This window comes from Actinoplanes sp. NPDC049548 (assembly GCF_040676695.1).
Taxonomy (GTDB): Bacteria; Actinomycetota; Actinomycetes; order Mycobacteriales; family Micromonosporaceae; genus Actinoplanes.
This window is the reverse complement of record NZ_JBFAPM010000001.1, coordinates 115344-868052: the sequence shown is the minus strand read 5'-3', so window position 1 is coordinate 868052 and position 752709 is coordinate 115344. Positions and strand designations below refer to the sequence as shown.

The 752709-nt window shown below is 71.1% G+C and carries 716 protein-coding genes, 4 tRNA genes, 7 pseudogenes and 2 riboswitches (1 of these 729 cut by a window edge); of the genes and pseudogenes, 330 read left to right on the top strand and 397 right to left on the bottom strand.

What is annotated here, in order from left to right; genetic code table 11:
• Nucleotides 1-257: 257 nt before the first annotated feature.
• Together AB0J80_RS04175 and AB0J80_RS04170 are read left to right on the top strand one after the other, a co-directional pair.
• A complete protein-coding gene (locus tag AB0J80_RS04175; RefSeq protein WP_364700101.1) occupies nucleotides 258-893 on the top strand; it encodes a hypothetical protein in 636 nt (211 codons plus the stop codon).
• A gap of 141 nt (nucleotides 894-1034) precedes the next feature.
• Complete coding sequence (locus AB0J80_RS04170) at nucleotides 1035-1187, top strand: nucleotidyl transferase AbiEii/AbiGii toxin family protein (protein WP_364700191.1); 153 nt, start codon at nucleotides 1035-1037, stop codon at nucleotides 1185-1187.
• A gap of 185 nt (nucleotides 1188-1372) precedes the next feature.
• Here AB0J80_RS04170 and AB0J80_RS04165 read toward each other — a convergent pair whose 3' ends face one another.
• From AB0J80_RS04165 to AB0J80_RS04155, 3 genes are all read right to left on the bottom strand, one after another.
• Nucleotides 1373-2950 (bottom strand): BTAD domain-containing putative transcriptional regulator, encoded by a 1578-nt coding sequence (locus AB0J80_RS04165; RefSeq protein ID WP_364700099.1) that lies wholly within the window; start codon nucleotides 2948-2950, stop codon nucleotides 1373-1375.
• Nucleotides 2951-3000: 50 nt separating this feature from the next.
• Nucleotides 3001-3456, bottom strand: a complete 456-nt coding sequence (locus AB0J80_RS04160) for a hypothetical protein (protein ID WP_364700097.1) — start codon at nucleotides 3454-3456, stop codon at nucleotides 3001-3003.
• 148 nt (nucleotides 3457-3604) lie between these two features.
• On the bottom strand, nucleotides 3605-4399 hold the full coding sequence (locus AB0J80_RS04155; RefSeq protein WP_364700095.1) for an SAM-dependent methyltransferase: 795 nt from the start codon (nucleotides 4397-4399) through the stop codon (nucleotides 3605-3607).
• Between the two features lie 457 nt (nucleotides 4400-4856).
• Here AB0J80_RS04155 and AB0J80_RS04150 point away from each other — a divergent pair, with 457 nt between their 5' ends.
• Entirely contained in the window at nucleotides 4857-5240 is a 384-nt protein-coding gene (locus AB0J80_RS04150) for a helix-turn-helix transcriptional regulator (RefSeq protein ID WP_364700093.1), read from the top strand.
• Between the two features lie 42 nt (nucleotides 5241-5282).
• The gene (locus tag AB0J80_RS04145; RefSeq protein ID WP_364700091.1) at nucleotides 5283-5813 is read left to right on the top strand and encodes a hypothetical protein; all 531 of its coding nucleotides are present in this window, start codon (nucleotides 5283-5285) and stop codon (nucleotides 5811-5813) included.
• On the opposite strand, the gene AB0J80_RS04140 is transcribed toward AB0J80_RS04145, so the two are convergent.
• The 6 genes from AB0J80_RS04140 to AB0J80_RS04115 form a co-directional block, all read right to left on the bottom strand.
• Nucleotides 5800-6720, bottom strand: coding sequence for a PfkB family carbohydrate kinase (locus tag AB0J80_RS04140; protein ID WP_364700089.1), 921 nt, complete (start codon nucleotides 6718-6720; stop codon nucleotides 5800-5802). The genes AB0J80_RS04145 and AB0J80_RS04140 overlap by 14 nt on opposite strands.
• A gap of 3 nt (nucleotides 6721-6723) precedes the next feature.
• Nucleotides 6724-7893 carry a methionine adenosyltransferase gene (gene metK, locus AB0J80_RS04135; RefSeq protein ID WP_364700087.1) on the bottom strand — a complete coding sequence of 390 codons (1170 nt, stop codon included), beginning with the start codon at nucleotides 7891-7893 and terminating at the stop codon, nucleotides 6724-6726.
• A 69-nt stretch (nucleotides 7894-7962) separates the two neighbouring features.
• Nucleotides 7963-8295 carry an antibiotic biosynthesis monooxygenase family protein gene (locus AB0J80_RS04130; RefSeq protein ID WP_364700085.1) on the bottom strand — a complete coding sequence of 111 codons (333 nt, stop codon included), beginning with the start codon at nucleotides 8293-8295 and terminating at the stop codon, nucleotides 7963-7965.
• Entirely contained in the window at nucleotides 8292-9524 is a 1233-nt protein-coding gene (locus AB0J80_RS04125; RefSeq protein ID WP_364700083.1) for a 3-deoxy-7-phosphoheptulonate synthase, read from the bottom strand. Before AB0J80_RS04125 ends, AB0J80_RS04130 begins: the two co-directional genes overlap by 4 nt.
• Complete coding sequence (locus tag AB0J80_RS04120; protein ID WP_364700189.1) at nucleotides 9521-10201, bottom strand: O-methyltransferase; 681 nt, start codon at nucleotides 10199-10201, stop codon at nucleotides 9521-9523. Before AB0J80_RS04120 ends, AB0J80_RS04125 begins: the two co-directional genes overlap by 4 nt.
• Before the next feature lie 44 nt (nucleotides 10202-10245).
• Nucleotides 10246-10953: a hypothetical protein gene (locus tag AB0J80_RS04115; protein WP_364700081.1), complete on the bottom strand. Its 708-nt coding sequence runs from the start codon at nucleotides 10951-10953 to the stop codon at nucleotides 10246-10248.
• 422 nt (nucleotides 10954-11375) lie between these two features.
• Between AB0J80_RS04115 and AB0J80_RS04110 the strand changes: the two genes are divergently transcribed.
• Nucleotides 11376-12977: an AMP-binding protein gene (locus tag AB0J80_RS04110; protein ID WP_364700079.1), complete on the top strand. Its 1602-nt coding sequence runs from the start codon at nucleotides 11376-11378 to the stop codon at nucleotides 12975-12977.
• An 11-nt stretch (nucleotides 12978-12988) separates the two neighbouring features.
• Here AB0J80_RS04110 and AB0J80_RS04105 read toward each other — a convergent pair whose 3' ends face one another.
• Nucleotides 12989-13918 (bottom strand): LysR family transcriptional regulator, encoded by a 930-nt coding sequence (locus AB0J80_RS04105; protein ID WP_364700077.1) that lies wholly within the window; start codon nucleotides 13916-13918, stop codon nucleotides 12989-12991.
• Between the two features lie 111 nt (nucleotides 13919-14029).
• Between AB0J80_RS04105 and AB0J80_RS04100 the strand changes: the two genes are divergently transcribed.
• The 4 genes from AB0J80_RS04100 to AB0J80_RS04085 are packed head-to-tail and all read left to right on the top strand — an operon-like array spanning nucleotide 14030 to nucleotide 17562.
• Entirely contained in the window at nucleotides 14030-15442 is a 1413-nt protein-coding gene (locus AB0J80_RS04100; RefSeq protein WP_364700075.1) for an MFS transporter, read from the top strand.
• A 34-nt stretch (nucleotides 15443-15476) separates the two neighbouring features.
• A complete protein-coding gene (locus tag AB0J80_RS04095; protein WP_364700073.1) occupies nucleotides 15477-16058 on the top strand; it encodes a VOC family protein in 582 nt (193 codons plus the stop codon).
• A complete protein-coding gene (locus AB0J80_RS04090) occupies nucleotides 16055-16339 on the top strand; it encodes a hypothetical protein (protein ID WP_364700071.1) in 285 nt (94 codons plus the stop codon). The genes AB0J80_RS04095 and AB0J80_RS04090 overlap by 4 nt, the downstream gene beginning before the upstream one ends.
• Nucleotides 16336-17562, top strand: coding sequence for an FAD-dependent oxidoreductase (locus AB0J80_RS04085; protein WP_364700069.1), 1227 nt, complete (start codon nucleotides 16336-16338; stop codon nucleotides 17560-17562). The genes AB0J80_RS04090 and AB0J80_RS04085 overlap by 4 nt, the downstream gene beginning before the upstream one ends.
• A gap of 307 nt (nucleotides 17563-17869) precedes the next feature.
• On the opposite strand, the gene AB0J80_RS04080 is transcribed toward AB0J80_RS04085, so the two are convergent.
• The gene (locus AB0J80_RS04080) at nucleotides 17870-18778 is read right to left on the bottom strand and encodes a LysR family transcriptional regulator (protein WP_364700067.1); all 909 of its coding nucleotides are present in this window, start codon (nucleotides 18776-18778) and stop codon (nucleotides 17870-17872) included.
• 739 nt (nucleotides 18779-19517) lie between these two features.
• Between AB0J80_RS04080 and AB0J80_RS04075 the strand changes: the two genes are divergently transcribed.
• On the top strand, nucleotides 19518-19790 hold the full coding sequence (locus AB0J80_RS04075; protein ID WP_364700065.1) for a hypothetical protein: 273 nt from the start codon (nucleotides 19518-19520) through the stop codon (nucleotides 19788-19790).
• A 16-nt stretch (nucleotides 19791-19806) separates the two neighbouring features.
• On the opposite strand, the gene AB0J80_RS04070 is transcribed toward AB0J80_RS04075, so the two are convergent.
• The 3 genes from AB0J80_RS04070 to AB0J80_RS04060 form a co-directional block, all read right to left on the bottom strand.
• Nucleotides 19807-19880 (bottom strand) — tRNA-Met (locus AB0J80_RS04070).
• A 561-nt stretch (nucleotides 19881-20441) separates the two neighbouring features.
• A complete protein-coding gene (locus AB0J80_RS04065; RefSeq protein WP_364700063.1) occupies nucleotides 20442-23402 on the bottom strand; it encodes a UPF0182 family protein in 2961 nt (986 codons plus the stop codon).
• 109 nt (nucleotides 23403-23511) lie between these two features.
• Nucleotides 23512-24540: a PDZ domain-containing protein gene (locus AB0J80_RS04060; protein WP_364700061.1), complete on the bottom strand. Its 1029-nt coding sequence runs from the start codon at nucleotides 24538-24540 to the stop codon at nucleotides 23512-23514.
• Between the two features lie 90 nt (nucleotides 24541-24630).
• Between AB0J80_RS04060 and AB0J80_RS04055 the strand changes: the two genes are divergently transcribed.
• On the top strand, nucleotides 24631-25881 hold the full coding sequence (locus tag AB0J80_RS04055) for a zinc-dependent metalloprotease (RefSeq protein WP_364700059.1): 1251 nt from the start codon (nucleotides 24631-24633) through the stop codon (nucleotides 25879-25881).
• 149 nt (nucleotides 25882-26030) lie between these two features.
• Here the strand turns inward: AB0J80_RS04055 and AB0J80_RS04050 are convergent, their stop codons facing one another.
• Both AB0J80_RS04050 and AB0J80_RS04045 read right to left on the bottom strand, forming a co-directional pair.
• On the bottom strand, nucleotides 26031-26627 hold the full coding sequence (locus AB0J80_RS04050; RefSeq protein WP_364700057.1) for a hypothetical protein: 597 nt from the start codon (nucleotides 26625-26627) through the stop codon (nucleotides 26031-26033).
• A 68-nt stretch (nucleotides 26628-26695) separates the two neighbouring features.
• Nucleotides 26696-27229, bottom strand: a complete 534-nt coding sequence (locus AB0J80_RS04045) for a M48 family metallopeptidase (RefSeq protein WP_364700055.1) — start codon at nucleotides 27227-27229, stop codon at nucleotides 26696-26698.
• Between the two features lie 1078 nt (nucleotides 27230-28307).
• Here AB0J80_RS04045 and AB0J80_RS04040 point away from each other — a divergent pair.
• The 4 genes from AB0J80_RS04040 (at nucleotide 28308) to AB0J80_RS04025 (ending at nucleotide 32655) form a co-directional block, all read left to right on the top strand.
• Nucleotides 28308-28469 carry a DUF5679 domain-containing protein gene (locus tag AB0J80_RS04040; protein WP_015625326.1) on the top strand — a complete coding sequence of 54 codons (162 nt, stop codon included), beginning with the start codon at nucleotides 28308-28310 and terminating at the stop codon, nucleotides 28467-28469.
• Nucleotides 28470-29034: 565 nt separating this feature from the next.
• Nucleotides 29035-30447: a hypothetical protein gene (locus AB0J80_RS04035; RefSeq protein ID WP_364700053.1), complete on the top strand. Its 1413-nt coding sequence runs from the start codon at nucleotides 29035-29037 to the stop codon at nucleotides 30445-30447.
• 232 nt (nucleotides 30448-30679) lie between these two features.
• A complete protein-coding gene (locus tag AB0J80_RS04030; protein WP_364700051.1) occupies nucleotides 30680-32026 on the top strand; it encodes an AarF/ABC1/UbiB kinase family protein in 1347 nt (448 codons plus the stop codon).
• On the top strand, nucleotides 32026-32655 hold the full coding sequence (locus AB0J80_RS04025) for an alpha/beta hydrolase (RefSeq protein WP_364700049.1): 630 nt from the start codon (nucleotides 32026-32028) through the stop codon (nucleotides 32653-32655). The genes AB0J80_RS04030 and AB0J80_RS04025 overlap by 1 nt, the downstream gene beginning before the upstream one ends.
• Before the next feature lie 355 nt (nucleotides 32656-33010).
• On the opposite strand, the gene AB0J80_RS04020 is transcribed toward AB0J80_RS04025, so the two are convergent.
• The 3 genes from AB0J80_RS04020 to AB0J80_RS04010 form a co-directional block, all read right to left on the bottom strand.
• Nucleotides 33011-33373, bottom strand: a complete 363-nt coding sequence (locus AB0J80_RS04020; protein WP_364700047.1) for a WhiB family transcriptional regulator — start codon at nucleotides 33371-33373, stop codon at nucleotides 33011-33013.
• A 143-nt stretch (nucleotides 33374-33516) separates the two neighbouring features.
• Entirely contained in the window at nucleotides 33517-33831 is a 315-nt protein-coding gene (locus AB0J80_RS04015) for a hypothetical protein (RefSeq protein WP_364700046.1), read from the bottom strand.
• Between the two features lie 119 nt (nucleotides 33832-33950).
• Nucleotides 33951-36092, bottom strand: coding sequence for an ATP-dependent DNA helicase UvrD2 (locus AB0J80_RS04010; protein WP_364700044.1), 2142 nt, complete (start codon nucleotides 36090-36092; stop codon nucleotides 33951-33953).
• Nucleotides 36093-36172: 80 nt separating this feature from the next.
• Between AB0J80_RS04010 and AB0J80_RS04005 the strand changes: the two genes are divergently transcribed.
• The gene (locus tag AB0J80_RS04005; RefSeq protein ID WP_364700042.1) at nucleotides 36173-36415 is read left to right on the top strand and encodes a mycoredoxin; all 243 of its coding nucleotides are present in this window, start codon (nucleotides 36173-36175) and stop codon (nucleotides 36413-36415) included.
• A 101-nt stretch (nucleotides 36416-36516) separates the two neighbouring features.
• Here AB0J80_RS04005 and AB0J80_RS04000 read toward each other — a convergent pair whose 3' ends face one another.
• The 4 genes from AB0J80_RS04000 to AB0J80_RS03985 all read right to left on the bottom strand — a co-directional run bounded on the left by AB0J80_RS04000 (nucleotide 36517) and on the right by AB0J80_RS03985 (nucleotide 41149).
• Complete coding sequence (locus AB0J80_RS04000) at nucleotides 36517-37398, bottom strand: phytanoyl-CoA dioxygenase family protein (RefSeq protein ID WP_364700040.1); 882 nt, start codon at nucleotides 37396-37398, stop codon at nucleotides 36517-36519.
• A 105-nt stretch (nucleotides 37399-37503) separates the two neighbouring features.
• Nucleotides 37504-38439, bottom strand: coding sequence for an NAD(+) diphosphatase (gene nudC / locus AB0J80_RS03995; protein ID WP_364700187.1), 936 nt, complete (start codon nucleotides 38437-38439; stop codon nucleotides 37504-37506).
• A gap of 98 nt (nucleotides 38440-38537) precedes the next feature.
• A complete protein-coding gene (locus AB0J80_RS03990) occupies nucleotides 38538-39857 on the bottom strand; it encodes a pitrilysin family protein (RefSeq protein WP_364700038.1) in 1320 nt (439 codons plus the stop codon).
• Nucleotides 39854-41149, bottom strand: a complete 1296-nt coding sequence (locus tag AB0J80_RS03985) for a pitrilysin family protein (protein WP_364700185.1) — start codon at nucleotides 41147-41149, stop codon at nucleotides 39854-39856. The genes AB0J80_RS03990 and AB0J80_RS03985 overlap by 4 nt, the downstream gene beginning before the upstream one ends.
• A gap of 141 nt (nucleotides 41150-41290) precedes the next feature.
• Between AB0J80_RS03985 and AB0J80_RS03980 the strand changes: the two genes are divergently transcribed.
• From AB0J80_RS03980 to AB0J80_RS03965, 4 genes are read left to right on the top strand one after another with little or no spacing between them, the layout of a single operon-like run.
• Nucleotides 41291-41644, top strand: a complete 354-nt coding sequence (locus AB0J80_RS03980; protein WP_364700036.1) for a hypothetical protein — start codon at nucleotides 41291-41293, stop codon at nucleotides 41642-41644.
• Nucleotides 41645-41647: 3 nt separating this feature from the next.
• Complete coding sequence (locus AB0J80_RS03975) at nucleotides 41648-42919, top strand: YqgE/AlgH family protein (RefSeq protein ID WP_364700034.1); 1272 nt, start codon at nucleotides 41648-41650, stop codon at nucleotides 42917-42919.
• A complete protein-coding gene (locus AB0J80_RS03970; RefSeq protein ID WP_364700033.1) occupies nucleotides 42916-44994 on the top strand; it encodes an SIR2 family protein in 2079 nt (692 codons plus the stop codon). Before AB0J80_RS03975 ends, AB0J80_RS03970 begins: the two co-directional genes overlap by 4 nt.
• A 60-nt stretch (nucleotides 44995-45054) precedes the next feature.
• The gene (locus tag AB0J80_RS03965) at nucleotides 45055-45435 is read left to right on the top strand and encodes a hypothetical protein (protein ID WP_364700031.1); all 381 of its coding nucleotides are present in this window, start codon (nucleotides 45055-45057) and stop codon (nucleotides 45433-45435) included.
• Here AB0J80_RS03965 and AB0J80_RS03960 read toward each other — a convergent pair.
• On the bottom strand, nucleotides 45416-46612 hold the full coding sequence (locus AB0J80_RS03960; RefSeq protein WP_364700029.1) for a radical SAM protein: 1197 nt from the start codon (nucleotides 46610-46612) through the stop codon (nucleotides 45416-45418). The two genes, AB0J80_RS03965 and AB0J80_RS03960, sit on opposite strands and share 20 nt — an antisense overlap.
• Here AB0J80_RS03960 and AB0J80_RS03955 point away from each other — a divergent pair.
• Entirely contained in the window at nucleotides 46517-47047 is a 531-nt protein-coding gene (locus tag AB0J80_RS03955) for a polysaccharide deacetylase family protein (protein WP_364700027.1), read from the top strand. The genes AB0J80_RS03960 and AB0J80_RS03955 overlap by 96 nt on opposite strands.
• Here AB0J80_RS03955 and AB0J80_RS03950 read toward each other — a convergent pair.
• Nucleotides 46960-47997 carry a Midasin gene (locus tag AB0J80_RS03950; RefSeq protein ID WP_364700025.1) on the bottom strand — a complete coding sequence of 346 codons (1038 nt, stop codon included), beginning with the start codon at nucleotides 47995-47997 and terminating at the stop codon, nucleotides 46960-46962. The genes AB0J80_RS03955 and AB0J80_RS03950 overlap by 88 nt on opposite strands.
• Nucleotides 47998-48260: 263 nt before the next feature.
• On the opposite strand from AB0J80_RS03950, the gene AB0J80_RS03945 reads away from it, so the two are divergent.
• From AB0J80_RS03945 to AB0J80_RS03930, 4 genes are all read left to right on the top strand, one after another.
• Nucleotides 48261-48662, top strand: a complete 402-nt coding sequence (locus AB0J80_RS03945) for an Rrf2 family transcriptional regulator (protein WP_364700023.1) — start codon at nucleotides 48261-48263, stop codon at nucleotides 48660-48662.
• A gap of 8 nt (nucleotides 48663-48670) precedes the next feature.
• Nucleotides 48671-49726: an ABC transporter substrate-binding protein gene (locus tag AB0J80_RS03940; protein ID WP_364700021.1), complete on the top strand. Its 1056-nt coding sequence runs from the start codon at nucleotides 48671-48673 to the stop codon at nucleotides 49724-49726.
• A 63-nt stretch (nucleotides 49727-49789) separates the two neighbouring features.
• The gene (locus AB0J80_RS03935) at nucleotides 49790-50563 is read left to right on the top strand and encodes an ABC transporter ATP-binding protein (protein WP_364700019.1); all 774 of its coding nucleotides are present in this window, start codon (nucleotides 49790-49792) and stop codon (nucleotides 50561-50563) included.
• Nucleotides 50553-51449 (top strand): ABC transporter permease, encoded by an 897-nt coding sequence (locus AB0J80_RS03930; protein WP_364700017.1) that lies wholly within the window; start codon nucleotides 50553-50555, stop codon nucleotides 51447-51449. Before AB0J80_RS03935 ends, AB0J80_RS03930 begins: the two co-directional genes overlap by 11 nt.
• On the opposite strand, the gene AB0J80_RS03925 is transcribed toward AB0J80_RS03930, so the two are convergent.
• A complete protein-coding gene (locus AB0J80_RS03925) occupies nucleotides 51446-52156 on the bottom strand; it encodes a hypothetical protein (protein ID WP_364700015.1) in 711 nt (236 codons plus the stop codon). The two genes, AB0J80_RS03930 and AB0J80_RS03925, sit on opposite strands and share 4 nt — an antisense overlap.
• A gap of 233 nt (nucleotides 52157-52389) precedes the next feature.
• Entirely contained in the window at nucleotides 52390-52575 is a 186-nt protein-coding gene (locus AB0J80_RS03920; RefSeq protein WP_364700013.1) for a hypothetical protein, read from the bottom strand.
• A gap of 150 nt (nucleotides 52576-52725) precedes the next feature.
• Between AB0J80_RS03920 and AB0J80_RS03915 the strand changes: the two genes are divergently transcribed.
• Nucleotides 52726-53457, top strand: a complete 732-nt coding sequence (locus tag AB0J80_RS03915; protein WP_364700011.1) for a lysophospholipid acyltransferase family protein — start codon at nucleotides 52726-52728, stop codon at nucleotides 53455-53457.
• Between the two features lie 94 nt (nucleotides 53458-53551).
• Here AB0J80_RS03915 and AB0J80_RS03910 read toward each other — a convergent pair whose 3' ends face one another.
• The gene (locus AB0J80_RS03910; RefSeq protein ID WP_015625344.1) at nucleotides 53552-53755 is read right to left on the bottom strand and encodes a cold-shock protein; all 204 of its coding nucleotides are present in this window, start codon (nucleotides 53753-53755) and stop codon (nucleotides 53552-53554) included.
• A 222-nt stretch (nucleotides 53756-53977) separates the two neighbouring features.
• On the opposite strand from AB0J80_RS03910, the gene AB0J80_RS03905 reads away from it, so the two are divergent.
• Nucleotides 53978-54385, top strand: a complete 408-nt coding sequence (locus AB0J80_RS03905; RefSeq protein WP_364700009.1) for a pilus assembly protein CpaE — start codon at nucleotides 53978-53980, stop codon at nucleotides 54383-54385.
• A 15-nt stretch (nucleotides 54386-54400) separates the two neighbouring features.
• Here AB0J80_RS03905 and AB0J80_RS03900 read toward each other — a convergent pair whose 3' ends face one another.
• From AB0J80_RS03900 to AB0J80_RS03880, 5 genes are all read right to left on the bottom strand, one after another.
• The gene (locus tag AB0J80_RS03900; RefSeq protein ID WP_364700007.1) at nucleotides 54401-57862 is read right to left on the bottom strand and encodes a UvrD-helicase domain-containing protein; all 3462 of its coding nucleotides are present in this window, start codon (nucleotides 57860-57862) and stop codon (nucleotides 54401-54403) included.
• A complete protein-coding gene (locus AB0J80_RS03895; protein ID WP_364700183.1) occupies nucleotides 57859-61614 on the bottom strand; it encodes a UvrD-helicase domain-containing protein in 3756 nt (1251 codons plus the stop codon). The genes AB0J80_RS03900 and AB0J80_RS03895 overlap by 4 nt, the downstream gene beginning before the upstream one ends.
• Before the next feature lie 83 nt (nucleotides 61615-61697).
• Nucleotides 61698-62711, bottom strand: coding sequence for a LacI family DNA-binding transcriptional regulator (locus AB0J80_RS03890; RefSeq protein WP_364700005.1), 1014 nt, complete (start codon nucleotides 62709-62711; stop codon nucleotides 61698-61700).
• A 405-nt stretch (nucleotides 62712-63116) separates the two neighbouring features.
• The gene (gene dapD, locus AB0J80_RS03885) at nucleotides 63117-64064 is read right to left on the bottom strand and encodes a 2,3,4,5-tetrahydropyridine-2,6-dicarboxylate N-succinyltransferase (RefSeq protein ID WP_364700003.1); all 948 of its coding nucleotides are present in this window, start codon (nucleotides 64062-64064) and stop codon (nucleotides 63117-63119) included.
• A gap of 19 nt (nucleotides 64065-64083) precedes the next feature.
• On the bottom strand, nucleotides 64084-64239 hold the full coding sequence (locus tag AB0J80_RS03880; protein WP_364700001.1) for a hypothetical protein: 156 nt from the start codon (nucleotides 64237-64239) through the stop codon (nucleotides 64084-64086).
• A 198-nt stretch (nucleotides 64240-64437) separates the two neighbouring features.
• Here AB0J80_RS03880 and AB0J80_RS03875 point away from each other — a divergent pair, with 198 nt between their 5' ends.
• Both AB0J80_RS03875 and AB0J80_RS03870 read left to right on the top strand, forming a co-directional pair.
• The gene (locus AB0J80_RS03875) at nucleotides 64438-65199 is read left to right on the top strand and encodes a TIGR00730 family Rossman fold protein (RefSeq protein ID WP_364699999.1); all 762 of its coding nucleotides are present in this window, start codon (nucleotides 64438-64440) and stop codon (nucleotides 65197-65199) included.
• Between the two features lies 1 nt (nucleotide 65200).
• On the top strand, nucleotides 65201-65740 hold the full coding sequence (locus tag AB0J80_RS03870) for a TIGR00730 family Rossman fold protein (protein WP_364699997.1): 540 nt from the start codon (nucleotides 65201-65203) through the stop codon (nucleotides 65738-65740).
• A gap of 4 nt (nucleotides 65741-65744) precedes the next feature.
• Here the strand turns inward: AB0J80_RS03870 and AB0J80_RS03865 are convergent, their stop codons facing one another.
• The gene (locus AB0J80_RS03865; protein WP_364700181.1) at nucleotides 65745-66602 is read right to left on the bottom strand and encodes a LysR family transcriptional regulator ArgP; all 858 of its coding nucleotides are present in this window, start codon (nucleotides 66600-66602) and stop codon (nucleotides 65745-65747) included.
• 66 nt (nucleotides 66603-66668) lie between these two features.
• On the opposite strand from AB0J80_RS03865, the gene AB0J80_RS03860 reads away from it, so the two are divergent.
• The 4 genes from AB0J80_RS03860 to AB0J80_RS03845 all read left to right on the top strand — a co-directional run bounded on the left by AB0J80_RS03860 (nucleotide 66669) and on the right by AB0J80_RS03845 (nucleotide 72631).
• Nucleotides 66669-67262 carry a LysE/ArgO family amino acid transporter gene (locus tag AB0J80_RS03860; protein ID WP_364699995.1) on the top strand — a complete coding sequence of 198 codons (594 nt, stop codon included), beginning with the start codon at nucleotides 66669-66671 and terminating at the stop codon, nucleotides 67260-67262.
• A gap of 149 nt (nucleotides 67263-67411) precedes the next feature.
• Nucleotides 67412-67861 (top strand): hypothetical protein, encoded by a 450-nt coding sequence (locus AB0J80_RS03855; protein ID WP_364699993.1) that lies wholly within the window; start codon nucleotides 67412-67414, stop codon nucleotides 67859-67861.
• Nucleotides 67858-69900 (top strand): M48 family metalloprotease, encoded by a 2043-nt coding sequence (locus tag AB0J80_RS03850; protein WP_364699991.1) that lies wholly within the window; start codon nucleotides 67858-67860, stop codon nucleotides 69898-69900. Before AB0J80_RS03855 ends, AB0J80_RS03850 begins: the two co-directional genes overlap by 4 nt.
• A gap of 55 nt (nucleotides 69901-69955) precedes the next feature.
• Complete coding sequence (locus AB0J80_RS03845) at nucleotides 69956-72631, top strand: hypothetical protein (RefSeq protein ID WP_364699989.1); 2676 nt, start codon at nucleotides 69956-69958, stop codon at nucleotides 72629-72631.
• Nucleotides 72632-72644: 13 nt separating this feature from the next.
• On the opposite strand, the gene AB0J80_RS03840 is transcribed toward AB0J80_RS03845, so the two are convergent.
• Together AB0J80_RS03840 and AB0J80_RS03835 are read right to left on the bottom strand one after the other, a co-directional pair.
• Entirely contained in the window at nucleotides 72645-73061 is a 417-nt protein-coding gene (locus tag AB0J80_RS03840) for a VOC family protein (protein WP_364699987.1), read from the bottom strand.
• 10 nt (nucleotides 73062-73071) lie between these two features.
• A complete protein-coding gene (locus AB0J80_RS03835) occupies nucleotides 73072-73629 on the bottom strand; it encodes an AAA family ATPase (protein ID WP_364699985.1) in 558 nt (185 codons plus the stop codon).
• Between the two features lie 82 nt (nucleotides 73630-73711).
• Here AB0J80_RS03835 and AB0J80_RS03830 point away from each other — a divergent pair, with 82 nt between their 5' ends.
• The 3 genes from AB0J80_RS03830 (at nucleotide 73712) to AB0J80_RS03820 (ending at nucleotide 79465) form a co-directional block, all read left to right on the top strand.
• Nucleotides 73712-74749, top strand: coding sequence for a MerR family transcriptional regulator (locus tag AB0J80_RS03830; protein WP_364700179.1), 1038 nt, complete (start codon nucleotides 73712-73714; stop codon nucleotides 74747-74749).
• A 261-nt stretch (nucleotides 74750-75010) separates the two neighbouring features.
• Entirely contained in the window at nucleotides 75011-78157 is a 3147-nt protein-coding gene (locus tag AB0J80_RS03825; protein WP_364699983.1) for an EAL domain-containing protein, read from the top strand.
• 66 nt (nucleotides 78158-78223) lie between these two features.
• Nucleotides 78224-79465 carry a pyridoxal phosphate-dependent aminotransferase family protein gene (locus AB0J80_RS03820; protein WP_364699981.1) on the top strand — a complete coding sequence of 414 codons (1242 nt, stop codon included), beginning with the start codon at nucleotides 78224-78226 and terminating at the stop codon, nucleotides 79463-79465.
• Nucleotides 79466-79469: 4 nt separating this feature from the next.
• Here the strand turns inward: AB0J80_RS03820 and AB0J80_RS03815 are convergent, their stop codons facing one another.
• Together AB0J80_RS03815 and AB0J80_RS03810 are read right to left on the bottom strand one after the other, a co-directional pair.
• Nucleotides 79470-80297 carry an ATP-binding protein gene (locus tag AB0J80_RS03815; protein ID WP_364699979.1) on the bottom strand — a complete coding sequence of 276 codons (828 nt, stop codon included), beginning with the start codon at nucleotides 80295-80297 and terminating at the stop codon, nucleotides 79470-79472.
• Nucleotides 80298-80433: 136 nt separating this feature from the next.
• The gene (locus AB0J80_RS03810; RefSeq protein WP_364699977.1) at nucleotides 80434-80931 is read right to left on the bottom strand and encodes a GNAT family N-acetyltransferase; all 498 of its coding nucleotides are present in this window, start codon (nucleotides 80929-80931) and stop codon (nucleotides 80434-80436) included.
• A 70-nt stretch (nucleotides 80932-81001) separates the two neighbouring features.
• Here AB0J80_RS03810 and AB0J80_RS03805 point away from each other — a divergent pair, with 70 nt between their 5' ends.
• From AB0J80_RS03805 to pip, 3 genes are read left to right on the top strand one after another with little or no spacing between them, the layout of a single operon-like run.
• The gene (locus tag AB0J80_RS03805; protein ID WP_364699975.1) at nucleotides 81002-82078 is read left to right on the top strand and encodes a beta-eliminating lyase-related protein; all 1077 of its coding nucleotides are present in this window, start codon (nucleotides 81002-81004) and stop codon (nucleotides 82076-82078) included.
• A gap of 40 nt (nucleotides 82079-82118) precedes the next feature.
• A complete protein-coding gene (locus AB0J80_RS03800) occupies nucleotides 82119-83384 on the top strand; it encodes a thaumatin family protein (protein WP_364699973.1) in 1266 nt (421 codons plus the stop codon).
• A gap of 22 nt (nucleotides 83385-83406) precedes the next feature.
• Entirely contained in the window at nucleotides 83407-84369 is a 963-nt protein-coding gene (gene pip / locus AB0J80_RS03795; protein ID WP_364699971.1) for a prolyl aminopeptidase, read from the top strand.
• Between the two features lie 33 nt (nucleotides 84370-84402).
• Here the strand turns inward: pip and AB0J80_RS03790 are convergent, their stop codons facing one another.
• Nucleotides 84403-85041, bottom strand: a complete 639-nt coding sequence (locus AB0J80_RS03790) for a flavin reductase family protein (RefSeq protein ID WP_364699969.1) — start codon at nucleotides 85039-85041, stop codon at nucleotides 84403-84405.
• Nucleotides 85042-85257: 216 nt separating this feature from the next.
• Between AB0J80_RS03790 and AB0J80_RS03785 the strand changes: the two genes are divergently transcribed.
• Nucleotides 85258-85716, top strand: a complete 459-nt coding sequence (locus tag AB0J80_RS03785; RefSeq protein ID WP_364699967.1) for a hypothetical protein — start codon at nucleotides 85258-85260, stop codon at nucleotides 85714-85716.
• 31 nt (nucleotides 85717-85747) lie between these two features.
• Nucleotides 85748-85873 (top strand): annotated as a pseudogene (locus AB0J80_RS03780) (ricin-type beta-trefoil lectin domain protein); the annotation flags it as partial.
• A gap of 212 nt (nucleotides 85874-86085) precedes the next feature.
• Here AB0J80_RS03780 and AB0J80_RS03775 read toward each other — a convergent pair.
• Nucleotides 86086-87174, bottom strand: coding sequence for a helix-turn-helix transcriptional regulator (locus tag AB0J80_RS03775; RefSeq protein WP_364699965.1), 1089 nt, complete (start codon nucleotides 87172-87174; stop codon nucleotides 86086-86088).
• Nucleotides 87175-87453: 279 nt separating this feature from the next.
• Here AB0J80_RS03775 and AB0J80_RS03770 point away from each other — a divergent pair, with 279 nt between their 5' ends.
• The 3 genes from AB0J80_RS03770 (at nucleotide 87454) to AB0J80_RS03760 (ending at nucleotide 89112) form a co-directional block, all read left to right on the top strand.
• Nucleotides 87454-87669 (top strand): hypothetical protein, encoded by a 216-nt coding sequence (locus AB0J80_RS03770; protein ID WP_364699963.1) that lies wholly within the window; start codon nucleotides 87454-87456, stop codon nucleotides 87667-87669.
• A gap of 99 nt (nucleotides 87670-87768) precedes the next feature.
• A complete protein-coding gene (locus AB0J80_RS03765) occupies nucleotides 87769-88512 on the top strand; it encodes a hypothetical protein (protein ID WP_364699961.1) in 744 nt (247 codons plus the stop codon).
• 336 nt (nucleotides 88513-88848) lie between these two features.
• Nucleotides 88849-89112, top strand: coding sequence for a hypothetical protein (locus tag AB0J80_RS03760; RefSeq protein WP_364699959.1), 264 nt, complete (start codon nucleotides 88849-88851; stop codon nucleotides 89110-89112).
• A gap of 68 nt (nucleotides 89113-89180) precedes the next feature.
• On the opposite strand, the gene AB0J80_RS03755 is transcribed toward AB0J80_RS03760, so the two are convergent.
• A complete protein-coding gene (locus tag AB0J80_RS03755) occupies nucleotides 89181-89366 on the bottom strand; it encodes a hypothetical protein (protein ID WP_364699957.1) in 186 nt (61 codons plus the stop codon).
• Between the two features lie 213 nt (nucleotides 89367-89579).
• Between AB0J80_RS03755 and AB0J80_RS03750 the strand changes: the two genes are divergently transcribed.
• Nucleotides 89580-90152, top strand: coding sequence for a hypothetical protein (locus AB0J80_RS03750; RefSeq protein ID WP_364699955.1), 573 nt, complete (start codon nucleotides 89580-89582; stop codon nucleotides 90150-90152).
• Between the two features lie 95 nt (nucleotides 90153-90247).
• On the opposite strand, the gene AB0J80_RS03745 is transcribed toward AB0J80_RS03750, so the two are convergent.
• Nucleotides 90248-90814, bottom strand: coding sequence for an isochorismatase family protein (locus AB0J80_RS03745; RefSeq protein ID WP_364699953.1), 567 nt, complete (start codon nucleotides 90812-90814; stop codon nucleotides 90248-90250).
• 58 nt (nucleotides 90815-90872) lie between these two features.
• Here AB0J80_RS03745 and AB0J80_RS03740 point away from each other — a divergent pair, with 58 nt between their 5' ends.
• Nucleotides 90873-91613: a methyltransferase gene (locus AB0J80_RS03740; RefSeq protein ID WP_364699951.1), complete on the top strand. Its 741-nt coding sequence runs from the start codon at nucleotides 90873-90875 to the stop codon at nucleotides 91611-91613.
• A gap of 9 nt (nucleotides 91614-91622) precedes the next feature.
• Here the strand turns inward: AB0J80_RS03740 and AB0J80_RS03735 are convergent, their stop codons facing one another.
• Nucleotides 91623-91760 carry a hypothetical protein gene (locus AB0J80_RS03735; RefSeq protein ID WP_364699949.1) on the bottom strand — a complete coding sequence of 46 codons (138 nt, stop codon included), beginning with the start codon at nucleotides 91758-91760 and terminating at the stop codon, nucleotides 91623-91625.
• Between the two features lie 6 nt (nucleotides 91761-91766).
• A complete protein-coding gene (locus AB0J80_RS03730) occupies nucleotides 91767-92198 on the bottom strand; it encodes a glycosyltransferase (RefSeq protein WP_364699947.1) in 432 nt (143 codons plus the stop codon).
• Nucleotides 92199-92361: 163 nt separating this feature from the next.
• On the opposite strand from AB0J80_RS03730, the gene AB0J80_RS03725 reads away from it, so the two are divergent.
• From AB0J80_RS03725 to AB0J80_RS03705, 5 genes are all read left to right on the top strand, one after another.
• Nucleotides 92362-93510 (top strand): FIST N-terminal domain-containing protein, encoded by a 1149-nt coding sequence (locus tag AB0J80_RS03725; protein WP_364699945.1) that lies wholly within the window; start codon nucleotides 92362-92364, stop codon nucleotides 93508-93510.
• Nucleotides 93510-95753 carry a diguanylate cyclase gene (locus AB0J80_RS03720; RefSeq protein ID WP_364699943.1) on the top strand — a complete coding sequence of 748 codons (2244 nt, stop codon included), beginning with the start codon at nucleotides 93510-93512 and terminating at the stop codon, nucleotides 95751-95753. The genes AB0J80_RS03725 and AB0J80_RS03720 overlap by 1 nt, the downstream gene beginning before the upstream one ends.
• A gap of 96 nt (nucleotides 95754-95849) precedes the next feature.
• Entirely contained in the window at nucleotides 95850-96071 is a 222-nt protein-coding gene (locus AB0J80_RS03715) for a hypothetical protein (protein WP_364699941.1), read from the top strand.
• Between the two features lie 77 nt (nucleotides 96072-96148).
• Nucleotides 96149-96565, top strand: coding sequence for a G5 domain-containing protein (locus AB0J80_RS03710; protein ID WP_364699939.1), 417 nt, complete (start codon nucleotides 96149-96151; stop codon nucleotides 96563-96565).
• Between the two features lie 108 nt (nucleotides 96566-96673).
• Nucleotides 96674-98281 (top strand): DUF6345 domain-containing protein, encoded by a 1608-nt coding sequence (locus AB0J80_RS03705; protein WP_364699937.1) that lies wholly within the window; start codon nucleotides 96674-96676, stop codon nucleotides 98279-98281.
• Here the strand turns inward: AB0J80_RS03705 and AB0J80_RS03700 are convergent.
• Complete coding sequence (locus AB0J80_RS03700) at nucleotides 98254-98727, bottom strand: hypothetical protein (RefSeq protein ID WP_364699935.1); 474 nt, start codon at nucleotides 98725-98727, stop codon at nucleotides 98254-98256. The two genes, AB0J80_RS03705 and AB0J80_RS03700, sit on opposite strands and share 28 nt — an antisense overlap.
• Before the next feature lie 143 nt (nucleotides 98728-98870).
• Between AB0J80_RS03700 and AB0J80_RS03695 the strand changes: the two genes are divergently transcribed.
• Nucleotides 98871-100127 carry an HDOD domain-containing protein gene (locus AB0J80_RS03695; RefSeq protein WP_364699933.1) on the top strand — a complete coding sequence of 419 codons (1257 nt, stop codon included), beginning with the start codon at nucleotides 98871-98873 and terminating at the stop codon, nucleotides 100125-100127.
• 77 nt (nucleotides 100128-100204) lie between these two features.
• Nucleotides 100205-100948, top strand: coding sequence for an EAL domain-containing protein (locus tag AB0J80_RS03690; protein WP_364699932.1), 744 nt, complete (start codon nucleotides 100205-100207; stop codon nucleotides 100946-100948).
• On the opposite strand, the gene AB0J80_RS03685 is transcribed toward AB0J80_RS03690, so the two are convergent.
• The 8 genes from AB0J80_RS03685 to AB0J80_RS03650 all read right to left on the bottom strand — a co-directional run bounded on the left by AB0J80_RS03685 (nucleotide 100945) and on the right by AB0J80_RS03650 (nucleotide 108494).
• Nucleotides 100945-101322, bottom strand: a complete 378-nt coding sequence (locus tag AB0J80_RS03685) for a hypothetical protein (RefSeq protein ID WP_364699930.1) — start codon at nucleotides 101320-101322, stop codon at nucleotides 100945-100947. The two genes, AB0J80_RS03690 and AB0J80_RS03685, sit on opposite strands and share 4 nt — an antisense overlap.
• 149 nt (nucleotides 101323-101471) lie before the next feature.
• The gene (locus AB0J80_RS03680) at nucleotides 101472-103970 is read right to left on the bottom strand and encodes an ATP-binding protein (protein WP_364699928.1); all 2499 of its coding nucleotides are present in this window, start codon (nucleotides 103968-103970) and stop codon (nucleotides 101472-101474) included.
• A gap of 135 nt (nucleotides 103971-104105) precedes the next feature.
• A complete protein-coding gene (locus AB0J80_RS03675) occupies nucleotides 104106-104615 on the bottom strand; it encodes an FBP domain-containing protein (protein ID WP_364699926.1) in 510 nt (169 codons plus the stop codon).
• A 53-nt stretch (nucleotides 104616-104668) separates the two neighbouring features.
• Nucleotides 104669-106708, bottom strand: coding sequence for a PAS domain-containing sensor histidine kinase (locus tag AB0J80_RS03670; RefSeq protein WP_364699924.1), 2040 nt, complete (start codon nucleotides 106706-106708; stop codon nucleotides 104669-104671).
• The gene (locus tag AB0J80_RS03665) at nucleotides 106705-107127 is read right to left on the bottom strand and encodes a response regulator (protein WP_364699922.1); all 423 of its coding nucleotides are present in this window, start codon (nucleotides 107125-107127) and stop codon (nucleotides 106705-106707) included. The genes AB0J80_RS03670 and AB0J80_RS03665 overlap by 4 nt, the downstream gene beginning before the upstream one ends.
• Nucleotides 107128-107272: 145 nt before the next feature.
• Entirely contained in the window at nucleotides 107273-107770 is a 498-nt protein-coding gene (locus tag AB0J80_RS03660) for a hypothetical protein (RefSeq protein ID WP_364699920.1), read from the bottom strand.
• Nucleotides 107767-108183: a MerR family transcriptional regulator gene (locus AB0J80_RS03655; RefSeq protein WP_364699918.1), complete on the bottom strand. Its 417-nt coding sequence runs from the start codon at nucleotides 108181-108183 to the stop codon at nucleotides 107767-107769. Before AB0J80_RS03655 ends, AB0J80_RS03660 begins: the two co-directional genes overlap by 4 nt.
• Nucleotides 108180-108494 carry a hypothetical protein gene (locus AB0J80_RS03650; RefSeq protein ID WP_364699916.1) on the bottom strand — a complete coding sequence of 105 codons (315 nt, stop codon included), beginning with the start codon at nucleotides 108492-108494 and terminating at the stop codon, nucleotides 108180-108182. Before AB0J80_RS03650 ends, AB0J80_RS03655 begins: the two co-directional genes overlap by 4 nt.
• A gap of 85 nt (nucleotides 108495-108579) precedes the next feature.
• On the opposite strand from AB0J80_RS03650, the gene AB0J80_RS03645 reads away from it, so the two are divergent.
• Both AB0J80_RS03645 and AB0J80_RS03640 read left to right on the top strand, forming a co-directional pair.
• Entirely contained in the window at nucleotides 108580-109086 is a 507-nt protein-coding gene (locus AB0J80_RS03645; protein WP_364699914.1) for a hypothetical protein, read from the top strand.
• A 42-nt stretch (nucleotides 109087-109128) separates the two neighbouring features.
• Nucleotides 109129-109476, top strand: coding sequence for a hypothetical protein (locus tag AB0J80_RS03640; RefSeq protein WP_364699912.1), 348 nt, complete (start codon nucleotides 109129-109131; stop codon nucleotides 109474-109476).
• Nucleotides 109477-109706: 230 nt separating this feature from the next.
• Here the strand turns inward: AB0J80_RS03640 and AB0J80_RS03635 are convergent, their stop codons facing one another.
• The 8 genes from AB0J80_RS03635 to AB0J80_RS03600 form a co-directional block, all read right to left on the bottom strand.
• Nucleotides 109707-110822 (bottom strand): glycosyltransferase, encoded by a 1116-nt coding sequence (locus AB0J80_RS03635; RefSeq protein WP_364699910.1) that lies wholly within the window; start codon nucleotides 110820-110822, stop codon nucleotides 109707-109709.
• The gene (locus AB0J80_RS03630; protein ID WP_364699908.1) at nucleotides 110819-111937 is read right to left on the bottom strand and encodes a glycosyltransferase family 4 protein; all 1119 of its coding nucleotides are present in this window, start codon (nucleotides 111935-111937) and stop codon (nucleotides 110819-110821) included. Before AB0J80_RS03630 ends, AB0J80_RS03635 begins: the two co-directional genes overlap by 4 nt.
• Nucleotides 111934-113121, bottom strand: coding sequence for a glycosyltransferase (locus AB0J80_RS03625; protein ID WP_364699906.1), 1188 nt, complete (start codon nucleotides 113119-113121; stop codon nucleotides 111934-111936). The genes AB0J80_RS03630 and AB0J80_RS03625 overlap by 4 nt, the downstream gene beginning before the upstream one ends.
• On the bottom strand, nucleotides 113118-114266 hold the full coding sequence (locus AB0J80_RS03620; protein WP_364699904.1) for a glycosyltransferase: 1149 nt from the start codon (nucleotides 114264-114266) through the stop codon (nucleotides 113118-113120). The genes AB0J80_RS03625 and AB0J80_RS03620 overlap by 4 nt, the downstream gene beginning before the upstream one ends.
• Complete coding sequence (locus AB0J80_RS03615) at nucleotides 114263-115405, bottom strand: glycosyltransferase family 4 protein (protein WP_364699903.1); 1143 nt, start codon at nucleotides 115403-115405, stop codon at nucleotides 114263-114265. Before AB0J80_RS03615 ends, AB0J80_RS03620 begins: the two co-directional genes overlap by 4 nt.
• The gene (locus AB0J80_RS03610) at nucleotides 115402-116037 is read right to left on the bottom strand and encodes a glycosyltransferase family 4 protein (protein ID WP_364699901.1); all 636 of its coding nucleotides are present in this window, start codon (nucleotides 116035-116037) and stop codon (nucleotides 115402-115404) included. Before AB0J80_RS03610 ends, AB0J80_RS03615 begins: the two co-directional genes overlap by 4 nt.
• A 574-nt stretch (nucleotides 116038-116611) precedes the next feature.
• Entirely contained in the window at nucleotides 116612-117670 is a 1059-nt protein-coding gene (locus AB0J80_RS03605; RefSeq protein ID WP_364699899.1) for a glycosyltransferase family 4 protein, read from the bottom strand.
• Nucleotides 117667-119139: an oligosaccharide flippase family protein gene (locus AB0J80_RS03600; RefSeq protein ID WP_364699897.1), complete on the bottom strand. Its 1473-nt coding sequence runs from the start codon at nucleotides 119137-119139 to the stop codon at nucleotides 117667-117669. The genes AB0J80_RS03605 and AB0J80_RS03600 overlap by 4 nt, the downstream gene beginning before the upstream one ends.
• A gap of 594 nt (nucleotides 119140-119733) precedes the next feature.
• On the opposite strand from AB0J80_RS03600, the gene AB0J80_RS03595 reads away from it, so the two are divergent.
• Nucleotides 119734-121155: a hypothetical protein gene (locus AB0J80_RS03595; RefSeq protein WP_364699895.1), complete on the top strand. Its 1422-nt coding sequence runs from the start codon at nucleotides 119734-119736 to the stop codon at nucleotides 121153-121155.
• Nucleotides 121156-121249: 94 nt separating this feature from the next.
• Here the strand turns inward: AB0J80_RS03595 and AB0J80_RS03590 are convergent, their stop codons facing one another.
• Together AB0J80_RS03590 and AB0J80_RS03585 are read right to left on the bottom strand one after the other, a co-directional pair.
• The gene (locus AB0J80_RS03590; protein WP_364700177.1) at nucleotides 121250-122560 is read right to left on the bottom strand and encodes a UDP-glucose/GDP-mannose dehydrogenase family protein; all 1311 of its coding nucleotides are present in this window, start codon (nucleotides 122558-122560) and stop codon (nucleotides 121250-121252) included.
• An 89-nt stretch (nucleotides 122561-122649) separates the two neighbouring features.
• Nucleotides 122650-123996: a sugar transferase gene (locus AB0J80_RS03585; RefSeq protein WP_364699893.1), complete on the bottom strand. Its 1347-nt coding sequence runs from the start codon at nucleotides 123994-123996 to the stop codon at nucleotides 122650-122652.
• Between the two features lie 1132 nt (nucleotides 123997-125128).
• Between AB0J80_RS03585 and AB0J80_RS03580 the strand changes: the two genes are divergently transcribed.
• Together AB0J80_RS03580 and AB0J80_RS03575 are read left to right on the top strand one after the other, a co-directional pair.
• On the top strand, nucleotides 125129-126568 hold the full coding sequence (locus AB0J80_RS03580) for an O-antigen ligase family protein (RefSeq protein WP_364699891.1): 1440 nt from the start codon (nucleotides 125129-125131) through the stop codon (nucleotides 126566-126568).
• A 527-nt stretch (nucleotides 126569-127095) separates the two neighbouring features.
• Nucleotides 127096-128724 carry a polysaccharide biosynthesis tyrosine autokinase gene (locus AB0J80_RS03575; protein ID WP_364699889.1) on the top strand — a complete coding sequence of 543 codons (1629 nt, stop codon included), beginning with the start codon at nucleotides 127096-127098 and terminating at the stop codon, nucleotides 128722-128724.
• On the opposite strand, the gene AB0J80_RS03570 is transcribed toward AB0J80_RS03575, so the two are convergent.
• Nucleotides 128702-129292: a low molecular weight phosphatase family protein gene (locus AB0J80_RS03570; protein ID WP_364699887.1), complete on the bottom strand. Its 591-nt coding sequence runs from the start codon at nucleotides 129290-129292 to the stop codon at nucleotides 128702-128704. The two genes, AB0J80_RS03575 and AB0J80_RS03570, sit on opposite strands and share 23 nt — an antisense overlap.
• A gap of 426 nt (nucleotides 129293-129718) precedes the next feature.
• Between AB0J80_RS03570 and AB0J80_RS03565 the strand changes: the two genes are divergently transcribed.
• Together AB0J80_RS03565 and AB0J80_RS03560 are read left to right on the top strand one after the other, a co-directional pair.
• Nucleotides 129719-131524, top strand: a complete 1806-nt coding sequence (locus tag AB0J80_RS03565) for a DUF4012 domain-containing protein (protein WP_364699885.1) — start codon at nucleotides 129719-129721, stop codon at nucleotides 131522-131524.
• A 76-nt stretch (nucleotides 131525-131600) separates the two neighbouring features.
• Nucleotides 131601-132209 carry a hypothetical protein gene (locus AB0J80_RS03560; RefSeq protein ID WP_364699883.1) on the top strand — a complete coding sequence of 203 codons (609 nt, stop codon included), beginning with the start codon at nucleotides 131601-131603 and terminating at the stop codon, nucleotides 132207-132209.
• Between the two features lie 263 nt (nucleotides 132210-132472).
• On the opposite strand, the gene AB0J80_RS03555 is transcribed toward AB0J80_RS03560, so the two are convergent.
• Together AB0J80_RS03555 and AB0J80_RS03550 are read right to left on the bottom strand one after the other, a co-directional pair.
• Nucleotides 132473-133003 (bottom strand): NUDIX hydrolase, encoded by a 531-nt coding sequence (locus AB0J80_RS03555; RefSeq protein ID WP_364699881.1) that lies wholly within the window; start codon nucleotides 133001-133003, stop codon nucleotides 132473-132475.
• Complete coding sequence (locus AB0J80_RS03550; RefSeq protein WP_364699879.1) at nucleotides 133000-134340, bottom strand: hypothetical protein; 1341 nt, start codon at nucleotides 134338-134340, stop codon at nucleotides 133000-133002. The genes AB0J80_RS03555 and AB0J80_RS03550 overlap by 4 nt, the downstream gene beginning before the upstream one ends.
• 631 nt (nucleotides 134341-134971) lie before the next feature.
• Here AB0J80_RS03550 and AB0J80_RS03545 point away from each other — a divergent pair.
• From AB0J80_RS03545 to AB0J80_RS03505, 9 genes are all read left to right on the top strand, one after another.
• Nucleotides 134972-135232, top strand: a complete 261-nt coding sequence (locus AB0J80_RS03545; RefSeq protein WP_364699877.1) for a hypothetical protein — start codon at nucleotides 134972-134974, stop codon at nucleotides 135230-135232.
• A 3-nt stretch (nucleotides 135233-135235) separates the two neighbouring features.
• Nucleotides 135236-135451 carry a hypothetical protein gene (locus AB0J80_RS03540; RefSeq protein WP_364699875.1) on the top strand — a complete coding sequence of 72 codons (216 nt, stop codon included), beginning with the start codon at nucleotides 135236-135238 and terminating at the stop codon, nucleotides 135449-135451.
• An 842-nt stretch (nucleotides 135452-136293) separates the two neighbouring features.
• Entirely contained in the window at nucleotides 136294-136782 is a 489-nt protein-coding gene (locus AB0J80_RS03535; protein WP_364699873.1) for a hypothetical protein, read from the top strand.
• A 71-nt stretch (nucleotides 136783-136853) separates the two neighbouring features.
• Nucleotides 136854-137348, top strand: a complete 495-nt coding sequence (locus AB0J80_RS03530) for a hypothetical protein (protein WP_364699871.1) — start codon at nucleotides 136854-136856, stop codon at nucleotides 137346-137348.
• A gap of 81 nt (nucleotides 137349-137429) precedes the next feature.
• Nucleotides 137430-137897, top strand: a complete 468-nt coding sequence (locus AB0J80_RS03525; RefSeq protein ID WP_364699869.1) for a hypothetical protein — start codon at nucleotides 137430-137432, stop codon at nucleotides 137895-137897.
• A gap of 65 nt (nucleotides 137898-137962) precedes the next feature.
• A complete protein-coding gene (locus tag AB0J80_RS03520; RefSeq protein WP_364699866.1) occupies nucleotides 137963-138709 on the top strand; it encodes a hypothetical protein in 747 nt (248 codons plus the stop codon).
• Nucleotides 138710-138856: 147 nt separating this feature from the next.
• Nucleotides 138857-139189: a hypothetical protein gene (locus AB0J80_RS03515; protein ID WP_364699863.1), complete on the top strand. Its 333-nt coding sequence runs from the start codon at nucleotides 138857-138859 to the stop codon at nucleotides 139187-139189.
• A gap of 29 nt (nucleotides 139190-139218) precedes the next feature.
• The gene (locus AB0J80_RS03510; RefSeq protein ID WP_364699860.1) at nucleotides 139219-139551 is read left to right on the top strand and encodes a hypothetical protein; all 333 of its coding nucleotides are present in this window, start codon (nucleotides 139219-139221) and stop codon (nucleotides 139549-139551) included.
• Between the two features lie 475 nt (nucleotides 139552-140026).
• Nucleotides 140027-140629, top strand: a complete 603-nt coding sequence (locus AB0J80_RS03505) for a hypothetical protein (protein WP_364699858.1) — start codon at nucleotides 140027-140029, stop codon at nucleotides 140627-140629.
• Here the strand turns inward: AB0J80_RS03505 and AB0J80_RS03500 are convergent.
• Nucleotides 140626-141480: a phosphatidylinositol-specific phospholipase C/glycerophosphodiester phosphodiesterase family protein gene (locus AB0J80_RS03500; RefSeq protein ID WP_364699855.1), complete on the bottom strand. Its 855-nt coding sequence runs from the start codon at nucleotides 141478-141480 to the stop codon at nucleotides 140626-140628. The genes AB0J80_RS03505 and AB0J80_RS03500 overlap by 4 nt on opposite strands.
• A 265-nt stretch (nucleotides 141481-141745) precedes the next feature.
• Between AB0J80_RS03500 and AB0J80_RS03495 the strand changes: the two genes are divergently transcribed.
• Nucleotides 141746-141946: a hypothetical protein gene (locus AB0J80_RS03495; RefSeq protein WP_364699853.1), complete on the top strand. Its 201-nt coding sequence runs from the start codon at nucleotides 141746-141748 to the stop codon at nucleotides 141944-141946.
• Between the two features lie 6 nt (nucleotides 141947-141952).
• On the opposite strand, the gene AB0J80_RS03490 is transcribed toward AB0J80_RS03495, so the two are convergent.
• From AB0J80_RS03490 to AB0J80_RS03420, 15 genes are all read right to left on the bottom strand, one after another.
• On the bottom strand, nucleotides 141953-142312 hold the full coding sequence (locus AB0J80_RS03490) for a hypothetical protein (protein WP_364699851.1): 360 nt from the start codon (nucleotides 142310-142312) through the stop codon (nucleotides 141953-141955).
• Nucleotides 142313-142379: 67 nt separating this feature from the next.
• The gene (locus AB0J80_RS03485; RefSeq protein ID WP_364699849.1) at nucleotides 142380-143594 is read right to left on the bottom strand and encodes an ABC transporter permease; all 1215 of its coding nucleotides are present in this window, start codon (nucleotides 143592-143594) and stop codon (nucleotides 142380-142382) included.
• Nucleotides 143591-144271 (bottom strand): ABC transporter ATP-binding protein, encoded by a 681-nt coding sequence (locus tag AB0J80_RS03480; RefSeq protein ID WP_364699846.1) that lies wholly within the window; start codon nucleotides 144269-144271, stop codon nucleotides 143591-143593. Before AB0J80_RS03480 ends, AB0J80_RS03485 begins: the two co-directional genes overlap by 4 nt.
• Nucleotides 144268-145569 (bottom strand): hypothetical protein, encoded by a 1302-nt coding sequence (locus AB0J80_RS03475; RefSeq protein ID WP_364699844.1) that lies wholly within the window; start codon nucleotides 145567-145569, stop codon nucleotides 144268-144270. Before AB0J80_RS03475 ends, AB0J80_RS03480 begins: the two co-directional genes overlap by 4 nt.
• A gap of 2 nt (nucleotides 145570-145571) precedes the next feature.
• The gene (locus AB0J80_RS03470) at nucleotides 145572-146411 is read right to left on the bottom strand and encodes a hypothetical protein (protein WP_364699842.1); all 840 of its coding nucleotides are present in this window, start codon (nucleotides 146409-146411) and stop codon (nucleotides 145572-145574) included.
• Nucleotides 146412-146460: 49 nt separating this feature from the next.
• Entirely contained in the window at nucleotides 146461-147537 is a 1077-nt protein-coding gene (locus AB0J80_RS03465; RefSeq protein WP_364699839.1) for an ATP-binding protein, read from the bottom strand.
• Complete coding sequence (locus tag AB0J80_RS03460; RefSeq protein ID WP_364699836.1) at nucleotides 147534-148193, bottom strand: response regulator transcription factor; 660 nt, start codon at nucleotides 148191-148193, stop codon at nucleotides 147534-147536. The genes AB0J80_RS03465 and AB0J80_RS03460 overlap by 4 nt, the downstream gene beginning before the upstream one ends.
• Nucleotides 148194-148270: 77 nt before the next feature.
• Nucleotides 148271-148873 (bottom strand): hypothetical protein, encoded by a 603-nt coding sequence (locus AB0J80_RS03455; protein WP_364699833.1) that lies wholly within the window; start codon nucleotides 148871-148873, stop codon nucleotides 148271-148273.
• A complete protein-coding gene (locus AB0J80_RS03450; protein ID WP_364699831.1) occupies nucleotides 148870-150189 on the bottom strand; it encodes a hypothetical protein in 1320 nt (439 codons plus the stop codon). The genes AB0J80_RS03455 and AB0J80_RS03450 overlap by 4 nt, the downstream gene beginning before the upstream one ends.
• Nucleotides 150186-150986 carry an ABC transporter ATP-binding protein gene (locus AB0J80_RS03445; RefSeq protein ID WP_364699828.1) on the bottom strand — a complete coding sequence of 267 codons (801 nt, stop codon included), beginning with the start codon at nucleotides 150984-150986 and terminating at the stop codon, nucleotides 150186-150188. Before AB0J80_RS03445 ends, AB0J80_RS03450 begins: the two co-directional genes overlap by 4 nt.
• Nucleotides 150987-151004: 18 nt before the next feature.
• Nucleotides 151005-151808 (bottom strand): hypothetical protein, encoded by an 804-nt coding sequence (locus tag AB0J80_RS03440; RefSeq protein ID WP_364699826.1) that lies wholly within the window; start codon nucleotides 151806-151808, stop codon nucleotides 151005-151007.
• Nucleotides 151805-152356, bottom strand: a complete 552-nt coding sequence (locus AB0J80_RS03435; RefSeq protein WP_364699823.1) for an RNA polymerase sigma factor — start codon at nucleotides 152354-152356, stop codon at nucleotides 151805-151807. The genes AB0J80_RS03440 and AB0J80_RS03435 overlap by 4 nt, the downstream gene beginning before the upstream one ends.
• A 54-nt stretch (nucleotides 152357-152410) precedes the next feature.
• Nucleotides 152411-152887 (bottom strand): 2'-5' RNA ligase family protein, encoded by a 477-nt coding sequence (locus AB0J80_RS03430; RefSeq protein WP_364699821.1) that lies wholly within the window; start codon nucleotides 152885-152887, stop codon nucleotides 152411-152413.
• A gap of 148 nt (nucleotides 152888-153035) precedes the next feature.
• Nucleotides 153036-154298, bottom strand: coding sequence for a DUF4407 domain-containing protein (locus AB0J80_RS03425; RefSeq protein WP_364699818.1), 1263 nt, complete (start codon nucleotides 154296-154298; stop codon nucleotides 153036-153038).
• Nucleotides 154299-154358: 60 nt separating this feature from the next.
• Nucleotides 154359-155003, bottom strand: coding sequence for an SIMPL domain-containing protein (locus tag AB0J80_RS03420; protein ID WP_364699816.1), 645 nt, complete (start codon nucleotides 155001-155003; stop codon nucleotides 154359-154361).
• An 87-nt stretch (nucleotides 155004-155090) separates the two neighbouring features.
• On the opposite strand from AB0J80_RS03420, the gene AB0J80_RS03415 reads away from it, so the two are divergent.
• Nucleotides 155091-155891 carry a lytic polysaccharide monooxygenase gene (locus tag AB0J80_RS03415; RefSeq protein WP_364699814.1) on the top strand — a complete coding sequence of 267 codons (801 nt, stop codon included), beginning with the start codon at nucleotides 155091-155093 and terminating at the stop codon, nucleotides 155889-155891.
• Here AB0J80_RS03415 and AB0J80_RS03410 read toward each other — a convergent pair whose 3' ends face one another.
• A complete protein-coding gene (locus AB0J80_RS03410) occupies nucleotides 155892-156491 on the bottom strand; it encodes a DUF4352 domain-containing protein (protein WP_364699812.1) in 600 nt (199 codons plus the stop codon). It abuts the gene before it with no gap.
• A 278-nt stretch (nucleotides 156492-156769) separates the two neighbouring features.
• On the opposite strand from AB0J80_RS03410, the gene AB0J80_RS03405 reads away from it, so the two are divergent.
• The 3 genes from AB0J80_RS03405 to AB0J80_RS03395 all read left to right on the top strand — a co-directional run bounded on the left by AB0J80_RS03405 (nucleotide 156770) and on the right by AB0J80_RS03395 (nucleotide 159139).
• The gene (locus tag AB0J80_RS03405) at nucleotides 156770-157459 is read left to right on the top strand and encodes a hypothetical protein (RefSeq protein ID WP_364699810.1); all 690 of its coding nucleotides are present in this window, start codon (nucleotides 156770-156772) and stop codon (nucleotides 157457-157459) included.
• A gap of 85 nt (nucleotides 157460-157544) precedes the next feature.
• Nucleotides 157545-158312 (top strand): LamG-like jellyroll fold domain-containing protein, encoded by a 768-nt coding sequence (locus tag AB0J80_RS03400; RefSeq protein WP_364699808.1) that lies wholly within the window; start codon nucleotides 157545-157547, stop codon nucleotides 158310-158312.
• Nucleotides 158309-159139 carry an LPXTG cell wall anchor domain-containing protein gene (locus AB0J80_RS03395; protein WP_364699806.1) on the top strand — a complete coding sequence of 277 codons (831 nt, stop codon included), beginning with the start codon at nucleotides 158309-158311 and terminating at the stop codon, nucleotides 159137-159139. The genes AB0J80_RS03400 and AB0J80_RS03395 overlap by 4 nt, the downstream gene beginning before the upstream one ends.
• Here AB0J80_RS03395 and AB0J80_RS03390 read toward each other — a convergent pair.
• On the bottom strand, nucleotides 159132-160208 hold the full coding sequence (locus AB0J80_RS03390) for a substrate-binding domain-containing protein (RefSeq protein WP_364699803.1): 1077 nt from the start codon (nucleotides 160206-160208) through the stop codon (nucleotides 159132-159134). The two genes, AB0J80_RS03395 and AB0J80_RS03390, sit on opposite strands and share 8 nt — an antisense overlap.
• Nucleotides 160209-160251: 43 nt before the next feature.
• Between AB0J80_RS03390 and AB0J80_RS03385 the strand changes: the two genes are divergently transcribed.
• Nucleotides 160252-161181 (top strand): diacylglycerol kinase family protein, encoded by a 930-nt coding sequence (locus AB0J80_RS03385; protein ID WP_364699801.1) that lies wholly within the window; start codon nucleotides 160252-160254, stop codon nucleotides 161179-161181.
• Nucleotides 161182-161236: 55 nt separating this feature from the next.
• Here the strand turns inward: AB0J80_RS03385 and AB0J80_RS03380 are convergent, their stop codons facing one another.
• A complete protein-coding gene (locus AB0J80_RS03380; protein WP_364699798.1) occupies nucleotides 161237-162043 on the bottom strand; it encodes an RNA polymerase sigma factor SigF in 807 nt (268 codons plus the stop codon).
• Nucleotides 162044-162237: 194 nt separating this feature from the next.
• A complete protein-coding gene (locus AB0J80_RS03375; protein WP_364699796.1) occupies nucleotides 162238-162360 on the bottom strand; it encodes a hypothetical protein in 123 nt (40 codons plus the stop codon).
• Nucleotides 162361-162468: 108 nt separating this feature from the next.
• Here AB0J80_RS03375 and AB0J80_RS03370 point away from each other — a divergent pair, with 108 nt between their 5' ends.
• On the top strand, nucleotides 162469-163416 hold the full coding sequence (locus AB0J80_RS03370) for a DMT family transporter (protein ID WP_364699794.1): 948 nt from the start codon (nucleotides 162469-162471) through the stop codon (nucleotides 163414-163416).
• On the top strand, nucleotides 163332-165833 hold the full coding sequence (locus tag AB0J80_RS03365; RefSeq protein ID WP_364699791.1) for a S8 family serine peptidase: 2502 nt from the start codon (nucleotides 163332-163334) through the stop codon (nucleotides 165831-165833). The genes AB0J80_RS03370 and AB0J80_RS03365 overlap by 85 nt, the downstream gene beginning before the upstream one ends.
• A 101-nt stretch (nucleotides 165834-165934) precedes the next feature.
• Here AB0J80_RS03365 and dapC read toward each other — a convergent pair whose 3' ends face one another.
• Together dapC and fdxA are read right to left on the bottom strand one after the other, a co-directional pair.
• Entirely contained in the window at nucleotides 165935-167029 is a 1095-nt protein-coding gene (gene dapC, locus AB0J80_RS03360; RefSeq protein WP_364700175.1) for a succinyldiaminopimelate transaminase, read from the bottom strand.
• The gene (fdxA, locus tag AB0J80_RS03355) at nucleotides 167026-167352 is read right to left on the bottom strand and encodes a ferredoxin (RefSeq protein WP_106127678.1); all 327 of its coding nucleotides are present in this window, start codon (nucleotides 167350-167352) and stop codon (nucleotides 167026-167028) included. The genes dapC and fdxA overlap by 4 nt, the downstream gene beginning before the upstream one ends.
• A 93-nt stretch (nucleotides 167353-167445) precedes the next feature.
• Here fdxA and AB0J80_RS03350 point away from each other — a divergent pair, with 93 nt between their 5' ends.
• Nucleotides 167446-168408: a GNAT family N-acetyltransferase gene (locus tag AB0J80_RS03350; RefSeq protein WP_364699788.1), complete on the top strand. Its 963-nt coding sequence runs from the start codon at nucleotides 167446-167448 to the stop codon at nucleotides 168406-168408.
• Nucleotides 168409-168439: 31 nt separating this feature from the next.
• A riboswitch (glycine riboswitch) is annotated at nucleotides 168440-168536 on the top strand.
• Nucleotides 168537-168660: 124 nt separating this feature from the next.
• Nucleotides 168661-170013, top strand: coding sequence for an L-serine ammonia-lyase (locus tag AB0J80_RS03345; RefSeq protein WP_364699786.1), 1353 nt, complete (start codon nucleotides 168661-168663; stop codon nucleotides 170011-170013).
• On the opposite strand, the gene AB0J80_RS03340 is transcribed toward AB0J80_RS03345, so the two are convergent.
• Nucleotides 169994-170974 (bottom strand): sigma-70 family RNA polymerase sigma factor, encoded by a 981-nt coding sequence (locus AB0J80_RS03340; RefSeq protein WP_364699783.1) that lies wholly within the window; start codon nucleotides 170972-170974, stop codon nucleotides 169994-169996. The genes AB0J80_RS03345 and AB0J80_RS03340 overlap by 20 nt on opposite strands.
• Nucleotides 170975-171044: 70 nt before the next feature.
• Between AB0J80_RS03340 and AB0J80_RS03335 the strand changes: the two genes are divergently transcribed.
• Entirely contained in the window at nucleotides 171045-171887 is an 843-nt protein-coding gene (locus AB0J80_RS03335) for an alpha/beta hydrolase (RefSeq protein WP_364699781.1), read from the top strand.
• On the opposite strand, the gene AB0J80_RS03330 is transcribed toward AB0J80_RS03335, so the two are convergent.
• The 4 genes from AB0J80_RS03330 to mshB are packed head-to-tail and all read right to left on the bottom strand — an operon-like array spanning nucleotide 171841 to nucleotide 175406.
• Complete coding sequence (locus AB0J80_RS03330) at nucleotides 171841-172305, bottom strand: hypothetical protein (RefSeq protein ID WP_364699779.1); 465 nt, start codon at nucleotides 172303-172305, stop codon at nucleotides 171841-171843. The genes AB0J80_RS03335 and AB0J80_RS03330 overlap by 47 nt on opposite strands.
• Nucleotides 172306-172325: 20 nt before the next feature.
• The gene (locus tag AB0J80_RS03325) at nucleotides 172326-174035 is read right to left on the bottom strand and encodes a VanW family protein (RefSeq protein WP_364699777.1); all 1710 of its coding nucleotides are present in this window, start codon (nucleotides 174033-174035) and stop codon (nucleotides 172326-172328) included.
• A gap of 52 nt (nucleotides 174036-174087) precedes the next feature.
• Nucleotides 174088-174531, bottom strand: coding sequence for a hypothetical protein (locus tag AB0J80_RS03320; protein ID WP_364699775.1), 444 nt, complete (start codon nucleotides 174529-174531; stop codon nucleotides 174088-174090).
• Nucleotides 174528-175406 (bottom strand): N-acetyl-1-D-myo-inositol-2-amino-2-deoxy-alpha-D-glucopyranoside deacetylase, encoded by an 879-nt coding sequence (gene mshB, locus AB0J80_RS03315; RefSeq protein WP_364699773.1) that lies wholly within the window; start codon nucleotides 175404-175406, stop codon nucleotides 174528-174530. The genes AB0J80_RS03320 and mshB overlap by 4 nt, the downstream gene beginning before the upstream one ends.
• Nucleotides 175407-175493: 87 nt before the next feature.
• Here mshB and AB0J80_RS03310 point away from each other — a divergent pair, with 87 nt between their 5' ends.
• From AB0J80_RS03310 to AB0J80_RS03270, 9 genes are all read left to right on the top strand, one after another.
• Nucleotides 175494-177224 carry a prolyl oligopeptidase family serine peptidase gene (locus tag AB0J80_RS03310; RefSeq protein WP_364699771.1) on the top strand — a complete coding sequence of 577 codons (1731 nt, stop codon included), beginning with the start codon at nucleotides 175494-175496 and terminating at the stop codon, nucleotides 177222-177224.
• A complete protein-coding gene (locus AB0J80_RS03305; RefSeq protein WP_364699768.1) occupies nucleotides 177221-177739 on the top strand; it encodes a Uma2 family endonuclease in 519 nt (172 codons plus the stop codon). The genes AB0J80_RS03310 and AB0J80_RS03305 overlap by 4 nt, the downstream gene beginning before the upstream one ends.
• Before the next feature lie 44 nt (nucleotides 177740-177783).
• The gene (locus AB0J80_RS03300; protein WP_364699766.1) at nucleotides 177784-178302 is read left to right on the top strand and encodes a Uma2 family endonuclease; all 519 of its coding nucleotides are present in this window, start codon (nucleotides 177784-177786) and stop codon (nucleotides 178300-178302) included.
• A 42-nt stretch (nucleotides 178303-178344) separates the two neighbouring features.
• The gene (locus tag AB0J80_RS03295; RefSeq protein ID WP_364700173.1) at nucleotides 178345-179781 is read left to right on the top strand and encodes a TldD/PmbA family protein; all 1437 of its coding nucleotides are present in this window, start codon (nucleotides 178345-178347) and stop codon (nucleotides 179779-179781) included.
• Nucleotides 179778-181175, top strand: a complete 1398-nt coding sequence (locus tag AB0J80_RS03290) for a metallopeptidase TldD-related protein (RefSeq protein ID WP_364699764.1) — start codon at nucleotides 179778-179780, stop codon at nucleotides 181173-181175. Before AB0J80_RS03295 ends, AB0J80_RS03290 begins: the two co-directional genes overlap by 4 nt.
• A 76-nt stretch (nucleotides 181176-181251) precedes the next feature.
• On the top strand, nucleotides 181252-182145 hold the full coding sequence (locus AB0J80_RS03285) for a hypothetical protein (RefSeq protein WP_364699762.1): 894 nt from the start codon (nucleotides 181252-181254) through the stop codon (nucleotides 182143-182145).
• Between the two features lie 139 nt (nucleotides 182146-182284).
• A complete protein-coding gene (locus AB0J80_RS03280; protein ID WP_364699759.1) occupies nucleotides 182285-183091 on the top strand; it encodes a hypothetical protein in 807 nt (268 codons plus the stop codon).
• 13 nt (nucleotides 183092-183104) lie between these two features.
• Complete coding sequence (locus tag AB0J80_RS03275; protein WP_364699757.1) at nucleotides 183105-185015, top strand: fumarate reductase/succinate dehydrogenase flavoprotein subunit; 1911 nt, start codon at nucleotides 183105-183107, stop codon at nucleotides 185013-185015.
• Complete coding sequence (locus AB0J80_RS03270; RefSeq protein ID WP_364699754.1) at nucleotides 185015-186040, top strand: succinate dehydrogenase/fumarate reductase iron-sulfur subunit; 1026 nt, start codon at nucleotides 185015-185017, stop codon at nucleotides 186038-186040. The genes AB0J80_RS03275 and AB0J80_RS03270 overlap by 1 nt, the downstream gene beginning before the upstream one ends.
• 83 nt (nucleotides 186041-186123) lie before the next feature.
• On the opposite strand, the gene AB0J80_RS03265 is transcribed toward AB0J80_RS03270, so the two are convergent.
• Entirely contained in the window at nucleotides 186124-186537 is a 414-nt protein-coding gene (locus AB0J80_RS03265) for a GNAT family N-acetyltransferase (RefSeq protein WP_364699752.1), read from the bottom strand.
• Between the two features lie 69 nt (nucleotides 186538-186606).
• Here AB0J80_RS03265 and AB0J80_RS03260 point away from each other — a divergent pair, with 69 nt between their 5' ends.
• The 3 genes from AB0J80_RS03260 to AB0J80_RS03250 all read left to right on the top strand — a co-directional run bounded on the left by AB0J80_RS03260 (nucleotide 186607) and on the right by AB0J80_RS03250 (nucleotide 188359).
• The gene (locus tag AB0J80_RS03260; RefSeq protein WP_364699749.1) at nucleotides 186607-187104 is read left to right on the top strand and encodes a DUF4396 domain-containing protein; all 498 of its coding nucleotides are present in this window, start codon (nucleotides 186607-186609) and stop codon (nucleotides 187102-187104) included.
• 60 nt (nucleotides 187105-187164) lie between these two features.
• The gene (locus AB0J80_RS03255; protein WP_364699748.1) at nucleotides 187165-187779 is read left to right on the top strand and encodes a fibronectin type III domain-containing protein; all 615 of its coding nucleotides are present in this window, start codon (nucleotides 187165-187167) and stop codon (nucleotides 187777-187779) included.
• 205 nt (nucleotides 187780-187984) lie between these two features.
• Nucleotides 187985-188359 (top strand): VOC family protein, encoded by a 375-nt coding sequence (locus AB0J80_RS03250; protein ID WP_364699746.1) that lies wholly within the window; start codon nucleotides 187985-187987, stop codon nucleotides 188357-188359.
• A 136-nt stretch (nucleotides 188360-188495) separates the two neighbouring features.
• On the opposite strand, the gene AB0J80_RS03245 is transcribed toward AB0J80_RS03250, so the two are convergent.
• Nucleotides 188496-188741, bottom strand: a complete 246-nt coding sequence (locus AB0J80_RS03245) for a hypothetical protein (RefSeq protein WP_364699744.1) — start codon at nucleotides 188739-188741, stop codon at nucleotides 188496-188498.
• 248 nt (nucleotides 188742-188989) lie between these two features.
• Between AB0J80_RS03245 and AB0J80_RS03240 the strand changes: the two genes are divergently transcribed.
• The gene (locus tag AB0J80_RS03240) at nucleotides 188990-189559 is read left to right on the top strand and encodes a hypothetical protein (protein ID WP_364699741.1); all 570 of its coding nucleotides are present in this window, start codon (nucleotides 188990-188992) and stop codon (nucleotides 189557-189559) included.
• Between the two features lie 46 nt (nucleotides 189560-189605).
• Here AB0J80_RS03240 and AB0J80_RS03235 read toward each other — a convergent pair whose 3' ends face one another.
• Nucleotides 189606-189899 (bottom strand): hypothetical protein, encoded by a 294-nt coding sequence (locus tag AB0J80_RS03235; RefSeq protein WP_364699738.1) that lies wholly within the window; start codon nucleotides 189897-189899, stop codon nucleotides 189606-189608.
• A 139-nt stretch (nucleotides 189900-190038) separates the two neighbouring features.
• On the opposite strand from AB0J80_RS03235, the gene AB0J80_RS03230 reads away from it, so the two are divergent.
• The 11 genes from AB0J80_RS03230 (at nucleotide 190039) to AB0J80_RS03180 (ending at nucleotide 199837) form a co-directional block, all read left to right on the top strand.
• Complete coding sequence (locus tag AB0J80_RS03230) at nucleotides 190039-190653, top strand: alpha-ketoglutarate-dependent dioxygenase AlkB (protein WP_364700171.1); 615 nt, start codon at nucleotides 190039-190041, stop codon at nucleotides 190651-190653.
• A 208-nt stretch (nucleotides 190654-190861) separates the two neighbouring features.
• Entirely contained in the window at nucleotides 190862-191566 is a 705-nt protein-coding gene (locus AB0J80_RS03225; RefSeq protein WP_364700169.1) for an ABC transporter ATP-binding protein, read from the top strand.
• Nucleotides 191563-192270, top strand: coding sequence for an ABC transporter ATP-binding protein (locus AB0J80_RS03220; protein WP_364699735.1), 708 nt, complete (start codon nucleotides 191563-191565; stop codon nucleotides 192268-192270). Before AB0J80_RS03225 ends, AB0J80_RS03220 begins: the two co-directional genes overlap by 4 nt.
• Nucleotides 192271-192282: 12 nt before the next feature.
• Nucleotides 192283-193161 (top strand): branched-chain amino acid ABC transporter permease, encoded by an 879-nt coding sequence (locus tag AB0J80_RS03215; RefSeq protein ID WP_364699733.1) that lies wholly within the window; start codon nucleotides 192283-192285, stop codon nucleotides 193159-193161.
• On the top strand, nucleotides 193158-194114 hold the full coding sequence (locus tag AB0J80_RS03210; protein WP_364699731.1) for a branched-chain amino acid ABC transporter permease: 957 nt from the start codon (nucleotides 193158-193160) through the stop codon (nucleotides 194112-194114). Before AB0J80_RS03215 ends, AB0J80_RS03210 begins: the two co-directional genes overlap by 4 nt.
• Nucleotides 194111-195370: an ABC transporter substrate-binding protein gene (locus AB0J80_RS03205; protein ID WP_364699728.1), complete on the top strand. Its 1260-nt coding sequence runs from the start codon at nucleotides 194111-194113 to the stop codon at nucleotides 195368-195370. Before AB0J80_RS03210 ends, AB0J80_RS03205 begins: the two co-directional genes overlap by 4 nt.
• A 74-nt stretch (nucleotides 195371-195444) precedes the next feature.
• The gene (locus AB0J80_RS03200) at nucleotides 195445-196200 is read left to right on the top strand and encodes an SDR family oxidoreductase (protein ID WP_364699726.1); all 756 of its coding nucleotides are present in this window, start codon (nucleotides 195445-195447) and stop codon (nucleotides 196198-196200) included.
• Complete coding sequence (locus AB0J80_RS03195; protein WP_364699724.1) at nucleotides 196197-196979, top strand: SDR family oxidoreductase; 783 nt, start codon at nucleotides 196197-196199, stop codon at nucleotides 196977-196979. Before AB0J80_RS03200 ends, AB0J80_RS03195 begins: the two co-directional genes overlap by 4 nt.
• Nucleotides 196976-197986, top strand: a complete 1011-nt coding sequence (locus AB0J80_RS03190; RefSeq protein WP_364699721.1) for a phosphotransferase family protein — start codon at nucleotides 196976-196978, stop codon at nucleotides 197984-197986. The genes AB0J80_RS03195 and AB0J80_RS03190 overlap by 4 nt, the downstream gene beginning before the upstream one ends.
• Nucleotides 197986-199191 carry an acyl-CoA dehydrogenase family protein gene (locus AB0J80_RS03185; RefSeq protein WP_364699719.1) on the top strand — a complete coding sequence of 402 codons (1206 nt, stop codon included), beginning with the start codon at nucleotides 197986-197988 and terminating at the stop codon, nucleotides 199189-199191. Before AB0J80_RS03190 ends, AB0J80_RS03185 begins: the two co-directional genes overlap by 1 nt.
• Nucleotides 199192-199237: 46 nt before the next feature.
• On the top strand, nucleotides 199238-199837 hold the full coding sequence (locus AB0J80_RS03180; protein WP_364699717.1) for a helix-turn-helix domain-containing protein: 600 nt from the start codon (nucleotides 199238-199240) through the stop codon (nucleotides 199835-199837).
• A 1-nt stretch (nucleotide 199838) separates the two neighbouring features.
• Here AB0J80_RS03180 and egtD read toward each other — a convergent pair whose 3' ends face one another.
• From egtD to egtA, 4 genes are read right to left on the bottom strand one after another with little or no spacing between them, the layout of a single operon-like run.
• A complete protein-coding gene (egtD, locus tag AB0J80_RS03175) occupies nucleotides 199839-200801 on the bottom strand; it encodes an L-histidine N(alpha)-methyltransferase (protein WP_364699715.1) in 963 nt (320 codons plus the stop codon).
• A gap of 2 nt (nucleotides 200802-200803) precedes the next feature.
• A complete protein-coding gene (egtC, locus tag AB0J80_RS03170; protein WP_364699713.1) occupies nucleotides 200804-201553 on the bottom strand; it encodes an ergothioneine biosynthesis protein EgtC in 750 nt (249 codons plus the stop codon).
• Nucleotides 201553-202857 (bottom strand): ergothioneine biosynthesis protein EgtB, encoded by a 1305-nt coding sequence (gene egtB / locus AB0J80_RS03165; protein ID WP_364699711.1) that lies wholly within the window; start codon nucleotides 202855-202857, stop codon nucleotides 201553-201555. Before egtB ends, egtC begins: the two co-directional genes overlap by 1 nt.
• A 38-nt stretch (nucleotides 202858-202895) precedes the next feature.
• Entirely contained in the window at nucleotides 202896-204125 is a 1230-nt protein-coding gene (egtA, locus tag AB0J80_RS03160) for an ergothioneine biosynthesis glutamate--cysteine ligase EgtA (RefSeq protein ID WP_364699709.1), read from the bottom strand.
• 40 nt (nucleotides 204126-204165) lie between these two features.
• Between egtA and AB0J80_RS03155 the strand changes: the two genes are divergently transcribed.
• Nucleotides 204166-205353 carry an aminotransferase class V-fold PLP-dependent enzyme gene (locus AB0J80_RS03155; RefSeq protein WP_364699706.1) on the top strand — a complete coding sequence of 396 codons (1188 nt, stop codon included), beginning with the start codon at nucleotides 204166-204168 and terminating at the stop codon, nucleotides 205351-205353.
• A 289-nt stretch (nucleotides 205354-205642) separates the two neighbouring features.
• Here AB0J80_RS03155 and AB0J80_RS03150 read toward each other — a convergent pair whose 3' ends face one another.
• The 3 genes from AB0J80_RS03150 to AB0J80_RS03140 all read right to left on the bottom strand — a co-directional run bounded on the left by AB0J80_RS03150 (nucleotide 205643) and on the right by AB0J80_RS03140 (nucleotide 207889).
• Nucleotides 205643-206008: a hypothetical protein gene (locus AB0J80_RS03150; RefSeq protein ID WP_364699705.1), complete on the bottom strand. Its 366-nt coding sequence runs from the start codon at nucleotides 206006-206008 to the stop codon at nucleotides 205643-205645.
• Between the two features lie 513 nt (nucleotides 206009-206521).
• Complete coding sequence (locus AB0J80_RS03145) at nucleotides 206522-206671, bottom strand: hypothetical protein (RefSeq protein ID WP_364699702.1); 150 nt, start codon at nucleotides 206669-206671, stop codon at nucleotides 206522-206524.
• 237 nt (nucleotides 206672-206908) lie between these two features.
• A complete protein-coding gene (locus AB0J80_RS03140) occupies nucleotides 206909-207889 on the bottom strand; it encodes a trypsin-like serine protease (protein ID WP_364699699.1) in 981 nt (326 codons plus the stop codon).
• Between the two features lie 315 nt (nucleotides 207890-208204).
• Here AB0J80_RS03140 and AB0J80_RS03135 point away from each other — a divergent pair, with 315 nt between their 5' ends.
• Nucleotides 208205-208723 (top strand): NlpC/P60 family protein, encoded by a 519-nt coding sequence (locus tag AB0J80_RS03135; protein WP_364699696.1) that lies wholly within the window; start codon nucleotides 208205-208207, stop codon nucleotides 208721-208723.
• Nucleotides 208724-208745: 22 nt separating this feature from the next.
• On the opposite strand, the gene AB0J80_RS03130 is transcribed toward AB0J80_RS03135, so the two are convergent.
• The 4 genes from AB0J80_RS03130 to AB0J80_RS03115 are packed head-to-tail and all read right to left on the bottom strand — an operon-like array spanning nucleotide 208746 to nucleotide 212048.
• Nucleotides 208746-208922, bottom strand: a complete 177-nt coding sequence (locus AB0J80_RS03130; protein WP_364699693.1) for a DUF1059 domain-containing protein — start codon at nucleotides 208920-208922, stop codon at nucleotides 208746-208748.
• Between the two features lie 5 nt (nucleotides 208923-208927).
• The gene (locus AB0J80_RS03125) at nucleotides 208928-210031 is read right to left on the bottom strand and encodes an alcohol dehydrogenase catalytic domain-containing protein (protein WP_364699690.1); all 1104 of its coding nucleotides are present in this window, start codon (nucleotides 210029-210031) and stop codon (nucleotides 208928-208930) included.
• Nucleotides 210028-211422 (bottom strand): aldehyde dehydrogenase family protein, encoded by a 1395-nt coding sequence (locus AB0J80_RS03120; protein WP_364699687.1) that lies wholly within the window; start codon nucleotides 211420-211422, stop codon nucleotides 210028-210030. The genes AB0J80_RS03125 and AB0J80_RS03120 overlap by 4 nt, the downstream gene beginning before the upstream one ends.
• Nucleotides 211419-212048, bottom strand: coding sequence for a TetR/AcrR family transcriptional regulator (locus AB0J80_RS03115; RefSeq protein WP_364699684.1), 630 nt, complete (start codon nucleotides 212046-212048; stop codon nucleotides 211419-211421). Before AB0J80_RS03115 ends, AB0J80_RS03120 begins: the two co-directional genes overlap by 4 nt.
• 55 nt (nucleotides 212049-212103) lie before the next feature.
• On the opposite strand from AB0J80_RS03115, the gene AB0J80_RS03110 reads away from it, so the two are divergent.
• Nucleotides 212104-213276 (top strand): acyl-CoA dehydrogenase family protein, encoded by a 1173-nt coding sequence (locus tag AB0J80_RS03110; RefSeq protein ID WP_364699681.1) that lies wholly within the window; start codon nucleotides 212104-212106, stop codon nucleotides 213274-213276.
• Here the strand turns inward: AB0J80_RS03110 and AB0J80_RS03105 are convergent.
• A complete protein-coding gene (locus AB0J80_RS03105; protein ID WP_364699678.1) occupies nucleotides 213221-214507 on the bottom strand; it encodes an RNA-guided endonuclease TnpB family protein in 1287 nt (428 codons plus the stop codon). The two genes, AB0J80_RS03110 and AB0J80_RS03105, sit on opposite strands and share 56 nt — an antisense overlap.
• A gap of 143 nt (nucleotides 214508-214650) precedes the next feature.
• Between AB0J80_RS03105 and AB0J80_RS03100 the strand changes: the two genes are divergently transcribed.
• Nucleotides 214651-216189 carry a long-chain fatty acid--CoA ligase gene (locus AB0J80_RS03100; RefSeq protein WP_364699675.1) on the top strand — a complete coding sequence of 513 codons (1539 nt, stop codon included), beginning with the start codon at nucleotides 214651-214653 and terminating at the stop codon, nucleotides 216187-216189.
• Here AB0J80_RS03100 and AB0J80_RS03095 read toward each other — a convergent pair.
• Nucleotides 216163-216600, bottom strand: a complete 438-nt coding sequence (locus AB0J80_RS03095; protein ID WP_364699673.1) for a (deoxy)nucleoside triphosphate pyrophosphohydrolase — start codon at nucleotides 216598-216600, stop codon at nucleotides 216163-216165. The genes AB0J80_RS03100 and AB0J80_RS03095 overlap by 27 nt on opposite strands.
• Nucleotides 216601-216782: 182 nt before the next feature.
• Between AB0J80_RS03095 and AB0J80_RS03090 the strand changes: the two genes are divergently transcribed.
• From AB0J80_RS03090 to AB0J80_RS03075, 4 genes are all read left to right on the top strand, one after another.
• Nucleotides 216783-217094: a pterin dehydratase gene (locus AB0J80_RS03090; protein ID WP_364699671.1), complete on the top strand. Its 312-nt coding sequence runs from the start codon at nucleotides 216783-216785 to the stop codon at nucleotides 217092-217094.
• 10 nt (nucleotides 217095-217104) lie between these two features.
• Nucleotides 217105-217467, top strand: a complete 363-nt coding sequence (locus AB0J80_RS03085; protein ID WP_364699668.1) for a PH domain-containing protein — start codon at nucleotides 217105-217107, stop codon at nucleotides 217465-217467.
• Nucleotides 217468-217646: 179 nt separating this feature from the next.
• On the top strand, nucleotides 217647-220439 hold the full coding sequence (locus tag AB0J80_RS03080) for a PQQ-dependent sugar dehydrogenase (RefSeq protein ID WP_364699665.1): 2793 nt from the start codon (nucleotides 217647-217649) through the stop codon (nucleotides 220437-220439).
• A complete protein-coding gene (locus AB0J80_RS03075; protein ID WP_364699662.1) occupies nucleotides 220436-222115 on the top strand; it encodes a ThuA domain-containing protein in 1680 nt (559 codons plus the stop codon). The genes AB0J80_RS03080 and AB0J80_RS03075 overlap by 4 nt, the downstream gene beginning before the upstream one ends.
• Here the strand turns inward: AB0J80_RS03075 and AB0J80_RS03070 are convergent.
• Genes AB0J80_RS03070 through AB0J80_RS03060 form a run of 3 tightly spaced genes read right to left on the bottom strand, consistent with a single transcriptional unit; the run spans nucleotide 222112 to nucleotide 224600 of the window.
• Nucleotides 222112-222855 carry a peptidase E gene (locus tag AB0J80_RS03070; RefSeq protein WP_364699659.1) on the bottom strand — a complete coding sequence of 248 codons (744 nt, stop codon included), beginning with the start codon at nucleotides 222853-222855 and terminating at the stop codon, nucleotides 222112-222114. The genes AB0J80_RS03075 and AB0J80_RS03070 overlap by 4 nt on opposite strands.
• Complete coding sequence (locus AB0J80_RS03065) at nucleotides 222852-223679, bottom strand: nucleotidyltransferase domain-containing protein (RefSeq protein ID WP_364699657.1); 828 nt, start codon at nucleotides 223677-223679, stop codon at nucleotides 222852-222854. The genes AB0J80_RS03070 and AB0J80_RS03065 overlap by 4 nt, the downstream gene beginning before the upstream one ends.
• 42 nt (nucleotides 223680-223721) lie before the next feature.
• Nucleotides 223722-224600 carry a G5 domain-containing protein gene (locus AB0J80_RS03060; protein ID WP_364699654.1) on the bottom strand — a complete coding sequence of 293 codons (879 nt, stop codon included), beginning with the start codon at nucleotides 224598-224600 and terminating at the stop codon, nucleotides 223722-223724.
• A gap of 195 nt (nucleotides 224601-224795) precedes the next feature.
• On the opposite strand from AB0J80_RS03060, the gene AB0J80_RS03055 reads away from it, so the two are divergent.
• Nucleotides 224796-225254: a lamin tail domain-containing protein gene (locus AB0J80_RS03055; protein WP_364699651.1), complete on the top strand. Its 459-nt coding sequence runs from the start codon at nucleotides 224796-224798 to the stop codon at nucleotides 225252-225254.
• 38 nt (nucleotides 225255-225292) lie between these two features.
• On the opposite strand, the gene AB0J80_RS03050 is transcribed toward AB0J80_RS03055, so the two are convergent.
• The gene (locus tag AB0J80_RS03050) at nucleotides 225293-225862 is read right to left on the bottom strand and encodes an NAD(P)H-dependent oxidoreductase (protein WP_364699649.1); all 570 of its coding nucleotides are present in this window, start codon (nucleotides 225860-225862) and stop codon (nucleotides 225293-225295) included.
• Nucleotides 225863-225951: 89 nt separating this feature from the next.
• Between AB0J80_RS03050 and AB0J80_RS03045 the strand changes: the two genes are divergently transcribed.
• The 3 genes from AB0J80_RS03045 to AB0J80_RS03035 are packed head-to-tail and all read left to right on the top strand — an operon-like array spanning nucleotide 225952 to nucleotide 227319.
• Nucleotides 225952-226443, top strand: coding sequence for a MarR family winged helix-turn-helix transcriptional regulator (locus tag AB0J80_RS03045; RefSeq protein WP_364699647.1), 492 nt, complete (start codon nucleotides 225952-225954; stop codon nucleotides 226441-226443).
• Nucleotides 226444-226487: 44 nt separating this feature from the next.
• Complete coding sequence (locus tag AB0J80_RS03040; RefSeq protein WP_364699645.1) at nucleotides 226488-226841, top strand: metalloregulator ArsR/SmtB family transcription factor; 354 nt, start codon at nucleotides 226488-226490, stop codon at nucleotides 226839-226841.
• Complete coding sequence (locus tag AB0J80_RS03035) at nucleotides 226825-227319, top strand: SRPBCC family protein (protein ID WP_364699642.1); 495 nt, start codon at nucleotides 226825-226827, stop codon at nucleotides 227317-227319. Before AB0J80_RS03040 ends, AB0J80_RS03035 begins: the two co-directional genes overlap by 17 nt.
• Here the strand turns inward: AB0J80_RS03035 and AB0J80_RS03030 are convergent.
• A complete protein-coding gene (locus AB0J80_RS03030; protein WP_364699640.1) occupies nucleotides 227308-227790 on the bottom strand; it encodes an Lrp/AsnC family transcriptional regulator in 483 nt (160 codons plus the stop codon). The two genes, AB0J80_RS03035 and AB0J80_RS03030, sit on opposite strands and share 12 nt — an antisense overlap.
• A 60-nt stretch (nucleotides 227791-227850) precedes the next feature.
• Here AB0J80_RS03030 and AB0J80_RS03025 point away from each other — a divergent pair, with 60 nt between their 5' ends.
• The 3 genes from AB0J80_RS03025 to AB0J80_RS03015 are packed head-to-tail and all read left to right on the top strand — an operon-like array spanning nucleotide 227851 to nucleotide 230350.
• A complete protein-coding gene (locus tag AB0J80_RS03025; protein WP_364699638.1) occupies nucleotides 227851-228966 on the top strand; it encodes an aminotransferase class I/II-fold pyridoxal phosphate-dependent enzyme in 1116 nt (371 codons plus the stop codon).
• Nucleotides 228963-229544, top strand: coding sequence for a phosphoesterase PA-phosphatase (locus tag AB0J80_RS03020; RefSeq protein ID WP_364699636.1), 582 nt, complete (start codon nucleotides 228963-228965; stop codon nucleotides 229542-229544). Before AB0J80_RS03025 ends, AB0J80_RS03020 begins: the two co-directional genes overlap by 4 nt.
• A 47-nt stretch (nucleotides 229545-229591) precedes the next feature.
• On the top strand, nucleotides 229592-230350 hold the full coding sequence (locus AB0J80_RS03015) for a DUF6082 family protein (RefSeq protein ID WP_364699634.1): 759 nt from the start codon (nucleotides 229592-229594) through the stop codon (nucleotides 230348-230350).
• Here the strand turns inward: AB0J80_RS03015 and AB0J80_RS03010 are convergent.
• Nucleotides 230307-230516 (bottom strand): DUF397 domain-containing protein, encoded by a 210-nt coding sequence (locus AB0J80_RS03010; protein WP_364699632.1) that lies wholly within the window; start codon nucleotides 230514-230516, stop codon nucleotides 230307-230309. The two genes, AB0J80_RS03015 and AB0J80_RS03010, sit on opposite strands and share 44 nt — an antisense overlap.
• A gap of 139 nt (nucleotides 230517-230655) precedes the next feature.
• Here AB0J80_RS03010 and AB0J80_RS03005 point away from each other — a divergent pair, with 139 nt between their 5' ends.
• The 3 genes from AB0J80_RS03005 to AB0J80_RS02995 are packed head-to-tail and all read left to right on the top strand — an operon-like array spanning nucleotide 230656 to nucleotide 234701.
• Nucleotides 230656-232773 (top strand): hypothetical protein, encoded by a 2118-nt coding sequence (locus tag AB0J80_RS03005; protein WP_364699630.1) that lies wholly within the window; start codon nucleotides 230656-230658, stop codon nucleotides 232771-232773.
• Nucleotides 232774-232796: 23 nt separating this feature from the next.
• Nucleotides 232797-233327, top strand: a complete 531-nt coding sequence (locus AB0J80_RS03000; protein ID WP_364699627.1) for a hypothetical protein — start codon at nucleotides 232797-232799, stop codon at nucleotides 233325-233327.
• A gap of 33 nt (nucleotides 233328-233360) precedes the next feature.
• Nucleotides 233361-234701 carry an MFS transporter gene (locus AB0J80_RS02995; protein ID WP_364699624.1) on the top strand — a complete coding sequence of 447 codons (1341 nt, stop codon included), beginning with the start codon at nucleotides 233361-233363 and terminating at the stop codon, nucleotides 234699-234701.
• On the opposite strand, the gene AB0J80_RS02990 is transcribed toward AB0J80_RS02995, so the two are convergent.
• Complete coding sequence (locus AB0J80_RS02990; RefSeq protein ID WP_364699621.1) at nucleotides 234698-235270, bottom strand: NYN domain-containing protein; 573 nt, start codon at nucleotides 235268-235270, stop codon at nucleotides 234698-234700. The two genes, AB0J80_RS02995 and AB0J80_RS02990, sit on opposite strands and share 4 nt — an antisense overlap.
• Nucleotides 235271-235346: 76 nt before the next feature.
• Nucleotides 235347-235793 carry a CPCC family cysteine-rich protein gene (locus tag AB0J80_RS02985; RefSeq protein ID WP_364700167.1) on the bottom strand — a complete coding sequence of 149 codons (447 nt, stop codon included), beginning with the start codon at nucleotides 235791-235793 and terminating at the stop codon, nucleotides 235347-235349.
• Between the two features lie 22 nt (nucleotides 235794-235815).
• Between AB0J80_RS02985 and AB0J80_RS02980 the strand changes: the two genes are divergently transcribed.
• Entirely contained in the window at nucleotides 235816-236397 is a 582-nt protein-coding gene (locus AB0J80_RS02980; protein WP_364699619.1) for a Uma2 family endonuclease, read from the top strand.
• 14 nt (nucleotides 236398-236411) lie between these two features.
• Here the strand turns inward: AB0J80_RS02980 and ychF are convergent, their stop codons facing one another.
• From ychF to AB0J80_RS02960, 4 genes are all read right to left on the bottom strand, one after another.
• The gene (ychF, locus tag AB0J80_RS02975) at nucleotides 236412-237497 is read right to left on the bottom strand and encodes a redox-regulated ATPase YchF (RefSeq protein WP_364699617.1); all 1086 of its coding nucleotides are present in this window, start codon (nucleotides 237495-237497) and stop codon (nucleotides 236412-236414) included.
• A gap of 58 nt (nucleotides 237498-237555) precedes the next feature.
• The gene (locus tag AB0J80_RS02970; RefSeq protein WP_364699615.1) at nucleotides 237556-238203 is read right to left on the bottom strand and encodes a hypothetical protein; all 648 of its coding nucleotides are present in this window, start codon (nucleotides 238201-238203) and stop codon (nucleotides 237556-237558) included.
• A gap of 135 nt (nucleotides 238204-238338) precedes the next feature.
• Nucleotides 238339-239490, bottom strand: coding sequence for a hypothetical protein (locus AB0J80_RS02965; protein ID WP_364699613.1), 1152 nt, complete (start codon nucleotides 239488-239490; stop codon nucleotides 238339-238341).
• Complete coding sequence (locus AB0J80_RS02960) at nucleotides 239472-240548, bottom strand: helix-turn-helix transcriptional regulator (protein WP_364699611.1); 1077 nt, start codon at nucleotides 240546-240548, stop codon at nucleotides 239472-239474. The genes AB0J80_RS02965 and AB0J80_RS02960 overlap by 19 nt, the downstream gene beginning before the upstream one ends.
• A 371-nt stretch (nucleotides 240549-240919) precedes the next feature.
• Here AB0J80_RS02960 and AB0J80_RS02955 point away from each other — a divergent pair, with 371 nt between their 5' ends.
• Both AB0J80_RS02955 and AB0J80_RS02950 read left to right on the top strand, forming a co-directional pair.
• Entirely contained in the window at nucleotides 240920-241180 is a 261-nt protein-coding gene (locus AB0J80_RS02955; RefSeq protein WP_364699606.1) for a hypothetical protein, read from the top strand.
• A 95-nt stretch (nucleotides 241181-241275) separates the two neighbouring features.
• Nucleotides 241276-241779, top strand: coding sequence for a GNAT family N-acetyltransferase (locus AB0J80_RS02950; RefSeq protein WP_364699604.1), 504 nt, complete (start codon nucleotides 241276-241278; stop codon nucleotides 241777-241779).
• On the opposite strand, the gene AB0J80_RS02945 is transcribed toward AB0J80_RS02950, so the two are convergent.
• Nucleotides 241776-242423: a hypothetical protein gene (locus AB0J80_RS02945; protein WP_364699602.1), complete on the bottom strand. Its 648-nt coding sequence runs from the start codon at nucleotides 242421-242423 to the stop codon at nucleotides 241776-241778. The two genes, AB0J80_RS02950 and AB0J80_RS02945, sit on opposite strands and share 4 nt — an antisense overlap.
• 78 nt (nucleotides 242424-242501) lie before the next feature.
• Here AB0J80_RS02945 and AB0J80_RS02940 point away from each other — a divergent pair, with 78 nt between their 5' ends.
• The 5 genes from AB0J80_RS02940 to AB0J80_RS02920 are packed head-to-tail and all read left to right on the top strand — an operon-like array spanning nucleotide 242502 to nucleotide 248479.
• Nucleotides 242502-243917, top strand: coding sequence for an AlkA N-terminal domain-containing protein (locus tag AB0J80_RS02940; protein WP_364699600.1), 1416 nt, complete (start codon nucleotides 242502-242504; stop codon nucleotides 243915-243917).
• A complete protein-coding gene (locus tag AB0J80_RS02935) occupies nucleotides 243914-244423 on the top strand; it encodes a methylated-DNA--[protein]-cysteine S-methyltransferase (RefSeq protein WP_364699597.1) in 510 nt (169 codons plus the stop codon). Before AB0J80_RS02940 ends, AB0J80_RS02935 begins: the two co-directional genes overlap by 4 nt.
• Nucleotides 244420-246951 carry a valine--tRNA ligase gene (gene valS / locus AB0J80_RS02930; RefSeq protein ID WP_364699595.1) on the top strand — a complete coding sequence of 844 codons (2532 nt, stop codon included), beginning with the start codon at nucleotides 244420-244422 and terminating at the stop codon, nucleotides 246949-246951. Before AB0J80_RS02935 ends, valS begins: the two co-directional genes overlap by 4 nt.
• Before the next feature lies 1 nt (nucleotide 246952).
• Complete coding sequence (locus AB0J80_RS02925) at nucleotides 246953-247879, top strand: zinc-binding alcohol dehydrogenase family protein (protein ID WP_364699593.1); 927 nt, start codon at nucleotides 246953-246955, stop codon at nucleotides 247877-247879.
• Nucleotides 247880-247939: 60 nt separating this feature from the next.
• Nucleotides 247940-248479, top strand: a complete 540-nt coding sequence (locus tag AB0J80_RS02920; RefSeq protein WP_364699591.1) for a hypothetical protein — start codon at nucleotides 247940-247942, stop codon at nucleotides 248477-248479.
• Here AB0J80_RS02920 and AB0J80_RS02915 read toward each other — a convergent pair.
• Nucleotides 248476-249630 carry a DNA recombination protein RmuC gene (locus AB0J80_RS02915; protein ID WP_364699589.1) on the bottom strand — a complete coding sequence of 385 codons (1155 nt, stop codon included), beginning with the start codon at nucleotides 249628-249630 and terminating at the stop codon, nucleotides 248476-248478. The genes AB0J80_RS02920 and AB0J80_RS02915 overlap by 4 nt on opposite strands.
• A gap of 54 nt (nucleotides 249631-249684) precedes the next feature.
• Here AB0J80_RS02915 and AB0J80_RS02910 point away from each other — a divergent pair, with 54 nt between their 5' ends.
• The gene (locus AB0J80_RS02910; protein WP_364699587.1) at nucleotides 249685-250470 is read left to right on the top strand and encodes a hypothetical protein; all 786 of its coding nucleotides are present in this window, start codon (nucleotides 249685-249687) and stop codon (nucleotides 250468-250470) included.
• Here the strand turns inward: AB0J80_RS02910 and AB0J80_RS02905 are convergent.
• Nucleotides 250467-251450, bottom strand: coding sequence for a 4-hydroxy-3-methylbut-2-enyl diphosphate reductase (locus tag AB0J80_RS02905; RefSeq protein ID WP_364699584.1), 984 nt, complete (start codon nucleotides 251448-251450; stop codon nucleotides 250467-250469). The genes AB0J80_RS02910 and AB0J80_RS02905 overlap by 4 nt on opposite strands.
• Nucleotides 251451-251551: 101 nt before the next feature.
• Here AB0J80_RS02905 and AB0J80_RS02900 point away from each other — a divergent pair, with 101 nt between their 5' ends.
• From AB0J80_RS02900 to AB0J80_RS02885, 4 genes are read left to right on the top strand one after another with little or no spacing between them, the layout of a single operon-like run.
• Nucleotides 251552-252052, top strand: a complete 501-nt coding sequence (locus tag AB0J80_RS02900; protein WP_364699582.1) for a hypothetical protein — start codon at nucleotides 251552-251554, stop codon at nucleotides 252050-252052.
• 28 nt (nucleotides 252053-252080) lie between these two features.
• Nucleotides 252081-252596 carry a hypothetical protein gene (locus AB0J80_RS02895; protein WP_364699580.1) on the top strand — a complete coding sequence of 172 codons (516 nt, stop codon included), beginning with the start codon at nucleotides 252081-252083 and terminating at the stop codon, nucleotides 252594-252596.
• A 10-nt stretch (nucleotides 252597-252606) separates the two neighbouring features.
• Entirely contained in the window at nucleotides 252607-253833 is a 1227-nt protein-coding gene (gene xseA, locus AB0J80_RS02890; RefSeq protein ID WP_364699578.1) for an exodeoxyribonuclease VII large subunit, read from the top strand.
• Nucleotides 253830-254033 carry an exodeoxyribonuclease VII small subunit gene (locus AB0J80_RS02885; RefSeq protein ID WP_364699576.1) on the top strand — a complete coding sequence of 68 codons (204 nt, stop codon included), beginning with the start codon at nucleotides 253830-253832 and terminating at the stop codon, nucleotides 254031-254033. The genes xseA and AB0J80_RS02885 overlap by 4 nt, the downstream gene beginning before the upstream one ends.
• On the opposite strand, the gene AB0J80_RS02880 is transcribed toward AB0J80_RS02885, so the two are convergent.
• Both AB0J80_RS02880 and AB0J80_RS02875 read right to left on the bottom strand, forming a co-directional pair.
• On the bottom strand, nucleotides 254030-254869 hold the full coding sequence (locus AB0J80_RS02880; RefSeq protein WP_364699574.1) for a hypothetical protein: 840 nt from the start codon (nucleotides 254867-254869) through the stop codon (nucleotides 254030-254032). The genes AB0J80_RS02885 and AB0J80_RS02880 overlap by 4 nt on opposite strands.
• Nucleotides 254870-254941: 72 nt before the next feature.
• Nucleotides 254942-255484, bottom strand: a complete 543-nt coding sequence (locus AB0J80_RS02875; RefSeq protein WP_364699571.1) for a DUF4245 domain-containing protein — start codon at nucleotides 255482-255484, stop codon at nucleotides 254942-254944.
• 102 nt (nucleotides 255485-255586) lie between these two features.
• Here AB0J80_RS02875 and glpX point away from each other — a divergent pair, with 102 nt between their 5' ends.
• Both glpX and AB0J80_RS02865 read left to right on the top strand, forming a co-directional pair.
• A complete protein-coding gene (gene glpX / locus AB0J80_RS02870; RefSeq protein ID WP_364700165.1) occupies nucleotides 255587-256612 on the top strand; it encodes a class II fructose-bisphosphatase in 1026 nt (341 codons plus the stop codon).
• Nucleotides 256609-257580, top strand: a complete 972-nt coding sequence (locus AB0J80_RS02865; protein WP_364699569.1) for a DMT family transporter — start codon at nucleotides 256609-256611, stop codon at nucleotides 257578-257580. Before glpX ends, AB0J80_RS02865 begins: the two co-directional genes overlap by 4 nt.
• On the opposite strand, the gene AB0J80_RS02860 is transcribed toward AB0J80_RS02865, so the two are convergent.
• The 4 genes from AB0J80_RS02860 to AB0J80_RS02845 form a co-directional block, all read right to left on the bottom strand.
• Nucleotides 257567-258229, bottom strand: coding sequence for a rhomboid family intramembrane serine protease (locus tag AB0J80_RS02860; protein ID WP_364699567.1), 663 nt, complete (start codon nucleotides 258227-258229; stop codon nucleotides 257567-257569). The genes AB0J80_RS02865 and AB0J80_RS02860 overlap by 14 nt on opposite strands.
• Nucleotides 258230-258289: 60 nt before the next feature.
• Nucleotides 258290-259084: a serine protease gene (locus tag AB0J80_RS02855; protein ID WP_364699565.1), complete on the bottom strand. Its 795-nt coding sequence runs from the start codon at nucleotides 259082-259084 to the stop codon at nucleotides 258290-258292.
• A 75-nt stretch (nucleotides 259085-259159) separates the two neighbouring features.
• A complete protein-coding gene (locus AB0J80_RS02850; RefSeq protein ID WP_364699563.1) occupies nucleotides 259160-259861 on the bottom strand; it encodes a lytic transglycosylase domain-containing protein in 702 nt (233 codons plus the stop codon).
• A gap of 384 nt (nucleotides 259862-260245) precedes the next feature.
• On the bottom strand, nucleotides 260246-261661 hold the full coding sequence (locus AB0J80_RS02845) for a PhoH family protein (protein ID WP_364699561.1): 1416 nt from the start codon (nucleotides 261659-261661) through the stop codon (nucleotides 260246-260248).
• 260 nt (nucleotides 261662-261921) lie between these two features.
• Between AB0J80_RS02845 and otsB the strand changes: the two genes are divergently transcribed.
• Nucleotides 261922-262746 (top strand): trehalose-phosphatase, encoded by an 825-nt coding sequence (gene otsB, locus AB0J80_RS02840; RefSeq protein ID WP_364699558.1) that lies wholly within the window; start codon nucleotides 261922-261924, stop codon nucleotides 262744-262746.
• Here the strand turns inward: otsB and AB0J80_RS02835 are convergent.
• Nucleotides 262690-263613, bottom strand: coding sequence for a LysR family transcriptional regulator (locus AB0J80_RS02835; RefSeq protein WP_364699556.1), 924 nt, complete (start codon nucleotides 263611-263613; stop codon nucleotides 262690-262692). The two genes, otsB and AB0J80_RS02835, sit on opposite strands and share 57 nt — an antisense overlap.
• Before the next feature lie 68 nt (nucleotides 263614-263681).
• Here AB0J80_RS02835 and AB0J80_RS02830 point away from each other — a divergent pair.
• Nucleotides 263682-264476: pseudogene (locus AB0J80_RS02830) on the top strand (EamA family transporter); the annotation flags it as partial.
• Nucleotides 264477-264492: 16 nt separating this feature from the next.
• On the opposite strand, the gene AB0J80_RS02825 reads toward AB0J80_RS02830, so the two are convergent.
• From AB0J80_RS02825 to AB0J80_RS02810, 4 genes are read right to left on the bottom strand one after another with little or no spacing between them, the layout of a single operon-like run.
• Nucleotides 264493-265263 carry an isoprenyl transferase gene (locus tag AB0J80_RS02825; RefSeq protein WP_364699553.1) on the bottom strand — a complete coding sequence of 257 codons (771 nt, stop codon included), beginning with the start codon at nucleotides 265261-265263 and terminating at the stop codon, nucleotides 264493-264495.
• Nucleotides 265264-265294: 31 nt separating this feature from the next.
• On the bottom strand, nucleotides 265295-266413 hold the full coding sequence (locus tag AB0J80_RS02820) for a geranylgeranyl reductase family protein (protein WP_364699551.1): 1119 nt from the start codon (nucleotides 266411-266413) through the stop codon (nucleotides 265295-265297).
• On the bottom strand, nucleotides 266410-267258 hold the full coding sequence (locus tag AB0J80_RS02815; RefSeq protein ID WP_364699549.1) for a hypothetical protein: 849 nt from the start codon (nucleotides 267256-267258) through the stop codon (nucleotides 266410-266412). Before AB0J80_RS02815 ends, AB0J80_RS02820 begins: the two co-directional genes overlap by 4 nt.
• Before the next feature lie 55 nt (nucleotides 267259-267313).
• Nucleotides 267314-269119: a phosphoenolpyruvate carboxykinase (GTP) gene (locus AB0J80_RS02810; RefSeq protein ID WP_364699547.1), complete on the bottom strand. Its 1806-nt coding sequence runs from the start codon at nucleotides 269117-269119 to the stop codon at nucleotides 267314-267316.
• Nucleotides 269120-269409: 290 nt separating this feature from the next.
• On the opposite strand from AB0J80_RS02810, the gene AB0J80_RS02805 reads away from it, so the two are divergent.
• The 3 genes from AB0J80_RS02805 (at nucleotide 269410) to AB0J80_RS02795 (ending at nucleotide 271410) form a co-directional block, all read left to right on the top strand.
• A complete protein-coding gene (locus AB0J80_RS02805) occupies nucleotides 269410-270174 on the top strand; it encodes a sigma-70 family RNA polymerase sigma factor (protein WP_364699545.1) in 765 nt (254 codons plus the stop codon).
• 52 nt (nucleotides 270175-270226) lie between these two features.
• Nucleotides 270227-270784 (top strand): GtrA family protein, encoded by a 558-nt coding sequence (locus AB0J80_RS02800; protein ID WP_364699543.1) that lies wholly within the window; start codon nucleotides 270227-270229, stop codon nucleotides 270782-270784.
• 62 nt (nucleotides 270785-270846) lie between these two features.
• Nucleotides 270847-271410, top strand: a complete 564-nt coding sequence (locus AB0J80_RS02795) for a GtrA family protein (RefSeq protein WP_364699540.1) — start codon at nucleotides 270847-270849, stop codon at nucleotides 271408-271410.
• On the opposite strand, the gene AB0J80_RS02790 is transcribed toward AB0J80_RS02795, so the two are convergent.
• The 4 genes from AB0J80_RS02790 to AB0J80_RS02775 form a co-directional block, all read right to left on the bottom strand.
• Entirely contained in the window at nucleotides 271337-271948 is a 612-nt protein-coding gene (locus tag AB0J80_RS02790; RefSeq protein ID WP_364699538.1) for a PH domain-containing protein, read from the bottom strand. The genes AB0J80_RS02795 and AB0J80_RS02790 overlap by 74 nt on opposite strands.
• Before the next feature lie 4 nt (nucleotides 271949-271952).
• Nucleotides 271953-272807 (bottom strand): biotin--[acetyl-CoA-carboxylase] ligase, encoded by an 855-nt coding sequence (locus tag AB0J80_RS02785; RefSeq protein WP_364699536.1) that lies wholly within the window; start codon nucleotides 272805-272807, stop codon nucleotides 271953-271955.
• 20 nt (nucleotides 272808-272827) lie between these two features.
• Nucleotides 272828-273859 carry a hypothetical protein gene (locus AB0J80_RS02780; protein WP_364699533.1) on the bottom strand — a complete coding sequence of 344 codons (1032 nt, stop codon included), beginning with the start codon at nucleotides 273857-273859 and terminating at the stop codon, nucleotides 272828-272830.
• A 716-nt stretch (nucleotides 273860-274575) separates the two neighbouring features.
• Nucleotides 274576-274983, bottom strand: coding sequence for a hypothetical protein (locus AB0J80_RS02775; RefSeq protein ID WP_364699531.1), 408 nt, complete (start codon nucleotides 274981-274983; stop codon nucleotides 274576-274578).
• Nucleotides 274984-275617: 634 nt separating this feature from the next.
• Here AB0J80_RS02775 and AB0J80_RS02770 point away from each other — a divergent pair.
• Nucleotides 275618-277201, top strand: coding sequence for an acyl-CoA carboxylase subunit beta (locus tag AB0J80_RS02770; protein ID WP_364699529.1), 1584 nt, complete (start codon nucleotides 275618-275620; stop codon nucleotides 277199-277201).
• Here AB0J80_RS02770 and AB0J80_RS02765 read toward each other — a convergent pair.
• The 4 genes and pseudogenes from AB0J80_RS02765 to AB0J80_RS02750 form a co-directional block, all read right to left on the bottom strand.
• Nucleotides 277198-277848 carry a M50 family metallopeptidase gene (locus AB0J80_RS02765; protein WP_364699527.1) on the bottom strand — a complete coding sequence of 217 codons (651 nt, stop codon included), beginning with the start codon at nucleotides 277846-277848 and terminating at the stop codon, nucleotides 277198-277200. The two genes, AB0J80_RS02770 and AB0J80_RS02765, sit on opposite strands and share 4 nt — an antisense overlap.
• A gap of 87 nt (nucleotides 277849-277935) precedes the next feature.
• On the bottom strand, nucleotides 277936-278676 hold the full coding sequence (locus AB0J80_RS02760; protein ID WP_364699525.1) for a M50 family metallopeptidase: 741 nt from the start codon (nucleotides 278674-278676) through the stop codon (nucleotides 277936-277938).
• A 104-nt stretch (nucleotides 278677-278780) separates the two neighbouring features.
• A complete protein-coding gene (locus AB0J80_RS02755; RefSeq protein WP_364699522.1) occupies nucleotides 278781-278993 on the bottom strand; it encodes a hypothetical protein in 213 nt (70 codons plus the stop codon).
• Between the two features lie 2969 nt (nucleotides 278994-281962).
• Nucleotides 281963-282829, bottom strand: a pseudogene (locus AB0J80_RS02750) (serine/threonine-protein kinase); the annotation flags it as partial.
• Between the two features lie 101 nt (nucleotides 282830-282930).
• Here AB0J80_RS02750 and AB0J80_RS02745 point away from each other — a divergent pair.
• From AB0J80_RS02745 to AB0J80_RS02730, 4 genes are all read left to right on the top strand, one after another.
• A complete protein-coding gene (locus tag AB0J80_RS02745) occupies nucleotides 282931-283128 on the top strand; it encodes an acyl-CoA carboxylase subunit epsilon (RefSeq protein WP_364699519.1) in 198 nt (65 codons plus the stop codon).
• Between the two features lie 203 nt (nucleotides 283129-283331).
• Nucleotides 283332-283670, top strand: coding sequence for a hypothetical protein (locus tag AB0J80_RS02740; RefSeq protein WP_364699516.1), 339 nt, complete (start codon nucleotides 283332-283334; stop codon nucleotides 283668-283670).
• 1495 nt (nucleotides 283671-285165) lie between these two features.
• Nucleotides 285166-286227: a type VII secretion-associated serine protease mycosin gene (gene mycP / locus AB0J80_RS02735; RefSeq protein WP_364699514.1), complete on the top strand. Its 1062-nt coding sequence runs from the start codon at nucleotides 285166-285168 to the stop codon at nucleotides 286225-286227.
• A 56-nt stretch (nucleotides 286228-286283) separates the two neighbouring features.
• Complete coding sequence (locus tag AB0J80_RS02730; RefSeq protein WP_364699512.1) at nucleotides 286284-286913, top strand: nucleoside triphosphate pyrophosphatase; 630 nt, start codon at nucleotides 286284-286286, stop codon at nucleotides 286911-286913.
• Here the strand turns inward: AB0J80_RS02730 and AB0J80_RS02725 are convergent.
• The 4 genes from AB0J80_RS02725 to AB0J80_RS02710 form a co-directional block, all read right to left on the bottom strand.
• Complete coding sequence (locus AB0J80_RS02725; protein ID WP_364699510.1) at nucleotides 286896-287636, bottom strand: polysaccharide deacetylase family protein; 741 nt, start codon at nucleotides 287634-287636, stop codon at nucleotides 286896-286898. The two genes, AB0J80_RS02730 and AB0J80_RS02725, sit on opposite strands and share 18 nt — an antisense overlap.
• Nucleotides 287637-287674: 38 nt before the next feature.
• A complete protein-coding gene (locus AB0J80_RS02720; RefSeq protein ID WP_364699507.1) occupies nucleotides 287675-288430 on the bottom strand; it encodes an ABC transporter permease in 756 nt (251 codons plus the stop codon).
• 3 nt (nucleotides 288431-288433) lie between these two features.
• Entirely contained in the window at nucleotides 288434-289384 is a 951-nt protein-coding gene (locus AB0J80_RS02715) for an ATP-binding cassette domain-containing protein (protein ID WP_364699504.1), read from the bottom strand.
• An 81-nt stretch (nucleotides 289385-289465) separates the two neighbouring features.
• On the bottom strand, nucleotides 289466-290023 hold the full coding sequence (locus tag AB0J80_RS02710; RefSeq protein ID WP_364699502.1) for a PadR family transcriptional regulator: 558 nt from the start codon (nucleotides 290021-290023) through the stop codon (nucleotides 289466-289468).
• Between the two features lie 64 nt (nucleotides 290024-290087).
• On the opposite strand from AB0J80_RS02710, the gene AB0J80_RS02705 reads away from it, so the two are divergent.
• Both AB0J80_RS02705 and AB0J80_RS02700 read left to right on the top strand, forming a co-directional pair.
• Nucleotides 290088-291839: a biotin carboxylase N-terminal domain-containing protein gene (locus tag AB0J80_RS02705; RefSeq protein ID WP_364699500.1), complete on the top strand. Its 1752-nt coding sequence runs from the start codon at nucleotides 290088-290090 to the stop codon at nucleotides 291837-291839.
• A gap of 412 nt (nucleotides 291840-292251) precedes the next feature.
• A complete protein-coding gene (locus AB0J80_RS02700; RefSeq protein WP_364699498.1) occupies nucleotides 292252-293031 on the top strand; it encodes a DedA family protein in 780 nt (259 codons plus the stop codon).
• Nucleotides 293032-293041: 10 nt separating this feature from the next.
• On the opposite strand, the gene AB0J80_RS02695 is transcribed toward AB0J80_RS02700, so the two are convergent.
• Entirely contained in the window at nucleotides 293042-294442 is a 1401-nt protein-coding gene (locus tag AB0J80_RS02695; protein ID WP_364699496.1) for an NAD(P)H-quinone dehydrogenase, read from the bottom strand.
• Nucleotides 294443-294547: 105 nt separating this feature from the next.
• Between AB0J80_RS02695 and AB0J80_RS02690 the strand changes: the two genes are divergently transcribed.
• On the top strand, nucleotides 294548-295009 hold the full coding sequence (locus AB0J80_RS02690; protein ID WP_364699494.1) for a gamma-glutamylcyclotransferase: 462 nt from the start codon (nucleotides 294548-294550) through the stop codon (nucleotides 295007-295009).
• Here the strand turns inward: AB0J80_RS02690 and AB0J80_RS02685 are convergent.
• From AB0J80_RS02685 to AB0J80_RS02670, 4 genes are read right to left on the bottom strand one after another with little or no spacing between them, the layout of a single operon-like run.
• Nucleotides 295006-295959 carry a GNAT family N-acetyltransferase gene (locus tag AB0J80_RS02685; protein ID WP_364699492.1) on the bottom strand — a complete coding sequence of 318 codons (954 nt, stop codon included), beginning with the start codon at nucleotides 295957-295959 and terminating at the stop codon, nucleotides 295006-295008. The two genes, AB0J80_RS02690 and AB0J80_RS02685, sit on opposite strands and share 4 nt — an antisense overlap.
• 14 nt (nucleotides 295960-295973) lie before the next feature.
• A complete protein-coding gene (locus AB0J80_RS02680) occupies nucleotides 295974-296711 on the bottom strand; it encodes a hypothetical protein (RefSeq protein WP_364699490.1) in 738 nt (245 codons plus the stop codon).
• Between the two features lie 41 nt (nucleotides 296712-296752).
• Nucleotides 296753-297685, bottom strand: coding sequence for a hypothetical protein (locus tag AB0J80_RS02675; RefSeq protein WP_364699488.1), 933 nt, complete (start codon nucleotides 297683-297685; stop codon nucleotides 296753-296755).
• A gap of 1 nt (nucleotide 297686) precedes the next feature.
• Entirely contained in the window at nucleotides 297687-298319 is a 633-nt protein-coding gene (locus AB0J80_RS02670) for an MBL fold metallo-hydrolase (protein WP_364699486.1), read from the bottom strand.
• Between the two features lie 112 nt (nucleotides 298320-298431).
• On the opposite strand from AB0J80_RS02670, the gene AB0J80_RS02665 reads away from it, so the two are divergent.
• Nucleotides 298432-299394: a DUF4349 domain-containing protein gene (locus AB0J80_RS02665; RefSeq protein WP_364699484.1), complete on the top strand. Its 963-nt coding sequence runs from the start codon at nucleotides 298432-298434 to the stop codon at nucleotides 299392-299394.
• 16 nt (nucleotides 299395-299410) lie between these two features.
• On the opposite strand, the gene AB0J80_RS02660 is transcribed toward AB0J80_RS02665, so the two are convergent.
• Together AB0J80_RS02660 and AB0J80_RS02655 are read right to left on the bottom strand one after the other, a co-directional pair.
• Entirely contained in the window at nucleotides 299411-300670 is a 1260-nt protein-coding gene (locus tag AB0J80_RS02660; RefSeq protein WP_364699482.1) for an amidohydrolase, read from the bottom strand.
• A gap of 219 nt (nucleotides 300671-300889) precedes the next feature.
• Nucleotides 300890-302461 carry a methylmalonyl-CoA mutase family protein gene (locus AB0J80_RS02655; protein WP_364699480.1) on the bottom strand — a complete coding sequence of 524 codons (1572 nt, stop codon included), beginning with the start codon at nucleotides 302459-302461 and terminating at the stop codon, nucleotides 300890-300892.
• Between the two features lie 208 nt (nucleotides 302462-302669).
• Here AB0J80_RS02655 and AB0J80_RS02650 point away from each other — a divergent pair, with 208 nt between their 5' ends.
• Together AB0J80_RS02650 and AB0J80_RS02645 are read left to right on the top strand one after the other, a co-directional pair.
• The gene (locus tag AB0J80_RS02650; protein WP_364699478.1) at nucleotides 302670-304589 is read left to right on the top strand and encodes a serine/threonine-protein kinase; all 1920 of its coding nucleotides are present in this window, start codon (nucleotides 302670-302672) and stop codon (nucleotides 304587-304589) included.
• A 29-nt stretch (nucleotides 304590-304618) separates the two neighbouring features.
• On the top strand, nucleotides 304619-306259 hold the full coding sequence (locus AB0J80_RS02645; protein WP_364699476.1) for a phospho-sugar mutase: 1641 nt from the start codon (nucleotides 304619-304621) through the stop codon (nucleotides 306257-306259).
• 7 nt (nucleotides 306260-306266) lie between these two features.
• Here AB0J80_RS02645 and AB0J80_RS02640 read toward each other — a convergent pair whose 3' ends face one another.
• The 3 genes from AB0J80_RS02640 to AB0J80_RS02630 all read right to left on the bottom strand — a co-directional run bounded on the left by AB0J80_RS02640 (nucleotide 306267) and on the right by AB0J80_RS02630 (nucleotide 312469).
• Nucleotides 306267-306950 (bottom strand): GPP34 family phosphoprotein, encoded by a 684-nt coding sequence (locus AB0J80_RS02640; protein WP_364699473.1) that lies wholly within the window; start codon nucleotides 306948-306950, stop codon nucleotides 306267-306269.
• Between the two features lie 57 nt (nucleotides 306951-307007).
• Nucleotides 307008-308894, bottom strand: a complete 1887-nt coding sequence (locus tag AB0J80_RS02635; RefSeq protein WP_364699471.1) for a capsular polysaccharide synthesis protein — start codon at nucleotides 308892-308894, stop codon at nucleotides 307008-307010.
• Between the two features lie 80 nt (nucleotides 308895-308974).
• The gene (locus tag AB0J80_RS02630; protein ID WP_364699469.1) at nucleotides 308975-312469 is read right to left on the bottom strand and encodes a bifunctional glycosyltransferase family 2 protein/CDP-glycerol:glycerophosphate glycerophosphotransferase; all 3495 of its coding nucleotides are present in this window, start codon (nucleotides 312467-312469) and stop codon (nucleotides 308975-308977) included.
• A gap of 73 nt (nucleotides 312470-312542) precedes the next feature.
• Here AB0J80_RS02630 and AB0J80_RS02625 point away from each other — a divergent pair, with 73 nt between their 5' ends.
• The gene (locus AB0J80_RS02625) at nucleotides 312543-313025 is read left to right on the top strand and encodes an 8-oxo-dGTP diphosphatase (RefSeq protein ID WP_364699467.1); all 483 of its coding nucleotides are present in this window, start codon (nucleotides 312543-312545) and stop codon (nucleotides 313023-313025) included.
• A gap of 57 nt (nucleotides 313026-313082) precedes the next feature.
• On the opposite strand, the gene upp is transcribed toward AB0J80_RS02625, so the two are convergent.
• Nucleotides 313083-313715 (bottom strand): uracil phosphoribosyltransferase, encoded by a 633-nt coding sequence (gene upp, locus AB0J80_RS02620; protein ID WP_364699465.1) that lies wholly within the window; start codon nucleotides 313713-313715, stop codon nucleotides 313083-313085.
• A 62-nt stretch (nucleotides 313716-313777) separates the two neighbouring features.
• On the opposite strand from upp, the gene deoC reads away from it, so the two are divergent.
• The 7 genes from deoC to AB0J80_RS02585 all read left to right on the top strand — a co-directional run bounded on the left by deoC (nucleotide 313778) and on the right by AB0J80_RS02585 (nucleotide 322495).
• Complete coding sequence (gene deoC, locus AB0J80_RS02615) at nucleotides 313778-314728, top strand: deoxyribose-phosphate aldolase (RefSeq protein WP_364699464.1); 951 nt, start codon at nucleotides 313778-313780, stop codon at nucleotides 314726-314728.
• Between the two features lie 5 nt (nucleotides 314729-314733).
• Nucleotides 314734-316161, top strand: coding sequence for an aldehyde dehydrogenase family protein (locus AB0J80_RS02610; RefSeq protein WP_364700163.1), 1428 nt, complete (start codon nucleotides 314734-314736; stop codon nucleotides 316159-316161).
• A gap of 100 nt (nucleotides 316162-316261) precedes the next feature.
• Entirely contained in the window at nucleotides 316262-317107 is an 846-nt protein-coding gene (locus AB0J80_RS02605; RefSeq protein ID WP_364700161.1) for an aldehyde dehydrogenase family protein, read from the top strand.
• 106 nt (nucleotides 317108-317213) lie between these two features.
• The gene (locus tag AB0J80_RS02600) at nucleotides 317214-318119 is read left to right on the top strand and encodes a DNA primase (protein ID WP_364699462.1); all 906 of its coding nucleotides are present in this window, start codon (nucleotides 317214-317216) and stop codon (nucleotides 318117-318119) included.
• A 36-nt stretch (nucleotides 318120-318155) separates the two neighbouring features.
• Entirely contained in the window at nucleotides 318156-320396 is a 2241-nt protein-coding gene (locus AB0J80_RS02595) for a transposase (RefSeq protein ID WP_364700159.1), read from the top strand.
• A gap of 300 nt (nucleotides 320397-320696) precedes the next feature.
• Nucleotides 320697-321536, top strand: a complete 840-nt coding sequence (locus tag AB0J80_RS02590) for an alpha/beta hydrolase (RefSeq protein WP_364699460.1) — start codon at nucleotides 320697-320699, stop codon at nucleotides 321534-321536.
• 170 nt (nucleotides 321537-321706) lie between these two features.
• Nucleotides 321707-322495, top strand: coding sequence for a GNAT family N-acetyltransferase (locus AB0J80_RS02585; RefSeq protein WP_364699458.1), 789 nt, complete (start codon nucleotides 321707-321709; stop codon nucleotides 322493-322495).
• 209 nt (nucleotides 322496-322704) lie between these two features.
• On the opposite strand, the gene AB0J80_RS02580 is transcribed toward AB0J80_RS02585, so the two are convergent.
• The 5 genes from AB0J80_RS02580 to AB0J80_RS02560 all read right to left on the bottom strand — a co-directional run bounded on the left by AB0J80_RS02580 (nucleotide 322705) and on the right by AB0J80_RS02560 (nucleotide 329334).
• Entirely contained in the window at nucleotides 322705-323292 is a 588-nt protein-coding gene (locus tag AB0J80_RS02580) for an ATP/GTP-binding protein (protein WP_071807363.1), read from the bottom strand.
• A 1-nt stretch (nucleotide 323293) separates the two neighbouring features.
• Nucleotides 323294-323668 carry a DUF742 domain-containing protein gene (locus tag AB0J80_RS02575; RefSeq protein ID WP_071807367.1) on the bottom strand — a complete coding sequence of 125 codons (375 nt, stop codon included), beginning with the start codon at nucleotides 323666-323668 and terminating at the stop codon, nucleotides 323294-323296.
• Between the two features lie 93 nt (nucleotides 323669-323761).
• Entirely contained in the window at nucleotides 323762-324166 is a 405-nt protein-coding gene (locus tag AB0J80_RS02570; RefSeq protein ID WP_014447580.1) for a roadblock/LC7 domain-containing protein, read from the bottom strand.
• A complete protein-coding gene (locus tag AB0J80_RS02565; protein WP_364699456.1) occupies nucleotides 324163-327819 on the bottom strand; it encodes a sensor histidine kinase in 3657 nt (1218 codons plus the stop codon). The genes AB0J80_RS02570 and AB0J80_RS02565 overlap by 4 nt, the downstream gene beginning before the upstream one ends.
• Nucleotides 327820-328266: 447 nt before the next feature.
• A complete protein-coding gene (locus AB0J80_RS02560; protein ID WP_364699454.1) occupies nucleotides 328267-329334 on the bottom strand; it encodes an adenosine deaminase in 1068 nt (355 codons plus the stop codon).
• 26 nt (nucleotides 329335-329360) lie between these two features.
• Between AB0J80_RS02560 and AB0J80_RS02555 the strand changes: the two genes are divergently transcribed.
• The gene (locus AB0J80_RS02555) at nucleotides 329361-330164 is read left to right on the top strand and encodes a putative RNA methyltransferase (RefSeq protein ID WP_364699452.1); all 804 of its coding nucleotides are present in this window, start codon (nucleotides 329361-329363) and stop codon (nucleotides 330162-330164) included.
• Here the strand turns inward: AB0J80_RS02555 and AB0J80_RS02550 are convergent.
• The 9 genes from AB0J80_RS02550 to AB0J80_RS02510 form a co-directional block, all read right to left on the bottom strand.
• Entirely contained in the window at nucleotides 330161-330838 is a 678-nt protein-coding gene (locus AB0J80_RS02550) for a DUF4272 domain-containing protein (protein WP_364699450.1), read from the bottom strand. The genes AB0J80_RS02555 and AB0J80_RS02550 overlap by 4 nt on opposite strands.
• Before the next feature lie 6 nt (nucleotides 330839-330844).
• On the bottom strand, nucleotides 330845-332122 hold the full coding sequence (locus AB0J80_RS02545; RefSeq protein WP_364699447.1) for a thymidine phosphorylase: 1278 nt from the start codon (nucleotides 332120-332122) through the stop codon (nucleotides 330845-330847).
• 73 nt (nucleotides 332123-332195) lie between these two features.
• Nucleotides 332196-332909, bottom strand: a complete 714-nt coding sequence (locus AB0J80_RS02540) for a cytidine deaminase (RefSeq protein ID WP_364699445.1) — start codon at nucleotides 332907-332909, stop codon at nucleotides 332196-332198.
• Between the two features lie 23 nt (nucleotides 332910-332932).
• Nucleotides 332933-334201, bottom strand: a complete 1269-nt coding sequence (locus AB0J80_RS02535; RefSeq protein ID WP_364699443.1) for an ABC transporter permease — start codon at nucleotides 334199-334201, stop codon at nucleotides 332933-332935.
• 5 nt (nucleotides 334202-334206) lie between these two features.
• A complete protein-coding gene (locus AB0J80_RS02530; protein WP_364700157.1) occupies nucleotides 334207-335397 on the bottom strand; it encodes an ABC transporter permease in 1191 nt (396 codons plus the stop codon).
• A 74-nt stretch (nucleotides 335398-335471) separates the two neighbouring features.
• Complete coding sequence (locus tag AB0J80_RS02525; protein ID WP_364699441.1) at nucleotides 335472-336947, bottom strand: ABC transporter ATP-binding protein; 1476 nt, start codon at nucleotides 336945-336947, stop codon at nucleotides 335472-335474.
• A 179-nt stretch (nucleotides 336948-337126) separates the two neighbouring features.
• Complete coding sequence (locus AB0J80_RS02520) at nucleotides 337127-338221, bottom strand: BMP family ABC transporter substrate-binding protein (protein ID WP_364700155.1); 1095 nt, start codon at nucleotides 338219-338221, stop codon at nucleotides 337127-337129.
• 183 nt (nucleotides 338222-338404) lie between these two features.
• Nucleotides 338405-338695: a hypothetical protein gene (locus AB0J80_RS02515; RefSeq protein WP_364699438.1), complete on the bottom strand. Its 291-nt coding sequence runs from the start codon at nucleotides 338693-338695 to the stop codon at nucleotides 338405-338407.
• A 26-nt stretch (nucleotides 338696-338721) separates the two neighbouring features.
• Nucleotides 338722-339705 carry a hypothetical protein gene (locus tag AB0J80_RS02510; protein ID WP_364699436.1) on the bottom strand — a complete coding sequence of 328 codons (984 nt, stop codon included), beginning with the start codon at nucleotides 339703-339705 and terminating at the stop codon, nucleotides 338722-338724.
• Nucleotides 339706-339804: 99 nt separating this feature from the next.
• Here AB0J80_RS02510 and AB0J80_RS02505 point away from each other — a divergent pair, with 99 nt between their 5' ends.
• A complete protein-coding gene (locus tag AB0J80_RS02505; RefSeq protein ID WP_364699433.1) occupies nucleotides 339805-340383 on the top strand; it encodes a TetR/AcrR family transcriptional regulator in 579 nt (192 codons plus the stop codon).
• Here AB0J80_RS02505 and AB0J80_RS02500 read toward each other — a convergent pair.
• The 4 genes from AB0J80_RS02500 to trpS are packed head-to-tail and all read right to left on the bottom strand — an operon-like array spanning nucleotide 340372 to nucleotide 343321.
• Entirely contained in the window at nucleotides 340372-340776 is a 405-nt protein-coding gene (locus AB0J80_RS02500) for a hypothetical protein (protein WP_364699431.1), read from the bottom strand. The genes AB0J80_RS02505 and AB0J80_RS02500 overlap by 12 nt on opposite strands.
• An 8-nt stretch (nucleotides 340777-340784) precedes the next feature.
• Nucleotides 340785-341705: a YhjD/YihY/BrkB family envelope integrity protein gene (locus AB0J80_RS02495; RefSeq protein WP_364699429.1), complete on the bottom strand. Its 921-nt coding sequence runs from the start codon at nucleotides 341703-341705 to the stop codon at nucleotides 340785-340787.
• Nucleotides 341706-341735: 30 nt separating this feature from the next.
• A complete protein-coding gene (locus tag AB0J80_RS02490) occupies nucleotides 341736-342284 on the bottom strand; it encodes a 2'-5' RNA ligase family protein (protein WP_364700154.1) in 549 nt (182 codons plus the stop codon).
• Between the two features lie 11 nt (nucleotides 342285-342295).
• The gene (gene trpS / locus AB0J80_RS02485) at nucleotides 342296-343321 is read right to left on the bottom strand and encodes a tryptophan--tRNA ligase (protein ID WP_364699427.1); all 1026 of its coding nucleotides are present in this window, start codon (nucleotides 343319-343321) and stop codon (nucleotides 342296-342298) included.
• A gap of 137 nt (nucleotides 343322-343458) precedes the next feature.
• On the opposite strand from trpS, the gene galE reads away from it, so the two are divergent.
• From galE to AB0J80_RS02470, 3 genes are read left to right on the top strand one after another with little or no spacing between them, the layout of a single operon-like run.
• Nucleotides 343459-344436, top strand: a complete 978-nt coding sequence (gene galE, locus AB0J80_RS02480; RefSeq protein ID WP_364699425.1) for a UDP-glucose 4-epimerase GalE — start codon at nucleotides 343459-343461, stop codon at nucleotides 344434-344436.
• 13 nt (nucleotides 344437-344449) lie between these two features.
• Complete coding sequence (gene galK, locus AB0J80_RS02475; protein ID WP_364699423.1) at nucleotides 344450-345592, top strand: galactokinase; 1143 nt, start codon at nucleotides 344450-344452, stop codon at nucleotides 345590-345592.
• Nucleotides 345593-345630: 38 nt separating this feature from the next.
• On the top strand, nucleotides 345631-345822 hold the full coding sequence (locus AB0J80_RS02470) for a hypothetical protein (RefSeq protein WP_364699421.1): 192 nt from the start codon (nucleotides 345631-345633) through the stop codon (nucleotides 345820-345822).
• Nucleotides 345823-345828: 6 nt separating this feature from the next.
• On the opposite strand, the gene AB0J80_RS02465 is transcribed toward AB0J80_RS02470, so the two are convergent.
• The 25 genes from AB0J80_RS02465 to AB0J80_RS02345 all read right to left on the bottom strand — a co-directional run bounded on the left by AB0J80_RS02465 (nucleotide 345829) and on the right by AB0J80_RS02345 (nucleotide 383926).
• Nucleotides 345829-346818 (bottom strand): glycoside hydrolase family 43 protein, encoded by a 990-nt coding sequence (locus AB0J80_RS02465; RefSeq protein ID WP_364699419.1) that lies wholly within the window; start codon nucleotides 346816-346818, stop codon nucleotides 345829-345831.
• Nucleotides 346819-346820: 2 nt separating this feature from the next.
• Nucleotides 346821-347648, bottom strand: a complete 828-nt coding sequence (locus AB0J80_RS02460; protein ID WP_364699417.1) for a carbohydrate ABC transporter permease — start codon at nucleotides 347646-347648, stop codon at nucleotides 346821-346823.
• 3 nt (nucleotides 347649-347651) lie between these two features.
• The gene (locus tag AB0J80_RS02455; RefSeq protein WP_364699415.1) at nucleotides 347652-348590 is read right to left on the bottom strand and encodes a sugar ABC transporter permease; all 939 of its coding nucleotides are present in this window, start codon (nucleotides 348588-348590) and stop codon (nucleotides 347652-347654) included.
• Nucleotides 348591-348595: 5 nt separating this feature from the next.
• Entirely contained in the window at nucleotides 348596-349927 is a 1332-nt protein-coding gene (locus tag AB0J80_RS02450) for an ABC transporter substrate-binding protein (protein WP_364699413.1), read from the bottom strand.
• Nucleotides 349924-351435, bottom strand: a complete 1512-nt coding sequence (locus AB0J80_RS02445) for an alpha-N-arabinofuranosidase (RefSeq protein WP_364699411.1) — start codon at nucleotides 351433-351435, stop codon at nucleotides 349924-349926. Before AB0J80_RS02445 ends, AB0J80_RS02450 begins: the two co-directional genes overlap by 4 nt.
• 309 nt (nucleotides 351436-351744) lie before the next feature.
• Complete coding sequence (locus AB0J80_RS02440) at nucleotides 351745-352773, bottom strand: LacI family DNA-binding transcriptional regulator (RefSeq protein ID WP_364699409.1); 1029 nt, start codon at nucleotides 352771-352773, stop codon at nucleotides 351745-351747.
• 306 nt (nucleotides 352774-353079) lie between these two features.
• Nucleotides 353080-354378 (bottom strand): sulfate adenylyltransferase subunit CysN, encoded by a 1299-nt coding sequence (gene cysN, locus AB0J80_RS02435; protein ID WP_364699407.1) that lies wholly within the window; start codon nucleotides 354376-354378, stop codon nucleotides 353080-353082.
• Nucleotides 354378-355289, bottom strand: a complete 912-nt coding sequence (gene cysD / locus AB0J80_RS02430; protein ID WP_364699405.1) for a sulfate adenylyltransferase subunit CysD — start codon at nucleotides 355287-355289, stop codon at nucleotides 354378-354380. Before cysD ends, cysN begins: the two co-directional genes overlap by 1 nt.
• Nucleotides 355290-355327: 38 nt before the next feature.
• Nucleotides 355328-356218, bottom strand: a complete 891-nt coding sequence (locus AB0J80_RS02425) for a 3'(2'),5'-bisphosphate nucleotidase CysQ (protein ID WP_364699403.1) — start codon at nucleotides 356216-356218, stop codon at nucleotides 355328-355330.
• A 17-nt stretch (nucleotides 356219-356235) separates the two neighbouring features.
• Entirely contained in the window at nucleotides 356236-358080 is a 1845-nt protein-coding gene (locus AB0J80_RS02420; RefSeq protein WP_364699402.1) for an exopolysaccharide biosynthesis polyprenyl glycosylphosphotransferase, read from the bottom strand.
• A gap of 139 nt (nucleotides 358081-358219) precedes the next feature.
• A complete protein-coding gene (gene pth / locus AB0J80_RS02415; protein WP_364699400.1) occupies nucleotides 358220-358807 on the bottom strand; it encodes an aminoacyl-tRNA hydrolase in 588 nt (195 codons plus the stop codon).
• A gap of 67 nt (nucleotides 358808-358874) precedes the next feature.
• Nucleotides 358875-359504, bottom strand: a complete 630-nt coding sequence (locus AB0J80_RS02410) for a 50S ribosomal protein L25/general stress protein Ctc (RefSeq protein WP_364699398.1) — start codon at nucleotides 359502-359504, stop codon at nucleotides 358875-358877.
• Between the two features lie 841 nt (nucleotides 359505-360345).
• Complete coding sequence (locus AB0J80_RS02405; RefSeq protein ID WP_364699397.1) at nucleotides 360346-361326, bottom strand: ribose-phosphate diphosphokinase; 981 nt, start codon at nucleotides 361324-361326, stop codon at nucleotides 360346-360348.
• Between the two features lie 130 nt (nucleotides 361327-361456).
• Nucleotides 361457-362902, bottom strand: a complete 1446-nt coding sequence (gene glmU, locus AB0J80_RS02400; protein ID WP_364699395.1) for a bifunctional UDP-N-acetylglucosamine diphosphorylase/glucosamine-1-phosphate N-acetyltransferase GlmU — start codon at nucleotides 362900-362902, stop codon at nucleotides 361457-361459.
• Between the two features lie 67 nt (nucleotides 362903-362969).
• Nucleotides 362970-363040: transfer RNA gene (locus tag AB0J80_RS02395), tRNA-Gln, on the bottom strand.
• A 38-nt stretch (nucleotides 363041-363078) separates the two neighbouring features.
• Nucleotides 363079-363954: a helix-turn-helix domain-containing protein gene (locus AB0J80_RS02390; protein WP_364699393.1), complete on the bottom strand. Its 876-nt coding sequence runs from the start codon at nucleotides 363952-363954 to the stop codon at nucleotides 363079-363081.
• Nucleotides 363955-363987: 33 nt separating this feature from the next.
• Nucleotides 363988-365013, bottom strand: a complete 1026-nt coding sequence (locus AB0J80_RS02385; protein ID WP_364699391.1) for a PHB depolymerase family esterase — start codon at nucleotides 365011-365013, stop codon at nucleotides 363988-363990.
• 89 nt (nucleotides 365014-365102) lie between these two features.
• Nucleotides 365103-366791 carry a hypothetical protein gene (locus tag AB0J80_RS02380; protein ID WP_364699389.1) on the bottom strand — a complete coding sequence of 563 codons (1689 nt, stop codon included), beginning with the start codon at nucleotides 366789-366791 and terminating at the stop codon, nucleotides 365103-365105.
• A 151-nt stretch (nucleotides 366792-366942) separates the two neighbouring features.
• The gene (locus AB0J80_RS02375; RefSeq protein WP_364699387.1) at nucleotides 366943-368592 is read right to left on the bottom strand and encodes a hypothetical protein; all 1650 of its coding nucleotides are present in this window, start codon (nucleotides 368590-368592) and stop codon (nucleotides 366943-366945) included.
• On the bottom strand, nucleotides 368589-370175 hold the full coding sequence (locus AB0J80_RS02370; RefSeq protein WP_364699385.1) for a hypothetical protein: 1587 nt from the start codon (nucleotides 370173-370175) through the stop codon (nucleotides 368589-368591). The genes AB0J80_RS02375 and AB0J80_RS02370 overlap by 4 nt, the downstream gene beginning before the upstream one ends.
• Complete coding sequence (locus AB0J80_RS02365; protein ID WP_364699383.1) at nucleotides 370172-371113, bottom strand: hypothetical protein; 942 nt, start codon at nucleotides 371111-371113, stop codon at nucleotides 370172-370174. The genes AB0J80_RS02370 and AB0J80_RS02365 overlap by 4 nt, the downstream gene beginning before the upstream one ends.
• Nucleotides 371114-371121: 8 nt before the next feature.
• Entirely contained in the window at nucleotides 371122-371892 is a 771-nt protein-coding gene (locus AB0J80_RS02360; RefSeq protein WP_364699381.1) for an alpha/beta hydrolase, read from the bottom strand.
• On the bottom strand, nucleotides 371889-372185 hold the full coding sequence (locus AB0J80_RS02355) for an acyl carrier protein (RefSeq protein WP_364699379.1): 297 nt from the start codon (nucleotides 372183-372185) through the stop codon (nucleotides 371889-371891). Before AB0J80_RS02355 ends, AB0J80_RS02360 begins: the two co-directional genes overlap by 4 nt.
• An 11-nt stretch (nucleotides 372186-372196) precedes the next feature.
• Nucleotides 372197-376837: a beta-ketoacyl synthase N-terminal-like domain-containing protein gene (locus AB0J80_RS02350; RefSeq protein WP_364699377.1), complete on the bottom strand. Its 4641-nt coding sequence runs from the start codon at nucleotides 376835-376837 to the stop codon at nucleotides 372197-372199.
• A gap of 6 nt (nucleotides 376838-376843) precedes the next feature.
• The gene (locus AB0J80_RS02345) at nucleotides 376844-383926 is read right to left on the bottom strand and encodes an SDR family NAD(P)-dependent oxidoreductase (protein ID WP_364699375.1); all 7083 of its coding nucleotides are present in this window, start codon (nucleotides 383924-383926) and stop codon (nucleotides 376844-376846) included.
• A gap of 523 nt (nucleotides 383927-384449) precedes the next feature.
• On the opposite strand from AB0J80_RS02345, the gene AB0J80_RS02340 reads away from it, so the two are divergent.
• Complete coding sequence (locus AB0J80_RS02340) at nucleotides 384450-385052, top strand: TetR/AcrR family transcriptional regulator (RefSeq protein ID WP_364700153.1); 603 nt, start codon at nucleotides 384450-384452, stop codon at nucleotides 385050-385052.
• 2 nt (nucleotides 385053-385054) lie between these two features.
• Here the strand turns inward: AB0J80_RS02340 and AB0J80_RS02335 are convergent, their stop codons facing one another.
• From AB0J80_RS02335 to rsmA, 6 genes are all read right to left on the bottom strand, one after another.
• Nucleotides 385055-385513 (bottom strand): DUF4383 domain-containing protein, encoded by a 459-nt coding sequence (locus AB0J80_RS02335; RefSeq protein WP_364699373.1) that lies wholly within the window; start codon nucleotides 385511-385513, stop codon nucleotides 385055-385057.
• Nucleotides 385513-385974, bottom strand: coding sequence for a DUF4383 domain-containing protein (locus tag AB0J80_RS02330; RefSeq protein WP_364699371.1), 462 nt, complete (start codon nucleotides 385972-385974; stop codon nucleotides 385513-385515). Before AB0J80_RS02330 ends, AB0J80_RS02335 begins: the two co-directional genes overlap by 1 nt.
• Before the next feature lie 78 nt (nucleotides 385975-386052).
• Nucleotides 386053-387864, bottom strand: coding sequence for an ABC-F family ATP-binding cassette domain-containing protein (locus AB0J80_RS02325; protein ID WP_364699369.1), 1812 nt, complete (start codon nucleotides 387862-387864; stop codon nucleotides 386053-386055).
• Nucleotides 387865-387936: 72 nt separating this feature from the next.
• Nucleotides 387937-388884 carry a 4-(cytidine 5'-diphospho)-2-C-methyl-D-erythritol kinase gene (locus AB0J80_RS02320; RefSeq protein ID WP_364699367.1) on the bottom strand — a complete coding sequence of 316 codons (948 nt, stop codon included), beginning with the start codon at nucleotides 388882-388884 and terminating at the stop codon, nucleotides 387937-387939.
• A complete protein-coding gene (locus AB0J80_RS02315; protein ID WP_364699365.1) occupies nucleotides 388881-389456 on the bottom strand; it encodes a Uma2 family endonuclease in 576 nt (191 codons plus the stop codon). Before AB0J80_RS02315 ends, AB0J80_RS02320 begins: the two co-directional genes overlap by 4 nt.
• Complete coding sequence (gene rsmA / locus AB0J80_RS02310; protein WP_364699363.1) at nucleotides 389453-390352, bottom strand: 16S rRNA (adenine(1518)-N(6)/adenine(1519)-N(6))-dimethyltransferase RsmA; 900 nt, start codon at nucleotides 390350-390352, stop codon at nucleotides 389453-389455. The genes AB0J80_RS02315 and rsmA overlap by 4 nt, the downstream gene beginning before the upstream one ends.
• 198 nt (nucleotides 390353-390550) lie before the next feature.
• On the opposite strand from rsmA, the gene AB0J80_RS02305 reads away from it, so the two are divergent.
• Nucleotides 390551-390973 carry a hypothetical protein gene (locus tag AB0J80_RS02305; protein WP_364699361.1) on the top strand — a complete coding sequence of 141 codons (423 nt, stop codon included), beginning with the start codon at nucleotides 390551-390553 and terminating at the stop codon, nucleotides 390971-390973.
• Nucleotides 390974-391012: 39 nt separating this feature from the next.
• Here the strand turns inward: AB0J80_RS02305 and AB0J80_RS02300 are convergent, their stop codons facing one another.
• On the bottom strand, nucleotides 391013-391912 hold the full coding sequence (locus tag AB0J80_RS02300; protein WP_364700152.1) for a TatD family hydrolase: 900 nt from the start codon (nucleotides 391910-391912) through the stop codon (nucleotides 391013-391015).
• Nucleotides 391913-391975: 63 nt separating this feature from the next.
• Here AB0J80_RS02300 and AB0J80_RS02295 point away from each other — a divergent pair, with 63 nt between their 5' ends.
• The gene (locus AB0J80_RS02295) at nucleotides 391976-393010 is read left to right on the top strand and encodes a hypothetical protein (RefSeq protein WP_364699359.1); all 1035 of its coding nucleotides are present in this window, start codon (nucleotides 391976-391978) and stop codon (nucleotides 393008-393010) included.
• Between the two features lie 55 nt (nucleotides 393011-393065).
• On the opposite strand, the gene AB0J80_RS02290 is transcribed toward AB0J80_RS02295, so the two are convergent.
• Together AB0J80_RS02290 and metG are read right to left on the bottom strand one after the other, a co-directional pair.
• Complete coding sequence (locus tag AB0J80_RS02290) at nucleotides 393066-394448, bottom strand: PKD domain-containing protein (protein ID WP_364699357.1); 1383 nt, start codon at nucleotides 394446-394448, stop codon at nucleotides 393066-393068.
• Nucleotides 394449-394671: 223 nt separating this feature from the next.
• Nucleotides 394672-396456 carry a methionine--tRNA ligase gene (gene metG / locus AB0J80_RS02285; protein ID WP_364699355.1) on the bottom strand — a complete coding sequence of 595 codons (1785 nt, stop codon included), beginning with the start codon at nucleotides 396454-396456 and terminating at the stop codon, nucleotides 394672-394674.
• Nucleotides 396457-396576: 120 nt separating this feature from the next.
• Here metG and AB0J80_RS02280 point away from each other — a divergent pair, with 120 nt between their 5' ends.
• Nucleotides 396577-397890 carry a hypothetical protein gene (locus AB0J80_RS02280; RefSeq protein ID WP_364699353.1) on the top strand — a complete coding sequence of 438 codons (1314 nt, stop codon included), beginning with the start codon at nucleotides 396577-396579 and terminating at the stop codon, nucleotides 397888-397890.
• Between the two features lie 29 nt (nucleotides 397891-397919).
• On the opposite strand, the gene rsmI is transcribed toward AB0J80_RS02280, so the two are convergent.
• On the bottom strand, nucleotides 397920-398771 hold the full coding sequence (rsmI, locus tag AB0J80_RS02275; protein WP_364699351.1) for a 16S rRNA (cytidine(1402)-2'-O)-methyltransferase: 852 nt from the start codon (nucleotides 398769-398771) through the stop codon (nucleotides 397920-397922).
• 131 nt (nucleotides 398772-398902) lie between these two features.
• Here rsmI and AB0J80_RS02270 point away from each other — a divergent pair, with 131 nt between their 5' ends.
• The 3 genes from AB0J80_RS02270 (at nucleotide 398903) to AB0J80_RS02260 (ending at nucleotide 404809) form a co-directional block, all read left to right on the top strand.
• Nucleotides 398903-400441 carry a glycosyltransferase family 39 protein gene (locus tag AB0J80_RS02270; protein WP_364700151.1) on the top strand — a complete coding sequence of 513 codons (1539 nt, stop codon included), beginning with the start codon at nucleotides 398903-398905 and terminating at the stop codon, nucleotides 400439-400441.
• Between the two features lie 991 nt (nucleotides 400442-401432).
• Nucleotides 401433-402371 (top strand): hypothetical protein, encoded by a 939-nt coding sequence (locus tag AB0J80_RS02265; protein WP_364699349.1) that lies wholly within the window; start codon nucleotides 401433-401435, stop codon nucleotides 402369-402371.
• A 62-nt stretch (nucleotides 402372-402433) separates the two neighbouring features.
• On the top strand, nucleotides 402434-404809 hold the full coding sequence (locus AB0J80_RS02260; protein WP_364700150.1) for a bifunctional polysaccharide deacetylase/glycosyltransferase family 2 protein: 2376 nt from the start codon (nucleotides 402434-402436) through the stop codon (nucleotides 404807-404809).
• A gap of 180 nt (nucleotides 404810-404989) precedes the next feature.
• Here AB0J80_RS02260 and AB0J80_RS02255 read toward each other — a convergent pair whose 3' ends face one another.
• From AB0J80_RS02255 to AB0J80_RS02240, 4 genes are all read right to left on the bottom strand, one after another.
• Nucleotides 404990-406219: a GAF domain-containing sensor histidine kinase gene (locus AB0J80_RS02255; RefSeq protein WP_364699347.1), complete on the bottom strand. Its 1230-nt coding sequence runs from the start codon at nucleotides 406217-406219 to the stop codon at nucleotides 404990-404992.
• A 95-nt stretch (nucleotides 406220-406314) separates the two neighbouring features.
• Complete coding sequence (locus AB0J80_RS02250) at nucleotides 406315-406680, bottom strand: VOC family protein (RefSeq protein ID WP_364699345.1); 366 nt, start codon at nucleotides 406678-406680, stop codon at nucleotides 406315-406317.
• A gap of 78 nt (nucleotides 406681-406758) precedes the next feature.
• The gene (locus AB0J80_RS02245; protein WP_364699343.1) at nucleotides 406759-407520 is read right to left on the bottom strand and encodes a phosphodiesterase; all 762 of its coding nucleotides are present in this window, start codon (nucleotides 407518-407520) and stop codon (nucleotides 406759-406761) included.
• A 66-nt stretch (nucleotides 407521-407586) separates the two neighbouring features.
• On the bottom strand, nucleotides 407587-407979 hold the full coding sequence (locus tag AB0J80_RS02240) for a VOC family protein (protein WP_364699342.1): 393 nt from the start codon (nucleotides 407977-407979) through the stop codon (nucleotides 407587-407589).
• Nucleotides 407980-408125: 146 nt separating this feature from the next.
• Here AB0J80_RS02240 and AB0J80_RS02235 point away from each other — a divergent pair, with 146 nt between their 5' ends.
• From AB0J80_RS02235 to AB0J80_RS02215, 5 genes are all read left to right on the top strand, one after another.
• Entirely contained in the window at nucleotides 408126-408509 is a 384-nt protein-coding gene (locus AB0J80_RS02235; RefSeq protein ID WP_364699340.1) for a response regulator, read from the top strand.
• A gap of 368 nt (nucleotides 408510-408877) precedes the next feature.
• A complete protein-coding gene (locus tag AB0J80_RS02230) occupies nucleotides 408878-409081 on the top strand; it encodes a hypothetical protein (protein WP_364699338.1) in 204 nt (67 codons plus the stop codon).
• A 25-nt stretch (nucleotides 409082-409106) separates the two neighbouring features.
• The gene (locus AB0J80_RS02225; RefSeq protein ID WP_364699336.1) at nucleotides 409107-409454 is read left to right on the top strand and encodes a hypothetical protein; all 348 of its coding nucleotides are present in this window, start codon (nucleotides 409107-409109) and stop codon (nucleotides 409452-409454) included.
• Nucleotides 409451-409831, top strand: a complete 381-nt coding sequence (locus AB0J80_RS02220; RefSeq protein ID WP_364699334.1) for a hypothetical protein — start codon at nucleotides 409451-409453, stop codon at nucleotides 409829-409831. Before AB0J80_RS02225 ends, AB0J80_RS02220 begins: the two co-directional genes overlap by 4 nt.
• A gap of 16 nt (nucleotides 409832-409847) precedes the next feature.
• Nucleotides 409848-410249, top strand: coding sequence for a hypothetical protein (locus tag AB0J80_RS02215; protein ID WP_364699332.1), 402 nt, complete (start codon nucleotides 409848-409850; stop codon nucleotides 410247-410249).
• A gap of 148 nt (nucleotides 410250-410397) precedes the next feature.
• Here AB0J80_RS02215 and AB0J80_RS02210 read toward each other — a convergent pair.
• The 6 genes from AB0J80_RS02210 to AB0J80_RS02185 all read right to left on the bottom strand — a co-directional run bounded on the left by AB0J80_RS02210 (nucleotide 410398) and on the right by AB0J80_RS02185 (nucleotide 416826).
• Nucleotides 410398-410471: transfer RNA gene (locus tag AB0J80_RS02210), tRNA-Ala, on the bottom strand.
• A 128-nt stretch (nucleotides 410472-410599) separates the two neighbouring features.
• Nucleotides 410600-411424: a hypothetical protein gene (locus tag AB0J80_RS02205; protein ID WP_364699330.1), complete on the bottom strand. Its 825-nt coding sequence runs from the start codon at nucleotides 411422-411424 to the stop codon at nucleotides 410600-410602.
• A gap of 136 nt (nucleotides 411425-411560) precedes the next feature.
• Nucleotides 411561-412202: a GNAT family protein gene (locus AB0J80_RS02200; protein WP_364699328.1), complete on the bottom strand. Its 642-nt coding sequence runs from the start codon at nucleotides 412200-412202 to the stop codon at nucleotides 411561-411563.
• A complete protein-coding gene (gene glp, locus AB0J80_RS02195) occupies nucleotides 412202-413512 on the bottom strand; it encodes a gephyrin-like molybdotransferase Glp (protein WP_364699326.1) in 1311 nt (436 codons plus the stop codon). Before glp ends, AB0J80_RS02200 begins: the two co-directional genes overlap by 1 nt.
• Nucleotides 413509-414435, bottom strand: a complete 927-nt coding sequence (locus AB0J80_RS02190; protein ID WP_364699324.1) for a UTP--glucose-1-phosphate uridylyltransferase — start codon at nucleotides 414433-414435, stop codon at nucleotides 413509-413511. The genes glp and AB0J80_RS02190 overlap by 4 nt, the downstream gene beginning before the upstream one ends.
• Before the next feature lie 51 nt (nucleotides 414436-414486).
• Entirely contained in the window at nucleotides 414487-416826 is a 2340-nt protein-coding gene (locus AB0J80_RS02185; protein ID WP_364699322.1) for a diguanylate cyclase, read from the bottom strand.
• Between the two features lie 81 nt (nucleotides 416827-416907).
• Between AB0J80_RS02185 and AB0J80_RS02180 the strand changes: the two genes are divergently transcribed.
• Nucleotides 416908-417534, top strand: coding sequence for a 5-formyltetrahydrofolate cyclo-ligase (locus AB0J80_RS02180; protein WP_364699320.1), 627 nt, complete (start codon nucleotides 416908-416910; stop codon nucleotides 417532-417534).
• Between the two features lie 37 nt (nucleotides 417535-417571).
• Nucleotides 417572-417745: pseudogene (locus AB0J80_RS02175) on the top strand (FmdB family zinc ribbon protein); the annotation flags it as partial.
• Nucleotides 417746-417759: 14 nt separating this feature from the next.
• On the opposite strand, the gene AB0J80_RS02170 reads toward AB0J80_RS02175, so the two are convergent.
• A complete protein-coding gene (locus AB0J80_RS02170; RefSeq protein ID WP_364700196.1) occupies nucleotides 417760-417933 on the bottom strand; it encodes a hypothetical protein in 174 nt (57 codons plus the stop codon).
• Nucleotides 417934-418637: 704 nt separating this feature from the next.
• Between AB0J80_RS02170 and AB0J80_RS02165 the strand changes: the two genes are divergently transcribed.
• On the top strand, nucleotides 418638-418823 hold the full coding sequence (locus AB0J80_RS02165) for a hypothetical protein (RefSeq protein ID WP_364699318.1): 186 nt from the start codon (nucleotides 418638-418640) through the stop codon (nucleotides 418821-418823).
• Nucleotides 418824-418867: 44 nt separating this feature from the next.
• On the opposite strand, the gene AB0J80_RS02160 is transcribed toward AB0J80_RS02165, so the two are convergent.
• Nucleotides 418868-419053 (bottom strand): hypothetical protein, encoded by a 186-nt coding sequence (locus AB0J80_RS02160; protein ID WP_364699317.1) that lies wholly within the window; start codon nucleotides 419051-419053, stop codon nucleotides 418868-418870.
• A gap of 56 nt (nucleotides 419054-419109) precedes the next feature.
• On the opposite strand from AB0J80_RS02160, the gene AB0J80_RS02155 reads away from it, so the two are divergent.
• Nucleotides 419110-419442 carry a translation initiation factor 2 gene (locus tag AB0J80_RS02155; RefSeq protein ID WP_364699315.1) on the top strand — a complete coding sequence of 111 codons (333 nt, stop codon included), beginning with the start codon at nucleotides 419110-419112 and terminating at the stop codon, nucleotides 419440-419442.
• A gap of 224 nt (nucleotides 419443-419666) precedes the next feature.
• On the opposite strand, the gene AB0J80_RS02150 is transcribed toward AB0J80_RS02155, so the two are convergent.
• The gene (locus AB0J80_RS02150) at nucleotides 419667-420146 is read right to left on the bottom strand and encodes a DUF2231 domain-containing protein (protein ID WP_364699313.1); all 480 of its coding nucleotides are present in this window, start codon (nucleotides 420144-420146) and stop codon (nucleotides 419667-419669) included.
• Nucleotides 420147-420359: 213 nt separating this feature from the next.
• Between AB0J80_RS02150 and AB0J80_RS02145 the strand changes: the two genes are divergently transcribed.
• On the top strand, nucleotides 420360-420794 hold the full coding sequence (locus tag AB0J80_RS02145) for a Fur family transcriptional regulator (RefSeq protein ID WP_364699311.1): 435 nt from the start codon (nucleotides 420360-420362) through the stop codon (nucleotides 420792-420794).
• A gap of 147 nt (nucleotides 420795-420941) precedes the next feature.
• Nucleotides 420942-421802, top strand: a complete 861-nt coding sequence (locus AB0J80_RS02140; RefSeq protein ID WP_364699309.1) for an oxygenase MpaB family protein — start codon at nucleotides 420942-420944, stop codon at nucleotides 421800-421802.
• Nucleotides 421803-421830: 28 nt separating this feature from the next.
• Here AB0J80_RS02140 and AB0J80_RS02135 read toward each other — a convergent pair whose 3' ends face one another.
• The 7 genes from AB0J80_RS02135 to AB0J80_RS02105 all read right to left on the bottom strand — a co-directional run bounded on the left by AB0J80_RS02135 (nucleotide 421831) and on the right by AB0J80_RS02105 (nucleotide 426889).
• Entirely contained in the window at nucleotides 421831-422646 is an 816-nt protein-coding gene (locus AB0J80_RS02135) for a PD-(D/E)XK nuclease family protein (RefSeq protein WP_364700149.1), read from the bottom strand.
• 91 nt (nucleotides 422647-422737) lie between these two features.
• Complete coding sequence (locus AB0J80_RS02130) at nucleotides 422738-423352, bottom strand: MarC family protein (RefSeq protein WP_364699307.1); 615 nt, start codon at nucleotides 423350-423352, stop codon at nucleotides 422738-422740.
• A gap of 52 nt (nucleotides 423353-423404) precedes the next feature.
• On the bottom strand, nucleotides 423405-424256 hold the full coding sequence (locus tag AB0J80_RS02125; RefSeq protein ID WP_364699305.1) for a PHP domain-containing protein: 852 nt from the start codon (nucleotides 424254-424256) through the stop codon (nucleotides 423405-423407).
• A gap of 43 nt (nucleotides 424257-424299) precedes the next feature.
• Nucleotides 424300-425196, bottom strand: coding sequence for a PH domain-containing protein (locus AB0J80_RS02120; protein ID WP_364699303.1), 897 nt, complete (start codon nucleotides 425194-425196; stop codon nucleotides 424300-424302).
• 9 nt (nucleotides 425197-425205) lie between these two features.
• Nucleotides 425206-425364, bottom strand: a complete 159-nt coding sequence (locus AB0J80_RS02115; RefSeq protein WP_023562582.1) for a hypothetical protein — start codon at nucleotides 425362-425364, stop codon at nucleotides 425206-425208.
• 129 nt (nucleotides 425365-425493) lie between these two features.
• Entirely contained in the window at nucleotides 425494-426150 is a 657-nt protein-coding gene (locus tag AB0J80_RS02110) for a DUF6758 family protein (protein WP_364699301.1), read from the bottom strand.
• Nucleotides 426151-426259: 109 nt separating this feature from the next.
• Complete coding sequence (locus AB0J80_RS02105) at nucleotides 426260-426889, bottom strand: RNA methyltransferase (protein WP_364700148.1); 630 nt, start codon at nucleotides 426887-426889, stop codon at nucleotides 426260-426262.
• A 451-nt stretch (nucleotides 426890-427340) separates the two neighbouring features.
• Here AB0J80_RS02105 and trxA point away from each other — a divergent pair, with 451 nt between their 5' ends.
• The 4 genes from trxA to AB0J80_RS02085 all read left to right on the top strand — a co-directional run bounded on the left by trxA (nucleotide 427341) and on the right by AB0J80_RS02085 (nucleotide 430797).
• Nucleotides 427341-427703 (top strand): thioredoxin, encoded by a 363-nt coding sequence (gene trxA / locus AB0J80_RS02100; protein ID WP_364699299.1) that lies wholly within the window; start codon nucleotides 427341-427343, stop codon nucleotides 427701-427703.
• Nucleotides 427704-427807: 104 nt separating this feature from the next.
• Nucleotides 427808-429727, top strand: coding sequence for an intein-containing Rv2578c family radical SAM protein (locus AB0J80_RS02095; protein WP_364699297.1), 1920 nt, complete (start codon nucleotides 427808-427810; stop codon nucleotides 429725-429727).
• A 42-nt stretch (nucleotides 429728-429769) separates the two neighbouring features.
• A complete protein-coding gene (locus tag AB0J80_RS02090; RefSeq protein WP_364699295.1) occupies nucleotides 429770-430177 on the top strand; it encodes a CoA-binding protein in 408 nt (135 codons plus the stop codon).
• Nucleotides 430178-430293: 116 nt separating this feature from the next.
• Entirely contained in the window at nucleotides 430294-430797 is a 504-nt protein-coding gene (locus AB0J80_RS02085) for a DUF4190 domain-containing protein (RefSeq protein ID WP_364699293.1), read from the top strand.
• A 177-nt stretch (nucleotides 430798-430974) separates the two neighbouring features.
• On the opposite strand, the gene AB0J80_RS02080 is transcribed toward AB0J80_RS02085, so the two are convergent.
• Complete coding sequence (locus AB0J80_RS02080; RefSeq protein ID WP_364699291.1) at nucleotides 430975-431910, bottom strand: SDR family NAD(P)-dependent oxidoreductase; 936 nt, start codon at nucleotides 431908-431910, stop codon at nucleotides 430975-430977.
• Nucleotides 431911-432068: 158 nt separating this feature from the next.
• On the opposite strand from AB0J80_RS02080, the gene AB0J80_RS02075 reads away from it, so the two are divergent.
• Nucleotides 432069-432587 (top strand): DUF4190 domain-containing protein, encoded by a 519-nt coding sequence (locus AB0J80_RS02075; RefSeq protein ID WP_364699289.1) that lies wholly within the window; start codon nucleotides 432069-432071, stop codon nucleotides 432585-432587.
• 52 nt (nucleotides 432588-432639) lie between these two features.
• Here AB0J80_RS02075 and AB0J80_RS02070 read toward each other — a convergent pair whose 3' ends face one another.
• A complete protein-coding gene (locus AB0J80_RS02070; RefSeq protein ID WP_364699287.1) occupies nucleotides 432640-433275 on the bottom strand; it encodes a hypothetical protein in 636 nt (211 codons plus the stop codon).
• A 188-nt stretch (nucleotides 433276-433463) separates the two neighbouring features.
• On the bottom strand, nucleotides 433464-434408 hold the full coding sequence (locus tag AB0J80_RS02065; RefSeq protein WP_364699285.1) for a DMT family transporter: 945 nt from the start codon (nucleotides 434406-434408) through the stop codon (nucleotides 433464-433466).
• A gap of 126 nt (nucleotides 434409-434534) precedes the next feature.
• On the opposite strand from AB0J80_RS02065, the gene AB0J80_RS02060 reads away from it, so the two are divergent.
• Both AB0J80_RS02060 and AB0J80_RS02055 read left to right on the top strand, forming a co-directional pair.
• Nucleotides 434535-435233 (top strand): HAD family hydrolase, encoded by a 699-nt coding sequence (locus AB0J80_RS02060; protein ID WP_364699283.1) that lies wholly within the window; start codon nucleotides 434535-434537, stop codon nucleotides 435231-435233.
• Nucleotides 435234-435248: 15 nt separating this feature from the next.
• Nucleotides 435249-435749, top strand: a complete 501-nt coding sequence (locus AB0J80_RS02055; protein ID WP_364699282.1) for a hypothetical protein — start codon at nucleotides 435249-435251, stop codon at nucleotides 435747-435749.
• Here AB0J80_RS02055 and AB0J80_RS02050 read toward each other — a convergent pair.
• Nucleotides 435746-436624 carry a PhzF family phenazine biosynthesis protein gene (locus tag AB0J80_RS02050; protein ID WP_364699280.1) on the bottom strand — a complete coding sequence of 293 codons (879 nt, stop codon included), beginning with the start codon at nucleotides 436622-436624 and terminating at the stop codon, nucleotides 435746-435748. The genes AB0J80_RS02055 and AB0J80_RS02050 overlap by 4 nt on opposite strands.
• A gap of 68 nt (nucleotides 436625-436692) precedes the next feature.
• On the opposite strand from AB0J80_RS02050, the gene AB0J80_RS02045 reads away from it, so the two are divergent.
• Genes AB0J80_RS02045 through AB0J80_RS02035 form a run of 3 tightly spaced genes read left to right on the top strand, consistent with a single transcriptional unit; the run spans nucleotide 436693 to nucleotide 439686 of the window.
• The gene (locus AB0J80_RS02045) at nucleotides 436693-437976 is read left to right on the top strand and encodes a CBS domain-containing protein (RefSeq protein WP_364699278.1); all 1284 of its coding nucleotides are present in this window, start codon (nucleotides 436693-436695) and stop codon (nucleotides 437974-437976) included.
• Nucleotides 437973-438506 (top strand): DUF1003 domain-containing protein, encoded by a 534-nt coding sequence (locus tag AB0J80_RS02040; RefSeq protein ID WP_364699276.1) that lies wholly within the window; start codon nucleotides 437973-437975, stop codon nucleotides 438504-438506. The genes AB0J80_RS02045 and AB0J80_RS02040 overlap by 4 nt, the downstream gene beginning before the upstream one ends.
• Nucleotides 438507-438537: 31 nt before the next feature.
• Entirely contained in the window at nucleotides 438538-439686 is a 1149-nt protein-coding gene (locus AB0J80_RS02035) for an Mrp/NBP35 family ATP-binding protein (RefSeq protein WP_364699274.1), read from the top strand.
• Here AB0J80_RS02035 and AB0J80_RS02030 read toward each other — a convergent pair.
• Nucleotides 439683-440105, bottom strand: coding sequence for a preprotein translocase subunit TatB (locus tag AB0J80_RS02030; RefSeq protein WP_364699272.1), 423 nt, complete (start codon nucleotides 440103-440105; stop codon nucleotides 439683-439685). The two genes, AB0J80_RS02035 and AB0J80_RS02030, sit on opposite strands and share 4 nt — an antisense overlap.
• 28 nt (nucleotides 440106-440133) lie before the next feature.
• Nucleotides 440134-441402, bottom strand: coding sequence for a trypsin-like peptidase domain-containing protein (locus AB0J80_RS02025; protein WP_364699270.1), 1269 nt, complete (start codon nucleotides 441400-441402; stop codon nucleotides 440134-440136).
• 244 nt (nucleotides 441403-441646) lie between these two features.
• On the opposite strand from AB0J80_RS02025, the gene AB0J80_RS02020 reads away from it, so the two are divergent.
• On the top strand, nucleotides 441647-442255 hold the full coding sequence (locus AB0J80_RS02020) for an O-methyltransferase (protein ID WP_364699268.1): 609 nt from the start codon (nucleotides 441647-441649) through the stop codon (nucleotides 442253-442255).
• Here AB0J80_RS02020 and AB0J80_RS02015 read toward each other — a convergent pair.
• Entirely contained in the window at nucleotides 442245-443654 is a 1410-nt protein-coding gene (locus AB0J80_RS02015; protein WP_364699266.1) for a leucyl aminopeptidase family protein, read from the bottom strand. The two genes, AB0J80_RS02020 and AB0J80_RS02015, sit on opposite strands and share 11 nt — an antisense overlap.
• A 77-nt stretch (nucleotides 443655-443731) precedes the next feature.
• On the bottom strand, nucleotides 443732-443899 hold the full coding sequence (locus AB0J80_RS02010) for a DUF3117 domain-containing protein (RefSeq protein WP_015625691.1): 168 nt from the start codon (nucleotides 443897-443899) through the stop codon (nucleotides 443732-443734).
• A 308-nt stretch (nucleotides 443900-444207) separates the two neighbouring features.
• Between AB0J80_RS02010 and AB0J80_RS02005 the strand changes: the two genes are divergently transcribed.
• The 3 genes from AB0J80_RS02005 to AB0J80_RS01995 all read left to right on the top strand — a co-directional run bounded on the left by AB0J80_RS02005 (nucleotide 444208) and on the right by AB0J80_RS01995 (nucleotide 446712).
• Nucleotides 444208-445020, top strand: coding sequence for a PaaX family transcriptional regulator C-terminal domain-containing protein (locus AB0J80_RS02005; RefSeq protein ID WP_364699264.1), 813 nt, complete (start codon nucleotides 444208-444210; stop codon nucleotides 445018-445020).
• Nucleotides 445017-445805: an enoyl-CoA hydratase-related protein gene (locus AB0J80_RS02000; RefSeq protein ID WP_364699262.1), complete on the top strand. Its 789-nt coding sequence runs from the start codon at nucleotides 445017-445019 to the stop codon at nucleotides 445803-445805. Before AB0J80_RS02005 ends, AB0J80_RS02000 begins: the two co-directional genes overlap by 4 nt.
• 109 nt (nucleotides 445806-445914) lie before the next feature.
• Nucleotides 445915-446712, top strand: coding sequence for a serine protease (locus AB0J80_RS01995; RefSeq protein WP_364699260.1), 798 nt, complete (start codon nucleotides 445915-445917; stop codon nucleotides 446710-446712).
• Nucleotides 446713-446755: 43 nt separating this feature from the next.
• On the opposite strand, the gene AB0J80_RS01990 is transcribed toward AB0J80_RS01995, so the two are convergent.
• From AB0J80_RS01990 to ndhC, 5 genes are all read right to left on the bottom strand, one after another.
• A complete protein-coding gene (locus tag AB0J80_RS01990) occupies nucleotides 446756-447313 on the bottom strand; it encodes a hypothetical protein (protein ID WP_364699258.1) in 558 nt (185 codons plus the stop codon).
• 227 nt (nucleotides 447314-447540) lie between these two features.
• A complete protein-coding gene (locus tag AB0J80_RS01985; protein ID WP_364700147.1) occupies nucleotides 447541-448104 on the bottom strand; it encodes a DNA-3-methyladenine glycosylase I in 564 nt (187 codons plus the stop codon).
• 211 nt (nucleotides 448105-448315) lie between these two features.
• Complete coding sequence (locus AB0J80_RS01980) at nucleotides 448316-448816, bottom strand: SRPBCC family protein (protein ID WP_364699256.1); 501 nt, start codon at nucleotides 448814-448816, stop codon at nucleotides 448316-448318.
• Nucleotides 448813-449550: a DivIVA domain-containing protein gene (locus AB0J80_RS01975; protein ID WP_364699254.1), complete on the bottom strand. Its 738-nt coding sequence runs from the start codon at nucleotides 449548-449550 to the stop codon at nucleotides 448813-448815. The genes AB0J80_RS01980 and AB0J80_RS01975 overlap by 4 nt, the downstream gene beginning before the upstream one ends.
• A 164-nt stretch (nucleotides 449551-449714) precedes the next feature.
• Complete coding sequence (gene ndhC, locus AB0J80_RS01970; RefSeq protein WP_364700146.1) at nucleotides 449715-450092, bottom strand: NADH-quinone oxidoreductase subunit A; 378 nt, start codon at nucleotides 450090-450092, stop codon at nucleotides 449715-449717.
• Between the two features lie 200 nt (nucleotides 450093-450292).
• Here ndhC and AB0J80_RS01965 point away from each other — a divergent pair, with 200 nt between their 5' ends.
• Both AB0J80_RS01965 and AB0J80_RS01960 read left to right on the top strand, forming a co-directional pair.
• Nucleotides 450293-452146 carry a 2-oxoacid:acceptor oxidoreductase subunit alpha gene (locus tag AB0J80_RS01965; protein ID WP_364699252.1) on the top strand — a complete coding sequence of 618 codons (1854 nt, stop codon included), beginning with the start codon at nucleotides 450293-450295 and terminating at the stop codon, nucleotides 452144-452146.
• Nucleotides 452139-453170, top strand: a complete 1032-nt coding sequence (locus AB0J80_RS01960; RefSeq protein ID WP_364699250.1) for a 2-oxoacid:ferredoxin oxidoreductase subunit beta — start codon at nucleotides 452139-452141, stop codon at nucleotides 453168-453170. Before AB0J80_RS01965 ends, AB0J80_RS01960 begins: the two co-directional genes overlap by 8 nt.
• Before the next feature lie 136 nt (nucleotides 453171-453306).
• On the opposite strand, the gene AB0J80_RS01955 is transcribed toward AB0J80_RS01960, so the two are convergent.
• Nucleotides 453307-454320, bottom strand: a complete 1014-nt coding sequence (locus AB0J80_RS01955; RefSeq protein ID WP_364699248.1) for a potassium channel family protein — start codon at nucleotides 454318-454320, stop codon at nucleotides 453307-453309.
• Nucleotides 454321-454526: 206 nt separating this feature from the next.
• Between AB0J80_RS01955 and AB0J80_RS01950 the strand changes: the two genes are divergently transcribed.
• Nucleotides 454527-455027, top strand: coding sequence for a phospholipase (locus AB0J80_RS01950; RefSeq protein WP_364699246.1), 501 nt, complete (start codon nucleotides 454527-454529; stop codon nucleotides 455025-455027).
• A 28-nt stretch (nucleotides 455028-455055) separates the two neighbouring features.
• Here the strand turns inward: AB0J80_RS01950 and AB0J80_RS01945 are convergent, their stop codons facing one another.
• Both AB0J80_RS01945 and AB0J80_RS01940 read right to left on the bottom strand, forming a co-directional pair.
• Complete coding sequence (locus AB0J80_RS01945; RefSeq protein ID WP_364699244.1) at nucleotides 455056-457962, bottom strand: adenylate/guanylate cyclase domain-containing protein; 2907 nt, start codon at nucleotides 457960-457962, stop codon at nucleotides 455056-455058.
• Nucleotides 457963-458690: 728 nt separating this feature from the next.
• Nucleotides 458691-458906 carry a zinc ribbon domain-containing protein gene (locus AB0J80_RS01940; RefSeq protein WP_364699242.1) on the bottom strand — a complete coding sequence of 72 codons (216 nt, stop codon included), beginning with the start codon at nucleotides 458904-458906 and terminating at the stop codon, nucleotides 458691-458693.
• A gap of 121 nt (nucleotides 458907-459027) precedes the next feature.
• Here AB0J80_RS01940 and AB0J80_RS01935 point away from each other — a divergent pair, with 121 nt between their 5' ends.
• The 4 genes and pseudogenes from AB0J80_RS01935 (at nucleotide 459028) to AB0J80_RS01920 (ending at nucleotide 464560) form a co-directional block, all read left to right on the top strand.
• The gene (locus AB0J80_RS01935; protein WP_364699240.1) at nucleotides 459028-460650 is read left to right on the top strand and encodes a murein transglycosylase; all 1623 of its coding nucleotides are present in this window, start codon (nucleotides 459028-459030) and stop codon (nucleotides 460648-460650) included.
• Nucleotides 460651-460731: 81 nt separating this feature from the next.
• Nucleotides 460732-461751, top strand: a complete 1020-nt coding sequence (locus tag AB0J80_RS01930) for a GNAT family N-acetyltransferase (protein ID WP_364699238.1) — start codon at nucleotides 460732-460734, stop codon at nucleotides 461749-461751.
• Nucleotides 461752-461894: 143 nt separating this feature from the next.
• Nucleotides 461895-464219, top strand: a pseudogene (locus AB0J80_RS01925) (endonuclease); the annotation flags it as partial.
• Between the two features lie 179 nt (nucleotides 464220-464398).
• The gene (locus tag AB0J80_RS01920; RefSeq protein ID WP_364699236.1) at nucleotides 464399-464560 is read left to right on the top strand and encodes a hypothetical protein; all 162 of its coding nucleotides are present in this window, start codon (nucleotides 464399-464401) and stop codon (nucleotides 464558-464560) included.
• A gap of 12 nt (nucleotides 464561-464572) precedes the next feature.
• Here the strand turns inward: AB0J80_RS01920 and hemB are convergent, their stop codons facing one another.
• From hemB to AB0J80_RS01880, 8 genes are all read right to left on the bottom strand, one after another.
• Nucleotides 464573-465562 (bottom strand): porphobilinogen synthase, encoded by a 990-nt coding sequence (gene hemB, locus AB0J80_RS01915; RefSeq protein ID WP_364699234.1) that lies wholly within the window; start codon nucleotides 465560-465562, stop codon nucleotides 464573-464575.
• A gap of 223 nt (nucleotides 465563-465785) precedes the next feature.
• The gene (locus tag AB0J80_RS01910; protein WP_364699232.1) at nucleotides 465786-467372 is read right to left on the bottom strand and encodes a uroporphyrinogen-III synthase; all 1587 of its coding nucleotides are present in this window, start codon (nucleotides 467370-467372) and stop codon (nucleotides 465786-465788) included.
• The gene (gene hemC / locus AB0J80_RS01905) at nucleotides 467369-468298 is read right to left on the bottom strand and encodes a hydroxymethylbilane synthase (RefSeq protein ID WP_364699230.1); all 930 of its coding nucleotides are present in this window, start codon (nucleotides 468296-468298) and stop codon (nucleotides 467369-467371) included. The genes AB0J80_RS01910 and hemC overlap by 4 nt, the downstream gene beginning before the upstream one ends.
• Nucleotides 468295-469590 (bottom strand): glutamyl-tRNA reductase, encoded by a 1296-nt coding sequence (locus AB0J80_RS01900; RefSeq protein WP_364699228.1) that lies wholly within the window; start codon nucleotides 469588-469590, stop codon nucleotides 468295-468297. The genes hemC and AB0J80_RS01900 overlap by 4 nt, the downstream gene beginning before the upstream one ends.
• Entirely contained in the window at nucleotides 469587-470324 is a 738-nt protein-coding gene (locus AB0J80_RS01895) for a redox-sensing transcriptional repressor Rex (RefSeq protein WP_364699226.1), read from the bottom strand. The genes AB0J80_RS01900 and AB0J80_RS01895 overlap by 4 nt, the downstream gene beginning before the upstream one ends.
• Nucleotides 470325-470569: 245 nt before the next feature.
• Nucleotides 470570-471211, bottom strand: a complete 642-nt coding sequence (locus tag AB0J80_RS01890) for an HAD hydrolase-like protein (RefSeq protein WP_364699222.1) — start codon at nucleotides 471209-471211, stop codon at nucleotides 470570-470572.
• A 10-nt stretch (nucleotides 471212-471221) separates the two neighbouring features.
• Nucleotides 471222-471470 (bottom strand): glutaredoxin family protein, encoded by a 249-nt coding sequence (locus tag AB0J80_RS01885; RefSeq protein ID WP_364699220.1) that lies wholly within the window; start codon nucleotides 471468-471470, stop codon nucleotides 471222-471224.
• Nucleotides 471467-472981: an AMP-binding protein gene (locus tag AB0J80_RS01880; RefSeq protein WP_364699218.1), complete on the bottom strand. Its 1515-nt coding sequence runs from the start codon at nucleotides 472979-472981 to the stop codon at nucleotides 471467-471469. Before AB0J80_RS01880 ends, AB0J80_RS01885 begins: the two co-directional genes overlap by 4 nt.
• Nucleotides 472982-473442: 461 nt before the next feature.
• Here AB0J80_RS01880 and AB0J80_RS01875 point away from each other — a divergent pair, with 461 nt between their 5' ends.
• Both AB0J80_RS01875 and AB0J80_RS01870 read left to right on the top strand, forming a co-directional pair.
• Nucleotides 473443-474228: an ECF subfamily RNA polymerase sigma factor, BldN family gene (locus AB0J80_RS01875; RefSeq protein WP_364700145.1), complete on the top strand. Its 786-nt coding sequence runs from the start codon at nucleotides 473443-473445 to the stop codon at nucleotides 474226-474228.
• Between the two features lie 181 nt (nucleotides 474229-474409).
• Nucleotides 474410-475249: pseudogene (locus AB0J80_RS01870) on the top strand (DUF5667 domain-containing protein); the annotation flags it as partial.
• A gap of 420 nt (nucleotides 475250-475669) precedes the next feature.
• Here AB0J80_RS01870 and AB0J80_RS01865 read toward each other — a convergent pair.
• The 5 genes from AB0J80_RS01865 to AB0J80_RS01845 form a co-directional block, all read right to left on the bottom strand.
• On the bottom strand, nucleotides 475670-476899 hold the full coding sequence (locus tag AB0J80_RS01865) for a lysophospholipid acyltransferase family protein (RefSeq protein ID WP_364699216.1): 1230 nt from the start codon (nucleotides 476897-476899) through the stop codon (nucleotides 475670-475672).
• Nucleotides 476896-478017 (bottom strand): NAD-dependent epimerase/dehydratase family protein, encoded by a 1122-nt coding sequence (locus AB0J80_RS01860; protein WP_364700144.1) that lies wholly within the window; start codon nucleotides 478015-478017, stop codon nucleotides 476896-476898. The genes AB0J80_RS01865 and AB0J80_RS01860 overlap by 4 nt, the downstream gene beginning before the upstream one ends.
• Before the next feature lie 69 nt (nucleotides 478018-478086).
• The gene (locus AB0J80_RS01855) at nucleotides 478087-478188 is read right to left on the bottom strand and encodes an AURKAIP1/COX24 domain-containing protein (protein ID WP_007465623.1); all 102 of its coding nucleotides are present in this window, start codon (nucleotides 478186-478188) and stop codon (nucleotides 478087-478089) included.
• Nucleotides 478189-478383: 195 nt separating this feature from the next.
• Nucleotides 478384-478596 (bottom strand): helix-turn-helix domain-containing protein, encoded by a 213-nt coding sequence (locus AB0J80_RS01850; RefSeq protein ID WP_364699214.1) that lies wholly within the window; start codon nucleotides 478594-478596, stop codon nucleotides 478384-478386.
• Between the two features lie 178 nt (nucleotides 478597-478774).
• Nucleotides 478775-479695: a proline dehydrogenase family protein gene (locus AB0J80_RS01845; RefSeq protein ID WP_364699212.1), complete on the bottom strand. Its 921-nt coding sequence runs from the start codon at nucleotides 479693-479695 to the stop codon at nucleotides 478775-478777.
• Between the two features lie 108 nt (nucleotides 479696-479803).
• Between AB0J80_RS01845 and AB0J80_RS01840 the strand changes: the two genes are divergently transcribed.
• Nucleotides 479804-480340, top strand: coding sequence for a CGNR zinc finger domain-containing protein (locus tag AB0J80_RS01840; protein ID WP_364699210.1), 537 nt, complete (start codon nucleotides 479804-479806; stop codon nucleotides 480338-480340).
• 39 nt (nucleotides 480341-480379) lie between these two features.
• On the opposite strand, the gene AB0J80_RS01835 is transcribed toward AB0J80_RS01840, so the two are convergent.
• The gene (locus AB0J80_RS01835; protein WP_364699208.1) at nucleotides 480380-481201 is read right to left on the bottom strand and encodes a sugar phosphate isomerase/epimerase; all 822 of its coding nucleotides are present in this window, start codon (nucleotides 481199-481201) and stop codon (nucleotides 480380-480382) included.
• A 112-nt stretch (nucleotides 481202-481313) separates the two neighbouring features.
• Here AB0J80_RS01835 and AB0J80_RS01830 point away from each other — a divergent pair, with 112 nt between their 5' ends.
• A complete protein-coding gene (locus tag AB0J80_RS01830) occupies nucleotides 481314-482186 on the top strand; it encodes a hypothetical protein (protein ID WP_364699206.1) in 873 nt (290 codons plus the stop codon).
• Between the two features lie 6 nt (nucleotides 482187-482192).
• Here the strand turns inward: AB0J80_RS01830 and AB0J80_RS01825 are convergent, their stop codons facing one another.
• Complete coding sequence (locus AB0J80_RS01825) at nucleotides 482193-482876, bottom strand: response regulator transcription factor (RefSeq protein WP_364699204.1); 684 nt, start codon at nucleotides 482874-482876, stop codon at nucleotides 482193-482195.
• Nucleotides 482877-482905: 29 nt separating this feature from the next.
• Nucleotides 482906-484207, bottom strand: coding sequence for an ATP-binding protein (locus tag AB0J80_RS01820; protein ID WP_364699202.1), 1302 nt, complete (start codon nucleotides 484205-484207; stop codon nucleotides 482906-482908).
• Nucleotides 484208-484415: 208 nt separating this feature from the next.
• On the opposite strand from AB0J80_RS01820, the gene phoU reads away from it, so the two are divergent.
• Entirely contained in the window at nucleotides 484416-485066 is a 651-nt protein-coding gene (gene phoU, locus AB0J80_RS01815; protein WP_364699200.1) for a phosphate signaling complex protein PhoU, read from the top strand.
• Between the two features lie 61 nt (nucleotides 485067-485127).
• Here phoU and AB0J80_RS01810 read toward each other — a convergent pair whose 3' ends face one another.
• A complete protein-coding gene (locus tag AB0J80_RS01810; RefSeq protein WP_364699198.1) occupies nucleotides 485128-485874 on the bottom strand; it encodes a phosphoglyceromutase in 747 nt (248 codons plus the stop codon).
• Nucleotides 485875-486020: 146 nt separating this feature from the next.
• Here AB0J80_RS01810 and AB0J80_RS01805 point away from each other — a divergent pair, with 146 nt between their 5' ends.
• A complete protein-coding gene (locus AB0J80_RS01805) occupies nucleotides 486021-487340 on the top strand; it encodes an MFS transporter (RefSeq protein WP_364699196.1) in 1320 nt (439 codons plus the stop codon).
• 217 nt (nucleotides 487341-487557) lie between these two features.
• Here the strand turns inward: AB0J80_RS01805 and AB0J80_RS01800 are convergent, their stop codons facing one another.
• The 3 genes from AB0J80_RS01800 to mshA are packed head-to-tail and all read right to left on the bottom strand — an operon-like array spanning nucleotide 487558 to nucleotide 490668.
• Nucleotides 487558-488808: an MFS transporter gene (locus AB0J80_RS01800; RefSeq protein WP_364699194.1), complete on the bottom strand. Its 1251-nt coding sequence runs from the start codon at nucleotides 488806-488808 to the stop codon at nucleotides 487558-487560.
• 55 nt (nucleotides 488809-488863) lie between these two features.
• Nucleotides 488864-489367 carry a YbjN domain-containing protein gene (locus AB0J80_RS01795; RefSeq protein WP_364700143.1) on the bottom strand — a complete coding sequence of 168 codons (504 nt, stop codon included), beginning with the start codon at nucleotides 489365-489367 and terminating at the stop codon, nucleotides 488864-488866.
• The gene (gene mshA, locus AB0J80_RS01790) at nucleotides 489364-490668 is read right to left on the bottom strand and encodes a D-inositol-3-phosphate glycosyltransferase (protein WP_364699192.1); all 1305 of its coding nucleotides are present in this window, start codon (nucleotides 490666-490668) and stop codon (nucleotides 489364-489366) included. The genes AB0J80_RS01795 and mshA overlap by 4 nt, the downstream gene beginning before the upstream one ends.
• A gap of 95 nt (nucleotides 490669-490763) precedes the next feature.
• On the opposite strand from mshA, the gene AB0J80_RS01785 reads away from it, so the two are divergent.
• Complete coding sequence (locus AB0J80_RS01785; protein WP_364699190.1) at nucleotides 490764-491546, top strand: SDR family oxidoreductase; 783 nt, start codon at nucleotides 490764-490766, stop codon at nucleotides 491544-491546.
• On the top strand, nucleotides 491546-492298 hold the full coding sequence (locus AB0J80_RS01780; protein WP_364699188.1) for a class I SAM-dependent methyltransferase: 753 nt from the start codon (nucleotides 491546-491548) through the stop codon (nucleotides 492296-492298). The genes AB0J80_RS01785 and AB0J80_RS01780 overlap by 1 nt, the downstream gene beginning before the upstream one ends.
• 57 nt (nucleotides 492299-492355) lie before the next feature.
• Here the strand turns inward: AB0J80_RS01780 and AB0J80_RS01775 are convergent, their stop codons facing one another.
• From AB0J80_RS01775 to AB0J80_RS01765, 3 genes are all read right to left on the bottom strand, one after another.
• Entirely contained in the window at nucleotides 492356-494116 is a 1761-nt protein-coding gene (locus AB0J80_RS01775; protein WP_364699186.1) for a DNRLRE domain-containing protein, read from the bottom strand.
• 235 nt (nucleotides 494117-494351) lie between these two features.
• Entirely contained in the window at nucleotides 494352-494753 is a 402-nt protein-coding gene (locus AB0J80_RS01770; RefSeq protein WP_364699184.1) for a response regulator, read from the bottom strand.
• 72 nt (nucleotides 494754-494825) lie between these two features.
• Complete coding sequence (locus tag AB0J80_RS01765; protein ID WP_364699182.1) at nucleotides 494826-496418, bottom strand: S8 family serine peptidase; 1593 nt, start codon at nucleotides 496416-496418, stop codon at nucleotides 494826-494828.
• Nucleotides 496419-496643: 225 nt separating this feature from the next.
• Here AB0J80_RS01765 and AB0J80_RS01760 point away from each other — a divergent pair, with 225 nt between their 5' ends.
• Together AB0J80_RS01760 and AB0J80_RS01755 are read left to right on the top strand one after the other, a co-directional pair.
• Nucleotides 496644-496868, top strand: coding sequence for a hypothetical protein (locus tag AB0J80_RS01760; RefSeq protein WP_364699180.1), 225 nt, complete (start codon nucleotides 496644-496646; stop codon nucleotides 496866-496868).
• A gap of 79 nt (nucleotides 496869-496947) precedes the next feature.
• The gene (locus AB0J80_RS01755; RefSeq protein ID WP_364699178.1) at nucleotides 496948-498753 is read left to right on the top strand and encodes a PAS domain-containing sensor histidine kinase; all 1806 of its coding nucleotides are present in this window, start codon (nucleotides 496948-496950) and stop codon (nucleotides 498751-498753) included.
• A 4-nt stretch (nucleotides 498754-498757) separates the two neighbouring features.
• Here the strand turns inward: AB0J80_RS01755 and AB0J80_RS01750 are convergent, their stop codons facing one another.
• Together AB0J80_RS01750 and AB0J80_RS01745 are read right to left on the bottom strand one after the other, a co-directional pair.
• On the bottom strand, nucleotides 498758-499624 hold the full coding sequence (locus AB0J80_RS01750) for an SRPBCC family protein (protein ID WP_364699176.1): 867 nt from the start codon (nucleotides 499622-499624) through the stop codon (nucleotides 498758-498760).
• Nucleotides 499625-499698: 74 nt separating this feature from the next.
• On the bottom strand, nucleotides 499699-500451 hold the full coding sequence (locus AB0J80_RS01745) for a hydrolase (protein ID WP_364699174.1): 753 nt from the start codon (nucleotides 500449-500451) through the stop codon (nucleotides 499699-499701).
• A 266-nt stretch (nucleotides 500452-500717) separates the two neighbouring features.
• Here AB0J80_RS01745 and AB0J80_RS01740 point away from each other — a divergent pair, with 266 nt between their 5' ends.
• Entirely contained in the window at nucleotides 500718-501542 is an 825-nt protein-coding gene (locus AB0J80_RS01740; protein ID WP_364699172.1) for a peptidoglycan DD-metalloendopeptidase family protein, read from the top strand.
• On the opposite strand, the gene AB0J80_RS01735 is transcribed toward AB0J80_RS01740, so the two are convergent.
• Genes AB0J80_RS01735 through flgN form a run of 6 tightly spaced genes read right to left on the bottom strand, consistent with a single transcriptional unit; the run spans nucleotide 501535 to nucleotide 505733 of the window.
• Entirely contained in the window at nucleotides 501535-502182 is a 648-nt protein-coding gene (locus AB0J80_RS01735) for a methyltransferase domain-containing protein (protein WP_364699170.1), read from the bottom strand. The genes AB0J80_RS01740 and AB0J80_RS01735 overlap by 8 nt on opposite strands.
• A gap of 17 nt (nucleotides 502183-502199) precedes the next feature.
• On the bottom strand, nucleotides 502200-502442 hold the full coding sequence (csrA, locus tag AB0J80_RS01730; RefSeq protein ID WP_364699169.1) for a carbon storage regulator CsrA: 243 nt from the start codon (nucleotides 502440-502442) through the stop codon (nucleotides 502200-502202).
• A gap of 52 nt (nucleotides 502443-502494) precedes the next feature.
• On the bottom strand, nucleotides 502495-502893 hold the full coding sequence (locus AB0J80_RS01725; protein ID WP_364699167.1) for a flagellar assembly protein FliW: 399 nt from the start codon (nucleotides 502891-502893) through the stop codon (nucleotides 502495-502497).
• A 41-nt stretch (nucleotides 502894-502934) separates the two neighbouring features.
• Nucleotides 502935-503855 (bottom strand): flagellar hook-associated protein FlgL, encoded by a 921-nt coding sequence (gene flgL / locus AB0J80_RS01720; RefSeq protein ID WP_364699165.1) that lies wholly within the window; start codon nucleotides 503853-503855, stop codon nucleotides 502935-502937.
• A 10-nt stretch (nucleotides 503856-503865) separates the two neighbouring features.
• On the bottom strand, nucleotides 503866-505248 hold the full coding sequence (gene flgK / locus AB0J80_RS01715) for a flagellar hook-associated protein FlgK (protein ID WP_364699163.1): 1383 nt from the start codon (nucleotides 505246-505248) through the stop codon (nucleotides 503866-503868).
• Nucleotides 505248-505733: a flagellar export chaperone FlgN gene (gene flgN, locus AB0J80_RS01710; protein ID WP_364699161.1), complete on the bottom strand. Its 486-nt coding sequence runs from the start codon at nucleotides 505731-505733 to the stop codon at nucleotides 505248-505250. Before flgN ends, flgK begins: the two co-directional genes overlap by 1 nt.
• Before the next feature lie 251 nt (nucleotides 505734-505984).
• Here flgN and AB0J80_RS01705 point away from each other — a divergent pair, with 251 nt between their 5' ends.
• The 30 genes from AB0J80_RS01705 to AB0J80_RS01560 all read left to right on the top strand — a co-directional run bounded on the left by AB0J80_RS01705 (nucleotide 505985) and on the right by AB0J80_RS01560 (nucleotide 533782).
• The gene (locus AB0J80_RS01705; protein WP_364699159.1) at nucleotides 505985-507151 is read left to right on the top strand and encodes a flagellin; all 1167 of its coding nucleotides are present in this window, start codon (nucleotides 505985-505987) and stop codon (nucleotides 507149-507151) included.
• 148 nt (nucleotides 507152-507299) lie between these two features.
• Nucleotides 507300-508745, top strand: coding sequence for a flagellar filament capping protein FliD (gene fliD / locus AB0J80_RS01700; RefSeq protein ID WP_364699157.1), 1446 nt, complete (start codon nucleotides 507300-507302; stop codon nucleotides 508743-508745).
• Between the two features lie 14 nt (nucleotides 508746-508759).
• Nucleotides 508760-509152: a flagellar export chaperone FliS gene (fliS, locus tag AB0J80_RS01695; protein ID WP_364699155.1), complete on the top strand. Its 393-nt coding sequence runs from the start codon at nucleotides 508760-508762 to the stop codon at nucleotides 509150-509152.
• A 6-nt stretch (nucleotides 509153-509158) separates the two neighbouring features.
• Nucleotides 509159-509482 carry a hypothetical protein gene (locus tag AB0J80_RS01690; RefSeq protein ID WP_364699153.1) on the top strand — a complete coding sequence of 108 codons (324 nt, stop codon included), beginning with the start codon at nucleotides 509159-509161 and terminating at the stop codon, nucleotides 509480-509482.
• A 177-nt stretch (nucleotides 509483-509659) separates the two neighbouring features.
• Nucleotides 509660-510007 (top strand): flagellar basal body protein, encoded by a 348-nt coding sequence (locus AB0J80_RS01685; RefSeq protein ID WP_364699152.1) that lies wholly within the window; start codon nucleotides 509660-509662, stop codon nucleotides 510005-510007.
• Between the two features lie 5 nt (nucleotides 510008-510012).
• Nucleotides 510013-510408: a flagellar basal body rod C-terminal domain-containing protein gene (locus tag AB0J80_RS01680; protein ID WP_364699151.1), complete on the top strand. Its 396-nt coding sequence runs from the start codon at nucleotides 510013-510015 to the stop codon at nucleotides 510406-510408.
• A 2-nt stretch (nucleotides 510409-510410) separates the two neighbouring features.
• Entirely contained in the window at nucleotides 510411-510737 is a 327-nt protein-coding gene (locus AB0J80_RS01675) for a flagellar hook-basal body complex protein FliE (protein ID WP_364699150.1), read from the top strand.
• 1 nt (nucleotide 510738) lies between these two features.
• Nucleotides 510739-512337 carry a flagellar basal-body MS-ring/collar protein FliF gene (fliF, locus tag AB0J80_RS01670; RefSeq protein ID WP_364699149.1) on the top strand — a complete coding sequence of 533 codons (1599 nt, stop codon included), beginning with the start codon at nucleotides 510739-510741 and terminating at the stop codon, nucleotides 512335-512337.
• Between the two features lie 36 nt (nucleotides 512338-512373).
• Complete coding sequence (gene fliG, locus AB0J80_RS01665; protein ID WP_364699148.1) at nucleotides 512374-513399, top strand: flagellar motor switch protein FliG; 1026 nt, start codon at nucleotides 512374-512376, stop codon at nucleotides 513397-513399.
• Nucleotides 513383-514057, top strand: a complete 675-nt coding sequence (locus AB0J80_RS01660; RefSeq protein ID WP_364699147.1) for a FliH/SctL family protein — start codon at nucleotides 513383-513385, stop codon at nucleotides 514055-514057. The genes fliG and AB0J80_RS01660 overlap by 17 nt, the downstream gene beginning before the upstream one ends.
• Nucleotides 514058-514071: 14 nt before the next feature.
• Nucleotides 514072-515379: a FliI/YscN family ATPase gene (locus tag AB0J80_RS01655; RefSeq protein ID WP_364699146.1), complete on the top strand. Its 1308-nt coding sequence runs from the start codon at nucleotides 514072-514074 to the stop codon at nucleotides 515377-515379.
• Between the two features lie 241 nt (nucleotides 515380-515620).
• The gene (locus AB0J80_RS01650) at nucleotides 515621-516322 is read left to right on the top strand and encodes a hypothetical protein (RefSeq protein WP_364699145.1); all 702 of its coding nucleotides are present in this window, start codon (nucleotides 515621-515623) and stop codon (nucleotides 516320-516322) included.
• On the top strand, nucleotides 516319-517284 hold the full coding sequence (locus AB0J80_RS01645) for a transglycosylase SLT domain-containing protein (protein ID WP_364699144.1): 966 nt from the start codon (nucleotides 516319-516321) through the stop codon (nucleotides 517282-517284). The genes AB0J80_RS01650 and AB0J80_RS01645 overlap by 4 nt, the downstream gene beginning before the upstream one ends.
• Before the next feature lie 26 nt (nucleotides 517285-517310).
• Nucleotides 517311-519221, top strand: coding sequence for a flagellar hook-length control protein FliK (locus tag AB0J80_RS01640; RefSeq protein WP_364699143.1), 1911 nt, complete (start codon nucleotides 517311-517313; stop codon nucleotides 519219-519221).
• A 95-nt stretch (nucleotides 519222-519316) separates the two neighbouring features.
• Nucleotides 519317-519838: a flagellar hook capping FlgD N-terminal domain-containing protein gene (locus AB0J80_RS01635; RefSeq protein ID WP_364699142.1), complete on the top strand. Its 522-nt coding sequence runs from the start codon at nucleotides 519317-519319 to the stop codon at nucleotides 519836-519838.
• A 3-nt stretch (nucleotides 519839-519841) separates the two neighbouring features.
• Nucleotides 519842-521062, top strand: coding sequence for a flagellar hook protein FlgE (locus tag AB0J80_RS01630; protein WP_364699141.1), 1221 nt, complete (start codon nucleotides 519842-519844; stop codon nucleotides 521060-521062).
• A 187-nt stretch (nucleotides 521063-521249) separates the two neighbouring features.
• Complete coding sequence (locus AB0J80_RS01625; RefSeq protein ID WP_364699140.1) at nucleotides 521250-521537, top strand: flagellar FlbD family protein; 288 nt, start codon at nucleotides 521250-521252, stop codon at nucleotides 521535-521537.
• Nucleotides 521537-522328: a flagellar motor protein gene (locus AB0J80_RS01620; RefSeq protein WP_364699139.1), complete on the top strand. Its 792-nt coding sequence runs from the start codon at nucleotides 521537-521539 to the stop codon at nucleotides 522326-522328. Before AB0J80_RS01625 ends, AB0J80_RS01620 begins: the two co-directional genes overlap by 1 nt.
• A 4-nt stretch (nucleotides 522329-522332) precedes the next feature.
• Nucleotides 522333-523361, top strand: coding sequence for a flagellar motor protein MotB (locus AB0J80_RS01615; RefSeq protein ID WP_364699137.1), 1029 nt, complete (start codon nucleotides 522333-522335; stop codon nucleotides 523359-523361).
• A 19-nt stretch (nucleotides 523362-523380) separates the two neighbouring features.
• A complete protein-coding gene (locus tag AB0J80_RS01610) occupies nucleotides 523381-523848 on the top strand; it encodes a flagellar basal body-associated FliL family protein (RefSeq protein WP_364699135.1) in 468 nt (155 codons plus the stop codon).
• A gap of 120 nt (nucleotides 523849-523968) precedes the next feature.
• The gene (locus AB0J80_RS01605) at nucleotides 523969-524889 is read left to right on the top strand and encodes a flagellar motor switch protein FliM (RefSeq protein ID WP_364700142.1); all 921 of its coding nucleotides are present in this window, start codon (nucleotides 523969-523971) and stop codon (nucleotides 524887-524889) included.
• Nucleotides 524886-525638: a flagellar motor switch protein FliN gene (gene fliN, locus AB0J80_RS01600; RefSeq protein ID WP_364699133.1), complete on the top strand. Its 753-nt coding sequence runs from the start codon at nucleotides 524886-524888 to the stop codon at nucleotides 525636-525638. Before AB0J80_RS01605 ends, fliN begins: the two co-directional genes overlap by 4 nt.
• Before the next feature lie 2 nt (nucleotides 525639-525640).
• Entirely contained in the window at nucleotides 525641-526075 is a 435-nt protein-coding gene (gene fliO, locus AB0J80_RS01595; RefSeq protein WP_364699132.1) for a flagellar biosynthetic protein FliO, read from the top strand.
• A gap of 1 nt (nucleotide 526076) precedes the next feature.
• Nucleotides 526077-526916, top strand: coding sequence for a flagellar type III secretion system pore protein FliP (gene fliP / locus AB0J80_RS01590; RefSeq protein ID WP_364699130.1), 840 nt, complete (start codon nucleotides 526077-526079; stop codon nucleotides 526914-526916).
• Entirely contained in the window at nucleotides 526913-527680 is a 768-nt protein-coding gene (gene fliR / locus AB0J80_RS01585) for a flagellar biosynthetic protein FliR (protein ID WP_364699128.1), read from the top strand. Before fliP ends, fliR begins: the two co-directional genes overlap by 4 nt.
• Before the next feature lie 3 nt (nucleotides 527681-527683).
• Nucleotides 527684-528775 carry an EscU/YscU/HrcU family type III secretion system export apparatus switch protein gene (locus AB0J80_RS01580; RefSeq protein WP_364699126.1) on the top strand — a complete coding sequence of 364 codons (1092 nt, stop codon included), beginning with the start codon at nucleotides 527684-527686 and terminating at the stop codon, nucleotides 528773-528775.
• A gap of 84 nt (nucleotides 528776-528859) precedes the next feature.
• Complete coding sequence (gene flhA, locus AB0J80_RS01575) at nucleotides 528860-530890, top strand: flagellar biosynthesis protein FlhA (protein ID WP_364699124.1); 2031 nt, start codon at nucleotides 528860-528862, stop codon at nucleotides 530888-530890.
• Nucleotides 530868-532424: a hypothetical protein gene (locus tag AB0J80_RS01570; protein WP_364699122.1), complete on the top strand. Its 1557-nt coding sequence runs from the start codon at nucleotides 530868-530870 to the stop codon at nucleotides 532422-532424. The genes flhA and AB0J80_RS01570 overlap by 23 nt, the downstream gene beginning before the upstream one ends.
• A gap of 3 nt (nucleotides 532425-532427) precedes the next feature.
• A complete protein-coding gene (locus tag AB0J80_RS01565) occupies nucleotides 532428-532670 on the top strand; it encodes a hypothetical protein (protein ID WP_364699120.1) in 243 nt (80 codons plus the stop codon).
• Nucleotides 532671-532741: 71 nt separating this feature from the next.
• Nucleotides 532742-533782: a sulfotransferase gene (locus AB0J80_RS01560; RefSeq protein ID WP_364699118.1), complete on the top strand. Its 1041-nt coding sequence runs from the start codon at nucleotides 532742-532744 to the stop codon at nucleotides 533780-533782.
• 56 nt (nucleotides 533783-533838) lie between these two features.
• Here the strand turns inward: AB0J80_RS01560 and AB0J80_RS01555 are convergent, their stop codons facing one another.
• From AB0J80_RS01555 to AB0J80_RS01510, 10 genes are all read right to left on the bottom strand, one after another.
• A complete protein-coding gene (locus AB0J80_RS01555; protein WP_364699116.1) occupies nucleotides 533839-534324 on the bottom strand; it encodes a hypothetical protein in 486 nt (161 codons plus the stop codon).
• 7 nt (nucleotides 534325-534331) lie between these two features.
• Nucleotides 534332-534694, bottom strand: coding sequence for a response regulator (locus AB0J80_RS01550; protein WP_364699114.1), 363 nt, complete (start codon nucleotides 534692-534694; stop codon nucleotides 534332-534334).
• Nucleotides 534691-535173 (bottom strand): chemotaxis protein CheX, encoded by a 483-nt coding sequence (locus AB0J80_RS01545; protein WP_364699112.1) that lies wholly within the window; start codon nucleotides 535171-535173, stop codon nucleotides 534691-534693. Before AB0J80_RS01545 ends, AB0J80_RS01550 begins: the two co-directional genes overlap by 4 nt.
• Nucleotides 535170-535547, bottom strand: coding sequence for a response regulator (locus tag AB0J80_RS01540; protein WP_221478700.1), 378 nt, complete (start codon nucleotides 535545-535547; stop codon nucleotides 535170-535172). Before AB0J80_RS01540 ends, AB0J80_RS01545 begins: the two co-directional genes overlap by 4 nt.
• A 15-nt stretch (nucleotides 535548-535562) precedes the next feature.
• On the bottom strand, nucleotides 535563-536408 hold the full coding sequence (locus AB0J80_RS01535; RefSeq protein ID WP_364699110.1) for a protein-glutamate O-methyltransferase CheR: 846 nt from the start codon (nucleotides 536406-536408) through the stop codon (nucleotides 535563-535565).
• Nucleotides 536405-537580 (bottom strand): chemotaxis-specific protein-glutamate methyltransferase CheB, encoded by a 1176-nt coding sequence (cheB, locus tag AB0J80_RS01530; RefSeq protein WP_364699108.1) that lies wholly within the window; start codon nucleotides 537578-537580, stop codon nucleotides 536405-536407. The genes AB0J80_RS01535 and cheB overlap by 4 nt, the downstream gene beginning before the upstream one ends.
• Before the next feature lie 16 nt (nucleotides 537581-537596).
• On the bottom strand, nucleotides 537597-538469 hold the full coding sequence (locus AB0J80_RS01525; protein ID WP_364699106.1) for a hypothetical protein: 873 nt from the start codon (nucleotides 538467-538469) through the stop codon (nucleotides 537597-537599).
• Nucleotides 538469-538906 carry a chemotaxis protein CheW gene (locus tag AB0J80_RS01520; RefSeq protein WP_364699104.1) on the bottom strand — a complete coding sequence of 146 codons (438 nt, stop codon included), beginning with the start codon at nucleotides 538904-538906 and terminating at the stop codon, nucleotides 538469-538471. The genes AB0J80_RS01525 and AB0J80_RS01520 overlap by 1 nt, the downstream gene beginning before the upstream one ends.
• Nucleotide 538907: 1 nt before the next feature.
• Complete coding sequence (locus AB0J80_RS01515) at nucleotides 538908-541316, bottom strand: chemotaxis protein CheA (RefSeq protein WP_364699102.1); 2409 nt, start codon at nucleotides 541314-541316, stop codon at nucleotides 538908-538910.
• 86 nt (nucleotides 541317-541402) lie between these two features.
• Nucleotides 541403-542101, bottom strand: a complete 699-nt coding sequence (locus AB0J80_RS01510; protein ID WP_364699100.1) for a response regulator transcription factor — start codon at nucleotides 542099-542101, stop codon at nucleotides 541403-541405.
• Between the two features lie 191 nt (nucleotides 542102-542292).
• On the opposite strand from AB0J80_RS01510, the gene AB0J80_RS01505 reads away from it, so the two are divergent.
• Nucleotides 542293-542985, top strand: a complete 693-nt coding sequence (locus AB0J80_RS01505; RefSeq protein ID WP_364699098.1) for a HAMP domain-containing sensor histidine kinase — start codon at nucleotides 542293-542295, stop codon at nucleotides 542983-542985.
• A gap of 119 nt (nucleotides 542986-543104) precedes the next feature.
• Nucleotides 543105-543614, top strand: coding sequence for a CAP domain-containing protein (locus AB0J80_RS01500; RefSeq protein ID WP_364699096.1), 510 nt, complete (start codon nucleotides 543105-543107; stop codon nucleotides 543612-543614).
• Between the two features lies 1 nt (nucleotide 543615).
• On the opposite strand, the gene AB0J80_RS01495 is transcribed toward AB0J80_RS01500, so the two are convergent.
• Nucleotides 543616-544677: a UDP-N-acetylmuramate dehydrogenase gene (locus AB0J80_RS01495; RefSeq protein ID WP_364699094.1), complete on the bottom strand. Its 1062-nt coding sequence runs from the start codon at nucleotides 544675-544677 to the stop codon at nucleotides 543616-543618.
• Nucleotides 544678-544771: 94 nt separating this feature from the next.
• Here AB0J80_RS01495 and AB0J80_RS01490 point away from each other — a divergent pair, with 94 nt between their 5' ends.
• The 3 genes from AB0J80_RS01490 to AB0J80_RS01480 all read left to right on the top strand — a co-directional run bounded on the left by AB0J80_RS01490 (nucleotide 544772) and on the right by AB0J80_RS01480 (nucleotide 548116).
• Nucleotides 544772-545533, top strand: coding sequence for a maleylpyruvate isomerase family mycothiol-dependent enzyme (locus AB0J80_RS01490; RefSeq protein WP_364700141.1), 762 nt, complete (start codon nucleotides 544772-544774; stop codon nucleotides 545531-545533).
• Between the two features lie 134 nt (nucleotides 545534-545667).
• Complete coding sequence (locus tag AB0J80_RS01485; RefSeq protein ID WP_364699092.1) at nucleotides 545668-547095, top strand: GH1 family beta-glucosidase; 1428 nt, start codon at nucleotides 545668-545670, stop codon at nucleotides 547093-547095.
• A gap of 4 nt (nucleotides 547096-547099) precedes the next feature.
• On the top strand, nucleotides 547100-548116 hold the full coding sequence (locus AB0J80_RS01480; protein WP_364699090.1) for a LacI family DNA-binding transcriptional regulator: 1017 nt from the start codon (nucleotides 547100-547102) through the stop codon (nucleotides 548114-548116).
• A gap of 9 nt (nucleotides 548117-548125) precedes the next feature.
• Here AB0J80_RS01480 and AB0J80_RS01475 read toward each other — a convergent pair whose 3' ends face one another.
• The gene (locus tag AB0J80_RS01475) at nucleotides 548126-548941 is read right to left on the bottom strand and encodes an EI24 domain-containing protein (RefSeq protein WP_364699088.1); all 816 of its coding nucleotides are present in this window, start codon (nucleotides 548939-548941) and stop codon (nucleotides 548126-548128) included.
• Nucleotides 548942-548952: 11 nt separating this feature from the next.
• Nucleotides 548953-549396, bottom strand: a complete 444-nt coding sequence (locus AB0J80_RS01470; protein WP_364699086.1) for a hypothetical protein — start codon at nucleotides 549394-549396, stop codon at nucleotides 548953-548955.
• 146 nt (nucleotides 549397-549542) lie between these two features.
• On the opposite strand from AB0J80_RS01470, the gene AB0J80_RS01465 reads away from it, so the two are divergent.
• Nucleotides 549543-550553: a PKD domain-containing protein gene (locus AB0J80_RS01465; protein ID WP_364699084.1), complete on the top strand. Its 1011-nt coding sequence runs from the start codon at nucleotides 549543-549545 to the stop codon at nucleotides 550551-550553.
• Between the two features lie 40 nt (nucleotides 550554-550593).
• Here the strand turns inward: AB0J80_RS01465 and AB0J80_RS01460 are convergent, their stop codons facing one another.
• The 8 genes from AB0J80_RS01460 to AB0J80_RS01425 form a co-directional block, all read right to left on the bottom strand.
• Nucleotides 550594-551484 carry an alpha/beta fold hydrolase gene (locus tag AB0J80_RS01460; RefSeq protein ID WP_364700140.1) on the bottom strand — a complete coding sequence of 297 codons (891 nt, stop codon included), beginning with the start codon at nucleotides 551482-551484 and terminating at the stop codon, nucleotides 550594-550596.
• Nucleotides 551478-551789 carry a DUF2516 family protein gene (locus tag AB0J80_RS01455; RefSeq protein ID WP_364699082.1) on the bottom strand — a complete coding sequence of 104 codons (312 nt, stop codon included), beginning with the start codon at nucleotides 551787-551789 and terminating at the stop codon, nucleotides 551478-551480. Before AB0J80_RS01455 ends, AB0J80_RS01460 begins: the two co-directional genes overlap by 7 nt.
• Nucleotides 551790-551863: 74 nt before the next feature.
• Complete coding sequence (locus AB0J80_RS01450; RefSeq protein ID WP_364699081.1) at nucleotides 551864-552316, bottom strand: hypothetical protein; 453 nt, start codon at nucleotides 552314-552316, stop codon at nucleotides 551864-551866.
• A gap of 13 nt (nucleotides 552317-552329) precedes the next feature.
• A complete protein-coding gene (locus AB0J80_RS01445; protein ID WP_364699079.1) occupies nucleotides 552330-552839 on the bottom strand; it encodes a helix-turn-helix transcriptional regulator in 510 nt (169 codons plus the stop codon).
• 69 nt (nucleotides 552840-552908) lie between these two features.
• Nucleotides 552909-553841, bottom strand: a complete 933-nt coding sequence (locus AB0J80_RS01440) for an asparaginase (RefSeq protein WP_364699077.1) — start codon at nucleotides 553839-553841, stop codon at nucleotides 552909-552911.
• Nucleotides 553838-554671, bottom strand: a complete 834-nt coding sequence (locus AB0J80_RS01435; protein WP_364699075.1) for a 3-keto-5-aminohexanoate cleavage protein — start codon at nucleotides 554669-554671, stop codon at nucleotides 553838-553840. The genes AB0J80_RS01440 and AB0J80_RS01435 overlap by 4 nt, the downstream gene beginning before the upstream one ends.
• Before the next feature lie 51 nt (nucleotides 554672-554722).
• A complete protein-coding gene (locus AB0J80_RS01430) occupies nucleotides 554723-555781 on the bottom strand; it encodes a folate-binding protein (RefSeq protein ID WP_364699073.1) in 1059 nt (352 codons plus the stop codon).
• Entirely contained in the window at nucleotides 555778-556176 is a 399-nt protein-coding gene (locus AB0J80_RS01425) for a Fur family transcriptional regulator (protein ID WP_364700139.1), read from the bottom strand. Before AB0J80_RS01425 ends, AB0J80_RS01430 begins: the two co-directional genes overlap by 4 nt.
• A 62-nt stretch (nucleotides 556177-556238) precedes the next feature.
• On the opposite strand from AB0J80_RS01425, the gene AB0J80_RS01420 reads away from it, so the two are divergent.
• Nucleotides 556239-557009 carry an aminotransferase class IV gene (locus AB0J80_RS01420; RefSeq protein ID WP_364699071.1) on the top strand — a complete coding sequence of 257 codons (771 nt, stop codon included), beginning with the start codon at nucleotides 556239-556241 and terminating at the stop codon, nucleotides 557007-557009.
• On the opposite strand, the gene AB0J80_RS01415 is transcribed toward AB0J80_RS01420, so the two are convergent.
• Both AB0J80_RS01415 and mtfM read right to left on the bottom strand, forming a co-directional pair.
• Nucleotides 556990-557592: an FABP family protein gene (locus AB0J80_RS01415; protein ID WP_364699069.1), complete on the bottom strand. Its 603-nt coding sequence runs from the start codon at nucleotides 557590-557592 to the stop codon at nucleotides 556990-556992. The genes AB0J80_RS01420 and AB0J80_RS01415 overlap by 20 nt on opposite strands.
• Entirely contained in the window at nucleotides 557589-557693 is a 105-nt protein-coding gene (mtfM, locus tag AB0J80_RS01410; protein WP_364699067.1) for a small membrane protein MtfM, read from the bottom strand. Before mtfM ends, AB0J80_RS01415 begins: the two co-directional genes overlap by 4 nt.
• 14 nt (nucleotides 557694-557707) lie before the next feature.
• Here mtfM and AB0J80_RS01405 point away from each other — a divergent pair, with 14 nt between their 5' ends.
• Nucleotides 557708-558082: a DsrE family protein gene (locus AB0J80_RS01405; RefSeq protein ID WP_364699065.1), complete on the top strand. Its 375-nt coding sequence runs from the start codon at nucleotides 557708-557710 to the stop codon at nucleotides 558080-558082.
• Here AB0J80_RS01405 and AB0J80_RS01400 read toward each other — a convergent pair.
• The 7 genes from AB0J80_RS01400 to AB0J80_RS01370 all read right to left on the bottom strand — a co-directional run bounded on the left by AB0J80_RS01400 (nucleotide 558079) and on the right by AB0J80_RS01370 (nucleotide 565205).
• Entirely contained in the window at nucleotides 558079-560883 is a 2805-nt protein-coding gene (locus AB0J80_RS01400) for an RICIN domain-containing protein (RefSeq protein WP_364699063.1), read from the bottom strand. The two genes, AB0J80_RS01405 and AB0J80_RS01400, sit on opposite strands and share 4 nt — an antisense overlap.
• Before the next feature lie 89 nt (nucleotides 560884-560972).
• Nucleotides 560973-561779, bottom strand: coding sequence for a hypothetical protein (locus tag AB0J80_RS01395; RefSeq protein ID WP_364699061.1), 807 nt, complete (start codon nucleotides 561777-561779; stop codon nucleotides 560973-560975).
• 84 nt (nucleotides 561780-561863) lie between these two features.
• Entirely contained in the window at nucleotides 561864-562202 is a 339-nt protein-coding gene (locus AB0J80_RS01390; RefSeq protein WP_364699059.1) for a DUF1416 domain-containing protein, read from the bottom strand.
• A complete protein-coding gene (locus AB0J80_RS01385; RefSeq protein WP_364699057.1) occupies nucleotides 562199-563047 on the bottom strand; it encodes a sulfurtransferase in 849 nt (282 codons plus the stop codon). Before AB0J80_RS01385 ends, AB0J80_RS01390 begins: the two co-directional genes overlap by 4 nt.
• A 142-nt stretch (nucleotides 563048-563189) precedes the next feature.
• The gene (locus AB0J80_RS01380; protein WP_364700138.1) at nucleotides 563190-563267 is read right to left on the bottom strand and encodes an Ms5788A family Cys-rich leader peptide; all 78 of its coding nucleotides are present in this window, start codon (nucleotides 563265-563267) and stop codon (nucleotides 563190-563192) included.
• A gap of 85 nt (nucleotides 563268-563352) precedes the next feature.
• Nucleotides 563353-564141 carry a DUF2993 domain-containing protein gene (locus AB0J80_RS01375; RefSeq protein WP_364699055.1) on the bottom strand — a complete coding sequence of 263 codons (789 nt, stop codon included), beginning with the start codon at nucleotides 564139-564141 and terminating at the stop codon, nucleotides 563353-563355.
• A 59-nt stretch (nucleotides 564142-564200) separates the two neighbouring features.
• Nucleotides 564201-565205, bottom strand: coding sequence for a hypothetical protein (locus AB0J80_RS01370; protein ID WP_364699053.1), 1005 nt, complete (start codon nucleotides 565203-565205; stop codon nucleotides 564201-564203).
• 239 nt (nucleotides 565206-565444) lie between these two features.
• Between AB0J80_RS01370 and AB0J80_RS01365 the strand changes: the two genes are divergently transcribed.
• Both AB0J80_RS01365 and mshD read left to right on the top strand, forming a co-directional pair.
• A complete protein-coding gene (locus AB0J80_RS01365) occupies nucleotides 565445-566167 on the top strand; it encodes a response regulator transcription factor (protein WP_364700136.1) in 723 nt (240 codons plus the stop codon).
• Nucleotides 566168-566178: 11 nt separating this feature from the next.
• Nucleotides 566179-567051, top strand: a complete 873-nt coding sequence (gene mshD / locus AB0J80_RS01360; RefSeq protein ID WP_364699051.1) for a mycothiol synthase — start codon at nucleotides 566179-566181, stop codon at nucleotides 567049-567051.
• An 8-nt stretch (nucleotides 567052-567059) separates the two neighbouring features.
• On the opposite strand, the gene AB0J80_RS01355 is transcribed toward mshD, so the two are convergent.
• Nucleotides 567060-568751 carry an MFS transporter gene (locus AB0J80_RS01355; RefSeq protein WP_364699049.1) on the bottom strand — a complete coding sequence of 564 codons (1692 nt, stop codon included), beginning with the start codon at nucleotides 568749-568751 and terminating at the stop codon, nucleotides 567060-567062.
• A 255-nt stretch (nucleotides 568752-569006) separates the two neighbouring features.
• On the opposite strand from AB0J80_RS01355, the gene pstS reads away from it, so the two are divergent.
• From pstS to pstB, 4 genes are all read left to right on the top strand, one after another.
• Nucleotides 569007-570101, top strand: a complete 1095-nt coding sequence (pstS, locus tag AB0J80_RS01350) for a phosphate ABC transporter substrate-binding protein PstS (protein ID WP_364699047.1) — start codon at nucleotides 569007-569009, stop codon at nucleotides 570099-570101.
• Nucleotides 570102-570155: 54 nt separating this feature from the next.
• A complete protein-coding gene (gene pstC / locus AB0J80_RS01345; RefSeq protein ID WP_364699045.1) occupies nucleotides 570156-571229 on the top strand; it encodes a phosphate ABC transporter permease subunit PstC in 1074 nt (357 codons plus the stop codon).
• Nucleotides 571230-571314: 85 nt separating this feature from the next.
• The gene (gene pstA / locus AB0J80_RS01340) at nucleotides 571315-572403 is read left to right on the top strand and encodes a phosphate ABC transporter permease PstA (RefSeq protein WP_364699043.1); all 1089 of its coding nucleotides are present in this window, start codon (nucleotides 571315-571317) and stop codon (nucleotides 572401-572403) included.
• Nucleotides 572404-572415: 12 nt separating this feature from the next.
• On the top strand, nucleotides 572416-573192 hold the full coding sequence (pstB, locus tag AB0J80_RS01335) for a phosphate ABC transporter ATP-binding protein PstB (RefSeq protein WP_364699041.1): 777 nt from the start codon (nucleotides 572416-572418) through the stop codon (nucleotides 573190-573192).
• Here the strand turns inward: pstB and AB0J80_RS01330 are convergent.
• A complete protein-coding gene (locus AB0J80_RS01330; RefSeq protein WP_364700134.1) occupies nucleotides 573189-573956 on the bottom strand; it encodes an NUDIX domain-containing protein in 768 nt (255 codons plus the stop codon). The two genes, pstB and AB0J80_RS01330, sit on opposite strands and share 4 nt — an antisense overlap.
• 62 nt (nucleotides 573957-574018) lie before the next feature.
• On the opposite strand from AB0J80_RS01330, the gene AB0J80_RS01325 reads away from it, so the two are divergent.
• Complete coding sequence (locus AB0J80_RS01325) at nucleotides 574019-574990, top strand: Gfo/Idh/MocA family oxidoreductase (RefSeq protein ID WP_364699039.1); 972 nt, start codon at nucleotides 574019-574021, stop codon at nucleotides 574988-574990.
• A gap of 75 nt (nucleotides 574991-575065) precedes the next feature.
• On the opposite strand, the gene AB0J80_RS01320 is transcribed toward AB0J80_RS01325, so the two are convergent.
• The 3 genes from AB0J80_RS01320 to AB0J80_RS01310 form a co-directional block, all read right to left on the bottom strand.
• Complete coding sequence (locus tag AB0J80_RS01320) at nucleotides 575066-576073, bottom strand: inorganic phosphate transporter (protein ID WP_364699037.1); 1008 nt, start codon at nucleotides 576071-576073, stop codon at nucleotides 575066-575068.
• A gap of 3 nt (nucleotides 576074-576076) precedes the next feature.
• Nucleotides 576077-576703, bottom strand: coding sequence for a DUF47 family protein (locus AB0J80_RS01315; RefSeq protein ID WP_364699035.1), 627 nt, complete (start codon nucleotides 576701-576703; stop codon nucleotides 576077-576079).
• A gap of 157 nt (nucleotides 576704-576860) precedes the next feature.
• On the bottom strand, nucleotides 576861-577790 hold the full coding sequence (locus AB0J80_RS01310) for a hypothetical protein (protein WP_364699033.1): 930 nt from the start codon (nucleotides 577788-577790) through the stop codon (nucleotides 576861-576863).
• A 123-nt stretch (nucleotides 577791-577913) separates the two neighbouring features.
• Here AB0J80_RS01310 and sigJ point away from each other — a divergent pair, with 123 nt between their 5' ends.
• The gene (sigJ, locus tag AB0J80_RS01305) at nucleotides 577914-578810 is read left to right on the top strand and encodes an RNA polymerase sigma factor SigJ (RefSeq protein ID WP_364699031.1); all 897 of its coding nucleotides are present in this window, start codon (nucleotides 577914-577916) and stop codon (nucleotides 578808-578810) included.
• Here sigJ and AB0J80_RS01300 read toward each other — a convergent pair.
• Complete coding sequence (locus tag AB0J80_RS01300; protein ID WP_364699029.1) at nucleotides 578793-579299, bottom strand: DUF402 domain-containing protein; 507 nt, start codon at nucleotides 579297-579299, stop codon at nucleotides 578793-578795. The genes sigJ and AB0J80_RS01300 overlap by 18 nt on opposite strands.
• 164 nt (nucleotides 579300-579463) lie before the next feature.
• Here AB0J80_RS01300 and AB0J80_RS01295 point away from each other — a divergent pair, with 164 nt between their 5' ends.
• Complete coding sequence (locus tag AB0J80_RS01295; RefSeq protein WP_364700132.1) at nucleotides 579464-581485, top strand: ATP-dependent DNA helicase; 2022 nt, start codon at nucleotides 579464-579466, stop codon at nucleotides 581483-581485.
• A 15-nt stretch (nucleotides 581486-581500) separates the two neighbouring features.
• On the opposite strand, the gene AB0J80_RS01290 is transcribed toward AB0J80_RS01295, so the two are convergent.
• Nucleotides 581501-581878: a MarR family transcriptional regulator gene (locus tag AB0J80_RS01290; RefSeq protein ID WP_364699027.1), complete on the bottom strand. Its 378-nt coding sequence runs from the start codon at nucleotides 581876-581878 to the stop codon at nucleotides 581501-581503.
• A gap of 139 nt (nucleotides 581879-582017) precedes the next feature.
• On the opposite strand from AB0J80_RS01290, the gene AB0J80_RS01285 reads away from it, so the two are divergent.
• The gene (locus tag AB0J80_RS01285) at nucleotides 582018-583133 is read left to right on the top strand and encodes an alpha/beta fold hydrolase (protein ID WP_364699025.1); all 1116 of its coding nucleotides are present in this window, start codon (nucleotides 582018-582020) and stop codon (nucleotides 583131-583133) included.
• 341 nt (nucleotides 583134-583474) lie between these two features.
• Here the strand turns inward: AB0J80_RS01285 and AB0J80_RS01280 are convergent, their stop codons facing one another.
• Nucleotides 583475-584737 carry an AI-2E family transporter gene (locus AB0J80_RS01280; RefSeq protein ID WP_364699023.1) on the bottom strand — a complete coding sequence of 421 codons (1263 nt, stop codon included), beginning with the start codon at nucleotides 584735-584737 and terminating at the stop codon, nucleotides 583475-583477.
• A gap of 131 nt (nucleotides 584738-584868) precedes the next feature.
• Here AB0J80_RS01280 and AB0J80_RS01275 point away from each other — a divergent pair, with 131 nt between their 5' ends.
• A complete protein-coding gene (locus AB0J80_RS01275) occupies nucleotides 584869-585165 on the top strand; it encodes a co-chaperone GroES (protein WP_189200617.1) in 297 nt (98 codons plus the stop codon).
• On the opposite strand, the gene AB0J80_RS01270 is transcribed toward AB0J80_RS01275, so the two are convergent.
• Together AB0J80_RS01270 and AB0J80_RS01265 are read right to left on the bottom strand one after the other, a co-directional pair.
• Entirely contained in the window at nucleotides 585162-586739 is a 1578-nt protein-coding gene (locus AB0J80_RS01270; RefSeq protein WP_364699021.1) for a PrsW family intramembrane metalloprotease, read from the bottom strand. The two genes, AB0J80_RS01275 and AB0J80_RS01270, sit on opposite strands and share 4 nt — an antisense overlap.
• A 454-nt stretch (nucleotides 586740-587193) precedes the next feature.
• Entirely contained in the window at nucleotides 587194-588366 is a 1173-nt protein-coding gene (locus AB0J80_RS01265) for an FUSC family protein (RefSeq protein ID WP_364699019.1), read from the bottom strand.
• A 24-nt stretch (nucleotides 588367-588390) separates the two neighbouring features.
• Here AB0J80_RS01265 and AB0J80_RS01260 point away from each other — a divergent pair, with 24 nt between their 5' ends.
• The gene (locus AB0J80_RS01260; protein ID WP_364699017.1) at nucleotides 588391-589041 is read left to right on the top strand and encodes a metal-dependent phosphohydrolase; all 651 of its coding nucleotides are present in this window, start codon (nucleotides 588391-588393) and stop codon (nucleotides 589039-589041) included.
• Here AB0J80_RS01260 and AB0J80_RS01255 read toward each other — a convergent pair.
• The 3 genes from AB0J80_RS01255 to AB0J80_RS01245 form a co-directional block, all read right to left on the bottom strand.
• A complete protein-coding gene (locus tag AB0J80_RS01255; RefSeq protein WP_364699015.1) occupies nucleotides 589022-589294 on the bottom strand; it encodes a DUF4031 domain-containing protein in 273 nt (90 codons plus the stop codon). The genes AB0J80_RS01260 and AB0J80_RS01255 overlap by 20 nt on opposite strands.
• Nucleotides 589291-591072: a glycerol-3-phosphate dehydrogenase/oxidase gene (locus tag AB0J80_RS01250; protein WP_364700130.1), complete on the bottom strand. Its 1782-nt coding sequence runs from the start codon at nucleotides 591070-591072 to the stop codon at nucleotides 589291-589293. Before AB0J80_RS01250 ends, AB0J80_RS01255 begins: the two co-directional genes overlap by 4 nt.
• A 63-nt stretch (nucleotides 591073-591135) precedes the next feature.
• The gene (locus tag AB0J80_RS01245; RefSeq protein ID WP_364699013.1) at nucleotides 591136-591972 is read right to left on the bottom strand and encodes a winged helix-turn-helix transcriptional regulator; all 837 of its coding nucleotides are present in this window, start codon (nucleotides 591970-591972) and stop codon (nucleotides 591136-591138) included.
• A gap of 55 nt (nucleotides 591973-592027) precedes the next feature.
• Here AB0J80_RS01245 and AB0J80_RS01240 point away from each other — a divergent pair, with 55 nt between their 5' ends.
• Nucleotides 592028-593248 (top strand): MFS transporter, encoded by a 1221-nt coding sequence (locus AB0J80_RS01240; protein WP_364699011.1) that lies wholly within the window; start codon nucleotides 592028-592030, stop codon nucleotides 593246-593248.
• Between the two features lie 55 nt (nucleotides 593249-593303).
• On the opposite strand, the gene groL is transcribed toward AB0J80_RS01240, so the two are convergent.
• Entirely contained in the window at nucleotides 593304-594926 is a 1623-nt protein-coding gene (groL, locus tag AB0J80_RS01235; RefSeq protein WP_364699009.1) for a chaperonin GroEL, read from the bottom strand.
• 426 nt (nucleotides 594927-595352) lie between these two features.
• Here groL and AB0J80_RS01230 point away from each other — a divergent pair, with 426 nt between their 5' ends.
• The 3 genes from AB0J80_RS01230 (at nucleotide 595353) to AB0J80_RS01220 (ending at nucleotide 600054) form a co-directional block, all read left to right on the top strand.
• On the top strand, nucleotides 595353-598967 hold the full coding sequence (locus AB0J80_RS01230) for a CDP-glycerol glycerophosphotransferase family protein (protein ID WP_364699007.1): 3615 nt from the start codon (nucleotides 595353-595355) through the stop codon (nucleotides 598965-598967).
• A 62-nt stretch (nucleotides 598968-599029) separates the two neighbouring features.
• Nucleotides 599030-599554, top strand: coding sequence for a GNAT family N-acetyltransferase (locus AB0J80_RS01225; RefSeq protein WP_364699005.1), 525 nt, complete (start codon nucleotides 599030-599032; stop codon nucleotides 599552-599554).
• Nucleotides 599551-600054 (top strand): hypothetical protein, encoded by a 504-nt coding sequence (locus tag AB0J80_RS01220; RefSeq protein WP_364699003.1) that lies wholly within the window; start codon nucleotides 599551-599553, stop codon nucleotides 600052-600054. Before AB0J80_RS01225 ends, AB0J80_RS01220 begins: the two co-directional genes overlap by 4 nt.
• A 243-nt stretch (nucleotides 600055-600297) precedes the next feature.
• On the opposite strand, the gene thrC is transcribed toward AB0J80_RS01220, so the two are convergent.
• Nucleotides 600298-601578, bottom strand: a complete 1281-nt coding sequence (gene thrC, locus AB0J80_RS01215; protein ID WP_364699001.1) for a threonine synthase — start codon at nucleotides 601576-601578, stop codon at nucleotides 600298-600300.
• Between the two features lie 10 nt (nucleotides 601579-601588).
• Nucleotides 601589-601720: riboswitch (SAM riboswitch) on the bottom strand.
• Between the two features lie 135 nt (nucleotides 601721-601855).
• Between thrC and AB0J80_RS01210 the strand changes: the two genes are divergently transcribed.
• The 3 genes and pseudogenes from AB0J80_RS01210 to AB0J80_RS01200 form a co-directional block, all read left to right on the top strand.
• On the top strand, nucleotides 601856-602851 hold the full coding sequence (locus tag AB0J80_RS01210) for an ATP-binding cassette domain-containing protein (RefSeq protein ID WP_364698999.1): 996 nt from the start codon (nucleotides 601856-601858) through the stop codon (nucleotides 602849-602851).
• Nucleotides 602848-603831, top strand: coding sequence for an ABC transporter permease subunit (locus AB0J80_RS01205; RefSeq protein WP_364698997.1), 984 nt, complete (start codon nucleotides 602848-602850; stop codon nucleotides 603829-603831). Before AB0J80_RS01210 ends, AB0J80_RS01205 begins: the two co-directional genes overlap by 4 nt.
• A gap of 191 nt (nucleotides 603832-604022) precedes the next feature.
• Nucleotides 604023-604247, top strand: a pseudogene (locus tag AB0J80_RS01200) (DUF3263 domain-containing protein); the annotation flags it as partial.
• Here the strand turns inward: AB0J80_RS01200 and AB0J80_RS01195 are convergent.
• A complete protein-coding gene (locus AB0J80_RS01195) occupies nucleotides 604244-606454 on the bottom strand; it encodes an AAA family ATPase (RefSeq protein WP_364698995.1) in 2211 nt (736 codons plus the stop codon). The pseudogene AB0J80_RS01200 and the gene AB0J80_RS01195 sit on opposite strands and share 4 nt — an antisense overlap.
• 78 nt (nucleotides 606455-606532) lie before the next feature.
• On the opposite strand from AB0J80_RS01195, the gene AB0J80_RS01190 reads away from it, so the two are divergent.
• The 7 genes from AB0J80_RS01190 to AB0J80_RS01160 all read left to right on the top strand — a co-directional run bounded on the left by AB0J80_RS01190 (nucleotide 606533) and on the right by AB0J80_RS01160 (nucleotide 612958).
• Nucleotides 606533-606802, top strand: a complete 270-nt coding sequence (locus tag AB0J80_RS01190) for a hypothetical protein (protein WP_364698993.1) — start codon at nucleotides 606533-606535, stop codon at nucleotides 606800-606802.
• 49 nt (nucleotides 606803-606851) lie between these two features.
• Nucleotides 606852-609593, top strand: a complete 2742-nt coding sequence (locus tag AB0J80_RS01185) for an alpha/beta fold hydrolase (protein ID WP_364698991.1) — start codon at nucleotides 606852-606854, stop codon at nucleotides 609591-609593.
• Nucleotides 609590-610444, top strand: coding sequence for an ABC transporter permease subunit (locus AB0J80_RS01180; protein WP_364698989.1), 855 nt, complete (start codon nucleotides 609590-609592; stop codon nucleotides 610442-610444). Before AB0J80_RS01185 ends, AB0J80_RS01180 begins: the two co-directional genes overlap by 4 nt.
• Nucleotides 610441-611313, top strand: coding sequence for an alpha/beta hydrolase (locus tag AB0J80_RS01175; RefSeq protein ID WP_364698987.1), 873 nt, complete (start codon nucleotides 610441-610443; stop codon nucleotides 611311-611313). Before AB0J80_RS01180 ends, AB0J80_RS01175 begins: the two co-directional genes overlap by 4 nt.
• 131 nt (nucleotides 611314-611444) lie before the next feature.
• Nucleotides 611445-612068 carry a hypothetical protein gene (locus AB0J80_RS01170; protein ID WP_364698985.1) on the top strand — a complete coding sequence of 208 codons (624 nt, stop codon included), beginning with the start codon at nucleotides 611445-611447 and terminating at the stop codon, nucleotides 612066-612068.
• Between the two features lie 89 nt (nucleotides 612069-612157).
• Nucleotides 612158-612751, top strand: coding sequence for a nucleotidyl transferase AbiEii/AbiGii toxin family protein (locus tag AB0J80_RS01165; protein WP_364698983.1), 594 nt, complete (start codon nucleotides 612158-612160; stop codon nucleotides 612749-612751).
• A 6-nt stretch (nucleotides 612752-612757) separates the two neighbouring features.
• On the top strand, nucleotides 612758-612958 hold the full coding sequence (locus AB0J80_RS01160) for a hypothetical protein (protein ID WP_364698981.1): 201 nt from the start codon (nucleotides 612758-612760) through the stop codon (nucleotides 612956-612958).
• 117 nt (nucleotides 612959-613075) lie between these two features.
• Here the strand turns inward: AB0J80_RS01160 and AB0J80_RS01155 are convergent, their stop codons facing one another.
• The 3 genes from AB0J80_RS01155 to AB0J80_RS01145 all read right to left on the bottom strand — a co-directional run bounded on the left by AB0J80_RS01155 (nucleotide 613076) and on the right by AB0J80_RS01145 (nucleotide 616132).
• On the bottom strand, nucleotides 613076-614560 hold the full coding sequence (locus AB0J80_RS01155) for a glycoside hydrolase family 5 protein (RefSeq protein ID WP_364698979.1): 1485 nt from the start codon (nucleotides 614558-614560) through the stop codon (nucleotides 613076-613078).
• A 111-nt stretch (nucleotides 614561-614671) separates the two neighbouring features.
• Nucleotides 614672-615241: a hypothetical protein gene (locus AB0J80_RS01150; protein WP_364698977.1), complete on the bottom strand. Its 570-nt coding sequence runs from the start codon at nucleotides 615239-615241 to the stop codon at nucleotides 614672-614674.
• 105 nt (nucleotides 615242-615346) lie between these two features.
• Nucleotides 615347-616132, bottom strand: a complete 786-nt coding sequence (locus tag AB0J80_RS01145; protein ID WP_364698975.1) for a DeoR/GlpR family DNA-binding transcription regulator — start codon at nucleotides 616130-616132, stop codon at nucleotides 615347-615349.
• Nucleotides 616133-616324: 192 nt separating this feature from the next.
• Here AB0J80_RS01145 and AB0J80_RS01140 point away from each other — a divergent pair, with 192 nt between their 5' ends.
• From AB0J80_RS01140 to nagA, 3 genes are read left to right on the top strand one after another with little or no spacing between them, the layout of a single operon-like run.
• The gene (locus tag AB0J80_RS01140; RefSeq protein WP_364698973.1) at nucleotides 616325-617251 is read left to right on the top strand and encodes a sugar isomerase; all 927 of its coding nucleotides are present in this window, start codon (nucleotides 616325-616327) and stop codon (nucleotides 617249-617251) included.
• 7 nt (nucleotides 617252-617258) lie between these two features.
• The gene (locus AB0J80_RS01135; RefSeq protein WP_364698971.1) at nucleotides 617259-618185 is read left to right on the top strand and encodes an ROK family protein; all 927 of its coding nucleotides are present in this window, start codon (nucleotides 617259-617261) and stop codon (nucleotides 618183-618185) included.
• Nucleotides 618182-619276, top strand: a complete 1095-nt coding sequence (gene nagA / locus AB0J80_RS01130) for an N-acetylglucosamine-6-phosphate deacetylase (protein WP_364698969.1) — start codon at nucleotides 618182-618184, stop codon at nucleotides 619274-619276. The genes AB0J80_RS01135 and nagA overlap by 4 nt, the downstream gene beginning before the upstream one ends.
• On the opposite strand, the gene AB0J80_RS01125 is transcribed toward nagA, so the two are convergent.
• Together AB0J80_RS01125 and AB0J80_RS01120 are read right to left on the bottom strand one after the other, a co-directional pair.
• The gene (locus tag AB0J80_RS01125; RefSeq protein ID WP_364698967.1) at nucleotides 619242-619943 is read right to left on the bottom strand and encodes a phosphatase PAP2 family protein; all 702 of its coding nucleotides are present in this window, start codon (nucleotides 619941-619943) and stop codon (nucleotides 619242-619244) included. The genes nagA and AB0J80_RS01125 overlap by 35 nt on opposite strands.
• Before the next feature lie 34 nt (nucleotides 619944-619977).
• Nucleotides 619978-621354, bottom strand: coding sequence for a serine protease (locus tag AB0J80_RS01120; protein ID WP_364698965.1), 1377 nt, complete (start codon nucleotides 621352-621354; stop codon nucleotides 619978-619980).
• Nucleotides 621355-621467: 113 nt separating this feature from the next.
• Here AB0J80_RS01120 and AB0J80_RS01115 point away from each other — a divergent pair, with 113 nt between their 5' ends.
• A complete protein-coding gene (locus AB0J80_RS01115; protein WP_364698963.1) occupies nucleotides 621468-622673 on the top strand; it encodes a DUF4032 domain-containing protein in 1206 nt (401 codons plus the stop codon).
• On the opposite strand, the gene AB0J80_RS01110 is transcribed toward AB0J80_RS01115, so the two are convergent.
• The gene (locus AB0J80_RS01110) at nucleotides 622670-624463 is read right to left on the bottom strand and encodes an NAD-binding protein (RefSeq protein ID WP_364698961.1); all 1794 of its coding nucleotides are present in this window, start codon (nucleotides 624461-624463) and stop codon (nucleotides 622670-622672) included. The two genes, AB0J80_RS01115 and AB0J80_RS01110, sit on opposite strands and share 4 nt — an antisense overlap.
• Before the next feature lie 89 nt (nucleotides 624464-624552).
• Between AB0J80_RS01110 and AB0J80_RS01105 the strand changes: the two genes are divergently transcribed.
• Both AB0J80_RS01105 and AB0J80_RS01100 read left to right on the top strand, forming a co-directional pair.
• Nucleotides 624553-625254 carry a hypothetical protein gene (locus AB0J80_RS01105; RefSeq protein WP_364698959.1) on the top strand — a complete coding sequence of 234 codons (702 nt, stop codon included), beginning with the start codon at nucleotides 624553-624555 and terminating at the stop codon, nucleotides 625252-625254.
• Nucleotides 625255-625266: 12 nt separating this feature from the next.
• Entirely contained in the window at nucleotides 625267-625731 is a 465-nt protein-coding gene (locus AB0J80_RS01100; protein ID WP_364698957.1) for an MSMEG_6728 family protein, read from the top strand.
• Here AB0J80_RS01100 and AB0J80_RS01095 read toward each other — a convergent pair.
• Entirely contained in the window at nucleotides 625701-626138 is a 438-nt protein-coding gene (locus AB0J80_RS01095) for a GNAT family N-acetyltransferase (protein ID WP_364698955.1), read from the bottom strand. The genes AB0J80_RS01100 and AB0J80_RS01095 overlap by 31 nt on opposite strands.
• A 9-nt stretch (nucleotides 626139-626147) precedes the next feature.
• Nucleotides 626148-626618 (bottom strand): ATP-binding protein, encoded by a 471-nt coding sequence (locus AB0J80_RS01090; protein WP_364698953.1) that lies wholly within the window; start codon nucleotides 626616-626618, stop codon nucleotides 626148-626150.
• A 125-nt stretch (nucleotides 626619-626743) separates the two neighbouring features.
• Here AB0J80_RS01090 and AB0J80_RS01085 point away from each other — a divergent pair, with 125 nt between their 5' ends.
• From AB0J80_RS01085 to AB0J80_RS01070, 4 genes are all read left to right on the top strand, one after another.
• Nucleotides 626744-627142 carry a response regulator gene (locus AB0J80_RS01085; RefSeq protein WP_364698951.1) on the top strand — a complete coding sequence of 133 codons (399 nt, stop codon included), beginning with the start codon at nucleotides 626744-626746 and terminating at the stop codon, nucleotides 627140-627142.
• 115 nt (nucleotides 627143-627257) lie between these two features.
• Nucleotides 627258-628754, top strand: a complete 1497-nt coding sequence (locus AB0J80_RS01080; RefSeq protein WP_364698949.1) for a methyl-accepting chemotaxis protein — start codon at nucleotides 627258-627260, stop codon at nucleotides 628752-628754.
• Between the two features lie 85 nt (nucleotides 628755-628839).
• The gene (locus tag AB0J80_RS01075) at nucleotides 628840-629985 is read left to right on the top strand and encodes a hypothetical protein (RefSeq protein ID WP_364698947.1); all 1146 of its coding nucleotides are present in this window, start codon (nucleotides 628840-628842) and stop codon (nucleotides 629983-629985) included.
• Between the two features lie 126 nt (nucleotides 629986-630111).
• Nucleotides 630112-630612 (top strand): hypothetical protein, encoded by a 501-nt coding sequence (locus tag AB0J80_RS01070; RefSeq protein ID WP_364698945.1) that lies wholly within the window; start codon nucleotides 630112-630114, stop codon nucleotides 630610-630612.
• Here the strand turns inward: AB0J80_RS01070 and AB0J80_RS01065 are convergent.
• The 3 genes from AB0J80_RS01065 to AB0J80_RS01055 all read right to left on the bottom strand — a co-directional run bounded on the left by AB0J80_RS01065 (nucleotide 630595) and on the right by AB0J80_RS01055 (nucleotide 633916).
• The gene (locus tag AB0J80_RS01065; protein ID WP_364698943.1) at nucleotides 630595-631581 is read right to left on the bottom strand and encodes an aldo/keto reductase; all 987 of its coding nucleotides are present in this window, start codon (nucleotides 631579-631581) and stop codon (nucleotides 630595-630597) included. The genes AB0J80_RS01070 and AB0J80_RS01065 overlap by 18 nt on opposite strands.
• Before the next feature lie 5 nt (nucleotides 631582-631586).
• Entirely contained in the window at nucleotides 631587-632741 is a 1155-nt protein-coding gene (locus AB0J80_RS01060) for an MFS transporter (RefSeq protein WP_364698941.1), read from the bottom strand.
• 65 nt (nucleotides 632742-632806) lie between these two features.
• Nucleotides 632807-633916, bottom strand: a complete 1110-nt coding sequence (locus AB0J80_RS01055; protein WP_364698939.1) for a GNAT family N-acetyltransferase — start codon at nucleotides 633914-633916, stop codon at nucleotides 632807-632809.
• Nucleotides 633917-634291: 375 nt separating this feature from the next.
• Between AB0J80_RS01055 and AB0J80_RS01050 the strand changes: the two genes are divergently transcribed.
• The 7 genes from AB0J80_RS01050 to AB0J80_RS01020 all read left to right on the top strand — a co-directional run bounded on the left by AB0J80_RS01050 (nucleotide 634292) and on the right by AB0J80_RS01020 (nucleotide 644320).
• Complete coding sequence (locus tag AB0J80_RS01050) at nucleotides 634292-635104, top strand: 2OG-Fe(II) oxygenase (protein ID WP_364698937.1); 813 nt, start codon at nucleotides 634292-634294, stop codon at nucleotides 635102-635104.
• A 74-nt stretch (nucleotides 635105-635178) separates the two neighbouring features.
• A complete protein-coding gene (locus AB0J80_RS01045) occupies nucleotides 635179-639438 on the top strand; it encodes an amino acid adenylation domain-containing protein (RefSeq protein WP_364698935.1) in 4260 nt (1419 codons plus the stop codon).
• Nucleotides 639431-640186, top strand: coding sequence for an SDR family oxidoreductase (locus AB0J80_RS01040; RefSeq protein WP_364698933.1), 756 nt, complete (start codon nucleotides 639431-639433; stop codon nucleotides 640184-640186). The genes AB0J80_RS01045 and AB0J80_RS01040 overlap by 8 nt, the downstream gene beginning before the upstream one ends.
• A 40-nt stretch (nucleotides 640187-640226) precedes the next feature.
• Entirely contained in the window at nucleotides 640227-641000 is a 774-nt protein-coding gene (locus AB0J80_RS01035) for an SDR family oxidoreductase (RefSeq protein ID WP_364698931.1), read from the top strand.
• Between the two features lie 44 nt (nucleotides 641001-641044).
• Nucleotides 641045-642316: an ATP-grasp domain-containing protein gene (locus tag AB0J80_RS01030; RefSeq protein WP_364698929.1), complete on the top strand. Its 1272-nt coding sequence runs from the start codon at nucleotides 641045-641047 to the stop codon at nucleotides 642314-642316.
• Entirely contained in the window at nucleotides 642313-643590 is a 1278-nt protein-coding gene (locus AB0J80_RS01025; protein ID WP_364698928.1) for an ATP-grasp domain-containing protein, read from the top strand. The genes AB0J80_RS01030 and AB0J80_RS01025 overlap by 4 nt, the downstream gene beginning before the upstream one ends.
• A 25-nt stretch (nucleotides 643591-643615) precedes the next feature.
• Entirely contained in the window at nucleotides 643616-644320 is a 705-nt protein-coding gene (locus tag AB0J80_RS01020) for an aspartyl/asparaginyl beta-hydroxylase domain-containing protein (RefSeq protein WP_364698926.1), read from the top strand.
• Nucleotides 644321-644768: 448 nt separating this feature from the next.
• Here the strand turns inward: AB0J80_RS01020 and AB0J80_RS01015 are convergent.
• Nucleotides 644769-644845, bottom strand: a tRNA-Thr gene (locus AB0J80_RS01015).
• 176 nt (nucleotides 644846-645021) lie between these two features.
• On the opposite strand from AB0J80_RS01015, the gene ugpC reads away from it, so the two are divergent.
• Nucleotides 645022-646107: a sn-glycerol-3-phosphate ABC transporter ATP-binding protein UgpC gene (gene ugpC / locus AB0J80_RS01010; protein ID WP_364698924.1), complete on the top strand. Its 1086-nt coding sequence runs from the start codon at nucleotides 645022-645024 to the stop codon at nucleotides 646105-646107.
• A gap of 127 nt (nucleotides 646108-646234) precedes the next feature.
• Here the strand turns inward: ugpC and AB0J80_RS01005 are convergent, their stop codons facing one another.
• From AB0J80_RS01005 to AB0J80_RS00970, 8 genes are all read right to left on the bottom strand, one after another.
• On the bottom strand, nucleotides 646235-649381 hold the full coding sequence (locus tag AB0J80_RS01005) for an Hsp70 family protein (protein WP_364698922.1): 3147 nt from the start codon (nucleotides 649379-649381) through the stop codon (nucleotides 646235-646237).
• A 188-nt stretch (nucleotides 649382-649569) separates the two neighbouring features.
• On the bottom strand, nucleotides 649570-650685 hold the full coding sequence (gene rlmB / locus AB0J80_RS01000) for a 23S rRNA (guanosine(2251)-2'-O)-methyltransferase RlmB (protein WP_364698920.1): 1116 nt from the start codon (nucleotides 650683-650685) through the stop codon (nucleotides 649570-649572).
• Entirely contained in the window at nucleotides 650685-652100 is a 1416-nt protein-coding gene (gene cysS / locus AB0J80_RS00995; RefSeq protein WP_364698918.1) for a cysteine--tRNA ligase, read from the bottom strand. The genes rlmB and cysS overlap by 1 nt, the downstream gene beginning before the upstream one ends.
• 79 nt (nucleotides 652101-652179) lie before the next feature.
• Nucleotides 652180-653829 (bottom strand): S8 family serine peptidase, encoded by a 1650-nt coding sequence (locus AB0J80_RS00990; RefSeq protein ID WP_364698916.1) that lies wholly within the window; start codon nucleotides 653827-653829, stop codon nucleotides 652180-652182.
• A 66-nt stretch (nucleotides 653830-653895) separates the two neighbouring features.
• Complete coding sequence (locus AB0J80_RS00985; RefSeq protein WP_364698914.1) at nucleotides 653896-655296, bottom strand: class II fumarate hydratase; 1401 nt, start codon at nucleotides 655294-655296, stop codon at nucleotides 653896-653898.
• 52 nt (nucleotides 655297-655348) lie between these two features.
• A complete protein-coding gene (locus AB0J80_RS00980) occupies nucleotides 655349-658330 on the bottom strand; it encodes a BTAD domain-containing putative transcriptional regulator (RefSeq protein ID WP_364698912.1) in 2982 nt (993 codons plus the stop codon).
• The gene (locus AB0J80_RS00975; protein ID WP_364698910.1) at nucleotides 658314-661352 is read right to left on the bottom strand and encodes a BTAD domain-containing putative transcriptional regulator; all 3039 of its coding nucleotides are present in this window, start codon (nucleotides 661350-661352) and stop codon (nucleotides 658314-658316) included. Before AB0J80_RS00975 ends, AB0J80_RS00980 begins: the two co-directional genes overlap by 17 nt.
• Nucleotides 661352-664303, bottom strand: coding sequence for a BTAD domain-containing putative transcriptional regulator (locus AB0J80_RS00970; protein ID WP_364698908.1), 2952 nt, complete (start codon nucleotides 664301-664303; stop codon nucleotides 661352-661354). Before AB0J80_RS00970 ends, AB0J80_RS00975 begins: the two co-directional genes overlap by 1 nt.
• Nucleotides 664304-664588: 285 nt before the next feature.
• Between AB0J80_RS00970 and AB0J80_RS00965 the strand changes: the two genes are divergently transcribed.
• Nucleotides 664589-665101: a hypothetical protein gene (locus tag AB0J80_RS00965; RefSeq protein ID WP_364698906.1), complete on the top strand. Its 513-nt coding sequence runs from the start codon at nucleotides 664589-664591 to the stop codon at nucleotides 665099-665101.
• A gap of 64 nt (nucleotides 665102-665165) precedes the next feature.
• On the opposite strand, the gene hisC is transcribed toward AB0J80_RS00965, so the two are convergent.
• The 4 genes from hisC to hppD all read right to left on the bottom strand — a co-directional run bounded on the left by hisC (nucleotide 665166) and on the right by hppD (nucleotide 669646).
• Nucleotides 665166-666242, bottom strand: coding sequence for a histidinol-phosphate transaminase (gene hisC / locus AB0J80_RS00960; RefSeq protein ID WP_364698904.1), 1077 nt, complete (start codon nucleotides 666240-666242; stop codon nucleotides 665166-665168).
• On the bottom strand, nucleotides 666242-667489 hold the full coding sequence (locus tag AB0J80_RS00955) for an RDD family protein (RefSeq protein ID WP_364698902.1): 1248 nt from the start codon (nucleotides 667487-667489) through the stop codon (nucleotides 666242-666244). The genes hisC and AB0J80_RS00955 overlap by 1 nt, the downstream gene beginning before the upstream one ends.
• Nucleotides 667486-668091, bottom strand: a complete 606-nt coding sequence (locus AB0J80_RS00950; protein WP_364698900.1) for an RDD family protein — start codon at nucleotides 668089-668091, stop codon at nucleotides 667486-667488. The genes AB0J80_RS00955 and AB0J80_RS00950 overlap by 4 nt, the downstream gene beginning before the upstream one ends.
• 400 nt (nucleotides 668092-668491) lie before the next feature.
• Nucleotides 668492-669646, bottom strand: a complete 1155-nt coding sequence (hppD, locus tag AB0J80_RS00945) for a 4-hydroxyphenylpyruvate dioxygenase (protein WP_364698898.1) — start codon at nucleotides 669644-669646, stop codon at nucleotides 668492-668494.
• An 88-nt stretch (nucleotides 669647-669734) separates the two neighbouring features.
• Here hppD and AB0J80_RS00940 point away from each other — a divergent pair, with 88 nt between their 5' ends.
• The 4 genes from AB0J80_RS00940 to AB0J80_RS00925 all read left to right on the top strand — a co-directional run bounded on the left by AB0J80_RS00940 (nucleotide 669735) and on the right by AB0J80_RS00925 (nucleotide 674558).
• Nucleotides 669735-670220: an Lrp/AsnC family transcriptional regulator gene (locus AB0J80_RS00940; protein ID WP_364698896.1), complete on the top strand. Its 486-nt coding sequence runs from the start codon at nucleotides 669735-669737 to the stop codon at nucleotides 670218-670220.
• Between the two features lie 63 nt (nucleotides 670221-670283).
• Nucleotides 670284-671603 carry a hypothetical protein gene (locus AB0J80_RS00935; RefSeq protein WP_364698894.1) on the top strand — a complete coding sequence of 440 codons (1320 nt, stop codon included), beginning with the start codon at nucleotides 670284-670286 and terminating at the stop codon, nucleotides 671601-671603.
• 70 nt (nucleotides 671604-671673) lie between these two features.
• Complete coding sequence (locus tag AB0J80_RS00930; RefSeq protein WP_364698892.1) at nucleotides 671674-673341, top strand: fumarate hydratase; 1668 nt, start codon at nucleotides 671674-671676, stop codon at nucleotides 673339-673341.
• A gap of 104 nt (nucleotides 673342-673445) precedes the next feature.
• The gene (locus AB0J80_RS00925) at nucleotides 673446-674558 is read left to right on the top strand and encodes an ROK family protein (RefSeq protein WP_364698890.1); all 1113 of its coding nucleotides are present in this window, start codon (nucleotides 673446-673448) and stop codon (nucleotides 674556-674558) included.
• Here the strand turns inward: AB0J80_RS00925 and AB0J80_RS00920 are convergent.
• The 4 genes from AB0J80_RS00920 to AB0J80_RS00905 all read right to left on the bottom strand — a co-directional run bounded on the left by AB0J80_RS00920 (nucleotide 674555) and on the right by AB0J80_RS00905 (nucleotide 678398).
• Nucleotides 674555-675682, bottom strand: coding sequence for a PQQ-binding-like beta-propeller repeat protein (locus AB0J80_RS00920; RefSeq protein ID WP_364698888.1), 1128 nt, complete (start codon nucleotides 675680-675682; stop codon nucleotides 674555-674557). The genes AB0J80_RS00925 and AB0J80_RS00920 overlap by 4 nt on opposite strands.
• Nucleotides 675683-675697: 15 nt before the next feature.
• Nucleotides 675698-676156 carry an SRPBCC family protein gene (locus AB0J80_RS00915; protein WP_364698886.1) on the bottom strand — a complete coding sequence of 153 codons (459 nt, stop codon included), beginning with the start codon at nucleotides 676154-676156 and terminating at the stop codon, nucleotides 675698-675700.
• 51 nt (nucleotides 676157-676207) lie between these two features.
• Nucleotides 676208-677053: a hypothetical protein gene (locus AB0J80_RS00910; RefSeq protein ID WP_364698884.1), complete on the bottom strand. Its 846-nt coding sequence runs from the start codon at nucleotides 677051-677053 to the stop codon at nucleotides 676208-676210.
• A gap of 124 nt (nucleotides 677054-677177) precedes the next feature.
• Nucleotides 677178-678398: a chitosanase gene (locus AB0J80_RS00905; protein ID WP_364698882.1), complete on the bottom strand. Its 1221-nt coding sequence runs from the start codon at nucleotides 678396-678398 to the stop codon at nucleotides 677178-677180.
• 258 nt (nucleotides 678399-678656) lie between these two features.
• Here AB0J80_RS00905 and AB0J80_RS00900 point away from each other — a divergent pair, with 258 nt between their 5' ends.
• From AB0J80_RS00900 to AB0J80_RS00875, 6 genes are read left to right on the top strand one after another with little or no spacing between them, the layout of a single operon-like run.
• The gene (locus tag AB0J80_RS00900) at nucleotides 678657-679844 is read left to right on the top strand and encodes an ROK family transcriptional regulator (RefSeq protein ID WP_364698880.1); all 1188 of its coding nucleotides are present in this window, start codon (nucleotides 678657-678659) and stop codon (nucleotides 679842-679844) included.
• A gap of 36 nt (nucleotides 679845-679880) precedes the next feature.
• Nucleotides 679881-681206 carry an ABC transporter substrate-binding protein gene (locus AB0J80_RS00895; RefSeq protein ID WP_364698878.1) on the top strand — a complete coding sequence of 442 codons (1326 nt, stop codon included), beginning with the start codon at nucleotides 679881-679883 and terminating at the stop codon, nucleotides 681204-681206.
• Between the two features lies 1 nt (nucleotide 681207).
• Nucleotides 681208-682125 (top strand): sugar ABC transporter permease, encoded by a 918-nt coding sequence (locus AB0J80_RS00890; RefSeq protein WP_364698876.1) that lies wholly within the window; start codon nucleotides 681208-681210, stop codon nucleotides 682123-682125.
• A complete protein-coding gene (locus AB0J80_RS00885; RefSeq protein WP_364698875.1) occupies nucleotides 682122-683003 on the top strand; it encodes a carbohydrate ABC transporter permease in 882 nt (293 codons plus the stop codon). Before AB0J80_RS00890 ends, AB0J80_RS00885 begins: the two co-directional genes overlap by 4 nt.
• A complete protein-coding gene (locus tag AB0J80_RS00880) occupies nucleotides 683000-684256 on the top strand; it encodes a 6-phospho-beta-glucosidase (RefSeq protein WP_364698873.1) in 1257 nt (418 codons plus the stop codon). The genes AB0J80_RS00885 and AB0J80_RS00880 overlap by 4 nt, the downstream gene beginning before the upstream one ends.
• A complete protein-coding gene (locus AB0J80_RS00875; protein ID WP_364698871.1) occupies nucleotides 684253-685275 on the top strand; it encodes a BadF/BadG/BcrA/BcrD ATPase family protein in 1023 nt (340 codons plus the stop codon). The genes AB0J80_RS00880 and AB0J80_RS00875 overlap by 4 nt, the downstream gene beginning before the upstream one ends.
• A 113-nt stretch (nucleotides 685276-685388) precedes the next feature.
• Here the strand turns inward: AB0J80_RS00875 and AB0J80_RS00870 are convergent, their stop codons facing one another.
• From AB0J80_RS00870 to AB0J80_RS00850, 5 genes are read right to left on the bottom strand one after another with little or no spacing between them, the layout of a single operon-like run.
• The gene (locus AB0J80_RS00870; RefSeq protein WP_364698869.1) at nucleotides 685389-686477 is read right to left on the bottom strand and encodes a hypothetical protein; all 1089 of its coding nucleotides are present in this window, start codon (nucleotides 686475-686477) and stop codon (nucleotides 685389-685391) included.
• Between the two features lie 18 nt (nucleotides 686478-686495).
• A complete protein-coding gene (locus AB0J80_RS00865) occupies nucleotides 686496-686885 on the bottom strand; it encodes a PPOX class F420-dependent oxidoreductase (protein ID WP_364698867.1) in 390 nt (129 codons plus the stop codon).
• Nucleotides 686882-687358, bottom strand: coding sequence for a 2-C-methyl-D-erythritol 2,4-cyclodiphosphate synthase (ispF, locus tag AB0J80_RS00860; RefSeq protein ID WP_364698865.1), 477 nt, complete (start codon nucleotides 687356-687358; stop codon nucleotides 686882-686884). Before ispF ends, AB0J80_RS00865 begins: the two co-directional genes overlap by 4 nt.
• Nucleotides 687359-687362: 4 nt before the next feature.
• Nucleotides 687363-688055: a 2-C-methyl-D-erythritol 4-phosphate cytidylyltransferase gene (ispD, locus tag AB0J80_RS00855; RefSeq protein WP_364698863.1), complete on the bottom strand. Its 693-nt coding sequence runs from the start codon at nucleotides 688053-688055 to the stop codon at nucleotides 687363-687365.
• A gap of 46 nt (nucleotides 688056-688101) precedes the next feature.
• Nucleotides 688102-688587 carry a CarD family transcriptional regulator gene (locus tag AB0J80_RS00850; RefSeq protein ID WP_041832964.1) on the bottom strand — a complete coding sequence of 162 codons (486 nt, stop codon included), beginning with the start codon at nucleotides 688585-688587 and terminating at the stop codon, nucleotides 688102-688104.
• Nucleotides 688588-688921: 334 nt separating this feature from the next.
• On the opposite strand from AB0J80_RS00850, the gene AB0J80_RS00845 reads away from it, so the two are divergent.
• Nucleotides 688922-689701: a hypothetical protein gene (locus tag AB0J80_RS00845; RefSeq protein WP_364698861.1), complete on the top strand. Its 780-nt coding sequence runs from the start codon at nucleotides 688922-688924 to the stop codon at nucleotides 689699-689701.
• Nucleotides 689702-689735: 34 nt separating this feature from the next.
• Here AB0J80_RS00845 and AB0J80_RS00840 read toward each other — a convergent pair whose 3' ends face one another.
• Genes AB0J80_RS00840 through AB0J80_RS00825 form a run of 4 tightly spaced genes read right to left on the bottom strand, consistent with a single transcriptional unit; the run spans nucleotide 689736 to nucleotide 693191 of the window.
• Nucleotides 689736-690194 carry a DUF6023 family protein gene (locus tag AB0J80_RS00840; RefSeq protein WP_364698859.1) on the bottom strand — a complete coding sequence of 153 codons (459 nt, stop codon included), beginning with the start codon at nucleotides 690192-690194 and terminating at the stop codon, nucleotides 689736-689738.
• A gap of 9 nt (nucleotides 690195-690203) precedes the next feature.
• Nucleotides 690204-691256: a 3-oxoacyl-[acyl-carrier-protein] synthase III C-terminal domain-containing protein gene (locus tag AB0J80_RS00835; RefSeq protein ID WP_364700128.1), complete on the bottom strand. Its 1053-nt coding sequence runs from the start codon at nucleotides 691254-691256 to the stop codon at nucleotides 690204-690206.
• A 53-nt stretch (nucleotides 691257-691309) separates the two neighbouring features.
• Nucleotides 691310-692467: an acyl-CoA dehydrogenase family protein gene (locus tag AB0J80_RS00830; protein WP_364698857.1), complete on the bottom strand. Its 1158-nt coding sequence runs from the start codon at nucleotides 692465-692467 to the stop codon at nucleotides 691310-691312.
• Nucleotides 692454-693191 carry a methyltransferase domain-containing protein gene (locus AB0J80_RS00825; protein WP_364698855.1) on the bottom strand — a complete coding sequence of 246 codons (738 nt, stop codon included), beginning with the start codon at nucleotides 693189-693191 and terminating at the stop codon, nucleotides 692454-692456. The genes AB0J80_RS00830 and AB0J80_RS00825 overlap by 14 nt, the downstream gene beginning before the upstream one ends.
• Nucleotides 693192-693237: 46 nt before the next feature.
• On the opposite strand from AB0J80_RS00825, the gene AB0J80_RS00820 reads away from it, so the two are divergent.
• The 4 genes from AB0J80_RS00820 to disA all read left to right on the top strand — a co-directional run bounded on the left by AB0J80_RS00820 (nucleotide 693238) and on the right by disA (nucleotide 697832).
• On the top strand, nucleotides 693238-694074 hold the full coding sequence (locus tag AB0J80_RS00820) for a UbiA family prenyltransferase (RefSeq protein WP_364698853.1): 837 nt from the start codon (nucleotides 693238-693240) through the stop codon (nucleotides 694072-694074).
• 245 nt (nucleotides 694075-694319) lie between these two features.
• Complete coding sequence (locus AB0J80_RS00815; RefSeq protein ID WP_364698851.1) at nucleotides 694320-695102, top strand: hypothetical protein; 783 nt, start codon at nucleotides 694320-694322, stop codon at nucleotides 695100-695102.
• Between the two features lie 8 nt (nucleotides 695103-695110).
• Nucleotides 695111-696541 (top strand): DNA repair protein RadA, encoded by a 1431-nt coding sequence (gene radA, locus AB0J80_RS00810; protein WP_364698849.1) that lies wholly within the window; start codon nucleotides 695111-695113, stop codon nucleotides 696539-696541.
• 187 nt (nucleotides 696542-696728) lie between these two features.
• Nucleotides 696729-697832 carry a DNA integrity scanning diadenylate cyclase DisA gene (gene disA / locus AB0J80_RS00805; RefSeq protein WP_364700126.1) on the top strand — a complete coding sequence of 368 codons (1104 nt, stop codon included), beginning with the start codon at nucleotides 696729-696731 and terminating at the stop codon, nucleotides 697830-697832.
• A 161-nt stretch (nucleotides 697833-697993) separates the two neighbouring features.
• Here the strand turns inward: disA and AB0J80_RS00800 are convergent, their stop codons facing one another.
• The 3 genes from AB0J80_RS00800 to AB0J80_RS00790 all read right to left on the bottom strand — a co-directional run bounded on the left by AB0J80_RS00800 (nucleotide 697994) and on the right by AB0J80_RS00790 (nucleotide 699883).
• A complete protein-coding gene (locus AB0J80_RS00800; protein ID WP_364698847.1) occupies nucleotides 697994-698749 on the bottom strand; it encodes an adhesin in 756 nt (251 codons plus the stop codon).
• 82 nt (nucleotides 698750-698831) lie between these two features.
• Nucleotides 698832-699383 (bottom strand): peptide deformylase, encoded by a 552-nt coding sequence (locus AB0J80_RS00795; RefSeq protein ID WP_364698845.1) that lies wholly within the window; start codon nucleotides 699381-699383, stop codon nucleotides 698832-698834.
• Nucleotides 699380-699883 carry an ACT domain-containing protein gene (locus AB0J80_RS00790; RefSeq protein WP_364698843.1) on the bottom strand — a complete coding sequence of 168 codons (504 nt, stop codon included), beginning with the start codon at nucleotides 699881-699883 and terminating at the stop codon, nucleotides 699380-699382. The genes AB0J80_RS00795 and AB0J80_RS00790 overlap by 4 nt, the downstream gene beginning before the upstream one ends.
• A gap of 25 nt (nucleotides 699884-699908) precedes the next feature.
• On the opposite strand from AB0J80_RS00790, the gene AB0J80_RS00785 reads away from it, so the two are divergent.
• Nucleotides 699909-700811: an A/G-specific adenine glycosylase gene (locus AB0J80_RS00785; RefSeq protein ID WP_364698841.1), complete on the top strand. Its 903-nt coding sequence runs from the start codon at nucleotides 699909-699911 to the stop codon at nucleotides 700809-700811.
• Between the two features lie 41 nt (nucleotides 700812-700852).
• Here AB0J80_RS00785 and AB0J80_RS00780 read toward each other — a convergent pair whose 3' ends face one another.
• The 13 genes from AB0J80_RS00780 to AB0J80_RS00720 form a co-directional block, all read right to left on the bottom strand.
• Nucleotides 700853-701152, bottom strand: a complete 300-nt coding sequence (locus AB0J80_RS00780; protein WP_364698839.1) for a helix-turn-helix domain-containing protein — start codon at nucleotides 701150-701152, stop codon at nucleotides 700853-700855.
• Complete coding sequence (locus tag AB0J80_RS00775; RefSeq protein ID WP_364698837.1) at nucleotides 701149-701553, bottom strand: VOC family protein; 405 nt, start codon at nucleotides 701551-701553, stop codon at nucleotides 701149-701151. The genes AB0J80_RS00780 and AB0J80_RS00775 overlap by 4 nt, the downstream gene beginning before the upstream one ends.
• Before the next feature lie 66 nt (nucleotides 701554-701619).
• The gene (locus AB0J80_RS00770) at nucleotides 701620-702174 is read right to left on the bottom strand and encodes a DUF4291 domain-containing protein (protein WP_364698835.1); all 555 of its coding nucleotides are present in this window, start codon (nucleotides 702172-702174) and stop codon (nucleotides 701620-701622) included.
• A 10-nt stretch (nucleotides 702175-702184) separates the two neighbouring features.
• On the bottom strand, nucleotides 702185-702712 hold the full coding sequence (locus AB0J80_RS00765) for a diadenosine tetraphosphate hydrolase (RefSeq protein ID WP_364698833.1): 528 nt from the start codon (nucleotides 702710-702712) through the stop codon (nucleotides 702185-702187).
• Nucleotides 702713-702722: 10 nt separating this feature from the next.
• Nucleotides 702723-705245 carry an ATP-dependent Clp protease ATP-binding subunit gene (locus AB0J80_RS00760; RefSeq protein WP_364698831.1) on the bottom strand — a complete coding sequence of 841 codons (2523 nt, stop codon included), beginning with the start codon at nucleotides 705243-705245 and terminating at the stop codon, nucleotides 702723-702725.
• Between the two features lie 465 nt (nucleotides 705246-705710).
• Nucleotides 705711-706064: an Lsr2 family protein gene (locus tag AB0J80_RS00755; RefSeq protein ID WP_199510239.1), complete on the bottom strand. Its 354-nt coding sequence runs from the start codon at nucleotides 706062-706064 to the stop codon at nucleotides 705711-705713.
• Between the two features lie 656 nt (nucleotides 706065-706720).
• Nucleotides 706721-707482, bottom strand: coding sequence for a type III pantothenate kinase (locus AB0J80_RS00750; protein ID WP_364700124.1), 762 nt, complete (start codon nucleotides 707480-707482; stop codon nucleotides 706721-706723).
• 254 nt (nucleotides 707483-707736) lie between these two features.
• A complete protein-coding gene (gene nadC, locus AB0J80_RS00745; RefSeq protein ID WP_364698829.1) occupies nucleotides 707737-708591 on the bottom strand; it encodes a carboxylating nicotinate-nucleotide diphosphorylase in 855 nt (284 codons plus the stop codon).
• Nucleotides 708592-708848: 257 nt separating this feature from the next.
• Nucleotides 708849-710495 (bottom strand): L-aspartate oxidase, encoded by a 1647-nt coding sequence (locus AB0J80_RS00740; protein WP_364698827.1) that lies wholly within the window; start codon nucleotides 710493-710495, stop codon nucleotides 708849-708851.
• 62 nt (nucleotides 710496-710557) lie between these two features.
• Nucleotides 710558-711439 (bottom strand): septum formation family protein, encoded by an 882-nt coding sequence (locus AB0J80_RS00735; protein WP_364698825.1) that lies wholly within the window; start codon nucleotides 711437-711439, stop codon nucleotides 710558-710560.
• A 324-nt stretch (nucleotides 711440-711763) separates the two neighbouring features.
• The gene (gene panD / locus AB0J80_RS00730) at nucleotides 711764-712192 is read right to left on the bottom strand and encodes an aspartate 1-decarboxylase (protein ID WP_364698823.1); all 429 of its coding nucleotides are present in this window, start codon (nucleotides 712190-712192) and stop codon (nucleotides 711764-711766) included.
• Entirely contained in the window at nucleotides 712192-713025 is an 834-nt protein-coding gene (panC, locus tag AB0J80_RS00725; protein WP_364698821.1) for a pantoate--beta-alanine ligase, read from the bottom strand. Before panC ends, panD begins: the two co-directional genes overlap by 1 nt.
• The gene (locus AB0J80_RS00720; protein WP_364698819.1) at nucleotides 713022-713903 is read right to left on the bottom strand and encodes a Rossmann-like and DUF2520 domain-containing protein; all 882 of its coding nucleotides are present in this window, start codon (nucleotides 713901-713903) and stop codon (nucleotides 713022-713024) included. The genes panC and AB0J80_RS00720 overlap by 4 nt, the downstream gene beginning before the upstream one ends.
• A 146-nt stretch (nucleotides 713904-714049) precedes the next feature.
• Between AB0J80_RS00720 and AB0J80_RS00715 the strand changes: the two genes are divergently transcribed.
• Nucleotides 714050-715015, top strand: coding sequence for an SAM-dependent methyltransferase (locus AB0J80_RS00715; RefSeq protein ID WP_364700122.1), 966 nt, complete (start codon nucleotides 714050-714052; stop codon nucleotides 715013-715015).
• Nucleotides 715016-715036: 21 nt separating this feature from the next.
• Nucleotides 715037-716161, top strand: coding sequence for an NADH-quinone oxidoreductase subunit D (locus AB0J80_RS00710; RefSeq protein ID WP_364700120.1), 1125 nt, complete (start codon nucleotides 715037-715039; stop codon nucleotides 716159-716161).
• Between the two features lie 4 nt (nucleotides 716162-716165).
• Here AB0J80_RS00710 and AB0J80_RS00705 read toward each other — a convergent pair whose 3' ends face one another.
• From AB0J80_RS00705 to AB0J80_RS00690, 4 genes are all read right to left on the bottom strand, one after another.
• Nucleotides 716166-717116, bottom strand: a complete 951-nt coding sequence (locus tag AB0J80_RS00705; RefSeq protein ID WP_364698817.1) for a hypothetical protein — start codon at nucleotides 717114-717116, stop codon at nucleotides 716166-716168.
• 204 nt (nucleotides 717117-717320) lie between these two features.
• Nucleotides 717321-718319, bottom strand: a complete 999-nt coding sequence (locus tag AB0J80_RS00700) for a glycine betaine ABC transporter substrate-binding protein (RefSeq protein WP_364698815.1) — start codon at nucleotides 718317-718319, stop codon at nucleotides 717321-717323.
• Between the two features lie 219 nt (nucleotides 718320-718538).
• Nucleotides 718539-719255 (bottom strand): ABC transporter permease subunit, encoded by a 717-nt coding sequence (locus tag AB0J80_RS00695; protein ID WP_364698813.1) that lies wholly within the window; start codon nucleotides 719253-719255, stop codon nucleotides 718539-718541.
• Nucleotides 719252-719971 (bottom strand): ABC transporter permease subunit, encoded by a 720-nt coding sequence (locus AB0J80_RS00690; RefSeq protein WP_364698811.1) that lies wholly within the window; start codon nucleotides 719969-719971, stop codon nucleotides 719252-719254. The genes AB0J80_RS00695 and AB0J80_RS00690 overlap by 4 nt, the downstream gene beginning before the upstream one ends.
• A gap of 2 nt (nucleotides 719972-719973) precedes the next feature.
• Between AB0J80_RS00690 and AB0J80_RS00685 the strand changes: the two genes are divergently transcribed.
• The gene (locus AB0J80_RS00685) at nucleotides 719974-720987 is read left to right on the top strand and encodes an ABC transporter ATP-binding protein (protein ID WP_364698809.1); all 1014 of its coding nucleotides are present in this window, start codon (nucleotides 719974-719976) and stop codon (nucleotides 720985-720987) included.
• A 9-nt stretch (nucleotides 720988-720996) separates the two neighbouring features.
• Here AB0J80_RS00685 and AB0J80_RS00680 read toward each other — a convergent pair whose 3' ends face one another.
• The 7 genes from AB0J80_RS00680 to folP all read right to left on the bottom strand — a co-directional run bounded on the left by AB0J80_RS00680 (nucleotide 720997) and on the right by folP (nucleotide 725385).
• Entirely contained in the window at nucleotides 720997-721488 is a 492-nt protein-coding gene (locus AB0J80_RS00680; protein WP_364698807.1) for a hypothetical protein, read from the bottom strand.
• A gap of 52 nt (nucleotides 721489-721540) precedes the next feature.
• Nucleotides 721541-721825 (bottom strand): hypothetical protein, encoded by a 285-nt coding sequence (locus AB0J80_RS00675; RefSeq protein ID WP_364698805.1) that lies wholly within the window; start codon nucleotides 721823-721825, stop codon nucleotides 721541-721543.
• A 30-nt stretch (nucleotides 721826-721855) separates the two neighbouring features.
• A complete protein-coding gene (locus AB0J80_RS00670) occupies nucleotides 721856-723097 on the bottom strand; it encodes an ABC transporter permease (protein WP_364698803.1) in 1242 nt (413 codons plus the stop codon).
• A gap of 77 nt (nucleotides 723098-723174) precedes the next feature.
• Nucleotides 723175-723654, bottom strand: a complete 480-nt coding sequence (locus AB0J80_RS00665; protein ID WP_364700118.1) for a DUF3180 domain-containing protein — start codon at nucleotides 723652-723654, stop codon at nucleotides 723175-723177.
• Between the two features lie 35 nt (nucleotides 723655-723689).
• Complete coding sequence (folK, locus tag AB0J80_RS00660; RefSeq protein ID WP_364698801.1) at nucleotides 723690-724217, bottom strand: 2-amino-4-hydroxy-6-hydroxymethyldihydropteridine diphosphokinase; 528 nt, start codon at nucleotides 724215-724217, stop codon at nucleotides 723690-723692.
• Entirely contained in the window at nucleotides 724214-724573 is a 360-nt protein-coding gene (folB, locus tag AB0J80_RS00655; RefSeq protein WP_364698799.1) for a dihydroneopterin aldolase, read from the bottom strand. The genes folK and folB overlap by 4 nt, the downstream gene beginning before the upstream one ends.
• Nucleotides 724570-725385, bottom strand: a complete 816-nt coding sequence (gene folP, locus AB0J80_RS00650; protein WP_364700116.1) for a dihydropteroate synthase — start codon at nucleotides 725383-725385, stop codon at nucleotides 724570-724572. Before folP ends, folB begins: the two co-directional genes overlap by 4 nt.
• Before the next feature lie 393 nt (nucleotides 725386-725778).
• Between folP and AB0J80_RS00645 the strand changes: the two genes are divergently transcribed.
• From AB0J80_RS00645 to AB0J80_RS00615, 7 genes are all read left to right on the top strand, one after another.
• The gene (locus AB0J80_RS00645; RefSeq protein ID WP_364698797.1) at nucleotides 725779-726075 is read left to right on the top strand and encodes a hypothetical protein; all 297 of its coding nucleotides are present in this window, start codon (nucleotides 725779-725781) and stop codon (nucleotides 726073-726075) included.
• 13 nt (nucleotides 726076-726088) lie between these two features.
• On the top strand, nucleotides 726089-726451 hold the full coding sequence (locus tag AB0J80_RS00640; RefSeq protein WP_071805424.1) for a hypothetical protein: 363 nt from the start codon (nucleotides 726089-726091) through the stop codon (nucleotides 726449-726451).
• 1258 nt (nucleotides 726452-727709) lie between these two features.
• Nucleotides 727710-730922: an ATP-binding protein gene (locus AB0J80_RS00635; RefSeq protein WP_364700114.1), complete on the top strand. Its 3213-nt coding sequence runs from the start codon at nucleotides 727710-727712 to the stop codon at nucleotides 730920-730922.
• 2 nt (nucleotides 730923-730924) lie between these two features.
• Nucleotides 730925-732907: an MFS transporter gene (locus AB0J80_RS00630; RefSeq protein WP_364698795.1), complete on the top strand. Its 1983-nt coding sequence runs from the start codon at nucleotides 730925-730927 to the stop codon at nucleotides 732905-732907.
• A 6-nt stretch (nucleotides 732908-732913) separates the two neighbouring features.
• Nucleotides 732914-733465, top strand: a complete 552-nt coding sequence (locus tag AB0J80_RS00625; protein ID WP_364698794.1) for a hypothetical protein — start codon at nucleotides 732914-732916, stop codon at nucleotides 733463-733465.
• Nucleotides 733429-734604, top strand: a complete 1176-nt coding sequence (locus AB0J80_RS00620; RefSeq protein WP_364698792.1) for a M23 family metallopeptidase — start codon at nucleotides 733429-733431, stop codon at nucleotides 734602-734604. The genes AB0J80_RS00625 and AB0J80_RS00620 overlap by 37 nt, the downstream gene beginning before the upstream one ends.
• Nucleotides 734604-735206, top strand: a complete 603-nt coding sequence (locus AB0J80_RS00615; RefSeq protein WP_364698790.1) for a hypothetical protein — start codon at nucleotides 734604-734606, stop codon at nucleotides 735204-735206. Before AB0J80_RS00620 ends, AB0J80_RS00615 begins: the two co-directional genes overlap by 1 nt.
• A 1-nt stretch (nucleotide 735207) precedes the next feature.
• Here the strand turns inward: AB0J80_RS00615 and AB0J80_RS00610 are convergent, their stop codons facing one another.
• A complete protein-coding gene (locus tag AB0J80_RS00610) occupies nucleotides 735208-735732 on the bottom strand; it encodes a hypothetical protein (RefSeq protein ID WP_364698788.1) in 525 nt (174 codons plus the stop codon).
• 164 nt (nucleotides 735733-735896) lie between these two features.
• Here AB0J80_RS00610 and AB0J80_RS00605 point away from each other — a divergent pair, with 164 nt between their 5' ends.
• The 3 genes from AB0J80_RS00605 to AB0J80_RS00595 all read left to right on the top strand — a co-directional run bounded on the left by AB0J80_RS00605 (nucleotide 735897) and on the right by AB0J80_RS00595 (nucleotide 739451).
• Complete coding sequence (locus AB0J80_RS00605; RefSeq protein WP_364698786.1) at nucleotides 735897-738476, top strand: FtsK/SpoIIIE domain-containing protein; 2580 nt, start codon at nucleotides 735897-735899, stop codon at nucleotides 738474-738476.
• The gene (locus AB0J80_RS00600; RefSeq protein WP_364698784.1) at nucleotides 738473-739111 is read left to right on the top strand and encodes a hypothetical protein; all 639 of its coding nucleotides are present in this window, start codon (nucleotides 738473-738475) and stop codon (nucleotides 739109-739111) included. The genes AB0J80_RS00605 and AB0J80_RS00600 overlap by 4 nt, the downstream gene beginning before the upstream one ends.
• A gap of 79 nt (nucleotides 739112-739190) precedes the next feature.
• Nucleotides 739191-739451, top strand: coding sequence for a hypothetical protein (locus tag AB0J80_RS00595; protein ID WP_364698782.1), 261 nt, complete (start codon nucleotides 739191-739193; stop codon nucleotides 739449-739451).
• A 64-nt stretch (nucleotides 739452-739515) separates the two neighbouring features.
• Here the strand turns inward: AB0J80_RS00595 and AB0J80_RS00590 are convergent, their stop codons facing one another.
• The 7 genes from AB0J80_RS00590 to dacB form a co-directional block, all read right to left on the bottom strand.
• Nucleotides 739516-739911 (bottom strand): RidA family protein, encoded by a 396-nt coding sequence (locus tag AB0J80_RS00590; RefSeq protein ID WP_364698780.1) that lies wholly within the window; start codon nucleotides 739909-739911, stop codon nucleotides 739516-739518.
• A 4-nt stretch (nucleotides 739912-739915) separates the two neighbouring features.
• Nucleotides 739916-740581 carry a GTP cyclohydrolase I FolE gene (folE, locus tag AB0J80_RS00585; protein WP_364700113.1) on the bottom strand — a complete coding sequence of 222 codons (666 nt, stop codon included), beginning with the start codon at nucleotides 740579-740581 and terminating at the stop codon, nucleotides 739916-739918.
• A gap of 5 nt (nucleotides 740582-740586) precedes the next feature.
• On the bottom strand, nucleotides 740587-742626 hold the full coding sequence (ftsH, locus tag AB0J80_RS00580; RefSeq protein WP_364698778.1) for an ATP-dependent zinc metalloprotease FtsH: 2040 nt from the start codon (nucleotides 742624-742626) through the stop codon (nucleotides 740587-740589).
• A gap of 382 nt (nucleotides 742627-743008) precedes the next feature.
• A complete protein-coding gene (gene hpt, locus AB0J80_RS00575) occupies nucleotides 743009-743584 on the bottom strand; it encodes a hypoxanthine phosphoribosyltransferase (protein ID WP_364698776.1) in 576 nt (191 codons plus the stop codon).
• A gap of 126 nt (nucleotides 743585-743710) precedes the next feature.
• The gene (gene tilS, locus AB0J80_RS00570) at nucleotides 743711-744673 is read right to left on the bottom strand and encodes a tRNA lysidine(34) synthetase TilS (RefSeq protein ID WP_364698774.1); all 963 of its coding nucleotides are present in this window, start codon (nucleotides 744671-744673) and stop codon (nucleotides 743711-743713) included.
• 9 nt (nucleotides 744674-744682) lie between these two features.
• Nucleotides 744683-745741 (bottom strand): zinc-dependent metalloprotease, encoded by a 1059-nt coding sequence (locus AB0J80_RS00565; RefSeq protein WP_364698772.1) that lies wholly within the window; start codon nucleotides 745739-745741, stop codon nucleotides 744683-744685.
• Nucleotides 745742-745790: 49 nt separating this feature from the next.
• Nucleotides 745791-747128 (bottom strand): D-alanyl-D-alanine carboxypeptidase/D-alanyl-D-alanine-endopeptidase, encoded by a 1338-nt coding sequence (dacB, locus tag AB0J80_RS00560; protein WP_364698770.1) that lies wholly within the window; start codon nucleotides 747126-747128, stop codon nucleotides 745791-745793.
• A 483-nt stretch (nucleotides 747129-747611) separates the two neighbouring features.
• Between dacB and AB0J80_RS00555 the strand changes: the two genes are divergently transcribed.
• Nucleotides 747612-748118, top strand: a complete 507-nt coding sequence (locus AB0J80_RS00555) for an inorganic diphosphatase (protein ID WP_364698768.1) — start codon at nucleotides 747612-747614, stop codon at nucleotides 748116-748118.
• A 46-nt stretch (nucleotides 748119-748164) separates the two neighbouring features.
• Here the strand turns inward: AB0J80_RS00555 and eccD are convergent, their stop codons facing one another.
• Complete coding sequence (eccD, locus tag AB0J80_RS00550) at nucleotides 748165-749604, bottom strand: type VII secretion integral membrane protein EccD (RefSeq protein WP_364698766.1); 1440 nt, start codon at nucleotides 749602-749604, stop codon at nucleotides 748165-748167.
• 162 nt (nucleotides 749605-749766) lie between these two features.
• On the opposite strand from eccD, the gene eccCa reads away from it, so the two are divergent.
• A protein-coding gene (gene eccCa / locus AB0J80_RS00545) for a type VII secretion protein EccCa (protein ID WP_364698764.1) crosses the window boundary here: on the top strand, nucleotides 749767-752709 show its 5' portion. 1032 nt of this gene lie beyond the right edge of the window; the window shows 2943 of its 3975 coding nt (coding positions 1-2943); it begins with the start codon at nucleotides 749767-749769; its stop codon lies beyond the right edge, outside the window.

The following is a 752709-nucleotide window of genomic DNA, read 5'->3' as shown; positions in this document are numbered from 1 at the left end:
CGACGATCACCGTCATCCAGGGTTTCCTATGTCTCGACACACCGGTTTCCGATGACCTGAGACATGGGTTTCCTATGTCCTGAGCCAGCACACTGTCCCCGCTACGAGAGAACGCGCAAGTCAGAGGCCCTTCACTGCCAAGTGGAGGGCCTCTCGCATTCCGGTGAGCACATGGCGGCCGAAGAGGAAAGCATCCGCTCACCATGGAGCAAGAGTGACAATAGTGTTACTCTTGCTCCATGTCGAGGCGGACAGCGATGGCCGCGCTCAGCCCTACGATGAGTGCGCAGTGGGGCATGATCACCCCAGGTCAGGCCCGCGAAGCCGGCGTCTCGCGCCAAGACTTCAAGCGGCTCGTCGACGACGGCACGCTTATGGCCGCGGACCAGGCAACGCAGGTGTATCGGCTGTCCGGAGCCCCCGAGGACCCCGAACGGGATCCACTGCGTGCGGCCTGGCTCCAACTCGGCGGCGCCAAATCGTGGCACGAGCGCACCACCGGCACCCCGGATGCCGTCGTCAGTCACCGCAGCGCGGCGCATCTGCGCGGACTCGGCGACCTGATACCGCACGACCATGAGTTCTACACCGCCAAGCGGCTACGGCCCCGTCGCACCGACGTCAAGATACGCGTCCGCTCGCACCTCGCACCCAGCGGTTGGGAGCTGTGGGACGGGCTGCCGACTAGGACCGTGCCGGCAATCGTCGAGGACCTGCTGGCCGACGGCGAGGACGAATCCGCCGTCGCGCAAGTCGTGCGCGATGCCCTCAGCCTCGGCCTGCTGCATCGAGACGCACTCACCTCCATCGCTGCGCCTCACGCAGCTGCCTACGGTCATACCGACCCCGAAGTCTTCGCTCGCCTACTCACGGGCGAGAGGCCGACACAGTGACCGAGCCGACGTTCCGGTACACGACACCGACAGCATTCCGGACCGCGCTCAAAGAACGCTTCGGGCAGATCGCGCGCACAGACCGCCGCTACCGGCTCGACGAACTCCAACGCCAGTTCGCGTACGACCGAGCACGCCCGACTGTTCAGCTCTCCCGAAGCCGACCATTGGGTCCTCAAAGGCGCAGGAGCCCTACTGGCCCGCCTGGCCAACGCTCGGCACAGCAAAGATCTGGACGTTTTCCTGAGCGTCAACGACGTCGATGCCGACGGAGCCGGGGCACGCGACGGATGACACGGGCCAGACATACAAGGAGTGCGGCAGGGTCAGCTCCACCGTACTGGATACGCTTGTTTCCACCCGCTACTTCCAACCTGCACCGAACCCGCAGGCGCGAAGGTTGTCGTTGTGGACGCCTCACGATGACGACGAGATGTGCAGCACCGTTCTCCCGCTCTGCTGATAAGTGGGCGGGAACGCTAGGGGTACCACTTGACCCAGTCGATGTGGGCCACGACCTGGTTCGGCGTGCGGGAGTTCGCGGCCGGCGCCGAGCCGGAAGGCCCGGCGCGCTGCTGGATGTAGAGGAACATCGGCGCGGAGGGCAGCCGGAGCGGGCTCTGGGCCTGCCGCGTGTCCAGGACGGTGCGGCCGTCCACGGAGATGGCGACGAAGTCGGGACGCACCTCGATGGCGTACGTGGCCCAGCTGGTGAACTCGCCGGTCACTGCGGACCCCACCAGCTGCGTGTGCTGGCGCCCGACGACGGTCGGTACGAAGCTCGCCCGGGACGGCTCGTCGAAGCGTGCCACCACTGACCCGTCGACGGTCTCGTCGCTGTCGTCGGGCCACAGTCCTATCTCCGGCGCGTACCCGGAGCCGGCGTCGAACTTGGCGCGTACCTCCCAGCGGCCGTACCGATGGATCTCGCCGTGTTCGCACCAGCAGGTTCCTCCCGACATGTTGCCGGCTCCGGTGGGGTCGGTGCCGACGCCGAGGATCTGCAGTTCGCCCCCGCCTACGCGCACCATGCTCGGGGACCAGACCGAGCCGTTGGGGAACGAGCGCTCGTACAGTCCCCAGGCGCCGCTGTTCAGCGCGCTGCCGGTGAAGTCGTCGGCTTGCGCGGCGGGTTCCGGGGAGGGTGCCGCCCCCGCCGACCGGCCGCCGCGCCCGGTCCAGGCTGCCGCCCCGACAGCGACCACCGCGACGGCCAGCACCGCAACGAGGATCGCCGTGGCGGGTCGGCGCCGGCGGGCCCGCGGCGGCGGGACTGTCGGCTCCAGGCTGTCTTCGCGCAGGATGCCCAGGTACAGCGATTGCAGCTCCGCGCCCGGGTCGACCCCGAACTCTTCCGCCAATCGTTCGCGGATCCCGGCGTACGTCTGCAGCGCCGCCGCCCGCTCACCGGCTCCGGTCAGTGCCCCCATGAGACTGGCGTGCACTCCTTCGTGCAGCGGTGCGGAGGCGGCGGCCCTTCTCAGGAGGTCGAGGGCAGCGGTCGCCTGTCCGGTGCGGTCGCACAAGTTTGCATATCGCGTGACGGCGTCCACCCACCGTTGCCGCGCGGCGGTGGCCGCCGGGAGGTCGCGGATCCGGGCGTTGAGGTCGGCCGCGATCTCGCCGCGCCAGCACGCAAAAGCTTCGCGATACCGGCTCAGCGCCGTGTCGACGTCATCGGCGGACTCGGCGCGGCGCGCATCGGCGCAGAGCTGGTCGAAGCGGCCGAGGTCGATGGAGTCCGGTGGCACCGACAACCGGTATCCGGTGCCGTCCCAGACGACGGCGTTGTCCAGTCCGGACCCGTTGCGGAGCTGGGCCCGCAGCCGCGAGACGTAGGTGTGGACCAGGGCACGGGCGGTGGACGGCGAGTCGTCTCCCCAGAGCGCGCCGACGATCTCTTTCCAGGGCAACGACCGGCCGGCGTTCAACGCGAGCACGGCCAGCAGGTTGCGTACCATGGCCGGTTCCACGGCGACCGTTGCGTCCCCGCACGACACCGTGACGGATCCCAGCACGTTCACCCGCACCTGACGAAGAGATTCGCCTGTGTCCATGCCCTGCACCATAGAGGGCGGTCCCCGGCGTCCCGGGGACCGCCGCGGGATCAGCCGATCCAGGGCAGCCGGGCGACCGGGGAGTCCAGGTACGGGCCGGTGGTCGTGTTGCGGTAGTGAACGTAGACGTACGGGTTGTAGGCCTTGTTGTAGCTGAAGCTCTTGCCGTCCGACACGTCGCCGTAGAAGACGCCGGCACCGAGCTGGCCCAGGCTCTTCTGCCAGCTGACCGGCACGGTGCCGTCCTCGGCGTAGCGGCGGATGACGACGGTGGCGTTGTACCGGGTGTACTGCGAGTACACGTCGATGCTGGTGATCAGCCACGTGCCGTTCGAGCAGTCCTGATAGTGCACCATGACCTGCAGCGTGGTGGGCAGGTTGTCGGCGGTGTACCCGCTCACGCACGACGCGGCCTGGGCGGGGCCCGCCGCCGGGAAGAGCGCGGTGACGCAGGCGAGCAGCATGGCGAGAACGCTCACGCCGAGGCGTTTCGTGGAGTGTGTCATCGGGGCTCCGAAGGGGATCGTCGAGGCCGCCGGTGGGGGCGGCCACCGCAGCCGCAGTCCGGCCGGCGGCGCCGCAGACGTTATCGATCCGACCCTGGAGAGCCGCTGTCATCGCTGGTCAGGTCGCTGTAATCGCAGGCCACGCACATCAGGGCTTGCGGGCGACCCCGCAGTACACCGCGATCTCGCTCGGCTCCGTGCCGGGCTCGGGCCGCCACAGCGGCGTCGACACCACCCCCGGCTCCACCAGGTCGAGGCCGTCGAAGAAAGCGGTGATCTGGTCGACCGTACGCAGGTGGTAGGTGGCGCCCTCGTTCTTGGCCGTCTCGACCGCGCTGGCGTTCTCCGGCGTCGTGATGCTGTCGTTGATCGCGAGGTAGCTGCCCGGCGGCAGGGCGTCGACGATCGTGCGGACGACCTGCGCCGGGTCGTCGGAGTCGGGGATGTGGCCCAGGATGCCGATCATCATCACGGCGACGGGCCGGGAGAAGTCGAGGGTTGCCGCGGCCGCTTGCAGGATCTTCTTCGGCTCGCGGACGTCGGCGTCGATGTAGTTGGTCGCTCCGAGGGGGTCGCTGGTCAGCAGGGCGCGGGCGTGGACCAGGACCAGCGGGTCGTTGTCGACGTAGACGATGCGGGAGTCGGGGGCGATGCGCTGGGCCAGCTCGTGGGTGTTGTCCGCCGTCGGAAGGCCGGTTCCCAGGTCGAGGAACTGACGGATGCCGGCCTCGGTGGCCAGGAACCGGATCGCGCGGGTGAGGAAGCCGCGCCCGGCCCGGGCGAAGTCCCGGATCTCGGGCAGCTGGGCGATGACGGCGTCCGCCGCGTTGCGGTCGGCGGCGAAGTTGTCCTTACCGCCGAGCAGATAGTTCCAGATCCGGGCGCTGTGCGGCTGTTCCGTGTTCAGCTTCGTGTGCAGGTCGGAGTCGGCACCGCTGGTCATCGATGCAGCATAGTGTCCACTGTGCTCCGGTGGTGCCCCGAGGCGAACCGGGATGAGCCGCTGTTCTTGACGGCGCGGCGCATCGGCGCGGAAGCGGGGGGCGTCACCCGTACGGGTGAAACTGCAGGCGGGGTGACCCGCGGACCCACACCTGCCGGGGCCGCCACCACCGGCAGGTGTGGGTCGGGTGCCGGCGGCATCGCGGGAACGACGCCGTCCGGGCCTTCGGGCCGGTACGGGGTCGTCAGCCGGGGGCGCCGGAGCACGACAAGGCTCACGGCCACGCCGGCCGCCGCCAACAGGATCGCCACGATCGTCCGCAGCACCACGGAGCCACGACCTTTCTGTGCCTGGCGGGTGGCGGCCCGAGCCATTGGTTTTCCAGCCAATGACGCTAGCAGTAGATGGCCCTTCAACCAATCGTCCGGCGTACCGTTCTCGCGCTTATGCTTCTCGGATGAGCTTCGGCGGGTACCTCAGGGAGGCGATCCACTCCGCGGGGTTCCCCACGCCGACGCACTTCGCCCGCGCCGTGGGCACCGATCCGTCGGTCGTGCTGCGGTGGCTCAGCGGGGAGCAGCGGCCCACCATCCGCTCCATCGAACGGATCGCGCCGGTGCTGGGCAGGAGCATCAACGAGCTGGTGCTGGCCGCGTACCCGGATCGGCTCGAGGGGTCCGCGTCGCCGGCGCCGGCAACGCATCCGTTGGCGGTGGAGCTGGCCCGGATGCTCGCGGACGACTCGCCGATTCCGGCGGCCGACCGCCGTGCGCTCGAGACGGTGCTCGATCGGATGATCGATCCCTACCGGAAGGTGCTGCGGCGCCGCCGTTCCGCGTGACAGTAATTCGCATCACGGGCCGGATGTCCGTAATCTCGGCACATGACTGCGCGGGCCGGAGCCGAACGGATACCAACCGTCAACGGGCTGCACCTTCAGTTGAGCAAGCTGCTGCTCTGCTGCCTCATCGTGGCGATCGCCGCCACGGGGGCGCTGGTCATCACGAGCCTCGTGGCGTTCCCGGAGCAGCCCGGTCCGCCGCCGGGCAATCCCGCCATCCCGCCCGGGCCGCCGCCGAACGTCCAGGCCGTCGCGGTGATCGTGCTGCTCACCGGCGTGTTCGTGCTGTCCTGGCTGGCCGTCCTGGTCGTCTTCGCGCGCGACCAGATCCTGCAGCGCATCAGCGAACGCCCCGGCGAGGAGCCGGACCGGATCCGGGAGCTCCTCACCGAGGTGCGCGCCGAGCTGGCCGCGGACCGTGAACGCGAATGGCAGGTCATCGCCGAGCGGCTCGCCGAGTACGGCGAACAGCGGGAGACGGACGGCTACCTCAACGGCATGCGGGTGGCGACCGCCGACCAGCCGGCGGAGGCGAAGGTCCGCAACCTGCGGCGGCCGCCTACCCAGCGCTGACCAGGTCGCTCGTCACCTCGTACGTCTGCGGGCCGATCGCCGCGAGCGCGAGCGAAGCGACGGCAGAACCCTGGCGCGCGCGATCCGGCACCGCCGCACCTGCCGCCCACGCCGCGAGATAGCCGGCCCGGTACGCATCGCCCACCCCGGTCGGATCCACCGGTTCGGTGACCACCACCGCGGGAACCTCCACCGCCGGTTCCCCCGCCCGCTCCACCCGGCTGCCCTTGTCGCCGAGCGTCACGACCCACGTGCCGACCTGCTCGAGGACCTGGTCGGCCGTCCACCCGAGCTTGTCCAGCAGCAGCGCCGCCTCGTACTCGTTGGTGAACAGGTGGTCGGCGCCCACGATCAACCGGCGGACCCGGTCGCCGTCGAGGCTGGCGAGCTGCTGGGACGGGTCCGCGGCGAACCGGACGCCGAGGGCGCGGCAGGCCTCCGTGTGGCGCAGCATGGCGGCGGGGTCGTCCGCGCCGATCAGCACCAGATCGGTGCCGCCGCGCCGGCGCAGGATCTCCGCCAGGTCGATGTCCGCGGCCTCCACCATCGCACCCGGGTAGAACGACGTGATCTGGCTGCCGTGCGGGTCGGTGGTCGTGAGGCAGCGGGCGGTGTGCCTGGTCTGCGACACGCGCACGCCGGACAGATCGACACCCCGATCCAGGAGCCTTTTCCCGTACGGGGTGAAGTCGGTGCCCACCGCCGCCACGAGCAGGGGGCGCAGACCCAGCCGGGCCAGCCCGTACGCGATGTTGGCGCCCACCCCGCCGTCGCGGATCTCGAGGGTGTCGACCAGGAAGGAGAGCGACACCCGGTCGAGCTTTCCGGCGATGAGCTGACCGGCGATGCTGGCCGGAAAGGTCATCAGGTGGTCGGTGGCCACCGAGCCGGTGATCGCGATCCGCACGGGTCAGCGCCCCGCCGTCTCGGCGAGGGCGGCCGCGCGGTCGGTGCGCTCCCAGGTGAAGTCGGGCAGCTCGCGGCCGAAGTGCCCGTACGCCGACGTCTGGCGGTAGATGGGCCGCAGCAGGTCGAGGTCGCGGATGATCGCGGCGGGGCGCAGGTCGAAGGTGTCGCCGACGGCCTTCTCGATGACCTCCGGCGGGACGGTCTCGGTGCCGAAGGTCTCGACGAACAGCCCGACCGGTTCCGCCTTGCCGATGGCGTACGCGACCTGCACCTCACACTTGCGCGCCAGGCCGGCGGCCACCACCGTCTTGGCCACCCAGCGCATCGCGTACGCCCCCGAACGGTCCACCTTGGACGGGTCCTTGCCCGAGAAGGCACCGCCGCCGTGGCGCGCGTACCCGCCGTACGTGTCAACAATGATCTTGCGGCCGGTCAGGCCGGCGTCGCCCATCGGGCCGCCCACCTCGAACCGGCCCGTCGGGTTGACCAGCAACCGGTAGCCGTCCGTGTCGATGCCGAGCGCCGCCAGCTCCGGCTCCACCACGAACTTGGCCACGTCCGGGATCAGCAGCCCTTCCAGGCTCACGTCCGCGGCGTGCTGGCTCGACACGACCACGGTGTCGAGCCGCACCGGCCGGTCGCCCTCGTACTCGATGGTGACCTGGGTCTTGCCGTCCGGGCGCAGGTACGGGACCACGTTGTCCTTGCGCACCTGCGTCAGCCGCCGGGCCAGCCGGTGCGCCAGGGTGATCGGCAGCGGCATGAGCTCCGGCGTCTCGTCACAGGCGAAGCCGAACATCAGGCCCTGGTCGCCGGCGCCCTGGGTGGCGAGCGCGTCCCCGTCGGCGTCGACGCCACGCGCGATGTCGGGTGACTGGGCGTCCAGGGAGACGGACACGCCGCAGGACGCGCCGTCGAAGCCCTTCGTGGAGGCGTTGTAGCCGATGTCGAGGACGGCCTCGCGGACCAGCGCGGCGATGTCGGCGTACGCGGTGGTGGTCACCTCCCCGGCGATGTGCACCTGGCCGGTGGTGATGAGGGTCTCGACGGCGACGCGGGCACGTGGGTCCTCGGCGAGCAGCGCGTCGAGGACGGTGTCGCTGATCCGGTCGGCGATCTTGTCAGGGTGGCCCTCGGTGACGGATTCCGAGGTGAACAGGCGAAGCGGCACGGCGTTCCTCCGGTGGGGCAAGGGCGGGGCGGGCGCAAACGGGGGATGCACCCGCCCCGCCGAGGGGTGTCAGCTCTGCGGGTGGTGGACCGAGAAGACGGTGTACGCGTGCGGGTCCGGCTTGGCCAGCTTGGCGGCCTTGTCCCGGCCGACCTGGACGTCGGGGTCGGACATGGTCGCCTTGATGTCGGCCTTGCTGCGCCACTGGGCGAAGTAGCCGACCCGCTTGCCGTCGAGGCTCTGGAAGATGTTCACCGAGATGCAGCCCGGGCGGTGCCGGATGAACTTGTCGGCGCTCTCGGTGAGGACCTCGGCCAGCTCCTTCTGGTTCTCCGGCTCCACCTGGAAGACGTTGATCATCGCGAAGGTGCCGTCGTCGGCGCGGATGACAGTCTCGCTCATGGTTTCGTACCTTTCGTCGGTTCGGACATTCGGGGTGCCCAGGCCCGCACGACCTCGATGGCCTGGGCCGGGTTGAGACGGGGGTCGCAGAAGGACGGCGCGACCCGCGGACCGTCGCCCAGCTCCGCGGGATCACCCCACACGCACTCGGCGACGTCGAACGGCGTCGTCTCGAGGTGCAGGCCGGCGGGCGTCCCGCCGGAGTCGAGCACGGCCCGCTGGAACGCCCGCACCTCGGCGACGAGCGTGCGGACCGAGCGGACCTTGACGCCGGACGGCGCCTTGACGGTGTTGCCGTGCATCGGGTCGCACAGCCAGACCACGTGGTGGCCGGCCCGGCGTACGGCGGTGACCAGCGGAGGCAGGACGGCGGCCGCCGCCTGCGCTCCCATGCGGGCGATCAGCGTCAGCCGGCCGGCTTCGCGCAGCGGATCCAGGCGGGCGCACAGGGCCAGCAGCTCCTCCGGCTGCGTGCTGGGACCGACCTTGCACGCGACCGGGTTGGCGGCCTGCGCCAGCATCAGCGCGTGCGGGCCGTCGGGCCGCCGGGTGCGCTCGCCGATCCAGGGCAGGTGGGTGGAGGTCAGCAGGATCGTGCCGGATGGCGTACGCCGCAGCTGCGGCAGCTCGTAGTCGAGCACCAGCGCCTCGTGACTGGTCCACACGGGAGCACCGGCCGGCGCCGCCCAGGCGTTGACCCGCTGCCGCAGGTGGGTGACCGCCGAGTGGGCCGCGTGGTAGCACTCCAGCATCCGGGTCGGGTCGGCCTGTCGGGCCACCGGATCGGGCTCGGGTCCGTTGACCATGTGACCCCGGTAGACCGGCAGCTCCACCCCGCCGACGACCTCCGTGCCGGCGCTGCGCGGCTTGGCGAACTGCCCGGCGATCCGGCCGATCCGCAGCACCGGTTTGCCGGTCGTCGCCGTCATGACGCCGGCCAGCGCGTCGAGCAGGGCGGCCTTGCGGCGTACCGTGCCGGGGTCGCACTCCGCCGGGTCCTCGGCACAGTCGCCGGCCTGGATCACGTGGTACTCGCCGGCCGCCGCCCCGGCGAGGAGGGACCGCAGCAGATGCACTTCGTCCCACGTGACCAGGCCCGGCATCCGGGCCAGCTCCGCCCGGACCGCCGCCGCCCGGACCGGATCGGACCAGTCCGGCTGCTGCGCGGCCGCGGTGACGTCCCAGGTGACCTCGACGTCGACGTCGGCGACGACGGTCGCGCCGGTCATGCCGGGATCTCGTCGAACGGCAGCCGGCGGGCCATGGTGAGGCCGTCGGCGATCGGCAGCATCACCAGCTCGACGCGCTCGTCGCGGCGGGCGTGCTCGTTGAACGCCCGGATCGCCGCCGGCTTCTCCGCCGGGAACTCGTCGATGACCTCGCCGTTGAAGAGCGTGTTGTCGACCAGCAGGAGGGCGCCGGGGCGCAGCCGCGGCACCAGCTCCTCCCAGTACCCGATGTAGCCCGGCTTGTCGGCGTCGATGAAGGCCAGGTCCAGATGCGGTACGCGAGGCAGCGCCCGCAGCGTGTCCAGGGCCGGCCCGAGCCGGAGCTCGATGCGGTCGGCGACGCCCCCGCGGCTCCAGAACTCCTGGGCCAGCGCGGTCCAGTCGGCCGACACGTCACAGGTGACCAGCGAGCCGCCGGTGGTGAGCCCGCGCGCCAGGCACAGCGAGGAGTAGCCGGTGAAGGTGCCCACCTCGACGATGCGGGTCGCGCCCAGGAGCCGGACGAGGAAGGTGAGCAGCGCGCCCTCCTCGGGCGCCACCGTCATGTGCGCCTGGTCCGGGATGGCTTGCCGGGTGCGCTCGATCAGCTCGGCCAGCAGCGGATCGGGGACCATCCGGCCCTGGGCCAGCAGGTAGTCGTACAGGGCGGAGCTGAGGGGCAGGTTCCGTTGGGTCAGAGGGTCGTTGCGCAGCACTGGATTTCTCCATCCGTTGAGGGGGCTCAGGCGGGTACGCCCGAGAAGGCCCGCCAGGTGCGGTAGGCGCGGTCGACCGCCTCCGCCTCGTACGGAAGCCGGTCGATGAAGGGCCGCAGGTCGCCGGCGCAGTGCAGCTCGAAGCGCCGGCGCTGGGCCGGCGCGGCGTGACCACGGACGAAGTAGAGGACGGTGGCGCCGGACGGGCCGCCTTCGTGCGGGTTGTGCCCGCCGCCCTCCCACAGCAGCCCGGCCTCTCCGCGCCAGGCGGCGATCAGCTCGCTCAGCGCCGCGGGGTCCGGACGGGACATGACGAACGCGGTGTGCGCCTCGAAGTCATGGGCGACCTCGGCGTCCTCGATGTCGTGGCGGAATGCGGGACTGTCGCGGGGGAACAGGAAGACCTCGACCGCCGGGTGGTGGCGGCCGTCGGCCAGGCGTACGGGCAGCCGGGTGATGTGGATGTCGCTCTCGGCGGGGTCGAACCCGTGCCGGGCGCTGAGCCGGCCCCGCACCACCGTGCTCGGGGTCAGTGGCAGCGGCGCGAACCCGCACCGGCGCAGCTCCGCCAGGCCCGCCGCCAGCGTGCGGGGGAAGAGCAGGACGGCGCAGTGGTCGAACACGGCCGAGCGCTCGGTCAGCGGGACCGCCCGGCCGCCCGGCCCGGCCGGCGCCAAAAGCGCGGACGTCGGTGCCGCCGAGGCTACCCGCGCGGAATGGATCGTGTCGTCCAACCGGCGCATATCCGTTTCGGAGAATGCGCTTTCCCCGCGCTGAAGCGGAGCGGACATCGATACCTCCTCCGTTGGTGTCAGACGGAATTCTGCGGGCACTATTTCGCGGCTGACAAGACCGTTCGCGAGCCGTTTCCGGAAAAGCCTCCGGCATCACCGTGCTGACCTGCACCGACAGCGGGTCATCGACGCTACCGATCTGTTGTATCGGCACGGCCGATCGCCATATCTCCCATTGTTTTTCCTTACCGTCGCCGATGACCCGGGGCTACCTTTCCGCAGGTCATCTCACCGCGGGCCGGCCAAGATCCGTCGCCATTATTTGTTTTCCTTATCGGCGGCGCTGGACGGCGTCCGCCCTCGGCTCGCAGAATCCGGAACGACAAGTCCCACCGAGCCCGTCCGTCCTATCGGAGGATCCCGTGGACGTTCCCGCCGCGCATTCGACGACGGCTTTCCCCACCTTCACCGAGGCGCTGGACCGGGCCGCGGCCCGGCGCACGGCACCCGCGGTGGCCACCGGCGCCCAGGAGTGGACGTGGGCCGACCTGAGGGACCAGGCCGGGCGCACCGCGGCCGTCCTGCACCGGCACGGCCTGCGCCGTGGCGACGTGCTGGCCACCCAGCTGCCGAACGGCTGGGAGCTGCTCGTGCTGCACGCGGCGACCGCGCGGCTCGGTGTCGTCATGCTGCCGCTGCACGGTGGTTACCGGGAACACGAGGTGCAGTCGCTGATCGGCCAGGCCGGAGCCGTCGCTCTGGTGGCGCAGGGCTCGTACCGGGGCCGGGACCGCGTCGCGGAGATCCTCGCCGTCCGCGACCGGTGTCCGTCGCTCGCCCAGGTGTGGCTGTCCGGCGACCCGCGTGGCGGCGACCTGACCAGCTCGGCCGAGCTCCTGTCGCAGGAGCCGGCCGGCGGCCTGCCCGCGGCGGGCCGGGATCCGGACGCGCCGCTGCTGCTGCTCGCGTCGTCCGGCACGACGTCGAAGCGTCCCAAGCTGTGTGTGCACGGCCACCGCGGGCTGCTCGGGAACGCCGCCGCCGTCGCGGCGGACGGCGGCCTCGGCGCCACGGACACCATCGTCTCCGCGAGCCCGCTCAGCCACGCCTTCGGCATGCTGTCGGTGCATCTGGCGCTGGTGACCGGCGGCGCCGTCGGGCTGTGCGACGGATGGTCACCGCGGCGCTTCCTCGAGCTGCTGACCGCCGTCTCCGCGACCGCGGCCTTCGCGGTCCCGGCCCAGCTACGGGATCTGCTGGCCGAGGTGGACGGCGGTACGGACGCCCGGCCGCCGGCCACCCTGCGCGAGGTACGCACCGGAGGCGCCCCGGTCTCCCGTGACCTGGCCGAGCACGTGCGGCGGGCGTTCGGAGCCCGGGTGATCGTCCAGTGGGGCATGACGGAGGTGGGCGCCGGAACGTACACCCGCCCCGGCGATCCGCCCGAGCTCACGGCCACGGTGGGCCGGCCCGTTTCCGGGGGCGCGGTCCGGGTGGTCGGGCCCGACGGCGTACCCGTGGCACCGGGCGAGACCGGTGACCTGCAGTACCGAAGCCCGTACCTGTTCCGCGAGTACTACAGGGCGCCGGAGGCGACCCGGGCAGCGTTCACCACCGACGGCTGGTTGCGGACCGGCGACCTGGCCGCACTCCGGCCCGACGGTGCGGTCAGCTACCGGGGACGCGCGGACGAGGTCATCAACCGGGGCGGGCTGAAGTTCAGTGGGCTCGAGGTGGAGGAGCTGCTCGCCGACCTGCCTCAGCTGGCGCAACACGCGGTCGTGGCGCAGCCCGACGAACGGCTGGGTCAGCGCTCGTGCCTCGTGGCCGCGCTGCGCGAGGGTGCCGAGCTCACCCTCGACGAGGTGACCGCGCACCTGTCCGGCAAAGGGCTGGCGACCTTCAAGCTCCCCGAGCGCCTCGTCGTCCTGGACCGGCTCCCCACCACGGTGACCGGCAAGATCGCACGGGCCCGGCTGCGGGACATGGTCCCCGCGGCGAAGACCGCGGAGGCCCGGCGATGAGCGACAGGAACTCAGCCGGCCAGCTCCTCACGCAACACCTTCTGGAACGCGATGAGGTTGGGGTTCGCGGAGTTGCGGTCCAGCCAGGTCATGGTCACCGTCGTCCGCAGGCTCGTGTCCTCGCTCTCCACCACGACGACCTCGTCGCGGGCCGCGTGCGGACGGACCGACACCAGCGGCAACAAGGCGCAGCCCATGCCGGCGGCCACGCATGCCACCAGGGTGCCGATGCTCGAGACCTCCGCCACGGGTTCCTTGGGTGCCGCACTGCCGAAGGCGTCGTCGAACATCTCCCGGAAACTGCAGCCCTGCGCCGTGGCGAGGAACGGCTCCCCCGCCACGTCCGCCAGGGCCACCCGGCCGCGCCCGGCCAGCGGGTGCTGCGGGGGCACGATCACCACCAGCGGTTCGTCGACCAGGGTCTCGGAGCGCAGCGACGGGTCGTGCGGCGGCTCGCCGAAGGTCAGGCACAGGTCGAGGTCGCCGCGGCGCACGGCGCGCTGCAGGTCGCCGCGGTTCTGGTGGTCCACCCGGACGCGGGTCTCCGGATACAGCGAGCGGTAATGGGAAAGCACCGCCGGCAACATGTGCACGCTGATCGTCTCCATTGCGCCCACGGCCAGCTCCGTGCCGGGCCGTGAGATCGCGTAACGGGCCTCCTCGATCAGCTTCAGGATCTGGTCGGTGTACTCGGCGAGCACGACGCCCTGCGGAGTCAGCCGCAACCGCCGTTGCGAGCGGTCGAGCAGCTCCACACCGAGCTCCCGCTCGAGAGCCTGAATCTGATCACTGATGCTCGATTGCGCGTAATGCAGTTCCCTGGCGGCCTGCGTGACGCTGAGTGTTCGTGCCACCGTCTCGAACGCCCGAAGGTTCCTCAACTCCACCGGCCCGGCCCCCCTGATGTCCCATCGCCTCCACCGATGATACCCAGCGGCCATTCCCATGATCCGCTTCCGCAATTCGGGCGCCCGCTGGAGTTGAATGATTTGCTGCGGCCCGACAACGCGCGGGACCGGCAGGAAAAGCAATAGACATTTATAGGAGTTCACATGGCAACGCAGGCGGGACCTCAGCCCGTGGCGGCACCGGAACGGCCCGGTACGCCCTCGCCCACCCTGCTCGTCGGCCTCTCGCTGGGCTATTTCATGGTGCTGCTCGACCTGACCATCGTGTCGGTCGCGCTGCCCGCGATCTCCCGGAGCCTGGACGTCGGCCTCAGCGGGCTCCAGTGGGTGACCAACGGGTACACCGTGACCTTCGCCGCCTTCCTGCTCACGGCGGGCTGGCTGTCGGACCGCCTCGGCGGCAAGCGGGTCTTCATCTGGGGCCTCATCGGCTTCGGGGCGCTCTCCGGGATCTCGGCGGCTGCGTCGAGTCTGCCGGTCCTCGTGGCGCTCCGGCTCGCCCTGGGCGTCGCCGGGGCGCTGCTGCTGCCGGCGTCACTCGCCGTCATCACCAACGCCTACCGCGACCCGGCGGCGCGGGCCCGCGCGGTGGGCACCTGGGCCGCCATCACGGGCGCGGCGCTCGCCGCCGGCCCGGTCGCCGGCGGTGTGCTCACCGAGGCGGTCGGCTGGCGGGCCATCTTCCTGGTCAATGTGCCGCTGGCGGTGATCAGCCTCGTCATCACCGCGCGGCTCGCCCCCGAGACCCCCCGCAAGCAGCGCTCCGGCCTCGACCTGACCGGGCAGATCAGCGCGATCGCCGCGCTCGGCGCCCTCGTGTACGCCCTCATCGAAGGCCCCGCCCGCGGCTGGTCCGACCCGGCGGTCCTGGTCGCCTTCGCGGTGACCGTGGTGGCCGCCCTGGTCTTCGTCGGCGCCGAGCTGCGCGCCGGCGACGCGGCGATGCTGCCACCCCGCATGTTCGGCAGCGGCGGCTTCTCGGCCGCGCTGGTGGCCGGCCTGCTGGCGAACTTCGGCCTGTCCGGGCTGCTGTTCGTGCTCTCCCTGTTCTTCCAGGAGGCGCGCGGCTACTCGTCCTTCGCCGCCGGCCTGGCGTTCCTGCCGCTGACCATCCCGACCGCCATCAACCCCATCTTCACCGGGCGCCTCGTCGGCCGCATCGGCCCCCGCCGCCCGGCCACCCTGGGGTTCGTGCTGATGGGACTGGGCGCCCTCGTCCAGGCGCCCTTCACGGGCGACTCGGGCGCGGCCCTGGCCGCCACCATCGTGGGCCTGCTGGTGTTCGGCTGCGGCGTCTCGTTCGCCCTGCCCGCCCTGGTCGCCGGAGTGGCCAGCACCGTCCCGGCCGAGTTCGCCGGCATCGGCGCGGGCGCGCTGAACTCGGCCCGCCAGGTCGGCGCCTCGCTCGGCGTGGCCGTCCTCGGCGTGATCCTCAGCCTCGCGTCGTCCACCGCCGCCGGCACCCGCTCCGCGCTGCTGGTCGGCGGGGTGGTCCTGCTGGTCGGCGCCCTGATCTCCGGCACCGGTCTGCGAGGGCGTACGCCTGCCGCCCGGTGACGGTCCCGAACCCCTGAACCATGAGGAGGAACGTGTGACAACCGCACCACCGTCCCTGAGCCTCGACGGAGTCGATCACCTGGCCTTCGTCACCTGGGACCCCCGCGCCACCTACGAGTTCTACACGCAGGTGCTGGGCATGCCCCTGGTGCACGCGATCACCGCCACCGGGTGGGTCACCGAGGACTACCCCGACTTCGTGCACTTCTTCTTCGACATGGGCCGGGGCAACCGGATCGCGTTCTTCTACTACTTCGGACTCGCCGAGGAGGAACCGCCGGGCGACCTCATGCACCGCTCCCGGCACCTCGCCTTCCACGTCGACACCGAAGAGGAGCTGGCGGCGTGGCGGGTCCGGCTCAAGGCCCACGGCGTACGGGTGACGACACCGCTGGCCCACGAGCTGATCGAGTCGATCTACTTCGACGACCCCAACGGCATCCAGCTGGAGATCACCCGCCCCATCCGCGAGATGTCGGGGATCGACGCCCGCGACGCGGAACTGACCCTGCGATCGCTCATCGACGTCGCGGAGTCACCGCGGCCCACAGCGCAGGCGCTGTGGCAGCGCAAGGCCGAACTGATTCGGAAGAACGCGGAGGTGCAGGGCTCGTGACGCTCGCGCTGTATGTCCTGGACGTGCCGGAGTTCCAGCCCGTGGCCCGCCTGGCACAGGACGCCGGAATGACCCGCCGCCCGGTCGGCGACTACCTGGAGCTCAGCTCCGACGAGCCGGAAGTGGTGCTGCACCGCGAGGACGGCATCCGCACCGCCCTCTGGCACGCCGCCCTCACCGGCGGCGTCGACGGCCGCATCGCGTCCTTCACCCCCGAGGTCCTCCACCTCGTCGGAGAACCGGACCCCACGGCCCTGCACCGTACGGCGGAAGAACAGTGAGCGCCGGCACCACCCGCCACCCGGTCCTGGTGGTGGGGGCCGGCCCGGCCGGCCTGAGCGCCGCCCTCGCCCTGCGCGCGGCCGGCCTGCCGGCGACAGTGCTGGACCGGCGAGACGCGGACACCGTCCGGCCGGGCAGCCGCGCCGCCTACCTGCACGGGGCGTCGCTCGTCGAGCTCGACCGGCTCGCCCCCGGCCTCGGCCACCGGATCGCGGGCCACGGTCTGATGTGGGCCACGAAAAGGTCGTACTGGGCCGGGCAGGAGATCTACTCCAAGACGTACCCGCCGCTCACCCGAGCGGGCCTGCCCCCGTTCACCAGCCTCCCCCAGGTCCGCACCGAGGATCTGATGGCCGCCGAGTGCCGCGAGCGCGGCGTGGACTTCCACTGGGGAGCGGAGGTCACGTCGGCGCAGACCGGCCCGGACGGCGTGCGGCTCACCGACGCCACCGGCCGCACCTGGGAGGCCGACTACGTGATCGCGGCGGACGGCTCCCGCTCACCGCTGCGGTCCGCCATCGGCGTACCCCTGCAAGGCCCGCGTTCCCGCAACACCTTCGTCGTCGTCGACCTCCAGGACGACCCCGCGAACCCGGTCCCGATCGAGCGCGTCTTCCACTACCGGCACCCGGGCGCGGGCGGCCGCAACGTCCTCATCGTGCCGTTCGCCGGCGGCTGGCGAGTGGACCTCAACCTGTTCGTCAACGACGACCCGGACCGCTTCATCTCCCCCGAAGGCCTGCGCCGCTGGATTCCCCGGGTCCTCCCCGAGACCTACGGCGACCGGGTGAGCTGGGTCTCCACCTACCGCTTCGCGCAGCAGGTGGCCGCCCGGTTCACCGATGTCCACCAGCGGGTCCTGCTGACCGGCGAAGCATCACACCTGTTCGCCCCGTTCGGCGCGCGCGGCATGAATTCCAGCATCCCGGACGCGGTCACAGCGGTGCGCGCGGTCCGTGCCGCGCTGGCGGCGGACAGCCGGGAAACGGCGCAGGCGGAGGTACGCCGATTCGCGGCCGAACGCAAGGAGGCCGCGGAGTACAACCGCGCCTGTGCGAGCGCCGCGCTCGAACACATGCTGGCGCACCGCCCATCTGTTCGACTGCGGCGGCGCACGGCGGCGGCGGTGGCGGCGGTCGGGCGCAGGGCCGGGGAGTGGCTGGACTCGGCGCCGTACGGCCCGAAGCTGGCCGCCCGCGGAGCTGCCCGGAGCTCCTACTGACACCGGGGGCGTACGGCCGTCCCGTCGGCCGTACGCCCCCGGCCCCCTCCCCGTCCCCGTTCCTGTCCCCGTCCGCATTCCAGGTCCTGTCCCGGTTCAGATCCCCCTCGTTCCGAGGTCCTTTTCGTTCCGGTTCCGGGTCACCCGCCCTCGTCTCCCGTCCCATGGTGGTGGCTCCTTCCCAGGCCGCCGGCTCCGTCCCGGCCCCCGGCCGCGGCCGGCACCGTCGCCCATCCGGGTCAGACAGGAACGCTCGCCGTCCTGCCCGGACGGCGGCGGGCCCACCTCCGGCCAGGGCGGTTGCAGGTCAGGGCGGATCGAGTGGCAAGGCTTGGAGCGTCGCGCGGGCGGCGTCCCGGGCGGCCTCGACGGCGGACTCCCGGATCGAGGGCGAGAAGGCGAGGTAGACCGGGAGCGGCTCGGGCTCGGGACCCAGAGCTCCGGCCGGCGGCACCGGAAGGGATGGATGACCCAGATGGGCGCACGCGGGCAGGGCGGTGTAGGCCAGGCCGGCCCGGACGGCGGCCCGCACCGTCAGCGGGTCGGTGGACCACGGGGCCGAGCGCCAACGCACGTTGTGCTCGGCCAGCGTCTCGACGATCCGCATGCTCAGGGCCGACCGCTCTCCGACCAGGGCCACCGGGTACGAGGCGTCGGGAGCGAGCGGGGCATTGCCGTACCACGCCAGCCGCAGCCGGCCGAGCATCTCGCAACGGCCGGTCCGGACACCGAGCAGAATGGCCGCCTCCAGCTCCTCACGCTCGAGCTTCTCGGCCAACGCAGCACTGAGCCCGGTCGTCACCTCGACACGAAGACGCGGCCGCCGCGACGCCGATTCCGCCAACATGGCCTGGAAACCATCGGCGAAATGGGGTGAACACCCCAAACTCAGGAATTGCTGTCCGCGAAGTGCGGACAAGGTGCCGAGCACCTCACTGTTCAGCAGCAGCACGCGGCGGGCATGCGCCACCAGTTCACGGCCCTCACTCGTGAGCTTCAACCGCCTATTCGTACGCTCGATCAACGGCGCCTGAACCACCGACTCCAGCCGCTGGATCTGCTGGGTCACCGTCGGCTGCGTCACATGTAACGCCTGCGCGGCCCGCGAGAATCCGCCCTCGTCGACGACGGCCACCAGAGCCCGCAATAGCTTTACCTCGATATCACGCTGCATACACTTCCACCCGCCCTCGTTGTAGCCCAGGCCGAGCGGCACAGGCGCGCTGCGAAAGCGTCAGCAGGCACGATGCACCGACTTGCCCGAACTCGGGTTGCCGGTTCGACCAACGGCAGCCCCCGTTGGCGCCGTTCTCACCGGCTCTGTCGAACTTCTTTTCCCTAGCGGCCGGGGTCAGTTCACCCGGTTCGCGGATAGGGATCAGTGAGGTCCTCCGAGGACGCACCCCGGACACCCGAATGCATCGCGATCCCCCCTTCTGGCCAACCCCAGTCGCGATACACCGCTAATCGTGCCCCATCGATAGCGCGTAAGGGAAGGTCTCGCCGTTGCGTGATAACGCAAAACACTCCTGTGGCCCACGCCACTATGGACCCCGCTTAACCGCCGCGACCTGCAGAAAACCGTTCTCCCGGCATTCGGGCCCCATATCCGCCCGACCGGAAACTGCCGCGCGCAACGCTCCCCCAAAGAACATGTCAATACCAATTCCATGATTTGTGGACGTGCTGCAAATAACAGAATTGAGGAGTCACGCTCGCATCTTCCGTCAGCGACTCGCGTCAGCCGCAGAATTCCCCCCGCACGACCAACATCCGCCGGCCGCCCCGGTTGCCGTTCCAGGCCCATACAGGCCGCGGGCGGCGAACCGGGTTCGCCTCCCAGGCAATGCCAGAGCCTCAGTCGCCGCCGGACCGATGGACATGCTGCACCAGCGGCTCTCCGTGCGCCATCCCCGGCAGAGACGGCCTGAGGGCCAGCCCCGAAGGATGCGCGGGTGCAGGGCAGCGAGCCGGGACTCAGCGGCGTGCCGGGACGTGCCGTCGATGCCGCCAAGGCCGCAACCGTCGACGAGATCCCGCGCAGCAAGCATCCGACCGAGCGGATCCTGGCGTACAGCGCGAACCTGTTCGGCGGCGTAAGCCAGGCGGCTCTCCGGAGCCCCGACGAGCCGCCTCATGGCCGGGAACCAGAAACGCGGCCCCTCCAACGGGACCGCGTCATGGCCGGGAACCAGAAACGCGGTCCCCTCAGCGGGAACCGCGTCTGACCTGCACTGAAACTAGTAGCGGGGACAGGATTTGAACCTGCGACCTCTGGGTTATGAGCCCAGCGAGCTACCGAGCTGCTCCACCCCGCGTCGGTTCCTCAACCTTATCGTGGTGCCTCGCCACCTGCAAAACGACCCCCCGTAACGTGGCCCACACCTGCCCGCGGCCCTCCCGCCACCCGAACGTGCTCTTCGGCGATGGAGAAGGCAGGCCACGAGGCGAACTGCCCCGGCAGGCCCGCGAACGCAGCCGCTCCGACCCGAGCCAGGGCCTGGTCCGGCCGGCTGGCTGGCCGAGCAAGGGAGAACCCCATCGGGCCAAGCCGGCCGAGCCGAAGCGAGCCGCGCCTGAACCGAAGCCAACCGGCCCGGACCCAGCCAGGCCCAACCAGCCACGCCGGACCCAGCCAGCCACGCCAGACCCAGCCAGGCCCAACCAGCCACGCCGGACCCAGCCAGCCACGCCAGACCCAGCCAGGCCGAACCAGCTAGGTCGAACCCTGCCGGGCTGAACAGACTTCACCCTGGGCGCGACCAGGCCGCGCAGGAGCAACCGTCCCGCCCGGCGTCACGAGATCCCGCCCCGGCCCGCGAGACCGGGCCCGGCCGGTGGGACCGAGCCCAGCCCGGCCCCACCGGCCGACGAACCTGTCAGCCCCCGCTAGGAGTCGGCACAGCCGAAGCCGGCGGCGCCGAAGCCGGTGTGGAAGCCGGAGCCGAAGGCGTACCCGACGGCGTACCCGGCGCCGCCGCCTTCTGCGCGTTCTGGAAGTTGGTCATCGCCGTGTCCAAAGCCTGCAGCGCCTGCCCGTACTTCGCGAAGTCTCCCGACTGCTGGGCCGCCTTCACGTCGGCGATAGCTTTGTCCAGCGCCGCGGCTGCCTGCGCCAACTGCCCGGTCAGCACTGGCGGGTTGCCGCTGGACGGCGGGTTGTTGGTGTTTCCGGGCGTCGTGGCGGGCGGTTGGTTCTTGCCCTGGTTCACGAGGGCTTTCAGGCCGTCCTCGAGGTTGTTCGCCAGCACGACGTACGTGCCGCCGTCGCCGTACGACATCAGGACCTTCTGCAGCAGCGGTACGGCGTCCTGCTGGCCGCTCTTCACGTACACCGGTTCCACGTAGAGCATGCCGTCGCCGACCGGTAGCGAGATCAGGTTGCCGTACAGCACCTGGGACTGGTTGCTGTTGGACAGCAGGGTGAGCTCGGATCTGACCGTGGCGTTGTTGGTCATGCGCTGGTGGACCTGGACGGGTCCTTGGATGGCCGTCTGGTCGGGTAGCTCGAGCACTTCCAGGCGTGGTTCGTTGTCGACGTACGACCCGGAGATGAGCGCCGCGAGGTTGTCACGGCCGTTCGGGGTGACCGCCGACGTCAGCTGGAAGCGGGTGTCGTCCTGCCCCGGCAGCTTCACGTTGAGGTAGTACGGCGGCTGCTTGACGGCCTGGTCCGGGTTGTCGGGCGCGTTCGGCACCTGCCAGAAGTCCTGGCCGGAGAAGTACTCGGCCGCGTTCGTGACGTGGAAGCGGGCGAGCAGATTGCGCTGCACCTTGAACAGGTCCGCCGGGTAGCGGAAGTGCTCCTGCAGCGCCGGGGGCGTCTCCGCCTTGGGGGTGATCAGCTTGCCCCCGAACGCCTGGTTCCACGCCTTGAGGACCGGGTCCTTGTCGTCGAACTCGTAGAGGGTGACCGTGCCGTCGTACGCGTCGACAGTCGCCTTCACCGAGTTGCGCATGTAGTTGATGTTGTCGCGGGCGAGCGCGAACGTGCCCCGGTTGGTGAGCTCGTCCTGCGTCTCCTCCTGCAGGTTGATCCGCTGCGCGTACGGGTACGTCGCCGCGGTCGTGTACCCGTCGAGGATCCACTGGATCCTCCCGTCGACCACGGCCGGGTACGGGTCGCCGTCGATGGTGAGGAACGGCGCGACCTTCTCCACCCGCGAGCGGGGGTCCCGGACGTACATCAGGCGGGACTTCTCGTTGACCGCGTCGGAGAGCAGGAAGTTGCTCTCGGTGTTCTTGATGGCGAAGACCAGCCGGCGGAAGAACGAGCCGATCGGCACGCCGCCCTGACCCTCGTACGTGTACCGCTCCTCGGCGTTGTTGTTCTGCGGCTGCGGCCGGTCGAACTCCACCTTGCGGCTCTGGTCGGTCTGCCCGACGATCGCGTACTCGGTCGACTGCTCGCCGAAGTAGATCCGCGGCTCCTTGACCGGGATCTGCTCGCCCTTCGAGGCGCACCCGGGCTGCTGGTCCTCGCCGAGGAAGCCGGAGACGAAGTACGGCAGACCGCCGCAGACGACCTGGTTGGCGGGCGCCGCGACCATCCCGTACCCGTGGGTGAAGACGGTGTGGCGGTTGAGCCAGTTCTGCTGCTGCTCGGTCAGCGCCTGGTCGTTGACCTCCCGGACGCCGACGACGTAGTCCTGGGTCTTGCCGGCCACCGTGTAGCGGTCGACGTCGAGCTTCGGGCCGAAGTCGTAGAAGCCACGCACCTGCTGCTGCTGCGTGTAGGCCTGGGACACCAACTGCGGGTCTATGAGCCGGACCGCCTGCGCGCTGGAATCCTGGGCAAGCGACGGCTGCGGGACGGTGCTGGACGCCGCGTACGGGCGTACCTCTGTGCTGGTCAGCCCGAACGCAGCACGAGTGGCCTCGATGGAGCGGGCGATGTACGGGGCTTCCTTGTCCGCGAGGCTCGGCTGGACCTGGAAGTTCTGCACCGCGAGCGGGTAGATCCCGCCGATCGCCACGGCGGAGATGGCGAGCAGGCCCAGCGAGACACCGGGCCAGACCAGGTTCCGCATGACGGCGTTGGAGAACACGATGATCGCGATGGCCACCACGATCGAGATGTACGCCAGGATCTCCTTGGCCGGCAGCAACGCGTTGACGTCGGTGTAGCCGGCGCCGTAGAGACCGGGCGAGACATGCTGCTCGAGCAGCAGAGCCCGCCTGTCCAGCACGTACGCGACCGCCTTGAGCAGCACGAAGATGGCCACCAGGGTGGTCAGGTGGGCCCGCGCTGCCGAGGTCATCCGGTCGCCGACGCCCTGCAGCCGCACGCCGCCGAAGATGTAGTGCACGGCGAGCGCGCCGATGACCGACAGCACCACCGCGGTGAAGCCCACGCCGAGCAGGTAGCGCAGCAGCGGGTAGTCGAAGATGTAGAAACCGACGTCCACGTTGAACTGGGGGTCCTTCACGCCGAACGGCTGGGCGTTCTGGAACAGCATCCAGTCCTTCCAGCGGCTCTGCGCGGAGAGACCGGTGAAGAAGCCGATGACGATCGCGACCACGGCGACCCAGGTGCCCAGCCGAGGCTGGATCACCATCCGGTAGCGCTCGAGGGTGGCCTGCTCGGCCGAGTGCGGGCGCAGCAGCGGGCGCAGCCGGTAGGCGAGGTAGAGGTTGGCCGCGATGATCAGCGCCATGGCGAGCCCGATGGAGAGGAAGAGCAGCAGGCGGGTCACCAGGACGCCGGAGAAGACCTCGGTCTTGTCGACCTCGTCGAACCAGAGGTAGTCGGTGTAGGCGTCGATGCCCCAGCCCAGCAAGGTGAAAAGAAGGAATACCCCCACGAGGACGCCGACGGTCACCCGACCGCGCCGGCTCATCCTCGGCAGAGGACTGTTACGCATGACCACCGTGAACCCCACAAAAGTCTCAAGACCGGTTCTTCACTTTAGGGTGTTGCGTCGTTCCGCTCTGGTGCCTGTGGACAAGTCATGAAGCCGTGCACGGCGCCGGGGTTCCGCCGCTGGTGAAGGTCTGCAGTGCGGTGAGAGCCTCGTCCACCGTCGCGACCTTCGCCATGGGCAGCCCCGGCACGGCGTTGCGCAGCGCCTCGGCACAGTTGTCGGCGGGCACCAGGAAGATCTGCGCACCCGCCTCCTTGGCGCCGACCAGCTTCTGCGGGATGCCCCCGATCGGCCCGACGTTGCCCTCGTCGTCGATGGTCCCCGTACCCGCGATGATCTTGCCGCCGGTGAGGTCCTCGGGCTTGAGCTTGTCGATGATGCCCAGCGTGAACATCAGCCCCGCGCTGGGCCCGCCGATCTCGTCGAGGTCGATGGTGACCGTGAACGGGTGCGGCTGGCGCTGGTCGATCCCGACCCCGATGCGCGGCTTGCCGTCCTTCTCCAGGTCCGCCGAGACGATCGTCGCCGTGCCGGACTTGTCGTGGCGGGTGTATCCGATGGTCAGGCTCGTGCCGGCGGGCTTGGACTGGATGAGCTCGGTGAGCTTCGTCGGCCCCTCCACGGCCACGCCGTCGACCGAGGTGATCACGTCGTCCTTCTCCAGCCGGCCGGTCGACGGTCCGTTCGGTGTCACGGAGGTCACGAAGGTCTGCACGGGATAGCCGAGCTTGCGCAGGGCGACCGTCTCGGCACTGGTCTGCGAGGTCTTGAACTCCTCGGCGTTCTGCTGCTCGACCTGCTGCTCGCTCTGGTCGGGCGGATAGATCAGGTCCCGCGGCACGACGGCCTGCTCGTCGCTGAACCAGCCGCGGATCGCCCACACCAGCTCGACGCTGGGCTGCACCCCTACGGTGGTCAGCCGGAGCTGCCCCTTACTGGTCGAAGTCTCGGCCTTCGTCACCTGGATGACCTCTTTGCCGTTGTCCGAACCGAGCGTGTTGACCGTCGGCCCGGGCTTGAGCACCACGTAAGGCAGGGGGATGGCCATGACTCCGACTGCCAGCAGTGCGGTGATCAGGGCGCCGAGGATGACCGTGACACCGCGACGTCTCATGCGCGTGACCGTACCAACCGACCCTGAGTTCTCTCTGAGCTGACACCGCCATTGGTCACGAAGGGGCTTGACGCGCGTACCGTTGGGGTCGTGCCTGATATCCCGTTCGGCTTCAGCCTGCCGGGCGCCCAGCCGCCCGATCCCTCCGACCCGCAGCAGATGCAGCAGTTCATGAACCAGCTGCAGCAGATGTTCGCCGCGCCGGGAAGCGGCCCGGTCAACTGGGATCTGGCCCGCCAGGTGGCGGCCAGCCAGCTGAGCGCGACCGGCGACCCCTCGGTGAACATGTACGAGCACAACGCCGTCTCCGAGGCCCTGCGCCTCGCCGACCTGTGGCTCGACCCGGCCTCCGCCATGCCCTCGGGCATCCGCGACGCCACCGCCTGGAACAGGAACGAGTGGGTCTACAACACCCTCGACGTGTGGAAGAAGCTCTGCGACCCGATCGCGGGCCGCATGGTGGGCGCCATGGGCGACCTCGTCCCGGAGGAGGCCCGCGCCCAGCTCGGCCCCATGCAGTCGATGGTCGCCACGCTGGGCGGCGCCCTCTTCGGCGGCCAGCTCGGCCAGGCGCTCGGCCAGCTCGCCGCGGAGGTGCTCTCCGCCGGAGACATCGGCCTGCCCCTCGGCCCGGCCGGCACGGCGGCGCTCGTCCCGGCCAACATCAAGACCTACGGCGACGGCCTCGAGATCCCCGAGGACCAGGTCAGGCTGTACGTGGCCCTCCGCGAGGCGGCCCACCAGCGCCTGTTCCAGCACGTTCCGTGGCTGCGCGCGCACGTGCTCACCGCCGTCGAGACGTACGCCAACGGCATCACCGTGAACCGCGAGGCGATCGAGGAAGCGATGAGCCGCGTCGACCCGACCGACCCCGAGTCGATGCAGGCCATGGCGCTCGAGGGCATCTTCACACCGGAGGACACCCCGCAGCAGAAGGCCAGCCTGGCCCGCCTCGAGACGGCCCTCGCCCTGGTCGAGGGCTGGGTCGGCCACGTCGTCGACAGCGCGGCGGGCGACCGCCTCCCGTCCGTGGCGGCGCTCGGCGAGGCCTTCCGCCGCCGTCGCGCGGCCGGCGGCCCGGCCGAACAGACCTTCGCGGCCCTCGTCGGCCTCGAGCTCCGCCCCCGCCGCCTGCGCGAGGCCGGCGCCCTCTGGGCCGCGGTCACCGAGGTCCGCGGCGTCCAGGGTCGCGACGCCCTCTGGGACCACCCGGACCTGCTGCCCACCGACGAGGACTTCGCCGACCCGCAGAAGTTCGCCCGCAGCCAGCTCGACTGGGACATCTCGGAACTGGAAGCCCTCGGCGACGGCGGAGACGAAGAGCAAGGATCAAAAGACTGATGTCGTAGCTCGGTGGGTGGTGCAGACCGCAACTCCCGTCGAGGGCCGGGCACGGGAATCCATTCGCTGGCGCTCATGACCGGATTCCCGCACCCGGCGACGTGCGTGAGTGGCTACCGCCCACCCTCCGGCGGTGGTCCCGCGCCTGTCTAGCCGCCCAACAGCGCCCTGGTGTTCTCCCACCCCTCAAGGGCGGGATCCAACGTCGCCAGGTCAGCGGGCCCCCGCAGCCGCCGCCACTCCGGCGTCGACTCGACCAGGCTCGGCTGCGGCGCGGTCCGGCGCAGCGACATCGGGCTCGCCGAGTCGAGATCGGTGTCCGCCAGCCACCCGGGCACCGGCAGATTCGCGGCAACCGCCACCACCCCGCCTCCCACTCCCGAGGGCGCCACGGCGACCGGCTTCCCGCTCAGCGGGCGCAACAGCTTCCCGAGAATCATCCCGGGCACGTCGGCAGCATCGGCCGCCAGGACCGCGGCCTGCTCGAAGCCGTCCTTCTCCGCAGCCGCGAACACGGGCAGCACTGTCGGCGAGGAAACCTCATAGATCGGCATCCCGGGCCATGCGATCTCCCGCGCGAGCGCCAGGTCGGCAGCGGTCGCCGCGATCGCAGGCTCGGCCTGCGCCAGCCGGGCGAGCAGATCAACCACATCCTCGGCCAAGGCACCCCGCCACGCGCCCAGATCGACGCCGGGAGGACTCCACGTCACCGGGGTCAGCAACGCCACCACGACACGTCTGGTCACGCTGCGAAGGTTATCCGCAGCCACCCGTCCACGCGGCGTCAAGCCACCGGCGCCGAGCCGGCGCCCGTTCAGTCGTCAGCGAGCACCAGCCCGGTAGCGGCGGAGATGCCCTCCAGGTAGCCCCGGGCGCGCTCGGCCTTCGGGTAGCGGCTCACGAGCTCCCAGAAGGCGGCGTTGTGGCTGGGCACGACCAGGTGGGTGAGCTCGTGCAACAGCACGTAGTCGATCACCCAGTCCGGCATCTCCTGAATGCGGTGCGAGATCCGGATGGTGCCGTCGTCCGGCGTACAGGATCCCCAGCGGCCGTTCTGGTTCGTCACCCACCGCACGCTGGCCGGAACCACCTGCTCAGCATGGTCGGCAAGGTACCGAGCGATCAGCTTGTGCGCGCGCCCGAGCAGCTCGTTGTCGGTACGTCTGACCCGTTCCTCACGAGCGGCCAACCGAGCCAGCATCCGCGCCACCCACTCGGTCTCCTCAGCACGCGAGAACCGGTCGGGAATGAGGACGACAACCCGCTCGCCCTCGCGATACGCGGACACCGTGCGACGACGGCGCTGGCTGCGCCGCACTTCGACGACAGGCTTGCGCGTCCTGCCCATCACAAGCTCGCGCGGCCCACACTAGGGTTCACATTGCGACGTTAATCCGTCAGGGCCAGGTCGCCGCAAGGGTACGGCAAACGACACGCACCCAAAATGTGAGCTTCGCCCCAGAAAATCCGAAATTATTTTCCACGCCTGCAACATCCGGGGCCCGCCTACGCCACGGTATACGACCCATAGATCTCCGTCGCGCCCCCCTTCAAACCTCTACCCCCACCAAAATTCAGCCCCTCCCTCTCCGGGCCAAGCACCACCAACCCCGCCGCCCGCCCAGCCCGGCCCCGCTCAGCCCGCCGCGCCCCAGCCCCACCCGGCCCCCTGCCCCGGCCCCGCACTCCCCAAGCCCGCCCAGGCCCAGCCCCACTCAGCCCGCCGCGCCCCCAAACCCACCCGACCCCCTGCCCAGCCCCGCACTCCTCCCCAAGCCCGCCCAGCCGGCCGCCTGCCCCTACCCCGTCCAGCCCTGCCTGCCTCGCCAGCCCAGCCCGGCCCGCCCAGCCCGGTCCAGCCCAACTTGGCTGGCCTCGCCCCGCCCCCGGCGCGGCGAGGGGCGGCCGCCGCCACCCCGGCCCCTGCCCCGGCACCTGCCCTGGGCCCTGCCCCGGGCGCGGCCCCGGCCCACCTTGCCGCACTGCCCTGCCCCGTACCGGCCGACCTTCTCCGCCCTGCTCAGCCCGGCCCTCGAACCTGGCCCCTCCACCCTCTCGGCCCTGCCCTTGCCCGCTCGTCAACCACCCTGCGGATACTGCGCACTTCGGCCGTAGTCGTCCCTTTTCGGGCGGTGTGAAGTAATTCGTCGGCGTGTCCGCCCGTATCTGCCCAAAAAGGGTCAACTCGACCGGCAGACTCACGACGTCGACGACACCGTCGACGCTGCGCTGACATGGAAATGGCCGGACCTGGGTAGTGACCGCCCGGAACGGGTGGCCACATCCACGTGGTCGCGGAGCGGTCCAGCGCCGAACACAGAACGCGGCCTGTCGCCGCGAGCAGGGCCTCGGGAGTTCAGGTCACCGACCTGACCCGCCCCGGGGCATCGGGCCGACCCGGGCCGACAACATGACGAGGAGGAACCGTGGCCGACAACACGTACAACGGCTACTGCGTGAAGTGCAAGGAAAAGCGCGACTTCCAGGGCACCGTCGAGGTCTCGAAGACCGGCATGAACATGGCCAAGGGCAAGTGCCCGGTCTGCGGCACGACGGTCAACCGCATCCTGGGCAAGGCGAAGGCCTGACCGGAAGCACCGGAGGGCGGGGGCGGCCGACCGGCCACCCCCGCCTCCCAGCATCCCGACTCGCCGCTCCATCCGAGCGACCGCCCAGCCGACCCCGCTCGACCGCCACGTAGGCCGTGAGGCGACGGGTCGACGCAGCGCTCCGGGCCGGCCTGGATAAGACGAGCGAGACGCCACAGCTGAGGTCAGGACCCGTCCGACCGGTCGGATGCCATCTTCAGGCGACGTCCGGGGCAACCCGACCCCCGAAGTCATCACTCAGCCCAGGCCCAAGCCACACCGCTGGCAATCAAGAACCAACGGCACATTTCCGCCTGCCGACGGTCCGCTGGCGGTCGACGACGGGACTGGAGCGCGGTCTCGCTGCAGCCGTCGGCGGCACACCTACCCCTGCGCCGCCATCTCCGCGATACCACCATTCCTATCGAAGGCGCTGTGCGCGTTCACCCTTGCGATGCCGTCACCGTGTTCACGCCACAACGTTGAGTAGTTATCCACCACATCCCGAACCTGTGGATAACTCTCGCAATCCTGTGGATAAGCGAGGACGGGCATCCCCGTGCCTGTGGACAACGAACTCCCTCCGCATGGGAGTCGTGACACGCTGTCACGCATGACGAGTCCACCCCTGAATCGGCCGACCCTCCTGCCGGGCCTCTTCCGCACCTGGCGCGATGCCCACACCCTGCAGCTGGGCCTGCGTCCCGGCACCGCCGTTCTGATCGACTTCCCGCATCCCGAGTCGGCCCGCCTGCTCGACCTCCTCGACGGCTCCCGTTCCGAACGAGATGTCCTCCGTCGCGCCGTCACCGCCGGGGTGCCGCCGGCCGACGCTCGAGCCCTCCTGGACTCCCTGCACCAGGTCGGCCTGGTCGTTCCAGCCCAGAGCCTCTACCCCTCGGCGTCGGACGCCACCCGCCTGTCCGGCGAAGCCTTGACGCTCGCCCTGGCTGCCGCACCGGGCGAATCCGGCTTGTCCCGACCCATCGACGGCCGCCTCGGCCGAGGCTCGGACATCTCGCTTCCTCCATCCGACGCGGCCGACTCGGGAAGACCCCATCGAGCCGAACCGCCGGACGGAGTCGAACCCGAAGCTGACCTAGCGAGCCCCCGATCCTCAAGGCGGCCCACTAAGACTTCGCCGGGCGTCCGGAGCGACTCGCCCGCCACTGCTCTGCGCCGGCGCCGCGGAGCCCGGATCACCGTCACGGGCCGCGGCAGGCTCAGCGCCGGCATCGCAGTCGCGCTCGCGGAGTCGGGGATCGGTCATGTCCATGCCGATCTTCCCGGCACGGTGAGCCGCCAGGACCGGCTGGCTTCACCCCTACGCGACACCGACATCGGCAGACCCCGCGCGCAGGCAGTGACCGAGGCCGTCCTGCGCGCCGCGCCAAGCACCGAGACCCGAGCCATCCGCCGTGGCGGCGCCTCGCTCGTCGTCCAACTCAGCCACGACCAACCCATCCCTCTGCTCGCCTTCGGGTACGCCCACCGCCGCCAGCCCCACCTGACAGTCACGGTCCGCGAGGCGACGGCGGTGATCGGCCCACTCGTGCCGGCAGCCGGCGGCCCCTGCCTGCACTGCCTCCACCTGCACCGCCAGGACCGCGACCCGCACACCGGTTCTCCCCAGCCACCCCCGGTCGATGACGAGCCCTGCGCGGTAGCGACGATCCTCGCCGCCACCGCGTATGCCGTGGCAGAGGTTCTCGCGTTCGTAGACGGGCGGCTCCCGGAAACCCTGGGAGCCGAGGTCGAGATCAGCTCACCGGCCCGAGTACGGCGACGCAGTTGGACACCCCACCCGAACTGCGCCTGCAACCGGACATTCCGGGCCGAGCCCCGCAGGAGAACCGGGCTGAGAGAACCGAAGAGGCCGGGCATCGAATACCGAACCGACGGAGACCCCGCCAGCCGCCCAAGGCCACGTCAGCCGATCGAAACCACGTCAGCCGATGAAGGCCGCGCAACCCGGTGAAGACCGCACCCCTACCGGCAGCAACACCCGACGGCACGGAGTCTCGGATCTGGATGAAGGTGATGAAACGCGACGAGTTCGCCGATGGGCTCAGACGGGACGATCGGCCCGTCCCGGCGCGGCGATGGGCGGCGTGGCTTTGGGCGTACATGAAAAGGGTCGGAGGGGATGGTCGGAGCAGACGGATTGGGCGAGGGCGGTCGAATCGCGCTGCAGCGGGCACAATGATCTGGTGACCGACATCCCGCGTCGTGCGGCGTCCCGGACCGCGAAGCTCGCCGCATTGCCTCTCGGCTTCGCCGGGCGGACCGTGCTCGGGCTCGGTAAGCGGGTCACCGGGATTGCGACCGACGTCATCTCCGCCGACATCCAGCAGCGCACCGCCGAGCAGCTGTTCAGCGTGCTCGGGCAGCTCAAGGGCGGCGCGATGAAGTTCGGGCAGGCGTTGTCGGTGTTCGAGGCGGCGATGCCCGAGGAGATGGCCGGGCCATATCGGCAGGCGCTCACGAAACTGCAGGAAGCGGCTCCTCCGATGCCTGTCGCCAGCGTGCACAAGGCGCTGGCGGAGCAGTTGGGCGCCGACTGGCGGGAGCGGTTCGCCGAGTTCGACGACAGTCCCGCCGCGGCGGCGAGCATCGGGCAGGTGCACAGGGCGGTGTGGAAGCTGCCGCCGAGCCGGAAGGGCGCCAAGCCGAAGACGCTGCCGGTGGCGGTCAAGGTGCAGTATCCGGGGGCCGGTGAGGCGCTGCTCGCGGACCTCAAGCAGCTGGGCCGGCTGGCCGGGATGTTCAAGATCATCCAGCCTGGCATGGACATGAAGCCGCTGCTCACGGAGTTGCGGGAGCGCATCACCGAGGAGCTCGACTACGCGATGGAGGCCGAGACCCAGAAGGCCTTCGCCGCTGCGTACGCGGGAGATCCGGAGATTTTCGTGCCCCGCGTCGTCGCCTCGGCGCCCCGGGTGCTGGTGACGGAGTGGGTGGACGGTACGCCGCTGTCCAAGGTCATCAGCGACGGCACGGAGCCCGAGCGCGACGAGGCCGGCCGGCTGATGGCGACGCTGCATTTCTCCGCGCCCGCACGCGCCGGGCTCCTGCATGCGGACCCGCACCCGGGCAACTTCCGCATCCTGCCGGACGGCCGCCTGGGCGTGATCGACTTCGGCGCGGTGGCCCGCCTTCCGGACGGCCACCCGGAACCCATCGGCCGCCTGGTACGCCTCGCGCTCGCCGGTGACGCCCGGGCGGTGGCCGACGGTCTGCGCGACGAGGGCTTCATCAAGCCCGACGACGAGCTGGACGCCCAGGCCGTCCTCGACTTCCTGCGGCCGATGATTGAGCCGGTGGCCGTGGACGAGTTCCGCTTCACCCGCAGCTGGATCCGCTCCGAGGCGACCCGCCTGTCGAGCCCACGCTCGCCGGCCTTCCAGCTCAGCCGCAAACTCAACCTGCCGCCGTCGTACCTGCTGATCCACCGGGTCACGCTCGGCTCGATCGGCGTCCTCTGCCAGCTCGAAGCCAAGGCGCCGTACCGCGCGATCCTCCAGAAGTGGCTTCCCGGGTTCGCGCCGGTCGCTTGATGGCACTCGCGTATCGGGTCACGGGTAGCGGGCGGCCGGTTCTCTGGCTGCATGGAGGCGGCGGGCAGAGCTGGGATGCTGTCACGGCCGCCCTCGCCGATCGGGTCCGCTCCTACGTTCCCGACCTTCGCGGGTACGGCGGCAGCCCACGAACCGGACCGTACGGGCCCGAAGCCGGCGTGCGTGACATCGTCGCCCTGCTGGACGCTCTCGGGCTCGACCGGGCCGCTGTCGTCGGCCACTCGTCCGGCGGCATCGTGGCATATCTGCTGGCCATGACATACCCGGAGCGCGTCGACGCCCTTGTCCTGGAGGAGGCGCCGCCGCCTACGCCCATCGATCTGCGGCCTGCTCGCCCGAGCGGCGACCCGGGCTACGACTGGAGCGCACGGATGGCGACGCTTGACTGGCTGCGGTCACCGGATCCGGGGCTGTGGCAGCGTTTCGCCGCGATCACCGCGCGTACGCTCGTCGTCCGCGGCGGTGCCGGCAGCCATCTCGATCAGGAGGAGCAGGCCCGGATGGCGGAGCGGATTCCCGGAGCGAAGCTGACGACGATCGAGGCCGGCCATAACGCGCACACTGCCGCGCTCGACGAGTTCCTGGCTGCGGTCCGAGATTTTCTCTGAGCGGCTGCGGGTCCTGATGGCCGGCGAGGTCCATGCGGCCGTGCCGCTCGGGAGCTGCCTACAGCAGACGCACTGTGGTCATGATCACAAGGAAAGAGGCCCCGCCCGCAGCGTCCTGCGGGCGGGGCCGTGCGTGTGGTTCGGTCAGAGGCGTCCACCAAGGTCACGGGCGGCCCGGTGCCGGGCCTCCATGGCGATCTGACGTGCCGGACGGTGCGCCTCAGGGTGATGGTCGGCCTGAGGCCGACGCATTCGTGCTCGGGAGAGCGCTTCTTGGATGAGTTTCATCTTCGGGGTTCCGTTCGAGGTCATGGCTACGTTTTCCGTCTTCCGGTAAGGGGTGGTGGTGGTCATGTCATGCGGCCAGTCGAACCGAGTTGCGGGTCTCGAGGCCGTTGGCCGCGAGCCGCTCCTCCACCTCGACCGCGAGCTCGGCGTCGCGGGCGACGTCGACCTTGCGGGGGCGGCCACGGGGCCGCTTGCGCGGAACCACGGCACCGCGCTCGAAGATCTCGCCGCCCCAGACACCCCAGGGCTCGCTCCGCTCGACCGCGCCGGCGAGGCACTCGACGCGCAGCGGGCAGTCCCCGCAGAGCGACTTGGCCAGCTCCAGCTGGGCCGGGGAGTCCGAGAACCACAGGTCCGGGTCGAACTTCCGACAGGGCAGGTTTGCCTCGATCTCGACGCTCACGTCGAGGGGGGCCAGCGCCAGACTCATAAAGCCCGGTCACCTCTCTCTTTCTCTCGATCTTCTGGATCGTTGGTGCTGGTGGAGCACCGGCCGGTAAGCCGGCAAAAAAGTAGGCCGCGGATCCCGGTTACGGGTTCCGCGGCCTCGAGGTGAGCCGGAGGTCTGGTAGATCAGACCGGCCTTCCTCGAGGCGGGACACCGCTGGCACCATCCGTCAGTCGACGCTTCATGCCGTTGCTGCCCACGAACCCAGTGGTCCCGTAGCTTCCGTCGACGTCCACCAGGGTCCGGACCAGCTCGGCCTGAATCTGGACCTGGTGCGCCTGCGCAAGCGGGGCCTGTTCGGCAGCCAAGATCGCCACGGGGGCGGACTCCGCCGGAACGACGGACTTCACCACGGGAGCGGACTTGAGCCACGCAGCGGACGGCGCGCAGGCGACAGCGAGGAGCGTCGACGGTCGCTCGATCGTGTAGTTGAGCTTCATCGGTGCCACCTCCTCCATCGCGTTGCACTTCGTCCTGGATCCTCGTTGAGCATGCCGCTCGCCAAGGTGTGACCTGAGGCTATGCCGTCCCCGCAAGGGAGGGCAAACGAATTAACGGACTAGTTTTCAAACTTTTCTGCCGCCGCGTCGGCGGGGCTCGCGCCGCCGACCAGAGCGAAGACCGCGGCACCGTACTGGGCGAGCTTGCGGGGGCCGATGCCGGCGATCGCCAGCAGCTCGGGCGGGCTGCTCGGGCGGCGCTCCGCGATGGCCACGATCGTGGCGTCCGTGAACACCACGTATGCAGGCACTTTCTGCTCCGCGGCGGTCTGGGCGCGCCACTGCTGGAGGCGCTCGTACAGCTCCTCGTCCAGGTCGGACGGGCAGGTGGGGCAGCGGCCGAGCTTGCGGTCCGCGCCGGCCAGCAGGGTGGCGCCGCAGACCCGGCAGGACACCACCTGGTTGCGGCGGTTGACGGGTTTCCGACTTGCCGTCCCGGCCTTCTCGTAGGTGCGGTGCTGGGTATTGGTCAGCTGCGGCAGGAAACGGCAGGGCCGCCGGGTGCGTCCGCCGGGCGAACGGGACTGGCCGTACGACAGCCAGAGCCACTGCCGGGCCCGGGTCACCCCGACGTAGAGCAGGCGGCGTTCCTCCTCCAGCTGCTCGGGTGTCTTCGCGTACGTGGTGGGCAGCGTGCCGTCGGCGAGCCCGACCAGGAAGACGGCGTCCCATTCGAGGCCCTTGGCGGAGTGCAGCGAGGCCAGGGTCACGCCCTCGACCGTCGGGGCGTGCTGTTGCTCCGCACGCCGGGCCAGCTCGTCGTTGAAGGCGGACAGGGAGACGTCCCGCTGCACCGCGCCGGCCTGGCCGACGGGCAGCAGGGCGGGGCTGCGCTCGTACTCCTCGGCGAGGGTGACCAGGGCCGCGAGCGCCTCCCACTGCTCACGCTGGGCCCCGCCGGGCGGGGGTTGCTCGCGGGACCAGCCCGTCGCCGCGAGGGCGTCCACGACGGCCTGGACCAGCGGGGTCTCCCCCGGCGTGGACCGCACGGCCGCGCGCAGGGCGATCATGGCCTGGCGCACCTCCGTGCGCTCGAAGAAGCGCTCGGCGCCGCGGACGACGTAGGGCACCTCCGCCTCGGCGAGCGCCTTCTCGTAGGTCTCCGACTGGGCGTTGGTGCGGAACAGCACGGCGATCTCGCTGGCCGGGGTGCCCGCGCCGATCAGCTCCCGGCAGCGCCGGGCGACGGCGACCGCCTCGGCCGGCTCGTCGGGGAAGATCTTGAGGTCGGGCTCGGCGCCGGGCGGGCGCTGACCCACGAGCTCGAGCCGGAGCTTGGCCTCGGTGCCGCGGGCCTGCTTGATCACCGCGTTGGCGAGGCCGACCACCTGCGGGGTGGAGCGGTAGTCGCGGACCAGGCGGACGACGACGGCCTCGCGGCGCTGGCGCGGGAAGTCGACCAGGTATGCCGAGGTGGCGCCGGTGAACGAGTAGATCGTCTGGCTGGCGTCGCCGACCACGGTGAGGTCGTCGCGCCCGCCGAGCCAGGCGTCCAGCAGGCGCTGCTGCAGCGGGTTGACGTCCTGGTACTCGTCGACGACGAAGTGCCTGTACTGGGAGCGGACCTGCTCGGCGACGTCCGGGTGCTCTTCGATGCCCCAGACCGCGGCACGCAGCATGTCCTCGAAGTCGATCACGCCCTGGCGGCGCTTGAGCGACTCGTACGCGGCGAAGATCTCGGCGACCTTGGCCGCTTCGTAGGGTGGCTCGCGCAGCGCCTTGGCGGCGGCCACGACGTATTCGCCCGGCTCGACCAGCGACGACTTGGCCCACTCGATCTCGCTGGCCAGGTCGCGGGCGGCGGTGCGGTCCGCGCGCACGCCGGCCCGGTTGGCGGCCAGTGCCACGAGCCGCGCCTTGCTCTCGACCAGCTCGGGCATCGCGCGGCCCTCGAGGAGCCGGGGCGCGAAGTAGCGGACCTGGCGCAGTGCGGCAGCGTGGAACGTGCGCGCCTGGACGCGGCCGGCGCCGAGCTCGGTGAGCCGGGCGCGCATCTCGGCGGCGGCGCGGGCGGTGAACGTGACGGCAAGGACGTGCCGCGGACTGATCTCGCCCGACAATGTTCGATAGGCGATGCGGTGGGTAATCGCTCGAGTCTTACCCGTGCCGGCCCCGGCCAGGATGCAGACCGGGCCCGCGGGGGCGGTCACCGCCCTGCGCTGGTCGGGGTCGAGCCCGGCGAGAACGCGTTCCGCTGTCACAACCGGGAATCATGGCACCCGGGTCCGACGTTTCCACGTACGGCGCACTGCCATGTGACCTCTGCGAAGGGACCAGACCGATGTTGACCATGTACTCGACCCCCTGGTGCGGCTACTGCCACCGGCTCAAGTCGCAGCTCGACCGGGAGGGCATCGGATACGACGTCGTCGACATCGAGCAGGACCCGAAGGCCGCCGAGTTCGTGATGAGCGTGAACGGCGGCAACCAGACGGTCCCGACGATGCGCTTCGACGACGGCACGACGATGACCAACCCGTCGATCGTCCAGGTGAAGGAGCATCTGGCCGCGCTCTCCGCGTGAGAAGAGCGTGACCAGCAGCTGAAGGAGGAAGCCGGGCCGCCCCCGAGGGTGGCCCGGCTTCTCCGCGTGCACACCATTCCGTGGCGGCGGAACGGTGTGGGTCAGGGGATGAGGGCGGGGATGCTCGAGTCGAGCAGGCCCTGCCGCTTCAGCTCCAGATAGAGCGGCGTGCTCTCGGGGTAGTGCCCCCACGCGTGGTCGCCGTCGCCGACCCCGACGCCGCCGAGCAGCTGCTGCTGCACGGGAGTGAACGTCTCCCACTCGGGCGTGCCGGGCAGGCCGGCGACGTCGTCGCGGCCGGCCACCCAGCGGTACGTGTACCCGAAGAAGGCACCCACGCGGGTGATCGGCGAGTAGTTGTCGGAGCGCGCGTGCCACAGGCGCCGGTCGAAGACCACGAGGTCGCCCGGGTTGGCGGTGATCTGAAGAGCACCCTCGGGCTGCGGCCACGGTACGCCGCGCGACGGCGGGCCCGGCAGCCAGTTGGTCAGGTGGCTGCCCGGCAGCACGGTGAAGTTGCCCCGGCCGGTCTCGGACACGTCGGAGAGCCAGTACGCCAGCTTCACCGACATCATCGGCCGCGGGTCGGTCTCCAGCTCACGGTTCTGCCGGCCGCCGTCCTGGTGCCAGTGCCACCAGTCCTTCTGCTTCTCGTGGATCTGCGGGTGCACATCGACGTGCGAGTGGTAGACGTGCACGTTCCAGCCGAGCAGCGACCAGATGTACTTGAAGGCCTTCGGGTGGTCGAGCAGGAAGGCGATCTCCGGGTTGTTGGTCACCGCCGAGAGCTGGTGCAGCGCGCCGGTCGGCCCGAGGCCGCCTTCGCGCGCGGCTTTCTCCTTGGACCTCAATATCGCCGTGCGGGCGACCGCGACCTCGTCCTCGGTCAGCACCGCGGGTATCACCAGGAAACCGTCGCGCTGGAACTGCGCGCGCTCCTCGGCGGTCATCGGGGTCCAGGTCTGCTCGGCAACCAGGCTCATGGGAAGGGAACCACCTCTCCTTGTCTGCTCTTCAGACGCTGGAGCTTGCTCCCACAGTTGCAAAGTTAGTGTGAAGAACCCTCTGCTTAGAAAAATGTGAAGCCCTTATCGGGCGAAATCCCCCAACCAACGTTCGATGAGATAAAAGGCGATCGACGCACGCATAGGCAGATTCATCCGTACGCCGGAAGCACCGTCGACGAGATCTCCATCGATCATTTGCGCGATCTGACCACGGGTGAACCAGCGCGCCTCGTCGATCTCCTCGGGATCCACGGTGATCGGCTGGTCCCGGTCCGCCTCGGCGGTGTACCCGAGCATCAGCGAGCCAGGGTACGGCCACGACTGGCTGCCCTCGTACCGCAGGGACCGGAGCCGCACGCCCACCTCCTCGCGCACCTCGCGGACGACGGAGGCCTCGGCCGACTCGCCGGGCTCGACGTACCCGGCGAGGCACGAGAAGCGCCGCACCCCGTCGACCGCGGGCCAGGCGGCGTTGTGGCCCAGCAGGCAGCGCCCCTCCGGACCGGAGACCCCGTCGTGGACGAGCACGATCATCGCCGGATCGGTACGCGGCCACATCTGCCGGCCGTCCGCGTCGACCCGCGACCACCCCGCCTCCACGACCGTGGTCGGCTGCCCCGACCGCGGCGAATACCGGTGGGTGGCGTGCCAGTTGGCCAGCGCGGCGGCCGTGGTGAAGATGCCGGCGTCGCGCGGGTCCAGCCGGTCGCCGATGTCGCGCAGCGTCCGGGCCTCGGCACCGGGCACCTCGGGCAGCGGCGCGTCGATCGCGAAGATCGGTACGCCGGCCGGGTCGACGCCGAGGAACAGCCGCTCACCGTCCGGGGCGGCGTCGGCGCCGACCAGCACGAGCCTCGGATCGTCGGCTGCCACGCCGGACACGAGCGCACGACCGCCCTTGGCGATGTCCACGACCACGACCAGGCCGGTCTTCCACGCCTCCGCCAGCCACGCGGCGTCCTGACGGCGATGCGCGGCCCGGTCCAGGCTCGTGCGCGCCAGCGGGGGCCCGTCCAGACCGGGCTGCTCCCCCACGTCCGGCTGCTCCCCGGCCTCGGGCCGCGAACCAACGCCCGGCGACGAACCGACGCCCGGCTGATCGTCCGACAAGGGGTTCACGCCGCGCCGCGCTCCACCGGCGTGAGGGCCGCGAGCTGGCCCTCGACCTTCTCGGCGTCGCCCAGCACGACCGACACCGCCCGCGACGGGGCCAGGTACTGCGCGGCGACCTCGGCCACCTGCTCCCGGGTCGCCGAGGACAGCGCCGCCGAGTGCTCGGTCAGGTAGTCCAGGCGCAGGCCGAAGCTCGCGTAGATGCTCGCCAGCCCGGCGAGCCCGGCCTGGGTGGACATTCCCAGGCGCAGGGTGCCCAGGGCGTACCGGCGGGCCTGCTCGAGCTCCTCCTCGCCGGGCGGGAGGCTGGCGATCCGGCCCAGCTCGTAGAGCGTCTCGAGCATCGCGGGGCCGGTCACCTCGGTGGCCACCTCCGCCGCCACCACCAGCGCGGAGCCGGCGAGGAAGTGCTCGATCGCGGTGTGCGGCCCGTACGTGTAGCCCTTGTCCTCCCGGATGTTCTCGACCCACCGTGAGGAGAAGTAGCCGCCGAAGACCATGTTGGCCAGTTGCAGGGCGGCGTAGTCGGGGTCGGTGCGCGGCACGGCCGGAAGCGCCATCCGCAGCGAGGACTGGACCGCGCCCGGCCGGTCGACCAGCAGCAGCGGGCCGGGCTCGAGCGGCGGCGTGGCGGGCAGGTTGCCGTCGCGGCCCGCGCCGATCCACCCGCCGAGCGCCTTCTCGGCCGTGTCGATCGCCTTCTCGACGTTGATGTCGCCGACGAGGACCAGCACCGAGCCGTCGGGGCGGACCCGGTCGGCGTGCAGGGCGCGCAGCTGCGCCGGGCGCACGCCGCGGACCTGCTCCGGCTCGGGGGTCTGGACCGCGTACGGGTGCCGGCCGTACATCCGCTTGAGCAGCGCCGTGCGGGCGACGTGGGCCGGCTGGCTCTGCGCGACCTGGATGTGGTCGACGAGCCGCTCGCGTTCGGTGGCGACCTCGTCCGCCGGGTACGCCGGATCGGTCAGCACGCCGGCGAGGATCTCCAGCATCCGGTCGAGGCCGCCGGCCAGGGAGTTGCCGGTGACGAGCAGCGTGTCGGGGTCGAGACCGGCCGACAGTCCACCGCCGACCGCCTGCAGCTCGGCGGCGATGTCGATGCTGGACATGGTGGCCGTGCCGGTGAACAGCGCCTGGGACAGCAGGGTGGCGCGGGCCAGCGGCGCCCGCCCGAACGGCACCCGCAGCCGCAGCTCGACCAGCGGCACGGCGGGCCGGCGGATGGCGATGACGGTCAGGCCGCTGCTGAGCGTGCGCTCGGCCTGCTTCGGCAGCCTGATCTTCGAGTCCGGCACGAGGTCCGGCAGGGAACGGTTGCTCACTGGTTGACTCCCGGGACGACCTCGACGGTGGCGCGGCGCTCGGGCCGCAGGGTGGCGGCGGCCGCGACGATCTGCGCCTCGGTGACCTCGCCGACCAGCTTCGGCAGCTCGTTGAGCAGCTCCGGCCGGCCGCGCTGCAGCTCGAGCACCGCCATGGGCAGCGCGCGGCCGAGCACCGCGTCGGTGTCGCGGAGCAGGTGGGTGGCCATGCGGGCCTGGGTGCGGGCGAGCTCGCCCGCCGTGAGCCCGCCGGTGGCGAGCCGGTCCAGCTCCTCGTCCACGACCCGCAGCACCTTGTCCGTGTCGCCGCCGGGTGGCAGGTGGGCCTGCAGCAGCAGCGCGGTCGGGTTGCGCACCTGGTACTCGTCGCCCATGAAGCCGATGTAGCCGCCGATGGTCGTGGCGATCCGGTCGCGCTGCACGAGCCGTTCGACCAGCCGGGAGGCGTCGCCGTCGGTGAGGACCTCGGCCAGCACCACGTACGGCAGGTAGTCGGTGAAGTCGGCGATCGGGTCCGGCACCCGCCAGGCCGACGCCACGGCCGGCAGCGGGGCGAGCCGGTCGACGTAGCTCTCCCGGCGCTCGGCGCTCGGGCCCGGCTCGGCGAAGTCCGGCAGCTGCGGCTTCGGCCGGGCCGGCACGTCGCCGAAGTGGTGCTCGATGAGCTTGGTGGCGGTGGCCACGTCGAAGTCCCCGGCGACCGCGAGCGTCGCGTTGCCCGAGGCGTAGTACTTGCGGAAGAACTCGGCGGCGTCGTCGACCGTCGCGCTCTCCAGGTCGGTGAAGGAGCCGTAGCCGTCGTGGGCGTTGGGGAAGGTCTCGAACATCACCGGTGGCAGCTTCAGCCAGGGGAAGCCACCGTACGGCCGGTTGAGGACGTTGACCCGGATCTCCTCCTTGACCACGTCGACCTGGTTGCGCAGGTTCTCCTCGGTCAGCCGGGGCCCGCGCATCCGGTCGGCCTCGAGGAACAGCGCGCGTTCGAGGGCGCCGGCCGGCAGCACCTCGAAGTAGTCGGTGTAGTCCAGATGGGTGGATCCGTTGAAGCTGCCGCCGGCGCCCTGCACGTGCCGGAAGTGGGCGAGCTTCTCGAGGTTCTCCGAGCCCTGGAACATGAGGTGCTCGAAGAGGTGGGCGAACCCGGTCCGGCCCTGCGGCTCGGAGCGGATGCCGACGTCGTACACCACGGCCACGCCCACGACAGGGGCGCTGCGATCGGGCGTGAGGACCACCCGCAATCCGTTGTCGAGGGTGAACCGTTCGACCGGGTACTTCGTCGCGGGGATCTTCATTGTGCGGGCCACCCTGAGAATCTATCCCGACGCACCGGCATCCGGCCGGTACGCCCGGTCACCGGTTGGGACCTCAGTGCTAGTTTCGCGGTGCGGAGTCCACGACGTCAGCAAATGCATCGATATCTGCGGGGGTTTCCTGTGCCGGTTGAGCTGCGACTGGAATGCGCGTCGACCGAGGACGCCGAGTCGCTGCACCGCTGGCTGCGCGGCGAACAGGCGGTACGCGTCGACGGGCGGCTCGCACGCGCCCGCAGCACCGATGAAGAGACGATGGGCACACTTCTGGACGTGCTCACCCTCGTCATCGGCAGCGGGTTGTCCGCGGGTCAGCTCGCCCTGGCAATCGCCTCCTGGCGGGATTCCCGCAAACCCTCCCCCCGGGTGACGATCGTGCACACCGCGGCGGACGGCTCGACCACCGTGATCGAAGCGGAGGACCATCGCAGCCTGACCACCGCCCTCCAGCACCTCGAAGACGGCGAGCAGCAGTGACCCATGAGTGACGTGGCGGACCCGGCCGGCTCCCAGGTCGTGCTCATCGGCGTCTCGGCGTACCGGAGGCTCTCGGAGCTGCCCGCCGCCCGGCGCAACGTGACCGACCTGCGCGACCTGCTGCGCAACCAGGATCTGTGGGGCGTGCCGGCGGAGAACTGTCACGTGCTCGTCGATCCCGAGGACCCGGCCGAGGTCAGTCGCGCCATCCGCAAGGCGGCCGCGGCGACCGAGCGGGACGGGCTGCTGCTGGTCTACTTCGCCGGGCACGGGCTGGTCGACGCGGACGACGACAACCTGATCCTCGGGCTGCCCGGGTGCGATCCCGAGGTGCCCTACGAGCGCGGGGTCCCGTACGAATGGATCCGCCGCGCGGTCGCCGACACCCGGGCCCGGCGCCGGGTCGTCATCCTGGACTGCTGCTACTCCGGGCGCGCGGGAGCCGAGATGGGCGGCGACAGCACGGGTACGGACGCCGTCGCCGACAAGGCCGAGGCGGAGGGCACCTGCCTGCTGGTGTCGGCACCCGCGAACCGCCCGGCCATGGCACCGCGCGGCGAGGCGCACACCGCGTTCACCGGCGAGCTGATCCGCCTGCTGCGCGACGGGCTACGGCCACCGCCGCCGGAGGCCACACCGCCCACGTTGACCGTCCACACTCTCTGGCGCGTCGCGCGCCGCGCCATGCTGCGCCGCGGGTACGAGCGTCCGGAGCTGCGCGCCCGCGACTCCGGCGCCGAGATCTCCCTGGTGCACAACGCGGCGGCGCCCCGGCGCAACCTCGCCGGCAGCGTGCTCTACGCGGCGCCCTGGTTCGTCGACGAGGACCTCGGCCAGCGGGCGATCCTGGTGCTGCGGCACAACCAGACCGGCGCGCTCGGCGTGTGCATCACCCAGCCGGAGGGTGAGCTGCCGGCCGACTTCCCCGCCGCGTGGCGCCCACTGCTGCGCAACCCGGTCATGCTCTTCCACGGCGGCCCGGTCGCCCAGGACGGCTACATCGTGGTCACGCTGCTGCGCGCGGGCGCCGCGAAGCCGCTGCGGTTCACGCCCGTTCGCGACCGGCTGGGGACGCTGCATCTCTCCGGCAATCCCGAGGACGTGGCCGGCAGCGTCGACGCGATGCGGGTGTTCGTCGGCTACCTCGGCTGGCGCGCCGGCGAGCTGGAGGAGTACCTGGACCGGGGAGCTCTGATCGCCAGCCGGCACTCGTCCCGGCAGGTCTTCACCGAACGCCCGGGTGAGCTGTGGCAGTCCCTGCAGGCGGGCCGATGACGACGCCGGAACCGGAGTCGGTGGGTGAGGGCCTGAGCCCGGGCGAGCTGCTGCTGCTCGACCGGCTGATGACGGCGCTGCACGACGCCGACCAGATCACGCTGCTGCTGGGCTCGGGCGTCACGGCCGCGGCCGTCCCGCGGGTCCAGGGCGTCCTGGACATCGCCGACAGCTACGCCGCGGGCCGCAACGACGACGGGGCGCTGGAGCGGGCGCTCGCCCAGGCGCGGGCCGAGCTCGTGGGGGCGCGGACGATCGACGTCTATCGCGCGTACCGGCGGGTGTTCACCGACTGGGTGTCCGGCGGGGCGTTCGACGTCATCGCGCAGCAGGCGGTGCTCAAGGCGTACGCCGCGCCGGACCCGATGGAGTCGCCGCTGGCGACGCACGGCCTCGGGCAGCGCCTGGAGCGCGGTATCGCCGAGGGGGTGGAGAACGACCGCTTCTCGTGGAACCTGCCGCGCGGCGTGCAAGCGCTGGGGCACCTGCTCGCCCGCATCCCCGAGGCGTTCGACCACCGGCTGCTGACCACGAACTTCGACCCGCTGCTGGAGATCGCGATCCGCGACGCAGGCGGCCGCGCGGTCAGCCTGCCGCTGGACATCGGCGGCAGCTTCGGGCACACCGGCAGCTCGGACGGCGCCGTACGCGTCTTCCACCTGCACGGCTTCTGGCGTCCCACCCTGCACGTCCGCGGCCCGCAACTGCTGCACGACCCGGTACGCCTCGCGGACAACGCCACCCTCGTCGCGGCGGCCGCCGACCTGATCCGCGGCGACACGGTCTGCGTGATCGGCGCCAGCGACTGGGCCGGGACCATCACCGCGGCGCTGGCCCGGACCCGGCCGATGCGGGTGCTGTGGGCCCTCAACGACGCCGACGCGGCGACCGCGCTGAGCACCGCGGAGCGGCTGCGCGAGCGCACCGGCGTCCCGGTCGAGTGCTTCCCCGGCGTCGACTCCGAGCGGCTCTTCCCCGCGCTGGCCGAAAGGGCCCAGGTGCCCGTGCCCCCGCGCGCCACCGGCCTCAAGAACCGGGTGCGGCACCACAGCTGGGAACGGCAGCTCGTCTCCCAGCCGGGCACCCTGCCCCCGCGCGACGTGCCGGGCCTGCTGCTGCAGCTGGAACGCCGGTTCGGCTGGGTCACCCAGCTGAGCGGCACGGTCCAGCCGATCCGCCTGCTGTGGCCGGTACGCCTGCGTCCGCGGGCCTCGGTGATCCACATGGTGCAGGCGTTCGCGGCCGGCGCCCTCGCCCGCCTCGGCGTGGAGGTCCGCGTCTGCATCGACGACGTGGGCACCCGCGATCACGAGGTGCAGGCCGACTTCCGCGCGGACCTCGACCGGTGGATCGACCACACCGGCCACGGCGCCGTCCGCGAGTTCGTCAGCCTGTCGGACTTCCTCGACCAGAGCGCCCGGCACCCGGCGGCCGGTACGCCCGAGGAGCTGCTGCGCCCCACAGATCCCTGGTCGGTGGCGCGCACCTTCTACGGCGAGCACAACCCGTCGCTCTACAGCCTGCTCGCCGCGGTGAAGGCCGTGCCCAACCTGACGTCGTGGGACGAGCTCGAGAAGAACGCGTGGCCGATCGTGCAGTCGGTGCTGCGGACGGATGCGAAGAACCTGTTGACGCCGCTGACGCTGTGGCCGTACCTGAACAGCATGCTCTTGGAGAGCGCCACCAACGACGTCATGACGCTGGGCGGGCGCGACGAGGCCATCCTGTGGGCACAGTGGCGGCAGACGTTCGGGTTCGGGCCGGGGCACCTCTACAACCCGTATATCAAGAACCTGAAGCACGATGCGCACATGCTGCGCTGGTCGTCGCAGGAGGAGCTGAGCCGGCATCTGTACCGCACGCGGGAGCTGCCGGGCTGGGACGCGGAGGGCAGCTACATCCCCTGGCTGTTCCAGAACGCGCTCCTGCTGCCCGGCTACCTCAACCAGGAGCCGGTCCCGGAGACCGAGGAGTTCCCGCTGGACTCGTGGGCCGCGTTCGTCGCGGCGATCGAGGACGGCAAGCCGGTCCTCGACGACCTCGCCGCCCGGGTGACGAACCTTTTTCTCCAATGACATGCACGGTGGGCCGTTCGGCGGTCGCGGTCTTGGCGGTACGGAGCTAGCGTCGTACCCATGACTGCCACCGTGCTGGAGCGCGTCGGACACCACACCGCGACCGTCGACGACCACGCGGATCTGTGCGTCACCGCGCTCGGGAGTGAGCTGACCGCGTACCTGGCGGGGGCGGCGACCGTGGCCGAGTTCGAGTCCTGGTTCGCCGCGCCCACCCGGCCGGGCTACCTGGTACGCCGGAGGCTGGCCGCCGCCGCGGAGATCATCAGCGTCTTCGAGACCGCCAACCGCACCGGCCTCGCGGCCGCGTGGCTGCGCGAGGTCGACGCGGACGGTTACGTGCCGGCCCGCGTGCTGCGCATGTCCGAGGGCGACGAGACCAGCGTGAAGGCCCTGCTCGAGGCGGCCGCGGCCTGGTCGCTCAGCCCCGCGGCAGGGTAGCGCCGGTCGGCTGTTCGAAGGCTGCCAGCGAGCCGTTGAGGTAGCGGCTCGCGTGTCCGGCCAGGTCCACGTGGTCGCGGAAGTGCCGGAGCACGGCGCCGCGAACGCCGATCCGCGGCAGGGTGAACGTCTTCTTGCCCCCGCCGGTCACGTCCTCCACCGCGAGCTCGCCCTTGGCGCTGATCAGCAGCGTCGAGTTCGGCGCCCGGTGGGTGCTGGTCAGCCGGATGTCGATCCCGATGCCCTCGGCCGCGGTCCGCCGCAGCAGGCCGTCGACCACCTCCGGCACGGTCGCCGGCGCCAGCAGGTCGGCGCGGCGCGGATCGGCGGCCTTGCCCACCGGCACGACGACGTGCAGCACCCAGGTGGTCACGCCGAGCCGGACCAGAAGGTCACGCAGCGCTGTCAGGTGGTCGGCGGTGTGGTTGCGCGCCGTGACCACCGTCTGCACGCTGCACGGGATTCCCGCCCGCACGGCACGCCTGATCGCGTCCTGCGCGTAGACCGCCGAGCTCGTCCGCGGCGGCACGAACCGGCGGTTGCCCGGGCGCAGCGCGTCGTTGACCGCCGGGTCGGCGCTGTCCAGCGACACGCGTACGTGCGCCCGATGCCGCTGAAGCAGCGGCACGATCCGGCTGAAGTCCCCGACCCCCGAGGTGTCGAGCACGATCGCCTTGCCGGTGGCGGCCAGCCGTTCCATCAGCCGCTCGGTGCGCTCGATCCGGGCCAGGGGCTCGCCGCCGGTGACCACGCCCACCATCGCCGGGGTGGCGCCGGCGACCCGGAGCACCCGCCTCAGCCACCGGCCGTCCTCCTGGTCGCGGTAGCCGGTCATCAGGTCGTCGGCGTGGCAGTACGCGCAGCGCAGCGGGCAGTACGCGGTCGCGAAGCAGTTCACGACCAGCGGCGCGTCGACCACCGGCAGGCTGTCGAGGCGCCCGACCACCGACCGCCCGAAGAACGCCCGGCGCGGGATGGCCGGCTCGGTGTCGCAGATGCCCAGCTCGGCAAGCGTACGGATCTCGTCGGCGCAGCCCCCGACAGCGGCCACCCGGCTGCCGACCCGGCGCAGCACGGCCTGGTGCGCGGGGTCGAGCGCGAAGAAGTGGTCGCGGGCCGGCACGTAGGCGATCGGCCCGCGCACCCGTACCCCGGGCGCGAGCCGGACGGCAAACACCGGGGAATCGTTCCACAGTCGGTAGTCATTTCCCGGTCACCACGCGCCACCTTCTGCCTGGTGGGTCATCGGGTACGCGACAACAAGGCGCTGGTCCGCCGCATCGCCGCCGAGGGGCACACCCTGTGCAACCACTCGTGGGACCTGGAGGCCACCAACGAGCAGCTGCACCGGGCCGCCCCCGACGCCGAGATCAAGTACTTCCGGGCGCCGTACGGCAACTTCTCGCCGCGGCTGGCGGACTTCGCCGCCCGGCTGGGCATGACGCCGCTGCGCTGGAACGTGGACGACCAGTGCTACCTCACCGCCGACTCTGGTCGCCCTGCCCACCGACGGCTGACGGCCGGTCACTCGCAGACGAGGCCGATCTTGTCGGCCACCGGGAACCCGTCCGAGCCCTCGGCGTCGTCGACCCGGATCTCGTCCACCGGCTGACCGGGGACCAGGTCCGCGATGCTCGCCGGGTCGCTGCAGCCGCGCTCGGGGTGCGACCACTCGAGCTCGGTGCCGTCGGTGACGGTCACGATGACGGTGAAGCCGCTCGCCAGGTTCAGCACGAGCAGGCCGGAGTCCTCGTCGAAGGTGTCGACCGCGCCGTCCTGCCCGTCACCGACCACGATGTCGTCGCCCTCGTCGCCGTCCTCGATCTCGTCGCCGTCCTCGTCCTCGCTCTCGTCGTGCCGCGGGTCCGAGCCGCGCTCGCACTCCTCCGCGTCGGAGACGCCGTCGTCGTCGCTGTCCTCCTCGCCGTCCGGCACGCCGTCGTCGTCGCTGTCCGCCTCGCGGGGGTCGGTCTCGAGGTCGAACTCGTCGCGGTTGCCGAGGCCGTCGTCGTCCAGGTCCTCGTCGCCGTCCAGGACGCCGTCGTCGTCGCTGTCGGCCTCCAGCGGGTCCTGATCGAGCAGGAACTCCTCGACGTTGGTCAGCTCGTCCTCGTCGGGGTCCTCGTCGCCGTCGGAGGTGCCGTCGCGGTCGGTGTCGGCCACCTTGGGCCGGGCGCCGACCTCGTATTCCTGCACGTTGGTCAGCTCGTCGCGGTCCGGGTCGGCGTCGGCGTCGTCGCGGGTGGGGCGCAGCTTGTTGCCGACCTCCCAGCCGTCGGGCATGCCGTCACGGTCGGTGTCCGCCTTGCGGGGGCGCGTCCCGGCCTTGTACTCGGCGAGGTTGCGCAGCTTGTCGCGGTCGGCGTCGCCGTTGGCGTCGTTGCGGCGCGGGTTGAGCCCGTTCGCCTTCTCCCACTTGTCCGGCATGCCGTCGCGGTCGCTGTCCCGCGCGGCACGTCCGCGGTCCCGTCCGTCGCCGGCGGCCAGGGCGGGCGTCGCCATGGGCAGGGCGCCGAGCGTGGCAGCGGTCACGGCGAGGGCGAGCTTCAGGGGACGCTTCACGGCGGTCCTTCCGGCTGGTGACGGGGGGTATATGACCGTACGACCCCGAGTAACAGCCGCAGAAGGTGCCGGACGTTACTGCCACCGTCCTGCCACCGAATCGCTCCCGTTCCCGGCCTGGCCTTTCGGGCTACCCGCAGCGGGTGACCGCCTTCCCACCATGCGGTTCGGGGTTGACGCAGTAATCCGACCTGATCCAGTATTCCCATCCATCAGATAGAGAAACCAGAGTTTGCGCTCCGCCGGACCGAGAGGACATTTCCGTGTACGTCTCGGCACGCACCGACTACGCCGTCCGGGCCATGCTGGCGATCGCCGCCGATCACCCCCACCTGGTCAAGGCGGCCGGCCTGGCCGCGGCCCAGGACATCCCGCTGAGCTTCCTCCAGGGCATCCTGCTCGACCTGCGTCGCGCGGGGCTGCTGCACAGCCACCGCGGCGTCGACGGCGGGTACGCCCTGGCCCGGCCGGCCGAGAACATCACGGTCGGGGACGTCGTCCGGGCCGTCGGCGGAGCGCTGACCACCGTTCGTGGCCTGCCCACGACGACCACGACGTACCACGGGGTCGCGACCGGCCTCAAGGACGTCTGGCTCGCCGTGGAGGAGGCCATCGAGGGCGTCGTGAACCACCGCACCCTTGCTCAACTCACCGTCTCCGCCTAGGAGTGATCATGAAATCCCGCACTCTCCGTGCGCTCGCCATTGCCGCTGCTGCCCTCGTGTCCGCGACGACGCTGACCGCCTGTGGTGGCGATGACGCCGCCGCGGGTGGCGAGGCGAAGACCCTCCGGCTCGGCTACTTCCCGAACATCACCCACGCGCCGGCGCTGGTCGGCGTCAAGAACGGCCTGTTCCAGCAGGCGCTGGGCGACACCAAGCTCGAGGCGAAGACCTTCAACGCCGGCCCGGCCGCGATCGAGGCGCTGTTCTCCGGCGCGATCGACGCCACGTACATCGGCCCGAACCCGGCCATCAACGGATGGGCGACCTCCAAGGGCACCGCGCTGAAGATCATCGCGGGCAGCACCTCCGGCGGTGCCGGCCTGGTGGTGAAGCAGGGCATCAACAGCCCCGCCGACCTCAAGGGCAAGAAGATCGCGACGCCGCAGCTGGGCAACACCCAGGACGTGGCGCTGCGCGCCTGGCTGAAGCAGAACAACCTCAACGCCGACCAGCAGGGCGGCGGCGACGTCTCGGTGCTGCCGCAGGACAACGCGACGGCCGTGCAGGCCTTCGCCCAGGGTGCGATCGACGGCGCGTGGGTGCCCGAGCCGAACCTGAGCAAGATGGTGCTCGAGTCCAAGGGCAAGATCCTGGTCAACGAGAAGGACCTCTGGCCCAACGGGCAGTTCGTCACCACCCACCTGATCGTCAAGCAGGAGTTCCTCAAGGAGCACCCGGACACGGTCAAGAAGCTGCTCCAGGGCCACATCGCCGCCGAGAAGTACATCGCGACCGACAACGCCGGCGCCCAGAAGGCCGCCAACGAGCAGATCGCCGCGCTGTCCGGCAAGCCGCTCAAGGACGAGATCCTCGCCGCCGCGTTCAAGAACCTGACCTTCACCAACGACCCGATCGCCTCGTCGCTGTACACCAGCGCCAAGCACGCCGAGGACGTCGGCCTGCTCAAGCCGGTCGACCTCAAGGGCATCTACGACCTCGGACCGCTCAACGAGCTGCTCAAGGCCGACGGACAGCCCGGGGTCAGCGACGCCGCCGCCTCCTGATCGCCCCGCCGGCCGGACCCGCACCCCGCGGGCCCGGCCGGCACTCACCTGCGGAGAACAACCATGAGCATCGCGGAAGCCACCGATCTCAGAACCGAGGTCGTACGCCTCGACCACGTCTCCAAGCAGTACGGCTCCGGCGGCAACGCCCTCCTCGCCCTCGACAAGGTCTCGCTGACCGTGCGCAAGGGCGAGTTCGTGTGTCTGCTGGGCGCCTCCGGCTGCGGCAAGAGCACCCTGCTCTCGCTGGTGGCCGGCCTCGACCGGATCAGCGGCGGCACCCTCGACATCGGCGGGCGGCACGTCTCCCTGATGTTCCAGGAGGCGGCGCTCTTCCCGTGGCTGTCCGTGGCCGGCAACGTCGAGCTGCCCATGCGGCTGCGCGGCGTCGGCAAGACCGAACGCAAGCGCCGCGCCGAGGAGCTGCTCGAGGTCGTCCGCCTCAAGGGCTTCGGTCACAAGCGCCCGCACGAGCTCTCCGGTGGCATGCGTCAGCGCGTCGCCCTGGCCCGCGCCCTCGCCCAGGACGCCGACGTCCTCCTGATGGACGAGCCGTTCGGCGCCCTCGACGCGATGACCCGCGACATCCTCCACGACGAGCTGGAGCGGATCTGGCGCGAGCAGGAGCTGACGGTTCTGTTCGTCACCCACAACGTGCGCGAGGCCGTCCGCCTCGGTGACCGCGTCATCCTGCTGAGCAGCCGCCCCGGCCGGGTCATCGAGGACTTCCGGGTGAGCCACGAGCGGCCCCGGCGCATCGACTCCCCCGAGGTGGCCGGGCAGGCCGCCGAGATCACCGACCGGCTCCGCGCGGAGGTCGCCCGTCATGCAGGCTGAAATCCCGACCCAGATCCCCGACCCGCGGACCGACTCCGACCGCGCGGCCGACCGGGTCACCGGCCTCGACGCGCTCGAGCTGGGCGGCAAGAGCGACCGGCCGTCGCTGGGCGTACGGATCTGGCGCAGCGCGTGGCCGAAGCTGCTCGCGATCGCGATCGTGCTCCTCGCCTGGCAGCTCGTGGTGTGGGCCGAGTGGAAGCCGGCCTACGTGCTCCCGGGCCCGGCCACGGTCTTCCAGGACCTCGGTGACGTGATCAGCACGCTCGACTTCTGGGACGGTGTGCGCCTGACCATGACCCGCGCACTGACCGGCTTCGCCCTGGCGGTCGCCATCGGCACGGTCGTCGGCGCGGCGGTCTCCCGCTTCGCCCCGCTGCGCGCCGCGATCGGCTCGCTCATCACCGGCCTGCAGACCATGCCGTCGATCATGTGGTTCCCGCTCGCCATCCTGCTCTTCCAGATCAGCGAGAGCGCGATCTTGTTCGTGGTCGTCATCGGGGCCGCACCCTCGGTCGCCAACGGCCTGATCAGCGGCATCGACTACGTCCCGCGCACCTGGCTGCGGGTCGGGCAGGTCCTCGGCATGACGGGCTTCGCCAAGTACCGCCACCTGATCCTGCCCGCCTCCCTGCCCTCCTTCATCTCCGGCCTGAAGCAGGGCTGGGCGTTCTCCTGGCGCAGCCTCATGGCGGGCGAGCTCCTGGTGATCGTCCCGGGGGCCTTGTCGATCGGCGTACGGATGCAGCAGGCCCGCGACCTCAACGAGTCCAGCCTGGTCATCTGCTTCATCATCGTGGTGCTGGCGATCGGTCTGCTCATCGACGTGCTCTTCAACGCGGCCGACAACGCCTTGCGCAAGCGCTGGGGCCTGACCGGCTCCTAGAGTGGACGCACCGACTTCAGGACGTCCTCGACCACGTAGTCGAACTGCTTGTGGGTGCCGGGGATCGACACGTACAGCACCGCGGCGGTCGGCTTGCCGACGTCGATGATCGCCACGGCCGAGAGCTCGTCCGTGGCGGTCAGCCCCGGCGCCTGGAAGTGCAGCCGGAACTCGCTGAGCCACGCCGGCCGCCCGCCCAGCGTCGTCATCTCGTCCCGCAGCGGCTCCAGCCGGTTCGGCTGCGGGTAATACTCGGCGCGCACGTCGGCGGCCACCTGCCGGCCGACGCACTCCAGGTTGAGCGTCACCGCATCGTTGTCCGCCGCCGGCACCGCGGCCGACAGGATCGAGGCATGGTACGAGCCGCCGCTGTACTCCTCGGTGACGAAGTGCTGCCCGACCTTGTAGGGCACCTCGAGCGTGCCCGCCCGCCACACCGTGTCCCACGGGACCCAGGGAGCACCGTACTTGCGGTAGGAGATGCCGGCCTCGGTGTCGGTGGTCCGCTCCCCCGTCGCGGGCGGCACCCGCTGCGGCTTCGCGGTCGGCCCCGCACTCGGCGGCACGGTCGGTGCCGGGCACATCTGGGCCAGCGGCGGCCGGACCTCACTCGGCCCGGAGGCCTTGCTCCCGAACGGGTCGCCGTCCGAGGTGAGCGCCACGATCAGGATGATCGTCAGACCGATCGCCAGGATCGCCCCGGCCACGCCGGCAAAGATCACCATCTGCCGCCGGCGCCGTCGTGGTCCCTCATCCCGAGGCGGCCCCGGCGGCTCGTCGGGCGGCGGCACCACCGGGGGTACGCCCGGAGCAGTCACAATCCCCGAAGCCCACGGACCACCCGGCCGCGACCAGGCGGCGATGGAAGTCTGCGTGCCCTCGGACATCACTCCAGTGAACACCACGGGGGCGCCTCGCGGGTGACCGCCCGACGTGGCGGTCACCGCACCAGGGCCACACCCGCCTCGGCGGCCGGCGGGATCGTCTCGACCACCGACGGGCCGGCGTCGCCGTAGCTGACCGCGGCATACCAGGGGGTGAACGCCACCGCGAGCACCAGAGCCAGACCGAGCACTGCCAGCGCGAACACGATCGCGAGCTCGCGACGTCCGGACACGGTGTTCATGCAAGGCCTCCCAGGCAGTGCCGTTCCCCCTCGGCCTTCTCAGCCTGGACCAGGGAGCGGCTCGGCGCAGTCACCCTTAAGACGCAGCGGAACCCGGACGGGTTGCATCCCAGCCAGGAAGATTTCAGGGAACGCCGGTACCGTAACCGAATGGAAATCGTGTATCCCCCGGTCATCGGTCTGGCCAAGACCATGTTCCGGGTCCTGGATCTGCAGATCCAGGTCGACGGCGCACACCACATCCCAGCGACCGGCGGGGCGGTTCTGGCGAGCAACCACGTCAGCTATCTCGATTTCATCTTCTGCGGCCTCGGCGCCCAGCCGGCGAAGCGCCTGGTCCGGTTCATGGCGAAGAAGTCGGTCTTCGACCACAAGGTGAGCGGCCCGCTGATGCGCGGCATGCGCCACATCCCCGTGGACCGCAAGGCCGGCAACGCGGCGTTCCACGAGGCGGAGACGGCTCTCAAGAAGGGCGAGGTCATCGGCGTCTTCCCGGAGGCCACGATCAGCGAGTCGTTCACGGTGAAGGCGCTGAAGTCGGGCGCGGCGCGGCTGGCGCGGGCTGCGGCCGTACCGTTGATCCCGATGGCGGTCTGGGGCCCGCACCGGCTCTGGACCAAGGGCCGCAAGAAAGACCTGACCAAGCGGCACGTGCCGGTGGTCATCACGATCGGCGAGCCGATCGCGGCCACCGAGGGCGAGACGACGGAGAGCCTGACGACGGAGCTGCACCGGCGGCTGACCAAGCTGCTGGACGCGGCGCAGGCGGCGTATCCCGTGCAGCCGTCCGGCCCGGACGACCGCTGGTGGCTGCCCGCTCACATGGGCGGCACGGCGCCGCGCCCCGAGGACATCGGCGACCCGGCCCGCCAGGAGACCTGACACCTTCCCCGGCCCGGCTCGACCGGCCCCGGGAATGCATTACGGCGCCGGACCCCGTGGGGCCCGGCGCCGGAATGTCAGCGCGAAGCTGCGATCAGAGCGGGCGGATGTTGGCCGCCTGCGGGCCCTTCTGGCCCTGGGTGACCTCGAACTCCACCCGCTGGTTCTCGTCCAGGCTGCGGTAGCCGGAGGTCTGGATAGCGGAGAAGTGGGCGAAGACGTCGGCGCCGCCGTCGTCCGGGGTGATGAACCCGAAGCCCTTGTCCGCGTTGAACCACTTCACAACGCCGGTAACCATGATCGTCTCCTCGACGGTCGATCGCTCCCGACCATTATGGACGGGAGCGAGGTGGTAAGACCCGTTTTTCCGGGACTCGTGTCGCCGTACTGATCGCCCGTACCGGAGAAACCCGGGTTACGACAAAGAGCGCCTGGGGCAGACTTCCCCACAGGCGCTCCTGAGTACTTGGGAACCAAACTGACAACGCTGGGAGCTTAACACGGAGCCGGAGGGGTGGCGATGATCGGCGTACAAGTGGCACAGCGGCTCAAGGACGCCGGCCTGGTCTGGAAGCCGGGGCCGGGCGACCGCTTCGCCATTCCCGGCCGGGACCTCGACGAGGACGTCTTCGTGCTGAGCACCATGACGATCGAGGTCTACCGGGTGCCGGACGGGCAGGTGATCGGCTTCAACGGCACCACGGAGTGGGCGCTCGACGACATCGAGTTCGAGGAGGCGTTGTGGCTTCCGCGGGAGGACCAGCTGCGGGAGCTGCTGGGCGGCACGTTCCGGGCGCTGCGCCGGACCGGCGCCGGCTATGACGTGGACGTCACCCTGCTGGGTGAGGACCGTACGTTCACCGCGGCCACCCCGGAGGAGGGGTATGCGGCCGCCCTGCTGCACCTGCTGGCCGCCGCCGGCCTGTGAGACACGCCGCAGGGCTCACGCTGCGGGGTCGGACTCGGGGAGGTCGGTGATGAGGGCGGCCAGCCCGTCGGCGTCGAGCAGGTCGGCCGGACGTACGGTGACCCCGTCGCGGACGTAGTGGAAGCCGGCCCGCACCCGGGACACCGGCACCTGGGCCAGCGTCGCCCACGCCAGGCGGTAGGCGGCGAGCTGGACCGTCGCCGCGGCCGCGTCGGCGGCGGTGGGACGGCGGCCGGTCTTCCAGTCGATCACGTCGTAGCGGTCGCCGGGCTCGGCGAAGACCGCGTCCATCCGTCCCCGGATCACCACGCCGGCCACGGTGGTGGCGAACGGGACCTCCACCTCGATCGGCGTGCGGTCGGCCCACTCGCCGGCCAGGAACGCCTCCTGCAGCGCCGCCAGCTCCTCGTCGGCTGCCGCGTCGTCGTCCGCCGCTCCGGGGAGCTCGTCGACGTCGAGGAGGCGCACCGAGCCGTAACGCTGCTCGAGCCAGGCGTGGAAGGCGGTTCCGCGGCGGGCGTAGGGGGCCGGGCGGTGCGGCAGCGGGCGGCGCAGGGACCGGGCGAGCAGCTGCGGGTCGCGGCGGAGGACGACGAGCTGGGACACCGAGAGGTGCGGGGGCAGGGCGACCTCGAGCGGGCCGTCGCGGCGGGCGCGCTCCTCGCGCTCGGCCAGCAACAGCGTCGCCTCCCGCCGCCAGCGAAGAATGTCCGGATCGTCCTCCGCAGAAGCCGCGGAGGCGGCGGCGTCTGCCGCTCGCGCCGAGTGCCGGCTCGGCTCGGGTACCGATCCCTCGTCGGGCAGGCCGGCGAGCTCGGCCGCCAGCCCGGCGCGCGCCCCGATCTCCTCGTCGGCCTCCGCCAGCTCGGCGAACGCCAGCGCGTCCTCCGGGGTCGGCGCCGCGATCATGCGCCGGATCAGGTCCGCCGCGGCGGCCATCGCCGGGCGGCGGGCGCCCAGCGGGTCCGACGGCCACTCCGCCGACGCCACCAGCTCCGCCGACGGGTTGGCCGCGTCGCCCGGTGGCTCCGGTGTCCAGTGCTCGACCACCCCGGCGCCGTCCTCGCAGGACGCCCGGATCTCGTCGAGGAAGACCGACGGGCCGCGCGGCCGCTTCACGCCGTCGCCCCACCAGTAGCCCGATGCCAGCAGGAGCCGCCGCGGCCGGGTCACCGCCACATAGGCCAGCCGGCGTTCCTCCCGCTCGTCGTGGTCGCGCCAGGCCCGGCCGAACGCCGTCAGGGCAGCGGCGACGTCCTTCTGGTCCACGGCCTCGGCGATGTCCAGCTCCGGCAGGCCGGCGGCGTCGCCGCGCAGCGGGAAGGGCAGCACGCCGATGCCGCCCAGGTAGTTGTCCGAGCCCCTGGTGACACCCGGCCAGACGTTCTTGGTGAGTCCTGCCACGGAGACCACGTCCCACTCCAGGCCCTTGGCCGCGTGGGCGGTCAGGATCTGGACCGCGCCCTCGATGACGTCGACCTGGCCGGGCGCGAGCCCGCGTTCCTCCTCCTCGGCCGCGGCGAGGAACGCCAGGAAGCCGGCGATGGTGCCGCCGTCGGTGTCGCCCGCGTACCGGGCTGCGACGTCGCCGAGCGCGTCGAGGTGGCCGCGGGCCAGGCCCGCGTCGCCCGCGCCCCAGCCGCGGACGGCCACCTCCACGTCGAGGCCGATGGTGCGTTCGATGTCCGCGACCAGGTCCGGCAGCGGTTGGTCCAGGCGGTGCCTCAGCTCCGCCAGCTCCCTGCTGTACGCCCGCAGCCGCGCATAGCCCTCCTGCGAGAACTGCTGCGGCGCCCCGAGATCCGCCATCGCCTCGACGAGCGTGGCGTCGTCCAGCTTGTCCCCGACGACCTGTTGCGGATCCTCGTCACCGGTGGTGCCGGCGACCCGGGCCGCGGCGATCGCGCGGGCACGGCGGTGCAGGGCCACGAGATCCCGGGGCCCGATCCGCCACCGGGCACCCGTGAGCAGCCGCAGCAGCGCCGCGCCGTCGGTCGGGTCGGCGAGGACCCGCAGCGTGCAGACGACGTCGCGTACCTCCGGGGTGTCGAGCAGACCGCCCAGGCCGACCACCTCGACCGGCAGGCCCCGGGAGCGCAGCGCCTCCTCGATCGCCGGGATCTGGCTGCGGACCCTCACCAGCACCGCGCTGGTCGGCCGCTTCTCCAACGGAATGTCGCCGGGGAGCGCCTCCGGCAGCCGGGCCGCCGACCGCCACGCCGCCAGCATCGAGTCGGCGATCCAGTCGGCTTCCTCCGCGTACGTGTTCAGCAGAGCGCAGGCCACCGTACGCCCGCCGACCCGATCAGCCACCCGCTGAGCCGGAATCAGCTCGGCGACGCGGGCGCCGGCGGCGCGCAGCGGCCGCGACAGGGCGTTGGCGACCTGGAGGATCTCCGGCCGGTTGCGCCAGCTGCGGGTGAGGTTGAGCACCCACGCCTCGCGCCCGCCCGGCCCGGTGAACTCGCTGGGGAACCGGTCCAGCGTGCCCGCCGAAGCGCCGCGCCAGCCGTAGATCGACTGGCACGGGTCACCGACCGCGGTCACCGGATGGCCCCCGCCGAACAGCGCATTGAGGAGCACGACCTGCGCGTGGCTGGTGTCCTGGTACTCGTCCAGCAGCACGATCTTGTAGCGCCCGCGTTCGATCTCGCCGACCTCGGGATGGTCGCGGGCGACGAGCGCCGCACGGGCCAGCTGGTCCCCGAAGTCCATCGCCTCCAGGTCGAGTTTGCGCTGGTCGTAGAGGCGGACCAGGGGCAGCAGGGTGAGCCGCTGACGCTGCCGCAGCAGCATGTCGGTGACGTCCTTGTAGACCCGGCCGGGCAGCGACTGCACGTCGGCGAAGAACCGGCCGGTCCAGGCGGCCAGGTCGTCGGGCGTCACCAGATGCTCGGCGAGCTCGCCGGAGAGCGCGAGCACGTCGTCGGTCACCGTGCCCGGCGCGCGGTTCAGGCCGGTCATCTCCCCCGTGTACGAGCGCACGAGCGAGTCCACGATCTGCCACCGCGCGGCCTCGGTGAGCAGGCGTGCGGAGGGCTCATAGCCGGCCCGCAGCCCGTGCTCGGTGACGATGCGGGCCGCGTACGAGTGGTAGGTGGCGACGGTGGGCTCACCGGCCAGGGCGTCCTGCTGCCCGAGCCGCCGGATCAGCTGGCCGAGGCGGGTGCGTACCCGATGGGCGAGCTCGCCGGCGGCCTTGCGGGTGAACGTGAGGCCCAGGATCTCGTCGGGGTGCGCGTACCCGTTGGCGACCAGCCAGACCACCCGGGAGGCCATCGTCTCGGTCTTCCCGGACCCGGCACCCGCCACGACCAGGACCGGCTCGACCGGCGCCGCGATGATCGCGGCCTGCTCCGGGGTGGGCGCGTGCAACCGCAGCAGCTTGGCGAGCTCGACCGGGGTGTAACGAGGCCCGGCGTCGGCCCGCCGGCGCGGCCGGGGCGCCGCGTCCGCGAAAAGGCTCGGCTGGGTCATGCCGGTCCCGGCTCGACGACCTGGCGGCCCTGGCCGCTGATCGGGCAGCTGGTCCGCACGGGACAGACCCGACACTTCGAGTTGGCGACCGCGGAGAAGGTGGCGGCGGCCATGGTGTCGGCGGTGCGGCGGACCATCGCGTACGCCCAGTTCGGGTCCTCGGCCTCGGCGAGCGGCACCTGCATCTGCTCCCGCGCCTCCTTGGTGGGCCCGAGCTGGACCAGGGCCGCCCCGCCGCTCTCCGCGCCCTCACTGAGCGCATCGAAGGCACCGGCGTCCACCGCGGCCTGGTACCCGGCGAGCTGCGCGTGCTCCTCCACCTCACCGGCCGTGACCGCGGTGGTCTTACCGGTCTTCAGGTCGATGACCACGAGGCGCCCCTGCTCGTCGACCTCGAGCCGGTCCACCCGCCCGGTGAGCTGGATCGGCCGGTTCGGGTCGTCGAGCCGGACGGTGAACTCGTGCTCGATCGCCAGCAGCCGCCGCGGATTCCGCGCCAGCCAGCGCAGCAGCTTGTCGACCATGCCCTGGGCACGCTCCTGCTCCGGCCCGGCCAGCCAGCGCGCCGCCAGCTCGATCGCATCGAAGCGCGCGGACACGTACTCGACGAGCCGCTCCCGGTCGGCATTCGCATCCTCGGCGAGCATGGCGGCGGCGTGCACGAGGTTCCCGACCCCCTGAGCGGGCCCGGCCGGCGCGGCGCCGCCGTGCCGTTCGAGCAGCCACCGCAGGCTGCACCGCAGGGCGCTCTCCATCGCCGACGGGGTGACCTTGACCGGTTCGCCCTCGTCGACCAGCGGCCGGTCGTCGGAGAGCGCCCGCAGCCCCCACCACTCGTCGGGGTGGGCGCCCGGGACACCGGCCTGGGCGAGTCGCGCCAGCTCGGCCGCGGCGGCATGCCGCCGGGCAGGCGTGGCATCCGGCGCGATGACAGCGGTACGCAGCTCAGCGACCAGCGCGGACAGGGTCAGCGCCCGGGGCGGGCGTCCTATCGGCACCTCGAGCTCGACTCCGGCCGGCGGGAGCCCCGGATCCGCGGGGGCACCGAGGGACTCGGCACGGTCGGGCTCAACGTCGGCGGGCCCGTCGGTGAGGCGCTCGGCGGGCTCGGCAGTGGGGCGCTCGGCGGGCTCGGCAGTGGGGCGCTCGGCGCGGGCCGACCCGGCACCATTGCGCTCGACGTCCGGAGTTCCGGCGTCGGCCGAACCCGGGTTCGTCGAACCGGAGTCGGTGAAGCCCGGCCCGGGGTCGGAATCGCTCGGGCCGGGTTCGGAGCCGGCCGGGCCGGGTTCGGAGCCGGCCGGGCCGGGTTCGGAGCCGGCCGGGCCGGGTTCGGAGCCGGCCGGGCCGGGACCGGAGCCGATGCTGGGATCGGTGGGGCCGGGGTTTGCCGGGCCGGAGCCAGGGCGAGGGTCGGTCGGGCCCGGGTCGTCCGGGTCCGGAGCTGGGGGCGGGTCATCGCCGCCGCGGCGGTCGGGCAGGGCGAGCTCGGCGAGGAAGCGGCTCGGCTGCTCCTCGCCGTCGGAGCCGCCCACGCTCGCCGACGCGACCGCCGTCACGATCAGGCGCCGGCGGGCGCGGGTCGTCGCCACGTAGAACAGCCGGCGTTCCTCGTCGAGCAGGGCCGAGGTCTGGCCCACCACCGCGGCCGGGCCTGATGCGGCTCGGCCGGCCAGGAAGTCGACCAGCCGTTCCGAGCCGAGGAGGCTGCCGCGCAGGCGCAGGTCCGGCCAGATGCCCTCCTGCACGCCGGCCAGCACCACCACGTCCCATTCCAGGCCCTTGGCGGCGTGGGCGGTGAGCAGGCGGACGGCCTCGCCGCGGTCGGCGGACGGGGCGATGGAGTCGGCGGGCAGGTCCTGGCCCAGGACGTGGTCGAGGAACACCTCGGTGCGGGCGCCGGGCAGGCGGTCCACGAACCGGGCCGCCGCGTCGAAGAGTACGACCATGGCGTCCAGGTCGCGGTCGGCTGCCTCGGCCCGCCACTGGCGCGCCCGGCCTCCTTCGCCGCCGGGCTCGACGGGGGCGCCGCGGGTGCTCAGGGCGTACCAGCGTTCGGCGAGGCCGCTGGCGTGCCAGACGGACCACAGCACCTGCTCGGCGCTGGCGCCCGGCGCGGCGGCGGACTCGCGGGCCACGGCGAGGAGCCGGGCGACGTTCTGGGCCGGCACCGCCCAGCGGCGTTCCACCATGTCGAGGCCGGCGGGGTCGCGGATCGCGTCGACGAGCAGCTCGCCGGAGGGCCGTCGGTCACCGGCCGCCAGCGCGAGCGCGCGCAGACCTTGCCGCAGCCGCCGTTCGGCCAGCGGGTCCGCACCGCCCAGCGGCGAGTGCAGCAGCGCGACCGTGGCCTCCTCGTCGAGCGCCGAGGGCTCGAGTGCGCACCGCAGGAGCAGCAGGAACGGCGCGACGGCGGGCTGCAGGTGCAGCGGGAGATCCTCGGCGTGGGTGACGGTCGGCACCCCCGCCGCAGACAGCCCCCGCTGCAGCGACGGCAGTTGGAGGCTCGTCGAGCGCAGCACCACGGCCATGCGCGACCACGGCACGCCATGCAGCAAATGGGCTTCGCGCAGCGCGTGGGCGACGAACGCCGTTTCACTGGTCGCCGACCGGAACGTGCGCACCACCGCACCCGCGGGCGCCGGGGAGGCGGGTGAAGGACCGCCGAGCGCCAAGGAGGCGGATGAAGAACCGCTCGAAGCGGGGCCGGGGTGCGGGGTGTGCAGAGCTCGGTGGCCGGCGCGGCCGCGCATCCGGCGGGCCACCCGGCTTGTCGACGTGAGCAGTGCCGGCTCCGCGCGGTAGCTCGTGTGCAGGGTGATCGTCTCGGCGAGCGCGCCGGACGCCGTGCGGAACCGGGTCGGGAAGGCGCTCACCGCCTCCGGGTCCGCGCCGCGGAAGCCGTAGATGGACGAGTCCGGGTCGCCGAACGCCACCAGCGGCTTACCGCCCCCGGCGACCAGCGACAGCAGCTCGATCTGGGCCGGGTCCGTGTCGGCCAGTTCGTCGACGTAGACGTACTGCAGCCGCCGGCGCTCCGCCTCGAGCAGCTCGGGGTCGTCGCGGAGGAGGCCGGACGCCGCGCGGACGAGTTCGGCCGGGTCGTAGGCGGTCGAGCCTCGGGTGGTCACGTCGCGGAGCGCGAGGACCGCGACGTACTCGCGGAGGAAGCGGGCGGCGGCCGGCCAGTCGTCGCGGCCGAGGCGTTCTCCCAGGCGGGCGAGCTCGACCGGGCCGACGCCGCGTTCGGCGGCTCGTTGCATGAGGTCGCGGAGCTGCTGCGCGAAGGCGCGGGTCGGCAGTGCCGGGCGCAGGGCCTCCGGCCAGCCGATGGTGTCGGGTGCGTCCTCGTCGCCGACGACCGCGAGCAGCTCGCGGATGATGAGGTCCTGTTCCGGGCCGGTCAGGAGCCGGGGGGACGGCTCGCCGCGTTCGGCGGCGGCTCGTCGCAGGAGGCCGAACGCGTACGCGTGGAAGGTCCGCACCAGCGGCTCGTGGAACGTCGGGCCGGAGATCCGCGCCTCGATGCGGTCGCGCAGCGCGGTGGAGCCCCGGCGGCCGAAGGTGAGCACCAGGATCTGCTCGGGGCCCACTCCGGAGGCGATCCGGGCGGCGACCGCCTCGACGAGGATCGTGGTCTTTCCGGTGCCGGGGCCGCCTACGACGAGTAACGGGCCATCGGTGTGCCTCACTACGTACTGCTGCAGCGCGTCCTCACGCAGCGCGGCCGCGGCGGGTGCGGGGCGGCGCACCAGCCGGTAGGCGGGCCGGCGTACCGCCGCGGGAGTCGAGGTCACGGCACCTATGAGACCACGCACCTACGACAAGATCGGCTTCAGGGCTTTCCCACCGAGGCACGCAGCCGGACCGGCATGGGGACGCGGTGCACCGCCGGGTCCTGCGGGGAGCCGAGCAGCAGTTCGACCGCCTTCCAGCCGAGCTGGTAGTGCGGGAGGGAGATGCTGGTGAGCTGCGGCCGGAGCCAGGCGGCCAGGTCGGAGTCGTCGAAGGACAGCACCGCCACGTCGTCCGGGATCTCGCGGCCCGCCTCGCGCAGCGCCTGGTACGCCCCCAGCGCCACCCGGTCGTTGAAGCAGATCAGCGCCTTCGGGGCGAGGCCGCCGGCTAGCGCCTGCCGGACCGCCTCGTACGCGGGCTCGGGCCACCAGTCGCACTCGATGGTGCCGGCGAGCTTGATGCCGTGGGCGGCGAAGCCCTCGCGGATGCCGGCGAGGCGTTCGCGGCCGGCGAAGACGTGGTGGGCGGAGTTGCCGACGAGGTGGATGCCGTCGCGGTGGCCGGCCCCGATGAGGGTCGTGGCGGCGCTCCAGCCGGCGGCGACCTCGTCCGGGATGACGCAGTGGTACGCCGGCTTGGCCGCCCGGGTGAGGCAGTTGAGCAGGACGACCGGCCTGCCCTTGAGCTGTTTGGGCACCCGGACGTAGCGGGTGAACATGCTCGCGTACACGAAGGCGTCGACCTGCCGGTCGAGGAAGTCGGAGATGAGCTTGTCCTCGACCACCGTGTCGCCCTCGGTCTCGCCGATGAAGAGGAGGTGGCCGTGAGCGACCGCCGCGGCGAGGCTGCCGTGGATCGCACGGCCGGCGTACGGGTCGGACGCGAGCGTGTCGGAGACCAGCGCGATGGTCTTGGTGACCTTCGTGCGCAGGCTGCGGGCCATGAGGTTGGGCCGGTAGTCCAGCTCCTGGGCTGCCCGGAGGACTCGTTGCCGGGCTTCCTCCGAGATCCGCATGTCCAGGTGGCGTCCGGCGAGGACGAACGACGCCGTACTGCGGGACACGCCGGCCCGCTGTGCGACCTGTAGCAGGGTCGCCCGTTGCAGGGGCATGAGCAGAGTCTTCCACGCCGCGTCGAGTGGCCCGCGGCCGATCCGCGCCTTTCGCAAAACGTGACAGTGCGGTGACACATCGATGGGTCTTGACGTCCCGCCGCCCAGGGGGAAGGGTCATGCTAAACCCATCTAGCGCCACCCCTCGAGACCCCCTGCCGGGCCGGCAGCCCGCAATCGCACCGGTTCGGCAGGGCCTCGAGGCCCAGATCTCGTCGCCGCGGGCCGCCGTGGCCCGCGACGACGGGCACCGCCGGACCTGCCTCGGCAGCGTCGAAGCCGCGAGGAGCACCAGCGGCGCGCGCGTCCGGTGAGAGCGCGCCGCCGCGTCGCCCGGCGGGCTGCCGAGGCGCCCGGTCACGCCGGGGACGGGCGGACACCTGCCCCCGGCGTGACACCAGGGGATCAGTCGTTGGCGTGCAGTGCGGCGTTCAACTCGATGCCGGTGCCCTTGCGAGGCCGGGCCTCCAGCGCACCGGTGACCGAGTTGCGCCAGAAAAGCAGGCCGTTCACGCCGGACAGCTCCCGCGCCTTGACCACCCGGCCGTCCGGCAGGGTCAGCTTCGACCCGGCGGTGATGTAGCAGCCCGCCTCCACCACACAGTCGTCGCCGAGGGAGATGCCGATGCCCGCGTTCGCCCCGAGCAGGCTGCGCTCGCCGATCGACACCTTGTCCTTGCCGCCGCCGGAGAGCGTACCCATGATCGAGGAGCCGGCGCCGACGTCGGAGCTGTCGCCGACGACGACGCCCTGCACGATGCGGCCCTCGACCATGGAGGTGCCGAGCGTGCCGGCGTTGAAGTTGCAGAAGCCCTCGTGCATCACCGTCGTGCCGCTGGCCAGGTGCGCGCCGAGCCGGACGCGGTCGGCGTCGGCGATGCGAACGCCGGAGGGCACCACGTAGTCGGTCATCCGGGGGAACTTGTCCACGCCGTACACGCTGAGGTGCCGGCCGGCGGCGCGCTCGATGAGGCGCAGCTCGTCCACGCGGTCCGGCGGGCAGGGGCCGGCCGAGGTCCACGCGACGTTGGCGAGCATGCCGAAGATGCCGTCGAGATTCTGCTCGTTGGGCTTCACCAGGCGGTGCGACAGCAGGTGCAACCGCAGGTACGCGTCCGAGGAGTCCTTGATCGGCTCGGCGAGCGAGGTCACCTCGGTGCGCACCTCGACGGTGGAGAGGCCGGCCAGGGCCTTGGGGCCGACGAGGCCGGCGGGCAGGGTCGGGGGCTCGGCGGGCAGCTCGCCCAGGCCCAGGAAGCCGGCGGGATACCAGGTGTCGAGCACCGTCCCGTCGGCGGTGACGGTGGCGAGGCCGATGCCCCAGGCGGCCGAGGTCGAGATCGCGCTACTCACGACGCGACCCTATCGGGTCTCAGGCCTGGGCCGGCCGCGGGATCTCGACGGTGGTCTCCGGCTCGAGGGCGGGATCGGGCGGCGGCAGGGCGAGGGCCATCCGGCGTTCCTCGACCACCAGGCGGATCCGCCGCTGCATGCGGCGCTGCATCTTCATTCGCTCGTAACGGGTCATCACGGTGGCTCCTTCGCCGAGATGCCCGGCCGGAGCCGGACGCCGTGCCTGCCGTGCGCGGGTCGGTAACTGTACAGACGTCGCGGAGCTACCGTCCGTTGCTTCAATCTGGCAAAAAGGCCGCGAGGCCGCAATCCTCTTGGCGAAACCCAACCGGTTATTCACCGGTTACGGACCGTCCGCACTACCGTGGATGCCATGACGGACAGCAGCAACGGCCGCAGCCGCGTACCCCGGGAGCGTCATCGCGGCGCCGTCACGCTGCGGCGTGAGTCGATCCCGCCGAGCACCGCGGACGAGAAGCTGCTCGATTCGCACCATCGCGGGGAGTGGAAGACCAAGGACGCCTGGCGGGCGCTGCGCATCCTCTCCGAGTTCGTCGAGGGCTTCGACACCCTGGCCGACCTGCCGCCCGCGGTGAGCGTCTTCGGCTCGGCCCGCAGCAGCCCGGAGAGCCCCGAGTGCGAGATGGCCGCGCAGCTCGGCGCGGCTCTGGCCGAGGCCGGCTACGCCGTGATCACCGGGGGCGGTCCCGGCGTGATGGAGGCGGCCAACCGGGGCGCGACCGAGGCCGGCGGCATGTCCGTGGGCCTGGGCATCGAGCTGCCCTTCGAGCAGGGGCTCAACGACTGGGTCGACATCGGCATCGACTTCCGCTACTTCTTCGTGCGCAAGACCATGTTCGTCAAGTACGCGCAGGCGTTCGTCGTCCTGCCCGGCGGCTTCGGCACGCTCGACGAGCTCTTCGAGGCGATCACGCTGGTGCAGACCCGCAAGGTGACCCGCTTCCCGGTGATCCTCATGGGCATCGAGTACTGGAGCGGCCTGCTCGACTGGATCAAGCAGCGGCTGCTCGCGGACGGCAAGGTGGGCCCGGACGACATGGACCTGATCATGCTCACCGACGACGTGGAAGAGGCCGTCCAGATCATCGTGAACGCCGAGAACGGGAAGCGGTGACGTGGCGGCCGTCTGCGTCTTCTGCGCCTCCTCCGTCCACCTCGACGCCAAGCACCTCGATCTGGCCACCGCCTTCGGCAAGGCACTCGGCCCGCGCGGGCACTCCCTCGTCTCGGGCGGCGGCCGCGTCGGCATGATGGGCGCGGTCGCGGAGGGAGCCCGCGCCTCGGGGGCGCACACCCTCGGCGTCATCCCGCAGTCCCTCGTGGATCTCGAAGTCGCCGACACCGCCTCGGACGAGCTGGTCGTCACCACCGACATGGGCGCCCGCAAGAACATCATGATCGAGCGCTCGGACGCCTTCGTGATCCTGCCCGGCGGCCTGGGCACCCTCGACGAGCTCTTCGAGGTCTGGACGACGGCGACGCTGGACCTGCACCGCAAGCCGATCGTGGTGCTGGACCCGGACGGCTTCTACAGCGGCCTGTGGACCTGGCTCGGTGAGATCACCGAGACGGCGTTCGTCCGCCGCCCGGCCCTGGCCCAGGTCACGCTGGTCACCTCCATCGACGCCGCCCTCGACCACATCGAACGGGCCTGACGGATCACCGGAGGGCCTCGGCGGCCGCGGCCTTGACCGCTGTGGTCAGGGCCGCGAGCACTGTGGACTCCATGCGCCAGAACTGCCAGTACAGCGGCACGTCGAGGTGCCGCCCCGGGGTCAGGTCGGCGAGCCGGCCGGCCGCGATGTCCGCCCGCGCGATCTGCTCCGGCACCAGCCCCCAGCCGAGCCCGAGCCGGATCGCCTCCACGAACGCGGCCGTTGCGGGAACGTAGTGGATGGGCGGGTCGAAGCGGCGCCGGGACAGCGAGGCCAGGAAGCGGTGCTGGAGCCGGTCCTTGCGGTTCAGCACGATCATCGGCGTGGTCGCGAAGTCCTCGAAGGTGCCGGGCGCCGCGGCCGCCAGGTACCGCATCGCGCCGAGCTGTTCGACGCGGCAGCCCTGGACGGCGGTGTGCTGGGCGGTGACAGCGGCCATGGCCGTACCGGCGCGCAGCAGCTCCGCGGTGTGGTCCTGGTCGTCCTGGTGCACGTCGAAGCTCAACGCCAGCTCCGGCGGGACCGCGGCCAGCGCCGCCAGGAACCAGGTGTGCAGGGAGTCGGCGTTGACGACCACCGCTATCCGGGTACGCCCACCGCCCCCCAGCGCACCGCGCGCCGCGTCCAGCGCCTCGCGTTCGAGCAGGGCGACCTGACCGGCGAGGCGTACCAGTGCCTGCCCCGCCTCGGTGGGCTCGGCCGGCTTGGCGCGGCGTACGAGCACCTGTCCGACCGTCTGCTCCAGGGCTTTGATGCGCTGGCTCACCGCGGAGGGCGTCACGTGCAGCACCCGGGCCGCCGCGTCGAAGCTGCCCTCCTCGATCACCGCCTGGAAGGTGGCCAGCTGCACGGCGTACATCAGATTTCCTTATGTTCCTGAAGAATCATTAGCTGGATTACACCATTCCCTGGCCCTACCGTCGAGGACGTGCTCACCTCCGCCCTCGCGGGCTTCGCGGCCTCCGTCGTGCTCATCGTCGCCATCGGCGCGCAGAACGCGTTCGTGCTGCGCCAGGGGCTGCGCCGTGAGCACGTCGTACCCGTCGTCCTCACCTGTGCGATCTCCGACCTGCTGCTGATCGCCGCCGGCATCGCCGGCCTCGGCGCCGTCGTGGCCGGCCACCCCGCCGTGCTCACGGCGATCCGCTGGTCCGGGGCCGTCTTCCTGCTCGGGTACGCCCTCCTGGCCGCCAAGCGCGCGATCCGGCCCACCGCCCTCTCCCCCGCCGACCGCGCCCCGGCGACCCTGCGGGCCACCCTGCTGACCTGCCTCGCCCTGACCTACCTCAACCCGCACGTCTACCTGGACACCGTGCTGCTGCTCGGCTCGCTGGCGCAGCAGTACGCCCACCAGTGGCTGTTCGGCGTGGGCGCGGCGGCGGCCAGCGGCGTGTGGTTCGCGGCCCTGGGGCTCGGCGCGCGCAAGCTTGCCCCCGTACTGAACAAGCCCGTCGCCTGGCGGATCCTCGACGGCCTGATCGCCGCCGTCATGGCGGGCCTCGCGGTCGCTCTGCTCGCCTGACGTCACGCGCGGGGGTGAATCCCGCCGGTCGTCGGATTTCGGACGCACCGGCGGCCGGCCCGCCGATGCGCAGGTCGAGGGCGGTCCGCGCGGCGGCGATGCATTTCGTCAGCCGTTCGTGGACCCCCGGCGTGGCTAGCGTGACCGGCATGGAGTCAGCCGCCCTTGCCGACCTGGGACGCACCGCGCTCGAACTGTCCTACCCGGAGGAAGCCGACGAGTTCGACGCCGCCTGGGACCGCCACCACGGCGGAGGACGCCACCGGCCCCGGCCACCGGTCGGCATCGGCGTCGACCTGCTCCCGCTGGCCGACCACCTCGTGACGGCGCTGACGTTCCTGTCCGGGGCCGCCGCCACGCGGGTCACCGAGCGCGCCACCGACGCGCTCACCGATCGGACGAAGTCCAGGCTCGCCGCCCTCATCTCGCGGGCCGACATCGCCCCGCCCCGGCCGGCCCCGCTCGACGCCGCCCAGGAGCGCGAGGTGTTCGACCTGCTGGTCGGCCGGCTGCGCGACGTGCTCTCGCCCGAGGAGGCCGAGCGGATCGCCGAGGGGGTGATCGGCGCCCTGCGGCTGCGCAGCGGCGGCGAACGTTGACGACGCCCGCAGCCACCGCAGTCACCCCCGCCCGCTCGCACCGCCCGCTCTCTCCCAGCCGCGGCCAATACGTCCTGCTCCTGGTCGTACTCGTGCTCACCGGCACGTTCGCCGGCATTCTCATCTTCAACGACGTCTTCGGCCCGGCGTGGGGACGTGCGGTGAGCGCATGTTTCCAGTCAGCCACACTGCGTTTCCCTGAGCCGCTCGACGATGCCGGGCAGCTGGCCCGCTCCGAGTGGGCCATCGACTGCGCCGCGGGGAGCCAGCACCAGCAGGCGCTGATGGCGGTCGCCGGCGGCGCCCTCGTGCTGGTGGCCGGTCTCGTCCTGTCCCGGCTGCTGCCCGCAGTGATGATGCAGCGCCTCGGCGCGGTGCGGCCACCGCTTCCCGCCTGGGAGGAGATGATGCGGCGGGTCGCCGGCCGACGCTCGGCGCAGGTGGTGCTGGGCCCGCCGGGTCTCACCGAGCCGTTCACCGTGCGGCACCAGCGGAAGACCCGGATCGTGCTGCCGGCCGGGATGCGCCGGCTGCCGGACGCGGAGCTCGAGGCCGTCCTGCGGCACGAGCACGCCCACGTCACCGCCGGGGACGTCGGGCTCGTCTGGCTCAGCCGCGGCATCCGCTGGGCGCTACCGGCGGTGGCCCTGCTCCCGCCGACGTGGCTGGCCGTGCGGTGTCTCGCCGAAGCGGACCGGACGCTGGTGCACACGTTCGGGCGCAGCTTCTGGCTCGAGTACGGCGTACGCGTCGCCGCGCTGCTCACCGTCGCCTACGTCCTCGCAGCGAAGATCGGCCGGCTCCGGGAGCACGAGGCGGATCTCCGCGCCGCCGCCGGCGGGAGCACGGCGGGCCTGACCCGGCTGCTGTCGCGGGGAACGGCGTCGTCGGGTCTCCGGCGCCGGTTGACCGCCTCACACCCGAGCCCGGAACGCCGCAAGGACGTCCTAGCCCGACCGGAGACCCTGACCCGGCTCGACATCGTCGACGACGTCGCGGCCGGACTGCTGGCGGGCGTCGTGCTCGCCGCCGTCCGCGATGTGGCGTCCCCGGGCCTGGTGGCCACACCGCTCGCCGGTTACGTTCATGCGATCGCCGCCCTCGCCGCCGGCCTGCTCGTCGCCACGACGTGGGGGCAGGCCGTCTGGCGCCGAGCGGCGGACGACGCCTCTTGGTGGCACGGCCTGTACGGCCCGCTGGCCGCCCTGACGGTGAGCCTGCCGGTCGGCTTGATGGCCGGCGTGGGGACCACGGGAGTCACCCTCGCGCCCTACGGGACCTGGTGGTCGCTGCTGCCGATCTCGGTGGCCGTCGCCGGAGCCTGCGCCTGCAGCGCCATGCTCGCCCGGGCGTGGCAACCCGCCCCGGTCATGTCCGTCGTGATCAACACGGTCCTGTTCGGGCTCGCCCTCTGGATGGGACCGCTCAGCGCGGTGCTGGGCAACTACACCGACCCCGGCGACTACCTGCTGCTCACCAGGGCGACGCCCTGGACCGGCACGCTGTCCCTGGCGCTGCTCTGCGGCAGCGCGGTGGCCTGGCACCGGCGGCGTGAGGCCCTCCCCGTACCGCTGGTGCTCGGCAGCGCGCTCGCCGCCGCCGCGGCCGCTTTCGTCGTCCGCCGGCTGATGACCGCATCGATCGAGGCGGACGTGCCACAGGCGGGGCCGCTGCTCGACATGTGGTCCGCCGCGGCAGCAGGGGTGGCAGTGGCGCTGGCGATCGGCCTCGTACGCGGCATCGGCGGGCTGATGGACGTCCTGCGCGGGGCCCCGGCCGCAGCGATCCTCGCCGGTGCGGCCCTGTGGCTGCGCTCGCTGCCGGCGTGGGACCACCCGGGTCCGGCGGCGTGGGAGTTCGCACAGACCACAGTGGCGCTGACGGCCACCGCCCTCGTCGTTCTGGCGGCGGTGTCGGTCCTCGTACCACCGCGCGGGCCGCGAACGACGCTGCTCGTACCGATGGCGGCCGCCGTCGCGTCGGCGGTTCTGACCGCGAGTCTGGTGACCGGCGCCGGTCACCTGACCTTCACCCTCTGACGCACAGATTCGAGATCCATCGAGCAATTTGCACGCGTCGACTAAACACGGGCGCATGCGCAGAATTCTCGTGTCGGCCGCGCTCGCCGCGGCCGTGGTAGTCGGAGCGGGCGGGCAGGCGTTCGCCGCACCGCCGCCCGCGTCCGCCGGCTTGCCCGGTGGCTGGTCCGTCGAGGGCGGACAGCTCACCTGGCGGGCGGGCGAGCGGGTGCCCATGGGCGACGCCGCCGTCGAGTTCTGGGCCGGCGGCAAGCTGCTCGGCAGGCCGCGGCCCCAGAAGGACCAGAAGACGTTCAAGCTCGACCTCGACGAGGTCCGCAGCCTCGACTCCCTGCAGGTGCGCGCCGGCGGCAAGCGCCTGGACCAGGCCGCGCCCCCGGCTCGCCGGCAGGCGGCGGCGCAGGCGCCCGCCTACAGCCCGCAGGCGGCACACACCGTCGACCCGGGCGTCAAGGGTCCCTACCGGACGGTCCGCGGCGAGTACGCCCTCGCCGGCGTGAAGCTCCCGGACTTCCCGCAGAAGGTCGAGATGCAGGCCGTGGTCGTGGCGCCGAAGAACGCGCCCGGCAAGCGCCCGCTCGCGCTCTTCCTGCACGGCCGCCACTCGATCTGCTACAACGGCGCCGACGACAACGCGCCGCAGGAGTGGCCGTGTCCTCCCGGCACCAAGCCGATCCCGAGCTACCGCGGCTACCTGCAGGCCCAGGAGCTGCTGGCCTCGCAGGGCTACGTCACCGTCTCCATCTCGGCCAACGGCATCAACGGCCAGGACTACGCGGCCGAGGACGGTGGCGCCCAGGCACGCTCCTCGCTGGTACGCCAGCACCTCGCCAAGTGGGCGGCATGGGCGGGCAGCGCCCGGTCGGGTGCCCCGGCGATCGTTCGCAGCGCGCCCCGGGCCGACCTGTCCAAGGTGTTCCTCATGGGCCACTCCCGCGGCGGCGAGGGCGTGAGCCGCGCCGCCATGGACACCCTCACGCCGCCGCCGGCCGCCCAGGACGGCTACCACGGCAGGAACCGCTGGACGATCCGCGGCCTGCTGCTGATCGGTCCGACCATCTTCGGGCACAACCCGGTGCCGGACGTGCCGTCGGCGACGATCCTGCCGGGCTGCGACGGTGACGTCTCCGACCTGCAGGGCCAGATCTTCATCGACGAGACGCGCGGGGTCAGCCGGGGCAAGGCCCTGCACAGCGCCCTGTACGTGGTCGGCGCCAACCACAACTTCTTCAACACCGAGTGGACCCCCGGGCAGGCGGCGGCGCCGGCGTGGGACGACTTCCAGAGCGAGGAGCCGGACGCGGTCTGCTCCCCCGGCAAGCCGACGCGGCTCACCGCCGCCCAGGAGCAGAAGGTGGGTGCCACGTACATCGCGGCGGCCGCGCGGCTGTTCGTGGGTCGTGACGACCGGGTACGCCCTCTGCTCGACGGCACCGGCGTCCGCGCTCCCTCCGCCGACCCGGCCCGCGTGCTCAGCCACGCGCTCGGCGGCCGGCGGACCCCGGCGCTGATCCCGGACACGTCCGTCTCCGTCGCGGGCGGTGGCCGGATCTGCGCGCAGGTCAGCAACGAGGCGAACGCCTGCCTGAACCCGGAGGACTGGTCCACCCGCTCGGCCCACTTCGTGTCCATGGGCGTCGTGCCCGAGCCCGGCCGGTACGCCGCCGAGCTGACCTGGTCGGCGGCGGGCCGGCCGGTCACCCTGAAGCAGTCGCGCGCGGTGTCGCTCGCCGGGTCGAAGGCCCTCGCGCTGCGGCTCATGGTGCCGCCGAACACCACCGGGACCCGCTTCGGCGTCGCGGTGATCGACACACACGGCCGGCGTACCGCGCTGGGCGACGTGCGGGTCGACGGCCTGCCGGGCAGCGCGAACACCACGTCGTACTGGGCCCGGGAGGTGCGGGTGCCGCTCGGCCGCTTCTCCGGCAAGGTGGCGAAGCTGGAGCTCACACCGCGCACCGCGAACGGCCACGCGTGGCTGATCGACGCCTGGGGCTGGACCGCCGGCACGCCGGATCCGCGGGAGACCTCGCTGCCGCGCATCGACATCGGCAGCCTCGCGGTCGACGAGGGCAACTCGGGCACGAAGACGTACACGATCCCGGTGAAGGTGACCGGGCGCGGCGGCGGCAAGGTGCGGCTGTTCCTGGTCGACTCGGCCACGTACAAGAGCACGTCGTGGGTGGCGACCGTCCGGCCGGGTGACCGCACGCTCCGGGTGCCGGTCCAGGTCAAGGGCGACACCCTGTACGGCGAGAACGAGGGCAAGATGCTGCTCGCCAAGGCCGAGCGCGGCCTGGTGATCGGTGACTACCAGGGCGGCGTGGAGATCCGCAACGACGACCCGGCGCCCACCGTCACCGTCGCCCCGGTCGCGGCCGAGGTGGCCGAGGGCGGCACGCTGCGCTGGCAGATCAAGCTGTCCGCCCCGGCCGAGACCGACCTCTTCTACTGGTCCACCGCGGCGGCGCCGGCCACCGGCACGGAGCTGTCGAGCACGGACGTGGACCCGCAGTGGTTCCGGGAGCACGCCTTCGAGGAGCCGGAGCCGTCGCGGCCGCTGTCGAAGACGTGGCTGTCCGTGGGCGCCGACATCCCCGCCGGAAAGACGAGCGCCGAACTGTCGGTGCCCACGGTCGCCGACAGCGTGAGCGAGGGCGCCGAGGTCGTCGAGCTGCACTTCGACGAGGGCAGCGGCGTCGCACCGATCACGGGCACCGTCACCGGCTGATCCTCTGCGCGCCTCACCCCTCCGGGAGCTGGGAGAACCGCACCATGTTCCCGGAGGGGTCGCGCAAGGCGCAGTCGCGGACACCGTACGGCTGGTCGATGGGTTCCTGAAGCACGTCGGCCCCGGCGGCGCGGACCTTCTCGAAGGTCTTGTCGCAGTCGTCGGTGCGGAAGATGACGCCCGGCAGCAGGCCCTTGGCGAGCAGGTCCGCGGTGGCCCGCCGGTCCTCGGCCGAGGTGTGCGGGAAGTAGCCGGGGATCTCGAGGCCGAGCTCGACCTCGGGCTGACCGGGCGCGCTGAGGGTCAGCCAGCGGTTCTCCTCGAACTGCACGTCGTTGCGGACCTCGAGCCCGAGCACGTCGCGATAGAACCCGAGCGCGGCGTCGTAGTCGTGGACGATGAGGAAGCAGTGTGACAGCGAAATCGTCATGCGGCTCACGCTAGGACGCGCCGCCGGGACCGGGCTTCTCGAGATCTGACCGATCCCAGAGCAGCTCTCTGACCCGGTGGCCGAGGGCTCGCAGATCCAGCGGCCCGGTGGTGTCGATCCGGACCACCGGGCCGAGCCCGAGCGGAGCCGCGCCGGCCGCCCAGGCGGCCCACTCCCGGGTGAGCCGCTCCCCGTCGGCATGCACCGAGGGGCGCCGGCGGGCGGCGAAACGGGCGCGGGCCACCTCCGCCGGGGCCTCGCACCAGATCTCCACCGTCGCGGTCGCACCGGCGCGCGCCAGCCCGGCGCGGGCCTGCTCGAGGTCCCGCGGCCGGAACCACCACGCGTCGACCACCACCATGCCGCTCAGCGCCGCGGCCAGGGTCCACACGGTCTCCCTCGCCACCGCGGGAAGGCCGGGCACCTCGGTGACCACGGCCCCGGTCAGCGCCTCCTCGATCCGGTCGGCGTCCAGGCAGGCGGCTCCCAGGGCGGCGGCGAGCCGGGGGGCGAGCGTGCTCTTGCCCGAGCCCGGCAGACCGTTCACCATCACGACGTCACGTGCCATGCCGAGCACCATGGCACACGGTGCGCCGGGCTTGACCCTCGACCTTGTCGAGGCGGCAGGGTCTCGAGGTGTGGAGAGCACGATGTACGGCATCGGCGAGGTCGCCCGGGCCAGCGGCCTGGGCGTGAGCGCCCTGCGGTTCTACGACGGGGCCGGCGTGCTGGTCCCGGCGGAGGTCGATCCGGCGACCGGCTACCGGCGCTACCGCCCGGCGCAGATCCGCGCGGCGCGCCTGGTCGCCGGGCTGCGCCGGGTGGGTATGCCGGTCGCGGACATCGGCCGCGCGGTCGCCGCCATGGATCGCCCGGCGGCGGTGCGCGAGCTGCTGGACGAGCACCTGCGCCGGCTGGAGGACGGCCTCACCGACGCCCGCCGCGAGCTCTTCCGCATCCATCGGTTGCTGGACCTCGAGGAGATCACCATGACCCGCATCAGCCTGCCCGCCGCCGCGCTCGCCGCCGCCCTCGACGCCGTCCGGTTCGCCGCCTCGACGGACCCGGAGCTCCCCATGCTCAACGGCGTCCTGCTCGAGGCGGAGCCGGACGCCCTGACGCTGGTGACCACCGACCGCTACCGGTTGGCCGTGGCCGCCGCCGACGCCACCGTCACCGGGCCGCCGGTCCGGGTGGTGGCACCCCTGCCGTTCGCCGACGCGCTGCGGCAGCTGCTCACCGGCACGGTGGTGCTGGACCTGGACCCGTCCGCGATCACCGCCGAGACGCCGGGGCACCGGCTGACAGCCGAGCCGCTCGACGTGGACTTCCCGGATCACCGTCGCCTGGTGGAGCCCGTCCGGCCGGGCGCCCGCTCGGTCACGGTGGACGTACCGAACCTGCGGGAGCGGCTGGGCGGCGCCTCCCCGGTGACCCGTGAGCACGACGGCGTCGCGTACGACGTGGCGATCCTGACCCTGGACCCGTCGGGCGCCGTACGCCTCGCCGAGGAGGACGCCTGGGCCGCCGACGAGCAGGCGCACGTGGCGGTCAACCGGGAGTTCCTGCTCCAGGCCCTCGATGCGGGCGGGGCCGGCCAGCTCGTGCTGGAGCTCGACGGGCCCATCAGGCCGCTGGCCGTACGCGGATCCGGAACCTTCTCGATCCTCATGCCGGTTCGTCACTGACCGGGCGATCCCGGCCGCGGAGGTGAACGTGTAACTTCGTCACAGGATTCGAGTACGATGCCTGCTCTGATCCTGATCATCCCTTGTTCCAGCCGAGACTCAGTCCTGAAGCCCTCACGCCGATCAAGAGGTAGTGACGCCCGCCGTTCCCGGCAGGCACCGACGCGGCCCGGGCAGGTTGCCTTGAGTACTGACGAGCGCTTCCCCTCCGGAAGCGGCGCGGGTGACGCATCCGCGACGCGCGTCGCCACTCGGCATGAGATGAACGGACATTCAGGTCCTTCCGGTGTCACCGGCGACGAAGGACACCCAAACGGCCGGACCGTCGACCCGGAGCCTCCGGGCGAGCGGAAGAGCGTCGCGGTCCGCACGGTCACCGCCTCCGCCGGTGGCGTGCGGTCGCCGCTCGGCCGCGCGATGTGGATCTACCTCGCCGTGACGATGAGCCTCACGGCCGTCTACGTCTTCGTCCCCGGGTCGAACGTGATCACGTGGACGCTGATCGTCCTGTCGTCGTTCGTCGCGTTCGCCGTCGGTATCACCCGGAACAAGCCGCGCCGGCGGCAGCCGTGGGCCCTGCTGGCCGCCGGCTACATCGCCTTCGCCGCCGGCACCGTCGTCGCCCTGGTGGCGGTGCCGCTGGGACAGTTCCCGTCCATCGCCGACCTCGTGTTCCTCGGCCTGTCCCTTCCGCTGCTGCTGACCGGCCTGCACGGGCTGACCAGGTCGGGGGCGCGGTTCCTGGACCGGGCCGGGGTCCTCGACGCGGCCATCCTCACGATCGCCGGCGGGTTCCTGGCCTGGACCTTCCTGATCAACCCGTTCCTGCAGGACCCGACGCTCGGGCCGCTGGAGAAGGCGGTGTCGATCGCGTACCCGCTGACCGACGTCCTGACCCTGGCCATCCTGGCCCGGCTCGGCCTGGCCGCGGCTCGCAACACCAGCCTGGTCGCCCTGCTCACCTCCGGCGCCGCCCTGCTCACCGCCGATGTCCTGTACGGCCTCAGCCGCCTCGAGCACATCTGGGAGCTCGGCGGCCCGATGGACCTGGGCTGGCTCGTCTTCTACATCGCCGGCGGCGCGGCGGCGCTGCACCCGTCCATGATCCGGGCCACCGAGCCGCAGGTGCTGACCAGCACGCAGGTCTCCCTGCGCCGCGGGGTGCTGACCGTGGCGTCGCTGCTGGCCCCGGCCGCCCTGCTGGTCCAGGCGCTGCGCGGACCGGTCCTCGACGGGCTCCTCATCGCCGTCGTCTCGGCGGCGCTCATCCTGCTGGCCCTGGCCCGGATGTCGGCCGTCGCCAACAACCTGCGCCAGGCGTTGGCCCGCGAGCGCGAGCTCCGCGAGGCGTGCGAGGCGCTGCTGGTCTCCACGAACATCGACGAGGCCGAGGCCGTGCTGCGGCGCGCGATCGGCCGGATGCTGCCGCCGGACGCCGAGCACCGGGTGGTCCTCAAGCTGGGCGGCGACCAGTTGACCGAGCCGGCCGACCTGGCTCAGGCCCTCGGCAACCTCACTGCCGGCCTCGAGCTGCGGTATGTGGTGACGCTACCGGCCGACGTGGCCCAGCCGCTCGCCTCCTTCGAGCTGGCCCTGCACTGCCGCCTGGCGGTGGGCACCTCGTGGATCGGCGACCTGTTCGTCGGCGCGGACGAGCCGGCGCTGATCGGGCTGCAGGAGGCCGTACCCGTGCTGGCGGGCCAGGCCGCGACCATGATCGACCGGATCCGCCTGGGCCGCGAGATCAGCCAACGCGACAGCCAGGCGTACTTCCGGACGCTGGTGCTCAACGCCACCGAGGTCATCGCGATCGTCGACGAGGACAACCGGATCACGTACGTGAGTCCCGCCGCCGAATCGGTCATCGGGACCGTGGACCTGGTGGGCCGCAACGTTCTCGAGCTCATCGAGGAGGGCCAGCGCGGCGAGGTCCGGGAGCTGCTGGACGCCGCGCGCACCGGCCGGGCCGGCGAGGGGCTGAACCTGTGGCGGGTCCGCCGCACGGACGGCAACCTCGTGTACGCCGAGGCGGTGATCGGCGACATGCGCCGGGAGCCGGGCGTGAACGGGCTGGTGGTGACGCTGCGGGACGTGACCGAGCGGCGGCGCCTGGAGCAGGAGCTGCTCGCCCGCGCGTACGTGGATCCCCTGACCGGCCTGGGCAACCGGCTGCGTTTCCAGGACGACGTGGCGGCCGCGATCGAGGCGCGGAGCGGCGTCTGCGGCGTCATGATCATCAACGTGGACGGCTTCCGGGTCATCAACGACACCATGGGCCACGAGGTGGGCGACGAGCTGCTCGTCGCCGTCGCCAACCGGCTCTCGTCGGCGCTCGCCGAGGTCGGCACGGTGGCCCGGCTGGGCGCCGACGAGTTCGGCCTGGTGGTGGCGGACGCCCCGGACGTGGCCCACGTCGAGCGGGTCGCCGACCAGGTCGTCGGCCTGTCCGCCGATGCCTTCCAGGTGGGCGGCAGCCTGGTCACCGCGCACCTGCGCGCCGGCGTGGCCACCACGGCCGACGCCGGCACGGCGAAGGAGCTGCTGGGCCAGGCGGACGTCGCCCTGGACAGCGTGCCGGCGAGCGGTGGCGCGCGCTGGCGCCGGTACGAGGCGTCGCTGCACGCCGAGGTCCTGGACCGCATGCAGCTGCGTACCGACCTCGATCGGGCGTTCGCCGACAAGTCCTTCCAGCTCAACTACCAGCCGATCGTGGAGCTGGCCGATGGGCGTACGGTCGGCTTCGAGGCCCTGCTGCGGTGGCCGCACCCGACCCGCGGCATGGTGTCGCCGGCGGAGTTCATCCCGCTGGCCGAGGAGTCCGGGCTGATCGTGGACCTGGGCGCCTGGGTGCTGCGGACGGCGGTCGCCACCGCGGCGCAGTGGCAGCGGGTCCAGCCGGTCGACACGCCGTACGTGAGCGTGAACGTCTCGGTCCGGCAGTTCCGGTCGCCCGAGTTCGTGGATCAGGTGTTCGCCGAGCTGAGCCGCTCCGGGCTGCCGGCGCAGCTGCTCACCCTGGAGATCACCGAGAGTCTGCTGCTGGGCGAGCACGAGCAGATCCACGCCGACATCGCCCGCCTGCGGCAGGCCGGGATCAAGATCTCGATCGACGACTTCGGTACGGGCTACTCCTCGCTGAGCTACCTGCACCGGGTACCGGTCGACACGCTCAAGCTGGACAAGTCCTTCGTCGACACGATCACCACGTCGCAGCAGCAGCTGGATCTCGTCCGGGGCATCATCCAGCTCGCCGGCACACTGACACTGGACGTGGTGGCCGAGGGCATCGAGACGGCGGACGAACACCGGCTGTTGCAGGAGGCCGGGTGCCGGCTCGGGCAGGGCTACCTGTTCGACCGGCCGATGACCGAGGCGGCGGCGTACCAGCTCGTCACCGAAGGTGAATGAGCCTCTCATCACAGTAAGCTCGCCTTAATGCGGCATGCATCTACTTTCCTGCCTAGCCTGGTAAGCATGCTGTCCACCGCGCCCGCCGTGGCGTCACCCGCTGCCGACGCCGCCTACCGCAGCATCTCCGCCCTCACCCGGGCGGGGCTGTGGGACCAGGTGATCGACGAGGTCGACGGGCGCCGCATCCGCATCGGCGAGCGCTGGTTCGTCGACTACGCCTCCTGCAACTACCTCGGCCTCGACCTCGACCCGGAGATCCTCGACTCCATCGACGTCCAGGTCCGGCGCTGGGGCACGCACCCCAGCTGGTCGCGCATGCTGGGCAGCCCCCGGCTCTACCCGATGATCGAGGAGCGGCTCACCGAGCTGCTGGGCGCACCGGACACGCTGCTGCTGCCGACGATCAGCCAGATCCACCTCTCCGTGATCCCCGCCCTGGCCGGTAAGGGGCACATCCTCATGGACTCGCGGGCGCACCGGACCATCTACGACGGGTGCGTGCACGCCCGCGGCCTCGGCGCGACCCTGCGCCGGTTCCGCACGGAGGACGCCGAGCACCTCGCCGAGCTGCTGCGTGAGGTCCCGCCCGGCACGCCGACGCTGGTCTGCATGGACGGCGTCAACAGCATGACCGGCAACGCCCCGGACCTGACCCGCTTCGCCTCTTTGTGCCGCGAGCACAACGCCACCCTGTACGTCGACGACGCGCACGGCTTCGGCGTCATCGGCGAGCGCGGCCCGGCCGAGACCTCGCCGTACGGCCTGCGCGGCAACGCCATCGTGCGCCACTACGGGCTCGACTACGACAACGTGGTGCTGGTCGGCGGCTTCTCGAAGGCGTACTCGTCGCTGCTGGCCTTCATCGCCTGCCCGGCGCCGGTCAAGGAGTATCTGAAGATCGCCGCGGCGCCGTATCTCTACTCCGGCCCGGTGCCGACCGCGGCCCTCGCCACCGTGCTCGCGGGCCTCGAGGTCAACGAGCGCCGGGGCGACGCGCTCCGCACCGAGCTGCACCGGAAGACCGCGCGGGTCCTCGACCACCTCGAGCGCCTCGACGTACGGACGCCCAACGCCTCCGGCTTCCCACTCGTCCAGATCCCGCTGGTCAACGGCGACGACCTGCCCGCGGTGGCGAACGCGCTGCTCGACCGGGGCATCTACGTCACGCTCGCGCCGTATCCGGGGGTGCCCAAGGACGAGGTGGGCTTCCGCATCCAGATGACCGCCGCCCACACCGACGAGCAGGTCGACAAGCTCCTGGAGACCCTCACCGCCCTGGGAACCGCGGTGCTGCGCCGCCGCTGACCGGTCACCTCCGGCGCAGCCAGGGGTAGAGGGTCGCCCAGACCATCTTTCCCCCGCTGGTCGGGAGCACCCCCCACGACGTGGCGGCTGCCTCCACCACCCGCAGCCCCTGGCCGATGTCACGAGCCGTGCTGATCGGCGGGCCGGCGCCGTCGTCCGCCGGGCAGCGGACCGCCAGCACCTGGGGCATCCGCGGATCCCGGTCACCCACGATGACGTGGATGCCCGACCCCCGGCGCGACACCGAGACGGTGATCGGCGGACTACCGTGCAGGACGGCATTGCCGGCCAGCTCGGAGACGACCAGCCGGGCCCGGTCCGCCAGCTCCTCCAGGCCCCAGGCGGCGCAGGCGTCGGTCACGAGGTTGCGGCTGAGGAACACGGCGTCGGCGCGGGGCGGCAGGCGCAGCAGCAGCTTGGGCATCCGGTCTGCCAGGCTGACGCGAACGCGCCGGGCGCGGTCCACCGTGTCGAACACGGGTACGTACCTCGCCGCACCGATGCGATGCAGACGCCTGGCCGGCACGGTGTCCGCCGGGGCGCAGATGAGGACCTGCACCGGCGGCTCCATGGCCTGCCCCACCCGCCAGGCGTGGATCCAGGCGTTGACGCTGGCAGCCGCCGGGTCCTGCAGGGCACCCAGATCGATGATCAACACGCCGGGGTGCTCGCTCATGCACTTCGCCACGCTCTTGTTGACGCGCATGTTCAGGGCGGGGTTCCAGGCTCCCCGCACCGTCATGACCACGGTCTGGCTGGGGATGTCCGCGCTGACGACGACCGATCCGTGCTCATGGACGTCGATCCGGTGATGTGATGACAGAGAACTCACCTCGGCAGATGAGGGGGGTAGCGCCCGCGGAGCGGACGGCGGATCGCCGCACTATCGGTCAGTTCGCCGTCCAGGTTTCCGCAGTCATGCCGGGGTTGTCGGACAGAAGGTCCGTCGCGTCTCGATGCAGTCTGTATTAGGGCTGCGGCGCGCTCAGGTCCCGCACCCAGTGCGCACACCGCAGCGGCCGGCCCTCATAGTCGAGGTCACAGTCGTCGATACGGGTGAAGAGCAGCTTGCGGAGGATCGCATTGGACGGTCCGTTGGTCACCGCCGGGAAGGAGTGCAACACGCGTACGCCCTGAGCGACCGCGAGCGGCAGCAGCTGCTCGAAGGCCCGCCCGGCCACGCCCCGCGCCTGGTAGTCCGGGATCAGCATGGCGCCCAGCTCGTGCACGAGCTCCCCGGCGACCTCGGAGCGCCAGATCGCGATGATGCCGACCGGCTCCTCGGTGCCGTCCGGCACGATCACGTAGTACAGATCGCCCTCGGCCACCCCGGCCATCCGGCGCTGGTGCACCTGGGCCACATGCTCCTCGTCCCCGGTGCCGCCGAGGTGACCCACCACCCCCGGATCGGATTCGAGCCGCCGGGTCAGACGCAGATCCTCTTCGGCGTACGGGCGCAGTCGCATGTCGTCCTGCTTACCAGGCCCGCTGGGCTACTGCGCTGACACGGGCCGCCGGACACGCGAGGATGAGGCGGTGGACGAGGAGATCAAAGCCCGGCGGGCCGCCTGCACCGACACGATCCTCGGCAACGGGCTGATCCGCCCCCGCGAGCTCCTCGCCACCATCGACCCCGGCACCGACCCCGACGTGTACGGCGACGGCGGCGTCGTCACCGAGCTCGAACAGCACGTCGCCGCCCTGCTCGGCAAGCCCGCCGCGGTGTACCTGCCCAGCGGCACCATGGCCCAGGCCGCGACCCTGCGGGTGCACGCCGACCGGCGGACGTCGCGGACCGTCGTGTGGCATCCGTACTGCCACCTCGAGCAGCACGAGGGCCAGGCACACCAGCGGCTGCACCAGCTGGTCGGGCGGCGGGCCGGCGAGCCGGAGCGGCCCCTGACCCTCGACGACCTGACCGAGGTCGCCGAGCCGGTCGCCGCGCTCCTGCTCGAGCTCCCGCAGCGCGACCTAGGCGGCACCCTGCCGGACTGGGACGACCTGGTGGCGCAGACCCGATGGGCCCGGGACCGAGGCGCGGCCGTCCACCTCGACGGAGCCCGGCTCTGGGAGGCCACCGCCGGCTACGAATCCACACCGGCGGAGATCGCCGCCCTCTTCGACACGGTCTACGTCTCCTTCTACAAGGGCGTGGGGGCGCTGCCGGGATGCTGCGTGGCCGGCCCCGAGGCGGACGTCCGGGAGGTCCGCGAGTGGCGCTCCCGGCTCGGCGGCACCCTGTTCGCCCTCTGGCCCGGGGCGGCGTCCGCGCTCGCCCTGCTGGACGAGGCACTCGCCGAGATGCCGGCCCGGATGCGGCACGCCCGCGCGATCGCCGAGGCGCTGGTCGGCGTACCCGAGATCCGGGTCGTGCCGGACCCACCGCAGTCGCCGATGCTGCACCTGCTGTTCTCGACCCGGCCGGAGACCTACCAGGCCAACGCGAAGCGGCTCGCCGACGAGACCGGGCTCTGGGTGTGGCCCAGCGGCATGGCCACCGGGGACCCGGACGTGATCCGCACCGAGCTCACCGTCGGCCGCGCAACCCTGCGCCACAAGCCCGAAGCCATCGCCGAGATCCTCGCCGGGTTGTGCATCGACGCCCCCGTTTAGGGACATGGATCGTCGCCACTGTGGTGGCGACGATGGTGGGGTGATCCCAGAGCCGTACGCTGCCGCCTCCGTCCGCCCGCGTCGCCCGCGCCGCGCGCTGATGTCCCTGCTGGCCGTGCTCACCGTGGTGGCCGCGGGGCTCACCGCGGCGTTCGGGCCCGGCTTCACCGGCGGGTCGTCCGCGTACGCCGCCGGCGAGCACACGATCACCTTCGTCAACCAGAGCGCCGAGAAGGTGTGGGTGGGCAGCACGGTCAACGCCGACGGGTCGGTGAACTTCGCGCAGCTGCCGATCCTCGAACCCGGTGCCTCGGCCACCATCGTCATCCCCGAGAACGCCGCCCCCGGCCACTGGCGCGGCAAGTTCTTCGCCCGGCAGCGCTGCAGCGGCGAACCCGGCAGCACCTTCCACTGCGAGGTCGGCGACTGCGGCAACGCCGCGGACCACTGCGCGATCAACGGCGAGCAGGACGCCAGCCTGGCCGAGTTCAACTTCGACCCCGCCGACCCGTGGGGCGCCCCCTGGTACGACGTCAGCTACGTCAACGCCGTCTCCCTCCCCATCACGATCACCCCGACCGGCGCCCCCGCGCCCCCACCGGGCACCCAGTACTGCGCCGAGGCAGGCTGCGTAAAACCGCTGCTCGACGCCTGCCCCGCAAGCAACCTGAAGCGCGACGGCCAGGGCCAGCCGCTGCTGTGTGTGAACCCCAACCGCGACGCCGTGACGGAGTACAGCGAGGCCGTGAAGAAGGCGTGCCCGCGGGCGTACAGCTGGTCCAAGGACGACGCCACCGCGGGCAACCAGGTCATGTACAACTGCAAGGAGTGCACCGGCTTCACGGTGACCTTCCACGGCAACGGCACGGCCCCGCAGCCGGCCGTCCCGGGCGACCAGCGGCTCGCCGCCCCGGCGGACGTCGCGGAGAACCAGCTCGTCAGCAACTGGCACGGCAAGTGCATCGACGTCCCGGGCGGCGACTACTCGGACCGCGTACGCCTGGCGGCATGGGATTGCTGGAACGGCCCGATGCAGCGCTTCCAGCTGGCGGCGGACGGCACGATCCGCATCGGCGGCAAATGCGTGGACGTCGCGGACGGCGCCACCGCCGACATGATCGCCATCCAGGTCTTCACGTGCAACGGCACACCGGCACAGCAGTGGGTGCTGACCGAGGCGGGCGACCTGGTCAACCCGCAGGCCGACAAGTGCGTGGACATCGCGGCCTGGAACGCCGCCAACGGCGCACCCCTGCAACTGTGGACCTGCAACGGCATGGCCAACCAGAAATGGCACCGGGCGTGACGGGCGGTCCTACGCTCGGCCGGTGACCCTCTACCCGGAGATCGAGCCCTACGCCACCCACCGGGTGGAGACGAGCGGGGGCCACCGCCTCTACGTCGAGGAGGCGGGCAACCCGGACGGCCTCCCGGCACTGTTCGTCCACGGCGGTCCGGGAAGCGGCCTGGCGCCGTTCATGCGCCGCTTCTTCGACCCGGCCCGCTACCGGGTGATCCTTCCCGAGCAGCGCGGAGCGGGCCGCAGCACGCCCGTCGGGGAGCTGCACGAGAACACCACCTGGCACCTCGTGGACGACATCGAGGTGGTCCGCCGCCGGCTCGGCGTCGAGAAGTGGCTGCTGTTCGGCGGCTCCTGGGGTTCGACGCTCTCCCTCGCGTACGCCCAGACCCACCCGGACCGGGTGACGGGCCTGATCCTGCGCGGCATCTATCTGGTACGCCGCAGCGAACGCGACTGGATCTACCAGCACGGCCTGCACCACCTGCAGCCGGAGGAGTGGGAGCGGTTCATCGCCCCGATCCCGCCTCCGGAACGCACGGACTTGCTGGCGGCGTACCACCGCCGGCTCACCGGCCCGGACGCGGCGGAGGCCGCCCGCTGCGCCGAGGCCTGGATGCGCTGGGAGGCGGTCAACTCGTCCCTCACCCCGGACCCGGATCTGATCGCGACGCTGACAGCCGGCAGCACGGCCGTGGCCGCAGCACGCATCCTCGCCCACTACGTGATCAACGGGGGTTTCTTCACCCCGGAGACCCAGCTCCTGGACGGCATCGACCGCATCCGCACCAAGCCGGCGGTGGTCATCCAGGGCCGCTACGACCTCTGCTGTCCCCCGGTCACGGCCTACGACCTGGCACGGCGGTGGCCGGAGGCGGAGTTCCGGGTGGTGCACGGCGCGGGGCATGCGTCGCTGGAGCCGGGCATCCTCGACCGGCTGATCCGGGCCACGGACCGATACGCGGCGACGGGTGACCCGCGCGGCGGATGATGGCGCCGACGAGGCAGCGACCAGGCCGACCGTTCAAGCCTGGGAGGCCGGCATGCGGTGCGGCATCTTCCAGCCGGCGGCGAGGCGCGACGGGTGGATGTTGCGTCCTTCACCGAAGAACTCGGTGAACTTCATGATCAAGGGATCCCAGCGCACGGGGTCGACGTAGGACGTCCCCGGGATCAGCAGCTCCTCTTCGACATGGGTACGCAGAACCTCGACCTCGAAGGCTGTGGCGTCGACGGCCGGGGCGCCGATCGCATGGGCGGACACCAGCCGGCATTCAAGCTGGATGGGGCACTGCACGACCCGGGCCGGTCCGACGAGGTCCGACGGTTGGGCGGTGAGGCCGGCGGCCGCGAACTTGTCCCCGACGTGCCGATAACCCTGCCGGCGCTTGTACTCGGGTACGTCGCGGCGTCCGGTGGTCAGGGCGAGCCGGTCGACGGCATCGACCATGCCGGCGTCGGGCAGGTTCAGCACCGCCTCGCCGTCGCGCTTGAGGTTGGCGGCAGTCTGGCTGTGGTCGCTCAATCCGAGCAGGCAGGACCGGCCGAGCCACCAGGCCGACGACATCGGTGCCAGGTTGGTGCCGCCGTTCTCGTTGCGGCTGCTCACCACGACCACGGGGGTGCCGAAGTACAGCACTTTGAGTCCAGGCACGACATGCATCTGCTCTTTCTCCTACTGCTCCGGCGACGACGACGTCCGAGTGGGTCCGCCGTGCTGCCACGATGCCGCCCGGCACCGATCAGTTGCTGGCGGTTTTCGGACGACGCATCCCCCCATCGCCCGCCCGGGACGCACCGCCCGAGCCGGACAGTGCTTCGGCGGTATAGCGTCGGCGGCGGCACCAGCAGCGGCGTCGAGCGGATGAGAGGCGCGTCCATGGCCGAGCAGCGGGCTCAGACCCTCGCCCTGCAGGGGGTGGCGAACCGCATCGTCCGCGGCCTGCTCCGGGTGCCGTTCCTGTCCCGGCTGGTCGGCAGCCGCCTGATCACCCTCTACGTCGTGGGGCGCAAATCCGGGAAACGGTACGCCGTGCCGGTCGCCTACACGCAGCACGAGGGGACGCTACTGATCGGGTCGCCGTTCGCGTGGGGTAAGAACCTGCGGACGGGTACACCGGTGGAGGTGCGATACCGCGGCAAGCGGCGGATGGCGGACGTGCAGGTGATCAGCGACGAGGCCGGAGTGGTCGAGCACTACGCGCTGATCTCGCGCGACAACCGCAACTTCGCCACGTTCAACAAGATCGGCTTCACCGCCGCCGGCGAACCGGATCCCCAGGACCTGCACGACGCGTGGGCCGCGGGCGCCCGGGTCTTCCGGCTGACACTGCGCTGAGGGTTCGGCGCCGCCGGCCGGATGCGAGATCGGCGACCTGGTCAACCCCCAGGCCGACAAGTGCGTGGACATCGCGGCCTGGAACGCCGCCAACGGCGCACCCCTGCAACTGTGGACCTGCAACGGCATGGCGAACCAGAAATGGCACCGGGCGTGACGGGCGGTCCTACGCTCGCCGGGACCTTGGGGCGGCTTTCGTCATGTGTCGGCCAGTTCCTCGGCGAATTCGTCGACGGCCGGATGACCTCGGTGCTTCGCAAGCTGGCTGGCGAGCATGGCTACCCGGTCGTCCGCACGGACCGAGCCTGCCGCCCGAGTCAGCCGCAGCGTCTCCGTCGCGGTCGCCGCGGCGCGTTCGACCTCGTTCGCCTACAGCAATGACTCTGCCAGCCACGACAGGTACAGGGCGGTTTCCCGGCCGGTTTCCTCCCCGTACCCGGCGACTGCCCGCTCGAGTACCGGCACCGCGCGCAGCGGCCGCCGAAGTTGCGTCCACACCCGCCCGGCCATGACCCCGATCTCGTCCTCGGTCAACCAGTACGTCCAGATCGGGTCATCGGCCGGGCGACGGCGCTCATACTCGCTCTCTACCGTGGCGAGTGCCCGCTCAGCTCCGCCCGCCTCGCCGGTCCGCGCGGCGGCCCACGCGATTCGCTCGGCCAGTAGCGCGCGCGTCGTCGCTGACGCTGCCGCCTTCGCTCCGCTGTACGCCGATCGGGCCAGCCGGTCCGCCTCGCGCGGGTCGCCGACATTCGCCTCCTGATACGCGAGTGAGGAAAGGTTGTTCGCTGCTCCCGCGACGTCACCGCCGGCGTGCGATGCCCGGACGCCGACGAGGTAGAGCCGCTTCGCTTCGGCGTACCGGCCGGCATCCGAAGTCACCCAGCCGGCTAGCTGAGCCAGCTCGCCGATTGCCACGAGTAGCCGCCGGCCGACTTTCTCGGTGTACGCGCCGTCGCGGAGGAGCTTGGTTGTCGCGACCAGCTCTGCGGTGACCATGGCGTACGTATCGCTTCCGCCGACATGGTCGTCGAGCTGGCGGAGCTGGTGCACGCGCTGCTCGATCTCCCTCACGGTTCGCACGCCGATGCGGCGTCCAGCCCGGACTTCGTAGATCTGCGGCGGCTCGGCGATCAGCCACTGGTGCGCCAGGTCGACGGCGTTCTCCGCAGTCGGAGTCTCAGCAAGCACGGCAGCGGCAAGCCGTTCGGAATCCCGCGGCCGCCACAGTCCGTCGTCGAGCTTCCATCGTTCCGGCATGGCCGGCGCGGCGACGGCGACCAGGGCGCCGTCGGCGCCCAGCGCGGCGTCCAGGGCGGCTGCGAGTTCCGGGGTAGGTGGTCGCTTGCCCGCCTCGATTCGGGAAAGGTGTCCCGGATCGATGTGGGCGCGACGGGCTATCTCGCGCAGCGACAGGTCACCGCGGAGGCGGTGTACCGCCTGCCCGAACGTTTCCACTGGGCGTCCTCCGGGTGAGGGCCGAAGTGTTGCCAGCGTTGCCGACCTCGTCACTCGGGCGCTGGCAGCACCGATCTCCTATCTTCTTCGCTGCGTGATCGGAAGGCTACAGATGGGGGCGGCGGGTGGTCGGCCGCGAGAAGCTCCACCCGTCGCCTCTTGCAAGGAACCGGCTCCGGTCTCTCGCTGCCCGATCGCGCGGGAGAGGTCCCCCGGCCTCGAACTCCGCGCATCCGCAGCGGAGGCCGGAGCCCCCGACACGGATGCGGAGGCCCCACGATGCCCGGCCAGTGGATTGTTCGGTGGCGGAACGCCAGAGCGCGGAAGGCACTCAAGGCCGCGCAGCAGCACCAAGACCGCGAGCGCGAGGCCGCCCTTCGTCGCCTGCGCGAACTGGCCGCCGGCACCCCGGCATGGAACGAGGACACCCGCGTGATGCCCACCGCGCCGCTGCTGACCCCCGGACAGCGCGACCGCAGCGGACGCCGGCCGTGAACGCCCCACTGCCGGACCCCGACCCGAGAAGGAACCGGGAGCTCTTCACCGAGCGCCTCGGACAGCCGGAGGGCGAGCGGCGGTCACTTCGACGTCGGCTTGACCGTCTCAGAGCTGTTCGGCTTCGGCCGGGCCGACGCGGCCGGCTTGGAAGGCTCGGGCGTCTTCGGCTTGGGCGCAGTCGTCACAACCGGCTTCGGCACCTCGGACGTGGTGGGCTTCGGCGCGGCGGGCTTCGAAGGCTCGGACGGCTTAGGCGCAGTCGTCACAGTCGGCTTCGGCACCTCGGAGGTGGTGGGCTTCGGCGCGGCCGGCTTCGACGGCTCGGACGGCTTGGGAGGGGCCGTCACAGTCGGCTTCGGAGGTTCTGACGTCGTCGGCTTCGGTGCCGGGCCGGGCTGCACGGAACGTGCCTCGATCGTCGTGATCACCCGCTCCGCGCCGGTCTCCGTTCCCGAAAGCCGAAGCCTCGCGCCGACCGGCAGAGCGCTCAGGGCAACGGGAGCGCCATCCAGAGAGACTTTCGCGTCCGCCCTGACCCGCAGGGTCGCCGCAACGGTCGCCAGCTTCACGCTCACCGTGCCGGCGGTGCGGTCCACGCTGACCAGCGTGCCTTCCCACTGCAACGACCTCGCCTGCGAGGTCACCCTCAACAGCGGGCCGCCGTCATTGCCGCCCACCTGCACCCATCCGCCGACCGGAACATTCGCCAGGGTGGTCGGCACGCCGTCGACCAGGGCCGCGGCGTTCACGCCCACCTTGAGGGTGATCGTGACGTTCTTGCCGTTGAGCGTGGTGGCGATCGAGATGGTGCCGTTCGTCGCGTCGACCGCGGTGACCTGACCCGTGATCGGTGCCGGTGCCGGCCGGGCGCTGGGCGAAGTGGTCGGCCCGGGCGAGTCGCCGGCTTTCGTCGGCGCGGTGGTGGGGGCTTCCTTGCCGGGCTCCGACCCGCTCGAAGCATGGGCGGCACCGGTGAACAGGCCGGCGGCGGCGAGGCCCGCAACAGCGGACAGGACAGCTGCGGTCAGACGACGTTGACGCATGTGGGGCTCCATCCGTGGAACGACCTGAGGACGGTGCGAACCATCGGTAGCCACACGGCTGCATGTAGCGGAATCTAAGTTGCCGGCAGGTTGCCACGATGGCCGAGCGGTATAGCGTCGAGCGGGCGGAGGCATGTCCATAACCGAGCAGCGAGCTCAGACCCTCGCCCTGCAGGGGGTGGCGAACCGCATCGTCCGCGGCCTGCTCCGGGTGCCGTTCCTGTCCCGGCTGGTCGGCAACCGCCTGATCACCCTCTACGTCGTGGGGCGCAAATCCGGGAAACGGTACGCCGTGCCGGTCCCCTACACGCAGCACGAGGGGGCATTGCTGATCGGGTCGCCGTTCGCGTGGGGTAGGAACCTGCGCACGGGTACAGCGCCCGTGTCTTCCGGTTGAAGCTGCGATGAGGACCGAGCGGGGAAATCCACCTCAGCACGAGAGCCGACGCTTTCCCCGGGCACATCTCAGAGCAGCGCCGTGACGGCCACGCAGACTGTCGAGATGCCGGCTGCCAGCCAGCCGATCCGGACGAGCGCCGGATCGGTGAGGACCGCCACGACGGGGTGGTGGTCGGGCTTGACCGCTCCAGCGCGCAGCTGCCCGGCACGGTTGTCGGTGAAGCCGTCCAGGACGGTCGCGTTGCTGCCCATCGATGCCTCCTCGTTCGGTCACGACGCCGGCCGCCGCGATGAGACGACTATTCCGGCCGGGAAGCCCGGGTCGCATCGCCAGCAAGCAGGGTTCGCGGACCCCTCGTCTCCGACGAAAGTCGTAGTGCCACTCCTCCCGCAGTTGATCTTCCGGACTGAAGCCGAGGCCACGGGCAGGCTACGGTGGGGTCCTTCGCCGTGAGGGGGTAGGCCGTGATCGACCTGGACCAGCCGCCTCAATACGGGACGCCCCCGAACGGGACCCCGGGAGGCCGTTGGCGCCGGCTCGCCACCGTGCGGGCGCTGGCCATGGTCGTGGTGGTGTCGCTGCTGGCCGGCGCGGTCCTGGGCGGCGTCGCGGCGTACATCTGGTGGTATCGACCGTTGGCGGCTTCGGTGGAGCGGGCGGAGGCTGCGGTCTCGGTGGTGCTCTTCGCGGAGTCCAGCGCGATGACGGTGCACAACGAGCAGGAGCGGGTGCGCCTCGAGACCCAGGTGACGGTCGTCAACGCCGGGCCCGTGCCGGTCAGCGTCCTCGGTGTCCGCGTCGACCAGCCGGGCGTGACCCTCCGCAGCTCGGAGAAGCAACGGTTGATCCAGCCGGCTGCGACGCTCCCGGTCGACGTGGTGGTGGAGTTCGTCTGCGACTCGAAACAGACCGTGGTTCTCGATGCTTCCGTCAGGGTGGAGCCGACGGACGAGCAGGTCCGGGACATCTCGCCGGTAGCCCTCGACAGTTCGCCGTGGATCGAGAGCAGGCTGCGAGTCTGTTCCGGCCTGGGCTGACTCCGCCCGAGCCGGCGACCCCACCCGCGGAGGCCCAGCCGCTCCTGCCACACCACCAGGCCGGCGATTGCTGCCCGAGAAGCGCCCGGACCTGGTCAGACCGCCGGCTTGAGGGGGAACTCGACCGCGGCCGTCTCCACCGTGCCCGCCGTGCGGCCGGGAGCCGTGGTGTGCTGCCAGTACAGGTTCGTGTGGGCGATCACCTTGTCGGGCGGCGGCGCGCCCCAGGCGGACAGGTCCTCCGTCGTGTGGGCGTCCGAGACCAGTGTCGCGTCGTAGCCGCGAGCGAACGCGCCGTGGAGGGTGGAGCGGATGCATGCGTCGGACTGGGCGCCGGCCACCAGGAGGCTGCCGATGCGTCCCTCGGCCAGGACCGACTCGAGGGTGGTGTCTTCGAAGGAGTCGCCGTAGCGCTTGTGGACGACCGGTTCGGTGTCGCGCCGCTGCAGTTCGGGGACGTAGCGCCAGGGTTCGCTGTCGACGGGGAGATCGTCGCTGCTGTGCTGCACCCAGACGATCGGCACGTCGGCGGCGCGGGCCTTGTCGACGAGGGTGGCGATGTTGGCGACGACCTGGTCGCGGTCGTGGGCCTGCCCGACGACGCCGTTCTGCACGTCGATGATCAGCAGGGCTGTGCGGGGGCGGTCGGTGAGTGTGGTCATGTCGGCGATGTTATGCCCGGGGTACGACAGAGAACCGGGCTCGGGCTACGGTCGCGACATGCGATCCGGACGGCGCTATGACGAGCTCGTGGGTGAGGCCGTGGGCGTACCCATCACGGGCTGGGAATTCGCCTGGCTGGACGGCCGGGCCGTCGGGTCGGATCCCTCGTGGTCGTATCCGCTGCTGGCACGGGCGCTGCTGCGGGGGTCGGAGAGCCTGCTCGATCTGGACACCGGGGGTGGGGAGCTGCTCGCCGAGCTGGCTCCGCTGCCGCCGCACACCGTGGCCGTGGAGGGCTGGGCGCCGAACGTGCCCGTGGCGCGGGACCGGCTGACCCCGTTCGGGGTGTCCGTGGTCACCGAACTGCCCGGGGGCGAGGAGGAGTTCGACGTCGTGCTGAGCCGGCACGGGCGGTTGCCGGCCGAGGACATCGCCCGGCTGCTGAAGCAGGGCGGCACGGTGCTGAGCCAGCAGGTCGGCAGCGACGACCTGGCCGACCTGAACGCCGAGCTGGGCGCCCCGCCGCCGGCGCCGCAGCGCTGGACGGCGGAGACGGCCGTCGCGGCGCTGGAGGCGGCCGGGCTGGCGGTCACCGACGTCCGCGAGGAGCGCCCGGCGTTGACCTTCCACGACGTCGGCGCGATCGTCTACCAGCTGCGGGCCGTGCCGTGGCAGGTGCGCGACTTCTCCCCCGAGCGGTACGAGCGGGCACTGCGCCGCATCGACGCGGTGATCCGCACGCACGGGCACTTCACCGTCACCGCGCACCGTTTCCTCGTGCAGGCGTCCCGCCCCTGACGGTCTCTGTCAGTCGAGGAAGTCGGTTCGCCTCCGCCGGGGTACGTCGCCCGCGTCGGCGGGTTCGCGACGCAGGTACGCGTTGAGGTAGAGCAATGCCGCCAGGCTGGCGACCGGCACGCTGAGCAGGACCATTCCGTGGGACACGATGGTTCAGGCCTTCTCTCGTGCCATGTGGAAGTGCTCGATGAGCTCGTACGCGTCGACCTCGGTGTCGCCGTCCATGTCGGCGAAGCAGATCCACGAGCCGCGGGCCATGGCGAAGCCGAAGTGCATCGCCGCCCCCTTGTCCTGGATGTGCGCCGAGGTGACCACGCGGGTCTGCGGCAGGTCGGCGAGGGTCTGCGCCGAGCCGTCGCCGGGGCGGGCGGCCACGGCGATGACCTCGAACGAGACCTGCTGGGAGTGCAGCGCGTCGGCGACGCGCTGCACGGCCTCCCGCAGCCGGCGACCGGCGTTCTGGAAGGGCACGACGACGGTCAGCTCGACAGCGGCGACCGCGTACGGCCAAGGCATGGGGGCGAGGTCACGGGCGGGCCCGGCGACGACGACGGGCGGCACCGCGAGGAGGTTCGTGTGCGTCATGCCCTCAACGTTCGGCCTGCAACCTCAATGCAACCTCATCGGGTGCTCAACAACGGCGCAAAGGTGCTGCGTCGATTCCGCTCAGCACTCCCCCGGACATGTCGATCGTGAAAGAGGACTTACTAGGAGGCACCGGGACGTGACTCAGGGTGACAGTCGGTGGATGGGCGTGGGCTCGTCGGCCGGTCCGGACGGGGAGAAGGCCGGCATGCGGGCGGCGCGGGCGGCGCTGCGGGACCGCGGGGACAGCCGGCTCATCGTCGTGTTCGGCAACCCGCGTCACGACCTGACCGCCGTGCTCCGCGGCATCACCAAGGTCACCGGCGACGTGCCCCTGGTGGGGTGCTCCACGTCGGGTGAGTTCACGGCGGCCGGCCCGATCTTCGACGGCGTGGTGGTCGCCGCGTTCGGCGGCTCGGGATTCCAGTTCGAGACCCGCGCGGTCGAGGGCATCTCGCGGTGCCCGCGGGAGGTGGGCGCCGAGGCGACGGAGAGCGCCGCCACGCTGGCCGAGGGCGGGCACACCGCGATGCTGATGCTGATGGACGGCCGGGTCGAGCGGCAGGAGGAGGTGCTCCGGGGCGCGTACGACACGCTCGGCGCCTCGGTGCCGCTGATCGGCGGGTGCGCCGCGCCGAGCCCGGTCAACGACACCGCGTTCCTGCTGCACGAGGGCAGGGTGCTCACCGACTCCCTGGTGACCGTGGCGATGCGCTCGGAGGCGCCGTTCGGCATCGGGGTGGCGCACGGCTACGAGCCGGTCGGCGACCCGATCCTCGTCACCCGCAGCGGTCCCGGCCGGATCCTGGAGCTCGACGACCGGCCCGCCCTCGACGTCTACCTGGACCGGCTGGGCGCCTCGGAGGAGGCGTACCGGGATCCGCAGGCCTTCGGGCTGTTCGCCCTGGCCCATCCGGTCTGCGTCGACCGGCGCAGCGGCCGCGAGGCGCGCCTGATCAGCGGTGCGGACTTCGCCTCCCGGGCGCTGACCAGCCCGGCGGACATCCGTGAGGGAGGCACCGTGTGGCTCAGCAGCTCCAGCACGGGCACGCTGCTCGACGCCGCGGGATCGGCGCGTGCTGACGCGGTCCGCTCGCTGACCGGGGAGCCGCTGGGAATGCTGGCCTTCGACGGGGTGGGACGCCTGATGATGCTGGGAAGCGAGTCGGGTCCGGAGAACGAGATCCGCCGGCTGTCCGGGGGGAACGCCGAGTTCCCGATCGCGGGCTGCTACTCCGCCGGGGAGATCGCTCGCAGCCGCGGGTTCAACGGCTTCCACAACTACGCCGTCGCCGTGCTGGCGGTGGGCTGATGAGCCTGGCTTCGGGGGTGGGCGCCACCCACCTGCTCGCGGAGTTCGTCGCGCTCATGGCCAGCGTCTCCGACGAGCGCCGCGCCATGCAGGTGGCCGCCGAGCACGCGGCCTCCGCCGCGGAGGCCGAGGTCTGCGCGGTGCTGCGCGACGGCGAGGTGGTGTCGGTGGGGTTCCCGCGACGCGAGTGCCCCGCCGATCTGATGCGGGAGCTGGCTCAGTCGGGTGTACGCCGCGCGCACCTGCCCGGCGTCGGCGAGTGCCACCTGGCCGTGGCCACGATGAGCGGTGAGGTCTCCGGGCACCTGCTCCTGGCCCGCCTGCAGGACCCGTTCTCGCCCGACGAGATCAGCCTGCTGCGCGCGACTGCCCGCGTACTGTCGCTGAGCTTGACGATGATGGAGACCCTGGCCGCCGAGCGCCGGCTGCGGGAGCACAGCGACCAGCAGGCGGCCGAGAACGCCCGGCTGCTGCGCGAGCTGGAGGCGCGGCAGGCGCTGGTGGAGGCCCTGCGGCGGATCGAGGCGGCCATCGCCCGGCGGGACCCGCTGCGGGAGGTCCTGGACACCATCACCGAGGCCGGTCATCTGTTGCTGCACGCCCAGACGTCCGCGCTGCGCCTGCTCGCCGCGCCGGACTCCGACGACCTGCGCCTCGCCGCCGTGGCCGGAGCCACCGAGACCGAGCTCGGGCGCCGGGTCGCGCGGTCCGCGGCGCCGCTGACCGACGCGGCCATGTCGCACCGGCGCCTGGTCGGGGTGGACGACGGCAGCAACGAGCTGCCCGGGACCGCCGCGACGATGTCGTGCCCGGTGATGGAGAACGACGTGGTGGTCGGCGCGCTGACGATCGGGCGGGCCTCCGGACAGGCGCCGTTCACCGAAGGGGACCGGGAGGCGCTGCTGGCGCTGGCCGACCACGCCGGGATGGCGGTCACCGACGCTGCGGCCGTACGCGCGGTGCACGAGGCGCAGCTGGACCCGCTGACCGGCCTGCCCAACCGGGCGATGTTCACCGGCCGGCTGGAGCAGGCGCTGCTGGACGCGCACGACCGGGGCGAGACCGCCGGGGTGCTCTTCATCGACCTGGACCGGTTCAAGCCGGTCAACGACTCGCTGGGGCACGCCGCGGGCGACGCGCTGCTCACCGAGGTGGCCCGCCGGCTGCGCAGCTGCCTGCGTGACGGCGACACCAGCTCCCGGCTGGGCGGCGACGAGTTCGCGGTGCTCCTGCCCGGGGCTGACGTGGCGGACGCGGTGGCGGTCGCCGAGCGCGTCTCGGGCCAGATCCGCTCGCCCTTCGAGGTGCTCGGCAACCTGGTGCACGTGAGCGCGAGCATCGGCGTCGCGGTGAGCACCGCCGGGCAGGACGCCGCCCAGGTCCTGCACGACGCCGACATCGCCATGTACCGCGCCAAGAAGCTCGGTGAGGGCGAAACCCAGGTGTACGTGCCGGAGATGCACGCCGACATGCTGAACCGGCTGCAGCTGGAGACCGACCTGAGCACCGCGCTGGTGCACCGGCAGCTGGTCACCCGCTACTCGCCCGTCATCGACCTGGCCTCGGGATCCGTGGCGGCGGTCACCGTGGCGCCGTACTGGCAGCACCCGCAGCGTGGACTGCTGGCGCCGGAGGAGTTCCTGGCGCTGTCGGCGAAGACCGAGGTGGGTGGCCGGATCGAGCGCTGGCTGCTGGCGCAGGGCTGCCGGGAGCTGGCCGCGTGGCGCAAGGCCGGCGGGACGACCGCCGGCCTGCACCTGCGGCTGGAGGCCCACCAGCTGACCGACGAGCGGTTCCGTGCGGCCGCGCAGAACGTGCTGGGCCTCAACGGCCTGACGCCCGGCGACCTGACCTTCGAGGTCAGCGCCCAGGTTCTGGCCGACGAGGCGGAGAAGGTCTCCGCCCACATCGCGCGCTGGCAGCGCGACGGCTTCAAGATCGCGGTACGCGACTTCGGTTCGGCACCCTTCGCCCTGGCCGACCTCTGCGGCGTGGCACCGGACCTGGTCAAGATCGACCTCGCCGGCAGCACGCCCGCGCTGCCGCCCGAGGCGCGGCGGCGGCTGATCGCGGCCGCCCGGCAGTTCAGCGACGTCGTCGTGGCTCAGGTGGTCGGCACGAAGGAGCAGATCCCCGAGCTGATCGCCGGCGGCTGCCGGTACGGCGAGGGCGGCGTGCTCAGCTCCCCGGTGAGCGCGGCCGACCTGGCCCGCGAGTTTCCGGCGAAGGACGGACAGGACTAACGAGCCGAAGGGCCCAAACGTGGTCCAGAAAGAGGCTAAATCTTTTTGCTTCTTTCACCGATCACGCCTGCGCGCTCGCGGCCGGAGACTGGGCCGGTGCCCGATCACGAACCCCGCTGGTACGACGAGATCCCCGCTCGCGGCCTCTGGCGCACCCGCCGGCGCGACAAGCTCGAGTTTGCCATCGCCGCCCTGCTCCTGACGGGACTGCTCGGCCTGCTCGTCTTCGGCGTGTCGCGCGAGTCCCACGACCGGCCCCGGCCGCAGCCCGCGTCGTCCTCCGATGTCACCGTGCCCACCGGAGTCGGCGAAAGCTGAAGAAGGCAGGGTCGGCGAAAGGTGAAACTGCCCGAACGGGCGAAGTGTGCGCCCAACGGGACGGCCACACTGTCCCGGTGACGAAACAGACTCGCATCGGCCTCATCGCGGCCGCTCTGGTGCTGGTGGTCGGCGGCGGCACCGCCGCGATCGTCAGCGCGGTCACCGGCGACGAGAAACCCGCAGCCGGCACCTTCCAGGACCCGCAGCCGACCACGCCCAGCGCAAAGGCCACGCCCAGCACGCAGGCCGCATCGGCCGACGGCAAGCGGACGATCACCGAGACCGAGCCGATCAAGTTCAAGACCCGGACGGTCAAGGACAACTGGTTGACCAAGGGCGAGCGCGAGAAGCGCACCGACGGCATCGACGGGGTCCGGACCAAGACCTACGAGGTCACCATGTCCGGCGGCAAGGAGACCCACCGCAAGCTGGTGAAGTCGGAGGTCACCCGCAAGCCGGTGGACGAGGTCGTCGCGGTGGGTACGGCCTGAGCTGTCGGCCATCCGTCACGGCCGCCAAACCTAAAATTCAGACAAAAACCCCCCGGCAATACTGGGCGCGGCACCGCTCCGGTGCCCGCATCCACAACGGGGGTAGTGATGCAGTACAAGAGGGAAGCAGCTGCGGCGCTCGCCGCGGCGGCACTGGGCGGCGGCCTGGTCGCCGCCCCGGCGAGCGCGGCCGACCGCGCGACGCTGCCGGTCTTCGCCGTACGCTCGTCCGGCCTCAGCGGCGCGGAGGCGGCGGCGCTCGCCCGCTCGCTGGGCCTGAAGCAGGTGGCGCGCGGCGAGGACGGCAGCGTCCGGTACGCCGCCGAGAAGTCCTTCCTCGCCGTGCCGACCCGCGCCGCCGGCCGCGCCAGGGGCGGGGACGAGGACGGTCAGCCGACCACGACGACGGTGCTGGACGTCGCCGCGCTCAAGCGGCTGCGCACGATCAGCACGAGCGACGCCCTGCGGCGTGCGAGCCGGGCCCTGGCGGCGGCGAAGCTGCTTCCCCGCGACGCCCGCCCCAGCGCGCGCAAGACCACGATCACCGCGGTGGACCGGCGCGGCCGCACGACCGTGTCCGCCGCCCTCGACACCAGCGTCTCGTACGCGTTCACGCTCGCCGGCCTCCCGTACGAGGGCCCCGGCGCCAAGATCCGCCTGTCGTTCGACGGCAAGGGCGTGGTCACCGGCCTCTCCCACAGCACCCGCACGCTGGAGCAGGCGGGTGCTGTCGAGGTGCTCGACGCCGCCGGCGCGCAGGAGCGCTGCGCCAAGGCGATGGGCCGGGGCGTACGCGTCACCGCCGCCAGGCCGATCTACTGGGCACCGGCCCTGACCGCGGCCATGAAGCAGATCGAGCCGAGCCTGCGCTGCGAGGGCGTCGACGCCTCGGGCGCCCAGGCGCAGCGCGTGATCGTGCCGGCCGCGGTCGACGCCACCCTGCCGCCGTCGGAGGAACCGCAGGAGCCGCGGCCCGGCGCCGGGTCGGTCACGTCCCGGGCGTACGGGCGCGTCGACGTCGGCGCCGAGGGCACTGGGGACTGCTCAGGGCTGCCCTACACCGGCAACAACCTGGACAGCTTCAAGGGGCAGTTCACCAGCCGCGGCATCCCGGTGGAGTTCCGATGGCTCAGCCAGAACGCCTACGAGAGCGACTTCAAGGATCCCGCGTTCGGCGGTGACGACAGCAACTTCACCGACCACGTCGACATGACGTACTGGCAGGGCCACGGCGCACCGACCGGCTTCAGCTTCGCCGGGTGCAGCAACCACGACGACTCGTTCCTGGCGAACACCGACGCCCGCTGGGGCAACGGCGACGTCGAGTGGATGAGCCTGTTCACCTGCCTCATCCTCGCCGAGGAGTCGGGCGGGCAGCGGTGGTGGCAGCGCTGGGGTCCCGCGTTCGCCGGGCTGCACCAGATCAACAGCTTCCACACCGTCTCGTACCACAGCGCCTCGCACGGCGGCACGTACGCGAACTACCTGCTGCGCAACCCGTTCCTCTGGTGGAACAAGCCCATGCCGGTCCGCAGCGCCTGGGCGCAGGCCTCGATCGACGACCAGCCGGCCGACGTGGTGTGGGCGAGCATGGGGCCGATCGGTCCCGGCGGCGCGGTGAGCATGAACGACTACTTCTGGGGCAAGGGCCCGGTCAGCGCGGATGTGCCCGCGGGCTCGGTGACCGGCTACTGGTACATCTCCGGCGCCTCCTGAACAACGGCCGGGCCGGCGCCGTCGGTGCGGCGCCGGCCCGCCGGCAGCCAGTGCCGGCGTAGTCGTCGGCACGGCAGGACGAGCGCGTAGAACGCCACGTCGGCGGCGATCTTCCCGGCGAGCGTCCCCAGCGCCAGGTTCCCGGTCACCAGGGGCGCGGCGTAGAGCAGGGCCGGGCGTACCAGCAGCGTGTCCAGCGCCTCGGCGGGACCGAACTCCACGAGCGTGCCCGGCAGTTGCGCCACCACCGCGCGCAGCCACCCTGCGGCAGGCGACCGGGTCGTGTCGCGCCAGAGGATCACCCCGTAGTAGCCCACTGCCTCCGCCACGCTGCCGCCCCACGCGGCGGCGTACGCCGACCCGGTCCCGCGGTGCAGCAGCGCGACCGCCGCCACCGCCGCTGCGGTGCCGACGACCTCGGGCAGCAGATACCGACGCAGCGTCACGCGCTGACCGTACGGGCGCGAAGGCCCAGGTCAGCGGCCTCAAACGAGGGTAGACCGACGGACTAACCGGTTCGGGTGGCCGCGGATTCAAGTCGGGCGCAGGGAACGCTCAAGAGCAGGTCAACCCGGCCGATCGTCCCGCCGTGGAAAATCGGCCGGAGTCTCCTCAGCCGGGTTCCCGCCTCGTACACATCGGGCGGCAACCCATCTTCGACGCGTCCGGCGACATCGCGGGCTACGAGCTGCTGTTCCGCGGCAACACGCAGGCGGTCGCGGCCGACCGCCGGGACGCGTACGCGACCAGCCAGGTCATCGTCAACGCGTTCACCGAGTTCGGTCTGGACGAGGTCGTCGGCGACCGCATGTGCTTCATCAACATGACCCGCGAGTTCCTCACCGGCGAGCTGATCCTGCCGTTCGGCCCGGAGAACGTCGTGCTGGAGGTCCTGGAGACCATCGAGGTGGACGACGCCGTGGTCGCGGGCGTGTCCAACCTCGTCGCGGTCGGGTACCGCATCGCGCTCGACGACTTCGTCGGGGAGTCGGGGCACGAGCGCCTGCTGCCGCTGGCGTCGTACGTGAAGCTGGACCTGCCGAGCTGCGACCCCGCGCGCATCGAGGAGCTGCTGGCGGTCTTCCGCGAGTTCCCGCAGATCCAGATCGTCGCCGAGGGCCTCGAGACCCTCGACGACCTGGCCCTCTGCGACCGCTACGGCATCGAGCTGCGCCAGGGGTACGTCCTGAGCCGCCCCAAGGTCATGACGGCCGCCTGCATCCCGCCCTTCAAGCTGCGCCGGCTGGAGCTGCTCGGGGCCCTGAGCGCCGTGGACGCCGACCTGGACAAGGTCGTGGACATCATCTCCAGCGACCCGGCGCTGACCATGCGCGTCCTGCGCGCCAGCAACAGCGCCGCGGTCGGCTCGATCCAGCGCGTGTCCTCGATCCGGCAGGCCGTGGTGCTGCTGGGCCTGGGCCACATCCGGCGCTGGGCGATGCTCATGGTGATCGACGACGTGGCCGAGACGACCGAGGCGCAGCTGACCAACGCGCTGACCCGGGCGCGCCTGTGCCACAACCTGGCGACCCGCTTCGAGGGCGATCCGGACGCGGCGTTCGTCGCCGGGCTCATCACCGCGGTCGCGGAGCTGCTGGGCATCACGGCCTCGTCGCTGGTGAACCACCTGCCGCTGACCCCGGACCTGTGCGCGGCGCTGACTCGCGGCACCGGCCCGCTCGGCCGGATGCTGCGGGTGGTGGACGCGTACGAGCGCGGCGACATGGCGCAGATGGGGTTCACCCGCCCGGGCAACGACCTCACCGGGGCCGTCATGGACGCGCTGCGCTGGTCCACGCAGACGGTCGCCGCCGCGGCCGGTAGCCGGCTCGCCGTCGCACATTAGGAAAATCGCAGACAGGATTGCCGTTTCCCTGACTGCGGCTGGAGGCGGCGTTGAGGTTCCGCGCCGACACAACCGGCATGACCGTGGCACAGCTTCCCTCGACCGACACCCGGGCCGTTCGCGACGTGCTCCACCACAACGCCCTGCGTACCGTGTTCCAGCCGATCGTGCGGCTCGAGGACGGCACGGTCCGCGGCTACGAGGCGCTGACCCGCTTCGACGACCGGCTGTTCCCCGACCCGGTGCAGGCGTTCGCCTCGGCCAACGAGGCCGGCCTCGGCGTGCAGCTGGAGATCCTCGCGATCGAGCGGGCCCTGCAGCGCCTCGACGACCTGCCGGAGGGCGCCTGGCTGAGCCTGAACGCGTCGGTGGAGGCGCTGCTCACGCCGCGGACGATCAGCCTGCTGCTGTCGCACGCGAACCGCAAGATCGCGGTGGAGCTCACCGAGCACACCCGCGTCACCGACTACTCGGCCCTGCACGAGGTCACGGGCCTGCTCCGCGCGGCCGGCATCCTGCTCGCGGTGGACGACGCGGGCGCCGGCTTCGCGAACCTCAGCCAGATCCTGCAGCTGCGCCCGGACGTCATCAAGCTCGACATCTCCCTGACCCGCGGCATCGACACCGACCCGGTCCGGGCCGCGCTGACCCGCGCCCTGGTCAGCTTCTCCGAGAGCATCGGCGCGCTGCTGATCGCCGAGGGCATCGAGACGTACGCCGAGCACGAGCGGCTCCTGGCGCTGGGCGTCGAGCACGGCCAGGGCTACTACATCGCGCGGCCCGGCTCGCTGCCCGGCCACCACATCGAGCCGCTGCTCTAGGACGCCGGGTACGGCGACGCGGCCAGCAGCCTGGCGAGATGCGCCGCATTGGCGGCCAGCGTCCTGGCGGCCGCGCCGGTGGTGTCCGGCTTCGGCCCCGCGTCCTTGTAGTCCACCTTCCCCATCGCCTCCCCGACCCAGTACGTGCCGCCGGCCGCCGGGATGGTGAACCCGACATCGTTGAGCGCCTGGATCACCTCGGCGAAGACGTGGTGGGCACCGTCCTCGTTACCCACGACCGCGACGACGGCGACCTTGCCGTACATCGACGGCCGCCCCAGCTCGTCGCTCTCGGACAGCTCCGCGTCGAGGCGCTCGAGGACCATCTTCGCGACGCTGGAGGGCTGCCCCATCCAGATGGGGGTGGCGATCACCAGGATGTGGCGTCGAGCACCTGCCGCCCGAGGAGCTCACTGCTCGACTCCTGCCCGGACGTCTTGAGCGAACATCCCAGCACCACGGCCTGCAGCGTCGGTGAATCGGTCATGGCGTCGTCTTGCCCGTACCCGGTTCGCGTCAACCGTTAGGCATGGCGCTGTGGCAGCCGGACGACCACCGCGGTGCCGGTGGGCGCGTGGTCGAGCAGCCTGATGGTGCCGCCGTGCAGCTGGACGATCGTCCGCGCCAGGCTCAGGCCGAGGCCGTGGCCGTGCGTACCGTGGTGGCGCACGTTCCGGCCGCGGTAGAAGCGGTCGAAGACGCGCTCGCGCTCCTCGACCGGCGTACCGATGCCCTCATCGGTGATGCGCAGCTCGGCCATGTCGGCGTCGAGGCGCAGCCCGACGCGGATCTCCCCACCGTCCGGGCTGTATTTGACCGCGTTGGACAACAGGTCGCGGAGCACCTCACGCAACCGGGCGGCGTCGCCCTCGACCACCACCCCATCCGGTACGTCGGTCAGCAGGCGCACGTCGTGGGCGGCGATGTGCTCGGCGGCCGCCGCCACGGCCTCGTCGATGACTCCGGCGAGGTCGACCGGGGCGATGGTCAGCGGAAGATGCCCCGAGTCGAGGCCGGCGAGCTCGAGCAGCGTGGAGATGATCGTCTGAAGGTCGGCGGCGTTGCGGGCGATGGCGTCGACCGACTGCCGGCTGTCGTCGTCGAAGCGGGCGCCGTCCTCGGCCAGGACGCCGGCGTGCACGGCGATGGAGGTCAGCGGAGTACGCAGCTCGTGGCCGACCAGCGAGATGAAGTCGTCCTGGGCCCGGGCCAGCTGGCGGGCGAGCTCCTGGGCCCGGCGCAGCGCGACGAAGACGCCGATCTGCGCGGCCACGCCGTCGAGGAGGACGGTGAGCAGGTTCTCGAGGTCTTCGGCGGCACCGGCGTAGCAGGTCAGCACACCGAGCAGGGAGTCGCCGTCGGTGACCGGCACGGCGATCACGGTGTGGATGCCGTTGCGCAGGCAGATGTCGACGCGTTCCCGTTCGAAGGGGGTGCTGAGGTTCGCGTCGGCGGCGATCTCGGGAACCCAGACCGGCCGCCCGGTCTGCCACACGCGGCCCGTGACGCCCAGCCCCTTCACCGGAGTGTGGCCGAAGAAGTTCCCGGCCTCGAATCCGTCGACGCACCAGTGACCCGCGGCCTGCAGCTCGCCCGAGATCTCGTCGATGAGGAACAGCTCGGCGGCGGGCCAGCCGAGGGTCGTGACGACCGCTTCGAGAACGCGCGGCGCGGCCTCGGCCACGGTGGCCGCCCCCTTGAAGGCCTGTTCCACCCGTAGGTGGCAGGCGCGGAACTGTTCGACGCGCCGCAGCGCGGTGACCTCATGGGCGACCGACACGGCACCGCGGCGCAGTCCGTCGCGCCCGACGATGGGCTGGGCCGTGACGGCGAAGGTCCGGGAGCGGTGCCCCGGCACTTCGACGACGATGTCGGCGTCCCGTACGACCTCTCCGGCACGCGCGCGCATGAGGGGTGTGTCCGCCCACGGCATGGGCCGGTGGTCGGCGTCGTACAGGAAGCCGTCCACGATGCTCCCGTAGTCCTCGGGCACGTCCTCGGTGTCCGGGAAACCGTGGATCTCGCGCAGGGCCCGGTTGAGGACCACGATGTCGCCGCCGGCGTCGCAGGCGAGGACACCGACGGCGAGGCTGTCCAGCAGGGCGCTGAGGAAGCTGTCGCTGTGCTCGGCGCGTTCCTCGGCCGCCCGCTGCCCGCTGAGGTCGGTGATGAAGACGCAGGCCAGCGCCCCGGCCGCGCCGTGGACCACGGTGATCGCGGCGTCGACGAGGATCCGGTGCCCGTCCCGGTGGCGCAGGCTGATCGGCCGGCGCACCGGCCATGCCGGGGGCCGGGCGAACAGGCGGACGAGGGCCTCGCCGACGGGCTGGTCGTTGTAGGCCGGCATGAGGCACTCGTCGAGGTGGCGCCCGTAGATCTCGGTACGGTCGAACCCCAGCAGCCGCTCGGCGGAGGTGTTGAAGCCGACGACGGTGCCGCGGACGTCCACCGCGGCGAGGGCCTGCTGGACGCTGTCGAGCAGGGCGGCGCTGTCGAGGGCCGCGATGACGGTGGACCGCGCCGGTGTCTCGGTCGGGGGCCGGAGCAGCTTCTCGACCTCGAGCAGCTGGGTGGTGTTCTCGTCGCTCCAGCGCCGGGGTTCGGTGTCGAGCACCGTGAGCGCCCCGATCGGCCGGTCCTGCGCGTCGCGTACCGGGACGCTGAGGAAGGACCGTACGCCGTACTCGGTGAGCAGCGGGTGGCTGCTCAGCTCCGGGTCCCCGCCGTCGCGCATGTCGGTGACGGCGAGGACGTGGTCGGCGGAGACGACGTACTTGCACAGTGAGTAGTTCTGGGAGAGTCGCCGTTGGCCGCACAACGGCTCGGGAAGTCCGTGCGCTGCGCTGATGAACTCCTCGCCGTCACCCAGGAGGGTCAGCCCCGCCATGGGTGCGGCGAGCAGGCGCGCTGCGAGTGCGGCGAGCGCATCCATCGGCATCGGCGAGACCGGCAGCAGCAGCCGGTACAGTTCGACGGCCTCCAGCCGTACCGGATCGGTCAGCACATTTCGATCGACTCGCACCACGGCAAGCCATCCCACCCGTCATCTGCTCGGTAGCGCCGTTCCCTGCTCAGGTTGTACAGCCGAGAGACCGGCGAAACCGGAGAAAGGGAAGAAATATGACCGGTCGCCGTAAAAGTTTCCCCGCTGCAACGATCAGCCGGCGGCGATCCGGCCGATGAAGGCGCCGAGGTTGGTCATCGCCCGGTCGATCCGCTCGTCGAGCGAGAGCGTCTCCTCCCGGCGTACCAGCCGCATCTTCGGCTGGCGCTTGCCGCGCAGGTAGAGCGAACAGGCCAGGTCGGCGCACACGTACTCGCCTACGGTGTTGCCCTGCCGCCCGGCGGCACCGGCCAGCGGCGCCACGAACAGCGCCACCCCCGAGGACGCGTGGTCGGTCAGGCAGATCCGGCACATGCTCGACCGCATCGCGGTGGCCCGGCGCGCCTCCGGCCGACGCAGCACGACGCCGGTCGGGCCGTCGGCACCGGGCACGACCAGCAGCGCCCGCAGCGGGGCACCCGGGTCGGTCCAGCCGAGGAAGTCCAGGTCGCGCCACGGAACGCCGTCACCGGTGAGGCCGGCAGGCATCTTGATCCTGCTCGCCTCGCCCTTGCTGCAGTTCACGAACGAGGCCCGGATCGTCCGCTCGTCAAGTGGTTCCATGGCCGCGAAGCTAACCGAGCCACCGCCCCGGGTCACCTGAATTCGGATCAGCCCTAGACCCGCCGTACCGTATGGGCCGCGTCATGGTGGTGCGGCAGCCGGACGATGACCGTGGTGCCGCTGGGTTGATGATCGGTGAGCCGCAGGCTCCCGCCGTGCAGCTGGACGATGGTACGCGCGAGGCTCAGCCCCAACCCGTGACCGTGCGTTCCCTGGTGGCGCACGTTGCTGCCCCGGTAGAAGCGCTCGAAGACGTGGTCGCGTTCCTCGGTCGGCGTGCCGATGCCGTCGTCGGTGATGCGCAGCTCGGCGATCTCGCCGTCGGTGCGGAGGGTGATCTCGACGGCACCACCCTCGGGGCTGTAGTTGACCGCATTGGACAGCAGACCCTCCAGCACCTGCCCGAGGCGTTCCGCGTCGCCGTCGATCACGACAGCGTCCGGCGTCTCGGCGTGGAACCGCAGCGTGTGGTCCGGCGTCCCGACGACGGTCGCCGCGACGACCGCCCCGAGGAGCGCGGCGAGGTCGACGGGCGCCACCTCGAGCGGAAGATGCCCGGAGTCCAGACCCGCGAGCTCGAGCAGGGTGCCGACCATCTCCTGCAGCTCGCCGGCATTGCGCGCGATCGACTCCAGCAACGGATCGTCCTCGGCCCGGCGGTCCTGGTCGTCGGCGAGCACGCTCACGTTGGCGGTGATCGCCGTCAGCGGGGTCCGTAGCTCGTGACCGACGAGCGAGATGAAGTCGTCCTGGGCGCGGGCCAGCTGACGGCCGAGCTCCTCCGCCCGGCGCAGCGCGACGAAGACCCCGATCTGCGCGGCGACACCCTCGAGGAGAACGGTCAGCAGGTCCTTGTCGTACTCGGCGGCGCCGGCATAGCAGGTGAGTACGCCCAGCAGCGAACGCCCGTCGCTGACCGGCACCGCCAGCACGCTGTGGATGCCGTGCCGCAGACAGATGCCGACACGGGTCCTCTCGAACTCCGTGCGCAGGCTGACGGCGTCGGAAAGCTCGGGGATCCAACCGGGCCGGCCGCTCTCCCACACCCGGCCGGTGACCCCCTCACCCTTCACCGGGGTGTGCCCGAAGAACTCCTCCGGCTCCTCCCCTGACGCGCTCCAGTGCCCAACCGCACGCAGCTCGCCGGTGGTCTCCTCGACGAGGTAGAGCTCCGCCGCCGACCATCCCAGCGTGCTCACGACCGCCTCGAGGATGCGAGGGGTCGCCTCGGGCACCGAGACGGCGGACGTCAACGCCCGTTCGACCTCGCGGTGACAGGCCCGGAACCGTTCGACGCGGCGCAGGGCGGTGACCTCATGCGAGACGACCACGGCACCCCGGCGCCCGCCGTCGCCGCCAACGATCGGCCGGGCGGTCACGGACAACCGGCGTTCCCGGTGCCCGGGCATCTCGATGACGAGGTCGGTCTCCGGCACGTACTCGCCCGCCAAGGCACGCATCAGCGGGGTGTCCTCCACCGCGACGGCCTGGTGGTCCGCGTCGTACAGCTTGCCGTTCAGGGACTCCATGAAGTCGATGGGCACATCACCGGTCGCCGGCAACCCGTGCAACTCCCGGAGGGCACGGTTCATCAGGACGATGCGGCCCTCGGCGTCGCAGGCCGCCACGCCCACGGAAAGGCTGTCGAGCAGCGCGGCGAGATACCCCGCGTTGCGGTCCGCCCGTTCCTCCACGGCCAGGTGCCGGGTCACGTCCGTCATGAAGACGCAGGCGAGCGGCCCCGCAGACCCCGGGATGACGGTGAGCTCCAGCTCCACCTGCACCCGATGACCTGCCCGGTGCCGCAGGCTGAGCTGCCGGCGTACCGGATGAGCGGGAGCCGCCGCGAACAGCCGGCCCAGAGCCGCACCGACCGGCCCGTTGCCGTAGTAGGGCTCGAGGCAGTCGTCGAGCCGGCGACCGCACACGTCGGCGCGGGTGAACCCCAGCAGATGCTCCGCGGCATGGTTGAACCCGACGACCGTCTCGCGGGTGTCGACCACGACGACGGCCTGGGGAACGCTTTCGATCAGGGCGAAGCTGTCCAGCCCCGCAATAGCCTCAGCGTCCGGACGACGAGGCCCGCCGCTCACGCGTTGATGGCCTGAGACGCCACACATCCGGCGGCCGTGAAATCGTGCCCGTGCCGACCGGCGTCGGCGAGCCGCTGAACGACGGAGACGAGCTCGCTGTTGGGGGTCGGCTTGAGCAGCAGCGCGCAGGCCCCCGACTCGGCGACCCCGGGATCGCCCGGCTGAAGCTGCCCGGTGAGGATCGCGATGGGGGTGTCGGCCAGCTCGGCATCGCCACGAACAGCCCGGATCAGCTCCCACCCGTCCATCCGAGGCATCCCCAGATCGGTGAGAATCACGTCCGGCCGATGCTCCCGAGCCATGTCGAAGGCCGCGGCACCGTCCGGAGCCCGAAGAACCGTCATCCCGGCACGGGTGAAGACACGCTCAAGGATCATCGCGATGTCATCGACGTCCTCGGCGATGAGCAAGACAGTCATGTCCGAGCTCCGGCAGCTGGAAGTAAAAGTCGCTACCACTATCGTCCTGCCCGAGACCCCACCGCCCGTTTTCCTTCCAAAACCATTTGAAGTCGGACAAATCACGCGTCTAAACTCACCCATTAGAGCTTTTTTTCGTACGCCCTCAATGCGACGTCGGCTCAAGACACCCGAACTCGGCCGCCGCCCCGGTGACCTCCACCATCAGCCGCTCGGGCCGCACGTCCCCGACGACGCAGCCGGCCTCCGGGAAGCTCACCGCGTACACGACACCCGGCGCAGCCGTCATGGCAGCGACCTGCACCGCGTCCTCGTCGATCCCCAGATCGAGCAACGCCTGCCGAGTGGAACCCGGGGCAAAATCCCCGGCCTTGCGCAACGTCGCCAGCCGGGGCCGGATTCGGCCGGCCAGCCGCTCCCCCGCCTGCTGCTCGTCATAGGTCAGCTCATGCCGCCGCTTCCACCCATTGTTGTCGGCATTGTTCGGAGCCGCGTCCCCAACCGGTCCCTCCCGCTCGACCGGCGGCGCCACCGACGCCGACGCCGACGGTTTCGGCGACGAGTCCCCGTCGCGAGTCCCTGGTGTCGCACAACCCGCCGCCACGAGGGCGGCCACGACGCCCGGCACCCACCGACCCTTCACTCGGGCCTCCCGATGGTGAGAAACGGAACCGGGCACTCAGCACACGTGCACTCGGTAAGACTGTCGCACCGAGCCTCAACCACCTCCGCAAGCGCCGCCCGCACCGCGACCAGATCAGCCATCCGCCGATCGATCTCGGTGATCTTCCCGGCAACCCGCTGCTGCAGATCCGGCCCGGGATGCCGCCGCCGCCCGGCATCCAGCAGCTCCGCCACCTCATCCAGCGTGAACCCGAGCCGTTGCGCAGCCTTGATCACCTGCAGCAGCGCGACGGTGTCGGGCGGATAGATCCGGTGCCCGCCGAGCGACCGGTCCGGCTCGGCGAGCAACCCTCGCCGCTCGTAGTACCGCAAGGTCTGCACGTTGACGCCGGCCCGCTCGGCGACCTCCCCGGTCCGCAGCCCGCTGTTCATCGGATGCCGCGCGCACGCTGCGTCAGCGCGGCCAAGACGTCGCCGTGCTGCGGCGGAACCTCGATATCCAAGACGACCGGGTCTTCACCGGTCACCCCGAAGGTGAAGAAGCTGCAGCATTCGGTCTCGCGGGCGGTGAGGTCGCGCGTGGTGTCGGCGAGGCCGGGCTCGCCGGTCAGCTTCAGGCGGGTGTGGGTCAGGCTGAGCTGCTCGATCTCCCGTAGGTGAGAGAAGAGCGCATCGAACTCGCGTAGCCGGAAGGGCTGCTCGGCGGTGGGCAGCGTGCACGCATCCGGGACGACGTACGACATGGTGGGCCTCCTCGTGGCGGTGTCCGTACGACCTTAAGCCTGTACCTGGGTACCGGATATAAGTCCCGCTACTGTGCGGGCTGCCATGAACGATGATCACGTCTTCCGAACGCCGCCACGCTCTGCTGTGCTGGCCGGAGGGTTCCTGCTCGGCGCCGGCTTCTTCGGCGTGGCTTCTGCCACCTCGACTTCCATGGGGGCCCGCGTCCCGCTCGGCATCGTGGCGCTGATCTTCCTGGTCGTTGCCGTGCGCTGCGCCGCCATGCGGATCGTCGCGGATGCCTCCGGCCTCAAGCTGTACGGATCACTCTTCAGCCAGCGGATCCCGTGGGCTTCCATCGAGGCCGTCGTCGCCGGCGAGACCGAGGTGGATGCCCAGGCCTTCGGCGTCCGTACCCCGATCATCATTCTGACCACCGGCCGGAAGGTGAAGGCCCAGCCGGTCTCGTCCCACAGCTTCTTCGGCGGCAGCGAGACCGCCGCCGACCACATCGCCGGCCAGCTGGAAGACCTCCGGAGATCGAACTCCGGACCACCGCGACCCGCAAACGGCCGACAAAATCAGCCGACGCGACTACCCCGTAGCGGTTAGATCGCCGGTGTCACTCGCGTTTGAGTTCATTAGCGTCGAAGTGTGACCCTCTCCTTGACGACGATCATCATCACTTCGTGGTCGGCCTTCGCAACGATGAGCGTGATCGCAGCGGCGATCTGGCTGCGGGGGCGCGGCCGTGGGACATCGCGGCTGTTCGGCCGGGGCTTCCCATCGCCGGTGCGACTCTCCCCTCGCAAGGCCCGGCCGGACTCGGCTGCGCTCGAGCAAGCTCACCGGTTGTGGCTCGATGGGCTGGCCGGCAAGAGCGGCTGGGATGAGCTCTCGGACACGGGACGGCACCACCTGCCGCCGGAGCTGCTGAAGATGTCGACGTACCGCCTCGGCCCGGACAGGATTGCGCGTGCCAAGGTGCCAGACCAGAACTGATCTCACCGGCGCGCCACCGCTTGCCGCGCACCTGCAATCCAAGGAGTGACGTTCCTGCGGTTTAAGGCTCGGCTCCCGCATGACAACCGAGAGTCTTGTCGCCCGGTAACTAGAACAAGACGGGAGCCCGATCAGCGGCGGGATGTGACCCCGCCGGGGAATGGGTCTTGGAACACGTGGGATCTAATTGACGCCTCCGGGGAGTTCGCCAGCGGTGAGCAGCGGGTGAATCAGGCGGCGGCACGGGGAATGCCCGGCAGCAGCCGGTAGGCGGCGGACACCGATGCCGCGGTGGCTGATTCATCGAATAGCGTCTCGGCCCGCATACGCGCCGCATTTGCCTCTCGTCCGACAAGTTCCCGCTGGCGCAGACGCTTGACGATCTCCCGGGCCAGCGCAGCGGAATTCTCCGGTTCAACCACGGAACCGGCCGCGGGCAACGGACCGTTGATCAAGGCTTCCTGGCTGCCGGCCACGTTGGTGGCAATAGTCGGTCGGCCGCTCGCCATGCCTTCCAGCAGAGACAGCGACAGTCCTTCCCACCGCGACGGCGACAGGATCACGTCGGCCGCGCGCAGGACGGGGCGCACGTCGTCGAGCGGCGCGCGCGTGACGATTCCCCGCTGCCAATCCGCCTCGTTCGTGTAGCCCTCCCCGACCAAGAGCAATGTGGCGGAACCTTCCTCCGCCCGCACCTGCTGCCAGGCCTTCACTGCGACATCCTGCCCCTTCTGGTAGGAGCGCCGCCCGACAACCGTGGCGACGAAGGCGTCCTCGGATACCCCCAGCGACCGACGGGCGGCAGCCCGCTCCGCGGCGGTTGGGACGCGCATCGCCGTGAGGTCGACGCCGTTGAGCACCACCCGGCCCACCCCGGCGATGCCCTCGTCAAAGCCTTCCCGCTGCTCCTGCCAGCTGCAGAACAGGGTCATGTCGGTCCATCGGGTGGCGAACCGCTCCCACCGGATCGCGGCGAGCCTGGTTCGGCCCTCGACAGCGAGGAATGACCAGGCGTGCGGCTGGAACACCGTCGGGATCCGGCCGCGCACCGCCAGTCGACCCACCAGCCCGGCCTTGCTCGAGTGAAGATGGACGAGGTCGGGCGCGGCGCGGTCCAGGATCTCCCGCAGCGCCTGACGTTCGCTGGCGACGCCCTTAGCGGGCTCCCGCCGCGACTCCCAGGGCAGCCACCGCACCCCAGCCGCCGTCAACCGCTCGGCAAGCGGGCCGTCCGGGCAGGCCACGGCTGTTTCGAAGCCCTGCGCCCGCTGAGCGCACGCGAGCCCGAGGACCACTCGCGCCACTCCTCCTGTCGTCGGCTGGGTGACATGGACGACCGAGGTCATGACCGCTGATCTCGCGCCTGGTCGAGGGTGCCTAGAACGAGCGTTCGGAAGTCGTCGGCAACCCGCTCCCACTCGAAGCGGCGGCTCCACTCGCGAGCTTTGGCCGACATGTCCTGGCGGCGTTTGTCGTCGCGCAGCAGGCCGACCACCGCCTCGGCCACCTGCTCCGCGCTGGTGGGGTCGACGAGCAGCCCGCTGACGTTATGGCGGACCGCGTCAAGGACACCGCCCTGTGCCCCGGCCACGATCGGGAGCCCGGCGGCAGCCGCCTCCGCGTACACAATGCCGAAGCCCTCGCCCGTCCGCCCGTCCTCGCTGGTGCGGCTGGGCAGAACGAATACGTCGCTGGTGGCGAAGAGCCGGTCCCGCGTGTCGTCGTCCACCAGTCCGAGCAGGTCGACGTGCTCGCGCAGGCCGCGCGCCTCGACCTCGCCTCGCAGCCACCGCTGTCGATCACCGGTGCCGACGACCGCCCAGCGCACGTCTGGAACGTGCTGCCGGATCAGCGGCATCGCTTCCAGCAGCACGTCGTGGCCCTTGTAGGAGTCGTTGATGCGGGCCACCGTGAGAATCGTCCGCCGGTTCCCGCGTACGCCGGACCGCTGCCGGGGCACCGGGGCGGGAATGCCCGGAGGGATCACCGCAATCGGGCCGGCCAGCGGCGCCACTGCCTCGACGAGCGTCTTGGTGTACCGACTGACCGCCACGCCGTGATCCGCTCGCTGGGCGCAGAGCCGGGTGGCGCCGGGCCATGTGGGCACCTCCTTAGCGTGGTAGTACTGCACCCACGCGGCGCCGGTCAGCAGCTTCGCCAGCGCGGCGGCATATCCGCAGCGTACGTGCATGCCTAGGACAACGTCCGGCCGGAACCGCCGGGCGTGGCGCGGCGTGATCGCGGTCAGCCGAGCGATCGACTTGCGACCGCCGCGAGGCGTATTCACCGCCCGGTGCACCGGGTAGCGGGACGCCGCGTCCCACTCCACCGAGCCAGGCTCGGCCAGCGTGAGGATCTCGACCGGCCCGTCCCAACGTTCGGCCAGCCCGTGCGTCAGCGACTCGATGCCGCCGATCGCCGGCGGGAAGACCGGTGTGATGATCTGCAGGCGCGCGCTCATCGGCGATCTGCTCCTTCGATGAGTTTACGGGGGCGCGGAAGCCGGCGGCGCGGTCGCGCGCTTAGCCGCTCGTATAGCCGGCTGACCTCCGCCGCCAACCGCTCAGTGTCAAAACGCACCACCACCTCGGGCACCGGCAGCCGGGCCCCCCGCCGCTCGGCGAAATTCGCCAGTTCGGCACGCAAAGATCGAAGCAGAGCTTCCGGGTACGCCGATGTCCGCCGCGCTCCAGGTGTATCCGGCGGCCCGTGCTCGCCCGGCGGAGTCAGCTCGTCCAGCGGGGGGCACTTGGCATAGATCGCGGGCAGCCCGCTGGCCAGGGCCTCCAGCACTGCAAGGCCGAAGGTCTCCGAGTCGGACGGTGACGCGAACACATCCATCGCGCACAGCACCTCGCGGGCGTGGCGGACCTCGCCGGTGAAGACGACACGACCGTCGACGCCGTACCGGGCCGCAATCTGTTTCAACTGTTCGCCCGCCGAACCATCCCCGGCCAACAGCAGCGTCACCTCGGGCAATTCGGCGACCGCCTGGATCAGCCGGTCGAACCGCTTGCCCGGCTCCAGCCGTCCGACGCCGCCGATCACCACCGCGTCGTGCGGGATGCCGAGCCGCGCCCGGGTGGCCGATCGCAGCTGCGGGTCGAAGGTAAGCTCGCTCGCGTCGATGCCGTTGGGGATCACCGCGATGCGGTTCTCGGTGACACCCCAGGCGCGGAGCCGCGTGGCCACCGCGCCGGACACCGCGATGGTCGACTGGCCGAGCCGTTCCGTGGCGGAATAGAGCGCGCGGACCCCGGTAGTGGTGTGCCGACCCTCGATCATGCCGTCTCCGAGCGAGTGCTCGGTGGCCACGATCGTCGGCACACCGGCCAGCCGAGCGGCCACCCGGCCGAAGACGCAGGCGCGGTATAGGTGGGCGTGCACCACGTCGTAACCGCGGGTCCGCATAAGGTCGCGCAGCTCACCAACGGCGGTCAGATCGTGGTTGTGCCGCATGGTGATCTCATGGACGACCGTGCCGTCGGCACGGATCGCATCGGCGACCGTGCCGGGATTCGAGAGCGTGACGACCTCGCAGTCGTGCGGCAGCCGCCGCAGCAGCAGCCGCAGCTGGTGCTCGGCGCCGCCGGCGTTCAAACCGGTTATCACGTGCAGGACGCGCATCGGGCGGGCGGCCGTCAACGGGACAGGTCAGCGGTCACGCCGAACACCGCGCCCGCCCACTTCGGCCAGCGCTGCTCCCAGGTCTGGTCGCGGGCCCATGCGAGCGCGCTGGCCGAGGTGGCCGGGTCGACGTCGGCCGCTGCCAGCACGGCGCGCGCGAACGACGCCGGCTCATCAGCGAACCAGACCCCCGGCGGCGACTGGCGGTCGAGTCCGGTCTCCCAGGTCGTGCTGACGACCGGGCGCCCGCGAGCGGCGTAGTCGAGGAACTTCATCGACGACTGGCCCCGGCAGTACCGCGGCCGGTGCGGGACGAGAGCGACCGCCGCGTTGTCCAGCACCGCTGCGATTTCCGGGCGCTGCACCACGCCGTGCCACCGGATTCGCGGCCCGAACTGCTCGAGCAGCTGGGCAAACTCGGGCGCGGGCTCCTCACCGTACCCCGCGTAGCGAAACTGGCCGTACAAGTCGAGGGTCCAGTCTGGAAGCCTGGTCATCACGTCGCGGACCAGGTCGGCGTCGAAACGCTCGGAGAACGTGCCGACGTAGACCATGCGGCGTGACGTGCCCACCGGACGCGTGCTCGCACCGACCAGGTCGGACTGCGCGCCGTTGGGCACGAACACCACTTCGCGCCCGGGGAACAGTGCGGCGAGGCTTTCATTCGCCACGATGATCGTGTCAGCCTCTGTGGCGATCTGCTGATACATCCGGCGTACATGAGGACGTTTCCCGTCGAGCAGCGCGTTCCAATCGTCCGCGGCGTCGAACACGCGGCGCGCGACCACGTCCTTGGTCGCCGCCCATTGCCAAGGCACGTTGACGACCACTGCGGTGTCGGACGGATCGCCGGCGGCACAGAGTGCGTTGACGGTCCGCCGGAGTAGGAGGTTGTCGACAGCCGCCGCCGCGGCGTTGCGGTGCCCCGGGACCAGAGTGGACCGCGAGTGCGTAGTAAACGCGCTGCCGGACCGCTGCACCGGCACAGGACGGAAGCTGCGCAGCCATGTCATCCGTTCGCTGCTACCGAGCCGGCGGATGTCGGTCGGCGCCTCGATAAAGTCGAGGTGCAGACCATTGGCCGTCGCCTGGGCGGCCAGCGCGTGCTCGCGGCGAATCGCGGGATGCCAGGGGCTCTTCGCCACCATGACGAGATGTTTCATGCGGCAACCTCGGTACGTTGGGTCGGGATGAGTGCCGCGGCCACGCGGATGAGCGCGGCGGCGGATGCCTGCCAGCTATGCCCATTGGCGGTGCCCGCAGCGGCCACCGCCATCCGGTCGCGCAGGCCGTCGCGGGACAGACGGAGGAGCGCTTGCGCCGCCACCGCCGCGTCGCGAAGAACTACGATGCCGGTCTGTTCCGCAGCGACGGTCTCCGGCAGGCCGCCCTCGGCGGAGACGATCACCGGGCTGCCGCACGCCTGTGCCTCGATGCTGACGAGACCGAGCGGCTCCGCGCGGGCGAGGTAAAGGGTGGCGAACGCCCCCCGGTAGATCTGGACCAGTTCGTCATCGGAGACGCCGATCCGCACGTTCAGGCGCACGCCGCACCGGTCGGCGATCTCCTGCAGGCGTTGTCGTTCGGCTCGGTCGTCGTGGTGCGCCACGAGCACGACCGGCAGCCCGAGGCCACTGCGCCCGGCCGCCTCGATGACGAGGTCATGGCCCTTGCCGGCAATCAGCGATCCAACGGTCAGCAGATGACGGGGCTCGACTGCGGCGGGTGTCATCATGGCCGGAGCACCGCAAGGCAGGACCTCAGCGGTACGGCCGTACGCCGCCAGGATGCGCGACGCGGTGTACCGCGAGTTGGTGGCGACCACGTCCGCCTCGGCGATGGCGGCCCGGTCGGTGTCCCGTTCCAGCCGGCGCAGGCCCGCGTAGAGCGCCCGGCTGCGCGGGTTGAGCGTTGAGCGCAGTCCGGATTCGTAGTCGATGCGGCGAGGCTCGTCGCAGTACCGGATCACCGGGACGGCGCACTTGCCCGGCGAAATCGCTCCGCGCAGCGCCGAATCCGGATTTGCGAAAATGACGTCGACGCCCGCCCGCTGCGCCATCGCACCCATCGTGGACCATGCGGCTCGCAGCCTGCGTAGGTCGAGGACGCGCTGCGGCGGCCGCAGCGCCACCGGCAGGCCGGGGGCAGCCAGCTTGACCGGTACGACGTACGGCCTGGCCGTCACCGGCTCTGCGCACGACGTCGTGAACTCGATCACCTCGGCGTCAAGTGCGGCGACCTGTTCGGCCAATCGTCGACGTGCTCCGCCGTTAGTGAGGCCATGCATCACCGCGATCCTCATGCTGGGCCTCCGGAAAGGGCATAGACCTTCTTGAGGTCGGCCACTTGCCGCGCCCAGGTGTGCCGTTCGGCGGCGACCCGGGCTGCCGCCGCGCCCAGGGCATCGCGGCGGGCCGGGTCCCGGATCAGGCCGTCGAGCTTGCCGGCCAGTGCGGCGACGTCCCCCACGTCGACCAGCTCACCAGTGACACCGTCCGCGATGAGCAACTCCATCGCGGTGACGCGCGTGGCCACCACCGGGCGGCCCTGCACCATGGCCCGGACCAGGATGCCGCTGGACGGGTTCGAGCTGCGGTAGGGCAGCACCACCACTCCGGCCGCCGCGATCACCTCGGTGAACTCTCGATCGTCGAGGTAGCCCAGCCAGCGTGGCGGCTTGGCGAGCCCGGCGCTGTCTGCCCGCAGCGCGGCTAGCCAGTCTTCGTGCTGACGTGCGCACGTCCCGGCGATCAGTAGTTGATGATCGGTCTGGTAGTCGGATGTGGCGCTGATCTTCTGCCATGCGTCCAGCAGATCCTCAAGACCTTTTGCCGGGCTGAGGAAGCCACCGAAGACCACGGTTCGGGATCGAGACGGTGGTGGACCAGGTACAGCAGCGTCGGCGCCATGGTTAATCAAGCCAACCCGCGCCATTCCGCCTGCCTTGCACTGACGAACCGCTACGTCACTCAGAACAGCTACTGCGCCAGCCCGGCGCCGGACGTATGCGGTGATGGGACGGTTCAGCAACGGAGCGAAGACCCTGTGCGCCACCGCGTCACGCCATCCACGTCGGGCCGGCATCACCGCCGCGCCAGGCGCGTCAGCCAGCACCGGCGCGTCATGTGCCACGACCACCACGTCTCGGCGCAGGGTTACGGCGACTACGGCGAACCAGAACGGACCGGCCGTAGTGCGTCCCAGCTCTATATGCACAGTTCCGGCTTCACGGATGCGACGGACAGCGCGGATACCAGCGAGCAGAGCCGGCCAGGCGGACGCAGAGGACTCGCAGAGTGACACCTCCCACACAAGCCGGCCTTGCCTCCTCAATTCGGCAACCACCTTGGACGCCACATGCGCCACACCACCGGCTGTAGGACGTACGACCAGCACATTCGTTTCGGTCATCAGAGCGCACTCCCGGGGCTGGTCGGGTCGTCGGAACGGGAGAGCAGGAGAATGATCTGGGGCTCTTCGCCGGAGTTTGCAATCTCACCCACGTCGGTCACAGAAGGCTCCGGTAATGGAGGACGGTCTGGTCGATCATCGAGTCGAGACCGAAGCGGGTGATGTCACGCCGGGCGGTACCCCCGAGCGCGTTGGCCAGCTCGGCGTCCTCGATAAGCCGATCAATCGCGGCCGCCAGGGCGACCGGGTCGTTCGGTTCGACGAGTAAGCCCGATCTCCCGTGCGTCAACACCTCGTCCACGCCGTCAACGCGGCTCGCAACGACCGGGCGCCCGAGCGCCATAGCCTCCAACGGCACATATGCGAAGGACTCCCAGCGGGACGGCATGCAGACGACCGCCGCTTCCCAGATCAACTGAGCGATGTCATCGACCCAGCCCTGGAAGAGAACACGCTCAGGCGCGACCAAATCGGCCAGCCGCTCCAGTTCCGCCCTCTGCGGACCCGACCCGGCCACGACGATGTTCCACTTCGACGTGGAGGCAGCGGCTGCACGGATCAGGAGGTCGTGGCCCTTCTGCCGAATCAACGATCCGACGGCGACGACGGTCGGAGCTCGAGTCGGTGGTTGATCGCTCGGCGGCGCGAAGCGGGACAGATCGATGCCGTTGTGGATGCTGACGATACGTCTCGAAGACAGCCCGTAACGGCTGATGATGAACTTCCGCGACGCGTGGCTCACAGCAATGATGGAGTGGGCGAGACCAAGTTGTAGACGCTTAAAAGCTGTCTTCGCGGTGGCAGCGCCCCTCGTACGCGGGTCGTCACTGAGTGACGCATCCGCCGCGTTGCTCCGTGGCAGGTGCTCAGTAACCACGACTCGCCGGCTTTTCAGGCGTGACTTAGCAAGAATCCCTAACGAGCCTCGGTCGTACGTATCGGCGAGGTGCAGGTGCCATACGTCTGCGCGCTCCACGCCGTTCTCGAACGGCATGAAAGCGATCCCGAGCTCCGTCGCCACCCGGCCGACCGTCGAGTCGCCGGGGGCGGCAAGGCTCACCGTCAGCCCTGCACCCATCAAGCCTTCGGCCAAGTCTTTGATGTGCCGACCGACTCCACCCGCCGCGCGCGCGTCGGTTGCCAGGACTACTTTCACCGGGGCCTCGCGATACTAGGGATCATCCGAACCATCTCGACCGGCCAACCGCGCAGCGCCGACAGAGCAAGGACGTATGCGACTGCGGACACCGTCAACGCCATCCACGGCGTCGCAACGAAGATCCACCCGATCGCGACGGCGACCGCCACAGCGGCGGTTGGCAGTAGGCTCACTCTGCTCAACGCTGCACACGGAATTCGGTCGCGCAAGATCAGCCACGAGCCGCCACAAACGATGACTTCGGTCGCCACGGTCAGCCAGGCGGATGCACTGATACCGAATCTGGGCGCGAAGAGGAGATTTCCGCCCACGTTGAAGGCGAGGGCGATGATGTTCTGTCCCACCAGCCAGCGCGCCCTAGCGGCGGCGACGACCACTACACCCAGAAGCTGGGTCAGCATGGAAACCGCACCCGCTACTGCGAGAATCCGCAGGATCGGCCCAACCTCTCCATAGGTGTCGCCAAACAGCAACGTCATCACTCCCCGAGCGTTTGCAGCCACGATGACCAGGCCCGGCATCACAAGACTCATGAACCAATGCCACAGCCGGGACAGCAGTACGCCCATCCGGTCGGGTTCGTCCCACTCAGCTGCCAGTTGAGGTAGCGCAATGGACATGACCAGACCAGGAAAGATCGTCAGGATACTGAACAGTTTGACCGCACTCGCGTACTGACCGACAACCTCTGCCGGGAAGATATTCGAGAGAATCACGACATCGATCGACACATAAGCGGTTGACAAAAACGAGGCGAAGCCAATGGGGAAGGCTTCTTTGATCAAGTGCACCGGCGACTGAACGCCAGCGGCGTCACCATCAGCGGCATCTCGCGGCGACATCCACTGCGATGCCACTCGGAGCATGACGAGACTGTTGACGACTGCAGCCGCCGAGGCAAAGGCCGCAAGGAGAACAGCGGGTGCCCCGAGCGAAGCGGACCCGACGATAGCGATGGTCGAGATAATCGCCGTAGAGAGATCGACCGTTGCCATCCGGCCGACTTCATGCTTGGCATAGAAGAACTGGCGCATGGCAGTGGTGCCGGCTAATGCAACGGCTGGCGCCATGACCAGCAGGGTGCCTCCACGAGTCGAGTCGTATGCGAAGAAGCCCGCGATCACCACCGCTGCGGCAGCCACTATGCTCGACCACACCAGGTTGGCCTTCAGCACAAGTCGACCGAGAGCGGCAGCGTCTACTTTCTTCTGCCCTAGTGCCCGCCCGAACACCTCACTGAAACCGAATTCAGTAAGGGCTAGAAGCATGTAGAAGGCAGCCAGACCCGCCGCATACTCACCGAACTCCCCGGGCAGGAGACTGCGGACCACCACAATGGAGGACACCGCGGACAGGACTGAGCCTGCCACCTTTCGGCCGATCAGCAGTACGGCTGATCCCGCCAGTTTCCCTGCGGTTTCACTGACGTCTGCCATCACGACCGTGCCCGGCAGATCCGACGACAAGGCCCGTGATGCTCGATCACCGCACTGCCAGTCACTGAACCTATCATCGCGGCGTCGACGTGCCCGGCAAATCAAAGGGCGACAATTGGACGCCCTTAAGCTTATTCATATGCACTTCTAATCCTCAGCGGATTGACCAACAAAACAGCGGCCTACCATTCACCTAGATGACCCTTGTGATCATTCGCCGTCAGTGAATCCCGCCATATTCCGAACTCTACCTCGGGACCCGACACGAATCCGTCCGCACAGACCCGTACGGGGGAAGCCGAGCGGCTGATTGATGATGGCGATTCGGCCACGCCGCCAGGTTAAGTTCGCAGCCTTTTGTCCGGAGCCCCGCTCCGGCTGGTCGGTAGTGAGATTTACCAGCGCATCTCCCCAGAGCAACGCAGTACACGAGAGGGCTTTCCGTTTCATGTTCGCCCGCGGATTCCCGCTACATGTAAGCCGTGGTTTCTGATCATCCGCCAATGAGACTTTGGGGACCGTGATGGCTACGGCTTCGCTACCGCACTGCACCCAGCGACGACCTCATCACGCTGAGAGATGCACCGAACGTGGGGTTGCCACCACGACGATTGGGTCCCGCTGATGAGCAAGAGAATCAGACTGAAAGCGTCGGCGTCCCTCGCCGCCGTCTTGAGCTTCATCATTCTGACTGCGCAGGACCCGGCCTCGGCGGCTACGGCGAAGGGGACTGCGGCGACGCACAAGAACCCGGCCAAGACCACCCTTGCCAAGCGCACCACCAAGTCGGCGGCCGCCCAGCGCACTCCGAAGCCCTCACCCAAGCCCAAGCCCAAGCCCGCGCCAAAGCCCACGGTTGCGCCCAAGCCCACGACCAAGCCCACCGTCGCGCCCAAGCCGAAGCCCACGGTTGCGCCCAAGCCGAAGCCCACGGTCGTACCCTCGCCGACGATCGCGCCCCAGCCCACCACCGTCGTACCGGAGGCTACGGTGGCGGTACCGACGAAGGGTGCCGCGCCTCTGTCGCCGACCGATATCCAGATGGTCGGTCTTGTGGACGCCGTACTGGCCGATCTGAACAGCACAGCGCCTGCCGGGGCCCCGCCCGGAACATGGATCGACTCGACCGAATGCTTCCGCTGTGACGCCGGCCCGGCTCTAGCCCTGGCTGCGGCGGCCGCGGTTACCGGTGACGCCTCCAGACAAGCGGCGGCGGAGAAGATCTTCGACTACGAGATCAACGCTCACCAGCAAGCGAACGGTGCATTCGGCACGAATCCCGTCGGTCCGGATCTCGACACCATGTTCTTTGCCAACGAGCTGGGGATCGCCACCGTCTTACTCAAGCCGACCATGGACCCGGCCAGGTACGGGCGGTGGTCGACGGCCGTCGCCAAGGCGGCCGACTTCCTCATCAAGAACGGCAACCTTGCTTGGTACACGAACGGGAACATCGTGGTCGGCAACACTCTCACGATGGCACTCGCCGCGCGATTGACTGGAAACGCGAAGTACCTCACGGCCTACGAGACTGCGCTTACGTTTGCCGTTTCGCCACCCCAGTCTCGCTGGCCCGGCTACGGGTTCGTGTACACCAGCAAGGGGACGCAAGAGGACGGCCGGGACAGCAAGGGTTACTTCACCGAAGCTGTTTCGGAACCCGGGTTCGACGCCGAGTACACCATGCTCCAGCTCGACCTCCTCTCGCCGCTCTACTTGATCAACAAGGACCATCGAGTTCTCCGGTACCTGAACGCCATCACCAACCAGCTATGGGACCGGGTCAACACGGCGACGTGGCGCATGGACACCAGCGGAGGCACGCGCCACCCGCAGATCGGCCGGGAGTTCCCGTACGACACCGCGTCGGTGTCCGTACTCGCGAATGTTGGTGGCCGCACGGACCTGGAGCCGTACATTAGTAGCCAGATCGCCAAGTACACGACCGCATTCCGGGGCGGCAGAGGAGATCGTCTCAAGTATGCGTTCGGCCTGGCTTTAGCGAATGTCCTCATGAGCCAGCCAGGCAACTCCCGCCTCCGCTGAACGCGGCTACCGGCGTCGGACTTCGGTCCGGCGCCGGCAAGCCGTTTTGTGGCAGCGATCAGTGACATGGCCCAGTGAGGCCATATCAATCGTGTCAGGCTGGTCGGCCCAGCGCCTTGTAGCGCCAATCCGCAGCGCGCCACCGTGCCGAGTCAAGTGCATGGCGGCCGTCGATGATGCGCCGCTGCCGCACGACGCGTCCCATCATCGCCGGCTCGATCTCTCTGAAAGCCGCCCACTCCGTCAATAGAATCACGACGTCGGCGTCGCGGGCGGCGCCAAGAGCACTGTCGCAGTACGTCAGTTCTGGTCGAACTGCTCGGGCGTTGTCCATCGCTACCGGATCGTAGACACGAACGTCCGCGCCGAGCTGCCGCAACTGGTCGATGACCTCGAGTGCGGGGGCGTCGCGGATGTCGTCCGAATCCGGCTTGAAGGCGATTCCCAAAGCGGCGATCTTGAGGCCGGCGACACTTCCACCAGCGATCTCCTGCACCAAATCCACAGTGCGGTGACGAAGACTCATGTTGATGGCGTCGACCTCCCGGAGGAAGGCCACTGCATGACCCACTCCAAGCTCCTCGGCCCGGTGAGTGAAGGCACGGATGTCCTTCGGCAGGCATCCTCCGCCGAAGCCGAGCCCTGGCCTAAGGAATCGCTTGCCGATTCGGCTGTCGAGTCCGACGGCGGTGGCCAGATCCTGGACGTCCGCGCCTGCCGCTTCACACACCTGCGCCATTGCATTGATATACGAGATTTTGGTGGCGAGGAATGAGTTCGCCGCCACCTTCACCAGCTCGGCTGTCGCCATGTCGGTCACGACTACCGGCATATCGGGGGTGATGACGGGATCAAACGACCGCCGCAGCATATCCTCCGCCCAGGCTGATTCGACTCCGAACACCAGGCGTTCGGGTCGCATCGTGTCTTCGACCGCGAAACCCTCGCGAAGGAACTCGGGACACCACGCGACTTCCGCCAGAGGGCCGGCCGGTGCGATCGACCGTACTCGCCCGGCGAGCCGGCTAGCGGTTCCGACCGGCACAGTAGATTTCCCGACGAGCAACGCTCGCCGGTCGATGTGCAGGGCAAGTTCCTCGAAAGCCGCGTCCACATACTGCATGTCCGCAGCATGCGAGCCCTCCAGCTGAGGAGTGCCGACACAGACGAAGTGCACGTCACCGAAGGCGGCCGCTTCTTCGAATGAGGTGCTGAAGCGTAGGCGTCCAGAGTCCAGCGCCTTGGCGAGGAGTTCCGGCAGGCCCGGTTCGAAGAAGGGCACTTCGCCACCCGCGAGCTTGACGATCTTATCCGAATCGGTGTCGACGCCCATGACCTCGTACCCGAGGGCCGCCATGCAGATCGCATGAGTGGCGCCGAGATAGCCCGTGCCGATCACAGTGATTCGGGGCAGAGAGGGAAGCATGTCATCCTTAGTTCTCAACAGTTCAGGAAGCCGAGCGCTGCGACGCTGCCGAGCGGCGTCGAACCCCTTCATCGCCCTCCTGCCGCCAGCACTTCGTGAAGGGTCCGGATAACGATCTTGAAGTCGAGCCAAAGCGACCAGTTCTCGATGTAGTAGTTGTCGAATCGAGCTCGGTCGGCGATCGGCGTGTCACCACGCAAACCGCTGACCTGTGCGAGACCGGTCAAACCCGCGGGTACCCGATGCCGCCACTCGTAGCCGCGGTACTCGGAAGAGAACTGCTCGACGAAGAAGGGGCGCTCAGGGCGAGGGCCTACAAGAGTCATGTCGCCGCGGAATATGTTCCACAGCTGGGGGATCTCGTCGAGCGATGTGCGGCGCAGGAATTTCCCCACCGGACCTACCCGGTTGTCGGAGGCCACGGACCAGTTTGTCCGCGACTCCGCCTCGTTGACGGGACGCAGGGACCGGAACTTCAGAATCTCGAACGACTTCCCGTTGCGTCCGACCCGTTCCTGCCGAAACAGGACTCCCGGTCCACTCTCAAGACGAACGCCCAGGGCACATAGAACGAAGATCGGCGCCAGGGTGATCATGCCCAACACGCTGACCATCACGTCGATCGTGCGCTTCAAAGACCTCTGCCATCCGGACAGCAGCGGGGGCCGGATCCTCATCACCGGGATCGCGCCGATGTGATCAGGCACTCCGGTCTGGGTCTGGAGGTGATGCAGCCTCGGCACGACGAACACATCGTGCGTCTTGTCCATGGCCTCGCGCATGATGTCCGTAAGACGGGTGTCCGACACGTCGGGGTCCGCGATGATCAGGGTGCTCGCATTGTTGCGTTCGAGGGCACCCTTCACGTCATCGACGTCACCCAGCCGGGGAAGCGTCCTGGTCGCGGCATCCGCGCTCTTTCCGGTGTCGACGAAGCCGACTACGTGTAGACCGTACTGGGGGTATCGGTCGAGAAGCCGGGTTAGCTCAGCGCCGACCTGACCCGCGCCGACAAGAACGGTGCGATGCGAAACCCATCTGCGCCTACGCACCATTCCGATCGCCCAGCTGGTGCAGAACCGGCCGGTAAGAACCAGGAGAATGATGACGGCGGAGACCCGCAGGAATCCGTCGACCGCCATTCGGTCGTGCCGCAGCGCGATGACTGTTGCGACGGCCGCCACCGCGATCAACTGGCGGCCGAGAAGCCTAGGCAGGTCGTCCAGCGCGGAGAGATGCAGCCTCGGCCGGTACAGACCGCCGGCGGCGAAGAGCGCCGTCACCAGGAACGCACAGACGACCAACCCGCGGACATACGCCGCGTTCCAAAAGATCGGGATCCCGAGCGCCGAGACGTCAACAAGCAGGCTGAGCATCCATGCCTGGAGGCATAGCGGGCGGGGCGTCACGACCATCGTCGAGACTCTCTGTCCGCCGGTGACCAGACGGGACAGACCCTCAGCGGTGACGGCAAGGTCGTCACTAGGACGTGGGTTCACCGAGGGCCGAGCCGGCGGCACGGACACCTGGCGCTCCAGCGCCAGTCCTCTTCCGCTCCCGCTCGGCTCCGCCATCCGGCGGGCTGCGTGAGCCAGCCCCTTCTGACGCCCGACGCGTGCACCGTCTCGTGGCATCAAGAGCCTTTCCTAGAATTGTGGGGTGACATCGGAAAGATACGCGTGAGAAGCAGACTGGCGACACTTCTACACAGCCACTCATGAAGGGCTGACCAGTACTCGTGCGGCCACCGAACGCCCTTATCCGGCGACCGATGTACACCCTGCAACGCCGTACGCACTACCCCGAAAGGATCTCGCATTCCAAGCCCACCGGCGTCACGATCCAATCGAGGTACAATCTGTGATCGGGCTTGCAGATTGAGAATACCTATGCTGCCCGCCGCCCCAAGACGGGACATCTTCGGGCAGCTACACATCTGTAGGTGGAGCTGTCGCCGGTACGCACGCTCGTGCTGCGATCAAGTGCCCCCGGCGCATGGCTTCCATCACCTGAACTGTCTCGAAGACCTCGCCATTCGTTCACCTGATATCTACAAAGTGCGAACGATCAACATTCGCTAGACGCAGGGGTCATGCCCACCGACTGAACGGACAGCTTCGCTGGAAGCACCTCTGATACCCGGCACACCACTCGCCAATCTCAACGTCGATGTTGCGGACGCCACAACTGCGGATGATTGCAAACATCATCCGTTCGAGTGGCAGGAGTGGACACATCCTCGGAGATCCGCTTGTATATGTGTCGGACGATCGACGTGCCACCAGCGGCCGAGCCCGATTCACGGCCCTTCAATTTACGCCGGCCAACGTGAACGAGTCGGCCCGGGTCAGGCGGGGCAGTTCGATAGTCAGTCAGCAAGCCGCCGACGACGCCGAGTCCGTGGCACGCCTGAGTGGCATTGGACCGCATCAACGTAGCGCACGGTGCCGCCGACGATCCGCCCTCTTCCAACGCGACGGTCATGTGGCGGGGCCTTCGCCAAGACGCTCGAGCCTTCGATGCGGAGGAACCTGAAGGGTGAGACCGGTGCGACTGCGACGTCTACGACTCGCGGGCTCTGCTGAAACATCCCGCGAGTCGATTCAGCAGGCCGCGACCGTCGGCGGCGCCGCTGCGGCTGCGGGACTCGGCGGCGTCATGAGCGCTTCCGTCGGCGCCATTGGCACCATTGCATCTTATTCTCTGCTGATTGTTTTGGCCATGCCAGCGGCCTCAATCGTGACCATTTTGGTCGTGGCTCAGGAGGTTAGTGCAGCTCGTGCCGGCTTTGAGAACGCATGGGGCTCCACATTCGCGTATCAGGTCTATTTCACGACCGTCGCTGGTATCCCGGGCATTGCGTTAGTCGCAGCGGCCGCCGCCCTGAGCGGCGCACTGTGGTTATTTCGTGATGGCAATACAGTCAGGCACGGGCGGTACCTTGTGCCGCTGGCAGCCTTCACCGCACTGGTCGTGATAGCGGGTCTGTACCACGGCGTAGATCCCTTACTACTTGTCGTGCGATACTGCACGTTCGGTTCGGTGCTTGAAGGGTTTCTGATCTCCGCAGCTCTGCGACGACAAGTGGGTGGAGCGCGAGCCGTTCAATGGGGAACGGTGCTTGCCACCGCAGCCCTGCTGGCCGTGGTGCTGTTGGTCATTCGTGACTACGGGATCGGATTCGGGGTCTTCTACGACTCGGCGACTCCCGCAGTGGCCGGCGCGCTGGCGCTGGCGCTGCTCCGCCGAGGAAGCCTCTTCTCATGGAAGCGAATCGCGTTCTTCGCGGGTACGGTGGCCATTTTGTTGGTGTCTCTGCGACGCAACATCTGGCTGGCAGCGATCGGCGCCATCATCATTGCTTTCCTCTTCTCGAGGGCCCGCACCAAGTTCGCGGTCCGCATCGTGGCCGCCGCCGTCATCGCAATCGTCGCGGTGCAGGTCATGTTTCCAGCCGTCACGGAGGCGGTGATCGACCGCTTCGTAGCAGCAGACCTATTAAGCGGCTTCGACACCCGGGACGCCTCGACAGCGGGCCACTTCCAGGACATCGCGGTCGGATTCGACCTGGCTCTCGATCGGCCATGGATTGGGTACGGTCCGATCGACAACCTCCCCGGCTTGGTTGTCCACAGCGGATTCTACGTTCACAACGACGCCTTGATGGCCTGGCTGGGTTTCGGCGCCATTGGATTGATTGCGTACGTCGCGACGATTATAGCCGGCGCGGTGGTGGCGTTACGGGTTCTCAGCACACGAAGCTCGCTGGTCGACGCTACAGCGGCCTTCTTCCTCCTCATCACTCCTCTGGCCGGCATCTCCGCCGCTTTCCTCATGAGCTCCTATCGGTGGCCGTTGCTGTATGGCATCTGCCTCGGGATATGCGCCGCCTCAACCTCGAATAGGGTGCGGCAGGAGCGGGCGCTGACGCGCGCCAGGGCGTCGGAGCCGCGGGTGGCAGTGGTGAGCTCCAGTAGCCACGAATAAGTTACTTGGAGTCGAGTATCCGTATCGCCCGAGGGGCATTGCGCCGTGTCGCCCCCACGTACAACCATGGACGAGCGATTCGCAGCACGGGCGAGCCACGCGAAGGGACACCAGACCGGAAGCACGTCGACGGCTCGGTGTACTGCTAATACTGCGGCGAAAACGCTTCGCCCGTCCGGCGCCGCCATCTAATGATCTTGGTATCGACAACCACGTCCCCCAACATGGCCGATCGCCTGTCAATGGTTGACGCAATGACTAACCCGCCCGAGTGATTACGATGAGGGCCTATCCGGCTAGCATGCCGTTATACGCGATCTTGCTACGATCGGAAGGAACGCGCGGCTCAGGCGCCAGGGACGCCGAAAGGTCGAACCCCGTCGGTACGAACGACCAGATATTACACACTGAGACACCGAAGTGAAGCAGTCGATACACGTTCGGGTCGGCCAACCGACTGAACATGAAAATCGTACGTCTCCGGTCGGCCAAAACGTCCGGCGTCGCCGAGCAGATTTAGGATCATCGTGACGCTTTCGAGCCTGTACAAGACAGTGCGTGCACAGTGGAAAATCGTACTGCTGTCACTCTTGATCGGCGCTGCCGGTTCCGGGGTGTACTCGTGGCTACAGAAGCCCACTTACGCGGCGTCGACGCAGATCTTCGTCTCGGCCACTGGCGTGCGGTCCAATCTCGGTGACCTAAATCAGGGAGGCACCTTCGCTCAAGAGCGCGTGCATTCGTATGTGGAGATCGTCGACAGCCCGGTGGTGGCCAGGCATGTCATCGACTCGCTACAGCTACCCCTTAGCCCCGAGCAACTGGCCGACAGGGTAGAAGCCAAGTCTTCAGCGGACACGGTGCTCATCGACATCACTGTCGTGGACGAATCTCCCACTCGGGCCCACGACATCGCAGCCGCCATCGCCGCGTTCTTCCCACAGGTGGTCAACGACTTGGAGACGCCGTCGGGGCAGGAGAAGTCACCCGTCAAGGTGTCGGTGACGAAGCCCGCGGTCGCCTCGACCGATCCCGTCTCGCCGAAAATTACGCTCAATGTGATCCTCGGCGTTCTGGTTGGCGGCACCATCGGACTTGCGGGCGCGCTCGTACGGGAGTTCATGGACAAAACGGTCCGTGAAGCGGAGGCACTGGCTCAGCTCACCTCAGCACCAGTTCTCTGCACCATCCCGGTCGAGGCGAAATCGAACGGCTCACCCCTGATCATCGAAGGCAGCGCCCGATCCCCGCGGGCCGAGGCGATGCGGCAGCTCCGCACCAACTTGCAGTTCGTCAATGTCGATCGCCCCCTGCACAGCCTCGTCGTCACCAGTGCGATGCCGGGCGAAGGTAAGTCGACGACGACGTGCAACCTCGGTATCGCCTTCGCCGAGGCGGGGAACCGTGTGCTGCTGGTGGATGCCGACCTGCGACGGCCCAAGCTCGCCGAGTACCTGGATCTCGAGGGTGCAGTCGGGCTGACGAACGTCCTGGCCGGTCAGGTCACCGTAGGGGACGCCATCCAGCAATGGGGCAACACCGGCCTATGGGTTCTGACCAGCGGTTCCATCCCGCCGAATCCCAGCGAGCTGCTGGCGTCCCGCAACATGGCGGACCTGCTCGCCTCGCTCACCCGCGGGTTCGACATGGTCATCATCGATACCCCGCCGTTGATCCCGGTCACCGACGCCGCCGTGATGGCGACGGTCGCGGACGGTTGCCTCCTGGTGTCCCGGCACGCCAAGACGACTACGGCCCAGGCCACGGCCGCGGCCGGTGCGCTCTCGACCGTCGGCGCACGCCTCAACGGCTGCGTCCTGAACATGACGCCTCGCCGCGCGTCGTCGACGTACTACTACGGCTACACCACTGCCGACGGCGACCAGCCGGCCGGCGACTCCGCTCAGTTGCTCACCCAGCAGACGCTCACTCCCTCGTCGCCCCGAGCCAACAAGGGCTTCACCTACCCGCCAGCGCGGGCTGCGGCAAGTGTGCCGATGGCGTCTCAGGAAGCGGCTCGGCACCGGCGGTCCGTGCTGACGGACGCGCCGACTACGGAGATCCGGTTTCCTCGCGACAATCGACCGGCCAACGACGCCGAGGCGCGGCGGGCCTACAACGGGCAGCAGCCCGTCAAAGCCGTGCCACGGCGCTGAGGATCGTGTAGAGATCCCGTTCGATCGCCGTCGCGCACGTTCGGAAGGCCTCGATCGGTCGTCGTACGGGGTCTGCGAGATCGTCCTCATCGGCCGAGACGGGCTGGAGGTGATGCCGCCATCCCGGAAGTTCCTCGAGAAGCGTGCGGAACCGGTGACCCGCAGCACCTCCCCTGGGAGCGACTGCGGGCATCGCGCCTGCGATACGAGCGAACTGCCGGAGGGTAAAGGTTCGCCGTAGGACTCGCGGCTCTAGGGCTACACAAGCAGCGCGCTGGGGCCGCCCCGCCGCCAGAACCAGGTCGGCCGCCGCCAGCATCGGAGCCGTCACCGGCCGGCTGGTCGAGCCCTCGACGGCTATCCCGCGCTCTGCGAGGACCTGCACGGTTCCGGGGTGTACCGGGCCCCCCTCGTCGGCGTGCGTACCCGCACTCCAGACCCTGAGTGCTCCTCCACCAGGACCGAAAGAGTCGGCAATGGCGTACCGAGCAAGAAATTCCGCCATCGGCGATCGGCAGATATTTGCGTGACAAACAAAGAGAATGTTGAAGCTGGCGCTGTCGAACACCTTGATCTCCCCGGTACGGCATACTGCGGTGGATTCGGGGCCACGATATCCGGCCTGAGGTTGAGTCGGCTGCCTCGCTCGCGCAGCTCTGCCGTAGGCGACACGATCGGATTAAGCCGAAGATCTTGTCGAGACCGACTGCCTGTCCGCCGTTCGCGGGGAACGGTCCTATCTACTCGATGGCGATTCCCACGAGGCAGGGACACGCGTTATTCATGAGTAAAGGTCTACGCACCGAGGTCCTGAAGAGGTCTGCCTGTCATGCAAGAGGAACATCCCAACGAGACTTCTGCAGGAGATCGGGGTCACAGAAAAGCGAGCGGGAATCATGATTCCCTCGCTTCTCCACCCCCGGACGGTGCGGACCGGTACGCATTCGAGGCGCCCACCGCTCCACCGAACATCAATTTCAAGCGAACGAGGCGGATGACCCATTCCGCTACTCCAAGCGAGTCGGCCGCCAAGCGTTCGGCATGGCGCCGAAAGCGCGTGGTGATCCCGGCCGCGGTCCTCGGCCTCTCCCTGGTGGCGTCGACCGCCACCGTGGGCTCTCAAGGGTGGAAGGCCGCGGATGACCTCCAGGTGGCGGCCGGCCTGTTCGGTCAGCTGCAGCGCCAGATCCAGCTGGCCGATCTGGCTGGCGCTCGGGTCACCCTGGCGTCCCTTCAGGAGCGAACGGATACCGCCCACGATCGAACCGACGGATGGCTGTGGTCGCTCACCGGACACATGCCGTGGATCGGCGACGACGTGGCGGCCGTCAGCACGGTTTCGAAGGCACTCGACAACCTCGCGGCCGACGGCCTCCCCGCCTTGATCAACGTGGCTGAAGGTCTGGACCCGGCCAAGCTGACCCCGAAAGGCGGACGGGTTGATCCGGCCGTTCTGGTTGCGGCAGCCCCGAAGATCGCACAAGGCCTCGCAGTGATTCGCGACGTACAGAAGCAGGTCGACGGCATTCCTACGGAGGGTCTGCGACCGGATCTGCGATCCGCGGTGGACCAGCTCGACCACGGTCTCGGCAAGGCGGAAGGCCTCGTCGGCTCCGCGGACAGGGCGGCCCGGCTGCTCCCACCGATGCTCGGCGCGGACAAGCCCCGCACGTATCTGATGCTGTTCCAAAACTTGGCGGAGGTACGGGCGACAGGCGGCATGCCGGGCGCGTATATCGTCATCAAGGCCGACAAGGGCGCCATCAACATCGTCGATCAGGGCACCACGGGTACCCTGACCAAGTTCGACAAGCCGGTCCTCGATGTCGACGCGGACATGGAGACTCTCTACACGGACAAGCTCTCCACCTATCTGCAGAATGTGAACCTGACGCCCGACTTCCCGACCACCGCGGCGCTGGCTCGGAAGATGTACGCGATGCGCTCCGGTACGGAAGTCGACGGCGTCCTGTCGACCGACCCTGTCGCGCTGTCCTATCTACTGAAGGTCACCGGATCGGTATCCGTGCCGAAGAGCGATCCGCTCACGGCCGACAACGCCGTACGGGTGCTGTTGTCAGAGGCGTACGCGAAGTTCCCGGACCCCAAGGATCAGGACCAGTACTTCGCGGGTGCTGCGCGGGCGATCTTCGAAGCATTGGTGAAGGGCCAGGGAGACGCCAAGGGCGTCCTCACGGAACTCTCGCGCGCCGCTGGTGAGCGGCGCCTGTTGATGTGGAGCGCCAACCCCGAGGAAGAAGCTGCGCTCGCCGGCACGGTGCTGGAGGGACGGCTTCCCACGACCGACGGCAGCTCGCCGACCGTTGGGGTGTTCCTGAACGACGGCAGCGGGGCGAAGCTCAGCTACTACCTGAACGAGGAATCGGTGCTCCGCGTCGGCGACTGCGATGAGGACGGCAGCCGCCTGCTGCACCTCAAGGTGACCCTCGGATCCACGGCGCCCAAGTCCGGGCTGCCGGCCTATGTCACGGGACTCGAACTTTCTGGCTCGCCGTACACGTCCCGGACCAACCTGATGATCTTCAGCCCCATCGGCGGCGGGGTGGTGGGGGCCGTGTCCGACGGCAAGGAGGTGGAGTTCGGCACCGGCATCGAACGGGACCGGGTCGTCGGTGTGATCACCGTGGACCTGCCGCCCGGATCGAGCAAGACGTACGACGTGACGCTTCAGACGGCGCCGCTTCCCGATGCGGAAGCTGACGTGCTCCCACGTCTGTGGACGACACCCGGGGTGCGGCCGTGGAAGTCGACTGTCGAGCCGGGGGGTCGGTGCACCTAGAACGAACTGACATGACAGTGAGCGGGCACTGCCCGTTGAAGCTGAAGGCTTAACACATCATTTGGAAGAGGCAGTCATGAGCCGCAATCGGGCTATTGCTTTTCTCACCTCATTCGTCGCCGCCCTTGCGATGACGTTGGGGCTCACGGCCTTCACCGCGACTGCGGCGTCGGCCAAGCCGGCCGTCACCTACCCGCCGTCGCCGCCGTCCCTGGTGGTCAACAAGGGCGTGGTCAAGTACGGCGTGAGCGTACGGGCGACCGGCCGCAAGTACGCCAAGAAGGAGAAGGTGACCATCACCATCTCCTTCCGCAAGAAGGGCTCGCACCGCTGGAAGACCGTCAAGACGGTGGTGGTTCGGGCCGACGGCAAGGGCGGCTTCACGTACAGCGTGAAGGCGTTCGCGCCCGGCATCCTGATCATCACCGCCAAGGGGAAGACCTCGCGCAAGAGCGCTTCCGCGGCGGTCTACGTGATCGACAAGAAGAAGGGCGGCTCCGGGTGGAACATCCGCCGCGCGTCCTTCACGGCCGGCACGACCACTGGCCTGACCAACACTCCGGTCTCCGCGAACAGCACCCCGGCGCAGTCCAACGGCGTTTGGCTCGCTATCGCGGGCCTCGGTGTGCTGGCGTTGGCTGGTAGCACGGTCGTGACGCGCCGCACCATCCGTCGCCGCAAGTAGTTCCCGCAGCGACAGAAGAACGGCAACTGGCCCGCGTCTCGTGACAGAGACGCGGGCCAGTGTGCTCTGCGAGGCTAGGACGACCAAGTAGAACTCGCCTGCCTTTGCGCCGCTGAGGAACGGGTCCCACTCGGTGTGGGTGAAGACCAGCGTTTCAGCCTCCCGTGCTCGGCGTCCCGTGCAGCAACGTCCAGGGGCGGATTGGTACACCTGGGGGCTCGAATGCGCGCCCGCGGCAGCAGCAGCTGCAGTGCTACAGCGGGTCAGCGGTCGACGAGGAGGAGAAGGAGCGCGACCAGCGTGGTGCCGGCCACGATGTGTTGTTCGGCGATGAGTTCGCGCACGTCGTCCAGAGGCACCCAGTCGATCCTGTCGCTCTCGAAGGCGTCCTTCGGAGCCCCGATGTGATCTGCACCGTCGGCGCGGAAGATGTGATGTTCAGAGGTCATGATTCCCGGCGATGGCTGGGTGTAGACGAGCCGCCGGATCGGCTGCCTGGGGCGCCAGCCTGTCTCCTCCTCAGTCTCGCGCACTGCGGCGTCGGCCGGGTTCTCACCTTCGCGGATGCTGCCTTGGGGAATCTCCCAGCCATAGGTGTCAGTGATGAAGCGGTGTCTCCAGATGAGCAGAACGCGTTGCTGCTCGTCCACCGTGACCAGGCCGGCTCCCGGAGCAGCGGTCCGAATGATCCGGTGGTCGAGATGCCTGCCGTCGGGCAGGAGGACGTCGGCAGTGGTGAGGTGCACCCACTTGTCGCGATAGAGGTCCCGCTCAGACTCGATGTGCCAGGTCATGACTTCCCTCTCACGCGGGCTTGGTCATCGGCGCGTTCGAGGACAGCGGCGATGTCGGGTTGGGTGCGGAACGGTCTTAGGGCTTGGATCACCGTGTTGACGCGGTCACGAACACGGCCGGACTCCATGCCGACAGCTCGGTCCAGCATCTGACTTGCGGCGTGTGCACTACGGTCCAGGTCACCGTTGGCGGTCAGGACGAGCGCGAGGCCCGCGTAGCGGTGCACCTGACCGCGCAGATGGGTGGCGGTGGCGGTTCGCACGGACTCTTCGGCATAGGTCTGGGCAGCGCGGAGGTCGCCGAGGCGTCGCAGCGCTTCGGCGGCTTGGGTCTCGACCAGGCCGGGTAGGACGTAGGAGGCTTCGGGAGGGCCGTTCCCAGCTGACACAGATGCTGCGCTTCGTTCACAGCGGCGCAGGGTGTGGTGGCATGCTGCGGTGTCACCCATGCGGGCGTAAGCCTTGGACATGAGTGCGTAGAGGTCGGTGGCCAACGCCGGAGCGAGCCGCGAGCCTGTGCGGCGCAGGGCGCTTTCGGCGTATTGGACGACGAGGCGGTTCTCTTCCAGGTAAAGAGCTTGGTTGGCGAGCACGGCTATGACGTAGGCGCCGAACTCACGATCCTGCGATGCTTTCGCCAGTCGCAGAGCGGCGAAGAGGTGGCGCTGGGCGAGAGGCTGCTGGTCTGCGTCGTACGCGCAGATGCCGGCTAGTGCGGCAAGTCCACCGGCTGCGCGGTAGATCCGGCGACCCAGTTCGTTGTCGTAGGTTCCGCGGAGCAGCGGTGCTGCTTGTTCGTTGAGCGTCGCAAGCAGCCGAGCTCTGACAGGCGCGCCGCCGACTCGCCGGTACATCTCTTGGTAGTGGGTTCTGACCTGTTGCAGATAGATGACGTCGGCTGGGTCGGCCTTGCGGTGACCGTCGTGGGAGACGTCCGGGTCTTCCGGCGGGTTCTCCCACTCCCATACCGGCGAGATCGCAGGGGGGCCGACGAGCACCGAGCCTGGATCACGGCCACGGGCATCGCCATGCCACACCGCCGCCGCCCGCTCAGTGGCCTGGCGCAGAGTCGGCGGCCGATCTCCTGCCGCAACCTGGTGCATACCGATGTCAGCGAGGGTGACATCCCGGCCCAGACGGTCACCGAGGATCGCGCAGATCAACTCGGGTGCGGGGTCGCGCGGTATGGCGTGATCCCGGATCCAACGGGCGACCGAGGCGTGGTCGTAACGCAGGCGGCAGTTCCCCGCGGCGTCGTTTATCTTCGCGGCCAGGCCGGCGTGGCTGAGACCCGCCTGCTCGATCAACGCGGCGAGAAGCAGGTTCGACTCGGCCACACGACAACCCTAGACGTCTCGTGGCGCGTTGTACCGCCCTCACACCCCGTGTGAATGTCCTGCCAAGACCTTCCCCCGTCACACGCTGTCGCCCCTGCACTGCGAAAGCTGCAATGGAGAACATCGCATGACGAGGCAGGAGCACCTATGCAGCACAAGCGCCGCCGCACACTGAATCCGTTCCGTGTTGCTCAGTGCCGATGTGGGTTGCGGTGGCCCTGCCCAGACCGGCTTGCGTGGCCGCCGGACACTCCTGTGCCGGACGGACAAGCCCGCCGAGGCCAGGGACGCCGGCCTCGATGAGCTCCGAGAGTCCAGATCGCGAATCAGGCCACGAACCCCGGCGCCCGTCCTGGGACTGCGCGGCTTGCGGGCTCCCCTGGCCGTGTCCCACCGCCAAGCGCGACCTCTCCGCAGACTTCGACCGCTTCCCCACCTCCTTCGCCGCATACATGGCGCAGTTCTACGCCCTGGCCCTCCACGACACGGCCAACCAACCCATCACCCCGCCAGCCAACCTCTGGACTCGATTCATGGGGTGGTTGCCACGCCCCCAAGCCGGCCGGGACGACCAAGAGCGATGATGTAGGACTACCTGACGCTCGAGCACGGTGAGAGACCAAGGAACTCCATGATCCGGCCCCTTCGCCTGACCACCTGGGCAGCAGCCACAGCCATCACCATGGCCGCACTCACCAGCTGCACCAGTTCAGGAGCCGACGTGGAGACCAAGAGCGAGGCCGAAGCCACCCGGATCGTTCAGCAGAAAGCCGACCAGGTCGTCACCCTCGTCGGCAACACCTCCCTGACCGATCCCGCCCTCAGCCCCGGCCCGTGCACCGGCAAGAACGGCGAGGCCGGCTCGGACATCTCCGCCGTCCAGGGCGTATAGGTCATGCCGCTGCCCGAGCAGCGACACCTGGACACCCTCGCCCGCCTGCGAGATGCCTGGAAGGCGCAGGGCTACGCGATCACCACGGCCCAGACCGAGGCCTCCGGCGGCGAGCTCACCGCCGAGGCGGATGACGGGTCGACCATCAACGTCATCACCACGGATCCGCCCGACGCGATGCGTTTGCTGGTGCACTCTGCCTGTTACAAGAACGGTTGACGCTCAGCGTCACCCGGATGGGCTAATCCGGTCGGCCGCTGGGTAATGATCAAAACCGCGGAATCGCCGCACCAACGCCCGATCTCCGCCCTGCCCGCCGTAGCGTTTTCTTCTACGAGACGCCGTCCTACCTGCGAAGTGACGGCGTCTCCCTAAAGCGAGACGGACCCGGCGACGCCGGTGGGCGAGAGGGATACACCATGATGCTCTGCCCGCCCGGCTAGCCGGCCCCGAATGCCTGCTGTCTTGCGAACCCGGCAGGTGATGAAAGAGATCCGCAGACCGTGTCGTGGCGCGTGTGCGGATCAGGCGGGTCTCCGGCGGCCAGAGAGAAGACGCCGGGGGCCCGCGCCACGGACGCCACGAAAAGACCTCATCATCTCGGCCGTCGCCGATTGCCCCCTTCGGCGGCCGGGTGGTGTGGGCCCGCCGCTGAGATATGCCGGCGGTTCCGGGATCCTCGCCGCCCCGCCCGGCGGCGGGGATCCCCCCGGAGTGTGACCCAGACCGATTTGTCCCACGGGAGGGGAGGTGGTAGCCGGATGTTGTTGCTGGTGAGCAAATGTTCCGAAGTGGAATTGAGCGGAGGCGACATCGATGAGCTCTGTATCGCCGGTGCCGCCGTCCCCCGGATGGGTTAAACCGGTGAGCGCAGAAGCGGGATTTCATTCGGTGTTAATGACGCACGGACATCCGATCACGTTTCTGCCCTTGGTCCGGGAATGTTGTGCCGCGCCCCTTTCCGCCTCCACCGGGCGGGGCGCACGCCTCATTCCCTGTGGCTCCGGCCGTGTCCCGGCGGCCGGAGCCACCTTCGTCGTTTTCGCAGGAGGAACGCGCGCATGCGCAAGTTCAGCAGACGGTCCGCCACTGTGGCCGTCACCAGCATCGTCGCGGTCGGTGCCGCCGGCGCCGCGTGGGCCGCTTGGAGCCTCACCGGTTCCGGCACCGCCGAGGCGAAGGCCGGTTCCGTGGTGAACCTCAAGGTGACCAGCGCGGGGCTCGCCGGGGGGCTCACGCCCGGCAATGCCACCACGGTGCTGCTCACCGTCGAGAACCGCAACGCGTTCCCCGTACAGATCACCAACATCGACCTGACGAACCTGCAGTCGCCGCAGACGGGGTGTGACGCCGCCGCCAATGTGGCGGTCGTCAACGACGCCGCCCTGCCGGAGGAGGCGACGGTGCCGGCGGGCAGCGCGGACAACCCGGCCACCGCGCGGATCGCCTGGAGCGGTCCGCTGCGCATGAACCCGGACCCCGCGGATGAATGCCAGGGCGCGCCGTTCACGTTCAACGTTCACCTCGACGCCCAGAGCGCGGCGTCCTGATGCCGACGGTGGGGGCGCAGCGGACGGCGTCTCCGCCGTCGAGTCCTGAGCCGAGACCGAAAAGGATGGGCATGCGCAAGCTCGACCGTCGCGGCAAGCTGATCCTCAGCGTCGCCGCCGCTGCCGCCGTGATCGTCAACGCCGGCGCTGCCTGGGCGTACTGGAAGCTCGGCGGGGCCGGCACCGGTGTGGCCGTCGCCGGGTCGGCGGTGGAGCTCAAGCTGCAGGGGCGTTCCGACGAGGCCACGCCGCTGTATCCGGGCGGCAAGGCCGCGTTGACCGTGACGGTGACCAACCAGAACGACTTCCCGGTGAAGATCACCTCGATCAGTCCCGGCGGCGGGAAGGTGACGGCCGACTCGGCGCATCGCGATGCCGGTTGCCTGGAGACGGGCGTGGTCGTTAGCCGGGATGTGCTGGACGTGTCGTGGGAGGTGCCGAAGAACACCATCGGCGTCTTCACGGTGCCCGGCGGCCTGCGGATGACCAACAGCTCCGACACCGCCTGCCAGGGCGCCACCTTCACCATCCCGGTCACGGCCAAGGGGCTCAGCAGCGCCTCCTGACCTCCCTCGCGGGCGTCCGCCGACGTGGCGCACGCGATCATCCCCTTGTCACGTCGGCGCGAGCATGTCAGGAGTCAGGCTGTGCACCGGTGGCACAAATCTGTGGCCGCTGCGGCGGCCTTCGTGGGCGTGGCCGGGCTCGGCGTCGCGCTGCACGACCCGGCCACGACCGATCAGAAGATGACCCTCACGGCGGCGGGTGGGGACGACCAGCACCCGGCTTTCACCGTACGCGGAACAGCAGTCGAAGACCTCTACCCGGGTGCCCACCGCCGCCTCGTGCTGACCTTCACAAACCCGTCCGGCGTGGACCTGCTCGTCACCGGGATGCACGCCCGCCTCACCGCCACCAGCAAGCCCGGCTGCGCGCCGGTCGCCTCGAACCTCGAGGTCGAGCCGTACACGGGTGCGTTGCCGGCCCGGGTCGACGCGCGGGACAGCCTGCAGGCGGGCGCCGTGCCGCTGCACATGCCCAACTCCGTCGTGGACGCGTGTCAGGAGGCGACCTTCACCGTCGCCGTGACCGCCGATGCCGTGGCGGACCGGTGAGGCATCGGCGCTCCCGTACCGGATTCTCGCTGCGTTTCCTTCGGTCGCCTTTGCCGTACGTCGGCGTGGCGACCGCGGCCGCGATCGGCACCGGTGTGGCCGCGTACGGGAATTGGGAAGTCAAAGCGGAGACGGCGACCTTCACCGTGCGCGCGGCGAGCATTCCGCGCATGGACGCACCGCGGGCGGAATTGCCGCCGGGCGAGCCGGAGATCGGTGCGGACGGACTGGTGCTGCGGGGTCCGAGAATCAGCTGGCATCGTGTCGCGATCGGCGGCGACGTGCCGGTCCAACGCTACGTCGTGACTCGTCACCTGGGGCCCGTCACGCAGATCGCGTGCGACGTTCCGGCCGGGCGTACGCGCTGCGTCGACAAGCATCCACCGGCCGGTTATCTGGTGACGTACACGGTCGCGGCGACCTACGGATCGTTCTGGACGGGCCTGCCGAGTGAGGCGAGCCGGCCCGTACTGCTGCCGGGCGAGGCCGCTCCGGTGCTGGTAGACGGCGTGGTGGTGCTGCCGGGGTCGAGTGGCGGGACGCTCATGCCCGCGCCCGGTCCCAGCGCCGGCGCGGTCGCCGGCGGGACGAGGCCGGACTCGCCTGCCGACCCGGCGAACCCGGCGCCGCACGACTCGGCGTCTCCGGCGGCACCGGTGATCGTGCCGCCCGCGCCGCCGGAGGTCGACACGCCGGAGTCGGGCACCACGTCCGCGCCGCAAAGCCCCGCCCCGGAGCCGCCGGATACGCCGGTGGACGGCGTGAAAAATGAGCCGGACACGCAAATCGGTATCGGCATCGACCTGCCCTGACTAGACATCCGTCGAAGTTCATAAACGGCTGTTCTTGTCACGTCGAAACACCCTGAACAAACAGCCAAATTCCCGACGACTCGCGTACGGCGGCACTGCCTTTACAGCTGGCTTACTTTCCTGGAAACAACTAATAACATTTTGACCATGACGCCTTCCGGTTCCATCGCTCTGCAGCTCGCGCTCTCCGTTGCCATGGTCATCTTCACCGCGTACGTGGCGGGGCGCGTGCATCAGTGGTACCGGCACGGCTTCGACCGGGACGTGGCGTACCGGGAGGGTTACAACCAGGCCTCGCACACCCTGTTCCAGCTGGCCGTGCGCAACCACCCGGTCGGCATCAAGCCGGCCGCCGCGACCGGCGGCGCACCCGCCCAGGTCCGCGCCGTCGTCCCCCTGCACCAGCTTCCCGAGCGCACCGCGATCGACCTCCCGGCCGACCGGCGTGAGTCCCCCCGCCTGCTGCACCACCAGGCTTGACACCACGGAAGGCAACCAGAGTCATGACAGTGCCCGGCAACAGCATCATCCAAGCGCTGTTCGCGCTCGCTTTCGTCATAGCCAGCGGGTACGCCGCCGGGCGCATCCACCAGTGGTACAAGCAGGGACTGGACCGCGACGAGGCGTACCGCAACGGATACGACCAGGCCTCGAACTCCATGTTCGACATGGCGATCCGCAAGCGCGAGCAGAACCCCGCCGGGGCGCCCGCCGAGGGTGACTTCACCCCTCCGGCCGAGGAGCGCCCCGACCGCCAGCACCTCGTCGGCCAGTCCCGGCGGCGCATCCAGGCCGAGCCGAAAACGGCGGGCCGCCGGCGCCGCCGCTTCGGGGCTCGCTGAGCAAGGGCCCGCTGAGACACCGCGGTACGGGCGCGCATCAACCGAACGGCAGCCCCGGTCTCGCCCGCAGGCCGATGCGCAACTCCCCCACGGCGACGACCATCCAGGGCGCGCTCGGTCCGATGTGAAGGGCCACGCAGCCTCATGTTTGCCCCGTGCGGGCGTTCGGTGTTAGCCGCCCGTACCCGCAGCTCAGAGGGCATCCGACGGCGCCGGGCCGGCGCACTGGAGATCGTTGCCACGGACCCGGCTCCCTCGCGGGAATTAGGCCGTCCCGGCCGTCATGGCTCGGCCGTGCGCGCGGAACCCGAGACGGAACGCCGATCTCGCCCGCGCGGCGAATCGTGCACTGTGAGGGTGACCGCTCTGCAGCGGCTCCGGAAACCGGTGACGGCCTCCGGCTGAGCACCCGCACCTCGCAGGAGGAAGCCCGTATGCGTACGACCAGCAGACGGCTCGCCCCGACCGCGAAGCCATGTCCGGTGAGCGCCGGATCGTGAGGCGCGCCGTGCTCAGCCGCGAATCGCCGGTCCATCCGGGACCGGCAACCGAGCTCGACGACCTCGACGATCCACCGGAGTTCGTCGAGCCGCCCCGCAGGCGCCGGCTCGACCACCGGACCCGCAGCATTCTCGCGGCGGCTGCGGTGGCGGCAGTCGTGGTCAACGCCGGCGCCATGTGGGCGTACTGGAAGATCTCGGTGCCGTCGGCCTCCGCCCCGGCCGTCGAGATGAACCTGCGCGGCCGGTCCAGCTTCGACGTCCCGCTGCAGCCGGGAGCGACCGGCGATCTGACGGTGACGGTCACCAACACCAACGACTTCCCGATCACCGTCACGTCCCTGAGGGCCGGCGGCGGCAAGGTCATCGCCGATGAGGAGCATCGCGAGAACGGCTGCCAGAACCCTGGCGTCACGTTCACCCATCCGACGGTCGAGGTCGACTGGGAGGTGGGGCGCAACAACGTCGCCGCTTTCACCGTACGGGACGGGTTGTGGTTGGCGGCCGACGCGCCGCCCGCCTGCCGCGGCGCGGTCTTCACCGTGCCGGTCCAGATCAGGGGTACGGCCGGGCGTTAGGCGGCACGGGCGTACGCGTGCGCGCGCCCCCGAAGGAACGCCTCCAGGCCGGCCAGGTCGTCGGTGTTGATGTGGTCGACGTCGGCCGCGACGAGCGCCTCCCACACCGCGTCTCGCTCGGGGCCGGGCACGTCCGGCGTGGCCCAGAACCGCACCCGCTGCCCACCGGCATGCGCGACCCGCACGAACTCCTCGAGCTTCGCACGCTCCGCGGCCGGCATCGGCCCGGCGCCCTGCCAGGTGAAGAGGGTGGTCCAGTTGTCGCTGATCAGCGGGATGAACGAGGCGGGCGCACCCGAGCCGAGGTCGGCGCTGCGACCGTCGTAGAACGCGTAGCGGACGCGCTGCGCCTGCATGAGCTCCCGCGGCCGGTCACCGCTGATCACGACGGTGACGGCTCCGGACGAGACCCGGCCCATCCGGTACGTCGTGAGCATCGCCCTGTACTGGCGCAGCACCCGGTGCAGCTGGGTGTACGTCGCCGCGCCGAACGCCTTGATGTCCACGAGCAGCTGCAGCGACAGGCCACTGCCCGGATAGACGCGTCCGTGGTTCTCCCGCACACGCTGGGCGAGCGGATCCAGGTAGAGGCTCTGCAGCGTACGGCTGGGATCGAGGTCGGCGGGGTCGTGACCGACGAGCAGGCGGCCGCCCACCAGGTAGATGTCGGCCTCCACGCTGGCGAAGCCGTGGGACAGGGCGTCGAGGAGGGGACGGTCGTGCTCGTAGTCGTTGTGCGCGTGGGCGCGGGGCAGCGGGCGTACCCCATGGTCGCCGGCCTGCGCGGCGAGCGGGTGGACGAGGAGCAGTGCGCACATCGCGGTGAGCACGGCCAGGGCGCGGCGGATCATTCCGGACTCCCATCGACAGCGGTCGCTGGCCCTGCTGACGTTAGCGAGGATTTCCATGACCATGTCGTGGGATGTTGCGCCGACGTTACAGGCGTCACACCGGTTTTGTTTCCGCAGGTCAGCGTACGGGTGACCGGTCACCTGATCTTCCGCGGCGACTAATAGGACAGCGCATCCGGGAACTGACCCCAACGATGAAGATCCACGCCGTTGCGGACGAGTCTCGCTGCGCGACGCGCGTTCAGCTGCCATCGGGGGAGGGCACATGCACCAGAGTCGTATCCGCATTTCCGGACTGCTGAGCCGGCTGACCGGCCGGACGGCCACCGCGTCACCGGGAACCTACCGATCCTCACGCGACACTGCGGCCGAGACGCTGCGCCATGAGGACGCCAGACTGCTCGGCATCGCGACCGGCAAGCCGGCGCCGAGCTCCACGTCGATCGACTACTACCCGCGCGGATAGCCCGCGTCAGCCGGCGTCGGACCACCCGGCCTCGCGGCAGGCCCGCGCGAGCTCGGCGGCGTCGGCCTTCCACTTCGCGGTGGCCTCGTTGGCGCTGCGACCCACGGCGGCCGCCCGGTCGGCGATCCGCTCGTTCTCGCTGCCGGCCGAGAACTTGTTGACCTCGTCGGCCAGCCGCAACCGGGCCGTCTTGGTGTCGGCATCGGCGTACCCGTCGGCGAAGGTCGTACAGGCCTTCGCCGCGGGATCGTCGAGCCGGCCGGGCCCCGCGTCCTTCGCGGACTTGGAGATCGCGAGGCCGGCGAGAACGACGAGGACGACCGCCACACCGATGACGAGCTGGCGCTTGTTCAGCTTCACCTTCACGGTCGCCATTATCGAGGTGGAGAGCGGCCTCCGCCGGGGCGCGCCCGAGCTGGGGGTCGTCAGCTGGTCAGGACGGTCCGCGCAGCGCGTCCACGGGTTGCATGCGGGCCGCCCGCATGGCGGGGTAGAGCCCGGCCATCAGGCCCACCACCGCTCCGACCAGCGGTGACGCCACGGCCAGCGTGCCGTCCACCACCGGGGTCCAGTGCCGGGTCACGCTGATGCCGACCACCGCCAGCACGCCGGTGCTCGCCCCGACAATGCCGCCGAGCAGGCCGACGACCGTGGACTCGAGCAGGAACTGCGCCGCGATGTGCCGGCGCCGGGCGCCGAGGGCGCGGCGCAAGCCGATCTCGGCGGTGCGTTCCATGACGGTGACCAGGGTGACGTTCGCAATGCCCAGCGCGCCCACGGCAAGCGACACCAGGCCCAGGACGAGCAGCAGGCCGCTGACGTCCTGCGCGACGCCGGTCCGCAGCGACGCCGGGTCCGGCGGGGCTTCGACCTGCAGCTCATCCGGGTCGCCGGACGCGAGTGCCAGGGGCGCCTGGCGGGCGATCAACCGGGTGGCGCCCAGCGAGGTCCTGATGGTGACGGTGGTGAGGGGGCCGAGCCGCAGCCGGTCGTCGGCGGCGGTGTAGGGCAGGATCACCGCGCTACCGAGCACCTGCTGGTCGGCGCGCCGCACGGTGCCGAGAATGCCGATGACGGTGAAGGGCTCGCCGCTGATCAGGACAGCGGGCTGGTTGTCGATGCGGGTCACGCCCAGCTGATCAGCGGCCTCCGCGCCGAGGACCGCCACCCGGTCGTGGCGGCTGATGTGCCCCCCGTCGAAGAACCGGCCCACAGCCAGGTCGGCGCGGGCGGGGTCGAGCAGGGTGGCCGTCGACCCGAGCACCGGCAGCCGCCGGTTCAGGATGCGGGTGGGGTCCTTGACCGCGGTGGCACGGACGGGCAGGTCCTCGCCCTCGGGCGTACGCGAGTAGCCGGCCACGGCGGTCACCCCGTTGAGGCGTACGACGTTGTCCAGCGCCGTCCAGGCGACCAGGGGTGGTGCGTCGCGGTCGGCGGCGCGGTCCACGCGTACGGTCACCTCGGTCGCTGTCGCGGCGTCGAACCGTCCGGCGATCTGGTTACCGGCGGTGGCGGACACGCCGAGCGTGGTCACCAGGGTGCCGATGCCCATCACGATGCCGGCGATGGTGAGCGCGGTACGGGCCGGCCGGGCACCGACCCCGCCGATCGCCTCGCGGACGAGGTCCTTGAGTGGAAGCCGGCTCATGCGGGTGCGACCTCCGTGAGCCGCCCGTCGGTGATGCGTACCCGGCGGCCGGCCCGGGCGGCGACGGCGTCGTCGTGGGTGATCACCAGCAGGGTCGCGCCGTCGGCGCGCAGGTCGTCGAACAGGTCCAGCACCGCCGCGGTGTTCGCGCTGTCGAGGTTGCCGGTCGGCTCGTCGCACAGCAGCAGGGCCGGGTCGCCGACCAGGGCGCGGGCGATCGCGGTGCGTTGCCGTTCGCCGCCGGAGAGCCGGCTGGGCAGGAACTCGTGGCGATGGCCCAGGCCCACCCGGTCCAGGGCGGCCCGGGCCCGGTCGCGGCGTTCCGGGGCCGGCACACCGGTGTAGAGGCCACCGAGCATGACGTTCTCCAGGACCGTGCGGTACATCAGCAGGTGGAAGGACTGGAAGATGAAGCCGATCCGCGACCCGCGCAGCCCGGTGCGCCGCCGGTCGCCCAACGTGGTGGTGTCCACCCCTTCGAGCAGGTATCGGCCGCTGCTCGGCACGTCGAGCAGTCCCAGCACGTTCAGCAGGGTGGACTTGCCCGACCCGGACGGCCCGACGATCGCGAGGTAGTCACCGCGGCACACCCGCAGGTCGACGCCGACCAGCGCCGTCACCGGCGGGTCGGCGGGGAAGACCCGGCCGATGCCGGCCAGCTCGATCACCTCGGTCATGATCCGCTCACCACGACCCGGTCGCCCTCCTTCAGGGCGGTGCCGTCGTGCGGGGTGATCTGGACGGTGCCGCCCGCCGTCAGGCCCGCCTCCACCGGTACGTCGCGTTTCCGTCCGGTCGGGTCCACCGCGGTGACCCGGCTCTGACCGTCGGCGCCGGTGAAGAGCGCCGCCACCGGTACGCAGAGCACCTTGCCGTCGGTCCGGCCGACCCCGATCTGCACCTTCACCGACGTGCCGGTCAGCGCGGCCGCCTTCGCCGCATCCTTCGGGCTCAGCTGAATCGGGGTGCCGACGGGTTCCCCGGCGCTGTCGCCCGCCGGCCCGTCCGCGCCCTTGTCGTCGGTCTGCTTCTCGGGTGCGAATCCGGCACCCATGCCGGTCACGGTGGCGGCCTGTTCATCGCCCGCAGAGCCCCGCAGCGTCGCCGCCATCCCGACCTTGATCAGCTCGGCGTCCTCGATCGCGACGGTGGCGTTGACGACCAGTTTCGGGTCTGCGACGGTGCCGACCGGGCCGTCCGGCACGGCACCGGCCTTCGTGGCCACGGTGATCAGCCGGATCGGCAGCCGGGGCAGGAAGACGATCTCTCCGCTGGGCACGCTCGTCCCGTACGTGCGGCGGAACTCCGCCAGGTCGGCGTGGGCGTCGGCGAGGGGCTGCCCGCCGGCCTTCTTGGCGGCTGCCACCGCGCGCTCCAGCGTCCGCAGCTGGGTGCGTTGCTCGACCGTCGGTTTCACCGCCTGGTAGCCCTTCCTGGCGTACCAGGCGGCGAGAGCGTTCAGGACGCCGTCGTCGACCGGCCCGGACTTCGCGACCGAGCGGCCCGGCAGCAGCCGTCGCAGCGCCGCCCGCACCTGGCGCACGTCGTCGCCCTCGCTGCCGCGGGTCAGCGTGCGGTACATGGGCACCTTGCCGCGCAGGACGAAGACCGGCCGTCCGTTGATCTCCAGCAGGACGTCGCCCTCGCGCAGGGTGCGGCCGGCCACCGCCGTCTTCGTGACCAGTTGCGCACCGGCTCCCTCGGTGCCGCCGCCGGCGACCGTGCCGGTCAGGGTGATCGGCTGGGGCTTGCCGTGTGTGACCGTGCCCTGCGTCGTCACCGTGGAGGACAGCACCCGGCGCTCGACCGGCACGGTGATCAGGGAGGCGACCGGCGGCTTGCGGGCGGCCGCCGCGTCCGCCGGCGACTTCACCTGGGTCGCGGCGAAGAAACCGATCGCGCCGGCCGCGACGGCGACACCCGCGGTCAGGGCCACGACCCGCATCGGGCCGGGCCGCAGGAGTACGGGCCGCACGGTCAGAACGCCTTGTTGTACTTCGTGCGGGCCAGCTCGGCGTACCGTCCGCGGCAGTCCAGGTCCGTCAGCGCCGCCTGAATCTCCTTGGGCAGCTGCGCCTTGGCCTGGGCCATGCTGAGCTCGGTGCCGTCGGCCCGGGTGAACGAGTTCCAGACCTCGTTCTCGATGCTGCCGGGCTCCACCGAGGCGACCTTGTAGCCCTTGCCGCGCAGGCAGTCGCCGTACTGCTGGGCGGCCTTGATCACGTCCGGATCGGTCCGGAACTTCTCGAAGGCCCGGGAGTGGGCCTCCGTCACCTGGTTCAGCGACTCGCCGAACACCCGCTCGGTCGCGCTGTCGGAGCAGCTGGGCTGGCCTTCGCCCTTGTCGCCGATGGTCTTCTCACCCAGCAGCGCCTTCTCGTAGGCCTTGAGCCGCGTGGGATCGAGCTGCTTTCTGATCTTGTCGTTCGGACTCTCCGCGGTGTCGGTGCGCGGGTGCCCCACCACCGGGTCCTGTGGCCAGATGACCTGGCCGGCGACGCCGAAACCGTACTTCTGCCGGTACGGCCGCAGCTTGTCTTCGGGCTCGAAGAGGCTTTGGGTGCCCGCGATCTCGACCGGCCGCGGCCTGTCCTCGGCGAACGGCACCGCCTCGTACTGGAAGCCCTTCTCCTTCATGCACTCGGCGATCAGTTTCTCGACCTCGAACTGCTTGGCCGCGAACTCGGCGGGACTCAGGTCCTTGCCCGCAGCGGGCGGGTCCTCGCCGGCTGCACCAGGCTCGCTGTCGCCGCCACAGGCGGACAGCAGGGACAGACCCGTCAGGGCCACGACGACGGAGATCCACACGGGTTTCATGGCGCAGAATTCTGCGAGACGGCACGTCACGCGGTCGTCGAGGCCGCCCTTATGGTTCCTTTATCCGCCCGGCATCCGGCAGCTCCACCTCGATGCGCAACCCGTCCTTGCCGGTGGAGGACGCGCTGATCCGGCCGTCGTGCGCTCGCGCGATCGAGCGGGCGATCGACAGGCCCAGGCCGGCGCCCCCGGTGTGGTCCACCCGGACGCCGTTCAAGCGCCGGAACGGCTCGAACAGCCCGGCGACCGCCTCGACCGGCACGTCCTGGCCGGTGTTGGCGACCACGAGCGCCGGCCGCCGGCCCACGGTGACCTCGATCGAGCCGCCCGGGCGGTTGTATTTGATCGCGTTCTGAACCAGGTTGGTGACCAGGCGCTGCAGGAGCACCGCCTCTCCGACGACGGGCCGGGGCTCGAGGTGCGCGGTGACCGTCACCCCGGCCTCCGCGGCCAAGGACTCGTACTCGGCCAGGACCTCACCGACGATGGCGTCGAGCCGCAGCACGGCGCGGGACACGAGCCCGCGGTCGCTCTCGGCGAGCACCAGCAGCGCCTCGATCAGTCGGACGTTGCGCTCGTTGGTCTCCAAGAGCTGCTCGGTGACCACCCGCAGCTTCTCCGGACTGGGGTCGCGGGCCAGGGTCACCTCGATCAGGGTGCGCTGGACGGCGAGCGGCGTGCGCAGCTCGTGGGACGCGTCGGCGGCGAAGCGCTGCTGCGCCTCGTACCCGACCGCGACCCGGGAGATCATGGTGTTGACCGCCCGGGCCAGGGCGCCCATCTCCCCGCGTCCCTCGCCGTGCAGCCGGAACGCGAAGTTCTGCGGACCCACGTCGGCGACGGCGATCGCGAGGTCCCGCACCGGCTGCACCGCCCAGCCGAGCGCGACGAACGCGAGCGCCGCCAGCACGATCTGGAGGAACACCAGCATCGTGTGGTACGCGGCAGCGTTCTCCGACACGCCCTGACACAGCCACGACGACGCGCCGTAGGGCCCGCACGCCCATCCCAGAACCGCCTGCCACTTCCAGCGCAACCATTCCGCGGCCGGCGCCGACAGATACCCGCACACGATGAACACCGTGCAGACGAGGGTGGCCCGCAGCCGGGGCGAACGCAGCCTCACCGGCCGAGTCGGTATCCGACGCGCGGCACGGTGTGAATGATCGCGGGCTCGCCCAACTTCTTGCGCAAGGTCATCACCGTGACCCGGACCGTGTTGGTGAACGGGTCCGTGTTCTCGTCCCAGGCCTGCTCCAGCAGCTCCTCGGCGCTGACCACCGCCCCGTCGGCCCGCAGCAGGACCCGGAGCACGGCGAACTCCTTGAGCGACAACCGCAACGGCAGCCCGTCGCGCGACGCGACGTGCCGCGGCTCGTCGAGCACGACGCCGTCCCTCTCCAGCACCGGTTTGCGGGCCGGGCTCGCACGCCGGCCGAGGGCCTGCACCCGGGCCACCAGCTCGGCGAAGGCGAACGGCTTGGTCAGGTAGTCGTCGGCGCCGAGCCCGAGGCCCTCGACCCGGTCGCGGATCCCCGCGGCCGCGGTCAGCAGCAGCACCCGGGTCCGCTCCTCGCCCTCGAGCAGGTGGCGGCAGACGTCGTCGCCGGTGCGGCCAGGCATGTCACGGTCGAGGACAGCGACGTCGTACCGGTTGATCCGCACGCGCTCGAGGGCCGCCTCACCGTCGTAGACGACGTCCACGGCCATCGACAGCTCGCGGAGCCCTTCGGCGACCGTGTCCGCCAGGATCCTCTCGTCGTCGGCGATCAACACCCGCACAATAAGCACCGATCCTCGTCGCCCAGCAGGTCGGGACCCAGCATAGATCGGCAGGCCACGGCCATGCCCGGTACGAGCTAGAGAGCAGCTTCCGCGGGCGCGCGCCGGGCCGGACCCGCGATCGCGTACGCGAGGAGCCCGCCGAGGGCCAGCACCGCAGCGGTGATCGCGGCCGGCTTGCTGTCCACCGCCTGCGACTGCCACAGGAGGACCTCGCTGGAGCCCATCCCCATCAGCGGGAGGATGAGTGAGGCCATGGTCCACCCGAGCGGCACGAACCAGGCTCGTGCCGCCCCGACGGTCGCGGTTCCCAGGGCGGTGACCCCGAGCAGCCCGGCCGCGTCGCGGATCACCAGCCAGGCCGGGCCGAAGCGGGCCCCGGTGACGAGCGTGACCAGCAGCAGGAGCACCACGACCGCCAGCGCGGCCAGCAGGTGGGCGGCCCGCCGCGGGGGCCAGGACAGCGCCGCCGTGCGTTCGAGGGCGTCGTCGGGACCCGCGAGGCTCGCCGTGAGCGCCGCGACCAGCAGCAGGACCGTCAGGATCACCATCGGGGCGCCGGCGTCGCGGCTGTTGGAGAAGAGCGACCACAGGGACCACATGAGCGCGGCGACCCCGCCGGCCGCGGCCACGGCGAGAGGTATGCGCCGGGACCGCAGGTACAGCACCAGCCACCTCATCGGGCGCTCCTGGTGAGGAGGCCGTCGGTTTCCTTGCATGCCTTGGTGGCGCTGTACACCGCGGACACCCGGGCCAGTGCCTGCTGCTCCGGGAGCTGGCGCAGGCCCTGCCACAGCTTCACCGCCTCGGGGTTGGGGTCGGGGTCCTCCGTGACGCCGGGTTCGGTCCGGGGCTCGGTGCCCAGCAGCCAGAAGGCCGCCGCGCGGGAGACGGCCTCGCTGCCCTTGTCGCAGTCGTTCGAGCCGCGGAACGCGCGGGTGACCAGGTCCGTGGTGATCTGCTGCGGGTGGGCGAGGCTTCCGCCCTTGTCGACGCGTACGGAGATCAGCAGGGTGTCGGGCCGCGGCGCCGGGGACGTGGCCGGGTAGTAGGTCGTGGTGTCCTCGTGCACCGCGGTCGGCGCGCCGGGCAGTTTCGCCATGCGGGCCAGGGCTTCGCGGGCCGCCGGCACGAATTGCGGCAGCAGTCCGGCGTGGATGCGGCTGATGCAGACACGCGGGGTGCCCGAGGCGCACACCAGCTCCTGGGCCACCGGGTCGACCGGGTTGGCGACGTTCTCGTCGTGGGGAATGATCAGGACGGCCAGGCCGGCGCCGAGCACCGCGGGCAGCAGGGCCGCCACGCGGCTGCGCCAGCTGCCGGACGCGAGCAGGACCGCGGCCGCCACGGCGAGCGCGATCAGCCAGATGACCTGTGCGGAGCTCACCCTGCCGGCGACCGTCTGGTAGTCGGTGTACTGGCCCATGGCGTACATCGGCGAGAAGATCAGGGCGAGCCATTCGCGGTGCAGGACCGCGGTGGGGATGACGAGCAGCAGTCCCAGGCCGGCCACCGCCAGCGCGGGCGCGGTCACCGGGGACGGCAGCAGGCGGCCGATCGCCAGGCCGAGCCAGGCGGCCGCGACCAGGGACAGGGCACCGACGGCGACGACGGCGAAGGTCGCCGGCGACAGGTAGTTCGCCGTGTCGATGATGTACGGGACCGCTGCGGCCGCCATCGCCAGGTAGGCGCCGGCGACCGCGATGCCCATGGCGGCGAGCGTCGGGATCATCCGCTGGGCCCGGGGACGGGCCGTGCTGGCGAACAGCTCCGCCACGTTCGACCGGTGCTCGCGGCGCGCCTGCCAGCCGCCGGCGGCCAGCGCGGCCGGCCAGAGCAGGATCAGGTACTCCCGCTGCATCATGGCCAGCGGCATCCAGCCGGCCGCCCAGCGGTCCGGTAGCCCGTAGAGCACGGCGGCGCCGACCAGCAGCAGGATCACCGCGGTGCCGATCGCGGCGGAGCGGCGCAGCTCGATCCGGAGGATGCGGTTCATCGGCCGGCCTCCGAGCGGTGGCGGCGCAGCAGCGCCGAGTAGCCACGCTCGGCCGGGCTGTCGCCGGCGTCGCCGTGGCCGCCCTGGGCCACGAGGTCGTCGGGGGTGCCCTGGTACACCAGCCGGCCCTCGTTGATCATGACGACGTCGGTGCAGGCGGCGGCCACGTCCTCCACCAGGTGGGTGGAGACCAGCACGCAGCTGTCGACCCCGACGTCGCGCAGCAGCTCGCGGAAGTCCAGGCGCTGCTCGGGGTCCAGGCCCACGGTCGGCTCGTCGAGCAGCAGCACCGCCGGGTCGTTCACGATCGCCTGGGCGATGCCGGCCCGGCGCAGCATGCCGCCGGACAGCGTCTTCATCCGGGCGTTCGCCTTGGCCGTGAGGCCGACCCGGTCGATCGCCCGCTGCACCGCGCCCGGGACGACGGTCTTCGGCATCTCCTTGAGCCACGCCATGTACTCGACGAACTCCCGCACGGTGAACCGCGGGTAGAACCCGAACTGCTGCGGCAGGTAGCCCAGGCCGCGGCGGACGCGGCGCAGGTCGGCGCGGCCGTCGACGTCCTCACCGAGCAGGGTCAGCCGGCCGCCCGCCGGCTTGATGACCGTGGCCAGCGCCCGCATGAGGGTGGTCTTGCCGGCGCCGTTCGGGCCGAGCAGTCCGTGCACGCCGGTGCCGAGGGCCAGGTCCAGCCCGTCGACGGCCAGGTGCCGGCCGGCGCGTACCCGTAGGCCCTCGGCGTGGACGGCCCAGGGGTGGGTGGTGGGGGCCGTCTCGGCCGCGCTCACCGTGCGCATCATCGATCCTCCAATAGCTCAGTTGTGGCTGGACAGCCGGCGGAAGCCGCTGGCGCGGCTCGCCGCGAAGGCGGCCAGCGCGACGGTGGCCAGGGCCCACGCCGGGACGCTGCCCGGACGCAGGACCACCGGCAGGTGCATGGTGGCGACGCTGGGCAGGACCACCGCGAGCGTCCAGAGGACGCCCAGACCCACCGCGGCGCGGCGGACGCCGACCACGGCGCCCAGCGCGACCGTGGCGGCGGTGAAGGCCAGGCAGGGCAGCAGCGCCAGCGCGAGGGAGACCCCGGTGCCGGCCCCGGCCAGGGCCAGCGCGGGTACGACCACGGCGAGCACCGAGGCGGTACGCCGCAGCAGCATCGGTAGGCCGGCGGCGGGCGTACCGGCGATGAGCTCCCACGCCGGGTCGGCGCGGCGGCTCCAGGCGACGGCCACGCCGGGCAGCGGTGCCACCGGCGCGAGCAGCAGCACCAGCGAGGGCACCTCCGGCCTGACCGACGCGAGCACGAACGCGCACGCGAGCACGGCGACCGTCATGGTGAGCCAGGGCAGCAGCGCCCAGACCAGCCAGCGGCGGTGCACCGCCGACCACGGCCGCGGTGGGCGTACCGGATCCGGTCCGGCCTCGATGCCCTCCGCCAGCCCGGCGGCGACCCGGTCGAGCAGCGCCCGGGTGTCGTCCGTCGCCGTGCCGGCCAGCCGGGAGCGGCAGCCCGGGCAGCCCTCGAGGTGCACCTCGACGGACCAGACCGTGGCATCGTCGAGGCCGCTGCCGCCCTCGGCGTAGCGGGTGATCACGGCGGGGTGCGGGTGGGTGGTCATGACAGTGCCTCCCGAAGGGCGATCCGGGCCCGCCGTGCGCGGGATTTCACCGTGCCTTCCGGCACGCTGAGCAGCAGGGACGTCTCCCGTACGGAGAGACCGTCGAGCACCATGGCGCGCAGCACCTGACGCAGCTCGGGAGGCAGCCGCAGCAGCGCCTGCTCCATCTCCTGGCCGACGCGCCCGGCCATGACCTCGTCCTCGGCGGCCGGGGCGACCGTCTCGGCGAGCGGCACCACCGGCACCTGGGCGTGCCGGGCGCGCCGGCGGAACGCGTCGACCAGGCGGTTCGCGGCGATGGTCCACAGCCAGCCGACCGCGCTGCCGGAGGCCGCCGAACCGGCGAAGCCGCCGGCGGCCCGCCAGACCGCCAGGTAGGTCTCCTGCAGCACGTCCGCGACCACGTCGTCGTCGGCGCACCGTCGGCGCAGCCGCACGGCGAGCCACGGTGACGTCCGCCGGTAGAGCTCGTCGAACGCCCGCCGGTCACCGGCGGCGGTGCGGCGTACGAGCTCTTCCTCGTCGACCGCGTCCAGGCTTCGTCTCACACCAGGGAAGACGATCTCCACCTCCCTCCGGTTCTCCGTCCGCTGTGACCTGGGTCATAGGGAGGTGATGGAGCGGGATTCGGAGTCATAGCTGCGCGCCCCGATGAACCATCCCCGCGCGATGCCCAGCTCCCGCGGGTAGCGGCTCTGATCTTCCGGACGCACGCGCAGCGCGAGGCTGACGTGCGGCGTCCACCGCAGCGGATCGTGCCACGGGTTGCGCTCGGTGCCGTCCAGGGCCGCCCACACCGCCGCCTGCAGGTCACGGAGGCGGTCGTCGGGGCGCACCCGCCAGGCCACGGTCCGGCCCAGCAGGACCACGTCGTCGAGCGCCACGTCGAGGGGCAGGCCGGCCAGCGCGGACGCGACCGCAGGAGTCAGCTCATCGGCCGACGCCAGCGTCACGTGCGGGCGGTTCGTGGGGTGCGTGTGCGTCGCGAGGCTGCGCAAGCCGGCGTCGTGCAGGCGCCGCCAGACCGCCCGGACCAGGTCCTCCAGGACGGGATCGAGAAGCAGCTCGACGGTCCGCATGATCAGGACCGTACGCCCAGGTCACGGCGGTGGCGACGATTGCTCGTCACCCCCGCCGCTCCTCCTCGGGTCCGGCGCTGCCGCCGGTAACAGAGCGTGGGCAGGCGGTGCGCCGGAGTGAAATAGTAGCCCGCTCGTGCAACTTGCACTATGCCCGCACGGAGTCCACGTCGCCGTACGGATGCGGGTTCATCAGCGGCGCCGGGGACAACGGCACCGCCGGCGAGCCCGCCACACTGTCGAAGAGGTGGGCGCGGGCCTTCTCGATCGCGATGTCGGCCAGCTCGTGATCGTGCGAGGCGCGGCCGATGCTCTCCGCCATCACGCGCGCTGCCGCCTCCGCGTACCGGCGGGCGTCGCGCAGACCCTGCTCGTAGCTCATCGCGGCCTCGTGCTCGGTCTGGCGGGCGCAGCGTGCCTCGGTGCGCTCGTACGCGTTGCCGTGCGAGGCGAACTTGAGCCCGACGGCGGCGCAGTCCAACGCGACCAGTAGCAGCGCGATACCGATGTAGAACAGGCCGATGCCGTAGAAGTCGGTGCTGATGAGGTACCACATGGCCTTGGTACGGGCACCGAACCCGGCGTCGGCGCGGATCGCCTCGGCGTTGACCGTACGCTGCTCGCTGATCTTGCGGGTGAGGTCCGCCTCCTCCGCGGCGCGCGAGTCCCGGGCGGGCTTCTGCGAGTCCTGGAGCTTCGCGGCCTGCGCATCCAGCGCCGCGGCCTGGTCGTCGAGCCCTCGGGACCGCTTGACCAGCGTGTCGCAGTAGCCGCCGTCCGGACAGCCCGCCTTGCGCGACACCCCGTCGCCCTCGGAGTCGGCGATCGCCTGCTGGTAGAGCTTGCGGGCGTCGGCGCGCTTCTCGGCGGCCCGCTTGTTCAACGCCTGGACCGCGGCGTCCTCGGCCGCCGTCTCCTTCTTCAGCTGCGCCAGCCGGGCGTCGTACGCGCCGATCGCCCCGCCGTTCTCGATGACGCTGATCTCCTGGTTGTGCACGTCGTTGAGCCGCGCGTCGATCTCGCCCTTGTAGCGGGCCAGCATGAGCGGCTCGGTGATGATCACCGCGAAGAGCAGCGCCAGGCAGATGCGGCCGGCGTACAGGCCGAACGTGGGCCTGCGCAGCAGATCCTTCGGGTCGGGCGAGTCCAGGTTCTCGTAGTTGACCGACACCCGGCCGACCACCGCGCGGTCGTACGCGACCACGCCCGAGGCCACCAGCGGGCCGACCAGCCACTGCCACCACGGGTGCGTGTAGTTCGCGCTGGCGTCGACGAACGCGGCACCGCCGACCGTCGCGTACACGAAATAGAGCACCATGAAAGAGCCGATGGCGCTGTACAGGACCCGGTCCGAGTACGTAGTGACGCTTTCCGGGTTCACGTTGGAGATCCGGAGCAACAAGCGGCGCATGATGCGAGTCTTACTCATGACAGCGACGCGCGCGGGCAAAACGGACGGATCGCCCGGCCCTCAGGACAGCGTCTGCGGCTGACTGATCGTTACCCGCACGACCACCGCGGCATGCACGGTCTGCACCTGCGGATCCACGTCGAGCTCCAGGTCGGCGGACTCCATGCCACCGAAGGCCGCGCGCATCATGCCCCCGCCACCGCCACCGGTCCCCTCGTCGGAGATCTCGACCAGGCGGTCCACCTCCGCGCCGACGGCTGCCGCGTACTCCCGGGCCCGGCCCAGCGCGTCGGTGATGGCCTCCCGGCGGACGTCCGCGCCGGCCCGGCTGCCCGCGCGCAGCTGCCACCACGGGCCGGAGATCGCCGTCTGCTCGGCGTTCGCCAGACGCAGCAGCATCTCACCGAGCACGCCGAAGTCCGTCACCGTCACCGTGGTGCTGACGCTGCCCACGTACGCGGAGACCCGCTCACCGCCCCGCTTGAGCTCGGGACGCACCTGGACCCCGCTCGTCTCCCGCCGCTCGATCGCCTCGGCGTAGTCGTCGAGCGCGGTCCGCAGCTCGGCGGCCCGCTCGGCCAGCCGGGCCAGCGCGGCCTGCCGGTCCTTGTCCCGTGCGGACACGGTGACGGTGAACAGCGCGATCTCCGGCGGCACCTCGCGGACGGCCTCGCCGCGGACGACGACCATGGGTTGCTCGACCATCCCCAGAACCTAGCCGGAATCCGTGAACCTCGCCGCCGTCGTCCTCGTCGTGCAGGAGACCGCTCGAACACGATGGGAGCTCGGATCATGCGCAGAACCATCGCCTACCCGCTGGTGGCGCTCGGGGTCGTGGGCGCGACCCTGGCCGTCGGCGGACCCGCGCAGGCGCACGGCTACATCTCCGACCCGCCGAGCCGCCAGGCGCTGTGCAAGCAGGGCGCCGTGCCGAACTGCGGGCCGATCCAGTACGAGCCGCAGAGCGTCGAGGGGGCCAAGGGCCTGCGCTCCTGCGATGGGGGCCTGCCGCAGTTCGCCGCGCTCTCCGACAACAGCAAGCCGTGGCCGGCCAAGTCGGTCGGCACCAGCGTCACGTTCACGTGGTCGCTGACCGCCCGGCACCGCACCGCGAACTGGGAGTACTACATCGGCGACAAGCAGGTCGCCACCGTGGACGGCCAGAACGCGCAGCCGGGCGAGACGGTGAGCCACACGGTGGACCTCAGCGGCTTCAGCGGCCGGCAGACCGTGCTGGCCGTCTGGAACATCGGGGACACACCCCGGGCGTTCTACAACTGCGTCGACCTGGACATCAACGGCAGCGGCGGGCCGGCGCCCGCTCCCGCGCCCTCGTCCGCGCCGCCGCCCGCGAAGTCGGAACCTCCGGCGCAGCAGGAGTACAACTGGGAGGTGCCGCCGCCCATCGCCCCGGAAGCGATGCAGCACCATCACGACGCGGCCGAGTGGGCCGCCGGCGTGGACTACAAGCTCGGTGACCAGGTCAGCCACAACGGCGTGCGGTACACCTGCCGCCAGGCGCACTCGTCGCTGAGCACGTGGGAGCCGTCGATCAACACCCTCGCGCTGTGGCTGCCGCTGACCGAGGGCTGATCAGCGCAGCGGGATCCGGACTCCACGCGTACGCAGCGAGTCGCGCAGCACGATCGACGTGAGCCGGGTGCCGCGCGGGACGTCGAACACCAGCGTGCCGCGGACCCGGGCGCCGGCGTCGATGCGCTCCAGGACGCCCGCACGCCGGGAGACGTACATGGCGGCGCCGGCCTCGCTCGGGAACGCGGAGCCGTCGGCGGCGTATGCGGTCTGCGACAGCCCGTCCAGCATCCCGGCGCGCGAGCCGATGTTCTTCACGGTGACCGCCACCAGGCAGAACTCGCCGCGGGCCTTCTGGCCGAACGCGTCGCTGCCGACCCGGCGGGCGCCGCAGCGCATGCCGGTCACGGCGAACTGGAACGTGCCGTCCGCGACGACCTCGTTGAACCGGCCGGCGACGGCCTCCTGACGCGTCGCCCGGCCGGGAACCGGCGCGAGGGCCGCCGAGACGGAGTTGGCGATCACCCCGATGACGGCGAAGAGCCCGACCAACCCCGCGATCATCAGTACGGCCAGCGCTCCCGCGATCCACGGCCAGAGCTCACGGGGGTCGGGGCGGGACGCGGCGCGGCGGTGCCGCCGGATCCGCTCGTACGACATGGAGGCGCTCTCTTGTCGGATGTGGACGTGCAGCGTGGCCGGATCAACCACCCGAGGACCCGGCCACGCTCCCTACCAAACTGGTCCTAATCCGCCCAAGTTGTGGCCCGAACAGCCACCCCCCGCCGTCCGGTCGGCTTCGTCGGCGGCCAGTCCGGCGAACCACGTCTCACTGCCGCGCCGAATTACCGCCTTCGCCCGTTATGAACCGATGGTGAGCCCGGGTCGCCCTCCCCGGGTTGCCGACCACCCACCACCTACGGGAGCCGACTGTGACCGTGACCGAGAATCAGATCAAGGACCGCCTCAAGGCCGTCCTTGCCGGAACCTCCCCGGACAGCGCGACCTCGGAACATCCCCTGATAGTCCCGGGCGCCATGCACCCGAACCAGGCCCTGCAGGTGCTCACGCTGGCGCAGCGGACGGCGGAGGAGCACATCGCCATCGCCAACCGCCAGGCCGACAAGATCCGTACGGACGCGCAGGCGGCGGCCGAGAAGATCGCCAACGACGCCGACACCCACGCGCAGAACAAACGCCGCGAGGCCGACAAGGTGCTCGCCGAGGCCCGCGCCGCGTCGGAGAAGGCGGCACGCGAAGTGCGGAGCCAGGCCGAGGAGGCGCGGCGCAGCGCCGACCAGATCGTCTCCGAGGCGCGCGCCCAGGCCCAGGCGATCGCCAAGGAGGCCCAGGAGCACGCGGAGCAGCTGCGGCTCCAGGCCCACCAGCGGTACGAGGACGCGGTCGGCAGCCTCGGCGCCAAGCGCGAGGCCCTGCAGCAGCAGATCGAGTCGCTGGAGCAGTTCGACCGCGACTACCGGTCCCGGCTGACGTCGTTCATGCAGGGACAGCTCCGCGCCCTGTGGGTCGACGTGCCGGTGGTCGGCGAGCTCGAATCGCCCGGCGAGGAAGAGGTCGCGGAGGAGTCCGAAGAGGAGACGGAAGAGCAGGTGGAGCCGGCCGCCTAGCCCCGGCCGTTCGGCCACTACCTCCTGGCCGTTCGACCGCGCCGCCAAAGCTGCTTAGAATCAGCCCTAAGGGGATGATTCGGACATGACTGATGATCGAAAGCGGCGCCGGCGCCGGACGACCGCGGCGATCCTGGCCGCCACGACCGTGGCGGCCACGGTCGCTGCCTCGTCCCAGTTGCACGCCGACGCCACCACCACCACCACCTCGTTCACCGAGGTGGTGCGCTACACCTTCGACGAGCCCGCCAGGCCGGGCTTCCTCGACCTCGCCGGCGGCGACCAGCCGCTGAAGCCGGTGAGCAGCAAGGGCGGCGCCTTCACCGCCGTCTCGCACGGCGACGGCGCCGCGCTGATGTTCCCGCCGCCGTGCCGCCACGAGCCGTGCCCGCGCATCGCGCTGCGCGCCCGCAACGCAGCCGACCTCAACCCGGGCCGCCGGCCGATCCGCTTCGGCGCCTCGGTGCTGCTCGCCGCCGACCAGACCACCAAGGGCGAGAACGTGGTCCAGAAGGGCTACTCCGCCCACGGCAGCCAGTGGAAGTTGCAGATCGACGGCAAGGCGGGCAAGCCCAGCTGCGCCATGGTGGACGCGAAAGGCCACGTCCACATCGCCCGCAGCGGCATCACGGTGGCCGACAACACCTGGCACACCCTCGAATGCCGGCGCAAGGGCAGCTCGCTCACCATCCGCGTCGACGGGCGCCGGCGCGGCGGCACCACCATCCCGGCCGGACTGACCGTGTCCAACGGCATCCCGCTCAGCATCGGCGGCAAGGGCGCGTACCGGGACAACGACCAGTTCCAGGGTGTGCTCGACGACGTCTGGGTCGCCATCGGAGGATCCTCGTGACCGTCGCCCACCTCGCCGTGACCGTCGCCCTCGCGTTCGCGGGGGCGCCGGCGGCACCCCCGGACCCGGCCAAGCTGGAAGCGGTCACCGAGATCAAGGAAGACGAGTGGCCCAGCAAGGTCCAGTACGAGGTCCGCCGCGGCGACGTGGTGCGCGCCCCGCTCGGGGTGATCAGCATGGACGACCGCCCGGTCGCGGGGCTCGTGGCGCAGCTCGACCTCGACGACCGGCTGGACTTCGCCCGCCGCTACCGCAACTGCTGGTACACGACCGACGCCGGGCACGACATCGCGTGGTGCGAGTTCCCCGGGGTGCTGCCGGCGTACAGCGGCCGGGCCATCACGACGCCCGTCGCCGTCGCCGCTGCCGACGCGGAACCGGGGACCCTCCAGACCATCGGCTTCCGGTGGCAGAGCAAGAAGTGGGCGGATGCGCGCGGGGGCCTGAAGCGGGTCACCGCATTCTTCGCCGGGCCGGGGGCGGCGGTGGTCCGGGGCACCGACGGCTCGCTCACCCTGGAGAAGCTGAGCCTGCCGACGGCCGACATCCGCGCCAACGGCAACTTCATCCGCACCACCGTCAACGACGAGCCGCCGCTCGATCCGAGCCCGACGCCCACGTCGACGCCGAGCCCCACGCCCACGTCGACGCCCACGCCGACGCCGACGCCGACGCGGAGCGCAACGACCGGCCCGGCGGCCGGCGTGGGCGCGGGCGAAGAACTTCCGGTCACGGGTACGCCCACCGCCACGCTCGCCGCGGCCGGCGGCCTCCTGCTCGCCCTCGGCCTGGTCGCCCGCCGGATCGCCCGCCGGCGGGTCACCTGATCCCGGCCTCCTCGCAGTACTTGGCGAACTCCGGGGTGCAGAGCTGCTCCTCGGTCACGAAACCGTCAGCGATGACCTTGCTGATCCCGTCCCGGCCGACGGGTTGCGGCGTGAGCAGCACCGACGGCACGTCCCGGCCCGCCACCGAGTCCCGGGTGACGTCGGTGGCCGTCGTGATCTGCTTCCCCTCGGCCAGCGCGATCGCCAGCCCGGCAGCCGCGTTGGCCTCCTTCCTGATGTCCTTGTAGACGGTCATGCACTGGTCGCCGGCGAGGATGTTCTGCAGACCCTGCACGGTCGCGTCCTGGCCGGTCACCAGCACCTGACCGTTCAGCTTGTACTTCTTCAGCACCCCGATCGCGGCGTTGCCCAGCCCGTCGTTGGCGGCGACCACGCCCCTGATCGCGTTGTTCTCGGTCAGCATCTGCTCGAAGGTCGTGCCCGCCTGCGCGTTGTCCCAGTCCGGCACCCACTGGTCCGGGCCCCGCAGGTACGCGCCGGAGTCGTACTTGGGCCGCAGCACCGAGTCGTACCCCTGCTTGAGGAGCGTGGCGTTGTTGTCCGTGGGCGAGCCGTTGAGCTCCGCGATCACCGGCTTCCCGTCCTTCCTCGCCGCCAGGCACTCGACCAGCCCCTGTCCGAGCAGCTCACCCACCCGGACGTTGTCGAAGGACACGTAGTAGTTCGCACCGCCGTCGAGGGTCAGCCGGTCGTAGTCGATCGTCGCGACGCCGGCGTTGCGGGCCTTCTCCAGCACGGCTTTGCCCGTACCCGAATCCAGGTTGACGATCATCAGCACCTTGACCCCCGCGGAGATCATGCCGTCCGCGATGGTCTGGAACTGTCCCTTGTCGCCCTGGGCGTTCTGGATGTCGGCCTGGACGCCGGCCGCGGCGAACGCCTCCCGCAGGTAGGGAAGGTCGGCGGTGGCCCAGCGGGCGGAGGTCTTCGTGTCCGGGAGGATGACGCCGACCCTGCCCACCGCCGAGTCGTCCGGGCCACCGCACGCGGCGACACCGCCGGTGACGAGCAGACCCATCGCGGCGAGGAAGGCTGATCCCTTACGCATCGTTCCAGTCCCTTCTCCGGTACGGCCGATACCCTCGGCACCGATGCGTACCAAAGAACAGCTCAGTGACGCCATTCGAAGCGAGCGGCGGGCCGCCCTGGTCGTCAACGCGCACTCGCGCCGCGGGGGCCGGCTCTACCAGGATGCCCGGGCGCGGCTGCTCGCCGCCGGCTTCACCTTGCTGGCGGACCACCCCGTGCACAAGCCGGGCGAGCTGGAGAGAAGCCTCGCCGACGCGGTCGGGCGGGAACCGGACCTGCTGGTGGCGGGCGGCGGGGACGGCACGATCAGCACGGCGGCGCGGATGCTGGCGCATCGGGACATTGCGCTCGGCCTGCTGCCGATGGGCACGACCAACAACTTCGCTCGTACGGTGGGCGTACCGCTCGATCTCGGGGAGGCGGTGGCGACGCTCGCCGACGGCACGGTGATCGACGTCGACCTCGGACTCGCGGGCGACATGGCGTTCACGAACCATGTCGGCGTCGGGCTGTCCGCCGACGTGATGATCAATGCGCCGCGGCGGTTGAAGCGGATCACCGGGCGGCTCGCGTACCCGATCACCGCGCTGGCGCTGCTCACCCGGCACCGGCCGCTGCGGGCCCGGTTGCGGGCCGCCGGCCGGCAGCACGAGTTCCTCACCCACCAGCTGTACGTGGCCAACGGCGGCTTCCACGCCGGACGGCCGATCACCTCCGACGCGGACGCCGACGACCGGCTGCTCGTGGCCTACCCGGTCGGTGACGGCAGCCGGCTGCGGCTGCTGCGCGAGACGGCCCGCAACGCCGCCACCGGACACCGCCGCACGCTGCGCGAGGAACCGTTCCTGGCCGTGGGTGAGCTGCGGCTGGAGACGGACCGGCCGGCCCGCGTCGAGGTCGACGGCGAGCCGTGCGGGCAGACCCCGATCCGGATCAGCGTCGACCCGAACGCGCTGCGCATCATGGCCCCGGCCGGCACGGTGGACCGCTGACCTCGCAGACGGCAGCGGGTGGACGGCGACTGCCGTCCACCCGCGGTCAGATTTCTCAGGCGGCGAAGTCCAGCTGGCCGCGAAGCTTGGCGAGGGCCTTGGTGAGCAGGCGGGAGACGTGCATCTGGGAGATGCCGACCTGCTCGGCGATCTGCGACTGGGTCAGGTTGCCGTAGAAGCGCAGCGTGATGATCTTCTGCTCGCGCTCGTCCAGCATCGCGAGGGCCGGACCGAGGGCGATCCGCGTCTCCGCCTCGGCGAAGCCGGCGTCCTCGCCACCCAGGGTGTCGGCGAGCTCGGTGCTGCCGTCGGCGTTGATCGGCGTGGACAGGCTCGTCGCGTTGTACGCCCGCGAACCCTCCAGCCCCTCCAGGACGTCTTCCTCGGTGACGCCCAGGTGCTCGGCCACGTCGGCGACCGTCGGCGAGCGGCCCAAGGTGTGGCTGAGCGTGTTGTTCGCCGCCGTGATCGCGAGCCGCAGCTCCTGCAGGCGGCGCGGCACGCGGATGGACCAGGTGCGGTCGCGGAAGTGGCGCTTGAGCTCACCGACGATGGTCGGGATCGCGAAGCCGGCGAACTCGACGCCCCGGTCCACCTCGAAGCGGTCCACGGCCTTGATGAGTCCGACGACGGCCACCTGGATCAGGTCGTCGAGCGGCTCACCGCGGCCCGCGTACCGGTTGGCCAGGTGCCGGGCCAGCGGCATCCACGCCTCGATGGCCCGGTCGCGCGTCGTCGCCCGGGACGGGTGCCCGGCGGGGAGAGCGGCGAGCGCGGCGATCAGCTCGCTCGCGCGGTCCGTCGTCGCCGAGACATCAGCAGCGGCGGGGGCGCTGTCGACAGGGGCGGCGAGAACGGTCATGGACGAGCTCCTTCGAATCCGGCCGCCGGAAGCGGCCCCTCGGTTCAGCAGACCCGCGGCCGGCCGGTGGCCTGTCGCGGGTCGCCGGAGTCATGCCCACTCACCCCCCATGGTCAAACTCCTCCGAACGGATGGAAGAGCCAGACCGAACGGCGGAGTATCCACTCGGCCGACAGGGCCGGCGGTACCGGTTGTTATCCGCGGATCAACCGGTACGAACGCCGCAGATGCACAGCCCACACGGCCACGAACTCGAGGGCGACCGCGACCCGGGAAGGCGGCTTCTCGTCGGCACTCCAGGTGCTGATCACGACCATGCCCCGAGTCTGGCCGCCCGCATCGGCAGTCCGGTGGCCGCCCGGCAGCAGCTGGGTTGCGGCACATAATTCCCGGCAGCCCGGCACCCACGCCGCTAGGTTGGCGCGGTGGATGTGGCGAATCGGGAGTCCGCGGGTCGCCGTGCTCGCATCGGCCTGCTGCAGGTCTGCGCCGCCGGAGTGCTGTGGGGCACCGGCGGCCTGGTCGTCACCCTGCTGCACTCCCGCGACGGCCTCAGCGCGATGACGGTCAGCGCCTGGCGGATGGTCCTCGCCGCGGTCACGTTGGTGGCCTTCGCCGCGCTGACCCGCCGGTTGCGGGCCACGGTGGCGACGATGCGCACCCATCCGGTCCTGGCCATCGTGGTCGGCTGCGGCACCGCCACGTACCAGGGCCTCTACTTCGTATCGGTGCTCCTGGTGGGAGTGAGCGTCGCCACAGTGGTGTCGCTCGGCCTGGCCCCGATCCTGGCAGCGGTGTGGGAGCACCTGCGCGCCCGCACCCGGCCCTCACCCCGCGAGGCGGTCGTCCTGACGGCAGCGCTGGCCGGACTCATCCTCATCAGCCTCACCGCCGGACACGGAACCCCGGCGCCGGGAGACGCACCGGGCCTCGGCTTGATCCTGGCGGTCGCCGCCGGAGCCACGTACGCGGCAACCACCGTGCTGGGCCACACCCTCGCCCAGCGAGTCGAACCCGTGGCGCTGACCACCTGCGCCACGGCGGCGGGCGCGGTGGCCCTCGCCCCCTTCCTGCTCTTCGCCGCGGCGAACCACGAGCCCGTCGTGGCTACGCGGCCGGCTTCGCTGGCACTCCTGGTGTATCTGGGGGTGGCGACGATGGCGCTGGCTTACGGCCTGCTCTATGCGGGCCTGCGCACCACGTCGGGCTCGGCCGCGACCGTGGCCACGCTCCTCGAACCGGTCTCCGCGGCCTTGCTCGCCGCCCTGTTCCTCGGCGAGCGCCTGCCGTGGTCGGCTCTGCTGGGCGGAGCGTTGATCCTCGCCGCGGTCGCCGCCCTCCACCCGACCGAGGACCGCCCGGCACCGGCCTGAACCCGCGGGAACCGCCCAGCGGCGCACCCCATCGGCGGAGTGGCGCGAGGCCGGCACGCCGCGCAGCCAGTCGCGATGCCCGGGGCCGGATCGCCTCGCCGCACGGAGTTCGGCCTCGTTCCCTCGATGCCGATCTTGACTCGAAGTTACTCACGTCGATACGGTCCCGTTTCATGCGGGGTGTATCGATCATGCCGGGGACCGGGTTGGCAGTACGTGTCGCCGCTTCCTCTCTTCTGTGGGCGACCTTGATGACCGTCGGCCCGGCCTCCCCGGCCACAGCCGCCGACGAGGCCGTACGGCTGGACGTGGGACTGGCCGAGGGCGCCGACCCCACCGCCGTGATCGAAGCCCTCGGCGACGCCGTGGAACGCGACCACCGGGTCGCCGGCATGGATGCGATCACCGTCGACGTGCCCGCCGGTCGGGTCGACGCGGCCCTTGCCACGCTTACTGCCACCACCGGTGTGCGATACGCCGAGCGCGGTGGTGTCGTGGAAGCAGATGGTGAGATGCAACCGTTCGGCTGGCATACCGAGCAGGTTCTGCAGGCCTGGACATGGACCAAGGGCGAGCAGAGCGTCAAGGTCGCTGTCGTCGACACTGGAGTGAGTCCGACCGAGGACCTCGGCGCCGACCGGTTGACGCCGGGTCATGACGTCGTGGACGGGGACGACGACCCCACGGACGGCGACGGCCACGGGACGCTTGTCGCCGGCCTAATCGGGGCGCAGCCGGACAACGGCATCGGCACGGCGGGTGTCTGCCCGATGTGCACGATCATGCCCGTCCGGGCGATGACGGGCCATCAGGGAACAACGGCGGACGTCGCCGCCGGCATAGTCTGGGCAGCCGACCACGGCGCCCGGGTGATCAATCTTTCGGTGAGCACGGCAACGCCGAGCCGCCTGTTGGAGGATGCTGTCGGCCACGCGGCCGCCAAGGGATCGCTCGTCGTCGCCTCCGCCGGCAATGTCGGCTCGACGGCGCGGCGGTATCCGGCGGCATACGACTCGGTCCTGGCCGTCAGCCAGGCGGGAACGGTCAAGAACACCTCGACGGACCAGTGGGTCGACGCGAGCGCCTACACCACCGCGGCGCTGGGCCTGGACGGCCGGATTTCCTCCCTCGTCGGCGCCTCCGGCGCGACGGCGACCACGGCGGGTGTCGCCGCGCTCGGCTTCTCGATGAAGCGCACGGCGACCGCCGACGAGGTGCGGGCGGCCATCCGCGGCACGGCGCCGTTTCCCACTACCGGCACCTACGCTCACCAGCCTCGAATCGTCAACGCGGCGCAGGTGGTCTACGACTTCGGCGGCACCGACACCACGGCCCCGAAACTCGTCAAACCGGGACTGGTCGAAGGCAAGCTCATTCCGGCCCGCGGAGTACCGGCCATCGCCCAAGCCACCGACGACCACGGCATCCAGCGGATCGACTACGTCATCGGCGGAACGGTCGTCACGTCGACACGCCTTCCGGGCACCCAGGTCCAGATCCGTCCGCCTGCAGGCTTCAACGGCCCGCTGCCGGTGACGGTCGTCGCCTACGACTACGCCGGCAACGCCGACCCGATCACTGTCACAGTCCAGGCCGACACGGTTGCGCCCACGATGACCTTCAAAAGCCCTACGGCGACCGAACCCATCCATGGATCCCGAGCGACCGTGACGGTGGCTGTGCCGGACAACGACATCGACTACATCTACTCGGTCTTTCAGGCGAACGGCACGTTCAGCACGCTCACGAGAGTGGCCGGCACGAACCTGTGGCGGGGCAGGGTGCCCGTGGATTCACGTTCGACGATCTACCTCGACGCCGTCGACAAGGCCGGGAATTACACGTACCTGACCCGTACGCTGGTCGCCGACAACGACCCACCGTCCGGCGGGTCCGTCGGACCGGCCGGCGGCACGAAGGTCCGAGGGACTTTCACAAGCACCGTCGCCGGCGTCACCGACGCCAGCGGTGTGGCGAAGGCCGAACTGTGGGCCAACGGCAAGTACGTGGGCGCAGACAAGAACGCACCGTACGCGCTGACGGTAAGAACCGGCACGTACACGGGGAAGGTCACGCTCACCTGGAAGGTCACCGACCGCTGGGGCCAGTCACGAAATCTGCCGGCGCGCATCGTCGCCGCCGACAATAAGCCGCCGACCGTCTCGATCACCAGAGCCCCCAAGAACGGGGCGAGGGTGAAGGGCACCGTCAAGGTTCACGTCAAGGCCACCGACGGCAACGGCATCGCCAGGGTTGAGCTGGTCGTCGACGGCAAGGTGGTCGCCAAGGACGCCACCGCCGCGTACATCCTGAGCCTCAACACCAAGAAGCGGAGGAAGACCATGAAGGTCCAGGTACGCGCGTACGACCACCTCGGCAACGTCGCCACCACGGCCACCCGCACCTGGCACCGTTGAGACAGGGACCCACGCAGGGCTAGTGCCGACGGCGACTCAGGAGCACGGCGACGACGGCCGCGCCGACCAGCAGGAGGCCGTCGTCGATACCCCGCTCGGGGTCAGGCGGCGAGCCGCGCGACCGCCGCCGCGACCCGCTCGTCGGTGGCCGTCAGGGCGATCCGGACGTGCTGGGCGCCGGCCGGTCCGTAGAAGGCGCCGGGTGCGGCCAGGATGCCGCGTTCGGCGAGCCAGTCGACGGTCTTCCAGGAGTCCTCGCCGCGGGTCGACCACAGGTAAAGCCCGGCACCCGAGTGCTCGATCGTGAAGCCGGCCCCGGTGAGGGCCGCCCGCAACGCCGTGCGCCGGGCCTCGTAGCGGGCTCGCTGCTCGGCCACGTGGGACTCGTCGCCCAGGGCCGCGATCATCGCCGCCTGCACCGGCGCCGGGACGATCATGCCCGCGTGCTTGCGGACCGCCAGCAGCTCGCGGACCACGGCCGGGTCGCCGGCGATGAAGCCGGCCCGGTAGCCGGCGAGGTTGGAGCGCTTGGAGAGCGAGTGCACGGCGAGCAGGCCGGTGTGGTCGCCGCCGCTGACCTCGTCGGAGAGCACCGACACCGGGGTCTCTTCCCAGCCCAGCGTGAGATAGCACTCGTCGCTGACCACGACCACGCCGCGTTCGCGCGCCCAGTCGACCACCTTGCGCAGGTGGGCGGTGGGCAGGACCCGGCCGCTGGGGTTGGCCGGGGAGTTGATCCAGACGAGCTTCACCCGGCGGTCCGGGCCGAGGGCGGTCAGCGAGTCGCTGCGGACCACCTCGGCGCCGGCCAGCTTCGCCCCGACCTCGTACGTCGGGTAGCACACCTGCGGGATGACGACGACGTCACCGGGGCCGACGCCGAGCAGGGTGGGCAGCCACGCCACCAGCTCCTTGGAGCCGATGGTGGGCAGCACTCCCGGCGTACCGGAAGCGCCGCAGGCTCGGGCCACCCAGGCCGAGATCGCCGCACGCAGCGCCGGGGTCCCCGCGGTCAGCGGATAGCCCGGCGCGTCGGACGCGCCGGCCAGGGCGGTCCGGATCGAGGCCGCGACCGGGTCGACGGGCGTGCCGACCGAGAGGTCGACGATGCCGTCCGGGTGCGCGGCGGCGACCGCCTTGGCCGGCTCGAGCAGGTCCCAGGGGAAGTCAGGCAGTGATGCCGAGAGCACGGTCAGTGCGCATCCCCGCGCGGCGGCTGGGCCGCCACGAACGTCGCGTCCTTCTCGATCTTGCCAACCTTCGACGCGCCGCCGGGCGAGCCGAGGTCCTCGAAGAACTCGTAGTTCGCGTTCGTGTAGTCCTTCCACTGCTCCGGGACGTCGTCCTCGTAGAAGATCGCCTCCACCGGGCAGACCGGCTCGCAGGCCCCGCAGTCGACGCACTCATCGGGGTGGATGTAGAGCATCCGGTTGCCCTCGTAGATGCAGTCGACCGGGCACTCTTCGATGCAGGCCTTGTCAAGCACATCGACGCAGGGCTCAGCGATGATGTATGTCACGGGTCTTTCCCTTCCAGAGCCAAGCCGTCTCAAGCCCAGCCGCTTCGCGACGGTACGGGCAGAGCCTAGTATCTCGCCGGAGGGAGGTGGGGTGTGCTCCGACGGCAGGATGTGGGACACCGGGTGGTCGTCCGCCGAATTGTAGGGGTTTCCCACGATCGCCCCCTCTACACGGACGCCCTCGGCGAACTTGTCGACCTGACGGAGACGGATCTCACTCTCGCCACCGCCAAGGGCACGCTCCGGGTGCCGCTCAAGGACGTGCACCGGGCCAAGCGGGTGCCCGCCGCGCGCCGCCCCCCGGCCGCCGACGTGGTGGCCCTCGAGCTGGCGGCCAACGACGGCTGGCCCGCGCCGGTGCAGGCCCGCCTCGGCGACTGGATCCTGCGCGCGGCCGGCAACTGGACCGGGCGCGCCAACTCCGCCCTGCCGGTCGGCGACCCGGACCGCACGCTCGAGGCCGCGATCGACGCGGTCGAGCAGTGGTACACCGCCCGCGGGCAGCAAGCGTTGATCAACACCCCGATGCCCCTCGCCGCCCCCGTCAACGCCGCCCTGGACGAGCGGGGCTGGACCGCCCGCCCGCTCACCCTCGTGCAGACCGCGCGGGTGGCGGCGCTTCTCGAGACCCTGCCGGCGCGGGCCGACCTGCCGACGGTCGAGCTCGCCGACTCCCCCACCGACGACTGGTACGCGATGGTCGCCGAGCACAAGGGCACCCTGCCCGCGCCGGCGAGACAGATTCTCACCGGCGTACCGGATGCGGTCTTCGCTCATGTGCGCGACGCCGACGGTGAGCTGCTCGCGGTGGCCCGGGGTGCGGTGAGCGGTCCCGACCGGTGGCTCGGACTGTCGCTGCTGCAAACGGCCCCGGCCGCACGCCGGCAAGGGCTGGGCGCGCACGTGGTGCGGGCTGTGGCGCACTGGGCGGTGCAACAGGGCTCGGCGAGGGCATACTTGCAGGTGGAGGAGCGCAACACCCCCGCGGTGACGCTCTACCAGAAGATGGGTTTCACCACCCACCACACCTACCTCACCCGCGAAGCGCCCTGGTAGCTTCGGCAGGACAAATGAAGATCGCGCCGCACGAACCGTTGCGGGAGAGCTCCCGGGCGCAGGTCCGGGGCGCCGAAGGAGCAACTCCTCCCCGAGAATCTCTCAGGCACAGATACCGCTCCGGTCAGGCGACTCTGGAAAGCCGGGACACCGATGTCCCGCACCCACGGTGCAAACCGTCGCCACGACGGTGAAGCTCTCAGGTCCCATGACAGAGCGGGGAGGCCACCCGAGCACAGGGAGCCTTTTTCCGTGGCGATCAGCGCGTTCGACCTCTACTCGATCGGCATCGGCCCGTCGTCGTCGCACACCGTCGGCCCGATGCGGGCCGCCAAGCTGTTCGCTTCCGGCCTGGCGGATCCCACCCTGGTCTTCCGGGTACGCGCGGAGCTCTTCGGCTCGCTGGGCGCCACCGGGCGCGGCCACGGCTCCGACACCGCCGTCATGCTGGGCCTCTGCGGCGAGGACCCGGAAACCATCGACACGGTACGGGTCGCAGAACGCGTCGCCGCCATCCGGGCCGAAGGACGCCTGCTGCTGGCCGGCAAGCACCCGCTCGCGTTCGACACGCACGCCGACCTGGTGCTGAACCGCCGGCAGAGCCTCCCCGACCACCCCAACGGCATGCGGTTCCAGGCGTGGGAGGCCACCGGGGAGCTGCTCGCCGAGCGCACCTTCTACTCCGTCGGCGGCGGTTTCGTGGTCGAGGACGGCGTGCGCGCCGATCGCGACGACACCGCCGCCGTTCCCCACCCGTTCAGCTCCGGCGCCGAGCTGCTGGAGATCTGCCGGCGGGAGGGGCTGCCGGTCTCCGCGGTCATGCTCGCCAACGAGGAGGCCTGGCGGCCGGCTGCCGACGTACGGGCGGGGCTGCTGCACATCTGGGCGGTCATGCAGGGGTGCGTGGAGCGCGGGCTGCGGGCCGAGGGTGTGCTGCCGGGTGGGCTGCGCGTACGCCGACGGGCCCCGGCGCTGTGGCGCGACCTGGTCGCCCGCCCGGACACCGATCCGCTGCACGTCCTCGACTGGGTCAACCTGTACGCGCTGGCGGTCAACGAGGAGAACGCCGCCGGGGGCCGCGTGGTCACCGCCCCCACCAACGGCGCGGCCGGGATCATTCCGGCGGTGCTGCACTACTACACGCGGTTCGTGCCCGGGGCCGACGACGAGGGGGTGGTGCGGTTCCTGCTCACGGCGGCGGCTGTGGGCGTACTGATCAAGGGCAACGCCTCCATCTCCGGGGCGGAGGTGGGCTGCCAGGGCGAGGTCGGCTCCGCCGCCGCCATGGCGGCCGGCGCGCTGTGCGAGGTCCTCGGGGGTACGCCGGAACAGGTGGAGAACGCCGCGGAGATCGCGCTGGAGCACAACCTCGGCCTGACCTGCGACCCGGTCGGCGGGCTGGTGCAGGTGCCGTGCATCGAGCGCAACGCCATCGCCAGCGTCAAGGCGATCAACGCGGCCCGGCTGGCCCGCAACGGCGACGGTACGCACCGCGTCAGCCTCGACACGGCGATCCGCACGATGCGCGACACCGGCCGGGACATGTCGACGAAGTACAAGGAGACGTCGCTCGGCGGCCTCGCCGTCACCGTCGTGGAGTGCTGACGACCGGCAGACCGAAGGCCGCGAAGTGCTCCCGGCCGAGGAACGAGGTGATCTCGGCGATGCGGTCGCCGCGCAGCGTGAGCACGTCGATCGACCAGGCCGGGTATGCGCCCGCGTCACCGTCGCGCAGGTAGGACGCGACCGCGGGCTGGCCGTTCGCGCTGGTCGGCACGTGCTGCCAGGCGCCGCAGGAGCCGAGCGGCAGCCGCACGGCGAAGTCGGTGACGGCGTCGAGGCCGCGATACCAGTGCGGCAGGGGCGGCATCGACCAGGTCACGTCCTCGACGAGCAGCGCGACCAGTCCCTCGGCGTCGCCGCGTTGCAGCGCGGCGGCGTACCCGGCGACGAGCTCCCGGACCCGGGCGTCGCCCACCTTGCGCAACGTCTGCTGCTGGGTGGCCGCCGGTGCCTTCTCGGCGAGGGTTCTGCGGGCGCGCGCCAGCGCCGAGTTCACCGAGGTGGCCGAGGTGTCCATCATGGCGGCGATCTCCGCGACGCTGAAGCCGAGCACCTCGAACAGCAGCAGAGCCGCCCGCTGGTTCCCGGGCAGATGCTGCAGGGCGGCGACGAACGCGATCTCGACGGCCTCCCGCTGCTCGTAGGTGAGACCGACATCCGGGTACGGCCCCAGCCACGCGACGTCCGTCGACGGGACGTCCCCCATCACCGCCCGGGCGCTGGACGGGCCGAGGTCGACGGGCAGCGCGCGCCTCCCGCGGGCTCCCACGGCGTCGAGGCAGGTCCGCGTCGCCACGGCGTACAGCCAGGCGCGCAGCGAGCCGCGGCCCTCGAAGCGCTGGAACCCCCGCCACGCTCGCAGCAGCGCCTCCTGCACGGCGTCGTCGGCGTCGTGGGCCGAGCCGAGCATCCGGTAGCAGTGCGCGTGCAGCTCCCGGCGCAACGGCTCCACGAGGCGCGTGAAGGTGGCGTCGTCACGCTCGTGCGCCGGAACTTCGCTCACGGCCGACGATTCTGCCGCATCCCGCCAGTCCCTCTTGCGAACGATCCACAGCAATGGCGAGGAGACCACGATGAACGACACCCTGGCGGTACCCGGCGCACGCCTGCACTACGAGCTCCGCGGCAGCGGCCCGCTCATCGTGCTCGTGGGCGCGCCGATGGACGCCACGGCGTTCGCGCCGCTGGCCGACCGCCTCGCGGCCGACGGCCACACGGTGCTGACGACCGACCCGCGAGGCATCAACCGCAGCCCGCTCGACAACCCTGAGCAGGACTCGACGCCGCCGCTGCGCGCCGACGACCTCGGCCGGCTGCTCGCCCACCTCGACGCCGGCCCGGCCACGGTCCTCGGCTCCAGCGGCGGGGCCCTCACCGCGCTGGCGCTGGCGGAGAACCACCCCGGGCAGGTGCACACGGTGATCGCCCACGAGCCGCCGCTGGTCGAGCTGCTCGACGACCGCGACGAGCTCCACGCCGGCACGGCCGACATCATCGCCACCCACCTCGCCGGCGACGGCCCCGGAGCGTGGCGGAAGTTCCTGGCCCAGGCGAACATCAGCATGCCGGACGAGGTGTTCGCCATGGTCTTCGGCGGCGACCGGGCGCCTCAGCAGGCCGCGGACGAGCACCGCTGGTTCACCCACGAGCTGGGCCCGGGCACCCGGTGGCGACCCGACCTCGACGCGCTGCGCACCGGCCCGGCCCGGATCGTGGTCGGCATCGGCGAACAGTCGTCCGGTCAGCTCTGCGACCGGGCATCGAGGGCGCTCGCCGCGGAGCTCGGCACCGAGCCGGTGCTGTTCCCCGGCGACCACACCGGCTTCGTCGACGAGCCGGACCGGTTCGCTGAGCGGCTGCGCAAGGTGCTCAGCGGCGGACGACCCGGCGGGGCTTCGTGGTCTTCGCAACCGTGAAGGCCTTGAGCGACTTCGAGCGGTAGTCGCGGCCGAACATCGTGGCGGTCCAGTAGCCGAGCAGGGTGCCGACGATGGCGAAGCCGCCGTAGAGCCAGATCTGCGAGAAGAAGTTGCCCGCACCGCCGGAGAAGGGGTAGTCACCGCTCACGAACGGGCCGACGAGGACGGTCAGCAGCATGCCGATGGCCGCCGCCGCGACCAGGTCGGGCAGCCAGGTGCCGACCGGGACGCGCTGGGCGCGGGTGAACGCGACCGCCGCGAGGACCACACCGATGGTCGCGAACATGATGACGGACACCGTGTTCTCCGCGGTGTCGTTGTCGGGGAAGGCGAGGCGCGTCACCAGCCGCGCCACCACGTTGATCGCGAACAGCGCCGCGGCCAGCGCCGCGATCGACACCCAACGCTGCTTCATGGCGTCCTCCTCCGACGGACTTACGGCTCGTCGCCGCACACGAATCGTGGCTCGGGATCGTAGCGCCACGTGAACTTCTTGCGCTCGACCTCCTTGCCATCCTTGCGGATGACGCGCCACGCATCCTGAGTGAAACCTGGGAGTCCGCTGCTAGTGATGCACTTCGGGCCGGGCTCGCGGTGCACGGTCGGCGGGGACGTGATGTCGCGGCGGGGGCTTCGGACGGTCTTGACGCTGTCATAGACCTTCGTGCTCCACATCGAGACGGTCACCGACCTGCTCGTGTACGAGGTGTCGATGAAGATGCCCCACGGCGTGGTGTTCCTGAACTTGAGATCGAGCGTCGGGTAGAAGATGGTCGACTCGATCACGGCCGGGTAGCGCGAGAAGTAGAACGAGTGCGGCTTGTGCTCGACGTCCTCCAGCCCCGCGTAGTAGGCCGCGTTGAACAGCGTCGTGGTGAACTGCGAGGCGCCGCCGCCGACGCCGGGCTCGAGCTTCCCACCGACGATCACCGGCGCGTCCTGGTAGCCGGATGCGTAGTCGCGCTCGCCGGTGTGCCCGTTGAGGGAGAAGGTCTCGCCCGGCCGGACCATCGCGCCGTCGACGGCCCGGGCGATGGTCATGATGTTCTGGCTGCGGGGCGAGCTCGCGCCACCGGTGAAGTAGGTGGTGAAGGTCGAGACCTTCTCCTTGATGCCGAGCTTGGCGATGTCCGCCTCGGTGACGCCGGGCTGCTGCTCGGTGTGCGTCGCGTCGACCGCGCGGGGCGCCGCGGCGGGCAGCACGGCGAGCAGGGCGGTGCCGAGCGCGGTCAGGTCGACCATGTCGCCGGGGGCGCCGGCGACCACCGCCGGCTTGCCCTTGGCCAGCACGACCCGCGCGTCTTTCGGCTCCTTCTCGACCGCGGCGAACTCCTTGGCCGCCGCCGCGTGCAGCTTCCTGCCGTCGATCGCCGGCGTGAGCAGCCCGTCGTCGTCGGACCGGAACACCAGCCCCTTGGCGATCGCGGCCGGCGAGAGCGTGAACGACGTGCCCGCCACCCGTACGGTCACCGGCGCGGCCACCGCCGGCACGGCCAGGTCGCGGACCATCGCGTCGACCTGCTCACGACTCGTCGCCGGCGGCCGCTCCACCAGCGGGACCCGGGCGGTGCCGCCGGTCAGCCAGGCCTTGCGCACCTCGGCCGCCGCGGCGACCGGGTCGAGGCCGCGGCCGGCCGCCGGATAGGCCGGCCTCGGGGTGAGCCCCGCCCACGTGATCCCGGGCTTCTTGAGCGTGACCTTCTTCGGGTCGAGCTGTCCCCGCAGGACCGTCTCGAGCTTCTCCCGGTCGAGCTGGATCACCGGCTCGACGCTGCGCTCACCGAACAGCGACGGGCTGCCCTTGATGGCCTTGCCCACGGTGAGGTCGACGTTGAGCTTCAGCGCGATGTCGGCGGCTTCGACGCGCACGGCCTTGCCGTCCAGGTCGACCGCGACCGGGTCGCCGGTACGCGGGCCGAGGGCCTCGGTCAGCCGGCGCTCCGCCTCCGAGCGGGACAGGCCGCCCAGGTCGACGCCGAGCACCCGGGTGCCTCTCGGCACATCGCCGCCGTACGCCCAGGCCGCCACGCCGGCCGCCGCGATCAGCACCGCGGCGACCGTGCCCACCACGACGATCCGCCTACGGTCGACGGGACGCGACTCCCCGGCCGCCGCCGGCGAGGTCTCTTCGAATACGGAGGTCACGCGCAAGTGTGCAGCGCGGCGATCACGCCGGACAAACTCCCACGACGCGATGTCACAGCTTTGTGACGGTCGGCCCCTTCAGGATCGCCCGGTAGGCGAAGACGGCAAAGCTCAGGCTGCCCACCAGGATCATCACCAGCGCCACCCAGTCCTTGCCGCTGACCAGATAGTCGCCCTCCGTGGTCCTGCCGCCGGCCGCGAAGAACATGATCGCGGTCCACACGGCCCAGGGCGGCGCGAGGGCCCAGCGCCGGCCCACCGTCGAGACGGCGAACCACGAGATCGCGTAGTTGGCCACGGCGGCCAGCAGGATCGCCACGCCGATCGGCGTCCCCCCGATGCGCAGCGGCGTCATGAAGAGCTCCAGCAGCGCCGACAGGACCGTCGCGACCAGGGCGACCACGACGCCGCCGGCCTGGACCAGCCGCTCCAGGCCGGCCCGCGGCGGCTGCGGCTCCTCGGCGGGCGGGGCGGACGCGGGCGCTTCCAGCGTCATCGCCCGACCACGTTGCTGAAGAGGTCGCTCTCCCACTTGTGCGGGCCGCTGACCTCGCCGCGCTCCCCCTTGGCCAGGGTGAAGTACTCGACGCCCATGAACTCGCCGCCGAAGTCGCCCGCGATGCCGTACAACCACGAGTTGTCCGGGATCTGCGTGGCGTGCGCGCGCATGGCCGCCACCTTCTTCTCGTAGAAGTCGGTGCCGTCGATGCGGGCGGCGATCTCGTCGTCGGGGTGGCCGAAGGGCAGGTCGTCGACGTTCTCCACCTCGGCGAACGGGTTGTCGTCCAGCGCCTTGAAGGCCTCCATGCCGCCCTCGAGCACGCTGCGCGGCATGGCCGTCCAGTAGATCTTCTCGGGGCCGAACCCCTGCGCCTCGGCGAGCTCGGCGGCCCGCATGGCGACCCGGTGCGCCTGGATGTGGTCGGGGTGGCCGTAGAAGCCGTTCTCGTCGTACGTGATGAGCACCTGCGGGCGTACCTCCCGCATGATCTCCAGGCAGTGGGCCGCGGCCTCGTCGAGGTCGGCCCGCCAGAAGGCCCGGGGATGGTCGTTGGTCTCCAGACCCATCATCCCGGAGTCGCGGTAGCGACCCGCGCCGCCGAGGAAACGGTGATCCGTGACGCCGAGCGCGGCGCAGGCGCGCTGCAGCTCGCCGATGCGCCAGCCGCCCAGCTGGTCCGCCTGGCGCGCCTCGAGCTGCGCCAGCTCGGGCACGTGGATCTCGCCCTCCTCGCCCAGCGTGCAGGTCACCAGGGTCACCTGGGCGCCCTCGGCCACGTAGCGGGCCATCGTGGCGCCGGTGCCGGTGACCTCGTCGTCCGGGTGGGCATGCACCAGCATGAGGCGGCGTGCGGGCAGGGTGTCGGTCACCCGCGCCACTTTACGCGCGCCCTGTCCCGCCCCTTCGTCTGCTGTTTGCCCCCCGCGGGTGGTGTCCGATCAGCGATGCTGGTCGGCGTGGAGTATCCCGAGCTCGCCGGGCGCACCGGCCGGTTCCGCCACGGCGCACCCCATGCCGTGACGGTCGGCGGGGACGGCGCCCGAGTGGCATTCCTGCGCTCCGCGGGGCCGTACGACCCCGCGGCGGCGCTGTGGGTCCTCACCGTCGCCTCCGGGGCGCTGACCAGGGTCGCCGAGGGGCCCGTCGACGCGTACGCCGGATCCGCGGACCTCTCGGTGCTGACCTGGGCCCGCGACGGCCGGCTGCACTGCTCCGGCATCGACGCGACCGCCTGCGCCCCCGTGCTGGACCCGCGGCCCGACCCGGCCGGGCGAGCCGTCGGCTACACCACCCCCGACGGCACGCTGCGGGTCATCGGCGACAACGGCGACGAGCTGCTCGCCGGCGAACCCGGCACCGGCGTGTCCTGGGGGCTCCCGGACCCCGCCGCCGTCCAGTTCGGCCGCACCCGGGGCTGGTGGTGGTCCCCCGACGGCAGCCGAATCCTCGCAGTCCGCAGCGCCGGCTCGGTGAGCCTGCACCTGCTGGACCTGTACGGCGGCTGGGTCGACGTGCACTGGGACCGGGAGACGTACCCGTACCTGGTCGACGTCCGCTGGACCGGCGGCAACCCCCTGATCACGGTGCTGCGCCGCAGCCAGCAGCACGGCCTGGTGCTGTCGGTCGACCCGCGCACGGGCGAGACCCAGGTCCACGCGGAGCTCGCCGACGCCCGCTGGGTCGAGCCCGTCCCGGGCACCCCGCTGCTGCTGCCCGACGGCCGCGTCCTGGTCGGCGGCGAGCTCGCCCACGACGGCTTCGACGCCCGCTGCCTGTTCGCCGACGGCAGCCTGCTCACCCCACCCGAGCTCTACGTACGCCGGGTCGTCGGCGTCCTCGCCGGCACGACCGAGCTGATCGTCGAAGGCACCGAGGGCGAGCCCGCCGAGCAGCACGTCTACGCGGTGCGGACAGCGCTGGGCGGAGCAGGCGGGAAGGCCCGCCGCCTCAGCGAGGGGCCGGGCTGGCACCACGCCCACGCCGGCGGCGACGTCCTGGTCATCGACGACACCGTGCGGCGCGGAGAAGCCGTCATCCCGCTGCCGTCGGACGCCGCGCCGCTGCCGTACGCGCCGCAGCCGGTCCTGGCCCGCGTGACCGACCGCTCCCTGCCCACCGGCGTGCTCTACCCCGCCGGCCACGTCACCGGCACCCGCCTGCCGGTGCTCGTCGAGCTCGGCGCCGGACCCGGCCACCAGCAAGTCGTCCTCGACCCGGCCCGCTGGCAGGAAAGACAATGGTGGGCCGACGCCGGCTTCGTCGTGGTCAGCGTCGACACCAGGGGTACGCCCGGAGTCACGCCCAGCTTCGAGAAGGTGGTCCACCGCCGCCTCGCCGACGTCACCCTCACCGACCACGTCGACGCCCTGCACGCGCTCACCGGCAAACACCCCGACCTCGACCTGGCCCGGGTCGCCGTCCGCGGCACCGGCCTCGGCGGCTGGCTGGCGACGCTGGCCGTCCAACGCCGGTCGGACGTCTTCCGCTGCGGCATCGCGATCGACCCGGTCACGGACTGGGCCACCCTGCCACCCGCGTACGCCGAGCGCTACCTCGGCAACCGAGCCGACAACACCGAGATCTACGACCACCACGCGGCAGCGCCATCGGGAACGGCGCCGCTGCTGGTCTCCCCCACCGGGGGTCTGTCCGAAGAACTGAAGTTCCTGACCCGGGAGTGTGCATGACATCAGCTCTGATCGGCCGCAGCCTGCCCATGGAAGCCCTGCCGACGACCGAGGTCGACTACCTCCAGCTAGGCGAGACCTCGGCGATCTCGGAGCTGTGGGACGGCAACGTCCTGACCTGCCCCCGAGACACCCCCCGCCACCAGATGATCCTGAACGCGCTGGCCAACGCCCTGCGCGCCGGCCGCACCGACCTGAACGTCATCACCGGCGTCCCGGTCCGCCTGGGCCCCGGCCGCATCGCCGTCCCGGACCTGATCATCTCGGGCGCCATCGACCCGGACATCCCCCTGGTCGAGGCGGGCTCGGTGCGGCTCGTCTGCGAGATCACCTCTGCGGCGAGCGCGACGGTCGACTGGACGCTCAAGATGCACGCGTACGCCCAGGCCCGCATCCCCTGCTACCTCGTGGCGGAACCGGACCGGGGCCTGCTGCACAGCAACATGCTGACGGCCCAGGGCTACGTCGAGCAGTCGGTGATGCAGCTCGTCCGCGTCACCGGCCTCAACATCTGATCTACTCGATGCCTGTGGGAACATCTCCCGGCTTGCGCCTGCCCATGAGCGACGAGGATTTCCTGGCGCTGGGCGCGTCCGAACGCGTCGAGCTGTTCGACGGCGCCCTGTGGATCCGCCGGGTCGGCGCTCCTCGCCACCAGCACATCGCAGGATGTCTGGTGGATCTGCTTCGGGCGGAGGGTGTTCATGTCCTGAGGGCTGTCCACGTCCGGCTGAAGCCCGCCCGCATCCTCATCCCGGACGTCGTCATCGCCTCGGAGGTCGACTTCGATGAGCCGGCGGTCGCGGGCGACTCCGTTCTGCTCGTCGGCGAGGTCGTGACGACCTGCGGTGCCTCCGTGACGAAGGTTCTGAAGATGCAGTACTACGCGGAGGCCGGGATTCCGTGGTGTCTGCTGATCGATCACGGGACCGGGGCGCTGCACCTCCACGAGCTCGATGGCGGGCACTACGTCCAACGGTCGGTCACCACGGTGGGGGAGGTACTGCACCTGACCGATCCCGTGGACGCCACGATCTCGCCGGAGCGTCTCCTTCCGCCGCCCGCTGTCCACAGGTGAGCCACGGCGGCACCCGGGCTCGTCTAGGGTCGACGCATGAGTGTGGATCACTTCGACGAGGCCGGGGCGGCGGTCCAGGCCGCTCTCGACGCGGGTGCGCGGTATGCCGACGCCCGGGTCATGCTGCGGCGCACGGAGACCATGACCGCCCGCGACGGCGAGGTCGAGGACCTCGACTCCGGCGAGAGCGCGGGCATCGGGGTGCGAGCGCTCGTCGGGTCCAGCTGGGGCTTCTACGCCGTACCGGATCTGTCCGGGGCCGCGGCCCGCGCTGCCGGGCGCCGGGCCGCCGAGATCGCCGCCGCCAGCGCCCTCGTGCCCGGGCCGGAGATCGACCTGGTGCCCGCCGGGGCCGGGACCGCCAGCTGGGCCAGCACCTGCGAGGTCGACCCGCTGTCCGTGCCGCTGTCCACCAAGGGCGACCTGCTCGTCGCGGCGACGGCCGCGGCCCGCGACGCCGGTGCCGATCTCGCCGAGGGCATCTACCAGATCTGGGACACCCGCAAGTGGTTCGTCTCGAGCGACGGGCACCGCATAGACCAGCACATCCGGGAGTGCGGCGCCGGCATCACCGCCAATGCGTACGGTGACGGCGAGATCCAGCGCCGCTCGTGGCCCTCGCACCGCGGGCAGTACGGCACCCGCGGCTGGGAGCTCGTCGACGAGCTGGCGCTGGTCGACAACGCGGCCCGGATGGCCGACGAGGCCCGCGCGCTGCTCACCGCGCCGCTGTGCCCGTCGGGGGAGACCACGCTCATCCTCGGCGGCGAGCAGCTGGCCCTGCAGATCCACGAGTCCGTCGGGCACGCCATCGAGCTGGACCGGATCCTCGGCTGGGAGGCCGCGTTCGCCGGCACCTCCTGGCTCGACCTCCAGCAGCTGGGGAGCCTGCGCTACGGCTCCGAGCTGATGAACATCACGATCGACCCGACCATCCCGGGCGCGCTGGGCAGTTTCGGCTACGACGACGAGGGATCCCCGGCGGCCAAGCGCGACGCCGTGCGCGACGGCATCTGGGTCGGCGTGCTGGCCGGGCGCGACTCCGCGGCCATGGCCGGCCTCGACTACGCCGGCAGTGTCCGCTCCGACGGCTGGGCGCGGATGCCGATGGTCCGCATGACCAACGTCGGCCTGGAGCCCGGCCCGCACACGCTCGACGAGATCATCGCGGCCACCGACGACGGCGTCCTCATGGACATCAACCGCTCCTGGTCGATCGACGACCGCCGGCTCAACTTCCAGTTCGGCTGCGAGATCGGGTGGGAGATCAAGAACGGCAAGCGCGGGCGGATGCTGCGCAACCCCACGTACACGGGCATCGGCCCCAAGTTCTGGCAGTCCATGGACATGCTGTCGTCCGAGACCATCGCGTGGGGCACGCCCAACTGTGGCAAGGGCCAGCCCGGCCAGGTGGGCCACACCGGGCACCCCGCCGCGCCGGCACGGTTCAGCAACGTACGGGTAGGGGTGCGCGGATGAACGCCGAGATGGACCTCGCGGCACGCGTCGTCGAACTGGCCCGGAGGCTCGCCGGCCCGCAGGCCGAGGCGGAGGTGGTGGCCGCCCACTCCGCCGAGGCGCTGACCCGGTTCGCCAACTCGGCGATCCACCAGAACGTCGCCGACGCCACCACGACGGTGCAGCTGCGGCTGCACGTCGCCGGCCGTACGGCCGGCGGCTCCACGACGGTGACCGACGCACAGGGCCTGCAGGCGCTGGTCGAGCGAACCATCGCCGCCGCCCGGCTGTCCCCGCCGGATACCACCTGGCCCGGCCTCACCCCGCCCACGCCGCTGCCCCCGAACGCCGGCTTCGACGAGGCGACCGCCGCCGCGGGCCCGCAGGAGCGCGCCGCCCGGGTCCGCGACTTCGTCCAGGCCGCCGGTGGCCTCGAGACCGCCGGCTTCTGCCGCACCACGTACGCGTCCGGCGGCTTCGCCAACACCCTCGGCCAGGCGGTGCACGGCCGCTCGGCCGAAGCGGCCATGGACGGCATCGCCCGCCTCCACGGCGCCGACGGTGTCGCCCGCCGCGCCGCAGGCCGCCTCGCCGACCTGGACGGGGCGGAGCTCGGCGCCGGCGCCGCGGCCAAGGCCCGCGCCGGCGGCCGGCCGATCGAGCTCCCCCCGGGCCGCTACGAGGTCGTCCTCGAACCGACCGCGGTGACGGACCTGCTCGACAACCTGGCGAGCTTCGGCTTCAACGGCAAGGCGTTCGCCCAGCACCAGTCCTTCGCCGAGCTGGGCGCCCAGCAGTTCGACGAGCACATCACCATCACCGACGAACCGCTCGGCGCAGCCCTGCCGTTCGACGCGGAGGGCACCCCCCGCGGCACGCTCCTGCTGGTCGAGAACGGCGTGACCCGCGCCGTCAGCCACGACCGCACGTCGGCAGCCGAGGCGGGCGCGACCTCCACGGGCCATGCGACAAGCGAATCCCGCACATGGGGGCCGACCGCCGTGAACCTGCGGCTGGCGGGGGCGAGCGCGTCCGCCGTCCGCCACGCCGAGACCGGCACCGCCGGTCCGGACGACGGCGGGCCGATCGCCCCCTCGGCACGGGACCTCGTGGCCGGGATCCGGCGCGGGCTGCTGGTGACCGACCTCTGGTACACCCGGGTGCTCGACCAGAAGAGCCTCGTCGTGACCGGCCTGACCCGCAACGGCGTCTGGCTCGTCGAGGACGGCCAGGTGACGGCGGCCGTGGGCAACCTGCGCTTCACCCAGTCCTACCCGCAGGCGCTGGGCCCGGGGGCCGTCCTGGCAGTCGGAGCGCAGGAGATATCGCTGCCGGACCGCTGGTCGGGCGTCCGCTACACGGCACCCGCCCTCCACCTGGCCTCCTGGAACTTCACCGGCAACGCCTCGGGCTGACCGACCCGGGCCCGGTCAGCGGCCCGTCCGGTCACTTCGGCGGGTGGCGCATTGACCGGCGTGCTTCACTGAGGCCGTGAGCGACATGTCGCGTGACCAGGGAACAGACGCCGACTGGGCCGACCCGGCCGACGAGCCCACGACCGGCGCGCCCGCCGGAGCCGTCGCCGCGGCGGAGTTCGACCCGGGGAGGGCGACGGTCCCGAGCCGGCCCGGGTCCGGCCGCTCCACGACCACCGGCCGCACCCCGCCCACGAGTTTTGGAGGCGCCTCAGCAAGCGCCCCGGACGGCACCACACCGATCCGCGGCGACGCCACGCCGAACCTCGGTGGCACCACGCCGAACCCCGATGGCAGCACGCCCGACTCCGGCGGCACCGAGGCCACCGCCGGGGGCGCGCCGCCGGGAACGTCAGGCGGGCGCACCTGGACCGCCCGGCTCACTCCCGCCGGGCCCGCCGGCACCGCCCGGAAGCGACGCCGGCGCCGGTGGCTCATCGCCGGGTTCTCCGCCGGGGCGCTCCTCGTCCTCATCGGCCTCTGCGCCGGTGGCCTCGCCGTGCTCTCCGCCTTCTCCGGCGCCCGGGACGACGCCGCCGACGCCCGCGAGGACCACCGCGTCCGCGACACCGCCTGCCTGGAGCTCGAGCAGCGCCTCAACCGCCTCACCCCTCCCGGCGCCACCACCACTCCCCAGACCCGTGCCGCCGCCGTACGCAACGAGAACGCCGCCGTCCGGATCTACGTGAACGAGCTGCGCGACGGACGGACCGGCGACGGGTGGCGGCAGCTGCTCGACGCCCGTACCGCTTATGCCGAGGCTCTCGAAGCGCAGGTGAAGTCCCGTACCCCGGCCTTCTTCGTCGCTCCCCGGACCGGTGACGGGCGGGCCGTGACCGATGAGCTGGACCGATTCTCCCCCGCGGCCTGCGCCGGGCCGATCCGCAGACTGGCCGCGCCCGACTTGTAGCGAGCGGTAAGCCTTCCCTTACAGCGCACGAAGCTGACCTTCGTTGTAACGTGTGCCACACATCGCGGACGCACACAGACAGGTTCCTGCGCGCCCGCCGCCAGAGCACGTCATGGCTGCACTGTTCAGGGAGACGTCAATGACGACGACGGCAACGAGGCCGGATGCGGGGCGTTCGCGCGCCGCCATCGCGGCGAAGACGTTGCGTACGGACCGGTGGTGGATCGCGCCGCTGGTGACCTTCGTGGGGCTGAGTGCGTGGGTGATCTACGCCACTGTCCGCGTGTTCATGCACAAGTGGTACTACGTCGAGCAGTTCCACTATCTGACCCCGTTCTACTCGCCCTGTCTCACCGACCGGTGCGTCGAGGGGTCCGCGGAGTTCGGCACGCCGCTGCCGTCCTTCTGGCTCATCCCGGAAGCCGCGTTGACGCTGCCGTTCCTGCTGCTCTTCCGCCTCACCTGCTACTACTACCGCAAGGCCTACTACCGGGCCTTCTGGATGTCGCCGCCGGCCTGTGCCGTGCCCGACGGACACGAGAAGTACACCGGTGAGACGCGGTTCCCGCTGATCTTCCAGAACGCCCACCGGTACGCGTTCTACGCCGCCGGCATCATCTCCGTCATCAACACGTGGGATGCCGTACGGGCGTTCCAGAGCGGGGACGAGTTCGGGTTCGGGCTGGGCAACATCATCCTGGTCGGCAACGTGGTGATGCTGTGGGCGTACACGTTGTCCTGCCACTCGTGCCGGCACATCGTCGCCGGGCGGCTCAAGCACTTCTCGAAGCACCCGGTGCGCTACCGCTTCTGGGTCTTCGTCTCGAAGCTCAACGCCCGGCACATGCAGCTCGCCTGGATCACCCTCGGCACGCTCGCCCTGACCGACTTCTACGTCATGGCGGTGTCGGCCGGCTGGTTCTCCGACCTGCGCTTCATCAACTAGAGGGCCCCCACACATGACTACGCGAATCGAACGACACCACTACGACGTCGTCGTCATCGGCGCGGGCGGGGCCGGGCTGCGCGCCGCCATCGAGGCCCGGCTGGCGGGCAAGAAGACCGCGATCATCTCGAAGTCGCTGTTCGGCAAGGCGCACACGGTCATGGCCGAGGGTGGCGCCGCGGCGGCGATGGGGAACGTGAACAGCCGCGACAACTGGATGGTGCACTTCGGCGACACCATGCGCGGCGGCAAGTTCCTCAACAACTTCCGGATGGCGGAGCTGCACGCCAAGGAGGCCCCGGAGCGGATCTGGGAGCTGGAGACGTACGGGGCGCTGTTCGACCGTACGAAGGACGGCAAGATCTCGCAGCGGAACTTCGGCGGCCACGAGTACCCGCGGCTCGCGCACGTCGGCGACCGTACGGGCCTGGAGCTGATCCGTACGCTGCAGCAGAAGATCGTGTCGCTGCAGCAGGAGGACTTCGCCGAGACGGGGAACTACGACTCCCGGATCCGGGTCTTCGCCGAGACGACCATCACCGAGCTGCTGCTGGACGGCAACAAGGTCGCCGGCGCGTTCGGCTACTACCGCGAGTCCGGCGAGTTCATCCTGCTCGAGGCGCCCGCGGTGGTGCTGGCCACGGGTGGCGTCGGCCGCTCGTACAAGGTGACCTCGAACTCGTGGGAGTACACCGGCGACGGTCACGCGCTCGCCCTGCGGGCCGGCGCGACGCTGATCAACATGGAGTTCCTGCAGTTCCACCCGACCGGCATGGTCTGGCCGCCCAGCGTCAAGGGCATCCTGGTCACCGAGTCGGTCCGCGGCGACGGCGGCGTGCTGCGCAACTCCGACGGCAAGCGGTTCATGTTCGACTACGTCCCCGACGTGTTCCGGCACCAGTACGCCGACACCGAGGAGGAGGCGGACCGCTGGTACACCGACCCGGACAACAACCGCCGCCCGCCGGAGCTGCTGCCCCGCGACGAGGTCGCCCGCGCGATCAACAGCGAGGTCAAGGCCGGCCGGGGCACCAAGTCCGGCGGTGTCTTCCTCGACGTCTCCACCCGGATGCCGACCGAGACCATCACCCGGCGGCTCCCGTCGATGTACCACCAGTTCAAGGAACTGGCCGACGTGGACATCACCAAGGAGCCGATGGAGGTCGGCCCGACCTGCCACTACGTGATGGGCGGCGTCGAGGTCGACCCGGACACCGGCGCGGCGTTCGGCTCGGTCGAGGGCCTGTTCGCGGCCGGCGAGGTGTCCGGCGGCATGCACGGCTCCAACCGGCTCGGCGGCAACTCCCTGTCCGACCTGCTGGTGTTCGGCAAGCGGGCGGGTGAACACGCGGCCGCGTACACCGACGCGCTGGGCAAGCGCCCCCGCGTGGCGACGTCCGATGTGGAACAGGCCGTCGACACCGCGCTCGCGCCGCTGAGCCGGGAAGGCGGGGAGAACCCGTACACGTTGCAGCAGGATCTCCAGGCCGTCATGGGTGACCTGGTCGGCATCATCCGGCGCGAGGGTGAGCTGTCCGACGCGCTGAAGCGGCTGCAGGAGCTCAAGCTGCGGGTCGCGAACGTCGGCGCGACCGGCGGCCGCCGCTACAACCCGGGCTGGCACCTCGCCCTGGACCTGCGCAACATGCTTGTCGTCTCCGAGTGCACCGCCAAGGCGGCGCTGGAGCGGGAGGAGTCGCGCGGCGGGCACACCCGGGAGGACTTCCCGAAGATGAGCCCCGAGTGGCGCAAGGTGAACCTGGTCTGCTCGCTGGACGACGCCGGCGACGTGCACCTGGAGCGCAAGCCGCTGCCCAAGATGCGCGAGGAGCTGCTCAAGCTCTTCAAGCGCACGGAGCTCAGCAAGTACCTGACCGACGAGGAACTCGCGGAGTTCGACGCGATCGCGACGGAGGCCAACTGATGAAGCGCCACTTCCGGGTCTGGCGGGGCGACGCGTCCGGCGGCGAGATCCAGGACTTCGACGTCGAGGTCAACGACGGCGAGGTCGTGCTCGACATCATCCACCGGCTGCAGGCGACGGAGACCCCGGACCTGGCCTGCCGCTGGAACTGCAAGGCCGGCAAGTGCGGCTCCTGCTCGATGGAGATCAACGGCAAGCCGCGGCTGGGCTGCATGACGCGGATGTCGACGTTCGAGGAGAACGAGACCGTCACGATCACCCCGCTGCGCACCTTCCCGGTGATCCGGGACCTGGTCACGGACGTCTCGTTCAACTACGAGAAGGCCCGTGAGACGCCCGCGTTCGCGCCGCCGCCGGGGGTCAAGCCCGGCGACTACCGGATGCAGCAGGTCGACGTGGACCGCTCGCAGGAGTTCCGCAAGTGCATCGAGTGCTTCCTGTGCCAGAACACCTGCCACGTGGTCCGCGACCACGAGGAGAACAAGAAGGCGTTCAGCGGCCCGCGCTACTTCATCCGCGCGGCCGAGCTCGACATGCACCCGCTCGACGACCGCGAGGACCGCAAGGAGTACGCGCAGGCCAATCAGGGCCTCGGCTACTGCAACATCACCAAGTGCTGCACCGAGGTCTGCCCCGAGCACATCAAGATCACTGACAACGCCATCATCCCGATGAAGGAACGGGTGGTGGACCGCCGCTACGACCCGCTGGTCTGGCTCGGCCGCAAGATCTTCCGCCGCGACCAGCTCGACACCGGCCCGTCGACCCCCGGCGGCATCCCCACCCGCAGCCGCACGGGCGAGAACATGGCCCCGAGCTCCTCCGAGGGCGTCACCGGCGTCGCGGCCGGCCTCTCCGGCGCCGGCACCCGCGGACCGCAGCCCCCGCCGGTGGGCCCGGACGGCAAGCTCGACGTCGCGGAACTGCTCTCCCAGAAGGCGGGCGGCCCGTCACCCTTCGGCGACGACCAGGAGTTCCCGCTCCGAAAGATCACCTACAACCACCCCGAACCGGACAAGGACTGATCGCCAAGGGCCCGCTTTCGAGCGGGCCCTTCTTTTTCCGGTACGCACACACCAGCACCCAACCGCAGCACCGGACATCGCCCTCAGGGCTCCCACAGCAGCAGCTGCCGGTGCCGGCGGAAGCCGTTACGCAGGTAGAAGGCGACCGCGCGCCGCCCCGAGTGGACGGTCACGTGCAGCAGCCCCCGGGCCCGAGCCTCGTCGAGAACCGCCGCCATCAGCGCCGCGCCGACGCCTCGGTTACGGCACTCCTCGCGCACCATGACCGACTGCACGTCGCCGTACCACCGGTCCATCGACCCGTGGCCGGGCACCCGCTCCCCAACGAACAGCCACGCAGCGCCGACCACGTACCCGTCCTCCTCGGCGACGAACGGCAGATGCCTCTCGGCATGAGCGGCCACCCACCCGGCGAACGCGGCCAGCTCATCCGCCTCGATGTCCCGCAGCTCCGCCAGCGCCGCCACATCCGCCACGCCACCCCTCCGCACGATCACCTGCGGAGTTTAAACAAGCGTTGCCATATATACCCCCCGGGGGTATGTTGAGCATCGAAGGAGGCGATGATGAACCACTCAACTCACCACGCCGGGGGAACGGGTACGTCCTGGCGGATGGCGGCGCAGGCGACGCTGCACTGCTTGACCGGCTGCGCCATCGGCGAGGTGCTCGGCATGGTCGTCGGCACCGCGCTCGGCCTCTCCACCTGGTCGACGGTCGTTCTGGCCATCGTGCTGGCGTTCGTGTTCGGCTACGGGCTGACCATGCGCGGCGTGCTGCTCGCCGGCGTGGACGTGCGGACCGCGCTGAAGGTCGCCCTGGCCGCGGACACCATCTCCATCACCGTCATGGAGATCTTGGACAACGCCGTCATCGTGGTCGTGCCCGGCGCCATGGAGGCCGGCCTCACGAGCGGGCTGTTCTGGGCTTCCCTGGCGTTCGCGCTGGTCGTGGCGTTCGTGCTGACGGTCCCGATCAACCGGTGGCTGATCTCGCGCGGCAGGGGCCACGCGGTGGTGCACCAGTACCACCACCGACCCGCACCGGACGGAAGTGCTTCATGACCGCCCCGGGCTGCCGAATCGAGTCATTGACGCGGCTTCCTCCGCGCGAAAGGAGATGCGATGTCCCCTCGGACCATGGGCCTGCGGCTGACTGCCGCGGCGATCATCCCGCTCGCGCTCGGTGGCTGCGACCTGCCCGGGGCCCTCGGCGGCAAGCAGGCGTCGGCCGCCGCACCGGCCGACGAGAACGCTGCGGCCGCCAAGAGCTGGATCATCGTCGACGAAGGCGCGCGGCAGGAGAAGGAAGTGAAGCCCGTTGATGCGACCCCGTCCGTGGAAGCTACCCACGCGGCGTCGCCCCTGCCAGCACCCGCGCACACCGACCCGCCGGTGCAACGCTGCGTCAGCATGTTCACGCGCGGAAGAATCGCTCCCCTGCACGTTGATGCCGGCACCCGCACCGCCACCGTCAGCTGGTACCACCCCGGGGACCCGACGGTGCTCACCTACCGGATCACCAGCTTCAACCAGACCCTCAGGGTCGGTGAGCAGAAGCCGCTCACCTGGCAGGAGTCGAAGCCCGCAGCCGGCTGCGCCACCATGACCACCACGATCCGCGGCCTGCAGCCCGGCACCCCGTACGTGTTCTCCGTCGACGTGCTCCGCCGCGCGTCCACGGAGAACACGGCCCGCTCCGCCACCATCGCACGGTCCGGAGTCGTCTACACCGACTGACCGTGTTGGTGTGACGACCTCCGCCCGGTATGGTCGCTGTCGTGAACATCGGGCCGGCGAGAAGCCACACACGGACGGGCTACCCGGTGGGTAGCTGACCGGACTCCGGGTGCCGTGCGAGCACCCGGTTCACCCGGCGCGCGGGCCTCCCGCGATCGACTCTTCCAGCGTTCGTCAGAGTCGTATCGAAGAGAGGTCACACCGCATGGCAGCCAGCTTCAACCACACGATCATCGCCGCCAAGGACCGCGAGGAGTCCGCCCGCTTCTACCGGGACCTCCTGGAAGTCGCGGCGGCGCCGTCGTGGGGCCCTTTCGTGAACATCCAGCTCGCTGACGGCGTGCTGCTGCAGTTCGCCGAACCGCCGGTGGACATCCAGATGCAGCACTACGCCTTCCTGGTCGACGACGACCTGTTCGACCGGGCGTACGCCCGGCTGGTCGCCCACGGCGTCGAACACTGGGCCGATCCGCAGATGCGCCGCCCCGGCGACATCAACCACGAACACGGCGGCCGCGGGTTCTACGTCAAGGATCCGGCGGGCCACGGGATCGAGCTGATCACCCGCCCGTACCTGTAGAGGCTGATCCGGTCGGGCGCCCGGCAGTGCGTCCGACCGGATCCTCCACAGCCGTCGCGCACCTGTGCGGCTCCTGCGCGCTCACTCGCCCCTTCGGTCCCTGCAAGAGCCGGTCATCGGGGTCAAGCGTCGTTGGTCATGCGGTCGTCTTGTTGCGCCTCCGCGATTCCTCGGCAAGTTCCTTCGCGTGTTCGACCTGACAGGCGGTTGACCCCTGGGGGCCGGCACCCGACTCGTCCGCCAGTTCCTGAGCGCGGCGAAGCTGGGCCAAACTGTCAGCCGCCTCCTCCGCGCGCTGGCGGGCCTTCTCGGCGCGGTCGTGGGCCTCTGCGGCCCGGCGCTCATGGCGCTCGCCGGCTGACTGGTCACCTGGGTACGCCATGCCCACAAGGATCCGCTTCTCCGTCCGTGATTGCGATCGCTAGTTGGCCAGCCGGCCGGTGGGTGGCTCGGCTCGTCAGCGTGGAGCGGGCTGCGACCGGAAAGTTGCCTGAGCTGCGACGGTTAATTGGCCACCCCGCGGACATGCTCGTCCGATCCTGGCGTGAGCTCGACCGCGCTTCAGATCCTGGTAGGAGTCGCGGCCGGCTGCCACGAGCGGTTGACCCGGATGGGGGGGCCAAGGGGCAGGTGGCGGCCCGACACGGCGTAAGCAGCCCGGACGATAGAGACCGGGCGGGGCAAGCACGCGACGATGCGGCCGAGGCGCGCGATACGGCGGCGCAGGATCGCGATCACGACGCCCAGACCCGCGATCGGTCGGCTACCACCCGCAATGATGCCGAGCAGGCAGCACAGCAGGGCGCGCGGGACCGGCTGTGGGCGGCCGAGTGTCGCGACCAGGTGGCGGCCCTACGGGCGGAAGCGGCCCGACAGCGGGAGCAGGCGGCCGCCGAACATCAGCCTGACAGGGAGCAACTCCTCATCTTGTGGGAACAGGCGGCATCCGACCGCGACGCCACGGCCGCCGACCGCGACCAGGCGGTCGCCGACCGCCACGCCTTCCGCGACTATCTCGACCAAGCCGGACGAGAACACGCGGCCGCGGCCACCGATCGGGCGGCCGCCGCCGGTGACCGGACGGCCGCCAAAGCCGACCGCGACGCCGCGGCGGCCGACCGTACTGCCACCGACGCTGTACGCCAGCAAGCCGCCGTCGAACGCGCCATGCATGAGGTCGCCGGCCCGGACGATCGATAGACGGCGCGCTCGGCGAACCGGCGGTCCGCCGGGTCTGGAGGACTTCTTACTCTTGCGGCTCGTCGCACTGTGGCGAGCCTGCGGCCCGGTCCGACGGAATGTTCCCCTCCCGGACCGCCGACGCCACCTCGCGCGCCCGCTGAGCCAGCTGACGCGCGTCGTCAGCTCGTGCCCGGTACGTGGAATCGCCTCGGGTGGTCGCCAGCTGATCATTGGTCTCCGCGACCTGTTCCTCGACCTCGGCGATCCGATCCTCCGTCTCGGCGAGTCGACGCGCGGACTGCCGGGCCCGGTCGATCTCCCTGCCGAGCCGCTCGCCCTGTGGTGAAGAACCGCCCATCACTCTGGTATGCCCTGCCGCACGAGCCACCACACTGGTGATCTCATCACGGCACGTAAACACCGGCAGAAAGCCGAGCGGTAGCACACGTGTTCTAACTGTGGCGTACAGTGGCGGTGTGAGTGCTTACCAGCCGTCGATGCTCGACATGATGGGTGGCGCCGCGGGCACGCTCGAGCCGCTGCCCGGGCGCCTGGTCCGGCACCGGCTCACGGCGGGCGCGTGGGTCGACGTTCTCCCCGGCTGGGTGCACGGCTCCGACGAGATCTTCGAGACCCTTCGCACCGAGGTCGACTGGCGCGCCGAACGCCGGCAGATGTACGACGGTGTCGTTGACGTTCCTCGGCTGCTGCGCTGGTACGGCCCCGATGAGCGGCTGCCGCACCCCGCCCTGACCGAGGCCCGCGAGCTGTTGTCGGCGTACTACCGCGAGGAGCTCGGCGAGCCCTTCGTGACGGCCGGCATGTGCATGTATCGCGACGGCCGGGACAGCGTGGCATGGCACGGTGACACGATCGGCCGCTCCTCCCGGGAGGACACCATGGTGGCGATCGTGTCCTTCGGCTCGCCGAGGAACCTGATGCTGCGGCCCCGGGCGGGCGGGGCGGAGACGCTGCGTTTCCCGCAGGGCCATGGGGACCTGATCGTGATGGGTGGCTCCTGTCAACGGACGTGGGAGCACGCCGTCCCGAAGACGGCCAGGCCGGTGGGTCCCCGGGTCAGCGTCCAGTTCCGTCCGGTCAACGTGGCGTAGCCCACGCACGGCGGGCGGGTCGCCCACGTCCTCGAACACGCGGAGGACGCCGGGGTTTCATGCTGACGGCGAGCGTTGTGCATGTCTGCCGAAAATCGTCCTCGGCGGTGGTCGCCGTGCACATTGACATGCGGCCTGATGAATCTACACTCCATGTGTAGATAGTCGGTCCTCTATGGAGGACAGCGCCCTCAGTGCCGAGGTGACGATGACGCAGCCCACCGTCGAGACCGCGGGTCTCGTCCTCGACCGGATCGGCGTCCGTTTCGGCGGGCTCGTGGCCCTCGACGGCGTCTCGTTGCGCGTACCGCCCGGGCGTACCGTCGGGGTCATCGGCCCGAACGGCGCCGGCAAGACCACGCTCTTCAACGTCATCTGCGGCTTCGTCGCCCCGGCCGGCGGCTCGCTCCGCCTCGACGGGCGGCCGCTGCGGCCGCGTCCGCACCGGCTCACCCGGCTCGGCATCGCCCGTACCCTGCAGGGGGTCGGCCTCTTCGCCGGCCTCACCGTCCTGGAGAACGTGCTGGTCGCGGCCCCGGGCGGGACCGACCGGGCGATGGCCGCGCTGGAGCGGTGCGGCGTCGGCGCGCAGGCCCGAGACCTTCCCGGCCAGCTTCCGTACGCGCTGCGCAAACGCGTCGCCCTCGCCCGCGCCCTCGTGTCGGAGCCGCGCCTGCTGCTGCTCGACGAGCCGGCGGGCGGTCTCGGCGCCGCGGAGATCGACGAGCTGCGCGACCTCATCGACGGCCTGGCGTGCTCGGTGTTGCTGGTCGAGCACCACATGGACCTGGTGATGGCGGTGTGCGACGAGATTCTCGTGCTCGACTTCGGACGGCCGGTCGCGTACGGCACCCCCGAGGAGATCCGCACGGATCAGGCGGTGGCGGATGCCTACCTCGGTGCCGCCGCATGAGCGCGCCGCTGCTGCGGGCCGAGGGGCTCACCGCCGGGTACGGTGCCGCGCCGGTCCTGCACGGCGTCGACCTCAGCGTGGCCGCCGGGTCGATCACGGCGGTCCTCGGGGCGAACGGGGCCGGCAAGACCACTCTGCTGCGTACCCTCTCGGGATTGGTGCCCGCCACCCGGGGCCGGATCCTGCTCGACGGCCTTGACCTGCGCGGGGTCCGGGTCGAGGAGATGGTGCGCCGCGGTGTGGCGCACGTGCCCGAGGGCCGCGGCGTCGTCACCGAGCTGACCGTGGACGAGAACCTGCGGCTCGGCGGCCTGTGGCGCACGGACCGGGCGGACGCCAGGCGCGCGCTGGACGAGGTGTACGAGCTGTTCGAGCCGCTCGCCCGGCGCCGCGCCAATCCCGGCCATCAGCTGTCCGGCGGCGAGCGGCAGATGCTCGCGCTGGGTCGCGCGCTGATCGCCCGGCCCCGGCTGCTGCTGCTCGACGAGCCGTCGCTGGGGCTGGCGCCGCGGGTCACCGCGCAGATCATGCAGCTGTTGCGCACCCTGCGGGACGACCGCGGGCTGACCGTGCTGCTGGTCGAGCAGAACGTCCGCGGCGCGCTCGCGATCGCGGACGAGGCCGTCGTGCTGTCGCTGGGCCGCGTGGTGTCCCGGGGCACGTCGGTCGACGACGAGCTGCGCCACGCATACCTCGGTTTCTGACAGGGAGGGCCCTTGGACCGGTTCGTGTTCCTCACCTTCGACGGCCTGAGCCGGGGCGCGGTGTACGCCGCCTTCGCCCTGGCGCTGGTCCTCATCTGGCGGGCGACGAGGATCGTCAACTTCGCCCAGGGCGCGATGGCGGTGGCCACCGCGTACGCCGGCTACTCCGTCTCGGCCGCGACCGGGTCGTACTGGCTGGGCTTCGTGGTGGCGATCGGGGCCGGCGTCGCCCTGGGCGCGGCCACCGAGCGGGTGGTGATGCGCTTCGTGGACCATTCCTCGCCGCTCAACGGGGTCGTGGTGGCGCTGGGGCTGGTGCTGGTCATCCAGGGCCTGCTGGGCATGGTCTACGGCAACGAGTTCCGTCCCGCACAGGCGCCGTTCAGCCGGGACGCCTTCACGGTCGGCGGGGTGGCGCTGCTGTCGCGCTTCGACCTGTTCGTCTTCGCGGCGGTGGGGTTGGTGGTGGCGGCACTCGCGGTGCTGTTCACGCGTACGGACACCGGCCTGCGAATGCGCGCGTCGGCCTTCGCCCCGGACGTGTCGCGCCTGCTCGGCGTGAACGTGGGCGGGATGCTGACGCTGGGCTGGGCGCTGGCGGCGGCCGTCGGCTCGCTGGCCGGGATGCTGGTCCTGCCGACCGAGCTGGGGCTGCACCCGAACGCGATGGACATCGTGTTCGTCTCGTCGTTCACCGCGGCGGTCGTCGGCGGGCTGGACAGCGCGATCGGCTCGGTGGTGGGCGGGCTGATCGTGGGACTGCTGCTGTCGTACGTGAGTGGCTATCTCGGCGCCACGGTCGCCCCGATCGCGGTGCTGGTGCTGCTGGTCGTGGTCCTGCTCGGTCGCCCGGGCGGGCTCTTCTCCCGATCGGTGGCGAGAACGGTATGAGGGCCTATCCGCTGTGGACGCTCGGTGGCGCGGTGCTCATCGTGGCCCTGACCTATGTGCTGCCACCGTTTCGCACCTATCAGCTCGCGACCGTGGGGGCGTACCTGTGCGTGACGGCGGGGCTGACCGTCCTCACCGGGCTGAACGGGCAGCTGTCGCTGGGGCATGGCGCCTTGATGGCGACGGGCGCCTACACCGTCGCTCTGGTGCAGGAGAAGCTGGACGGGGTGCTGCTCGTCTCGGTCGTTGCGGCGGTCGGGCTCACCACCGTCGTGGGCGCGGTGGTCGGCCTGGCGGCCGCCCGGCTGCGGGGGCCCTATCTGGCCGGTCTGACCCTCGCGGTCGCGGTGGTGGTTCCGGCCGTCACCAGCACCTTCGACGGTACGTTCAACAGCGACCAGGGCCTGTCCGTGGTCCTCGACCCGCCGCCGGGCACCATCCCCGTCGAGCGGTGGCAGGCGTGGCTGTGCTGGGCCGGCGCGCTCCTGACGATGCTCGTGCTGGCGGTGCTGGTCCGCGGCCGGTTCGGGCGGGAGCTGCGTGCGGTCCGCGATGACGAGACCGCCGCCAGGCTCGCGGGGGTCAGCGTCGCCCGTACCCAGGTCCTGGCTTTCGTCGTGAGCGCGGCCTGCGCCGGGCTCGGCGGCGCACTGTTCGCCGTGCTGGCCCAAAGCGTCTCGCCCGGTGCCTTTCCGCTGTCGTTGTCGCTCTTCCTGCTGATGGCCGTCGTCATCGGCGGCCTGGGCAGCCTGGCCGGCGCGGTCTGGGGCGCGGTGCTGCTCGTCGCGCTGCCGGCCCTCGCGCACACCGTCACCGAGGGCATCGACGCGCAGCGGCTGGAGGGCAACCTTCCGCTCGCGCTGTTCGGCATCACCTTGATCGTCGTCATGCTCGCCGCTCCCGGCGGCATCGCATCCCTCCGACCCCTCCGACTCCTGAGGAGCAAGGCATGAGGCGTTTCTGGACCGTCCTCGCCGTCCTGTCCCTGGCCGCCGCGACGACCGCCTGCAGTGACAGCGGCGGCGGTGGCGGGAACACCCCCGGCGTGACCGACACCGAGATCCTGGTCGGCACGCACATGCCGCTGACCGGCCCGGCCGCCGCCGGCTACTCGAAGATCGCCCCCGCGACCAAGGCGTACTTCGACTACGTCAACGCGAACGGTGGCGTGCACGGCCGGAAGATCAGCTACAAGATCATGGACGACACCTACAACCCGGCGACCACCCAGCAGGTCGTGCGCGAGCTCGTGCTGCAGGACAAGGTGTTCGCGATCCTCAACGGGCTAGGCACTCCCACGCACACCGGCGTGCTCGACTTCCTGAAGACCAACCGCGTCCCCGACCTGTTCGTCGCCTCCGGCAGCCGCAGCTGGAACCAGCCGGACAAGTATCCGGGCACCTTCGGGTTCAACGTGGACTACACCGTCGAGGGCAAGATCCTCGCCACCCACGTCAAGCAGACGCAGGCCGGCAAGAAGGTCTGCTTCCTCGGCCAGGACGACGACTTCGGCCGGGACGCCCTCGCCGGCATCGAGAAGGTCCTCGGCCCGGTCGCGGCCAAGCAGTCGTACGTCACCAGCAACCCGAACGTCGGCCCGCAGCTGGGCGCGCTCAAGCAGGCCGGGTGCCAGGTGGTCATGCTCGCCGCCGTGCCGGGCTTCACCGCGCTGAGCCTGGGCACCGCCGCCAAGATCGGTTTCAAGCCGCAGTTCGTCGTGTCCCAGGTCGGCGCCGACCTCACCACGCTGTCCAGGCAGCTCGGGCAGTCGGCGCCGCTGACCGAGGGGCTGATCTCCGACAACTACCTGCCGTTGAGCACCGACGAGGCCGACCCTTGGATCCAGCTCTTCAAGAAGGTGAACGCGGAGCACAACGGGGGTGCCGAGTTCGACAACAACATCGTCTACGGCATGTCGGTGGCGTACCTGTTCGTCCAGAGCCTGCAGGCCGCCGGCAAGGACCTGACCCGCGACGGGCTCGTCGCGGCGGTGGAGAAGGGCGGCTTCCAGGGACCCGGTTTCGCTCCCCTGCGGTTCTCCGCCCGGAACCATTCCGGGTACGGCGGGATGCGGCTGAGCCGCGTGCAGGGCGGCAAGCAGGCGTACTTCGGCACCGTCCTGGAGACCGACGACGCCGGCGGGCCGGTGCAGCCGTACACCGCGAGTCCGGCGGTCCCGCCCCAGAACGGCATCCCCACGGCTCCGTAAGGGTTGGCGACCGAGAAGTTACTCGCTAGTATCTAGCACTTCACGTGCAATATCAGCTTGGGGGTTCTGGCCGGATGTCGAAGCTCTCGGGCGCCGTCGCGATCGTGACGGGCGCCAGCCGCGGAATCGGGTTCGCCATCGCACAACGCTTCGTCGCCGAGGGTGCCAAGGTGTGCATCACGGGACGCAACGCGGAGGCCCTGGAGACCGCGGTCAAGGATCTGGGCGGGTCCGACGTGGCGATCGGGGTGCCCGGCAAGGGCGACGACGCCGACCACCGGGCCGAGGTGATCGACACCGTGCTCGGCGCCTTCGGGCCGGTGTCGGTCCTGGTCAACAACGTGGGCATCAACCCCGCGTACGGGCCGCTCGGCAGTCTCGACCTGAGCGCGGCGCGCAAGATGGTCGACGTCAACCTGCTCGGCACGCTGGGCTGGGTCCAGGAGGCGCTGCGCGGCGGCCTGAGCGACACCGGCGGGTCGATCGTCAACATCTCCTCGGTCTCCGGGGTACGCCCCGCGCCCGGCATCGCCTTCTACGGCGTCACCAAGGCCGCGCTGATCCACCTCACCGAGGAGCTGGCCGTCGAGCTGGCCCCGAGGATCCGGGTGAACGCCGTGGCCCCGGCGGTGGTCAAGACCAAGTTCGCGACCGCGCTCTACGAGGGCCGGGAGGAGAAGGTGGCGGCGGGCTATCCGCTCGGGCGCCTCGGCGTACCGGAGGACATCGCCGGCGCGGTGACTTTCCTCTGCTCGCCCGACGCCGCCTGGATCACCGGCCAGACGCTCGTCATCGACGGCGGCGTGACCCTCACCGGAACGGTCCAGTGAGCCCCCGGTACGCCCGCGTCGTGGTCACCGGCGCGGGCGGCGGCATCGGCGCGGCCCTGGCCCGGCGCTTCGCCGCCGACGGCGCCCGGGTGATCGTCAACGACCTCGACGCCGTCGCCGCGGAGGCCGTCGCGGCCGAGATCGGCGGCCTGGCCGTCCCCGGCGACGCCGCGAGCGAGGCGGACACCCGCCGGCTGGTCGACACCGCCTGGGCCGAGCTCGGCGGCTGCGACCTGTTCTGCGCCAACGCCGGCATCCTCACCTCGGGCTCGTTCGACGCACCCGACGCCGACTGGGACAAGGCGTGGCAGGTCAACGTCATGTCCCACGTGTACGTGGCCCGCGCCCTGCTCCCCCGCTGGCTCGACGGTGACGGCGGCCGCCTGCTGTTCACCGTCTCCGCCGCCGGGCTGCTCACCCTGCTCGGATCCGCGCCGTACTCGGTGACCAAGCACGCTGCCCTCGGCTTCGCGGAGTGGCTACGCGCGACGTACGCCCACCGCGGCATCACCGTGCAGGCGCTGTGCCCGCAGGGCGTCAACACCGCGATGCTGACCGGCGACGGCGAGAGTGCCAGCAAGGACCTGCTCGCGGCCGGCGCGCTGCAGCCCGACGAGGTCGCCGCCGTGGTCGCCAAGGCGCTGGAGGACGACGGCTTCCTGATCCTGCCGCACCCCGAGGTCGCGGAGTACTACCAGCGCCGGGCCACCGAGCCGGACCGTTGGCTCGGCGGCATGAACAAGCTCCAGCGCGGGTTCGACACGGCGGCCACCTCATGAGCGGGCCGCGGGGACTCGACCTCGAACGCCTCCAGGCGTACCTCGGCTCGCCGCCACTGAGCGCGCGGATGTTCGCCGGCGGCCGCTCCAACCTCACGTACGCGGTCACCGACGGCACGAACCGCTGGGTGCTGCGCCGCCCGCCGCTGGGCCACGTGCTGCCGACGGCACACGACATGGCACGCGAGCACAAGGTGCTGGACGCGCTGTCCCGAGCCGGCTTCCCCGCACCGCGGCCGGTGCGGCTCTGCACCGACCCGGAGGTCATCGGGGCGCCCTTCTACCTCATGGAGCACGTCGACGGCGCCATCTACCGCGACGTCGCCGCCCTCGAGGCCATGGGCCCGGAAGCGATGCGCCGGCTGGTGCTGTCCCTCGTGGACACCCTCGCCGACCTGCACTCGCTGGACCCGCAGACGATCGGGCTCGGCGACTTCGGCAAGCCGGAGGGCTTCAACGAGCGGCAGGTCCGCCGGTGGAAGAAGCAGCTCGACGCGTCCCGCAGCCGCGAGGTGCCCGGCATCGAGGAGCTGCACGCCCGGCTCGCCGCGGACATCCCGGCCGGCGGCCCCGGCGCGGTGGTGCACGGCGACTACCGCCTCGACAACGTGCTGATCGGCGAGGCCCTCGAGGTCAACGCCGTCCTGGACTGGGAGATGTCCACTCTGGGCGACCCGCTCAGCGACGTCGCCCTCATGCTCGTCTACGCCGGGCGGCCGCTGCTCAGCAAGGACGGCGCGGCCCGTACGTCGCTGTCGGTGCCCGGCCATCCGAGCCTCTCGGAGCTCGCCGACCACTACGCCAAGCGCTCCGGCCGCGACGTTTCGGACCTGCACTGGTACGTGGCCTTCGCCGCGTTCAAGCTCGCGGTGATCCTCGAGGGTGTGCACTACCGATACGTTCAAGGGCAGACGGTCGGTGAAGGCTTCGACACGGTCGGCGCGATGGTGGCACCGCTCGTCGCGCAGGGACACGAGTCGCTGGACGGAACGCTGGAAGGGAACTGATGGACTTCGCGTTCGACGAGAAGACCGAGGACTACCGCAAGCGCCTGCTCTCCTTCATGGACGAGTACGTCTACCCCGCCGAGGAGGGCTTCTACGAGTCCGCCGAGGACACCTGGTCCGCGCCGCCCGCCATCGCGCGGCTGCAGGCCCAGGCCAAGCTCGCCGGGCTGTGGAACCTGTTCCTGCCGGGCGAGCACGGCGCCGGACTGACCAACCTGCAGTACGCACCCCTGGCCGAGCTCACCGGCCGCAGCCCGTCCATCGCCCCGCCCGCGCTGAACTGCGCCGCCCCGGACACCGGCAACATGGAGGTCCTGGCCGAGTTCGGCAGCGCCGAGCAGCAGGAGCGCTGGCTGCGGCCGCTGCTCGACGGCACGATCCGCTCGGCGTTCGCGATGACCGAGCCGCAGGTCGCCTCCTCGGACGCGACCAACATCGGCACCCGCATCGAGCGCGACGGCGACGAGTACGTCATCACCGGCCGCAAGTTCTACATCTCCGGCGCGATGAACCCGAACTGCCAGATCTTCATCGTGATGGGCAAGACCGACCCGGACGCCGCCCGGCACGTGCAGCAGAGCATGATCCTCGTGCCCCGGGACACCCCGGGCCTCACGGTCCACCGCGGCATGACGGTCTTCGGCTACGACGACGGCGACCACGGCGGCCACGCCGAGCTGACCTTCGACCGGGTACGCGTACCGGCGGCCAACCTCATCGGGGAGGAGGGCTCGGGCTTCGCCATCTCCCAGGCCCGACTCGGCCCCGGGCGGATCCACCACTGCATGCGTCTGATCGGCATGGCGGAGCGGGCGCTGGAGCTGATGTGCCGGCGTGCGCTGAGCCGTACGCCGTTCGGCAAGCCGCTCGCGGAGCAGGGCGTGGTGCAGGAGTGGATCGCCGAGTCCCGCGTCCGCATCGAGCAGGCCCGCCTGCTCGTGCTCAAGGCGGCCTGGCTGATGGACACCGTCGGCAACAAGGGCGCGCACACCGAGATCCAGGCCATCAAGATCATCGTGCCGGGGACCGCCGAGTGGGTCGTCGACAAGGCGATCCAGGCGCACGGCGCGGCCGGCGTGGGTCAGGACACCCCGCTGGCGCGGCTCTGGGCCGCCGCCCGTACCCTGCGCCTGGCCGACGGCCCGGACGAGGTGCACAAGCGCTCGCTGGCCCGCCGGGAGCTGAACCGCTACCGGACCGCCTGATGCGGTCCGCCGCACCCACCCCGTCAAACCACTACCGGAGTTCGTGATGCCGGCTGCCTCACCCCGCCCGTCCCAGCGCATCGACGGCCGCACGGCCCGCTCGGAGCGCACCCGCGCCGCCATCGTGGAAGCCCATCTGAGGCTGATCCGCGAGGGCGACCTGCGCCCGACCGCGGACCGCATCGCCAAGCACGCGGGCGTCTCTCTGCGCGCCCTGTGGAGCCACTTCGCCGACATGGAGGCCCTCTTCGCCGCGAGCGGCAAGCTCGTCCTGGAGGAGCGGGACGAGGCGCACGAGCCGGTCCCGGCCGACCTGCCCCTGGAACGCCGGATCGAGGCGTACTGCCACCAGCGCGCCCGCCTGCTGGAACAGGTCGCGCCCGTGGCCAAGGCCTCGTCGCTCAAGGAACCGTTCTCCCCGGCCCTGCAGACCTATCGCAACGCCCACATCGACCGGGTCCAGGACGAGCTGCGGACCCTCTTCGGCCGGGAGATCGGCGGCGACGAGCACCTGCTCAACGCCCTGACCGCCATCAGCATGTGGCCGACGTGGGGCACTCTGCGCGACGCCATGGGCCTCGACCCGGACGCGGCCCGCCTGGCCCTGACCAGAACGGTCAGGGCACTGCTGACGGGCCGCGACTGAGTCACACGACGGCCTGTACGAGGGAGACGCCGAAGAGGTTCGCGGGATCGGTCCACCAGTGCCGCAGGGCGAACCCGGCGCGCGCCAGCTCCGCCTCCAGCCCTTCGCGCCGGAACTTCGCCGAGATCTCGGTGCGCATCTCCTCGCCCGCGGCGAAGTCGACGGTCAGGCCCAGCTCACCGATGCGCACCCGTTGCGCGCTGCCGGCCCGCAGCCGCATCTCGATCCATTCGCGCTCCGGATCCCAGAGCGCCACGTGCGCGAACGCCTCCACGTCGAAGTCCGCGCCCAGCCGCCTGTTGATCACCCGCAGCACGTTGCGGTTGAACTCGGCGGTCACGCCCGCCGCGTCGGCATAGGCGGGCACCACGATTCCCGGGTCCTTGACCAGGTCGGTGCCGAGCAGCAGCCACTCGCCCTCGTGCAGCACCCCGCGCAGCGCGGCGAGGAACGCGGCCCGCTCGGCCGGGACCAGGTTGCCGATCGTCCCGCCGAGGAACGCGACGACCCGGTTGTCGCCCTCCGGGATGTGCTGCAGGTGGCGGGTCATGTCGCCGACCACCCCGCGCACGGCGAGGCCGGGATAGTCCGCGGTCAGCCCGGCGACCGCCTCCTCCAGGGCCGCCCGCGAGACGTCGAGCGGCACGAAGGCGCCCAGCGTGCCGCGCCGCAGCAGGGCGTCCAGCAGCAGCCGCGTCTTCTCCGACGAGCCGGAACCCAGCTCCACCAGCGTCTTCGCCTCGGTGATGCGGGCGAACTCGGTGGCCCGCTCGGCGAGGATCGCCCGCTCGGTCCGCGTCGGGTAGTACTCGGGCAGCCGGGTGATCTCCTCGAACAGCTCGCTGCCGCGGGCGTCGTAGAACCACTTGGGCGGCAGCCACTTACCGGCGGCGGTGAGCCCGGTGGTCACGTCGGCGCGCAGCTCGCGGTCGATGTCGTGCTCGTCGAGGTGGATCTCGAGCATGGTCACGATCTCCCTAGCGGGGTGAGGTGGACGGTGGACGCGGTGGCGGCGAGCAGGTGGTTCTCCGGCACGGGCTGCCACGCCGCGCCGGGATCGAGGGGTTCGGAGCTGACCAGGACGCCGTCCGAGTCCGCGCGGACGGACAGGGCGTGGCCCAACGTCGTGGCGACGATCTGGGCGCCGTCGGTCAGCAACAGGTTCAGCCGGGAGCCCGGGGCGGCGAGCTCGACCTCCGCGACGACCTCGGCGACGGCGTCGGCGGGCGGCACGCCGGCGCGCAGGCGGTCGCGGACCAGGGCCCAGAGCAGGGCCGAGTCGGTCGGCGCGTCCAGGGTGACAAGGTCCTGCACCGGGAGCCGGCCGGCGACCTTCACGACCGAGCCGGGCCAGCCGCGGACCACGCCGTTGTGGCTGAACAGCCACCGGCCCTCCGCGAACGGCGCGGCGGCCGTCTCCGTCACCGGCATGCCGACGGTGGCCGAGCGTACGGCGGCCAGCACGGCCCCGGAGGCGGTGGCGGCGGCGAGCGCCGGCAGGGCCGCATCGGACCAGATCGGCATCGCGCTGCGGTAGCGGACCGGCTCGGCGCCACCCTGCGGATACCAGGCGACGCCGAAGCCGTCGGCGTTGATGGTGCCGCCGCCGCGCATGTCCCGCGGCGCCCACGCCTGCCGGGCCAGCGCGTGCGGCGGGTCGAGGAGCAGCTCGGCCAGTGCAACCGGGGCGCCCAGGTACGCCAGGTGGCGGCACATCAGCCGGCCTCCGGACCGGCGTCCCGGGCGCACCGGAAGCCGCTGAAGATCTGCCGGCGGATCGGGTGGTCCCAGTTGCGGAAGGTGCCCCGGCACGCCGCCGCGTCGGTGCCGAACGAGCCGCCCCGCAGCACCTTGTAGTCGCCGCCGAAGAAGACCTGCGAGTACTCGGCGTACGGGAAGACGGCGAAGCCGGGATAGCCGTGGAAGCCGGAGTCGGTCCACTCCCACACGTCACCGATGAGCTGGTGCACGCCGAGCGGTGACGCGCCCTGCGGGTAGGCGCCGACGGCGGCCGGCGACAGATGCCGCTGCCCCAGGTTGGCGTGCTCCGGCCCCGGCGGGTCGTCGCCCCACGGGTAGCGGCGCGAGCGCCCGGTCGCCGGGTCGTAACGGGCGGCCTTCTCCCACTCGGCCTCGGTCGGCAGCCGCCGCCCGGCCCACGCGGCGTACGCCTGGGCCTCGAAGAAGCAGACATGCACCACCGGCTCGTCCGGCACGATCCGCTGCGTACGCCCGAACCGCGTGTACGCCCACCCGTCCCCGTCCCGCTGCCAGTGCATCGGAGCGGTCAGGCCGGCGTCCTGCCGGTGCGCCCAGCCACGCCCGCTCCACCACCGCGGGTCGTCGTAGCCGCCGGCCGCGATGAACTGGGCGTACTCGGCGTTGGTGACCGGCGCCGCGTCGATGAAGAATGCGGGCACGTCGACCTCGTGCGCGGGCCGTTCGTTGTCCAGCGCCCACGGCTCGGTGTCCGTGCCCATCGTGAACGGTCCGCCCGGCACGAGCACCTCGCCCGAGACCGGAACGCGGGCCGGCGGCGGGGCGGGCGCGTCCAGCACCGGCGCGCCGGCCCGAAGCTGGTGCGTGGCGAGCATGGTCTCGTCGTGCTGCTGCTCGTGCTGGACGATCATGCCGAACGCGAACCCGCCGGCGACCAGGGGGCGGTCGTCGAGGCGTACGTGGTCGAGCACGTCGAGGGCCTTGTCGCGCACCTGACCCACGTACGCGCGGGCCTCGCCCGGGTCGAGCAGCGGCAAAGCGGGACGGTCCCGCCGGGGGTGCCGGAAGGCGTCGTAGAGCTCGTCGATGTCGCGGCGCACCGGCTCGCGCCCGCCGACGTCTCTGACCAGCCAGAGCTCCTCCTGGTTGCCGACGTGTGCGAGGTCCCAGACGAGCGGGGACATCAGCGGCGAGTGCTGGCGCACGAGGTCGGCGTCGTCGACGGCATCGGTGAGCAGGGCGGTACGCGCCCGCGCGCGTTCCAGCTGGGCGGCGACGGTCAGCCGCAGGTCGTGGGTCATCGAGGCAGGTCCTTTCCTTGTGCGGGATCGGATCGGGGTCAGGCCGCAGCGGCGCCCGCGTGGTCCAGGCGCCGGCCGACGACCCCGGCCACCAGGTCGCGCACCGGCCGGGGCAGCCCGGTCCGGTCCAGGTGCCGGCAGGCGAGGTCGGCGATGTCGGCCGCGCACGCCGCGACCACGGGATCGGCGAGCCCGTCCCGGGCCGCGTCCCACCACCGGCCGGCCGCGGGCGCGGCGAGGTCACGAGCGGAGTCGGTCAGGGCGTCGTCGGCCAACAGCGCGCACAGCACGGCCACCGGCGCGATCCACTCGCCGCCGGGCTGCGCGTCGAGGTAGCGCACCTCGAGGTAGCCGCGGGGGCGTACCGGCGGGAACAGCGTGCTGATGTGGTACTCGAGGTCGTCCACCGTGGGCGGCTCCGGCAGCGCACCGCCGATCCAGTCGGCGAACGTCACGCCTTCCGGCGCGTCCCACCGGCCGTCGCCGCGCCGTACGCACAGCAGCGGCGCATCCAGCACGTACCGGGCCCAGCGTTCGGGCGGGTCGCCGCCGGCCGGCACCGGGCCGCTGCGCCGCCGGTCGATGCCGTGCCAGGCCCGCATCCGCCCGCTGGCCCAGCCGGTGTCGCGGCCGGCGTGCGCCCGGGACGTGGCGAACAGGGCCAGCAGCGGGGGCCCGACGGCGTGTACGGCGTCCCAGCGAGCCGCTGCCCGGGACTCGGTGCCGGCGTCGAGGCATACCTGCAGCCCGGCGGTGCTGCACATCATGGTGTGCCCGGACGGGTTCCCCGCGCGGTCGAAGGCGTGCTGCATGGCCGCGTACCGAGGGGTGTCGAGGATGCGCACCGGCGGCCGGTGCGGGTCGAGCCCGCTGTCGCCGAGACTGATGCCGGAGCGGGCCAGGAGGTCGGCCAGATAGGCCTGATCGGCGGCCATCGCCGCGTGCAGCGCGGCCGGGGAGCCGGCGGGGGCGGAGGAGATCTCGACCTGACCGCCGGGTTCGAGGGTGACCGTGCCGCCGCCGGGCAGCGGCGCGGGGTCACGGTTGCCGAGGACTGCGGGTGCGTGCGGCCCGAGCGCCTGTCTCAGCTCGGAGGGCCGCAGATGCGCCGCGGGAAGGGCGGCGCGGTGGGTGGTCCATTCCAGTTCGACGCCGACGCGGCTCGGTGGGCCGGTCTTGAAACAGATGCCGGACACGTGCTCGGCGGCATCGGACAGACGCCGCAGGATCCGTCCGGCCGGATCCTCGTCACTACTTTTGGTAGTCACGGCTCTCCCTTGAGTGGCGATCCTCGGAGACCATACACAGATGTCTCAAGATGTTGCCATCGATGTCGATCGCGCCAGGCGCGAAACCCCAGGTTGTGCCACCGTCACTCATCTCAACAACGCCGGCGCCGCGCTGGTCCCGGCTGTGGTGACCGACACAGCTGTCGCGCATCTGCGCCGCGAGGCGCAGATCGGCGGCTACGAGGCCGCTGCGGAGGCGGCCGAGCGGGTCGAGGACGTCTACCGGTCGCTCGCCCGGCTGGTCGGCTGCGCCCCGGACGAGATCGCCGTGGTGGAGAACGCGACCCGCGCCTGGGACATGGCCTTCTACGGCTTCGCCTTCCGTCCGGGCGACCGGATCCTCACCACCCGCGCCGAGTACGCGAGCAACGTCATCGCCCTGCTCCAGGTGGCCCGCCGCACCGGCGCGGTCGTGGAGCTGGTCGACGACGACGAGCACGGCCAGATCGACGTCGCGGACCTCGCGCGCCGCCTCGACGACACGGTCAAGCTCGTCGCGCTGACCCACGTACCGACGTCGGGCGGCCTGGTGAACCCGGCCGCCGAGGTGGGCCGGCTGACCCGGGCCGCCGGCGTCCCGTTCCTGCTCGACGCCTGCCAGTCGGTCGGCCAGCTCCCGATCGACGTGGCGGAGATCGGCTGCGACCTGCTCTCGGCGACCGGTCGCAAGTTCCTGCGAGCCCCGCGCGGCACCGGTTTCCTGTACGCCCGCCGCGGCCTCGCCGAGCAGCTCGAGCCACCGCTGCTGGACCTGCACGCGGCCAGCTGGCCCGCCCCGGACCGGTACGAGATCCGCCCGGATGCCCGCCGCTTCGAGAACTGGGAGACGAACTACGCGGCGAAGCTCGGCCTCGGCGCCGCCGCCGAATACGCGCTGTCCTGGGACCAGGCGGCGGTCACTGAACGCATCACGGCACTGGCCGCCGCGCTGCGGGAGCGCCTGCGCGCCCGGCCCGGCGTGTCGGTGCACGACCGCGGCGCCCAGCTGGGCGGCATCGTGACGTTCACGGTCGACGGCGTGGATTCGGCGGAGGTGCACCGCACGTTGCGCGCGGCGGACATCAACACCAGCGTGAGCGCCGCCGACTACGCGCAGTGGCACCTGCGGTCGCGCGGCCTGCCCGACGTGGTGCGCGCCTCGGTCCACTACTACAACACCGAGGAGGAGCTCGACCTGCTCTGCCGGCATCTGCCCGGCCCCCGGTGAGGCCTGGGCGGACCGGCGTTGCGTGACGAACGGTGGTCCGGCCGTCACTGAGCGGGTGTGAATCGCGCGTTGGCGGCGGTCGATCAGACGCCGATTCTCGTCGCCATGTCGCTGTTTTCTTCATGCCGAATATGCGGATCCTCCAGTCCGCAACGGATCATTTCTGGATATGAAATATCCGCGGTCATCATCGCCGATTCCGGCGGCGCAGGGGGACAATAGTGGAATGACGCAGCTAGCACTGTTCCCCACGAAGAATGTGCGGGACCGGACACTGCGTCGCCAGTATTCACCGACCGCCGAGAGGTTTCGGCGCGAGCATGAGCGGCATCGCTCGTGGGGCTTGATCCAACGTCATTCCCGGCGCTTGCGCCGGCTGCGCGAGGCCGAGCAACGGTCCCTGGCCCCGCAACCCGGCCCTGATGACCTCCACCCTGGGGACCTCCACCCCGCCAACCACGACCTCCGCGCTGATGACCGCAACCTCCACCCCGCCAACCACGACCTCCGCGACCTCGACCCCGCCAACTACGACCTCCGCGCTGATGGCCGCGACCTCGACCCCACCAACCACGACCTCCGCGCTGATGACCGCGACCTCCACGACCTCCGCGCTGATGACCTCGGCGCCGGGGCACCGCTCAACATGACGCATCGTGATGACACGACTGATGATTCCGAGCGGTCGAAAGGCCAGCACGAGACGACGACCGGCTGCGCGACGACGGCCCGGCCGGGCTGCCCGACCAGATGGAATCGGAGGCGAGGCACCGCACGTCAGGACGGCAGAGCGCCAAGCAGCAGCGTGCAAGGGCAGCAGCCCGAGACGGCGGGCGCCGAGAAAGCGCGGGCGGCCGGGCCGTCATGGCCGCGTCCAGCAGGAAGATCGCCAGGTCGCTTTCCACGGGGCACGGCAGCCGCGGATACTGCCGGGCGTCCCGCGCAGCCAGCACAGGCGCGCTCGAGGCGGCCGCGAGCCGCCGGCCCACCAGGTACGACGACGCGCCCGCGCAGGAGGCGGGACGCCGACGAAGACCTCGCCCCCACCCGACGTCGACAAAGACCTCGCCCCCCGCCCGCGCTGGAGGCGGACGTCGACGGAGACTTCATCCTTGCGACCACATCGGTGCGCTCGGATGTCAAGTGCCCGTCGAATCATCGGCCATTGTCACGCCGGACCGGTGAGATGGCAGCCACCGATCGCGGCGGAAAAGTGAACGAAGCCCTTTGCGGAAACTGTCGACAGTGAATTCTGGCGCACTTGCCCGGGCAGCAGCGGATAATTGTTCGGGCGGGCCATGACGTCGTAGTGCTGCAACGCACCGCCACATTCGATCGTGTGGTGTCGCTCGGGGGGCCGGTGTCATTCAAGGAGGTTCAGCGACCCCGCGCGACGATGGGCGACACCAGTGTGCGTACCGGAACCGCGGCCGCTTTGACGTTCGACGTCAGACAGGTTCACAGATCGGCGGTGCGCCGGGTGACCGACCATGCGCATTGGCCGACCGCCCAGCTCAGGCAGCACCTCCAGCCGCACCGAACGTGGAAACGCAAGCTAGCGCCGGTGCGCGCCGCCGCGGGGGCGTCGCCGGCGCCGCACGGCGGCGATCCCGGCCATCCCGGCGACGAGCGCCACGGCCGGCACCGACACCTGGTACGCGTTCAGCTCGCCGATCCCCGCGACGGGCTCGGACGGCGGCGGCTCGGCCACCGCCTCCGCGCTGGGTGTGCCCTGCTTCGACGGGCGCGCACTCGGCGAGGGTTTGAGGTCCTTGCCGACGACCGAGGTGATCCACCGGGCGATGGTGTCGATCCGCCCGCCCAGGTCGGCACCGGTGTGCGGGCAGGTCGGCCCGTGGCTCACCACCGCCACGACCACCGCCGAGCCGTCCTTCTGCTCGCTGAAGTACGGGCCGCCCGAGTCGTGCGGGCACGGGCTGGTGTCGGCCCTCGGTGCCGTGCCGGCCAGCCCGACCACGTCCTGCCGCACCGACGTGATCCGGAACCGGCCGGTACGCATCCGCGTCGGCTCCTGGGTCGCGTTGCCGTCGAGCAGCCCGAAACCGGCCAGCCGTACCTTGTCCCCGACCCGCGGCTTGGTGCGGTTGAGCCGCAGCGGGGCGATGTCGGTGATCGGCCGGTCGAGCTGGGCCAGGGCGACGTCGGCGGTGTCGCTCTGCCGCACGGCGATCACCGTGGCGACGTGCCCGGCGTCGCCGCGCAGGTCGGCACGCCCGACGGTGGCCGTGGTCCGCCGCGCGACGGGCCGGGAGACATGCTTGTCGTTCTCGTCGCGGAAGCAGTGCCCCGCGGTGAGCACCCAGCGCGGCGAGATCAGGCCGCCGGAGCACGAGCTGTTGCGGCGCCCACCCTCCGCGGTCGGAATGCCGGTCATGGTCAGCTTGACGGCGAACGTGTACTCGCCGTCGTCCACGGTCTCCCCGTTGGCTACCGCGTGCGCCGCGGAGTCGGGAAGAAGCACGAGACCGCAGAGCACCAGGATCGCCAGCACGAGGTTCGTCGGTTTCCTGTCCATGGTCCAGCGAAGATCACCCATAACGGTGATCGGTTGGAAGACCACTTCCTGCTCGAAAACGCAGTCAGCCGATGATCACGGACAGTGTCAACGAGCGAGCCGCCCCCGCGGTTTCCCGGCCTGCGCGGCTCCTTGACGAAGCACCCCGGCTGTGCGGATTGACCTGCGAAGACAGGCCGGGTTTACGGTCGCGACGTCAGACATTTCCGCTCGGGTCCTCGCCTTGCGCTGCGTCGCGGGCACCGGCGTCGGCCGGCACAGGAAGCACACGCGTGTCCCGGGCCGACCGAGGAGACACACCTGTCCGCTAGCCCGTTGCGCCTGGCCGCCTGCGCCGGCGCCGTCGCCGTCCTGCTGATCCCCGTCCGCGCCGAGGCGTCCCAGCCCGCGCTGAAGAAGGTGAACGTCACCGCAGCAGAGAAGCTCCAGCCGCGTGTGGTCGCGCGGAAGATACCCAGGCTCACCCCGCGCCAGCTGGCTCAGCGGCACGCCCGCGCCCGGGTCCGGGTGGTGCGGTTCGCCCGGGCTCAGCGCGGCGACTGGTACGCCTATGGCGGCGCCGGCCCGTCGACGTGGGACTGCTCGGGCCTCACCCGGGGCACGTACCGGGTCGTGGGCATCCGGCTGCCGCACTCGTCGGCCGCCCAGGCCCGGCGCGGCCGGCGCGTGACACCCCGCACCGCCCGGGTCGGCGACCTGGTCGCGATGCGCGGCCACGTCGGCATCCTGGTCGGCAGATGGCGCATGGTGGACGCCCCGGGCACCGGCCGCCGCGTCACAGAACGCCTGATCTACCGCACGTCGACGCTGCAGTTCCGCCGTCTGATCGGCTGAGGCGGAAGCGGCGGCGAGGTGGTCAAGCCTGCTTGAGGTGGGTCTTGACCACCTCGGCCAGCTCCGGAGTCCACTCCATGGGCTGGTGGGCGGCCTTGGTGTGCAGCTCGACGTGCTGCAGCAGCTCGTCCTCGTCCGGAGCGGTGAACTCCGCCGGACACTCGTTGTTGAAATCGGCGCAGCGGATCGTCACTGTCATGACGATCAGCTACCCGAGGCCTCCGCGCCGAAACGGACGACCGAGCGGGCTCCCTCGCCGCGGGCCATCCGCTCGAAGGCGGCCGGCACGTCCGCGAGCCCGATCCGGTCCGTCACCAGGTGGTCGAGCTTCAGCGCGCCCGACACCACCTCCTGGGCCAGCCGCGGCACCTCGACGTCGGGATCGGCCGACCCGTACACGGAAGCCCGCAGCGTCCGTGCCGACGAGAAGATGTCCAGCGCGCTCAGCTGGACCATGTCGTCGGCGCGGCCCATGCCCACGACGGTGACCTGACCGCCGCGCCGGGTCGCCCGCCACGCCGCCCGGATGGTCGCCGCACGGCCCACGCACTCGAAGGCGTGGTCGGCGCCCCGGCCGGCCGTCCGCGACCGGATGTCCTTGGAGAGCGTCTCGCCGGAGACCACGAAGTCCGTCGCCCCCGCCGCCTCGGCAAGCGCCTTCTTGCCCTCCGACACGTCCACCGCGATCACCGAGGTGGCTCCGGCCGCGCGTGCCGCCGTCACGACCGACAGGCCGACGCCGCCGAGGCCGATCACCACCACCGAGTCGCCCTCGGCCACCTGGGCCGTGTTGCGGACCGCGCCCGTCCCGGTCAGCACCGCGCAGCCCAGCAGGGCCGCGCTTTCCCAGGGCAGCTCCGACGGTACGGGGATGACGGCCCGTTCCGGCACCACGACCTGATCGGCGAACGCGCCCAGCCCCAGCGTCACGTGGACCGGCGCGCCGTCGAGCGTGATGCCGTTCTCCAGCGCCGCCACGTTCGCCGTCGCGCAGAGCCAGGGTTCGCCGTGGGTGCAGAACCAGCAGTCGCGGCAGGGCGGGGACCAGTTGAGGGCGACGTGCGTACCCGGGGCGACCGTGACGTTCGCGCCCGCCTCGACCACCTCGCCGGCCGCCTCGTGGCCGAGGATCAGCGGCCACGGCGGGCTCAGCGTCCCGTTGACCATCGACAGGTCGGAGTGGCACACGCCCGCCGCGCGGATGCGGACCCGGACCTGGCCGGGGCCGACCTCGGGAAGGTGGACCTCCTCGACCGCGGGCTTGCTGCCCGGGCCGCGCGCCACGAGGGCGTGGACGTATGCCGTCACTGCTGGATCGCCTTCGTCTGCTGGAATTCCTGGAGGCCGTGAACGCCCAGCTCGCGGCCGATGCCCGACTGCTTGTAGCCGCCGAACGGGGCCATCGGGTTGAACCCGCCGCCGTTGACGTCGACGGCGCCGGTGCGCATCCGCCGGGCCACCGCCAGCGCCCGGTCGGGGCTGCCCCACACCCCGCCGGCCAGGCCGTAGCGGGAGTTGTTCGCGATCCGCACGGCGTGGTCGTCGTCGTCGAAACCGATGATCGACAGCACCGGCCCGAAGATCTCCTCCTGGGCGAGCTCGCTGTCCGGGTCCACGTCCGCGAAGACCGTGGGTGCGACGAAATACCCCTTCTCCGGTACGGGCGCAGCACCCGCGACGAGCCGGGCGTCCGCACGCTCGATGAAGCCGCGTACCCGCTCGCGCTGCCCCGCCGAGACCAGCGGGCCCAGCCGCGTCGCCTCGTCGAACGGGTCTCCGGTGCGGTAGCCCTCGGCGGCGGCCGCGGCCAGCTCGACCGCCGTGGCGTAGTGGCTGCGGTGCACGAGCATGCGGGTCCACGCCGTACAGGTCTGGCCGGAGTTGAGGAACGCGTTGCCGACGCCGACCTTCACCGCCTTGGTGACGTCCGCGTCCTCGAGGATCACGTTGGCGGACTTGCCGCCCAGCTCCAGCGCGACCCGGGCGATCCGGTCGGCGGCCGCGTGCGAGACGGCCCGGCCGGTGGCCGTGGAGCCGGTGAACGACACCATGTCGACGTCCGGGTGCCCGGCGATCGCGGCGCCGACGACCGGGCCGGTGCCCGGCACCAGGTTCAGCACGCCGTCCGGCAGCCCGGCCTCCTCGGCCGCGTCGACCAGCAGGTACGCGGTGAGCGGCGTCAGCTCGCTCGGCTTGAGCACGACGGTGCAGCCGGCGGCGAGGGCGGCGGCCACCTTGGCGACGATCTGGTGCAGCGGGTAGTTCCACGGGGTGATCGCCCCGACCACGCCCACCGGCTCGCGCACGACCAGCGAGTTGCCGATCGTCTCCTCGCGTACCGGTTGGGCCGCCAGGTCGGCGTACCCCCGCAGGACGGTGAGCGGCAGTCCGGCCTGGACCGCCTTGGCGATCTTGAGCGGCGTGCCGAGCTCGAGCCCCACGGTGCGGGCGATGTCGGCCGCCCGGGCCGCGAGCGCCTCGTGCAGCTTGCCGAGGACGGCGCCGCGCTCGGCCATCGAGGTGGCCGCCCAGCCGTCGAAGGCGGCGCGTGCGGCCTCGACGGCCCGGTTCACGTCGTCGGCGGTGCCTGCCGGGACGTGACCGAGGGTCTCCTCGGTCGCCGGGTTCTCCACGGGGATGGTCTCCGACGACGACGGGGCGACCCACCGGCCACCGATGTACAGCCTGTCCCGGTTCAACGCAGCACTCCGTTCTTCATGGCCTCGAGGCCGGTGACCACGGTTTCCAGGCCGAGCGTGAACGCGCCCTCGTCGACGCTGCGGCGGTGCTCGGCGAGCAGGTGGGCGTCGCGCAGGTGGGGGTAGCGCTCGGCGTACACCTGGGGGTCCTCGTCGAAGCCCAGCGCGAAGGAGCCCAGCGCCGCGCCGGTGACGAGGTAGCGCATCAGGGCGCCGATGTGGGTGGCTCGGGCGGGTGGCCACCCCGCCCTGATCAGGCCGCCGTACACGGTGTCGGCCATGGCGAGCGCGGCCGGCCGGCGGCCGGGGCCCGTGGCGAACAGCGGCACCATGTTCGGGTGCTGCAGCAGCACCCCGCGATACGAGTGCGCCCAGAGCCGCAGTGCGTCCTGCCACTCGTGGGTCGCGAAGAACGACACGTCGACCTGGGCGACGACCGCGTCCGCCACGGCGTCGAGGATCTCGTTCTTCGTGGGGAAGTGGTTGTAGAGCGACGGCCCGGCGACGCCCAGCTCGGTGGCGAGCCGGCGGACGGACACCGCCTCCAGGCCTTCCGCGTCCACGAGCGCGCCGGCCACCTCGACGATGCGCTCGCGGGTGAGCAACGTTCCGCGGGGGCGGGCCATTTTGACGCTCCTGAACCTCTGGACTCCGGAAAACTTACAACGCTAGTTTTAGCACGTGGACTTTTCACTCAGCGACGAAGAGCGGGCGGTCCGCGACACCGCCCGCCAGTTCATCACCCGCGAGGTCATGCCGCTGGAGCAGGAGGCGCTGCGCCGCGAGCGCGCCCACCAGCCCGGCCTGGACCGCAGCGAACTGCGCGAGCTGCAGCTCAAGGCGAAGAAGTTCGGCTTCTGGGGCCTGTCGACCCCCGAGGAGTACGGCGGCATGGACCTGCCCGCGGTCATGCAGTCGCTGATCTGGACCGAGATCGGCCGCACCTTCGTCCAGTTCCGCTTCGGCGGCGAGGCGGACAACATCCTGTACTACGCCAACGACGAGCAGAAGAAGGAGTACCTGGTCCCGACCATCGAGGGCGAGCGGATCTCCTGCTTCGCGATCACCGAGCCAGGCGCCGGCTCGGACGCGGCGAACATCAAGCTCAGCGCCCGGCGCGAGGGCGACGACTGGGTCCTCAACGGTGAGAAGACGTTCATCACCAACGGCAACGACGCCGACTTCGTCATCGTGGTCGCGGTGACCGACCGGGAGAAGGGCGTACGCGGCGGCGGCACCACCGCGTTCCTCGTCGACCGCTCGATGGGCTGGCGCTCCGAGTTCATCCAGACGATGGGCGAGGGCGGACCGGCCGCGCTAGTCTTCGAGGACGTCCGGGTGCCGCACCGCAACGTCCTGGGCGAGGTCGGCCAGGGCTTCGAGCTGGGCATGCAGTGGATCGGCAAGGGCCGCTACCTGATCCCGTCGAACGCCCTGGGCATCGCGGAACGGGCGCTCGGCATGGCGATCGAGTACGCCAACACCCGCGAGACCTTCGGCCGCAAGATCGGCGACAACCAGGCGATCCAGTGGATGATCGCCGACTCCGAGGTGGAGCTCGAGGCGGCCCGCTGGCTCATCCTGCGCGCCGCCTGGACCGTCGACCAGGGCTGGGACCCCCGGCACGCGTCCTCGATGGCCAAGCTGTACGGCGCGACGATGGTCAACGACGTGGTGGACCGGGTCATGCAGATCCACGGCGGCATGGGCTACACGCGCGAGCTGCCGATCGAGCGCTGGTACCGGCAGGTCCGCCTGATGCGCATCTACGAGGGCACCGACGAGATGCAGCGCCTCATCATCTCCCGCGACCTCCTGCGCGGGTACACCAAGATCGGAGGGCACCTGGCTTGACATCTTCCCCTTCCTCAGGGAGGGGGATTCCCTTGGTCGCCCTTGGGTTTTCCTGCTTCAACGCCGACTGCCGCACCCGGGAGGACTCCCGTTGAGGTCTTACACCGGCTCCACAGGCCGACACCGCCAGACCGGCGGCCAGGATGTTGCGCGCCGCGTTGACGTCGCGGTCATGGTCGGTGCCGCATATTCGGTAGGTCCACGCCCGTACGTTGAGCGGCAACTTCTCCGTGATAGCGCCACACGCAGAGCACACCTTGGACGAGGGATACCAGCGGTCGATCACGACCAGGTCCCGGCCGTACCAGGCGGCTTTGTACTCCAGCATGGTGCGCAGGTCCCGCCAGCAGGCGTCGCTGATCGCGCGGGCCAGGCGGTGGTTCTTCACCATGTTGCGCACACTCAGGTCCTCGATCACGAGCGTTTGGTTGTCACGCACGAGTCGAGTCGTCAGCTTGTGCAGGTTGTCCCGACGGCGGTCGGCGATCCTGGCATGGATACGAGCGAGCCTGAGGCGGGCCTTTGCCCGGTTCTTCCTGTCCTTGCCCGTCTCCTTGCGCGCCAACTTCCTCTGAGCCTTCGCCAGACGCCTGCGGTCGGCCCGCTCGTGCCGTGGGTTGGCCACTTTTTCACCGGTGGACAGGGTGATCAGGTGGTCCAGGCCGAGGTCGATACCGACGGAGTTCTGGCTTGCAGCGAGGGCGTCGACGGAGTCCTCACACAGCAGAGACACGAACCAGCGGCCGGCACTGTCACGCGACACGGTCACCGTGGAGGGCGAAGCACCCTCGGCAAGGGGCCGGGACCAAACGATGTCGAGCGGCCCAGCCATTTTGGCCAGCGTAAGCTGGCCGTCCTTCCACCGGAACGCGGACGGAGTGAACTCCGCCGATGCCCGCGAGCGCTTCTTGCTCTTGAACCGTGGGTAGCGGGAGCGTTTGTTCCAAAATGCGGTGAACGCATCCTGCAGGTGCCGCAGCGTCTGTTGCAACGGCACGCAGGACACCTCGTTGAGGAACGCCAGTTCATCAGTCTTCTTCCACGCGGTCAGCGACGCCGAGGTGGCGTTGTAGCTGACCCGTTCCTGACGCTGACACCAGGCTTCGGTGCGTGCGGCGAGCGCCAGGTTGTAGACCTTGCGAACACACCCGAATGTCCGGTTCAGCAGGTCGGCCTGCTCCGTCGTCGGGTAGAAGCGGAACTTGAACGCCCGCTTCACCGTCCTGCCCACGGCGCGCAAACCAGCAAGCCGGTGGGCGCACTTCGCGGTGACACGCTGATTGACGGCAGTGGATCGGCTTTGCTGTACCACTCCGCAAAGGGATCCGCCCTCTCCCCCGACCCGAGCCCACGGGCAACCATGGAAGGACTCTGATGACCGTTCTGTCGTTGGCCACCATCCTTGCCGAAGCAGCACGAAAGTATCCGGACAAAATTGCGGTGGTCGACGGCACGGTCAGGACGACCTACCGGGATCTCTGGCAGCAGACCCTCTCCTACGCCGCCGGGCTGCAGCAGCTCGGCGTCGGCCCGGACGACACCGTCGCGGTGGCAGTTCCGAACCTCACCGACTTCCCGCGGGTCTACTACGGCGCGCTGGCTGCGGGGGCGCGCGTGGTGCCGGTGCACCTGCTGCTGACGCCCGACGAGATGGCGTACGTCCTGCGCGACAGCGGCACCGACGTGCTCGTGGCGCACTCCAGCCAGCTGCAGACCGCGGCGGCGGCCGCGCAGAAGGCGGGCGTGAAGCTGGTCAGTGTCGGACCGCTCCCGGCCGATCTGCCCGGCGCACCGCCGCGGCTGGAGGACGCCGCCGCCTCGGTCCCGGCGCTGCGGTCGTACGTGTCCCGCGAGGCCGAGGACGTCGCGGTCGTCTTCTACACCAGTGGGACCACCGGGGAGCCGAAGGGCGCCCTGCTCACCCACCTCAACCTGGTGATGAACGCGACCGTGAACGCGTTCGACGCCAACGAGATCCGCACCGACGACGTGGTGCTGGGCTGCCTGCCGCTGTTCCACACCTTCGGCCAGACCGTGGGCATGAACGGCACCTTCCGCTTCGGGGGGACGCTCGTGCTGCTGGCCCGGTTCTCCGGGGAGGCGGCGATCGACCTCATGGTCCGTGAGGGCGTGACGGTGTTTCACGGCGTACCGACGATGTACATCGCCCTGCTGGAGGCGGCCGCCAAGGCCGACAAGCTCCCTCAGCTCCGGGTCTGTGTCTCCGGCGGCGCATCGCTGCCGGTGGCCGTCCTGGAGAGGTTCAGCGAGACCTTCCACTCCACCATCTTCGAGGGGTACGGCCTGTCGGAGACCTCACCGACCGCCACCACGAACCAGCCGGCGTTCGGCACCCGGCCCGGCACCATCGGCCACCCGATCTGGGGTGTGGAGGTCGAGATCGCCCGCGCCGAGGTCGACGAGCGGATCGAGCTGCTGCCCACCGGCGAGCTGGGCGAGATCGTGATCCGCGGGCACAACGTCTTCGCCGGCTACCTGAACCGGCCCGAGGAGACGGCGCAGGCGCTGGTGGACGGCTGGTTCCGCAGCGGCGACCTGGGCACCAAGGACGCCGACGGCTTCATCACCATCGTCGACCGCAAGAAGGACCTGGTCATCCGCGGCGGCTTCAACGTCTATCCGCGGGAGGTCGAGGAGGTGCTGGCCCGGCATCCCGCCGTGGTGCAGGTGGCGGTGATCGGCGTGCCGGACGAGGTGCACGGCGAGGAGATCTGTGCGGTGGTGGTCCCGGACCAGGCGGGCGTCACCGAGGCCGACCTCATCGAGTGGTCGAAGGAGCGGCTGGGCCGGCACAAGTACCCGCGGCAGGTCCGGATCGTGGAGGAGCTGCCGATGGGACCCAGCTTCAAGGTGCTCAAGCGGGAACTACGCCGGACGATCGGCGGCCAGTAGCGCGGGCAGCTCCGCCACGATCGGCTCGTCGGCGGGCAGCCACGGCACGCTGTCGAGCTCGTCGACGGCGAGCCAGCGCATCGCCGTGTGTTCCAGGGCCCGCGGCACGTCGCCGTCCAGCAGCGTCACCGCGAAGACGCGCAGGACGGCGCGGCCGTGGGCCAGCGGCACGTCCGGCCCGACCCGGGGGCCCACCTCCACGCGTACGCCGAGCTCCTCGACGCACTCGCGCGCCAGCGCCTCGGCATCGGTCTCCCCCGGCTCCACCTTGCCGCCGGGAAACTCCCAGCGCCCGGCGACCTCCGGCGGCGCGGACCGCTCGCAGGCCAGCACCCGGCCGGCCATGACGATCACGGCGGCGACAATCACTCTGGGTGATGACAGGCCGCTGACGTGCTGTCCAAGGGGCATGAACCAAGAGCGTGCCATAAAACTTGACCGATCAGGTTGAGCGATGCGTCCCGATCGTCACGAGAACACGGATATGTGGGCGTGGACATCGTTGACAGCGGAGACAAGACTGTGGGCACCGACCATGACGACATGGCGACAGTTTGGCCACAAGCCGGCAACGACGCCAGGGAGGTGCGGCCATGCGGGGCAGGAAACTACGGGGTACCCGCCCCGACTACCTCAGCGACGCGCTCGCGGTGCTGGGTGGCTGGACGCAGGACGGCGTGCAGCTCAAGCGCGTGCTCGCCTGCGACGACAGCCAGCACGCCGCGCTGACGGAGCGGATCAAGGTCGCGGCCGACACGCTGCGCCTGCGCCCGCGGATCCAGCGCGCGAACGGTCACACGCAGATCCTGCTCGGCGCGTCGGACGGCGGCGCCATCACCGACGGTGAGGTCACCCTGGCTGCCCGGATCGAGGACGCCTACCGCACAGTGGTGGGACCTCAGTAATCTTGGCGCCATGACGGCTCCGGTGTACGACAGCAAGGGTCAGTACCAGCAGGTCGTGTCCGGCCTCCTCGAGGGTGAGCAGGTCATCGCGGTCTACGACGCGGTCGGCGTCGGCACCGGCTTCATCGGCCTGACGGACCGCCGGGTGATCATCCAGGACAAGTCGTTCGTCGGCAAGCGCTTCGCGATCACCAGCATCCCGTATTCGAAGATCAGCAGCGTGAGCGTGGTCAGCAACAAGAGCTGGGCGGGGCAGTACTTCTCCACCGGCACCATCGCCATCACGGTCGGCCAGCACGTCTACGAGATCGAGTTCCGCGGCTCCGAGAAGACCCACCACGTGCACAACGTGATCCTGCACTACGCGTCCTGACGCCCGCTTCACCCCAAGGTGCGCAGCCCCTCCCGGGGCGGCGCACCTTTTGTCGTCATAGACAAAAGTCCATACGGCACATCGAAAAGTATGGACACCTGATCCAGAAGTGCTTAACGTTTCTTCACCGTTACGCCGCCATTACAGGACGGACCGCTATGTCTCCAATACATAGATGCATGTCCAGGTCTCGATCGATAGCCGCGGTGGCGGTGCTGGTGGCGGGCCTGCTCGTCGCCGTCGCCGGCCCCGCGGAAGCCCACGACATCAACCCCGACGACTACCAGCAGGTGACCCTCGCCAAGGGCGTCGACGAGGTCGGCGAGCCGATGGCGCTCGCCGTGCTCCCCGACCGGTCCGTCCTGCACACCGCCCGCAACGGGACCCTGCGCCGCACCGACGCCAACGGCACCACCACCGTCATCGGCACGATCGCCGTCTACAGCCACGACGAAGAAGGCCTGCAGGGCGTCGGCGTCGACCCGGGCTTCAGCACCAACCGGCAGATCTACCTGTACTACGCGCCGCCGCTCTCGACCCCCACCGGCGACGCCCCCACCAGCGGGACGACCTGGGGAAGCTGGCAGGGCGTCAACCGGCTGTCGCGCTACACGCTGAACGCCGACTTCACCCTCAACACCGGCAGCAAGGTCGACGTGCTCGACGTGCCGGCCGACCGCGGCCTCTGCTGCCACGTCGGCGGCGACATCGACTTCGACGCGGCGGGCAACCTCTACCTCTCCACCGGCGACGACTCCAACCCGTTCGACTCCGCCGGATACTCGCCGCTCGACGAGCGCACCGACCGCAACCCCGGCTACGACGCTCAGCGCAGCGCCGGCAACACCAACGACCTCCGGGGCAAGGTGCTGCGGATCAAGGTGAACGCCAACGGCACGTACTCGATCCCGAGCGGGAACCTCTTCGCGCCGGGCATCGCGAGGACCCGGCCCGAGATCTACGCCATGGGCTTCCGCAACCCGTTCCGGATGAGCGTCGACAAGGCGACCGGCGTCGTCTACCTCGGCGACTACGGACCGGACGCGGGCGCCACCGACCCCAACCGCGGGCCGGGCGGGCAGGTGGAGTTCAACCGGATCACCACCCCCGGCAACTACGGGTGGCCGTACTGCACCGGCTCGAACACGAGCACCGAGACGTACAACGAGTGGAACTTCACGACCAACAGCACCGGACCCAAGTACGACTGCGCCGGCGGGCCGACGAACAACTCGTTCCGCAACACCGGGCAGGCCAAGCTGCCCCCGGCCCGCCCCGCCTGGATCAAGTACGGCGGCGACAGCGGCACCCCGCCCGAGTTCGGCAGCGGCTCGGAGTCCCCGATGGGCGGCCCGGTCTACCACTTCGACGCCGGCCTGAACTCGCCCACGAAGTTCCCGGCCGACCTCGACGGCCACTTCTTCGCCGGTGAGCTCGGCCGCGGCTGGATCAAGCCCATCCACGTCAACGCCGACGGCTCGCGCGGCGAGATCTCCGCGTTCCCCTGGGCCGGCAAGCAGGTCATGGACATGGCGTTCGGGCCGGAAGGCTCGCTCTACGTCCTCGACTACGGCACCGGCTACTTCAACGGCGACGCCAACTCGGCGCTCTACCGCTTCGACTACCTGGCCGGCTCCAACCGGGCGCCGACCGCCGTCGCGAGCGCCAACCGTGCGTCCGGGCAGGCGCCACTGTCGGTGACCTTCTCCTCGGCCGGTTCGTCCGATCCGGAGCACGGGGCGCTGACGTACTCGTGGGCCTTCGGCGACGGCACCACCTCGACGGCGGCCAACCCGACGAAGACGTACACGACGAACGGCAAGTACACGGCGACCCTGACGGTCCGGGACACCGAAGGCCTGACCGGCACGGCGAGCGTCGCCATCACGGTCGGCAACACCGCCCCGACGGTCCGGATCAACAACCCGCCCAACGGCTCGCTCTTCTCGTACGGCGACACGGTCCCCTTCTCGATCACGGTCACCGACCCCGAGGACACGGCGATCGACTGCACCAGGGTCACGATGACGTACGTCCTGGGCCACGACAGCCACGGCCACCAGATCACGTCGCAGAACGGCTGCACCGGCTCGATCACCATCCCCGTCGACGGTGAGCACGACTCGGCGGCGAACATCTTCGCGGTCTTCGACGCCGAGTACACCGACGCCGGCGGCCTGACCACGCACACCCAGCACACCCTGCAGCCGCGGCACCGCCAGGCCGAGCACTACAAGGCCTCCTCCGGCGTCGACCCGATCACCAAGACGCAGGCCGAGGGCGGCAAGACTGTCGGCAACATCGACAACGGGGACTGGGTGTCGTTCGAGCCGTACCGGCTGGACAAGGCGACCTCGTTCAGCGCCCGGGTCTCCTCCGGCGGCGCGGGCGGCACGCTGCAGCTGCGGACCGGCTCGCCCACCGGCACGGTGCTCGGTTCCGCCATGGTTCCGGTGACCGGCGGCTGGGAGACCTTCACGACCGTGAGCGGGACGATCAGCGGCGCCCCGGCGGCGAGCGGCACGCTCTACCTGATGTTCTCCGGCGGCACGGGCGCACTGTTCGACGTGGACGCGTTCACGCTGAGCAGCCCCGGCCCGATCCGGGGCCTGGCCGGCAAGTGCCTCGACGTGGCGGGCGCCGCCACCGCCGACGGCACCAAGATCCAGCTCTACACCTGCAACACGTCCGCGGCGCAGACCTGGACGGTCAGCCCGAACAGCACGATCAAGGCGCTCGGCAAGTGCCTCGACGTGGCCGGCGGCAACACCGCCAACGGTACGAAGGTGCAGCTCTACACCTGCAACACCAGCGCCGCCCAGACGTGGTCGGCCCAGCCCGACGGCACGATCCGCAACCCGCAGTCGGGGCGCTGCCTCGACGTGTCCGAGAACAGTTCCGCCGACGGCCGGCAGATCCACATCTGGGACTGCATCGCCGGCGCGGCCAACCAGAAGTGGGTGCTGCCATGATCGGAAAGTTGCTCGCCGCTCTGCTGCTGACACCCGCGCCGGCGGCGGTCGCGGACGACCCGTACGACGTGCTGGTCTTCTCCCGGACGGCCGGCTTCCGGCACGACTCGATCGCGGCGGGCACCCAGGCCATCCGCGACCTGGGGGCCCAGAACGGCTTCTCGGTCACCGCGACCGAGGACCCGGCGGTCTTCACCACGGCCGGGCTGGCCGGCTACGAGGCCGTGGTCTTCCTGAACACCACCGGGGACGTCCTGAACACCACCGAGCAGACCGCCTTCGAGAGCTACATCCGCGGTGGCGGCGGGTACGTGGGCGTGCACGCCGCCGCCGACACCGAGTACGACTGGCCCTTCTACGGCGAGCTGGTCGGCGCCTGGTTCGCCTCGCACCCCGCGATCCAGCCGGCCACCGTCGTGGTCGAGGACCGCGCGCACGCGGCGACCGCGCACCTTCCGCAGCGCTGGAACCGTACGGACGAGTGGTACAACTACCGCACCAACCCCCGCTCGAGCGCGCACGTGCTGGCCAGCCTGGACGAGAGCACGTACACCGGCGGCGGCATGGGCGCCGACCACCCGCACGCCTGGTGCAAGACGCTCTCCTCCGGCCGCTCCTTCTACACCGGCGGCGGGCACACCCAGGAGTCGTACGCCGACCCCGCCTTCCGGGCACACCTGCTCGGCGGCATCCGCTACGCGGCCCGGCAGAGCAATGCCGACTGCCGCCCCGAGGTCGGCTACACCGCGCTCTACAACGGCGCGACGACCGGCTGGTCCCAGGCGGGCCCCGGCGGCTTCACCAACACCGACGCGACCCTCACCTCCACCGGCGGCATGGGCCTGTACTGGTACAGCGCCAAGCAGTTCACCAACTACTCGCTCAAGCTCGACTGGAAGCTCGCCGGCGACGACAACTCCGGGGTCTTCATCGGCTTCCCGCCCTCGACCGACCCGTGGTCGGCGGTGAACAACGGCTACGAGGTACAGATCGACGCCACCGACGCGGCCGACCGCACCACCGGCGCGGTCTACACGTTCAAGTCGGCCGACATCGCCGCCCGGGACGCGGCGCTGAACCCGCCCGGCGAGTGGAACACCTACGAGCTGCTGGTGGAGGGCGAGCACCTGCAGGTGTTCCTCAACGGCACGAAGATCAACGACTTCACCGACACCGACCCGGCCCGCTCGCTCGCCGGCCACATCGGGCTGCAGAACCACGGCGACGGCGACGACGCCTCGTTCCGCAACGTCCGGATCAAGGAGCTCGGCGGTGACCCGCCGCCGGCCGTGCGCACCGGTCCGGTCCGCGGCCTGGCCGGCAAGTGCCTCGACGTGGCGGGCGCCGCCACCGCCGACGGCACCAAGATCCAGCTCTACACCTGTAACACGTCCGCGGCGCAGAGCTGGACCGTCACCCCCGGCAGCACGATCAAGGCGCTCGGCAAGTGCCTCGACGTGGCCGGGGGCGCGCGGACCAACGGTACGAAGGTGCAGCTCTACACCTGCAACACCACCGGAGCGCAGACCTGGTCGGCCCAGCCCGACGGCACGATCCGCAACCCGCAGTCGGGGCGCTGCCTCGACGTGTCGGAGAACAGTTCCGCCGACGGCCAGCAGATCCACATCTGGGACTGCATCGCCGGCGCCGCCAACCAGAAGTGGGTGCTGCCCTAGGGGTTGGGCTTGAGCACGCGGGTGGGCAGCGGCGTCTCGGTCACCGAGCCGTCCGCTGCCCGCTTCAGCTCGTAGCCCAGTGCGCCCTCCTTGTCGGCCACCACCTCGGCGAGCCGGGTGCCGCGGTAGACCAGCCCGGCGCCGTCGTCGGTCGCGTACCCGTCGGGCAGGGTGCCGTCGCCGATCAGCTCGTGCATCTTCGGCCGGCGCTGCTCCTCGGCGTCGTAGTGCACCCCGTTGCTGTACGGCAGCCAGCCCAGCCCGTCGGTGAACCCGCGCAGCTCCAGCCCGAAGCTGTCGGTGCTGCCGCCCACGTGCCAGCAGATCGAGCCGGCCGAGACCCCGCCCAGCACGACGCCGGCCTGCCACGCCTCGTACAGGATCTCGTCGAGGCCGTGCACCCGCCAGACCGCGCAGAGGTTCGCGACGCTGCCGCCGTTGACCCAGATGACGTCCTGGTCCAGCAGGTGCGCGCGGACGTCGTCGTGGTTGGGCATCGGGAACAGCTGCAGGTGCGAGGTGCGGTACTCGGTACGGGCGAACGCGGCGTACGTCGCGCCGATCCAGTTCTCCGGATCGCCGACGGCCTGGTGCAGGAAGCAGACCTTCGCGGTCGGCCCGGCGTCGGCGAGCTCCGCCGCGAAATGGTGGATCGGTCCGGGGCGCAGGTCGAAGATGCCGTACTTGCCGCGCTCGAAGCCGGCGCTGGTGGCGAGGATGGTGGGTTCGTCGGCCGTCATCGCGCCATCATGGCGCACGCGTCCGCGGTGTCCAGAACGAGGTCCGCGGCTTGGTCCAGCGCCTCGGCGAGATGCACCGGATCGCCGTCGACACAGGCGAACGCCGCGTCGACCCGCTGCCGGAAGCGCTCGGGCGCACCGGGCAACGCCGCCGCCGCGGCCACCGCACCTTTCTCGTTGATCAGCCAGCGCCCGGCGGCCGCGTGCAACGCGTGGGCGCAGACCCCGGTGACCCGGAAGAGGCAGCCGGCGATGTAGCTCGCATCGCCGCGGGACACGGCCTTGCGGGCCACCCCGACGAGAAAGTCCGCCTCCCACAGTCCGGCGATCAGCGCGTCGCGCAGCGCGGGCGGATAGGTCCCCGCGCGCTCGTGCAGCAAGGCCAGCTCCCCTGACGGGTCGGCCAGGAGCACACCGAGGGCCACTTCCCCGGCGTACGCGAAATCCGGAACGCCGAGAGGATGACCGGCCTGCACGTGGAAGGAGTAGCGCCCCTGCCGGGCGTCGTCCACGGCGCGGGTGACCCGGTCGAGGTCGCGGTAGATCCAGTCCACGGCGGCGCCGTCGACAGTGAGCCACCCGCCGCCGTCCACCCACGGTCCCCACCCGCCGGGCGCGGTGACGCTCGCCGCGGGACCGCCGACGTCCCGTGCCAGGGCGGTCAGCGCCTCGACGTCCAGCGGCGGCCGGTAGTAGAGCCCGAGGTCGGTGTCCGAGTCGGGCGTGTGGGTGCCGCGGGCCCGGCTGCCGCCCAGCAGCACGCCGACGATCCCCGGCACGGCCACCAGGCGCGCCGCCAGCTCGTGCAGTCGCGCATCACTCACGGACACGACGTCAGTCTTCGCCCCACGCCCGGGCACGGCGAGTCATTTAGCGGGCTCCGCCGGCTTCTCCGGCTCCACTGTCGCCGGCTCGGTCGCGTCCTCACAGGGCAGCGTCAGGTCCAGCGCGTCCAGGTCCTCGGCGCTGAGCAACCCCAGGTGCTGGTCGAGAAGGTTCTCCTCCTCCGGGGCGGTCTCGTCGCTGCACACGGCGCTGCGCCCGATCGGCGTGCACTCGGGGCCGCCACGTCCGCAGTCGCGGCCGGGACGGTGGCCGTCGTGGTGGCCGTCCCCGCCGCCGCGCCGGTCGCCGAACGCGATCACCCGGTGCGTCGGTTCCCGGGTGACGGTGGAGTCGAGCAGCCGCCGCGCGGTCTCCTTGGTCCCGGTGTAGGTCACCTCGTAGTGCAGCACCCGCTCGCCGGGCACGCCCGCGGTCTGCACGCGCTTGCTCCCGCGCGGCAGCGACGGGTCGCGGACCAGCATCGTGCGGAACGGGATGGTCTGTGTCTCGGAGATCCGCGCGATGCGGACGGCCGGACCCGCCGCGGCCGCGGCAGCGACCCGCTTGGTCGCCGTCGCTGTCGGCGCGGGCGCAGCGGGTGCTGTGGTCCGGCGAGGGCTACGCGTGGCGGTGCGGTCGGCCTCCCCGGGCCCGGAGCGGTCGGCGTCGATCGGCGGCACGTCGGCGTCCACGGCCTGGCCGATGCCGCCCTCGTCGGGTGCGGAGGGCTCGGCGGGCGCCTCCAGCGGCGCGGCGACCACGGCTTCCTGCTTGACGGCCGTGACCGGACGAGCCGGGCCGTCGCCGGTCACCGCGGCCACCCCGCCCGCCGTACCGGCGACCAGGGCGAGAACGCCGAGGCCTGCCGTGGCCATCCGGACGCCGAACGGCAGGCGGGCCCAGAATGACTTTCGCGGCATTTCGAGCAAATGCTGCCAGGAATCACTAGATGTCTGGTTTAGCACCCCAGCATTGTGCGGCTGCACGCGCGCAGCGCCAGCATCGAAGCCGTACTCGAAAGGATGACCGTGCCGCGACGGACGGGTATGTGACACCGTCCCGCCCCCGCACCTCCTGAGAATGCTGCGACACAGAGAACGACATCTGGAGGCACGGTGCGCAGAACGGTCAGCATCCTCGCGGCGGCGGCAGTGGCCCTCACCGGTTCCCTCGCGGCCGGCGATCCCGCCTCGGCGGCGACCCCCGCACTGCGGTTCCACGGCGCCCAGTACGACTCCCCGGGCACCGACAACCGCAGCGCCACCAGCCTCGACAACGAGTGGATCTCCCTCGTCAACAGCGGCAGCCGGGCGGTGAACCTCAGCGGCTACACGATCCGCGACGCGTCCAACCACGTGTACAGGTTCGGCGCCGTGTCGATCGCGGGCAACGGCGGCCGGCTCTGGCTGCACACCGGCAAGGGCTCGAACACCGGGAAGCACCGCTACTGGGGCAGCGGCAACTACGTGTGGAACAACACCGGCGACACGGCGTACCTGCGCAACGCGTCGGGCAAGCAGCTCGACAGCTGCTCGTGGAAGTCCAAGAAGAACCGCACCTGGGTGGCCTGCTGAGAGTTGCGGGCCCGCCCCCCGGCGGGCCCGCAACCGTCTCAGGCGGCGACCGGGGCGCGCAGCGGGGCGAGCGCCCTGCTCCACGCGACGACCTGGTCCAGCACGGTGGTCAGTGCGCCGGCCTGGTGCTCGCCCGGGTTGAACTGGCTGTAGTTGACGAAGTCGGTGGCCAGCGAGAGCGTCACCGCCGCGCGGACGTCGGCCATCATCAGCTCGCCGGCGATCAGCCGCAGGGACTCGATGGCCCGCGCGCCACCCACCGAGCCGTAGCCGACGAACCCGACGGCCTTGTTGTTCCACTCGGCGAAGAGGAAGTCGATCGCGTTCTTCAGCGCGCCGGAGGTCGCGTGGTTGTACTCCGGGGTGACCATCACGAAGCCGTCGAAGGAGGCGATCTTCGCGGCCCACGCCAGCGTGTGCGGCTGGGTGTACCGGGCCGCCGACGGCGGGATCGCCTCATCGAGGTGCGGCAGCTGGTAGTCGAGCAGGTCCACGAGCTCGAACTCCGCGTCGCTGCGCTGCTGCGCCTGCGCCAGCACCCACTTGGCGACGGCCTCGCCGTTGCGGCCGGGACGGGTGCTGCCGAGGATGATGCCGATCTTGGTCATGGATCAGGACTCCGATGTGTCGACGGGTTCTTGCTTCGTCAAGCAAATACCTGGCCGCTCACCGCTGTCAAGGTCGTACGATCAAAGTCATGCCCACCGCGCCGGCGCCCAAGCCCCTCAGCCAGGAGGAGCAGGCCGTCATGCGGGCGCTCGGCCGGATCATGCGGATGCTCCCCCGGATGCTCGACGCGGACCTCGAACGCGATCAACGCATGTCTCTCAGCGAGTACCAGGTTCTGCGCCACCTCTCCGAGACACCCTGCCGGGTCATGCGGATGAGCGAGCTCGCCGCCGCCGCGGACATGTCCCTGAGCGGCATGACCCGCCTGGTCGGCAGGCTCGAGTCGCTCGGCTTCGTCGAGCGGATCCGCTGCGAGGCCGACGGGCGCGGCGCCAACGCCGTCCTGACCGACGCCGGGCTCGCCCGCCTGCGCGAGGCCTGGCCCAGCCACCTGGCCAGCGTGCGCCGGCACATCTTCGACCACCTGGGCGACCTGGACCTGCCCCGGCTCGCCGCCGCGCTCGCCGCGATGACCGGCGACGGGCCGTCCGCGTGCGACGGCGCCGGCTGCGACGAGTGACAGGCCCCGGTTGACGTATTCCCTTATGGGTATACGATTGGCGCATGGCACGAGCGGCAACGACGACGGACGCGTTCAACGCGGTGGCCGAGCCCCGGCGACGGCAGATCCTCGACCTCCTGGCGCAGGGCGAACGCCCCGTCAACGACCTCGTCGAGCTGCTCGGACTCGCCCAACCCCAGGTCTCCAAGCACCTGCGCGTCCTGCGCGAGGTCGACCTGGTGCACGTCCGCGACGAGGGCCGGCAGCGGATGTACCGGCTCAACGCCGAACCGCTGCGGCCCATCCACGACTGGCTCCGCAAGTACGAGCAGGCCTGGAACACGCGGTTCGACCTCATGGACGACGTCCTCGAAGGGCTCAAGGAAGCGGAGACACGCGATGACGAGCACGACTAAGGGCACGGCGAAGGTCACCCTCCCCACCGACACGCAGATCCTCATCACGCGCGAGTTCAACGCGCCGGCCCGGCTGGTGTGGAAGGCGTACACCACCCCCGAGCTCATCAAGCGCTGGTGGAGCGGCGAGAAGGGCACGGTCACCAGCGCCGAGGTCGACCTGCGGGTCGGTGGCCGGTGGCGGTACGTGATGGAGGCGAACGGCGGCTTCGAGGTCGCCTTCCACGGGGAGTACCGCGAGATCCAGGAGCCCGGGCGGCTCGTCAACACCGAGGCGTACGAGGGCATCCCCGACCCGGACGGCAACGCGGCGCTGGTGACGACCACGTTCACCGAGAAGGACGGCCGGACGTTCATGGAGATGCTCAGCGAGCACCGCGACCGGGCCGGCCGCGACGCCGTGATCGCCTCCGGCATGGAGAGCGGCATGCAGGAGTCGATGGACGCGCTCGAGCGGGTGGCGGCGTCACTCGGCTGACGCGTACGGCAGGACGGGCGGCCCGGACCACGTCGAGAAGATGAGATGGGTCTGGACCCGCCCGACCTCCCGCCGCGCGGTGAACTCGTCGAGCACCAGCCGCTGCAGGTCCGCGCTGCTGCCGCAGGCCACGTGGACGATGAAGTCGTCCGCCCCGGTCACGTGGTGCAGCGCCCGGGTCTCCGGCAGCGACAGCACGTGCGCGACGAACGCATCGGCCACGCCCCGGGAATGCGGCTGCACCTGCACCATCAGCAGGGCCTCGACGTCACGCCCGACGGCCGCCGGGGAGACCTGCGCGGCGTAACCGGTGATCACGCCCGCCCGGCGCAGCCTGGCCACCCGGTCCAGGCAGGTCGACGGCGCCACGCCGACCGCCGCCGCGAGATCCTTGTTGGCCATCCGGCCGTCGTTCTGCAGCAGGCGCAGAATCGCGACATCAACCGGATCGAACTGCAGATCAACGCCCATACACCGAAGATAGTTCGGCGGATCACCCACCGGCCCGTCGCAGCTGGCGACACTCAGCCCATGGAGATTGCCACCCGGGCAGTGCACGCGGGGCGCCACGACCTGGTCGCCCTGGGGCTGCACGCCGTACCCCTGGACCTGTCGACGACCTACCCCGCGCGTGACACCCACGCCGAGGCCGCGCGGCTGGAGACGCTCGCCACCGGCGAGCGCATCCCCGGCCCACCGGTCTACGGCCGGGTGGGCAACCCCACCGTCGACCGCTTCGAGCAGGCGCTGGCCGAGCTCGAGGGCTGCGCCGACAGCGTGGCGTTCGCCAGCGGCATGGCGGCGCTGACCGCCTGCCTGATCGCGGTCGCCGCGGCCGGCACCCCGCACGTGGTCGCCGTCCGCCCGCTCTACGGCACCACCGACCACCTGCTCGCCTCGGGCCTGCTCGGCACCACCGTGACCTGGGCGACGCCGGAAACCGTGCGGGCGGCGCTGCGCGACGACACCGGCATGGTGATCGTCGAGTCGCCCGCCAACCCGACACTCGCCACGGTCGACCTCCGCGCGCTGGCCGACGCCTGCGGCGATGTCCCGCTGCTGGTGGACAACACGTTCGCGACGCCCGTCCTGCAACGGCCGGCCGAGTCGGGCGCCCGGATCGTGCTGCACAGCGCCACCAAGTTCCTCGGCGGCCACGGCGACGTGCTGGGTGGGGTGGTGGCCACCGGCGACGACTTCGCGCGGCGGCTGCGCCAGATCCGCTTCGCGACCGGCGCCATGCTCCACCCGCTGGCCGGTTACCTGCTGCTGCGAGGGTTGTCGACTCTTCCCGTACGGATGAAGGCGTCCTCGCAGACGGCCGCGACCCTGGCCGCCCGGCTGGCCGAACACCCGGCCGTGACGGAGGTCCACTACCCGGGCCTGGGCGCGCTGGTGGCGTTCGAGGTGACCGGCGACCCGCGGGCGGTGGTGGGAGCGGTCCGCCTGATCACCCCGGCCGTCAGCCTCGGCAGCGTCGACAGCCTCATCCAGCACCCGGCCTCCCTGACCCACGGCGTGATCGACGCCGAGTCCCGGGCCGAGGGCGGCATCAGCGACCGGCTGCTGCGCCTCTCGGTCGGCCTCGAGGATGTGGACGACCTGTGGACGGACCTCTCGAAGGCGCTTGCGATCATCGAGGGGTGACCGCCGACCGTGCCGCCCGGATCGCCTCCGAGCTCCTCGCCCCGGCGGTCCTGGTGGCCGGCCTCATGCTCGCGGTCGGCTGGCATGCCGGCGACACACCCGGCGTCTCCCGATGGTGGGGCCTGCCCGGCGCCGTCTTCGCGGCGGGCATCCCCCTGGCGTACGTCCTGCGAGGCGTCCGCACCGGCCGGCTCACCAACCACCACATCCCGGAACGCGAACACCGCCGCGTACCGCTGCTGTTCGGCATCGCATCGGTCACCGCCGGCCTGCTGGCACTGCTCCTGCTCGGCGCCCCCCGCGAGGTGCTGGCATTGCTGGCGGCGGGCGGCACCGGCCTGCTGGTGTTCACGCTGGTCACGCACTGGTGGAAGATGTCGATCCACGCCGGCGTGGCGGCCGGCACCGCCGCGACCCTCACCGCCGTCTACGGCCCGGCGGGACTGCTCAGCCTGCCCTTCGTGCTGCTCGCCTGCTGGGCCCGGGTCCGGCTGTCGGCGCACACGCCGGCCCAGGTCGTCGCGGGAGCGCTCGTCGGCGGACTCATCGCCGCCACCGTCTTCCCCGCCCTCCGCTGACCACGCCGTCCTCCACCTTGGCCCCGCACTGTCATGCTGAGTGACAGATGGACATCAGTCGGTTACTCGATGCGATGCCGGGAGTCACCTTGCCCGCACCACCGAAAGCCAGAACAGCTGCCGTCCTCCTCGGCGTCCTGTTCGCGGCGGCCTTGCTTCTCAGCTTCCCCGTCCTCGCTGTACGGCTGTCCGGCCATCGGCTGTCGTGGGACCGGATGGCGGATGTCGGCGACGCGTACGGTGGCGCGTCGGCCCTGCTCTCCGCCGCCGCACTATGCGGAGTCGGCGCATCTCTCGCCTTTCAACAGCGTCAGATCAGGCAGGAGATGGCGATGATCGAACGACAGCAGCATTTCGAGCTCGTGAAGCTGGGTCTCGACAACTTCGACCTGATGGCCGCCGTCGACGCCGATCTCGCGACCGCACCGCACGGGCGGCAGCAGGTCTACGCCAACCTGTTGATGAACTACTGGCTGTCCATGTGGGAACTCGGCGAGATCGACGACTGCGAGCTTCAAGACCTGACCACCGGCATGTTCCGCAGTGAGATCGCCCGCGCATGGTGGCGTACGCGGGGCGGCGACGGATGGATCGGCACGGTCACACACCCCCGTCGGCGGCGCTTCATCAGCATCGTCTCGGCCAGCTGCTCCGCGGAGGAAACATCCGCCGTACAGCCGGAGCCCTCCCCGGGACCGCCGAAGTGGCGGCGGTATGCCACCGGGGCGACCTCGCTGATCGTCGTGATCGCCGCCATCGGAATCAGTCGGCGGCTTCACCGGCCGGAGCGAGGTCGCCGCCCTTGACGGCCTCGATGAACTCGCGCCACCGGGAGGCGCGGAAGGACAATGCGGGTTGCTTCGGATTCTTGGAGTCACGGACCCGGACCACACCGCCGTCGACGGCGACCTCGACGCAATTGCTCTGCGCCAGAGACCTGCTGCTCTTGCGCCACACCACCGCTTCGTCCATGAGGCCCGCACGGTAGCGGACGAGACGCCTGATCGCTCCAGAAGAGCCAGTGCCGCACCGTGCGTGTCGCCCGGCCGAGGGGTTCATCGAACCTTTAAGCCGAGGCGAAGTGTCACACCGTCCCTCTACTGTGGCCGCCATGGTGAGAGGCATTCGCGCTTACGCCTACGGACTGGCGATCACTCTGCTGGCCGTGCTGGTGCCGCTGCCCGCGGCCGCCGCCGCGACCTACCCGGTCAAGCTGAGCATCAGCGCGACCGCCACACTCTCCAACCGTTTCCTGTACGTGTGGAACCGCAGCACCTGGAAGTACCACGTGGTGCAGGGCGACGGTGACAGCACCACCGGCTCGGTCGATCTGCCGCCCGGTGACTACCTCGCGGTGGCCCGCTACGGGTATTACCGCCAGCGCAACTATCTCCTCGTGCGCACCTTCAAGGTGAGCACCGCCGGGTTGACCGTCACCCTCGACGAGCGCGCCGCCAAGGAGACCGGCATCACCGCCGACGACACCACTGCCAAACGGGCGAACTCCGCCGCTTGGCTCACCGTGACCGGCGGTGACACGGTCGGCTTCACGGGTGGCGGGCCTGCGAAGAACTATGTGACGCCGTTCAGCGTGGCCGGCGTCTCACTGCGCCTGCACGAGCTGCTCACGAAGGCGGGGGCGTCGACCGCGGTGCCCAGTCCGTACCGGTATGACCTCTACCACGTCTTCACCACGACGGTGCCGGCGGCGCCGGTGGTCAAGGTGACCACCGGGCGGCTGGCGAAGACCGTGACGAGCCTGCGCGCGCAGGGCGTGACCACCTTCGGCGCGCTCGGCTCCGCGGTCAAGGGCGGCTGGAGTGGCTCCTATCTGGAGTCGCCCGTGCGGCTGCCCGGCACCGTCACCGAGTACGTCACGCCCGGCACCGCGCTGCAGCGCCGGCTGACATACGGAAGCGCCGGGAGCTATCTCGCGCTGCCCGACCGCACGCTCGCGGCCGGCACCGCGGCGGCGACCACCGCCGGCGCCGGGCCTTTCGCCCCCGGGCGCGGCGCTTCGGCCCGCACCGGCGGCACCGTCCGCGTCGACGAACCCGCCGCCTACGCCGATGCCGCCGGCAACGCGGGATACGACGCTCGGAGTGCGGAGCATCACGAGGCCACTGTCGAGGACGACGTCGTCCGGGTCGACCAGACGGTCACGCGAAAGGTGGCGTGGTCGCAGCTGTCGACGAAGGTACGCAGCGAGTGGACGGTCACCGCACCCGGCGACGGACCGCTGCCCCTGATCGACGCCGGCGTCACCGCCACCGGCCTGGACGCCCACAACCGCGCCGCCACCACCGTGCAGCTCACACCGGCGGCGCAGACGCGAGGCGGCGGCGCTGCCACGGTCACGGGCATCGAGTACTCGACCGACGACGGGGGCACCTGGACGACGCTCGGCGGCGCAACGCTGACCGTGCCGGCCTCCGCCGCGTTCATCTCGTTGCGGCTCACCGCCGAGAACGACCGGGGCGGGCGCTTACGCCGTACCGTCATCCGGGCCTTCGCCGGACCGGCGAGCCCGCCGGACCAGACCGCGGGAGCGACCAGGATCGCCGCGGTCACCGTCAACGGCGGCAAGGACCTGACCTTCGGCACGTCGGGCGGCAGGTCGTTCACGACGACCTTCACCGCGAGCGACCCCTCGGGCATCGCCGACGGCGACGCGTACCTCTACCACGGCTCCTACCAGACCCCCGACGGCGTGATCCTCGGCAACGGCCCGGCCGACTGCGTCAAGTCCAGCGACACCACATCGGTGTGCACCGCCCGCTTCACGATGGACGTGCGCGTGGACGCGGCGAAGAACGCGCTCGCGGGCGCGTGGAAGGTCGCCGCCTGGGCCCGGACCACGGACGGCAGCGGCTTCACCGACCGCCACACCGCCGGCACGGCCACTCTCCAGCGCCTCACCAAGCTGACCGCCGACGCCACGCCCGAGCCGGTGAAAAAGGGCAAGACCCTCACGATCGCGGGCACGCTCACCCGGGCCGGCTGGGAGACGTGGACCTTCCAGGGGTACGCCGGCCGCACCGTGACCCTGCAGTACCTGAAGTCGGGCACGGCCACCTGGAAGACGGTCAAGACGGCGAAGACCGACACCAACGGCAAGCTCAAGACGACCGTGGCGGCATCCGCTGACGGCTCCTACCGGTGGACCTGGCCGGGTGACACGACCTCGGCCGCGGTGACGAGCGGAGGTGACTACGTCGACGTGCAGTAGATCGCCATTCGTACCGTCGGGACATGAACACCTACGTACGAGCAGTCGGCGCCGCGGCGCTGCAGGGCCTGCTGACCGGCGTGTGGGTCGCGGCCGGAGAGCTCCCGCCCGCCAAGCGCAGGCTGAGCCGAGCGGGCGCGGTCGTCACCCTCTCCGCCGTGGCCTCGATCCGCGACTGGGCCTTCACCGACGACCCCCGCGACCGCCAGCCCTCCCCACGCCGCAGCCCCGACCCGGCCATTTCCTCACCCCCGGCCACTTCCCCACCCCCGGCAGCCTCGTCACCCCCGGCCGTCCCCGCTCCCTCCGCTGCCTTGGGTTCCGCTGATGCGCCGCTGCCCATCAGCAAGAAAAGCCTCATCGTCACGGGCGCCGGTATCGCCCTGTCCGTGGGCACGATGATCGGCGGCCGCAAGCTGGAGAAGCGCTGGCTGGCGGCCCTGCACCGGGACGGCCACCCGCACCCGCACCGGGCGCTCGCCGTACGGATGGGCCTGCTGTCCTTCGCGGCCACCCTGCCGCGCCGTCTCATCCGGGTGCGCGAATCCCGTTGACCTCGACCCCGGTTGAGGTCCTACGTTGCAGCGATGACGGGAATCCTCCAGCGCCCCTACGCCCTGACCACGATCGGCGCCTGGAGTCTCGTCTTCCTGTCCGCGTTCGAGGCCCTCGCGGTGACGACGATCATGCCGGAGGTCACCGCCGACCTGAACGGCCGCAGCCTCTACGCCCTGGCCTTCTCCTCGGTGATGGCCGCCGGCGTCGTCGGCATGGTCGCGTTCGGCTCGTGGGCCGACCGGCGCGGGCCGGCCGTACCGTTGCTGGTCGCGATCCTGCTCTTCGCCGCCGGCCTGGCGGTCGCGGGCACGGCCACGACGATGCCCACCTTCGCCGCGGGCCGGGTCCTGCAGGGCCTGGGCGCGGGCGGTGAGACGGTCGCCCTGTACGTCCTGGTCGCCCAGGTCTACCCGGCGGCCCTGCACATCAAGATCTTCGGCGCCTTCGCGTCCGCGTGGGTGCTGCCGTCGATGGTCGGCCCGTTCGTGGCCGGCCTGGTCGCCGACGCCCTCAGCTGGCACTGGGTCTTCCTCGGCGTCATGCTGCTCGTGGCGGTGGCCACCGCGCTCGTGCTGCCGGCGCTACGCGGCCGGGACCGTCCCGCGCCGGATCGCGTCCCGGCCACCGCGGACGACGCCCGGCGTGTGGCCCGCGCCGCCGTCGTCGCGGTCAGCGCGGTGGCTCTCAGCTCCCTGGGCGACCTCGAGCGCGCACCGGCCTGGCTGCTGGCGGCCGCATCCCTCGCCGTGATCGCGGTCGCCCTGCATCCCCTCGTACCGGCGGGCACGTACCGTATCCGCCCCGGCCTGCCGGCGGCGGTCGCCCTCTGCGCGACCGCCGGCGGGGTCTTCTTCGGTACGGAGGTCTACCTTCCCCTCCTGCTGCACGACCGGTACGGCCTACCCACCTGGCTCTCCGGCATCACGCTGACCGCCGCCGCGCTGGCGTGGGCGCTGGCATCCGCGGTGCAGGCCCGCCTCGCCGAACGAGCGAACCCGGCCGTCTGGCTCCGAACCGGCGCGGCCCTGCTCACGGGCGGCGCCGCGGTCGAACTGGTGACCGCGTGGCTGCACCTGCACCCCGTGATCGCGGCGCTGGGCTGGTTCGCCGCCGGCGCGGGCATGGGCACCCTGTACCCGCGGATCAGCACCCTGGTACTGGCGTACTCGGCCGAGGGCGAGCAGGGCTTCAACACGGCGGCGAAGAGCATCACGGACGCGGTCGGCGGAAGCGGCTCCCTGGCGGTGGCCGGGCTCCTCTTCGGCCTGGCCCCGTTCCTCGGCCCGTTCGCCTTCACCACGCTCCTCGGCATCCTGACGATGCTGGTAGCCGCCCGAGTCGTGGCGCCGCAGCCCGCGCTCGTCTCTTAGAGGAAGAACTCCGGGTCGAAGGTGTCGAGCGGCAGAATCCGCACCCGCGGCAGCACACTGGTGAAGCAGTGCGCGTCGGCCTCGAGATCGAAGAGCTCCAGCCCGTCGTCGACCAGATCGCTGAACCCGGCATTGAAGAACTCGGGGAACCCGACGATCCCCACCCGCCGGTCGTCGTCGTCCAGCAACCGGGTCAGATGCGGCAGGAAGTCACCGTCGTGGCTCGCCAGCAGCACGTCCCCACGCCGCCGCCGGATCGCATCGAGCGTCCGCTGGATGCCGATGTCCACCACCTTCTGCCCGGGCCCGCCGGCCAGCGGAATGGGCCGATACTCCATGGCCTGCAGCGCCCGGATGAACGGCGTCGGCAACTGCCCCGACGAGGCGTTCAGAAAGAACAGCGCCTTCACGGGCTGAGCCCAAGCCTCCGCAGCGAACGACCGCAGGCGCTCCCACCGCGGCCGCTCATCCGAGTTGGGCCGGCGCTCGAGGATCTGCTGCCCCAGGGTCGAGTCGATGTTCTCCCCGTCGATGATCAGATAGGTGACGGAGTCGCTCGAGTCGCCCATGGTCGCACCTCAGCCTTCGTAGATCGATCAGAGCAGGCTATGCCGTCGGGGCGCTCCCCGCTGCGCGGCGGTCACCTCAACCCCCCAGCCGCCAGAACGTCGGCCGCCACCAGTACAGGACCGTGCGGTCGTCGGGCCAGGGGCGCTCCTGGTCGCCGGGCCTTTCGAACGAGTCGCGCGCGTCGTCGACCGGCCGCCAGCCGTCGTCGGCACGGTCGCCGACTCCCGGTCCGCGCACGTTCTTGACGAAACGCTCCTCCATCGCCCCGAACCGTATGAAGTTCTGCTGGGAATCACGCAACGAGGGGCGATTGGCGCCGCCGCTGTAGTCCGGCCAGCGAAGCTGGACGAGATCGTCCTCCCAGAAGCAGATCGGACAGATGTCGTACGATCCCGGCGGCTCGGAGAATGCAAGGTACCCACAACAAGGACAGGGATAGTGCTCTTTCACGCCGGACATGATCGCAGGGCGCGGCTCCACGTGAAGCCAAAGCTTGCTTGCCTCAGCAAGCAAGGCCATCATCACCGAGTGCTACGGTAACTCCATGACCGCGGTGCCCGAGTGGATGCGCCCGCCTCGGCCTGAGGGGTGGTTCGCTGAAGACCTCGACCACCTTCCCGAAGCGCCGCGTCACACTGAGCTGATCGACGGAGCACTCGTCTTCATGATGTCCCCCCAGCGGTCCTGGCATGCTCGGCTCGTCACCGCGTTGGTGCTCTCTCTCGCAGAACAGGCGCCGGCAGGCATCGAGGTCGAGCGCGAGATGACGATCCGCCTCGACGAACGTAACCGCCCGGAGCCGGACCTCCTCGTCACGACGGCGCCTTATGACCCGGACCGCACCTTCTTCACGCCTGATCAGCTGCTCCTGGTCGTCGAGGTGGTCTCGCCGGAGTCAGCGCACCGCGATCGCAAGGTCAAGGTTCGCAAGTATGCGGAAGCGTCCATCCCGACCTACTGGCGTGTCGAAGACGAGGACGGGTCGCCCGTCGTCCACTCGTACGAGCTCGACGGGCCTACCCTGTCCTACGCGCCGACCGGAATTCACCGCCATGATCTCCGGAGTACTCAGCCGTTCCCGATAGAACTTGACCTTGACAGGTTGGTTCCCGGCCGGAAGGCCTGAGCAAGGTCACGGGGCTAGACGTTGAAGCGGAACTCCACCACGTCGCCGTCCTTCATGATGTAGTCCTTGCCCTCCATGCGGACCTTGCCGGCCGCCTTCGCCGCTGCCATCGAGCCTGCCGCGACCAGGTCGTCGTAGCTGACGATCTCGGCCTTGATGAAGCCGCGCTGGAAGTCGGAGTGGATGACGCCGGCGGCCTCCGGGGCCGTGGCGCCCACCGGGATGACCCAGGCGCGGGCTTCCTTGGGACCGGCCGTCAGGTACGTCTGCAGGCCCAACGTCTGGAAGCCGACCCGGATGAGCTGGTTGAGGCCGGGCTCGGTCTGGCCGGTCGACTCGAGGAGCTCCATCGCCTCGTCCTCGGGGAGGTCGATCAGCTCGGACTCGATCTTCGCGTCCATGAAGATGGCCTCGGCCGGTGCTACGAGGGCGCGCAGCTCGTCCAGGAACGCGGCGTTGCCGAGCTCCGCCTCGTCGACGTTGAAGACGTACAGGAAGGGCTTGACCGTCAGCAGGTGCAGCTCGGCCAGCTGGTCGAGGTCGATGCCCGCCGCCTTGGCGCCCGCGTAGAGGGTGGTGCCGTCGTTGAGGAGCTTGAAGGCGGCCTCGGCAGCGGCGACCGCCGGGGCGCGGTCCTTCTTGAGCTTGGCTTCCTTCTGCAGGCGGGGCAGGGCCTTCTCCACCGTCTGCAGGTCGGCCAGGATCAGCTCGGTGTTGATCGTCTCGATGTCGTCGGCCGGGGAGACCTTGCCGTCGACGTGCAGGACGTTGGGGTCCGAGAAGGCGCGGACGACCTGGCAGATGGCCGAGGCGTCGCGGATGTTCGCCAGGAAGGCGTTACCGCGGCCCTGGCCCTTCGAGGCGCCGCGGACCAGGCCGGCGATGTCGACGAACGAGACCGGGGCCGGGATGACCTTCTCGCTGGCGAACAGCTCGGCCAGCTTGGTCAGCCGCTCGTCGGGCAGGCCCACGACGCCGACGTTGGGCTCGATCGTCGCGAACGGGTAGTTCGCGGCGAGCACGTCGTTCTTGGTCAGGGCGTTGAAGAGGGTGCTCTTGCCGACGTTGGGCAGGCCGACGATCCCGATGGTAAGGCTCACGACAGACCAGTCTACGGGCCGGTGCGGTCAGACCTTGAGCCCTAGGTGAGGGCGGGGGCTAGGTGGCCAGGTTGATCAGCACTTCGAGCGCCACTCCACCGCCCAGGACGATGACCAGTACGCGTAGCAGGTGGCTGAGCCGGGCCGGCTGACCTTCCGGAACGATCTCGAAGGCCGGCAGGAACAGGGCCAGGCCGACCGATACTGCCGTCGCGACCACGAAGGCGAGGACGCCGGTGGCCGCCTTCGGACCGATGTCGGGGCCCACGGCGAGGGCGACGAGAAGTCCGACAAGGGCCGAGTCGATCATTCCCATGACACAGGCGAACGTGCGCAGCAGCCAGGTTCGGGAGGGAATCCAGCGCCTCTGGTATCTCCCGGCCTTCCGTTCGAGGTCCGCTGCGGTGCTGTCGATCCAGATCCAGTTGGTGTCCGCGGCCGACATCGACATGGCGAGCCCCTGCCGGTCCAGCTCGACGCGAACTTCCCGGTGGAGCTCGCCGCCTGGGCCGGTGCAACGCGCGATACCGAGCACCTTCTTGGTCCGCCACCTCAGTTGTTCCTCGAGGTCGGCCAACGAGACCGTCTCCTTCGACCGGCTTTCCTCGACACTGACGACCACTTCGCAAACGCACGCGGCAGCGGAGTTTCCGGAGACCTGAGCGTGCCTGAGCTCATACAGAGACGCCTCCGCCGCTTTGATCAACTCGCAGAGCTGCCCTGCCGTGCCGAACCATGGCGTCGGGAGCAACCGCCGCGTCTTCCATATACCGCTCATCGTGGACGTCCCGGGGGGAGGCGCTACATGTGTCGAAACTCCGAGCAGACGGTCTTCCGCTGCCTACATCGCTGTGTGCCAGACGGCGCTGACACCGAGGTGCGCGAAAGCGTCCACGGGATCGTCGAGAGCGGGCAGACCGCTCAGGAAACGCCGCCACAGGTCGAGGTCGTCCTGCCATGCCGCGAGGTACCGGACGCAGAAGGCCGGGTCGATGATCTGGCAGCGGCCGCGGGCGACCTTCAGCGCCCGCACCATACGCCGGTGCCGGTCGTCCTGGCGGCGGTTGCCGAGCTGGGCCAGGATCTCGTCGATCATCGCGATCCGGTCCGCGAGGAACGCCTTCCAGTAGTCGGCGTCGGCGGCGAGCGCGGGCCGTTCGCGATCGGACAGCGCGAGAAGTCCTTCCGCCAGGCAGTCGCCGAACTCCTGGGAGCGGGCCCGGTCCGGCGACAGGTACGGGTCGTACTCGCGCTGGCTCACCTTCCCGCAGAGCGCGACCCGCTCGACGGACCGCCGGCCGACGAGGAAGAACCAGTCCTCGTTGTAGATCGTCGGGAAGAACGGCGTGCGGGGGTTCACCCGTACGGCCATCGCACCGCCCCCGACGAATGTGTCCTGCCGCATGCCCACCGCTCGCCGGGCGTGACAGACGACGGAGTTGTCCGGGTAGCCGACGTTCTCCAGCGCCGCCACGTTGTGGTCGCGCAGCAGCCCACCCGCCGTGCGGATCGCCTCGGGTCCCAGGTCGGTGATGTCGTCGTCGACGAACGCGACGCTCCGCCAGCGGAGCATGCGAGCGACGGCGAGTCCCACGTTGCGCTTCACACTGACGTCGTTGGTGCGGCTGAGGTGTCGGTGCGCCGAGAGCAACCGGTCGGACTCGAATGCCGGCAGGCGGACGTCCGCCAGGTCGACCGCGATGAGCTCCGCGCCGAGAGCCTCGGCCCGCTCGCACACCTCCCGGGCGGAGGACCACTTGCCGCTGCAGAGAGCCACCACCGGACGGCCCAGCTCGCGGCCGAGGATGAGCGAGTCGCGCATGGCGGCCGGGTGGCGGACGGTCGGGACGACCACCGCGGCGACGTCGTCCGGTTCGACCGGGCTGGGGTGGATCAGCAGCCGGCGGTGTGAGGGCCGGTGGCCGACCGGTGGCGCGGGTGCCACGGCACGGCGGGCCTGTGAGAGGGCGGCGGTCATGTGCTCTTCGACCATTCGTGCAGGACAGTGCCGTCCCGGGTCCAGTCGGGAGTGATGACCTCGCCGGCCACGATGCTCGCGCGTGCCAGGATGCTGTAGGTGTCGTCCGCCGAGTACCGGGCTTCGATGTACGCACGGTTGCGGTCACGGAACCGCGGGTCGGTCAAGGTGCGCACCGCGGCGTAGGTTCCCCGGCCGTAGTTGCCGTTGCAGATGGTCACTGTCCTCTTCCGGTTGAAGGGGTTCGGCCCGCGGCAGAACTGGGCGACGTCCTCGACCAGCCGCTGATGCGGCGGATCGCCCTCCAGCTGCGACCGGAACACCTGCGGCCGTCCGCCTTCTCCGGGAGCGCGGAACGACCCGACGTCCGGGTCGTCGCCCAGCACACCCTCCCGCCTGTCCTGAGCCACCGGCAGGTCTAACGCCCGCATCACCCGGCGGGTCATCGGGTTCCAGTCGACTCCTCCGAGCAGCACCAGGTGGTTGGTGACGTCCTCCTGTGTCAAGGAGTCGGCGAGCCGGCGGTTGACCGTGACCCCCGGGTTGGCGGCGTAGACGTGCCCGTACAGCTCCATCAGCGCGTCGAGGTCGGAGTACGAGTACAGCTCCACGTAGTCGGGACTCTCCGGCGACGTGTAGATCTCGCTGGCGCGCAGGTCCTCGGGCAGCCGGGCGCAGACCAGGGTGACCGGTGAATGGTCAGGGAAATGCCACATGCCCTCCCACGGCGACCGGGTGATGAGCTCCTCCGGCGCACCGCCGGCGGCTCCACCGGGGCGCAGGTTCCGCAGCTCGGCCAGCAGGGCGAGGTAGCGGTCCCGTTCCTCGTCGGTGAGGTCCGCCTCGGGCAGGAGCCGCGCTCTCCCGTTCGCCGCGGAACGCTGCGACGCGAAGAACCGGGCAAGATCCTCGAGCCGGGAGTCGGGCGGGACGGCCTTGCCGTGCTCCCACGACGACACGAGGGGCGTGCTGACCCCGATGGCGTGCGCGAGCAGCTTCTGCGGCACGGGGTCGCCGCCGAACCCGTCCATGCGGAGCTGCCGCAGCCGCACGGCCATCCCGCCTGGAGCCATCGGTCAGCCCTTCAGTCCACTTCAGCCTACGCCCTGAACCCACGCCGTCGCCGAGAGTCGCACAGTCCGCCGATATCCGCCCCGTGAACGGGATGAAACTACTCATTCAGCGTGCGAGGGCGTACGGATCTCAGGAAGGCATATTGCTTCAGTTGTGGGCTGAAGTTTAGCTTCAAGGCAGAAGGTTGACTGAACTGTGATTTTCAGCAGCCGAAGGGGGTCATCCGATGCCCGACTTCCCGTTCTGCGCGCGTACTGCCCGCGCCCCGCCCGCATCGACGCGAGGCCTGCACAGCAACACACCCCCGGTGGCCGCCGGAGGTGTGTCTGGTTCAGCAACCCTTCCGCTAACCGGCAGAAAGAAGTCACCAGTGCTCACCCTAACCCCGGGTTCATCACTCGGAAAGTCGACCTTTCTCCTGACCGCGACCCCGCCGGACGACCACGGCAACGGCATGCTGATCGTCATCGCGCTGATGTTCACCGTCACCGTGATCATGCTCGGCCTGCTACGCGCCGCGATGGCGCCGGTGGCCGATGTGGTGTGGGCCGTCGTCAAGGGACTTGCCGCGTTCGTGCTCGCGTTCGCGGTGCTGATCCTGCTGGTCGTCGCGTTCGCGTTGTCGACGTAGTGGACGGCCGCCCCGGTGCGGGGCCGGCGTCGTCCCGGCACGGCGCACGCCGGTCCCGGATCGACGGACGCGCGTCCATTGGGCACGATGGCCGTGTGGGGGGACTCGACGGGCTGCGCATCACCCGCGCCGGCCCCGCGGACCTGGACGGCCTGGGCCGGGTGTTTCCTCCGTTGGATGCGTACTACCGCGAACGCGGCAGGGACCGCGCCGGCGGCATCCTGCTGGTGGCCCGGGTCGGCCACCGCCCGGTCGGCGCGGTCTTCGTGTCGACGCGGCCGGCGCACGAGCCGGAGATCGTCCGCCGGCTGGGCTCCGTGCCGATGCTGCACAAACTCATGGTCGACGAGGCGCTGCGCGACCGGCGCGTGGGGACCCGGCTGATCCGCACCGCCGAGTGCGCACTGCGCCGGTCGGGCCATCGACGGGTCGCGGTCGGCGTCGACATCGGCAACCTCGGAGCCGCGCGGCTCTATCGGCGCCTGAGCTACCGGGAGTGGCCGTGGGGGCTGCTCGACACCGTACGCGAGAACGTGGACGACACGGGCAAGGTCGTCATCGTGCCCGACGTCTGTCGCGTCTTCGTGAAGATCCTCTAGGAGGACAGGCCCAGCGGGTTGTCCGCCAGCGCCCGCAGCTGGGCCGCCGCGGTCGTGCCCGGCCGCATCGCGTCCGCCAGCGCCCGCAGCTCCTTCTCCGGCAGCAGCGGGGTGCCGATGCCGCGCAGCGGGATGGTCACGCTTCGCCCGCTGTCCGGGTCCCGGGCGATGATCTGCGGCACGTGTTCGACGGATGCACGGGGCGTGCCGACGTGGTGGCGCAGGGTGTAGGAGCCGGCCGAGACCTCCGCCGTCGCCAGGTCAACCTTCTTGGTACGCAGCGCGCTCCGCACCGACACCACCGTCCCGTCCAGCCACGCCGCCGTCCGCACGGACTTGAGCGCGATGTAGAGGCCGAGCAGGAACACCGGGATGCCGACGAGGCCGATCAGGCGGATCGGTCCGAAGCCGTCGTCGAAGGAAAGCCAGCCGCCGCCGGACACGCAGTCGCGGACCTCCGGGGGCAGCAGCTCCGGCGGGATGCCGGACACCTCGTCGGCCGACGGGCACGAGTCGTCCCGGTGCCAGAAGCCCTCGAACACGAGCGGCAGCAGCGCGAAGGCCACCCCGGCCGCGGCGAACACCAGGCCGAACAGGGTGCCGAACGCCTTTGCGGCCGGCGGCGCGCCGATGGAGATCCTCATGGCCGCAGCATAGAGGGGGAACGCTCATGTCCGAATCCCGCCAGCCAAGGGGTCGGCGGCGGGAGGAGACTCGTCGGCATGGAGTTGGACTTCGAGCGGTGCTACCGGGCCGTCGACAGCCGTGACCAGCGCTTCGACGGCTGGTTCTACACGGCCGTACGGACCACCGGCATCTACTGCCGCCCGTCGTGCCCGGCAGCCACACCCAAACGGGAGAACGTCACGTTCTACCCCAGCGCGGCGGCCGCCCAGCGCGGCGGCTTCCGGGCCTGCCGCCGGTGCCGGCCCGACGCCGCGCCCGGCTCGCCCGAGTGGGACGTCCGCGCCGACGTGGTGGGGCGTGCCATGCGGCTCATCGCCGACGGGGTCGTCGACCGGGAGGGCGTACCGGGGCTCGCCGGCCGGCTCGGCTACACCGAGCGGCACCTCCACCGCATGCTCACCGCCGAGCTCGGGGCCGGGCCGCTCGCCCTGGCCCGGGCCCAGCGCGCGCAGACCGCGCGGATCCTCATCGAGACGACCGACCTCGGCCTCGCCGAGATCGCGTTCGCTGCGGGTTTCGGCAGCGTGCGGCAGTTCAACGACACCATCCAGGAGGTGTACGCACGCTCACCCGGCGGACTGCGCGAACACCGTTCGGCACGACGAACGGAGGCGGGAACGATCTCGTTGCGGCTCGCGTACCGGTCGCCGTTGCACGCGGTGGCACTGCTGAGCTTCCTGGGCGCCCGAGCCCTCCCTGGCGTCGAGGAACGCGACGGGGCGACGTACCGCCGGGGGTTGTATCTGCCGCACGGAAGCGCGACCGTCGCGCTGACCCCGGCCGACCGCTTCGTCTCCGCGACGTTGCGGCTGTCGGACGTGCGGGATCTGGCGCCCGCGGTGGCCCGCTGCCGCCGGCTGTTCGATCTGGACGCGGATCCGGTCGCCGTCGACGGCACGCTGGGTGCCGATCCCGCGCTCACCGCGCAGATCCAGACCGAGCCGGGGGTACGCGTACCCCGCGCGGTCGACGGCTTCGAGATGGCGGTACGGGCGATCGTCGGCCAGCAGGTCTCGGTCTCCGGCGCCCGCACCACGCTGAGCCGCCTGCTGGGGCCGGCAACCCCCGGTGAGCTGCACGGCTTCCCCACCGCCGAAGCCGTCGCCGCCCTGCCCGACGACGCGTTCCGGATGCCGGCCGCCCGCCGGGCCACCATCCGGGCGCTGGCCGAGGCGGTCGCCGACGGCAAGCTGGACCTGGAACCCGGCGCCGACCGGGAAGAGTCGGTTGCCCGGCTGCTGGAGCTTCCGGGCGTCGGCGCGTGGACCGCCGGATACGTGGCGATGCGCGCGATCGGCGACCCCGACGTCCTCCTCCCCACCGACGTGGCGGCCCAGCGCGGCGCGAAGGCGCTCGGCCTGCCGCACACCCCCAAGGCGCTGGAGGCGCACGCCGAACGCTGGCGGCCCTGGCGCTCGTACGCCCTGATGAGACTCTGGAGATCAGCATGATGTGGTCCACGACCCTCGACACCCCGGCCGGCCCGTTCACGTACGTCGTCAGCGAGGCGGGCGCTGTGCGCGCTGCCGGGTTCACCTCTGATGTGGGTGAGCTGCTTCCCCTCGTACACAAGGATCTGCGGGAGGAGACGCGGCCCGCAGCGTCGCCGGGAGCGGTGGGTGACGCGATCCGGTCCTATCTGGACGGCGACCTGACGGCGATCGACGAGGTGGTGGTCGAGCAGCACACCGGCGGGCCGTTCCTGGCCCATGCCTGGCGCGTCATGCGGGACATCAAGCCGGGGGCGCCGGTGACTTACACGGGGTTCGCGGAGCTGGCGGGACGGCCCTCGGCGATCCGCGCGGCGGCTACGGCGTGCGCCCGTAACGCGGTGGCGTTGTTCGTGCCGTGCCATCGGGTGCTGGGCACGGACGGGACGCTGCGCGGATACCGGTGGGGTCTCGGGGTGAAAACGTGGCTGCTGGAGCACGAACAGGGCCGTAGCATCACCGCATGACTGATACGGGAAGGACCGCGCGCGCCGGTCTGCCCGAGCGGCCGTCTTTGGACGGGCTCGAGGAGAAGTGGGCGCGCCGCTGGCAGGAGGAGGGCACGTATGCGTTCGACCGCTCGAAGGAGCGCGCCGACGTATACGCGATCGACACCCCTCCCCCGACCGTATCGGGCGAGCTGCACATGGGGCACGTCTTCTCCTACACGCACACCGACACCGTCGCGCGGTTCCAGCGGATGCGCGGCAAGACCGTCTTCTACCCGATGGGCTGGGACGACAACGGGTTGCCGACCGAGCGGCGGGTCCAGAACGTCTACGGCGTCTACTGCGACCCGTCGCTGCCGTACGACGCGCAGTGGCAGCCGCCGGCCAAGCCGCCCAAGCCGGCTGTTGCCGTTTCCCGGCGCAACTTCGTGGAGCTGTGCACCAGGCTGACCGCCGAGGACGAGAAGGCGTTCGAGGCGTTGTGGCGGCGGCTGGGGTTGTCGGTCGACTGGGCGATGACGTACACGACCATCGGGCCGAAGGCGCAGGCCGTCTCGCAGCGGGCGTTCCTGGACAACCTTGCGCGCGGGGAGGCGTACACGTCGGAGGCGCCGACGCTGTGGGACGTCGGGTTCCGGACGGCCGTCGCGCAGGCCGAGATCGAGGATCGGGAGCGGGCCGGTGCGTACCATCGGTTGCGTTTCCACGGCCCGGACGGGCCGGTCGAGGTCGACACGACGCGGCCCGAGCTGCTTCCCGCCTGCGTCGCGCTGGTCTGTCACCCGGACCACCCGCTGGTGGGCAAGGCCGCCCGCACGCCGTTCTTCGACGTCGAGGTTCCCGTGTACGGGCACGCGCTCGCCGATCCCGACAAGGGTACGGGCATCGCCATGGTCTGCACCTTCGGCGACCTGACCGACGTGATCTGGTGGCGTGACCTGGGCCTGACGACCCGCGTGGTGCTCGGGCGCGACGGGCGCTTCCTGCCGGACCGGCCGGCCGGCGTTCCCGAGGCGGCGTACGCGCAGTTCGCGGGCCTGACCGTCAACGCAGCCAGGCGGGAGATCGTCCGGATCCTGGGCGAGACCGGTGACCTGCTGGGCGAGCCGCGGCCGATCACACACCCGGTCAAGTTCTACGAGCGGGGCGAGTCGCCGCTGGAGATCGTCACCAGCCGGCAGTGGTTCATTCGCAACGGTGGCCGGGATGCGGATCTGCGCGACGCGCTGCTGGCTCGGGGCCGTGAGCTGCGCTGGTTCCCGGAACACATGCGACACCGCTATGACCATTGGGTCGGCGGGCTCACCGGGGACTGGCTGATCAGCCGGCAGCGTTTCTTCGGCGTGCCCATCCCGGTCTGGTACCGGCTCGACGACGCTGGCGAGCCGGACTACGGCCAGCCTCTCATACCGGACCTTTCGGCGTTGCCTGTCGACCCTTCTTCGGAGTGTCCGCCGGGCTTCGACGAGTCCCGGCGCGACGTCCCCGGCGGTTTCACGGCCGACCCGGACGTCATGGACACCTGGGCGACGTCCTCGCTGACCCCGCAGATCGTCGGCGGCTGGGGGACCGACGAGGAGTTGTTCGCGAAGGTCTTCCCCATGGACCTGCGGCCGCAGGGGCAGGAGATCATCCGGACCTGGCTGTTCTACTCGGTCGTGCGCTCGGCGTTCGAACACGGCACGCTGCCGTGGCACACGACGGTGCAGTCCGGCTGGATCCTCGACCCGGACCGCAAGAAGATGTCGAAGTCCAAGGGCAACGTCGTCACGCCGATGGACCTGCTCGAGCAGAGCGGCTCGGACGCGGTCCGCTACTGGGCCGCGAACGGGCGGCCGGGCGCGGATCTGGCGTTCGACCCGGCGCAGATCAAGGTCGGACGGCGGCTCGCCACGAAGCTGCTGAACGCCTCGCGGTTCGCCCTCGGGCTGGGCGCGGCGGACGCGTTGCGGCAGCCGGTCACCGCCGAGCTCGACCGGGCCGCGCTCGCCCGGCTCGCCACGGTGGTCGAGCAGGCCACGACCGCCTTCGACGGGTACGACCACACGACCGCGCTCGCCGCCACCGAGGCATACTTCTGGACGTTCTGCGACGACTACATCGAGCTGGTCAAGGACCGGGCGTACGCAGCGGGCCCCGGCGGCGACTCGGCGCGGGCCGCCCTCGCCGCGGGCTTGTCGGTGCTGCTGCGGTTGTTCGCGCCGTTCCTGCCGTACGCGACGGAGGAGATCTGGTCGTGGTGGCGCTACGGCTCGGTGCATCGGGCGACCTGGCCGACGAAGTACGAGCTGCTGCGGGTCGCGCCCGACGGTGACGCGGGCCTGCTCGACCTCGCCGGGGACGCGCTGCGGCAGGTCCGGCGCGCGAAGTCGGACCGCAAGCTGTCGATGAAGGCCGACGTGCCGCTCGCCGAGGCCCTCGGGCCGGCGGCGCTGCTCGACCGGCTGGCGCTGGTCGAGGGGGACCTGCGGGCGGCGGGCCGGGTCGGCAAGCTGGACATGCTCCCGGACCGGACGCCGGAGCTCGTCATCGCCTGCGCCTTCTGACATGCGTCGCGTTCGCTTCCACTCGCACGGTGGTCCGGAGGTGCTGCGCCTGGAAACGGCTCCGGACCCGGAGCCGGGTCCCGGTGAGCTGCTGGTACGGGTCGAAGCCATCGGCGTCACGCTTCCCGGGGTACGCGCTACCCGCAACCCGCGGACCCCGCTGCCGGGCGTGCTCGGCGGCGAGGTCGCGGGCGCCGTGGTCGCGTCCGGCCCCGGCGTCGAGGGCTTCGCTCCCGGCGACCGTGTCACGGCGCTGAGCTTCACCGGTTCGTACGCGGAGCTGGCGACCGTGCCGGCGGCGATGGCCTCCCGGATCCCGGACGGGGTGACGGCGGTCGAGGCCGTCGCCCTGGTCCGCAGCGGGCACGTCGCGCTGGCGGCGCTGGCCACCGCGGCTCTCCGGCCGGACGAGTCCGTGCTGGTCACCGGGGCGGCGAGCGGGGTCGGGCACCTGCTGGTCCAGCTGGCCCGGGGCCGGCGGGTGGTCGCCGCCGCCGGTTCCCCGGCCAAGGCCGCTTTCCTGCGGGAGCTCGGCGCTGACGAGGTCGTCACGTACGACGCGGTTCCCGCGCTGACGGACGGCGTGGACGTGGTGCTCGACGCCGTGGGCGGGGATCTGCTGCCGGACTTCCTCGGCGCGCTCGTGCCCGGCGGACGGCTGGTGTTCTTCAACTCCGGCGGCGGGACCGTGCCGGCGTACGAGCTGCTGGCCGGCTCGAAGACGATCACCGGGCTGACCATGCGCCGGTTCGCGGCCACCCAGCCGGACCGGTACGCGGACCACGAGGCCCGGCTCTGGCGCATGCTGGCCGCCGGTGAGCTGCGTCCCGTCGTCCACGCGGAGTTCCCGCTCGAGGAGGCCGCCGCCGCCCACGCGGTCATCGAGGCCCGGGAGAACCTCGGCAAGGTCGTCCTGCGCCCCGCCTGAGAGCCGCGAGTTCGCCCAACCGGGGCGTGCGGGCCACCCCGGCACGGCAGCATGGAGGGCATGTCGATCCCGCCTGAGGAGGTCGAGCCGCCCGCCGCCGACGCCGTGCTGTTCCGGTCCTCGCCCGGGCGGACGTTCGCGGCCCTGTTCGCGGTGCTGCTCGTCGCGTACGTGGCCGTGTCGCCGCTGGTCGCGTACCTGCTGGGGGCGCCGGGTGAGCCGTGGTGGTCGACGCTGGCCCAGGGCGCGGTGATCGCCACGCTGGTGGCCGGCGGTTATGCGCTGTCGTCACGCTCGGCGATGCGCACCTGGGTGCGGGCGTCGTCCGGGGGGCTGGAGCTCGCCGCCGAGGGCAGCGATCCGGTGCTGCTGGCGTGGCCGGACATCGAGCATGTGGCGGTGCGCCGCACCGGCCTGCGCACCGTTCTCGACGTGACCCCGGTGGACCTGGACCGCGTGCATCCGGTCGCGGAGGGCGACGAGGGCTGGCCGGCGCTGCACGATGAGGAGAACGGCACGCCCGCCTTCACCGCCGACCTGACGCAGGTCTGGCCTGGGCCTCGGGCCTTGCGCCGGGAGCTGGACCGGCACCTGCGCTAACCGCGCACTGTGGAGTCCTCCACCAGCTCCGGTGCCTGCGGCTGGCGGGGCGTCAGCTCCACCTGGGCCGGCACCGCCAGCTCCTCGTCGGAGACGCCCATCTCGGCGAGCTTGCGGGCGCTCACCAGCACCCGCGACTCCAGCGACCCCACCGCGCGGTTGTACGCCGTCACCGCCCCACCGAGCGACGCGCCGAGCTTGCCGACGTGGTCGCCGAGGGTGGCGAGGCGGCCGTAGAGCTCGCGGGCCAGGCCGTGCACCGCCAGCGCGTTGCGGGCCAGCGCCTCCTGCCGCCAGGAGTAGGCGACCGTCCGCAGCAGCGCCACCAGCGTCGCCGGGGTCGCCAGCACGACGTTGCGGCCGAAGGCGTGCTCCATCAGGGAGGCGTCGCGCTGCAGGGCCGCGTCGAGGAACGGGTCGGCGGGGACGAACAGCACCACGAAGTCGGGGCTCTGGTCGAAGGCCGTCCAGTACGATTTGGCGGCCAGCGCGTCCACATGCCCCCGCAGCACCCGGGCGTGCTGGTCGAGGTGGGTGTCGCGGGTGCGCTCGTCGCGGGCCTCCATCGCGGACAGGTACGCGTCGAACGGCGCCTTGGCGTCCACCACCACCGTCCGGCCACCGTGCAGGCGCACCACCATGTCGGGGCGTACGCCCTGGTGGTCGGTGCTGGAGGTGACCTGCTCGGCGAAGTCGCAGTGCTCGAGCAGCCCGGCCGCCTCGACGATGCGCCGCAGCTGGTGCTCTCCCCAGCGGCCCCGGACCTGCGGCGCCCGCAGCGCGGCGACCAGCTGTTTCGTCTCGGTGCGCAGCTCGCCGGAGACAAGGCCCATGGCCCGCACCTGCTCCCGCAGCTCCGCGTAGGCGTCGACCCGGTCGCGCTCCAGCTCGGCCACCCGCTGCTCGTAGCGGCGCAGCGTCTCGTGCAACGGCGCCACGGCCCGCGCGACCGCCTCCTGCGACTGGGCGGTGGACTCGTAGGTGAGGGCCCGCAAGGACTGCTCGAGGCGCTCCTCGCCGTCGCGGCCGGCCTGCACGGTCGCCTCGAGCCGGGCGATGTCGGCGGCGGCCCGCAGCCGCGCGGCCAGCCAGCCGAGCGCGGCCCCGGCCGCCAGGCAGATGATCACCACGGCCAGCGTCGAGAAGCTCACCCTGCGAGCTTGCCAGAGGGGTACGACGTTGTCGGCGCGGGTACCGTCGAGCACATGAAGGTGTTTCTGCTGCTGATCCTGGTGCTCCTGGTGGTGGCGGTAGTCCTGGCGTGGCGCCGCGGCAGCGTGGCCCGCGAGCAGCGGCAGCTCGAGGACGCCCGCGCCGAGGCCCAGCGCTGGTACGAGCGGCTCGGCGGCCAGGTGATGAACCTGCACGGCGAGGACCCGGCGACCCGGCAGGCGCTGGCCGACGCGGGCGAGCGTTACAACGCGGCGGGCGGTCAGCTGCAGCAGGCGAAGACGGTCCGGCAGTTCGAGCTCGCCCGCGAATCGGCGCTGGAAGGGCTCGCGTACGTGCGCGCCGCCCGTACGGCCATGGGCATCGACCCGGGGCCGGAGCTACCGCCGCTGCACGGGGCGCAGGGCGCGGGACAACTCACCCGCGAACGGGAGGTGACCGTCCAGGGTCACCACTACAAGGCGGGACCGCAGCCGGGCCCGGACACGCCGTACTACTACCCCGGCGGCCGGGTCGAGGGGCGGCCGGTGCCGGCCGGGTGGTATTCGACGCCGGTGTGGAAGACGGCGCTCGGTGCGGGCGCCGGCGTGCTGGGCGGCATGCTCATCTTCGACGCGCTGTTCTCGCCCGGCTTCGGCGACATGGGGTACGGCGACGGCTACTCCGACGGGTTCCAGGACGCCGCGCAGGACTTCGGCGGCGACCAGGCCGGCGACTTCGGCGACCAGGGGAGCGACCTCGGCGGCGGAGGCGACTGGGGCGGTGGCGACTTCGGTGGCGGCGACTTCGGCGGCGGGGACTTCGGCGGCGGGGACTTCTAGGAGCGGGCCGCCGCGGCCTTCATGTCGCGGCGCAGCTCCTGCGGCAGGGAGAAGGTGAGCCGCTCCTCCGCGGTCGTGTACTCGGTGACCTCGCCGAAGCCACGCTCCGCGAGATGCGCCAGCACCTCCATGACCAGGTCCTCCGGGACGCTGGCGCCCGAGCTGACACCGACCGTGGTCGCGCCCTCGAGCCACTCGTCGCGGATCTCCGACGCGTAGTCGACCAGGTGGCCGGCCTTGGCGCCGGCGCCGAGAGCCACCTCGACCAGGCGTACCGAATTCGAGGAGTTGGTGGAGCCGACCACGATGACCACGTCGCACTCCGGCGCGATCTCCTTGACCACGTGCTGGCGGTTGGAGGTCGCGTAGCAGATGTCGTCGCTCGGCGGCGACTGCAGCAGCGGCAGCCGGGTCTTGAGCCGGGCGACGGTCTCCATGGTCTCGTCGACCGAGAGCGTGGTCTGGGACAGCCAGACCACCTTCGCCGGGTCGCGCACCACCACGTTGTCGACGTCCTCCGGGCCGTCGACCAGCTGGATGTGCGCCGGCGCCTCGCCGGAGGTGCCGATGACCTCCTCGTGGCCCTCGTGGCCGATGAGCAGGATGTCGTAGTCCTCGGCGGCGAACCGCTTGGCCTCGTGGTGCACCTTCGTGACCAGCGGGCAGGTGGCGTCGATCGCCTTGAGGTTGCGCTCGCGGGCCTGCTCGTGCACCTCGGGGGCGACGCCGTGCGCCGAGAAGACGACGGTCGAGCCCTCGGGGACCTCCTCGTTCTCCTCGACGAAGATCGCGCCGCGGGCCTCGAGCGTGCTGACGACGTGCTTGTTGTGCACGATCTGCTTGCGCACGTAGACCGGGGCGCCGTAGAGCTTCAGCGCCTCCTCCACCGTCTGCACCGCGCGGTCGACACCGGCGCAGTAGCCCCGCGGCTTGGCGAGGAGCACACGCTTGCGGACAGGGGTGCCAGATGGGGAGGTCACCCGGCAATGGTACGTGCCCCGGCCAGGGATCTCCCGCCGTGCGATGCGCACCACAAACTCGTCCAGGGGCGGATCGCGGATGCCGAGGCATACTCGGCCGGGTGAACGACACGGATGTGGCCCGCGGTACGCGACGGGCGCTCGGCACCGCCCTGCGGAACCTGGTCGGTGCGGTCGCCCTGGTCCTCGGGCTGACCTGGATCCTGCTGAACCTGCACGCGCCGAGCCCGTTCCGCGACATGGCCGTCGGGGTGGTGCTGGCGGGCGGTGGGCTCGTGCTGCTCATGCCGCACCGGGTGCGGTTGCCGGCCCTCACCACGGCCACCACGGCGGCGGCCACCGCCACAGTGGGGACGCTGGCCGGCCTGCTCACCGAGCGCAGCCAGCTCGGCGGGATGTACGGGTACGTGATGGCGCGCGGCTGGCCGTACCAGTGGCTGGCCCGCGGCGCGACCGCGGACGACCCGCAGACCGCCCGGGCGCTGGCCGAACAGGCCGGCTGGCAGGTGGACGCGGTGAACCTCGCGGCGAACTTCGTGTTCTGGGGACTCCTCGGCCTGCTCCTGGCCGCGGTCGTCAACAAGGTGCGTTTCCGCCCGTAGCCGGCGCACCGGGCGGGATACTCGAGCCATGAGCACCGCCGGCACCGTCGGCACACCCGGCGTCTGGGAGTCCGTCGGCACCGGGCTGCGCCTCATCGTCGGCTGGTTCTCCGCCGTCATCGGCGTGCTCGACCTGGTCGTCGAGATGGGCGACCGGCTCGACGGCGCGTACCTGCTCTTCAACGGCATGCTGGTGGTCGGCGGCGCCATGCTGATCTCGCTGGCGTCCCTGCCCGGACGCCCCGGGACCGCCGGGTATCTCGCGGCGGCCGGCGTGCTCGTCGCCGGAATGTCGATCAGCACCGTGCTGACCAGCGACGCCGCATGCTGCCTGTCCGCGCTGGCGGAGCGGCACGGCTACCCCTTCACCGTGCTCGCCCGCGACGCCGGGCAGAGCTGGCAGGTCGACGGCGGGCGGCTCGTCGCCGACCTGCTCTTCTGGGGGTACGCCGGCCTGGTCGCGCTGCTGCTCGTGGTCCTCGCCCGCCGGCTCGTGCACCGGCTCGGGCGCCCACGCGGGATCGGCGGCCCGGGCCGCCCGTAGGCTAGGCCGGGTGACCCAGCCGGAACCCAGGTCGACCGCCGACGAGCCGTGGCCCGTACGGGTCGTCAGCCAGAAGCTCGGCGCCTGGGTGGCCAAGCTCGGCTGGGTGTGGGTCGACGGCCAGGTGGCCCAGATCAGCCGTCGCCCCGGCGCCTCGGTGGTCTTCCTGACCCTGCGCGACCCCTCGGCCGACCTCAGCCTCACCGTGACCGCGCACCGCGACGTGCTCGACGCCGGCGCCCCCGAGCTGTCCGAGGGCGCCCGGGTCACGCTGCACGCCAAGCCCGAGTTCTACCCCGCCCGTGGCTCGCTGAGCCTGCGCGCCGACGAGATCCGCCAGGTCGGCCTCGGCGAGCTGCTGGCCCGGCTGGAACGGCTCAAGAAGCTGCTCGCCGCCGAGGGTCTGTTCGCCCGCGAACGCAAGCGCCGGCTGCCGTTCCTGCCGCAGCGCATCGGCCTGATCACCGGGCGGGCCTCGGCCGCCGAGCGGGACGTGCTGATGAACACCCGCCGCCGCTGGCCGGGCGTCGACTTCCGGGTCATCAACGTGCCGGTGCAGGGCCCGACCGCGGTGCCGCAGATCATCGACGCGCTCAAGGTGCTGGAGAACGACGACACGATCGACGTCATCGTCATCGCGCGCGGCGGCGGCAGCGTCGAGGACCTGCTGCCCTTCTCCGACGAGGCGCTGTGCCGGGCCGTCTTCGGCTGCCGTACGCCGGTCGTCAGCGCGATCGGCCACGAGACCGACGCGCCGCTGCTCGACTACGTCGCCGACCTGCGCGCGTCCACCCCGACCGACGCGGCGAAGCGGATCGTGCCCGACCTCGCCGAGGAGAGCCTGATCGTGGAGCAGGCGCGGCGCCGCCTCGACCGGGCCGTGCTGACCCTGATCGACCGGGAGACGCACCGGCTGGAGGCGTGGCGGTCGCGACCGTCGCTGGCCCGCCCGGAGACCCTCGTCGAGCAGCGGGCCACCGAGGTCACCGGCCTGCGGGACCGGGCCACCCGCAGCCTGGAGCACCGGGTCCGCCGCGCCGACGACGAGCTGCGGCACACCCTCGCCCGGCTGCGGGCCCTGTCGCCCGCCGCCACCCTGGAGCGGGGATACGCGATCGTGCAACGCGCCGACGGCCACGTGGTCCGGGCCGCGGGCGAGGTCGCCACCGGAGATGTTCTACGCGTACGGCTGGCCGACGGCGAGCTGCGCACGGAGGTACAGGAGAGCACCCCATGACCGACGAGAACCTCAGCTACGAGCAGGCCCGCGGCGAGCTGGCGACGGTCGTGGAGCGCCTGGAGCAGGGCGGCGCCTCACTGGAGGAGTCGCTGGCGCTGTGGGAGCGCGGCGAGAAGCTCGCGGACGTCTGCCAGCGATGGCTGGACGGGGCCCGGGAGCGCATCGAGGCCTCCCGGGCGGCCCGCGCGGAGTCCTAGCCCTTGCCGTTGATCATGTCGTACGCGGAGTCCGGCATCTCCTTGACCTCGGCGGCCGGCGGGGCGTCCTGCTTCGCCTGAGCGCCGTAGCCGCTGACCTGCACGGTCCACTTGCCGGCCGGGGAGTCGGTGGTCTTCGGCATGTCGAGCACCAGCTTGGTGAGCCGGCCGTCGCCGTCGAGCGTGGCCTCGTACGGCACGACCTTGGCCTGCGCCGGGTCGGCGCCCTTGACCGCGGACTCGCCGAAGAGCTGGGAGTCGCCGCTGACCTTGGTGACGTCCAGCTTGCCGGTGATCACGTCGCCCTTGCGGTCGGCGCTGACGATCCCGCCGAAGAGGCCGGTGGCGCCGGTCAGGTCCGGGTTCTCCAGGCCGACCCGCAGCTCCTGCGCCTTCACCTTGGACGCGTCCAGCTTGAGCCACTGCTTGCCGCTGAACAGGTCGACCATCGCCTTGAGGCCCTCGGTCAGCTTGGCGGTCTGCGCGTCGCCGCCGCCGAGCGCCGACAGGCTCTCCAGCTGCTCCGCGGTCTCGCCCAGGTCCATGGTCAGCTTGACGTAGCGGTCCGGCTCGGCGATCCGGAACTGGACCTTGCCCTTCTTGCCCTCCTGCACCGTGTCGAGGTCCAGCGAGGCGGTGTGCGACGGGATGTGCACGATCCCCTTGGCCGAGGCGTCGCCCGGCATCGTCGCCGTGAAGCTGTAGTTGCCGGCCTTGAGGCCCGAGGTGGACGCCACCAGGGCGGCCTTGGGGTCCTTCGGCTGGTCGTCGCCGGTGCAGGCGGCGAGCGACAGGGCGAGTACGGGGGCGAGAACGGCGGCGAACCGTCGGTTCATGAAGCTTCACTCCGGAGGCAGTGCGGGCGGACTGCGGGAGCCTAAGGGATCACCGCAAACCCCGCTGCCCCGTCACGACAGCGACGAGGCGAGCGTCTCCAAGGTCCGCGACTGCGCCGGGCCGGCCACGATGATCGTGCGGCCCTTCTCGATCAGGACCAGCGCGTCCTCGCCCGGGCGCCCGTCGTACCGCTGCCAGGTCCGGGCCCCGGCCCGGAACGTGCCCACCGCCTTGGGGTCCTTGCCGAGCTCGGCCGGGATCAGGGTGGCGGTGGCGAGGCTGCTCTCGACCAGCTGCAGCGGCTTGCTGTCCGGGTCGACGTAGCCCAGCCGCAGGGTGCCGCGGCCGCCGGAGTCACGCTTGAACGTCGCGCTCTGCACGTGCCAGTCGTCGCCGAGCCCCTGCGGCACGGCGACCTCGAAGGCGGCGGCCGCACGGGCCTGCTCGATCGCGCTCTGCGGATCCACCGCGACCGGTTTGTCGCCGTCGAGCACGAGCCGGTAGAAGAGCAGCAGCAGCGCGATCGGGACGAGCAGGACGGCGAGCGACATCGCCATGTCCCGCGGACGGCGCTGGGCGCGCGCACCGACGGAGGGGGTCTCGGGGCTGGACACCTCACCATTGTTAACCATGTCGCGCTCACGGGACTTGGCGCAGGTCGGCATGTGAGGATCGGTGACGACCACACCCCGCACCGTCGCGAGGAGGCCCCCGTCATGCCCGTTGCCGCCAACCCCCAGGATCTCGACCGCAACATCGCCCTCGATCTCGTCCGCGTCACCGAAGCCGCAGCGATGGCCGCCGGCCGCTGGGTCGGCCGGGGCGACAAGAACGGTGGCGACGGCGCCGCCGTGGACGCCATGCGCAAGCTCATCAACTCGATCCAGATGCGCGGCGTCGTGGTGATCGGCGAGGGCGAGAAGGACGAGGCGCCCATGCTCTTCAACGGCGAGCAGGTCGGCGACGGCACCGGGCCCGAGGTGGACGTGGCGGTCGACCCCGTCGACGGCACCACGCTGATGAGCAAGGGCATGCCGGGCGCGGTCGCCGTGCTCGCGGTCGCCGAGCGCGGCGCGATGTTCGACCCGAGCGCCGTCTTCTACATGGAGAAGATCGCGGTCGGCCCGGACTGCGCGGACGTGATCGACATCAACGCCGGCGCGACGGAGAACCTGCGCCGCATCGCCAAGGCGAAGCACTCGTCCGTCTCCGACGTCACCGTCTGCATCCTCGACCGGCCGCGGCACCAGAAGCTGGTCGACGAGGTACGCGCCGCCGGCGCCAACATCAAGTTCATCTCCGACGGCGACATCGCGGGCGCCATCTCCGCCGCCCGCATCGAGTCCGACGTCGACGTGCTGATGGGCATCGGCGGCACCCCCGAGGGCATCACCGCGGCCTGTGCGCTCAAGTGTCTGGGCGGCGAGATCCAGGCCAAGCTGTGGCCGCGGGACGACGCCGAACGGGAGAAGGCGATCGGCGGCGGCCACGACCTCGACCGGGTGCTCACCACGAACGACCTCGTCACCGGCGACAACTGCTTCTTCGTGGCCACCGGCGTCACCTCGGGCGACCTGCTCAAGGGCGTGCGCTACCGGGCCGGCGGGGCGCACACCCAGTCGATCGTCATGCGGTCCAAGAGCGGCACGATCCGGGTCATCGACTCGTACCACCGCCTCGAGAAGCTCAAGCTCTACTCGTCGGTCGACTTCGACGGTCATCTGCCCACGGTGCGCGAGTGACCCAGACGATCTCGGCGCCGCCGGCGGTGACCGCCGGGCGGCGCCTGGCCGGCGTCGTGCTCGCGGTGGCATCGGGCGTCGCGCTGGCCGTCCAGTCGAGGATCAACGGCGAGCTTTCCGTACGCCTCGACGACCCGATCGGCGCGGCGCTGATCTCGTTCGGTTCCGGCCTGCTGGTGCTGGTGGTGCTCGTGCCGCTGGTGCCGGCGGGCCGGGCGGGCCTGCGCCACCTGCGCACCGGCCTGCGCGACCGCCGGATCCGCCCGTGGCAGTGCATCGGCGGCATGTGCGGCGGCTTCCTGGTCGCCACCCAGGGCCTGACCGTGCCCACGCTCGGCGTGGCGGTGTTCATCGTGGCGGTGGTCGCCGGCCAGTCCTCGAGCAGCCTCATGGTGGACCGGGCCGGGGCGGGCCCGGCCGGCCCGCAACCGGTGACCGTCCCGCGCCTGGCCGGGGCGGTCCTGACGGTGTGCGCCGTGCTGATCTCGGTCGGCGACCGCATCGGTCACCCGAGCGCGCTGGCCCTCGCCGTGCTGCCGCTGCTCGCCGGGCTCGGCATCGCCTGGCAGCAGGCGGTCAACGGCCACGTCCGGGTGGTCTCGGGCAGCGCCCTGGTGGCCGGCCGGCTCAACTTCGTCATGGGTACGGTCGTGCTGCTGCTCGCCTTCGCGGTGTCGGCGCTGCTCCGGGGCGTCCCGTCCGACCTGCCGCCCGGCCCCTGGTGGCTCTACGCGGGCGGCACGCTGGGCATCGTCTTCATCGCCGTGGGTGCCGTGGTCGTCCGCTGGACCGGCGTGCTGCTGCTCGGCCTGGGCATGATCGCGGGCCAGGTCATCGGCGCGCTGCTCATCGACGAGCTTGCTCCGGGCACTGCGGGCCGCCCGGGCTGGAACACGATGCTCGGCGCCGTGCTGACCCTGCTCGCCGTGGGCGTCGCGGTGCTGCCCAGCCGCCCTAGATATCGGTGAGCGTCGCGCCGGGGTCGTAGAGAGCGGGCACGGGCTTCGGCCGACGGCGCCGGAAGGCGATCGCGGAAATCACCCCGCCGAGCAGGCCGAGCAGGTGCCCCTGCCAGGAGATCGGCTGGTCGGTGGGGAGGATGTTGTAGATCTGGTACCAGTACAGCAGCCCGATGAACCCCGCCACGCCCAGGTTCCACCAGCTGCGCTCGACGAAGCCCCGGGCGAAGAGCAGGCCGAGGTAGCCGAAGACGACACCGCTCGCCCCGACGACGACGCTGCTCGGGTCGCCGACCAGCCAGACGCCGAAGCCGCTCACCAGGATGATCACGAGGGTCGACCAGAGGAACCGGCGGGTGCCGCCGGCCAGGGCGAACGTGCCCACCAGGATGAGCGGCACGCTGTTGCCGTACAGGTGGTCCCAGCCGGCGTGCAGGAACGGGCTGAAGATGACGCCGTCGAGGCCGTCGAGGCGCCGCGGGATGATGCCGGCGGCCATGTCGAGGGAGCCGGCACCGAGGCCGCGGTCGATCGCCTCGATGAGGAAGAGCACGGGGATCACCGCGCACATCGCCACGAAGGCGCGGCCGATGGAGGCGAAGAACGCCTCGGTGCCGACCTTCGCCGCCGCGTCGTCCTGGGCGCCCGGGTAGCTCATCCCCCGATGGTTACCGATCGCCGCCACTGCCGCCAACCCGGTGTGCGCAATCGGGCACGGTCAGCTGAGGTCGCGGGTGGCCTTCCGGATGTCGGCACGGAACGCCGAGATCTGGGTGTAGACGCCGGGGTAGTCCTTGCGCGCGCAGCCGAGTCCCCAGCTCACGATGCCGACCTGCACCCACCTGTCGCCGGCCTTGCGCACCATCGGGCCACCGGAGTCGCCCTGGCACGTGTCGACGCCCTTCTTGCCGGCGCAGATCGACTCGTCCGCGACCAGCTCGACGCCGACCTTGCGGTACGCCTTGGCGCAGACGCCGTCCGGGACCACCGGCACGGACGCATAGCGCAGCCGCTTCTCCTGGCGCAGCGACTGCTCGCTGGTCTGCCCCCAGCCCAGCACGGTGAGCGGACCCTTCTCGTCCGAGCTGCGGCCGAGGTCGAGGGTCGGCAGGTCGAGCGCACGGTCCAGTTCGATCAGTGCCCAGTCGTCGCCGCGGGTCTCGCCGCGGAAGCCCTCGGCGCGGACCACCGACACGGAACGGGCCTCGAGGGCGTCCGCCGACTTCAGGTTGGTCACGCCGGCCAGGACGCCGATGCTGTCGTCCGCGCCGGTGCCGTTGACGCAGTGACCGGCGGTGAGCACGACCCGGGGTGCGGTCAGCGCCCCGCCGCAGCCCATGGAGAGCCGCACCATCCACGGGAACCGGCCGGCGGGGGCGAGGTCGCCGCCGACGACCTCGCGGATCGGCGGGGTGCCACCGGCGGCGTCCCCGGCACGGGCGACCGTCTGGCTCGCCGCGAGCACGGACGCGAGGACTCCGAGGATGACCAGCGAAGCGACTTTCCGGACCATGTGGACATTTGATCACTCACGGCGACAGGCAAAAGGGGTACGCGCCGAAGCACGTACCCCTTTTGTCCTGCTGACTCAGTACCAGCCGCTGTTCTCGGAGTGCGACCACGCGCCGCACGGAGTGTCGTACCGGCCCTTGATGTAGCCGAGCCCCCACTTGATCTGGGTCGCCGGGTTGTCCTCCCAGTCGTCGGCCACCGAGGCCATCTTGTCGCCGGGAAGAGCCTGCGGAATGCCGTACGCGCCGGAGCCGGAATTCCTGGCGTGGTGGTTCCAGCCGCTCTCCCTGTCCCAGAGCTTCTCCAGGCAGGGGAACTGATCGATGTCGAAGCCCGCGTCGAGCATCAGGGCGCAGCCGGTGGCCTTGTTGCCGCTGTACTCGTCGCAGGACGCCGGGATGTCGCCGGTGTAGGGGACGGTGCCGCCGGAGCCGGACTTCTTCTCGGCCGCCTTCTTCTCGTCCTCGGCCTTCTTCTTCGCGATGGCCTTCTTCTCCACCGCGCGAGCTTTGCCGGCAGCCGCCTTGGCCTCGGTCGCGGCCTTCGACGCGGCCTCGCCCTCCGCCTCACGCTGGTACGCACGAACCGCGGCGTGCTGGTTGTGCCGCTCCTTGAGGAGCTGCATCTCGTCCGTGTCCGCCTGCACCACGAGCTGCGCCTGGGCGCCCTGCGCCTGGACTTCCCGGTCCTTTCCGAGGTAGACCCCGCCGATCACGCCCGCGACGAGCAGACCCACGGAAGCCACACGGATGCCGACCCGGCTCCAGAGCCGATTCACGAAGATTCCCTTCGTAGGGGGCAACGACGCGGAGCGGACCCCTCGGCTCCCCGCGGCCGGCGGCGTCCTGCTCCGCGAGCATCGTCGACCCCTCGGGCCGCGACGACCGGCGTCCGCCGCCGGTCCGGGTAGCCGGCGATTGATGTCCGATCGGGGCGGCGACCCGCGTGATGCTCGCCAGCCACCATGGCGCACGGTGAAGTGGATGTGAAACGACAACGCCCATCAGTGAAATGAATCACAGGACGTTTAGGATTCAATACGGGCAAAGCAGAGCTATTTCGCTCACCCGTACGGTATAACGCAGGTCACTTTTTGTAATCGAGCCCGGACACGCCGTGAGGCGGGAATCCCGCCGGATCCCCGCCTCACGATGACGCAGCGTCAGAGCGGAATCTCCTCCAGTAGATCGGTGACGACCTCTGCGATCGGCGACCGCTCGGACCTCGTGAGGGTGACATGCGCGAAGATCGGGTGACCCTTCAGCGCCTCGATCACCGCCGTCACGCCGTCATGGCGCCCCACCCGCAGGTTGTCGCGCTGGGCGACGTCGTGGGTGAGCACCACCCGCGAACCCTGGCCGATCCGGGACAGCACCGTCAGCAGCACGTTGCGTTCCAGGGACTGCGCCTCGTCGACGATCACGAAGGCGTCGTGCAGGCTGCGGCCGCGGATGTGGGTCAGCGGCAGCACCTCGAGCATGCCGCGGGCCAGAACCTCCTCCATGACGTTCGCGTGCACGACCGCGCCGAGCGTGTCGAACACCGCCTGGGCCCAGGGCGACATCTTCTCGGACTCGCTGCCCGGCAGATAGCCCAGTTCCTGGCCACCGACGGCGTACAGCGGGCGGAAGACCACGACCTTCTTGTGGCGGTTGCGCTCCATCGTGGCCTCGAGGCCCGCGCAGAGCGCGAGCGCCGACTTGCCGGTGCCGGCCCGGCCGCCGAGCGACACGATGCCGATCGACTCGTCGAGCAGGATGTCGAGCGCCACCCGCTGCTCCGCCGAACGCCCCCGCAGGCCGAACGCCTCACGGTCGCCGCGTACCAGCTTCACGGTCTTGTCGGGGTTGACCCGGGCGAGCGCCGAGCCCCGCGACGAGTGCACGACCAGGCCGGTGTGGCACGGCAAGTTCTCCGTCTCCTCCAGCTCCAGCTCGTCACCGGCGTAGAGACGGTTGACGACCTCGTCGTCGAGCTTGAGGTCCGCCATGCCGGTCCAGGTCGGGTCGCTGGCCTGGCCGTGCCGGTACTCGTCCGCGTTGAGGCCGACCGAGGCGGCCTTGACACGCAGCGGCATGTCCTTGCTGACCAGCGTGACGTCCCGGCCCTCGGCGGTGAGCCCCAGGGCCACCGACAGGATCCGGGTGTCGTTGGAGTCGTTGCGGAAGCCGTGCGGCAGCACGCTCTGGTCGGCGTGGTTCAGCTCCACGCGCAGCGTGCCGCCCTCGTCGTTGCAGAGCACCGGATGGTCCAGCCGCCCGTGCTTGATGCGCAGCTCGTCGAGCATCCGCAGGGCCTGGCGGGCGAACCAGCCGAGCTCGGGATGGTGCCGCTTGCCCTCCAGCTCGGAGATCACCACGAGGGGGATGACCACCTCGTGGTCGGTGAACCGGCGGAACGCCGCCGGATCGGACAGCAGGACCGAGGTGTCCAGGACGAAGACCCGGCCGGCTGGGGCGGGCTCCGCGTCTGCGTGCCGATCCCGGGACGCCCGGCGTCCCGTGGAGGCGCGGCTGCTGGAGACTTTGGCGGCCGGGTCGGTGTGTACGGCCCCGGCGTCACTACGGCGAGATGTCACAGGCCTGCTCCAGCGGGCGTGCAACCCGGTCCGCCCGCGGTCCGCCACGTCCGGCGCCCGTCTCTAGCACGGGGTCGGGATGCTGGCCCCGTGGCGTACTCCGTCGCAGGTCCGGGCCGGCCGGCTGGCTCAGGAAAACCCTGTGCCATACCTAGAACGCTAGCGGTCAAGAGCCACCTGCGGTAGTACCCGCGAGATACGCCAATTCCGGGCCGATTCGACGGCGTGCAATGAGCCGAACGGCGGGTAGGCTGGGAATTGTGCCTGAGACACCGCTAAGCAACGCGCGCCCCACGCACCCCCTCAGCGTCGCGGAGGCCTGGCAGTTCACCGCCTCGCGCGCCAAGGAGACCACCTTCTTCTTCGACTTCGACGGCGTGCTCTCGCCGGTCACGGACGACCCGGACGCCTCGCAGCCGGTCGCCTCCGTGCTCGGGGTCCTGGAGCAGCTCGCCGCCAAGGTGGCCCGGGTGGCGATCGTGTCGGCCCGGCCGGTGAGCTTCCTGCGCTCCCGGTTCGACACGCTCGAGCACGTCGACCTCTACGGGCTGTACGGCCTGGAGGTCTGGCACGACGGCGACGTCGTGACCGAGCCGGCCGCACTGCCCTGGGTGCCCGCGATGGCCGACCTGGCCGAGCGCGCCAAGGCGGAGCTGCCCGACGCGATCCTCGTCGAGTACAAGCGCCTCTCCGTCGCCCTGCACTACCGGACCGCGCCGCAGCTCGCGGCCCAGGTCGAGCACTGGGGTCACGAGCAGGCCGAGCGCCTGGGCCTGCGGGTCCAGGGCGGCCGCATGGTGGTGGAGCTGAAGCCCCCGGTCGACCAGGACAAGGGCATGGTGATCAGCGAGGGCGTGCTCAACGCCGGCTGCGCCTGGTACTTCGGCGACGACATGTCCGACATCAAGGCCTTCGACGCGCTGCGCGCCCGCGAGGCCGTGGACCCGGACTTCTTCGGCGTCTGCGTGGCGGTCGCCAACCCCGAGACCGGCGCCGACGTCTCCAGCGCCGCCGACCTCACGCTGGAGTCACCGGAGGCGGTCGCCGGCTTCCTCGCCGAGGCGCTGCCCGTCTTCGGCCGCTGAGCCGGCCCGCTCTCCGTTGTCGGCGGCGGAGCCGCCCCACAGCCGTCGCACCGCGGTGAGCAGCTCGTTCAGGTGCCGGGGCGGATCGTCGCGCCACCACGCCAGCCGCACGACGACCTGCGGCGCGTGCCGCAGCGCCCGGTAGGCCACCCCCGGGCGCGGATACTGGTGGGCCGTCGCTGCGGCGGTGATCCCCACGGCCTGACCCGCGGCGATCAACGTCAGCCACTCGTCCACAGCCCCGGTCTCGCGGACCGCGCGCGGCGGGGCGTTCGCGGGGAAGAGATCCAGCGTGGTGCTGCCGGTCCGGGAGTCGATCGCAAGCGTGTAGCGGGCCAGGTCCTCGATGCGCAGCGTGCGCCGGCGTGCGAGGGCGCTGTCGGTGGCCACCGCGGCGTAGCGGGCCTCGAGGCCGATCTCGGCGGTGGCGAAGCGCGGGTCGTCCAGCGGCCGGCGGATGACCGCGACGTCGACCGTGCCGTCGGCGAGGCCGGCGGTGGGCTCATTCGCCTGCAGGAAGACGAGCGGTACGCCGGCCCACTCCTTCTGCAACCGCCGGGTGTGCCGGCCCAGGGCCGCCCACGCGTAGCCGATCCGCAGCTCCTGCCGCTCGGCGCTCATCCGGACGAGCACGCCGACCTCCGCGAGCACCCGCCGCGCCTGCCCGACGATCCGCGTGCCGAGCGGGGTGAACTCCACCCGCCGCGTCGTGCGCTCGACCACCCGTACGCCCAGCTCCTTCTCAAGCGCGGCAACCGACCGGGACACCGCCGCCTGGGAGACGCCGAGGATCGCCGCCGCGTCCGTGAAGGAACCCGCGTCGGCCACCGCGACCAGCGTCCGGAGCTGACGCAGCTGCAGATCCATACGCCCAGCGTATAAGTGCGGCGGCCGGCGCATTTCTCCCCGACGGCACCCGCACCCAGCCTTGAGCCATGAGAACTGTCACCGGGGTCGGCACGATGCTCGGCAGCGCGGCCGCCAACCAGGTGGGCGCGGCGGCCGGCGCCCACGCGTTCGACGCCCTCGGACCGGCGGCGGTGGTGGCGGTGCGCCAGCTCGTCGCCGCGGCGGTCCTGCTGCCGGTCGCCCGCCCCGATCCGCGTCGCTTCACCCGGGCGCAGTGGTGGCCGGTGCTGCTGCTGGCGGCGGTGTTCGCGGTGATGAACCTGAGCCTCTACACGGCGATCGACCGGATCGGGCTCGGGCTGGCGGTCACGCTGGAGGTGCTCGGGCCGTTGGCGGTGGCGCTGCTCGGGTCGCGTACCGGCTTCGACCTCATCTGCGCGGTGGCGGCCGGCGGGGGCGTGTACCTGCTGGTGCTGCCGGGCTCGTCCAGCGACTACCTCGGGATCGCCTGCGGTCTGGTGGCGGCCGGGGGCTGGGCGGCGTACATCCTGCTGAACCGGCTCGTGGGGGCGAGGCTGCCGGGAGTGGAGGGGCTCGCCGTAGCCACCTCCGTCTCGGCCCTCGGGTATCTGCCGGTGGTGGTGACGCTGCTGGTGCAGGGGCGGCTCGGCGGGGCGGCGCTGGGTTACGCGGCCGTCGCCGGGGTGCTCAGCGCCGTCCCGTACGCGGGAGATCTGGTCGCCTTGCGCACCGTTCCACCGCGCGTCTTCGGCATGTTCATGAGCGTGCATCCGGTGCTGGCGGCGCTCGCCGGCCTGGTCCTGCTCGGGCAGGGACTACGGGCGCACGAGTGGACGGGCATCGCCGTGGTCATGGCGGTGCTGGCCGTCAGCTCGCTCAGGCGCCGTAGCGACGCTGGCGGCCCGCGTACGAGCGGAGCGCCCGGAGGAAGTCCGTCCGGCGGAAGTCGGGCCAGTTGGCGTCGTGGAAGTAGAACTCCGAGTGCGCCGACTGCCACAGCAGGAAGCCTGACAGCCGCTGCTCCCCGCTCGTGCGGATGACCAGGTCGGGATCGGGCTGGCCGCGGGTGTAGAGGTGCTCGGCGATGTGCTCGACGTCGAGGATCTCGGCGAGCTCCTCGATGGTGCGGCCGGCGGCGGCGTGCTCGTGGAGCAGGGACCGGACCGCGTCGGTGATCTCCCGGCGGCCGCCGTAGCCGACCGCCATGTTGACCTCGACCCCGCCGGACCGCTCGCGGGTCTTCTCCTGAGCGGCCTTGAGCGTGGTCGACGTCGTGGCGGGCAGCAGGTCGAGCGCGCCGACGATGCGCAGCCGCCAGGGGTTGCCGTCCTCGGCCAGCTCGGTGGCGAGATCCTCGATGATCTTGACCAGCGGATCCAGCTCGGCCGCGGGGCGCTGCAGGTTGTCGGTGGCCAGCAGGTAGAGCGTGACGTGCTTGATGCCGGCCTGGTCGCACCAGCCCAGCAGCTCCTTGATGCGGACGGCGCCGACCCGGTGGCCGTCGTTGGGGTCGACGTACCCCATCTCCCGGGCCCAGCGGCGGTTGCCGTCGCACATGACCCCGACATGCTGCGGCACCGGCTTGCCGGCCAGCTTGCCGGCGAGCCGTCGCTCGTACACCGAGTAGACCAGGGACCGGAGACTCATCAGGCCCAGCCTATCGAGACCCCGGCCCGGCTCAAGGGGATGACGCAGCGATTCGGAACAACTCGGCGCCGATGCGTCCGATCGTGCGAAGGTCGAAAACCCCGTCAGCGAGCCCCAGGTCCACCATCCGGTGGAAAACCGCCCGATCGCGACGGGCCGCCCGCACCGCGGCGTCGACCACCCGCGGCTGCCGGGTGAGCAGCGTGGCGAAGCCCGAGTGGCGCAGGTGCCGTCCCAGTCGCGCCCGCAGCGCCCGGGTGTAGCGCGCGCCGGCCTGCTCCGGTCCCGCCGCGGCCGCCTCACCGGCCAGCGCGCCGGAGAGCACGGCGTAGAAGATGCCCTCCCCGGTGAACGGGTTGATCAGCGACAGTGCGTCGCCCGCGAGCAGCACCGGGCCGCGGGCCGGCGCCGGGCGCCGGGTGGACAACGGCAGGTGGTGGGCGCGCAGGCCGGTCGCGTCGGTGCCGGGCAGGAGATCGGTCAGGCGCTGCACGAGGTACGCCTTCGTCAGCGGCGTCCCGCGCAGCACCTCGCCGTAGCCCACGTTGGCGGTGCCGTCGCCCAGCGGGAACGACCACGCGTACGCGGGCCAGCGCGCACTCGTGGTGCGGATGAGCTGCTCGGCACCGCGTGCCGGGGCGTACCCGCGGATGGCCAGGGCGAGGTGACCGTCGGGGTTGACCGGGTGGCCGAGGGCCCGCCGTACCGCCGAGCCCGCCCCGTCGGCGCCGATCACCACCCGGGCCGACAGCCGGTCGTCGAGGACGACGCCGCCGGCGGCGTGCCGGAGGGAGCGGACCGTGTGCCGGCGCAGTTCGGCGCCGGCGTGGACGGCCGCCTCGACCAGGCGGGCGTCGAAGACCCTGCGCGGCACGGTGTGCGCGGGGCGGGGCAGCGGCCGCGCCACCTCGGTGCCGCCCGGCGCGACCAGCCGCAGGCTCTCGACGGGCGGGTATCCCTCGGTCGCGCCGGTCACACCGAGCCCTGTCAGGACGTCGAGCGTCTCGGCGGCGATGCCGTCGCCGCACGGCTTGTCGCGAGGGAAATCGTCGCGGTCCAGCAGAACCACCGAGGCGCCGGCCCGGCGGGCCGCGAGCGCCGCGGCGGCACCGGCCGGTCCGGCCCCGACGATCGCGACGTCGTAGCTCACGCGGGGGCCGCCGCCGGCGCGGGCAGGCGCGCCACCCGCCACAGCGAGTACGAGACCAGCACGGCCGCGGCGACGAGTGGGGCGCCGTCGCGGATCAGCCCGTCCGTGCCGAGCAGGAGATAGCAGAGGGGCAGGTCGACGACCAGCACGCCGAGGGTGACGGTCAGCAGCAGCTTCGGCGCCCACGGCTTGCCGCGCAGGAGGAAGAACGTGCTGAGCAGCACCGCGTAGCTCGCGGCGAAGCCGGCCACGAACCAGAAGCCGACGGCGAGGATCCACTCCGGCCGGGTGTCCAGCTCCGCGACCGAGATCAGGGCCGGCACCAGCATCAGCGGGCTGTAGGTGAAGGCGGCGACCCGGGCGGTGATGGCCCAGGCGGCCAGCGGCGGGCGCTTCGGCACCGCCTCGCGCACCTCGATGCCCTCCCGGGTGAACACGATCTTCTTCGGATGCCGGACGAGGTGCCCCTGCACGGCCGGATGACGGTAGAGCAGCACCACGACGACGAGGCAGAGGGCGGTGAGCACCGCGAAACCGATGACGCCTGCGGTGGGCGGGGTGCCGGTGCGCGGCACGACGAGACGCCCGACCGCGAAGACGGTGGTGACGGCGAGGATCAGACCGAGGGGCCGGGCCGCGGCGCGACCGCGGCGCACGTGCCAGATCAGGATCAACCAGCCGACGGTACGCAGGAGCGCCCAGCCGGTGCGGACCGCGAGCCCGAAACCGTGCTCTGGCGCGTACCAGTAATTGAGGAGCTCGACCCCGGCAGTGGCCGCCGCTGTCGCGAGCAGCAGGCCACGCAGCGCATGAACCACGCGCGGCGGGCCGTAGTCGATGGTCACGGATGCGAAGGTACCCAGGCCGCGCCCGCCTCGAACGCGAGGCGGGCGCGGGGCGTCACGCGGCGTTGAGGCGGGACTTGAGCGCGTCCAGCTCGGACCAGAGCACGGCCGGCAGCTTGTCGCCGAACTTGGCGAACCACTCCTCGACCTGCGGGATCTCGGCCAGCCACTCTTCCTTGTCCACCGCGAGGACGGCCTCGACGTCGGCCTTGTCGACCTGCAGACCGCTCAGGTCGAGCGCGTCCGCGGTCGGCACGTGCCCGATCGCCGTCTCGACGGCGTCCGCCTTGCCGTCCAGGCGCTCGACGATCCACTTGAGCACGCGGGAATTCTCGCCGAAGCCCGGCCACAGGAACCGGCCGTCGTCGCCGCGGCGGAACCAGTTGACGTAGAAGACCTTCGGCAGCTTCTCCGCGTCACCGGACGCGGCCTTGCCCATCTCGATCCAGTGGTTGAAGTAGTCGCCGGCGTGGTAGCCGATGAACGGCAGCATCGCCATCGGGTCCCGGCGCACCACACCGACCTGCCCGACCGCCGCGGCGGTGGTCTCCGACGACAGCGTCGCGCCGAAGTAGACGCCGTGCACCCAGTCGCGAGCCTCGGTCACCAGCGGCACGGTCGTCTTGCGGCGGCCGCCGAAGAGGATCGCGTCGATCGGTACGCCGCGCGGGTCGTCGTACTCGGGCGCGAGGATCGGGCACTGGTTGATGGGCGTGCAGAACCGGCTGTTCGGGTGGCTGGACGGGGCCTCCGAGTCCGGCGTCCAGTCGTTGCCCTTCCAGTCGATGAGGTGCGCGGGCGGCTCGCCCATGCCCTCCCACCAGATGTCGCCGTCGTCGGTGAGCGCCACGTTGGTGAAGACGGAGTTGCCGCGCGCGAGCGTACGCATGGCGTTCGGGTTGGTGTGGTGGTCGGTGCCGGGCGCGACCCCGAACAGGCCGTACTCGGGGTTCGTGGCCCAGAGGCGGCCGTCCTCGCCGAAGCGCATCCACGCGATGTCGTCGCCGACCGTCTCGACCTTCCAGCCCGGCAGGGTCGGCTCCAGCATGGCGAGGTTGGTCTTGCCGCAGGCCGAGGGGAACGCGCCGGCGATGTAGCGGACCCGGCCCTCGGGCGAGGTCAGCTTCATGATCAGCATGTGCTCCGCGAGCCAGCCCTCGTCGCGGGCGGCGACGCTGGCGATCCGCAGGGCGAAGCACTTCTTGCCGAGCAGCGAGTTGCCGCCGTAGCCCGACCCGAACGACCAGATCTCGCGGGTCTCGGGGAAGTGCGAGATGTACTTCGTCTCGTTGCAGGGCCAGGCGACGTCCTCCTGCCCCGGCTCGAGCGGTGCACCGACGGAGTGCAGGGCCGGCACGAAGTCGGCGTCCGCGCCCATGGCCTCGAGCACCTTGGTTCCCATCCGCGTCATGATCTTCATGGACGCCACGACGTACGCGCTGTCGGTCAGCTCGACACCGAACATCGGGTTCGGCGCGTCGAGCGGGCCCATGCAGAACGGAACCACGTACATGGTGCGGCCGCGCATGCAGCCGCGGTAGAGCTCCGTCATGGTCGTCTTCATCTCGCCGGGCGCCATCCAGTTGTTGGTGGGCCCGGCGTCGGCGGGGTCGACGGAGCAGATGAAGGTGCGTTCCTCGACCCGGGCGACATCCCCGGGATCGGTACGCGCCCAGAACGAGTTCGGCCGGCGCTCAGGGTTGAGGCGGACGAGGGAGCCGGCGTCGACGAGTGCGTCGGTGAGCCGGGTCCACTCCTCGTCGGAGCCGTCGCACCAGACCACCCGATCGGGGGTGGTGAGGGCGGCGACCTCCTCGACCCAGCTCAGCAGGCGGGCGTGGGAGGTGGGGGGTACAGACATGTGATTCCCTTCGGTCGGCACTGACCTGTGACGAACCAGGCCGGCAGTCCGGCCCTTGTCACGGGAGTCACGTCAGCCTAAGCCGAGCGAACGTTCAGTTCATCGGAGAATCCTGTGGACAACCGCACAATCCTCGGCGTTTGTGCGCGATCACGATCGATCCTTCACCCGAGAGCGCAGGACTGCGCAGAGAGCGTTTTCCGGAGGCCGCACTTTCACAAAAAGGACAAAGCGCCTTAAGCTAGGTCGGAAGCGGGCTTTCCTCCCACTTGGCCTACAGGAGGCAGGAAATGGCGATCCCGGCCGGCGAGGCCGACGCCGACACGGAGTTGCTGGCCGCCGTACGCGCCGGCGACACGGCCGCGTACGGCGTCCTCTACGAGCGGCACCGCTCGGCGGCCCGGGCCGTCGCGTACGGGCTCGTCAGCGACCACGCCGACGCCGACGACCTGGTCGCGGAGACGTTCGCCAAGGTGTTCGCCACCCTGCGGGCCGGCCGTGGGCCCCTGGTGGCCTTCCGGGCGTACCTGAACACGACCCTGCGGCACGTCTGCTACCACCGGGCACGCCGCGACCGCCGGCTCGAGTTCACCGACGACCTCACCCGCTACGACGAGGGCGAGCCGTTCCTCGACCCCGCCCTCGACAAGCTGGAGCGCACCTTCGCCGCCCAGGCGTTCCGCGCCCTGCCCGACCGCTGGCGGGACGTGCTGTGGCGCACCGAGGTGGAGGGGGCCAGCCCGGCCGAGGTCGCCCCGCAGCTCGGGCTCACCCCGAACGCGGTCGCCGTGCTCGCCCACCGCGCCCGCGAAGGACTACGCCGGCTCTACCTCCAGCAGCACGTCGCCGTCGCCGACCCGCCCGAGTGCCGGTGGGCCGGAGACCGGCTGGGCGGGCACGTCCGCGGCCGCCTCGCCCCGCGTGACGCCGTCCGCCTCGAGACCCATTTGTCCTGGTGTGACGACTGCCGGGCGCGATTGGCCGAAGTGACCGAGATCAACCAGGGCCACTACCGCCCGTACCGACAGCGGAACCATGCCGGCCCGCCAAGTTAAGAGTCGCTCACGAAAACAGCAGGGCGGGACGCCCGCCGGTACTCTCGGGTCCGTGCCTGCTGCCGATCTCCTGCCCGCCGTGCGGGCACGCTTCGGGGCACTCGTGCGCGAGCTGAGCAAGTTCGGCACCGTTGGCGGCATCGCCTTCGCCATCGACCTCGTGATCTTCAACGTGCTGCTGGAGACCGGCGCGGAATCGCTGCTCGCCAAGACGCTCTCCACCGTCGTGGCCACCACCGTGGCCTTCATCGGCAACCGGTTCTGGACCTGGCGGCACCGCGAGCACCGCAACATGGCCCGGCAGTACACGATGTTCTTCCTGCTCAACGGCGTCGGGCTGGGCATCGGGCTGGCCTGCCTGGCACTGAGCCACTACGGGCTCGGCGCCATCTGGCCCGAGTTCCAGACGCAGCTGGCGGACAACATCTCCGGCCAGCTCGTCGGCACCGCCGTGGGCACGCTGTTCCGCTTCTGGTCGTACCGCCGCTTCGTGTTCGGCGAGCCGGCGGTCCCGCCGTCGGCGCCCCCGGCCGCCTCCTTCCCACCGGCGCCCACGAGCACACCGCAGTCCACCGAGCCGACGGCACCGCGAGCCGTCCCGCGGATGTGACGACGGCTTCAGCCACCTGCTCTGTCCGTCGTTCCTCGCCCTTCCCCCCGTAAGGTTGCCGAATGCCTTCAGCCCGTCTGCTGACGCAACGCCTGCGCCACCTGGCCCCCGAGGCCCTGGCGTTCGGCGTCATCGGTGCAGCGAACACTCTGCTCTACATGGCGATCACCTGGGCCCTGCTGCCCATCGGTGCCGTCAAGGCGAGTGTCGTCGCGACCGTCGTCACGACCACGCTGGCCTACATCGCCAACCGCTACTGGACCTACCGGCACCACACCCGCACGGCGCTGCGCCGCGAGTACACGCTGTTCTTCGGGTTCAACCTCGTCGGCATGGTGATCCAGTCGGGCGCCCTGACCATCGGCAAGTACGGGTTCGGCCTCACCGAGGAGAACGACGCCGTCCTGTTCATGGGCGTCACCCTGCTCGGCATCGTGGTCGCGACGATCTTCCGCTTCTGGGCGTACCGGACCTTCGTCTTCCTGAAGCCCCCGGTCGACGGCCACGAGGCCGCCATCGCCGAGCTCGACGTCGCCGCCGGCCTCGCCGAGCTCAGCGCCGAGGCGGAGGGCCGCTTGGACGAGGAGATCGCCAAGGAGATCGACGCCCAGCGCCGCGCTGTCTGACCGGCAGCGGCGAGGGCTCCGGCTCGCCCTCCTCGTCGTCGTCCGGCCGTAGCTCCCGGTCCGTCTCGATGAGCTGATACAGGGTGGTCTGCACCCGCTGCACGTGCGGCACCGACGCCATGACCGCCGACTGCTCACCGATCGAGTCCACGGTCAGCGTCCCGCACCCCAGCAGCCGCTCGACCAGCGACTGGTGCGTGACATGGTCGTTGACCCGGTTCAACGGCAGATCCCGCCGCTCCCGGGCGACGACCCCGTCCTGCAGAAGGATCCGCTCGTCGGTGAAGACGTAGTGGGTGGTGCGCCACACCAGCAGCGGCCACACACCCCGGGTCGCCCCGACGAAGAGCGCCACCGCACCGACCACGCACACGCCGATCAGGCCGCCGGAGGTCGGTGGAAGCATCACCCACACCAGAATCACCGCGGCCAGAGCGACCAGGAGCACCAGCACCGGGCGTACGGCCGCCTTCGCGTGCGGATGCAGGTGAAGGACGACCTCCTCCTCGTCGGTCAGGACGTCGTCCGGGAAAGCCACGCGCTCAGCGTACGTGCAGGACGTCACCCGCCGAGACCCGACGCTCGACTCCGTCCGCAGTCCGGACCACCAGCTGCCCGTCGCCGTCCACCGTGGTCGCCGCGCCGGTCAGCTCTCCACCCTCGGGCAGCAGCACCCGCACGTCACGGCCGAGCGTCGAACACCCCCGCCGGTACGCCCCCAGCAGCCCGCACAACTCGGCATCCCCGCCGGTCTCGCGCCACCCGCCGTACCATCGGGCGAAGCCCCGCAGCAGCGCCCGCAGCAGCGGATCGCGATCCGTGGACTTCGCACCGGCGACCCGCAACGACGTCGCCGGCAGCCCGGTGGTCTCGGGCAGCTCCTCGGGGCGGGTGGTGACGTTGAGCCCGACACCGACGACGACGGCGTCACCGGCGACCTCGGCGAGGATCCCGGCCGCCTTGCCCTGCTCCAGCAACAGGTCGTTGGGCCACTTCAGGGACGCGTCGACCTCCGCGACCCGCTGCACGGCCTCCATCAGCGCGACCCCCGCCAGCAGCGGCAACCAGCCCCAGGCCCGCTGCGGCGCCGGACGCCAGCCCCGGTCCGCGTCGGCCAGCCCCGGCCGCAGCAGCACGCTCAGCGTCAGGCCGGCCCGCGCCGGAGAGACCCACTGCCGGTCGCGGCGGCCACGGCCGGTGACCTGCCGCTCCGCCACGACGACCAGCCCCTCGGCCGCCCCGTTGCGAGCGGCCTCCGCGACGTCGGCATTGGTGGAACCGGTCTCGCCGACCACATCGACCCGGTGCCACATCCCCCCGGGCACGACCAGCGCCCGCTGCAGCGCACGCGCGGAGAGCGGCGGACGATCAAGGTCCGTGTACGGGGAGGAAGCCACCGGCCCACCCTAGCCGCCCGTCAGCTGGGTTCGGCGGCGTGCTTGCTCACGTAGACCGTGCTGCGAGTGTCCGGCTGAACCGAGCCCGGACGGGGACGCGGGCGCGGCCGGGGACGCTTGTCGGCCTCGACCGCGGGAAGATGCTGGGTCGGATCCCCGCCGCTGTTCGTGGTGCTGTTCGTGGTCGTGTGCCGGCGTCGGCGGGTCGGGATGGTGGTACGCCGGTAGCGGCTGGTCTCCTCGTCGTTCGCGGTGCTTCGGGTCCAGGTGAGGTCGGGCAGGGAGGCGTCCGGGAGGTCCGGGACGGTCCAGACGGGACCCTCGACGCTCTCCGGGCGGCCGGCGTAGGTGGTGCCCTTCTCGTCATCGGCGCCTTCCGTGCCCGCGTCGTTCTGGGACCAGGAGCGCGGTGCACCGATGCGGTCGTCGGGGCGGACCGGAGGCCACTGCGGGACGAGCGCCGTCGGTTCGGACTCGACCTCCGGCTCGGCCCCGGACGGCGGAACCGCCGGGATGCGCTCCACCGGCACCGGCCAGCCGTAGCCCGCGTCGGGGACGGGTGTCCAGTAGTCACCGGACGCCGGCTCGTCGCGGTACTGAGGGCGAACCCAGCCCTCGACGCGGTCGCCGTAGCGGCGGTCGGACCAGTGCCGGCGTACGGCCGGAGGCGCTTCCGCATCGAACGGGTCGACGTCGTAGCCACCCGCGGCGAAGGGATCGACGGCGGCCGGGAAGCTCCCGGAGGCGTCGGTGTCCTGCACGGCCTCGAAGTCGCCGGACAGCTCGGGCTCCTCGATGTCGGCCTGCTCGCGGCCCGTGGGAGCGGCGGCGAACGGCAGATCCGCGAGCCGCAGGTCCTCGTCGGCGAGCCACTCGTCGTCCTCGGGGACCGGTCCGTGGGCCGGCCGGGTCTCCTCGCCGAGTTCACCGCCTTCCTGGATCAGCCCGTGGGTCCTCCGGCTCTCACCGCCGAAGTCACTGCCGTCGGTGTGGCGCTCGAGGTCAGGGGTGACTTCGAGGTCAGCGGAGGCGCCGAGGCTGACAAGACGCACGTCCGTCGGCGCGACCGCTGGGGTCGCACGTTCGCTGACGACATCCTCGTCCGCTGGACGGAAACGCCGGAGGCCGAAGCGCGAACGCCGTTCGGTCTGCTGTTCGTCCGCGACGGGGTGCGGGTCATCCGACGCCGGCTCCGGCGCCGCCTCCGCGGTTCGCCCAGGGAGAAGGCCGGCGGCTGCGCCTTGCGTTCCCTGGTCTGATGCGCGGTGGTCTGCCGGCGGCTGATCCGCAGGCTCGGTGACCGCTCGCTGATCCACCGCGCGGTGGTCCGCCCTTTGCGACGCGCGGTCCTCCGCTCGTAGATCGGCCGCGCGGTGACCCGCCGTGCGGTGATCCGGCGTCAGGTTGTCCGGTGCGGCCTCCGCGGCCGGGGTGATCGGCCAGAACCGGCGCGAGCCTCGCGGTTCCGGAACGGCAGCGGCTTCCCGTTCCGATTCAGCGGAAGTCGTGCCGTGGCCGATGCGCTCCATCTCCGCGGTTGCGGACCGGCGACCGCCGGTGCCGCCGTCGCGCTCCGGACGGGACGGACGAATCCGCTCAACGGGGCCGTCGAACCTCGCCGACCGCCGCGCCGGGTCGTCCGCTCCCGCCGAGCCTTCCCGGGTGAGCTCAGCCGACCGTCGGCTGCTTCCGGTGGTCGCCGCGGGCGCCACCGGCCGCTCAGCCGCTTCCTCGCCCTCGGCCGATGCCGCCCGGCGAACGCCAGTGCCTACGTCACGCCGGCCCGGAGCCGACCGACGGCCCGAGACAACAACTTCACGCTCTCCCCGAGCCGAACGACGCCCGGCCGCCGCACTGTCCTCCGCGGCCGTGCCACCGTCGCGCCCTGCCCCAACACCGTCGCGCTCGGCTTCGACACGATCGCGCGCCGCACCGACAAGGCCACGTCCAACACCGCGACTGTCGCGCCGGGCCGCAGCTCCATCGCGCTTGGCCAGAACTGCATCGCGCCCCGCCGCAGCTCCATCGCGCCCGGCCACAACTCCATCGCGCCCCGCCGCAGCTCCGTCGCGCCCGGCCACAATTCCATCGCGCGCCGCCGCAGCTCCATCGCGCCCCGCCGCGGCGCCGCCACGCCCCGCCACAGCTTCGTCGCGGCCGGCTGCCGCTGCCCCACGCCCGGCTGCCGCTTGGTCGCGCCCTGCGGCACCGCCGTCTCGCGCCGCCGAAGTCCGGGTGCGGCCCGTCTGCGCCGAGCGGCCCCGGCGCCGGCCCGCGACGTCCGTGCGCCGGGTGCGGCTGCGCTTGCCGGTTCCTGCGGCGCCGTGGCCGCGTACGGCCCCTTCGTTTCCGCGGTCGCTGCCGAAGAGCGCCCTGCGGAACACGATGAGCGTCGCGATGCCACCGACGATCAACACCACGCCGACGGGGGTCATCCATGTCGTCACGGGGGATGTAACGAATGGTGCATTAGGAACGAAACGATCCCGGCTCGACGCTGCCGGGGCGCACCGCTCCGGGTCCCTCGATACGATCTTCAGCGGCACGGCCGCAGATCGGGGACCGCGCCACACGCAGGCAGGCGCGAAGCCCGCCCGCCTTGCGCACCTCGCACAAATCGTGGGCCAGGCCACGCGCCCCGCACCGGCCACACACATGCGAGGACGCGCAAGACGGCCGAGCCGAAAGCCCGCCCGCACTGGCGCCTCACACAAGGCGCGCATCGCGGGCAGGCGCACGCAGGAAGCGGGCGCGGGACAACGCTCCCGGCACGGCGAACAGCCATGCCGGGGCGGGCGAGTGGAGGCACAGTGACGACCCAGCAGGACGCGGAAGCCGACATCCGGACCACGGCCGGCAAGCTCGCCGACCTGGCGCGGCGAACCGACGAGGCCGTGCACGCCGGTTCCGCGCGTGCCGTCGAGAAGCAGCATTCCCGCGGCAAGAAGACCGCTCGCGAACGCATCGAGATGTTGCTCGACGAGGGCTCCTTCGTCGAGCTGGACGAGCTCGCCCGACACCGTTCGACCAACTTCGGCCTGGACCGGAACAGGCCGTACGGTGACGGCGTCGTGACCGGCCACGGCACCATCGACGGGCGGCAGGTCTGCGTCTTCTCGCAGGACTTCACCGTCTTCGGCGGCTCCCTCGGCGAGGTCTTCGGCGAGAAGATCGTCAAGGTGCTCGACCTGGCGATGAAGATCGGCTGCCCGATCATCGGCATCAACGACTCCGGCGGCGCGCGGATCCAGGAGGGCGTGGTCGCGCTCGGCCTCTACGCCGACATCTTCTTCCGCAACGTACGGGCGAGCGGGGTCATCCCGCAGATCTCCCTGATCATGGGCCCCTGTGCGGGCGGCGCGGTGTACTCCCCCGCGATCACCGACTTCACCGTCATGGTCGACCAGACGTCGCACATGTTCATCACGGGGCCGGACGTCATCCGTACGGTGACCGGCGAGGACGTCGGCATGGAGGAGCTGGGCGGCGCGCGCACCCACAACACTCGAAGTGGCAACGCGCACTACCTGGCGACCGATGAGGACGACGCCATCGACTACGTACGCGCGCTCCTGTCGTACCTTCCGAGCAACAACCTGGACGAGCCGACCACCTTCGACGACCCCGCGGATCTGACGCCCGGCGACGACGACCTCGCCCTCGACACGCTGATCCCCGACTCCGCCAACCAGCCCTACGACATCCACCGCGTGATCGAAGCCGTGGTCGAGGACTTCCTCGAGGTCCAGCCCCTGTATGCGCAGAACATCGTGGTGGGCTTCGGCCGGGTCGAGGGACGCCCGGTCGGCGTCGTCGCCAACCAGCCCATGCACTTCGCCGGCACCCTGGACATCGCAGCGTCGGAGAAGGCCGCGCGCTTCGTGCGTACCTGTGACGCCTTCAACATCCCGGTGGTCACGTTCGTCGACGTGCCGGGCTTCCTGCCCGGAACCGGCCAGGAGTGGGACGGCATCATCCGCCGCGGAGCCAAGCTGATCTACGCGTACGCCGAAGCCACGGTTCCCAAGGTCACGGTGATCACGCGCAAGGCGTACGGCGGCGCTTACGACGTCATGGGCTCGAAGCACCTCGGCGCCGACATGAACTTCGCCTGGCCGACGGCGCAGATCGCGGTGATGGGGGCCCAGGGCGCGGTGAACATCCTCTACCGCGGCGAACTGGCGGCCGCCGACGACCCGGCCGCCCTGCGCGCTGAGCTGATCAGCGAGTACGAGGACACCCTGGCGAACCCGTACATCGCGGCTGAACGCGGCTACGTGGACGCGGTGATCGCCCCGTCGCAGACCCGGATCCAGGTCACCCGCGCACTGCGGACGCTGCGCACCAAACGCGAGACGCTCCCGCCGAAGAAGCACGGCAACATTCCGCTCTAGTGCCGCAGGAGCAGCGCCCCTCCGTAGACGAGGGCGCCCAGCGACAGGAGCCAGAAGACGAAGAGCCAGACGACGTCACCGATGAGGGTGTGCCGCTCCAGCAGGCCCGCATCGTTGACGTCGTCCGCACGTATGGCCCAGAAGAGCTCCGGCACCTGCCGCGCGCCGCCCATGAGCAGGAACCAGACCCACACGTACGCGAAAGCCAGCTGAACCGGCTCCGTCGATCGCATCGCGACCACCCAGAGGATCGCGCCGACGGCCAGGACGACGAAGACGCCGAAGAGGTTCCGCACCATGATCAGCACCCCGGCGAGGAACACCAGGCTCAGGAACAACACGGACCGCGGGTCGGCGTCGTGCACGAGCAGCTGAACCCCGGCGAAACCGAAGATCGAAGGGCCGAGATAGCCGGCGATCAGGGAGACGAACCTCGACAGCCAGTTCTCCTGGCCGGCCAGCATCTCCCCGGCGCCACCATGAAAGATCTTGACGTGCTTCACGGCCGAGCCGAACAACCAGCCGAACACCGCATGGCCGCCCTCGTGCGCGACCGTGATCGCATTGGTCGTGTAGCGCCACAGCGGCACCGCTCCTACGAACGCCACCACCGCCGTACTCCAGGCCATGCCCAGCTCAGCAGCCATGCCGCCGAACCTACCGACGCCATGCGTGACCTGTCTCACACTGTCGCGGATCAGCCAGAACCCGACAGCAGCCGACCGGCCCGCCGATCAAGGCGTGGCGCTCAGCTCCGGCAGCCACTGACCCGCGAGCAGGAACCCGCCGGCAACCAGCGCCGCCACGTCGACGGCAAGGAAGACCCCCACCCAGAACAGCGCCGGCACGTGGGAGAGGCCGGCCAGCTGGTCGGCGTCCGACTCGGGCATCCGGCCCCGGCTGCGCAGCTTCTGCAGCTCGAACACCGGACGCACGCCACCGATGAGGAGGAACCACACCCCCACGTACGCGAAAGCCGCCTGCACCTGCGCGGACGCGTACCAGGAGACAGCGAAGACGATCGCCCCGGTGACCACCACGGAAACCGCGCCGAAGACGTTCCGGATGTTGATCAGCATGAGGAGCAGCAACGCGACGGCGAGCCACAGCAGCAGCGTGATGCGGTTGCCGCCGAGCAGCCACGCACCGGCCAGCCCGATCAGCGACGGCGCGATGTACCCGGCGAGCAGCGTGAACATCATGCCCGGCCCGGTGGGGCGGCCGGCCGACAGGGTGAGCCCGGACGTGTCGAACTCCAGCCGGATGCCGCGCAGCTTCCGGCCGGTGAGAAGCGCGACGAGCGCATGGCCGCCCTCATGCGCGATGGTGATCGCGTTGCGGGCGATGCGCCAGAGCGGACGGACCGCGACGACGAGAAGGGCGATCACCGCAGTGACCAGGACAAGGGTTCCAGGAGGGTCCGGCTGAGCGCTGAACAGCGTCTCCCAGAGGTCAGTCACCGAGTCGATCGCCACAGCCCGGCAGCGTAGCCGATCACCGCCGGTCTACGCCCCGCACGTCAACCCCGGCCAGTCGCACAACCGCGCTCACCTACGCCGTGGGGGAATGACGGTGGTGGTCAGGCCCGGCGGCGCAGGACGGCTGAGGTCTGCGGTGCGGTGCGTCGCTGCAGCTGCCGGGCGCCGGCGATCGCACCGACCACCAGCAGCAGGCCGGCGGCGGCCAGGACCACTGTCATCAGGCCGGCGGCCGCCACGAGGATGGCGATGTCGGCGATCGCGACCAGCATCCACAGCGCGATCGTGGGCTTGCTGCCGTGTCGGCGGAGCATCGTTCACCTCCAGCTTCGGTGACCGATGAATACCCATTCATCGATCACCTCATGCACGAGGTTCTCTACAGCGGCTTGAACCCGTCATAGATGACCTGCAGATCCTTCTTGGCCGCGTCCCAGTCCTCGGGCGAGGTGTACCAGTTGATGCTGTACGCCTGCTTCGGCCCGGTCAGGAAGTTCCGCTTCACGGCATGCTGCCGGTTGCCGCTGGACGTGGTGTACAGGAACTCCCAGTCGACGGCCTTCTGGAAGTAGTCGACGGGTTCCATCTTGATCCGCTCATAGTTCCGGTACTTCCCGCCGGACCGCGTCGCTTCCTGGTCCTTCCAGTCGGCCATGGGATCGGCCGCCGGCTCGTCGGTCTGCGCGAGCAGCAGCAGCCGGTTGTTCCACCGGAACTGGATCTCCTCCGGATTCGACGCGTCGACCGAAGCCCCGGCGGGCACCGGCACGGAGAAGCCGGTCCGCGCGTTGCCGTACAGCCGCCACCCCTTGGGCAGCGCCTTGCCGGCCGGAGCGGAACTGGCCGGCGTGCTGGGCGCAGCCGACGATGTCACCGGTTCGGCGGTCCCCTGCTTCGGCGGCGCCGCGACGGCAGCCGACTGCTGCGTCTTCGCGGCGCTCGCCACCGGAGCAGCCCCGCTCTTACCGGTCCGGTCCGCCTGCTCATCACCGTCGCCGGCGAAAGCCAGGGGAATCACCAGCAGAAGAAGCAACAGTACGGCGGCAAGCAGCGCAAACCCGATCACGGTCTGCCGACGGGTGAGCGTGACCCCGAAAACGGTGAGCCCCCGCCGCCCACCGGAAGGCGACCGGAAATCCATCGGCTGCCACGCGGGCCGATTCGCCGGAGCAAGCCCCGGAGCTCCGGAGATCGGCGCGCCCGCCGCCCCCGCCCCGGAGACCGGCGCACTCGACGCCCCCGCCCCGATGACCCGGGTACGAGCAGGCGAGTCACCACCCTGCGCCGCAACAGCCCGGCGCGCGCGACGAGGAGGCATGAACGGCGCCGCAACCGCCGTGGCATCGTCCTTGGCGCTCGTGCCGCCGCCCTGTGCCCCCGCCGAGGCAGGAGTCGCCTGCTTCGGGGCGGTCCGCCCGCCGCTCGCGGCCCCGGCGCTGCCCGCCGCCGCGGCGTTGCTCTTCGCCGCACGCTTGTCGGTGGCGCTGCTCTTCGCCGCACCTTCGTCGGCGCTACCGGCACTGTCGGCGCTGCCGGCCTTGGCGCCGCTGTCCTTGTCGCGATCGGCCTGGACGCCTCTGCTCCTGGCACCAGAGTCGCTCTTCGCGCCGCCGTCACTCTTGGCGGCCCCCTTCTCAGTGCTGCCGCTACCGGGGGCGCCCTTGTCGACGCTGCCGCTCTTGCCGGCGCCGTCTTCGACGGCCGTCGCACTGTTCGCGTCACTGTCCTTCACACCGGGACGCTTGCCGCCCCCAGCGGCATCGACGCTCTCGGCACTCGTGCGCTCGACCCGGTCGCCGTCGGCGGCTCCGGTGATACCGGCGCCCTCGCTGCCACTGCCCGCAGGGGTGGCCGACGTATCAGCACCTGCGGCGGATGTCTCGCCGGCGGTCCCGGCCGACTCGGCGGCGACTGCCGCGGCGGTCGCAGCCTTGGTTGCCTTCGCCGCAACGTTCGCCGCCTGGCGGCCGCGACCCTTCTTACGAGCCGCCTTGGTGGAACCGGCCCCGGCCCGGGCGCCGACGGCGGGCTTGATCGGCTGACTAGCGGTGACGGTCTTCGAGTCCGGCTCGTCCTGCTTCGCGTCTCCTGCGTCGCCGTCTTGCTTGCTGCCTTCGGCAACCGGCTTCGCGACGGCCGTCTCAGCATCGACGGGGAGGGCAGCCGCACTGTCGACGCCGGTGGCTTCAGCCTGCTGGCTCTGGCCGGCGCGTTCCTCGACCGACTCGCGCCCGGCTTCGGCCTTTCCTCCAGCCTTCTCCTCCTGTTCGACGGCGTCCGGTGCGCGCGCGGTGACGTCTTCACCCGTGGCCGTCTGGTCAGCGGCACCCTGCCCCTCGGCCGCCCTGTCATCGGTCTTGGATGCCTTGTCAGCAGCGGCTTCTGCCGCCTCGGCCCCTTCGTCACGCGATGGCTTCGGCTGGGAAACCGGGCCTGCGCCGTCCGCATCGGCAGGCTTCTTGGAAACGACGGCCGGCGAGGAAACCGCTTTGGCAGCCGACGTGTCGGAGCCACCCGCCTCGGCAGCCGACGTGTTCGCGCCACCCGCCTTGGACTGTTCGGCAGGCACCTCGGCGCCGACGTCGCCCGTCTCAGGCTGCGTGGCCGGCGCTGGTGGGGCTTTCAGCTTTGCGGTCGCGGGTTCGGCTGTCGTCGCCGGTGCGGCTTGCGGTGGCGTGGTGTCGGCCGGCGCCTGGCCTGCGCGGCGCCTGCGGGCTGCGGCGACCTCTTCGACCGTGAACGACCCCAAGGCGGAGCCCGCGCCGCGCATCGTCGCGTCGAGGGCGGGAGGCGCTTCCACACCTGTTTCCGGCCCTGAGGGCGGTCGCTTTTCTGTGCCCGTACCGAAAAGGTTTTCTCGGACCGGCGGCGTATCGACCCGGGTGGCGTCGATGCGGGTCGGAGCGTCGGCCGGGCGCGGTGCGCGACCCACGGTGGCCTTGCCCGGAGCGAAAATGGGAGCGCGACCGGTCGGCGCACCGCTCTGCGGGCGGTTTTCCGCCGGATCGACCGGCGGCCGCGCGGGCGCGATCGGCGGCGTGGCGGACGCGCGGGCGGGCGTCACGGGAGAACGGCCCGGCGGTGTCGCAGCGGGCCGCCCAGGCGTCACCGGAGGCGTAGCCCCACCGCGCCCCGGCGTGACGGGAGGCCCGGCCGGCGGTGAGGCCGCGGCCCGGCCGGGGGTGATCGGTGGACGGCCGGAAGTGACCGGCGGGCGCGGGCCGGGCACGACCGGGGCGCTGGCCGACACGCCGGGCACGACGGGCGGGCGCTCGCGCCCGACACCGGGTCGGCGCATCGTGGGGCTCATCGGGAAGCTCAGCTTCGACCGCCGGCCGGTGGCGCGCAGCAGCAACCGCTCGGCCTCGTCGGCGTTGATGCGATGCGCGGGGTCCTTGCGCAGCAGACCGTTCAGGACCGGCTTCAGCGGGCCGGCATTGCGCGCGGGCGGCGGATTCTCGGTCGCGAGCGCCGCCAGCGTGGCGATCGCCGACGGACGCGCGAACGGCGAAGCGCCCTCCACCGCGGCGTAGAGCGTCGCCCCGAGCGACCAGAGATCGGCTCCGGGACCGGCCGTGCCGTCCCGGGCACGCTCCGGAGCAATGTACGCGGGTGAGCCCAGCACCAGCCCGGTCCGCGTGACGTTCGGGTCCCCGGGCACCGTGGCCAGGCCGAAGTCGGTGAGCACGACCCGGCCGTCCTCACCGATCAGCACATTGCCGGGCTTGACGTCCCGGTGCACGACCCCGGCCCGGTGCGCGGCGCGCAGGGCCCCGAGAACCCCGAGCCCGATCTCGGCGGCACGCACCGGGTTGAAGGGTCCGTCGCTCGCCAGAATGTCCTGCAAGGAGCGTGAGGGCACGTACTCCATGACGATCCACGGATCCGCATCGGTCCGCAGCACGTCGAACACGCGCACCACATTGATGTTGTTGAGCCGGGCGATCGCCCGGGCCTCGCGCAGCGACCGCTCCCGCATCTCCTGACGCTCGTCAGGGGTCAACCCAGGAGGAGGAACCAGCTCCTTGATGGCGACATCACGATGCAGGACGACGTCGGTCGCCCGCCAGACACGACCCATCCCGCCCTGACCGAGCGGCGCAACTAGCCGGTAGCGGTCAGCGACAACGAGCGGGGGGGAAGTAGACATCACGCAGAAAATACCCGGTCATGTCGAGCCGCAGCGAATCGATCAGCCGAGTGTGGGACGCGTGTCATAGAGTACCGGCGGGTAGACCGTACGCTTGATCAATGGATGAGGAACCGCTGGTCAGCGTGGTGCGCGGCGCACCGACCGCAGAAGAGCTGGCCGCCCTGGTAGGAGCATTGATCAGCACATCCACGGGTACGGATCGAGCCCGGCCCGAGCCATCGACGAACCCCTGGGTGCGAACCGCCCGCCCGGGCGCGGGACGAGGATCGTGGCGAGAGTCCGGCTTGCCCCGCTGAACCAAACTACGAGATAGACCGTGTTCGGTGTCGAACCGACTGTCCACAGCTGTGGGTACGGGGTCGAAACACAGCCGGTGACCGACTAGTCTCGCGTAAGATTTTCGCACTCTCGGGGGAGGGCCAGGGCAGTGATTCCTGAGGAGGACCGCGGTCCCGCGTGGCTGCGTGACTACGGCGCCATCGAAGCGGACATCGAAGCCATGGAGGACTTCGCCCGCAGCCTCGCGGCTGAGGTCGAAAAGGGCTTCAACCCCCACTTCAGCCAAATCACGGCGTTGATGACCACCCAACTGCCGGAGGCGGACCCTCGCTTCCCCGAGCTCGGCAGCTTCCTGACGCGTCATCACGAGGTGCAGACCGCCGCATACTCGAACACGTTCTACTTCGGCAAGGGCACGACCCAAGCCGCCGAGGCGGCGAAGAAGATCAGCTCGGAATACCGCAACACGGACGCCTTCGCGAACGCCACCGTGACTGATGTCAAGGACGCATTCGACCAGCCACTTGACGGGTCGAACACCGAGGCCAAGGAGAGCTGATGCTGATCGCAGGCGGAGGCGGCGGCTACGGCGGCACGAACTGGAACTCGGCCGATGTCAGGCTCATGTGGTCTGTCATCGAGAACCAAGACACCGACCCTCACTTCGACGTGGCTACCGGCTGGCGCAAAACGGCTGACCTGATCAATGAGCACATAAGCCGCATCACGGCGTACCGCGACAATCTTGCAGCCGCCTGGCCCCCCGAGAAGAGTGCAGCCTCCGCGGCGTACATCGCCAGGCTCGACGACCTCGTCGGCGAGCTGCACGGCACACTGGACGCCGCGTCCGCTAACTACAAGGCGTTCTCGACCGTGACGACGACGCTTGCTCAGGCAAGAACGAAGCTCGAGCCGATCCTGCGGCAGTACGAGGCCAACGAGAGCCGGAACCTGGCTTGGCAGGCACAGAAGGACGCTGCACCGAGCCCTGCTCCATCCACCAGCCCGACGCCGTCCCCATCACCCGCGCCATCGCCGGTTCCGTCAACGCCCCCCGTGGCAGCTGCGGAGCAGGAGAGACTGAACAACCAGGCCCGGGTGATCATGTTCGACCTGAGCAGCGCGGTGCTCAGCGGCCAGGCAGCGCTCCAGGCGCCCAAGCCGTACAAACCTACGGCTCCGGGTGGATCGAAGGGCGAACGAGAAGAGCAGGGTGGAGATGTGGGCGGCTCGGGAACTCCGCCGCTGATCCCTGCTCCTGGTGCTACATCGGCTAGCCCCTCTAGCAAGCACGGTTCCAATCTGCCTAGCCACGGCGTTACACCTGTGCAACCAACAGGCTCGGCACCCGCAATCAGCGGGGGCAGTTCAGGCGCGGGCGCAAGTGGCCCCGTGCTGGGCGGCATTGGCGGCTCGAACGTCATCGCACCGCCCGGGACTGGCCCATCCACCATTCCACCTCCCGCACCGTCACCCATTCCGACGCCATCGAATCCTCTACCAGGGCTTGTCCCCCCGATTGGCGGCCTAGGCACGGATCGTCTCGGCGTTGCCCCACCCGGCACCCAGCGTCCTATATTGGGCGGCCCAAGCGCTCGCGGTGTTTACGGTAGTCCTGGTGGTCGAATGGCGATGCCGTCCGGTGGTGTCATCGGAACCACGCCAGGCAGTGGTCTGATCGGTCAAATGCCCTCCAGCCCGGCGGGTCAACGACCTGCCGCTAGCCCCAGGGCAAATCCAGTAGGTGGGGTAATCGGCCAGCAAGGGTCCGCTCCGCGTGGCTCCGCCGGAAAAGCCGGCGCCATGCCCACCGGCCAGAACGGCTTCACAGGATCGCCTATGTCCCGGAGCCAGAGAACCGACCGACAACGCGACGAAGGATCTCGTTGGGATCCAGATAACCCTTGGGCAACTGAGCAAGGGGTTGAACCCGTAGTGCTCCCGCCGGACGAGCCTGGACCTATAGACCCTGGGCCAGCCATCGGCTACTCACGATGACAGCACGTCCACTTCTAGCGTTGGCAGCAGCCCTGCTCGGTGCTAGCACCGCTCTCATGGGTAGTCCCGCGTATGCGGAAGGCGTGGGCGATAAGCAATGGCACCTTCGTTTCCTCGACATCTCACATGCTCATGAGATTAGTCGAGGCAAAGGCGTTACGGTCGCCGTCATCGACACTGGCGTAAGCAATCACCGGGACCTCGAAGGGAACCTGCTCGACGGCACAGACTTAGTTTCATCAGGAAAATCGGGACACACAGACATCGACGGACATGGCACGGCGATGGCCGGTCTGATTGCGGCGCACGGCAGCGCCAGCAACGGAGCGCTCGGGATCGCGCCGGAGGCCAAGATCCTACCGATTCGCCTAATGAAAAGCAGCCCAAGCGACTTCATTGCCGGTCCAGCCATTGACTACGCGGTGAAGCACGGCGCCAAAGTGATAAACATGTCCATTGGCGGCGAACTATCACCCGAAACCATCGATGCCGTCAACAGGGCCCAGAGGGCCGATGTCGTCCTCGTAGCATCTGCGGGGAATCACCCGGAAGACACAACAGTAACGTCGCCAGCACTGCTCCCGCCTGTGCTCGCCGTAGGTGCAGTGGACCAGTCGGGACACAAGTCAGCAATATCGGTGTCGGGGCCGGAACTCGATATTATGGCACCCGGCGAAAATATGGCGAGCACCTTCAAGAACGGTGCGTATTCTGTTAAAGGTCGGGGAACCTCGGACGCTGCCGCTATCGTTTCGGGCGCCGCCGCCCTCCTGCGTAGCGCATTTCCAAGCATGACCGCTGAAGAGGTTGTCGAACGCCTCGAGAGGACAGCCACCGACGAGGGCAGGCCCGGTCGAGATGATGAGTACGGGTACGGAGTTGTCAATATTGTCGCAGCCCTAAGCGGTGGAAAACTTGCGACCTCGAGCAGTCCTAGCGGTTCAGCACCAACTTTGGGCACGCCTACTACCGCGCCCACACAGACCGTCCGAGCAGCGCCCGAGGCACAGTCGACCAACAACAGTACGCCACTGATCGTTGGCGCCGTGATCGTCATTCTGGTTGCGGGGCTGGGCGGGATTGTTTGGGCTCGACGGCGCTCGACGAACGCTCAATGACCTCACGACGCGTGCCGCGCCCCTGTCTCCTCAGCGTGCTTGTAGCGTAGGTCTCCGTGCAGACTGACGACGGACACCGGCTGATACTCGCCTCCGCCAGCCCCGCCCGGCTAGCTCTCCTACGCGCCGCCGGCTTCGACCCCTCGGTCCAGGTCAGCGGCGTCGACGAGTCCGTTGTCGACTCCACCGACCCTGCCGAGCTTTGTCTCGCGCTCGCGCGGATGAAGGCTCGGGCTGTCGCGTCCACTCTTCCCCCCGAGCCCGGCGTTCTCGTTCTCGGCTGCGACTCCGTCCTGGCTTTCGACGGCCAGATCCTCGGCAAGCCCGCGAACCCCGCCGAGGCCGTACGCCGGTGGGTTGCCATGCGCGGCAAGTCCGGCGTCCTGCACACCGGGCATCACCTGACCGAGGTCACCAGCGGGAAGCAGGCCGAGGAGGTCGGCACCACCGTCGTTCATTTCGCCGATCTGAGCGACGCCGAGGTGGAGGCCTATGTCGCCACCGGGGAGCCGCTTCATGTCGCTGGGGCTTTCACCATCGACGGGCTCGGCGGCGCTTTCGTGGAGCGGATCGAGGGCGACCATGGCAACGTCGTCGGGCTTTCGTTGCCGCTTTTCCGGCGGCTGCTCTCCGCGTTCGGCGTGACCGTTCCGCAGCTGTGGAAGAAGTCAGAGCCTGCGGCCTAGCGGGTCGGTGAAGACGTATCCCCTGGCCTGGTAGTAGCGGATGATGTCGTCGAGGGCGTGGACGGTGTTGCCGCGGTAGAGCGGGGCGCCGCCGCCGTCGTGCATCAGGATGATCGGGTGCTTTCGGGTTGTCGTGGCGTCGTCGTAGATGTGCTTCTCGAAGGCTTTGTCGGGGTGTCTGGGCTGGCCCCAGTCGTCAGTGTCGATCGTCCACTGGACCGCGGTCATCTTTCGGGCCAGCGCGAGTTTCTGGGTGGTGGGTGTGGCGTGGCCGCGCGGTGAGCGGTAGAGGCAGGGGCGCTTGCCGGTTGCGGCGATGATCGCGTCGGTGGCCCGGTCCATTTCCGCCGCTTGTGCCGTCCTGGTGAGCGGCGGCATCTCGGGGTGGCTGTACGTGTGGTTGCCGATGGCGTGACCTTCTCGCACGATCCGGCGGGCGAGGTCGGGGTTGGCTTCGACGTTGGCGCCCTTGAGGAAGAACGTGCCGTGCACCTTGTAGCTCTTCAGCACCTCGAGGAAGCGCGGGGTGTACGCGGACGGGCCGTCGTCGAAGGTCAGCGACACGGTCTTCGCGTACGTGACCGGTGTCGCCGTGATCCGGGCCGGGAGAGGTTTTCCGCACGAGGTCGGCGCGGCGGCGGCGGGGGCAGCCCATGAGGCGGTCGCGCCGACGAGGGTGAGCGCCAACGCGGCCGCGAGGCGGCGGGGCCGGGTGCTGGTCACGCACGGACCATCGGCACCGCCGCCTGCGAGATGAACGGTCAGCGCACGCTTCGGGCGAACAGCCGGGCCGCCCACGTGACCGCCGCCACTGCCAGGACGGCCATGATCAGTAGGCCTTGCCAGACCTCGGACGCTCCCAGGTCTCCTCGGAAGAGGGCTCGGGTGCCGTCGACCGCCCAGGAGAACGGGTTCCAGTCCGCGATTCCCTGCAGCCATCCCGGTGCGAACGTCAACGGGAGCAGGATGCCCGACAGCAGCAGCACCGGCTGCGCCACCGTGTTCATCAGTGGTGCCAGGGCGTCCTCGCTCTTCACCGCGAGCGCCACCCCGTAGGACACCGCCGATGTCATCAGGGAGATCAGGGCCAGCATCAGATATGCCAGGAGCAGGTTGCCCAGCACCACCCGCAGGTCGAACAGCAGCGCCAGCAGGGTGATGATGACCGCCTGGGCCAGGAGCGACACGGTGTCGCGCAGGGAGCGGCCCAGGAGCAGGGCCAGGCGGCTGACCGGGGTGACCCGGGAGCGTTCGATGACGCCCGCCCGCAGTTCCGCGATCAGGCCGAAGCCCTGGAACAGGCCGCCGAAGATGGCCAGCAGGACGAGCAGGCCGGGCACGAAGATCTCGTACGCCTCGGCGTTCGTCCGCACGCCCAGGGCCGGCTTCAGCAGCGGGGCGAACAGGAGCAGGTACATCACCGGCTGGAAGACGCCGACGAGGATCCAGACCGGGTTGCGGAGCAGGAGCAGGGCCTGCCGCTGGAAGATCAACCAGGTGTCGCGCAGCAGCTTCATGGGTCAGCTCTCCCGCAGGGATCGGCCGGTCTTGGTCAGGAAGACGTCGTCGAGGCTGGGGCGGTGCAGCTCGATCGTGCCCAGGGGTACGTCGGCGGCGTCCAGCGCGCGGAGTACGAGGGGGATGGCCGTCGCGCCGTCCTCGACGTAGAGGCGGACGCTGTCGTCGTACGTCTCGAGCTTGGTGACGAACTCGGCCGAGCCCAGGGCTTCCGCCGCCTGTGCCGGCGCGCCGACTCCGACCCGTACGACGTCTCCGGAGATCTCCCGTTTGAGAGCCGCCGGCGTGCCGGAGGCGACGATCTCTCCGTTGTCCATGATGGAGATGCGGTCGCAGAGCGCATCCGCCTCGTCCAGGTAGTGCGTCGTGATGAAGATGGTGATGCCCTCGTCGCGGAGCCGGCGGATCTCGTCCCACATGTGGGCGCGGCTCTGCGGGTCGAGGCCGGTGGTGGGCTCGTCGAGGAACACCACCTTGGGGTCGTGGATGATGCCGAGCGCGATGTCGACCCGGCGGCGCTGGCCTCCGGAGTACGTCCTGCACTTGCGGTCGGCGTACTCCGCGAGCTGGAAGCCTTCGAGCACGCGCTCGGCGCGGGTGAGCGCCTCCGACTTCGAGATGCCGTAGAGGCGGGCCTGGAGGACGAGCTCCTCGCGGGCCGTGGAGTCGTCCCAGGTGGCGCCGCCCTGGGCGACGTAGCCGATGCGGCGGCGCACCTCGGCCGGGTTCTTCCGCAGGTCGGCGCCCGCGATGACGGCGGTGCCTCCGTCGGGTTCGATGAGGGTCGCCAGCATGCGCAGCGTGGTGGTCTTGCCGGCGCCGTTCGGGCCGAGGAAGCCGAAGATCTCGCCCTCGTCGACGGTCAGGTCGACGCCCCGGACGGCGTCGACGGTCTTCTTCACCTTGCCTTGGCGGGATGTGAACGACTTGCGCAGTCCTCGCGTCTCGATCATGTCGGCCCCCAGTCGTGGGCGGGCGAGCGCCCGCCGCCGGAAGGCAGCGTAGGACCGTCAAGGCTGACTAGTCAAACTTGATTATTGAGCGGGGAAGTACTCCACGCCCTCCTCGATCAGGTTCGCCACGCGCTCACACCACTTGATCTCCGCTTCCGAGCGCTCGATCGCGAGCTCCCACATCCAGCTCACGAACACCGGCTTCTGCTTCACCCAGTCCACCTCCATCGAGGAGGAGAGCTGCTTGTTACCGGCAGCGAGCTGCACGGCGCGGTTGCGGAGCGCCGCGGCGGCCTCCTCGCGAGGCAGGGCGGGCAGGAAGGCGAAAGCCGCCATGAACGGGTCGGGCGTCCCGGTCAGGTTCCACCAGTTGCTGCGCAGCAAAGCCTCGAACTCGGCGGTGCCCTTGTCCGTGATCTCGTACGTCGTCCGAGCGGGCCGGGCTCCGACCTGCTCCGTGGCCACCTCGCGCAGCAGTCCCTCCTCGGCGAGCTTGCGCAGAGCGTGGTAGATCGAGCCGGGCTGCACGTTCGCCCACTTGTCGGCGCTCCAGCTCAGCAGCTCCCGGCGGACGTCGTAGCCGTGGACCGGCTGCATCCATCGAACGATGCCGAGGATCATCATGCGCGTGGCGGACATCCACTCAGCGTAATAGGCAAGTTTGACTGAGCGGTCGGCGGACACCTGAGGATAGGCTCAGCCCGTGCGCAAGGTACTGATCGCCAATCGGGGCGAGATCGCCGTCCGTGTCCTCCGGGCCTGCAAAGACGCGGGCCTGACCAGTGTCGCCGTCTATGCCGACAGCGACCGCGACGCGCTACCCGCGCGGCTCGCCGACGAGGCCTGGGCCCTCGACGGCGAGACGGCGGCCGACACCTATCTGCGCATCGACAAGCTCCTCGACATCGCCGCCCGCAGCGGGGCCGACGCGGTGCACCCCGGCTACGGCTTCCTCAGCGAGAACGCCGAGTTCGCTCAGGCCGTACTGGATGCGGGTCTGACCTGGATCGGCCCCACGCCGGCGGCGATCCGCGACCTCGGCGACAAGGTCACCGCGCGGCACATCGCGCAGCGGGCCGGCGCGCCGCTCGTGCCGGGCACGGCCGAGCCGGTGGCCGGCGCGGACGAGATCGTCGCGTTCGCCCGCGAGCACGGGTTGCCGGTCGCGATCAAGGCGGCGTTCGGCGGCGGGGGCCGCGGCCTGAAGGTCGCCCGCACCCTGGAGGAGATCCCCGCCCTGTTCGAGTCGGCCACCCGCGAGGCGGTCGCCGCCTTCGGCCGCGGCGAGTGCTTCGTCGAGCGCTACCTCGACCGGCCACGGCACGTGGAGGCGCAGGTTCTGGCCGACACGCACGGCACTGTCATCGTCGTCGGCACCCGCGACTGCTCCCTGCAGCGCCGGCACCAGAAGCTGGTCGAGGAGGCACCGGCCCCCTTTCTCACCGACGAGCAGCGCGAGCGCATCCACTCCAGCGCCAAGGCGATCTGCCGGGAGGCCGGCTACCACGGCGCCGGCACGGTCGAGTATCTGGTCGGCCAGGACGGCACCATCTCGTTCCTCGAGGTCAACACCCGGCTGCAGGTCGAGCACCCGGTCAGCGAGGAGACCTCCGGCCTCGACCTGGTCCGGGAGCAGTTCCGCATCGCCGACGGCGAGCGGCTGGCGCTGACCACCGACCCGCAGCCGCGCGGCCACTCCATCGAGTTCCGCATCAACGGCGAGGACGCCGGCCGCAACTTCCTGCCGGCACCCGGCACGGTCACCGCCCTCACCTGGCCGTCCGGACCGGGCGTGCGGGTCGACACGGGCGTCGAGACCGGCAGCGTCATCGGTGGCAACTTCGACTCCATGCTCGCGAAGATCATCGTGACCGGGGCGACCCGCGCGGAGGCGCTCGACCGGGCCCGACGGGCGCTGGACGAGACCGTCATCGAGGGCATCGCGACCGTCCTTCCGTTCCACCGCCTCGTCGTGCGCGATCCGGCGTTCACCACCGAGCCGTTCACCGTGCACACCCGCTGGATCGAGACCGAGTGGTCCGGCGGCGTGCCTCCCTTCACCCCGGCGGCCAGTGCGGCCGCCGAGCCCGAAGACCGCCGCACCGTCGTGGTCGAGGTCGGCGGTAAGCGCCTGGAGGTGCGTCTTCCGGCCGACATGGGTACGCCCGCACCTGCCCCCAACCGCAACACCACCCCCCGTCGGTCAGGCAAGGGCTCGGCGTCCCCGGCCACCGGCGGCGCCGCCGCGTTGACGGCCCCGATGCAGGGCACCATCGTCAAGGTCGCCGCCGCGAACGGTGACACCGTGGCCGAGGGCGACGTGATCGTGGTCGTCGAGGCGATGAAGATGGAGCAGCCGCTGCAGGCGCACCGGGCCGGCACGATCAACGGCCTCACCGCCGAGGTGGGGAGCACGATCACCGCCGGGACGACGATCTGCACGATCGACGACTGACGAGCGTCCGGAGGGGACGCACCAGGCATTACATCTTCATAACGGCGGGCCACCGGTAACAGAAGGCGGGCCGCCGGTACGGGACCTACCGACGGCCCGGGCGCAACGCACCCGGCATGACCGGGTGGGCGCCGCTGGCCCGGCACGCCGAGAACGGGGGATCCGGCGTTCCGGAACTGCTACCAAGGTACGCGCGCCCGCCCCGCACCAGAAGCGGGCGATCACGGTGGCAATCGGGCGAGAATGGCAGAAACCGCCCGCGTTGGAGACCCCGCGTGCGCCGCGGAGGACGTACCGTGTCGGGCATCACCGTCAGCGGGGGCTGATCAAGGCTCATGCTGAACTCAGCACATTCTCAGGTGCGCCCACGGACAATTCCGTGGACCCTGGAGCCCGTGAGGTGGCCGACCCGATGACCGACCTGTTGACCGTCATGGCGACACCGGCGTGGGCCTACCTGGCTTTGTACGGGTTCCTCGCCGTCGACGCGATGGTCCCGGTGGTGCCCACCCAGGCCATCATGATCACGTCCGGCGCCCTCACCGTCTACGGCAACCTCAACCTGGCGCTCGTCATCGCGGTCGGCGCCCTCGGCATGTTCACCGGGGACTCCATCGCCTTCACCCTCGGGCGGACGGCGGGGCACGCGGGCGGCAACTGGCTCAGCGGGCGCCTCGCCGCCCTCAGGAGCCGCTTCGCACCACGCGCCGAGAACGGCGACAAGGGCGGGTCCCGCACCAAGCGGGCCGCCGAACGTTTTACTCGGGGCCTGCGCAAACCCGGACCGCTCGTCCTGCTGCTCTGCCGCTTCGTGCCGGGTGGGCGGATGGCGGCCGGCTATCACGCCGGCCGCGCCGGTTACCCGATCAAGCTCTTCATCCTGTACGACGGCGGCGCCGCACTGGCCTGGGCCACGTACGGCGGGCTGGTCGGCCACGTCGGCGGCACCGCGGTGACCCAGTCGGCGTGGCGGCTGTTCGCCATCGCCGCGACCGCCGCGGTCATCTTCGGCACGGCAGGCTGGATCCTCGCCCTCTTCGGCGGCCGCAAGGACGCCGACCACGAGATCACAGACGACGAAGCCTCGGGCGACGAGGCCATGAACGACGAGACCCCCGACCAGGAGGCCGTCGAAGGGGCAGCGGCGGGTGACGTCGAGGACGTGACCCCGCGCGAGCGCACCCGCCGCTGAGAAGGACCGGCTACTGCAGCTCGTGCAGCATCAGCTGGCGAGCCGCCTCGGCGATCGAGCCCGACAGCGACGGATAGATCGTGATCGTGTGCGCGAGCTGGTCGACCGTGAGGTTGTTCTCGATCGCCATGGTGATCGGCAGGATCAGCTCGCTCGCCTTGGGCGCCACCACGACCCCGCCGACGATCTGGCCGGTCGCCGGGCGGCAGAAGAGCTTGACGAACCCGTCGCGCAGTCCCGCCATCTTGGCCCTCGCGTTGCCGGTCAGCGGCAGCATGACCTGGCGGGCCGGGACCTTGCCGAGGTCCACGTCGTTCTGCGAGACGCCGACGGTGGCCAGCTCCGGGTCGGTGAAGACGTTGGCGGAGACGGTACGCAGCCGCAGCGGCGCCACCGCCTCACCCATCGCGTGCCAGATCGCGATCCGCCCCTGCATCGCGGCGACGCTGGCCAGCGGCAGGACGCCCGTGCAGTCGCCGGCGGCGTAGATGCCCGGCACGTTGGTCCGGGACACGCGGTCGACGGTGACGTAGCCGCCCTGGGCGACGTCGACGCCGTACTCGCGCAAGCCCAGGTCGGCGGTGTTCGGGACGGCGCCGACGGCCATCAGCGCGTGCGAGCCGGTCACCTTGCGCCCGTCGGCGAGGGTGACCTCCACGCCGTCGCCCGTGTTGACGACCGACTCGGCGCGGGACTGGTTGAGGATCGTCATGCCGCGTTCCCGGAAGACCCTTTCGATGGCCATCGCGGCGTCGGCGTCCTCGTGCGGCATGACCCGCTCGCGGCTGGAGACCAGCGTCACCCGCACACCCATCGCCAGGTACGCGCTGGCGAACTCGGCACCGGTCACACCGGAGCCGATGACGACGAGGTGCTCGGGGAGCTCGGCGAGGTCGTACACCTGGCGCCAGTCGAGGATGCGCTCGCCGTCCGGCCGGGCGCTGGGCAGCACGCGCGGGGTGGCGCCGGTGGCGATGAGCACGGTCGCGGCGTCCACCGCGTACGCGGAGCCGCCGTGCGGGGTGACCATCACCTGGTGGGTGTGACCGAGCGTGTCCTCGCCCAGCCGGGCGCGGCCCTGCACCACGTCGACACCGGCCTTGACCAGCTTGGCCTGGATGTCGCCGGACTGCGCGAGCGCCAGCTTCTTGACCCGCTCGTTGACGGCCTTCGCGTCGACCGTGACCGCCTCGAGGCCGGCGGACCGCACCCCGAACCGCTCGTTGTGGCGGTAACCGGTCACCACCTCGGAGCTGGCGATGAACGTCTTGGAGGGTACGCAGTCCGAGAGGACGCACGCGCCGCCGGCGCCGTCGGCCTCGACGAGGGTCACGTCCGCGTCGAGCTGAGCGGCGACCAGCGCCGCCTCGTACCCGCCCGGCCCACCGCCGATGATCACGATCCGACTCACGCGTTCAACCCCCATTGCTCCGTTTCGTCACTTACGTGACTGAGATGTGCCGACACGCACGCCTCGTATTCTCCCTCAACCGCGCGCCGGGCTATCGTCATCGCCGTGGGTCATTACGCCGCGTACGGCTCCAACCTCGATCCGGCCCGGATGCGGGCCTATTGTCCGCACTCCCCGATGGTGGGCGTGGGGTGGGTCGAGGGCTGGCGCCTGACCTTCGCCGGCGAGGGCGACCTGGGCTGGGAGGGCGCGGTCACCACGATCGTCGAGTCCCCCGGCGACCGGGTCTTCGTCTCCCTCTACGACGTGCACCCCTGGGACGCCGCCCAGCTCGACGAGGTCGAGGGCGTCACCGCGGGGGCGTACCAGAAGCTCACCGTGCGGGTGTCGACGCTGGAAGGCGACCTCAGCGCCTGGGTCTACGTCTTCGACGGTTACGAGGGCGGCATGCCGACCGCGTGGTACCTCTCCGAGATCGCCAACGCGGCGGAGAAGGCGGGCGCGCCCGACGACTACGTCAACGAGCTGCGGCAGCGGCCCACCCGCACGTCGTCGCCGGAGATCTAGATCACCCGCTCATAGATGTTCGCCTCGTACAGGGGGTGCATCCCGACCGCACGGTAGAGGCGGGCGGCCTGGGTCGGGTTGGCCAGGTCGACGCCGAGGCCCGCGGTCGTGCGCCCCTTGCCGGCATAGGTCGCGAAGGCCCGGCGCAGAAGAGCTTCACCCACACCCCTTCTCCGGTACGCCCTGAGCACCGCGAGCGCCCGCACCCACCCGGACCCGTCCGCTGCGTTGGCGTCGGAGGACTGCAGCACCCCGGCCCACGTCTCGTCCACGAAGCCCACGAACCATTCGTCGTAGGACACGCTCTCCTCGGTGTCGACCCGCGCCCGCCAGGTCTCGTAGTCGGTGGCACGGTGGTCGCTGTCGCGGAACGCCTCCTCGATGGTCGCGTGGAAGCGGCGCATCTCGGCCTCGTCGTGCGGGTCCACCGGGCGTACGGTGATGCCGGCGGGCGGCTCGGGCGGCGCCGGTGACACGCCTTCCAGCGACATCGTCATGCGCGCGTGCTGTTTGAGGAAGGTGAACCCGGCGTCGGTCAGCGCCCGGATCCACGGCTTCTCGGTGGGGATCGCGCCGGCCCGTACCGTATAGGTCTCGTGCCCGAACTCGGCGCCGCGCTCGGCGGCCCGGGCGAGCAGCAGCTCCAGCAGCGGCCGCTGGGCCGGGACTCCCCGCTCGGGCCAGACGTAGACCTCCAGGAAGTCGCGGGCCTCACGGTTGGCGTTGTGCGGGTACGCCCACCCCACGATCGCCCCGTCGGCGTCCAGCGCCACCCAGCAGTCCCGCGTCATGTCGGTGTTCGGTCCGGTGAGCGCCTCCCGGACGTCCTCCACCGTGAAGTCCGGCTCCCCCACCGACGCGATGTCGCTCGCATGGGCCAGGGCCAGGATCTCCGGGACGTCGTCGAGGGTCGGCCGGCGGGTACGCCAGCCCGGAGGCAGCTCGGTCACCCCCGCAGAGTGCCCTATCGGGCCAGGCGATGCGACAGAGATTCGAGCAGACCGATCAGCTCGATGCGCTCGGCGCGGTCCAGGGCCGCGTACGCCTGCCCGGCCAGCGAACCGGCCACCGACTCCGCCCACATGAGACGCCGCACGATCGGCCCGGCCGGCGGGTACGGCGGCTGCCACCCGAACGCCACCGCGCCGGTCTCCCCCTCGGGCCCGGCGATGATCGCCTGCAGCGGGGTGAGGCCGCTGGCCCGCACGGCCACCAGGTGCACCCCGAGCCAGTGTTCGTGCAGCAGGTGCAGCAGGACCGCCGCCTGGGCGCCGGGAGACGAGTCGGGCACGGGCATCGCCCGCCACGCGGCGAACAGTGGCAGCCCGGCACAGTCCACGGCGGACACGACCCGTTTGGACAGTTCGAGAAGCCTGGCCAGGCGCGGGAAGCCGCCGAGCTGGTCGGCGCCCCACCGGCACAGCTCGTGCAGGTGCCACGTGGCGACCTCGACCGGCGGGGTGGTCTTCGCCGCCGCCTCCCAGCCGTCGGTCACCGCGTCCGGCGCGATGAAGCCGATGGCCGCGGCGACGGTCTCCGGGCGTACGTCGCCGAGCGCACCGGCGCGGGCCGACACGTGGTACGCCCACCCGGACAGCCCCATGAGCCGGGCTCGGCGCAACGTCTGCGGGGACTCGGCGAACGCCCCGACGAGGGACGTGAGTCCCGGCCGGGCATTGGCGGCTGCCTGTTCGGGGGTCACCCGCCCGATTCTGCTCTCCCTGACCGGTTCAGGAAAACCGGCTACTGATCCGTTTCGTCGGCGTCCAGGTCCTCGATCGCCGCTTCGACGTCGCCGACCCGCCGCCGCGCGGCCGAGGCGTCCCGTTCGGCGGACCGTCGTTCCAGCTTGCGGCGCGACACCTCGGCCTGGGCCACGATCCGCTGGCGCTCCAGCTCGGCGATCTGCTCCTCGAGCTCGTCGACGGCGTGGCCGGCGGCGCGCTCCGCCTCCTCCGCGTTCTCCAGCGCGGCCTTGGCCTTGCGGTCCGCCGCCCGCGCCGCGAGCAGCTCCTTCTGCAGCTCGCGACGCCGGGCCACCCGCTCGGCGCGCGCCTTCTCCTCGGCCCGGCGGCGCCGCTCGTCCAGCGCGGAGACCCGTTTCGGCTCCTCCTCCGCCTGTTCCTCCGGCTCAGCGGTATCGGCGTCCGTGTCGTCGTCCGCGGTCACCAGGCGCAGCCGCGGCCGTGGCACCTCACCGAAGCCCGCGTACGTCGCCGCCTTCACGAGGCGGCCGCTGCGGACCTGCTCGGCGATGTCCGGCTCGGCCAGGGCCGCGCTCAGCGTGGCCTCCACCTCGGCCATCGGCAGCTTGGTGCTCCGCAGCGACGGGTCGTCCTCGACCGCGAGCTGCTGCGCCGCCCGGACGAGCGCGGACACCACCTGCCGGCGCTGGTTGGACAGCTCGCGCAGCTGGTCGCCCTTGAGGCTGCGCTGGGCCTGGCGCAGCGCGGTGGCCAGCCCGACGAGGTCCTCGATGAGCTCGGGACGGCGCAGCGCGAGCAGGTTGACCAGCCACGCCGCCACGGTGGGCTTGCGCAGGGCGGCGAGGCGCTTGGCCGCCTCCTTGTCGCCGGCCTTCTTCGCGGCGGCGACCGCGGCGGCCCGGCCCGCGACGAAGCCGTCCGGCGCGGCCTCGTACAGCTGCCGGATGATCTCGTCGGTGCCCGTGGCCACGTCAGTCGAGGGTGGTGCCGGGCGCGACCTGGGCGTACTTGGTGCCGCCGAGCCGGTCCAGGTGGCCGTTGGAGACCTGGGCGCCGGTGGCGGTCAGCAGGGAGTCGTGCAACGCGTACGCCCGCCCCGGCCGCACCGCCCGGACGAAGTCGATCGCCTCGCTCAGCTTCATCCAGGGCGCGTTGAGGGGCACGAAGAGGGTGTCGACCTCCGCCTCCGGCACGGTGAACGAGTCACCCGGCGTGTAGACCGAGTGGGCGCCGTCCGAGATCAGGTAGCCGAGGTTGGCGATGCGGGGGATGTCCTCGTGGATCACGGCGTGCGCGCCCCCGTACGCCCGGACCGTGAAGCCGGCAGCGGAGAGCTCACCGCCGGGTTCCACGGTCGTGACCGCGCCGACGAAGGCGGACAGCTGCGGCAGGACGTCGGCGTGGGCGTACACCCTCAGCCCGGGCCGGCGCGACACGGCGTCGGCGAGGCCCTCCACGTCCACGTGGTCGGGGTGCTCGTGGGTGATGAGCACGGCGTCCGCGCCGTCCAGGGCCGACCGCTCGCTGAACACCCCCGGGTCGACCACCAGGACCCCGTCGCCCTCGAGACGTAGGCAGGAATGCGTGAACTTCGTGACGCGCACGGGACTCCTCCGCTGCCGAATCGTGACCGCCCACCCCGCAGTCTGCCGGAACCGGCACGCATGTGCCGCGCGTCCCAGGGTGCAGACCTTCACGGGGACAGGAGATATCACCATGGCTCTTCAGGGTTCGACGAATATCAGATCGGCGCGTCGGGCGCGGCACCGGGTGGCCGGGGGCGCGCTCGCCGCCGGGCTCGCGGCGGCCCTGGCGCTGGCCGGTTGCAGCGGCGACAGCAGTGACAGCGGCGACTCGAAGGCAGCCGCTCCGAACCAGGCGGCGGCGGGCGCCGGGCCGGCCGCCGCCCAGGACAACGCGGCCGAGGCGCCCCAGGCGCAGGGCAAGGACACGGCGGCCAAGGCGCCGGACCTCGGCGTCGAGAAGCGTTCGATCATCTACACCGGATCGATCACCGTACGCGTCAAGGACGTGAACATCGCCGCGGCTCAGGTGACCGGCATCGTGACCGGGGCCGGCGGGTTCATCGGCGGCGACAAGCGCAGCAGCTCCGGAAACACCGGCCCGTCCGACGCCACGCTGACGCTGCGGGTGCCGGCGGACAAGTTCCACTCCGTGGTGGACCAGCTCGCCGGGCTCGGCCACGAGGAGCAGCGCGGCATCAACACCGAGGACGTCACCGAGGAGACCGTCGACCTGGACGCCCGGATCGCCACGCAGCAGGCCCGGGTGGCCAGCGGCCGCAAGCTGCTGGCTCAGGCGAAGTCCCTTGAGGACCTGGTGATGCTCGAGCGCGAGGTGGCGACCCGCGAGTCCGACCTCGCCTCGCTGCAGGCCAAGAAGCGTCGCATGGCGGACCTGACCGCGCTGTCGACGATCACGGCGGTGCTGCTGGACCCTCAGACCGAGGTGGCACCGAAGAAGGACGAGCCGCCCGGCTTCCTGACCGGGCTGAAGAACGGCTGGCACGGCCTGCTGGCGTCGCTCGGCGTGGTGGCGGCCATCCTCGGCTGGTTGCTGCCGTGGCTGCTCCTGCTCGGCCTGCCGGCCTGGGCGGTCTACTGGTACGTGCGGCGCAACCGCCGGTTGCAGGTCAAGCCCGCGGATCAGCAGAGCTGACCGGCCGCCCTGGCCGTCAGAACGCGCCCGTCGCGAGGGCGGCCAGGGCGGTGTGCACCATGACCCGTACGCCGTAGCCGATGCAGCGCTCGTCCACGTCGAAGTTGCTCGTGTGCAGGTCGTACTTGGTCTCGGCGCCGGGCGTGCCGGTGCCCAGGCGGATCATCGCGCCCGGCACCTGCTCGAGGTAGAAGGCGAAGTCCTCGCCGCCCATGCTGATCTCGGCCTCGACCACCCGGTCGGCACCGAGGGCGGCCCCGGCCGCGCCCGCGATGACGGCGGACGCCATCCGGTCGTTGATGACCGGCGGGACGCCGCGGTTGTACTGCACCTCGGCCTCCGCACCGGTGGCCGCGACGACGTCCCGGATGAGCTTCGTGATGAGCTCAGGCGCCTCGCGCCACGCGTCCCGGTTGAGGATGCGGATGGTGCCGAGCACCTCGCCCTCGCCGGGGATGGCGTTGAAGGCCTCGCCGGCCTTCACCGCGCCCCAGACCAGCGACACGCCGGCGCGGGGGTCGACGCGGCGGTCCAGCAGGGCCGGCACGTCCACGATCACCCGGCCGAGGGCGTGCACGAGGTCGGCGGTGAGGTGCGGCCGGGCGGTGTGACCGCCGGGGCCCGTGAGGCGTACGCGGATCGTGTCGGCGGCGGCCGTGAACGGGCCCGAGCGGACCCCCACGAGGCCGGCGGGCAGCTGCGGGTAGCAGTGCAGCGCGAAGATGGCCGCGACGTCCTTGAGGGCCCCGGCGGCGATCACCTCGGGCGCGCCGGACGGCACGTACTCCTCGGCCGGCTGGAAGATGAGCCGCACCCGGCCGGGCAGCTCACCCTGCTCGTTGAGCTGGGCCAGCGCCAGGCCGAGGCCGAGCAGGACGGTGGTGTGCACGTCGTGGCCGCACGCGTGCGCGACCTTCTCGACCGTCGAGCGGTACGGCACGTCCTTGGTGTCCTGCAGCGGCAGCGCGTCCAGGTCGGCACGGAAGGCGACCACCCGGTCGCCCTGGCCGATGTCGCAGATCACGCCGTTGCCCTTGGGCAGCAGCTGGGGGCTCAGGCCGGCCACGGCCAGCTCGCGGGCGATCAGCGCGGCGGTCTCGAACTCCGCGTTGGAGGGCTCGGGGTGCGCGTGAATGTGACGGCGGATGGCTACCAGCTCGGCTCCCCGCGCGGCGAGCCAGCGGTCGAGCTGGCCGGGCAGGGGTTCGGCCCCGGGGGGTGGTCCCGGGAAGGTCGCCATCTCGGCGCCACCGGGCGCCGTCAGTGCACTCGTCACGTCGATTTCTCTATCGCTCTCGGGGTTTGGGCCGGTTTCCGCAACGCGCGACAGCCTAGACCCATTTTGGTGACGCTGTGCAACGTCATTCCCGTACGCACGGGATCGCGGACTGTCACGAAAGCCCTGATAAGAGCGATCTCCAGGCGGCATCCGTCGACCACCTCCTACAACGGGTTACGAATCGCGGAGGTGACGCGGTTCAAATCCTCGTAGCGGTCAGAAATGTTCCACGGGATGGTGAACACCCCAGACGCCGCGCAACGTGTGGCAGACCTCACCAACCGTCGCACGGCGGCGCAAGGCCTCCCGCATCGGAGGCAGCACGTTGTCCGTACCCTCGGCGGCCTTGCGCAAATCGGCCAGGGCGGCGTCGACCGCGGCGCCGTCCCGCTCGGCCCGCAGGGTGGCGAGCCGCGCGGCCTGGTCGGCCTCGATCTTCGGGTCGACCCGCAGCGGCTCGTACTTCTCCTCCTCGTCGATGCCGAAGCGGTTGACGCCCACCACGACCCGCTCACCGCCGTCGATCTCCTGGGAGATCCGGTACGCCGACGCCTCGATCTCCTGCTTCTGGAAGCCCTGCTCGATCGCGTCGACCGCGGAGCCGTACGAGAAGACCCGCTCGATCAGCGCGGTGGCCGCGGCCTCCACCTCGTCGGTCATGGCCTCGATGACGTACGAGCCGGCGAAGGGGTCCACGGTGTCGACCAGCCCGGTCTCGTACGCCAGCACCTGCTGGGTCCGCAGCGCCAGCCGCGCCGACTTCTCGGTGGGCAGGGCGATCGCCTCGTCGTACGCGTTGGTGTGCAGCGACTGGGTGCCGCCGGCGACCGCGCCCAGGGCCTGCACGGCGACGCGTACGAGATTGACCTCGGGCTGTTGCGCGGTGAGCTGGACCCCGGCCGTCTGGGTGTGGAAGCGCAGCATGTGCGACTTGGGATTCTTGGCGCCGAAGTCGTCGCGCATGATCCGCGCCCACATCCGCCGGGCCGCCCGGAACTTGGCGATCTCCTCGAGCAGCGTGGTGCGGGCGACGAAGAAGAAGGACAGGCGCGGGGCGAAGTCGTCCACAGCGAGGCCGGCGGCGATCGCGGCGCGGACGTACTCGATGCCGTTGGCCAGGGTGAACGCGATCTCCTGCGCGGGCGACGCGCCGGCCTCGGCCATGTGGTAGCCGGAGATCGAGATCGTGTTCCACTTCGGGATCTCCGTGCGGCAGTACGCGAACGTGTCCGCGACCAGGCGCAGCGACGGCTTGGGCGGGAAGATGTACGTCCCCCGGGCGATGTACTCCTTGAGGATGTCGTTCTGGATCGTGCCCTGCAGGGCCGCGCCGGGCACCCCCTGCTCCTCGGCGACCAGCTGGTAGAGCAGCAGCAGCACCGAGCCGGGCGCGTTGATCGTCATCGACGTGGACACCTTGTCCAGCGGGATGTCGTGGAAGAGCCGGCGCATGTCGTCGAGCGAGTCGATGGCCACCCCGACCTTGCCCACCTCGCCGTGCGCGATCGGGTCGTCGGAGTCGTAGCCCATCTGGGTGGGCAGGTCGAACGCCACGGAGAGGCCCATGGTGCCCGCGCGCAGCAGCTGGTGGTAGCGGGCGTTGGACTCCGCCGCGGTGCCGAAGCCCGCGTACTGCCGCATGGTCCAGGGCCGTTTCGTGTACATCGTGGGGTAGACGCCCCGGGTGTACGGATACTCGCCGGGCCGGCCGAGCCGCTCCTCGACGTCCGGCGGCAGGTCGCCGCTGTCATAGACCGGCTTGATCTCGAACCCGGATTCTGCGTTCACAGGGCGATCCTAAGGTGTCGTTCAGTTCCCGTCAGGCCTGAGGGATTTTGCCTCCGTCGTCCGAAAAGTTCCACTCTGCGCAACCCTCCGATGACACAGCGTCGAATCGGCGAGAACACCGGGCGACCCGCTTTTCGAATGGGGGTGGGACCCGGCAAGATAGCGGGGTTGGCAGACCGCCCCCTATCCCCCTTCGGTGGCATCTCACGTGACTCAGATTCCGACGTGGAGCAGTGGCAACACCGCTCCGACCAGCGGACGCGCAGCCCCGGGCACGCTCATCGGCGGGCGGTACACGCTTCGCGCCGCGGTCGGCCACGGCGGCATGGGCACGGTCTGGCGCGCCGCCGACACCCTGCTGCGCCGGGACGTGGCGATCAAGGAGGTCATCCTCCCGCCCGGCCTAGCCCCCACCGACCGAGACGCCATGTACGAACGCACCATGCGCGAGGCACGCGCCGCCGCGGCCCTGCAGCACCCGGCCGTCGTCCAGGTCTACGACGTCGTGCACGAGAACGGCCGGCCCTGGATCGTCATGGAGCTGCTGGAGGCCCGCAGCCTCGCCGACATGGTGATCGAGGACGGCCCGGTCGCGCCGCGCGTGGTCGCCAAGATCGGCATCGCCCTGCTGGGCGCCCTGGAGGTGGCTCACGCGCACGGTGTGCTGCACCGCGACGTCAAGCCGGCCAACGTGCTGATCTGCACCGACGGCCGCTGCGTGCTCACCGACTTCGGCGTGGCCCGGATGCCCACCGACGTGCAGCTCACGACGCCCGGCATGGTGCTGGGCTCGCCGCACTTCATCTCCCCCGAGCGGGCGATGGGCAGCGACTTCGGCCCGCCCAGCGACCTGTTCTCGCTCGGCGTCACCCTCTACACCGCGATCGAGGGCCGGCCCCCGTTCGACAAGGGCGACCCCATCGAGACGATGCACGCCGTCGTCGAGGACCCGCCCACCCCGGCCGTGCGCGCGGGCTCGCTGACCCCGGTGCTCATGGGCCTGCTCGAGAAGGACCCGGCCCGCCGCTTCGACGTGCAGACCGCCCGCACGATGCTGCGCCAGCAGCTCGCCGGGCCGCTGGCCAGCAAGGCGCCGCCGCACCTGATGACCGACCCCTACTCGGTCGTGCCGTCGCAGCGCCCGCCGGCCGCGGAGACCCAGCCGATCCCGCAGCCGCAGGCCAAGCCCAGCGGGCAGATCGGCGGCCGGGCCATGCTCGCCCCCGGCGACTCGCTGTCGGGCCACCTCGCGAAGCTCACGCAGGGCGGCAAGCGCCGGGCCGAGGAGACCCCGGCCGCGGCCGAGCAGCCGACCGGCGCCTACCCGCCGCCGCCCGCCCCGGAAGGCCCGCCCTCGGCCGGCGGCGACACCACCAGCGTGCTGCCGCCCCGGCGGCAGTGGGACGGCGCGCGGGCGGCCCGCGAGCCGATGGCCGGCGGTGGCGGCACCGTGGTGATGAGCCCCGGCGCCAAGCGCAAGGCGATGATCGACAACGCCGTGACCACCGTCCGGGAAGCCGTCGGCAAGGCCGTCACGACGGTCAAGGGGTGGCCGCGCAACACGCAGATCGCCGCCGCGGGCGGGCTGGGTCTGGTGGTGGCGCTCGTCATCGTGCTGGCCCTCTCCGGAGGGGGCGACGACCCCAAGACGCCCGCCACCGCCGCCGGCGTGCCGCAGAACGGCGCGACGACCGCGGCCGCCTTCCCGACGGTCGCCTACAAGGGCCGCGGGACGAGCGTGTCGGTGCCCAAGGGCTGGAAGAAGCAGAGCGGCGGCAGCTGGGTCGACTACGTGGACCCCGGCGCCGAACGCAAGGTGCGGCTGCTGGTCGAGTCGGGCCGCGGCACGCCGCACGGCTTCCTCAAGATCGCCGAGGGCAACCTGAAGAAGAAGGGCTCCAGCTGCCCGAAGCCGTACACCCAGGTCGCCCTCACCGACCGGACCATCGCCGGCCGGCCGGGCGCGGTGCTCGAGTACACCTGCGCGGGCACCCGGCACGGCCTCTGGGGCGCGATCATCGAGGACGGCAAGGCGTACTCGTTCTACATGACCAGCACCGAGAAGCAGTTCGCCGAGAGCAAGCCGATCTTCGAGGAACTCGTCCGGACCTTCACCCTCGACGGTTAGCGGCAGCCCAGCCGTGCTATCCACTGAGCATGGCAACTGACGACCTCCGCACGCTGGCCGAGACCTGGCTGGCCGACGACCCCGACCCGGCGGGCCGCGACGAGATCCGCGCGCTGCTCGACCGGCTCCCGGACAGCGCCGCCGAACTCGCCGACCGGTTCGCCGGCCCGCTCACCTTCGGCACGGCCGGGCTGCGCGGCCGGCTGCGGGCCGGCCCGAACGGCATGAACCTCGCGGTCGTCACCCGCGCCGCCGCGGGGCTGATCGGCTGGCTGGCCGGCCAGGGCGGCGAGGGGCCGCTGGTCATCGGCTACGACGCCCGCCACGGCTCCCGGGAGTTCGCCGAGCAGACCGCCCGGGTGGCCACCGCCGCCGGGCGCGCGGCGCTGCTCCTGCCCCGCCCGCTGCCGACACCGGTGCTGGCGTACGCGGTGCGCAAGCTCGACGCGGTCGCCGGGGTCATGGTCACCGCCAGCCACAACCCGCCCCAGGACAACGGCTACAAGGTCTACCTGGGCGCGCAGCTCGGCGGTCCGGCCGGCGCCGGCGCGCAGATCGTCCCGCCCGCCGACGCGGGCATCGAGGCGGCCATCCAGGCCGTCGGGACGCTGGCGGAGGTCAAGCTCGGCGATCCCGGCACGGTCCTCGGCGAGGAGATCGTCCAGGGGTACGTCGAGAGCGCCGCGGCCGTGGTCGCGGGCGGTCCCCGGGACCTGAAGGTCGCTTACACGCCGCTGCACGGGGTGGGCGGGACGGTGCTCGCCGCCGCTTTCGCCGCCGCCGGGTTCGCCGCACCGGCCGTCGTCGCCGAGCAGGCCGAACCCGACCCGGAGTTCCCCACCGTCGCGTTCCCCAACCCGGAGGAGCCCGGAGCGATGGACCTGCTCCTGGCGCTCGCCACCGAGCAGGGCGCGGACCTGGCCATCGCCAACGACCCGGACGCGGACCGCTGCGCGGTGGCCATCCCGGCCGGCGACGACGGCTGGCGGGCCCTGCGCGGCGACGAGCTCGGCGTCCTGCTGGCCGACCACCTGATCCGCCGTGGCACGCCGGGCACGTTCGCCACCACGATCGTCTCGTCGACCCAGCTCAAGGCGCTGTGCACGGCCCGCGACGCGCCGTACGCCGAGACGCTCACCGGCTTCAAGTGGATCGTCCGCGGCGCCGAGGAGCTGGCGTACGGCTACGAGGAGGCGCTCGGCTACTGCGTGGCCCCGGACCTGGTCCGCGACAAGGACGGCATCACGGCCGCGCTCACCGTGGCGGAGCTGGCCGCCGCGCTCAAGGCCGAGGGCAGGTCGCTGCGGGACCGGCTGGACGAGCTGGACACCGAGCTCGGGGTGCACCGCACCGACCAGGTGTCGGTACGGGTCGACGACCTGGCCGAGATCACGCGTGCGATGGCCCACGTGCGGGCGAACCCGCCCGCGACCCTGCTCGGCCGGCCCGTCACCGAGATCGAGGACCGGGCACCGGCGGCCGACGTGCTCACGCTGCGTACGGCGGGTGCCCGGGTGGTGATCCGGCCGTCGGGGACGGAGCCGAAGCTCAAGGCGTACCTGGAAGTGATCGAGCCGGTCGGGGGCGGCAAGCTCGTCGACGCGCAGTTCCGGTCCGGGACGGGGATGGCCCAGCTGCGCAAGGAGGTCTCCGCCGCGCTGGGCCTCTAGAGGCGTCCTACGGCACCTTGGGAGCGCCCAGGGCGGCCGAGATCGCCCGGCTCAGGGTCGCGACCACCAGCGCGACGCTGGGGCGCACGATCGAGTCCTCCAGGTTGGCGCCGCCGGTGAAGCCCGCCCCGCTCGCGATCTCCTCCAGGCGTTCGTGGGCGCGGGCCGACTCCTCCGGCGGCAGCCGCAGCGCCGGCTCCATCCGCGTCGCCACCAGCAGCGTGCAGAGCGCCGCCGTCCGCTCGTCCGGCACCGCGTCGGTGATCAGCGCGTCGGCCAGCCGCTTGCGGATCTCCGCCTCGTACGCCGGGTCGGTCGTCGGGTAGCGGTGCACGTGGATGGCGCCCATCTGGGTCTCGTCGACGTCGCGGATCACGCCGCGGGTGACGAGGTCCTCGAGGACGCGTTCGCGCAGCCGGTGGCGCAGGCGCTGCACCCACTGCGCGGGCGTGTGCGGGTCGTCCGCGGCGGCCTTGGCCAGCACCAGGTCGGCGATGGGCTCCCCGGTCGGGGTGGGGTCGTTGACGACGATGTTGCCCGCGACGTAGGCGATCCGGCCGGCCAGCGCGAGATCGACCAGCACCGCCGCGGCCATGCCGAGGTCGAGTCCGATGCGGGAACCGGTCGCCTTGCCGGTCTGGTCGTCATACGCGAGGAGAAGAAGCTCCTCAGCGAGCGCGATGGAGGTCATGCCGGGAACGATAGTGGCCGGTGTCACCCGCGCAACGACCAGCCGTCCGTTGAACGGCTACTTTTCGGCGAGGTCGTCCCGGATGATCCGCGCCAGGTACGACTCACTGCGCAGTTCGTGCGCCTGATACTTGTACCGCAGCTTGTGAACGAACGACCCGGCCGTCATCACGCGGAAGGCTTCCGGGTCGTAGGGCTGGAGCATCGCGTTCTGCAGAGCGTGCGGCGGCCGGGAGTTGAGTCGCTGCCCCTCGTCCCACTCGGCGCGAAAGCGGTCGTCGAGGTGGTACAGCATCTCGAAGACGTGATGCAGCAGGAAGTAGTCGATGAGTTCCGCGCGCTTCTCCCACCACAGGAAACAAGCGGCACGCCACAAGTGCACGGCGTAGCTGCCGGGCCGGCTCGCCAGGAACCAACTGGATATATAGGGCCCGGTGTAGTTGAACGCGAAGAGGGTGGACCGGGCCAGCGCCGCGTCCACATGGGGCCGCAGCGGCTCGGTGACGTAGCAGGTGCCGTCCACCCAGATACCGCCGAACTTCTCCAGCAGGAGCAGTCGTAGCAGATCGGAGAAGTGGGTACGGTTGCCGTTCAAGGCCGCGGACAGATCCTCGGGCACCTCGACATAACTGCTCAGGTTGTCGTCGGTCAGCTCGTGAACCCGGGAGCCCGGATTGTTCGCCTTCAGCGCAGCCAAGCAGGCCCGCACCACCGGCGGCGCGAACTCGAAACCCTGCCCCCAGTAGATGAAGATCGGTTGGTCGAAGGTCGTGCCGACCCGGGCGGCGAGCCGGGCCTCCGCTTGGCGACGGATCTGCTCGAGGTGCTCGGCAACGAAGATTCCCAGCTCACGGCGGGCGCCGAAGGACTTGACGTCGAGGTCGAGCACCGCCGGCCCGTCGAACGGCAACTCGATATCGTGCATCAGGGCGGCGGCAGACGCGCGCTTGCTGTCGGCGCGGCGGCCGAGCTTGTCGTATGCGAAGGCAAGGGCGTAACCACGTTCATACGCCTCTGGACGCTTGGCCACCGAGTCCTTGAGCAGTCGCTCGGCTGCCACCCAGGATCGCTGCCGGAGCGCGAGCCGACCCAGCTGGTACGCCGCTTCACCGTCGGAGTCCCCGGCCTTGACCAGCTTCCGGAGCGCCTTGCGAGCCGGCGTCTCCTCGCCGAGCGCGATCCGCACCCGCGCGGCGGACGACTGGCTACCTTCGAGCCGGTCGAGCAGCGCGCGCGCCTCGACGGTCGCTCCCGCCTCGGCCAGCCGTACCGCCTCATCGGCGATCGCGGCCGGGGCGACTCCGTCACGGACCCGCAGCGTGCGGCGAGACGGGGACGCGTGTGGTTCGCCGAGCCACTCGTAGGTGTGGAAGTCGTCGGCGTCCGTCGAGCCGTCGAAATACCTGACCGGATAGTCCGTCTCGGTGAGCATCAACGAGTACCAGTAGACGGCACCGTTGCCCTGGGACATTCCGCTGATGAGCCTGATCCATACCGCTTCGGCGGCCGCGGGCACGGTGAACGTCGCGCTGATGCGGTGATGGCCGTACTCGTTGCGGGCCGGAGCGGACCGCGCGAGGCTCCAGGTGATCGCGCCGTCCACGACACAGCCGGGCACGAGCCGCAGCGCGGCCGGATTGAGCGCGCCGGTGAGTGGTGCGTCGAGGAATACGCCCACGCTCGCGGTGTAGGTCGCCCCGGGACGCATACCGAGCCTGAACTGCCCCGAGGCGTTGCGCCCGCCGGGCGCGATGTGGGTGTCATTGTTGTCGTTGCGGCCGCTCACCCGGACACCGGTCACCCCGGGCAGCCCGGGGATGGCTGTCGGCTCGCAGACGGCATGCACGTGGACGTAGGTGCCGCCCTTCTCGACCGGCTGGTCGATCGGTCCGCGGAAACCGGGATTCGGCACCAGGTTGACGACCGGCGTGACCGGCCCTGCCACGTCCCCATCCGTCTTGATCCGGCGTGCCACAGCATCGCGTGCTCGTACGATGCCACTACGCAGCCCTATACCCGCCGGCATCACCGCCGCCCCCGCTCGCCCTCGGCCAGCATGACGTCGATCAGCCGCGCGGTGGCCTGGCCGTCGTCGAGATCGCAGGCCTTGGCGGCGAATGCGCGATACCGGTCGGTGTACTCGGCGGCGACGATGTCGACGTCCCGGATGGCCGCCACCACCTCGTCCGACGTGGCGAGCAGCGGGCCGGGTGCCTCCTGCTCGAAGTCGAAGTAGAAGCCGCGCAGCTTGTCGCGGTAGTGCGCCAGGTCGTAGGTGAAGAACAGCATCGGCCGCCCGGTGTTGGCGAAGTCGAACATCACCGACGAGTAGTCGGTGATCAGGACGTCCGCCGCGGCCAGCAGGTCCGCCATGTCGGGATACGTCGACACGTCGTAGACGAACCCCTCGCCGTTGCCCGGGATCTCGTCGACGACGTTCGGGTGCCGTCGCACGAGCAGCGCGTGATCGTGACCCAGCTTCTCCGCCGCGTCGTCGATATCGATCTTCATGGAGATCTTGTAGCTGCCGCCGCTGTACTCGTCGTCACGCCACGTGGGCGCGTACAGGACGAGCTTCTTGCCTTCCGGGATCCCGGCCGCCCGGCGGACCCGCTCCTTGATCTCCGCCCGGTCCCTGAACAGCAGGTCGTTGCGGGGGTAGCCGATCTCCATGAGCTCGCCCTCGTACCGGAAGGCACGGCGCAGGATCGGCGTGCTGAACGTGTTCGGGGAGACCAGGAAGCTCCAGTTCGGCGCCTCCAGCGCCAGTTTCTCCAGATAGCGGCGGTCGGTGAACTGCACGTCGGCGATGTCGAAGCCGATCCGCTTGAGCGGCGTGCCGTGCCACGTCTGCACCACGACCTGTCCCGGGCGGCGTACGAACCACTCCGGCAGGTGCTGGTTCGTGACGATGTAGCGGGAGGTCGCCAGGGACTCGTACCAGCGGCGGCTCCACAGCGCGACCGGCTCGGCCGTGTGCGGCAGCGGGGCCTGGCCGTCGTTCGTGACCCACTGGTGCTCGAGCGGCACGCCGCGCGCGACCAGCTCCTCGTGAACGGCGCGCGGGCTGTCCGAATACTGCCGGCCGGTGAAGCTGTTGTAGAGCACGACGTCGCGCAGCGGCTCCTCCCGCAGCGCCGGATACTCCTTCGTGCGCAGCCGGGACTGGTTGGCGCGGCCCCGCTCCTCGTCGCTGAGCGCCGTGCGGACGCGCAGGACCACGCGCTCGTCGGTCAGCCACTCGAGCGAGACCCGGGGCGCGTCACCGGCCAGCGGCAACGGCAGCGACGCCATGGCGCCGGCGAGGGCGGGCAGCGGCTGCACCGGACCGTTGCCGTCGCGGTACAGGACGTTCCACATGCCCGTACGGATGCGGATGTGGGCGCCGAAGTTGGGCACCGCGATCGGGTCGACCTCGACGGACCAGGTGCCGTCGGCGGCCATCTCGACGGGGAAGCTCCAGGTCTCCCGGGCGTTGAACGGCCGCAGCACCAGCTTGAAGTCGTCGACCGGCCCGTGGATCCGACCGGTGAACCGGAACCGGCGGTCCGCGGTGCTCACGGCGGTCAGCACCGGGCCGGTCGGCATGGCGACCAGCTGGGCCTCGCCGGAGAGCGCGGCGTGCACGTGGACGCTGAGGGCACCGAGGTCGATCGGCTCCCAGGCGAAGTCGTCGGCGATGCCGCAGGCCACGATCCCGCTGCGCTTGGTGCCGACGGCCAGCTCGATCCGGAACCGGTCGGTGGGCTCGGCGATCCGCAGCGGCCGGAAGGTGTGCCCCTCGGGCTGGAGGTCGGCGACCGGGATCCGGAAACGGAAGCGTTCACCGTCGAGCTCGATGGGGTACCGCCGCCAGGTCAGGCCCTCGACCCGCGACAGCGTCACGCTGGTCACCGGCGCGTCGCCGTGCAGCCTTCCCTCGATCTCCACGTGGTCGCCGTTCAGGCGCCCGCCGGTCAGCCGCGCCGGCACCCGCTCCACCCGGACCCGCAGCCGGCCCCGCTTGATGAAGGGGGTGATCCGGACGTCGTCCCCGACATCCAGGCCGGTCAGCTTGATCGGGTTGGCCGGCTGACCCATCTCCAGCGAGCCCTTGCTCATCTGGCCGAGACCGACGACACCCATGACCACGGTCCAGGTGCCGTTGTGCCACGCGCCTTCGGGGGTACGCAGGGCCTGCACGTCGACCACGGCGTCGAAGCCGGACCAGTCGTAGGTGGTCTGCGCGGAGCCGTGGTCGGCGGTGGCGTCGATGCACCGACGGTTGATCAGCAGCGTGCGCTTGGTCCGCCGGCCCGAGTCCTCCTTCAGCCAGATCAGCCGGGACGTGCTCCACGCCCGCGCCGAGGGCTGGCCGGGGATGAACGCGTGCCCCCGGATGTGCAGCTTGCCGTCGCGCCAGGAGACGTCGTGCACCTTGGTGCGCGGCCTCGGCGTACCGGCCGCGAACAGCTCGGGCGGCAGCTGCGGCAGCTTCTCGTGGTACAGGTCCATGTCGTGGTAGCGGCGCAGGCCCTTGCGGGCGATCCGGCGCTGCTTGCGCACGACCGGGATCAGCTCGAGCAGCTCGGGCAGCATCCGGTTGCGGATCAGCGTCCAGATCACGCGCTGGTGCGCCGGCAGCTCGAGGATCGCCTCCGGGTCGATGGTGTCGAGGTACTCGTTGGTCCGCTCCATGAAGACCTGGCGGTACTCGTCGTCGACGCTCGGCAGGACCCGGACGAAGAGGTTCAGGTCGCCGGTCAGCACCGACTCGTCGTAGAGCCGCTTGGTGGCATGGTGACCCGAGTCACCGAGCAGCCGGCTGACCTGCCAGCAGTTCTCGAGGCGGTCGGTGAAGGCCTTCAGCTCCTCGCGCCGCTGGGTGATCGACTTGTCGTCGCCCTCGCGCTCCCGCCAGTAGTAGATCGGCACGTCGATGACGTCGACGCTCTTCGCGAGCACGTGCAGCGGAACGGTGACGGGGGTGTCCTCGTACAGGACGCCCTCCGGGAAGCGCAGCCCCTGCGAGTCCCAGAAGCTCTTGCGGTAGACCTTGTTCCACGCCGTCCGGTCGCCGAGCAGGGCCGGCTGCTGGTCGACGTGGGTCCGCAGCTTCGTGCGCTGGAAGATGTCCCGGTGCATGGCGGACTGGATCAGGCCCTTGCTGCTGAGCCGCATGACGTTGCCGCAGGCGAAGTCCGAGCCGGTCTTCTCGAGGATTCCGACGAGCAGCTCCGCCGTGTACGCGGGGACCACGTCGTCGCTGTCCATGAACATCAGGTAGTCGCCCGTGACGTGCTCGAGGCCGGTGTTGCGGGCCGCGCCGAGCCCCGCGTTCGCCTTGCTGACGAGCCGGAAGCGCGGGTCCCGGGCGGCGAACCGCTCCGCGATCGCTGCGCTACCGTCGGTAGACCCGTCATCGACCATGATCACTTCCAACGCGCTGCGGTACTGCCCGGCCAGGGACTCCAGACACTCGTCCAGGTACGGGGCGACGTTGTAAATGGGCACGACGACACTCAGCAGGGGGCTTGCCATTCGGGCAGAATAGAGCAGCCCCTCAAGGCGCCGTGCGCACACCTGTCAATCCACACCGTTTAGGGTGTCGGCCGTGCAATCCATCCTCGCGACCCTCGGCTACCTTCTCTCTCCGGACGGTGAAGAGGTCCTGATGATCAGGCGGGACACGCGGCCGGACGACATTCATTTCGGCTACTACAACGGCCTCGGCGGGAAGCTGGAGCCCGACGAGGACGTGGTGTCCGGCATGCGCCGCGAGATTCGCGAGGAGGCCGGCCTCGAATGCGTCTCCGTCGATCTCGCCGGCACGATCTCGTGGCCGGGTTTCGGCCGCCACGGCGAGAACTGGTTCGGTTTCCTGTTCCGCATCCCGCAATGGACCGGCACCCCGTTGTCCGCCACCGCCGAAGGCAGCCTGCACTGGGTCCCGAAGGCCGACATCCTGGCCGGCCGGATCCCCATGTGGGAGTCCGACCGCCACTTCCTCCCCCTGGTCTTCGCCGGCCGGCCCTTCCACGGCGTCATGCCCTTCCACAACGGCAAAGCAGTCAGCTGGTCACACACCCCGGGTTGACCGCAACCCAAGTCGGATTGCGCCCGTCGGGGCGAAATCCCATCGAGCTCCGCTCGATCAGAAGCGCGGCATGCCGCCGAACTGGCGGTCGCCGGCGTCGCCGAGGCCGGGGACGATGTACATCTTCTCGTTCAGGCCCTCGTCGATCGACGCCGTCACCAGGCGCAGCGGTAGCCCGGAGTCCTTCAGGCGCTGGATGCCCTCGGGCGCGGCCAGCACGCAGCACACGATCACGTCGGTGCAGCCGCGGTCGACCAGCAGCTGACAGCAGTGCACCAGCGAACCACCGGTGGCCAGCATCGGGTCGAGGACCAGCACCGGCAGGCCGGAGAGGTCCCCGGGCAGCGACTCCATGTAGGCGCGCGGCTCGTACGTGTCCTCGTCGCGGGCGAGGCCGACGAAGCCCATCGACGACTCGGGCAGCAGCGCCAGGGCCGAGTCCGCCATGCCCAGGCCGGCCCGCAGGACGGGGACGATCAGCGGCGGGTTGGCCAGCCGGGTGCCCTGGGTCGGCGCGACGGGCGTGCTGATGGGGAACTGCTCGACGGCGAAGGAGCGCGCGGCCTCGTACACGACCATGGTGGTCAGCTCGTGCAGGGCGGCGCGGAACACGCCGGAGTCCGTCTGGGCGTCGCGCATGACGGTGAGTCGGGTCTGGGCCAGCGGATGGTCAACGACGAGTACGTCCACGCCGCTCAACCTACCGGGGTTCTCCAAGATCAACTGTCGGTGGGCTGCGTAGAATCGTTCTCATGACTGCGACGACGACGTCGAGGCTGCCCGACCTGTCCGGTTCCGCCTTCAACCTCCGGTCTTTCCTGCACGGACTGCCCGGGGTGGACAAGGTCGGGGTCGAGGCACGGGCGGCGGCCCTCGGCACCCGGTCGGTGAAGACCAGCGCCAAGGCGGCCGCCATCGACCTGGCGATCCGGATGGTGGACCTCACCACGCTGGAGGGCGCCGACACCCCCGGCAAGGTCCGCGCGCTCTCCGCCAAGGCACTGCGCCCCGACCCCGCCGACCCGAGCTGCCCCAGCGTCGCCGCGGTCTGCGTCTACCCCGCCATGGTCCCCGTCGCCGCCGAGGTGCTGCGCGGCACCGGAGTGCACCTGGCCAGCGTGGCGACGGCCTTCCCGTCCGGTCAGGCACCCCTGGACGTCAAGCTCGCCGACACCCGGGACGCCGTCGCCGGCGGCGCGGACGAGATCGACATGGTGATCAGCCGGGGCGCGTTCCTGTCCGGCCGTTACGAGCACGTCTTCGACGAGATCGTCGCCGTCAAGGAGGCGTGCGGCACCGCGCATCTCAAGGTGATCCTCGAGACGGGCGAGCTGGGGACGTATGACAACGTGCGCCGCGCCTCGTGGCTGGCGATGCTGGCCGGCGCCGACTTCATCAAGACCTCCACCGGCAAGGTGCCGCAGGCGGCGACCCTGCCGGTGACGCTGGTCATGCTCGAGGCGGTCCGCGACTTCCGGGCCCGGACCGGGCGCCAGGTCGGCGTCAAGCCCGCGGGCGGCATCCGCACCACCAAGGACGCCATCAAGTACCTGGTGCTGATCAACGAGACCGTCGGCGACGACTGGCTCGACCCCGACTGGTTCCGCTTCGGCGCCTCGTCGCTGCTCAACGACCTGCTCATGCAGCGCACCAAGCTCACCTCCGGCCACTACGCCGGCCCCGACTACTTCACGCTGGATTGATGGGGATGTTCGAATACGCTCCCGCGCCCGAGTCCCGCTCGGTCGTCGACATCGCACCCTCGTACGGTCTCTTCATCGACGGCGAGTTCGTCCCGCCCGCCTCCTCCGGCGGGGTCTTCAAGACCGTCAACCCGGCCACCGAGGAGGTCCTCGCCGAGGTCTCCACCGCCGGCCCCGAGGACGTGGACCGGGCGGTGGCCGCCGCCCGGCGTGCGTTCGGGCCCTGGTCCGCGCTGCCCGGCGCCGAGCGCGCCAAGTACCTGTTCCGGATCGCCCGCATCATCCAGGAGCGCTCCCGCGAGCTGGCCGTCCTCGAGTCGCTCGACAACGGCAAGCCGATCCGGGAGTCCCGCGACGTCGACCTCCCGCTCGTCGCGGCCCACTTCTTCTACTACGCGGGCTGGGCCGACAAGCTGAAGTACGCGGGCTTCGGCGAGGACCCGCGCCCGCTCGGCGTCGCCGCCCAGGTCATCCCCTGGAACTTCCCGATGCTGATGCTGGCCTGGAAGATCGCCCCGGCGCTGGCCACCGGCAACACCGTGGTGCTCAAGCCGGCCGAGACCACCCCGCTCTCGGCGCTGTTCTTCGCCGACGTCTGCCGCCAGGCCGACCTGCCCCCCGGCGTCGTCAACATCGTCACCGGCGCCGGCGAGACCGGCCGCACGCTGGTCGAGCACCCCGGCGTCGACAAGGTGGCGTTCACCGGCTCCACCGAGGTCGGCCGGCAGATCGCCCGCTCGGTCGCCGGCACCCGCAAGCGGCTCACGCTGGAGCTGGGCGGCAAGGCGGCCAACATCGTCTTCGACGACGCCCCGATCGACCAGGCCGTCGAGGGCATCGTCAACGGCATCTTCTTCAATCAGGGTCACGTGTGCTGCGCCGGCTCCCGGCTGCTCATCCAGGAGTCGATCTACGACGAGGTGCTCGAGTCCCTCAAGCGCCGGATGGCCACGCTGCGCGTCGGCGACCCCCTGGACAAGAACACCGACATCGGCGCGATCAACTCGGCGGAGCAGCTCGAGCGCATCCGTACGCTGTCCGACATCGGCGCCGAGGAGGGCGCCGAGCGCTGGTCCCCGCCGTGCACGCTGCCGGCGCAGGGCTTCTGGTTCGCCCCGACGATCTTCACCGGCGTCACCCAGGCGCACCGGATCGCCCGTGAGGAGATCTTCGGCCCGGTTCTGTCGGTGCTCACCTTCCGCACCCCGGCCGAGGCGGTCGAGAAGGCCAACAACACCCCGTACGGGCTGTCCGCCGGCATCTGGACCGAGAAGGGCTCGCAGATCCTCGCCGTCGCCGACAAGCTCCGCGCCGGGGTGGTGTGGGCCAACACGTTCAACAAGTTCGATCCGACGTCGCCGTTCGGCGGCTACAAGGAGTCCGGTTACGGCCGTGAGGGCGGCCGGCACGGCCTGGAGGCGTACCTTGCCTGAGTCTTCCTCGTCCCGCTCGCGCAAGACCGCCCCCGCAGCGGCCGGGAAGGCCGTCGCGGTCCGGAGGTCGTCGCCGGTCAAGGCGGGCGCCTCCGCGAGCGTGCCGGCCGTCGCGCCCGTCGCCCCGCCGGCTCCGGCCGGCCGCCTGGCCGTACGCAAGACCTACAAGCTGTTCATCGGCGGGGCGTTCCCGCGCAGCGAATCAGGACGGACCTATCTCGTGGACGGCGACAACGTGGCGCTCGCCTCCCGCAAGGACGCGCGGGACGCCGTTCTCGCAGCCCGCAAGGCGCAGCCCAAGTGGGCCGGGGCCACCGCCTACAACCGCGGCCAGGTGCTCTACCGGGTCGCCGAGATGCTGGAGGCCCGGCACGCGGAGTTCGTCGCCCGCGGTGTCCCGGCCGCCGAGGTGGAAGCCGCCGTCGACCGCTGGGTCTGGTACGCGGGCTGGGCCGACAAGATCGCCCAGGTGCACGGCGGCGCCAACCCGGTAGCCGGCCCGTTCTTCAACATCTCCGCGCCGGAGCCCACCGGCGTCGTCGCGGTGGTCGCGCCGCCGTCCTTCCTCGGCCTCGTCAGCGTCATCGCGCCGGCCATCGTCACCGGCAACACAGTCGTGGTGCTGGTCGCCGCCCCGCAGGCCGCCATCACTCTCGCCGAGGTGCTGGCCACGTCCGACGTGCCGGGCGGAGTGGTGAACATCCTCACGGGGCACGCCGCGGAGACGGCCCCGTGGTTGGCGTCCCACGACGACGTGAACGCGCTCGATCTCACCGGGGTGACCGATCCGGCGCTCGCCGCCGAGCTCGAGCGGTCCGCCGCCGGCAGCCTCAAGCGAGTCGTACGCCCACCCGCCGAGGAGCTCGACTTCGCCTCCGACCCGGGCCTCGGTGCGATGACCGCACTGCTCGAGACGAAGACCGTCTGGCACCCGAAGGGCTTCTGAGCCACGGCGAGTGGGGACGCGGTCGGCCCGCGTCCAGGTCCGAATACTAAGGTGTGCCCTGACTCACCCATCCGAACAGCTTGCGAGAACCAACCCGGAGGTCACCGTGGCCAGCCAGACGCCCGAAGAGGCCGCAGAAACCTCGTCGGCCAGCCAGGGCCGATCCGGCCGCGCGCTCTGGGACGAGGTCCGCGTCTCCCCGGTGGAGATCGCCATGCCGGGTGGCGTCGCGCTGACGCTGCGGGCGTACAGGACGGCCTCGGAGCTCACCCCCACCGAGATCGAGGCCGACGAGGACGACCCGTTCGAGGCGCGGGAGCGCGCGGCGGCCGCGCGCGCCGCCGAGGACGAGGAAGTGATCGTCGACGAGGAGTTCGCCGCGCTGGTCGCCGAGGGCGAGGCCGACCCCAAGGACCGCAAGTCCGGCGGGTCGCTGCGCAACGAGGACGGCGAGATCGTCGAGGAGCCCGACCCGGAGGACTTCAAAGACGACGAATCGGACGAGGCCGCGCAGCAGGCGGACGACGAGGAAGTGCCGATCTTCCTGAGCCACCGCGGCAAACTGCTGGCTTTCAAGACCCCCGAATCGCTGGTCTCCTTCATTCAATCGGGTGCTCCGCACGACCTCGCACAACTCGACACCTGGGCCACTGTGGCCGAGCGGGTACAGTCGTCCGACGTCGACCCGCTGCCGGAGGATCGCTACGAGCTGGACCTCGTGGTGGAGAACCTGCGCGGCGGTCACGACACATGGGACCTGCCGCTGCTCATCGCAGCCGGCGAGGTGGCCCGCGACCTGGGCCACGCGCTGAGGCTGAAGTCGGTGATCCTGGCACTGGCGCCGGGCTCGCCGCTCGACGACCTGGACGAGTCCCTGCGGTCCGCGGAAAGTGGCGGAATGGGCGGTTTCTTCGGTCGTCGCAAGCTCCGTAAAATCGGGGCGCAGCAGGCGAGTCTGGGATGGCGCTCGGTAATCGGCAAGATCTCTGCCGCTGTGGACTGGCGCGACTGACCCCTCACCAGGGACCATCAGTCCTTGGTCGAAGCGATGAGGTCACCCGGGGAGGAGGACGACGCCGTGGCGCTCGTGCGCGTGTACTGCGGTCTGGCGTCGGCTGATGAGACGGTGCGATCGGCTTCGGCCGGGTCGGCCCTGACCATCGCCGTGGTGGACGACGCGGGGCGGCTGCTCGGCGTCCACGAGGTCAGCGACGACCCAGCCGGGTACGCCCAGCTGGGGATGCTGCTCGTGGAGCGGACCAGCGGGTTCGCCGAGGCTGCGGTGGCCGCGGACAGCGACGACCACATGGTCACCTCGCTGTTGACCGCCGCCGGACGCCCCCTCGTGGTCGCCGACGACGACACCGCCGACGACTTCGCCGAGCGCTTCTGCGACGACGACTCCCCCGAGGAGATCGCCGCACCGCCGGCGGCCCGCCGCGCCGTCGGCCTCGCCCGCGCACTGCAGGCCGGTGCAATCGCGGCCGTCACCATCCCGGCGCCCCGCGAGCTGGTCAGCTACAAGCCCGTGCTCGCCGCCCACATCGCGATGCTCAACGGGCGCTACTCCGCCTCCATCGCCCTGCGCGAGGTGCTTCGCGAGCTGTATCCGGCGGCGCTGCGGGCGTACCCGGATCCCGCCCACCCGCTTGCCCTCGCTGTGCTCGACGCGGTGCCCGAGCCCGGGCGCCTGACCGCCCGCGGCAAGGACCCGCAGCAGATCGCCGAGGAGGTCGCCGCCGAGCTCACCCGCGCCGGCGCCGGCACCGAGGACCAGGTCGTCTCGGCCGTCACCGCGCTGCTCGTGGCGATCAGCGAGTCGCCCCGCCGCGGCGGCGTCAACAAGGCTCTCGCCCCGGCCGCCGCCGATGCCGTCCGCCACGCGCTCGCCGCCGTCCGCTCCTGCGACTCCGCGTGCGAGGCCCTGATCGGCACGCTCGCCGCCCGCGTCAGCCAGCAGGCCACCACCGGCGTGGCCGGCCGTCGCCAGGCCGGTTCCCGCCGCGCCGCCGACCCGGACACCTCCTCGGCCCTTCCCACCCGGCCGGCCTCCGGTCTCCCGACCCGCCCCTCCTCCGGCGTCCCGGCCCGCGCCGGCGACACGCGCATCGGCCGCCGCGGCCGCCCCGAACCCGCCGCCGCGGGCAACGGCCCGGTCACGCCCCGGCCCCTGACCACCCCGCCGGTCGCCCCGGAGCCGGTCATGCCGCCGCCGCTGGCCCCGCGCCCGGTCACGCCGCCGCCGGTAGCCCCGGCAGCGAGCCTCCCGACCCGCACCCCCGACCCGGCGAGCCGCCCCGTCTCGGTGCCGCCGCCCCCGCCGGGCATGACCCCCATCACGCCGGGCTCCCGCCCGTCCTCGGTCCCCCCGGCCGACGCGGGTCAGCCCTTCCGCCCCACCCTGACCAACGCCGCCATGAGCAGCGCCCGAGCCGAACGCCAGCGCACGGTCATCCCCCCGAGCTCCCGCACCTCGAACGGCGCGACGGACTACTCGCTGCCCATGCCCATCCAGCGCTCGACCTCCGACACCCCGGAACCGGGCTCCCGCGCCAACTGGCCCCTGCTCAACACCGACGACGCAGCCACCCCGCCGGCCGCCGCGGTGAGCAGCCCGCCCGCCGACGGCCGGGTCAAGCCCCCGTGGCAGGACATGCCCAAGGAGCCGCCGGCCCTGCGCCTGGTCGAGTCGGGCCTGGGCGGCCTCGAGAACACCCCGCCGGACGTCACCGCCGTCACCGACCCCCCGCCCCTGCGCCTGGTCGACGACCGCAACGGCCGCGCCGGCCGCCTCACCGCCCGCCGCACGGCCCCGACGCTCACCGCCCTCGACCGCAGCACGACCCCCCCGGTCCCCGCAGAGGGCGACGGCGACCTCCTGATCTTCGCGGCGGCCCGCTCCGCCTGGTTCACCGGTCACGACGAGTCGTCCTCCCCGGCAGACCTGGACTGGACCAGCCCGATGGACACCGGCTGGCGCGCCGCCGAGAAGGCCGCGGCCCCGGCGGTCGCCGCCGAGACCTCGGCAGGCCTCCCCAAGCGAGTGCCTCAGGCCAACCTCGTCCCGGGCTCACCCCTGCGCGAAGAACGCCCCCTCCGCATCGTCCGCGACGCGGCAAGCATCGCCGCGCACACGACGGGCTACTTCCGCGGCTGGCGCCGAGGCCAGGAGATCGGCGGCTACGCGATCGGCGGGCGGCCCGGGCGCGAGTCGGCCGGAGGCTGGGACTTCAGCCGGGACGGGCAGGAGTCCGAGGACTACCGGAACGCGGGCTTCCCGGGTCGCTGAGCTGGTCGCCCGAAGGTCTGGAGCGGCCGGCCGCGGCCGATCTTCCGCTCGCTGCGATCCGGTTCGCTGATATGCGGGTGGCCCGCCTTGTCGCAGCGCAGGCTGGACGCCCGGCAGAGGTCGGCGACACCCGCTCTTCGTGGACTGAGCGACTCCTGGAAGGCTTAGCCTCCGAGGCTGGTACTCGCCCAGCCGGCAGCGGGGTTTCGTGGCGCAGCGGCTCGCTCAGCCCACCGCAGCTACCAACGCATCGGCGGCCGAAATACGCTTCCCGGATGACGTCAGCCATGATCGAACTGGATGACGGCGCCCGGCTGCGGACGTGGACCGCCGACAAGGTGGCCTCGTGAGCTTCCCGTCGTTCTGATCCACGGCGGTCCAGGCGTACCCGACTATCTGTCCCCGGTCTCCGACATGATCGACGACATGTGCATCGTCCATCGCTATGACCAGCGGGGCACGGGCGGATCAACGTGGAAGGGGAAGCACACGCTGACCCGCCACCTGCACGACCTGGCGTTGTTGCTGGACGCATGGGGTCACGACAAGGCCGTCCTGGTGGGACACTCCTTCGGCACCAACCTGGCGAGTCATTTCCTGCTCACCCACCCCGACCGCGTGGCCGGGCTGGTCCAGCTCGCCGGACCCTTCGTGGGCGGCTGGCGCCAAGCGGACCAAGCGGCACAGCGAGAGCGACGCACCGCCGAGCAGCAGGCCAGACTCGACGAGCTCGAGGCGATCGAAGCGCGCACCGACGGCGAGGAAATCGACTTCCTGACGCTGTCGTGGTGCACCGATCACGCCGACCGAAGCCGGGCTTGGGAGTGGGCGCTCACCTCGGCCCGCACCCTACGACCGATCAACTATGCGATGAACGCCCAGCTGAGTGCCGCAACGAAGGCCGACCCGCTGGAAGCCCACGTACCCGAACTACGCGAGCTGCTACCGGCCGGCTCGATGATCATCGGTGGGGAGGGCGACAGCCGTCCTGCCGACGCGCTGAGGCGACTGGGAGCAAGCCTCGACTGCGAGGTCGTCATCATTCCGAACGCCGGGCACTTCCCCTGGCGGGAGGCACCCGACCAGTTCCGTACGTCATTCCGCGCCGCGGTGAAGAGGCAGATCGGCCCCACCGGCTGAACCGGCCGAGCCGACCCGCGGCGCCGGGCACCGGGCCGAACATCCGCCGGCCGTCCACACCAGCCGGCCAGGGAGCGACCGCCCGCACCACCCCGGGACAGCTGTCGGCGTGCGCCTGAGGGTGCAGAGCGTTGCACGCCCTGATAGCGCTCATCTGGCACCGTGTGGCCATGGTCGATACCGACGCCCTCCTGGCCGCCTACGACGCGCAGATGCGCGTACCGACCGGCGCCGTCCCCACCGGGATGACCTACGAGTACGACGGTCCACTCCTGCGGATCGTCGGCGGGCATGTCGGGCGTATCCGGGCGCCGCGCGATGCCGGCGTCACCAGCGCCGAGCTTGACCGCCTGATCGCCCGGCAGCGGGACTACTTCCGGGCCCGCGGCCAGGGCGTCGAGTGGAAGGTTCGCTCGCACGACCTGCCCGTAGAGCTTCCTGAGCGTCTGGTCGCGGCCGGGTTCGTAGCCGGGGATCCGGCGACGGTGCTGCTCGGCTTCGCCGAGGAGGTGGCCGCCGATCCGGTTCTGCCCGACGGCGTCGTACTGCGGCGCATCAGCTCGGCCGAGGACCTGCGCCGCTTGGCCGATCAGCAGAGCGAGGCGCTGGGACAGGACTGCTCCTGGGTCGCGGCCGACCTAGCCGCCCGCGTGTCGGCTGATCCCGACCAGATCACCATCCTGGCCGCCGAGGCCGGTGACCGGTTCGTCTGCATTGCCCTGGTGGAATACTGCCCCGGCACTGACTTCGTGGCGCTGCTCGGCGGTGCGACTCTGCCGGATTGGCGGGGACGGGGGCTCTACCGCGCCATGATCGCTGCCCGGGCCCGGGAGGCCGTCGCCCGCGGCTTCCGGCTGCTGCACGTCGACGCGTCCTCGGCCAGCGCGCCCATCCTGCGCGGGTGCGGCTTCCACGAGATCGCCATCTCGACGCACTACCAGTGGACGCCCCGGCAGTGAACGGGAAGCCCCGACATGCCGAACGAGGCCGTGGGCCCGGACCATGCAGGATCAGCCGAACCGGCCAGGCACCAGGCACTATCCCCGCCGGGCAACGGCGGCAGACGGCGGGCCATGGATGGCAAGCGTGGGACCTACGCGCCGCCCTGTGACCATCAGGCATGCAAAAGTCCCGCTCTGGCGTGCAGAGCGGGACCTTCGACGGAGCGTCAGGCCGGAGCGACCGCGCGCGAGCGGCGCATCGTCAGGACGTACTCGACGAGCGAGATGAGTACGTTCTTCGTCGACTCGCGGTTGCGGGCGTCGCAGCTGACCACGGGGACGTCGCTGGAGATCGCGAGCGCGTCGCGGACGTCCTGCGCGTTGTGGTACTGCATGCCGTCGAAGCAGTTGATGGCGACCAGGTACGGCAGCCGTCGGTGCTCGAAGAAGTCGATGGCGGCGAAGCAGTCGGCGAGCCGGCGCGTGTCCACCATGACCACGGCACCGATGGCGCCCCGGACCAGTTCGTCCCACATGAACCAGAAGCGTGTCTGGCCCGGCGTGCCGAACAGGTACAGGATCAGGTCCCGGTCGATGCTGATGCGGCCGAAGTCCATCGCCACCGTGGTCGTCGTCTTGCCCGGCACCTGCCGGTTGTCGTCGACGCCCACGCCGGCGGAGGTCATGATGGCCTCGGTGGTCAGCGGGGTGATCTCCGAGACCGAGCCCACCAGCGTCGTCTTACCGACGCCGAACCCGCCGGCGATGACAATCTTCGCCGATGTCACACGTCCGGCGGTCGGCCGGCGCGCCATGTCAGAGCCTGCGAAGTCCACTCAGCACCCTTTCCAGCAGTTCCGTACCCACCGCATCGGTCTCATCCTCCAGCGATGTCGGCTCGTAGACCGCCACCAGGCCGTCGTGGGCCATGTCGGCGACGATCACTCGAGCTACCCCGAGCGGTAGTTGCATGCGTGCGGCGATCTCGGCCAGCGACTGAACTCTGCCGCCGTCACACATCGCCGCGATGTACTGGTGTTCGCTGCCGCCCCGACCCGTACCGGTGGAACGGCCGCGGACGGTGGTCTCAACGAGCGCTTCCAGTGCGATCTCAAGCTTGGGCCGGGTCCGGCCACGGGTCACGGCGTACGGTCTGACCAGTGCGCCGGTCGGCTCATCGCGTTCGGGCATCGTCACCGCTCACCCCATCCCTTGGCCCATAGAAGTGTCCCGTGCTTGTCAAGGTTTTGGACAGATACCGGACGGATCCGGTCCACCATCCGTTCAGCCGAGCACTCCGGCCGCCGAGCGCGGCGCCGGCGTCAGAGCCTCGCCCACGCGGTCGACCAGCAGCGCCATCTCGTAGCCCACCTGGCCGACGTCGCAGCTGCGCGCGGCGAGCACGGCGAACGACGAGCCGTCCGAGATCGACATCAGGAAGAGGAACCCGTTGTCCATCTCGACGACCGTCTGCAGCACCGCACCGCCCTCGAAGCAGCGCGCCGCTCCCTGGGTCAGGCTGACCAGGCCGGAGGCGATGGCCGCCAGCTGGTCGGCACGGTCCCGGGGAAGGTCCCGCGAGGCCGCGAGCAGCAGACCGTCGGCGGAGACCGCGATTGCGTGCGCCACACCGGGAACGCGGTCGGCAAAGTTGGCGAGGAGCCAACCCAGATCCTGCGTACTTGTCATGCCTCATGCTCCTTGCCAGCCTGCGAGGACTGCTGCCCTCCCGGAGTCTCCTCCGGGTTGGTCGATTGATCCTTCGTGCGACCCCGCTGCACCCCACGGTGGTACGCGGACAGAAGCCCACGGACCGCCTCGGGAGTGCGGCGTTGAACGGAGGTCTCGGCCCGGTCGACGCCACCCGGGACGAGCTGTGCCATCGGCGTACGGCGCGGCAGACCGGCCGTCGTCGTGGTCTCCACCGGCATCTCGGCGGCCTTGCGCGCGGCCTGCCAGCCCTCGTCTGCCGCGGTCTGCCAGGGGCTGACCGGACCGCCCACGGAGGTGCCGTTGGCGGCGGCCGCTCCATTGGCTGCGCCGGCGCCGACGGGAGCCGGGTCACGGTCGGCCGTGCGCGTCTCGGGGGACGGTGCCTGCTGGGGCACGCCACCCGAGCGGGCCGGCTCGCCCGTCGAGAACCGCTGCGCGCTGACGACGTCGGCCTGCGCGGCGGACGGGGTGTCGGCCGGCTTGGGCTCGGTGGTCCGCGGCTCCGTGGTCCGGGGCTCGCTGGGCCGCGCGGTCGTGAACCAGGCCGACTCGAGCTCCCGGAAGATCGGCAGCTCCATCGTCTCGTCCGCGAACTGCGACTGCCCGTCGCCCGCGGCCCGCTGGCGGGCGGCGGCCTGCGCGGCGGCGATCTGCGCGGCGGCGGTCGCCTGGGCGGCCGCGGCCTGCTGGGTCGCCGCCTCGTGGGCCGCGGCGGCGGCAGCGGCGGACCGCTCGGCCTCGCTCTGCGACGCCGGCGGCGGCGTCGCGTTCTGCGGGTTGGTCGGGCGCGCCACCTGCGGCTGGGCCCCGGAGCCGGCACGCTCCGCGCGGTAGCGGGGAAGCTCCGCCGTCATGTCCAGGGCGGCCGCGAGGCTCTCCGGGACGTGCGGGGTGGCCTGCTCGCGTTCCGCGGAGACCGGCGGCCAGGCCGGCGGGTTCGCGGCGGGCGGCGCCGAGTGCGGCCGGCTGGTGCTCGGCGGGGCCGAGGTCGGCGGGCCGGACACGGGCGGCGACGACACCGGGCGTCCACCGCCGAACGGCGGGGCGGACGGCACCGGCGGCGCGGAGACCGGCGGCACCGGGGGCGCCGACACGGGCGGCACGAACGGCGAGCGACCCTGCGTCTCCGGGCTCGGCGGAAGCTGGCGCGGGATGGTGTGCCCGAAGGAACCGGTGTCCTCCGGCCTGTACGCCTCGCCGTTGCGGCGCTGCGGCAGGCCGTCGCCACCGGCGAAGCCCTGCGGGCCGGACTGGGGCAGCGGCGGGATCGGCTCGTTGCTGCGCGGGCCGTGGAAGCCGTTCGCGCTGCCGGAGCCGTTGGTGAAGCCGCCTTGGCCACCGAAACCGTTGGCGCCACCGCCACCGAAGCCGTTGGTGCTGCCGCCGAAGCCGTTCGGCTGGTCGAAGCCGTTGGACGGCGCACCGGTCAGGTCGGACCAGGCCGGCGCCGAGCGGCCGCCACCCGTGCCGAGCATGCCGCCCGAGGGCATCGGCGGGTTCGGGTCGAACGGGCGGCCGCCGTTGAAACCACGGCCGTTGGCACCGCTCTCGAGCGCCAGCGGCGCCTCGGCGAACGCCGGGCGGGCCGACTGCTCGACGCGGGCGTTGGAGCCGGCACCCGCCGGGATCCGGCCGGCGGTCTGCGCCGAGGTGAGGACGCCCACCGGCAGGCCGACGTCGGCGACCGTGCCGCGCTCGGTGTCGGCCGGGCGGAGCTCGACCTTGACGCCGTGCCGGTTGGCCAGCCGGGCGACCACGACGAGGCCCATCATCCGGGAGACGGCCACGTCCACCATGGGCGGGTTGGCCAGCCGGTCGTTGAGGTCGCGCAGCTGCTCACGGCTGATGCCGATGCCGCGGTCCTCGACCGAGAGCACCGCACCGTCGCCGAGGCGCCGGGCCTCGACCACGACGTGCGAGTTCGGCGGGGAGAACGCGGTCGCGTTGTCGAAGAGCTCGGCCACCAGGTGGACCATGTCGTTGACCGCGTGCGCGGCCACCTCGATGTCCCGGTCGATCATGCCGAACTCGATGCGCGTGTAGTGCTCGACCTCGGACTGCGCGGCGCGGAGCACGTCGATCAGGGCAGCGGGCTCACGCTGCACGCGGGTGGAGTCGGCGCCGGCGAGAACGAGCAGGTTCTCGTCGTTGCGGCGCATTCGGGTGGCCAGGTGGTCGAGCTGGAAGAGCTCGGCCAGGCGGTCCGGGTCCTCCTCGCCGCGCTCGAGGCGGTCCAGGTGACCGATGAGCCGGTCGACCAGGATCTGCGAGCGGCGGGCGAGGTTGACGAACATCGTCGCGACGGAGGACCGGAGCGCGGCCTGCTCGGCCGCGGTGCGGACGGCTTCCAGGTGGACCGCGTTGAACGCCTCGGTCACCTGCCCGAACTCGTCGCGGCTGCGTACCGGTAGCGGCTCGGCGACCTGGTCAGCCACCTGGGCCGGGGTGAGCGAGCCGGTCAGGGCCGGGTCACGCAGCCGCTCGACCGCCTGCGGCAGGCCGAACTGGGCGACGTTCAGCGCGCCCTGGCGCAGCTCGCGCAGGGAGCGGGCCATCGACCGGGCGACCAGCCAGGCGAAGACGATGGCGAGCAGGAGCAGGCCGAGCAGGATGCTGGTCTCGATGAAGACCCGCCGCTGCACGCGGTCGCGGATGTCGGTGGCCTGGCCCACGATCTCGGTGTCGAGCTTGTTCTCGACGTTGCGGAACAGCTCGTTGTAGCCGACCATCGCGGACTCCCACGACTCCCGGTTGAACGGGATCTGGGTGGACCGGTTGGCGGCGAGGTTCTGCAGCGGCTTGGTCAGGTTGGTGGCCGCCCGGGCCGCCGGGCCGTTGATGACCCGGTCGACGAGCGCCTTGTCGTCGTTCGTGGCGACCTGCCGCATGGCAGCGTCGGAGATCGTGTAACCGGTGTCGGTCAGCAGGAACTCGCGGCGCAGCGCGGGCGTGAAGTCGGAGGCACCGAGCACCCGGTGGCCGACGTCGCGCTGCTGGGAGATGTAGTCCTTGGACCGGGCCACGCCGGCGACCACGCGCAGGCGGTTGCTCAGTGCGGTGTCCTGCGCCAGTTGCGCGGAGGCGTCGCGTACGTTGAGCAGGTCCTCGATGAGGGGGCTGTAGTTGGCCTCGACCTCGGCGGCGTCGAACTGGCCGTTCGCGGTCTGGCTGCGGTAGCCCGGCAGCTCCTCGAGGTTGCGGTCCAGCCGCACCAGCAGGGTGTTGACCTGCGCCGGGATCTCGTCCAGCGCGGCCTTCTGCTGCGAGTAGGGCAGCTTGGCCGCGTCCACCTTCGGGTGCTCGCGGGTGTAGGCGGTCTCCGCCGCCTGACGGTCCGGCGTGTCCGGCTTGGTGGTCGCGATCATCACGCCGTAGGCGCGTTCGTTCTGCAGGTGGTCGACGAGTCCACCGGCGGCCTGCGACAGCACGGACAGCGTGCGGGCGCGCTCGGCGTTGCTGGCCTCGTTGATGTGGTCCATGAGGCCCTGGGTGCCGACGATGATCGTCGCCAGCGTGGGCACGAGCATGATGAGCCCGAGCTTGGACCAGATCGGAAGATCCCGCAGCCGACCGGCCGGCCGGCGGAGACGCGACATGACAGCGTTCGCCGTCTGGGGGCGCTTGCTCACGTCACCGTCCTCCTGATTCGGACCCGGCCTTCGAGTCACCGGGCACCGCTCACGGCCGACTCACCGGGTCGGGCCCCCGAGATTCCATCACGACGAGTGTCAAAGAGAAAGAGCAGCCTGACCCGGACGGTTTGTGTGATGCGAAGTCGCGTCCGAAGAGGCGAACATCACCGGCCGGCCCTCACTGCTCGTATACGAGGGTGTCTCTTTGAGTCACTCGCTTCAGTCGGTGCGGTGGGGTCGCTGCCCGTACCGATCTGGCCCCGACCACCTTCGATCGCGGCAGCACAGACGATTGCTCGCACATGACCGGAGGGCAAGGCAAGATGCCGGATTATGCAGTGTTTGTAGAGAGCCTCTGGCCGAACGGACGACCCGGCTGACCGAATCGCCAGTTTCATGCGACGAAAGTACCCCCGTGTCCCTCATGTCGGTTAAAACGGGACTTCAACCCAACAACTTCGCGTACGCCGGCTTGATCACGTCGTTGATGATGGCCAGCCGCTCGTCGTACGGGATGAACGCGGACTTCATCGCGTTGATCGTAAGCCACTGCAGCTCACTCCAGCCCCAGCCGAACGCCTCGGCGAGCAACGTCATCTCCCGGGACATCGACGTGCCGCTCATCAGCCGGTTGTCCGTGTTGACCGTGACCCGGAAGCGCAGGTCGTGCAGCAGGCCGATGGGGTGCTCGGCGATCGAGGGGGCGGCGCCGGTCTGCACGTTGGACGACGGGCACAGCTCCAGGGGGATCCGCTTGTCGCGCACGTACGACGCGAGCCGCCCCAGCTTGCCCGCGGTGATGTCGTCGACGATGCGTACGCCGTGCCCCAACCGGTCGGCGCCGCACCACTGGATCGCCTGCCAGATCGACGGCAGGCCGAACGCCTCGCCCGCATGGATCGTGAAGTGGAAGTTCTCCCGCTGCAGGTACTCGAACGCGTCCAGGTGCCGGGTGGGAGGGAAGCCGGCCTCGGCACCGGCGATGTCGAAGCCCACGACCCCGGTGTCGCGGTAGCGCACGGCCAGCTCGGCGATCTCCTGCGAGCGGGCGGCGTGCCGCATGGCCGTCAGCAGGGTGCCGATGCGGATCCGCCGGCCCAGCGCCGCCGCCTCCGCACAGCCCTCCGCGAAGCCGGCGTGCACGGCGTCGACCACCTGGTCGAGGGTGAGCCCGCGCTCGAGGTGCTGCTCGGGGGCATACCGGATCTCGGCGTAGACGACGCCGTCGGCGGCCAGGTCGAGCGCGCACTCCTTGGCGACCCGGTGCAGCCCCTCCTCGGTCTGCATCACCGCCACCGTGTGCGCGAACGTCTCCAGGTAGCGTTCCAGCGACCCGGAGTCCGCCGCGGCGACGAACCACTCACCCAGCCGACCCGGATCGGTCTCCGGCAGCTCGTGCCCGACGGCGTCGGCCAGCTCGATGATCGTCGCGGGACGCAGCCCGCCGTCGAGGTGGTCGTGGAGGAGGGCCTTCGGGGCGTTCACGATGTCGGCGTGGGAGATGGCAACCATCAGCAGATGCTAGAGGGAAGCAGCGGATGATCGACGGAGCATTGCCGTACCTGCGGTGCCCGGTGTGCGGCGGAACACTCGCCAAGGCCGATGAACGGACAATTCGCTGCCTCCGCGGGCACTCCTTCGACATCGCGCGGCAGGGGTACGTGAACCTGACGTCGGGCCGTTCGCCCCATTCGGGCGACACTCCCGAGATGGTCGCGGACCGGGAAGCCTTCCTGGCCGAGGGGCACTACGACTTCATCGCGCGGATTCTGGCCGGGGCGGCGGACCCGGGTGACGGCCTGGTCGTGGACGCCGGTACGGGCACCGGCCGCTACCTCGCGAAGGTCCTCGACGCGCACCCGGCCGCCACGGGCCTCGGCATCGACGTCTCCAAGCCGGCGCTTCGCCGAGCGGCCCGCGCCCACCCCCGCGCCGCCGCGGCCCTCGCCGACCTGTGGCGCCCGCTGCCGCTGGCCGACGGCTCGGCCCGGGTGGTCCTCGACGTCTTCGCGCCCCGCAACGGCCCGGAGTTCCGCCGGGTCCTGCGGCCGGACGGCAGCCTGGTCGTCGTCACCCCGGCCCCGGACCACCTGGCCGAGCTGATCGACACCTTCGGGCTGCTCAAGGTGGACCCCGACAAGGCCGACCGGGTCGCGGAGGCCCTGGGCCCGGATTTCACCCAGGTGAGCGTCACGACGGCCCGCCGCACGTTGCACCTCACCGCGGCCGGGACGCGCACGTTGATCGGGATGACGCCGAGCGCCCACCACGTCGCCCCGCAGGCCGACGGAGAGCACCAGGTCACGGTCGCCGTGGAGGTGGCGGTCTACCGGCCGGTCTAGACGGAGAGGTCGACCTCTTCCCACTCCGGCGGGGCACCGTGGTACGGCCCCGCGAACAGCACCGCCCACTCGAGCGCCCATCGTCGCTGCCCGATGGCGTTGCTGTCGGCCTCCCCGGGTGGCCGTACGCCGTCCTTCTCGGCCTCCTGGAACGCCCAGTCCAGGCAGTAGTAGAGGTCGAGCAGCACCGCCGCCTCGATGGCGTCCCGCGGGGCGACCAGCGACCGCGACCGCCACTCGTTGAACAGCTCCCCGCCGGGCAGGTCGGGCATCTGCCGCATCAGCCGGTCCTCCGGCGGCGCGGTCGGGTCGAGGTGCCGGCTCAGGCCGAGCAGCCACGCCAGCGCGAACACCGCGTCGTGGTGCAGCACGAAGGAGCGATGGTCACCCTTCTCACCGACGACGAACTGCCACTCCGGCGGTGTGACGAAGTCCATGAGCCGAGAGTTGAGCAGCCAGCTCATCGCCGCCTCGGTCGGCATGCCGAAGCACCGCGCCACGACCACGTGCAGCACCGCGGCGCGCGCCTCCAGCTCGGCCGTCGGGCGCAGCTCCACGCCGTCGCCCGGCTCCCACACCAGCGGGAAGGCAGGGGGCGGCAGCGGCAGAGCTAGCCGGGTGAGCTCGTCCAGGCTGGCCTCGCGTACCGCTCGGGGATCGGGGGCGGCCTTCATGACCGCTCAGGCTATGCGGTCGATCAGCAGTCGCCCAGAGTCGGGCGCCTGCGACCCGAGGGTGATCGCGCCGGCCGCGTCGGTCCGGGCCGCGGCGATCCGGTCCGGTTCATCGGTACGCAGCTCCAGCAGCACATCACCGGCCCGTACGCGGTCACCCGGCCGCACCTTGAGCACGATGCCGGCCCCGAAGCTCACGGGGTCCTCCTTGCGCGCCCGCCCCGCGCCCAGCCGCCAGGCCGCGACGCCGATGCCGAGCGCGTCGACCGAGGTCACCACGCCGTCCTCGGCGGCGCGCAGCACCTCGGTCTCGCGGGCCACCGGCAGCGGCGCGTCCGGGTCGCCGCCCTGGGCGCGGATCATCGCCCGCCACGAGTCCATGGCGGCCCCCGACTTCAGGGCCGCGGCCGGGTCGGCGTCGATGCCGGCCGCGGCGAGCATCTCCCGGGCCAGCGCGACGGTCAGCTCGACCACGTCGGAAGGGCCGCCGCCGGCGAGCACCTCCAGCGACTCCTGCACCTCGATGGCGTTGCCGACGGTGAGGCCGAGCGGGGTGTTCATGTCGGTGAGCAGCGCGACGGTGTTCACGCCGTGCGCCTTGCCGAGCTCCACCATGGTGCTCGCCAGCTCGCGGGCGGTGCCGAGGTCCTTCATGAAGGCGCCGGTGCCGACCTTGACGTCGAGCACCAGCGCGCCGGTGCCCTCGGCGATCTTCTTGCTCATGATCGAGCTGGCGATCAGCGGGATCGCCTCGACGGTGCCGGTGACGTCGCGCAGGGCGTACAGCTTGCGGTCGGCCGGGGCCAGTCCCTCGCCGGCGGCGCAGATGACCGCGCCGACGTCCTGCAGCTGGCGGACGAACTCGTCGTTGCCCATCCGGGCCCGCCAGCCGGGCACCGACTCCAGCTTGTCGAGGGTGCCGCCGGTGTGTCCCAGGCCCCGGCCGGAGAGCTGCGGCACGGCCGCGCCGCAGGCGGCGACCAGCGGGGTCAGCGGCAGCGTGATCTTGTCGCCGACGCCGCCGGTGGAGTGCTTGTCGACGGTCGGCCGAGTCACGGCGGACAGGTCGAGCCGCTCACCACTGGCGATCATCGCGGCCGTCCAGCGGGCGATCTCGCCCGGCGTCATGCCGCGCAGCAGGATCGCCATCGCGAGGGCGGACATCTGCTCGTCCGCGACGACGCCCTTCGTGTACGCGTCGACGACCCAGTCGATCTGCGCGTCGGACAGCGCCTGCCCGTCCCGCTTCGCCCGGATCACGTCGACGGCCGCGAACTCGCTCATACAATCGCCTCCGCTGGCGCTCCGGCGATTGCACGAGCAACGCACTGAGCCGATGATTCGGTCGCAAGCTCCCTCATTGCTGCTCCCACCTAGTGCCGATGCCTTCCGGCGGTTCCCCTTCACCGGCCCACGACAGCGCGCCCGCGGCGTCCACCACGACGACCCGCGACGTCCGGGTGCGCCCCCAGGTCACCGCCGCGGCGGCGCTCGGGAAGATCGGTCCCTCCTCGAGGATGCCCTTGTCGGCGTCGCTCTCCTGCGGGCTGCCCCCGGACCGCTCCCAGTAACCGGTCCAGACCTGCTCGCCGCCGGAGAGGTCGGGGTGCACGAACACCGTGCCGCGGCCTCGCCAGCGGGCCAGCTGGGCCGGCACGTCCGGCACCGCGGCCGGCCCGGTGACCTTGTCCAGGTCGTCGGGGCCGAACGCGTACGGCAGCAGCTCCGCCATCTTGAGCGGCCGGGGCACCGCCTCGACCAGGCACTCGGGGCCGCCGTGCTCGTAGAGCAGCTGGCGGCAGCGTCCGCAGGGCATGAGCGGCTGCCCGGTGGCGTCGACGCACGAGACGGCGACGAGCCGGCCGCCGCCCGTGGCGTGCAACGACGTCACCAGCCCGCACTCGGCACAGAGCCCCACGCCGTAGGAGGCGTTCTCGACGTTGCACCCCACGACCACCCGGCCGTCGTCCACCAGCCCCGCGACCCCGACCGGGAAGTCGGAGTAGGGCGCGTACGCGTGCCGCATGGCCTCGATCGCCGCAGCCCGCAGCGACCCCCAGTCGATCTCCATGGCGCTGATTCTCCCCCGGTCGGTCAGCTCTTGATGTACGGCTGGCCGTCCGCGGCCGGCGCGCGCACCCGTCCCACCAGGCCCGCCACCGCGATGATCGTCGCGATGTACGGCAGCATGTTGAGGAACTGGCTCGGCACCGGGCTGCCCACCGCGCTCAGGTACGTGGCGAGCTTCTGCGCGAAGCCGAAGAACAGCGCCGCCCCCAGCGCGCCGAACGGCGTCCAGCGGCCGAAGATCAGGGCCGCGAGCGCGATGAAGCCGGCGCCCGAGGTCATGTTCTTGTTGAAGCTGCCGGTGGCCACCAGCGTGAAGTACGCGCCGCCCGCACCCGCGATGACGCCGCCCAGCAGGACGTTGAGGTAGCGCAGGCCGCGGACCCGGATGCCGACGGTGTCGGCGGCGGTCGGGTGCTCGCCGACCGCCCGGGTACGCAGGCCCCACCGCGTCCGGGTGAGCCCGAAGTGCACCGCGAACACCAGGATCAGGGCCAGCCAGACGAGCCCGTTGGTGTGGAACAGCACGGGCCCCACGACCGGGATGTCGGCGAGCCCGGGGATGCGCCACTCCGGCATCTTCGGCGGCTGGTTGTACGCCTGCGCGTCGGGCTGCATGAGCCGCTCGTAGAGGAAGCCGGTGATGCCGAGGGCGAGCAGGTTGAGCACGATGCCGACGACGACCTGGTCGACCAGGTAGCGGATGGCCAGCACCGCGAGGATCGCGGCGATGAGCACACCGCCCACCGCCGCGCTGAGCACGCCGGCCCACACGCTGGTGGCCATCGTGCCGACGAGGGCGGCGCCGAACGCACCCATCAGGAACTGGCCCTCGATCGCCACGTTGACCACGCCGGACCGCTCGCCGAGCACGCCGGCCAGCGCGCCGAGGATCAGCGGCACGGCCAGCTCGAGGGTGCCGCCGGCGGTGTCGACGAGTGGCAGGAACTTGCCCGCGACCTGCCAGCACAGGAACGACAGGACGAAGGCGAGGATGCCGAGGCACAGCACCCAGGTCTGCCACTTGCGCAGCAGGCCGGCGAGCAGCACCCCGCCGGCCGCCAGGGTGAGGATCCCGAAGAGGATCGCGCCGAACTGCCCGTTGATCGACAGCGCGGCGCCCTCGGCGTCCTCGCTGAGGGTGAACCTGGCGGTCTCGGAGGCCGCGAGGGCGCCGAAGACGATCGTCGCCACCAGGCCGATGAACGCCACCCCGACGCCGAGGCGCCGCTGGCGGTCCCAGAACGGCGTGGGTGCCGCGGCCGTGGTGGTCTCCTGCACTGTCGCCGTGGACACGCCGGTCACCAGCCCTTCGCCATCGAGGCGCCGAGCCGCGCGGAGCGAGCGGCGCGCAGTTGGAAGATCGCCTTCACCAGGGCCGGTGCGGCGATGAAGATGACGATCAGTGCCTGGAGCACGGTGACGAGCTCCAGGGAGATGCTGGAGAACGACTGCATGCGGTTGCCGCCGGCACGCAGGGCGCCGAAGAGGATCGCCGCCAGCAGCGTGCCCCAGGGCCGGTTGCGGCCGAGCAGGGCGACCAGCAGGCCGTCGAAGCCGATGTTGCCCGCCACCTGCGTGGTCAGGGCGTGCGCCGTGCCCAGGACCTGGGTCGCTCCGCCGAGGCCGGCGAGGCCGCCGGCGGTCACCATGAGCAGCGTGTACGTCCTGGCGACGCTGATGCCGGCGGTCTTGGCGGCGGCCGGGTTGTGCCCGACGGCCCGCAGCTCGAAGCCGAACGCGGAGCGGTTGAGCAGCCACGCGACACCGGCGGTGGCCAGCACGGCCAGCACGATGCCGAGGTTGGCCCGCAGCTCGCCGCCGAACGAGGGCAGCTGCGCCGACCCGTCGACGGTCTTGCTGATCGCGTCGCTGCGCCCGGGCTGCTGCACCCCCTTCTGCAGGATCAGCCAGCCCAGGAACAGGGCGGCCGTGTAGTTCATCATGATCGTGACGATGACCTCGTGGGCGCCGGTGCGGGCCTTGAGGATGCCGGGCACGAAGCCCCAGAGCGCGCCGCCGAGCAGGCCCGCCAGCAGCGCCGCGAGCAGGTGGATCACCGGGGGCAACGGCAGCGCGAAGCCGGCCAGCGCGGCGACGATGGTGCCGACGATCGCCTGGCCCTGGCCGCCGATGTTGAACAGGCCGCCGCGGAACGCCAGCGCCACGGACAGGCCGGTGAAGACCAGCGGCGCCGCGTACGTGAGGGTCTCGGAGATCGGGAAGAACACCTGCCGCCACGTGCCCGTGCCGTTCGCCCAGGCGGTGATGGTCGCCGGGTCGACGATGGCGCCCTTGAAGAGGTCGGCGTAGGCGCCGCTGACCACGGTCCAGCTGGAGTTGAGCGCGTCGCCGGGCCGGGCTGTGAAGTACGAGAAGGTGCTCAGCACGTCGGGGTCCGAGACGATGATCAGGATCCCGCCGATGAGCATGGCCAGCAGGATCGAGAGCACCGTCACGGTGACCGTGTTGGCGGCCCAGAGGTTGTGCAGGAAGTGGTTGAGGAAGGACTCTTCGTCGGCGGGCTTCTGCTTCGCCGGCGCGGCCTTCTCGTCGGCGTCGGTCGTCACTTCGTCCCCTTCTCTGCGGCACCGTCGGTGATGCCGGCCATCAGCAGGCCCAGCTCCTCGCGCGGGGTGTCCGGCGAGACGATCGCCAGGATCCGGCCCCGGTACATCACGGCGATCCGGTCGGCGAGGCCGACCACCTCGTCCAGCTCGCTCGACACCACCAGGACGGCGGTGCCGACGTCGCGCTCGTGCACGATGCGGCTGTGGATGAACTCGATCGAGCCGACGTCGACGCCGCGGGTCGGCTGGGCCGCGATGAACAGCCGCAGCGGCCGGGACAGCTCCCGGGCCACGACCACCTTCTGCTGGTTGCCGCCGGACAGCGTGCCGACCGCGGCGTCCGGTGACGACGTCCGGATGTCGAACTGCTCGACCCGCTCACGCGCCGACGTGGCGACGGCCGCGGGGTTGAGCTGGAACGCGTTGCCGTACGGCGGCCGGTCGTACTGGTCCAGGACGAGGTTCTCGGCGACGGAGAACTCCTTGACCACCCCGTCGAGGCTGCGGTCCTCGGGCACGTACCCGACTCCGGAGCGCAGGATCTGCTTGGTGCTCATGCCGACCAGGCTCTCGTTGTCAATCATGATCGACCCGGCGCGCGGCGGCCGCAGGCCCATGACGGCCTCGACCAGTTCGGTCTGCCCGTTGCCCTGGACGCCGGCGATGCCGAGCACCTCGCCCGCCCGCACGGTCAGGTCGACGTTGTCGACGGCGCGGACGCCGCGGTCGTCGTCGACGATGAGGCCGGAGACGTGCAGGACCTCGCGGCCGGGCTCGTTCGGCGCCTTGTCGACCTCGAGGCTGACCGCGCGGCCGACCATGAGGGCGGCCAGCTCGTCCTCGGCGGTGTCGGGGTCCGCCGTGCCGACCGTACGCCCGCGCCGGATCACCGTGATCCGGTCGGCGATGGCCTTGACCTCTTTGAGCTTGTGGGTGATGAAGACGATGGACTTGCCCGCGTCGGACAGCCCGCGCATGACCGTGAGCAGCTCCTCGGTCTCCTGCGGGGTCAGCACCGCGGTCGGCTCGTCGAGGATGAGCAGGTCGACGTCGCGGGTGAGGGCCTTGATGATCTCGACCCGCTGCTGCGCACCGACGGGCAGGTTCTCCACGAGGGCGTCCGGGTCGACCGGCAGGCCGTACCGTTCGGAGACCTCGACGACCTCGCGTCGGGCCCGGCGGCGGTCGAGGAAGCCGGCGCGGGTCTTCTCGGCGCCGAGCGCGATGTTCTCGGCCACGGTGAAGACCGGGACGAGCATGAAGTGCTGGTGGACCATGCCGATGCCGGCGGCGATGGCGTCGCGGGGGCTGCGGAAGGTCCGTGCCTCGCCGTCTACGAGGATCTCGCCCTCGTCCGGCTGCAGCAGGCCGTAGAGCTGGTTCATGAGGGTGGACTTGCCCGCGCCGTTCTCACCCAGCAGGGCGTGAACCTCGCCGGGCTCGACGGTCAGGTCGATGTGGTCGTTGGCCACCAGGTCGCCGAAGCGCTTGGTGATGCCGCGCAGCTCGAGTCTCAGCGGAATCTCCTGCAGACGAGGGGGCCGGGTGTCGGCGTGAGGGGTGCCGGCTCAGCCCGAGCAGAGCCGCCGCGCAGGTCACGGGGTTCGGCCCGTGACCGCGCGGCGGCCGGATGTGCTAGTTCACCAGCAGGTCACTTCGGCGCGTTGGCCGACTCGACCTTCACGGTGCCCGCGATGATGTCCTGCTTGAGCTTGTCGACCTCGGACTTGAGCCCGGCGTCGACCTTGCTGTCGAACTTGTTGTACGGCGCGATCGAGACGCCGTCGTTCTCCAGCGTGCCCTTGTAACCCGGGGTGGCGGTGAGGGGCTTGCCCTGGGCGCCGTCGGCCACGGCCTGCTCCACCGCGTCCTTGATGTTCTTGACGACGGTGGTCAGGAAGACGTCGCAGTACTGCTCGGCGCTCTTGCAGCCGTCCTGGTCGACCCAGATGACCGCGAGCTTGCCGCCGGACGCCTTGGCCACGTCCGCGGTGCCCAGGCCGGTGCCGCCGGCGACCGGCATGATGACGTCGGCGCCCTGGGAGACGAACGTGTTGGTGATCTGCTTGCCCTTGGCCTGGTCGCCGAAGTTCTCGGCGAAGGAGCCGTTCTGCTTGGCCTTGTCCCAGCCGAGCACGGCGACGTTCTTGTTCTTCTGCTTGTTGAAGTACGCGACGCCGTCGGCGAAGCCGTCCATGAAGACGGTGACCGGCGGGATCTTCAGGCCGCCGTACGTTGCCACCTTGCCGGTCTTCGAGTAGCCCGCGGCGAGGTAGCCGGCGAGGAACGCGGCCTCGTCGGTGGCGAACTGCATCGGGTAGACGTTGTTGACGCCCGCGATGCTGCTGTCCACGATGCCGAACTGCTGGCTGGTGTTCTCCTTGGCGACCTTCTCGGTGGCGCCGCCCATCAGGCCGCCGACCGCCAGGATGAAGTTGCACTTCTGCGTCACGAACTGGCGCAGGTTGGGCTCGTAGTCGGCCTCGGCCGTCGACGCCACGTACTTGGGGTCGACGTTGCTCTGGGCCTCCTTGGCGGCCTGCATACCGGCCCACGCGGAGGCGTTGAAGGACCGGTCGTCGATGCCACCGGTGTCGGTGACCATGCATGCCTTATATGCAGCGGCCTTGCTCGCGCCGGAGCCGCTCGGGGTCTCGGCAGGGGCGTCGCCACAGGCCGCGGCGGCGAGCGTCAGCCCACCCGCCGCGAGAATCGCAACGATTCGCTTGCCACGTACTGGGCGCAACACGCCCTCCTTCCACAGCACACCGACACTGCGCGGTGCGTCTCAGGTCGGGAGCGTAGCCGCAGGCCAGGGTGACGGCTGGAATTCCTCCCGGACTGTTGGCGCACCGTTACCTGCCCGCAACCACGTACGGGCCTAAACGTTGCCTCACACAACAAAACGATGAATTGCCAGGCTCGAGCGTCAGGCGCCGTCGATCTTTCGGTGATCCGCGGGTGTTGCGACGGAATCTTCACGACCCTCCGACGGCGGACGCGCGGCGCGCCAGGCGCGGACGCCGAGCACGCCGACCGCCGTACCGATGACCAGCGAAGCAATGATCAACAGCGCGTGCACCCAGAGGAATGACGTGGGTTCGCCGCCCGCGAAGGACCGCTCGTCCTTCCAGATCGCCACGCCGAACCGCGGCCAGATGAACCAGGTCCAGACCCCGACCGCGATCAGGAAGGCGGACCATCTCCGGGAGAGCACCACCGGCTCAGTATGCCGTGCGGCCGGACTCAGCCCGCCAGCGCCGGCTCCCGCCGCCCTGCATCGCCGACCGCGGCCTTCGTCGTGGCCCGGACCGTCCCGCGCCTCCCGCCCACGACGAGCAGCAGACCCCCGATCGCGTACGCCGTGAGCACCGCAACCGCCGCCCCGCCGCCCCGGCCCCCGAAGTACGCGACGGACCGCAGCAGCGTGCCACCGGCGCCGATCGGCAGGAACTGACCGACGGCTCCCCACGGCTGAGGCAGCAGCTCCGGCGCGGAACTGACGGCCGACAGCGCATTGCCCACGAGGAAGACGGTGACCGCCCCGAGCGCCACCCCGGCGCGGTCGAACACCGCCCCGAGCCCGGCCACCGCGGCGGACACGGCGAGCGCGAACAGGGCGAGCACACCGGCCACGCCCCAGTGGTTCCCCGGCACGACGTCCAGCCAGAGCTGCTGCACCGCGGCACCGGCGAGCCCCGCGAGCACCGCGAAGGCACCGAGCGCGAGCAGCCGCGCCGACCGCCGCTTGATCAGCAGGAAGGTGAGAACGCCGGCGAGCAACGACGTCATGGCCATGGGCAGGAAGCCCGCACCGAGGCCGGCCCCGCGGGGGTCACCCGCATCGGTGGGGACGACGTCCACCACCGGCACCGGGCTGCCTTGACCGAGCTCGGCCGTGGCCTGCGTCAGCAGCGTCGCCACCGCCGGGCTCGCGGCGGACGCCACGTGCAACGACGGCCCGCCGGTGCCGAGCACGACCGCGCCGTAGACCTCGCGATCCCGGATGGCCGCGTCCGCGTCGCCCACCACCCGGACGTCGAAGGCGCCGGGGCGGGCCGCGGTGAGCCGGGCGGCGACCTGGTCGGCGGTGGGTTGCGGACCCGCCACGGCGATCGGAAGGTCGCGCGGGCCGAGGTGGGCGGCCGGCCCCGCGAACAGCGGCACCAGCAGGACCTGGAGAACGACAACGGCGACGGCGATCACCACCGGGCGGAGCTTTCCCGTCATGATCTCCTCCTAAAACGAATGCTCGTTCTTTATAAGGCTCAGCGTGCGCCCGCCGGCCTCCCGGTGTCAAGAACGAGCGTTCGTTTTAGAATGCGAGGCGTGCCACGCGTCTCCGAAGACCACCTGACCGCCCGCCGCGAGCAGATCCTCGCCGCCGCGCGCGCCTGCTTCCTCCGCAACGGCCTGCACAACACCTCGATGCAGGACCTCATTCAGGAGGCGGGCCTGTCCGTAGGTGCCGTGTACCGCTACTTCAAGTCGAAGAACGACATCATCAGCGCCATCTCCGAGACCGTCGCGGGCAGCCTCGCCACCCACCTCGACGAGGTCGCCGCGGACGGGACGCTCGACCTGGCGACGGCCATGGAACGCGTCGTCGACATCCTCGACGACCAGCTGGGGAACTTCCCGCTGGCGGTGCAGGTCTGGTCGGAGGCGGTGCTCGACCCCGCCATCGGCGAGATCGTCCGGGAGCGCTACCTGCGCATGCGCGAGCCCTTCCACACGATCGCCGAGCGGGCGATCACCCGCGGCGAGCTTCCCGCCGGCGCCGACGTGGCGGCCGTCTCCGCCGTGCTGTTCGGCATGATCCCGGGCTACGCCCTGCAACGCCAGCTGGTCGGCCACCCCGACCGGGACACCTATCTGGCCGGGGTACGGGCGCTGCTAGCTCGCTGAGGTCAGCTTCGCGGCGATCCGGAAGAACGCCGCCCGGACCTCGTCACGCGTGGGCGGCCGCCCCGGCGTCGTCCGGCGTGGCTCGTCGGAGTCGAAGGTCTCGGCGGTGAGGTCGTCAGTGCTGGCGTCATGGTCCGCGCCCGACTTCGCCAGCTCCACCTCCGCCCGGATGGCGTCGGCGTCGGCGAGCGGCAGCAGCGGCTCGACCACCGCCATCAGGTCCTCGTCGGCGACGACGGCCTGGGCCAGGGCGAGCGCGTGCGGCCGCTCGTACGGGCCGCAGACCAGCGGCTCCCATTCCTCGTCGTCGTCGAGGGGGCCGATGGTGATGATCCACGGCAGGTCGGCCACGGGTGAGCCCGGCGGCAGGTGCAGCGTCACGAGAGTGCCCACACCGATCATCATTCCGGCCGCTGGTGCCGAATCCAGGTATTTTGCCCCACCGGAGCAGTTTTATCGTCCGCCGAGAGGTCCACGACGCGTCCGTGCGGGCTGGTCGCCGCCCAGGCCGCGCCGAAGAGCAGGAGCTGGTTGAAGACGTACAGGTAGACCAGGAGCCCGACCGCGCTGGCCACCAGGCCGTACGCGGGGTTGCGCTGGATCAGCCCGACGAAGGACTTGCCGACGGTGTTGAGCAGGTAGATGCCGATGCCGACCTGCAGCACCGGCGGGGCCATCCGCCGCGCGGTCATGCGCAGCCTCGGCACCGCGGCCAGCAGCGCCGCCGCCAGCAGCATGTTGATCGCGACGGTCAGCACGGCGCTGACGATCGACAGCAGCAGGCCCACCCGCCCGTCGGCGAGCCACTCCAGCAGCGACTCGAGCCCGTAGACCGCGCCGACCGAGACGGTGAGCAGCAGCAGGATGCCGACCAGCACCAGCAGGTCGACCACCTGCCGGACGCCGACGTAGCCGGGGTCCTCGTTCAGCCGCCAGATCAGCCGCTGCGAGGAGCGGATCGCCTCGACCCAGCCGATGCCGGTGAAGATCAGGCCGACGATGCCCACGATGCCGACGGTCTTGCCGCTGTCGAGGATCGCCTGCACGTCGAGGAACGGCAGGTTCTGCTCCAGGAAGTTCTGGACGATCTCGAAGAGCGCCACGTTCGAGTCGATGAGGACGCCGAAGATCGAGTAGCCGATGAGGGCGAGGGCGAACACCGCGAAGAAGCCGTAGTACGCGATCGCCGCCGCCAGCCGCCCGCCCGAGACCTCGTCGTAGCGCAGCGCGGCCCGGCACAGGTGATCGAAGTAGCGGGAGCGGTGCCGCAGCGCCATGATCCGGGCCTCGACCACCGCGTACGCCCGGTCGATGGCGTTCACGCGCAGACCGTACCCAATGCGGGTCGTCTTCTAGCGCAGGCCGCCCAGCTTGTAGTCGCGGCGGCGGGTCCAGGGGCCGTCGCCGCCGTCGGAGAGGTCGTGGGAGAAGAGCGTGAACGCCGGCACCTCGAAGCGGGCCTCGAACTCGGCGAGGTCGTCGAAGACCGCGTCCAGCGCCGGGCCGGGCACGTCCTGGGCCACGGTGACGTGCGGGTGGTAGGGGAACCGCGAGCCGCGGTTCACCCCCTCGGTCGCCGCGATGGCGGCGGCGAGCAGCTCGCACTCGCTGATCCCGGCGGCCAGGGTCACGAACACCACCTCGGTGACCGGCCGGAATGTGCCGGTGCCCCGCAGGTGCACGGTGAACGGCTCCTGCGCGTCGGCGATCCCCTCCAGCCGCTCCTCGATCGCCGGCAGGGCCGCGGTCGGGACCTCGGTCGGGCCGAGCAGCGTGACGTGGGCCGGCGTGTACGCGGCCTGCGGGTCGCCGGCCTCGGCGCGGCGCCGGGTGAGCAGGGATCCCCAGGGCTCGGGGATGTCGATCGCGACGCCGATCCGGGTGGTCGGCGGGTCCGTCAGCGCCACCGGCGTCAGGCTCCGCGGGACGGGCTGAGGAAACCGATGTTCTGGTACGCCTGGGCCAGGGTCACCGCCGACACGGCGCGCGCCTTGTCCGCGCCCACCGCGAGCACCTTGTCGAGGTAGCCGGGGTCCTCGAGGAAGGTCCGGGTGCGCTCCTGGACCGGCTTGACGAACTCGACCACGATCTCGGCGAGGTCCTTCTTGAGGTCGCCGTAGCCGCGGCCGTCGTACTGCTCGAGCAGTTCGTCTATGGTCCGCGAGGTGAGCGCCGCATACATGGTCAGCAGGTTGCTGATGCCGGGCTTGTTCTCCTCGTCGTAGAGGATCTCGCGACCGGTGTCGGTGACCGCCGACTTGATCTTCTTGGCCGAGCGCGACGGGTCCTCGAGCAGCTCGATGATGCCGTTGGGCGACGAGGCCGACTTGGACATCTTGGCGGTCGGGTCCTGCAGGTCGGTGATCTTCGCGGTGTCACGCACGATGTACGCCGACGGCACGGTGAACGTCTTGCCGAAGCGCGTGTTGAAACGCTGCGCCAGATCCCGGGTGAGCTCGAGGTGCTGCCGCTGGTCCTCGCCCACCGGCACCGCGTCGGCCTGGTAGAGCAGGATGTCCGCGGCCTGCAGGATCGGGTAGGTGAACAGGCCGACGCTGGTGGTGTCGGAGCCCTGCTTCGCCGACTTGTCCTTGAACTGCACCATGCGCCCGGCCTCACCGAAGCCGGTGATGCAGCTCAGCACCCAGCCGAGCTGCGCGTGCTCGGGCACGTGCGACTGCACGAAGAGGGTGCAGCGCTCGGGGTCGAGGCCGAGGGCGAGCAGCTGGGCGACCGACAGCCGGGTCCTGTTCCGCAGCGCCACCGGGTCGTGCCCCATGGTGATCGCGTGCAGGTCGACGACGCAGTAGAACGCGTCCGCCGTCTCCTGCATGGCAACCCAGTTGCGGACCGCTCCGAGATAATTGCCGAGATGGAACGAGTCGGCGGTCGGCTGGATGCCGGAAAGCACCCGCGGGCGGCGGTCGGCGTCGGACATGAGCGCCATTGTGTCAGTCTCGCCGGGCTTCCCGTCAAACGCCCGGCGCTGTCCGGGGCGATGTTCGATCATGTTGACTTGTGAGCGGTATTGAGTAACCTTGGACGCGGACGTCGTCCACTACGAAAGGTCGTGTGGTGAAACTTCTCGTCACCGGAGGCGCCGGCTACATCGGCAGCGTCACCAGCCGGCTGCTGCTCGACGCCGGCCACGAGGTTGTCATTCTGGACAACCTTGTCAACGGCTTCCGGGAAGCGGTCGCGCCCGACGCCACGCTCGTGGAGGCCGACATCGCCGACGCCGCCTCGGTGCTCACCCCGGACTCGGGCTTCGACGCCGTGCTGCACTTCGCGGGCCTCATCCAGGCCGGCGAGTCGATGACCAAGCCCGAGCTCTACTGGGACCACAACGTCAAGCGCTCGCTCGCGCTGCTCGACGCGGTCCGCGCCGCCCGGGTGCCGCGCTTCGTGTTCTCCTCCACGGCGGCGGTCTACGGCAACCCCACCGAGCTGCCCATCACCGAGTCCGCCACCAAGGCACCGACCAACACGTACGGCGCCACCAAGCTGACCTTCGACTTCGCGCTCACCTCCGAGGCCTTCGCGCACGGCCTGGCCGCCGTGTCGCTGCGCTACTTCAACGTGGCCGGCGCCCTGATCCGCGAGGACGGCACGGCCATCGGCGAGCGGCACGACCCCGAGACGCACCTCATCCCGATCGCGCTGCAGGCGGCCGCCGGCAAGCGGGACAAGCTGCAGCTGTTCGGCGACGACTACCCGACCGCCGACGGCACCTGCGTCCGCGACTACATCCACGTCCAGGACCTGGCCCGGGCCCACCTGCTCGCCCTCGAGGCGGCCACCCGCGGCGAGCACAAGATCTACAACCTGGGCAACGGCAACGGCTTCTCCAACCGCCAGGTCGTCGAGGCGGCCCGCGAGGTCACCGGCGCCGAGCTGCCGGTGGAGGTGGCCCCGCGCCGCGAGGGCGACCCGGCCACGCTCGTGGCGTCGTCCCAGCGCGCCCGCGACGAGCTCGGCTGGGTGCCGGAGAAGCCCACGCTCACCGACATGATCGGCGACGCCTGGGAGTTCTACCGCACCCACGTCGCATGATCTGATCATCGCCATGAATGTCGCCTCCTCGGCCGCAGCGGCCTTCCACAGCACCTTCGGCACCGGACCCGCCGGGCTCTGGGCGGCCCCCGGCCGGGTGAACCTGATCGGCGAGCACACCGACTACAACGACGGCTTTGTGCTGCCGTTCGCGCTGCCGCAACAGGTCGTGGCGGCCACGGCGGTGAGTGACGAGCCGGGGTGGACGGTCTGCTCCGACTTCGCCGACGAGCCGGTGACCTTCGCGTCGCCGGCTCCGGGCGACGTCGAGGGCTGGGCCGCGTACGCCGCCGGCGTGGTCTGGGCGCTGCAGGAGGCGGGCTTCACCGTGCCGCCCGCACGGATCGCGCTCGCCTCCGACGTACCGGTGGGAGCCGGGGTGTCGTCGTCGGCGGCGCTGGAGTCCGCGGTCCTGACCGCCCTCGCCGACCTGGGCGGCCTCGACCTGCCGGTGGCGAAGCGGCCGGCACTGGCCCAGCGCGCGGAGAACGTCTACGTCGGCGCACCCACCGGGATCATGGACCAGTCGGCGTCGATCCGCTGCGAGGCGGGGAAGGCGCTCTTCCTCGACTGCCGGTCGCTGGAGGTCGAGCAGATCCCGTTCGACCTGGCCGCCGAGGGTCTGGCCATCCTGGTCATCAACAGCAACACCCCGCATCAGCACGTCGACGGCGAGTACGGCGCCCGCCGCAGGTCCTGCGAGGAGGCCGCCCGCATCCTCGGCGTGGCCGCCCTGCGCGACGTCGGCGCCGATGACCTCGACGCGGCGCTGGCCAAGCTCGACGACGAGGTGATGCGCCGCCGGGTGCGCCACATCGTCACGGAGAACCAGCGCGTGCTGGACACGGTGGCATTGCTGCGCTCGGGCCGCATCCGCGAGATCGGCCCGCTGATGACGGCATCGCACGCCTCGATGCGCGACGACTTCGAGATCACCGTCGACCGGGTGGACGTGGCCGTCGAGGCGGCGCTGGCGGCCGGGGCGTACGGCGCCCGGATGACCGGTGGCGGCTTCGGCGGGTGCGTGCTGGCCCTCATCGACGCCGACCGGGCCGAGGCGACCACGGCCGCCGTCGAACAGGCGTACGCGGAACGGTCCTTCACGCCGCCGACCACCTGGTCGGCCACCCCGGGGCCGGGCGCCCGCCGGCTCTGACCGGCATATCCGCCCGTCCCCGCGGGTAAGCGCAGGGCATGACTGACGCATCCGAAGAGCACCGGCCGAACGAGTACGGCTTCTCCGGCGGCGCCACCGCGCCCGAGCCCACCCCGGAGAAGCCCGGCGAGGTGGACGGCGAGGCCATCGCGGTGCCGGCCGGCGACATCACCGGCGCGGTGAGCCACGCGATCGAGGACGCGACCACCCGCGACGACGACGAGCGCTGAACGGGGCTACCGCGGCACGGGTTGCGGGTCCGCGGTCGGCCCCTTCACCACGGGCCGGCCGCCGGGCCAGTCGACCCTGTCCAGCCACAGCTGCCGTCCGGGCGCCACGCTGCCGATCGCGTCGGGCGGCCACGCGTGGTAGAGCAGCCACGTCTCGCCGCCCGGCGTCGTGACCAGGAAACTGTGCCCCGGGCCCGCCGCGGCCGGCGTCGACCTCAGGATCGGGTTCTCGGCCGCCTTGCGGCACGGGCCGAGCGGGCCGTCGCACTCGGCGTAGCCCATCGCGTAGACGTCGCGGTCGAAGGCGTTCGCCGAGTAGAACAGCACCAGCTTGCCGTCGTGGCGGACCATCTGCGGCGCCTCGATGACGTGGTTCTCCCATGGGGCGTCGTTGGTGAGCAGCACGACGGCCTTCCCGGTCAGCGAGCGCCCGTCCGCGGCGAGGCGGCTGCCGTAGAGGTGGGTGGGCCGCCCGATCGCGTTGCCGTCGTTCTTCCAGTAGAGGTACAGGCCGCCGTCGGGGTCCCGGTACGGGCTGGCGTCGATCGAGCCGCCCTCGTCGCCCTGGCAGATCAGCGGCTCGGCGCGGTCGTCGACGAAGGGACCCGCGGGGCTCTTCGCGTACGCGACGCCGATGCACTGCCGGCCCGCCGCGGTCGACCGGGCGGTGTAGTAGAGCAGGTAGCCGCCGTCTCCCGCGATGACCTCGGGCGCCCAGGTGTTGCCGCGCTCGGCCCACTTGCCCACCTCGGGCAGCGCGTCGCCGGCGGGCGTCCAGGTGACCAGGTCGGGCGAGGTGAGGATCGGGACGTTCTGCGTGGTGTTGTTGGTGCCGTACGCGTACCAGATGCCGTCGGCCAGCACGGCCCCCGGATCGGGAAAGTTCTCGAGGAAGACGGGGTTGGTGAAGGTCTTGGGCACTGCGGGCTCCGATTCGTCAGCGGCGGTGCACCCCGCCAGCAGGAGCAAGGACGCCAGGGCTACGCCGATCTTCACGCTCAGCCCTTCAGACCCGACCGGGAGACGCCCTCGATGATGTAGCGCTGGCTGACCACGAACAGGATCAGCACCGGGACGCTGGCCAGCGTCGCACCGGCCATGATCACCGGATAGTTGATGTTGTAGGCGCCCTGCAGCGTGCCCAGCCCCGGCGGCAGCGTGAAGTTCTCCGGGCTGAACAGCACGTAGACCGGCCAGATGAAGTCGTTCCAGTTGCTCAGGAAGCTGATCACGGCCAGCGTGGCCAGGGCCGGCTTGGACAGCGGCAGGATGACCTTCGTGAAGATCTGGAGTGAGTTCGCGCCCTCCAGCACCGCGGCCTCCTCGAGCTCCCGGGGCAGCCCGAGGAAGAACTGCCGGAGGAAGAAGACGCCGAACGCGCTGGCGGCCCCGGGGATGATCAGCGCCCACAGGCTGTCGAGCCAGCCGAGCCGGTCGATGATCAGGAAGTTCGGGATGATCAGCGTGAAGATCGGCACGAACAGCGTCGCGACGATCAGGGCGAAGAAGATCCGCTTGCCCCGGAAGTCCATCCTGGCCAGCGCGTACGCCGCCATGGACGCGACCGCGAGCACGAGCAGCGCCTGCCCGCTCGCCGCCAGCAGGCTGTTGAGGAACCAGCGCAGCACGGGTGTCTGCGAGTCGCCGGCGAACAGCGTGTCGTACGCGCTGGTGGTGGGATCCTGCGGGACCAGCGTGGGCGGTACCCGGGTGGCCTCGTCCGCCGTCTTGAACGACGTGATGAGCATCCACACCACCGGCGCCACGAAGACGAGGCTCAGCCCGCCGAGCATCGTGTACCAGGCGATTCCTCTGACGCGGCCCATGGCTCAGTCCTTCGTCCGGAAGAGGCGGAACATGACCATGCTGATCAGCAGCAACGCGAGGGTGAGCAGGTAGCTCATCGCCGCGGCGCTGCCCATCCGGTAGCTGCGCAGCCCCTCCTCGGCGATGTACATGATCGCCGTACGGGTCTCCACACCCGGCGCGCCCTGGGTGATCAGGTACGCCTGCCCGAACATGTTGCTCGACGCCAGGATCGTGTTGATCACGACGAAGAGCAGCACTGGCCGCAGCCCCGGCAGGGTGACGCTGCGAAACTCCGCCCACTTGCCGGCGCCGTCCACCTTGGCCGCGTCGTACAGCTCGCGCGGGATGTCCTGCAAACCGGCGAGATAGATGACGGCGTTGAAACCCAGCGTCCACCACACCGTGACGCCGACCAGCGAGACCCACGCCCAGGGCAGACCCGTCGTCCACGCCGTGGCATTCGGCAGGCCGACCGCGCCGAGCAGCGCGTTGACCGCGCCCAGGTTCGGGTCCAACAGGAAGCGCCACAGCACGCCGATGACCGCGACGCCGAGCGCGTACGGCACGAAGTACACCGCCCGGAAGAACGTGCGGCCCCGGAACGGCCGGTTGAGGATCAGCGCGATGCCGAGCGGGACGGCCACCAGCAGCGGCACGCTGAACACCGTGAAGGTGGCAGTCGCCTGCATGCTCTGCCAGAAGAAGTCGAACACCGGCGAGGCGCTGTCGAACAGGGCACCGTAGTTGTCCAGCCCGACGAACGGCTTGCCGGGCAGCAGATAGTCCCAGTCGTGCAGGCTGATCCACAGCCCGTACGCGGCCGGCACCAGCGTGAACGTCACGAACAGCAGCCCGTACGGCAGCAGGAACAGGTACGGGGTGAGGCCCGCCCCCCGCCGCGACGCCGCCTTCGCGGGCGCCGCGGTCGAGGAGGCGGTCTCCTCCAGGACGTCGACCACGGGAATCAGCCGCCGTACTTCTTGCGGTTCTGCTCCAGGATCTGGGCCGCCTTGGCGGCCGCGTCGGCGAGTGCCTTGCCGGGCTCCTTGCGCAGCAGGATCGCCTCGTTGACGGCGGTGTCGATGGTCGCCATCGCGTCCGGGATGCCCGGCACCGAGGGCGGGAAGTGCAGGTTGTCGATCTGCGACCCGATCGCCGCCTGCTCCGTGAGCGCCTTGAACTCGGCGCCCTCGCGGATCTCCTTGCGGGCCGGCACCTGCCCGCCCTTGGCCCACTCGATGGAGTTCTTGCTGATGAAGTTGATGAAGACCTTGCCGGCCTGCAGCTTGTTCTGGTCCGGGGTGCGCTGCTTGAACTGCACGAAGTTGTGCGATCCGGCCCAGGCGGCCGGCTGCGAGCCGATCGTGGGCAGCGCGCTGACACCCCAGGTCAGACCCTTGACACCCTTGAGCGTGTTGATGGTCCAGATCCCGTTCCAGTTGAACGCGGCCTTGCCGTTCTGCAGCGCGATCAGGTCGGCGTCCTGGGCGACGTTCTTCGGGCTGTAGCCGTTCTTCACCAGATCGGTGAGCCAGGTCAGCGCCTGCACACCGGGCGCCTCGGCGAACAGCGGCTTGGTCGCGTTCTCGTCGAACAGCTGCCCGCCGAACTGCCACGTCAGCGACTCGAACTGCATCGTGCCGGTGAACGGGAACGGCGTCGCCCAGTGCCCCTGCACGCCCTTGCTCTTCAGCGCGTCCAGGGCCTTCATGTAGTCGTCCTTGGTCTGCGGCGGGTTCTCCGGGTCGAGACCGGCCTTCTCCAGCACCGACTTGTTGTAGAACATGCCCAGCGGGTGCACGTCGAGCGGGATGGCGTACCGCTTGTTGTTGTAGACCCCGGCCCGCCACACCGGCGGCGAGAAGTCCTCCTCCTTGAGCTGCAGCGACGCCGCGACGTCGTCGAGCGGCAGAACGACACCGCGCGCGGCGTTCGTGGCCACCTGCTCCACGTGCATGATGCCCAGGTCGGGACCGTTGCCCGTGGACACCGCCGCGGGCACCTTCTGGTAGTAGTCGGCCCACTCGTACACGTTCATCGTGACCTTGATGTTCGGGTTCTCGCTGTTGAACCGGTCCACCAGGGACTTCATCACCGGGCCGTCGCCGCCGGTGAAGCCGTTCCAGAAGGTCAGCGCGACGTTCGGGCCGGTGTAGGCGGTCGAGGCGGGCTGAGCGTTCTTGCCGCCCCCGACGACCGGGTTGGGACCGTCGTCGCCGCAGGCGCCGAGCAGCACGGCGCCGCCGGCGCCTACACCGAGCCCGAGCAGGCCGCGGCGGGTCAGATGTGGTTTCACGGTTTCTCCTCGGGGGTGAATCGGAGCGCGTGCCAGGAGACGGGAGGCAGCAGGACGGTCGCTCGCCCGCCGTCGAGGGCGGGCATTTCTTCGGTACGCGGACAGACGCGATCAGGCGCAGCAGCGGAATTGACGATTCGCGGGTCGGCCTCGGCGAGCTCGATCCGCTCCCCCGCCCGCAACCCGGGGAAGGCCCGCAGATCCAGCTCCAGCGCAACGGCCTCGGTGCCACGGTTGACCGCGAAGATCGTGAGCTCCCCGGTCGTCCCGTCCCGGGTGGCGACCGCGTCGAGCACAGGCACGTCACCGAAGGCGCCGGTGGCCATCACGGGTGCGGTGACGGCCGCCCGCAGCACGGTCCCCCGCGCCAGCCGAGCGGTCTGCGCGAACGGATGGAAGATCGTCTGCCGCCACGCCGGCCCACCGGCCGCCGTCCGGATCGGCGCGATCACGTTGACCAGCTGAGCCTGGCACCCGACGGTCAACCGGTCCGCGTGCCGCAACATGCTGATGAGCAGGTTGCCGACCACCATCGCGTCGGTGACCGTGTAGTCGTCCTCGATGAGCGGCGGCAGCTCCTCGATCCCCCGGTCCTCCGGCTCGGTGAACCGCGACTGGTACCAGACGTTCCACTCGTCGAGCGCCAGGTTGATGCGCTTGCGCCGGCGCAGCTTGGCCCGCACATGGTCGGCGGTGGCCACCACGTCCTCGACGAACCCGTCGAGCTGCACGGCCGACGCCCGGAAACTTGCCTCGTCCTGCTTGCCGGGATCGAAATAGTGGTGCAGGGACAGATAGTCGACCTGGTCGTACGCCTCCTCCAGCACCGTCGCCTCCCACGCCGCGAAGGTCGGCATGTCGGCGTTGGAGCTACCGCAGGCCACCAGCTCGATCGACGGATCGACCCGCTTCATGGCATGCCCGGCCCGCGCGGCGAGCCGCCCGTACTCCCGCGCAGTCAGCGCACCGATCTGCCAGGGCCCGTCCATCTCGTTGCCGAGGCACCACAGCCGGATGTCGTGCGGCTGTCCGACCCCGTGCTTGCGCCGCAGGTCCGCGGCCGCGGTGCCGTCGGGAACGTTGCAGTACTCGACCAGCTCGGCGGCCTCGGCGATCCCCCGCGTCCCCAGGTTCACCGCCATCATCGGGGCGACGCCGGCGTGCTCGGCCCACCGCATGAACTCGTTGAGCCCGAAGGCGTTGCTCTCCAGCGCCCGCCAGGCCAGATCGAGCCGCCGGGGCCGGTCCCCGACCGGCCCGACACCGTCCTCCCAGCGGTAGTTGGAGACGAAGTTGCCGCCGGGATAGCGCACCAGGGTGACCCCCAGCTCCCGGACGAGCTCGAGCACGTCGGTCCGCAGCCCGTCGGCGTCGGCCCGGGGATGGCCGGGCTCGAAGATGCCGGTGTAGACGCAGCGGCCCATGTGTTCCACGAAGGAACCGAACAGCCGCGGATCCACGTCGCCGATGGCGAAGGCGGGGTCGAGGGTCAGGTTGGCGCTGGTCACGTATCACTCCCGTCGCAGCGGTTGTGTGCCGTCTCACTGGTTTACAACGTTGGAACCATCGTTGTAAAGAGCTTGAGACAGAGTGGTTACGGGGTGGGGTGGGTGCTCGGGCGGGTTTCTCCCCGGCTGTCCGGGTTGGGCCTTCTTCGCGCTCCGGGCCTGTTCGCGGGGGACCTATCTTGCGCCCGCGTGCGGTTCCCAGGCTGGCGCTGTTCGCGTACGCGAACCCCATTCGCAGGGCGGGCTGTTCAGTCGAGCGAACGCTGTTCGCACGCGGCGCTGTCCACTTTCCAAACCCGCTCGGGCGGGTCAGCGGCCGAGCGTGCTCTCCCGGGCGATCAGCCGGTAGTCCACCTTCAGCTCGCGCGGCGGCCCCGCCGGGTCGCTGTCGTCGCCGGCCCGGATCTCCCCGAGCCGCTCCGCCAGCAGGTCCACGGCCAGCCGGGCGATCCGCGCGGTGTCCGGAGCGATCGTGCTCAGTGTCGGGGTGGAGAACCGGCCGTCCTCGATATCGTCGAACCCGATCACCGCAACGTCCTCTGGCACCGACAGCCCCCGGTCCAGCAGCGTGCGGATCGCCCCCAGGGCGAGCACGTCGTTGAAGCAGAAGACCGCGTCCGGCCGGACCGGGCCGTCGAGCAGCCGGCCCATCGCCTCGGCGCCGTCGGCTCGGTGGAAGCTCTCCACCTCGGCGATCAGGGCCGGATCCTCCGGCAGGCCGGCGTCGACGAGGGCCGCCCGATAGCCCGCCAGACGCTGGTGCGCGGTCACAGCCGAGGGCGGGCTCTGCGCGCCGATCGCCGCGACCCTGCGCCGGCCGAGCGCGGCGAGATGGGCCGTGGCGTCGGCGGCCGCGGCGGTGTTGTCGATGGCCACGTGGTCGGCGGGCCCGTGCCACACCCGCTCGCCCAGCAGCACCATCGGGGTGTCGCCGGTGCTGGTGAGCTCCTCGCCGGCCAACGCCAGCGGGCTGAAGATGAGGCCGTCGATGGCGTGGCGGCGCAGGCCCGCGACGAGGTTGCGCTCGCGGTCCTCGTGGCCGTCGGTCTGGTCGATGAGCACGGTCCAGGAACGGCGCTCCGCGGCCTGCACGATGAGCCCGGCAAGCTCGGCGAAGTACGGCGTCTGCAGCTCGGGCACGGCGAGCGCGATCACCCCGGACCGCCCGCTGCGCAGCTGGCGCGCGGCCACGTTCGGGATGTACCCGAGGGCGTCGATCGCCTGCTGCACCCGGGCCCGCGTCTCGGGCGAGACGTGCACGTACCCGTTGACCACATTGGAGACGGTCTTGATGGACACGCCGGCGCGTGCGGCCACGTCCTTCAAGCCCGGTGGCACGGACCTCGCCCCGTCCCCTTCTCCCGGCCGCCGCGCCCCACAGGCCCGCGGCCACCCTTGTCCCAGCGGCCACACGACCCAGAAGCCGCAACCGCCCCGTTCTCAGCGGCCACACGACCCGAAAGCCGCAACCGCCCGGTTCTCAGCGGCCACACGACCCGGAAGCCGCCACCACTCACTTACCCGGCAGCCACACGATCCAGAGTGACTGCTCTTTGCCCGGCGAGCGCGGCCTGGAAGTCCGCGGCTGCCTTCTTCCCGGTCGGCCCGCCCGGCCGCGGCCGGGCGGGCGTTGCCGGTGTGCGCTCAGGCGGCTTCGATGATCATGCCGGCGCCGACCGTGCGGTTGGTCGACTCGTCGATCAGGATGAAGCCGCCGGTGGTGCGGTTGCGACGGTACTCGTCCGCGAGCAGCGGCACCGTCGTGCGGAGCTTGACCCGGCCGATCTCGTTCAGCGCGAGTCCCGAGGCTTCCTCGTCGCGGTGCAGCGTGTTCACGTCGAGCCGGTACTGCAGGCCGCGGACGACCGTGCGGGCCGTACGGGTCGTGTGCTTGATCGTGTACTTCGCGCCGACGCGCAGCGGGGCCGTCTCGTCCATCCAGCAGACCATCGCCTCGACGTCCTGGGCTACCGCCGGGGCGTTGTGCGGGCGGCAGATCATGTCGCCGCGGGAGATGTCGATCTCGTCGGTCAGGCGGACCGTTACCGACATGGGCGGGAAGGCCTCGTCGACCGGGCCGTCCGCGGTGTCGATGGCCGCGATCTTGCTCATCATGCCGGAGGGCAGCACCATCACGTCGTCGCCCGGCTTCAGGACACCCGAGGCGACCTGGCCCGCGTAGCCGCGGTAGTCGGTGACCGTGGTCGACTGCGGGCGGATCACGTACTGCACCGGGAAGCGGACGTCGACCAGGTTGCGGTCCGACGCGATGTGGACGTGCTCCAGGTGGTGCAGCAGGGACGGGCCCTCGTACCAGGGGCTCTTCTCCGACCGGGAGGCGATGTTGTCGCCCTCCAGGGCCGAGATCGGGATGATCGTGAGGTCCGTGATGTCCAGTTTCGCGGCGAACGAGGTGAACTCGTCGGCGATCCGGTCGTAGACGTCCTTGTCCCAGCCGACCAGGTCCATCTTGTTGATGCACAGGACCAGGTGCGGCACTCGCAGCAGCGAGGTGAGGAACGCGTGCCGGCGGGACTGCTCGACGAGGCCCTTGCGGGCGTCGACCAGGATCAGCGCGAGGTCGGCGGTCGAGGCACCCGTGACCATGTTGCGGGTGTACTGGATGTGCCCCGGGGTGTCCGCGATGATGAACTTGCGCCGCGGCGTCGCGAAGTAGCGGTACGCCACGTCGATCGTGATGCCCTGCTCCCGCTCGGCCCGGAGACCGTCGGTGAGCAGCGCCAGGTTCGTGTACTCGTCGCCGCGCGCGGCGCTGACCGCCTCGACCGCCTCGAGCTGGTCGGAGAAGAGCGACTTGGTGTCGTACAGCAGCCGCCCGATGAGGGTCGACTTGCCGTCGTCGACGCTGCCGGCGGTGGCGAACCGCAGCAGGTCCATGTTGCGGGCGGCGGCCGCCTCGGTCTCCAGAACTGCCTGACTCATCAGAAGTAGCCTTCCCGCTTGCGGTCTTCCATCGCCGCCTCGCTGACCTTGTCGTCGCCCCGGGTGGCGCCGCGCTCGGTGATCCGGGTCGCGGCCACCTCGTCGATGACCTTCTCGACGGTGTCGGCGTCGGAGAGCACCGCGGCGGTCTGGGACGCGTCGCCGACCGTGCGGTAGCGCACCCGGCGGGTCTCGACCGTCTCGCCGTCCCTCGGGACGATGAACTCGTTGACCGCGTAGAACATCCCGTCGCGCTCGACGACCTCGCGGTCGTGGGCGTAGTAGATGCTCGGCAGCGCGATGCGCTCCTTGGCGATGTAGTGCCACACGTCCAGCTCGGTCCAGTTCGAGAGCGGGAACACGCGGATCGACTCGCCCGGGTGGTGCCGGCCGTTGTACAGCGACCACAGCTCCGGGCGCTGGTTCTTCGGGTCCCACTGGCCGAACTCGTCGCGGAAGCTGAACATCCGCTCCTTGGCGCGCGCCTTCTCCTCGTCGCGGCGGGCGCCGCCGAAAAGGGCGTCGAAGCGGTACTTCTCCACCGCGTTGAGCAGCACCGGGGTCTGGATCCGGTTGCGGGTGCCGTCGGGCAGCTCCCGCACGAGCCCGGAGTCGATCGCCTCCTGCACGCTGGCGACCACCAGGTTGAGCCCGAGCTCGGCGACGCGGGCGTCGCGATACTCGAGCACCTCGGGGAAGTTGTGACCGGTGTCGACGTGCATGACCGGGAACGGGATGCGGGCCGGGGCGAATGCCTTCTCGGCCAGCCGCAGCATCACGATCGAGTCCTTGCCGCCGGAGAAGAGCAGCACGGGCCGCTCGAACTCGGCCATGACCTCGCGCATGACGAAGATGCTCTCGGCTTCGAGGGCATCGAGATGGGATACGCGATAGGGCTTCGCCTGACTCACAGGGTCCCAGCCTTTCGATTCCGTGCGTGTGCAGAGGGTCAGGTTAGCGGGAGATGACGCTGCAGCGCTGCAAGCAACCGAGGGGCGAGATCCTTGCGGCAGACCACCAGGTCGGGCAGTTTCGGATCGGCCTGGTTGTATTTCAACTCACTTCCGTCGATTCGGGAAGCGTGCAGTCCGGTGGCCGTCGCCACAGCGACGGGGGCGGCGCTGTCCCACTCGTACTGGCCGCCCGCGTGCACGTAGGCGTCCGCGTCGCCGCTGATCACGGCGGCGATCTTCACGCCGGCCGACCCCATCGGCACCAGCTCCGCGCCGATGTCCTCGGCCAGGGCGGTCACGAACGCCGGCGGGCGGGTGCGGCTCGCGGCGATGCGGATCGGCCCGCCGGTCGCGGCGGCCAGCGGCAGCGGCGGGTACGCGGGGGTGTGGTCGGTGGCGAGCGTACGGTGCTGAGCCGGCATCGCCACGGCACCGGCGGACAGGCAGCTCGGGCTGGAGCAGTCGGCGGTCCACAGGGCCACGTGCACCGCCCAGTCCGTACGGCCCTCCTCGGAGAACTCGCGGGTGCCGTCGAGCGGGTCGACGATCCACACGCGGGAAGCGTCGAGCCGGTCCGGACGGACGATGCTGTGCTCGCCGTCCTGCCACGCGACGCGGGAGTGGTCGTCCTCCTCCGACAGCACCGCGTCGGCGGGGCGCCAGCGGGCGAGCTCCGTACGCAACAGATCGTGGGCGGCTTTGTCCCCGGCGGCCTTGAGGGCCTTGCCGTCGGCATAGCCCATGTCCGCGCGGACCTGGAGCAGCACCTGGCCGGCGCGGTCGGCCAGCCAGCGGGCGAAGGCCGAATCGTTGACCGGCGGCGTTCCGGAGTTGTCCGGCTCCCGCTGCCCCGCTATGCGCGCCGACGTCCCTGTCTGCTCGCTCATCGCTCTCCTCATGAAGTTCAGTACGCTCCCGACGACCGCACCACCGCGGTCATGGTCCGCAAAAGGATCACCAAGTCCAAGCTGAGTGACCAGTTCTCCACATAGCGCAGGTCGAGCCTGACCGCCTCCTCCCACGGCAGGTCCGAACGTCCGGAAACCTGCCACAGGCCGGTCATGCCCGGTTTGACCGCCAGCCGGCGCCGCACGTCGTCGGCGTAGGCGGCGACCTCCGACGGCAGCGGCGGTCGCGGTCCGACCAGCGACATCTGGCCCAGGAGGACGTTGAGAAGCTGAGGGAGCTCGTCCAGCGAGAGCCTGCGCAGCCACCGTCCGACCGGGGTGACGCGGGGGTCGTCGCGGATTTTGAAGAGCACACCGTCGTGCTCGTTGAGGTGCCGGAGCTCGGCCAGCCGGGCCTCGGCGTCGACGTACATGCTGCGGAACTTGAAGATCCGGAACTCGGACCCGTCACGTCCGACCCGTACCTGTCGAAAGAGTACCGGGCCACGGGAGGTGAGCCGGACGCAGAGTGCGACGGTTAACAGCAGCGGACCGAAGACGATCAGCAGGACCAGGGCGCCGAGCCGGTCGAACAGGTCCTTGATGACCCGCGCGCCGCCGTGCAGCCGGGGATGCTCGACGTGCAGCATCGGCAGGCCGTCGAACGGGCGGATCGTGGTCCGAGCCCCGGCGACGTCGATGAGCGCGCTCGCGACGATCAGGTCCACCTCGTCGCGTTCCAGCCGCCAGGCGAGCCGGCGCAGCGCGACGCCGTCCAGTTCCGGGCAGCTCAGCACCACGACGGTGTCCGCATCGGCGGCATCGACGGCGTTCGCCACGTCGTCGAAGGTGCCATACACCGGCAAATCGACCACACCGTCATGGTCGGGCGGAAGGCAGGCACCGACGACCTCGAGGCCGTGGTAGCGCTCGCGGCGCAACTGCCGGGTGATGCCGATGACGGACAGCTCGTGTCCGACGACCAGAACGCGGCGCAGGCTCTCCCCGCGCGCCCGCTTCACGTGCAGCCGCTTGCGCAGGACGAAACGCAGCACCACGGCCGAGACGATCGCCGTCGGCAGCGCGGCCAGGACGTACGAGCGCGCCAGGTCTAGCTCCAGCGCGTACGAGACGACGGCCACGCCCGCGATCAGGCCGACACCGCCGCGCAGGACCCGCTGGTACTCGTCCGTGCCGACGAACAGGAAACGGCGTTCGTACGCCCTGCTCACCACCAGGACGGCCAGCAGCGCCACCGGAAGCAGCGCCGACAGCAGCAGATACCACCGGTTGTACGTGGTCACCTCGTCGCCGAAGCGCAATGCGAACGTCACGGCACCGGCGGCCACCCCGGCGATCAGATCGGAGAGCACGAGGACGCGCACGTACCGGCGTTCCCAGCGCTGCCGCCGGGACATCGCCGCGTGCTTTCCGCGTACCCGGACAAAAGGCCGGACCGCCGGCCGAGCCGCCGCCGATCGGTTGGGGCGCTGGGACCAGTGGCGGTCCACCGCCTGGTTCTTCGCCCGCTCACTCGCGAGCGTGCCACCGGCCCCCGCCTGCGGCGGCGCGTTGTCCTCGTCGCCGGCCGGCCGCGCGGGCGCCGGGATCTTGCTGTTGCGGCCGCGGTCACGGTGCGGCGACGGCCGGTGCGGCCGCGGCCCGTGGTTGGCCGGCGGGTGGTTCGCCGGGCCGTGATTCTCCGGTACGCACAGATCGGACGCATGTCCGTGGTCCTGGCCGACGACGAAGCGGACGTCCGTCCGGGCGGCTTCCGTCCCGCCCCGCCGCTGGATGGTCGGCAGGACCACCGTCGGTTCGTCCAGTATCGCCTTGCGGCTTCCGGACAGGTCCTGTGTCATCCGAACCTCCCCCGCGCCGTCGATTCACGCGCACCATTTCGGTGCGCTATGTGCCCAACGCGCAAAAGGCGGACATCGTCACGGGACCGATAGGCGGACAAAACGGTCCAAACGATCTATCGGTTTCGGCCTCGCATGATCACATTCCGTGGTATTTGTTCTGCGCCCATTCGACGCCCTCGAACACCACGGCCTCGGTCACATCCGCGGCCCGATCGATGAGGAACTCCAGCTCCTTACGCTCCACCGAGGAGAAATCCGACAGCACGAAATCGGCCGGATCCTGCCGCCCCGGCGGCCGGCCGATGCCGAACCGCACCCGGGCGTACTCCTTGCTGCCCAGCGACTTCGACATCGAACGCAACCCGTTGTGACCACCCTCACCACCGCCGCGCTTCACCCGGACCTGCCCGTACGGCACGTCCAGCTCGTCGTGGACGGCGATCACATGCTCCACCGGCACCTTGAAGAACTGCGCCAGCGCCACCACCGGAGCACCCGACAGATTCATGTACGTCAGCGGCTTGGCCAGCACCAGCTTCGGACCGCCGAACCCCAGCCGCCCCTCGGCGACCTCGGCCACCGCCCGCTTGTGCCGCCCGAACTTGCCGCCGACCCGGGACGCCAGCAGGTCCGCGACCATGAAGCCGACGTTGTGCCGGTTGCCCGCGTACTCCCGGCCGGGGTTGCCCAGGCCGACCACCAGCCAGGGTGCGTCCTCGGTCATGCAGGTCTCCTCGACGAAAAACAGGGAAAGTGCCGACCGGCACTTTCCCTGTTCGGTGCTTGCTGGGTCAGCTCGCGGCTTCCTCGGACGACTCGCCCTCGGCAGCCTCGGCGGCACCCTCGCCGGTGTCACCCTCCATCTGCTCGGCGGTCTGCGCCTGCGACACGATCGCGATGACGTGCTCCGGCTCCACGGCCAGCTCGGTGCCGGTCGGCAGCGTCACGTCGCCGGCGGTCACCTGCGAACCGGCCTCCAGGCCCTCGATCGAGACCTCGAGGTGGTTCGGCACGTGCAGCGCCTCGGCGGTCACCGACAGCGTCGTGCTCTCGGTCACCACGAGCGTGTTCTTGGCGGCCTCGCCGACCAGCGTCACGGGGACGTCGACCTGGACCTTCTCGCCGCGCTTCACGATGATCAGGTCCACGTGCTCGTACGTGTCCTTGATCGGGTCACGCTGGATGGCCTTCGGCAGGGCCAGCGTGGTGCCGGTGCCACCGGCCACGTCGATCGTGAAGACCTGGTTGAGCCCGCCGTGCCGGATGGCGGCGGCGAACTCCCGCGCGGGCAGCGCGATGTGGACGGGGGCTTCGCCGTGGCCGTACAGCACGGCAGGCACCAGGCCGGCCCGGCGCGTGCGGCGGGCACCACCCTTGCCGAACTCGGTACGGGGCTCGGCGCTGATCTTTACCTCGGACACGGGGAAACTCCTGAAACTCTGGATCGGGCTGCGTCAAAGTCGGCGGGCTGCGGGCGGTGTTCGGCGGGGGCCGAGCTTGGGTGGTGCTCAGTGCTGGGCAAGGGGCGCACTGGGCACAGGCCCGGAGCACCGCGTCGATCACGGTGCCTCAAGCGAACTCCGCAAACCTGCAGCAGACCGCGTGGCACCCTCGCCGTGGCAACCGCACCAGCTTACCTGCCGCGCGCGCGTGCTGACCGGCGGGTCCCGTCAGCTGGCTTCCCTTGCCAAAACTTCACCCGACCGATGCAACTTGCACCCCGCTCAGAGCGCGTCCGCCAGCAACGAACGACAGCACTCGGATGCACAAAACGAGCCTGGCACGCCGGGCCATCGGACGAGGCGAAAGCAGCACGCCGAGCAAGAGCCCGACGGCCCGGCGACCCGGCGACCCGGCGAAACCGGGGCGCGGCGAGACCGGGGCGCGGCGAGACCGGGGCGCGGCGAGACCGGCGGCCCGGCAGGACCGGGGCCGCGGCGGGAGCAGGCCGTCGGGCGTGGGCAAGCTTGAGCGGGCGCGGCGGGAGCGGACGCAGCCAAAGCAAGGCGCCGGACACGGGCGAGGCAGAAGTAGGCGCGCCGGGCGGAGGCCCCACAGAAGTGGGCGTCGCGAGGCAGGAGGCCCGGCAGAAGTGAACTGCGACGACGAGCGCGGCGACGGCTCGAGACATGGCCGACGGAACCGGACCGATCCCCAAAGCATGAGGTCGAGCCGAAGCAGCGGCGGATCATGCGGCCGGCGCCGACCCACGAAGCCGGACCACAACGGCTTCGGCGCCAAGGGGTCAAGCGAAGCGGAGCGTCAGCTCAACCCACCGAACAGAGTCGTCACCGACCCGTCATCGAAGACCTCACGAATCGCCCGAGCCAGCAACGGCGCGATCGACAACACGGTGATCTTGTCCAGCCGCTTCTCCGGCGGAAGCGGCAGCGTGTTCGTCACGACCAGCTCCGAGATCCGGCTGTTCTTCAACCGCTCCGTCGCCGGGTCCGACAGCAGCGCGTGCGTCGACGCTACGACCACGTCCGCCGCACCGGAGTCGAAGAGGATGTCGGCGGCCTTCGTGATCGTGCCGCCCGTGTCGATCATGTCGTCGACGACCAGGCAGACCCGGCCCTCGACCTCGCCGACCACGCGGTTGGCCACGACCTGGTTCGGCTTCAGCGGGTCGCGGGTCTTGTGGATGAACGCCAGCGGGCAGCCGCCCAGCCGGTCGGTCCAGCGCTCCGCCACGCGTACCCGGCCGGAGTCCGGCGCCACCACTGTCATCGGGCGGCCCGCGAACTTCTTCTGCACGTGCTCGGCGAGGATGTCCATCGCGAAGAGGTGGTCCACCGGGCCGTCGAAGAAGCCCTGGATCTGCGCGGTGTGCAGGTCGACGGTCAGGATGCGGTTGGCGCCCGCGGTCTTCAGCAGGTCGGCGACCAGCCGGGCCGAGATCGGCTCCCGGCCGCGGTGCTTCTTGTCCTGCCGCGAGTACGGGTAGAACGGCAGCACGACGGTGATCCGCTTCGCCGACCCGCGCTTGAGGGCGTCGATCATGATCAGGGTCTCCATGACCCACCGGTTCACGCCCTCGGTCACCGACTGGACCACGAAGGCGTCGGAGCCGCGTACCGAATCCTTGAACCGGACGAAGATCTCACCGTTCGCGAACTCGTACGAGTCCGACGGCGTCGGGGCGACGCCCAGCACTTGGCCGATCTCCTCGGCCAGCTCCGGGAAGCCCTGCCCGGAGAAAAGCATCAAACTCTTACGGTTCTCCGCGACGATGCTGCCCATGGGCTCGTCCGCTCCCGTGGTTCGAGGGGTTAGTCACCTGAAGTATTACCCGTGGCCGCCCGGAGTCCACGTGCCGGATCCGCGTCGTGGGATGCCTCACCCCAGCTTGCGCCGCGGCCGACTTGGTGTCCTACTCCGTGGACCCGGTCTGCTGCCCGGCCGCCTTCTCCGCGGCCTCGGACGACACCGTGCCGGGCCGCTTCCGCGCCGTCCAGCCCTCGATGTTGCGCTGCTGCGCCCGCGTCACACCCAGGTTGCCCGCCGGCACGTCCTTGGCGACCGCACTTCCCGCCGCGACGTACGCACCCGGCCCGATCTCGACCGGCGCGATCAGCACGGTGTCGCTGCCGACGAACGCGGCCTCGCCCACCGTCGTGTGGTGCTTGTTGACCCCGTCGTAGTTGGCGAAGATCGTGCCCGCGCCGATGTTCGACTTCGGTCCGATGGTCGCGTCACCGACGTACGACAGGTGCGGCACCTTCGCGCCGGCGCCCAGCTCGGCGTTCTTCGTCTCGACGAACCCGCCGACCTTCGCCTTGCGGCCCAGCCGCGTGCCCGGCCGCAGGTACGAGTACGGCCCCACGGACGCGTCCGGCCCGATCTCCGCCCCGATGGAGTGCGAACGCAGCACGGTCGCGCACTCCTCGACGATCGTGTCGGCCAGCGTCGTGTCGGGGCCGATCACGGCGCCCGTCGCCACCTTCGTCGCGCCCTGGAGCTGGCAATTCTGGTCGATCACCGCGTCCGGCTCCAGCGTCACCGTCACGTCGATCCAGGTCGTCGCCGGATCGAGAATCGAGACGCCGGCCCGCATCCACGCCGTGTTGACCCGCTCCCGCAACAGGGCACGCAGCCGCGCCAGCTCGGCGCGGTCGTTGCAGCCGAGCGTCTCCTGCGCGTCCGCCGCGACGTGCACGCCGACCGGGTGCCCCACCGAGGCCAGGATGCCGAAGACGTCGGTCAGATACTCCTCGCCCTGATCGTTGTCGGTCGACAGCTTCCCGAGCGCCTCCCGCAGCAGCGTGGCGTCGAAGACGTAGATGCCCGCGTTGATCTCCCGGATCGCCCGGACCTCGGCGGAGGCGTCGCGCTCCTCGACGATGCGCTCCAGGTTGCCGTCGGCGTCGCGCACGATCCGGCCGAGCCCGGTCGGGTCGGCCACCTCGGCAGCCAGCACGGTCGCCCCCTTGCGCGTCGCCTCGTGCGCGGCGACGAGCGCCTCGACCGTCTCCGGCCGCAACAGCGGCACGTCGGCATTGAGCACGACGACGGTGCCGGCGGCCTCGGGAATGGCCTCGAGCGCGATGCGTACGGCGTGACCGGTGCCGTTCTGCTCGGCCTGCAGCACCGGGGTGGCGCCGGGGGCGATCTCCGCCAGATGCGCGCGCACCTGGTCGGCCTTGTGCCCGACGACCACGACGGTGCGCGTGGCCTGCGCGGCCTCGGCGGCGTGCAGGACGTGCCCGAGCAGCGTGCGGCCCAACAGCGGGTGCAGCATCTTCGGCGTGGCGGACTTCATCCGCTTGCCCTCACCGGCGGCGAGGACGACGACGGTACGGCTCGGGGCCTGGCTCACGCGGGACTCCATTGTTCGCAGTGTGGCAGTGAGAGAACGCGGCACCAACTCAACCGCAGACAGAGAGCTCCCGGGAGAGGATTCGAACCCCTATAATCACAACCAAAATGTGACGTCCTGCCCTTAGACGACCCGGGAGGGCAAAGCGGACATAACGACAGGGTCATGCACGCGGGCTACATCGTAACCTGCCCGCACGAGTCCGGCGCACCGGCGATCCCTTGCATCAAGCCCTCGACCGTCCAGTAGAGCTGTCGGGAATCGGGCACCCTGATGACAAGGCACCCGCGATAAGGATCCCCGACGTTGTGCCGGACCGTGGACGGATTGTGCGTCTTGAGGGATGGGCGCCGGAAAAGCTCGAACGGCACCCCCACGACATCGGCCCACCACCGGCCCGCCGCCACCGCGTCGGCGGACTCGTGGATGCTCAGACGATAGGTGAGCTTCATCCGGTCCTCGCCCAGAAGCTCCACGAACCGGAGGAAGAGCGATATCAACACCGGGTCACTGTTGATGAAGATGACGCGGCAGTCGTTCGGCCGCCAAGGCTTTGCCTTCTGACCTTCACACCAGTAGGCGGCCGCTCCGAGGAGACGGACTTCGCGGTCGGAGAGAGAGCCGACCCAGGTCGCCGCCTCCTCGTTGATTGCGGCGCGGTCGGCGTCTCGCTTCTGCCTCAAGGGCTCCCAGCGGGTCTCTGAGATCCGGCGCGAGTGCGCACTGCGGCGCTCGTGGGCACGCTCCGAGGTTGCGTCGAGGGGAATGTGCCGCACCCAGAGATACGCCGTCGATTTGGCGACGCCGAGCTTCGTAGCGATCTCCGGGACGGTGAGACCCTCACGCCGTAGGGCGATGGCCTCGTTGCGCAGGTCATCCTTCGCGTTGGGCCGGCGGGTCCATTCGGGAGTGGGTTTGTTCCAGAGCCAGGCCGCCATCGTGTCGCGGCTGACGCCGAAGTGGGTGCGGAGCTGAGCCAGGGACATCCGGGTTTCCGCGCGCAGCCGTCGAGCCTCCACCGCACGAGGATCCCCTTCCGGGGGTGTCTGCATGTAGGTACATTACCGTGTACCTACAACTCGATGTCAACGCTTCGGATGTGCCTTCAGGAAGTTCCAGATGGTCGGGGTCGCGGCGAGGGCCGTCGAGGGAGGGTCGAGGTGCAGGACGCGTTCGGCGACGGGGGCTCGGCGGGATCCCGGCCATTGGTGGCCCGCTCCCGCGATCGTGATGAGCTCCACCGCGCGCCCCTCCGGGCAGGTGGCCAACGACGTCGTGACGGCTCCGGCTTTCGTGACCGTGGGTGCCGCGCACGCGTCGGTGCGGCGCCAGGTTTCGATCAGGGACGGTACGGAGGGGCCGTCGATCTTCACGGGCAGGCGGCCCCTGCCGTTGTTGCTGCGACGGCCGGGGCCTCCGGCGTACGGGATAGTGCGGTCGTCCTCGCCGTGGATGTGGATGATCGAGAGCCGTGCCGGGCTGGGGCACTTGTTGATCATTGTGCCGGCGACGGGGGCGATGGCGGCGAAGGTGTCGGTCTCGCAGGCGAGGCGGTAGGCGAGCATGGCGCCGTTCGAGATGCCGGTCGCGTAGACGCGGTGCGGGTCCACTCCGGGCACCGCGGCGACGAGCTGGGTGATGAAGGCGACGTCGTTCACGTTGTCGCGGGCGGCCACGCCGCAGCAGTCGGGGCTCGCGTTCCAGGTGCGGTTCACGCCGTCGGGGTACGCGACCACGAAGCCGCCCTTGTCGGCCTCGGCGTCCCAGCCGTACGACATCTCGGCCTGCCTGCCCGTCCCCACCGCGCCGTGCAGCACGACGACCAGCGGCGCTCCCGGTCGAGCCGTGGCGGGCCGGTACAGCAGGTAGGTGCGCCGGCGGCCGTCGACGGTCAGCGAGGCACTCGACTTGCCCACCGGCAGCGATGAAGCCGCCGGCGAGGAGGAGGAAGGCGAAGAAGAAGCGGACGATGCCGGCGCAGACGGCGAAGCCGTGGAGGGAGCCGGCGAAGACGGCGGCGCGGACGGCGGGGGCGCGGGGCGGTCCCGGCCGGTGCAGCCCGCGAGCAGCAGCAACAACAGCGCGGCGAAGGGAGCGAGCAGGCGCTTCATGGCACCACCGTCCATCAGAGATGTTCGAGGAACGTACGGGTCAGGTCAGGAAAGCGGGCGGGCCCCGGAGAGGCCCGCCCGCCGTGGGGTCAGCGCTTGTTCATCTCGATGAGCTCCCAGCCCCCTTCAGGCTTGATGTCGTTCTTCTCGGTACGCAGGTTCATCGGGTTCGCCATGCCGATGTAGAGCCCGCCCTTGCCGTTCGGGATCATGTTGCGGATGCCGTAGTTGAGGTAGTTGCCGAGGCCGCGCGTGTTGACGGCCTGGGCGGGCGAGTTCGAGTCGGTGAACATGTAGAGGTCGCCGCCGAACTTCGCGGGGCTGATCAGGGGCATGTGCCAGTTGTCCGGGTCGGCGAGTGCCTTGCGGGCCCGCTTGTTGACGGGTGCCTGCGGGGCGGCGCCGGCGAGGAGGTCCTTGACCAGGTAGCTCCAGTCCATGGTGCCGACGAAGAGCTTGTTGTCGACCACGGTCATGCGCCAGGTGTAGTTGTTGAACAGGTAGCCGAAGCCGGACTTGCCGTACAGGGGCTCGAAGTTGGTGGACTTGTCCGACCACGTGGAGGTGGCCGGGTCCCAGGCGGGGAGCGTCTTCTCGCCGTACACGAGCTCGATCTTCTGGGTCGGCAGGCCCAGGTCCTTGGCGCGCCAGATGCTGACCGCGCGCTGGGTCTTGACGGCCTGGTCCTTGGCGGCCTGGTCGGTGGCGGGCGGGTAGACCTTGGCGTGGACGGTGCTGGACTTCATCGGGACGTGCATGGTGCCCCAGTAGACGTAGCCGTCGAACGCGGCGATGCCGCCGCCGCCGTAGGTGGCCGAGACGACGCGGTCGGGCTCGTACTGGCGGGCGTTCCAGACCTGCTTCCACCCGGCGCGGTCCTCGTCGTTGAGGCCGGGCAGCCCGTCGGCGAGCTTGGGGCTGATCCAGAGGCCGGCGAGCATCGCCGCGCTGGTGGGCTGCTCGGCGGGCCAGCTGGTGGCGGCGATGCGGCCGTCGTAGACGGTGAGGTCGGCGGCCTGCACGGGCAGGCTGGCGACGGTGGTGAAGTCGAAGGGGCGGGTGGTGTCGCCGTTCCAGCGCCAGACGGCGCCGCCGGCGGAGCCGTTGCGGCCGATGCCGACGCCCAGGTAGAGGGCGTCGTCGGCGACCAGGAACGTACGGATGTTGCCGTAGTCCGGGAAGTTGACCGAGCCGAGGTACTCCTGGGTGGTGGCGTCGAAGGCGAACATGTTGAGCGTGTTCTCGAGGGCGGGGCCGCCGAGGAGAACGACGTTGCCCATGTGGCCGGCGGCGCGCAGGCCGATGGTGTGGGACAGGCGGGTGGCGTCGTCCGGCGACTTGGCGCGGATCTCGGCGCTCTTGTTGACCTGCTTGCCCGTGGTGACGTCGTACGTCCACACCTCGGGCGCGCGCATGTCGCCGAGGTAGTCGGGGATCGCCGGGTCGTTCTTGTGGGGCTGGCTCTCGCCGTACTCGCAGGTCCAGTTGTCGTTGGCGGTGGGTTTGACGTAGTCGAGGGTGGCGCCGCTGACGAGGCAGTGCACGTTGGCGCCGGTGCCGAACCAGATGGTCTGGTCGACCTGGGTGAGCCCCCAGACGTACGCCTGGTTGACCTTGGGCTTGCCGCTCGCGCAGGGCGGGCCCGCGGGGTAGGCCTGGCCCACCGCGACGAAGCACTCGTCGGGCTTGGCCTTGGCGAGGAGCTTGAACTTGTACTGAGGGATGGACGGGGCGGCGGCGGCCGGCGAGACCGCTGCGCCGGCGGCGACGAGGGCCACGGCCCCCGCCGCGAGGAGCCTTCTTATATTGACCACTTTGGATTCCTCTCGGAGACGCCGCATGCGCCCGTCGCGGGGGTCCGCGAGGGCGCACGAGGGATGAAGTGGGCGAGCGGCGTCGTGGGATGCGCCGCCCGCCCACGCCTGGGGGTTACCTGCAGGGCGCGGTCAGCTTGATCAGCTCCCAGCCGCCTTCGGGGACGTCGTCGGCCGGATCGGTCCGCAGGTTCATCGGGTTGGCCATGCCGAGGTACAGGTTCGGGCCGTCCGGGATCATGGTGCGGACCCCGTAGTTCAGGTAGTTGCCGAGGCCGGTCCTGCTGACCGGTTCGGCCTTGTCCGACGTGGACGGGAACATCCACAGGTCGCCACCGTATCCAGCGGGATCAATGGGCGGGACCAGTGACTCGGCGGTGATGTCCTGGACGATGTAGCTCCAGTCCATGGTTCCCACGTAGAGGCGGCCGCCCGCCACGGCCATCCGCCACGTGTAGTTGTTGAACGGGTTGTCGAAGCCCGACTTGCCGTACACCGGGGTCCAGCCGGTGGGCACGGACGCCCAGGTGGCGGTCGCCGGGTCGTACGCGGGCAGCGCCGTCGCCCCGTACAGAAGCTCGATCTTCTGGGTCGGCAGCCCCAGGTCCTTGCCGCGCCAGAGGCTGAGCGCGCGCTGGGTGTTGGCGACCTGGGCCTGCTTCGCCTCGTCGGTGGTCTGCGGGTAGACCTGCTGATGCACCTTCGTCGACTTCAGCGGCACGTGCATCGTTCCCCAGTAGAGCCAGCCGCCGAACGACGCGACACCGCCGCCGCCATAGGTCGCGGCGACCACACGGTCCGGCTCGTACTGGCGGGCGTGCCAGACCTGCCGCCAGCCGGCCGCGTCCTCGGGGTTGAGGCCGGGCAGGCCGTCGGTCAGCGGCGGACTGATCCAGACGCCGGCGAGCTGCGACGGGGACGCCGGCTGGTTGGCCGGCCAGCTGGTCGCGGCGATCCGCCCATCGTGGTACGCCAGGTCGGCCGCCTGCACCGGCAGGTTCGCGACCACCTCGAACGTGAACGGGTTCCGCACGCTGCCGGTCCAGCGCAGCACGCCACCGCCGGACGAGCCGTTGGTGCCGATGCCGACGCCCAGGTACATGGCGCCTTCCGCGACGAGCAGGGTACGGATGTTGCCGTACTGCGGGAGGTTGACCGAGCCGAGGAAGCGCTGGGTGCGCGCGTCGAAGGCGAAGAGGTTGAGCGAGTCGTTGAGCGCGGGGCCGCCGAAGAGGACCACGCCCCCGAGCGTGCCGGCGGCGCGCAGGCCGATGGTGGTCCGCAGCCGCTCGGCGTCGTCGGGGCTCTTGGCGCGGATCTCCCCGCTCTTGTTCACCTTCTGCTTCGTCCGCGCGTGGTAGAGCCACACCTCCGGGGGCCGCTGGTCACCGATCTCCGCGGGCCAGTCCGGGTCGTCGCGGACGGTCTGGCTCTCGGCGTACTCGCAGACGTAGTCGTCGTTGACCACCGGGGTGTAGCTGTCCAGGGTGGCGCCGCTGACCAGGCAGTTCACGTTGGCGCCGGTGCCGAACCAGACGTCGGCACCCACCTTCGTCAGCCCCCACACGTACGCCTGGCTGACCTTGGCCTTCCCCTCGGCGCACGGCGGACCGGGCGGGTACGGCTGGCCGATCCCGTTGAAGCACTCGTCGGGCGCCGCCTTGGCGAGCAGCTTGAAGGAGTAGGAGCCGTCCGCCGCGGAGGCGGGTACGGCCGGGACGGTCAGGCCGAGCAGGACGACGGCGGCAACGGCGACAGCTCTCACGAGTGCGGTCCTCTCACGAGGCGGATGAGCTCCCAGCCGCCCCCAGCGCGCAGGTTCATCGGGTTGGCCATGCCGACGTACAGGTCGTCGCCGTCGGCGACCATGTTCCGGATGCCGTAGTTGAGGTGGTTGCCGAGCCCGCGCACGTCGACGGCCTCGGCGGGCGCGTCGGCGGACGGGAACGTCCACAGGTCGCCGCCCCAGCCGGCCGGGTCGGTCGGCGGCGCCTGGTCGGAGAGGTCCTGGACGATGTAGCTCCAGTCCATGGTTCCCACGTAGAGGCGGTCGCCCGCGACGGCCATCCGCCACGTGTAGTTGTTGAAGCTGTTGCCGAAGCCGGACTTGCCGTGGCGCGGGGTCCAGCCGGTCGGCGCGGCGGTCCAGGTGCCGGTGTCCGGCCGGTACGCGGGCAGCACCGCCTCCCCGTACAGCAGCTCGATGCGCTGCTGCGGGGTGCCGAGGTCGCGCCCGCGCCAGATGCTCGTCGCCCGCTGCGTCATCCGGATCTGGGTGCGCTTCGCCTCGTCGGTCGGCTGCGGGTACGCCTTCTGATGCACCTTGGTGGCCTTCAGCGGCACGTGCATGGTGCCCCAGTAGAGCCAGCCGTCGTACGCCGCGACGCCGCCCACCCCGTACGTGTCCCTGATGAGCGGGTCGGTCTCGTAGGACCCGGCGTTCCACACCTGGGTCCAGGCACCGCCGTCCAGCGGCAACGGCGGGCTGCGCCACACCCCGCCGCGCTGGGCGTCGGAGGTCGGCCGGGCCGTCGACCACGTCGTCGCGTAGATCCGCCCGTCCTGGTACGCGAGGTCGGCGGCCTGCGCGGGCAGGGTGGCGACCTTCTCGAACAGGAACGGGGTGATCCGGTTGCCGCGCCAGCGCAGCACGGCCCCGCCGAAGCTGCCGTCCGGGCCGATGCCGGCGCCGAGGTACAGGCTGCCTTCCGCGGCGAGGAACGTCCTGGCGTTGCCGTACTGAGCGAGGGTGCGCGAGCCGAGGAAGCGCTTGGTGACGGCGTCGAAGGCGAAGACGTTGAGGGTGCTGCTCAGCGTGGGCCCGGCGAGCAGGACGACACCGTTCAGGTTGCCCGCGGCGCGCAGCCCGAGAGTGCGACGCAGGCGGGTGGCGTCCGCCGCGGAGGCGCCCATGACGGTGTCGGAGCGGTTCGTGAGGCTGCCGGTGGCGGCGTCGAAGAGCCAGACCTGCGGCGGCCGCACGTCACCCAGGGCATCGGGCACGGTGGGGTTGTTCTTGGCCACCTGGCTTTCGCCGAACTCGCAGACATAGTCCGCGTTGACCACCGGGTTCGCGTCGCCGAGGCTGGAGCCGCTGGTCAGGCAGTGCGTGTTCGCGCCGGTGCCGAACCAGACCTGCCTGCCGACCCGGGTCAGGCCCCACACGTACGCCTGGTTGACCTTCGGTTGGCCCTGCGCGCACGGCGGCCCGGCGGGGTACGGGTTCCCGATGCCGGCGAAGCACTCGTCCGCCGCCGCCTTGCCGATCAGCTCGAAGCTGTAGGTGTCGGGCGCGGTCACGGGAGTGCCGAGCAGCACCGCCGTCACCAACCCGGCTAAGGCGTTCATGCCGGCACCGCCACGGGTTCCGGCCGGCGCACGCGGTGGGCGACGGAGGCGGCCCAGCCGGCCGGGTCGGCGAAGCTCAGGAACTCGGCCAGCCGCGTCAGCTCCGCGACCGGCTCACGGACCAGGTCCTCGTACGCCATCTCGTGCAGCTGCGCCGGCCGCTTGTCGATGAGCGCCTGGTCGGCCTGGCTGCTCATGAACGCGCAGAGACCCAGGAACCGCTTGCCGTCGCCGCCGCGCTCGTGCAGGACCTCGGGGCTCAGGTTCTCCGGCAGGAAGCGGCGGACCTCCTCGGGCACCTCGTCGCCGGGCGCGACGGCGAACGGGTCGATGCCGTACTTGCCGATCGACTCGATCCGCATCTGCACGAGCTGGAAGAGCGAGTGCTTGCTCATGGAGGCGGCGCTGGGTGCCCAGTCCCGGGTCAGGTGCACGATCTTCGCGGTCGGGAAGTTCGCCAGCAGGGCCGGGGTCACCTGGCTGGAGCCGCCGGACCGCTCCACCCAGCGCTTCTTGCCGGTCAGCTCGGTCAGCAGGTCGAGGAACGCCTGGTGGTGCGCGCCGACGGCCTGCGTGGGGAACGCCTTGACCAGCGGCGCGAGCCGGTCGAAGAGCGCATCCGGGTCGTCGGTGAGCTTGGCGAGCGTGATGGCGAGAATGCGCGGCAGGTTCACCAGGTCGTCGTTCCAACGGCCGGACGCCGGGTAGCGCACCTCCTTGGGCGGCAGGCCGATGCGGAACAGCACCTTCAGCTCCGGCTTGGGACTGCTGAGCACGTCCCAGTACTGCGGGCCGGTGATGACCTCGCTGCTGCGGTTCCACGGGGCGACCAGCATGAAGAACTCCTGCGCCGAGCAGGTCTCCGGCTCCTCGTGGATGAGGTCGGACAGCAGGGTGGAACCACAGCGGCCGTTGCTGATGATGATGGCGCGGTCCATGAACTCTCCTAGTGCACGCGGGTGGCCAGCCAGGGCAGCACCTCGGCGCGGACCTGGTCGGGAGCCTTGATGAGCAGGGTGTGCTTCTGACCGGCCACGACGACGTGCCGCGACTGCGGGACGAGCCGGGCGGTCTCCTCGGCGAGCTCCTGGACCGCCGAGTCGGCGCCGTACAGGCACAGGACGGGGCAGGTGATCGCCGTGAACGCCGCGGGATCGGGCAGGGCGCTGGCGGGCAGCTGCTCTCCGATGTCGGTCTCGGCGAGCAGCGCCGACGCGTCACGCACCCGCCGGGCGAACAACGGCCGGCTGTGGGTCACCACGTCCGCGTCGGCGAGCGTCTCGGCGGCGCGGGCCAGCCGCCGGGCCATCCGGGCGAACCAGGTGGCGGTCGGCGGCGCGGACTCGATCGTCACGATGCCGGCGACCCGGTCCGGGTGGCGGGCCGCGTACGTGAACGCGACCGTGCCACCGAACGAGTTGCCGAACACGTACACCGGCTCGGTCACGGCCCAGTGCGCGAGCAACGCCTCCAGATCGTCGACGAAGTCGTCCAGCCGGTAGCCCGTGGCCGGGCGGGCGCTGCGGCCGTGCCCGCGCAGGTCGTACAGGAGGACCCGCATCCCGGCCTCGGCGAGCGGGTGGACCAGCGTGAGGAACCAGCTCGCCATGCTGTCCGAGGTCATGCCGTGCACGAGCACGACGGTGCCGCGGTGCTCGCCGATCGGCGCGACCTCCTGCACGTGCAGGTCGACGCCGTTGGCCCGGACCATGCTCATCTGCCGGCCGGCACCTTGTCGAGGGAGTCGGCGATGTACTCGACGAGCTGGCCCACCCGCAGCTCCCCCACCGACTCGACGTCGAGGCCGGAGACGAACAGCGCGAAGTTCACGGAGCTGCCGTAGCGGGCCTGCAGCCGCCCGGCGAGCGAGACGACGTCGATGCTCTCCATGCCGAGGTCGTCGCGGAAGGTGGTGTCCATGGTGATCTCGGCGTCGTCGCCGAAGTCGCCCAGCACCGAGCGCAGCATCGAGGCGACGTCGGCGAGGACGGCGTTCTGGTCGGAGGGCATGGCGGTGCTCCTTAGTTGTCGGCGGAAGTGGTCCAGGCGACGACGTAGCGCCGCGGGGGAAGATCCGGCGGGTTCTCGATCTCGCGCCAGGCGACCCGGAGGACCCGGTCGCCGACGCTGACGGTGCCGTCGGCGAGGGAGACCACGAACCGGCGCGGTGCGCCGTCGAGCCCCGTGCCCAGCGCCTTGCCCGCCGCCTCCTTCGCCGCCCAGAGCCGGGCGAAGCTGCGGTCGTCGGTGAGCTGCGCGCGTTCGGCGTCGGTGAGCGCGTACCGGAGGGTGCTCTCGTCGCGCGGCACGATCTCGACCACGTCGATGCCCACCTCGGCACCGGCGGGGCCGGCGATGGCGACCCCCACCTCGGCGGTGTGGGCGATCGACACCGCGCACTCCACCAGGCCGCGGCCCGGGCGCAGCTCGACGTACGGCCGCCCGCTCGGCTCGTTGCGCACGGTCAGCTCGATCGGGTACACGTCGGTGTGCCCGGCGTCCCACTGCCGGAACCGGACGGCGTCCTTCGCGGCGATCCGCCCGAGCATCCAAGGGTTGCGCTTGGCGGCGGGCATCCGCTCGTACTCGGCCGCGGCCTCGCCGCCGAGGATGCCGCGCGCCGCCATGCCCCGGGTGACCAGGTCCGTCCAGGCGTCGAAGACCACGGTCCAGCCGCCGTCCTGGCGCTGCGACATCGGGTACTTCTCCGGGAACCGCTCGCAGGCCCGCGCGGTCGGATGGCTGTCGAACCGCCGGTCGGTCGCGCCGTCGATCTGCGCCCACACCCGGCCGCCCACCGACAGCTGGGTGTCGGCGACCAGCTCGCCGTCGGTGATCCGGCGGACCCGGGCCACGCACTCGAACGCGGTGCCCGGCTCCGGCGCCGGGCCGTAGAACTTCACGTGCCGCAGCGCCACCGGCAACGCCACCGTCCGGAACGGCTGGGTGGTGATGAGCCAGTTGCCGATCAGCTGCAGCGCGTTGTCGAGCAGGGCGCCGGGCGGCGTCGGGGCGGTGACGACGCCGCGGACGTGCATGTCGCCGAGCGCGTGCACCGCGGTGACGCCCTGGAACAGCGGGCCGTGGAACATGAGCCGCTCGGCGTACATCCGCTCGGCGCTCGTCGTCGGCGGCACCTCGGTCGCCGGGTCGTGCGTCCACGGGCGCTCCGCCGGCTCGGGATACGCCGCGGCCAGCTCCACGGTGGAACGCGCGTAGCCGCCGAAGATCACCGTGACCGTGTCGGGCCCGGCCCGCTTGACCGTGATCTCGACCCGCTGCGGCGGCGCGGCGATGAGCCACCGGTTGAACTTCGCGTCGCGCACGGCCACGGCCCTGAGCCCGGGGACGGCTCGCTCGGCGGCGTCCATCATGTGCTGCACCACGGTCGTCGCGGGCACCACCGGCCAGCGGTCCTCGACCCTCGGCCAGTCGTCCGGCTGCACGAAGAAGCAGTGGTCGCGCAAGTAGGGCATGGTCTCCACGGAGACCTCGAGGGTCGTTCTGAGGAGTTCCGCTTCCTCCTTCTTATGTACGGTTACCGCGTCGCCTGACACCGATGATCCGTGCCCAGCGGGTAGCCGCGCCGGTGCCGCTGCCGGGCTTGCCGGCGGCTGCGTCGCGGGTCGTTGCCGAGGAATGGCCGGCCGGGCGGGGGCCGGGGCCGCCGCCCACCCGGCGGCCGGGGCGGTCGGCCGGCTCACGGCCGGGTCGGCCGGGCTGGTCGGCCGGCTTACGGCCGGGGCGGCCGGGGCGGGTGGCCGGGCGGCGGTCCGGGTTGCTGCGGCGTTCATGACGGTCACCGCGTCGCTTGCGGTCTCCTGGAGGAGCGCTGCGAGTTCGGCTGCGGCCTTCGAGGTGCCGGCCATGCGGCTCAGCGCCGACAACGCCGCGCTGTGCGCGTCGGCATTGCTGGGTGCGGCCTGCGCCGGCACGCGGGGTGCCGAAGGCTGCTGCGTCGGCGGTTGCTGCGTCGGCGAGATGCCGAGGAGCTGGTCGGCGCCGTCGCCGAGCTTGACCAGGGGGCCGCCCAGGTCCAGGCGGACGGACGGGCCCTTGCGCTCGGACGGTTCCGCGACCGTGCGGGCCTTCGGCGCGGCCGCCCTGGTCGGCGCCGGGTCGAGGACCGCCATGTCCGGGTCACCGCCGTCGACCCAGAGAGCCGTCGCGACCCGGCGCAGCTGGGCCAGGCCGTCACGGCGGGAGACGTTCACCGGCATGGCGAGGTGCTCCCGGTCGCGCAGGTTGTCGTCGATCAGCGAGGCGAGCTGGCCCGCGCCCATCTGCAGGAAGACCCGGATGCCGTCGGCGTACATGGCGTTGACCGTGCGGCGGAACCACACCGGCTCGATCATGTGCCGGATGAACAGCTGGTTGACCTCGTCCGGGTCGGCCGGGAACGGCGCCGAGATCGTGCCGGACCAGACGGGCACCTCGGTCGGCTGCACCTCCCAGCGCCCGAGCGCCGCCCCGATCGCCTGGAGTCCCTCGGCGAAGACCGGCGTGTGGAACGCCGAGCGGAACGGCAGGAGCTGGCACAGGATCGTCCGGGCCCGCAGGCCGTCGACCAGGCGCTGGACCTGCTCACGGGGGCCGTTGACGACGCACTGGTTGGGGGCGTTGTCGTGGGACAGCACCACGCCCGGGTAGTCGCCGAGCAGCGGGGTGACCGTCTCCATCGCCGCGCTGATCGCCGCGAACGCGTACCCGGAGACCTCGACGCTGTCGGCGTCGAAGAGGCCGAGGAACGCGTCGACGCCCCGGGTGCTCATCTGGCCGGTGACCGCCGCCGCCGTCCACTCGCCGATGCTGTGCCCGGCGACGGCGTCCGGGCGTACGTTCATCCGGCGCACCGCCGTGTCCAGGAGCTTGCCGACCTCGACCAGGCCGCTGCCGTGGTGGCCGAGGTCCTCGGCCGTCCACTCGCGGTGCGGCAGCCCGAAGTGGGCGGCGATGTCCGCGGTCCGCGGCGCGAACTCGGCCTCGACGCCGGGGAAGACGAACGCCAGCTTGCCGCCGCCGGGGCCGAGCAGGGGTCGCGGCGTGAACCAGACGTCGCGGCCGCCGCGCCACGGTTCGCCGCGGGCCACCATCTTGCGGGCGATGCCGAGGCGCTGGTCGGTGGGATCGACCAGGCCCAGGCGTACGGGTCCGCCGTCACGCGCCCGTGGCAGGTCACGCACGTCGTCGCGCTCCAGCAGCCGGGCCAGCTCGGCGGTCGAGGACGCGGCGAGCCAGACGATGCGCTCCGGTTCGGCGACCATCACGGGCGCGGCGCTCGCGTACTGCTCGACGATGACGTGGGCGTTGACCCCGCCGAAGCCGAACGCGTTGACGCCGGCGCGGCGCGGGCCGGTGCTCCGCCACGGCTGCGCCGACGCGATCGGCTGGAAGCGCGTCTTCGCCATCTCCGCGCGCGGCTTGGTGACGTTCAGGGTGGGCGGCAGCACGCCGTGGTAGACGGCGAGCGTGGCCTTGATCAGCCCGGCGACGCCGGCGGCCGGCATGGCGTGCCCGATCATCGACTTCACCGACCCGATCACCGGCTTCTCGCCGCCGGTGTGCGGGCCGAACACCTCGGCCACCGTGGTCAGCTCGGCGGCGTCGCCGGTCGGGGTGGCCGTGCCGTGCGCCTCGAGCAGGCCCAGCGCGTCGGGGGCGGTCGGGTCGAGGCCCGCCATCTCCCAGGCTCGCCGGATCGCCAGCGCCTGACCGGAGCTCGCCGGGTTGAACATGCTGGCCGAGCGGCCGTCGCTGGAGGTGCCGCTGCCGCGGATCACCGCGTACACCCGGTCGCCGTCGCGCTCGGCGTCGGCCAGGCGCTTGAGCACCACCATGCCGGTGCCCTCGCCGATCAGCACCCCGTCCGCTTCGGCGTCGAACGGCCGGATCTCCCCCTTGCGGCTCAGCGCCTGCAGCTGGCTGAACACCGACCAGAAGCTGATGTCGTGCACGTGGTGCACACCGCCGGCCAGCACGGCGTCGAGCCGCCCCTGGGCCAGCTCGGTGATGCCCTGGTCGACAGCGATCAACGAGGACGCGCACGCCGCGTCGATCGTGTACGCCGGCCCGCGCAGGTTCAGCCGGTTCGCGACCCGCGACGCGGCCAGGTTGGGCACCAGGCCGATCGTGCCCTCCGGCTGATGCTTGCCGAGCCGCTCGTCGATGCGGTCGCGCAGCAGGCCGAGGCGGTCCTCACCGAGGTCCGGCATGAGCTCGCGCAGCAGGCTGATGACCTGGCTGGCCATGCGCACCCGGTTGGCGTAGCGGGACGCGGCGGGGTTGAGCAGGCCGCCGCGGCCCAGGATGACGCCGACCCGGTCCGCGTCGGGCATCCGCTGTGCGCCGCCCGCGTCGGCGATGGCCGCCGCCGCGACCTCGAGCGCGATGAGCTGGTCCGGCTCGATGTCGCCGACCGAGTTCGGCATGATGCCGAACTTCAGCGGCTCGAACACCGCCTGCTCGTCGAGGAAACCGCCGCGGCGGGTGTAGAGCCGGTCGGGCCGGTGCGCGTTGTCCGGGTCGTAGAACAGCGCGTCGAAGCGGTCCTCCGGCACGTCGGTGATCAGGTCCTTGCCGTTGACCAGGTTCTCCCAGTACTGGCCGAGGGTGGCGGCGCCCGGGAAGATCGCCGCCATCCCCACGATCGCGATCTGCTCCACGCCCGCCTACCAGCCCGACGCGGTGAGCACGACGGAGGTCTGCGCGGCGTCGCCCCAGGCGAGCTCGCGCAGGAGGCTCAGCGCCCCCTCCTCCGGGTCGATCAGGCCGATGCCGCGGCGGGCGTACTCGGCGATCAGCTCGGGCGTGACCATGCCGCCGTGCGCGCCCACCGGTGCCCACGGCCCCCAGTGCACGGTCAGCGCACGGTGGCCCGTCGCCTGCGACCAGCGCGTGCCCATCGCGTCGAGCGCGTCGTTGGCGGCCGCGTAGTCGCTCTGGCCGCGGTTGCCGTACGCGGCGGCGATGCTGCCGAACATGACCACGAACCGCGGCGCGGCCCCGCACGCTTCCAGGGCGTCGAGCACCGACCGGGCGCCGTCCACCTTGGTGCGGAACACCCGCTCGAAGGAGGCCGGGTCCTTGTCGCCGATCAGCTTGTCCTCGATGATCCCGGCCGCGTAGACCAGGCCGTCGATGCGCCCGTGCTCGTCGTGCACCCGCTTGACGAACCGGCGGGTGGCCTCGTCGTCGCGGACGTCGAGCGAGTGATAGCGCACCTGCGCGCCCAGCTCGGTCAGCTCGGCCACGGTGGCGTTGACCTCGCGAGCGGCGAGGATCGCCGAGGCGGCCCGGTCGATGTCGGCGGGCGAGCGCATGCCCCGCCGCGCCAGCGCCGCCCGCAGCGCCGCCTTGTCCGCGGCCGCCGCCAGCTCCGGGTCCTCGTCCGTCTGCGGCAGCGGCGTGCGGCCCACCAGCTCGATCCGGCACCGGGAGGCGGCGGCGACCGTACGCGCGAACCACGGCGTGATGCCCCGCGCCCCGCCGATCAGCACCACCACCGAGTCCTGCTCCAGCCCGATCGCCCGCGCCTCGGCCACCCCGTCGCCGGCCGGTCCCGCGCCGCCGTCGGCCAGCATGCCCAGGCCCGCCTCGGTGAGCCGGCCGATCAGCCGCCCGTCCGCGCGGCGGTGGACCACCGGCGCCGTGGTGGCGTCGTGCAGCTCCTCGACCAGGCCTCGCGCGACGTCGTCGGCGGCCAGGTCGGCGCTCACCTCGACGTACCGGGCGACGGTCTCGGGGTACTCGCGGGCGATCGTGCGGAACAGGCCGGTCAGCCCGTCGGTGCGGGCGCTGCCCTCCGGGCCGGCGGCGACGAGCCAGCGCGGCCCGCCGGCGAGCGCCCGCTTGAGGAACCCGAAGGCGTCCGGCAGCAGCGGCCCGGCGTCCTCATTCAGCCCGTCGAGCAGCACGATCCCGTCCACTCCGGCCGGGTCGTCGGCGGTCGAGCCGGCCGTCGCCTGCGCCCCGGACCCGGCCAGCAGCTCGGCCAGCCGGTCGGCGGCAGCCCCGCCGCCGGTGACGAGGAAACGGGCTCCGGCCAGGTCGGGGCCGGCGTCCCCGGCCGGCACCGCGGCCTCCAGGCGGGCGACGAGCCGCTGCGGGGCGATACCCACCCGGGCCGGCGGTTCCTCGTTCTCCGGGGCGCTTGCCTGCGGCGCGGCCACCACCGGGGCGGCCGACGCGTTGATCTTCGAGTCGAGCCAGCTCACCATCGCCCGTACCGTCCGGGCCTTGACCAGATCCTCCAGCTCCGACTCGTCACCCTCGACGGCCAGACCGAGCTTGTTCGCCACCTCACCGGCCACCTCGGCCCGCTTGATCGAGTCGACGCTCAGATCCGCCTCGAGGTCCAGGTCCAGCTCGAGGAGCTCCTCCGGGTAACCCGTCCGCTCACTGATCACCGTCAGGACGGCGCTCTGCACGTCGATCGCGGGGGCGGCGGCCACGACGGGCTCGACAGCGCCGGGAGCGGACGTGGTGATGCGGGAGTCCAGCCAGCTCACCATCGCCCGTACCGTCCGGGCCTTGACCAGATCCTCCAGCTCCGACTCGTCACCCTCGACGGCCAGACCGAGCTTGTTCGCCACCTCACCGGCCACCTCGGCCCGCTTGATCGAGTCGACGCTCAGATCCGCCTCGAGGTCCAGGTCCAGCTCGATGAGCTCCTCCGGGTAACCCGTCCGCTCGCTGATCACGGCGAGGACGGCGCTCTGCACATCGAGGCCGGGCGCGACCACCGCCTCCGTCTCCGCGACCGTCGGGTAGTGGATCGCCGGGGCCGAGACGGGCGCGGGAGCCGGTGACACCGGGGCGGCCATCGGGGCGGCCGCGGGCACCAACGCCTGCACCGGCGCGGCCTCGCTCGGCTGCCAGACCAGGCGGCCGCCGGCGCCCCCGTCACCCAGGTACGCCAGCAGCACGTCGCGCTGGGTCGCGATCAGGTCCCGGCTGGTCCGCAGGAACTCGCTGACGAGCTCGCTGCGGTCGTCACGGGCGCCCTGGGGCGATGCGGTCATCGTGAACTCCTCGATCTCGATGCGCCGGGCGGGGGTCATCCCGCCGGGCAGGCACTGTCCGTCGCGATCGCGAACGGCCTGGCCGTCGACGGTCCAGGTGGGACGGTGGGACGCGGGGGCCGCCGGGCCGGCGGTGTCGCGCCCGGCGAACAGCCAGCCCGTCTGCACGGGTACGCCCGCACAGGCCAGCTCGGCGGCGGCGGTGAGCAGGGCCCGCAGCCCTTGCCCGGGCCGGCCGTCGATGGTGACCACCAGGTGCGGGCGGTCGCCGAGCACCGCGCCGACCAGGCCGGTGAGAACCTGCCCGGGGCCTGCCTCGACGAAGACCCGCGCGCCGGCGGCGTACATGGCCTCGATCTGCTCGACGAAGCGGACCGGGGCGCCGATCTGGGCGGCCAGCCCGTCCCGCACCGCGGCGGCCTCCGCCGGGTACGGCTCCGCGCTGCGGTTGGACCACACCGGCACCTCGGGGGCGCCGATCGCCCGGGTCGCGAGCACCTCGGCGAAGGCCTCGGATCCGCCCGCCACGACCGGGCTGTGGAAGGCGGCCGCCACCGGGATGCCGCGGGCCCGCAGCCCGGCCTCCGTCAGCGCGGCCGTCGCCCGGCCGACGGCCTCGGTCGGCCCGGAGATGACGACTTGCAGGGGCGCGTTGTGGTTGGCCAGCACCACCTCACCGGCGAGCCCGGCGGCGGTGAGCACGTCGCGGACCTGGTCGGCGGTGCCTCGGACGGCGGCCATGGCGCCCGGGTCGTCACCCACGGCGGCGAGGATGGCGGCGGCCCGCTCGCGGCTCAGGTCGAGCAGCGTGGCGGGGTCGAAGGCGCCTGCCGTGCACAGCGCCACCAGTTCGCCGTAGCTGTGCCCGCCTGCCATGTCCGGGCGTACGCCGAGGCGGCGCAGCACGTGGTCCGCGGCCAGCCCGCCGATGCCGAGGACGGGCTGCGCGACGCGCGTGTCGCGTACCCGATCGTGCTGGGCCTTCTCGGTCTCCTCGTCGAACGCGGTCGGCGGGAAGAGCAGGTCCGCCCACTCCCGGCCCAGCTCCAGATACTCGCGGAGCTCGGGGAACGCGACGAACAGGTCGGCGAGGGCGCCGGGCTTCTGGCTGCCCTGGCCGGGGAAGAGGAACGCGACCTTGCCGGTCTCCGTGGCGGCGGGCGGCTGGACCAGACCCCGCCGCGGCTCGTGCTCGCCGTCGAGCGCCCGGCGCAGCAGACCGGCGAGGTCGTCCACGTCCGAGGCCACCACCGCGACGCGCACCGGGCCGGTCCGCGGGTCCGACTCGCGGGCCGAGGCGGCGGCCAGCTCCCGCAGCGGTCCGGCGCCGGGCAGCTTGTCGAGCAGCTTGCGGACGGCCCGATGGGCGGCCTCCACAGTAGTGCCGCGGAACAGGAACAGCTCCGCGGGCCACTCCTGGCGGGTGTGCCGCGGGTCGGCGGTCGCGGCGTGGGCGCTCAGGACCACGTGGAAGTTGGTGCCGCCGAAGCCGAACGCGCTGACCCCGGCGATCCGCTCCTGCGCCGGCGCCGCCCACGGACGGGTCTCGGTGTGGAAGGCGAACGGGCTGGCCTCCGGGCTCCACGCGGGGTTCGGCCGGCTCAGCCCGATCGTCGGCGGCTTCACGCCGGTGTGCAGGGCGAGCGCCGCCTTGATGACGCCGGCCATGCCCGCCGCGCACTTGGTGTGCCCGATCTGCGACTTGACCGAGCCGAGCACCGCGCCGCCCGGACGCGCCCCCGACTCGGTGAACAGCTTCGTCAGCGTCTCCAGCTCCGTACGGTCACCGACCACGGTCCCCGTGCCGTGCGCCTCGACCAGCCCCACCTCGCTCGGCGAGATGCCCGCGCCCCGGTACGCCCGGTCCAGCGCCCGCCGCTGCCCCTCCGCACGCGGCGCCGTCAGACCCAGCGCGCGCCCGTCGCTGGCACCGCCGAGACCCTTGATCACGGCGTAGACGCGGTCGCCGTCGCGCTCAGCGTCGGCGAGCCGCTTGAGGACCACCGCCGCGACGCCCTCGCCCAGCGCGATGCCGTCGCCGGTGCTGTCGAAGGTGCGACAGCGCCCGGTCGGCGAGAGCGCGTGCGCCGAGGTGAACATGAGGTAGTCGTTGATGCCGTTGTGCAGGTCGGCGCCGCCGCAGATCATCAGGTCGCTGTCGCCGGCGATCAGCTCCTTGCAGGCCGAGTCCATGGCGGCCAGCGAGGAGGCGCACGCGGCGTCCACCGTGTAGTTGGGGCCGCCGAGGTCCAGCCGGTTGGCGACCCGGCCGGCGATGACGTTCGCCAGCACGCCCGGGAAGGTGTCCTCGGTGACCGTCGGCAGCATGCCCTCGAGCTGCTCCGGCACGTCGCCCAGGTAGCCGGGCAGAAGCGTCCGCAGCGTCTGGGTCTGGCTCATGTCGCTACCCGCCTCGGCGCCGAACACCACGCCGGTGCGGCCGTGGTCATGGCCCGAGTCGTACGCGTACCCGGCGTCGACCAGGGCCCGGTGCGAGATCTCCAGCGCCAGCAGCTGGGTCGGGTCGATGCTGGCCAGCGCCGCCGGCGGGATGCCGTACTTGATGGCGTCGAACGGCACCGGGTCGATGAAGCCGCCCCACTTGGAGACGGTGATCCGGCCGGTCTGCCCGGGTCCGACCTCCGGCGCGTAGTAGGTGTCGACGTCCCACCGGTCGGCGGGCACCTCGCCGACCTTGTTGGCGCCGCTGACCACGGTCTCCCAGAAGCTCGCCAGGTCGGGCGAGCCGGGGAAGACGCAGGCCATGCCGACGATCGCGATGTCCAGCGGGTCGGCGACCTCCGGCTCCAGCACCGGATCGAGGCCCAGGTCGACGCGCAGGGCGGAGACCCGGTCGGCGTGGACGGCCGCCGCGTCGGTGGTGACCTGGGCGTGCAGGCCGGCGACCGTGGTGGCGGCGTCGCGCAGGACGGCGACCTGGCCGGCCATGAACAGCCCCTCGGCCGCCTGGGTGCCCTCGTCGACGCCGACCAGCCGGTCGCCGTCGCGGGTCAGGCCCTTGCTGGCGATCCGCAGCCGTCCGACGTTGAGCATCTCCAGCTGCTCCCAGACGACCCGGTTCTCCACCCCGGCGCTCTCCAGCTGGTCGCGCAGGCTGTGGAAGTCGTCCACGAACGCCGACTGCAGGCATCGGGTGGCGTGGCCGGGGGCGGTCTCGAGCAGTGCCGTCTCCGTCGCCTCGATCGCCTGCTGCTGGAACAGCGGCTGGATGGCGCCGTGGGTGACGGCCTCCTCGGTGAACAGGTACGCCGTACCCATGAGCACGCCGACCTGGGCACCGCGGCGGGTGAGCGGGCCGGCCATCGCGGCCACCATCGCCGCCGACCGCTCGTCGTGGATGCCGCCGGCGAAGAAGATCTGCAGCTCGGCGGCCGTGCCCTCGGGCCGCTCGGCGAGGAACTCCGCCAGCACCCCGAGCTGCGCCTCCCACAGCGGGAAGCTGGCGCGCGGGCCGACGTGGCCGCCGCACTCGGCGCCCTCGAAGATGAACTTGCGGGAGCCGGCCTGCAGGAACTGCCGCAGCAGCCCGGGCGACGGGACGTGCAGGAACGAGCTGATGCCGTCGGCCTCCAGGCCCTTGGCCTGCGCGGGACGCCCACCGGCGATGATCGCCACGGCGGGCCGGATCTCGCGGATGACCTCGATCTGGGCGGCCCGCAGCTGCTCCGGGGCGAAGCCCAGCACGCCGACGCCCCAGGGCCGGTCGCCGAGCGCGGCGGCGGCCTCGGTGAGCATCTGCCGGCTCTGCTCGGCGTTCGCCAGGGCGAGGGCGATGAACGGCAGGCCGCCGCCGTCGGCGACGGCCTTGGCGAAGCCGGCGACGTCACTCACCCGGGTCATCGGGCCCTGGGCGACGGGCAGGTCGACGCCGAGCGTACGGGCCAGCGGCGCGCCCGGGCTGAGGGTCTCCCCGGCGTCCGCGTGGCCGAGGGCGTCGAGGATGGCGTCGCGTACGGCTCGCACGGCGGTGGCGGTGTCGCCGTACCGCTTGGCGAAGTCCGCGGCGAGCCAGCCGTCCTGGCCGACCGGGAGCAGCTCCCCGCCGACCTCGAGTCCGCGTACGCCGGCCCGCAGCACGGTCTCCGTTCCGTCCATGCGACGGATCGCCGACTGCGCGTGATCGGACACAGTGGACTCTTGGAGCAAAATGATCTGGCTGTCGAGCAGCACGCCCGCCGCCCCACCGACGACACACGCCGCGGCGGTGTACGCGCCGACGCCACCGGCGACCCAGACCGGCAGGCCGGCGTCGACGAGCTGTTGCAGGAGCACGAACGAGCTGAGGTCGCCCACCCGGCCGCCGGACTCCATGCCGCGCGCGACCAGCCCGTGCGCACCGGCGGCCGCTGCCGTCCGCGCCTCGGCGAGCCCGGTCACCTCGACCAGCACGCGGTAGCGCTCGGCCAGCTCGGCGACGTCCCATCCGGCGTCCGCCGTGACGATCACGAGCTCCACCGCCGTGCCGGCGGCCCGCTCGAGGTCGGCGGGGGTGGCGGCGCAGGCTGCCGTGACGCGTACGCCCAGCCCCGACCCCGACCGGCGCGCCGCCTGAGCCAGCACGCGCAGACTCCACGCGTCACCGGAGCCGAGGTCGAGCACACCCACCCCGCCGGCCCGGGCGGCCGCGGCGACCTGGTGCGGACTCGGTTCCAGCCCGGCACCGCCGCTGACGGCCAGCACCAGAGAGCTCGTCGGTCGCGCTGTCTTCATCGGACTCCCGCTTCGTCATTCGGACACGGCTGTACTGGGGGCGGCACAGGGGGATGAGGGGGAACGAGAGATCTCGATACGTGAATGTCGCTCGCAGCGGACGTTATCGATCCCTGATTACAAAAGCGTTACACCATCTCGATGGAAAAAGTGCAGATTTTTTCGTCCGGCGTGCACCTTCCGGGATATATCAGCCCAGCTCAGTAGGACTTCTGGGAATCGTCGGAAGGCCCGCCCCACGGCCTTCCTACGGTTACGTAGGTTACGGTGACGTAGCCGTAGCTTGTGGAGTTCCGAGGCGCGTTCCACGTACGCCGGTCCAAGCCGGACCCCGGCGCCGCCGAGCTCGCCCGGACCGACGGCACGGCGTGACCTGCGCGGGGCCGTGGGATGCCGGAAGTGCTGGCAGGATGGCCGGGTGACCGAGCCCAGCGAGACCAGCAACCATCCCCGCGGCCGCCGTGCGCGCACCGCGGCGGCGTCGAGCCGGGCCGCACCCCCGCCCGCCTCGTCCCGAATCCGCATGTCCGCAGCCCAACGGCGCGAGCAGCTCATCGCCACCGGCCGGCAGCTCTTCGCGGAACGCGGCTTCGACGCGACCTCCGTGGAAGAGGTGGCGTCGCGTGCGAAGGTGTCCAAGCCCGTCGTCTACGAGCACTTCGGCGGCAAGGAAGGGCTGTACGCGGTGGTCGTCGACCGCGAGGTGCGCGCCCTGCTCGACCGCATCGCCGCGGCCCTGACCGCCGGTCACCCCCGCGAGCTCCTCGAACAGGCGGCGCTCGCGCTGCTCGACTACATCGAGGAGGAGCCGCACGGCTTCCGGGTGCTGGTCCGCGAGTCCCCGGTCCTGCAGCCGGCGGGCAACTTCTCCAGCGTGATGAACGACGTGGCCCACCAGGTCGAGCACGTCCTCGGCGCCGAGTTCAAGTCCCGCGGCCTGGAGCCGAAGTTCGCCGAGCTCTACTCGCAGGCCCTGGTGGGCATGGTGGCGCTCGTCGGCCAGTGGTGGCCCGAGGCCCGCAAGCCGAAGAAGGAGATGGTGGCCGCCCACCTGGTGAACCTGGCGTGGAACGGCCTGTCGCACCTCGAGGCCAAGCCGACCCTGCTGACCCGCAGGGCCCGCTGAGCTCAGACCGGGTTGTGGGCCGCGGCGCTCTCCTCGCGACCGGCCTCGGCGGAGCCCACCTTGCCGTACAGTCCGGCGGTCAGCACCACGAGGCCGATCACCGTCAGCACGATGATGTTCACCATCGAGGCGTTGAGGATGTTCGCGTCCGTCTGCAGGAGCGCGAGCAGCACCATGGCCACGCCGAGCACACCCCAGCCGAGCACCACGTTGGCGTGGTGGTGCACGTTGCCCCCGACCACGACGGCGGCCAGGATCGCGATCCCGAGCAGGGTGGCCAGCCAGGCGCCGGCGGGGTTGGCGCGCAGCCCCAGCACCCAGTCGTGGCCCCGGTGGAAGAACGGGTCGCCCCAGGTCGCGGCGATGCCCAGGACGCCGAAGAGGGCGAGGAAGCCCCCTGCGGCGCCGGCGACGACGCGATAGGCGGGGCGCAGGTGGTGGTTGAGGGGGTAGTGAGCCATCAGGCGTTCTGCGCCTCGCGAGCCTGGCGCGGCGCACCGGCCTGCGACTCGGGCACCACCTTGCTGTACTGGCTGGCCATGATGAGCACGAGGCCGGCCAGGTAGGTCACCACGACGGTCGAGATGCTGAAGTCGAGGAAGTTGGCGTCCGTCCGGATGGTCGCGAGCTCGTAGCTGCCGACCACCAGCAGACCCCAGCCGAAGTACTTGTCGACCGCGACGTCGGAGTTGCGCCCGATGACCGCGGCGATCAGCACGATGGCGCCGACCAGCACCGACACGATCGACCAGAACAGGTTGGCGTGCTGGCCGAGCACCCGGTCGCCGCCGTTGCCGAACAGGCCGTCACCCGCGGTGACAATGATCCCCACGATGCCGAAGAGGATGAGGTAGACCCCGGTCAGCGCGCCCAGGGCGCGGTAGAGCGGCCGCAGCGGGTGGTTGACCGGATTGTGCGCCATGGTGTCCGTCTCCAACGTTCGGTATGTGTCTCAGAGATTCTCGCGCATCGCGGTAACGCCCGCAGGAGCACCCCCGGATCAGGCGTCGGGGACCCGCTCGGCGAGCTCCAGCCAGGCCTCCTCGACCTGGGCCCGTTCCGCCTGGACGCCCTTCAGCTGAGCGTCCAGCTCCATGATCTTGTCGTAGTCGCTGCCGTGCCGGGCCAGCTCCTCGTTGATCTTCGCGATCCGGTCCTCGAACTTGGCGAGCTGCCGCTCCAGCCGGGCCAGATCCTTCTTGGCCGCCCGCACCTCGGCGGCCGACATCCCGGCGTCCGGGGCCGCACCCTCCGCGGAGGCCTGCGCCGCCGGGGTGACGCTGGGCGCGCCGGCGTCGGAGCCCGCCAGCCTGGAGAGATACTCGTCCACGCCGCCGGGCAGGTGCACCAGCCGGCCGTCGCCGAACATGCCGTACACCGTGTCGGTCACCCGCTCGACCAGGTAGCGGTCGTGGCTGGCGACCACCATCGTCCCCGGCCAGGAGTCCAGCAGGTCCTCCAGCGAGGCCAGGGTGTCGGTGTCGAGGTCGTTGGTCGGCTCGTCCAGCAGCAGCACGTTCGGCTCTGCGGCGAGCAGGCGCAGCAGCTGCAGCCGGCGCCGCTCGCCGCCGGAAAGGTCGCTCACCGGGGTCCAGATGCGCTTGTCGGTGAAGCCGAAGACCTCGGCCAGCTGACCCGCCGACAGCTCACGGTCGCCGAGCTTGACCCGCTTCGCCACCTCCTCGACCGCCTCGAGCAGGCGCAGCTGCCCGGGCAGCTCCCGCAGCTCCTGGGAGAGGAACGCCGGCCGTACGGTCGAACCGGTCACCAACCGCCCGCCGTCCGGCTTCGTGACGCCCGCGAGCAGACGCAGCAGGGTGGTCTTGCCCGCGCCGTTGGCACCGAGGATCGCGATCCGGTCGCCGGGCCCGACCTGCCAGGTCAGGCCCGAGAAGATGGTCTTGGGGCCGGCCTCGAGACGGACGTCCTCGAGGTCGTACACCTGCTTGCCCAGCCGGGTCGTGGCCAGCCGCTGCAGGCTCACCTTGTCGCGCACCGGCGGCACGTCCGCGATCAGCGCGTTCGCCGCGTCGATGCGGAACTGCGGCTTCGAGGTCCGGGCCGGCGGCCCCCGCCGCAGCCAGGCGATCTCCTTGCGCAGCAGGTTCTGCCGGCGCGCCTCGACCGCCGCCGCCACCCGCTGCCGCTCGGCGCGCGCCAGCGTCCAGGCGGCATACCCGCCCTCGTACGTGTGCACCTGCTCGTCGACGACCTCCCACGTCGCGGTGCAGACCGCGTCGAGGAACCAGCGATCGTGCGTGACGACGACCAGCGCACCACGCCGGCCGAGCAGGTGCCGGGCGAGCCAGTCGACGCCGGCGACGTCGAGGTGGTTGGTGGGCTCGTCGAGAATCAGCAGGTCGGACTCGCGCACGAGCAGAGCGGCCAGGGCCACCCGCCGGCGCTCACCACCGGACATCGGACCGACCGGCGTCTCCAGGCCGAGATGGCCCATGCCGAGGCCGTCGAGGATCTCGCGGACCCCGGCGTCACCGGCCCACTCGTGCTCGGCGCCCATGTCCTCGGCCAGCCAGGCGGTGCCGAGCACGACATCGCGCACGGTCGCGTCGGCGGCGAGAGTGAGATTCTGCGGGAGGGCGGCGACACGCACGTCCCGCCGATGGGTGACCCGGCCGGAGTCGGGCTCCTCCAGTTTGGCGAGCATCCGCAGCAGGGTGGACTTCCCGGCACCGTTGAGACCGACGATGCCGACCCGGGCATCGTCGTCCAACCCGAGCGAGACGTCGGTGAGCAGCTGACCGGCGGCGCCGTAACCCTTGTTGACCCGGTCCAGATTGACGATGTTGGCCACGATGCCCCCAAGCCTACCTTGTCCCGCGACAAGTCCTCGGACCGAGGGTTCGCCGAGCAGCCCGCGCGCTGCTCAGACCGCGCGAGCGCCCGGCATGGGGCCGCGGGCCGTCACCGCCGTACGGCAGACACCCGCCTCGGACAGGCGCGCGGCCACCCGCTCGGCGTGCGGGCCGTCGCTGGCGAGGAACACGCACGTCGGCCCCGACCCGGAGACGACCCCCGCCACCGCACCCGCGTCGTAACCCGCCTTGAGCACGTCGGCGAGCGCCGGCCGCAGCGACAACGCCGCAGGCTGCAGGTCGTTGGCGAGCGCGGCCCCCAGGACCTCCGGCTTGCGCTGGCGCAGCGCGGCCATCAGCTCGTCCGGGCTCTCCAGCGGCGACGGCGGCCACGGGCTGTCGCGGAGCCGGTCGAGCTCGCGGTAGACCTCCGGGGTGGAGAGTCCGCCGTCGGCGATGGCCACCACCCAGTGCCAGGTGGTCGGCCGGGCCAGGATCGGGCTGACCGCCTCACCGTGTCCCGTGCCCAGCGCGGTGCCGCCGTGCAGCAGGAAGGGAACGTCCGAGCCCAGCTCCGCACCGATCTCCGCCAGCTCGTCCTTGGAGAAGCCGGTACCCCACAGCAGGTCGCAGGCGAGCAGGGTGGCCGCCGCGTCAGCGCTGCCGCCGGCAAGACCCCCGGCCAGCGGAATGGTCTTCCGCAGGTGCAGCCGGGCGTGCGCGGGCACCCGGGCCTTGCGGGCCAGCGCCCGGGCCGCCCGGATGATCAGGTTGCTCTCGTCCAGCTCCAGCTCGCCAGCGCCCTCACCCTCCATGGTCAGCGCGAGGGTGTCACCACGACGGGCGGTCAACTCGTCGAACAGGCTGATCGCGTGGTAGACGGTGCTCAGCTCATGAAAGCCGTCGGCCCGCAACGGACCCACCCCGAGATGCAGATTGATCTTGGCGGGCACCCGCACCCGGACCGGCCCGGCGAACCTGCGGGGCTTGTCGTCGTCCGGCCCCCACGCCTCCGTCACGGAGCGAGATCCCGCAGCGCCAGCTTGATCTCGAAGGGCGCGGTCAGCACCAACTCCGAGCCCGCCTCGCCCGCGAGCTCGTACCGGCCGTCGACGAGGTCATAGGCGAACACCCGCAACGGATCCTGCTCGATGCGCCAGAAGTGCGGAATCCCGGCGGCGGCATACTCGGCCGGCTTCTCCAGACGGTCCCGGCGCTTCGTGCCCGGCGAGACGACTTCCACGGCGATGACGACCTGGGTGGGCAAGACGAAGTGGTTCGTCGACGTCACCGGCCGGCGGAGCAGCAGGACGTCCGGCTCCAAGGTGTCACTGACGCTCATGGCGACACCGACTGCGGTCACTGGGCTGAAGGTCTCCGGAGCGTGCTGCCGGAACCACGCGCAGAGCAGATTGCCGATGTTCTGGTGGCCGATCGTCGGCGAGGGGACCCCGATCATGGCTCCGTCACGAAGTTCGACGCGCGGCGCGTCATCGGGCAGGACCAGGACATCCTCGATGGTGTGATCGGCCAGCCGGTGCCTGATCGGGTCGGGGGTCCACATGGCCGGGCCCGCTGGTTGCGCCGTCATGAGTCCACCTCCTCGTGCCGCCTGCCGGACGCGCTGAGCTTACCGCCGTACCCGTGCGAGATCGCGGCAGCCGCGACCGCGGCGAACTCCGTCACCGTGAGGGACTCGCCCCGGGCCTGAGGGTTGACCCCGGCAGCGACCAGAACCTGCTCCGCATGGTCGGCGCCACCTGCCCAGCCGGCCAGCGCCGCGCGCAACGTCTTGCGCCGCTGCGCGAAAGCCGCGTCGATGACCTCGAAGACCGCCGTCCGCGGCACGTCGAAACCCCGGTCGCGGCAGGCGAAGGCGACAAGGCCGGAGTCGACGTTGGGCACGGGCCAGAAGACCGCCGGGGGTACGCGGCCGGCAGCGCGCGCGTCCGCATACCAGGCGAGCTTGACCGACGGTACGCCGTACACCTTCGACCCGGGCCCCGCGACGAGCCGTTCCGCCACCTCCTTCTGCACCATGACGAGGCCACCCCGCAGCGTGGGCAGGACGGCGAGCAGATGCAGCACGACGGGAACCGCCACGTTGTAAGGCAGGTTCGCCACGAGCATGGTCGGCGGGGGCGAGAAGGCGTCCGCGGAGACCCTGAGCGCGTCGGCGGGATGCACGGTCAGCTTGCCGGCATCGGCCCGCTCGGCGACGGTCGACGCGAGCGCGGCGGCGAGCACCGGGTCGATCTCCACGGCGTGCACGTGAGCGGCGGCGCCGAGCAGGCCCAGGGTGAGCGAGCCGAGCCCCGGCCCGACCTCGAGGACGACGTCCTCGCCGGTCAGCCCGGCGGCCGCGACGATGCGGCGCACCGTGTTGGGGTCGTGCACGAAATTCTGGCCGAGCTTCTTCGTCGGCGCGACCCCGAGCCGCGCGGCGAGCTCCCGGATCTCCGCCGGGCCGAGCAGTGCATCAGCCATGACGCCACAGCCTACGGCGCGACCCGTCCGCCACGGCGAGCCACCGCCGACGCGCCCTGCAGGCCGAGCGGGCGGGCCGCCAAGCCACGCCGGGCGCACGGGCCGCCATGCCACGCCGAGCCGCCGGGCCCCACGCCGTTCGCGTGACGGTGCGTCACGGGGCAGCGGCGATGTGCGCCGGCACGGTACAACGAGGGCATGACGGAGCTGCTCGAGCTGCGGGGCGTGGTCGAGGCGACACCGGACGAGGTGGCGGCGGTGCTGCTCGACGCGCGGCCCGGGGGGCGTTCGCCGATCGCGGCCACCGGGTCGGCGCGGCCGGCCAAGGGCGACGAGTTCACCGTCACCAGCGACGGCAGCACGATCACCGTGACGATCGACCGGGCCGCGCGCTCGGTCGCCCAACAGGGCGAGTGGTGGTATCGCGGCGTCACCAGCGTCGAGCCGGACGACCGCGGCGCCCTGGTCGTGCACCGCATCTTCAACGTCGCACCCGGGCACCGCTGGGCGGTCCGGTTCGTCTCCCGCGGCCCGCTCCACGCCGCTCCCACGGCGTTCGCCAAGCTCCTCGGCGGCCTGGGCGAACGTCTCGACTGCGCCGCCTACCCCCTGCCCGCCTGAGGCCGCCCGCAACCGGGCACCGGCGCGACCTGGCGTGGATCAGCTCCAGGGGCCGAAGACGCGTTCGCCGTTGGCGGAGATGGCCGCGCAGAGCGTGTCCAGGTCGCGGCCGGTCACCTCGGCCAGTGCCCGCACGGTCAGCGGGATCAGATACGAGGCGTTGGGCCGCCCCCGGTACGGCACCGGCGTCAGATAGGGCGCGTCCGTCTCGACCAGCATCTGCTCCGGCGGCGTCACCGCGGCGGCGGCGCGCAGATCCCCGGCGTTCGCGAACGTCACCGTTCCCGCGAAGCTCAGGAAGTATCCCCGGCGCACGCATTCGGCGGCGAACTCCGCGTCGCCCGAGAAGCAGTGCAGGACCACCGTCTCCGGCGCGCCTTCCTCGTCGAGGACTCGCAACACGTCGCGGTGCGCATCGCGGTCGTGGATGACGAGTGCTTTGCCGTGGCGCTTGGCGATGGCGATGTGGGCGCGGAAGCTGCGCTCCTGGGCGGGCCGGCCCGCTTCGCCCGTACGGAAAGTGTCGAGGCCCGTCTCGCCCAGCCCGCGCACCCTCGGTAAGGCCGCCAGGGTCTCGATCTCGCGCAGCGCCTCGTCGAGGCCGCGGTCGGCGAGGGCCGGCGCTTCGTTGGGGTGCAGCGCCACGGTCGCGAGCACCGACGGGTGGCGTGCGGCCAGTTCGGCGCCCCAGCGGGAGGATGCGACATCGACGCCGACCTGCACGAGGCGGTCCACTCCGGACTTGGCGGCGGCGGTGATGAGCGCCTCGACCGGGTCTTCGGCGGGCATCCCCGTCTCGTGGACGGTGATGTCCAGGTGGGTGTGGCTGTCGAAGACCGGTACGGCCAGCGGCTCGGGCGGGGGCGGGAACTCGCCGGACCGGCGGGCGGAGCGCTTCTTGCGGGACTCGGACGGCTGAGTGTTCATCGCATCCAGCATCACACAGGCCGGGGTAACCCCGCGTTCACCCGCGGGCAACGACTTTCCTCTATGTTGCGACGGGTGACCCTGACCGGTGAGGACTCCGCTGTCGGCACCGACCCGCTCGAGCCTCCGTTGATGGCGCCGTTGCGCCGCGACCTGAGCTGGTCGCAGGTGCAGGCGATGAGCCAGTCCGTCGGACACCGGCAGGACCCGGTGCTGCGGCGCATCCGGGCCACGGCCGCGGTCCGCCGCGGCACCCGGATGATCAAGGTGCTGTCGGCGGCTCAGCTGGCCGGGCATCTGGCCGGCTGGCTTCCGTACGGCTTCTGTTATCGCGCCTGCGACATCGCCCACCTGCGCACGCCGGCGGAGCTCTCGTTGCTGCGGACGGACGGCGCGGGTGACGACACGGTCGCGTACGCCCTGCGCTGGCGCGCGACCGACCCGATCGACTTCGAGATCCCGATGGGCGCGGTGCAGGCGGGGCTGCCCGCCCTGCCTGCGCACTCCCGGGTCGGCGCGATGGTGCTCGGCACCGGTTTCACGCCCAGCACCGACGACCTGATCCCGGAGTTCGTCACCGCGGGCTTCGCCGATCTGCCCATGCCGGCCAACGCCCAGCTGCTGGCCTATCCGGGCACCGGCGAGGAGGTGGTGCTCTACACCTACCAGCCGGAGCAGCACGGCTGGCTGCGGCTGGCCGGTCCCCGCTGGCGGCACCTGCTCGAGGGCGTGCCCGGGGTGAGCCCGGACCGCGAGTACGTGCCCTGCACGGACGCCGGCTCGGCGGGTCTGGTGGGCCGGATCAACGACAACGAGTACCAGGCTGTCGCGGATCCGCCGGATGACTTCCGGGTGCGTGCCCTGACCCGCGCGGCCCGGTATTCCGTGCAGTCGCTGGCCCGCCGTGCCGAGCAGGCGCTGTGGCGCAATGTGCCGGCGTGGGTGCTGCAACGCGACGAGTCCTGGGCTCGGTTGCGGCTCGTGCGTCCCGACGCGGACTCGGTGTCGGCGGTCGGCGCGCGGTGCTACGAGCGAGGGGTGTACGAGGTGTGGGCGCCCGTCCGCGAGCTCACCGACCACCACATCGCGGAGCTGCCCTACCAGCTCTGACGCAGAGGCGGGGCCCGGCGATGCGCCGGGCCCCGCGTTGCGTGTCAGCCGCGGTTCAGCTGCGGGTGATGTTCGCCTTGACCGAGGCCCACTTGCTGCCGCGGTCGGCCCAGTCCCACGCCTTGGCGTCGACGTACAGGGTGCCCTTCTTCAGGCCGGTCAGCTTGAGCGACCACTTGCCCTTGTTGTTCTTCAGCGCGATCGGGGCGCAGTTCTCGTACTCCTCCTGCGAGTACACGCGCTTCCACTTGCGCTGCGGGGTGAAGCAGTAGACCTTGCTGCCGTTGATCCGGGTGGCCCAGACGTAGACGTACGGAACACCGGCGCCCTTGTCGGTCACGGTGCCCTTGCCGTACTTCCAGGACTTGAGCCGGTTGGAGCTGCCCGGCTTCTTGATCTTGACGACCGGGTTCCAGGAGTCGGTCTTGACGGTCACCTTGGCGACGTAGACCGCCGACGACGCACCGTTCTTGTTGTAGAAGGTGGCCCGCATGGTGACCGCCCCGCGGACGAGGCCGCCGTTCTTGCGGTGGTAGTACAGGCCCGTGAACGACTGGTTCTTGCCGCGGAGGTCGTTCGTGTAGCCGTCGCCCCAGTCGAACCGGATCTTGCTGGTGCCGGCCGGGACGGAGCTGATCGTGATCTTGACCTTCTGGCCGGGCCAGAGGCTGTACTTGTCCAGCTTGTACTTGCCGGGCGTGGTCACGCTGACGGTGTTCGCGGACGCGGTCGCCTTGCTGGTGTTGCCGGCGGCGTCCGTGAGGAGCAGCGTGATCGTGTAGCGGCCGTTCTTCGTGTACTGCTTCTTGATCGGCGCCTGGCCCGCGTAGATGATGCTGGACGTACCGTCGCCCCAGCTCACGACGCGGCTGATCTGGTCCGCAGAGCTGGTGTCGTCCGTGATCGCGCCCTGGGTCAGAGTGACCCGCTGGCCCACCCACAGCGAGGTGGAGCTGAGCGAGAACCGGCCCGTGGGAGCGGTCGTGTCAGCCGGGTCCGGCTCGGTCGGGTCCGGCGCCGGCACGGTCGGGTCCGGCACCGCCACGGTCGGGTCCGGCACCGCCACGGTCGGGTCCGGCACCGCCACGGTCGGGTCCGGCGCCGGCTCGGTCGGGTCCGGCGCCGGGTCCGTGGTGGCCGGGGTGGTGGGGTCGCCCGGGTCGCCCGGGTCGCCCGGATCGGTCGGCTCGTCGGACGGCGCCGGCGGCGGCTCGCTCGACGTGGGCGGAGAGGTCGGCGGGGTCGCCGGCGGCGTCGAGACCGGCGGCGTGGTGGGGGTCGGGTCGCCCGACGGCTCGTCGCCGAGCGCCGCGCGGGCGGCGGCGGACGACTCGCGCGAGTCGGAGGCGAATGCGGGTGCGGCGCCGAGAGCGCCGCCCGCGAGGAGAGCCCCGCCGACGACGATGGCCAGCAGCGGGCGTGAGAGGCGTGCCTTCAAGGAAACTCCTTCGAGGGGGGTGACCTTGACGACGAAGGAGACATGACGACACGGCACGGCTCCGCACCTGCGATGGAACGGAGCCGTACCGATGAAACGCAAGCGTTTCCCCCGTGGTCGGCGCTGAACGTACCCGATGATCGCTACATCTATCAATCCGCTTCAGGGTTGAGATGACGAAGCCCACCGATGCGTCACATCGGTGGGCTTCGTGGCCGCCGGGTCAGGAGCCGAGGCGCTCCAGCTCCTCGTCGACCACCGACGGATCGAGCTTGCGGAAGACGGGCTTGGGCGCGGCCAGCGGAGTGCCGGCCACCAGCGGCACCGACTCCCACCGGGCGCCGCCGGTGTAGTCGCCCGTCAGCACCGGGTACGACGGGCCGCCGTCGAGGTCGTCCACCTCCACGATGGACGGCATCGGCGCGTGCACGCCCGTGCCGCCCAGCAGCTCGTGCACCTTCTGCGCGGAGTGCGGCAGGAAGGGCGTGAGCAGCGTGTTGGCGTCGCTGACCACCTGCAGGGCGACGTGCAGGACCGTGCCCATGCGGGGCTTGGACGCCTCGTCCTTGAGCTTCCAGGGCGCCTGCTCGGAGAGGTACTTGTTCGCCTCGCCGACCACCCGCATCGCCTCGCCGATGGCGGCCTTCTGCCGGTGCTTGCCGATCAGCTCGCCGACCGTGGCGAAGCCCGCGCGGGCCACCTCGAGCAGCGCACGGTCGTCGTCGGTCAGGTCGACCGCCTCCGGGATCGCGCCGAAGTTCTTCGCGGCCATCGAGATCGACCGGTTGACCAGGTTGCCCCAGCCGGCGACCAGCTCGTCGTTGTTGCGCCGGACGAACTCGGCCCAGGTGAAGTCGGTGTCGTTGGACTCGGGGCCGGCCGCCGCGATGAAGTAGCGCAGGGCGTCGGCGTCGTAGCGCTCGAGGAAGTCGCGGACGTAGATGACGACCTTGCGCGACGAGGAGAACTTGCGGCCCTCCATCGTCAGATACTCGCTCGAGACCACCTCGGTGGGCAGGTTGAGCGCGCCCAGCGAGCCGGGGTTGCCGCCCTTGTCACCCTCGCCGGAGTAGCCGAGCAGCAGCGACGGCCAGATCACCGAGTGGAAGACGATGTTGTCCTTGCCCATGAAGTAGTAGCCGCGGGCGTCGCCGTCCGACCACCACTTGCGCCACGCCTCCGGGTCGCCGGAGCGCCGCGCCCACTCGATGGACGCCGACAGGTAGCCGATGACCGCGTCGAACCAGACGTAGATGCGCTTGTCGTTGCGGTCACGCCAGCCGTCCAGCGGAATGGGTACGCCCCATTCGAGGTCCCGGGTGATGGCCCGGGGCTGTAGGTCGTCGAGCAGGTTCCGCGAGAACTTGAGCACGTTGGGACGCCAGCCCTCGCGCGTGTCCAGCCACTTGCCCAGCGCCTCGGCGAACGCGGGCAGGTCGAGGAAGAAGTGCTCGGTCTCGACGAACTCGGGGGTCTCCCCGTTGATCCGCGAACGCGGGTTGACCAGCTGCTCGGGGTCGAGCTGGTTGCCGCAGTTGTCGCACTGGTCGCCGCGGGCGCTCTCGTACCCGCAGATCGGGCAGGTGCCCTCGATGTAGCGGTCGGGCAGGGTGCGCCCGGTCGACGGCGAGATCGCGCCCAGCGTGGTCTTCGCGACGATGTAGCCGTTCTCGTACAGCCCCGCGAACAGCTCCTGCACGACGGTGTAGTGGTTGCGCGTCGTCGTCCGCGTGAAGAGGTCGTAGGACAGGCCGAGCCCGTGCAGGTCCTCCACGATCACCCGGTTGTAGCGGTCGGCGAGCTCGCGCGGCGTCACGCCGTCGGCGTCGGCCTGCACCTGGATGGGCGTGCCGTGCTCGTCGGTGCCGGACACCATGAGCACGTCGTGGCCCGACATCCGCATGTACCGGCTGAACACGTCGGATGGCACCCCGAAGCCGGACACATGACCGATGTGGCGCGGGCCGTTGGCGTAGGGCCAGGCGACCGCGGCGAGAACGTGACTCATGACGACCAAGCGTAGTGACTCCGGGGGGCGCCCCGCGAACGGATCGGCATCAGCCCTTTTTGTTCCGACACGCCCGTCATGTCCCGGAACCGCGGCGAACCCCGTAGTCCAATGGGAACCATGACGGGAGACGCGCCGCAGCCTGGGCAAACGCCGCGCACCGAGAGCAACCCGTGGAGCTGGTCCGACCCGAGCACCGGCGCCTGGTGGCGCGGCAAGGACGAACCGCCGGCCGCGAACCGGCGTACGGACGCGGCCACGATGCCGGCCCCGCCCACCGCGGAGGCGGCCGACGCCCACCAGGCCGGCAGCCAGGACACGGCGGCGGCCCTCGAGCCCGCCAAGCCCGTCGAGCGCCCCCACGAACAGGTGGATGCCGAGCGCTTCAACACCGCGGGCAGCACGACGGCCTACGTCTCCAACGCACAAGCAGCCCGCGCCGCAGAGGCAGAACAGGCCCCTGCGGAAGAGGTCTGCGCGGCTGAGGACGCCACGATCGTGGACCTGCTCGCCGCTCTGCCCGCCGAGGAACCCGCCGTGGCCGCCGACGAACGCCGTCCCGCCGAGGAGCAGAGCCCCGCCGCCGAGGAGGAGTCCGCGCCCGCCGCCCGCACCGGCTCCGCCGAGGAGATCCAGTCGGCGGCTGCGGCCGTACCGGATGTGATGGTCCTGCCCGAGCCGGAGAACAACCGGCCGACGGTGGTCTTGGACCGCAATGCCGTGCCCGGTCAAGGACCCGCAGGCCGGCCGCGGCTCCATCCCGCGCGGGCGGATCACGCCCGGATGGACCGGGCCATTCAGGACCGGGTACGCGCAGAGCGCACGTCCGCGCTGCTCGAGACCTCCCCGTTCTGGCTGAGCGAGGACCAACGTCCCGCCCCCGAGGCCCCGGACCGGCCCCAGCGCACCGGCCGGCCGCCCCGGCGCCGCGCTCGTGACCCGCGCCGGCCGGTCAGCGGCCTGCTCGCGCTGCTCGTCCTCGCCCTGGTCGCCACCTTCTTCTCCTGGGTGAGCGCCGAGCCCTTCTGGCTGGCGGTCGGCCACGGCCGCGCAGGCACCGCGACCGTCGCCGGATGCACCGGCTCCGGGGTGACGCAACGCTGCACCGGCGAGTTCGCCAGCGCCGACGGCACCTACACGGTCCGCCCGCTCGCCCTCTTCGGCGTCGAGCCGGACCGGCATGCCGCCGGGTCCGCCGTCCCCGCCCGCATGGTCAGTACGGACAGCAGGCAGGCGTATGTGGGCGAGACCAGCATCCTGGTGCACCTGCGCTGGTCCCTGGGCTTCATCCTGGTGGCGCTCTGCGGCCTCGGCATCGCCGGCCTCACCGGGGTACGGCGGCTGGAAACCCCTCGCGCCCGCCGCGCCGCCCTGCTGTTCAGCCTCGCCGGCCCGCTCGCCCTGCTCGCCGGGTTCCTGATCAGCGCCTACTGAGCCGTGTCCCGTCGCCGTCCACCCGCTGGCTACTGAGCCGCGTGCACCAGCGCGTACACCTCGCGCTTGCGCAGCCCGTACGCGTCGGCGACGGCCTGGATGGCGTCCCGCCGCGACGCGCCCGCCGCCTCGCGCTCGGCGACCGCCGCCCGGAGGTCCTCGTCCGCCGGCCGCTCGGCCGGACCGGCGGGCGCGCCGGCCACCACCACGGTGATCTCCCCGCGCGGCTCGGCCTCGGCGGCCCAGGCGGCCAGCTCACCGAGCGGCCCCCGGCGGATCTCCTCGTAGGTCTTCGTCAGCTCCCGGCAGACCGCCCCGGCACGCTCGGCGCCGAAGACACCGGCCAGGTCCTCGAGCATGCCGGTGATCCGGTGCGGCGCCTCGAAGAACACCAGCGTGCGCGGCTCGGCGGCGAGCTCGCGCAGCCGCGACCGGCGGCCCGAACCGGAGCGCGACAGGAAGCCCTCGAAGCAGAACCGGTCACTGGGCAGCCCGGACAGCGCGAGCGCGGTCGTGACGGCGCTCGGCCCGGGTGCCGCCGTCACCGGGAATCCGGCATCCAGTGCGGCCCGCACCAGGCGATATCCGGGATCCGACACGCTCGGCATGCCCCCGTCGGTCACGACCGCGACGACCGCTCCGCCGCGCAGCGCCTCGACCAGATCCGGCGTACGGCGTTCCTCGTTGCCCTCGAAGTACGACACGATCCGCCCGCCGACGGTGACGCCGAGGTCCCGGGCAAGCCGGGTGAGCCGGCGGGTGTCCTCCGCGGCGACGATGTCCGCGCTCGCCAGCACGTCCCGCAGCCGGGCGGAGGCGTCGCCGATGTTGCCGAGCGGCGCACCGACCAGCACGACCCGACCGGTCCCGTTCTCGTCCACGACCCGAGTCCATCACACTTGCGCCCCGCCGCCGCCTCCAGGCGCCGGGTACTGGACGGGCGGCCTACGATCGCGGGGTGACTTCGGCGACAGCGGAGACAGACACCCCGAGCCCCCCGCCCGCGGACGACATCCCGGACGAAGGGGCCGCCACGGGCGCCCGCGGCGTTCCCGATGCGGTGCGGCGGCGGCTGGCCACGCTCGAGAACTGGCTCAACCCGTACTCGTGGCTGGTCACGGCGCTCATCGTGGGCATCGCGGCGATCCTGCGGCTGGTGGGCCTGAGTCGCCCGAAGGGGTACATCTTCGACGAGGTCTACTACCCGACCGACGCCTGGGACATGCTGCAGCACGGCGTGGAGTGGGACGCGGAGAAGACCAACGGCCCCGCGTACGTGGTGCACCCGCCGCTCGGCAAATGGCTGATCGCCCTGGGCGAGAAGGCGTTCGGCAACCACGAGCTGGGCTGGCGCTTCCCGACCGCGATCGCCGGCACCCTCATGATCTTGATCCTCATCCGGGTCGCCTACCGGCTGTTCCACTCGATCGTGCTGGCCGGCACCGCGGGCCTCCTGATGACCCTCGACGGCTTCCAGCTCGTGCTGTCCCGCACCTCGCTGCTGGACATCTTCCTGGGCCTGTTCATCCTGATGACCTTCGCGACGCTGGTGCTCGACCGAGACCACTACCGCCGAAGCTGGCTGAGGGCCCTGGAGAACGGCTACGACCCCACCGCCCGGCACGGCAGACCACGCATCATCCCGTGGTGGCTGCTCGTCGGCGGCATCACCTTCGGCCTCGCCTGCGGCGTCAAGTGGAGCGCGCTGTTCTTCGCACCTTTCTTCGCCCTCCTGGTCGTCGTCTGGCGCGTCCAAGCCCGCCGCTCCGCCGGTGTCCGCACCCCGATCGCGTCCGGCATCTTCGGCGACATCGGCTACCTGCTGCTCAGCTTCCTGCTCACGGTGATCTTCTACCTGGCCACCTGGACCGGCTGGTTCGTCACCGACACCGGCTACTTCCGCCACTACCGTGAAGCCAACGGCCTCAGCGAACCCCCGATCCTGGGCGCGCTGCTCAACCTCATGCACTACCACCACGAGGCGTACACGTTCCACAGCGGCCTCACCGACCGGCACATCTACCAGTCCTGGCCGTGGCAGTGGCTGCTCCTCGGCCGCCCGGTCGCCTTCTACTGGAACGGCAACGGCAACTGCGGCGCACCGAGCTGCGCCGCCGAGATCCTCCTCCTGGGCACGCCCATCCTCTGGTGGTCCTTCCTCCCGGCCCTGGGCGCGCTGGTCTGGTTCGGCATCGCCCGCCGCGACTGGCGGGCCTTCGGCATCGGTACGGGCGTAGTAGCGGGCCTCCTGCCGTGGTTCTACTTCGCGCTGGCGGACGGCCGCACGATGTTCGCCTTCTACGCGCTCCCGGCCCTGCCCTTCCTGATCCTGGCGGTGGTCTACGCCCTGGGCGCCATCATGACCCCACCATCGGGGGTCGCAGAGGGATCCGCCCGCACCGACCGCCAACTGATCGGCACGATCGTGGCAGGGGTGTACGTACTGCTGGTGGCGCTCTGCTTCGCCTACTTCCATCCGATCTTCGTGGGGCAGCTCATTCCTTACGACGACTGGTCGGCCCGCATGTGGCTGGGCGGGCGCTGGATCTGAACCGCGGCGGGACGGCAGCCGGTGGCCTCGCCTGGCTTGGCTGTCGGTTACCGCCAAGCCTGAGCGGCCGGCGTGGATAGCCCCGCTCAGCGGCGGACGGCCGTCCAGAGGCCCGGCCATCGGCGTCGCCGCCGGCTGCCCGGTCCGGAAACACGAAAGCCGCCACGGTGGGTGGCGGCGAGAAAAGGCAACGCCCCGATCGCCTGCCACGGGGGAAGCGGGCGATAGGGGCGCGCAAGAGGAAGCTTAACGAGGGTCGTTGACCGGCACAACGGGTGGAGTCCGCCGGTTGTGCGAAAACTTCTTGAACAAATGACGCCACGTCGCGACGCCGGCCGACGTGCGTCATCAAAGGCTGTCAGCGTCGGGACCGACTACTCAGCGCTCCCGGTCGCGAAGCTCCCTCGAAGCGACCTCGCTCCCACCCCGCGGCGCACCGCACCACTCCTCACCCCGCGAGCCGCACCGCACCACCACGACCGCCCCCGAGCCACACCATGACCCCCTCCCGCGGGCCGTACAGCACCACCACGACCCCCGGCCGCACTCCACCACGACGCCACCCCCTCGCCGGATCGCTACGACTCCCACTCGGCACTGCCTTGCGTCCCACGTGTCTCCCCCCGGGACACACCGCACCGCCATCACGACTCGCTGCCCCTGCAACGCCTCGACCCCCGACGTTGCGACAAAACGGGCATAAAGCCATATTGGTTTTTATGCCGCTAATCCATTGGTGAATGCCTTTCGGATAAAAGGCCCGGGATCAGTCGTCAATACGACAGAAAATCCGCCCGCGGAATCGCGTAACCTTCTCGTCCGGGACCATTTCGCGCAGGTCAGGACAAGGCAGCGCAGCACCGGTGCATACGACGCTCATCAGGTCAAACGTGAGTGCTCACCGTTTCGGATGGTTCTGCTCCCGCATTTGGTCGTCATCTGATGGGGTGACGCCGATCATGATCTTCGTAGATGTTCCTAAGCTCGCCGCGTGACATTGCAGGAGCCGAAAAACCCGCTTACCGCCGACGTCGAGATTCCCGACACCGAGGTGATCGTCGTCGCGCATCCCTCGCCGGTGTTCGTGGACTCGACCGGACGCCGCCGCCGGGTGCTGCGCCGGATCGCGTACGGCTTCGGTGCCCTCTGCATGGTCTATGGAGGACTGATCAGCGTCAGTCTCGCCGGAGGTCCGGTGAGCAGCCGGGCGGTGCTGCCCCTTCCCGACCTCGCCGACGGCGACGAGGACGTAGCGGCGGCGCGGCCCAGCCCGACGCCCGTTCCGGTCACCGCCGTACCGAGCACCCGCCCGGTCATGGAGGTCCTGCCGCACCGCAACGACCCGGCCTCCCGCCACACGGTGGAGTCGCGGCAACTGCCCCGGTCGTCGACTCCCTCGACCTCGCTGGTGCGGACCCCCACTCCCCAGCCGACGACCAAGCGCACCACGACACCGCCGGCCACCCCCAAACCCGTCGAATCGGGTACGACGAAGCCGGTCCCGATCTCGACCCCGCCCACCACGGACACCCCGACCACACCGGAGCAGCCGCCGCCCCCGGCCCCACCCGGCACGGGCGGCACGGGCGGTGGAACAAGCACGGACACACCCACCGACGGTGACACCTTCAGCGGCGGCGCAGGCGGCGGCTCACCCACCAGCGGAGAGAGCAGCGGAGAGAGCAGCGGCGGCGGCACGACCACCGGCGAGACGACCAGCGGCTCGGGCGGCGGCGGCACGAGCAGCGGAACGTCCGGCGGCACGGGCGGAAAGTCGAGTGGAGGCTCGAGCGGCGGCACGGGCGGCAGCTCGAGCGGCGGCACGTCCACCGACGGCTCCGGCGGATCCGTCGGGAGCGCCTCCCCCCGTACCGAAGACGACGCGGAAGCCGCCGACGATCCCGAACCCCCCACCGAGGTCTCGCCGTGACCACCGGCCGCAACCGCAACCGCAACCGCTCCCGGCGCCGGATCCTGCCGCGCCCCCGGGTGATGCTCGGCGTGCTGCTCATCAGCCTCTTCGTCGGCGTCCTCGTCGTGCAGGCGTACATCAACGCCGAGTTCACCGGCGACCACATCGAGACCGAGGTCGGCGACCAGTCCGGCGTGCCGGTCGCGATCCGCGGCGGCGGCCCGGTCATCAACACCACCGGCGGGCAGGAGAGCTCGAGCCGGATGCCCGCGCGGACCATCGCTCTCACCTTCGACGACGGCCCCGACCCCACCTGGACGCCGAAGATCCTCGACGTGCTCGAGGAGAACGACGCGCACGGCACCTTCTTCGTCGTCGGGTCGGAGGTCGCGCGGCATCCCGAGCTGACCAAGCGGATCGTCGACCGGGGCAACGAGCTGGGCCTGCACACGTTCACCCACCCGAACCTGCAGCGTCTCGCTCCCTGGCGGCGCAGCCTTGAGATGTCGCAGACCCAGGTCGCCATCGCGCGCGCCGCGAACGTGCGCACGAATCTCGCCCGTTTCCCGTACTCGTCGAAGCCTCAGGCCATCGACGACGTCAACTGGAAGATCGTCAAGGACGCGGGCGCCGACGGTTACCTGGTCGTGGTCAACGACATGGACAGCGAGGACTGGCAGCGGCCCGGCGTGGGGCAGATCGTCCGCAACGCCACCCCGCCCCAGGACACCGGCGCCGTCGTCCTCTTCCACGACGCGGGCGGCGACCGTGCGCAGACCGTTGCGGCGCTCAAGGTGTTCATCCCGATGATGAAGGAGCGCGGGTACACCTTCACCACGGTCACCGAGGGCATGAACCGGGCCATCGCGCAGCAGGACAAGGATTCGGTGCAGAGCCTGCCGCTGCTCCCGGTCAACCCGTCGGCAGAGCCGGCCGACCGCTGGCGCGGCTCGGCGCTGCTGTGGACCGTACGGTTCGCCGACGGCCTGGTCTGGGTGATCGCCGGCCTGTTCCTGGTCGTCGGGCTGCTCACCATCGGCCGTACCGTCCTGCTTCTCCTGCTCGCGACCCGGCACGCCCGGCAGCGCCGCAAGAAGACCTTCACCTGGGGTCCGCCGGTCACCGAACCGGTGTCCGTGATCGTGCCCGCCTACAACGAGAAGGAGGGCATCGAGGCGGCGGTGCGGTCGCTGGCCGGCGGCGACTACCCGGACATCGAGGTGGTGGTCGTCGACGACGGCTCGACGGACGGTACGGCGAGCATCGTGGAACGACTCGGCCTGCCGAACGTCCGGGTGATCCGGACCCCGAACGGCGGCAAGGCCAACGCCCTGAACACGGGTATCGCCCTGGCCCGGCACGACCTCATCGTCACGGTCGACGGCGACACCATCTTCGAACCGGACTCGGTCCGGATGCTGGTGCAGCCGTTCGCCAGCCCCGCGGTCGGCGCGGTGGCCGGCAACGTCAAGGTCGGCAACCGCGAGAAGCTGGTCGCGACGTGGCAGCACATCGAGTACGTCATCGGCTTCAACCTCGACCGCCGCCTCTACGAGGTGCTGAACTGCATGCCGACCGTGCCGGGGGCGATCGGCGCGTTCCGGCGTACGGCGCTGGCGGAGGTCGGCGGGATCAGCGACGAGACGCTGGCCGAGGACACGGACGTGACGATGGCGCTGTGCCGGGCGGGCTGGCGGGTCGTCTACGAGGAGCGCGCCAAGGCGTGGACCGAGGCGCCGACCACCCTCGAGCAGCTCTACCGCCAGCGTTACCGCTGGAGCTACGGCACCATGCAGGCGATGTGGAAGCACCGCAAGGCGCTCACGGACTCCGGCGACTCCGGCCGCTTCGGCCGGGTGGGCCTGCCGTTCCTCGCCCTCTTCGGGGTCGCGCTCCCACTGCTCGCCCCGGTCGTCGACATCATGCTGCTGTACGGCCTGGTGTTCTGGGAACTGCAGGCCACGGTCGTCGCCTGGCTCACCATGCTGGCCCTGCAGCTCTTCACGGCGGCGGTGGCGTTCCGGTTCGACCGCGAGTCGCTGCGCCCGCTGTGGCGGCTGCCGCTGCAACAGTTCGCGTACCGGCAGCTCATGTACCTGGTGCTGATCCAGTCGGCGATGACCGCGATGACCGGCGCCCGGCTGCGCTGGCACAAGCTGCACCGCGCCGGCCTGACCAGGTCGGTGCCCGCGACGGAGGGCCCGCTCTTCCTGCCTCAGCAGAGCGTCTCACCGGCGATCGACACCTGGCCGCCGAGCCGCGACCACGCGCGGGCGACGGCCCATCCGGCATCGGGCCGGGCAACCGCCCGCCCACCGGTCCCCGCCCAGGACCGCGGTACGCAGCAGGACCGTGTCCTACCTCCCGAGGAGCTTCCGTCGGCCGGCTCGCCCCCGGGCGGCGGCTCGGGTCCCGTCTCCACGAACGGGGCTCAGGAGGTGTCGCGCGGGTCGTGACGGCCGCTGCCGGGCCTGACCCGCGAGACAACCCCTGACCGGACCCGCTCCCGCCCGAACTGCAGCCGGGCGGGAGCGGGTTCCGGGTGGTTCCCGTCGCCGACGAGCGTCGGTTCCGCGACCGGCACCGGCCGGTTCAGACGCCGGCGAGCACCGGGTCCGCGACCGGCACCGGCCGGTTCAGACGCCGGCGAGCACCGGTTCCGGCTCCGCGAAGGGGAAGACGACGTGCAGCGATGTCCCGTCACCCGGCCGGTCGGAGAGCGCCACCGTGGCGTGGTGCGCGTCCAGGATGCGCTTGGCCACGGCCAGCCCCTGGTCCGGCCCGGGCACCGCGGAGGGGTGCGTGATCGTCCCGTAGTACAGGTGCGGGAAGAGGTCGGGACGCATCCCGTCCGGCAGGTCCATGTCGTCGAGCCGCACGGCCGGTCCCGACTCGATCTCGGTGCCGACGCGCACGCGCCCACCGGCCGGCGTGTACTTCACCGCGGCGAAGAGCAACTGCATGAGGACCTGCTCCAGGCGTACGGGATCAGCGATGATCGGCAACGACGGCCCGCCGGCGTGGTTGAGCATCCAGATCTTCTTCGTGGCGGCGATGGGCCGCACGGCCTCGACCGCCCGCTGGGTCAGCTTGGTCAGATCGATCTCGCGCATGTGCAGGCTGTCGGTGCCGTGACCCGCGTCCGCCATCGAGCTGAGGTGGTCGAGCAGGTCGGTGAACCCCCGCACGTGCGCCGCGGTGGCCCGCCCGACGAGGTCGGCCAGCTCGGGGTCGTGGACGCCCTTGTTTCCGAGATCGGCCAGATAGGTGCGCATGAGCCGCAGCGGCGCCCGCAGCTTCCCGCCGACCAGACCGGCGATCTCGTCCTTGCGGCGCTCGAGCTCCTGGAGCCGCGCGTTGGTGTTGGCGAGGGCGGCGGCGTACCGCCGCAGTTCGAGCTGCGACGTGACCTGACGAGCCAGCGCCCGCAAGGCCTGGAGCTGCTCGCTGTCGAGCCGCCGCGGCTCCGAGTCGAAGACGCAGAGCGTCCCGAGCGCGAACCCGTCACTGGTGATCAGCGGCGCCCCGGCGTAGAACCGCACCCCCTTCCCGCCGTCGACGGCGGGATGCCCCGAGAAGCGGGGATCCTCCGCGGCGTCGGGAATGACCAGCAGGTCTTTGCCGAGGATGGCGTGCGAACAGAGCGAGAGGTCACGCGACGTCTCGGTCAGGTCGGTCCCGACCCGCGCCTTGAACCACTGCCGGTCCGCGTCGATGAGCGTGACCAGCGACATCGGCACGCCGCACACCGACGAGGCCAGGGCGACGATGTCGTCGAAGTCCTTCTCGGGTGCGGTGTCGAGGATGTCGAGTTCATAGAGTGCGGCGAGGCGGTCGATTTCGTTCGTGGGCAGGGGCGCGGGCATGGCAGTCACCTCCGAGACTGCCTTCAGAGATACCACCCATAAGTAGCGAGGTTCACATATCGGCCATCTTGCTCCCCACCAATCTCGGGGCGACGTCACGCCGGCCGATGACACACCGCCTCGATGTTGTTCCCGTCCGCATCGAACGCGTATGCCGCGTAATAGTTCTCGTGATACTCCGTCCGCACCCCCGGCGGCCCGTTGTCCACACCGCCCGCATGCAACGCCGCCGCATGGAACGCGTCGACCGCCGCCCGGTCCGCGGCCGTGAAGGCGACATGCACGCGGTGCGTCGGCTCCCGCAGCCCCAGCCAGAAGAACGGCCGCCCGCTGTCGTTGCCGAAGCCGATCAGGTCCGGCCGCTGGGTCACCACCTTCAACCCCAGCGGACGCAGGGCGTGCTCATAGAAGTGCCGGCTCTCGTCGAGGTGGTGCACCCCGAGAACGACGTGGTCGATCATCGGTCTCCCCTTCCCGCGTGAACATCGACCGTATAGCGGGGGTACGACACTTCGATGATCCGCTGCGCCGAGCGGTGCTCAATATGCGCCGAGCAGGGCCGCGGCGTGGCTGACCTGGACGGTGTGGGTCACGCAGTCGGCCCCCTCGAGCATGTGCAGCAGGAAGCCGGTCGGCTCGGCCACGTACCCGGGCGGCGCGTCCGAGCTGAGCAGCAGCCCGGCCTGGCGCCACGTGCTGGGCCCCACCGTCAGCACCGTCCCGGCGAACGCGGCGGTGACCGGCCGGTGGACGTGCCCGGCCATGATCCGCGCGACGTTGTCGTGCCCGGCGACCACCTCGCGCAGCTCCTCCCCGTCGAGCAGCCGCATCCCGTCCAGGAACGGGATCCCGATCGGCATCGGCGGGTGATGCAGACCGATCATCATCGGTACGCCCGGACGCGACGCGAGCACGGTATCCAGCCACGCCAGCTGTTCGGCCCCGAGCCGTCCCGCCGGCGATCCGGGGATCAGCGAGTCCAGGGCGACCACCGTGAACCCGGGATAGTCGACGGCGTAGTAGGGCTCGCCGCCGAACGCCTTCACCATGGCGTCCCGGTCGTCGTGGTTGCCGGTGGTGAGGTGCAGCGGCAGCGGGAAGTCGCCGATGACCTCGAGAAGGGCGGCGTACTCCTCCTCACGGCCGTTGTCGGTGAGGTCGCCGGTGACGACCACACAGTCGGGGCGGGGGTCGAGCGCCATGACGCGCGCGAGGGCGAGCTGGAGCCCGGCGGCCGGCCCGCCGCCCAACGGCCCGGTGGTGAGGTGCGAGTCGCTGAGCTGAGCGATGAAGGAGGTCATATCGCTGATGATCCGGCGATGCATCGTCCGGTCAACCGATCGGTCATAACTCCTACAACGACTTCCTCAGGCCACGCTGGTGTCCACGTACAGGCAGAAGGGGTGACCGTCCGGATCAAGCATGACCCGTACGGTGTCCTGCGGCTGGTGATCCGCCTCGGTGGCGCCGGCTTCCCGGGCGCTGCGCACCGCCGACTCCAGGTCCGGCACCTCGATGTCGAGGTGCATCATCATCTGCTGCTTGTGCGCCTTGTTCGGCCAGGCCGGCTGCTCGTAGTCGGGCGAACGCTGGAAGGCCAGGTACTCGACGTGGTCGCCGAGGGGCGCGACGGCCACGAAGTCGGGCTCCTCCTTGACGATCTTCCAGTCCATCAGGGTCGCGTAGAACTCCGCCAGGGCCAGGGGGTCCCGCGTGTCGAGCACCACGCCCCAGAAATGTGATGAGTTTCGTCCCAGCATGCGTGCAGTGTGCTCTTCCGGGGGGCGCATTGCAGCGGGGCACGCGGCACGGGGCGCGATCGATATGCAGCGATGCGCACAGGTGCTCCCGGCATGCAACCCGGGTCTTGCTCCAGGATCCGGCCCCGCGGCCGATCTCTGCGATCATGAACGAGAACCTCATCCTCGTCGCCGAGGACGACCCTGACCTGCGCGACATGCTGACGTTCGCCCTCGAGCGGGCGGGCTACACCACGGTCGGCGCGAAGGACGGCAACACCGCGGCCCGCATCATCCAGGTCGCGCGCCCGGTCGGCATCGTGACAGACGTACGGATGCCGGCGCTCAACGGCATGGAACTGTGCCAGCTGGTCCGCCGCAATCCCGAGGTCAGCAACGCGGCGGTGCTGATGGTGTCGGCCAACTTCCACCGGCACGACGTCAACGCGGGCCTGCACTCGGGCGCGGACGGCTACCTGCCCAAGCCGCTGTCGCCGCGGCGCCTGGTGACCGAGCTGGAAGAGGTCATCGAACGCCGCAAGCACTCCTGATCGACCACGCATCGAGCCGGTAGCCCATCGGGGCTGCCGGCTTTCTGCATTTTCTGTCCGCCCGATCCCATGAACCCCGGCCCGGCCTCCCACGTTTAGACGGCACACCAGCTTCGAGAAACTCGAGGGGATTCGATCGGCATGAAAACGGCACAGGAATCAACCAGGAACCATCGAAGACGCAGAAGTGCGCCCCGGCCGGCAATTGTCTCCAACAAGTCACTCACCGTCCGCGGCGCCCGGCGAATTCCCGCCCGGCGCCCCGACATGACCGTCCTGCTGGACGACGTTCCTGCGCTCGAGCTCATGGAGGACCTCACCGGAGAGCTGGGCGGCGCGCGATCCGAGTCGGCATGAAGGAGGCGCAGATGTCCATGCGCGACGACACGACCTGTGACCTCGGATGTCCGGCCACAGCCCTGGTACGCGTGGCGCGCGACCGCCTGACCCTGATGTTCTGCGGTCACCACTACGCGGTCAACCAGCTGCTCCTGGAGCTCGGCGGCTGGTCGGTCCACGCCGACCGGCGGGACCCGGGCCAGCGGCAGGCTTACGGCCATGTCGCCGGTTGACGCCTCCCGGCCGGGCGAACCGTACGTGACCAGCCTGCTGGCCGGCCTCCGCGAACACGTCCACGAGGCGAAGCTGGCATCCACCGCCTATCTGCGCCGCCGCGCGGAGCTGAAGGCTCTCCACGCCGGCGATCCGGCCGGATACCCGGTCGCCAAGAAACACGACTTCACCTTGCAGGACCACGCCGGAATTCTCGCGAAGCACCAGCAGATGGTGGCCATGTACGCGAATGCTCTAGCCGGTGAGGCGGCCGCCGCAAAATTGCTCGCCGACCGCCGCGCAAGTGCGACGGAGAATACGCATCGCACCTCCAATACCGCCATGCCGCAGAACCCGGCACACCGAATGCAACGGGAAAGGAGCCGACTGTGAAAGCGGATGCGGCCGAACGGGTCCGAGCCGGCGCCCGCTGGCTGGACGCCCACCGGCCGGGCTGGCACCACCGGATCCGGCCGCTCACCCTGCAGGTCGGCAGCGAGATCCGCTGCCCGCTGGGCCAGGAGTTCGGCACGTGGGCGAACGCGCCGGAGCCGGCGCGCTCGGACCCGGATCTCGGGTTCTACGCCTACAGCACCGCCTCCGCCGAGTGCGGCGCGGAATATCAGCTGCTGACCCTCGAATGGCAGCGCATGATCGCGGCCCGACGCCGAAACGACCAAGGGCCGGGTCCGCCGAATCGGCCTGGCCTGGGTGGACCGCGGAGCTGCAATCCGTCAACACCCGGAAGGTACGGGCACGGCAACCGGTGAACCGTAGGTTCTGGGCGTGGCCGGAGATCTGCTCGATACAGGTAGGCCCCGCAGCGGCCTTGTACGCGGCCTACTTGCCGCAGTCATCTGGCTCGCTGTTGTGGTACCGGAGGTCGCCATCGCCGAGTACTTGACCGACGTCGTGCCGGTCTACCCGTCGATCAAGGACTTCGCCTTGTTGCTGCTGCCGGCGGCGCTGATCGTCTGGCTGGCACCGAAGGTGTCATACCGGCGCCGCGACGCCGTGTACTTCCTGCTCATCTGGCCCTACCTCATGGGCATCATCGCCTGGCGCATCGCCTTGCTGCCGTACCGCGACTGGGCGCCCCGTGACGACGAGATGGCCGAGGCCCGATGGCACCGCAATCCGAGCCACGCCGGCTTCTGGTGGATTCCTGCCGGGCCCGCCGAAAGCTGACGCCTCACGGGCGGCCCCGAAGGCCGGCGTACCGCGGATCAGCGTGCACGATGCCCGTCGCAACGTGCGCCCGTTGCTGGACCTTGCTTGCTGTACGAGGTCGGAAAAGGCCGTTCCGGATCTTCTCGGAACGGCCATTGACCTGGGGTGGAGCTGTGGGGATTTGAACCCCAGACCCCCTCGATGCGAACGAGGTGCGCTACCAGACTGCGCCACAGCCCCCCGGCCCCGTAGGACCGCAGCAAGGCTAACAGGTATCCCGTCCGCCCCGCGAACCACCCCCTCCGCGTGGCGCGATCAAGCCGGGTAGGAATCCCGCGGCCACCCCGCCTCGAGGCACGGCCCTGCGATCAGGCCGGGTACGAGGCGCCGCGACCGCCCGCCTCGTAGGCGCGGCCGCGAAGCCCTCCGGTGCGCCGGTAGGACACCGAGGCGCCGTTGACCGCCGCAGGGAGGTCGGACGGGTCCCGGTCGAGGCCCATGGCGGTGCGGCGGACGGCTTCCCGCTGGGCCGCGAGCCGCCGCTGCGCCTCCCGGCGGGCAGCCGCGCGACGGGCCTGTTCCCGCCGTACCTCCGCCTGCCGGGCCGCCAGCCACGCCGCCTCGCGCGCCTCGATGCGGCGCCGCCGCCGGTCGGCGATGGCCCGGTTGCGCAGGTGCACCAGGTAGACCCCGAGGAGGGTGCCGGTCACGGCGAAGCTGATCCAGAACCCGGGGCCGACGGCGAGCACACCGATCAGCTCGATCACGTTGAGCAGCAGCAGGGCGGCGAAGACCCGGCGGCGGCGGACCACGGCGGGTGTCTGCCGGCGTACGGGACGGCGGCGCACCGGGCGGCGTGACGAGACGACGCGCAGGCGGCGCGCGGGCGGGCCGGACACCGGGACGCCCGACACCGGGGCCGCCGACACCGGCACCGCGGAGACGGGGGCGGCGGGCACCGGCTCGGGATCACCCGTTAGGGTCCGCGACGTAACCATGTACTGGCGGCCGGGGTTGACCGGTCGGCGTCCGGGCACGGTGCGGAGCCGACGGCGGCGCTGCAGCACCCGAGCCGTCGACGACGCCCGCTCCGCGGCCAGGCGCTCGGTGGCGTCGTACCGGCGGACGAGGGCCGGCGCGAGGGCGAGCAACCCGGCGGCGGCGAGGACGGCGAGGAGCACCGAGGTCGGCACCCTCACCCCTCCCGTCAGCCTTCAGATCGCGCCGGGCGGTCGCGTCCCGGTCACGAAAAAGTCGCAATCTCCCCGAGATTACGGGCGAGAGCTGCGGAAATCGCCGCGGCGCGCCGGGCCGGCGAGCACGGGATGATCATTTTGCTGTGGTACGTAACCTGCGCCACCGCGCGACGAGGCCGCCCTCGGCGGCGACTTCCTCACTCGTCATGGCGTACCCGAGGTGGTCGCGCCACGCGCCGTCGATGTGCATGTAGCGCGGGTGGTACGCCTCCTCGCGAAATCCGAGCTTCTCGACGACCCGCCGACTGGGCCCGTTCTCCGGCCGAATGTTGATCTCCACGCGGTGCAGCCCGCCCGGCCCGAACGCGTGGTCCACGGCGAGTGCCAGCGCGGTCGGTATGACCCCGCGACCGGCGACGCGGGAGTCGACCCAGTACCCCACGTAGGCGGAGCTGAACGCCCGCCGGACGATGCTGCCGAGGTTGATGTGGCCGACCAGTCGTTCCGCGTCGGCGCCCTCCCGCAGGCAGACCGCGAACGGCATGCTGTCGCCACGCCGCGCGGCCCGCTTCATGTCCCGGTACACGTACAGGTAAGCCCGGGGGGAGTTCATCTCCGCCCACGGCCCGGGCGGCGCCGACTCCCAGGGGCTGAGCCACGCCTGGTTGGCGATGCGGACCTCGGACCACGCGCGCGCGTCGCTGCGCCTGTACGGCCGTAGCAGCACGGGCCCGTCCGCCAGGACGGCAGGCCATCCGGGCGTGGACCCCAGCATCATCGCCTCCGGTCGAGCAGCAGCACGTCGACGGTCGACCCGGCCGCGGCCGCGGTGACCCGCTCGCCGAGCACCAGCAGACCGTTGGCTTCGGCGAGGCCGGACAGAGTGTACGGCCCACCGGCGAGCGGCTGCACCGTGTAGCCGCCGCCGCGCCGTTCGGCTACATGCGCAGGCCGGAACTCCCGCAGCCCGCCCGGCGAGGAGATGGTCTCCAACAGGTGCGCCTTGACGCTGGGCCGGAACACCGGCTCCGCGCCGGCCAGCAGTTGGATGACCGGCCGGGCGAGCACCTCGAACCCGATGAGGGCGGCACCGGGCTCCCCCGGCAGGCACACGACCGGCACTTCCTCGCCACCGACGGTCCCGAACCCCAGCGTCGCACCGGGACAGAGGGCGACGTCGGTGAACTCGACGGCACCCCGCCCGGGGTCGCGCCGGGACAGCACGCGACGCAGCATGTCGCCGGGCCCCGTACCCGTCCCGCCGGTCGTGATGATCAGGTCGGCCCGCAGCGTCTGGTCCTCGAGCAACCCCCGCAGGCCCTCGGGGTCGTCGTCACAGATCCCTATCCGGTACGCGAGAGCACCGGCCTCGACGGCGGCGGCGGTGAGCGCGTGCGAGTTGGCGTCCACGACCTGGCCGGGCTGGCTGGGCCGGCCCACGTCGACGAGCTCGTCCCCGGTGGCCACCACGACGACCCGCGGGCTGGGCCGCACGACGACGTGCCCGATGCCGGACGCGGCGAACACCGCGACCATGGCGGGCGTCACATAGGAGCCGGCGGTCGCGAGGACCCGGCCGACGGGCAGCTCGTCACCGGCCCGCCGGACTCCGGAACCCCGTTTCGGCGCGTGGAGGATCTCGACGGCCGCCATGCCCTGGTCGGTCCAGTGCACGGGCACGACGACATCGGCACCGATCGGCAGGGGCGCCCCGGCCGCCACGGAGAAGCACGTCCCCGGGGTCAGCCGGACCGGTCGCCAGCTCGCCGCGCCCAGGTCACCGACGACGTTGAGCCGTACCGGCCGCAACCCGCCCTCGAACGCGCCGAAGGACGGGTGCGAGCCGATCCGCCCGGCGGCGGCGAGGTCCTCCCAGCGGGCCGCGTACCCGTCGATCGCGGCCTGGTCGAAGGCCGGATACGGGTGCGGGGCCAGCACGTCGTTGGCGAGGACGTTGCCGTGCGCCTGGGTGAGGTCGAGGTCGAGCGGAGGCAGCGCCCGTAACCTGCGCAGCACGCTGCCCAGGTACTCGGCGAGAGGCATCAGCTCGTTGGCGGCCGCCTCGGCATCGGCCGTGGCCGTCATCCCTTGGCACCGCCGGTTTCCGTGGCCACGAACTCGCTCAGCCACTGCCGGAACTCGGCACCCAGATCGGGCCGCTGCACCGCGAGCTGAACGACGGCCTGCAGGTAGCCCAGCGGCATCCCGGTGTCGTACCGGTGGCCGCGGTAGACGATGCCGTGCACCGGCACGCCCTCGGCGAGCAGCTGCGCCATGGCGTCGGTCAGCTGGATCTCGCCGCCGCTGCCCGGCTTGGTGTTGTTGATCGCATCGAAGATGGCCGCGGGAAGCACGTACCGGCCGACCACGGCCAGATTGCTCGGCGCCTCCGCCGGCGAGGGCTTCTCCACAAGCCCGGTGACCTTCACGACGTCGTCGCCCCGCCCGGCTTCGGCCTCGACGGAGGCGATGCCGTACCGGCTCGTCTCCTCGGGCGACACCTCGATGAAGGCAAGGACGATGCCTCCGGTCTCGGCCTGCAGGTCCAGCATCGCGGGAAGAAGCGGCTGGCTCTCCTCGACGAACTCGTCACCGAGCAGGACGGCGAAGGCGTTGTCCCCGACGTGCGACGCGGCCACGCCGACGGCGTGCCCGAGCCCGAGCGGCTCACCCTGGCGGCAGGTGTAGATGTCCGCGAGCTCGCTCGTACGCCGGACCGCCGCGAGCCGCTCGGTGTCGCCCTTCTCCTCGAGCCGCGCCTCCACGTCGGGCCGCCGGTCGAAGTGGTCGACCATCGACGTCTTGCCCCGGCCCGTCACTAGCAGCACATCGGTGATTCCCGCCGCGGCCGCCTCCTCCACGATGTACTGGAGGACAGGACGGTCCACGACAGGCAACAACTCCTTCGGGACGGCCTTGGTGGCCGGCAGGAATCGGGTAGCGAGCCCAGCCGCCGGAATGACGGCTTTGACGGCTCGACGGCCGGTCGCATGTGCCTGCGTGCTCATCTGAGGGGTCACCGCACCTTCGCTCAGTTCGTGCCCGGACATGTCGCGAGACTATCGGCCACGGCCTTGCCGCGGCGGGTGTGGCCCGCCGGACGCGCCCGTCACGGGTTCCGAGTGCTCGAAATGCCCCTCGGTAACCCTCGCCGAAACTGGTTTGTCGATCACATCACCGACGGCTTCATCGATCACATCACCGGCGGCCGGGGAGCCGCTGGTCTTTCGCCCGGCATCCACCGTGAGGCCGGACGGGCCGGTGGCCGCACCTCGCGGCCCCGACTGGTCGCTGACAGCTCGTGAACTCCCGCCGGCGGGCCCGGCGAGCCTGTACGTGTCCCGGCCCGCGTTCTTCGCCGCGTACAGCGCGTTGTCCGCCGCGTCGAGGACCTGCTGGGCCGTTCCCCCATGTTCGGGATAGACGGCGATCCCGATCGAAACCGTGATCGGCACCCGCTCGACGCCCGTCCCGTCGTCCCCGTCCTGGCGCCGCCCGTCGACGGGCACGGGAATGTCCCGGACCGCCGCTCCGAGCCGCTCGGCGACGACGATCCCGCCGTACGCGTCGGTCTCCGGCAGCAGCACCACGAACTCTTCACCGCCCTGCCGGAAGGCCACGTCGACCTCCCGCAGCCCCACCCGCACCCGCCGGGCGAACTCGCCGAGCACGGTGTCGCCGGCGGCATGCCCGTACGTGTCGTTCACCTCCTTGAAGTGGTCGAGGTCGAGCACCAGCACGGTGAGCTTGCGCCCGAACCGGCTGGCCCGCTCCACCTCGCGGCGCAACGACTCCCGCAGGTAACGGTAGTTCCACAGGCCCGTGAGCGGGTCCGTCAGGGAAAGCCGTTGCGCCTCCTCGTGCACTCGGACGTTGTGCACGGCGACTCCCGCCTGACCGGCGAACGTCCGCAGCATCAGGAGGTCGGCGTCGTCGAACTCGTCGGCACCGAGCCGGTCGTAGAGCGCGAGTACCCCGAGTGTGGCCGGCTCCTCGGCCGTGTCCCGCTCCCCCGGCACAAGCGGGTCCTCCACCGTGGCAGGCGCACAGATCGGCACGGCCACGTACGTCCGGCAGGGCGGCTCGTCGATCCCACCACCGAGCCCGCAGAACCCCCGTCGCGGTTCGCCGCCGGCCGCTACGGCACCGAGAATCCCGTGCCCGAGAGGCACCCGCAGCGAGGAGAGCTCAGCCTCCGGCACATCCCACCGCCCGGTCAGCCCTTCGGCGCACCGCCCGACCAGTTGCCCGTCGGCAGGATCGATGAGTAGCACTATCCCCGCACGTGCCCCGCTGGCGGAGCGAGCAGTGCGAAGGATGACCTGAAGTATGCGATGGAGGTCGTGAGTGCTGGAGAGGGTGTCACCGAGAATCGCGAGATGCCCGCGTAGCTGATCGCGGCTGGAGGTCAACGCCTGCACGTACGCCTGCAGCTCCCGCGTCATCCGGTTGAAGGTCCCGGCGAGCCGCCCGATCTCGTCGTCCCGCCCGACCGGCACCCGTACCCCGAGCTCCCCGTCGGCGACCTTCCCGGCGGCCCACGCCAGCTCCTCGAGCGGCCGGGTCGTCGACCGCGCCAGCCACCGGGCAGCCACGATCGCGACCACGACGACAATCAGAACGGCAACCGCGAGCAGCATGTAGAGCGGCATCGGTGCCCGCCCGGGAACGGTGACGGAAAGAGGCAGCGGCTGCCCTGGCCCGCGGGCGATCTCTTTCGTGTACGGCCCCAGCCCGCCACTGTGCAAGGCCACTCGGGCGCCGCTGGTGCCGGAGAGCCGCTTAATCAGCCCGTCGTCGACCCGCGCGACGGCGAGGACCAGGGTGTCGCCCTGCCGAGCGCTCGCCGTCACGGCGCTGATCGACGCGGAGACGTCCGTCGCAGCGTCCGGCTCCTGCCGCGTTTCGCCGGGCGCCTTCCCGGACTGCCCGGCGCCGCCGATGTTCTGAACCGCGTTCGCTCCCTGCGCTCCCGTTCCGGCGGGCCCCGAACCCGAGCCTCGGCCCGCGGCTTGCCCCGCCGCCGGCACCGCGCAGTCGCGTTCCCCGTCTTGGGCGGAACCCGCGCCTCCCGGCGTTGTCCCGGCGACCCCCGCGTCGCCGGCACGATCGTCGGGCGTGATGCGCACCTCGGCAGCCAGTCCGCGGATCACCATCTGGTCCGCCGCTGGCTGTCGGTCCTTCTCCGGCAGCACGGCCACTGCGTCTGCCACGGCCTGAAGCTGACCACAGAGGGCACCCATCGCGGCTCGTACCGTCGTTGCGGCATGATCGAGCCGCTCGACCGTCCGGTCCCGGCTCACCGTGGTCACCGTCATCCCGACGAAGAAGGATCCGAGCAGAACCGGACCGAGCACGACCGCCAGGAAAGCAGTGGTGAGTCGGCCACGCAGAGTCACGCGTCCTCCCGGAAGTGGCCTTCTTTGGAGCGATGCTGACATAGTGCGCACCGTTTGCCGCTTTTACAAAGGGGGTGTTGCATGCCGGATTTCGCCCGTGACGCCGAAAGGCCGCAACCCGCGAAAGTTGCGTTGCGCGATCGCCTGCTCGCCGTACGTAGATCAAAAAGCCCCGAAGAGCTCACCTCAGCCGCCTCCGCCATTCAGTCGGCCCTCGCCACCCGCGTACGCCTCCAGTCACCCAAAGTGATCGCGGCCTATGCTCCCGTGGGCAGTGAGCCCGGCGGTCGCGATCTGCCGGAGGTCCTCCGCGCCGCCGCCCCGACGACCTCCGCGGTGTTGCTGCCCGTCCTCCTGCCCGACGGCGACCTCGACTGGGCCCGTTACGAGGGACCCTCATCCCTGCGCTCCGGTCCACGAGGTCTTCTGGAGCCGGTCGGCCCTCGCCTGAGCCCCGCGGCCATCGCCCAAGCCGACCTTGTCGTCGTCCCGGCACTCGCCGTCGACCGGCACGGCCTCCGGATGGGTCGCGGGGGCGGCTCCTACGACCGCGCCCTCGCCCGTGTTCCCGCCACGGCGTTCACCGTCGCCCTGCTCCACGACGGTGAGCTGCTGAATTCCGTGCCGGCCGAGCCCCACGACCGGCGCGTCAGGGCGGTCATCACACCGGGCCAGGGGCTCAGCGAGGCGCTCGACTGGACGAAATAACATCCGATGACGGAGCATTGGCACTCGTAGACGGCGAGTGCCAAGCCATCGAGATCGACGCGGAGGACCAGTGCCCACGTACCAGTACGCATGCACCGAGTGCGGGGAGCAGCTCGAGAGGGTGCAGTCTTTTTCCGACCCGGCGTTGACGGAGTGCCCCACCTGCGGCGGGAAGCTCCGCAAGGTCTTCAACTCGGTCGGCATCGTTTTCAAGGGCTCCGGCTTCTACCGCACGGACTCCCGCTCGGGCAACGGAAGCTCGGACAAGTCGTCGACCACCCCGTCGACCACGTCCTCGTCGTCCGACGGCAAGTCGGACTCTTCGTCGACGTCGTCCACCACGTCGTCGGCACCGGCGGCCACCTCCTCTTCGACCTCGACGGCGTCACCCGCCGCCACGACCGCTTCCTGACCCGCCAGCACGCCGGCGAGGCCCGTCCTTTCTATCGGGCGGGCCTCCGGTTTCCGGGGTTATCCACAACGCACGGTTGTCCACAGGCACGGCGACGGCCCACCCGCGAAATGCCTAGCTTCAGGACGTGCGAACAAGACCCGACCCCACCCTCGACCCGGTGCGCCGGCGCAGGCCGGAAGCAAGAGCCTTCCTCCGTCTGACGGCGGTGGCCGTGCTGCTGGCGACCGCGGCAACCCTGATCTGGTCAGAACCGGCCACCTGCACGGCGCCGCGCGAACCGCCCTGGGGCGCCCGGCAGGCGGAGACCCCGGCGAGCGCCGGGCGGCGCGCCGACTTGCCGGAAGCGAGGCGTGTCGACAAGCAAGGCGCCGGGCCGGTTGACAGGCGTGGGACAGAGCCGGTCGACGACTCGTCGGCCGCCCGCCCAGACCATGCGCCCTCGAACGAGTCGGCGGATCCTTCGACGCCCCTTGCCCGTGGGTCGCCACCGTCTGGCCGCCCGGACGTCACCGGCTCAAGGCCGCCGGAGCGAGTCGGCGTCTCGACCGTCGATCCCGAAGCAGGAACGCCACCCGTCGCCTCAGCGTCGGCCGCTCCTGCGCGGTTAGCGGCCCCACCGGGCACCGTCGGCGTTCCGGTCCGCCTGACGGAACCGGCCGCACTGAGACTCGTCCGCGCCGGCAACCGGGTGGACCTCTTCCGCGCAGGACGAAGCGCCGAGCCGACGGCCAGGGCGGCGCTGGTCCTCGAGGTGACGGGCACGGACGACCCACTCACCGGCGGACTGCTGGTCGCACTCACGCCGGCGGTCGCGAAGGAGACCGTCAGATACGCAGCGGGCGGCTACGTCGTGATCATCCACCCCGACCCCTGAGCCCCGCGCCAGGCGGCCGAGGGTCCGAGCAGATGGCCGACGGATCAGCCCCAGTGCGGCGGCCGGTCCTCCAGGAGGCGATCGTCGTTCGAGTCCCCGCTTCCGCTGTAGCCCCAGCCGCGCTCCGTGTCGTCCCGGGTCTGCTCCGGGAGCAGCGGCGTTTCCTCGGACTCGAAGTCCACGGTGCGCTCGGCGTCAGCGTCGCGGTCGGGTTCGTCAAGGATGTCCACGGTATGAGGGTAGGCCGCGTCGCGCGCGCTGTCGGCACCCGATGGATGTAGCGTCGATGAACGTGAGCGCCTCGACCGGATCCGACGACGACGCCTACTGGCAGCGCCCCGACTCGGATGCCGGCCAGTTCGGCGCCGACCGCCCCGTGCCGGCCCCCGAGCCGAAGCCGTCGTACGGAGGCCCCCCACGTCCGGCGCCCGCCTCACCACACTGGCGACCGCCGATCGTGTCAGAGCCGCCCCCGCCGCGCAGCATGCCGGCACAGAACATGGACGCCTTGGAAGAGTCAGAAGGCGCCGCCCGCACGATGACCTACGGCGTCGGCCTGGTGGCGGGCGCCATAGCCCTGATCCTCATGTGCCTGCTCTGCGCCCGCGCAATCTTCTGACCTCAGCCGCCGGCGCACGACCACCCCGACACCGCGCCGGCACCCCACCACCCACGCTTGATCACCGTGCTGGCGGCTTGCCTCAAGACGCCCCGCCGACGCCCGACGTTCTGGCGCTCGGAAGGCAGGTTCCGCGACGAAAGACGTCCCGGGACTGACCACCCGGGACACCAACGACCACCGTCCCGGTCGCCACCCCACATGGCGGCCGGGACGGCTGCTCGTCAGGACGTCGTTCCCCACACCGCCTGGGCGCCCGAGTCTCCGGTCCTGAAGACGTAATAGCCGGAAACCGCCGCCAACGCCAGCACGACCACGATCAGCAACACGTCGGCTGCGCGCGGTAGGGGCTTGGCGGTGGGGCGGAGTGTCAGGAAGGCCATGATCAGGGTCACGAGCCCGAGGGCGAGCGCCGCGAAGAACGTGAACCGCCCGAAGCCCGAGTGCGCGTCGAGCTTCTCCAGCGGCGGGCCGGTCATTCCGCTGGCCACGAGCCGGTCGTACAGCTTCTCTCCCGACTCCATCGCCACGAATGCCGAGGCCGGGGCGGCGAGGGCCAGCAGGACGGCGGCCCAGCCGATCTTGGGTCGCCACCGGGGCACGACCGCGTAGACGACGGCGACGACGGCGAGGAGCGGCACGAACACGACCGCGGCGTGCAGCACCAGGGCGTGGACGGGCATGCCGTTGATCTGATCGAACACGGTCAGCCTCCTTGAACGTTAAACAATCTTGGGCGCAAGCCTAGGGCCAACCTGCGTGTGGAACATCCCCCTGTTCGCGCTTACGCGTGCCGGAACGATCCGGTTCACCGGTACGGTCGCACGGGTCCGGAATGTGCCCGGCCGGCGCAGCTCTCGTGACCGTCCGCCCCTGGTCAGGTTGAGCGGTGCCCTCCGGCGTGCTGTCATGGTGAGGTGCCGACCGCCGAAGAGCTCCTGCGTGGCCAGGGCCTGCGGGTGACGCGGCCGCGGGTGGCGGTGCTCGAGGTGCTGACCCAGGGCGGCCACCTCGAGGTCGAGGAGATCACCCGGCAGGTCCGCGCCCGGCTGGACTCGGTGTCGACCCAGGCCGTGTACGACGTGCTCGGCGCCCTGTCCCGAGCCGGCCTCGCCCGGCGTATCGAGCCCGCCGGGAGCCCGGCACGGTTCGAGGCCCGGGTCGGCGACAACCATCACCACATCGTCTGCCGCAGCTGCGGGACGATCGAGGACGTCGACTGCGTGGTCGGCGAGCGGCCGTGCCTCGATCCCAGTGCCGGTCACGGTTTCGACGTCGATGAGGCAGAAGTGACGTTCTGGGGCCTGTGCCCGGCCTGCCAGAAGACCCGCCAGGCCGACCGCGCCGCCTGAGCGCCGAGAGTACGCAAGAGACGACCGCCCAGAACACGCGTCTAGTCGTTCGAGCACCCTGTCATCGAAGGCGCGGGAAGCCGGCCGCTACCCGGAAAACAAAGCTGAACCTGTTCAACTTCACCTCCGCCGTGGCACGCTGGACTCATGACGACTGCCGTCGACCTCGGGCTTTTCGGCCCTGACTCGGTGACCTGGAAGGTGCACGAAGAGCCCATCGTCACGATCGGCGGCCTGCGCTCGCTCTATCTGCAAGCCCTTCACCCCCGCGCCGTCGCGGCGATCGCTCAGAATTCCGGGTATCGGTCGGACCCGTGGGGGCGTTTCGAGCGCACCTCGGAGTATGTGGGCACCGTCCTCTACGGGACCACGGCCGAAGTGGAGCGCGTGGCGGGACGCATCCGGCGCCTGCACGCGCGGATGACCGCGACGGATCCCCGCACCGGTGAGACGTTCCGGGTCGACGAGCCCGAGCTGCTGCGCTGGGTGCACGTGGCCGAGGTGGAGTCGTTCCTCATCACGGCGCGCCGTGCGGGGCTGGAGCTGACCGACGACGAGGTCGACCGGTACTACACCGAGCAGCTGCGTGCCGCCGAGCTGGTCGGCCTGGACCCGACGACCGTGCCGGCGACCGCCGACGAGGTTGCGGACTACTACGCGATGATGCAGCCGCAGCTGGGCTTGACCAGGGACAGCGCGGAGACGGCCGTGTTCCTGACGGTGCCGCCGGTGCCGCAGTCCTGGGGCAGCCGTTCCCTGCGGCTCGGACTCACCCTCGGACCCGCGCGCTGGGCCTACTTCGGCATCGCGTCCACCGCGCTTGCGCTACTGCCGCCCTGGGCCCGGAAGATGTACGGCGGCCTCGGCTGGCCGACCACCGACATGTCCGCCGACCTGTCGGTCCGCGGCCTGCGGCTCCTGATCAAGGGCGCCCTCGCCGCCATGCCTCGGCGCTACCGCGTGCCTCCCATGCGCCGCCAAGCCCTCGAACGAGCCGGCCTGGCCTGACGGCCACGAACGAGGCGCAGGAAACCACCTACGCCCGCTCCAGATGCTCCACAGCAGCCCATGGCTCCTTGGCCGCCGTCGCCGCCCCCGCCGGACACGTACGCCGGAAGTCGCACCACCCGCACAGCGACCCCGGGTTGACCGGGAACTCCTCGTCCGCATCCGCCCCGGCAGCCACCGCCTTCTCCGCCGCCATGATGTCCCGCGCCGCGTTCTCCGCGCGGGTGACCTGCCGTGCCAGCGACTCCTCCGTGTGCTCGTGCGCCGCCACCGTGCCGCTCGGCAGGTGGTGCAGCTCGACACGGCGGCACGGGCGGCGGAACACTCGCTGGGCCGCGTACGCGTACAGCGCCAGCGCCTGCGAGCCGCGCGCATCGTCGGCGTCCAGCCCCGACCGGCCGGTCTTGTAGTCGACGATCACCGCCTCGCCGTCGCGCCCGTCGATGCGGTCGGCTCGGCCGTTGAAGGCGAGCACCGCGGTCTTGGTCGCCACCACACGCTCGACGCCCAGCGGCTCTTCCGCCGGGTCGAGGCCCGCCACATAGGTGTCGAGCCACTCGAGGGCCTTGCGGTAGGTGACGCGTTCCTGGTCGACGTCGCGGTAGCCCTCACGCACCCAGGTCGACTTCAGCAGGGTGGGCAGGGCGGCGGTGCTGCGGCGCGCGGCCGGCAGCGCATACCAGTTCTTGAGGGCCGTGTGCACGCTCGCGCCGAGTGAGTTGTGCGCCCAGGGCGGCCCCTTCTGCGGGCTGGGCCGGTCGACGTAGGTGTAGCGGTAACGCCGCGGGCAGTCGAGGTAGGCGCCGAGCTTGCTCGGCGTGCAGACGAAGAGGCGCTCGGGCATGCCGGCGAACCCCAACTGCTCGGGTACGGCGGCGGTTCGCGGCGAGGTCCTGGGCACGGTTCAATCCTGCCAGGACCCCCCGACAAAACCGTCACCCGGCGGCGTAGAGCTTGACGAACGCCCCGACCGCGTCGGCGATGAGCTGCACGGCGATCGCGGCGAGCAGCAGACCCGCGATCCGGGTCAGCACCTCGATCCCACCCGGCCGCAGCAGCTTGACGATGCCGCCGGAGAACCGCAGCACCAGCCACACGATGAACATCACAGCCACGATGCCGAGCCCGATGACCGTGTAGTCCGCCGCGCCGTCCGCGCGCTGCACGAACAGCATCGTCGCCACGATCGCGCCCGGGCCGGCCAGCAGCGGCGTGCCGATCGGCACCAGCGCCACGTTGCTCGTGCCGCCCTGCTCCGAGGGCTCGTCCGTCTTGCCCGTGAGCAGTTCCAACGCCACCAGGATCAGCAGGAGGCCGCCGGCGCCCTGCAGGGCCGGCAGCTGGACGTGCAGGTAGTCCAGCAGCGTCTGTCCGGCCACCGCGAAGACGACGATGACGCCGAGGGCCAGCAGCACCGCCTGCGTGCCCGCGCGCGTCCGTACCTTGGTCGGCATCGTGCCGGTCAGGGCGAGGAAGACGGGCACCATGCCCGGCGGGTCGACGATCACCAGGAGGGTCACGAAGACCTCGCCGAACAACTTCAGATCCACGCGCCCAACCTAGGCGGCCGGGCCGCATCCGCGCCCTGAACTGCGAGAACCGTCACCCCAGGACCGGCACTCCGGTGGCGGCGCTCACGATTTTCCGGTACGCGGAGAGCTCGGTCGTGAACGCCCCCAGGCGCACCGTCTTGTGCGTGCCGTGGAAATCGGACGATCCCGTGACGACGAGGCCGAGCTCTCCGGCGAGCGCTCGCACATGGGCCCGCTGCTCCGGGGTGTGGTCCTCGTGATCGGCCTCGAGTCCGAAGAGGCCGGCCGCGGCGAGGTCCACGATCAGCTTGTCCGGCACGATCCGCCCGCGCACCGTCGCATTCGGGTGGGCGAAGACGGTGACGCCGCCCGCCTCCCGCACCGCCCGCACGGCCTCGAACACATCAAGATCGGCTTTCGGTACGAAGTAGCGCGCGCCCAGCCAGCGGGAGGCGAACGCCTCGTCGGTGGTCCGCACGAGCCCGGCCCGGATCAGCGCCTGGGCGATGTGCGGCCGGCCCACCGAGCCTCCGGCCGCGTAGCCGCTGACCTCGGGCCAGCTGATGTCCACACCGTCCGCGCGCAGCAGCTCGACGATCTTCTCCGCCCGCTGCTCCCGGTCGTTGCGCAGGCGCGCGAGGTCCGCGGCGAGGCGGGGCTCCCGCGGATCGAACAGGTATGCGAGCAGGTGCAGCGGGATGGACGGCTCGACGCCGAACCAGCGACAGGACAGCTCGGCACCGCGTACCAGAGTCAGACCTTGCGGCCGCGCGGCCGCGGCCTCGTCCCAGCCGCCGGTGGTGTCGTGATCGGTGATGGCCATCACGCTGAGACCCGCCGCGGCACCGGCACGGACCAGCTCGGCCGGGGTCAGCGTGCCGTCACTGGCGGTCGAGTGGCAGTGCAGGTCGATTCTGGTCACCCGGCGACGCTACCGGGTCGGTGCTCGCGGCCGGTTGTGGACGTCAGGCGTCGTCGCCCGCGTCACCGTCCTTGCCGAGTCGTGCCTCGACGGCCTGCGGCTCGTACATCTCCTCCACGACCCGCAGATAGAGCTCGTTGGGGTTCGGCAGGTGCTTGACCTCGCGCAGCGCCTGGTCCTGACCCGCCGACTCGAGCACGAACGTGCCGTAGCTCAGCATGCGGCCGAGTGCGGTCTGTTCGTATTTCATGTCGGTGACCCGCAGCAGCGGCATCATGGCGACCTTGCGGGTGATGATGCCGTTGACGACCATGACCCGCTTGTTGGTGAGGATGAAGCGGTCGAAATACCAGTCGCCGACCTTCCACGCGACCCAGCCCATCACGCCGAGCCAGATGAGGACGGCGGCCGTCACCAGGCCGTCGATGTTCTGCCGGGTGAGGAAGCCGGCGAGGTAACCGAGCAGCAGCGTCGCGCCGATGCCGATCAGGAGCGGCGTCGAGAGGTGGATCCAGTGCCGCTTCCACTCGCCACGGTAGCGCTCGGTCGGGAAGAGATAGCGCGAGACCAGTGTGGTCGGCTCGTCCTCGAGCGGCAGCACGCGACGCGGTCCACCCGGGACGGCAGAGCCGTCACCACCGAGGCCTTGCAGCTCCTCCTCGGTGAACACGGGAGCTTCGTACTCGCCCGGATCGCGGTAACGCTCCTGCTCACGGGTCTCGAAGTCGTCGCCGTAGCCCGCGCTCGGGGAGTAGCCGGCGTCGGCCGAGTAGCCCGCGTCCGGTGAGTAACCGGGGCCGCTGCTGGCGGCCGCCCGGCCCGGCGTGTACTCCGGACGGTCGTCCTCGAACGCCGGATCGTTGTAGCCGAAGGACTCGTCGTCGTCCTGAGGGCGACGCGCACCCTCACCATCAGGTTGCCGCGGCTCACCAGGACCCATACGGCGATGTTAAGCGACGAGGTTGGTGAAGAAGGTTCCGAAACCGCGGGCGATGTCGCCGATCGTGGAACCGAGCGACTCGAAGACGGCCGCGGCCGAGTTCGGGTTGAACGCAATGAAGAAGATCAAGAATGCGATGCCAAGCCAGGTGAGGACCTTCTTGATCATGGCGGGCCTGCTCCTCCGTTGCGGGTACGGTCGACGCCGCGGCAACACTCACGGTATCAGTTTCGCTGCTGTGTGTGAACAATGTGACCGAAAAGCCGATACCGTTCCCGCAGGTCAACCGGGCAGAGATCAGACCCGGCCGTGCAGGTAGGGCGACGGCGCTCCGTACACGAGCTCGGGTGGAATCCCCTCGGACAGGTCGTGCAGGACGACGTGCTCGGCGAGGAAGTAGCCCGCGCTTGCCGGCCACGCTACCGCATAGAGCCACATTCCTTTGGCTTCACTCACATAGGCGCTTCGGTCCTCCGGGGACTTGACGCACCACAGTGGAGTGGGGTGCCCACCGGCCTTGATCTTCGCGTGCGGGCCGGGCCGCCCGCCGCCGTCGCCGAGCGCCTCGGCGATCAGGTAACCGGGGTCGATACCGGGGATGCCGGCGAAGCGCGTACCGAGGCCGACGCCGGGCTGTTCGGCGATGAGCACCAGGTCAGCCGGGCCACCACCGAGCGGGTCGGGCCCACTGCAGGAGAGGGCGGTCGCGCGTACGCCCGATCGGTCGTCACCCGCCCAGCCGACGCCGGTCACCATCCAGCCCGCGGGCAGCGGCCACGGGCACCACAGGGGCATGTGCTCGGGAGAGGGCTGGCGCAGGGCGCTCTCGATGATCTCCGGCCCGATGTGCTCGGCGACGTGGAACGGATGGACGTCTCCGCAATTGTCGCAGCGCCATTCGGTGTGCATCAGGTCCGGCGGCCGAACCTGCGCAGCACAACGGGGGCAACTCACGGTGACACCCACCCTCTTAAGGTGCGGGTCGCGGGGGCCCCCGTCAAGCGGATCGGCAGAACCCGGCCCGTCCGACGGATCCTGCAGCTGCACCCGTGCGCGATGCCGATCAGTCCGGGGGCGGGCCGGCGTGCGCCCGTACCCATGAATGCATCGCGATGCCGCTCGCCACGCCGGCGTTGATCGAACGCGTGGACCCGTACTGGGCTATGGAGAAGAGCTCGCTGCACGCAGCGCGAGCGGCATCGGAGAGGCCGGGACCCTCCTGGCCGAAGAGAAGGACGCATTCCCGCGGAAGGGTGACGGTCTCCATCGGCCGGGAGCCGGGCAGGTTGTCGATGCCGATGACCGGGATCCCGGCCGCCGTGGCCCAGCCCACGAAGTCCTCGATCGTCGGGTGGTGGCGGACGTGCTGATAGCGGTCGGTGACCATCGCGCCGCGACGGTTCCACCGCCGGAGACCGACGATGTGGACCTCGGCGGCGAGGAACGCGTTGGCGTTGCGGACGACCGTGCCGATGTTGAAGTCGTGCTGCCAGTTCTCGATCGCGACGTGGAACGAGTGCCGCCGCCGGTCGAGGTCCGCGACGACCGCCTCCCGACGCCAGTAGCGGTAGCGGTCGACCACGTTCCGGCGGTCACCGAGCTCGAGCAGCTCGGGGTCGTAGCGTTCGTCGTCCGGCCAAGGCCCTGGCCAGGGCCCGACACCGACCTCGAGTCGGGGCTCTTCCTCGGTCACCATGGCTGAGGACGGTAACTGCCGAGAAGTCAGGCTTGTCGCCGCACCCGGGGGGAGACGCAATGAGCGGCGGGGCCCTCCCCGGCACCCGCCGCCCACGCTCTGTTGGGAAAGAGTTTGCCTCACGGTGCGTATCGATGTGAAGAGGTTACGAAGTGACGCAACTCACATTTAACTTTGTTACCTATTCGGCCGAACGGTGACCTTGTCGTTATCGAGCTGCGTTAGAGGCGGCGAGCCGGCCCTAGACCGCACAAAGTGGACGCCGCAGATCTCGTAACATCTGAGAGCGCTCCCTCACAATCGGTTACGATCGGCTGCGATGCGTTCGCCGGCGACCGTCGAAGAAGGTGCGCCAGGCCACGTGTCAGGCGGCCTTGGCACGGGAATTGCCGAGGTGGAGGATCGGTTGAAAGGTCACGTAGCCCAAATTCCCGTGGACGGAGAGATCATGGCGACCGTTACGCTCACCGCTGACAACTTCGACGAGGTGACCGGCAAGGACGGCATCGTGCTGGTCGACTTCTGGGCGAGCTGGTGCGGGCCGTGTGTGCGCTTCGCCCCCACGTACGAGCGCTCGTCGGAGAAGCACACCGACATCGTCTTCGGCAAGGTGGACACCGAGGCCCAGCAGGAGCTCGCCGCGAAGTTCGACATCCGCTCGATCCCGACGATCATGGCCGTACGCGACGGCGTCATCGTCTTCTCGCAGCCCGGCGCCCTTCCGGAGTCCGCTCTCGAGTCCCTGATCGAGCAGGTCGAGAAGCTCGACATGGACGACGTCCGCAAGCAGCTGGCCGCGCACAACCACTGACACCGGCACCATCTCGGGCGCCGCGGATCCTGCGATCCGCGGCGCTTTCCCGTTCCGGCGATTCGGGTGGACAGGCGAGTCGAACGTGTGTTCGAATCGTCGCCATGCGATGGTCTCACCTGTCGGCACCGGCCTCGCTCCTGGACGCAGCGCCAGCGGCCTCACCCCTGCCGCTGGCGCTGCCCGGAGCGACCGTCCGCACGTTCGACACCCCGGGCTTCGCCGGCATAACGTTCTACGAGGTGCGGGCGAAGTCGATCATCAACCGTGTGCCGGGCGCCTCGCGGGTGCCGTTCGAGTGGACCATCAACCCCTATCGCGGCTGCTCACACGCGTGCTCCTACTGCCTCAGCGGTGACACCCCGATCCTCATGGCGGACGGCTCCACGCGGCCTCTGTCGCAGCTGCAGGCGGGCGACGCGGTGCTCGGCACGATGGGCGCCGGCCCGCATCGGCGGTACGTGCCCACGACCGTCCTCGACCACTGGTCCACCTCCAAGGCCGCGTTCCGCGTGACACTCGCCGACGGCACCCGCATCGTGGCGAGCGGAGACCATCGCTTCCTGACCGAACGCGGCTGGCGGCACGTCAGCCCCGCCGAACCCGGCCTCCCCGCCCTGGCGGTCGGCGATCGCATGTCCGGCATCGGCCACTTCGCCGACCCGCCGAAGGAGTCCCCCGACTACAAGACCGGCTACCTGTGCGGCCTCATCCGCGGCGACGCCGGCGCCGCCCCGTCCCCCGACCCCCGAGAAGGCGACGCGTGGATCCGCGCGGACGCCTACCTCGACGACATCCCCATGCACGAGGCCCTGCACTGGCCCGAGATGCCCTCCGGCGGCTGGTACAGGGGCTTCCTCGCCGGCGCGTTCGGCTCGACCGGATCCGCCGACCGCCTGGCCGTCGTCTTCACGAGCCGGGATCACGGCTTCCTCGACCGCGTGACCGACGCCCTGACGCATCTGGGCCTGCCCAGCCGCCGGCCGCCCCACCCCCAGCTGGGGGGCGTCCACTCCGTCGAGGTGGCCCGCGACTTCTGGGCCGCGCTGCGCTTCCGGCACCTCACCGGCGTCAGCGACGCCCCGCTCGACGCGTCCGGGGTCGGCGTCCGCAGCGACGCCCAGCTCACAGTCGCCGACATCGAGGAGCTCGGGCTGACCCTCCCGCTCTTCGACATCACCACGGGCACCGGCGACTTCATCGCCGACGGCGTCGTCAGCCACAACTGCTTCGCCCGCAACACGCACACGTACCTCGACCTCGACGCCGGCCGCGACTTCGACTCCAAGGTGGTCGTCAAGGTCAACGCCGGCGAGCTCGTCCGCCGCGAGCTGGCCGCACCGCGATGGAGCGGCGCCCCCATCGCCATGGGCACCAACGTGGACGTCTACCAGCGCGCCGAGGGCCGCTACCGGCTGATGCCGCAGATCCTCGCGGCCCTGCGCGACTTCGCCAACCCGTTCTCGATCCTCACCAAGGGCACCCTGATCCTGCGCGACCTCGAGCTGCTCCGGCAGGCAGCCGCCGTGACGACCGTGGGCCTGTCCTTCTCGGTCGGCTTCGTCGACGAGGCCATGTGGCGTGCGGTCGAGTCGGGCACTCCCAGGCCTCGCCGCCGCCTGGACGCCATCCGCCGCCTCACCGACGCCGGCTTCCGGATCAGCGTCCTGATGGCACCGATCCTCCCCGGGCTTACGGACACCGACGAGTCCATCGAGGAGACGGTGGAGGCGATCGCGGCGTCCGGCGCGGTCAGCGTGACCCCGCTGGCCCTCCACCTGCGCCCCGGCGCCCGCGAGTGGTACGCGGCCTGGCTCACCCGTGAGCACCCCGCCCTGGCGCCCCGCTACCGGGAGCTGTTCCGCGGTGGCTCGTACCTGCCGCAGGCGTTTCAGAACGAGATCGGCGCCCGGGTCCGGCTGGCAGCCCGCCGGTATGGACTCAACCGCGCGCAGCCGGGCGAGGCACGGCAGGTCTCCGGCCCGGAGGCGGTGACGGCGGCGGAGCAACTGACTCTGCTCTGAGATGATCGGCCGGCCGCTTGAGAGCGTGGATAGAGTCGGAGCATGAGAAGCGCGCAGCAGATCCTGGCGAGTGCCGACGTCATCGCCGTCGTCGGAGCTTCGCGCGACCCCGGCAAGCCGTCGCACTCCGTGCCCCTGCAGATGCTGCGATACGGCTGGAAGATCATCCCGGTGAACCCGTTCGTGGACGAGGTCTTGGGCATCAGAACCGTGCCGACCCTGGCCGATCTCCCCGAACCCGTCGACCTGGTCGACATCTTCCGACCGGCCGCCGACGCGGTCGAGATCGTCCGGCAGGCCGCCGCGATCAAGGCGCCGGCCGTGTGGCTGCAGAGCGGCATCGTGTCCGCGGAGGCCCGCCGGATCGCCGAAGAGGCCGGCATGGAGTACGTCGAGGACCGCTGCCTGGCCGTGGAGCGCGCGATGGGGAACCTGTCCAAGCTGCGCTGACGCCGCACGGTGTGAAATCAGGCGTGACGTGGGGCGGAAGGGCCAGACACGCTGGATCGGGTGCCCCGATCTTCCCGCCGACTAGTACGGTGCCGGGTGAACTAGGAGGACTCCTGATGACCTACCCACCGCCCGGTGGCACGCCGGACCCATATCAGCCGCAGCAGCCGTACGGGCAGCAACCGTCCTACGACCCCACCTCGCCGTACGCGCAGGACCCGTACGCGGCTCCGGCCAGCGGTGCGCCGTCGAGCGGACAGCCGTACGGACAGCCGCCGCCGTACGGGGCGCCGTCCAGCGGGCAGCCCTACGGGCAGCAGTCGCCGTACGCGCAGCCGGGCTACGGCCAGCCGTACGCGCAGCCCGGCTACGGCCAGATGCCCGCCCCGACCAACACCATGGCGATCCTCAGCCTCGTGTTCGCCTTCGTGTTCCCGCTCGCCGGGATCGTCATGGGCCACGTCGCGAAGCGGCAGATCCGCACCAGCGGCGAGTCCGGCGACGGCCTGGCCACGGCGGGGCTGTGGCTGAGCTACATCTTCGTCGGGCTCACCGTGGTGGTCTGCGCCTTCTGGGTGATCCTGGGGCTCGCGGCCGCAGGCAGCAGCAGCACGTACTGACGCAGGGCGCCCGGTGGAACGCATCCACCGGGCACACACCGGGTGGAATCCCCGCGCCTGACACCACCGCGGTCCACGAAGGTGCGTCGTGCACCACGACCAGGCCGGGAACATGGGGGACGAGCGCCGGAGAGATCGGGTCGACGCCGATCAGGCCCGCCGCGCGAGACACTTCCGTCAGCGGAACTCCGCTTCGCGGACGCTGTTGCCGCCGTCGACCACCAGCATCTGGCCCGTGATGTACGACGCCGCCGGCGAGCACAGGAACGCGATCGCCGCCGCCACCTCGTCCGGGGTGCCCGGGCGGCCGATCGGCGTACCCAGGCCCTGCTTGATCTCGGTCACGGTCGACGCCGCCGTGTAGATCGTGCCGGGGGCCACGCAGTTGACGTTGATGCCGTCCGCCACCAGCTCCATCGCGAGCGCGCGGGTCAGGCCCACGACGCCGGACTTCGCCGCGGCGTACGCGGCCTCGGTGGGGAGGGCGTTGATCGGGCCCGCGGTCGCGGCGAGGTTGACGATGCGGCCCCAGCCACGCTCCGACATGCCGCCGACGAAGGCTCGGCTGCACAGGAAGGCCGTGCTCAGGTTGCGGTCGATCTCCGCTCGCCACTCGTCGTACGTGAGCTGGGCGACCGGCCTGAGCACCTCCGGGCTGGTGCGGCTCGCCAGGCCCGCGTTGTTGACCAGGACCTCGACGTCGCCGAGCTGGTCCGCGATCGCGTCGGCGAGGGCGCCGACCTCCGCCTCGTCGGTGAGGTCCGCGACGAAGCCCGTCACGCCGAGCTCCGTAGCGCGGTCGTGGATGCGCCGGGTCGTCGAGACGATCGCCACCCGGGCGCCGAGGTCGCGCAGGCGGCGCGCGGTCGCGTACCCGATGCCGTCCGGACTGCCCGCGCCCGTGACCAGGGCGACCTTCCCGTCCAAGCGCAGGGTCACGGGAGCCTCCTCGGCCTCGGCCGCGGCATCGTCCGTCACGGCCGGCGCGGACTCCGCGGTGAGCGGCTCGGACTCGGATGAGAGCGCGGCAGACCGGGGCCGGCGTCCGGCTGCGGGGCGCGTGGCGTCCCGCCTCGACCGGCTACCACTGACGGAACGGGCGTCGAAGACCATGCGGCGATCCTGCCCGCTCGCGCCCAGAGGGGCAAACATCGACTCAGAAGTGGCGCAATTCGGTACGCCGGGAGCGTTGTCCACAGGCGGCCAACACGCCGTGACAAGCGCTTCTATCCTTGGTCACGAACGAACGCGCCGGACGGAGGCAACCACCCTTGACCTACCCACCGACGTCCGGCCCCGACGGGATCCAGCCTCCACCGCCCGACCCGCCGATCCAGCCCTACCAGCCACCGCAGTCCTACACCTCGCCCGGATATCCGCAACCGCCGCAGGCATATCAGGCGCCCGCCGCACAGGATCCTTACGCGCCCTACGGTCTCGGCTATGCGATGCCGCAGTACGACTACGGGAACCCGGGCAGTCCGTACGGGTACCCGTCGTACCCACCGGGTCCCCGCCCCACCGAGGGCATGGCGATCGCCTCGCTGGTGGTCTCGTGCGTGTCGATCGCGGGACTCTGCGGCTGGTGGGTCGGCGGTCTGCTGGGGGTGCTCGGGGCGATCTTCGGGCACGTGGCAAGGAGGAAGATCCGTCAGACGGGCGCCGGCGGGAGCGGGATGGCGCTGGCGGGGATCATCATCGGCTGGGTCGTGACGGCGATCGCCGTGGTGGGGGCGGTCGTGCTGGTGGCGGTGATCATCAACGACGGGTCGAACGGCGGCGAGTTCTGATCCGGGTGTGACGCTCAAGCGGGCAGGTCCGAGCCGGTGAAGCCGCGCAGTGTCAGCCACCGGGCTGGGGAGCGATGGGCACGCCGGTCGTCGGCATCGGGATCATCGGACCCTCCTCCACGAAGATCAGTGGAGCCGTCCGGCCGTAGTGCCGGGGCATCTTCTCGCGGGCCCGTTCGAGGTCCTGGGTGCCGATCTCGACGCCCACGCCGTCGTGGCGGGCCGAGATGGTGGAGATGCGGACGCCTCTGCTTCGCCAGGCTTCGAGGTCGGCGGCGATGTGGTCCTGCCAGCGGGTCAGTTCCTCGAGGCTGTGGGCCGCGTCGCGGACGAAGATGCACGTGTTCTCCGCGGCCTGCCTGATGAAGTCGTCGAATGCGGCCGACGGGACCCGGTAGACGATGGCTCGTACCCGTTGCTGGTCCACCTCGAGTCCCGCGTAGCTGGCCGCGTGGTGGGTGCGGCCGCCGGCGTCTATACGGGCCATCGCCGCTGCCAGCACGGCCGGGGTGACCGGGTGGGTGCGGCCGTCGATGGTCATCGTCTCCGGTGTGCGGGAGAACTCGCAGCCGGCCGTTGTCCAGCCGCCCGTCAGGCCGGCCTCTGCCGGTCGGGGTTCGTCGCAGGCTCCGGTCATGAGCACCGCCCCGAGCAGCAGCCCACCGAGCAGACATCGAAAGCGGCGCATCGCATGCCCCCTCTCTACCGCGCTTGGTGGCAGTTAGCCAAGGGGTTCAACGACGCGCGGCCGGGGCCGGACGCCGTCCGCAGGGCCCGACGAGGGCAAAGACACCGGCCGGAGCAGCTCGGGATCACCGACGCCGGCGAAGAAAGGCAGAAGGGCCCAGGACTGGAGGATGCGGCGGCAGGATCGGTTCAGAGCGGCTCGGGATCAGCGGCGTCCGCGAGCGAAGCCGAGGCCGCCGCCCCCTTGCGGCTTCGCGCGCTCGCCAGAATGACCACCGCAACCCCCACCACCAGCACCGCGAGCCCCGGCAACGCCGCCGAGCGAGGCGCCTGGCCGAGCCACGCCCAGGCCAGCAGCGCCGCTCCCGGCACCTCCAGCAGGATGAGCACGCTCACCGTCGTAGCCGACACGTGCTCCAGCGCATAGTTGAACATCGAGTGCCCCAGCAGCTGCGCCCCCACCACCAGCGCCAGGATCGCTGCCCAGGTGCGGCCGTCGTAGCCGGTCATCGGTACGCCCGCAGCCAGGCACCCGACGAGCAGCAGCAGCGCGCAGGTCCCGTAGCAGGCCCAGGTGTACGTCGTCGTGCTGAACCGGGCCCGGGCGCGTTCCCCGAACGCCGTGTAGACCGCCGCGGCCATGGCGCCGAGGAGGGCGAGCACGTCTGCGAGCACCGCCTGCGCCGAAACTCCCACGTCCACACCGGTCGCCCAGCCGACGCCCGTGACGGCGAGGGCGATGCCGGCCCAGCCCCAGCGGGAGGGGCGGTCGGTGCCGCCGGATGCCGCGGCGATCAGGCCCTGCCATACCGGCTGGGTCGCCACCAGGGCCGTCGCTGTCGCGACCGAGCCGAGCTGGACGCTCGGCATCCAGGTGGCGAAGTGGGCTGCCAGCGATACGCCCGCCAGGAAGCAGAAGAGGCCGTCGCGGCTGAGCAGGGTGCGGACCTCGGTCCGGCGGGGGCCGGCGCTGATCGGGGTGAGGGCGACGAAGGCGAGGCCGTTGCGCCAGAAGGCGACGGCCAGGGCGGGGGCCGCCGCGTACGCGATCAGGGGCGCCGATGACGAGACTGCTACAACTGCGACGACTAAAGCGACGACTGTCAGGAATGCGGGTGTTGAGCGCGTATTCATCCCCGGCCGTCGCTTCTTGCATATGAACACGTCACAGTTTGTGGACCTCAGTTGAGCGGAAAGTGAAGCGGTCGTTACGCTCACCGCCGTTGTTCATCGGTCAATGCCCCTGGAGAGTGGTTCTGGATGCCCGCCTACCAAGCGGTGCTGTTCGACTTCTTCGGCACGTTGACGCGCTCCGTCAAGCGCGGACCTCAGCATGCCGACATCGCCCGGGCGCTCGGGTGTGATCCCGACGCCGTGCTGAGCGTCCTGGACCGGACTTTCCAGGTCCGGGCCCGGGGCCAGCTGGGCTCCGCCGAGGCCACCCTACGGTGGGTCACCGAGCAGGCCGGCGGCAGCCCGCGACCGGCCCAGCTGCAGGCGGCCGTGCCGGCGCGGGTCGACGCCCTGCGGGCCGACACCGAGCTGCGCGCGGACGCGGAGAGCGTTCTCTCGGCGCTCAAGCGTCGTGGGCTGCGGACCGCTGTGATCAGCGACTGCACGCACGAGCTGCCCGCCTTCCTGCCGAGCATGCCGATCGCGCCGCTGCTGGACGTCAGCGTGTTCTCGGTGGAGGTCGGCCGCTGCAAGCCCGATCCGCTCATCTACCTGGAGGCCTGCTGGCGGCTGCGGGTCGCGCCGGAGGACTGCCTCTACGTGGGTGACGGCGGCAGCCGCGAGCTGACCGGGGCGGCCGCGGTCGGGATGACACCGGTACGCCTGAGCGCCCCCGACCTCGCCGACCACCTCGTGTTCAACCGGGACGAGGACTTCGCCGGGCTCAGCGTGAGCTCGTTGTCCGCGGTCGTCGACCTGCTGGACCGCGTACCGGCTCTGAACTGACCCTAGGATGGGCCGGTGACGACCGAGCTCGTGGCCGAGGCGATCAAGAAGGCCGGCATCGCCTGGATCAGCGTCGAGGACCGGCCGGCCCTGGGCCTGTGGGTCATGCCGCTCGACGGGGCACTCGTCGTGCTCAGCGGGCCGGGTGAGCAGTCCGCACCGGGCCTCGCCGACGCCACCACCGCCCAGGTGCGTCTCCGCGGCGACAACGGGGGGCTCATCGTCATCGTCGACGCCGTCGTGGAGCGGCTCGTGCCGGGCAGCGAGGCCTGGGACGAGATCGCTCCCCAGCTCGCCGCCAAGCGCCTGAACGCCTCGGGCACCGCCGAGGAGCAGGTCGCGCGGTGGGCCGAGACCGGATGCGCGGTCGTCCGGCTCACCCCTGCGGAGACCACACCGGTCGCCGCGCCCGAGCTTCCGGCGGATTCGGGTGCGGCGGCGCCGCGGGAGACCCCGGCGAGGGTTCCGGTCCGTCGTCCCTTCCGGCTTCATCGGGTACGCAGAAAGCGGCGCTAGCCGATGAACGGCGGCACCGCGATCTCGCCCCTCGCGACCGGCACCACGTGCCCCGCCACCGTCGCCGACGTCGCCTCGCCCCCGGAAGCCGTCACCGTGCACTCGAGCAGGGACGGCCGGTGCATCTCGAGACCCTGGTGCACCGTGTACGCGGTGGTGCCGTCCCCTGGCAGCCAGCCGTTCGCGACCAGCCACACCCCGAGTCCCAGGGCCGCCGAACCGGTCGCCGGGTCCTCCGGCACCGACACGCCCGGGCAGAACACCCTGGCGTACGCGGTGCGCGTGTCGGCGTCCCAGGCGAAGACGCTGATCTGCGACACCCCCGCCTTCGCCGCGCCGGGGGTGTCCGCCCAGGCCCGGGCCAGCGCCCGGCGCTCGACCGGCAGGTACACGAACTCGAGCCCGCAGCCGGCCGCCGACGGGGTGGCCGAAGCTCCGGCATAGTCGTCTGCGGCGAGCCCGGTCAGATCCAGCAGCGCTGCGGGCGTGAACTGGGCCCCGAGCGTCGGCGTACCGCCGGTGAGGGTCGCCGAGCCGGTGTCCGCGACCTCGATCGGCAGCAGGCCCGCCCCGCACTCCTGCACCAGGCGTCCGGCGGCGGCCAGTCCCCGGCGTACCGAAGTCACCGCCGCACCGACGCTCGGGTGACCGGCGAACGGCAGCTCGGTCTCCGGGGTGAAGATCCGCGCCCGGTAGGTGGCCTCGATGTCGGTGGGCGGCAGCACGAACACCGTCTCGGAGAGGTTGAACTCGCGCGCCAGCGCCTGCATCTGGTCGCCGCCCAGCGCCTCGGCGCCGTAGACGACGGCGAGCGGATTGCCCGCGAACGGCCGGTCGGTGAAGACGTCCACGATCTCGTACGCCACGGTAGACATGTCATGACGCTAACCCAGGCTGCCCGGTGCAAGTCGTGACGGGATGCGGCAACCCCTAGGCTGTTTGCGTGACCATGGGGACGAGGGTTTACCTTGCGCGGCTCGCCGCTCTGCCCGTGTTCGACCCCAACGGCGACCGGGTGGGCCGGGTCCGCGACGCCGTCGTGCGGTTGCGGACCACCAACCGGCCGCCGCAGGTCGTGGGGCTGGTCGCCGAGATGGCGCTGCGGCGGCGGATCTTCCTGCCGATCGGGCGGGTCACCTCGATGGACGCCGAGGCGGTCGTGCTCAGCACCGGCACCCTGAACCTGCGCCGGTTCGAGAAGCGGCCCAACGAGCTGCTGGTGCTCGAGGACCTGCTGGACCGCCGGGTGACCATCGAGGCCGAGGACCGCACCGGCCCCCAGCAGACCGGCACGGTCGTCGACCTCGGCATGGACCTCAACCGCAACAACGAGTGGCTGATCACACGGGTCGCCGTACGCCAGCACACCGGCCGGCTCGCCCGGCGCGGCCATCTGTACCAGGTCGAGTACGACCGGGTCCGAGGGCTCGTCGGCCCGACCGACACCCAGGGCAGCGCGAACCTGGTGGCGCTGCTGGAGCAGATGCGCCCGGCCGACATGGCGAACGCCCTGCAGGACCTGTCGGACAACCGCCGTAACGAGGTGGCCGCGGCGCTGAGCGACCGTACGCTCGCCGACGTGCTCGAGGAGCTGCCGGAGCACGACCAGGTCGAGATCCTCGTCCACCTCAACCGGGAACGGGCCGCCGACGTGCTGGAGCGGATGGACCCGGACGACGCCGCCGACCTCCTCGCCGAGCTGCCCAAACCCGAGCAGACCATCCTCCTAGACCTCATGGAGCCCGAGGAGGCGGCACCGGTCCGGCAGCTGATGAGCTACACGCCGGGCACCGCGGGATCGGTCATGACCTCGGAGCCGGTGATCCTGCCGCCGGACGCCACGGTGGCGGAGGCCCTGGCCCGCATCCGGGAACCGGAGCTCTCCCCGGTGGTGGCCGCGCAGGTGTTCGTGGCGCGGGCGCCGTCCGCGACGCCGAGCGGGAAGTACCTCGGCATGGTGCATTTCCAGCGGCTGCTGCGCGAGCCGCCGTCGTCGATCCTGGGCGGCCTGATCGAGACCGACATCGACCCGCTGCAGCCGGAGACGAACCTGATGGAGATCACCCGGCGGATGGCCACGTACGACATGGTCGCCATGCCGGTCGTGGACAACGCGTACCGGCTGGTGGGTGCGGTCACGGTCGACGACGTGCTCGACCACTCCCTGCCCCGCGACTGGCGCGACCGTGACACGGCCGACGCGGCGCTCGAGGAAGGCCCCTCATGACGGACACTCGGCGGGACCGGCTGGATCGCCTGGACCAGCCGGTGGAGCCGGGGCGGGTCCGGCTGCCCCGCTTCGACCCGGAGGCCTTCGGGCAGTGGTCGGAGAACATCGCCCGCTACATGGGTACGGCGAAGTTCATCGTCTACATGACCGTGGTCATCGGGGCGTGGTTCGCGTGGAACACCCTCGCGCCCAAGGGACTGCGCTTCGACCCGTACACGTTCACGTTCCTGACCTTGATCTTGTCTTTGCAGGCGTCCTATGCCGCGCCGCTGATCCTGCTCGCGCAGAACCGGCAGGCCGACCGCGACCGCCTCGCGATGGACGAGGACCGCCGCCGGGCCGCCATGCAGAAGGCCGACACCGAGTATCTGGCCCGCGAGATCGCCGCGCTGCGCATCGCGCTGGGCGAGGTCGCCACCCGCGACTTCCTCCGCTCGGAGCTGGCGCGGATGGCCGACGAACTGGACGAAGCCGCTCATCGGCGGCAGAAGCTCGAGCGCAAGGAGTGGGAGGAAGAGCACTCCTGACGCCCTCGGGCGCTTGCGTAAGCTTGGCGTCATGTCCGCACCCGCCCCCACCCTCGAGGAAGCCGTCCAGGCCGCCCTCGCCACGGTCGACGACCCCGAGATCCGCCGGCCGATCACCGAGCTCGGCATGGTCAAGGGCTTCACCGTCGCCGGCACCAAGATCTCCGTCGAGATCCTTCTGACCGTCGCGGGCTGCCCGCTGCGCGACAAGCTCACCAGCGACATCACCGCCGCGGTCACGAAGATCCCCGGGATCGACTCGGTGGAGATCGACTTCGGTGTGATGAGCGAGGAGCAGCGCAAGGCCCTGCAGGCCACGCTGCGCGGCGGCGGTCAGAGCGCCGAGCCGGTCATCCCGTTCGCGCAACCGGGTTCCAAGACCCGGGTGTATGCGGTGGCCAGCGGCAAGGGCGGCGTCGGCAAGTCCAGCGTCACCGTGAACCTCGCCGCGGCGCTGGCCAAGCGGGGCCTGTCCGTCGGCGTGATCGACGCGGACATCTACGGCCACTCGGTGCCGCGCATGCTGGGCGTCGACGGCCGCCCGACCCGGGTCGAGGACATGATCATGCCGCCGCAGTCGCACGGCGTGAAGGTCATCTCGATCGGCATGTTCACCGCGGGCAACGCGGCCGTCGTCTGGCGCGGCCCGATGCTGCACCGCGCCCTGCAGCAGTTCCTGGCCGACGTGTTCTGGGGCGACCTGGACGTGCTGCTCCTCGACCTGCCGCCGGGCACCGGCGACGTCGCGATCTCCCTGGCGCAGCTGCTGCCGAATGCGGAGATCCTAGTCGTGACCACCCCGCAGGCGGCGGCCGCCGAGGTGGCCGAGCGCGCCGGGGCGATCGCGCTGCAGACCCACCAGCGGCTGGTCGGCGTGGTGGAGAACATGTCCTGGCTCGAGCTGCCGGACGGCACCCGCATGGAGGTCTTCGGCGCCGGCGGCGGGGAGACGGTGGCCTCGTCGCTCACCCAGACGGTGGGAGCCTCCGTGCCGCTGCTGGGCCAGGTGCCGCTGGACACCCGGGTCCGCGAGGCCGGGGACGCCGGCACCCCCATCGTGCTCGCCGACCCGGACGCTCCCGCGGCGAAGGCCCTGGACGCGGTCGCCGACCGGCTGGCGGTCCGGCGCGAGTCGCTCGTCGGCAAGCCCCTCGGCCTGATGGTGAACGCGCGCCGCTAGGTCGCGTCGATGTCGAAGGCGTGCGGCGCCGGGGCGGGGTTCACCGTCGCGGCGCCGTTGCCGTTCGAGCGGTGAGCCTTGATGTCGGCGGCGGCCGCCACGTCGTCGAGGTCCGACTTGACGCCGTTGAGGTCGGTCTTGACGTCGTCGAAGAGGCCCTGGAGCGGCTTGCGGATGGCCGCCTCGTCCTCCTCGCTGAGCAGGTGCTTGCGGATGAACGCCTTGGGGTGCAGATCCTGCAGCTGGATGTCGGTACCCAGCTCGCGGCTCAGGTCGCTGGTGGCGTTCTGGGCCATGGCCCGCAGGCCGCGGAGCATGCGGAGGCCGTCGCCGATCACCTTGGGCAGCCGCTCGCCGAAGATCAGCAGGGCGAGCATGAGCAGCGCGCCGATCTCCCACCAGTTCAGGTTCTCGAACATGGCGGCCTCCCCTGCCCGTGAGGGCTTCTCACTTCGCGTCGGCTGCCAAGGTTACTGACGCTGTCTGTGTGCCGGTGCCCCGGCGGTACTCCACCGAGACGGTGGCGCCCGGCGCGTACTTGCGGACCAGGGCGATCAGGTCCGTGCCGTCCTCCAGCACGTGCCCGTTGATCTTGGTGATCACGTCGCCGGACTTCAGGCCCGCGGTGGCCGCCGGGCCGGCCGCCTGGACCGAGCGCAGCCGCGCCCCGGCCGAGCCGCTGGAACCCGTCGCGCCGCCGGTGGAGACCTCCGCACCGATCACCGTACGCCGCGCCTTGCCGGTGTCGATGATGTCCTCGGCGATCCGCCGGGCCTGGTTGATCGGGATGGCGAAGGCCAGGCCGATGTTGCCGGCCTCGGTCTCGGTGCCGCCGACCGAGCGGATCACCGAGTTGACCCCGACCACCCGGCCGGCCGCGTCGACCAGCGGCCCGCCGGAGTTGCCCTGGTTGACCGCCGCGTCGGTCTGGATGGCCGCGTAGTAGCGGGTCGTGCCGCCCGGGTCGCCGGCCTGGATGGTGCGGTCGAGGGCGCTGACGATGCCGTAGGTGACCGTGTTGACGAGCGCGAGCGGGGAGCCGAAGGCCAGAACCGGGTCGCCCACCGCGATCGAGTCGGAGTCGCCGAACTGCACCGCGGGCAGGTTGCCCTTGGAGACTTTGATCACTGCGATGTCGGACTCGGGGTCGCGCCCCACGAGGGTCGCGGAGGCCGAGGAGCCGTCGCTGAACGACACCGACATCGTCTTGTCGGCGTCCTCCACGACATGGTCGTTCGTGATCACGTAGCCCTCCCGGCTGGCCACGAAGCCGGAGCCGATGGCGCCGGTGACCCGGACCGTCACGACGCTGGGCAGCACCTGCTTGGCCACACCGGCGAGGGACTCCGGGGCTCGCTGGGCCGCGCTGGGGGCCGCCAGCGGAGTGCCGCCGAGCTGCGTGCCGCCGCCACCGACGCCGCTGCGGGCCGCGAAGACATACCCGAGGGTGCCGCCCAGGCCGCCGGCCAGCAGGGCCGTGACCAGGCAGATGAACAGGATCGGGGTGAGCGAGCGGCGAGGCGCGTCGGGGTCGATGACCCGCTCGGGCTCCGGGCCGGTGCTGACCGGCGCGCTGGGCACCACGACGGCGGACGGCGCGTACGGGTCTCGCCACGGATCGGTCAGCGCATCCGACCACCAGGGTGAACCACCCGACGCCGGGGGCGTCGCGGCCGGCGGAGTCTGAGGCTGGCGCCAGTTCCAGCCGTCGGTCACGTCGGTGCCTCCACTCGTCGTCGGCGGAGCCCGGAGGCTCCTCCTCCAGGATGACACGAATCGGCGGCAGTCAGCCCCACGGAAGGTCCAGTCGCCGCTTTCCGCCCTCGATCCACCCGTGCGCGAAGGGTGACCGTCGCTCTACGCTCATACCCGATGTGCACCGGTTGTCTTCCGCGCATCCCACACGGAGGTCGTCATCGTCACCGCAGCCCGCCAGCTCGGCACCCCCAGCGCGCAGTCGATGCAGTTCGCGGAGGCGTACGCCGCCGAGGACATCGTGCTGCAGACCGCCCGCAACCTCGCCCTCGAGGTCGGCCTCACCTGCGTGACCCCCGGCGCGGGCTCCGTGCTCAGCCTGCTCGCTGCCGCGGGCAACGCCAAGGCTGTCGTCGAGATCGGCACCGGTACGGGGGTCAGCGGCGTCTGGCTCCTGCGCGGCATGCGACCCGACGGGGTGCTCACCACGATCGACGTGGAGAACGAGCACCAGCGCATCGCCCGGCGGATCTTCCAGGAGGCGGGGTTCGCCGCGTCGCGTACCCGGATCATCACCGGCCGTGCCCTCGACGTCCTGCCCCGGCTCGCCGACGGGGTCTACGACCTGATCTTCGTCGACGCGGACGCCACCGAGTTCGGTGCCTGCGCGGACGCGGCCCAGCGGCTCCTGCGGCCGGGCGGCATCCTCATCGTCAACGGCGCCCTGGCCGGCGGGCGGATCAGCGACCCGGCGGCGCGGGACCCGGACACGATCACCATCCGGGAGACGGTCAAGAGCGTCCGGGAGGCCGAGAACTGGATCCCGGCCCTCATCCCGGCCGGCGCCGGCCTCCTCGCCGCCGTCAAGTGCTGAGATAGCGCAGCAGCGTCCGTACGCCCCAGCCGGTGGCGCCCTTGGTCAGGTCGGCGTCGTGCTCCGCGGACCACGCCGGGGCCGACATGTCGAGGTGCGCCCAGCGGTCGACGCGATCACCCAGGAACTCGCGGAGGAACAGCGCCGCCACCACCGAGCCGGCGCCCAGGGCCGGGGAGCTGTGCCGGTCCGCGATGTCGCTGCTCAGGTAGTCGACGTAGTCGTCGGGCAGCGGCAGGCGCCACATCTGCTCCCCCGCGGCACGGCCGGCCGACTCCAGCGCGGCGGCCAGGTCGTCGTCGTGACTGTAGAGGGCGGCGGTGCGCGTACCGAGGGCGACCGCGTTGGCTCCGGTGAGGGTGGCCAGGTCGATGACGACGTCCGGCTCGAGCTCCGCCACCGCGTACGCGAGGACGTCGGCCAGGACGAGGCGCCCCTCGGCGTCCGAGTTGGTGGTCTCCGTCGTGGTGCCGTCCCACTGCGTGATCACGTCGCCCGGGCGGAACGCCGAGCCGCTGACCGCGTTCTCCGCCAGCGGCGCGAGCGCGGTGACCCGTACCGGCAGATTGAGGTCGGCGGCCCCGAGAGTGGCGGCGATGATCGCTGCGGCCCCGCCCATGTCCTTCTTCATCAGCTTCATGCCCTCGCGCGGCTTGATCGAGATGCCGCCGGTGTCGAAGGTGATGCCCTTGCCGACCAGCACCACGTGCCGGGTCGCGCCTTCCGGCCGCCAGGCTGCCTCGACCAGGCACGGCGGTGTCGCGGAGCCGCCCCCGACGGCCAGCAGCCCGCCGAAGCCCTCCGCCCGTAACCGGTCCGGGTCGCGCACGGTCACGGTCACACCGGGACGGGCGGCGGCCTCGTCGACGACCTGGCCGGCGAACCAGGCCGGGTTCTTCACCGACGCGGGCGTGTTGGTCAGGTCGCGGGCCAGCCAGGTCGCCGCGGCGGTCACCCGTGCGGACGCGAGGCTCTCGGCGTACGCGTCAGAGTCTGATGTCCGGAGGGTGACCTCGACGGACCTGGGGCCGACGACGGCGTCGCGGAACCGGTAGCCGGCGAGCCACATCCCTTCCGCAAGGCCGCGCAAAGCGGCCGGGTCGACGCCCGGAGGCACGACCACGTGCAGCGCCTCATCGGCCGGCACGGACCGGATCGCGGCGGCGCCGGCTGCCCGCCAGCCGGCCTCGTCCCCGGCACCGACCCCGACGATCAAGACCTTGGCAGGGGTACGCAGTGGGCGCGGCAGCGACAGCACCGCGCCCGCCTGACCGGGGTCACGCGACTCACGGTGCAGCGCCGCGGTCTCGTCGTCACCGCCCGCCAGCACGCCGTCCGCGTTTGCCGCGAGAACCGTGGTGCCGGCCTCAGCGACGGCGACCAGGCGAATCCCGAACACTGGAGGATGACCCTTCCACGAAGACATGGAAAGCCCGCCGGTGCGGCAGGTACCGTACCGGCGGGCCACGTGAAACGTCAGCCGGCGATCGCCTTCAACGCGTCACCCAGCGCGTTGGCCTCGTCCGGAGTCATCTCAACGACGAGACGGCCACCACCCTCCAGCGGGACGCGCATGACAATGCCGCGCCCTTCCTTGGTGACCTCCAGCGGACCATCGCCCGTCCGCGGCTTCATCGCCGCCATCTTGTCTCCCCTCAGACCTACATCAGGGTCGGTGGGTTACCCCACAGCCACTTGCACTTCGAACAGCTCGGCAACGACGCCTCGCGCTCAGCCCCGCGATGCGCCGTACACCTCGTTCCGACCGCCGGAGTCGCCCCCGCTGGACCGACCCGAGACCGCGGCGCTGCGGGCCTCACCAAGGTCAAGCGGCGCGGCCCACCGTGCCGATCAAACATTTTCCCTGATGAACACCGGCGAACCCAAACCCAACCCGGGCTGATGTGACAGCGTCTAGCATATCGTCTTTCGGGCTGTCACAATGTGCGGTCATGCAGGCGCGGTCGGCACTCTTCGACCTCTACGGCGACTACCTCCGCCCGAGAGGCGGCCGCGCGCCGGTCGCCGCCCTCGTCAAACTGCTGGCACCGCTGGGCATCGCACCGCCCGCGGTCCGCACCGCGGTCTCCCGAATGGTGCGACAGGGCTGGCTGCACCCGCTGCGCCTGACGTCCGGACCAGGCTATCTGCTCACCCCCAAGGCGGCCCGGAGACTCGACGAAGCGTCCGCCCGGATCTACCGGACCGGCCGCTCGAACTGGGACGGCCGCTTCGACCTGATCCTGCTCAACGCGCCGGTGGCCCGCCGGGACGCGCAACGGCTGAGCTTCCTCGGGTACGGCATGCTCGACGACCGCGCCTGGGTCGCCCCCCGGCCGGCCGACGAGATCGACAGCGTGCTGGCCGAGACGGGCGTGGCCTACGAGCGCTTCAACGCCGGCCACGCCGCCGGCTCCCCGGGTGCCGCCGACATGGTCGGCCGGGCGTGGAACCTGACGGAGATCGGCCAGGCGTACGAGGACTTCGTCGCCGCCCAGCGGCCGGCGGTCACCGCGATCAACGCCCGCAGCTCCGACGAGGACGCGTACGCGGCCCGCTTCCACCTGGTCCACGCCTGGAGAAGCTTCCTCTTCCGCGACCCCCAGCTGCCGGCCTCGCTCCTGCCGTCGCCCTGGCCGGGCCAGAGCGCGGCGACCTTCTTCGACAAGCACGCGACCCGGCTCCGCCCCGCGGCGGACCGCTTCGTGGAACGGTGCCTGGCATCGGCGTCCCGCGGCGGACGTGTGGGATTCTCAGAACCATGACGGACGCTCTGCTAGTCGACCGCACCGATGCGGTCGTCACCCTCACCCTGAACCGCCCCGACGCCATGAACGCCCTCGACGTGGACCTGAAAGAGGCCCTGCGCGACACGCTGGCACAGCTCGAGACGGACAGGTCGGTCCGGGCGGTGGTGCTGGCGGGCGCCGGGAACGCCTTCTGCGTCGGTCAGGACCTGCGCGAGCACGCGGGCGTCCTGGAGAGCGGCTCGACCGACCTGGACACCGTGCGGGCGCACTACAACCCGATCGCCCAACGCTTGGCGAGCCTGCCGAAGCCGGTGGTCGCCGCCGTACGCGGCACGGCGGCCGGAGCGGGCGCCTCGCTGACCCTGCTCGCGGACTTCCGCATCGGCGGCCCGAAGACGACGTTCCTGATGGCGTTCGCGAACGTGGGCCTGGCCGGAGACACCGGCGTGTCCTGGTCGCTGCCGCACATCGTCGGCCGCGCCCGGGCGCTGGAGCTGCTGCTGCTCGCCCAGCCGGTCCGAGCGCAGCAGTGCTACGAATACGGCCTGCTGACGCAACTGCTGGAAGACGACGAGCAGGTGCTGCCGACCGCGCAGGAGTTCGCCGCACGGCTGGCGGCAGGCCCGACGGTGGCCTACGCGGCGATCAAGCGCGAGCTTTCCATCGGTACGGCGGGCACCCTGTCCGACGCGCTGGCGGCGGAGGCACAGGCGCAGGCGATCTGCGGCGCCACCAGCGACCATCAGAACGCGGTGTCCTCGTTCGTCGCCAAGCAGAAGCCGGCGTTCGAGGGTCGCTGAACCTCAGGTCCTCCGGCCGCCGCCCCGCCGACAGTATGAGTCTTTCGGTATAACCGATCCACGCCGGTAAATGTTTGACTCTCCGCAACGCTTCGTTGGGGAGGTCCGGATGGTCAGGTTGCGCAGGATTCTGGGCGGGGTCGCGGCCGCGCTCACGGTGGCGGCGATGGGCACCGTGTTGCAGACATCACCGGCGTCGGCCGCCGACGACGGCCCGCAGAGAGTCGTGGGCGGCACCCGCGCCACTCAAGGCGAGTTCCCGTTCATGGTCCGCCTCTCGATGGGCTGCGGCGGCGCCCTCTACAGCCCGACGCTGGTGCTCACGGCGGCCCACTGCGTCAACGGCACAGGCACCAACACGTCCATCACCGCGACACTCGGCGTGGTCGACCTCAACTCGTCGAGCCGGATCACCCGCAGGTCCAACTACGTCTACCAGGCGCCGGGCTACAACGGCAGCGGCAAGGACTGGGCCCTGATCCGCCTCTCGAGCCCCGTCACCGGCCTGGCAACGCTGCCCATCGCCACCTCGTCGACATACGACACCGGCACCTTCACCATCGCCGGCTGGGGCGCGGCACGCGAGGGCGGCAGCCAGCAGCGCTACCTGCTGAAGGCCACGGTCCCGTTCGTCAATGACACCACCTGCAACTCCAGCAGCATGTACGCAGGCGACATCATCCCCGCCGAGGAGATCTGCGCCGGCTACACCCAGGGCGGCGTGGACACCTGCCAGGGCGACTCCGGCGGCCCCATGTTCCGCCGCGACGCCGCCAACGCCTGGATCCAGGTCGGCATCGTGAGCTGGGGCGAAGGCTGCGCCCGCCCGAACAAGCCGGGCGTCTACACCCAGGTCAGCTACTTCTCGTCGGCGATCCGCTCGGCGGCGACGAGCCTCGGCGGCTGATCGCAAGAGCGCACACGGGCCCCGGAGCGTTAGCTCCGGGGCCTCAGTCTTCCTCGTCCTCCTCAGGATCGAGATTCGCCTCCTCGCCGAGCACGAAGGCCTGCATGGCCAGCTCGTCACCCGACGGCGAGACGAAGGTGGGAAGCTCCGCGGGACCGAGCTCGAGCACGTACGACCAGAACTGCCGAACCGCCTCGGCCGGACTCGCCGCCTCGATCGGCAGATCCAGGCTGACCAGCCACGTCTGCTTGCCCCGATCCCCGGCCAGCCGCCCGGCGTAGCGCCGGAACGTCTCAGCATCGATCTCGGCCACCGACTCGCCCCGCGGCAGCCCGTCGGCCGGCACCGGCTGGTCGAACGACCGCCGCGTGTAGGCCACCTCGACCTCGGGCACCCCGTGCGCTCCGCGCTTCTCAGACTCCTGGCCGGCCACGATCCCCAGCGCGACGACGGACGGTTCATCCCCGCCGGCCACGAGCAGCACGTCGTCACCGGCGGCGGGACTCACCCCGGCCGACCCTGCCACCGACAGGGTGTCGTGATGGAAGAGGCGTTCGCTCGCCCATCGATCCGCCGGAATGGTCACCACCCACTGAGCCATGCGGACTATGACATCACGCCCGCTTGGTACGCGGACCGCAGCCTCCACCGTCCGTGGCCGTGGTCGCTTGCTTCGGACGGGCGGCAGTCGGGCCACGGCAGTGCCGGCCGCTCAGGGCAAGGAGCCGACGGGCGGATCCCTCGGTCGGCGGAGCCGCGGGACCGGGGTCGCAGGGCCGCCGGGCCGCAGGGGCGCGGGTCAGGCCCGGCCCGGGGGCGAAGGACGGGTCAGGGCCTGGTGGGTGGGACGAAGCAGCCCGCCAGGTGGTCGTCGACCATGCCGGTGGCCTGCATGAGTGCATAGGCCGTCGTGGGGCCGACGAACTTGAAGCCGCGCTTCTTCAGGTCTTTGGCCATGGCCGTGGATGCCGGAGTGACCGCCGGGACGTCGGCTCGGGTGGCCGGGCGGGGCCGGGGCGCCGGCGCGTATGACCAGAGGAGGGCGGAGAGGCCGTCGGGGAGGTCGGCGGCCACCTTGGCGTTGTGGAGGGCGGCGTCGACCTTCATGCGGTTGCGGACGATGCCGGGGTCGGCCATCAGACGGTCGGCGTCCTCGGTGTCGAACGCGGCCACCGCCTCGATGGAGAAGCCGGCGAACGCCCGCCGGAATGCCGGGCGTTTGCGCAGGATCGTGATCCAGGAGAGGCCGGACTGGAAGGCCTCCAGGCACATCCGCTCGAACAGGGCGTCGTCGCCGTGGACCGGCTGTCCCCACTCTGTGTCGTGGTAGGGCACGTAATCGGGGGTGCTGCCGCCCCAGGAGCAGCGAGCGCGGCCGTCCTCCCCCACCACGAGCCCGTCCGGAAGCACTTCGGCGCCGGTCAGCCCTGTCTCGGCCGGCCCCTCGGCTGAGCCCACCGCTTGCTCGGCCGACGTCTGCGGCAGCATGGCGCCGGCGTGGGATGAGGCTTGCGCAGGGCTGGGAGCCGGCTGGTGCGGGCCGGGACCGGCGATGTCTTGCTTCATGGCGCTCACCGTAGGGGCACCCTCTGACAAGAACGGGTCAGGGGAGCTTGCCCTCCTCCACCAGCCGGCCGAACTTCTTCAGGGCGCCCTTGAAGCTGAGTTTGGAGCCGGGCCACAGGACGGGCCAGGCGAGTTTGCCGGCCGCTCCTCCCGGCAGGTGGAACCACTCGTGCATGACCACCTGAGTGCGGTCGCCGCCCATCGCGGTGCAGCGCATTGTTCCCGGGCCGCGGAGGACTTTGCCGCAGTGGACGACCTTGAGCTCGTAGGGGGCGTCGACGCGGATCACGCGCATCTCGTCTCGGAGTGCTGCCGGGCCGAGGGCGGTAACAGCCTCGATGAGGCTGCCTTCGCCGCCGTCGCCTTCGACTACGCGGACCTTGGTGAACGGCATCCAGTCACTTTGCCGTTCCCAGTTGAGGAAGGCGGCGAAGACGCGGGGGGCGGGGGCGTTGACGATGACCGTCGCGGTGACCTCGCCGGTGCCTGGTTTCGCGGCGTCACCCAGGCCGTCGGCGGCCGGCTCGGTTTCGCTCATCGGCGCTCCGCCGGTTCTTCGTCGGTGCGTTCGGCGGAACGGGCCGACTCGTCCGAGGGGGTCGAGTTCGGAGCGGACGCGGGCGAACCGGATGACGAGCCGGGAGTCGCCGACGACGTGGTGCCCGACGAGGCCTTCGGCGCGGAGGACGGGCTCTCCGGCGAAGACGCCGCTTCAGAAGACGTGGCGGCAGCAGAGGACCCGACGGCCCCGGCGGACGCCGCGGCCGGAGAAGACTCAGCCGGAGACGAGGTGGCTCCGGATGAGGGGGCGGTTGCGGGAGACGTTGCGGCAGCTGAGGTGGGCGCTGTAGTGGTCGGCTGGGCGGCGGCCGGGGTCGGGGTGACCGGGGCGTCGGCCGGCGGGGGTGGCGGGGCGATCGCCGCCTCGCGGGCGCGGCGGAGCACGTCGGCGTCGGCCGTGCGGCCCTCGCGCAGCGCTGTCACCTCGGCCTCGAGGACGCCGATCAGCTCCGTCTTGTAGCCGATGTCATAGGCCGCCCGCTGGAGGGCCTGGTCCACCTGGGCCATCCGGTAGCCGCGGAAGGCCGTGTCGAAGCGGGTCCGGAAGATGTCCTCCTCCCCGAGCGGCCGGTCGCTCGGCAAGGGGAGCGCCTTGCCGTCGGGTTCGACCGGCGTCAATCCGGGGTCTCCGCCGCTCACCATGACGGTCACGCCGAAGACGATCGCCGCGACCACGAGTGCCACGACGACGAAGAGGAGTAGCTGACCCATGGGCACGATCGTGGCATGAGCGCTGCGGCGTGGCGAGCCCGCCACCCCGCCTGTGGACAAAGCGTGGCGGGTCGGCACCCTGCCTGTGGACAAACCATGGCGAGTCGATACCCCATCTGCGGACAAAGCGCTGCCAACCGCCAGTCTGCCAGGGCGGGAGGGCGTCAGGTCCAGGTAAGGATCTTCTTGCGCCAGGCGTACAGGATGCCGAGCGCCAGGACCGCCACGAAGATGCCCATCTCGGCCACGGTCACCGCGCCGAAACCCGGGCGGTCGAAGATCACCGCCCAGGGGAACAGGAACACCGCCTCGACGGCAAAGAGCACATAGAGGTACGCGTACACGTAATAGCGGATCTGCGCCTGCGCCCAGTCGCCGCCGACCGGGTCGATGCCGCTCTCGTAGGCGACCCGCTTGCCGGCCGGTTCCGCCGGGTTGGCCGGGCTGAGCAGCTTGTTCGCCCCGAACGCGCCGACGAAGACGAGGACGCCGGCCGCCAGGAGCAGGCCCAGCGTGGCGTACGTACCCAGATACCCGTCCACGAGCGTCAGCCTAGCGAACCACAGGGTGAACTCGATTGGCTCAGGCAAGCCTTGCCTGGCTACTGTGGTCGTCGGTCTGTGATCGGACAGGAACCCTTACCGGCGGCGGTAAGGGGCGCCGACGTAGGCTGGAAGTGACGATTGCGGGCCGGCTCATCGACGTGCGTACCCGCCGGCCGGCTCCCTCAGGAGGTCTGAACGTGGCCGCTCCCGCGAAGCGTGTCGAGCAGCTCGACCGTGTGGTCATCCGGTTCGCCGGGGACTCCGGTGATGGCATGCAGCTGACCGGCGACCGGTTCACCTCGGAGACCGCTCAGCTCGGCAACGACATCTCGACGCTGCCCAACTTCCCGGCCGAGATCCGGGCGCCCGCAGGCACCCTGCCGGGCGTGTCGAGCTTCCAGGTGCACTTCGCCGACTACGACATCCTCACGCCCGGCGACGCGCCGAACGTGCTGGTCGCCATGAATCCGGCCGCCCTGAAGGCCAACCTCGCCGACCTGCCCGCCGGTGCCGACATCATCGTGAACACCGACGAGTTCTCCAAGCGCAACCTGGCCAAGGTCGGGTATGCGGTGAGCCCGCTCGAGGACGGTTCGCTGGAGCAGTGGGCGGTGCATCCCGTCGCGCTGACATCGATGACGGTGGCCGCGCTCGCGGACTCCGGGGTGGCGAAGAAGGACGCCGAGCGGGCCAAGAACATGTTCGCTCTCGGCCTCCTGAGCTGGATGTACTCGCGGCCGTACGCGTCGACGCTCCGGTTCCTGGAGCGCAAGTTCGCCAAGCGGCCGGAGCTCGTGGCGGCAAACAAGGCCGCCTTCACCGCCGGCTGGAACTACGGCGAGACCACCGAGACATTCTCGGTGCGCTACGAGGTCAAGCCCGCGAAGATGCTGCCGGGCACCTACCGGAACATCACCGGTAACGCCGCGCTCGCGCTGGGGCTGGTGGCCGCCGGTGTGCGTGCGCAGCTGCCGGTGTTCCTGGGTGCGTACCCGATCACGCCGGCCTCGGACATCCTGCACGAGCTGAGCAAGCACAAGCGCTTCGGCGTCACCACGATGCAGGCCGAGGACGAGATCGCCGCGGTCGGTGCCGCTCTGGGCGCCTCGTACGGCGGCGCGCTGGGCGTGACCACCACATCCGGGCCCGGTGTGGCGCTCAAGGGCGAGACCATCTCGCTGGCGATCGCCCTCGAGCTGCCGCTGGTGATCGTCGACGTGCAGCGGGCCGGGCCGTCGACGGGCATGCCGACCAAGACCGAGCAGGCCGACCTCAACATGGCGCTGTACGGCCGGCACGGCGAGGCGCCTCTGGCGGTCATCGCGCCGAAGTCGCCGTCGGACTGCTTCCACGCCGCGATCGAGGCCGCGCGGATCGCGTTGACCTACCGCACGCCGGTCATCCTCCTGTCGGACAACTACGTGGCCAACGGCTCGGAGCCGTGGCTGCTGCCCGAGGTCTCCGAGCTGCCCGACCTGCGGGTGGAGTTCGCGACGCGGCCGAACGGCGAGGACGGGCGCTTCCTGCCGTACCTCCGGGACCCGGAGACCATGGCCCGGCCGTGGGCGATCCCCGGCACGCCCGGCCTGGAGCACCGCATCGGCGGCCTGGAGAAGGCCGACAAGACCGGTGACATCTCCTACGACCCGGCCAACCACGAGTTCATGGTCCGGACCCGCGCGGAGCGCATCGAGCAGATCCCCGTGCCCGACGTCGCCGTCGAGGACCCGGACGAGAACGCGCGCGTGCTGGTGCTCGGCTGGGGTTCGACGTACGGGCCGATCGGCGCCGCCTGCCGGGCGCTGCGTCAGCGTGGCCTGCCGATCGCCCAGGCACACCTGCGGCACCTGGCGCCGCTGCCGGCGAACCTCGGCGAGGTGCTCAAGGCATACGACAAGGTGATCGTCCCGGAGATGAACCTGGGTCAGCTGGCCCACGTGATCCGGGCGAAGTACCTGGTGGACGCGGTTCCCTTCAACCAGATCAGCGGCCTGCCCTTCACCGCCGCGACGCTGGAGAACATGCTCGAGGACGTGGTCAAGAATGGCTAGCCCGACGATTCCGCTCACCCCGGTGAAGCTCACCGCCAAGGACTTCAAGTCCGACCAGGAAGTGCGCTGGTGCCCGGGCTGCGGCGACTACGCGATCCTCGCCGCCGTGCAGGGCTTCATGCCGGAGCTCGGCATCCCGCGCGAGAACATCGTGTTCGTCTCCGGCATCGGATGCTCGTCCCGCTTCCCGTACTACATGAACACGTACGGCATGCACTCGATCCACGGCCGCGCGCCGGCGATCGCGACCGGCCTGTCCGCGTCGCGGCCGGACCTGTCGGTGTGGGTGGTGACCGGTGACGGTGACGCCCTGTCGATCGGCGGCAACCACCTGATCCACGCGTTGCGACGGAACGTCAACCTGAAGATCCTGCTGTTCAACAACCGGATCTACGGGCTGACCAAGGGCCAGTACTCGCCGACCTCCGAGCTCGGCAAGATCACCAAGTCGACGCCGGTGGGATCGAGCGACGCGCCGTTCAACCCGCTGTCGCTGGCGCTCGGCGCGGAGGCCACCTTCGTGGCCCGCACGATCGACTCCGACCGTAAGCACCTGCAGTCGGTGCTGCGGGCGGCGGCGGAGCACGAGGGCTCGGCCTTCGTGGAGATCTACCAGAACTGCAACATCTTCAACGACGGCGCGTTCGAGCTGATCAAGGACCCGACCACCCGCGACGAGCATTTGATCCGCCTGGAGCAGGGCCAGCCGATCACCTTCGGTACGGACAACCGCTACTCCGTCGTGCACCCCGAGGGCAGCTTCGGCCTGCAGGTGCAGGAGGGCGGCAGTCCGCTGGTGCACGACGCGACAGTGGACGACCCGGCGTACGCGTTCGCGCTGAGCCGCCTGTCGGGCTCGGACCTCAACACGACCCCGATCGGCGTGTTCCGCAACGTCCGCCGGCCCTCGTACGACGAGTTGCTCCAGAAGCAGCTGCAGGACGCCAAGGCGCAGGCGACCGGTACGCCCGAGCAGATGCTCGGCGACCTGCTGAGCGCCGGCGACACCTGGACGATCCTGTAGCTCAGCCACTCCCGCACGTCGCCGGGTGCGGGAATCCGGTCATGAGCCGCCAGGCGATTGGATTCCCGGACCCGGCCCTCGGCGGGAGCGACGGTCTGCACCACCCACCGAGCTACGACAACCTGATTTTGATCTTTCAGACGCTCGCCGCGACGCTGTTCTCCTCGTCGCGGATGTAGATGAGCATGTCGCCGGTCTCGATGGTCTCGGCGTGCTCGCCGCCGAGCGCCACGACCTTGCCCCGCCGGATGAGCGCGACCACCAGGGTCTGCAGCTCCCGCGGGTTGCGACCGACCTCGCTGCGTTCGGCGGAGCGCATGGCCAGCGCCATGCCCTGCCCGGGGGTGAGCAGGTCCTCGACCACGTCGATGAGCGGCGGCGTCGTGGTGGTCAGGCCCAGCAGGCGCCCGGCGGTCGACGACGACACGATGACGTGGTGGGCGCCGCTCTGCTTGAGCAGGGCGGCGTTCTCCTGCTCGCGGACGGCGGCGATGATGCGCACCTGGCCGGCCGTCAGCTGGCGGACCGTGAGCGAGATCAGGACGGACGCCTCGTCGCTGTCGGTGGCGATGATGACCGACTTGCAGTTCTTCACATCCGCTTCCAGCAGCACGGACGAGCGGGTGGCGTTGCCCTCGATGGCGACCAGCCCGTTCGCCGCGGCCTGGCGCAGGGCCGCCTCCCGGTTCTCCACGACGATGATGCGTGACTTGTCGTAGCCGGTCTCGAGCAGAGCCCCGATCGCCGCGCGGCCCTTGGTGCCGTAGCCGCAGACGATGATGTGATCCTTCAACTTTCGCCTCCACCGGCTGACCCGCAGGCTGTTCCGGTACTGGTCGGTCAGCACCTCGAGGGTCGTGCCGACCAGGATGATCAGGAAGAGCACGCGCGCCGGGGTGATGAACACGATGTTGACCAGGCGGGCGTCGGGTGTCACCGGGGTGATGTCGCCGTAGCCGGTGGTCGAGAGTGACACGACCGCGTAGTAGAAGCAGTCGAGCAGCGTCAGGCCGTCTTCGTTGACGTCGCGGTAGCCGTCCCGGTCGAGATAGATCAGCCCGACCACGAGCAGCACGAGGACGACCGCGGCCACGACCCGCACGGCGAGCGCCCGCAGCGGTCCCTGTCTGACCAGCGGTAGATGGATCACCGGACGTCCGCCTGCACGTTCACACCATAGCGGCCGGATCCACAGCCTTTTCCAGGACATCACAGGAATGCCCCGCCGCGGAATACCCGCCGGTAAGTTAGAACATTGTTAAGGAAAATCGATTGACGCCGTTGTATGCGCTCGGTGACAACTCGAACACTGACGGGCAGCGGCCCTCACGAGGGGCCCCACCGTTGGAGGTCTCGATGCACCGGTTGCTCCGCCGTACGCTCGTCATCCTCGTCTCCACCGTCGCCCTCCTCGCGCCCGCGGCCGTCGCCCGGGCCGCGGCCACCAAGGCCGAAGTCCTGTCGTCCTGGACCCAGACGACAGCGGCCAGCACGAACGCCTGGAACGCCGCCCGCCTCGACCGCGAGCCCTGGGCGTCGTACCAGTTCGACTGGTCGACCGACTACTGCTCGTCGAGCCCGGACAACCCGCTCGGCTTCGACTTCACCCTGTCGTGCTGGCACCACGACTTCGGCTACCGCAACTACAAGGACCTGGGAACCTTCTCGGCGAACAAGTCGAGGCTGGACTCGATGTTCTACGCCGACCTCAAGCGCAAGTGCGCGACGTACAGCAGCCTGCAACAGCCGGCCTGCTACAGCGTGGCCTGGACCTACTACCAGGCGGTGGTCATCTTCGGTTCGCTCGAGGCGGTGAACCCGTCCGACATCGACCGGGCGCGCACGCAGCTGCGATAGCCCGGCTGCGGCCCGCTTCGCCCGCTCCTCACGCCACGGACTGGGCGAAGCGGGCCGATCCGTGTTCGAGGTCGGGGTGCTCGACGGCCAGCGCGGTCGCGACCGCCCGGCTGAAGCCGATGGCTGCGCCCTCCGCGTACGCCGCGTCGAAGGCCGAGTCACCCAGCCTGCGCCGCAACGCCGTCTGCTGCGCCGACCAGAACGCGCCGAACTGCGTCGCCCGGCGCGCGCCGCGCACCGACTCCGCGCCACCGAAGAGCACCGCCGCGGTGACGGCGTCGCCGCCGAGCGCACACCGCACCGCGAGGGCCGCGACAGCGTCGGCGGCGGCACCCCGGAAGCCGTGCCGCAGCCGGGACCGCAGGGCCACCACGAGATGGTCGTGCGCGGCGACCAGGTCACCGCGGCGCAGGGCGACCATCCCGAGCAGCCAGTCGACGGTACGGCGGCCACGGTCCTCCGGCCGTACCGCCTCGATCATCCTCGCCCCGCCGAGCAGCTCGGCGGCCTCGTCCAGGGCGTCGCGCCGCCAGAGCAGCTCGGCCAGCGCGATGATCGTCGGCAGCGCGGCCGCCGGCACCCCGGTCCGGTCCGCGGCCGCGATGACCTCCCGGCACACCTGCTCGGCCTCCCGGGTGCGGCCCGCCTCGATGAGTGAGACACGGTGACCGGCGAGCGCGCGTACGACCAGGGCGGAGTCCCCGGCCGCCCGCGCCGCCGTCTCGGCACGATCCAGGAACCGCTCTCGCTCGTCGCGGTCCCACGAGAGCCCGGCATGCACGAGGTAGGCGGATGCCATCTCGGCGCTCGCCACGGTCAGACCCTCGAGCCGTCCGTAGAGGCGGTACAGCAGGTCGCGGCCCTCGCGCGCGCCGCCGTGCTCGCGCCACCACGGGTCCAGCGCGCCGACCAGCTTCAGGCCCGCGCGAGGATTGCCGCCCGCGACGGTCCAGCGGAGTGCGGCCTCCCATTCCTTCACGTACGGCGAGAGCTCGGTGAGCGACACCGTGCGCGGCTGCCCGTCGGTGTCCACCACCACGCCGTCGAGGGTGTGCAACGACCAGTCGACGTGCCCGTCGCGAGCCTGCCGCTCCTCCCCCGCGGCGAGGAGCCGGCGGATCGCGTACGCCCGGACCTGCTCGGACATCCGGTACCGCGGCCCGGACACGACCTCGACGAGCGACCGGTCGGCGAGCTCGGACAGGGCGCCGAAGGCGTCCCCTCCGGACCACTCGACGGCGGCGAGCTCGATCGGCCCGGCAAAGACGGCCAACCGGCGCAACAGGGCGGCGGCCGCTCCGCTCAAGCCCCGGTAGGACCAGTCGAGATTGCGGGTCAGACTGTGGTGCCGATCCCATCCGATCCCGAACCCGTCGAGGCGTCCTCCCACCTTGGACACGCCGACGGGCAACCCGTCGGCGGCCGGCGGCTCGGCCGGCTCGCGCCCGGCGTCGAGGGCGGCGATGGGATCGTCCAGGCGGGCGCCGAGCTGGGTGGCGGTGAGCAGGCGCAGCCGGTCGGCGGCGAGCTCGATCGCCAGCGGATGACCGTCCAGCCTCGACGCGACCCGCCCGAGCTCGGTGGCCTCGTCCCCCATGCCGGGCCTGCCACCACGAGCCGCCACCACCCGCTGCGCCAACAACGCATAAGCGTCGGCGGGAACCATCGGTGGCAGCCGCCAGACCAGCTCACCCGGAACCCCCAGCGGCGCCCGCGACGTGGCGAGCACGTCGAGGCGCGGGCAGGCCGTCAGCAGCCGCTGGACCAGCCGCTTGGCATCGCCCGGAAGCGCGTCGCAGGTGTCGAGGACGATCAGCATCCGGCCGCGGCGGCACCGCTCGACGATCGAGTCGAACAGCGGCCGGGCCGGCTCGGTGCGCACGCCCATCGCGGCGGCCAAGGCCGCCTCCGGTCGCCCCTCGGAGAGATCGGCAACCCAGACCCCTTGGGGGTACGTCGTGAGCACCTGCTCCGCCACGACGAGCGCCACCCGGCTCTTGCCGCAGCCACCGGAACCGGCGACGGTGACGAGCCGGTGCGTGCCGACGAGCTGCCGCAGCTCGGCGACCTCGGCCTGCCGCCCGACGAAGGAGGTGACCGGCGCGGGGAGATTGTGGGTGGGGGCAGCGCCGGTGCGCGGGTGCGGGAAGGACCGTTCGAGCCCCGGAGCCAGGATCTGGAAGAGCCGCTCGGCGTCGTCGAAGCCGCGCAGCCGGTGGAGGCCGAGGTCGAGCAGGTCGACGTCCGTCATCGCTCCGCCGGCGGCGGCATCAGCCGTCAGGGCTTCCAGAGCAACCCAGGTAGGCACTCCGTGTGATGATGTGGATGGCACAGAGTCACGAGGCAGGTCTCGGGGCATGCCTTCGGTCTTCTTCCTGAAGACCCCGCCGTTCCGCGCCGTTCCGTGGTCGCGCAGTGCACCCCGCCGCCAGCGCCGCGGGCCGGCTTCGGCGTGAGCCCCTTCGGACCGGGGCACCGCCAGGAAATCCAGCGACCAGGTCGTGACGGCCAGGGCGGTGGCCTCTGAGCAGAGGATCTGTCCACCGTGCGCAGCGGCGGCGACCCGGGCGGCCCGGTGCACCTCGGCGCTCGCGTACTCACCGGCGACCGGCTTGGCCCATCCGGTGTGGAGTCCCATGCGGACCCGCGGCGCCACCTCGGGACTCGGCCACGGGTACTCCGCGAGTGCACGCTGTGACGCGACGCAGGCCGCGACGGCGGCTGCGGCGTCCCCGAAAGCGATGAAGAAAGAATCACCCTCAGTGAAAAGCTCGACGCCAGAGTGATTACGCAGAGCACGACGAAGAACGCCGCGATGAGCGTTCAGGACGCTGCCGTACTCATCGCCGAGCATCCGGGCCAGGCGCGTCGAGCCTTCGATGTCGGTGAACACGAAGGTCACCAGCCCACTCGGCAGCTCGGTCCGTACCGACACGGTGAGAACCTCCGCCCCCTCGGGAAGTCGCGCTCCATGCTGCCGCACCGCAATCACACGGCACATCGTAGAAACGGTCGGTAACCGTCCACCCGCCACGGCCGACCCCGGAAGGACGACCCCCGGACGAGTCATCGACGTTTACGCACGGCACTACGCGTGACGTAACGACCCGGTTCATGGTCTAGACACGCGGTGGATGGTCAATTCCACCGGGCTGAACGGGCGTACCCACAAGAGTCACCCGGTGCGATGACCTGTGCGACTTCGGCAGGTGACCACCCGATCACGAGCAGGGACCGTCCTGGCTGGACGGTTGCCCTGGGCTCGCGCTCGCCCTGCGCAAGCCGCTTGTCGCCGCGGCGGCGTTGCCCGGCGGCACACTGCACACGGCGGCTCGACGTTTCCGGTTCAGGTGACCGGGTCGCAGGTCGCGGAATCGGTGACCCAGTCCGTCCTGCCGTTGGTCGCGGTCGGCCCGCCGGATGCCGGTGGCGCACGCCGGTGGGCGCCGGGTGCCGGTGGCGCACGCCGGTGGACGCCGGGTGCGGGCGGCGCACGCCGGTGGACACCGGGTGCCGGTGGCGCACGCCGGTGGGCGCCGTGTGCCGGTGGCACGGGCCGCCGGGCGCAGCAGGCCGGTGACACGCGCCGCCGGGCGCCGGACGCCGCCGGGCGGCGCCGGCGGGCGCCGGACGCAGGTTGCGCACGCTGGTGGGCACTGGGCGTCAGCAGCCGCACGCCCCTCCGCAACAGCCGCCGCCTCCGCCGCTCGGTGCTGAGGGCACCGCGCTGCCGCGGCCCGTCACGGCAACCGTGGAGAGCAGTTTGACCGTGTCTGTGTGGCCTTGCGGGCACGTTGCGGGGGCCGACGCCTCCGCCATGGGGCGATTGAGCTCGAACGTGTCGCCGCACGCGCGGCATCGGAAGTCGTATCGCGGCATCCGAACAGGGTATGGGCTGGGCCGGGCGATCCGCTGCATCGCAGGTGCGTGGTTGTGGACACCGCGCATCGGCCCTGGTGCATGAGATCCCGGGTGGTCTCCGCGCGGTAGTCTTCTGCGGGTGGTTGACGGGCAGCAGACACCCTCGAAGCGTCCGGCGGCACCGCATCTCGGCGGGCCGCTGGGCAGCTCGGGTGCGGCGCCCGAGGAATTGACACCGGCAAGCGAGCCCGCGAGCGCCGGCAAGGCCGAACCGGCGCGTAGCGTCAAGCCGGCTGCCGTCGCCGAGGCGGTGAGGCCCGCCGCGGAGGCCGAGCAGGCGAAGCCGACCCAGGCGCCGCGAGCCGCCGAGCCCGCGCAGACGCCCAAGCCCGCGAATTTCCCCAAGCCGTCTGGGACCAAGTCGGCAGAGATCAAGCCGTCGGAGACCAAGCCGGCAGAGATCAAGCCGGCAGAGATCAAGCCGGCAGAGATCAAGCCGGCAGAGATCAAGCCGGCAGAGATCAAGCCGTCGGAGACCGAGCCGGGCCAGACCGCGGCGAAGACCGAGCCCGAGCCGGGCCAGGCTGTAGGGGAAACAGAGCCCCAGCCGGGCCAAGCCGTAGCGAAGACGGAGCCCGACCCGGGCGAGATAGCAGGGAAGACGGAGACAAAGCCAGGCGGAGCCGTGGCGAAGACCGGGTCCGAGCGGGGGGAGACCGGGGCGAAGGCGGGGACCACTGAAGCAGCCAAGCCGGCCGGCGACCAGCCGGCCGCAAAGGACAGCCCGGAGGGCGGCTCGGCCGCCCCTTCGGCCACCGTGGCAGCGCTCGCTGCCCGGGGGCGCGCCACGCGGGTGCTCCGGAAGGCGAATCCCGCACGCGTCGCCCGGAGCACGTCCGACTGGGCGAAGCGTCCCTCCGGCCGCTTCGTGCTGCCCGCGATCATTGCCCTGCTGCTGCTCGGCGCCGCCGGGACCGCCGGGGCTTATCTCGTACCGGAGGCTTTGAAGTCGGTGCCGGCACCCAGCGCGACGCCCGCCTTCGGGGTGGAGGCCGGGGTGCCGTCGGCGCCCGTGCCAAGCCTGAGCGGGGTCCCGGGTGCGCCGGGCCTGAGCTCCGCGCCGGCCGTCGTGGGCGGCGGCCTGCCCACCACGGCGCCCGTCGGCATTCCCGGAGCACGGCCTGCCGATGCCCTGTCGGGCTGGGCTCAGCAGACCGGCACGCGCGTCGGGATTCCCGTCGTCGCGGTCCAGGCGTACGGGTATGCGGAGCTCGTCGTCGGCAGGACGGCCCCGACCTGCCATCTGAGCTGGACCACGATCGCCGCCATCGCGAAGGTCGAGTCGGCGCACGGCAGCGCGAACGGCGCGGTGCTCGGCGTGGACGGTTCCGTGTCGCCGCCGATCTTCGGGTTGCCGCTCGACGGCAAGGGCGGCCGGCAGCTCATCCGGGACACCGACCAGGGACTGCTCGACAAGGACCCGCAGTTCGACCGGGCGATCGGTCCGCTGCAGTTCATCCCGCAGACGTGGAACGAGATCTCCGTCGGCAACGCGGTGGACGCCGACAACAACGGCGTCTCGGACCCGAACGACATCGACGACGCCTCCCTCGCCACGGCGGTCTACCTGTGCAAGGGCGGCCGGGACCTGTCCAGAGCGGACGTCTGGTGGGACGCGATTCTGTCCTATAACGCCGTCCGCCCGTATGCGCAGAAGGTCTTCGACGCGGCGAACGAGTACGGCGTCCGGAGCCGGGCGTGAGGGACAACCCACAGTGACGGGTCGCGTACATTTGCGCACCCGGGCCTTCCCTGAAGGTCGAGATACCGGCAAGCTGTACGGGTGAGGGTGCGTGAATGGGATCCCCGGTCCGCGTCGGACGGGGAGATCCGATCGCTCGTGGAGACGCTGAACCAGGTGCTGGCAGCGGACCTCCCGGACGATCCACCGTGGCAGGACGTGCAGGTCAGGGAGTATCTGGCCGAGACGATGCCCGGAGAGCGCCGCATCAGCTGGGTCGCCGAGGACGACCGCCTCCCCGAGGGCGAGAGCACGGTCTTCGGGCACGTCACGCTTCTGCTGCTCGGTGACATCGGGGTGCTGGAGGTGCTGGTTCATCCCGATCTGCGCCGCCGGGGCCTGGGGCAACAGCTCGTCGCCGTGGCCGCCCGCCGGGCGTACCTCGAGGGTTTCTCGTCGATCGGTGTCGAGGCCATCGGCGACACTCCCGCGATCGCGTTCTACGAGTCGCTCGGCTTCGAGCGGGAGTACGTGGAGACCCGCAGCGTGCTCAACCTGTCCAGCGTGGACTGGAACGCGCTCGGCGCCATGGCCGGCAGCATCAGCGCCGACTACAGGGTGGAGTATCACCCGGGCGGCCCACCGGAGCACCTGCTGGAGGCGTACGCGCAGGCGAAGCTTGTGGGCCAGGACGAGGACAACGACCTGGACCTGCGCCCGAGCTCGTCCGACCCGCAGCGCCTGCGTGACAGCCTGGACACGCTGCACCGGCGCGGACTGAAGCCCTACATCGTACTGGCCATGCACGAGGCGACCGGGGTCGTCGCCGGCCTCACCGAGGTGGTCGTGCCGGCGCAGCACCCGGAGCGCGCCGACCAGTACGACACGATCGTGGTCCGTGAGCATCGCGGCTACGGGATCGACCGGGCGATCAAGGCCCGGATGCTGCTCGAGCTCCGTAAGGCCGAGCCGGAGCTGTGCGAGGTGCAGACCTGGAACGCCCAGCACAACGAGTCGATGCTGAAGGTTAATGCCGAGTTGGGCTTCCAGTCCGACCGGGATTGGTATGAATACGGCGCCGACGTTGCGCAACTGGTACAGAGAGTGGAACCCACGGACTGACCTGGGGCTTTAGGGTCGGCGTACCCCTTATCAAGCTCCGCTGTGGAGGCTCCGTGCGCTACCCACGCATATTGCCCATTCTTGCTGTTCCCATGTTGACGGCTGTGCTGATCCCAGGCGTCGCGCGGGCGGCTGACGACCCGCTGACCGTCGGCGCGGTGCAGGGAAGCACCACGTCCGCACCGCGTACCCATCGCTCGCCGCTGGCGAACGCGTCGGGCAACGGCAGCAGCAGCGCGCTCTACGAGGTGCGCGGCGTCGTCACTCAGCGCACGCTGGCTCGTACGGCCGCCGGGGCCGACCAGAACGGCTTCTTCCTTCAGAGCCGCAAGGGCGCCGACGACGGCGACCCGACCAGCTCCGACGGCATCTTCGTCTTCATGGGCTCCTTCACCTCGCTCATCGGCGGCTACGTCCCGACCGTGGGCGACGAGATCGTCGTCAAGGCGCGGGTCGCCGAGTACTTCTCCATGACGCAGCTCTCCAGCGCGTCGCTGGTCACGAAGATCGCGTCCGACGTGCCGCTGAGCGAGGTGCAGATCGACGACGCGGCCCCGCCGGCCGACGCGGCCGCCGCCGACCTCTTCTGGGAGCGTCACGAGGGCATGCAGCTGCGTGCCCGGGCCGGCTCCGGCGTCGTTTCGGGACGCAACGTCTTCAGCGACACCGCCGACTCGGAGATCTGGGTCGTGGACAAGGACGACGCGCTCCTCGACCGCGACGACCCGTACGCCCGGCGCGTCTTCCGGGACGCCCACCCGCTGGACGACGACCCCGCGCGCTTCGACAACGGCAACGGCAACCGTGTCCTGCTCGGCCCGCTCGGCGTCAAGGCGAGCGCCGGTGACAGCACCGTCCTGCTGCCCGCGGCGAAGACCTTCGACACACTGTCCACAGACGGCGTCGGCGGCGTGTACTACTCCTTCAACAAGTACAGCGTCCAGCCCTCGGAGGTGGCGTTCACCCCGGGCGCCGACCCGTCGAAGAACAACCCGCCGAAGGCCGCCAAGCGCGGCTCGGAGTTCGCGGTGTCGACGTACAACGTGGAGAACCTCTACGACTTCCGCGACGACCCGTTCGACGGCTGCGACTTCACCGGCAACTCCGGGTGCCCGGGGGTCAGCCCGCCGTTCGACTACGTGCCGGCGAGCGAGGCGGACTACACGGAGAAGCTCGGGAACCTGGCCGACCAGATCGTCAACAGCATGCACTCCCCCGACGTGATCCTGGCTCAGGAGGCGGAGGACCAGGACATCTGCACGGTCTCCGGGGCGGCGCTGAGCTGCGGCGACACCAACAACGCCGACGGGCAGCCGGACACCCTCCAGGACCTGGCGCTGACGATCAAGAACTCGGGCGGGCCCTCCTACGCGACGGCGTTCGACCGCTCCGGCGCCGACGCCCGCGGCATCACCGCGGCGTTCCTCTACCGCACCGACCGGCTGTCGCTGGCCACCGCGTCGGCGGACGACCCCATCCTCGGCTCCTCGCCGCAGGTCGAATACCGCGGTGCCGCCCTGGCGAGCAACGCGGACGTCTCCAACCCGAAGACGCTGAACGCGGTTCTCCCGGCCGACGTCGACCGGTCCACCGGCGTCGACGGCAGCAACGTCTACACCCGGGCTCCGCAGGTGGCGCTCTTCGACGTGAAGGCGGCCCCGAACGCCAAGGAGCACTTCCGGCTCTGGGCGATCAGCAACCACTTCAGCTCCGGCCCCGACGGCCGGGTCGGTCAGCGCCGCGAACAGGCCGCCTACGGCGCGGCGATCGCCACGGCCATCGAGCGCAGCGACGACCACGCCCGCCTCGCCTACGGCGGGGACCTGAACGTGTTCCCCCGGCCGGACGAGCCGGTGCCGGCCAAGCCGGGTGACCAGCTGGGCGCCCTCTACGAGGCAGGGCTGCACAACCTCTGGGACGACCTGGTGGCCGACGCTCCCTCCTCGGCCTACTCCTATGTCTTCGACGGGCAGGCCCAGACGCTGGACAACCTCTTCGTCAACGACGCCCTGCACGGCGACCTGATCGAGATGCGGGCCGCGCACATCAACGCGGACTGGGCGGCCGAGGACGAGGCCAACGGCTCCAAGGGCTCGAGCGACCACGATCCGCAGATCGCCCGCTTCCAGTCGAAGGCGGCGCTGCGGCCGGCCGACGCGAGCACCGCCGAGGGCGACAGCGGCACCACGCCGCTCGCTTTCCCGGTGACGCTGTCGCGGCCGCTGAGCCAGCCGCTCACCGTCTGCGCCACCGCGGTGCCCGGCTCGGCGTGGCCGTTGATCGACTTCGACCCCTATCTCGGGTGCAAGACGATCGCCGCCGGTCAGACCGGGACGAGCTTCACCGTGAGGGTTCGCGGCGACCGCCTCAAGGAGGCGGACGAGACGTTCACGCTCGCCATTGCGGGCCTGGGCGACGTCCGCCAGACCGACCCGTCGGCGACGGGCACGATCAAGAACGACGACTGACAGGCACGGCTGCACACTGCCGGGTCCGCGCTGCGCGGGCCCGGCAGTTTCCTTTTTCGGTACGGCTGAGAGCACGCGGCCAGGGTGCCGGAAGAGCGAGGACGGCGCGGAGGGCCTGTGGACAGCCGCGCATTGTGGATAACCGAATCGCCGGGGCCCCCGCGGGGTAGGTTCGCCGCATGACAGACGAGCCCGTGAAACCACTCGAGGACGACGAAGACGTGCGGGTCAACAAGGGGTCGGCGGACGAGCCCTGGGAGCCCGGCGAGCAGCCCTACAGCGACAGACCGGAGCAGGGCGGGGAGACACCCGGCCCGGTGAACATCGAGCCCCCGGACTAGGGGCGCCGATGGTCAGTAGCGGGCGCGAAGGAGCTGGGCGGCCTCGGTCGCCCAGTAGGTGAGGATGATCTGGGCACCGGCACGCTTGATCGACGTCAAGGTCTCCAGCATCACGCCCTCTCGGTCCAGCCACCCGTTCGCGGCTGCCGCCTCCACCATCGCGTACTCGCCCGACACCTGGTAGGCGGCCACCGGCACGTCCACGCGGTCCCGCACCGCGGCCACCACGTCCAGGTAGGGCAGGGCCGGCTTGACCATCACCATGTCCGCGCCCTCCGCCACGTCCAGCTCCACCTCCCGCAGCGCCTCGCGAACGTTGCCGGAGCTCTGCTGGTAGGTGCGGCGGTCGCCCTGCAGGGTGGACTCGACGGCCTCCCGGAACGGGCCGTAGAAGGAGCTGGCGTACTTGACGGCGTACGCGAGGACAGCGACGTCCTGGTGGCCGGCCTGGTCGAGGGCGCGACGGACCACGCCGACCTGACCGTCCATCATCCCGGAGGGTCCGACCACGTGGGCGCCCGCCTCGGCCTGCGCGACGCCCATCTGCGCGTAGAGGTCCAGCGTGGCGTCGTTGTCCACCGTGCCGTCGGGAGCCAGGACGCCGCAGTGGCCATGGGAGGTGAACTCGTCCAGGCACAGATCACTCATGACGACCGTGGCGTCGCCGACCTCGGCAATGACGTCCCGGATCGCGACGTTGAGGATGCCATCCGGGTCGAGGCCCCGGGAGCCGGTCTCGTCCTTGTGCTCGTTCGTGGGTACGCCGAAGATCATGAGACCGCCGACCCCGGCCCCGGCGGCCTCGCGGGCGGCCTTGCGGAGCGACTCCCGGGAGTGCTGCACAACGCCGGGAAGCGACGAGATCGCCCGCGGTTCGGTCAGGCCCTCCTTGACGAAGAGGGGCAGGATCAGCTCGGCCGGGGACACCCGGGTCTCCTCGACCAGCCGCCGCATGGCGGCCGAGCGCCGCAGCCGGCGGGGGCGGATATCGGGATACGCCATGCTCACTCCCTGAGCCGGGCCGGCCCTCAAGCCGACGAACCACAAACTACGAACCATGCTGATACCGGCCACCGAACGCCGGCGAAACGGCCACCGGCGAAACGTACGCCGGTGAGACGACCACCGGCGAAACGGCCACCGGCGAAACGAAACGCCGGCGAAACGGACGTTCGCGGAACGGGACCGGGCCGGTCGCACGAAGCGCCCGGCCCGGAGGGAACGACTAGCGGAACCGCAGAGCCGTCGGCCCCTGCACCTTCGACCCGCGCCGCTGCTTCGCCGGCATGGCCGCCAGCTTCTCCCGCAGCTCCACGGCGTACGAGGCCAGCGCCTCTACCAGATCGGGCACCGATGCGTGCTGCGGCTGCACGTCGACCCGCAGGCCGAACTCCGTCGCCGTCTCCGCCGTCTTCGGGCCGATGACCGCGACGACCGTCCGGGCGTGCGGCTTGCCCGCGATGCCGACCAGGTTGCGCACCGTCGAGGAGGACGTGAACAGGACCGCGTCGAAGCCGCCCGACTTGATGGCGTCGCGGATGTCGGCCGGCGGCGGGGCCGCGCGCACCGTCCGGTAGGCGGTCACGTCGTCGACCTCCCAGCCGCGCTCGATCAGGCCGGCGGCGAGCGTCTCGGTGGCGATGTCGGCGCGCGGGAGCAGCACCCGGCCCACCGGGTCGAGGATCTCGTCGTGCGGGGAGAACTCCGCCAGCAGGCCCTCGCTGGACTGGTCGCCGGCCGGGATGAGCTCGGGCTGGATGCCGAACGCGCGGACCGCGTCCGCCGTCGCCTCGCCGATGCAGGCGATCTTCACGCCGCCGAAGTGGCGGGCGTCGAGGCCGTGCTCGGCGAACTTCTCCCAGACCGCGCGGACCGCGTTCACCGACGTGAACACCACCCAGGCGTAGCGGCCGTCGACCAGGCCCTTGACCGCGCGCTCCATCTGGGCCGGGGTGCGCGGGGGCTCCACGGCGATCGTGGGGACCTCGCACGGGATCGCCCCGTACGCCCGCAGCCGGGCACTCATCGCCCCCGCCTGCTCCTTGGTGCGCGGGACGAGGACCTTCCAGCCGTACAGGGGGCGGTTCTCCCACCAGCTCAGCTTGTCGCGGTCGGCGACCTCCGAGCCCACCGTGAGCACCACGCGGCCGGTGAAGCCGAGCGCCGCCGCGACGAAGCTGTCCACGGTCGACGTGGTCGTGTACTGCGTCTCGCCGGTGCCGTCGCCGGTAACGCCGACCGCCGTGCCCGGCTCGACGCCCGAGGCGAGGAGGCCGTCGCGGACCGCGGCCAGGTCGCCCGCGTCCACCGCCACCGCGAAGGAGCCCTTCTGGGCCGCCGCGGCGAGGGCGTCGAAGTCGACCGCCGTCACGTCGTCGATGTCGGCCACCGTGCGGACGCCCGGCAGCGGGACGCCCGCGTACGTGGCGACGCCTTCCGCCTGGCCGAGACCCGGCACCACCTCGAAGTGGACCGCGGTGCGGGCGACGGCCTGCACCTCGCGGACCACGGACTCGTGCCCGAACGGGTCGCCGGCCACCAGGTGCACGGCGGACAGGCCGGACTTGGCCGCGGAGAGCAGCACCTTGGCGACGTCGCCGGGCGCGCCTTCGGCCGGGCTGAACTGGGTGTCGTCCTTGGCCTCCGCCTTGATCGCCGCGAGCAGCGACTCCGGGACGCCGCGGTCGTAGACGACCTGGTCGGCGTCGGCGAGGGTGTCGTGGGCCCGGCGCGTCAGCAGCCCCGGGTCGCCGGGTCCGGCGCCGACGAACGCGATGCGTCCGGCGCTCTTGCGGGCGGTGCGGGTGGTCATTCTGTGCTCCCCATCAGGGTGTCGGCGCCGGCTTCGAGGAGATCGGCGGCAAGCGCCTTGCCGATCTCCGCCGCGTCGGCGGGCGTACCGGTGCGCGACAGCCGGACAGCTCGGGCCCCGTCCGGGCTGATCACCGCACCGCGCAGGTAGATCTCGTCGCCGTGCTCGCCTTCGGCGAGCTCGGCGTGTGCCGCGACCGGGGCGGAGCACCCGGCCTCGAGCGTGGCGAGCATCGCCCGTTCCGCCGTGACGGCGGCGCGGGACGGTGCATGATCGAGCGCCCCCAGCAGCTCGACCAGGTCTGCGTTGCCGGACCGGCACTCCACCGCCAGCGCACCCTGGGCCGGGGCGGGCAGCATGAGCATCGGGTCCAGCGTCTCCGTGATCTCGGCGGCCCGGCCGAGACGCACCACACCGGCCCGCGCCAGCACGACCGCGTCGAGGTCGGCCTCGGGACCGAGCACTCGCGCGATGCGGCTGTCGACGTTGCCGCGGATCGGCGTGACCTGCAACTGTAGGCCCAAAGCATGCAGTTGCGCGATTCGGCGCACCGCGCCCGTGCCCACCACGGCGCCCGGGGGCAGCTCCGCAAGCGTCTTCCCGTCGCGGGCGATCAGCGCGTCCCGCGGGTCCTCGCGCTGTGGCACGGCCGCGATGTGCAGCCCAGCCGCAAAACCCGTGGGCAGGTCCTTGTACGAGTGCACGGCGAAGTCGATCTCGTCGGCCAGCAGCGCGTCCCGCAGGGCCGACACGAACACGCCGACGCCGAGCTGGGCGACGGGGGCGGCCGAGCGATCACCGGAGGTCACGATGCGGACCAGCTCGACGGGCACTCCCGTGGCAGCGGTCAGCGAGTCGGCCACCATCTGGGACTGGGCCAGCGCGAGCGCGCTGCCGCGGGTGCCGAGGCGCAGCGGTGTGGTCACGCTTGTTCTCCGATCTCGGGCACGGCGTCGGCCTGGGTGGCGTGCGGAACGTCGAGGTCGAAGAGTTCGCGCAACAGGGCCGCATACTGGTCGCCGCCGGGCTCGGCCGCAAGTCGGCGTACCCGGACGGTGGGTGAATGCAGCAGCTGCTGCACGACCCGGTGCAGGGTGCGGGAGACGTCGGCCCGCTGCTCCTCGGTGAATTCCGGCCGGCGCGCGGACAGTTTGCGCAGCTCCGCCGCGACCACCTCGTCGGCGCGGGTCCGCAGGGCGGCGACCGTCGGGGCGATCTCGGCCCCGCGGAGCCAGCCGAGGAAGTGCTCCACCTCGGCGGCGACGATCTGCTCGACGGCGGCGGTCTCCGCGGCGGCCGGCATGGTGCGCCGGCTCGCGGCGAGCCCGTCGATGTCGACGACGGTCACCTGCGGGAGGTCCGCGACCTCGGGGGCGACGTCGCGGGGCACGGCCAGGTCGAGGATGACCAGCGGACGCTCGCGCCCGGCCAGCCGCTCGGCGGTGAGCACCGGCTCGGTCGAGGCGGTGGCGCTGACCACCACGTCGGCCTCGCGCAGGGCGGTGTCGAGGTCGGTGAAGTCGATGGCCGTGGCGCCGTACGCCTCGGCCAGCCGCGCGGCCCGTTCGGCACCGCGGTTGGTGATCTGCAGCGGCCCGACGCCGGTCCGGGTCAGGGTGGCCACCGAGAGGGCGCCCATCGCACCGGCACCGATGACGAGGCCCGGGCGGCCGCTGAGGTCGCCGCCGAACGCGTCGGCCGCGACGTCGAGCGCGGCGGTGACCACGCTCTGCCCGGCCCGGTCGATGCCGGTCTCGGCGTGCGCGCGCTTGCCCACCCGCAGCGCCTGCTGCATCAGCTCGTGCAGCAGGCGGCCGGCCGAGTCCGCCTCGGTGGCCGCGTGGTAGGCGTCCCGGAGCTGTCCGAGGATCTGCGCCTCGCCCACGACCATGGAGTCGAGCCCGGAGGAGACGCGGAACAGGTGGCGCACGGCCGCCTCGTCGTAGTGCACGTAGAGGTGGCCGGCGAGCTCACCGGCGACGATCCCGGACTGCTCGGCAAGCACGTTGCAGACGTCGCCGAGGCCGCCGTGGAAGCCGGAGACGGCCGCGTACACCTCGACGCGGTTGCAGGTGGAGAGGACGACGGCCTCGCCGATGTACGGCTGGGCGACGAGCTTGTGGAGCACGGCGGGGATGTCCGGGCCGGCGATCGTGAGGCGCTCCAGGGTGCCGACCCCCGCGGTCCGGTACGACGCGCCGACGCTGAGCAGGTTCACGACCCGACCGCCTCTATCCCGCTCTCGTCCGCCCGTCCGCCCGGGAGGGCCGTGAGGGACGCCTTGCGATGCTCGTGGAAGGAGAGGATCTGCAGCTCGATGGCGAGGTCGACCTTGCGCACGTCGACCCCGGCCGGCACGGAGAGCACGCACGGCGCGAAGTTGAGGATGCTGGTGACCCCCGCGGCCACCAGCTCGTCGGCGACGGCCTGCGCCGCGCCGGCCGGGGTGGCGATGACCCCGATGGTGATGCCCTCCTCGACGACCGCCCGGCCGAGCTCGTCGATGTGCCGCACCAGGAGACCGTTTATCGGCTTTCCGACCCGCTCGGCGTCGGCGTCGAAGAGGGCGACGATGCGGAAGCCGCGACTGGCGAAGCCGTCGTAGCCGGCCAGCGCGTGGCCGAGGTTACCCACGCCGACCAGCGCGACGGCCCGGCGCTCGTCGAGGCCGAGGATGTACTCGATCTGGTCGATCAGCAGGGCGACGTCGTAGCCGACGCCGCGGGTGCCGTACGACCCGAGGTGGGAGAGGTCCTTGCGGAGCTTGGCCGAGTTGACCCCGGCGGCGGCCGCGAGGCCCTCGCTGGAGACGGTGTCCGAGCCGTTCTCGGCGAGGTTGTGCAGGGCGCGGAGGTATTCCGGCAGCCGCGCGATCGTCGCTTCCGGGAGGTCCGGGAAGGCGGTCACTGCGCCGGCATTGCCCGGCGGGTTTCCATGTCGCTGCTGACTCATCTGACTCCGTGCCGACAAGGTGGCGAACCTGCGGAGAGCCCTCTGTGGCCTGGAAGGACCGGCTGTGGTAGCGGGGCTCGTCGGAGTCACAGAGTAGGCGCTTGTGAAGGCGTGCACAAATCGCGATCTTGATAGCGGAACTGGACAAAGATCGAGTCAGCGTGCTATTCGCGCGCCGACCACCTGTCCGAGTATTACCGCTTCCGAGCCACGCGACCACCACCGCGCCATCCGGAGGAGCAGTATCACAAGGCCTTGGCCAGCGACACCGCCTCGAGCAGGGTGTCGGCGACCGGCACGCCCGCGGCGCGGAGCCGGGTCGGGTGGGTGAAGCCCCCGGTATAGAGCACGCAGCGGGCACCGACGGAGGCGGCCGCGTCGGCGTCGTCGATCGAGTCGCCGATCAGGACAGCGTCCTCGCCGGGGACGCCCAACTGCTCCAGGTGCCGCGCCAGGTGACCGGCCTTGAGGCCGCCGTCGACCTCGGTCGGGCGCCCGTCGATGCGGGCGAACACCCCGGCGAGCCCGCGCGACTCCACGGCCGGGATCAGCTCGTCGTGGAACCACATGGACAGCAGCGACTGGGTGCCGGTCCAGGACTTGATCGCGGCCTCGGCGTCGGCGGCCAGCGGGATCGTGGTCAACCCCATCCGGTACGCCTCGTGGAAGATCCGGTCCAGCTCCTCGAACTCCTCGTCGGTGACAGCCCGCTCGAGGATCTCGGCGTAGAACTCCGCCACCGGGCGCCGGAAGCGCCGCCGATGCTCCTCGGAGTCCACGCTGCGCCCGCCGACCGCCGCGAACGTGTGGTTCGTGGAGGCGACGACCAGCGACAGGTCGTCGAGAAGGGTGCCGTTCCAGTCCCAGACAAGATGAGTACGCGCCACGGCCGAGAGGCTACAGCCGAGGGGCCCCCGGCGGTCGAGCCATATCCCGCAGCAGGCGCTCCTCCTCGACCCGCCAGTAGCCGTGCTCCTTGCCGTCGAGGATCACCACCGGCACCCGGTCGCCGTAGTCGCGTTCCAGCTCGATCGAGTCGGAGACCTCGACCCGGATCCACTGGCCGGCCGCGATCCGGTCCAGCACGGCCTCGGCCTCCTCGCACAGGTGGCAGCCGGTGCGGCTGATGAGGGTCAGGCGGGTCATCGGAGGTCTCCCTTGCGTACCTTGCCGATCGCGGAGTGCGGCAGCTCGGCGACGAGCTCGATCCCGGTGGGCAGCTTGAAGCGGGCGAGCTGCGCGGCGCAGTGCACCTGCAGCTCCGCAGGGGTGGGCGGCGGGTCGAGGGCGGGGACCACGTACGCGTACGGCGCCTGGCCGGTCTGCGCGTCCGGCACTGCGATCACGGCCGACTCCGCCACGCCGGGGTGCCCGTCGAGCACCCGTTCAACCTCCGCCGGGTAGACGTTGAAGCCGTTCACCAGGATCAGCTCGCCGATCCGGTCGACCAGCACCAGGTCGCCGTCGGCGTCGGCGTACGCGATGTCGCCGGTGCCCCACCAGCCGTCCGCGTCCGGGCCGTCGGAGCCGTCGGGCCAGTAGCCGGAGAAGAGGTTGTCGCCGCGGACGACGATCTCGCCGGGGTCGGTGCCCTCGAGCTCCGAGTAGTCGATCTCGACCTCGTCGGCCGGGCTCGCGGGCACGGCGCCGTCGCGCCAGAGCACCGTGCCGTCCGCCGCGCGCAGCAGCAGGGACACCCCGGGCAGGGGACGGCCGATCGAACCCACCTTCTCGCGATCACTCACCGCAGTCGTCGTGACGACCGGGGCCGCCTCCGTCAAGCCGTACCCGATCATGATGGTCCGTCCGGTGACCGCGGCGAAGCGGGCCGCGTCATCGGGGTCCAGCGGGGCCGCGCCACAGACCGCCGTGCGCACCGCGGTGAAGTCGGGCGACGCCTCCCGCGACCAGGCGGCGTACATGGAAGGCACGCCGACGACGGCCGTGACCTGGTGTTCCTTGATGAGGGCGAGGGTCGCGGCCGGGTCGAAGCGATCGACCAGCACGCCGCACGCACCGTGGTGCGCGACAGCCCCGAGCCCGGTGTTGAGCCCGTAGGCGTGGAAGAACGGGATCGCCAGCAGCACCACGTCGTCGTAACCGAGCACCGGCGGCTCGATCCGCTGTAGCTGCTCGTGATTGGCCGCGAGAGCACGGTGCGTGAGCATCGCACCCTTCGGCCGCCCGCTCGTGCCCGACGTATAGAGAAGAACCGCGAGGTCCGTCGCGGCCGGCCCGTCCGCCGCGAGCGCCGGGCCGTCGTCCCCCAGCGCTTCCGACGGTACGCCCGCATCCTCCCCCAACCGCAGCCGACCCAGCACCGCCATCTCGGCGACAACCCGCGCGGCGCCACTGTCGGCCAGCGCGAACGTCATCTCGTCGGCCGTGTAGCCGGGGTTCAGCGGCACCGCGACGCGACCGGCGCGCAGCGTGCCGAAGTACGCCGCGGCGAACTCCGGGGTGTTGCCGAGAATGATCGCCACCCGGTCGCCGGGCTCGGTGCCCGTGGCCAGCCGCCGGGCCGCCCGATCGACCCGTTCGTCCAGGTCGGCCCAGGTGAGCACGGTGGCGCCGGCGATCAGCGCAGGACGGTCGGGGTGGCGCCGGGCGGCGGCGCGTACCGGATCGGGGGCCGGCTCGTCGGTGAGGTCTCCCACGACGCCCGAGTCTCGCACAAAGGGAACCCGAACGGGGTGCGCCGGACAGCCTGTCCGCGGCCGTTTCGAGGCTGTCCTGCATGGTGGCAGAAGTTCCTTCTGTGACGTCTGCGCCACTTCGGACTATTTTCGCGCAGCGCACACAGTGTGCGACTCCGTGTGTTGCCGCTCCGCAATACTTCCCGTCTGTGTAACGGAGTCCACATTCCGTGGGTGAGGTCGGCCTGCTCCATCGGGTCGCTTCACCCCGTTTTGTTGTGGACCGCCTTTTCGGCACCCCTTCATTCGACGGCCCGCCGGGTCAAGGAGGCGCAGTGAGTCATGTGTACGCCGGCGACCCGTACGGCCGCGATCTCTTCGCGGCTTACCCGAGCGTCTCGCAGGGGCTGAACGCCCTGCGCGAGGGCGTCGCCAACGCGATCCGCGGCGACGGGCCCAAGCGGACGCGCAACCGGCCGCACATCAACGAGTCGCCCAGCCGGCAGTTCCCCGCGACCGGGAACGTCAAGGGTGGGCGCGTCGCCGTGCCGGGACGACCCCAGCCACCGCAGCAGCCGGGCCCCGAACGCCGGGCCGGAGCGGTCGAGGGCGACCAGAACGTGGTGGTGCCCAGCCAGAGCACGACCGGGCCGCCCAGCGAGTCGGAACCGCCGAAGTATCCGGCGCGGCCCGACCCCGGCGACGCCGCGGCCGAGGTCTGGGCCCTGGTGGAGCGCGCCCAGGCGGGCGAGTCCGCCGCTTTCGGGCTGATCTACGACCGGTACGTCGACACCGTCTTCCGGTTCGTCTACTTCCGTGTCGGCAACCGGCAGCTCGCCGAGGACCTCACCTCCGACACGTTCCTGCGCGCCCTCAAGCGCATCGGCAGCTTCACCTGGCAGGGCCGCGACCTGGGCGCCTGGCTCGTCACCATCGCCCGCAACCTGGTCGCAGACCACTTCAAGTCCGGCCGCTACCGGCTCGAGGTGACCACCGGGGACGTCCTCGACGCCGACCGCGAGGACCGGGGGCCCGAGGGCAGCCCGGAGGCCGCGGTGGTGGACCACATCACCAACGTGGCCCTGCTGACCGCGGTCAAGCAGCTCAACCCCGAGCAGCAGGAGTGCATCGTGCTGCGGTTCCTGCAGGGGTTCTCGGTCGCCGAGACGGCTAAGACGATGGGCAAGAACGAGGGCGCCATCAAGGCGCTGCAGTACCGGGCCGTCCGGGCCCTCGCCCGGCTCCTGCCCGAAGGGTTCCAGTGGTGACGGTATTTTCCCGAATGTCGATCTCTCTCCGCGCTGTGGCGCAGGTCGCACCCGTAACCGGTCCTGCCGGTCGCGCGTTTGTCCCGGTGCGACCCGAGGTGGACCAACGGTCCGCCGGTTCCGTCGCGCCCGCCGGCAAAGCTGCCGGCGAGTCAGTCACGAGCGAAGGGAGGTGCCCGCGATGAACTTCGATTTCTTTGATCGCCGGAGCGCCGAGCGCTTCGCGGAGCTTCTCGACGAGACCAGCGGCGGCCGTCGCCACCACGCCCGGGGCCAGGCCGACGAGCAACTCGCCGAGCTGGTCGCCATCGGACACAGCCTCTCCGCGGCACGGTCCGGCGTGCAGGTCGATCCCGAGTTCCGGATGGGGCTGCGAGCGATGCTCGTCGCCACCGCCGAACGGGACGGCATCGGCGCGACGGCCACGGCGTCCGACCCCGAGCCGAATGCCGCCGAACCCGCCCGCAAGCTGTTCGGGCTGGCCGGGCGTCGCATCCGGGCCCGTGGTGCCATCGTCATCGGCGTCGCCGCCGGTGCCATGGCGGTCTCCGGTATCTCCGCCGCGAGCGAGAACGCCGCACCAGGTGACGCCCTGTACGGCGTCAAGCGCTCCACCGAGCGCGCCCAGCTCGCCATGGCCGGTTCCGACATCACCCGCGGGCAGCTCTCGCTGACGTTCGCCCGCAACCGGCTCGCCGAGGCGGTCGAGATGGCCGGCGACGACGCCAAGTTCGGCGACGCCCTGGACGACATGGACGCCGACACCAAGCAGGGCGTCAAGCTGCTGCACTCGGCGGCCGTCACCCGCCGCGAGTCGACGAGCCTGACCAGCGTCGACTCGTTCGTGGACAGCCAGCGCCGGGTGCTGAACGCGGCCCTGGACGAGCTCGCGCCCACCAACCGGCAGCGCGCGGAGAAGTCCCTGAGCCTGCTCGACGCGGTGCACGAGCGCGCCGACAACCTGCGGGACGGGCTGGCGTGCGACAACGTCACCCCGGCCGGCACGGACGCGCTCGGCCCGAAGCTGGGCGCGTGCCGTACCGGCGCCTCGGACTCCTCGACGCTGGAGCACCAGGAAGGCAAGGCCGGGGACGAGAAGGCGGCGCCCTCGGACGGTCAGGACGCCAAGAAGTCCGCCAAGCCCAAGGTCAGCGAGGACCCGGCGACGGACCCCGGCACCACCACGACCGGTAAGGCCGAGGCGCCGGTGACCGGCGTCCCGTCGTCCGACTCCGTGGAGGACCCGGCGCCGCTCATCTCGGAGGACCCGGACAACCCGCCGACCGGCAAGGACAAGAGCCTGATCGGTGGCCTGCTGGACGGGATCTTCCACGGCGACTGAGCACGGCCGACCGAGCAAGGTGAACGTGGCGAGGGGCGGTGCCGACACGAAGTCGGGGCCGCCCCTCACTGCGTACTGTAGCGCCCTTCGTCGAGAGCCTCACCGGCCGAACGGGTCGGGCCGCTTCTCGAGCAGGGAGTAGAGCGTCGCCTGAATGGTCTCGCGGACCTGGTCGGCGAGATTGAAGACCACCATCGGATCGTCCGCGTACTCGGTGAGGTGCGCGGTCGGGATCGGCGGGCAGAACTCGATCAGCCACTTGCTGGGCAACGGCACCAGACCCAGCGGCCCGAGCCACGGGAACGTCGGCGTCACAGGGAAGTACGGGATGCCGAGCAACCGGGCCAGCGGCTTGAGGTCGGCCAGGATCGGATAGATCTCCTCGGCGCCGACGATCGCGACCGGGACGATCGGCGTACCGGTGCGCAGGGCCGCCGACACGAACCCGCCGCGGCCGAAACGCTGCAGCTTGTACCGCTCGGCGTAGCGCTTGCCGATGCCCTTGAAGCCCTCGGGGAAGACCCCGACCAGCTCGCCGCTGCTCATCAAGCGCTCGGCGTCGGGGTTGCACGCGACGGTCGCGCCGGCCTTGCGGGCCAGTTCGGACAGCACCGGCATGCGGAACACCAGGTCGGCACCGAGCAGCCGCAGGTGCCGGTCGCCCGGGTGCTTGTCGCGCAGGGCGGTGGTCAGCATCAGCGCGTCGAGCGCCAGCGTGCCGGAGTGGTTCCCCACGACCAGCCCGCCGCCGGTCTCGGGAACGTGCTCGACGCCGAAGACCTCGGTGCGGAACCAGTCGCGATACAGCACGCGCAGCATCGGGTGGAACACGGCGTCGGTCAGCTCGGGATCGAAGCCGAAGTCGTCGACCTCGTACGCGCCGGCCAGCCGCCGGCGCAGGAACGCGAGGCCTCGCGCGACCCGTTGATCCCATACGTCGACCGCATCCGCCGCGCCGGCCACCACCGGCTCGGACGGCACCGTTTCCCTCGGCACTGTCGGCTCGGGAGTCGCCGGGGTCTCGGCGCCGGTCTCGGCCGGATCGGTGTGAGCGACCGGGCGGCGGCGGTTCGCGGGCTTGCGGACCGGCGGGGTGGCCGTACCCTCGCCCGGCTCGTCGGATCCTGCCTCCGCCGCCTCGTGATGCTCGTGCTTCTCGGCGGCCGCGGCCGCGGCGGCCTGCGGACGGCGGCGGGGACGCCGGGCCGCCGGCGGCGGGTCCGGCATGGGGATGGGCCGCTTGCCGTTCACCGGCTTGGGCGGGGCCGGCTGGGGCAGCGTGAAGTCGGCGTGCCCCGGCAGCGCGGCGTGGTGCTCGTCCTGGCTCATGACATGACGGCCTTGTCGTCGACGGCGCCCGCTTCCCCGGCAGCGCCCGCTTCCCCGGCAGCGGCCGCGCGGACCCGGCGGATGCCCTGGAGAATGGCCTGCTCGGCAGCCGCGAGCCGGTCCGCGGTCAGCGACGACCCGTTGCGGTGCCCCTTGATGAAGTCGTCGAAGGCGGCGGCGGTGGTGCGCGGGGTGAACCCGAACTCCTTGACCAGCCTGGCGGTGTCCACCACCCGGCCGTGCACGAAGAGGTCGATCTGGTCGAGGCCGATCTCGCCCACGCCCAGGTTGCGGGCCAGCCCGGCGACCGTCGACAGGGCGCCTTCCGGCAGCGGCACGGCCACACGCCCGGCCCTGCGCACCGCCTGGGACAGGGCGAGCACGCCGGCACCGGCGACGTTGAAGGTTCCGGGGTGGTCCTCGACGACCGAGCGGTGCAGGATCTCCAAGGCGTCGTCCACGTGCACGAACTGGAGGCGGGCGTCACGACCCAGCACGGTCGGCACCACGGGCTGGGCGAAGTAGCGGGTCAGCGACGTCTCGGCGGTCTCGCTGAGGAACGGCGCGAAGCGCAGCACGGTGGCCGCCACCTCGGGGCGGCGCCGGCGGAAGCCGCGGACGTACCCCTCGATGTCGAGGATGTCGCGGGCGAAGGACCCGCGGGGCACGGCGCGGGGCTCGGTGTCCTCGGTGAACACGGCCGGGTCGCGGAACGAGGCGCCGTACGCGGCCGTGGACGAGCGCACCACCAGCTTGCGCAGCCGGCGGGCGCCCTGGGCGGCCGCGAGCAGCTGCATCGTGCCGATGACGTTCTGCTCTTTCATCGCCGCCCGGCCGCCGTGATGCGGGTCGGGCGCGCCCGTTACCGCGAGGTGCACGACGGCCTCGGCGTCCAGCTCGGCGAGGGCGCCGGTGGCCGCACGCGCGTCGGCCCGGATCTGCTCGACGTCCGTCAGCAGGGCCGCGAGGGCCGGTGGCGGGTCGTGCGGATCCAGGCCGATGACCCGCTCGATCCGGGGGTCGGCGGCGAGCCGGGACGCCACCCGGGCGCCGAGGAAGCGGCTGACCCCGGTGACCACGACGACCCGCGGCGGGGCCGCGACTTCAGACGACACCACGGGCGCGCCTCTCACGTGCGGCTTCTTCGAAGGCAAGTGCGGTGGCCGGGTCGAGGACCCGGCCGGGCGTCACTTGCCGAGACGGCGACGCTGGACGCGGGTCTTGCGCAGCAGCTTACGGTGCTTCTTCTTCGCCATACGCTTGCGGCGCTTCTTGACCACGGAACCCATACGTCATGCCTCTCGAAACCATGTGGGCCGGCCGTGACGCGCAGGGGCACGCCGACCGGACTGACAGCGGTCTGCCCCTCGGCCGCGGCGCGAGAACGCACGCGGGTATCACGGGGCGAACCGCTCCAGCGTAGCGGCCCGGCCTGTGCGAGACCAACACGGCCCCTCGCCAGAAGCGTCCGGGCCCGCGGGTCGTCAGGCGGTCTGGGAGAAGGCCCCTCGCAGGTACGTGTGCACGGCGTGCTCGGGCACCCGGAACGAGCGACCCACCCGGACGGCGCTCAGGTCGCCACCGTGCACCAGCCGGTAGACGGTCATCTTGGAGACCCGCATGAGCGCGGCCACCTCGGCCACGGTCAGGAAGCGCACCTCGGCCAGGCGTTCCTCGGCTTGGGCTGGACCCGTCATCTCCTCGCACCGATCCTTTCGCAGGCGCCTCCGCCACGGCCGGACAGGCCTTGCGCCGCGGCGGACTGGCGCGCGTGTCATCAGTACGGTATCGAGACGGCTGTTACGAGCGCGATGCGTTCCGTGAAATGACCACAAAAAGTCAAGCCGACACGCGGGTTTTATCCCGAAAGGTGACTTACTTCTTGCTGGTGAGCGCTTTGCCGAAGAAAGCGACGTTCGCCGGACGCTCCGCGAGGCGGCGCATCAGGTAGCCGTACCACTGGTCGCCGTAGGGGACGTAGACGCGCACGGTGTGCCCGGCGCCTGCCAGCCGCGCCTGCTCCTCGGGGCGGACCCCGTAGAGCATCTGGAACTCGAACTGGTCGGACCGCCGGTCGAACCAGCGCGCCCGGTCCTCGGCGATGGCGATCAGCCGCGGATCGTGCGTCGCGATCATCGGGTAGCCCTCGCCGGACATCAGGATGTTGAGGCACCGCACGTACGCCTTGTCGACGTCCAGCGTCGACTGGTACGCGACCGACTCCGGCTCCGAATACGCCCCCTTGCAGAGCCGCACCCGCGACCCGGCGGTGGCCAGCTCCCGGCAGTCCCCCTCGGTCCGGCGCAGGTACGCCTGCAGCACGGCACCGGTGTCCGGGTAGTCCTTGCGCAGCTCCGCGAGGATCTCGAGCGTCGAGTCCGTCGTGGTGTGGTCCTCGGCGTCCAGCGTCACGGTGGTGCCCGCCTCGGCCGCCGCCGCGCAGACCGCGTGCGCGTGGTCGTACGCCATCCGATCGTCGATCTTCTGGCCGATCGCGGAGAGCTTGAGGCTGACCTCGGCCGCCGGTGTCAGCCCCGCGTCCCGGAGCCGGCCGAGCAGCGTCAGGTACTGGTCCTTCGTGGCGATCGCCTGCTCCGCCGTCGTGGTGTCCTCGCCGAGGTAGTCCAGGCTGATCGCGAGCCCGTCGTCGGCCAGCTCGCGGCTCGCCCGCAGGGCGTCCGTGACGCCGTCGCCGGCCACGAACCGCTTGACGATCCCCCGGGTCACGGGGGCGGAGGAGATCAGCCGCTCCATCCGGGACGACCCGGCGGCGGCGAGAAAGACGGAACGGAGCATGAGGCGAGCGTATCGCCCGCGAGCAGCCCGGTCGCGGCAGAGCCGCCACCGGCCGCACCAGGCCCGGGAACCATGTTCGTGCGGGACAGGTGAGGTTACCGTTGTCGGGTGAACTTCGATGCGTACGCGCGCACAGCAGTGGAGCTGGTCAACGCGGGCCTCGGCGACCTCGACGGGTTGAAGGCGCTGTTCGGCGACGAGCTCGCCTGGATGAGCGACGAGGTCACGGAGAAGGACCTGGCGGTCTTCCGCCGGGCTCAACGCCGGCTGCGCGACGTCTTCGAGTACGGCACCTCGGGCCGCGACGCCGACGCGGTGACCGAGCTGAACGCGCTCCTCGAGGCGTACCCGGTGCAGCCGCGCATCTCGGGCCACGACGCGAGTGACTGGCACATGCACGTGACCAGCCGGGGTGCCTCCGTGAGCGCCGAGTTCCTGGCCGGCGCGGCGTGGGGCCTGTCGGTGTGGCTGTGCGAGTACGGCAGCGCCCGGTTCGGCATCTGTGCGGACGAGCGGTGCGGCAACGTCTACCTGGACACGTCGTCCAACAACTGCCGCCGCTTCTGCTCCGAGCGCTGCGCGACCCGCTCGCACGTCGCGGCCCACCGGGCCCGCAAGCGCGCCGCCACGCTCACGCCTGCCTGATCACGGTCGGCCGCGCGCCGGCCTGATCACCCGCCGGCCTCACGCCCGCGTGACCGCCGGCGTCTGGGACTCCGCCGGGGCGAGGTGACGGCGGGCGAACTCGAGCGACTCCCGCAGGTCCTGCACCCGCACGTCGCGGCTGGTCACCTTGCGGGTGGAGACCTCCAGCGCCACCGAGCCGCGGAAGCCGCTGCTCGACAGCGACCGCAGCAGCTCCGCACACGGCTGGTTGCCCCGGCCCGGCACGAGGTGCTCGTCGCGTCCCTCGCCGGTGCCGTCGCCGAGGTGGACGTGCTTGAGCCCGGACCCCATGCGCGCGGCCATCTCCAGCGAGTCCATCCGCGCCGCCGCGCAGTGCGAGATGTCCAGCGTGTAGGCGTCGTAGCCGGTCTCGGTCGGGTCCCACCCCGGCACGTACGGCACGAAGTTCCGGCCGGCCATGCGTACGGGATACATGTTCTCGATCGCGAAGGTCGTGTCCGGGTGCCGGGCCTGCACCTTCGCCAGCCCGGCCGCGAAGTTGCGCGCGTAGTCGCGCTGCCACGTGAACGGCGGGTGCACGACCACGGTCGGCGCCCCGAGCGTCTCGGCGAGCTGGGCGGCCCGGGACAGCCGCTCCCACGGGTCCGGGCTCCACACCCGCTGGGTGACCAGCAGGCACGGCGCGTGCACGGAGAGCACCGGCACGCCGTAGTGTCGGGCCAGCCCCTCGAGGGCGCCGGCGTCCTGGCTGACGGCATCCGTCCAGACCATGACCTCGACACCGTCGTAGCCCACCGTCGCCGCCATCTCGAACGCGGCCGCGGTCGGCTCGGGGAAGACGGAAGAGCTGGACAGGAGTACGGGGACGCGGGAAGTCACGCGTCAAGGGTAGACCCGTCGGGCGCGCCTGCCAGTTCCTCGGTCGGTATACATGGGGGCAAACCCGGCCCGCTGCACGCGGGTGCGCGGGTGGCACGCGTACGCTGTCGCAGTGAGTCGCCGCACCCAGCTCCGCATCGTGATGGACGACGCGGCAGCCGCCCGCGCCCGCGAGGTGGACCTCGACTTCCCTCGCGAGTGGATCGAGTTCACCGACCCCGCCGACGAGCAGCACGTCGTCCGCGCCGACCTGACCTGGCTGCTGTCCCGGTGGACCTGCGTGTTCGGTTCCGCCTGCCACGGCATCATCGCCGGTCGCGCGCAGGAGGGCTGCTGCTCGCACGGCGCCTTCTTCACCGACGCCGACGACGAGAACAGGACCAAGCGTGCGGCGGCCCGGCTGACGCCCGAGAACTGGCAGCACTACCGTCGCGGTTTCAAGAACTACACCGAGATGGACACCGTCGACGGCTCGAAGCCGGCCCGGCGTACGGCCACCCAGGCGGGCGACGGCCCCTGCGTGTTCCTCAACGACGCCGACTTCCCGGGCGGCGGCGGCTGCGCCCTGCACGCCCAGGCCCTGCGCGACGGCGTGCACCCACTCACCTACAAGCCGGACGTCTGCTGGCAGCTCCCCGTACGCCGCGAACAGGACTGGTCGAAGCGCCCCGACGGCACCAAGTACCTGCTGTCCACGCTGACCGAGTTCGACCGCCGCGGCTGGGGACCGGGCGGTCACGACCTCGACTGGTGGTGCACCTCGTCCCCGGACGCGCACGTGGGCACCGAACCCATGTACAAGTCCTACGGCCCCGAGCTGGCCGCCCTCATCGGCCAGGAGGCCTACACCGAGCTGGCCCGCCTCTGCGACCAGCGCGTCGCCTCGGCGATGGTCGCTCCGCACCCCGCGACAGTCGCCGCCCAGGCCTCAGCGGCCCCGAAGAAGCGCGGCGGCCGCGAACCCGCCGCCCCACCCCGCTCCTGAAGCCCCTCACGGCTCGAACTTGTACCCCAGACCACGCACCGTGACGATGTAGCGCGGAGCGCTGGGCTCGGGTTCGACCTTGGAACGCAACCGCTTCACGTGCACGTCGAGCGTCTTGGTGTCGCCGACGTAGTCCGCACCCCAGACCCGGTCGATGAGCTGGCCCCGGGTCAGCACCCGCCCGGCGTTCCGCAGCAGCAGCTCGAGCAGCTCGAACTCCTTGAGCGGCAGCTGGACACCCGCTCCGTCGACCGTGACCACGTGGCGCTCCACGTCCATCCGCACCGGGCCCGCCGCCAGCGTGGGCGTCGTCTCCTCGGCCGCCTCCGCGCCCTGACGGCGCAGCACGGCCCGGATGCGCGCGACCAGCTCGCGCGGCGAGTACGGCTTGGTGACGTAGTCGTCCGCCCCGATCTCGAGCCCGACGACCTTGTCGATCTCGCTGTCCCGGGCGGTCACCATGATGATCGGTACGGCGGAGCGCTGCCGCAGCTGCCGGCACACCTCGGTGCCGGACATCTCGGGCAGCATGAGGTCGAGCAGGACGATGTCGGCGCCGGTCCGGTCGAACTGCGTCAGCGCCGAGGTGCCGGTCGGGGCGACCGAGACCTCGAAGCCCTCCTTGCGGAGCATGTACGACAGGGCGTCGGAGAACGACTCCTCATCCTCGACCACGAGCACGCGAGCCAATGGGGGTTCCTTTCCTACTCCGCCGGCCGTCAGGCCGAGGGGAGCCCGGCCGCGCCGGACTCGATCTCAATCGCAGCCGGTAACGGCAGCGGGGATTCCGGGGGTCGCGCCGGTAGGCGCAGGGTGAACGTAGATCCACCACCGAGGGTGCTGGACACGTCGACGCGGCCACCGTGGTTGGTGGCGATGTGCTTGACGATCGCCAGGCCCAGGCCGGTGCCGCCGGTGGAGCGGGAGCGCGCCTGGTCGGCGCGGTAGAAGCGCTCGAAGATGCGGTCGACGTCATGCGGGGCGATGCCGATGCCCTGGTCCGCGACGTCGATCTCGACCCACTCCTCGTCCTGGCGCATGCTGAGCAGCACCCGGGTGTCCTCCCCCGAGTAGGCGATCGCGTTCTCGACGAGGTTGGTGACCGCGGTGGCGATCTGGGTGTCGCTGCCGTAGACGGTCGCGCCCTTGGGGCCGGTGTAGGCCACCTCGATGCCCTTGGCCGCGGCCGTGGTGCGGGTGCGGTCGACGACCTCGGCGAACACCCAGTCCAGGGCGACCGGCTCCGGAGTCGGCAGCGGTTCCGCGCCCTGCAGCCGGGTCAGCTCGAGCAGCTCGTTGACGAGCCGGCCCATCCGCGCGGACTCGTGGTGGATGCGCTCGGCGAACCGCCGCGCCGCGACGAGGTCCTCCGATCGCTCCTCCAGCGCCGTCTCGGGCAGCTCAGTGGCGTCGAGCAGCGCCTCAGCGAGCAGCTGCAGCGCGCCGATCGGGGTCTTGAGCTCGTGGCTCACGTTGGCGACGAAGTCCCGGCGGACCCGGGCCAGTCGGTGCGACTCGGTGACATCGGCGGCCTCGACGGCGACGTGGGTGGCGTTGAGGGCCACCGCGCGCAGGTGCAGGCCGAGCGGGGCCGGGGCGTTGCCGGCCCGGCCGCGGGGCAGGTCCAGCTCGACCTCCCGGCGTACGCCGGTGCGCCGCACCTGGCCGGCGAGCGTACGCAGGATCGGGTGCGCCGCGATGGTGCCGGGGGCGCCGCCGGAGCGCAGCAGCCCCATGGCGCGCGCGGAGGGGTTGACGAGCACGGGGTTGTCCTCGGCGTCGAGCACGACCACGCCCACCCGCAGCGAGTCGAGGCTCTTGCGGCCCAGGCCCTTGAGCCCGTGCTTGCCGCTCGGCTCCTCGTCGATGTCGATCTTCCGTCCTCCCTCGCTCGCACCGGTCGGCGGACCGGCCACCGGCACCGCCGGGCCCGGCCTGCGGGTACGCGCCAGCAGCCACCCGGCCGCCACGCCCACCAGGAGCGCGACGATCGGGAGGGCTATGACGTACACCGTGTCCACGCAGCGATCGTAGGGTCATTGTTTACCTGGGCCGTACGGATAATCGGACAAATCCGGCGCGCTTCGAAGAATGTTCACCACCCGGCCCGGCGTCGTTCACCGCCGTTCATGTCCAGGCCGCCGAGCCCTCCTAGCGTGGCCCCTGCAAGCCCCGCTCACCCCGGCCGCCGACCCCGGTCGGCCGGCCACGAAACCCCAGGACGAGATCATGCGCGAGGAGTTCCAGGCCGACCTCCACGAGGTCAGTCGCCTGCTGGTCACGATGGCGGAGGCGGTGCGCGCCGCGTTGCGCAAGGCGACCACCGCGCTGCTGACCGCCGACCGGGAGGCCGCCGAGTCCGTCGTGGCCCGCGACGCGGAGATCGACGAGATCTACCGCCAGGTCGAGACGAAGGTGGCCGACACCATCGCCCGGCAGGCCCCGGTCGCCTCCGACCTGCGGATGGTGATCACGGCCCTGCACATCTCCGCGGACCTCGAGCGGATGGGCGACCTGGCCGAGCACGTCGCCAAGACCGCGCTGCGCCGGCACCCGTCCCCGGCCGTACCGGCCGAGCTGCGCCCGGTCTTCCGGCAGATGGCGGAGGTGGCCGACCGGATGGCCGACAAGATCACCACGGTCCTCGCCAACCCCGACGCCCAGCTGGCGGCGGAGCTGGAGAAGGACGACGACGCCATGGACGACCTCGAGCGTGACCTGTTCAAGGTCCTGCTCCACGACGACTGGCCCTACGGCGCCGAGACGGCCATCGACGGCGCGCTGCTCGGCCGCTTCTACGAGCGCTACGCCGACCACGCCGTCAACTCCGGCGAGCAGATGATCTACCTGATCACCGGCCGCCCGGTGAACCAGGACTGATCCACCGAACACCACAGCCGGGATGCCACGGAGGCATCCCGGCTGTTGTCACTGCAGGACTTCAGCGCCCCTGGTTGGCGACGGCCGCAGCCGCCTCCTTGGCGAGCTCGGGGTCGAGGTAGGCGCCGCCGGCGGTGACCGGGCGCAGCGAGTCGTCCAGGTCGTAGCGCAGCGGGATGCCGGTCGGGATGTTGAGCTTTGCGATCGCCTCGTCGGAGATCTGGTCGAGGTGCTTCACGATCGCGCGCAGCGAGTTGCCGTGCGCCGCCACCAGCACGGTCTTGCCCGCGCGCAGGTCCGGGACGATCGCGTCGTACCAGTACGGCAGGGCACGCAGCAGCACGTCCTTCAGGCACTCGGAGCGCGGCTTCAGCTCCGGCGGCAGCGCCGCGTAACGCGGGTCGTTGAACTGCGAGTACTCGTCATTGTCCTCGATCGGCGGCGGCGGCACGTCGTACGAGCGGCGCCAGAGCATGAACTGCTCCTCGCCGTACGTCTCGAGGGTCTGCTTCTTGTCCTTGCCCTGCAGCGCGCCGTAGTGGCGCTCGTTGAGCCGCCAGTGGCGCTTGACCGGGATCCAGTGCCGGTCGGCGGTGTGCAGGGCGATCTCGCTGGTCCGGATGGCGCGGCGCAGCACGCTGGTGTGCACGACGTCGGGCAGCAGCCCGTGCTCCTTCAGCAGTTCGCCGCCCCGGCGGGCCTCGGTCTCACCCTTGGCGTTCAGGTCGACGTCGACCCAGCCGGTGAAGAGGTTCTTGGCGTTCCACTCGCTCTCGCCGTGGCGCAGCAGCACAAGGGTCCCAGTCATGACCTCCATCCTGCCGCAGCCCGCAGGGCTTCGTGCGCCGACCCTCAGTGGCGACCACCACGTGGAAACCGGGCTGCACGGACGCTCGTCGATCACTAGGTTGTAAGTCCAGGGACGTCAAGCGGTACTTACACGGGGGTGCGAGCGTGCGCGGATGGTTGCGGGAGGCGGCGGGCGGGCTGCCCCGGCACTTCTGGTTCCTCTGGACCGGGACACTGATCAACCGGCTGGGTTCCTTCGTCGTCATCTACCTGGCCATCTACCTCACCCAGGACCTGCACTTCTCGCAGAGCCAGGCGGGCGTGGTGCTGGGGGCGTACGGCGTCGGCGGCGCGGTCGGGACCATGGGCGGCGGCGTGCTCACCGACCGCTGGGGCCGGCGTCCCACGATGCTGACCGCTCAGTTCGGTTCCGCCGCCGTGATGCTCACGCTCGGTTTCGCCCAGGGGTTCGGGCAGCTGGTCGCCGGCGCCTGCCTGCTGGGCGTCTTCGCCGAGGCGGTCCGGCCGGCGTTCCAGGCGATGATGGTCGACGTGGTCCCGGACCGGGACCGGATCCGCGCCTACTCGCTCAACTACTGGGCGATCAACCTGGGCTTCGCCGGCGCGGCGATCCTGGCCGGCCTGGCCGCCCAGTTCGACTACCTGCTGCTGTTCGTCGTCGACGCGGGCACCACCGCGATCACCGCCCTGATCACGCTGGTCTTCCTGGCCGAGACGCGGCCGGCGCGGGTCGCCGCACGCCGGGCGCGCGGCGGGCCGGGGCTGGGCACGGTGTTCCGCGACCGGGTCTTCCTGGCCTTCCTGGGCCTGAACTTCCTGATCGTCCTGGTGATCATGCAGCACATGTCGACGCTGCCGATCGCGATGAGCGCGGACGGTCTGAGCCCGGCCACGTTCGGCTGGGTGATCGCGGTGAACGGGCTCATGATCGTCGCCGGCCAGCTCTTCGTCCCGAGGCTGATCGACGGCCACAACCGGTCTCGGGTGCTGGCCCTCGCCACGGTCATCCTGGGCGCCGGCTTCGGGCTCACCGCCTTCGCGGGTACGCCCGCCTTCTACGCGGTCACGGTGGTGATCTGGACGCTCGGCGAGATGCTGCAGAGCCCGTCCAACTCGGCGCTGGTGGCGGAGCTGTCGCCGTCCCTGCTGCGAGGGCGCTACCAGGGCGTCAACTCGCTGTCCTGGTCGGCCGGCTCGGCCCTGGCCCCGGTGATCGGCGGCTTCGTGCAGCAGCACGCGGGCAGCGCGGCACTGTGGCTGAGCTGCGCGGTGGTCGCGGCCCTGGTGGCCGCCGGTCAGGTGATGTCGGGCCCGGCCAGGGAACGCCGCGCCGCGGAGCTCCGCGTGTCGGAACACGGTCCGCTCAACCCTTCCCCGGCCGCGACGGAGACACTGCACGAAGAAGACGTCACACCACCCCGCCAGGCACCCTTGGGGGCCGCAATTGGCCTTCCGGGCGAGTGAAGGCTCATCCGTGAGGGTGGAGTTGCCTTGTGTGACGGTTCCGACAGATGGCAGTCAGCCAACTGGCTTGTAAGCCTTGACGCCCCCAACTAGCGTGGTCGATGGACGCCGAGCCGTCAGTTCGGGGAACGGGTCGACCCTCCGGGGTCGCCGCGGATCGGCGTTCGGGGACGGGTGGCATCAGCCGTTGGGGGACGGCGCGACCCGAGACCGGCGGTTAGTGCGGGCGACGCCTATGGGGATGGGTGTCGCCCGCCGCCGCCGGCGCCGACCCTCTTCTCACTCTTCTCTCCCGGGCCGGGCCCGCGGCCAGGTGCAGCAATGCGCCCACGGCGCCGACGGCGGCCACGATGAGCCAGTGCCCCTCGCCGAAGATCTGCAGGCCGGCCCCGCCCAGTGCCGGGGCCAGGAACGAAGCCGCCGGGAACGTGAGGAAGAACACCGCCTGGTAGCGCCCCCGCAGCTCCACCGGCGCCAGCTCGGAGTTGATCTCCGCGTTGGGCGGGGCGGCCAGCATCGACCCGACGGTCCACACCCCGGCGGCCACCAGATATGCCGGCAGGCGGTCCGCCACGGCCAGCGCCGCGAACCCGGCCGCCATCACCGCGAGGGCGACGGCCAGCACCCGGTCCTTGCGGTGCCGGTCGATCAACCTGGGCACGAACAGCTGCCCCGCCACGATGAGCAGCCCGCTGAGCGCGGTCAGCAGGCCGTAGTCCGACGGGTCCAGGCCGTCGTCGCGCATGGCGAGCGGCACGATGGTGTTGGTCTGGCTGTAGAGCAGCGCCTGCAGCAGCGTCAGCCCGACGAAGGCGAGGAAGATCCGGTCGGTCAGCGCGGTGCGCATGCCACCCGCGGCCGGTTCCGCGACGATGGTCCGCCGCCGGGTCTCCGGCACCTTCCAGGCGATCAGTACGCCGGTGAGCAGCGTCGACGCCCCGTCGATGAGGAACAGGCCGAGGTAGCTCCACTCGGCGAGCACCCCGGCGAGCAGGGAGGCACCCGCCATACCGAGGTTGAACGCCCAGAACTGCAGGTTGAAGGCGCGTGACCGCTTCTCCGCGGGAACCACGTCGATGATGGCCGCGACGAACGCGGGGCTCGGCATGGCCTGGGCGAGGCCGAGCAGCAGGGCGAGCGCCGCGATCACCCGCAGGTTCGAGGTGAGCGCCAGGGCGACCAGCAGCGCCGCGGTGGCGAAGTGGGAGGCCAGCAGCGTGGACCGCCGCCCCCAGCGGTCGGTGAGCACGCCGCCGAGCAGGGTGCCGGCCACGCCGCCGATGCCGTACCCGCCGACGATCAGGCCGGCCAGCGCCGCGGAGGCGCCGCGCTGGGCGGTGAGGTAGAGCGACAGGAAGAGGACCGCGAAGCCGCCGACCCTGTTGATCAGGAGACCGGTCCACAGATACCAGTACGTGGTGGGCAGTCCTCCGACAGCATCCGCCCACCACGCGTACGCCTTCCGCACCCGGCCTCCAACTGGCAACGCACTTAACTAATGCGCTCCCACGTTAGCTCCAGCCTCAGCCGGCGTCCGGTCGCGTGGCCGGGTCGGCGAAGTGCGCGAAGGCCTGCAGGTTGGCCAGGGACTCGCCGCGTTTGACCCGCCAGTCCCATTCGCGGCGGATGGCCGTACCGAAACCGATCTCCAACATCGAGTCGAACGACTCGTCGGCGTACGTCAGGACCGCGCCGAGCAGCCGGTCGAGCTCGTCCTCGTCGAGGCCCTTGAGGCTCACCCGGCCGGTCAGGTAGACGTCCCCGGCCTGGTCGATGGAGAAGGCGACGCCGTACATGCGCGCGTTGCGGCGCAGCAGCCAGGCCCACAGCTCCTCGTGCTTCTCGTCGGGGTGGCGCATGACGAACGCCTCGATCCGCAGGGCGTGCTCGCCGACGATCAGGTTGCAGGCGGTCTTGAGCTTGTGCGTGCCGGGCATCGTGACGACCCACGAGGACTCGCCGGTGGACTCGCAGGGCAGCTCGCGCTCCGCGCACACGCGCTCGATCAGGGCGCCGATGTCGTTCACCACGAGAAGGAGCCTGCCAGACGGGCGGCGATGAGCGCGCGGTGCTCCGACACCGCCTCGCGATAGACGCGCAGCAGTCCTTGCGCCGTACGGTCCCAGGAGAAGTGCGAAGCGTGCCGCACCGCCCCGATCGACAGCCACAGCCGCCGGCCGGGAGCGGCCAGCAGCCCGCCGAGCACGCCCGCCCAGTCCCGGGGGTCGTGCCCGTCGACGAGGGCGCCGCTGACGCCGTCGACGACCGCGGTGACCAGGCCACCGACCGCCGCCGCGACCACCGGCGTGCCGCACGCCTGCGCCTCCACGGCGACCAGGCCGAACGACTCGTTGTGCGACGGGACCGCCACCAGGTCCGCGGACCGGTACAGCGCGGCCAGCGCATCGCCGGTCTGCGGCGGCAGAAACCGGATCTTGTGCGCGACGCCGAGCGAGGCGGCGAGCTCGATGAGCGAGGTGGGCCGGTCGAGGCCGCTGCCGCTCGGCCCGCCGCAGATGACGACGGTGACGTCGGCGTCCCGCAGCGGCTCCTCGGCCAGCGCCCGGATCAGCACGTCGGGTCCCTTGAGCGGCTGGATGCGGCCGACGAAGGCGATCACCCCGCCGTGCTCGGGCAGCCCGAGACGGCGGCGGTCGGCCGCCTGGCTGTCACCGGGTCGAAACCGGCCGAGGTCGACGCCGGGCTGCACCACGCTGACCCGGGTGGGGTCGGCGTCGTAGCAGGAGACCAGGTCCTGCGCCTCGAACCGGGTGTTGGCCACCAGCCGGTCCGACTCGGCGATCACCTGCTCCTCGCCGATGACCCGGGCCTTGGGCTCCGGACGGTCGCCGGCGGCGATGAACCTGTTCTTGACCTTGGCCAGGGTGTGCGCGGTGTGCACGTGCGGCACCCCCCAGCGCTCCCGGGCCAGCCAGCCGACCTGCCCCGACATCCAGTAGTGCGAGTGGATCAGGTCGTAGTGACCGGGTGGGTGCGCCGCCTCGGCCCGCAGGACACCGTTGGTGAACGCGCAGAGCTGGGACGGGAGCTCTTCCTTCGACAGGCCTTCGAACGGCCCGGCCGTGATGTGCCGCACACTGACACCGGGTGCCATCTCGACGACCGGGGGCAGCTCGCTCGAGGTGGCCCGGGTGAAGATCTCCACCTCGACACCGAGCTGGGCGAGCCGCTTCGACACCTCGACGATGTAGACGTTCATGCCGCCGGCGTCGCCCGTACCCGGTTGCTCGAGGGGCGACGTGTGCACCGAGAGGGTGGCGATGCGTCGGGGAGTCGGCCAATGGCCCGCGGCCCGCGGATCAACCACGTCGTGTCCTCTCGAAAGCTTTGTTACGCCATCGTTCATCTTCCCCATCCCACGGTGCTGAACCCACTCCCAGGCGGTCCGGGGTGACACACGTCATGAGGCAGGATCGAGGCATGGTGCAGAAGAAGATCGCCGTCGTCACCGGCGCGTCCAGCGGCATCGGCGCGGCGACCGCCCGCCGCCTGGTCGCCGAGGGTTTCCATGTCGTCGCCGCGGCCCGCCGCGCGGACCGGCTGGAGGCATTCGTCAAGGAGGTCGGTGACGCCTCCGCAACGGCCGTGGCCTGCGACGTCACCTCCGACGAGTCGGTGGCCGAGCTGGCCGCCGCCGCGGCCGGGCTGGACGGGAGCGTCACGCTGCTGGTCAACAACGCCGGTGGGGCGCGCGGGATGGACCCGGTCGCCGCCGGGTCCGTCGACGACTGGCAGTGGATGTACGACGTCAACGTGCTCGGCACCCTGCGCGTCACCAAGGCCCTGCTCCCCGCCCTCGAGGCGAGCGGCGCCGGCACCGTGGTGACGGTCGGCTCCACCGCCGCGTTCACGGTCTACGAGGGCGGCGCCGGCTACACGGCCGCCAAGCACGCCCAGACCGCGCTCGTCGGCACGCTGCGCCTCGAGCTGGCGGGCAAGCCCGTACGCGTCATCGAGATCGACCCGGGCATGGTGCACACCGACGAGTTCTCGCTGAACCGCTTCGGCGACGCGGACCGGGCCGCGGCCGTCTACGCCGGCGTCAAGGAGCCGCTGGTCGCCGACGACATCGCGGACTGCATCGCGTGGACCGCCACCCGCCCGCAGCACGTCAACGTCGACCGGCTGGTGGTCCGCCCGATCGCGCAGGCCGCCCAGCACAAGGTCGTCCGCGAGCAGAGCTGATGACCAAACCGCTCGGGGCCGTCACGCGGGGGACCACCAACCCCAATCGGCTGCGCCGGGTGGACAAGTTCATCGCGTACCGGTGCGGGGATCTGCTGGCCGCCGCGGAGGCGCCGCTGGTGGTCGACCTGGGTTACGGCGCGACGCCGATCACGGCGATCGAGCTGCGGGCCCGGCTGGCCACGGCGGTCCGCCCGGACGTGGCGGTGGTCGGCCTCGAGATCGATCCGGTACGCGTGACCGCCGCGCAGCCGTACGCCGACCCGCCCCTGCTGCAGTTCCGCCGCGGTGGCTTCGAGCTGGTCGGCCTGCGCCCGCACGTGGTCCGCGCGTTCAACGTCCTCCGCCAGTACGCCGAGGACGAGGTCGCCGCGGCCTGGCGGACGATGACCGCCACGGGCGCGGTGCTGGTCGAGGGCACCTGTGACGAGCTGGGCCGGATCGCCACCTGGGCGGTGGTCGAGGCGGGCACGCCCCTGACCCTCACCCTGTCGGCGCGACTGTCCGACCTGGACCATCCGGCGACGTTCGCGGAGCGGCTGCCGAAGGCGCTGATCCACCACAACGTGCCCGGTCATCCGGTGCACGACCTGCTCGCGCAGCTCGGTGCGGCGTGGGAGGCGAGCGCCACCCCGTTCGGCCCGCGGCAGCGCTGGCTCGCGACCGTCGAGCGGTTCCGGTCGTCGTGGCCGGTGCTGGACGGGTCCGCGCGCTGGCGCCGCGGCGAGCTGAGCGTGCCCTGGCCGGCATGACGAACGGGCCGGCCTCCATGCGGAGACCGGCCCGTTCCTCGGGGGGCGAACAGCGCCTTACTTGGTGATGGTCACGTCGAACATCGGGTCGGCGGCGACCTTCTTGAACGCGGCCAGGGCGGAGGCGGTGGAGTCGACCGAGATGTCGCGGTCACCCTCGTCGTCGTTCTTGGTGTCGAAGTAGACGACGGCCTTCACCTGCGGGTGCGCCTTCAGCTCCGGGATCACGGTGTTGAACGCCGGCGCCTTGTCCACGATGGTCTTCGTGCGGTGGTACATGCCCCACTCCGCGACCATGATCGGCTTGCTCGGGTGGTTGGTGACCGACCAGTCGTACCAGCCGAGACCGCCGGTGGACGGCTTGCGGTCGAGGATGTCGCCCATGTCGCCGTAGTGGTAGTAGCCCTTCTCGACGCTGACGTACGAGTCCAGGCCGATCCAGTCGACGACGTCGTCACCCGGGTAGAGGTCCTTCCACCACGACTGCGCCATCCACTTCTCGTTACCCATGTACGCGATCACGTTGATGGCGTTGGTGACGCCGTTGGCCCGCAGCCGGTTGATGACGTAGCGGTACATCGCGGCGTAGTCCTTGGCGGTCATGCCCGAGCCGGCCGTGTTGTTGACGTCGTTCTCCGGCTCGTGGTGCAGGGCGAGGAAGAACTTCTGGTTGTAGGTCTTCTTCACGTACGCCGACCACGCGTCGATCCGCGCGTCCTGGCCACCGGCGGCGACCTTGGCCCACGTGGTGCCGTACGCGACCTTCCAGTTCAGCAGCAGCACCCGCGGGTGGGCCGGGTCCTGGGTCATCGCGATCTCGGACTTGGTCGGGAACAGCTCGTTGCCCTTGTGGTAGGTGTGGAAGATCGACGCGGTCCGGCCGGTGGTGGCCTCCCACTCCTTCAGCGCCTGGTCACGCGGGGTGTCGGTGAAGCCGCCGGCCGCCGCGCCCCAGAGCACGCCGCAGGACGGCACGAGCAGCGCGTCGGTGGCGCAGCCGGTCGCCGGGGCCGTCGTGGTGGGCGGCACCGTGGTCGGCGGGGTCGTCGTGGGAGCCGTCGTCGGCGGGGTCGTCGTGGGAGCCGTCGTGGGCGGCACCGTCGTGGGAGCGGTGGTCGGCGGCACGGTGGTCGGAGCCGTCGTCGGCGGCACCGTCGTCGGCGCGGTGGTGGGCGCCGTCGTGACCGGGGTCTTGGTGGGGGCGGTCGTCGGCGCCGTGGTGGGCGTGGCGGCCTTCTTCACGACGGTCAGCAGCAGCTCGGGGCCGCCACCGGTGGCGTCGCCGTACTCCAGCGAGCGCATCCGCGTGACGCCGGTCGTGGCCGCCGACTTGAGCGCGAAGGCGTACGTGCCGGACTTGCTGACCACCTTGGACAGGTCGAACACGAGGGTCGTGTCGGTCACCTTGGGCAGAAGCGAGGCGATCGCCTTGCCGGGGACCGGGGCGTTCGCCGCGGTGAGGGTCTTCTCGGACCACGCGGTGGTGACCGGGTGGACGCTCAGCGTCGCGGCCATCGGCTTGCTGTCCAGCGGCAGCCGCAGCTCGGCCCGGGTCACCGTGGAGCCCGCCGCGAGCTTCGGAGCGAACTTGAGGTACGAGAACCGGGTCTCGCCGCCGTCCTTGCCGACGACCAGCTTGTCCGCCTGGCCGAAGTTGGCGGTCCGGCGCGTGCTCGACGTGTACGAGTCGTCGGTGCTGAAGACGCTCACGGTCGAAGTGGTCGTCGCGGCGTTCGCGGTGCCCGCCAGCGCGAAGCCCGCGCCCACGGCGACCACGCCTGTCACGGCTACGCCGATCATCCCCCGCCTGGCAGTCACGTCGAGTCCCCCTGTATGTCAATGAATCGCTGTCTGACATCCAGGTTCGACAGGGGCGGGTGCTGCTCCGGCTTGCGTTCGGGTGCAGCCCAGGTGCCGCTCCACCGGGCGGGGACCAGGCGGCACAGGGCGTACCGAATGAAGGGCTTTTCGGCCGGAGTCCCGGCGCGGAGCGGACAGACGAAAGCGCCGCCGGACTATGGTCCGGCGGCGCTCGGCGGGTGGTGCGGGTCGGTCAGCTGGTGGGTGCCTTCTCGGCCAGGATCAGCCGCAGCGCGTCGAGCAGCACGTCCGAGGTGAACGGCTTCTTCACGAGCAGCGAGTCCTCGGCGATCAGGCCCTTGGTGACGGCGATGTCCTTGGGCAGACCGGAGATGTAGACGACGCCCATGTCCGGGCGCAGTTGCGAGCAGTTGCGGGCCATCTCGCCCCCGGAGACACCCGGCAGGCCGAGGTCGGTGACGAGCACGTCGATGACCCCGGGATGCTCGCGGCAGACCGTCACGGCCTGCTCGGGGTCGCCGGCGACCAGGGTGGAGAAGCCGCGGCGTTCGAGCATCCGGCGCATGATGTCACGCAGGTCCTCCTCGTCGTCGACGACGAGGACGGTGGGACGCTCTTCCGAAACTTCCGACATTGAGAGCCTCCTGGCAGCTGTAGACGTTCACGCTAACCGCGAGCAGCAGTGCGGGTGCCGCTTTCCCGGCAATCAGAGCGTGAGCTTCCACTTGTCCAGAACGCCGGTCGCGCCGTAGGTGTCGCGGACCTGCAGCGACCACCGGCCGTTGCGCGGGGCACCCGACAGGTCGATCGTGTACGTCTGCGAGATATTGGCCGTTTTGTCGGCCAAGTTGGCGGCCTTGAGCGTACGGGTGACACCACTCGGATCGATCAGTGAGACGACGAGCGAGCCACGATACGGGTGCAGCACCTCCACGGTCACCGTGGAGGTGGCCGACGCCGTACCGGAGCAGTCCGAGACGGTCTTGCTGCTGGTGGCCGTCGACCACCGGTTGATCCGGACGTCCGTGCCCATGACGAACGGCCCGCAGGCGGTGGCCGCCACCGGGACCGCCGGGGCGGCGACCGGGGTGTTGAGGAAGCCGGTGTACAGCGACTTGTTCACCGAGCCGCTGCCCGGGTTCACGACCTTGTCGGCGACCGCGTTACCGGCCAGCGCGGCACCGATCTGCGCCGGCGACCAGGCCGGGTTCGCCGCGGCGACGAGGGCGGCGGCGCCGGCCACGTGCGGAGTCGCCATGGAGGTACCGCTCATGATCGACGTGCCGGTGTCGGACGAGGCGGCGGCCGAGGTGATCTTCACGCCGGGCGCGAAGACGTCCAGGCACGAGCCGTAGTTCGAGAACGAGGCGCGGGTGTCGGTGCTGTCGACGGCGCCGACCGTGATGGCGGTCGGGGCGGACGCGGGCGAGTAGCTGCAGGCGTTCTTGTTGTCGTTGCCTGCAGCGACCGCGTACGTGATCCCCGCGCTGATCGACTTGGCCACCGCGGAGTTCAGGGCCGAGCTGGCCGGTCCGCCGACGCTCATGTTGGCCACGGCCGGCTTGACCGCGTTCTTCGTGACCCAGTCGATGCCCGCGATGATGGCCGAGTACGAGCCCGAGCCGCTGCAGTCGAGCACCCGGACACCGACGATCTTGACGTCCTTGGCGACGCCGTACGTCTTGCCGCCGATGGTGCCCGCCACGTGCGTACCGTGCCCGTTGCAGTCCTGCGCGGTGCTGTCGTTGTCGATGAAGTCCCGGCCGTAGCTCGCCCGGCCGTCGAACTCGCTGTGGCTGATCCGGACACCGGTGTCGAGCACGTACGCCGTGACGTTCGACGCCGAGCGGTAGGTGTAGGTCTTCGACAGCGGCAGCGCCTGCTGGTCGATCCGGTCGAGCCCCCAGACCGGGTTGGTCTGCGTGTCGGCGAGCGTGGCGACCGCGTCCTGCTCGACGTAGGCGACGGCGGGGTTGGCGGCGAGGCGGCGCGCCTCCAGCGCCGTCATGCCGGTCTGGAAGCCGCGTACGGCCGACGAGTAGCTGGCCCGCACCTGGCCGCCGTACCGCCGGGCCAGGGCCTTCGACAGGGTGGGCACCTCGGTGACCCCGTCCTTCAGCACCACGATGTAGCTGCCGCTGATCGCGCCGACCGCGGCCGCGCGGACCGTGCCGAGAGGCAGGGCCGACGGGGTGCCGGCGGAGGCCGTACCGGCCACGCCGGTCACCGCCGCCACGGTCGCCAGGCCTACGGTGAGTGCGAAGCGTGCGGCGCGGCGCCGTCCGTCGGTACGTGTCACTCGGGTTCCTCCCTCGTCCGGCCGCGCACATCACCCGAATGACAGGCATGCCGGCGGCGGTCTGGGGGAAATGTTGAGGTCGGGGCGGAGCCGCCCCGGGATCGGGAAGGTTGCCGCTGAGTTGCAGACGTCTCCTCCGGCCCCCGAGGGCTAAGTCGCCTCCGGGCAGGGCCGAACTACCCGCTGTCAGGACCGCTTGCACCGCCACCGAGCAAGGAGAGCGCTATGACCACCGTGTTGTCGCCCGAGATCGTCGTCGCCGACTCCCTGGCCGAGCGCTGCGACCGCTGCGGCGCCGCCGCGAAGCTCGAGCTCGCCCTCGCGGGCGGAGGCGGCCTGGCCTTCTGCGGCCACCACGCCAACAAGTACGCCGACCGGCTCGTGCCGGTGTCCGTGAAGGCCACGGTCGAGAACGGCTTCGCGTGGGCGGGGCAGTCTCACCCGGCGTGACCCTCTGACCCGATCCGCCGCGATATGATCACTCCCTCACGGTTGGGCCGAAAAGCCCATATTTAGAGGGGTTCCACCGGTGCAGATCGCGGCGCACGACGTGGGCAGGTTGTCCCGGCTCGCCGCCGGGACCACCGGTGTCGCCGTGGCGATCTCCGGTGTGCTGAGCCTGGTCCTGAACTCCCCGGGGTCGAGTCCCCGAGAGGCTCTGACGGCGAGCCCGGCGGCTGCACTGATGGCCGCCGGGCTCGCCCTCTTTCTGTCGGCCCTGCCCGCTGCCCGCCCGGCGCTGCGGAAGGCGGCGTACGCGCTCGCCGCCGTCGCCGCGGCCCTCGGCGTCGCGGCCCTGCCCCGGCATCCGGCGGCGGGCGTCGCCACCCTGCTGGCCGGGCTCGGCCTGGCGTGTCTCGACCTGCAGGTCCAGCGCCGGGCCGGCGACCCGGTGCGCTACCGGGTGGCCGATCCCCTGCTCGCCGGCAGCGCCATCATCGCCCTGGTGGCACTGGTGCCGCGAATGTTCGCGCCCACCTTCCCCGGTGGGCGGGGGCCGGACAGCGTGATGTCGCCGTACCACGCGGGAGCCCTGTTCGCCCTGGCCGTCGGCATGGTGCTGGCGCGGCCCGAGGCGGGTCCGCTGCGTACCGATGACACCGCCGGACCGGGCACCAAGATCCGCCGGCTGCTGCCCGCCGTGATCGCGGTCCCGGTCATCGCCGCGCTCGCCAGCGCGCTCGCCGTCCGGACCGGGATCAGCAAGCCGGTCGCCGCCATCAGCACCGGCGCGGTGCTGGCCGCCCTCGCCGTCGTGGCCCTCGTCGGCTATCTCGTGCGCTCCCTGGAGGGCGCCGACCGCAAACAGCGCGAGCTCCTCGCGGAGCTGCACGAGCGGCGCGAGTTCGCGGAAACGCTGCTGCAGTCGATGAACGAGGCGGTGATGGTGCTCGACGCCAACCACCGGGTCATCGACGTGAACCGGCGTTGGCGGGAGCTGACCGGCGACGCCGAGCCGCCCGGCGACGATCCGCAGGACCTGCCGCCGGCGGGCACCCAGGACTGGCTCATCCACCGCGCCGACGGCACCGACGTGCCGGTGCTGGCCACGATGGCCGCCATTCCCGACGCGGCCGGCCGCCCGCGCGGCTACGTCGCCACGTACGTCGACATCACCGACCGCAAGCGCGCCGAGGACGAGCTGAGCAGCCACGCCGCCGAGCTCGAGACCAGCAACCAGCGGCTGCGCGAGGCGCTGGCGTTCAAGAACGACCTGACCTCGATGCTGACCCACGACGTCGCCCAGCCGATCAGCTCGATCGCCAGCCTGGCCGAGCTGCTGCACGCCGACTGGGCCGACCTGCCGGACGACATCCGGCTCGAGCTCGCCTCGAAGATCGACAAGAACACGCACCGGCTGATCAAGATGATGAACGACCTCCAGCTGCTGTTCCGGCTGGACACGGGCGCGGTCACGGCCCGGCGCACGCCGGTGCCCGTCCGCGAGGTGGTCGCGTCGGTGACCGCCGAGCTCGAGTGCGACGGCGACGTCGAGGTGACGGTGGACGAGGACGTGTCCGCCCTCGCCGACCGCCAGCACGTGTGGCACGTGGTGCGCAACCTCATGACCAACGCGCTGGCCTACGGCGAGGCCCCGGTGCAGGTACGCGCCACCCGCGACGAGGAGACCGTCGTGCTGGTCGTGCAGGACCGCGGCGGCGGCATCCCGGAGGAGCTGATACCGAACCTGTTCGACCGCTTCATGCGCGGCGCCGGGCTCGGCCTGTTCATCGTGCGCCACCTGGTGGAGGCGAACGGAGGCTCGGTCCGCTACGAGCGGGCCGAGCCTCGTGGTGCGCGGCTGGTCGTGACCTGGGAAGCCGCCTCCCTGTAGGCGGCTACCAGCTGCCGCGCTCCTCCTCGTTGATGACCCCGTCGCCGCGGCCGTCGCGGGTGCCCATCACCTTGCCGCCCATGCGCGCGGAGGCGGACGTCTGGTCGCTGTTGCGCACTCCCGCGGCACCGCCGCTGACCGTCGGGGAGCCGTGGATCCGGCGGCCCGGGGCGAGTACGTCGTCGAGGTCGTGCGGGTCGTCGATGCCCGGGGCCGAGGTGATGTCCACCCGGGTGCCGGCGATCGAGGCGCCCAGCGGGGCCGTGTCGGCGTTCGGCCGCAGCTTGCCCAAGCTGTCGGGCCGGGCGTTGCTGAAGTCGCCGGCGCTGGTACCCCAGCCGGCCCCCGGCCGGGACCGCCCGCCGCGAGCGCGGCCGGCCACCGAGGCGGGCGAGGCGAAGGCGCTGCCCGTCATGTTCTTCGAGCTGGCGCCGGAGAGTCCGCCGGTGTCGCCCAGCTTGCCGGTCTCGATCAGGCCCTTGAAGGTGTTCAGGTCGGCCTTGAGGCGCCGGCTCAGCGTCTCCTGGCCGTGCCGGTCGCTGGGGAGCAGGAAGGCGACGTCGGCCTCCAGCTGGGCGACGATCTGGGTACGGGTCTCGCCCATCGGCCGCAGCGTGATGGTCTCGGCGAGCCGCGGCCCGTCCACCGTCGTCCAGGACACCCGTTCGTCGAGCGAGCGCTCGGTGATCTGCGCGTCGAACTCGCGGCGGTGCCCGTCGACCTCCATGACCCAGTGGGTCTGGTCGTGGCCGATGGGGGTGACCTGCTCGACCCCGGTCATGAAGCGCGGGTAGTTCTCGAACGCCGCGAGCTGCTCGTACACGGTGTGCAGCGGTGCGCTGATCTCGACGGCCTGCTGAACCATACTCATCGCATCTCTCCCATGCTGAAGTGCTGGCATGACAGAGAGTACGGATCCGATTACACCTCGCGTCTGGTTTCCCGTCAGACCCGGCGCAGGTACTGCCAGGCGCCGACCTCGGCGGCGTACCGGGCGTCACTGGCGGCGACCAGGGTCACGTTCGCCTCACGGAGCATGGCCACGACGCGCGGCGACGGGCTGCGCCAGGCCTCGCTGATCTCGACCACCGTTCCGGTCGACCGGCAGGCCGACGCGAGCGCGCACAGGATCCCCGGCGTCACGGCGGCGTCGTCGATGCCGACCTGCCCGAGCAGGCTGAGCGGCCGGGCCAGCTGGGTGGGGGCGTAGCGGGAGGCGCGCTCGAGTCCCTTGACCGTGGCGCCCACGAGGATCTCGGCCACCTGGTCGGGCACGAGCCGGCCGGCGGCCAGCATGGCGCGAACCTCGCGGGCACCGGCCGGGCCCTCGGGAAGCGGCAGGCGGGACACGGCGACCGAGACCGCCTCGAGGTGACCGAGGTCCGCGGGCCAGGCCAGCCAGCCGTCCTCCTGGACGACCTCCACCTCGGCGGCGACGCGGAGGGTCAGCTCCGTACGCTGCCGCGCCCGGCGCACCGCATCGGCGTACGCCGGCAGCCACGTCGTGTCGGGGCCGACCTGGTCGGCGAAGGTCAGCGCGGTGAGCCCGGCCCGGTCGGCGGCGGAGACCACCACCCCGACGCTGTCCCGCCCGGCCGCGAAACCGGTGTGCACATGCGCGTCGGTACGCAGATCGAGGGCGGCCGCGGGCGCGGCGAGGATGGTGCCGTCCATGACCGATTCGCGCTCTGCACCCACGATGTCTCCCCGGCGACTTCAACGGACGAGCTCCTCTCGTCCTGGGGGAAACTCTGCGGCCACGGTGTTGTGGACCGGGGCCGCACCAGGTGCATTACGGGTGCGCGCCCGATCACGATTGCGGCGATCGGGACACGCCCTCGTTCTCCGGCAGTCAATATTTCCTAGTGCTGCCGCGCTCGCAGCAACTATTTCGCACTTCTCGCGCACCCCGGCGACATCTCCCCCTCGGCAGCCTTTCCATAAGCCCGACGAAAGGGATCTGTATGAAGCGCCGACATCAGCGCACGAACCTCGCCCTGCTCACCGCCGGCGCGCTCGCCGGCCCGGCGATCGCCGCGGCTCCGGCCGTCGCAGCTCCCGCTCCCGAGGTCGCCGCCACCGGCACGGTGGTCACCGCCGGCACCGCGCTCAACGCGCGCAGCGGCCCGTCCGCGACCAGCGCCCGGACCGGCACCGTCGCGAACGGCACCACCGTCTCGATCGTCTGCAAGATCGCAGGTCAGTTCATCAGCGGCACGGTGAAGAACACCGGCTACTGGGACCGCCTGACCGACAACACCTACATCTCCGACGCGTACGTCGAGCGAGCCGCCACCGAGATCCCCAAGTGCACCGCGACGACGCCCCTGCCGGCCGTCTCCGGTGTCTGGATGCTCCCGGTGACCGCCGGCCTGGTGAGCGACTTCCGCACCGTCCAGCGCCCCGCCCACGACGGCGTCGACCTGGGCGCCACCCGCAACACCCCGGTCCGCTCGGCCAGCGCCGGCACGGTCATCCGCGTGGTCTGCAACGTCTCGCGCGGCACCTGCGACACGGACGGCAACAGCACACTCCGCGGCTGCGGCTGGTACGTCGAGGTCCAGCACCCGGGCAGCATCGTCACCCGCTACTGCCACATGGTCCGCCGCCCGTCGGTCACCGTCGGCCAGACCGTCGCGCGCGGCTCGATCCTCGGGTACGTGGGCACGTCAGGCTCGTCGTCCGGGCCGCACCTGCACTTCGAGGTGCACGTGGGCGTACCGGCAACCCGCGAGAACGCGATCAGCCCGATCCCCTTCATGAAGGCCCGCGGCCTGACGATCAGCTGACTCGGCGGGCGAGCAGGAAGTGCTGGGGAGTCGTCTCCGGCTCCTCGGCGGGCCGCCCGCCCCAGAACACCGCCTCGAAACCGGCCTCGGCCGCCCGGCGCCGCATCTCCTCAGGGGACATCCAGTACGCGTCGAACTCGATGCCGAGGTCGGTGCTGCGGCCCCGCCGCTGATGGGTGCCGTCGCCCACCTGGGACGCGGTCACGAAGTAGCCACCCGGCTTGACCACCCGGGCCAGCTCGGCGAAGGCGACCGCCCGGTCGTCGGGAGTGAGGAAGAGCAGGGAGTACCAGCAGACCACGCCCGCCAGCGAGGCATCCTCGAACGGCAGATCGCGGAGGTCCGCCTCGTCAAAGGAAAAGCCCGGGTAGTCGCGTCGGGCGACGCTGACCATCCCGGGTGAGAGATCGACCCCGTGCGGCGAGAGACCGCGCGCGGCCAGGTAGGGCTCGAGCCGGCCCGTCCCGCAGCCCACGTCACCGATCGTGGTGCCCAGGCCCGCGGCGAGCGTCAGCTCGCAGAACAGGCCGAGCACCGCCCGCTCGGCGGGCATGCGCTCCAGATGATCGGCCAGATGCTCCACATAGAACTCTGCCAGCACGTCGTGTGCGGCGCGCAGTTCGTCGGTCTTGTCGTCCACCAGCGGACCTTAGCGGCTCAATCCGGCTGGGGACTCTCTCGGAACATGTCCGACACCGCCTGCACGGCCTCGTCGTTGGGCGACGCGGCCTCGCGGTTGACGGCCTTCAGCTCGTTGTAGACCTCCTCGCGGTGCACCTGCACGTCGCGAGGGGCCTTGATACCGATGCGAATGACGTCGCCGCGCGCCTCGAGGACGGTCACGACGACGTCATCGCCGATGATCACACTTTCGCCGGCCCTCCTGGTCAGCACCAGCATCGTGGCTGCCCCTTCTCCATCCGTGGACAGGACATTGCATGCCAAACTCTTGTCAGTAGGCCTTGCGCATGACGGCACGGACAGGCATGTTGCTCCCGCTGAGCACAACCTGCATCGCCCGGCGGCTGTCTCGGTCCACGATGATCGGCGCGAGAAGATTCGCGGTCGTGTCGTCGACGCCAGCAGTGATGACGACCATGACCAGCAGCCGGTCCGGGTCCTTGGTGTTCAGGGCCGCCAGAACGTCGTTCTCGATCTCCGGTGCGTAGTCCGGAAAGAACGGCTCGGGCGGTGCCACCAGGAAACGCAGATCCGGGTCCTGAACGGACGTGAACGCGAAGAGAAGGCCCTCTTCGTTCAGGCGGACCAACACGAACTGCCGATGCGCCGGGAAGCCGGGCATAGGCACGGCCATGTCGATGATCGGCATGTCCAGCTGGGTGTCGGTCATGGTTGCCCCAATCGGTCGGGACGCGGTGCGAGTACTCATGGTCACCTCAGGAAATCGATGAGCGAGGGCTGGATCACCTTGGCCCCGGCGGCCAAGGCGGCCTGGTACGACGTCTGCTGAAGCTGCATTTCCATGATGGTCTTCGGCAGATCGATATCCTCGATGTCGGAGAGCTGCGACGTCACGGACAACAACCGGTCCTGTGCGGACTCCTTCATCTGCGTAATCCGATTGTATCGAGATCCGATCTCCGAAACGGCCGATTTCAGTTTGTTTCCGGCCTTGTCCAGGTTCTGCAAGTCGGCCGACAGCTGGGTCTTGTTGCCGGCGCGCAGATCAGAGGCAATTGTCTCCAACGTCTTGAAGAGCCCAGTCGCGTCGTCCCCGAACGCCTCGGGTCCCGTCATGTCCACGCGTACCTTGACGCCGTTGCCGACAGTTCGCGAAACGCTCGTCTTGGCGGCGTTCGTGGGGTCGTAGGGGTTGCCTGTGAACTTGCCCGTGGTTTCGTCGAACGCAGCCGGATCGGACGTGTTGCCGCCGAAGACCGGGCGGTCCAGGTAGCGCGTGTTGGCATAGCCGATCAGGGCATCCCGGATCTGATCGATCTCGAGCGCCAGCGCCTCGTTGGCCTGAGTCCCGTTGGTGGCGGTGTTGAGGCCCTGCACGGTGAGGTCGCGGGCGCGGTTGACCAGGCTGGACGAGCTGGTCAGGGTGTCCTCGATGGTGCCCAGCCAGCCGAGGCCGTCGTCGGCGTTGCGGCTGTACTGCTCGCTCGTGCGGGCCTCGGCGCGCAGTTGCAGAGCAGACACCGTGCCGGCTGGCGAGTCCGACGGCCGGTTGATCTGCTTGCCGCTGGACAGCTGGTCCTGAATCTGGCCACCCTTGGCGAGATTGCGCTGGAGATTGGCCAGCACCCGGGTGTGGATGCTGCCTTCGGTGACTCTGCCGCCGCCAATCATGGATTACCCCTTACCTTCCGACCAGACCGGTGCGGTTGATGAGCTGGTCGAGCATCGAATCGATCGTGGTCAGAACCCGGGACGCGGCTTCGTATCCGCGCTGGTATGTGAGGAGGTTGGTCATTTCCTCGTCGAGGTTGACGCCGGCCTCGCCTTCGCGGGCCGCGTCGACCTGCTCGGTCACCACGGACTGGATCTCGGCGCGGCGGGCGGTGCCCTGCGAGTCGACGCCGAGCTTGCCGATGACTCCCGAATACTCCCGGTCCGGGCCGTCCGGGTCGTCACCGATGTCGGCGATCGAGTCGGCGACCGAGTTGTCCAGCGTGCCGGCCGTTGCCGAGATCGCCACCTTGTCAGGGTCCTTGACGAGCACCTTGATGTCCGCGGCCGTCGTACCGCTGAAGAAGTCCTGGCCGGTGGTGCCGTCGACGCTGTAACCGAGGCGGTGCTTGGCGTTCACTGAGTCGATCAGGTTCTTGGCGACGGAGTCGATGTCGGCCGAGAGGTCCGGAATGATGTTGGTCATCACGTCCATGGCCGCGCCGACCTTGCCGCCCGCCTTGATCGGCTCGTCGATGTCGACCCACTGCAGCTGCACCGGGTTGCCTGCCTGATCCTCCAGCCGCTCCGCGCCGACGAACTCCACCTCGCGGACGTTGGTCCCGGTGACGAGGTTCTGGCCGGTGATGAAGACGTCCATGCCACCGTTCGGCCGCTTGGCCGCGGAGGCGCCGGTCAGCTCGGCGAGCCGCATGGCCAGCACGTCACGCTGGTCCTCGAGCTCGTTCACGGTCAGGCCGGACGCGTTCGCCTTGATGATGCTGTCGTTGAGCTGGGCGATCGACTTGGCGGTCCCGTTGATCTCGTCGACGTAGGCGGTCATTTGGCTTTCATTGATCTTCCACTGCCGCGCGAGAGCCTGGTGCGAGGCGTTCAACTGGTCCGCAACCGTCGAACTCTGCTGAATCAGAGCGGACCGTGGAGCTGCCAGTTGTGGGTTGTTGGAAACGTCGTTCCAGTTGCCCCACATGTCGCGGAACTGGGCGGCCAAGGCGGTGTCACCCGGCTCGGCGAAGGTGTCCTCGATCGCCACGTACGCCGCGCTCTGGGCCTTGAGGTAGGAGTCGTTGGCGTGCTCCGAGCGACCTCGGTTTTCCAGGTACTCGTCGCGCAGACGCTGGACGTCCGTCACCGCGACACCGGTGCCGAGGCCGTCGGTCCGGGCATACATCGCCGCCGAGAGGGAGCCCACCTGGGAGTTCATGTTGACGCGCTGCCGGGTGTATCCCTCAGTGTTTGCGTTCGCGATGTTCTGCCCGGTCACGTCCAGACCGCGACGTTGCGCGTAGAGAGAGGTCAGTGCGGTGTTGATACCGCCGAAGCTGCTGGGCATCAGATCGCCTCATCCACCAGGCTGGGGCGGCGCACGCCGCCGGTGACGGTTTGGCCCTGCGGGCCATACGTTTCCACGGTTCCGGCGAACGCGAGCATGGTTTCGCGAGCCGCGCGCTGACCCGCGGTGAGCAGGTCTCGGTTCGTCTCGGCCATGCTGCTGATCTCCGAGGTCAACGTGAGGAACGCCTTCCGGTGCTGGTGCAGCAGATCGGACCAGGGCGCCGGCGCAGCGTCCGCGAGCTCACCGAGCGATGCCTCGACGTTGAGTCCCAGTTCCTGCGCGACCGCCTGGGCGTAGGCGGCCCGGGCGACCTCGGTCTGCCGGATTTGGTCCAGGACCACCTCTACTTCGCGGGTGGCGTGCGCGAGCCAGCGGGAGCGGTTCGAGGCGAGCAGCAGCTGCTCCTCCTCCAGCTTGAACAGCAACAGTTCCAGCAGCTCCCGTGAGCGCCACAGGACGCTGGACAGGTCGGTCAGGCTCACCGGCTCCTCCGTCTTTTGCGGGCGTTGCTCTGCGCTTCATCGATCACGTCGGCACCAGGTGAGCGTCTCTGAGGACTTGTAGCGGCTTTGGTAGCGGACCGGTGCGACCGGGTTTCCGCGTTCCCGGGACGGGCCGTGAAGAAATCTCAAATACTTCTCAAGGCTGGAGGGACCCGGCCGATCACTAGTGGCGTAAGCAAATCGGCTCACGGATGGGCCGGCCAGAGACCCCACTCAAGGAGGAAATTCAAATGGGTCTTCGCATCAACCAGAACATCGCTGCCCAGAACGCCTACCGCAGCCTCTCGGTCTCCGACAACCAGATGTCGAAGTCGCTCGAGAAGCTGTCGTCGGGCTTCCGGATCAACCGGGCCGCGGACGACGCCGCCGGTCTGGCCATCAGCGAGGGCCTGCGCAGCCAGGTCGGTGGCCTCAAGGTCGCCGTCCGCAACGCGCAGGACGGTGTCTCGGTCGTGCAGACCGCTGAGGGTGCGCTCAACGAGGTGCACTCGATCCTGCAGCGCATGCGTGACCTGGGCGTGCAGGCTGGTAACGACTCCAACAACGCCGAGGCTCGCGCCAACATCGCGACCGAGGTCAACAGCCTCACCGAGGAGCTGGACCGGATCGGTTCCTCGACCAACTTCAACGGCACCAAGCTGCTCGACGGTTCCGCCAACGGCAACGGCAAGCTGACCTTCCAGGTCGGCGCCGACGGCAACGCCAACAGCGAGATCACCGTTGACCTGTCCGGGGCGAACATCAAGTCCATGGTCGGCGACCTCAAGAGCGCGGTGGTTCCGGGTGGCCTGACCAAGGACATCGACACCACGAAGCTGGACAACAACACCTACACCTTCAAGTCCGTCAACGGTGCCAACACCACGCAGGTGGATGTGACCGCTACCGGCCTCAGCAGCGCCAACACGATCGACGAGGCCGTGGCGGCATTCAACGCGAACGCCGACTTCGCGGCGCACTTCTCCGCGTCCGTGACGAAGGACCCGTCGACCGGCAACTCGATGGGTATCCAGATCCGGGCGAACGACGGTGGCACGGTCACCGCCACGCACGGCAACGGTGCGTTCACCGCCGCCACTCCCGGCGTCGGTGCGGGCCTCAGCTTCGTCGACCACGACGCGGCTCAGGAGTCGGTGAAGGCGATCGACGCCAAGATCAAGGCAGTGTCGACCGCTCGCGCCAACCTCGGTGCGTACCAGAACCGGTTCGAGCACACCATCAACAACACCAACGTCGCCATCGAGAACCTGTCGGCGTCGGAGAGCCGGATCCGTGACACGGACATGGCTCAGGAGATGATGTCCTACACCCGGTCGCAGATCCTCACCCAGGCCGGCACCGCCATGCTGTCGCAGGCCAACCAGTCGCAGCAGGGCGTTCTCTCCCTCCTGCGCTGATCCGACGTGGTGATCCTCTCGTCGTAGCGAGGACCACCACAGCGGGAAATCGCTCAGTCAACCGCAGAGACAACCGAATAGACGGGCGGTCGGCGACATCGCCGGCCGCCCGTCACGTTCCAGCCCGACCGACGGAGGGATCAGCGCCATGGCCAGTGTCGACGGCCTCATCAGCGGCATGAGCACCACGGACACGATCAACCAGCTCATGAAGATCGAGGCGGCTCCGCAGACGGCGCTGAAGACCAAGGTTGCCACCGCGAACAAGGTCGTCTCCGCGTACCAGAGCGTGAACAGCCGGCTGTCCAGCGTCGCCACGGCGGCGAAGGCCCTCGGCAGCTCGGACACCTGGGGCGGCATGAAGGCCACCTCGACCTCCACCGCGGCGGCAGTGTCCGCCAAGCCCGGAGCAACTGCCGGGTCGCTCACCTTCCGAGTCGACAGTCTCGCGACGACACATACCGTGACGTACTCCGACGCCGACAAGTCAGTCGCTTCGTTGAGCGCAACAGTGTTGTCCGGCGACACCCTGAAGATCAAGCTCGCCGACGGCACCGACAAGGACCTGACCTTCACGACCGACAAATCGCTTCAGGCAGTCGTCTCCAAGATCAACGAGACGTCCAACGCCGCGTACAAGGCGTCAGCCGTTCAGGTGGCGCCCGGCAAGTACAGCCTCCAGCTGACCGCGAAGACGAGTGGCGGAGCGTCAACCTTCCCACCGCCGACCGGGATCGACGCAAGCATCCTCGGCGCCGGGAACACCACCATCGCCGGCGCGAATGCAAAGCTCACCGTCGGCACCACCACCCCGTACTCGATCGAGTCTGCGACGAACACCTTCGCCGACGTGCTGCCCGGTGTGACCGTCACCGCCGCAAAACTACAGGCCGCCGCTGACCCGGCCGTCACCATCGACGTGACGGCGGACGCCGAAGGAATCGCCGCCAAGGTGCAGGCCCTGGTCGACAACGCCAACGTGGCGCTGTCCGAGATCGCCTCCCAGAGCAAGATCAAAACCGGTGAGGTCGCGGCCGGCCCCCTGGTCGGCGACAGTATGATGCGCCAGCTCAGCCAGGACATCCTCGGCACCGTCACGGGCGGCGCCGCCGGGCTCGGATCGAGCGGCGGAACCGCCAGCTTCACCGAGGTGGGCGTCTCGGTCGACCGCAGCGGCAAGCTCACCTTCGACAAGTCCAAGTTCCTGGACGCCTACAAGGCGGATCCCGCCCGGACCCAGAAGTTCTTCGACTCGTACACGGAGAAGGCCGGCGGCACGGCCGGCAAGTTCGACCCCGGCTACGACACGGCGACCGGGCTGGGCCGCAAGTTGGAATCCCTCTCGCTGATCGCCACGGAGGGCGTCGCGGACCCGACCGACTCGAAGAAGCCCAAGCTGGGCACGATCCAGGCCCTCATCCAGCGCAACAACAACACCATCAAGAGCCTCAACGACCAGGTCAGCGAATGGGACAACCGCCTCGAGCTGCGCAAGACAGCGCTGCAGAAGCAGTTCTCCGGCCTCGAAGTCGCCCTGGGCAAGATGCAGCAGCAGTCCTCCTGGCTGGCGGGTCAGCTCGCCGGCCTCGCCTGAGCGGAGCTCACTTCATGACCAACCCTTCTCCGGCCATGCGTGAGCGCTACCTCGCCGACGCGACCGCCACGGCCTCTCCGGCCAAGCTTCTCTTGATGCTCTTCGACCGGCTGATCCTCGACCTCACCCGTGGGGAAGAGACACTGCGCGCCGGCAACCGCCCCGAAGCCAACGGCCACCTGAAGCATGCTCAGGACATCATCACCGAGCTGCACGTCACGCTCGACGTCGATGCCTGGGAGGGCGCCAAGGGCCTGGCCGCGCTCTACACCTTCGCCCAGACCGAGCTCGTCATGGCGAACGTCCGCGGCGACATCGAGAAGGTCACCGACATCCGAGAGCTCATGGAACCGCTGCGCGACACCTGGCGCGAAGCGGCGATGGCCGTCGCGGCCGCCGAGGGCTGATCCACCATGGCCGACCAGTGGCGGCAAGCCTGGATCGAGGCGCTCGACGAGATGGAAGCGGACGTCGAGGCCGTCGAGCGGATGATCAGTGAGGAACACCGCGCCCAGGAACTGCCGCTCGCGAAGCCCTGGGAGCCACCGGCCGGCCTCGGCCCGCTGCCGCTGGACCTGAAGCCCCGCGCGGACTTCATCCTGACCCGGCAACTCGAGGCGGCCAAGGCAGCGGCCCTGGCGATCACCGCCAACCGCCGCCAGACCGCCTTCGCAAGCCGCGTCGAGGTAGGCACTCCCGGCAAACAAGTTCCCACCTACATCGACTGCGCCATGTGACACACCAGAAACCCGGTGCCCTTTCCAAGGGCGCCGGGTTTTGCGTGCAACCGGGCAGCAACCGTTCCACGCTCAGCGGATCCGCGGACGGGCCGAAGCGAAAGGTACGAGCAATGGACTGCTCGGCCAGGAAGCCAAGGACCGGCGCCCTCGCACCACTGGGAAGGAACCGCCGTCGTGTTCGATGACGTCGCATCGTCCTCGCTCCGCGTCGCAGTCGCCGGCCTGTCCGCCCGGCAGAACGCCATCGCCAACAACATCGCGAATATCGAGACCCCCGGCTACCAGGCTCGTAAGGTCAAGTTCGAGGAGGCGCTGAGCAGCGCCGTCGCCAACGGCCAGTCGCCCTCGACGGTCACGCCGAGCGTGCAGAACTCGCTGGAGCCGACGCGGCTGAACGGCAACAACGTCAACCTGGATGAGGAGACGCTCGCGCACATCGACACCACGATGCGCTACCAGCTGACCGTCCGCGCTCTCGACGCCAAGTACGGCCTCATCCGCGACGCGATCAAGGGGGCCTGACCTAGATGAGCACCTTCAACGCGATCGGCGTGGCCGGCACCGGTGTGACCGTCTACCGCAAGTGGCTCGACGCCGTGTCGGACAACATCGCCAACATCGACAACGTCACGCGCACGTCGGAGAACGCCTTCCAGGCTCGCTACGTCGTGGCGCAGGAGGCGGCGGACGGCAACGGCGCCCAGGTCGGCGGCATCGCCTACGGCAGCGCCGAGGGCCGGCTCTCCTACGAGCCGGACAACCCGCTGGCCGACACCGAGGGCTACGTCCGCCGGCCCGACATCGACCTCGGCACCCAGATGGCCCAGATGATGATGGCTCAGCGCTCGTACCAGGCGAACCTCTCGGTCGTCGACCGGGCCCGCGAGTCGTACCAGGCCGCGATCAACCTCGGTAAGGGCTGATCATGACCTCGCCGATCAGCGCGCTCGGTGCCGTCAGCGGCCTGTCCGGTGTCTCGCCGATCACCGGCACGTCCGGCACGTCCGGCGCCGGGCAGGTCAGCGGCCCGAACACCGACTTCGCCGGCATGTTGTCGAAGGGGCTGGAGAGCGTCCAGGCGTCCCAGTCCAAGGCGAGCGACCTGGCCGTGCAGGTGGCCAACGGCACCCTGCAGGACCCGGCGCAGTACACCATGGCGTCCACGGAGGCCGCGCTCGGCCTTCAGCTCACCATGGCGATCCGGAACAAGGCTCTGGAAGCCTTCCAGGAGATCATGAGGATGCAGGCCTGAAATGACGGACCGTCTCCCCGCGCCCGTACGCAAGGTCGGCGACGCCTTCAAGTCCTTCACCCCCGGACAGAAGGCCGTGACGATCGCGACGGTGCTCGCCCTCGCGATCGGCGGCTACTTCTTCGCCACGTGGGCCTCCACGCCGTCGTACTCCGCCCTGTTCAGCAACCTGTCGAGCAAGGATGCGAGCGCGATCGTCGAGTCGCTGCAGAAGTCCGGCACGCCGTACGAGCTGGCCAACGGCGGCACCACGATCATGGTGCCCCAGGACCAGGTGTACGACCTGCGCCTGCAGCTGTCCGGCGAGGGCCTGCCCGGGGACTCGGACACCGGCTACGCCCTGCTCGACCAGCAGGGGATCACCACCAGCGACTTCATGCAGCACACGAACTACCAGCGGGCGCTGCAGGGCGAGCTGGCCAACACGATCAAGGCGATCGACGGCGTCGAGGCGGCCACGGTCAACCTCGTGGTCCCGCAGAAGGACGTCTTCGCGGACGACGCGAGCAAGACCACCGCCTCCGTCCTGGTGCGGTCGTCGCCCAACAAGCCGCTGTCGACCCAGACCGTCCAGGCGATCGTGAACCTCGTCGCCTCCGGCGTGGAGGGCCTCGACCCGACGAACGTCACCGTGGTCGGTGCGGACGGCAAGGTGCTGTCGGCCGGCGGCGGGCAGGCTGTCGCCGCCGGATCGGAGAGCGGCGCCGACTCCCAGACCGTCGCCTTCCAGAACCGGCTCAACTCCTCGCTGCAGAACATGCTCGACGCGGTCGTCGGCCCGGGCCACGCCGTCGTCACCACCACCGCCGAGCTCGACTTCGACCAGACCTCGACGACCACGGAGACGTACTCGTCGGACCCGTCGGTCGCCGCGCTCTCGGAGAGCATCAGCCGCGAGGCGTACAACGGCAACGGCAACGGAACCGGCGGCGTGCTCGGCCCGGACAACGTCCAGGTGCCGAACGCCGCGGGCACGGCGGGCACGGGCCAGTACGAGAACAGCACCAACGTGCGCAACAACGCGGTCAACAAGACCACCGAGGCCCGCAAGAGCGCTCCGGGCAGCATCAAGCGGCTCAACGTCGCCGTCCTGCTCGACGCCACCACCGCCGGCGCGGTGAACCAGGCGGACGTGCAGCAGCTGGTCAGCGCCGCGGCCGGCATCGACCCGAACCGGGGTGACACGGTCGCGGTGAGTGCCATGGCGTTCGACACCAGTGCCGCCACCGCCGCCCAGGACGCCCTGGCCGCCTCGGTCGCGGCGGAGAAGACGGCCAAGCAGACCTCGCTGATCAAGACGGCCGCGATGGCCCTGGTCGTCCTCTTCCTGATCTTCCTGGCCTGGCGCTGGAGCCGGAAGCAGAAGAAGCGCAAGGCGTTGACACCGGCCGAGCTCAAGCACCTCGAGGACATGCAGGCCGCGCTGGAGGCGCAGCGCCTGGCCGAGCTGAACGCCGCGATCCCGTCGCCGGCCATCGAGGCCGCTAACCACGTTCACGAGGCGCTCGAGGAGCGGCAGCGCGAGATCGAGCAGATGGTCGAGGACCAGCCCGAGGAGATGGCCGCCCTGCTTCGGGGCTGGCTCGGCGCCAGCCGCTGACCCGACCCGACCCCCCTGGTTCAAGGAGGAACCGCGTTGTCCACACCAGCACTGAGCACGACGTCGATGACCGGTCTGCGCAAGGCCGCCATCCTGCTCGTACGGATGGGCAAGGAGTACTCGACCCGGGTGCTGGCGACCATGAAGGAGAACGAGGTCGAGGAGCTCTCCGCGGAGATCGCCCGCCTCGGCAAGCTCGAACCGGAGGTCGTGGTCGACGTCATCGACGAGTTCTACGCGATGGCGACGACGAAGCACGCCGGGGCGGGCGGCATGGCGTACGCCCGGGAGCTGCTCGAGGCGTCGCTGGGCACCGAGCGCGCCCAGCTGATCCTCGACCGGCTGCAGGCGTCGATGACCGACATGCCGTTCAACTTCCTCAGCCACGCCGACCCCCGGCAGCTGCTCTCCTACGTGCAGTACGAGCACCCGCAGACGATCGCGCTGGTCCTGGCGCACATCCCGTCGGCGCTGGCGTCCTCGATCCTGTCCGGGCTCGCACCCGAGGTGCAGTCCGACGTCGCGCACCGGATCGCCGTCATGGACCGCACCTCGCCCGACGTGATCCGCCAGGTGGAGCTGGCCCTGCAGCGCAAGCTCTCCACCGTGCTGCAGCCCGACGAGCTGTCGACGGTCGGCGGCCTCGGGCCGCTGGTCGACATCATCAACCGCGCCGACCGCACCACCGAGCGGCTCATCCTGGAGGCCCTGGAGGCTCGCAGCCCGGAGATCGCCGAGGAGATCCGCCGGCGGATGTTCATGTTCGAGGACATCGTCAACCTCGACGACCGTTCGGTGCAGCTGGTGCTGCGCCAGGTCGAGCCCGCCGACCTCGCCACCGCGCTCAAGGGCGTCAACGACGAGGTCCGCGGCAAGGTCACCGGCAACCTGTCCGAGCGCGGCCGGGAGAACCTGCTCGAGGAGATGGACCTCATGGGCCCGGTCAAGGTGCGCATGGTCGAGGAGGCGCAGCAGAAGATCGTCTCGGTGATCCGCTCGCTCGAGGACTCCGGCCAGATCGAGATCCAGCGTGGCGGCGAGGCCGATGAGCTCATCGCCTGAGGAACGGCCGGTGCTGCGCGGCACGGTGGCCGACTCCGCCACGACTGCCCGCTTCGGCGTGGACCTGCGCAAGGGCGTACCGATGGACAGCGCCCCCGTGGAGCGGGCGAAGCAGGAAGCCCGCACCGCCGGCTATGCCGAAGGCTGGGCCCAGGGCCAGCGAGCCGCCGCGCAGGAGGCCGTGGCGGCCGCGGAGCGGGCGCGGGCCCGGGAGCTCGCGCACGAGCAGCGCCGCGCCGCCGCGCTCGCGCAGGCGGTCAACGCCCTCGGCCGGGCCGTCACGGGCCTGGAGACGCAGCTCATGCCCACCCTGCACGAGCTGCAGGAGGCGGTGCTGGCGCACGCCTTCGAGCTGGCCGAGGCGATCGTCGGCCGGGCCATGGACGACCCGGAGGGCCGGGCCGCGGCCGCCCTGCGCCGCGCCATGAACGCCGCCCCGGAACAGGGCGACATCGTGGTCAGCCTGCATCCCGAGGATTTCCGCAATCTGGTCGGCACGGCAACCGACGCCGACTACAACTACGAGGGTCGGCCGGTGCACCTGCGCCCCGACCCGGCCCTGCGCCCCGGCGACGCCGTGGCGGAGACCGGTACGACCACGGTGGACGCGTCCATCGCCGCTGCCGTCGCCAGAGCGCGAGAGGCTCTCCGAGTGTGAGGTAGTCGCCGCCCGTGACCGACGTCTTCCGCAACCGCATCAACGCCGCCCTCACCGCGGCCAGGCCGCTGAGCCGAGGCAAGGTGACCGGCGCCGTCGGCCTGCGGGTGACGGTCAGCGGACTGGATGCCCGCGTCGGCGACCTGCTGCAGATCGGCGAGGGCGACGAGGCCGTCTTCGCCGAGGTGGCCGCCCTCGACGGCGAGCGCCTCTCCTGCCTGCCGCTCGGCCCCATCGCCGGCCTGGGCACCGGCAGCCCTGTGGTGTCGACCGGCGGGCCGCTGCGCGTACCGGTCGGCCCGGACCTGCGCGGCCGGATCCTCGACGGCCTGGGCCGCCCCATGGACGGCGGGCCCCCGCTCAAGGGCGACCTGGTCAGCATCGAGGCGGCCCCACCGTCCGCCATGGAACGCCAGCTCGTCGACGCCCCGATGCAGCTGGGCGTCCGCGTCCTGGACACCCTCGTCCCGTGCGGCCGCGGCCAGCGCATCGGCATCTTCGCCGGATCCGGCGTCGGCAAGAGCACGCTCATGTCGATGATCACCCGGGGCACCACCGCGGAACTGAACGTCGTCGCCCTGGTCGGCGAGCGCGGCCGCGAGGTCCGCGAGTTCATCGAGCACGACCTGGGACCGGAAGGCCTGGCCCGCTCGGTGGTCGTGATCGCGACCTCGGACACCCCGCCCCTGGTCCGGCTCCGCGCGCCCATGGTCGCGACCCGCATCGCCGAGTACTTCCGCGACGAGGGCCAGGACGTCCTCATGCTGATGGACAGCGTGACCCGGGCGGCGATGGCCCAGCGCGAGGTCGGCCTCTCGGTCGGCGAACCGCCCGCGACCCGAGGCTATCCCCCGTCGGTCTTCGCGATGCTCGCCTCCCTGCTGGAACGCGCCGGCCCGGGCGCCCGCGGCAGCATCACCGGCCTCTACACGGTCCTGGTAGAGGGCGACGACCACAACGAACCGATCGCCGACGCGGCCCGCTCGATCCTCGACGGCCACATCGTCCTGGACCGCAAGCTGGCCACGGCCGGGCACTTCCCGAGCATCCAGGCCCTCGACTCCATCTCCCGGGTGGCCAACAAGATCACCACTCCGGAGCAGCGCAGCGACGCCACCGAGCTGCGCCGGATGATGGCCGCCCACCGCGAGATCCGGGAGCTGGTCGAGATCGGTGCCTACGTGCCCGGCACGAACCCGGATGCCGACCGGGCGACCGCGATCTGGCCGCACATCACCGCGTTCCTGCGGCAGGGGTTGGACGAAAAGGTCTCTGCGGAGCAGGCTTGGGCTCAACTCCGTCAGCTGATCGCGGGGTCTTGATTCTTTTCAGGTACGGGCACGGACAAGCGCTGTGGCACACGGCGATGCCCTGCCGGGACCGGGCCGTTGCGCCGCTGCCGGGCTGATCGGATGGTCCGGGCGGCCGCGCTGCCGACGCCGGGCCGTTGCGCCCGCGCCGGGCCGGACACGCGACCCGCGGCGGGGTGCAGGTCGGGTGCAGGGGCTCAGTGGGGGGCCGGGTGGGCCGACCGGGTCAGTGAGAGTTCTTTTGGGAGGTCCCGTGAATCGCCTGTTCCGGCTCGGTCCCGTGCTGCGCGCCCGTAAAGCTCAGGAGGACGCTGCGCGGGGGGCGGTCATCCAGTCCCGGCAGGAGATCCGGGATGCGCAGGCGCTGGTCAAGCGACGGCAGCTGGATCTGGCCGGGGCAGATGCGCCGACCGAGGGCACCGCGCGGGCCATGGTCGCGTCGATGGTCGCCCGGCAGTCCATGGCCGCCACGCTGTCCGGTGCGCACCGGATGGTCGTGGACGCCGAGGAGCGCACCCGTGACAAGGAGGCCGAGCTGGCCGTCGCCGCCCGCCGGCGCCGGGCCGTGGAGATGCTGGCCGAGCGGCACGCCGAGACCGTACGCCGGCACGACCTCGCGGTGGAACAGGTGGCGCTCGACGAGATCGCGGTGACGACGAAGGCCCGCAACGCCGCCCGGGGTGTCGACGGGACCACCGAGCAGCGGGCCAGCTCGCTGCGCACGGGCGCCGGCACGGTCGCCGACCGCCAACGGTCCGCCGCCGCGCGCGAGGACGCCGCGCGGGAGACCGCGAACTCCGTCGCCGCCCAGCGGCCGCTGATCGACCTCGCCGACGCGCGGCAGGCCATCGAGGCCACCCGCGCCCAGTTGTCCCTTGCCGCTAAGCGCGCTCCGGAACCCGCCGAACTCAGACACGAAGGCAACGCCGACGACGATCACGGGAGCCGCGCATGATGGGTGTTCAGGGTGTTCTGTCCCGCATCTCCGAGCTGCAGTCACAGCTGGGAGTCGCCACCCCCTCGACCACCTCCGCCACTTCCGGCCCATCGTTCGCCAGCGCACTCGCAGACGCCAAGGGCACCGGCACCACCTCGTCGGGCGTCACCGGGCAGGCGGTCGTCGACGCCGCCAAGAAGTACCTCGGCACCAAGTACGTCTTCGGCAGCACCGACCCCGCGAAGGGCCTCGACTGCTCCGCGCTGGTGCAGCGGGCGTACAAGGACCTCGGGGTGGACCTGCCCCGGACCTCGCGCGAGCAGGCCCGGGTGGGCACGAAGGTGGACAGCCTCGCCGACGCCCGGCCCGGCGACATCCTCGCGTTCGACTCTCCGGTCGACCACGTCGCCATCTACCTCGGCGACAACAAGATGATCGCCGCTCCCAAGCCGGGCGACCACGTCAAGATCCAGTCGGTGTACGAGACCCCGACCCACATCCGCCGCGTGGTCGGCACCGAGGCGACCGCCGGCGTGGCGAGCGCGGCCGGCACTGCCGCCGTACGCCCGGCCAGCCTCCAGAACGGCACCTCGCTCGCCGGCGTCCCGTACGCGGACATGTTCATGAAGGCGGGCGCCAAGTACGGCGTCTCGCCGAAGCTGCTCGCCGCCGTCGCCAAGGTCGAGTCGGGCTACAACCCGAAGGCGGTCAGCAAGGCCGGCGCGCAGGGGCTCATGCAGCTGATGCCGGCGACCGCGCGCGGCCTCGGGGTGCACAACTCGTTCGACCCCCAGCAGGCGATCAACGGCGCCGCGAAGCTGCTCTCGAGCCACTTGAAGGAGTTCAAGTCGCTGCCGTTGGCGCTCGCCGCGTACAACGCGGGCGGCGGCAACGTGCACAAGTACGGCGGCATCCCGCCGTTCGCCGAGACCCAGGCGTACGTGCCGAAGGTTCAGAAGGCCCTGGCCGCCCTCGGCTGAGGCGGCTCGGCGACGAGGAGGCACCCATGACCAGCTCCGTCACCGGCCCCGACCGTAAACCGGCGGCCGACACCGGGCGGCGTACGGGCTCGCGCTCCGGCGACGGCGGCGAGGCTTTCGGCTCCGCCCTGTCCGCCGAGCTCGACCGGGCTCCCGACCGTACCGGTGATGACCGGGCCCGGATCGCCCAGGACCGCGCCGCCGACAGCCAGGAGCGCGCCGCGCAGAGCCGTGAGCGGGCGTCCGAGGCCCGCGACCGGACGACCGCGACCCGCGACCGGGCGTCGGAGGCCCGGGACCGCTTCGCCGAGCAGCAGCGTCTGTCCCAGGCGCGGGCCGCGGCCCGGCGGACGACGGCGCAGCGTCCCCCGGTGAGCCGTCCGGAGAGCACCCGCCCGGAGGGACCCAGGCCGGATTCCGGACGTCCCCAGGGCGCCAGGCCGGACAAGACCCGGCCGGAGGCCGCCGGCGCGGGCGACGCCCGGCCGGTGACTAAGCGCGCGGAGAGCGACGCGCCCGAGGAGACGACCGCCCTGGACGAGACCACGGTGGCGGAGGCCGAGGCCACCACGGACGAGGCCGCAACTCCTGCCACACCTCCGGCCTTCGTCATCGCCGGCACCACGACGCCGACCACCGTGACCGCCCCAGCAGCTGCCGACACCCCGGCGGCGTCCGGTCCGGCCGGCGCGGTCGGGGCTGTCGCCCGGCCCTCCGCCGGCCTGCCCACCGCCCCGGCCGTACCCGCAGACGCCGCTCAGGCTCCCGCCGCGGCGCCGGCAGAAGCGCAGCCGGCGGCACCGGCCCAGCCGCAAGCTCAGCCCGCCGCCCAGCCGGCGGCACCGGCCGCAACGCAGACCGGCCCGCAGACCGGCGTGCCGGCGGCTTCCCAGCCGGATGCGCAGGCCCAGGCCGCTGCCGCTCAGCCGGTCGGCATCCCGCTCACGCCGGACACCACGGCCCAGACGGTGACTCCGCAGGCCGGCGCCGCCGCGCCCAACGTGCAGACCGAGCAGGGCGGCCTGCCGGCCGCCACCGTCCCGGCGGACCCGGCGCTCACCGCGGCCATGACCACGGCGGCCGGCGGAACAGACCCCGGAACTGCAGCGGCGGTCCCCGCCACGACACCGGTCACAGCCGCCCCTGCCGACCCTGCGGCCACGGCAACCGCAGCGACACCGGCGGCCACGACCGAGCAGGCGGCCGCGGTACCCACCGAGCCCAGCGCCGGCCCGGCGGCGAGCGCCGACCGTACCGAGGCACCGGCGACCGGGACTCCCGTCGCGGAACAGACCGCGTCCGGCTCGGGCGCGGACACCGGCGCAGACGCGGCGAACACCGGGCAGGGTTCCGGCGCTTTCGCTCCTCCTCCGAGCCAAAACGTCGCCGGATCGGATGCGCCTGCCGCCCCGGCCGGGATCGTTCCGGCGGCACCCGCCGCACCGGCGGCACCAGCAGCACCGGTATCCACCCCGGCACCGCCCGCGGCACCGCCGCTGCCGGGGCCGGTGGCCATGCAGCTCGCCACCCGGATCACCCCGCTGCGCCTGGACGCCGACGGGGTGCACCGGCTCACCGTCAACCTGCACCCGGTCGACCTCGGACCGGTCCAGATCATCGCGGAGATCCGCAACGGCGACATCACGGTGCAGCTGGCCAGCTCGACCGACGCCGGCCACGAGACGCTGCGGGACGCCATGGACGACCTGCGCCGCGAGCTCGAGCAGTCCGGCTTCGGCAACACCTCGCTGGACCTGCGGCAGGGCACCGGTCAGGAGCAGGCGCGGCAACAGTTCTCGTCGTTCATGAACAACGGTGGGGGTGGGAACGGCGGCTCCGGGCGTACCGGAAACGGGCCGGCGGCCGCGCCCGCCGAGAGCGCCCCACCGGTGCCTTCCCGCCCCGCCGGCACCAGCCGTCTGGACGTGCAGGCTTAAGCTCCGAAACCTGGAAAATTGGGGCTAAGCGATTCCGGGAGCCCGCCGAACCTGAAGCTGAGGGTCACCACCGAAGGTTCAGGAGGACCGGTCGCATGACTTCGCCGATCAACGGATTCGTCAGCAACAAGTACGACGACAAGAGCGCCGGCGCCACGTCCATGTACACCAACAAGACGAAGGTCGACGCGGGCAGCAAGTCGGTCGGCGACCAGGACACCTTCCTGAAGCTGCTGGTGGCCCAGCTGAAGTACCAGGACCCCTCGAACCCGGCGGACTCCACCCAGTTCCTGGCGCAGACCGCCCAGTTCACCCAGGTCGAGAAGCTCGGCCAGATCGCCCAGATGATGCAGGCCCAGCAGTTGATCGGCGCCAGCGCGCTGGTCGGCCGCACGGTCACGTACCAGGACGCCAACGGCGTCAGCCAGACGGGCGTCGTCACCCGGACGAAGCTCAACGGAGACAGCGAACCGACGCTCGTGGTCGGGAACACGGATGTGCAGCTGTCGAAGGTCACGGAAGTCCAGCAGTCGGCGGCCGCGCAGCCCGCGGCCGGCACCGGACAGACCGCTACCCCGAACACCGCCTCCGATTCCGCTACCACGAAGGACAACTGACCTATGCTGCGTTCCCTTTTCTCCGGCATCAGCGGCCTGCGCGCGCACCAGCAGATGATGGACGTGACCGGCAACAACATCGCCAACGTGAACACGACCGGTTACAAGTCGAGCCAGACCGTCTTCCAGGACACGCTGTCGCAGATGGTCAACGCCGCCGGTGCCCCGCAGAACCAGGCGGGTGGCACGAACCCGGCGCAGGTCGGTCTCGGTGTGCGCACCGCGAGCATCAACGCCAACTTCAGCCAGGGCGCCGCGCAGACCACCGGCAAGTCCGGCGACATGATGATCCAGGGCGACGGCTTCTTCATCACCAAGAGCGGCGGCGAGTCGGTCTACACCCGCGCCGGCTCCTTCACCTTCGACGCGAACGGCTCGCTGACCACCCCGAACGGCCAGATCGTGCAGGGCTGGAGCGCCGACACCCAGGGCGTGGTCAACACGGCCGGCGCCCCGGACGACATCAAGCTGCCGATCGGCATCAGCCTCCAGCCGGTGGCGACCACGAAGTTCACCCTGACCGGCAACCTGTCGTTCGAGGCCGCCGTGGGCCCCACCAGCGCCAAGACCATCCCGATCCCGACGATCGACGCCAACGGGCAGTCGGGCACGCTCGAGGTCGTCCTGACCAAGATGACGAACGACCCGTCGGGTGTCGCACGGTGGCAGATGACCATGCCGAACGTGACGCCCGCGGTTCCGGCGCAGACGATCTACTTCCCGGGCGGGCGGGCGTCGACCTCTCTCGTGCCGGCGCCGGGCTCGGATCAGACGACGATGAACGGCTACGCCATCGACTTCAAGGACGTCACCCACTACGCCGGTAACACCGAGGCCCGGGTGAGCGCGTCGGACGGTTCGGCGGCGGGCATCCTGAGCTCGTACACCGTGTCGAACACCGGGCAGATCGTCGGCGTGTTCTCCAACGGCCTGAAGCAGACCCTCGGCCAGCTGGCCCTGGCGAACTTCAACAACGTCAACGGTCTCGAGAAGATCGGTGACTCGATGTTCCGCAGCACGGTGAACTCGGGTCTGGCCCAGGTCGGCTCCGCCGGCTCGGCGGGTCTCGGCCTCATCACCAGCGGCGCGCTGGAGATGTCGAACGTCGACCTGGCGCAGGAGTTCACCAACCTGGTCATCGCCCAGCGCGGCTTCCAGGCGAACAGCCGGATCATCACCACCTCGGACGAGATCCTCCAGGAGCTCGTCAACCTCAAGCGCTGATAGCCGTACGGCCGGCGGAAGCCGGGACGGGTCTCACGGCCCGCCCCGGCTTCTCTGTATCCGGCGCACCTCGCACCCGTAAAGAGACCGGAGCGCGCTCATCAGCAACCGCCGCTCCGCCGAACTGTCAAGTGACGGGCCACGGATGGCCCCCACCAGCCGCTATGACGCCCCAAGGACGGATGTCGTGATCCTCGTAACCCGCCTCAACGGAGCCGTTTTCGCCCTCAACCCGGACCTGGTCGAGCGTGCCGACTGCACGCCCGACACGGTCATCACGCTGGTGGACGGCACCAAGTACGTCATCGCCGAATCCGTGCCCGAGTTCATCGACTCGGTGCGCCACTACCGCGCCTCGCTGATCGCCCAGGCGAGCCGCATCGAGGCCGAGCCGGCCCACCTGACCGACACCGAGGACGAGCAGGCGACGCAGACCTCTGCGACCGTGCTGCCGCTGCACCGGAAGGACCGCTGATGGACCTCGCCACCATCGTCGGTGTAGTCGTCGCCCTGGCGATCGTCTTCACCGTGCAGATCCTGGAGGGCGGCAGCCCGGCCTCCATCATCCTCATCCCGTCGATGCTGCTGGTCTTCGGTGGTGCGTTCGCAGCCGGCATGGCGGGCGGCGTGATGAAGGACGCGCTCGGCGTCGGCAAGCTGCTGCAGAAGGCCTTTCTGGCCAAGGTGACGCCGCCGAACAAGCTCGTCGACGACATCGTCAAGCTCGCCGAGCGGGCCCGCCGCGAGGGCCTGCTGGCGCTCGAGGACGCGGTCAAGACGGTCGAGCACCCGTTCCTGAAGCGGGGCCTGCAGCTCGCGATCGACGGTACGGACCCGGAGGAGCTGCACGACATCCTCCACGCCGAGGTCGCCGCGAAGAAGAAGGCCGACAAGGCCGGCATGAAGATCTTCGAGAACATGGGCGGCTACGCCCCGACCGTCGGCATCATCGGCACGGTCATGGGCCTCGTGCACGTGCTCGAGAACCTGGACCAGCCGGAGACGCTCGGCCACTCCATCGCCGCGGCGTTCGTCGCGACGCTCTGGGGCGTGCTCTCCGCGAACCTCATCTGGCTGCCGGTGGCGGCCCGCCTGACCCGTCTCTCCGGCATCGAGGCCGAGGAGATGGAGCTCGTCATCGACGGCGTGCTGGCCATCCAGGCCGGCTCGAACCCGCGCCTGGTCGCGCAGAAGCTGCGCAGCCTGCTGCCGCCGGACGCCGCCAAGGCCGCTGAGGCCGCCGCCAACAACAAGAAGGCTGCGTAAAACCATGGCTTCCGGGGGAGGACCGCGGCGTAAGAAGGGCGGTCACGAGGAGCACGAGGAGCACGTCAACCACGAGCGCTGGCTCGTGTCGTACGCCGACATGCTCACGCTGCTCTTCGTGCTCTTCGTCGTGCTGTTCAGCATGAGCAACGTCGACAAGAACAAGTTCGCCGAGCTGGCCGCCGGCCTGTCCGCGGGGTTCGGCGCGGCCAGCCCGGCGTTCCAGGGCAACACGTCGCACTTCGAGGGCGCGGGGCAGGCCACCACCGTCGTGCCGATCGACCCGGGGGTCAACCCGGGCGAGGGCGGCGACGGCACCGACAACATGACCCAGGCGCAGAAGGCGGCCGTGGCCCGCGCTGTGCAGGCCGAGGACCGCAAGCTGGCCTCGGCCAACGCGCGGATCGCGACCAAGGAGGCGGAGAACCTGAAGGAGATCGAGCACCGGATCTCCGACGCCCTGGCGAAGGCCAAGCTGCTCAACCAGGTCAAGTTCACCATCAACCAGCGCGGCCTGGTGGTCACCATCGTCACCAACGAGGTGGTCTTCGCCGGCAACCGCGCCGAGCTCCAGGACGGCGGCCGGACGATCCTGAACGCGATCGCGCCGACGCTCGAGAAGCTGCCGAACAACATCGAGGTCGACGGTCACACCAACCAGCTCAAGGCGACGGTGAGCTACTACCCGAGCGGCTGGGAGCTGTCCGCGGCCCGGGCGTCCACCACGGTGCGCTACCTGGTCGACCACGGCCTGGCCAAGGACCGGATGAGCGCGGTCGGCTTCTCCGACACCAAGCCGCTCATCGACCCGAAGGACGAGCGGTCCATCACGATGAACCGCCGGGTCGACGTGGTCGTCCTGACCACGCTGAAGGCCGAGCAGGCCGCATTGATCCCCGCTGCGGCCGGCGCCGACGCCAAGCTGCACACCGGCGAGACGACGGCCGAGGCCAACGCTAAGGCGGCGGCCGGCACGACCGAATCAAGCACCGGGCACACCCCGACCACCACCACCACCACCACCACCGACTGAGACGACAGGAGGAGTTCCGATGGCGAAGGACGACAAGAAGGACGGCGCGGCGGAGGCGCCGAAGAAGTCCAAGAAGCTGCTCATCATCATCGCGCTCGCCGTCGTGCTGCTCGGCGGAGGCGGCGCGGGCGCCTGGTTCATGTTCCTCAAGGGCGATGCGGCCGAGGCGAAGGAGCCGGAGCCGGTCAAGGGCGCGGTCGTGGCGATCGAGAACCCGCTCACGATCAACCTGGCCGACGGTCACTACCTGAAGATGGGCTTCGCCCTGCAGATGACCGAGGAGGCCGGTGAGGAGAAGATCGACACCTCCGAGGCGCTCAACCTCGCCATCGACCAGTACACCGGCATGAAGATCGGCGAGCTGGAGACGGAGAAGGGCCGCGAGTCGGCGAAGTCGGAGCTGCTCGAGAAGATCGAGAAGGCGTACAACGTCGAGGACAAGCACCTCGTGATGGGCCTCTACTTCACCTCGTTCGTCACTCAGTAACACAGCGATTCCGGTGGGCGGGTCCGCAGCGTGCGGATCCGCCCATCGCGCGTATCAGGGGGCATAGCACTCCTCACGGCTCAGCGGCTGCGCAACCGAGCCGATGAGGACGACGTGACCATGTCTCCGACGCGCAAGATGTCCCGGCGGGGGAACGCGGGGCCCACGGCGTACGACTTCCGCCGGCCCATCAAGCTGTCCCGGGAGCACGTCCGGACGCTGCAGATCTCCTTCGAGACGTTCGCCCGCAGCTGCGGAACCCTGCTCACCACCCGCCTGCGCACGGTCAGCAGCGTCTCGCTGATCTCCATCGAGCAGCTGAACTATGACGAGTACGTCGCCTCGCTGACCAACCCGACCGTGATCGCCGTGGTGTCGCTCGACCCGCTGCCCGGCACAGTCCTGCTGGAGATGGCCACCTCCGCGGTGATGACCGCTATCGACCACATGCTGGGCGGCCCGGGCGGGCCCCAGCCGGAGCGCCCGCTGACCGAGGTCGAGATGCCGCTGCTGCGCGGCCTGCTGGAGCGGATGCTGGGTGAGCTGCGCTACGGCTTCGAGTCGCTGATCGACATCCAGCCGAACCTGCGCGAGATCGAGTACAACGCCCAGTTCCTGCGCGCGCACCAGCCGGGCGACGCGGTGGTGATCGCCTCCTTCGAGATGAAGATCGGCACCGAGGAGTGCGTGGCCAGCATCTGCCTGCCGTTCAACACCATCCTCCCGGTACTGGAGAAGCAGGACGCGATCGAGCTGACACCGGCCGAGCGGCAGGTCCGCGAGATCTCCCTGCGCAACCTCACGGCCGGACTTTCCGCGGCGCCGATTGACGTAGCTGTCCGATTCCAGCCCATCCGGATGCGTACCGATGACATCGTGGATCTACGCCCCGGTGACGTCGTGCCGCTGGGGCACCCGACCAGCGTGCCGCTCGAGGTGACCGTCAACGAGACCGTTTTCGCACACGCAGTCCCCGGTAACCAGGGCGCCCGGCTCGCCTGTCTCGTCGTGCCGACGCCCAAGGAGGAAGAACGTCGATGACCGCTCCCACGATCACCGAGCCGCAGCTCGCGCTGGTCCGTACCGCCGCGGAGGCGGCCCTGGCGGTGCTCCCCACGAGCCGGGAGCTCATGATCGGGGCGCCGGTGAACGCGACCCCCGACATGCTGACCTCCGGCCAGGCGATCACTGCGAAGTTCAGCGGTGCGGCCACCGGTGAGGCGGTCGTCGTGGTGGGCCAGGACCTGGCCGACGCGCTGAAGGAGAGCCCGCTCGGCGAGCTGGACCTGACCGCCGCCGTACGCCCGGCCCTCGAGGCCGCCGCCCGCGCCTTCGGCCCGGTGGTCCTCGATCCGGGTCAGCTCATGGAGCCCGGGGTAGCGCTCAGCGCGATCGCCGCCAAGCCGGGCGCGGTCGCGGTGCCGCTGCTGGACGGCGGGGAGATCCGCGCCGTCCTGGCGTTGACCCTCACTCCGTGGCCGGGGCACCCGGAGCCCGGCGGGGTGGCGCGGCGCGGCGCGTCCGACGTGGCGCCGTTGCGCGGTGGCCTGGACATGCTCCACGACGTCGAGATGGAGGTCTCGGCGGAGCTGGGCCGCACCCGGATGAGCGTGCGGGAGCTGCTGTCGCTGATCCCGGGCGCCATCGTTGAGCTGGACCGTGCCGCCGGCAGCCCGGCCGATCTGCTGGTCAACGGCCGGCTGATCGCCCGGGGTGAGGTCGTCGTGATCGACGAGAACTTCGGCATCCGGATCACCGAGATCATCACTCCCGGCAGCGAACGGGAGTAGGCGTGTTCGAGCTCGTCCTGCGCATCGGCTTCTCCCTGCTGGTCGTCTTCGGCCTGATGTGGGGACTGGCCCGGGTCGCGCGCCGGGGCGGGCTCAGCAGGCGCGGCTCGGGCAACCTGGCGGTGCTCAACCGGCAGTCGCTGAGCCGCGGCTCGTCGGTGGCGGTCGTGCAGGTGGCGGACAAGGCGCTGATCCTCGGGATCACCGACAACCAGGTCAGCCTGCTGGGCGAGACGGAGCTCGAAGCCTTCGCCCACGAGCCGCACGTGGCCGCGACGAAGCGCGCCCCGCTCGCCGTGCCGGCGGACGACGTGCTGCCGGCCGCCCACCCGACCGTGCTGCCGCACCACGGCGGCAAGCTCGAGGGCTCGATCCTGTCCCCGCGCACCTGGACGTCGACCCTGGACTTCCTGCGCGACCGGACGACGAGGCGCTGACATGGGGCGGCGAGCAGTCGTACTGCTTTTTCTGGTCCTGGGGGCTCTGCTGCCCGCAGCGGCGGCGGAGGCGACGCCGCAGCCTGCGCCGGCGGCCGTGGCGCGCTATGAGCTGCCGCAGGCTCCGGGCCCGACCCCGCCGGTGGCACCGACGGTCCGGCCCAGCGGCGGCTCCATCAACTTCAACATCAACGGTACGAATCCCGACGGCAGCAAACCGGCCACGTCGCTGGTCATCGTCCTGGGCCTCACCCTGCTGTCGGTGGCGCCCGCCGTGCTGCTGCTGTGCACGTGCTTCACCAAGGTGTTCATGGTTCTCGGGATCACCCGCAACGCGCTGGGGCTGACCAGCATGCCGCCCAACCAGGTCCTCGCCGGGCTGGCGTTGTTCATCAGCATGTTCATCATGGCGCCGGTGCTGACCCAGGTGAACGAGCAGGGCGTGCAGCCCTATCTGGCCGGCGACAAGAACCAGTCGCAGGCGTTCCGCGACGGCGTGCAACCGCTGCGCGACTTCATGATGAAAAGTACGCGCGAGGACGAGCTGGCCCTGCTGATCAAGGTGTCGGGCCAGCAGAAGCCGGCGACCAAGGAGGACGTCGAGCTGACCACGCTGATCCCGGCGTTCGTCCTGTCCGAGCTGCGGGCCGCCTTCATCATCGGGTTCGTCATCTTCATCCCGTTCCTCATCATCGACATGGTGGTCTCCGCGTCGCTGATGTCGCTCGGCATGATGATGTTACCGCCGGTAACCGTGGCGATGCCCTTCAAGCTGCTGCTGTTCGTGCTGGTCAACGGCTGGGGGCTGATCATCACCGCGCTCGTGAGCTCGTACCGGTGAACTCCGACGTCGCCATCGCCCAGCTGGTCGCGGTCCTCCTCGGCGCGGCCCGCGCCGGGGCGTGGCTCCTCCTCTGCCCGCCGTTCAACTCACGCCTCATCCCCGGGCAGGTCAAGGCGCTGCTGTCGGTGGGGATCGCGCTGCCGATGACGCCCTACCTCACCACGAGCGTGCCGACGATCCAGACCTCGGCGATCATCTCGGCCGCCGTTCTGCAGATCTTCGTCGGCGCCGCCCTGGGCTTCATCACCTTCCTGTTCTTCGCCGCGATCCAGGCGGCCGGCGACATGATCGACGTCTTCGGTGGCTTCACCCTGGCCACCGCGTACGACCCGCTGTCGCAGAACCAGAGCTCGGTCTTCGGCCGCTTCTACAACCTGGTCGCGGCGACGCTGCTGTTCGCCAGCGACGGCCACCAGCTGGTGCTCCGCGGGTTCATGGAGTCGTACAAGACGATGCCGCTGGACGCCAGCTTCTCGATGGAGACCTTCAGCCGGCTGCTGACCGACGGCGTCGGCGAGATGTTCATCGCCGCGATCCAGATCGCCGGGCCGCTGATCGCCGTGCTGTTCCTCACCGATGTCGCGTTCGGCCTGCTCAACCGGGTGGCGCCCGCGCTCAACGCGTTCCAGCTGGGCTTCCCGGCGAAGATCTTCCTGGTGCTGACCCTGTCCGGCACCGCGATCGCCATCCTGCCCCGGGCCCTGGACGGCCTGATCGACAAGGCGGTCAGCGCGGTCGTCCACCTCAGCGGCGGGGGGTGAGCCGTGTCCGGGGAGAAGACCGAACAACCCACAGCGCAGAAACTCAAGAAGGCCAAGCAGGAGGGCCAGATCGGGCGCAGCCAGGACGTGGGCGCCTGGTTCGGGATGCTGGCCGCGAGCATCATGCTGCCGCGCACGCTGAGCTCGGCGATGGACCACGCCAAGGAGCTGATGGCCAAGATCCCGGACGTCGTCGCCGACCCGGACCCGCAGATCGCGCTCGGCATCCTCAAGGACGGCCTGATGAGCGCGGTCTGGGCGGTCCTGCCGCTGGCCCTGACGATGATGGCGGTCGGCATCGCGGCGGCCGGCGCGCAGGGCGGTATCCGGGTCGCGACGAAGCTGTTCATCCCGAAGTTCAGCCGGCTCAACCCGCTGCCCGGCATCAAGAAGATGCTCGGCCCGCAGGCCCTCTGGGAGGGCACCAAGGCGCTGATCAAGACGGCTGTGCTGGCCATCGTGCTCTACATGACGATGAAGGACATCGTCCCGATGCTCATGACCGCCGGGCGGCTGCAGATCGGCTCCCTGCTCGGTGTGGTGAACGACGCCACCATCGGGCTGATCCGGGCGGCGTCCATCGCCGGCATCGTGATGGCCGCCGCCGACTACTTCGTCGTGCGCCGCCGCACCAACAAGCAGCTGCGGATGACGAAGGAAGAGGTCAAGCAGGAGCACAAGAACACCGAGGGCGACCCGCACCTCAAGGGGCACATCCGGTCCAAGCAGATGGCGATGGCCCGCAACCGGCAGATGGCGGACGTGCCGACCGCCGACGTGGTTCTGGTCAACCCGACCCACGTGGCCGTGGCGCTGCGCTACGACCCCGAGAAGGGCGCGCCCCGGGTGATCGCCAAGGGGCAGGGCGCGCTCGCGCAGAAGATCCGGGAGCTCGCCACCGAGCACCGCATCCCGATGGTGCAGGACGTGCCGCTGGCCCGGGCGCTGGAGAAGAGCGTCGACGTGGGGCAGGAGATCCCCGCCGAGTTCTACGGGGCGGTTGCCAAGGTGCTGGCGTTCGTGATGAGCCTGAAGGCTCGTGGGTCAGCCGCAGGAGTGCATCGCAACCCGAACCCCACCCCGGCGGCAGCTTAGTCATAATCTGGGAGATTTCCTCACATCACGGCCGCCGCTGCGGGACCATCAGCAGGTGGAAGGGGGGCCGTGAGGAACCTGAACATGAGCAGATTCGCCGTACCCATCGGGGTCATCGGCATCATCGTCATGATGGTCGTGCCGCTGCCGACCTTCCTGCTCGACCTGCTGATCGCGACGAACATCACGGGCGCCCTGCTGATCCTGCTCGTCTCGATGTTCGTTCAGAAGCCCCTGGACTTCTCGGTCTTCCCGGCCCTGCTCCTGGTCATGACGCTGTTCCGGCTGGCCCTCAACATCAGCGCGACCCGGCTGGTGCTGCGCGACGGCGACGCCGGCAAGGTCATCCACGCGTTCGGCGACTTCGTCGTCGGCGGCTCGCTCGTCATCGGCCTCGTGATCTTCCTGATCCTGATCATCGTGCAGATGATCGTCGTCACCAAGGGTGCCGAGCGCGTCGCCGAGGTGGGCGCCCGCTTCACCCTCGACGCCATGCCGGGCAAGCAGATGGCGATCGACGCCGACCTCAACGCCGGCCTCATCAACGAGTCCGAGGCCAAGAAGCGCCGGGCCGAGGTGGCCGCGGAGGCCGACTTCTACGGCGCCATGGACGGTGGCTCGAAGTTCGTCAAGGGCGACGCCATCGCCGCCATCATCATCACCGTCATCAACCTGGTCGGTGGCTTCGCGGTCGGCATCCTGCAGCACGGCCTCTCCCCCGCGGACGCGATGAACCAGTACAGCCTGCTGACCGTCGGCGACGGCCTGGTCTCGCAGATCCCGGCCCTGCTGCTCTCGGTGTCCACCGGTCTCATCACGACGCGCTCGGCGACCTCGGGCGACATGGGCAGCAGCGTCACGGCCCAGCTGGGGCAGAACAAGCTGGCGCTGCGGATCGCCGGCGGTGCCGCCCTCGGCCTCTGCGTCATCCCGGGCCTGCCCAAGGTGCCGTTCCTGATCATCGGCGCGACGGTGCTGTTCATCGCCCAGCGGATGAAGGACCCGGAGCCGGAGGCCGAGGCGGAGGCGGCGGCCGCCGAGGCCGAGCGGCCCACCCCGGACTCCCCCGAGCAGCTGCTCGGCGAGATGCGGGTCGACCCGCTGGAGCTGGCGCTCTCGCCGGACCTGGTGGACCTGGTCGACACCAACGGCGGCGACCTGCTGGACCGGGTCCGGGCCCTGCGCCGCAAGATGGCGCTCGAGCTGGGCATCATCATGCCGCCGGTGCGGACCCGCGACGACCTGGACCTGCCACTGTCGTCGTACGCGATCCGCATCTCCGGCGTCGACGCCGGCGCCGGCCAGGCACCGCCCGGCACCGTCCTGGCGATCGGCGACGGCCTGCAGGCGCTGCCCGGACGCGCGGGCGTGGAGCCCGTCTTCGGCCTGGCGGGCAAGTGGGTGCCGGCCGAGCTGCACTACCAGGCCGAGCTGTCCGGCGCGACGGTCGTCGACCGAGCCTCGGTGATCATCACCCACCTCGCCGAGATCGTCCGGCAGAACGCCAGCCGCCTGCTCGGCCGCGAGGACGTGCGGTCGCTGACCGAGATGGTCAAGCGCACCCACCCCGTGGTGGTCGAGGAGCTGACCCCGTCGCTGCTCAGCCTCGGCCAGATCCAGCGGGTCCTGCAGGCCCTGCTCGACGAGGGCGTACCCATCCGCGACCTGGTCCGGATCTTCGAGGCGCTGTCGCTGCGCGCCAAGGTCTCGGCCGACCACGACGGCCTGGTCGAGGCCGCCCGCGCCGCGCTGGGCCCGGCCATCGCCGCCCAGTACGCCACCGGCGGCCGCCTCACCGTCATCACCCTCGACCCGATGCTCGAGCAGAACCTGCTGGAGTCCCTGCGGCCGAGCGAGACCGGCGCCTTCATGGCGATCGACGGGATGCGGGCCGAGGCGATCGTGACCGAGGCCGGTCAGCTCGTGGAGGCGGCGGAGCAGTCCGGCATCACCCCGGTCCTGGCCTGCTCCCCGCAGCTGCGGCTGCCACTCATGCGTCTCCTGCGCGCCGGCTCGCGCCGCGTGCAGGTGCTGTCCTACTCGGAAATCTCAGGTTCCACCGCACAGATAGAAACCATGGGGGTGGTGAACGGTGCCTACGCGGGTGCTGCTTGAGGGTCCGGCCATCGAGCCGTTGCTGGCGCAGGTGCGCGACGAGTACGGCTCTTCGGTGCGGATCATCTCGGCGGACAAGGTCCGCACGGGAGGCTTCGGCGGGTTCTTCGCCAAGCAACACTACGAGCTGTCCGTCGAGGTCCCCGACCCCGACGAGCGGACCGACCCACCGCCGCGCCGGCCGGCACCGGCCGACGACGGCCCGCAGACGCTGGAACAGCTGCTGGCCCGGGCCGAGTCGCGGGACCGGATCGCGCCCGGCGACGGCCCGGCGCTCTCCGACCGGGCGGCGGGGCGGGACGCGGGGATGGGCGACACCGCGGCGGCGGTCGGCGGGCTGGAGCCGAGCACGCCACCCGGCCGCGGTATGTCCGACCCCAGCTCCGCGTTCGCCGAGCTGATGGCCAACCTGGACCGGGCGGAGGCGTACAACCGCCCGTCGCCGCGGCCGCAGGACGGCGAGCCGGAGCGGCCGGAGAGCCCGACGGTGCGGCCGTTCCGCCCGGCTCAGGCCACCGGCTCACCGGTGAACGGCGGGCCGTCGCCGGCGGTGCGGCCGCTGCCGCCCGTACCGTCGCTGGCGGAGCTGATGGGCGGCCTCGGGGTGAACGACGCCCCGGCGTTCCCGCCCAGCGCGGCGGCGAACCGGGCCGCGCAGAACCCCGCACCGCCGCGCAATGCGGCCGCCGCGGCGGCGTACGGCATCGCGCCGACCTCGCCGGCGCCCGCGCCCACCTCGCTGGCCGAGTCGCTCGGCGGTCTCGGCCTCGGACCCACGTCCGGGCCGCCGACCGTGGCGCGCGTGACCTCGGCGCCGCCGGCACCCGTCCGGCCGCCGCACTTCGACACCGTGCAGCAGAACCTGATGCGGGTCGGCATGCCGCCGGAGATGGCCGCGGAGATCATCGGCGGGGACACGTACGCGGGAGTGCTGAGCGTGCTGGCGGCCCGCCCGTCGGCGCCGGCCGTGCCGGATGCTCCGGGCGAGATCCTCGTGCTCGCGGGCGACCTCGACCATGCCCTGCCGATCGGCCGGCAGCTGTGCGAGCAGGCCGGCCTCGACCAGTCGCACCTGCTGCTGGGCGGGCCGACCGCCGCCGGCACCGGCATGCACTCGTCGCGGGTGCTGGGCGACCCGCCCACCGCCGCCACCAGGGCGGAGAAGCTGCAGAGCGCCGACCACGCCTGGATCGTGGTGGTGGACGCGGCGGTCGGGCGTACGGACCCGATCTGGGTGAACGACATGTGCGACGCGCTCGGGGCCACGGCCGTGTGGGCGGTCGTCGACGCCACCCGCAAGACCGCGGACACGGCCCGGCACGTACGCGCGCTCGGCGACGTGGAGGCGCTGGTGGTGCACAACGTGGACATCACCTCGGACCCGGCGACCGTGCTGGGCCTGGACCTGCCGATCTACTCGCTCGACGGCAAGCCGGCCACCCCGCACTCCTGGGCGGCGCTGCTGTGTGCCCGGATCGCCGCGGACGTGGTCCCCATGGCCGCCCTGCCCCGCCGGCCGGCCCGCCGAGGCTGACCCGTGATCCGCCCCTCCGTCCTGCTGTTCGCGCTGCTGATGAGCGCGCCGGCGCTGTATCGCTACGTGCTCGACGAGATCGACGTCACCGAGGTGCTGATCCGGTTCCTCATCGCCGTGCCGATCGCCGCGATACTGCTCGCCGCGCTGCGCTTCGTCACGGCGGGGTACGGCCGGGCGGAGGAGCGGGGCACCCCGGTGACGCCGACGCCGGACAACCGGGAGCCGGGCTCCGACACGCCTTGACAGTTCGTTAACAATTGCCTGCTTTGGCAGTATGTTACCTCCGGTGAGCGACTGCCCACCGGAGGTGAACGGTGCCCACTGACCGTCCGATCATCGTCGTCGGCTGCCCGCGCTCGGGTACCACGATGCTGCAGCTCATGCTGCACGCCCATCCACGGATCGCGATTCCGCCGGAGACGCGGTTCGTACTCGCCGCGTACCGCGAACGTCAGGAGTTCGGCGACCTGCGGATGCCGGAGAACCGGCGAGCGCTGGCGCGGCGCATCGTGGACCGGCAGGAGACCCGCTTCTGCGACCTCGGCCTCGACCCCGAGGAGACCGTCGAGCGCATCGCGGCCGCACAAGGCACGCTGGGCTCGGTGCTCGGCACGATCTTCCAGCAGTACGCGGCGCGTTTCGGCAAACCGCGCTGGGGCGACAAGCGGCCGGCGTACCTGCACAACGTCGACATCCTGCTGCGGCTGTTCCCCGACGCCCAGTTCATCAACATCGTCCGCGACGGCCGGGACTGCGTGGCGTCGCTGAAGGAGATGTCCTGGCATCGCAAGGACATCTACGCCACCGTGGCCGCCTGGGCGCGCGCGGTGGACGACGCGCGCCGCGCGGCCCGCAAGCTCGGCAGCTCCCAGTGGTACGAGCTGCGCTACGAGGACCTGGTCGCCGATCCGCACGGGCGGCTCCGGGAGCTGTGCGCGTACCTGGGTGAGGACTACGACGCGGCCATGGCGGAGCCGTCGACGGTCGCGCAGGTCGCGGTGCCGTCGTTCAAGACCTGGCACGCCCGTACGCACACACCCGTCACGACCCAGCGGGTGCAGAGCTGGCAGAGCCGGCTGACGGCGGAGGAGATCGCTCTGTGCGAGGCGGCGCTGGGCAGCCGCCTGGTGGCCAACGGCTACGAGCTGTCGGGCGCGATGCGGCCGGCGCCCTCGGATTTTCTCCGCTACCAGTGGACGGCGGCACCGCAGCGGTGGGAACCCGCCCGCCGGAGCATCAGCCGGGCGGCCTTCCGCCTGCGTCGCGACTCCGACCTCGCGCACCGGCCCGCCTCGGTCCTGGCGCAGCGCACGGGATCGGACACCGCCGCGGACCGGCGCGTCGACGCCGGCTGAGTCCGCCGAACGGTCATGTCCTGGCCGCCGGAGCGCCAGGACATGACCGTGGTGGCTCACACGAGTGAGAGGGAGAACCTTCCCTTGCCGTACCGGGCGACCTCGATGACGAGGTCCAGCCGCTTGCCGAGGGCCAGCAGCTGCGCCCGGGCGTCGTTCGGCAGCGGGTTGCCGGGGTAGATCACCTGGTAGAGCTTGACGTGCGGCGCCCCCTCCCGGTTGAGGAGGCTGGTGAACACGTTGCAGAGCTCGAAGACGTTCTCGGCGAGGTTCGGGAAGAGCGTCTTCTCCTCGATGCTGTCCTCGGCGGCGCCGACCGGCAGCAGGCCGAGGGCGGCGCCCGCGTTGGCGGCGAGGCTCAGCGTCATGCCGAGGACGGCGTACATGCGCTGGGACGTGTCCGTGTAGATGGCGAACAGGCCGGTGGGCAGGTTCTCCGCGGTCATGGGATCGCCGGGAGAGACGTTGACGTCGCGGCCGAGGAGGTCCTCGAAGAGGTTGCGGACGGCGAGCGGGGCGGGAATGACCGAGGTGTCAGACATGGCTATATCATCCCAAAATAGGAGAGAAGACCTCATCGAATTGCTCTGCAGTGAAGGGCTTGACGATGAAGAACGCCGAGCCGGCGCTCTCCGCAGCGGTCTTCATCTCGTCGGTGCACTCGGACGTCACGAAGCCGAACTTGACGTTGTTCCCCGCCGCCCGCAGCTTGCGCAGCACGTCGATGCCGGTCATCTCGGGCATGTTCCAGTCCGAGATGATCAGGTCGGGCTTCTCCGCCTCCGCCTTCTCCACGGCCTCGGCGCCGTCCGAGGCCTCCACCAGGTCATGGCCGTCGAAGCCGGCCTGCCGCAGCGTCCGGGTCACGATCTGGCGCATGACCCGGCTGTCGTCCGCAATCAGGATCTTCATGCCGACGCCTCCCCCTGCTTCACGCTCTGCCACATCGTGATGGAGATCGGCTGGCCGTCCCAGACGCCGTACAGGCCACTGATCTGCTCGGCGGCCGGGTAGTACGACGCGGTGTCCGGCGCCAGCACCACGGTCGGCAGGGACAGGAAGCACCCCGCCGGCAGCATGGCCTTCACGTTGCCGCCGACGATGTTCGCCAGCTCGCCGAGGACGTCGGAGGTGTCCTCCTGCCCGACCTCGTCCTCCTCCATCGCAAGGAAGGCCGCGGCGGCCTTCTTGGCGGCCTGCAACGAGCACGCGTAGACCAGGTGGCCGTGCCAGGTGCCGGTGATGGACACCGTGGAGTGGACCTCGGTCGCCTGCTTCTCGTCACCCGTCAGCACCAGCGGGCTCACGCCCTCGGGGTCGAGGTATGACACCCAGACCTGCTCCACCATCTCGGCGAGGTCATCCTGGGTCACCACGGTTTCGACGCTCATGAGTTCGCTCCGGTCGGTACCAGGCCCAGCAGGGCCAACTTTTCGATCATCGCGCCCTCGGTGAAGGGCTTGATCACGTATTCGTGGGCGCCCGCGGCGAGCGCCCGGACGATCTGGCTCTGTTCGCTCTCGGTCGTGACCATGACCAGCGTCATCTCCCGCAGCCGGGGTTCCGCGCGCACCTTGGTCACGAACTCGAGACCGTTCATGTTCGGCATGTTCCAGTCGATGAGGGCCAGTTCCGGCACCTCGGTCATCGTGGCGAGCAGGTCGAGGGCCTCCTGGCCGTCACCCGCCTCGATCGCCTCGAAGTTCAGCTTCGCGACGATGCGCTTCAGAATCATGCGCATCGCCCGGGAGTCGTCGATCACCATCGCCCGCACCGCGGCTCACCCCTTCCTCGCGGCACCGGCCGGCACCGCGCTGCGTACTCGGTAGGCAGAGGTCCGGCCGGCCGCCACCCGTTCGTAGTTGTCGTCGATCCCGATCGTCGTCTCGGCCGCGCCGAGGAACAGCCAGCCGTCCGGGCGCAGCAGGCGTGCGACGTTGCGCAGCACCGACTTCTTCGTCGCGACGTCGAAGTAGATGAGCACGTTGCGCAGGAAGATCACGTCGAACTGCGGGATGGACGGCAGCGGCGCGGTCAGGTTCATGTGCTTGAACGAGACGTTCCGCCGCAGGTGCGGTGCCACCCGCCAGTGCGCGCCCACCCGCTCGAAGTACTGCACCAGCTGGGTGGCCGGGAGCCCCCGGTTCACCTCGACCTGGCTGTACTCGGCCTGCTCGGCCCGCTTGATCATCTCGGTGGAGATGTCACTGCCCATGATCTCGTACGACCAGCCGGCGGGCAGCGCCTCCTGCAGCGTGATCGCCAGGCTGTACGCCTCCTGCCCGCTCGAGCTGGCGGCGGACCAGAGCCGGAGCTTGCGCGCGGATCCCCGGCTCTTGACCAGCTCCGGGAGCACCACGTCGGTCAGGGCGGTGAAGGGCTCACGGTCCCTGAACCACGACGTCTCGTTGGTCGTCAGCGCGTCGATGATCCGGCGCTGGTCGTCCGGGTTCGGCTTGCGCTGCAGGTTGGCCAGGAACTCGTTGACGCTGGCGGCACCCACCTGCCGGGCCACCGGGATCAGCCGGGCCTCGACCAGGTACTCCTTGCCGGGCGCGAGCACGATCGCGGCCTCCCGCCGGACCAGCGTCGACACGAAGGCGAAGTCCGCCTGGGAAAGCGTCATCGGGTCACCGCCGTCGCCCGCGGAACGCGACCCACCTGTACCCGCTGGACCAGGACGGACGCGATCTTGTCCAGCGGCAGCACCTCGTCGGCCAGGCCCGCGCCGACCACGGCGCCGGGCATCCCCCAGACCACCGAACTAGCCTCGTCCTGCGCCAGCACCTCGGCGCCTGCGTCACGCAGCACCTTCGCACCACCCCGTCCGTCGTATCCCATGCCGGTGAGAACCGCCGCGTAGGCCGCCGCGCCGAAGAGCGAGGCGACCGAACGGAACATCACGTCGACCGCCGGACGGCACGAGTTCTCCGGCGGCGCGCCGCTGAGCTGGGTCAGCGTCGCGGTGTTCCGGCGTTGCAGCACCAGGTGCTTGTCGCCGGGAGCGATGTAGACAGTGCCGGGCGCGAGCTCCATCCCCTCGCCGGCCTCGACCACCCGCAGCGGCGTGCTGCGGTCGAGGCGCTCGGCGAACATCCGGGTGAAGACCGGCGGCATGTGCTGCGTCACCACGATCGGGACCGGCAGGTCCGTCGGCAGCGCCTGCAGCACCTTCGTCAGCGCGTCCGGGCCGCCCGTCGACGAGCCGATCGCGACGATGTCGACCCGGCCGTGCGGGGCGCGCCGGACCGGCCGTGCGGGGGCGGCCGGCGCCTGGGCGGCCCGACCGGCCAGCACGCCGGGCCGTCCGGGCAGCCCCGGGCGGCTGCCCGGGCCCGGTGCCGGTCCCGGCCGTTTCGCCGGGCCCAGCCCGGGCCGCGGCGCTCCGAGCGGCCGGCGTCCGGCCAGCGCGTGGATCTTCGGTACGAGCTGCTCGCGGACGGCCGCGATGGACTCGGCCACGGACCCGACGTTGCTCGGCTTCGTGACGTAGTCCGTGGCCCCGGCGGCGAGCGCCTCCAGCGTGGCCGTCGCGCCGGCCGCGGAGAGCGTGCTGAACATGATGACCGGCACACGCTTGTGCCGCTTGCGCAGCTCGCGGACCGCCGCGATGCCGTCCATCTGCGGCATCTCGATGTCCATCGTGATCGCGTCCGGCTTGAGCTGGTCGATCTTGGCCTGGGCCAGCAGGCCGTTGGCGGCCGTGCCGACCACCTCGATGCCCGGGGCGCCGGTCAGCGAGTCCACGATGAGGCGACGGACGACCACGGAGTCGTCGACGACGAGCACTCTGATCATCGCAGTCCTCCGTCCCTCATCCGAGCCAGGCCGGGCCGAGCGCCGCGACGACCGGCGCCAGGAGCCGGTGCGCCGTGGCGGTGTCCAGCAGGTCCCGGACGACGAGCGCCTGGACCGCGCCGCTGAGCATGTTCCACACCCCGCCGGCCCGTTCCGCGAGCGGAATGGCCGCCGTGTCGATCGCCTGCACGAGCAGCATCTGCGCCGCCGCGGCCGTGCGTACCCGGTCCGACAGGTACGCCGCCCACGAGGCGGAGTGCACCGCCGGGGACCAGCCACCGGCGTTGCGGCGCGCGTCCTCCGCGGACGTTGCCAGCCGCGCCAGGTCCTTCGGCGTGATCGAGCGCAGGCGGTCGAGCAGGGCCGACACCGCGTAGTGGTGCGGCCCCAGGTCGATCGGCTTGCCGGCGGGCAGCTTGCGGACCGCGGCCACCCAGCCCGCACCGAGCATCCGGCGGGTGGTCTCGTCGAGGACCTCCCGCAGATAGCTGGCCACCGCGGCGTCGCAGAGCAGGGCGGTCGCCGCGGCGGCCGTCTCGCTCTGCTTGGCGTCGCGGCCGGCGCCCTGCCACGTCCAGGCCATCACGTCGTAGCGCAGGCAGGTCAGCAGCGCGTCGACCGAGCCGATCGGCGCCCGCTCGACCAGCGCGAGCGAGCTCGCCGGGTCGTCCGCCTTCATCCCCTTGAGCGTGGGCAGCTTGCGCGCCGCGCTCTCCACCTCGACCCACAGCGGGCCGCGCACCCCCTCGTCCGGCAGCCGCTCGGCGAGGATCGGCAGGTCCCCGACGCTGAGGCGCAGGGCGCGCAGCAGCACCTCGGCGGTGGCCGACCCGCCTCCCAGGCGGGTCAGGTCGAAACCGAGGACGGGGGCGCTGACGAGGCTGTACATCAGGTGGTTGCTCGGTACGTGTCGACGGCCTGGTTGACATCGAGGGCCAGCATCAGCCGGCCGTCCAGCTTGAACGTGCCCACCACCAGCTCGCGAGTCGGCCCGCTGAGCGTGTCCGGCGGCGGCTCGAACGCGTCGTCCTCGAGGTCCACGACCTCGCCGATGCGGTCCACGAGGAGGCTGACCGGCTCGCCGTCGCCGCGCAGGATCACGTTCATCACGGGACCCTGCAGCGCCTGCCGGGCCAGCCCGAGCTGCACCCGCAGGTCGACGGCGGCGATCACCTGGCCACGCAGGTTGAACAGCCCGCCCACGGCCGGCGGCGCCAGCGGCACCGGCGTGTACTCGTTGTAGGACAGCACTTCCTGGACCGTGTGGACCTCGACCCCGAAGAGCTGGTCGGCCACCTCGAAGGTGGCGAACTGACGGCTCGCCATGTCAGGCCTCCACCAGCTGGTCGCTGTGCATGTCGGCGTAGAAGTTCGGGTCGGCGGCGAGGATCGCCCGGCGTACGTCCAGCAGCTCGGTCACCCGCTGCTGGATGACCGCGGTGCCGACCAGGCCGTCCTCCTCGGCGTCCCGGCGTGCCGTCGTGGTCTCGTTCTCCGCGATGTCGACGATCCGGTCCACGACCAGCGCCACGCTGCGGCCCCCCTCGCTGTAGACGACCACCGAGACGGTGTCGCTCTCCTCCATCTCGCTGTACGCCCCCAGCAGGTGCGACAGCCGTACCAGCGGAAGAATGTGCCCGCGGTACTGCACGACCTCCCGCGATCCGGCGTGCTCGATGCGGTCCCGCGGGAACTCCTCGAGCCGGGTGACCGTGTCGAGCGGGATCGCCACCCGGCGCTCGCCGACCGCCGTGATGAGCAGCCGCTCCCCGGTGCCCGTGGCGCCGGTGGCACGCGACGTGCCGACCAGGTTCTCGCGGTCCGAGTCGGCCGTCAGGTGGGAACGCCGCGCCAGCGACGAGACGTCGAGGATGAGGCCCACCTTGCCGTCGCCCAGGATGGTGGCGCCGGCGTACAGGCCGATGTCCTTGAACCTGGAGTTCAGCGCCTTGACCACGACCTCTTCGGTGTTCAGGACGCGGTCCACGACCAGGCCGAAACGGCGGCCGTCGGCCTGCAGCACCATGATGTAGACGCCCTGGTCGCCGCCGGGATCGAGGCCGAGCGCGCGGTCCAGGCGGACCAGCGGGAGCAGCTTGCCGCGCAGCCGGTAGACGGGCGCGCCGGAGGCGTACTCGATCTTCGTGGACTGGCCGTCGATGAAGACCAGCTCGAGCACGGCCACCTGGGGCACCACGTAGCGCTGGTCACCGCAGTCGACGGTCAGCGCCTGGATGATCGCCAGGGTCAGCGGGATGGTGAGGCGCCAGACCGTACCCTGGCCCAGCGTCGAGTCGACGCTGACCGCGCCGCCGATCCGCTCGATGTTGGTCTTGACCACGTCCATGCCGACCCCGCGGCCCGACACGTTGGTCACCTTGGCCGCGGTGGAGAAGCCGGGCTGGAAGACCATCGCCATGATCTCGCGCTTGTCCATGTTGGGGATCTGCTCGGCCCGCAGCAGCCCCTTCTCCACGGCCTTGGCGGCGATCCGGTCGACGTCCATGCCCGCGCCGTCGTCGGCCACGTCGACGGCGACGTGCCCACCCTCGTGGTACGCGCGCAGCGTCAGCGTCCCCTCGGGGTTCTTGCCCGCGGCGATGCGCCGGTCCGGGTCCTCGATGCCGTGGTCGACCGCGTTGCGGACCAGGTGGGTCAGCGGGTCCTTGACCGCCTCGAGCAGGCTGCGGTCCAGCTCGGTCTCCTTGCCCTCCATGACCAGCTCGACCTTCTTGCCGAGCGAGTTGGAGAGGTCCCGGATGACCCGGGGCAGCTTGGACCAGATGTGCTCGATCGGCTGCATGCGGGTCTTCATGATGCCCTCTTGGAGCTCCGAGGTGATCATGCCGAGCCGCTGGGCGCTGCGGACCAGACCGGAGTCGCCGGTCTCCATCACGCCGCGGACGAGCTGGTTACGGGCGAGGACCAGCTCGCCGACCATGTTCATCAGGCTGTCGAGCAGGTCGACGTCCACCCGGATCGCGCTGTCGGCGACGCTGCGCTTGGGCGTCTGCGCCTGCAGCGCCTCGCTGACGGCGGCCGGCTGGGCCTTGCCCTCCTCCAGCAGGATGGTGCCGAGCTTGCGCTCGTCGCCCTCGAGCTGCGACTGCAGGGCGGAGCCGACGTCCGCGGCGTGCGCCGCGCCGGTCTCCACGAGGATCTCGCCGATCGGGCGGCGCTGCTCCTCGACCGGCTCGGGGGCCGGGCGGACCGGCGTCTCCACGAGCGGCTCGGGCTTCTCGGCCGGCTCCGCCGCGGCGTGGGCCGGCGTGTGGGTGGGAGCTGCCGGGGCGGCAGGCGCGGCAGGAGCGGCGGGCGCGGCCGCAGGAGCGGCGGGTGCCGCGTCCCCCGGGGCGTTCATCTGCGCGTGGACGGCCGTGATGATGCTGTCGACGTCGACCTCACCCTCATTGCCGTTCTGCTCGATGGCCTCCAGCAGCGACCGGACGCCGTCGATCGTCGCCAGCAGGGTGGTGATCGTGGTCGGCGTGACCGGCTGGACGCCGTCGCGCAGCCGTGACAGCAGCGACTCGCCCGCGTGGGCGAGGGTCTCCAGCCGGGTGAAGGCCAGGAAGCCACTGGTGCCCTTGATCGTGTGGATCGCCCGGAAGATACGGGAGATCAGGTCGCGTGAGGCCGGGTTCTGCTCCAGCGCAACGAGATCCCGGTCGATCTGGTCCAGGTTCTCGTGGCTCTCCATGAGGAATTCGCCGACGATCTCGCCAAGGTCTTCCAACGCCCTACCTCCTGCTCGTTTCCCAAATCCCTCATCGACCCACCGGGTCCTCACCTGAGGACACCCGAAGCGCTACCGGTTGCGGCTCAGTTGTCACCGCCCGGACGCCGGTAGCGGTAGCCGAATCCGCGTACGGACTCGATCGGGGATTCGTCGGGATCCGACCAGCCGAGCTTGCGGCGCAGCCGCAGCACGGCGAACTTGACACGTTCCTGACCGATGCCCGTGGGGTCGTCCCACGCCTGGGTCAGCAGCTGGTTGGGGCTCAGCACCGCGCCGGCGTGCCGGACCAGGGCGTTGAGCAACCGGAACTCGGTCGGGGTGAGACGCTTCTCGTCGCCCTTCACGTAGACCCGGCGTTTGGTGGGGTCGAGGTGCACCAGGCCGTCGTCGTAGATCTGGCTGGCCCAGCTGTTCTGCCCGCCGGACGAGCGGCGCAGCAACGCCTCCACCCGGGCGAGCAGCTCGTTGTTCGCGAACGGCTTGGTCAGGTAGTCGTCCGCCCCGCCGCGCAGCCCCCGGACCTTCTCCGCCTCCTGGCCGTGGGCGGTCAGGACCAGCACGGGTACGTCGGAGACGTCCCGCAGCCGCTCCAGCACCTGCCACCCGTCCATCTCCGGCAGGCCGACGTCGAGCACCACCAGGTCCGGGTGTTCGGCGTACGCCTCCTTGAGGCCGGTACGCCCGTCGCCCGCGTGTGCCACCTCGTACCCGGCCCGGCTGAAGAGCAGCCGCAGAGCCAGCGCGATGTCCGGGTCGTCCTCGACCACGAGCAGCCTGCTCATGAGCTCGTCACCATGCCCTCCGCCTCCGCCCCCGCGCGTCGCCAGACGCGGCTGCCCGGCCGGTGCGGCACACACCGGTCCCTGGTCAGCGTCTTGCTCACGCCCCCCGCGACCGCGGACGGCGAAGATGAAATGTCCAAAACCACGATAGCGTGACGTGTCTGTTCATATACGGAAAGTTATAGTTCAGCGTGCGAACCCCCACGAACGTCTTCGCGCTGCAGGCTCGTTTCCTCGCGGTGATCTCCCACGAGCTGCGGACGCCGCTGACCACGATCGCGTCGTTCACCGAGAGCCTGGACACCGACGACCTCGCGCCCGCCGAACGCTCGGTGGCCCTGGCCGCCGTCCGGCGCAACACCGAGCGGATGCTCGCGCTGGTGGAGGACCTGATGGTGGTCAGCCGGCTGCAGACCGGCGATCTGGAGCTGTGGCCGACGGCCGTGGACCCCGCCGAGGTGATCCGGGAGGCCGCCGAGCTGCTGGCCAGCCGGGAGCCGTACACGGCGGCGACCGTCCGGGCCGAGCCGGGGCCGCCGGTGTCCGCCGACGCACCGCTGCTGCGCGACCTCTTCTATGCCGTGGTCGGGACGGTCGCCAGCGGTGCCGCGGACCGGTCCGCCGTCGTCGACGCCGAGGGCGGCGCCACCGGGTGGCGGATCACGGTGACCGCGCGGCAGGCCGAACGCCTCACCGACGAGCACCTGATGGCCGGCATGCTCGCCGACCCGGACCCACCGCACCGGCGGCGCAGCACGGCCCTGTGGATGCTGCTCGCCGAGGCGATCGCGACCCGGCACGGCGGCTCGGTGGAGCTGACGTACGACCCCGGCACGGGCGCGGGGGCGCAGATCCGGCTCCCCCTGTCCATCCCCCCAGACTGACAGGAACCGCCCGGCCGAACGTCGTGTTTCGCCGAAGGTGGGACGTAACGGCAGAAAAAAGGTCCGATGAAAGTCGCCGGGCGCACAGGGGCCCGGCCGTGGACCGAGAGGCAAGCACCGTGTTCGATTCCGCACGCCGTATCGCCCTCGCGGCGGCCGTACCCGCGGCCCTGCTGGCACTGACCGCGGCACCGGCGCAGGCCGGCACCGCAGTCCCGGGTCCGTCCCGGCTGGGCCCGACCACCATCGGTGTCCTCATGGACGAGGTCATCGTGCGCACCAACGAGGTGCGGGCCGACGCCGGATGCGCCCCGCTCGCCGTGGAGGAGGAGCTCGTCGTGGCCTCCGTACGGCAGAGCCACTACATGGCGGCGACCGGCGACTTCGGGCACATCGGCTGGCGCGGCTCGACCTTCGAGACCCGGTCCCGGGCGGCCGGCTACGACGCGGTCGCGGCCGAGAACATCGCGTGGGGCTTCGCCGGCGCCGACGAGGTGATGGACGCGTGGATGGCCAGCCCGTCCCACCGCGAGAACATCCTCAACTGCGACGCGCGGTCCTTCGGCGCCGGCGTGCAGCGGGCGGCCAACGGCACCCTCTACTGGACGCAGGTCTTCGGCTGGCGCTGAGCTAGATCGAGCAGTTCACCAGAACCGGTTCGGGGTGCAGGACGACTCCGAACCGGTCGCGTACCCCGTCGCGGATCTCGCGGGCCAGCTCCAGCAGCGCCGCCGTGCTGCCACCGCCGCGGTGGGTCAGCGCGAGCGTGTGCTTGGACGAGATCGCGACGCCGTCGCGGCCGGCGTACCCCTTGCCGAAGCCGGCCTTCTCGATGAGCCAGGCGGCCGGCACCTTGACCGTGCCGTTCGGCGCCGGCCAGCTCGGGGGCTCGCCCGCGTCGGCCAGCCGGTCCTGCACCGCGGCCCACTCCTGTGCGGAGAGCACCGGGTTGGTGAAGAACGAACCGACCGAGCGGGTGTCGGGATCCTCCGGGTCGAGCACCATGCCCTTGCTCGCGCGCAGCTTCAGCACGGTCTCGCGGACCCGCTCGGCGGCCACCCGGTCGCCCGCCTCCACGCCGAGGTGGCGGGCCAGTTCCGCGTACCGTACCGGGGCCGACTCGGCGGACTCGGCGAGCCGGAAGTCGACCTCCAGGACCAGCCACCGGTCGTTGTGCTTGAACACGCTGGACCTGTACGCGAACCGGCACTCCGGCAGCGACAGGACCTTCACCTCGTCGTCGGCACGGTCGTAGACGTGCACGGCCTCGATGGTCTGCGCGACCTCCTGGCCGTAGGCGCCGACGTTCTGGATCGGCGTCGCGCCGGCCGAGCCCGGGATGCCGGACAGCGCCTCCAGCCCGGAGAGACCGTCGGCCAGCGTCCGGGCGACGAAGTCGTCCCAGGGCTCCCCCGCCGCGACCCGCACCAGCACGCCCCGCGAGTCCCGCTCGACGACCCGGACCCCACGGGTGCGCAGCAGCAGCACCTGCCCCGGGAACCCCTCGTCACCGATGACGACGTTGCTGCCTCCCGCGAGGACCAGCACGCGATCCCCCTTGCGGGCGGCGGCCCGCATCATTGCTACCCCTTCGTCCGTTTCGGACACCGGGGTCAGCGTGCCGGCCGGGCCGCCGAGGCGTAGCGTCGTGTACGCCCCCAGCGAACTGGCATGCGCAGCGGATGCGGTCACGGGGGGATGAGCACTAACGTCAGGCACGACGTTCACCCTAGGCCGACGGGCCCAGGGGGACGCACAGGTGGTCCTCCTCGAGCGGGAGAAGCTGATGAACAGGCTCAACGCGACGAAGGACTTCTGGCTGGCGGCGCTGCGCGCCGACGGCCCCGCGCTGCAGGACGCGGTGGCCGAGACCGGCCCCGATGCCGTCGTGCCCGGATGCCCCGGCTGGACCGTCGCCGACCTCACCGAACACCTGACCTCCGTGCTGCGGTGGGTGCGCGAGCTGGCGCCCCGCGGCGTGGTCGACAAACCCGCCGCCCGGGTGGTGCCGGATCCGCGGCCCGCCTGGCCGGAGGCGCTGGACAACCTGCGCCGCGAGACGACCGGGACGATCGAGACGCTCGACGCGCTCGACCCCGACCTGCCCTCCTGGACCTGGCCGGCGCAGGCCAAGAAGGCAGGATTCTGGCAGCGCCGCCTGGCCCACGAGATCTCGGTGCACCGGTGGGACGCCGAGGCCGCCGCCGGCCGCGCGACCCCGATCGAGACCAAGCTCGCCGCCGACGGCGTCAGCGAGGTGCTCGACACGTGGCTGCCCGCCGGCTACCGCAAGGGCCCCACCGACCTGTACGGCGTCGTGCACCTCGTCGCCACGGACGCGAGCTACGAGTGGTTCGTCCGGTTGCGCGGTGCCGGCCTGGCGCTGCTGGACACCGGGACGATCCTCGACACCCACGACCACCACACCCGCGCCGAGGCGCGGGGCACGGCGAGCGACCTGCTGCTGGCGTTGATGGGACGGATAGAACCGGGCAAATTGACCACCGCCGGCGACCCGCGCCTGATCAGCGCGTTGCGCGCCGGCTGAGCGTCCCACGATCCGAGCGTGGTTCCGCAACTTCCGGGTGGCTGCCGAAACAGTGAATGGCTTTACGCTGTACCGGTTAAGTACGGGCGGCTCCGGTCGTCCGCCACGGCATTCACGCAGGGAGCGGTGACGGCATGACGGCAACCGTCGAGGTGGACTCGAGCGGCGAACCACGGGCATCGGGGCTCCACTTCCCGGACGGCTTCATCTGGGGCGCGGCGACGGCGTCGTACCAGATCGAGGGCGCGGTGCACGAGGACGGCCGGGGCCCGTCCATCTGGGACACCTTCAGCCGCACCCCGGGCCGGGTGTACGCCGGGCACACCGGCGACGTGGCCTGCGACCACTACCACCGCTACGTCGAGGACGTGGCGATCATGGCGGACCTGGGCCTGGGTTCGTACCGCTACTCGATCGCCTGGCCCCGCATCCAGCCCGACGGCACCGGCCCGGTCAACACCCGCGGCCTCGACTTCTACGACCGGCTCACCGACGAGCTCATCGGCAAGGGCATCGACCCGGTGGTCACGCTCTACCACTGGGACCTGCCGCAGACGCTGGAGGACCGCGGCGGCTGGACCGTCCGGGAGACCGCCGAGGCCTTCGCCGAGTACGCCGCCATCGTGCACGCCCGCCTCGGCGACCGGGTCCGCACCTGGACCACCCTCAACGAGCCGTGGTGCTCGGCGTACCTGGGCTACGGCAGCGGCCGGCACGCCCCGGGCGTGCAGGACCCGGCAGCGGCCTTCCGGGCCGTCCACCATCTGCTCCTCGGGCACGGCCTCGCCGCGCGGGCATTGCGCGCGGCCGGCGCGCAGGGCGTCAGCATCACGCTGAACCCGGCCGCCGTCTTCCCTCTCGACCCGCAGAACGCGGCCGACGTCGCCGCCGCCCGCATCGTCGACGGGCTGCACAACCGGATCTTCCTCGACCCGCTGCTGCGCGGCGCCTATCCGGACGACATGCGCGAGCACATGGCCCGCTTCACCGACCTGAGCCACATCCGCGAGGGCGACGAGGCGATCATCAACGCGCCGATCGACGTGCTGGGGGTCAACTTCTACACCCCCGCGTACGTGTCCGCTAAGCCCGGGCAGCCCGCGTCGCCGGAGAACCCGGGGACCGAGGGCATCGCCTTCCGGCCGCCGGTCGGGCCGATCACCGACATCGGATGGCAGATCGAGCCCGCCGCGCTCACCAAGCTGCTGGACCGCATCCACACCGACTACGGCGTGCCGATGATGATCACCGAGAACGGCGCGGCGTACCCGGACGGCCCGTCGGGCGAGACCGGCGAGGTCCACGACACCGACCGCATCGAGTATCTGGACACGCATCTGCGCGCGTGCCTGGAGGCCATTTCCCACGGCGTTGACCTTCGGGGATACTTCGCGTGGTCGTTGATGGACAATTTCGAATGGGCCGAGGGCTACAAGATGCGCTTCGGGATCGTGCACGTGGACTACACCACGCAGCAGCGGGTCCCGAAGGACAGTGCCAAGTGGTACCGCGAGGTGATCCGGCGCAACGGTCTGACGGATCGGGGCCGGATCGGGGAGTGAGCTGATGGTGACGCGGGAGCGGCCGACATTGGAGGCGGTGGCCAGACGAGCCGGCGTCTCACGAGCGACCGTCTCCCGCGTCGTGAACGGCTCGACCACGGTCGCGGTGGCCATTCGCGACGCGGTCAACCAGGCCGTCGAGGAGCTCGGGTACGTCCCCAACCAGGCGGCGCGCAGCCTGGTGACCCAGCGCACCGAGTCGATCGCGCTGATCCTGCCCGAGACGGCCAGCCGGGTGTTCTCCGACGACATGTTCTTCCCGGCCATCATCCGCGGCGTCAGCATGGAGCTGGAGGCCGCCGACAAGCAGCTCGTCCTCATGATGGCGGGCTCGTCGGCCAGCCACGACCGGGTCGAGCGGTACGCGATGGCCGGGCACGTCGACGGCGTCATGTTCGCCTCCATGCACGGCGCCGACCCCCTGCCGGGCGCGCTGGCCCGGCTCGGCATCCCGGTGGTGTGCAGCGGCCGCCCGATGACGCCGGCCGAGTTCCCGGTGCCGTACGTCGACGTCGACCACATCGGCGGCGTCGCGTCGGCCGTGCGGCACCTGCTCGCCGCCGGGCGCCGCCGGGTCGCTACGATCGCCGGCCCGCAGGACATGGTGGCCGGCATAGACCGGCTGACCGGCTACCGCACCGCGCTGGACGAGGCCGGGCTGGCGGAGCACGTGGCGGTGGGTGACTTCACCCGCGAGTCCGGCCTGCAGGCGATGCGCCGGCTGCTCGCCGACGATCCCGAGCTGGACGCGGTCTTCGTGGCCTCGGACATGATGGCCCACGGCGCACTGCAGGCGCTCAAGGACGCGGGCCGGCGCGTGCCCGAGGACGTGTCCGTGATCGGCTTCGACGACTTCGAGATCAGCCGGCTCAGCGACCCGCCGCTGACCACCGTCCGCCAGCCGATAGTCGACATGGGCCGGACCATGGCCCGGCAGATGCTGGGCCTGGTCGACGAGCGCACCGACGTCCCCCCGGCGGTGGTCCTGCCGACGGAGCTGGTGGTCCGCGCCTCCGCCTGACCGGCCGTGTCAGAGCGACCTGGTCGTCACGACATCGGTCGGCAGGCCGAGCACCTTGCGGGACAGCAGTGCCCCGCCCGCCACTGCCGCCGGCATGAGCAGCACCGCGCCCAGCGGGATGAGAAAGCACGCGAACACCGCCACCCCGAAACCCAGGGCGAGCGGGCGCCGCGTACGCAGTGCCGCCCGGCGCTCCCGCAGCCGCTTGTCACGCCGCTGGAACGGCACCCCGGTCAGCTCCACGGCGAGCAGCCACCCGGCCACCGCCCCGCCGACCACGGGCACCACCGTCTGGCCCACGACGGGGATGAAGCCGGCCACGAAGAGCGGGATGCCGACCAGGATCGACAGCCCGATCAGCCGCAGCGAGTCGCGCAGGCTGCGCCCGAGAGAGGCGAGCAGCGGCACCTCGACCTCGTCAGGAACGCCGCCGTAGCGCTGCTCGACCAGGCCGGAGATCTTCTCGTAGAAGGGGTCGCCGATCAGCAGCGTCACCGCGGTGAAGGTCAGCACCAACAGGAGCCCGCCGAGCCCCAGCAGGGCGGCGCCGGCCAGCACCCGGACCAGGTCGCGCCAGAACGTCGCCCAGTCGTCGGCGAACCAGGTGACCGCCGACGCGAGGTCGCCGACGAAGGCGATGAGGGTGATCACCGCGGCGGTGTAGAGCAGGCCCGCGATGACCGCCGGCACCAGGCCGAGGCCGAGCAGCCGGGGGCTGCGCAGCACCAGACCGAGCCCGCGGCCGAGCAGGCCCGCCCCGGCGAGGAATTCGCGCAGGGCCCCACCGGTCGCCGTGGCGGCGGTGCGCAGCTGAGAGTCGCTCACGCTGCCGAAGCTTAGGGCCTTCGGAAAAGCCCGCCGCCCGCGAGCCCGGAAGGCTCCGGGTCGGCGTCGGCCGAGGTCTGCGTGGCGGCCGGGCTCGACGGCGGGTCGAAGACCGAGGTGGGCGTCGGCACCGGCGGCATCGTCAGGGTCGGGGTCGCGGATCCCGAGGCGGAGGCCGACGGTACGCCGGAAGTCGGCGCGACGCTCGGCGAGCTGGGCGCCACGGACTCGACGACCGACACCGGCTCGGGGGCGCGCGGTGTCCAGGAGGTGAGCGAGCCGGACGCCGGCGAGGTCGCCGTGGCGGGAGCGGCACCGAAGGCGCCCTCGCCGACCGGCGCGCTCACCGACGGCGGTGCGGCGTTCGGCGTACCGAGCGTCCAGCCGACGGCGACGGCGAACGGGAGGCCCAGGGCCACGATGCCGAAAAAGACTGATTTGGGGGAGAGCCGCACGTGTGAACACCGGTCGAGCGGCGAAAAGGTTACGGCGTGACCGGATTCATCGAAGAATCGGCCGTCCGTCCGCTTGATCAGCCGTCGCGGAACCCGGTACTGTCCACCGGCTCGCATTCATTGCGGCCACTTTCACGGGGAGAGAGATGATCACCGGACGTTCGCGCGGTCTCGCCGCGATGCTGACGCTCGCCCTCGGCTCCGGCACGGTGGCCGGCGCCGGTCTGCTCGGCTCGCCGGCCTTCGCCGCGGGTACGGGCAGCTACAAGCTCGACACCACGGCCCTCGCGCCGGGCCAGCAGGTCACGCTGACCCAGACGGCGTTCGAGGACAGCACCCCGGACACCCCCGCCACCGTCACGGTCGCCTGGGGTGACGGCAAGACGTCGACGCTCGAGAGCGGGTCGACCAGCGTCAAGCACGCGTACGCGGCAGCCGGCACGTTCACCGTCGCCGTCTCGATCGCCGACGACGGGGCGACCACCGCCGGCACGGTCAGCAACGCGACCGTCAAGGTGGCCACCACGACGTTCAAGTTCAACCCCACCTGGAACTGGACCTGGCCGGACGGCGGTCACGAGGCCAACCTCCAGCTCTCCGGCATCCCGAGCAACACCACCCGGGTCTGGGTGGCCTGGGGCGACGGCGAGACCAGCCTGGTCAACAAGGCGAACACGTCGGTCAAGCACTACTACGGCTTCGGCACGTTCACCGCGAAGGTCAAGCTGGAGAGCCCGCAGGGCACGGTCGAGAAGTCGGCGGGCACCTACTCGCTGCGCGTGGACTCGACCGCGCCCACCGCGACCCTGAAGGTGCCCAGCAGCCCGAAGAAGGCCTCCTCCTGGAAGACCATCCAGGGCACCGCCAAGGACGGCCAGATCGGCATGGACGCGGTCGGCGTGCAGCTCTGGAAGTGGACGTCCACGAAGGACTACTACTACAACTGGTCCACCGCCAAGTGGGTCAAGTACACCCCGGGCAGCACCACCATCCCGAACTCGGCGCTCAAGTGGGTCACCGTGAGCTCCAGCGGCGTCTGGAAGGCGAACGTCGCGGGCCTCTCGAAGGGCTACACCCTGGAGGTCGACTACGTGGCCGTGGACAAGGCCGGCAACGACAGCGGCCTCAAGTACAAGCAGCAGAAGCTCACCAGCTGACGCGGCCGACGACGAGTAGCCCGGACCCCCGAGGTCCGGGCTACTTCGCGTTCAGGAACGTGGAGATCAGCTCTCGCAGCTCCCGGCGCTGCGTCCAGAGCACGGCCGGCCGGTCGTAGACGTGCAGCCGCGCGCCGGGCAGCAGCCCGGCCAGGCGCTCGGCCCAGGCCGCCGGGTGCAGCTCGTCGCCGGCACAGCCGATCACGAGCGCTTCTCCCCGGTACGCCCGGAGCGCGCCGACATCCGCAACAGCCGGCTCCCGCCACAACGTCGCCAGCTCCGGCGCCAACCCGTCGCGCAGCAACTGCTCGACGCGCTGCCTGAGGAAGCTCCAGCCGGTCGGTGTGTTGCGGACGGACGGCGGCAGCTCGGGCTCGACCGCCGACGCGACCGCGGCCGCCTCCCCTGACTCGACCGCCGCGAGGAGCCGTTCCAGCCGCTCCTCGGCAGCCCGCGGCCGTACGCCGTCCAGCGGTGCCGGCAGGTAGCAGACGATGCGGTCGAACCGGCCGGGATCGTCGGCGAGCAGCCGGCAGAGCGCCCCGGCGCCCATGCTGACCCCGAGTGCCCGGGTGGCCCCGGCGTGGTCGGCGACGGCCCGTAGGTCGGCGGCCAGGTCGGCGAAGCCCCAGGGTCCCGGCGGGGCGCCGGAGCGGCCGTGGCCCCGGAAGTGGAAGAACACCCGCCGCCCGGCCACGGCGCTGCCCAGCGGGCGGGTGCCGGTGATGTCGCCGGCGAGCCCGTGCGCGAACACGGTGACCGGGTCGCCGACGCCGGTGACGAGCTGCTCGACGCGTACGCCGTGCGGGGTGCCGATCAGCTCGGTGGGCGCCGAGGGGAGGGTGGGACGGCCGGCGCGCGGTGCGGTCGGGCCGGGTCGCGAGGTCCGCGGGCCGCCGTCGGGGGGAGGCGGCCGGCGGAACCTCACCAGAAGCCCTTGCCGTCCGACAGGTCGCGCAGGCCGGGCCGGACGTCGAGCAGGTAGATCAGGGCGGCCGCGACGCCGATCAGGGCGAACAGGCCGGTGGCGCCGAACAGGAGCGTCAGTGCCATGCAGACCGCGAGGATGGCGAGCCAGGCACCCTTGGGCAGGGTGCCGATCGCCTGGAAGCCGTCGCCGCGCTGGGTGACGCAGTGGATGAAGGCGACGGCTTGCACGACCATCGAGCCGATCAGCACGAGCACGTCGATGTAGAACCTGACGTCGAGGAAGAACAACGGCGCGCTGGAGACCATGGTGACGAGTCTATGCCGCGGGCCCCGGCTCGCACCGGGGCCCGCGGATCATCACATCGAGGTGTCGGCCTGCGTCACTCGGCGGCCGGGCGGGAGGCGCGCTTGCGCGGCTTCGGGGCCGGGGTCGCGGGAGCGGCCTCGACGGCCTTCGGCTCCTCGGTGGTCTCCATGTCGGCGTTGACGACCTCGGCGGCCTCGACGACACCGGTGCCGACGACGCGCTCGCCGCGGGCCACGAGGGCGGTGTACGCGGCGACGGCCCGCTCCTGCGCCACCTGCACGAAGGCCAGGGCGCTCGAAGCAGCGGTGTCGCGCAGCTTGTCGAAGTCGGTGGTGGACGCCTTGTCCTTCAGCGAGGTCGCGGTGGTGCCGGCGGCGTCGTTCGCGATCTTCAGCGAGGCGACGGCCCGGTCGCTGAGCTCGCTCACCACGGCGGGCAGCTTGCGCAGCTCCTGCCAGGCCAGGTCACCGGCCCCGGCGGCGGCGTAGAGCGGGGCGGGGATGCGGGTGTTGGTCTGCTCGGGCATGTCTTCTCCTAGGTCATTCGGCAGGCGGGGTGGCGGGCTTGGTGGCGGGCGGCGGCGCCGCGCCGTCCTCGACGACGGCGACGTCGCGCATCGCGGCACGCAGCGCCTCGTCCTCGTCCGGGAAGTCGGCGTCGGGCTCGACCTCCGGCTCCGGCTCGGTCTTGGCCTCGGACGCGTGGCGGGCGTTCTCGTTGCGGAACGTCTCGTAGATCTGCGACAGCGACTGCTTCTGCGCGATCGTCAGCTCCGGGTCGACGGCGATGGCGGCCAGCACGCCCTGCTGGCCCTCACCGTCGAGCAGGCCGGCACGCAGGTACATCGCGGGCGTCGACACCCGCAGCGCGCTGGCGAGCTGCTGCAGCACTTCGGCGCTGGGCTTGCGCAGGCCCCGCTCGATCTGGCTCAGGTACGGGTTGCTCACACCCGCCCGGTCGGCGAGCTGCCGGAGCGAGATCTTCGCGGTCTGCCGCAGGTCACGGATGAACGAGCCGATGTCCTGGGGCAGATCCTTACCGGTGGCCATGACGAGAACGGTAGTCCGGACCGCTAGCTGTTGCAAGCAAAACGCTAGCAACAGTTAGCGTGAACCCGGTCACCAGGTCGTACGCACCTCGCCGACCCGTACGCCGCCGCCCAGCACCGGCACCGTGGCCAGCTCGTCCAGCACCGGGGCCGCCACCCCGAGCCGGCGCAGCGCGGAGACCAGCACGGGCATCCGCGCCCGCATCGCGCCGTCCTCGATCTTGATCGCCACGGCACCGACCTCCGGGATGCCCACGGCGACGACGCCCTCCGCACCGCCCTTGGCCAGCAGCCCGGGGACGCCGTGCATCAGCAGCGTGTCGTCCTGCCCGGTGCCGGCGACCAGCTCAGGAGCGGCCCGGACCGCGTCGGCGACCTGGCGCTCGTACCCGCCCGGCGCCGACGCCAGCCGGAGGAAGCCGCGCGCGAGGGCGGTCAGCGAGAAGCCGAGGACCGGGGCGCCGCAGCCGTCCACCCCGGTCGCGGCGATCGGCTCCCCGACCAGGTCGGTCACCGCGTCGGCGAGGGCCACCTGAAGCGGATGCTTGGCGTCCCGGTAGTCGTCGAGCGGCCACCCGTTGGCGACACAGGTGGCCAGCATCCCGGCGTGCTTGCCGGAGCAGTTCATGAAGATGCGCTCGGGCCCGCCGCCGGCGCGTACCACGGCGTCCCGCTCACTCTCGGACAGCGGGAGGGCGACCGGGCAGAGCAGGTTCTCCTCGGTGACGCCCGCGGCCCGCAGGATCGAGCGGACCCGGTCGACGTGGAACGGTTCGCCGAAGTGGCTGCCGCTGATCAGCGCGAGATCCGCGGGATCCGCGACCCGCAGCCCGGACCGCAGCATGCCGACCGTCTGCATCGGCTTGTTGGACGAGCGGGGGAAGACGGGACCGGTCACGTCCCCCGCCGAGGCGGCCACCGCCCCGGAGGCTTCCAGCACCACCACCGAGCCGTGGTGGACGCACTCGACGAAGCCCGAGCGTACGACCTCGGCCAGGATCATCGGGCCGGCACCCCGAGCAGCTCGCGCGCCTCGGCGGTGGTCAGCGGCGGGCGCTGGGCGAGCTGGGCGAACCCGACGGCGCGGGCCACGAGCTGCATGTTCGACTCGACAGCGCGGCCCTTCGCGTACGTGATGGTGTCCTCCATGCCGACCCGCAGATGCCCGCCGGCCGACAGCGACGCCAGCATGACCGGGATCGTGCTGCGGCCGATGCCGGTCGCGGAGAAGGTGGTGCCCTCGGGCAGGTCCCGGATCGCGCGGTGGCACGCCACGAGCGCCTCGGCGGTGCCCGGCATCCCGCCCGGGACGCCCATCACCAGGTCCAGGTGCACGTGGCCGCCCGACGGCAGGCCGTGCTGGGCGAGGAGCCGCTGCAGCGAGGTGAGCTGGCCCAGGTCGAAGATCTCGTACTCGGGGACGATGCCGCGCTCCTGCATCCGGGTGTGCAGGTCGACGATGAACTCCCAGCGGTTCATGAAGACGCCGTCGCCGAAGTTGACCGTACCCATGGTGCAGGAGGCCATCTCCGGCCCGGCGTCGAGCACGGCGAGCCGGTCCGCCTCCGGATCGGTGACCGCGCCGCCCGAGGAGAGCTGGACGATCAGGTCCGTCGACTGCCGCAGCGCGGCCACGGTCTCGCGCAGCCGGCCCTGGTCCAGGGTCGGCTCGGCCGCGTCGTCGCGGATGTGGACGTGGATGATCGCGGCGCCCAGCGCCTCGCACTCCTTGGCGGTGGCCACGAGCTCGTCGATCGTCACGGGCAGCGCGGGTACGGCTGCCTTGCTGCTCTCCGCGCCGGTGGGCGCGACGGTGATCAGGGTCCCGGTCATAACCGTGATCCTGCCATGAGGAATCGTTCAGGAGCCGCCGCCCGCGAAGGATCAGCCCACGTCGATAGCGGCGGCCGACTCGGCGACCGTGAGCCGCGCGTCGTCGGCCACGTTGCGCTTGAGCACCGCGAGCGCGATCATGCCGAGCTCGTGGTGGCGGACCGCGGTGCCGACGAAGCCCACCTCCCGCCCGTCCAGGGTGACCGGGGTGCCCTTGGCCGGCGGCTGGTCGGTCGCCACCCCGTCCAGGTGCAGCAGGACCAGCCGGCGCGGCGGGCGGCCGAGGTGATGCACCCGGGCGACGGTCTCCTGCCCGCGGTAGCAGCCCTTGTCGAGGTGCACGGCCGGCGCGACGAGCTCCGCCTCGGCCGGGATGGTGCGGTGGTCGGTCTCCCAGCCCAGCCGCGGGATCCGGTGTGCCACCCGCACGGCCTCGTACGCCCACAGCCCCGCCCGCGGCACATCGGCGAGCCGGTCGAGCACTCCCTGCACGTTGCCGCGGGGCACCAGCAGGTCGACGCCGAGCCTTCCGCGCCGCGCCAGCCCGCCCTCGAAGCGGCGTACGTCGTACAGAGCGGTGGGCGCCCCCGGCACGGAACCAGCGGCGAACTTCGGGCCCGGCACGTCGAAGACGCGGGGAGCCGCCAGGTCGAGGTCGAGCAGGCGCGCGACGGCCGCCGGGGCGTCCGGGCCCACCAGCGACAACACCGCGATCTCGGCGGTGGCGTCCCGCGGCTCGACCCGGGTGAAGAACCGCATCATCTCCAGGTACTTGAGCAGGCCCTCGCCCGCGCCCGGCTCGGTGTCCAGCCAGGCGGTGGTGCCGTCCTCGGCGACCAGCGCGTGCTGCTCGACGTGCCCGTGCGGGGAGAGCACCAGCAGCTCGGTGCCCTGGCCCGCGCGCAGGTCGCTGAGGTGCTGGGTGGTGAGGGTGTGCAGCCAGCTCGCCCGCTCCTCGCCCGGCACGGCGAGCACGTCGCGGTTCGACCGGTCGACCAGGCCGACGGCGGTCTCCAGCGTGCGCTGCTCCCGCATCGGGTCGCCGTAGTGGGCCGCGACGGCGGCGTCGGCGGATCCCGGCTCGAGATCCCCGACGAGGACCGTGGTCATGAGGACTCCTTGCAGTCGCCGCAGACCCCGAAGAGCGACACGTGCCCGACGTCGACCCGGAAGTCGCGCTCGTCGAGCAGCCTGGCCGTGACCGGCTCCATGATCGACGGGTCGACCTCGTCGACCGAGCCGCAGGTCCGGCACACCAGGTGCACGTGCTGGTCCTCGCCGGCCGGATGGTACGTCGGGGAGCCGTGCGACAGGTGGGTGTGGCTGACGAGGCTCAGATCCTCGAGCAGCTCGAGCGTGCGGTAGACGGTGGTGATGTTGACGCCGGCGGCGCGTTCCCGCACGGTCTGGTGAATCCGCTCCGGCGTGGCGTGGCCGAGCTCGTGGACCGCCTCCAGGATGAGCTGGCGCTGCGGGGTGAGACGCAGGCCGCGCTCACGGAGCATCTCGGCGAGGGATGTGGCGGACACGCTATGAGCATAGTTCGCGCAGCGATACCCTCCGCGACGTGAGCGCGCCCTTCATCGTGATCCCGGGCTCAGGCGACTTGACGCACGCGGACCGGGGACTCCTCTACGGCGAGGGCGTCTTCGAGACCGTGCACCTGCGCCCGACCGGCCCCTGGCTCCTGGACGCGCACCTGGCCCGGCTGGCCCGGTCCGCCGCGGCGCTCGGCCTGGCGGTGCCCGGCGGCGTCGCGCAGCTCGCGGACGGCTTGACCCACGAGGACGGCGCGCTGCGGCTGGTGGTCACGCCGTCGACCTCGTTCGCCACGGTGACGCCCGTCCCCGAGACGATCCGCCGGGAGCGCCGGGACGGCATCCGGCTCATCACCCACGACATCGGCGTCCGGCCGCCGTGGTCGCTGTCGGCCGCCAAGACCCTCTCGTACGCCGAGAACCTGGCGGCGAAGCGCTGGGCGGCCCGGCAGGGCGCCGACGACCTGCTGTGGCTCGCCGGCGGATGGGCGCTCGAGGGCCCGACCGCCAGCCTCGTCTGGCTCACGGGCGACACCTTGTGCACCGTTCCGGCGGGCCCGACCGGCATCCTGCCCGGCACGACGGCCACGCACCTGCTCGAGCGGGCGGCCGACGCCGGTCTGCGCGCCGAGGAACGCATGATCACCGCGGCGGAGCTGGCGGACGCGGACGCGATCTGGCTGACCAGCTCGCTGCGCGGGCTCGCCGAGGCGCGGTCGCTCGACGGGCGGGCCCGCGCGGCGTCGCCGTGGACGCCGCGCCTGCTCGACGTGCTGGGGTTCAGCCGCCCACGCGGGTGAGCCGGGCCGACAGGTGCGGCTTGAGCTTCTCGCCGTTCGCCGACATCTCGTGGGCGTACAGCAGGGCGCCCTCGACGATGCCGAACAGCCGGTGGCCGCCCGTGACCGCGAGACCGGAGGCGGTGTGCCCGACGCCGGCGGTCGCCATCTCCAGCCGGGTGCCCGTGGCCTCGCCCTCGTACAGCTCGATGACCCCGTGCTGGGTGGTCAGCGTCGCTTCCATCTCGTCGGTGGGACGCCCGTCGGCGTTGAGGACGGGACGCCAGAAGCCCACCTCGCGGTCGCCCATGCCGATCGGCTTCGACCCGTCGTCGAGCAGCCAGATGCGCGACTCGTACGCCAGGAACGGCCGCCCGTCGTGGCTGATCCGGATCTCCTGGGCGAAGTTGTAGTCCTCCGCCTCGGGGAACCCGCCCTGGCCGCGGCCCCGCCACAGCCCGATGAACGGCAGCAGCCCGAGCAGCGCGGGGTGCAGGTCCGGGCCCTGCCGCAGGTCGTGCGTGTCCTCGTACGGGTAGTCCTCGACCGGCGGCGCGTTCAGCCAGGGCGGTGGGCCCAGCGGGTTCTCCGTCTCACTGCTCACCAGCGTCCCCTTGCAATGCGCATCGCCAGATAGCCCAAACCGCCGGCCAGAGCGCCCATACCGGCGACCAGCAGGCTCACGTACCCGATCTCCGTAACCATGACGGAGCCATCCTATGCTGACCGGCATGGCCCGCCTTCTCGTCGTCAAGACCACCGCCGGCGCCGACGCCCCGGAGCGCTGCTCACAGGCGTTCACGGTGGCGAGCACGGCGGCCTCCTCCGGCGTGCCGGTGTCCTTCTGGCTCACCGGCGAGTCGGCGTGGTTCGCGCTGCCCGGCCGGGCGGCGGAGTTCGACCTGCCGCACGCCGCCCCGCTGCCCGACCTGCTGGACCTGCTCCTCGAGGCGGGCACGGTGACGCTCTGCACGCAGTGCGCGGCCCGCCGGGACATCGGCCCGGACGACGTCCTGCCGAAGATCCGGATCGCCGGGGCCGCCGTCTTCGTCGAGGAGATCATGTCCGAGGGCGCCCAGGCGGTCGTGTACTAGGGGGTTAGCCGCCACTTCTGGTTGTCGAGGTTCAGGTCGCCCCACTGGGTGACGGGCGCGCCGTCGGCCGTGGACCGGCCCGAGACCTCGAGAAGCTTGCCGCTGTGCCGGGCGACCACCTTGAAGACGCCCGGCCCCGCCCAGGCGAGCCGCCACTGCTGGTTGGTCCCGCCGACGTAGTCCCACTGCACGACTCGCGCACCGTCGGCCGTGGAGACGCCGCTGACGTCGACGCACTTGCCCGTCAGGTCGCTGAGGATCCGGAAGTGCCCGCCGCCGGCGTCCTCGAACCGCCAGCGGTGGTCGGGGGTGCCGGTCGCCGGCCACTGGGCGAGCTGGGCACCGTTGGCCGCGGACATGTCCTGGATCGCCAGCACCTTGCCGGTGTGCGTCACCTGCAGCCGGACCGTCCCGTCCGGGATCAGCCGCCAGTTGTGGTCGGCCGTGCCGTTGTCGGCGTACTGGACCACGTTCGCCGAGTCCGCGGTCGACATGCCGGACACGCCGAGCACCTTGCCGGAGTTCTTGTTCCTGATGCGGACGTATCCGGTGCCGTTGTCGACGACCTGCCACAGGTGGTCCGCGGTGCCGTTGTCGTCGAACTGCACCACCTGCGCCGAGTCGGCCGTGGACATCTGGTCGACGCCGAGGACCTTGCCCGAGTTGACGCAGCGGATGCGGACGTACCCGTCGCCGTTGTCGACGAGCTGCCACAGGTGGTCCGCGGTGCCGTTGTCCGCGAACTGCACCACCCGGGCGCTGTTCGCCTGCGACATCTGGTCGACGCCGAGCACCTTGCCGCTGTTCTGGTTCTGGATACGGAAGGCGGCTCCGGGCGGCACCCACGGCTTACCGTCGCCGATCCGCGGGAACGCGGTTATCCGGAGCCGGGCCGCGCCCATCGGGATCAGGGTCACGGTCTCGACCGGCTCGGTGGACGGGGTCGGGCTGTCCTGCAGCGGGGTGACGATCTGGTCGGCGTCCGCGATCCACCCCGGGAGCCTGCGCGCCGGTGTGGTGATCCGGATCGGCGCGGTGGCCGGGGTGAACGGGTCGTCGGCGTTGCCGAGCCCGGTCGTCACCGCGAAGCTCGTCGCGCCGTCCAGCCCGTAGTTCCACGCCGAGCCCGGCCGGACCTCGCTCGTCGGCCACGCGTCGGTGCCGCCCGTGCGAGCCCAGTTCTCGGTGATGGCCAGCGAGAACGTGAGGGCGCCGAAGCTCACCGAGACGGCGTTGTGGTTGGCGGTCCAGGTCTTCAGCCGCGTCTGCATGGGCAGCCGCAGGACGATCCGGTCGCCGTTCGCCCAGGTCCGGCTGATCTTCGCGTACGCCGGGCCGCCGCCGACCGCCACGGGGGTGCCGTTCACCGTCGCCGTGGGCGCCGCGCACCAGCCGGGGATACGTAGGTACAGCGGGAAGGTCAGGGGCTTGGGGGCGGTCAGCGTGTAGGTGATCGTGTCGGAGAACGGGTATGTCGTGTCGGCCACGATGCTGATCCCCGTACCGTCGGCGACCTCGGCGGTGACCCGCGACGGACCGTGCAGGTTCGCGACCAGGCCGCCGTCGGGGGTGGCGGCCCACATCTCCTCGACGTAGTACGGCCAGCCCATGCCGTAGTTGTGCGGGCAGCACCGGTAGTTGTCGATGCCGAGCATGTACGCCTGCATGGCGAACCCGTTCTGGAACTGCCCCTGGCTGCCCGCGCGGTCCAGCAACGCGATGCTGTTCGCGCTGGTGATGTAGTGGATGCCCTTCTGCTTCGGGTCGAGCGATGCGGGCAGCGAGTTGAAGGCCAGGTCCTCGACCCGGTCGGCCCACACCGGGTCGCCGGTGATCCGGCTGAGCATCTCGTGGCTCGCCATGAGCTCGACGATGCCGCAGGTCTCGAAGCCCTGCCGCGGGTCCCCGAAACCGGGCCGGGCGTTCTCGTCGCCGGCGAACCCGCCGCCCGGGAACTGGCCGAACCTGCTCATGATGGCGTCGTAGTCCTGGTAGCTGGCCTGCCGGTGGGCGGCGTCGCCGGACAGGACGGAGTAGACGGCCGGCTCGCGGAACCCCTGGGCGAGGTTGACGTTGTGCAGCGTCGGCAGGTTGTTCAGGTAGTTCGCCGAGTTGGCGTGGATCTTGCGGGCGAGGTCGAGCAGGAAGGCGTCGCCGGTCCGGTTGTAGGTCCAGAACACCACCTCGAGCGTGTCCGCCCAGCGGTAGCTGCCCCAGCTCTGGGAGAAGACGCCGGTGCCCTGAGCATCGACGAACCGGAAGAAGCGGGTCAGGAACGGCACGATGCGGCTGTCGCCGGTGAACTCCTGGTACGTCCGGACGGCGTGCAGCATCGGCATGTGCGGCCAGAGGTCAGGGCCGTTGTTGAGGCTGGTCCGCAGGCCGGTGGGGCCGAAGTAGCCGTCGGCGGCCTGGGTGGCGAGCACGCCGTCGATCCAGCGCCGGGTCTCGTCGATCACCCGGGTGTCGCCGGTGACGTAGCCCAGGCTGCTGAAGCCCTTGAGCCAGTACGGCAGCTCCTCCCAGCCGCCGAGACCCGGGTGGATCCAGCCGCTGCTGTCGTACTGCAGGAAGTGCGAGATCTCGGTCATCCGCCCGTTGATCCCGTCGAGCTGGTAGCGCAGCTGGGTGGCGAGCCAGCCGGACGCCCGGGTCCGCCCGGGCGCGAGCCGGATGAAGGCGTCGGGCCGAAGGGGCGCACGGTTCACGACGTAGCGGGGAGCGGCCGCGGGGATCAGGTCCGGGAGTGCTGCCGCGGCGGGCACGGCGACGGCTCCGGCAAGAAACGTTCGACGATCCACAGCAGCCTCCGGGGGCGTGCGCTCCTGGTGGATTTTGTGCGAATGCTTGCGTGCCGTATCGTAAGTGGAGAGATTGGCGTCCGTCAATGTCACCGGCAGGAGGTGGTGGCGCTGACCCGCGCGGCGCCCTCACTGTCACTGACCATCACCGACACCTCGCCGGCCCGGTACGCCCACGCGTGCGGATCGGCCTGCACCACGAGCGCCCCGGCGACGACATCCCGCAGCGCCCGCCCGAGCGACTTCGGGGCCGCGAGGCCGGCCGCCGTCACCGTCGCCGCGGTCTTCCCGTTCGGACAGGCCACCTCCACGCTCGTGGCGGCGGCGTTCGCCCCGAGAGCCTGCATCGCGGCGGAGAAGGCGGCCGGCGGCTCGCCGGCCGGCGGCGGCGAGGGTGCGAGGTCCACTCCGTTCGCCAGCGGCCGGCAACCGGTCGACACCCGCAGCGCGAAGACCGACGAGCCCGCGTCCGCGGTCGCGTCCACACCGACGAACTCGCCGGCGTCGGCCCGCAGCACGTGCCGGGTGTCGGCGTCGTTGTGCCGGATCGCGGGCGCGTACTCCGGCGGCAGCGCCCGGGCGATCGAGTCGAGCACCCCCGGCGCCTGATCCGCGCGGACCCGGACGGTGACCTCCTGGAGCGCCTCGACGCCGGCCCGCACCGGCGTCAGCCCGCAGTCCCGGTCGAACCGCAACGCGCCGATCTCGATGGCGCGGTCCGGCCCGTCCGCGGCCGCGACGACCGCCCCGACGGCCTTCCGGACCACCGGCAGGGCAGCGGCGATGTCCCGCTGCTCGGGCACGGTCGGCGGATCGTGGCGCACCGACCAGACCGCCACCCCGGCGACGACCAGCGCCCAGACCGCCACGACCGGCCACCACCGCCGCTTCTTCACGGCGCCATGCTCGCACGGCCCCACCACGGACGACACGAAGGGCGGGACCCCCACGGGATCCCGCCCCTCGTCACAGAGCGTGGGTCAGGCGGCGACGTTCAGGCCGACCTCGTTCACCCCGCGGGCGGCGTCCACGGCGAGGTCGCCGTTGCCGAAGCGGGACAGGGCGCGCAGCGTCCACGAGCCCGGGGCGGCGAAGAAGCGGAAGACACCCTCGGGGGACGTCACCACCTCCGCGGTGAACTCACCGGTCGAGTCGAGCAGGCGGACGTACGCGCCGCCCACCGCCTCGCCGTCGGCGTTCTTCACGACACCCGTGATGACGGTTTCCTTCTGCAGGTCGACACTGGCCGGGATGGGAGCCGACTGGTCGGGCGCGGCGCAGCCGTCCGCGATGTTCGAGGGGGTGGTCATCGTGATCACGCCTTTCCGGGCTCGTCGCCGAGGGCGATCGGCACGCCGATGAGCGAGCCGTACTCCGTCCACGAACCGTCGTAGTTCTTCACGTTCTCCTGGCCGAGCAGCTCCTTGAGCACGAACCACGTGTGCGACGAGCGCTCGCCGATGCGGCAGTACGCGATCGTGTCCTTGCTGCCGTCGAGGCCCGCCTCGCCGTAGATCTTGGCGAGCTCGTCGTCCGACTTGAACGTGCCGTCCTCGTTCGCGGCCTTGCTCCACGGCACGCTGATCGCCGTGGGGATGTGACCGGCGCGCTGCGACTGCTCCTGCGGCAGGTGGGCCGGGGCGAGCAGCCGGCCGGCGAACTCGTCGGGGCTGCGCACGTCGACCAGGTTCTTCACGCCGATGGCCTGCACGACCTCGTCGCGGAAGGCACGGATCGACAGGTCCGGCGCCGACGCCTGGTACTGCGTCGCGGCCCGCTGCGGCAGGTCCTTGGTGTACGGCCGGGCGTCCAGCTCCCACTTCTTGCGGCCGCCGTCGAGCAGCTTCACGTCGCCGTGGCCGTACAGCTTGAAGTACCAGTACGCGTACGCGGCGAACCAGTTGTTGTTGCCGCCGTACAGGACGACGGTGTCGTCGTTGCTGATCCCGCGCTCGGAGAGGAGCGCGGAGAACTGCTCCTGGTTCACGAAGTCCCGGCGGACCGGGTCCTGCAGGTCCTTCTTCCAGTCGATCTTGATGGCGCCCGGGATGTGCCCGCCGTCGTAGGCGGTGGTGTCCTCGTCGACCTCGACGAAGACCACACCCGGGGTCTCCAGGTTCTTCTCGGCCCAGTCGGCAGAGACGAGTGCGGTGTCGCGACTCATCGCATTACTCCCTTGTCAGGTGAGAGATGGGGGTGAGTCGACGCGCGGGAGGAAAAGAGGTCGCACGCGCGCCGACCCGATGGAACGGATCACGGTTTGCGTACGGCGCCACTGCCGGGCGAAGAAATGCCGGATGGCCCCGTCAGAGGACAGGGCGACACAGGCAGGCGGCCACGCGGCACAGGTCGACCGCGCGCCTCTTGGTGAGCAACAGGCTCATGGGATCCGACCCTACCAGCGGTCTTACAGCCCGGAACACCACCGACCAGCATCCGGGATCGAGTCGGCCGTCACAGCCCTCGCCTTCACAGGCCCCCGGAGTTGAGTGACACGTCGCTGGCGCCCGCCGTCACCACGAGGCCCTCCGGCCGGGGGTCGACCTTCTGCACCTTGAGGCCCAGCGGCAGCGCCGGGACCTTGAGGTCGAGCGCCAGGTTCCGGACGTAGTTGTCGACGAGGTTGCGCACCAACGGCACGTTCGGCAGACCTTCGGCGGTGACGTCGGCGAACCGCACCTGCACCACGCCGTCCTTCACCTCGACCGTGGCCGTACCGGAGACGTTCCAGGTCTGGCCCAGCGCCTTGATCGGCGCCGTGCCGACCAGCTTGCCGTCCTTCTCGCTGAGCTGCAGCCCCTCCTGGTCGATCAGCTCCACCAGATCGGCGTACGCGATGGTGCCGGCGCCGGTGACCGTGCCCGCCACGATGTCGCCGTTGCCGGAGCGGACGGTGTCCAGCGGCGCGGTCACGTCCTTCGCCCGGATGTCGAGCAGCGGCATCTTGATCGTCTGACCGTTCCCGGCGGGCCCGGAGAAGCTGCGGAGCAGGATCTTGATCTCCTGGTACCTGCCCCGGACCACCTGGGTCAGGAACGGCACGCCCTCGACCGTGACGTCCGGCTGCTCCGACGTGGCCTTCTGGTCCTCGACCTGCTGGGCCACCCGGTCGCCGATCTCGCGCTCCGCGTACGACGCCGCGAACCGGTCCGCGACCAGGAGCGCCGCCGCGAGGATGAGCAGCAGGACCAGGAACGTGATCAGCAGCCGTCGGCCCCGGCGCTTGCGGGGGCGTGCCGACCCGTACACCTCAGTCACCCGGTCCTCCTCGTCCGACCCACAGGTGGGGCACCGTATATGCCCAATGCCAGGGCGCCCTACGCCAGGAACAGGACGGTCAGCGCGTACGTGACGGGCAGGGTGAGCGCGAACGCACCGAGCGGTCCCTGCATGTGCCGGGCCACCCAGAACGTCGGGGCCTCCCCTGCCATGCTCCGGCCGGCTTCCGAGTAGTTCACCGCGAGGTCGACGAGCCCGGCGATGCCCGCGGCGGCGAAACCCAGCAGCGCACCCCTGCCCGGGTTGAAGGGCACCAGCACGCTGCCCAGCCCGGCGGCGGCGAGAGTGCCGAGCATCGCCCCGAGGACAATGCCGGCGGCGCCCCGCGGCACCTGCGCGGCGATGCGCGGCTTCGGCCATACCGCATCGGTGAGGTGGGCGACCATCAACGCCGTCCCCACCGCGGTCATGCAGACCAGGATCGCCTGCGTGCCGACGGGCTTGCGGGTGAGCACGATGAGCAGCGCGAACGACACCACGCCGAACACGATCAGGAACGTGCCCCCGAGGCCGTCGCGCAGGCGCGCCCGGTCCTGGGCGCGGATCGCCTGTCCGGCGAGGGCCGCCACGAAGGCGGCGGCGGTCACGTACAGCAGCGGCAGCATGCCCGCCGGCTCCGTCGTCACCGCGAGCCGGTCGGCGAAGCCGCCCGCCACCGCGCACACGCCCGCAACGATCCCGGCAGCCGGCGGCCGGATCGCCATCGTGAAGGCCAGGACGTAGAGCAGCTGGACACCGAAGATCACGATCGCGTACGGCAACCGCGCGTCCGGCCCCGACGTCTGCGCCCCCAGGATCAGGCCGATGCCGAGCAGGACCGCGAAGCCGGCGATCGCCACCGACAGCTCCCGGCGCACCGGCGCGACCGGGATCTCCTCGTCGAGCTCCTCGTCCTCCGGCTCGTCGCGGCGCGGTGGGCCGGGCTCCTTCTCGGGGGCACCCGCGTAGAAACCGGACGACGACCGGCCCGGCGCGGCCCGGGCGATCTCCCGGGAGACGTCGTCGTCCCAGGCGTCGCTGTCGCGCGGGCTGGAGGGGAACACGCCTGCGATGGTGCCAGACCCGGGCGCGCACGTCCGCATCGCGTCCTCCACCGTTCGGCCGCCCCAGGGGTGTTCGTCACATCATGCGGCGTCGCCGACGGGGTGATCGAGCAGGTTAATCGGCTAAGGTATTCCCAGCCCACCCGTCGGTGACGCCGGGACGAGACCCTCCGGTTGCGTGTGCCATGAGCTACGCAGACCGGGTCACCCGAGGCGGCCGTCGCGCCGCGAGGATCGAGGTGAGTGTGGAAATCCTCCTGTTGGTGACCGCGCGCGCGGGTGAACCCTCCGCCGTGCTTCCCGCGCTGGACCTGCTGCCCCACTCCGTGCGTACGGCGCCTCGCGACGTGCGCACCCTGGTGTCGGGCCCCAGTCCGGACGCCGTGCTCGTCGACGCCCGCTCGGAGCTCTCCGAGGCCCGGGCCACCTGTCGCATGCTGCACGCGACCGGCATCGGGGTGCCGCTGTTCGCCGTCGTGACCGAGGCGGGGCTGATCGCCCTCAACGCCGACTGGGGCGTCGACGACGTCATCCTCGCCAGCGCCGGACCGGCCGAGGTCGAGGCCCGCCTGCGCCTGGGCGTCGGCCGCCTGACCAACGCGACCGCGGGCGCCGGCGGCTCCATCCGCGCCGGCGAGCTCACCATCGACCCGGACACGTACGCCGCCAAGCTCAAGGGCCGGCCGCTCGACCTCACCTACAAGGAGTTCGAGCTGCTCAAGTTCCTCGCCCAGCACCCCGGCCGGGTCTTCACCCGCGACCAGCTGCTCCGCGAGGTCTGGGGCTACGACTACTTCGGCGGCACCCGCACGGTCGACGTGCACGTGCGGCGGCTGCGCGCCAAGCTCGGCTCGGAGTACGAGTCGATGATCGGCACCGTGCGCCAGGTCGGCTACAAGTTCGTGGTTCCCCCGACCGGCCGCCAGCTCCCCGACAACGAGCCCGTCTCGATGCCGGTCTGAGTCCGGCGCCCATGACGGACGTACGGTCGGCGGACCGGCTCACCCCCGACGAGGCAGCCGGCGTGCTGACGGTGGCCGCCGCGGCGGACGAGGCCGACGGCGTCTATCCGCTGTCCGAGGACGGTGTGCTCGGGTTGCGTGGCACCACCCACCGCCACCTGCTGTCCGTGGCCGACGACGGCGACCTCGCCGGCTACGCCTATCTCTCGGGGACGTCGGGCGAGCTCGTCGTGCACCCCAAGCACCGGCTGCGCGGGCACGGCACCGCCCTGCTCGCCGCCGCCGGCCCGGGCGAGCTGCAGTTCTGGGCGCACGGCGACGAGCCGGCCGCGCGCGCCTTCGCGGACAAGGCGGGCTTCACCCGGTCCCGGGTGTTGTGGCAGATGCGCCGGCCGCTCGCCGACCTGCCCGACGTGCCGCTGCCCGAGGGGGTCCTGGTGCGCGCCTTCGTGCCCGGCGAGGACGACGCCGCGTGGCTCGGGGTCAACTCACGCGCCTTCGCGCACCACCCCGAGCAGGGCCGCTGGACCGAGAACGACCTGCGGTTGCGCTTCGCCGAGCCGTGGTTCGACCCGGCCGGGTTCCTGCTCGCCGTCGACCCCGCCGACGACAAGCTGCTCGGGTTCCACTGGACCAAGGTGCACCCGGCCGGGGGCGGCGAACCGGCCATCGGGGAGATCTACGTGCTCGGCGTGGATCCGGGCGGCCACCGCCGCGGTCTCGGCGCCGCGCTGAGCGTGGCGGGGCTGCGGCATCTCGCCGGCCGTGGACTGCACGACGCCCTGCTCTATGTGGACGAGTCGAACGAGGCGGCGGTCGCGCTCTACCGCCGCCTCGGCTTCGACATCCACTCCACCGACGTGCAGTACACGAGGTCCGCCTAGGACAGGTGCTACACCCGCCGCAGCTCGTGCAGCGTGGCCGCGGTGAGCCGGTGCGGCTCCTCGTCCGGCCGGACCAGGACGACGGTGCAGGCCGCAGCGTGGGTGAGCGCGGCGGTGAAGCTGCCCTCGGTGAACTGCGCGGCCGGTCCGCGCGGCGAGCGGCCCACGGCGACCAGCCGCGCCCGCACGTTGTCGGCGTGCTGGGCCAGCACCCGCCCGGCCGCCGCGTGGTCACCGACGCTCGTCAGGATCTGCCCGCTCGCCGCGACCCCGTGCCGGGCGAGCCGGTCCAGGTGCTCGCGGACCGCCGCGCGCGCGTGCTCCGCGTCCTCGGGCTCGACGGCCAGCTCCTCCACGACCACGGTCTCGCGCACCCGGACGACCTCCAGCGGGCTGCCGTGCTCCCGCGCCAGAGCGGCGGCAGCGTCGACGATCTCGGCCGCGTCCGGCGTCGCACCGACCGCCACCACGACCGGACGCGACTGCCCGCCTGCCACGACCCCGACCGGTTCGAGCACCGGCGCCGGCTCCGCCTCCCCGGACTCCGCGGCGGTGACGAGACGGTGGCCGGAGGCCAGCACGGGGATCGCCAGCAGGAACGCCACTCCACCCACATAGAACGGGACGCTGAGGTCGGTCGCGTCGGCGAGCTTGCCCGCCACGAACGGCGCCAGCCCGCCCCCGATGAACCGGACGAACCCGTACGCCGACGAGGCCACCGACCGCTCCACCGGCGCCACCAGCATGACCGCCTGCGTGGTGAGCGTGTTGTTGATGCCGATGAAGGCACCGCTGACGATCACGGCGACGATGACCGTGGCCGGCGTGGTGACCCCGGCGGCGATCACCACCATGACGATCGCCAGCGCGACCATGTTCGCGTACAGCACGGGCGCGGTGCCGAAGCGGGCCTGCAGGCGCGGCGCGACGAAGACGCTGAAGAGGGCGACCAGCAGTCCCCAGCCGGTGAAGACCAGGCCGAGCTCGTGGGCGTGGAGCTCCATCGGGTAGGGCGCGTAGCCCAGCATCGTGAAGAAGCCCCAGTTGTAGAGCAGCGCCATGAGGCCCATGGTCAGCAGGCCGCGGTGCCGCAGGGCTCGCAGCGGCGCGGCCAGGGACGTCGGCTGCCGCGGCTTCGGCAGTGCGGGTACGAACAGCAGGGTGGCGATCATGGCGATGGCCATCAGGACGGCGACGCCGAAGAACGGGCCGCGCCAGCTGATGCTGCCCAGCTCGCCGCCGAGCAGGGGGCCGACCGCGATGCCCAGGCCGAGCGCCGTCTCGTACAGGATGATCGCGCCGGCGAACCCGCTGGTCGCGGACGCGACGATGACGGCGAGGCTGGTGGCGATGAAGAGAGCGTTGCCCAGCCCCCAGCCGGCCCGGAAGCCGACGATCTGCCCGACCGTGTCGGAGGTGCCGGCCAGGGCGGCGAAGACGACGATGATCGCGAGGCCGGTGACCAGGGTGCGCTTGGGACCGATGCGGCTGGCGACGGCGCCGACCACGAGCATCGCCACCGCGGTCACGACCAGGTAGCTGGTGAACAGCAGGGAGACCTGACTGGGCGAGGCGTGCAGGTCGTCGGCGAGCGCGGGCAGGATCGGGTCGACCAGCCCGATGCCCATGAACGAGATGACGCAGGCGAACGCGACCGCCCACACGGCACGCGGCTGACGGAACGGATTGGCGGCACTCATAGCTGTATTATGCAGCCTTTTGTGCATTGACGGACAGTGACGAGGGCCACGCCAGGTTAACGGAAATGGTTGGACATTACGGTCAGTCGTCCCTCGGTTCACGTAACGGACAACCCCTCCTCAGCCCAAGGCAACGAACAAGGGCCGAACCGTTCACCCTTCGTTCATTTAGGCCCGGGAAGCCGGTCACCTGGCGCTCCTAGCTTTCCGGGTGTGCCGATGAGACCTCGGCCCGTTCCGTTCGAAGGGAAAACCGTGAAGCTCCAGCGGTACTACGTTGCCGGCATTGCCTTGACGACCGCGCTCGCTCTGTCCGCGTGCGGCTCTGACAACACCGACACGCCCTCCGGCGCGGCCGCCTCCGCCGCCAAGGGCAACTGCGCCGCGGGCCAGCTGACGGCCCAGGGTTCCTCCGCGCAGAAGAACGCGATGGACGAGTGGATCAAGACGTACCAGGGCCAGTGCGGTGCCGACACCAAGATCGGCTACGAGGGCACCGGCTCCGGCGCGGGCATCCAGGCGTTCATCGCCGGCACCGCCGACTTCGCCGGCTCGGACTCCGCCCTCAAGCCCGAGGAGCAGCCGCAGGCCGACGCCAAGTGCCAGGGCGGCCAGGCGCTCAACCTGCCGATGGTGACCGGCCCGATCGCGGTCGTCTACAACGTCGACGGCGTGGACGACCTGCAGCTGTCGGCCCCGACCCTCGCCAAGATCTTCAGCAGCAAGATCACCAAGTGGAACGACGCGGCCATCGCCGCCGAGAACAGCGGCGTCAAGCTGCCGGACACCGCCATCCAGGCCGTGCACCGCTCGGACGAGTCGGGCACCACCGACAACTTCACCAAGTACCTCAGCAAGACCGCCGAGGCCGAGTGGACGTTCGGCAACGCCAAGGCCTGGAAGGCCCCGGGCGGCACCGGCGCCAACAAGTCCGACGGCGTGGCCTCGCTGGTCAAGAGCACCAAGGGCACCATCTCGTACGTCGAGCTCTCCTTCGCCGAGAACAGCGACCTGAAGAAGGCGAAGATCAAGAACGGCGCGGGTGAGTACGTCGAGCTGACCGGCGAGAGCGCCGGCAAGACCATCGCGGGCGCCAAGATCGCCGGCACCGGCGACGACCTCAAGCTCGACATCGACTACGCCACCAAGGAGGCGGGCGCCTACCCGATCGTCCTGGTCACCTACGAGATCGCCTGCAGCAAGGGCAGCCCCAAGGCCGCGGCCATCAAGGGCTTCCTGAGCTACACCTCGAGCACCGGCGGCCAGTCCGCGCTCAGCGAGCTGGGCTACGCCCCGCTGCCCGAGTCGGTCCGCAGCAAGGTCGAGGCGTCGGTCGCCAAGATCTCCTGAACTACCGGCACCGCAGCGCACCAACCCCCCGACTAGACGACAGCGAGCGAGCGAATGGGTGACTATCCGTCCCGCTCGGCGAGCCCCAGCGCCGGCGGCCCGGGTGTGACAGCACGTCACATCGGGTCCGCCGGCAACGGCGTATCGCCGATCCCTCCCGATGACCGCCCACCGCTGGGTGGCGGAGGTGCCCTGCCCACCAAGGCCCGGTTCTCCATGGAGTCCGGGTTCCGGGGCCTCAGCACGGCCGCCGGCGCGATGGTGCTCGTCATCATCATCGCCATCGCCATCTTCCTGATCAGCAAGGCGGTTCCGGCCCTCGACGCCGACAGCGAGAACTTCCTCTTCTCCAAGGAGTGGTTCCCGAACGAGAACCCGCCCCGGTTCGGCATCGCCGCGCTGGCGTTCGGCACCCTGCTGACGTCCGTCATCGCGCTGCTGGTCGCGGTGCCGATCGCGCTGGGCATCGCGTTGTTCCTGTCGCACTACGCACCCAAGCGGCTGGCGACACCGCTCGGGTTCATCATCGACCTGCTCGCCGCCGTACCCAGTGTGGTGTTCGGTCTCTGGGGCCGCGACGTCTTCTCCCAGCCGGTCGCGGACCTCTCGGCCTGGCTGAACGAGTACTTCGGCCGGCTGCCGATCTTCGGTGGGGACGGCCCGTTCGGCCGCTCCATCCTGCTGGGCTCGCTGGTGCTCGCGATCATGGTGCTGCCCATCGTCACCTCGCTGTCGCGCGAGGTCTTCCAGCAGACCCCCGGCATGAACGAGGAGGCGGCACTCGCCCTCGGCGCCACCAAGTGGGAGATGATCCGCACCGCGGTGCTGCCGTACGGCAAGCCCGGTGTCATCGCCGCGGTGATGCTGGGCCTGGGCCGCGCGCTGGGCGAGACCATCGCCCTGGCGCTGACCCTCGGCACCACCTTCACGATCTCCTTCAACATCGTCCAGAGCGGCGGCAACTCGATCGCCGCCAACATCGCCAACACCTTCGGCGAGGCGACTCCCACCGGCCGCGGCGCGCTGATCGCCTCCGGTCTGGTGCTCTTCGCCATCACCCTGGTGGTCAACATGGCCGCGCGGGCGATCATCTACCGCCGCCGCGAGTTCCGGGACAGCGCGGCATGACCGACTGCACCGAGCTTCGCAAAGCGCGATTCCACGACGGCCTGGACAGCGAGGGCCAGGAGGGCATGTCCCAGGTGAGTGCAGAATGAGCCTTCTGGAAAGAGAAACCCCGGGCGTCGTCATGACGCCGGACCACATCCGGTCGCGGAAGCTGCCGGTCGCCGCCGACCTCGGCATCGCGGTCGTGGCCCTGCTGCTGTCCGCGGCGGTCGTGTACGGCCTCGGCATCGGCAACTGGGTGCTGGTCGTCGTCCTCGGCGTCGTCCTCTACCTGGTCGGCCTCGCCTTCGGGGCGAGCCGGATCGAGGGCAAGCGTTCCGCGCGCAACCGCATGTGGCGCGCGGCGATCTACGTCGCCTGCGTGCTGGCCATCCTGCCGCTCGCCTCGGTGGTGTGGACGCTCGTCTCCAAGGGCGCCGCCCGGCTGGACGCCGACTTCTTCGGCACGTCGATGAACAACATCGGGGCGCGCGATCCCAACGGCGGCGCGTACCACGCGATCATCGGGACGCTGGAGCAGGTCGGCCTCGCCACGCTGATGGCGGTGCCGCTGGGCGTGCTCGGCGCGATCTACCTGGTCGAGTACGGCCGCGGCCGGTTCGCCCTGACGGTCCGCTTCTTCGTCGACGTCATGACCGGCATCCCGTCGATCGTCGCCGGCCTTTTCGTGCTGGCGTTCTGGGTGCTCATCGTCAGCCCGTGGTTCAACAACGGCACGCCGCGCTTCTCCGGCTTCGCCGCCTCGCTGGCGCTGACAGTGCTGATGCTTCCCACGATCGTGCGGTCCACCGAGGAGATGCTCCGGCTCGTGCCGGGGCCGCTGCGCGAGGGTGCGTACGCGCTGGGAGTACCGCGGTGGAAGACGATCCTGAAGGTCGTGCTCCCCACCGCGCTGCCCGGCATCGTCACCGGCATCATGCTCGCCGTGGCCCGCGCGGCCGGCGAGACCGCGCCGGTGCTCCTGGTCGCGGGCGGCGCCGCGGCGATCAACATGGACCCGTTCGGCGGAAACCAGTCGTCGCTGTCGCTCTTCGTCTACCAGCAGGCCGGCGACGCCTCGAAGTACGCACCGGCCCGCGCCTGGACGGCGGCACTGACGCTCGTCGCCCTGGTCCTGCTCCTGACCATCGCAGCGAAGCTGCTCGCCCGCCGCAACCGACTGTCCTCCAGGTAAGAGGTGTCCCCCATGGCCAAGCGCATCGAGGCGAGCAACGTCTCGTCCTACTACGGCTCGTTCAAGGCGATCGACAACATCTCGATGACCGTCGAGCCGAAGACGATCACCGCCCTGATCGGTCCGTCCGGCTGCGGCAAGTCGACGTTCCTGCGGTCCATCAACCGCATGCACGAGGTGCTGCCCGGCGCCCGCATCGAGGGCCGGCTCACCATCGACGACCAGAACATCTACGACGAGGACGTGGACGTCACCGCCGTCCGCCGCATGATCGGCATGGTCTTCCAGCGCCCGAACCCGTTCCCGACGATGTCCATCTACGAGAACGTCGTCGCCGGCCTCAAGCTCAACGGCGTCAAGAAGAAGTCCCTGCTGGACGAGGCGGCCGAGAAGTCGCTGAAGTCCGCGAACCTCTGGGACGAGGTCAAGGACCGGCTCAACCGTCCCGGCGCGGGCCTGTCCGGCGGTCAGCAGCAGCGGCTGTGCATCGCCCGTACCATCGCGGTCGAGCCGCAGGTCGTGCTCATGGACGAGCCCTGCTCGGCGCTCGACCCGATCTCGACGCTGGCGATCGAGGACCTGATGTTCAAGCTGAAGGACCGCTTCACGATCATCATCGTCACGCACAACATGCAGCAGGCCGCCCGGGTCAGCGACAAGACCGGCTTCTTCTCGATCGACAAGACCGGCGAGCCGGGCCGCCTCATCGAGTACGCCGACACCCAGAAGATCTTCAGCAACCCGAGCGAGAAGAAGACCGAGGACTACATCACCGGCCGGTTCGGCTAGGGAATCCTGATCATCGCGCCGCCGTCGCCGGTCAGCTCGATCTCGGGCATGACCGGCACGGCGGCGTTTCGCTGCCCGCTCGCTGCCACGAGATCCTCCACCTTCCGGTACGGGCACAGCTCGTCCAGTGTCACCCGCGTCGGCGGCAGCATGACCAGGCCGTCGGCGGCCGCCGGGCTGATCCAGGTGGTCGCGTCAGCCTCCCCGGACACGTCACGCGCCGCCTGCCCGTCGGGAAGAAGGGCCACGAAGAACCACGTGTCGAACCGCTTCGGCTCGAACTCCGGCGTCACCCACCGCGACCACGGCAGCAGCAGATCGTCGCGCAAGCGCAGCCCGCGCCGGGCCAGCAGGTCGGTCATGCTGAGCTCCCGACCCGCGACCGCCCGGCGATCCGCCTCCCAGTCGGCGCTGCTCACGTCGCCCACCGTGCGGTCCGCCTGGTCGATCGGGCCGGCGAGCAGCACCCCCGCCTCCTCGAACAGCTCCCGGGCCGCAGCGCCCACGACGGCTCTCGCTTGCTCATCCGGGACACCGAGCTTCTCGGACCAGTCCCGCCGGATCGTCTCGGGGCGGTCGTCGGGGTCGACGCGGCCACCCGGGAACGCGTGCACACCACCGAAGACCATGGTGGCGGCGCGCCTCAGGACGTACACGTCAAGGGTTTCGGGGTCGAGCAGCACGACGGTGGCCGCAGCGCGAGGCTCGGCCGGGACGCCCCGGAACTCGCGGGCCTTCGCGGCGAGGGCGGGGGGCAACGGCATCACACGGCTCACAACCCGATCCTCCCCCATCGGGGGCCTGCCGTGGCGTTACGGTGGCGACCATGACGACCACGCGCTGGGGCATCCTGGGCACCGGCGGCATCGCCGCCACTTTCGCATCCGACCTCCAGCTCGTGCCCGGCGCCGAGCTGGCCGCGGTCGGCTCCCGCACCCCCGAGGCGGCGACGGCCTTCGGTGAGCGGCACGGCGCGGCCCGATCGCACGGCACCTGGGCGGAGCTGGCAGCCGACCCCGGCGTCGACGTGATCTACGTGGCGACGCCGCACGCCCAGCACCACGCCGCGACGATGGCGTGCCTGGCGGGCGGCAAGGCGGTGCTCTGCGAGAAGCCGCTCACCCTGGACCGGGCCACCTCGGCCGAGCTCTTCCAGGAGGCGCGCGAGCGTGGATTGTTCCTCATGGAGGCCATGTGGATGCGCTGCAACCCGGCCGTCCGCAAGCTCCAGGAGGTGATCCGCGACGGCGTCATCGGCGACGTGGTCTCGGTCCACGCGGACCTGGGGCTCCAGGGCCCGTTCGAGCCGACCCATCGGCTGCGCAACCCGGCCCTGGGCGGCGGCGCCCTGCTCGACCTCGGCGTCTACCCGATCCACCTGGCGCACCTGATCCTCGGTGCCCCGGCGGCCGTACGGAGCTGGGCCCACCTCACCCCGGAAGGCGTCGACGAGACCACCGGCCTGCTGTTCGGGTACGACTCCGGCGCGGTCGCCGCCCTGACCTGCAGCATCTCGGGAGCCTCGCGCAACGCGGCGACGATCACCGGGACGCGGGGACGGATCGACCTGCCGGAGGGCTTCTACGTGCCGCACTCCTTCGTGCTGCACAGCGACGGAAAATCGGAGACCTTCGACTTCCCGGTCGAGGGCCAGGGCTACCAGTTCGAGGCGATCGAGGTGCAGCGCTGCCTCGCCGAGGGGCTGACCGAGAGCCCCCTGGTCCCGCAGGCGACCACCCTCGAGATCATGGAACTGCTGGACGGGATCCGGGCAGAGATCGGCGTTGCCTACGCGTAGGCCTGTCGATCTCCAGCCCGGACATGACAAGCCCCGCTCGCCACAGGGAGAGCGGGGCTTCTCGAGCAGGGCTGGTCAGCCGAACAGCGGCCGTACGCAGAAGTAGACGATGCAGGCGATGCCCGCCGCCGCCGGGAACGTCGTGACCCAGGCGATGACGATGTTGCCGGCCACGTTCCAGCGAACCGCGGAGAGCCGCTTGGTCGCGCCCACGCCCATGATCGCGGAGGTGATCGTGTGGGTGGTCGAGATCGGGGCCTTCAGCACGAGGGCGTTGAAGAACAGCACCGAGCTGGCCACCATCTCGGCCGCGAAGCCCTCCGCCGGGCCCAGGTCGATGATCTTCCGGCCCAGGGTGCGGATGATGCGCCAGCCGCCCGCGTACGTGCCGGCCGCGAGCACCGCTGCCGAGGTCCAGAACACCCACCACGGGATCTCCGTGGCGCTGTCCTGGAAGCCGCCGGTGTAGAGCGCGAGCACGATGATGCCCATCGTCTTGGCCGCGTCCTGCATGCCGTGGCCGACGGACATGAAGGCCGCCGAGATGGTCTGGGCGACGCGGAAGCCGCGGTTGAGCTTGCCCGGCTGGCCCCGCCGGAACGACCACATGATCGCGACCATGACGGCGAAGCCCAGCAGGAAGCCGACGAACGGCGAGGCCACCATCGGGATGATGACCTTCTCGAGGATGGTGCCCCACTCGATCGTGCCGTCGCTGGCGAAGAGCGTCGCGCCGACCAGACCACCGAACAGCGCATGCGACGAGGACGACGGCAGGCCGAAGTACCAGGTGATCAGGTTCCAGGCGATCGCGCCCACCACGCCCGCGAAGACCACCCCGAGGCTCGGGATGCCGACCGGCAGTTTGACCAGGCCGTCACCGACCGTCTTGGCGACGCCGGCGCCGAAGTGGGTGCCGACGAAGTTGCCGACCGCGGCCATCGCCAGGGCCACACGCGGGGTGAGGGCCCGGGTGCTGACGCTGGTGGCGATGGCGTTCGCCGCGTCGTGGAAGCCGTTGGTGTAGTCGAAGGCCATCGCGGCGATGATCACCGCGAGGACCGCTATGAGTTCCGCGGACAAGGCCTAGGACTCCTTGACCGTGATGGTCTCGACCGTGTTGGCCACGTGCTCGAAGGCGTCGCAGGCGGCTTCGAGCTCGTCGGCGACCTCCTTCATCTTGAGAACGGTCAGGGCGTCGTACTCGCCCGAGAACAGCCGCACGAGCAGCATCCGGTAGGCCCGGTCGCCGTCGTTCTCCAGCCGGTTGATCTCGATCCAGTACTCCTCGAGACCCTTCATGGTCTTCAGCTTCGGCATCGCCTCGGCCGTGATCTTGGCCTGCTGGTCGAGGACGTTGACCAGCTCGTGCATCTCCCGGGGCAGCGAGGGCAGCTCGGTCAGCCCGTACAGGTAGAGCAGGTTGCCGACCGCCTCCAGGTGGTCCATCACGTCGTCGAGCAGCGAGCCCAGCGAGTAGATGTCCTCGCGGTCGAACGGCGTGATGAAGGTCGAGTTGATCTTCTTGTACAGCGTGTGGGTGATCTCGTCGCTGTCGTGCTCGACGTCGGTCAGCCGGTCGCTGACGGACTGCACGTCAACCCCCGGAAGGGCCAGCTCGTTGAGCAGCTCCGTGCCCCGGACGAGGTTCTGAGCGGCTCGGGAGAACAGCTCGTAGAAGGCGCCCTCGGTGGGGCGGAAGGAGAACTTCACGGCGCGAACCTCGATCGACGGGTGGACGGGTCTGGCGGATTCCCGGGGAATGCTAGGTAACACCTCTCCCGTTGCGGAGCCCGCCTACCCCTGCTCAGCAGCAGTTCAGGGCGCGTTCACTCGGCGTTAACCTGGAACGGTCGCTTATGTGGATCTTTCAGACCGTCTGGGCCAGGTCGGTACGCCGCGGCGTCGGCGACGGCCGGCGCATCGGGGGCGGCGGCAGGGTCCGGCGCACCGGGTGGCGCCGCAGATGCCGGACGAGCCCCGCATGGTCGGCGTCGGCGATGACGTCCACCCCCGCCTCCCCCAGCTCGGTCCACACCGCCTGCCGCGCCTTGCGCGGACCCGAAGGCAGCCCGGAGATCCGCAGCGTCCGCCCGTCCTCGTGCGCCGAGCGCACCATCGCGTGCAGCAGGTGCCGCTCCTCGGCCGGGATGGGCTCGCAGCCGTCCCAGCCGAAGCGCCGGGTCCACTGCTCGCTGATCATCGGCACCAGGTCGGGCGGGGCCGACGCCGAGCCGATGTCGTCGAAGGAGCCGTCGGCGAACGCGTACCGCTCCCGCTGGGTCGCCAGCAGGTCGCGCGCGTCGACGATGCCCGCGATCGACACGGTGACGGCGCCCGCGTGCAACTCGCCGTCGATGCACCGGCTCAGCAGCGGGGCGTGGTCGCGCAACTGCTGGTCGAGCATCCGGTACGCCCGCAGCAGCGCCTCGGCGTCGCGTACCGGGCCGGTGAACTCGACGACCAGCCGGAACGGCACCCGCTGATCCCGGCACAGCCGCCCACCACGGGCGTGCGCGCGGGAGAACAGCGGGCCGAGCACGAGCCGGCGCAGCGTACGCCCGGGACGCGGAGCCCCCGGCCCCAGGTAGAGCTCACCGTGCGGACCGGGCCGGACCGGGACGGTGAGACCGGCGAACCCGCGCCGCAGCACGTCGGGCAGCGGGTCCAGCGCCTCCTCGCCGACCAGCGCATGCCCGGCCGGCAGGTACGGGCGGGGCCGCCGGGCCACCGCGATGCCGAGGGTCGTCACACCGGTGGCTCCGGCGAGCCCGGCCAGGCCGCCCAGGAGCGTCGCCATGTCGTCCGCCACCGTCCTACCCCCGTCTCCCCCGTACCCAAATCGGGCCAAATGCCCCTATAGCGTTCACCACTGTGTCACATGTGACACCGGGGACCGGGCAATGTCGCGCAGAATTCCTCCATGCCGTCTCTGGTCGTCGACGAGTTCGAGATCGAACGCCCGCACCTGCTGTCGGTCGCGTACCGGATGCTCGGCAGCCGCGCCGAGGCCGAGGACGCCGTGCAGGAGGCGTGGCTGCGCTACCACCGCGCCCGCGAGGCCGGCGAGGACATCCGGGACCTGCGTGGCTGGCTGACCACGATCACCGGACGGATCTGCCTCGACGTGCTCAAGTCCGCCCGCGTACGCCGCGAGGCCTACCCCGGCCAGTGGCTGCCGGAACCGGTGGTGTCCCGCCTCGACGACCCCGCCGAACGCGTCACCCAGCGGCAGGAGGTCAGCCTCGCGCTGCTGGTGGTGCTCGAGAAGCTCACCCCCGAGCAGCGCGTCGCCGTGGTCCTGCACGACGCCTTCGCGGTGCCGTTCGAGGAGGTTGCGGAGGTGCTCCACACCAGCGTGGCGGCGGCCCGGCAGCACGCCTCCCGCGGCCGCAAGGCCATCGCCGACGGCCAGGCCCGCAACACCGCCGACCGCACGGAACAACGCAAGGTCCTCGAGGCCTTCCTGACCGCGGCGTCCAGCGGCGACCTGCACGCGCTCGCGGCGGTGCTCGCCCCGGACGTCGTCACGATCGGCGACGGCGGCGGCGTGGTGAGCGCGGGCCGCAACCCGATCTTCGGCGCCGAGAAGGTGGCGCGCTTCTGGGCCGGCGTCCTGCGCCGCCTCCAGCGCGAGGCGGAATCCGTGTCGGTGGAACCGGTGCTGGTCAACGGCGACGCGGGCATCCTCGTGGCCGGCCGCTACCCCGACGGGCGCGAGCTGCTGTCCGTGCTGGCGGTCGCGGTCGCCGACGGGCGCGTCACCGCCCTCTACAACCAGCTCAACCCCGCGAAGCTCGGCTCAGTCGGTGACCGCTGACAGCCATTTCTTGTACGCGGAAGCGAACGGCTCGGTGCCGTCCCCGAGCGCCCCCACCAGGTGCCGGGCCGCCGCATGCGCCTCGGCCACCACGTCCTCCGGGTAGCCGAACGCGGCCCGGTGCTCCTCGAACTCGTCCTCGTCGCGCAGCTCGACGAGCCCCGAGTCCCGCCGGCGGGAGACGTCGAGGTCGAGGTCGATGATGTGGACGGTGTCGCCGTCCCAGCGCGCCGGCGTCGTGATGTCGCAGTAGACCTCGCTCGTGCGCGGCGGCGGGTTGAACATGCCGGTCCACCACGCACTGTGCGGAATCAGGAGCACGAACGGGATCTGCTCGACGGACGGCTGGCCGTGGTAGACGGACGCCGTGCCGCGCGTCACTCCGACCCAGACGCCCAGGTCATCCTCGTTGAGCCGGCGGGCGGGATAGTCGCGATGAGCCGAGCCGTCGTACTTGGTGTAGACCACCCGGACCATCTCGCTCGGCATGACAAGACCCTAACGGTGCGCCGGTTTCGTCGGTGGTGGCGGGTACGGTCTTCGACGTGACTGCCCCCGCCAAGTCCCGCCGCAAGGCCGCCGCCGCCAAGGACCTGCTCGCCGCCGCGGTCGGCGCGGTCCCCGGAGGCGCCACCCGCCCCGGCCAGGAGCAGATGGCGACGGCGATCGAAAGGGCCATCAAGCAGCGCGAACACCTCCTGGTCCAGGCCGGCACGGGCACCGGCAAGAGCCTCGCCTACCTGACCCCGGCCCTGCTGGTCGACGGCCCGGTGGTGGTCTCCACGGCGACCCTCGCCCTGCAGAACCAGCTCGTCGAGCACGACCTGCCCCGCCTCGCCGAAGCGGTCGAGCCGGTCCTGGGCCGCCGCCCCACCTTCGCCGTCCTCAAGGGCCGGCACCACTACCTCTGCGTGGCGAAGCTCGAACACGCCGACGAGGAGGAGCCCACCGACACCCTCTTCGACGACGCACCGCCCCGGGCCACCCAGTGGCTGGGCGAGGCGGGCCGGCTCGGCAAGCAGATCCTCCGGGTCCAGGAGTGGGCCGAGAAGACGAAGACCGGCGACCGCGACGAGCTCGACCCCGGCGTCGACGACACGGCGTGGCGGCAGGTGTCCATGCCCGCCCGCGACTGCGTAGGAGCCGCCCGCTGCCCGTACGGCGCGGAGTGCTTCGCCGAAGCCTCCCGGGCCCGGGCCCGGGAGGCGGACATCGTGGTCACCAACCACAGCCTCCTCGCGGTCGACATGCTCGCCGAACGCAACATCGTCCCGCCCCACAAGCTCCTGATCGTCGACGAGGCCCACGAGCTCGCCGACCGCGTCTCCTCGGCCGCGCAGGCGGAGCTCACCCCCGAGGCGGTGGAACGCGCCGCGAAACGTGCCCGCCCGCTCATCCCACCGGCCACGGCGGAGTCCCTCGCCACAGCGGCCGACTCCCTCACGGTGGGCCTGGCCGACATCCCCGCGGGCCGGCTCACCACCGGCCTGCCCCCGCTGCTGCACCAGGCCCTGCTCCTCATCGACGCGGCCACCCGAGGAGCCCTCGAAGCCATCGGCGACATCAAGGCGGACGACCCCGACCCGGTCCGCAAGCAACAGGCCAAGGCGACCCTCGACGACGTGTCGTCGACTACCCAACGCCTCCTGGAGGAGTCCGACTTCGACGTCGCCTGGGTGGAGAAGAACGACCTGGGCAACGGCCGCCGCGCGGTGGTCGTCGCCCCGCTGTCGGTGGCGGGCACGCTCGCTTCCAACCTGTACGACGAACGCACGGTGGTGGCCACCTCGGCGACGCTGACGCTCGGCGGCCGCTTCGACACCGTGGCGCGGTCGCTGGGCCTGCCTGGCTCTTCCACCTCCGGCACCTCGCCTGCCGGCTCTTCCGCCGACGCTGTTCCATCGGCCGGCGGATCCGTTTCCGCCGGGGCGCGGGCCGGCGGTCCGGTGCCGGCCGCGCGGTCCGGGTCCGGCCTGACCCCCGACGCGCCACCGGTGTCCGGGGACGGGTGGACCTCCCTCGACGTCGGCTCGCCGTTCGACTACCCCAAGCAGGGCATCCTCTATGTCGCCGCCCACCTCCCCCGCCCCGCCGCGTCCGGCCTGCCCGACGCCGCAGGCGAGGAGTTGCTGAAGCTGGTGGAGGCACTCGGCGGCCGCACCCTCGGCCTGTTCTCGTCCCGCCGCGCGGCCACCCAGGCGGCCGAGCTGCTGCGCGCCAGGACCACCCTGCCGATCCTGCTCCAGGGCGAGGAGACGCTGCCGATCCTGGTCCGCAAGTTCAAGGAGCAGAAGGAGAGCTGCCTCTTCGGCGTGATGTCCCTGTGGCAGGGCGTGGACGTCCCCGGCGACGCCTGCCAACTCGTGGTGATCGACCGCCTGCCCTTCCCCCGCCCCGACGAGCCCCTGGCCGCCGCCCGCGCCGCCGCGGTCGACGCCACGGGAGGATCCGGCTTCGCCTCGGTCAGCGTGCCGATCGCCGCCGTACGCCTCGCCCAGGGAGTGGGCCGCCTGATCCGGTCCACGGGGGACAAAGGGGTGGTCGCTGTCCTCGACTCGCGCCTGGAGACGGCCCGCGGCTACGGCGCTTTCCTCCGCAAGTCCCTGCCGCCGTTCTGGTACACGACCCGGCCGGACGTGGCACTGGGCGCCCTGCAGCGCCTCGCCAAGCAGTAACCGGTCTTCTTCGGCTCAGCCGCGGGACGGGGCCGGCTGCCTTTCCGGCGGGTGCCGCAATGCCAGCTCGAGCAGTGCGCCGAGTCGGTCGACCTCATCCGGGTCGAGGCCGGCGAACGACCGTGCGACCACCTCGGCAACGCGTCGCGCGCCCTCGCGCCGCACTGTTTCTCCCTGGTCGGTGATGCGGTGGCGGATGGCGCGCCCGGCCGCCGGGACACGTTCGATGAGGCCGCGGCCGACCATGCGGGTGGCCAGCGCCCCGAACGCCTGGTCGGTCTGGAACGTGAGCTGCGCCAGATCGTGCAGCGACGCGCCGGGGTGTGCATGCAGCTGGCGCAGAGTGTCCCACTGCGGCAGGGAGACCCCGAGGTGGGAAAGGGCAGCGCTCAAGTCGCGGTGGTGGCGGTGCTGCAAGTGTTTCACCGCCAACGCCACTTCATGAGGTGATCGGGACATGACACCAAGCTACCTATAACAGGTTCCTGATACAAGTTTGCTTACATCAGCATCCTGATATAGCCTTGCCGGCATGACACCGACGCGCACCACCACCCACACCATCCACCGCCCCGACGCCACCCCGGTCCACCTCGTCGTCGACGAGACCGGCACCGGTCGACCCGTCCTGCTGCTCCACGGCGGCGCCGGGCCCATGTCCGTGCAGCCCTTCGCCACCCTGCTCGCCGACCACCACGACGCCCGCGTCCTGGTCCCGACCCACCCCGGCTTCAACACCACGCCCCGGCCTGACGACGTCACCGGCGTCCGCGACCTCGCCGCGCTCTATGTGGCCCTGCTCGAGCAGCTCGACCTGCACGATGTCACCGTCATCGGCAACTCCATCGGCGGCTGGATCACCGCCGAGATCGCCGCCCTCCACCACCCCCGCGTCACGAAAGCCATCATCATCAACGGCGTCGGCATCGACGTCCCCGACCACCCGGTCGCCGACTTCTTCGCCCTGTCCTTCGACGAGCTCACCGACCGCTCCTACTACGACCCCGACCGCTTCCGGCTCGACCCCGCCACCCTCACCGACCGCCAGAAGGCCCTCATGGGCGGCAACCGGCAAGCCATCGCCGTCTACGGCGGGCAGAGCATGACCGACCCGACCCTGACCGACCGGCTCGGCCGCATCACCATCCCCACGCTGGTGCTCTGGGGACAAGCCGACCGCATCGCCACCCCCGACTACGGCCGCGCCTACGCCGCCGCCATCCCCACCGCCCGCTACCAGCCCCTTACCGACACCGGCCACCTGCCCCAGATCGAAACCCCCGGCCGCACCCTCGAAGCCGTCTGGAACTTCATCGACCACGGCACGCAGCGACCCAGCGACAGCGACAGCCCCACCGAGTCGGCTCAGACCCCGAGCCCGACGGCGACCGCGAGCACCCCGGCCTCACAGCCGGCGCCCCGCGTCGCACCGGCCTCCAAGTCCCAGATGTCCCTGATGATCTGGGCCGCCGTCTTCCCCACCCTGATCGCGCTGCAGTTGCTGCTGCGCAACCCGCTCGCCGACGCGCCGATGGCCCTGCGCACCCTCATCCTGGTCACGCTGGCCGTGCCGATCACCGTGTTCGGCCTCATGCCGCCCCTGCAGCGGCTGCGCGCCCTCTTGATCACTCACACCCACCGGGCATGACCAGGCAGCGGCACGCCGACGGAACCCGGCCATGCTGCAGAAAGACAGCTCCTCGCGAGGTCCCGGAGGCCGGCGCGGAGCTCAGAGCGGGGCGGCCCGCTCGCCCAGTCGCTGCGTCGAAAAGCTTCAGCTATCGGAGGGGCCGCGTGCCACCGACTGGCCCCACGACTGCCCGCCACGGCGCCAGAAATCTGCCCGCCACGGCCACCACGGTTGCCCGACCGGACTTCCGCGACTGCCCGCTCGGGACCCACTCCACTATCAGGTCAGCAACCGAGTTCAGCCACGGGTGAGGGCCGCCTCGGCCGAACCGCCCCGGCAACCGCTCGCCGTCAGCTTCGCTACGGGTGCAACTCGCTGGCCGTGACCACCACCGCGTCCGGCGGGACCTCTGGGCGGCGGCGGGCCAGGCGGCGGATGCCCGTGTTCAGCACCGCGATCAGCGGCACCGCCACCAGCGCTCCCATGATGCCTGCCAGTACGACGCCGGAGGCGATGCCGATGATCACTACGAGGGGATGGATGGCGACCGCCCGGCCCATGATCAAGGGCTGGAGGATGTGCCCCTCGACCTGCTGGACGAGGATCACCGCGCCGAGGACGATCAGGGCGACGATCCAGCCCTGGTCGACGAGGGCGACCAGGACCGCCACCACGCCGGAGACGGTGGCGCCGACGATGGGGATGAAGGCGCCGAGGAACACCAGGGCCGCCAATGGGAAGGCGAACGGGACGTCCAGGATCACCAGGGCGAGGCCGATGCCGGTCGCGTCGATGAAGGCCACCAGGACCGTGGCGCGCACGTACGAGCCGAGCGTCGCCCATGAGGCGTCGCCCGCGTCGGACAGGCTCCAGCGGGCGTTGACCGGGAACAGGCGTACCAGGAATCGCCAGATCTTGCGGCCGTCGCGGAGGAAGAAGAAGGTCGCGAAGAGCACGAGGAGGGCGCCGGTCAGCACCTCTGCCAGGGTGGTGGCGGTCGCGAAGCCGGTCTCGGTGAGCTGGGAGGTGTTCAGGTTGATCCAGCTCTGCGCGGAGTCGATGGCCTGGTCGAGCTGGTCCTGTTTGAGGTGCAGCGGGCCGGTCCGGGCCCAGTCCTGAATCTGGCGGATGCCCGCGCTGGCCTTGACGGTCAGCTGCGGCAGGCCGTCGATGAACTGGGTGACCACCAGGGTCAGCGTCCCGGCGACCGCGCCGATGCCGCAGATCAGCACGAGGAAGGTGGCCAGCGAGGGCGGCAGGCGCAGCTTCAGCAGCCATCCCACCGCCGGGGCGAGCAGTGCGGACAGCAGCAGAGCGATCGCCAGCGGGATCACCACGATGCTGATGGTGCCGATGAAGCGCACCAGCACCCAGCCGACGACCCCCACGACGATCAGCCGCCACGACCAGGCGGCCGCGATGCGCAGCGAGTGGGGCACTTCGGCGTCGTCCCGGCTGGCGATCGAGTGGTGCTCGAACGACGGAACCGGCTCGGGAAGCTCGTACTCGACTTCGGCATCGTCCTGAGGACGCTGGGTCTCGGCGCGGGCCATGCGCACGGATTCGCGGCCCGACTCGTACGCCCGGCGCAGATTGGCCCGGACCCGTTCCAAGCGGCTCAACCGCCCAACCCCCTCGCCGTCGACACGCGATCTCCACCGTAGTCGAGACCGGCACACGTGCACGTGAGGCTCCGGCGTACCGTCCTAGCGTGAGCACCGACACCCAGACCGAGGCCGGCCTGCCCATCCGCATGCTGCACGACCGTGTTCTCGTGCGGCTGGACGGCGGCGAAGGGGAACGCCGGTCGAGCGCCGGCATCGTGATCCCCGCCACTGCGTCGATGGGCCGCCGCCTCTCGTGGGCCAAGGCGGTCGGCGTGGGGCCCAACGTCCGTTCCATCGTGGTGGGCGACCGGGTCCTGTTCGACCCGGAGGACCGGGCCGAGGTGGAGCTGCACGGCAAGGAGTACGTGCTGCTGCGGGAGCGGGACGTGCACGCGGTCGCGGCGAGCCGGGTCGAGTCGGACGGGACCGGGCTCTACCTCTAGTACCCCGGCGGCGGGCCGTAGGACGGCGGCTGGGAGCCGTAGCCCGGAGGAGGCCCGTAAGTCGGGGGCTGCCCGTTGCCCGGAGGAGGCCCGTAGCCCGGAGGCTGCCCGTAAGTCGGAGGCTGCTGCCCATAGCCCGGCGGCGGGCCGTAAGCCGGGGGCGGGCCGTAGGTCGGGGACGGCGCGTATCCCGGCGGCGGGCCGTAGGGCGTCGGCCGGCCGTAACCGGCGTACGCGGGAACCTGGGGTGCCATGCGGACCGGGACCGGGACCACCGGCTCGTCCGGCGGCGGCACCGTGCGAGTCACCCCGTCCGGGAAGGCGATCTGATAGTTCGTGCCGTCCCAGAACGCCTGGGGCATCTGGGGATCGCGGCCCACGAAGACCGAGCGGTAGCCCGCGATGTCCGTGAGCAGCTTCCGCTCCTCTTCCTGCGCCCGGTGCAGCTCCTCGGGCCCGCGGTCCAGGCCGCGCTGCAACCCGTCGCGCAGGAGGGCCAGCTGGGTCGACGCGAGCTGGAAGCCGCGCATCGCCCGCAGGCCCGCCTCGCCCGCGACGCGCTTCGCCCACCGCCGGGCGGAGTGGCGCCGGCCCAGGCTGCCCAGCGTCGCCACCTCGGGCGGGGAGAGCCAGCCGGCTCGGACGTAGTACGGCAGGGTGCGCTCGCTGAGCCGCCCCTCGTAGCCGCGCAGAGCGATCGCGAAACCCAGGGCCACGAAGAAGAAGGGGACCATGAAGCCGAGGTAGCCGTACAGCATGATCAGGGTTTCGCCGGTGGCCACCGAGAGGGTGGGCAGCAGGTTGAAGGTGCCGTGCAGGATCATCGCGAGCAGCAGGCCGGCGATCGGGGCGAGCCAGCGCACCCGGCGGTCCGCCGAGCGCGCCGCGATGCCGAGGCCGATGCCGGTCATCGCCGTGAACAGCGGGTGGGCGAAGCCGGTGAACAGGATGCGGACGATGAAGATGAGGAAGAGGTTCTGGATGCCGGTGGCCGGGCCGTACTGGTCGGCGCCCGCCGCGTAGCCGTGACCGCCGAGGTAGAGCACGTTCTCCACCATGGCGAAGCCGAGCGCGGAGAGGCCACAGTAGACGATGCCGTCGGTGATGCCGGACCATTCCCGGCGGCGGCGCCAGAAGAGCAGGATCGGGCCGAGGGCCTTCATCGACTCCTCGATGAACGGCGCTACGAGCACGGCCACGAGGGCGTCCGGCAGGCCGAGCTTGTCGAAGCCCCAGGCGGCGAGGCTGTTCACGCCGATGGCCGCGAGGGTGGCGACGGCGGAACCCCAGGCGAAGCAGAACACCAGGTAGCGGATCGGCTCGGGCTCGTAGCGGTCGAGCCAGAGGAAACAGCTGACCAGTACGGGGACCGGCAGGATGGCGGCGGTGAGGCCCACGACGAGGCCGACCGGACCGTTGCTGAAGCCGAGGATGACCAGCATGGCGATCGCACACGCCGCGATGAAGCCGATGATGCCGGCGAGGGGCAGCCAGCGCCGCCAACCGGCCCGGCGTCCCGGCATCGGGGGCAGCTTCGCGGGGTCCGGCGGCTGGTACGCCGGGTCGTTCGGCATCGCCGGCGCAGAGGATGCCGGCGCAGGAAAGGGAACCGCGGCAGGGAACGGAGCCGAGGCAGGGAAGGCCGCCGGGGCAGGCTGGGCATCAGTGCCAGAGAAGGCGGCCGGGCCAGGCTGGGCATCAGGGGCAGGGAAAGCGGCCGGACCAGGCTCGGCATGCGGGGCAGGGATGGGAGCCGGGGCCGCGAAGGGAGCCGGGGCAGGCGGGACAGCCGAGGAGTCGGCAGCGGAGGTCGGGTCGGCGGCCCAGGCCGGGAAGGGGGCCGGCCCGGAATGGGCGGCCGGCGCCGGGTCGGCGGGGGCGGGCGGCCCGGATGCCGGGTGCGGTGCCGGGGCGGGCGATCCGCCCGGAGCTTCGTCGGCCATGCCGCCAGCGTAGCCACCTCGGCGCGTCGGGGCGTCCGCGCGGGCGCGGAAGTGATCAGGACAGGGGTCACGGCGGGAAGGCCGGTCAAGGCCGCGCGCCCCGGCGGGCGGCTCGGCCCCGCCCGTGCCATCCGACCGCCCGCCGCACCAGCCGTGGCGCCTCGGCGTACTCGATGCCGGTCGCCCGCAGCAGGTCCGTGACCGTGGTGCGCACCTGGGCGACCACCACCCCGCCGGAGAACCCGACCCCTACGTCGTAGGCCTTCCCGGATTCCGCCGCCGCCCGCAGCGCCCTCTCCCGGGTCGCCTCCGGCTCGATGCCGCGGGCCCATTCGTGCCGCAGCAGGTCGACGGCGTCGCCGAGGAGCGCGACGGAGGCCGGCAGGCAGGACGGGATGCTCTCGTCGTCGCCTATCGCGGTGATCACCCGCCGGGTCAGAACGCGGACGTTGCGCAACGCGTACGTGAGGTGGGGCGCGCCCTCGACGTACTGGCTCAGCGTGCCGCGGGAGCGCCACCGGGCCGGGGCGAAGGCGACGTTCTCGCTGGCCGCCGCGGCCGCCTGGGCGAAGGCGGCGAAGTTGCCCTCGGTGGCGCGCAGGCGGGCCAGGGCCTCCTGCACCGCCTCGATGTCGGGCTTCGTCATGCCTTCCGCGACAGCGTGGAGGCCCTCGGCCATCGCCTCGAGCGCGGGGTCGGCGGCCCGGCGGACCACGGTCAGCGGGTTGAGCGGGAGCAGGAGGGTCATCACCGCCAGCCCGACCGCGCCGCCGACGAGGGCGTCGAAGAAGCGGCTGTACGGCAGCCCGGTGGCCGAGGTCAGCGTGGCGACCAGCACCGCCGAGGACGCGGACTGGACCACGAGCGGCGTACCGCCGCCGACCGCCGCCGCGACCAGGATCGCGAGCAGCACGACCAGCCCGATCTGCCAGGGGCCGGTGCCGATCAGCAGGATGATCGCGTCGCCGACGCCGATGCCGATGGCCACGCCGACGACGAGCTCTATCGTGCGCCGGGCCCGCTGCCCTACCGACGAGGCGAGCGTGATCACGGCCGCGATGGGTGCGAAGAACGGGCTGGGGCGCCCGATCAGGTCGTGGGCGATGTACCAGGCGATCCCGGCGCCGGCTCCCGCCTGCATCGCGAGCCCGGCTCCGCCGCGTACCCGGGACCAGCCGGCGCGGATCCCGGAGCGTGACCGGCCGCGCAGCTCGGCCAGGACGGCGGCGAGCCCGCGCTGCGACCCGGCCTCGGACATGCTCCGACCCTAGAGGATGCCAGGATGGCGGCCGTGACATCTCTTCTCGACCGTTGGGTCGCGGCGGCCCGGGGCGCCGGCGCCACCGCGGAGGACCCGGACCTGCGGGCGGCCGGCAGCTATCTGCTTCAGCGCTGGTCGGAGCCGCAGCGGCAGTATCACGACGTGAGCCATCTGACCGCGGTGCTCGACGTGGTGGACGAGCACGCCGCCCTGGCGCCGCACGCCGACCGGGTACGCCTGGCCGCGTGGATGCACGACGCGATCTACGACCCGCGGGCGCTGGGCGACGCCAACGAGCGGGACAGCGCCGCGTTCGCGGAGGGGCTGCTCACCACGCTGGGCGCCTCGCCGGAAGTCGCCGGCGAGGTGGCTCGGCTGGTGGGGCTGACGGCGGGGCACGCCACCGAGGAGACCGACCCGGACGGCGAGCTGCTCTGCGACGCCGATCTCGCGATCCTGGCCGCCGAGCCGGAGCGCTACACCGCATACGCCGAGGCGATCCGCCGCGAGTACGCCCACGTCCCGGACGACACGTTCCGGGCCGCCCGGGCCCAGGTCCTGGTGTCGTTGCTGGAGCTGCCGGCGATCTACCGCCACGCGCCGCTGCACGAGGCGTGGGAGGCCCGCGCCCGAGCGAACCTGGAGCGGGAGCTCAGGACGCTCGCCGGGTGAGGTGCTTGGGGCGGCGCAGTCCGGCCGCCCGCAGCCGCGCCGACAGGTCCCGGGACCGCACCAGCGTGGCGCCGAGCCAAATCGCCATCGGGAAGCGGGACTCCGGGATGTCGTAGTGGTCGCGGTCGAACCCGCGCCTGGGCACGCCGAGCATCTCCGCGAACGCGTGCAGCTCGGCGTACGAGACGTCGCTGACCAGGTGGGACCAGAGCCGCCCCCGGGCCGGCCAGCGGGGTTCGTCGACGAGGATCAAAGGTCGACGTGGAGCAGGTCCGTCCCGCGGTCGGCGGCGTACCCTCGCACGTCCGCGACGCCGAGCCGGGCCGCGTCCGCGGTCAGGTCGTCGGGCATCTTCTGCGACTGCCGCTCGGCCTCGACCCGCGCCAGGTAGTGCTCGACCTCGCGGGCCCGCACGGCGTCGTCCCAGCCGAGCGCGTCACCCATGACGGCGGCTGCGTGCCGCGCGGTCTCCACGCCCCGGTGCGCGGTCTCGATCGAGATACGGGTACGCCGGGTGAGCACGTCGTCGAGGTGCAGGGCGCCTTCGGCGGTGGCCGCGTACGCGATCTCGGCGGCCAGGTACTCGGGGGCTCCGGCGAGCGGCGTGGCCAGCTCCGGCTCGGCGGCGATCATGGCGAGCAGGTGCACCGAGAGGGTGCCGTAGCGCTCGAGCAGGTGCTCGATCACGCCGGCCGTGACACCGTGCCGCCGGGCGGTGTCCTGCCGGTCGCGCCAGGCCGCCGCGAACCCGTCCGCGCCCAGCAGGGGCAGCTGGTCGGTGCGCGAGGGCCGGTCGACGCCGAGGCGCCGGACGGCCCGGTCGATCACGTCGGCAGCCATGACCCGGTACGTCGTGTACTTGCCGCCGGCGACGAGCAGGAGCCCGAGCATCGGCTCGATCACGGCGTGCTCGCGGGACAGCTTCGAGGTGGCCTCGGCCTCGCCGGAGAGCAGGGGGCGCAGGCCTGCGTACACGCCTTCGATGTCGTCGGTGGTGAGCGGGCGTTCCAGCACCGTGTTGACCTGGTCGAGCAGGTAGCTGATGTCGCGCGCGGAGGCGGCCGGGTGCGAGCGGTCGAGGCGCCAGTCGGTGTCGGTGGTGCCGATGATCCAGTGCCCGCCCCACGGGATGACGAAGAGCACCGACGTGGGGGTACGCAGGATCAGGCCGGCGTCGCCGGTGATCGCCGAGCGCGGCACGACGAGGTGGACGCCCTTGGAGGCGCGGACCTTGAACCCGGGGCGGACGCCGACGTCGCTGAGCATCTGGGACATGTCGTCGCTCCACACGCCGGTGGCGGCGACGACCGTGCGGGCGCGCACCTCGAACTCGGGCGAGTCCGGGGCCTCGAGGTCGCGTACCTTGACGCCGACGACCTGGCGGGCCTCCCGGACGAAGCCGGTGACCCGGGCGCTGGTCACCACGGCGGCGCCGAGGCTGGCGGCGGTGCGGGCCAGGTTGACCACGAGCCGGGCGTCGTCGACCTGTCCGTCGTAGTAGCGGATCGCGCCGGTGATCTTGTCGGCGCGCAGGCTGGGGAACAGGTGCCGGGTGCCGTCGCGGCTCAGGTGCCGGTGCAGCGGCATGCCCCGTCCCTGACCGAACACCCCGGCGAACACGTCGTACGCGGCGACGCCGAGGCCGTAGTACAGGCGGTGCCACACCCGGGCCGGGGGCGACGCGGACTCCAGCGGCACGAGGATCGGCACCGGGCGCACCAGGTGCGGCGCGAGGCGGCTGGTCAGCAGGCCGCGCTCGGTCAGGGCCTCGTGCACCAGGTGCAGCTCGAGCTGCTCCAGGTAGCGCAGGCCGCCGTGGATGAGCTTGCTGGATCGGCTGGACGTGCCGGCGGCCAGGTCGCGAGCCTCCACGAGGGCGACGCTGAGGCCGCGGGAGGCGGCGTCGAGGGCCGCGCCGGCGCCGGTGACCCCGCCGCCGATGACGAGCACGTCGAACTGCTCGTCGCGCAGCCGCTTGAGGTCGGCGACGCGGCGGACCGGTGAGAGCCGCCCGGCCGAATACCGGGACACGGAGGGAGAGCGCACAATCCCACCGTAGCGCCGTCGACGGCCCCTGGAGGAGAAGGATGTTTCTCAGACCAGGCCCTTGACGAGGCGCAGCATCTCGGTGACGGACCCCGCGGGGTCGGTCACCGGGAACTGAACGGCCCGAATCGTCGTAGTGGCGTCGACGAACAGGGTCAGCCGCTTGAAGCGGTCAGCGCCACCTGCGCGGAAGGTGGGCAGCCGCAGGCTCGCCGCCAGCCGCTCGTCCTGGTCGGAGATGAGCGGGTACGGCAGTCCCGCGTGCTCGGCGAAGGCCGCCAGCTGGTCGGGTCGCTGGGTGCTCACCCCGCGGATCTGCACCCCGTGGGCCGCGAAGTCGGCCGTGCGGGACGCGTAGGTGGTGCATTCCAGCGTGCAGCCGACAGCGCCCGGGATGTCGCCCCACCCGGGCGGGTACCCCTGCGATCCGGGCGCGAAGGCACCGGGGAAGAAGAACAGGACGGTGGGCCCGGCGACCTCGAGGCCCGGGATCCGGCGTCCGACCAGGCCGTTGACCCGGCGTGCCTCGGCGGACGAGGGGGCCGAGGTGGCGGTCAGCGAGCCGTCACCCATCACGTGCCGGGCGCCCCAGTCCTGCAGCGCGATGAGCACCGGCAGCAGGCCTTCGCCCTTCGGGGTCAGCAGGTAGTCGTAGCGGGGCGGGCGCTGCGAGTACGCCTCCCGTCGCAGCACGCCGTGCTCGACCAGGCTGCCGAGCCGCTCGGTGAGGGCACGGCGGCTCATGCCGAGCTCCCGCTGCAGTGCGTCGAAGCGGGTCACTCCCCCGGCGATGTCCCGCACGAGCAGGAACGTCCACCAGTCGGCGAGCACGCCGAGCGCCTGCGCGATGCCGCAGTCGGCATCCACGAGTTCGACACGTCGCACGCCGTTCACTATAGTCCGTTCCAGATTGGAACTGACTCGAACGGGGGCGGGGACCGTGAGCGTCTTCTGGCGGTGGTGGGCGGCCGGCACGACCAGCGGGGCCGGCACCGCGATCGGCAGCGTGGCGCTGCCGTTGACGGCGCTCGCGGTCCTCGACGCAACCCCGTTCGAGATGGGCCTGATCGCGGCCGCCCGCTACGCCGCCTGGATCGTGATCGGGCTGCCGGCCGGGGTGATCGTCCAGCGCCTGCCGTTGCGCGGCACGCAGGTCGGCGCGGACCTCGCCCGGGCGGCGGCGGTGGCGTCGGTCCCGCTCGCCTGGTGGGCCGGGCAGCTGACCGTCGCGCACCTCGTGGCCACGGCGCTCGTCATCAGCTTCGCCAACGTGCTGTTCGACGTGGCGAACGCGACCTTCCTGCCGGAGATCGTGGACCGCGACCAGCTCCAGTCCCGCAACAGCCTGACCTCGGGTACGCACGCCGCCACCGACCTGGGCGGCCCGTCCGTCGGCGGCGTGATCGTGCAGCTCCTCGGATCCGTGCCGACCCTGCTCGTGGACGCGGCGAGCTACCTGGCCTCGGCGGTCCTGCTACGGACGCTGCCGGCGCGCCGGACCGCCAGGCCCGACCGGTGGCCGCCGATGGGCGAGATGATGCGCGAGGGCTTCAGGTACGTGGTCCGCCACCCCGCGATGGGTCCGGGCATGTGGGCGGCCACCGCGGCCAACTTCGTCTGCGGCGCCCAGCTCGCCCTGTATCCGCTCTACCTCGTCCGCGACCTGGACGCCGCGCCGGGCCTGGTAGGCGTCCTGCTCGCCGCGGACGGCGTCGGCACGCTGCTCGGGGCCGCCCTGACCACCCGCTTCACGGACGCGGTCGGCACCGCCCGGGGCCTGGTCATCAGCGGCTTCGTCGCGGTGGCCGGCGCGCTCGTGGTGCCGTGGGGTGCCGGGCACACCGCGTACGCGACCTTCGTGCTCGGCAATCTGGCCTTCGCGGCGGGCGTGGTGGTGCTGAGTGTGACCACCCGGACGTACCGGCAGACCGCCAGCCCGCCGGAGCTGCTGAGCCGGGTCATGGCCACGGTCCGGTTCGTCTCCTGGGGTGCCATCCCGGTCGGCGGACTGGTGGCGGGCACGCTGGCAGGGCCGTTCGGGGCGCGCACGACCCTGGTGGTGCTCGGCGCGGTGACCGTCTGCGTGCCGCTGGCCTGGCTGCTCTCGCCGGTACGCGGCCTGCGCGACCTGAGCGAGGTACCCGTACCTGTACGGGTCTGACGAAACGGAACGGGCCGCCCCCGGAGGGACGGCCCGTTCTGCTGTTCGGCTGGACTCAGAAGTCCATGTCTCCGCCGCCCGGGGCACCGGCCGGGGCCGGGTTCTTCTCGGGCTTGTCCGCCACGACCGCCTCGGTCGTGAGGAACAGCGCGGCGATCGACGCGGCGTTCTGCAGCGCCGAGCGGGTGACCTTGGCCGGGTCGATGATGCCCGCGGCCAGCAGGTCGACGTACTCGCCGTTGGCGGCGTTCAGGCCGTGGCCCGACTCCAGGTTGCGCACCTTCTCCACCACGACGCCGCCCTCGAGGCCGGCGTTCACGGCGATCTGACGCAGCGGGGCGTCGAGCGCGACCTTGACGATGTTGGCACCGGTGGCCTCGTCGCCCTGCAGGTCGAGCTTGTCGAACGCGGTCTTGCCGGCCTGCACGAGCGCCACGCCACCGCCGGGCACGATGCCCTCCTCGACGGCCGCCTTCGCGTTGCGGACGGCGTCCTCGATGCGGTGCTTGCGCTCCTTCAGCTCGACCTCGGTGGCCGCGCCGACCTTGATGACCGCCACGCCGCCGGCCAGCTTGGCCAGGCGCTCCTGCAGCTTCTCGCGGTCGTAGTCGGAGTCCGACTTCTCGATCTCGGCGCGGATCTGGTTGACCCGGCCCTGGATCTGCTCGGCGTTGCCGGCACCGTCGACGATCGTCGTCTCGTCCTTGGTGATGACGACCTTGCGGGCCTGGCCCAGCAGGCTCAGGTCGGCGGCGTCGAGCTTGAGGCCGACCTCCTCGCTGATGACCGTGCCGCCGGTGAGGATGGCGATGTCGTCCAGCATGGCCTTGCGGCGGTCACCGAAGCCCGGGGCCTTGACGGCGACGGACTTGAAGGTGCCACGGACCTTGTTGACGACCAGGGTCGCCAGGGCCTCGCCCTCGACGTCCTCGGCGATGATGACCAGCGGCTTGCCGCCCTGCATGACCTTCTCGAGGACGGGCAGCAGGTCCTTGACCGCGGAGATCTTGCTGTTGGCGATGAGGATGTACGGGTCGTCGAAGACGGCCTCCATCCGCTCGGCGTCGGTCATGAAGTACGCCGAGATGTAGCCCTTGTCGAAGCGCATGCCCTCGGTGAGCTCGAGCTCGAGGCCGAAGGTGTTGCTCTCCTCGACGGTGATGACGCCTTCCTTGCCGACCTTGTCCATGGCCTCGGCGATGATCTCGCCGACGGTGGAGTCACCGGCCGAGATGGAGGCGGTGGAGGCGATCTGCTCCTTGGTCTCGACGTCCTTGGCGATCTGCGAGAGGCCCTCGGAGACGCTCGCGACGGCGGCCTCGATGCCCCGCTTCAGGGCCATCGGGTTCGCACCCGCCGCGACGTTACGCAGACCCTCGCGGACCAGCGCCTGGGCGAGGACGGTCGCCGTCGTCGTGCCGTCGCCGGCGACGTCGTCGGTCTTCTTGGCGACCTCCTTGACCAGCTCGGCGCCGATCTTCTCGTAGGAGTCCTCGAGCTCGATCTCCTTGGCGATCGACACACCATCGTTGGTGATGGTGGGCGCGCCCCACTTCTTCTCGAGCACGACGTTGCGGCCCTTGGGGCCGAGCGTCACCTTGACGGCGTCGGCGAGCTGGTTCATGCCCCGCTCGAGGCCGCGACGAGCTTCCTCGTCGAATGCGATGATCTTGGCCATACGGCTGTGTCCTCCTGGACATTCGCGGTGCCGGGCCTCCTCGGCCCCGCCCTCCGCACGGTGCGGAACACTGGCGGACGTCACCACCTGGCGATGTGACGTCCTCAGGTCGAGCCGGATGGCCCGCGACGACCGGTCCCGTGCCCCGGCACCGATGGCGGCGCCGTGGCCGCGACCCCACCGTGCCCGACCTGTTCAAGCTGTCTGGCACTCACACCTCGCGAGTGCCAATGACTTGTTTAGCACTCTGGTGGGTCGAGTGCAAGGACAACCCCGCGCCCCGAGGGACCGCGCTCCCGTTCACTGATCACGCTACGTGAATCGTCAGCACGTGATCGTGATTAGTCCGTCCGACGCTCGTCCGATCGGCCGCGGCGCACGTACTACCTCCCGGCGATGGTGATTACCGGACCGAGGAGCGAATCAGTGGACGACCGTGTGATCGGCGCGCAAGGGCGTACCCGCCTGTTGGAGCCGGGCAGCCGGCACGTCCCGGCTCAGCGATCACCGAGGGTCACCGGCTCCAGGCCTCTGCTCAGCGTCGTGGTGCCGGCTCACAACGTCGAGGCGTACCTCGGTGAGTGTCTCGAGTCACTCGCCCGGCAGACGTACAGCGCCCTCGACGTCATCGTCGTCGACGACGGATCCGTCGACGCCACCGCGGCGATCGCCGACGAGTGGGCCCGCAGAGACCTCCGCTTCCGGGTCATCCACCAGCGCGAAGGGGGCCCCGGCCAGGCCCGCAACGCCGGCATCGCGATCGCCCGGGGCACGTTCCTGACGTTCGCCGACGGGGACGACGTCGTCCCGCCGTACGCGTACGAGACGATGATGACCACCCTGGAGCAGACGGGTTCCGACTTCGCCTGCGGCGCAGTGCGCGCCCTGACCTCCAAAGGCCTCGCCGCCTCGCGCCTGCACGCGCCGACCTTCACCGAGACCGCGCTGCGTACCCACGTCAGTAAGCGGCTCACCCTGCTCAAGGACCGCACGGTGTGGAACAAGATCTACCGCCGCCGGTTCTGGGACGACCACGCCCTCGCCTTCCCCGAGGGCGTCGTCTTCGAAGACGTCCCGGTCGCCCTGACCGCCCACGCGATGGCCACCGCGGTCGACGTGGTCGACGTCCCGGTCTACTACTGGCGCAAGCGGGAGAACGGCGAGAAGTCCATCACGCAGCGCAAGACCGACTGGAAGACCACGGCCGACCGGCTGCACGCGGTCGACCGGGTCAGCCGCTTCCTGGGCGAGCACCACGGGGGCGAGGTCAAGCGGGCGTACGACGCCAACGTGCTGGTCGACGACTTCGCCCTCGTGCTGAAGGCGCTGCCGGACGCCGACCCCGAGTTCCAGGCGTCGTTCCTGCGCGAGGTGAACCTCTTCCTCGCCCGGGTCCGCCCCGGCACGATCGAGAGCCTGCCGCCCAAGTACGCGGTCGCCTGGCACCTCGTGCGCGGGAACAAGCTCCGCGAAGCCGTCGAGGTGCTCCTCGCCAGCCGGCCCGGCATGCCGATCCGCGTCCGGCACGAAGGCAACAAGCGGTACGCCGAGCTGCCGTTCCTCGACGACCCGGCGGTGGGCGTCCCGCGCGAGCTCTATGCCATGGGCAAGCCCGCGGTCCGCAGCCAGATCACCGAGCTCGGCCGGCGCGACGGCAAGCTCGTGATCCGCGGGTACGCGTACATCGACGGCACCGCCGCCAGCTCCCGCTGGACCTCCGTCCGCATCATCCGGCTGCGCGAGCGCGAGACGGGCCGCACCATCACCCTGCCCGCCATCCCGCGCCGCGAACCGGAGGCGACCGCGACGTCCAGCCACGGCGACAAGTCCTACGACTGGTCCGGCTTCGAGGTCACGGTCGACCCCGCCGCCCTGCAGTCCGGTGGCGGCTGGAACGAGGGCCGCTGGCAGGTCGCGGTCGGCATCATCCACGGCACCAAGCTGCGCAAGGGCCGGCTCAAGGTGGGCCCGAACCCCGGCCGGCTGCGGCTCGAACCGCAGCGTCTCGACGCCACCACGCAGCTCACCCCGGTCGCCGAGGGCGCGTACATCCTCTTCCGCGTCGACAAGGTCACCGCCGAGAGCACGGCCATCGCGTTCGAGGACGACAAGCTCGTCATCGACGGTCTTGTCCGCGGTCCGAAGCCCGGCGCCGGCCGGCTGCGCCTGTGCCGGGTTCCCGGCGTCGCCGAGGCCTCCGCGGCGGTCACGTTCGGCGAGACCCGGGAGGGCGCCACGGCGTTCCGCGCGGTGGTGCCGCTGCAGCCGCTGTTCGCGTACGCCGGGCCGGCCGTCATGCCGCCACCGGGCGGTGCCATGGACCGGTGGCGCATCGAGGTGGCGTTCTCCAGCGGTGACCGGCAGTCGGTGCACCTGCTCAGCGACGACCTGCCCACCGCCCGGTCCGGCATGTTCGACCGGCAGGTGTTCGTCCGGCGTACGGCGGCCGGCCTGCTGTGGCTGTGCTCCCGCGCCCACGGCCCGGTGGCCGGGTCGGCGCAATGGCGTCCGGACGGCTCGCTCGTGCTCACCGGCGACTTCGACCCGGCCGGCGGCGCACCGCAGATCAAGCTGCGCCTGCAGGGCGCCGCCGAGGAGCGGGCGTTCACGGTGACCACCGACGGCGGCCGGTGGACGGCGCGGCTCCACCCCGGCAGGATCGAGTCGTGGGGCGGCCACGTCGAGCTGCGCCCGGGTCTCTGGGATCTCCTGGTCAGCCACCGCGCGGGCGGCGCCGTCTCGATGACCGACCTCGTCGTGACCGACGACGTGCGCGCCGGGTGCCCGGCGCAGTCCCCTGACCAGCACCGCGAGTTCGCGCTGGAGGCGGCCGGGGACGACTTCCTCACGTTGCGGGCGGGACCCGTGCTGCAGGTCGACGAGCGCGGCGCGTACGCCCGGACCCGGCTGCGCAGGAAGCGCACGGCGACGCTGCGCCGCACCCCGCTGCGCGAGGCCGTGATCTTCGAGAGCTTCGGCGGCCGCCAGTATTCGGACAGCCCCCGCGCCATGCACGAGGAGCTGCTCCGCCGGGGCCTGCCGCTCGAGGCGCAGTACCTGACCGTCCGCGAGGGCCAGGCCTCCCCGCCGGAGACGCTGACGCCGGCCCGCCTCGGCGGCACCGAGTGGTACGACGCGCTCGCGACCTGCCGCTACATCGTCACCAACTCGCATCTGCCCGACTGGTTCGAGCGCCGCCCGGGCCAGGTCGTGGTCCAGACCTGGCACGGCACCCCGCTCAAGCGCATCGGCTTCGACGTGACCGACATCCGGCACGCCGACCGCAACTACCTGCAGCGGGTCGAGAAGGAGACGCCCAACTGGTCGTTCCTGGTGTCCCCCAACCGCTTCAGCACGCCCGTCCTGCAGCGGGCCTTCCGCTACGGCGGGGAGATGCTCGAGTCCGGCTACCCCCGCAACGACCTCCTCTTCAACACCGACAGCTGCGCTACCGCGGCCATCCGTCGCCACCTCGGCCTCCCGGCCGGCAAGCGGGTCGTCCTGTACGCCCCCACGTGGCGCGACGACGAGTTCTACGGCCAGGGCCGCTACAAGATGTCGATGCAGCTCGACCTCGCCGCCGCCCGCCGCATGCTCGGCGACGACCACGTCCTGCTGGTGCGCCGCCACCCGAACGTCATCGACCCCATCCCGGACGACGGCTCGGGCTTCGTCCTGGACGTGTCGACCTACCCGGACATGGCGGACCTGCTCGCGGTCGCCGACGTGCTCGTCACGGACTACTCGTCGACGATGGTCGACTTCGCCGCCACCGGCCGGCCGATCCTGCTGTACACGTACGACCTGGAGCACTACCGCGACCGGCTCCGCGGCTTCTACCTCGACTTCGAGAAAGAGGCGCCGGGACCGCTGCTGATGACGTCGGAGGACGTGATCAAGTCCCTGGCGGAGCTCGCGGTGGACCCGGACCTGTACGCGGACCAGCGCCGAGCCTTCCAGGCCCGTTTCTGCGACCTGGACGACGGCAACGCGACGAAGCGCGTCGTGGACCGGATGCTGGAGCTCGGCTCCCCAGCCTGACGGAGGGTCGCAAAAGCGGCATCCGGGTTGCCTGCCCCGCGCCCAGCGGGTAGGCAAACACCATGACCAGCACGCTGGCGCCCACTTCCGCCGTGCACCGGGTGACCCCGGAGGACGCGGCGAGGATGCGCGCCCTTCGGCTGGAGATGCTGGCCGACAGCCCCCTGGCGTTCCTGGAGACGCTGGCCCAGGCGGCGGCGCGCCCGCACGCGGACTTCCGGCGCCGGATCGTGCAGGCGTCGGCGGGCGGCCAGCTCGCCCAGTTCGTGGCCGACCCGGGCGCGGCCGGGCGGCTCATCGGCCATGCGGGGGGCACCGTGCTGCCCGAGGAGCCCGCCGCGACCGTGGTCTTCGCCGTCTACATCACGCCCGCGCACCGGGGGCGGGGCGTGCTGGCGTCGCTGGTGGACGCCGTCGCGCAGTGGTCGCTGTCGCGGGGCCGGCGCGAGCTGATGCTGGAGGTCGTGGTCGGCAACGACCGGGCGGTCCGGGCCTACGAGCGGCTGGGCTTCGAGGACACCGGGGTAAGGGTCCCGCACCCGGTCATCCCGGCTCTGCAGGAGCTCCAGATGCGCCGCCGGGCATGACCACGCCCTCCGACACCGGGCAGCCGTCGGGCGGCACGCCGCCTGCGAGGCCACCGTTGCGGCGGTGGCCGCTGGCGCGGTCCGTGCTGACGGCGGTGAACGGGACCACGCTGGCCGGCCTGGCGGTCGCCGTCCTCACCGGCGCGAAGGTGCGGCGCGGCCGCCACGGCATCCTCGTCGCCGAGGGATACCGCCGGAAGGTGCCACCGGCGACCTGCTTCACCGTCGGGTCGGTCATCCTCACCCGCCGCAGCGCCGAATGGCTGCTGCACGAGCACCGCGCCGCCCTGCTGGCCCACGAGAGCCGGCACGCGGGCCAGTACGCGATCCTGGGACCGCTGTTCTGGCCGGCCTACTGGGCGGCCTGTGGCTACTCCTGGCTGCTGACCGGCAGCTACGGCAGCCGCAACGTCTTCGAGCGGCACGCCGGCCTCGACAAGGGTGGCTACGACGTCGCGCCGCTGCGCCCGTGGGCGAGCAAGCTCCGCAGGGGAAAGTGACGGGCCTGGCGCGGACCGGCGGACCGGCCCGGGCCAGGCCCGGAAGTTGGTCGAGAGGACGCGCGCACAGCGCCTCCGGCACTGGGTCGTTGGGCCCCGGAGAGATTGTCGCCAAGCTCGAAGGTGGGGCCACGTACGGCGTCGCGTCCTCCCGCGTAGAGCATCCTGCCGATCGCGAGATCCCGGCGCAAGTCCTCCGGGGAAGGAATTCTCGACGTTGGGCAGGAAGTCGACTACGAAGAGTTATCCCAGCAGGCCCGCCTCGCGTGCGCCGCGCAGGGACGGCTTGATGCGGTGGGTGGGGCCGACCAGGCCGGCGACCGCGTCGATCGTCTTGAGGCCCTCGCCCGTGTTGAACACGACCGTCTCCTTGGCCGGGTCGAGCTTGCCGCTCTCCACGAGCTTCTTCAGGACGGCGACAGTCGTGCCGCCGGCCGTCTCGGCGAAGATGCCGGTGGTCTTGGCGAGCAGGCGGATGCCCTCGCGGATCTCGTCGTCGTCGGCGTAGTCCATCCAGCCGCCGGTGCGCTGGACCGCCTCGATCGCGTACGCGCCCGCGGCAGGGTCGCCGATGTTCAGGGACTTGGCGATGCCGGTCGGCTTGACGGGGATGATCTGGTCGGTGCCGTTGTGCAGGGCCACGGCGATGGGGTTGCACCCGGCCGACTGGGCGCCGAAGACGGTCCAGCCCTCCTCGGGGGCCTCGACCAGGCCGATCTCCACCAGCTCGGTGAACGCCTTGTCGACCTTGGTGAGCAGCTCGCCCGAGGCCATCGGGATGACGACCTGGGCCGGGATGCGCCAGCCGAGCTGTTCGGCCACCTCGTAGCCGAGGGTCTTGGAGCCTTCCGCGTAGAACGGGCGCACGTTGACGTTGACGAACGCGGTGTCCTCGAACTCGTCGGTCTCCACGAGCTCGCCGCAGAGCCGGTTCACGTCGTCGTAGGAGCCCTCGATGGCGACCAGGCCGCCGCCGTACACCGCGGAGGTGATGATCTTGCCGGCCTCGAGGTCGCTGGGGATGAAGACGATGCTGGGCGCTCCGGCGCGGGCGGCGTGTGCGGCCACGGAGTTGGCCAGGTTGCCGGTGGAGGCGCAGGCGAAGCGGGTGAAGCCGAGCTCGCGGGCGGCGGTCAGGGCGACCGAGACGACCCGGTCCTTGAAGGAGTGGGTCGGGTTGGCGGAGTCGTCCTTGACCCAGAGCGGCGCGTTGAGGCCGATCTCGGCGGCCAGGGCGGGCGCGGCGACCAGCGGGGTGAGGCCCGGGTCGAGGGTCACGCGGGTGGCCGGGTCCTGGCCGGCGGGCAGCAGGGCGGCGTAGCGCCAGATGTTCTGCGGGCCGGACTCGATCTGTTCGCGGGTGACCGTGGCGAGGGCGGCGGTGTCGTACGCGACTTCCAGCGGGCCGAAACACTCGTAACACGCGTGCTGCGCGGCGAGGGGGAACTCCGTGCCGCAGCCGCGACACACGAGGGCTCGGGCGGGGCTGGTGGACTGGGTGGGGGCGTCGACCGTCGACGTCATACGAGGCTCCTTCTCATCTTCCCCGGCGCGGGATCACCGGGACGGAATTAGCACCTGCCGCGCGCTGGCCTCGTCATCGAGTCGAGCGCGGTGGTTGCCGGGGCGTCTTCGGGCCGTATCCCTCAGCCCCTCTGGATGAGGTATTCAGTTGTGTTACCAACACCTTACGTGGTGACGCGCCGATGCCAAGAGCGCTGTCCCGAGGTATGGGTCACGCGAGGTGGCGCCGGGTGCATAGGGTGACGCTCGTCATGTTCACTACGCCGGGAGGTGCGGCGTGAGCGCCGTCCTTGAAATCCAGGGTCTGCAGAAGACCTATCGCAGCCGGAAGGGGGTACGCAGGGCACTCGACGGCTTCGACATGGTGGTCGAGGCAGGCCAGGTGCACGGCTTCCTCGGCCCCAACGGCTCCGGGAAGACGACTACGCTGCGTACCCTGCTGGGTCTGATCCGTCCCAATGCCGGCCGCATGGCGATCCTGGGCCGGGAGGTGCCCGAGGCACTGCCCGAGGTGGCCGGCTCGGTGGGCGCGATCGTCGAGAGCCCGCAGTTCTTCGGCAACTTCACCGCACAGGACACGCTGTCGCTGCTGGCCGACGCGGGCGGCGTCGAGCGGACCCGGGTGACCGAGGTGCTGGAGCTCGTCGGGCTCCGGGACCGGGCGGGGGACCGCGTCAAGACGTACTCGCTGGGCATGAAGCAGCGGTTGGCGGTGGCGTCCGCGCTGCTCAAGAACCCCAAGCTGCTGATCCTGGACGAGCCCGCCAACGGCCTGGACCCGGGCGGCATCCGGGAGATGCGCACGCTGATGCGCAACCTGGCCGAGTCGGGCATGACCGTGGTGCTCTCCAGCCACATCCTCGGCGAGATCCAGCTGATCTGCGACTCGGTGACGATCATCGCGGCCGGGCGCCGGGTGGCGGCCGGCAGCGTGGCCGACGTCCTGGCCCAGCACGCCGGCTCCTCGGTGCGGGTACGCGTGGAGACGATCGCCGAGCTCCCCACCGCGGCGAGCGCTCTGCGCGAGGCCGGCGCCCACGTCGCCCTGGAGACCGACCACCTGATGGTGAGCAACGCCAACCAGCCCAGCGCGATCACCCGGGTCCTCGCCCAGCGCGGGATCTACGTCTCCGAGCTGGCGCCCGTCGCGGTCGACCTCGAGAGCGTGTTCCTCGAGCTCACCGGCACCGCGCCGGTCGAGGGCGAGCACCGGCAGGTCGACCAGACGGTCATGGCCCAGGCGGGCCCGGCGCAGGGTGGGTGGGGACAGTGAGCCTGTACACGGCGGAGACCCGGCGGCTCACGAAGCGCCGTTTCACCCGTTTCTTCGTCCTCGGCGTGGCCGTCGTGCTCGCCGCGATCGCGGTCGGCATGTTCCTCAGCCACCACAAGAACACCCCGGACGTGGTGGCGGCCGCCCAGGCCCGGGCCGACCAGGAGTACCAGCAGGCGGTGGTGCAGGCGGACGCGGAGCGCAAGGCCTGCCAGGCGCAGCCGGGTGCGGACTGTACGAACATGTGGACGCCGACCCGGGAGGACTTCCAGGCCGACTGGTACATGCCGGCCACCTTCGACTTCCGGAAGCAGTTCGGGGAGATGGAGACGGCGCTGGCAGCGATTCTCGCGATGGCCGCCTTCGTCATCGGGGCCTCCTACGTGGGCGCGGAGTGGAACAGCGGCGGGATGATGAACCTGCTGCTGTGGCGGCCGCAGCGGCTCAAGGTGCTCTCGACGAAGCTCGGCGCCCTGCTGGTGGTGCTGGCCGGCGTGACGGTGGTGCTCTCCGCGGTCTGGACCGGCATCTTCGCGATGATCGCCAACCTGCGCGGTTCGATGGGGAACATGACCTCCGGCGCGTGGCAGTCCATCCTGCTCATGGAGCTGCGAGGGCTGGTGCTCGTGCTCATCGCGGGGGCGGTCGGCTTCGGCCTGGCCTCGCTGGGCCGGCACACGGCGGTGGCGATGGGCGTCGCGATCGGTGTCATCGTGCTGTTCCAGTTCGGGCTCGGCACGGTGCTGCAGCTGGCCCAGGTGAAGTTCCTCGAGGCCTACCTGATCCCGATCTGGGGGATGGCCTGGATGAACAAGGAGGTCAAGCTGGAGGACTACAACGCCTGCAACGTCTCGCCGGACGGCTGCGTCCCCGACACGCTGACCATCACCTGGCCGATGGCCGGCGGGGTCTTCGCCGCCGTGGTGGTCCTCGTGGTGGGTGTAGCGATGTGGACAATGCGTAACCGGGACATCACCTGAGGTAACTTCGGTGGAAGGCGCGCGGCGGGGATCGCCGGCTGCCACTATGGTGTCGGCCCTCGCCGCGCGGGCCCTTCCACCACCCCGAGGTAATCATGCATCCCGATGCCGCCCTCAACGAGCAGCAGATACCGGCCCCCCGCGACGCCGAACCGGCCGAAGCCGGTTCCGGCACTCCCGAGCAGCCCGCCCTGACCGACCGCGAGCAGCAGATCCTCGCCTTCGAGCAGAAGTGGTGGAAGCACGCCGGCTCCAAGGAGCAGGCGATCCGGGACACCTTCGGACTCTCCTCGACCCGCTACTACCAGATCCTCAACGGCTTGCTGGACAACCCGGCCGCGCTGGCACACGACCCTGTCCTGGTCGGCCGGCTTCGCCGCCTGCGTTCCACCCGGGCCCGCACCCGCCGCCGCTAGCCCGGTGCGTGGGTGGAGGCGTACGCCTCCAGCCACGCCACCTGCACCGGGTCGAGCGACGCCCGGATCCGCTTGCGGGCGGTCGCCACGTGCCCGGCCGTCACGGTCGTCGCGTCGAGGGACTCCCGCATCGCCGCCAGCGCCGCCTCCCGGATCAGCGCGGCGCAGTCGGCCGCCGAGAAGCCCTCGAGCTCCGCGCCGAGCGCGTCCAGGTCGACCGCCTCGTCCAGCGGCACCGACTTCGACGAGGCGCGCAGGATCGCGGCACGGGCGTCGGCGTCGGGTGGCGGCACGAAGACCAGGCGCTCGAGCCGGCCCGGCCGCAGCAGCGCCGGGTCGATCAGGTCCGGCCGGTTCGTCGCGCCGATCACCACGACGTTGCGCAGGGCCTCGACGCCGTCCAGCTCGGTCAGCAGCGCGGCCACGACCCGGTCGGTCGTCCCGCCGTCGGTGGCCTGCCCGCGGGTCGGGGCCAGGGCATCGACCTCGTCCAGGAACACCAGGGTGGGGGCGGCCTCGCGGGCGCGGCGGAACAGCTCCCGCACGGCCCGTTCACTGTCGCCGACCCATTTGCTGAGCAGCTCGGCGCCCTTGACCGACAGGACGTTCGCTTTGCCCGTACCCGCGATGGCCTTGACCAGATAGGTCTTGCCGCATCCCGGCGGCCCGTAGAGCAGGACGCCGCGCGGGGGTTGCACGCCCAGGCGCGCGAAGGTGTCGGGATAGGTCAGCGGCCACAGCACCGACTCGGTGAGCACCTGCTTGACCTCCGCCATGTCCCCCACGTCGTCGAGGGTGACCTGGGCGACCTCCAGCGTCGACTCGGCCATCGAGGTCGGGCGGACCACGTCGAGGGCCGCCTCGAAGTCGGCCATGGTGACGGTCGGCGACACCGCGTCCTTCTGCCGCAGAGCGGCCCGGACCCCGGCCTCGCGGGCCAGCGCACCCAGGTCGGCGGCGACGAACCCCGGGGTACGCCCGGCGACGTCGTCCAGCCGCACGTCCTCGGCGAGCGGCATCCCGCGAGTGAGCACGCGCAGCTGGTCACGACGCATGGCCGCGTCCGGCAGCGGCACCGCGAGCTGCACCGCGAGCAGATCCGGCGAGCGCAGCGACGGGTCGACGGACTCCGGGCGGCTCGTCGTGCAGACCACCGCCGCACCGGACTTCACCAGATCGGCCACCACCTGCCGGAACACCGTGGCGAGCGGGCCCGGCTCGTCGCGCGGCGCGAGGGCCTCGACGTCGGCGACCAGCAGCACGGCCGGACCGCCGGCGCGTACGTCCTTGGCCACGGCCCGCAGCCGGGTCGCGGCGGCGTCGTTGGTCAGCGCCGCCAGCTCGGGCGCCCAGACCGGCAGCACGGTCGCCCCGACGCTCGCGGCGACCGCGCGGACCAGGGCCGACTTCCCGGAGCCGGCCGGGCCGGACACCAGCACGCCGAGCGACACGGTGGTGCCCAGCCGCCCCAGCACCTCCCGGTGGTGGAAGCCGAGGTCGAGCAGCTCGGTGAGCTCCTGCGCCTGGGCACGCAGCCCGGGCAGGTCGTCCACGCTGGGTGGCGGCGTGTCCGGGTCGGTGGACGCGGGCTCCACGCGGGCCGGCGCGGACTCCGCTGCCGGGCGTACGGATGAGACCTGACCGTCCTGCCAGCCGACCACGGTGTCCATCGTGACCAGCGCGGCGTCGCTCTCCTCGACCTCGACGACCTGCAGCAGCGTGCTGGTCCAGGCGTAGCCCACCCGGTTGGCCAGACTGCGCCGGGCGGCCTCCACCAGCGGTTTGTGCCCGGCCTCGGGAAGCACGTCCTGCGGCAGCAGCGACACGTCGTCGCCGGCGCTGACCACCTTGCCGAGCAGGGCCAGGCGCAGCATCTCCGGCGAGACCACAGCGACGATCTCGGCCGGGCCGGTCAGCGTCACCCGGCGCGCCCCGGCCACCGGCACCGGCGTCACGGTCACCTGACCGCCGTCGCGCAGGCCCAGGTTGCCGATGGTCAGGTCGTCGGCGTAGAGCAGCGCGCGGCTGGCGCCCGGCTCGGCCCGGGCGGCGATGCCGGCGGTGGTGCGCCGCCCGGTGAGCCGCAGCGGGTCGCCCGGGTTGACGGCCAGGGCCGCCATGACCTCGGGGTGCAGCCGCACGATGCCGCGGCGTGCGTCGAGGGCCGCCGGCCGCTGGGTCACGGTCAGCGTGAGATCGTCTGGCACCGTGGCGCCTTTCCGTTTGGACGAGGGGACTAGGTTGACACGCTATCGCCGTCAGTCGCCCCGGGGAGGCACACCACAATGAGGCACCGCCGCGCCGCCATGGCCGTTGCCGCGCTCACGCTGCTCGGCGTCGCTGCCTGCAGCGACGACGCCGACGACAAGGGTCCGGCCTCCGTGACGCCCGGAGTCTCCGCCGGCGCATCGCCCTCAGCGGTCCCCGGCACGTCGTCGGCCGCTCCCGGGGAGTCGCCGGCCGCTCCAGGCGGCAAGCCGACCGAGGGTACGGCGTCGAAGAAGCCACCGAAGAAGGGCGGCGGCGCCGTCCAGGGTCCGGCCGGCAGGGGCTGACCCTCGGTTCACAGCTCGCGCTCAGCGGGCCGCGGATAGCGTTGATCGCATGCCTGCCCCGAAGCTGCGCCGTGCCCTGCCCCGCCCGACGCGGCGCCGGCTCCTGGCGGGCGCGGCGGTGCTCGTGCTCGTGGCGGCCCTGGTGACCTGGGCGGCCCTGCCCGAACGCCGGTCCTGGACCGCGACCGACCAGCGCCTCACCGTGCTGTCCGGCCCCTCCGGGACCGAGCCCGTCGCCCTCGACACCCGCTTCTACCTGCCGAAGGCCCGGGACGGCAAGGTGCCGGCGGTGCTGCTGGCGCACGGCTTCGGGGGTACGAAGAATTCCGTCAGCGACGACGCCGAGTCCCTGGCCGACCGGGGCTACGCCGTGCTGACCTGGACCGCCCGCGGCTTCGGGGCCAGCGCCGGGGAGATCCACCTCGACAGCCCGGACTACGAGGTCAAGGACGCCCAGCGCCTGCTCGACTGGCTCGCCCAGCGGCCCGAGGTGCGCACGGACGCGGCCGGCGACCCCCGCGTCGGCGTGGTCGGCGGCTCGTACGGCGGCGCGCTCGCCCTGCTGCTGGCCGGCACCGACCCGCGCGTCGACGCCATCGTGCCGTTGATCACCTGGAACGACCTCGGCACGGCGTTCTTCCCCCAGTCGGCCGCCGGCGTGACGGCCCCCGGCGTGTTCAAGAAGAGCTGGGCGGGACTGTTCTTCGGCAGCGGATCGGCGTCGCCCCTCGAAGCCGCCAGGCCCACCGCGCCGGGCGACCCCGCGTGCGGGCGGTTCGCGGCGGACGTCTGCGCGGCGTACCTGAAGATGGCGACTACCGGTACGCCCGACGCCGCCACCACCGCCTTGCTGCGCCGTTCCAGCCCGGCCACCGTGCTGGACCGGATCAAGGCGCCGACGCTGCTGATCCAGGGCGCGGTCGACACGCTCTTCCCGCTGTCCGAGGCGGACGCCAACGCCCGGGGCATCGCCGGAACCGGCACCCCCGTCCGGGTCGCCTGGTTCACCGGCGGGCACGACGGCGGCGCCGGCCCGCAGACCGACCAGGACCGGACGAAGTTCCTCACCGCGCAGTGGCTCGACCACTACGTCAAGGGCTCCGGCGAAGCCCCCGCGACCAGCTTCACGTTCTCGCGGGTGGCCGGCTTCAGCGCCCTGGACCGGGGGCTGGTCACCAACGGCTACTCGGATCCGGCGTACCCGGGTCTGGGCGGGAGCGGGCACACCGCGGTGACCGTCGGCGGCCCGGCGCAGCAGATCGCCAACCCGCCGAACGGCAACCCGGGCGCCCTGTCGTCCCTGCCCGGCGTCGGTGGCCGGCTCAGCTCGCTGCTCGGCGGCGTCGCCGGTGACCTGCCCGGCCAGCACGCCACCTTCGAGTCGGCGCCGCTGGACAGCGGCGTCGACGTCGCGGGCGCCCCCACGGTCACGCTGCGGGCGGCCTCACCGACCGGCTCGGCGACACTGTTCGTGAAGCTCTACGACGCGGACCCGAACGGCACGGCGACCCTGAGCGGCGGCCTGATCGCCCCGGTCCGGCTCACCGGCCTGCCCAGGGACATCGCCTCGGCCCGGCCCGTCACCGTCACGCTGCCGGGCGTGGTGCGGCGCATCGACGCTGGTCATACCGTACGGGTTGTCGTGGCGACCTCGGACCAGGCGTTCCTGACACCGGCCGACCCGGCGGTCTACACCGTCGCCGTGGAACCGACGGTCACGCTGCCGACGCTCGCCGGCACGCCGATCGCCAACCCGCAGGTCGTCTGGCGCTGGGTCCTGCTCGGCCTGGTGGGCGCGATCCTCCTCGGCCTCGTCGCCGTGCTCCTGCTGCGCCGCCGTCGGCACGACGAGCCGGTCAGCGAGTTCGCGGACACCCCGCTGGTGGTCCGGGGCCTGCGCAAGGCGTACGCCGACGGGTTCGTCGCCGTGGAGCAGGTGGACTTCCGGGTCGAACGCGGCCAGGTCGTCGGCCTGCTCGGCCCCAACGGCGCCGGTAAGACGACCACGCTGCGGGTGCTCATGGGCCTGACCATGCCGACCTCGGGCGACGCCCTGGTGTTCGGGCGCCGGCTGGTCCCCGGCGCGCCCATCCTGTCCCGGGTCGGCGCGCTGGTCGAGGGTCCGGGTTTCCTGCCGCACCTCAGCGGCTACGAGAACCTGCGGGCGTACTGGCAGGCGACCGGCCGGCCGCTCGAGGACGCGCACTTCGACGAGGCGCTGGAGATCGCCGGCCTGGGCGACTCGGTGCACCGCCGGACGAAGAACTACAGCCACGGCATGCGGCAGCGGCTCGCGATCGCCCAGGCGATGCTGGGCCTGCCCGAACTGCTCGTCCTCGACGAGCCCACCGACGGCCTCGACCCGCCGCAGATCGCCGAGATGCGCCGGGTCCTGCGCCGCTACGCCACCGACGGCCGCGCGGTGCTGGTCTCCAGCCATCTGCTCGCGGAGGTCGAACAGACCTGCACCCACGCCGTGGTGGTCAACAAGGGCCGGATCGTGGCGGCCGGACCGGTCGACGAGATCGTCGGCGAGTCGCCGTCGGTGCAGCTGTCGGTCTCGGACGTCACCACCGCGGCCACCGTGCTCGAGGGCCTCAACGTGCGCTCGGTGCAGCAGGACGGCGCCTTCGGGCTCATCGTCGACATGAACGGCACACCGCGCGAGGAGGTGGTGGCCTCCCTGGTCCGCGCCGGCGTCGGCGTCGACCGGGTGGTGCCCCGCCGCCGCCTCGAGGACGCGTTCCTCGCGCTGGTGGGCGACAACTCGCGGGGAAGTGGAGACCGATGACCAGCGCAGCCACCGGCTACCGGCCGTCCGCCACCCTGCCGCTACGAGCCGAGATCCGGCGGCAGGCTTCGCGGCGGCGTACCCAACTGGCCCTGGGTTTCATGGTCCTCCTGCCGTTGATCATCCTGCTGGCCTTCGAGTTCGGCGGCGGTGACGACGACGACAACGGCGGCGGCGCCTTCTCGTCGCTGGTCGACCTCGCCACCTCGGGCGGCCTGAACTTCGCCCTCTTCGCCATCTTCGTGTCGGCAGGCTTCCTGCTGGTCGTGGTCGTGGCCCTGTTCTGCGGCGACACAGTGGCGTCGGAGGCGAGCTGGGGCAGCCTGCGCTACCTGCTCGCCATCCCGGTCCCACGGGCCCGCCTGCTCGGCGTCAAGCTGGTCGTGGCACTGGCCTACTCGCTGACCGCGCTGCTCACCCTGGCGGGCACGGCCCTGCTCGTCGGCACCCTCCGGTACGGCTGGCACCCGCTCGGCAGCACGGTGGCCGCGGAGATCCCGGCCGGCGAGGGCGTCCTGAGGTTGCTGGCGATCCTCGGCTACCTGGCGGTGACCCTGATGGTCGTCGCCGGCCTGGCATTCCTGCTCTCGGTCCTGACGGACGCGGCGCTGGGCGCGGTCGGCGGCGCGGTCCTGCTGTGGATCCTGTCGAGCATCCTGGACCAGATCACGGCGCTGGGCTCGGTCCGCAACTTCCTGCCGACCCACTTCAGCGACGCGTGGCTGGGCCTGCTGTCGACGCCGATGCAGACGGACGACGTGGTCAAGGGCGCGATCTCGGCGATCTGTTACGCGACGCTGTTCTGGTCGCTCGCCTTCTACCGCTTCACCCGCAAGGACGTCACGTCGTGACGGAGGCGCGCAACGGCGACGTGTCGATCGCGTATGAGGTGTTCGGTCCGCCGCAGGGGCGTCCGCTGCTGCTGATCAGTGCCACCGAGGCGCAGATGGTGATGTACCCGCGGGAGCTGTGCGAGGCGCTGGTCGCGGCCGGCTTTCAGGTCGTGCGCTTCGACAACCGGGACTCCGGGCTGTCCACGCACCTCGTCGGCCGGCCCGCGCCCGCGCCGATCGTGGCGGCGCTGCGCCCGAGGTCGGCGCCGTACCTGCTCACCGACATGGCCGCTGACGCGGTCGCGGTGCTCGACGCGATGGGATGGGAGTCGGCGCACGTCGTGGGCTCGTCGATGGGTGGGATGATCGCGCAGACCGTTGCCATCGCGTATCCGGCGCGGGTGCGCAGTCTCACCTCGATCTCGTCCACGCCGTCCGTTCGTGTCGGAACGCGGCCGCCGCTGCGGGTGTTGCGCGCGATGACGAAGCTGCTGGCGCAGCCGGTGCGCTCGGCGGAGGAGGCGGCCGAGCGGGAGGTCGCGATCTACCGGCTCATGGGGTCGCCCGGCTACCCGCTGGACGAGGCCATGGTCCGCGAGATCGGCCGGGAGGCGTACGAACGCCACCCGGCCGACCCGGTGAGCGGCCGGCGCCAGCGGGCCGCGATCGCCGCGTCCGGCGACCGGCGTGCTGCGCTGGCGGAGCTACGGATGCCCGCGCTGGTCATTCATGGGGACGAGGACGTGATGATGCGGCCGGAGGCCGGGCGCGCGACGGCCGCGGCGATCCCGGGTGCGCGGCTGGTCACGTACCCGGGCATGGGCCATGACCTACCCCGCACCCTGTGGCCCCCGGTCGTGGAGGAGCTGCGGAAGCTGGCCGCCTAGCCATTCGGCCGTTATGACGGCCGCGGCGGTGACGTCAAGAAGTCGGACGGGCGACAGCGAAATTGCAGCAAAATCTCTACAGGTCGAGTCCATCTGTAGAGATCTTCCTGCAGAGCCTGTAGGGTAACCGCATGGGTACGGCGTTGCAGACTGCGCGCACTCGGCTGCAGGGGCTACCTGCAACCTTCACGTACTCCCAGGCACGGAAAGACGCCCACCTGACCGACCGGCACATGGCGGTACTACGGGAGCAAGGCCTCATCGACGCCATCAGCCGCGGTCTCTATCGTCGCGTCGACAAGGCGCTCAGCGGCGATCACGGCCCACTGGACATCGACCTTCTTGAGATAGCTCACCGGGCGCCAGCCGCCACACTGTGCCTGACAACGGCACTGGCGAGGCACGACCTCACCGACGCCATCCCCGCAACAATCGATGTCGCCCTGCCCCGCGGACGGCACCGGCCGGCCGTCAACGTACCGGTCTCGTGGCACTCGTTCGACCAGTCGACCTACGCGATAGGCCGAGAGCATCTCCGGTTGGACAACCACACGACCATCGGGATCTACTCCGCCGAGAGGTGCATCATCGACGCGTTTCGGCTCAGCCACCTCGAGGGTGAGGACCTCCCCATCGAGGCTCTTCGGCGATGGTTGCGCCGAAGGGGGAACATCCCCTCGACGCTGCTGACAATGGCGCAGGCCTTCCCCAAAGCTCAACGCTCGCTGCGATACGCCTTGAGGATTCTCCTTTGACCCCACCACGCCGAGACACCGCCGGCGGTCGCGCATATCTCGACCTGCAGAGACTGGCCCGGGACCAGAGGCGGCCCACCGACGAGCTCTTGCGGCTTTACGCCCTCGAGGGCTTTCTCGCACGGCTGGCCGTCTCGTCCTTCGCGCAGGACCTGGTACTCAAGGGCGGAGTACTCCTGGCGGCATACGCCACCCGCCGCCCAACGCGCGACATCGACCTGGAAGGGCTACGGCTGCCTAATGATGTCGAGCACTTGCTCAGCGTCGTCGCCGGCATCGCAAGCGTCCCGCAGGACGACGGGCTGATCTTCGACCTTGGCACTCTCCGCGCAGAGACGATCAGGGACAGTGACGACGACGTCTACAGCGGTGTACGAATCCATCTCCAGGCGGATCTGGCAACCGCCCGCCTCACCATCGGGATCGACATCAGCGTGGGTGATCCCATCATCCCCGCGCCCCAGGTCGTGGCCTTACCGCGACTTTTGGTCGCCGAGCCCGTCCGGCTAAAGGGCTATCCGATGACCATGGTCCTGGCGGAAAAGATCATCACAGCCGTACAACGCGGCAAAGCCAACACGCGATGGCGCGACTTCGCAGACATCTACCTGCTGATCGGACGACACGACGTTGAGGGACAGGCCCTTGCGACCGCGCTGACCGGGGTCGCCGAGTATCGGTAGACGCCGGTGCAACCGCTCCAGATGGTGCTCGACGGGTTCGCCGGCCAGGAGCAACGCCGGTGGAGCACCTGGCGACGTAAGAACAACATTGAGCTTCCGCACGAGTTCGCCGCAGTGCTCACTCGCGTCATCGACTTCGCCGACCCCATACTCACCGGCGCGGCCTCGGACCGACACTGGCGCTTCCGTGAGCTCCGATGGAACTAGCTACCCGCGACGCCCGCCCATCTCAGCACCACCAGTCCGGTCCCGTTCACCTCGACATGGTGAGACGTGACGTCATGACAGCCGCGCCCTTCGGGGCGCGGCCGTCTGTCGCGGGACTCAGTTCGGTGAGCCGGTGCCGGTGAGGATGCGGCTGCGGATGTAGCGGCCGGACTCGGTCAGGACGCCCGTGCCGGTGAACTGGGTGCCGCCGCAGGTGCCCTGCTTGAACACCGAGTTGCTCTCCCGGCCGTCGGAAAGGCTCCACATCCCGTACCCGATCTTCAGGCTCTTCAGCAGGTCGAGCCATGCGGTGGTGCTCGCGAAGTCGTTGGCGCCGTCGCCGGTGAAGGTCTGGGTGCCGAACTCGGTGACGAACAGCGGCAGCTTCTTCGCGGCCCGTGCCACGACCGCGCGGCGGTCCTCGCGGTGGGAAGCCGCGTAGAAGTGGAACGTGTACATGATGTTGTCGAACTTCACCGGGTCATTGACGATCTCGCTCTCGTCGCTGCCTTCGGAGAGGCCCAGCGAGGAGAAGCCCCGGGTGCCGACGATGACCACGCTGTCCGGCTTGTTCCTGCGGATCACCGGAATGATCTTCTCGGCGTAGGAGCGGATGCCGTCCCAGCTGACGCCGTTCGGTTCGTTGGCGATCTCGTAGAGCACGTTGTCCTGTCCGGCGTGGGCGGCGGAGATGTTCTGGAAGAAGGTCTCGGCCAGGTTCGCGTTCACGCGCGGGTCGCCCGGAGTGAGGATGTGGAAGTCCACGATCACGTACAGCCCGAGCTTGGTGGCCTGGTCGACCAGTCCGTTCACCTTCGCGGTGAAGCCCACCGGGTCGGTCTCGAGGCCGCCCTCCTGGACGTACATGGACAAGCGGATGAAGTCGGCCTTCCAGTCGTCACGCAGCGCGGCCAGTGAGCCGGCGTTCACGCAGTTCGGGAAGAACTGCAGGCCGTGGCTGCTCATGCCGCGAAGCTGGACCGGCGTGTTGTTCTCGTTGCACAGCTGCGTGCCGCACACCTTCAACCGGCCGTTGCGCGCCACCGGCGTCCCCGCCGGAGCCTCAGAAGCAGCCGGCCTGGTCGGCGGGATCGTGGTGGGAGCGGTGGTCGCCTTGGTCGGCTTGTTCGGCGCCGGTGCCGTCGTGGTGGGAGTGGTGGGAGCCGGGGTTCCGTTGAGCGTGCACGTCGACAGACCCTCGGCGTTCAGGTCGGGTTTCGCCGCGTTGCGTCCGATCGCCGTCTCGATCCGGTTGATCGCGGCGATCCGCTTGTCCCTCAGCGGTCCGAGGATGGCGTTCTGCACGAAGTTCGGACCGCCCTGCCCGACGGTGCTGCGCAGCCGGGCGTTCGCCTCCGCGACCTGCTCGTCGAGCAACGCCAGGTTCCGCTGGACATCGGCCCGCTGCTGGGCCGGCACCGTCACCCCGATGGTCACTTTCGGACAGTTGACGGTCGGTGCGGCCCGGTCGGCGGGTTGGGTCTCGCCGGCCGCCGCGACGCCCAGTCCGACTCCGACGCCGATCACCGCGATGCCGGCCACCATGCCGGCCTGCCATCGGCGCGCCCGGCTGCCGGACCTGGTGGATCGAGAGCTGACCATGAGAACCTGCACCTCCGCCTGGGAAAGAACACGTGGGAGCGACCGTACGGGAGCGCTCCCACGGCTGGCGGGTTCTTAAGGTCGATTTGAGCTAACGCATAGACGCGCGGGTCACTGGTCCCACTGGTGTGCCACGTCGACGGTGATCCGGCCGTGGCCGTCGCTGCCGGTCGAGACGGTGACGCGGAACGGCAGGCGGGCGCGTACGCCCTGGTCGAACTGGGTGTAGCCCTCGAAGCTTCCGGCGTAGAGGATGTCGCGCAGGGTCTGGTAGCGCACGACATTGACCGCGTGGTCGCCGAGGACCCGGTTGTACGTGATCGTGCCGCCGGTGGTGTAGACCGGCGCGAGCAGCACCACGTCGAGGTGGGCGCCGCCGGCGGTGTACGGCGTCACGTCGAGGCCTTCGCCGTCGGTGATGACGTGGTCGGTGTACTCGACCCGGTAGCCGGACACCGGGCCGGTGAACTCGAAGACCGTACGGTCGTAGCAGGACTGCCTGCTGGTGGTGACCTTGATCAGGGAGTTGGTGCTGAGGGCGCCGCCCGACTTGGGCAGGCTCCCCCACGTGATGCCGCAGTAGGGTGCCGCCGCCGCCTTCTGCGCGGCCGTCGCGCTTGCCGAACCCGCCCCGGCCAGCGCCAGCATGATGAGAACGCTGAGGATCCGAAGTCGCCGCATGACTGCCTCCAAGGACTATTGCGGCTGGTGGACAGCAGTATGAGCGCCGGGCGGGGCGATGGATGCGGTTCGGACACCGGTTGCGTCTTCGGACAAGCGGCTCGTTCAGGCGCAGACGACCTGGACTCCGGCTTCCCGGAAGGCTTCGACCACCGAGGGCGCGGCGCCCGAGTCGGTCACCAGGGTCTCGACCTTGCCGATGGGGCAGATGCGGGCGAAGGCGTGGCCGCCGAGCTTGGAGGAGTCGGCGATGACGACGACGCGCTTGGCCCGGGCCACCATGAGGCTGTTCATCGCCGCCTCGCCCTCGTGGTGGGCCGCCGCGCCCAGCTCGACGTCGAGGGCGTCCACGCCGAGCAGCACGATGTCGAGGGTGACCTCCTTGAGCAGCGCGCCGCCCAGCGGGCCGACCAGCTCGAACGACTGGGGGCGGACCACGCCGCCCGCCACCACGATCTTCATGCGGGAGCGGACCAGCAGCTCGTTGGCGATGTTGAGGGCGTTGGTGACGACGGTCAGCTGGGCGCCGTCGCCGCTGGCGTTGAGGTCGGGGCGGACGGCCAGGGCGCGGGCCACCTCGGTCATGGTGGTGCCGCCGTTGAGGCCGACGACCGTGCCCGGCACGACGAGGTTGGCCGCCGCCTCGCCGATGCGCTGCTTCTCGGCGGAGTGCTTGGCGCTCTTGTAGCGCAGCGGGAGGTCGTAGGAGACGCCGTTGGCCACCGCGCCACCCCGGGTACGGGTGATCATCTGCTGCTGGGCCAGCTGGTCGAAGTCGCGGCGGATCGTGGCCTGCGAGACGTCCAGCCGCTCCGCCGCGTCCTCCACCGTGACGCGGCCGCTCTCCGCCAGTAACTCCAGCAGGGCATTCCACCGCGCGTACCGGTCCACCCGATCTCCCTGCTGCTCGTTTCGTGATAAGAGTGTGCACATTAGTGCGCGAAACGTCGCCTAGCAAAGAGAGTACCTGCGCGATCACGCTGCGGAGGTTGCGTCCGCGACCCCGACCCACGCAGAATGGCGCTCGAAAGACCGCGGAACCGAGCGCTTATGCGCAGCACAACGGCCTGATAGGGAACTGCCATGAGTCACGTCAAGGTGGAGATCGCCAGCCAGCCCGACTGCTGGCGGCAAGCCGCCAAGATGGCGGACTCGGACGGGCTGCCGCTGCCCGGCGAGCGGGTCGCCGTCGTCGGATGCGGCACGTCCTGGTTCATGGCCAAGGCGTACGCCGCCCTGCGCGAAGCCGAGGGCCACGGCGACACGGACGCGTTCCAGGCCTCCGAGTTCCCGCTCGGCCGCCGCTACGACCGGGTCATCGCGATCAGCCGCTCCGGCACCACGACCGAGGTCGTCGGCCTGCTCGAGGAGCTGAAGGGGCGGACCCGCACCACCGTCATCACCGCCGACGGGGAGACGCCCGCCGCCGCGGCCGCCGGTGAGGCCGTCGTCCTGGACTTCGCCGACGAGCTCTCGGTCGTGCAGACCCGCTTCGCCACCAGCTCGCTCGCCCTGCTGCGCGCCCACCTCAACTACGACATCGAGCCGGTGGCGGCGGACGCCGAGGTCGCGGTCCGGCTGCCGCTGCCGGTGCACCCGGCGCTGGCCGAGCAGATCACCTTCGTGGGCCGGGGCTGGACCGTGGGGCTCGCCGAGGAGGCCGCGCTCAAGTGCCGCGAGGCGGCCGGCTGGTGGACCGAGGCGTACCCGGCCATGGACTACCGGCACGGCCCGATCTCCATCGCCAAGCCCGGCCGCGTGGTCTGGGCGTTCGGCGAGATCCCGGCGGGCCTCTGCGAGGAGGTCGAGCACACCGGCGCCGCCTTCGTGCACAGCCGCTACAACGGCGGGTACGCCGCCCTCGGCAGCTGGCGCGGCGGCGGCCGGGCCGGCCTCGACCCGATGGCGGACCTGGTCGTGGCGCAGCGCGTCGCGGTCCTGCTCGCCACCAGCCAGGGCCTGGACCCGGACCACCCCCGCAACCTCACCCGTTCCGTCGTCCTCCCATGACCGCACCATGAGCGACCACGTGGTGGTGGCGGTGGACGTCGGCGGCACCGGCATGAAGTGCGCGCTGGTTCGCCCGGACGGCACGGTGCACCACGCCGAGCGGCATCCGACCCTGGCCCAGCGCGGCCCGGCTGCGGTCACGGCGAACATCCTCGACATCGCCGAGCAACTGGCGGCCCGGGCCCGGGCGGACGGGCTGCTGCCGGTGGCCGCGGGCGTGGCGGTGCCGGGCGTCGTCGACGAGGAGACCGGGACGGCGGTGTGGTCCAGCAACGTCGGCTTCCGGGACGTACCGCTGCGGGACCTGGTGTCCGACCGGCTGCAGCTGCCCGCGGTGCTCGGCCACGACGTCCGCGTGGGCGGCATGGCCGAGGCCCGCCTCGGCGCCGGCCGCGAGGAGCGGCACGTGCTCTTCATCGCGATCGGCACCGGGATCGCGGCCGCGCACATCGTCGACGGCAAGGCCTTCGCGGGGGCGCACGGCGCAGCCGGCGAGGTGGGCCACATCATCGTGCGGCCGGGCGGGCCGCCGTGCGGCTGCGGGGCCCGCGGCTGCCTGGAGTCCATCGCGTCGGCGTCCGCGGTGGGCCGCCGGTACGTCGAGCTCTCCGGCGACGAGGGCGTCACGGCCTACGACGTCGCGACCCGCGCGGCGGCCGGGGAGGAACTCGCCAACCGGGTCTGGACCGAGGCGGTCGAGGCGTTCGCCGACGGGCTGCTCACCGCCCAGGCGCTCTACGACGCCGGCATCGTCGTCCTCGGCGGCGGGCTCGCCGAGGCCCGGGAGGCGCTGCTCGCCCCGCTACGCGTCGCGCTCGACGCCCGGATCACGTTCCACCGCATGCCGCGGATCGTCCGGGCGGCGCTCGGCGACACCGCGGGCAGCCTCGGCGCCGCCCTGCTGGCCCTCGACTCGCTGGAGACCGACAAGTGACCGAGCAGATCCGTGGCCGCGTGGTCCGGCCGGGTGCCGTGGTGCCCGGTCTGGTGGAGGTCGACGGCCCGACGATCCTGTCCGTGGCCGAGGATCCGCATGCCGGCGACGACGTCATCGTGCCGGGCTTCGTGGACCTGCACTGCCACGGCGGCGGCGGGCACACCTTCACCCGGGGCGACGCGCAGGACGCGGCGCGAGCCGCCGCGTTCCATCTCGCCCACGGCACCACCACGATGCTGGCGAGCCTGGTCAGCTCGCCGTACGAGCTGATGCGCGAGGCGACCGCCGCGTACCTGCCGCTGGTGGGCGAAGGGGCGATCGCCGGCATCCACTTCGAGGGGCCGTATCTGAGCGGCGTCCGGTGCGGTGCGCAGAACCCGGCGTTCCTGCGCGACCCGTCGCTGGAGGAGCTGAGCGCGCTGGTCGAGCTGGGCGCCGGCGCGATCCGGATGGTGACGATCGCTCCCGAGCTGCCCGGCGCCCTCGACGCCGTCCGATACCTGGTCGAGCACGGCGTGGTGGCGGCGCTGGGGCACACCGACGCCACGTACGAGCAGACGCTGGCGGGCGTGGCGGCCGGCGCGACCGTCGGCACCCACGTCTTCAACGGCATGCGCCCGCCGCACCACCGCGAGCCGGGCCCGGTCGTGGCGCTGCTCGACTCCCCGTCGATCGTCTGCGAGCTGGTCGCGGACGGCATCCACCTGCACGACGGGATGCTGCGCTTCGCCGCGCACGCGACGCCGTACCGGTCGGCGCTGATCACCGACGCGATGGACGCCGCCGGCATGCCGGACGGCCGCTACGAGCTGGGCGGCCAGGAGGTCACAGTCGCGGACCGGGTGGCCCGGCTGGCCCGCGACGGCTCGATCGCCGGCAGCACGCTGACCATGGACGCGGCGTTCCGGCAGGCGGTCGGAGCCGGTCTCGACCTGCCCACCGCGGCGACGATGGCCTCGACCACCCCGGCGCGTGCCCTCGGGCGCACCGACATCGGGGCCCTGGAAGCGGGCCTGCGCGCGGACCTCGTGGTGCTCTCCGCCGACCTGCGGGTCAAGCGGGTGATGCGGTCCGGGGAGTGGATCTAGGTTCCAAGCCCCACGGTACGCGGGCCAGCAGGCGAGCCAGGATCAGCCCGAGCAGCAGCCCCGCCACGGAGTCCGTGATCCAGTGGAACGCCAGGTACGTCGTCGTGATGAGGACGACCACCGGTGGCACGACCCGCAGCGCCAGGTGGGCGCGGCGCGACAGGGGCCGGGCCAGGAGCAGGCCGAGCAGCACGGTGATGACGAAATACCAGGCCAGCGCGTTGGCGACATGGCCCGAGGGGTAGCTCATCGCCTTGGCGCCCGACGCGGCCGGGTTGAACAAAATCTCGCGGTCGGGACCCGGGAAGCGCGGAGCCGCGCGGTCCAGCCAGATCTTCAGCGGGCCGATCGTGACGTACATCAGCACGAACGCTCCGGCGAACAGCAGCAGCGGCCGGATCGACCGCAGTTTCCGGGCCGCCAGGACGGCCAGGATGATCGAGACCGGCGTCAGCACCCAGCCGCCCTGGCCCAGATAGTTGAGCACGTAGAGGACCGAGTACAGCGGGGTCGGCCGGTGCGCCGTCACCCAGTCGGCCACCCACACGTCGAAGGCGAGCAGGTGGCCGCGGGCGAGCGCGACGGTCAGCACGACGAAGCCGGCGAGGAGCGCGACGTCCGGCCACCAGCTACGCACGCGCTGGTCGGGAAGGGTGTCGACGGCCATGCGCCCCACGCTACCGGCCGATGTCACCCCGGTCTCAGAGGTAGCTCTTGATCCGGTTGTAGAGCAGGTCGGCGCGGACTCCGGAGTTCGGGCAGCCGCCGAAGTGGTGCAGCGCCACGACCTTGTCGGTCTTGCGGGACAGCACCGGGCTGCCGCTCGAGCCGCCCTCGGTGTCGCAGTAGTAGGAGACGTCCGAGTCCCGGGCGTACCCGTCGAAGGCGTTGTCGGCGACCGCGCAGGTGCCGGCCTTCTCCCCCAGCCGCCCGGCGATCCGGGTGGGGTCGCCGGCCGGGTGCTGCGGCACGTAGAGCTCCTGGCCGCGGGCCGGGCGGGCGGTGTCCAGCGTCAGGTAGCCGTACTTCTGCACCGCGGCGAAGTTCTCGACGGTGAAGAGCGTGTAGTCGTACACGTGGTTGGTGGCGACGACCTTGTCACCCCAGACCTTGGTGGGCCGGAAGACGTCGTAGCCGCCGCACTTCGCGCACTGGTAGTTGAACCAGACCTCGGTCTCGTACGCGTCGTCCGAGTTGTCGAAGCAGTGGTTGTTGGTGAGCATGCGGTTCTTGGTGCCGATCCGCCATCCGGTGCAGAGCTCGGTGCCGTTGATCAGCAGCCGGGCGATCGACTTGGACCGGGTGTAGGCGACCGGGTCGGCGGACCGGTAGCAGACGGCGTCGCGGCTCTCGTCGCTGCCGCAGACCGACTCCTCGCGGCCGGTGCTGTTCGGGTTGCGCAACTGCTCCTCGGGCGTCGCGGCCTGCTGCTTCCTGGTGAAGCCCTTGGCCACCTGGTCCACCTGGACGCCCAGGCTGCCCAGCAGCGAGCTCACCAGGGAGCCGCCGCCGCGGTGCACCTCGAGGACGGCGGTGTCGCCGGTGATCGACATCGCCCACCGGCTGGTCGGCGCGGCGGCGTCCAGCAGCTTCGGCGCGTCGTAGCGGTAGGACTCCTTGCCGGCGGCATCCGCGACGGTCACGTAGTCGCCCGGCAGCATGGTCATGCGGCCGAAGTGCAGCTTCACGTACGAGGCGCCCGGGTAGCGGAAGACCTCACGCTTCGGGGCGCCGTAGCCGAGCAGCTTGTCGACGCTGAGCAGCTCGCCGATCTTCTGCCGCCCGTCGTCCTCCGACACCTTGGCGGACTCGTGGACGGCGCCCTTCTGCGGGGCCGCCGGGGCAGCCTTGCCAGTCCGGGCCTCCGCCACGGCGCTTCCGGCCGCGGAACCGGGCACGGCGGCGCGCTCCTGGACCGCGACGGGCGTCTGGACGGCGACCGCGGGCTCCTGCCACGTGCCGACCGTGCGCCCCTCGCCGTCGACCGACTGCGTCCAGGCCACTGCACCAGCCGTGCCGACCAGCGCCAGGGCGGCGCAAGCCCCGGCGACGATGCTCACCGCGCGTCGCAAATCCACTCCCGTCCCTCGAGTCACATCGCCGACATAAGTGACAATCAGGCGATCTCGCTTCTGTGTAACGAACCACGTGCGGCGGCGACTCGTGCTCTTGAGCGTGCACACTGGGGTCCGTGCGCATCACTTCCGCCCTCGTCGACCCGGCATTGCTCGATCTGCCGTGGCACGTACCGCTGGAGGATTGGCCCGCCGACCACCTGGTCGCACTGCCCCAGGGCATCTCGCGGCACGTCGTGCGGTTCGTCAAGCTCAACGACACGGTGTACGCCCTGAAGGAGACCCGGGAACGGATCGCCGAAAAGGAGTACGACCTCCTGCGCGCGCTCGAGCGCATCGACTTCCCGGCCGTGGAGGCCGTCGCCATCGTCACCGACCGCACCGACGCGGACGGCGAACCCCTCGAGTCGGTGCTGATCACGCGGCACCTGCAGTTCTCGCTGCCCTACCGCGCGCTGTTCTCCCACGTGCTGCGACCGGAGACGATGAACCGGCTGCTCGACGCGCTCGCCGCGCTGATCGTGCGGATGCACCTCACCGGCTTCTCGTGGGGCGACTGTTCCCTGTCGAACACACTGTTCCGGCGGGACGCGGGCGCGTTCGCGGCGTACCTCGTCGACGCCGAGACCGGCAACCTGCACCCCAAGCTCTCCGAGGGACAGCGCAGCGAGGACATCGAGATCCTGCGGCTCAACATCTTCGGCGAGTGTCTCGACCTGGAGGCCGCCGAGCTGCTGCACGAGGCGATCGACCCGGAGAGCGTCGTCGACGACATCGTGGCGCGCTACGAGCGGCTGTGGCACGAGGTCACGTACGAGCAGGAGGTGCCCCGCGACGCCCGGCACGACATCGAGGGGCGAATCCGGCGCCTCAACGAACTGGGCTTCGACGTCGCCGAGGTGGCCCTGTCCACGGTGGACAGCGGCTACCGGGTACGCCCCAAGGTGGTGGACGCCGGCTACCACACCCGCCGGCTGCTGCGCCTGACCGGGCTCGACGCGGAGGAGAACCAGGCCCGGCAGCTGCTCAACGACCTGGACACGTACCGGGCGGAGAGCGACCTGGTCGACGAGCAGCAGGCTGCCCACCGCTGGCTGACCGAGGTCTTCGAGCCGGTGGTGCGGGCGGTCCCGGCACCCCTGCGGCGCAAGCTCGAACCGCAGGAGATCTTCTCGCAGATCATCCAGCACAAGTGGCTGCTGTCCGAGCGCGCGGGCCGCGACGTCGGCATGGGCCCGGCCGTGCAGTCGTATCTCAACGACGTCCTCGTCCACAAACCCGACGAGCAGGCCGTGCTCGGCGTCGAGGTGGGGGCGCTCTAGGCCTCCAGCATCAGCGGTTCCGGCGGCGGTGTGGCCTGCTCGACCAGGGCGCGCAGGCCCGCACGCCGGGCGACGACGAAGATGCGGTCGCCGGCGCTCAGCACCTGCCGCGGATCCGCGGCCCAGTCGACGCGCTCCGAGCCCGCGGCGGACAGGCCGATCACCCGTACGCTCAGATGCCGGTCCGCCCGGCTCAGCGGCGCACCGTCCAACGGCGACCCGGCGAGCACCTGCACCGTGGCGACCAGCAGCGCGTGCCGGTCGACCGGGATCGTCGCGAGCACCTCGCGCTCCAGCATCGCCGCGGCGAACGCCGGCGCCGCCAGCCGGGAGACGCTGCGCGAGATGTCGATGTTGAACGCGGTCTGCACCCGCCGGGCGAAGTCGTCGTCGAAGAGCCGCAGCACCACCCGCAGGTCGGGGCGGACCGAGCGGGCGTTCAGCGCGGCCTGCAGGTTGGTGACGTCGTCGGTGGAGACCACGACCAGCGCCTTGCTGGTGGCCACCGACGCCGAGCGCAGGGTCTCCTCGAGCGCCGCGTCGCCCACGATCAGCGGTACGCCCAGCTGCTCGGCCACCTTCGCGCCGCGGGCGTCCGGACGGCGGTCGATCGCGACGACCTCCAGCCCCAGGTCGACGAGCTGCCGCAGCACCCGCGTGCCGACGTTGCCGAGGCCGACCACCACGATGTGCCCCTCGCGGTCGTTCGCCGCCGTGCCGCGGGCCAGCGCCAGCCGCGCGTTGACCATGCCCTCGACCACCGCCGCGGTGATCAGCGGCAGCAGGGCCAGGCCCGCGATCGTGAGGACGAGCTGGGCCGCCTGGGCGACCGGGTCGCGGTTCGTCTCCACGTCGGACGATCCCACCGCGGTGAGCAATGTGACGTAGAGGGACTTCCAGAAACCGTCGACATCGTCCAGCGAGTGCGCGAGAACCGTCCCGGCGATCGCGGTCACCGCCAGGGTGATCAACACGGCGATTCCGAGCTTGCGGCTCAGCGCGGCACGCAGCGCCCGGCCGAGCGTGGCGAGCGGATGCCGGCGTCGCTTGCGAGCCCGGACCAGCCGCTGGGCGGCCAGGGTCTGCCCGGCGGGGCGCCCGGTGGCCTCCGCCAGCACCAGGTCCACCGGCCGCTCGGCCTCCGGCGCCGGCTCGGCGGGCAGGACCTCGACCCGGCCGGCACCATCCGCGGCGGTGAGAGCACAGAGCACATGTTCCGGGCGTACGTCCGCACGCCGCGCGACGTACACCGTTCGTCCCGGCAGACGCACGTGCGTCGGCGCCACCTCGCCCAGCGACGCGGCCACGAACGCGGGAGCCGCCATGGCCGCATCCGACAGGACCGCGCAGTCGGCGAACAGGCGGCGGACGCCGTACCCGAGACCGGAGTTGAACATCCGGATCACCAGCCGCAGGTCGGGCTCGACCGCCTGGGCGCAGAGGGCGGCGTGCAGGTTGACCACGTCGTCCGGCATGACCAGGGCCAGCGCGGCGGCGTCGGCGAGTCCGGCCGAGCGGAAGGTGCGCTCGTCGAGGCGGTCGGCCCGCACGATGCGGACGCCGCGCAGGCTGCCCAGGTCGGGCACGTCGGGGCGCAGCTTCGGCGGCACGATCACGGTCAGCCGGACCCGGTGACCGGCGTTCGCGAGCTCCTCCGCCACCGTGTAGACCAGCGCGTCCGCACCGCAGACGACGAAGTGCGGCCGGGTGTCGCCGTTGCGCGGCAGCCCCTCGCGCAGGCGGGAGACCAGCGATCTCCGTACGGGTTCACGCGCGGGATCGACGGCCATGGCCGCATGGTAGTCAGCCGGAACCCTCCCCGGTGGCCGCTCGTTGCCCCTTCCGAGTCTTTTGTCCCCTTCTCGCAGGAGGAAGATCAATGCGCAAGTGGTTCTACGCCGGGGCGGTGGTCGGCGGCTTCCTGCTGCTCGGCGCGGCGCCCGCGCACGCCGACGACGTGGTCCCCGGGCCGGTGGGCGGTCTCACCGGCGACCTGCTGTCCTCGCCGGACGGCGGCCTCGGCCTGCAGAACCCGCTCGGCGGCGACCCCCTGGTCGACGTCAAGCCGGGTACGAACACCGCCGACCTGAACGGCGCCGACGTGCTCCCCCGCGGCACCGTGGCACCGGCCGACCAGCCCACCGACCGCACCCCCGTCCCGGCCGAGCAACTGCCGGCGGCGGACGTCGTCGGCGGCGCCCTGCCGCAGACGCCGAACGTGCTTCCCACCGACCTGCTGGGCGGTCAGCTCCTCAACCAGCTGCCGCTGCTGGGCGGGCTCACCCCGTCCTCGAGCCCGCGCGAGTCGAGCCTGTTCACCGGCGGCCTGCCGCTGCTCGGCGGGCTGGGCGGACTGCTGCCGGCGAACGAGATCCCGGACGGCGCCGGCGCCCTCCCGGGGGTGAGCGGCCTGCCCGCCGGAGGCACCGACGTGACGCCCTCCGCGCTGGCCCAGCCCGCCGCCGGCGACGCGGCCGACGACCCGCGGGCCCACGAGGAGCCGGCCGACGACGAGACCACGGCCAAGCGCAAGTTCTCTGCGGGCGGTCGCCCGGTCGCCGGCGAGGACCGCGACTTCTAGCATCATTGCCCCATGCAGACCTTTTTGCCGTACCCCGACTTCGTCGCCAGCGCACACGCGCTGGACCAGAAGCGGCTCGGCAAACAGCGGGTGGAGACGATCCAGGTGCTGCGCGGGCTCGTGCAGCCCGGATACGGCTGGCGCCACCACCCGGCGGTCAAGATGTGGCGGGGCTACGAGGAGGCTCTGGTCCGGTACGGCCTCGACATGAGCGGCGTATGGGTGGCCACGGGCCGCGCGGACACGACGGCGGACACCATGCGCGCCGACGCCGCCGCGGCCCGGGGCCTCACCGCCATCCGTACGCAGGACGACCTCGCCGCCGCCGGGGAGCTCCCCCCGTGGCTCGGCGACGACGCCCTGCACCTGAGCCACCGCTCGGCGCTGGTCCGCAAGGACCCCGACTTCTACCGCCCGCTGTTCGGCGACATCCCGGCGGACCTGCCCTACGTCTGGCCGTCCTCCGACCGGGGCTGAGTCACGTCCCAGGACAGGAGCAGGAACGGCTCCTCGTCGCTGGCACCGGCCTTCCGGTACGTCTTCTGAGCGGCCTCGTTGTCCTGCTCGGTCCCGACCCACATCCCGTAGCAGCCCCGCTCCCGGGCGACCTCGGCCAGCGCCTCCACGAGGGCGGTGCCGACGCCTCGCAGCCGGGCGTGCGGCGCGACGCCCAGCTCATAGAGGAACATCTCCGTACCCTTGTCGGGATGGGTCATCTCCACCCCGGTGACCATGCCGAGCGCCCGGTCTCCCTCGAAGGCCATCAGCAGGTGGTGGCCGGGAGCGGCGAGGAACTTCGCGGTCGCGTCGGGTAGCGGCGGCCCGTCGAACAGGTCGGCGGCCCGGTGCACGGTGGCCGCCTCGGTGATCCGCTCGATACGCATGGCGCCACCCTAGTGAGGGTCCGGATACCCATCCGCCACGGCGGTCTGCACCGGGACCGCCGAGCCGCCGTCGCCGGCCAGGCAGGCCGTGACGGTCGCGGTGACGCCGTCGGGACCGTCGCTGATCAACAACGTGTCGGCGAGGTGGCGCGCCAGCAGGATCCCGCGGCCTCCCGTGGCCTCCGCCGGCGGTGGGCCGGCGGCCACCGGTATCCCGTCGGCGAAGCCGGCGCCGCGGTCGACCACGTCGCAGACCAGGGTGTCGCCGTCGCGGCGCAGGCGCAGGACGCCGCTGCCGCCGCCATGCCGGACCGCATTGGTGACCAGTTCGTGCACGGCGATGACGAAGTCGTCGAGGGCCTCGTCGACCAGGCCGGCCTGGCGGGCGTGCCGCCTGACGGCGTGCCGTAGCCGTGTCACGGCCGCACCGGTGAAGTTCTCCTCCGCGAGAACCTCGGTGTGCGCGGAGGGGGTGGCCATGGCCGCAACCATAGACCTCCGGCGCAGGCGTGTCCCGTCGCAGAAGAACCCCGTTAGAGGAAACAGTCCGACCCGAACGGTTTAACCGCGACGGGTGACAGCGACGAATGCGAAGGGCCGTGCCGATGGCGGACGTGCTGGTAGCCGAGGACGACGACGACATTCGGGGCATCATCGTGCGCCTCCTCCGGCGTGCGGGTCATGACGTGCGGGCCGCCGCCGACGGCGCACAGGCATGGCAGCTGCTGGGTGAGCAGCCGCCCGACATCGTGGTCTCGGACATCGACATGCCGGTCATGTCCGGCGTCGAGCTGTGCCAGGCAATCCGGAACGACCCGGCGTTGCAGTCCCTCCCGGTGCTACTCGTCAGCGGAAGCCTCATGCCGGGAGACGATCGGCCGGTCCGCGCGCAGGCCACCGCCATTCTCGGGAAGCCCTTCTCGCCCCAGGAGCTGCAGGCCTGCGTCGCCAAGGCCCTGCAGACCGGACATCACCGAGGTCAGCCGCCGTCCTCGTGCCCGTAGGCCCGCGTTCGCGGCCTCAGCAGGACGCCCCTCATGCCGAACTCGATTGGTGGCAGGCGCGTTGTCCCAGAGGACTCGACGGGGGATGCAGATGGCGTGGTTCCGTAGGCGGCCGGTGGAAGCAACGACGGTACGCACCCCGCGCGACGTGGAGGCCATCGAAGAGGTGTTGCGGGTCCTCAACGCCGGCGTGTCCGGCGTGCAGGACGCTCGCGAAAAGATCGTGAACGCACTGGTGAACGCCCTGGACCTCGCCTGCGGGGCGGTGTGGTCACGCCAGCCCACGGGCGCCTTCGCGCTGACGGCCCAGACCCGGATGCCGGATTCCCTGCCGACCGACGAGACCGCGGCGGTCGAGGTCACCGAGGCGGCGCGCAGCGTCCGTCCGCTGATCAAGAGCGGATCCCCCACGAGCGGGGACGGCGCCCGGTGGTCGGCCGCGCACCGGGCCGGCATGACGACCGGGGCGTACGCGCCGATCAGGAACGCCGACGGTGACGTGATCGCAGTGTTCGAATTCTTCAACAGCGGTCCCATGCCGGACTTCGGCAGCCAGAAATGGGCGGCGCTGAGCCGGCTCGCGCTGGTCGCCCGCGATCAGGCCCTGGCCGTCGGCGCCCTGCAGGAGACCCTCAGCGACCGGGAGGCGGTCACCACCGTGGTCGCGCGGGTCGGCGAGGCGACGGATCAGAAGACCGCGATCACGACCGCCCTGGACACCGTACGCACCACGTTCGGCTGGGCGTACGGCTCCTACTGGGCGCTGGACGAGCGGGACCAGATGCTGCGGTTCAGCGTCGAGTCCGGTTCCGCCGGCGACGAGTTCCGCAAGGTCACCCTCGCGGCGTCGTTCGCCGAAGGCGTCGGCCTGTCCGGGCGCGCCTGGCGGAACCGCGACCTCGTGTACGTACGTGACCTCGCCGAGATGACCGACTGCGTCCGCGCCCCGGCAGCACAACGCGCCGGCGTCCGCTCCGGCGTCTGTTTCCCGGTCATCGACGGTGATCACATCATCGGCACGATGGACTTCTTCACCACGGAGACGGTCGAGCTTTCCGCATCGCGAACGTCCGCCCTGCGTAACGTTCAGCTGCTCGTCTCGCAACGCCTCGCGGTGCTACGGCGCGCGGAGCAGGACGCCGCCAAAGCACGTGCTCTGCTCGGCACTGTCGCCGAGCTGCGTACGGCCGCCCAGGACGCGGCCCGGGTCGCCAGCCACGCGGCGACCGGTTCGACCGACATGACCACCCAGGTCGAGGCGCTGGGCCGGGCCTCCACGGCGATCGGTGACGTCATCAAGGTCATCAGCTCGATCGCGGAGCAGACCAACCTGCTCGCCCTCAACGCCACCATCGAGGCGGCTCGCGCCGGCGAGGTGGGCAAGGGCTTCGCCGTCGTCGCCGGCGAGGTGAAGGACCTGGCGAGGGAGACAGCCGAAGCGACTCAGCGCGTCGTGGAACAGATCACGGAGATCCAGCGGACGAGCCAGTCGGTGGCGGCCGGAATTCACACCACCACCGACACGATCAGCGAGCTGGACGCCGTACAAGCGCGCATGAGCGAGGTTCTCGAGGAGCAGGCCCGGATGGCCGGGGCCTTCCGGACGAGCTGAGATCGACATCCCCCTGTTCGACACGAGCGTGGCTCATCTACTGTCTCCCGTGATCATGTAGAGGATTCACCTACGGGGGTTCCAGATGTTGCTGAACCATCGCAAAGCGCTGACCGGCATCGGCCTCACCGCCGCGGCCGTCGCCGGAACGGCCTTCCTTGCGGCCCCGGCCCAGGCGGCCTCGGCCGGCCTGGCGAAGGTCGTCGGGTCGTCCACCGTGGACTTCCGGGCGCTGATGGGCAAGTCGAACGCGCTCACGATCACCATCTCCGGGCGTACGGTCACGCTCGACGACAAGGTCGCCATCAAGGCCGGTCGCGGCTGCAAGGCGGTCCGGAACGACCGCACGAAGGTGAAGTGCAAGACGTCGAGCGCGACCAAGAAGCTCAGCGTCTCGCTGGGCGACAAGAACGACTCCGTGACGAACAAGACGTCGGTCTACCTGCTGGCGAACGGCGGGACCGGCAACGACACCCTCACCGGCGGCAACGGCAAGGACGAGCTGCAGGGCGCCGCCGGCAACGACAAGCTGTACGGCCGGGGCGGCAACGACACGATCTTCGGCGAGGCCGGCAACGACCGCATCGACGCCGGCGCGGGCAACGACCGCGTCGACGCGGGCGCGGGCGACGACCGCGTCTGGGGCGCGGCCGGCAACGACACGATCCTGGCCGCCGCGGGCAAGGACTCGGTGTACGCGGGCGCCGGTAACGACATCGTCGAAGGCGGCACCCAGGACGACAGCCTGTACGGCGATGCCGGCAACGACGTCCTCGTCGGCGAGGCCGGCAACGACCGGATCGACGGCGGCGCCAACGACGACACCGTCGACGGCGGGGCCGGCAACGACCGCCTCTACGGCGGCGCGAGCAAGGACATCGTCCTGGGCGGCGCCGGCAACGACTGGATCGCCGCGGGAGCCGACGACGACATCGCGTTCGGCCTGGCCGGCGACGACCGGATCTACGGCGAGGCGGGCAACGACGTCCTCGTCGGCGAGAACCTGTCCGAGACGGGCGAGCAGACCGGCAGCAACGCTGCCCGCGACGTGCTGGACGGCGGCGCCCAGAGCGACGACCTGTGCCTGGTGATGGCCGGCGGCACCACGGTCAACTGCGAGCGCGGCATCTCGTCCACCACCGGGCTTGCGCTGACGGCTGCCACGGCGGTCCGGGTCCGGACCGAGGTCCGCGCCCCGCTCGGCAAGGTCGCCCCGCAGCCGGTCGGATAAGCGACGCCACGACGGCCCGACTGCACCGGTACACCTGGTGCGGTCGGGCCGCTGGCGTTGGTGTTCTAGTCTGCCGACCATGACGATCATGAATCTGACCAGCCAGGACAGGCGGACGACACACCGGTGAGCGCCCGACGCATCCGTTCCCGCACCGTCGTCCTGACGGCCACGTACCTCGCCCTGGCCGCCGGCGGCGCAGCCGCCTGCGACGCCTCCTCGGCGGACGAGTGGGAGTCCGCGGACGGCACGACCTACACCTACGACGACTCCGACTCGGGAACGACGTTCTCCGACGACGAGGAAGAGGACGAAGAGCAGCCGTCGGACGAGGTCTTCTACTGCGCCGACGAGGACGGCAAGATCGTCGACGAGGACCGCTGCGACGACGACAGTGGGAGCACGTCGTACTTCCTCTGGCACTCCGCGGGCTACCCGCGCCACCTGAAGCCGGGCACGAAGCTGGACGGCGGCGACCATTTCCGGGCGAACGACCAGCAGAGCCGGCGTGCGTTCAAGCTGCCCACCACCGGCAAGGTCACCAACGGCACCGTCAAGACCAACGTCGTCGGTAGCCGCAGCAGCGGGTCCGGGACGAGCGCCGGCCACTCAACGTCCGGGGGCTGACCCGCCTTCCCGCTCGGTACGGGCCGTGCCGTGCGCCGCGAAGGACGTCCGGTCGCCACGCCACGCCTGACGGGGCACCACGGCGTCCGGGTGAACCTTGACCCCGGCCGCGGCGGCGTTCTCGGCCAGCCGGGCCCGGCTCCTGGTACCGGGGATCGGCACGACGTCATCGCCCTGCGCCAGCAGCCACGCGAGGGCCATCTGCCCCGGCGTCAACCCCCGTTGCTCGGCGGCGGTCGCCAACGCCCGTACGAGATCGAGGTTGGCGTCCAGATGGTCCCCGTTGAAGCGGGGGTCGGTGCGACGGAAGTCGCCCTCGGGGAACGGGCCGGCCGGCAGGGCGCCGGTCAGCAGCCCACGACCGAGCGGACTGTACGGGACGAGGCCGATGCCGAGGCGGCGAGCGGCCGGCACCACGTCGTCCTCGGGCTCCCGCCAGGCGAGGGACCACTCGAACTGCACCGCCGCGATCGGATGCACCGCGGCGGCCGCCGCCAACTGGTCCGGGTTCACCTCGGAGACGCCGAGGTGGCGAACCTTGCCGGCGACGACCAGCTCCGCCATGGCGCCGACCGTCTCACCGATCGGCACCTCGGGATCGACCCGGTGCAGGTAGTAGAGATCGATGGTGTCGACGCCCAGCCGCTGGAGAGAAGCGTCGCAGTAGCCGCGCACGTTCTCCGGGCGGCCGTCGAGACGCACACCGTTCTCATCCCGCACGATGCCGAACTTGGTGGCCAGCACAACCTCGTCGCGCCGGCCGGCGATGGCCTTGCCGACCAGGCGCTCGTTGTGGCCCTGGCCGTAGCTCATCGCCGTGTCGATCATGGTGATCCCCCGGTCGAGGGCGTCGCCGATCACGCCGAGCGACACCTCATCGTCGGCCGCCCCGTATCCCTGGGAGAAGCCCATGCAACCAAGCCCGAGCGCGGAGGTCGTCAAACCGGCACCGAGCGTTCGCTGTTCCATACTGCTCACCTTTCCTCCCGCACCATGGGCAGCATCAGCAGCATCGCCACAATGCTCAATCCGGTCAGGGCCCACCACAGCCCGGCCGGCGCACGGCTGAGCAGTGACGTGACCAGCAGCGGGGACAGCGCCGTAGCGGCCCCCACGAAGAGCTGGTTGAAGGCCAGGTACGAACCCTTCTCCGGCTCCGGAGGCAGGCTGGTGAGCATGACCAGCGCCGCCTGGGAGACGGCGAGCTCGCCGAGGGTGTATCCCGCCATGCCGGTGACCAACAGGAAAACCCGGAGCGACTGTGGCACGTCCGCGACCACCAGCAGAGCGGCATAGAGTCCGGCGTACGCCATTCCGCCCACGGCGAGGACGGTCCCGGGCCCGTACCGGTCGAGGATCCGGCTCAGCGGAAGCTGCAGCACCGCGAGCATCGCGGTGTTCGTGGCGAACAACACGCCGACCATCCATGACGGCAGGCTGAGATTCCGGAGGATGAACACCGGCATGCCGGACTCCACGGCCAGCGCCGCTGCGAGCAGCGATGCGTTGGCGGTCGCGACCCGCATGAACGCGCGGTTCCGCCAGGGGCCCTTCGGCCGGGCGCGCCCCGGGCCGGGCGACGCCGGCCCGGCCGCCGGCACCTTCCGGGTCAGGAGATAGAGCCCGGCGGTCAATGCCAACGCGGTCGCGTAGATGAGCCCGAGGACGACGAACCCCTGGGCCGAGTCGACGATGAACACGCTGGCGATCAGCGCACCGAGCCCGATGCCCGCATTGAAGACCACCCGGGACAGAGCCAGCCATTGGCTCGTCTCCCCCTCGGGAGCCAACCGATACGCGAGCAGAGGGGCCGCCGCATTGTCCGCCCGGGTGGCCAGTGCCAGCACCAGGCTGATGACCGCCAGGGGCACCAGGCCCGGAACCGCTACGAAGCCGACGAAGCACAGTCCTCTGAGGATCGCCGACGCGACCAGGACCGGGCGGGGTCCGGTCCGGTCCACCAACCTGCCCACCAGGTGCAAAGCCGGCAGCACGACCAGCGCGGTGATGGTCAGTACGCCACCCACGGCCGGTAGCGACTGCCGGGACACCGAGGTGTAGAAGAGCAGGCTGAACGGATAGAAGAACCCCATACCGAGGGCGTTGACGAAGCCGGCAGCTCCGACCATGACGGCGCCGGGGCCGCGCGGGAGGACCCGAGGTCGCGGCGCCGTACCGGTGGCGCTCCGGCCGCTCACAGGAACAGCAGGTGGGCGTGCTGCTCGGTCGCCACGCAGCCTCGAGACCGCTTGGTGTCCGCACTGCCCAGGCCGTAGTAGATGGTCCTGACGCCCGCCGAAGCCGCCTCCTCCACGAGACGGTAGTAGAGCAGCTCGAAGTACAGGGGGGCTCCGGTGCGCCGCTGGTAGGCGTAGTCGTATCCGGTCTGCCGGGCGTACCAGTTGTCGCCGTGACGCAGGATCAACGCGAAGCCGCGGACCTCGCCCTCGGCACGGGCGACCATCGCGAAGGCGTCATCGCCGAAGCAGTCACGCACCTGGTGCAGCAACGGCAGCAGCTGGTCGGGGCGCAGGTCGATGTCGTACTTGGCGAGCAGTGCCGACTCGAGCTCGGCCAGCCGGGGCAGGTCGCCGTCGTCCAGCGACTCGACGGCGACCTTCGCTCCCGCCTCGTGAACGCGCCGTCGCTCCGCACCGATCGATACCCGCCGTTTGCGAGGCAGGGAGGCGAGGTAGCCGGCGTAGCCGTCCTGCGGCACCGACAGCGTGCTGTAGTGACCGGAGGTGAACCGCGTATAGCCGCGCTCGCCGAGCAGTCGGGTGAGCGTGCGCTCCCTCTCGTCCAGGTAGAGGAAGCAGACGGTGGCTGCCCCGCCCTCTCGTCCGAGCGCCTCGGCCGCGGTGATCAGCGACTCGAGATCGGCGGTGGTGGTCTCCGAGCCGGTCAGGATCCGCGTGCCGCCGACCTGCCGGCCGCCTGCCAGCAGCGTGGGCATCAGCCGCTTCGTCGGATCGTCACCCAGCCCGGCCAGCAGGTCGGCCGCCCCCGCCAGCCCGGCCGCCGCGCTGTTGCGCACCACGACGTCGGGCCGGCCGAGCGCCCAGGGCACCGAGTCCGTCGCCAGGGCCGTGGCCAGCGCCGCCACCGGCCGGCCGGCACGCTCGATCCACAGGTAGGCCATCGGGACACCGGCAGTCGACTCGACCACGTCCAGCCAACGACAGGTCAGGAAGATGTCCGACGGCCCGGCCAGGCCGTCCCAGGCGCTCCGCGGCAGGTCCGCGGCTCGCAGCGCCACGTGCACGCCGACGGGCAGCGAAACCTGCTCCCAAGGTGTCTGCATTGGCCGAGCCCCCGTGACGTGCGTTTATCTCGATGGTGACGAAAATGGCGAGTAGGCGCGTCGAGTTGTCGCGCGTCGATCCTAATAGATCGACGGAACGCGTGGGGGGCGACCGCGCCTCAGCGAGACGGATTTCTACAGTGGACGGCGGTTACTCGTGAGTAGACTGTGACGAGCGGATCAGTTGACGGCAAAGGTGTTGACGCGCTTCGGCGCGCTGGATACGTTCGAGCCGTCCGAGCAGCCGCACCGTCAAGACGTGCCGCGCCCGGAATCGTGAGCCTCACGGGGGGCCTCGCTAATCAGTGACCGATTATCCGGCTGCATCGTGGCAGCTGGATATCCGCATTTCTCACGCGCGAGGATGGATCATTCATGACTGCTGCCGCTGTGCCGGTGATCCGTACGGCCACCGACGTCATCGCCTCCGAGCTGACCACCGACACGCTGATTCAGCTTGCGGAACGTCAGATCGGCGCGATCCACGTACGCGGTTACTATCCCACCGACGTCGCCGCCGCGGTCGCCGAGAAGGCCATCAACCACCCGGCTCTCGGGCACTACCACAAACAGCACACCAGCAGTGTCGGCCGTGTCTACATGCCACACATCGACACCAAGTGGGATGCGGATCTGACCAAGAAATACCACGACGCCGCGCTCCCCGCCATTGCCGACGTCCGGCAGATGTTCCACCCCTATCTTTCCCCGGTCGACCGCATTCGACTCGAACTGCAGGAATTGTGGCCGGCCGGCGCGAACCTGCTGCGCCTGCGCAAGCGAGCATGCTTCGTCGGGGCCTTCCGGGTGTTCCAGCCCAACACGTCGGAGTTCTACCCGCACAACGATGCCATCGACCAGGAGACCGACGCTCCGGAAATCGAAGGCGTGCTCAATCAGCTGGTCGCCAACATCTACCTGCAGGTCCCCGAGCAGGGCGGCAACCTGCAGCTGTGGCTCCGCGAGCCGACTCCGGACGAGACGGAGATCATTCTGGATGTGGAGGGCCTCGACCCGAAGACGGTCGAGCCGCCGGTGCACGAGATTCACCCGGCCGCCGGTGACCTCATCATCTTCAGCCCCCGAATGCTGCATGCCGTGACTCCCGGACAGGGCGAGCACCGGGTGGGCGCCGCCGCGTTCATCGCGTCCAAGGGCAGGGACGAGCCGCTCGTCTACTGGAGCTGACGTCATCGACCGGCGGCCCCGGCCGCCGGTCCTCCTCAGCCGCCTGACCCAACCCTTCCCGAAGGACTACGGCAATGTTCCCGGCGCTGGTTCGTGCCCACGCACAATCCGACCCGGACCGCCCCGCCGTCGTCGCCGGCGCACAACGCTTGTCCTACGCCGAGCTGGACCACATCGTGTCCCAGCTCCGCGGGCGCCTGCGCGGCGAAAGCATCGGTCACGGGCACCTGGTGGGAATCCATCTCGATCGGACGGCCGAGGCCGTCGTGGCCATGCTGGCTGTGCTGGACTCCGGCGCCGCGTACACGGTCGTCGAGCCGACCGACCCCGTGGAGGAAGGGGCGGCCCGCCTGGCCCAGGCTCGCCCCGACCTCGTCATCACCTCACCCGGCTACGCAGCCGCCCTGGAGCGGCAGGGCCTGCGGCCGTTCGACGTCAGCGTCGTGGGCCCGGACGTTCCGGAGACGCCTTCAGCCGTGATGGCAGGCGACGACGTGGCGTACGTGCTGTACACCTCGGGCTCGACCGGCGTGCCGAAGGGTGTGATGGTCTCCCACGACAACATCCGGCACTACACCGAAGCCGTACGAAGCCGCCTGGGCATCGACGCGCCGCTGCACTACGCCCACGTGACCACGCTCGCCGCCGACCTCGGCAACACGAGTCTCTTCCTGGCCCTGGGAACCGGTGGGACCCTGCACCTGGTCGACGACGACGTTCGTCGCGACCCCTGGAAACTGTCGGACTACCTGCGGCGCGAAGGCGTCGACGTCGTCAAGACCACTCCGTCGCACTGGGCGGCCGTCCACCAACGTGTCGAAGCCGACTCCGCCTCCGGGCCGGCTCTCCGTTTCCTCATCCTCGGCGGAGAGCTGCTCAGCCAGTCGCTCGCCCGCCGGATCCTCGAGTCGAAGGTGACCCGGCGACTGGTCAACCACTACGGACCGACCGAAGCCACCGTGGGGGTCGCCGTTCACGTACTCGACGGCCCGGACGACGTGGACGCTGTCAGCCATCTGGGCTCCGTTCCGATCGGCACCGCGCTCGGCTCCACCCGGCTCGTCGTACGCGACGGCGACGGGCGCCTCCACGAACGCGATGCGACCGGGGAACTGTATGTGGTCGGTCCATCGGTGACTCTCGGCTATCGGAACGACGCCACGACCACGGCGGCTGCCTTCGAGGATCCGCTCGGGTCGTACGGGCGTGCATACCGGACCGGTGACCGGGTCCGCGTCGACCGCGACGGGGTGCTCGAGTTCCTCGGCCGCAGCGACCGGCAGGTCAAGATCCGGGGTTACCGGGTGGAGCTCGGCCACGTGGAGAACGCGCTGCGCCGCCTCCCGGCGGTCGTCGCCGCGGTTGCCGTGCACCGGCCCGACCAGCGGCCCAGCCTGATCGCCGCGGTGATCGGTGCCGGCTCGGACCGGCCGGACCCCGCGGAGCTGCGGCGGCAGCTCGGCCTGGCCCTGCCCCACTACATGGTGCCCGACCGCATAGAGGTCCTTGACGCGTTCCCTCGCACCGACAACGGCAAGATCGACCAGCGCGCGCTCCGGAACCTCCTGGAGGACCGGCTCGCCGTACGAGGCACGCTGGTGCCCGTCACCGACGATCCGGTCCTGGCCGATGTCACCGCCGCCTGGCGCAGCGCCCTGGGACACGACGGCTTCGACGCCGACGCCGACTTCAGCGCCGTCGGCGGGACGTCGATCGACGCCATCGGCGTCATCGCGAAGCTGCAGGTTCAGGGTTATCCGGTCACGACCGCGGAGTTCCAGGCGGCACCGACCGTGACGGCGCTGGCAGACCGGCTGCGCAGCCGCCCGGTGGGGAACGACCACACCGTCCGGCCCGCACCGGTGGATGACGGCACCGCGCTGTCGCCGGCACAGTCGTGGTTCTTCGCCCAGAATTTCCGTCAGCCGGACCACTGGAACCAGGCGTTGCTGCTGCGAGTCGCGAGCGACGTACGGTCGTCGGAACTCGCCGCCGCGGTGCGCGACACGGTCGAGCTGCACCCGCTGTTGTGCACCGCCTTCGTCCCGGCCGACGGGGACGCCGGCCGGATCCGCCGGGAGCTGCGGAGCGCCCCGGGCATCCTGACCACCTCGCCGCTCCCGGCGGACCGGCGAGCCGCCGCCCGGCACATCCGCGAGGTGGCGGCCGCAAGGCAGGACGAGATCGACGTACGGACGGGACGCCTGTTCAGAGCCCACCTCTTCCAGGGAGCGGCCGAGGCGCACCTGTTGCTGGTCGGCCATCACCTCGCCGTCGATGCCGTCTCCTGGGGCATCGTGGTGGACGACCTCAGCCGCTGTTACGAGGCGCGGCGGCACGGCCGGGAGCCGAGCCGTCCGCACCAGCCCGCCGGATTCGGGGCATGGGCGGTGCACCTCCGCAGGCATGCCGAGGACTTGCGGGCAGATCTCGGCCACTGGGCCGGCCTGCACCACTTCCCCCCGAGTCCGGTCCGGGCCGGCGAGGACAACCTCGAGGCCCACGCCCAGGCGGTGTGGTTCGGGCTGTCCCGTCGCGAGACGGCAGCGCTGGCGGCCGCCACGCGACCGAACGAGGCACTGTTAGCCGCGTTCGCCCAGGCGTACGGCGAGGTGCACGGTCTGGACGACCTGATCGTCGACGTGGAAAGCCACGGCCGCACGACGTTCGACGAGTCCGTCGACGTCTCCCGCGTGGTGGGGTGGTTCACCTCCACCTACCCGATCCGGCTGCCGGTGGCTTCCGGCGACGTCGCGGCGACCGCCGAGGCCACGTCCGCGGCGCTGAGGGACGTACCTCATCTCGGCATCGCGTACGGCCTGCACGAAGAGCCGCGCCGGGCGGAGATCTGTTACAACTACCTCGGATCGCTCGCCTTGCCGTCCTCGGGCGAGCTGCGCCCCACCGTCTCGCCGTATGCCGTGGGTCCGGTACGCGGCCCGGACAACGACCGGGTCTACCCCCTCAAGCTGACCGCCCGTCTCCACGAGGGTCAGCTCATCGTCGACCTCTCGTTCACGGCCGGGCAGCACGACCCCGAGCAGATGCGGGCGATCTGCCGCGCGACCCGGACGCGTCTGCTGAGGATCTGCGGCGTCACGGCCGGCCCGGCGCAGCTGGTCATGGAGCATGGTTCCAGCACCGGCCTGCTCCTTCAGGTGCCGAACGAGCTCCGAGACGAGACGCCGGTGGTGTCCGACGACCGACGCCACTACGCCTCCGTCCTGCTCACCGGGGCCACCGGGTTCATCGGCGTGCACCTGCTCCACCTGCTGCTGACCCGAACCACCAGCCGGGTGCACTGCCTGGTGCGCGCCCACGCCGGCGCCTCGGCCGCCGAACGGCTGCGTGAGGCGTACGCCTGGCACCTGCCGGGGCAGAGCCTTGACCGGTACGCCGACCGACTGGTGGTGCACACCGCCGACCTGGCCGATCCGGATCTCGGCCTCGACGAGCGAACGTACGACGCGCTCGCCCGGGAGACCGAGGCGATCTACCACCTGGCCGCCGACACCCGGCTCTTCGGCGACCGGGAGTCCTTCACGAGGCAGAACACCGCGGCGGTGCACGCGATGGTCCGGCTTGCCACGACCGGCCGGGCCAAGGACCTGCACCACGTCTCCACGCTGGCGGTCAGCGGGACGGGGCCTGACGGCCCACCGGTCCCGTTCTCCGAGGACAGCCTCGATGTCGGCCAGAGGTTCCTCAACGACTACGAACGCAGCAAGTACGAGGCCGAACGGGTCGTCCACGACTTCGTGGCACGCGGCGGCCGAGGGTTCATCTACCGTTCCGGAAACGTCAGCGGGCACTCGCGCACGGGCCGGTTCCAGCGCAACGCCGGTTCCAGCCGCCTGGTCCAACTGCTCCGGGGCTGCGCACACCTGGCACGGGTGCCGAGCCTCGACGGCGAGTCGCTCACGCTGAGCCCCGTGGACGTCGTGGCCGAGGGAATCCTGGCGATCTCCCGCAGCGCCGGGATCGACGGTGGGACCTTCCACGTCGAGAGCCGGCACACCGTCTCCTACCGGGAGCTGTTCGACGCCATGCGGGCGGCCGGCTGCGAGCTGCACGAGGACCCGTCGCCGACCTTCGCGGCCCTGTTCGGCCGGCACGTCGCGGACGGTGACGAGCAGGCGGCCCTGGCGTACTTCTGGGCCCGGCGCCCGGAACGCAACGTCAGGTACGAGCACTCCCGGACGTCGCTCACACTGTCGCGGCTCGGAGTGACGTTCCCGCCGCCCACTCGGGACTGGCTGACCCGATATGTCACCGGACTGATCGAAGAGGGAGAGATACCTGTGGTGAAGCAGGCGGGAGCGGGACGTGACTGAGCGACGGGTAGCGGTCGTCACCGGCGCGTCGTCGGGCATCGGACGAGCGATCGCCGTGCATTTCGCCCAGCGTGGCATCCGGGTGGTGGCGGCCGGACGCAACGAGAAGCAACTGGAGCAGCTTGCGGTCGAGGTGTCCCGGCAGCCCGGCGAGGTCCACCCGGTGAGCGGTGACGTCACCGACCCGGATCACCCTCAGCAGCTGCTGGACTGCGCCGAGAAGTGGGAGCCGGCAAGCATCTTCGTGGTGTCGGCGGGCCGCGGTCTGCCGGGCACCGTGCTGGGTTCCGACCCCGGCCGGTGGGAGGACCTGCTCGAGGTCAACTACCTCGCGGTTCTCCGTCAGCTGCGCGCCGCGGGTGCGTACTTCCTGGCACGGGCGGAGCAGGACGGCGGCCGCCAGGTACGCGACATCGTGGTCATCGGCTCCACGGCCGGCCGCCAGGTCTCCGCCGCCAACCCGGTCTACGGTTCGTCGAAGTTCGCCGTGCATTCGCTCGTCGAGGCGCTCCGCCAGGAGGTCTGCACGTCCAACATCCGGGTGACCTTGATCGAGCCGGGTTTCGTGCGCTCCGGCTTCCAGGAGGCGGCCGGATACGACATGGCGTGGTTCGACAAGATCAGCCAGGACAACGGGCCTCTGCTGGCGCCCGAGGACGTGGCGGAGACAGTCGGTTTCGTGATCGACCGCCCCGCCCACGTCCACCTCGACGACATCCGCCTTCGCCCCACCCGGCAGCGTGTATGAGTACGGAGCGACACAGCGTCGAGGCGAAGGAGCTTTTCTGATGGATCCCGTGATCGAGGACCTGTTCTCCCTGACAGGACGGCGGGCCGTCGTCACCGGAGGCAGTTCGGGCATCGGCCTGGCCATCGCGGACGCGCTCTGCCGGGCCGGCGCGGACGTGGTGGTGGTAGCTCGCCGGACCGAACAGCTACGGGACGTCACTGAGCAGCTGCGGGCCGCCGGCGGCTCGGCCGACTGGCTCAGCGGGGACCTCGGCGACCGCGCCGGCGTCCATCGTCTCGCCGACGATATCCTCGCCCGGCACGGCGCTCCGGACATCCTGGTCAACTCCGCCGGCATCAACCTCAGGCCGCACCTGGACCAGCTGTCCGAGGACGACTGGAACCGCACCATGGCCGTCAACCTCGACGCGCCGTTCGTGCTCGGGCAGCGCTTCGGCCCGGCGATGGCCGCCAACGGTTGGGGCCGCATCATCCACGTCGCGTCGCAGCAGACCGTCCGCGCCTTCGGCAACAGCGGCGCGTACGGCGTCTCCAAAGCTGCCGTCGCCGCGCTCACCCGGTCGCAAGCCGAGGCATGGTCGGCCCGAGGTGTCTGCGTGAACGCCATCGCGCCGGGCTTCGTGCACACCCCGCTCACCGAGCCGGTCTTCCAGGATCCCGTACGAGCCGAAGCGATGGCCCGCCGCACCATGATCGGCCGCAACGGTGAGCTCGCCGACTTCACGGGCATCGCCGTCTTCCTGGCGAGCGACGCATCCGCCTATCTGACCGGTCAGACGATCTTCCTCGACGGCGGCTTCTCGTCGACCTGATCCCCGGCCGCCATCAGCCGTACGTCCCTGGACTGGAGGGTCCGATGTCGCATCCGAGGCCGGTCGTCGTCCTGGTCGACGCCTACACCTCCGGCAAGTACCTGTTGCCGGAGTTCACCGCACTGGGGGCGGAGGTGGTGCACGTCCAGAGCACCAGCGAGCTCATGGCGTCCATGCCCGAACCGGATCTGAGCGGGTACGCGGCCAGGATCGTCCACGACGACCTGGCGAAGACGGTCGAGCAGCTGCTGCCGTACGCACCCGTGCGAGTGCTGGCCGGCCAGGAGCCGGGGGTGCTGCTGGCCGACGCGCTCTCGCGGGAACTGGGGCTGCCGATGAACGACCCCGGCCGCTCCGAGGCGCGCCGGGACAAGTACGAGATGATCGAGGCGTTGCGGGACGCCGGGTTGCACTGCGCCGACCAGTTCACCAGTGGCGATGTCGAGGGCATCGTCGACTGGCTGCGGCAGGGCCGCGGCTTTCCGGTGGTGGTGAAGCCCCGGCGGTCCGCGGCCGGCGACAGCGTGTTCATCTGTGCCGGCGAAGCGCAGGTAAGGGCCGCGGTCGAGGCGGTCCTCGGCTCGGAGACCATCTACGGCGAGACCAACCCGCAAGTTCTGGTCCAGTCGTTCCTGCCCGGCACCGAGTACGTGGTCGACATGGTCACGCACGGAGGCCGGCGCTACGTCTGCGGCGTCTGGGAGTACAGCAAACGACTGCTGCCGTCCGGCCGCAACATCTACGACCGGGAACGCCTGCTCGATCCGGGCGAGGCACCCGTGCCCGAGCTGACGGCCTATGTGGACCGTGCCCTCGACGCGCTGGGCGTCCGCTTCGGCCCGACGCACGCCGAGGTCATCCTGACTCCGGAAGGCCCGGCGCTGGTCGAGGTCGGCTGCCGGATCGCCGGCAACATGCACCCCGGCTTCCACGATCACTGCGCCGGAGCCAACCAGGCCACGTTGTCCGCCCTCGAGGTGCTGCGACCCCGGGACTTCCTCGAGCGCTACGCCGGGCGTCACTACGACAAACGGTACGAGGCAGTCTGCTGCACCACGTCCACGACTCTCGACGGCGTCGTGGATCACATCGACGAGCAGGTCGTCGCGGAGATCGCCGGCCTGGACAGCGTCTACCGGTTCGACCTCAAGATCGCACCCGGTGGACGGATCCGTCCTACGGTCGACCTCTACTCGAGCACCATGCGAGTCTTCATGAGCGCCGGCACCATGCCCGACATCGATCGGGACTACGGGCGGATCGAGCAGCTCAAGGACCGGGTCTACCGGCTGCGGGCCGAGGTGGGTGCGCGATGAGCGTCGTGGTCGTCGCCGTCGTCCCGGCCTCCGCCATCCGGCCGGCCGACATCGTCAGGGCCTGCACCACCTGCGGGTACACCCCGGTCTTCGTCACCTGGACGGGATCGATGGATCCGGCGGAGCACCAGGAGTACGCCGAGTTCGGCCCGGTGCTCCTCTGCGACGCCGACCGGCCGGCCGAGGTCGTTCCCCGGCTACGCGCGCACACCCCGACCGCGATCGTCACCTTCAGCGAGGCGATGATCCCCACCACGGCCGCCCTGGCCGAAGGGCTCGGACTGCCCTACCACGACCGGGACGTCGTCGCGGCGCTGACCGACAAGTGGGTCCAGCGGCAGCGGCTGGCCGAGCACGGGGTGGAAAGGATGTGGTCGGCCCTGGTGACCAGCCGCGAGGAGGCGCTGAAGATCCTGGCCGATCGGCCCGGTCCGGTCGTCGTCAAACCGAAACGGAGCCAGAGCAGCCGCGACACCTACCTCGTCGACGGTCTCGAGCTGCCTGATGCGGTGCAACCGAGCGCCGAGCGACCGTTCGTGCTCGAGGAGTTCCTGTCCGGCAGAAGCTCCGGGGACTTCGGTGACTACGTGTCCGTGGAATCCCTCGTCGTCGACGGAGAACCGGTCACACTGGGCGTGACAGGGAAGTTCCCGCTGCTGCCACCATTCCGCGAGCAGGGCCAGTTCCTTCCGGCTCACCTGCCGGACGAGGAGCTCGCCGAGGCCTCCCGCGTGGCGTCCGCGGCGCTGCGGGCCGTGGGCGTACAGCGGGGTATCACCCACACCGAGCTCAAGCTGACCCCGGACGGGCCGAAGATCATCGAGGTCAACGGCCGCATCGGGGGATTCCTCGGTGACCTGTACGAGCGGGCGACCGGGCAGGACCTGCTGGCCCTCGGCCTGGCCGCGAGCTGCGGCGTACCGGTCGCACCGGTCACCGCGCCGGTGATCGACGGCGTCCACTTCCAGTACTCGAACCTTCCTCCGGTGAGCGGCGGGACGCTGCGCGACATCACCGGAGCGGCGCAGGTCCGGCAGGAGCACGGCGTCTTCGGCTACGCCGGCCGGGTCACACCGGGCGCGACCCTGGCTCCCGGAGTGATGACCTTCTTCATGGATCTCCTGCGCGGCGCAGCCCCCGACCACCGCTCGATGCTCACTGTCATCGACCGCTGCCTGGCCCACCTGCGGTTCGGGATCGAGCGGGCCGACGGCACCCTCACGTACTGGCAGGCCGGTCGAGACGGCCTGCGCCCGGTCCCCGACGACCGGTGACCCCACCACCAGAGAGGCAGCGACGATGAAAGGTTCGGTCAGCGTCAACCACCCGAGGATCCGGGCCATCACCAACTGGATCTTCCTGCGGGCCGCCGGCGGAGCGAAACGGCCGCGGATCCTGTCACAGGAGCAGTGCTTCCCCGAGGTTCGCGCGCTCGAGGACAGGTTCCCCGCGCTCAAGGCCGAGGTCGAGGAGTTGCTCACCAGCCGGGAGATCCCCCGGTACGGCACCTTCGACCCGGTCCGCGCCGCGCAGGTCTCGGAGGACTGGAAGCTCTACTACGCGTACATGTTCGGCCAGTCGAACGAGCTCGCCCGTACGGAGTGCCCCACGCTCCTGTCTTTCGCCGAGTCCACACCCACCGTGGTCAACGCCTTCATCTCCATCCTCGAGCCCGGGGTCCCCCTGCCTCCGCACAAAGACCCGTACGCGGGCGTGCTCCGGTACCACCTCGCCATCCGCGTACCCACGGACAAGCCGCCGCGTATCCGCCTGGAGGACGAGTACTACACGTGGAAGGAGGGAGAGGGCGTGGTGCTCGACGTCAACCACGAACACGAGGTGATCAACGAGAGCGCCCAGGCCCGCGTCATCGTCATCATCGACTTCCACCGCCCGCTGGGATTCTTCGCCCGCCGCCTCAACCGCTACATGCTCCGCCAGAAGCGCAAGTGGGCACCCCAGTTCGTCGAGGCCTCCCGATACGACGTCATGCACGCCGCGTGACAGGCCGGGGCTCCGCCGAGGCGGCCCGGTGAACGGGCGGGAACACTGAAGCCCCCGGTCGGTCCGTAGCATCTGCCGGTGCCGGGTGGTGGTCTCTGCGCGGTGCGGCCCGGTCAGCATTCCGCCGAGCCCGAACCCGATCAGGAACGACCCCGGCACGAACGCCCACCCGCTGTCGCGTGGGCAGCAACGCCTCGCGGCCCGCCCGCTCCGGACCGGACCCCGCGAAGAACCCGGCCGGAAAGGGGGCGCCGGCGACGAGCAGAGCGGCCGTCAGCCAGAGGTTGTTGTCGGCCGCCATGATGCCCATGACCACGAGGAGCAGCCCGTCGTCGATGTTCGGTCATCACAGCCGCGTCGCAGGCGAAGACGGCGCAGGCCGGTACGCCGTCGGAGCGGACCGGCCACGAGATCGTCCTCGCGAGCGTCGCGGCAGGTCAAGGCCGGGTGGAGCCCCCGGTCGGAATCGAACCGACGACATCCTGTTTACAAGACAGGTGCTCTGGCCAACTGAGCTACAGGGGCAAGGGCCTCAGCATAGCGGCTGAGCCGGGGACAGGCGGAAACGCCCGGGCGGCGGCCCACCTTGGCAGAACATGAAAAAAAGTTTACGGTGTCGGGGCGTGTGGCTTGCCACACCGTGTTCCTCCCACTCGGATCGTCCGGCACGTTCCTGCCGGTGGAAAGGAAGTCGATTCCCCATGGCTACCGTCACCTATGACAAGGCCTCCCGGATCTACCCCGGGTCCGACCGCCCCGCCGTCAACGAGCTCAACCTCGAGATCGGCGACGGCGAGTTCCTCGTCCTGGTCGGCCCGTCGGGTTGTGGCAAGTCCACCAGCCTGCGCATGCTCGCCGGCCTCGAGGACGTCGACCGCGGCCGGATCCTCATCGAGGGCAAGGACGTCACCAACCTGCCCCCGAAGTCGCGCGACATCGCGATGGTCTTCCAGAACTACGCCCTCTACCCGCACATGTCGGTGTACGAGAACATGGCGTTCGCCCTGAAGCTGCGCAAGACCCCGAAGTCGGAGATCGACCGCCGGGTCAAGGAGGCCGCCCAGCTGCTCCAGCTCGACGAGTACCTCTCCCGCAAGCCGAAGGCGCTCTCCGGTGGTCAGCGTCAGCGTGTCGCCATGGGCCGGGCCATCGTCCGCGAGCCGCAGGTGTTCCTCATGGACGAGCCGCTGTCGAACCTCGACGCGAAGCTGCGTGTGCAGACGCGTTCGCAGATCGCCACGCTGCAGGCGAAGCTCGGCATCACCACGGTCTACGTCACGCACGACCAGGTCGAGGCCATGACGATGGGTCACCGGGTCGCGGTCATGCTCGATGGCGTGCTGCAGCAGTGCGACACCCCGCGGGCGCTCTACGACACCCCCGGCAACGTCTTCGTCGCCGGCTTCATCGGCTCGCCGGCCATGAACCTCAAGACGGTGCCGTTGACCGAGTCGGGCGCCAACTTCGGCCCGCTGGCCGTGCCGCTGAGCCGCGAGCAGGTCGCCGCCGCGCAGTCCGGTGACGGCAAGGTCACCGTCGGCTTCCGCCCGGAGGCCACCGACCTGGTCGCCCCGACCGCGGGCGGCCTGCCCATCGTCGTCGACCTGGTCGAGGACCTGGGCTCGGACGCCAACGTGTACGGCCACGCGGCCCTCGACGGCGGCTCGGAGCGGTTCGTGGTCCGCACCGACCGGCGCGGCATGCCGACCATGGGCGAGACGGTGTTCATCAAGCCGCAGGCCGACCACGTGCACGTGTTCAACGCGGGCACGGGCGTGCGCATCTGACGGCAGCACTCGAGACGAAGGGCGGTTCCCCCCGGGGAGCCGCCCTTCGGCGTCAGCGGCTCCCCTGAGCGTCAGTCGCTCCTTCAAACAGCCACGCCTTCAGGCGGCAGCCGCCCCTCCGGGCGTGTCAGCCGGCGAAGGTCTGCAGCACGAAGTCCTCGGCGGCGACGCAGGCCAGACGCTTCTGGTCCCATGCGCAGGTCGCCGACCGTACGTCCGCCAGCGCGCCCAGCGGCACCGCGGCCTCACCCAGGTGCTGGCCGGACAGGGCCGGGTCGTCCCCAGACGTGGACAGCGGCTTGGAGAAGATCAGCACATTGCCCCCGTCCAGCCGGCCGGCCACACCGGCCTGGGCCCACATGACCGCGCCGTCGCCGTCCAGAAGCGTCGTCTGACCCGGTGAGGTGTTCTGCGCGACGAGTACGGACTCCCCGACCGGCACCAGATTCTCGGCCTCCGACACGGCGCGCGACCACACCACCCCGCCCTTGGCCACGTCGACCGCCACCACCTTGGCCGTCTTGGCGTCGTACCCGATCTTCTGCACGAAACAGATCCGGTCGTCGCCGCACGCGGTGAGGTGCTCGAGCTGGCTGTTGTCGGGAGCCGTGTAGGACACCGACGGCCCCCCGAGCTTGCCGAGGTCGTAGGTGACGATCCGCCGGGTGTCACCGGACTCGGCCACGACCAGCCGCCCGTTGTGCGCGACCACCTCGTCGTCCGGGTCGGCGACGCTCGCCCGCGGCCCGGCCACCACGTCCCCGCTGTCGGCGTCGATGACCCGGGCGGACCGGTCGGCACCGATCTGCACGAGCCGCTGGTCGTCGTCCATCGGCTGGGCGAACGGCACCCCGCCGACGGTGGCCGCCCCGGCGAAGTCGTCACCCGTGGTGGCCGTGACGACCTTGGTGGTGCTCACGCCGTACTCGGATTTCGGGCTCTTCTTCTCCCACGCGACCTTGCCCTGACCACGGACCTGGAGCCCGACCACCCGGTTCTCGGTGCGGTCGACCAGCACTGCGGTGTCCCCGGCGAAGAGCATGTCGTCATTGGCCGCGATCCGCCGCTCCCACATCTTGCGGCCGCTCCCGCGATCGAGCAGCACCATGCGCCGATCGTTCGAGTCACTGTCGGTATCGGTGACCGCAACGACGGCGTTCGGCAGCGTGAAGAAGAACGCCCAGCGTTTGGCGACTCCCCCGTCCATGCTGGTCCAGAGGACGTCACCGCTGTCGGCGTCCGCAGCGACGACGCCGAGCTGCTGGTTGTCGTCTGCGCTCGCGAAGTAGGCCCGATCGTCACGGAGTGCAGCGGCAGAGAAACCGGAAGTGACAGGCACGGCGGGCTTCACCCGCACAGGTTGGCTGAGCGGCCGATAGTCCAGCGCCGGATACCCCGGCCAGAGCAGCACGGCGGCGGTCGCGGCCACCCCCAGCACGACCACGGTCACGGCAGCGACGATCCAAAGACCTTTCCTCCGGTACGCCGGGAGCCGACGTTCCGCCGCCTGCTGCGCCGACGCGAGCCAGGGTTCGGCAGGAGCGGGCGACGCTGGAACACCCGACGCTGGAACACCCGAAGCTGGAACACCCGAAGCTGGAACGCCCGAGGTGGGCAGCCCGAACGGCGCCTGCCCGGCGGCGATCGCAGCGGCCTCCCCGGTGGCCCAGGGATCGACCGGCTCCGCGTATTGAGGTTCGGGCGTTGCGGGCCCGGGCTGTCCAGCGCCGCCAGAACCGGCGTTCGCGTTCGACGGAACAGCGTTCGTGTTCGGAAGCACATCGTTCGCGTCCGGTGGCCCGAACGCGGCGGTGAACGGTCCCGGCGCGGACGCCGCGGTGAACGATCCCGGCGGGGACGCCGCGGTCGGCGCGCCGGTGCTCTCCGTCGGCGGTCCGGCGGCCTCGGTGTGCAGGCCGACACCGGTCGCGGCCGGTGCAGCGTGCGCCACCGTGTCCACCATCGGCTCCACCGCGGCTGCCATCAGGGGTCCCGGCGGCGTGGCGTTCGGCTCGGCGGCCACCTCCCGCCCGGCCTCAGCCGCTTCCCCGAGGTCCGTCGCAAGTGCGGCGCTCCGGCTCTCCGGAACGCTGTCGCTCTCGGCGACGCTCACGACCGACACTGCTCCTGCCCCGGACGAGGCACCGCCAGGCAGCCCGGTCTCCCTCGTCCGGTGGGCAGCGGCCCCGCTCTGGCCCACCGATGCCGCCGCCAGGATGGCGCCCTCGGCCACCGGGAGCTCCGGCTGTTCCAGCACCGTCGGCGCCACCCCGAGCTCGCTGTGCAGGAGCCGCGCCACCAGCGGCACCCGTGACGAGCCGCCGACGAGGAACAGGCCCGCGAGGTCCGCCGGCGCCATCCCCGCCGCCTTCACCACCGCGCCGGCCTCGGCCACGCCGCGGCGTACCAGCGGGGCCGCCACCATCTCCAGTTCGTCGCGGGTGAGGTGCACCGCATGCTCGACGCCCGGCACGGCGACCGGCGCCTGCGTGGCCCGGGACAGCATCTCCTTGGCGCCGCGTACGTCGTCCCAGAACTGGCGGCGGGCCCGCCACTGGGCGAGGGTGACCGGTTCGCGCAGCGCCGACCAGGCGGCCGGCTCCGATGGTGCCAGCGCCATGCCGAGGTGTGCTACCAGCGCCGCGTCGATGTCGAGGCCGCCGAGGTCGTCCAGGCCACCGGAGGCCGCCACCTCGAACCGGGCGCGGCCGTCCGGCCCGGCACCCTCGTTGCGGACGACGGCGATGTCGAGCGTGCCGCCGCCGAAGTCGAAGACGGCGAGCGCGGCCCCGACGGGCACCGGCCGTCGCAGCACCTCGGTGAAGTAGCGGGCCGCCGCCACCGGCTCCGGGGCAAGCTGGGTCGAAGGCGGCCATCCTGCGAGTGCCAGTGCGTGACTGAGCACTTTCCGGCGTTCGGTGCCCCACGAGGCGGGATAGGTGACCACTGCCGGTGGCAGGGATCCGGTGGCCGTCACGGCCTCTCGCGCTACGGCTTCGAGGAGCGCCGCGAGCAGGTCGGGGACCGGTACGTCCGCTCCACCCAGCAGCACCGTCGCCGCGTCGACGTGCCGTTTGGGGTTGGGTTCGAGGCGGGCGGGGTCCGCGTAGCCGAGTCGGATCGCGTCGTGACCGACGTGCAGGCGGCCGGCGGGGTCGAGGTAGACCGCGGAGGGGAGCAGCGGCCGGCCGTCGAACAGCAGCGGCCGCACCCGCCCGTCGGGCCATCGCAGCATGGCGACGGTGTGGGACGTGCCCAGGTCAACACCGAGCATGCGCTGCCCCTCCGCCAACGGACCACTCGGCCCGTCAGGTTACATGGCAGGTACGACCGGCAGGGGCTCCGACGGGTCACCCGACCGGTCACCGACCACGGACGATCAGCGCAACCCGACGGGGCCCGCGAAGGCCACGGCCCGCCACCCGGCGGCCGCACCACGAGCATGGAACACCCGCGGCCGGGTCACCCGTACAGGCGGCGCCGGGCTACCTCGGCGAGGGTGACCGCGGCGGCGACGCTGGCGTTGAGCGACTCCACCGTGGACGCCATCGGGATGCTCACCCGCAGGTCGCACGTCTCGCCGACCAGGCGGGACAGTCCGCGGCCCTCCGAGCCGACCACCACGAGCAGCGGGCCGACCGCCGCCTCCAGCTGGTAGAGGTCCGTCTCGCCGTCCGCGTCCAGGCCGATCGCCGTGAAGCCGGCCTGCTGGGCAGCCTTGATGGCGCGGGTCAGGTTGACGACCTGGGCGACCGGGACCCGGGCTGCCGCGCCCGCGCTGGTGCGCCAGGCCGTTGCGGTGATGCCGGCCGCGCGGCGCTCCGGTACGAAGACGCCGTGGGCGCCGAAGGCGGCTACCGATCGGATGACCGCGCCCAGGTTGCGGGGGTCGGTCACTCCGTCGAGGGCTACCAGCAGCGGGGCGGTCTGCTCCATCGAGGCGGCGACGAGGTCGTCGAAGTTCTCGTACGCGAACGGCGGCACCTGCAGGCCCACGCCCTGGTGCAGCACGCCGCCGGTCATCCGGTCGAGCTCGTTGCGGCTGATCTCCAGGATCGGGATGCCGCGGTCACCGGCGGTACGCGCGATCTCCGTGACCCGGTCGTCGATGTCGATGCCCTGGGCGACGTACAGGGCGGTGGCCGGAACCCGGGCGCGCAGTGCCTCGACCACCGGGTTGCGGCCGAGCAGCAGCTCCGGCCCTTCCTTGGTGGGGTTGGAGCGCCGGCCGGGTGCGATGCGGGGGCCGCGGCTCTGCATGCGGGAGCCGCGCTGCTGGGCCGGACGGCCGGTGGCGCGGCCGCCGCCCCGGCCCCAGGTGGTGTCCTTGGTGCCGGGAACGCCGACCTTGGGAGCGCGTCCCTCGGCGGCCGCTGCGCGCCGCTCCTTCTCCTGCTTGCGGGCGGTCTTCTCGGGCAGCTTCTCGGTGCCGGAGTAGCCCTTGTGCCACGGCCGCTCGTCGGCGGGCAGAGTCTTGCCGCGCCCCTTGAGCCCGGCGCGGTTCTTGCCGCCGGAGCCCATCGAGGCGCCCTTCTTCGACGTGACGCGCTTGCTCGCGTTACGGGAGTTTCCTGGCATCAGTGCTGCTCTCCTACCGTCCATCGGGGCCCGGCCAGAGTGTCCTCCACCTGAATTCCCGCGTTCTTGAGCTGGTCGCGGACCGAGTCGGCCGCCGCCCAGTCCTTGCGTGCGCGCGCCTGGGCGCGCTGGTCGAGGGCGAGCTTGACCAGCGAGTCGACGACCGGCTTGAGGTCGCCGCCGGTGTGGCCGCCGCCCCAGGCCTCGTCGAGCGGGTCGAGCCCGAGCACGCCGAGCATGGCGCGCACCTCGGTGAGCGCTGCGCGTACCCCGGTTTCGTCGGAGGCCGCGAGCGCGGTGTTGCCCTCCCGGATCGTGTCGTGCACGACCGCGAGCGCCGCCGAGGTGTTGAGATCGTCGTTCATCGCCGCGGCGAATGCCGGCGGCACGTCCTTCGGACGGCCCGGCCCGACGATTTCCACAGCGCGCTGCACGAAGCCCTCGATGCGCTTGTACGCCGTGGCGGCCTCCCGCAGCGCGTCGTCGGAGTAGTCGATGCGCGACCGGTAGTGCGGCACGCCCAGGTAGTAGCGCAGCTCCACCGGACGGATGCCCATGGCTCGCACGGCTTCGACGTCGATGACGTTGCCCAGCGACTTGCTCATCTTGGCCTCGCCGAGGTTGAGCAGCGCGTGGTGCACCCAGTAGCGGGCGAACGGCAGGCCGGCCGCGCGTGACTGGGCGATCTCGTTCTCGTGGTGGGGGAAGGTCAGGTCGAGCCCGCCGCCGTGGATGTCGAACTCGTCGCCGAGGTAGCGGCGCGCCATCGCCGAGCACTCGATGTGCCAGCCCGGGCGTCCGCGGCCCCACGGTGAGGGCCAGGAGGCGTCGGCGGGCTCGTCGGCCTTGACGCCCTTCCAGACCGCGAAGTCCTCGGGGTGGCGTTTGCCCCGCTCCGGCGCCTCGCCGGCCGAGAGCATGTCCTCCGGCTTCTGCCCGGAGAGCGCGCCGTACTCGGGGTAGCTGGGCACGTCGAAGTAGACGTCGCCGTTGGCCTCGGACGACTCGTACGCGTGCCCGCCGGCGATCAGCGTCTCGATCAGCTCGTGCATCTCGGGGACGTGGCCGGTGGCGAGTGGCTCGTACGTCGGCGGCAGCACGTTGAGCGCGCGGTAGTCGGCGTCGAGAACGAGCTTGTTCGCGTACGCGATGGCCCAGAACGGCCGACCGGTCTCCAGTGACTTGACGAGGATCTTGTCGTCGACGTCGGTGACGTTGCGGACGAAGGTGACCTCGTAGCCGGAGTGGATCAGCCAGCGCCGCAGCACGTCATAGCTGACGGCGCTGCGCAGGTGGCCGATGTGGGGCACCGACTGCACGGTGAGACCACAGAGGTAGATACCGGCCTGACCGGGCGTCATCGGGACGAAGTCCCGGACGGATCGGGTCGCGGTGTCGTGCAGCCTCAGGGTCACCGTACAAGGGTACCGACCTCCGAAAGCAGATCACCGCCCCGTCCGAGTGCCCGGACGAGGCGGTGATCCACCAGGGCTGTCAGCGGCCGCCGACCGCCTTGTACGCGTCGACGATGCCGTGACCGTAGAAGCCGTTGAAGGCCTTCGGCCCGGAGCAGTACGCGTCGAACTCCGCGGCGTAGCCCTCGTTGGCGTAGCTGCGCAGGCGCGGCTCGGGGCACGCGGTCTTCTCGGCCGTGCGGTAGAGCTGGGCCTCGACCAGGTTCGGGTTCATGGTCAGGCCGCCCCGCCACCAGTCGCGGTGGCCGTACCGGCTGACGATCAGCGCGGCGACGCCCGCCGCGTGCGGCGACGCCATCGAGGTGCCGGCGAGGTAGGTGTAGTAGCCGCACTTGCCGCTCGGCGTGCAGTCCTTGAAGACGTTCGGGCTGGTCACGTTGCCGGCGGCGTCGACCTTCCCTTCCTCCTGCAGAACCTTCAACGGGTACGTGGACAGAATGTTGTTCGCCGCGTTGTTGTACTGCGGGGTGCCGAAGAAGTCACGCGTGAAGCCACCCGGGGCGGCGACACCGATCTGCTCCGTGCCGTAGTTGGAGTAGTGCGACTTCGACTTCGACGGGCCGATCGCCGAGACGCCGATGACGTGCGGGCCCTCGGCGGGCAGCGTGAAGCAGGTCTTGTTGTCGATCGGCCGCTCGTACGGGTCGGAACCGTAGTCGGGGCTGGTCGTGTCCTGCTGCGGGTCGTTCAAGTCGTCGTGCTGGTTGCCGAGAGCACCGACCAGCGTGACGCCGCGGCTGTGCGCGTAGGAGAGCGCCCGCTTGATGCCGGTGATGATCGCCTGCTGCTCGGCCTGGGCTTCCGGCGCGTCGGCCGGGTTGGCCTTGCAGTTGTAGAGCCACGGGTCGACGTAGAACGACATGTTCACCACGTCGAGGCCGGCGTCGCCCGCGTACGTGAGCGCGTTGACGACCGGATCGAGGAAGAAGTAGCCGGAGTCCTGGCCGCCCTTGAGCTCGACGAGGGTGACGTTCGGCGCGACGCCGGAGAGGCCGGAGCCGTTGGCCGCGGCGGCGATCGTGCCGGCCACGTGGGTGCCGTGCCCGCCGTCGTCCGTGCCGACCGGGTCGACGCAGCCCTCGACCTCGCAGGCGCCGTCGATGTCGACCAGGTCCGGCGCGAAGTTGCGGGACAGCCGGGTGCTGAAGGTGGCCGCGAGGTCCGGGTTGGACGCGTCGAGTCCGGTGTCGAGCACGCCGACGGTGACGCCGCGGTCGCCCTTCTCGATGGTGCGGGCCTTGTCGGCCTTGACCATCTTCAGGCCCCACAGCTTGTCGTCGAGCGGGTCGAGGGTCGTGGCGCCGTGCGGGCCTCTGCCGCGCAGCGCCTCGGTGACCGGCTTCTCGATCGCCGGCGAGACCTTGGGGGCGTGCCCGATCGCCTTGTTGGCCGAGGCGCCGATCAGGGCGTCGGACCGCGCGGCACGGGCCTTGAAGTCGGTGGCGGCCGAGGTGACCTTGAACGTTCCCACGGCGGTGTTGCTGGAAAGCACCGTGCCGCCGGCCGCGGTGATCGCGGCGATGGCGTCAGCAGCGGAGACGCCGTCGTCGGCGACGACGGTGTATTCGATGGCGGTGGCGGCACTCGCCGGCGCGGTGGGCAGGCCGACGAGGAGGGCGGCGAGGCTCGTCGCGGTGGCGACGGCCCCGGCCGTCAGACGTCTTCTCATGCCTGCATTCCATCGAAGTGAACGATCATTCACAAGAGTTGATCGTCTTCTTTGGCCGGTGATCGTTCAGGGCCTGGTCATCCGAAGGACGTCGAGCGCCGAGTCGAGCTGTTCCTCGGTCAGCGTGCCGTTGGCGACATGCCCACGTTCGATGACAACCGCCCGGATGGTCTTGTCTTCCTTGAGCGCCTGCTTCGCGATCGCGGCCGCCTCGTCGTACCCGAGGTAGCGGTTGAGCGGCGTGACGATCGACGGCGAGCCCTCGGCGTAGGCCCGCGTGACGGCCTCGTCGGCCTCCAGCCCCTCGACGCAGCGGTCGGCGAGCATCCGGGCGGCCGCGGCCAGCAGCTTGATCGACTCGAGCAGGTTGCGCGCCATCACCGGCAGCATGACGTTGAGCTCGAAGTCCCCCTGGGTGCCGGCGAACGCGACGGCGGCGTCGTTGCCGATGACCTGGGCGACCACCTGCCGCACCGACTCGGGCACGACCGGGTTCACCTTGCCGGGCATGATCGACGAGCCGGGCTGCAGGTCGGGCAGGCGCAGCTCGCGCAGGCCTGCCCGCGGGCCCGAGCCCATCCACCGGATGTCGTTGACGATCTTGTAGAGGCTGACCGCCACGACCCGCAGCTGCCCGGAGGCCTCGACCAGGCCGTCGCGCGCACCCTGCGCCTCGAAGTGGTTGCGGGCCTCGGTCAGCGGCAGTCCGGTGGTCTCACGCAGCTGCTCGATCACCGCCGCGGCGAACCCGGGCGGCGTGTTCACCCCGGTGCCGACGGCGGTGCCGCCCAGCGGCAGCTCGGCCAGGCGAGGCAGGCCGGCCCGTACCCGTTCGATGCCGTTGCGCACCTGCGCCGCGTACCCGGAGAATTCCTGACCCAGGGTGACCGGCGTCGCGTCCATGAGATGCGTGCGGCCGGATTTGACGACCTCGGCCCAGGCCGAGGCCTTGGCCTCGAGCGCCGCCGCGAGGTGTTCCAGGGCCGGGACGAGATCATGCGTGACCGCCTCGGTGGCGGCCAGGTGGATCGAGGACGGGAAGACGTCGTTGCTCGACTGCGAGGCGTTGACGTGGTCGTTCGGATGCACCGGCCGGCCCAGCTCCCGCGAGGCGAGCGTGGCGATCACCTCGTTGGTGTTCATGTTCGACGACGTGCCGGACCCGGTCTGGAAGACGTCGATGGGGAACTGGTCGTCGTAGCCGCCGTCCGCCACGTGCGCCGCGGCGGTCGCGATGGCCTTGGCGAGATCGTCGTCGAGCACCCCCAGAGCGGCGTTGACCTGGGCGGCCGCCCCCTTGATCCGGGCCAGCGCCCGGATGTGTGAGGGCTCGAGCCCTCGCCCGGAGATCGGGAAGTTCTCCACCGCGCGCTGCGTCTGCGCCCGCCACAGGGCATCGGCCGGCACCCGGACCTCGCCCATGGTGTCGCGCTCGACCCGGAATCCGCTCTCGTCAGTCGTCGTCACGCTTCCATCCTGCCCCCGCCGCCGACGGTACGCAGTTGATCCGCGCCACTGTTCAGAGGCCGAGCTCCGCCAGCCGCCGGGCCACCTCGTCCTTCTCGGGTACGCCCATCCGCGTGAAGATCTCGAGCGCCTGCGTCCAGTAGCGGCGGGCTGTACGCGAGTCGTCGGCGACCAGGCAGGCAGCGAGCCCGTTCAACGCTCTGCCCTCCTCGAGCGAGTACCTCGAACGACGGGCCGCATCCAGCGCCTGCCGATGCAGCTCGACGGCGCCGGCGACGTCGTCGATCGCCCGCAGCGCCCGGGCGAGATCATTGGAGTACTGCGCGACCCGGGGCATCCGGCCGTGCTCGCGGCCCATGCGCAGAGCAGCCAGATGACGCTCCACGGCCAGCGTGGGCCGTCCCTGGGCCAGCGCAACCGCGCCGAGCAGGTTGATCGACTCGCTTTCGTCCGTACGGATGCCGTGCCGCCGGGCGACCACCAGCGCGGCCTCTGCCAGCCGCTCGGCCTGCACGAGATGCCCGAGACGCAGCCGGGTCTGACCAACAGACAGCAACGCAAGGGCGAGGCGATAGCCGGCCTTCGTCTCGACGATTCGCTGCAGAGCGATCCGGCCGTGCCACAGTGCTTCGGTGTGACGTCCGACCATCATCAACGTGTTGCCCAGACCCACCCGCGCCAGGACGGACGGGGAATGGCCTTCGATGCCGGCCAGCAGCCGGTAGGCGCGATCGGCTTCCGCCAGCGCCTCGTCCACCCGGCCGAGGTCGGCGAGCACGCTGCACCGGTTCATTCGGGCCAGGCCTTCACCGGCCATGTTCCCGGTGTGGACGTGGTACTCGAGCGTCACGTCGACCCGCGCCAGGGCCTCCTCCACGCGCCCGGACCGCCAATAGCCCGAGGCCAGATAGTTGTCCATGACCGCGATGCCGTGCCGGTCGTCCGCTGCCTCGGCGACCGCGAGTCCCGCCGTACACGTCTCGATAACGTCGGCCAGGTAGCCGTGATGGAACAGGAAGCGCCAGTTGGCTCGTGCGATCCGCCAGGCGTGACCGGGCAGGCCGATGCCCTCGGCGAGCCGGATCAGCGGCACCAGGCCGCCGCGGTGCTCCTCCTGCCACCCGGCGTCCGCCAGCGCATGCGCAACGAGCTCCGGACGATCCGGCGCCTCCGTCGGCAGGTCCCATTCGGCCTGACCGCCCTCCCGCTCGCGGGCCAGCCGGGCACCGACGTGCAGGTGAAAGTTCACCAGACCGGCCAGGGCAGCGCGGCGCTCCGCCGCAGGCAGCGTCTCGGCGAGGGTGGCGGCGTACTGACTGACCAGGTCGTGCAGGCGGTACCGCTCATGCTCGGGTTCCTCCACGAGATGGACGTCGACAAGGGCGTCGAGAACACCCTGTGCGTCGTCGAGCGGCAAGTCCGCCAACGCCGCGACGGCCACGGCCCGGAACCGTCCCGGCGGGTGCAGGCCGAGCAGGCGGAAGACCCGTTGCTGCCGGGAGGGCAGCTGGCTGTACGACAGCCCGATGGCACCGGCGACGGAGCGGTCCTCGGCGGCGAGCTCTGGCAGTGCCGACTCGCCCAGCCGCTCGACGAGGTCGGCGACGCGCCAATGCGGGCGGTGCGCCAGCCTTCCGCCGGCCAGCCGGATCCCCAGGGGCAACAGGCCGCACCGGCGCACCACCTCGCGGGAGGCCTCCGCCTCCGCCTCGACCCGCGCCCCTACGATCCTGGCCAGCAGGGCCACGGCCTCGGCTTCGTCCAGGACCGTCAGAGACTCCGGATGCACGCCGTCCAGGCCGGTCAGCCGACGCCGGCTGGTGACCACACAGAGGTTGCCCGGTGCAGCCGGCAGCATCGGGGCGATCTGGCTGCTCGAGGCGGCATTGTCCAGCACGACCAAGGCTTGCCGTCGGGCCAGCTCCGTGCGCCACAGCACGGCCCGGCCCTCCAGGTCCGACGGGATCCGTTCCGGCGCCACGCCCAACTGCCGCAACAACGCCAGCAGTGCCGCCTCGGGCTCGAGCGGCTGCCGCTCGCTGTGCCCCTGGAGATCGAGGAAGAGCTGGGCATCGGGGTACGAGTCAGCGAGCAGGCCGGCCACCCGCAGCGCCAATGTGGTCTTACCGCTGCCCGCCATCCCGTCGATCGCCAGGACAGTCGCGTCCGCCGAGGCGCGCAGCAACTTGTCCACCGTCGCCTCACGCCCGGTGAAGTCTCCGACCGTCCGCGGCAGGCTGTGCACGGGCAACGCAGTGGCTCGCGCACCGGGTGCTTGCGGAACGTCTCCACTCAGGATCCGGCGGTGCAGGTCCTGCAGCGCCGCGCCCGGCTCGATGCCCAGCTCGTCGTGCAGGAGGTCGCGGGCGCGGCGATACTCGGCCAGGGCATCGGCCTGCCGCCCGGTGCGGTACAGGGCCAGCATGAGCTGCACCCTCAGCCTCTCCCGCAGCGGGTATCGCTCCACCAGCCCGGTCAGCTCGGCGACGAGGTCCCGCTCCCGCCCGGCCGCGAGCTCGAGGTCGATGCAGTCCTCGATCGCGGCAGCGCGCTCCTCGTCCAGGACGGCGGCGCGGCGGCGGACGGCCTCGGAACCGACCCCGGAGAGTGCCGCCCCGTGCCAGAGGTTCAGCGCCTCGCGGAAAAGCTCGACCGCGTCGCCCGGCGCGGTATCGGCGACCGCTCGGGCCCGCCGGGTCAGGTCGGCGAACACGGCGACGTCGACGTCGTCGCCGGCAGTCGAGATGCGGTAACCCGCCGGATCGGTGACGAGCTTCCCGGCAGGCAGCAGCCGACGCAGGCGGGAGACGCAGGTCTGAATCTGGCCTCGGGCGGTCGCCGGCGGACCGTCTCCCCAGACCGCCTGAATCAGCTGTCCGGAAGTGACGACCCGGCCCGCATGCAAGATCAGCATGGCGAGCACGATGCGATCCCGCTCTGCGGTGACCGGGACCTCCCGGCCCGCCGCGGTCACCTCGAGCGGCCCCAGAATGCGGATCCGCAGCGATCTACCGGACTCAGTCGTCTCGGCCATCGACCGCCGCCAACTGTCGGGCCACCTCGTCCTTCTCGGGTACGCCCATCCGCGTGAAGATATCGAGCGCCTGCGTCCAGTAGCGGCGGGCGGTTGCCGGGTCGTCGGCGGCCAGGCAGGTGGCGAGACCGCTCAACGCCTTGCCCTCTTCGTGCAGGTACTTCGAGCGGCGGGCGATGTCCAGCGCCTGACGGTGCAGCTCGATCGCACCGGTGACGTCGCCGACCACCCGGAGCGCCCGGGCGAGATCGTTGGAGTACTGCGCCACCCGGGGGAGGCGGCCGTGCTCCCGACCCACCTGCAGAGCGGCGAGGTGATGCTCGACGGCCACCGCGGGCCGGTCCTGGGCCAGCGCCACTGCGCCGAGGAGGTTGAACGACTCGCTCTCGTCGGTGCGGATCCCGAGCCGGCGCGCGGCGGCCAGCGCCGTCCGTGCCAGCCGCTCGGCCTGGGGGAGGTGACCGAGGTTCAGCCGGGCCTGCCCCACCGCCAGCAGGGCGCCGGAAAGCTTGTGGCCTCTCGTCTCGACGATCCGCTGCAGGGCGATCCGGCTGTGCCGCAGCGCCTCGGCGTACCGGCCGAGCGCGAGCAGGTTGAGGGCGATGTCGATGCGCATCCCCACCGGCGCGCTCAGATGGCCGATACCGGACATCAGTCGATGAGCCCGCTTGATGTCGACGGACGCTTCGGCGAGCCGGCCGAGATAGTGCAGCACCCCGGAGCGGTTTCCGAGGGCCCGGCCCTCGCCGGCCACACTGCCGGTCCGGACCTGGTGGTCGAGCATCGCGTTCACCGAGGTCAAGGCCTCCTCCACGCGCCCGGACTGGAGGTAGCCCGACGCGAGATAGTTGTGCATGACGGCCACGCCTCGGCGGTCACCCGATGCCTCGGCGATCTCGAGTCCGACCGCGCACGTGCTGATCACGTCGGCGAAGTAGCCGTGCAGGTAGAGGAACCGCCAGTTGACGCGCGCCAGCTGCCAGGCACGCCGAGGCTGTTCGATGGCGGCGGCCAGCCGGATCAGCGGCATCAGGCTCCCCCGGTTCTCCTCCTGCCAACCGGAGTCCGCCGCCGCGTGGGCGACGAGCTCGGGACGGGCCGGCGACTCCGTCGGGAAGTCCTCGTGCGCCAGGCCGCCTTCCCACTGATGAGCCAGTCGCGTACCCACGTACAGATGAAGATCCACCAGCCCGGCCAGGGCCGCATGACGTTCGGAGACCGGCAGCGCCTCGGCGAGGGTGGCGGCGTACTGGCGCACCAGATCGTGCAGGCGGTACCGCTCCGGCTCAGGTTCCTCGAGCAGGTGCACGTCGACCAGGTCGTCCAACAGATCCCGAGCATCCTCGAGCGCCAGACCCGTCAACGCAGCCACCGCCGGCGCACCGAAACGCCCCGCCGGATGCAACCCGAGCAACCGAAACACACTCTGCGCCCGAACCGACAACTGACCGTACGACAGAGCAAACGCACTGGCCACCGTACGATCCTCCGCAGCCAGCTCAGGCAACGCCGACTCCCCCAGCCGCCGCACCAGATCAGCCACCCCCCAACGCGGCCGATGCGCAAGCCGCGCCCCCGCCAACCGGATCGCCAACGGCAACCGCCCACAACGGCGCACCACCTCGCGGGCGGCCTCGGGCTCCGCCACGACCTTCGCGCCCGCGATCTTCTCCAGCAGGGCCAGCGCCTCGGCCTCGTTGAGCACCGGCAAGGACTCGGAGTGCACCCCGTCCAGACCGGTCAGCCTGCGCCGGCTCGTGACAAGGCACAGGTTGCCCGTCGATGCGGGCAGCAACGCGGCGACCTGACTGCTCGACGCGGCATTGTCGAGGATGACCAGTGCTCGCCGGCGGGCCAGTTCGGTACGCCACAACCCGGTCCGGCCCTCCAGATCCGCCGGTATTCGTTCCGGTTCCACCCCGAGCTGCCGCAGCAAGGTGAGCAGCGCGACGCCCGGATCGAGCGGCTGTTGCTCACTGTGTCCCTGCATGTCGAGGAAGAGCTGAGCGTCCGGGTAGGCATCGGCGAGCAGGCCCGCCACCCGCAGCGCCAATGTGGTCTTACCGCTGCCCGCCATGCCGTCGATGGCCAGCACCGTTGCATCGGCCGCGGCCAGCAGCAGCTTGCCGACCGTTCCCTCACGGCCGGTGAAGTCGCCGACGGTTCGAGGAAGGGTACGCACCGTCGACGTGCCCGTCCGCGCGGAGGGCGCCGGCGCGACGTCGCCGGTCAGGATCCGGCGGTGCAGGTCCTGCATGGGGGCGCCGGGTTCGATGCCCAGCTCCTCGTCGAGCAGGTCCCTGGCCCGGCGGTACTCGGCCAGCGCGTCGGACTGTCGCCCGGTGCGGTACAAGGCCAGCATGAGCTGCGCCCGCAGCCTCTCCCGTAGCGGATAGCGCTCGACCAAGCCGGTGAGCTCGGCGACGAGATCCCGGCCCCGGCCGGCGGCCAGCTCCAGGTCGATCCAGTCCTCCATCGCGACGGCGTATTCCTCGTCGAGGACGGCAGCGCGGCGGCGGACGACCGCGGACTCCACGCCGGACAGGGCGGGCCCGCGCCACAGGTCGAGGGCCTCGCGCAAACGCTTGCCGGCAGCCTCCGGTGCGGTACCGGCCAGCGCCCGGGCCTCACCGACGAGGCGGGCGAAGACAGCCGCGTCGAGATCCTGGTCGGACACCGACATCCGGTAACCGGCGGGATCGGTGATCAATGTCGACGTGGCGGACGGCAGCAGCCGCCGCAGCCGCGAGACGCAGGTCTGCACCTGGCCCCGGGCGGTCACCGGCGCATCGTCTCCCCAGACCGCGTCGACCAGGTCCGCCGGGGTGACGGTCCGCCCCGCGTGCAGAAGCAGCATCGCCAGTACCACGCGGTCCCGGCCCGCGGTGATCGTGATCTCGCCGGCCGGCCCGGTCACCGCGAGCGGTCCGAGAATGCCGTACGGCACCGGGCCCTCACGTCGTCCGGCCGGCGGCCGACGCTCGACGACATCGGGGGCGAGCAGCTCGACAGGCTGGTCCATCAGCGGTCGAGTCCCCTCAGCATCCGCTCGACCTCGAAGCGGTCCGGCACGCCCATCGCGGTGAACATCTCGAGTGCCTGTCGCCAGTGCCGCCGGGCGGCATCCGGGTCCGTGTCCGCCAGGCAGACGGCCAGGCCGCTCAAGGCCCGTCCCTCCTGCAGCCGGTGGCTCGCCCGGCGGGCGGCCTGCAGCGCCTGCCGGTGCATCTCGATCGCTCCGGGTACGTCGTCCACCGCGCGCAGGGCGCGAGCGAGATCGTTGGAATACCGTGCCACATGCGACATCCGTCCCTGGTCACGGCCCAGCTCCAGGGCGGCCAGATGCAGCTCCACCGCCTCGGCGGGCCGGCCCTTCTCGAACGTCACCCCGCCGAGCACGTTGAGCGCCTCGCTCTCGTCCGTCGCGATTCCCTGCCGCCTGGCAGCGAGCACCGCCGCCTGCGCGAGCCGCTCGGCGTGATCGAGGTCGCCCAGCCCGCGGCGAGCCTCGCTGACCACCAGCAGGGCACTGGGCAGGAAGTAGTCGGCCTTGGCCTCGGCCACACCCTGCAGAGCGATGCGACCGTGCCACAGACCCTCGCGATAGCGGCCCATGAACACCTTGCCGTTGGCCATGTCCATGCGGCGCGAGACGGTCGCGATGCGACGGCCGAGTCGTTCCATACCCCGGTGCGACAGACGGCTCTGCTCCAGGCCTTCGGACATTCTCCCCATGTGCATGAGTACGGCGCCGAGGTTGCCCCGCGCGCGGGCCTCCCCCGCGCGGCTCCCGACCCGGATCTGGTAGTCGAGCATGGCCCTGACCCGCGGAAGCGCCTCCTCCACACGCCCCAGCCGGTAGTACCCCGACGCGAGGTAGTTGTTCATGACGGCTACACCGTGCTCGTCCCCCGCGCCCAGCGCTGCCTCGTATCCGGCTTGGCACGTCGCGAGCACATCGGCGAAGTAACCGCGTTGGAAGAGGAACCGCCAGTTGACCCGCGCGAGGCGCCAGGCCCGGCCCGGTTGCCCGATGGCGGCGGCGGTCCGGACGAGCGGTACCAGAACGGTGCGGTGGTGTTCGAGCCAGTCGGCATCGCCGGCCGCGACCTCCACCAGCTCCGGTCGCGCCGGTGGCTCGTCCGGGAAGTCCTCCACCGCGATGTCGCTCTCCCGGTCCCGAGCCAGCCGCGTGCCGACGTGGAGGTGGAAGTCCACCAGGGCCGCCAAGGCGGACCGACGCTCCTCCGGAGGTAGCGCCTCGGCAAGAATGGCCGCGTACTGGCGCACCAGATCGTGCAGGCGGTACCGCTCCGGCTCGGGATCCTCGAGCAGGTGCACGTCGACCAGGTCGTCCAACAGATCCCGAGCATCCTCGAGCGCCAGACCCGTCAACGCAGCCACCGCCGGCGCACCGAAACGCCCCGCCGGATGCAACCCGAGCAACCGAAACACACTCTGCGCCCGAACCGACAACTGACCGTACGACAGAGCAAACGCACTGGCCACCGTACGATCCTCCGCAGCCAGCTCAGGCAACGCCGACTCCCCCAGCCGCCGCACCAGATCAGCCACCCCCCAACGCGGCCGATGCGCAAGCCGCGCCCCCGCCAACCGGATCGCCAACGGCAACCGCCCACAACGGCGCACCACCTCCACCGCCGCCTCCGGCTCGGCGTCCACCCGCGGCCCCGCGATCCTGCGGAGCAGGGCGACACCCTCCGCCTCGTCCAGCATCGGCAGCGACTCCGGATGGATCCCGTCCAGCCCCATCAGCCGGCGACGGCTCGTCACGATGCCCAGGCTCGCCGCCGACGCGGGTAGAAGGCGGGCGACCTGGGCGCTGGAAGCCGCATTGTCGAGGATCACGAGGACCCGGCGGCCGGAAAGCTCGGTGCGCCACAGCCCGGCCCGCCCGTCCAGGTCGGTGGGGATCCGCTCCGGCTGCACCCCCAGCTGCCGCAGCAGCGCCAGCAACGCAGCATTGGTGTCCAGCGGTTCGTGCTCGCTGTGCCCGTGCAGGTCGATGAACAACTGGGCATCCGGGTACGCCGCACCGAGGATCTCCGCCACCCGCAGCGCAAGCGTCGTCTTGCCGCTACCTGCCATACCGTCGATCGCCAGGACCGTCGCGTCTTCAGCCGCCCGGACCAGCTTGCCGATCATCTCGTCGCGGCCGATGAAGTCGCCGACCGTACGGGGCAGGTTACGGACGGGCCGGACGACGCCCCGGGCGGCGGGCGCCTGCGAGATCTCTCCGCTCAGGATCTGGCGGTGCAGGTCCTGCAGTGCCGCGCCGGGCTCGATGCCCAGCTCCTCGTCGAGCCGATCACGGGCCCGGCGATACTCGGCCAGAGCATCGGACTGCCGCCCGGTGCGGTACAGGGCGAGCATCAGCTGCACCCGTAGCCGCTCCCGCAACGGATAGCGTTCCACCAGCCCGGTCAGCTCCGACACGAGGTCACGTTCCCGGCCCGCGTCCAGCTCGAGATCGATGCAGTCCTCGACCGTCGCCGCGTACTCCTCGTCGAGGACCGCGGCGCGGCGACGGACGGCCGGGGAGCTCAGGCCCGACAGGGCGGGTCCGCGCCACAAACTGAGCGCCTCGCGGAACAGCTTGCTCGCCTCCACCGGCGCGGTGTCCGACAGCGCCCGGGCCTCTCCGGCGAGCCGGGCGAATACGGCGGCGTCCACGTCGTCGTCGGCGATGGAGACCCCGTACCCGGCGGGATCGGTGAACAGCGTCCCGGGCTCGAGCAGCCGCCGCAGGCGCGACACACACGTCTGCACCTGTGCTCGGGCGGTAGCCGGCGGGTCTTCCTCCCACACCGCGTCGACCAGCTCCGCGGGAGTGACTATCCGGCCGGCATGCAGGAGCAACATGGCGAGCACGACGCGGTCCCGCCCCGCGGTGAGGGGGATCTCGTTCCCGTCCTGGACCACCGCAAGCGGGCCGAGGATGCCGAAACGCACTGCACCTCCCCTGACCTGCCTAGGGTTCGATCGGTCACCGACGATAGCCCGATAGCGGCACGACAGCCGGACGAGAGCGGGTACGTCCATGCTGTGGTACTGGCCGTTCCGTCTCTTCACCCCCCGACGAGGCGGAGCGGCCGCAACGGGGGCGTGCAGCTCGGTCACGACGAGGTGAACGAGCTGTTCGCATATTCACGGGGGGTGTGCGTCGGTTGGACGACGCCCGAGGTCGGAAGTATCGTCCCGAGGGTTTGGACGTCCCCGACGAACAGGATCTTTGTCATGCGACGCACCCTCCTCGCCGCGGCCCTCGGCGGTCTCCTCCTCACGGGAGCGGGGTGCAGTGGCGGCGGTGACACGGGCGACGACGCGGCGCCCCAGCTCGTCGTGCCATCCTCGGCGCCGGCCGGCTCGCCCTCGCCGGACTACTCGGCGAACACCAAGAGGGTCTGCGACAAGCTGGACAAGATCTTCGACGCGGAGCTCGAGAACTTCGGTACGGAGATCGGCAAGATGATCGCCTACAAGGAGGCCAAGCAGGCCGACAACGCCACCAAGGCGGAGAAGGCGGCGAGCAAGCAGTTGCGCGACGTCGGCGCGCAGGTCCGCAAGGAGACGGCCGCCGCCCAGGACCCGAGGCTCAAGGAGGCGGGAGCCGCGTCGGCCGCGAAGTTCTCGAAGAGTGCCGCGGACGGCAAGTTCTTCGACCGGATCAAGTCCACCAAGGACCTCGACAAGATCCTGCAGACCGAGATGACCAACTGGCTCACCCCGGTCGCCGGCTACTGCGCCTGACGAGCCTCCGCCGCCGCCGCGGTCAGCGGGCCCCGCCCGTGGCGGCGAGGCCCGGCCGGACTCGTCAGAGTGCCGCTTCGGCGGCGGCGAGGAAGGCGTCGTTCTCTTCCGGCGTACCGATGGTGACCCGGACCCCGTCGCCCTGGAAGGGGCGGACGATGACGCCGCGGCTCTCGCAGGCCGCGCCGAATGCCGCGGCCTTCTCGCCCAGCGGGAGCCAGACGAAGTTGGACTGGCTCGACGGCACGTCCGGGAGCAGCTTGCGCAGCGCCTCGGTGACCCGTTCGCGTTCGGCGACGACGATGGCACAGCGACGCTTGACCTCGTCCTCGGCGTCGAGGGCGGCGAGCGCCGCAGCCTGGGCGACGAGGCTGGTCGAGAAGGGAGTGAGGACCTTGCGGATCGCGCCCGCGACGTCCGGCTGCGCCACCAGGAAGCCCACCCTCAGGCCGGCGAGACCCCACGCTTTGCTCATGGTGCGCAGGACCACGACGTTCGGGCGATCACCGTACGTGGCCAGTCCGTCCGGAACCTCGTCGTCGGTGACGAACTCGCGGTAGGCCTCGTCCAGCACCACCAGAACGCTGTCCGGAACGGTGTCCAGGAAGCGGTCGAGCTCCGCGCGGCGCACGCTCGTGCCGGTCGGGTTGTTCGGGTTGCAGACAATCACCAGGCGGGTGCGATCGGTGATCGCGGCCGCCATGGCCGGCAGGTCGTGGTCGTGCGCCGGGGTGTTCGGAACACGAACGCTGGTCGCGCCGACGCCGGCCGAGATGATCGGGTACGCCTCGAAGGAGCGCCACGCGTACACGATCTCGTCGCCGGGAAGGCAGGTGGCCTTCGCCAGGTGCTCGGCCAGCGCCACCGAGCCGCAGCCCGTGACGATGCGGTCGGGGCTGACGCCGTACCGTTCGGCAAGCTTGTCCCGCAGCTGCACCACGCCCATGTCCGGGTACCGGTGCGACTCGGTGACGGCCGCCGCGACCGCCTCGGGCACGCCCGGCAGCGGGCCGAACGGCACCTCGTTGCTGGCCAGCTTGATCGCCTCGGCGATCCCCAGCTCGCGCGCCAGGTCGGCGACGTTGCGGCCGGGCACGTACGAGGGCAGCGCCTCCAGGTCGGCACGGGTCAGCCTGGTCATCAGTTTCCTCCGGTGTGATCGTCGGCGTTCCCCGGCGCGGCCGGGACGGGGTGCTGGGGGCGGCCGGGCGGCGCCGCGACGACGACGGTTCCGGCGGACTTGTCGTGCAACGCCTGGTGCAGCCGCTGGTCGAAGAGCACCGAGCCGGAGTCGATGAGCTGCGCCAGGAACCCGATGCCGTAGCAGCTCCACAGCGGCGTCCACATGCCGAGCCGCGCCCAGCGCCGGAACGCCCGCCCGAAACCGAGCGGCGCGGTGTCCTCCAGCTTGACGACCTTCACCTGCAGCAGCCGCTTGCCCAGGGTCTGCCCGCTGTTGGCGACGGCCGGCACCTCGTACGCGAACCAGAGCGCCGTCGCCACGAACAGCATCGTCAGCATGATGTAGCTGGACCGCACGGAAGCCGGCTGAGGCGTGGTGAACGGCTCGGTCATCGCGGCGCGGAACAGCGGCTCGACCTCGAGCCACCACTGGTACGCCAGCCAGCCGTTCACCACCACGTTGAGCAGCACGACCGCGACGATGTCGACGAGGCGCGCGACCAGCCGGCGACCCAGGCCGGCCAGAGCCATGCCGTGCGGCCGGGCCTGCACCGGGTAGGGGAACATCACACCCGGCGGCGGGGTCCAGCCGGGGGGCGGCTGCCAGCCCGGCGGCGGTACGGGATAGCCCGGCGGCAACTGCCATCCGGAAGGCTGGCCGGCCACCGGCACGCCGCCCGGCGCCGGCGTGGACGGCTGACCGGACGACGGCACGGGCTGACCCGCGGCCGGCTGACCCGCGGCCGGCTGACCCGCGGCCGGCTGACCCGCGGCCGGCTGACCAGGCGCAGGGGCGGGCTGACCGGGCAGAGGGGCCGGCTGACCCGCGGCCGGCTGACCGGGCGGAGGGGCCGGCTGGCCGGGCGGCATCGAGTGGCCCGGCGGCGGCTGCCAGCCCGCCGGCGGCGGCGCGGGATAGCCGGGCGGCGGCTGCCAGCCGGGCGCCGGCTGCCACCCTGGCGGCGGCGTCCAACCGGGCGGCGGCACGGGATATCCCGGCGGATAGCCGAGCGGCAGTCCCGAGCTCCCGGGCGGGGGCGCGACCGGCCCCGGCGTGACCTGCTGCGTCTCCTCGGCGGGCGGCGGCCCGGCCGGCGGTTCCTGGTCCGCCGGTATCGCCTTGCCCAGCCAGCCCTCGCCGTCCCACCAGCGCTGGGTCGACGGGTCGGCCGGGTCCTTGTACCAACCGGGGGGCAGCGAGCTCATGGCGCAACCTTTACCACGACGGTCTTGGCGACCTTGTCGTGCAGTGTCTGCTGGTAGGGCTTGTCCCACAGCTGCCAGAGGCCGTCCAGGTAGCTGAAGAACGGAACGAGCACCCCACCGACGAACTCGATGAGGTAGCGCTTGGCCGCCATCCCGCGGGTCAGCGTCGCACCCGGCTCGATCGGGACGACCCGCACCTTGATCAGCTTCTTGCCGAGGGTCTGGCCGGTGCGGAACATCATCTCGACGTAATAGATGTAGTAGGCGATCAGCAGGAACACGACCAGGCCCAGTTCCATGAGCAGGAACGGGACGACGAAATCGCGGAACATCTGCTCCTGGACCGCTACGGGGTCGGCGTACGGGTCGGTCAGCGCGGCCATGTCGAACATCCGGAAGGTGAACCACAGCATCACGGGCACGAACACGACCATCGAGACCGCCGTGAGGATCGCGATGTCGATGAGGTACGCGAGGAAGCGGCTCCCGAAGTCGGCGAGCGGACGGCCGTCCGGGCTGAGCGGCACGGGCTGCGCCGGCCACCCGGGCGGACCGTACTGCGGGGGCGGTCCGTAGTACGGCGGATATCCCGGCGGCGGCACCTGCCCGCCCCCCGGCCAAGCCCCGCCCGCCCCGGGCCAGGGCGCACCACCAGCCCCAGCCCCCGCACCGGCCCAAGGCGCAGCACCGGCTCCGGCCCAAGGCGCAGCCCCCGCTCCGGCCCAAGGCGCAGCCCCCGCCCCAGGCTGAGCCGCGCCAGGCTGAGCCGCGCCAGGCTGAGCCGCAGCCTCCGCGCCAGGCCAAGGCGCGCCGACGGCGCCGGGCCAAGGCGCAGCACCGGGAGCGTCGCCAGGCTGCGGCGAACCGCCAGGCTGCGGCGAACCCGCGCCCGGACCGCCGGGCGGCGGCGTTGCGGCGCTCGGAGGCGATGTCGGCTCGCGGGCCGGTTCGGGCCGGCCCGCGTCCGGGGCGTCGTCGTTCGCTTCGGTCACGGGAACAGTGTTACAGGTTGCCGCGCAGCTCCTGCTCCCGCTCGATCGCTTCGAACAGCGCCTTGAAGTTTCCCTTGCCGAAACCGAGCGATCCGTGCCGTTCGATCAGCTCGAAGAACACCGTCGGGCGGTCCTGGACCGGCTTGGTGAAGATCTGCAGCAGGTAGCCGTCCTCGTCGCGGTCGACCAGGATCTTGCGCTTCTTGAGCTCGTCGATCGGCGCGCGGACCTCACCGATGCGGGCGCGCAGCTCCGGGTCGTCGTAGTACGAGTCCGGGGTGTCGAGGAACTCCACGCCGGCCGCCCGCATGGCGTCGACGCTGGCGATGATGTCGTTGGTGGCGACCGCGACGTGCTGGGCGCCCGGGCCGCCGTAGAACTCGAGGTACTCGTCGATCTGGGACTTGCGCTGGGAGATCGCCGGCTCGTTGAGCGGGAACTTGACCTTGCGGGTGCCGTCCGCGACGACCTTGCTCATCAGCGCCGAGTAGTCGGTGGCGATGTCGTCGCCGATGAACTCGGCCATGTTGGTGAAGCCCATGACGCGGCGGTAGAACTCCACCCACTCGTCCATCCGGCCGAGCTCGACGTTGCCGACCACGTGGTCGACCGCCTGGAAGAAGCGCTTGGGCTGCAGGCCGGCGGCGATGGCGGGCTGCCGGTCGACGATCGGCTCGCGGGCCACGAAGCCGGGCAGGAACGGGCCGTCGTAGCGGGAGCGGTCGACCAGCGAGTGGACCGTGTCGCCGTACGCGGCGATCGAGGCGATCCGTACGGTGCCGTGTTCGTCGGTGAGGTCGTGCGGCTCGGTGACCCCGCGGGCGCCGGCGGAGAGCGCGTGGGCGTACGCCTTGTCGACGTCGGGCACGGTCAGCGCGATGTCGGAGATGCCGTCGCCGTGCCGGGTGACGTGGTCGGCGCCCGGCGCCCCGGCGTGCACCATGCCGGTGACCACGAACCGTGCCGAGCCGCTGACCAGCACGTACTCGGCGTGGTCGCGATGGCCGTGCTCGGGGCCGCGGTAGGCGACGCAGGTCATGCCGAAGGCGGTGGAGTAGTAGTGGGCCGCCTGCTTCGCGTTGCCCACGAGGAACCGCAGGTAGTCGACGCCCTTGACGGGGAAGACGTCGTCGGTGTTCGTGGCGTGTTCCATCATCTGCGTCATGACGAGAGGTTGTCCCAGGTCAGGGCGCTGGGCAACACTGTCGTCGTACGTTGATCAGTCTGCGCATTCGGTAGGGTGAGAACCCATCATGGCTATACAAGATGTTCATCTCGACGCGCTCGACGGCCGCCTTCTCGCCATGCTCGCCGACGAGCCCCGCATCGGCGTCCTCGAGCTGTCCCGCCGGCTTGCGGTCGCCCGCGGCACGGTGCAGGCGCGCCTCGACAAGCTGATCGCCCGCGGTGCCGTCCGCGGCTTCGGCCCCGACGTCTCGCCCGCGGCCATCGGCTTCGGGGTGATGAGCTTCGTGACTCTGGAGATCTCCCAACGGTACGGGCACAGCGCCGTCACCGAGCACCTCGCGGACATCCCGGAGGTGCTGGAGGCGCACACGATCACCGGCAGCGGCGACCTGATGTGCCGGATCGTCGCCCGTTCGAACGCCGACCTGCAGCGCGTGATCGACCACATCCTGGCGTACGAGGGGATCATGCGTGCGTCGACGATCATCGCGCTCGCGGAGCAGATCCCGTACCGCACGATGCCGCTGGTCAGAGCCGCGAGCGGGACGTAAGCCATCGACACGGGCTTTTCGGGCTAACCGTCGAGCCGTGTCGATCTCGTTACCGTGTCCGGCGTGGCATCCGGCGGTCCGACTCCCAAGGGCGTTGCCCTGGTAGGGCTCGTCACGGTCATCGTGCTGGCCACCACCGGAGCGTGGAACCCGTGGCCCGGCGTCTGGTCGTGGATCACCCGCAGCGACCCCATCGCCGAGGGCGCGTCGGCCTGGCAGACCGCGATCGGCGGCTCGCCACAGAGCGTCACCATCACCGGGGGCGCGGCCATCGTCGAGTACCGGACCTCGATCGAGGCGTACGGGCTGACCGCCGGCGTCCGCCTGTGGAAGTCCGACGCCGACTGGGCCGGGGTGGCCGGCGGCGACTCCGACGCCGTGGTCGTCGTGGGGCGGCTGCTGACCAAGGGCTACGAGGTGCTCGACCCCGCCACCGGCGCGGTCCGGCGCAAGGACACCGCGGCGACGGCCGTGTGGACGTACGCGGACGCGATCCTCGACCTGCGCTGCCCCCAGGCCGCAGAATGCGAGCTCAGCGCGTGGGAGCCGCGGGGAAGCAAACCCCTGTGGACGGTCGCCACCCCCGGCATCGGCTTCGTGCTCGACGCGTCGAACCCCGACCTGCCCGACACCCGGCCGATCGACGCCGACCGGGTCGACGCCCGCGCCGCCGGCCCGCGGCCGCTCCCCGACCTCCTCGGGCTGCCCGGCGACGGCAAGGTGCAGATCATCGACACCGCCCAGGGCCGGGTGCTGCAGACCCGTACGCCCGACCGCGACCAGCGGGTCGCCGTTGCCGGCGGCCGGGTACTCACGGTGACCGGCGAGGCCCGGGACGGCACCTGTTACTACGGCGTGGTCGCCCACGACCCGCCGTCGGGCCAGGCCGTGTGGCAGCGCGACGGGCTGAACCTGCGTACCGCCGACAACGGCTCCGACTGCCGGCAGGAACGGGACCCGGCCGGCGGCTCGGACGTCGTGCTCGGTGTCGACCCCGTCGGCCGGCAGGAGCTGATCGCCGCGCACGACGGCCGCGACCTCTGGCACGGCCGGGAGGGGCAGACCGTTCTCGCCGTCGACAACGCCTACGCCCTGATCCGCAGCGCCGACAAGAAGACGGTCAGCGCCCGCTCCTTCAGCCGCGGGTCCGTGGTCTGGCGCCGCAACGTCGGCGAGAGGGCGTCCGCGGCGCTCACCCCGTACGCGGCCATCATCGCGGAAGCGAAACCCAGCAAGATCGTCGCACTCAGCCCGCGCACCGGGGTTGTCCTGGCCGAGGCCCGCACGGCCGCGACGGTCTTCGCGGCCGGCCCGAGCGGCCTGATTCTGGTCTCCGGGCGAGACATGGCCTACGTCCCGTACGGCTCATCTCCCGCACGGTGATCGAACCGGTATCAAGGCATCACCCGGCTGGTTAGCACTGCCGGCCTGCGCTGGCCTAGGCTTGCCCGTCATGAGCAGAGCCGCCGCTTTCTCGTACTCGCCGCTGTTGCCGACCGGCGACGACACGACCGAGTACCGACTGCTCGCCGACGAGGGCGTCGACGTGGTCGAGGGGCCCGGCGGCCGACGGTTCCTCACCGTCGACCCGGGCGTGCTCACGCTGCTGACCGCCGAGGCCATGCACGACATCGCGCACTTCCTGCGCCCGGCCCACCTCGCCCAGCTGCGGTCGATCATCGACGACCCCAAGGCCTCGCCGAACGACCGGTTCGTCGCCCTCGACCTGCTGCGCAACGCCAACATCGCCGCCGGCGGCGTGCTCCCGATGTGCCAGGACACGGGTACGGCGATCGTCATGGGCAAACGCGGCCGGCACGTGCTCACCGACGGTACGGACGAGCAGGCCATCGCCCTGGGCGTCTATCAGGCGTACACCCGGCTGAACCTGCGGTACTCGCAGCTCGCCCCGCTGACGATGTGGGACGAGAAGAACACCGGCTCCAACCTCCCGGCCCAGATCGAGCTGTACGCGGAGGACCCGGGCGGGCAACCGGACGCGTACAAGTTCCTGTTCATGGCCAAGGGCGGCGGCTCGGCCAACAAGTCGTACCTCTACCAGGAGACCAAGGCGCTGCTGAACCCGGCGCGGATGATGGAGTTCCTGGACGAGAAGCTGCGGCTCATCGGCACGTCGGCCTGCCCGCCGTACCACCTGGCTGTGGTCATCGGCGGCACCAGCGGCGAGCACGCGCTGAAGACGGCGAAGCTGGCCAGCGCGAAGTACCTCGACAACCTCCCGCGCGAGGGCTCGATGACCGGTCACGGCTTCCGCGACGTCGAGCTCGAGGCGGCGGTCCTCGAGCTGACCCGCGACTTCGGCATCGGCGCCCAGTTCGGCGGGCGGTACTTCTGTCACGACGTACGCGTCATCCGCCTCCCCCGGCACGGCGCCTCCTGCCCGGTGGCCATCGCGGTCTCCTGCTCGGCCGACCGCCAGGCCCTCGGCAAGATCACCCCGTCCGGCGTCTGGCTGGAACGCCTGGAGCCGGACCCGGCCCGCTTCCTCCCGGACGTCACCGACGACAACCTCGAGACCGACGAGGTCGTCCGGGTCGACCTCAACCAGCCCATGGACGCCATCCGCGCCCAGCTGGCCAAGTACCCGGTGAAGACCCGCCTGTCGCTCTCCGGCCCCCTGGTCGTGGCCCGCGACATCGCCCACGCCAAGATCGCCGAACGCCTCGACGCGGGCGAACCCATGCCGCAGTACCTGCGCGACCACGCGGTCTACTACGCCGGCCCGGCCAAGACGCCGGAGGGCTACGCGTCCGGCTCCTTCGGCCCGACCACGGCCGGCCGCATGGACGCGTACGTGGAGAAGTTCCAGGCCGCGGGCGGCTCCCTGGTCATGCTGGCCAAGGGCAACCGGTCGGCGCAGGTGACCAAGGCCTGCCAGAGCCACGGCGGCTTCTACCTGGGCTCGATCGGCGGCCCGGCGGCGCGGCTGGCACAGGACTGCATCCGCCACGTCGAGGTGCTGGAGTATCCGGAGCTCGGCATGGAGGCCGTGTGGCGGATCGAGGTGGAGGACTTCCCGGCCTTCATCGTGGTGGACGACAAGGGCAACGACTTCTTCGCCGAGGTGACCAAGCCGGTCCTCAGCATCGGTCGCCGCTGAGACTCACCCGGTAGGGCGAGCCCGGCCGCCACCAGCACGAAGATCAGCCGGAACGGCGCGAGGACGGGGAGAATGCTCTCGAACCGAGCGTAAGGGGGACCGGTGTGACGACGCGCGCGACCGAGCTGCTCCGGGTGGTGCACGCCCGTCCCGGCGTGACCCGGGCGGACGCGGCCCGGCTGATCGGGGTCGGCACCGGCGCGACGACCGAGCTCGTCGGCCGGCTGGGCCAGGCCGAGCTGCTGGCCGAGGGCCCGGCCGCGCCGAGCGGCGCCCGGGGCCGGCCCACGACCGCGCTGATCCCCCACCCCCGGGGGCCGCTGATCGCCGCCGCGTCCATCACCCACGAGGCGTGGCGGGTCGACGTGGTGGAGCTGGGCGGCGGCACGCTGGCCACCAGGACCGAGGACCTGGCCGGGCGCGGCGGTGACGAGGTGGTCGCGGCGATCGGGGCGGCGGTGGCCGAGCTGCGCCGCACGTACGGCGGGCGCATCCGCGGAATCGGCATCTCCGCGCCCGGCACCGTCTCGCGGGATCTCATGCTCGATGCCAGCAACCTCGGCTGGCACGAGGTGGACCTGGCGGCGGCCTGGCCCGGCGCGGAGATCTTCGTCGCGGGCAACGATGCCACGCTGGCGGCTTCGGCGGAGTCCCACCGTGGCGTGGCCGTGGGTGCCTCCGTCGCCCTTCACCTGCGCATCGAGGCGGGTCTCGGCGGTGCCGTCGTCAACGGCGGCCAGGTTCTCGTCGGCGCTCTCGGCGCGGCCGGGGAGTTCGGCCACATGCCGTTCGGGGATCCCACGGTGGCGTGTCCGTGCGGTGCGTACGGCTGCTGGGGCACCGCGGTCGACGGTTCGGCCCTGGCCCGCCTCCTGGGCCACGCGCCTCCCCCGGATCCGGTCTCGTACGCCCGCCGCATCATCACCTCCACCGACCCGGAACCGGCCGCCGCGACGGCCACCGTGGCGACCGCCCTGGGCCGGGGCATCGCGGGCCTGGTCAACGGCCTCGACCCGGACCTGGTGACGCTCGGCGGCCTGGGCGTCGACCTGCTCGCCGCGGCGCCGGAGCGGATCGACGAGGCGTACCGGGCGGGCCTCATGGGTTTCCGCCGGGCCGCTCCGCCGCCGGTGCTGGCCGCCCGTCTCGGCTACGACGGCCCGCTCGCCGGGGCTGCCGAGGAGGCGTGGACGGCGCTGCTGGCGGCTCTGGTCTAGATCGCGCCCAGGAGCGTCGGGTCCATCGTGTAGTAGCGGTCGGGCTCGCCCGGGTACCGCCGCTCGACGGCCACCACCGTGCCGGTCACCTGCCAGTGGTGCGGCTCCCACGCCTCGACGCGCTCGTCGTCGACGTACGCCGGGAAGCGGGCGAGCTGCGTCCCGGTGCGCGCGTCCAGCACCACCAGCTCGAAGGCCGCGGTCAGGAGCACCACCTTGTTCGCGCGTACGCCGAGAACCCGCGCGTCGCCGGGCCACCGCCACGTCGCCGTGCCGGAGGCGGTCACCGCCCCGCCCGCCGTCGCGAGGACGAGGCCGTCCACGGCCGTGGCGCCGGCAGGATCCAGCTCGGTGGCCCGCGACGGGCGGCGGGCGTCCACGAGCCAGCCCTGCCCGGAGGCGTCCCGCAGCCCGCCGCACCCGGATCGCGCCACGTCGCAGCCCAGCGGGGTCGACGGGCCGACCGGCCAGCCCCGCACCGCCGCGCCCGAGATGACGTCCCAGGCGCCTTCCCCGCACACGAACCGGCCGCCCGCTGTGACGAACGCGTCCGATGCGCAGCCGGGGGGCAGGTCGGCGGTCCAGCGCAGGGAGCCGTCCTCGCTCGACCGGGCTGAGACCTGGCGGCCGGCGGCGACGAGGATGCTGGTGCCCGCGGTGAACAGGCCCGGGGGCGCCCAGACCGCGTCGGCGCCGGTGCGGCCCGAGAAGGGTGGGCCGGCGGGGCCGTCGGCGCGCCACGTGACCGTGCCGGTCCGGGCGTCGAGCGCGACCAGCTTGCCGTCGGTCCACCGGGTCACCACCGTGGCGCCGACCGCGACCACGCCGCTGACCTGTTCCGGCCATCGCCGGTACGACCACCGCGGCGTGTTCATGGTCTCGGCGTCCACCGGCCCGTCGGCTTTCACGAGGCGCTTGCCGGCGTACACCCGGACCCGGTCGTCGACGATCAGCGGGGACATCGTCAGCTTGCCGATGACTCCGGCGGGCCGCAGAGCCGCGACCGGGTAGGGCCCGGTGGCAGGCTTGATCACTTCGGCGGGCCCCAGTACCCGCCAGCCGATCAGGCCGGCGGCGGCCAGCACGACGATCGCGGCGAGGGCGCGCAGCAGCTTCCGGGTCACCCTCGGGACCCTATTTCAGGCGGCCGCCGCGAGGTCGTCCAGGTCGCGGCGGAGGGCGCCTTCGACCGTACGCGCGGCCAGCCCGCCGAAGACCAGCGCGAGGAACCGCCCGGCGGGAGCCGTGGGGGTGCCGTCCTGCACGACGGTGACCATCGTGCCGCCGCGGTGCCGGCCCTCGATGACCGGCACGAACGTGTACGTCATCCGGTAGTCGGCGCCGATGCCGGGCGACTCGACCACGAACCGGTCGGGCACGGCGCACTCGCGCACCCGGAACTCCTCGGTGATCTCGCCGCCGTCGGCCATCGTCCGGGTCTCGCGCCATCCGGTGCCGGCGTCGAACGGGCCGGGGGTGAGCAGTTCGACGCGGGTGACGGTGGACAGCCACTCGCAGCGCCGGCGCAGATCGGTGAAGACCCGCCAGACCTCGACGACCGGCGCCTCGACCAGCCTCGTCACTGCGACCGTGGACATGGCGACCTCCCGCATAAAAGGTACGGGGAGTTGTTCTCGAGCAACAGGGTGTTACTCGAAGCCGCCGTTGATCAGGCCGAGGCGGACCAGCTCGGTCAGCGGCTCGAGCACGTTGACCGCACCGAAGCCCACCCACAGAGGCCGGTCGTCCTCCCGCCGGGCGCGCGCGGGCTCGATGAGCGGCATCGGGTGGGTCGCCGCGAGCACCTCGGCCACCTCGGCCACCTCGCCGCCCTCCACCGCGACCGCCGAGGCGACCAGCACGTTGAGGAAGCCGTGGTGGGTGAAGCCGGTCTCCGGGTCGGTGTGCCGCAGCGCGTGCCGGAGCCCGGCGGCGAGCTTGAACGGCAGGTTCCGGTCGCGGCAGGCGCAGATCACCGCGGCGAACTCGACAGGGGTGGGAAAGAGCTCCGCCGCCAGCCCACCGACGCGGAACTTGGGCCGTATCGCCAGGCCTTCGGCCCGCGCGCCGGCGACCGTGTCGAGCGCGGCGAGCAGTCCCCAGCTCAGCGGGATCTCCGCGTACACCTCGAGGCCGCGTTCCTCGGCGGCCAGGCTGCGCAGCGCGCCGAGGCCGGGCTGGGGGTCCTCGCCGCGCCGGGCCACCAGCGCCTCCACCTGGGCCACGACCGCACCGGCGGCACGCAGCTTCGCCACGGCGGCGGGCAGGGCGGCGATGGCGGCGTCGTTGATCACGCCGACGGTCAGGTCGCGCGGCGGAAGGTCCAGATCGACGAGCGACGAGGGTACGAGCAGTGCACCCAGTAAGGGGCTGTACCAGGCGGACCGGTGCTTGCGATGGACCGCCACGGTCTCGCCCACGCCGGCGGCCCCGGGAGGCAGCAGGGACGCATCGTCCACGAGCCCGGCGAAGACCGGCGGCACCAGCGTTGACACGGTTACTGAACCTAATGGACCGCGCGAAGGCCGGACAATACTGCCCGTTTTGTCACTTTGCCAGGAACGACAGCGAAAGAAGGGCGGGAAGCCGCAGCTTCCCGCCCTCCCCCGTTCTTCGAACTCAGCCGATATGGAACGGCTCGCCGTAGACCGCGAAGTCCAGCGGGGTGTTCAGGTCGAAGTTGCCGTTGCGGAGGAACACGCGCTGGGCGGTGTCCACCCGGGACGTGTCCGAGTGGGCCTCCTCCTTCTTCATCTCGATCACGCGCTCGTCGAGGAAGGCGTTGAGCCAGGTCGTCTCGTTGCCACCCTGCGCCGGCGGCTTCGCCTTGCGTAGCGCGCGGTTGCGGATGTCGCGCATGCCCTCGTAGCCGTGCATGACCGCGGCGTCGTAGTAGGCGAACTGGCCGAGGGCGCGCACGCCGTCGTTCTTGCCGTCGCGCACCGACGGGTTGAAGTAGACGCGGTCACGCTCCGCCTCCTGCGCCGCCTGGAACACCGGGTCGGCGGCGGCCGTACGCCAGTCGCGCGGGAAGTTCGGGTCGAGCCCGGCGTGCGAGTCGGTGCCGTTGACGTTGCGCAGCGCCGGCAGGTACTTCGCCAGCACGTTGTTCGGTTTGGTGTTCGTGTACGCCTCGACCAGCTCGAGCATGTCGCCCGTACCGGAGCAGAAGCCGATGATGCCGGCGGTGTAGCCGCGGCCGTCGCCGATGTCCTCGATGTAGGAGAACTGGGCCCGCCAGTCGAGCGACGAGTTCTCGGCGGCCGAGACGATCTGCATCGCCACGTCCTTCTTCGCCGGGTTGTCGAGGTTCGTCCCGCTGTTGGTCGGCGGGGTGGTCGGGGTGGTCGGGGTGGTGGTGCCGCCCGGCAGGGTCCACTTCTGCCCGGCGCCCGTACCGCAGGTCCAGATCTGCAGGCGGGTGCCGTTGGCCGTGCTGGACCCGGTGACGTCCAGGCACTTGCCGGAACCACTGTTGACCAGGGTTCCGTTGGTTCCGGCGGTCCACTTCTGGGCGCCGGTGCCGTTGCAGTCGTACAGCTGGATCTTCGTGCCGTTGGCGCTGGACGCCCCGGTGACGTCCAGGCACTTGTTGAGCGCCCGGAGGGAGCCGTCGCTGTTGCCGACGCTCCAGATCTGAGCGTTGGTGCCGTTGCAGTCGTAGAGCTGGATCGCGGTGCCGTTGGCGGTGCCGGCCGCCGCGACGTCGACGCACTTGCCGCCGAGTCCCTTGATGGGCCCGGCTGCGGCGGCTCCGGCCGGCAGCAGGCCGTAGGCGACGGCGGCAGCGGGGATGAGCACGCCGCCGAGGGCGTACGCCAGCGTTCTCTTGCGGATCATGGCGCTCCTCGTGGGGGATGGAGGGGTTGGGCGCACAGGGGAGCCATCGACGGCGGGCGCTGGGATACCCGCCATCGATGGCGATGCTTGGTGACGCTAGGTCAGTAAAAGTGTTTTATCAATACCCGGTCGCCAGGTACTGACCGGCGACAAACCTCAGACTGATGGCGGAGCGTGAAGAGCCCTTGACTTCGCAGCGGGGCGGTCTTACGGTCCAGCTAATTGTTAGCTGATTTGCCAATCACTCTCGGAGGCCCGGTGACACGCCTGGCGGGTTCGTCCAAGCTGCTGCGCGCGATGAACGCGAGCGCCGCACTCGCCCACCTGCTCGAGCGGGGTGGGCTCACCCGGGCCGATCTGCGCAAGCTCACCGAGCTGTCCACCCCGACGATCTCCGAGGTGCTGCGCCGTCTCACCGAGGCCGGCCTGGTGACCATCGTCGGTTACGACAGCGGCCGTCCCGGGCCCAACGCCGAGATCTACGCGGCCAACCCGCAGGCAGCCTACGCCGCCGCGGTGTCGGTCCGCGACATCGGCGCCAGTCGAGCCCCGTCCGTCGTCGCCGCGCTGTGCGACCTGACCGGAACCGAGCAGGCGCGCATCGAGCGACGGATCGACTTCCTGCACACCGACCCCAAGACCGCCCTGGTCGACGTGGTCGCCGCGCTGCGCGAAGAAGCGGGCGTCGCCGCAGAGAGCGTTTGCTACGTGCAGCTCGGCGTCGCCGGCTCGTACGACTCGCGCGCCGAGACCATCCGCCACGTCGACGTGCCCGGGTTCGCCCGTCCCGGCCTGGTGCCGGAGATAGCCGCGGCGCTCGGCACCCGCGTCGGCGTCGACAACGACGTCAACCTCGCCGCGGTCGCCGAGCGTCGCCGCGGGGTGGGCCGCGACGTCGACGGCTTCGCCCTGCTCTGGCTGGGCCAGGAGGGCCTCGGTCTCGCCATCGACATCGGCGGCACCCTGATGCGCGGCGCCCGCGGCGGTGCCGGCGAGATCGGCTACATGCCGCTGTACGCCCCCGACTCCACCCACCGCAAGGTCGACCTCCAGGACCTCGTCGGCGGTGACGCGGTGCTGGCGCTCGGCCGGGACCACGGCGTGCCCGGGCGTACGCCTCTCGAGGTCGTCGCCGCCGCGGCCGCCGACCCGGACCGGGCCGGTGAGTTCTTCGTGCAGCTCGCCGACCGGATCTCGGTCGGGCTCGCCGCCGTCATAGCCGTGCTCGACCCGTCGCTGGTCGTCCTGGCCGGCCCGGTCGCGCAGGCCGGCGGGCAGACCCTGCTCGGCGCGGTGACCGCCGCGGTCCGCCGCGCCGCCCCGCTGGAGAGCAGCATCGCCGTCACCACGATCGACGACGACGCGGTCCTGCTCGGCGCCCTCGACGCCGGGCTCACCGCCGTCCGCGAGGCGCTGATCGCCTCGATCCGCGACAACCAGGCCTGATCCCCCGCACCACCCCTGCCGAAAGGACTCCCCCGAGTGAACAAGCGGATACCCCCTGCCCAAAAATCGATCATCGCGGCGGCCGCCGCGCTGCTGCTGACGGCCGCGTGCACCCCCGCCCCCAAGGAACAGAAGATCGCCGACCCGGGTACGGAGGTGTCCGGCACGGTCGAGCTGTGGCACTTCTTCACCGAGCGCGAGGCGGCCGCCATCGACACGGTGGTCAAGGAGTTCCAGGACAGCCACCCCAAGATCAAGGTGACCGTGAAGTCCGGTCAGGACGACGCGAAGATGACGCAGGCCATCGGGGCGGGCAACGGGCCGGACATCGGGCTGTCGTACTCCACGGACATCGTCGGCAAGTTCTGCTCCTCCGGCGCCTGGGTGGACCTCGCGCCGTACATCAAGCGGGACAACGTCGACCTCGGCCAGCTGAACGCCACGACCCGGCAGTACACGGAGTTCGACGGCAAGCGCTGCGCGATGCCGTTCCTCGCGGACGCGTACGGGATGTTCTACAACAAGGACCTGTTCGCCAAGGCCGGTATCGCCGGGCCGCCCAAGACGCTGGACGAGCTGACCGAGGACGCCAAGAAGCTCACGGTCAAGAACCCGGACGGCTCGCTCAAGACGGTCGGCTTCCTGCCGCTCTTCGACTTCTACGAGAACGCGCCCGCGCACCTGGGCCCGGCCGTCGGCGCGAAGTGGCTGACCGACGACGGCAAGTCCGCCGTCGGCACCGATCCCGCCTGGAAGACCCTGCTGACCTGGCAGAAGAACCTCGTCGACTGGTACGGCTTCGAGAACCTGCGGAAGTTCCGGGCCGGCCTGGGCGACGAGTTCAGCGCGGACAACGCGTTCCAGAAGGGCCAGGTGGCGATCAACATCGACGCCGAGTACCGGCTCGCGTTCGTCAAGGACCAGGCGCCGAACCTGAAGTACGGCGTCGCCCCCATTCCCGCCGGCGACCCGGCCCGGTACGGCGGCGGCTACGTCACGGGCAACATCGTGGGCATCTCGAAGAACGCCAAGAACCCCGAGGCGGCCTGGGAGCTCATCAAGTACCTGACCACGAACGACGCCACGATCGTCAAGCTCGCGAACTCGCTGAAGAACCTGCCCACGACCACGAAGGCGACCAGCGACCCGGGCCTGCAGGTCGAGCCCGAGTTCAAGACCTTCATGGACATCTTCGCCAGCCCGAACTCGTCCACCACGCCGCCGTCCGCGTCCGGGCCGGCGTACCAGGAGACGTTCGCCACGTTCGCCACGAACTGGCAGTCCGGCAAGGTCAAGGACCTCGACGCCGGGCTCGCCGACGCCGACAAGCAGATCAACAGCGTGATGACGCTGGGCGGCTGACATGCGGCTGCGCCGGAACCTGACCACACTCTCCTTCCTCGCCCCCGCGCTCATCGGCATCGTGGTGTTCTTCCTCTACCCGCTGCTGTCCGCGATGTACTTCTCGTTCACCAAGTTCGACCTGCTCACCGTGCCGCAGTGGGTCGGCCTGGCGAACTACCGGCGGATGGCCGAGGACCCGTTCCTGCTCCAGTCGGTCCGCAACACGCTGTGGATGGTCGTGGTCTTCGTCCCGGTGCGCATCATCAGCGCGATCGGCCTGTCCATGCTGCTCACCCAGCTCAAACGGGGTGCCGGCTTCTTCCGGACGATCTTCTACCTGCCGGCGCTGGCACCCCCGGTCGCGGCCACCATCGCCTTCGTCTACCTGCTCAAGCCCGGCACCGGCCCGGTCAACACGTTCCTGGGCCACCTGGGCATCGAGGGGCCGCTCTGGTTCAACTCGCCGGACTGGTCCAAGCCGTCGCTCGTCCTGCTCGGCCTCTGGGGCATCGGCGACATCATGATCATCTTCCTGGCGGCGGTGCTGGGCGTCTCGCCCACCCTCTACGAGGCGGCGTCGCTCGACGGCGCCAACGCCTGGCACCGCTTCCGCTACGTCACCCTGCCGACGATCCGCCCGGTGATCCTCTTCGCCGCGGTCACCGGCGTGATCTACACGCTGCAGTACTTCGACCAGGCCGCGGTCGCCGGCTCGATCGCCAGCGGGCAGGCCGTCACCGGCGGCGGCATCTCCTCGTCCTTCGGCTTCCCCGAGGGCTCCACCTTCACCTACCCGCTCTGGCTCTACACGGTCGGCTTCCGCTACAACGCGCTCGGCTACGCCAACGCCATGGCCGTCGCGCTGTTCGTGGTCGCGCTCGCGGTGACGGTGATCCTGCTCCGCCGCTCCAAGGCCTTCTCCGGGGAGGACCAATGACAACCCTGCTGGAACGGCCGGCCCTTGCCGTCCCGACCGCCACCCGACGGGTACGCCGCCAGAACCGGCTCGCGTGGATCGCCCGGCACAGCATCGCCATCGTGCTGGCCATCATGTTCCTGACCCCGGTGGTGTACCTGTTCCTGATCTCCGTGATGACCAGCGACCAGGCGCTCACCAGCGACTACTGGCCCAACACCTGGCACTTCGAGAACTACGTACGCGTCTTCGAGGTCACCCCGCTGCCGCGCTACCTGCTCAACACGGTGATCTACGCGGTGCTGGCCACCCTGTTCATGCTGCTGTCCAGCGTGCCGGCCGCGTACGCCCTCGCCAAGCTGAAGTTCCGCGGCCGCAACGCGATGTTCCTGGCCGTCATCTGCGTGATGATGCTGCCCCCGCAGGTGGTGACCGTGCCGCTCTACCTCATGTGGGCCCGCTACGGCCTCACCGGCTCGCTCGCACCGCTGGTCATCCCCATGCTGTTCGGCGACGCGTTCTGCATCTTCCTGCTCAGGCAGTTCCTGCTCACCATCCCGACCGACTATCTGGACGCCGCCCGGGTCGACGGCTGCGGCGAGTGGCGCACCCTCATCCGCGTCGTGCTCCCGATGGCCCGGCCCGGCATCGCGGCGGCCGCCCTGTTCCAGTTCTTCTACGCCTGGAACGACTACTACGGCCCCCTGCTCTACACCAGCGAGAACGAGAGCTCGTGGACTCTGTCGCTGGGTCTCGCGTCGTTCCACGGTGTCCATCACGTCGACTGGAACCTGGTCACCGCCGCCACGGTGCTGGCCATGGCGCCGATCGTCGTCGTGTTCTTCTTCGCCCAGAAGGCATTCGTCCAGGGCGTCACACTCACGGGAGTCAAAGGGTGAAGATCGCTGTCGTCGGCGGCGGGTCCACGTACACGCCGGAGCTGGTGGACGGGTTCGCCCGGCTCGGGTCGATGGTCTCCGAGCTGGTCCTGATCGACCCCGCGGCGGACCGGCTGGACGTGGTCGGCGCCTTCTCCGCGCGGATCTTCCGGCACTACGGCCACCCCGGGAAGGTCACCTGGACCACCGACCTGGACGCCGGCGTGACCGACGCCGACGCCGCGGTGATCCAGCTGCGGGTCGGCGGACAGACGGCGCGGATCAGTGATGAGACCTTTCCGCTGGACTGCGGCTGCGTGGGCCAGGAGACCACGGGGGCGGGCGGGCTGGCCAAGGCTCTGCGTACGGTTCCCGTCGTGCTCGACGTCGCCGAGCGGATCCGGACGCACGCGAAACCGGGCGCGTGGATCGTCGACTTCACCAACCCGGTCGGCATCGTCACCCGGGCGCTGCTCGACGCCGGGCACCGGGCCGTCGGGCTCTGCAACGTGGCGATCGGATTCCAGCGCCGCTTCGCCCGGATGCTCGACGTCGACCCGGCGGCGGTCGTGCTCGACCACGTCGGGCTCAACCACCTGACGTGGGAGCGCGCGGCCTATGTGGACGGCGTCGACCGCCTCCCCTACCTGCTCGAGAACCACCTCGCCGACCTGGCGGGCGAGGTGGACCTCGACCCCGAGGTGCTGACCACGCTCGGCAACGTGCCGTCCTACTACCTCAGCTACTTCTACGCCCACGACCGCCACGTCCGCGACGCCGTCGGCGCCCCCACGCGCGGTCAGCGGGTCGCCGAGATCGAGGCCACCCTGCTCGAGATGTACCGGGATCCGGCCCTGACCGAGAAACCGGCGTTGCTGGGCGAACGCGGCGGTGCGTACTACTCCGAGGCAGCGGTCAGCCTGATCGCGTCGCTGCACGGCCTGGACCCGAACGGCGTCCACTCGGTCAACGTCCGCAACAACGGCACGCTCCCCTTCCTCCCCGACCAGGCCGTCATCGAGGTGTCCGCCAGGGCCGGCGACGAGGGCCCGGCTCCGCTGCCGGTCACCCCCCTCGCGCCCGACCTGGCCGGACTGGTCGCGCACGTCTCCGGGTACGAGGAACTGGCGCTCGACGCCGCCCTCCGCGGCGGCCGGCAACGGGTCTACCGGGCGTTGCTGGCGCACCCGCTGATCGGCCAGCACGAGTACGCGGACGCGCTGACCGACAAGCTGCTCGCCGCGGGTGCCCAGCACCTGGCGTGGGCCCGATGAGAGCGCTCTACCTGGCCGTGGACGGCGGCAACTCGAAGACGGACGTCCTGCTCGGCACGGCGGACGGCGAGGTGCTCGGCTTCGTCCGCGGACCGACCACGTCCCCGCACACCATCGGGCTCCCGGGCACCCTCAAGACGCTCGGTTCCCTCATCTCCGCCGTACGCGCGGAAGCCGGCCTCCCCGCCGCCACCCCGATCGACCTGGCTGCGATCTACCTGGCCGGGGCCGATCTGCCGATCGAGGTGGAACGGCTGCAGGCCGCCATCTCGGCACGCGGCTGGAGCCGCACGACGCTGGTGGACAACGACTGCTTCGCGCTGATGCGCGCGGGCACGTCGCTGCCGGATGCCGTCGCCGTGGTCTGCGGCGCGGGCAACAACTGCGTGGGCCGGGCGGCGGACGGCCGGACAGCCCGCTTCGTCGCCCTCGGCCCGATCTCCGGCGACTGGGGCGGCGGCCACGACCTGGCCGAACACACCCTGCGCCTGGCCGCCCGCGGCGAGGACGGCCGAGGCGAGCCGACGGCGCTGTCCGAGGCGGTCGCCCGCCACTTCGGCAAGGCCAGCGTGGAGGAGGTCAGCATCGGCCTGCACTTCGGCGAGATCGAGCTGCTGCGCATTCGAGAACTGACACCGCTCCTGTTCGCCGCGGCGACCGAGGGCGACGCCGTGGCGGCGGGCCTGGTCCGCCGGCAGGCCGAGGAGATCCTCGCGCAGCACCGGGTGGCCGCGAGCCGGCTGGACCTGCTCGAGGCGCGGCACGCACTGGTGCTGGGCGGAGGTGTCCTGCACGCCCGGCACCCCGTCCTGCACGACCAGGTGGTGGCCGGCGCCCGCGCCCAGGCGCCCCTGGTCGACATCAGCGTGCTCGACGTCCCACCGGCGGTGGGCGCGGCCCTGCTGGCGCTGGACGCGCTCGGGTTGTCCCCGGACGCGGAGGAACGGTTGCGCGCGGCCATGCGAAGCGCCTCCCCCACGACGGCGGTCCCGGCCGTGGCCATCGAGAACGCCGGCTGACCCCGCCCAGCACCGCCCCGGGTGACCGCAGCGGGCGCCGCCCGGGGTGACCGCGCCCCACGCCGCCCCGGCGACCGCAGCCGATGCCGTCCGGTGATCTCCTGTCGGGCGGTTCAGGGGCGGTGGGTCAGGACCACCAGCTCCGCCGCGGCGGCCAGGACCATGGCCGCCACCAGGGGGACCAGGCCGCCGATCAGCGCGTACAGGACCAGGAGGACGGGGGCCGGCGCGGCCGCGTACACCGCGAGGGACGACCGCGGTGCGAGGCGGCGGAGCACCGTGCCCAGTGGCTCCGGGCGGACCTGGCGGGCCAGCCACCCGACGGTCCCGGCGAGGATCACCACGCCGATGACGGCCGCCCACATCCGTGCCACGCCGGTGCTGGCGAGCGTCATGACGGCGCTGAGCACCGCCGTGACGATCACGCCGTTGGCGCCGAACAGCACCGCGTGCCGGACGGCGTCGGTCGTCGCCACGGAGCGGTCCAGGACCAATCCGTGGGGCCGGCTCACCTCCACGACGGGGGCGGGCGACGGCTGGTCGGGGTCGGGCACCGGCGGCAGGGTGGCCTCGTCCGCGAGGGCCTCCAGCGCGACGGCCCAGCGGCGTCGCTCCAGCCGGACCACGCCGACGTCACGCTGGGCGTCGCCGATCGCCGAGTCCAGCTCGAGGGCTTCGCCGTAGCCGCGCTGCGCCAGGTCGAACAGCCGCAGCCGGGCCGCCACCACCGCGAGCACGAGGTGGGCCTCCGCCTCCCTCGGTGCCAGCCGGACGCCGTTCCACGCGGCGTTGAGCGCCTCCTGCCCGTTGCGGGACTCGCTGAGCAGGGCTGCGCCCGTACGCTGCGCAAAAGCGTCCTCCGGCCAGCGGACCAGGATCTCGCTCGCGACGTGGGCCGCCTCGGCGAACCGGCGGTCGTCGGCGAGCGCCATGGCCCGCACCACGAGCGGCTCGATCGCGGCGGGCGCCGACGTCGCGGCCCGGTCGGCCGCCTCCAGCGCCGCGGCCGCCTGTCCCGCGGCGACGTGCACCCGGGCGAGCGTGGTCAGCAGCCCGGGATCGGCCGGCGCGGACGCCAGGCCCGCGGCGATCTCCCCGGCGGCCTCGTCGTAGCGGCCCAGATCGGCGAGCAGGAGGGCCCGGCTGCGGTACTCCTCGGGGGTGGTCTCGGGCTCGGACTGAGGGGTGGGCTCGCTCGACACCCATCGAGCGTAGGTCGTCTACTTCGAAATCACCTTGTGCGGGGTGACGCGGCAGACCACCCGGACCACCTCCGGCCGGTCGAACGTCCACGGCCGCCCGTCGTACTTGAGGCTCAGCTCGTTGATGAGCTCCCTGCCGCCCTCCTCGACGAGCGTCACCGTGCCGTCGACGGTGAAGTACGAGTACGGCTGCGCCGGGTCGTACGCGCAGATCGACACCCGCGGGTCCCGTTCCATGTTCCGCGTCTTGCGGCGCCCGCGGACGGTCGAGAACAGCACGTCGTCGCCGTCACGTCTGACCCAGATGACGGTCGACTGGGGGCTGCCGTCCGGGTTGATCGTGGAGACGACGGCGAAGGTGGTGCCGTCCAGGAGCCGGCGGACGTCCTCGGGAAGCGCGGCGCTCATGCCGCCACCACGTGGATGAGGGCGGTGGCGATCGCCGCCAGACCCTCGCCCCGTCCGGTCAGGCCGAGGCCGTCGGTCGTGGTGCCGGAGACGGTGACCGGCGCACCCACCGCGTCGGAGAGGACCTTCTGGGCCTCCTCGCGCCGCTTGCCGATCTTGGGTTTGTTGCCGATGACCTGGATCGCCACGTTGCCGATCTCGTAGCCCTCCGCGCGGACCCGGCGCACGGTCTCGCTCAGCAGGTCGACGCCGGGCGCGCCGGCCCACTGCGGCTCGGCGGTGCCGAAGTTGCTGCCGAGGTCGCCGAGGCCGGCGGCGCTGAGCAGGGCGTCGCAGGCGGCGTGGGCGGCGACGTCGGCGTCGGAGTGGCCGGCCAGTCCCGGTTCGCCCGGCCACATGAGGCCGGCGACCCAGCACACCCGGGACGGGTCGAAGGCGTGCACGTCCGTACCGATGCCGATGCGCTGGTCCACGGCGTCAGGCTACGCGGAGCAGCGCCTCGGCGATCACCAGGTCCAGCGGACGGGTGATCTTCATGGCCAGCTCGGACCCCGGTACGCAGGTCACCGGAGTGCCGGACTTCTCCACCATGCCGGCGTCGTCGGTGTGCGCGTCCAGCCCGGCCCGGTGCGCGGCGGCGAGCACGTCGTGCCGGAAGCCCTGCGGCGTCTGTACGCTGCGCAGCACCGAGCGGTCGACCGTGCCCAGGACGGTCTCGTCCGGGCCGACCTCCTTGATCGTGTCGACGACCGGGAGCACCGGGATGACGGCCGGGTGGCCCGCCCGCACGGCGGCCGCCACGGACTCGACGAGCTCCGGAGGTGTCAGCGAGCGGGCCGCGTCGTGCACCAGCACGATCTCGACCTCGGCCGGTACGGCGGCGAGCATCGCGGCGACCGAGTCCTGCCGCTCGGCCCCGCCCGCGACGACCACGACGGGCGCGACCGGCTCGAGCAGCGCCCGGACGGCGTCGACCTCGGAGACGGGTGCCGCCACCACGATCATGCGGACCGAGGGGGCGGCCGCGACGCGGCGTACCGCGTGGACGAGCAGGGGTTCACCGGCTAGCAGGCGGAGGGCCTTGGGCGCTCCGGGGCCGAGGCGTACGCCCGAACCCGCCGCCGGAATGAGGACCGCGACGTCACCGCGAGCATTCAGCTGCGCGGTCACGTCGCGGTCCTCAGTTCGGAGGTGGTGCTGAGAGGTGGTGGGAACGTCAGGCCTCGGTGAGCACCTTGTCGAGGAGTACTTCCGCCTCGTCCTTGGTGCTCTTCTCGGCGAGGGCCACCTCGCCGACGAGGATGTCGCGGGCCTTGGCGAGCATGCGCTTCTCCCCGGCCGAGAGACCACGCTCGCGCTCGCGACGCCAGAGGTCACGAACAACCTCGGCAACCTTGAGCGGGTTACCGGAGGCGAGCTTCTCGAGATTGGCCTTGTAACGCCGCGACCAGTTGGTCGGCTCCTCGGTGTGCGGTGCGCGGAGGACGTCGAAGACCTTCCCCAGGCCTTCCTCGCCGACCACTTCGCGCACGCCGACGATCTCGGCGTTCTCAGCGGGCACGCGGACCGTCAGGTCGCCCTGGGCGACCCGCAGGACGAGGTACTGCTTCTCCACGCCCTTGATAGTTCTAGTCTCGATTGCCTCGATGAGTGCGGCCCCGTGGTGGGGGTAAACAACGGTCTCGCCGACACTGAAAACCATAGGTTCGAAACCCCTTTCGCTGTGTCTAGGGTAACACGCTCAGGCAGCGATGTCCCACCCTGGCCGTGACTGTTAGTGCAGCTCAGGGGGCCTGTGAGCCGTCTTTCTCCCGCTTGACATGCGGGCGAAGAACTGCCTCAGTAACCGAGCGTGATGACGTGGTGACCACAAGACCCAGCGAGTCGGATATTCCGGACCTACGGCGTTTGCGAGGTCAAGCTTATCGCTAGCGACCCGGAGGCCCCACTACTGGCCATCGGGCCCTCACGTGGGGGAGGCTGGGTGCAGGTCCCCCGCAGCACGTGAGACTCTGCGGCAGAGGGGAGGGTGGAGCATGGGCAGTTTGAGCGACAACGGGGGCGGCTGGCCGGGTGACGGCGGCTCCTCCGACGGCCTGCCCGGGCTCCCCGAGGAGTGGGGCGTCATCGTCGTCCCCGACGACCTCTCCGAGCTGTCCGACGAGGTCACGGCCGTCCAGGCCGAGCTGCGCCGGTCCCAGCACCGCACCCGGTGGCAGCGGCTCACCGACCGCCCCGGCATGCGCATGGTGCGCCGGCTCGCCTCCGCCGGCCTCCGCGCGCCGGTGCTCATCATCTCGCTGGCGATCCTGGTGACGATCGCCAGCCTCTTCGCCTCCGCCTGGCCCGGGCCCGCCCGCTCTCCCGCGACCCAGCGCACCGCCAACACCACGGACGACAGCCCCGGCACCCTCCCGGCCCTCGAGCTGATCGGTGTGGACGGGCAGACCGTCCCCCTTCGCGGGCACGTGCCGGCCGTCGTCCTGCTCACGGACGGTTGCGACTGCCGGCAGCTCGTCGCCGACACGATCGCGGCGGTGCGGCCGGACATCGCGGTCCTGACGGTGGTCTCCGGGCCCCCCTCGACGGCGACCGCCCTGGTGCCGCCGACGAACACGACCCCCCAGGCGCAGGGCAAGACGGTCCGCGCGCTCCGGGACCCGACCGGTGAGCTGCGGTCCGGCCTCGACCTGGGTCCCGCCGCGAAGGACGAGACAGCCGCGGTGCTGCTGGTCGACCGCCAGGGGGAAATCGTCCGGAAAGTGCCGCGAACCGCCTCGGTGGCCGACTTCCAGCCCGACCTCGCCCGGCTCTGACCCGCTCAGCAGGAACGCGCCCGGTCAGGATCCCTCAGTAGGAGCGCACCCGGGTCAGCCGCCAGCGGAAGACCGAGGTGCCTTCCGTCTCCGCCGACACGGCCATGAAGAAGGCGCTCGCCAGGGCGACCGACACCTCGACCTTCTCGGGTTGCTCCGCCGCGCACGGCACCGCCCGCCCCGAGTCGTCCGTCGTCGTGCTCAGCCGCACCCGGATCCGGCCGGCGCCGAGGCAGGCCACGGCCAGCTCGTACGAACCGCCGCGCACCGGGCTGCTGCGTTCCGCCCGGTCGCCCGCGGCAAGAACCATCGTCTCCGCCTCGGCCTGCAGCGGGACCTCCGGGAGCAGGAGTTCGACCGTACGGCGGCCGGCCGCGATCCGCCGGTCCTCACCACGGTCCGGCGCCGCCCGCACGAACCAGACGCCGCCCGCGGCCGCGAGCAGGGCGGCGAGCGCGTACAGCGTCACACCCTGCGCCCGGTCCCGCGTCACGGGCTCAGATTAGAGCCTCTCGAGAAGGACTCCGTACAGAGTGAGGCCGGGACCGAACGCCAGCATGACCACGCGCCGCGGTGGGGTGGGCCGGCGGCGCAGCTCCTCCAGCACGAGGAGAACGGTCGGGGACGAGCAGTTCCCGTACGCCGAGAGCACACCGCGCGAGGCCGCCAGGTCGTCGTCGGCGAGCCCGAGACGCTCCTGCACGACGTCGAGGATCTTGGGGCCGCCCGGGTGCACCGCCCAGCCGTCCACGTCCCCCACGGCCAGCCCGTTGCGGCCCAGCAGCTCCTCGACCAATGTGCGTACGTGCACCGACAGCACGTCCGGGACCTGCGGCGACAAACCCATGCGGAAGCCCAGGTCGGTGACGTCCCAGGTCATGTGGGCGGCCGTGGTCGCGTCCGTGAGGGCGGCGACGTCGCTCACGGCGTACCCGTCGGAGGCCGTGGGGGTGAGCACGACGGCGGCCGCAGCGTCCGCGAAGAGCGCGTGCGAGACGATCTGCTGGATGTCGGCCCGGGCGTCCGGCGGCTGCAGGTGCAGGCTGGTCAGCTCGGCGCAGAGCAGGAGCGCGGGGCGGCCCCGGCAGGCCACGAAGTCCGCCGCCGTGCCCAGGCCGGGCAGGGCCGCGTAACAACCCATGTGCCCGACGAAGAGGCGCTGCAGCTGCGGTGACATGCCCATGTCGCGGGCCAGGAGGATGTCCAGGCCCGGCGTCGCGTAGCCGGTGCAGGAGCAGACCGCGAAGAGGCCCAGCTCGTCGGCCGCCACGCCGGCGTCGGTGAGCGCGCGCCCGACCGCCTCCTTGCCCAGCGGCACCGCCTCGACCTGGTAGCGGCGCATCCGGCGCTCGGTGGACCAGGTGGAGACGTCCTCCAGCAGTGGGCTGACGGCCGCCTGCCGGGTGCGGACCCCGGAGTGGGCGAAGATCCGCTTGGCCAGGCCACGCCGGCCGCCCGCCGCGTAGTGCCGATCGAAGTAGCCCTCCCACAGCTCGTCCTGCACCGTCGAGGGGGGCAACGCCACCCCGAGCCCCGCGATAGCCGCCCGACCGATTCTCTGCACTTGTGCCTCCCCAGGCCGACCCCCTTGTTACCCGCGCAGGCCGATCACCAACGTGGGGCGGTGCCCTCCGAGTCCGGGTCGCCGCCGAGGGCCTCGACGCCGAGCCAGTCGGCACAGACGTCCGAGGTCGCCGGCTGCAGAGAACCCGCGCGCGCGTCGCGGTAGAGCCGCTCCAACGGGTGGCCGCGGCGCATCGCCGAGGTGCCCGCGGCCTCCAGCATCGACGCGGCCACCTCGGCCGCGGTCGTGCCGGCGAGCAGCTTGGCCCGCCACACCCAGCGGTTGGTCTCGGTGTCGCCGGGCTCCTCGTCGACCCGGCGGGCGGCCTCCATGACGGCCAGGTGCGCGGCCGCCACCGCCGCGTCCGCCCGGCCGATGCGGGCCCGTACGGCCGGGAGGTGCCCCAGCTTGCGCGCGTTGACGTGCTCCACGGCGGCGTCCACGGCCGCACGGGCCACTCCGACGTAGACCGCCGCGTAACTGGCGACCATCCAATGCGGAGCGAGCTGCGCGACCACCAGCGCGAGCCCCTCCACCCCGCCGAGCAGCGCACCCTCCGGGACCGTCACGTCGACGTGGACGTCGTGCGAGCCGGTCGCCCGCATCCCCAGCGCGTCCCAGGTCGGCTCCACGGTCAGCCCGTCCCCGGACGGCACGAGGAACTGCGAGACCTGCGACGGGTCGGCGGCGCTGCGGGCCGCCACCAGGTAGGCGTCGGCATGTCCCGCACCCGAGCAGAACGTCTTCGCGCCCTTGATGTGGAAGCCGTCGGGCGTGCGCTCGTAGGTGGTGGTCATCTCCGACAGCCGGGAGCCGGCGCCGCGCTCGCTCATGGCCACGGCGTACCAGTGGCCGTCGGCCGCGGCACGCAGGTAGTTGTCGCGGGCCTCGAGCGCCTCCGGCGGCAGGCCGAGGGCGCCGGCCAGCTCGTCGGTGACACCGGCCAGCGCGCCCGTGACCGAGGCGTGCATGTTGAACACGAGCGCGGTGGCGCCGTTGCCGCGGGCCAGCTCGTACGCGACCGCCGCATAGTCCGCGAAGCCGGCACCCTTGCCGCCGAGCCGCGCGGGCACCATCAGTCCGAACAGGCCCGAGCGGCGCAGATCCGCGAAGTCCTCGACGGGGAAGGATCCCGTACGGTCATGGTCTGCGGCCCGGGCCGCGAACCGCGGAGCCAGCCGCCGTGCCTCATCGGCCGTCATGACCGGCCCCCTCTCCCTGTTTGCGGCCCATGCCCTGGTAGAGCACCTGAGTGGAGCGGGTCGGCACCATCCGGCCCAGGCTGCGCGCCCGCGGGCCGGTCGGCAGGAACAGCCACCGGATGAGGCCGGGGATGCTCGGCCGGACCCCGCGGACCCGCAGGCGTACGCCGTGCTTGGCGCACTGGGTCGTGAGGTCGCCCGGATCGACGAACAGCTCCGGATCATGAATGCCCACGGGCGCGGCGCCGAACCGCTCGCCGAGGGTGATCGACACGAACCGGCCGAGCCGGGTGTCGTTGATCGTGTCCAGCACCAGCAGGCCACCCGGCCGCAGCACCCGGCAGAGCTCCGCCACCGTGGCCGGCAGGTCGGGGACGTGCTCCAGGATCTCCCCCGCGACGACCACGTCGGCGCATTCGTCGGTCAGCGGCAACGCGGTGACGTCACCGGTGACCGCCGACACACCCCGGGAGGCCGACTGCTCGAGGCCCGAGCGGCGCAGGTCGACACCGACGTGCCGGTAGCCCAGGCGCTCGACGTGCGGGGCAAGCAGGCCGCCCCCGCAGCCGGCGTCGACGAGGACCGCACCCGGTCGCGCCGCGGCGGGCACGAGCGCGCCGCGCGCCTCCGCCAGCCAGTGCAGCAACTCGAACCCCCCGCCCGGGCGCCACCACTCGCCGGCCAGGTCGTCGTACTGACGGGGATCGTTGCGCGGCAGCGACATGTGATCGAGCGTGGCACGCCCCGGGCTCAACCACCACACTGCACTCATGCCCGATCTTGTCGCCCTGCTCAAGGCCTCGCACGCCGAACCCGGCGGAGCCGTCACCCTGGCCCTGACGCTGCTCGCCGTGGGGGTGGGGCATCGCGGGTGGGCGGTGGCCGGCGTCGCGGCGGCGATCGGCGCCACCCAGCTCTCCGTCGGGTGGGTCAACGACTGGCTCGACGCCGACCGGGACCGGGCCACGGGACGGACCGACAAGCCCGTGGCGGTGGGGGCTGTCTCCCGGCGTACCGTCGGCATCGCGGGCCTGATCGCCTCGCTGGCCATCCCGCTGCTGGGGCTGCCCTTCGGCCCGGCCGCGACCGTCTGCATCACGCTGGTGGGCGCGTTCGCGCTGCTCTACGACTGGCCGCTCAAGTCAACGCCGCTGTCGGTCGTGCCCTACCTGGTCGCGTTCGGCCTGATGCCGGCCTTCGTGGTGCTCGCCCTGCCCGGCCACCCCTGGCCGCCCGCATGGCTGGTCGCCGCCGGCGCGCTGCTGGGCGGCGGCGCGCACTTCGCCAACGCGCTGCCGGACCTCGCGGACGACGCCGCCACCGGCGTGGTGGGCCTCCCGCACCGGCTCGGTGCCGCCTGGTCGCAAGTCGTCGCGGGAGCGCTGCTGCTCGCGGCGACACTCACTCTTGTCTTCGGACCGACCGGGCCGCCGTCGTGGCCGGGCATCGCGGCCGCCGCGGCCGCCGTCGTGGTCCTGCCTTTCGGTTGGTACGCGGGAAAGAAAGCGCTGAAACGGGGTACCCGCCAGGTGGCCATGTTCCGTTCGGTGATCGTGGTGGCGCTGATCGACGTCGTTCTGCTGGTCCTCAGCGGGCGCGTGGTCTGAAAGGCCTGTGTTGTCGGCCATGGCGACGCCGAGACGGAGTCCAGGTTTCGTCTCGCAAGTGGGCCGGACGGCCGGATACCGGGGTTGTATCCGGCCGTTCGGACCGCGCCGCGAGGCGGAAGCTGGGCCCGTCGCAGGCCGCCATGGCCGGCCACACAGGCCTTTAGGACGGGTCGGCGTACGCGCCGGATCTCGGCCCTCTAGGCTGATCGGCGGAGCATTCTCGAGTTTCTTGGAGGACTGTGATGCGCTCGCTGGGAACCCGCCGCGCCTTCCTGGCCACGGGTGTCGCCACGGTGGCCGCGATCGCGCTCGCCGGATGCAGCGCCGGCCAGGTCGCCGAGACGGCGCTCAAGCAGGCCTCCAACCCGGGCGTCAACATCGACAACTCCAACGGCAGCGTGGTCATCCGCAACCTCTCGGTGCAGTATCCGGGCGTCGAGGGCTACGCGGCGGGCGACAACGCGCCCCTCGAGGTCGGCATCTACAACCAGACCAAGCAGCCCGTCACCGTGCTGGTGAGCAGCCAGCCGCTCGCAGGGGCCGGCGAGGGGCAGGGCGTCGTCTCCGCGCGGCAGGTGGGCCTGGTGGGCGGCGGCGCCGCGACCCCGTCGGCCGCCTCGTCGGCGATCCCGGAGCCGTCCGGCAGCCGCCCGTCGGACACCGAGGACGACCAGAACAGCGAGCAGATCCCGACGCCGAGCGGCAACCCGAGCCCCGGCGAGACGCCGTCCACCGCGCCCGCGGCGACCGGCGCGGCCCGCCCGGCCCGCCTCGAGATCGGCCCGCTGAGCTCGGTCACGTTCCTGCCGGGCGACAAGGAGCAGCTGCAGGCCCTCGGGCTTACCGGCAAGCTGTCCCCGGGCGGCTCGGTCAACCTGGTCTTCGAGTTCAGCAACGGCGCCGACCCGCTGGTCGTGCAGGCCCCGGTCAGCGTCCCGCTCTCGCCGGCCTCGCGCGCTCCGGGCAACCCGGCCGAGGGTGCCGAGAACGAGCACCAGGACAACACGGGTGAGTCGGGGGACTAGTCCCTGCTTTGTCATACGGTCCGGCTAGCGTGGCCGGTGTGACGACTTCCCGCACTCGAACAGACCCGCGCCCGGCCTATCAGTGCGACGCGTGCGGGCACCAGCCACCCAAGTGGCTGGGGCGCTGCCCGGAGTGCAACGAGTGGGGCTCGATCATCGAGTCCACGATGACCGGTCCGGTGGTCTCCGGGCGCGTGGTCAGCTCGCGGCTGCCGTCCGAGCCGGCCCGTCCCATCGCGACGATCAGCGCGGCTCCCGCCAAGGCGGTGCCCAGCGGCGTCAGTGAGCTCGACCGGGTCCTCGGTGGCGGCCTGGTCCCCGGCGCGGTGGTGCTGCTGGCCGGCGAGCCGGGCGTGGGCAAGTCGACCCTCCTGCTCGACGTCGCGCAGCAGTGGGCGGCCGGCGCGGGCACCCCGTCCCTCGTGGTCAGCGGCGAGGAGTCGGTCAGCCAGGTGCGGCTGCGCGCCGAGCGGCTCGGCGCCCTGCACGACCGGCTCTACCTCGCGTCCGAGAGCGACCTGGGCGCCGTCATCGGGCACCTCGACGCCGTCAAGCCGGGGCTGCTCATCATCGACTCGGTGCAGACGATCTCGGCTCCGGGCACCGAGGGCGTGCCCGGCGGCGTCACCCAGGTGCGTGCCGTCACCGCCGCGCTGGTCAGTGTCGCCAAGGAGCGCGGCGTCGCCACCGTGCTGGTCGGGCACGTCACCAAGGACGGGTCGGTCGCCGGCCCGCGCGTGCTCGAGCACCTCGTCGACGTCGTCCTGCACTTCGAGGGCGACAAGCACTCGTCGCTGCGGCTGGTGCGCGGGGTCAAGAACCGCTTCGGCGCGGCCGACGAGGTGGGCTGCTTCGAGATGCACGAGAGCGGCATCGTCAGCCTGGCCGACCCGTCCGGCCTCTTCCTCACCCGCTACAACGAGCCGGTGCCGGGCACCTGCGTGACGGTGGCGATGGAGGGCCGGCGAGCCATGGTGACCGAGGTGCAGGCGCTGATCGGGGCGCAGGTGCAGGGCTCGCCACGGCGTACGGTCTCCGGCCTCGACAGCGCCCGGCTGGCGATGGTGCTGGCCGTCCTCCAGCGCCGGATGGAGAAGATCAAGCTCCACGACCGCGAGGTCTTCGCCGCGACGGTCGGCGGCATCCGGATCACCGAGCCGTCGGCCGACCTGGCCATGGCGCTGGCGGTGGCATCGGGAGCGCTCAACCTCGCGATGGCACCGCACCTCGCGGCGATCGGCGAGGTGGGCCTGACCGGCGAGGTGCGCCGGGTGGGCGCGGCGGAGCGCCGGCTGGCGGAGGCAGCCCGGCTGGGTTTCCGCTTCGCTCTGGTGCCGCCCGGGTGCGCTCCGGAGTCGCCGCCCAAGGGCATGCGGGTCGTGGAGGTGGGCGATCTGCAGACGGCGGTGCAGTGGGCCGCCAGAGCCTCGGCGGAGTGAGGCCGGTGCCGCCCTTGTCATTACTCGGCGTAAGCGACGATCACGCTACGGAGCATCGGCCGAACCGCGGCTCGTTGACCTGGATGACAGTCCGTAGAATGTCCAGGTGCCGCTCGACCGCGATGCCTCCGCCAACCGTCCTGCCAACGGGGCTGCCCCGGGCATCAACGGGTCGGCAGCCCGTCCGATGACCCCCACGACGCCCGGCCTGACCGGCGGCGGGGTCAGCGGCGACCCGCTCCGCGCCAACCTCGCCCTCATGGCTCCCGGCACCGCGCTGCGCGACGGCCTCGAGCGCATCCTGCGCGGCCGCACCGGCGCGCTGATCGTCCTCGGCTACGACGAGGTCGTGGAGCGCATCTGCACCGGCGGCTTCCCCCTGGACGTCGAGTTCTCGGCCACCCGCCTGCGTGAGCTGTGCAAGATGGACGGCGCGGTCGTCCTCTCCAGCGACGGCACCCGCATCGTGCGCGCGGCCGTCCACCTCATGCCCGACCCGGACATCCCGTCGGAGGAGTCCGGCACCCGCCACCGCACCGCGGAACGCGTCGCCAAGCAGTCCGGCTACCCGGTCATCTCGGTGAGCCAGTCGATGCGCATCATCGGCCTGTACGTGAACGGCCAGCGCCACGTCCTCGACGACTCGGCCGCGATCCTGTCCCGCGCCAACCAGGCCCTCGCCACGCTGGAACGCTACAAGCTACGCCTCGACGAGGTGTCCGGCACGCTCTCGGCGCTGGAGATAGAAGATTTGGTCACGGTCCGTGACGCGGTCGCGGTGGTGCAGCGCCTCGAGATGGTGCGCCGCATCGCCGACGAGATCTCCGGCTACGTGGTGGAGCTCGGCACGGACGGCCGGCTGCTCGCCCTCCAGCTCGACGAGCTGATGGCCGGCGTGGACTCCGACCGCACCCTGGTCATCCGCGACTACCTGCCGACCGGCCGCAAGGCCCGCACCCTCGACGAGGCCCTGGTCGAGCTGGACCTGCTGACGGCCACCGAGATGATCGACCTGGTGGCGGTCGCGAAGGCGATCGGCTACGCGGGCGCCTCCGACGCCCTGGACGCGGCGGTGAGCCCTCGCGGCTTCCGGCTGCTGGCCAAGGTGCCCCGGTTGCCGGCCCAGATCGTGGAGCGGCTGGTGGACCACTTCGGCAGCCTGCAACGCCTCCTCGGCGCCACGGTCGAAGACCTGCAGGCGGTCGAGGGCGTCGGCGACGCCCGCGCCCGGGGAGTGCGCGAGGGGCTGTCCCGGCTCGCCGAGGCCTCGATCCTCGAGCGCTACGTCTAGCCTCGCCGGCTCCACCAGCCGGGCTCAGGCCGCTGGGCTTCAAGCGGCCGGGCCTCAGCCGGCCACGCTTCAAGCGGCCCAGGCTTCAAGCGGCTCCGACTCAATTGGACCGGATTCATGCGGCCCGCGCTTTAAGCGGCGCGGGCCTCAGGAGGCCGGCGTCAGGCGGTCAGGGTGATGGTTACCGGGGCGCTCACTTTCCCGCCCAGGCGGGCGCGCACCTGGTACTGCCCGGCCGGCGGCGCCGTGCCGGCCGCCAGGCCCGCGGAGCACTTGTTCGACTGGCGCCCGTTCCACGTCACGTTGTACTCCCGCTCACCGTTCGGCGGGATCTGGCGGACATCCGAGCCCTTGGCGTTGCTGCACGTGTCCGACGACCAGATCTTCTGCACGCCCGACTCGATGTAGAGCTCCTGCAGGTCGGCGCCGACGTCACGGGAGCAGGCGCGGGCCGACACGTTCTTGATCTTCAGCCGGATCTCGATCGGGACGCCACGGCGGGCCGTCGTGCCGGCCGGGATGGGGGTCACCGAGATCTCCGCGTCGGTGCACGAGCCGTCGGCGGGGACCGTCACGTTGGTGTTCGTGCCGGTGCCCGTGCCGTCGCCCTCGTCGTCCGGGCCGGGAGCCGGCTGACCGTCCGTGCCGGCGGACTGCAGGTCCTCGGGATCCGGCAGGGACGGGTTACCCGCGCCCGCGGGCGGGTCGATGAAGGACGGCTCGTCGCCGTCCGGGGTCTTCGACGCCGGGGCGGGGATCGGGGCCTGCGACGATGCCCCCGTGCCGCGCTTGCTGTCGTCGTCACCGCCGGAGCAGGAGACGAACAGCACGATGACGCCGAGGATGAGTGCACCCAGCACCACACCTCGACGCCGCCAGTACACGGCGGCAGGAAGGGGACCAACCGTCGTACGCATGATGGGAGCACCGTATCGCCGAGACGCCACCGCGGCGGGCGCGACGCGCCGGGTTATGCGACACCGGCTCGTTTACTGATCGTCAGAGATACACCTTGCGCTGGTACACGGCGTGAGCACCGGCGACCCGGTCCAGGAACAGCTTCCCGGCGCAGTGGTCGATCTCGTGCTGCAGGGCGCGGGCCTCGAAGGCGTCGGTCGCCAGGCGCACGGCTGCGCCCGTACCCGGAAGGACGGCCTCGACCACGACGCGGCCGGCGCGTTTCACGTCTCCGGTCAGGTCCGGCACGGACATGCAACCCTCGCGGCCGGGCCGCCACCGGCTGGCCTCCACCACCCGGGCGTTGCACAACACGAACGTGCCGTGCGACGTCGCCGTCTTCGGATGCTGGGTGACGTCCACGACGAAGACCTGCGCGCCCACTCCGACCTGCGGCGCGGCGAGGCCGACGCAGCCGGGCGAGACCCGCATGGTGGCCACCAGGTCGGCCGCGAGCTGGACGATCTCGGGGTCCACCGGGTCCACCTCGGCGCCGACCCGGCTCAGCACCTCGGCGGGGGCGGTGACCACGGGCAGGACCCGGCCCTCGACACCGAGCACATCGGGTTTCCAGTCGGCCAGCGCGTCGCTCACAGGACGTCCGATTCCGCGCGCCGCAGCGTCACGTCGACGCCCAGCTCCTCGGCCGCCACGGCAAGGCGTACGCCGAGCTCCTCGGCCGCGGCCTCGGGCAGGTCCACCTCGGCGACCAGCACGTACAGCGGGCCGGTCAGCCGGGTGGTCAGGTCGGTGATGTTCCCGCCGGCCGCGGCGACCACCCGGGTGACCGCGGCGACGATGCCCAGCCGGTCGGCGCCGTGCACACTCACCAGCCACGGTTCGCCGCCGCTGCCCGACTCGGCCTCGGGCTCCACCGCGCGAACCGTGGCCAGCAGCCCGCTGAGCGGTTCCAGCGCCTTCTCGACGTCCCCGGCGGACGCTCCGGTGCAGATCAGCGTCATCGCGAAGTGCCCGCGCAGCCGGGTCATCGTCGAGTCGGAGAGGTTGGCACCGACGCCGGCGAGCGCCTCGGAGACGTCGGCGATGATGCCGGTGCGGTCCGGGCCTATGACGGTGATGGCGAGCTCGTTCATCCGGGCATCTTAAGCTTGCCCGGTTATGACGCTCGCCGAATCCGCCATCCGTTGGTACGACAGCAACGCCCGCGACCTGCCGTGGCGGGTCCCCGGCACCAGCGCCTGGGCGGTGCTGGTCAGCGAGGTGATGCTGCAGCAGACCCCCGTCGTCCGCGTGGAGCCCGCCTGGCACGCCTGGATGAACCGCTGGCCCACCCCCGCCGACCTGGCCCAGGATCCCCCGTCCGAGGCGATCCGGATGTGGGGCCGGCTGGGCTATCCGCGCCGCGCCATGCGGCTGCACGCCTGCGCGGTGGCGCTGGTGGAACGGCACGGCGGTCAGGTGCCCGATGACCTCGACCAGCTGCTCGCGCTGCCGGGTGTGGGTACGTACACCGCTCGGGCGGTGGCGACTTTCGCGTACGGGCAGCGTCACCCGGTCGTGGACACCAACGTGCGGCGCGTGGTCTCCCGCGCGGTGGCCGGGGACCCGGACGCCGGCCCGACCACCACGACGGCCGACCTGACCGCCATGGCGGAGCTGCTGCCGGAGGAGCCGGCCCTGGCGGCCCGCGCCAGCATCGCGTTCATGGAACTGGGCGCGATCGTCTGCACCGCACGGTCGCCGCGCTGCCCCGAGTGCCCCTTCGAGACGGTCTGCGCCTGGCGGCTCAGCGGCGCCCCGGCCCCCGAGGGCCCGACACGCCGGCCGCAACGGTACGCGGGCACCGACCGCCAGGTCCGCGGCCTGCTCCTCGAGGTGCTGCGGAACGCCACGGGACCGGTGCCCCGGCAACGCCTCGACGTCGTGTGGGCCGACGACGTGCAGCGGGCCCGCGCCCTCGCCGGCCTGGTCACGGACGGGCTGGTCGAGCCGCTCGACTCCGACGCCGACCGCTTCGTGCTCGCCGGCGACCATCCGCTCCGCTATCCGACCCTGCAATAAGGGGCGACCGGTCCGCCCTTACCTGCGGGCACCAGCCGCTTTCATTCGAGAGACGCTTCGCAGGCGTCGTTCTTGCCCCAGTTGCCGAGTGCGACGATCGCCTCGCGCAAGGCGAGCCCGCGATCGGTCAGCGCATAGGCCCGAGTGTTGTGTCGAAGGGGCAGGCGGAACAGCACGCCGGCCGCTTCGAGCTCTCGCAGGCGTGTCGCGAGGATGTTCGTCGGCACGCCGAGGTCGCGCTGCAGATCGCCGTAGCGTTGGGGCCCGTCGAGCAGCCGCTCCACGATGAGCAGGGCCCACCGTGCTCCGACGATGTCGAGGGCCGCGGCGAGGTCGCTCACGTGGCCGGGTCGGCGTCCGCCTTCATCCAGAACGGTGAGTAGTGGTAGCCGTCGGGGTCGTCGAACTGGCGCTGGTACATGAAGGGGTAGTCGTCGGTGTCACCGATCCGCCCGCCGGCGGCGCCGGCCCGGTCGACGAGCTCGTCGACCGCCTCGCGGCTGCCCAGGTCGAACGAGACCGTGACCTTCGAGGGCGTCTGAGGTCCGCCGATCAACTCTTCGACTCCGCCGACGCTCGCGTACATCTCGCGGCTGCCGAGCATGACGTACTGCCCGGGCGCGATCGCGAAGCACGACACGTTGTCGTCGGACATGTCGGTGTTGAGGGTCCAGCCGAGGGCGGTGTAGAAGGCGGTTGCGCGCTCGACGCTCTCGACCGGGCAGGTGATGAAGAGGCTCATGCGACCCATACTTGCAAAATGCAAGTGGATCGTCAAGGGGCGCGCGGGGCGCTGGGCTGCGGGATGCTAGGCCGGCACCGGGTCCGGATACGGCCGCTCGACCGGCAACAATGCCGGATCACGGTTCGCGGCGATTCCCCGCGCCAGCGCGGTCACGTCCGTGATCGCCACCGTCCACTCGTCCACGTACCGCTGGACCGCCTCACCGCTCAGCCCGAGCTGGAGCGACCGATACGGCAACGGCGTCAGCTGCAGGGACCGCTCAGGATCCCACTGCACACGTACGGGGCTGCGCCGCAACCGCCGCGACCACTCCGCCCGGCTCTCGCCCGTGGACCGGTCGTAGTGGCTGAGACAGGCGTGGGAGACCGCCCAGTCGAAGCCCTCGCGGGTGATCTCGACGGCGAGGACGCGTTCCTGGCCGGGCTTGGTGGCCCAGCCGCAGCGGTACATCATCCACAGGAACGACGGCTTGACCCACGTCATCCGGTCACGCTTGAACGGGTCCACGAACCGTCCCGCCCGCACGGCCGGCCCGGCGATCGCCTCGGAGTACGCCTGGTAGACGGTGATCGTGCGGTCGGTGTACGCGGCACGGATCTGCCGATACGGAACATCCATCCGTTGATGATCAACGATCGGTGCTGTTCCGGGCGACCGAAATACGCGCCGTTATGGCCGCGCGGAGACCGTCGTGCGCCGGGCTGAGCGCATGCGCGGGGTCCTGCCACCGTTCCCGGGGGTACAGCCACACGGGCATGCGCCTGAGGTCGGGCGGCTCCCACTCGTACCGTGGCCAGATGTGCGCGTGCAGGTATGGGTCGGTGTTGCCCAGGATCTCGAGGTTGATCCGCCGGAAGGCGGAGTCCTGTTCCGCGCAGGCCTGTTCGACGGCAGCGCCCAGCCTCTCCATGCTGTCGAGGAATGCCAGCCGGCGCGGCCGGGGCAGGTCGCTGAGCCGTTCGACGCCGGGGTCGTCCGTCAGCAGGACGCAGTAGCCCGGCAGCCACTGCACGTCCCCGATGACGGCGAAGCCTTCCGGTAGCCGCGCCAGAACCGTGGGGTTCTCCCCTCGGTGCGCCGCGCCGATGCGATCCGTACGCCAATCCTCCGAACGCGGAACGGCCCGGTGCTGATGCACCGGGCCGTTCTGCTGCACTTCGTGAGGCTTACTCGTCGGCCGCAGCCGCGCCGAGGTCGGCCGGGACGGCGTCGGGGACCACGGATCCCCGGTCGGCGCCCTTGAAGACCAGCTTGGACTTGTCGGTGTTCTCGGGGTCGCCCTCGCAGTCCACCACGACGATCTGGCCGGGGCGCAGCTCGTTGAAGAGGATCTGCTCGCTGAGGGTGTCCTCGAGGTCCCGCTGGATCGTCCGGCGCAGCGGCCGGGCGCCCAGGACGGGGTCGAAGCCCTTCTTCGCCAGGTACTTCTTCGCGTTCTCGGTCAGCTCGAGGCCCATGTCCTTGTTCTTGAGCTGGGTCTCGATCCGGGAGGTGAAGATGTCGACGATCTCGAGGATCTCGTTCTGGCGCAGCTGGTGGAAGACGATCGTGTCGTCGATGCGGTTGAGGAACTCCGGGCGGAAGTGCTGCTTCAGCTCGTCGTTGACCTTGACCTTCATCCGCTCGTAGTTGGACTCCTCCGCCTCCGAGGCCTGGAAGCCCAGCGACACCGCCTTGGCCACGTCGCGCGTGCCCAGGTTGGTGGTCAGGATGATCACCGTGTTCTTGAAGTCCACGATGCGCCCCTGACCGTCGGTGAGGCGGCCGTCCTCCAGGATCTGCAGGAGGGTGTTGAAGACGTCCGGGTGGGCCTTCTCGATCTCGTCGAAGAGGACCACGGAGAACGGCTTGCGGCGGACCTTCTCGGTCAGCTGGCCACCCTCGTCGTAGCCGACGTATCCGGGGGGCGCACCGACGAGGCGGGACACCGTGTAGCGGTCGTGGAACTCGGACATGTCCAGCTGGATCAGCGCGTCCTCGGAGCCGAACAGGAACTCCGCGAGCGCCTTGGACAGCTCGGTCTTACCGACACCGGACGGGCCGGCGAAGATGAACGAGCCCGAGGGGCGCTTCGGGTCCTTCAGGCCGGCGCGGGTACGCCGGATGGCCTTGGAGACGGCCTTGACCGCGTCCTCCTGGCCGATGACGCGCTTGTGGAGCTCGTCCTCCATGCGCAGCAGCCGGGACGTCTCCTCCTCGGTGAGCTTGTAGACCGGGATGCCGGTCCAGTTGCCCAGGACCTCGGCGATCTGCTCGTCGTCGACCTCGGACACGACGTCGAGGTCGCCGGCCTTCCACTCCTTCTCCCGCTGCGCCTTCTGGCCCAGCAGCTGCTTCTCCTTGTCGCGCAGCTGCGCGGCCCGCTCGAAGTCCTGCGCGTCGATCGCGGACTCCTTGTCGCGGCGGACCTGGGCGATGCGCTCGTCGAAGTCGCGCAGGTCCGGCGGCGCGGTCATCCGGCGGATGCGCATCCGCGCGCCGGCCTCGTCGATGAGGTCGATGGCCTTGTCCGGCAGGAAGCGGTCCGAGATGTACCGGTCGGCCAGCGTCGCCGCGGCCACCAGGGCGGCGTCGGTGATGCTGATCCGGTGGTGCGCCTCGTACCGGTCGCGCAGGCCCTTGAGGATCTCGATGGTGTGCGCCAGCGACGGCTCACCCACTTGGATCGGCTGGAAGCGGCGCTCGAGCGCGGCGTCCTTCTCGAGGTGCTTGCGGTACTCGTCCAGGGTCGTCGCACCGATCGTCTGGAGCTCACCACGCGCGAGCATGGGCTTCAGAATCGAGGCGGCGTCGATCGCACCCTCGGCGGCGCCGGCGCCGACCAGGGTGTGAATCTCGTCGATGAACAGGATGATGTCGCCCCGGGTGCGGATCTCCTTGAGCACCTTCTTGAGGCGCTCCTCGAAGTCACCGCGGTAGCGGGAACCGGCGACCAGCGCGCCCAGGTCGAGCGTGTAGAGCTGCTTGTCCTTCAGCGTCTCGGGCACCTCGCCCTTGACGATGGACTGCGACAGCCCCTCGACGACCGCGGTCTTGCCGACGCCCGGCTCGCCGATCAGCACCGGGTTGTTCTTGGTGCGGCGGGAGAGCACCTGCATGACCCGCTCGATTTCCTTCTCCCGGCCGATGACCGGGTCGAGCTTGCCCTCGCGGGCGGCCTGGGTCAGGTTGCGACCGAACTGGTCGAGCACCAGGGAGGTGGAAGGAGCGGCCTCGCCCGCCGCGGCACCGGCAGCGGCCGGCTCCTTGCCCTGGTAGCCCGAGAGCAGCTGGATGACCTGCTGGCGGACCCGGTTGAGGTCGGCGCCGAGCTTGACCAGCACCTGGGCGGCGACGCCCTCGCCCTCACGGATCAGCCCGAGCAGGATGTGCTCCGTGCCGATGTAGTTGTGGCCGAGCTGCAAGGCCTCGCGCAGCGAGAGCTCCAGCACCTTCTTGGCCCGCGGGGTGAACGGGATGTGTCCGCTCGGCGCCTGCTGACCCTGGCCGATGATCTCCTCAACCTGCTGCCGGACCCCCTCGAGGGAGATGCCGAGGCTCTCCAGAGCCTTCGCGGCAACACCTTCGCCCTCGTGGATCAGGCCGAGCAGGATGTGCTCTGTCCCGATGTAGTTGTGGTTGAGCATCCGGGCCTCTTCTTGGGCCAGGACGACAACCCGTCGCGCTCGGTCGGTGAACCGCTCGAACATGCCCTCGTGCTCCTCACGTGCCGTGCGCCAATGCTGAGCCTGTCTCAACAGCTGGCGGGGCCAGCGCACGGGCATCGGTGATACCCGTGCTGTAACTCTATCGCCGCCGGGTGACTCTGCTGGGCCCTCGAGCCCTCTCGGGACGTCCTGCGCCGATGATTCCCCCAACTTCGCACGCTCAACGGCTGTTCCCCACCCCTGCGGAGTACGCGGACAGCGAAATCCCGGACGCAACGATCCCGGCCGCGAACCCGTCCACAGCCTGTGGACAACGCCGTCCACTCCTGTGGATAACTTACGCATGCCGGGCGGGAGAACGCGGGAAAAGCAGCAGGGTCCGCAGCGCCTGAGCGCTACGGACCCTGTGGAAAGTGTTCGGCTCGGCAACCGGCCGCCCGGTGGAGGGAATCAGGGCGGCAGGTCCCCCGCAGGGGACGTCAGCAGCCGGTTCCCGCGCCGGGAACGTCAGCGACCGGGCCCCTTGGCGTGGAACTCGTCCACGATCTCCTGGGGGATGCGACCCCGGTCGGAGATCTCCTTGCCGTTCTTCTTGGCCCACTCCCGGATGGCCTTGTTCTGCTCCCGGTCGGCGGTGGCACCGCCCCGGCCCCGGGCCGCCCGACCGCCCACGACCACCCCGCCGCGGGCGACCTTCGACCCGGCGGCGACGTACGGCGCGAAGACGTCGCGCAATTTCGCCGCGTTCTTGTCGGACAGGTCGATCTCATACTGAATGCCGTCGAGGGCGAACTTGACGGTCTCGTCGGCATCACCACCGTCGAGGTCGTCGACCAGCTTGTGAATGATCTGCTTGGCCACGCGCCGTTATCCTCCCGAACACAGGTTCTCTCGTCAGACAATCCCCTGCGGAGAACAATAACGCTATCCCCGCGTGATCCGTCAATGCGGGCCTTGATATCGACTTCTGCACGCACCAACGCGACAACGCGGCGTTTCGGCGAATGCGGTGCCGCGGCAGCGCCCGCGACCGGGCGATTCCCATTCAGGAGCGGCCATCGCGCACGGCATTCGCAGGCGCGCGGATCAGCGATCGCGCGGCCCGGCCGACCACCGTAAACACTTCGCGAACACGGCCGGGCCTGCACCTGCGACTCAGCCACGTCGATCCGCTGGAGTCACGGAGCGTACCGATCAGAAAAGGACCCTTTCCGGGGTGCGCGGCCGGGCCTTCCCCCTCGCCGGACCGGCCCGTCGCACGGGCCAGGCGGCCAGGAGCCGCCGTAGGGCGAAAATATCGAAGCCGCATTGTGATGATCGGCCGGGCCTGTCGCGATGTCCCACCGACGCCGGGCCGACGGCAAAAACGCCCCGGCACCATACCTCGATAGAGATCTGTGCCCGCCGCGTTGCTGTGAGTCACAAACGGCGTTTATCGCGGGCAATTAAGGGAGGCCGGAGCGCAGGCCTGCCCCGCCGATCCGGACGTTGCACCTTATCGCGGCCCCAACCGGCGGTCAGCCGACATTCCGCTCATAGACCATGCGCAGCCCGATCAGGGTGATCATCGGCTCGTGCGCGGTGATGGTCCGGCACTCGTCCTTCACCAGCCAGGCCAGCCCCCCGGTGGCGATGACCGAACGCACCCCGCCCAATTCGGCGGCCATCAGCTCCACGATGCGGTCCACCTGCCCGGCCACCCCGAAATAGAGCCCGGACTGCAGACACTCGACCGTGTTCTTGCCGATGACCGACCGCGGCTTGGCGGGTTCCACCTTGCGCAACTGAGCGGCCCGGGCTGCCAGCGCGTCGAACGAGATCTCGATCCCGGGCGCGAAAGCCCCACCCAGGAACTCCCCCTTGGCACTGATCACGTCGAAATTCGTGGTGGTCCCGAAGTCCACGACGATCGACGGCCCCCCGTACAGGGCATGCGCGGCCAGGGTGTTGACCACCCGGTCGGCGCCGACCTCCTTGGGGTTGTCGATGGCGAGCTGCACCCCGGTCTTCACGCCGGGCTCCACGATCACGTTCGGCAGATCCCCGTAATAGCGCCCCAGCATCGTGCGCAACGACCGCAACGCGGCCGGCACGGTGGAGCAGGCAGCCACCCCACTGATCTCCACGGCGTCGCCGGCAAGCAGCCCCCGGAACATGAGCCCCAGCTCATCGGCGGTCGACCGGGCATCGGTCTTGATCCGCCAGCTGTGCACGATCTTGTCGCCGTCGAACGTCGCCAGGACGGTGTTGGTGTTGCCGATGTCGATGCAGAGAAGCACGATCAAAACCTTAACGGTCAAAGGTACGGGCGTTGGCGCCCACAACCGCAACACCGTCCCCCACCCGCACAGGGGACCCCAGCCAGGGGAAACATGGCCTCCCTGCCGGGCCCCCGCTTCGTGCGGAGGCGGAGGAGCGGCCCACGGCCCACACGCCTCGGGCCTTGCTTCGCCGTCGGCCAGGGCGACCATCCTGAGGATCCGGCGGCAGCGCGGTATCCCGGCCTCCCACGCACCGACCGTCCGGCCGGCGTTCAGGCGACGTGCAGGTCCAAGGCGATGTCGAGGATCGGCGACGAGTGGGTCAGCCCGCCCACCGAGAGGTAGTCCACCCCCGTGGCGGCGTAGGCGCCCACCGTCGCCAGCGTCAGGTTGCCGGTGGCCTCCAGCTCGGTACGGTCGCCGACCCGTTCCACGACCGAGCGGAGCAGTTCCGGCGACATGTTGTCGCAGAGCAGGAAGCCGGCGCCCGCCTCGACCGCCTCTTCCGCCTCGGCCAGGGTGGTCACCTCGACCTGCACCGCCACGTCCGGGAACCGTTCGCGGACCAGCCGGTAGGCCGCCGTGATGCTCCCCGCGGCAAGCTTGTGGTTGTCCTTGATCATGGCGACGTCGTAGAGGCCCATGCGCTTGTTGGTGCCCCCGCCGACCCGGACGGCGTACTTCTCGAGGACGCGCAGGCCCGGAGTCGTCTTGCGGGTGTCGAGCACGGTGGCTTTGGTGCCGGCGAGCTCATCGGCCCACTTGCGGGTGTGCGTCGCCACCCCGGACAGGCGGCACAGCAGGTTGAGGGCCGTACGCTCCGCGGTCAGCAGCGCCCGCGTCGGACCGGTGATCACGGCGAGCACGTCACCACGCTCCACCCGGGCACCCTCCTCCACCTGCTGGTCGAAGGTCGCGGTGCCACCCGACGTCGCCGCGAAGACCTGGGCCGCGACCGGCAGACCGGCCACCACCCCGGCGGCACGGGCCACCAGTTCGGCCGTGTCGACCTGGTCGGCGGGGATGGTCGCCTCACTGGTGACGTCCCGCGGCGGGTCACCGAGGTCCTCCGCCAGCGCCGTGTAGACGACCCGCTCGACCTCGGCCAGGTCCAGTCCCTCACTCATGCTGCGCCTTCCTCGACATGGGCACCCCTCGACTGGGGAGCACGCATTGCAACGCCGACAGTCTCCCCGGCGCACGACTCGAACGCGGCCGCGCCCCCGGCCCGTAGCCACTCAGCCGGCCGACCCCACCCCGGGGAGACCCCGCCCGCACCCGGACCTCGTAGGGCGCGGCCGGTTCGGCCACGCCCTTGAGAACGTCGAGATCCTGGATCCGGGTGCCTATCAGGGCGTCCGCGGTGGGGTGGCCGGTGAGCCGGTCATGCCATTTCCTCGAACGTCTGGGTCAGGGTGCCCTCGCGGTCGATCGAGTCGAGGAGGTGGCCGCGCCATTCGTCAGCGGCGTTGGGGTGGTCCTCGCGCCAGTGGCAGCCGCGGGTTTCGCGGCGTTCGTGGGCCGAGGCGACCAGGGCCGTGGCCACGGTGAGGAGGTTGGTGGCTTCCCAGGCCGCGTTGCGGGGGGTGCCGTGCTGTTCGCCGAGGCGGGCGAGCTCCTTCGCCGTGGCCGCGAGGGAGTCCGCCGAGCGCAGCACGCCCGCGCCGCGGGTCATCGCGCGCTGGAGGTCGCCGCGGATGGCGGGGGCGGCCACCCAGCCCGGGTCGCCGGTGGCCGGGACCGGGTCGGACTGCGGGGGCAGGTCGCGGGCGATGTCGTCGGCGATGCGCCGGGAGAAGACGAGGCCTTCCAGCAGCGAGTTGCTGGCCAGGCGGTTGGCGCCGTGGACGCCGGTGCAGGCCACCTCGCCGCAGGCGTACAGGCCCGGGATGGAGGTGCGGCCGTGCAGGTCGGTGCGGACGCCGCCGGAGGCGTAGTGGGCGGCGGGGGCGACCGGGATCAGCTCCGTCGCCGGGTCGACGCCGGCCGACCGGGTGGAGGCGACGATGGTCGGGAAGCGTTGCTCGAGGAATTCCTTGCCGAGGTGGCGCGCGTCGAGGTAGACGTGGTCGGCGCCGGTGGCGCGGAGGACCCGGTGGATGCCCTTCGCGACGACGTCGCGGGGTGCCAGCTCGGCCAGCTCGTGCTGGCCCACCATGAACCGCTTGCCGTTCTCGTCGACGAGGTGGGCGCCTTCGCCGCGGAGGGCCTCGGAGATCAGCGGCCGCTGCACCGAGGTGACGCTCGCGGTGACGAACGAGGTGGGGTGGAACTGGACGAACTCCACGTCGGTGACGGTTGCGCCGGCGCGCAGGGCGAGGGCTACGCCGTCGCCGGTGGAGACGGCCGGGTTGGTGGTGGACGCGAAGATCTGGCCCATGCCGCCGGTGGCGAGCACGACCGCGCGGGCCAGGATCGCGCCGACGCCGTCCTCGGAGCCCTCGCCCAGGACGTGGAGGGTGAGGCCGCAGGCCCGGCCGTCGGCGGAGCGCAGGAGGTCCAGCACGAGCGCGTGCTCGACGAGGCGGATCCACGGGTCACGGAGCACCGCCGCGTGCAGGGCACGTTGGACCTCGGCACCGGTGGCGTCACCGCCCGCGTGCACGATGCGGTCGGCGCGGTGGCCGCCCTCGCGGGTGAGCATCAGCGACCCGTCGGCGTTGCGGTCGAACTCGGCGCCGATCCGCATGAGCTCCCGGATCCGGGCCGGGCCCTCCTCGACCAGGACGCGCACCGCGGCCGGGTCGCAGAGCCCCACGCCGGCGATCTCGGTGTCGAAGGCGTGCGCCTCGGGGGTGTCGAGCGGGTCCAGCACGGCCGCGATGCCGCCCTGGGCCCAGCGGGTCGACCCGTCGTTGATGTTGACCTTGGTGACCACCGTGACGTGCAGGCCCTGCTCGCGCAGGTGCAGCGCGGCGGTCAGGCCGGCCACGCCCGAGCCGACCACCAGCACGTCGGTGGACTCGGTCCAGCCCGGCTCGGCGGCGGCCAGGCGACGGGGAAGCGCCGGAAGGTCGGCGAGATGCGACATGCGCTCAGTCAACCTCGCCGGTACGACGAAATCACGGCCGGGGCGCCAAGAAGTGCCCAGGGTTACTGGTACTGGACCGGAAGGGCGTCTTTGCCCTTGCCCTTGAGGGAGGACTTCAGGGTGCTCGTGTTCACCCACAGATAGCAGCGCACGCCCCGGTCACCCATCTGCCACACGTCCTCCCCGCCCGGCAGCGACACCACACCGGCGCGGTACTGCAGGTCCTCGTCGTCGGGCACACCGGTGTACGAGGCGATCAGGCCGCGGCAGCCGTCGTGGAACTGGTCCCACTGCTCGGACGTCTTGGGGTACGGCCGGTCACCGGCGTCCCAGACCCCGACGAACTCGGCGTTGTGCGCGGCGGCGCAGGGCGCGGCCGGCATCGTGCCGATCTCGCCGTTCTTGTCCAGCTGCACCGAGTAGCAGGTGAGCAGCAGCGCGGACTTCGGCTCCTTCAGGGCGTCCCGGAGGCTTCCGACGCGCTGCACGAGTCCGCCGTCGTCCTCCACCGAGCTGGTCTCCAGCACCTCGCACCGGTACCAGCGCGCGCCTCCGGTCCAGGCGGCCCGGGTCGGCTGGGTCACTCCGATCCAGAGCCGCGCCGTGCGCCACGGCCCGCCGACGTAGGCGGTCGTCCTGGCGTCGCAGACCTGGTACGCCGCCCGCGCCCCGGCGGACCCGGCGGCGGGTGGCTCGGTCGCCTCGGCGGCGGGGCTGGGGTACTTGCCCACATAGACGGTCTCGGTGCGGTGCTTGAGCTCGCAGTTGACCTCCTCGTACGCCGCCCGCGAGCCGGACGCGGAGAAGTTGGCGAGGTGACAGGTCGCCGGGACGGGGGTGAAGCCGGTGGGCGCCCCGATCGCGGCCCAGCCGTTCATCAGGTCGCCGTCCACCCCGCCCGGGTTGCCGCAGCCGGCGAGGAGGGCAGCCGTCAACACGCTCACGGCCGCAGCGACGCCCCACCGGCGCCGCCGCCGGGAGAAGTGACGCATCAACCGAGCCCTCCGACCGCAGCCTGATGTCCGATTTGTCGATCATATGGCAATCGACAGGGCCGCCACGGCGCCTTCGAGAGACCCGGAACGCCGGATGGAGCGGCAACCCAGGAGAAGGCCGGCAGGAACAAGCCAGGAGCGGTAGGGGCAAGGACGGTCCGACAGCGCACGGAAGGGACCGCCCGAGGTGCGACGGACGGACGAAGACGCAGTTCAGCAGGCCGACAGCCAGCTCAGCGGGCGAAGTGCCAGCTCAGCAGGCCGAGAGGCGGCTCAGGGGGCGGAGAGCGTGAGGTCTCCGCGTACCAGATCTCCGGCCATGCCCTCGACCGCCGCCGCCGGGTCGGCGCCCAGCTCGATGATCGTGTTCTCGGCGTCCACGTGGACGATCCGCGGCTGGTAGGCGCGCGCCTCCGCCGAGTCCATCTGGCCGTAGGAGATGAGGATGACCAGGTCGCCCGGGTGCACGAGGTGGGCCGCCGCGCCGTTGATGCCGATCACGCCGGTGCCTCGCTCGCCCGGGATCACGTACGTCTCGAGGCGGGCGCCGTTGGTCACGTCCACGATCGCGACCTGCTCGCCGGGCAGCAGGTCCGCAGCCTCCATCAGGTCGAGGTCCACGGTCACCGAGCCGACGTAGTGCAGGTCGGCCTGCGTCACCGTGGCGCGGTGGATCTTGGACTTGAGCATGGTGCGCAGCATCAGGCGGCCTCTCCGAGGAACAGCGGTACGTTGTCGATCAGGCGGGTGGTGCCGACCTTGGCCGCCACGAGCAGCCGGGCAGGTCCGCTCGCCGGCGCGGGACCGAGCAGCGGGTCGGTCAGCGCCAGGTAGTCGACCTGCACGCCGGGCTCATCGGCGAGGATCTTGTTGGCCGCCTCCAGGACGCGGGTGCCGTCGTTCTGCAGGGCGCCCCCGCGGAGCGCGTGCGAGAGGGCGAGCGCCGCCTGCCGCTGCTCGATCGAGAGGTAGCGGTTGCGGCTCGACAGCGCCAGGCCGTCGGCTTCGCGGACGGTCGGCACGCCGATGATGTGCGTACCGATCTCCAGATCGGTGACCATGCGCTTGATCAGGGCGAGCTGCTGGTAGTCCTTCTCGCCGAAGAAGGCCACGTCCGCGCGGGTGAGCTGGAGCAGCTTGGCGACCACCGTGAGCATGCCGGAGAAGTGGCCCGGGCGGCTGGCACCCTCGAGGATCTCGCCCACCGGGCCGGCCGCGAGCGTCACCGACGGCGTGCCGCCCGGGTACATCTCGTCGCGGTCCGGGGCGAAGACCAGGTCGACGCCCTCGGCCGTGCACGCGTCGACGTCGGCCGCGAGCGTGCGCGGGTACTTGTCGAAGTCCTCGTTCGGGCCGAACTGCAGCGGGTTCACGAACACCGTGACGATCACGTAGTCCGACTGCGCGCGGGCCTCGCGCATCAGCTGCCGGTGCCCCTCGTGCAGCGCACCCATGGTCATCACGACGGCTACGCGGCCGGTGGCGGCCGCGCGGGCCGCGGCCAGCTCGCCGCGGGTGTGGACGAGAACGGTCATGAAGGGCTCCCAACAGTCGCGTGAGCGGAGGCGAGAACATCCAGCAGCAGCGCCGCGTCCTGCGGGCGCAGGCGTCCGGCGGCGATCGCCCGGTCGGCGGTCCGCCGGGCGAGAGCGAGGTAGGCCGGCGCCGACTCCGGCGTCAGGCGGTCGAGATGCTTGCGTACGGTGCCCGCATCGCCCCGCGACACCGGGCCGGTCAGGGCCGCATCGCCGAGCGCGAGCGCGTTGTCGAGGGCCGCGTGCAGCAGCGGCGACAGCACCACGCCGGGCTGCTCGACCCCGGCGGCGCGCAGCAGGTCGGCGGCCTCGTTGACGAGCGTGACCAGGTGGTTGGCGCCGTGTGCGAGGGCGGCGTGGTAGAGCGGCCGGGAGTCCTCGGCGACCCACTCCGGCACGCCGCCGAGGTCGGTGACCAGGCGCGCGGCGAACGCCCGGTCGCGGGCGGTCACCCCCCAGGCGATGCCGGGCAGCCGGTCCAGGTCGCCCGCCGCGCCGGTGAAGGTCATCGCCGGGTGCAGCGCGAGGCCGTCGACATCGCCCAGGATCGCGAGGCCGTGGGCTCCGGAGGTGTGCGCTACGACCGTACGGGCGGACAGCGATCCGGTCGCGGCGAGCCCGGCCACGACGCCGCCGAGCGCGTCGTCCGGAACGGCGAGGAGCAGGAGGTCGGTGGCGGCCCGGGCCACCTCGTCAGCCGGGAGGATCGCGGCCTGCGGCAGGAGGCGCCGGGCGCGGTCGAGAGATGCGCTGGAGACCGCCGCGGCGGCGACGACGTCATGCCCGGCGGCGGCGAGGGCGGCGCCCAGGACGGCACCCACCCGGCCCGCGCCCACAACGCCCACAACCAGCGGGTACGCGCGCGGTACTGCGCTCATATGCGAGATCCAGTCCTCGTGAAGGGGTACCGGTCGAGGAAAGTATGCGCCGGTGTAACAGCCCCGTGACAAGAGCGTGTGAACAACTGCACCGCCGCGCGGGGCCTAGATTGGCTCGTGTGACGAAGCTGGGTTGGCGGGCCGCCATGCATCACGCCCTGTACGGCCCCGCGGGGTTCTTCACCAATGCCGCGAGCGGCGGCCCGGCGGACCATTTCCGGACCAGCGTCCACGCCTCCCCGCTCTTCGCCTGCGCCCTGCTGCGCCTCGTCGAGCAGGTGGACGCCCGGCTCGGCAGCCCGCGCACCCTGCAGGTCGTGGACGTGGGGGCAGGCCGCGGCGAGCTGCTGGCGGCCCTGGCCGCCTCCGCCGCGGGCACCCCGCTGGCGGACCGGCTCCACCTCACCGGCGTCGAGGTCGCGCCCCGCCCCGCGGGGCTGCCCGGCACGATCGGCTGGCGGCGGACCATTCCCCCGGGCATCGTGGGCGTCCTGCTGGCCACCGAGTGGCTCGACAACGTGCCGCTCGACGTCGCGGAGATCGACCCCGCGGGCCGGGCCCGGCGGGTGCTCGTGGACCCGGCGACCGGCACGGAGTCGCTCGGCGCGGACGTGGACCCCGCCGACCGGTTCTGGCTCGCCCGCTGGTGGCCCGGTGCCGGGCTGGGCGACCGCGTCGAGATCGGCTGGCCCCGCGACGTGGCGTGGGCCGAAGCCGTCGCCTCGGTACGCCGGGGCTGCGCGCTGGCGATCGACTACGGGCATCTGCGCAGCGCCCGCCCCGCCCTGGGCACGCTCACGGGTTATCGCGGCGGGCGGCAGGTCCTGCCCGTACCGGATGGCAGTTGTGATGTGACCGCGCACGTCGCTCTGGACGCGGCGGCGGTGGCGGGCGGTACGCCGTACCGGATCATCACACAGCGGGCGGCGCTGCGAGCCCTGGGTGTCGACGGCGGCCGGCCACCGTTGGATCTTGCCCGCACGGACCCGGCGGGCTATCTGCGGGCGCTGGGGACCGCGGGGGCGGCGGCGGAGCTGACCGACGTGGCCGGGCTCGGCGGGCACTGGTGGCTGCTGCACGAGGTCGGGATCGAGCTTCGTGGGAGCATGTGAGCCGTGAGCGACTTGCGGGAGATGACCGTCGGGACCGGCGCCGGGCTCGACACCGCCGACATGGTGCTCAACATCGGCCCGCAGCACCCGTCGACGCACGGCGTGCTGCGGCTCAAGCTGACCCTGGACGGGGAGCGCGTCGTCGCGTGCGAGCCGATCGTCGGCTACATGCACCGCGGCGCCGAGAAGCTCTTCGAGGTCCGCGACTACCGGCAGATCATCGTGCTGGCGAACCGGCACGACTGGCTGTCCGCGTTCTCCAACGAGCTCGGCGTCGTGCTGGCCGTCGAGCGGCTCATGGGCATCGAGGTGCCGGAGCGGGCGACGTGGCTGCGGATGGCGCTCGCCGAGCTCAACCGCGTGCTCAACCACCTGATGTTCCTGGGGTCCTACCCGCTGGAGATCGGCGCGATCACGCCGATGTTTTACGCCTTCCGGGAGCGGGAGACCCTGCAGGCGGTCATGGAGGAGGTCTCCGGCGGCCGCATCCACTACATGTTCAACCGCGTCGGCGGGCTCAAGGAGGAGGTCCCGGCCGGCTGGACGCGCCGGGCCCGCGAGGCCATCGCGCTGGTCCGGCGCCGGATGCCCGACATCGACAACCTGATCCGCAGGAACGACATCTTTCTCGCCCGTACGGTCGGGGTCGGCGTCCTCACCGCCGAGCAGGCGGCGGCGTACGGCGCGTCCGGACCGGTGGCCCGCGCGAGTGGCCTCGACATGGACCTGCGGCGCGACGAGCCCTATCTGGCGTACGACCAGCTCGACGTGCCCGTGGTGACCCGGACGGCCGGTGACTGCCACTCGCGGTTCGAGGTGCTGCTCGAGCAGGCGTACGTGTCGCTGAACCTGGCCGAGGAGTGCCTGGACCGGGTGGACCGGATCGGCGGGCCGGTCAACGTGCGGCTGCCCAAGGTGGTCAAGGCTCCCGAGGGGCACACGTACGCGTGGACCGAGAACCCGCTCGGCATCAACGGGTACTACCTGGTGTCCCGCGGCGAGAAGACCCCGTGGCGGCTCAAGCTGCGGACGGCGTCGTACGCGAACGTCCAGGCCCTGGCGACGCTGATCCCGGGATGCCTGGTGCCGGACCTGATCGCGATCCTGGGCTCGATGTTCTTCGTCGTCGGCGACATCGACAAGTAGCCCGTCACCAGCGGCGGTGGCCGTCTCCGTAGCGGTTGTCGTCGTTGCCGTACACCCGGCCGTAGCCGTAGCCCGCGTCGGCGCCGTAGTCGTAGCTGCCGGACGACGTGAAGCCGCTGGTGTAGTCGCCGGCGGGCGGGTCGATCGGTCCCGTGCTCAGCCCGTAGGGCGGGCTCGGCTCCGGATCGGCCCAGCTCGACGGGGAGCCGCCGCTTTCCGGCAGCGACCAGTCGGCGTCGTCGGCCGGTGCCGAGTTCAGCCAGGCCGAGGCGGAGGACCAGTCGTCCGGCCCGGGTCCGCCGGCGCCGAAACGGGCGAGGTCCGTGCCGGTGTCGGGCGCGGCGTGCCGCCGGGACCGGCGCGGCGGCTCCGTCGTGCCGCCGCCGTGATAGACGGTGGCCGGGACCGAGGCGGCCGCGCGCTGCCGGGGTGCCGCCGGCGCGGACACCGATGCCGAGCCGGAGGCGGGGGTCCGCGGCTGCGCGGAGACCGGGACCGGGGCCACGGCGGCGGGCGCCACGGAGGCTGAAGCAACGGCGGGCCGGGGCGCGGGCGGAACGGATGCGGATGCGACCGCCGGACGGGCGGCGCCGGCAGGCGTGGGACCGGGTCCCCGCAGGCGGGCCACGTCGTCCTCCAGCACCTGCACCCGGTGCCCGGTCACACGAGCGGCGGCAGCGATCTCGTCCCGCAGCTCGCCGCGCAGCGAGTCCACCTCGGCGCCGACGCGGTCCTCGACGTCCATCTTGAGCAGAACCGGGTCGTTGCGGATCAGCAGGGAGGCGCCGAGGAGCACGACACAGACCGCGATCAGCAGCACGGCGAACCGGATCGACCCGGTGCCGCCGCCCACCAGCACGGAGATGGCCGCGACCGGGGCCAGGCCCACACCGCCCCAGATCAGCGCGCGCAGGAGACGGGCGCTCGGCTGCTCATCGGGGTCCCGCTCAGACATGGTCGCAGATGCTACCCAGAGTGGCAGCCGTGCCGAAACGGGCAGAATTCGGCGGACCGCTGCCCCCGGCCGCTGTCCACGATGTATCAGCAGGTGAAGCCAGGTACCGCGGCGGTTGCGAGCCTCGGAAATCAGGTCACTGCACCCGTCCGGGTGAGTGCTCCCGCCCGCCGGACCGCGGGCCCGGCGGGCGGGAATCGTGGCTCAGCCGGCCGCCAGTGCACCGTCCGAGCTGAACACCAGGCCGACGCTGATCGTGCCCTGCTTCAACCCGGTCTTCGTCAGCGGACCGCCCGCGTCCAGCGAGCTGAACTTGCCCGCCTGGAACTTGTACGTCTCGACGAGGCCCTGCTGGCACTTCGGCCGCTGCGGGCACTCCGGCGGGCCGCCGAGCACCGTCGCCGCGCCCGAGCACTTGGCGGCGAGGTCGGAGAGCGACTTGACGCCGTACTTGGTCGCGAACGCCTCGGTGGTGGCGAAGGCGTTCTGGTCCTGGGCCGCCGACGGCGTGCCGAACACGAGGCCGGACTTCTCGCCGAGGGTCTTCAGGTTCGCCACCGTCGTGTTCAGGTCCGGCGAGGACGGGTCCTTGGCATCCTTGCCGTCGACCTTGCCGGACAGGAAGGTGGCGAGGGTGGCCGCATACTCCGGTACGACGTCGATGTCGCCCTTCTCGAGGGCCGGCTCGTACAGCTCGCGGTTGCCGATCTGCTGGACCTTCACCTGGTAGCCCGCGGCGGTCAGCACGATGTTGTAGAGCTCGCCCAGCGTCGCGTTCTCGGCGAAGTTGGCGGCGCCGACGGTGATGGCACCGCCCGGGCCCTTCTGGATGCCGGCGGTCAGGTTGTTGGCCGTGGCGAAGTCCTGCGCCGCCGCCTTGGACGACTTGCGGTCGATGTCGACCGCCTTGTTCAGCTCGATGAGCTTGGTGGTGTCGAGGGCCGCGGAGACCTTGTCCAGCGCGGCGATGAGCTGCGGCGACGAGGACTTCTTGTTGATCGCCGGGATGACGTTGTCGGTGTTCTGCAGCTGCTTGTCGTCGGTGAGGACGACGAGCGTGTCGCCCGCCACGGGGGCGCAGCCGGCGCCGGAGGCGGAGCTGGGCGGGGCCGCGGTGCCGGACGATCCGGACTCGCCGCAGCCGGTCAGGATGACGGCGGCGGTCATGAGAGTGCCGGCCGTCAGGAGCAGGTGTCGACGCATACTGCCGCCTTCTGTGTCCCGGCACGACCGGAGGGCCGCGCCGCGTGTCCGACGGGCAGTCGAAGATCCGATGCCCGCATTGTCGTGCTGCCCGGGAAAGGGCCGCACCCCCGTTGATAACCGGGGGGTACGACAACCTATGCCGCCGACGGTCCTACGTTGCCCATTCGTTATATAGGAAAACGCATGACTCACGAGATATCGGGAATGCCCCGGAGTTCACCCCGCGGGCGCCGCGGCGGTGGGACGACGGCGCTGCCGGCCTCGGAGGGCCTGCGGGGTCACCAGCCGCTGCACGCCGGCCAGCAACGCCTCGACGAGAAGAGCCAGCAGGGCGACCGCGATGCCGCCGGCCACGATCTGCCCGCCGCCGCCGTTGCTCATGCCGATGCCGAAGCCCGCCGCGATGATCTCGCCGAGGCCGCCGCCGTTGACGAACGCCGCCAGCGCCGCCGTGGCGACGACCTGCACCGCCGCCGTACGCAGACCGGCCGCGAGATAGGGCACCGAGAGCGGCAGCTCCACCTGCCGCAGCAGCTGACCGCCCGACAGGCCCATCCCCTTGGCCGCGTCGCGCGTCTCCGGGTCGATCTGCCGCAACCCCGTGTACGCGTTGGCCAGCAGCGGCGGCACGGCGAACACCGCGAGCGCCACGACGACCGGCGGCTTGCCGAAGCCCAGCGGGGTCAGCGGCAGGATGGTCAGCAGCGCCAGGGTCGGGATGGCCAGGGTGAGGTTGGCGAAGGTGATGACCGCGCCGCCGCCCCTGCCCCGGTGGCCGAGCCAGATGCCCAGGGGCCAGCCGATCGCGCAGCCCAGCAGCACCGCCCACAAACTGATGACCAGGTGCTCCTCCAGCCGGTCCAGCAGGCCGCCGGGGTTGGTCCAGTTCAGCGGGTCGTTCAGCCAGATGAAGCCCTCGCGGAAGTAGTTCACGAGCGGCGCTCCCGGGTCCAGGGCGTGAGCAGCCGGCCCACGCCGGCCAGGACGAGGTCGAGGACGAGGGCGAGCCCGACGCACAGGATCGTGCCGGTCATGATCTCGGCCTTGTAGAAGTTGTTGCGGAACCCGCCGAGGATCATCTCGCCCAGGCCGCCCTTGCCGATCAGCGAGCCGACCGTGACCAGGGCGACCGTGGACACCGTGGCGAGGCGCAGGCCGGTGAGGATGCCGGGCAGCGCCAGCGGCAGCTCGATGCGCAGCAGCCTTCCGACCCGGCCGTACCCCATGCCCGCCGCCGCGTCCCGGACCTCGCCCGGGACCTGGGTGAGGCCGGCGAGGGAGTTGCGGACCAGGACCAGCAGCGCGTACAGGACCAAGGCGATCAAGACCGACGTATCGCTCGTGGTGCCCACGGCCGGGGCGACGAGGGCGAGAAGCGCCAGCGACGGAATCGTGTACAGGACGCCGGAGAGTGCAAGAATCGGGCCGGTCAGCGGTCGCCACCAGTAGGCGACGACCGCGAGCGGCAGGGCGACGACCAAGGCGATGACGACTGCGCGCGCGGTAAGACCGGCGTGGAACTGCAGCGCCGACAGGATCTCGTCAGCGTTGTCGTGGACATAGCGCCAGGAGAACCACGGATTTCCCGGCCCGTCAGCGGGGGCGGCCAGGGGCCACGCAGGCGCCGGGGCCCTCGACAGGAAGGACATACGTGGACGCTACCGCGATCAACGACTCCGGCGCTGGCCGGACCGCGGCGTCGATCACGCTCGAGAACGTGGGCAAGGTCTACCCCGACGGCACCGTGGCCGTCGGCGACATCAGCCTCGAGGTCGCCGCGGGTGAGCTGGCCGTCCTCATCGGCCCGTCGGGCTGCGGGAAATCGACGGTGCTGCGCATGCTCAACAGGCTCATCGAGCCGTCGAAGGGCCGGATCCTGATCGACGGTGAGGACATCACCCGGCGGGACCCGGTCGAGCTGCGCCGGCACATCGGCTACGTGATCCAGAACGTGGGACTCTTCCCGCACCAGACGATCCGCACCAACGTCGGCACGGTCCCGCGGCTGCTCGGCTGGGACCGCAAGAAGATCAAGGCGCGCGCCGAGGAGCTGCTCGACCTCGTCGGTCTCGACCCGAAACGGTACGCGGGCCGCTATCCGCACGAGCTCTCCGGCGGCCAGCGGCAGCGGGTGGGCGTGGCGCGTGCCCTGGCCGCGGATCCGCTGGTGCTGCTGATGGACGAGCCGTTCTCCGCGGTCGACCCGATCGTCCGGGGCCGCCTGCAGGAGGAGTTCCTGCGGCTGCAGGCCACGGTCCGCAAGACCATCGTGCTGGTCACCCACGACATCGACGAAGCGGTACGGCTCGGCGACCGCATCGCGGTGCTCGGCGAGGGCGGGCGGCTGATGCAGTACGCCGGCCCGGCCGAGCTGCTCAGCGAGCCGGCGTCCGAGGAGGTCAGCCGCTTCGTGGGCAACGACCGGGGCATCCGGCGGCTGGCGGTCACCAAGGTGCGCGACGCGATGCGCCCGATCGGCCAGATCGAGGAGATCGAGCGGCTGCCGACCGTCGACGCGGACGGCAGCCTCTACGACGCCCTCTCGGCGATGCTCACCAGCGACGCGCTGAACGTGGTGGCGATGGAGGACGGGACCCCCGTGGGGGCGGTGTCACGCTCGGCGCTCTTCGACGTACCGAACAAGGAAGCGCCGGCACCAGCGTGACACCGGCCGCTAGCGGGTCCCTCGGCGGCCGCCGAGGGTGGCGATGCCGATGATCCAGCCGACGAACAGCCCGTAGGTGGCGCCGTCGCCCGCCGCACGGAACGCTCCGAGCAGTGACGGGTTCGCCAGGAACAGCGTGGTGAGCAGCGCGGCGAAACCACCGGCGAAGATGTACGACGCCCAGCCCGCGAAGAACTGGCTGATCGTGCCGCGCGCCCGGGCCAGCTGGGACCCGGGCAGCAGGTAGAGGAAGAGCAGGGTCAGCACCACGACCAGGATCGCCTTGAGGTCGGCGATGATGATCGAGCGCAGCGAGTCGTCGGAGTCGAAGCGCCAGTGCGGCCACGCGAGCAGGCGCAGCCACCAGCCTCCGGCGGTGTCCGGATCGGTGTTGTCCGCGGCCCAGTCGGCATACCAGGGGCTGCCGAAGACCAGGACCAGGATGAGTGCGGCGAGCGTGCCCGCACCCGGCGCGGTCTTGTAGCGATTGGTGAGAGCCATGGCCCGCTATTTCCCAGCGGGCGATCACTTTCAAACGAAGGGCATGGATGGGCTAGTGCTTCTGCAGGTAGTCGATGAAGGCGGCCCGAAGCAACGGCTCCTGCTCCCCGTACCCATGTCCGGTCAATTCACGCCACAACGCCACCGCTTCGTCGACCGTGGGGCCGACGGTGTTGGGTGCGCCGTCGAGCGTGGCGGCCTCGTCCGAGTCGGGCAGGTGCTTGAACACCGACCAGAAGAAGCCGAGGTCGCGGCGCTCCCGGGCCCGGGCGAAGGCGCGCTCGCGCAGCTCCTCGGTGGTCAGGGCGTCCAGCTCGGCGAAGGTCGCATCGGTCATGCCGTCAGCATAGGGCGGCGGCCGTACGCCTCAGCGCCCGCTGCCCCAGGGGCCGAGATCCCACTGGACGGACGAGCGGCCCGACGAGGTCGTCGACGGGGACCACGACTCCGGCACGTCGCCCTGGGAGCCACCGGTCCAGTCGTCGTCGACACCGAGGATCGGCAGCGGCCGCCCGTACGTCTCGATCAGCCGGGTCACCAGCAGCCCGGCGCCGATCGTGGCGGCACCGATCGCGAACAGGGCGATGTCGAAGTTGCGCCGGTCCGCGTAGTCGAGGAACAGCGTCAGTCCGGCCACCGCGAGCAGCGTGCCGAAGATGCCACCGCGGCGGCCGTACGCGCTGGTGCCCGCCAGCAGCGCCGCACCGAACGCGATGCCGGTCCACTCGAGGCCGGTCCCGGGCAGGATCGGGACGGTCGACTTCGCGGCCATGAGGATGCCGGCGCCGACGGCGAAGACCGACGACACCACCAGCGCCGCAAGCACGGGGAACACCGCCCCCGCGCCGGGCCGGGCCGCCGGGTCGCCCACCGGGCGCATCCTGCCGAGCGAGCGCCGGATCGACGTGACGGTGCCCAGCGCGCCGCCGATCACGGCCAGCAGCGCGAAGCCACCGAAGAGGTAGAACGCGTGGTCGGAGGGGTCGTAGTCGCCCTGCACGGCGACCGGCCCGGTGCGCAGCTGGTCGTACACGATGACACCCATCGCGGCGGCCAGCGACGTCGCCCACCCCGGCACGTGCAGCACCAGCACGAGCACCGCGGCCATCAGTCCCCCGGCGGCGGCGATCGCCAGCGCCGGCACGGCGGCGCGGACCAGACCCTCGTCACCGTTCTCGGCGAAGTGCAGCGACGCGGCCAGAGCGATCGGGCCGACAGCGAGATTCGGTACGCCGGCACGCAGCGTCAGCCCCGCCCCGAGCGCCAGCAGCCCGGTCGCGGCGCCCGAGATGAGCAGAGTGTCCAGGGCCGGCCGGCGCAGGGAGGCGGGATCGAGGCGATACAGCAGGTAGGCGACCGCCGCCACGGCCAGCAGCAGCACGATCTCCCAGCCGATGTGCACGCCCAGCCGGTCCCGCGCGTCGTCCCAGTCGCGGCGCGGCCCGTCGGTCACCGGCTCGGTCAGCCGTACGCCCGAATCCGCCAGGTCCGTGTCACGCCGCCGGCCGCGGAAGTCGGTGGAAGCGGAGCCCGTCCGGTAGGCCGAGGGGTCGGCGGAAGTCTGGTTGTCGCCGGCGTTGCGACGGTATGTGGTCTCGTCGTAGGCCATCTCGTCCACCTCCTCCGCCGCGGCTCAGCATACGGAAGCGAGGGGGCTACGGTTCAAGAGCCGAACGGGCCGCAGAATCAGGGACGACCGGCGCGCCGGCCCGGGTCGTCGCCGTTCTTCTGATCCGGCTCCTCGGGCACCCGGCACGCGCGCTCCAGCCACAGCGCCGCCCCGACGAGCGCGAGGGACGCCACGACGCCGCCGATCGCGGCCGGCACGTCGTCGGTGGCCGCCTTCGTGGGTTCGAGCGCCAGCCACGCGAGCAGGCCCGCCGAGAACCCGGCGAAGATCGCACCGGCCAGCGAGGACGCCTTGGCGAGCACGGCGTAGCGGGCGACCGCCAGCGGGTCGACCCGGGGCGCGCCGGGTCTGCGCTGGATCCGCGCGATCGTGTTCTGCGCGAGGAAGGCCTCGGCGATCGCCAGCGCGGCGAGCACGATGATCGGCAGCCAGGGCAGCCGCGGCCACCGTGCGTAGAACGAGCTGAGGAGGAGCCAGCCGGCCGCGGCCGACGCGAGAGCGGCGACGGCCAGCGCCGAGAGGCTGGTCGGCCGCATCGACGGGTCGTGGCCGGCACCGCCGGGGTTGCTGCTCACTCCTGAGACTCTAACGTCAGGTCGGGGCGCGGGCTGATCGCCTGCGCGTCGGCGGCGAGCTGCGGCAGGTTCAGCAGGTCGGTCACCCACCCGTGGCCGGGGAGCTGCGCGTACGGCTGGATGTCGAGCCACGGCTTCAGCACGAACGCCCGCTCGTGCGCGCGCGGGTGCGGCAGGATCAGCTCCGGATCGTCGCTGGTCACGGGCGTGCCGTCGTCCTGCCAGACGGCGATGACGTCGACGTCGAGCGTGCGCGGGCCGAACCGGCGTTCCGGGTCACGAACCCGGCCGGCGGTCGTCTCCAGATTCCGGACCCGGTCCAGCCAGGCCCGGTGGTCCACCGCCGGGTCGGCCGCCAGCACGATCGCATTCAGGTACGCGGGCTGCTCGGTGTCCCCCCAGGGCGGGGTCTCGTACACGCCGGAGACCAGCACCACGCTGTCGCCCAGCCCCTCGACGGCACCTCTCAGGTACGCGTACCTGTCGTCGAGGTTGCTGCCGACCGACAGGACGGCCCGGGTCACCGGGTCCGCCGGAGGGTGACGGCCACGTCCGCGAACTCGTGCGGGATGGGCGCCTGCGGCTTGTGCACGGTGACCGTGGCGGCGTGGACCCGGTCGTCGTCGAGGCACACCACGGCGAGCCGGTCGGCCAGCGTCTCGATCAGGTTGACGGGCTCGCCCGCCACGACCTCGACCAGGCGGCCGGCCAGCTCGCCGTAGTGGACGGTGTCGTTGATGTGGTCGCTGGCCGCCGCCTTGGCGAGGTCGATCTCGAGCTCCACGTCGACCACGAAGTCCTGGCCGTCGCGCCGCTCGAAGTCGAAGACGCCGTGGTTGCCGCGTACCCGAAGGCCGCTCAGCGATATCCGGTCACTCATGGCTGTGCCTTTCGCAGGTGTGGACTTCCGGTGGCCCGCCACACGGCGAGTGCGTCGGTGGTGGCCCGGACGTCGTGGACCCGGACGCCCCAGGCCCCGGCGGCCACGGCCAGGACGGATGTCGCGATCGTGGCAGCCTCACGGCCGTCGACCGGGCGCGGCTCGCCGTCGGCGTCCGCCAGCAGCCGGCCGAGGTAGGTCTTGCGGGACGCGGCGAACAGCACCGGGTGGCCCAGGGCGACCAGCTCGTCCAGGTGGGCGCTCAAAGCCCAGTTGTGCTCCGCGCGCTTGGCGAAGCCCAGGCCGGGATCCAGGACGATCCGCGTCGGGTCGACGCCGGCGGCGACCGCCTCGTCCACCCGCTGCCGCAGCTCGTCGCGGACCTCGGCGACGACGTCCTGGTAGACGGCGAGATCCTGCATGCGCCGGGAGTGCCCACGCCAGTGCATCAACACCCAGGGGCAGCCGGCGTCCGCCACCACCGCGGCCATACCGGGGTCGGCCAGGCCGCCGGACACGTCGTTGACCACGGTCGCGCCCGCCTCGAGCGCCGCGGCGGCCACCGCTGCCCGGGTGGTGTCGATGCTGAGCGGCACGCCCGCCGCCGCGAGCTCGCGGATGACCGGAAGGACCCGGGCGGTCTCGGTGGGCGCGTCCACCCGGTCGGCGCCCGGACGGGTGGATTCACCGCCGACGTCGACGAGGTCGGCACCCTGGCGATGCAGGGCGACGCCGTGAGCGACGGCCGCATCAAGATCGGCATACCTACCGCCGTCGGAGAACGAGTCCGGCGTGACGTTCAGCACCCCCATCACGACCGGGTGATCTTGATGAAGCAGCAGGTCGCCCGCGCCCTGCCGGGTCGTTGCGCTACCGGTCGGCTCACTCACGGGAAGACGGTACCGGGCCGAGGTCATTAGTACACGTGTACGATCGGGAATGACTCAAGTTCAGTCACGTGTTTACCTTGGGTAACGAATCAGTCAGCTTGTAGGTAAGAAGTACGGCCCGTACGCTTCGGAGCTAGGCATCATTATTGAACCGAAGAGAGCAGACGGGCGTGGGTAGGACAGCGGAGCCCATCAGGATCGTGACCGCGCACTCGACGCGGTGAGCGGGAAGTAGCACCATATGGGCGTTGCCGTCAGGCTTCACAACTGCAGCGTGGCCGGCGCCCTCACGCCGGGCACCCGGGAGGTTTACCAATGATCGCCACAGAGCTCGCCGCGCAAGTCGCGACGGCAATGCAGCATGGCGCCACCCTTGCCGCACCGGAGCCCAAGGGCATCAACACCGAAGGCGTCGTCACCTTCTTCGCCAGCAACATCGCCCCGATCCTGCTGGCCGTGCTCGGCATCATCTTCATCGGCCGGGCCAGCCGCGGCGAGATCTCCAAGGTGCTGACCAGCAGCGCGATCGCCATCGTCGGCCTCGCGTTCATCGCCGGAGCCGCGACGCTGTTCTTCGTCGGCGACTACCTCATCGACCTCATCTTCAGCTGAGACCCGAGCTCCCATGCGGCTGCGCACCGACGACGACATCTACCGGGCCCGCCTGGTCTACCTCGGCCCGCCCGGATACACCCTGCCCATGCACCTGCCGTACGCGCAGTACGGGATGTTCGTCGTCCTCGTTCCGGTCTTCGTGTTCCTGCACTATCTGATCACCTGGGAGTTCGACGCCTTCCCCGCCTGGGAGATCGCCCTGGCCATGGTGACGACGTCCTACGTCTTCCGGCACGTCGACCCCGACCGGCCGGCCCGGATGGTCATCCGCACCGCACTCACCGACTGGAAGCGCACCCGCGAGCCGGCCGTCGAGCAGCGGGACCCGCGACTTGTCGCCACGCGCATCCGGGTCCGGGAGGAGTTGGTATGACCAGTTACGCCACTCTCGCTGCCAGCCCGAACGGGGCCGTCGCATGACCGCTTCCCCACCGCCCGGGCAGTCCCGCGCGGAGTCGTCCCCCCAGGGCAGGCAAAGTAACGGTGCGCGACCAAACGACTACGCTCCGGAGGACTTCCCGGAGCAGGTCGCGGGGCCCGGACACGGCGCCGTAGCCGTCTTCCAGGCCCCCCAACCGGTACGCCCCCGCACCAACGGCACCCCACCACCGGTCGACCCGATGGACATCGACTCGCCGTTCCTCGACCTGTTCAGCGGCACCGCGCCGCGGCAGGCACCCCCGGTCGAGTCGCCACCGGACGACCCGGACGCGGACTTCGACTTCGGGTTCGACTTCGACGGCGAGGACGCGCGCCGAGCCGCCACGCCGACGTCCCCTGCCGCGCGACCGACCTCCGGAGCTGCCGCGCCGCCGGCCCCCGGGCCTGCCGCGCCGCCCGCCTTCGGACCTGGCACGCCGCCGGCCTCCGCGTCGCCGGCCTTTGAGACTTCCGCGCTGTTGGTCGACCGGCTGCCGGTTACGCCGCCGCCGACTTCCCTTCCGGATTCGTCCGCAGACGACCGCCGTCCTGCGGCTTCGTCTGAGTCGCCGCTTGTGGAGTCGTCGAAGGACGCGGTCGCGGAATCTTCGACGCAGCCGCTTCCGGCTTCTGATCAGGCTTCTCCGACCGGCTCGCTTCCGGCCGCTTCGTCGGCCACTGTGGTGCCCGCGGCCACTTCCTCGCCAGCCGTTCCGCTCGCGGACGGTTCGCCTTCCCTCCAGGAGTCGCCCTCCGCTGTCGAGGCGACTCCGGTCATTGAGGCGTCCATCGAGGCGTCTCCCATCGTCGAGGGATCTCCTGTCATCGAGGCGGAGATCGCTTCGTCGCCGGCCGGGGAGACGCCGACGCGTGACGGGCAGGCATCGGCCGAACCGCCGGCTCACAGCCCGGCATCGCCCTCCGTGCTCGGCGACGAGAAGCCCACCCCAGCCCGGTCGCTCGTCACACCGCCGCCCGCGGTGCCGCCCACCGCTGTCATCCCACCGGTTCATCCCGCTGATCGGCCCGGCGCGCGCCCGGCCGATGCGCCGGTGTCGCCCTTCATGCGGGCGCCCGCGGGACCCGAGGCGGACTTCTCCGACGATGACCTCGGTCTCGACGACTGGCCCGAGGACGTGCGGCCGGGTCGCGGTGCGGCCGGGACCACGGCGCCGCTGTGGCAGCAGGCCGGGGCTTCGCCTGCTCCTGGCGTGCACGAGGTCACGCCGGCCGGCGGTCACCCTTCCACGTCCGCGCCCGGGTTGCCGCAAGCCGGTGGTCCGCTTTCCGGTGCGTCCGGTGGCCCTTCCGGGACATCCGGTCTCGCCCAGGGCGACCCGTTCCCCGCTCCCGCGCCCGGCGTTGCTCCGCTCCCGCCCGGTGTGGCTCAAGCCGGCGCTCCGCTCCCGCCCGGTGTGGCTCAAGCCGGCGCTCCACTCGCGCCCGGTGTGGCTCAGGCCGGCGGCTCGCTCCCGCCCGGTGTGGCTGCTCAGGCCGGCGCTCCGCTCCCGCTCGGTCTGGATCAGGCCGGCGCTCCGGTCCAGCCCGGCCTCGGGCAGGCCGGCGGCTCACTTCCGCCCGGTCTGGATCAGGTCGGTGCACCGCTCCAGTCCGGCCTCGGGCAGGCCGGCGCTGCGCTTCCGTCCGGTGGTGCGGTGGCGGCCACCGCTCCCGGCGTGTACCCGGCCGGGGCGCTTCCGCCGTACTCATCGGATGCGGAGCCTGACCACCATGCCGAGCTGGCGCCGATGCCGGAGAAGGCGCCCGTCAGGAAGAAGGGCCGGCGGAAGAAGGACGAGCCGGCCAACCTGCCCGCCGTTCGCGAGAAGAAGGACGTCAAGCCGGCGGCGCTGCGGCCGCACAAGCTGAAGTTCAGCGACCGGGACCCGGCCATCGAGCTGGAGATCACTGAGATCGCCGGGCACCTGACCTTCACGCAGAGCACCGTGACGGCCTGGTACTACCTGCCCGAGGTGCGCTGGGCGTTCCGGCCCGACGCCGAGCGGGAGGCGCTTCTGTCGGCGATCTCCGAGCAGTACGCCGGCCTCGCGGGCTTCCGCCTGCACCTACGGCGCACCAACCGGCCGTTCCCCGCGGACGAGTGGGCCCGTACCGTCGACTCCCTGACCGCCAAGCCGCTGCCCGACGTGAGCGGCGGAACGTCCTGGTCGGACCATCTCGTCGCCGCCCAGCGGCATCTGCTCTCCGTCAACCATGCCGAGGGGCAGACCTACCTGGGGGTGACGTTCGCACGGCGCTCGCTCGGTGACACGTTCTCCGAGCGCATTCTGCGGATCTTCGGGCGAGGCACCTCCGACAGTGAGCGGCGCAAGCTGGGGCGTACCGTCGAGCAGTTCGACGAGGTGCTCAACGCGTTCGGCATGCGGGGGCGGCGGGTCACTCCGCAGGAGCTCGAGTGGCTGCTGTTCCGCTCGGTCGCGCTCTGCATGGCCCCGCCCGGCCCGCTCTCGCCTGTCTCCAACGGGCATTGGGAACGCGGTGACCTGCTGGCGCTGACCGAGCAGGTGGAGCGGTACCGCACGCCGTACGGTTCCACCGTCAAGCTGGTCAACCGCATGACCGGCGAGGAACGCCACGTCGCGGTGCTGTCGGTCGGCCGCATGGAGCCGCTGGAGATCCCGGAGAAGCACGAGCCGTGGATGCACTTCCACGAGCGGCTGCCGTGGCCGATGGAGCTGTCCTCGCGCATCGACATCCTCGGTCCCAACAGCTCCTTCAAGAACCTCGAGCACCGGCTCCGGATGATCCGCTCGCAGCAGCTGGACTATGCCGAGCACGGCATCGACGCCCCGCCCGAGCTCGAACGCCTCGCCAAGCGCGCCCTGGTCATCGGCGACGAGATGACCACGGGGCTGCCGGTCGAGTCGGCCCGCGCCCACGGCTGGCACCGGATCGCGGTCGGCGGCCGTACCCGTGAGGAATGCCTCGAGCGGGCCCGCCGGCTCATCCAGCTCTACTCCCGCGAACTGCGCATCTCGCTGCAGCACCCGAAGAACCAGGACCAACTCGCCCGCGAGTTCATCCCCGGCGAGCCGATCGCCAACACCGGCTATGTGCGCCGCATGCCGGTCAAACTCCTGGCAGCTGCCCTGCCGCAGGCCGCGTCGACGGTCGGGGACCGCCGGGGAGATCTCATCGGGCGTACGGCGGGAACGTGCCGCCGGCCGGTCTTCCTCGACCTGCACTTCCCCATGGAGGTCCGTGAACGCTCGGGCCTCGGGGTGTTCGTGGCGGAGCCCGGTGGTGGCAAGTCGACCCTCATGGGTGCGCTCGGCTACCTGAACGCCCGCCGTGGTGTGCAGGTCACGCTGCTGGACCCGTCCGGCCCGCTCGCTCGGCTGTGCCAGATGCCGGAGCTGCGGCCGTACAGCAGAGTCTTGAACTTGACCGGCTCCGAGCAGGGGACGCTGGCGCCCTATGCGCTCATCCCGACCCCGGTCCGCACCGAGTTCGCGACCGGCCCGACGGGCGACCGCGAGTACGAGATCGCCGTCTCCAACGCCCGAGCCGAACGCCGCATGCTGGTGCAGGACATCTGCTCCATGCTCGTCCCGCCCCAGGTGGCCAAGGAAGCCTCGACGGCCACGCTGCTGCGCCACGCGGTACGCCAGGTGCCGGCCGAGGAGACCTCCACCCTCGACGACGTCGTGGCGACCCTGCAGGGCCTGGACGACGACGAGGGCAAGGAGCTGGCCAACCTCCTGCTCGACACGGCCGAGATGCCCCTTGCGCTGCTCTTCTTCGGCCGCCCGCCCCAGCACCTGCTCGGCGCCGACTCTGCCCTCACGGTCATCACCATGGCGGGCCTGCGCCTGCCCGACCTGAAGATCGAACGCGAGTACTGGTCGGCCGAGGAATCCCTCGCCCTCCCGATGCTCCACACGGCCCACCGCCTGGCGGTCCGCCGCTGCTACGGCGGCTCCATGTCCTCGAGGAAAATGGTCGGCCTCGACGAAGCCCACTTCATGGAAGGCTGGCGCTCCGGCCGCTCCTTCCTGGTCCGCCTCGCCCGAGACTCCCGCAAATGGAACCTCGCGGCGCTGGTCGCCTCCCAGAACCCCCGCGACATCCTCGGCCTCGACGTCCAGAACCTGGTGTCGACGGTCTTCGTGGGCCGCATCGCCGAGGACCAGGAAATCGCCTCCGAAGCATTGCGCCTGCTCAGAGTCCCGGTCCACGACGGCTACGAGGCAACCCTGGCATCGCTCTCCCAAGCGGACGCCTCCTCCTCCACCCGCCTCGGCTTCCGAGAATTCGTGATGCGCGACGTGGACGGCCGAGTTCAGAAGGTCAGGGTCGACGTCTCGTACGTCGAAGGCCTCCTCGACCACCTGGACACGACGCCGGCCGCGGCGAAAGCAACACCGACCGCCATCCCGTCCTTGTCCGACCTGGAGGTCTGACCATGCTCCGCCGGGCCTGCGCACTGGTCATGACAATGGCGGTAGCGATCGTGGCAAGCATCGCGTGGGCGGTGGTGGCGCCAGCGCCGGCAACGGCGGGACCATTGCGGGCGCCGGGCGGTGCCTGCAGCACGGACGAGTGGAAGCAGGATTTCAAGGCCTGCGTCTCCCGCCTCGCCGAGGTGACCGGCGACCGGGTCAACTGTCTCAACCCACCGACTCCGAGCACCCCCGACTCGGGGCTGGCCGGCTGGTTCGCCGAACGCCCGGAGTCCTCGAAGGCGGACAACGGTCCGCAGGGGATCTACAGCCAGTACGGCTATGCCGGATACGGTTACACGACGTACGACCTGGAAGGCGGCTGCGCTTCCACACTCACCGCGCCGGACTCCAAGTTCGAGACGACGGTCGCGAACGGCGAATTCATGATCGCAACGGCGATCATCGGAGCCTCCAATGCGCTGCGCGAGCGCGCGTGGGACCCGCAATCGCTTTGGGGCTGGGCCGACCCGCTCGTCGAGCAGGCCACAAAGGCGGTCTATGAGAAGGTCTTCAGCGTCTTCGGCGTCATCACCCTCGCCATCGTGGGTCTGTACCTGATCTGGCGGTCACGGCAGGCCGATATGGGTGCCGCGACGACGACTGCGGGGTGGGCCATCCTCATCATGGTGGCGGTCACGGCGATCGCGGCGTGGCCGGTCAAGTCGGCGAACATAGCCGATCAAAGCCTCATCACCACGCTCGGCGTTGTGCACGACGCGGTCGGTCCGCGCGCTCAGGACGGCGACACGACCGCCGGGTGCAAGCTTGGCAAGGCCGATGCGTGTAAAGACGTCCGGCCGCCCGCCGTCCGGGCCAGCGACACCGCGACCGAGACCATGCTGTATCGGAACTGGTTGCGGGGTCTGCTCGGGTCGGCCGACAGCGTCACCGCTCAGCGGTACGGCGCTGCCCTGTACGACGCTCGCTCCTTCACCTGGGATGAAGCGCAGAAGATGCGGGACAACCCGGACACTCGTCAACCGACGATCAAGGGTAAGAGCGACCAGTGGAAGAAGGTCGCGGAACAGATCCGGCAAGAAGACCCTGAGGCGTACGAATACCTCCAGGGCGTAAACGGCATGGACCGGATCGGAGCCGGATTCATTGCCGTGCTGGCGGCCGTCATGTTCGCCATGTTCGATCTGACGGCTTCTCTCCTGGTGCTGCTCGGGTTCTTGATCTTCAGATGGGCGGTCATCGCCGCACCGATTTTGGGCACCGTCGGCCTTCTACGGCCTGCTAGCTCCGGAATCAGACGTCTCGGGAATGCCGTCGTTGCAGCGCTCTTCAACATCGCGATCTTCGGAACGGGAGCCGCGATCTACCTCTTCGCGGTTGATCTGATCATGAATACCGCCAGCCTGCCCGGATGGTTGCAAGTCGTGCTCGTGTGGCTGTGCGGCGTGGTCGGCTGGCTGCTGCTGCGACCTTACCGGCGCATCACTCAGCTCGGCGGCAAGGACAGCACCGCGGCCATCACGTCGGCCGGATCGTGGCACCGTCGGTTCTTCCGAGATATGCGGGAGGCAGCGAAGCTGGACGTCGCCGACGCTGGCGGCACCAATGAGCCGCAGATCGGCAAGGGGCGGACCGTCTTTGTCGAGCAGGGCAACTTGCGCCCCGAGGCACGGCTGGAGGACCCGGCGCATGCTGCCACGGCTCGTGCCGAGCTGACGTCGACTCCTGCACAGTCGGGTGGCGGGGCTACACCGCCTTCGCGTCCCGACGGCACGGAGTCGACTCGCGACGCTCCGGCGACCGAGCGGCGGTCGGTTCCTGTTCCTACCGGCTCAGCCGTGTCGGCAGCGCGGCAGCGACGGACGTCGACGTGGACTGAGCCCGACGTAGCAGAGTCGCCCTCCTCCTACGCCATCTACCGGCCCGAGACGGGAAGCACCACCCGCGAGCCGGCATCGCCGCGGATACGCACCGAGGCCCGGTGATCGATCATGCCGAGGCTCCTCGAACGCGGCCTCACCGGGCTTTTCCGGTCGCGGTGGGGCATAGCCCTGGTGATCGCCGTGCTGGTGTTGGCGGTCGTCGGCATCGGCAGGCTGTTCTCCGACGGCTCGGGCGGCGGACAACTGCTTGAACCCGTGCCCACCGGTCCGACGGTCAGCGTCGATCCCAGTCACGACGACGACGGCGTCATCGTCGATGACGATCCGCCGCCGTCGCCCACCGTCAAGGCCGGAACCGCCTCGCCGGAGGCCGTCGCGTACGCGTTCGCCTCGGCCTGGGTCGACCACAAGAACGTGTCCGCCAAAACCTGGCACGACGGTATCCTGCCCAACTCGACGAAGAACCTGTCCGAGCAGCTCAACGGCGTCAATCCTGCCGACGTGCCCGCCGATCGGGTCGTCGGGCGGCCCACGATCGTGCCGATCGGCGACGGGCTGGTCAACGCGGTGGTGACGGTGAACTCCGGCAAGCTGACCTTGCAGATGGTGTCCCCGGACGGCAAATGGCTGGTCGACGGCGTCGACTGGGAGGCGGCGTGACGGCGCTGCGGCGGCCCAGACGGGTCGCCCTCCTGGTCGCCCTCGTGGCGACCCTGGCCCTGCTGTGCTGCGGCGGCAGCGTGACCGCGATCCTGTTCAGCAGCTTCAACGACAAAGGCGACGACCTGAGCCTGTTCAGTTCGGGTTGCGGCACGGGCGGTCCTATCGACCCGGACAGCAAACTACCTCGAGTGCGGCCCTACGGACCGGCACAGCTCAGGAACGCGGCGATCATTATCAACGTCGGCGCCGAGCTGAAGATGCCTCCCCGCGCCTGGGTGATCGCGGTGGCCACGGCGATGCAGGAGTCCCGGCTCACCAACCTCGGAAACCTGGGAGCCCGTAACGACCACGACTCGCTCGGCCTCTTCCAGCAGCGGCCGAGCAGTGGCTGGGGCACCCCGGCCGAGGTGACCGACCCGAAATACGCCGCGACGAAGTTCTACGAGAAGCTCAAGACGATCGACGGCTGGGAGTCGATGTCGCTGACCCGTGCCGCCCAGAGTGTGCAGATCAGCGCCTACCCGGACGCCTATGCCAAGCACGAGCCCATCGCCACCCAGATCGTGAATCTCCTGGCCGACGGTGCGGCCAACGCTGTCGGCAACTCCGTCTCGATGGTATGCGCGTCGGCAGCCGACATCGCGGCTTCCGGATGGACGAACCCGTTGGCCGTCAAGGCGCCCCGGGGACAACAGTGGAACGTCGGCTCCGGTTTCCGCACGGCAAGCCGTCCGCACCATCAGGGGGTCGACCTCATCGTCGATCTGAGAACACCGGTGCGCTCGGTCGCCAGCGGCGTCATCTCCCGCATCAAGTGCGACGAGACGTTCAGCGGGAAGAAGGACTGCGACCGGCCTGGCTACCCCGGCAAAGGCGGGTGTGGCTGGATGCTGGAGATCCGGCACGCCGGAAACATCATGACCCGCTACTGTCACCTGGTGCAACGACCCGATCTCAAGGTAGGCCAGCGGGTAGCCGCCGGCCAGGTCGTTGCTCTCAGCGGTACGAGCGGAAACTCGTCCGGTCCCCACCTGCACTTCGAGGTGCATCTCAACAACGACCGCTCGAGCGCCAGCGCCGTCGACCCGGTGCAATTCATGGCGCAGCGTGGTTCACCGCTCGGTGGATCGCAGTGATGGGCGGAGGCATGCCCGACCCGTTCGCGGGCAGTTCCGGCTGGGCGCCCGAGCCACCGCGGCCGATCGTCCCGACACCCGCCATGATGGCAGGCTCCCTGCGCGGCAGGCGGGTCTTGATCGGCTTGCCCGGCCACGGCTGGCGTGGGGACTTGCGGGCGGACGAGAAGGTGGTTCAGGGCAGTCGCACGTACGTGCCGGTCATGCCGGAGGCTGAGTGGTACCGCGCCGAGGCCGAGCAGACGGAGGTCTTCGCTCCGCTGGTCCCCGTCGAGCGGGTGTGGGTTGAAGAGTTGGGTGTCGCAGGAATTGCGGCCAAATCTGCAGACGTGATGTCCCGCTTGGTGTCCCTGGACGACCCACCGCGCCGTAATCCGGTCTCGGCGCTGGATGCGGACACACTTACCGGTCGTCGTGTCATACACGTACTTGAAGACGCGGGCGAGCGCCGGGACCTACGCGCAGTCACCGAGCTCCACACCAGCGAGGATGGCGACATCTGCGCTCGCGTCGCCGCGGAGCTGGATTGGTATCGCTGGGCCTGGAGCGGCAAGGCCCCGAAGACCCTCGCGGTTCCAGTGCATCTGCTCTGGGTGGAATGAGTCAGCCGACAGGAACCGCACCACAAACGCGCCAGCCGTCTTGATCCACCATGGGGAACCGCCAGCCGTCGGTTGTCCTCTCGCTGCCGTCGGAGATTGTCCGACGGATGTCGGTACTCACCGATGTCTGCCCGTTCTCGGTCGCCACCGTCAAACTGGTCCAATCGACCCGAATTCCGATGGAGAACCGTTCCTCACGGCTTTGGATGTCGGTCCGGAAGGCGTCGAGCCGCGACAGATCGAGCCCTTCCTTGCACGTGAAGAGGGACGCTTCCTGGTCGTTCCGATTGACCAGGTAGGCGCGCAGGAAGCTGTCGACCACCGCGTCCGGGGCTGTTCTTTTGATTTCTGTGGCTTCGTCGTACAGGGAGATGAAGACGCCGACTCCGCCCAGGCAGAGGAGGGCCATGATGCCCGCTGCCATTGCCAGGATCAGCCGGATCCGGCGGTTCCGGGGCTTTGCCGGGGTGGCCGCCGGGGCCGGGGGTGGGACCGCCGGCGGGGTGGGTGGGGTTGTCGGCTGCACGCTTACCACGTTAGTGGGTTCCGGTGTGGACTTCGCCACCATCGGGCTTCCGCACCGCGGAGGGTCGGGGGTGGCGGACCTGGGAAGATTGGCCATCGGCTGCGCAGCGCGGATGGCTGGGCGTTCGCAGGGTACGGTTTGAGCGCACACACGGAGGTGAGGCGGTGGATTCGACGGGGCGGACCGCTCAGGCCGCTGCCCTGCACCGCCAGGCGGAGGCCACCGTTGCAGCGGCCGCTGCTGCGTTGGAGGGGCAGGTTCCTCCTGCTGCGGATTCGTTGGAGCAGCATCGGCTGGCTGAGGAGTTGCGGGCTGCTGCCGGGGAGTTGGCTCCGGGGTGGCTGGGGTCGCCGTTGGATGCGCTGGCTGCCAACACTCCGCTCGGGGGTGCGTACCCTCCGCTGTTTGTTCGGTTGGGGGTGGCGCAGCCGCTCGATGATGCTCGGTTTCCCGCTGTTGTTCCGCTGCTCGGCAGCGGGCATTTGACCGTTGATGCCGATGCTCGCGATCCGCGGGTGGCCGGGTTGTTGCGCTGCCTTCTGCTTCGCCTTCTGGCTGCCGCGCCGGCGGGGTCGTTGTTGGTCCGGGCGGTTGACGGTACGGGCGGAGGCACCGTTTTCGCCCCCTTCGCTCCTCTGGCCGATGCGGGGCTTCTCTCGCCTCCCGCCACCGATCGGGCCGGGTTGCGGGATGTGCTGTCCGAGGCGGAGAAGTGGCTTCGGCCGGTGCGCGCGCAGGCGAGTCGGCGGAGTCGGCGGGATCGGATGATGCTGGTGGTCATCGCCAGCCTGCCCGAGCTGACCGAGGGCGGGGATCTGGTGCGTATCGCCGCGTTGGCGCAGCAGGGGCCCGAGTCGGGGTTGCATCTGATCGTGGCCGGGTGGCCGCCGCCGCCGTTGACCGCGGAGACCACTCAGCCGCCGTTGCCGCGGACCACCCAGGTGTCGTTGCGGAATCCGTACGCGGTGGTGGGGAATCCGCCCGGGGGCACGTTCGGGTCGACGCCCGAGGCGGTGTGGTTGAACGCTCCGGTTTTCCTGGACGAGGATCCGCCGCCGCATCTGGTGGACGCTGTCTGCCGGGAGCTGGCTGCGCATTCGGCGGCTGCCTCGCAGTTGACGCTTGCCGATCTGTTGCCGGAGCCGTCGGCTCAGCAGGTGGGTGACGCGGCGGACGGGCTGGGCACGACCGTGGGGCATGACGGGGATACGCCGGTCGTGCTGCAGTTCAACGACCTTACTCCACACTGGATGGTCGGAGGGCGGTCCGGCGCCGGGAAGACGGCTTTTCTCATCAATGTCCTGTACGGGCTGGGCGCCCGGTACAGCCCCGACGAGCTGAGCCTCTACCTGCTCGACTTCAAGGAGGGGGTCTCGTTCGCCGAGTTCGTGCCGACCGCGCGGGACCGCACCTGGTTGCCGCACGCGCGGGCCGTCGGTGTCGAGTCCGACCGGGAGTACGGGCTGGCGGTGCTGCGGGAGCTCGACGCCGAGATGACGCGGCGGTCGGTGGCGTACAAGCGGGCCGGTGTGACCCGGTTCGCCGACCTGCGCGCGGTGGCGGCCGAGGAGGGGCGCGGCAAGCCGATGCCTCGGGTGTTGTGCGTCATCGACGAGTTCCAGGTGCTGCTCGCCGGCAACGATCCGACTGCCACCGAGGCCGTGCAGCTGCTGGAGTCGCTGGCGCGCAAGGGTCGCTCGTACGGGATCCATCTGGTCCTGGCGAGCCAGACCGTCCTGGGCGTCGAGGCCCTGTACGCGAAGCGTGACTCGATCTTCGGCCAGTTCCCGGTCCGGATCGCGCTGCCGGGTGGCGGGGACGTGCTGGAGCCCACCAACGACTCGGCGGCCGGGCTGCCGCTGGGCACCGCCGTCGTCAACACGGCCGGCGGGCTGGGCGGTCCGCGGGGTGCGACCCGCGGGCACGAGCGCATCGTGCGGTTCCCGGACCCGCACGCCGACCGGGACGTGCTCAGCGACCTGCGGCACAAGCTGTGGGGAGCGCGCGACCAGGAGGCGCTGCCGCCGCGGATCTTCGCCGGGTACGCCCGTCAGCACCTCGCCGACGACCCGACCTACCGCGCGGCGCTGGCCGGGCGTGCCGGGCGCCCCTCGGCGCTCGTCGGGCGGGTCATCGACGTGAACCTGTCCACGGCGGCGTTCCCGCTGGACGCCTCGCCCGGCCGGCACCTGGCGATCTTCGGGTCCCAGCCGGCCGGTGCCGAGGTGCTGGAGGCGGCGGCTCGCAGCATCGCCGCGTTCCACGGCCCGCGGACAGCCCGGTTCGTGATCTGCTCGTTGGTCGCCGAGGGTGACGAGCCGGCCAAGGAGCTCGCCGCGGAGATCGGCCACCGGCAGGAGGTGGCCGTGGTCGACGCGGCCGGGCTGGCGGCGGAGCTGGATTTGGAGCGGCCCGGGTACCGCATCGTGTTCGGCATGGACGCGGCCAGCCCCGGCACCCTGCCCACGCTGCGCCGGGTGCTGCGGGAAGGGCCGAGCCACGGGGTGCACCTGTTGTCGTGGTGGCGGGGCCTGCGCCGGTTCGGGGAGGAGACCGGCGGCAGCACGGGCCGCGAGGACGTGGCGGGCCTCGTCTTCCTCAACATCCCGCAGCAGGAGGTGTGTCTGATGCTGGGGAAGAACCTCGACTGGCAGCCACGGGAGAACCGCGCGCTGCTGCACGACCGGCACTCCGACCGTACCGTGACGATCGTGCCCTTCGCCCGCCCCGAGGCCGAGCGATGAGCGACGAACGGGGGCCGTGGGACGACTACCTGGCCGCCGCGCAGCGGCTGGACGCCGTGCGCCGCGCCGCGAGTGCGGCGGCGGGTGAGCAGGCGGCGACGCTGCAGGCGGCCCAGCAGGAGCTTGCTTCGGTACGGGCGAGGCTGGCGCCGCAGCGCTCCCGGCTGGTGTCGGACCTCGGGGTGCCGGAGGCGCAGCTGATCCCGCAGCCGGCCGAGCAGGCGCTGGCCGCGCAGGCGGTCGCGGGCGGCCCGGCGGCGATACTCGCGGCGTTGCGACAGGCGAGGGCGACCGCCGATGCAGCCGACGCCGGCATGCTGGGTCCCGGCCCGGGCGCACCGCTGCGGCCGTGGGCGCGCAACCTGCTGGTGTACGGCCCGTTCGCGGCGGCCGTGCTGATCGTCCAGATAGTGCTCTACCTGGTCGCGCCCTCCGGTTCCCTGCCGACGTACGCGCTGTTGTGCGGCCTGAGCCTGCCGCTGCTGGCGTACGGGCTGGGCTGGCTGACGATCGGCTTCGTCTACGGCGGCGGCCCGGAGAAGGTGGACCGGACGCCGATCGTGGGGGCGGTCACCTGCCTGACCCCGGTGCTGCTGACGTGCATGGGCGTCGGCCTGCTGGCGTTCATCCGATAGCAGAGGACCGGCACGAGCGTCGGGCTGCCGGCGTTCGTCCGATAGCAGAGGTCGGCATGGTCCGACAGAGGGGGCCGGCATGGCCAGCGTCGAGGAGATCAAGGCGAACGTGGCGGCGTCGGTGGACGGCACGCAGCGCGCGGTGACCGGCATCCAGCAGGTCGGCGACCAGCTGGACGACGCGCTGGCGCGCTTGCGGATCACAGCGATCGGCTCGTTGCACCCGTCGATCGCGACCGCCATCGCCCAGCTCGAGCAGGCCCGCACCCGCCTGGACGAGGCGGCCACCCTGGCTCGCGCGGCGATGGACAGCGCGGACACCTACCGCATGATCGTCTGACGGGAAGCTCCAGTGGCGGACGAGAGCGCGCCGCACCCACCGTGGTTCCTGGTGGACCGCGAGGTCAGGCGTCCGGGAGGGCCGCGGTGAGGTCGACTTCGACGAGCTGCCCTGGGTAGCCCAGCGCCGCCACGCCCAGCAGCGTGCTCGCCGTCGTGAACGCCGGGGCCAGCTCGGAGGCGTTCAGCCGCCGCCATACCTGGGCGAGCACGGCGCTGTCGGGGCTCACCACGTACACGATCGAGCGGACCACGTCCGACGGCCTGGCGCCCGCGGCCTCGAGGACGGCGAGGCAGTTGCTGATGACCTGGTCCGTCTGGGCGGCGTAGTCGCCCGGCGGGCCGACCACGGTGCCGTCGAGGTCGAGCGGGCACTGGCCGGCGAGGTGGGCGAGGCGGCCGGCGGCGGAGATGGTGACGTGGCTGTAGCCGGCCGGTTCGTGGACTGTCGGAGGGTTCAACCTCTCAACGGGCATTTATCAACGCCATGGCCTCGGCGCGGACCTTGCCGTCGCTCTGGAAGGCGCCGCGGACCGCCGACGTGACCGTGCGGGCGCCGACCTTGCGGATGCCGCGCATCTCCATGCAGAGGTGCTCGCACTCCAGCACCACGATGACGCCGCGCGGGTCGAGGCGGTCCATCAGCAGGTCGGCGATCTGGGAGGTGAGGCGTTCCTGGACCTGGGGACGGCGGGCGTACACCTCGACGAGGCGGGCGAGCTTGGACAGGCCGGTGATGCGGCCGTCGGCGCCGGGGATGTAGCCGATGTGGGCGACGCCCTTGAACGGCAGGAGGTGGTGCTCGCAGAGGCTCATCACCTCGATGTCGCGCACGAGGACGAGCTCCTCGTGGTTGGCCTCGAACGTGGTGGTGAGCACCTTGGCGGGGTCGACGCGGAGGCCGGCGAACAGCTCCGCGTACGCCCGGGCCACCCGCGCCGGGGTGCGCTCGAGACCGTCACGGTCCGGGTCCTCGCCGAGGGCGACGAGGATCTCCCGGACCGCTTTCTCGATGCGGGCCAGGTCGACGGCCTGCTCGACCGGCGCACCGGTCAGCTTGCCGTCGACCAGGCGCGCGGCGAGGTAGTCGAGCTCGTCGGAGTCGTCCGGCTCCGTCGAGCTGGTGTCGATAGCGCTCAGTGCGGACCCTCCGAGGTGCTCCCGTTCGGGTTGAGATCCGACGGGGTGGAGTTGCCACCGCCCACGGCCACCTGACCGTCGGCCTCGGCCTGCGCCTTGAGCTTGTCGCGCTCGGCGGGCGTCAGGACCGGCGGGGCCTCGGACGGCAGCCGCTTGCCGAAGCCGTTGAACGGCGACATCGGCGCCCGCTTCTGCACCCGGGCGCAGATGCGGTCCATGTCCTGCTGGGTGATGGTCTCCTTCTCCATCAGCTCCAGCACCATGGCGTCGAGGACGTCGCGGTACTCCACCAGGATCTCCCACGCCTCGTCGTGCGCCAGCTCGATGAGCGCGCGCACCTCGGCGTCGATCTCCGCGGCGACGGCGTCGGAGTAGTCCCGCTCGTGGCCCATGGACCGGCCCAGGAACGGCTCGTCGTTGTTGGAGCCGTACTTGACCGCACCCAGCTTGGAGCTCATGCCGTACTGGGTGACCATGGCGCGGGCCAGGCCGGACGCCTTCTCGATGTCGTTGCCGGCGCCGGTGGTGGGCTCGTGGAAGACGAGCTCTTCGGCGGCGCGGCCACCCAGCGCGTACGCCAGGGTGTCGATCATCTCGGCGCGGGTCTGGGTGTACTTGTCCTCGGTCGGCAGCACCAGCGTGTGGCCCAGAGAGCGACCACGCGGCAGGATCGTCACCTTGTGCACCGGCGCCGAGTGCGGCAGCGCGTACGCGACCAGCGCGTGCCCACCCTCGTGGTACGCGGTGATCTTCTTCTCGCTGTCGCTCATCGCGCGGGTACGCCGCTCGGGGCCGGCGATGACCCGGTCGATCGACTCCTCGAGGAACTCGTTCGAGATGGCGCGCTTGTCGTTACGGGCGGTGAGCAGCGCCGCCTCGTTGATGACGTTGGCCAGGTCGGCGCCCGAGAAGCCGGGCGTGCGCCGGGCGACCGAGTCGAGGTCGACGTCGGGCGTGAACGGCTTGCCCTTGGCGTGCACCCGCAGGATCGCCTTGCGGCCCTCCATGTCGGGGTTGTCGACCGGGATCTGCCGGTCGAAGCGGCCCGGGCGCAGCAGCGCGGGGTCGAGGATGTCCGGCCGGTTGGTGGCGGCGATCAGGATGACCCCGCCCTTGGTGTCGAAGCCGTCCATCTCGACGAGCAGCTGGTTGAGCGTCTGCTCGCGCTCGTCGTGACCGCCGCCCATGCCGGCGCCGCGGTGGCGGCCGACGGCGTCGATCTCGTCGACGAAGACGATGGCCGGCGCGTTGGCCTTGGCCTGCTCGAAGAGGTCGCGGACGCGGCTCGCGCCGACACCCACGAACATCTCGACGAAGTCGGAACCCGAGATCGAGTAGAACGGCACGCCGGCCTCACCCGCGACGGCGCGGGCCAGCAGGGTCTTACCCGTGCCGGGCTGGCCGAAGAGCAGGACGCCCTTGGGGATCTTGGCGCCGAGGGCCTGGTACTTCGCCGGGTTCTGCAGGAAGTCCTTGATCTCCTGGAGCTCCTCGACGGCCTCGTCGGCGCCCGCCACGTCGGCAAACGTCGTCTTGGGCATGTCCTTGGTCAGCATCTTGGCCTTGGACTTGCCGAAGTTGAGGACCCGGGAGCCGCCGCCCTGCATCTGCGACATGAACAGCAGCAGCAGGATGACGAGGATCGCGATCGGCAGCAGGTTGACCAGCAGGCTCAGCAGGATGCTGTCGCCGGAGACCGTGGCGTTGAAGGTGCCGGTGACCCGGCCCTGACTCTTCGCCTGCTGGACCTGATTCCAGACCTCGTCCGACAACTCGTACGGATACTGGGTCTCGATCTTGTCCGTGGTCTTGCCGTCGAACCGCTCCGGGGCGGCCAGTTCGAGCTGGAGCGTCTGCTCCTTGTCCTCCTGGACGACCTTCTTGATCCCGGGCTGGTTGAGTCGCTCGAGGACGAGCGAGGTGTCGACTCGCTGGTAGCTCGGACCACTGGTGAAGAATGAGCTCAGCGCGATAGCACCGATGATCACCAGAATGATCCAGACCACCGGGCGGCGGAAGAAACGCGTACGTTCCATACTGTTGTCGGGCGCCTGATGCGCCCGGACCCTCCTGATCGGCGTCCTGGTCACCTGGGTGGACGGGCCTGCGTCGCCGAGCGCCGGGAGGCGCTCGAGCCACGCAGACACTGCCGGGTATGAATAGCCTCCTGACCGCGGGGCAAACCCGAAATGGCCCGTCCGCTACCGACCCGACCCCTCCGGCGCTCGTGACACTGCGCCATCGGTCACTCGACCGTACACCGTGGGTGCCGCGTACGACTCCGTGAGCCCGGCCTGGGGACGGGCCGCCGTCACCCGAAGTTCACGCTCCCGGCGGCGATAAATCGCCGCAAAGACGGACAATACCCCTCCGGATAGGAGCGGTCACCCGATTCCTGAGAGTCGCCTGGGAGACCGTTCAGCTACGGGCGTACACCTCGGGCTTCAGCACCCCGACGTACGGCACCTCGCGGTAGCGCTCGGCGAAGTCCAGGCCGTAGCCCACCACGAACTCGCTCGGGATGTCGAAGCCGACGTACTTGGTCGGCACCGGCACCTTGATCGCGTCCGGCTTGCGGAACAGGGCGACCACCTCGACGCTCTCGGGGGAGCGGGACTGCAGGTACTTCATCAGCCACGAGAGGGTGAGCCCGGAGTCGACGATGTCCTCGACGATGATCACGTGCCGGCCGGCGATGTCCCGGTCCAGGTCCTTGAGGATGCGGACCACCCCGGAGGACGTGGTGCCGGAGCCGTACGACGAGACGGCCATGAACTCCATCTCGGAGGACGGGCCCTGCCGCCCCAGCGCGCGTGCGAAGTCCGCCATGAACATGACCGCGCCCTTGAGCACGCAGACCAGCAGCACGCCGCCCTCGGCGTCCGCGTAGTCGGCGGCGACCTGCTTCGCGAGCTCTTCGGTCTTCTCGCGGATCTGCTCCTCGGAGATGATCACGCGGTCGATGTCGGCGTCGTACCAGGAGCCGTCTGCCATGCGCCTAGCCTGCCGTATGCGGTGGGTCCGGCGCGGCCGGGGGCGGTGGGTCCGGGCGGCTCAAGCGCAGGTTATGGGCGATTCCGGCCGCCGGATCCGGAGTCGCGCCACGCTGAGTGACAACAGTCACAGGTCGACGCGCAGCAAGTCACCCGCACGACGAGCCACCAGGATTCCGGACGGCAACGCCGTCGGCCCCTGGCCGTGCCAGCGGGTGACCAGGGCATCGAGGGCGTCGACGTGCCGGTGGGAGAGCGCCGAGCCCGGCGCGCCCAGCTCCGCGGCCCAGGCGTGCAGCACCCGGCTCCGGATCGCCGCCGGAAGAGCCGCCAGCTGCGGAACAGACAGGCCCGCGGCGGAACGGACCCCGGCCAGCGTCTCGGCGGCGACGGAGTCCAGATGGTCGACGTCCGCCGCGACCAGGGAGGCAGTTCGCGCGAGGTTGGCGACGACGGCCGGTCCGAGCGCCGCGACCACCGCCGGCAGCGCGTCGGCGCGCACCCGGGCCCGGGCGTACGCGGGATCGCTGTTGTGCGGGTCCTCCCACGCGACGAGCCCGAGCGCGGCGCAGGCCTTGCGGGTGTCGGCGCGGGAGACGTCGAGCAGCGGCCGCACGAAGATGCCCTTGCGCCGCGGCATCCCGGCGAGTCCCCGCGGTCCAGCACCGCGCGCGAGCGCCAGCAGCACGGTCTCGGCCTGGTCGTCGCGGGTGTGCCCGAGCAGGACGGTGCCGCACCCGATTCGCTCGGCCAGCGAGGAAATCGCCTCGTAGCGAGCCTCCCGGGCGGCCGCCTCGGGCCCTCCGGGCCGGCCGGCGACGCTCACGGTCGCCACCTCGACCGGGGCGAACCCCACCGCGCGGCCCCACTCGGCCACCTCGGCAGCCCTCCCGGCCGACCCGTCCTGCAGCTGGTGGTCGACGGTGACCAGGCCGGCGGCCACCCCGAGACGGGGGGCCACGAAGGCGGTGGCGGCGGCGAGGGCGAGGGAGTCGGCGCCGCCGGAGCAGGCGACCAGGACCGGCCCGGACGTCAGCGCCCCGCGGACCGCCGCTCGGACGGTCGCCACCGGCGGCGGGATGCGAGCCACAGGACCACGTTACGAGGCGAGCCCGACCGGGCCGTGCACCCGGGCCACCCACGCGTCCGGGTCGCCCAGCTCCTCGAGCCGGGGCAGGGTCAGCGGCGAGCTGAAGATCTTGTTGAAGCCGGCCATGCCGACCCGCTCGACGACGCCGTGCACGAACTTGCGGCCCTCGGCGTACTGGCGCATCTTGACCTCGATGCCGAGCAGGCGCCGGATAGCCTTCTCCAGCGGGTTGCCGCCCTCGCGGCGCTGGTTGAACTTGGCGCGGATCGACTCGACGGACGGGATGACGTCCGGGCCGACGCCGTCCATCACGAACTCGGCGTGCCCTTCCAGCAGGGTCATCAGCGCCGTCAGCCGGTCGAGGACCGCCTTCTGCGCGGGGGTCTGCACGATGTCCAGCACCGACGAGCGGCTGTCCGGGTCGCGCAGCGCGTCCGACAGCGTGGCGACCCCGCGGCGCAGACGCTCGAGGATGTGTTCGCCGCTCTGCGAGGCGTCGACGAAGGCCTGGACCTCGCCGAGGAAGTAGCCACGCATCCACGGCACGGCCTGGAACTGGGTGAGGTGGGTGACCTCGTGCAGGCAGACCCAGAGCCGGAAGTCACGCGGGTCGGCGCCGAGCTTGCGCTCCACCTCGACGATGTTCGGCGCGTTCAGCAGCAGCTGGCCGGGCTCGGCGGAGAACACCTCGTACTGCCCGAGCACGCGGCCGGAGAGGTACGCGAGGACCGTGCCGGCCTGCACACCGGTGACCCGGGAACCGATCGCGTCGGTGAGCGCACCCGGCTGCCGGTCGCCGGAGAGGCGGCTGACCAGCGGGATGATGACCTCCTTGAGCCCGGCGATGTTCACCGAGGCCCAGTCCTTGCGGTCGACGACCCGCACCGGCGGCCCCTCGACCTGCGGGGTCAGCCCCGTGTACGCGGCCACGTGGCTGCGCGCCTCGTCGGTGAGCTCGCGCAGCTGGTTGACCACCTGCATGGCTTCCTCGTAGGACACCGCGGGGCCGGATTTCGACAGCGCGCCCGCGGTGGCGGCGGCCAGATCCCAGTCAACGAACTGCGCCATGCTGACCACCGTACCCGCGGTGTACCAGGCGACGACCCTGAGAAATCCCCTACTGGCAGCCGCAGGCCACGAGCTTGGCGGCGATCCTGTCGAGGGCCTGCCGGGCCGCGCCGGACTCGCCGGTGGCGTCCGCCAGGATCGCGAAGACCAGCAGCCGGCCGTCCTTGGTCACCAGCTCGCCGGAGATCGCGTTGACGCCGGTGAGCGAACCGGTCTTCGCACGGACCAGCCCCTGGCCGATCTGGTTGGGCTGCGGCGTGGCGAAGCGGGTGCGCAGGGTCCCGGACCAGCCGGCGACCGGCAGGCCGCCGAACATGCTGCTCAGCTCGGGGTGCTTACCGCTCGCCGCGAGCGTCAGCAGATCGGTGAGCAACCGGGGGCTGATCTTGTTGCGCCGGGACAGGCCGCTGGCGTCGGAGAGGGTCGCCTCGTCGGCAGGCAGCCCGAGCTCGCCGAGCTCGGCGGTCATCGCCTTCGCCGCACCGTCGAAGGACGCCGGTTGGTTCGCGGCGAGAGCGACCTGGCGGGCCAGCGCCTCGGCGAGGACGTTGTCGCTCTGCTGCAGCATCCAGTCGACCACGTGGACCAGCGGCGGTGACTGCACCTCGCCCAGCGCAGAGCCGGGCTCGGGTGCCTTGCCCTTGCGGACCGCCCCGGACGGCAGGCCCAGCTGTTTTGCGAACGCCCGGCCGGCCGCCAGCGCCGGATCGGTGAAGCGCGGGTCGCCGCCGACCTCGTTGTGCACCGGCTCGATCCGCCCGGCGTTGGTCATCAGCGCCTGGATCCTGGACGCCTGACCGTCGCCGATGACGTCGCCGTCCCAGCCCGGCCCGGTCTCGCTGCCGGTGAACAGCGACGTGTCGACGAGGACCCGGGTCGGCTTCTGAGCGCCGAGCGCCTTCTTGACCTGGGCCGCCAGCTTGTCGAGGCGGGCGGCGCCGGGGAACTGGTCGTCGGCGTCGACCGCGAGCGTCGGGTCGCCGCCGCCGACCAGCACGACCTCGCCGGGCTGGGTGCCCGCGACGGCCCGGGTGCTCAGCCGGTAGGCCGGTCCGCGCGCGGCCAGCACGGTCGCCGCGGTCAGCAGCTTGGTCGTGGAGGCGGGGGTGGTCCCGGTTCCGGCGTTCTGCTCGAACAGCGGGTCGCCGGTCGCCGCGTCCACCACCGAGACGTTCACCCGTGAGCCGAGCGCGGGCGCGTCCACCAGCGGTCCGATGGCCGCCTTGACGCCATCCGCGGTGGGTGCGGTGCCGCCGGGCCCGGCGGCGACCAGCACCGGCGTGGGGGCCGGGTCGGGCGTCCGGGACGCGCTGGGCGTCGCCGTCGGCTCGGCGGCGAGCCAGCCGTCGACCGGGCCGGGCTTCGCCTGCAGGACCGCGCCAGCCATGACGAGAAGAATGACAAGACCCACCAAAGAGCCCAATACGGTACGCCGGGCGCGTTCTGACGCCCATCTCGGCGGCGTCCCGGGGTGGTCCGGCACGGGGCCGCCCGCACCGGGCTGACCAGGGGGTCCATCGATCGGTCCAGGATTCTGCGACGTTTGAGGCGATTGACCGACATTAAGGGGAACCGTGGCTCGACCATAGGTGTGACCACGGGGTCTGGGGGAAACCGGCGCAATGGGGGGCACAGCGGCCCGCCCTACCGGAGAACCGTTGTTCCGTCGCTCCGACACGCCGTCGTACTCAGGAGTGTTCTGTGAATCTTGCCTCCCCACGCGCCCCTCCCCCGTACATAGCCGCAGACTTAGGGGAGACTACAAACATCCGGCACACCGGTGCGCACGGATCCTGTGGGGCTGAACACCGCCCCGCTCCGTCGCCGGGCGCCAGCCGGGACCGTGGCGGGGCGAACAAGGGAGCTAACGATGGATTTCGACGTACTGGTTGAGATCCCGAAGGGCCAGCGGAACAAGTACGAGGTCGACCACAAGACCGGCCGGATCCGTCTCGACCGGACGCTCTTCACCGCGACGCAGTACCCGGCGGACTACGGGTACATCGAAGGCACCCTCGGTCAGGACGGCGACCCGCTCGACGCGCTGGTGCTCATCCAGGAGCCGACGTTCCCGGGTTGCCTCGTGCGCGCCCGGGCCATCGGCATGTACCGGATGACCGACGAGAAGGGCCGCGACGACAAGGTCCTCTGCGTGCCCTACGAGGACCCGCGGCAGGAGCACCTGCGCGACATCCACCACCTCGGCGAGTTCGACCGGATGGAGATCCAGCACTTCTTCACGGTCTACAAGGACCTCGAGCCGGGCAAGTCCGTCGAGGGCGCGACCTGGGTCGGCCGGGTCGAGGCGGAGGACGAGATCCGCGCCTCCTTCAAGCGCGCCGAGGCCGCCGAGCACCACGAGGACGAGGGTCACTGACCCAGCGACACGTCGACGACGGCCGGGCCCGCGCCCGGCCGTCGTGCTATCCGATGCTGATCGAGCTGACCAGGCCGTAGAGGCCGACCACCGAGCAGGCCACCGGGATCACCGCCACGACGGCGAGGCTGTCCAGCAGGTCGGCCGCCCGGCCCAGGTACGGCGAGGGCGCGCGCCGCGACCACGTGGCTCCGGCGGCCACCGTGGCCATCGCGAGCAGCAGGCCCGCCACGCTCAGCACCAGCAGCATGGCGTCGCCGGCGCCCCACACCAGGTCCACGCCCAGCGCGAAGGCACCGAACAGCCCGGCGGAGACCAGCGGCACCCGCTGGCGCAGCGTCACGAAGAGCCGCGAGCGCAGCAGCAGCGCCGCCACCGCCAGCCCCATCAGGATCCGGGCCGCCGTCCCGCCCGACGAGGCCAGGACGACGAACGCACCGGCAGCCAGCACGGCGTGACCGATCAGCATGCCGGTGAGCAGCTCCTCCGTACGGTTCACCGCGGCGAAGACGCGCTTGCGGTCGGGCAGCTCCCGGGCCGCGTCCAGACCGCCGGGGCGAGCGCCGGTGAAGCCCTGTTCGGCCTCCGCGCCGCTCGGCAGCGTGACCGGGGGCGTCGGCATCTTGCCCAGCCGGATCGCCAGCAGCGGCATGGCACCGATGCCGCAGACCAGGATCGACATCAGCACGGCGGCCGCACCGGCAGCCGAGGTGAGCAGCCCGGCCAGGGCCGCCACGGCACCGAGCAGACCGGCCGTCACCCCGGCCGCGAAGACCCGCTGCGAGGCCGCCACGCCGACCCCGCCGAGCGCCGCGAGCAGCAGCAACGCCACCGAACCGGCGAGCAGCTCGGGCCCGCCCAGCCACGGAAGCAGGGGGAACACCCCGGCGCGGTCGGCCGCACCCTGACTGACCAGCGCGGCGCCGCCCGCGAACGCGTACGGCAGCGCCAGCCCGCCGAGGGCCGCACCCGCGCGCGCATCCCCGTACGCCCGGGAAGCGGTGATCCCCGCGAGCGAGAGCAGCAGTCCGACGCCGAGCCCGACGAACGCCGCGCCGCCCCACTCGGGGCCGGCCATGAGCACGGCGAGCACGCCCAGCGACAGCAGCACGGCAGCCGCGGCGAGCGTGGCGGTCCGGGTCGAGGCCGCGGACCAGATCGTCCCGCGGCGCCGGGCACCCTCGGCGATCGCCTCCACGACGTCGTCGTACTCGAGCTCGGGCCACTCCTCCCGCGCCGGCACGAGGTGAAGTACCTCACCATCACGGACGCCCTGCGGGAACAGGCCCTGCGCGGTGGCCAGCGCGACACCGTCCGTACGCCGCAGCACCCACCCGCCGTGCTTCTCGCCGTCGTCGGCCAGCCCCTCGCCCGCGTGGCGCAGCACCTCGGGCAGCAGCTCGGCGAGCGGGACGTGCTCCGGCAGCGCCACATCGACGCGGCGCGAGGGCGCGCTGATGGTGACCCTGGCCAAGCCGACTGTCATGCCGTATTTCCCATCGGTGGTGACGGAGCTGCGGAACTTGAGGGACTTTACCTATCCTGGGCCCGGCGCGGTGAGCGGCGACGGGTGCTGCGGGCGAGGTACGGCCGGCTTCAGTCCGTTTTCGGGCGGCGGGCGGGGCGGTCGGATGGGGGAAAGGGACCTATGAGCACGGTGGTGATCAAGCGGGCCGCGCGGCGCCCGGCTCCGGAGATCCCGACCGGCGAGCTCGCCGTCGACCCGCCGCCCGAGATCCCCCAGGCGGTCGGCGGCCGCTGGCAGCAGGCGTTCATGGTGCTGCCCATGCTCGGCGGCTCCGTCGCGATGGCGATGATGATGGGCCAGGGCAAAACCGGCCCGTTGTCGTACGTGATCGGCGGCCTCTTCGGCGTCTCGTCGCTCGCCATGCTGGCCACGTCCTTCGGCGGCAGCGGCTCCCCCAAGAAGACCGAGATGATGGCCGCCCGCCGCGAGTATCTGCGCCACCTCGCGAGCCTGCGCCGCCGCGTCCGCGACACCGCGACCAAGCAGCGGGTCGGCCTCTTCTACCGCCACCCCGACCCGACCCAACTGTGGTCCACCGCGGGCAGCCACCGGGTGTGGGAACGCCGCTCCGCCGACCCGGACTTCGGCGTCGTCCGGCTCGCGGTCGGCCCGCAGACCCTGGCCACGCCGCTGATCCCGCCGGTGACCCGGCCGCTCGAGGACCTCGAGCCGATGACCGCGGGCGCGCTGCGGCGGTTCCTCGACGCGTACTCGGTGGTTCCGGACCTGCCGGTCGCGGTGTCGCTGCGCGGCTTCGCGCGGGTGTTCCTGCGCGGCAACGGTCCGAACGGGGAGGCCGACGCCCGCGCCCTCACCCGGGCCGTGCTGACCCAGCTCGCCACCTTCCACGCCCCGGACGACCTCATCATCGCCGTCTGCGCCGGGCCGGAACGCCGGGCGATGTGGGAGTGGGTCAAGTGGCTCCCGCACAACCTGCACCCCTCGCGGACCGACCGCCTCGGCCAGGTCCGCCTCGTCGCCAGCGCCGGCCCCGACCTGGAGAAGCTGCTCGAGGACGTGATCGGCAACCGGCCCCGGTTCAACCCGGCAGGCGTCAGCACGAGCGGGCCGCACGTGGTCATCGTGCTCGACGGCGCCGACCTCAAGGGCGCCACCCAGCTCGACGACGGCATCGACGGCGTCACCGTGCTCGACCTCGACGACGTGCCGCCGCGCCTGCTCGACCGGTCCCTGCTCGTGCTCGAGGTGCGCGCCGACGGTGGGCGGCGCGAGCTGCACACGTACGCGATGGACCACGCCGCGGAGGTCGGCACGCCGGACCGGCTCAGCGAGGAGGAGGCCGAAGCGGTCGCGCGGCGTCTCGCGCCGCTGCGGCTGGCCGCCATGTCGAAGTCGGCGGACACGCCCCTGGCGACCGAGATGGGCCTCGCCGAGCTGCTCAACCTGGGCGACCCGGAGTCGTTCAGCGTCGCCCAGGCCTGGCTGCCGCGGCCCAACCGGGACAAGCTTCGGGTGCCCATCGGCCTGGGCGCCGACGGCTCCGCCATCGAGCTCGACCTGAAGGAGTCGGCCCAGGACGGCATGGGCCCGCACGGCCTGCTCATCGGCGCCACCGGCTCCGGCAAGTCGGAGCTGCTGCGCACGCTGGTGCTCGCGCTCGCGGCCACGCACTCCTCCGAGACGCTCAACTTCGTGCTGGTCGACTTCAAGGGCGGCGCGACGTTCTCCTCACTCGACCGGCTGCCGCACACCGCCGCCGTCATCACCAACCTCGCCGACGAGCTTCCGCTGGTCGACCGCATGGTCGACGCGATCGACGGCGAGCTGATCCGGCGTCAGGAGCTGCTGCGCAAGGCCGGCAACTACGCGAGCCTGCGCGACTACGAGAAGGCGCGGGCCGGCGGCGCCGCCCTCCCACCGCTGCCCTCGCTGCTCGTCATCTGCGACGAGTTCTCCGAGCTGCTCTCGGCGAAGCCGGACTTCATCGACCTGTTCGTGCAGATCGGACGGCTGGGGCGTTCGCTCGGGGTGCACCTGCTGCTCGCCAGCCAGCGGCTGGAGGAGGGGCGGCTGCGCGGGCTCGACACCCACCTGTCGTACCGGATCGGTCTGCGAACCTTCTCCGCGCTCGAGTCGCGGGCGGTGCTGGGCGTGCCGGACGCGTACGAGCTGCCCCGCGCACCGGGCCACGGTTACATGAAGTTCGGCACCGAGCCCCTCGTACGCTTCAAGGCCGCGTACGTGTCCGGGGTCTTCCGCAAAGCCGGCAGCCGCGGTCCCGGCACGACCCGCGACGGCGCCGCGCCGCAGGTCCTCGCCTACTCGACCCACTACGTGCCGGCGCCCAAGCCGGTGCAACCGGTCCAGCCGAAGCCGGAGGACGTGCCGGCCGGCGAGAGCCTGCTCGACGTGATGGTGGACCGGCTCAACGGCCAGGGACCGCCCGCCCACCAGGTGTGGCTGCCGCCGCTGAACAAGTCGGCGACCCTCGACGAGCTGCTCGGCCCGGTCGTTGCCGACCCGGCGCGCGGCCTGGCGTTCGCCAACCCGGAACTGCACGGCGCCCTGCAGGTGCCGATCGCTCTCATCGACAAGCCCCGCGAGCAGCTGCGCGACGTGATGTGGCTGCAGCTGGGCGGCGGCGCGGGCCACGTGGCCGTGGTCGGCGGCGCGCAGTCCGGCAAGTCGACCACCCTGCGCTCGCTCGTGTGCGGCCTGGCACTGACCCACACCCCGGCCGAGGTCCAGGTCTACTGCCTCGACTTCGGTGGCGGCTCCCTCGGCACGCTGCGCGACCTGCCGCACGTCGGCGGTGTCTACGGGCGCCTCGACGCGGTCGGCGTCCGGCGTACCGTCGGCGAGGTCTCCACGCTGCTCAGCGAGCGCGAGCAGCGCTTCGGCGAGCTCGGCATCGACTCCATGGCGTCCTACCGGCGGCGCCGCGCGGCCCAGTCCGGCCTCGGCACCGGCGCGGAAGCGGACCCGTTCGGCGACGTCTTCCTCGTCGTCGACGGCTGGACCACGCTGCGCAAGGACTACGACGAGCTCGAAGGCGTGATCACCGACATCGCGACCCGTGGACTCTCCTACGGCATCCACGTG

What these genes read in the sequence shown, in the direction of transcription:
- AB0J80_RS04155 (WP_364700095.1), bottom strand. Translation starts at nt 4,399, where the DNA reads ATGACCAGCGGTGCCGACTCCGACCTGCACACGAAGCTGAACACGGAA.
- AB0J80_RS02545 (WP_364699447.1), bottom strand. Translation starts at nt 332,122, where the DNA reads ATGAGCGAGTTCGCGGCCGTCGACGTGATCCGGGCGAAGCGGGACGGG.
- AB0J80_RS02560 (WP_364699454.1), bottom strand. Translation starts at nt 329,334, where the DNA reads ATGGTTGCCATCTCCCACGCCGACATCGTGAACGCCCCGAAGGCCCTC.
- AB0J80_RS04130 (WP_364700085.1), bottom strand. Translation starts at nt 8,295, where the DNA reads ATGAGCGAGACTGTCATCCGCGCCGACGACGGCACCTTCGCGATGATC.
- AB0J80_RS01155 (WP_364698979.1), bottom strand. Translation starts at nt 614,560, where the DNA reads ATGGTCAGCTCTCGATCCACCAGGTCCGGCAGCCGGGCGCGCCGATGG.
- AB0J80_RS03245 (WP_364699744.1), bottom strand. Translation starts at nt 188,741, where the DNA reads ATGGCGTACCCAGGTGACCAGTCAGCCGGCGAGCGCCATGAGCGCCGG.
- AB0J80_RS02250 (WP_364699345.1), bottom strand. Translation starts at nt 406,680, where the DNA reads ATGATCGACCACGTCGTTCTCGGGGTGCACCACCTCGACGAGAGCCGG.
- groL (WP_364699009.1), bottom strand. Translation starts at nt 594,926, where the DNA reads ATGGCCAAGATCATCGCATTCGACGAGGAAGCTCGTCGCGGCCTCGAG.
- hemB (WP_364699234.1), bottom strand. Translation starts at nt 465,562, where the DNA reads ATGGCGTATCCCGATATCCGCCCCCGCCGGCTGCGGCGCTCGGCCGCC.
- AB0J80_RS02805 (WP_364699545.1), top strand. Translation starts at nt 269,410, where the DNA reads ATGGCGATCCCGGCCGGCGAGGCCGACGCCGACACGGAGTTGCTGGCC.
- AB0J80_RS03040 (WP_364699645.1), top strand. Translation starts at nt 226,488, where the DNA reads ATGGCACGAGCGGCAACGACGACGGACGCGTTCAACGCGGTGGCCGAG.
- AB0J80_RS01150 (WP_364698977.1), bottom strand. Translation starts at nt 615,241, where the DNA reads ATGCGGCGACTTCGGATCCTCAGCGTTCTCATCATGCTGGCGCTGGCC.
- AB0J80_RS00980 (WP_364698912.1), bottom strand. Translation starts at nt 658,330, where the DNA reads ATGGCCGAGACGACTGAGTCCGGTAGATCGCTGCGGATCCGCATTCTG.
- AB0J80_RS00705 (WP_364698817.1), bottom strand. Translation starts at nt 717,116, where the DNA reads ATGTCTGAGCGGGACCCCGATGAGCAGCCGAGCGCCCGTCTCCTGCGC.
- AB0J80_RS03060 (WP_364699654.1), bottom strand. Translation starts at nt 224,600, where the DNA reads ATGCCGCGAAAGTCATTCTGGGCCCGCCTGCCGTTCGGCGTCCGGATG.
- AB0J80_RS02880 (WP_364699574.1), bottom strand. Translation starts at nt 254,869, where the DNA reads ATGAACCGACGGTTCGCCGCCGTTCTCGCCCCCGTACTCGCCCTGTCG.
- AB0J80_RS03935 (WP_364700019.1), top strand. Translation starts at nt 49,790, where the DNA reads ATGAGCATCGCGGAAGCCACCGATCTCAGAACCGAGGTCGTACGCCTC.
- AB0J80_RS01090 (WP_364698953.1), bottom strand. Translation starts at nt 626,618, where the DNA reads ATGGCCACCCCCTCCGCGCACACCGAGGTTCTCGCGGAGGAGAACTTC.
- AB0J80_RS04000 (WP_364700040.1), bottom strand. Translation starts at nt 37,398, where the DNA reads ATGAGCCTGGTTGCCGAGCAGACCTGGACCCCGATGACCGCCGAGGAG.
- AB0J80_RS00555 (WP_364698768.1), top strand. Translation starts at nt 747,612, where the DNA reads ATGGATTTCGACGTACTGGTTGAGATCCCGAAGGGCCAGCGGAACAAG.
- AB0J80_RS03725 (WP_364699945.1), top strand. Translation starts at nt 92,362, where the DNA reads ATGGGCGTGGGCTCGTCGGCCGGTCCGGACGGGGAGAAGGCCGGCATG.
- AB0J80_RS01550 (WP_364699114.1), bottom strand. Translation starts at nt 534,694, where the DNA reads ATGAAGATCCTGATTGCGGACGACAGCCGGGTCATGCGCCAGATCGTG.
- AB0J80_RS03420 (WP_364699816.1), bottom strand. Translation starts at nt 155,003, where the DNA reads ATGGTCGAGCAACCCATGGTCGTCGTCCGCGGCGAGGCCGTCCGCGAG.
- AB0J80_RS03140 (WP_364699699.1), bottom strand. Translation starts at nt 207,889, where the DNA reads ATGGACAGGAAACCGACGAACCTCGTGCTGGCGATCCTGGTGCTCTGC.
- AB0J80_RS03535 (WP_364699873.1), top strand. Translation starts at nt 136,294, where the DNA reads ATGCGCAAGTTCAGCAGACGGTCCGCCACTGTGGCCGTCACCAGCATC.
- AB0J80_RS01140 (WP_364698973.1), top strand. Translation starts at nt 616,325, where the DNA reads ATGAGTCACGTCAAGGTGGAGATCGCCAGCCAGCCCGACTGCTGGCGG.
- AB0J80_RS01020 (WP_364698926.1), top strand. Translation starts at nt 643,616, where the DNA reads ATGAAAGGTTCGGTCAGCGTCAACCACCCGAGGATCCGGGCCATCACC.
- AB0J80_RS03305 (WP_364699768.1), top strand. Translation starts at nt 177,221, where the DNA reads ATGACATCAGCTCTGATCGGCCGCAGCCTGCCCATGGAAGCCCTGCCG.
- AB0J80_RS03740 (WP_364699951.1), top strand. Translation starts at nt 90,873, where the DNA reads ATGCGATCCGGACGGCGCTATGACGAGCTCGTGGGTGAGGCCGTGGGC.
- AB0J80_RS01330 (WP_364700134.1), bottom strand. Translation starts at nt 573,956, where the DNA reads ATGCCGTTGCCCCCCGCCCTCGCCGCGAAGGCCCGCGAGTTCCGGGGC.
- AB0J80_RS01295 (WP_364700132.1), top strand. Translation starts at nt 579,464, where the DNA reads ATGGCGACGGCGATCGAAAGGGCCATCAAGCAGCGCGAACACCTCCTG.
- AB0J80_RS03610 (WP_364699901.1), bottom strand. Translation starts at nt 116,037, where the DNA reads ATGGCGCGGGTTGGCTTGATTAACCATGGCGCCGACGCTGCTGTACCT.
- AB0J80_RS03440 (WP_364699826.1), bottom strand. Translation starts at nt 151,808, where the DNA reads ATGACCACCCACCCGCACCCCGCCGTGATCACCCGCTACGCCGAGGGC.
- AB0J80_RS02810 (WP_364699547.1), bottom strand. Translation starts at nt 269,119, where the DNA reads ATGTCTGTACCCCCCACCTCCCACGCCCGCCTGCTGAGCTGGGTCGAG.
- AB0J80_RS03220 (WP_364699735.1), top strand. Translation starts at nt 191,563, where the DNA reads ATGAGCGCGCCGCTGCTGCGGGCCGAGGGGCTCACCGCCGGGTACGGT.
- AB0J80_RS01185 (WP_364698991.1), top strand. Translation starts at nt 606,852, where the DNA reads ATGCCTGCCCCGAAGCTGCGCCGTGCCCTGCCCCGCCCGACGCGGCGC.
- metG (WP_364699355.1), bottom strand. Translation starts at nt 396,456, where the DNA reads ATGAGTCACGTTCTCGCCGCGGTCGCCTGGCCCTACGCCAACGGCCCG.
- AB0J80_RS01630 (WP_364699141.1), top strand. Translation starts at nt 519,842, where the DNA reads ATGCTGCGTTCCCTTTTCTCCGGCATCAGCGGCCTGCGCGCGCACCAG.
- AB0J80_RS03595 (WP_364699895.1), top strand. Translation starts at nt 119,734, where the DNA reads ATGAGCAAGAGAATCAGACTGAAAGCGTCGGCGTCCCTCGCCGCCGTC.
- AB0J80_RS03035 (WP_364699642.1), top strand. Translation starts at nt 226,825, where the DNA reads ATGACGAGCACGACTAAGGGCACGGCGAAGGTCACCCTCCCCACCGAC.
- AB0J80_RS00625 (WP_364698794.1), top strand. Translation starts at nt 732,914, where the DNA reads ATGCCGAGGCTCCTCGAACGCGGCCTCACCGGGCTTTTCCGGTCGCGG.
- AB0J80_RS02765 (WP_364699527.1), bottom strand. Translation starts at nt 277,848, where the DNA reads ATGGCTGCTGAGCTGGGCATGGCCTGGAGTACGGCGGTGGTGGCGTTC.
- AB0J80_RS03485 (WP_364699849.1), bottom strand. Translation starts at nt 143,594, where the DNA reads ATGAGCCGGCTTCCACTCAAGGACCTCGTCCGCGAGGCGATCGGCGGG.
- AB0J80_RS00830 (WP_364698857.1), bottom strand. Translation starts at nt 692,467, where the DNA reads ATGACGGCCGATGAGGCACGGCGGCTGGCTCCGCGGTTCGCGGCCCGG.
- disA (WP_364700126.1), top strand. Translation starts at nt 696,729, where the DNA reads ATGACCCCCACGACGCCCGGCCTGACCGGCGGCGGGGTCAGCGGCGAC.
- AB0J80_RS04125 (WP_364700083.1), bottom strand. Translation starts at nt 9,524, where the DNA reads ATGACCGGCGCGACCGTCGTCGCCGACGTCGACGTCGAGGTCACCTGG.
- AB0J80_RS02155 (WP_364699315.1), top strand. Translation starts at nt 419,110, where the DNA reads ATGAACGTGAGCGCCTCGACCGGATCCGACGACGACGCCTACTGGCAG.
- AB0J80_RS02040 (WP_364699276.1), top strand. Translation starts at nt 437,973, where the DNA reads ATGACGGACACTCGGCGGGACCGGCTGGATCGCCTGGACCAGCCGGTG.
- AB0J80_RS02085 (WP_364699293.1), top strand. Translation starts at nt 430,294, where the DNA reads ATGACCTACCCACCGCCCGGTGGCACGCCGGACCCATATCAGCCGCAG.
- AB0J80_RS02080 (WP_364699291.1), bottom strand. Translation starts at nt 431,910, where the DNA reads ATGGTCTTCGACGCCCGTTCCGTCAGTGGTAGCCGGTCGAGGCGGGAC.
- AB0J80_RS02090 (WP_364699295.1), top strand. Translation starts at nt 429,770, where the DNA reads ATGAGAAGCGCGCAGCAGATCCTGGCGAGTGCCGACGTCATCGCCGTC.
- AB0J80_RS02825 (WP_364699553.1), bottom strand. Translation starts at nt 265,263, where the DNA reads ATGAGTCTCCGGTCCCTGGTCTACTCGGTGTACGAGCGACGGCTCGCC.
- AB0J80_RS02330 (WP_364699371.1), bottom strand. Translation starts at nt 385,974, where the DNA reads ATGGCGCACAATCCGGTCAACCACCCGCTGCGGCCGCTCTACCGCGCC.
- AB0J80_RS03760 (WP_364699959.1), top strand. Translation starts at nt 88,849, where the DNA reads ATGTCCATAACCGAGCAGCGAGCTCAGACCCTCGCCCTGCAGGGGGTG.
- AB0J80_RS00670 (WP_364698803.1), bottom strand. Translation starts at nt 723,097, where the DNA reads ATGGCCTACGACGAGACCACATACCGTCGCAACGCCGGCGACAACCAG.
- AB0J80_RS03515 (WP_364699863.1), top strand. Translation starts at nt 138,857, where the DNA reads ATGACGCCTTCCGGTTCCATCGCTCTGCAGCTCGCGCTCTCCGTTGCC.
- AB0J80_RS02335 (WP_364699373.1), bottom strand. Translation starts at nt 385,513, where the DNA reads ATGGCTCACTACCCCCTCAACCACCACCTGCGCCCCGCCTATCGCGTC.
- AB0J80_RS02135 (WP_364700149.1), bottom strand. Translation starts at nt 422,646, where the DNA reads ATGCCCGAGCGCCTCTTCGTCTGCACGCCGAGCAAGCTCGGCGCCTAC.
- trxA (WP_364699299.1), top strand. Translation starts at nt 427,341, where the DNA reads ATGGCGACCGTTACGCTCACCGCTGACAACTTCGACGAGGTGACCGGC.
- flhA (WP_364699124.1), top strand. Translation starts at nt 528,860, where the DNA reads ATGAGCAGATTCGCCGTACCCATCGGGGTCATCGGCATCATCGTCATG.
- AB0J80_RS02700 (WP_364699498.1), top strand. Translation starts at nt 292,252, where the DNA reads ATGACCGACCTGTTGACCGTCATGGCGACACCGGCGTGGGCCTACCTG.
- AB0J80_RS02610 (WP_364700163.1), top strand. Translation starts at nt 314,734, where the DNA reads ATGTTCGAATACGCTCCCGCGCCCGAGTCCCGCTCGGTCGTCGACATC.
- AB0J80_RS01275 (WP_189200617.1), top strand. Translation starts at nt 584,869, where the DNA reads ATGCTGCACGACCGTGTTCTCGTGCGGCTGGACGGCGGCGAAGGGGAA.
- AB0J80_RS03825 (WP_364699983.1), top strand. Translation starts at nt 75,011, where the DNA reads ATGAACGGACATTCAGGTCCTTCCGGTGTCACCGGCGACGAAGGACAC.
- AB0J80_RS01635 (WP_364699142.1), top strand. Translation starts at nt 519,317, where the DNA reads ATGACTTCGCCGATCAACGGATTCGTCAGCAACAAGTACGACGACAAG.
- AB0J80_RS02570 (WP_014447580.1), bottom strand. Translation starts at nt 324,166, where the DNA reads ATGACAAGTACGCAGGATCTGGGTTGGCTCCTCGCCAACTTTGCCGAC.
- AB0J80_RS01855 (WP_007465623.1), bottom strand. Translation starts at nt 478,188, where the DNA reads ATGGGTTCCGTGGTCAAGAAGCGCCGCAAGCGTATGGCGAAGAAGAAG.
- AB0J80_RS01425 (WP_364700139.1), bottom strand. Translation starts at nt 556,176, where the DNA reads ATGCTCCGTGAGCGCGGCCTGCGTCTCACCCCGCAGCGCCAGCTCATC.
- AB0J80_RS03875 (WP_364699999.1), top strand. Translation starts at nt 64,438, where the DNA reads ATGACGGACAGCAGCAACGGCCGCAGCCGCGTACCCCGGGAGCGTCAT.
- AB0J80_RS03770 (WP_364699963.1), top strand. Translation starts at nt 87,454, where the DNA reads ATGCCCGGCCAGTGGATTGTTCGGTGGCGGAACGCCAGAGCGCGGAAG.
- AB0J80_RS03070 (WP_364699659.1), bottom strand. Translation starts at nt 222,855, where the DNA reads ATGACGGCCGACGAACCCACCATCCTCGCCACCAGCGCCGGCTTCGAG.
- AB0J80_RS03015 (WP_364699634.1), top strand. Translation starts at nt 229,592, where the DNA reads ATGGACATCAGTCGGTTACTCGATGCGATGCCGGGAGTCACCTTGCCC.
- AB0J80_RS01545 (WP_364699112.1), bottom strand. Translation starts at nt 535,173, where the DNA reads ATGAGCGTCGAAACCGTGGTGACCCAGGATGACCTCGCCGAGATGGTG.
- AB0J80_RS03835 (WP_364699985.1), bottom strand. Translation starts at nt 73,629, where the DNA reads ATGGCACGTGACGTCGTGATGGTGAACGGTCTGCCGGGCTCGGGCAAG.
- AB0J80_RS01455 (WP_364699082.1), bottom strand. Translation starts at nt 551,789, where the DNA reads ATGGTCTCCAGCGCGCCGTTGTTCTTCCTCGACGTCAGGTTCTACATC.
- AB0J80_RS01405 (WP_364699065.1), top strand. Translation starts at nt 557,708, where the DNA reads ATGCTGACCGGCATGGCCCGCCTTCTCGTCGTCAAGACCACCGCCGGC.
- AB0J80_RS03010 (WP_364699632.1), bottom strand. Translation starts at nt 230,516, where the DNA reads ATGGACGAAGCGGTGGTGTGGCGCAAGAGCAGCAGGTCTCTGGCGCAG.
- AB0J80_RS03560 (WP_364699883.1), top strand. Translation starts at nt 131,601, where the DNA reads ATGAGCCGCAATCGGGCTATTGCTTTTCTCACCTCATTCGTCGCCGCC.
- AB0J80_RS01385 (WP_364699057.1), bottom strand. Translation starts at nt 563,047, where the DNA reads ATGAGTCGCGACACCGCACTCGTCTCTGCCGACTGGGCCGAGAAGAAC.
- AB0J80_RS01300 (WP_364699029.1), bottom strand. Translation starts at nt 579,299, where the DNA reads ATGCCGAGCGAGATGGTCCGGGTGGTCTACACCAAGTACGACGGCTCG.
- AB0J80_RS03555 (WP_364699881.1), bottom strand. Translation starts at nt 133,003, where the DNA reads ATGACCTGGCACATCGAGTCTGAGCGGGACCTCTATCGCGACAAGTGG.
- AB0J80_RS02960 (WP_364699611.1), bottom strand. Translation starts at nt 240,548, where the DNA reads ATGGCTCCAGGCGGGATGGCCGTGCGGCTGCGGCAGCTCCGCATGGAC.
- AB0J80_RS03090 (WP_364699671.1), top strand. Translation starts at nt 216,783, where the DNA reads ATGCGGGGCAGGAAACTACGGGGTACCCGCCCCGACTACCTCAGCGAC.
- AB0J80_RS03100 (WP_364699675.1), top strand. Translation starts at nt 214,651, where the DNA reads ATGACCGTTCTGTCGTTGGCCACCATCCTTGCCGAAGCAGCACGAAAG.
- flgK (WP_364699163.1), bottom strand. Translation starts at nt 505,248, where the DNA reads ATGCCCAGCAGCTTCGGCGGTATCAACACCGCACTGACCTCTCTCTAC.
- AB0J80_RS02910 (WP_364699587.1), top strand. Translation starts at nt 249,685, where the DNA reads ATGAAGGTGTTTCTGCTGCTGATCCTGGTGCTCCTGGTGGTGGCGGTA.
- AB0J80_RS03920 (WP_364700013.1), bottom strand. Translation starts at nt 52,575, where the DNA reads ATGAACACCGTGTCCGGACGTCGCGAGCTCGCGATCGTGTTCGCGCTG.
- folB (WP_364698799.1), bottom strand. Translation starts at nt 724,573, where the DNA reads ATGAGTGACCGGATATCGCTGAGCGGCCTTCGGGTACGCGGCAACCAC.
- AB0J80_RS03250 (WP_364699746.1), top strand. Translation starts at nt 187,985, where the DNA reads ATGGCAGCCAGCTTCAACCACACGATCATCGCCGCCAAGGACCGCGAG.
- AB0J80_RS00700 (WP_364698815.1), bottom strand. Translation starts at nt 718,319, where the DNA reads ATGCGTCGACACCTGCTCCTGACGGCCGGCACTCTCATGACCGCCGCC.
- AB0J80_RS00630 (WP_364698795.1), top strand. Translation starts at nt 730,925, where the DNA reads ATGCTCCGCCGGGCCTGCGCACTGGTCATGACAATGGCGGTAGCGATC.
- AB0J80_RS01105 (WP_364698959.1), top strand. Translation starts at nt 624,553, where the DNA reads ATGCGCAAGTGGTTCTACGCCGGGGCGGTGGTCGGCGGCTTCCTGCTG.
- AB0J80_RS03650 (WP_364699916.1), bottom strand. Translation starts at nt 108,494, where the DNA reads ATGTCGTACGTCGTCCCGGATGCGTGCACGCTGCCCACCGCCGAGCAG.
- AB0J80_RS03810 (WP_364699977.1), bottom strand. Translation starts at nt 80,931, where the DNA reads ATGCGACTGCGCCCGTACGCCGAAGAGGATCTGCGTCTGACCCGGCGG.
- AB0J80_RS01555 (WP_364699116.1), bottom strand. Translation starts at nt 534,324, where the DNA reads ATGTCTGACACCTCGGTCATTCCCGCCCCGCTCGCCGTCCGCAACCTC.
- AB0J80_RS01620 (WP_364699139.1), top strand. Translation starts at nt 521,537, where the DNA reads ATGGACCTCGCCACCATCGTCGGTGTAGTCGTCGCCCTGGCGATCGTC.
- AB0J80_RS03280 (WP_364699759.1), top strand. Translation starts at nt 182,285, where the DNA reads ATGACGACGACGGCAACGAGGCCGGATGCGGGGCGTTCGCGCGCCGCC.
- AB0J80_RS03545 (WP_364699877.1), top strand. Translation starts at nt 134,972, where the DNA reads ATGATCCGGCCCCTTCGCCTGACCACCTGGGCAGCAGCCACAGCCATC.
- AB0J80_RS01850 (WP_364699214.1), bottom strand. Translation starts at nt 478,596, where the DNA reads ATGACGGGTCCAGCCCAAGCCGAGGAACGCCTGGCCGAGGTGCGCTTC.
- AB0J80_RS01380 (WP_364700138.1), bottom strand. Translation starts at nt 563,267, where the DNA reads ATGAGCCTGTTGCTCACCAAGAGGCGCGCGGTCGACCTGTGCCGCGTG.
- AB0J80_RS01750 (WP_364699176.1), bottom strand. Translation starts at nt 499,624, where the DNA reads ATGAGTATGGTTCAGCAGGCCGTCGAGATCAGCGCACCGCTGCACACC.
- AB0J80_RS03375 (WP_364699796.1), bottom strand. Translation starts at nt 162,360, where the DNA reads ATGGTCGTGATCAGCACCTGGAGTGCCGACGAGAAGCCGCCTTCCCGG.
- AB0J80_RS04175 (WP_364700101.1), top strand. Translation starts at nt 258, where the DNA reads ATGGCCGCGCTCAGCCCTACGATGAGTGCGCAGTGGGGCATGATCACC.
- AB0J80_RS03785 (WP_364699967.1), top strand. Translation starts at nt 85,258, where the DNA reads ATGGCCGAGCAGCGGGCTCAGACCCTCGCCCTGCAGGGGGTGGCGAAC.
- AB0J80_RS00820 (WP_364698853.1), top strand. Translation starts at nt 693,238, where the DNA reads ATGCCCGATCTTGTCGCCCTGCTCAAGGCCTCGCACGCCGAACCCGGC.
- AB0J80_RS02370 (WP_364699385.1), bottom strand. Translation starts at nt 370,175, where the DNA reads ATGAACGCCTTAGCCGGGTTGGTGACGGCGGTGCTGCTCGGCACTCCC.
- mshD (WP_364699051.1), top strand. Translation starts at nt 566,179, where the DNA reads ATGACGGACGTACGGTCGGCGGACCGGCTCACCCCCGACGAGGCAGCC.
- eccD (WP_364698766.1), bottom strand. Translation starts at nt 749,604, where the DNA reads ATGACAGTCGGCTTGGCCAGGGTCACCATCAGCGCGCCCTCGCGCCGC.
- AB0J80_RS01920 (WP_364699236.1), top strand. Translation starts at nt 464,399, where the DNA reads ATGACAGACGAGCCCGTGAAACCACTCGAGGACGACGAAGACGTGCGG.
- AB0J80_RS03270 (WP_364699754.1), top strand. Translation starts at nt 185,015, where the DNA reads ATGAAGCGCCACTTCCGGGTCTGGCGGGGCGACGCGTCCGGCGGCGAG.
- AB0J80_RS02645 (WP_364699476.1), top strand. Translation starts at nt 304,619, where the DNA reads ATGGCAACTGACGACCTCCGCACGCTGGCCGAGACCTGGCTGGCCGAC.
- AB0J80_RS01265 (WP_364699019.1), bottom strand. Translation starts at nt 588,366, where the DNA reads ATGTCCGAGGCCGGGTCGCAGCGCGGGCTCGCCGCCGTCCTGGCCGAG.
- AB0J80_RS01285 (WP_364699025.1), top strand. Translation starts at nt 582,018, where the DNA reads ATGACACCGACGCGCACCACCACCCACACCATCCACCGCCCCGACGCC.
- AB0J80_RS00790 (WP_364698843.1), bottom strand. Translation starts at nt 699,883, where the DNA reads ATGAACGAGCTCGCCATCACCGTCATAGGCCCGGACCGCACCGGCATC.
- AB0J80_RS03390 (WP_364699803.1), bottom strand. Translation starts at nt 160,208, where the DNA reads ATGCGTAAGGGATCAGCCTTCCTCGCCGCGATGGGTCTGCTCGTCACC.
- AB0J80_RS01975 (WP_364699254.1), bottom strand. Translation starts at nt 449,550, where the DNA reads ATGGGTCAGCTACTCCTCTTCGTCGTCGTGGCACTCGTGGTCGCGGCG.
- AB0J80_RS01045 (WP_364698935.1), top strand. Translation starts at nt 635,179, where the DNA reads ATGTTCCCGGCGCTGGTTCGTGCCCACGCACAATCCGACCCGGACCGC.
- AB0J80_RS00595 (WP_364698782.1), top strand. Translation starts at nt 739,191, where the DNA reads ATGGCCAGCGTCGAGGAGATCAAGGCGAACGTGGCGGCGTCGGTGGAC.
- AB0J80_RS01135 (WP_364698971.1), top strand. Translation starts at nt 617,259, where the DNA reads ATGAGCGACCACGTGGTGGTGGCGGTGGACGTCGGCGGCACCGGCATG.
- AB0J80_RS02345 (WP_364699375.1), bottom strand. Translation starts at nt 383,926, where the DNA reads ATGAAGACAGCGCGACCGACGAGCTCTCTGGTGCTGGCCGTCAGCGGC.
- AB0J80_RS03820 (WP_364699981.1), top strand. Translation starts at nt 78,224, where the DNA reads ATGCTGTCCACCGCGCCCGCCGTGGCGTCACCCGCTGCCGACGCCGCC.
- AB0J80_RS02980 (WP_364699619.1), top strand. Translation starts at nt 235,816, where the DNA reads ATGACCGCGGTGCCCGAGTGGATGCGCCCGCCTCGGCCTGAGGGGTGG.
- AB0J80_RS02425 (WP_364699403.1), bottom strand. Translation starts at nt 356,218, where the DNA reads ATGAGCGAGCAGACAGGGACGTCGGCGCGCATAGCGGGGCAGCGGGAG.
- AB0J80_RS01125 (WP_364698967.1), bottom strand. Translation starts at nt 619,943, where the DNA reads ATGGCCGTCGACACCCTTCCCGACCAGCGCGTGCGTAGCTGGTGGCCG.
- AB0J80_RS00885 (WP_364698875.1), top strand. Translation starts at nt 682,122, where the DNA reads ATGACAACCCTGCTGGAACGGCCGGCCCTTGCCGTCCCGACCGCCACC.
- AB0J80_RS04005 (WP_364700042.1), top strand. Translation starts at nt 36,173, where the DNA reads ATGTTGACCATGTACTCGACCCCCTGGTGCGGCTACTGCCACCGGCTC.
- AB0J80_RS00715 (WP_364700122.1), top strand. Translation starts at nt 714,050, where the DNA reads ATGCATCACGCCCTGTACGGCCCCGCGGGGTTCTTCACCAATGCCGCG.
- AB0J80_RS00775 (WP_364698837.1), bottom strand. Translation starts at nt 701,553, where the DNA reads ATGAGCCTCTTCATCACCTGCCCGGTCGAGAGCGTCGAGCGCGCAACC.
- AB0J80_RS02365 (WP_364699383.1), bottom strand. Translation starts at nt 371,113, where the DNA reads ATGGACCGCGCCATCATCATCAGCAACGGCCGCTGTGGTTCCACCCTG.
- AB0J80_RS02590 (WP_364699460.1), top strand. Translation starts at nt 320,697, where the DNA reads ATGACGGCGCCCGGCTGCGGACGTGGACCGCCGACAAGGTGGCCTCGT.
- AB0J80_RS03745 (WP_364699953.1), bottom strand. Translation starts at nt 90,814, where the DNA reads ATGACCACACTCACCGACCGCCCCCGCACAGCCCTGCTGATCATCGAC.
- AB0J80_RS02065 (WP_364699285.1), bottom strand. Translation starts at nt 434,408, where the DNA reads ATGAATACGCGCTCAACACCCGCATTCCTGACAGTCGTCGCTTTAGTC.
- AB0J80_RS02920 (WP_364699591.1), top strand. Translation starts at nt 247,940, where the DNA reads ATGTCGATCCCGCCTGAGGAGGTCGAGCCGCCCGCCGCCGACGCCGTG.
- AB0J80_RS02715 (WP_364699504.1), bottom strand. Translation starts at nt 289,384, where the DNA reads ATGATCGAGACGCGAGGACTGCGCAAGTCGTTCACATCCCGCCAAGGC.
- AB0J80_RS02010 (WP_015625691.1), bottom strand. Translation starts at nt 443,899, where the DNA reads ATGGCGGCGATGAAGCCGCGGACGGGCGATGGTCCGCTGGAGGTCACC.
- AB0J80_RS01260 (WP_364699017.1), top strand. Translation starts at nt 588,391, where the DNA reads ATGGCGGCCGTGACATCTCTTCTCGACCGTTGGGTCGCGGCGGCCCGG.
- AB0J80_RS02640 (WP_364699473.1), bottom strand. Translation starts at nt 306,950, where the DNA reads ATGACCTCCATCGCGCTCGCTGAGGAGCTTCTTCTCCTCGCGTATGAC.
- AB0J80_RS02050 (WP_364699280.1), bottom strand. Translation starts at nt 436,624, where the DNA reads ATGTCTACCGTGGCGTACGAGATCGTGGACGTCTTCACCGACCGGCCG.
- AB0J80_RS02235 (WP_364699340.1), top strand. Translation starts at nt 408,126, where the DNA reads ATGAACGAGAACCTCATCCTCGTCGCCGAGGACGACCCTGACCTGCGC.
- AB0J80_RS00930 (WP_364698892.1), top strand. Translation starts at nt 671,674, where the DNA reads ATGAGCAGAGCCGCCGCTTTCTCGTACTCGCCGCTGTTGCCGACCGGC.
- AB0J80_RS03025 (WP_364699638.1), top strand. Translation starts at nt 227,851, where the DNA reads ATGGAGATTGCCACCCGGGCAGTGCACGCGGGGCGCCACGACCTGGTC.
- AB0J80_RS03655 (WP_364699918.1), bottom strand. Translation starts at nt 108,183, where the DNA reads ATGAACAGCGGGCTGCGGACCGGGGAGGTCGCCGAGCGGGCCGGCGTC.
- AB0J80_RS01055 (WP_364698939.1), bottom strand. Translation starts at nt 633,916, where the DNA reads ATGCAGACACCTTGGGAGCAGGTTTCGCTGCCCGTCGGCGTGCACGTG.
- AB0J80_RS01960 (WP_364699250.1), top strand. Translation starts at nt 452,139, where the DNA reads ATGGCTAGCCCGACGATTCCGCTCACCCCGGTGAAGCTCACCGCCAAG.
- AB0J80_RS01030 (WP_364698929.1), top strand. Translation starts at nt 641,045, where the DNA reads ATGTCGCATCCGAGGCCGGTCGTCGTCCTGGTCGACGCCTACACCTCC.
- AB0J80_RS03480 (WP_364699846.1), bottom strand. Translation starts at nt 144,271, where the DNA reads ATGACCGAGGTGATCGAGCTGGCCGGCATCGGCCGGGTCTTCCCCGCC.
- AB0J80_RS01690 (WP_364699153.1), top strand. Translation starts at nt 509,159, where the DNA reads ATGGCCGACCAGTGGCGGCAAGCCTGGATCGAGGCGCTCGACGAGATG.
- AB0J80_RS03180 (WP_364699717.1), top strand. Translation starts at nt 199,238, where the DNA reads ATGCCGGCTGCCTCACCCCGCCCGTCCCAGCGCATCGACGGCCGCACG.
- AB0J80_RS03645 (WP_364699914.1), top strand. Translation starts at nt 108,580, where the DNA reads ATGAACGATGATCACGTCTTCCGAACGCCGCCACGCTCTGCTGTGCTG.
- AB0J80_RS02360 (WP_364699381.1), bottom strand. Translation starts at nt 371,892, where the DNA reads ATGAGCATGGTCCGGGCCAACGGCGTCGACCTGCACGTGCAGGAGGTC.
- AB0J80_RS00915 (WP_364698886.1), bottom strand. Translation starts at nt 676,156, where the DNA reads ATGTCCACGGTCGCAGTGACGAGGCTGGTCGAGGCGCCGGTCGTCGAG.
- AB0J80_RS01990 (WP_364699258.1), bottom strand. Translation starts at nt 447,313, where the DNA reads ATGGCTCAGTGGGTGGTGACCATTCCGGCGGATCGATGGGCGAGCGAA.
- AB0J80_RS02190 (WP_364699324.1), bottom strand. Translation starts at nt 414,435, where the DNA reads ATGAGCACGCAGGCACATGCGACCGGCCGTCGAGCCGTCAAAGCCGTC.
- AB0J80_RS02405 (WP_364699397.1), bottom strand. Translation starts at nt 361,326, where the DNA reads ATGGGCAGCATCGTCGCGGAGAACCGTAAGAGTTTGATGCTTTTCTCC.
- AB0J80_RS02665 (WP_364699484.1), top strand. Translation starts at nt 298,432, where the DNA reads ATGGCTCTTCAGGGTTCGACGAATATCAGATCGGCGCGTCGGGCGCGG.
- AB0J80_RS03505 (WP_364699858.1), top strand. Translation starts at nt 140,027, where the DNA reads ATGTCCGGTGAGCGCCGGATCGTGAGGCGCGCCGTGCTCAGCCGCGAA.
- AB0J80_RS03855 (WP_364699993.1), top strand. Translation starts at nt 67,412, where the DNA reads ATGGAGTCAGCCGCCCTTGCCGACCTGGGACGCACCGCGCTCGAACTG.
- panC (WP_364698821.1), bottom strand. Translation starts at nt 713,025, where the DNA reads ATGACCGTTCTCGTCCACACCCGCGGCGAGCTGGCCGCGGCCCGCGCG.
- AB0J80_RS00875 (WP_364698871.1), top strand. Translation starts at nt 684,253, where the DNA reads ATGAGAGCGCTCTACCTGGCCGTGGACGGCGGCAACTCGAAGACGGAC.
- AB0J80_RS00675 (WP_364698805.1), bottom strand. Translation starts at nt 721,825, where the DNA reads ATGACCGATGCGACCTTCGCCGAGCTGGACGCCCTGACCACCGAGGAG.
- AB0J80_RS02200 (WP_364699328.1), bottom strand. Translation starts at nt 412,202, where the DNA reads ATGCTGGGGTCCACGCCCGGATGGCCTGCCGTCCTGGCGGACGGGCCC.
- AB0J80_RS01355 (WP_364699049.1), bottom strand. Translation starts at nt 568,751, where the DNA reads ATGAGTGCCGCCAATCCGTTCCGTCAGCCGCGTGCCGTGTGGGCGGTC.
- AB0J80_RS01220 (WP_364699003.1), top strand. Translation starts at nt 599,551, where the DNA reads ATGACCACGCCCTCCGACACCGGGCAGCCGTCGGGCGGCACGCCGCCT.
- AB0J80_RS03085 (WP_364699668.1), top strand. Translation starts at nt 217,105, where the DNA reads ATGACGGCTCCGGTGTACGACAGCAAGGGTCAGTACCAGCAGGTCGTG.
- AB0J80_RS00565 (WP_364698772.1), bottom strand. Translation starts at nt 745,741, where the DNA reads ATGGCGCAGTTCGTTGACTGGGATCTGGCCGCCGCCACCGCGGGCGCG.
- AB0J80_RS02180 (WP_364699320.1), top strand. Translation starts at nt 416,908, where the DNA reads ATGCCGGATTTCGCCCGTGACGCCGAAAGGCCGCAACCCGCGAAAGTT.
- AB0J80_RS01440 (WP_364699077.1), bottom strand. Translation starts at nt 553,841, where the DNA reads ATGATCCTGGCCGAGGTCGTACGCTCGGGCTTCGTCGAGTGCGTCCAC.
- AB0J80_RS01705 (WP_364699159.1), top strand. Translation starts at nt 505,985, where the DNA reads ATGGGTCTTCGCATCAACCAGAACATCGCTGCCCAGAACGCCTACCGC.
- AB0J80_RS00785 (WP_364698841.1), top strand. Translation starts at nt 699,909, where the DNA reads ATGACGCTCGCCGAATCCGCCATCCGTTGGTACGACAGCAACGCCCGC.
- AB0J80_RS03185 (WP_364699719.1), top strand. Translation starts at nt 197,986, where the DNA reads ATGGACTTCGCGTTCGACGAGAAGACCGAGGACTACCGCAAGCGCCTG.
- AB0J80_RS01430 (WP_364699073.1), bottom strand. Translation starts at nt 555,781, where the DNA reads ATGACCACGGTCCTCGTCGGGGATCTCGAGCCGGGATCCGCCGACGCC.
- AB0J80_RS03030 (WP_364699640.1), bottom strand. Translation starts at nt 227,790, where the DNA reads ATGGGCGTTGATCTGCAGTTCGATCCGGTTGATGTCGCGATTCTGCGC.
- AB0J80_RS01170 (WP_364698985.1), top strand. Translation starts at nt 611,445, where the DNA reads ATGGGTACGGCGTTGCAGACTGCGCGCACTCGGCTGCAGGGGCTACCT.
- AB0J80_RS00905 (WP_364698882.1), bottom strand. Translation starts at nt 678,398, where the DNA reads ATGATCCGCAAGAGAACGCTGGCGTACGCCCTCGGCGGCGTGCTCATC.
- AB0J80_RS02355 (WP_364699379.1), bottom strand. Translation starts at nt 372,185, where the DNA reads ATGCCCTCCGACCAGAACGCCGTCCTCGCCGACGTCGCCTCGATGCTG.
- AB0J80_RS03890 (WP_364700005.1), bottom strand. Translation starts at nt 62,711, where the DNA reads ATGCCCCTGCAACGGGCGACCCTGCTACAGGTCGCACAGCGGGCCGGC.
- AB0J80_RS02385 (WP_364699391.1), bottom strand. Translation starts at nt 365,013, where the DNA reads ATGAAGCGCCTGCTCGCTCCCTTCGCCGCGCTGTTGTTGCTGCTGCTC.
- cysN (WP_364699407.1), bottom strand. Translation starts at nt 354,378, where the DNA reads ATGAGTCAGGCAGTTCTGGAGACCGAGGCGGCCGCCGCCCGCAACATG.
- AB0J80_RS00645 (WP_364698797.1), top strand. Translation starts at nt 725,779, where the DNA reads ATGATCGCCACAGAGCTCGCCGCGCAAGTCGCGACGGCAATGCAGCAT.
- AB0J80_RS03900 (WP_364700007.1), bottom strand. Translation starts at nt 57,862, where the DNA reads ATGACCCAGCCGAGCCTTTTCGCGGACGCGGCGCCCCGGCCGCGCCGG.
- AB0J80_RS00760 (WP_364698831.1), bottom strand. Translation starts at nt 705,245, where the DNA reads ATGTTCGAGCGGTTCACCGACCGAGCGCGACGGGTTGTCGTCCTGGCC.
- AB0J80_RS00975 (WP_364698910.1), bottom strand. Translation starts at nt 661,352, where the DNA reads ATGGACCAGCCTGTCGAGCTGCTCGCCCCCGATGTCGTCGAGCGTCGG.
- AB0J80_RS00665 (WP_364700118.1), bottom strand. Translation starts at nt 723,654, where the DNA reads ATGCGGCCGACCAGCCTCTCGGCGCTGGCCGTCGCCGCTCTCGCGTCG.
- AB0J80_RS03415 (WP_364699814.1), top strand. Translation starts at nt 155,091, where the DNA reads ATGCGCAGAACCATCGCCTACCCGCTGGTGGCGCTCGGGGTCGTGGGC.
- mtfM (WP_364699067.1), bottom strand. Translation starts at nt 557,693, where the DNA reads ATGGTTACGGAGATCGGGTACGTGAGCCTGCTGGTCGCCGGTATGGGC.
- AB0J80_RS03455 (WP_364699833.1), bottom strand. Translation starts at nt 148,873, where the DNA reads ATGAGGTGGCTGGTGCTGTACCTGCGGTCCCGGCGCATACCTCTCGCC.
- AB0J80_RS01485 (WP_364699092.1), top strand. Translation starts at nt 545,668, where the DNA reads ATGACGGCAACCGTCGAGGTGGACTCGAGCGGCGAACCACGGGCATCG.
- AB0J80_RS00620 (WP_364698792.1), top strand. Translation starts at nt 733,429, where the DNA reads ATGGCTGGTCGACGGCGTCGACTGGGAGGCGGCGTGACGGCGCTGCGG.
- AB0J80_RS01065 (WP_364698943.1), bottom strand. Translation starts at nt 631,581, where the DNA reads ATGGAACAGCGAACGCTCGGTGCCGGTTTGACGACCTCCGCGCTCGGG.
- AB0J80_RS01190 (WP_364698993.1), top strand. Translation starts at nt 606,533, where the DNA reads ATGAGGCACCGCCGCGCCGCCATGGCCGTTGCCGCGCTCACGCTGCTC.
- AB0J80_RS01480 (WP_364699090.1), top strand. Translation starts at nt 547,100, where the DNA reads ATGGTGACGCGGGAGCGGCCGACATTGGAGGCGGTGGCCAGACGAGCC.
- AB0J80_RS03205 (WP_364699728.1), top strand. Translation starts at nt 194,111, where the DNA reads ATGAGGCGTTTCTGGACCGTCCTCGCCGTCCTGTCCCTGGCCGCCGCG.
- AB0J80_RS03540 (WP_364699875.1), top strand. Translation starts at nt 135,236, where the DNA reads ATGCCGCTGCCCGAGCAGCGACACCTGGACACCCTCGCCCGCCTGCGA.
- AB0J80_RS03690 (WP_364699932.1), top strand. Translation starts at nt 100,205, where the DNA reads ATGACCGTGGCACAGCTTCCCTCGACCGACACCCGGGCCGTTCGCGAC.
- AB0J80_RS04020 (WP_364700047.1), bottom strand. Translation starts at nt 33,373, where the DNA reads ATGAGTCTGGCGCTGGCCCCCCTCGACGTGAGCGTCGAGATCGAGGCA.
- AB0J80_RS02255 (WP_364699347.1), bottom strand. Translation starts at nt 406,219, where the DNA reads ATGCCCGCGCCCCTGCCCACGAACGAAATCGACCGCCTCGCCGCACTC.
- AB0J80_RS02855 (WP_364699565.1), bottom strand. Translation starts at nt 259,084, where the DNA reads ATGGTCCGGAAAGTCGCTTCGCTGGTCATCCTCGGAGTCCTCGCGTCC.
- AB0J80_RS00890 (WP_364698876.1), top strand. Translation starts at nt 681,208, where the DNA reads ATGCGGCTGCGCCGGAACCTGACCACACTCTCCTTCCTCGCCCCCGCG.
- AB0J80_RS02925 (WP_364699593.1), top strand. Translation starts at nt 246,953, where the DNA reads ATGCGTCGCGTTCGCTTCCACTCGCACGGTGGTCCGGAGGTGCTGCGC.
- AB0J80_RS01095 (WP_364698955.1), bottom strand. Translation starts at nt 626,138, where the DNA reads ATGCGTATCGAGCGGATCACCGAGGCGGCCACCGTGCACCGGGCCGCC.
- AB0J80_RS01980 (WP_364699256.1), bottom strand. Translation starts at nt 448,816, where the DNA reads ATGAGCGAAACCGAGCCGGCCGCCGACGGCCTGGGTGACGCCGCGAAA.
- AB0J80_RS04015 (WP_364700046.1), bottom strand. Translation starts at nt 33,831, where the DNA reads ATGAAGCTCAACTACACGATCGAGCGACCGTCGACGCTCCTCGCTGTC.
- AB0J80_RS02240 (WP_364699342.1), bottom strand. Translation starts at nt 407,979, where the DNA reads ATGCTGGGACGAAACTCATCACATTTCTGGGGCGTGGTGCTCGACACG.
- AB0J80_RS01740 (WP_364699172.1), top strand. Translation starts at nt 500,718, where the DNA reads ATGAAGCGCCGACATCAGCGCACGAACCTCGCCCTGCTCACCGCCGGC.
- AB0J80_RS02420 (WP_364699402.1), bottom strand. Translation starts at nt 358,080, where the DNA reads ATGACACAGGACCTGTCCGGAAGCCGCAAGGCGATACTGGACGAACCG.
- AB0J80_RS02120 (WP_364699303.1), bottom strand. Translation starts at nt 425,196, where the DNA reads ATGGGTCCTGGTGAGCCGCGGCAACCTGATGGTGAGGGTGCGCGTCGC.
- rlmB (WP_364698920.1), bottom strand. Translation starts at nt 650,685, where the DNA reads ATGCCAGGAAACTCCCGTAACGCGAGCAAGCGCGTCACGTCGAAGAAG.
- hppD (WP_364698898.1), bottom strand. Translation starts at nt 669,646, where the DNA reads ATGACGCAGATGATGGAACACGCCACGAACACCGACGACGTCTTCCCC.
- AB0J80_RS00615 (WP_364698790.1), top strand. Translation starts at nt 734,604, where the DNA reads ATGGGCGGAGGCATGCCCGACCCGTTCGCGGGCAGTTCCGGCTGGGCG.
- AB0J80_RS01615 (WP_364699137.1), top strand. Translation starts at nt 522,333, where the DNA reads ATGGCTTCCGGGGGAGGACCGCGGCGTAAGAAGGGCGGTCACGAGGAG.
- AB0J80_RS01060 (WP_364698941.1), bottom strand. Translation starts at nt 632,741, where the DNA reads ATGGTCGGAGCTGCCGGCTTCGTCAACGCCCTCGGTATGGGGTTCTTC.
- AB0J80_RS00600 (WP_364698784.1), top strand. Translation starts at nt 738,473, where the DNA reads ATGAGCGACGAACGGGGGCCGTGGGACGACTACCTGGCCGCCGCGCAG.
- AB0J80_RS02070 (WP_364699287.1), bottom strand. Translation starts at nt 433,275, where the DNA reads ATGCGCCGCTTTCGATGTCTGCTCGGTGGGCTGCTGCTCGGGGCGGTG.
- AB0J80_RS04065 (WP_364700063.1), bottom strand. Translation starts at nt 23,402, where the DNA reads ATGAGCCGGCGCGGTCGGGTGACCGTCGGCGTCCTCGTGGGGGTATTC.
- AB0J80_RS03665 (WP_364699922.1), bottom strand. Translation starts at nt 107,127, where the DNA reads ATGACTGTCTTGCTCATCGCCGAGGACGTCGATGACATCGCGATGATC.
- AB0J80_RS01845 (WP_364699212.1), bottom strand. Translation starts at nt 479,695, where the DNA reads ATGCTCCGTTCCGTCTTTCTCGCCGCCGCCGGGTCGTCCCGGATGGAG.
- fliP (WP_364699130.1), top strand. Translation starts at nt 526,077, where the DNA reads ATGGGGCGGCGAGCAGTCGTACTGCTTTTTCTGGTCCTGGGGGCTCTG.
- AB0J80_RS01950 (WP_364699246.1), top strand. Translation starts at nt 454,527, where the DNA reads ATGCACCGGTTGCTCCGCCGTACGCTCGTCATCCTCGTCTCCACCGTC.
- AB0J80_RS00720 (WP_364698819.1), bottom strand. Translation starts at nt 713,903, where the DNA reads ATGAGCGCAGTACCGCGCGCGTACCCGCTGGTTGTGGGCGTTGTGGGC.
- AB0J80_RS01535 (WP_364699110.1), bottom strand. Translation starts at nt 536,408, where the DNA reads ATGACGCTTTCCCAGGCGGACTTCGCCTTCGTGTCGACGCTGGTCCGG.
- AB0J80_RS02550 (WP_364699450.1), bottom strand. Translation starts at nt 330,838, where the DNA reads ATGAAGGCCGCCCCCGATCCCCGAGCGGTACGCGAGGCCAGCCTGGAC.
- AB0J80_RS02995 (WP_364699624.1), top strand. Translation starts at nt 233,361, where the DNA reads ATGACGGGAATCCTCCAGCGCCCCTACGCCCTGACCACGATCGGCGCC.
- AB0J80_RS02470 (WP_364699421.1), top strand. Translation starts at nt 345,631, where the DNA reads ATGACTGACGCATCCGAAGAGCACCGGCCGAACGAGTACGGCTTCTCC.
- AB0J80_RS01885 (WP_364699220.1), bottom strand. Translation starts at nt 471,470, where the DNA reads ATGACCCGCCTGACCCTCATCAGCCGCACCGGCTGCCACCTGTGCGAG.
- AB0J80_RS03380 (WP_364699798.1), bottom strand. Translation starts at nt 162,043, where the DNA reads ATGACCGTTCTCGCCGCCCCTGTCGACAGCGCCCCCGCCGCTGCTGAT.
- AB0J80_RS03095 (WP_364699673.1), bottom strand. Translation starts at nt 216,600, where the DNA reads ATGCCCCTTGGACAGCACGTCAGCGGCCTGTCATCACCCAGAGTGATT.
- AB0J80_RS01180 (WP_364698989.1), top strand. Translation starts at nt 609,590, where the DNA reads ATGACCAGCGCAGCCACCGGCTACCGGCCGTCCGCCACCCTGCCGCTA.
- AB0J80_RS02260 (WP_364700150.1), top strand. Translation starts at nt 402,434, where the DNA reads ATGCTCGGCGTGCTGCTCATCAGCCTCTTCGTCGGCGTCCTCGTCGTG.
- AB0J80_RS02000 (WP_364699262.1), top strand. Translation starts at nt 445,017, where the DNA reads ATGACGGACGCTCTGCTAGTCGACCGCACCGATGCGGTCGTCACCCTC.
- AB0J80_RS03495 (WP_364699853.1), top strand. Translation starts at nt 141,746, where the DNA reads ATGCACCAGAGTCGTATCCGCATTTCCGGACTGCTGAGCCGGCTGACC.
- AB0J80_RS02510 (WP_364699436.1), bottom strand. Translation starts at nt 339,705, where the DNA reads ATGACGGGAAAGCTCCGCCCGGTGGTGATCGCCGTCGCCGTTGTCGTT.
- AB0J80_RS01085 (WP_364698951.1), top strand. Translation starts at nt 626,744, where the DNA reads ATGGCGGACGTGCTGGTAGCCGAGGACGACGACGACATTCGGGGCATC.
- AB0J80_RS02585 (WP_364699458.1), top strand. Translation starts at nt 321,707, where the DNA reads ATGGTCGATACCGACGCCCTCCTGGCCGCCTACGACGCGCAGATGCGC.
- AB0J80_RS00990 (WP_364698916.1), bottom strand. Translation starts at nt 653,829, where the DNA reads ATGAGAAGACGTCTGACGGCCGGGGCCGTCGCCACCGCGACGAGCCTC.
- AB0J80_RS03635 (WP_364699910.1), bottom strand. Translation starts at nt 110,822, where the DNA reads ATGACCTCGGTCGTCCATGTCACCCAGCCGACGACAGGAGGAGTGGCG.
- AB0J80_RS02895 (WP_364699580.1), top strand. Translation starts at nt 252,081, where the DNA reads ATGAGCACCGCCGGCACCGTCGGCACACCCGGCGTCTGGGAGTCCGTC.
- AB0J80_RS00940 (WP_364698896.1), top strand. Translation starts at nt 669,735, where the DNA reads ATGGCTATACAAGATGTTCATCTCGACGCGCTCGACGGCCGCCTTCTC.
- AB0J80_RS03075 (WP_364699662.1), top strand. Translation starts at nt 220,436, where the DNA reads ATGATCGGAAAGTTGCTCGCCGCTCTGCTGCTGACACCCGCGCCGGCG.
- AB0J80_RS03985 (WP_364700185.1), bottom strand. Translation starts at nt 41,149, where the DNA reads ATGAAGATCCCCGCGACGAAGTACCCGGTCGAACGGTTCACCCTCGAC.
- AB0J80_RS01760 (WP_364699180.1), top strand. Translation starts at nt 496,644, where the DNA reads ATGACCACCGTGTTGTCGCCCGAGATCGTCGTCGCCGACTCCCTGGCC.
- AB0J80_RS02280 (WP_364699353.1), top strand. Translation starts at nt 396,577, where the DNA reads ATGACGGGAGACGCGCCGCAGCCTGGGCAAACGCCGCGCACCGAGAGC.
- AB0J80_RS01995 (WP_364699260.1), top strand. Translation starts at nt 445,915, where the DNA reads ATGGTCAGGTTGCGCAGGATTCTGGGCGGGGTCGCGGCCGCGCTCACG.
- AB0J80_RS02755 (WP_364699522.1), bottom strand. Translation starts at nt 278,993, where the DNA reads ATGCTCCGCCGACACGGCAGCAAGCCCACGATCGCGCTGTGGATGCTG.
- AB0J80_RS02245 (WP_364699343.1), bottom strand. Translation starts at nt 407,520, where the DNA reads ATGACCTCCTTCATCGCTCAGCTCAGCGACTCGCACCTCACCACCGGG.
- AB0J80_RS03255 (WP_364699748.1), top strand. Translation starts at nt 187,165, where the DNA reads ATGTCCCCTCGGACCATGGGCCTGCGGCTGACTGCCGCGGCGATCATC.
- fliF (WP_364699149.1), top strand. Translation starts at nt 510,739, where the DNA reads ATGACGGACCGTCTCCCCGCGCCCGTACGCAAGGTCGGCGACGCCTTC.
- csrA (WP_364699169.1), bottom strand. Translation starts at nt 502,442, where the DNA reads ATGCTGGTGCTGACCAGGAGGGCCGGCGAAAGTGTGATCATCGGCGAT.
- AB0J80_RS03300 (WP_364699766.1), top strand. Translation starts at nt 177,784, where the DNA reads ATGAGCGACGAGGATTTCCTGGCGCTGGGCGCGTCCGAACGCGTCGAG.
- AB0J80_RS03200 (WP_364699726.1), top strand. Translation starts at nt 195,445, where the DNA reads ATGTCGAAGCTCTCGGGCGCCGTCGCGATCGTGACGGGCGCCAGCCGC.
- AB0J80_RS02580 (WP_071807363.1), bottom strand. Translation starts at nt 323,292, where the DNA reads ATGGCGCGCCGGCCGACCGCCGGACGTGTGACATCGGCGAAGATTGTC.
- AB0J80_RS02835 (WP_364699556.1), bottom strand. Translation starts at nt 263,613, where the DNA reads ATGGATCTGCAGCTGCGTCAGCTCCGGACGCTGGTCGCGGTGGCCGAC.
- AB0J80_RS01450 (WP_364699081.1), bottom strand. Translation starts at nt 552,316, where the DNA reads ATGCCCGAGCAGACCAACACCCGCATCCCCGCCCCGCTCTACGCCGCC.
- AB0J80_RS02340 (WP_364700153.1), top strand. Translation starts at nt 384,450, where the DNA reads ATGTCCGCAGCCCAACGGCGCGAGCAGCTCATCGCCACCGGCCGGCAG.
- AB0J80_RS01675 (WP_364699150.1), top strand. Translation starts at nt 510,411, where the DNA reads ATGACCTCGCCGATCAGCGCGCTCGGTGCCGTCAGCGGCCTGTCCGGT.
- AB0J80_RS03155 (WP_364699706.1), top strand. Translation starts at nt 204,166, where the DNA reads ATGTCTCAAGATGTTGCCATCGATGTCGATCGCGCCAGGCGCGAAACC.
- AB0J80_RS02940 (WP_364699600.1), top strand. Translation starts at nt 242,502, where the DNA reads ATGGAGTTGGACTTCGAGCGGTGCTACCGGGCCGTCGACAGCCGTGAC.
- AB0J80_RS03410 (WP_364699812.1), bottom strand. Translation starts at nt 156,491, where the DNA reads ATGTCGTACGAGCGGATCCGGCGGCACCGCCGCGCCGCGTCCCGCCCC.
- AB0J80_RS04165 (WP_364700099.1), bottom strand. Translation starts at nt 2,950, where the DNA reads ATGGACACAGGCGAATCTCTTCGTCAGGTGCGGGTGAACGTGCTGGGA.
- ftsH (WP_364698778.1), bottom strand. Translation starts at nt 742,626, where the DNA reads ATGGAACGTACGCGTTTCTTCCGCCGCCCGGTGGTCTGGATCATTCTG.
- AB0J80_RS00740 (WP_364698827.1), bottom strand. Translation starts at nt 710,495, where the DNA reads ATGTCGCATCTCGCCGACCTTCCGGCGCTTCCCCGTCGCCTGGCCGCC.
- AB0J80_RS03335 (WP_364699781.1), top strand. Translation starts at nt 171,045, where the DNA reads ATGAACGACACCCTGGCGGTACCCGGCGCACGCCTGCACTACGAGCTC.
- AB0J80_RS03620 (WP_364699904.1), bottom strand. Translation starts at nt 114,266, where the DNA reads ATGAAACATCTCGTCATGGTGGCGAAGAGCCCCTGGCATCCCGCGATT.
- AB0J80_RS03260 (WP_364699749.1), top strand. Translation starts at nt 186,607, where the DNA reads ATGAACCACTCAACTCACCACGCCGGGGGAACGGGTACGTCCTGGCGG.
- AB0J80_RS01770 (WP_364699184.1), bottom strand. Translation starts at nt 494,753, where the DNA reads ATGTCGGAAGTTTCGGAAGAGCGTCCCACCGTCCTCGTCGTCGACGAC.
- AB0J80_RS01445 (WP_364699079.1), bottom strand. Translation starts at nt 552,839, where the DNA reads ATGGCCACCGGTAAGGATCTGCCCCAGGACATCGGCTCGTTCATCCGT.
- AB0J80_RS02710 (WP_364699502.1), bottom strand. Translation starts at nt 290,023, where the DNA reads ATGTCCGCCACGCGCATGATGATCCTCGGCATCGTTCGATGGATGCAG.
- AB0J80_RS03630 (WP_364699908.1), bottom strand. Translation starts at nt 111,937, where the DNA reads ATGAGCGCGCGCCTGCAGATCATCACACCGGTCTTCCCGCCGGCGATC.
- AB0J80_RS03190 (WP_364699721.1), top strand. Translation starts at nt 196,976, where the DNA reads ATGAGCGGGCCGCGGGGACTCGACCTCGAACGCCTCCAGGCGTACCTC.
- AB0J80_RS02885 (WP_364699576.1), top strand. Translation starts at nt 253,830, where the DNA reads ATGACCGACGAGAACCTCAGCTACGAGCAGGCCCGCGGCGAGCTGGCG.
- AB0J80_RS03320 (WP_364699775.1), bottom strand. Translation starts at nt 174,531, where the DNA reads ATGACGCTGGAAGCGCCCGCGTCCGCCCCGCCCGCCGAGGAGCCGCAG.
- AB0J80_RS03880 (WP_364700001.1), bottom strand. Translation starts at nt 64,239, where the DNA reads ATGACCCGTTACGAGCGAATGAAGATGCAGCGCCGCATGCAGCGGCGG.
- AB0J80_RS02945 (WP_364699602.1), bottom strand. Translation starts at nt 242,423, where the DNA reads ATGAGGATCTCCATCGGCGCGCCGCCGGCCGCAAAGGCGTTCGGCACC.
- folP (WP_364700116.1), bottom strand. Translation starts at nt 725,385, where the DNA reads ATGGGGGTGCTGAACGTCACGCCGGACTCGTTCTCCGACGGCGGTAGG.
- AB0J80_RS03425 (WP_364699818.1), bottom strand. Translation starts at nt 154,298, where the DNA reads ATGCGCCGCTTGTTGCTCCGGATCTCCAACGTGAACCCGGAAAGCGTC.
- AB0J80_RS03385 (WP_364699801.1), top strand. Translation starts at nt 160,252, where the DNA reads ATGCGTACCAAAGAACAGCTCAGTGACGCCATTCGAAGCGAGCGGCGG.
- AB0J80_RS03970 (WP_364700033.1), top strand. Translation starts at nt 42,916, where the DNA reads ATGACGACGCCGGAACCGGAGTCGGTGGGTGAGGGCCTGAGCCCGGGC.
- AB0J80_RS03565 (WP_364699885.1), top strand. Translation starts at nt 129,719, where the DNA reads ATGACCCATTCCGCTACTCCAAGCGAGTCGGCCGCCAAGCGTTCGGCA.
- AB0J80_RS02315 (WP_364699365.1), bottom strand. Translation starts at nt 389,456, where the DNA reads ATGACGGCGCAACCAGCGGGCCCGGCCATGTGGACCCCCGACCCGATC.
- AB0J80_RS02935 (WP_364699597.1), top strand. Translation starts at nt 243,914, where the DNA reads ATGATGTGGTCCACGACCCTCGACACCCCGGCCGGCCCGTTCACGTAC.
- AB0J80_RS03235 (WP_364699738.1), bottom strand. Translation starts at nt 189,899, where the DNA reads ATGGGCGGTTCTTCACCACAGGGCGAGCGGCTCGGCAGGGAGATCGAC.
- AB0J80_RS04160 (WP_364700097.1), bottom strand. Translation starts at nt 3,456, where the DNA reads ATGACACACTCCACGAAACGCCTCGGCGTGAGCGTTCTCGCCATGCTG.
- AB0J80_RS00865 (WP_364698867.1), bottom strand. Translation starts at nt 686,885, where the DNA reads ATGAGCGCCGCGCTTCCCGAGGACGTCCGCCGGCTCCTGGACGGCACC.
- AB0J80_RS01310 (WP_364699033.1), bottom strand. Translation starts at nt 577,790, where the DNA reads ATGGCGACGCTCCTGGGCGGCCTGGCCGGGCTCGCCGGAGCCACCGGT.
- AB0J80_RS03720 (WP_364699943.1), top strand. Translation starts at nt 93,510, where the DNA reads ATGAGCCTGGCTTCGGGGGTGGGCGCCACCCACCTGCTCGCGGAGTTC.
- AB0J80_RS01525 (WP_364699106.1), bottom strand. Translation starts at nt 538,469, where the DNA reads ATGTACAGCCTCGTCAGCGCCCCCGTCCTCGGTTTCGACCTGACCCGC.
- AB0J80_RS01075 (WP_364698947.1), top strand. Translation starts at nt 628,840, where the DNA reads ATGTTGCTGAACCATCGCAAAGCGCTGACCGGCATCGGCCTCACCGCC.
- AB0J80_RS02575 (WP_071807367.1), bottom strand. Translation starts at nt 323,668, where the DNA reads ATGCCCGAACGCGATGAGCCGACCGGCGCACTGGTCAGACCGTACGCC.
- AB0J80_RS03730 (WP_364699947.1), bottom strand. Translation starts at nt 92,198, where the DNA reads ATGACGCACACGAACCTCCTCGCGGTGCCGCCCGTCGTCGTCGCCGGG.
- AB0J80_RS01865 (WP_364699216.1), bottom strand. Translation starts at nt 476,899, where the DNA reads ATGAGCCAGGACGAGCACCACGCCGCGCTGCCGGGGCACGCCGACTTC.
- pstB (WP_364699041.1), top strand. Translation starts at nt 572,416, where the DNA reads ATGGCCAAGCGCATCGAGGCGAGCAACGTCTCGTCCTACTACGGCTCG.
- sigJ (WP_364699031.1), top strand. Translation starts at nt 577,914, where the DNA reads ATGCCGTCTCTGGTCGTCGACGAGTTCGAGATCGAACGCCCGCACCTG.
- AB0J80_RS02305 (WP_364699361.1), top strand. Translation starts at nt 390,551, where the DNA reads ATGACGGAGCTGCTCGAGCTGCGGGGCGTGGTCGAGGCGACACCGGAC.
- AB0J80_RS04060 (WP_364700061.1), bottom strand. Translation starts at nt 24,540, where the DNA reads ATGAGACGTCGCGGTGTCACGGTCATCCTCGGCGCCCTGATCACCGCA.
- pth (WP_364699400.1), bottom strand. Translation starts at nt 358,807, where the DNA reads ATGACCGAGGACGCACCCTGGCTGGTGGTCGGCCTGGGCAACCCCGGC.
- AB0J80_RS02720 (WP_364699507.1), bottom strand. Translation starts at nt 288,430, where the DNA reads ATGAAGCTGCTGCGCGACACCTGGTTGATCTTCCAGCGGCAGGCCCTG.
- AB0J80_RS00965 (WP_364698906.1), top strand. Translation starts at nt 664,589, where the DNA reads ATGCGACGCACCCTCCTCGCCGCGGCCCTCGGCGGTCTCCTCCTCACG.
- AB0J80_RS03500 (WP_364699855.1), bottom strand. Translation starts at nt 141,480, where the DNA reads ATGATCCGCCGCGCCCTGGCCGTGCTCACCGCGATGTGCGCACTGCTC.
- rsmA (WP_364699363.1), bottom strand. Translation starts at nt 390,352, where the DNA reads ATGGCTGATGCACTGCTCGGCCCGGCGGAGATCCGGGAGCTCGCCGCG.
- hisC (WP_364698904.1), bottom strand. Translation starts at nt 666,242, where the DNA reads ATGACCAGGCTGACCCGTGCCGACCTGGAGGCGCTGCCCTCGTACGTG.
- hpt (WP_364698776.1), bottom strand. Translation starts at nt 743,584, where the DNA reads ATGGCAGACGGCTCCTGGTACGACGCCGACATCGACCGCGTGATCATC.
- AB0J80_RS01680 (WP_364699151.1), top strand. Translation starts at nt 510,013, where the DNA reads ATGAGCACCTTCAACGCGATCGGCGTGGCCGGCACCGGTGTGACCGTC.
- phoU (WP_364699200.1), top strand. Translation starts at nt 484,416, where the DNA reads ATGCGCGAGGAGTTCCAGGCCGACCTCCACGAGGTCAGTCGCCTGCTG.
- AB0J80_RS01785 (WP_364699190.1), top strand. Translation starts at nt 490,764, where the DNA reads ATGAGGCAGGATCGAGGCATGGTGCAGAAGAAGATCGCCGTCGTCACC.
- AB0J80_RS04025 (WP_364700049.1), top strand. Translation starts at nt 32,026, where the DNA reads ATGGCACTCGCGTATCGGGTCACGGGTAGCGGGCGGCCGGTTCTCTGG.
- AB0J80_RS02630 (WP_364699469.1), bottom strand. Translation starts at nt 312,469, where the DNA reads ATGGCAAGCCCCCTGCTGAGTGTCGTCGTGCCCATTTACAACGTCGCC.
- glpX (WP_364700165.1), top strand. Translation starts at nt 255,587, where the DNA reads ATGCCCGTTGCCGCCAACCCCCAGGATCTCGACCGCAACATCGCCCTC.
- AB0J80_RS02595 (WP_364700159.1), top strand. Translation starts at nt 318,156, where the DNA reads ATGAGGTCACCCGGGGAGGAGGACGACGCCGTGGCGCTCGTGCGCGTG.
- nadC (WP_364698829.1), bottom strand. Translation starts at nt 708,591, where the DNA reads ATGAGTGAGGGACTGGACCTGGCCGAGGTCGAGCGGGTCGTCTACACG.
- fliN (WP_364699133.1), top strand. Translation starts at nt 524,886, where the DNA reads ATGACCGCTCCCACGATCACCGAGCCGCAGCTCGCGCTGGTCCGTACC.
- AB0J80_RS00640 (WP_071805424.1), top strand. Translation starts at nt 726,089, where the DNA reads ATGCGGCTGCGCACCGACGACGACATCTACCGGGCCCGCCTGGTCTAC.
- AB0J80_RS03080 (WP_364699665.1), top strand. Translation starts at nt 217,647, where the DNA reads ATGTCCAGGTCTCGATCGATAGCCGCGGTGGCGGTGCTGGTGGCGGGC.
- AB0J80_RS02300 (WP_364700152.1), bottom strand. Translation starts at nt 391,912, where the DNA reads ATGCTGGATGCGATGAACACTCAGCCGTCCGAGTCCCGCAAGAAGCGC.
- pstC (WP_364699045.1), top strand. Translation starts at nt 570,156, where the DNA reads ATGGGTGACTATCCGTCCCGCTCGGCGAGCCCCAGCGCCGGCGGCCCG.
- AB0J80_RS00770 (WP_364698835.1), bottom strand. Translation starts at nt 702,174, where the DNA reads ATGGATGTTCCGTATCGGCAGATCCGTGCCGCGTACACCGACCGCACG.
- AB0J80_RS02990 (WP_364699621.1), bottom strand. Translation starts at nt 235,270, where the DNA reads ATGGGCGACTCGAGCGACTCCGTCACCTATCTGATCATCGACGGGGAG.
- AB0J80_RS01910 (WP_364699232.1), bottom strand. Translation starts at nt 467,372, where the DNA reads ATGACCACCCGCACCGCCCGCAAGAGCGCCGGACGCATCGCGTTCGTC.
- AB0J80_RS03905 (WP_364700009.1), top strand. Translation starts at nt 53,978, where the DNA reads ATGATCGGCGTACAAGTGGCACAGCGGCTCAAGGACGCCGGCCTGGTC.
- AB0J80_RS03830 (WP_364700179.1), top strand. Translation starts at nt 73,712, where the DNA reads ATGTACGGCATCGGCGAGGTCGCCCGGGCCAGCGGCCTGGGCGTGAGC.
- AB0J80_RS00710 (WP_364700120.1), top strand. Translation starts at nt 715,037, where the DNA reads ATGACCGTCGGGACCGGCGCCGGGCTCGACACCGCCGACATGGTGCTC.
- AB0J80_RS00800 (WP_364698847.1), bottom strand. Translation starts at nt 698,749, where the DNA reads ATGCGTACGACGGTTGGTCCCCTTCCTGCCGCCGTGTACTGGCGGCGT.
- AB0J80_RS03000 (WP_364699627.1), top strand. Translation starts at nt 232,797, where the DNA reads ATGAACACCTACGTACGAGCAGTCGGCGCCGCGGCGCTGCAGGGCCTG.
- AB0J80_RS02020 (WP_364699268.1), top strand. Translation starts at nt 441,647, where the DNA reads ATGCAGTTCGCGGAGGCGTACGCCGCCGAGGACATCGTGCTGCAGACC.
- AB0J80_RS03615 (WP_364699903.1), bottom strand. Translation starts at nt 115,405, where the DNA reads ATGAGGATCGCGGTGATGCATGGCCTCACTAACGGCGGAGCACGTCGA.
- AB0J80_RS02030 (WP_364699272.1), bottom strand. Translation starts at nt 440,105, where the DNA reads ATGTTCGAGAACCTGAACTGGTGGGAGATCGGCGCGCTGCTCATGCTC.
- AB0J80_RS03330 (WP_364699779.1), bottom strand. Translation starts at nt 172,305, where the DNA reads ATGAAGCAGCGTTGGGTGTCGATCGCGGCGCTGGCCGCGGCGCTGTTC.
- AB0J80_RS01025 (WP_364698928.1), top strand. Translation starts at nt 642,313, where the DNA reads ATGAGCGTCGTGGTCGTCGCCGTCGTCCCGGCCTCCGCCATCCGGCCG.
- AB0J80_RS01110 (WP_364698961.1), bottom strand. Translation starts at nt 624,463, where the DNA reads ATGGCCGTCGATCCCGCGCGTGAACCCGTACGGAGATCGCTGGTCTCC.
- AB0J80_RS01645 (WP_364699144.1), top strand. Translation starts at nt 516,319, where the DNA reads ATGATGGGTGTTCAGGGTGTTCTGTCCCGCATCTCCGAGCTGCAGTCA.
- AB0J80_RS01035 (WP_364698931.1), top strand. Translation starts at nt 640,227, where the DNA reads ATGGATCCCGTGATCGAGGACCTGTTCTCCCTGACAGGACGGCGGGCC.
- panD (WP_364698823.1), bottom strand. Translation starts at nt 712,192, where the DNA reads ATGCTGCGCACCATGCTCAAGTCCAAGATCCACCGCGCCACGGTGACG.
- AB0J80_RS02965 (WP_364699613.1), bottom strand. Translation starts at nt 239,490, where the DNA reads ATGGTCGAAGAGCACATGACCGCCGCCCTCTCACAGGCCCGCCGTGCC.
- thrC (WP_364699001.1), bottom strand. Translation starts at nt 601,578, where the DNA reads ATGACGTCGACGGTCGACGCCCCCACCCAGTCCACCAGCCCCGCCCGA.
- AB0J80_RS00680 (WP_364698807.1), bottom strand. Translation starts at nt 721,488, where the DNA reads ATGGCTCTCACCAATCGCTACAAGACCGCGCCGGGTGCGGGCACGCTC.
- AB0J80_RS03005 (WP_364699630.1), top strand. Translation starts at nt 230,656, where the DNA reads ATGGTGAGAGGCATTCGCGCTTACGCCTACGGACTGGCGATCACTCTG.
- AB0J80_RS01540 (WP_221478700.1), bottom strand. Translation starts at nt 535,547, where the DNA reads ATGGTGATCGACGACTCCCGGGCGATGCGCATGATTCTGAAGCGCATC.
- AB0J80_RS03290 (WP_364699764.1), top strand. Translation starts at nt 179,778, where the DNA reads ATGAACGCCGAGATGGACCTCGCGGCACGCGTCGTCGAACTGGCCCGG.
- AB0J80_RS01510 (WP_364699100.1), bottom strand. Translation starts at nt 542,101, where the DNA reads ATGAGCAGGCTGCTCGTGGTCGAGGACGACCCGGACATCGCGCTGGCT.
- AB0J80_RS01225 (WP_364699005.1), top strand. Translation starts at nt 599,030, where the DNA reads ATGACCAGCACGCTGGCGCCCACTTCCGCCGTGCACCGGGTGACCCCG.
- AB0J80_RS03585 (WP_364699893.1), bottom strand. Translation starts at nt 123,996, where the DNA reads ATGGTCGTGACGCCCCGCCCGCTATGCCTCCAGGCATGGATGCTCAGC.
- AB0J80_RS03975 (WP_364700034.1), top strand. Translation starts at nt 41,648, where the DNA reads ATGAGTGACGTGGCGGACCCGGCCGGCTCCCAGGTCGTGCTCATCGGC.
- AB0J80_RS03230 (WP_364700171.1), top strand. Translation starts at nt 190,039, where the DNA reads ATGCTCGACATGATGGGTGGCGCCGCGGGCACGCTCGAGCCGCTGCCC.
- AB0J80_RS03210 (WP_364699731.1), top strand. Translation starts at nt 193,158, where the DNA reads ATGAGGGCCTATCCGCTGTGGACGCTCGGTGGCGCGGTGCTCATCGTG.
- AB0J80_RS03755 (WP_364699957.1), bottom strand. Translation starts at nt 89,366, where the DNA reads ATGGGCAGCAACGCGACCGTCCTGGACGGCTTCACCGACAACCGTGCC.
- AB0J80_RS02745 (WP_364699519.1), top strand. Translation starts at nt 282,931, where the DNA reads ATGGATGAGGAACCGCTGGTCAGCGTGGTGCGCGGCGCACCGACCGCA.
- AB0J80_RS00850 (WP_041832964.1), bottom strand. Translation starts at nt 688,587, where the DNA reads ATGGTTTTCAGTGTCGGCGAGACCGTTGTTTACCCCCACCACGGGGCC.
- AB0J80_RS03915 (WP_364700011.1), top strand. Translation starts at nt 52,726, where the DNA reads ATGGAAATCGTGTATCCCCCGGTCATCGGTCTGGCCAAGACCATGTTC.
- AB0J80_RS01270 (WP_364699021.1), bottom strand. Translation starts at nt 586,739, where the DNA reads ATGCCGAACGACCCGGCGTACCAGCCGCCGGACCCCGCGAAGCTGCCC.
- AB0J80_RS03400 (WP_364699808.1), top strand. Translation starts at nt 157,545, where the DNA reads ATGACTGATGATCGAAAGCGGCGCCGGCGCCGGACGACCGCGGCGATC.
- AB0J80_RS04145 (WP_364700091.1), top strand. Translation starts at nt 5,283, where the DNA reads ATGACTGCGCGGGCCGGAGCCGAACGGATACCAACCGTCAACGGGCTG.
- AB0J80_RS01780 (WP_364699188.1), top strand. Translation starts at nt 491,546, where the DNA reads ATGACCAAACCGCTCGGGGCCGTCACGCGGGGGACCACCAACCCCAAT.
- dacB (WP_364698770.1), bottom strand. Translation starts at nt 747,128, where the DNA reads ATGGCTGGCGCGGTCCTGCAGGCGAAGCCCGGCCCGGTCGACGGCTGG.
- AB0J80_RS03150 (WP_364699705.1), bottom strand. Translation starts at nt 206,008, where the DNA reads ATGCGTCATGTTGAGCGGTGCCCCGGCGCCGAGGTCATCAGCGCGGAG.
- AB0J80_RS02985 (WP_364700167.1), bottom strand. Translation starts at nt 235,793, where the DNA reads ATGATGGCCTTGCTTGCTGAGGCAAGCAAGCTTTGGCTTCACGTGGAG.
- AB0J80_RS00845 (WP_364698861.1), top strand. Translation starts at nt 688,922, where the DNA reads ATGGGCAGTTTGAGCGACAACGGGGGCGGCTGGCCGGGTGACGGCGGC.
- AB0J80_RS03430 (WP_364699821.1), bottom strand. Translation starts at nt 152,887, where the DNA reads ATGCGGACCGTCGAGCTGCTTCTCGATCCCGTCCTGGAGGACCTGGTC.
- AB0J80_RS01005 (WP_364698922.1), bottom strand. Translation starts at nt 649,381, where the DNA reads ATGCTCGGTGTTGACCTGGGCACGTCCCACACCGTCGCCATGCTGCGA.
- AB0J80_RS03790 (WP_364699969.1), bottom strand. Translation starts at nt 85,041, where the DNA reads ATGCATGTCGTGCCTGGACTCAAAGTGCTGTACTTCGGCACCCCCGTG.
- AB0J80_RS02460 (WP_364699417.1), bottom strand. Translation starts at nt 347,648, where the DNA reads ATGGGCCGCGTCAGAGGAATCGCCTGGTACACGATGCTCGGCGGGCTG.
- AB0J80_RS03225 (WP_364700169.1), top strand. Translation starts at nt 190,862, where the DNA reads ATGACGCAGCCCACCGTCGAGACCGCGGGTCTCGTCCTCGACCGGATC.
- AB0J80_RS01100 (WP_364698957.1), top strand. Translation starts at nt 625,267, where the DNA reads ATGCAGACCTTTTTGCCGTACCCCGACTTCGTCGCCAGCGCACACGCG.
- AB0J80_RS01490 (WP_364700141.1), top strand. Translation starts at nt 544,772, where the DNA reads ATGAACAGGCTCAACGCGACGAAGGACTTCTGGCTGGCGGCGCTGCGC.
- AB0J80_RS03050 (WP_364699649.1), bottom strand. Translation starts at nt 225,862, where the DNA reads ATGACCAAGATCGGCATCATCCTCGGCAGCACCCGTCCCGGCCGCAAC.
- AB0J80_RS00690 (WP_364698811.1), bottom strand. Translation starts at nt 719,971, where the DNA reads ATGTCCTTCCTGTCGAGGGCCCCGGCGCCTGCGTGGCCCCTGGCCGCC.
- egtD (WP_364699715.1), bottom strand. Translation starts at nt 200,801, where the DNA reads ATGCTCGAGATCCACCTCGACGAGCACGACATCGACCGCGAGCTGCGC.
- AB0J80_RS01725 (WP_364699167.1), bottom strand. Translation starts at nt 502,893, where the DNA reads ATGACCGACACCCAGCTGGACATGCCGATCATCGACATGGCCGTGCCT.
- galK (WP_364699423.1), top strand. Translation starts at nt 344,450, where the DNA reads ATGAATGTCGCCTCCTCGGCCGCAGCGGCCTTCCACAGCACCTTCGGC.
- AB0J80_RS02795 (WP_364699540.1), top strand. Translation starts at nt 270,847, where the DNA reads ATGCCTTCAGCCCGTCTGCTGACGCAACGCCTGCGCCACCTGGCCCCC.
- AB0J80_RS01050 (WP_364698937.1), top strand. Translation starts at nt 634,292, where the DNA reads ATGACTGCTGCCGCTGTGCCGGTGATCCGTACGGCCACCGACGTCATC.
- AB0J80_RS02005 (WP_364699264.1), top strand. Translation starts at nt 444,208, where the DNA reads ATGCAGGCGCGGTCGGCACTCTTCGACCTCTACGGCGACTACCTCCGC.
- mycP (WP_364699514.1), top strand. Translation starts at nt 285,166, where the DNA reads ATGGGTAGTCCCGCGTATGCGGAAGGCGTGGGCGATAAGCAATGGCAC.
- AB0J80_RS02060 (WP_364699283.1), top strand. Translation starts at nt 434,535, where the DNA reads ATGCCCGCCTACCAAGCGGTGCTGTTCGACTTCTTCGGCACGTTGACG.
- AB0J80_RS01940 (WP_364699242.1), bottom strand. Translation starts at nt 458,906, where the DNA reads ATGCCGCGATACGACTTCCGATGCCGCGCGTGCGGCGACACGTTCGAG.
- AB0J80_RS04150 (WP_364700093.1), top strand. Translation starts at nt 4,857, where the DNA reads ATGAGCTTCGGCGGGTACCTCAGGGAGGCGATCCACTCCGCGGGGTTC.
- AB0J80_RS03930 (WP_364700017.1), top strand. Translation starts at nt 50,553, where the DNA reads ATGCAGGCTGAAATCCCGACCCAGATCCCCGACCCGCGGACCGACTCC.
- AB0J80_RS03130 (WP_364699693.1), bottom strand. Translation starts at nt 208,922, where the DNA reads ATGACAGTGACGATCCGCTGCGCCGATTTCAACAACGAGTGTCCGGCG.
- AB0J80_RS02035 (WP_364699274.1), top strand. Translation starts at nt 438,538, where the DNA reads ATGTCCGCACCCGCCCCCACCCTCGAGGAAGCCGTCCAGGCCGCCCTC.
- egtC (WP_364699713.1), bottom strand. Translation starts at nt 201,553, where the DNA reads ATGTGCCGCCACCTGGCGTACCTGGGCGCCCCGGTTGCACTGGCCGAG.
- AB0J80_RS02230 (WP_364699338.1), top strand. Translation starts at nt 408,878, where the DNA reads ATGTCCATGCGCGACGACACGACCTGTGACCTCGGATGTCCGGCCACA.
- AB0J80_RS02115 (WP_023562582.1), bottom strand. Translation starts at nt 425,364, where the DNA reads ATGATCAAGAAGGTCCTCACCTGGCTTGGCATCGCATTCTTGATCTTC.
- trpS (WP_364699427.1), bottom strand. Translation starts at nt 343,321, where the DNA reads ATGTCCGACGCCGACCGCCGCCCGCGGGTGCTTTCCGGCATCCAGCCG.
- fliS (WP_364699155.1), top strand. Translation starts at nt 508,760, where the DNA reads ATGACCAACCCTTCTCCGGCCATGCGTGAGCGCTACCTCGCCGACGCG.
- AB0J80_RS00955 (WP_364698902.1), bottom strand. Translation starts at nt 667,489, where the DNA reads ATGAGCTCGCTGCCCCCCGGTTGGTACAAGGACCCGGCCGACCCGTCG.
- AB0J80_RS03530 (WP_364699871.1), top strand. Translation starts at nt 136,854, where the DNA reads ATGCGCAAGCTCGACCGTCGCGGCAAGCTGATCCTCAGCGTCGCCGCC.
- AB0J80_RS02540 (WP_364699445.1), bottom strand. Translation starts at nt 332,909, where the DNA reads ATGGAGATCGACTGGGGGTCGCTGCGGGCTGCGGCGATCGAGGCCATG.
- AB0J80_RS03115 (WP_364699684.1), bottom strand. Translation starts at nt 212,048, where the DNA reads ATGGCCCGCCCCCGCGGAACGTTGCTCACCCGCGAGCGCATCGTCGAG.
- AB0J80_RS03840 (WP_364699987.1), bottom strand. Translation starts at nt 73,061, where the DNA reads ATGACGATTTCGCTGTCACACTGCTTCCTCATCGTCCACGACTACGAC.
- AB0J80_RS03445 (WP_364699828.1), bottom strand. Translation starts at nt 150,986, where the DNA reads ATGCGCACGGTGAGCGCGGCCGAGACGGCCCCCACCACCCACCCCTGG.
- AB0J80_RS02390 (WP_364699393.1), bottom strand. Translation starts at nt 363,954, where the DNA reads ATGCAGACACCCCCGGAAGGGGATCCTCGTGCGGTGGAGGCTCGACGG.
- ugpC (WP_364698924.1), top strand. Translation starts at nt 645,022, where the DNA reads ATGGCTACCGTCACCTATGACAAGGCCTCCCGGATCTACCCCGGGTCC.
- AB0J80_RS04100 (WP_364700075.1), top strand. Translation starts at nt 14,030, where the DNA reads ATGGCAACGCAGGCGGGACCTCAGCCCGTGGCGGCACCGGAACGGCCC.
- AB0J80_RS01610 (WP_364699135.1), top strand. Translation starts at nt 523,381, where the DNA reads ATGGCGAAGGACGACAAGAAGGACGGCGCGGCGGAGGCGCCGAAGAAG.
- egtB (WP_364699711.1), bottom strand. Translation starts at nt 202,857, where the DNA reads ATGACCCACGACCTGCGGCTGACCGTCGCCGCCCAGCTGGAACGCGCG.
- AB0J80_RS01325 (WP_364699039.1), top strand. Translation starts at nt 574,019, where the DNA reads ATGACGACCACGCGCTGGGGCATCCTGGGCACCGGCGGCATCGCCGCC.
- deoC (WP_364699464.1), top strand. Translation starts at nt 313,778, where the DNA reads ATGACTGCGACGACGACGTCGAGGCTGCCCGACCTGTCCGGTTCCGCC.
- AB0J80_RS02140 (WP_364699309.1), top strand. Translation starts at nt 420,942, where the DNA reads ATGACGACTGCCGTCGACCTCGGGCTTTTCGGCCCTGACTCGGTGACC.
- AB0J80_RS01605 (WP_364700142.1), top strand. Translation starts at nt 523,969, where the DNA reads ATGTCTCCGACGCGCAAGATGTCCCGGCGGGGGAACGCGGGGCCCACG.
- AB0J80_RS00825 (WP_364698855.1), bottom strand. Translation starts at nt 693,191, where the DNA reads ATGTCGCTGCCGCGCAACGATCCCCGTCAGTACGACGACCTGGCCGGC.
- AB0J80_RS01435 (WP_364699075.1), bottom strand. Translation starts at nt 554,671, where the DNA reads ATGACCGGGACCCTGATCACCGTCGCGCCCACCGGCGCGGAGAGCAGC.
- cheB (WP_364699108.1), bottom strand. Translation starts at nt 537,580, where the DNA reads ATGATCAGAGTGCTCGTCGTCGACGACTCCGTGGTCGTCCGTCGCCTC.
- AB0J80_RS03910 (WP_015625344.1), bottom strand. Translation starts at nt 53,755, where the DNA reads ATGGTTACCGGCGTTGTGAAGTGGTTCAACGCGGACAAGGGCTTCGGG.
- pstA (WP_364699043.1), top strand. Translation starts at nt 571,315, where the DNA reads ATGAGCCTTCTGGAAAGAGAAACCCCGGGCGTCGTCATGACGCCGGAC.
- AB0J80_RS04105 (WP_364700077.1), bottom strand. Translation starts at nt 13,918, where the DNA reads ATGGCCGCTGGGTATCATCGGTGGAGGCGATGGGACATCAGGGGGGCC.
- AB0J80_RS04045 (WP_364700055.1), bottom strand. Translation starts at nt 27,229, where the DNA reads ATGGGCAGGACGCGCAAGCCTGTCGTCGAAGTGCGGCGCAGCCAGCGC.
- AB0J80_RS03450 (WP_364699831.1), bottom strand. Translation starts at nt 150,189, where the DNA reads ATGAACCGCATCCTCCGGATCGAGCTGCGCCGCTCCGCCGCGATCGGC.
- AB0J80_RS01895 (WP_364699226.1), bottom strand. Translation starts at nt 470,324, where the DNA reads ATGAGTCAGCAGCGACATGGAAACCCGCCGGGCAATGCCGGCGCAGTG.
- AB0J80_RS02095 (WP_364699297.1), top strand. Translation starts at nt 427,808, where the DNA reads ATGCGATGGTCTCACCTGTCGGCACCGGCCTCGCTCCTGGACGCAGCG.
- AB0J80_RS01660 (WP_364699147.1), top strand. Translation starts at nt 513,383, where the DNA reads ATGAGCTCATCGCCTGAGGAACGGCCGGTGCTGCGCGGCACGGTGGCC.
- AB0J80_RS03470 (WP_364699842.1), bottom strand. Translation starts at nt 146,411, where the DNA reads ATGAAACCCGTGTGGATCTCCGTCGTCGTGGCCCTGACGGGTCTGTCC.
- AB0J80_RS02740 (WP_364699516.1), top strand. Translation starts at nt 283,332, where the DNA reads ATGGAGGACTTCGCCCGCAGCCTCGCGGCTGAGGTCGAAAAGGGCTTC.
- AB0J80_RS02555 (WP_364699452.1), top strand. Translation starts at nt 329,361, where the DNA reads ATGATCGACGGAGCATTGCCGTACCTGCGGTGCCCGGTGTGCGGCGGA.
- fliD (WP_364699157.1), top strand. Translation starts at nt 507,300, where the DNA reads ATGGCCAGTGTCGACGGCCTCATCAGCGGCATGAGCACCACGGACACG.
- AB0J80_RS00815 (WP_364698851.1), top strand. Translation starts at nt 694,320, where the DNA reads ATGCGCTCGCTGGGAACCCGCCGCGCCTTCCTGGCCACGGGTGTCGCC.
- AB0J80_RS03965 (WP_364700031.1), top strand. Translation starts at nt 45,055, where the DNA reads ATGACTGCCACCGTGCTGGAGCGCGTCGGACACCACACCGCGACCGTC.
- AB0J80_RS03705 (WP_364699937.1), top strand. Translation starts at nt 96,674, where the DNA reads ATGCAGTACAAGAGGGAAGCAGCTGCGGCGCTCGCCGCGGCGGCACTG.
- glp (WP_364699326.1), bottom strand. Translation starts at nt 413,512, where the DNA reads ATGACGGCCACGGCCGATGCCGAGGCGGCCGCCAACGAGCTGATGCCT.
- AB0J80_RS03675 (WP_364699926.1), bottom strand. Translation starts at nt 104,615, where the DNA reads ATGGAACCACTTGACGAGCGGACGATCCGGGCCTCGTTCGTGAACTGC.
- AB0J80_RS01810 (WP_364699198.1), bottom strand. Translation starts at nt 485,874, where the DNA reads ATGACTGGGACCCTTGTGCTGCTGCGCCACGGCGAGAGCGAGTGGAAC.
- AB0J80_RS03940 (WP_364700021.1), top strand. Translation starts at nt 48,671, where the DNA reads ATGAAATCCCGCACTCTCCGTGCGCTCGCCATTGCCGCTGCTGCCCTC.
- AB0J80_RS01465 (WP_364699084.1), top strand. Translation starts at nt 549,543, where the DNA reads ATGATCACCGGACGTTCGCGCGGTCTCGCCGCGATGCTGACGCTCGCC.
- AB0J80_RS03845 (WP_364699989.1), top strand. Translation starts at nt 69,956, where the DNA reads ATGCGCAGAATTCTCGTGTCGGCCGCGCTCGCCGCGGCCGTGGTAGTC.
- AB0J80_RS01640 (WP_364699143.1), top strand. Translation starts at nt 517,311, where the DNA reads ATGACCAGCTCCGTCACCGGCCCCGACCGTAAACCGGCGGCCGACACC.
- AB0J80_RS03275 (WP_364699757.1), top strand. Translation starts at nt 183,105, where the DNA reads ATGACTACGCGAATCGAACGACACCACTACGACGTCGTCGTCATCGGC.
- AB0J80_RS02860 (WP_364699567.1), bottom strand. Translation starts at nt 258,229, where the DNA reads ATGAGCTACCCGGGCGCCCAGGACGACGCGGCGGCGAAGGTCGGCACC.
- AB0J80_RS01520 (WP_364699104.1), bottom strand. Translation starts at nt 538,906, where the DNA reads ATGGCGAGCCGTCAGTTCGCCACCTTCGAGGTGGCCGACCAGCTCTTC.
- AB0J80_RS03045 (WP_364699647.1), top strand. Translation starts at nt 225,952, where the DNA reads ATGCCCACCGCGCCGGCGCCCAAGCCCCTCAGCCAGGAGGAGCAGGCC.
- flgL (WP_364699165.1), bottom strand. Translation starts at nt 503,855, where the DNA reads ATGATTGGCGGCGGCAGAGTCACCGAAGGCAGCATCCACACCCGGGTG.
- valS (WP_364699595.1), top strand. Translation starts at nt 244,420, where the DNA reads ATGACTGATACGGGAAGGACCGCGCGCGCCGGTCTGCCCGAGCGGCCG.